The organism is Achromobacter sp. MUI-25009338, assembly GCF_057359325.1.
The window spans coordinates 442,048-1,332,120 of the sequence record NZ_CM170627.1 but is presented as its reverse complement, the minus strand read 5'-3'; the positions used below and the strand labels follow the sequence as shown (position 1 = coordinate 1,332,120).

The following is an 890,073-nucleotide window of genomic DNA, read 5'->3' as shown; positions in this document are numbered from 1 at the left end:
CCCCGACCTCGACAGTGCCACGCAGGGCGAGCTGATCTCTACGTCAGCACGATTGAACAACGCGTTGCGCAGGCTGGGTTCGGGCTGGGCCTTGTTCATCGAAGCCGAGCGCCGGCCCGCCGCCAACTACCCGCACTCGGAGTTTCCCGAGCCGCTGTCGTGGCTGGTAGACGAGGAACGCCGCGCCGCCTTCCAGGACTCGGGCAACCACTTCGAGAGCGGCTACCACCTGACGCTGATGTATCTGCCGCCCGAGGAGGCACGCGCCCGCGCGGCGGGCCTGCTCTACGAGAACCGTCCGACCGAAGGCGTGGACTGGCGCGAGCGCCTGACGGCCTTCGTCGCGGAAACGGATCGCATCTTTGACCTGCTCGATGGCGTGATGCCGGAGATCGCGTGGCTCGATGACAGCCAGACGCTGACCTACCTGCACTCGACCATCTCCACGCGGTGCTATCGCGTCGGTGTGCCGGAAGTGCCATTCCATCTCGATGCGCTGCTGGCCGATTCCGCGCTCATTGGCGGGCTGGCGCCCATGCTGGGCGATCAGCACCTGCGCGTGGCGACGGTGCGCGGCTTCCCGACCTCGACCTGGCCGGGGATTCTGGATGACCTCAACCGCCTCGGCTTTGCGTATCGCTGGTCAACCCGGTTCCTGTGCCTCGACAAAGCCGATGCGGAAAAGGAGCTTTCCCGCCTGCGCCGCCAATGGTTCGCCAAGCGCAAGAACGTCATCGCATTGCTGCGCGAAACCATCTTCCAGCAGGAAACCCCGCTGGTCGATACCGACGCGAGCAAAAAATCGGCGGATGCCGATGCGGCGTTGCAGGAGCTGGGCAGCGACCAAGTGGCCTTCGGCTATGTCACCACCACGGTGACGGTGCTCGATGCCGACCCGGCGAAGGCCGATGAGAAGCTGCGCATGGTGGAACGCGTCATCCAGGGGCGCGGCTTTGTGACGATCCCCGAAACGCTCAATGCCGTGGATGCCTGGCTATCGTCGATTCCGGGGCACGCCTACGCGAACGTGCGCCAGCCCATCATCTCGACGCTGAATCTGGCACATCTGATGCCGGTGTCCGCCGTATGGGCCGGGCCGGAGAAGAACGACCACCTCGACGGCCCGCCGCTGATCGTCACGCGCACCGAGGGGGCAACGCCGTTCCGGCTGGTGACGCACATTGGCGACGTGGGCCATACCTTGGTGGCCGGCCCCACGGGCATGGGCAAGTCGGTCTTGCTCGCCACCTTGGCGATGCAGTTCCGTCGTTATCGCGGCTCGCGCATCTTCGCCTTCGACATGGGGCGCTCGATGCGCGCCACCATCCTGGGCCTGGGCGGCGAGCACTACGACCTGGGCACGGATGGAGAAATTGCCTTCCAGCCGCTCGCCCGCATCGACCGCGAGGGCTATCGCACCTGGGCGGCCGAATGGCTCGAAGGCCGCTTGCGGCATGAGGGTGTCGCGGTCGGCCCCGACGAGAAGGTGGCCATCTGGTCGGCACTCGGCAGTCTCGCCGGTGCTCCGCTGGAGCAGCGCACGATGACCGGGCTTTCCGTCTTGCTGCAATCGAACGCACTGCGGCAAGCGCTGGCGCCCTATGTGCTAGGTGGCGCACACGGCAAGTTGCTGGATGCGGATTCGGATCGCCTGGGCGCTGGTTCCGTGCAGTGCTTCGAGATGGAGGAACTGATGCACAGCAAGGCCGCTGTCATGGCCGTGCTGCATTACCTCTTTGCGCGCTTCGATGAACGCTTTGACGGTGCGCCGACGCTGCTGATCCTCGACGAAGCGTGGCTGTTTCTCGATGACCCGGTGTTTGCGGCGCACATCCGCCAGTGGCTCAAGACGCTCAGGAAGAAGAACGTCAGCGTCATCTTTGCCACGCAGAGCCTGGCGGACATCAAGGATTCGAGCATCGCGCCGGCCATCATCGAGAGCTGCGCGAGCCGCATCTTCCTGCCCAACCCGCAGGCGACCGAGCCGCAGATTCGCACGATCTACGAAGGCTTCGGGCTCAACAGCCGCCAGATCGAGATCGTGGCGACTGCACAGCCCAAGCGGGACTACTACTACCAGTCGCGTCTCGGCAATCGCCTGTTCGACCTCGACCTGGGCGCCGCGACCTTGGCCTTCGCGGGTGCGTCCACGCCGCAAGACCAGCGCGACATCGACGCGGTGCTCGCTGCCGCCACCACCTCCACATCTTCCGCTTCCACCCCGTTCGCGGCCACCTGGCTGCGCCATCGCGGCCTGCATTGGGCCGCCGAACTGCTGTCCTCGTTTCCTTCCCACCCGCAGGAGAACTCACCATGAAAACCCGCATCCTTCCCGCCGCAATCGCCGCCGTCCTGACCGGCTCCCTGATGTTCGCCCAGCCCGCGGCGGCCCTCATCGTGTTCGATCCGTCCAACTTCGTGCAGAACATGCTGACGGCCATCCAGACGCTGCAGCAGCTCTACAACCAGATCAAGCAGTTGCAGAACGAGGCCAAGATGTTGGAGAACCAGGCGCGCAACCTGGCGAGCTTGCCATCCAGCGTGGTCGGTCAGTTGCGCGCCAACCTGGCGTTGACCCAGCGGCTGATCGACCAGGCCAAGGGCCTGGCCTACGACGTGACGAACATGGACAAGGAGTTCAAGCGCCTGTATCCCGAGCAGTACGCTGCCACCGTGAGCGGCGACCAGATGTACCGGGACACGCAGGAACGCTGGAAGAACACGCTCACCAGCCTGCAGACCGCGATGCAGATGCAGGCCCAGGCCTCGCAGAACCTCAAGGATGACGAGGCCGTGCTGGCTGACCTCGTGGGTAAGAGCCAATCGGCCGTGGGCGCGCTGCAAGCGATGCAGGCCATGAACCAGTTGCTGGCCCTGCAGGCCAAGCAGTCGATCCAGACGCAACGCTTGCAGCTCACGCAGGATCGCGCCGTATCGCTGGAGCAGGCGCGGCAGGCCGCGGCCACGGAGCGCGGGCGCGAAATCACGCGGCGCTTTCTGGGCTCTGGAACGCCATACACGCCGCACCCCGTCGATTTCTACAACCGCTGACGGGGCCGGGCCATGAACGACGTATCGGTCATCGACCGCTTTCTCGATGTTTTCTCGCGCTACATCGACTCGGGCTTTGGGCTGCTGCAGGGCGAGGTGGCGTTTCTGACAGCCACGCTGATCGTCATCGACATGACGCTCGCCGGACTGTTCTGGGCGATGGGCCATGCCAGCGGCCAGGGCGAGGACGTGATCGCCAAGCTGATCCGCAAGGTGCTCTATGTGGGCGCCTTCGCCTACATCATCGGCAACTTCAACATGCTCGCGGGCGTGGTGTTTCGCTCTTTCGCGGGGCTGGGCCTGACGGCCAGCGGTTCCAGCGTGAGCATGGGCAACTTCCTGCAGCCGGGGCGGCTGGCCAAGACCGGCATCGACGCGGCGGCCCCCATCCTGGAGCAGATCAAGCAGATGGCGGGCTTCCCGGAGGTGTTCGTCAACATCACCTCCATCGTGGTGCTGTTCCTCGCGTGGGGCATCGTCCTCCTGTGCTTCTTCGTGCTGGCGGTGCAGCTCTTCGTGACGCTGATCGAGTTCAAGCTGACCACGCTCGCGGGCTTCGTGTTGGTGCCGTTCGCCCTCTGGAACAAGACGGCGTTCCTGGCCGAGAAGGTGCTGGGCAATGTGGTGTCTTCGGGCATCAAGGTGCTGGTGCTCGCGGTCATCGTGGGGATCGGCACCGGGCTGTTTGCCGAGTTCAGGATTCCCGCAGGTGCCGAGCCCTCCATCGACCAGGCGCTGGTCATCATGCTGGCTTCGCTGTCCATGCTGGCCCTGGGCATCTTCGGGCCGGGCATTGCCACCGGGCTGGTGTCCGGCGGGCCACAGCTTGGAGCCGGTGCGATGGCCGGAGCAACGCTGGGGGCCGCAGGCGCTGCCATTGGCGTCGGGGCTGCGGCTGCTGGCGTCGGCAGCGCCGTGGCTGCAGGGGCGCGGATGGCACCTGGTGCAGCCCGCCTTGCGGCCGGCGGCGCGCGCGGCGCCAAGGCGGCTTTCGATGCTGGCTCTACGGCCGCAGGCAGTGGCATCCAAGGCGCTGCCGCTGGCGCGGGCAACGTGGCCAAGACCGCCGGGCAAAAGGTAGCCGACGGCGCACGCTCGATGAAGGAGCGCGTGGCAGCGGCCTTCCGGCCGGATGAGGCGCCGGCATCTGGCGCTGATGCCGCAGATGCGCCTCCATCCAACGAACAGCCTGCCTGGGCCAAGCGCCTGCACCGCAGGCAGCAGCTCACCCATGCCGCGACCACGGCCGCCCACACGCTGCGCGGCGGCGACGGCGGCAGCTCCAGCCAGGGGCCAAGCCTTCGTGATTCCGATTCATAAGGAGAACTCCCATGCGATTCAAACGACCGCAGGTGCGCTACGCCGATACGCCGCAGCCTGCCACCCCGTACCAATCCGCCGCCCAGGTCTGGGACGACCGCATCGGCTCGGCCCGCGTGCAGGCGAAGAACTGGCGGCTTATGGCCTTCGGCTGCCTCACGCTGGCGGTGCTGATGGCCGGCGGCCTGGTCTGGCGCTCGGCGCAGTCCATCGTCACGCCCTACGTGATCGAGGTGGACAACGCGGGCCAGGTGCGCGCTGTCGGCGAAGCCGCCACGCCGTACCAGCCCAGCGATGCGCAGATTGCTTACCACCTGGGCCGCTTCATCGGCCTGGTGCGCTCGCTGTCCATCGACCCCATCGTGGTGCGGCAGAACTGGCTCGATGCCTATGACTACACCACGGACAAGGGCGCCGTGGTGCTCAATGAGTACGCGCGGGTGGCTGATCCGTTCTCGCGCATCGGCAAGGAGTCGGTGACGGTGCAGGTGTCCAGCGTGACCCGCGCCAGCGACCAGTCCTTCAACGTGCGCTGGACCGAGACGCGCTTCGTCAACGGCGCGCTGGATCGCACCGAGCGCTGGAACGCGGTGATCTCCACGGTGCTGCAGACCCCGCGCACGGAGCAGCGCGTGCGCAAGAACCCGCTGGGTATCTACGTCAACGGGCTGGCGTGGAGCCGCGAGCTGGAAGGAAACGAAGGAGCAAAACCATGAATGGACATTTCCGTAAACCCGCCTTGCCTGTGATCCTACTGGCATCCACCGTTTTGTTCTCGGGCTGCGCCACGCAGGGGACTCCGCCGCCATCCATCTCGTTGGATGGGCCGGTGCAGGCCCAGCCGCTGCCCGAGGCGCCGAAGCCCGTGGAGGTCGTGACCGTGCCCGAGGTGCTGGCACTGCCTGGACAGATGAAGCCGCTGGCCGGTGATGCCAAGGCCACACTGGAATCGCCCGACGAGAAGGTGCGCGTGACCCGTGCGAACACGGAGGCCCGTGTTGCGCCCACACGCGAGGGCTATGTGAACGCCATCCAGGTCTGGCCGTTCACTGATGGCGCGCTGTACCAGGTCTATGCGGCCGTGGGTCGCGTGACCGTGATCGCGCTCCAGCCGGGCGAGGAACTGGTGACGGTGGCTGCCGGTGACACGGTGCGCTGGATCGTGGGCGACACATCGAGCGGCAGCGGCGATGCGCTGCGCGTCAATGTGATGGTCAAGCCCATCCGCTCGGGCCTCAAGACCAATTTGGTCATCACGACCAGTCGGCGCACCTACCTGCTAGAACTGACTTCGACCGAGAAGACATGGATGGCTTCGGTGTCCTGGGAATACCCCAAGGACAGGATGCTGGCCCTGCAGCGCCAGGCACAAGCGGCCAGCGCCGCCGCGCCGGTCGATGCCGGGCTGTCGCTGGAGAAGATCCGTTTCCGCTACGCGGTCAGCGGCAGCAATCCGCCGTGGAAGCCGTTGCGGGCCTTTGACGATGGCGAGAAGGTCTATATCCAGTTTCCGGCGGGCATCGCTCAAGGCGAGCTACCGCCAATGTTCGTGATCGGCGCGCAAGGCGACGGACAACTGGTGAACTACCGCTTCCGCTCGCCGTACTACATCGTGGATCGGCTGTTTGGTGCGGCCGAGCTGCGCCTGGGTGGCGATAAGGGCGCCGTGGTGCGAATTGAGCGCACCGATGGCGTGGCACGGAGGAATTGAGCATGAGCCAAGACAACACCCCCGACCATGCCACTTCTCAGGGGGGCAAGGCGGCGCCCGAAGCGATGGCGTTGCGCGCCCAGCCGCGCCCGGTCACGCGCCTGAACCGGCGCACGCTGGCCATGCTCACCGGCGGCCTGTCGGTCGCCGTGCTCGGGGCCACGATCTGGGCCCTGCAGCCGCACCGGCGCGGCGCAGGCTGGCAGAACGAGCTGTACAACGTGGATCGGGTCTCAAAGTCCGAAGGGCTGGATGGGTTGCCGTCCGATTACTCGAAACTGCCGAAGGCGCCCGAGCTGGGGCCGCCGCTGCCGGGCGACCTGGGGCCGGCCATCGTGGCGGCGCAGCAGCCCACCTACATGCCGCCGGGACATGATCCCAACGACGCCTTGCGCAAGGAGGCCGAAGCGGCGGCGGCTTCGGCGGTGTTCTTCCGCTCGGGAAAGCCGGGCCAAGCCGCTGGCGCTGTCGCGCAGGCGGCGCCCGGAGCACCCGGCATGGCCAACGCCTTGGCAGGGTTCGATCCGCTGGCGGCCGGTCCGGCCTCGACGGCGGCCCAGCCCAGTGATCCCACCACCGTGCAGAACCGGCAAGACCAGAAAGAGGCGTTCCTGAAAGGCGGCTCCAAGGAGACTCGCAATTCCGGCAATCTCCAAATGCCAGCCTCGCCGTACCAGGTGATGGCCGGGACGGTGATCGCAGCGGCGCTGGTCACAGGCATCAAGTCCGACCTGCCGGGCGATGTGATCGCCACGGTGACGGAGCCGGTCTATGACACGGCTACGGGCAGGTTCCTGCTGATTCCGCAGGGCTCGCGCATTTTGGGCAAATACAACAGCCAGGTGAGCTTCGGGCAGAGCCGGGTGCAGATGGTGTGGAACCGGATCATCTTGCCAGACACATCCTCGCTGACGCTCGACAACCTTGTCGGCACCGATCCTGCGGGCTACGCAGGGTTGGAGGATGAAGTGGATCAGCATTGGGGCCGCATCTTTGCCGGGGCGGCGCTGACCACGCTGCTGGGTATCGGCGCCGAGTTGGCCGCGCCGGAGAATCGGCAGAACGGCAACCGCATCGTCATTGCCGGGCGCGATGGTCTGCAGGACAGTGTGAACCAAGTGGGGCAGGAGATGACCCGGCGCAACATGAACATCCAGCCGACGCTGACAGCGCGGCCGGGGTTGCCGGTGCGGATCATCGTGGCAAGGGATTTACAGGTTCGACCTTACCAGCCGCTCTTTCTTCAGCGTGGAGGTGCCCGATGAACATGGCCAGAAAACTCCGGCTTGGGCCGCTGCCATCGACCAGCAGCACCAAGCTGACATTCGCTTGTCCAGCCAGCCTGAAAATGGATCTAGACCGGTACGCCGCTCTTCATGCGCAGACCTATGGCGAAGCGGTCGATGCGGCCACGCTGATCCCGCACATGCTCGAAGCCTTCATGGCGGGGGATCGGGGATTCAAGCGGGGTGGCAAGGCCAAGGCCGTCGCCACCCCGAAGTCAGGATGACGATGCTCCGACATAGATTTAATGAAGAACGCGCGGCTCCAGGCCGTGCGTTCTTCGTTTGGGAAGCCGGTAATATGGGAGTTCAGGTCGGTTGCCGACGCTGCACTCCGTGTCCGATGTAGCGCGATCCGGCTTTCTCTCCCAACGCTCTCATGTGGCACCTAGCCCACACCGCCGAGGTGCCATCGGGTGGCACGATACAGAGCTAACTTGCTGTCTCGTATAAGGTTTCAGGCCAAATGGGATGCCTTGAAAATACTTGACACCGAACATTTTTTATTGCGCGCCGCGTGACATTTCCGTCCCTGGAAATGAAATCCCCGGCTCAAGGCCGGGGTGAAATCAGGTCTTACATGATGGGTCGTAGGCGCCTTGCGCACCCATTGGAAGCCATCACCAACCTGTACTGGATCGTACGCGCGCCTGTCCGTCCGGGTCAAGCCTGATCCAGGACAGGCCGGAGCACACTGGAGACCGCCCGGCCATGCCTCACACCCTGCAATACCGTCCCGTACTGATCGACGCGCTGATCAGCAATGAACGCATCGCCAGCTACGCCCGCGTCTTCCGGCCTTCCAATGACGTGGAGCTGATCGGCGCCTACCTCTGGAATGTCCATGTATGCAGCGCCTTGTATCCGCTGGTCAGCTCAGTGGAGATCGCCCTGCGTAACGCCATCGACCAGGCACTGGTCGCGGACATGGGCGCCTTCTGGTGGTCGGCCTCGAAGCTGAAATATCGTAGCTACAAGGCGGACGCGCCGCCGCCTCGTGCAGTGCAGGCGGTGCATGAAAATTTTGTCAAAGCCACCCGCAAGACCATCAATGAAATGCGCGGCCGCCATCATGTGCGTGGGCGGATCACTCCCCGCCACGCCGACGTTCTGGCGAAGGCGGAATTCTCGACGTGGGGCTACCTGCTCGATGCGGAATTCATGGGGCGTGGGCTGATCTGGCCCAAGCATTTGTCAGAGGTGTTTCGTGGCCCTTGGCCAGTACGCCGCGCCGGCGCCACGCTGGCCCAGGCTCACGATCTGGTAGCCACGGTCCGCGAGTTCCGCAATCGGCTCTTCCACCACGAACCAGCCTGGAAACGATATGGAGTCCGTACCGAGGCGGACGCGCTTCTGCATCTGCATGAAAAGCTCGATGTGGTCGAAAAGCTGCTGGGCTTGATACACCCGGAGAATCTACGGCTGTTGCAAGTCTACGGACTGCTGCTGGCGGCGCGCCGCAGCTGCACGGTCGAAGAAATTCGACGGTTCCAGCACCTGGCGCAGGTACACCGCGTTGAATCCATGGATGTCCTGGCCGGACTGGTGGCGCGGTGCCATGCGCGAAACGAAACCCTGGCTGCGCGATTGCGCCACAGCCCCTCAGCGCCGTTTCTGATTTCCCTGCCTTGAAAGACCGCTTGCTCAATACATAAGTATCCGCTAATGTATCGACATGATCGAAAACGACATCTTCAAGGCCCTGGCCGATCCGACGCGGCGCGCGATATTCGAGAAGCTGGCCGCGGGCGGCATGAACGCCAGCGCGCTGCGCGCGGGCATGGACATCAGCCAGCCCGCCATGTCGCAGCATCTTGCCGTGCTGCGCAAGGCCCGGTTGGTGCGGGAAAGCCGGCAGGGCCGCTACGTCAACTACCAGGTCGACCCCGACGGCCTGGCGCTCATCGCCGGATGGCTGGCGAAGTACCGCGCCTACTGGCCGGCCCGCGTCGACGCCCTGAAGGCCCTGCTCAAGGACATGGACCAATGAATCCGACCGCTCCCGAAGACCCGTCCCAGGACATCGTGCTCGAGTACGAGCTGGACGCGCCGCCCGAGAAGGTCTGGCGCGCCATCAGCATCCCCGAATTCCGCGAGCAGTGGCTGCCCGGCCAGGCGCTGGCCAGCCCCGAGCCGGTCGATGCGACGCCCGCCGAGGAACTGCGCTTGCGCCTGCGCGAGAACGAGCCGCCCTTTCTCGAAAGCCTGGTGACCTTCCAGCTGCAGCCGACCGGCGACGGACGCACCGTGCTGCGGATCATCCATGCGCTGGAGGACGTCCGCGGACGCATCGCCGCGAACGACGCCGCGCCGTTCATGTGCGCGGCCTGAAAACGAAAACCCACGCAACACAGGAGACAGTCCATGCAGGGCGTCATGCAATACGTGCCGATGGTGGTCGAGCAGTCGGGCCGCGGCGAACGGGCCTTCGACATCTATTCCCGGATGCTGCGCGAGCGCATCATTTTCCTGAACGGCGAGGTCAACGACTCGGTGGCCGCGCTGGTCTGCGCCCAGCTGCTGTTCCTGGAATCCGAGAACCCCACCAAGCCGATCCACCTGTACATCAATTCCCCCGGCGGCGTCATCACCAGCGGCCTGGCCATGTACGACACCATGCAGTACATCACCGCCCCGGTGCATACGCTGTGCATGGGCACCGCCCGTTCCATGGGCTCGTTCCTGCTCATGGCCGGCCAGCCCGGCGAGCGCTGCGCGCTGGCCAATTCCAGCCTGCACGTGCACCAGCCGCTGGGCGGCTTCCAGGGCCAGGCCTCGGACGTGCTGATCCACGCCGAGGAAATGCAGCGCACCAAGGACCGCGTGATCCGCGTCTACGCGCAGCACTGCGGGCGCAGCTACGAAGAGGTCGAGCGCACCCTGGACCGCGACCGCTACATGAGCGCGGAGGAAGCGCTGGAGTGGGGACTGATAGACCGTATCCTGACGCGGCGCGAATTCGGCTGAGGCGCGATGCTGGGCTACCATAGCCCATCATGAAACTCGCCATCGATCACCTCGTCATCGCCGCCGCGGACCTCGACAGCGGCACGCGCTACGTCGCCGAGCGTCTCGGCATCGCGCCGGCCGGCGGCGGCGCCCATCCGCGCATGGGCACCCACAACCGGGTCCTGGGCATGGCCGAGGGCATCTACCTGGAAGTCATCGCCATCGACCCGCGGGCCGAGCCGCCGGCGCGGCCGCGCTGGTTCGGGCTGGACCAGGACGCCGTGCGCGCCCGGCTGGCCCAGGGCCCATACCTGGCCCACTGGGCCGCCCGGGTCGAGGCGCCGCTGGACCTGAGCCGCATGCAGGCCGAGCACCCCGACCGCCTCGCCCCCGCCATCGCCATGACGCGCGGCGCGCTGCGCTGGCGGCTGACGGTGCCGGACGACGGCAGCCTGCCGGCCTGGCGCGAGGCCGGCGTTGCCGCGGGCGACGGCCTGCTGCCCACGCTGATCCAATGGGACGTGCCGGACTACCCCGGCGTGAGCCTGCCGCGCCAGGACCTGGCGCTGCTGCGGCTGAGCGGCAGCCATCCGCAGGCCGGGCTGCTGCGCCAGGGCCTGGCCTGGATGGGCGCGGACCACCTCATCGAACTGGAACAGGCCGACGGCCCGCCCCGCCTCAGCGCGCAGATCGCAACGGCGCAAGGCCTGCGGACCCTGTCCTGAGCGCCTCTTGCGCATCCCTTTGACACCCTATCCGGAGGAGATCCATCCATGCCCGCCCCGCGCAAGCGATTCGACGAAGACCCCTACCTGGACCGGTGCGAGGCCACCGTGGTCGCGGTCGGTCCCGAAGGCATCGAACTCGACGAGACCGTCTGCTATGCGCGCAGCGGCGGACAGGCCGGCGACAGCGGCACGCTGACCCTGGCCGACGGCCGCGTGCTGATGCTAGCCGATACGCTGTACGCGGACGACCGCCAGCGCATCCTGCACGTGCCGCAAGGCGACGCGCTGCCCCAGGTGGGCGAGCGGGTGACGGTGGCCATAGACTGGCCGCGGCGCCACCGGCTCATGCGCCTGCATACCTGTCTGCACTTGCTGGGATCGCTGGTGCCGGCGCCGGTGACCGGCTGCAATATCTCGCCCGATTCGGCGCGCATCGATTTCGACCTGCCCGAGTCCACGCTGGACAAGGCCGACCTGACCGAGCGCCTGAACGCGCTGGTCGGCGCCGCCATCGGCGTCAGCGTCGACACCATCACGCCGGAACAGCTGGCGGCCGAGCCGGACCTGGTGCGCACCGTGGGCGCGGCGCCGCCGGCCGGCACCGCCAGCATCCGCATCGTCGAGATTCCCGGCGTGGACCGCCAGCCCTGCGGCGGCACGCACGTGGCCAATACGGCCGAAATCGGCGCCGTGGCCGTGACCAAGATCGAAAAGAAAAGCCGCAGCAACCGGCGCGTGGTGGTGAACTTCGCCTGAGCCGGGGCGCCCGGGCCTCAGGCTTGCGGGCCGGGGCTCTTGCGCCACCAGCGCCACGGCGCGCGCAGCGGCCATTGGTAGCGTCCGTCCAGCACACGCGGCGCCAGCATGTGGCCCACCAGCACCGCGATGCCGGCGGCGGTCATGACGTCGGACAGATAGTGGTCCAGGTTGACCAGCCGGCTGACGGCCACCAGCGCGGCCAGCAGCAGGAAGACCCAGCGCCAGCGCGGCGCCAGGATGCCCAGCACCACGGCCACGGCGAACGCCGCGTAGGTGTGGCTGGACGGGAAGGAGTTGAACAGCTGCGAGCGCGAGAACGATTCGCCCAGCCCGTAGACGCCTTGCTCGAAATAGAGCTCGGGGCGCGCGCGCGCCACCGAACGCTTGAGCACCAGCACCACCAGCCCGCCCACCGCCATGGTGGAGAGCATCAGCAGGCTGCCGCGGGCCATGCTGGCATAGCTCATGCGCATGGGATTGCGCCAGCCGCGCGCCAGGCCGACCAGGCCGATCACGTAGAACGCCAGCGCCACGCCGATGTAGCGGCCGCTTTCGCCCAGTTCGCCCACCCATTCGAACGATTCGTTCACGTTCTCGGTCACCGACTGCTTGATCCACACGGCCAGGGGCAGGTCTATCCACAGGGCGCTGGCGCCGGCGGCCAGCGCCAGCGCGCAGCCCAGCAGCACCCAGGTCAGCGGCGAAAACGGATTACGCCAGCTGCCTGCCGCGGGCGCGCCGGCGGCGCTTTCGGCCCCGGCGACGGATACCGGAGGAATCGGGGGATTGGGGGTCATCGGCACCGCTATCGGGGGGAATGAGATTGGTTACAACCGCCTGAATGGCGGCGGGCACGCTATCGTAACGGCCCTTGCGCCGCATTCCAAGAAACAAATTTCACGCAAGGGTTAAAATTCCGCGTTTCCCCTCTTTCTGCCCCCGGGATCTACACCCGTCACGGCGACCACCATGCAAGAAATCTCCATCAAGCGCGCGAACGCCGCGCACGACGGCGCGGCCGACGCGCCCATGACCGCAGGCAGCGGCTCCCCCCGCAAGCTGTACATCCGCACTTTCGGGTGCCAGATGAACGAGTACGACTCCGACAAGATGGCCGACGTGCTGCGCGGCGACCAGGGGCTGGAGCTGACCGACGACCCGGAAGAAGCCGACGTCATCCTGTTCAACACCTGTTCGGTGCGCGAAAAGGCGCAGGAGAAAGTGTTCTCCGACCTGGGCCGCGTGCAGCACCTGAAGAAGATCAACCCGGATCTGGTGATCGGCGTGGGCGGCTGCGTGGCCAGCCAGGAAGGCGAGGCCATCGTCAAGCGCGCGCCCTACGTGGATGTGGTGTTCGGTCCGCAGACGCTGCACCGCCTGCCCGAGCTGATCCAGCGCCGCCGCGCCGAGGGCCGCTCGCAGGTGGACATCAGCTTCCCGGAGATCGAGAAGTTCGACAACATGCCGCCGCCGCGCGTCGAGGGCGCCACGGCCTTCGTGTCCATCATGGAAGGCTGCAGCAAGTACTGCAGCTTCTGTGTGGTGCCCTACACCCGCGGCGAGGAAGTCTCGCGTCCCTTCGAGGACGTGCTGGTCGAGGTGGCCGACCTGGCCGACCAGGGCGTCAAGGAAGTGACGCTGCTGGGCCAGAACGTCAACGCCTACCGCGGGCGCATGGCCGACAGCGGCGAAATCGCCGACTTCGCCATGCTGCTGGAATACGTGCACGAGATTCCCGGCATCGAACGAATCCGCTACACCACCTCGCACCCCAAGGAAATGACCCAGCGCATGGTGGACGCCTACGCCCGCCTGCCCAAGCTGGTGTCGTTCCTGCACCTGCCGGTGCAGGCCGGCAGCGACCGCGTGCTGGCCGCGATGAAGCGCGGCTACACCACGCTGGAGTTCAAGTCCGTGGTGCGCCGGCTGCGCGCCGCCCGTCCGAACCTGACGCTGTCCTCGGACTTCATCGTCGGCTTCCCGGGCGAGACCGAGGAAGACTTCGAAAAGACCATGAAGCTGATCGAGGACGTCGGTTTCGACACCTCGTTCTCGTTCGTGTATTCGCGCCGTCCGGGCACGCCCGCGGCCGACCTGCACGACGACACCCCGCAGGACGTCAAGCTGCGCCGCCTGCAGCGCCTGCAGGCGCTGATCAACCAGCAGGCCGCCGAAATCGCCCGCAACATGATCGGCACCCGCCAGCGCCTGCTGGTCGAGGGCCCGTCGCGGCGCGACCCCAACGAACTGATGGGCCGCACCGAGAACAACCGCATCGTCAACTTCGCCGCTCCCGCGCGGCTCATCGGACAAATGGTCGACGTCATCATCACCGAAGCGCACACCAATTCGCTGCGCGCGCGGGTGGCCGACGTGGACCGCGATTCCCCAGAGGCCGAATGACCACACCCCGCTCCCGCGCCCGTCGCAGCATGCCCGCCGTCGTCGTCCTGGACGGCGACAACACCCATCTGGCCAACCTCTGCGGCCCGCTGGACGAAAACCTGCGGCAGCTGGCCGACGGCATGAACGTCAAGCTGTCGCGCCGCGGCAGCCGCGTCACGATAGAGGGCGAACTGGCCGAGCTGGCCGCCCGCGTCCTGCGCCGCTTCCATGAACAGGCCGTGCACCGCGCGCTGTCGGTCGACGACATCCAGCTGGGGCTGGTCGAGATCGGCGTCGGCCGCCAGGAAGCGCAGCTGAAGGAAGAGCAGGCCCAGGCGCTGGACCCGCTGCCGCCGCTGGACGACGAAAGCGACGGCATCGCGCTGCGCACCAAGCGCAGCGACCTGCGTCCGCGCACGCCGCGCCAGCGCGACTACCTCAACAACATCCTCAAGCACGACATCACCTTCGGCGTCGGCCCGGCCGGCACCGGCAAGACCTGGCTGGCGGTGGCCTGCGCCATCGACGCGATGGAGCGCGACACCGTGCAGCGCCTGGTGCTGACGCGCCCGGCGGTCGAGGCCGGCGAGCGCCTGGGCTTTCTGCCCGGCGACCTGGCGCAGAAGGTCGATCCGTACCTGCGGCCGCTGTATGACGCGCTCTACGACCTGATGGGCTTCGAGAAGGTGCAGCGCCTGTTCGAAAAGCAGACCATCGAAATCGCGCCGCTGGCCTATATGCGCGGACGCACGCTGAACCACGCCTTCGTCATCCTGGACGAGGCGCAGAACACCACGCCGGAACAGATGAAGATGTTCCTGACCCGCATCGGTTTCGGCAGCAAGGCCGTCATCACCGGCGATCCGTCCCAGGTGGACCTGCCGCGCGGCCAGGACAGCGGCCTGGCGCACGCGGTCAAGGTGCTGCACGACGTGCAGGGCATCGCCACCACCCGCTTCACCAGCCGGGACGTGGTGCGCCATCCGCTGGTCGCGCGCATCGTCGACGCCTACGACCGCGCCGCGGAAAGCGAGGAGTGACCCGTGCACAGTGATCCCGCGAAGCCCGGACTGTCGCTGTCGGTGCAGTACGGCGTGCAGGAAGACCGGCTGCCGCGCTGGCGCCTGCGCCGCTGGGCCGAACGCGCGCTGGCCGGCGCGGCCGGCGACGGCCTGGTGGAATTCTCGGCCGCCGAGCTCAGCCTGCGCCTGGTCGGCGCGGCCGAGGGCCGGCGCCTGAACCGCGATTTCCGCGGGCGCGACTACGCCACCAACGTGCTCACCTTCGAATACGGCGTGGACCCGCTGGGCGTGGCCCGCGGCGACATCGTCATGTGCGTGCCGGTGCTGGTGCGCGAGGCCCGCGAACAGCGCAAGCAGCTGCTGGACCACGCCGCCCACCTGACCGTCCACGGCGTGCTGCACGCGCTGGGCTACGACCACATCAAGGCCCGCGAGGCCAAGCGCATGGAAGCGCTGGAAACCGCCACGCTGGCCGCCATGGGCATCGCAGACCCCTACCTTGAGTCCTGAAAACGGCCCCTCGGGACAACCCTGAGAAATTGCCGAAAAATGGCGTGCAGCAAGGCGCAGATGGCGGGGGTTCCGCGCATTTCGGACCACCGCGTTACAAATTGGAAGCCAGTTTCGGTTATGCTGGCCGTTCCGCAACCTGTCCTCCCGGACGATGTCTGACCCTTACCCTGCTCCTGAAGCGACGCCTGCTCGCTCTACCAAACCCGCCACCAAATCCCTTCTAGACCGCCTGCTTTCCCTCGTGCGCCGCGAGCCCGAGGACCGCGAAGGCATCAAGGCCGTCCTGGAAGCCGCGCACGAGCGTGAACTGCTCGATGCCGAGTCCTACAAAATGATCAAGGGCGCGCTGGCCGTGTCCGAAGGCACCGTCGGCGACATCATGGTCCCGCGCTCGCGCATGGACCTGCTCGACGTCACCCAGCCCCTCGCCCATCTGGTCGCCTCGGTCATCGAGACCGCGCACTCGCGCTTTCCCGTCTACGAAGGCGACCGCGACAACATCATCGGCATCCTGCTGGCCAAGGACCTGCTGCGCTGCATGCTGGAACCCGGCATCGAAGTGCGCACGCTGGTGCGCCCGGCCGTGTTCATTCCGGAATCCAAGCGCCTGAACGTGCTGCTGCACGAGTTCCGCGCCAGCCGCAACCACCAGGCCATCGTCATCGACGAGCACGGCGGCATCTCCGGCCTGGTCACGATGGAAGACGTGCTGGAACAGATCGTCGGCGACATCGAAGACGAATTCGACGAAACCGAGGAAGACTCCATCTTCCCTGAAGGCGAGAACCAGTGGCGCGTCCTGGCCGCCACCGATATCTCGCATTTCAACGAAGTATTTGGCTGCCAGCTGCCCGACGACGAGTACGACAGCGTCGGCGGCTGGATGGGCGGCCAGCTCGGCCGCATCCCGCGCCGCGGCGACACCGCCGAATTCGACGGCCTGCGCCTCGAAGTGGCGCGCGGCGACGCGCGCCGCGCCATCTGGCTGCGCGTCAAGCGCAACGCTCCCCCCTCAGCCTCCCTGCCCTCTACCGACGCATGACGAGTCCCACGCGCGGCCGCATCCTGCGCGGCGCCGCCGGCCTGCTATTGGCCGGCGCCGTGCACGCCCTGACTTTCTCGCCCGGCCCCCTGCCCGACTGGGCGCTGGCCGGCACCCAGATCCTGATGCTGGCCATCGCCGCGCGCGTGACGCTGTACGCGCCCTCGGCCCGCCAGGCCTGGGGCCGCGGCTGGCTGTTCGGCTTCGGCACTTACGCGCTGGGGCTGTACTGGATCTTCATCAGCCTGCACCGCTACGGCGACCTGTCGGCGCCGCTGTCGGTGGCGGCGGTGCTGGCGCTGTCGGCTTTCCTGGCGCTGTTTCCGGCCACCGCCGGCGCGCTGGCGCGCCGCTACGCGCCGCTGGCGCCGGACGCCGCGCCCGCGCGCATCCTGTCGGCGACCCTGGCCTGGGCCGCGATGTGGGCGGCGTTCGAATGGCTGCGCGCCGTGCTGCTGACGGGCTTTCCGTGGCTGAACATCGGCTACGCCCAGGTCGACGGCCCCATCGCCGGCTGGGCGCCGCTGCTGGGCGTGCACGGCATGGCGTTCATTTCCGCCTTCGCCGCCGCCGCGCTCGCCAGCCTGTGGCAGCCCTCGAAAAAATCGCGGCAGGGCTCGCGCCACGCGCTGGCCGCCGGCATCGCGCTGGCGCTGGCCGCGGCCGGCTGGCCGCTGTCGCGCATCGACTGGTCGGCGCCCGCGGGCGAGCCGCTCAACGTGCGACTGGTCCAGGGCAATATCGAGCAATCGCAGAAATTCGACCCGGCGCTGCTGGAACAAAGCCTGGTGCGCCACCTGGACCTGGCGGCCATGCCGCCGGCGCCCGGCGTGCCCGATCCGCAACTGGTCATCCTGCCGGAGACCGTGCTGCCCGTTTTCCAGGACCAGCTCGATCCGCGCGTCTGGGACGCCTGGCGCGGCGTGGCCGCGCAGCGCAATACCGTCATCGCCATGGGCGTGCCGCTGCACGACCGCGTGGACGGGCGCGACCGCTACACCAACAGCGTCATGGGCTTCGACGGCAATACGCCGGTGGAGCACCTGGTGGCCGGCGCCACCGCGATGCGCTACGACAAGCGCCATCTGGTGCCCTGGGGCGAATACGTGCCGCCGGGCTTTCACTGGTTCGTCGACATGCTGAACATTCCGCTGGGCGACTTCGACCGCGGCGCGCGGCGCCAGGCGCCGTTCGCCGTGGGCGGCCAGCACATCGCGTTCAACATCTGCTACGAAGACCTGTTCGGCCCCGACCTGCTGCCCGCGCTGCAGCCCGGCCCCAACGGCGAACCGGGCGCCACCATCCTGGTGAACGTCAGCAACCTGGGCTGGTTCGGCGACACCTGGGCGCTGCGCCAGCACCTGCAGATCGGCCGCCTGCGCACCATCGAAACGGCGCGGCCCATGCTGACCTCGACCAATACCGGCATCACCGCCGCCATCGACGCCAAGGGCCGCGTGGCGGCGCAGCTTGCGCCGCTGCAGGCCGGCGTGCTGCCGGTGTCCGTGCAGGGCATGACGGGCCTGACGCCCTACGCCCGCTTCGGCGACAAGACCGCGCTGGCCCTGATCGGGCTGGCGCTGATCGCGGCCGTGGGCAGCGGCCGCAAGAGCCGCCGCGCGTAAACGTACGCGCGCTCAGGCGAACAGATAATCCGGCAGCGCGCCGTTCTCTTCGGGCGGGCGCAGCGGGCCGAAGCCCGCGCCGCTGCGCTCGATCGCCTCGGCGATGGCGTCCATGTCCTCGCTGTCCAGTTCCAGCTCCGCGGCGCCCAGCAGCCCGTCCACCTGCGCCGCGCTGCGCGCGCCCACGATGGCCCCGGTCACGCCCGGCCAGGCCAGCGTCCAGCCCGCCGCCACCGCGGCGACGGTCGCGCCGTGGCGCTCGGCGACCGGCTTGAAGGCCTCGGCCAGCGCCAGGTTGCGCTCGATGTTGGGCGTGGCGAATTCCGCGTTGCGCGCGCGCCAGTCGTCGGCCGGCAGCGCGCGGGCGCGCTCCAGGCTGAAGCGCCCGGTCAGCAGGCCGGACTGCATCGGGCTGTAGACGATGACGCCGGTGCCGTTGCGCGCGCACCAGGGAATCAGGTCGCCGCCGGCGCCGCGCTGGATGGCCGAGAACGGCGGCTGCAGCGTGTCCACGTGGCCCAGCGCCTCGGCGTGCTGCAGTTGCGCGAGATTGTGGTTCGACAGTCCCACCGCCCGCACCTTGCCCTCGCGCTTGAGGTCCAGCAGCTCCTGCCAGTACGCCTCCAGCGGCGTGCCGTCGCCCGCCGGCCAGTGCATCTGGTAGAGGTCGATGCGCTCCACCCCCAGGCGGCGCAGCGAGTCCTCCAGTTCGCGCCGGATGCTGGCCGGCGCGCCGGTGCGCCGCGGCATGGCCTGCGGCTGCTCGGCGGACCAGGTCAGGCCGCACTTGGTGAATACGTACGGCCGTTCCGCTGCCGGCATCTGCGCCAGCGCGCGGCGCACGATTTCTTCGGAATGGCCCAGGCCGTACACCGCCGCGGTGTCGATCCAGTTGATGCCGCGCTCCACGGCCCTGCGGATCGCGGCGATGGAATCGGCATCGTCCTGCGGGCCCCAGCCCACCGCCCAGCCGTTGCCGCCGATGGCCCAGGCGCCCAGGCCGATGCGGGTGATCGCCATGCCGGTGCTGCCCAGCGGGCGCGTGGGAAAAGAAGTCCTGCTCATCGCGTTCCGTCCTGATCGATGCCGTCGGCCAAGTGTGGCAAAACGGCAAAATTTTCGCTATTGCGATGATATTCCCGCAAGCCCTTGATTTTCCTGGACTTGGCTTGAAAAAGACTTTCCCGGGCTGCCCAACAAATACGCAACCGTCACTCGACGGTCCGCCGCCGCCCCCACTTTTTCACAACTTTTTTGTTTTTTGCCGCAAACCGACTTGCACGCAAAATTTAGTTCGTGCATAATCTCGTTTCTTCGCCAACGGCACTAAACAAAACCGGTGACGAGCAGAAAAGTGAAGCAAACGCAACACTTGAAAGCCAGTCGGAATTGATTAGAAAACGGGGGTATAGCTCAGCTGGGAGAGCGCTTGCATGGCATGCAAGAGGTCAGCGGTTCGATCCCGCTTACCTCCACCAGTCCAAAGCGAAGAAAGCAGTCCAAGTCCCCTTCGTCTAGAGGCCTAGGACATCACCCTTTCACGGTGAGTACAGGGGTTCGAATCCCCTAGGGGACGCCAGTTCGCTGGTAGTAAATGCAGTACCTAGATGCAGTTGAAGTGATCTAGTTTGAGTAAGCCGCTGCGGAGCGGTAGTTCAGTTGGTTAGAATACCGGCCTGTCACGCCGGGGGTCGCGGGTTCGAGTCCCGTCCGCTCCGCCAAAAGCTCCTTGAACGGGATCTTTCAAAAGCTCCGTATTCGGGGCTTTTTGCTTTTTAGGGTGTAAGGCCTGGTTGCCGGCAGTCTGTGGCAACAAGGTAACCTGGGGGGTATAGCTCAGCTGGGAGAGCGCTTGCATGGCATGCAAGAGGTCAGCGGTTCGATCCCGCTTACCTCCACCAGTAAGTAGTACGGTAGTAATATCGCAGCAGTTCGTGCGATACGCAGTCCAAGTCCCCTTCGTCTAGAGGCCTAGGACATCACCCTTTCACGGTGAGTACAGGGGTTCGAATCCCCTAGGGGACGCCAGTTCGCTGGCCCTATTTTGCAGTACCGCTGCCTTGACACCGCAGCGATGAAAGTCGTCAAGCACACCGCTGCGGAGCGGTAGTTCAGTTGGTTAGAATACCGGCCTGTCACGCCGGGGGTCGCGGGTTCGAGTCCCGTCCGCTCCGCCAAAGAATTCAAGGGCTTACAGCGCTTTCGTTGTAAGCCCTTTTTCGTTTCCCACGTCCGTGTCCTAACCGTGTCCTAAAAATCTTCGGCTCCCGATATGTTGCAAAAACGCCATCCGAGCCGATCTGCACCTCGTGCGCGCAGGCCGAGGCGGATTCGTCGCGCGCAGCCAAGCTCACATCCAGCTCGTCGCTCTGCACCAGTACGGCCGGACCAGCACCCTGCTGGGTTAGCTAACGGGAAACCGCCCTATGCACTTCAACGTATTGTCGAAGCGGCGTAGGACTCTGACATAGGCCATCGAGAGTGTAGGATCGGAGTCGGGATCAGGCCGTGTCGGCACCGGCAACTTGCAGCGCCCTACGCTCGAACCGCTCCACAACAGAATTGGCTGGCTGGTGGAGGCGCTGCAGATGGGTCACGACCTCATAGGGACCATCCGAAAGAAGTCGCATCGCGATTCCCCAACCGTCGGCGCGCTGGATGCGCGACTGAGCGGAAACACCAACACCATGGCCTGCTGCAACCCACAGCGCCAACAACTCGAACGAAGTCACGTACTGGATGTGCTGCTGGTCCTCCGGCACCAAGGAAGATAGCCGCTGATCCAGCAAGGGGCAGATCTCCGCTGGCCAGCGATACACGGGGTAGTCACGCAGTTCGGCGATCGTGAGCTTCGCCTGGCTCGGCAAATGAAACTGCGGTGGCACGGCAATGGCCATGCTCTCGCGCCACAAAGGCTGACTGCTCAGGGAAGGGATGCTCACGTCTTGAAGTGACATCCCCGCGTCATAGCGGCCCTCGCGAAGTCCGGCGACCAGCTCGTCGCTTGTGACCTCAAAAAACCTGATGGCAGTGTCCGGCTCTTCTACGCGCTGCAGGGCAAGAAGCGTTGAGAGGCGGGAGGACGTCACACCAGGCGCTATGGCGAGCTTGAAAGACCTGCTGGTAGCGTTACGCATAAGAGCCCTCACGAAGCTATATGGCTGTCGTTTTCCGCTGAAAGCCGGAATGGCAACGTGCGCAAACCCGCGCCAATCCTGGCTTTCGCTGATCTCCCAATTTCCGTTAAATCCCGGAATGGAGTCGAAATTTCCGTTAAAGCTGAACTGGCGGCGCGGCCAACCGGATGGCATGTCAAGGCGCATGACAGCACCTGCCACACCTCCACCAAGCGCCCAACACCTTCTCCTCAAAGCAAAAAATCTGGCGCAGAGCACTTCTTGCATCACTAGCACCTCGTCCTCCATTCCAGGATTTAACGGACGATTCCGCCTTCAACGAGAAGATTCCGGTCTTTAACGGAAAACAACAATGGCCCAAAAGGAAGCCCAATATGATAGCGCAATGAGTTAAATTTACCGTGGTTAAATTTCCCCGGCTGACCCACGCTTCTGTTAATGCAGAAGCGTACCGCTCAACAAGGCCGACCTCCCGGCACCACCTCACATGAACCCAAAGTTGCCATAGCCTTCGGGAAGTCGGTGCGCGCTGCACGCACGGAGCGAGAAATAGGTCAGGAACAACTTGCCGATCTGGCGGGAATCGACCGTTCACATCTGGGCAAGATTGAACGTGGGGGCCATATGCCCACATTGGCCCTGATACTGCGCATTGCCAGGGCGCTCAAAATGAAGGCTGCTGAACTGATAGCAGCAACGGAGAACAACTTAGACTCCGACGCCGACTCTTGAAATTTCGCCGACTACGGAGGGCTCTGTCAGCCGCTCATTTGATCGCGTAGGCGGTCGACAAATCGCGTCAAAGAAGCTGATCGACTGTCGCTTTCTGGCCACAATAAGTATGTGTTGATCACCGCAGACTCGGCTGCCAAAGGTCGGACAACAACATCCGTTCGTTGAGAGCCGGCCATCCTGTTTGCCGCTGTCAGTCCAATGCCGTAGCCTGCACCGACCAAGGTGAGCATCATTTCCAGCGAAGACACCTGATCAACGACATTAGGCTCGCGCTCTAGTTGGCGCAAGAGGCGAGCAAGCTCAAGACAATATCCCTCGCATACCTGCGGATCGCAAAGTACCAGGGGATGGCTTCCGAGCTCATGGAGGGGAACCTCCTTGTGGACAAGCAGTTGATGGCGGGCAGGAACGACAACGACCAACGGGTCCTGCCAGATTGGCTCTGCGACAATGCCATCACTGACCTCCGCCGTGTGGGCGAAGCCGATCATGAAGTCACCTGATCTCAATCCACGTAGCTGCTCGGCCAGAGGCACCTCGGAAAGCCGGATCTCGACCTCCGGCTCCTCAGCACGGCAACGAGCCAGAAATGCCGATAACCGGGAATCGATCGCACCGTCCGAAATTGCAATTCGCAGTCTCCCACGCATGCCAGCCGCAACAGCCCGGGCGTTTTCACGAGCCTGCTCCAGGATAGTGAACAACTTGCGAATATCCAGCAAATAGGCGGCACCCGCCGGGGTCAGTTCAGTACGTCGACGGTTTCGGTCGAAGAGGATTAGACCTAATTCGTCCTCAAGCTCCTTGATGGTACGAGACAAAGGTGACTGTTCAATGTGCAGGCGTTCGGCTGCTCTTGTGAAATGCAGCTCCTCGGCCAAGACGACAAAGCAGCGTAGGTGACGAAGTTCCATAGCACTTTCCCCAGTCTCGTCCGGGCCAAGGCAGCTGCAATCGCGTCACGGCCTGCGGCTACATCAGGGCTTGTCGTGAGATGACATGGATGCGCCTGGTCCAAGACAACTATATCGTTGGCGCAAGCATTTTCATATCAATGATAATACACATGTTCATATATTTCAATAAAGTAAGGCGTGGCAGGTCTGCGTGTCAGAACGACTTGACCGTACTTTTGACCTCTTTTCATATCCCCCCTGGGGGGATATTATAAGAAGATGGAAAAAACTCAAAAGCATGCAAGCCATCCCGAATTGGTCAAGCGGCTGAAACGCGCTGAAGGCCATCTTCGGCACGTTATCGGCATGATTGAAGATGAAAAGCCATGCCTAGACATCGCCCGCCAGCTTGCTGCGGTGGAAAGCGCGGTAACAGCGGCAAAACGCACGCTGATCCATGATCACATCGATCACTGCCTTGATCATGACGCGAAAGCCGTCTCGGCTGAAATGAAAGCGCTTGCCAAACTCCTCTGAGATCGGCCAATGCTTAACGTCCTGCAGAACCGCACCTATCGCCACCTGTTTGCCGCACAGGTGATCGCGCTTCTCGGCACTGGGTTGATGACTGTGGCGCTTGGCCTCCTTGCCTACGATCTAGCGGAGGCGGATGCGGGAGCCGTTCTAGGCACGGCGTTGGCGATCAAGATGATTGCTTATGTTGGCGTGGCGCCTGTCGCACAAGCATTTGCCGACCGAGTGCCACGTCGTTCGTTGCTGGTGGCGCTGGATCTCGTGCGGGCGGCGGTTGCACTCTGCCTGCCCTTTGTCAGCGAAATATGGCAAATCTATTTGCTGATCTTCGTACTGCAAGCGGCTTCGGCCAGCTTCACGCCAGCCTTTCAAGCGACAATCCCGGACATCCTGCCCGATGAAGAGGACTACACGAAGGCGTTGTCCCTCTCCCGGCTGGCCTATGACCTTGAGAACCTGGTTTCTCCAATGTTGGCGGCACTGCTGTTGGTCGTCATGAGCTTTCATAATCTGTTTGCAGGGACTGTGGTCGGGTTCCTTGTTTCAGCGGCGCTTGTGGTCAGTGTGGTGCTTCCGGCAACTGTTCCCGGCCCGCGCCGAGGCATGTGGGAGCGCACGACACGAGGTCTTCGCATCTACCTTGCCACGCCGCGCTTGCGGGGCCTGCTGGCAATCAGCCTTGCTGTGTCAGCAGCGGGCGCCATGGTCATCGTAAACACCGTCGTCATCGTGAAGGCCGGCTTGGGTTTGGGCGAGGCCGAGGTGGCATGGGCCCTGGCAGCGTTTGGCGGCGGCTCGATGATTGCCGCGTTTACGTTGCCTCGCCTGCTGGAAAAGGTTCCTGATCGGCCTGTCATGATCGCGGGAGCGGCGATTCTGGTCCTTGGCACAGCCATCGGGGCGGTGATTCCGACCTATGCCGTACTGCTACCGCTCTGGCTGGTGGTCGGCTTCGGTTACAGCGCGGCCCAAACACCTTCAGGCCGCCTTCTGCGTCGCTCGGCCCATGCCGAGGATCGGCCCGCGATTTTCGCCGCGCAGTTTGCGCTGTCACACGCATGCTGGCTCATCTGCTACCCGTTGGCAGGCCGATTTGGTGCGGCTTTTGGATTGCAATCAACCTTCATTGTCATGTCGCTGGTCGGTCTCGTTGGTGTGGTGTTGGCGCTACGACTTTGGCCTGCGGGTGATCCCTCCAATGTCACGCATGACCACCCGGACCTTCCTCCAGAACACCCTCATTTACGCGAACATGCAGGCCAAGATAAACATCGCCATCATTTGATCGTCGATGATCTGCACCGGCACTGGCCGCAGGGATAAGGTCGCCATGACATTGACACGATCGCTGGCTTCCCTATAATTTTCATTTCAATAAATCATGAATCATTAAATTAAATGAAAGAGAAACTTGCACTGGCAGGCTTCTCCGCGCTCTCTCATGAGGACCGGCTGCGGATCATTCGCATGCTGGTGGTCGCCGGGGCGGACGGCATGGCTGCCGGAGCCATTGCTGGCGCCCTCGATGATGCACAGCCCTCACGTGTTTCTTTTCACCTCAAGGAGCTGGAACACGCCGGACTCGTGCAGGGGCGGCGGGAGGGCAAGTCGATCATCTATAGCGCCAATTTTCTCACCCTCTCGGATCTCGTCGCGTTCCTGATGCACGACTGCTGCCAGGGGCACTGCGCATACTGCGACAAGGCCATCACCCTGTTTGCGAAATGCACAGGCCGTCCCACTGAGGACCAGGCATGACGCACGTCGTGACGGAGAACTGCATTCGGTGCAAGTACATGGACTGCGTGGAAGTGTGCCCCGTGGACTGCTTCTACGAGGGGGAGAACATGCTTGTCATCCATCCAGACGAGTGCATCGACTGCGCCGTCTGCGTGCCGGAATGCCCCGCCAATGCGATTTTCCCCGATACGGAATCCGGGCTTGAGCCCTGGATGGAATTACGCCGCGTATGTCGTGCAGTGGTCGAACATCACCAGAAAAGGCGCCGTGTCCCCGGATGCAGACGTCTTCAACGGCATGCCGGACAAATACCACCTCTATTTTTCGCCACGGCCAGGCCGGGCGAAGCCATGAATTCCCCTCAAACATCATCAGTCGTCAAGGCCATCACCTATGGAGAACATCAGAGCAGTACTCGAAGCACGCCAGGTCTGGATTTATTTCCTGGCGATTGCGTGCGGCGCCATGCTGGGCCTGGCGGTGCCCGGCATGGGAGCGATGGAAGCGGCGATCAACCCCGCGCTGGCCGTCATGTTGTTTGCGACGTTCCTGCAAGTGCCGCTCGCCGAGATCGGCGCGGCCTTGCGCAATGTGCGTTTCCTGGGCGCGTTGGCGCTGACCAACTTCGTCCTCATTCCCATCCTGGCCGCAGTGCTGGTGCAGTTCCTGCCCGCCGACCCGATGCTGCACCTGGCGGTACTGTTCGTGCTGCTGATGCCCTGCATCGACTACGTCATCACTTTCACCCACCTGGGCGGCGGCAATGCGCGCTTGCTGTTGGCGATGACGCCTGTATTGCTCATCCTCCAGATGCTGCTGCCCATTTATCTGGGTTTGCTATTGGGCAGTGAAGTCTCGAATCTCGTCGAGGCCGGCCCGTTCCTGCATGCCTTTATCTGGCTGATCGCGGTTCCGCTGCTGCTGGCCGCCAGCGTTCAGGCACTGCGCCGCAGGACGGCGGCAGCCGGGCGTCTGGTGGACGGGTTGAATCGCTAGCAGTTCAGCATGCAATTGGGCACTACCCCCTCAGACTACCGACGCAGTTTCTGCAAGAACTTGCTCACAAAGCAAACATACGAGCCTGACGCCACACGCTGATGGCAATTCAAACCCTACGACCCATACACTCCAGGAGGAATATTTTTATGAATTGGGCAACGACGCCAGATGACATTGAGATTTACTACGAGGATACGAAATCCAGTGGACCCGCAATCGTTTTCCAATCAGGGTTCATGGGGATTCATGACATCTGGAAATATCAGGTCGACACGCTCGGGAGTGAATATAGATGCATCACTCACGACAACCGCGGACATGGCTTGTCAGGCAGCCCGCAGGATGTCGACATGTACTCAACGGAAATCAATGCGGAAGACCTCAAGGCTGTCGTTGACGATGCCGGCATCAGCAGCCCGTTTCTGCTTGTAACCCACTCGATGGGCTCAGCCAGCGGCCTGGCGTTCGCCATGAAATATCCGCGCCTCGTGCAAGGCATCCTGATGGCAGGCGGCGCCACTCTGGGCGGCTGGCCGCTCGTCCGCGCAGGCGCCAAAGAGGACATATTCTCCTCGCACCATACCTCGCCCAGCGCAAGCATGAGGTTTTACAGGAATCTCGGCCTTGAAGAAGATATCGCCATCGAGGCCGGGAAATGGCCCCGGCACGTATTTCTGAATCAAACAGTGGCTTTCTTGAGCTTTACGCCCGAGCCTGACAAAGTCGCCCGGCTCTCTACTCCCACTTTAGTGCTCCATGGTGGCGACGATGTGGTAACGCCTCTCAGTCATCCTCAAGAAATTGTTGAAACCCTGCCCAATGCCACTCTGAAAATAGTGGAAGGAGCCAATCACTTTCCTCAAACAGAACAGCCTACTGCGGTGAATGACATCATTGTGGACTTTTATCGCTCGTTGATGGACTGACGCGCTTTGTATCCAGGCAAAACGCTGCAATCGCCGCTGCAACCAAAATGGCTGCCGCACCTACGGCCAATGCGGCGCTATAGCCCTGTACAAGCGCCTCGCTGGCCGACAGCACCAAGCCCTGATCCCCGGCGGCGCGGCCTTGCCGCAGCGCTTCGAGCGCATCGGGCACCTTGCGCTGCGTCAACGACACCGCCACCGTCGAGAGGATGGCCAGTCCCAGGGCCACACCAATTTGCTGCGAAGCGTTGAGCAATGCCGAGGCAATGCCCGAATCCTGTGCCGGCACGTCCCGCACGGCCGTCAGCGTCAGGGCCAGTATTCCCATCACGAAGCCGAAGGCCAGGCCGAACATCGCGGGCATGATGTGCGCGACATAGCTGGTCGTCGTGTCGATCGTGGACAGCCAGAACATGGATGCGCCGCAGATCAGACTGCCCGCCACCGCCAATGCGCGGGGCGAATGCTTCCCGGCCATCTTGGTGGTGAAACCTGCGCCCACGATGATTCCGATACCAAACGGCAGCCAGGACAGGCCGGTTTTCAGGGGGCTGTAGGCCAGAATGTCCTGCATGTACAGCGTCATCAGGTAGAGCGTGCCCATTGGGCCGAACGCCAGCAGCACGGCGGCCGCATAGGAACCGGCACGGCTGCGGTTCCTGAGCAGGCGCAGCGGCAGCAGCGGATCGCGGCCGCGCGATTGGATCAGTAGAAACACAGGCAGCAGTACCGCAGCCGCCGCGAAGGCGCCAAACGTGAGGGGATCCGTCCAGCCGTGCTCGCCGCCGCGGGTGATCGCATACACCAGTGCGCCCATGCCGCCCACGCTGGTCAACGCACCAGCGACGTCAGGCTTGCCGTCATGCAGTTCAGCCTCCACCAGAACGCGCGAGCCAGCCAACACGAACAGACCGATGGGCACGTTGATGAAGAATACCCAGCGCCAGCCAAGCAGATCGGTCAATACACCGCCCACCAGCAGACCGGCGACGATGCCCAAGCCCGACATGGCGCCATAGACTGCCATCGCCTTGTTGCGCGGCGGCCCTTCGGCGAAGGTGGTGGCAATCAGCGCCAGAGCGTTCGGCGCCGTCAGTGCGGCACCAACACCTTGCAGGCCGCGCGAAGCGATCAGCCACTCGCCGCTGCCGGCCAGCCCGGCCAGCAGCGAGGCCGCAGTGAACAGCACCATGCCCCCTTGCAGGGCACTGCGACGCCCCAACAGATCGCCCAGGCGCCCCCCGAACAGCAGCAGCCCACCAAAAGCCAGGATGTAGGCGTTGATGACCCAGGGCAGATTTGCGGCCGAAATGCCCAACTCGTGCTGAATGGTGGGCAACGCGATGTTGGCGATCGAGTCGTCGAGCACCAGCATGAGCTGGGCCGTGGCGATGACGACAAGCGCCAGCCCGGTACTGGCGGAAACAGTGTGGCTTGTGCCTGAATGAGAAAACCGTGGTTCGTACGATGGCATACGACTGCTGACCCTGATATCTGGAAATGCAAGGAGCGTATGGATTACCACGATTGGAAGGTCAAGCCCGATTCCGGGAGCGGCTATTCCGCTTGACCTTCCCACGGTGACAACCCTTAGGCTGCGGGCACGTTTTTCTTCAGGAGGTTCCCATGCAATTCCACATCGACAACATGACCTGCGGGGGCTGCGCCCGCAGTGTGACGAAGGCGATCCAATCGGTTGATATCAATGCCCAAGTGTCCGCTGATCCGCCCAAGCGAGTCATCGATGTCCAAACAACTGCAACGAAGGAGCAGGTCGAAGCCGCTCTGCGAGAGGCAGGCTTCCCACCGCAGACTTTGTGAGCGCTCCGTCGGGCCAACGCCGGTCTCGTCGCTGGCCCGCTCGCTTGAATTCAACTTATCCCCCTTACCGAGAAAGTCATCATGAACAAGCACGCCGTCATCGTCGTTGACCTTCAGAACGAATACCTGCCCACCGGGAAACTCGATCTTGTCGATATCGAACAGGCCGTCGCCAACGCCGCTCGCGTCATCGCCGACGCCCGCGCCAAGGGCGTTCCGGTGATTCATATCCGCCACGAGTTTGCCGATCCAGCGATCCCGTTCTTCCAACCCGGCACGGACGGCGTGGAGATCATTTCCCAGGTGGCACCACAGCCGGGTGAGGCCGTCGTCACCAAGAACTACCCCAACTCCTTCTTGAAAACCGATCTCAGGCAGATCCTGGATCAGCAGGGTATCGAAGAGGTCACCGTCATCGGCGCCATGAGCCACATGTGCATCGACGCCACCACGCGCGCTGCATCGGATTTTGGCTACAAGGCCACTGTCGTCCATGACGCTTGCGCCACGCGCGATCTGGAGTTCCGCGGCCAGGTGGTGCCGGCATCCCAGGTGCATACAGCCCTGATGGCCGCATTGGCCTTCGCCTATGCCACCATCGTCACGACCGACGAATACCTGGCTGGTTGAAGTGGATTGAGAGGAACGATCAGCACTTTCCGTTCCTCTCATCGATCACGGGACACGATTGGCAGCAGCCCCTCAGCGCTGCATCAAGAGACGCCGCGCCCCCGCCTTCTTGTGCGTTGCCGCGGCCATACTCCCGGATTGCTCAAGATCGGCCAAGATGGGACAATCTGGCCGGTCGTTGCCTGCGCAACAGGCCGCAAGCGTCTGCAAGGTATCGGCCATTTGCTTGAGTTCGTCGATGCGTCGCTGTAAATCCGCAATGTGCTGCTGCGCGACGCGCTTGACGTCGGCGCTCTTGCGCGAGCGGTCGCGCCACAGTCCGAGCAGATCCTGGATCTCCGCGACGGCAAACCCCAGGTCGCGGGCGCGCCGGATGAAGCGCAGCATGTGCACGTCCGTCTCGCCGTAGGCGCGATAGCCTGAATCGGTCCGTGTGACCGGCGGGATCAGGCCGACAGACTCGTAGTAGCGGATCATCTTGGCCGAAACCCCCGAGGCTTTGGCTGCTTCACCTATATTCATGGCGTGTCTCCTCTAGCGTTACGATGCCTGCGCTTCCGGCGCCAGCGGTGGACGGAAGCCTCGCAGGCGCAGTGCGTTGCCCAGCACGAACACGCTGGACAGCGCCATGGCACCCGCCGCGAAGATGGGCGAGAGCAGCACGCCATAGGCAGGGTACAGCACGCCCGCCGCCACGGGGATCAGCGCGGTGTTGTAGGCGAAAGCCCAGAACAGGTTCTGCCGGATGTTGCCGATGGTGGCCTTGGACAGCGCGATGGCGTTGGGCACGCCCTGAAGATTGCCGGACATCAGCACCACGTCGGCCGCCTCCATGGCCACGTCGGTGCCGGTGCCGATGGCCAGGCCCACGTCGGCCTCGGCCAGTGCCGGCGCGTCGTTGATGCCGTCGCCGACGAAAGCCAGCCGGCCATGCTCGGCCTTGAGCCGCCGGATGGTTTCCACCTTGCCTTCGGGCAGCACTTCGGCCACCACCTCGTCGATGCCCAGCCGGGCCGCGATGGCACGGGCCGTGCGGGTGTTGTCGCCGGTGATCATGGCGACTTTCAGGCCCAGCGCGTGCAGCGCCTCGATGGCGTCGGGCGTGCTCGGCTTGATCGGGTCGGCCACGGCGACGATGGCGGCCAGCCGCCCGCCAATGGCGGCATACAGCGGCGACTTGCCTTCGCTGCCCAGGCGCTCGGCGCTGGCGGCGAACACCGCCACGTCCAGGCCCAGCGAGCGCATGTAGCGGTCCGCGCCGACTTCCACGCGCTGGCCGTCGGCCACGGCGCGCACGCCCATGCCGGTGACGGATTCGAATGCGCTCAGCGCCGGCAAGGCGATGCCCTCCCGCTCGGCGGCTTCGACGATGGCGCGGGCGATCGGGTGCTCGGAGCGCGACTCCACCGCCGCGACCAGCGCCAGCACCTGGGCGCGCTCGAAGCCCTCGGCCACTTCCAGGTCGGTCAGGGCAGGGCGGCCCTCGGTCAGCGTGCCGGTCTTGTCCACGGCCACCACCTTGGCGTCCTTGAGCAGTTGCAAGGCTTCGCCCTTGCGGAACAGCACGCCCAGCTCGGCGCCGCGCCCGGTCCCCACCATGATGGAGGTGGGCGTGGCCAGCCCCATGGCGCAGGGGCAGGCGATGATCAGCACGGCCACGGCGTTGACCAGCGCGAACGTCAGCGCGGGCGAGGGGCCGAATACCAGCCAGACCAGGAAGGTCAGCAGCGCCGCGCCCATCACGGCCGGCACGAACCACAGCGTCACCTTGTCCACCACGGCCTGGATCGGCAGCTTGGAGCCCTGTGCCTGCTCGACCAGGCGGATGATCTGCGCCAGCACGGTCTGGCCGCCCACCGCCGTGGCGCGCAGGGTCAGGGCGCCCTTCTGGTTGACCGTGCCGCCCACGACCTCGCTGCCCAGGGATTTTTCGACGGGGATCGGCTCGCCGGTGATCATGGATTCATCGACATAGCTCTGGCCTTCGAGGACTTCGCCGTCCACCGGCACGCGCTCGCCGGGACGCACCTCGACGATGTCGCCCGACGCCACTTCGCCGATCGGGATGTCGACGGTACGGCCGTCGCGCACCACGTGCGCCACCTTGGCCTGCAGGCCCACCAGGCGCTGGATGGCCTGCGACGTGCGCCCCTTGGCGCGGGCCTCCAGGAAGCGCCCGAGCAGAATCAGCGCGACGATCACCGCGGCGGCCTCGTAGTAGACATTGACCGTGCCCTCGGGCAGCAGGCCGGGCAGGAAGGTGGCGACCACCGAATACGCATAGGCCGCTGCGGTGCCCACGGCGACCAGCGAGTTCATGTCCGGCGCCAGGCGTGCCAGAGCTGGAAAGCCTTTGATATAGAAACGCCGCCCGGGAATGAGCAGCACCAGGGTGGTCAGCACGAACTGCAGATACCAGCTCGTCTGCATGCCCAGGGTGTCCATCACCCAGTGGTGCATGGCCGGGATCATGTGCGAGCCCATCTCGAGGATGAACACCGGCAGGGCCAGCACGGCGGCGATGGTCAGGTCGCGCCGCAACTCTGCACGCTCGGCATCCTTCTTGGCCAGGGTTTCGTCTTCGCCGGCTTGCGCGGTGGCCTCGATGGCTCGGGCGTCATAGCCGGCCTTTTCGACGGCTGCAATCAGGACGTCTACACCCGCCAAGCCGCGCACGGTGGCGCGCTCGGTCGCCAGGTTCACCGTGGCTTGCGACACGCCGGGCACCGCCTTGAGCGCACGTTCGACCCGCCCGACGCAGGAGGCGCAAGTCATCCCTTCAACCGCCAACTCCACCGTGCTGGCCGGCACGTCATAGCCGACCTTTTCGACAGCCTGGATCAGCGCCATGCGGTCGACAGGGCCGGCAGGACGGATGTCCGCCCGTTCGGTGGCCAGATTGACCGATACGCTGCCCACGCCTTCGACCTTGGTCAGCGCCGCTTCGACCCGGCCGACGCAACTGGCGCAGGTCATGCCCTCGATCGGCAGGCTGATCGTCGCTGTGCCTGGTCGAGCTTGCTCTGTTACAGATGCGCTCATGGTTCGCTCCTTCATTGGCATTGATACTGGATAACCTGTAGACTAGACCTTTCCATCATGGGAAGGTCAACAGGATGCCAGCGATCTTTTTTGCGACGCACCGCGCATCGCTGCCAGCGAGACGGGATATGGTGCAAGCTGGACGGCCTGCCTATTTTTAGTTGTAATAATGTCGCGGGGAGGGATCTGACCTCGCATAGATAGGGAATACGCCCTAATCGCTCGGCATCAGGAATTTATGAATGGCACTACAACAAAAGCGGGGTGATGGGGCAGCACCCCGGAAAACGAAGAAGACGCCCGCCAAGCAGAGCGGCACGCCAACGCCTCGGGAGTCGTTCGAGATATCGGCCCTGTCGCAGAATGACATCACGATTCTGGCGGAGACCTTCCGGCTGCTGGGCGATCCGTCACGGCTCAAGATCCTGTTGCGCTGCCTGGAAGGCTCCTCTTCGGTTGGCGAGATCGTCGAGGCCGTTGACCTGTCGCAGTCCTTGGTCAGCCATCATTTGAGATTGCTGCGCGGCGCACGCCTGGTCAAGGGAGAGCGGCATGCCAAGCATATCTTCTATGAAGTGGCCGATAGCCACGTAAGACAAGTACTGCTGGATATGGCGCACCATATCGCCGAAGAGCACAGCGACGACTGACCTTCCGACGACGTGCCTGCCGCAAGGTGTGCGGAGCACCGAGACGGCAGGCTTGACCGAGTTTGGCAGAGTCTCAAAAGTTCAGCGCGCGCTTATCCACCGCCAATGAGGCCTCCTTCAAGGCTTCAGACAGGGTCGGGTGCGCAAAGCAAATCCGGGCAATGTCCTCGCTGCTCGCCTTGAACTCCATGGCGATAACGGCCTCGGCCACCAGTTCGCTGGCTTGCGGACCGACGATATGCACGCCGAGGATTTCGTCCGTGGTCGCATCGGCAATCACCTTGGCAAGGCCGGCAGTATCGCCCAGCGCCCTGGCGCGGCCATTGGCGAGAAATGGGAAAGTGCCGACCTTGTACTCGATACCGCTTTCCTTGAGTTGCTGCTCGGTACGGCCCACCCAGGCGATTTCGGGGCTGGTGTAGATGACGTTGGGGATCGTGTTGAAGTCGACTCGGCCGTGCTGACCGGCGATACGTTCGACTACCGCGACACCCTCTTCTTCGGCTTTGTGCGCCAACATCGGGCCACGCACGACATCACCGATGGCCCAAATACCGGGCACACTGGTACGACATTGGTCATCGACCAATACGGCACCACGCTCATCGAGCTCCAAACCCACCGCGTCGGGATTCAAGCCCTCGGTGTTAGGCATGCGGCCAATGGCAACGATCACCTTATCGGCCTGGAGCGCTTGCGCCTGGCCCTGTGCGTCGGTGTAGTCGATGGTCACACCGGCCTGGGCCTTCTCGACCTCTCTGACCTTGGCACCCAATTCGATCTTGAGCCCTTGTTTGTCGAAGGCCTTCTTGGCTTCCTTGGCGATGGCAGCGTCGGTCATGGGCAAGAAAGTGGGCAAACCTTCAAGGATGGTCACAGCCGCCCCCAGGCGGCGCCATACAGAACCCAACTCCAGGCCGATCACGCCAGCGCCAATGATCGCCAACGCCTTGGGCACCTCGGCCATATCCAGTGCTCCATCGTTGGAAAGCACGACCTCTTCGTCAAAGGGCAGCCCAGGTAAAGGACGCACGTTGGAGCCGGTGGCAACGATGATCTGCTTGCCAACCAGGATCTCGGGTTGCGCCGTAGCAACGGAGACTTCAAAGCCACCTTCGACCGCCCGGTTGAACGCAGCACGACCGTGGAAGAAGTTGACCTTGTTCTTTCTGAACAGGTACAGAATGCCGTCATTGCTTGCTTTGACAACCTCATTCTTGCGCTCGATCATCTTGGCCACGTCCATGCGCAGTTCGCCAGCGGAAATGCCGTGCTTGCCAAAGTGGAGGTTGACCTGCTCGAAGTTCTCGGACGACTGCAGCAGCGCCTTTGAAGGGATGCAACCGATGTTATTGCAAGTGCCGCCTGGCGCAGGCTTGCCTTCCTTGTTCTTCCACTCGTCGATGCAGGCCACGCTCAAACCCAATTGGGCGGCACGAATCGCTGCGATATAGCCCCCGGGGCCAGCACCGATGATGATGACGTCGAAATTCTTGTCCATGAGTCAATCTCCAAGATTTGTTCAAGCGAAAGGGTCGGACTTCGTGGCCGCCGATTACCCACGAAAGTGAGGCCGCCAGACCGTTGCGCCACCGGCAATCCCATGCGGCAATAGGTAATCAGGGCAGCACGAAGCGCGCGCTCGTCGTCTTGCCCTCACGTTCAACCTGGACGACCGCCTTCGTATCCGTACCCGCCAAAAAACTGTCACTACTTTCCAGACGGCAAACTGGGCTTACCCCATCCCGCCGGACAGGTTGGCGCTGCCATGCGGATTGCCACATCTGCACCAAGAGACTCGGGGCGCCTGATGCCATGCTTGCGTTGCCCTGCACGGGCTGAGCCATGACCAAGGCTGTCCATAGAACGCTCAAGGCGACCATCAACCCCCTATGTTTGAACCTTCGCAGCATCTGATTCTCCGTGCGGTGACGCAAAGCCGCCTGATCCACAACTTGCCGAGGTCAGGGCGCAGACACTTGTCCAGGCCGAGACCTCTTCATTGGTCAAAATCATACCACTACACATGAACATCTGTACATATGAATGATAAAATAGGCGCCATCACCTGATGGAGAACTGGTCAGGGGAGCCACGAAGCGGTAGGTCACCAGATCGATACGCTGTTGCTTGACGGCTACAAAGTGCCTGGCCATGTTGTGAGACAGGCAGCTTCACTTGAAATCACATTCATATGAATATATATTCATGTGAATGCAAGTTTTCCGTACTGTTTTTCTCACCTGAGGATGCCCTATGTCCCATTCCCACCAAGATCACGATCATGACCATGATCATTCACATACCCCCACTGTCACAAGCGCAAACGAGCGCAAAGTGCTGATTTCGTTTGTCTTGATCTTCACCTTCATGGTGGTGGAGGCGGTCGGCGGCATACTGTCGGGTTCGCTCGCGCTGCTTGCCGACGCAGGGCACATGCTGACCGACGCCGTGGCGCTGGCACTTGCCTATGCCGCGTTCCGCTTTGGCCGCCGCGCCGCTGACAGCAAGCGCACGTTCGGCTACCTGCGCTTCGAGGTGATTGCCGGCTTCCTGAACGCCGTGACGTTGTTCGCAATCGTCGGCTGGATCGGCTACGAAGCCTGGGAACGCTTCTTCGATCCTCCCCAAATTCTTGCCGGACCGATGATGGCCGTGGCTGTCGTCGGTTTGCTGGTAAACGTCCTGGTTTTGTGGATCATGACCCGTGGCGATACCGAACACGTCAACGTGAAGGGCGCAGTCCTGCACGTAATGGGCGATCTTCTGGGCTCTGTCGGCGCCATCGTCGCCGCGGTGGTTGTGATGCTCACGGGCTGGACGCCGATCGACCCCATCCTGTCGGTCCTCGTGGCGTTGCTGATTCTGCGTAGCGCCTGGAAGCTGTTGTCCAAGTCGATCCACATCCTGTTGGAAGGTGCGCCGGACAATGCGTCTCCAGAAAAGGTCGTCAGCGGCCTGATGCAAAGCGTGCCGGATCTGGCTGATGTCAGCCACGTCCACGTGTGGCAACTGACTTCCGGTCGCACGATGGCTACGCTGCACGTCCGTGCGAAAAGTGATGAGCAAGCGCGCAGTGTCGTGCGACAGGTCGATCAGGTACTCAAGGAGCAATTCGCCATCGAGCACTCCACGATTGCTATTGACTGGAATAGCGACGATGACCCCCTGGCCTGCAGCCTGCAGCCGCCATCCGAGCGCAGCGCGCAAAGTCATGACCATGACCACAGTCATGACCACGGGCCTTCAAGCAAGGGGCATACCCACTGATTTTCTGGAGGACTTACTGATATGGCATCGCATACCCAACACCAGCACGAAACTGCTCCCGGCAGTGCGGTCGTCCCAATGCCTGGATGCAAGCATGATGCAGCGGATGTGCAAACGCCACTGGAGCTGCCCCACAGCGAAGTAGCGGTTGTGGCCCAGACATTTCACTTGCTGGGCGATCCGTCGCGGTTACGGATCCTTCTGCAGTGCATGCGCGGCGCGACTCCCGTGGGTGACATCGCAGAAAACCTCGACCTCTCCCAGTCGCTGGTCAGCCATCACCTTCGCCTGCTGCGCGGCGCTCGCCTGGTCAGAGGCGAGCGCCGCGTCAAGCAGGTGTTCTACGAGATTGCGGACAATCACGTTGCGCGCGTGCTACGCGATATGGCGGAGCACATTTCGGAAGATCAAGCAGACGATTAGGCGACAGGCCTGATGCTCATGAAGCGGCGCAGCGGGCACTCCCGCTGTACCTGCAGGCCTGTGCTCCCTGGAAAGCCGGGCGACAGCGACACCAAAGTTCCGATGTCGCTGTCGCCCGGCTTTGTCTTCATCCACCTCTCTTGACGAGCTTAACTCCAACGATATGTTGCTTAAAAACAATCCAAGATAAACAAACATATCAATACATGATCATATGTGCTATTATTCGTCCGTGGGTCAGGCCCAAAGCGGCGCAACAAATGTCACGCCACTCGTTTTAACGTCAAGGAGAATGATGATGTCCAAGAAACTTCGTATCGCAGCCCTGCTCGCCGCCGCCCTGTCCGTGGGGGCAGTCAATGCACAGGGCACGCTGTCGCGCTCCGATGTGCAATCGGACCTCACGGCTTGGAAGCTGTCGGGTATGGATAAATTCCACCAAGGTGAGGCCAGCCCCAACACGTTCAGCCCGGAATACCAAGCGGCCTATCAGCGCTACCTGAGGCTGGTCCAAGGCGACCAGTATCAAGCGCCTGCTGCTGGCAAGACGCGAGCTGAAGTGAAGGCCGATCTGGAACTCTGGAAACGCTCGGGGATGGCCAGGTTCTCCGGAATCACCACGGCGGCCTTCACTTCGGCGTATGAGGCGGCTTACCAGAACTACCTGCGCCTGAAGCTCGGCGACGACTACCAAGCTCCGGTCGCGCTGACGCGTGAGGAAGTGCAAGCCGATCTGGCCAAGTGGAAGCAGGCTGGCCTGGACAAGTTCTGGCAGGGGGAACAGACCCCCGACATGAACAGTCCCGCCTATCGATCGGCAATGGAACGCTACCAGCAAATGTGACGGCGCACCTCCGAACTTGGCTGGGCGCCCTCCTCGAACGGCATGCAACACTCATTTTTTTTGACAATAAACAAACAAATGTTCATGTAATCATTTGTTGTTTCATAAGGTATGAATGGGTGGGATATGTACGGCGCTCCTGCCGGTCCGTGAGGGGGCTGCCCAATCACTTCTTTTTGCTGCGGGGGTTGACCCCTCCAAGGTAGGCATTTTTCAGAATCTCCTTCAATGCTGTACGGGTCTTCGGATGAGCCGAAACGGAGACAGGTGGGCAAAGGGTAGAAATCATGCAAAAAAGATTCCAATCATTCTGCTGGCAGCGGCGATCGCCGTCGGCGGGGGCATTGCGATCGCCGCCCGTGACACATCCGCCGATAAGTCGCCAAATACGCCAGCGGCTCCTCCAGTTCCGGTGGCCGAGGTGATTACACGCACGATCGTGCCTATGGCAGAGTTCTCAGGCTATCTGGCTGCGCCAAAGACCGTCGAACTGCGGTCCCGCGTGGGCGGCGCTATCTGTCGCATCCCGGATGATTGTTGAAAACTTCCAAAATCACAATCTTTTCTTCATTCATATGAACATATGTACAATTGTTCTATTGTTCACTTTTGATCAATGCGCCCGCAGAAGCTCGCACCTCAAGAAATTGATAGACCAACCGGCTTTATGCCGTCGGTGGAGATTTAGATGTTCAGTATTCGGAAACGAAGAAGTTTGTTTGTAGGCTTATGCGCGCTGTGGGCGGCGGCTGCGTCCGCTCAGCCCGTGAATGACCGGCCCGTGCAGCCAGCCGTCGAACCCACTTCGATGGTGCAGTTGTGGCGATCAGCGTGGGAACGTCAGCCCGAAGCAACTGCCGAATCTTCTTGGCGGCAGGCAGCACAGGCCCGGCGTGCGACTGCCGACAGCCTAACGTCAGGGCCGATGGCATTGGAACTGTCGAGCAAGACCGACCGATTCACTGACCGCGATGGTGCCCGCGAGTATGAAGTGGGCGTTGCGATTCCGTTGTGGCTTCCGGGAGAGCGATCATCGGCAGCGCGCTGGGCCGATGCCGAGAGCTCAGCGTTGACCGGCCGAATCCAGGCTGCGAAGCTGCGCACCGCAGGCCAGGTGAGGCAGGCGTGGTGGAGCTGGCAGCGTGCGGTCGCCGAACTCACGGCTGCGCGAGACCAACAGGGTAATACGACCAAGCTTGCGGCGGACGTTGCGCGTCGGGTACGCGCCGGCGATCTGGCGCAAGCTGACCGCAACCAGGCGGATGGCGCCGTGGCACTCGCGCGCACCGTACTCGCACAGGCGCAGGCACAGGAAGAGTCCGAGCGGCAAGCGCTGCTGGCAATGATCGGTAGTGATTCGCTCGCCGCTCCACCGGTCCTGGCCGCCGAAGAACTGTCCCTGCTTGGAAATGCGATCGGCGCTTCGTCTGCCGTTCAAACCGTTCCCGAAGAACATCCACTGCTGCAGGAGTTGCGAAGCAAGGCGCAGGCGGCACGCCGACAGGCCGAACGGGTAGCGGTTCAGAAGCGGGACAACCCCGAGTTGACGCTCTCTACCACGCGCGATCGCGGGGCTCGGGGAGAACACTATGGCCAGACCATCACGGTCGGCGTGCGCATTCCCTTCGGTTCGGGCAGCCGACATACCGAACAGTGGGCCAGTGCGAACGCGGTGGCGCTGGAAGCGGACTCCGAACTCGTGGTTCAGAGGTCACGCCTGCTGGCTGACATACGCACCGCTCAGGCCCGTGTTCGTGCGGCCCAAACGCAGTTGGAGGCGGCGGCCGAACGGCAGCGGTTGGCACAGCAGACGCGAAGTTTCTACCAAAAGTCCTTTGCATTGGGCGAAACCGACATGCCTACCCGGCTGCGTATCGAGCAGGAAGCCACGGACGCGGAACGCCAGGCTTTGCTGGCCCAGGTCGAACACGCCTCTGCCGTATCGCTGCTCCTGCAGGCCCAGGGGGTACTGCCCGAACAGGCGCCTGCTCTTCAGCCATTCCCTAACATGCGCTGAAAACGCGCTTCATCTTATGAGCACGGAAACTGCCATGAACATACGAAAAAACTGGCGCACCGCGGCGATCAGCGTCGCGCTGGCCTGCGCCGCCACGGCGTCGTGGGCACACGAAGGACATGACGACGCGCCTGCGGCGCCGGCCGGCGAGGCGCTTCCGCGCTTTGTCGCAGCCTCTGACGATTTTGAGCTGGTCGGCGTCCTGCACGGTCAGCGCCTGGCGCTGTACCTGGATCATGCGCCGGACAACCGTCCGGTTGCCAAGGGAGAGCTGGATCTGGAAATCGACGGCAAGACCGTGAAGGTACAGCCCCACGGCGAAGGTGAATTCGAGGTTGAACTCGCCGAAGCACTGCCTGATGGCGAGACACCGATCATGGCCACGGTCACAGTCGGTGACCAAGTCGACCTGCTGGCGGGAGCGCTGGACATTCACGTCGATGACCATGCCCAAGATGGTGCATCCAGGGTCCTTTCTGCGCCCTATGCGTGGGGCGGTGGCGCCCTTGTCGGGGCAGGGTTGCTCCTGTGGGGGCTGCGCCGCCGCTCCGCTTCCGAACGGAGTGCAGCATGAGAGCGATCAAGCAGTTTGCAGCCCTGAGCCTGGCCGCGGCCTTGTCGCTCAGTCTCGCTGGCAATGTCCAGGCACACGAGGGACATGATCACGGCGATGCCGCTCCGGCCCCTTCGGCCAACGGTCCTCAGCGACAACCCGATGGCAGTGTTTTTCTGCCCAAACCTGCGCAGCGCCAGATCGGCGTGCGCACGCGCCCAGTGCAGCCCGAACCTCTAGCTCGCACGTATGAGTTGGCGGGCAAGGTGGTCATGGACCCCAATGCGGGCGGACGCGTGCAGTCGATGCTGATGGGCCGGCTGGTACCAGGCCCGCAGGGATTGCCCAAGATCGGACAAGCGGTCAAAAGAGGCGACGTGCTCGCTTATGTCGAACCCGCCAACGGCGTTCTCGAACGGTCCGGACAACAGGCCCAGATCGCTGAACTGCAAGCCGCGCTGGTGCTGGCCCGCAAGCGCCTGGCCCGCGTGCAGGAACTGGCGGACACGGTCCCTCGCAAAGAAATCGAGGCTGCGGAAAGCGAAGTCGCCAGTTTGGCGGCACGCGCCCGCGCACTATCTGGTGGTCTGTCGGGGCGCGATGTGCTGAAAGCACCCGTCAGTGGTGTCATTGCCGCCAGCCCGGCCGTAGCTGGTCAGGTGGTAGATGCGCGTGAGCTGGTGTTCGAGGTCGTCGATCCCACCCAGTTGTATGTCGAAGCGTTGGCCTATGACCCCGGTCTGGCACTGAACCTGGCAGGCGCCCACATCGCGGTAAATGGCCGCAACGTCACCCTGGAGGTGGTTGGCGCGGCCAGCAGTCTTCGCGAACAAGCCTTGCCACTGCTCTTCAAGAGCGTGGGAGGCAACCAGTCGCGCCTGGTCGTCGGCCAACCGGTGGCCGTCTATGTCCAGGAGTCTTCCACAGTTCAGGGCTATCGGGTTCCCGTGGCCTCACTCATGAAGAATGCCGCCAATCAGAACATCGTGTGGGTCAAGCATCAGGCGGAACGCTTCGAGCCGCGGGTCGTGATCACGGCCCCGCTCGATGGCGACTCCATTGCGGTGACCTCTGGCATTCAGCCAGGCGACCGCGTGGTGATTGAAGGCGCCGCGCTCATCAATCAGGTTCGATAAGGGGCGCCACTCATGTTCAAGTGGATACTGGAAAACAGCTTGCGCAACCGGCTGCTGGTGATTATCGGCGCGCTGGTGCTGATGGCCTACGGTGCGTTCACGCTGTCACGCACCCCCGTTGACGTCTTTCCTGATCTCAACAAGCCGACCGTCACGCTCATGACGGAGGCCGGAGGCATGGCAGCCCAAGAAGTGGAGCAACTGATCAGCTTCCCGTTGGAAACAGCCATGAACGGCTTGCCCAACGTGGAGAGCGTGCGTTCCGTCTCCAGCGCGGGCCTGTCGTTCATCTACGTCACTTTCGACTGGAGTACCGACATCTTCCGCGCACGCCAGATGGTCTCCGAGCGGCTTTCCTCCCTGGAAGAAGGCCTTGCGCCGGGTGTGACGCCCACCATGGGGCCGATCAGCTCGGTCATGGGCGAGATCATGCAGATCGCGATCCCCATCGGTGCCAAGCCCGGCAAAGACACGTCCGGTAAGCCGCCGCTTTCGGCGATGGACACCCGTGAGTACGCCGACTGGGTATTGCGTCCACGGCTCATGGCCATCCCCGGCGTTGCGCAGGTGATCCCGATCGGCGGCGAGGTCCGGCAATTCCAAGTACAGCCCAGCACCTCTCGCATGGGCGAACTGGGCGTGACGGCCGACAATCTGGATGCTGCCCTGAAGAACTTTTCGGCCAACACGTCCGGCGGCTTTCTGGAACTCAATGGCCGCGAGTACCTGATCCGTCACCTGGGGCGTACATCCCGGCTCGATGATCTGCGCAATCTGCCGCTCACGGTCCGTGGCGGACAGCCGATCTTGCTGCATCAGGTCGCAGACGTGCGCTTCGCTGCCGCAATCAAGCGCGGCGATGCCGGCTTCGAGGGTATGCCGGCCGTCATTTTGGGCGTACAGAAGCAACCGACGGCAGATACGATCGCGCTGACCCAGGCCATCGAATCTGCGCTGGCGGATATGAAAGGGTCGCTGCCTGCAGGCATGTCTGAACCGCAAGTGACGTTCCGACAGGCCAACTTCATCGAAGCGTCCATCCACACCCTGCAAGGCAAGCTCATCGGTGCGGCCGTCTTCGTCGCGGTGATCCTGTTCTTCTTTTTGGGCACACTTCGCCCGCTCGTGATCGCGCTCACTGCTATTCCGGCCTCCATCTTCGTCACCGGACTGGTGTTTCACTACTTCGGCATGTCAATCAACACGATGACGCTTGGCGGTCTGGCAATCGCCATTGGCGGGCTGGTCGATGACGCCGTGGTGGACGTCGAGAACATCATGCGCCGACTCAAGGAGGACCGCGCTCGCGACCCCGGCAAGCACTTGAACCCCCTGCAAATCGTCGCCAAGGCTTCCATGGAGGTTCGGTCGGCCATCCTGTACGCGACGGTCATCATCGTGTTGGTGTTCATGCCGATGTTCGCCTTGCCTGGCATGGAGGGTCGTCTCTTCGTGCCACTGGGTATCGCCTTCATCGTCTCCACACTGGCCTCGTTGCTGGTCTCTGTGACGGTGACGCCAGTGCTGTCCTACTACCTCCTGCCGAAGATGAAGTCGCTCGATCATGGCGACACCCGTGTCCTAGCCTGGATTAAGTCACGCTATCAAGTCGGGCTGTGGCAAGTGCTTCGCCGCCCGCGTGCCGCAATGAGCGTTGCGGGCGTGGCTGTGGTTCTGGCAATCGCAGCAGTGCCGTTCTTCCCGACCACCTTCCTGCCTCCATTCAACGAAGGCACGCTGCTCGTGGGCCTGCGCCTCAACCCCGGCGTAACGCTCGCCGAGTCTTCCACGCTGGCTCGACAGGCAGAACTCGTGGTAGCCCAGGTCCCTGAAGTGCAGCACGTGGGACGTCGAAGCGGGCGTGCCGAACTGGATGAGCATGCCGAAGGTGTCCACGTCAGCGAACTGGATGTGGGGCTGCTGCCAGCCTCGGAACTCACCCGCTCAATGGATGAGATCACGGCCGACATCCGCTCCCGTCTGGCGAACCTGCCCGGATCGGTCGGTATCGGACAGCCGATCTCGCACCGAATTGACCATATGTTGTCGGGTGTTCGATCCCAGATCGCCATCAAGATCTTCGGTGAAGACCTGGACACGCTACGGGGTCAGGCCGAACAGTTACGCACGAAGCTGGCTGGCATTGCGGGCGTGGCCGACCTGGAGGTCGAGAAGCAGGTACTGGCACCGCAAATCAAGGTGCGGGTGGACTACGCCGCCGCTGCCCGGTACGGCATGGCCGCGCCGCAGATCCTGTCCACCCTGCAAGGTCTGGTGGAAGGAGAGAGGGTCACCGAGGTCGTCGAGGGAAACCGCAGGTTTGCGCTGGTGATCCGCTTGCCGGAGAACGCACGCTCGGTTGACGGCTTGCAGCGACTGCTGATTGACACGCCCATGGGCCGCATTCCGCTGTCGCAGGTGGCCGTCATCGAGGAAAGCGACGGCCCCAACCAGGTCAGCCGCGACGATGGACGCCGGCGCATCGTGCTTTCGGCAAACGCCCAAGGCCGGCCGCTCTCCGACGTCGTTGCCGACATTCGCGCCGTGGTGGCGGAAATGCGTCTGCCCGAAGGCTACTTCATCACCATGGGTGGGCAATTCCAGGCCCAGGAAGAAGCCTCGCGTCTGGTCGGCATGCTCTCCATCGTTTCCCTGGTGCTCATGTTTGTCGTGTTGTACACGCGCTATCAGTCGGTGGTGCTCTCTGGGCTGATCATGGTCAACATCCCCCTGGCACTTGTAGGGGCGGTGGTGGGGCTGTGGCTGTCTGGACAACCGCTGTCGATCGCGGCGCTGGTGGGCTTCATCACACTGGCCGGCATCTCGGTACGCAATGGCATCTTGAAGGTCAGCCATTACCTCAACCTCATGCGCCTGGAAGGCGAGTCGTTCGAGCAACGAATGATTGTGCGCGGTTCGCTGGAACGTCTCAGCCCGGTGCTGATGACTGCGCTGGTAACCGCCTTCGCGCTGGCACCGTTGCTGTTCGAGGCCGAGCGCCCTGGGACCGAGATTCTGCACCCAGTCGCCGTAGTGATCTTCTCGGGTCTCGTGAGTTCGACGCTGCTCGATACGTTCCTCACCCCGACGATGTTCTGGCTGTTCGGTCGTAAGCCGGCCGAGCGCTTGGTCGGCGAACGCAGCGAAGAGGCCTTTTGATGCGGCCGCACTCGACCGCCACTCCCTTTCCGATACTTTCCACCACCCCAGAAGGTTTATCCATGCAACTTTTCAAACGCTCAGTGCTGGCTGGCATTGCCCTGACCATGGCGTCTGCGACCGCTTTTGCCGCCGATGACCACGACCATGAACACGATCACACGCCTCGCCACGCCGGCGTGGTCGTCGAAGCCAGCGACATGGACTACGAACTTCTTGTTCAGCCCGCACTCGTCCAACTCTATCTGCGCGACCATGGCAAGGAGGTCAATGTCAGCGATGCCAAGGCCAAGCTCGTGTTGCTCGCAGGCGCGCAGAAACAGGAAGTGCAACTGTCACCTACTGCCGACGGCAGCCGCCTGGAAAGCAGGGGCGCTTTCGCGGCAAAGGGCGCGAAAGCCGTTGTTCAAGTCGAGCGTGGGGATAAAGTCAACAGCGTTCGATTCGTCCTGCCATAAAGGTGCACGGCCATTTTGGGACAAGCGGCCATGTGTCGCCGGCCCGATTCTCCAGCCATGTCAGCGTTGTCAGACTTGGCGTCTGAACCACCTCAGGAGATTGCGCAGGGACAATGACTTCGATGTCATTGTCATCGGTGCGGGCTCCTGCGGCTACTCGTCACTGTGGTCTTCGGCGATGTGGATGGCCAATCACACGATGAGCGCGCAGCAGCGTTCGTATGAATTGACGGAACAACTGGTAGAGGCCGGCAGTGCCACGCAGCTCGATCTGCAGCGGGCGGCCATTTCATTGCGCACCGCCCAGGCCAGCCACACAGCCTATGCCCGCCAGGCTGCCAGGGATCGCAATGCGTTGGTGCTCTTGCTGGGACAGCCGCTTACCGCAGAACTGTCACGCCGATTGGATGAGGCAAGTACCTTGCCCGACGGCATTGTGCCCAAGGACCTGCCCGCCGGCCTGCCCTCCGAACTGCTGGCGCGTCGCCCTGATGTGCGTGCCGCCGAGCATACGCTGCGCGGAACCAATGCGAACATCGGCGCGGCTCGTGCTGCGTTCTTTCCAACCATCCGTTTGACCGGTTCTGTCGGAACGGCGAGCGCCGAACTGGACGGCTTGTTCGAATCCGGGGCCGGAACCTGGAGCTTCATGCCGCAGATCACCTTGCCGATCTTCCAGGGCGGAGCATTGCGGGCCAACCTGGATGTCGCTCAGGTGCAGAAGCGCATCGAGATCGCGAACTACGAGAAGGCCATTCAGACAGCCTTTGCGGAGGTATCGGACGGGTTGGCTGGTAAGCGCACGCTTGACGAGCAAATCGCGTATGAGCAGCAACTGGTCCAGGCCAGCCAGAGGGCCCATGCACTGGCAGAACAGCGATTCCAGGAAGGTATGGATGACAGCCTCGCGGTACTGGATTCGCAGCGCGTGCTCTATGACTCACAACAGGTGCTGGTGCGCACGCGTCTGACCCGGCTCAGCAATCTCATTGGCCTTTACAAGGCACTGGGAGGAGGCTGGAAGGAATATACGGAGCAATCCGGCGCTACAGCGGAATAGCCTTCCCACACATCCGGATAACGCCCGATTCGGAAGGTCCAGAAGATCGAACACGCACCGGCGATAAGGCACGTCATGTGCATGGAGGAAAGCATGAGAATCAGCGAGCTTGCCAAAGTGGCACGCACCACCATCGAGAGCATCCGCTTCTACGAGGCACAGGGGCTGCTTCCACGTCCCGATCGATCCCGCAACAACTACCGGCGATACGGGCAGGAGCACGTCGAACGGCTACACCTGATCCGCAGCTACCGGGCGCTGGATATCAGTCTGGACGAGATTCGCCAGCTCCTGGTCTGGACCGATAGCCAAACCGTCATGCCAGGCCATATGGAACAGGTTCTTCAGGAGCACATTCTGAAGATAGAACAACGCATCGACCAGCTAAGCGGGTTGAAAGCCTATCTGATCGCACAGCGGCGCATACCCCCTGTTGCCACAGCAGCGCTCGACGAAAAGCAGAAGCAGTAACACTGCTGCCCGATGTTGACATGTCGCCACGTCGCGCTGGATGTAGGAGTGTGGACAAAACACATCACCTGTGGATTTCAATCCAAAATTTTTGCCATATACATGAACACATCTTCATGTGTGCTATCATTTATATGTAGCTGTACTAATTGAAGGCCCAAGCCCGCGCACCGGCTACGCGGGGGAGTCAGGAGATCGTTATGTCTTTGAATACAACAGAGCACGGAGTCGCCTCTACCGAGCGCCTGACCTTCCGTGTGGGTGGAATGGACTGCGCGAGCTGCGTAGGCAAGATCGAAACCGCATTGGCACGTCTGGCAGGCCTGTCGGACGTCACCGTCAACTTCACGAGCGAAACGCTTTCGTTGACGCGGGATACCGGGAGCAAGACAACTGCGTCGGCTATTGCGAAAAAGATTCGTGCGCTCGGCTTTGAGGTCGAGGCGCTTCCTGCCGCCGAGGTCCCTGCGGCCCCTCAGGCTGGCGCCAAAGCCGACGATGCGGTGCACGCACATGCGCATGGCTGCTGTTCCGACCATGATGACCATGCACACGGGGCTGCTCATCATCACGATGGCGATCATGCACACGCGCAGGCAACAGACGGTTGTACAGGCCACGGCCACAATCATGGTCATGGCCATGACCATGACTGCAGCGGGCATCACGACAGCCACGGCGGGCATGCTCATGCGCATGACCACCATCACGATCACGGCGCCTGCGACTCGCATCATGCGCATGAAGCATCGGCCACCTCGCGATCGGCTCCGAGCACCCCGCCCAATGTGACCATGCGTGTGGAAGGCATGGACTGTGCAAGCTGCGTTGGAAAGATCGAAACCGCGCTGGCACGCACGCCGGGTGTTTCCAATGTTCATGTCAACTTCACTGCGGAAACCCTGGGCCTGACGCTGGCACCGGGCTCGACCACACAGCCAGCCGACATCGAGAAAATCGTCAAAAGCCTCGGTTTCGGCGTTTCCGGTGTTCAAGCGGCGGATGACGCCTCGGCCATATCGGCACAACATTCCGCAGTGACCGACAGCCCACGCTGGTGGCAGACCAGGAAAGGCAAACACGTCGTTGGCCTGGGCATATTGATGACCGCAGCATACGCTATTGCCTATCTCGTTCCCGGCTATGGAGACTGGGTGTTTGCGGCTGCAGTGATCGCAGGTGTGTTTCCGTTCGCGCGCAAGGCATTTGCACTGGCACAGTCCGGTTCCCCGTTCTCGATCGAGATGCTGATGTCGGTGGCTGCCATCGGCGCACTGTTTATTGGTGAATCAGAGGAAGCAGCCGCCGTCGTCTTCCTGTTCTCCGTCGGTGAACTGCTCGAAAGCGTCGCAGCAGGCCGCGCACGTGCAGGCATCAAGGCGTTGGCTGCGCTGGTGCCGAAGACCGCTGTGCTGCTCGATGCGCAAGGCCGCCAGCGCGAGGTGCCAGCAGCGTCGCTCAGCGTGGATGATCGCGTATTGGTCCGTCCGGGCGACCGGGTACCGGCCGACGGCATCATCCTGGAAGGGATGTCGAGCCTTGATGAGTCTCCCGTCACAGGGGAGTCCGTCCCGAAAGCCAAAGCCGCCGGCGAAAGCGTGTATGCAGGCTCCATCAACGTCGATGGCACCCTCCAGATCCGCGTGGAAAAGGCTGCCGCCGACAACACCATCGCGCGCATTATCCAGTTGGTCGAGCAGGCACAAGCCGCCAAATCGCCCACTGCGCGCTTCATCGAGCAGTTCAGCCGCTACTACACCCCGGCGGTTATGGCCATCGCTGCCTTGATCGTGCTGGTTCCGCCCATGGCCATGGGTGGCGATTGGGCAACCTGGCTGTATCGCGGCTTGGCGCTGCTGCTGATCGCGTGCCCCTGCGCCCTGGTGCTCTCCACGCCTGCGGCTATCGCGTCGGGCCTGGCGGTCGGCACACGGCGCGGGCTGCTGATCAAAGGCGGCAATGCGTTGGAAACCATCGGCCGCGCACGCACCATCGCCTTCGACAAGACTGGCACTTTGACAGAGGGCAAACCTCGCGTCACGGATGTCGTGGCCTTCGCCGAGGGCGGTGAAGACCGGGTTCTGGCGCTTGCAGCCAGCGTCGAGATGGGCTCGAACCATCCTCTGGCCAAGGCCATTGTGTCCCACGCCGAGAATACCGATCTGGTCATTCCGGCCGCTGAAAACGCCTCTGCCACAGCGGGCAAGGCCGTACACGCAACCGTTGGCGATCAGCGTCTGGCAGTCGCATCGCCCTCGCACGCAGCCCAGGCGGCAGCACTGTTGCCAGAGCAGCTCGCCGAGATCGAAGCTCTGCAACAAGGCGGCAAGACGGTGTCGGTTCTGCTCAACGAACAGTCGCGCCAGGTGTTGGGACTGGTCGCGCTGCGTGATGAGCCTAGGCGCGATGCCCGCGAAGGCATCGCACGGCTCAAAGCCATGGGCATCCGATCCGTCATGCTCACGGGTGACAACCGTCGCACAGGGCAGGCGATCGCCGGCGCCCTGGACATGGAATGCGAAGCGGAGCTTCTGCCGCAAGACAAGTTGCGTCTGATCGACGACATGAAGCGCAGCGGCAAGGTTGCCATGGTAGGCGATGGCATCAACGATGCCCCAGCCCTGGCTACGGCTGATGTCGGTATCGCCATGGGCGGCGGCACCGATGTCGCGATCGAAACGGCCGATGCGGCGCTGCTCAAGAGCCGGGTGGTAGACGTGGCCCACCTGGTGGCGCTGTCCCGGGCGACCATGGCCAACATCCATCAGAACGTGGTTTTCGCGCTCGGGCTGAAGGGACTATTCCTGGTCACGACTGTTTTGGGCGTAACCGGTCTGTGGGTTGCCGTGCTGGCCGATACTGGTGCTACAGCACTGGTGACGCTCAATGCACTGCGGTTGCTTCGCTTCAAGGGGGCCGCTGCCCCTGGTAGCGACGGAAGCGATGGAGGTATGACCTCGCCTAGAATGATCCCGGCAACTAGCCGCTAATACTACGGCTTAGAGACTTCGGGAGACCAGGGCCTGTTTGTGCCCTTGGTCTCCTTTCTGTTAGCCGCCTTATTCGCCCGCCATCTTTAAGTAAGGGTTATTAGGTGGAAGGTCGACAAATAAGCGTGAAGGCTCCATCAATAAATAGCCATGCAATCGCCGTGACTTTCGAGGCCCTGTCACTTCGCAGGTCCAGATGTTCAAGCCGTTGGGTTGCTTGCGATGCAGTTGCAGTCGCTCGAAGCGCTTCTGCACCCATTGCCAATCCGGTTGATTGTCCTGCTTGGCCAGCATGCCTACCTGAGGGTGCTCCTGCGCATACCGCTGGAACACGCCGGGGCTGACCAAATAGGCGGTATCGCTCACGGTATGCACCAGCGCCTTTGCGTCGTTGATGATGAGCCGGCGCGAGGCAATGCCCTGTTGCAGCCATGCCATGAAATGCTCGCCGGATGGCTGCGCCGCCGAGGGCGCGAGCTTAGGCGTAGGTGATGAAGGCGGCACTGCGGCCAAGGTTGGTGCCGGCGCTGCAGAGCGCACGGCAGGCTCCTCACCCGAAACGGCATCCGCCCCCTGCGTAGTGACTGGCGAATCGTTCATTCCCACCATCATCAGCATGTCCTCCAGGACATCGGGCGTGGCATGAGGCTTGGGCGAAGGAGCCGAAGCGCTGCTACCAACTTCTTCCCAAGGCGGGGCCTCTTGGCTTGCCGGGGTGGCCTTCGCATCAGCCATGGGAAGGGGGAGCGGCGCTTCGGCCTCCTTGCCCGCGGGGGCCGTGTCGATCGCCACCGTCCCAGCGAACGGCGCTGGCCGCTCGCCAGACTCCCAGATCAGCGCCGGTACTAGCCGCAACAGGGTGAACGCGTGAGACCAGCCAGTGGAACTCGTCACGGTCGCACGCCAGATCGCTTTGCCGTCGGGCGTCGGCTGGAGCATGCCGTGGTCCTGGAGCACGTTGAACACTGCGGTGTTGTTCGCGGGGATGCCATCGACCCCTTGGGACAGTAGGTGCGCGCGCAACTTGTCCGATACCGTCTTACTCACCAGCCACAGCGCATCCTCGGTAAGCCAGCCATCGGAGGCTTCGGGCTGATTCAGTTTCAGTTCTTCCTTGAGCAGGAAGCGCAGCCCGTTGACCAGCTTGCGTTGCAGCGTGTGCTTGGGCGCGCTCATGGCGCGCGCGGGATCGCCGCCCAGCTCCTGGGCCACAGAAGCGCGGTCGGCCTGCACGACCAGCTCGCCCAGCACCCCAGCGTGCTCGTACTGCCCTGCCAGGACGTAAAGCAGCGGCGCCCATAGGGACGGATACCCACTGAGCCAGTCCAAGAGATCGCTGTCGAGCAGTTGCCGGTAGAGCAAGGCTGTTGCGGCACTATGCAGACGGTATTCGCGGTCGGAGTTGTAGCGGAATCGATAGGGCTGGCGCAGGGGGCCGTGCCATGGGTGCCAGGTGCTGCCGTCGGCCAACTCGACGTGGAGATCGACGGCCACCTTGCCGATGTCATGGAGCAGCGCTGCGTAAGCGATGGCGGCGGTCCAGGCTTCGGACTGCGCGGCTTGGTCCTCGGGGGTAGCGCCGATGGGCAGCAGGTGGGACTGCCGCAGCTTCAGGCTATAGGCGACGATTTCTAGGCCGTGGTCGAGCATGCCGCCCGGGTAGGCGTGGTGATGAGCCTCGGAGGCAGGGAAGCCCTGGACCAGCTCGGCATAGCGTTCAAGCGGCGCACGGTACAGGGTGGCGAACTGGCGGCGCGAAAGCGACGTGCGTTGCCATATATGTTCCATCAGCTTCTGCCGGCGTGGAGTCGCCAGCAGTGATGCGGCCGACTCGGGCCGCATCAGCCCTTTCGGAAGTGTGGCCGGTGCCGGTTCTGGCAATGGCGGCCTTTTTCGTTGGAATAGAGAGAGCATCGCCATGACCTGAAATGGGGCGGGGCCGAGCCTTTTCCTTTTTCAGGTAGAGGCTCTCTCTTTCCAGGTAGGGCCTTTCACCCTTCTGCCCGTTCCTTTGCCCCCTTTCGACCCTTTACCCTTGTTCAAAGCCTTTACGTATAGGCGGGAATCGGATGTCAGACGACAAAGAAACGGATGTCGGGGCAGTCCTTTTTGTTGCGATGTTGGGTGACGTGGCTCAGCCGCCGGTGGGTACTGCGGCTAGACCTGCGTCAAGGGAATCGGCCTGCGCGGCGAAGTCTTTGGGGCGGCGTTTCTGGAAGGTGCTCAGGTTGGCGAGCTTCCAGCGCAGCGCCGGCAATTGGTCGGCATGCGGACATTGCAGCAGAGACCAGTCCGGTTGTGCGCGCGTCAGTCCGCTCAGGAACTGCCGGTGGGCTTCACTCAGCCGTCGCGGCAGTTCATGGCGCAACCGGACGCGGGTATCGAGCAAGGTCTCCAGTGGACAATCCACCTCGGTCATGCCGACGAAGGCGCGCTCGTACTCGCCAGCGATGTCCTTGTCGTTGCCGAACAGCACTTCGTGGGTGGGGCGATTGTGTCCCGCCAGATAGACCACGAAGCACTCGACCATCGCATCGGTCAGGCCACCGCTCTCGAACAACTGCCAGACGTCGAACAGATCTCGGGGATGTTGGCGATCCAGGGCGGCAACCAGCTTACTGGCATAGAGCTCGTCCGGGGCCAGGGTCGGCACCTCGAACTCGACGCCGAACAGATCGCTGGTTCGGGCGCTCAGCGGACTGCGTGTGGCGGGTAGCACGGTGCCGCGAAACACCACATTGACCTCGACCTTCACCTGGCTGCTCTCGTTCTCCGCGATCAGCTTGGTGTCTCCGAGATCCTTGCTGCGGATCAGGCGTGTCTGCACGCCGAGAGGTTCGACGCGCTGCGCGATGGCGGCCAGCTCCTGGTTGATGGCCTGCAAGGCCTCGTCTCGCGGCGTCTGCCAAGGCAGGTAGACCACGTCGATGTCCACGGACAGGCGGGGCATGTCCCGCAGGAACAGGTTGATGGCGGTGCCGCCCTTCATGGCGAAGATGTCGTTGTCGAACACGTCGGGAGCGACGTTCAGCAGCAGGCGGACGGTATCGGCGTAGTGTTTATCCATACGGGTTCAGGCTCAGCAAGGTGCCGTCATCGAGACGGCTCATCCAGCGCTTTTTGCTGCCGGTGTGTGCCGGGTACTGCTGCAGCAGGGCATCCACGTCGACGACGTCAGTCTCTCGCGCCCAAGTCAGGAACAGGCGCACGGTCTTGACGCTGGTGCAGCAGGCCAGCAGGCGTCCGAGTACGTCCTTGCGCGGCGGTCGCAGGCCGTCGAACAGGTTGCGGGCCTCTTCGAGGCTTTCCCGGGTGCCGGTCTCGTAGAGCAGTTCCAAAACCGCACGCTCCGGCACCGCCACGCGCAGTCCTGTCGCCTGCCCCGGTGGCGTATGCAGAGTCTTGCCGGCGAGCGTATCGTCAGGCCAGTCGAACAGTCTGGCGTTGACGTACCGCGCCGGGAACCGCTGAGTGAACCAGGCCGGCAGCGCAAAGCGGGCATCGCCCCAAAGCACCATGGCCTCCCGGGAAGCCAGGTTGTGTCGCACCCCCTGCAGCGCCAGGGCGCTCTTGCCCCCCACATGTAGGCCGGCGACCTTCTCCTGCAGGAACCGCAGAGCACCGCTGACGTCGAAGTCATCATTCGGGAAGGCATAGACGCCATGCGCCAGGCGCACCAGCCAGCCGCTCTCCGCGTAGCGGGCTGCCAACTGGGGCGACACGCCGTAGGATTCGAGCATGGCGAGATCGAACGGCGCCCCACGGGGAAGCTCCGTCAGCAGCCGCTTGATTACCTGATGTCGTGTATTTCCACTCATGGTTTAAATATACGACACAATCTAATCTATCGCCATGACCTGCACAGAACAATGCTTGAAAATTAGCCTCATAGTTTAATTTGGTGTATAAATCTAATCAATGACGGCATGAGTTGGTCGAAATCCTGTAGCAGGCATGCCGTATTGCTGGCCGCCCGATGGTGGCCACCGGCGCACACTGGAGCAACCATGTAAGGCAGACAAGCAGGTGACGACCATGAACACAAGACCCCGTAGCAGTACCGCAGAGCGCTTCGGCCACTGGCTCGGTCGTGGCTGGCAGGGCTATGTGCGTCGCGAGCGGCAGGTGGTCGCGTGGCTGGCATCCGCCGGCATGCCGAGCGGTGCGGCGACCGCGCTGGTATGGATCGTCAAGCTTGCTGTGCTGGGAGCACTGCTCTATACGGCCTTCTGGCTGGCGCTGCTGCTGGCGTGCCTGCTGCTCGTGGCGCGTGGCTTCAGCCAAAGCAGCGACGACTTCTCGCAACCGGGCACGGAACTGCGCCACGGCGAGGCGGGTTTCGGTCTGTACTCGTCGGATGGGCACCGCCTCGATCCGCACGATCCCAACAATCCATATGACGGCTAACGACATGGCCGAGCAACTGGCTCAGTTAGGCATGAGAAGAATCGATGGACACTGATCTGCAAGAGATGACCCGGGAACAGCTTGTCGCAGAAGTCATCAAACTGCGGCAAGGCATCCGTGCGCATCGTGACACTACCGGCCATGATCTGTGCTGGCATCACCCGGCGCTTTGGGCGCTCTTGCCAGAGAAAGTCGATCCTCAAATAGCCGTGCCAGAGTGGCCACATTTCATGCGAGGGTGTATCAAGTACCGCGAGTCTCTGGATAAGCAAGCCCCGAAAGCACCTCGTACGAATGAGCCCTTTGAGGGTTAGAAGAGGAGCGTCTATGGACATCAAGTGCATTGCCGGATTTGCTGCCATAACGAAAGTACCATCTGCAAGTTCATCGCTCTATCGCGACGTGCTTGGGCTGCCATTGGAAGCGCAGGAAACCTATCTGTTCATGGACAGGTTTCCCGGGGCTAACCACTTTGGCGTCTGGCCTCTTTCAATGGCAGCTCAGTCTTGTTTTGGCCAGGATGAATGGCCAGAGCACATACCGGAGCCAACTGCGACCATCGAGTTCGAGTTGGCTGATGAAGCTGCGGTCGCTGCGGCGGTTCAGGAACTGGGAGGCAAGGGTCAACAAATGATTCATGACGCCAGGAGCGAACCTTGGGGGCAGACCGTCGCACGATTCATGAGTCCCGAAGGTGTACTGATCGGCCTGAGCTATGCGCCGTGGCTCCATGAGCCTGGAGAGTGATGCAACTCAAGGTCCTGCATCACCGAGTCACCTTGCTGACCCCCGAAGACGTGCTGTCCTTCGCATCCTTGGAGCCCGTCGCCAGATTCTGCGCGACCACGCCTGCCTTCACACCAGCCCACCCCAAGGCAGCGACCCAGAACGTCGGCAGCACCAGGAACATCGCTCCCATCACGAAATTAAGCAGCATGTCCCCAAACGTGTTGTTGAGCCCGACGAGGGGGTCGAAGTTGGTGTGCGGGCGATTCCATCCGAACCCCCAGCCGTAAAGCGCATCAAGGATCGTGCTGTCGATCCAGCGGGCCAACTGCAGCCAAAAATCGGTGAAGAACAGCGCGAACTGAACTGCGCTGATGGTGATAACGGTCTTCAGGTCGTAGGTGCCAATCAGCAATACGATCGGAATGCAGATCACCAACGCCATTTTCAGGAACGACAACACCATGGGCAAGGCTTGGCGCACGACGTCCATCGCGGGGAAGTAGGCAAGCCCGCCGACCGACATCCCGACGTCACTGGCGCCCCGATTGATGACGTTATGGAGCGTTTTGTCGATTTGCCCGCCGTAATCCGTGTAGACACTGCCTCGGTTGAGTTTCTGCTGGCGCGGCGAAGCAATGGCGCGGATCACTGAATCATCCACTTCGGTTCGGCTGAGGAAACCGGCCCAACCGGCCAAGCGGTTGAGCAAGCTGGGCTCGACCTGAGCCAGCAGACGGGCGCGCAGGCCGTTGCCGCTGTCGGTCCACCACTGCCTGCATGTGGGATAGCCGGCACCGCTTGGCACCTGTGCCAGGCCGGCGTCCCGGTTACTGTCGTAGGCCCACCCGTCGCGCGGCGTCGTGGCACGGTAAGTGTCGTAGTAGCCGGTGTTGTCGAGGAAGAAGCGCGAGCCGATCCAGCTGACGTCGTGCATCTGCGCCTCGTCCAGAGCCGGGCGGTTCATGAACAATTTGGCCCGCGCCGGGCCGTAGCAATCGTGGGTGAAATCCGCGACCTCCTGTGCGAGAAGCGGGTCGTCAATGCGCGTGGCATTGATCTCCATGCGGATCTGCCGCAGGTCGGTTCCGCACGGGATGGCGGCGACTGAGGCTCCGGTGATCGCACGGGAAAGTGTGTGCATGAACGCCCACCACACCGGCACGCGCGCGCTCTGATTGTTGAGCGTGCTGAACGACTGCGACCACCCGGTTGCGCTAGGCTCGGGCACGTTCACCTGGCATTGCGCCGAGCGCGCCCGGTCATATTTGATGGTGTTGAGGTCGACGTCGATGAAAGGCGCGCCCGCAAACATCACCACGACGATCGCCACCCAAACACGGTTCTCGATGCGCACCGAAGACAACGCGCCTTTATTGCCCTCATCCGCGCCTTCGGAGCGTGCCCGGAGCCATTCCTGGATGATCATCGCCACGAACGGGATGGCGAACACACCGCTGGAGACGAGCACTGCCCAGATCCCGTTGTGGATGATCCACCCCAACAGGGTGAGGTAATACTCAAGATAGTCTGTCGTGAATAGCGTCATGTGCCGCCCTCCCGCTATGTCGCCTGCATCAGCAGACTCGCTTCAAGCACGGCGATTCCCGCCACACCCGCGACTTCCGCACGCAAGAGTCGACGCCTGCCTTCCCTCCCGGGCTCGCGTGACAGCAAGCGCCTACGCATCCATACCCAGCCATAACCCGTAGCCCCATAAAGGCACAACCTCCACAGCAGGAAGTAGCCGGAGGTCTCGGCAAGCCAGCGCTCCCAGCCGACAACGCTGCCGAGGTAGTGGATGCCCACGATGTTGACAGCCACGGCTGCCATCAGCAGCAGCGCCGTCCATAACACCTTCTTCCCGGCCTTGCGGTTGAACAGCCAGCGCGGCCAGAGCCGGAGCAAGTTCATGGCGTGCTCCCCGGATTGACCCGCTGTAGCTGGTCGAGGCGATCCGGCACGGGGTCACCCTCGTAGATCCCCCTAGAGCCCGCGGCCCTGGTTCCATGGCGCTGGATGATCGCCATGGGCGAGTTGTTGGCGAGCGTGCGGCGCAGTTCAAGCTCCGTCTTGAGGTTGGAGATTTCCCGGTCCAGCGAGTCGCTTTCCTGATCGACGGCGGCGGTCGCCAACTGGTTGGCGGCGACGTTCGGCTCCTTGCGCCCGGTCAGCAAGGTGCGCTGCAGCAGCAGAGCCTTCTCCAACACGGACGCCAAGGCCACTTCCGAAGCCAGACGTTGCGCCAGCACGTGCTGATCCGGCTCATCGCGGAGCGCCTCAATGACGCCGCGGGTGATCGGCAGCGATGCGCTGCCGGCCTCGCGCAGGTTCTCGAACGTGGTGTTACGCGCGCCACTGATCAGCTCCTGCAGCGTCTGCAGTTTGGTGTCGTACTCTTCCTGAATAAGGGGCGTCAGACCCACGCCGGGAACCGTCTCAGTCTTTGAGCACGCATCGCAGGTACGCTGCTCCTGTTCGCCCAGCACCCGGGTGGCCCACTCGACCGCTTCCTGCGGCGAGGCCCAGGTCTGGCAGGCCAGACTGTTGCAGCTCGCCTGATCGATGGCGGACGTATCGGTCGCACTACGCCCGTTCACCAAGTTGTAGCCCGCGCGCGTCACGTCGCCCACTACCTTGATCGACGGCTGGCCGGCGCCGCCAGCGTTGCTGCCACCGACCCACGGCACTCCATCGTTGCCCCGGCGCGTCTCGGCCTGCTCGATCGCCGACACCGCATCCGTGCTCGACACGGCATCGCGCAGCGCCATGCCTTCGGCCATCTGGCTCCAACCGAGCTGGCCGCCCGCCATGTCGGCCATGCGTTCCGCCATCGACCGGCAGGTCAATTTGGAGCGATCGAAATCCAATCTTGCCTGGAGCACGCCATTGGTCAGCAGGTTATAGAGCCCAGGGTCCGCCCTCTGAATAATCAGTGCGGGGAGCGACGCAACGGCGCTGGTCGCGCTCTGAATCACGTTGCTCATGATGCTTTGAAACCCATTCGTCAGCCCGTTGAGCTGGTTCTGGATGGTGGTGCTGATGCTCATGTCGCCGCATACGAGGTTGCTGTTCCACCCGACTCCAACGCCGAGGGAGCGCATGCCGGCTGCGCCGCTCATCGAGACGGCATTGCCACCACCGATCGAATACATGACCTCGTCTCCGATCACGTTGCCGCTGGTCTGGAAACCGCCGCTCTGGGCGAGCGCCAGCCCACTGGCAACGGCAAGGGCGCAGGCCAGCACACCAGGACGCCAGACGTGTGCCAGACGGTTGCGCGGTGTCGTCAGCTTGGGTTGCTTCATGGCGAGATCCTCAGAAATCCACGCTGCCAAGGAACACCTGTCCGCGGCGCTGGCAGCAGCTGTAGGGGCGCCACAGCGCCCAGGCGAAATCACCCTGTTGCGCTTGAGGCAGTTGTCCGGCATGGGGAAACACTGTGCAGGTGTTGGAAAGGCGCGGCGTCAGCCGCTGCCACTTGCCCGTGCTGGCATCGCTTTCGATCAATGGGCCAGCCGGCCAGTAGCCGTCGCGTGCGTTCGCCAACAGTGGCTGGTACACATGCAGCTGGCCACGACGGGTCACGACGTCGCCGGCCCGCTGTGCGACGACTGCGCCGGCTTGGTAGTCGTCGGTCTGGTGTAGGAATCCACCCCTCGGATAGACGTTGCCCCAGAGGTTGAGACCGGACCGAGTGCCGACTTCACGCATGCCGGGAATCAGTGACTCGGGATACACCGCCTCCGGGACGTTGTAGCGCCAGGCCAGTGTGTCCAGAGTGGACAACAAATACGGCATGAACGCGGTACCGGCCCCCTCGCAGGTATAGCCGGACGCCGAGGCAAACTCGCCAAACACCTGGCCGCCCGGATGACCGATGACGTCCGCGTTCTTAAAACGGGCCAGATTGTTCTCATGCGCCTCGTTGGTCGTGCCGTCACCTCCGGCCTGAGCCGAAGGATTAGGCGGACTCATCAGCCGCACTTCGATCCATGGGTTCTGCCCAGTATTCGAGTAGCTCGACACCACGGCGTCAGGTATGTAGTGCTTGACTTTGATGGACGTACGAACCCGGCAACCTCCCAATCCGCAGGAAAGCCAGTAGCAAATACCTACGACGCGGTACTCCAGGCAATCTGGCGACAGGGTCGAGGCGATGATGGTGGCCGTGTTGAGGGCAAAACTCGACGTGGCGCTGCACAGCAACGCGGCGGCGGCACCGAGCCGCAGGCGACGGGAAATCATGGCTGCGCCCCCCGCTGCCGCTCGATGCGGGCCAGCGCCTGGTCAAGGTTGTTTACCCCGTACACGACGTATCGCTGATCGACGATCACCGCCGGAATACTGGTGATTCCCAGGCTCCAGGCATCGGCCACGCCTTGGTAAGCCTCACGGATGCGCTGTTGCAGCCCACGCCCCCCATCGTTCAGGCGTCGCTGAATAAGCGCCGCGGCCTGTTGCGGATCGGTCGGCAATCCGGCTGACAGGTCCGCCTCAATGGTCTGCGCCGCATCGAGCTGGATGACGCGATCCGCCGCCTGGGCACCAGCCACCGGATGGCGGGTGTCCGTCACGATCCAGATTTCTGCTGCGGCGACGTTGCCGGCGAGCAGCAGCGCCGACAGGGCCAACGTCCGGCCAAGGGGGGCAAGAAAGGCATACATGGGCTTCGCGTCTCGGAGTGAACTCACCCCGGTAGTCGAACCCATCGAGAAGATACGCACCACGAACAATGCGCACTGTGGCAATCCCCGTTTTTCGGATGAGGTGAAGCGCTACACCCGTCACCAATTTCCTACGCACGCTCTTTCACCTGAACCAGCAGATAAAGGAGACCACATGGCGTTGCCGAGAAACCAAGGGCAGTTCGCTCTACACTTCGAATTTCTGGCCGTGCGGCGGCGATCCTGAAACCTTGCCTGCGCCTGACCAGCCCAGACAATGACAAGCAAGGAGTACTCCAAGTTGAACCGCACCCAATTCGTTGAAACAATCGCCACCGAACATGGCGTGTCCAAGGCCGAGGCCGGCCGTATTCTGGACACAGTGACCAGCACCATCGTCAATGCCGTGAAGAAAGGCGACAGCGTGACGTTGATCGGTTTTGGCACCTTCAAACAGGTAGGTCGCACTGCGCGCACCGGCATCAACCCGGCGACGGGGGAAAAGATCAAGATCGCTGCGCAGAAGACGCCCAAGTTCGTGCCTGGCTCCGCCTTCAAAGCCGCTGTCGATCCCAAGGCGGCCAAGCGCAAAGCAGAAAAAGCAGCGGCTAAGTCTGCCCCGAAAACCCCGACGAAAAAGAAGTGACAGAGCGGGCAAGGTTGTAATCGCCGCTCGGCTGGCAGTATCAGGATGGCCCCATCAGGGGCCATCCGCATTTTGAAGCACTGCGTCGGACGCCAGCATGTCCATGGCGGATAACAAGGAATCACCCGCAACCGGTCCTTGCAGCACGAAGGCCCGGCCTGTCTGTTGATCGTGCAGCCGAACCGATGGTGTGGCTGTCACGCCGCTACTCATCGCCTCCGCGGCCTGCGCGCGAATTACCGCGTCGGGCTGCTCACTTGCCAGGCACTGCTCGATGTCCGGCGTGAGGCCTGGATAGCGCACGCCATCGGGCAGCCCCTGGCCGCTGCTGCTCGTGTGCTGATACAGCCAGCCAACTGCATCGAAGAACGCCCTGTTCCCACCAATCTCGCCCGCGCACTCGGCGACACGCGCCAGCGCCGACGCGGCTGGCTCGTGCGCCGGCAGCGGTAGGTGCTGCCATTGCAGGCTGACGTCAGCCTGCTGGTCGATCCAGGTCTTCAGGCTCGGGTAGTAGTCCTTGCAGAACGGACACTCCAGGTCTGCGTAGAGGGTCAGCACAAAACGGGCATTGGATTGGCCGTGACGCCACGGCGGGCCGTCCGCGTGGTGCTGGACGACCGGAACTGCCGCGCCGTCGGAGTTCTCGCGCAGCACCACAGCGAGCAGTGCGAACAACAACAGCCCGAGCACGCCACCTGCACACACCAGTAAGCGCAGGCGGCGCCGACGGTGTACGGACGATGGTGGGTTCGTTGAGCGATGGACAGGCATGGCGTGCTCGACTGTCAGGAAAACAGATCGGCGTAGGGCAACGGCTCGATGCCGCGTGCGCGGTCAATGTCCTCGGACACCTTGAGCGCTGCCTCCAGCTCGTTGACGCCGAACTGCTGCATGAGCCGGTATCGCTCGGCTTTTTCCTCAGGCTCGGTTTGGGCCAAGGCCAGGTAGAGACTCGGCGGCACGGCCCTGAACAGCAGTTCCAGGCTTTTGGAAAGAATGACGCCTTCGCTGAACTTACCGGTTTCCTTTCTGGCCGAAAGCATCAGCGCCTTCTGTGCGGGTGACAGCTCGCGGAAACGAGCGATTTTTTCCACCTCGTCCGGGGGCATGGACAAACATAACCAGAATTCAATCATATTGAGCATTGGCTCCGCAGCCTTGGGCAAATCATCGATATTCTGTGTAGCTAGCCAGTACCAGGCCCCAATTTTTCTCCACATTTTTGTAATTTTGACAATGTAGGGAGCAAGCAATGGATTGCGGGTCACGATATGTCCTTCATCTGTCACATTCAGGATCGGTCGACCCAGAAACTGGTCGCGTTCGGCGATGTTGTTGACTGTGTTGATGAGCGAGATGTAGGCGATAGAGAGCTGGGCGTTGTAGCCCTCCCTGGCATATGTGGCGAGATCGACGACCGTGATGTCGACCTCTGGCCAGGGCGTACCCGGGCGGTCGAACATTTCGCCGTCCGAGCCCTGCGTGAAGATGTCCATGGCGTCGGCCATCTCCAGCAGGCGCGTGCGCCGGGTATCTGGCAACGTCGTATCGTGGCCGCGCTCGCGCAACGCATCGCGCACATCGCGCGTGAGCACATCACGATCCGCCACGACGCACTGGCGTGCGGCATCGAGAATGCACTGCCGGATCAAACTGCGGTCGGCGCGGGTCATCCGCGCTTCTTCTTTATCTTCGCCCCCGGTGATCATCAGGCGCGCGGTGATCTCCAGCTCGCCCAGCACGTCGCGCTGTTCGTCTGTATCGGTATCGGCGGGATCGTCGGGCTGTTCGTCGTCCAGCGCATCGGCGTCCAAGGTCTGTACGTCGCTGGGCGTTTCGATCAGCCGGCGGGCATCGGCAAACGGCGCGAGGCTCACTCCCGAGCCGGGTGCGAGCTTGACCCGATTCACCGTCAGGCCCAGCCGCGCGGCGAAATCAGCCAGCAGGCCGAACGAGTTTCCGGCTTCGACGATGAACATCCTCGGGCGATAGATCGCGGCGACCTGGTTGAGGATGTTGTTGAGCGTGGCCGATTTGCCGCTGCCGGTCGGGCCGAACAGGAACAGGTGGGCATTCATCTGCCTGTCCAGCCTGTTGAACGGATCGAACGTGATGACGCCGCCGCCACGGTTGAACAGCGTGATGCCGGGCCGGCCCGTACCCTGGCTGCGCCCCCAGGCCGGTGACAGATTGGCCGCGTGCTGGGCGAACATCAGTTGCGTGTACCACTGCTTGCGGTCGGTGCCGGGGTTGTAGACGCAAGGCAGCCAGCGCAGATAGGTGTTGAGCGGGGCAACTTCGTCCTCTTCGCGAACCGGTTGCAGCCCGGCGTTGAGCATCACATTGGCAAGCTGCAAGCCGCGCCGGTCCAGCTCGTCCTCGTTGTCGCCGGACAAGTAGAACGCGAGCGAGCCGCGATAGAGCTTGTGGGCGCTGCCGATCAGCGAACGTGCTTCCTGCACGTCCCGCAATGCCTGTTCGGACGCCAGCGTCTCGCCCACTGACTTTTTCGCTAGGTGGTTGAGATGTGCCTCCAGCACATCCTGTGGCGTGGCGACCATCGTCAGGCACATCACGGTGCCCTCGGGCAACTGATCGAACAGCGTGTTGATCGCGTCGCCCTTGCGCGTTTCGCCGGTGAGATGGCCCGTGGCCGGCGGCGTGCGCAGGCGGTCAGTGACCATGACCCGGTGTGGCAGACCATCGAAGTACCACAGCCCCGACTCGGCATCCGAGCGTGGCTGGCCGAAGAACAACCGCTGCGAGAAATCCGTGCCGCTGGCCAACTCGATCTCGTCGGGCTCCGACGCCTCCGGATAGGCCGCCAGCCGGTAGAAGCGTTCGCGATCCTGTGCCGTTGGCCCGAGCATGGTAGGCCTGGGGTTGAACCAGCGCAGCAGCCAGTCGTGGATCTGCGGCGCTCCCATCCTGCGCGTCTGAATGCCGGCATTGGCCAGGCCGCCGATCAGGCGGTCGCACACGACGTTCAGCGCCTGCTCGGGCGTCTGCCCGCGACGGCCGGGCTGGCCTGCGGTGCGGCGATAGACCACCATGCGCACACGCCTGCTCTGGCCGCGCCACGGCAGGCGCGTCACCACGCTGTCCTCGAACAATCCGCCTGACTTCGAGACGGCGCGCAGGTGATGGGCGAACGAGGCCAGGTAGAACTCGGTGAAGCGACTACCCTCGGCACGCGGCTGAACGTAGCTGCGCAGTGTGTCCAGATACTGGTCGAAGTTGGGCTCGTCCTGGGCGTAAAGCTGCAATACCCATGGATTCGCATCAAGTTCGTCGAAGCTATCCTGCAGGGCGTTTTCCAACGCGTCGCGCGCTTGTGCCAGCCAGGCGGGCTCACGGCCCTCTGTGCCCAGCGGTGTCAACTCGAAGAAGGCGCCAACCGAGACACCATCGTCAAGCAGCATGCACTGCGAGTCCGGCAGGTACTCGACCCACGGCAGCAGCGCGACGAACGACGGTGCCACGTCGTACAACGCCTGCTCGTCGGCCACCGTGGCTGGACGCTCGTGCGCGACCGCCGCACCGGGCTCGGGAATACCAGCCTCGCGTAGTACGCGCACATGGCGTGCCCAGCCATCCTGCCGGTCTTCGGTCGGCACGGTATCGTCAGGCGTGCGCCGACGCCAGGGCAGTGTCCAGGCCATCAGTACGCCTCCGTGCGTTCGCCGGGCATCGCGTATTGCACCCGCTGGTACAGCGGAAACACCGTGCTGTAACCGGGCACCGGCACGGGGTCTGTGCCGGCAAGATGGGGGAAGACATACATGACCAGATCCGGATTGGGGAGCCGTGGGAACTGGCGGTAGACCTCATTCGCAGCCGTGCGCGTGTAGCGCATCTGCTCGGCGGGCGCGGCCTGCACATCGGCCTGCGTCAATGGCCGGCGCAGACTCTGGCGCGCATCGAGCAGCTGGCGGCGGGCGACCTGGCCGCTGCCGCCATCGCCGGCCTGCTGGTGCCAGATGTCCTGCATGGTGCGGCCACCATGCGGCATCAGTTCCTCCTTGCTGGTAGCGCATCCGGCCAGCGCCGTCGCGACCGCAACCAGCAGCAGCGGCTTAATCCAGATCGAGTGCATGGGCTTCTCCTGCGCGATGGTCGACGCGGCGGCCTTCGGGCTCGTAGTCGATGTGAAGGGGCTTTTCGAGGTGAACGGCCACCTTGGCACCGGGCTGGACATACACCGCCGCGAAGGCCTGCCCGTAGAGGCGGTTCACCCACTGCGACATGTCCTGCACGCCGCCAGCGAGGATGCGTCCGACCGCCTCATTGGTGCTGATGCCGACCGTGCCGATCGAGCCATCGGCACCGACGTAGGACATTTGGCCACTGTCGGAATCGATCAGCGAAGCGACGCCCGCGCCTGCGGCAGTGATCAATGCCTGGGTGCCGAGATACTGCTGCGCATTGCTGCGGCGCTGGCCCGAGACGCAGGGAATGCCGTAAGGGTCACTGATCCATCCCAGGCCGTCCTGCTGGCTGTTCTGCTGGTTGCTGCGCTCGCTGTCCTCGGGAATTGTGCGCACGGTGCCGTCATGAAAGACGAACGTGATCGAGCGAACCTGCCCCCTGACGCACGACAGGGTCCAGTCACCGCTGGCGGTGCCGCTGAACACCGCACCGGCGACATCGGGGATATCAATGCCGTTTGCGGTCAGGTTGTCCTCCCCGACGAGGATTTTGAACGGGAACGGGTCGTTGACGGTGCCATCGACGGGCACGCGGCCAATCAGCGCGGTCATCGCAACCGAGCCCATCAGGGTGGAGTTGGTCGGTACGGTATAGACCGCTTGGGCAGACTTGACGCCCGCAGCCTTGGCACCGGCATTGGCCACGTGTTCGGCAGTGGCCTCCAGCGTCTTCTGCGCTGGCCCGAAACTGGTGGGAAAGCTCAGGCTCGTGCCTGCACGCCCGTCGGTCTGCCTCGCATCGTCCGGCTCCACCCAGCGGATGCCACCTTCGCCCGCGAAGCCATCGCCGTCGCCTTCGCGCAGACCCAGTCCGACCGGCAGGTCGGCATGGCTGCCGCTACCGATGTTCTCCAACCTGCGTTGCAGATCCTGCAACAGACCCTCGGTCTGCCGGCGCTCGCCGGCCAACTGCTCCTGATCACGGCGCAACTGGCTACGTTCGGATTCCAGCGCAGACTGGATACGCTGATCAATGGCGCTTTCGCGCTGACGCAGGCGCTGATTCTCCTCGCGCTGGGTACGATTGTCCGCCGTCGCCGTCTGTAATTCGGTGCGCAACTGCCGCACTTGCGCTACCAAGGTGGCGACCGTATCGCGGGGCGTATCGCCTTCGATGCCGAGCGCCTGCATTTCCTCAGCAGTGAGCTGCGGGTCGGCATCGGTCATGGGGCGGGCCTGGTCGCTGCCGCCAGAGAACAGCCGGATGCCAAAGAACAGCACCAGCACGGCGACTGGCAGCACCAGCCATTTCAGGAGTCCGTTACTGCGCATGGTGGGCCTCCTTGCTGTCCGCGGCTTCGGCTTGCGGCTGCGGCAGATGCGCAGCCGGGTCGAAGCGATGGATCGCCGGCAGCAGCGACTGGGGCAGACCGCGACCGCGCGTGACCAGATAGACCACCGTGGTGTCCTCCGGCGTGCCGCGGGGGCCGAGCGCCGGGTGCTGGAAGGTGGCTGTAAGGAAGTCGCCCTGCAGTGCGCGTGGATCGAGATCGATCCAGCCGTTGCCGGTATGGGTCAGCCGCACGGCGGTGACCCACTGATCCTCCAGCCGCCATGCCGCCAGCGCCACGGCATGCACCGGCAGTGTCGGCAGCAAGGTGTCCAGCGGCAGGTCGCGGCGCAGGTTCACGCGCATGACGCCTGGTACGGGCTCCACTGTACGCAGCGGCGCGTACAGGCTCTGGGCCGCATAGCGCGTCAGCACCACCGCCACCGGGGTTTCGCGCCGAGGCCGACGAACTTGATCCGGTGATGGTGTAGCGGCACCGGGTTCCTGAGCCTGCGTCTGACCGTAGCGCTGCGGTGTGGCGTTGCCTTCGACAATGCGCACCGGCTCCAGCGACCGCTCGCCGTCCTGAACCGGCTCGGCGGCGATGTCCAGCAGGATCAGCGCGCCACTGTCAGCATCCTGTAGTTGCAGCCGCGTGGGTTCGATAGGTTCGTTGGCGCGCAGATAGATCGCACCGCCGGCACTCTGTACCCGCAGCCGGTCACCCACACTCGCCGGCACGCCGACGCGCACGTTGCGGTCCACGAACACGATGCGCTCATGGCCAACCTGCAAGGGCACAGGCAGCGGCAAACGCTCCCAGCGCATGATCTCCACTGCATGGGCCATGGGCACCCAAGCACAGGCCAGCGTGCCCAGCCAGATGAGAAGGCAGGTCTTCATGGGGATTCTCCTTGCTGGCCCAGACCGCCTCGGGCCGGGGCTTCGGGCGTGGGCGCCGCGATGCGCTGGGGCGCACCGTCGTAGCAGTCCAAGGCAAGACCAAAGGGATTGCGCGCCGGATCGACATCCGATCGCACCACCTTGATCGGATAGCGCACCAGTGCGCGCTTGACCTGTTCCGGCCCGTGGTACTCGTCCGCACTGAGATCGAGCGTCACGACCCAGTTACGCTCGGAGACCGTACGCACCCGCGCAGTCGGGTTATCGCCGTAGCCACGCCCGGGGATCTCATATACGCCACGCACCCGCTGACGCAGCTCGCCTGTACTGCGGCGGTAGTCGAAGTCGGCCTGCAGAAAGGCGCGGCAGGCCGGCGTGAAGTACGGCGAGAGCGCATGCAGATTGCGCGCGTAGTCCTCTTCGCCATTGGTGGGCCAGCGGTGCAGTTGCTGCCAGACGTAAAAGGTGAAGGCGTACACGCTTTCTGGCGGCACGTCCCACCAGGGCCGGGTGCTGCCCGAGCGCAGATCGGGGGGCACGTGGATGGTCAGGTCGCGGGGTGCGCTCCACCAGCCGCCACCCATCACCAGCGCGATCAGCAGCAACGCGCCAGCGCCCAGGCGCAAGGTCTTGATGTGCGCCTGCAGGTGAGCGACTTCATTGCGGAAGCGGCTCATCACGCTGCCCTCCGGTTCGACCAGCGACCCGAACGCGTGATCAGCACATGCCCACCGACCCAGCCGGCGAGCGGCGGATAGCGACTCGCGATGCGCCACTGCAATTGACGATACAACCAGGTGTCAGGCTTGCCTCGTTTCTGCCGGCGCAGGATGCCGCCTCCGACGAACACGCCGAAGGCGACACCCAACACGATGAAGGTAGGCACGATCGCGACGGTCGAGAGCAGCCAGGCCAGCGGCGTACCGGCCAGCAATCCGACTGCGCCGGACAGTCCACAGCAGACCCATAGCTCATCCGCCGTCAGGCCGCGCACGACCACTGGGTGCCGATTGAGCCGGTGCGGGAGAAACGCCACCGTGCCGTCCGCCCGGATGTGCTGAAATTCGGACATTGGCACGCCCTCAGAGAATCCCGGTGGCTTCCGTCAGCAGCCAGATGCCGATGACCAACAGCACGGCGCCGATGGCGACGCTTAAGCCAAACTGCCCCCACGTTTTCCTGCCAGTGTGGATCTCCGCGTATGTGCCATACGCGTGGTAACACACACCGATAAACATGCTGGCGACAACCAGCAGCGCCACCAGCAGCACGATGTCATAGCCGTAGTTCCTGATGGTCTCCATAATCCCGCCACCCGTGCCTCGCGACGGGTTCTCCAGTTGCGGCAGGCCCTGCGCGAACGACAGCGCGGGAAGCGTGGCGAGGCTCAGTGCCAGCGCGGCGCGCTGGGCGAGACGGATGCGGGGGAAACGAGCGGTTTTCATGGTCTGACCCTTCTGGTTACGAGAGGAGGAAATACGTCAGCACCAGGTACATCGCGAGAAAACGCACGATGACGCTGACAAACTGACGCTGGTTGAGCTGGTTCTCCGACCAACCGACGTAGGCGGTGCGGATGGCCCAGGCGCCCCACAGCAGCAGCACGGCGAACACGAGGCCGACAATCACCGTCGCCATCGCGCCGGGCGCGATGCTGCTGTTGGCCTGAAAGGCGCTGATCTGCGCGGCGGTCATGGCTGGGCCTCCGGCATCGGTGGAACGTCCGGAGCGGACTCGTTGCGGTAATCGCCGCTCAGTACGGCGGGGTCACGCGGCTGGGCGCGGGATGGCGCGAGATGGAACTGGATGCCAGCGCGTACACGCGCGAGGTCGTCGAGGAGCCTCGGGTAGTCGAAGTGGTAGCGCACGCCGGTCGTGATCGGGGTGTTTTCCGCGCTCTGTGCGACGAAGCGCTCCAGCGCGTCGAGCTGGCGCAGGGCAGCGGCCAGTTCCTGGCGCTGGGCCGGCGTGCCGGCATGGGCAGTCAGTGGCAGGCTCGCTGCCATGGCCGTCATCAGCAGGACGGCTGCACCGCGATGTGCGGAGCAGCGTGGAAACGAAAACACCATCGCGCCATTCCTCGGTTCGATCAGCAATGGCTAGATCGTGGCGAGGCAGGCGCTTCAATACCGCAAACAATGGGTTCTGCGAGACAACCGGATTAACGTGTCGGCAAGGCTGTCGGAGGCAGACAGCGCAAGCTGATCGTGGGGCGAGCGAAGCAGTGAAGACGGTTTGGAAACGGGTAGCTCGACGAATGCAGTTCGGAAAGCTGGACTGGGAGTAGGTGCTCAAGCCTGATCATCTACAGATACTTCTTGAAACTGCTCGCGGTCAGTGACACCGCAAAGCCCAGCAAGGCCGCGCTGGGCAGCAGGATCAACAGCGGATGCACTGAGATCGGCATCGCCAGGTAGATCACCCAGGGCAGCACCCCCAGCGGCAGCAACGAGGCTTTCGCGCGGTGATACAAGAAGCCCGACTCCCTTCCAGCGCCAAACTTTCGCACGTCGCGACGAACCAGACCATCGACCAACCCGACGAATACTGCCGTCAGTACCAGCGGCAGGGTCAATAACAGCACCAACAGGCGCACCAGAAAGGTCAAGGTGGTGAAAGCGGCAGCAATCAGATAGCGCTCGGCCCAGGTGTATGCCTGGCTGACGTAATAGCGGAAATCCCGGGCTTGCCCTTGGACCGGCGCTTGGGCGCGTTCGGCAGTCCCGCGCATTTTGTCGAGCAGTCCGGTCTTGACGAACACCCAGTCGTAGCCAGTCTCCACAAGACGATGGGCGGTATGCCCCGGCTCACGCACCATGAGGCTGCGTGTGAAGTGATTCGACAGATGCCCCAGCTCGTACTGCAGCATTGATTGCGCGTGGCGCCAGCCCTGTTCTTTCCAGAACGCGTGCATACCTACGCACTCGATCAAGATCGACAGCATCAACGAAGCGATCAACACGCCGAACAGCCGCAGCGGCAAGGAGATCGCACTGGCGATCAGGCCTTGCCGACGCTGTTGCTGCCGCTGTGCAGTCGAGGCCGGATCGCTCATGGCGTATCGCCCTGATCAGCGGACTCTGCCACCCCATCGTCCAACAGCTCGTCGGGCAGCGGCCGCTCCTGCAGAGCCGGGGAGCCGAGGTTCTCCCACCAGCGACCGGCCTCTGTATAGCTTTGGCGCATGTACGTCGCCAACTGCCGTAAATCCTCGGGCATGGCCTCGTCCGGGTCGGGGGCCGGAAGCGGCATGCGCACTTTCCACAGATTACCGCCCTGCATCAGCGCGAAACACTGACCTTTCGGCAACTGCACCACATGCGAGGGCTCGATCATCGGTACGCTCTGCATGCTGATACGGTCCTGCGTGTTGCTGGTGAAGTCGGTGGAACCGTGGATATCGGAGCTGTCGGTGGCTCCGCTGACGACCGTCGTCGTATACACCTCCACTTTGGGAAGCTGGCGGGTCAGCAACTCCGCAGTGAGCGTTTCGCGCACTCGCAGCATGAATAAATTATTAAAATTACCCACCACTTGCCCGGCTTTTGCCCGATTGCCTATACGTGCCTCAATGTCGGAGAGCGTCTGGGTATAAGCCGTGATTTGCAGCCCGGCACCACCCCCTTTGTTGATCATGGGAACGAACTCATCCCCCATGAGTTCATTGAATTCGTCTGCATGGACGTTGATCGGCACCTTGACGTTCGGCTGCGCACCAGGAAGACCATCATCGATGCCGAACTTGTAGATGTGGCCGGCGACCGAAACCATGTCGCTGAACATCGAGTTCCCGACAGCGGCGGCTACCTCGGCATCCGACAGCGCGTCCAGTCCGACATAGACCACCGCCCTCTTTCTGACCACTTGCATCCAGTCAAAGATGGGCCTGGGATCTTCCAGGTCGGAGTAGTTCGGCGCGAGCAGTTGGGAGATTTTTCCGCTGGTCAGCTTTTCGAGCAACGGCAATAGCGACGCAACGATCTTATCGAAGTAGGTTTTGTCGTACCTGACGGCGCTACGCAGGCCATCGAGCACCGGATCGTAGCTGCGCGCCTGGCTGAGATACTGTTCGAGCGCCACCACACGTTTTTCCCGCCCGATCATGTTCCTCGGAATGTTCCGCTCGTTGAGCTTGGCCTCTATCTGGACAACGACCTCCCAGGCTTTTGGCTCATGCTTTGAGAAATAGTGTTGTGCATATTCAATGAAGAGGTTGTCTATGTTGATCACGTGCCGCTGGATCAGCAGGTAGTCCGGACGTTGCCCCAGCTCGATCAACGCCCTGGCGACGATATTCACAAACCTCCAGGCAAACTCGCGAAATGCAGCCGAATTGCCCTCGCCGGAAAGCTGTCCGGCAATGCGCGTGGCGACTTCCGAGATACGCCCGAAACGCCCCACGGCGTTATAGCGCGCGCTGATCTCGGGCCAACCGAGGTGAAACACATAGAACTCGTTTTCGCGCCCAGCGCGCCGAGCTTCGACGAACATGCGTTTGAGAAGATCCGCGTCGCCTTTGGGGTCGAACACGATCACGACTTCATGCTCGCCCTGGGCATTCTGGCGGCGAATGTCCTGGGTGATGAACAGCTCGGCGAGCCGCGTCTTGCCTACGCGCGTCGTTCCTAGCACCAGCGAATGGCCGACGCGCTCCTCCAGAGGCAGACCGACGTCGACTTCGTCCGGCTCGATCCCATGCAGGCGCGGCAGGCCGCCGACCGGTGGCAACGGCCTGACCGGATTGAACGGCACATCCCAGCGTGTCAGCCGGGACAGCCGCGACAACGGAAAAGGCGCGAACTCCAGGCGCGCCTCCAGGTGCCGGGCCAACTTGTAGGCGGGAGTCGGTTCGACGTAGCGGCGAAACTCGGGCCGATATGTCTGCGTGAGCCGGTGAGTGTGCCGCTGCTCCCATCGAAACCCTTTGCCAACAAACAGCCTCTGTTGGCTCACCGGCACGTCCCGACTCGTCATGACGTATCGCGGCAGTCTGCGGATGTTGCGCCTGTAGCGCAGAATCACCCACGCGTCATGCCAGCGCAGCGCGCCATAGGCGATGAACGCCAACGCGCTGCCGATGCCCATGGCGGGTGTCAGCGCGAGCGACCACGGGGCCACCATGCACAAAAACGCGGCGCCGGCGCAGACCGCCACGGTGTATAGCTCCACCGCTGGTCGCAACAGAACCTCAACGGGCTGCGTCTGCGCCATGACGTCACTGCTCGATACCGGTCGAGGTGACCAGCACCGGGTAGTGCCGCAGGCCCAGGCGCTCGGCCAGTTCGTCTGCGGACACTGGTGACAGGTTCAGGCCCGGCACGAGCGCACGCAGTTGTGCGAGTGCCTGGGCCGTCTCGACATTGACCACTAGGCCCCAGGCGTTGCGTTCGCGTAGCGCATCGGCGTTCTGCCTTAGCCAGGCCTGGGAAGCCACGTCGTCACCAACCAGGAAGAACGGCTGCAGTCCGGGGGCCTCGATGACGCGGCGGGCAACCGTTCCTGGCGTGAGCCTGGCGCTGCGCACCGGCAGCATGGCCGTCTCATCGACGGCGGCACTCGGCGCTTCAGGAATGACGATGGAAGGAAGCGGCTTGTTCGCGGCACGTGGCTGCAGGTCGAGCGCTTCGTAGTACGGCAACGCGGAAGCACCGCCGCCGTCCTCGACTACGATCAGGGGCGGTGTGGCGCACACCGCACCCATCGGCACGGTGGCGAGCATCACGACAAGGAGGCCGTGGGCGGCCCGGATGGGTGAAGTCATCGGCTGTTCTCCTGGCGGGGCGCATGTGCGGCGGCGTGTTGGGGGCCGAGCACGCGCTGGAGGTGTTGGGAAACGCTGCGCCGGTAGCGCGCCGCGGGTGCGCCGCCGGCCGGTCGGTGATATCGCCCGACGGCCAGCAGCCAGTCCTCTCCGGGGGTGTGCTGCTCTTTGAGGATGTCGGCGGCGATACGCAGGTTGTCGTAGGGGTCGAGCAGGTCGCAGGGCTTGCGGTAGCGGTGCGGGTGATAGCCGAGGTTGATCTGTCCGAGCCCCACGTCGATACGTGTGGGCGGCACTTCGCGCAGGGCCTGGCTCACGCCCGCACATGCCTCGGCCCGCGAGGCGTAGCGCCGCGACTGGCCGGCGACGTTGAGCGACCAGGGCCATGGCACGATGCGGTCGCCCCGGCGCACGCCGCTTTCTTGCAACGCCACTGCGTACAGGACGGCCGAGGGAATGTCTGCGCGCTGGGCCGCCAACTGGTAGGCTGGGGGTGGAATCTCCTGAGCCAGAGCCGGCCCGGTCACCAGCACGACGGCCAGCAGCACGCACCGGGGCCACGACGGCATCAGGGCTGGCGCTGCCATTGGCCGCCCACCTGACGCACCACCGCGGGCAACTCGCCGGACAGACCCAGCGCCAGCCAGCGGCCACCGTCGTGGTTGAGGGTGATCGAACCGCTGCGCACGCGCGCCGGATCGATCTGCGCCTGCCTGGCCCACGCCCGAATACGGGTGTCGTCCTGGCGGCTGCCCACCAGATATAAGTCGAACTCAGCGCCTGCCGTCTGCAGGCGCTGCACGACCTGGGCACACAGAGTGCAACTGTCCCTGACGAACACGGCGGTGCGACCGCTTCCAGTCAACACACCGCCCCCAGGCAGCGCGTCGGGCAGATTCACCCGCTGGGCGCCGGGGTGCAGGCGTTGCCAGGCATCGTCGTAGGCCCGCTGATACGCCAGGAGCTTTTCCACGCGGCGCGCCTCGACCTGCACCTGCAACTCGGCATAGCGGCGGCGTTCCTCGTCGGAGCGCGCTTCAATGCCAAGCGCAGTGAGCGGGTCGAGGTTGGGCGAATGGATACCAAGCGGGCCTTCCATCAGCTCCCGGTAGCGTCCCCATTCGTCGCCACTCAGGCCCCAGTCCTGCGCCAGGCGCTCATCACGTGCCTGGCCGATCTGGCTCTGCGCAACGCGGGAAGGCTGCGCGAGTGAGTTCTGGCTGGCGGGCTGCTGCGCGAAGGCCGGCACGCTCATCGCGGCCAACAGGATCAACATGGACAATGTGCGAGATTGCATGGCGCCACCCGATCAAGGAATCGCCAGCCGGCGTGTCTGCCCGCCAGCCTGGAAGACGGCGGTGTTGCCGTCGATGCTCTGCAACTGCCAACGCCCGGCACGGTCGCCGGGCAGCAGCACCTGGATCTGCCCGGTCGCGAGCGGCTCGGTGGCGGGAGCAATGGAGACGGCGCGCTGGCCGGCTCGCAGTTCCGCACCGATCACGCGAAAGGGGAACGGCTCTGGTGCCGGTTTCGGCGCCGCCGCGGGCTTGGCGGGACGAGGCGCTGCGGGCACGCTCACGGCAGCCTGGCGCTGCGCCTTCAATTGCTCGATGTCGGTCTGCAACGCTTGCAGGTCGGCCTGGGTAGCGAAACCGGTCAGCGACTGTTCGAGTCGGGTAATCTCGGCTTCAAGATGCTGCCGGGTGTCCTGCAGAGCAGCGGCGGTCGCTGCTTCCGGGCGGGCTTGCTGTGCCTGTACGTCGTCGGCAAGCTCGGCAATGCGGCCTTCGAGCACCTGTAGCTGACGCAAGGCCGAGTCAAGTTGGTTCTGGCCCGCCAGATCACCCGTGACACGGAAGTTGACCAGCACCAATGCACTCAAGCCCACCATCCAGGCCCACAACAGCAGATACAACAAGAATGCCGCGCGCGAACGCGGCGTAGAAGCCGCGGCGTTCATGGCTGGCCTCCATCAACGATGGGGAAAATCTGCACCGGCGACGTCCCCGACGTCTCGGTCTCGGGCTCTGTGAAAGGCTTGCCAGCGGGCACGAAGCAGACCTGACGTGCCCGGTCATCGACCTGCAAGTCCCAGGCCGTCCCGGCAAGCGTGAGCAGCGCGTCACGCAGCGTCATCGGCCCCAGATGCAGGTGCGCAGCCGGTAGCGGCAGCGAATACAGCTCGATCAACGCATGGGCGTTGTCGCAAAGCTGGTAGCCGCTGCGCTGGAGCGCGTGGCGCAGGCCATCGCCCACTGTGGCCCGTGCATCCGCTGGGACCGCGACGTCGATCACTTGCACCAGTAGGTCGCGTTGGGCAGCGGTGGGAGCAAGTTCGACCAACGTGTACCGCCCGTAGCGCACGACGGGAATTAAATCCGGTACCTCATATTCGGGCGCGCTCGCCACTTCCTCGATAGGGTCGGGTGTCGGCGGTACCGTCGTTGTCGCACAGCCACTGACTAGGGCTGCGGCCAGCAGGCCAGTACTGACCTGACGCCGGGATACGTGGATTACAGGCATGGCATTGGCTCTTTTGTTGCGATACCAGTACCTTGGCGGCATGCAGTGATGCAGTCAGCCAGGAATGCGAACTGTGAGCCTCCCCGTTTTCTTGGAAGAGGCTGCGCATCCCTTTCGCCCCAAGTCCTACCGAGCGCAGAAGAAAAGGCCGACGCCCAATGGGCGCCGACCTATAGAGGGCTCAAGCAGCGACGAGCTGCCGGGCCAAAGCCACTTCGACGGAATCACCGTCTTGGTTGAGTACGTCTAACCCGGATTCGGGTACGTCGCCCGAGGTGGACTGCGAGACCATGATCTTCTTGGCCATCAGCCCCAGGCAGGTCATCTGCGAGGAAGCGGCATAGCCAAGGTAGATCACGCGCACGGGTTGCTTCTGCCCGATGCGCCACGAGCGCCTTGCCGCCTGCTGCAACGAATACACGTTGTAGCCGCTCTGCATGAAGACGATCGTGGGGAACTCCAGTAAATCCAACCCGGTCTTCACAAGCTCAGGATTTGTAATGAGCACATCGATGCCACGATCCAGCTGCTCGGCAATCCAGTCCTCTCGGCGGCTGGCGTCCACGCTTGCGCGCAAGACCGCCACCTTCAGGCCTTCCTGCTCCAGCAGCATCTTCAAGCGCGACGTGGTGTCGCGCGTGCCGGTATAGACCGTGTAGGCCAGGACCTTGCGGCCCTGCGCCTTCTCTTCCTTGCAGATCTCGATCAGCTCGCGCTCTTTCGGCGTCACCTCGAACTCGTTGAACTGAGCCGGGACGAACGCCAAGGTGTTGCGCGTGCGTGGATGCACCACAGTCTCCGACCGGAAGCAGCAATCCGGCCAGGCCAGTAGCACGTTGAGCACCACACCCAGCAGCGTCGTATCGCGTCGCGCCAGAGCCTGTTTCAGCTCCGCGGTCAGCCGACCCGCCAGGTCGCGGTAGGCCGCGGCTTGCGCCGGGTCCATCTCGACCTCACGGAACTCCTCGTCATACGACGGCAGGACGTTGCCGCCGATGTCTCGCAGTTTCAGGAAGATGGTGAACGGCAGGATGCACCGCAAGACCCCCTTCGGCCCGAATCCTGGTGCTTTGACCGTGCGCACCGATACCTTGGTGCCCTTGGCCGTCTTGTGCGCAGTGCCGGTGCTCTCGGAATAGATATCCTTAAGGACGCCGTGATCGCGCATAAACGCCATCGCCGCCGAGGTCATGCTGCCGCTCGTGGTCGGACGATAACCGTCTTCGATCATCCGCCCAGGCAGGGCTCGGAATAGCAGGTGGAACAGATCATCCCCATAGCCGCCCATCAGCGTGCCTGTCAGCAGCAAGGTCTTGCGAGCCTTCGCCGCCAGTACGCCCATGGCCTGGCCCTGTGCACTGCCGCCGTTCTTGTACTCGTGCGCCTCGTCGGCGATCAGCAAGTCGAACGTCCCTTGCGGCAAGTACCTCTTGACAAACTCGCTGGGCTGATAGCCCCCCTCGCCGAGGCCAAATTCAATGTTGGCCATCGCGCGTTCCATACGTGTAGCCTGACGGTCAGAAAACACCAGCTCGCCGTTGCCATCCATGAGGTTGATGAACTCGTGGATGTTGTCTCCCAGCATCGAGGCCAGGAAGCCATCGCCGAAGCGCTTCATGAGCTTTCGCGCGGTGACTTCCCCGATGGTCGGGATTCGCTTGAGGGCTTTGAGAACTGCCGCGGACTGGTCGTTGCCGGACAGGCTGCGCGGGCGGATCAGCGTCCACAGGGGCGCAGCGCAGTGGCTGCACTTCCTGCGGTACTCCTCGGCTTCCAGCTCAACTGGGTTGACCGGTTCGCCGTCGAGGTTGGTGATGACCGTGCCGCAGTCCGGGCACGCTGCCACATCGCCGTGGCGAGTGCGTCGACGGGTAAAAACAGGCTTCCAGTGGAACCCCATCCTCATCCTGACGCGGCCCAGGATAAAGAACTCCTGGCCAGTAGGCTGCACACCCAATTGCTCGCGCAACCGGAGGAGCTTGACCAGCGTATCTGGGCCATTGAGCACCCACACGCTGGCGCCCGCTACTGTCTCCTGGATCTCGCGCCTCCACTTGTAGACCAGGTGAGGCGGAGAGAGAACCAGGGTGCGACGGTAGCCTTCGGCATTGAGTACAGCAGCCGTGGCGATGCCCACTGTGGTTTTGCCGCAGCCCATTTCGCCATTGACGATCGCAGCGCGTTCGCCACGGTCGATCAGCAATTCGGCGGCAGCATGGACAACTTCGGCCTGGGCCGGGAACAGCTTGCGCTTGAGACTGGCGACGACGATTTGCCGATGCGCCTTCGGCTGGCCGGTATAGACCGGCGGGTTGGCGCTGTTGAGGGCGTCGAGCAGTTCGTCTCCGAACTCACCGACGAAATCCTGAAGGCTCAGGGTCAGAGGGTCGTGTTCCGCTTCGATCAGTTCGCCCTGGACGGGTTCGACGTCGGCGGCAGTGGTTTCGAGATCAAGGGACATGGTGATGCTCCAAAGAAAATGGGGCATGCACCACCCCCATCGGGGCGATAACATGCCCCGTGGTGGGAAGAAGAAGCGGCGCGTGGCCGCAGAATGCGATTACTCGTGAGATGGAAAAAACGTCACGCTATGGCCATCAAGCGAACGTTAGGAAAAAAGCTGATGAAAACGGCTTCGTGTGCCATGGATAGCTCCTTGGAGATGGAGGGGCCACGGCACCCCATCGGGGCGACTGGCCCCCGGTGGGTGGATGAAAATGACGATGCAGCGTCTTCAGAGCATGTCCTGCTCTTCGGAAAGCTGGACGATCATCGAATGGTCAAGACTTCGCCCCGTGTCGGGGAATCGGGCGTCATGTCCCATGCGCGGATGACCGGAACAAATCGGTCGGTGAGGATTCGCGTTTCGGCGACCGATCCATCGTCGCGTTCGGTGAATTCCCGCTTCAGGGTTTTGTCCTTGTGGGTATCACCTTTGACGACGAGCACACGGCCCGTTTTGGAACGAACGACGCCGGAGATCGCGCCAGCAGCCAAGGCCAGGGCGAGATGCCAGTGGGAAAGAGCGCGTGCCGGTGGACGCAACGATTGCTGCGCGGCTCCCAGATGCGTGTCCAGCGACGGCCAGAGGCCCTGAAGCCGGCTCACCTCGTCGGCGAACTGCTCAGGCTCCATCGTCACGCGGAAATACTGCTCTGGCTCCGCCGGGCTGCTGGGAACGGTGTACGGCAGGAATGGCCATTCGCTCGGCAGTTCCTCGGGAACGACCTCACCTTGGCCAACCTGCAGCAGCAGGTTACGCACGGCTTTAACGCCATCCGGCGCGAGCTCGCGCTGGCGCGTCCGACGACCGAAGATCACCACCTGCTGGAACTGCGTTTCCACCGCTCGGTAGATTCGCAGATCAGCGTAGTGGCGTGTCAGCCAGCCGACCAGCTCCGCGTCGAGCACGTAGCCGGGGACGATGAAGACCAGCACACCGCCGTATTGCAGCAACGCCAAGGTGCGCTGATAGAACAGCTTTTCGAGCCGGGCTCGTCCCTGGCCTTGATAACCGATGTTGCCGTTGACGTCCTTGGACAAGTCGCCATACGGCGGATTGAGCCACAGCAGCCCGAAACTCTGGCGGCTGATCATTGTGTCCATCAGGTCCGCGTGCAAGCAGTGATCGACCAGGCCGCGGGCATGGCGTGCCCGCTCTGCGTCGAATTCGACGGCGAACGCCTGGACCTGCTCACGCCCGAGGGCGTGGGCTGCTTCAGCAATCGCCGCGCCTTCGCCAGCGCAGGGATCGAGGATGCACATCTGCCCATCGCTGGGCCTCAGTGCGTTGAGGGCTCTTTCGAGCGTTGGCTCGTCGGTCGGGTAATAACCGTTCTTGGCGAAATTGCGGGCAAGCCGCGGGAACATGAGGGTCATGGAAGTCTCCTGGTGAGGATGAAAGGCAGAAGCACGCCAAAGCGTGCCCCCACGGGTGGATCAAGCAGGTACCGTTTCCGACATCCAAATCTTGGATGGGTAGGGATAGGTGGTGAGCACGTCACTGCGGATCAGGGAACCCAGCTCCAACGTCAGCGTCGGCACGTCGATAGCGAGCCGATGCCCTTCCAATGGCCCGAGGGCGAACGGAAGGCGGCTCAGCATCTCGCGGGCTTGCAGAAGTTCCAGCACGGTCTCGTGCCAGTGGTCGAGAAGTGGCAGCGGGCAGGTTTCCCGCACCAGCGTCCATAGGCGGTCAAGCCGATGGGCGCTGCCTTGTGGCAGCAGTGCGAGCGCGCTGGCGTTGGCCTTGTCGGGCTTGACGCAGCGCTGATCGAACAGCCACACGTTGGATAGAGAACCGAACAGCGTTCGCCGGTAGGCGCGCGTGATACGTTTCTCCAGGCGATCAACGTTGCCGACGATCATCGGGAGGCTCCCGCCCTGGTCGGTGATGACGTGGAACTGATCCAGCCCCTGCTCGTCGCGCCCGAGGGTCAGGCGAGCGAGGAACTGCTGGACGGCGGTGTCCCGTGCCCAGATCGACAGGAAGACAAGGTTGCCTTGGTCATCGCCGACGCAGGCGTCGGCCATCACGTCCGGGCATTCGTCGATTCGATACAACGTGGTGGAAGAAGTGTTTGCGAGCATGGTGATGTCCTCGGATAGCGGGAACAGCACCGCCCGTTGGGGCAAGTACTGCCCCTTGGGGTGGAATAAAAGCGCTCACTCCGGCTCGAATTGCCGGGTGTACGGATTGAAGTGCAGGACCTCGCCTACCGCCGTAATCGGCGTGAAGCCGTCCAGGTAGATGTGGCTGAGGTATCGGTCGCGATAGGTCAGTGCCTGCCGCGCCTGTTCCTCGGTGAGGCCGTTGTCGATGAAGTACTCCTGCATTTCCTCATCGGAGGCAACTTCGTCGTTGGACAAACTCCCTTCAACGAGCTTCAGCAGCGAGGGCGAGAGCACCGCCAGAATCGGGTCCATGTCGGTTGCTCCTGGCTCAGGTCATCAGCGCCGCGGCGGGCGCCGCAGATGCCCTGGGTGTGCGCCGCCGCGCGTGGTAAGCGCGAACGCCTGCACGCCAGTCAGCGGACTGTTCCGGTGCGAGGTCCAGATAAGAGAGTGGGCACGAGTAGTAGTAGGGATGCATGGACTCGTCCAATGGCTTGTAGCCCCACTTGTCGCCGCTGCGTTCGAGCAGATCGCAGCGGATGTAGCGCAGGGACTGGCCCGGCGCCAGATGGCGATGCGCACCTTCAGCCTTGACCGTCACTTCCGCGACGGACCAGAGGACGTTGCCGCGCAGCGCGTGGGCGATGACCTTGACGCTGGCGCGCTCGGTCTCTTGCGATGCGATCAGATCCGCGATCAGTTCAGACCGCGATTGGGGAGAAAAATACCAGCCCATGATGGCCTCCTGGAAAAGTGGAGCCGGAGGCCTCCCGCACGGGGAAAACCCCGGCGGGTGAGTGAATGTCGCGTGTGCGACGATAAAGTCAGGTGCCAGTCGTCAATCGTCCGAATCGCAACCTGCAGGGCAATAGCCCAGTTCGATGCCATGCGAGCAATAGCCATGCTTGGCATTCCAGTCCTGGGTTTCTTCCCGCTCGGCAGGTGTTGCGTACTCCCATTCCTGGGCTGCGATTTGCAGGGCCTGGATGTGCTGACCTTCCGGCAGTCGATCGACTTGAACGTCGATCTCCTTGCTGAAAAGCTCGACATAGAGATCGTGAGACAGACCACACCCACGGTGGGCGTTTTCGGCTGCCGCCTCGCAGATCGCACGCCAGGCTGTTTCGTCCAGCGTGGTGCAAGTGGTGGTTTGCATGATGAAAGCCTCCAAAGAGAACCGAGGCGCCGTTCCCGCCGGGGGAAGGAACCCCGGCGGGTGGATGAACGCCGCAGCTGCGACGGATAGGTCAGGCTTTGGCGAGGTGCCAGTCCTGGGACAGCGGTTCGAAGGCATAGCCCATTGCGCCGAGGCGGTCGCGCTGCTGACGCAGGACGCGGCGATCCACGGTCGCATCGAGTTTGACGACCTCGCCTAGTGGCCAGAGCATCCCGAACAACGCCTCATCGCCTGCATCGGTCGAGGCCTGCGCAGTGACGGGAGCCGAGGGCTCGCTGCCGAACGGCGTGGTGTCGACTAGGGGGTGACGCGGATTGCGGGGCTTGTCCTTGGCGGCTGCCTTGGGCTTGGCCGTCGCGGGAGCCAGCGCCTCCTCGTCAATCGGGTCGACTTCCTGCGGACTCAACTGCTGAGCCTCGTCGCCGCTCAGGGCGTCGATGTTGGATAACGTCATACCGCCTAGCAGTGCGCGGATCTCGATGACCATGCGGCCATTGGCCGTGTAGGTGGAGGGACGGATTTCGGCAATGGCGAAGTCGCCCTCGTACTTGCCCTCCGCATACTGGTCGAGTTCAGCGTTTTTGACGACAAACTCGCCGATCGAGGTTGCCAGGCGCCCGACGTTGAAGTCGCCGTTCCTGCCGTGAATGGTCTTGATGGCCAACTGGCCTGGGATAGTGATCATGAGAAACTCCTTCGGTCGAGAAAAGCAGCAAGGCCCCGGAAAATGGGGCCTTGCGGATCGGGATCAGAACGCCTCTTCGGCTTCCAATGCAGAGGCATCGGCAGCTTCTTGAGCCGTCTCGACCTCCGAGGAGGAGGGCTCCGTAACCGGAGCTTCCTGCTCCACCGACGCTTCGGCTGGTGCCTGGGCATCGGTGTCGCGCTCGTCGGAGCTGGTCGGCTTGGACTCGGCCTTGTAGGCGAGCTTTCCGTCAACCTTGATCCAGTTGATGAACAGCAGGCGTGCCTTCAGGCTCACCCCGGTTTCACCGGCACGCTTGCCCTTGGAATAGGTAAAGGTGTCGGTCCACAGGTCGCCCAGGCGAAAGCCGATCATCACTTTCTTCTCGGCCTCGACAGCCTGGCTGCAACGGCGCACCAGGTGCTGCGCTTCGGAGCCCGATACGCGCGTGTCGAAACGCACATACGAGACGTTATCGCTGGGACCGTTGAGCGCTGCGATGTCGCAGGCCAAGAAAGACTCGCCCTTTTTGGGCTTCACTTCGCGGATGCGATTGAGGTAGCCCAAGCCGGAGATGTGTAGATCGAAAAAGGTCTGGTCGGAATTGGTGGTCATGGTGAATCTCCATAAGACAGAGCGGAGACACACCAACCCCACGCATGCGGGGCAACGGTGCGTAACCCCGCGGATGGGTTGAGAAATAAAGCATCCACCACCAGAGAGACTGGTGACCGCTCGCTGAAGGACGCTGTGCGAGCTGGCTCGATCACGCAGTGGGAACTGCGCCGCAACCTCGAAGACCGATGGTTGCCTAGCATGTCGCTGACAACGTCAGCAGGCATGAGCTCAGCATGGCTGGACCTCGCGCGCGAGGCAGCAATGAATAGGCATTTGGGTGTTCCCTTTTTAGGCACCATCAGGCCTTCCGCTCAGCCACCAACTGGCAGCAGGAAGGCGGGCACCTGCGCAGCGATGGCGACGCTGTGCGGAAAAAAAGGCCTTTCACCCGGATGGGTGAAAGGCCTGTGGCGGCAGGTCGCCGACGGGCTGCGGGCTCAACCGCAGTACCGCAGGGCTTCCTGCCATGGAACGAAGCGTGCATCGCGATCAGGCGAGATAGGAAGCAACAAGCTCCTGGTCTCTTCCGTCGAGAAGCGCGTGGCGCGGTCAAGATCGACCCAGCCAGCATCGTTTGACCAAAAGCCGCAGCGATTTCCGATGGCCGTCACGTTGGGCGAATACACCACCCGGCAGTAGGCAGGGAGAGGCGTCATGCAGCCAACGCTGGGCGTCGCCGAGTACCCTTGGCGTCGATCACGTTTACGCCGATCAGACGCCAGCGCCCGTCGTCGATGAGCCTTTCCAGTACCTCGCCGAGCATGTCGAAATACACCTCGTCATGCCGATCGACCAGTTCGCCGTCGCGGTGCAGCTCCACCACATAGGTGTCACCCGCGCGGTCGTACAGGATCGTCACGCGGCCCCCGAACTTCTCGGTGGAGACCGTGAAACTGATCGCCGGAGGGGTGGCGATGATCATAGACGGCGTAGGGTCGACCCAGGTGAAATCCCGGGCTCCCGCATCGACCAGCATGTGTGTGATCTTCCGATAGCCGTCGGGTGCCAGCATTTCCTCCAGCTGCTGGATGAGTTGGCCCAGTTCCAGGCACTGTGGTTCTGGGATGGGAAACTTGGCCGGCGCGGCACCGAGCATGAACCGCTTGACGGTGTAGGGGACACCGTCAGCGGTCATTTCGGTGACTGTCTCCGGCGTGTCAGCGCGTAGCCCGTCGAAACGGCGGCGAGCATACGGTTCGACGTGCACCTTGGTACCTTTCGTCGGGACGGTGGTTACCAGGTTGGGATCGAGCACGGCGAACTCGGTGGGCTTGACCTTGACGACGATGGCCTCTTCGGTGGCCGCGACCACCTTGCCGTCGAACGGGCTGGGATCGATGGTGAAGCCCATCGTCGAGGACAGTGGCTGGCCATCGAACACCAGGTACTTGAACCCTCTGGCGTTACGGGGCACGTGGCCGGCAACGAGGGAAGGCATCAGAGCTTTTACGAGAGAACGATCCATGGAAATCTCCTTGAGAGAAAAACAAGGGACTTCCCGTCCACAAGGGAGGGGTCCCTTGTGGGTGGCGTAGATGGACGCGGCGCGTCCGGGGAAAGAAACGACCAGCGCGGTTTCCCGCACTTGCAGCCTCGAAGGTCTCGGCAGCCTGGGCATGTGTCGGCAACGCCGACGAACATGGGATTGAGAATGACCCCGGAATAGCCAGCCCGCTTGCGGAAAACAGCACCATGCCGCGTCCGCTTTCTGCGCTATAGGCAAGAAAAAGCCCCTCGAAAGGGGCCGGATGGGTCAGTCGTCGTACACGAAGTAGTGTTCGCGCTGACGCGGAAAGAAGACATGCTTCCAGTTGTCGCCGCTGGTGCTGCCGCCGTCGAAGACGACCATTTCGTACTCGTCGACGTCGATACCCTCCAGGTCGGCGCTGGCAATGGGACGCATGTGCAGTGTGCCGCTCATGCGCTTGAAGAGCAGGATCTGGCCGATGGCGTCGTCCTGGCGCATGGCGCTGACGCAAGCACCGAACTGGTTCTCAAATTCGGCTGTGGGCGATAGAAGATCGGGGAACATGAGTTTGCTCCTATGAAAAGCAGCGCAGCCCGGCCCCCTGGCTGGAGGCGGGCTGGTGTTGAAAGGATGGAGAGAAGGGCTGGTGCGCTGATGCGCCCACTAGAGCTCGTCGGCCAGCGGCAGGCCCAGCAGCACAGGTGCATCCTCATCGAAGACGAGAATGCGGACGTCGGCCTGACCGGCCAATGCAAGGATGTGGACCAGATCGGCGGGCATACCCTTGTTCCGATGCTCCTGCTGAAGCTGCTCGGCACTGATGCCTTCGGCGTACTCCAGATTGCGGTCCGTCCAGGGCGTAGAGATAAGCTTGATGCCTATCGCCTGGCTATAAGGAATCCGGAAGGCAATGCACAGAAGCGCCTCCGGAGTGGCGATATCCGCAAGGGTTTCGAGGTAGTGCCAGGATTCTGCGCTGATGTGCGCGCTGCTGATTTCCCAGGACCGACTGAAATAGCCGCTCTCGAAACTCAACCGCTGCACGATCTCCCGTGCGGCTTCAGCCGAATAGGTATCACCGACGTGAACGGGACGTCCATCGAAGTCATCGCCGTAAATGGCATACACCACCGCATCGACGACACCTTCATCGGCATCCCATTCAGCCATCAGCTCAGTGCAGATGGGCTCAATGCCGGTTTTGATTGCCGCAAAGTCGCTAGTGACGATGCAAGCAGACGAGCGCAACGCATCGTCGGAGAGTTGCTGCTGGCTGACATGGAGCGGGCGCCAGACGCGCGGACTTCCGTCCTCGTAGCTGATCGACAGCGTTCGGACGATTCTCAGATTCCAGTAACCGCGGAGGAAGGGATTGGGGTGCTGGGACATGGATTTCTCCAGATTGAATAATGGAGCCAAATCCCCACCACCGGGAATTGACCCCGGTGGGTTGAAAGTCGAAATGGCGTTTCAGATGTCGCCGATCACTGGCGTTTGGGACAACCGCTCGGCAACTCGTTGAAGCACTGCCATGCGGAATTCCTCGTTGCGGATTCCCGCTAGGAGGTTGGTGGTTTCTTGCGCGATCAAATCGGAAGCCCGTTTGACGTCATAGATCTGGAGCGCGTCGCGCAGTTGGCTGCCAAGTAAGAGCGCCTGCCTGGATAAACCGATAAGACGGACTTCACGGCTCAGGTAATAGCTGGCACCGCCAAACTCCGACAGCAGCGACTCGTCGCAACGCCAAGAACCCTCGAACTTAATCGCGGTCAGACCATGGCCGTCGTCAAAGCAGGTGGCGAGCAGGAACAGGGACCGCAAATCAACGACGTCCTCGAACTCGTGGTGTCTGAGCAGGTTCTCAAACTCCGCTTTCTCGTTGGCGCCGAAATGCGGTGCCAATAGCTCAAGCAGCGCCGTAAGCGACAGCCACTCACGGTCAGGAACGGGAATACCGAGCTGTCTGGCAAGATCTTCCAAACCGAACAGCACACCCGACCATCGTGGCTCATCGGTCTCGGAAATCTGAGCGATAGACGCCATCTCGCGACCCGGGTAGTCCTCGTCCAGCGCGAATACGCCGAACATTGCTTTGATGACGGGGGTCACACGGGTGAGAACGAGAACGCCAATGCCGTCGTAGTAGTTGGTTGCCATCATGGTGGCTCCTTTCAACAAATGAGCGGAGCCAGCCCGTGCGGACGGCGGCATCCGCAAGGGGAAAACAGCGCCGTCAAGCACTGAGCAGGAAAAGGCGAGAGGGACATGGCCTCGTATGGAGGCACATGTCCCTCTTTCTTGGGATGGATGAATGGAGAAGCGTCGGCGCGCCGAGGGTTCACCAGCCGCTGTAGTACAGCACCAAGTCGGCGATCACCTTGCGACGTTGCAGATCAAGGCCGCTGAAGTCAGCAAGCCCGTGAAATCCGCATCGCTTCAGGAGCGCACCGCCCTTGCGTTCGTTGTAGAAACTGACCATGGCGGCGAGAAACATGCGTTCCCCGCTACTCAGGACACCGAGGGATTTTTCGATCCGCTGTACGGCGGGCTTCAAATCCCACTTGTCGCGGGCGCGGCTCAGACATTCCCGAGTGCCGTCCCCGAACCATTCAGGGCCAGCGATCTCGACACCGCGCGTCCAGGCCTCAAAGAAGGCTTGGGGCGCGGCAGCAAAATGCTGCTGCTCCCGGATGATCTGATCGATGGCTTCCTGGGGCAGAAGCTGTTTCATGAGAGATTTCCTCCACGTGGATCAGGGTGCGGCGAGTTGGGTCCAGCCGCCTCTTTCGAGGGCACGTTGCGCCGCAGCGTAGCTGCGGAAATACTCGCGCGACTCCCTCGACACCGGGCCTGCGATATCGCGAGTCCCAATGTAGTGGCCAGCGGCGCTATGCAAGACTTCGAGCGGCAGCAACTTGTCGCAGTAGATCAAGGCCAATTGGCCGACAGAGGCTTTCGTAGACATGGGCGGGCTCCTTTGAAAAAAGCGGGGCCTCGTCCCTGACGGGATGGCAACTCCCGCACGCGGTTAAAGAAATAGCATCAGCGCCATGGGGACGCACGTCCGCGGATTCGATGCGATGCGGACTGGTGGGTAGCGCGGAGAGAACCCCCGCGGCAGCCTCAGACCCTGGGCTGCTGGCATGTGCTGACGAATCAGCGAACATGCACGCAGATTCCGCCAGCGCCGGGCCAGCGTCACGCGGAAATGGGAATCTGAAGTCCCCTGATTGATGGACGAAAAAAAGCCCCGCGCGTGGGGCTGTAGAGGGTCGAGAAACCGGGGTCAGGACGATTCGCCGCCCAGGACGTGCTGCTTCCACAGGGCGAAAGCCTCGTCTGGCGGCAGTTCGGCCAGGATGACGATGGGTGTTTCCTGCCGTGCGCGCAGCGCCGCGAAGTACCCGGCGCGGTCGGCGATGGCCTTGAGCTTGATGCCCTTCAGGAACAATAGCTTCCCGTTCTTGATAAACAGCACCTTGTTGGCGATGTCGCGGGCATAAGCAGTACGCAGCTTGCGCTCGGCATGCTGTGCCTCGGCCAGATGATCGACCAGGTAGTCGAGCGTGATGTCGATGACCAGCGGATCGGCGTCCTCGCCTGAGATGCCGCCCTCCAGCGTGTCGGGGGGCAGACTGCTGGCGAAGGCTTCGGCCTCGGCCAGCCTCGCCGCCTGACCGTCGAGTGCCCTGATGAAAGTGGAACCGCCATGCCCGTCGTTGCGGGCCTCGGCGATGGCGACGCCATCGAACAGCACGGTGGCGTCGAAGCACAATGTCTCCTCGCTGGCGAACTCCGCGACCTTGAGGTGTTTCAGGGTGATGCGGTCTTGGGTGGTGATGGTTTCCATGGACATTCCTTGAGATCAGTCGGGAAACGCCACGCCCCGGCGGGACGAAGCGCTCATCCCGTAGGTTGGAGAAAGAGGCATCGATGCCCGCATGGGCAGCGTTCGCCCGAGCGATGCGACGGCGAACTGGCGGGTGGCATGGAGCAGACTCCACGGCAGCCTGAACACCCTGGCTGCTGGCAATGGCTGAGGAATCAGCGATGCAGGCTCTACGATGCGCGTGCCATTACGGGGCGTCGCGAACCAATACGCAGCCGTGCGCTTCCGCCTTGTCCAGGGCCTGCAACAGACGCTGGCCCAGCCAGGCCATGCACGGCACCGCCATCGAGTTGCCGATGGCCTTGTAGCGCGGTGCGTCGGCAGCGGGCTTGCCACGGTACGGGACCTGCGTCCAGTCGTCGGGCATACCTTGCAGACGTTCGCACTCGACCGGCATGAGCCGACGTACCCGCCAACGTGACCAGCCCCCCGCGTCGGGCTCACTCGGGTCGTAGCGGAAATAGGCTTCGTAGCCGGCTACCAGCACATGCCCTTTGTCGGCGCCGCCGCTGCTGATCCGCAGGGTCGGGGCGATGTCGTCACCCAACTCCGCAGTCAGCCCTCCGTGGCGGCCACGCAGCGCTACGCTCAGCACCACCGGACATCCCTGACCCGGTTTACCGCCTCCCGTAGAGAGCGCACCAGTGACCTGACCATGGCCGGACTCAAAGCGCAGCTCGCCATGCGAGTTCTCCGCGAATGCGGTCGCTGGGACTACCCCGGCGTTGGCGTGGCTCCGGCGATGCCCGCCGGCGCGCAGGGTCGGCGCCCGTTCTTCGGCTGCATCCGCTCCGCACCCCTGGGCGGTGAAAGCGATGATCGGTACGCCCTTGCCGGTGCCATCCTCGCCAGAACCCTTGCCGCCGTTAGCGGTGTCCAACGTATGGCTGATGAAGCCGGCAACCGACTGCACCAGATAACTCTCAGTGCAGATGTCATGCTTGGGGCCACCGGCCATCAGGCTGGCCGCGGTATGGGTTGGACCTTTGCCATTGCCAAAGCCGAACGTCACCGTTACCTTGCCGTAGTCCTGCTTCACTCCCCCATAGCCGCCTGCTGACGCAGGGCCAGACCCAGCAGCGCGGGCAGCTTCTTGCCACGGCGCGTCGCCCTTACCAGAATCCCCGCGCAGGCCTTGGCACTCAAAAAGTACTTCGACGGGATCGAGGTCGTTTCCACAACTTGCCACAAGAAACACGCGACGGCGACGCTGGGCGACGCCGAAATGTTGGGCGTCGAGAACCCGCCACGCAACATGGCGGCGGGGTCCAGACACGTAACCTGCGTACGTCCAGCGCGGCCCTGGCGGTTCGAGCGCGCGGCTTTCTCCGGCCAGTGCGCCCAGCAGGCAGCCAAAGGCGTTGGAGCAGTCGCTGAGGATGCCCGGGACGTTTTCAAAGACAAGCGTGGCCGGCGGGCGGCGGGATTCGAGGCGGGTTTGGTCGATGGCATTGGCAAGCTCCACGTAGCTGAGGGTGAGTGCGCCGCGCGGGTCGGTGAGTCCCTGGCGGTTGCCGGCGATGCTGAACGCCTGGCACGGAGGCCCGCCGACCAGGATATCGGGGGCCTCGACGCGACCGGCGCGGATCTCGCCTGCGATCCGCGTCATGTCGCCCAGGTTCGGCACCGCCGGATAGCGGTGCGCGAGAACGGCGCAGGCAAAGGGGTCGATTTCGGAAAACCACGCGGCTTGCAGGCCGAGCGGTTCCCAGGCGAGGCTCGCGGCCTCAATGCCGCTGCAGACACTGCCAAAGCGCAGTGCGGCAGGTTGTGGTTGAGGGTTCATTCGGGTGTCTCCTGTTCGTGTGACCGAGGCGGAATTGCCGGGTCGTCATGGCGAATGCGCAGGAGAAAAGACGCCGAAGACAATCCGCCTTCGGCTCGGAGGAAGAAACCACCCGTGTACTGATGCATTGCGGTCGTCGGTGGAACCGTTCGCTGTCTCAGCATTCACCCGACTCGTATCGTGGCTGGAGTCGGTATTGTCTGGCGCGCATTCGCGCACAAAAGGAGCCCGTTCTTTTCACCGGTGGGCGCCGGTGTCGAATACCGCCGACCCAGCAGGGTCTCCTGATGCCTCGACTGCCTGGACAGGCAAGACATCAGGAGACCCTGCGCAGCGGGCGGAACTGTGGCTGATGGATGGAATCCGTGCGTGCGTGATTCGAGGAACAAGACCTTCTCGCCCCGTGGGAAGGGGCGCGCACACCGCAAGAGAAGGTATCGCGTGCTGGGGCCTCGCAGGACTGCGAAGCGATGGTCACGTGGCCACGAGTCGGCCAGCGCGACGACGGGTTCGTTGTTTCAGGGAGCTTTGGAGCCGCCGCGGCGCTTGCGCGGCGCGGCACGCTTGCCCGATTCGATGGGCAGCGTTCCCTTGCAGTCGGGATATCGGGCGCAGGACCAGAACGAGCCGTTCTTGCCGCTGCGCTGGCGCGTGGCGCTGCCGCACTGCGGGCATGGCGGCCCCTGGGGAGTCTGGATGGACAGCGACGTGCCACGGTACTGATTGACCAGCTGCGTGATCCAGGACGCCTGCTTGGCGACGAAACCGTCGAGCGAGAGCTGCCCGGTCTCGATCATGTCAAGCGCCTGCTCCCAGATCGCCGTCGTGCCGGGGTCGGCAATCGCGGCAGGCACGGTGTCAACCAGGGTGAAGGCGGCGTCGGACGCGCGAATGGCTCGGCCTTTCTTGAGCAGGTAGCCGCGGCCCAGCAGACCGCTGATGATGTTGGCACGGGTCGCTTCGGTGCCAATGCCTACGGTGTCCTTCAGCTTCTGCTTCAGGCGTGGATCGGACACCAGTCGGGCAACGCCCTTCATGGCTTTCACCAGCTCGCCTTGAGTGAATGGACGCGGCGGCAGGGTCTTGAGCGCCTTGAGCTCGACGCCGGCCACCTGACATGCCGCCCCCTGTTGGAGGGCGGGCAGCACCTGGCTGCGCGGCGCGGCGTCATCGCCGACTTCGTCAGCCTGCGGCTCGGACAGCAGCAGACGCCAGCCCGGCACGGCCACTTGCTTGCCCACGGCCTGCAATGTCTGGTCGCCGCAGGAGATCCTTGCCGTCGTGCGGTCGAACTCGTGCGGCGGGAGAAATTGCGCCAGATAGTGGGCGCGGATCAGGCGATAGACGAGCGATTCTTTCTCGCCCATCGCCGACAGGTTGGCAGGCTCCAACGTGGGAATGATGCCGTGGTGGGCGCTGACCTTCGCATCGTTCCAGGCGCGTGACCGTCGCGTGCGATCGAGCTGGTCGATGATCGGGCGCAGGCTCGGGTCGGTCTTGAGCAGGCTGTCGAGCACCATGGGAGCTTCGGCATGCATGCTTTCGGGAAGATAGCCGGAATCGCTGCGTGGATAGGTGGTCGCCTTGTGCGTTTCGTAGAGGGACTGCGCGATTTCCAGCGTCTCCTGAACATCAAGGCCAAACTGCTTGGAGCACACCTCTTGCAGCGTCCCGAGGTCGAACGGCAGCGGCGCACCCTCGCGCATGCGTTCGGTCTCGACGGAAACCACCTGAGCGACACCAGCAGCGCGGATGCACTGCGCCGCCTGCTGAGCAACCGGCTCCTGCAGGCAACGGCCCGCATCGTCGGTGCAAGCGTCCGGCGGCAGCCACTGCGTGCTGAACGTCTGGCCGCTGGCCGACAGCACCACGTCGACGGACCAGTACGGCATCGAAACGAATGCGGCGATCTCACGGTCGCGATCAGTCACCAACTTGAGCGTGGGGGTCTGCACACGACCGACAGACAGCACGCCGTCATAGCCGGCCTGGCGGCCAAGGAGTGTGAATAGGCGACTGAGGTTCATCCCCACTAGCCAGTCGGCCCTGGAGCGTGCCAGCGCCGAGTGGTACATGGGCAGCGTCTCGCGCGATGGTTTCAACTTGCCGAGTGCGGCGCGGATCGAGGCGTCGTTCAGTGCCGACAGCCACAGCCGTTGAATCGGGCCGCGATAGCCACAGAGCTCAATGATCTCGCGTGCGATCAGTTCGCCTTCGCGATCCGCGTCGGTAGCGATGACCAGTTCGGTCGCCTTGGCCAGTAACGCTTTGACGACTTTGAATTGGGAGGCGGCCTTGGGTTTGACCTCGACCCGCCAGTGCGTGGGGATGATGGGAAGCTGTTCGATCGCCCAGCGTTTGAGCTGTGCGTCATAGGCTTCCGGGGGCGCGGCTTCGACCAGGTGACCAATGCACCATGTCACGATGACGCCAGGGCCGTTGAGGCAGCCGTCACCGCGCTGCTTCGCTCCTAAGATGCGCCCGATGTCCCAACCTTGCGAAGGTTTTTCGCAGAGAAATAGCCGCATACCGCCTGTCCATCCGAGTCACGCTGTTGATGTATCTGGACAGAAGCATGTACGAACTGAATCATGCTGACCGCAAACAAGGTGAATGGGCTGTCACCCGCTTTGATCAGGGTGCCAGGACGCGATCACACTAAGAAACGCGTTTATTCCGGCCATGGTGCGGCGAGGTATACGCCTCCGTTGCTGTGGGCGCCGGACGGATGTAAAATCCGCGTCAGGCGCCCGCCCAAGTTCTGGACAGCTTAAAACAGGCAATCGTAGTACCCGTAGTACCCCTCGCTTTGAATCATCCGGAGTGCCGGCTGTTCGATGGCGACAAAATGTCCAGCGCTCGAACAGTATCGGAGTACTCCAATGAGCAACCATGTACGTACTGCCGCGTATGCGGCATCCCAGGCCCTGTCTGCGAAAGGCCTGGCGATCAAGCGTTCCCACCTTACCGAGATCATTGCTGCGTTGCTGGGCTACCGCACGCATGCTGCACTGTCGGTAGAAGAAGCAGACTCCACGCTTGACTACCATCTCGACGACGCTGAAATCCTCGTGCTTAATCTGCCGATGGGTGAAGCGCGGGCGGAGGAAATCGGACTTTCCGCTTTGGGTGTGTCGACGTCGGTCATCACGACGGCGTGCATTGATGCATTGAGGGCCAATGCTGACTCTAAGAGCGTATATGTCGGTGTGGCTGACTTCTACGACTCGTACGCTAGCCAAGCGCTCGCCGAAGTAATCTACTTTGATGATGACGTGTCCGGCGCGATGTCCGAGAGCAATGCTGTGTTTCCTGACGCGCCCGAGATGGAAAGTGAACACCTTCCGACAGACGATCTCTGGACAACAGTTGGTGAATGGGCAATCGAGGCTACTGGTGTTATGACGGGTGAGTATGACCCGGAAGGTGATCGCATGTTCAATGGCGATACCTTGAGCTGCCAAGGGCGCTTGCTCTACAGCAAGGCGGGCCGAGCTGGGCTTGTATTCGTGGAGGCCAGTGCGATGGCTGGTGCCGACGATAGTTGGCGTGATCTCGATTATGAGGCGGAATTGGCGTTCCAGCAGAGTCAGGAAGGCCGAGAAACTCCTTGATCAAGCGGCACCGACGGTACAACGGTACCGTCGGTGCCTCCAAGCTAACCGTTTGCCTCGCGATCCCCCTATCCTTCTTGGAGACAGGCTAAAGGGCAGCACGACTGGCTCGTTGCGACCTACGCTGGCTCGCTAGCTGCCGGTTTTGGACTTACCTCGATCGTGTCGATACGGTACGGCAGAATGCCAACGCAGCGCGCATTGATGCGATACGTGGTGCGCGGGTTGTTTTCGTCGTCGGTGCGCTCAACGCGCTCCTCGCGCCCGCGCACAATCACCCGCATCCCCTTCTGGAACAAGGTGGCAAAATGCTCCGCATCACGATGCCACCAATCGACCGGACGCCAGAAACCGCCCCGATCCTCGTAGCCGTCATTGCCCGGAATCGGGTTGTCGAAGTACACGTTCAAGCGCAACACGCGCCGCGGCTCTTCGTTGCCGTTCGGGTACTCGTGGAACTCCGGTTCGGAGCCGATGTTGCCTTCGCTGATGACATTGGTGCTCATGGTGGGTTCTCCGTGTGGTTGAAAAAGGCCTTCCCGAGGTTGGTTGGGTCAGCCGTGTCTTGGCGCATCGGTCTTGCCTATGGCCCTCGCTTGGCGCCACGGGCGTGGGCGAGTGATTCCATCCGGCGCAGGTACACGTCTTCGGCCCGGGCCATCTTGCTGGCGCACTCCAGGGCTTGCCGGCCAAGGGTATGCAGCAGGCTGATCTGCATGTTCAACGTGATGCGCTGCTGCTCCATTGCGAGCAGGTCTTCCAGCAGGTTTACCGGCGTAGTCGTGGAAGCCATGGCCTCTTGCCATAGAGCGACTCCCATGATCGAACGGTCGTGTGTGCGCCAGCGCAAAAAGGTCGTGCCTGCGCCAGTACGCTGCTGGGCCAGCTCAACGGACAGCAGGCGGAAGGGGTAGCCTCGCGCCTGCGCCAACACGCGCTGCTGCGCCAGGTTGATCAACTGGTCCCTGAGCGCGTGACATTGGCTGGCCCAGATTTCAAAACTCCCCTTACCTTTAAAAGGTCTTAAAAGGCCTTTTAAATAGGCAGCGTGTTCCAGCAGAATGAAGTCCGTCTGTTCCAGTGGCTGGAAGTACTGGCGCTGATTCGGTTCGCGTGCCGTCATGCCGATTCACCCTCACCGGACGTGGTCGCATCCACCGAATCTGCCGCAGCATCCACCTCGTCAATTGGTTCGGCTGCGGGGCCGTTGCGCTGCTGCAGGCCGCGGCGCGCGATCGGCGGCGCAAAGCGGCTGCGCCGGGTGCCTTCAAGCACATCCAGGGGAAGTTCACCGTATTTCTCCAACGCGGCTCGTGCCGAGGCATTCTTCGCCGCAAAATCATCGCGACTGCAGCCCGAATAGCGGTACTGCTGTGCCAGTGAAAACAGGCTGCGCAATGAGTGCGCGCCATCGTTGAGCCAGCGTTCGAGCGTGGAGCGATCGATCAAGGCCGTGTGGTGGGCGAGGATCAAACGCCGTGCCAGGTCGTCGTAATCAGCCAGCAAGTACACCGCCATAAAGCCCAGCTGCGAAGACACGAACAGCGGAAGTTTGACGGGCTGAACGTTGAGGTTTTCGCCCAAGCTGAGTGTCGTGGGCACGCCAGCAAGTGCCTGGTCAACTTGCTCACGCAAGGTCTGCAATGTGACTTTGGTCTGGTCGAGCTTTTCCTCGATACGCAACATCCACCAATCGCTGTACGGATCGTCTTGCTCCGATCCGCGCTTCATTTTGGCCATCTGGGCGATATAGCCATTGAGCCCGACGATTCCGGGCCGGCCTTCGGCGGGTGCGCGGCCATGCCAGATCCGCGACGCATGATGGGTGTGCAGCGTGAGCGACATTGCGCTGCGTAGCGACCCCAGGTTCAGCTGAGGGGACTCGGTGGGACTGTGCTCTTGGGCCATGATGACGACTCTCTGTGGTGAAACGAGTCGCCAGCATCCGGGCTGGCCGGAAGGCCGTCAGTCATCAAACCGCACCTGCTGCGTGCCGGTTTTCCCCGGTATGGAGCGATCGCACGCGCTGCTGTGCTGCTCCTCGGGAAGGGTGCGTGTTGCGTTATACCCGTGGTATAGGCGGCCTTGGAACTCCATGGACGCTATCGAGGGCGAATGCAGCGCAACCACGGCCACTTATGCAGGAAGGATTCGTGTTGCGCTATACCCGTGGTATAGGCGTCGGTGGAACACCTTGGATTCCAGATGCCGGCCTATGTTGTGCGACGTCGTACCATCTCAAGACGAGCGCAACAGTTCCTGCAGGCGTGCCAGGTGCGCCTTCGCGACCTCCGCATCAGCAGGCGTTGCGGGCCGTGGCCTTGGCTCTGGTGTCTTGCTGGCCTGCGCCGCAGGCGCCTTCTGCCCTGCCCAGATGCGAAATTCTCCGCGCAGAGCCTTCTGGATGATGCCGAACAGGTAGCCGGTGGGATTACGGATTGTCGTGGAACCACAGCGTGCATCCCATTCGTCCAGCAGGGCCTGCCGCAGATCGTGATCCACGGACTGCATCGCGGCCAGGGCGCCGTTCTGCTGCTCCGCTTTAAGGGCCAGGAAGCGCCTGGGCAACAGCAACTGCTGCAATCCTTCTTGCGCGCGCGGTACTGTACGTACTTCTTTAATACTTTCTTTTATACGTACTGTACGGTCTTGGTTCGGATTCCGAAGAGTGCCGTTTTCCGGGCTTTTCCGACCTGCTTCGGAATCCGAAGAGGGGTCTTCCTGATTTCGAAGACTGTCGTCGGCACCGTCTTCGGAATCGCGATCGCCATCGGTCTGTGGATAACTCGTTGTGCCACTCCAGCCCTGCGCCGCCAAGCGTTGCGACAGGATTTCCAGCCGGCTCGGCAGCACCTGGCCGCTGAGCATGGGATCTTGCGTCAGTTCCTGCAGGGTGGCCACACCCACGCGCTGGATGGATTTGCTGGCATGTGTCAGCGCCTGGCTGACCAACTCCAGGTAATCGGCGTCGAGCTGGATTGCTTCATAGGGGCTGAGCGGTTCATCATGCAGTACGTAGAGATTGCCCTGGATGCGCCCGCTCTTTCGATCACGCCGCCGCCGCACGAGACTGATCCAGCGGGTTAGTCGCAGCACAGTCAGCGCACGTGCCACAGTCTCGTGCGAGGCTCGCTCAGCACATGGCATCGAGGCCAGCCAGGGAGCGAGTTGATCGTAGGTTGGCATGGCAGTAATGCCATCGTCCGCGAGCATCATGCGGAACACCTGCCAGCCGTTGCGTTCAAGTGGCGTCAGGCGCCTGTCGAGCAGCAGCGCGCGCGGCACGCTGTCGTGTCGGTTGCCGCTATAGAGGAAACCGTCGGTCGACGGTGACGCGGCGGCAGGGCGGGATGGTGTTTGGTGGGGTTGCAGCTGGCCTAGCGCCTGCCCGAACAGGTCACCCAGCCGGACCGGGCCGCGCGTGCTGTTCTGACCGCCGAGCATCAGGTCAGCCCTTCATCGATCCATCCGCGTATGGCGTTCCAGATCACGGACAGAGGCAGTCCGGTAGCCTCGGCGAGATCCGCGGCAATACCCAGCATGCCCATGTCGTCGCTGTGATCGACCTGCTGCTCCTTGACCGTCGAGGACCAACGTTTCCACAGGTCGGTGTCTTGCTCCTCGGTCAATACCGGGCGCCTCCCCTTGCGTTTCGGCAGGCCGATGACGCTGCGGCGCAAGGCAATCTCCTGGTGAGTCAAACCAAAGAACCTGCTGACCAGTTCCGTGCTGGCACCCAGACGTAGCAGCCGGTCGATCTTCACTACCTCCTCGGTGACGTCCTCGACCTGGTGCAGTAGACGGCGCAGCACGTCGCGGTTGACCACCACCGAGCACCAGGATACGTTCGCGTTGGCCAGCACACTCGCCATCGCAGGATGCTTGAGGGCGTCCAAGTCCTCGTCACCGAATCCCATCGACTTGGCCCGGCGCAGTTGGCCGTTGCGCAAATCGTGAAGAGCCTGAGCGATTACGGCTTGGTTGAGCGGGTGCGGCCCTGTCATGGCGACGTCCCTGACAACCCGGGCGTGGCATGTCCGTCATCGGCAGTGCCGGTCTCGATGTCCCTCAAGCGGCGGGCGAGCCGCAACAGGCGAAACAGCTTGACCAAGGCATTGTCACTGAGGCGGCCTGAAGGCTCGTTCTGCAGTGGACCGGTCGGAGCGCCCTGCAGCAACGCCCCTAGCATCCCTGTGAGCACCGACAGATCGATTCCAGCTGCCGAGCGATCGACTGCCAGATAAGGTGCGCTCAAAGCATGCAGCAATGCCAGCGTCGCTTGGGCATGCTGGGTCAGCTCCGTCCTGGCTTCATTTTCCTGGCAGCGAAAACCGATCCCGTCCTCGCAGGCTTCGATGAGATTTTGCAGACCGGTTTCGTCGGCGATCTCCCGGGCGAATTGCTCGATGTGCGTGCGCAGGCGATCTGGTTCGTCGAGTCCAGCCTCGATGTACCAGACATCGGTGATTGGATAGAGGCTGCCAACCTGGATCGGAATCGACTGCAGGACGTTGCGCTCAAAATCCGGCAGCGTTTCGCCAGTGTGATCCGCGACGAGGCGCTGAATGGACTGCAACCGTTCGGTCGTGCCGGCTGGCGACACGATGTGCTCCTGCAACAGGGCGGCGCGTTGCGCATCGTTGGATTGGGGTTCATTCGTACCCGAGGGGGCTGCTGCGGGAGCATTGACCGGAGCCGGCAAAGTGTCGCTGAGGTGCGACGTAGCTGCCAGTGCCGGTGGCGGCTGGGTGTTCTCCGGTTGCGACGTGGTCGACTCCCGGGCGGTCGCAAATGGCGGCGGCGCTGGAGTCGCCCCGGCTTCTGACGGTTCGCTGCTGAGGATTTCCCAGCGGCGATCAGAATCGGTGATTTCGAAGAGCAGCGTGTCGTAATCCATATTGAGCAGATCGGCCATCTGGCCTACAAGCTCGTCCTGAACCCGCTGTACGCTGAAGCTGCTCCCAGCGCCATCGAACAAAATCAGTACGTCCTGGAACAGCGAAGGGAAATCGAGATGGGATCGGGACTGACGGCTGCGGGCCGACCAGACCCTGTCTGCTGCCCGCCGCAGACCGGTCAACTGCTCGACCTGGCGCCGGCCCAGGCCAGCATAAAGTACCGTCGGAATGGCTGGCAGCAGATAGTGGATGGCTTCCTGCATCCGGCTGATGTGGGGTTGCGGTACTGGATAGCCGTCCGCCTGGAGGCGGCGAGCCAACTCGGACTGCGACAATTCCTTGCCGGTCTCCTGTTCGTACAGCTCTTTGGCTTTCTGCACTCCCAAGGCCCGCTCTATGAACGACAGGCCGCCGTGCAGCTCGTTTTCCGCGAGATGGCCTGTCAGCGCAATGATCTCTCCGCGTTCCGGCCATGGTCGGAACTGGCAAGCGATGCGAAAGAACCGTTCGTCCCGCGTCTCGCTCCACAGCTCGCGCAGGATTGCGAGGCGAGTGTTGCCACCGTTCCGGATGATGTAGTGATCCGCGCCGGGACGCCGGGTAATGGACGGCGGTGCGTCGAGCCCACGCTCCCTGATCGACATTTTGATGTCGTCGTAAAGTGGATTGCGCGTCAGTCGTGGATCAAGCTCATATGGTCGAAGCTCGTCAAGAGTAACGACCATGGGGGTGTCCGCGATCGGATCGCTCACGCTATTCGCGACGGGGCCGTTCCGGGCGAAACCATCGCTCAGGAGCTTGTGCGCGACATCTTGGGGAGAGATGTCAGGCATGACCATCTCCTTCCTGCGCAGGTAACCCAGAGGCATCGCGCTGAGCTCGGCGTAGCATGGCACGGGCGTTGCGTCCCGCGCGGTGGTCGCTGGCGGTCGAACTGGTGAAGATCGGCGGCAATCCTGGCCGAGTGAACCTGAGATGCCCCCCAGCGGTGCGCACAACCTCCCAGCCTTCGGCCAGGGCATATTCGATCAGCGGCAGCAAGCGCTTGTGGCCACGAGCCAGATCACGAGCGTTCGACATCGGTGACCCTCCCGCCGGCCTTGCCGGTGACGGCAGCGAACCGTTCCTGCCACTGGGGGAACAGTTCATTCGCCAGACAGCGCACGATCTCCAGTGCGGCCACGGTCTGGCGCCCGGAAGGCCGTCGGTGCTCGACGCGATGAACTGGCTGGCCTTGAGTGGCCGCGCGCGGAAATGCCTCGATCGCAGGAATTTCGGTATCCAGCACCCGGACGCTGGGCTGCTCATGGAAAATCAGGCGTAGCGTCTGCTGGATCAGGCGCGCATTCGTCGACACGGCCGGAACGCGGTTGATCAACAACTGCAACGCGGGTGGCTCGATCCCCAGTTTTCGGTATGGTGCGATGTCCTCGACAAGCTGCAGCGTCCCACGCCGCAGCTCACGCGCGGCAAGGATTTCCGGTGTGACGGGAGATACCGCTTGATGGGATGCCAGCAGCGCCATTTCCAAGAGCACGCTGCGCGCGCCCTGGGTGTCTATGACCACCAGGTCATAGTGCGGCTGGAAAGTCGGCATCAGGTTGCGCAACCGTAGGCGCCCGTCTGGGGCGTGCAGCAACAAGGTGTTGAGCTGGCGGTGCTGATCGTTGGACAGCACCAGATCCAGATTGCTGATGGCGGTGTGCGATACCAGACGTGCCAGGTCGCGCTCATTGGAGGCCAGCAGTTCGTAGATACCCTCCGGTGCGCGATGCGTCAGCTCGTAATAGGACGACAGGGTCGGCTGCATATCCAAGTCGAGCAGTAGCACACGCAGGCCGGCATCGGCGACGAAGGCACCGAGGTTGGCCGCAACAGTGGTCTTGCCGACGCCGCCTTTGGTCGAAATGATCGATATGACCTTCAAGGGGGCTCTCCTCAGACGTCGCGCTGGAGAGCCGGCTGCTGCGCACGGTTCTTGAGGCGTTCAGTGATCCACAGATCAATCTCGGCAGAATCCCAGCCGACCGCGCGAACGCCGAGGCGCAGTGATTGGGGAAATTCGCCCTTTTTCATCAGCGCATAGATATGCGCGCGTTTGAACCCGGATTTGGCCTCGACTTCATCCAGCCTAAGAATGCGGCGCTCGCCGGGCAGCAGTGCAGTTGGCTGCAGCATGGTGGTCACTCCTTAACGCTCAGTGGCGTTTGTTGGGGTGACCTCTATTCAATAGACATGGCTGGAGAAAGACATTGCAAATGCAGTTTCCGCGACTGCACATGCAAGATGGACAATTTCAAGCAACTGCGCTAGTGCCACTCAGTTTTCGTCGCGCACTGGCGAACTTGCCATTCAACGTACGCTCGGTAATCCCCATGGCACCGCCTCGATGGGCAACCATTGCACTGACGATCGCCTCTTGGGTCTTGAAGCTGGAGTAAGGTGTGCCCGCGGGCGAGTGGCTCAGCATCAGTTCGAGCATGCTGCCGATGATGTGCAGATAGGTAGTTTCTGAACGATCGCTGAGAGAACACTGGCTACAGGTAGGCCCTGCCTCCGATTTCTTGAGCAGTTCTTCGTGGCTTGCCTTGTGAATCGCCCCGGGTTTCCTAGACACCCAGTTGCCTCACAATTGAGGCGATATGGAGGTGTGTATGGAAGGCAAGGCATCGCGGCAGCGATTCTCAGAAGAGTTCAAGGTGCAGGCTGTAAAGCAAGTCACCGAGCGGGGGCACAAGGTCAGCGACGTAGCGACACGATTGGGCGTGAGCACGCACAGCCTGTATGCGTGGCTCAAGCGGTATTCGGGTAGCCCTGAACAGCGTGCACAGCAAGATGGCCAGAGCGCAGAGGTCCGTCGGCTTAAGGCTGAGCTTAAGCGGGTGAGCGAGGAGCGCGACATCCTAAAAAAGGCCGCCGCGTACTTTGCCAAGCAGTCCGGGTGAAGTACGCGTTTATCAAGGCCCATGAAGAGCAACACGCTGTGCGTCGCCTGTGCGCAGTTTTGGGGGTGCATCCCAGCGGCTATTACGCCTGGAAGGTGCAGCCTGTGAGTGCGCGTGGGGTACAGGATAAGCGCGTCAGCGCGCTCATAGAGCAATGCTGGGAAGACAGTGGCCGGATCTACGGCTACCGTAAGATCAGCAGTGACCTGAACGATATGGGAGAGCTGTGTGGCAAGCACCGCGTGGCCCGTTTGATGCGTCAGGCTGGCTTGCGATCGCACACCGGATACGGTCGTCGTCCAGGAGGCCGAGGCACGCGTCCCAGCGTTGTTGCCCCGAATCATCTACAACGCCAATTCCGGGTCGATGCCCCCAACCAGGTCTGGGTGACGGACATCACCTACATCCGAACACACGAAGGCTGGCTCTATCTTGCCGCCGTATTGGATCTGTTCTCGCGGCAGATCGTGGGTTGGTCAATGGGCGACCGGATGACCCGAGAACTCGCCATCAACGCATTGCTGGCTGCGGTCTGGCGTCGCAAACCAGAGGCGGAAGTGCTCGTGCACTCAGATCAAGGAAGCCAGTTCAGTAGTCATGACTGGCAAGACTTCCTGAAGGCCCATCGGTTACGCCCCAGCATGAGCAGGCGAGGAAACTGCCATGACAACGCCGTTGCCGAGAGCTTCTTCCAGTTGCTCAAACGTGAAAGGATCCGGCGCAAGATCTATTCCACCCGCGATCAGGCTCGCGCCGATGTGTTTGACTATATCGAGTTGTTCTATAACCCACGACGGCGCCACAGCTATATCGGTCAGGTTTCTCCGGTAGAGTTCGAACGACGCTACTTTTTGATGAACGGGACTGTCTAAGAAACCCGGGGCGATTCATAGATCAACATAGCAACTCCCGCAGTAAGGTTACCAGGCAGCCTACAATCAGGCTGATACTACCGACCTGCCGACGCGCAGATCGCTATCGCTCGACTCCCCAAGCTCGAACCGTTTGGCGATTCTACGCATCGAAGCCTTTGCCTCGACTGCAGATATAGTCAGCAAGTCGGGCTCATCCGAGCCAAGGATGCGCTCCAACTGTGTTCCCAATGCATTCCACGCCTGTTGCTTCTCTTCCGCATAATCGTGGTGTAGGTAATGGCGACGCACTTTACTTCCAGGCAACACATGATTTTGGCAACGATCAATCACGTCAGGGGCCACGCCAAGAGCCTGCATCATGGTCGCCGCCGTACGCCTTAGATCATGAGGTGTCCACTCGCCATTGGCCCCATCAGCCAGCACCAACGAATCATCATTGCGGCGACCTGCCAGCGCCTTCCGCTTCTTAAAGCGTATCTGCCGATCACCCACTTGCTTGCTCACGGTTTTCAGGCATATGTGTGACTCTCCATCCCGAGATGGGAAGCACCAGTCCGAGTAACTGGTCAACATACGCAGCGCTTTGAACTTTGCCAGTGCAAAGGGTGAAAGAAACACCAACCAATCAACCTTAGTCTTGGTGTTCTCCTTTGGTACGAACCACGTACCTTTCTTCAAATCAACATGATCCCACCGCGCCTTAAGAAGCTCGCCAATACGGCACGCTGTTCCCAGAGAAATCCAAAGTGCAAGCTGGGACTCCTGTCGCAACGGACGCGTCGCAACTCGCTTGTTCGGCGCTGCATCATAGTCTGCTTGCATCTGGCGAAATTTTTCCAGTAACTCATGCAACTCCGTAGGCCGCAGCACCCTTTCACGAATGGTGGCGAGGTAGTCAGGCGACACAACCTGCTTGGTCTCAAGCAAGTCAACTGGATTTCCGGCCTCAAACAATGAGCGCCATGGTTGGCGCTTGATCGCCCAGCGAAACAACTGCCTCAGTTCCGTCAGCATGCGCTCTGCAGTTCGGCCTCGACCTCTTACACGACCAACTTGCCGTAACGCGTCACGGAACTGGCCGTCCGTCAGCATGCGGACCTGCACATCCCCTAATGAAGGCAACAGATCTTTGTTAAACGTGCGCTTTAGCTCCGCGTTGTCATCCTTACGACTCACCCCTTCGCTGATCCACTGCTCGAACATTTGACGAAAGGTAGCCTTGGATGCTTCTTCCTGTGCGGCCTGTTGTTCCCGCAACTGTCGAAGCCTTTCCTGCTCCTCTTGAAAATCTAAGCCATCCCTGGCCATGGCCTGGATGCGGGCGTTCTCGGCCAGTGCCTGTGCCAGACTCATGTAGGCAGGATCATTGTTGCTGGAGTACGTACGTGGCAGGCGCGCTTGTCGCTGCTTGCCATGCACGCTGTACCTTACCAACCACGTTTTGGTCCCATCGGTGGCTACGCGCAGGTATAGGTCTCGATCAACGGTGACCTTGTAGCTTTTCGCTTTCGGCTTCAAAGCATCGAGGCCTCTGACAGTCATTTTGGCCATATCTGTGTCCTAACCGTGTCCTAAAAATCACTGGATTTCGATGTACACCATCAGATCACAAAAGACAAAGATCATCAATAACTATTTGATTAAAAAGAACTATTTCAGTCCACTGACGTCCACTAACATCTGCAAATAACTGTCTGTCACGCCGGGGGTCGCGGGTTCGAGCCCCGTCCGCTCCGCCAAGAATTCAGGAAAGCCCTGTAAGCCCTTGCTTACAGGGCTTTTGTCATTTCGGCGCCAGCCTGATTGCGCCCTTCCCCTCCCCCCTTCCCCTGCCTGCCTGCGACGCCAGCCGCCTAGGACTTACCCTTAAATATGTTGTTGATATATTTAATGGATATTAGACTGTGCCGCAAATCACCGCTCCGATTTCCACATCCACAAGGGGAAACCATGAAAACACTGACCCGCGCCCTGGCCGCCGCCGTCATTTCGGCATGCGCCGCCGGTTCCGCCGCCGCGGCGGACGTCACCTGGCGAGTGCCGACCTCGGTTCCGGAAGGCTCGCCCTTCTACAAGAATTTCCTGGAACGTTTCGCCGCCAACGCCAAGACCCTGACCGGCGGGCGCGTGGAGATCCAGCCCTTCGGCGCGGGCGTGATCGTGCCGGCGCTGAAAGTGTTCGACGCGGTGCAGGACGGCGTGGTCGAGGCCGGCCATTCCACCTCCAGCTACCTGGTCAACCAGAATCCGGAAAACGCCATCTTCTCGGGCTTTCCGGGCGGCATGGGCCCCGACGCCTACAAGGCCTGGCTGTACGAGGGCGGCGGCAAGCAGCGGCTGGAAAAGCTGCGCGCCGGCCAGGGCCTGAAGACCATGATCGTGGGCATCGGCTCCTCCGAGATCATGGCGCACGCCAACAAGCCCATCCGCAACGCCGAGGACCTGAAGAACCTGAAGTACCGCACCTCCGGCCCCTGGGCCGAAGTGATGCGCGACTACTTCGGCGCCGTGCCGACCGTGGTGCCGCCGGGCGAGACCTATACGCTGCTGCAGCGCAAGGGCGTGGACGCTGTGGAGTGGGCGCCGCCGTCGGCCAACATGCCCGAGGGCTTTCACCAGGCCGCCAAGTACATCGTGGTGCCGGGCGTGCACCAGCCCACTTTCATGTGGGAAGTGGTGGTGAAGAAGGAAACCTGGGACAAGGTGCCGGCCGACCTCAAGCCGCTGATCGAGGCGGCCGCCGAACTCACCACGCAGCAGAGCCTGGACTACTTCTACGACGCCGACATGAAGGCCATGGCGAAATACCGCAGCGGCCGCAACGAGATCATCACGCTGGCCCCCGAGTTCGTGAAGCAGCTGTCCGACGCCGGCAACGACTGGATGCGCAAGACGGCCGAGGCCCGCAAGGCCGCCGGCAAGCCTGAGATGGCCGAGGTGCTGGCCGACTACCAGGCCTATCACGAGCGCTGGAAGGCCGAGAGCGGCTATCTGGTCCGCAACTGACGCACGGCGAGGAAGGCGATCATGCTCGATGTCCTGGCCCGGTTCGCCAATGGCGTATCCCGGTTCGCGTCCCTGCTGGCCAGCCTGGCGGCGGCGGTGCTGACCCTGGCGATGGTTTACGAAGTCTTCGCGCGCTACGTGTTCGACGCGCCCACCGCGTGGGCGTTCGACATCGCTTACATGAGCAACGGCGCGGTGTTCCTGCTGGGCATGGCCTATGTGCTGCGCGAAGACGGCCACATCCGCATCGACGTGCTGCGCAACCGCCTGCCTGCGCGCGTCAACGACGCGGTCCAGGGCGTCGCCTACCTGCTGATCCTGGCGCCGTTTTTCGGCGTGCTGTCCTGGATCGCGCTGTCGCACTCCTGGCGCGCCTGGGTGCGCCAGGAGGTCGAGACGGTCAGCCCCTGGGCGCCGTTGATGTGGCCTTTCTATCTGCTGATCGCGATCGGCCTGATCGCGATGACCCTGCAACTCGCGGCCGAAGGCCTGCGCGCCTTCGCGGGCCAGCGCGCATCGGCCACGAAGGAACATTGATGAATCCGACTGTCGCCGCCCTGATGTTCCCCGGGATGTTCCTGCTGATTTTCCTGGGCATCCCGGTTTCCCTCGCGCTGATCATTCCCGCCATCGTCGGCGGCTGGTTCGCCTTTGGCGGAAACGTTTTCAACCAGCTCTACGGCGGGCTGTATTCCGCCGCCACCAACTACGTCCTGTCGGCGATTCCGATGTTCGTGCTGATGGGCGCGATCCTGGAACGCTCGGGGATCGCCGCGCGCCTGTTCCGCACCATGCAGCTGTGGCTGGGACGCCTGCCCGGCGGCCTGGCCGTGGCCACCATCGCCATGGGCGCGACCTTCGCGGCCGCGGCCGGCGTGGTCGGCGCGGTCGAGGTCATGGTGGGCCTGATGGCGATTCCGGCGATGCAGCGCTTTCGCTATGACAACTCGCTGATCGCCGGCACGATCTGCGCCGGCGGCTCGCTAGGCACCATGATTCCGCCCTCGGTGGTGGCCGTGGTGTACGCCTCGCTGGCCCAGATCTCGGTGGGCGAACTGTTCGCGGCCATGCTGTTTCCCGGCCTCATCATGGTGGGCCTGTTCATCCTGTACATCATCGGCGTGTGCGTGCTCAATCCGAAGAAAGGCCCGCCCGCCGACGCCGAGGACATGCGCCTGCCGCTGGCCGACAAGCTGCGCATCACGCTGAGCGGGCTGGTGCCCACGATGCTGCTGATCTTCGCAGTGCTGGGCTCGCTGATGGCCGGCATCGCCTCGCCGACCGAGGCCGCCGCCGTCGGCGCGATCGGCGCCCTGGTCCTGTGCATCTGCTACGGCCAGTTCAGCATTCCGATGCTGCGCGAGTCGCTGGCGATCACGGTGCGGATCTCGGCCATGATCCTGCTGATCGTGGCCGGCGGCATCATGTTCACCGGCATCTTCGCGGCCAACGGCGGCTCGCGCCTGATCCAGGGCCTGACCGCGGACCTAGGCCTGGGCGTGAACGGCACGCTGGTGCTGTTCCTGGTCATCGTGTTCCTGCTGGGCTTCGTGCTGGACTGGACCGCCAACGTGCTGATCTGCGTGCCGCTGTTCCTGCCGGTGCTGACGGCCGCGGGCGTGGACCCGATCTGGTTCGGCACGCTGGTGATCATCGTGATCCAGACCAGCTACCTGACGCCGCCCATGGCCTCGTCGATCTTCTACCTGCTGTCGATCGCCCCGCCCGACATGAAGTACGGCCAGGTATGCCGGGGGGTGATCCCCTTCATCCTGGTGCAGTTCGTGACGCTGGCCCTGGTGGCGCTGTTCCCGGTCCTGGCGACCTGGCTGCCGCAGCGCATCGTGGGGTTCTGAACCATCTGGCTGACGGGCCCGCGCGGCCCGGCTTTCTCCCGCTAATACGGGTCCTTTTTTGCATTAGGAAGAGTTATGAATATCGAAGGAGTCCTGGTACCCATCGTGACGCCGTTCGGCGCGGACGGCGGCGTCAACGCCGACGCCCTGCGGCAGCTGGTGGATCGCTTCGTGGAAGCGGGCGTGGCCGGCATCGTGGCCTGCGGCACGACCGGCGAGTTCTACGCGCTGGAAGACGCCGAGCGCGAGCTGGTGCTGCGCACCGTCGCCGAGGCCGCGCGCGGGCGCATCACCCTCATCGCCGGCATCAACGCGCTGTCCACGCCGCAGGCCATCCGCAACGCCCGGCAGGCGCAGGAACTGGGCTACCAGGGCCTGATGCTGACCGCGCCGCCGTACAGCCTGCCGGAACAGGCCGGCATCCTGGCGCACTTCCGCACGGTGGCCGCCGCCACGCCGCTGCCCATCATCCTGTACGACTTCCCGGCGCGCATCGGCGTGCAGATCGCGGTCGAAACCATCACCGAGCTGGCCCGCATCCCCAACATCGTCGGCATCAAGGAAAGCAGCGGCAACTTCAACCGCGCGCTGGCCCTGATCCAGGCCCGCATCCCGGACTTCCAGATCGTCAGCGGGTCCGACGACATGGCCGCCGACTTCCTGTTCTGGGGCGTGCGCAGCTGGATCAGCGGCGGCGCCAACGTGTTCCCGGCCGAGCAGGCCGCCATGGTCAAGGCCGCCGGCGAACAGCGCTGGGACGAAGTGCGCCGCCTGATGAGCGGCATGTACCCCGTGATCCAGGCCATGGAATCGGGCGACTACAACCAGAAGGCCAAGCTCGGCTGCCGTCGCCACGGCGTGGACGCCGGCACGGTGCGCCTGCCGCTGGCGCCGCTGTCGGCCGAGGACGAGCGCGCGTTCATCGCGATGCTCGACGCCTACCAGGGATAAGGAGCGAGCCATGCCTCAAACCAAAGAGCGGATATTCGAGCAGGCCCGCGCCGGCCAGCTTTGGGCGGGCCACCTGATTCCCGGCCACGCCGCCCCCGGCGCCCGCCTGGAGAACACCACGCCCATCGACAACAGCGTGATCGGCGCGATCGAGGCCGGAACCGCGGCCGACGTGGACCTGGCCGTGCGCGCCGCGCGCGCCAGCTTCAAGTCCGGCGAATGGTCCGGCCTGGCGCCGGCCGAGCGCAAGCGCGTCATGCTGGCCTGGGCCGACCTGCTGACCGAGCACGCCGAAGAGCTGGCGGCGCTGGACTGCATCGACGCCGGCAAGCCCATCACCGAATGCCTGAACACCGACCTGCCGGCCACGCTGGACACGTTCCGCTGGTACGCCGAAGCCGTGGACAAGTGCTACGGCCGCATCTCGCCGACCGGCTCGGAGGCGCTGGGCCTGATTGTGAAAGAACCCATCGGCGTGGTGGGCGCGGTGCTGCCGTGGAACTTCCCGGCGCAGATGTACGCCTGGAAAGTGGCGCCGGCGCTGGCCGCCGGCAACTCGGTGATCGTCAAGCCGGCCGAGCTGACTTCGCTGAGCGCCTACCGCATGACCCAGCTGGCCCACCAGGCCGGCATTCCGGCCGGCGCGCTGATCCTGGTCACCGGCCTGGGCGAAGAGGTGGGCCAGGCGCTCGGCCGCCACATGGACGTGGACGTGGTCTCGTTCACGGGCTCCACGGAGGTGGGGCGCTACTTCCTCAAGTACTCGGCCGAGAGCAACCTGAAGGAAATCGTGCTGGAATGCGGCGGCAAAAGCCCGCAGGTGATTTTCGAGGACGCCGACCTGGACGGCCTGGCCGACCACGTGCTGGCGGCCGCCTTCTGGAACATGGGCGAGAACTGCAGCTGCGGCTCGCGCCTGATCGTCCAGGCCGGCATCAAGGACGCTCTGCTCGAACGGCTGCGCCAGCGCCTGTCGGAATGGAAGGTGGGCCTGCCCACCGATCCCGAGGTCAAGATCGGCCCCATGATCGAGCGCGCGCATTTCGACAAGGTGCGCGGTTTCCTCGAAGGCGCCGCGGCGCAGGGCGCGCGCCTGGCGCACGGCGGGCGCATCCACGCGGAACTGGGCAGCGGCTGGTACATCGAGCCGACGGTGTTCGACGCCGTGGCGGCGGACTCGCGGCTGTTCCAGGAAGAGGTGTTCGGCCCCATCCTGGCCGTCACGACCTTCGAGACCGAGGCCGAGGCCATCGAGCTGGCCAACGACAGCCACTACGGCCTGGCGGCCTCGCTCTACACCCGCGACGTGCGCCGCGCGCAACGCGTGGCGCGGGCCATCCAGGCCGGCACGGTGTCCATCAACGGCTTCTCCGAAGGCGACATCACCACGCCCTTCGGCGGCTACAAGCAGTCCGGCTTCGGCGGCCGCGACAACGGCCTGGAAGCGCTGGACCAGTACCAGCAGGTCAAGACCATCTGGTACGTCAACTGAGCGGCGCCGGGCGGCCCCGATGGCCGCCCGGCTTCCTCACCCTTCGATCACCGTGTGGGTGAATTCCATCAGGTAGCTCATCAGCGCGTCGGCCCCGGCCATGGCGCGCTCGGGGTCGTTGGCGTAGATGCCCTCGGCCTCCATCAGGTGGCATTGGGCGCCGCGCTCCAGGTCGCCTTCGTGCTGGAAGGCGTACCAGAACCGCCGGCACTGGATGATCATGGGAATGATGGCCTGCACCGCGTAGGGGTTGCGGCTGGCTTCGTGATTGACCCGGTCCAGGGCCTGGTCGGCATGCATGTAGCCGGCCAGGTCGCCGCGGCTGGCGGCGTCGACCATGTCATGCGCATGCTGCAGCAGCTTGGCGCGCTGCTCCGGCGTGGCGCGGCGCGCCGAGGACATGGCGATCAGCCGCTCCAGCACGCGGCGCGTTTCGATCAGGATCAGGTGCTCGGCGATGCGGATTTCGCTCACGCGCAGGCCGCGGCGCGGCTGCTGCTCGATCAGGCCGCTGGCCACCAGGCGCATCAGCGCCTCGCGGATGGGCGTGCGGCCCAGGCCGGTCATCTGGATCAGGTCGCTTTCGACGATGGGCTGGTTGGGTTCGAGCTTGAGCGTCGCGATCATCTGTTCGATCGCATCGTAGGCGGCTTCGGTCGCGCGGGTTTTGACGACGGGCGGGGCTTGTTTCATGGCGATGATGACCAGAATCCCTGCAACAGCCGCGGCCGCGCCGCGCCGGCCGGCAAGCTCGCTGCACGGATCGTTAATATTTTTTGAGTATATTAGATTCGGGGCCGCGCCGCACGGGCCTATCCGAAAAGCCTGCCGGGTCTGCGCCCGGTACGCGCAGACTCGTCCGTTTCGCCATCTGGACAGCAGCGGGCCGCGCCGTCATCCTTTACGTTCGTGCCCTGCGAAATGAAGAGGACTACGTGACCGCGAAAGCCGCCGCGCCCCATGCGCACCGACAGCATCTGCAGGACATCATCGCCGGCCTGAACGAAGGCATCATTCTGCTGGAATCCAATGGCGCCATCGCCTGGGCCAATGACAGCGCCCTGGCCCTGCACGGCGCCGGAAAGCTCGAAGAGCTGGGCGAGACGCCCGCCGGCTACCGCAAGCGCTACACCCTCACCTACCGCAACCATCACCGCCTGCCTGCCCGCCAGTATCCGCTGGACCGCCTGGCCGCCGCCGAGCCGTTCGAGGAACTGATGCTGGACCTGCGGCGCAAGGACGACGAGGAATTCCTGCGCAACGTGCGCGCGCGCGGCCTGAACCTGGAAAACGGCGACGGCGCGGGCTTTCGCGTGCTGATCCTGCACGACCAGACCGAACAGATCAACGCCGAGGAGCGCTTCGAGCGCACCTTCAACGCCAATCCCGCTCCCGCCCTGATCTGCCGGCTGGCCGATCTGCGCTACGTGAAGGTCAACCAGGGCTTTCTGGAAATGACCGGCCATACGCGCGATACCGTGCTGGGTAAGTCCACCTATGAGCTCGACGTGCTGGACGGCGGCGAGGACAAGGAAGCCGCGGTCGCCCGGCTCGACGAGGGCCGGACCATCCCCCAGCGCGAAGGCGTGGTCAAACTGGCCGACGGCGGCGAGAAGTTCGTGATCGTGGCCGGCCAGCCCATCGACATGAACGGCGAGCCCTGCATGCTGTTCACCTTCATCGACCTGGAGGCCCGTAAGCGCACCGAACTGGCCCTGCGCGAAAGCGAGGAGCGCTTCTCCAAGGCCTTCCGCCTGGCGCCCGTGCCCATGGCGCTGTGCGAGGCCGACGACCTGAGCGTGCTGGACGTCAACGACGCCTGCGTGGCGGCCACCGGGGTGCCCGCGGAGAAAAGCGTCGGCCAGGCGCTGACCGAGCTGGGCCTGCAGTCCTACGACGGCCTGGCCGCCAGCCTGCGCGGCGGCGAAAGCCTGCGCAACCGCGAGGCCGCGCTGCTCACGCATGACGGCGGGCAGCTGGACTGCCTGGTCTCGGCCGAGCCCGTCATGATCGGCGGCCAGCGGCGCCTGCTGGTGGTGATGCACGACATCACCGAGCGCAAGCGCTCCGAGACCGAACTACTGACCGCCATCGAGGCCGTCATGCAGGACACCTCCTGGTTCAGCCGCGGCATCATCGAGAAACTGGCGCAGCTGCGCCAACCCGCTCCCGCCACGCGCGACGTCGCCGAACTGGCGCAGCTGACCTCGCGCGAGCGCGAGGTGCTGGGGCTGATGTGCCAGGGCCATGACGACGACGGCATCGCCAAGACCCTGAAGCTGTCGCGCAACACGGTGCGCAACCACGTGGCCACCATCTACAGCAAGATCGGCGTGCACCGCCGCAGCGCCGCCATCGTCTGGGCGCGCGACCGCGGCATCACCGGGCATGAATCGGCCCGCAAGGCCGACAGGCGGCGCCCGGAATGAGGTCCGAATTATTTACAATTGGATGCAAAATAATCGGCCCGGGCGCGTCGCCGAAGATGCGGCCGAGTTAGCGGAAGGGGCAAGCCAAAATCCGCTAATTTCCGCCAACAACACATCAATCAGCAGCTAATTTCTTTCATACCAGGCCGATTGCGCAAACCCTGCGCGGCTTCTTACGATCCGCCGGACCTGCCCTTGCCCAGCAAGCGGCTCGATTCCGCCAGACCGACAGGAGCCCGTTCATGCAGACCGCCTACATTCCCGTCCCGACTCCCGCCCGGCCCGCCGCCCCCACCGCCTGGAGCGCCGCCGACATCCTGGCGCTCTACGAGCTGCCATTCATGGACCTGGTGTTCCGCGCCCAGCAGACGCACCGCGCCCATTTCGACCCCAACGTCATCCAGCTCTCCAGCCTGCTGTCGATCAAGACCGGCGGGTGCCCCGAGGATTGCGCCTACTGCCCGCAGTCGGCGCACTACGACACCGGCCTGGACGCCGACAAGCTGATGCCGCTGGCCGACGTGGTGGCCGCTGCGCGCCAGGCCCAGGCCGGCGGCGCGCAGCGCTTCTGCATGGGCGCGGCCTGGCGCAGCCCCAAGCCGCACCACCTGGACGCGGTGGCCGAGATGGTCAGCGCGGTCAAGGCGCTGGGCCTGGAGACCTGTGTCACGCTGGGCATGCTGCGCGAGGGCCAGGCCGAACAGCTCAAAGAGGCCGGCCTGGACTACTACAACCACAACCTGGACACCTCGCCCGAGTTCTACGGCAAGATCATTTCCACCCGCACCTACCAGGACCGCCTGGACACGCTGGAGCGGGTGCGCGAGGCCGGCATCAGCGTGTGCTGCGGCGGTATCGTCGGCCTGGGCGAATCGCGGCGCGAGCGCGCCGGCCTGATCGCCCAGCTGGCCAGCATGGACCCCTACCCCGAATCCGTGCCCATCAACAACCTGGTCCAGGTGGAAGGCACGCCGCTGGCCGGCGTGGACGCGCTGGACCCGTTCGAGTTCGTACGCACCATCGCGGTGGCGCGCATCGCCATGCCGCGCGCCGCGGTGCGCCTGTCGGCCGGGCGCGAGACCATGGACGACGCGCTGCAGGCGCTGTGCTTCATGGCCGGGGCCAATTCCATGTTCTACGGCGACGCGCTGCTGACCACCGCCAACCCGCAGATGGAAGCCGACCAGCGCCTGCTGGCGCGCCTGGGCATGCGCGTGGACGCGGCCGGCCACGGCGGGGAGCCCTCGGCGTGCCGCTGACGCCCGGCCTGCTGTACCTGCTGGCCAGCGTCGCATGCAGCGTGACGGTGGCCGTGCTGCTCAAGCTGGCCCGGCGCTGGCGGATCGACGTGGGCCAGGCCATCGCCATGAATTACCTGGTCGCCGCCCTGCTCTGCTGGGCCGTGCTGCGCCCGGACGCCGCCGGGCTGCTGGCTCCGCGCACGCCGTGGCTGGTGCTGGCCGCGCTGGGCGTGCTCCTGCCCAGCGTGTTCCTGGCCATGGCGCAGGCGGTGCGCCATGCCGGCATCGTGCGCAGCGACGCCGCGCAGCGGCTGTCGCTGTTCATTCCGTTGCTGGCCGCTTTCCTGCTGTTCGGCGAACCGCCCAGCGCCCGCAAGCTGGGCGCGACGTTGCTGGCCGCCGGCGCGCTGTACTGCCTGCTGCGCCGCGCCCCGCCCGCGGCCGAGGACGGCCCCGGCGGCGGCCGCGCGGCCTGGCTGTGGCCGCTGGCGGTATGGCTGGGCTATGGCGTCATCGACATTCTGTTCAAGCAGATGGCGCGCGCCGGCACCGCGTTCGCGGGCGGCCTGCTGCTGGCCTTCGTCATCGCCGGCCTGCTGATGCTGGCCTTCCATCTGCTGCGGCGGGTGCGCTGGGAGGCCCGCCACCTGGCCGCGGGCGTGGCGCTGGGGCTGGCGAACTTCGGCAACATCCTGACCTATATCCGCGCGCACCAGGCGCTGCCCGAGCACCCCGCGCTGGTGTTCGCGTCGATGAACATGGGGGTCGTCACGCTGGGCACGCTGGTCGGCGCGCTGGCGTTTCGCGAGCCGCTGTCGCGCCTGAACCTGCTGGGCATCGCCCTGGCCCTGGCCGCCATCGTGCTGATGGCGCCCTGGTGACCCTGGGCAGGATTCAGGTGCCGGTGCGGATCTCGCGTTCGTCGCCGGGCTCGGCCGTTTCGTCCGGCGCGGCTTCGGCGGCATCCGCCGCAGCCGGTTCCGCGGGCGGAACGGCCGCCGACGGATCGGGCTGCACCATCTCCATGGCGATGTCGTTCTCGGGATCGACGCGCGGGTCCAGCACCGCCGCCGCCGGCGAGCTCTGCAGCGTGTCGGGCATGGGCACGAAGTGCGTGGGCGCCTCTTCCACCTGGTGCGCGCCGGTGACGCGCGTGGGACGCACCTGCCAGACCAGGATCACGGCGCAGGCCGATATGAACACGTAGTACATGCTGGGGCCGGCCATCGACATCATCACGCCGGCGATCATGGGGCCGACACAGGCCCCCACCCCGTAGGTCATGAGCAGCACGGCCGACAGGCTGACCCGGCGTTCGGACTCGACGTGGTCGTTGGCGAAGGCCGCGCCCAGCGGGTACAGCGTGAACTGCAGCACGCCGAAGATGCAGGACATGGCGACCAGCGCCCAGTACGGCAGCGCGATCCAGCCCCACATGACGATGGGCAGCAGCACCAGCAGCAAGGCGTTGAAACGGATCATGCCGGCGCGGTTGATGCGGTCGGACAGCCAGCCCATGGGCCATTGGGACAGCAGGCCGGCGGTCACGGCGGCGGCCACGAAGATGGCCGCCTGCGAGGTGGACAGCCCGTGCTTGGCGGCGTAGACCGCCGCCAGGCCGTAGAAGGCCCCGGACAGGTTGCCCGCCACGAACAGCACCGTCATCGACAGCGGCACGCGCTGCATGAAGAAACGGATGTCCAGCGGCGCGGGCAGCGGCGTGGGCGGGTGGGAGCGGGCCGTGACGGCGATGGGCACCAGGCACAGCACCAGGCACATCGCCACCAGGGTCAGCGGGCGCAGGTCCAGCGTGGCGTAGGCGGTCAGGGCCAGCTGGCCCAGCACCGTGCCCAGGCCGGACACCACCATGTAGACGGAGAACACGCGGCCGCGCTGGTGGTTTTCGGTCTGCTCGTTGAGCCAGCTCTCGATGACCATGAATTCGGTCACCATGACGATGCCCGAGATGACGCGGAACACCAGCCACAGCGGCATGGATTCGACCAGCGTCTGGGCCAGGATCATGCTGGTGGCGATGGCGGCGCAGGCGACGAAGGCCCGGATGTGGCCGACGCGGATGATGAGGCGGTGGCCCAGGCGCGCCCCGCACACCAGGCCCAGGTAGTAGCCGGCGATCAGGGCGCCGATCCATACCTCGCTGACCGATTGCGCGGTCAGCCGAAGGCCCATGTAGGTGTTGAACAGACCTGTGCCGATCAGCATCAGCAAGGTCGCGAAATACAGCGACGAGAATGAGGAAAGGGTGGCGAGCATGGCGTCGGCGACCGCTGCTGTCGGTAGCGCCGCGGGCCGCAAAGGCGGCCCGCGGCGTCGAGCGGTAAAACGGAAACGGCTGGGGGGTCAGACCTGCGACAGCATGGTGGCGGCGTCGCTGACTTCGAACTTGCCGGGCGCCTCGACGTTCAGCTGCTTGACCACGCCGTCGACGATCAGCGCCGAGTAGCGCTGCGAGCGCACGCCCATGCCGCGCTGAACCAGGTCCAGCTCCAGGCCCAGGGCCTGGGTCCACAGCGCCGAGCCGTCGGCCAGCATGCGGACCTTGCCGTCGGTTTTCTGCTCGCGGCCCCAGGCGCCCATGACGAAGGCGTCGTTGACCGCCACGCACCAGATTTCATCGACGCCCTTGGCCTTGAGCGCGTCGGCCTGCTCCACGTAGCCGGGCAGGTGCTTGGCCGAGCAGGTGGGCGTGAACGCGCCCGGCACGGCGAACAGCGCGATGGTCTTGCCGCGGACCAGGTCGGCGACCTGGAACGCGTTGGGGCCCAGCGAGCAGCCGGCGGTTTCGGTCTCGATGAATTCGGTCAGGGTGCCGTCGGGCACGCGGTCGCCGACTTTGATCGTCATGGGGAATCTCCAGGGGTAAAGGGATACGGCTTCGGGGGCGGAATCGCCCCGCAGGCTCCATCATAGTTCTTGCGCGGCCCGGGCGCTGCAAAGCCCGGCCGGGGAAAAGAAGATGCACAGTCTGATACGACTCTATACCGCCCCTACATGGCCTCGAAACGGCTGATTGTCATAATGTGCGGGATATTTTCGTGTGACAGACACCCACGCCCGCGGAGATTCACCGATGCGCAAGATCCTGACCCGCCTGGCCTGGGCGCTGGGCGCAGCCGCTCCCCTATGGACCGCCCCCGCCTGGGCGGCCCCCGACGCCAGCGAACAGATCCAGTACGACTCCTTCGTCATGGCCGCCGGCGCCTCCAACGGCGCGGCCCGCGCCTGCGGCGCCTCCGAGCCCGACCTGGCCCAGCACCAGTCCAACTCCCGCAAGAACCTGCTCCAGTACGCCCAGGAATACGGCTTTTCGGCGGCCGCGTACGACGCCGAATTCCAGAAGGGGCAGGCCCAGGGCAAGACCATGATGGACGACATGAAGCGTTCCGGCGTCGACGGCTGCCGCGGCGTGCTGGGCGGCTTCCAGAACGAACGCGTCATGAGCTATGAGGACATGAAGAACGCCCTGGCCGAGGTCAACGACGGCCTGCCGGGAGAAGACGCCAAGTAGGCGGGCGATATGATGTGCCATCCCCATCGATGGCACCTCCTATGCTCCGCCTGCTCTGCGCCTCGTTCCTGGGCCTTGCCGCCCTCTTCCATTCCGGCGTGCAGGCCGGCGCCGAACTGCTGCACAGCGAACGCTCGCGCTTCGGCGCGGTCCTGGTGTTCGAGGAAAACGGCGAGCGCTGCATGAACTTCAACACCATGGTGGACTTCGGCCGCCAGACCTGCATGGACCTGGCCGACCCCGAAAAGCTGGTGTTCTCCTACACCCGCATGATGATGAGCGCGCTGTACGCCAAGCCGGCGCCGGCCAGCATACTGATCGTCGGCCTGGGCGGCGCATCCTTGCAGAACACCCTGGCCAGGCTGCTGCCCGAGGCGGTCATCGACACCGTGGAAATCGACCCCGCGGTCGGCAAGGTCGCCGCCGCCTACTTCGGCTACCGCGAAGGTCCGCGCCAGCGCCTGCACATCGAGGACGGCCGCGCCTACATCGAACGCGCGCATCGCGAGAACCGGCGGTACGACATGGTGATGCTGGACGCCTTCGACGTCGACTACATCCCCGAACACCTGATGACGGTGGAATTCCTGGAGCACGTCAAGGCGATCCTGACGGACGACGGCGTCGTGGTCGCCAACACCTTCACCAACAGCCGGCTGTACGAACGGGAGTCGGCCACGTACGCGGCCGTGTTCGGGACCTTCTTCAACCTGCGCGAATCGAACCGGGTGATCGTGGCGGCGCGCGGGCCGCTGCCGGGGCGCGATGTCCTGGCCGCGAACGCGGCGCGATGGCGTGGCGCGCTGGGCCGCATCGGGGTCGAGCCGGAGCGGGCGCTGGACCGGTATGGCTCGACCCTGGTGGCGGTGGAAGGGGTGGAGTTGTTGCGGGATTGAGCGGGGCGTGGATGGGTGCAGCGCGAGACGCTCCAGACAAGAACACGGGCGCCAAGCGCGCGTAACCCATCAGGCGGCGCAAGCCGCCGGGTTTCGTCGCATGCTGTTGTTGGCCTCTTGCCAAGAAAACCGGCGGCTTGCGCCGCCTGATGGGTTACGCGCGCTGGATACTTGAGTGCTTGCTTAAGGATTCTCGCGCTGCACCCATCCTACAGCCCCTTCTGCTTGAACCAGTCCAGCATGCGGGTCCAGGCCTGTTCGGCTTCGGCCTTGCGGTAGGACGGGCGGTAATCCGCGTGGAAGGCGTGCGGCGCGTCGGGGTAGACGTCGATGCGCGAGGCCTTGGCCGGCGCGGGGCCTTCGGCCAGGGCGAGCCGCATGCGGTCCACGTCGGTCTGCGGGATGCCGGCGTCCTTGCCGCCGTAGGCGCCCAGCACCGGCGCCTTCAGGTCCTTGACCAGGCTCAGCACCGGGCGGGGCTTGAGCTCGCTGGGTTCGCCGCCAAGCTGGCCGTACCACGCGGCGCCGGCCTTCAGCCTGGGGTTGTGGGCGGCGTAGAGCCAGACCTGGCGTCCGCCCCAGCAGAACCCCAGTATGCCTAGGCGGTCCGGGTCGCCGCCGTTGGCGGCGGCCCAGGCGGCCGCGGCGTCCAGGTCGGCCTGGGCCTGGGCGTCCGGCACCTTGCTGATCACTTCGGCCTGCAGCTTCGGAATGTCGGTGTACTTGGACGGGTCGCCCTGGCGCGCGAACAATTCCGGCGCGACGGCCAGGTAGCCCTGGTGGGCCAGCCGGCGGCAGACGTCCTGTATGTACTCGTGCACGCCGAAAATCTCCGACACCACCAGCAGCGTGGGCAGGTTTTTCTTGCCCTGCGGCGCCGCGCGGTAGGCCGGCATGCGGCCGTCCTTCACCGGGACGTCGATCCTGCCGGCGGTCAGGCCGGAGGCGTCGGTGGAAATCGCGGTCTGGGCCACGGCCTGGCCGGCCGCAAGCGAGAATCCCGCCGCCACCGACGTGGCGATGAATCCCCGCCGGTCCAGCCGCAGGGGCGGAAGCAGGCTGTCGAACTGCGCGTCCTGGTCTTTCATCGAGCATCTCCTGGCAAAGGCCGGCCCGGGGCGCAGGCGCGCCCCTCGCGGCCAGCCGGGTTCACTTCAGAGAGAAGTCCACGCGCGAGGGCAGGCCCTCGTCCTTGATGCCGTCGGCGTCCAGTTGCGGCGCAACGATGAACACCCGATCCGCGAGTCCTTCCTGGGCTTGCAACTTCTCGTAGACTGCCTGCGCGCGCGCGTCGGCCAGCTGGCGCAACTGTTCTTCGCCCACCGGCGCCGCCTTGCGCAGCATTGCTTCCATCTGTTCGGCCGGCACCGACTTGGCGATGCCGATGAAATTACGCGGCTTGTCCTCGATGTCCGTGTCGTCGTAGACCTCTTCCAGGTACTTGGCGCGCTCGGCGGCCGACACCTGCACGCCGGCCGGGTTCGGCTTCTTGCCGCGCGGGGCCGTGTCGGCGGCCTTGGCGGCGCGGATCTGGCCGTCGACCCAGGCCTGGCGCAGGCCTTCCATGTCGGTCTTGGGATCGGCGCGGCCGCTGATGTCCATCTTCAGCGCGGGGCGGTCGGCCAGCGCCTTGGTCAGCGTGTCGATGCGCTGCACGCTGTCCTCGGTCAGCGCCGCGCTGCCGGGCGCGAACTCCACGTAGGACAGCTCCTCGCCGCCGCCGAAGGCCGAGGCCAGCAGACTGAAGGGCGAGGTCACGGCCTTGACCACCAGGTTCATCAGCACGCGCACCACGATGCCGCCCACCGAGAACTGCGGATCGTCCAGCGAGCCGGACACCGGCAGGTTGATGTCGATATTGCCGCGCGCGTCCTTCAGCAGCGCCACCGCCAGCAGCACCGGCAGCTTGGTGGCGTCGGGGCTGTTGGTCTTGTCGCCGAAGGTCAGCTGGTTGAGGATGACGTGGTTGGTGGCCTGCAGCGCGCGGTCCTTGATCTTGTATTCCAGGTCGACCGAGAGCTTGCCGCGCTTGATCGGGTAGCCCACGTACTTGGCCGAATAGGTGTTGAAGCGCGGCAGGTCCACGCCCTTGGCCGTGGCCTTGAGGTCCAGCGTCAGGTACTTGGCGAAGGGCTGCACGATGCCGCTGATCGACAGCGGCGCCGTGGTGTAGACGCGGCCGGTGACCTTGACCTTGGCCGGCTGCGGATTGGTGGAGGACACCGCCGTGATCGAGCCTTCGATGCTGGACAGCTCGGCCACGTAGTTGGGCTTGACGAAGCGGTCGGTGAAGGTCATGCGGCCGCGGTTCAGCGTGACGCTGTTGACCGCGATGTCGGGCATGGCGCTGGCGCCGCCCTTGGCCGGCGCCGCCGCCGGCGGGGCCTTGTTGCGGCCCGGCGTCTGCGTGTCCTGGGTGATCGAACCGCCGGCCTGGCCGGGCGCGGCCACCAGGTCCATGACGTTCAGCCGTCCCTGCGCATTGAGCAGCACCCGGCCGTAGAAATCCTCCAGCGCGATGTCGCCCAGCCTGGCGCCGATCTTGTCGCCCGCCACCGAGATGTCCATGCCCGAGAAACCCAGCCGCTTCCAGTTCAGGAAGTCGTCGTTGTTGACGCGGTCCTGCAGGTCCACGTCGGTGATTTCCACCCCGCCCTTCCAGCCGGCCTTCATGGGCGCGTTGCCGGCCGCGGCGGCGAATTCCGCATTGCCCTTGGCGCCCAGCGTGATGGCGCGCACCGTGGCGTTCAGGCTGGAGGCCGCGTACGGCGCGAAGGTGGCGACGTTCAGGCCCGACAGGTCCACCGCGGTCTTCACCGTCAGCGGCTGCGGCGTGAAGACGCCCTTCAGGTCCAGCTTGCCGTTGCCCTGGACGCCGGCCGCGGCCAGCGTGAAATTGCTCTGGCCCGGTCCCATGGCCAGGCGGTCGGCGGTGACACGCAGGCTCTGCAGCGCCAGGTCCAGCGCCGGCTTGAGCGATTCGTCGCGCGCCTTGAAGCCGGTCAGGTCGGCCTGCACGCCGGTCGCCGACGCATCGACCGCGCCGTTTTGCTCGCGCACGTGCACCTGCGCGGCCGCGGCGAGCCGGCCGTCGAGCAGTGCGATCGGCGCGGCGTTGCGCACGGCCGGCGCCAGCGGCGCCAGCGCGACGTTGCCCAGCCGCACGCCCAGCTCCAGCGACAGCGGCTTGATGACCAGCGGCCCCTTGGCGCGCAGCCAGCCGCCGTCGGTGCTGTTGTCCATGGTCAGCCACAGGTTGATGGGCTCGCCCTCGACCTGCGGCAGCGCCACGCCTTCGACGGTGGCGGCCAGGCCGGTCATGACGTAGTCCAGCTTGCTGACCGCGTCGTTGACGTACAGCTCGCCCTCGTGCAGGTTGAAGGCGTCCAGATTGACTTTCCAGTCCGCGGGTTCGGGCGGCGCGGCGGGGGCGGCGGGCGGCGCCGCCGCGCCGGCATCGGCGGGCGTGGCCGCCGGCGCCGCAACGGCTGCCGCGGCGGGCGCTGCCGGATGCTCGGCCGGCTTCAGGCCGCTGGCCTTGCGCAGCTTGTCGGCCACCGGCGTGGCGGTGGGCTCGACGCCGCCAAGCTGCTTGAGTTTGGCCACCACGTCCAGCCAGTTCAGCTGCGCATTGGCCTGGCGCCGCACGTGGATCTGCGGCGCCCACAGGCCCACCTCGCCTACGTAGACGCGGCGTTCGATGGGCTCGAGTTCGAGGCGGCTGACCGTCAGCGCGCTCCAGGCCGCCAGGCCCTGGCCGGCGGTGTCGCGCAGGTCCAGCCGGCGCAGCCCCAGGTCGCCCATGACGCGGATCTTGGGCGGCGCGTCCTTGGGTTGCTCGAACACGACCTGCAGATTGGAATCGAGCAGCGCGCTTTCCAGCTTGAACGGCAGCGGCATGGGCCAGACGTCGGCCCACTTCTCCAGCTGCAGGCCGTCGAACGCCACGCGCAGCGTGGACGAGGGCACCACGTCGAAGGGCCGCGCCACGCCGGTCAGGTCGAAGGGGCTGCCGTTGATGCGCAGGTGCAGGCGCGGCTGCACGTCGATGTCGGTGGCGTAGCCGAAGGTGGAGATGAAAGGCACGCCCACGCCCAGCTCGTCGACCACCTGCTTGCGGCCGGTGACCTTGTCGTCCAGCGTGATGGAGCCGTTCTCGATGACCATGTTGTTCAGCGAGAAACGGGGCAGCCCGGCGTCGGGCTCGGGCGGCGCTTCGGGCTGGGCGGCCGCCATTTCGGCCACGCGTTGCTGAATGTCAGAGAAATTGAAGCGCGTGACGTCCTCGCGCACGATGGCGATGTTAGGCTCGCGCAGCGTCATGCGGTCGACCACGGGCGCGAACCAGAACAGCGAGGTCCAGGCCGCGCTGGCGTCGAGTTCGGCCAGCGTGAGCAGCGGCGTCTGCGAGCCGGGCTGGGCCACGGCCAGGTCGCGCGCGCGAACGGTCAGCGTGAAGGGATTGAAGCTGATCTTGCCGACGGAGACGTCGCGGCCGATCATCTTGGAGACGTCCTGCGTGAGCACGTCGGCCAGGACCTTGGGAACTTGCCAGGCGGCGACGCCGAAGAGGATGAGTATGAATGCCGCAATGCCTAGAAGAATTTTGCCGACCCGGCCTGACAACCGAAGTTTTGGCATCCGCAAGGGCATTGCGCGTCTCCTGATACGAATTGAAGGCCGTGCGATTCCGTCCTTCTAATGACTACAGGCGCGATTATCGCGCCCCCTTCACCGCTCGTCTATCATAGGCGCAACAGCGGCCTTGTCCGGCCCGCCGGGGCCGCCCTTTTCAATCATTAACAATTCTCGCTTCCGATACCCATGTCCACGTCCACCCCAACCTTGAGCCACCTGGACGAAGCCGGCCAGGTCCGCATGGTCGACGTCATCGCAAAGACGGACACCGAGCGCGTGGCCGTCGCCGCCGCCTCCGTGCGCATGAACGCCGTGGCCTACGGCCTGCTGACCCAGCCGGGCCAGGGCAAAGGCGAGGTGCTCAACACCGCGCGCGTGGCCGCCATCCTGGCCGCCAAGCGCTGCGCCGAGCTGATCCCGCTGTGCCACAGCCTGCCGCTGTCCTTCGTCGGCGTGGAGTTCGCGCTGGACGACTCGGCGCACCGCATCGACATCCTGGCCACCTGCCGCACCAGCTACAAGACCGGCGTCGAAATGGAGGCCATGACGGCCTGCAGCGTGGCCGCGCTGACCATCTACGATATGTGCAAGGCTGCCGACAAGGGCATCGTGATCGAACAAGTTCGCCTCAAGTACAAGGCGGGAGGAAAAAGCGGTGAGTGGCGCAACGATTAATCTTCTGTACTTCGCGCGCGTGGCCGAACTGGTCGGCAAGCGCGCCGAAGCCTGGCCCCTGGAGGGCGAATCCACCGGCGCGCAGCTGCTCGCCGCGCTGGGCGAACGCTATCCCCAGCTGGCGCCGGCCGCGCGCCTGAAGCTGGCCATCAACCAGACCCACTCCAAGCCCACGGCGGTCATACGCGCGGGCGACGAGGTCGCCGTATTCGAACCCGTGACCGGAGGTTGAACGCCATGATCAGCGTCCAGGAAGCCGACTTCGACGGCGCCGCGCTTACGGCCGCCCTGCGCGCAAGCGCCGGGCCGGGCGTGGGCGGCATCGTCACTTTCGTGGGCTACGTGCGCGACTACGCGCCCGACACGCCCACCGACACGCTCTTTCTCGAACACTACCCCGGCATGTGCGAGCGCGAGCTCGAAGAGATCGCCGCCACCGCCCGCGCGCGCTGGAACCTCGCCGGCACGGTGATCGTGCACCGCGTGGGCGCGCTCGCGCGCAACGCGCAGATCGTCTTCGTGGCGGCCGCCAGCGCCCACCGCGGCGACGCCTTCCGGGGCTGCGAATACATCATCGACGCGCTCAAGACCCGCGCGCCTTTCTGGAAGCGCGAGACCCTCGCGGGCGGCGACAGCTTCTGGGTGGAACAACGACAATCCGACCAGGACCGCACGCAGTCCTGGGATGAAGAAAGCCCCGCCACGAAGGAGCATCCATGAACGAAGAACGCCCTGTTTCGCTGGCCTGCGCCGTGCTCACGGTCAGCGACACCCGCAGCGCCGGCGACGACACCTCCGGCAACCTGCTGGCGCAGAGCCTGGCCCGCGAGGGCCATCAATGTGTGCGACGCGACATCGTCAGGCACGACCGCTACCAGATCCGCCGCATCCTGAGCGAATGGATCGCCGATCCGGAAGTGCAGGTCATCATCACCAGCGGCGGCACCGGCTTCGCCCCGCGCGACCAGACCCAGGCGGCGGTGCAGCCGCTGCTAGACCGCGAGGTGCCCGGCTTCGGCGAACTGTTCCGCCAGCTCTCGCACGGCCAGATCGGCAGCTCGGCGGTCCAGTCCGGCGCCTTCGCCGGCCTCGCCAACCAGACCCTGATCTTCTGCCTGCCCGGCTCGAACAACGCCTGCGAAACCGCCTGGGAGCACATCCTGCGCGAGCAGCTCGACAGCCGCCACCGGCCCTGCAATTTCGCCACGCAATTCAAGAAACGCGAAGAAGAAGACTGACCCATGCTCGATTTCGATCAAGCCCAGACCCTGCTGGCCCACGCCGCGCAGCCGCTGCAGCGCAGCAGCGAAGTCGACCTGGCCGAGGCCGCCGGCCGCGTGCTGGCCGTGGCGCTGGACGCCACCGTGGACATTCCGCCGGCCGACAACAGCGCCATGGACGGCTACGCCTTGCGCGAGGCCGACTGGACGCCCGAGGCGCGCCTGCCGGTCCAGCAGCGCTGCTACGCCGGCGACGTGCCCGAACCGCTCAAGCCCGGCCACGCCATCCGCCTGTTCACCGGCAGCCTGATTCCGGTCGGCGCCGACAGCGTGGTCATGCAGGAAGACGCGGCCGAGGCCGACGGCAGCGTGCAGATCTCGCGCCGCCCCACGCCGGGCGAACACATCCGCCGCCGCGGCGAGGACACCCTGGCCGGCGCGCCGCTGCTGCCCGCGGGCACGCTGCTGGAAGCCGCGCACGTGGCGCTGATGGCCTCGCAGGGCCTGGCCCGCGTGCGGGTCTACGACCGCCTGCGCATCGGCATCCTGACCACCGGCGACGAACTCGTCCAGCCCGGCCAGCCGCGCGCCGCGCAGCAGATCTACAACTCCAACGGTCCCATGCTGGCCGCGCTGGCGCGCGGCATGGGCGCCGAGCCGGTGCACGTGCTGCATGCGCGCGACACCGAGGCGGACCTGCTGGCGGCGTTCAAGACCCTGCTGGCCGACTGCGACCTGGTGCTGACGGTGGGCGGCGTGTCGGTGGGCGAGCGCGACCTGGTCAAGCCGGCCCTGGCCACCCTGGGCGGCGAACTGGCGCTGTGGAAAGTGCGCATGAAGCCGGGCAAGCCGGTGGCGCTGGCCACCATAGACGGCAAGCCCGTGGTGAGCCTGCCCGGCAATCCGGTGTCGTCGTATGCGGTGTTCGCCATGCTGGTCTCGCCGCTGGTGCGCCGCATGCAGGGCCGCGAAACCCTGTTCCCGCCGGTCAGCCGGCTGCCGCTGCGCACCGAAGCGCCGCGCCAGGACGCGCGCGAGGAATTCCTGCGGGTGCAGCGCCGCCCGGCCGAGGACGGCGGCGCCGAACTGATCCCGTACCGCCACCAGGGCTCGGGCGTGATCAGCTCCATGCCCTGGTCCACCGGCCTGGCCCGGCTGCCCGCGGACGTGCCGGTCCACGACCGCGACCGGGTGGTCTATTACGACCTGCGCCACTGGCTGGCGTAGCGCGGCGGCGGCGTCAGCCGCCGATATAGCTCATTTCGATCTTGCGCGACGGGTCCGCCATGTTGCGGCCGCGCTGCTCCGAGTAGTTGTCGGCGCGGCCGGCCCAGATGCCGGCCAGGATGCGCGCCAGCTCCTCGTCGCTGGCGCCGTCGCGCAGCGGCGCGCGCAGGTCGTAGCCTTCGTGCGCGAACAGGCACAGGAACAGCTTGCCTTCCGGCGACAGGCGCGCGCGCGTACAGCCGCCGCAGAAGGCGTGCGTGACGCTGGAGATAACCCCGATTTCGCCGCCGCCGTCCAGGTAGCGCCAGCGTTCGGCCACGCGGCCCATCTCGCCGTCGCTGATCGGCTCGATCGCGTGGACCGCGGCGATGCGGTCCAGCACTTCGCGGCTGGGCACCACTTCGGCCAGGTTCCAGCCGTTGGTGTTGCCCACGTCCATGTATTCGATGAAGCGCAGGATGTGGCCGCTGTTGCGAAAGCGCTCGGCCATCGGCAGGATCTGGCCGTCGTTCAGGCCGCGCCGCACCACCATGTTGACCTTGACCGGGGCCAGCCCGGCCGCCGCCGCGGCGTCGATGCCGCGCAGCACGTCGTCCGGCGTGAAGCCGCTGTCGCTCATGTCCTGGAACATGGCCGGGTCCAGCGCGTCCAGGCTGACCGTCACCCGCGTGAGCCCGGCGCGCTTGAGATCGGCGGCCTTGCGCGCCAGCACGCTGCCGTTGGTGGTGAGGGTCAGGTCCAGCGGACGGCCTTGCGGCGTGCGCAGCCCGGCCAGCAGGCCCACCAGGTTTTCCAGGTGCTTGCGCAGCAGCGGCTCGCCGCCGGTCAGGCGGATCTTTTCCACGCCCAGCTGCGTGAAGATGCCGGCCAGCCGCGTGATTTCCTCGAACGACAGCAGCGCCGAATGCGGCATGAAGGTATAGCTGCTGTCGAACACCTCGCGCGGCATGCAGTAGGTGCAGCGGAAATTGCAGCGGTCGGTGACCGAGATCCGCAGGTCGCGCAGCGGCCGCGCGCGCCGGTCGAGCGCGGGCTGGCCGTCGGGCGGCAGTTCTCCGGGGACGAGGCCGGCCGGACGGCCGTTGCGATGATCGGCAAGGAGTATCACTTTGCTCATGGATGCATCATATCCCGGCGCCCGGCCCCGATGGAAAGGCTTCTTGCAGGGTCTGCAGCCGTCCCGTGTCGCGCGCGTCATAACCAGCCAGTTGGCCGACATAGCCGATGTAGTCGGGGCTGCGCATGATGGAAAGCAGGCCTTGCATGGCCGCCGTCTCCAGCGCCGACTTGCGGATGGCGAAGAAATAGCGCTCGCGCACCAGCGGAATGAAGTCCAGGCCGAAGCGGCAGGCCGCGGTCTCCACCCCCATGCCGGTATCGGCCATGCCGCTGGCGATGTGCGCGGCGATGGCCATGTGGGTGAATTCGTTGGTGTCATAGCCCTGCACCTGGCCGGTCGTCACCCCCGCGCGCTGCAGCATCAGCTCCACCAGGTGGCGGGTGCTGGAGCCGATCTGGCGGTTGACGAAACGCACGTCGGGACGCGCCAGGTCGGCCATGCCGCGTATGCCCTTGGGGTTGCCGGCCGTGACGAACAGGCCGGCGTTGCGCACCGCCAGGTGGATCAGCAGGCAGTCGTCCGCGTGCAGCCACTGCGCATAGCGCGCCATGATGGGCGCCTCGAACTCGCCCTGCGGCACCTGGAAACCCGCCAGGTCGCATTCGTGGCGCTCCAGCGAGGCCAGCGCCTCGATCGCCGTGCGGTAGCGCAGCTCCAGGCCGGGCTTGCGCCCGCTCATGTGCTGCATCAGCGACTCGACCGCGAAGCCGTGGCTGGCATGCAGCCGCAGGTGCGGCCCGCTCTCGGGCAGCAGGCGCTCCAGTTCCTCCTGGAGTTCCGAGGCCATGCTTTCCAGCGTGGGCATGAGGCGCGCCTCGATGCGCCGGTTGGCCCACAGCAGGCGCTGCGCGAACGGCGCCAGCTGCGTGCCCTGGCGGCGGGCGGTGATGAGCAGCTGGGTCCCGAATATGTCCTCGAACCGCCGCAGCACGCCCCAGGCATGCCGGTACGACAGCCCGCAGGCGCGGCAGGCGCCGGCGATATTGCCCGTGGCGTCGATGGCCGCCAGCAGCGCCAGCATGTCCTGCAGGGGCACCGCCGCCGATCCGTCCTCGCCGCCCAGCGTCCATTGCGGGCGCAGGCCGATGCGAAACTTATATGTCATTTATTTCTTATTGATGAGCCAGGTTTAGGTAGCTAGAGTACACAAATAACGCGGGCGGCTGGTGTTTTATATGCTTTTAACAACATATAAATCTCAAAAACGGCCCCCCCACACCACAGCAATACAGGAGGAGACCGACGTGCAAGCGCGCGAGGCAACATCCGATCTGGCGTCCAGCGGCGGCGCCCGCGGCGGCCAGATGGCCCTGGACGCGGCCCAGGCGTCCCCCACCCCGGCCATCGCGGCCACCGCCCGCATACTGGCCCGGCTGAAAGACCAGCCCGGCCCGCTGCTGCCCGTGCTGCACGCGGTGCAGCACGAACTGGGCTGTATTCCGGCCGAGGCGGTGCAGACCATCGCCGAGGCCCTGAACCTGTCGCGCGCCGAGGTCCACGGCGTCATCACCTTCTATCCGCATTTCCGCAGCGAACCGCCGGCGCGCCACAGGCTGGAAGTCTGCCGCGCCGAAGCCTGCCAGGCCATGGGCGGCGAACGCCTGGCCGAACACGCGCGCGCCGCGCTGGGCTGCGATTTCCACGCCCGCTCGGCCGACGGCGCCGTGTCGCTGGAGCCGGTGTACTGCCTGGGGCTGTGCGCGCAGTCGCCGGCGGTCATGCTGGACGGCCGGCCCCGGGCCCGCGTCACCCCCGAAAAGCTGGACCGGCTGCTGGCCGGCCTGCGGGAGGCCGACGCATGAACGCCCCCATCGTCATCTATGTGCCGCGCGACGCCGCGGCCCTGGCCCTGGACGCCGACGCCGTGGCCCTGGACATCGAACGCGCCGCGGCGCAACGCGGCCTGGACGTGCGGATCGTGCGCAACGGTTCGCGCGGCATGCTGTGGCTGGAGCCGCTGGTCGAAATCGCCACGCCGCAGGGCCGCATCGCCTACGGCCCGGTGCAGCCCGAGGACGTGGCCGGACTGTTCGACGCCGGCTGGCTGGCCGGCGGCGCGCACGCGCTGCGCCTGGGCCTGACCGAGGAAATTCCCTATCTCAAGCAACAGGAGCGCCTGACCTTCGCCCGCGTCGGCGTGACCGATCCGCTGTCGCTCGAGGACTATGCCGCGCACGACGGCCTGCAGGGCCTGCAGCGCGCGCTGGCCATGGCGCCGGCGCAGATCGTCGAGGAAGTGGCGGAGTCCGGACTGCGCGGGCGCGGCGGCGCGGCGTTCCCGACCGGCATCAAGTGGCGCACCGTGGCCGCGGCCCCGGCCGGCCAGAAATACATCGTCTGCAACGCCGACGAAGGCGATTCGGGCACCTTCGCCGACCGCCTGCTGATGGAAGGCGACCCCTACGTGCTGATCGAGGGCATGACCATCGCCGGCCTGGCGGTGGGCGCCACGCAGGGCTACATCTATGTGCGCTCGGAGTATCCGCAGGCCATCGCCACGCTGCAGGCCGCCATCGAACGCGCCCGCGAAGCCGGCTGGCTGGGCGGGGACGTGCACGGCAGCGGACGCCGCTACGACCTGGAGGTCCGGGTGGGCGCGGGCGCCTATATCTGCGGCGAGGAAACCTCGCTGCTCGAAAGCATCGAAGGCAAGCGCGGCGTGGTGCGCGCCAAGCCGCCGCTGCCCGCCGTCTCCGGCCTGTTCGGCCGGCCCACGGTCATCAACAACGTGATCTCGCTGGCCACCGTGCCCATCATCCTGGCGCGCGGCGCGGCCTACTACCGCGACTACGGCGTGGGCCGCTCGCACGGCACGCTGCCGTTCCAGCTGGCCGGCAATCTCAAGCACGGCGGGCTGGTGGAAAAGGCCTTCGGCCTGACCCTGCGCGACCTGCTGTACGGCTTCGGCGGCGGCAGCGCCTCGGGCCGTCCCCTGCGCGCGGTGCAGGTGGGCGGGCCGCTCGGCGCCTACCTGCCGGAATCGCAATGGGACGTGCCGCTGGACTACGAGGCCTATGCGCAGATCTCGGCCATGATCGGCCACGGCGGCCTGGTGGCCTTCGACGACACTGTCGACATGGCGCGCATGGCGCGCTATGCGATGGCGTTCTGCGCCATCGAATCCTGCGGCAAGTGCACGCCCTGCCGCATCGGTTCGACGCGCGGCGTCGAAACCCTGGACCGGATCGCCGCCGGCGGCCCCGGGCGCGAACAGCAGGTGCACCTGCTGCGCGACCTCTGCGACACGATGCTGGCCGGTTCGCTGTGCGCGCTGGGGGGCATGGCGCCCTACCCCGTGCTGTCCGCGCTGAACCACTTCCCGCAGGACTTCGGCATCGAATCCTCCCAGCCCGCCGCTCACACGGCCTGAACCCGAGACCGCCATGCTAGAAACCGTCATCAAGCGCGATCGCGACCTGGGCACGCCGGCGCGCGAATCCGCCGTCACCGTCACCCTCACCATCGACGGCCAGGCCGTCACCGTGCCCGAGGGCACGTCGCTGATGCGCGCGGCCGCCGAGGCCGGCATCAACATCCCCAAGCTGTGCGCCACCGACAGCCTGGAGCCGTTCGGCTCCTGCCGGCTGTGCCTGGTGCAGATCGAAGGCCGCCGCGGCTATCCCGCGTCCTGCACCACGCCGGCCGAGAACGGCATGGTGGTCCATACCGAAACGCCCAAGCTGCACGACCTGCGCCGCGGCGTGATGGAGCTGTACATCTCCGATCACCCGCTGGATTGCCTGACCTGTCCGGCCAACGGCGACTGCGAACTGCAGGACATGGCCGGCGTGGTGGGCCTGCGCAACGTGCGCTACGGCTACGAGGGCGCCAACCACCTGAAAGACGCCAAGGACGAATCGAACCCGTACTTCACCTACGACCCGTCCAAGTGCATCGTCTGCAACCGCTGCGTGCGCGCCTGCGAGGAAACCCAGGGCACTTACGCGCTGACGATCTCCGGCAAGGGTTTCGAATCGCGCGTGGCGGCCGGCCAGGACCAGCCGTTCCTGGACAGCGAATGCGTGTCCTGCGGCGCCTGCGTGCAGGCCTGCCCGACCTCCACGCTGCAGGAAAAGACCGTCATCATGATGGGCCAGGCCGAGCATTCGGTGGTCACCACCTGCGCCTATTGCGGTGTGGGCTGCGGCTTCAAGGCCGAGATGAAGGGCCAGGAAGTGGTGCGCATGGTGCCCTGGAAGGACGGCCAGGCCAACCGTGGCCATTCCTGCGTGAAGGGCCGCTTCGCCTGGGGCTACGCGACCCACAAGGAGCGCGTGCTCAAGCCCATGATCCGCCAGCGCATCACCGACCCGTGGAAGGAAGTGTCGTGGGAAGAGGCGATCGCCTACGCGGCCTCGGAATTCCGCCGCATCCAGGGCCGCTATGGCCGCGACGCGGTCGGCGGCATCACCTCGTCGCGCTGCACCAACGAAGAAACCTGGCTGGTGCAGAAGCTGGTGCGCGCCGCCTTCGGCACCAATAACGTCGACACCTGCGCGCGCGTCTGCCACTCGCCCACCGGCTACGGCCTGAAGCAGACGCTGGGCGAATCGGCCGGCACCCAGACCTTCGATTCGATCATGCACAGCGACGTGGTGATCGTCATGGGCGCCAACCCCAGCAGCGGCCACCCGGTGTTCGCCTCGCGCCTCAAGCGCCGCCTGCGCCAGGGCGCGCGCCTGATCGTGATCGACCCGCGCCGCATCGAGCTGGTGAGTTCGCCGCACATCAAGGCCGATTTCCATCTGCAGGTGCGCCCGGGCACCAATACCGCGCTGCTGTCGTCCATGGCCCACGTGATCGCCACCGAAGGCCTGATCGACGAAGCCTTCGTGGCCGCGCGCTGCGAGGCCAAGTCCTTCCAGCAGTGGCGCGATTTCGTGTCGCTGCCCGAGAACTCGCCCGAGGCGATGGAGGCCATCACCGGCGTGCCGGCGCAGGCCGTGCGCGGCGCGGCGCGCCTGTACGCCACCGGCGGCAACGGCTCCATCTATTACGGCCTGGGCGTGACCGAACACAGCCAGGGCTCGACCACCGTGATGGCGATCACCAACCTGGCCATGGCCACGGCCAACATCGGCCGCGAAGGCGTGGGCGTCAATCCGCTGCGCGGGCAGAATAACGTGCAGGGCTCGTGCGACATGGGTTCGTTCCCGCACGAACTGCCGGGCTACCGCCATATCTCCGACGACGCGGTGCGCAGCCAGTTCGAACAGGACTGGGGCGTGACCCTGCAGCCCGAGCCCGGGCTGCGCATCCCCAACATGTTCGAGGCGGCGCTGGCCGGCTCGTTCAAGGGCCTGTACTGCCAGGGCGAGGACATCGTGCAGTCCGATCCCAACACCCAGCACGTCGCGGCCTCGCTGGCGGCGATGGAGTGCATCGTGGTGCAGGACCTGTTCCTGAACGAGACCGCCAAGTACGCGCACGTGTTCCTGCCGGGCTCGTCCTTCCTGGAGAAGGACGGCACCTTCACCAACGCCGAGCGCCGCATTTCGCGCGTGCGCAAGGTGATGCAGCCCAGGAACGGCAAGTCCGACTGGGAAGTCACCGTGGCGCTGTCGAACGCGCTGGGCTACCCCATGAACTACAGCCATCCCGGCGAGATCATGGACGAGATCGCGCGGCTGACGCCGACCTTCGCCGGCGTCACCTACGAGAAGCTGGACCGCCTGGGCAGCCTGCAATGGCCGTGCAACGACGAGGCGCCCGACGGCACGCCCACCATGCACGTGGACGAGTTCGTGCGCGGCAAGGGCCGCTTCATGATCACCAAGTACGTGCCCACCGACGAGCGCAGCACGCGCCGCTACCCGCTGCTGCTGACCACCGGCCGCATCCTGTCGCAGTACAACGTGGGCGCCCAGACCCGCCGCACGCCCAACGTGGCCTGGCACAGCGAGGACCTGCTGGAACTGCATCCGCAGGACGCCGAGGACCGCGGCGTGCGCGACGGCGACTGGGTCGGCGTGCAGAGCCGCGCCGGCGAAACCGTGCTGCGCGCCACGATCACCGACCGGGTGCAGCCGGGCGTGGTGTACACCACCTTCCACTTCCCCGAATCGGGCGCCAACGTGGTCACCACCGACAGCTCCGACTGGGCCACCAACTGCCCCGAGTACAAGGTCACCGCCGTGCAGGTCACGCGCGTGTCCCAGCCCTCGGAATGGCAGCGCGAGTGGTCGCGCTTCGCCGACATCCAGCACAAGCTGCTGCGCGAACGCGAACGCGAAGACGCCGCCGCGCTGGCCGGCAAATAAGGCCGCGAACCGCCATGATGTCCCTGCCCTTCCCCGCTCCCGCCGCCCGCGCCGACTGCGCGCGGGTGCCCATCACCCGCCTGCGCGCGGGCGCCTTCGGCGCCGGCGCCGAGGACTACGTGGCCGAGGAAACCCCGGTGGCCCTGGAGTTCAACGGCATCAGCCACGCCACCATGCTGGCGACGCCGGCCGACCTGGAGGACTTCGCGCTGGGCTTCGCGCTGTCCGAAGGCATCGTCGCCGGCGTCCATGACGTGCGCGGCATGGACCTGCTGCCGCGGCCCGACGGCATCGTGGTGCAGGTGGAAATCTCCAGCGCCTGCGAGGCGCGTCTCAAGGCCCGCCGGCGCGCGCTGGCCGGGCGCACCGGCTGCGGGCTGTGCGGCGTGGAAACGCTGCCCGAAGTGCTGCGTCCCGTCGCGCCCCTGACCCGCGCCGCGCCGGTGCGCGTGCAGGCGGTGCTGGCCGCCATGCGCGCCATGCGCGCGCGCCAGGCGCTGCATGAATTGACCGGCGCCACCCACGCCGCGGGCTGGGCCGGCGCCGACGGCGCGCTGGCGCTGGTGCGCGAGGACGTGGGCCGCCACAACGCCCTGGACAAGCTCATCGGCGCCCTGGCGCGCCAGGGCATGCGCGCCGACGCCGGCATCGCCGCGGTGACCAGCCGCGCCAGCTTCGAAATGGTGCAGAAGACAGCGGCGGCCGGCATCGGCGTGCTGGCGGCCGTGTCCGCGCCCACCTCGCTGGCCATCCGCCTGGCGCAGGACGCCAACCTGACCCTGCTGGGATTCCTGCGCGGCGACGACGCCACGCTGTACTCCCATCCCGAGCGCATCGTCACCTGAACCGGACTACACCACGCATGGAAATCGGCAACCTCATCCGCATGGCCAACCGCATCGGCCAGTTCTTCGAAGCCATGCCCGACCGCCACGAGGCGCTCGAGGGCGTGGCCAACCACATCCATAAATTCTGGGAGCCGCGCATGCGCAACGAGCTCCTGGACTTCCTGGCCCGCAGCCCCGACGGCGACGCCGGCGACACCCGCCTGCACGGCCTGGTGCTGGAGGCGGTCACGCAGAACCGCCAGCGCCTGACGCCGGCCGCCCGCGCGCAATAGCCGGCGGCGGGGCGCGAAGCTGCTACATTGGCAGCCCGCGCCCTTTTCTTTTGCATCCGAATGACTGCCCTGTCCCGCGCGCGCCGGCCCGCCGGAGCGACGCCTTGAACCCGCCCGAAATCCACTGGGAAGAAAACCAGCTTGCCCGCGCCGCGCGCTGGCGTTCCGAAAGCGGCGCCGCGCCGCCCCGGCGCGTGGTGCTGGCCGATGACACGCTCGGCGCGGACCAGGCCTACCGCCAGGCCTGCGAGGGCGTCGGCCTGCTGTGGCGCGGCGACTTCCACAACGCGCGCCAGCTGCTGCAGGCCATGGCGCGGCGCGTCGACAAGCGTCCGCGCAAGCCCGCGGCCACGCTGCGCGACGCCTTCAACCAGCACCGCCAGTTCCAGTCGCAGCGCGCCCGCATCCTGGGCATGCTGCTGATCGGCTTCGACGCCGGCCACGGCATCGCCCTGCGCCGCGCGCCCGACGCGCGCCAGGCCTGCGAAGCCGCCTACGGCCCGGCCGACGAGCCCTACGTGGCCTCGCTGCGCGAGCTGCTGGGGCTGATCGGCGCCTACGAATGGCGCAAGAAAGGCGTGGAGATCGCGGCCTTGGGCGCGCGCATCCATCCGCACTACGGCGTGTTCTCGCCGCTGCGCGGCGAATACGTGGACCTGGTGGCGCAGGCGCCGCTGCCGCCCGGCGACGCCGCCTTCGACATCGGCACCGGCAGCGGCGTGCTGGCCGCCGTGCTGGCGCGCCGCGGCTTCAGGCGCGTGGTCGGCACCGACCAGGACCCGCGCGCCCTGGCCTGCGCCCGCGAAAACCTGCAAAGGCTGGGACTGGAAGACCGGGTGGAACTGGCGCAGGCCGACCTCTATCCCGAGGGCCGCGCGGCGCTGGTCGTGTGCAACCCGCCCTGGGTGCCGGCGCGCCCCAGCTCGCCGGTGGAATACGCCGTGTACGACCCCGACAGCCGCATGCTGCGCGGCTTCCTGGACGGCCTGGCCGCGCACCTGGCGCCAGGCGGCGAAGGCTGGCTGATCCTGTCGGACCTGGCCGAGCACCTCGGCCTGCGCAGCCGCGAACAGCTGCTGGAATGGATCGCCCAGGCCGGGCTGCGCGTGGCGGGCCGGCTCGACACCCGGCCCACCCACGGCCGCGCCGCCGACACGGCCGACCCGCTGCATGCGGCGCGCTCGCGCGAGGTGACCTCGCTGTGGCGGCTGGCGGCGGCCTAGGGCCTGTTCACACTAAAAGGAGCCACGCACAGGCCCTAGACGCGCCCGGCCGCCACGTTCACGCTGATGGCGATGATGAACACGTTGAAGAAAAACGCGATGACGCTGTGCGTCAGCGCGGTGCGGCGCAGCCGCCGGTTCACGATCTGCACGTCCGACACCTGGAAGGTCATGCCCAGCACCAGCGCGAAATACGCGAAGTCCCAGTAGTCCGGATCTTCCGTGCCGGGAAAGTCCAGGCCCTTGTGCATGGCGTTGCGGTGGCCGTAATAGCCGTGGGCGTAATGCAGCGCGAAGATCATGTTCATGTAGAGCCACGACAGGATGATGGTCGCGGCGGCGGCCAGCATGGCCAGCACGCTGCTGGCGCCTTCCTCGATGCGCAGCTCCACCCACAGCGCCGTCATCACCATGCAGGACAGCGCCACGCTGCTCCACAGCACGCCCGTGCGGCCCACGTCCTGCTCCTGCGCGTGGCGGCGCATGGCCTGGGCGCTAGTGCGGCCGAACACGCGTGCCGTCAGGATCAGGAAGACCAGCGCCCCCAGGTCGAACCCCAGCAGCAGCGCCAGCACCAGCGGCAGGCCCGCGGCGTACAGCACGCCGGCGCCGGCCAGCAGCAGCGCGGCGCACAGCACCAGGCGCCGGTGCGCATGGAAGAACGGCAGGCTGGCGGCGGCGGTCTCGGGCTCGAAATCCTTGAGCGGGGGCATGGCGGGCTCCTGCGCGTGGCGAGGCAAGCCCCTACCCTAACCGATGCCGAGCAAACCGGCCAGCGCCCCGCCGAACAGCAGCCACAGCGGATGGATGCGGGTCACGCTGCCCAGCAGCGCCACCAGCGCGGCGATCGCGCCCAGCAGCCAGCTGTGCACCGAGGCCTCGGTGATCAGGGCCGCGCTGGCGGCCACCAGGCCCACCGTCATGGGGAAAATGCCGGCCTGGATCACGCCGCGCCACGGGCGGTCCTTGAAGCGTTCCCACAGGCCCAGCGCGATCACGGTGATCACCGAGGATGGGCCGAACTTGGCGATGGTGGTGACCAGCACGCCCAGGCCGCCGGCCACGTGCCAGCCCACCAGCGTGACCACCATCAGGTTGGGACCCGGCGCGGCCTGCCCCAGCGCGAACAGGGCCGAAAAGTCCGCCGCGCTCATCCAGCCATGCACTTGCACGACCTGGCGCTGCATCTCGGGCAGGATGGTGTTGCCGCCGCCGAAGGCCAGCACCGACAGCTCGGCGAAGATCAGGCCCAGCGCGATAAGGGTATGGATCATCGACGCTGCCTCCACACCATCAGGATGCTCAGCGGCGTCAGCACCGCCATGGTCGGCAGCAGCGGAATGCGCAGCACGGCGATGGCGATGAAACACACCGTGGCGACCGCGCCGGCCAGCCAGTCGCGGCGCTTGAAAACCGGGGTGCCGATCTTCACCGCCATCGAGATCAGCAGGCCCGCGGCGGCGGCGGCCAGCCCGGCGAACAGGTGCTGGATGTGCGGATCGTCCTGGAACCGGTCGTACACCATGCCCAGCATGATCACGATGATCGACGGCGCCAGGATCAGGCCCATCAGCGCCGCGAAGGCGCCGCGCGGGCCGCGGAATTTCATGCCCAGCGCGACCGAAAGATTGATGATGTTGCCGCCCGGCAGGAACTGGCACAGGCCCAGCAGATCGGTGAACTCGGGGCCGCTCAGCCAGCGGTGCTTTTCGACCACCATGCGGCGCGCCAGCGGCAGCGCGCCGCCGAAGGCCGTCAGGCCGAGCATCAGGAATCCGTAGAACAGTTGCCCACAGGTGGGCGGGGGCCGCAAGGCGGCCTCGGTGGTGGAGGGTGCTGCTGCGTTCATTTTTATGTGACCAGTAAAGAGTTTGCAGCCTACTCTCCCCACTAGATAATGTCTAATATATGGAAATCTACTGACTCATATCGGGTACATATGGCGTCCATCGACTTGCGGCTGCTGCGCTACTTCGTGGCGGTGGCGGAAGAATCCCACCTGACCAAGGCCGCGGCGCGGCTCGGCATCCGCCAGCCGCCGCTCAGCCAGCAGATCCGCGTGCTGGAAGAGGAGCTGGGCGTCACGCTGTTCCACCGCCTGCCGCGCGGCATGGAACTCACCGAAAGCGGCCGCGCGCTGCTGGAGGACGCGCACAAGATCCTGGCGCTCACCGAGCAGGCGGTCGAAGGCGTGCGCCGCGTGTCGCAGGGCGAGGCCGGCCGCCTGACCGTCGGCTTCACCGGATCGGCCGCCTTCCACCCGTTCGTGCCCTCGGTGATCCGGCGCTTTCGCGAACTGGCGCCGAACGTGCGGCTGGTGCTGGAGGAAAGCAGCACCGGCGAACTGATGGACGACGTGTGCGACGGCCGGGTGGACGTGGCGTTCGTGCGCGGCCCCTATGGCCCGGACCGCGGCGTGGTGGTGGAAAAAGTGCTGGACGAAACCATGCTGGCCGCGTTTCCCGCCGACCATCCGGCGGTGCGGCGGCGCCCGCGCCAGCGCATCGCGCTGTCCGAACTTGCCGACGAATCCCTGATCCTGTACCGCCGCCACAGCGGGCCGGGCCTGTACGACGCCATCCTGGCGGCCTGCGCCGCCGCCGGTTTCAGCCCGCGCATCGCGCAGGAAGCGCCGCGCATGCTGTCCACGCTGAGCCTGGTTGCCGCCGGGCTGGGCGTCTCGCTGGTGCCGGCGTCGCTGCGCCGCGTCAACATCGAGGGTGTGGTCTACGTCAGCGTCAGCCGGCCCGCCTCGCTGCGCGCGCCGCTGAACCTGATCTGGCGCGATGCGCCGCTGTCGGGCGCGGCCCGCAGGCTGATCGAAGAGGTCCGCCGCCACCGCCAGGAATCGCCGTGAGCGCCGCGGCGCTACACTGCCGCACACCCCAATCCGCTTTTCTTTCATGCTTTCCGAATCCCCCATCGGCATCTACGACTCCGGCGTCGGCGGGCTGAGCGTGCTGCGCGCGATCCGCGACGCGCTGCCGCAGGAATCCCTGCTGTACGTGGCCGATTCCGCGCACGTGCCCTATGGCGAAAAAACGCCGCAGTTCGTGGCGCAGCGCGCCGCCACGCTGGCCGATTACTTCGTCTCCTGCGGCGCCAAGGCCATGGTGGTGGCCTGCAACACCGCCACCGCGGCCGCCATCGCGCAGCTGCGCCAGCGCCATCCCGGGCTGGTCATCATCGGCGTGGAGCCGGCGATCAAGCCGGCCGCCCACCTGACCCAGAGCGGCGTGGTCGGCGTGTTCGCCACCACCGGCACGCTGGCCAGCGCCAAGTTCGCCGCCCTGGTGCGGCGCGAGGCGCCCGAGGTGCGCATCCTGCTGCAACCCTGCCCCGAATGGGTGCGGCTGGTGGAGCAAGGCGTGCTGCACGGGCCGCAGGCCGAGGCCGCGGTGCGCGGCCCGGTGGCGCAGCTGCGCGAGGCCGGCGCGGACGTGCTGGTGCTGGGTTGCACCCATTTCCCGTTCCTGCGCGAGGCCATCGAGGCGGCCGCCGGCCCCGGCGTGCCGCTGCTGGAAACCGGCGCCCCGGTGGCGCGCAGGCTGCGCCACCAGTTGCAGGAACGCGGCCTGCTGAGCGCGGGCGGCCCGGGCGCGCTGCGGCTACAGACCAGCGGCGCGGCCGGCGCGCTCGCTGCGCAGGCCAGCCGCCTGCTGGGCCAGGCGCTGGCCGCCGACGCGCTGGCCGAACGCTGGCGCTGAATGCCGGCGGCTTGATCCGGCGCATTCCGCGGCGGCGCGATTCGGCCAATAATGGGCGTACAGCGCACGCCGGCGCTCATCCGGAGACACCCGTGAAACGCATCCTGATCCCCGTGGACGGTTCGCAGCCGTCCCTCCACGCCGTCCAGGCCCTGATCGACGCCCGCCGCTACGCCCCGGTCGAACGGGTCGAACTCCTCAACGTCCAGATTCCGCTGCAGGCCGGCAAGATCGGCCGCGGCCTGTCGCAGGCCGAGATCGACGCCTACCACCAGGAGGAAGGCGAGGCCGCCCTGCAGGCCGCCCGCGCGCTGCTGAGCAAGGCCGGCGTGCCGTTCGAGGAACGCATCGAAATCGGCGCGGCGGCCGACACCATCGTGCGCGTCGCCCAGGAAACCGACGCCGACGAGATCTACATGGGCTCGCGCGGCCTGGGCTCGGTTTCGTCGTGGTTCCTGGGTTCGGTCGCAACCCGCGTCCTGCACCTGGCGGAACTGCCCGTCACGCTGGCCAAGTAAGGCCCGGAGGAACAACCATGCTGAACATCCTGGTCCCCGTCGACGGCTCCGACTACGCCAACCGCGCCGTCCTGTACGCCCGCGAGCTCGCCCAGGGCGCGGGCGCCGCCCACATCCACCTGCTCAATGTCCAGACGCCCGTGCAGGGCCGCGCCGGCCTGTCGCGGCTCATCACCCAGGACATGATCGACGAGTTCTACGCCCGCGAAGGCGAAGAGGCGATGGAAGAGGCGCGCAAGCTGCTCGACGTGACCGGCACCGCCTACACGCGGCACGTCGCCTTCGGCCACGTGGCCAGCGAAATCGCCGGCTACGCGCGCGACCACCGCTGCGAGCGCATCGTCATGGGCACGCGCGGCAACGGCGCGCTGGCCAACATCCTGATCGGCTCGGCCGCCAACCAGGTGCTGCAGCTGGCCGACGCGCCGGTCACCCTGATCAAGTAGCCGCGCCCGCGGTTCAGGCGGCCGGCAGCCGCAGCGACACGCGCAGCCCGCCCAGCGGCGAGCGCGCCGCGCTTACCTCGCCGCCGTAGGTGGCGGCCAGGTCGCGCACGATGTCCAGGCCCAGGCCCGAGCCGGGTCGCTGTTCGTCCATGCGCACGCCGCGCAGGAAGATGCGCTCGCGCTCGTGGTCCTCGATGCCCGGGCCGTCGTCGTCGACGTGGATCGACAGGCGCCCCGGCCCGTCCTCCTGCGCCGTGAGCCGCACCCGGCCGGCCGCCCACTTGCAGGCGTTGTCCAGCAGGTTGCCCAGCATTTCCTGCAAGTCCTGCTGTTCGCCGCGAAACGCCAGGCCGGGCGCGGCCTGGGCGTCCTCGATCTGCAGGCCGCGCTGCGCGTACAGGCGCCGCACCACGCGCAGCAGGCCCTGCGCCGTTTCCGCCAGCGGCGTGCGTCCGTCGGCCGCGCCCGAGGCCGCCGCGGCCCGGGCCCGCGCCAGGTGGTAGTCGATCTGCCGGTTCGCCATGCCGACCTGCTCGCGCACCAGCGCCGCCAGCGGCCCTTGCTCGCGCGCGGCGGCGTTGGCCAGGATGGCCAGCGGCGTCTTGACCGCGTGCGCCAGGTTGCCGGCCTGGGTGCGCGCGCGCTGCACGATCTCGGCGTTCATCGCCAGCACCTGGTTGAAATCGTCGACCAGCGGCTGGATCTCGCTGGGAAAACTTCCCTCGATGCGGCGGCTGTCGCCCGCGTCCTGCGCCGCCAGCTCGCGCCGCAGCCGCGCCAGCGGCCGCAGGCCGACCAGCACCTGCACCACCGCGGCCACGGTCAGCCCGGCGGCCAGCGCGCCCAGCGCGATCGCCAGCATGTGGTTGAAGCGTTCGATGGGTTCGGCCAGCGCGGCGCGGTCCGCCGCCACCAGCAGCCGCAGCGGCGCCGCGCCGTCCTCGGCCGGCGTGACCACGCGCCCCAGCGCGGCCAGTTCGCGCCCGCCGGGGCCGGCCACGTCGTAGGCGCGGTCGCCCTCGCCCGGCGCCTCGGGCGGCGCCTGCAGGGTCTGGTCCCACAACGAACGCGAACGCGCCACGCCGGCGGCGGCCGGCTGCCCGTTCGCGGCCAGCCGGTCGATCTGCCAGTACAGGCCCGACAGCGGCTGCTCCAGGCGCGGATCGCTCAGCGGCGGGGCCACCGCCGGCCGGCCGTCCGCGCCGACGTTGAGGGCGGCCGTCAGCTGGTTCAGGTGCAGCGTCAGTTCGGCCCGCAGTTGCTGGGTGATGTGCTGGCGGAACAGGCTGGCCAGGCCCCAGCCCGCCAGCGCCACCGAGGCCAGTATCCAGGCCAGCGTGCCGGCCAGCAGCCGCAGCCGCAGCGAGCGCGCCGCGGGCCGCGTCATTGCGGGGCCGCCAGGCGGTAGCCCAGCCCGCGCACGGTTTCGATGGTGTCGGGCGGCAGCTTCTTGCGCAGCCGGCCGACGAAGACCTCGATGGTGTTGGAATCGCGGTCGAGGTCCTGCGCGTAGACGTGCTCGGTCAGTTCGCTGCGCGAGACCACTTCGCCGGCGCGCTGCATCAGCACCGACAGCACCTTGAATTCGTGACTGGTCAGCGTCAGCGGACGGCCGTCCACGCTGACCCGCGCCTGGCGCGTGTCCAGCAGCAACGGGCCGCAACGCCATTGCGCGCTGGCGTGCGCGGTGCTGCGGCGCAGCAGCGCGCGCACCCGCGCCAGCAGCTCTTCCATGTGGAACGGCTTGGTCAGGTAATCGTCGGCGCCGGCGTCTATGCCGGCCACTTTTTCATGCCAGTTGTCGCGCGCGGTCAGGATCAGCACCGGCATGTTGCGACCGCCGGCGCGCCAGGCCTTCAGCACGGTCAGGCCGTCCACCACGGGCAGGCCCAGGTCCAGCACCACCGCGTCGAACGCCTCCACGTCGCCCAGGTAGCGCGCCGATTCGCCGTCGGCGGTGGCATCCACGGTATGGCCGGCGGCGCGCAGCGCCTCGGCGAGCTGGCCGGCCAGCGTGGGTTCGTCTTCGACCACCAGTATCCGCATCAGGGTTCGCCTTTGAACTTGATGTCGCGGCCCTTGATCCCCAGCAGCGTGCCGTCGCGCGCGTCGAGCTTCAGTTTGAGGATGCCGCCGCCGCTTTGCAGCACCCGGATCTCGTAGATGAATTCGTCGTCGTCCTCCTCGAACTCGACCTTGACCACCTGCCCCGGGAAATCGCGCTCCACGATGTCCAGCACCGCGCCCAGCGGCAGCACCTTGCCGGCCTGCAGCGCCTGGCGCGCGCGCTCGTGGTCGCTCTCGTCGGCCAGGCCGGCCACCGGCCCCGCGATCAGCGCGAGCGCGAGCGCGCAGGCCGGCAGCATGCCTGCGGGCCTGAATCCGGTTCTAGGGTCGCGCAACGCCGGGCCTCTCTGTGGAAATGGGGGATTCAAAAGGGGATGGATCAGGCGTCTTTTATACCGCGGCGCGGATGAACCGGGCATGAACGGCGTCTTCAGAACCGGTTCATGCGCCAACCCGAATAATGCCGGCAGGCCGTGAGGACGGCCCCATCCATCCAGTCCAAACCTAAGGAGAATTCCATGATGACGCGCATTCAGAAAACCCTGGCAGCCCTGGCGATCGGCGGCTCGGTCCTGGCGGCGGGCGCCGCCGTCCATGCCCAGGCCGCGCCGCAGCAGGCGCCGGCCCCCGCGTCCACCGCGCCCGCGGCCCCGATGCTGACGATCCGCCAGGTCTACGACAAGATGGAGGCGGCCGGCTACCGCAACATCTCCGAGATCGAGCGTTCCCGCAAGCACGGCTACGAGGTCAAGGCCGACGACCCGCAGGGCCAGCGCGTCAAGCTCCACGTCGATCCGCAGACCGGCGCCGTGACCCGCAGCCGCTTCGACGACTGAAGGCCGAAGGGCGCGCCAGCGCCCGAGTATGATGGGACATCGTCCGGGAGTCGCATCATGCAGATCCTACGTACCGCGGCGGCGGCCGGCCTGGCGCTGGCCACGCTCAGCGCCTGCGGCGAAATGGCCACGCTGCCCGTCGAGGCGGGCATGGGGCCGGCGCCGCAGCTGCCCGCCCCCAATCCCACCCTGATCCCCACCGTCAAGACCGCCAAGGCCGTAGGCTGGCCCGCCGGCGCCCATCCGCGGGCCGCGGACGGCCTGGCCGTGACCGGCTTCGCCGCCGGCCTGGACCATCCGCGCTGGCTGTACGTGCTGCCCAACGGCGACGTGCTGGTGGCCGAGACCAACGCACCGCCCAAGCCGGAATCGGCCTCGGGCGGGCTGAAGGGCTGGGTCGCCGGCCTGGTGATGAAGCGGGCCGGGGCCCGCACGCCCAGCGCCAACCGCATCACGCTGCTGCGCGACGCCGACGGCGACGGCGTGGCCGAAACCCGCGGCGTGCTGCTCGCAGGCCTGAACTCGCCGTTCGGCATGGCGCTCATCGGCCGGCACCTGTACGTGGCCAACGCGGACGCGGTGCTGCGCTTTCCGTACGAGTCCGGGCAGACCCGCATCGACGCGCCGGGCGAAAAAGTCACCGACCTGCCCGCCGGCATCAACCACCACTGGACCAAGAACCTGCTGGCCAGCCCCGACGGCGCCCGGCTGTACGTCTCGGTCGGCTCCAACAGCAACGTGGCCGAGAACGGCATGGACGCCGAAACCGGCCGCGCGGCCATCTGGGAGATCGACGTGGCCAGCGGCGCCAAGCGCCTGTACGCCACCGGGCTGCGCAATCCGGTGGGCATGGCCTGGGGGCCCGACGGCAAGACGCTGTGGACCGCGGTCAACGAACGCGACGAACTCGGCAGCGACCTGGTGCCCGACTACATGACCTCGGTGCGCGACGGCGGCTTCTACGGCTGGCCCTACAGCTACTTCGGCCAGCACGTCGACACCCGCGTCGCGCCGCAGCGGCCCGACCTGGTGGCGCGCGCCATCGTGCCCGACTACGCGCTGGGACCGCACACCGCCTCGCTGGGCCTGGCCTGGTCCGGCGGCGCCAGGCTGCCCTACGGCGAGGGCATGTTCGTGGGCCAGCACGGCTCCTGGAACCGCAATCCGCCCAGCGGCTACAAGGTCATCTTCGTGCCGTTCTCCGGCGGCCGGCCCGGCGGGCCGCCGCAAGACGTGCTGACCGGTTTCCTGGACGAAAGCGGCCAGGCGCAGGGCCGGCCGGTCGGCGTGGCCGTCGACCGCCGCGGCGGCCTGCTGGTGGCCGACGACGTCGGCAACGCGGTCTGGCGGGTCGGCGCCGCGCCCTGAGCCGCCCCTACAATGTCCGCTCCGAATATTCGACACAGGAGCGAACATGAGCACGGATAAAGTGGCGATCGTTACCGCCGGCGGCAGCGGCATGGGCGCGGCGGCGGCGCGCAAGCTGGCGGCCGACGGCTTCCGCGTGGCCATACTGTCGTCCTCCGGCAAGGGCGAGGCCCTGGCCCGGGAACTCGGCGGCCTGGGCGTCACGGGTTCGAACCGTTCGCCCGAGGACCTGGCGCGGCTGGTGGACACCGTCGTGCAGAAGTGGGGCCGCGTGGACGCGGTGGTCAACAGCGCCGGCCACGGCCCCAAGGGCCCGCTGCTCGAAATCAGCGATGAGGACTGGCGCCTGGGCATGGAGTTCTACCTGCTGAACGTGGTGCGCATCACGCGCCTGGTCGCGCCCATCATGAAGCAGCAGAAGTCCGGCGCCATCGTCAACATCTCCACCTACGCCACCTTCGAGCCCGAGGCCTTGTTCCCCACCTCCGGCGTGTTCCGCGCCGGGCTGGCCGCCTTCACCAAAGTGTTCGCCGACGAATACGCCGGACACAATGTGCGCATGAACAACGTGCTGCCAGGCTTCATCGACAGCCTGCCGGAAAAGGAAGACCGGCGCGTGCGCATCCCGATGGGCCGCTACGGCACGGCCGAAGAAGTCGCCGACCTGATCGCCTTCCTGGCGTCGGACGCCTCGTCCTACATCACCGGCCAGAACATCCGCATCGACGGCGGCATCACGCGCTCGGTCTGAGCCTCCCCCTTTAGTCGTAGTCCCTCATCCGAATGACGGTATTGAAGCCCGCCCGGGGCTTCAGTACCGTAGGTTTTCGCATTCGACGAGGTGCCTGCGCATGTCCGCTACGCCGTCAGCGGCTGCGCCGCAGTCCGCTGCCCCTACGCTACCCCGCCCCACGCCGGGCCAGGCCTCGCGCTTCCTGGCGCAGGCGACGTTCGGCCCCACGCCGGCCGACATAGAAGCCGTGGTGCGCGACGGCTACGCCGCCTGGCTCGACAGGCAGCTGGCCATGCCGCCGTCGCAGACGCATTTCGACTGGCTGCTGCAACAGGGCAAGAACACCGAGGAATTCAAGGGCAACGGCATCAACGCCCCCCTCGAATCCACGCTCTGGCGCAAGTTCATCAGCGCCCCCGACCAGGTGCGCACGCGGGTGGCGTTTTCGCTGTCCGAGATCTTCGTGGTGGGCGTGTCGTCCATCACCGCGTCCTGGCCCTTGTTCGGCGCGGCCGGCTTCATGGACCTGCTGGCCGAGCACGCGCTGGGCAATTACCGCGACCTGCTGGCCGCGGTCAGCCAGAACCTGTCCATGGGCTGCATGCTGACCTACCGCGGCAACCGCAAGGAAGATCCCAAGACCGGCCGCCATCCCGACGAGAACTACGCCCGCGAAATCATGCAGCTCTTCAGCATCGGCCTGCTGGAGCTGGAGCCGGACGGCTCGCTCAAGATGGTCGACGGCAAGCCGGTGGAAACCTATACCAACGTCGACGTGCAGGGGCTGGCCAAGGTATTCACCGGCTGGGACATCAACGGTCCGGAGACCGACGTGGAATTCCACCGCCGGCCGATGGCGCTGAACAACGCGCTGCACTCGCTGGCCGAAAAACGCTTCCTGGGCGCCGTCATCCCGCCGGGCACCGACGGCCACCTGTCGCTCAAGCGCGCCATCGACGTCATCAGCGCCCATCCCAACGTGGGACCGTTCATCGGCACCCAGCTGATCCAGCGCCTGGTCACCAGCAATCCCAGCCGCGCCTACGTCAGGCGCGTATCCGCCGCCTTCGCCGACGACGGCACGGGCGCGCGCGGCAATCTCAAGGCCGTGGTGCGCGCCATCCTGCTGGACCCGGAGGCGCGCAACCCCGACCTGAACGCGCCCGACTGGGGAAAGGTGCGCGAACCCATCCTGCGCTTTTCCGGCTGGGCGCGGGCCTTCGGCGCGAACTCCACCAACGGCGTATGGGCCATGCCTGACACCACCGACAACACCATACGGCTGGCGCAAAGCCCGATGCGCTCGGCCAGCGTGTTCAACTTCTTCCGCCCGCGCTACGTGCCGCCGGTCACCGAACTGGCGCGCCGCCACCTGGTGGCGCCGGAACTGCAGATCACCGACGAAACCAGCGTCGCCGGCTACCTGAACTTCCTGGCCATCTACGTGGACCGCGGCTGGGAAGACCTGCAGACCTCCTACGCCGCCGAGATCGCGCTGGCGCCCGACTCCGCCGCGCTGGTGGCGCGGGTGGCGCTGCTGCTGGCGGGCGACGCCTTCTCCGACCGGACCGCCGCGGCGATCGCCCAGGCCGTCTCCAGCATCCCGCCCGAGCGCCCGCGCGACCGGGTGCGGGCCGCGATCACGCTGGTGGCGGCCACCCCGGAATACCTGGTACAGAAATGAAAGCCCGCAGATGAAAAACGCCAGCCGCCGTGAATTCCTGCTCCGCGCCTGCGCGCTGGGCGCCTCCCATGCCGCCGCCCCGCTGGCGCTGAATCTGGCGGCGCTGGGCGCGGCGGCCGCGCAGTCCGCCCCCAATGACTACAAGGCGCTGGTCTGCGTCTTCCTGTATGGCGGCAACGACCCGTACAACTCGCTGGTGCCGTTCGACGCGCCCGCATACCGGGCCTACGCCCAGGCGCGCACCGACATCGCGCTGCCGCGAGACGCCTTGCAGGCGACCGCGCTGCGCGGCAGGCAGGCCGCGCCCGGCGGTGCGCAATTCGCGCTGGCGCCGTCGCTGGCGCCGCTCAAGCCGCTGTACGAAAGCGGCGACATGGCCGTGCTGCTGAACATCGGCCCCCTGGTCGTGCCGACCACCAAGGCCGAATACATCGGCGCGCGCGTGCCGCTGCCGCCCAAGCTGTTCTCCCACAACGACCAGCAGTCGTACTGGCAGGCGCTGGCCCCCGAAGGCGCGTCCTCGGGCTGGGCCGGACGGCTCACCGACCTGTTCGCCGACGCCAACGCGCAGCGCACGTTCACCGGCATCACCGCCGGCGGCAGCACCGTGCTGCTGGCCGGCCGCCAGGTCGCGGGATATCGCGTCGGCATTCACGGCTCGACCCCCATCGACCTGCTCGGCCGCGACATGTACGGCTCCAGCGATTGCACCGCGCTGCTGCGCCAGCTCATCACCCAGCCGCGCGAACACCTGATGGAACGCGAACTGTCGCGCATCGCGGCCCAGTCCATCGACGCCGACGCCCGCCTGCGCGCCGCGCTCGCCGGCGTCGCGGTGCCCGGGGAGTTTTCCTCGCCCCTGGCCCAGCAGCTGAAGATCGTCGCCCGCATCATCGGCGCGCGCCAGGCGTTGGGCGCGCGGCGCCAGGTGTTCTTCGTGTCCCAGAACGGCTATGACAACCACGCCGGCCTGAACGACACCCACCCGGCGCTGCTGCGCGAACTGGGCCAGGCCCTGGCCGCGTTCCAGCAGGCGCTGGCGGCCATTGGCGTGGCCGACCGGGTCACCACCTTCACCGCATCCGAATTCGGCCGCACCCTGGGCTCCAATGGCAACGGCTCCGACCACGGCTGGGGCTCGCACCATTTCGTGCTCGGCGGCGCGGTCAAGGGCGGCCGCTACTACGGCCAGCACCCCGAGATCGCGCGCGACGGCCCGGGCTTCGTCGACAACGGCCGGCTGCTGCCTACCCTGGCGGTGGACCAGCTCGGCGCCTCGCTGGGGAAATGGTTCGGGGCCAGCCCGGAGGACTTGAAGCTGGTGTTTCCGAACCTGCGGCATTTCGATGCCGATGCGTTGGGGTTGTTTGAGGGTTCTGGCGGGGTCTGATGGGTGTCGCGCGCTGGGCATTCGTGTTCTTGCCTGGTGAATCTCGCGCTATACCCATCCTACGGGATTGACGGAGGCCGGGAACCGTAGGATGGGTATAGCGCGAGACGACTTCCACAAGAAACCAATCATCGAACGCGCGACACCCATCACGCGCCAACCTCACGGCCACCCGCGATGGACCGATATGACACTCCCGCCCTCCGCCACGGCCGCGCCGGCCTATGCTTGACCGGCTTATCGAGGAGCCGGGATGACCGACTACAGACGCCATTACGTTCCAGGCGGCACCTACTTTTTCACCGTGGCCGCGCGGCGGCGCGGAACCTGGCTGCTGGTGCAGCGCGCCGAACTGCTCAAAGCCTGCATCCGCGCGGAACAGCGGCTGGCGCCATTCGCGATTCTTGCCGCGGTCATCATGCCGGACCATCTGCACATGGTCTGGCGGCTGCCGCAGGGCGACAGCGACTATCCGAACCGTTGGCGCCGGATCAAGACCCGCTTTTCGCGCGCGCTGCCGGGCGCGGCGCGCACTTCCGCATCGGCGCGCGGCGAGCGCGGCATATGGCAGCGGCGCTACTGGGAACACACGGTGCGCGACGAGTCGGATCTGGCCGCCTGCATCGGCTACGTCCATGCCAATCCGGTCAAACACGGCTACGTGGCGCGGCCGGAACTGTGGCCGCATTCCACCCTGCTCGCCTGGCAGGAACGCCGCCGCCTGCGCTTGGCAACACCGCCCCGGCGGTTCTATAAACTGGATCTGCGGGCCGATGGCGCCCGCGCCCCTGCCACCTGCCGCCCGCCCATGACCGCCTCCCCTGCCCTGACGCTGGCGCCCGCCACCGAAGCCGACCTGCCCTTTCTGCTGGCCCTGCGCAAGTCCACCATGACCGAGCACCTGCGGCGCGCCGGCGCGCCCAGCGACGACGCCTACCACCTGGTCCGTATCCGCCACCGCTTCGAGGACGCCCGGATCGTCTGGGCCGACGGCCGCAAGGCGGGGCTGTTCAAGGCTACGCGCGACGGCGCGGCCTGGCGCGTGGTGCAGATCCAGATCGCTCCCGAGTTCCAGGGGCGGGGCCTGGGCCGGCGCCTGCTGGCCGGCCTGCTGCAAGAGGCCGACTCGCGGGCGGCGACGGTCGACCTGGGCGTGCTGCATGGCAATCCCGCCCGGCGTCTCTACGAATCGCTGGGCTTCACCCCCGTCGAGGAGCATCCGCTGGAAACCGAAATGCGCTACTTCCCCCGGAAGGCCGGCTGATATTTTTTCGTGTAGCGGGAATAAGCCGGGGGCCGGCAGCGTCTGTGTCAGGCAGTCCCCACTTTTTCTATCCGCGAGGCACACCATGCGCAAACACTACGTCGCAATCCTGGCCCTGGCTTCCGCCGCCCTGTTCTCGGCCGGCGCCCAGGCCCAGGCCGTCAAGACCCAGAACGGCATGCTGGTCAACAGCGCCGGCATGACGCTTTACACCTTCGACAAGGACTCGGGCGGCAAGAGCGCCTGCAACGACCAGTGCGCCAAGATCTGGCCGCCCGTCATGGCCGCCGCCGACGCCAAGCCCAGCGGCGACCTGACCGTCATCACCCGTGACGACGGCAGCAAGCAATGGGCCAGCAAGGGCAAGCCGCTGTACACCTACGCCAAGGATGCGAAGGCCGGCGACAAGACCGGCGACAACTTCAAGGAAGTCTGGCACGTGGCCAAGCCCTGATCCCGCGCCGCCGCTCCATGCGCCCCGACGACGAAGCCCTGATCCTGGCCTGCATCCCCAGCCTGCGGCGCTACGCCCGCGGGCTGACGGGCGACCCGCAGCGGGCCGACGACCTGGTCCAGGACACGCTCGAGCGCGCATGGAGCCGCTATTCGCGCTGGCAGCGGCGCGGAGAGCTGCGCGCCTGGATGTTCGGCATCATGCACAACCATTTCATCGACGGGGTGCGCGCCAACAGCCGGCGCGTGGACCAGACCGCCGCCGGCGACCTGCCCGACGCGCCGGTGCGCGCCACCCAGACCGACCGCCTGGAAGTCCGCGACCTCGAGCGCTGCCTCCAGGCCCTGCCCGCCGAGCAGCGCGAAGTCCTGCTGCTGGTATGCGTGGAGGATCTTTCCTATCAGGAAACCGCACAGATACTGGATGTGCCCTTGGGCACGGTCATGTCGCGCCTGTCGCGCGCCCGCGAAAAGCTGAGCGCGCTGATGCAAGGCCGCGATACCTCCAACCGGCTCCACCGCGTGAAATAACATGAACGACAAACGCCTGCACCCGGTGCCCGGCCCGGGCGCCCCCATCACCGAGGCCGATCTGCATGCCTATGCCGACGGCCAGCTGCCGCCGGCGCGCCATGCGGAGGTCGAGGCCTTCCTGGGCGCGCATCCGCACGACCAGGCGCGGGTGGACGACTGGAAGGCGCAGCGCCGCGCGCTGCACGCGCTGCTGGACCCGGTGCTCGACGAACCGCTGCCGCTGCGCCTGCCGCTGGCGCCGCCGGCGCGCCACTGGCCCTGGCGCGCGCTGGCCGCCGGCGTGGCGGTGGCCGCGATCAGCGCCAGCGCGGCCTGGATGGCGCGCGGCGCGATGGACGCCCGCCACCTGCAGACGGTGCTGGCCGCCGCCGCGCCCGAACGCGCCGCCGGCGGCTATGCGCAGCGCGCCGCCATCGCCCACGCGGTCTACGCGTCCGACATGGGCCGCCCGGTGGAAGTTGGCGTGGACAACGAAGCGGGCCTGGTCAAGTGGCTGACCAAGCGCATGGGCGCGCCGGTGCGCGCGCCCTCGCTGTCGCAGGCCGGCTACGAGCTGATGGGCGGACGCCTGCTGCCCGGCGGCGCCGGCCCGGTCGCGCTCTTCATGTACGGCGCCCCCGACGGGCAGCGTCTGACGCTGTACGTCACGCGCGAGGCGACCGGAGAAAAAACCGCCTTCCAGTTCACGCAGGAAGGCGCCGTGCGGGTGTTCTACTGGGTCGAGGGCCAGTTCGGCTACGCGCTGTCCGGCGCGGTCAGCCGCGAGGAACTGCAGCGCGTGTCGCAGGAGGTCTACCGCCAGCTGCAGGGCTAGCCCGCTGCGCGGCCGCCGCACGCCTGTTGCAGCATGTGCAGCGTGATCTTGCGTACTTCGGCCTTGCTCGCGCCGATATGCTCGCGCAGCATTTGCGCCGCCTCGTCGGCGCGCCGCGCCAGCACCGCGCGCAGGATGGCCGCATGCTCGTCGTAGGTGGCGTCCACCCGGCGGTCCTGGGTGAAGTCCAGGCGCCGGACGATGCGTATCTTTTCCGTCACTTCGCGGTGGATCTGCGTCATCTCGGGGTTGCCGGCGGCGGCCACCAGCGCGCAATGGAAAGCCTCGTCCAGCTGGGCCACCTGCCGGCCGTCGGCGATGCGCTGGCGCGGCGGCGCCAGCCATACCTCCCGCAGCGCGTCCAGCATGCCGGCCTCGTCCACGCGCTCGCGCGCGCACAGCCGTTGCACCGCCGCCTGCTCCAGCACCACGCGCACGTCGTACAGCGCTTCGAACCGCTCGAAGTCGAAGGGCCGCACCTGCCAGCCGCTGCGCGGACGCGGCAGCACGTAGCCCTCGCGTTCCAGGCGCGCCAGGCTCAGGCGCACCGGCGTGCGGCTCACGCCCAGGCGCGCCGCCAGATCCGCCTCGGTAAAGCGTTCGCCCGGCAGCAGACGGAAGTCGAACAGGTCGGCCTTGAGCCTTTGATAGACCTGCTCGGCCAGCGATCGGGCCAGGGCCGGCGCCTGCCGCAGCGCCGAGCCGGGCGTCATGAGTTCCCCGCGCATGGTCAGTTCACCGGGCAGGAAACGTCTTCGGCCAGGACGATGAGCGGATCGCCGGCATTGACCGGTTTGCCGGGCGCGCAGCGGATGGCGGCGACGGTGCCGGCGGCGGGCGCGACGACGGACAGCTCCATCTTCATGGCCTCGACCACCACCAGCGTGTCGCCGGCCGACACGCTCTGGCCCACCTGAACCGGGATCTTCCAGACGTTGCCGCACATATCGGCGCTGACCAGGCGCTCGCCTTCGGACAGCGCCGCCTGCGGTTCGAGGTCTGGCTCGGTCTCGGCGGCGTGTTGCGCCGCCTCGGCCTCGCCGGCCTTCCACAAGGCCACCTCGGCGTCGAACGCGCGTTTCTGGCGCGCCTGGAACGCGGCGATGCTGTCGGCCTGCTGCGCCAGAAAGCGCTGGTGCGCGGCGAAGTCGAACACTTCCTCTTCGATGCGGACGGCGGCCCGGCCTTCCCGGAAATCGGCGCGCAGCGCGTCCAGTTCGGCCTCGGTCACCGGATAGAAGCGCACCTGATCGAAAAAGCGCAACAGCCACGGCTTGCCGTCCTGGAACACCGGGTTCTTCAGGAACTTGTTCCAGATGGGCAGGGTGCGGCCGACCAGCTGATAGCCGCCGGGCGAATCCATGCCGTAGATGCACATGTACACGCCGCCGATGCCCACGGTGCCTTCGGCGGTAAAGGTGCGGGCGGGGTTGTACTTCGACGTCAGCAGGCGGTGGCGCGGATCGATCGGCACCGCGCAGGGCGCACCCAGGTACACGTCGCCCAGGCCCATGACCAGGTAGCTGGCGCCGAACACGATGTCGCGGACCTGCTCGCGGCTTTCCAGGCCGTTGATGCGCTGGATGAAATCCACGTTGTTGGGCAGCCACGGCGCCTCGGCGCGCACGGTTTCCTGGTAACGCCGCACGGCGCCCAGCGTGGCCGAGTCCTCGAACGCCATCGGCAGATGGACGACGCGGGTGGGCACCTTGAGCGTGGCCACGTCGGCCAGGCCGGCTTCGATCTCCAGCAGGCGCGCGATCAGCGCGTCCTGCGCGATCGTGTGGCTGTCGTAGCGGATCTGCAGCGAGCGCACGCCCGGCGACAGTTCCCGCACGCCGGCGACGGGATCGGCGTCGAGCGCCTGCATCAGCAGGTGCACGCGCATGCGCAGCGCCAGGTCCAGCACGTTGTCGCCGTATTCCAGCAGCAGGTAGCCGTCGCCGGCCTGGCGGTAGGTCACCGATGGACGCGAACCCCGGGCCGGCAGCGCCGCCACGATGGCCTCGGACGCCGCCGCCGGCGCGCGCGCCGCAGCCTCGGGCGCGGCCGCCAGTTCGGCCACGCGCCGGTCCTGCGCCGCCTCCAGCGCCACGGCCCGGGCGTAGTCCATGCGCACGAAGCGGATGCGGTCGCCCGGCTTGACCTGGCCGACCTTCCAGAGTTCGGCGCGGGCGATGGTGGCGGGGCAGACGAAGCCGCCCAGGCTGGGGCCGTCGCGCGTCAGGATGACCGGGCTGTCGCCGGTGAAATTGATACTGCCGATGGCGTATTCGCAATCGTGGATGTTCGACGGATGCAGGCCGGCCTCGCCGCCATTCTCGCGCGCCCAGGCCGGCTTGGGACCGATCAGGCGCACGCCCAGCCGGTTGGAGTTGTAGTGCACCTCCCAATCGGCGGCGAAGAAGGCTTCGATGGCCTCGGGCCGGAAGAAATCGGGCGCGCCGTGGGGACCGTAGAGCACGCCGATTTCCCAGGTGTCGCCATAGGCCGGGATCAGTTCGGCCGGCGCGGCCTGCGGCGCGGACAGGGCCGGCGCGGCGTCCGCCAGTTCCGGGCGCACCAGGGGCAGCACGTCGCCCACGCGCAGCGTGCGCCCGGCGTGGCCGCCGAACTGGCCCAACGCGAACGTCGAACGGCTGCCCAGATAGACCGGCACGTCCAGGCCGTTGCGCACGGCCAGGTAGCCGCGGCAGCCCGACAGCGCCCGGCCGATGGACAGCACCTGGCCGCTGCGCACCGCCACCGGCCGCCACATGGGCAGCGGCTCGCCGTCCAGCGTGGCGGCGCATGCCGCGCCCGTCAGCGCCACGATGGCGTCGCCATGGAATCGCAGGGTCGGACCGACCAGCGTGGTTTCCAGCCCGGCCGCGTCGGGCGCGTTGCCGACGATGCGGTTGGCCATGCGGAACGCATAGTCGTCCATCGGCCCCGACGGCGGCACGCCGATGTTCCAATACCCCTCGCGCCCCGGATAGTCCTGCACGCTGGTGTAGGTGCCCGCCTCCAGCACCTCGATCGCGGCCGGCCGGTAGACGAAGCCGTCCAGAAAGCGCGTGGAAAGCTCGCCGGCGCGAAAGCGCGCGTCGTCCACGATCTGCCGCAGGTAGTCGAGGTTGGTGGCGATGCCATGCAGCCGGGTCCGCGCCAGCGCCTCGGCCAGCCGGTCCAGCGCCTGCTCGCGCGTCGGCGCATGGACGATCAGCTTGGCCAGCATGGGGTCGTAGAACGCCGGCACCTCCGTGCCGGTCGAGACCCAGCCATCGACCCGCACCCCGGGCGGAAACGACACCTCGGTCAACACGCCGGGCGCGGGCTGGAACTGGCGCAGCGGATCCTCGGCGTACAGGCGCACCTCGATCGCCGCGCCGCGGGGCGCGCGCGACATGGCGTCGAAGTCCAGCGCCTCGCCGGCGGCCACGCGCAGCATGCATTCGATCAGATCCAGGCCGGTCACCTCTTCGGTCACGGGATGCTCGACCTGCAGCCGCGTGTTCACCTCCAGGAAATAGAAGCTGTCGCGCGCCGGATCGTAGATGAACTCCACCGTGCCCGCCGAGCGGTAGCAGACCGACTCGCCCAGCCGCAGCGCGGCCGCGTGCAGCGCGGCCCGGGTGGCCTGCGGCAGCCGCGGCGCCGGGGTTTCCTCGATGACCTTCTGGTTGCGGCGCTGCACCGAGCAGTCGCGCTCTCCCAGCGCCAGCACCCGGCCGCTGCCGTCGCCGAAGATCTGCACCTCGATGTGGCGGGCGTTATCGACGTAGCGTTCGATGAACGCGCCGCCATCCTTGAAGAAATGCTCGCCCATCCGCTGCACGCCATCGAAGGCCGCGGTCAGTTCGGCCTCGTTGGCGCAACGCGACAGTCCGATGCCGCCGCCGCCCGCGGTGCTCTTGAGCATGACCGGGTAGCCGATGCGCTCGGCCTGCGACAGCGCTTCGCCCAGGCTGCCCAGCAGGCCCGTGCCCGGCGTCATCGGCACCCCTGCCGCGGCCGCCAGTTCGCGGGCGCGGTGCTTCAGGCCGAACTCGCGGATCTGCGTGGGCGTGGGGCCGACGAACGCGATGCCGGCGTCCTCGCACGCCTGCGCGAACTCGGCGCTCTCGGACAGGAATCCGTAGCCCGGATAAATCGCCTGCGCGCCATGCTCGCGCGCGGCCGCCAGCAGCAGGTCCATGCGCAGGTAGCTGTCGGCGGCCTTCTCGCCGCCCAGCGCCACGGCCACGTCGGCCTCGCGCACGTGCGCGGCGTTGCGGTCCGGATCGGAGTACACGGCCACGCTGCGGATGCCCAGCCGCTTGAGGCTGCGGATGGCGCGGACGGCGATTTCGCCTCGGTTGGCGATCAGAACGGTATCGAACACGTTGCGGCTCCCAGAAGTCTGTCGGGTGTTAGCGAAGCGGGGCGGGGCTGGCGTCGAGGCTGGCCAGGTAGGCGCGCCAGCCGCCGTAAGCGGTGATGTCGCGCGCGCCCTCCAGGCCGCGCGGTTCGCAGATGAATCCCTTGACCTGGCGGCCGTCTTCCAGCTCCAGCGTGCCGATGCCCAGCGGCGCGGGAATCTCCGCCACGAAGGCGCCGAAGGCCGCCAGCGGCACGTCCCAGAGCTCCACCTCGATGGGCGCGCCGCTGTCGCGCTTCACCAGGCCCGGTTTGGGCGGCGACGTGTTGGCCAGCGCGTACAGGCGGTAATCGGCCGCCGTGCGCGTACGTTCGACGAACACGGCCCCGCGCGAGGTCAGCTGATGGTTCAGCGGCATGCCGCTCAGATGCGCGCCCACGACGGACACGCGCACCGCGTCGGCGGCCGGCTCTCGGGCAGGGCCGGGCGCCGGCAGCGGCGCGCCGGTGGCGCCCAGCGGCAGCCCCAGGCGCGCCTGCCACTGGCGGCCGAAGCGCGCCAGCGCGCGGTCATGCCAGGCCGGGGCGATCAGCGTGATGCCGGCGGGCAGGCCATCGGCGCGCATCCCCGCCGGCAATGCCAGCGCCGACAAATCGGCCAGATTGACGAAGTTGGTATAGATGCCGAGGCGCGAATTGAGCGTCACCGGGTCGGCCTCCAGCTCGGCGATGGTGTAGATCGCGGGCGAGGTCGGCACGACCAGCGCGTCGAAGCCCGCCAGCGACCGGTGGATGCGCCGCGCCAGCGCCGCGCGCCGGTACTCCGCCTTGAACGCATCCAGCGCGCTGTAGCCGGCGGCCTGCTCGACGATGCCGCGCACCACCGGATGGATGGCGTCCGGGGTTGCATTCCACAGCGCTTCCACGGCGGCGAAGCGCTCGGCCACCCAAGGCCCTTGATAGAGCAGCGCCGCCAGTTCGCTGCAGGGCGTGAAGTCGATCGCCTCGACCGCCGCCCCGCCGTCCCTCAACCGGCGCACGGCCTCTTCGAAGGCGGCGGCCGCCTGCGCGTCGCCGAAGAATTCCAGCTGCGCGGGAATGGCCAGCCTGGGTCGCTCGGGCCAGACCGGCGCGGCTTGCGTGGGCTGCTCGCGCGAATAGGGATCGCGCTCGTCGAAGCCGGCCGCGATATCGGCCACGAGTTCGGCATCGTCCACCGTCAAGGCGAACACCGACACGCAGTCCAGGGTGCGGCACGCCGGCACCACGCCGGCGGTGCTGAGCCGGCCTTTGGTGGGTTTGAGGCCGACGATGTTGTTAAAGCCCGCCGGCACCCGGCCCGAGCCCGCGGTGTCCGTGCCCAGCGCGAACGCGACCAGGCCGCGCGCCACCACCGAGGCCGAGCCCGAGCTGGAACCGCCGCTCACATAGGCCGGATCGAAGGCGTTGGGTACGGCGCCGTGGGGCGAGCGGGTGCCCACCAGCCCGGTGGCGAACTGGTCCAGGTTGGTCTTGCCCACCAGAATGGCGCCGGCCGCGCGCAGGCGGGCGACCACCCCGGCGTCCTCGTCCGGCACATAGGCGAACTCGGGGCAGGCGGCCGTGGTCGGCCAGCCGGCGGCGTCGATATTGTCCTTGACCGCGAACGGCACGCCATACAGCGGCAGACGCGCGAGGTCGCCGCCGGCAGCTTCCAGCAGGCCGCGCAGCGCGTGGAGCTGGCGGGCCAGCATGGCGCCATCCACGCGCGCGATCCAGGCATTGTCCGCGGGGCCGCCGCAAGTCGCCCACGGCGCCAGCAGCGTCTCGGGCACGGCGCCGCCGTCGCGGTAGGCGGCCTGCCACTGCGCGATCGTCCAGGCGAGCGGCCCGTCATGGACTGCCTGATTGCGGATAGGGCCTTTCTGCGTTGCTGCGGCATTCATGCTGGGATCCTCGTTGGTATTCACGTATGGATTCCCAAGCAATAGGTATGCCATGTCGGCCTGCTCCCCGGCGCCATCCTCGGTTCGGCCCGGAAGCGCCGCGGGCGGCCCGCCGCGCGCGCACCGGAACGGGCCGTTTTCGCACCCTTGTTGTGCGTGCGGCACCACATCGACCCACGCCCACCGCCCTGCCCGCCCGTACGCCTCATGGCGCGCCACGGCCCCTCACCGACCTGGCATGGGCTTTGCTTTGAGGTCATGGCGGGCATGCATATCGAGCAAGCCGCCGTTCCAGCCGGCCAGGCCGGCGCCTTCCCTTTCAGGAGTCACCATGAAACGCAGACTAGCCCTTAAGCAACTGACCGCCGTGAGCCTGTTGGCCCTGTCGGGATGGATGCCGCAGTCGTACGCCGCCGAGGACACCATCAAGGTGGGCATCCTGCATTCGCTCTCGGGCACCATGGCGATCTCGGAAACCTCGCTCAAGGACGTGGCCCTGATGGCCATCGCCGAAATCAACGCCAACGGCGGCGTGCTGGGCAGGAAGCTCGAACCCGTGGTGGTGGACCCCGCGTCGAACTGGCCGCTGTTCGCCGAGAAAGCGCGCCAGCTGCTGTCGCAGGACAAGGTGGCGGCGGTCTTCGGCTGCTGGACGTCGGTGTCGCGCAAGTCCGTGCTGCCGGTGTTCAAGGAACTGAACGGGCTGCTTTTCTATCCCGTGCAGTACGAAGGCGAGGAACTTGAGAAGAACGTGTTCTACACCGGCGCCGCGCCCAACCAGCAGGCCATTCCCGCCGTGGAGTACCTGATGAGCGAAGACGGCGGCGGGGCCAAGCGCTTCGTGTTGCTGGGCACCGACTACGTCTATCCGCGCACCACCAACAAGATCCTGCGCGCCTTCCTGCATTCCAAGGGCGTCAAGGACAGCGACATCGACGAGATCTACACGCCGTTCGGCCACTCGGACTACCAGACCATCGTGGCCAACATCAAGAAGTTCGCCGCCGGCGGCAAGACCGCCGTGATCTCCACCATCAACGGCGATTCCAACGTGCCCTTCTACAAGGAGCTGGGCAACGCGGGCCTGAAGGCCACCGACGTGCCGGTGGTGGCCTTTTCGGTGGGCGAGGAAGAGCTGCGCGGCGTGGACACCAGGCCGCTGGTCGGCCACCTGGCCGCGTGGAACTACTTCCAGTCGATCCGCAACCCGGTCAACGCGGCCTTCATCGAGAAATGGAAGGCCTACGCCAAGGCGAACAAGCTGCCCAACGCCGACACGGTCGTGACCAACGATCCGATGGAGGCCACCTACATCGGCATCCACATGTGGAAGCAGGCGGTCGAGCAGGCCAAGACCACGGACGTGGACAAGGTGATCGCGGCCATGGGCGGCCAGAAGTTCGACGCGCCCGACGGCTACACCATCGAGATGGACAAGACCAACCACCACCTGCACAAGCCGGTCTACATCGGCGAGATCAAGGCGGACGGCCAGTTCAACGTGGTGTGGAAGAGCAAGGGACCGATCCGCGCCCAGCCCTGGAGTCCGTACATCCCGGGCAATGAAGCCAAGCAAGGCCTATGACGCACACCGGAACCGCAGCCATGCGCATCGCTGTCATCGCTCTCTACTTGCGTCGTTTTCTTCTGGCGTGGCTGGCGTCCCTGCCGCTGCAGGCGGCGGCCGGCGTGGACCCGGCCCTGCTCGCGCCGCTGTCCGGCGACGACACGAACGCCAGGCTGCAAGCGATCGCCGCGCTGGGCGAGCTGCCCGACCCCGGCGCGGCGGCCGTACTGGAGGCGCTGGGCGAAGGCCGGCTCTACGCGGGCGGCGACGGCCGCCTGCTGATCGGCGACGGCGGCCCGCGCGCCGCCGACGCCGCGACGGGCGCCGCCGCCGAGCTGCCCGCGGACGCGGAAGCCGTGATGGTCAACAACCGACTGCGCCGCGCCATCGAGGCCGCGCTGGCCGGCGCGCGCCTGTACGCCGACCAGCCCGCCGTGCGCCTGGCGGCGGCCCGCCGGCTTCAGCAGACCGGCGACCCCGCGCGCCTGCCCATGCTTGCGAAGGCGCTGGCCGCCGAGCGGGACCCGGCCGTACGCGATGCGCTGGAGATCGCGCAGGCCAATCTGGAATTGAAAAGCGACGATCCCGCAAAGCGGCGCCATGCGGTGCAGGTGCTGGGCGAAACCGGCAACGCGGTGTTCCGCCCCACCCTGGCCGCCCTGACCCTGGAGCGCGATGGGGCCTATGCGGAACCCGATGCCGGCGTGCGCCAGGCCGCCGCGCGCGCGCTCAAGCAGATCGACCGCCGCCTGGCCACGATCGAATGGGCCGGCAATCTCTACTACGGCGTCAGCCTGGGCAGCGTGCTGCTGCTGGCGGCGCTGGGCCTGGCCATCACCTTCGGCCTGATGGGCGTCATCAATATGGCGCACGGCGAGCTGCTGATGATAGGCGCCTACGTGACCTACGTGGTGCAGACGGCGTTCCGCGCCTGGCTGCCGGGCTGGCTGGACTGGTACGTGCTGGCGGCGCTGCCGCTGGCCTTCGTCGTGACCGCGCTGGTGGGCATGGCGCTGGAACGCACCGTGATCCGCTGGCTTTACGGCCGGCCGCTGGAAACGCTGCTGGCCACCTGGGGCATCAGCCTGATCCTGATGCAGGGCGTGCGCACCCTGTTCGGCGCGCAGAACGTGGAAGTGAGCAATCCCGCCTGGATGTCCGGCGGCCTCACGGTACTGGGCGGGCTGGTGCTGACCTACAACCGGCTGGTCATCATCGGCTTCGCCTTCTTCGTGGTGTTCCTGGTGTGGGCGCTGCTGAACCACACCCGCCTGGGCCTGTTCGTGCGCGCCATCACCCAGAACCGGCGCATGGCCGACTGCGTCGGCGTGCCCACCGGCCGCGTGGACATGCTGGCCTTCGGCCTGGGCTCGGGCATCGCCGGGCTGGCCGGCGTGGCCCTGTCCCAGCTGGGCAACGTCGGACCGGACCTGGGCCGCGGCTACATCGTGGATTCGTTCATGGTGGTGGTGCTGGGCGGCGTGGGCCAGCTGGCCGGCACCGTCGTCGCCGCGCTGGGCCTGGGCGGGGTCAATAAATTCCTGGAACCTTACGCAGGAGCCGTCATGGCCAAGATCATTATCCTGGCGCTCATCGTGCTGTTCGTCCAAAAGCGGCCGCAAGGCCTGTTCGCCCCGCGCGGCCGGAGCGTCGAATGAAATCGAGTTTCCCGATCGATCCGACCCTGCCCGTCCGCGCCCCGCTGTACTCGCGCCGCGCCTGGGCGGCGCTGGCCGCGGCCGCCGCCGCGCTGGCGCTGCTGCCGCTGCTGAACCTGGCGTTCCCGCCCGGCCATCCGCTGCACGTATCGGCCTATGCCGTGGCGCTGCTGGGCAAGTTCATGTGCTACGCCATGGCCGCGCTGGCGCTGGACCTGGTGTGGGGCTACGCCGGCATCCTGTCGCTGGGCCACGGACTGTTCTTCGCGCTGGGCGGCTATGCGCACGGCATGTACCTGATGCGCGCCATCGGCCGCGACGGCGTCTACCAGAGCGACCTGCCCGACTTCATGGTGTTCCTGGACTGGAAGGACTACCCCTGGTACTGGTCCTTCACCGAGCATTTCTGGTACGCCATGCTGCTGGTGGTGCTGGCGCCCGGCGTGCTGGCCTTCGTGTTCGGCTACTTCGCCTTCCGCTCGCGCATCAAGGGCGTGTACTTCTCCATCATCACGCAGGCCCTGACCTTCGCCGCCATGCTGCTGTTCTTTCGCAACGACACGGGGTTCGGCGGCAACAACGGCTTTACCGACTTCAAGCGCATCCTGGGCTTCGACATCACCGCTCCGGGCACCCGCGCCGCGCTGTACTGGATCACGCTGGCGGCGCTGGCCGGCGCGCTGATCGCGGCGCGCCTGGTCACCCGCAGCAAGCTGGGCCGCGTGCTGACGGCGGTGCGCGACGGCGAGAGCCGGCTGCGCTTTCTCGGCTACGACCCGCTGGGCTTCAAGCTGTTCGTCTGGACCCTGTCGGCCGTGCTGTGCGGCATCGCCGGCGCGCTCTACGTGCCGCAGGTCGGCATCATCAATCCCAGCGAAATGTCCACGGAAACTTCCATCGAGATGGTGATCTGGGTCGCCACCGGCGGACGCGGCACGCTGATCGGCCCCATCGTCGGCGCGGGCGCGGTCAACGGCCTGAAGACCTGGTTCACCAGCGTGCTGCCTGAATTCTGGCTGTATGCGCTGGGCCTGATTTTCGTGCTGGTGACGCTGTTCCTGCCCACCGGCCTGGTCGGCCTGGCGCGCCGCGCCGCGCAGCGCATCCAAGGGAGAAAGGCATGAACGCGCCCCGCATCGACTCCGCCGCGCTGGACGGCGGCCCCAGCGGCGAGGCCGGCTACGGCCGGGTCAGCCCCAAGGGCCTGGACACCAGCCACGGCGCCATCCTGTACCTGGAAGGCATCACGGTCAGCTTCGACGGCTTCAAGGCCCTCAACGACCTGACGCTGGACATCGGCGTGGGCGAACTGCGCTGCATCATCGGCCCCAACGGCGCGGGCAAGACCACCATGATGGACGTCATCACCGGTAAGACCCGTCCCACCGCGGGCAGCGCCTACTTCGGCCAGAGCATCGACCTGAGCACGCTGAACGAAGCGCAGATCGCGCACGCGGGCATAGGCCGGAAATTCCAGCGGCCCACCGTGTTCGAACAGCACACGGTCTTCGAAAACCTGGAACTGGCCATGAAGACCGACAAGCGCGTGCGGCCCACGCTGTTCGCCCGCCTCAGCGGCGAGCAGGCCGACAGGATAGGCGAAACGCTGGACCTGATCCGGCTGCGGCCCGAGGCGGCGCGGCCGGCCGGGCTGTTGTCGCATGGCCAGAAGCAATGGCTGGAAATCGGCATGCTGCTGATGCAGGAGCCGAAGCTGCTGCTGCTGGACGAGCCGGTGGCCGGCATGACCGACGCCGAAACCGAGCGCACCGGCGAACTGCTCAACGAACTGCGCGGGCGCCATTCGCTGATGGTGGTCGAGCACGACATGGATTTCGTCAATCAGATCGCGGACGGCGGCAAGGTCACGGTGCTGCACGAGGGCTCGGTGCTGGCCGAAGGGCCGATGAGCAAGGTGCAGGCCGATCCGCGCGTGATCGAAGTTTATCTGGGGCGCTGAAATGCTGGACGTGAACGCGATCGACCAATACTACGGCGGCAGCCACACGCTGCGCGGCGTCTCGCTGTCGCTGCGGCAGGGCGAATGCCTGACGCTGCTGGGGCGCAACGGCGTGGGCAAGACCACGCTGCTCAAATGCGTGATGGGCGTGCTGCCGGTGGCCCGCGGCAGCATCGTGTTCGACGGCGCCGACATCACCCGCCTGGCCCCGCACCAGCGCGCCGCGCGCGGCATCGCCTACGTGCCGCAGGGCCGCGACATCTTCGCCCGCCTGACGGTCGAAGAGAACATCCTGATGGGCATGGCGGCCAAGCCGGCGGCGCGCGCGCGCCGCATCAAGGAAGAGGTGTTCGAACTGTTTCCGGTGCTGGCCACCATGCTGTCGCGCCGCGGCGGCGACCTGTCCGGCGGACAGCAGCAACAGCTGGCGATCGCGCGCGCCCTGGTGGCCGAACCCAGGCTCATCATCCTGGACGAGCCCACCGAGGGCATCCAGCCTTCGATCATCAAGGACATCGCCCGCGTCATCCACATGCTGCGCCGGCGCGGCGACATCGCCATCCTGCTGTGCGAACAGTATTTCGATTTCGCCCGCGAGCTGGCGGACCGGTTCGTCGTGCTGTCGCGCGGCGAAGTGGTGGCCAGCGGCGAGCGCGAGGCGATCGACGGCGACGACGTGCGACGGCATTTGTCCGTATAGAAAGAAACGTGGCGCCCTCCGATATAATTTCGCGCCATGAGCTTCGCATCGTTCCTGACCCGCCCCGCAACATGGATCGCACTCGCCGCGATCCTGTGGGCGTCGTTGGCGCCATCGCTGGCTCATGCGCTGGGCCTGCCCTCGGACGCCCACGGCGCGCATCGCAGCATCAGCGTCGATTACTGCGTCGGCGGCGACCAGGCCCCGGCCTCCCTGACCCTGGACGTGCCGCCGGCCGGCGACGGCACCGCGACCGACACGCACGGCGACAGCCACCACTGCCCGCTCTGCCGCAATCCCCATGCCGACGTGGGCATCCTGCCCGCGCCGGTGCCGGTGGTGCCCGCTCCGGTCGGGCGCGCCGTCACCTACCCGCCGCTGTTCTTCCTGGCGGCGCACCCGCTTCATGCCTGGAGCGCGGCCCAGCCGCGCGCCCCGCCCGCGAACTGAGCCCGCGCCGCCGCGCCGCCTGAAGGCGGACCGCGCGCGCCCGTCCGCTCGTTTCCCCGTCGCCACGTTCCCGCCGCGCGCCCTGCGCCGGCGGCGGCGCGCCGTCATCCCGGCCCTCGCGATCCGACCCGCCCTGCCCGTTTTCGGCAGCGCAGCCGGGCGCGCGGGACGGACCACCGGTTCCAGACATGAAGAAAACCACCCGCTATACCCTGCTGCTCGGCGCGCTCGCCGGCGGCAACGCCTGCGCCCAGGGCGCCGAACCCGCCGTGCAGACGCTGGCCCCGACCACCGTGGTCGGCGCCGCCCACGAGGCGCCCGCGCCCAACGGCCCGATCGACCTGGACGCGCAGGACAGCACCGGCAGCCGCCTGGGCCTGACCCTGCGCGAGACGCCGGCCAGCGTCACCGTGATCACGCGCGACCAGATCGAGGCGCGCGGGTCGCTGAACACCCAGGAAATCGCCCGCGGCATCGCGGGCGTGGACAACGCCTCGCCGCCGGGCAACCCCGGCGCGGTGAGCTACCGCGGCTTCTCCGGCGGCCAGGTCGCGCAGCTGTTCAACGGCATCTCGGTGCAGTACGACGCCGTCGCGGGCCGGCCAGTGGACAGCTGGATCTATGACCGCGTCGAGGCGATCGGCGGGCCGTCCACCTTTCTGTTCGGCGCGGGCGCGGTCGGCGGCGCCATCAACTACGTCACCAAGCTGCCGCAGCGTGATACCTTCTACGAAGGCCAGCTGCGGATCGGTTCGTTCGACAGCCGCCAGGCTTCGGTCGGCCTGAACCAGCAGCTGGCCGGCGAGCCGGGCGGGCGCGGCCATTACCTGCGCCTGGACGCCAACACCGGCTCCAGCCACGGCTGGATCGACGGCAACCACAGCCGCGCCAGCCAGGTGGCGGTGTCGCTGCTGTCGGACCTGGGCGCCGACGTGACCCAGACCTTCGCCTTCGAATACCAGCGCGAGCAGGTGGACCGCCCCTACTGGGGCACGCCGCTCAAGACCGGCCCCGACGGCGTGGTGCGCGGCACCGGCCGCATCCTGGACGGCACCCGGTTCAAGAACTACAACGTCAACGACGGCCTGTACGAGCAGTCCGTGCTGTGGGCGCGCTCGCTGACGGAATGGCGCGCCGGCGCCAACCTGACGCTGAAGAACACGCTGTACTACTACCGCGCCGAACGCGACTACCGCAACCTGGAGAATTACCGCCTCAATGCCGGCAACAGCCTGGTGCTGCGCTCCGGCGCGCTGTTGCAGCGCCACGAGCAAAGCCTGCTGGGCAACCGTGTCGAAGGCCTGTACCGCTCCACGCTGGCCGGCCTGCCCAGCGACTGGTCGTTCGGCGCCGATTTCAGCGAAAACAAGGTCACGCGCTATCCCACCAGCCTGCCCGCGCAGGTGGACGCGGTCGATCCCTACGACTTCGCGGCCGGGGACTTCTACGACATACCCGGCATGACGCGCGGCCACGTCGCCGACCGCGACAACCGCATCCGCACCCTGGCGCTGACGCTGGAAAACCGCACCGAAGTGCTGCCCGGCGTGGCCATCGTGTCGGCGCTGCGCAAGGACTTCATCGACCTGGACCTGACCAACCGCCGCGCCGTCACCGCCGCCTCGCCGGCCAGCGCGCAGCGCAGCTATTCGCCCCTGACCGGCAGGCTGGGCGTGAACTGGGAGCTGAGCCCCGAGGCCTCGCTGTACGCGCAGTACGCCACCGCGGCCGATCCTCCCTCGGGCCTGCTGGCCACGGCCTCGTTCGCCGACGTGCTGAACAACGACAAGCTCACCACCGGCTGGCAGGCCGAGGCCGGCGCCAAGTTCAATTTCTGGGACGGCCGCGGGTCGGCCACCCTGGCCGTGTACGAGATCAGGCGCAAGAACATGGCCACCTCCGACCCGGACAATCCCGGTGTCAGCGTGCCGGTGGGCGCGCAGTCGGCGCGCGGCATCGAGCTGGCCGGCGGCCTGCAGCTGAGCTCCAGCCTGTCCCTGCAGGCCAACGCCGCCTTCGTCGATCCGCAGTACGACGATTTCTCGCAGGCGGTGGGCGGCGTGCCGGTCTCGCGCAACGGCAACGTGCCGGCCAACACGCCGCGGCGCCTGGCCAACGTCTGGCTGGACTACGCCTTCGCGCCCGACTGGAGCGCCAGCCTGGCCGCGCGCTACGTGGGCCGCATGTACGCGGACGCCGCCAACACGGTGCAGACGCCGTCCTACACCGTGTTCGACGCGGCGCTGTCGCACCGCATCAACCGCAGCCTCAGCGTCACGGCGCGCGTGCGCAACCTGACCGACAAGGTCTATGCCGCGTACGCGACCCCGACCATGTACTACCTGGGCGCGCCGCGCTCGGTGGAACTGAGCCTGCAGGCCCGTTTCTGACCAGGCGCGCCCATCATGAAAACCTCCTCTTCCGCGCCGCCCGCCGCCCGCGTCAAGCGCTGGCTCTACCTGACCCACCGCTGGGCCGGCATCGTGCTGTGCCTGTTCTTCGCCATGTGGTTCGTTTCGGGCGTGGTGATGATGTACGTCGGCTATCCCAAGCTGACGCCGCAGGAGCGGCTGGCCCACCTGCCCGCGCTGGACGCCGCCGCCATCGCCGTGACGCCGGCCCAGGCGCTGGCGGCCGCGGGCGCGGCCGATGCGCCCGGACTGACCCTGGCCGCCGCGCGCGGCGGCGCCCCGGTCTATCTGGTGCCCGGCGGCCGGCGCGAAGCGCCCAAGGTGGTGGACGCGGCGACCGGCGCGCTGCTGCCCCGCGCCGACGCCGCGGTCGCGCGGGCCACGGCCGCGGCCTGGTCCGGCGGCCGTTACGCCGCGCGCTACGACGGCCTGGTCGACGAGGACGCCCATACCCATTCCCGCGCGCTCGACCCCGACCGCCCGCTGCACCGGCTGGAGCTGGACGATCCGGCGGGCACGCGCCTGTACGTGTCCTCGGCCACCGGCATGGTGGTGCGCGACGCCACGCGCGCCGAACGCATGTGGAACTACGCGGGCGCCTGGATCCACTGGCTCTATCCGCTGCGCGGCAACGCCCTGGACCCGTGGTGGCACGACGCCGTCGTGTGGCTGTCCGTGGCCGGCGTGCTGCTGGCGCTGACCGGCACCGTGGTGGGCCTGCTGCGCTGGCGCTTCTCGCGGCCATACGCCAGCGGCAGCCGCTCGCCCTACCGCGAGTCCATGATGCGCTGGCACCACCTGAGCGGGCTGCTGTTCGCCGTCATCACCATCACCTGGATCTTCAGCGGACTGATGTCCATGAATCCATGGAAGATCTTCTCGGGCCACCAGGCGCCGCTGGCGACGGCGGCCTACGCCGGCCAGCCCGAGGCCGGGCCGCCGCTGGCCGCGCCGGCGGCGCTGATCGCCGCCCTGCCCGCGCCCCCGCGCGAATTGAGCTGGGCCCGCGCGCAGGGCCGCGACCTGGCACTGGCGCGCAGCGGCCCGGGCGCGCCGCAAGTGCTGTCGGCGCGCGCCGCCGCGCCAATCAGCCTGGACCCGGCGGCGCTGCGCGACGCGGCCGCCCGGCTGCTGCCCGGCGCGCCGCTGCTGCGCATCGAAGAACTGGACGCCTACGACTTCTACTACTACGCGCGCGACGCGCACGCGATGCTGGGTCACGTCGAAAAACCGCTGCCGGCCTGGCGCGCGGTGTTCGGCGACGCGCGCGCGACCTGGGTCTACCTGGACCCGCGCACCGGCCAGATCCTGGCACGCCAGGACAGCGGCGCGCGCGCCAGCCGCTGGCTGTTCGCCTTCCTGCACAGCTGGGACTGGACCGGCCTGCTGGCCCGCCGCCCGCTGTGGGACGCGCTGCTGATCTTCCTGAGCCTGGGCGGCGCGGCGCTGAGCCTGACGGGCGCGGTCATCGGCTGGCGCCGCCTGGGCAGGAAGCTGCGCGCCTGAAGCCCGGGTGCGAATGCACTATGCTCACTGCCTCGCATGACGATTCACCGGAAAGAGGAGCCTGACATGTCCGACGTAACCATCTATCACAACCCCAAGTGCGGCACCTCCCGCAATACCCTGGCCATGATCCGTAACGCCGGCATCGAACCCGAGGTCGTGCTGTACCTGGAAACCCCGCCCTCGCGCGACACCCTGAAGGCCCTGTTCAAACGGGCCGGCATCGGCGTGCGCGACGCCCTGCGGGAAAAAGGCACGCCCTACCACGAACTGGGCCTGGACGACGCTTCCCTCTCTGACGAGGCGCTGCTGGACGCCATCGAGCAGCATCCGATCCTGCTCAACCGCCCCTTCGTCTCCACGCCGCTGGGCGCACGCCTGTGCCGCCCGTCCGAACTGGTGCTGGACATCCTGCCGGCCCCGCAAAAAGGCGCTTTCGCCAAGGAAGACGGCGAGCCGGTGATCGACGCGCAGGGCAATCGCATCCAGAAGTAAAACCACGGGATTCGGCGCATTTTGTAAGCAGACTGACGGGAATCCTCACTACCATCGTGGCTATTCATTTATTACGCTGCGATGACGTGTCATGAATTCCCTGGAAAACCTTAACCAGTCCCTGTTCCTGCTGCTCAACGCCGACCCGGCCACGCCGGCATGGCAGCTGCACGCCGCCATGCTGGTGGCCAACCGCTTGATCCTGCTGGTCCCGGCCGGATTGGCCGCGGCCTGGCTGTGGGGCGGCGCGGCCCAGCGCGACCTGGCGCTCAAGGCCCTGGCCAGCGTGGCCCTGGGGCTGTTCGCCAGCTATCTGTGCGGCGCGCTGTGGCCGCACCCCCGCCCCTTCGTCATCGGGCTGGGCCATGCGTTTTTCTCGCATGCCGCGACTTCGTCGTTTCCCAGCAACCACACCATCATCATCGCCACCCTGGCCTGGGCGCTGATCTTCGACCGGCGCTGGGCGGGCCTGGGCTGGGCCGCGCTGGCGCTGGCCGTGGCGGTCGGCGTCTCGCGGGTGTACCTGGGCGTGCATTTCCCGCTGGACATCGCCGGCGGCCTGGCCCTGGCTCCGCTGGCCGCGGCGGCGGCCGTGCCGCTGTGGAACCGCGCGGGCGCGCCGCTGACCGACTTCGCCCAGGCCGTGTACCGCAAGCTGCTGGCCCTGCCCATCGCGCGCGGCTGGATTCGCGCCTGACGTCAGTTGATCGCGACCTTGGCTTCCTTGACCAGCTTGGCGTAATTCGCGGTGTCGGTCCCGATGCGGGCCTGCATTTCGGCCGGGCTGTCGCCGATGGGCACGGCGCCGATCTCCGCCATGCGGCGCGAGAAATCCGGCGAGCGGATGATCTTCACCATCTCCGCGTTCAGCCGCTGCACCACTTCCTTGGGCACGGCCGCCGGCGCCAGCACGCCGAACCACGTGCCCATGTCGAAGGGCTTGAGGCCGGCCTCCTCCATCGTGGGCACGTCGGGCAGGGCCGCCGAACGCTTGTTCGTGGTCACGGCCAGCGCGCGCAGCTTGCCGCTCTGGATGTGCGCCAGCACCGGCGTGATGGTGTCGAACGACATGTCGATCTGCCCGCCCAGCAGGTCGGTGGTCAGCGGGCCGCTGCCCTTGTAGGGCACGTGCAGCAGCTTCACGTGGCCTTCTTTCTCGAACTGCGCGCCGATCAGGTGCTGGCCGGTGCCCATGCCGTTCGATCCGAAGGTCAGCTTGCCGGGCGCGGCCCGCGCCATCGTCAGCAGGCCCTGGACGTCCCTGGCCTCCAGCCTGGGATTGACCACCAGCACGTTGGGCACCAGGGCCACCGTCGTGACCGGGGCGAAATCCTTCTGGAAGTCGTAATGCAGGCTCTTGTAGACGCTGGTGGCGATGGTGTGGTGCACCGCCCCCATCAGCAGCGTGTAGCCATCGGGCGCGGCCTTGGCCACGTAGTCGGCGCCCAGCGTGGAGCCGGCGCCCGGCTTGTTCTCCACCACCACCGGCTGGCCCAGGCTCTTGCTCAGTTCCTGGCCCAGCGCGCGGGCCAGCACGTCGGTGGTGCCGCCGGCCGGGAACGGCACCACCAGGTTGATCGGCCGCGCCGGATAGGTTTGCGCCGACGCGGCGCCGGCGAAACACAGGCCCAACAGACAGGCGAACGCCAGGGCGCGCGCGCGAACGGCTTTCTTGTGCATGGTTGTCTCCTCGTTATGGGTATGGCCGTGTCGCCGGCGCCTCAGGCCGCGCGGGCCGGCGCCAGCGCGGCCAGCTTGGCGCAGACCGCCGCAGTGACCTGCTCCGTGGTCGCGCTGCCGCCCAGATCGCCGGTGTGCAGCGCCGGATCGGCGGTGACGCTTTCGATGGCCTGCATGAGCCGCGCGGCCGCCTGGGTTTCGCCCAGGTGCTCCAGCAGCATGACCACCGACCAGAACGTGCCCACCGGATTGGCCAGGCCCTTGCCCATGATGTCGAAGGCCGATCCGTGGATGGGCTCGAACATGGACGGATAGCGGCGCTCGGGATCGATGTTGCCGGTGGGCGCGATGCCCAGGCTGCCGGCCAGCGCCGCCGCCAGGTCGCTCAGGATGTCGGCGTGCAGATTGGTGGCGACGATGGTGTCCAGCGACGCCGGGCGGTTGACCATGCGGGCGGTGGCGGCGTCGACCAGTTCCTTGTCCCAGGTCACGTCCGGAAATTCGCGGCTGACCTGCAGCGCGATCTCGTCCCACATCACCATGGCGTGGCGCTGCGCGTTGGATTTGGTGATGACGGTCAGCAGCTTGCGCGGGCGCGACTGCGCCAGCCGGAACGCGAAGCGCAGGATGCGCTCGACGCCGGCGCGGGTCATGATGGACACGTCGGTCGCCGCTTCGATGGGATGGCCCTGGTGCACGCGGCCGCCCACGCCCGAATATTCGCCTTCGGAGTTCTCGCGCACGATCACCCAATCCAGCTGCGCCGGCGCGCAGCGCTTGAGCGGGGCGTCGATGCCGGGCAGGATGCGCGTGGGGCGCACGTTGGCGTACTGGTCGAAGCCCTGGCAGATCTTCAGCCTCAGGCCCCACAGCGTGATGTGGTCGGCGATGTGCGGATCGCCGGCGGAACCGAACAGGATCGCGTCCTTGTCGCGCAGCGCGTCCAGGCCGTCGGCCGGCATCATGACGCCGTGCTTGCGGTAGTAGTCGCCGCCCCAGTCGAAATCCTCGAACTCGAAACGCAGGCCGCCCTGTCCGGCCAGTTCCTGCATGACCCGGCGGCCGGCCGGAATCACTTCCTTGCCGATGCCGTCGCCGGGAATGGTTGCGATGCGGTAAGTCTTCATATGCCGACAGGGCTCCTTGCAGGTGAGGGTCTGTCGGCACTGTACCGAGGCGCTTTGTTCGCGGCCGCCCCGGAATTCAAAACAACTTTAACTTCAGGTTGAAGATCGCGGGCACCAGCGCGCCTCGTGCTCCAGCAGCCAGCGCTTGCGGTGCAGGCCGCCGCCATAGCCGGTCAGCGACGCGTCCGCGCCCACGACGCGATGGCAGGGCACGACGATGCCCACCGGATTGGCGCCGTTGGCCAGCCCCACCGCACGCACGGCCGTGGGCCGCGCGATGCGCTGCGCGAGCGCGCCGTACGTGATCGGCGCGCCGCCGGCGATGCCGCGCAGGGCCTGCCAGACCTGGCGCTGGAAAGCGGTGCCGCCGGTGGCCACGTCCAGCGCGTCGATGGCGCGCACCGCGCCGTCGAAATAAGCCTCCAGCGCGCGGCGCGCGGGCGAGGCCTGTGCGGCGTCGCGCAGCGCGATGGGCTGCCGGCGGTACTGCGTGCGCAGCAGCCTGTGCATACGCGGCTCGTAGTCCTCCCAGTCCACCGCGCGCAGCTGCCCGCGCTCGTCGCCGAGGATCAGCATGCGGCCGATGGGCGTGGGCGCCCGTTCGAGAAAAAAGATCTGCGGCTGCACGGACATGCGGGCTCCGGTTATGCGATGGACATGGGCAGAATATAGAACCGGCCGCGGACCGGCGCTCGCGGTTTTCGGACAGCAATGCCGCGTGCACAACAATGTCCGAAAACCGCTAGATCGGAGCCGCGCGGCGGCGTTAGCATGGCCGCATGGACTTGAACCACGACGCCTGCTACAGCGCCATCCAGGTGCGCGACGCCCGTTACGACGGCCGCTTCTTCACGGCCGTCAAGACCACGGGCATTTATTGCCGCCCGGTCTGCCCGGCGCGCACCCCGCTGTCGAAGAACGTGACGTTCTACGCCACGGCGGCCGCGGCGCAGGAGGCCGGCTACCATCCCTGCCTGCGCTGCCGGCCCGAAACCGCGCCGGAGCTGGGCCCGGGGCACGAACTGCCCGACAGCGTGTCGCGCGCGCTGCAGCTGATCGAACTCGGCGCGCTGGACGAGGACGGCGTGGACGCGCTGGCCCGGCGGCTGGGCGTGGGCGAACGCCAGCTGCGGCGCCAGTTCCGCCAGCACCTGGGCGCTTCGCCGGTGGCCGTCGCCCAGACGCGGCGCGTGCTGCTGGCCAAGCAGCTGATCCACGAAACCCGGCTGCCGATGGCCGAGATCGCCTTCGCCTCGGGCTTCGGCAGCATCCGCCGCTTCAACGAGATATTCCACGACTTGTTCGGCCGCGCGCCGGGCGAGCTGCGGCGCTCCGGCAAACCCGAGGTCTCCGCGCGGCAGGACGGCGAGATCAGGCTGCTGCTGCGCTACCGCCCGCCCTACGACTGGGACGCGATGCTGGACTTCCTGCGGTTGCGCGCCATCCCCGGCGTCGAGCGGGTCGAGGGCGACGCCTACGCGCGCACCATCTGCCTGGACGGCAGCCAGGGCACGGTGAGCGTGCGGCCCGGCGCCGGCAATGCCTTGCAGGCCGTGGTGCGTTTTCCGCGGCTGCAGGCCCTGCCCGCCATCATCGCCCGGCTGCGCCGCGTGTTCGATCTGGCCAGCGACCCGGTGGCCATCGCCGCGCAGTTTGCGCGCGACCCGGTCCTGACCGCGCTGATCCAGGCCAGGCCGGGGCTGCGCGTGCCCGGCGCCTGGGACGGCTTCGAGCTGGCGATGCGCGCCGTGCTGGGGCAGCAGATCACGGTCGCCGCCGCGATCCGGCTGGCCGGCAAGCTGGTGGCCGCGCACGGCGCGCCCATGGCGCAGCCCGACGGCGCGCTCACGCACGTGTTTCCGCTGCCCGAAGCCGTGGCCGGCGCCGAGCTCGCGTCGCTGGGCATGCCGCGCAGCCGCGCCGCCACCCTGTCGGCGGTGGCCGCCGCGGCGGTCGCCGACAGGCATTTGTTCGAAGCCGGCGGCAGCCTGGCCGAGTCCGTGCTGCGGCTGCGCGAGATCCGCGGCATCGGCGAATGGACGGCGCAATACATCGCGCTGCGCCAGCTGCGCGAGCCCGATGCGTTTCCGTCGGCCGACATCGGCCTGATACGCGCGCTGGAACGGCTGGAATCGCGCGCCTACACGCCGGCGCAGCTGCTGGCGCGCGCCGAGGCGTGGCGGCCGTGGCGCGCCTACGCGGCGCAGCACCTGTGGGCGGCCTGAATTACCACTGCCCTTCGGCGCCTTTCTGGAAGTACCCCACCAGGAAGTCCACGAACACCCGCACCTTGGTGGACAGGTGGTGCCTCTCGGGAAACACGGCGTAGATGTCCGCCTGCGGCAAGGCGTAGTCTTTGAGCACCTGCACCAGCCGGCCGCTGCGCAGGTAGCGCGCCAGATCCCATTCGGCGCGCTGCAGAATGCCCAGGCCCGCCAAGCCCCATGTGAGGGTGACTTCGCCGTCGTTGCTGCTGAGGTTGCCGCGCACCTTCACGGTTTCGCTGCGGCGTCCCTTGGTGAAGCGCCACAGGCCGTAGGCCGCTTCGTTCTGGCGCAGCACGATGCACTGGTGCCGCGTCAGGTCATGCGGCGCGGCGGGCACGCCGTGGGCTTTCAGGTAGCCGGGCGATGCGCACACCAGGCGGCGGTTGGGCGCGATCTTGCGGGCGATCAGGCGCGTGTCGGGCAGGTCGCCGAAGCGCACCGCCACGTCGAAGGCGTCCTGCACGAAATCGGCCGGGCTGTCGGTCAGCTGCAGTTGCAGCGACACCTCGGGATATTTCTGCGCGAACTCGGCGATGGCCGGCGCGATATAGCTGCGGCCGAACCCCAGCGGCGCGTTGACCTTGAGCAGGCCGCGCGGACGGTCCTGGCGGCTGGCGATCAGCTGGTCCAGGTCTTCGATCTCGCCCAGGATGCGGCGGGCGTTTTCCAGGTAGAGCTCGCCTTCGGCCGTCAGGCTCAGTCGCCGCGTGCTGCGGTTGACCAGCCGCACGCCCAGGCGCGCCTCGATCTGGGCCAGCCGCTTGCTGACCGCCGCCGGCGTGACGCCCAGCTCGCGCGCCGCGGCCGACATGCCGCCGGCGCGCGCCAGTTCGACGATCAGCAGCAGCTCACTGGAATGTCCCATCGGCCGCGTCCCGGAGCCGGGCTTCAGTCGCGGAAGTTCTCGAACTGCAGCGGCAGGTCGACGTCGGTCTTTTTCAGCAGCGCGATGGCGGTTTGCAGGTCGTCGCGCTTCTTGCCGCTGATGCGCAGCTTGTCGCCGTTGATCTGCGATTCCACCTTGAGCTTGGCGTTCTTGATGGCCGCGATGAGCTTCTTGGCCACCGGCTGTTCGATGCCCTGCTTGATGGTGACCTTCTGGCGCGCGCCGCCCAGGTTCTCCAGCGGATCGGCCACGTCCAGGCAGCGCACGTCGATGCCGCGCGCGGACAGGCGGCCGCGCAGGATGTCGAGCATCTGCTTGAGCTGGAATGCGCTGGAGGCGACCTGCGTCACGACGAAGCCTTCCAGTTCGAACTTGGCGTCCGTGCCCTTGAAATCGAAGCGGGTGGACAGTTCGCGGTTGGCCTGGTCGACGGCGTTGGTGAGTTCGTGTTTGTCGACTTCGGAGACGACGTCAAAAGTAGGCATGACACGGGTCCTGTGCAATGGTGGGTGAAATGGGATTCAGCGCCATTTTACCGGCGCCCGGCCCCGCGTCACGCCGTCACCACCAGCAGGCGCCCGGCCTGCAGCGGATGCGCGATCACCTGCGCGTCGATGCCGTAGGCCAGGCGCAGATTGGCCGGCGTCAGCACCTCGGCCGGCGCGCCGGCGGCGATGGCGCGCCCCGCGCAAAGCAGCAGCAGACGGTCGCACCAGCGCGCGGCCAGGTTCATGTCGTGCAGGATCACCAGTACGCCGGTATGGCCCGCGTGCGCCAGTTCAGCCGCCGCCCGCAGCAGTTCGCCCTGGTGCCTGGGGTCCAGGCTGGCGGTGGGTTCGTCCAGCAGCAGATAGCGCGCCTCGCCGGGCACGCGCGCGGCCTCGCACTGCGCCAGCACGCGGGCGAACTGCACGCGCTGCTGTTCGCCCCCGGACAGTTCGGGATAACGCCGGGCGCGCAGATGGCCGGCGTCGGCCCGCCGGAGCGCCTGCTCCACCAGCGCGTCCACGGCCGCCGGCGGCAGTTCGGGAAACGGGTAGACGCCCATCGCCACCACCTCGCGCACGTCCAGGTCGAAGCTCAGCCCGGGCTTTTGCGGCAGCACGGCGCGCCGGCGGGCCTGCAGCCGCTGCGGCAGCCGCGCCAGGGAAGTCCCGTCCAGCCGCACCCGGCCGCCGTCGGGCGGCAGTTCGCACGACAGCGCGGCCAAGAGCGAGGACTTGCCCGCGCCGTTGGCGCCTAGCAGGCCCACGACCTCGCCGGGCCGCAGCGCCAGCGACACCCGGTCCAGGATGCGGCTGCCGCCGCGCGACAGCGTGAGGTTTTCGGCCGCCAGCATCAGCCCCGCCGCCTGCCGCGCGCCAGCAGCCACAGGAAGAACGGACCGCCCACCAGGCTGGTGACCAGGCCGATCGGCAGCTCGGCGGGCGCCACGGCCACGCGCGACAGCCAGTCGGCCAGCGCCAGCACCAGCGCGCCGCCCAGCACGCAGGCCGGCAGCAGCCAGCGGTGGTTGGCGCCCAGCGTCATGCGCACCAGGTGCGGCACCACCAGGCCGACGAACGCGATGCCGCCCGTGGCCGCCACCAGCGGGCCGACGATCAGCGCGCAGGCCAGCACCAGCCCGGCCCGCACGCGCCTGAGCGCATAGCCCAGGTGCTGGGCCTCGCGCTCGCCCAGCAGCAAGGCGTTCATCACGCGCCATTGGCGCATGAGCCACAGCGACACCAGCAGCACCCACGGCCCCAGGAACGCCAGCAGCGTCCAGTTGGCGCCCGCCAGGCTGCCCATGCTCCAGAACGTCAGGTCGCGCAGCTGGGTATCGTTGGCGACGTAGGTGAACAGGCCGATCGCCGCGCCGGCCACCGCGTTGATCGCGATGCCGGCCAGCAGCAATCCGGCCACGCCCGGCACGCGCCGGCCCAGCGCATAGGCGCAGAACGTCGCCAGCAGGCTGCCGGCGAACGCGGCCAGCGCCAGAATCCAGAAGCCGCCGGAGGTCAGCACGATGGCCCCGACCGCCCCCAGCGCGCCGCCGGCCGACACGCCGATCAGGCCCGGCTCGGCCAGGGGATTGCGGAACAGCGCCTGTATGGCGGCGCCGGACACGGCCAGCGCGGCGCCGGCCACCAGCGCGAACAGCACGCGCGGCAGGCGGATGTCGATCAGCACCTTGCGCCAGAGTTCGCCGCCGGGCGCCGGCGTTCCCCACAGCAGCGCGGGCAGTTCGGTCAACGGAATGCGGACCGCGCCGCTGCTGCTGGCCGCCAGCGCCGCCACGATCACGGCCAGGGCCAGCAGCAGCAGGGCCAGCGGCGGCGTGATCCGGTCGGCGCTAGCGCGCCATCGCACCGGCGACCTCGCGCTTGAGTTCGGTCAGGGCCTGCGGCAGCCGCGGCCCCATGCCGAGCAGCAGCGGATCGTCCATGACGATCAGGCGCTGGCGCGCGGCGGCCGGCGTGGACGCGATGCCGGGCGTGGCCAGCAGCCCGGCCTTGCCGCCGCTGGCCGCCAGCGAGGATTTCGTGACCACGATCACGTCCGGCGCCAGCGCGCTGACCGCCTCGGCGGAGATCGGCTTGTAGCCTTGCTGGTCATGCAGCACGTTGACCAGGCCCGCCATCGTCATGACCTTGTTGGCGGCGGTGCCGTTTCCGGCGCCGCGCAGCACCCCGCCCAGCTTGAACAGCAGGATGGCGCGGGCGCGCGAAGCCGGAACCGCCTCGGCCCGTTCGAGTTCGCGCGCGACGCGCTCGACCATGCGCTCGCCCTGCGGGGCCGCGTCCAGCGCGGCCGCGACGTTGCGGATGCGCGCCTGCAGCGAATCCACCGAGGGCCGGTCGGGCACGGTGACCACGCGCACGCCGACCTCGGCCAGGCGCCGCAGCGCCTCGGGCGGGCCGGCCTGTTCGGACGCCAGCACCAGGTCGGGTTCCAGCGCCAGCACGCCTTCCACCGGCACCGCGCGGTAGTAGCCGACATGCGGCAGCCGCGTGGCCGCCTCGGGGTAAAGGCTGGAGAGGTCGTCGCCCACCAGCCGCCCCTCCTGCCCCAGCCCGTAGACGATTTCGGTCACGCTGCCGCCCAGCGTCACCACCCGCTCGGGCGCCCCCGCATGCGCGGCCACGGCCATCGTCCATCCGGCCGCCAGCGCCAGCCAGGTCTTCATCGCGCGGCTCACGCGGCCAGCGGCACGCTGCACAGGCTTTCCACCAGCGTGCGCCACTGCGTCAGCTGCCGACGGCCGGGCCGGCGTTCGCCGAAGAACTGCGCGATCAGTTCTCCGGAGCCGGAATACAGCTCCAGCGAAGTGATCCAGCCATCGACGGTGGGCCTGTGCACCACCCAGGCCGCCGCGATCGCCTCGGTGTCCACGTGCAGGTTGAAGGTGGCGTCCAGCACGTTGAACCACGCGCCGGTGCGGCGCAGCTGCCGCACCGGGCCGGTATGGATCTGGACCATGCCCCGGTTGCCCACGAAGCACATGATGGACAGCCCCGACTGCGCCGCCGATTCCAGGATGCGCACGACGGATTGCGCGGGCACGGGCTGCGCCAGGTCGGGGCCGGCGGCGGCCAGCCCGGCCAGGCGCGACACCTTGAACTTGCGCAGCAGCGGAAAGAATTCGTGTATGTCCTGCATGGCCAGCCAGTCTGCGCGCCATTGCGCCTCATCCGCCACGCTGTCGGCGTTGGCCGCCGGCGCGTAAGGCTCGGGTTCGGGCCATTGCGGCGCGCCCGCAAAGCGGGCGACCAGCGCGTCATAGGCCGCCGCCGAATCTTCATCGGTGTACACCTTGTGCACGGCCACGCCCTCGCCGTCGAAGAACTGCAGGCTGCGCCTGCCGTCGCGTTCGACCGCCCAGGCCGACTTCCAGCGCCTGAAGAACATGCGCAGGTCGATGTCAGGCCCCAGCACCATCCCCACCATGTTCTCGGCATGGATGTCCTGGTAGACGCCGTGGCGTTCGTGCACGCACCACTCGTTGCGCGTCAGCGCCATGACCCTGCCCAGCGTGCCGAGCTGCCGGAAGATTTCCTGGGGCACGCCCTGCAGGGCCGTGGCCTTCAGGCCGCCGCAGCCGGCGGCCACCCACTCGGCTTCGGAGACGCCCAGCTCCCGGGCCTGGTCGCGGGCGCGCAGGCCCGGCCTTGCGGCGGCCAGCGCCTCGTCGCGCGCTCTGAGCGCCTGCGCGCGGGACGTGAAATCGGTATGGCTCATGGTGGTCCTCCGACCGATGGAACAGGTTGCGCAAGCCGCCGCCGACGGCTCGGGATCAGTACTGGTATATCAGCGAAACACGGGCGCTGCGACCCGATTCGGTCTGCCAATCGATCGGCCGCGACGACATCCAGGGCGCGCCAGGGCTTTGCACGGTAAGGGCGTCCCAGTACTTCTTGTCGAACAGATTGAAGACGCCCGCCCGCAGCAGCAGCCCCTTCACCGCCCCGGGCCGCCAGTACGCCGTCAGGTCGGCCACGCCATAGCCCGGCGCGTAGAAAACCGGCGGCGGGGGCTGCCTGGGCCGGGCCCGGCGGACCGCGGGCTGTTTGGCGCGCAACACCGCGGTCAACAGCGCCTCCAGGCCCCAGGCGTCGCGGCGGTAGCCCACGCCCAGCACCGCCTTCAGCGGCGCCACAGAGGGCAGCAACGTGCCCGTGTCGGTTTCCTTGCCCACGGCCCAGGCCAGCGAGCCCCAGGCGCGCCAGCCCGGCGCGAACTGCCAGTGGGCGCTGGCGTCCGCGCCGTAGATGCGCACCCTGGCCCGGTTCTGGGTCGCGTAGATGCCCCATGGGAACGCGCCCGCCCATTCCGGCTTCCACAACGCCGAACCCGGGGTCACCACCGCGCTGGCGTCGATGAAGTCGCGGTAGCGGTTGTCGAACCACGACAGCGAGGCGCCCAGCGCGTCGGACCCGAGCCTGGCGCCCAGCTCCCAGCCCCTGCTGGTCTCGGGTTTCAGGTAGGGGTTGCTCGCGCGCAGCAACGATTCGGGGCCGCCGTAGTTGATGAAGAGCTGCGTGGCGTCGGGCGCCTTGAAACCGTGCGCGTACTGCGCGTAGAAGCGCAGATGGCGCGCGGCCTTCCAGGTGGCCAGCAGCTTGGGCGAAAGCCGGCCGCCACGGTTGCGCGGCGGCAAGGGGGACGCGACCGGATTGTGCTGGTAGTCGGTAGTGGACAGCGGCCGCTGCTCGTAACCGTCGTAGCGCAGGGCGGCCAGGATCGTGTAGCGGCCGTCGACGAAGCTGAATTCGTCCTGCGCCCACACGGCCCATTGCCTGCCGCGGGAGCGGGGCCGATCGGCCTGGTTGGTATGCAGCAGTTCGCAGGATCGCGGGCCGTACCTCCTCGGCAGGTCCGGAAGCATTGTCGGGCAGTTGTCGTAGCCGCTGGAATTCTGGCTGGACTGGCTGCTGCGCCATTCGGCGCCCAGCGTCCACAACTGCGCCACGGCGTCGTGGGCAATGCGCGCGGTGGCTTCGGCGCTGGCCCCGAATTGCGCCAGCCAGGTGCTATTGCGACGGCCATAAGGGCCGTTGGGGAATCCGTAGCCTATCGGGTCGCCCGGCTTGAGGTAGGCGCGGCGATCGACGCTGCGCAAGCCGTCGGCCGAGTGCACCAGGTGCTGGCGCTGCCAGTAGACGAGGACGCTTGCGGTATCGACCAGGCCGCCGGCCGCCGGCGCCTGATAGGAATAATCGAACGACACGCGCTGGCGTTGCGTCTGCCTGCGGTTGCGTTTTTCGCCGAGTTCGTACTTGGTGCCGGGTCCCTGGTCCGAGCGGCTGTCGATGTCGGTGTTGCGCTTGAAGAATTCGCCCGTCAGGCCGACCTTGTGCCCGCCTTCGAAGCGCTGCTGCAGCTTGAGCAGGAGACTGCGCTGCCGGTGATTCGCGGGGTCGGGTCTGTCGCGATCGGGGCCGTAGCCGCCGACTTCGCCACGGTTATCGCGTTCGTGGCCCTCGCGCTGCCGCGCCAGCACGAGCCACAAGGTGTTGCTGCGGATACGGCCGGCCAGCGCCGCGCTGCCTGTCCAGCCGGTGTCGGCGGAATCGTGGCCGGCCTTGGCCTGCGCGCCGAAGTCCCTGCCGCCGCGCAGCAGGTCGGAGGGATCGAGCGTGTACATATTGACGACGCCGCCAAATGCGCCGGAACCGCCGCCGCTGGCGTCGGCGCCGCGCGCGACGTCCAGCCGCGCAAGGCTGTTGAAATCCACCGCTTCCAGTCCGCCCTTCACTTCGCGCACGCCGTCGTCCAGCCACGGCAGGCGGATGCCGTCCACCCGCGTCAGCACGCGGTGCTGGTCCAGGCCGCGGATATTGATGCTGTGGTTCTGGCGATTGAAGCTCACGCCCGGCTCGGCGCGCCTGCCCAGATCGGTCCAGTCCTGGATTTGCAGATCGTCCAGGCGCTCGCGGCGGCTGCGGGTTTCCCAGGCGGGCGCGGCTTCTACGCCCTCGCCCTCCACGATGACGGGCGCGAACTGCCGCAAGGCGTCCGCGTTCTGGGCCAATGCGCCGGCGCTTGCGGCCGATAGCAGCGCCGTAGCGGCGAGTCGGAAGCCGCTCGCGCGGCCTGCGGAAAAGTAAGCCATGGTCGTCCTCTTGATCCACGAGGCAAAAACATGCCTCTAGAGACCATGACCGTCGGCAGGCCCGAACCGGCCACGGCGGCCCAGCGTCGCCATGCCCACAGCAGGCGGAATCAGTCCGAAACGCGCGTACACGCGCTGCGCGCGCTGCCAGGCATGTTCGTGCTCGGCCCTGCTGGCCCGCCACCGGCAGCAGGCCAGCCAGTCGGCCTGCGTGGCCCGCGGCGAGCTCAGGCGCAGCAGCCAGCGCGCGGCCTGGCGCGCCACGCGGCGCGGCACCACCGGCAGTTCGCCCGCGGTTTCGCGCAGTGCGTTCAGGCCGCCGCCATGATGCATTGTTCGAGCCCCTTGGCCACGTAGCGGCGCACCGAACGCAGGGACACATTGAGCCTGGCCGCGATTTCGTGGTGGCTGCGGCCTTCGAGCTGCGCCATCAGAAAAGCCTGGCGCACCGGCGCGGACAGGCCCGCCAGCATGTCGTCGATGTCCTGCAGCGCCTGCAGCACGATCGCGCGCTGCTCGGCGGACGGAGCCGCCTGATCGGGCAGCAGCGCCAGGGCCTCGAAATAGGCCTGCTCCACCGAGCGGCGCCGGTGATGGTTGATGAGCAGGCGGCCGGCGACCGTGGTCAGGTACGCGCGCGGCTCGCGCAGCGCGCCCACCTCGTGGCGGTGCCGCAGCACGCGCACGAAGGTGTCCTGCGCCAGATCGGCGGCGTCGCAAGCATTGCCCAGCCGGCTCCCCAGCCAGCCGCGCAACCAGCCATGATGCGCGCGATACAGGAGGTGGACGGCGTCGCTCGGGCCGGGTACGGGATTCAGCACGTCAGGCTCCTTGAGGCTTGATTTACGAATAACAATCAATCTCATTCTAGAACCACCAAGCCGAGCCGCGCGCCGCATCGGTCGGAGATATGATGGGGACAGATTTCGCCGTCCCGACGGCCTCATGCAAAGGCGGGTTCCATGCTTTACAGCGCGCTCAAGTTCGTCCATGTCATGGCCGTGATTCTCTGGGTCGGCGGCATGCTGTTCGCCCACTGTTTCCTGCGTCCCGCCGTCGCCCGGCTGGAGCCGCCCGTGCGCCTGCCGCTGATGGCCTCGGTGCTCGGGCCCTTCCTGAACGCCGTGCTGGGGGCCATCGTGCTGATCCTGCTGTCGGGCGTCGCCATGATCGGCCAGGAGGCGTCCCAGGCGGCGCAGACGGGCGGCGCCTTCTTCATGCCGCGCAGCTGGACGGCGATGGCCGCGGGCGGCCTGGTCATGATGGCCATCTATGCCTACATCCGGGCTGCCCTGTACCCGCGGCTGAACGCGGCCGTGGCGCGCTCGGACTGGCCCGCCGCCGGCGCGGCCCTGGGCGGCGTGCGCCGCTGGGTGGGCGTGAACCTGCTGCTGGGCATCGCCATCGTCGCCATCGTCTTTCTGGGCTAGTGCGCTGCCATCGGCCTAGCGGGGGCTGGCATCGGGATTCTTTTGTTTGCTGCAATATGCATTACATCCGCGCGCCGCACACTGCGGATGCCTCTCACGGCCTGCCGCCCAAAGGAATCCCCATGATCAAGCGCGTGTTCTTCAAGCTGGCCGCTTTCGGCCTGTTCGCCTCCACGTCCGCCGCGCACGCCGCGGCGCCCATCGACAACAGCGCGCTGGACCAGCCCGGGTTCCGCGAACACAAGGCCACCTACGGCGTGGTCTACCGCCTGCCCCAGGACGTCAATGCGGTACTGGACGCCAAGATCCGGCCCACGCTCAAGGCCGATCTGCTCAAGCTGGGCCTGAAGACCGAAGCCGACACGCCCAACATGCCGCACGTGACCGTGGTGCACATCCACAGCGCCGATCCGGCCACGCCGGCCCGCATGCTCAAGGCCCTGCCCAAGCCGCCGGCGCCGCTGCAGGTGACGCTGAAGAACTTCTATCCCACCGAAGCCGCCAAGGGCGCCGGCCATCCGTGGTGGCTGGACCTGGGCGTGGTCAAGAGCGGCCAGGGCTTCGAGGACATGATGCGCTACAACACCGTGGCCACCGCCGCGCTGGCGCCGCTGCGCGACGGCCCGCTGCCGCGCGTCACCGGCCCGGTCTACGCCAAGATGGGCGACGCCGGCAAGGAACTGGTCAAGTCCGTGGGCGTGAGCGGCGTGAACGTCATGAAGGACGGCCAGGAGGTGCGCGCGCATAACCCGCACACCACCCTGGTCTACAGCATGGCGCAGTACGACGCCCGGCTGCAGGAGGCCATGGCGCAGGAGGCCGCCAAGTTCAACGCCGTGCTGCCCGACGGCATCCCCGCCACGTTCAAGGACGTGTCCATCGTCGAGATCGGCTTCGCCGGCAACGTGGTGCGCGAGATCTACCGCGTCAGCCTGGAAGACGGCTCGGTGCTGGACGTGGCCAGCGGCAAGCCGGCAAGCCGCTGAAACGCCGGGGCGGCGCGGCCCCGGATGCTGCCATTTCGTGGCAGCATTACGTAATTCCGGCCCGTCCGCCCGCCCCATGTCCCGCACCGCCCGACTCCTCGATCTGCTGCAGACGCTGCGCTGCCATCGCCGCCCCGTCAGCGGGCGCCAGCTGGCCGCCGACCTGGGCGTCAGCATCCGCACCCTGTACCGCGACATCGCCACGCTGCAATCGCAGGGCGCCGAGATCGAGGGCGAGCCGGGCGTGGGCTACGTGCTGCGGCCCGGCTTCATGCTGCCGCCGCTGATGTTCAGCACCGAGGAAATCGAGGCCCTGGTGCTGGGCACCCGCTGGGTCGCGGGCCGCGCCGACCCCCGGCTGGCGCAGGCCGCCAGCAACGCGCTGGCCAAGATCGGCGCGGTGCTGCCGGCGGAACTGCGCGACGGGCTGGACGCCATCCCGCTGCTGGTCGGCCCCAGCATGATGACCGTGGTCGACCGCGTGGACCTGTCGCTGATCCGCCAGGCCATCCGCGACGAACGCAAGATCGATATCAGCTACCGCGACGACAAGGGCGCGGATTCGGCGCGCGTGATCTGGCCGTTCGCGCTGGGCTTTTTCGACAGCGTGCGCATCGTCATGGCCTGGTGCGAGCTGCGCCAGGATTTCCGCCATTTCCGCACCGACCGCATCGCCGCGCTGACGCCCGGCCCGCGCTATCCCAAGCGCCGCCATGCGCTGCTCAAGGAGTGGCGCGCGATCGAGCGCGGCCGCAGCCGGGCGGCTTGAACACTACTGCCAAAAACTGACAGTACCGCTGTCTAAGATGAGCGCGTCACTCACCTGGAGCGCATCATGTCCGACACCAATTTCGTCATCCTCTATGTGGACAAGCCGGCCGCCAGCGCCGCGTTCTACAGCGCGCTGCTGCAGCGCCCGCCGATCGAAAGCTCGCCCACCTTCGCGCTGTTCGCGCTGGATTCCGGCCTGATGCTGGGCCTGTGGTCGCGCCACACCGTGGAGCCCGCCGCCGCCGGGCGCGGCGGCGCCTCGGAACTGGCGTTCACCGTGCCGGACGCCGACACGCTGGACCGCCGCCACCTGGACTGGAGCCTGCGCGGCCTGCCCATCCTGCAGCCGCCCACCGACATGGACTTCGGCCGCACCTTCGTCGCGCTGGACCCCGACGGCCACCGGCTGCGGGTGTTCGCGCCGGCGCCGCAGGAACCGGCCGCCGCCGCGCCGGCGGGCGGCGCAGACCGCCTGGCGCACGCCTGACGCGGCCCGTCCCGTCAGGCGCCCGGCTGGCGCGAGGGCAGCGCCGCCGGCGCGGCGCGCTTGCGCAGCAACAGCCCGTAGGCCCCCGCCAGAATCAGCAGGAACGGCACGCCGAACACCAGCGTCATCTTGAATACGCCGGTGAAGTACGTGGTGCCCAGAATGGCCAGCATGGCGGCCGCGCCCAGCAGCGTCAGCACCGGAAAGCCCGGCATACGGAACGACAGCGGCGCGCCGCCTTCGCGGGCCCAGCGCCGCCGGAAGAAGTAATGCGTCACGAAGATCATCATCCACGTGAACAAGGCGCCGAACATCGAAATCGCCATCATCAGCGTGAACGCGGTTTCGGGATACAGCACGTTCAGCACCGCCGCGATGGCGATGCCGCTGGTCGACACCAGCAGCGCATTGAGCGGCGTGCCGCTGCGCGACAGCCGCCCCAGCGCCGCCGGCGCATGGCCGGCGCGCGACAAACTGAACATCATGCGCGTGGTGATGTAGAGCTGGCTGTTCATGGCCGACAGCGCCGCCACCAGCACGATGAAATTGATGACGTCGGCCGCGCCCGGAATGCCCAGCGACTGCATCACCTTCACGAAGGGGCTGCCGCCCTTGCCGGCCTCGTCCCAGGGCACGATGGCCAGGATCAGCGCCAGCGTCAGCAGGTAGAACACCACCAGGCGCGCGATGGTGGCGCGAAAAGCCTGCTTGACCGCGCGTTCGGGGTCCTCGGCCTCGCCCGCGGCCACCGCGATCATCTCCACGCTCAGGTAGCTGAAGATCGAAATCACCACCGCGATCCACATGCCCCAGACGCCGTTCGGGAAGAAGCCGCCATGCGAGGTGTACAGCGCCGCGCCGTACTGCGGCTCGCCCCAGACCACGTAGGCGCCCAGGATGATGAAGGCCACGATGGCGCTGACCTTGACGGTCGAGAACCAGTACTCCACGGTGCCGAACGCCTTGACGCTCATGGCGTTCACGCAGATCAGCAGCGCCGAGAACAGGCAGACCCACTGCCAGCCGGGCACGCCCGGGAACCAGAGCTTCATGTATTCGGCCACGGCGGTGACCTCGGTGCCCACCGCCAGCACCACGCAGGACCAGTACGCGTAGCGCACCAGGAAGCCGGCCAGCGGGCCGATGTAGTGTTCGGCATAGGCCCCGAAGGAACCCGAGGTGGAATGCGCCACCGTCATTTCCGCCAGGCAGCCCATCAGCAGCAGCGTGATCACCCCGCCGATGGCGTAGCTGAGGATCACGCTGGGACCGGCGAAGCCGATGGCGAACTTGCTGCCCAGAAACAGCCCCGTGCCGATCGCGCCCCCGATGGCGATCATGCTCATCTGCCCCGAGGTCAAGCGCCGCTTGAGCCCCTGTTCGCGTTCGGCGATGCGGCCGAATCCCTGTTGTTGCGGCATAGTCTCCTCCTTGTACTGCGCTCTCTATCTGGATACAGGGCCTTTGCGGCCCGCGCTCGGATCTGTCGCTGCCGTGTCCCGGTTCAGGTCACGGCGGCGCGCAGCTTGAACTCGGGCCGGTCCCAGGCGCGGCTGTCCAGCACGTCCTTCAGGATGTCGACCGCATCCCATACGTCGGCATAGCCGAAGTACAGCGGCGTGAGGCCGAAGCGCAGCACCTCGGGCTCGCGGTAGTCGCCGATGACGCCGCGCGCGATCAGGGCCTGCATCACCTCGAAGCCGTTGGGATGGCGGAAACTGACGTGGCTGCCGCGCTCGGCGTGGCTGCGCGGCGTCACCAGCGTCAGCGGATGATCCGCGCAGCGCGCCTCGACCAGCGCGATGAACAGGTCGCCCAGCGCCAGCGACTTCCTGCGCACCTCGGCCATGTCGGCCGCCAGCGCCACGTCCAGGCCGCACTCCACCAGCGACAGCGAGACGATGGGCTGGGTGCCGCACAGGTAGCGCCGGATGCCGCCGGCCGGCTCGTAGGCCACCGCCATGTCGAAGGGACGCGTATGGCCCCACCAGCCGGACAGCGGCTGCCGGAAGTCCTTGGTGTGGCGCGGCGCCACCCAGATGAAGGCCGGCGATCCGGGGCCGCCGTTCAGGTACTTATAGGTGCAGCCCACGGCGAAGTCGGCGTCGGCGCCGTTCAGATCCACCGGCACCGCGCCCGCGGCGTGCGCCAGGTCCCAGATCGCCAGCGCGCCGCGCTCGTGCGCCAGCGCGGTCACGGCGGCCATGTCGTGCATCTGGCCGCTGCGGTAGTTCACATACGAGAGCAGCATCACCGCCACGGAATCGTCCAGCGCGGCCTCCAGCGGCAGCTGCTCGTCGATCAGGCGCATTTCGTAGCCCTGCTGCAGCAGGTCGATCATGCCCTGGATCATGTACAGATCGGTGGGGAAGTTGTCGCGCTCGGACAGGATCACGCGGCGCGCCGGCTGCTTCTGCTGCTGGATGCGCAGCGCGGCGGCCAGCGCCTTGAAAATGTTCAGCGAGGTCGTGTCGGTGACCACCAGCTCGCCTTCGCGCGCGCCCAGCAGGCCGCCCAGCTTGTCGCCCAGGCGCGCGGGCAGCTCGAACCAGCCGGCGGTGTTCCAGCTGCGGATCAGGCCCGCGCCCCATTCCTGGCCGATCACGGCGGCCGCGCGGCCGGCGGCGGCCTTGGGCAGCACGCCCAGCGAATTGCCGTCCATGTACAGCACGCCCGGCGGCAGGTCGAAACGGTCTTTGAGGGGCGCCAGGGGGTCCTGGCGGTCGGCGTTCACGCAATCTTCGCGGGTATTCATCACGGCTCCATCTCGGGCATATTTCCCGATAAATACTATCAGCGCCGGCAGGCTGATATATTGCAAATCCGGGCGCGGAATACCCTAGGTTTCCGCAGCCAATTGCACGAAACCGCCTTTTTCAGAATTTGATTGCGCCATGCAGATAGACGCCATAGACAAGCGGATTCTTTACCGCCTGCAGGAAGACGCCCACCTCAGCAACCAGGACCTGGCCGAGCAGGTGGCGCTGTCGCCCTCGGCCTGCCTGCGGCGCGTGCGCGCGCTGGAAGAAGCCGGCCTGATACGCGGCTACCGCGCCGTGCTCGACGGCGAAAAACTGGGCTTCGAACTGGAGGCCGTGGTGCACGTGTCGCTGGACCAGTCCCGCCCCGGTTGGCACGAGGAATTCCTGGCCGGCATCGCGCTGCACGACGAAATCACCGAGGCCTCCATCGTGACGGGCGCGTCCAACTACATCCTGACCGTGCGCACCCGCAATCTTGCGGCGTTTTCGCAGTTCGTGGAGGACAAGCTCAGCAAGATCCCGGGCGTACGGGATCTCTGCTCGCATATCGTCATGCGCAAGGTGAAGAGCCGCGGCGGGATGTTGCCGTTGGGAGGGTGGCGGTGAGTTAGGGTGGGTTTGGGGCTGATGGGTTCCGCGCGCTCGAGACTTGGGTTCTTGCGTCGGGGTTCTCGCGCTGCACCCATCCTACGAGTCGTCGAACATTCGCCGTTCGGGGATCGTAGGATGGGTGCAGCGCGAAATTCCTTGCGCAAAAACTCAGATATCGAGCGCGCGCAACCCATCAGGCGGCGAAAGCCGCCCCCGCATGCAGAAACCCGAACACCGTCACGAAATGGCAGGCCGTACCGCCCATGACGCACAGATGCCAGATGCCATGCGCATGGCGCCAGCGCTTGTCGTTGACGTAGAACAGCGTGCCCGCGGTATAGATGGCCGCGCCGGCCAGCAGCCAGGCCAGCCCGGCCGACGATAGCGAACCCGCGATGGGCGCGGCGAACGCCACGCCCAGCCAGCCCATCGTCAGGTAAAGCGGCAGCGCCGGCGGCGCCCCGCGCGCCCACCAGAGTTCACGGCCGATGCCCAGCGCGGCCAGCAGCCAGATGGCCACGCCCATGGCCGCGCCCCAGCCGTGCTCGACCGGGCCGAACGCCAGCGGCGTGTAGGTGCCGGCGATCAGCAGATAGATGGCGCTGTGGTCGGCCTTGGCCCACAGCGCCTTGCGCCGGCCGCGCGACCAGTGGAACAGCACCGACGAGGCGTAGACCGCGATCATGGAGGCGGCGAACACGGCGCAGCCGACGATCTGGCGGGTATTCACGTTGAGTTCGGCGGCGCGCGAAATGAGCGCACCCGACGCGGCCACCGCCAGCGCCAGGCCCGCCAGATGCGTCGCGCCGTTGAGTCGTTCGCCTTGGTACATGCGCCCCTCCACGCCGGCCATGCGCCGGACCTTGCATCATGGGCCGATTCTGTGACAAAGGCGGGTCAGGCGGGCGGACGAACCCGCAATATCAGACGATGAAATCCACCGCGGCCGGATAGCCCTCCAGCGCGCGCGCCGACAGGATGGCGCGCTGCACCGCGATGGCCATGGCCTCGGCCGCCATCACGCCCAGCAGCGTGACGTTGGCGGTCTTGCCGGAAGCCCCCGTGCCCAACGCAAAGATCGTGTCGCCGTCGAGCATGGTGTGGATCGGGTTGATGGTCCGGGCCAGGCCATCGTGCGCCATGGCGGCGATCTTCTGCGCCTGCGCCTTGGTGAGCCTGGCGTCGGTGGCGACCGCGCCGATGGTGGTGGCCGCGCCCGGGCGCATCGACTTGGGCAGGTCGCCGGCCAGGATGGCGGCGCGGGTGTCCAGCAGCATCTTGCCGTCGGCGGTGCGCGCGCCGGCCAGGATGCGTCCGGTCGACGGGTCCAGCACGTCGCCCACCGCGTTGACCGCCACGATGGCGCCCACGGTCACGCCAGCCACGCGCAGCGAGGCGCTGCCCAGCCCGCCCTTCATGGCGCGCCTGGGACCGTACAGCTTGCCCACCGTCGCGCCCGCCCCCGCGCCGACGTTGCCCTCTTCGGAGGCCTGCTCGCTGGCCGTCTTGCAGGCCTGGTAGCCGGCGGCCGCGTCCGGGCGGATCGAGGCGTCGCCCACCCCCAGGTCGAACAGAATGGCCGCCGGCACGATGGGCACGTGCGCCACGCCCACGTCGAAACCGATCTTCTTTTCCTCCAGGTAGCGCATGACGCCGGAGGCCGCGTCCAGGCCGAACGCGCTGCCGCCGGCCAGCAGGACGGCGTGCACCTGCTCCACCATGTTCATCGGATCAAGCAGGTCGGTTTCACGGGTGCCGGGCGCCGCGCCGCGCACGTCGACCCCGCCCGTGGCGCCGGCCTCGGCGATGATGACCGTGCAGCCCGTCGGGCGGCGCGTATCGGTGTAGTGGCCCACGCGCAGGCCGGCCACGTCCGTGATGCTGCCTCCGCCCGGCATGCGCCGCGCGCCGTCGGCGCCCCTGGCCGGCATCGCCCCGGCCGCCGCGGCGCCCGCGGCCGCCATCATGAAAGCCCGCCTGTTCCATCGCTGTTCCACACCGATCTCCATCAAGGTCCCGCATGAAAGAGCCCGGCGGCTGGGCGCCGGGGCTTGGGTAACACCATATGACTTGCCGCTATATTTTTACTATTCCTTATGCTTTGTGGAAAAATAGGCCAGTTGTTAGAGTGCGGCTACGCCGGAGGGCATCGCAGCCCCGCATGCTCTCCACAGTGATACCCACCATCCGTGGAGCACCGCCATGAAACTCTTCCGTACCCTGCTGGCCGCCGGCCTGGTCCAGTTCGCCGCCCTGTCCGCCGCCCATGCCCAGTCCGGCCTGGACCAGATCAAGGCCGCGGGCGTCTTCAAGATCGGCACCGAAGGCACCTACGCTCCCTTCACTTTCCACGACGCATCCGGCGAGCTTACCGGTTTCGACGTGGACATCGGCCGGGCCATCGCCCAGCGCCTGGGCGTGAAGGCCCAGTTCGTCGAAGGCAAGTGGGACGGCCTCATCGCCGGCCTGGACGCCAAGCGCTACGACGCCGTGATCAACCAGGTGGGCATCACCGACGCGCGCCGCGCCAAGTACGACTTTTCCGATCCGTACATCTCCTCGGCCGCCGTGCTGATCGTGCGCGACGACAACACCAGCATCAAGTCCTTCGCCGATCTCAAGGGCAAGAAGTCGGCCAACACGCTGACCAGCAATTTCGGCAAGCTCGCGCAGAGCCACGGCGCGCAGGTCATCGCGGTGCAGGGCTTCAACGAGGCCATCGACCTGCTGACCTCGGGCCGGGTCGAAGCCACGGTCAACGACAACCTGTCGTTCCTGGATTTCAAGAAGCAAAAGCCCAACGCGCGCGTCAAGATCGCCGCCACCGACAAGACCGCCGAATTCAGCAACTCGGGCGTGCTGATCCGCAAGGGCAACCCCGAGCTGCAGGCCGCCATCAACAAGGCGCTGGCCGACATGAAGGCCGACGGCACCTACAAGACCATCTCGGTCAAATACTTCGGCACCGACCTGTCGGCCCAATAAGCCGCTGGAGCCTACATGACGCCACCTGCCTGGCTGCAAGCGGTGATGCCCGACTGGCTGCTGGCCCAGGTCGCGGCGTGGACGATGCCGGCCTGGATCCAGCTCATGGCCGATTCGTTCTGGCCGCTGCTCATGGCCGGGCTGACGTTCACGGTGCCGCTGACGCTGCTGTCTTTCGTGCTGGGCCTGGCGCTGGCCTTCGTGGTCGCGCTGATCCGGCTGTTCGGCCCGGCGCCGCTGGTGGCGGTGGCGCGTTTCTACGTGTGGCTGATCCGCGGCACGCCGCTGCTGGTGCAGCTCTTCGTGATCTTCTACGGGCTGCCCAAGGCGGGCCTGGTGCTGGACCCGCTGCCGGCCGCGCTGATCGGCTTCACGCTCAACGTGGGCGCCTACAACTCGGAAGTCATCCGCGGCGCCATCGAATCCATCGGCAAGGGCCAATGGGAGGCCGCCTATTCGCTGAGCATGACGCGCGCGCAGGCGCTGCGCCGCACCGTGCTGCCGCAGGCGGCCCGCGTGGCCGTGCCGCCGCTGTCGAATTCCTTCATCGCGCTGGTCAAGGACACCTCGCTGGCCGCGGCGATCACCGTGCCCGAGATTTTCCAGGCCGCGCAGCGCATCGCCGCGGTCACCTATGAACCGCTGATCCTCTACACCGAGACCGCGCTGATCTACCTGGCGTTCAGTTCCGTCCTGTCGGCCGCCCAGGTCCGGCTGGAAAGGCGCTTCGGCCAGCACGCGGTGTTTGCGGAGAAGAACCGATGATCCGCCTGGAAAAGATAGAGAAAGCGTTCGGCGGCAACCCGGTGCTCAAGCAGGTCGACGTGAGTATCGCCGAAGGCAGCGTCACCGCCCTGATCGGCCCGTCCGGCAGCGGCAAGAGCACGCTGCTGCGCTGCGTGAACCTGCTCGAAGTGCCCGACCGCGGCCGGCTCGTGATCGGCCCGGAAAGCGTGGAGTTCGAACCCGGCCGCAAGCTGCCGCGCGAGCAGGTGCAGCGCGTGCGCATGCAGACCGGCATGGTGTTCCAGAACTTCCAGCTGTTTCCGCACCAGACCGTGATCGGCAATGTCATGGAAGGCCTGGTGACGGTGCAGAAGTGGCCGGCCGACCGGGCCCGCGCCCGCGCCGAGGAACTGCTGCAAAAGGTCGGCATGCTGCCGAAGGCCGACGCCTGGCCCGCCAACCTGTCGGGCGGACAGCAGCAGCGTGTGGCCATCGCCCGCGCGCTGGCGCCGGCGCCGCGCGTGCTGCTGTGCGACGAGCCGACCTCGGCGCTCGATCCCGGCCTGGCGGCCGAGGTGGTGGACGTGCTGCGCCAGCTGGCGGCCGAGGGCATGACCATGCTGATGGCCACGCACGACCTGCGGCTGGCGGCCAGCGTATCGCGCGAGGTGGTGTTCCTGCTGGACGGCGCCGTGGTCGAATCCGGCGATTCGGGCCAGCTGTTCAGCCGGCCCGCGGACCCGCGCACCGCGGCGTTCATCTCCACCCTGACGCAGGAGGCGGCGCACGCCGCCCCGGGCGTCTGAGGGCGGCGCGGCTTACTTCGGCGGCAGCGAGCCGGCCGGATCGACGGCCTGGCCGTCGTAGCGCAGCTCGAAATACAGGCCCACCTGCTTGCTGTCGCTATTGCCCATTTCCGCGATCTTCTGCCCCTGGCTGACGCGCTGGCCTTCGGTGACCAGCAGCTTGCGGTTATGGGCGTAGATGCTCAGGAAGCTGGCGTTGTGCTTGACGATGACCAGATGGCCGTAGCCGCGCAGCCCGCTGCCCGAATAAGCCACCGTGCCCGGCGCCGCCGCCACCACCGGCGTGCCGGCGGAATTGCTGATGACGATGCCGTTGGACCCCGAGCCGTCGTAGCCGCGCGTGACCTTGCCCTGCGCCGGCCAGATCAGCGAGATCGCGCCCGGCGGCGCCGTGCGCCGCCGCGCCGACGAGGTGGCCGCCGGCTTGCGCGTGGTCTGCGCGCGCGTCTTGGCCTTGGTGGGCGTGGACGTGCGCGCCTGGCCGGCGGGCGGTTCGACGCGCAGCACCTGGCCGACCTCGATGGCGTTGGCGTTGGACAGGCGGTTCCAGCGCACCAGGTCGCTGACGCTGGCGCCCTGCTTGCGCGCGATCTGGTAGAGCGTGTCGCCCGACTGCACGCGGTAATAGCCGGGCTGGACCTTGGTGGAACCGCAGGCCGACAGCAGCACCAGCAGCGCGATGCCGGCCAGCCCCAGCCAGCGGCGCAGGATGGACCGGTGCCGCGACGGCCGGGGCCGGCTGGCGCCGGCATGCGGCGCGCCTATGAGTGGGACAGGGGACGAGGAAAGCGCTGAAACCTGGGGCACTGAAAATCGGTGGTCGGGACGAAGTGCGTTCAAGGGTACCAAGATTTTCGCGCGGCGGCGCGGGTAGAATGGCCGTCATGCCAGCCACGTCCCGCCAGCTCCGTCGCCAGCCCGCCGCACGCGCCGCGCGCGCCACGGCCCTGCTGTGGCTGGCGCTGATGGCGCTGGCGCTGCGCGCGCTGGTGCCGGCCGGCTATATGCCCGACGTGGGCGCGCTGCACGACGGCCGGCTCGAAGTCACCTTCTGCTCGGCCGCCGGCGCCCCGCCGGCGCTGGCCCTGCAGCTGGCCGCCAAGTCCCGGTCGGGCAAGAACGCCGGCCACGATAACGCCGGCTCCGGCGCGCAGTGCCCCTTCGGCCTGCTTGCGCATCTCACGCCCGCGCCAGCCGCCGCGCCCGCCGTCCTCGTTCCCGCCGCCGCGCGGCATGCGCCGCCGCGGCCCGCTGCCCGCGCCCTGCCCACGCAAGGCGCCCAGGGCCCGCCGCTGGGCTCGCGTGCTCCGCCTTTCCTCGCCTGACGCCGCATAACCGCGCGGCCGCGCCGCGCGCCCTGCCCGAACGTCAACCGACGAGGTAAACATGTTTTCCCGCTTTCTGCGCGCCCCCGCCGGCGCGCCCTCGCACGCGCCCGATCCGCGGCGCCGCGTGCTGCTGTCCTCGCTCGCGCTGCTGGCCCTGAGCGGCTGCGGCCCCGATGCCCCGAAACTGCACGGCATGGATCTCTCCGAAATGCCGGCCGGCGATTTCCAGCTGCAGGACACCGACGGCAAGCCCCGCACGCTGGCCGACTACCGCGGCCATCCGGTCATGCTGTTCTTCGGCTTCACCCAATGCCCGGACATCTGCCCCACCGCGCTCACGCGCGCCGTGGAAATCAAGAACTTGCTGGGCGCGGACGCAGAACGGCTGCGCGTGCTCTTCATCAGCGTGGACCCCGAGCGCGACACGCCCGAGATCCTGCGCGCCTATACCCAGGCCTTCGATCCGGGCTTCATCGGCCTGCGCGGCGACGCCGAGCAGACCCGCGCCGCCGCCCAGTCGTTCAAGGTCTATTACCAGAAGGTCGCCACGGGCTCGTCCTACACCATGGACCACACCGCCCTGACCTACGTCATCGACGCCCAGGGCAAGCTGCGCCTGGCCCTGCGCCACCAGCAAAGCGCGCAGGAATGCGTCGAAGACCTGCGCACCGTGCTCTGACCCGCCCGCTACTAATAGAGATAGGAACAAGCCATGCAAGCAACCGCATTCAAATCCCTGGCCGCCGCCTTCGCCCTGTGCGCCCTGGCCGCCGCCCCGACCGCCTTCGCCCAGGACGCCTCGCTCTCGGTGCAGGAACCCTGGGTCCGCGCCAGCGTACCCAACCAGCACGCCACCGGCGCCTTCATGCGCCTGACCTCCACCGCGCCGGCGCGCCTGGTCGCGGTGGAGTCGCCGGCCGCCCGGAACGTGGAGATCCACGAAATGGCGATGCAGGACAACGTCATGAAAATGCGGCAGGTGCCCGGCATCGACCTGCCCGCCGGTCAGGCGGTCGAGCTCAAGCCCGGCGGCTACCACGTCATGCTGATCGACCTGGTCAGCCAGATCAACGCGGGCCAGCACGTGCCGCTGACGCTGGTGATCGAGGACGCCCAGCGCCAGCAGCGCCGCATCACGGTGGACGCCGAGGCGCGGCCGCTGGGCGCGGCGGCCAAGCCCGCGGCCGGCCACGCGCATTGAAGCGGGACGCCGGCGCCCGGATAATTGGGGACACAATCATTCCCCCTGGCGCCGGAGTCCGCCGCCGATTCGCCATACAATGCCTGCACATCCGCGCCGGCGCCCCCGCCGCGCCCCGGATGCCAGCGTCGCGCACAGCCGGACGCTGGCCCCGCCGGCCCGCTGGCCGGCCCTCTGTGTCTGGATATGCCCGGTAGTTCCGCCTTTTCCTTCCTGCGTACCCTCTGCAGTCTGCGCTGGCTCGCCATCGCGGGCCAGGCCGCGACCATCCTGCTGGCCAGCGGCGTGCTGGGCCTGGCCCTGCCGCTGGAGCCGCTATGGCTGGGCGTGGGCGCGCTGATCGGGTTCAACGTCTACGCCAGCCTGCGGCTGCGCCAGCGCCGCGACCTGTCGCACGCGACCGCGTTCGGCCATCTGCTGGTGGACATGGCCGTGCTGGCCTGGATGGTGGGCTGGAGCGGCGGCATCAACAATCCGTTCGGCATGATGTTCCTGATCCTGACCGCGCTGGCGGCCCTGGCGCTGCCGCGCAACTGGGCGCTGGCCGCGGCGGTGGCGGGGATCTCCGGCTACGCGGCGGCCGCCATCTTCGGCCAGCCGCTGCGCGGCGAGGTGGATTCGCACAACCTGCTGCTGTGGGGCATCGGCGCCAACTTCCTGATCTCGGTGGTGGTGGTGCTGGTGTTCTCCACCCGCCTGGCCTCGGACCTGCGCGCCCGCGAGCGCGAACTGGCCCGGCTGCGCGAGCGCTTCACCCGCAACGAGGGCATCGTGGCGCTGGCCACCCACGCCGCGGCCATGGCGCACGAGCTGAACACGCCGCTGGCGACCATGACGCTGCTGGCCGACGAGATCGCCGCCGAGGTCAAGGACGAAGATCTGCGCGCCGACGTGTCCACGCTCAGCCAGCTTCTGGCCCTGTGCCGGGAACGTATCCGCAATCTGGCGGTCCCAACCGCCGTGGACCTGGTGCGCGTGGTGGGACAATGGCGCCTGATCCGGCCGACCATCGATCTGCAGCGTTCGGGCGCCCTGCCCGGCAGCCTGCGGGTCGATCCGGCCATCGCCCATCTGCTGCAGGCGCTCCTGAACAACGCGGCCGACGCCGGCGAAGCCGTCAACGTGCCGCGCGTGGACCTGCATCTGGAGTACGGCTATGGCGCCTTGCGCGGCGAAGTGCGGGACTACGGCCAGGGTTTCGACCCCGACCACACCGTGCTGCCGGCCACCAGCCTGTTCAACAGCGGCAAGCCGGGAGGGTTGGGCGTGGGCCTGGCGCTGTCGCACGCCACGGTCGAGCAGCTCGGAGGAGAAATGACCATGACCGCCGCCGAAGGGGGAGGCACGCGCATCCGCTTTTACCTGCCGCTGGGCCAGACCCAGGGCAGTCCAGGGACTTGAATGTGATGAATCCAACCGATCTTGGCCTGTTGATCGACGACGACGAGCTTTACGTCCGCACGCTGCAGCGCAGCCTGTCGCGGCGCGGCCTGGAAACCCGCACCGCCACCGGCATCGCGGAAGCGCTGCGCGTGGCCGAAGAGATCCGCCCCGCCTTCGCCCTGGTGGACCTGCGCCTGGGCGAGGACTCCGGCCTGACCCTGATCCGCCCGCTGCGCGCGCTGCGCGCGGACATGCGCATCCTGCTGGTCACCGGCTACGCCAGCGTGGCCACCGCCGTGGAGGCCATCAAGCGCGGCGCCGACGATTACCTGCCCAAGCCGGCCACCGCGCCCATGATCCTGCGCACGCTGGGGCTGGTGAAGCCCGAGTCCGTGGCCATCGAAACCACCATGACCCCGCTGCACCGCCTGGAATGGGAACACATCCACCAGGCCCTGCACGAAACCGGCGGCAACGTCTCGGCCGCCGCCCGCCTGCTCGGCATGCACCGCCGCTCCCTGCAGCGCAAGCTGGCGAAAAAACCGGGGCCGGAACGCGAAGTGCTGGTCGACTGATTTGTGCAGGTGCGACATAAAGTCGCACCCCGGCTTTGTGCAGGTGCGACATATCGTCGCACCCCGCCCCCGGCGCTAAACCCTTCTCCCGCCAGGGAAAACCCCTAAGCCCGGACAATGGGGCCGGCGCGGCGCCAGGCAATGCGACCATTCGTCGCAGGCTTGACCCAGATCAAACCGATAGGATGGACGTTGCTGCCTAGCAGCATTCCAGTCTGCTGCTACGCAGCATTTCCCATCATCCATCCAAGGCTGTACGTGAAACACCCCCTCCTTGCGACCCTTACGCGCATTATTGGCGTCGGCGCGGTCATGCTGCTTGGCGGCTGCAACATGGAAATCCTCTCCCCCAAGGGAGACATCGGCATGCAGGAAAGGACGCTGCTGTTCACGACGACCGGGCTCATGCTCATCGTCGTGATTCCGGTCATCGTCATGATCCTGGCATTCGCCTGGAAATACCGCGCATCCAATACCAAAGCCGATTACCAGCCCAAGTGGGCCCACTCCACCGCGATCGAAGTCGTGGTCTGGAGCGTGCCCTGCATCATCGTGGCGATCCTCGCCGTGATCACCTGGCGCTCCACGCATGCGCTGGACCCCTACAAGCCGCTCGTCTCCGAGCACAAGCCGGTGACCATCGAGGTGGTTTCGCTGGATTGGAAGTGGCTGTTCATCTACCCCGAGTACGACATCGCCACGGTCAACGAGATCGCCTTCCCGGTGGACGTTCCGGTCAATTTCCGGATCACCTCGGCCACGGTCATGAACTCGTTCTTCATCCCGCAGCTGGGCAGCCAGATCTACTCGATGGCCGGCATGGAGACCAAGCTGCACCTGAACGCGCGCGAAATCGGCACCTACGCCGGCATTTCGGCCAACTACAGCGGCGGCGGTTTCTCGGGCATGCGCTTCAAGGCGCACGCCATGTCGCAAGAAGGGTTCGACAACTGGATCAAGGAAGCCAAGGCCGCTCCCGGCGCGCTGACCCCCGAGGTCTACGCCGAGCTGACCAAGCGCAGCGAACACAATCCGGTAGTCAAGTATTCGTCGGTGCCGCCCTCCATGTTCGAGTACATCCTGGGCAGCACGATGACCAAGATGGCCGGCGTGGACTCCGCCACGTGCACTCCCACGTCGAATAATCTGATCGCAGGAATCAACTAACAATGCTCGGGAAACTTACCCTCGAGGCCATTCCGTTCCATGAACCCATCGTCATGGTTACGCTGGCCGCCGTGTGCCTGGGAGGCGTAGCGCTCCTGGGCGCCATCACCTACTTCCGCAAGTGGAAGTACCTCTGGACGGAATGGCTGACCTCCGTCGACCACAAGCGCATCGGCGTGATGTACATCATCGTCGCGCTGATCATGCTGCTGCGCGGCTTCGCCGACGCCATCATGATGCGCACCCAGCTGGCGGTCGCCTCCGCCGACTCGGCCGGCTTCCTGCCGCCGCACCACTACGACCAGATCTTCACCGCCCACGGCGTCATCATGATTTTCTTCATGGCGATGCCCTTCATCACCGGGCTGATGAACCTGGTGGTGCCGCTGCAGATCGGCGCCCGCGACGTGGCCTACCCGTTCCTGAACTCGCTGAGCTTCTGGCTGTTCGGCGCCGGCGTCGCGCTCATGATGATCTCGCTGTTCGTCGGTGAATTCGCCGCGACCGGCTGGCTGGCCTATCCGCCGCTCTCGGGGCTCGACTACAGCCCGAGCGTCGGGGTGGACTACTACATCTGGGCGCTGCAGATATCCGGGCTCGGGACCACGCTTTCCGGCATCAACTTCATCGTGACCATCCTGCGCATGCGCGCGCCGGGCATGAGCCTGATGAAGATGCCGATCTTCACGTGGACCTCGCTGGTCACCAACGTCCTGATCGTCGCCGCCTTCCCCGTGCTGGCCGCCACGCTCGCGCTGCTGACCATGGACCGCTACCTGGGCACGCACTTCTTCACGAACGACATGGGCGGCAACGTCATGATGTACGTGAACCTGATCTGGATCTGGGGCCACCCCGAGGTCTACATCCTGGTGCTGCCCGCTTTCGGCGTGTACTCGGAGATCGTCGCCACCTTCGCCCGCAAGACCCTGTTCGGCTACAAGTCCATGGTCTACGCCACGGCCGCCATCGGCGTGCTGTCGTTCCTGGTCTGGCTGCACCACTTCTTCACCATGGGCGCGGGAGCCAACGTCAATGCCTTCTTCGGCATAGCGACAATGATCATCTCGATCCCGACGGGCGCGAAGATCTTCAACTGGCTGTTCACCATCTACCGCGGCCGCCTGCGCATCACCACGCCGGTGCTGTGGACGCTGGGCTTCATGATCGTGTTCGTCATCGGCGGCATGACCGGCGTGATGCTGGCCATCCCGGGCGTGTCGTTCGTGCTGCACAACAGCCTGTTCCTGATCGCGCACTTCCACAACACCATCATCGGCGGCGTGGTCTTCGGCTGCATCGCGGGCATGACCTACTGGTTCCCCAAGGCGTTCGGCTTCAAGCTGAACGAGCGCCTGGGCCGCTATTCGTTCTACTGCTGGTTCGTCGGCTTCTTCCTGGCCTTCATGCCCCTGTACATCCTGGGCTTCAAGGGCATGACGCGCCGCCTGAACCACTACGACAACCCCGAATGGCAACCGTACCTGCTGGTCGCCCTGGTCGGCGCCGCGCTGATCATGCTGGGCATCTGGTTCCTGCTGCAGCAAGTGTTTGTCTCGATCTACCAGCGCAAGCAGAACCAGGACCTCACCGGCGATCCCTGGGATGGCCGCACGCTGGAATGGTCGATCGCCTCGCCGGCTCCTTTCTACAACTTCGCCCACGTTCCTCACGTCGATGAACTGGACCAGTTCTGGGAAGACAAGCAGAACGGCAAGGCGTACAAGCGTCCCGCCAAGTACGAGGACATCCACATGCCGAAGAACACCGCCGCCGGCGTCTTCATCGGCGCGTTCGGCCTGGTCATGTGCTTCGCCCTGATCTGGCACATCTGGTGGCTGTCCATCGTCGGTTTCGTCGGCATGATCGGTTCGTTCATCGTCCGCGCCTATGACCGCGACGTCGACTACTGGGTCCCGGCCAAGGAAGTCGAACGCATCGAAAACGCTCACTTTGACAAAATGCAGAAGGCCGCCTGAGCCATGATTCAAGCCGTAGCCACTCTCCCCCACGCGGGTCACGACGATCACGCGCATCATGACGATGGATCCAAGACCGTATTCGGTTTCTGGGTCTATCTGATGAGCGACCTGCTGATCTTCTCGGTCCTGTTCGCCACGTTCGCGGTGCTGTTCAACGCCACCGCGGGCGGCCCCACGGGCAAGGAACTGTTCGACCTGAAGTTCGTGCTGGTCGAAACGCTGTTGCTGCTGTTCTCCAGCTTCACCTTCGGCATGGCCAACCTGAACGTGCACGCCGGCAACAAGAGCCGAGCCATGGGCTGGCTCATGGTGACGTTCCTGTTCGGCGCGGGCTTCATCGCGATGGAAGTCTATGAATTCCATCACCTGATCTCGATCGGCGCCGGCCCGGGCCGCAGCGCGTACCTGTCGGCGTTCTTCACGCTGATCGGCACGCACGGCCTGCACGTCACGTTCGGCCTGATCTGGATCATCGTCATGCTCGACATGATCCGCCGCCACGGCCTGGACTCGATCAACAAGCGTCGTCTGGCGTGCCTGAGCCTGTTCTGGCACTTCCTGGACATCGTCTGGATCTGCGTCTTCACCTTCGTCTATCTCATGGGAGCCATCTGATGTCGCACTCCGCTGCGGCCGCACACGGCCACGACGATCACGCCGCCGACCACGGCACCGTGAAGTCCTACATCATCGGTTTCGTGCTTTCGCTGCTTCTCACCTTCGGCTCCTTCGGCCTGGTGATGAACGGCGCGCTGTCCCATACCGCCACGATCATCGGCGTGGTGGCGCTGTGCGTGCTCCAGCTGCTGGTGCAGCTGGTGTACTTCCTGCACATGGGCGCATCGAAGTCGGCCCGCGACAACCTGGCCACGTTCGTCTTCACCGTGCTGATCATCGCCATCATCGTCGGCGGTTCGGCATGGGTGCTGTACAACATGAACGTCAACATGGGCCACCCCATGTAATGGCGGCCAGCCGTTGAAGCAGAAAAACAGGCGCTCCGGCGCCTGTTTTTTTTCGCCTGCGCGGTTTCGTTATATATTCAAGTAAATAACGAAACCGCGCATCCGCCATGCAAACTCCCGCACTTGCCGACACCGACCGCGCCGAACGGCTCGCCCAGACGCTGCTGCGCCACGCGCCGCCGTGCCATCCCGACGCCGGCTTCTTCGCGGCGGTGCTGGGCAAGCGCCTGGCGCTTGGCGACCTGGGCGGCTGCGGCCTGACGCCGCAGGAACTGGACGGCCTGCTGGCGCGGCTGTTCCCGGGCGCCGCGCCGGCCGAACTGCGCGCACAGCGCGCCGCCCTCGCCGCGCCGGTCCTGGACGCAGAGCAGGCAGCGTTCAAGCAGATGCTGCGCGGGTTGCTGCAGGCCTGGAGCGTGCCGACGGCCGACATCACGGCCTGGGTCACCGGCGCGCTGGCCCATGCCTGCCTGCGCCCCGACCACCTGTGGCGCGACCTGGGCCTGTCCGGCCGCGAAGACGTGACCGCGCTGCTGGCGCGCCACTATCCCGGCCTGGTGGCGCGCAACGTGGGCAACCTGCGCTGGAAGCAGTTCCTGGCCTATGCGGCCTACGAACGGGCGGGCCTCGCGCCGGCGCAGGCGCCGGGCTGCCCGGCCTGCGAGGACTACGGCGTCTGTTATCCGCAGCCGCTTCAGTAGCGGTAGGTGGCGCCGACGCCGGCGCCCAGGCTGCGGCCCGCGGCCGGTTCGTAATAGCGGCCGTTGACCTCGTTGACGATCACCGAGCCGGCGTAGCGGCGGTCGAACAGATTGTCCACGCGCGCATAGGCGTTCAGCTCCCACGGACCGAGTTTCTTCACGTAGCCCAGGCTCAGCGCCGCCACGAAATAGCCGGGCGCGTCGCCGTCGTTGGCGTCGTCGACGTAGACCTGGCTCAACAGGCGCGCCTCCACCGAGGCCTGCCATCCCTCGGGCGGCGCCCAGGCCAGCGACGCATAGGCCGCCTGGCGCGCGATGCCCGGTATCCGGTTGCCGGCGCGGATCGCGCCGGGCCCGTCGTCGACGTAGCGCGCGTCCAGCCAGGTATAGGCAAACCGGGTGCGGCCGTGGCGCGCGAACTCGCCGGACCAGCCCAGCTCCACGCCGTCGCGCCGCGTGCGCCCGGCGTTCTGGTAACTGGTGCGGCCGCCCGCGCTGCCGGCCGCGACGATCTCGTCGTCGGTGCCGGTATGGAACACCGCCGCGGTCAGCAGGCCGCCGGCGAGCTGCGCCTTCACCCCTGCTTCCAGATTGTCGCTGACGGCCGGCGCCAGCCCGAAATTCAGGCCGGGCGCGCCGCCGGGCCGGTACGAAAGCTCGTTCAGCGTCGGCGTCTCGAAGCCGCGCCCGTACGAGGCGTAGAGGCTGAGCGCCGGATCGGGCGCATAGCGCAGCGCCGCTACCGGCAGCGCCTTGCGGTAGCGCGCCGCGCCGCTGTCGTCGGCGTTGCCGGGCGCGACGTAGCGGTCGTCGGAATCGAACTTGACCGTGCTGTAGCGCAGGCCCGCGTCCAGCGTCCAGCGTTCGGCGAACTGCCAGGACGCCTGCACGTAGGGATCGGCGTTGTAGACGGTATTGGTTTCGTCGCGCCGCAGCGCGCCGCGCACGCCCAGCTGGCGATTCGCCCCGTCGCCGGTGTAGTTCTGGTAACCCTTGCGGTCCTCGCTCAGCGTGTCGTAGGAAAAGCCGCCGATCAGCGTCAGCGGCCGGCCCGCCAGCGAGACATCCGAGGTCCAGCGCAGGTCGGCCCCGCCGTAGCGGCGCTTCAGGTCGATGACGCCGCCGGCCTGCGACGGCGCCATCTGCGCGGCCGGCGGGATGGACTGGTACTGCGTGGTGTCGCGCTGGCCGTAATAGACCATCAGGCGCAGGCTGTTACGCCCGTCGATGGCGCGCTCGTAGACCGCGCCGCCCTGGGTCTGCCTGACGCTTTTGCGCGTGTCGTACAGCTCGGCCAGCGGCGCGGCCCTGGGATCGTCCTGGAACTGGCGATATGTCAGGCCCAATGGGTCCTGCGCCTTCAGGTCCACGCTGTTGGCCACCAGCGTCAGCCGGCTGGCGTCGTCCAGCTGCAGGCCCAGCTTGGCGTTGCCCAGGTTCTTGCGCGCGGCGCTGTGGTCGCGGTAGCCGTCGGTGGTGAACCGGGTCAGGTCCAGCACGTAGTCCAGCCCGCCGGAGGCCCCGTTGGCGCGCAGGCCGTAGCGCCAGGTGGCGTAGCTGCCGCCCCAGCCGCTGGCGGACAGCGAGGGCGGCTCGACCCCGTCTTCGGTGTTCACCAGGATCACGCCGCCGGATGAATTTCCGTACAGCGCGGAGAACGGCCCGCGCAGCACCTCGACCTGGCCGATCGAGCCGATGTCGATGTTCGAGGTCTGGCCCTGCCCGTCCGGCATGGTGGCCGGTATGCCGTCCACGTACAGGCGCACGCCGCGCACGCCGAAGCTGGCGCGCGCGCCGAAGCCGCGGCTGGAAATCTGCAGATCCTGGGCGTAGTTCTGGCGGTTCTGGATCTGCAGCCCGGGCACGCCGGCCAGCCCTTCGGACAGGTTGATCCCGGGCTGGCCGCGGCGCATCTGCGCGCCCTCGACCACGTCCACCGAGGCCGGCGTCTGCATCACCGGACTGCCCAGACGGGTGCCGGTGACCACGACGGCCGGGAGTTCGGCGGAGCCGGGGCCGGGCGCGGCCGGCTGCGCCCAGGCCGCGGCCGCCGGCGCCGAGGCCAGCAATCCCTGCAGCACCCGGCGCCGCGCGCCGCGGTCCAACCATCCTGCCAAATCCGCCTCCTCGATTCCGGGAATCGGTTCTAATGGCGCCCATGGATAACATGCAAGACATCGAACGCCGCCTGCTGGAGCTGGAAGTCAAGGCCAGCTTCGCCGACGACCTGCTGGACCAGCTCAACCAGATCATCGTCCGCCAGCAACAGCAGATAGACCGCCTGATGCGCGAAGTCGCCGAGCTGCGCCAGCAGGCGCCCGAGGGCGCCGCGCCCTTTCGCAGCCTGCGCGACGAGCTGCCGCCGCACTACTGAGACGCCCGTCAATCGATCCCATTAATGGAAACTATAGCCTTAAAATAGGCCGTTCTTTCCATCTATGGAATTATCTTTTACCGATACCAGGGTTTATCCCTACTCCGATTCCGCGCAATATTGAGCCATCGGGAAACAGCAACGAAGCACGACGGATAGGCCGCCGAATTCGCTCCCAAGCTCTTGAAATCGGAGATTTATCATGAAGACCACGAAGACCCTTGCTACCACCCTGGTGATGTCCCTGGCCGCGCTGAGCGCCGGCGCCTATGCCGCCTCGCCCAACATCGAACCCAACAACGTCCCGTTCCAGGGCGTCTACGGCACCCCGTACGAAGGCCCGACCCGCGCCCAGGTGCAAGCCGAACTGGCTGCCGCCAAGGCCGCCGGCCAGGTCAGCGACGTCGAACCCAACGACATGCCCTTCGCCGGCGTCTACGGCGCCCCCCAATCAGGCAAGACCCGCGCCGAAGTGCGCGCCGAACTGGCCGCCGCCAAGGCTGCCGGCCTGGTCAGCGGCGTCGAACCCAACGACATGCCGTTCGCCGGCGTCTACGGCGAATAAAGCCCGCACGAATCCACCCTTCCCCTTGTTGTACCTTGGCCGCCGGCAGTTCGGGCGGCCTTTTTTGTCGCCGGGCCGCCCCAAGACAAAAACGCCCCCTCGGGGCAGCAAGCACGCGTAGCGTGCGCGGCGTGGGGGCCTTTTTTGTCGCCGGGCCGCCCCAAGACAAAAACGCCCCCTCGGGGGGGCAGCAAGCACGCGCAGCGTGCGCGGCGTGGGGGCTTTTTTTTCGTTCATCGAGGCGCGCTGCGGTACTATCGCCCCGAGATCCGGCATCACATAACGACTTTACGAATCAGGGAGCCACATCTTGAAAACCACCCGCGTTCTTGCCTCTTTGCTCGTGGCATGCGGCGTCTCGGCCACGGCGACCGCTGCGCCGCCGGTCATGCTGAACAATGCCATCATCACCCAGATCCCCAAGGCCGACCGCAGCTCGTTCCACGAGGCCGTCGCGCAGGCGCTGAACAATTCGGCCGACGGCCAGCGCACCGAATGGACCAGCACGCACCAGCCCAAGAAAGCCGCGCCGATCACGGTGCAGCTCACGCCCACCCAGACCACGACGGTCAAGAACGACCAGACCTGTCGCTTCCTGGTGGGCGATTTCGCCCGCGCCGCCACCACGGAAAAATGGCAGTTCTGGTTCTGCAAGCAGCCCGACGGCACCTGGAAGGCCAGCAGCCACTAAGCGCGCCGGCTCGCCAGAAAAAAGCGCGCTGCGCCCATCCTGCGATGGGGCAGCGCGCTTTTTTTGCAGGCTACGCGGGCGATCAGGCCTGGGGCTCGATCCGGTTGGCGTCCAGCACCGTCATCGCCGCCATGTTGATGATGCGGCGCACGGTCGAGCTGGAGGTCAGGATGTGCACCGGCGCGTTCGCGCCCAGCAGGAACGGACCCACCGCCACGTTGCTGCCCGCGGTGGTCTTGAGCAGGTTGTAGGCGATGTTGCCGGCGTCCACGTTCGGGCACACCAGCAGGTTGGCCTCGCCCTTGAGCGAGGACGAAGGCAGGATGCGCATGCGCAGCGCCTCGTCCAGCGCGCAGTCGCCGTGCATCTCGCCGTCGATCTCCAGTTCCGGATCGATCTCCCGCACCAGCTCCAGCGCGCGGCGCATCTTCGCGCCCGAGGCCGAGCTGCCGGTGCCGAAGTTCGAGCGCGACAGCAGCGCCACCTTGGGCGCCAGGTTCATGCGCGCCATTTCCTGCGCCGCCATCACCGTGAACTCGGCGATCTGTTCGGCCGTGGGCTCGTCGTTGACGTGGGTGTCGACCAGCACCACCGTGCGCTCGTTGAGCAGCAGGATGTTCATGGCCGCGTACACGTTGTGGCCCGGACGGCGGCCGATCACCTCGTCCACGAAACGCAGGTGGTCGTGGTAGGCGCCGACCGTGCCGCAGACCATGCCGTCGGCGTCGCCCAGGCGCACCATCATCGCGCCGATCAGCGTCAGGCGGCGGCGCATCTCGACCCGCGCCATCTCCTTGGTGATGCCGCGGCGGCACATCAGCTCCCAGTACGTGGTCCAGTACTGATGGAAGCGCTCGTCGTATTCCGGGTTGGTGACTTCCACGTCCTCGCCCAGGCGCAGGCGCAGGCCGAATTTCTCGATGCGGGCCAGCAGCACCGACGGGCGGCCCACCAGGATGGGGCGGGCCAGGCCTTCGTCGACCACCACCTGCACCGCGCGCAGCACGCGCTCGTCCTCGCCTTCGGTGAACACGATGCGAGCCTTGCCGCCCTCGCGCACGATGTTTTTGGCCGCCGCGAACAGCGGCTTCATGAACGCGCCCGAGTGGTACACGAACTGCTGCAGCTGCGCCTCGTAGGCCTCCAGGTCGGCCAGCGGGCGCGTGGCCACGCCGTCTTCCATCGCCGCCTTGGCCACCGCCGGCGCGATGCGCACGATCAGCCGCGGATCGAACGGCTTGGGAATCAGGTAGTCCGGGCCGAACGAAATGTCATAGGTGCCGTAGGCGGCCGCCACCACTTCGTTCTGCTCTTCCTCGGCCAGCTCGGCGATGGCGTACACCGCCGCCTTTTCCATCTCGCGCGTGATGGTCGTGGCGCCCACGTCCAGCGCGCCGCGGAAAATGTACGGAAAGCACAGCACGTTGTTGACCTGGTTCGGGTAGTCCGAACGGCCCGTGGCCATCACCACGTCGTCGCGCACGCCGTGCGCCACTTCCGGCAGGATCTCCGGCGTCGGGTTGGCCAGCGCCAGGATCAGCGGACGCGGACCCATCGCCGCCACCATCTCCGGCTTGAGCACGCCGCCGGCCGACAGGCCCAGGAATACGTCGGCGCCCTGGATCACCTCGGCCAGCTTGCGCGCGTCGGTCTTTTGCGCGAAGCGCGCCTTGTCCGGGTCCATCAGCGCCGTGCGGCCTTCGTAGACCACGCCTTCGATGTCGGTGACCCAGACGTTCTCCAGCGGCAGCCCCAGGTCCACCATCAGGTCCAGGCAGGCCAGCGCGGCCGCGCCGGCGCCCGAGGTCACCACCTTGACCTGCTTGATGTCCTTGCCCACCACCTTCAGGCCGTTGATGAAGGCCGCCGACACGGTAATGGCGGTGCCGTGCTGGTCGTCATGGAAAACCGGGATCTTCATGCGGTCGCGCAGCTTGCGCTCGACGATGAAGCATTCGGGGGCCTTGATGTCTTCGAGGTTGATGCCGCCGAAAGTGGCTTCCAGGCCGGCGATGATCTCGACCAGCTTGTCCGGGTCGGTCTCGTTGATCTCGATGTCGAACACGTCCAGGCCGGCGAACTTCTTGAACAGCACCGCCTTGCCTTCCATCACCGGCTTGGACGCCAGCGCGCCGATATTGCCCAGGCCCAGCACCGCGGTGCCGTTGGTGATCACGCCCACCAGGTTGCCGCGGCCGGTGTAGCGGAACACGTTGGCCGGGTCGGCCACGATTTCCTCGCAGGCCGCCGCCACGCCGGGCGAATAGGCCAGCGCCAGGTCGCGCTGGTTGACCAGCGGCTTGGAAGCCACGACCGAGACTTTCCCCGGGGTGGGATATTCGTGATAGTCCAATGCCGCCTGGCGGTCCGACTGGTCATTCATGGAGCTGTGCCTCCTGGTTGAGATAGAAAAATTCTAGGCTCCAAGACATAAGTAGATCATTCGGATTTAATATCGTCCCATTACGTTTACCTTATGCATTCCCTATGACCGCCTTCGATCCGGACCTGGTGGTCCGGAAACTGACCTCGCGGCTGAAGATGCGCCACCTGATGCTGCTGTTGCAGATCGAGCAGCACGGCTCGCTGACCCGGGTGGCCGAGCACATGGCCACCAGCCAGCCGGCGGTCACCAACGCCCTGGCCGAGCTGGAAAACATGTTCGGCGTGCCGCTGTTCGACCGCTCCGTGCGCGGCATGACGCCCACCGCCCTGGGCGCCGTGGTGCTGGCCCGGGCCCGCGCCCTGGTCCACGACCTGGGCCATCTGGTCCAGGAAATGGAGGCGGTGGCCGCCGGCCACGCGGCCCATCTGCATATCGGCGTCATCCCGTTCGTTTCGGGCCAGATGCTGTCGGCGGCCATCGGCCGCACCCTCCCGCAGGGCCGCCACATCACCGCCACCATCCACGAAGGCCAGGGTCCGGCCCTGCTGCGCCAGCTGCGCGACCACAGCCTGGACCTGGTGGTGGGCTGGGCCACCCCGTCGGTGGACATGACCAACATCGCCTTCGAGGTGCTTTACCGCCAGCAGCCGCGCCTGATCGCCAGCCGCCGGCTGGCCGCGCGGCTCGCCCGGTCGCGGCTGGAATGGAACCGGCTGGCCGACCTGGACTGGATACTCGGCACGCCCGGCAGCCCGATCCGCGAGCAGGTGGCCGACATCTTCCTGCGCGCCGGGCTCGCGCCCCCGCCGCCCTCGGTGCAGAGCGATTCCTCCAAGCTGATCGGGGAAATGGTGGTCGCCAGCGACCGCGCGGTCACCATCCTGCCGGCCGACATCGCCGACGAACTGGTGCGCATCGCCGGCGCGGCCATCGTGCCGTATTCGTTCGACTGGACCCTGCCGCCGATCTCGCTCTTCACGCGCTCCGACGGCCTGCGCCGCAACGTCGACGCGCTGTTCGCCGCCGCGTTGCGCGAGGTCTACACCAAGGGCGCGCGCGTCTAGTGTGCTGTCCCGTAGATACGCGCGCAAAATTGCCAACAAATGCAAATCCGCTACCGGCGCGCAGGCGCGCGCTCCTATACTTGCCGCGCCAGGCATCACGCAGGAGGGCAGGTAGTTTGTCGTACATTTTTTCGCCCGGCGCCGCGGTCCGCGGCGCGCTCGCCCTCGCCGCGCTCATGGCGCTGTCGGGCTGCAGTTCGCTGCTGAGCGAGGGCACCGGCGCGGCCGCCGGCATCGCCGGCACCGCCATCGCCAACAAGGTCACGGACAACCCCACGGTGGCCACCGGCATCGGCCTGGGCGTGCAGGCCGGCGCGCAGGCCGCCCTGGCCTATGCCCAGCGCAAGACCCGCGGCGAGGAGCAGGACGCGATCGCCGCCGCCGCCGGCCCGCTGGCCGTGGGCAAGGTGGCCAGCTGGCAGGTCAGGCACCAGCTTCCCATCGAAAGCGACGCGCAGGGCCAGGTCACCGTCAGCCGGCTGATCGGCGGCGTGGACCTGGAATGCAAGGAAGTGGTGTTCTCCATCGACACCCCGGCCGAACAGCGCGGCGCACCGCCCGCGCGCGAGTTCTACGTCACCACCGTGTGCCGCGACGGCGCGCGCTGGCGCTGGGCCAGCGCCGAGCCGGCCACCGCGCGCTGGGGCTCGCTGCAGTGATGCGCGCCGCAAGCCTGCTGGCGGCCGCCAGCCTGGGACTGGCCGGCTGCCAGAGCTCGTCCATCGGCGGCGCGGCCGGCGCCGTGGTCGGCACGGTCAGCGGCGCGGCCACCGCCAATCCGGTGGCGGGCTACGCCATCGGCGTGACCGTGCAGGCCGCGGTCGACGCCAGCGTGAAATACGTGCTGCGCGAATGGAAGAACGACCAGCAGAACGTCATGGCCAACGCCGCCGGCGAACTCGCCATCGGGCACGTGCGGCAGTGGCAGATCCGCCATGCGCTGCCGGTGGGCAACGAGCGCGGCGCCATCCAGGTGGTGCGCGACATCGACACCCCGCTGACGCGCTGCCGCGAAGTGCTGTTCACGGTCGAGCAGGACCAGGCGCCGGCGCCCGCCTACACCAGCCTGATCTGCCGCCAGCCCGGCGGCCAATGGAAATGGGCCGCGGCCGAACCCGCCGTGGCCCGCTGGAACGGCCTGCAATAGCTTGATCGCGCCGGCCCGGGCGGGCGATACTGCCTGGGGTCCGACTACGGAGGCCGACCGCTCCCATGAACCCAGGCCAGTTCCTCATGCAGCGCAGCGCGCTCGCCGGCGTGCAGGCCGTGGCCGCGCACAGCCGGCACCGGTTCGCGCGTCATACGCACGAGCAGTACGGCATCGGCGTCATGCGCCTGGGCGCCCAGGTTTCCCATAGCGGCCGCGGCCAGGTCGAGGCCGGCCCGGGCCACGTCATCACCGTCAATCCGGGCGAAGTGCACGACGGCGCGCCGCTGGGCGACGGCCTGCGCGCCTGGCAGATGCTGTACCTGGACCCGCAGGTGGTGGCCGAAGCCGCCGCCGGACTGCCCGCCGCCCTGCGCGGCTACGAATTCGAACACCCCGCGCAGGACCGCCCCGAACTGGCCCGCGACGTGCTGGCGCTGTACGCGCAGGCGACGGTCGGCGCCGCGCCGCTGGCTTGCGACGTGCTGCTGCTGCGCATCCTGGCGCGGGCGGGCGCGGCGCCGGCGCGCGGCCGCGACCGGCCGCGCGGCGCGCCCGACGCGATCCGCCACGCGCGCAGCCTGATCGACGACGATCCGGCCGCCGCGCTGTCGCTGGCCGACCTGGCCGCGGCCAGCGGCCTGAGCCGCTATCAGGTGCTGCGGGCCTTCTCCCAGGCCACCGGCCTGACGCCGCATGCCTACCAGATGCAGCGCCGGCTGCTGCTGGCGCGCAGCCTGATCCGCCAGGGCACGGCGCTGGCCGAGGCCGCGGCGGCCGGCGGTTTCGCCGACCAGAGCCACATGACCCGGCTGTTCGTGCGCGCCTACGGCGTCTCGCCGGCGCGCTACGCCCGGGCCGCCGGCTGAGCGCGGGCCGGGCTGCAATTTCGTTCAAGACCTCGCGCGGCCGCCGCGCCTACGCTGCAGTTTTCCTGACTTCACGCGTATCGAGACATGAACAGCCGGATGCAAGGCTATTGCTGCCTGGCGGCCGCCATGGCGCTGGTGGGCAGCACCGTGGTGGCCAGCAAGATCATCGCCACGGGCCTGCCGCCCTTTACCGCCACCGCGCTGCGGTTCGCCCTGGCCCTGCCCTGTTTCGCCCTGCTGATGGCGCTGTCCGGCGCGCGGCTGCCGCGGCTGGACCGCCGCGACTGGCTGCTGCTGGCGGCGCAGGCCATCGCCGGCAGCGTGGGCTACACCGCGCTGCTGATCGCCGGGCTGCAACGGACCTCGGCCGTGGACGGCGGCATCATCCTGGGCACGCTGCCACTGGTGTCGGCCGCCATCGCCGTCGTGCTGCTGGGCGAGCGCCCGGGCAAGGCCACGCTGGCGGCCATCGCCGCCGCCGCTTTCGGCGTGTGGCTGATGACGCGCCACGCCGCCGATGACGGCGGCGGCTCCTCGCTCGCGGGCAACGCGCTGATCCTGGGCGCGGTGCTGTGCGAAGGCCTGTTCATCCTGCTCAACAAGCGGCTGCGCGTGCCGGTGGCGCCATTGGCGCTGTCGACCATCATGGCGGCCTGCGGCCTTGCCTTCTCGGCGCTGGCCAGCCTGGCCGAGGCGCCGTGGACCCTGTCCCTGCCCGGCCCGGCGCTGGCGGCCACGGCCTATTACGCCCTGGTGCCCACCGTGGGCGGCTTTCTGCTCTGGTATGCGGGAGCGGCCCGCGTGAAGGGCGCCGAGGCCGCGCTCTTCACGGCGCTGGCCCCGGTGGCCGCGGTGGCGCTGGCCGCCGGCCTGCTGGGCGAGACGCTGGCCGGGCAGCAACTGGCCGGCATGGCCTGCGTGCTGGGCGCCGTCGCGATGCTGGGCATCGGAGCAAGGCGGACCAGGGCCGGTTCACCCTGACTGGAGCCACGCACAGGCCCTAACCGCGGCTGAAGGCCAGCGCGAACTCCTCGGAGAAGATCTCTGCCAGCGCGCGCCGCAGGGCGGCCGCGCGCTCGGCGCCATAGGCGGCCTCGAAGCGGCGCTGCGCCTCGCGCCACAGGCGCCGGGCCTGCGCCAGCTTGGCGCGCCCGGACTCGGTCAGCGCCACGCGGCGGCTGCGGCCGTCCAGCGGATCGCGCGAGGTCTGCACGTAGCCGTCGCGCTCCAGCGGCTTGAGGTTGTGGGCCAGCGCGGAGCGGTCCAGCACCATGGCCCGCGCCAGATCGGTCAGCGAGGGCGTGCCCGCCCGCGCGATGTGCAGCAGGATCGAATGCTGCGACACCTTCAGCCCGCAGGGCGCCAGCACCGAGTCGTACAGCTGCGATACGCGCCGCGTCGCCTTGCGCAGCGCGGCGCCGTTGCAGAGCTGCGGATCGGGCGCATGGAACGGGACGGCGGCGGGGGACGGATCGTCGGGCATGGCGGGCGCGAAAGAAAACCGGGGAGCGGAAGCCGGCCGCGGCGGCCGGCAAGGCCTTAACGCTAACGCCGGCTGGCGTCCGAGTCCAGCCGGGCGGCATTCAGCCGGCCCGCGCGCCAGGCGCGTCGCGCAGCGCGTATTCCACCAGCTCGGCGGCATAGGCCGGCAGCGCGTCGCGCGTGCACAGCACCAGATCGCGCGCGGCCCAGCCGTCGGCCAGCGCCACGCGCCGCACGCCGGCCGCGCGCCCGTAGCGCGCCGCCGCCACGCGCGGGACGATGCCTATGCCCACGCCCTGCCCCACCATTCGGCACACGGCGTCGAAGCTGCGCAGCCGCACGCGGTAGGACAAGGCCTTGCCGCCGCGCCGCGCGTGATGCGCGATGTGCTCCTGCAGCGCGCTGCCTTCCACCAGGCCCACGAACTCCTGGTCGGCCACCTCCGCCAGCGTGAGCGAGGCGCGCGCGGCCAGCGGATGGCCGGCGGGCACGATGAGCGCCAGCGGATCGCGGCGGAAGGTGACCGTGCGCAGGCCATGCAGGTCGGCCGAGTCCGCCAGGACGCCGATATCGCAGGCGCCGGCGCGCAGCGCGTCGGCGATCTCGTGGCTCAGGCGCTCTTCCAGGTCGACCGACACGCGCGGATGGTCCTTGAGGAAAGCGCCCAGCACCGGCGGTAGGTACTCGCTCATCGCGCTGGTGTTGCACAGCATCCGGACGTGGCCCTTGAGGCCCTGGCCGTAGTGGTCGAGTTCGCCGCGCATGCGGTCCATCTGCGCCAGCACCACCCGCGCATGGTGCGCCAGCGTGCGCCCGGCCGGCGTCGGCTCGACGCCGCGCGGGCCGCGCAGCAGCAGGGGCACGCCCAGCGTGTCCTCCATGCCGCGGATGCGCTCGCTGGCCGAGGCCAGCGTCATGTGCGTGCGCCGCGCGCCGGCCGTGATGGAGCCGGTCTCCTGTACGTTGAGGAAAAGCCGCAGGTCGGTCAGGTCGAATCGCATGCAAAAAGCGTAGCACGCCAGCCTCAGGCCAACCCATAGGCTTGCTACGCGAGATCCCGATTCCGGCCCGGCGATCTCCGGCGGAGAATGAAGTCCCTGCCACTCGAATGGCCCCGCCCGACGCCCATCGCCTCAGGCGCGGGCATAGCCTCATGACGACCTACGATCTGCTGCCCGGCGCCACGCCCGCCCTGTTCGCCGCCACCCTGTCCATCTTCATCCTGGCCGGCGTGGTCAAGGGCGTGGTGGGACTGGGACTGCCCACGATTTCCATGGCGCTGCTGGCGCTGCTGATGGCGCCGGCCCAGGCCGCCGCCCTGCTCATCGTGCCTTCGCTCATCACCAACCTGTGGCAGGCCCGGCCGTGGCCGTCGCTGCCGGCCGTGCTGCGCCGCGTCGCCGGCATGCAGGCGGGCATCTGCGTCGGCACGATAGGCGCGGCGCTTTGGCTGGGCGCGCCTTCCGGCCGCTGGGCCGGCGTCTGCCTGGGGCTGGCGCTGGTGGCCTATGCCGCCTGGGGCCTGTTCGGATCGCCGCCCAGCGTGCCGGCGCGGCGCCAGGGCTGGCTGGGCGCGGCGGTCGGCGCCGTCACCGGCGTGATCACCGCGGCCACCGGCGTGTTCGTGATTCCGGCCGTGCCCTACCTGCAGGCGCTGAACCTGGGCAAGGACGGCCTGATCCAGGCCATGGGGATTTCGTTCACGGTCTCGACCGTGGCGCTGGCCGCGGGGCTGGCGATCAACGGCGGCTACACGCCCGAGGCGGCCGGCGCGTCGGTGCTGATGCTCGCGCCCGCGCTGGCCGGCATGGCGCTGGGCCAGTGGCTGCGCGCCCGGCTCTCGGCGCGCGCCTTCAAGCTGGTCTTCATGATCAGCCTGGCGCTGCTGGGCGCGTACCAGGCCGCGCGCGGGCTGGCGGGCTAGCGTCCCGTCCCATCCCGTTTCAGGCGGCGATCCGCCTTTCGTCGGCCAGGCCGATGGACACCGACATCTCGCGCCAGCGCGCCAGTTCCTGCTGCACCGCGTGGATCTTGGCGCGCGCCTGGTCGAAGGCGTCGCGCCCCAGGAACAGATGCAGCGGCGCGTACTGCGCCTGGGCCGCGTCGATCAGCACCTGCGCCATCTTGGCCGGATCGCTGCCCTGCCCATGGGGCGCATCGGCCGCGCGCATCGCGCCCGGATACACCAGCGTCACGCGCAAGCCGTCAGGCGCGGCCTGCGCCGCCAGCGCCTCGGTCAGGCCGCTGACCGCGAACTTGGCGGCGCTGTAGGCGCCCCAGTCCGGATGGCCGCCGTCGAAGCCCAGGATCGACGAAATATTGAACACATGCCCGCCGCGCTGCGCGCGCAGGCGCGGCAGGGCCGCCCTGAGCACGTTCAGCATGCCGAACACGTTGACGTCGAAACTGCCGCGCAGCTCCCGGTCCGACAGGCCGTCCAGCGCGCCCTGCAGGCCGCAGCCGGCGTTATTGACCACGACGTCCAGGCCGCCGAAGGCGACCGCCGTGGCTTGCACCGCCCGCCGCACGCCGCGCTCGTCTGCCAGGTCCACCGTCAGCGGCAGAAAGCGGCCTTCCAGCTTTGCGCCCACCGCGTCCAGCAACGCGTCGCCGTCGCGCGAGGTCGCCGCCACTTTGTGTCCCTGCTCCAGCAGCAGCCGGACCAGGCTCAGGCCCAGCCCCTTCGACGCGCCCGTCACCAACCAGATTTTCTCGGTATTCATGCAACCCCCTGCGTTTGCGGGCCCCGCCGGCCACATGCCGCGGGGCTGACGGACCGGGAGTCCCGATTCCGTACAGGGATGGTAAGAATCGCGAGCCGGGGCGTACAGGCTCGTTCTTGCTTGAAATCTGCCTATTCCTGCGCCGTTGCGGCGCAGGTTCCATCAGCCCAGCGCGCTGCGGTAATGCTCGCGATCGAAGCTGGGCGCGGTGCCCGGCCCCTGCGCCTCGGGCGCGGCGGCGGGTTCGTCGACGACGGGCGCGGCGACGCCGAAAAGAGTCAGTTCCGCGCTCACCAGCGCCAGGATCAGATTAGACATGACAGCTCCTTGTCCAGGGTTTCGAGGTGTCATGGTGCGCGCCACGGCGCGACGCGTCCATTTGGTTTGTTCAATGGCGGCGATTGGCGCAGGGCAAGCGCGCGGAATGGCGGATAATTCGGACTGAAACCAGATTTTGGAGCAACGCCATGTATCGCGGCATCGAGGCGATCGAACATTTCATGGAATCCATCGGCCTGCAATGGCGTCCGGGCGCGACCGAGCGCGCCGAGCTGAAGGCCAGCTACCGCATCGGCAATACGCGGCCGCTGGGCATAGACCGCACGCTGGTGGAGTTCCACTGCGATCCCAAGCGGCCCAAGGTCTGGGTGCCCGAGTTCTCGCGCACCAGCTTCCACCAATGGTTCGAAGTGCCCTACCAGGAATTCGAATTCACGCCCGGCGGCTCGATGCTGAAGATCAAGGCCGCCGCGCGCGGCAACGCGCCTCCCTACAGCGTGGGCATCAAGCCTCTGGCCTGAGCGTCACAGCTGCTTGTACATGACTGTGGTGGCGTCCAGCCTGGACGGGTCGCGCGGATCGCGGCTGAATCCCGGAATCCTGCCCGCCGTCCGGTAGCCCGCGGAAGCGTACAGCGGCTCCGCCTTGTCGCCGGTGCGCGTATCCAGCGTGATCAGGCTGCGGCCGCGCCGCGCCGCCATGGCCTCGGCCTCGCGCAGCAGCGCGCGCGCCAGGCCGCGGCGGCGGAAATCCGGATGCACCAGCAGCTTGCGCAGTTCGGCGCGGTGGGGCTGGTTGGGCGGCATGTCGCAATCGAGCTGCACCGATCCGGCGACCCGCCCGTCCAGGCGCGCCACCCACAGCGCCAGCGTGCCGGCGGCGACGCCCGGCAGCACCTTGGCGCGCCAATAGGCCTGCGCATCGGCCGGCGCGTAGGGCAGCACGAAGCCGACGCTGGCGCCGTCCTGCACGCAGGCGCGTAGCAGCTCGGCCAGATCGGCCAGCAGGGTCTCGGCGGCGTCGGCCGGCAGCAGCGTCAAGTCATATGTCGATTCGGGCATGGCGGCCTCAGACGATGAAAAGCAGATAGCGGGCGCCGGCGTCCGGCGGGGTGGAGAATTCGCTGGCGCCGAACAGCTGGTAGCGCAGGCAGTCGCCGGGAGCCAGGCGGTAAGCCTGGCCGTCCACGGTGAGGTGCAGCCGGCCCTCCAGCATCAGCAGATGGTGCTCCAGGCCCGGGCGCGGCGAGCGCTCGTAGGCGATGCGCGCGCCGGCCTGCAGCTCGCAGGCCAGCACTTCGCCGGCCAGCTGCTGCGCGGGCGGCGACACCGAGCGCCGGCGAAAACCGGCGCTCTCGTCCGTCCACACGGCCTGCGCCTGCTGCGGCACCAGCGGCGCGAAATCGTCCTCGACCATCAGCATCAGCCGCGACATGGTCAGGCCGTAGGCCGCGCACAGCTTGCCCAGCACGCTGGCGGTGGCGCTGACCTCGGCGTTCTCCAGCCGCGACAGCGTGGCGCGGCTGACGCCGGCGCGGCCGGCGAGTTCGTCCAGCGACCAGCCGCGCTCCTGGCGCAGCGTCTTGAGCCGGGCGGCGATGCGCCGGTCCAGCCCGGCGTCGGCAATCGGTGAATTTTCCATATTCGGGAATTTCTCTCAAATCAGGAATTCCGTCAAGAACCGGAGCGGGCCCGCCGCGCGATTTCGGCACAATACGGGGCATGCACCTGGCCAAACCCCTGATCATGACCGCCCTCTGCCTGAGCTTTCTGAGCGGCTGCGGCCTGCCCTCCCTGGACAAACGCAGCGAATCCCGCGCCCTGACGCCCGAGGCGTCGCAAGACACCGCGCTGGGCCGCGGCATCGCGCCGCTGGCCGCCGCCCATCCCGGCAAGTCCGGCATCCATCCGCTGGCCGACGCGCACGACGCCTTCGCCGCGCGCATGATGCTGGCGCGCGCGGCCCAGCGCAGCCTGGACGTGCAGTACTACATCTGGCACAAGGACATGACGGGCACCATGCTGCTGCAGGCCCTGCACGAGGCCGCCGGCCGCGGCGTGCGGGTGCGGCTGCTGCTCGACGACAACGGCACCTCGGGGCTGGACGAGGAGCTGGCCGCGCTGGACGCCCACCCCAACATCGAGGTGCGGCTGTACAACCCCTTCGTGCTGCGCTGGCCCAAGCCGCTGGGCTACGTGACGGAATTCCGCCGCCTGAACCGCCGCATGCACAACAAGTCCTTCACCGCCGACAACCAGGCCACCATCGTCGGCGGGCGCAACGTCGGCGACGAATACTTCGGCGCGACCAGCGACGTGCTGTTCACCGACCTGGACGTGCTGGCCATCGGCGCGGCGGTCAACGACGTCTCCACGGATTTCGACCGCTACTGGGCCAGCGAATCGGCCTATCCGGTGGACCGCCTGCTCAAGCGGCCGGAGCCCGGCAGGCTGGAGGAACTGGCGCAGGCCGCCGCAAGCGTCGAACGCTCGCCCCAGGCCGCCGCCTACGCCCAGGCCATGCGCGAGCTGCCCTTCATCCAGGATCTGCTGCAAGGCCGGCTGGAACTGGAATGGGCCGACACGCGCATGGTCAGCGACGATCCCCGCAAGACCCTGGGAACCGCGCCGCCCGAAGCCATGCTGCCGCATCAGCTGCACGAGATCCTCGGCGCGCCGGCCACCGACATGGAACTGGTGTCGCCCTATTTCGTGCCCACGGCCAGCGGCACGGAGGCGTTCGCGCAGATGGCGCAGGGCGGCGTCAAGGTCAGGGTGCTGACCAACGCGCTCGAAGCCACCGACGTGGCGGTGGTGCATTCTGGCTACGCCAAGCGCCGCAAGGACCTGCTGGCCAGCGGCGTGGAACTGTTCGAAATGAAGCGCATGGCCGGCGACGTGGAGCGCAGCAAGGGCGTGGGGCCGTTCGGCAGTTCCGGCTCCAGCCTGCACGCCAAGACCTTCGCCGTCGACGGCCGCCGTATCTTCGTGGGCTCGTTCAACTTCGACCCGCGCTCGGCCAGACTGAACACCGAGCTGGGCTTCGTCATCGACAGCCCCACGCTGGCGCGGCGCATCGCCGAATCCTTCGACCGCGACATGGCCAAGGTGGCCTACCGGGTCTGCCTGGACGACCGGGGCGGCCTGTACTGGCTGGAACAGCGCGACGGCCAGACCGTGCGGCACGATACCGAACCGGGCACCACGCTGTGGCAGCGCGTGTCGGTGTGGTTCGTGTCGCTGCTGCCGCTGGAGCCGCTGCTGTAGGCGCGCGCATGGCCCCGAACCTGGACCTCTTCGCCGACGACGCGCCCGCGCAGGGCGGCCGCGTCGTGCTGGGCCCGCAGTCGGTGGTGCTGCGCGGCTATGCGCTGGCGCGGGCCGAGGCCCTGCTCGCCGGCGTCGACGCCGTGACGGCCGAGGCGCCGTTCCGGCAGATGCAGACGCCGGGCGGCTACACCATGTCGGTGGCGCTGACCAACTGCGGCAGCCTGGGCTGGACCAGCGACGCCCACGGCTACCGCTACACCCGCCGCGATCCGCTGTCGGGCCGGCCCTGGCCCGACATGCCCGCGGCCTTCGCCGAACTGGCCCGCGACGCGGCCGCCGAAGCCGGTTTTCCCGGTTTCGCGCCGGACGCCTGCCTGGTGAACCGCTACGAACCCGGCTCGCGCCTGTCGCTGCACCAGGACCGCAACGAGCGCGACTACGGCGCGCCCATCGTGTCGGTATCGCTGGGCATGCCGGCCGTGTTCCTGTTCGGCGGCCTGGCGCGCGGCGACAAAACCTCGCGCACCACGCTGTTCCACGGCGACGTGGTGGTCTGGGGCGGCGTCGACCGGCTGCGCTACCACGGCGTCATGCCCATGCAGGACCTGCCGCACCCGCGGCTGGGCAGCCTCCGCATCAACTTCACCATCCGCAAGGCGGGCTGAGCCCGCCGGCGCGGCATGAGGGTTGTCCGCGGCTGGCCGGCGCGCCGCGGCCGCTCTACCATTGCGCACCTCCCCGCCGAGCCCCACGCCCATGCGATCCCTACTGGCCCTGCTTTGCACCCTGATCCCCGCCTGCGCCTGGGCCGCCGCCCCGCCCGCGGCGCAGGTCGAGAACTCGCTGGGCATGACGTTCGTGCGCATCCCGGCAGGCAGCTTCCAGATGGGCAGCGACGAAACGCCCGAGGCGCTGGCGCGCGCCTATCCGCAGTACCCGCCCGACCGCTACGCCCAGCTGTCCGACGAGGCGCCGGTGCACACCGTGCGCATCACGCGCCCGTTCTACCTGCAGCGCACCGAGGTCACGGTGGGGCAGTTCCGCCGCTTCATCGAGGCCTCGGGCTACGTGGCGGAATCCGAGGCCGACGGCACCGGCGGCTACGGCTACAACCCGCAATACGATCCCGCCCGCTCGGAAAGCGGCGACGCCTTCGAAGGCCGCGACCGCCGCTATTCCTGGCGCAATCCTGGCTTCGCGCAGGACGACGACCATCCGGTCGTGAACATCAGCTGGAACGACGCCGTGGCGCTGGCCCGCTGGCTCACCCAGCAGGAAGGCCGGACCTACCGCCTGCCCACCGAGGCCGAATGGGAATACGCCTGCCGCGCCGGCGCGCGCACGCGCTACCAGAACGGCGACGATCCCGCCGCCATGCCCGAGATCGGCAACGGCTTCGACGCGCAGGCCGCGCCGCGCTGGCCGCAATGGGCCGCGTTCGCCTCGGTCCGCGGCGACGGCCACGCCTTCACCGCGCCGGCAGCCAGCTACGCGCCCAACGCCTTCGGCCTGCACGACATGCACGGCAACGCCTGGGAATGGGTGGCGGACTGGTATGGCGAGGACTACTACGCGCAATCCCCGACGGACGATCCGCAAGGCCCGGCCAGCGGCAACGTGCGCGTGCGGCGCGGCGGCTCGTGGCACACCTGGGCGCTGTACACGCGCGCCTCGTTCCGCAACTGGAATACGCAGCAGACCCGCTACCCGCTGGTCGGCGTGCGGCTGCTGCGCGAGGCCGACTGAACTTGCGGTTAGCATAGCCGCAGCACCGGATTCGACCAGGAGAAAGCCATGTCCAAAGTCATGCTCGTCACCGGCGGCAGCCGCGGTATCGGCGCCGCCATCGCCAGACTGGCCGCGCGCCGCGGCTACGCGGTGGGCGTCAACTACCATGCCCAGGCCGGCGCGGCCCAGGCGGTGGTGGACGCCATCCGCGCCGAGGGCGGACGCGCCGTCGCGCTGCAGGCCGACGTCTCGCAGGAGGCGCAGGTGCTGCGCATGTTCCAGGCGCTGGACGACGAACTCGGCCGCCTCGACGCGCTGGTGAACAACGCCGGCATCCTGGAGCAGCAGATGCGCGTGGAGGCCATGAGCGCCGAGCGCCTGCAGCGCGTGCTGGCCACCAACGTGATCGGCGCCTTCCTGTGCGCGCGCGAGGCCGTGCGCCGCATGTCCACGCGCCACGGCGGCCCGGGCGGCGCCATCGTCAACGTGTCCTCGGCCGCCGCGCGCCTGGGCTCGCCCAACGAATACGTGGACTACGCCGCGTCCAAGGGCGCGCTGGATACCATGACGATAGGCCTGTCCAAGGAAGTCGCGCCCGAGGGCATACGCGTCAACGGCGTGCGCCCCGGCACCATCTACACCGACATGCACGCCAGCGGCGGCGAGCCGGGCCGGGTCGACCGGCTCAAGAGCGTGATCCCACTGCGCCGCGGCGGCACGGTGGAGGAAGTCGCCGGCGCGGTGATGTGGCTGTTCTCCGACGAAGCCGGCTACACCAGCGGCTCGTTCATCGAAGTGTCCGGCGGCAACTGAGGCGCGCCTATTCGGAGCCCGAGGAGATCACGCGCTTCTCGTGCCTGGACGAGATGCGCGCTTCGACCCGGCGCAGCACCGCCAGCACGAACAGGGCCAGCAGCGTGCTGAGCACGGCGGTGGCCTCGCGCCCCATGCCCGCGGCCACGCCGATGGCGGCCGTCATCCAGATGCCGGCCGACGTGGTCAGGCCGTGGATTTCGCGCTCCGAGCCGAGCTTGATGATGGCGCCCGCGCCCAGAAAGCCGATGCCGGCGATCACGCCTTGCAGCACGCGGCTGAGGTCGCCCACCGCCATGCCGCCCTGCAGCGGCACCAGCACGAAAATGGCGGCGCCCAGCGCCACCAGCATGTGGGTGCGCAGGCCCGCCGCCTTGCCGCTGCGCTCGCGCTCGTAGCCCAGCAGGCCGCCCAGCAGCACCGCCATGCCCAGCCGCAGCACGATGCGCGTGGCCTCGGTCACATCCGGGATGTCGGAGAATTCGCTGCGCGCCGCGGACCAGATTTCCAGCCAGACTTCAGACATCGCCGCCTCCTCGTGGGCCTCGATGCAGGCAGCATAGCAGGCGGCGCGCGCGCTGGCATGCCCGGCCCAACTGGTTTACAACCGACAGGTGTCCCGCAATGCCGCGGGCGCGTATCGGCCGGAGGACTACATGGATCTGCAGCTGGGCGGTAAACGCGTGCTCATCACGGGCGCTTCCAAGGGCATCGGGCTGGCCTGCGCCATCGCGTTCGCGCGCGAAGGCGCGCAACCCATACTGGTGGCGCGCGACGACGCCGCGCTGCGCGCCGCCTCCGAGGCCATCGGCGAGCACACCGGCGAGCCGGTGCAGGCGCACACGCTGGACCTGGCGCAGACGGGCGCGGCGCAGCGCCTGGCCGAGATGGCCGGAGACGTCGACATCCTGGTGAACAACGCCGGCGCGGTGCCGGGCGGCGCGCTGGAACAGGTGCAGGACGAGCGCTGGCGCGCCGGCTGGGACCTGAAAGTGCACGGCTACATCGACCTGGCGCGCCACTACTATCCGCGCATGCGCGCGGCCGGCGCAGGCGTCATCGCCAACATCATCGGCATGGCCGGCTCGGCGCCGCGCGCCGACTACATCTGCGGCGCGGCGGCCAATGCCTCGCTGATCGCCTTCACCCGCGCGCTGGGCGGCGAGGCGCCGCGCCACGGCGTGCGGGTCTTCGGCGTGAATCCCTCGCGCACCCGCACCGACCGCGTGCTGACGCTGGCGCAGCAGCGCGCGCAGGCCCGCTGGGGCGATGAAAGCCGCTGGCAGGAAACGCTGACGGACCTGCCCTTCGGCCGTCTGATGGAGCCCGCGGAAGTGGCCGACATGATCGTCTTCGGGGCCTCGCCCCGCGCCGGCTACCTGAGCGGCACGGTGATCGACCTGGACGGCGGCGGGCAGTACGCCAACCAGGCGCGCTGAGCGCTCAGGCCGCGCGCCGGCCCCAGTCGGCCAGCAGCGCCGGCAGCTGCGCCATGTCGGTGAACACCTGCGCCACGCCCACGCCGCGCAGCGCCTCGGCGCCGCTATGGCCGTTGGCGCCCGGGCTGTAGCCGAACACCGTGGCGCCGGCGGCCACCCCGGCGGTCGCGCCGGTCACCGTGTCTTCCACGACCGCGCAGCGCCGCGGGTCCACGCCGAGCGCCTCGGCGGCGGCCAGGTACACGTCCGGATGCGGCTTGCTGCGCGGCATTTCGTGGCCGCTGAACACGCGTCCGTCGAAGCAGTCGGCGATGCCCACCTTGGCCAGCTGCAGCTCCACCTTGCGGCGGTCGGCGCCCGAGGCGACCGCGATGCGTCCGCCCAGCGCCCCGTGCAGGGCGCGCACGGCGTCCGGCGCGCCGGGGATTTCCAGCAATTCCAGGTCCAGCGCGTCGTTGCGCCGCTGGCGGAATTCGGCGAACCATTCCGGGCCGAGCGCGGCGCCGGTGCGCGCCTGGATCAGCGGCAGTTCGTCCTTCACGGCCTTGCCGGTGAAGATGCGCATGGTTTCGTCGTGCGCGATGTCCCAGCCCAGCTCGTTGAGCATCTGGGTCAGCACGCGGCAGGTAATGGGTTCGGAATCGACCAGGACGCCGTCGCAGTCGAACAGCACGGCGTCAAAGGGAAAATCAGTCATCGGGGCCAGCCGGAAATAAGCGGAACAAGCGCGTAAGCATACTTCAGCCGCGGCGCGCGGCCGGCCCTAGTAGTCCATCGGCACGTGGCATTGCGCGGCCCGCAACGCCTCGATGTGCCTTTCGGCCTCCTGACGCTCGGCCTCCGGCGGCAGCGCGCGCCAGCTGATCATGGTGCCGCTGGCCTTGGCCGGCATCCAGCCCAGCACGCTGTACAGCGTGATCGCGGTGTATCCGGTGTCGAACCGCGTTTCGTAATAGCCGTGACGGTCCGGCAGCGTATCGCCGGGCGTCCATTCCATTTGAGACATCCCCGTCTCCTTGTTGCTGAAGCTTATCGACCCCGCGGGATCGTGGCTATCGTATCGCCGCCCACGGCGGCTCGTGACACCACGATGCGCCGGCTTTGCCATTCTTGACAGAGGGATATCCCCTAGCTTGGGGACGGCCGCGGGAGAACCCCGCGGCCGGTGTGGCGAAAATCGGACGGAAACGCCCGACGCCGATGCTTACTTGATGCCGATGAACGGCAGGGCCGCGCCCGGAACCTGCGTGGCCGGCAGCACGCCGTCCCACTTTTCCACGGCGTTCAGGCTCACCAGATTGGTGTTGGCGGCCAGCGCCTCGGCCTTGGCGCGGATCGCGGCGGCCTCGGCCTCGCCGCGCATGCGGATGCCGTCGGCCTCCGCGGTGAACTGCTGGCGGCGCGCGTCGGCCTCGGCCTTGGCCTTGACCACCTGGATCTCGGCGTTGATGGTCGCCGTTTCCTTTTGCTGGCGGGTCGTCTCGATCTGCACCTGGGCCAGCATGCGCTGCTCGATGGAATGTTCATAGGCCTGCGAAAAGCCCACTTCCTCGATCTGCACGCCCACCACCTGCACCGGCGCGCCTTCCATGGTCTTGCGCACGGACTCGTTCACGTCCAGGCCCAGCTTCTGGCGTTCCTGGATGGCGCGCACGGCCGTGTACTGGCCGAACACGTTCTTCACCGAGTCCGGCGTCTTGCGTTCCAGCACCCGCATCTGCAGATTGCTGATGGTGCCGTACTCCGAATACAGCTCGGCCACGTGCTCGGGCGGCACGCGATAGGTCACCGACACCCGCAGCGTCGCCGGCTGCTGGTCATAGCTGTAGGCCTCCAGCTTTTCGAACACGAACGTGTGGTCGCGCACCGACACCATCATCACGTTGTCGATGAACGGCGTCTTGAAATCCAGGCCGGGCTCGGAAACGCGCACCAGCTTGCCGTTGCGCAGCACCACGCCGCGCTCGCCCTGGTCCACCTGGAACCACGAATCGAAGGCCAGGAACAGGATCAGCAGGAACAGCACCGCCGCGATCGCCGCCACCTTGAGGCTGCGCGGCTTGACCGCGCCTATCGATTTGACCACTTGCATGTCTGTCGGCTTCACTTCGAATCCCTTTCTGTTTTTGAACGTTTACGGTCCGAGAGCACGGCGGCTATGCCCCGCGCCAGCAAGTAAGCGACGACAGCCGCTCCCACCAAGATCAGGAAATACCTCATCGAGCGTCCCCCCCGGAAAAGAAGCACCGGATTCTAGCGGAAGTCCGCGCCGCGCCGAATTGTGACGATTGTTGCGCCGCGCCCCTTCTACGCCCGGTAAAGTTCCTAGCATCAGGCCGCAACCTGTTACGTCCCTGCGGCCGGCCCATCTGCTACCGTTGTCTGGCTTAGACCCTGACCTACGCGCCGCGGCCCCGGTCCGGCGCTCAAGACGGAGACCGCGCATGCCACGACCTTCCCAGTCCGCGCCCCTGATCGGTGTGATTCCCCCCTTCATGCTGGACCGCCTGGCGCAGCACGCCGACGCCCGGGTCAGCATGCCCGCCGTGAAGACGCTGATCATCGACCAGCAACAGCGCAGCCTGCGCGAAATGGCGGTGCAGCCGCCCCGCGCCAAGCCGGCGCCGGGCGCGCGCGCGGGCCCCGCCGGCAAGCCGCAGCGGTCCGTGCACGACGCCGGCAACAGCACCACCCTGCCCGGCAAGCTGGTGCGCGCCGAGGGCCGCCCCGCCACCGGCGACGCGGCGGTGGACGAAGCCTACGAGTACCTGGGCGCGACCTACAAATTCTTCTGGGAGGTCTACCAGCGCCATTCCATCGACGGCCAGGGGCTGCCGCTGATCGGCACCGTGCATTACGGCGAAGACTACGACAACGCCTTCTGGAACGGCGCGCAGATGGTGTTCGGCGACGGCGACGGCGAAGTGTTCAACCGCTTCACGCTGGCGCCCGACATCATCGGCCACGAACTCACCCATGGCGTGATCGACGCCGAGGCCGCCCTGCTCTACCAGGGCCAGTCGGGCGCGCTGAACGAATCGCTGTGCGACGTCTTCGGTTCGCTGGTCAAGCAATACGCCCTGGGCCAGGACGCGCGCCAGGCCGACTGGCTGATCGGCGCCGGCCTCTTCACCGACAAGGTGCGCGCAAAAGCGCTGCGCTCCATGGCCGAGCCCGGCAGCGCCTACGACGATCCGGCGCTGGGCAAGGACCCGCAGCCCGCCCACATGGACAACTACGTGGACACGCCCGACGACAACGGCGGCGTGCACATCAATTCCGGCATCCCGAATCGCGCCTTTTACCTCGCCGCCACGGCCCTGGACGGCCCCGCCTGGGCCGGCGCGGGCCGCGTCTGGTACGACGCGCTGCGCGACGAGCGGCTGCGCCACGACGCCGACTTCAAGCAGTTCGCCGCGCTGACGCTGCAGGTCGCGCAGAACCACGACGCCGCGGTGCGCGACGCCGTCGCTCAGGCCTGGCAGGCCGTGGGAGTCCGGACATGATCGAACTGCCGCCGCTGGACCTTGCCCACCTGGTGCGCCTCACGCGCCAGGGCGGCCTGGCATATCTGCCGGGCCTGGCGCGGCCGCGCACCATAGACCTCGCCACCTGCCCGCCCGACGTGCGCCAGGAAGCCTGCGACGCGCTGGAACGCGCGGCGCCCGTGGCCGTCGCGCGCGACGCCGGCGGTGGCGGCGACCAGCGCTATTTCCATGTGGAAGTGCTTTACCGCGGCGCCGAGGTCGCGGACGTCAGCTTCGACGTGCCGGAAAGCGAGGCGCCCGACACGCTGGTGCGGCTGTGGAAGGACAAGGCGCGCCAGGAATGAAGGGCTGGCCCGCGCTCAGCCTTCGCGCGCCGTCGCCACGATGAACAGCCGCGGGAACGGCAGCAGCACCGTGCCATCGGCCAGCGCCGGGTAGGCCTCTTCGATCAGCGATTGATAGCGGGCCAGGAAGCCGGCCTGCCCGGCGTCGTCCAGCCTGTCCAGGTAGGGGCGCAGCGCCGTGCCCTTGAACCACTCCACCACGGCCGCCGCGCCCGCCAGCGGGTGGTGGTAGGTGGTGCGCCACACGTCCAGCCGGCCGCAATGCGGCTTGAGCAGTTCGTAGTACCAGGCCGCGCTATGCCGCGGGGGATGCTTGAAGCCTCCGATGCTGGCCGCCCACGGAGCTTCGCCGGCGACCTGGCGCGCCAGGCGATGGGCAGGCTCTTCCATGTTGTCCGGCGTCTGCACCGCCAGGCTGCCGCCCGGGGCCAGCTTGCCGAGCAGGCGCGGATACAGCGTGGCGTGGTCCGGCACCCACTGCAGCGAAGCGTTGGCCAGGATCACGTCGTAGGCCTGCGGCGGGTCCCAGGTGGCGATATCGGCCAGTTCGAACTGCAGCGCGGGCAGGCGCTTGCGGGCGGCCTGCAGCATGTCCTCGGAATTGTCCATGCCGCTCAGCTCGGCGTCGGGGTAGCGCGCGGCCAGCACCTCGGTGGAGTTGCCCGGGCCGCAGCCCAGGTCCACCGCCCGCTGCGCCTGCAGGTTGGGCAAGGCGGCGACCAGGTCGCGCACCGGACGGGTGCGCTCGTTCTCGAAGGCGGAGTATTGCTTTGCTGACCAGGTGTTCATGGCGGTTCCCGACGGTGGAAAGACTTCTGGCCACTCTACGCCTGCCGCCTGCCGCCGACAAATCCCGGATGGGCGAGGCCGCCATATCCGGCGGATATGGCGGCCTCGCCGCGCCCGGGTTTACTCGGCCGCCAGCTCGGCCTTGCCGCGTTCGCCGCGCGTCTTCCACAGCGAGAACAGCACGCCGCCCGCGATCAGGCCGAAGGTCACCGACAGGGACACCACGGCCGGCACCTTGCCGATGAAGCCGACCAGGAAGATCTTGGTCCCGATGAACACCAGCACCAGGGCCAGCGCGTACTTCAGGTAGTGAAAGCGGTGGATCATCGCCGCCAGCGCGAAGTACAGCGCGCGCAGGCCCAGGATGGCGAAGATGTTGCTGGTGTACACGATGAACGGATCGGTCGTGATCGCGAAGATCGCCGGCACCGAGTCCACCGCGAACAGCAGGTCCACGAACTCGATCAGCACCAGCGCCAGCAGGAGCGGCGTGGCCCAGCGCACCGGCCTGGAAGTCGCCGGGTCCACTTCGCGCACCCAGAACGCGTTGCCGCGCAGGCCGTCGGTCACGCGCATGTGGCGCTTGAGGAACTTGAGGATGGGGTTGGACGCGATGTCCGGCGTCTGGTCGGCGATCATCCACATCTTGATGCCGCTGAACACCAGGAAAGCGCCGAACAGGTACAGCAGCCAGCCGAAGTTGCTGACCAGCGCGGCGCCCAGGCCGATCATAGTGGCGCGCAGCACGATCACGCCCAGGATGCCCCAGAACAGCACGCGATGCTGGTACTGGCGCGGGATCGCGAAGAAGCTGAAGATCAGCGCGATGACGAAGACGTTGTCCATGGACAGCGACTTCTCGATCATGAAGCCGGTGTAGTAGGCCATGCCGCTGGCCGCGCCCATCTGCCACCAGACCCAGGCGCCGAAAAGCAGCGCCGCGCTGATGTAGCCGGCCGACAGCAGCAGGCTCTCGCGCACGCCGATCTCGCGGTCTTCCTTGTGCAGCACGCCGAGGTCGAAGGCCAGGAGCGACACCACGATGCCGATGAAGAGCAGCCAGCTCCAGGTGGGGGTGCCGAGGAAATCGGCGGCCAGAAAGGTCAGTAGGGTTTCCATAATGTCCCGCTCGTGTTCGAAGGCCCTCATGATCCGGATCGCGCGCTTCCGTAAAAATCAGCCTGAAATTGAGTTATGGTTCGAAAAAACCGAAGCGAGCCCGACCCCATGCTGAACTACCGCCACCTTTATTACTTCTGGATGGTCGCCAAGGAAGGCGGCTTTTCGCGCGCCGCCGAAAGGCTGGACATGGCCATACAGACCATCAGCGCGCAGGTCCGGGAACTGGAGAAAAGCCTGGGCCACCAGCTGCTCAAGCCGGCCGGGCGCGGCGTGGCGCTGACCGACGCCGGCCAGGCCGCCTTCGCGCGCGCCGAAGAGATCTTCCAGATCGGCCACGCCCTGCCGCAGGAAGTGCGCGCCGCCGCCACCAAGCCGGTGATGCGGCTGGCGGTCGGCCTGTCGGACGGCATTTCCAAGCTGGCCGCCCATGCGCTGCTGGGACCGGTGCTGCACACGCCGGACCTGCGCCTGACCTGCCACGAGGGCGAGGTCCAGGAATTGCTGGGAGAACTGGCCCAGCACCACCTGGACCTGGTGCTGGCGGGCCAGGGTGCGCCGGCCAACCCCAACCTGCGCCTGACCAGCGACCGGCTGGTGTCCTCGCCGGTGGACTGGTATGGGCCGGCCAAATGGGTGCGCAAGGCCGATGCGCGCGATTTCCCGCGCTGCCTGGAGCGCCTGCCGGTGCTGCTGCCGACCGGGCATTCGGTGCTGCGCCAGACGCTGGACCGCTGGTTCGGCGAACAGGGCGTCCACCCCAACGTGGTCGGGGAGTTCGAGGACAGCGCGCTCATGTCGGTATTCGCCGCCCGCGGCCTGGGGGTGTTTCCGCTCAGCCGGCTGGGCGGCGGCGATATCGGACTGCTGCGCGGCCTGCGGCCGCTGGCCCGCTGCGACGACGTGCACGAGGAAATCCACGCCATCCGCAACCGCCGGGGCCAGCACCATCCGCTGGTGCAGGCCGTGCTGACGCATGCCCGCACTTCGGTTTTTTCTTAACGTTTGTCACATAGGCGCTGGTTTTTTAGAAATAGAATCGGCTTTATCGTGGCTTTCCCTTGAAATATCGGAGTACCACTTCAATGAAAAAAATCATCTGGCTCGCCTTTGCCGTGCTCGCCGCACTCTGGACCGGGCTGGTGGCGCTGACCCTGCAGCTGACCGACTGGGTGCTGGCCTCGGTGGCCTCGGCGCAGGTGCCGGGCGCCGCGCTCGACACCTCGCAATGGGTCGCGCCCGCGTGGGCGGCCGCCTGGGTCGACCCGGCCTGGCTGCAAGGCCTGCAATCCGCGCTGGTCTGGGCCGCGCAGGGCCTGAACCAGGTGCTGCCCATGGCCGGCAGCCTGGGCACGCTGATCTCGGTCCTGGGCTGGATCTTCTGGGGCTTCATCATGGCCGGCCTGCTGGTGGTGGCGCTGATCCTGCATTGGCTGGCGGGCAAGCGCGAACAGGCCGCGCCCGCCGGCCGTCAAGTGGTGTAATAGGGCAGGCAACGCGGCCGCCCCGGCGCGCTGCCCCGCAAAGGAGCCCGCCGTGTTCGCAGTCCGCACCCCCACCCTGTTCCCGTTTCTGGCGGCGCTGTGCGCCGTCGCCGCGGCCGGCGCCGCCCGGGCCGCGCCGGCCTACGGCGTGGCGGTGTGCACGGTGGCCGGCGTCGCCGGGGAATACAGCGTGCGGGTGCGCAACACGGGCAGCGCCGCGCTGCCGCGCGCCGACGTCGCCGGCGTGCGCCTGAACGCCAGCGGACAGGCCGGCGACACCATCGGCGCCACGCTCGATGACATCCCGGCCGGCAAGTACAAGACCGCCGTGCTGGGCCGCCGCGGGGATTCCGTCGCGCTGGCCAGCATCTCGACCTATGTTTCCGAACAGGGCGCCGAAACGCGCCGCGAAACCCTGTACGCGGGCAAGGTGGCGCACGTTTCCCCCGGCTCCGCCCTGCCCTATACGCTGGCGCCGCTGGCCGTGCGCGGCTGGACCGTGGCCTATGGCTCCAAGTCCGGCCCCGCGCTGGAGGCGGGCAGCGCCGTCCTGCTGGTCTATCCCGCGCGGTCGGGCAAGAAGCCCGATCCCTTGCAGCCCGAAGCCGGCCGCGCGCCGGCGGAGGTGGTGCCGCTGGAGGTGTGCCGGTAGCGGGGAAGATGGCGGCCCTGGCCACCTCTCAAGCGCCGTGCAACAGATCGCGCTCGTTCAGCAGCGCATAAACGATTTCAGGACGGGTGTCGAAGCTGCGGCGGATGGCCGCCGGGATGGCGGCGCGCGTCTTGCGGCACAGGCCCGGCTGGTCGTCGAGCTGGATGGCGATGCCGCGCGAGGTGCGCACTTCGTTGTCGCTGGGGATGATCGTGACCACGATGCCCAGCTGCGCCTGCATGCGTCCCTGCATGGCCCGCAGGTCCTCCAGGCTGGCCAGGTTTTCCAGCCGCGCCACCAGGCGCTTTTCCTCTTCCCGGGTCAGGCGCAGCACGCGGATGTCCGCGACCGGATCGGCCAGCAGCCGCTCGCGGTCGCACACACAGGCGCCCGGCGGGCATTCTTGGCGGATGGGAAACGGAAAATTCATGGCGCGGGCGCGCTCCGTGTCTGGCCTTTCCGGAATTCTACCCACGATCGCGCGCGGCTCGTAAACCCGCGGCCGCCTGCGGCATAATGCCCGGCACGCCTGCCGGCGCCGAGGATAGCCACATGAAAACCATATTGCTGGGAGCCGTGCTGGCCACGATCGCCCAGAACGCCTGCGCTCGCGACTACCCGTACGAGATCGCCCCCGGCCTGCCCGCGGTGGTGAGCATCGCCGACCTGCCGCGGCAGCAACTGAGCGTGCGCGCCGGCAAGGGCCCGCGGCAGGCGCTGGCGGACTTCGGCGACGACGAGGAAGTCGACCAGTTCCAGGACGTGGACGTGGACCACGACGGCTACCGCGATTTCGTCGTCGGCCAGAGCGGCGGCAGCGACCAGGTCCACGCCCGCATCTTCCTGTACCGGCCCGGCGAGGGAGGATTCCGCGAGCTGCGGCATCCCGGCAGCGCCGCCAGCCCCTGCCGCGGCTTCGTCAATCCGGTTTTCGACCCGGCCCGCCCCGCCTTCGCCGTGGCCTGCCGCTACGCCGCGGACAATTTCGGTTTCGAGGAATACACGGTGTGCCCCGACGGCACGGCGCGCGCGACCTCGTGGTCGCGGCGCAGCGGCGAGGACGAAACGCCCCTGCCGCTGCCGCCCGGGCCCGGCGCCCGCTATAGTGGCGCATCGCCATCGAACAGGACCGCCTCGCCGTGCTGATTTTCCATAACCCCGTCCACCACAAACATGCCGGCCGGCACGAAATGTTCCGCGGCAGGCTGGTGCCCTGCCATGAAACCCCGGCGCGCCAGGAGTACGTGCTGCAGGCGCTGCGCCAGCGGGGCATCGGCGAGCTGCGCGCGCCGTCGGCGCCGGACATGGACCTGATCGGGCGCGTGCACGCCCCGCGCTACCTGGATTTCCTGGCCGGCGCCTGGCAGGAATGGATTGCGCTGGACCCGGCCAACGCCGAATTCGACGTGTTGCCGTCGATCTGGCCGGTGCGGGGTTTCCGCCACGATGTGTCGCCCACCAACTTCGCGGCCCGGGTCGGCCTGTTTTCGTTCGACAGCGGCTGTCCGCTGACCGCCGGCACCTGGGAGGCCGCGCTGGCCGGCGCCGCCTGCGCCATCGACGCCGCGCGCGCGGTGACGGCCGCCGGCGGGCCGCGCGCGGCCATGGCGCTCACGCGGCCGCCCGGCCACCACGCCGGCCCGGATTTCTTCGGCGGCTACTGCTTCCTGAACAACGCGGCGCTGGCCGCGCAGGCGCTGCGCGAGGCCGGCGCCGCGCGCGTCGCCGTGGTGGACGTGGACTACCACCACGGCAACGGCACCCAGACCATTTTCTACGAACGCGGCGACGTGCTGACCGTGTCGGTGCATGGCGATCCGACCACGGAATATCCGTTCTACCTGGGCTACGCCGACGAGCGCGGCCAGGGCGCGGGCGCGCAATGCAACCTGAACCTGCCGCTGCCCGCCGGCACCGGCTTCGCCGGCTGGACGCAGGCGCTGCAACAGGGCCTGGACGCGGTCCGCGCCTTCGGGGCGGACGCGCTGGTGGTGGCCCTGGGCGTGGACACCTATGAAGGCGACCCGATCTCGCGCTTCAAGCTGCGCAGCGAGGACTACCTGGAAGTCGGCCGCCTGCTGGCCGGACTGGGCCTGCCGGCCGTGTTCACGCTGGAAGGCGGCTACGCCGTGGCCGAAGTGGGCGTGAACGTGGCCAACGTGCTGCAGGGCTACGCCGGCTGAGCCGAGGCCCGCATGCGGTCCCATAGCTGCTGCGCCGCCGCGCGCGTGTCGGCGCGGTCCTTGTAGGCCAGGATGGACACCTCGATGTCCCAGCCGCGGTTGGGCAGGGGCACGAGGTCGGCGCCGGCCAGCCGCTGCAGCGCGCTGTCGGCCAGCCAGGCCACGCCGAGCTCCTGGGCGGCCATGTCGCCCAGCACGTCCGACATCTCGGCCTCGAACACCCGCACGCCGTGCAGCGGCTGCGCGGCCGCCTCGATGGCGGCGTCGATCAGGCGCGCGAAATACACATTGGCCGAATACATCAGCAGCGGCACCGGACTGGCCGCGGCGCCGGGCAAGTCCAGCCCGGTGCGCTCAACCAGCGCGCGGGCGGCGTACGGCCGGATCAGCTCGCGGCCCAGCGTCAGGCAGTCGTAGCGCGCCGGGTCCAGCGGCAGCGGCTGGGCCACCTGGTGAAAGCAGATGAGGAAGTCCGCCGCGCCCGAGGTGAAGGCGGAGACGGTGTCGTGCACGTTGCCGGTCTGCAGGCTGCAGCTGAGCACGCGGCCGTCGCTCCAGGCACGCCACCATTTCGGCAGGTGGGTCGTGGCCAGCGCGTAGGAAGTCGCCAGCCGCAGCTGGTTCTGGGCCGGCACGCCGGCGATGCCGGCGCGGGCCTCGGCCAGCTGGTTGACCAGCTCGACCGCCGCGTCGCGAAAGCGCTCGCCCGCCTCGGTGAGCTGGGTCGGGAAGGCGGAGCGGTCGATCAGGCGCGCGCCCACCCAGTTCTCCAGGCTCTGGATGCGGCGGCTGAACGCGGCCTGCGAAAGATTGCGCGCCTCCGCGGCGCGCGTGAAGTTGCGCACCTCAGAAAGCGTGATGAAGTCCTGCAGCCATCGGGTGTCCATGAGGCTCCTTGCATATCGCACATGGGCCATGCGCGCGACGCATCGCCGCGCATGCTTACTTCGCATTGGACGGTCTGGGCGTCCTGCCGGACACTGCCTCCGTCGGTTCCGCATTGGAGCCCACCCGCCACGGAGTGTAAACATGGATAAAACCCTGCGCGACGCCGCCCGCGAGTACCTGGTCCGGTACGGCGGCGACACCTTCCCCAACCTGTTCACCTCGGCCAAGGGCACGGTGGTGCGCGACGATACCGGGCGCGAGATCCTGGATTTCACATCGGGCCAGATGTGCGCCACCATCGGCCACAACCACCCCGACATCGTCGCCGCCGTGCACCGCGCGGGCGAAACCGCCTTCCATTTCTTCAGCGGCATGATTCCGGAAACCGTGGCCCGGCTGGCCGCCACGGTGGCGCGCGACTGGATGCCCGCCGGGCTGACCAAGTCCATCTTCGTCAACACCGGTTCGGAGAGCAATGAAATCGCCTTGCGCATGGCCAAGATGCACAAGAACGGCTTCGAGATCCTGGCCATCGGCGGGTCGTGGCACGGCGTGACCAGCGGCGCGGGCTCGGTGTCGTACGCCAGCGACCGCAAGGGCTACGGCGTGCCGCCGGCCGGCGTGTTCGTCATGCCCGAGCCCAACGCCTACCGTCCGTACATCGCGGGCCTGGACCCGGAGCAGTCGGCGCTGGCCTGCCTGGAGATCGGCCTGAAAATGTTCGACATGGCTTCGGCCGGCAGGCCCGCGGCCATCATCGTCGAGCCGGTCATCAGCGCCGGCGGCGTGCTGGTTCCGCCCAAGTCCTACATGCAGGCGCTGCGCCAGGCCGCCGACGCGCGCGGCATGCTGCTGATCTTCGACGAGGCGCAGACCGCGTTCGGACGCATCGGCTACCGCAGCGGCGCGGAATACTTCGGCGTCACGCCGGACATCATGAGCGTGTCCAAGACGCTGGGCGGAGGCCTGCCGCTGGCGGCCACCATCACCACGCCCGCCATCGAGCAGGACGTGCACGAAAAAGGTTTCACCTTCTACACCAGCCACGTATCGGACCCGCTGCCGGCCACCGTGGGCCTGGCGGTGCTGGAGGTCATCCAGCGCGAAAACCTGATCGAACGCGCCCGCACGCAGGGCGACTACCTGCGCCGCGGCCTGCTGGAACTGCAGCAGCGCCACGAGGCCATCGGCGACGTGCGCGGCCTGGGCCTGCTGCTGGGCGTGGAGCTGGTGCAGGACCGCGGCACGCGCCAGCCCTTCCACGAACTGGGCGCGCTGACCACCCAGCGCTGTTTCGAGCTGGGCCTGTCCATGAACATCCGGCGCCGCCCCGAACGCGGCTCGGTCTGGCGCATCGCCCCGCCCCTGACGGTGAGCAACGCGGAAATCGACCGCGCCATCGCCATCCTGGACCAGGCGCTGACCGAGAGCCTGAAAAAAGTGTCCCGGCCCGCGGCCCGCGCCGCCTGAGGCGCGCTTTTCCAACCCCCCGGCGCCGGGCCGGTCCCGGCAGGAGAACGACATGTCGCAACGCAAACTCGCCGCCTGCGCCCTGGCGCTGGCCGCCGTGTCCGGCCAGGCCCTCGCCGGCCCCACGCTCGACGCCGTCAAGAAACGGGGATACCTGCAATGCGGGGTATCGACCGGCATCCAGGGCTTTTCCGCCCCGGACAGCAAGGGCGTCTGGCATGGGCTGGACGTGGACATGTGCCGCGCCATCGCGGCCACCGTGTTCAACGATGCGTCCAAGTTCCGCCTGACGCCGCTCACCACTCAGGCCCGCTTCACCGCGCTGCAGTCCGGCGAGGTGGACGTGCTGACCCGCAACGTCACGCCCACCATGGCGCGCGACAACACGCTGGGCCTGTTGAGCGTGGCCGTCAATTTCTACGACAGCCAGGGCGTGATGGTGTCGCGCAAGCTGGGCGTCAAGAAGCTGACGGAACTGGAAGGCGCCACCATCTGCGTGCAGCCGGGCACCGTGACCGAGCTGGACCTGGCCGACTGGTTCCGTTCGCGCTCGCTGAGCTTCAGGCCCGTGGTGATCGAAAAGTACGATGAAATCGTGCGCGCGTTCGCGGCCGGGCGCTGCGACGCCTTCACCTCCGACAAGTCGCAGCTGGCCGCCACCCGCATGACGCTGGAGAACCCCGACGGCTACGAGATCCTGCAGGAGAACATCTCGAAAAGCCCGCTGGGCCCGATGGTGCGCCAGGGCGACGACAACTGGGTCAACGTGGTGCGCTGGTCGTTCTACGCCATGCTGGAAGCCGAGGAGTTCGGCATTTCGTCGGCCAACGTGGAAGCGCAGCTCAAGGCCGTCAACCCCAACGTGCAGCGCATCCTGGGCGTGACGCCCGGCATGGGCCGCAACATGGGCGTGGACGACCGCTGGGCCTACAACATCATCAAGCAGGTGGGCAATTACGGCGAGAGCTACGAGCGCAACCTGGGGATGAGCAGCCCGATGAAACTGCCGCGCGGCCTGAACGCGCAGTGGCGCGACGGCGGGTTGATGTATGGGTGGCCGGTGCGGTGATGGCGCGCGGCCGATGGGTGCAGCGCGAGACATTCGACGCGGACAATCAGCGGTAAAGCGCGCGAAACCCATCGGGCGGCCCCGGCCGCCACATTTCAATCCCGAGTTTCCAGCACCCGGTTGATGCGCAGCGCCAGCAGCGTGCAGGCCGACCCCGACAGCAGATAGATGCTGACCGCCACCAGCCCGAAGCGCGCCGACAGCCCCAGGGCCACCAGCGGCGCGAAGGCCGCGCCGATCAGCCAGGCCATGTCGGAGGTCAGCGCCGCGCCGGTATAGCGGAAGCGCCGCGCGAAGTTGGCCGTGACCGTGCCCGAGGCCTGGCCATACGACAGCCCCAGCAGCGCGAAACCCACCAGGATGAAGGCGTCCTGCGCCTTCGGCCCGCCGCCCAGCAGCCACGGCGTGAACAGCGCGAACACCGCGATCAGCGCGGCCAGCAGGCCCAGCGTGGTGCGCCGGCCGATGCGGTCGGCCAGCCAGCCGGAGGCGATGGTGCCCAGGATCGCGAGCGCCGCGCCGGCGATCTGCACCACCAGCACGTCGGGAATCTGCTGCGTGGCGCTGACCGCGATCCATGACAGCGGAAACACCGTGACCAGGTGGAACAAGGCATAGCTGGCCAGCGCGGCGAACGCGCCGATGAACAGGTTGTAGCCCTGCTCGCGCACCATCTGGGCGGTGCTGATGGGTTCGAGCTCGCCCTCTTCGAGCAGCTGGGTGTATTCCTCGGTGACCACCAGGCGCAGCCGCGCGAACAGCGCCACCACGTTGATGGCGAAGGCCACGAAGAACGGATAGCGCCAGCCCCATTCGAGGAAGTCGGCCTGGGTCAGCGTGACCAGCAGGAACAGGAACAGCGCGCTGGCCACCATGAAGCCGACCGGCGCGCCGAGCTGGCCCAGCATCGAATACCAGCCGCGCCGGTGCGGCGGCGCGTTCAGCGCCAACAGCGACGGCAGCCCGTCCCACGAACCGCCCAGCGCCAGGCCCTGCAGGCATCGGAACACCGCCAGCAGCACGATGGCATGCCCGCCGATGGCGTTATAGCCCGGCAGAAACGCCATGCCCACCGTGGCCGTGCCCAGCAGGAACAGCGCGATGGTCAGTTTCGTTGCGCGGCCCCAACGCCGCTGCGCGGCCATCGACAGCGCGGTGCCGATGGGCCGCATGATGAACGCGAAGGAGAAGATGACGAAGGACCACAGCATGCCTTCGAGCGGCGCTTCGAACGGGAAGAAAACCTGCGGAAACACCAGCACGCAGGCGATGCCGAAGACGAAGAAATCGAAGTACTCGGAGGCGCGTCCCACCACCACGCCCACCGCGATTTCGCCTGGCGCCACCTTGGCGTGGCTGCCTGCGCCGGCGGGCGCGGCCGGCTGCGGAAACGGGGATGCGTGGCCCGGATATTGCGTGGTGCTCGCCATGTGACTGCTCGCTGAAAGGAGGTTTGGAATACGCCTTGTCTACGATCCTGCATCACACCCGGATGCGGCTTGCGCGCCGCGTTCAGCGCTGCTTCCATACCAGAATGCAGCCCTTTCCCGCATGCGCTTTCCGCATACTTTTGTTCTTTTTACCCTAGATTTTTCGCGCCTTCCAGCGTAGTGTTGCGTTTACTTCCCACGGTTACGTTTCGGGGTGTGGTCATGCCGTTCTTCCAAAGGCTGCGCGGATTGATCCTGGTTCCTGCCCTGCTATTGCTCGCCGGATGCAATGCAGTGCTGCTGTCGCCATCGGGCGACGTGGCCTTGCAGCAGCGCAACCTGATCCTGATCTCGACGGGCTTGATGCTGCTCATCATCGTCCCGGTCATCATCCTCACACTGCTGTTCGCGTGGCGCTACCGCGCCAGCAACCAGACCGCCCGCTACGACCCGGAATGGAACCACTCCACGGTGCTGGAGCTTCTGATCTGGGCCGCGCCGCTGCTCATCATCATCGCGCTGGGCGCGCTGACCTGGGTGAGCACGCACCAGCTCGACCCCTACCGTCCGCTGGCGCGCCTGTCCGAAGGCCGCGAAGTGCCGCCTGACACCAAGCCGCTGGTGGTCGAGGTCGTGGCGCTGGACTGGAAATGGCTGTTCGTCTATCCCGAGCAAGGCGTGGCGGCGGTCAACGAAATGGCCGCGCCGGTGGACCGCCCGATCCAGTTCAGGATCACCTCGTCGACGGTGATGAACTCCTTCTTCATCCCGGCGCTGGCCGGGCAGATCTACGCCATGCCGGGCATGCAGACGACGCTGCACGCCGTCATCAACCATCCCGGCGAATACGAAGGCCTGTCGGCCAACTACAGCGGCTCGGGATTCTCCGGCATGCGCTTCAAGTTCCACGGCGTGGACCAGCAGGGCTTCGACAAGTGGATTGCCGAGGCGCGCGCCGCCGGCGCCACGCTGAGCCGCGAGACCTATCTGCAGCTGGAGCAGCCCAGCGAACGCAATCCGGTGCAGCGCTACGCCTCGGTCGCGCCCGGCCTGTTCGAGGCCATCGTCAACCGCTGCGTGGAGCCCAACCGCATGTGCATGCGCGACGCGATGGCCATCGACGCGCAGGGCGGCATGGGCATACCGGGCGCGCTCAACGTCACGACCCTGGACCCGCAGACGCGGGAGCGCCTGGGGCTGACCGGCACGCCGCCGCGCAAGTACGTGGGCGCGATGTGCACGGCCACGCAGGGGCTGGTGCTGTAGCGCCGCGGCGCGGAATTCATGAACTCCGGTCTTTATGGTGGAATCGAGATGCCCGATCAAGCTGAGCTCACCAAACTGATCTTCGGTCGACTGACCTGGGAAGCCATTCCGTACCACGAGCCGATCCTGCTGGCCACCTTCATCGTGGTGGCCATCATCGGCATCGCGCTGCTGGGCGCAATCACGTACTACGGCAAGTGGGGCTATCTGTGGCGCGAGTGGTTCACCAGCATCGACCACAAGAAGATCGGCATCATGTACGTGATCCTGGGCATCGTGATGCTGCTGCGCGGCTTCGCCGACGCCATCATGATGCGCCTGCAGCAGGCGGTGGCCTTCGGCGACTCCGCCGGCTACCTGCCGCCCCACCACTACGACCAGATCTTCACCGCGCACGGCGTGATCATGATCTTCTTCGTGGCCATGCCGCTGGTCACGGGCCTGATGAACTACATCGTGCCGCTGCAGATCGGCGCGCGCGACGTGGCTTTCCCGTTTCTGAACAACTTCAGCTTCTGGATGACCACCGGCGGCGTGATCCTGGTGATGATGTCGCTGTTCGTGGGCGAATTCGCGCGCACCGGCTGGCTGGCCTACCCACCGCTTTCAGGTATCGCGCACAGTCCGGACGTGGGGGTCGACTACTACATATGGGCCTTGCAGATAGCGGGGGTGGGAACGCTGCTTTCAGGCGTCAACCTGCTGGTCACCATCGTCAAGATGCGCGCCCCCGGCATGAGCATGATGCGCATGCCCATCTTCACCTGGACCGCGCTGTGCACCAACGTGCTGATCGTGGCGGCCTTTCCGGTGCTGACCGCGGTGCTGGCCCTGTTGTCGATGGACCGCTACGTGGGCACCAACTTCTTCACCGCGGACTTCGGCGGCAACGCCATGATGTACGTGAACCTGATCTGGATCTGGGGCCACCCCGAGGTCTACATCCTGATCCTGCCGGCCTTCGGCATCTTTTCCGAAGTGGTCGCCACGTTCTGCCGCAAGCGCCTGTTCGGCTACGCCTCGATGGTGTACGCCACCGTCGTGATCACGGTGCTGTCCTACCTGGTGTGGCTGCACCACTTCTTCACCATGGGATCGGGAGCCAGCGTGAACTCGTTCTTCGGGATCACGACCATGATCATCTCGATCCCGACCGGCGCCAAGATCTTCAACTGGCTGTTCACCATGTACCGCGGCCGCATCCGCTTCGAGGTCCCGATGCTGTGGACGGTGGGCTTCATGGTCACCTTCGTGATAGGCGGCATGACCGGCGTGCTGCTGGCCGTGCCGCCGGCCGATTTCGCGCTGCACAACAGCCTGTTCCTGATCGCGCACTTCCACAACGTGATCATCGGCGGCGTGCTGTTCGGCCTGATGGCCGGCATCACCTACTGGTTCCCCAAGGCCTTCGGCTACAAGCTCGATCCGTTCTGGGGCAAGTGCTCGTTCTGGTTCTGGCTGGTGGGCTTTTACGTCGCCTTCATGCCGCTGTATGTGCTGGGCCTGATGGGCGTGACCCGCCGGGTCAACCACTTCGAGGACATGTCGCTGCAGATCTGGTTCCAGGTGGCGGCCTTCGGCGCGCTGCTGATCGCCTGCGGCATCGCCAGCTTCCTGATCCAGCTGGTGGTGAGCTACCGGCGCCGCGAATCGCTGCGCGACGACACCGGCGACCCCTGGGACGGGCGCACGCTGGAATGGTCCACCTCGTCCCCGCCGCCCAACTACAACTTCGCCTTCACCCCGCGCGTGCATGACCAGGACGCGTGGTGGCAGATGAAGCAGCACGGCTACGAGCGGCCGCGCCAGGGCTTCATTCCCATCCACATGCCGAAGAACACCTGGGCCGGCATCGTGCTGGCCGGCATCAGCGTGGTGATGGGCTTTGCGCTGATCTGGCACATGTGGCCGCTGACGGTGCTGTCGTTCGCGGCGCTGATCCTGGTATCCATCGTTCACACCTTCAACTACAAGCGCGACTACTACGTGCCGGCCGACGAGGTCGTGCGCACGGAGGATGCGCGCACGCAATTGCTGGCGAAAAACCATGTCTGATACCGTCGCTACCTCCCTGCCCGGCGGCGCCGCGCCGCCCGCGCAGCCCGTGTTCTACGTTCCGGTCGAACACCATCCCAAGAACGGCACGCTGCTGGGCTTCTGGGTCTACCTGATGAGCGACTGCCTCATCTTCGCCTGCCTGTTCGCCACCTACGGCGTGCTCGGCCGAAGCTATGCGGCGGGCCCCTCGGGCGCGGACCTGTTCGACCTGCCGCTGGTGGCGGTCAACACCTCGCTGCTGCTGCTGTCGTCCATCACCTACGGCTTCGCCATGCTGGAGATGCGGCGCAACCGCATCGGCGGCACGCAGCTGTGGCTGGCCGTCACCGGCATTCTCGGCCTGGGCTTCCTGTCGCTGGAACTCTACGAATTCGCGCACCTGATCCACCAGGGCGCGGGACCGCAGCGCAGCGCCTTCCTGTCGTCCTTCTTCACCCTGGTCGGCACCCACGGCCTGCACGTGACCTTCGGCATCGTGTGGCTGGTGACCATGATGATCCAGGTGCAGATGCACGGCCTGATCCCCGAAAACCGCCGGCGCCTGATGTGCCTGTCCATGTTCTGGCACTTCCTGGACCTGATCTGGGTGGGCGTCTTCACCTTTGTCTATCTCATGGGAGTGCTGCCATGACCGCGCATACGGACCACCTGGCCCATCCGGGCGGCGACCACGGGCACCATGACGACGACGACGGCGCCGCCCACGGCACGCTAAAAAGTTACGCCACCGGCTTCGTGCTGGCCGCCATCCTGACCGCCATTCCGTTCTGGCTGGTCATGGACCGGGTGTTCGAAGATTCGCGCACCACCGCGCTCATCATCCTGGGCTTCGCCGTGGTGCAGATCGTGGTGCACATCGTGTACTTCCTGCACATGGACACCAAGTCCGAAAGCGGCTGGAACATGTTGGCGTTAATATTCACGCTGGTGCTGGTCGTCATCACGCTCAGCGGATCCATCTGGATCATGTATCACCTGAACTCCAATATGATGCCCATGTCGACGCACGACATGCGCAAAATGCCCTGATGCCCGCAGTAACAGACTCTTCTTCCGGCGACACCCCCCGTAATCCGCGCAGCGCAACCACCCTGGTCATCCTGGGGCTGGTTGCCGCCGCCATTTTCGCGGGCCTGTGCGCGCTGGGCACCTGGCAGGTGCACCGCCTGGCCTGGAAACGCGCCCTGATCTCCCAGGTCGAATCGCGCGCCCACGCGCCCGCCGCGCCCGCCCCGGGCCGCGCCGAATGGCCCGCGCTGACTTCCGACAACGCCGAATACCGCCGCGTCTTTGCTTCCGGCACGTTCCAGTACGACCGCCAGACGCTGGTGCAGGCCGCCACCGAGCTGGGCAGCGGCTACTGGGTCATGACGCCGCTGCAGCTGGACGGCGGCGGCACCGTGCTGGTCAACCGCGGCTTCGTGCTGCCCGAATGGCGCAAGGCCCAGGCGGGCGCGGCGCAGCCGCCGGCGCAGGCCAGGGTCAGCGGCTTGCTGCGCATGGGCGAACCGGGCAGCGGCTTTCTGCGCAACAACGATCCCGCGGCCAATCTCTGGTATTCGCGCGACCTGCCCGCCATCACCGCCGCGCGCGGCCTGACCGACGTGGCGCCGTACTTCATCGACGCCGACGCCGCGGGCGGCGCGGCCGATGCCCGCAAGGCGCCGGTGGGCGGCCTGACGGTGCTGTCCTTCCCCAACAACCACCTCATGTACGCCATCACCTGGTACGCGCTGGCGGCCATGGTGCTGGTCGGGGTGTTCATCTTCGTGCGCGAAGAAAAGCGCGCGCGCCGCAAGGGCTGAACCCCGCGCCGCACCGCAATCACCACCGGGAACACCGTCGGGCGCCTGCGCCGCGTGGTGTTCCCTTTGTTTTTTCCAACCCCCAGACAGGAGTCCCCAAGGATGAAAAAGACGCTGCTCGCAGCCGCAATGCTCACTACTTTTGCAGGCCTCGCGCAGGCAGAAACGTCGGTAACTCTCTATGGTGTCATCGACACCGGCATCGGCTACAACAAGATCAAGGGCGATGGATACGACGGCAGCAAGCTCGGCATGATCAACGGCATCCAGGCCGGCTCGCGCTGGGGCCTGCGCGGCTCCGACGACCTGGGCGACGGGCTGCGCGCCGTGTTCACGCTTGAAAGCGGCTTCGATTCCGCCAACGGGCAGCGCGGGCAGTCCGGCCGCCTGTTCGGCCGCCAGGCCACCATCGGGCTGGCCAACGACGCCTGGGGCAAGCTGGAATTCGGCCGCCAAGCCACGGTCGGCTCGAACTACCTCGCCGACATCGACCCCTTCTACACCAGCTACACCCAATCCAACCTGGGCCTGGGCTTCAGCGCCGCCAACACCATGCGCTGGGACAACATGGTCATGTACCGCACGCCCTCGGTGAACGGCTTCGAGCTGGGCGTGGGCTATTCCTTCAACGTCGACGACACCGACGCCGGCCAGAGCGGCTTTCGCACCGCCGACAACGCGCGCGGCATCACCGCCGGCCTGCGCTACGTGCAGGGCCCGCTGAACGTCGCGCTGACCTACGACCAGCTCAACGGCTCGAACCGCGCCGCCATCGACCACGACGCCACCCCGCGCCAGTACGCGCTGGGCGTGTCCTACGACCTGCAGATCGTCAAGCTGGCGGCCGCCTACGGCCGCACCACCGACGGCTGGTTCGTGGGCCAGGACCTGCCCGCGGGCACCCCGTTCAGCGACGAGTTCGGCACCTACCGCTACGTCGACGGCTTCAAGGCCAACGCCTACATGCTGGGCGCCACCGTGCCCGTCGGCGCCACCGGCAGCCTGTTCGCCTCGTGGCAGCACGTCTCGCCCAACAACGACAGCCTGACCGGCGGCGACGCCAACATGAACGTCTGGAGCGTGGGCTACACCTACGACCTGTCCAAGCGCACCAACCTGTACGCCTATGCCTCCTACGGCAAGGACTATGCCTTCATCGACGGCCTGAAGAGCACGGCCGCCGGGGTGGGCGTGCGGCATACGTTCTAAGCGTCTCCGCGTCCCGACCGGTCGCGGCCGGGACGCGGCGCATGGGCGGTGCAATCTGCGCGCAACAAGCGTCGGCCATCATCGGCTACCTTTGAACGCACGGACCCGTAACCGCCACCATGCACTCGACCTTCCCGACTTCGCCGCCCCCCACTCTGCTGCGCCTGCTGGCCGCGGCCCTGCTGCCGCTGGCCCTGGCCGCCTGCAACGGCGGCGACGACGATGATGGCGACGCAGGCGGCGGCGAGCCTCCCGCGGTGATCGCACCGCTTCCCACCGAACCGGAGACGCCCGAACCCGAAACGCCTGCGCGCAACAGCGCCTACCTCGACACCAGGCCCGGCCAGGTGATCCAGGTGCGCATCGAAGAATTGCGCCCGACCCAGGCCGCCGTCGGCTACGACCAGATCTACTACAAGCTGGGCCGCTGGCAGGGCGACTTCGACCGTCCCACCTGGGCGGCCGATCCCACGCGCCAGCTCGACTACCTGAACCGCACCGTCGGCAAGAAGTTCGACGACTACTGCGAGGACATGGGCGGCGCCGAACGCGCCCGGGATTTCCAGAGCATCGCCGAGGCGCGCGCCGCCCGCCTCGACCAGCCCGACACCTACGCCTGCAAGGACGCCCCCGGCACGCATACCGCCAACCTCAAGACCGTGGTGGTGGGCTGGGACGGCAACCTCTACCTGACCGACGGCCACCATACCTTCTCCTCGCTGCGCGAGATCGCCGACGGCGGCCCCAAGCTGCCGGTGTGGGTCAAGGTGGACGCCAACTACAGCGACGTGCCCAACGCCGCGGCCTTCTGGCAGCGCATGATCGACGAGCGGCGCACCTGGCTGCGCGACGGCGCCAACCAGCCCATCACCGTCGACCAGCTGCCCACGCGCCTGGGACTGGCCAGCGCCGACGAAGCCGGCGGCATGCAGGAAGACCGCTACCGCTCGCTGGTGTACTTCACCCGCGACATCGCCTACCAGAACGGCGGCCTGCCTGAATTCGCGGAATTCCTGTGGGGCGACTGGCTGCGCCGCGAGGCCGCCGGCGGCCGTCTTCCGGGCCTGGACGCCTACCGCATGACCCCGCCCGCGGCTACGACGCAGATTCTTGCGCCCAGCACCCTGGGCAAGGACCTGGCGCCGGCCGGCGCCGGCGACAGCTACGCTGCCGCGGTGCGCGACGCCGCGCTGAAGATGAGCGCGCTGGCCGACACCGACATCGTGTACGGCGACCGCGACGCCGCCAGCCTGGGCCGCATCGCTCTGGTGCCCGACGCGGCCGGCGACTCGCCCACCAAGAAGGCGCGCGACACGCTGGAAGAGCTGACGCGCGACGACGTGAAGAAGGACGGCAGCCCACGCGGAGCGGGCAAGCTGTGGTTCGCGGTCAATTACCGCAGTTGCGGCCGGCCGGCGGCGGGAAGCTGCTGGGGGTGGTAGTTGTTGCTTGCTGTCTGATGGGTTGCGCGCGTCGAGCGGTCGATTTCTTTTATCGAGTCTCTCGCGCTGCACCCATTCTACGAGCCGCAACCGCCATCACCCCGGCCGCTTGAACCCGGCCCGGGCGCGCTCGACCTCACCGCGGCACGCGCAGCCGTGCAGATGGTCGTTGACCATGCCCACCGCCTGCATGAAGGCGTACATGGTGGTCGGCCCGACGAAGGTCCAGCCGCGCTGCTTCAGCGCGCGCGACAAGGCCTTGGACGCGGCCGAGCTGGGATTGTTGTTCCAGTAGTCCAGGTCCACCGTGGCCGGGCGCTCGCGCGGCGGCGGTTCGTGGCGCCACAGCCAGCCCGCCAGCGTGCCGGTTTCGTCGGCCAGGTCGCGCGCGCGGCGCGCATTGTTGATGGCCGACACGATCTTGCTACGGTTGCGCACGATGCCCGGATTGCCCATCAGCCGCTCCACGTCGCGTTCGGTATAGCGCGCCACGCGCTCGAAATCGAAGTCGTCGAACGCTTCGCGGAACGCCTCGCGCTTGCGCAGGATGGTGATCCAGGCCATGCCGGCCTGGAAGCCTTCCAGGCAGATTTTCTCGTACAGCCGGCGATCGTCGGCCACCGGGTGGCCCCATTCGCGGTCGTGGTAGTCCGGCATGGACGGCTGCCAGAAGCAGCGCGCCACGCCGGCGGCGTCCGTGATCAGGCCCGATGCCTTGTCGTCCATGCCCTGGCCGCCGTCACGGTCTGCCCGGCACCGGGCAGGTCAGGTCGCCCTCTTCGCATTCGAGGTAGGCGCGCAGTTCCTTGGTGCGGGCCTGGGTCAGCTTGTCCAGGCAGGCGCTCTGCGCCATCGGGTAGGCGCTGCTGCCCGAGGTGCCGCCCGCCGCGAACGCGCATTCGGCGTCGCGGAAAGACAGCCAGGCGCGCTGCGCGGCATGGAACTGGGTGGCGGCGGTCTTGTCGTCCTTCAGGCGCGCGTTGATTTCCTTGTAGGCGGCGTTCAGGTCCGCATCGGACTTGCGGTAGGCCTGGTCGGCGCACATGCTCATGTCGGTTTGCGTGGCCGCCTTGCTGCAGTCGAGCGGGCGCGACTGCGGCTGCGGCTGCGCATGGGCGCCGGCCGCCAGCGCCAGAATGGCCGCCGCCGTGATCGCGATACGCATGGGGTTTCTCCTGTTGGTTCTATGCGGTCGGGGCGCGCGTGCGCGCGTCCCGGCTCATAGGAGAAAGTGTCTCATGGAACGACAGGCCCCGCCGCACTCGCCTAAGATTACGGGTATGAAAATCCAACTGCTGTCCGACCTGCACCTGGAAACCGACCCCGACTTCGTGGAACGGCCCGCGCCCGGCGCCGAACTGCTGGTGCTGGCCGGGGATATCGGCTCGTACCAGCGCGGCTCCCGACTGGAGCGCGACGACTTCGGGCTGGGCAGTTATTCGCCGCGCAACGGCTGGCCCACGCCGGTGGTGTACGTGCCGGGCAACCACGAATACGACAACCTGGATTTCGACGAGACCCACGAACGCCTGCGCGGCCTGTGCCGGGAACTGGACATCCACTGGCTGGAGCGCGAGACGCTGGTGATCGGCGGCATGCGCCTGGTCGGCACCACGCTCTGGAGCGATTTCGACGCGCTGGCCAGCGACGCCGACACCCTGGGCGCGGCGCTGAAAAAGCGCGCCAAGGCATTCCGGGCCGCCGACTTCTACCTGGAAAAAGCGGCCATGCGCCGCCACGGCGAGCCCTTCCTGGCCGAGCAGATGCGCGAGCAGGGGCTGCTCTGCCAGCAGTGGCTGGAAGCCGCGCTGCGCGTACCGTTCGACGGCCCGACGGTGGCCATCACCCATTTCGCGCCCACCCTGGCCAGCGCCGATCCGCGCTACGGCATCACCCCCGGCACCGCGGGGTTCTGCAACGCGCTCGACCGCCTGCTGCCGCTGGCCGACTACTGGCTGCACGGCCACCTGCACTGTCCGCAGGACTACGTCAAGGACGGCTGCCGCGTGATCGCCAACCCGCTGGGCTACGCGCGCAAGGGCGAACAGCAGGGTTTCGAGCCGGCGCGCGTGTGGGACCTGGGCGCGCCCGCCGGCTGACAATCCGCGCCGGCGCCGCGCTCATGCTGCGCCGCATCAGGGCGCGGGCTTGCCCGCCATCTGTTCGCGCAGCCGCTCCTCCTGCTCGCGCAGCTCGGGGGTGAACGCTGCACCGAAATCGTCCGCCTCGAAAATCTGGCGGATTTCTATCTCGGAGTCGCCGGGCATCGGGTTGGGGCAGCGCTTGACCCAGGCGATCGCCTCGTCCAGGGACGCGCACTGCCAGATCCAGAAACCCGCGACCAGCTCCTTGGTCTCGGCGAACGGCCCGTCGATCACGCGCCGGCCGCTGCCCGAAAACGCCACGCGCGCGCCCTTCGAGCTGGGATGCAGGCCTTCGCCGGCCAGCATCACCCCCGCCTTCACCAGTTCCTCGTTGTACCGGCCCATGTCCGCCAGCAGCTGCTCGCCGGGCATGAGCCCCGCCTCGCTGTCGGCCGTCGCCTTCACTAGCACCATGAATCGCATATCCGTCTCCTTGGGTGTTTGTCGGAACATTCTCGCTCCAACAGGACGACGAACGACAGGGCGCCGGATCGACAACGGCCTTCAAACAAAATGTATCGGCGAACGGCGCTCAGGGCGCCGGGTTGGGCTGGCGCGCGTGGATGCGCTCGATCTCCTCCAGCACCTCGGCCGGCAGCGCCACGTCCACGCTGTCGATGTTTTCCTTCAGCTGTTCCAGCGTGGTGGCCCCGATCAGGTTGCTGGTGACGAAGGGACGCTGGTTGACCCAGGCCAGGGCCAGGTGGGTCGGCGGGATGCCGTGCGCGCGCGCCAGCTCCACGTACGCCCGGGTGGCGGCCTCGGCCTGCGGGTTGCTGTAGCGGGTGAAGCGCGTATAGAGCGTCAGGCGGGCGCCGGCCGGGCGCGCGCCGTCCAGATACTTGCCGCACAGCATGCCCATCGCCAGCGGCGAATAGGCCAGCAGCCCCACGTCTTCGCGGTGGGCGAATTCGGACAGCCCGCTCTCGAAGACCCGGTTCAGCAGGCTGTACGGGTTCTGGATGGAGGCGATGCGCGGCAGGTCCCGGTTCTCCGCATGGCGCAGGAACTGCGCCACGCCCCACGGGGTCTCGTTGGAGACGCCGACGTGGCGCACCTTGCCGGCGCGCACGAAGTCCTGCAGCACTTCCAGCGTTTCTTCGATGGGCACGGTGTGCTCGTCCTGCACCCAGGGATAGGCCAGCTTGCCGAAGGTGGCCGTGCTGCGGTCCGGCCAATGCAGCTGGTACAGGTCCAGGTAGTCGGTCTGCAGGCGCTTGAGGCTGGCGTCCAGCGCTTCGGTCAGGTTCTTGCGGTCCAGGAAGGTCTTGCCGTCGCGGATGTGGCCCGGGCGCTTGGCGTCGCGCACGGGGCCGGCCACCTTGCTGGCCAGCACGATCTCGTGGCGGCGCTTGCTGCGCGCCAGCCAGGTGCCGATATAGGTCTCGGTCAGGCCCTGCGTTTCCGGCTTGGGCGGCACCGGGTACATCTCGGCGGTGTCGACCAGATTGACGCCGCGCTCCAGGGCGTAGTCCAGCTGCTCATGGGCCTGGGCTTCGGTGTTCTGCTCGCCCCAGGTCATGGTGCCCAGGCCGATCAGGCTGACGTCCAGGCCGGTGCGGCCGAGTTTGCGGTATTTCAAATTCTGCTCCGTTCGGGGTCGCTTACAGGAAAGACGAACCTTACTCCCGGGCGGCCCGCGGGTAAATCGCTCTTGCCCGCGGCGTCCGAATCGGCATACGCTTGATGCCCCACCGACAGCCAAGAACAACGACGTGCTCCAGCAAATCGATGAGGTCTACATCTTTTTCATTTGCGTGGCCGTCTTCCTGACGGTCATCGAGCTGGGATATCGCCTGGGGCGCAAGCTGCGCCGCGCTTCCGACGAGTCGGCCAAGGCCCATATCGGCGCGCTGCAGACCGCCCTGCTGGGCCTGCTGGCGCTGCTGCTGGGCTTTACCTTCGCAATGTCGGTCACCCGCTTCGAGACGCGCAAGAACCTGGTGCCCGAAGAGGCCAACGCCATCGGCAACGCCTACTGGCGCTCGCAGCTGCTGCCGCCCGCGGCGCGCGAGCCGATCGCGGCGCTGCTGCGGGAATACGCCGACACCGCGCTGGAGTTCCACGACGCCGACAACGACAGCGCACGGCTGGCGCTGGCCGGCGCCGCCTCGCGGCGCATCGAACGCCAGATCCGCTCCACCGCGGCCGGCGTGCTGGAATCGCCGCCGTCCATGGCTTCGGTCCTGTTCATCCAGGCCATCAACGACATGGCGCAGGTCAACGAAAAACGCCGCGTCGCGCTGGAGAACCACGTTCCCGAGCCGGTGTTCTACCTGCTCTTCATCGTGACCACCGGCGCGATGGCGTTCATCGCCTATGGAACCGGCCTGCAGAAACGCAGGCGGCTCATCTCGACCGGCCTGTTCGCCACCTTGATATCGCTGGTCCTGACCTTCATCCTGGACATAGATCAGCCGGCCTCCGGTCTCATTCAGGTCAACCAGGACAGCATGCTGCGGATCAAGGCGACGCTGGAGCAGGAGCGCTAGGAGCGGCGGCCTCGCTCGCGGCCGGGGCGCGCTCGGCCAGCGCTTCCAGCAGGTCGGCCGACGGCACGAAGAACAGCCCGCCCGTGACCGCGTGGCTGAAATCCAGCAGGCGGTCGTAGTTGCCGACGGGCCGTCCGACGAACATGTTCTCAAGCATCTGCTCGATGGGCGCCGGCGAGCGCGCGTAGCCGATGAAGTAGGTGCCGAACTCGCCCGAGCCGGCCCGGCCGAAAGGCATGTTGTCGCGCAGGATCTTCACTTCCTGGCCGTTCTCTTCGAGGGTGGTCAGGGAACTGTGCGACGAAGACGGCTTGATGTCGTCGTCCAGCTCCACGTTGGACAGCTTGTGGCGGCCGATGATGCCTTCCTGGTTTTCCACCGTCAGGGCGTTCCAGCCGTCCATGTCGTGCAGGTATTTCTGCACCAGCACATAGCTGCCGCCGGCGAACTCCGGGTCCTCGTCGCCGATCACCGTGAAGTCCACGGCCTCGCGTCCTTGCGGATTCTCGGTGCCGTCGACGAAGCCGATGATGGCGCGCCGGTCGAAATAGCGGAAACCGTGGACTTCGTCGACGACCGTCACGGCATCGCCCAGGTCGTTGAGCAGCAGGGTCGCGAGCTCGAAGCACAGGTCCATGGAATCGGCGCGGATGTGCAGCAGCAGGTCGCCGGGGGTCGCGACGGCGACGCGTCCGGGCGGCCCGAATTCGCGGAACGGATGCAGGGCCGCCGGGCGCGGCGCGCCGAAGACGCGGTCCCAGACGGCGGAGCCGAACGCACAAACACAGGAGAGGTTTTGTTGCGGCGCGCGGGTCGCCACGGTGCGCACGCGGGCGGCGACGTCTTCGCACCAGCCCCGCAGCGTTTCGGCGGAGCCGGCGCCCTCGTTCAGGGTGGCGACCAGGAAGATCGCGTGGCGGGTGGCCGGGTCGTGGACGGCTTGGGGAAGAGGCGGAATTTCGGGCATGGGATCGGGCACCTGGTAAACGGACATGGCCCGGAAACGCCGGGCCAGTCCGATTCTAAGCACGGATCGCGGCGCTGTGAACCGCGCCGCCGCCCTTTACGAGCCCGGATTGAAGCGGGTGCGGCCGATATCGCTCTTGAGCTTGTCGGTCTGGCCGGCGATGAAGGCGGAGAACTGCGCCAGGGTCTGGGGCGGCGCGACCTCCACGCCCATCTTGCGGTAGCCCTCGATCACTTCCGGCGATTGCAGGATGGCCTGGATCTCCTGGTGCAGGCGCTGGCGCACCGGCTCCGGCGTGCCCTTGGGCGCGAACACGCCGGTCCAGATGTCGTAGTCGATGCCTTCCAGGCCCGCGGTTTCCGAGGCCGACGGAATGTTCTTGTCGCCCACGTCCCGGTTCCTGCTCATCACGGCCAGCGCCTTCATCTTGTGGTTGGCGATGTGGGGCAGCATGGCCGGCAGCCCCAGCAGGGCCAGGTCGATCTGCCCGCCCATGAGGTCGATGCTGGCCTGCCCCGCGCCCTTGTACGGCACGGCCACGATATCGGTTCCCGTGTCGGACTTGAGCGCCTCCATCGCCAGATGATAGAGCGAGCCCGTGCCCGGAATGCCGTAGGACAGGCTGCCGGGCTTCTGCCTGGCCAGCGCCAGCGCGCCCGCCAGGTCCGAGACCGGCAGGTCGGGCCGGGCCACCAGCACCAGGCCGCTGGTGCCGACCATGGAGATCGCGTCGAAATCCGCGGCCTGGTATTGCGCCTGCGGCGTGACCAGCGGCGCCAGCGACACGTTGGAGGTGATGCCGATCAGCAGCGTATAGCCGTCGGGATTGGCCTTGGCCACGCGGTTGGCGCCCAGCATGCCGCTCGCCCCGGCCACGTTCTCCACCACCACCGGCTGCTGCAGGCGGCGCGACAGTTCCTCGCCCAGCACGCGCCCGATCGGATCGAGCGAGCCGCCCGGCGCGTAAGGGATGATCATGCGGATCGGACGGTCGGGATAGGCGGCTTCGGCGTGCGCGGCGGCGGCGCCGGCCAGCAGGGCGGCCGCGGCCATCAGCCTGGCGATTGCGGAAATTTTCATGGTGGGTCTCCTGTTCATATGGAATCGTTGTTGGTGTCCTGGATCCACGCGTCCAGCATGGCGGCGAGTTCGGCGTTGTTGCGGTCCATCATCGGCAGGTGCGAATTGCCGGCGATGCCCAGGGCCGGCAGGTCCATCCGGGTGACGCTGCCGCCGGCCCGCGCCAGGCCGTCGAGCCAGGCGTCGGTCTGCTCGCGGTAGCGCCGCCACAGCGGGCTGCGGTCGAAGTAGTCGCCCCACAGCACGCATACCGGCACCGCCGCCATGCGCGCGAACGCCGCGGCGTCGGCCTGCACGCCGCCGGCCGGCTCCACCAGCACCAGCGCCTTGATGCGGTCCGGCACGGCCTGCAGCACGCTTTGCGCGAGCCGCCCGCCCTCGCTGTGGGCGATCACCACGCCCGGCCCGGCGCGGCCCAGCAGCTCGGCATACGCGGAGATGGCGCGCTCGCGGTTGCTCACCCAGCGGCCGACGAACTGGCGCGCCAGCTGCGGCATGCAATCGGCCGGAAACTGCTGGCCCGGATAGCCCTGCGCCGCGCCGGGTTCGCCGATGCGGAACAGATCCCAGGCCTGCTCGATGCTGCGGTGCTCGGCCTGCCCGCCGGCCACGAGCTCCGGCGCCGGCCAGGAAGCGCGCCCGCGCTCGACCGCGTCGCTGACGTAGGTGTCGTAGCCCGCGCGCATGAAGTAGTCGTGCCAGCCGGGGCGGCCGTCCGGCGTCTGCTCCCAGGTGCAGCCGGTCATGCCGCCGCCGTGCCAGAGGAACACCGGATAGGGATGGGCCGGCCGCGCCAGCGCGAAATGCTGCACGTACAGCTGGCCGACCGCGTGGCGGCCGTTGGGGTCGGAGGCGCGCGCCTCCAGGCCGGGCACGGATTGCAGCGTCCTCGCGGGCGCGTCGCTCAGTTCGACGATCGACCCGCCGACATGGAAGCCGCGTATCGACTTGAGCGGCGGCAGTTCGGCCCCGGACTGCGGGGCCAGGCTTGCTTGGGACATGGGGATTTCTTCCGGGCAACAACGTATCGGACCGCAGTTTGCCGCCGCGTCCCCTATCCGTAAAATATCTTTACCCTATACCGCCATATTTCTGAATTATGGCCTTCCTCCACCCTGCCGCCCCATGCACAACGCCCGCCAGCTCGACATCCCCCGCCTGATCGCCTTTATCGCGGTCTGCGAAGAAGGCAGCATCTCGGCCGCCTCGCGCCGGCTGCACATCGCGCAGCCGGCCCTGACCGTGACCATGGCGAAGCTGGAGGCGGCGCTGGACGCGCAACTGCTGGAACGCGACATACGCGGGGTCGCGCCCACGCCGGCCGGCGTCGAGCTGCTGGCGCGCGCCTACGACATCGTGGGCCGCACGCAGGCCGCGTTCGAGGACATCCGCGGCAGCGCCCAGGAACCGCAGGGCGAAGTCTCCATCGGGCTGCCGGCTTCCGCGGCGGCGGTGCTGGCCCTGCCGCTGATCGCGCGGCTGTCGCAGGACTATCCGCGCATCCGGCTGCGGGTGGTGGACGGGTTCTCGGGCTATCTCTGGAGCTGGCTGCTGGCCGGCGAGCTGGACCTGGCGCTGGTGTTCGACCGGCCTTCCACGTCCGGCGTGCACAGCGAGCCCATCGCGCACGAGGACATGCACCTGGTGGGCGTGCCGCAGCGCCTGAAGGCCGGCAAGACCGTGTCCGTGGCGGCGCTGGCGGACTATCCGCTGGCCATCTCGTCGCGCCGCCACGGCATCCGCGCCGCGCTCGACGACTACGCGCTGCGCCACGGAACCGCGCTCAACGTGGGCATAGAAATCGACGCCGGCGCCTATTTGATCCAGCTGCTCAGGACCGGCGCCTGGTTCAGCCTGCTGGCGCCCTGCGCCGTGGCCCGCGAGGTGCGCGAAGGCGCGCTGGCCACACGCCGGCTGTCGCCCACCTTCACCCGCTCAATCTGCCTGGCGCAGCGCCGCAGCGTGCTGGGCGACGCCGCCGCGCGCAGCGTGGCCGGCACGCTGCGGCAGGTGGTGCGCGGCCTGATCGACGACCGGACCTGGGACGCGCGGCCGGCCTAGGCCTTCAGCCACTGGCCGACCAGGTCCAGCACGATGCGGCTCTGTTCGCGGTGCGGCACGTGGCCGCAGTTCTCCAGCAGCACGCTGCGCCCGCCGGTCAGTTCCGCGATGCGCTCGGGATGCCGGCGCGAGCCGTATTCGTCCAGCTCGCCATGCAGCGCCAGCACCGGGCAGCGAACCTGGCGCAGGCGCGCGTCGAGATTCCAGTCGGCGAACGCCGGCGACAGCCAGGTATCGACCCAGGCGCGCAGCACCCAGGCGGCCTTTTCGCCGTGGTACTTCTTCAGGCGGTCCAGCTGGCCGGGTTCGGCGAAGTTGCGGCTGGCGGCGCTGATGCCGGACAGCGTGAGGTCTTCGGCGAAGGTCTGCGCCGACTCGGTGATCAGGGCCCGGCAATCGGCGGCGTACTCGCCCGCGCTGCAGATCGCCATGCCGCCGCCCACGCTGTGGCCGAAGGCCACGAACGGCCCGATGCCCAGCGCCTCGCGCAGCAGGCGGAAACCGTCGCGCGCCTCGGCCTCGACGAAGCCGGGGTCGAAGACGGCGTCGTTCGGGTCCGAGCGGCCGAAGCCGAGCCGGTCGTAGGCGATGACGCTGCGCCCGGTCTCCTGCGCCAGCTGTTCGGGAAAGTCGCGCCACAGCTCCACGCAGCCCAGCGAGTCGTGCATCAGCACGATGGGCGCGCCGGCGTCCTGCGCGCCGGCCGGGTCCCAGCGCCGCGCAAACAGGCGGCCCTGGCTGGTGGGCACGTAGACATCCTGGGGGGTGATGGAATGCATGTATCCGTCCTGGAAGGAAAAAGGCGCCCGGGGATTATAGGAAAACCGGCCGCGCCGGCCTTCAGCGCAGGCCGAACAGCACGCCGGCCGCGATGATGAGCAGCACCAGCGCGGAGATCGCGCTGTAGGCGTAATCGCGCTCGCGCAGGAAGATCGCCAGCATCAGCGCCACCCGCGCCACCGGCAGCAGGATGAAGAGCGCCACGCCGGCCTGCACCAGCCGGTAGCCGCCGGCCGGCAGCAGCAGGTCCAGCGCCATGCCGATGGCGATGCAGGCCGAGGCCGCCCAGGTGCCGTACCAGAGCAGCGCCGCGATGCGGCGGTCGCGCCGCGCCTGAAGGTCCGTCGCAGCGCTCATGCCGCGCCTCCCGGAAAAGACACGCCCAACGCGCTCAGCAGCATCTGCACCGCCAGCAGCGCCAGCACGATGACGAAGAACAGGCGCAGCTTGTCCGCCGGCAGCCCGAGCAGCACGCGCGCGCCCGCCAGCGCGCCGGCCACCGAGCCCAGCGCCACCGGGCCGGCGATGCCGATGTCGATGTCCCCGCGCACGAAATACGCGCCCGCGCTGGCCGCGGCGGTCACCCCTATCATGAAGTTCGACGTGGCCGAGGACACCTTGATGGGCAGCCGCAGCGCGGCGTCCATCGCCGGAATCTTGAGCACGCCCGAGCCGATGCCCAGCAGCGCCGAGACCAGCCCGGCCGCGTACATCAGCGACAGCCCCAGCGGCACGCGGCCGACCTGGTAATGCACCTCGCGGCCCAGCGCCCTGTCGGGGAAGCTGGAATGCAGGCGCAGCGCGGTGGCCCAGCTCGCGGCCCCGGGCGCGGCGACCGCGGCGACCTCGCGGCGGCGCGCCAGCATCTGCTGCGCCGACAGCGCCAGGATGACGGCGAACAGGCCGTACAGGAACGCCGTGGGCACGATGCCGATCAGGAACACGCCGGTCAGCGCGCCCAGCGTGGTCGCGGTTTCGAGCACGATGGCCAGCCGCACGTTGGTCAGCCTTCCCTTCAGAAACGGCGCGGCGCTGCCGCAGGAACAGGCGATCACCGAGACGATGCTGGCGCCGATGGCCACGTGGATGTCCACGCCGAACAGCAGCGTCAGGATGGGCACGATGAAAATGCCGCTGGCCATGCCCAGCACGCCGCCCAGCGCGCTGGCGCCGAAGGCCGCGGCGAACAGCCAGAGGATCTGCGCGCTGTCCGTCATGGCCGGCGGGGCGCGCGCGCCAGGCGGGTGGAGAACCGGATCAGGTCGCCGCGGTAATAGAGTTTTTCGTAGTCGACGGGCCGCTGGCCCTCGGTGTAGGACGTGCGCTCGATCAGGAAGATCGGGCTGCCGGGCGGCACGCCCAGCGCCTGCGCCACGTGCGCGTCGGCGGTGACAGCTTCGAGCTGGTACTGCGCCTCGATCAGCGGTAGCGCGTAGCGCAGCTCCAGCAGGTCGAAAATCGGCTCGGCTTCCAGGTCGTTGCTGGCCACCTGCTCGCCGATCTCCAGCGGCAGATAGGTTTCGTCGAACGACATGGCCACGCCGTCGGCCAGGCGCACGCGCTCGATGCGGTAGACCTGCGTGCCCTGCGCCACGCCGAGCTGGCGGGCGACGGCCTCGGAGGCCGGCACCGGCCGCTTGTCCAGCAGGCGCGCGGTGGCGTGGCGGCCCAGCGCCGCCATGTCCTCCACGAAGCCGCTCAGCCCCGTCAGCGGCTGGGTCAGCTTGGGTTCGGCCACGAACGTGCCCCTGCCCCGCCGGATCTCGACCAGCCCGCGGGCCACCAGGTGTTCGATCGCCTTGCGCACCGTGGTGCGGCTGACGCCGAAGCGGGCGATCAGGCCGTCTTCGGGTGGAAGCTGGCTGCCGGGCGGCAGGCCGCCGGCCGCGATTTCCGCGGCCAGCGCGTTCTCGACCCGGGCGTAGAGCGGGGCGTAGTCGGTTTCATTGGGCATGCCGGCATCATAACATCAAGACATCATGATGTCGTGATGTCGTAATGACGTCCCGCCGCCCTACTCCGCGTAGCCGGGGTTGCGGCGGTCCAGCCGGCGCAGCAGCCCGGGCCAGGCCAGCGCCGCCTTGTGGGCGCGGTCGGCCGGCGATTCGACCGCGGCGCGCGCCAGCACCTCGGGCGGAATGTGGGTCAGTTCGCCGCCGCCGGCCTGGGCCCGCACCTGGACCATGCAGGCCGCTTCCAGGCGGTGCATGGCCTGAAACGCCTCCGCCATGCTCTGCCCCACGGTCAGCAGGCCGTGGTTGCGCAGGATGAGGTAGTTGTTGCTGCCCAGATCGCGCACCAGGCGCGGCTGCTCGTCCGGGTTGAGCGCCAGGCCCTCGTAATCGTGATAGCTGAGCGAGCGCAGCACGATGAAGGCGAACTGCGACAGCGGCAGCAGCCCTTCTTTCTGCGCCGAGACCGCCACGCCGTTGATCGAGTGCGTGTGCAGCACGCACATCGCGTCCTTGCGGGCCGCGTGGATACAGCTGTGGATGGTGAAGCCGGCGGGATTGATGTCGTACTCCGACTCCATCACCTTGCGGCCGTGCAGGTCGATCTTGACCAGGCTGGACGCCGTGATCTCGTCGAACATCATGCCGTAGGGATTGATGAGAAAGTGCTCGGTGCCGGGCACCTTGGCGGTGATGTGCGTGAAGATCAGGTCGTCCCAGCCGAACAGCGCCACCAGCCGGTACAGCGCCGCCAGATCCTTGCGCACCTGCCATTCCGCCTCGCCGACGCGCTCGCGCACGCTGTTTGTCTTGCCTACCGTATCCATGCCGTCTCCTGATCTGTGCTGTGAAATGCCGCCCGCGGCAACCGCGCCCGGGCCTGCCCAGCACTGTATTCGGTTTGCGCGCAAACGGCGCGTCCGGCGTCCGCCGGCCGGTCATCGCCGCCGCCGCGGCCAGGCAATGCTATGGTTGGCCGCTGCCACCTCCCCATCGCTCCCCATGAACCGCGCCCCCGACTCCCTCGCCGTCCATTACCTGAGCGGCGCAGCCATGCGCAGCCGCGGCGTGGCCGCCGCGGCGCTGACGGCCACGCTGGACGTGCCGCCCGCGCCGGCGCGGGCGGCGGCGGACTGGGAGCGCGAGATCGCGACGCGGCTGTGCCTGGAGCCCGGCGACGTCGAGCAGATGCCGCTGGCCCGCACGCGGGCGCGCTGGCCCGGCTTCGGGCTGTGCCTGGATGCGATGCGCGGCTGGACCGCCGCGCTGGGACTGGCGGCGGCGCTGGACGAGGCCGACATGGCGCTGATGGCGTGCCGCGGCGCGCGCTTTCATCACGACGCCGGGCAGTACGGCGACGCGGTCTTCTGCAATCTGTTCCTGAGCGAGGACAAGGGGCTGGACGTGGTCTTTCCGGGCAGCGGCCAGCGGATCGCGCTGGCGCGCGGCACGGCCATGATTTTCGACACCGCGCAGCCGCACGCCGTGGTGCCGCGCGGCCGCGACCGGTTCCGCGAGTCGGACTTCGCCGGCGGCGCGGACCTGTCGCAGCTGTTCCTGACCTGGGAGCTGCCGGTCGAGGCGCCCGGCGTCGCGCAGGCGCTGGGCATTGTTTTCGACGTCGATGCGCCGCAGGACGAGGAACAGGTGCGCCGGGGCGGCGCGCGCGTGGAAGTCGACCCGGCATCGGGGCGCTGGCGCGCCCCGGCCTGAACGCTTACTGCCTTTCCGTGTTCTGCACGAAGTAGGCCGGCATTTCCGGCCCCCACATGTAGAGCGCGTCTTCCGGCGGGTAGTCGCCCGCGGGCCAGTCGAAACCGGCCGGCACGTAGTCGATGTGGGCCGAGTACTCCCAGAACGAGCCCCAGGGATCGCGCACGTAATAGAAGTAGTTCGAGCCCAGCGTATGGCGGGCCACGCCCCAGCCTTCCTTGTAGCCCGCGTCGCGCATCTGCTCGGCGCCGCAGCCCACGTCCTCCAGGCCGGGCACGTCCCAGGCGCTGTGGTGCCAGCCGCGGGCCGCGTCCTTGACGAAGGCGACCAGGTGATGGTCCGAGCCGTGGCGCGCGTGCATGAAGGCCACGATGTCGCGCGAGCGGTCGGACAGGTACAGCCCCAGCGCGTCGCTGTAGAAGCGCAGCGAGCGCTCCATGTCGGTGGTGAACATCAGCACGTGCGACAGGCGCGCCGGCCGCGCGCGCGACCGCTTGCCGCGCCCGGCCGAGCCGCGCTGGCCCGGCGCCACCTGCACGCTGGCATTGCGGCTCTTGGTGTCCGGGCTGGTCTTGGGGCCGGGCTTGAGCTGCAGCAGGTTGCCGTCCGGGTCCAGGAACCAGAATCCCCCGGACTCGCCATGCGCGCCGGGCGCGGCGGGACGCGCGCCGGCGGCCAGCGCCTGCTCGCGGATGGCGTCGAACTCGTCCTCATAGCAGTTCAGGCTCAGATAGGCCAGCTGCTTGGGGCCGCCGCCGACGATGCGCGACCAGCAATGGTCGTCGCCCGCGCAGCGCAGCTCCAGCGCGCCGCCGGCGTGCGCGACCTCCAGGCCGAAGGCGCGCAGGAAGCGTTCGGCCTGCTCCAGGTCGGGGACCTGGAGCGCGAAATGATCGATCGAGTGCACGCCGTAGCGGGCTGAGTCAGGCTTGTTGAACGACATTCTTGTCTCCTCGGGACCGACTGGTTTCGATTATGCGAGCGCCGGCTGCGGGACGGAAGCCCGGTCCACGACGCGCGCGAACACCTCCAGCAATTGCGCGCGGGCGGCTTCGGCCGTGGGCGCGGAATCGGCGCGCCAGGCGACGTGGCGGTCCGGGCGGACCAGCACGCAACCCGACTCGGAGACTTCGCGCAGGCGCGCCCAGGCGCCGTAGACGTCGGCCACTTCGCAGCCGGCGCCGATGGTGTGGACCGCGAGGTCCAGCCCCAGGGTTTGCCGGACCGCCTCGGCGGCTTCGCGCCACACGGCGTCGGAACGGCCCAGCAGCAGGGTGAAGCGGCCATGGCCGACCAGGTCCAGGGTGGAGACGCGGCGCCGGTCCAGCTCGACCCATGCATGCGGCAACGAGGCGCCGGGGAAGGTGGTGGGCTGGTGGTACAGCTCGGCGTCGCGCTCGAAGGGCTTGCGCTTGCTGCCGTCGGCCACCACCGCGGACGAGGCGTAGACCTGACCCAGTTCGACGCCGTGGCAATTGAACTGGTAGTTCTGCAATTCCACCGCCGCATCCAGCTGGGCGCGGCGTTCGCGCCCGCGCGGCGTGTCGCCGAACAGTTCGTCGATATTGGCCCAGCCCTCTTGCGCGCTCTGGCCGGGAATGAAGCCCAGCGCGTCGGCGATGGCCTTCATGTCCTGCACCGATTTCATGGCGCGGTCGACCACGCCGCGCGCCACCGGCTGGCGTTCCTGGGAATAGGTTTCCAGCAGTTGCGGGCCGGCCTGGCCCTTGAGCACCATCGCCAGTTTCCAGGCCAGGTTGAAGCCGTCCTGGATCGAGGTATTGGTGCCCAGCCCGTTGGCCGGCGGATGGCGATGCGCCGCGTCGCCGGCCAGGAACACCCGGCCCTTGCTCATCTGGCGCGCGGCGATATGGTTGATCTGCCACTTGTTGGCCGACTTGACCCTGACCTGGATGTCGGGCACGCCGATCACGCTGCGGGCATGGGCGATGATGGCCGCTTCGCTCAGGTCCGGCTCGCCCTTTTCCTTGTCGTACATGTAGAGCATGATCCATTCGTTCCACGGCTTGACGCAGACGAAGGTGCCGCTGCCGAACCAGTAGGTGTTGCCGGGTTCGGTCATCCAGTACAGCACGCCGGGGCGGTGCTGCACGTAGGGCGTGAGGTCCACCTCCAGCCAGCAGCTGACCGCCGCGCCCAGGCCCATCTGGCCGTCGAACTCGAAGCCCAGCTGCCGGGCCACGATGCTGTTGCCGCCGTCGGCGCCCACCGCGTATTGCGCGATGACGCGGATTTCCTCGCCGCTGAGCTTGTCGACCAGGTGCGCCACGACTTCGTCGCCCTGCTGCGCGATCGAGGTCAGTTCGGTGTTGAACAGGAAATGCGCGCCATGCTCGCGCGCCGCGCCCAGGATGATGGGCTCCAGGATGTGCTGCGGGATGTTGCACATCTCGCAGGGGCTCGCTTTTTCGTAGTCCGCCTTGCGCTCCCCGCCCGTGCCCCAGGTCTGCAGGCGGGCCAGTTCCTTGCCGGCGAAACTGGTGGCCCAGACGTTGTTCGACATCTGGAAGTTGGGCGTGGCCTGGGCGCGCACGCGGTCCTCGATGCCGAGGTCGCGCATCACTTCGATGGTGCGCTGGTTGGTGATGTGCGCGCGCGGCGAATTGGCGGTGCCGGGATAGCGCGTGACCGTCAGCGTTTCAATGCCGTACTTGGCCAGCAGCGCCGTCACGCTCAGGCCCGCCGGACCTGCGCCCACGACCAGCACGGGGGTTCTGAGTTCTTTCATTGGAATGTCTCCGTCCTTTTTTCGTCGGCCCGGCGCGCCGGGCCCGCGCGCGGCTCAGCGCTCCAGCCGAACCGGATTGGTCAGCGTGCCGATGCCTTCGATGAACACCTCGCACACATCGCCGTCCTGCATCAGCAGGCGCGGTTGGCGCGCCCAGCCCACGCCCGAGGGCGTGCCCGAGACGATCACGTCGCCGGCTTCCAGCGAGAACGATTCGCTCAGGACCGAGATCAGCGTGGCCACGTCGAACACCATGTCGCGGGTGTTGGCCGACTGCACCACCTTGCCGTTGAGGCGGGTCTCCAGCGCCAGGCCGCTGCCGCCGGCGGGCAGTTCGTCGGGCGTGACCAGCACGGGGCCGAAGCCGCCGGTGCCGTCGAAGTTCTTGCCCACGGTCCATTGCGGCGACTTGAACTGGTATTCGCGCACCGAGCCGTCGTTGAAGACCGAGTAGCCGGCCACGTACTTCAGCGCGTCGGCCTTGGAGATGTAGCGGCCGCCGCCGTTCAGCACCACCGCCATCTCGCCTTCGTAGTCCAGCGAGTCCGAGGCCTTGGGCCGGATCATGGGGTCGCCGTGCGCGATCAGGCTGCTGTTGAAGCGGTTGAACACGGTCGGATAGTCGGGCTGCTCGAACTTGCTTTCGGCCGTGTGGTCGCGGTAGTTCAGGCCGATGCAGATGATCTTGCCGGCGTTGTCCAGCGGCGGCAGGTAGCCGATTTCGGCCAGCGGGATCGGACGCCCGCCCGCGGCGCGTTCCTTGGCGAAGGCGGCCAGGTCCACGCCCTGGCGCAGCAGGTCCAGCACCTCGTGCCGGCCCAGGCTGACCACTTCGTCGCCCCGCAGAATGCCGAGGTGACGCTCGTTGTTGTGGGTAAAGCGTATGAGTTTCATGATGTCCTTGATGACCGCAAGAGCGCCGCGCAAAGAGCGCCGCGGCAGGGCGGCGCCGCACGGGATGGGCTACGCAGCGTCGGGCTCCATCCTTGCAGGCCAGTATAGGCAGTTTTATCTACAAAGCAAGAAAAATATATATTTTTTGGTTTGTCTACTTTCATGGCCGAGCGTAGAATCCCCGTAACCCAATCCGGATACCCCCACCAATGAGCCACCCGACAGGCGGCGAGCCCGCCCGTGCCGCAACCCAGCAGCGTACGCAGGCCTCGCTGCTGACCGATACCGTCCTCGACGACATCATCGCCGGGCGCCTGCTGCCCGGCGCCAAGCTCAAGCTCAAAGAGCTCGCCGAACGCTACGACACCGGCGTCAATCCGCTGCGCGAGGCGCTGTCGCGCCTGGCGACCAGCGGCTTCGTCAACGCCGAAGACCAGCGCGGCTTCAGCGTGGCCAAGACCTCGCGCGAGGAACTGCTGGACATCACGCAGACGCGCCAGCGCATCGAATGCGATGCGCTGCGGGCCTCCATCGCGCACGGCGACATCGAATGGGAAGGCCGCGTCATGGCGGCGCTGCACCGCCTCAAGCGCCAGTCCATGATGGCGGCCAGCGGCGTGGGACTGGACCCGCAATGGGAAGCCGAGCACGACGCCTTCCACGAGGCGCTGCTGTCGGCCTGCCCGTCCAAATGGAGCCTGCGGTTCTCGCTCATCCTGCGCGACCAGACCTCGCGCTACCGCAACCTGTCCGTGATGGGACAGAACGAAGCCGGCGCGCGCGACGTGCATGCCGAGCACGAGGCCATCGCCAAGGCGGCGCTGGCCAAGAACGCCGACCTGGCCTGCGCGCTCCTGGCCGAGCACCTGCGCATCACCACCGCGCTGGTGCTGGAACACAGCCGGTTCGGCCGCGGCGCGGCCTGATCCGCGGCCTACCGGCCGCCCCGCCACTGGCCCGCGCTCAGCGCCAGCCGGAAGCCGACGTTGGCGGCGCTGCTGTACGGGTCCTGCCCCTGCCGCGCGCTGACGCGGTAGCCTTCGCAATAGGTTTCGCTGCACAGGAACGATCCCCCACGGATGACGCGCTGCGGCGCGTCCGGCCGGACCAGGGTGGCGTCGAACGAGGCCTGCGGACCGGCAGGGTCGAAAATCGCCCCGCCCTTGGCCGCCTGGCGCGCGAACGCATCGGGGCGGTACCAGTCGGCCACCCACTGCCAGGCGTTGCCGGCCATGTCCTGGATGTTGTAGCCGTTGGGCGGATACGCGCCCACCCGCTCGGTGCCCGGCATGATCTTCGGCGATTGCATTGGGAAAGGCTGGGCCGAATCCCAGGTGCGGGCCATGCTTTTGCCCTCGGGCTGCAGCACCCCGCCCCAGGCGTAGCTGGCCTGATCCAGCCCGCCGCGCGCCGCATATTCCCATTCCGCTTCGGTCGGCAGGCGCTTGCCGGCCCAGGCCGCGTAGGCCTGGGCGTCCTCGTACGAAACCTGCACCACCGGGTGGTCTTCCTTGCCCGTGAGATCGGACGCGGGGCCTTGCGGATGGCGCCAGTTCGCGCCCGGCGCGTAACGCCACCAGCGCGCATATTCGCGCAGGTCCACCGGTTTGTCGGCGCCGACGAACACCAGCGCGCCCGGCACCAGCGCCGAAGCCGGCGGACGCGGCGTGCCGGGCGGCAGCTGGGCGCGTAGCGTCTCCCAGTCGGGCGCCCGCTCCGCGGTGGTGACGTAGCCGGTGGCCGCCACGAAGCGGGCGAAGTCGCGGTTGGTGACGTGGTGGCGGTCGATCCAGTATCCCGGCAGCCGCACCTTGTGGGCCGGCCGCTCGTTGGCCTGCGCGCGGCTGCTGTCCGAACCCATCAGGAATTCGCCCGGCGGCACCCACACCATGTCGGGCGGGGCGTTGCGCCCGTCGCCGGGCTGCCCGGGCTGGGGGCCGGCCGCAATGGCCAGCCAGCCCGCCGCCACCGCCGCCGCGCCGATCGCGCCGGCCGCCGCCAGGCGCATGGACATCTTCATCGCGTGGCTCCGTCTAGCGCTCGGCGGGAATGACGACCTGCCGGGGCATGTTCTTGCGCCAGTCGAAGTAGCCGAACAGCTCCCTGTCCAGGTAATCGGTGTCCCAGCGGATCACCCTGTTGGCCTGGGCCCAGGCCTCGTACTTGGCGGCCATTTCCTTGACGCGCTGCGGCTGCCGCGAGGCAAGGTCCGTGGTTTCGCCGCGATCGGCCTCGGTATCGAAAAGCTGCCACTGGCCGGCGCCGAACGGCTTGGGTATCCAGCTCAGCTTCCACTTGCCCTGGCGGTATTCCTTGTTGCCGAACAGCTCGCCGCCGCGTTCGAAATCCGCAGGCCGGGCCGACGTGGCCGTGCCTTCGAGCACATCCAGGAACGACACCCCCTTGAGCGGCGCCAGCGGCACCCCGTCGCGCTCCTGTCCGCGCGCCGCGCCGGTGATGGCCGTGATGGTGGGGAAGATGTCCTCGACCGCCAGGTAGCCGTCGTTGATCGAACCGCGCTTGGCCACCATCGAGCCCTTCACGATCAGCGGGGAAATCGTCCCGCCTTCGCTCATGAACAGCTTGAACAGCCGGAACGGCGCCGAACTCGCATAGGCCCATCCCGGTCCGAGGCCGGCGAACGAGCCCGGCGCGCCCATGTTGTCGAACGAGGTGTCGAACTCCTTCGCGATCCAGCTGCCGTCCTTGTTGCCCGGATAGAAATCCATGTAGGCGCCGGAAGGCCCGTTGTCGGAGAAGAAGATGATTACGGTGTTGTCGTACTGGCCGCTGCGCTTTAACTGGTCGATCACGCGGCCGATGTTGCTGTCCAGGTTGCTCACCATGCCCGCGTAGATCTCCATCAGGCGCTCCTGGTGCGCCCGCTCCTGCGCCGTCAGCTGGTCCCAGGGCTTGAAGAGCGGCGTGGTCTCGGACATCTTGGTGCCCGCGGGCACCACGCCCGCGCGCAGCATGTTCTTGTACATGGTCTCGCGGTGCTCGTCATAGCCGCGGGCGAACTTGCCGCGGTACTTGGCCACGTCGGCCGCCGGCGCGTGCAGCGGATCGTGCACGGCCTGGAACGCCAGATAGCCGAAGAAAGGCTTGCCCGCATCCTCGGCCGACTTCATGTAGCCCAGGAATTTGTCGGTATAGAGATTGGAGGAAAACTCCCCCGTGTCGCGCGGCACCGTCTTCTCGTTCTCGACGAAGCGCGTGCGCGGCTGGACCGCGAGCAGGCCCTTGTTGTCCCAATGGCTGCCGCCCGGGTTGATCAGCGCGAACGAATTCTCGAAACCGCGCGCCGCCGGCAGTTGTTCGGGCTTGCCGCCCAGATGCCACTTGCCGGCCATGAAGGTCGCATAACCCCGGTCCTTGAGCACTTCGGCGATGGTCTTGACCCGGTCATTGAGGGAACCGATGTAGTTGCCCGGGTACTTGTCCATCTCGGGTGCGTAGTACTCGCCCATCGAGCCCATGCCGGCCAGGTGGTTGTCCACGCCGGTCAGCAGCTGGGCGCGGGTCGGCGAGCAGGTGGGATTGACGTGGTAGTTGGTGAAGCGCATGCCCTCGGCGGCCAGCTGGTTCAGCGCCGGGGTCTGGATGATGTCCTGCCCGAAGGGCTGGATGTCGTTGTAGCCCAGGTCGTCGGCCAGGATGACGAGCACGTTGGGCGGGCGCTGCGGGGCGGCCTGGGCGAACGGCGCGACTGCCAGCGACGCGGCCATGGCCATGATGGAAAGGCATTTCACATTCATCTCCTCGATGTACGGGCGACGGCCGGTCGCCATCAGGGATCGTCTGCGCGATCATTGCAGCGGCAGCATAGCAAATATATATATTTTTAAAAAGAAAATATTTTATTTGCCGATCGGACAGCAGACGGGCGGACGCGCGCCGCCGCGCGCGGGGCTCGGCCCGGGCGCGGCAAGCGAGGAGGACGGGGAGACGAGAAGGAGGATCAGGAGCCCGGCAGCGCCGCGCCCATGGCGGCGAACAGGCCGCCGCAGACCTTGTTGAAGCGCCGGCCGGCGCGTTCCAGCCAGGGGCGCACACGGTGCGCCAGGCGCGCCAGCACGTATTCGACCAGGAACTCCACCAGCGCGAAGGTGGCCGCCATGATGGCGAACTGCGTCAGCAGGCTGCGGGCCGGGTCGATGAACTGCGGCAGGAAGGCGCCGTAGAACAGCAGCGCCTTGGGATTGGAGATGGCCGACAGGAAGCCCTGGCCGAACATGCGCGCGCCGCGGGCCTTCGGCATGTCGGGCGGCGGCTGCAATTGCACGCCGGGCGAGCGCCACAGCTGGATGCCGAGCCAGATCAGGTAGGCCCCGCCGCCCCACTTCAGCACGGTGAGCGCCGGGCCCCAGGCCTTGAGCAAGGCGCTGATGCCCAGCATCGACAGCGCGATCAGCGCCACGAAGCCGACCGCGCCGCCGGCGATGGTGCACAGCGCCTTGCGGTGGCCGTGCAGCGCGCCGTGGGTGAGCGCGAGCAGCGTGTTGGGCCCGGGCGTCACCGACAGGCCGATGACCGCAACCAGATAGATGAGCCAGCTATGCAGGGCCATGGCGTAAGGCAGGAAAGAAATGGGGAAGCAGGCAGTCTAGCGCCCGGCGCGGGCGCGGCGCAAACGGCCGCCCCCGCGCGCAGGAGCGTGTCTCAGCGGCGGAACCCGCCGCGGAATCCGCCGAAGCCGCCGCCCCAGCCGCCGCGTCCGCCCATGCGGTCGCGCCAGCCGCCGCCGCCTTCCATGCCCCGGTCGCGCCAGCCGCCGCCGGAATCGCCGCCGCCCATGCGGTCCTGCCAGCCGCCGCCCTGGAAGTCGCTGCGCTGGCTGGAATAGTCCCGCGCCTGGCGCTGGCCGTTCAGGTAGCTGGAGTCGCCGCCTTGCACCGGCTGCCAGCCCGACGAGGTGTGCTGCTGCCAGCCGTTGTCGTTGTGCTCGTAGACGTTGCCGTTGTGGTCGGCGTAGACGTTGCCATTGTTCCAGGCCATGCCGCTGTTGGTGTTGCGGTCGTAGGTCGCACCGCGCCGGTCCACGTTGTCCACGCCCTGCCCGGCCGTGCCGGAGGCGGTGGCCGAGGACACCGTCGTGCGGCCGGTGCGGGCGTTGGTGCGGGCGTCCTGGCGGCCTGCGGCCCATTGGCCGTCGTCGTTCTCGACCACGCCGGCGCGCCCCGCGCCGGACGCGCCGGTGACCGGATTGGTGTAGGCGCCGCGCCGGCCGGCGGCGGCATTGCCGGTGTATTGGTTATAGGCCGCGCCGCGCGTGCCCTCGAACGCGGCGCCGGTCTGCGGGTTGTAGCCCTCGGCGTGCGCGCCCTGCCATTGCGTGCCGGTCCAGCCGTTCCAGCCGGCCGCGTGCGTGACCACGCCGGACCCGCCCCAGGCGCCATAGACGTCGACCCGGTTGACGTCCACGCCGCGCCAGTACGGCGCGCAGCAATAGGGTCCCCAGTACGGCGCGGCGCCGCCCCAGGCTTCGGCCGCGGCGAATCCGAAGGCGAAGCCGGCCGCGGTGTCGAAGGCCGCGTCGTAGCCGTAGCTGGGCGGATAGCCGACCCAGGTGTCCTGCACGATCACAGGCGGATATGCGTAGCCGGTGCCGTAGACCACCGTGCCGTCGGGCGCGACCACCACGCCCATGTAGCCGGGCGTGTAGCCGAACACCACGTTTTGCGCCGTGGAGCCGTAGACCTGCACGTAGGTCACGTAATGCAGCGGCGAATTGGCGGGAATGGCATAGATGGCCGCCGGCACGCGGTCGGCCACGCGCCACGGGCCGAAGGCCGAGTCGGACACGAACCAGACCGCGTGCGACAGCGCGTAGTAACGCCCTTCGGCCTGGATCACCGGCACCTGCGAATTGGCGGCGTAGTACAGCGCGGTGCCGGCGATGGGGCGCAGGGTCGGCGAGCCGCCGCCGTACTCGACCTTCAGGGTCGCGCCGCGCGATACGGTCGCGGTCTGGGGAATGGTGGAAGCGATGACCGCCTCCTTGGCCTGCGGCGTGCCCGGCACCGAGGCCAGCACGCCGGATTGCGGGTCCCGCGCCGGAATGCGCGCGAAATCGCGCGGCAGGCTCTTGCCCGGCACGTAGGTCCAGGGCCCTTCCAGCCCCGCCCCGCGGAACCAGCGTCCCGACACCAGCAGGTAATAGCGGTTGTCGCCGGGGTTCATGAACAGGGCGTGGTCGGCGTTGGCCACCGACAGCAGCGAGGTGCCCGGCACCGGCCGCAGTTCGGGCTGGCCTACGGTCACCAGCAGCTCCGCCGGGACGGTGGACACCACGACGGCCGGCGCGCGGTACGGCGCCTTGCCGTCATGCGGCAGCAGCGGGTCGGGCGCGGCCTTGCGCCGCGCCGCGTCGGCGGCGGCCTGCAGCGCGGCGGCGGGATGCTCGACCGCGGTCCAGGGGCCGTCGATGCCGCCGGCCTCGTACCAGTGGCCCGCGGCCTGCAGGAAATGGCGGCCGGCGCCGTCGCGCAGGATCAGCGCGCGCGTGTTGACCACGCGGCGCCAGCCCGAGGCTTCAGGCACGTCGGCCCATGCCGGCGCGCCGTCGACCAGCACCAGCACGGTCGGCACGGTGCGGTAGACGATGCGCGGCGGCGCGTTGTCCACGGCCACCGGCCTGGCGGCCGGGTTGTTGCGCGACAGCGTGTAGCTGAGCTGCAGCGCGTCGAGCGGCGTGACCACGCCCTCGGCCGGCAGCCGCGCCTGCAGCGCGGCGCGCAGCCTGTCGGCCTCTTGCGGCGCGGTCGGCACCTGCACTTTTTCGATCCGGATGTCCGACAGATGCACCAGCCCCGCCGGCTTGTTGACCTCGGCGCGCGCCGAGAAATCCACCGTGCCGTAGGTCGGGTTGCCCTTGGCGGGGCCGACCGCCACCGCCATGCGACCGCCCAGGCGGTCCGCCGTCCAGGTGTCGACCTGCGGCTGGTAAAGCTCGATGCGCGAGCCGTCGGGCGCATCGAAACTGCGCGGCCATTGCAGCGCGCGCGCCGCGTCGGCATGCGCCGCCTGCGGCGCCGATGCGCCCGGGTCCTGCGCCTGCGCCGCGCCGGCCAGCGCCAGGCTGGCGCCGATCGCCAGGGCCAACGGCCGGGAACGAAGACGCCACCATCCGAACAAGCCTTCCATCATGTCGAGCTCCTTAAGGGATGCGCCGGCCGGACGGGTGTCGGATGGGCGTCGCTACGCTTTATACGCCAGCTGCCCTGGCGATTCAATCGCGCGTGCGGCCGGGGGGCCGGGCGTGCAGATCGCGGGCCGCGCCGCCGCCGTACGGCGCCAGCGGGCGCGGCGTGGGCGGCGAGGTGGAAATCTGGCGGGCGGTTTCCTGCATCATCGGAATGAAGCGCGACAGCGCGCGCTTGACCGTCCACTTGGCCGCGGACACCGAAAGCTGCAGGCCGGCCACCACGCGCCCGTTCAGGTCGTGGACCGGCACGGCCAGCGCCAGGTCGCCGCGGTAGTACTCCTCCTTGCAATAGGCGTAGCCCTGCTCGCGCGCTTCGCGCACCTGCGCCATCAGCGCATCCACGTCGGTCAGCGTGTTGGCGGTGTACTTCACGCGGTCGCTGGCCGCCAGCGCCTCGTAGGCCTCGTCGTCGCTCAGGCCGGCCAGGTAGACGCGCCCGGTGGACGAGCAGTACATGGGAATGCGCCGGCCCACCGGCATGTGCACCAGCAGCCGCAAGGGGCTGGGAAAACGGCCGATGTAGATCATGTCCTGCCCCGCCGGCTCGGCCAGGTTGACGGTTTCGCCGGCGTTGCGGTTGAGTTCGAGCAGGAAGGGATTGGCGCGGTCCAGCAGCGCGTGCGACTCCAGGTAGCGGCAGCCGCTGTCCAGCGTGCGCGAGGACAGCGAGTAGCGCTTGCTGACCGGGTCCTTGTTGAGCAGGCCCAGCGCCTCCAGCGTGAAGGCGAAACGCTGGGCGGCGCTGCGCGTGATGCCGGCGGCCGCGGCGATCTCCGGCAGGCTCATGGAGGCGCGCTCGGCGGTGAAGGCGTCGAGCACGGCGATGCCGGTCGCAAGCGACTGGACGTACAGGGTGGAGGATTCCGGGTTCATGGTCGGTCGGGCGGGGCTGGCCGCCCCGCATTCTTATTCGATACGCACAGATTGCATTCCAATGGAAATGAATGCAAGAAAAAGCACGTGATTCTTCGGGATATGCCTGCGTAATCGCAAACATGTATTTCGGGAAAACCCCTAATTAAAAAAGCACTTAGGAGACAAACCTGCTTGTTGACAGGTTTTCCTGGGCCAGATTATAAAATCTACCTGCGATATAAGCATATCGCTATTCGATACGATAATGCACGCCAGGGCGGGACGAACTTGCACGTCCGCCAGCCATCCAGGCGCGCGATTCTGGCCTCCCAGGGGATTCCGATGCTGCATAAAACCGTGAAATCGTTGTTGGCTGCGGCGCTGTGCGCCGCCGCGCTGTCGGGCGCGCACGCCCAGACCGTGAAGGTCGGCTCCACGCCGACCGCGGTGCCGTTCAACTTCCTGGACCCGAAGACCAACACCCTGCAGGGAGTGATGATCGACATCGCCAACGCCGTGGGCAAGCAGGCAGGCTTCGCGGTCGAAGTCACGCCGATTCCGTTCGCCTCGCTGGTGCCGGCGCTGCAGACCGGCAAGATCGACATCATCGCCTCGGCCTTCGCCAAGACGCCGCAGCGCGCCGAGGTGGTGGACTTCACCCAGCTGGTGGTGGAGTACGGCGAGGCGCTGATCGTGCCCGCCAAGGACCAGACCGACTACAAGAGCATCGCCGACCTCAAGGGCAAGACCGTCGGGGTCCAGATCGGCACGCTGTACGTGGAGCCGCTGAAGTCCGCGCCCGGCCTGAAGGAAGTGAAGATGTACGAAACCATGTCCGACCTGGTGCGCGACGTGGCGCTGGGACGGCTGGACGCCGCCTTCGGCGACGGCCCGGTGATTTCGTACCAGGTGCGCACCCAGGGCGTGCGCAACGTGCGCTACGTCGAAAGCTACCAGCCGTCCATGCCGACCAACATCGCGCTGGCCGTGCGCAAGGGCGACGCCGAACGCGCCCGCCAGCTCGACGCCGCCATCGACGCGCTGCGCCAGGACGGCACCATCGCCGCCATCATGAAGAAATGGGGCGTTTCGCGCTGAGCGCCATGGATCCGCGCGCCGCGCGCCGGCGCGCCCTAACGGATAAGCAAGATGTTCCAGTCTTTTTTCAGTGACGCCTCGGAGTTCTTCCCTGTGCTGATGCAGGGGGTGCTGACCACCGTCTCCATCACCGCCGCGGCCCTGGTGATCGCCACCGTGCTCGGGCTGTTCTGGGCGCTGCTGCGGGTCAGCGGCATCGCGCCGCTCTCGCACGCCAGCCGCATCCTGACCAACATCATCCGCGGCGTGCCCATCATCGTCGTGCTGTTCTACATGTACTTCGTGCTGCCCGAGATCGGCGTCGGCCTGACGGCCTTCCAGGCCGGCGCGCTGGGACTGGGCGTGGCGTATTCCTCGTATATGTCGGAGGTGTTCCGCTCGGGCATCGACGCGGTCGATCCCGGCCAGTTCGAGGCCGCCCAGTCGCTGGGCATGTCGCGCGCCAAGCTGATGCGCCGCGTGGTGCTGCCGCAGGCCTTCAAGGTGGCCCTGCCGCCCTACGGCAACAACGTGGTCATGATGCTCAAGGACTCGTCGCAGACCGCGGTGATCACCGTGGTCGAACTGTCCATGCAGAGCAAGCTGATCGCCTCGTCCACCTTCAAGAGCGCCACCATCTACACGCTGGTCGCCCTGATGTACCTGGCCATGAGCCTGCCCATGATGTATTGCATCGGCAAACTTGAACGCCGCCTGGGACGCCGCCAATGATCAAGATCGAAAACCTCAGCAAGTCGTTCGGCGCGCACCGCGTGCTCGATGGCATAGACGCCGAAGTGCGGCCGGGCGAAGTGGTCTGCCTGATCGGCCCGTCCGGTTCGGGCAAGTCCACGCTGCTGCGCTGCATCAACGGGCTCGAACGCTACGACGGCGGACGCATCACGGTGGACGGCGTGACCGTGGACGCGAGCAGCAGGGAGATCCAGGCGATCCGCCAGCGCGTGGCCATGGTGTTCCAGCGCTTCAATCTGTTCCCGCACCGCAGCGCGCTGGAAAACGTCATCGAAGGCCCGGTGCACGTCAAGGGCGAAAGCGTGGCGTCGGCCACCGAGCGCGCCCGCGAAATCCTGGCCTCGGTGGGCCTGGCCGAGAAAATGAACCACTATCCGCAGCAGCTTTCCGGCGGGCAGCAGCAGCGCGTGGCCATCGCCCGCGCGCTGGCCATGGAGCCCGAGGCCATCCTGTTCGACGAGCCCACCTCCGCGCTCGATCCCGAATTGGTGGGCGAGGTGCTGTCGGTGATGCGCACGCTGGCCGAGAAAGGCATGACGATGGTGATCGTCACGCACGAAATGGACTTCGCCCGCAACGTGTCCGACCGCGTGCTGTTCCTGGAAGGCGGCCGCATCGCCGAACAGGGGCCGTCGCGCGAAGTGCTTACCTCTCCCCGCAACGAACGCATGCGCGATTTCCTCAAGCGCGTCACGCACGCCCAATAACGCCCCGCCATGAACAACCCTGTGTTTACGCCCGCAGCCACGCTGTGGGCCGCGACCGCGCCTGCGCGCGCGGCCGCGCCGGCGCTTGCCGCGCCGCTGGAGATCGACGCCGCCGTGGTCGGCGGCGGTTTCACCGGCCTGTCGGCCGCGCTGCACCTGGCCGAGGCCGGCCTGCGCGTGGCGCTGTTCGAGACCCATGAAGTCGCGCACCGCGCCTCCGGCCGCAACGGCGGCCAGGTGGTGCCCGGCTTCAAGCCCGGCCCCGCCGCGCTTGCGCGCCGCTTCGGCGCCGAGACGGCCGCGCGCATGACGCGCTTCGCCTACGGCAACGCGGACTACCTGTTCGAGCTGGTGGAACGCCTGCGCATCGATTGCGCCCCCACCCGCAACGGCTGGATACAGGGCGCCTTCTCGGCCGCGTCCGCCGATTATCTGCGACGGCGCGCGCAGGAACTGAACGCGCACGGCGGCGACGTGGAATACCTGGACGCCGAGGCCATGCGGGCCGCCACCGGTTCGTCGTTCTGGCCCGCCGGGCTGCGCGAGAAACGCGCCGGCGCGGTACAGCCGCTGGCCCTGGCGCGCGGCCTGGCGCGCGCGGCCGCGCAGGCCGGCGCCACGCTGTACGAGCGCTCGCCGGTGGCCGCCATCGTCCCGCGCGACGGCGGCGGCGCCACGCTCAGCGTCAACGGCCATGCCGTGCAGGCGCGCCACGTGGTGCTGGCCACCGACGCCTACACCGACCGGCTGTGGCCCGCGGTGGCGCAGTCCTACGTCAACGTGGCCAGCGCCCAGATCGCCACCGAGCCCCTGCCCCCCGCGCTGCAGGCGCGCCTGATGCCGCTGCGCGCCGGCATTTCCGAAACCCGCAAGATCACCTACTACTGCCGCATCGACCCCGAAGGCCGCTTCGTGATCGGCGGGCGCGGACATTCCAGCGAACAGCTCGATCCGTCCACGCGCGAGCAGTTGCGGCGCGCGGCGGTGGCGCGCTTTCCCGAACTGGCCGACGCCGCCTGGCGTTACGGCTGGGCCTGCCGGGTAGGCATGACGCTGGACGACCTGCCGCGCCTGCATCGATTGGCGCCTGGCGTCTGGACCGCCTACGGCTATTGCGGGCGCGGCGTGGCCATGGGCACGGCCCTGGGGCGCGTGCTGCGCGACGCGATCCGCGGCGTGCCGGCGGAAAGGCTCGATTTCCCGGTCACGCCGATTTCCCGCATGCCCGGCTATCCGGCCCGGCAGTTCGGCGCTACGCTGGCCATCAACTGGTACCGCCTGCGCGACGCGCTGGGCTTTCCCGCCTGAACACCGCCGTCCGGCCGACACGCACTTATCGTCATGAACACTCAAACGCAGTTTCCCGCCACCGTGGACGTGGCGATCATCGGCGGCGGCATCATCGGCGCGAGCACGGCGCTCGCGCTGGCGCGCGCCGGCGTGCGCACCGCCCTGTTCGAAAAAGGCACGCTGGGCTGCGAACAGTCCTCGCGCAACTGGGGCTGGGTGCGCACCCTGGGCCGCGACCAGCCCGAAGTGCCGCTGGCGCTGCGCGCCAACCAGCTGTGGAGCGAGATCCAGGCCCAGGTCGACGTCGGCTACCGCCGCAACGGCCTGGTCTACCTGCAGGAAAACGAGGCCGACGCCGCCGGCCACGAGACCTGGCTGCGCGAGGCCCGCGCCCACGGCGTGCGCGCCGAAATGCTGGGACGCGAGGCGGCGCTGCGCCTGCTGCCGCGCACCGAACGCCCCTGGACCGGGGCGCTGTACAGCGCGGCCGACGGCGTGGCCGAACCGCAGCTCGCGACCCTCGGCGTCGCGTCGCTGGCGCGCCAGGCCGGCGCGCAGATCTTCGAACACTGCGCCGTGCGCGGCGTGGAGACCAGCGCCGGCCGCGTCGACACCGTCGTCACCGAGCGCGGCGCGCTGCGCGCGCAGGCCGTGCTGGTGGCCGCCGGCGGCTGGTCGCGGCTGTTCTGCGGCAACCTGGGCGTGGAATTCCCGCAGCTCAAGGTGCGCGGCTCGGTGCTGCGCACCGAGCCCTTCGACGCCGGCATGGCGCTGGCCGTCAACGGCAAGGACTTCACCTGCCGCAAGCGCGCCGACGGCGGCTATACCGTGTCGCAGTTCTCCGCCTCGCTGGCCGAGATCGTGCCCGACAGCTTCCGCCTGATGGGCAAGTTCATGCGCGCCTGGATCGAGAACAACGCGCTGGTGCGCGTGCGCTTCGGCAAACGCTTTTTCGAGGAACTGGCCACGCCGCGCCGCTTCCCGGCCGACCGCCCGACGCCGTACGAACGCTGCCGCGTGCTCGACCCCGCGCCCTACGCGCGCGGCATAGACCAGGCCTGGACGCGCCTGCTGCACGCATTCCCGGCCTTCCGCCAGGCCCGCATCGCGCAATCCTGGGGCGGCTATATCGACGTGACGCCGGACGCGATGCCCGTCATCGCGCCGGTGGCGCAGGCGCCCGGCCTCTACCTGGCCTCGGGATTCTCCGGCCACGGCTTCGGCATTGGCCCGGCCGTGGGCGAAACCGTGGCCGCCCTCATCCGGGGCGCGCCCACGCCGGTGGACATCCGCCCCTTCCGGCTCGAACGCTACGCCTGAGCCGCGGGCCGGCGCAGCGCGGCCGCCAGCCCGCGCACTTCTTCCAGCGCGGCCTTCACGCCGCCTTGCGCCAGCACCTCGGCCAGCCGCGAGCCCACCGCCACCAGGTCCGCGTGGCGGCCGATGCGCCGCGCGTCTTCCGGGGAGCGCACACCGAAGCCGGCGGCCACCGGCAGCCGCGTATGCGCGCGCACCCGCGCCAGGTCCTGCGCGATGCGGCGCTCGTCGGGCAGCGACGCGCCCGTGGTGCCGGCCAGCATGACGTGATACACGAAGCCGCTGGCCTCGCGCAGCGACCGCGCCAGCCGCTCCTCGTCGGTGGTGGGCGCGGACATGCGGATCAGGTCGATGCCGTGCGCGCGCGCGTGCCGCTCCAGCTCGCCGGCGTGTTCCGGCGGCAGGTCGACCACGATCAGCCCGTCCACGCCCGCGGCCGCGGCATCCGCCGCGAAGGCCGCCGCGCCGTAGCGGAGTATGGGATTCAGGTAGCCCATCAGCACCACCGGCGTGGCCTCGTGGCCGGATCGGAATTCCCGCAGCAACGCCAGCGTGCCCGCCAGCGTCTGGCCGGCCGCCAGCGCGCGGCGGTTGGCCTGCTGCAGCACGGGGCCGTCGGCGACCGGGTCGCTGAACGGCATGCCCAGTTCGATCACGTCGGCGCCCGCGGCGGGCAGGCCGCGCAGCAGTTCCAGGCATGCGCCGGGGTCGGGGTCGCCCGCCGCGAAGTAGGTCGCCAGGCCGCAGCGGCCCGACCGGCGCAGCGCCGCGAAAGTGTGTTGCAGCCGTGTCATGTCGTCGCCTCGTCGAATTGCGTCACCGTGTCCATGTCCTTGTCGCCGCGTCCGCTCAGGCACACGACGAGGATCTCGCCGCGCCCCATGCGCGGCGCGAGTTCGCGCGCCCAGGCCAGCGCGTGCGCGCTTTCCAGCGCCGGCAGGATGCCTTCGGCCCGCGTCAACCAATGAAAGGCGGACACCGCCTGCGCGTCCGTCACGGATACGTAGGCCACCCGCCCGCTGTCGTGCAGCAACGCATGCTCCGGTCCCACGCCGGGATAGTCGAGCCCGGCCGAGATGGAGTGCGCATCCAGGATCTGCCCGTCGCCGTCCTGCAGGTAGTAGCTGCGGCAGCCATGCAGCACGCCGGCCCGGCCCGCGCCGAGGCTGGCGGCGTGCGCGCCGCTGGCCAGTCCGCGCCCGCCGGCCTCCACGCCATAGAGGCGAACGCCGGGCTGGTCCAGGAACGGGTGGAAGAACCCCATCGCGTTGGAGCCGCCGCCGACGCAGGCGACCATCGCGTCCGGCATGCGTCCGGCCTTGGCGGCGATCTGCTGGCGCGTCTCCATGCCTATCACCTTCTGGAACTCGCGCACCAGCCAGGGATAGGGATGCGGACCGGCGCAGGTGCCCAGCAGGTAATAGGTGTCGGCCGGATGCGCGATCCAGTCGCGCAAGGCCTGGTTCATCGCGTCCTTCAGCGTGCCGGTTCCGTCCGTCACGGCGCGCACCTCGGCCCCCAGCATGCGCATGCGGCGCACGTTGACCGACTGGCGCGCCATGTCCTGCGCCCCCATGTAGACCACGCAGTCCAGGCCCTGCTGCGCGCAGACCGTGGCGGTGGCCACGCCGTGCTGCCCGGCGCCGGTCTCGGCGATCACGCGGCGCTTGCCCATGCGCCGGGCCAGCAGCGCCTGGCCCAGGCAGTTGTTGATCTTGTGCGCGCCGGTGTGGTTGAGGTCTTCGCGCTTGAGGTAGATCTGCGCGCCGCCCAGTTCCTCGGTGATGCCGCGCGCCAGGAACAGCGGGCTGGGGCGGCCGACGTAGTCGGCCAGCAGGCCGCGGAAGTCCTGCCAGAAGCCCTTATCCGACAGCAGCGCCCTGAAGGCGCGCTCCAGCTCGTCCAGCGCGGGGATGAGCGTTTCGGGCATGTAGCGCCCGCCGTAAGGGCCGAACTGGCCCAGGCTGTCGGGCGTGGCCGGATGGATGGCGGATGGCATGGCTGGCGGTTTCCGTATTGCAGTGTATCGGGATGTTTTGCTTATGCTATCTTCGATAAAAACTTATTTGAATCAATGATTTGTTTAGTACCAATGTAAGTACAACTAACATCCAGCCATGCGACGACTCCCCTCTCTCAATGCGCTGCGCTTTTTCGACAGCGCCGCCCGCCACGCCAGTTTCAGCCTGGCGGCCAGGGAGCTGTGCGTGACGCACAGCGCCGTCAGCCAGCAGGTGCGCCAGCTGGAAGACTGGCTGGGCTGCGCGCTGTTCGAACGCCGCGCCGGCGGCGTGCGCCTGACCGCGGCGGGCCTGGACCTGCAGCGCGCCGCCCAGGAGGCATTCGACACGCTGGAGCGCCGCTGCGACGAATTGCGGCGTAGCACGCAGCCGGCGGAACTGACGCTGGGCGCGCCCGCCAGCTTTCTGTCCAACTGGCTCATCGCGCGGCTCGAACGCTTCGAGGCCCTGCATCCGGATATCCGCATCCGGCTGCAGACGGCCGCCGACGCGTCCCTGCTGGACACGCAGCGCGTGGACGCGCTGATTCTTGCCGGCCGCGACTGGCCGCGGGACTGGGACGTCACCCCGTTGTTCGCCGAAACCATCGGCCCGGTCTGCGCCCCGGCCCATGCCGCGCAGATCCGCGCGCCGGCCGACGTGGCCGGCGCGCCGCTGCTGCACACCAGTTCCAGGCCCGATGCGTGGCGCGACTGGGCGGCGCGCCAGGGCATTGCGCTGGTCCCGCGCCTGCCCGGCCGCGAGTTCGACCACCTGGGCCACATGCTGGAAGCCGCGGCGGCCGGCCTGGGCGTGGCCATCGCGCCCGCGGTGCTGGTCGAAGCCGAACTGCACCGCGCCCGCCTGGCCGCGCCGCTGGGTTTCGTCGCCAGCGGCGCCTCGTTCTGCCTGTGCACGCGCAAGGACGCCAGGCGCGCCGACGAGGCGCTGTCGCATCTGCGCGAGTGGCTGCTGGCGAGCGCGGCCTAATCCGGCCCTATATCTTGCCGACAACGCGCGGCGGCTCGCCGCTATACTTTTCGCACTCTTCAACCCCTGCCGTGCGACGCCTTTTCTGCCGCGCCCCGCTATGTTCGTTCCGACGGCCTTGTTGCGCCCCCTAGGCCAGGCGCTATTGTTCGCGTTCGCCGCGCTCTTCTCCCTCCAGGCCCACGCCGCCCCGCCCACGCTGGCGCAGTGCCACGGCATCAAGGATCTCGCCTTCGTCGCCCACCTGGACGACGACCTGCTGTTCATGAATCCGGACATCGCCTCCAACATCGAGGCCGGCGGCTGCGTGCGCGTGGTCTACCTGACCGCCAGCGACGCCGGCGAAGGCGAAGGCTACATGCTCGGCCGCGAGCGCGGCGTGCGCGCCGCCTACGCCTACATGGCGCACCAGCCCGACGTGTGGAAAGAAGACGCCGGCACCGCCGGCGGCCGCCATTTCGCGCGCTTCACGCTGCAGGGCAACCCGCGCGTGCAGCTCTGGCACATGCGGCTGAAGGACCCGTGGCTGGGCAAGGGCTGGGGCAGCCTGACGCCGCTCAGCCGCACCGAGTCCGAGCCGGGCCAGAGCGTGGACACGCTGGGCCAGTACGCCGAGGTCTACACCCGCGAGCAGCTGATCGACACGCTGGCCGACGTGATCCGCCAGTACGCCCCGACCACCGTGCGCCACCTGGACGACACCATCGCCGTGCCCTACACGCAGCTGTGCTGGCGCTGCGCCGGCCACGGGCACCCGGACCACATCGCCAGCGCGCGGCTGGTGCGCGAGGCCATGGTGCGCGTGCCCGGCAATTACGCCGAAACCGGCTATATCGACTATCCCAGCCAGGAGCGCGCCAGCAACCTGACCGAAGCCGAGATCGCCAGCAAGTCGGTGATCTTCCAGCACTACGCCTGGAACGACTACCACTACTGCGCCGGCCCCACCGGCTGCAAGGAGCCCGCCGGCCCCGCCGCGGCCTGGGTGCAGCGCGCCTATTACGTGTCGCGCCAGGACATGGCGCCGCAGCTGTACCCCGACGGGCGCGGCGGGCTGGTGGTGTTCGCCGCCGGCGAAACCAACGCCGCCGTCAACCGCTGGGACTCCGGTCATCGCAAATGGCAGAGCCTGGGCGGACGCACCAGCGGCCCGCTGGTTTCCTTCACCCATGCGGACGGCACCGCCGGCCTGATGGCGCGCGATCCGCTGGGCGGCGTATGGGCCAACAAGCAGCGCCACGACGGCACCTGGCAGGGCTGGCAGGCGCTGGGCGGCGTGCGCGTGACGCAGATTCCGGCGGTGGCGCCGCGCGGCGAAGCGGCCGCCGTGGCGTTGGGCTACGACGGCCGGCTGCACTGGATCGCGCCGACCGGCATCGACGGCGGCTGGAGCACCTGGCAGGAACTTCCCATGCTGGAAGACGCCACCGGCGCGCCCGCCGCCGCGCGCGGCGCCGACGGGCGCTACGTGGTGTTCGCCCTCACCTCGGCGGGCAAGCTTTTCTATACGCGCCAGCTGCCGGCCGCCCAGGGCCATCGCCCCGAATGGCAGGGCTGGCGCCCGGTGCCGGCGCCCACCGCCGCCGGCGGCCTGGCCGCCATCCGCAACCGCGACAACCGCATCGAACTCTATTTCCGCCAGCGCGGCGACAACCACCTGACCCGCCTGCTGGAAACCGGCGACACCACCGACCTGAACATCGACTGGAGCGCGCCGGACGACCTGGGCGTGCCCTACATCGGGCGTCCGGCGGTCCACGCCGACGCGCAGGGCAAGGTGGTGCTCGCCATCCTGGAACGCGCCGGCGGAAAACTATGGCTGGTCGAAGACGGCAAACCCGCGCGCCTGGACGCCGCGGCGGCCTCGCCGCCGGCCATCAACATCATCGACGGCACGCTGTATGTGGTCGCGCGGGCCGCCGGCGGCCCGCAGCGCTACGAAGTGCTGTCGCGCCGCGACGGCGTGTGGGCCGCCAATCTGACGCTGGACGGCGTGCCGGCCATCGGCGGCAGCGCATTCACGGCGGTGGCTGCGCGTCCGTCGGACCTGCCCAACCTGGGCGCCAACAGCGCCAACACGGCCGCCGTCGTGCGCCCTTCGGCCGAACAGCCGGGCAAGCTGAGCGTGGGCCGCATGCCGGCCCAGGCAACGCAGACGGCCGCGCCGACTGCGTTGCAGTAAGCGGCGCGCGACGGCGGACGGCCTGCCCGGCCGTGGTTTAAGCTCGACGCCATGAAACCGTTTGACCGACTCGTCGCCGAAGCCGAAGCCGCCGACGTCACCGGCTGGGGATTCGACTGGCTGGCCGGACGCGCCACCGAGGAACGCCCGCCCTGGGGCTATGCGCGCCTGCTGGCGCAGCGCCTGGCCCAGGCGCGCTCCGCGCTCGACCTGGACACGGGCGGCGGCGAAGTCCTGGCCGAAGCGCCGCGCTTTCCGCCGCGCATGTGCGCGACCGAAGCCTGGCCTCCCAATGCGCGCCAGGCGCATGCGCGGCTCGCGCCGCGCGGCGTCGACGTCGTGCAGGTGGCCGCGGGCGCGCCGCTGCCGTTTGCCGACGCCTCGTTCGACCTCGTCAGCGCGCGGCACCCGGTAAGTCCCGACTGGCGCGAGATCCATCGCGTGCTGGCGCCGGGCGGCCGCTATTTCGCGCAGCACGTGGGCCCGGCCTCGGCGTTCGAGCTGATCGAATATTTCCTGGGGCCGCTGCCGCGCGAACGCGCGCTGCGCGAGCCCGCGGACGAAGCGGCCGCCGCGCGGGAGGCCGGGCTGTCCATCGTCGAGCTGCGCAGCGCGCGTTGCCGCATGGCGTTCCACGACGTGGGCGCGGTCATCTGGATCCTGCGCAAATGCGTGTGGTGGGTGCCCGATTTTTCGGTGGCCAAATACCTCGACCGGCTGCGCGAAATGGACCGCCGCATGCGCCGGGGCGCGCCTTTCGTCGCCCATTCCACGCGCCATCTGATCGAAGCCGCGCGGGTGCAGGGAAAACCCTAGGGAAGCGTCGCGCCGCAGCGCTTGGACTTGCCTGGCTTGAGCGGCATCATGCAGGGATGCGGCACGTCGCTGCACACTGCGCCCTCTGCTAAGATGGGTCGTCCAGGTCACCCTTTATATATATAGAAGCCCGATGGTTGCCTCAGATATCCTGCTCAATACGCTGCAAGCCTGCCTGGACCCCAATACCCGCAAGGACTTCGGTTCGTCGCGCGCGATCAAGAACCTCGAGATCGGCGCCGACGGCGATGTCTCGTTCGACGTGGAATTGGGCTACCCGGCCAAGAGCCAGATCCCGGCGCTGCGCCGCGAACTGATCGGCGCGGCCAAGTCGGTGCCCGGCGTGCAGAACGTCTCGGTCAACGTTCATAGCGTGATCGAAGCGCACGCGGTGCAGCGCGGCGTCGCGCTGCTGCCCAACGTGAAGAACGTGATCGCCGTGGCCTCCGGCAAGGGCGGCGTGGGCAAGAGCACCACGGCCGTCAACCTGGCGCTGGCGCTGGCCGCCGAGGGCGCGCGGGTCGGCCTGCTGGACGCCGACATCTACGGGCCCAGCCAGTCCCTCATGATGGGCATCGAAGGCCGCCCCCAGAGCGAAGACGGCGACACCATGGAGCCGCTGGAGAACTACGGCGTGCAGGTCATGTCGATCGGCTTTCTGGTCGACCCCGACGAAGCCATGATCTGGCGCGGTCCCATGGCGGTGCAGGCGCTGGAACAGCTGCTGCGCAAGACCAACTGGAAGAACCTCGATTACCTGGTCGTCGACCTGCCGCCCGGCACCGGCGACATCCACCTCACGCTGAGCCAGAAAGTGCCGGTCACCGGCGCGGTGGTGGTCACCACCCCACAGGACATCGCGCTGCTGGACGCGCGCAAGGGCGTGAAGATGTTCGAGAAGGTCGGCGTGCCCATCCTGGGCGTGGTCGAGAACATGGCGGTGCACGTCTGTAGCCAGTGCGGCCACGTCGAGCACGTGTTCGGCTCGGGCGGCGGCCAGAAAATGGCGGCCGACTACGATCTGGCCTACCTGGGCGCGCTGCCACTGGACATCAACATCCGGCTGCAGGCCGACAGCGGGCGGCCCTCGGTGGTGTTCGATCCCGACGGCGAGGTGGCCGGGCTGTACAAATCGCTGGCGCGGCAGGTGGCCGTCGCCGTGGCCGGCATGGACAAGGACTATTCCTCCAGGTTCTCGTCCATCGCCATCAAGCGGGCCTGAGGCGGGGCGCGCCATGGAAACCGACTCCCTGCCCCTGACGCTGGACACCGCCGTGGTGATGCGCAAGGAACGCATCACCGGCGCCATGAGCCGCTGGCAGGATTGGCGCTGGGTGCTCGAAGACGTGGTCGCCAACGAGCCGGGCTTCGGCGCGGCGCCGCGTCTGCTGTACCGCGACGAAACCCAGGAACGCTGGCTGCATCCCGGCTTCACCGTGCGCCTGTTCAAGGACGACGCCGAGGGCTATCTGCTCAACGCGTCGGCGCCCGCGCCGTGCTGGTTCGTGCTGTGGCGCATGGAGGAAAGCCCCAGCGTGGCCGCGGAGCCGCTGGCGCGCCCCGAAATCGTCACCCTGAGCTACCACGACGCCGGGCGCTGGCTGGACGCGCAGGAAACCGTGGAGCAGGTGCCGGCGCCGCCGGCCATCGTGGCCTGGCTGCAGGCCTTCGTGGCCGCCCATTACGTGCCGGAGCCCAAGCGCCGCCGCCGCCCCGTCAGTTTCCAGTCCCTGCAGGACCGCTTCGGCAATCCTGCCTCCGTGAGCACCGTCAAGAAATTCGGCGGCGATCCGTCATGAGCGAAACGCGTCATCAGGGCTTTCTGCAGCGCTGGTCGCGCCGCAAGATCGAGGCTCGCGAAGGCGGCCCCGAGGAACCCGCGCCCGCCGCTGAAGCGCCCGCGCCCGTCCCGGCGCAGGAAGCCGCGACGCCGCCGGCCGGACTTCCCGAGGCCGCGCCGGCCGAGCCGGAACTGCCCACCATGGACGACGTGCTGAAGCTCACCGCCGATTCCGATTTCAGCCGTTTCGTCACGCAGGGCGTGGCGCCCGACGTCAAGAACGCGGCGCTGAAGAAGCTGTTCGCCGATCCGCACTACAACGTGATGGACGGGCTGGACGTGTATATAGACGACTATTCGCAACTGGCGCCGCTGCCGCAATCCGCGCTGCGCAAGATGGCGGTCTCGCGGGTGCTGGGCTTTTTCGAGGAAGAAGCGCGCTGCGCCGCCTCGGCCCTGACCGACGCCGTCACTGAAAACCCCGCGCCCAAAGCCGCGCCCGCGCCCGCCCTGCCCGCCGATTCCGGCGCCGCCGATCCCACCGCCGAAGCGCCGGCCGCCGTGCCGGCGCCGGCCGCAGGAACCAAGCCATGACGACACTCATCTGCGACTGCAACCGCACCATGCCGCTGGCCACCGATGCGCTCGGCCAGGCGCTGGGCGAGAACCTGCACCTGCATTCCACGCTGTGCCGCCGCGAGGCCGGCGCCTTCCAGCAAGCCATCCGCGGCGGCGACGACGTGGTGGTGGCCTGTACCCAGGAACAGCGCCTGTTCGGCGAACTGGGCGCGGCCACCGAAGGCGCCGTCGCGCCAGTGAAGTTCGTCAACATCCGCGAGACCGGCGGCTGGAGCCGCGACGCCGCCCAGGCCATGCCCAAGCTGGCCGCGCTGCTGGCGGCCGCGCACCTGCCCGATCCCGATCCGGTGCCGACCGTCACCTACAAAAGCGCGGGCCGGCTGCTGATCGTCGGGCCGCTGGACCGGGCCGAACAGGCCGGCGCCCTGCTCGACGATGTGCTGAACGTCACCCTCTTCGCCCAGGGTCAAGGCGAACGCGGCGGCGCGCAGGGCCGGCGCTTCCCGGTCCTGTCGGGCCGGCTGGACGCGGTGAACGGCTGGCTGGGCGCGTTCGAAGTGCAATGGACGCAGCACAACCCCATCGACCTGGATCTCTGCACCCGCTGCAACGCCTGCCTGGCCTCCTGTCCGGAAGGCGCGATCGGGCTGGACTACCAGATCGACGCCGGCCTGTGCCGCTCGCACCGCGATTGCGTGGCGGCCTGTACGGTGGCGGGCGCGATCGACTTCGACCGCCCGCCCCAGACCGGCGCCGAGACCTTCGACCTGGTGCTGAACCTGGGCGCGCAGCCCCTGTTCACGCGCCATGCCCCGCCCCAGGGCTATTTCACCTGGGACGGCGTCGACCCCTCGGTGCTGCTGCGGCTGCGCGACATGGTCGGCGAATTCGAAAAGCCCAAGTTCTTCGACTACAAGCAGAAGCTCTGCGCTCACAGCCGCAACGCCACCGTGGGCTGCGACGCCTGCGTGCAGATCTGTTCGGCCGAGGCCATCTCCAGCGACATCCGCAACCAGCAGGTCAAGGTCAATCCCAACCTCTGCGTGGGCTGCGGCGCCTGCACCACCGTCTGTCCCACCGGCGCGATGAGCTACAGCTATCCGCGCATCACCGACCAGGGCGCGCGCCTGCGCACCCTGCTGTCGACCTACGCGCAGGCCGGCGGACGCGACGCCATCGTGCTGCTGCACAGCCAGGACCGCGGCCAGGCCATGATCGAGCGCCTGGGCCGCGCGGCCGGCCTGGGGCTGGCCCACGGCGTGCCGGCCAACGTGATTCCGCTGGCGCTGTGGCACACCGCCAGCCTGGGCCTGGACCTGTGGCTGTCGGCCGTGGCCTATGGCGCCAGCCAGATCGCCGTGATGACCACCGGCGAAGAGGCGCCGCAATACCTGGACGGGCTGGAGGCGCAGATGGAAACGGCCCAGGCCCTGCTCAACGGCCTCGGCTACGAAGGCCGGCACCTGCACCTGCTGCGCGTGTCCGAGGCCGCCGAACCGGCCGACCTGGACCGCAGCCTGCAGGCCCTGGCCGCGGGCAAGCCCGCCGCGCCGGCCGCGCGCGCCCGCCACGCGCTCGCGCCCGAAAAACGCAGCACCCTGGACCTGGCGCTGGACCACCTGATCGCGCACGCCCCCGCGCCGCTGCCGCAGGCCATCGCCCTGCCGGCCGGCGCGCCCGGCGCGGGCGCCCCGCTGGGCGGGCTGGAGGTCGACAGCGCGCGCTGCACGCTGTGCATGAGCTGCGTCAGCGCCTGTCCGTCCAGTGCGCTGATGGACAATCCGCAGGCGCCGCAGCTGCGCTTCCTGGAAAAGAACTGCGTGCAGTGCGGGCTGTGCGTCACCACCTGTCCCGAGCAGGCCATCACGCTGACGCCGCGCCTGCTGCTGACCCCGCAGCGCAAGGAAGCCGTGGTGGTCAACGAGACCCAGCCCTTCCATTGCGTGCGCTGCAACAAGCCCTTCGGCACGCTCAAGGGGGTCGAGACCATGATAGGCAGGCTGGCGGGCCACGCCATGTTCCAGGGCGCGGCGCTGGAACGCCTGAAGATGTGCGGCGACTGCCGCGTCATCGAGCTGTACTCGTCCGAAAACGAAACCAAGATCACCCAACTATGACCGGTCCCGCATCCGCCGCCATCATGCCCCCGTCGGATTTCGACGAGGAAGTCGCCCGCGCCGAACTGTACGGCCTGCTGGCCCAGCTGTTCTACGCGCCCCCGCCGCCCGAACTGCTGCAGGCGCTGCGCCAGGCCGAAACGCACGCGCCGGACGCCGGCGGTTTCCTGGAGGCGCCTTGGCAGGAACTGGTGGCCGAGGCCCGCGCGATGGGCGACGACGCCATCGCGGCCGAGTACGACGCCTTGTTCGGCGGCATGGGTAAACCCGAGGTCTATCTGTTCGGCTCGCATTACCTGACCGGCTTTCTCAACGAAAAGCCGCTGGTCGGCCTGCGCAACGACCTGCAGGCGCTGGGCCTGGCGCGCGGCTCGGCGGTGTCCGAAACCGAGGACCACATCGCCGTGCTGTTCGAGGTCATGCGCTACCTGATCGCCGGCGAGGACGCCGGCGTGTCGAACCTGAGCCGCCAGCGCGAGTTCTTCGCCGCGCACGTGCAGCCCTGGATCGACGATATGTGCGCCGCCATCGCCGCGCATCCGGCGGCGCGCTTCTATGCACGGGCGGCCGCCTTTTGCCAGGCCTACGCCAGCGTCGAGGCCCAGGGTTTCGACATGCTGGGCTAGCCGCGCACGCAACATAGGACGCGCCGATGCTGCGGCGCAATCGGGCCCGGGCCGTACGGCGGTTGTCCTGCCTGGGGTCACGGGGTACATTATGCAAAGAATTTCATACCTAGAAGCCAGGAGACGAGCCATGTCGCAAAGCCCGACCAATCGTTCGCGCCGCAAATTCTTCGCGGGTTCGGCGACGCTAGGCGCCGCCGCAGTCGGCGTCGCCGTTCTCCCCGGCGCACAGGCCAAACCCGCCGCCGCGCAGCCCCAGGCCGCGCCCGAGAAGGGCGGCGGCTACAGGCTGAGCGAACACGTCAAGCGTTACTACAAGACCACCCTCGTTTGATAGGGAGCCCGGCATGTTGCTGACCAAGAAAACCAGCGGAGCCGCCGGCGGCTCCGAGTCCAGATTCGTCCAGAGCCTGCGCCGCGGCATGGCCCAGGCCCTGCCCACCATGGACCGGCGCGCCTTCCTGCGCCGTTCCGGCCTGGGCGTGGGCGCCGGCCTGGCCGCCGGCCAGTTGACGCTGCTCACGCGCGCGCAGGCCGCCGAGGGCAAGAACGGCGTGGCCGTCGGCAACACCAAGATCGAAGTCCGCCGCACCGTCTGTACCCACTGTTCGGTCGGCTGCGCGGTCGACGCCGTGGTCGAGAACGGCGTCTGGGTGCGCCAGGAGCCGGTGTTCGATTCGCCCATCAACCTGGGCGCGCACTGCGCCAAGGGCGCCTCGGTGCGCGAGCACGGGCACGGCGAGCACCGCCTGCGCTATCCCATGAAGCTGGTCAACGGCAAGTACCAGCGCATCAGCTGGGACACCGCCTACCAGGAAATCACCGCCAAGCTGATGCAGCTGCGCAAGGAAAGCGGCCCGGATTCGGTGTACTGGATCGGCTCTTCCAAGCACAACAACGAGCAGTCGTACCTGCTGCGCAAGTTCGTCAGCTTCTGGGGCAGCAACAACTGCGACCACCAGGCGCGCATCTGCCACTCGACCACCGTGGCCGGCGTTGCGAATACATGGGGCTACGGCGCCATGACCAATTCGTACAACGACATGCAGAACGCCAAGGTGGCGCTGTACATCGGCTCGAACGCGGCCGAGGCCCACCCGGTGTCGATGCTGCACATGCTGCACGCCAAGGAAACCGGCTGCAAGATGATCGTGGTCGATCCGCGCTTCACCCGCACCGCGGCCAAGGCCGACCAGTACGTGCGCATCCGCTCGGGCACCGACATCCCCTTCCTGTTCGGCCTGCTGTACCACATCTTCAAGAACGGCTGGGAAGACCAGGCCTACATCGATGCGCGCGTCTACGGCATGGACAAGGTCAAGGCCGAAGTCCTGGCCAAATGGACGCCTGACAAGGTCCAGGACGCCTGCGGCGTGGACGAGGCGACCATGTACCAGGTGGCCAAGACCATGCACGAGAACCGCCCCGGCACGCTGGTGTGGTGCATGGGCCAGACCCAGCACTCGATCGGCAACGCCATGGTGCGCGCCTCCTGTATCGTGCAGCTGGCGCTGGGTAACGTCGGCAAGTCCGGCGGCGGCGCCAACATCTTCCGCGGCCACGACAACGTGCAGGGCGCCACCGACGTGGGCCCCAACCCGGATTCGCTGCCGGGCTACTACGGCCTGGCCGAAGGCTCCTGGAAGCACTTCGCCCATACCTGGGGCGTGGATTACGACTGGATCAAGAGCCGCTACGCCTCGCCGGGCATGATGACCAAGCCCGGCATCACCGTGTCGCGCTGGATCGACGGGGTGCTCGAAAACCCCGACCTGATCGACCAGGAAACCAACCTGCGCGCGGTGTTCTACTGGGGCCACGCGCCCAACTCGCAGACCCGCGGGCTGGAAATGAAGCGCGCCATGGACAAGCTCGACCTGCTGGTGGTGGTCGATCCCTATCCGTCGGCCACCGCCGCCATGGCCGCCATGCCCGGCAAGCCGGAAGACCTCAATCCCAACCGCGCCGTGTACCTGCTGCCGGCGGCGACCCAGTTCGAGACCAACGGCAGCTGCACCGCCTCGAACCGCTCGCTGCAATGGCGCGAGAAAGTCATCGAGCCGCTGTGGGAGAGCCGCACCGACCACATGATCATGTACCAGCTTGCCGAGAAACTCGGGTTCGCCAAGGAACTCTGCAAGAACTACAAGATGCAGAAGGTCAAGGACATGGACGAGCCGGTGGTCGAGGACATCCTGCGCGAGATCAACGCCACCTGCTGGACCATCGGCTACACCGGCCAGAGCCCCGAACGCCTGAAGGCGCACATGCGCAACATGCAGATGTTCGACGTGAAGACGCTGCGCGCCAAGGGCGGCAAGGACGCCGAGACCGGCTACGACCTGACCGGCGATTACTTCGGCCTGCCCTGGCCCTGCTGGGGCAATCCCAGCCTGAAGCATCCGGGCACGGCCAACCTGTACGACACCAGCCTGCACGTCATGAACGGCGGCGGCAACTTCCGCGCCAACTTCGGCGTGGAGCGCGACGGCGTGAACCTGCTGGCCGAGGACGGCTCGCACTCCAAGGGCGCGGAGCTGACCACCGGCTATCCGGAATTCGACCACGTGCTGCTCAAGAAGCTGGGCTGGTGGGACGACCTCACCGCCGAGGAAAAAACCGCGGCCGAAGGCAAGAACTGGAAGACCGACCCGTCCGGCGGCATCATCCGCGTGGTCATGCAGGTGCACGGCTGCTACCCGTTCGGCAACGCCAAGGCGCGCGCCGTGGTCTGGAACTTTCCCGACGCCATCCCGCAGCACCGCGAGCCCATCTACGGCACGCGGCCCGACCTGGTCGAGAAATACCCGGCCCAGGCCGACCTCAAGACCTTCTGGCGCCTGCCCACGCTGTACACCTCGCTGCAGCAGAAGAACGTGGCCGAGAAGCTGTACGAGAAATTCCCGCTCATCCTCACCTCGGGCCGCCTGGTCGAATACGAGGGCGGCGGCGAGGAAACGCGTTCCAACCCGTGGCTGGCCGAGCTGCAGCAGGAAATGTTCGTCGAGCTCAATCCCAAGGCGGCCGCCGACCGCGGCATCCGCAACGGCGACCGCTGCTGGGTCCACACGCCCACCGGCGCGCGCCTGAACGTGCAGGCCCTGGTCACCGAGCGCGTCGGCCCCGACACCGCCTTCATGCCGTTCCACTTCTCGGGCCGCTGGCAGGGCCAGGACATGCTGGCCCACTACCCGGAAGGCGCCGCGCCCATCGTGCGCGGCGAGGCGGTCAATACCGGCACCACCTACGGCTACGACTCCGTGACGATGATGCAGGAAACCAAGACCACCATCTGCAACATAGAAAAGGCTTAAGGAGAGCGCCATGGCCCGTATGAAATTCGTCTGTGATGCGGAACGGTGTATCGAGTGCAACAGCTGCGTCACCGCCTGCAAGAACGAGCATGAAGTGCCCTGGGGGGTCAACCGGCGCCGCGTGGTCACGCTCAACGACGGCGTGCCCGGCGAGAAGTCGATCTCGGTGGCCTGCATGCACTGCAGCGACGCGCCCTGTATGGCGGTGTGCCCGGTGAACTGCTTCTACCGCACCGACGAAGGCGTGGTGCTGCACAACAAGGACACCTGTATCGGCTGCGGCTACTGCTCCTACGCCTGTCCTTTCGGCGCGCCGCAGTTCCCTTCCGAGGGCAATTTCGGCGTGCGCGGCAAGATGGACAAGTGCACCTTCTGCGCCGGCGGCCCGGAAGAACACGGCAGCGCGGCCGAGTTCGAGAAGTACGGGCGCAACCGCCTGGCCGAAGGCAAGCTGCCGGCCTGCGCCGAAATGTGCTCGACCAAGGCGCTGCTGGCCGGCGACGGCGACGTGGTGGCCGACATCTTCCGCAACCGCGTGGTGCAGCGCGGTAAGGGCGCCGAAGTCTGGGGCTGGGGCACCGCCTACGGCTCGCAGCAGGCCGGCCAGCCGTCCCAGCAACAGCAGCAGCAACCTGCAAAGGCCAAGCCATGATGATTGCGCGCATATCCCTGCTGGCCGCCGTCGCGCTGCTCGCGGCCTGCAGCGAACCGTCGCAGGCGCTGATGACCGGCAAGAACAATAATGCCGGCAAGCCCTACTACGACGGCACGGGCAGCAATTTCGTGGCTTCCGGCTGGAAGCCCGGCGACAAGAACAGTTGGCAGCAAGAGCTGAAGACCCGCACGCAGCGTGGCCAGAACGAATACACGCGCGTGCATTGATCGGGAGCTTGCCATGATACGGTCACTACTCGCGGCACTGGTGATAGGCTTGGCGGCGCTGGCGCCGGCGGCCGCCCAGAATGCGGCGCCCGCCGGCGGCGGCCTGGGCAACATCCAGAGCGCCAACATCTTCGAGGTCAAGCCCGACGCCAACGAGTTGCCGGGCTATGCCGAGCAGACCAACGCCGAACGCGCCAAGGTGCAGCCGGGCAACAACGCGCCGATGTGGCGCCAGGTCAATTCCGGCGAACCCGGCTATTCCAGCCTGCCGCGCAGCCAGGCGCCCGAGGCCGGCGTGCTGATCCAGCGCTTCGTGCAGTACCCCGGTTCGGACTACACCACCGCCGGCGAGGCCTGGCGCCAGGTGCGCAACAACTGGATCATTCCGTACGGCGGCGGCCTGCTGCTCATCATGCTGGTCGCCATCGTGCTGTTCTACCTGGCCAAAGGCAGCATCAAGGTGCACGAGGCCCCCACCGGCCGGCGCATCGAACGCTTCACGTATTTCGAGCGCGCCGCGCACTGGGTCAACGCCACCGCCTTCGTGATACTGGCGCTGTCCGGCATCGTGATGGCCTTCGGCAAGTTCTTCCTGCTGCCCATCATGGGCAGCGCGCTGTACGGCTGGATGACCTGGGTGCTGAAGACCGTCCACAACTTCGTCGGGCCGGTGTTCGCGGTGTCGCTGGTGGTGGTGCTGCTGACCTTCATCAAGGACAACATCCCGCGCCGCTACGACCTGATCTGGCTCAAGAAGGGCGGCGGCCTGCTGCGCGCCACGCACGTGCCTTCGCACCGCTTCAACGCCGGCGAGAAGATCATGTTCTGGGGCGGCATGCTGTTCCTGGGTCTGATCGCGGTGGTGTCGGGTCTGTTCCTGGACAAGGTGGTGCCCGACCTGGACTATTCGCGCGGCAACATGCAGATCGCCCACATGGTCCATGCGGTGTCCGTCGTCCTCATGACCTGCATGATCATGGGCCATATCTACCTCGGCACCATAGGCATGCAGGGCGCGTTCAAGGCCATGAAGACCGGCTACGTCGACGAAACCTGGGCGCGCGAGCACCATCAGCTCTGGTACGACGACATCGAGGCCGGCAAGATCCCCGCGCAGCGCACGCCGGACAAAGGCGCTAAGACGCGCCCCACCCGCCCGGCCGGCGTCTGACGGCCCGCCACCAGGAGCCCGCATGAAAAAGCTCGCTGCAATACTGATCGCGCTGGCCGCCGTGCCGGCGGCCTACGCCAAGCTGCCTCCGCCCAGCGCCGAGGCCAAGGCCCGCGCCGACGAGACCGCGGCCAAGGCCGCCTGGTCGGCCAAGATGGACGCCTACCGGCTTTGCCAGGCGCAGGACCGCGTGGCCGCCGCGTATTACGCGCAGGCCAAGGCCGCCGGCAAGACTCCGCGTCCGCCCGTGGCCACCGCCGGCTGCCAGGACCCGGGGCCTTTCGCCTACGTGCGCCCCGAGGAAAAACCGCGCGAGACCTCCGGCGCGCATTCGCCCGCCGGCACGGCCACCCAGCCGCCCAGCACCGCCACGCCCGCCGCCGACAGCAAGCCCAAGCCTTGATTCCGTACCGATGACCGCGTCGTTGCCCCGCATGACCGCCGCCCACGCCCCGCTGACCCGCGAGGTGTGGGCGATAGACGAACACGGCCGGCGCGAGGCGCTGTCGATCCCGGCCGAACGGCCGCTGACGGTCTACGTGGACCGCCGCGAAATCGTCACCCTGATGACGCTGGGCGCCCTGCCCGAGCTGCTGGTGCTGGGCTACCTGCGCAACCAGCGCCTGGTGCGCGGGCTGGACGAAGTCGTCAGCGTGACCGTGGACTGGGAGGTCAACGCGGCCGCCGTCGAAACCCGCAACGGCATCGCCGACATCGAGGCCCGCACCAAGAAGCGCGTGGTCACCACCGGCTGCGGCCAGGGCAGCGTGTTCGGCGACCTGATGGAAGAGATCGACAGCATCCGCCTGGCGCCCGAGGCGCGCCTGGGCCAGGACGAGCTCTACGGCCTGCTCAACGCCATCCGGCTGCAGGAGACCACCTACAAATCGGCCGGCTCGGTGCATGGCTGCGCGCTGTTTCGCGGCGCCGACATGCTGATGTTCGTCGAGGACGTCGGCCGCCACAACGCCATCGACACCATCGCCGGCTGGATGTGGGTGCAGGGCGCGCAGGGCCAGGACGGCGCCGACAAGGTGTTCTACACCACCGGGCGGCTGACGAGCGAAATGGTGATGAAGTCCGCGCAGATGGGCGTGCCCATCGTGGTCTCGCGCAGCGGCATCACCCAGATGGGTTATGAAATCGCCCAGCAGCTGGGGCTGTGCGCGATCGGACGGGCGATCAACAAGCGCTTCATCTGCTATACGGCGCCGGAGCGGCTGCGGTTGCAGCCGGAATTGGCGGGGGAGCGGGTCGGCGTTGTGTGATGGGTTTCGCGCGCTCGAGATTCGGGTTCTTGCACAAGAGATCTCGCGCTGCACCCATCCTACGGCCATCGACTCGTAGGATGGGTGCAGCGCGAGATACTCGACATAGGAAATCAACCGCCGAGCGCGCGAAACCCATCACACCCCCCCACCAAATCACCGCCGCTTCGGCTTCCTCCCGAAATCCCACCAAGGCAGGCTCCGCCGCAGCGACAACACCTGCCCGCTATCCGTAGGCGTATACCCCGGCATTCCCGCCAGCAGCGCCTGCCACTGCGCGCTGCGCAGGATTTCCATCAAGGCCAGCGTGGACGGCTGCTCCAGCGTGGACTTCAGGCACACCAGGAAATAGTTCTCCCGCACCAGCGGCACGAAATCCAGCCGTTCGCGCACGGCGGCCGAGGCGATGCCCAGGCCGGCGTCGGCGCTGCCCGAGGCCACCGCGTGCGCCACCGCCTTGTGCGAAGGCTCGGTGCGCTGGTAGCCGTCGACGGCGCGGGGGGCTATTCCGGCCTCTTCGAGCAGCTCGTCGAACAGCACCCGGGTGCCCGTGCCCAGCGCCCGGTTCACGTAGCGCAGGCCCGGCTGCGCCAGGTCCGCGACGCCGCGCAGCCGGCGCGGATTGCCGCGCGCCACGATCAGGCCCTGGTCGCGCTGGGCGAAACCGATGATCTTGTGCAGCCCCGGCCGCAGCAGCGGCTTGTAGGCCCGCTCGCTGCGCGAGCCGGGCGGCGGCTGCTGGCGGGCATGGAAGCCGGCCATCACGCAGCGCCCCTCGTTGAGCGCGCTGATCGCGTCCAGGCTGCCGGCGTAGCGCACGTCCAGGTGCAGCTTGGCCGAGGCGACCGCGTATTCCTGCAGCGCCGCCAGCGCGTCGTCGTGGCTGGCGTACAGCGGCACCACGTGGGCGGCGTTGTCGAAGGCCACCGCGAAGGTGCGCTCCAGCTCGGCGCGCAGCGCGCTGATCTGCGGCGCCAGCCTGGCCTGCGCCTGGCGCTCGGCCCATAGCAGCTTTTCGCCGAATTCGTTCAGGCGCGCGGGCTGGCCCTTGTCCCAGACGATGAGGGTGCGGCCCAGCGTCTGCTCCCAGCGCTTCAGTTCGCCCCAGACATGACGGTACGACAGACCCAGGGCCTTGGCCGCGGCCGAGATCGACCCGTGCTCGCGCACCGCGAACAACAGGTCCATGAGGGCGTTGCGGATCTGGGCTGGTTGCGCGCCTTGGGCGCCCAGCAGATAGGTGAGTTCTATGCTGTGCACGGCGGCGTAGTATGCCTTAAAACTGCCTCGAAAACCCGGGAACGGGTTGCAGGAAAGCGTAGCGCAAAGCCGCGTGCGGCGCTATGCAATTCCCTTCATATGGCTCGCCGCCAAGGCATGCGATACCCTCGTCCGGGGAGACAGGGACAACACGCATGAATACTCTTACGGAGAGCGTGCAGACTGCGCTGCGGCTCATCGTTTCGCTCGACTCTACGCTGCTGGCCATCGTCGGGCGCTCGCTCGCCGTCAGCGTGACGGCCTGTATCCTGGCCTGTACGCTGGGCATGGCCGCCGGCGCGTGGCTGAGCGTGGTGAACTTCCGCGCCAAGCCGGCCGTGCTGACCCTGCTCAACACCTCGCTGGCCCTGCCCTCGGTGGTGGTCGGCCTGATCGTCTACCTGCTGCTGTCGCACTCCGGCCCGCTGGGTTTCCTGGGCTGGCTGTTTTCCTTCAAGGCCATGGTGCTGGCCCAGACCATACTCGTGCTGCCCTTCGTCACCGCGCTGGTGCGCCAGACCGTGGGCGACGCCGAAGCCGACCACGGCGAACAGCTGCGTTCGCTGGGCGCGCCGCCGCTGCTGCGCGGCCTGCTGCTGCTGTGGGACGAACGCTTCGCCCTGGTCACCATCGTGATCGCGGCCTTCGGGCGCGCGATCTCCGAGGTCGGCGCGGTCATGGTGGTGGGCGGCAATATCGACGGCTATACCCGCGTCATGACCACCGCCATCGCGCTGGAAACCAGCAAGGGCGACCTGCCGATGGCGATGGCGCTGGGCCTGGTGCTGCTGGCCGTGGTGCTCGCGCTCAACGTCCTGGGCGCCATGGCGCGGCGCTGGCACGAGCAGCGCGACGCCGGCGTCGCCGCCGCGCTGGCGCGCGAGGCGCTATGAACGCGCTGTTCGAACTGGACGGCGTGGACCTGCGCTACGGCGCCGTGCAGGCCCTGCGTGGCGTGCGCCTGAGCATCGCCGCCGGCGAACGCGTGGCGCTGGTCGGAGCCAACGGCAGCGGCAAGAGCACGCTGCTGCGCGTGCTGCACGGCCTGGCCCGCCCCAGCGCCGGAAGCGCGCGCTGCCTGCCCACGACGCGCCAGGCCATGCTGTTCCAGCACCCCTACATGCTGCGCGCCTCGGCCCTGAACAACGTCGCGCTCGGGCTGTGGCTGCGCGGCACGCCCTGGGGCCAGGCGCGCGAGCGCGCCGCCCAGGCGCTGCGCCAGGTCGAGATGAGCGAGCTGGCCGAGCGCAACGCGCGCAGCCTGTCCGGCGGGCAGAAACAGCGCCTGGCGCTGGCGCGCGCCTGGGCGCAAGCCCCCGAAGCCCTGCTGCTGGACGAACCCACCGCCAGCCTGGACCCGCACTCCAAGCGCGAGGTCGAGAACCTGATGCAGCGGTTCAGCGCCGGCGAATCGGCTACCGGAAAAGCAGCCACCATGATCTTCGCCAGCCACAACCTGGGCCAGGTGCAGCGCCTGGCCGACCGCGTCATCTACCTGGACCACGGCCGGGTGCTCGTCGATCTGCCCGTGCACGATTTCTTCAACGGCCCCCTGCCCGAAACCGCAAGCCTGTTCCTCAAAGGAGAACGCATTCTATGAATCCGCTCACACCCTTGCGCTGCGGCGTCGCCCTCACCGGCCTGGCGGCCGCGCTCGCCGTGCTTCCCGTGCGGGCCGAGACCATCACCATGGCCTCGACCACCTCGACCGAACAGTCGGGCCTGTTCGGGCAGCTGCTGCCGGCGTTCAAGGCGGCCAGCGGCATCGACGTCAAGGTGGTGGCGCAAGGCACCGGCCAGGCCCTGGACACCGCGCGCCGCGGCGACGCCGACGTGGTGTTCGTGCACGACCAGGCGGCCGAAGAGAAATTCGTGGCCGACGGCTACGCGGCCAAGCGCTATCCGGTGATGTACAACGACTTCGTGCTGATCGGCCCCGCGCCGGACCCGGCGGGCGCCAGGGGCAAGGACATCGTCGCCGCGCTCGGCAAGCTGGCGGCCGCCGACGCGCCCTTTATCTCACGCGGCGACAAGAGCGGCACGCACGCGGCCGAGCTGCGCTACTGGAAACAGGCCGGCCTGGACGACAAGGGCGGCGGCTACAAGGAATGCGGCTGCGGCATGGGCCCGGCCCTGAACATGGCCTCGTCGATGAACGCCTATGTGCTGTCCGACCGCGGCACCTGGCTCAGCTTCAAGAACCCCGGCGACCTCAAGGTGCTGGTCGAGGGCGACAAACGGCTCTTCAACCAGTACGGCGTGATGGTGGTGAACCCGGCCAGACATGCGCACGTGAAGGCGGCGGCAGCCCAGAAGTTCGCCGACTGGGTCACCTCCAAGGCCGGCCAGGACACCATCGCCAGCTACAAGATCAACGGCCAGCAGCTGTTCTTCCCCAACGCAAATCAATAGGCGCCGGCGGTGGCCGCCAGCACCTTTTCCAGGGGCCAGGCATGCGCCTGGACCAGGTCGGCCACGGCTTCGTAGTCGTCCAGGCCGACCCAGGGCAAGCCGGTTTCGGCAGGCGGCGGCGCATCGCTGGCGATGGCGCCGATGCTGGGGTCGTCCGGATACAGCCAGGGCTTGGCGTTGGCGGCCCGGTGCACTTCGATCTTCAGGTGCGGGCTACGCTTGAAGCCCTCGACCAGCACCAGGTCCACCGCGCGCATATGGCCCAGCAGCTCGCCCAGCCCCGGCTCGGGCGCTCCGCGCAATTCGTGCATCAGCGCCCAGCGCGTCGAAGACGCCACCAGCACCTCGCAGGCGCCCGCCTCGCGATGCTGGTAGGAGTCCTTGCCCGGGTGGTCGATATCGAAGGCGTGATGGGCATGCTTGAGCGTGGACACGCTCAGGCCGCGCGCCTTCAGCACGGGAATCAGGCGCGTGAGCAGCTGGGTCTTGCCCGCGCCGCTCCATCCGGCGAAACCTATCACTCGGGTCATGCGGCGCCTCAGATCAAGCCGTCGAAAGGCAGCACGTCCACGTAGGCGCCCGCGGCGATGTCGCCCTGCTCGTGCCCCAGCACCAGCAGGCCGTTGGCCTGGCTCATGCTGCGCAGAATGCCCGAGCCCTGCGAACCGGTGATGTGCGCCTGCCAGCCGCCGTCCTCGGCGCGCGTGACGATGGCGCGCTGGTATTCGGTGCGGCCGGGCTTTTTGCGGATGGCCTTGGGCGTCACGCAGCGCAGCAGCGGCAGGGCCTGCGGCGCGGCCCCGCCCATGGCCAGGATCGCGTCGCGCACCAGCGCGTAGAAAGTGACCATCACGGCCACCGGATTGCCCGGCAGGCCGAACAGGATCGCCTGCCCGATGCGGCCGATGGCCAGCGGCCGCCCCGGTCGCATGGCGATGCGCCAGAACAGCACGTCGCCCAGGCGCGCCATGACTTTCTTGGTGTAGTCGGCCTCGCCCACGCTCACGCCGCCGGACGTGATGACCACGTCCGCGTTGGCGGCCGCGGCGGCGAAGGCGGCTTCGAGCGAGGCCTCGTCGTCGCGCACCACGCCCATGTCCAGCACTTCCACGCCCAGGCGCTGCAGCATGCACCACAGCGTGTAGCGGTTGCTGTCGTAGACGCAGCCTTCGTCCAGCGGCTGGCCGACGGAGCGCAGTTCGCTGCCCGTGGAAAAGAACGCCACGCGCACGCGGCGGCGCACGGCCACCTCGCCGCGGCCCAGCGAGGCCAGCATGCCGATGTCGGCGGGCCGCAATATGCGCCCTGCCGCCAGCGCCGGCTCGCCGCGCGCCAGGTCCTCGCCGGCCAGGCGGCGGTTGTCGCCGGCGCGCAGCATGCCCGCGGGCACGGCGATGGCGCCGTCTTGCACCTGCACGAATTCCTGCGGCACCACGGTGTCCAGCCCGGCGGGCATCACCGCGCCGGTCATGATGCGCACGCATTCGCCCGGCCCGGCCTGGCCCATGAAATTCTCGCCCGCGCGCCCGCTGCCGGCGATGCGCAGCACCGTGTCGCCGTCGGCGCGCAGGTCGGCGCCGCGCAGCGCGTAGCCGTCCATGGCCGAGTTGTCATGCGCCGGCACATCGATGTCGGAGACGATGTCGGCGGCCAGCGTGCGGCCCAGCGCGGCGCGCAGCGGCAGCACCTCGGTGGCGCTCAGGCGCGGCACCAGCCGGTCGATGAATTCGCGCGCCTGCCCGATGGGCAGCGCGTTCGGGTCATAGCCATCGACACAGGAAGCGATGGCCGCGAGGGTCGCGGGACGATCGGTGCTCATGATTGAAGCTGCTGCAGTTCGGTTAGGGTGTTGGCGCCGGCGAACGCGTGCGCGTCCTCGAACAGCACCTCGACACAGACATGGCTGGCGGTCCAGACGTCGATCTTGCGCTGGCCGCTGTCGAGAAACGCCAGCAGGCTGCCCAGCAGCGAGGTCTTGAGCAGGCAGAACACCGGCTGCGCGCGGACCGCCCCGCCCTCGCGCGTGGCCACCATGGCGATGTCGGCCCCGGCGTGCTCGAGCCCGGCCGCCAGCCGCTCCACCATGTCCGGCGGAAACAGCGGCGAATCGCAGGGCACGGTGACCAGGTATTCGGTTTCGCAGCGCTCCAGCCCGGCGGCGAAGCCCGCCAGCGGCCCGGCGAAATCGGCGCTGGCGTCGGGCCATACCGGCGCGCCCAGCGATTCGTAGGCCGCCAGGTTGCGGTTCGCGTTGATCATGATCTCGCCGACCTGCGGCCCCAGGCGCAGCAAGGCGTGCATGGCCAGGGGGATGCCCTGGAAATTCTGCAAGCCCTTGTCCACGCCTCCCATGCGGCTGCCTCGTCCGCCGGCCAGGATCAACCCAGTGATTTGGCTTTTATTTATCATCGTACTCACGAGTTCCGGCCGCTGAGCGAGCGGCCTTGCGGTCATGGCGTCAGTATAGCGGCTGGCGTCCGTCTACAGGCGCAGCCAGCCGCGCCGCACCGCGTAGTGCAGCGCACAGCCCAGCACAAAGCCGGCGGCCACGTTCCAGATGCAGACGGCGGCGCCGGCCAGCACCACGGCGCGTTCCTCGCGCGCCTCGGGCAGCGCGCCGTTGCCCACCGCCAGCTGCAGGCCGGTGATGAACAGCAGCACCCCCAGCACCGCCGGCGGAAACAGCTCGAACAGGGTCGCCACCGCGCCGCTGAAAAACAGCGCCAGCGCCAGCAGCAGCCCGCCCAGTATCACCACCGAGCCGCCGGTGCGCGCGCCGAACGCGACGTGGCCGGCCATGCCGCCGGCGCCGTGGCACATCGGCACGCCGCCGCTCAGGCCGGAAAACAAGTTCATCAGCCCCGTGGAAAAAGCCATCGTGCCCTCGGACACCGGGCGTTCGGGAAAAAGCCGGTTGTTCTCGTGGCTGATGGCCAGGATGGCGTTGCCCAGCGTCAGCGGAATCTGCGGCAGGACCAGCAGCACGATGGCCACGAACACCTGATCCCAGCCCACCTCCGACAGCGTCCATTGCGGCAGGCGCAGGGCCGGCGGCGTCGCCAGCAGGCGGTCCAGCAGTTCGGGCTGGCGCCACAGCCCCAGCGCCGCGCCGAACAGCAGCAGACAGAACATGGCGGGCATGCGCCGGCTGCGCAGCAGCGCCAGCGCCATCGCCCCCGCGACCAGGGCCACCAGCAGGTCGCCGTGCATCATCTTCACGCCCTGCAGCATGAAGCCCACGCCCAGCCCCAGCAGGATCGCGTAGACCACCGTGGCCGGCACCCAGCGCGCCACGTGGCGCATGACGCCGCTGAGCGCCAGCGCCAGCCACACCAGCCCGGTCACCAGCGCGGCCACCTGCACCGCGCCCGGCGTGACCACCGCCGTCTGCACCGCCTGGATCGAGGCCGCGGCGCCGATGGCCTTCATGGGCTGCACCGGAATGGGCGTGCGGTAATACAGGCCGCAAGCCAGCATCGACACCCCGAAGGCGAACAGAACGCCGAACGGGTCCATGCCCAGCACGCCGATATAGGCCGCGATGAACGGAATCAGGGTGCCCAGGTCGCCGAAGGCGCCCGCCCACTCCATCTTGTCGTAGCGATTGGATGGCGAAACCGCCCGGGTAGCATCTGAATCGGTCATGTGAACAGGTTACGGCAGATTTTCCGGCCCGTCTCCGCGTCCGATCTGCGCGTAATGATGCAGCGCGTCGCGGTCCAGGATGGTCAGCCCGCCGTAACGCGTCTGCAGCACGCCGGCGCGCGCCAGGCGCGTCAGGGCGGCGTTGCAGCGCTGGCGCGACACGCCGCACAGGCTGGCGATTTCTTCCTGCGAGATCTTCAGGCGCCCGCCGGTGTCCGAGTGCGATTCCGCCGCGAGCTGCGCCGCCACCGCGCGCGCCACCATCGTGTCCACGTCCAGCAGCACATTGCCGCAATAGCTGGCCATCAGCCAGTCCACGCGCTGCGCCAGATGCAGCATCAGCGCCTGGGTGAACGCGATGTTCTGCTTCCACAGCCGTTCGCACAGGTCGCGCGGCAGCACCACCACGCGGCTCGGCCGCAAGGCCATCACTTCGTACTCGAAGCGCGCGCCGCGGATCATGGTGGCCTCGCCGAACCAGCTTCCGGTGCTGAAGCCAGCCAGCGACAGCGTCTTTCCCTGCGCGCCGCTGGACGACCACTTCACCAGGCCGTCCACCACGCCGTACCAGCCCGGCGAGCGCGAACCCGCGCGAAACAGGTATTCGCCCTTCCTTAGCGACACCACGCGCAGCGCGGCGCGGATCTCCTGGCGCTCGGCCGGCGGCAGGCCGTTATACCAGGGCACCACCTCCAGCATCCTGTCCACCGCCGCCTGCGCCTGACGTGGCCCGGCGCGCAACGGCTGGTCCCTCTTGTCCGCAGACGCCATGCCCATTGTTTCCTCTTCAGGCTGTGGCGCCCGCCCAGGTAAACCCTAGGCTTCTTTGTCACCATGGTGACTGTCCGCGCGGCGGGTCCGACCACAGAATAAGAATGCTCATCGGCCAAAAAACATAAGAGGAGACATGAATGTTGTCAATGTCGCACGCGATGTCCGCCGCAGCCGCCTGCGGCGCCCTCCTGCTGGCCGCGCCCGGCGGCGCGCAGGCGCAGTTCTCGGATGACGTCATCCGCATCGGCTTCATCACCGATCTTTCCGGCGTGTATTCGGGCCCGGACGGCCCCGGCGGCGCCCAGGCCATCAGGATGGCCATAGAGGAAATGGGCGGCGCGATCGACGGCAAAAAAATAGAGCTGCTGGTGGCCGACCACCAGAACAAGCCCGACATCGCCTCGGCCAAGGCGCGCGAATGGTTCGACCAGCGCGGCCTGGACATGCTGATAGGCGGCACGAATTCCAGCACGGCGCTGGCCATGTCCAAGGTCGCCGCCGACAAGAAAAAGCCCATCATCGTGGTGGGAGCGGGCTCGCCTGCGCTGACCAACGAGCAGTGCACGCCCTACACCCTGAACTACGCCTACGACACGGTCGCCCAGGCGCGCGGCACCGGCGGCGCGGTGGTCAAGGCCGGCGGCAAGTCCTGGTACTTCCTGACTGCGGACTACGCCTTCGGCCACGCGCTGCAGGCCGATACCACCACCGTGATCGAGGCCGGCGGCGGCACCGTACTGGGCGCGGTCAAGCATCCGCTGTCGTCGGCCGACTTCTCCTCGTTCCTGCTGCAGGCGCAAAGCAGCAAGGCCGAAATCCTGGCCCTGGCCAACGCCGGCGCCGACACCATCAACGCGATCAAGGCGGCCAACGAATTCGGCGTCACCCAGACGATGAAACTCGCCGGCATGATGATGTTCATCAACGACGTCCACGCCATGGGCCTGCCCACCGCCCAGGGCATGTACCTGACCGACAGCTGGTACTGGAACGCCTCGGACGACGCCCGCGCCTGGGGCCGGGAGTTCTACAAGCGCCAGCAGGCCATGCCCTCCTCGCTGCAGGCGGCCGACTACTCGGCCGCGCTGCAGTACCTGCGCGCGGTCAAGGCCACCGGCACCGACGACGCGGACAAGGTGCTTGCCCACCTGCGCGCGAACAAGCTGAACGACATGTACATCAAAAACGGCGTGGTGCGGCCCGACGGCCGTGTCGTGCACGACATGTATCTGCTGCAGGTCAAGACGCCGGAACAGTCCAAGGAACCCTGGGACTATTTCAAGGTCGTCCGCACCATCGACGGCAACGAAGCCTTCACCAAGCAGTCGGAAAGCCGCTGCGCCCTGTGGAAATAGCGAGCACGCCATGGCAAAACGCAAAGTGATCGTGACCATCGCCCCGACCGGCGGCATGGCGTTCAAGAACCAGAATCCCCATCTTCCCACCCAGCCCCGCGAAATCGCCGAGGACGTCTACCGCTGCTACAACGCCGGCGCCAGCGTGGCGGCCCTGCACGCCCGCCGGCCCGACGACCAGGCCACCTGCGACGCCTCGATCTACCGCGAGATGAACCGGCTCATCCGCGACCGCTGCGATATCGTGCTGAACAACTCCACCGGCGGCGGCGTGCACGGCGACATGGTCAGGGAGACCACGCCCGGCACCTGGGAGATCCTCTGGGAGGAGCGGCTCAAGGGCATGGACGCGGGCGCGGAAATGTGCACGCTGGACGCCACCACGCTGAACCTGGCCTTCGACGGCCGCGAGTACCTGATGAATACGCCGCTGAGCCGTGCGCGCGAACTGGCCGCCGGCATGAAGGCGCGCGGCATCAAGCCGGAATGGGAGGTCTTCAGCCCCACGCACATCATCCAGGACGCCGCCACGCTGATCGGCGAAGGCCTGGACGACGGCCCGCCTTTCATCAACCTGGTCATGAACGTGCACCGCAACTTCCAGAACGCCATGCCGTTCTCGCCGCGCCACCTGCAGATGATGGTGGACCTGCTGCCCAAAAACAGCGTGTTCTGCGTCAGCGGCATCGGCCCCTCGCAGCTGGAGGCCAACATCAGCGCGCTGCTGCTGGGCGGCCATGCGCGGGTCGGGCTGGAAGACAATCTGTACTACCGCCACGGCGAGCTGGCCACCAACGTGCAGCTGACCGAGAGAATCGTGCGCATCATCCGCGAACTCCACATGGAGCCGGCCACGCCCGCCGAAGCGCGGGAGATCATGGGACTGCCGCGCGCCGGCGGCGTGCGGCCCGAGTTCGCGGCATGACGGAGACCCGCAGCATGAATGCATCGCTCAAGGGCAAGCGCGTCCTGGTCACCGCGGGCGCGAACGGCATCGGGCTGGCGATCGCGCGCCGGTTCCTGCAGGCCGGCGCCGAAGTGCACGCCTGCGACGTGGACGAGGCCGCCTGCCGCGCCGCCGCCGACAGCCATTCTGGGCTGGGCATGAGCGTGACGGACGTGTCTTCCGAAGCGCAGGTCCAGGCCCTGTTCGGCGTGCTGAAGGACAAGTGGGACGGGCTCGACGTGCTGGTCAACAACGCCGGCGTCTCCGGCCCCACCAGCCGGCTCGAAGACACCACGCTGGAGGCCTGGCGCAACACGCTCGACGTGAACCTGACCGGCACCTTCCTGTGCGCGCGCAGCGCGGTGCCGATGCTGCGCGCGGCCGGCGGCGGCTCTATCGTCAACATCTCTTCGGTGGCCGGCCGTCTTGGATTTTCGCTGCGCACGCCCTACAGCGCCAGCAAGTTCGGGCTGGCCGGCCTGACCCAGACCTGGGCCATGGAGCTCGGCCCGTCCAACATCCGCGTCAATTCGGTGCTGCCCGGCGTGGTGGCGGGCGAACGGGTCGAACGCATCATCGCCGCGCGCGCCGCCGCCGGCGGCGTCAGCAACGACGAGATGCGCGCGCAGCTGCTGTCCGGCGTATCGCTGCGGCGCATGACCCGTCCCGAGGACATCGCGAACCAGGTGGCCTTTCTGTGCTCGGACGAAGGCGCGATGATCAGCGGCCAGAGCATATCGGTCTGCGGCAACGTCGAGCACCTGGGCTGAAGCCGGAGCCTCATCGTTATCTAGGACAAATCCTGTCATTGGCGCGTCACTCCGCACGAATATAAATGCGGCCTTTCACGTGCACTCAGGATTTGCGATGTCCACCTTCGATGACGAAACCGGCCTGCCGGCGCCCACGCGCCGCAACTTCCTCCGAGGCGGCCTGGCCGCGGCGCTGATCCCCGGCGCGGGACTGCTGACCGCTTGCGGCGGCGACGACGACGATGACGATTCCGCCGCCGGCGGCGGCGAGAGCGGCGGCGAAACGCCGCAGCCCCAGCCCGAACCCGGCCCCGACGCCACCCAGGGTTCGCGCTTCGCGCTGGCGGTGCTGCCCGACACCCAGTTCTACGCCCGCTACGCCACGCTGGCGGAAAGCAGCCAGTACAGCCGCAAGTTCGGCAGCGAACCCTACATGGCGCAGACCTACTGGATCGCCGCCAACGCGGCCGCGCTGAACATTCCCTTCGTGACCCATCTGGGCGACGTGGTGGACCAGGCCGGCAAGCCCGACCAGTGGAAAGTGGCCGACCAGGCCATGCGGGTGCTGGAAACGGCCAAGGTTCCGTACTCGGTGCTGGCCGGCAACCACGACGTGCTCCGTTCGCTGGAATACGTGGACGCCTCCAGCCAGGCCAGCGGCACCGACGCCCAGCGCGTGCTGGCCGACGAGCCCTATCTGCAATGGTTCAACCCCGCCCGCGCCAAGCGCATGAGCACCTTCCGCGGCCGCGACGCCAGCGGCTTCCACGAATACCACGTGTTCGAAGCCGAGGGGCAGCAGTTCATGGTGCTGTCGCTGTCGTGGCGCATCTCGGACGACGGCATCGCGTGGGCGCGCCGCGTCATCCAGGAAAATCCCGGCCTGCCCGTCATCCTGGTCAACCACCAGCTGCTGAACATCGACCGCGACGGCGTCAGCCCGCTGGAGACGGCCTACGGCAACATGCTGTGGGAGCGCCTGATCCGCGACAACGACCAGATCTTCATGACGCTCAACGGCCACCATCACGGCGCGGCGCACCAGACCCGCGTCAACGATTTCGGCAATAAGGTCGAAATCATGGTGGTCGACTACCAGATGGCCTACCAGGGCGGCAACGGCCTGATGCGCCTGTATGAATTCGACCTGACCCACAACCAGATCCACGTGCTGTCGTTCTCGCCGTGGGTGGTGCAGAAGCCGCGCGACACCCTGACGCAGTTCGACCAGGCCGTGCTGAAGACGGCCAACGAGCAGTTCACCATCGAGATGGACTTCGCCGCCCGCTTCTCCGGATTCAACAAGCAGTTCAAGCCCGGCCCGCAGCTGCGCGGCTCGCTGGTGGAGGCCGCCAGCGCGATGATACTGGCCGGCTACACCGAGCCCGAGGTCGAGGTCGCCCGCGCCCCGGCCGATCCCGAGGACTATCCCAAGGTGGCCAGCACCGTGGCGCACTGGCGCTTCACCGGCGGCGCGGCCGGACAGGCCGTGGCGGCCGGCCAGGTCATCGAGGACCGCGCCGGCCAGAACCCGCTGCGGCGCGCGGCCCTGAACGCCGAACCCGGCGTGCGCACGGCGCAGCTCGAAGACGTGCGCTGGAGCGACGACAAGCACTTCCTGTCCGCCGCCCCCGGCTCGGTGCAATTCGCCAACACCGACAAGAACGCCCAGCGCCTGAGCTACTTCCTGACCGACGCCGCCGCGCCGCTCAACGCCATGGACTTCGCCGCCACCGGCTACACGGTCGAAGCGTTCGTGAAGATCGACAAGAACTGGCGTTCCGACCTGCACGCCTGGATGAACATCATGACCCGCGACGGCCGGCGCGACGCGGTGCCGGGCTTCTCCGGCGGCGACGGCGAATCGCCGCCGCTGCTGTTCGCGGTCTCCAGCCTGCGCGAAATCCAGTGGGAAGTGGTCACGCCGCAGGCGGGCGCGCGCGCCCCGCAGGCCAGCTGGTCCGGCGAGATCATGGCCGACAGCTGGGTGCACATCGCCGTGGTGGCCGACCCGGCCGCGAAGGAAAGCATCATGTACATCGAAGGCGCGCCGGCGCTGCGCAACTCCGGCAACGCCACCGGCCTGGCCCCGGTGTCGGCCGCCATGCCGTGGGTGGTGGGCGCCGGCTCCTGGGACGGCGAACGCAGCGACGGCTTTTTCGGCAGCATCGGTGAAATCCGCATCGCCGCCGAGCCGCTGCCCTCGCAGCAGTGGCTGACCGCAAGACGCGGCTAGGCCACGGCGCGATCATCCGCAAGGCCGGCGCCGTGGCGCCGGCCTTGCTGCTTTTAGGGGCCACATCGACCGCAGTAGCATGAAAAACGTCGACAGGAGGCACCATGGAACAAGCAAAGTGGGATTTCCAGATCGAACATCCGGTCAACCAGGACGGCGCCTGGAGCATAGGCTACATGCTGATTCCGCCGCCCGGCGCGGCCGCCGAAGAGCGGATCGCCATCGACGAGCGCTTTCCGTCCGCGCAGATCGCGATCGAAGAGGCGACGCGGCTCGCGCAGATCCACGTCGCCGACCTCAACGGCGATACCGCCACCTTCGAAAAACCGACGGACGACGAGGTCCCGTTCGGCAAGAATCCGCGTTTCTAGCGCGCCCGCGGCCGCCCGCCTAGGCCGGCAACAGCCTGGCTCGCAGCCGCGCCGGCGCGTCCTGCTGGCCGCGGCCGGCGTCGTCCGTCAACCGGAACACGCCCACCGCGCCCACCAGTTCGCGCGCCTGGTCCTGCATCGACCCGGCCGCCGCCGCGGCCTGCTCGACCAGCGCGGCGTTCTGCTGCGTGACTACGTCCATCTGCGCGACGGCGCGGTTCACCTGCTCGATGCCGCTGGCCTGTTCGCGCGAAGCCGCCGCGATCTCTCCCATGATGTCGGTCACGCGCTGCACCGAAGCCACCACTTCCTGCATCGTGGCGCCGGCCTCCTGCGCCTGGCGCGAGCCGTCGGCGACCTTGCCGGCGGAATCCTCGATCAGCGCCTTGACTTCGCGCGCGGCCTGCGCGCTGCGCTGCGCCAGCGAACGCACCTCGCCCGCCACCACCGCGAAGCCCTTACCCTGCTCGCCCGCGCGCGCGGCCTCGACCGCGGCGTTGAGCGCCAGGATGTTGGTCTGGAACGCGATCGCGTCGATCACCGACACGATCTCGGAGATCTTGCGCGAACTGGCGGAAATCTCTTGCATGGTGCCGACCACCGCCGACACGGCGCTGCCGCCGCGCTCGGCGATGGCGCAGGCGCCGGCCGCGAGGCGGTCGGCCTGGCTGGCGTTGTCGGCGTTCTGCTTGACGGTCGAGGCCAGCTCCTCCATCGATGCGGCGGTCTCTTCCAGCGAAGCCGCCTGCTCCTCGGTGCGGCTGGACAGGTCGGCATTGCCCGCCGCGATCTGGCCCGAGGCGCTGGAGATGGTTTCCGCCCCGCCGCGGATGGCGCGCACGGCGCCGGCCAGTCTGTCCTGCATGTCCTGCAGCGCGTGCAGCAGGCGTCCGGTTTCGTCGCCCGCGCCCGCTTCGATGCGCTGGCTCAGGTCGCCGCCCGCCACCGACTCGGCCGCCTTGACGGCGCGCGCCAGCGGCCGCGTGACGGACCGCGCGACCCGCCATGCGAAAAGCGCGCCCAGCGCCAGCGCGATGCCCGCCAGGGCCAGGTTCAGCCGCTCCGCCTGCCGCGTGATCTCCTGGCTGGCCTCGCCGGCCTGCCGCATCTCGGCGGCCTGCAGCCGCGACAGTTCGACGATGTGGTTCTGCAGGCTGTCGAGCAGGGGCAGCGTTTCTTCCAGCAACCGCTGCCGGGCCGCATCGCGCTCGCCATTCTTCAATTGCGCGCCCACCGCCTGGAACGACCGCACGTAGCGCCCTCGCACCTCTTCCAGCGCGCGCAGCCGCGCGCTGTCCTGCGCCGACGCGTACAAGGGCCGCAGCGCGGCGAGCGCCTGGTCTATGGTGCGGCGGTTCTGGTCGATCTGGACAAAGCGCTTTTCAGAAGCGGCCGGATCGGCGTCGACGATCAATTCCAGATTGGCGCGCGCGTTGGCGCGCGTCGTGACGTCGATGACCGATACCGCGCTGGCGCCGGCCCAGGTCTGCTGGATGATCGCCTGATTGATGCGCTCGATCTGCGCGAGCTTGTACTGCGCCGTGCCGGCCAGGGCCAGCAGCAAGGCGAGCACCGCGCCAAAGCCCAGGGCCAGGCGGGCGCCGATGGAGAGATTGCCGAAATTGATGCGAAAAACGGTCATGGGGTTCCAAGGTTGAACCAAGGGAAAACCCCAGTCTAAGTTTTGTGAAATATTTCACAATGTTTTTATCGCGCGGATTTGCGCGTCATCAAGGACGGCCGATACGACTCGGAATGCTTCAATACCGCAACGCCGCGTCGCGCCCGGCGCTGGCGGCCTGCGCCAGCGCGCGCGTGATGATGCTGGTCGACACATTGGCGAAATAGCGCGCGCCGAGCGCCCCGTATTTTTCCTCGTCGGCCGGCGTCAGCGCGATGATGCCGGCGCACTTGCCGGCCGCCGCGATGGCCCGCAGCCCCTGCTCGATGGCGCGCTGCACCGGCTCGGCGTTCCAGTCGCTGCCGTGGCCCATCGCGTGCGCCAGGTCGTTGGGGCCGATGAACACGGCGTCCACGCCGTCGACCGCCGCGATCTCCGCCGCCGCGGCGATCGCCTCGGGGGTTTCGATCATGGCGATGAAGGCTATGCCTTCGTTGCTGCGCTGCGTATGCCCGGCGCCGCCGAACGCGCCGTAGCCGGCCGCGCGCGTGCTGAAGGCGCTGCCGCGCCGGCCCAGCGGCGGATAGTGGATCAGGTCCGCCAGGCGGCGCGCCTGCGCGGCGCTTTCCACCATGGGCACCTGCACGGCGCTGGCGCCCATGTCGAGCACGCGCGGCAGGTCGTGTTCGAAGCAGCGCACCACCGGCACGATGCCGGCGGCCCGCGCCGCGCGCAGCATGTGCTCGGTGGTCCCGAAATCGGCGCTGCCGTGCTCGTTGTCCAGGATGATGAAATCGAATCCCGCATACGCGCACATTTCGACGATGGCCGGGCTGGGCAGGCCGTTGAACAGGCCGCGCAAGGGCTTGCCGCTGCGCAGTATGGCCGGCAGGCGGCCATCCAGAGGGTATCGGGGTTCGTTCATGTCAGTCTCCTGGATGCGGTTGGGGAATCAATCGGCCTGGATGCCGGCGTCCTTGATCACTTTGCCCCATTTTTCGATTTCGCTGCGCTGGAACTGCGCGAACGCGGCCGAGCCGCGGCCGTCCGGCGCCACGCCCAGCATCAGCAGCTTGGCGCGGACCTCCGGCGTTTCGACCACGGCCGCGATCTCGCGCGCCAGCCGGTCCACCACCGGCGCCGGCGTGCCGGCCGGCGCGAAGATGCCCTGCCACGACTGCATCTGGAACCCCGGCAGCCCCAGCTCGGCCAGCGGCCTGGCCTGCGGCAGGTCGGCCAGCGGCGCGGCCGACGTCACGCCCAGCACCTTGACCCGCTTCGAATCGATCATCGGGCGCGCCGCGGCCACGGTTTCGAACACCATGTCGATCTGTCCGCCGATCAGGTCCACCATGGACTGCGAACCGCCCTTGTAGACGATCTGGCGCAGCCGCGTGCCGGAGATCGACTGGAACAGCTGGCCCGACAGATGCTGCGAGGTGCCCGCGCCGGCGGTGCCGTAGGTCAGGCCGTCCGGCTGCGCGCGCGCCGCGTCTATCACCTGCTGCACCGTGTCGAACGGGCTGTCGGCGCGCACCACCAGGGCGTTGCTGACCATGCCCACCAGCGCCACAGGCGTGAAATCCTTGACCGGGTCGTAGCCCAGCGACTTGATGAAGAACGGGTTGACGGCGTGCGTGGTGATGGTGCCGCCGACCACCGTATAGCCGTCCGGCTCGGCGCGCGCCACCTGCTGGGTGCCGATGATGCCGGAGACGCCCGGCTTGTTCTCGACCACGACGGGCTCGCCCAGGCGGGCCGACAACTGCTCGGCCATCAGGCGCGCCACGCCGTCGGACACCCCGCCCGGCGAGAACGGCACGATGTAGCGGATGGTCTTGGCCGGCCAGCCGGGCGCGGCCTGCTGGGCGTGGGCCAGCGTGGCCGTCAAACCGAACGCCGCGGCGGCGGCCAGGGTGCGTATGAAGGTGCTGCGCATTCGAAAGTCTCCTGTCGATGATGTCTGGACGGAATCTGCGTCCGCCTTGCTGAGTTGCCGGTATGAAAGAAATTCAGGGGCCGGCGCGGACGGTGCCGCGCTCGACCAGGGTGCAGGGCACGACGATGTCGCGCGGCCGCAGTTCGGAATGCATCTGTTCGCGCAGCAGGCTCACGGTGGCCTCGACCATGGGTTCGACCTGCTGGCGCACCGTGGTCAGGCGATAGGCGCCCCAGGCGGCCTGCGGCACGTCGTCGAAGCCCACCACGGCCACGTCCTGCGGCACGCGCAGGCCCAGCTCCAGGCGCAGCACGTCCAGCGCCGCGATCGCCATATGGTCGTTGCCGGCGAACAGCGCATCCGGCGCATCGCGCTCGAACATCCGCCGCACCGCCTCCTGGGCCTGGTCGAAGTTGTAATGGCCCACCGCGCGGCTGTGCAGCGCGTGGCCCAGCTCGTCCAGCGCGTCGCGGTAGCCGCGTTCGCGCTCGATGCTGGTGGACGAATCCTCCAGGCCCGCCAGGTAGCCGAAGCGCCGGTAGCCGCGCTGCGCCAGCAACTGCGCCACCAGCCGGCCGCCCTCGTAATTGTCGGAAGTGACCGAGCTGCTGGCATGGCGCGCCAGCCCGCCCAGGATGGACACGCGGTTGAACTGCACCACCGGCACGCCCACTTCGGCGCAGCTGCGCGCCACGTTGGACGACAGCATGGCCGAGGCCATGACGATGCCGTCCACCTGGTATTGCAGGATCTCGGCCAGCACGCCGTCGGCCGCCTCGTCCACCTCGGCGATGAACATCAGCACGTGGTAGCCCTCTTTCTGCAGCTTCTGCGACAGCCGCTCTATCACCAGCGGATAGAACTGGTTTTCCAGATAGCTCATCACCAGCGCCACGATGCGGCTGCGGCGGGTGATCAGGCTGCGGGCCAGCGCGTTGGGCCGATAGCCCAGCTTCTGCGCCGCGGCCAGCACCTTGCGCCGGGTCTGCTCCGACACGCTGGCGCCGGGCGTGAAGGTACGGCTGACGGCGGACTGCGAGACCTCCGCCAGATCCGCCACGTCCTGGGCGCGCGGCGTGGTCCTCATGCGGCGGTCCATCCCGCGTCCAGCATCAGCGCGCTGCCGGTCACCAGGCTCGAGGCGTCGCTGGCCAGGAACACGATGGCGCCCATGATCTCCTCGACCTGCCCGACCCGGCCCAGCGCGTTGCGCGCGCAGACCCAGGCGCGGAATTCCGGGTCGGCCAGCATGCCGGCCGTCATGGGCGTTTCGATGAAGGTGGGGCACACCGTATTGACGCGGATGCCGGCCGCGCCCAGCTCCCAGGCCAGCGCCTTGGTCATGCCTTCGAGCGCATGCTTGCTGGCGCAGTACAGGGTGCGGCGCAGGCCGCCCACGTGGCCCATCTGCGACGACACGTTGATGATGGACCCGCCCTGCCCGGCCTGCAGCAGCCGGCGCGCGACCGCGCGGCAGACGTAGAAGGCCGCCTTCACGTTCAGGTCCATCACCGCGTCGATGTCCTCGTCGGACTGCTCCACCAGCGGCTTGGGGCGGTTCATCCCGGCGTTGTTCACCAGAATGTCGAAGGGCGCGCCTTGCGCCAGCGCGGCGTCGACCGCGGCCGAGTCCGTCACGTCCAGCACCAGCGCCGCGCACTGCACGCCCTCGGCCCGCAAGGCCTCGCAGGCCTGTTCCAGTTCGGGCGCGCGGCGCGCGGCCAGCGTCACGTGCGCGCCGGCGCGGCCCAGCGCCGTCGCCGCCGCCAGCCCGATGCCGCCGGAGCCGCCGGTCACCAACGCGCGGCGCCCGTCCAGCCGAAAATCCGGTCCCTTGGGCAGCGCGATCATGACCGGGCCTCCACCGGCTGGTACCAGGGCAGTTCGGGCCGGCCGCCGTAGCGGCGCACGCGGATATTGGCCTGCTCGCCGTGGCCGGCGAAGTTCTCCATGTGGCACAGGCGCGAGCAATATTCGCCCATGGTCGCGCTGGCGGCGTCGGTCAGCACGCGCTGGTAGGTGCAGGTCTTGAGGAACTTGCCCACCCACAGCCCGCCCGTGTAGCGCGCATTGCGGTTGGTCGGCAGCGTGTGGTTGGTGCCGATCACCTTGTCGCCGAAGCTGACATTGGTGCGCGGCCCCAGGAACAGCGCGCCGTAGTTCGTCATGTTGTTCAGAAAGTAGTCGGGATCGCGGGTCATGACCTGCACGTGCTCGAACGCCAGTTCGTCGGCCACCTGCAGCATTTCCTCCAGGCTGTCGCAGACGATGACCTCGCCGCAATCGGCCCAGGCCTGGGCCGCGATGGCGGCGGTCGGCAGGATGGCGAGCTGGCGCTCGACCTCGGCCAGCGTGTCGCGCGCCAACTGTTCGCTATTGGTCAGCAGCACCGCGGGCGAGGTCGGGCCGTGCTCGGCCTGGCCGAGCAGATCGACGGCGCACAGTTCGCCGTCCACGCTGTCGTCCGCGATCACCAGGGTTTCCGTGGGACCGGCGAACAGGTCGATGCCGACCCGGCCGTACAGCTGCCGCTTGGCTTCGGCCACGTACATATTGCCCGGGCCCACCAGCATGTCCACGGGCGCCACGCTGGGCGTGCCCACGGCCATCGCCACCACCGCCTGCACGCCGCCCAGCACCAGGATCTCGTCGGCGCCGGCCATGTCCATCGCGGTCACGATGGCCGGATGCGGCTTGCCTTGATAAGGCGGCGCCGTCGACACGATGCGCTTGACGCCCGCCACCTTGGCCGTCAGCACGCTCATGTGCGCCGAGGCCAGCAGCGGATACTTGCCGCCCGGGATATAGCAGCCCACCGCGTTCATGGGCACGTGGCGGTGGCCCAGCACCACGCCGGGATAGGTTTCCACCTCGACCTCGCGCATGGAATCGCGCTGGATCTGCGCGAAATTGCGCACCTGGCTCTGCGCGAACGCGATGTCCTCGATCTCGCGCGCCGACAGCTGCTTGCGGGCGGCTTCGATCTCCGCGCGCGACAGCCGGAAGTCCTGCGGGTCCCAGTTGTCGAACTTGCGGCTGTAGTCGCGCACCGCCGCGTCGCCGCGCGTCTCGATGTCGCGGATGATGTCTTCGACGGTGGCGCGCACCTTGGCGTCGTGGTCGGTTTTAACGGCGGCCGTGCGGCCGCGCTTCAGATACCGGATCATGGTTTTTCCTGCCCTGCAAACGTAGGTGAGTCGATGAAGTGCAGCCACTTTCAAGCGCTTGCATACGTATGCAAATCAGGGAAAACCCGTGGAATCCGGACTGGGAGGTGCCGGCCGTCGATCCGGGACCGGCCCTCGCCGCCGCTCACTTCGGCCGCGGCTGCTCGATCCCCCGGTCCAGCCCGGCCATCTCGCCGCGCCGCAGCCGCGGCAGCACATTGAGCACGGCCCGCGCCACGTTGCGCACCTCCTGCTGCACGGCCGTGTCGCGGTCCAGCTCGTCGTGGCTGGTGGCATAGGGGCGGTAATAGCCGATGTAGCGGTCCAGCCGCGAGGCCGCGCCGGCGTCGATCAGGCCCATCCAGTCCAGCCAGTCGCTCAGCGCGCGCCGCTGCGCCTCGATGCCGGCCACGTCGCCATGCACCACCAGCCCATAGGCGCGGCCGGCCAGGTGCTTGGGATACGGCCAGCCGGCAAGCTCAACCTCCTTGGCCTTGAGCGGGTCCTTGCCGCCGGTCAGCGTCGGATCGGGGTTGCCGCCGTCGGCGCACACCAGCCGGTCGATCATCAGCTTCAGCGGGCAAGGCGATTGATACCAGTAGGTGGGCGCCACCAGGATCACGGCGTGGGCCGCGACCCATTGTTCGTAGATGCCGGCCATGGCGTCGTTGACCTGCCCCAGCGCATGGTTCGGATAACAGCTGCAGGGCCAGTGGCACAAGGGCATGGCGGTCGAAACACAGCCCTTGCACGGATGGATCTGGTACTGGTATTCGGAGGCCAGGCGGCTGAGGTCCAGCATGTCGGTCTGCACGCCGCCGGCGCGCAGCTCGTCCAGCACGATGCGCGCCAGCCGCCAGGTCTTGGAGACTTCGCCCGGACAGGTGCCGTCGTTGCGCGACGCGCCGGCGATCACCAGCACGCGCGAGGGCGTGCTCGGATCGCGCTGCACTTTTTCGGCGACGGCCAGCCGGTCGCGCGTCTGCTTCCACTCGGCCGCCAGCTCGTAATCGGGATCGGCGAACTCGGGGCCGGCCTTGACGGTCACGGGCGATTTGCGGCCCGCTTCGTAGGCCTGCCAGGCGATGGTCTCCAGCCGCTCCAGGGCGTCGTTTTCGGCCTGGAAAGCCGGATCGTAGAAGCGCTGCATGAAGCGTTCACGGAACGCCTCGCGCGCCAGCGCGCCGGGATACTGTCCCTTGCGCACGGTGGGTTTGGGATGGTTCATTGCCGCCTCCGGCTGCGTGCGCGCTGGCGGTGTTGCTTCCTGGCGCGCGCCGTGCAGGCCGCCGCCAGCGCCAGCAGCTTGTCCTCGTCCAGGCTCTCGGCGTCGACCAGGCCTTCGTCGGCGCCCTTGAGCGCGATCAGCAGTTCATCGAGCTTCAGGTGCAGCGCCTCGCTGTCCTTGTTCTGGCTTTGCTGGATCAGGAACACCATGAGAAAGGTCACGATGGTGGTGCCGGTATTGATCACCAGTTGCCAGGTTTCGGAGTAACCGAACACCGGGCCGGTCAGCGCCCATGCGAGCACCGCCATCAGCGCCAGGCCGAACGTCACCGGCGTTGCGGTCCATCGCTTCACGCGCGTGGCGAAACGGTCGAAAGCCCTGAACAGCGCGCCGCCGCGCTCGGCCTGTTCCTTGGACGGCGATCGCTTCGGGCGCGGACGCCGCGCCGGTATGCTGGTGCTCGGCATGACTTCTTCCTGTCCTGCGCGCGCGCTCATAACCCTGCCCGCCCGACTCCCATGCGCGCGCCCATGACCATTTCGGTCACCCAGTTCACCAGGATCGAGGTGTAGGCGCGCTGCGCCGGCTTCTCGGTCAGGGCGTGGTCGGCGCCGTCGATAATGCGGTGCGTCAGGGAATGCGAGCGTCGAAACGCCCCCCGGTAGCTCATGATGGTGGAATGCGGGATGTAGATATCGTGCTCGGCCTCCACCAGCAGCACGTCGCCGGCGAAGTCGGTGCACGCCTGCAGCGCGCGGTTCTCCTCGGGCGGCACATAGGCGCTGCGGTAGGCGCGCAGCGTGTCGCGGTTGAGCTGGTTCTTGGGCACCAGCCACTCGTCGTCGCGGTACAGCGCCGGCACGTGCAGCGCCAGCCAGCGCACCGGCCGCAGCGTGCACAGCAAGGCCGCCAGATAACCGCCGTAGCTGCTGCCCACCACCGCGACCGAGCCGGAATCCAGGGAGGGATGGGCGGCCAGCCTGTCATAGGCCGCCACCACGTCGCGCAGATTGTCTTCGCGCGTCACCTCGCGCTGCCGTTGCAGGGTGGCGGCATGGCCGCGCAGGTCGAACGTCAGGCAGACGCAGCCCAGCGCGGCGATGCCCTTGGCGCGCGACAGGTCGAACTCCTGGCTGCCGCCCCAACCGTGGATGAAAAGTACGCCAGGCACTTTGTCCTCCGGGGTAAGAAAGGTCGCGTCCAGCGAGACGTCGTCCACTTCCAGCGCAAACGGTTTGCTATGCGCCGCCATCGTCCGCCTCCACGATTCCTCCCGATTTGCTGATCGGGCCGACCGCCCGGTCGTGCCCGTGGAACACCAGCCGCTGCGCGATCGGCACCGGCTCGTCGGCGCCGTAGCGCTCGCGCGTCTCGGCGCGCACCTCGCACAGCGCGGGCGACAGTGCGAACGCCTGCATGGCCGCAAGCTCGGCGATGCTGGCGCCGCCGGCGCGCCACGACTGTTCCAGCACGCCGGCGCGCGCGCCCCCGTCGGCCCCGCGCCCGAACGCCACGTCGTAATTGCGACGCGAGGCGATCAGGTCCGGATATGCCGTGGAAATCGCCGTGTCGTAATGGCAGGCCATGTCGATGGCATGGCGCTCTTTCGCGCCCAGGCGCAGCGCGCGCAAGGCGTCGAAGCCGCCGCGCACCACGCGCAGCTCGGAGCCGCCGTACACCTGGCTGCCGTCGTTGGACGGGGTCAGCGACTGGGTGCCGACATAGGAGATCTCCAGCTTGCCCACCTTCGACCAGCCCACGCTGTAGGTCTCGACGTCTTCCAGGTCTTCCTCCAGCACCAGGCCCAGGCGCGCCATCGCCGCCGGCGACTGCGCGGCCAGCGCGGCGCGCAGCGCGTCCAGGTCGCGCACCACCTGCTGCCCGCGCCCGCCGGTTCCGTCCGCCGGCTTCAGCCGCAGCGGACCGCGGGCCAGCAGCAGCCGGCCCGCGACCAGCGCGTCTTCGCGGCAGAAAGCCGTATAGCCCGACAGCACCACCGCGCGCAGCGCGGCCGGCAGCGACGCGACCCAGCCCGCCGGCGCGCGGGCCTGCGGCCCGGCGAGCTGGTGGCTGATGGATTTTGTCGCCACGAAGGCATGGGGCACCACGCCGCCGTACAAGTCCGCCGCCCTGCTGATGCCGAGCACGGCGGCGCGCGCCATGCCGGTGATGGTGCGATCCGGCACGTAATACGGCGCGGGGCTGCCGCGATGGCGGCTGGGCCGGTAATCCGGCACATACGTCCGGCCCAGCAGCGCGGCCAGGCGCAGGGCCAGCGCTTCCTGGGAGGCCGCTTCGTGCTCGGACGCCTGCAGGCGCCGCGGATAGGCCGCCACGATGCCGTCAGAGTGATTCGGTGTGGATGTCATAGCCGCCGGAAGCAGCAAGCGGCGTTCCCGGCTCGCGCGCCATGGGGCTTTATCATTCAGGCAGAAGAGGCGAAGCCGCCCGCGCGGCCCGCTTTCCATGTCACGCCTTGCTCGCAGAGGAGATTTACCAGTGGTTCGATCCGCGACGACAGCACCCATCGCCCCCCTGCCCCGCAAACCAGCCGCCCATCCCTGGCGGCGCCTGACGCGCTGGCTGCTGGCGGCGATGTTGTGCTGGCTGTCGCTGGCCTGGCAATCCGCGGCCCAGGCCGCCAGCCCGCTGCTGCCGCAGCAACCGGCCGCCGCCTCCACCGAACTGACCCCGGCCGCCCTGGCCGACCTGCTGGAAAACGCCGAGGCACGCAAAGCCCTGGTGGACCAGTTGCGCGCGCAGGCGTCCGGCGCCAAGCCCGCCGCGCCCGCCGCCGCCGAGGCGCCGGCGGAGCCCGGCCTGCGGGAACGCATGGCCGACGGGGTGCAGCGCTTCCTGACCGGCCTGGCCGCCGATATGGGACAGGGCGTGGACGACATGCGCAGCCTGGCCTCGGGGCGCAGCCTGCGCATGGACGGCGACGCGGCCAGCAGCGCGCTGCTGCCGCTGGCGCTGGCCGCCGCGGCCACGATCATCGCCTTTCTGCTGTTGCGCGCGATCGCCATGCTCGTCTACACGCGCATCGACCGCTGGGTGGCCGAACACGGCTGCGAGGCCGAGGCCTCGCGCAAGCCAGGCGCGCCGCTGACCATGCGCGTGCTGTCGCGGCGCGCCGGCGCCATCGTGGGCGCGGTGGCCATAGACGCGGCGGTGGTGCTGCTGGCGGCGATGGCCGGCGCGGCCGCCGCCCTGTGGAGCACGCCCGGCCGCGGCACGCTGGACCCGCTGGCGACCGTGTTCCTGCAGGCCTTCGTCTACGTGGAGATCGTCAAGGTGCTGGTGCGCACGGTGTTCGCGGTGCGCCATCCGCACCTGCGCCTGCTGCCCATGACCGACGAGCTGGCCCGGTACTGGGCCGCGTGGCTGCAGCGCATCGTCACGGCAGCCGGCTACGGCACGCTGCTGATCGACCCGGTGATGTCGGCCGCGCTGTCGCCCGCGCTGGGCCGGCTGGCCAGCATGGTCATCATGCTGGCCGTGTACGTCTACGCGGTGCGCGTGATCTGGCAGAACCGCCAGCCGGTGCGCGAACGCCTGGAACGCCGCGCCGCCAACGCCGCCACCTTCATGGGCTCGCGCCTGCGCATCCTGGCGCGCGTGTGGCACGTGCTGGGCATCGGCTACTTCACCATCCTGCTGGTGGTCAGCCAGATCGACCCGATCAACGCCCTCCCCTTCATGGCGCACGCCACCGCCCAGACCCTGCTGGTCATCGGCGTGGGCAGCCTGCTGATCCTGCTGCTGAACACCATGCTGGCCAAGCCCATCCGGCTGGCCGACGACCTGCGCCGGCGCCTGCCGCTGCTGGAGGCGCGGGTCAACGCCTACGTGCCGGCGGCCCTGAAACTGCTGGGCTGGATCATCCGCATCGTGATCCTGCTGCTGATCCTGGACGCGTGGCACGCATTCGACCTGTCGCGCTGGCTGGCCTCGGACGCCGGCGCCGCCGCCATCAAGGTGGTGCTCAACATCGTCATCGTGCTGCTGATCGCGGCGCTGGCCTGGACCGTGATCGCCAGCATCATCGAGCACCGTCTCAGCCAGCGCGAGGGGCGCGGCATGCCCAGCGCGCGCGAGCGCACGCTGCTGGCGCTGTTTCGCAACGCCGCGCTGATCGTGATCGTGGCCATGACGCTGATGGTGCTGCTGTCGCAGATCGGCATCGACGTGGGGCCGCTGATCGCCGGCGCCGGCGTGGTGGGCCTGGCCATCGGCTTCGGCGCGCAGAAGCTGGTGCAGGACATCATCACCGGGGTTTTCATCCAGCTTGAAAACGGCATGAACGAGAACGACGTGGTGCAGGTGGCCGGCGTGTTCGGCACGGTCGAGAAAATGACCATACGCTCGGTCGGCATCCGCACGCTGGACGGCGGCTACCACCTGGTGCCGTTCTCCTCGGTGGACGTGGTGGCCAACCACATGCGCGACTTCTCCTACCACCTGGGCGAATACACCATCGCCCACCGCGAAAGCGTGGACGACGCCATCGAGCATCTGCGCGCGGCCTTCGCCGAACTGATGACCGACACCGTGCTGGGGCCGGAAATCCTGGAGGAAATGACCGTGGCCGGCGTCACCGCCGTGAACGAAAAGGGCGTGACCATCCGCATCCTGATCAAGACCACCCCGGGCATGCAATGGGCGGTGCAGCGCGGCTACAACCGGCTGCTGAAAAAGCATTTCGACGCCGCCGGCATCGAGCTGCCCTACCCGCACACCGTGGTGTACTTCGGCCAGGACAAGCGCGGCTACGCGCCCCCGGCCAACGTGTTCATGCAGACCGAACGTCCCGACGAGGGCGACAACGCCCGCGCCGCCGGCCACACGCGCCGCCGCCTGGAACCGGAAACCCCGGGCGGGGACGCGGCCGAGGTGCTGGGCAACGAACTGGAGGCCCGCGCCGAACCCGAGGACGACACGCCGCGCGCCTAGCGGCGGCCGGGCGGGCCCGTCAGCCCGACAGGCCCGAGACCCAGGCCTTGAACACGTTGTCGGCCATGGCCTGGTTGCGCTCGCCCAGGCGATGCGCGCGGGCGCCGGACAGCGCGTCGGCCCGCAGCTCGCTGGGCGAGCAGCCGAAGCGCTGCTTGAACGCGCGGCTGAAATAGGCGTCGCTGGAGAAGCCGCAGCGATGGGCCGTCATGGCGATGGTCGAGGTGTTCGACGGGTTCGACAGCATGGCGAACGCGCGCACCAGCCGCCTTTCCTGCACATATCCGGCCACGCCGCCGTGGTCGGCGAAAAGCCGGTACAGGCTGGAACGCGAGATCGAGCACGCCCCCGCGATCCCTTCGGGATTCAGCGCCGGGTCGGCCAGATGCGCCTCGACATGGCGCCGCGCCCGCATCAAGGCCGTGGCCTTGCCCGCCGCGCGGGCCTTGGCCGGGCCGCCTTGCAGGCCGCCCACGCAGGCCGCGATCAGGCCCTCGGTCGCCGACAGGATGCCGCTCACCTGGCCGGCGTCGATCGAGCCAATGGAAGTAGACAGCGCGCGCAGGTATTCGTACAGCAGCGTGATGCTGCCGCCCTCCACGAACTGGCCATGCAGCCGTTCGGGCTGGCGGACCAGCCCGGCCATCGTGGCGCGCGGCAGGATGACCGATAGATTGCGCGTGGAGATGGGCGCGCGTTCCAGCGGCTGGCCCAGGTCCATGGTCAGCATCCGGGGCTTCTGGCCGGCGTGCGCGGGCGCATCGAACCGCAGCATCACGTGGTCCAGCATGTCGGCCCGGACCTTGCGGGCGGAACGCTCGAACACGAAGGGGTCCACCTCCATGTTGCTGAAGATCATGCCGCCCAGATTGAAGCTGCGGACGTCGACGCGGAGATCCCGCCGGCCGTCGATCGTATCGATGTCGAACATCGCGCCCATGCGATCGCGCCAGATCTCGAACCTGGCCTCTACGGGCAGTGCCGAGGTCTGAAAATGCCGCTGAGGAATGCCCACCACGCTCCTCCGTTTCATTTTGTATCAGACGGAATGTAGCACGCAGGGTTGCGCCCGCATGGCATTTTGGGACGCCGGGACAACAACCCGGCCGTCGATTGGGATGGACGTGCTAACGGCCCGCTTTTCATCCGGCCTAGACTCGTCCCGCCTGCTCGACCTACGCGCCGGCGACGCCCGGCTTTCGCCTTCCTGTCCGATTCCGCTTATGTCCCGCACATCCAGATTCACCCGCCCCCTGCTTGCCGCCTCGATCGCCGCCCTGCCGCTGTCCGGCCACGCGCTCGACATCGTGCCCATCAAGAACAAGAACGGGCAGACCGCCTTCGAAGCCCGCTTCTTCGGGCCGGGCGACGGCCCCTTCGCCGTATTCGACGAAGGCCCGGGCGAATACTCCACCTTCACGCTGTCGCCCGAACAGAAACGCAAGATCGTCTCCGGCCTGGAGTTGTGGGCCGAGATCGTCACGCTGCGGCCCGGCCACCTGCCGCCGGTCCTGCACATCGGCACCTACGACGAAGCCAACGCCGGCGCGATGAGCCCCGACGCGCCGGTCGCCGGCCGCGATACGCTCACGACCAGGCTGCTTGCCGCCATGGCGCGCGACGGCGGCCCCGAACCCAACGGCCATGCCAACATCGCCGTGGGCCGCCTCGACTTCGACGAGCTGGAACACGTGCCTTCGCAGCTGCCGCGCGACCCGTCCCGGCTCGATTTCTCCGGCGTCATGTTCCATGAGCTCGGGCATGCCCTGGGCATCCACAGCGGCGTGCAGGATGACCTCGAAGGCTCGCCCACGCCGCGTTTCGGCGAGCGCCTGAACCAATGGTCCGAGCACCTGCGCGACGACAACGGCAACCCGGCGCGCGCGGGCCAGGCCATCATGTGCAGCCAGTGCGACCACCCCTATAGCGCCGATGCCTTCGACGTGCGCAAGGACCAGGGCTATTTCTCGGGCCGGCACGTCGACGACGTGCTGGCCGGCGCCATGCCGGGCCTGCCGGTGCGCATGCTGTCGGCCGGCGTACTGGACGAGGACTACATGAGCCACATCGAGCTGCGCAACAGCCTGATGAGCCACCAGGACTACCGCAACTACACGAACTTCATGGAGGCCGAACTGGCCGCCATGCAGGACATGGGGCTGCAGCTGGACCGCCGCAACTTCTTCGGGTTCTCGATCTACGGCGACGGCCTGACGCTGGACAACCGCAACCCGTACGCCGCCCGCAACGCGGCCGGCACCGCGTACGTTCCCGGCACGTACAACACCGCCACGCTCGGCCTGGGCCTGCACATCTACGGCGAACGCAACCGCGTGACCCAGTCGGCCGACCTGCTCAGCGCCGGCGACGGCGGCGCCGGCATCCGCGTGGACGGCAGCGCCAACACGCTGGCCATCGCGCCCGGCGTCCGCGTGCACGGCAACGGCTGGAACGGGCGCGGCATCATGTTCAGCTACGGCAGGGACCAGGTGCTGATCCAGCGCGGCGACGTGCAGGCGCTGGGCCGCGACGGCATCGCGCTGGCCTTCGACTTCGGCAACAACAGCATGGGCTCGGCGTCGGAATACCGCGGCTCCTACATCCGCGAAACCGAGGACGGGCCGCTGCCCCTGCTGCCCGAACTGGAAGGCCCGCTGGCCAGGCGGGTCGACATCAGCGGACCGGTCGCCGGCCGCCGCGCCGCCATCTACATGTCCGACAACGCCCTGGTCGGCGAAATCAACGTGCTGCGCGGCGCCTCCATCCAGGGCGACATCGTTTCCCTGTACGGGCGCGTCGACGAACAGGGCCGACAACGCCTGACCTCGCTCAACTTCGGCAGGCAGGCCGATGCGCAGGGCCGCGCGCTGGACGCGCCGGACGCCGGCTTCACGTTCCGCTACGACGGCAATATCCAGGGCATCCGCAACCTGCGCGTCGGGCTCGCGGGCGGCCAGACTTCCCTGAACGGCGAACACCGGCTTTATTCGCTGGACATCGCGCCGGGCGCCACGCTGTCCGGCAACAGCCGCTACACCATGAACGACGCCGGCGCGTTCCGCAACCGCGGCACGCTCAGCCCCGGCAACTCGTTCGGCAGCATCGCCATCGCCGGCAACTACGTGCAGGAATCCACCGGCCGGCTGGTGCTGGAAACCAACGCCAGCGGCGGGCGCGACACGCTTACCGTCAGCGGCCTGGCCTCCGTCGCGGGCGAACTGCACGTGGCCTTGCAGCCCGACTGGTACGCCGACGGCTGGACGGTGCGCTCTGCCGAGCTGTTCCAGCCCGCGCGCCAGGAAGGCGATTTCGACGTGCTGGTCGCCAGCATCGCGTCGCCCACGCTGCTGGTCGACACCCGCGACGACGCCGGCTCGCCGCAAGGCTACGCCTGGTCAGTCATGCGCGGCAGCGACGCCTACTCGCAATTCGCCCGCTCCGGCAACGGCGCGGCGCTGGGCCGGGCCCTGGGCCAGGCCTCCTCCGGACAACAGCTGCCCCTGCGCGACCTGTACCGCTCGCTGGACTTCTCCCGCATGGACGGCGCCGACGTCGCCACCGCGCTGGAACAGCTCGGCCCCGGCGCCTATGGCGCGCTGACGGCCGACGCCATCCAGCGCGACCACCGCGTGGGCGCGCTGCTGGGCACGCGCGGCCTGTTCACCGCCTTGCCGGCCACGCGCCCGTCCGGCTGGCAGGCCTTCGTGCAGCCCTACGGATACCACGCCACGCAGGACCGCCGCGAGGGTCTGGCCAGCCATCGCACCAGCGAAACCGGCGTGCTCGTCGGGCTCGAACGCAACACGCGCCAGGACTGGACCTACGGCCTGAACCTCAGCATCTCCGAACTCGACAGCACCAGCCGCTCGCCCCACAACGGCAAGGGTTCCAGCACGGCCTTCCAGCTGGGCGTGCACACGCGCTACCAGGCCGCGCAAGATCCGCGCCTGCATTTCGCCGCCTACGCCAGGGCGGGCGCCGAACAGGGCAGGATGAAACGCGGCGTCGGCTTCTCCGACTACCAGGCCAGCCACGATAGCGACTGGAACGGCGCCAGCTTCAACGCCGGCCTGGCCACCGCCTACGCCTGGCCGCTGAACCGGGCCGTTTCCGTCGGTCCCGTGCTGGGCCTGGACTACGTGCACGCCTATCGCCCGGGCGTGGACGAATCGGGTCCCGCGGCCAGCAGGCTGAACCTGTCCTCGCTCAAGGCCGACAGCCTGCAAAGCAGCCTGGGCCTCATGGCGCGCAGCGATTGGCAGCTGAAAAACGCCCGGCGCCTGCAAGGCTACATGGCCGTCACCTGGGAGCATGAATGGCTCTCCCGCTACGCCACGCAACAGGCCCGCTTCGCGGCCTCGCCCGGCATCGCCTTCGGGCAGCGGATCGCCGTCGGCGCGCCGGACGCCATGGGCCTGCGCGCCGGCCTGGATTTCGCGCCGCAGCCCAACGTCGCGGTGCGCGCCAGCGTGGCGACCCGGCTGTTCAGCCCGGGCCAGCAGGACGTCGGGGCGGATGTGTCGGTGTCGTGGGCGTTTTGAAGCGGTGCGGCAAAGGCAGGCGCAGCGTCGGGCTACGCCTGCCCTTGCGCTGCCTTTGGGCCGGCCGCTGCTCACTCAATTGGTCAGCAGCCTCACCGTCTGCGGGTTGTAGCCGGCATACGCGCCCCCGCAAGCCGAATACGGCTGCACCGCCGCGGGCATGCCCGTGGCGCGGATCGCCAGGTCTTTGCCGCCGGCGCGGATTTCCTTGTAGCGCTCGGCGGCCACGGCCCCGTCGGGCAGGAAATAAAGAAGCACGCGGGTCAGGCCGCCGTCCGGATCGTTCCTGCCGGCGGCGCCGAAGACCGGCACCGACACCGCCGCCTCGCGCCAGGCCTGCGGCGCTTCCTGGGTCTGCCAGCGCACGCGCAGCGGCTGCTCCAGGTCGAGCAGCACCGGGCTGCCGCCGCGCCCCGGGTCGCATGGCTGCGACAACAGGCTGCCCGCGGCATACGGCCCCATGTCGTAGGCCAGGCCATTGATCTCCACCCGGGCGATGGTCTCGGGCGTGTAGTTCTCCATCCCGACGATCGCCAGGCCCGGAATGCGAGCCGCCGCCATCCGGTCCTCGGTCATGCCCGAAAAGCGCGCCAGGGTCGGCGCCACCTCGACATGGTCGGCATAGTGGTAGTACTGGTACACCAGCAGCCCGGCCTCGCCGTATCCGTACGCGGGCAGCAGCTTGTCCAGTTGCGGATACGGCAGGCGGCGCAGCGGCAGCGAGGCAGCGCGCTTGCCGTCCGCGTCGGCGTATTGGTAGCGCTCGACTGTCTGCTTCAGGCGCGAACCCTCATACGGAAACGCCGCGCCGGAGGACGGCCCCGGATAACGGCGGAAACTGGAAAACGCCCGGTTCCCGGCCGAGGCCGGCTCCAGGTACGGCGACGCGCCCATCGACGTCGAAGCCTGGCGCATATCCAGCCAGATCGTGTCCCCGCTCAGATTCACGTGCGTCTCGGCGATCGCGGGATGCGCCTCGCTGAAGCGGTCGCGCCGGCCCTGCTCGATGGCGTCGCCGACCGGCACGATCAGAAGCGCCAGCAGCGTCGGCAGGAAAAGCAGCGCGTGCACGCGCCCGGGCACATGGCCCCGGCCGCGCACCATGTACACGATCCAGGTCAGCGCCAGCACCAGCGCCAGGGGACCGCCGAACAACACGCCATAGCTGAGCAACGCCGCCATGCCCCAGCCCAGGTTGTCGCTGGACACGGCCACCACGCCCAGGAAGGCCACCAGGCCCGCCAGGAGCAAGGAAACCGCGATGCCAAACCAATAGCCCCGAATGTTCTTCAACTGGACAGTCCTCTTCAATAGGCCCGGCCGCGCGCCATCGCGCCCACCCTTCGTTTCCAGGCTTTGGGGGACAGTTTAAACTCGGGCGGCGGCCGCCGAAGGCATGCACCAGGGTTCGCATCCCCCACGCCGGTAGGCCGGTTTTCATCGCGGCAGGCACTATTCATCCGGTGCATATTGCCGATGCAGAAGTTTCAGTTTTTTCACGTAATGCGCTCGGCTAAATTGGCCACCACGCTATCCCAGAATAGCCAAGGTCAAAACAGCAAGGAGACATACGTGGACAGTTCTATCGGGAACTATGCGGCGCGCGGCGCAGCCGACGTTGCGGCCCAGCGCGTGCAGAACCGGCGCAGCGTCGCCCTGGTCGCCGCGACGTCGCTGGGCCTCGCGGGCGGCTACACCGCCCTGTTCGCCGGCACCACCGGCGTGTTTCTACTGCCTATCGCGCAGTCGCTGGACGTGGGACGCGGCACGGCCGCGAGCTGCATGGCGCTGGCTTCGCTGGGCCTGGCCGCCAGTTCGCCGGTGGCCGGCAGGCTGATGGACCGTTATGGCTATCAGCGCGTCATCGGCGTTTCCATCATTTGTTTCGTGTTGGGCCTGCTGCTGCTGGCCGCCGGCCCGCTGACCACGACGGCGCTGGGCATCAAGACCTTCCTGCTGGGCCTGCTCGGCGTGGCCACGTCGCCGGTCGGCTATCTGCCCATTCTGGCCTACGCCTTCGAACGCCGCGTCGGGCTGGCCTTCGGCATCGCCTCGATCGGCGCCGGAATCGGCGCGGCGCTCGCGCCGCTATTCACAGGCTGGATGATCCGCCATTACGACTGGCAGACGGCATACCTGCTGCTGGCAGCCGTCGCGGCCGTCATCGGCTTCATCGCCCATTCCATGCTGCGGCGCATTCCGGCCCAGGCGCAGACAGCCGGCGCGAAACCGGCAGACGGCCTGACGGGCGACGCGCCCAAGACCGCCTTCACCAACCCGCGCTTCTGGCTGATCGGCCTGTGCGTGGCGCTGATCGCGGCCGTGGGCCTGGGCAGCATCGTGCACGTGCCGGCGCTGCTCTCGGACAACGGCATATCGCCGGAGATGGCGGCGGCCGGGGCTGCGTTCTCCGCGATCGGCCTGACGATGGGGCGCTTCCTGGTCGGCGTGCTGCTGGACCTTATCCAGGCTCGGGTGCTGGCCAGCGCGGTGTTCCTGCTTGGTGGTGTGGGCGTGGCCCTGCTGGGCACCGCCACGCACGACACGCCCTACATGCAGCTTGCGCTGGGCGCGATGCTGACCGGCATGCTCATCGGCGCCGAGGGCGACCTGGTTCCCTTCTTCGTGAAGCGCTACTTCGGACTCAAGAATTTCGGCGCCATCTACGGCGTGCTGATTTCACTGTTCTGCCTGGGAACGATGTTCGGCCCCGCCCTGTACGGCCTGGCCTTCGACCGGTTCAACAGTTACGACATCGTGATGGTGACCGCCGGCATCGTATGCGCCGCCTGCGCGCTCGCCATCCTGACTATCGGCGCCTACCGCTATCCCGATCCGCACCAGGCGGCCCGCGCCTGAGGCGCCATAGCCGAGCCGCCCCGCCGGGGCGGTCTCCGCTTTCCCCGGTCATGCCCATCCGGCGCAGGCTTACGCCCGCGTCCAGGGCGGAGCATTCCCGACAGAACCGTTTTCCGTACAGGAGGCAACAACCATGAAAATCGCAAGGCTGGAACACGATGGCCGCGCCGTCTGGGGCATCGTCGGCGAGCAATCCGTCGAACTCCTGCCCGGCGCCCACGACTACGCCGAGGCGCTGGCCGCCGCGGCGTCCGCCCCCGGACGCACCGCGCTGCCGCACACCGACGTACGCTGGCTGCCTCCCGTGCTGCCCGGCGCCAAGATCATCTGCGCCGGCCTGAACTACGGCAGGCACGCGCAGGAAATGGACCGCGGCCCGGGCTCGTATCCCTCGGTGTTTCCGCGCTACGCGGACTCGTTCGTCGGCCACGGCGACGAAGTCGTGTGCCCGATGAACTCCGAACAACTGGACTACGAGGCCGAGCTGGCGGTGGTGATCGGCAAGACCGCGCGCCACGTCCCCGTGGAGCGCGCCATGGAGTACGTGGGCGGCTACACCTGCATGGCCGAAAACTCCGTGCGCGACTTCCAGATGCACAACCGCCAGGCCGCGCCGGGCAAGAATTTCGAACGCTCCGGCGCACTGGGCCCGTGGATCGTGCCGGCCGATGCGCTGAAAGATCCGCGCGAGGTGCGCGTCATCGGCCGCCTGAACGGCGACGAAGTGCAGAACGGCGGTCTGGACGACCTGATCTTCTCCATTCCGGTGCTGGTCTCCTACCTGAGCGCCTTCACCACGCTGCGCGCGGGCGACATCATCGCCACCGGCACGCCCGAAGGCGTGGGCATGACGCGCACGCCGCCCCGCTACCTGCGTCCCGGCGACCGCTTCGAGGTCGAGGTGACAGGCGTGGGCGTGTTGCGCCACGGCGCGCGCCAGGAGGATCGGGCATGACCGCGGCGCAGCAGCTCGATTGTCTGAAGGTGGTGTACGAGTTCTTCGATGCGCTGGACATGCACGACCACGCCCGCGCGCTGGCCCTGTTCGCCAAGGACGGCGTATGGGAACGGCAAGGCAGCGCCCTCACGGGCCAGGCCACCATCGGCGCGGCGCTGGAACAGCGCTCGCCGCAACGCCGCACCTTCCATGCCGTGTGCAACCCGGTCGTCACGCTGCATGCCGCCGACCAGGCCACCGTGCGGTTCTACCTGATGGCCTGCGAAGCGCGCCTGGACCAGGACGGTGCGCAGCCGTTCGCGCCCGCCGGGGTGCGCCGCTGCGAAGACCGGCTGGTCCACGACGGCCGGGCATGGCGCATCGCGCGCAAATCCAGCCAGCCGCACCTGCCGCCGGCCGCCTCCCATTCCCCTACTTGAGATGACTACGATGAAAAATGCCGCTCTCTGGCTGACCGAAGCCGAAGTCGCCGGGCTCGTGCCCATGGACGACGCCATCGACGCGCTGGAACGCAATCTGATCGAGATCGCAGACGGCGCCGCCTTCAACGTGCCCAAGGCGCTGGGTTCCCTGGGCAACGGCGGCGCAATGCACGCGCTGGCCTCCGCCTCGCCGCGCCTGGGCGTGTGCGGGTTCAAGACCTGGGTGCACACGCCCGATGGCGCCAAGGCCGTGTTCGCGCTGTTCGACAGCAACGACGGCAGCCTGCTGGCCATGATGGAGGCGAACACGCTGGGCCAGATCCGCACCGCGGCCATGACCGCGCTGGGCACCCGCTGGCTGGCCCCGGCCGCGGCCGACGATCTGACCATCGTGGGCGCCGGCAGGCAGGCCATTGCCCAGGTCTGCGCCATCGACGCCGTGCGGCCCTTGCGCCGCGTACGCGTCTGGAGCCGCGACGCCGGGCGCCGCCAGGCCTTCGCCGAGCGCGTGCGCGCCGAACTGCCCCAGGCCGAAGTGACGGCGGCGGACAGCCTGGAAGCGGCCGCCGACGGCGCCTCGCTGGTCACGCTGGTGACCCGCGCCGCCGAGCCTTTTTTCGGGGCGGACCTGCTGGCCCCGCATGCGCACCTGAACGCCGTGGGCGCCATCCTGCCGGCCAATGCCGAATTCTTCCCCGACGTGTTCGACCGCGCCCGTGCCGTGGTGGTGGACGACCTGGACAACGCCCGCCGCGGCTCGCGCGAACTGCGCGAACGCTATGGCGCGCAGGCGGCGCAATGGCCCGAGGTGCAGTTCCTGTCCGACGTCATCAAGCGCGGCGGCCTGCCCCCCGGAGGCGGCGGCGACATCACGCTGTTCAAGGCCATGGGCATGGGGCTGTCCGACCTCGCCATCGCCGCGCTGGCCTATCGGCGCGCCTCGGCCGCCGACGGTGCGCCGCGGACCGTGCCGCTGACCGCGGCCGCGCCGATCCGCTGGTCCAGGAGCGCCGCATGATGCTGACCGACGCCCAGATTGCCGCCCTTGCCGCCGAACTGGACCAGGCCGAACGGACCCGCACGCAGGTGCGCCACTTCTCGCGCCGCTTTCCGGACATGACCGTGGCCGACGGCTATGCGATCGCGCGCGCCTGGTGCGGCCTGAAACGCGCGCGCGGCCAGCAGGTGCGCGGGCACAAGATCGGGCTGACCTCGCGCGCCATGCAGCAGGCCAGCCAGATCGACGAGCCGGACTACGGCACGCTGTTCGATTCGATGTTCTTCGACAGCGGCCGCGACATCGCCTTCGAAACGTTCATCGCGCCGCGCATCGAGGTCGAACTGGCCTTTATTCTCGCCCGCCCGCTGCGGGGGCCCGGCGTGACCCTGTTCGACGTGCTGCGGGCCACCGAGTTCGTCACGCCGGCGGTGGAAATCATCGACGCGCGCATCGAACAGTTCGATCGCGAAACGCGCGCGATCCGCCGCGTCACCGACACCATCTCGGACAACGCCGCCAACGCCGGCGTCGTGCTGGGCGGCAGGCCGGTGCGCGCCGACGCGGTCGACCTGCGCTGGACCGGCGCGCTGCTCTACCGCAACGGCGTCATCGAAGAATCCGGCCTGGCCGCGGCGGTGCTGGACCACCCCGCCCACGGCGTGGCCTGGCTGGCGAACCGCCTGGCCCAATGGGACGAGGGCCTGGAAGCAGGCGAGGTGGTGCTTGCCGGCTCGTTCACGCGCCCGGTGGCGGGCGCGCGCGGCGACGGCTTCCACGTGGACTACGGCCCGCTGGGCGCCATCAGCTTCCGGCTGGCTTGAACCGGCCTATCCAGAAATTCCATCTGTACAGCGGAGAATCGAATGTCCGAGACCAATTATCGTCTGGTGAACGTCAGCGGCGCCGCGCCGGTCCCCATCACCCACTGGGCGCCGGTGCTGGTGCCGCGCGCCGCCATCGAAGCCGAGATCCAGCGCCTGGCCGACGAGCCGGCGCCCCATGACGGACGGCGCGCCGCCGCCATCGTCCACCCCGAATGCGCGGACGGCACCCAGGGCTTCGCGCCGGGCGTGGACGTCACCATCGAAGTGCTCAGGCCCGGCGAGCAGACGCGCCCCATGCTGCGCAACTCCAACCAGATCCACTTCGGCGTCCGGGGGTCGGGCGAGATCCTGGTCGGCAACGAAACCCTGGCCTCGGGCCAGTGGGACGTCGCCTCGATCCCGTCCATGCAGCCCTACAGCTTCAGGAACACGGGCAAGGAGCTGTGGGTGCGCCTGGTCTACTCGAACGCGCCGCTGCTGCGCAAGCTGGGCGTGCACTGGTCGGACTACGCGCAGGCCGGCTGGGACGCCAAGGCCGTCGCCTCGACGGCGGGCGTGAACGTGAACATCAACCGCGCCAATGCGCCCGACATCCAGATCTCGCCCGAAGGCGCGCGCCTGCGCGGCTATGAATTCCTGACCGATATCGAGGTGGTGGAAAACCGTCCGCTGGTCTGGCCCTGGGAAGCGGCCGCGCCGCTGCTCTCGCGCGAGCGCGGCGACGGCCTGCGCAACATCATCCTGCTCTACAACCCGGCCACCGAGCGCCGCAACGGCACCACGCACTCTTTCTTCGCCACCCTGTTCTCGATTCCCGAAGGCGTGCCGCCCCGGCCCGTGACGCGCGGCCACAAGCACAGTTCCGTCGCGATCAACTACCACTTCGCCGGACGGGGCAAGAGCGTGGTCGACGACGAGACCATCCACTGGGAGGCCGGCGACCTGCTGCTGTCCGGCCCTGCATGGTCCGAGCATGCCCATTACTACGACGGCCATGGCGCCCACGTGCTGACGATCCAGGATCATCCCCTGCACATCGGCATGGAGTCGCTGATCTGGCAGGAACGCATGGACGGCCCGATCCTTAACCTGGGCTCGGAGGCCGGCCAGAAAGGCTACGTCGGCCCGCGCCAGGCCGGCTGAAGCCCGGGAGAACCTGGATGCAGATACCGCGCAACACCTTTCGCGACGCATTGCGCGCCGGCGAATCCCGCATCGGCTTGTGGGTCGGCCTGGCCGACGCCAACGCCGCCGAACTGCTGGCCGGCTGCGGCTTCGACTGGCTGCTGCTGGACGCCGAACATGCGCCCAACGACGTACGGACCGTGCTGGACCAGCTGCGCGCCGTCGCGCCGTATCCCGTCCACCCCGTGGTGCGGCCGGTGCGCGGCGACACGGCGCTGGTCAAGCAGTACCTGGACGTCGGCGCGCAGACCCTGCTGGTGCCCATGATAGACACGGCGGAACAGGCCGAATGCATGGTCAGCGCCATGCGCTATCCGCCGGACGGCGTGCGCGGCATGGGCGCCGCGCTGGCGCGCGCTTCGCGCTGGAACCAGGTGCCGGACTATGCGAACCAGGCCGACGCGCAGATGTGCCTGCTGGTGCAGGCCGAGACCACGCAGGCCCTGGAGAACCTGGACCGCATCGCCGACGTGCCGGGCGTGGACGGCGTGTTCTTCGGCCCGGCCGACCTGTCCGCGTCCATGGGCTACCGCGGCCAGGCCGACCACCCGGAGGTGCGCCGGGCGATCCTGGACGGCATCGCGCGTGTACGCGCCGCCGGCCGCGCGGCCGGCGTGCTGATGGCCAACCCCGAGGTGGCGCGCGTCTACCTGGCGGCCGGCGCGCAGTTCGTCGCCGTCGGCGTGGACACCACGCTGCTGGCGCAATCGGGCCGCGAGCTGGCGAGGCGCTTCAAACAGATGCCGGCCGCGGCGCCCGTTAGCGGCCGCGATGCCTATGGCGCGGCTTCATAGCGCGGCGACTGGAACAGGTCCAGGAATATGCCGCGCAGCCAGGTGTGCGCCGGATCGTCGTCATGGCGCATGTGCCAGTACATCTGCACGTCGAACACGGGCGCCGGAAACGGCACCGGGTGGATCTCCAGCGAGGCCCGGCTACCGAGGTGGCGGCCGATGCGCGAGGGCACGGTAGCCAACAGATCGGAGCTGCCGATGACTTCCGGCAAGGCGAAATAGTTGGGGATGCGCAGCATGATCTTGCGCGACACGTTCAGATCGGCCAGGCCATCCTCCACCGGATCGTCCGGCGGCATGATCATCGCATGGTAGCTCTGTTCGAACGCCTCGCGGGTCAGGGCCTTGCGGCGTCCGGGCTGCTTGCGCCGCAGCACCACGCAGCCGTCCTGGAACAGAGACTGCTTGCGCAGCGTCTGCCGCTGCATGTTGAGGTGCCCGACCGCGATGTCCACCTCGCGGTCCCGCAGCATCCGCTCGTACAGCGCGCGCGGCGCCTGGAAGATCGCCAGCTTGACCTGTGGCGCGTCCTCGCGCAGCCGGCTCATCAGCGCCGGCGCAAGCAGCATCTCGCCCACGTCGGAAAGCAGCAGGCGGAATTCCCGGGTGCAGTCCTCGGGCCGGAAATTCGACGAATCGATCAGGGAGTCCTTGATCGTTTCAAGCGCCGCCCGCACCGGCGGGGCCAGCCGCTCGCAGCGCGCGGTCGGCTCAAGCCCGCCTGGCGTACGCACGAACAGCCTGTCGGACAGGGCCTCGCGCAAGCGACCCAGCGCGTGGCTGACCGCCGGCTGGCTGAGGTTGACCTCTTTGGCCACCTCGGTGAGGTTTCTCAGCCGATACACGGAATCGAAAATTTTCAGGAGATTCAGATCCAGCCTGTTGATGTCCATCGGCGTCCCCTCTGTTTTTTCGCTTGCATCGCCGCCTCGCCGGGCGCGGCCGCGCGGCAAGCATAACCCGCGGCGTCCCGCCCGCATATGGAGTCCATCATGGCCGCAGTATCCCCGCAACGGCAAGACCTGTTCGTCATCACCGGCGCCAGCCGCGGCATCGGCGCGCAGATCGCGCGGCAGGCCGCGCTCACGCATTCCGTGGTCATGCTGTACCGGCACGCCGGCGACGCCGCCGAGCGCCTGGTCCGGGAAATCGCGGACGGCGGCGGCCGCGCCTGGGCGCTGCAGGCCGACGTCGGCGACGAGGCCGCGCTGTGCGAGGCATTCCAGCGCATCGATGCGCTGGGCCGCCTGGCGGTGCTGGTCAACAACGCCGGCGTAACCGGCGGCGTCTCGCGCGTGGCCGACCTGCGCGGCGAGACGCTGGCCCAGGTCCTGCAAGTGAACGTATTCGGCGCCTTCGTGGCCGCGCGCGAGGCCGTACGGCGCATGTCCCTGCGCAACGGCGGCGCGGGCGGGGCCATCGTCAACATCTCCTCCGGCGCTTCCGTGCTGGGCGCGCCCGGCGCCTGGGTGCACTACGCCGCCTCCAAGGGCGCCGTGGATACGCTGACCATAGGCCTGGCCAAGGAGGTCGCGGCCGAAGGCATACGCGTGAATGCGGTGCGGCCCGGCGTGATCGACACGGACATACACCGGCAGCGCACACCGCAGGCGCTGGACGCGCTGGTCGGCGCCATTCCCATGGGCAGGATGGGTACGGCGGCCGAGGTGGCCGAGGCCGTGCTATGGCTGGCCTCGCCCGCCGCCGCCTACGTCACGGGCTGCCTGATGGACGTGCGCGGCGGGCTGTGACTCCCGCCGGCGTTCACGCCGCCGCCGATGCCCGGAGACGATGCACGACCTGAGGGTCCTTGCCCTGGTCCAGCGCGTTCAACACGAAGTCGAATGACGATAGCCGCGAGCTGAGGCAGTTTCTGGCGCTGGTGGACGAAGCGCAGGAGGACACAAACGCGTTCCGGGCCCGCTCAGGCGCGACCGGTTTCAAAAGTCCATTGAAGCGGACAGCATGAACGTGCGCGGCGCGCCGAGCGCCAGGCTCGACAGCTGAGGCATCGCCCAATAGGCCTTGTTCGTCAGATTGGTAATGCTGGCTCGCAGCATGACGGGATGGTCGGCCACCCTGGTCGCGTAACGCGCGCCCACGTCGTAGGTCGTGTGCCCGGCGACCGACAGGGAATTGTCGGCGCTGATGTATTGCTTGGACACGGACGTCGCATTGGCCGTCAATGTCAGGCCCTGCACCGCCGGCACGTCCCACTCCACGCCCAGCTTGCCCTGAAGCCTGGGAATGCCTGTGGCCTGCCTGCCTTCGTTGGCGGCAATAGCGGCTTTCGTGACCTTGGCGTCGATGTACGCGACGCCGCCCATGAGGCGCACGCCCGGCATCGGCTCGCCGAAGAAGCCCCATTCCACGCCTTGATTGCGTTGTTTGCCGCCGAACGAAAATACGTTGGTGACGGGATCCACATAGCTGTTCGGCCTGTTTATCTCGAACAGCGCCAGCGTATGGGTGAAGTCGCCCAGGTCGACCTTGAGGCCGACTTCCTTCTGCTTGGTCTTGTACGGCGGAAAGAGCTGCCCCGCATTGGCGGCGGTTATCGGCGCGGTCTGGCCCTTGCTCAGGCCCTCGATATAGTTCGCGTAGAAGGAGACATTGTCCGTCGCCCTGATTAGCAGCGCGGCGGCCGGCGAGTTGGCGCCCGCGTCATAGCGGCCGGTCAACGCCCCGGTCGTCGGATTCAGGGTATCGCTGCGGACTTCCTGCCGACGCACGCCCAGGGTGAGCTGCACGCGGTCTTCGGCGAAGGACAGGGTGTCGGCCAGGCCGTAGCTGACCAGGCGCGTCTTGCTGCGCAATATCGGCGGCCAGAAGCCGGCGGGAGCCGGCCCCCAGTCGGGGTCATAGATGTTGGTGACCCAATCCGCCCCGGGCACCGAGCGGCGGCCATAGTCCCGCTGGTCGTCAGAGTAGTACGTGGCGTTTAGCACCCACTGGTGCCCGATCGCGCCGGTCCGCAGCTTGCCGCGCAACCCGGCTTCGCCCGACGTCTTTTTCAGGTTCATGTTCAACTGGCCCATCGAAGTGCGCAAGTCGCCCGCGTCGTTGAACACCTGCGCCGACATGGCGCCGCTGTAGGTGTACTCCGTTCTGCTGGCGCCGATCGCCGCGTAGGCCATCAGGTTGTCGCCGACGTCGAACTCGCCGCGGATCATGGCCCCCCTGTCCTGGTTCTTCGCGTAACCCCAGTTTGGATTCAGCAGGGTGTCGGCCTTGGGCGGCCTGGGCACGCCGATGCCGGGCGCAAGGTTGATGCCGCGCGTCACGCCGTCTATGCGCTCATCGCTGTCGTACAGGTCGGCGGAAACGCGCACGCGCTCGCCGCGCCAGTCCAGCCCCAGCGCCGCCAACTGCGCGCGTCTCTTTTGATGGTCGATGGGGCCGTCTCCATTCCGGTACACGCCGTTAAAGCGCAGGCCGAACTGCTGGTTCTCGCCGAAGCGCCGGCCCAGGTCCACGTGTCCGCCGAACTGCGCGTCCGACATATAGGTCGCGCTCAGGCGCGTCAGCGGCTCCACGCCGGCGCGCTTGGGCACCAGGTTGACGGTCCCGCCCACCGAGCCCCCGGGAGGCATGCCGTTCAGCAGGGCGGACGGCCCCTTCAGGACCTCGATGCGTTCGAACATGTCGGGCATGGTCCGGTAGTACGGGGCCATGCCGAACAGCCCATTGAACGACGTATCCGTCGTGCTGGTGTTGAAGCCGCGTATCGAGTAGGCCTCGCTCCATGCGCCCGCCACGCCATTGGTGAAAACCGACGGATCGGTCCTGGCGATTACGTCGGTGATGTCCCTGGCCTGCAGGTCCTCGATGTATTTTTCCGTATAGCTGATGACGGAAAACGGCGTCTCCATGAAATCCTTGTCGCCGAGAAAGCCCACGCGGCCGCCATACGTGACCTGTCCGCCCGCGTATGGCGTCGCCGACGCCTCGGCCTGCCCCGAGACCGTCACCGCCGGAAGCGTCTTCACCCCCGTCTCGGCGGCCTCCTGGGCCAGCGTCGCCGGCGCGACGGCGCCCAGCATCAGGCCGGACAGGGCTGCGGTGAGACGGTTGAAGAAAAGTACGGGGTCTGCCCGCCGTGCTTGCGGCGAAGGCAGTGCGACGCGGCCGCTATGGCGACGTTTGCTCATGGAATGCTCCGTTCGGTTGAGCTTGGATCGCCTGGAAACATCAGGCGACTGGGAATCATTTACATCTGGACCGGCAAAGACGCGCGCGGCGTCGAACGAATCAGTTCCGGTAGGCCTGCATCACGTCGTCGATCATGAGTTCGAGCGATTTCACGCTGGCGGCCGTGACGTACCACGCCTGCGCGTCCGCAAAGACCACGCGGCCGTTGCGCCACGCGGCGGTGTGGCGCAGCAGCGGGTTGCCCAGCGTCTCGGCGTCCATGACCGGACGGCGCTCCATCACGGCGCTGCGATCGACCACATAGACGATGCCGGGGTTCGCCTGCTGGATGAATTCGCTGGATATCGGCTGGCCATGCAGGCCGGCCTCGGCCGACGGGCTGGCGGGCTTGACGCCCAGCGCCTTGAAGATGAAGCCATAGCGCGACTGCGTCCCGAACGAACTGAACGCGCCGTTGTTGTGCAGCACGATGAGCGCTGTCTCCGGGCGGCCGCGGATGAGGTTTCTCGCCTGCTCGACCTTGGCGTCGAGTTCGGCGGCCCGCTGGCGCGCGAGGCCTTCCTTCTGGAAGATCCGACCCAGGGTCACAAGGTGATTCTTGACGATCTCGATGTGATCGGCCTGGCTGTCGCGATAATCCACGTCGAAATGGATGGTCGGCGCGATCTTGCTCAGCTCTTTGTAGTGGTTCGCCTGCAATGACGTGATCAGGATCAGGTCCGGCTTGGCCGCATGCACGCGCTCCAGGTTGGGCTGGACGATCGCGCCCATGTCCTGCACCTGCGCATTCTTGTAGCGGGCAAGAAAGTGCGGCACGAAGTCCTTCGGCATGCCGGCGACCGGCACGCCCAGTTCGTCCAGAAAGTCGACCTCGTTCATATCCAGGGCGACCACGCGCTGCGGCAGCTTTTCGATGACGGTCGTGCCCAGCTTGTGCTGGACCGTGATGCTTGCGTAGGCCGGGGACGCCGGCTGGCCGGCGGCGGCCGGCGGCTGCGCCTGGGTCGACCCCGAGGCCTCCTGGCCGCAACCCTGCAGCGCGGTCATCGCGCTCATCGATAGCGCGAGCGATACGGCCAGCGCCCGCGGCCTTTGCGTGAGGATCATGTCAATTCTCCCGGTGGATTGAAGTAGTTGCACAGGCGTCCCCGTTCGCCCTGCGCGATCTCGAAATTCAGTCCATACAGCTCGCGCAGGCGGTCCTCGGTCACCACCTCGGGGACCGGGCCGGCGCAATGCACCGCGCCATGCTTCATCGCCACGATGTGATCGGAGTAGCTGGCCGCGAAATTGATGTCATGCACCACGAGAATCACGGTGCGGCCCTCCTCATCGCACAGCCGGCGCAGCGCTCGCATGATCTGAACGGCGTGCCTGATGTCGAGGTTGTTCAGCGGTTCGTCGAGCAGCAGGCAATCCGTCTGCTGCGCGATGGTCATGGCCAGGAAGGCCATCTGGCGCTGGCCGCCGCTCAGCTCGTCGAGATACGAGCCTCGCAGGCGATCCAGCGAGAGAAACGCGATGGCCTCGTCGATCTCCCGCAGATCGAGTGGCGTCAGTGCGCCGCGGCTGTAGGGAAAGCGGCCGAAGGCGACGAGTTCTTCCACCGTCAGGCGCAGATTGAATTCCGGGGCCTGGCGCAAGGTGGCGACACGCCTGGCGTATTCCGCGTTGCTCATGCCCGCGACGCTGGCGCCATCCAGCAGGATGTCGCCGCCGGTCGGCTCCAGCAACCGGGCGATCATCATCAGCAACGTGGTCTTGCCCGCGCCGTTCGGACCGATAAGCGAAGTCAGCGCGCCCGCGGGAAACTGCAGGCTCACATCGCGCAGAACGGACTTCGCGCCGTAGGTTTTCGAGAGGTGTCGGGTGGTGATCATGCCGTGCCCCGCGTGCGCGCCATCAGCGCGAGAAACCATCCGCCGCATACCAGGTTGACCAGGATGCCGACGGTGGTCTTGTAGTTGAAGAGATGCTCGACCGCGAGCTGGGCCAGGATGAAGATGCCCACGGCGATGGCGCAGCCCGTGGGCAGGGTGATCCGGTGCCTGCGCGTGCGCGCCAGCGCGTAAGCGGTATTGGCGACGAAGATTCCCATGAAGGCGGTGGGCCCGAGCAGGCTGGTCGAGACAGCGACCAGCACGGCGATCAATGCGAGATGCAGGCGGACGCTGCGGTAGTGGTCCACCCCGAGCGAAATTGCCTGGTCGCGCCCCAGCGAAATCACGTCCAGCGTCGGCAGGTGTCTTTGGCCCGCCAGGCACACCGCCGCGACGACGGCGGCGGACACGAGCAGCAGCCCGGGCTCCGCCCGGCCGAACGACGCCTGGGTGAACCCGAGCAGAATCGCGAACTCGCCGGGGCTGGTTTTAAGCTGCACGAACTGCGTGAACGTGCCGATCACCATCGTCAGCACGAGCCCCACCAGCAGCAGGAAGTACACGTTCTGGCCGCCGCGGCGGAACAGCCAGCGATGGAGAGCCCAGGAGTAGCCCAGCATCAGCAGCACGGACAGGAAAAAATTGCCGTTCGCGCCCAGCGCCACCAGGCTCTGCGTTCCCATGGTCAGGACCATCAGGGACTGCAGGAACAGGTAGACCGCCTCATAGCCCATGATGGCCGGCGTGAGGATCCGATTGCCGGTAAGCGTCTGGAACACGATCGACGACCACGCGATGCAGACACCGCCGATGATCATCGCCGCCAGCCGGCCGAGCCGCTTCGGGATGACGTAATCGAAGTCCAGGCCGGAGCGGAAGAACAGAAAAGCCGCCGCCAGCGCGAGGACCGCGGGCCAGATCATTTTCAGGGAAACGGCGCGCATCATCTGCGCTTCCACAGGATGAGCCCGAGAAACAGGGCGCCGCCGATGCCGCCGGCCGTCAGGCCGATGGGCACTTCGAACGGGTGCATCAACACGCGGCCGAGGATGTCGCACAAGAGCAGCAGCGACGCCCCCGCCAGGGCCACGACGGGCAAGGTCCGGCCGAGGTTGTCGCCATAATGGAGCGCGACCAGATTGGGAACGACCAGCCCGACGAACGGAATCGCCCCCACGGTGATGACGGTGACCGACACGGTGACCGCCACCAGCATCAAGCCCAGCGCGACGGTGGCCGCATAGTTCAGCCCCAGGCTGGACGCCATGCCCTCGCCCATGCCCGCCACGGTGAAGCGGTGGGCATACAGATAGGCCAGCGCGACGACCGGCAGAATCAGGTAGATGACTTCGTAGTTGCCCTGCACGATCCTGGAGAAGTCGCCCAGCAGCCAGCCCTGCATGCTCTGCAGGATGTTGTGGCGATAGGCGTGGAATTCCGCCAGCGCGCTCAGCACGCCGCCGTACATCAGGCCGATGACGGGGATGAGAATCGTGTTCTTGAATCTCACGCGGCGCACGATCGCCACGAAGCCCAGGCTGGCCGCGAAGCAGAAGCCCAGGGCGAACAGCATCCGCCCCGGCGTTCCGGTGGACGGCGCCAGCGTCATCGCCGCCAGGATGCCGAGCTTGGCGGCGTCCAGCCCGCCCGACGTGGCCGGTTCGACGAATTTGTTGCGGACGATGTGCTGCAGGATCACGCCGCAGACCGACAGCCCGATGCCGGTGAGCACCAGCGCCGCCAGCCGCGGCAGCCGGCTCGCGGTCAGCGTCAGCCACGCGTCGCCGGACAGCGAGAACAGATGCGACCAGGCCATCTGCCGGGCGCCGACCAGCAGCGATATGCCGCAGAGCGCGACGAACAGCGCCGACAGCCCCGCACGCATCAAACGCGCTCCCCGGCGATGCGCCAGCCCTTGGCGGCCTGACGCTGGCTGAGGAAGCGCGCATACCGTCCCTGGCTCTCGCGCAGCGCCGCGGGCGCGCCCTCTTCCACGATCCGGCCGCGCTCCATCACCGCGATGCGATCGGCCATCGCCACCGTGGAAAGCTGGTGCGCGATCACCACCAGCGTGCGCCTGCCGCGCAGGCGCGCCAACGTATCGGCGATGACGGCCTGGTTCTCCGCGTCCAGGGCCGCGGTGGCCTCGTCCACCAGCAGGATGGGCGCATCGCTGAGCAGCGCCCGCGCGATGGCGACGCGCTGCCGCTCGCCGCCGGACAGGCTTGCGCCGCCCTCGCCCACGGGCGTTTCGAGGCCCTGCGGCAGGCGCGAGGCGATTTCGGCCAGGCCAGCCTGGCGCGCGGCCTGCAGGAGTTCGGCTTCGCTGCAAGCGGGTTTGCCGGCGCGGATGTTGTCGGCGATGGTCCCGGTGAACAGATAGTTGTCCTGGAAAATCTGGCTGATCTGACCGACCAGCCGCGCGCTGGAGATCTGCCGCACGTCCACGCCGCCGACCAGCACGCTGCCTTCGTCCGCATCGAAAAAGCGCGCGATCAGCCGCGCCAGCGTGGTCTTGCCGGAGCCCGATTCGCCGATCAGGGCGATCATGCCGCCCGGTTCGACGCGCAGGTTCACGCCATCCAGCACATAGGGTTCGTCCGGGGCATAGCGGAAACGGACATCGCGCAGTTCGACCGACGCATCGCGGGGCGCCTGCGGCGCATCCGGCTCCGGCAGGGGAGCAACCGCAAGCAATGCCGCTATCGCATCGAGCTGGGCGCGCGCGCCGCGCAGGACCTCGCCATAGCCCGCCACCTCCAGCAGCGCGTCGACGTAACGGCTTGCCAGCAGCATCGCGACGACGGCCGCCACCAGTTCCGCGGTCCTCGCGCCGCCGCCCAGCAACGCGTTGATCCACCAGGCCGCCGCGATCAGCAACGCGGCGAAGGCGGCCTGGACGGCCCAGACGTTCACGACGGCTGCGCCCGCCGACAGCCAGATCAGCCGCGCGCCCGAGCGGCGCTGCCGTTCGACGGCCTGCTCGAAGTGGCACATCGCGCCGCCCTCCGCGCTGAAGGCGCGCAGCACCGATTGCGCCTGGGCGAACTCCACCACCCGCTGGCTGGCGTCGGCAAAGTGTTGGTGAAAGGCGTTGTCGGCGCGCCGCGCCAGCCGCGCCGTAAGCAGCAGGACGCCCGCCAGCAGCGGCAGCGCCGCCAGGGCGATGGCGCCCAGAACCCAATGCTGCGCGAACAAGGCGAACGCCAGCGCCACGGGCGTCGTGACGCCGGCGATGACGGGCGTGAACACGTGCGCGGGAAGCTGGGCCACGGACATCATGCCCTGCGTGACGATATGCCCGAGGCGGGCCGTGTTCTGCGGCGTGAACCAGCCCACGGGCAGGCGCGCCACATGGTCGCCGAGCCGGTGGCGGCCGCCTTGCAGAAGGGCCACGCCCACGCGCACGCCGGCGCGCTCGACGCGGCCTCGCAGCGCCCAGCACAGCCCCGTCCCGGCCAGCAGCGCGGCCAGCCACGGAGCGGCCGCCCCTGCATTTCCCCCCAGCAGGTGGGTGAGCGCCGGCGCGACGCAGGCGATCGTCAGGCCGCACAGCACGCCATAGGCAACGGCCAGCCAGGCGTAGCGGCGCAGGACAGCGGCGTTTCCGCCCAGCAACGATATCAAGGACTTCAGCATGACGGCTCCTTCTGCGCCACGGCGTTTTCATGGCCGCCCAGCTTCCAAAGCCGCGCGTAGCTGCCGCCCTGCGCCAGCAGATGCTCATGCCGGCCTTGCTCGGAGATGACGCCGTCGTCCAGGACGAGGATGCGGTCGGCGTGCATCACCGTGTCCAGCCGGTGCGCGATCACCATCAGCGTGCGTCCCTGGGCGAAGCGCGACAACGCGACCTGGATCGCCGCCTCGTTGCCGGCGTCGGCCGATGCCGTGGCTTCGTCCAGCACCAGCACGGGCGGGTCCAGCAGCACGGCGCGCGCGATGCTCAGGCGCTGCCGCTCGCCGCCGGACAGCTGCGCGTCCTCGCCGATCACCGAGTCATAGCCGCGCGGCAGGGCCAGGATGCGCTCATGGATGTTGGCCGCGCGCGCGGCGGCCTCGATCTCATGCTGGCTTGCGCCGGGCCGGCCCAGCGCGATGTTGTCGCGCACGCTGGCATGGATCAGGCGCACTTCCTGCAGTACGAAGCCCACCCGCCGGTAGAGCTGCGCGCTTTCGATCTGGCGCAAGTCGGCGCCGCCGAGCGTGATGCGGCCCTCGTCCGGATCAAAGAATCTGAGCAGCAGCCGCGCCAGCGTGGATTTTCCTGCGCCGGACGGGCCGACGATGGCGGTAACGGTGCCGGGCTCCAGGGTGAAACTGATATTCGACAGGGCCGCGCGCCCGGCGTCGTAGGAGTAGCTCACGTTCTCGAATCGGACTTCATGCCCCGCGGGCGTCTGCTGGCGTCCAGGCGCCGGCGCTTCCAGCACCGGGGTTTCCAGCAATGCCAGCACGCGCTGCGCGGCTCCCGTGGCGCTGCCCAGGTCGTGCACCAGCGTATGCAGCAGCAGCAGCGGGCCGCAAATGCCCGGGGCCACCAGGGCGAATGCCAGCACGTCCACCGGCGCCATCCATTCCAGGCCCACGAACAGCGCGCCGAACCCCAGCACCACGCCCAGCACGGTGACCGGCGAAATCATTGCGTGGGCATGGGCCATGGCCGCGACCAGCGGACGCGTGAACTCGGCGAAAGCCTCGGCGAATCCGTCGACCGCCTCGCGGTAGCCGCGATGCGCCCGGCCGGGGTCGCCGAACGCCTTGGCCACGGCGATCCCGTTGACGAACTCGACCGTCGCGCCATTGAGGCGCCCAAGCTGGGCGACGAAGGCCTGCATATTCGTTCCGCTGGCCTTCATCGCCCGGCGCAGGAACAGGAAGAAGCCGGAGAACGGCGCCAGCACCACGAGGGCGAGGCGCCAGTCCTGCCAGAACAGGTAGATGGCGGAGACCCCGATGACGCCGGCCGCGCGCGCCACCGCCGTGAAGAAGTGCGCCGTCAGACTGTGCAGGGTTCCCATATCGTCCTGCAGCGCCTGCTTCACCTCGCCGGACGCCTTGCCCGTGAACCATCCCAGCGGCGCCAGCGCCAGCCGCCGCGCGCCGGCCAGCCGCAGGCGATGGGTGATGCGGTTGTCGGCCAGGTGGACCGTCAATTCACCGGCGGAAATCAACAGCATGCCGGCGAACATGGCGGCGACGCCGACGACGAGGGTCCGCCAGATCTCGGGCCAGGCGTCGGCCGCGCTGCCGGCGCTGGCAAGAACGATGCGCGCGATGTGCGCGATGGCCGCCAGTGGCGCCAGCGTAAGCATGGCGCCCGCCGCGGCCAGCATGCACGCGACGATGAGTTGCCCGCGGATGGGGGTCAACACCAGACTGAGCGGGCCGGCATGGCGAGAGGCGGCCGGCGCGGCTCCGGAAGTACTCATGAACGAAATACCAAGACGTTGGTGATAATTATTTGCATTACTATAAACTAAATTCTCGAATTAGTTTCATGACTACAAACTAAATATTCGCTAGGCAGGTTAAAGTGCCGGGTACGCGACATCACGAACCGGGAACAGACATGCAGCAGCCAGCGCGCCGCGCCACGCGGGGACGCCCTCCCACCATCACCCGCGAGCGGATCGCCGATGCCGGCATCGCGCTGGGCCTGCCCAACATCACCTTCGTCGGCCTGGCGGCGGCCATGGGCGTGAGCCACATGGCGCTCTACAAGCACGTGGCCGGTCTCGAGGAGCTCAAGCGCCTGGTGGCCGACGAGATCTTCCGCCGCTGGCAGATCCCGCAAGCCTGTAGCAACGACGTCGGCGAGCTGAAGCAATACCTGACCCTGTTCGCCGCGTCGGTGCGGGAGTTCGTGAAGTCCCACCCGGGCGTGACGCCCTACGTGATCCGCAGATTGGCGGCGACGCCGGCCATGGTCGCGAAAATCGAGGGACACCAGCGCCATATCGCCGGCGCGTACGGAATTTCGATGGAACAGTCCCGGATTCTGCTGGCGACCGTGGCCTTCCACGGCATGGCGGTAGCCGATACCGTATATTCCGTCGCCGGCCGGGAACCTGCCGTGGAGGCCGCGCGCGCGGCTGAAGAATCAGAGATGGAAACGGAACTCGATCAAGGCATGCAGGCCCTGATCATCGGTTTGCTCGATATGCTGGAGAACGACTTGCCACGAAAGGCGGCGGCCCGCCGAAAGACGGAATCGAGCGGGACGGACTCCGACCGCCGTGACGAGGCCGCGCTCGACGGCTAGCCGCCGGACGCCTTGGCGGGACGCGCGGCCCCGCACTGCCAGCAGGTAGAGAACTGCGGCTCCAGCCATTCGCCGCAGGCATCGCAGTACCAGTGCGGCAGGTCGCGCGCCGCGGCGCCGTACCCCTCGATGAGACGCATGGCGGCGGCGCGATCGTCCTCGCTCTCGATCCACAGGTCGGGGCCGCACTGGTCGACCGGGATCTCCCCCGCCGCCCCCTGCAGGTAGCGGCCGCTCACGTGGCAGGCGATGCCCGCCTGCACCAACAGGTTGGCCCAATGCTGGCCGAGGAGCAAATCTGGCGCGCGGATCAATCGGATCATGAGTGCCACCACTGGAAGAAGGACTACTTGCATCATAAAAGCAGATGTAAGCTGGTGTCCCGCGCTGGCGCCGCCGGCCTTCCAACTCTCTTCAGATCGAATCTGCATGTCCGCCGGGAAGAATTTCGCTGGAATCATCGCGTTCATGAAGGTCGCCACCCATGGCGGTTTCAACGCGGCGGCCCGCGAGCTGGGCATTTCGGCGCCGGCGGTCAGCCGCAGCGTGGCCCGGCTCGAATCCCGCCTCAACGTGCGCCTGCTGGATCGCTCCACGCATCACGTTTCACTGACGCCCGAGGGGCTGCAGTTCTTCGAAGAATGCCTGCCCAGCGTCGACCACCTGACGCGCGCGGTGGAAAACATGAAGGACGCCGGCGACGTGCCGGCGGGGCTGCTGCGCGTCAGCGCAACCGTCGGATTCGGACGCAAGTGCGTGGCGCCGCTGTTGCCGGCCTTCTGCCAGCGGTACCCCCGGATCCGCCTCGAATTCGACCTGGACGATCGCCACACGAATTTCGCCGGCGACCAGGTGGACGTGGCCATACGCAACGGGCGCATCCAGGAGGCGGACATCGTCGCGAAGAAAATCGCGCCGATGCGGCTGATCGTATGCGCGGCGCCCGGCTACCTGGAGCAGGCCGGCGCGCCTGCCGCCATCGACGACCTGAAATCGCACCGGATCATCGCCTTCCGGCTGAAGGACTCCGGCAAGCCGCACGAATGGGAGTTCAAGGTCGACGGCAAGCTGGTCAAACTGGCGCTGCCCGGGCACCAGGTCTTCAATGACCCGGAACTGGTGGCGCAAGCGGCGCTGGCAGGCAACGGCCTGGCCCAGCTCGCCAACTACCAGGCCGATCCGCATATTGCCAGCGGACGCTTGATCCCCCTTCTGGCCGACCTCGTGGCCGATGGGCGCGGGCATTACGCGTGCTATCGCAACCGCAGGCAAATGCCGTTGCGGATCAGGCTGTTCATCGATTACCTGCAAACGGCGCTGGGCGGCGCGACGCCGGCGTGATCCGATGGACAGCGCGGTAATAACCCGATGGCAGCTTCCGCCAGGCAGCCCGGTGCGCCAACATGCGGTACCGCATTCCATCGAGGTTCACCATGCAGGAAATCATCACCCCTCCGCTGCCGGCCCGGGCGCCGCTGCCCGCCGGGCGCGCCCAGGCGTCCACGGCCAGGCTTGAATGGCTATGGCTGCTGCCGTTCGCCGCGGCGCTCTATTACCCCTGGGCGCTACGGTGGGCCCATGCGGGATTCCTGGCCCGGGACGCCTCGGGCGTCGCGCCCCTGCTCAGCCTGTCGACCGCCTACCTGGTGCCGCTGGCCGGATTCCTCGCCCTGTACGCCTTGGGACGGCAGGCGGCGCTGACCGATCGCCTGGTGCTGGCAAGACGGTTGGCCCATTTGGCTGTCGCCGCGCCGCCCGCCTATACCTTGCTGGGCGTGCTGCTCTACCTGATGAAAATCGACGGTCACGATATCGCCGTATGGACCGGGCTGTGGATCGCGCTGGCGGCCCTGTCGGCCATGACGATGCGCACCACGTTGCCGCGTCCGGCCGTGCTTGACGACCCCGCTGTCTATTCCAGGCTGAGAGTCGGCCACGGCATCGCATCGCTGGCGCTTCTGCTCGCCTTTCTTGCGCCGCACCTTTTCAACCACATGCTGGGCGTCTTGGGCAACGACGTGCATATGGCGGTCATGGACGTGTTGCGGGCCGTCTACCGCCACGGCGCCGTCGAGCCCGTTCTCATCACGCTGTTCTTCCTGCAGATTCTCAGCGGGCTGGTGCTGCTCAAGCCGAAAACCGCGCGGCGCGCCGACATGCTGGATTCCCTGCAGACCGCCTCCGGCATCTACCTGGCGTTCTTCATTGCTTCGCACATCAACTCGGTATTCGTCCTGGCGCGCTACTTCGGCACCGACACCAACTACGCATGGGCCATCGGCGAGCCCGTCGGGCTGGTCGGAGACGCCTGGAACATCCGGCTGCTGCCGCACTATTCGATCGCAGTCTGGCTGCTCATCGTCCATCTCGCCTGCGGGCTGCGGGTCGTCATGCGCGGCCATGGCGCATCCGAATCACGGTCGGCCGCGGCGGCCTGGGGCGTCATCGGCGTGGGCAGCCTGGTGACCATGGTCATCACGGCCGGCATGACCGGCCTGCGCCTGGCATAGGCCGGCCGCGCGCCGCGTGCTCAGAGCGTCATGGCCGGCTGGTCCTCGATCCGGAAGAACAAGGGCCTCGGCCCCATGATCCCCGCCCGTCCAGATACTCGAAAGACCGCGAAGCCCGCTATCGCGACGGCGCCCAACAGGACCAGCACGCCGCCGCGGCTGCGCCGCAGCAGCAGGATGTCTTCATCGGCCAGGGGTTCTTCCGTGACTTGCAGGGTTGCGCTCATCTTGCGTCGCCGGTTCCAGCGTCATGCGGTGCCGTGATGATGCCGGGCGCGGGAAAACATAGTCCCGCAGCCATTCGCGCAGTATGCAATGCAACCCTGCGGGTGCTTCCAGCGGCACGAAGTGGCCCACGTTCTGCAGGCTGACCCATCGCCCCTGCCGCATCCGGACGCGCATCTCCAACTGGCGGTCCTCCGGATTCAACGCATCCTGCCCGCCGCTTACCACCAGTGCAGGACCACGCCACGCCGACAGGCGCGCCAGCCCATCGGCGCGCGTGGCCGCAATCGCGGCCTGCCGCCGGAATACCTCCGGGCCGAGCCGCTCGGCCATCGCGACGATGGCGTCCTGCAGTGGGCCGTCCGACAGCCTGCCCGGCGCCACGTAGGCCGGCCATAGCTGCTGGCGGATGGCCGCGCCCAGCCCCAGCGTGCCCGCCAGATCCATCATGCGCTGGCGCGCCTGCGCGCCGCCCGGCGCATCTGCGCGGGCGTTGGTTGCCACCAATACCAGCCCGGACAGGCGCTCGGGCGCCAGCGCGGCCATTTCCTGGGCGACGAAGCCGCCCAGGGAAAAGCCTACCGGCACCAGGCGGCCCGGATACCGTTGAAGCAGATCGGCGGCCGCCTCGCGGGCCGATTCGTGGCGGCGGTAATCCGCCACATGTATGCATTCAGCCAATGGCGGCGCCACGTCCAGCAGCGGCGCCCATAGAGCGTCGTCGCACAGCGTTCCGCCGATCAGCAGCAAGGCGGGCGCCATCGTCAGAAGCGCGCTTCGCCGACACCGAGAGCGGTGTCAGGCAGCAGACTGCGGCGCGCCAGATAGCCGTCCGGATCCAAGGCCACGTCACGCGCGGCGGCCTGCGCCAGCGTGTCGGCTGGCCATTCGATGCGCTTGCGCTGGTCGCCCGCGCACACCGAGATCACCGTGGCCGGTTCGCCCCCGGCCTGGCGCAACTCGCGCCAGACTCCGGCCGGCACCGAATAGACGGCTTGTTCGCGCAACCGCAGCACCACTTCCCGGCCCGGGCCGTTGAGCACCAGGTCGGCTTCGCCCTGCATCACGATCAACACCTGCTTTTCCCGCAGTCGCATCCGGCCGGTGGCGCCGCCAGGCGCGAGCCGGAGCCAGTCGACCGAGAAGCCGTGCGGATTGGAGATCGGCGCGGCCTGCGCCCGGTCTTCACTCATGCCATGGCCGATGACCGGGGCCAGTTCGCATGCGCGGGCGCCCAACAGCGCGCCAGCCGACCAGTCGCGCTCCTGCGCTGCGACTACGCGCCGGCGCATCTGCGCCGGCGCGTAGCGCGGCAGCGCGGCCATGTCGGCGGGATTCAAGGGCTCGATGAGTTCGCCCGCGGGCGGCTGGCCCGGCGCGCCGTGCACCAGGGTGTTGTCGCGCCCCAGGAACAGCCCATGCCCGGCCGCCGCGCTCAACACGTCCGGATGCCAGATGATGCCGCCCGTGTCGTCGCCGCCCAGGGCGGTGAAGATCCAGCCGTGCTCATCGCCGACGTTGGAGAAACCGCGGAAGATCCAGGTCGGGATGCTGAGCACGTCGCCTGGCCCGGCTTGCAGTTCGCCGGCAAGCTCGTCCGAGCCCCAGCGGAATTTCCATAGACCCGAGTGAATGAAGAACACTTCGGCGCTGAAGTGCAGGTGCAGGTTGTTGGTAACGCCTCCCGGCATGGCTGCGGCGCCGATATTGAATCCGTGGGGTTCGCGCAGGTTCACCACTTGTTCGTCGGATTGCGTCACGCCCGGACCGATCATAGAGTAGTTCTCCTTCAGGTCGGACCCGGGCAGCTTGCAATCGATGAACGCCAGCCGGCAAGCCACCATGTCCTCACGGGCGATGGCGCGAGCCTGGGCACTGGCGTGATCCAGAACGATTTCATTCATTGCTTGACTCCTGTGGCGGCGCGATGGCGCCGGAAAGGGAAAATGCGAAAAGGCAATCCACGCTTTGAAGCGCAGGCATTCGAATGCATAATCGGTCGAAAAAATCGGTCCCATGCCCATGCCAACGAACTCCCGCCCGCGCACCGCCCGCGCCACCTCGTACGACGTGGCCCAGGCGGCCGGCGTCGCCCAATCGACCGTGTCGCGCTGCTTCCAGCCGGGCAGCCATATTTCGGAGGAAACGCGCGAACACGTACTGGCCGTCGCCGCCCGGCTGGGCTATGCGCCCAACGCCCTGGCGCGCTCGCTGATCACGCGTCGTTCGCATGCGGTCGGCGTGCTGATCACCCGCTATACCCTGCGCAGCGCGCCCGCCCTGCTCTACTCGCTGGGCGATGCCCTGGCGTGCGCCGGCCAGCACATGATCCTGCTGGCGGTCGATGACGACGCCTCCGCCAGGCCGGTGCTGCTGCGCCTGCGGGGTTACCCGCTGGACGGCCTGATCGCCTGCGCCGCGCTGGACCCGACCGATGTGCAGCCGTTCACGGCCCAAGGCGTGCCCGTGCTGTTTTTCAACCGCAGCCCCGGCAAGACCGGCGCGGATGCGGTGTCCACCGATCATGAAGCCGGCGCGCGGGCGCTGGCCGACGGCATGCTGGCCGCGGGCCGTCGACGCTTTCTTTGTCTGGGCGGTCCGGCGGCCGCGCCGGTCGGCCGGCGGCGGATCGACGGCTTCCAGGCCGGCCTGCGCGCCGCCAGCCTGCCGGAGGCCGCGGTGCTCGACGGCGGCTTTTCCTACGATCAGGCGCACGCGGCCTTTCTGGATGCGGTCGCCCAGGGCGCCCGGCCGGACGCGGTGTTCTGCGCCAACGACCAGATGGCCATGGGCGTCATCGATGCGTGCCGCCACGTGCTGGGCTGGCGGATTCCCGACCACGTGATGGTGGCCGGCTTCGACGACGTGCCGGAAGGCGCGCGCGCCCCCTACGGGCTGACCACCGTGCGCCAGCCCATCGACGCCATGGCGCGCCACGCCGTGGAACTGCTGCGCCAGCGCCGCGCGGCGCCCGACCGGCGCGCGCGCCGCGAACGCCTGCCGGGCGAAATCATCATGCGCGGCTCGGCGGTATGGCCGGTTTGAGCGGACGGCCATGATTCAGGCGGACAGCCGCGCCTCGGTGGCGGCGTCGAACAGGTGGCAATGTTCCCGCGGCAGACGCAGCCCGACGCGCTCGCCGATGGCGTAGCGCAGGTGGCGGTCGCCCCGCACGCAAACCCGCGAAGCCCCCACGTCCAGCGTGACGAGCACCGCGTCGCCCGTCAGCTCGAACATGTAGACCACGCCGTCCAGGTCTGCTGCGCCCGCCGCCGTCAGCCCCACGTCTTCGGGCCGCACGCCCAGCACCAGGGCCTTGTCCGGCGGGCCGGCAAAGCCGGCCAGGCGTGCGCCTTCGACCTCCAGGCCGCCCTCCAGCGCCCGCGCCGGCAGCAGGTTCATCGACGGCGATCCCACGAAGCCTGCCACGAACAGATTGGCGGGCCGGTTGTAGACGTCGGCGGGCGTGCCGACCTGCTGGATCAGGCCCCCGCGCATGACCACCACGCGGTCGGCCAGCGTCATGGCCTCGATCTGGTCATGGGTGACGTAGATCGTGGTCACGCCCAGCTCGCATTGCAGACGGCGGATTTCCGCGCGCATGCTGACGCGCAGCTTGGCATCCAGGTTGGACAGCGGCTCGTCCATCAGGAAGACTTGCGGGCGACGCACGATGGCGCGAGCCAGAGCCACGCGCTGGCGCTGCCCGCCGGACAGGTCGCGCGGACGACGGTCCAGCAGGTGGGCCAGCTCCACCTTCTCGGCCACCGCGCGAGCCCGCTCCCGCCGCTCCGACGCCGCCACGCCGCGCACCTTGAGCGGATAAGCGATGTTCTCACCCACCGTCATGTGCGGGTACAGGCCGTAGTTCTGGAACACCATCGCCACGTCGCGGTCCTTGGGCAGCGCGTCGGTAACGTCCTGCCCGCCGATCCAGATCTCGCCGGCGCTTGGCGCCTCCAGTCCCGCCACCATGCGCATGGTGGTGGTCTTGCCGCAGCCCGATGGCCCCAGGAAGACGACGAATTCGCCGTCGGCGATCTCCAGCGACTGGCGGGCCACCCCGACCACGCCGCCCCAGCGTTTCTCGATATCGATCAGTTTTACGGAAGCCATTGTTTTCCTCAGCGAATCGCGCCTGCGACCAGGCCCTTGACGAAATACCGTTGGACGAAGCGCGAAATGAGCAGCATGGGCGCGATGATGAACAGGCCCATGCTGGCCATGATTTCCCAGGCGTCTCCCTGTTCCGTGCGCGCGCTCATCAGCGCCACCGGCAACGTCACCGCCTGCTCGCGCGTGAGCACCAGCGCGTAGAAGAATTCATTCCACGACACCACGAACGAGAAGATGGCCGCGGTGGCGATGCCAGGCAGCGCCACGGGCACCACCACTTCCCACAACGCGCGCAATCGCGAGGCGCCGTCGATCTGGGCGGCCTCTTCCATGTCGGGCGGCAAGGCGTCGAAGAACGCCTTGATCATCCAGGTCGCGTAAGGCACGACGAACGACAGATTGGCCACCATCAGCGCCCATGGCGTGTCCAGCAGATCCAGGTTGCGGAACACCACGAACAGCGGGATCACGATGATGACGGGCGGCAGGAACTGCGTGGCCAGGAGCAGCAGCGGCCCCAACTGTCCGCCCGGGAAGCGAAAGCGCGAAAACGCATAGGCCGCCATCGTGGCCACCGGAATCGCCATCAGCAGAGTGCCCACGGTGACGAACACGCTGTTGAACAGGCGCTGGCCCAGCAGGTAGGGCGAACCGAAGGCCGCGACGATGCTGTCGAGCGTGGGGCGAAACCATAGCGCCAGGCTGTAGACGTCGAGCCTGGGCTTGAAGGCCGTGGCGACGATCCAGACGACGGGCGCGAACCAGGCCAGCGTGACCAGACAGATGGCCACGCGCCGCGCCAGGCCGCGGCGGGCCCGGCGGCGAGTGGCGGTGGCGGGATTGAGAACGGCGGTCTGGGTCATGATGAGCGTCCCATGGCAAAACGGGAATAGACGAGCGCCAGCCCCATCATCACGACAGCCAGCAGCCAGGCCATGGCCGAGGCGTAGCCGATGTCGTAGAAGCGGAAGGCGGTGCTGTAGATTGCGTGCGGCAACGTATCGGTGGCCGCGCCCGGCCCGCCGGCCGTCATCGTCACGACCTGGTCCAGCGCCTTGAGCGAGAAGATGGTCTTGAGCAGGATGGCGATGGTCAGCACCGGCCGCAGCTGCGGCAGCACGATTTCGAAGAAGATGCGGCCGCGCCCGGCCCCGTCGACCTGGGCCGCGTCCAGCGTGTCCTGCGGCAACGCGGCCAGTGCGCCGATGAAGGTCAGCATGAAGTACGGCGCCCAATGCCACACGTCGACCAGGACCAGGGCCGTCATGGCCAGCGCCGGGTCCGCCAGCACGGGCGCGCCGCTCCATCCCGGCAGCAACGCCTTGAGCAGCGCGTCGACCGCGCCGAATTCCGGATTCAGCATGAAGCGCCAGGAAATCCCGATCAGGGCCGGCGACATGGCGAACGGGATCACCAGCAGCGTGCGCGCATTGACCTGCAGCCGGCCGTCGCCCGCCAGCAGCATGGCCAGGCCCAGCGCCACCGCCATCGTCAGCGCCACCGAAGGCACGGTGAACACCAGCGTGACCCAGGCGCTGTCCAGGAAGACAGGATCGTGCCAGAGCAGGTCGGCGTAGTTCAGCCAGCCCACGTAGCCCTCGGGCGAAGGCGAACGCCCCAGGTTCCAGTCGTGCAGCGAATACCACAGCGACTGGCACAGCGGATACAGCAGGGTCGCCGCACAAATGACCAGGGCCGGCGCCAGCAACGCATACTTCAGGGTACGGTCTTTCATGTCCCTACCCTCGCGCGCGGGCGCGGCGATTCATTCGGGCCACCTGCGCGGCCGCGTCGTCCAGCGCCGCCTGTACCGGCTTGCCGCTGGAGACGATCTCGGACACCGCCGATTCCAGCGCGGTGGCGATCTGCGGCCAGTTCACCAGTTGCGGCACGGTGCGGGCGCCTTGCAGGCTCGTCAGCGCGGCGCGATGCAGGCCATGGTTGATCCGGTTGACCTCGTCGTCCAGGTAGGTCGCCGTGTGGGTCGCGACGATATCTGCGCTCTGGGGGTCGCTTTTGTCGCAGACGATGGCCTTCTCCAGCGCCGGGTCGGACACCCACTTCAGGAATTCCCAGGCCGCATCCTTCTGGCGCGACTGCTTGGCGATGCCGAACGGCATGACGATTGCCACGGTCGGCGACTGCGGCGAGCCGACCCGCAGCATGGGAGCGAAACCCACCTGCTCGGGCTTCAGCCGCGAACGCTCCCCGGTCAGCACGGAGTAGGTCCACCACCACACCATCATGGTCGCGCCGTTGCCCTGCGCCATGGCGTTGACCATGTCGTACTCGTTGAACTGGCTGGACCCGGGATTGGCGATGCGGTGCTTGAGCAGCACGTCCACATAGGCCTGCGTGGCCCGCACGCCCGCCGGCAGCTGAAAGGACGGCTTTCCGTCTGCGTCGAGCACGTCGGCGCCGTGGCCCCACAGGCAGTTCAGCCATATCCACAGATTCTGGAACCCGCTGCCCTTGACGTAGTCCATCACCACGCCCGGCACGCCGCTGGCGGCCTGCACGGCCGTCGCCGCGGCCAGCATCTGGTCCCACGTCTGCGGCGGCGCCACGCCGGCCTGTTCGTACAGGTCGCGCCGATAGAACAGCAATTGGGGATGCGCCCGCACAGGCAAGCCATAGGTGGCGCCGCCGTACTGGCAGGCCTTGCGGTAGACCTCGGGATAACGCCCCAGATCCACCGCGCCATCCGCCAGGTGCGCGTCCAGCGGGCTGAGGTAGCCCGACAGCGAAGCCAGCCAGCTGTCCTGGTAGGCCATCAGATCATAGGCATTGCCACCGCCGACCGCTTCGGTGGTCAGCTTTTCCAGCAGCTGGCCGTAAGGCACGTACTGGTAGGCGACCTTGATGCCCGTGGCCGCCTCGAACTCGCCCAGGCGCTTTTCCTGCGCCCGGAACTGCGACGACGGCGGCAACATGATCGCCAGCCGGGTGCCCGCATACGGCTTGCCCGGCTTCAGGCCCGGCGCGCCTTGCGCCCAGGACGGCATGGCGCTCCAGCCGGAGCAGGCGGCCGCAGCCGCCAGGAACTGTCTTCTTCTCATGCTTGTCTCCTCTCGCGGCGTGCCGAATCATGGCCGCCGTCACTGGTGCATTCGAATGCATAAATGGGCGACGATATCCGGGCCTTCCTCGCCAAGGCCCGGTTCAACGAGAGCCGCATGCCATACTGTTCGAGCAATGCATACGTATGCAAATAGGGGTTTTCACTATTTGCGCGTCCGCGGCCTCGAAAAAATCCAGCCCTGGAGCGATTTTTATGGACCGGCGTCGGCCCGCACCACGGTCGCCGCCTCGCGCAGCGCGTTCAGGAACAACGTAGCGGCCGCCGCGGCGCGGGCATCGCGCCGGGTCATGATGCCGACCGGATGCAATCGCGCCTGCAATGCCAGCGGCAGGATCGCCACCTGCCCGTTCTCGGCGAGCGCCCGCGCCACGCGCAACGGGATGGCCGACAGCAGCGAGGTCCGCTGCAGCAGCGAGACGATGGTCAGAATGGCGCTGGATTCGATAGCGACTTGCGGGAAGCCGGCACCGCGCGCCGAAACGGCGGCGGCGACCATGCTGTACAGCGCGGCATTGCGTGACGGCAGCACCCAACGGCAAGCGTCCAGGGCGGCGCCGCTCAGCCGGCTGCGCGAGGCCAGGGGATGCGCCGGTCCGCAGACGACGGCGGTCGCCTCGTCATACAGGATCTCGCACTGCAGGTCCGCGTCCGCGCCCTCCACGCCCAGCCGCCCGACGACGCAATCCAGTTCGCCCGCGCGCAAGGCCGGCAGCAGCTGCTGCTCCAGGCCTTCGAACAATTCGATGCGCAAAGCGGGGTGGGCCGCCTGCAGGCGCTCGACCGCCAAAGGCACCAGCAGATGCGCCACCACCGGGAAAATACCCGCCCGCACCTTGCCCGTCGCGCCGTTGGCCGCGGCGGCGAGCTCGGCATGGGTCGCGTCCAGTTCATTCAGCAGCAGGCGAGCCCGGTCGATCATCAGCAGCCCCAGCGCCGTTGGCGCGACGCCGTGATGCGAACGTTCGAATAGGGCCTGCCCGGCCAGCGCCTCGGCCTCGCCAAGCAGCTTGCTCAGCGCCGGCTGGCTGAGGTGCATCGCTTCGGCCGCGCGGTGCAGATTCCCCACTCGACCCAGTTCATCCAGCAACACCAGGTGGCGAATGCGCAAGCGCGACCGCAATTGCTGCAAAGTGGGAATTTCCGACATGGGCCGCACCCGCAAACTGGTTATCGAACGATAAGGAATCGCAATTATCCAGTTATCGCCGACCCGCCCATACTAGGGTCATCCCGCTAGCCGGGCCATATCCAGAAAAGGGGAATAGCCATGTATCGTCTTCTTGCCGCGCTGGCGCTGGCCTGCGCCCTGGCGCCCAGCGCCGCCCTCGCTGACATCCGCATCGGCGTGATCGCCAGCAGCACCGGGCCCGGCGCTTCCATGGGCTCGCTGTACCGCAGCACCGTGCCGCTCCTGCCCAAGACGCTGGGCGGCAGGGCCGTGGAGTACATCGCCCTGGACGATGCGACCGACCCCTCTTCCGCGGTCAAGACGGCGCGCAAGCTCGTCACCGAGAACAAGGTGGACGCCATCATCGGCCCGAGCAATGTGCCGACCTCGATGGCGGTCACGGAAGTCGCTCGCGAAGCGCGCACCCCGCAGCTGTCGCTGGCGCCCATCGTGGTCAGCCCTGACCGCGCCGAATGGATATTCGTGGTGGCGCACGGCATCGACCTGATGGTGGATTCGCTGACCGCCGACATGGTCAAGCGCGGCGTGAAGACGGTGGCGTACATCGGCTTCTCGGACGCCTGGGGCGACGCCGTGTACCGCGCGTTGCAGGAATCGGCGGCCAAGCGCGGCATCAAGGTGCTCAGCAACGAGCGCTATGCGCGCACCGACAATTCGGTCACCGCCCAGGTGCTGAAGATCGTGTCGCTGGCGCCGGACGCGGTGCTCGTCGGCGGCTCGGGCACGCCAGGCGCCCTGCCCCATCTGTCGCTGCGCGAGCGCGGCTACCGGGGGGTCCAGTACAACACCCATGGCGTCATCAACAAGGACTTCCTGAAGCTCGGCGGCAAGGGCGTGGATGGCGTGATCGTGCCCAGCGGCCCGGTGCAGGTGGTGGAACAACTGCCTGCCGACAGCCCGATCAAACCGGTGGCCAGCCGTTACGCCCAGCAGTACGAATCGACCTACGGCGCCGATTCGCGCAATGCCTTCGCGCCCTATACCTACGACGCCTACCTGCTGCTGGACGCCGCCGTCGCCACGATCCCCGCCGACGCCCCCGCCGGCACGCCGGCCTTCCGCCAGGCTTTGCGCGACGCGCTGGAAAGCCTGCAAGGCACGGTGGGCACTCAGGGCATCTACATGATGTCGCCCACCAACCACAACGGCCTGGACGAGCGCGGCGTCGTGCTGATGCAAGCCCGTTCCGGCGCCTGGCAGTTCCTGCCCTGAACCGCCTCTTTGCATCAGGAGTCCGCATGACCGGCGTACACATTCCCTATGGCGTGTATTGGAGCACCCCGTTTTCGCGTTGGCAGGGCAGCCTGTCACGCCTGCATAGCCTGCGCTTCGCGGCCTGGACCGCGCGCCGCGAACTGGAACGCCGGGGCATCGCGCCCACGGCGCTGCACAGCGCGGTGCTGGGCTGCTCGGTGCCGCAGCAGGGGTCGTTCTACGGCCTGCCCTGGGTGGCCGGCATGCTGGACGCGCCTCAACTGGCGGGGCCGGTGGTGTCGCAGGCCTGCGCCACTTCCGTGCGCGGCCTGGCGACGGCCGCAGCCGAACTCATGCTCGGCCACGCCGAGACCTCCCTGGTACTGATGGCCGACCGCGTTTCCAACGGCCCGCAGCTCTACTATCCCGATCCTGCCGGCCCCGGCGGTTCCGGCTCGCATGAAAACTGGGTGCTGGACAATTTTTCGCACGACCCGTGGAGCGGGCTGTCCATGCTGCAGACCGGCGAGCGCGTGGCCGAACGCCACGGCATCTCCACCGAAGAGCAAAATGCGGTCACGCTGCGCCGCTATGAGCAGTACGCGCAGGCCTGCGCCGATGGACGCCGGTTCCAGCAGCGTTACATGACGCTGCCCTTCGAAGTGCCCGATGCGCGCTACGCCAGGATCGCGTCGGTGATGGAAGGCGACGAAGGCGTCCACGCCACGACGGCGGACGGCCTGGCTCGCCTGGCCCCGGTGCTGCCCGGCGGCACCATCACCTACGGCGGCCAGACGCATCCGGCCGACGGCAACGCCGGCATGATTCTGGCGACCGCCGGGCGGGCCCGCGAGCTGTCTCGCCGTCCCGAGATCGGCATCGAAATCCTGGCCTTCGGCCAGTCGCGTACCGAAAAGGGCTACATGCCGCAGGCGCCCATCGAGGCCGCCAGCCGCGCGCTGGCGCGCGCCGGCCTTGCGGTCGCGGACCTGCATGCCGTGAAGACGCACAATCCCTTCGTGGTCTCGGACATCGCGTTGGCGCGCGCCACGGGCTTCGATGTCATGGCCATGAACAACAACGGCTGCTCGCTGGTGTGGGGCCACCCCCAAAGCCCGACCGGCCTGCGGTCCGTCATTGAACTCATCGAGGAACTGGCCGAGCGCGGCGGCGGTCAGGGCCTGTTTACCGGCTGCGCGGCCGGCGACAGCGCCATGGCGGTGGTGTTGCGGGTGGACGCCGCCGGAGGCGCACGATGAGCAACGCCGCCCTGGAAAACGTGCCGCGCATTCCCGCGCTGCTGGCGCGCGCGGCCCGCGACTATCCCGAGCGCACGGCGCTGGTCTACGGCGCGCTGCGCCTCGACTACCGGCGCTATGCGGCGCGGACCTGGGCAGCGGCCAGCCGCCTGTGCGAGGCCACGCGCCCGGGTGACCGGGTCGCCACCCTGCTGAGCAACTCCGACCTGGCCTGCGTGATGACGCTGGCGCTGCAATGCGCCGGCAACCAGCACGTCCCCCTCAATCCGCTCTATACGGCCCGCGAACTCGAATTCATCCTGCGCGACGCGCAACCCGCGCTGCTCATCGCCGATGGCGCTTGCGCCGCCGTGGCCGCCCCGCTGGCGACGGCGCTAGGCATCCGGCTAGTCATGGAAAACGAGGCCCGCGCCTGGATGGAGCGTGCGCCGGGCATGGCGGACGTGCCCGTGGACGACGCCGACGCCCAGGCGCCCGCCCTGCTGCAGTACACCGGCGGCACGACCGGGCAGCCCAAGGGCGTCATTCTCGGGCGCGACGCCATCGCCACCAATGTGCTGCAGCGGGAACTGGCCCTGCCTACCCGTTACGGCGCCGACAGCGTGCTTTGCGCCATGCCGCTGTTCCATTCCTATGGCATGGCCATGGGCCTGTTCCTGGCCACCAGCGCGGCGGCGACGCTGGTGGTGCTGCCGCGCTACCGGCCCGACGATGTCTGCGACGCCGTCGAACGCGAGCGCATTACCCTGTTTCCCGGCAGCCCCACCATCTATACCGGCCTGCTGGGGCACGCCCGCTTCGCGCTCACCGACTGGTCCAGCGTGCGCGCCTGCTATTCGGGCTCCGCGCCGCTGGCCGAAGAAGTGCACCGGCGCTGGGAGGCCGCGGTGGGCGCGCCCATATACGAAGGCTACGGCCAGACCGAAGCGGGACCGATCCTCACCTACAACGGCCCGGCGGGAACGCGTCACGGATCGGTGGGCACGCCGGTGGCGTGCACCGAGGTGCAAGTGGTCGATCTGGAATCGGGAACGATGGTGCTGCCGCCCGGCCAGCGCGGCGAAATCCGCGCGCGCGGGCCGCAGATCATGCAGGGTTACCTGGCCAGGCCCGACGCCACCGCCGAATCCCTGCGCGACGGCTGGCTGTACACCGGCGACATCGGCGAATTCGCCGAGGACGGCTTTCTGTACATCCGCGACCGCAAGAAGGACCTGGTGATTTCAGGGGGCTACAACATCTACCCGCGCGAAGTCGACGAGGTGCTGTATCTGCACCCGGACGTGGCCGAAGCGGCGGCGGTGGGCTGGCCGGACAGCTATCGCGGCGAAGTCATCCGCGCCTTCGTGGTCCTGCGGCCGGGCGCGGCCATCGACGAGGCCGGCCTGATCGCGCACTGCCAGTCCAATCTGGCGCGCTACAAGGTGCCGGCGGTCATCAGCATTCTCGACGCCCTGCCCTACACCGGCGCCAACAAGGTCGACAAGAAGGCGCTGCGCGCCACGTAGGGTTCTCGTGGCGGGCGCCGAGCCGGCGGCCCAAACCTCGCGCCGCATAACCGACTAAGTCACGGAACTGGCGACACGGGGCTGGGACGGCCGCTGTTTCGGCCCTTGCGCCAGCCGAAGCGCGTTGAGACAGACCGAGGCGCTGCTCAACAGCATCGCGACGGCGGCGGCGAGAGGCGTCGCTCCGCTTGCAAACAGGGCAATTACCACGACCGCGTTGTACGAAATCGAAAACACCAGGTTCTGCTGCATGATTCTGTACGTCCGCCGGGCCCAGGACCTGGCGCTTGCAATCTGTTCCGCGCCGCCCTGAGTGATGACGATGCCGGCCGCGGACGTGGCGACAGCCGCGGCGGACGACACTGCAACCCCGCACTGGGCGCTGGCAAGCGCAAGCACGTCATTGACGCCGTCCCCGACAAAGGTGACGCCGCCTCGCGCCTGACCCAGCGCGTCCGCCTTCTCATCCGGCCCACATCCGCTCAACACCCGCGAGAATGGAACGCGCATGCCAGCTGTCAGCTTTTCAGTCGCGGCGGCGGAATCTCCGGTGAGCAGCCACAGTTCTACGCCCTCGTCCGCCAGGACTTTCAACGCGGATCGGACCCCTGCGCGGAGGGTATCCTGGAAGCGTATGGAACCGATCCACACGCCGTTGCGAGCAATATGGACCACGCCCGGACGATCCTCGCCTGCTGGCAGAAATTGGACTTCAAGCCGTTGCAGCCACGAGCGGGCGCCGACCAGGACTTGCCCCTCGTCCGTCTCGAAGCTCACGCCACGGGGGTGCCTTTGCGCCGCCAATGAAGCACCCGCCGCTTCGGCACGCCAGCCATTGCGATCCGCGTGGCGGCGAAGCGCGTCCGCGATGGGATGGACAATGCCATACTCCGCCTGCCAGGCCAGACGAACCACGCCGGCTGGATGGCCGCCCTGCGCAACCTCGACGCCCGCGATTTCCAGTTGTCCGGTCGTGAGCGTGCCAGTCTTGTCGAACGCAATCGTGCTCGACTTTGCCAGCGCTTCGACGCTGGCCGGATCGCGCCACAGCGTCCCGCTCTGTGCGGCTCGTTTGGCTCCAAGCGCATATGCCAGCGGCATGGACAGCCCGACCGCGCAGGGGCATGCGGCGACGAACAGGCTCAGCGCCGAGATCAATGCATTGCTGATCGGGTGCCCTGTGCTCAGGTAGTAAAGAAAGGAAAACGCGGCGACCAGGCTCACAATCGGGAACAGCCACCGGACGAATCGTTCGGCCGCCATGGAAAGGGACGGCCGGGCGCCGAACAACTCCAGCATGCGCAGGCCGAGCAGGTCAATGCGCCTGGCGCCGTGACTGGCCACCACCTTTACCTGCAAGGGGGAACCGAGATTGACCGTCCCCGCCATCACATTGTCTGCCGGTCCCACTCTGCCGGGCATGGACTCCCCGGTCAGCAGCGACAGGTCCACATCCGAGTGTCCGCTCACGACGACGCCATCGACCGGAACTCTCTCGCCGGCACGCACCAGGACGAGGTCTCCCGCGCCGACCTGCGCAATCGGCCGCGGTTCAGCGGCGCCCCGCTCGTCCACCACGCTCGCAATCTCGGGCGCCAGTCGCGCCAGGGCACGCATCGTGACGCCGCTTTCCTGGCGGGCGTGGATCTCGATCAACCGGCCCGCAAGCAGGAAGGTGATGAGCATGGTGGCCGCGTCCATGTAGATTTCGGTGCTTCCCGCCAAAAGATTCCACACGGAAACGAGTAGCGCGCCCAATGCGCCGATACTGACGAGCGCGTCCATGCCGGCAAAGCCCGCGCGCAGCGTGTTGAACGCAGCACGAAAGAAGTCCTGGCCGGAATAGAGCATGACGGGCAGCCCGGCGGCCACGCTCAGCCATGCGATCCCATTGCCTTCGGCACTGCCGTTGAGCCCGGGATCGAGGTAAAGCACCCAGGCGCCCAACATGCTCCACATGCCGAAGACGACCGCTACGACAAGCTGAAAACGTATGCGCTGCGCCTGCGCGCCGAGCGCCTCGTCGGCGCTCTCATCGTCGCGCATGAACGAAAGCTCGTAGCCCAGCTTATCCGCTCGGCTGGAAATCTCGTCCAGCCTTGCCGATGCGGGGTCCCAGCGTAGAAGGGCAGACCCCGAGATGAAGTTCACGGCGACGTCCCGAACGCCGGGGACCCGCGCAAGCGAGCGCTGCAGCGCCATCGCGCAGCTCGTGCACCACATCCCCCTGACGGCCAGCACCGCCCTGCCGGCCAAGCGTATGGGTTCCAGATCGATAGCAGCCATCGGTCTCGCCCGTTAATCGCGGCTGGCCCCCACGCCCGAGCCCAGCAAATGCCCTTCCAGTGTTTTTCCATAGAAGGACTCGCCGCCGTGAAACGCTTTGGCGGCCTGCGCAACCGTGCCGGTCTGTCGCGGGTCCTTCGGCCTCTCGTGGCTATTGATGAACGCGGCCACGTCCCAGGCCTCCTGATCCGTCAGGGAAAAGGGCTTGCCGTAAGGCATGTTCGCCTTGATGAACCCCGCGGCCGTATTGATCCGGGCCATGCCCGCCCCCCAGTTGTACGAGTCCGGCCCCCACAAGGGCGGAAAACGTACTTTTCCCTCCGGGTCCGTCGTGCCCTGGCCGTCTCCGCCATGGCACAGCGCGCAGTTCTGCTGGTAAACGGCCAGGCCGCGCATCAAGTCGTATCCTTGCTCGGGTTTGGGCACCTTGGGGTACAGCGCGCCCGGCAGCTTTTGACCTGCGGGCGCGCCATCGGACAACCAGGCCATGTAGGTGATGAGATCCCGGTAGACGTCGCTGCCGGCTTCCGGCGGCTTGCCGGATGGGGACCCCTGAGCGTTCATGGAATAGGTGAAGCACCCCATTATTCGATCCTCCAGGGTGCTGATCGATTTCGTCTTGCTTCGATAGGCGGGATAGGCGCCGTACGCCGCCCACATCGGCGCCGCGTTTTCCCGCCGGCCGGCGTCCAGGTGGCAGTTCACGCACGCCATTGCATTTCCGACGTGGTCCTTTACATGCGTCCCGGTCTCCGTAAAGATGGCTCGCCCGCGTCGTACCGCATCGCCATACGGATTGTCCGGAATGGCGCTTTCCGGCGGCGGCGCGTAGTAGCCGTCAGCGTCGACAGGCATCCTGGGCAGTTCCGCAGCCCGGTCTGCTTTATAGGCTTTCCGGTCGGCCTCCATATGCGCCCGCTCGTATGCGGACGAAAGCGCCTTGGTCTCGGGCTTTCCACCGAGCGCCTGATAGACGTGACCGATTCCTCCGCTCTGGTAGACGGCGTACCCGATGCCGAAAAGCACCAACCCGAGCACGCCGGCATAGACGATCCTGCTTCTCGCCGAGTTCTTCGACCGGCTGGAATTTTGCATAGCCATTGCTGTCCGCTTCCTTCTTATTTCGAGTGCGCTGTCCGCAGAGAACCGAAGTACTGCGCTGCGGCCCACATGTCTTCTTCGCTCATGCGGGAGGCGATATCCTCCATCAGCGACTGCGGCGAGTTGTGGCGTCTGCCGCCCTTCCACGCGGTCAGCTGGCTGAACAGATATTCGGGCTGCTGGCCCGCCAGGCGGGGAAATGTGGCGCCCAGGCCCTCTCCGGCCTCGCCGTGGCACGTCGCGCATGCCGGCACATCCCTATTCCAGTCTCCGCGCAGGTTGAGCTCGCGCCCTCGGTTGAAGCGGCCATCTCCCGAGGGCGAAGGCGCGGCGGGTATCGATAGCGCCGAGTAGTACTCGGCGACTTCATTCATCTCGGACGGGCTGAGCTGCGAGGCGACGTATCGCATCGACTCATTGGTGCGAGCGCCCGAGACGAAATCCTGAAGCTGCTTGACGATGTAAGCGCTGTTCAAGCCCGCGAGCCGGGGCGTCTGTCCCGCTCCTTGTCCGGCGGCGCCGTGGCACGACGCACAGCTCCACACCTCGGCCGAGCCGCCATGAATCAAACGGGGAGCATCGTTCGCGGCGCCGGCAGGCTGATTCACCGTGCTCGCCGCAGGCGTGACCGTATCGCCGGCCGCCACGCGTTCCGGCACGAGGTCACCGACATAGCTGAACCCACCCCAGACGGCCAGGGCGATGAAAATCCCTAGAACAAATATGGGGATAGGCCGGGATGGCTCCCATGGATCGAATGCGGGGTCGACGTCCTCAACACGCTCGACAGAGCGCTTTTCACGAGTTGGCATTTGGCTGATCCCCTAGTGCTGTACGCCGCGACCCGACTGAGCGCCGTTCTGTTTATCGACAGTCCGGTCGTATCCCCTGTCTCGCATTGCCGCTTCACGGTCACTGACCGAATAGGAGCGGTTCAAGCTGAGGAGATATGCAACCAGATCCAGTGCCTCCTTGCGCGCAACAACGACTTTTCCGTCAGCTGGCTGATAGTCCTTGGGCAGCTTGACCACGACGTCGCCCGCCTGCGCCTTGTCCTTGGTCTCGAAAAGATACGGGTAGGAAGGCATGATGCTCCAGTCGAATATTGCGCGCGGCTGATAAAGATGGGTCAGATGCCAATCCCTGCTCGGAAGCCTGCCGCCCACGTTCAGCAAGTCCGGACCCGTACGCATGGTGCCCAACAGATGCGGCTCGTCGTATGCGTAGTCGCCCGGCGTCGACGCCCTCCCCCAGCCTCGCGCCAGGTCCGCGAAGGTCTGGCCCGTCGAGCGTGGCTGCTGGCTATGGCAGTACACGCAACCATTGGCGATGTACTGCTGGCGGCCGCTCAGTTGTTCCAGCGTGTATGGGCTCAGCGCTTTCGGCGGCTCGATGGTGCGCACCTGCCAGCCAGGCAGAATCACCAGCATCAGCGTCGCAAACGCGAGGATGCCGGTCGCCACCAGCAGAAGCGGGGTGATTCTATTCATGCTTGCCCCCTACCAAGGGACGTTTGGCGATCAACAGGCCAAAGAAGTGAATGCCGAAAACGATGTGCCCCGATGTCATCAACGCCCCTCCCAGAGACCGCCCCTCCAAGTAGGGAATGATGTGCCGTGTGATATCCGCGAATGCAACGTCGGGGTCGAGTAGCTCGACACCCTGAAAAAAGCCGCCGATGGTCAAGGCCAAGAAATAAATGAGGAAGCCCGCGACGGTCAGCCAGTAGTGCAAGGCGATGAGCCTCGGCCACGGCCATCGCTTTCCGGTCAGATGGGGCATCATGTAATAGAAGGCGCCGAACAGCACGACCGACACGAACGCATAGGCGCCCAGATGCGCGTGGCCCACCGTGTAATGCGTGAAATGGGTGATCGAGTTGACCGCCCGGACCGCCTCCAGCGAGCCCTGAAAGGACGCCGCCGTATACATCAGGGCGCCGGTCCATACGAACCGCAGCGCCATGGACTGCTTGAAAGCCCAGATGTTTTGAGCAACGGTTACGTGCTGGTTTACCGCCACCGCGATGACCGGGATGAACATCATCACGCTGTGAACGATGGACAGCGTCACCACCCACGTGGGGATGGGGCCACCGATCAGGTGGTGAATGCCAACCTGGCTATAGAACAGCGCCAGCCCCCAGAATCCCAGCAGCGAGACGCTATAGGAATAGACCGGCTTGCCGATGATCTTCGGAATCAAGTAGTAGGCGGTTCCGACGCCGAGGGGCGTCAGCCACAACCCAAGCACGTTGTGCGCGAACCACCAGTTCATGGTCGCCTGCTGCACCCCCAGATGAAGGCCCGGTATGTTCGCGATGAAAAACAGTATCGGAAACCAGGCTAGCCCCGCCAGGAAGTACCACCCGGATACGTAGAGATGGTGGACGGTGCGATGCAAGGCCGTATCGATCGCGGACCACGCCATCAGTGCTCCGCCTAGGGCCAGGAGCAGATCGACCTGCCATGGAATTTCAAGCCATTCCAGTCCGTCGGACCACCCGCCGCCAATCGCAATCACACCGCACACAACGCCGATCGACCACAGCACCGCGCCGGCGCGGGCAAATGCCGGACGTCTGAGCGGGGTGTGGAAGATGCGAGGCAGGATCCACAAGGCGACTCCGATGCCGGCAGCCGACAGCCAACCATAGGCCACCATGTTGAGGTGTATCGTTCGCGCCCGCCCAAACGTCGTGAAGGCGACCTCCGCGAGCCAGTCAGGCATGTGCAGCTTGAGGGACGCGACGAGGCCGAATAGGGAGCCGACGATCAGAAACAGGATCGAAACCGTGGAGAGCAGCAGCACCACGCCCGATCCAGGCGCGTCGATTCCGGCGCGTTCGACGTCGAATCGATGCGCGGCCTCGGCAGCTTCGCCGCTGGTGGAAGAGGGGTCGTCAAGAACGCCCGCTTCCCCGCCGAGAAAAATGGAGGACGCTTCCTTTTTCCCCGCGCTGATCTGCTTGTTCGCAATGGCCCAGATGAGCGCGCCCAGCGCGACCAGGGACACGACGAAACTGAGCGCCAGCAAGAACCCGAGTGTTGAGGACATGCTATTTTTTTCCGATAACCCAAGGGGTGCCGGCTTCGACGGCGTTGCGCGCCCGGAAAGGCGCCCCTATGAGTTCGGACGGTGTCACGTGTGTCTGCTTGCGCCTCACGGCTCCCACTCCCTGCAGTTGTTCTTGTAAGAAAAATGGGCGTATGTTTGCCGACGACGATTAAGTGAGAATTAAGAACGCCCCTGCAGGGAGCTTTGCCCGTTGCGCGCGGCAATGGGTCGCGGCAAGCGCGCAAACCGCCGCCACACCGGGCGCGCGGTTCGCACTTTCTGTTGGAATTTCGTGGTCCCGCCCGGCGCGCGCAGAACGCGCGCCCCCCCTACGGTCTTAACGCGGTTTTTCCCGCGAGTCGTCGACGCATAGCGGGACCGAGATTTCGGCGACGAGCCCGCCGCCCGGCCGTGGGCCCAGTTTCAGTCGGGCGCCGAATCGGTCGGAAATCGCGCGCACGATTGAAATGCCGAGTCCCGATCCATCGCCCTGCTTGCGGCCCTGGTCACCGCGCCAGAACCGACGTCCGACCTGGGCGATCTGCTCCTGGCCCAGCCCAGGGCCGCGATCGGCCACGGTAATCCGGCAACGGGCGGCTTCCTGGTCGAATACGACGGCGACATCGACGCGCCGTTCCGGCGGAGAATAAAGAACGGCATTCTCGGCGAGGTTGCGCACGGCCGTTTCCAGCATCGATTTCGGCATCGCCGCCCGCCGGTCGTCGCCCTCTATGGTCAGGTCCACGCGATCGCACGCGCCGTCGCCAAGGCGGCCCAGTGCGGTTTGGACCGCTGATACGATGGAAGTGCAGTTTCCTTCGACTTGGGTGACGTCCGCCTCGGTGCGGGCCAGGATCATCATCTGGTCCAGCGTTCGCCGCAAGCGCCGCACGCCCTCCTCTGCGCTCCGAAGTGAAAACTCCGCGTCTTCGCGGTCGGTGATCCGAATCACCTGCAGGTGCGTGTCGATCACGGTCAGCGGCGTTCGCAGTTCGTGCGCGGCCGCGTCCGTAAATGCCCGCTGACTGGAGAGCGCGGACGCAAGCCGCCCCAGCAGCCCGTTCATGGCGTCGAGCACCGGCCGCAGCTCCGAAGGCGAGCGATGGACCGCAATCGGAGACGTGTCCTCGGTCTGCCTCGCCCTGAGTTGATGCCGCAAGTTCTTTAGCGGAGCGAGCCCCCTGCCGATGCCTATCCATAGCGCGCCGAGCCCGCCAAGCACCGCGATGAGAAACGGGATGCCAGCGGCCCGCAAGAGATCCTCGATCAACAGATTCCGTTGATCGATGCGGTCGGCGGTGGTGATCTGGTAACCGTTAGCGTTCAGCACGTAGACACGCCATTTCTGCCCACGCTCCTCGTGCACGCTGTATCCGGTGGCGACACTGTCTATGCCTGTCGGGCTGTCGTTGGTCCGCGCCAGCACCTCTCCATGCAGCCCTCGGATCAGGCAGCTGATTCCTTCTCCGCCATCTACGCGCACCGCCTCGGTCAGGTCGCCGTCCGGCTTCGCGGGCTCCAGGGCGCCGCGCTCCAGCAGCCCGGCGACCATCCGGGCGGACATCGCGAGGCGGCCATCGAGCGTACGATCGAGATCGGCGCGCACGCCCTGCATCATCCAGGCGGCCGCCGCGGCCCAAAGCACTGCGATGGAAATCCCGGCGATCAGGACCGCGCGAAACCTCAAGCTCATGATTCCGATCTCCAGCCCAACCGATATCCCAGGCCGCGAGCCGTCTCTATCGCGGCCGCTCCCAGCTTGCGCCGTATGTTGTGAATATGCACGTTCAAGGCGTTGCTGTTGATCTCCTCGCACCCTCCGTACAGTCTTTCGTTGAGGACATCCGGCATCACCCATCGGCCGTCTGCAGCCGCCAGGTGCGTCAGCAGATCGACTTCCCGACGCGAAAGCAGAATCGGGGCGCCGTCGAACCACGCAAGCCCGCTATCCGGCTCAAGCCGCAACGGGCCGGCGTTGATGACCTGGGTCGTCCGGCCCTGCGTGCGCCGCACGAGCGCATGCAGGCGGGCGGCCAGCTCACGCAGGTCGAAGGGCTTCGTCATGTAATCGTCCGCCCCGCCATGCAGGCCCGCAAGCCGATGCTCCATGGCGTCTCGCGCCGTCAGAACCAGGACGGGCATGTTTGGATCCACGGCCCTGGCAATAGACAGCAACTCCATGCCGTCGCGATCGGGAAGGCCCAGGTCCAGTATCAGGGCATGGTAGGCGGCCTCGGCCTGCGCGGCCTCCGCTTCGGCGGCCGTGCATACGTGATGCGCGGTAATGCCGTGCGGCCTGAGGCCGGCCACAATTCCTTTACCGATCAGATCATCGTCCTCGACCAAAAGTACCCGCACAGCAGTCTCGATTCCTGTAAACAACAGGGAATATGTTAGGCGAGTTTCCCGACACACATGGCGCATGGCTGCAACCCGCCAGCCGCCTCGCGCGCCCTTTAGTCTCGCTTAATCGGGATGTTGCAACATGGCGGAATAGCGGTTGAAGGAGCGGGATTTGATTCGGTTTGGGCGGCTCATTGCAGTTTTCCTGGTGTGCTGGTTCGCCATCGGTGGCGCACGGGCGGACAGCGGCTGGCTTTCATCGTCGGAAGACGTGGAATTCCTGGAGCCGGACGAGGTCTTCAAGGTCGAGCCGGTTTATCGGGAAGGGGACTTCCTGTCGGTTCAAGGCCACATCGCGAAAGGCTACTACGTCTATCGGCAGTCGCTGAAGATCGTCGGCGGCGATGGCAGCGAAGCCGCCGTCACCCTACCTGAAGGCGTCACCAAGCACGACGAATTTTTCGGCGAAACAGAGGTCTACACCGGAGACGCCCTGCGCCTGCGCTGGCAAGGCGCCGGCGCGCAGGCCACGCTGCACTGGCAAGGTTGTGCCGAGGCGGGCATTTGCTACCCTCCCCAAACGGTGGCGCTGAGCTTGCCGGCCGCCAGCGCCGATGCCACGGAAAAAAGCGGATCGCCGGCAGCGGCAGGCACTTCCGCCGCGCAGGACCAGAGCGCCGCCCAGCGCCTGGCGGACCTCGGACCGATTTGGGGACCCGTGCTGTTTTTTGGATTTGGCCTGCTACTGGCGTTCACGCCCTGCACGCTCCCCATGATCCCGATCGTTTCCTCTATCGTCGTAGGCAGCCAGGCGAAGTCGAGGCGCGCCTTCGCCCTGTCCGTGTCGTATGTCCTGGCGATGGCCGCAACGTACGCCGTCGTCGGCGTGGCGGCCGGGCTCGCCGGCGCCAATGTGCAGGCCACGCTGCAATCCCCCTTGCTGCTTGGGGCATTTGCCGTTCTGTTCCTCGTTCTCGCCAGCTCCTTGTTCGGCATGTTCGAACTGCGCCTGCCTTCAGCGCTGGTCAGCCGCGTCGAGTCCGCAGGCAGAAAAAGCAGCGGCGGCAGCCTGCCCGGGGCCGCAGCCCTGGGATTCCTGTCGGCGCTGCTCGTCGGGCCTTGCATGACGGCGCCATTGGCCGGGGCGCTGCTGTACATCGGACAGACAGGCAGCGCGCTGCAGGGGGGAATCGCCTTGTTTGCCCTGGGAATGGGCATGGGCCTGCCCCTGTTGGCGATCACGGTGTTCGGCGCCCGCGCGCTCCCCAAGCCCGGAGCATGGATGGACCGCGTCAAAGTGGCATTCGGCTATGTCATGCTGGGAATGGCCGCGCTGATGCTGGACCGCTTCGTGCCGGCCACCATCGGTCTCGTGATCTGGGCAATTTGGGGGCTGTCCGTCACCCTCGGTCTATTGGCGTGGGCGAACGCCGTGGCGGCCCGGCACCGCCTGCTGTGGACCCTCCGGACAACGGCGGCGGTATCCGGCCTGTGGTCGATTCTCATGCTGGTCGGCGGCGCGTCCGGCGGAACCTCAACCCTTCAGCCGCTGAATCATTTACGCGGCCTGCCGGAGAATTCCGCCGCCGGAAATTCCAGGCCAGCATACGTTGCCGCCAAGTCGGTCGCCGATGTGGACAGGCTGTTGGCCCAGGCCGGCGAGCAAGGCAAATGGACCCTGATCGACTTCTATGCCGACTGGTGCATCAGTTGCCACGTGATCGAGCGCAACGTCTTCGGCGACCCGACCGTGGCGGCCAGGCTCGGGCGCATGCAGGTCGTACGCCCAGACGTCACGCATAACGACGCAACCGACCAGGCATTGCTCAAGCATTGGAAAGTGCTGGGGCCGCCCACGCTCATTCTCATAGGGCCCGACGGCAACGAGCGTCGGGAACTGCGCATGATCGGCGAGATCGACGCGGATCGGTTCCTGGCCCACTTGGACCGGGCGGGCGCGCCATGATCGGCCTGGGACCGTTTTCGATTCACCTGGTGGCGATCGCCATTGGCGCGATCGTTTCCCTGGGGGTAGCAAGCGCCCTGGCGCGCAGGCTTGCGCAGCGCCCGTCCGGATCGGCAGGCTGGGCGCTGCTGGATGCGTTTTTCTGGGGGCTGCTCGCGGCGCGATTCGGATACATCGTCCGAAACTGGGAGGACTACGCAACGACGCCCAAGGCGGTTCTGGCCATCGGGGACGGCGGATTCACCTGGTGGGTTGGCTTGTTCGCCGCGGCGATTGCCCTGTGGTTGAAAACCCGTTCGGCGCCCGCGCTGCGCAAGCCGGCATTTGGCGGCATGCTGGCCGGGATAGCCATCTGGCTGGCTGCGATGGGCGCGGTGGATTCGATGTATCGCCACGCCCCGCCCCTGCCCGATTCCTCGCTGATGACGATGGCAAACGAACCCATTTCTCTGAAGGCGTATACGGGCCGGCCTGTCGTTCTCAACCTGTGGGCCAGCTGGTGTCCTCCGTGCAGGCGCGAAATGCCCGTTTTCGAGATGGCGCAAAAGACCTACCCCGACATTGCCTTCGTCGCCGTCAACCAGGGCGAGTCCCAGCAACAGGTGAAAGCGTTCATCGAACATAACGGCCTGACGCTGGACCACGTCCTCTTGGACCCGTTCTCGACAATCACGCGAACCATGAGCGCCCGCGGCCTTCCCACCACTTTGTTCTTCGACCCCGAGGGAAGGATGGTGGACTCGCACGTCGGCGAACTGACATCCGCGACGCTCAGAGACAAGCTATCCCGCCATGACTTCATCAACAGAAAGGAGGACTGATATGCGCACCAAGCCTTTGGCGCGTCCGCTCGTCGCCGCGGCCTGTGCCGCACTGCTGGCCGCGCCGGTCCATGCCGGGGAACCGGCCCGGCCGCCCGTGCTCAAGGCCTTGGAAACCCAGGGACTTACCGTTATTCAGGAATTCAACGTGGCGGACGGACTGCGCGGTTTCGCCGGCGCCATCCAGGAACGCCCCGTCGCCATTTATGTCACCCCGGATGGCACGGCGATCGTCGGCACGCGAGTGGACGTGGAGGGCCGCCCCATTGACGCAGCCACGCTCCAAGACCTGGTGGCCAAGCCAATGGGAAAGAAAGTCTGGTCGCAGCTGAGCGAATCCTCCTGGGTGCTGGACGGCCGCTCCGAAGCGCCGCGCATCGTCTACACGTTTTCGGACGCCAACTGCCCCTATTGCCACCAGTTCTGGGAGGCGTCGCGCCCCTGGGTTGAGGCCGGCAAAGTGCAGCTCCGGCACATACTCGTGGGGGTCATCCGCGACGACAGCCCCGCCAAGGCGGCAGCGATACTGCGGGCTCCGGACCCCTCGGCCGCCCTGCAGAAGAATGAGCAGCGCTTCGACCAGGGCGGCATCGAGCCCGCCTCCGAAGTTCCTGATGACGTACTGGAAGTGCTGGCGCGCAACCAGATGCTGATGGTGTCGACGGGCTTCCGGGGAACGCCGGGAATCGTCGTACGCGAGGAAGACGGCACCGTGAAAAAGTTCAGGGGCATGCCCCAGGGCGATCAGTTGAACGAAGTACTGGGGCCTCGTTGACCTGCTGACAACTAGACCAATAGCGAGACCCATATGGAACCGGAACTGAAAGTCATCCTGCACGCCCCCTCGCCGGCTGCCCTTCAACGGGCACGAAACAACGCACTGAACTTGAGAAATGGCATGCCTGCCGCCGAAGTGCGCATCATCGCCAATGCGCAGGCTGTCGAAGCCGCGTTGGACGTGGCGCATGAGCGCCTGGATGCCTCGACGTGGATCTGCCCCGTCAGTCTGGAACGACTGGGCAGGGGCAACAGGGAACCACTGCAAGTCCTGGGTGGCCCGGCTGTTCTTGAGATCGCAAGAATGCAAGCGGCGGGATGGGTGTACATACGCGCTTGAATACGCCTACGGCCCGGAGGAGACATCCGGCCACAGCTTTCGCTTACGCTGCATTTGACCGGCTTGGAACAGTCTCGAATTGAACGGGCTGCGGCGCCCGCCCCCTTCGCCCAAAATGTAACAACCGCCCCCGCCCCCCTTGAAGCCCCGGACATCATCCCTATAATTAGCACTCGACACCGGTGAGTGCTAACAACATTCCCGGGCTCAACTGAACATTCTCTTCTTCTTTTTGTAACAGGAGTTCCACATGGCCTTGCGTCCCCTGGGCGATCGCGTGATCGTCAAACGCCTCGAAAACGAGCGCAAGACTGCCTCGGGCATCGTCATCCCCGACAGCGCCGCCGAAAAGCCTGACCAAGGTGAAGTCGTGGCCGTCGGCCCCGGCAAGAAGACCGAAGACGGCAAGATCCTGCCCGTCGACCTGAAGGCTGGCGACAAGGTTCTGTTCGGCAAGTACGCCGGCCAGTCCGTGAAGGTTGACGGCGAAGAGCTGCTCGTCATCCGCGAGGACGAAATCCTCGCCGTGGTCCAGTAAACCCTGCCTCAAACGAATTTTCGAAGGAAGCTAAGAAATGGCTGCCAAGCAAGTATTGTTCGGTGACGACGCCCGCGTGCGCATCGTCCGCGGCGTGAATGTTCTCGCCAACGCTGTTAAAACCACCCTCGGCCCCAAGGGTCGCAACGTCGTGCTGGAGCGCTCGTTCGGCGCCCCGACGGTGACCAAGGACGGCGTGTCCGTGGCCAAGGAAATCGAACTGAAGGACAAGTTCGAGAACATCGGCGCCCAGCTGGTCAAGGACGTCGCCTCGAAGACCTCCGACAACGCCGGTGACGGCACCACCACCGCCACCGTGCTGGCCCAGGCCATCGTTCAGGAAGGCCTGAAGTACGTTGCCGCCGGTTTCAACCCGATCGACCTGAAGCGCGGCATCGACAAGGCCGTCGCCGCCGCCGTCGCCGAGCTGAAGAAGCAATCCAAGCCGGTCACGACCAGCAAGGAAATCGCCCAGGTCGGCTCGATCTCGGCCAACAGCGACACCTCCATCGGCCAGATCATCGCTGACGCGATGGACAAGGTCGGCAAGGAAGGCGTCATCACCGTCGAAGACGGCAAGTCGCTGGAAAACGAGCTGGACGTCGTCGAAGGCATGCAATTCGACCGCGGCTACCTGTCGCCCTACTTCATCAACAACCCGGACAAGCAAGTCGCCGCTCTGGAAGATCCGTTCGTTCTGATTTTCGACAAGAAGATCAGCAACATCCGTGACCTGCTGCCGGTGCTGGAACAAGTCGCCAAGTCGAGCCGTCCGCTGCTGATCATCGCCGAAGACGTCGAAGGCGAAGCCCTGGCCACCCTGGTCGTGAACAACATCCGTGGCATCCTGAAGACCACCGCCGTCAAGGCGCCGGGCTTCGGCGACCGCCGCAAGGCCATGCTGGAAGACATCGCCATCCTGACGGGCGGCACGGTGATCTCCGAAGAAACCGGCATGTCGCTGGAAAAGGCCACGCTGGCCGAGCTGGGCCAGGCCAAGCGCATCGAAGTGGGCAAGGAAAACACGACCATTATCGACGGCGCTGGCGACAGCAAGTCGATCGAAGCTCGCGTCAAGCAGATCCGCGTCCAGATCGAAGAAGCCACGTCCGACTACGACCGTGAAAAGCTGCAGGAACGCGTGGCCAAGCTGGCCGGCGGCGTTGCCGTGATTCGCGTTGGCGCTGCCACCGAAGTCGAAATGAAGGAAAAGAAGGCCCGCGTCGAAGACGCCCTGCACGCCACCCGCGCTGCAGTGGAAGAAGGCGTGGTGGCTGGCGGCGGCGTTGCGCTGCTGCGCGCCAAGCAGGCCATCGCCGACCTGAAGGGCGACACCGCTGACCAGAACGCCGGCATCAAGCTGATCCTGCGCGCCGTCGAAGAGCCGCTGCGCACGATCGTCACCAACGCCGGCGAAGAAGCCAGCGTGGTGGTCAACACCGTGCTCAACGGCAAGGGCAACTACGGCTACAACGCCGCGACCGGCGAGTACACCGACCTGGTCGAGCAAGGCGTGCTGGATCCCACCAAGGTGACCCGCACCGCCCTGCAGAACGCCGCCTCCGTCGCCAGCCTGCTGCTGACGGCCGAAGCCGCCGTGGTCGAACTGGCCGAAGACAAGCCCGCTGCTCCGGCCATGCCCGGCGGCATGGGCGGCATGGGCGGCATGGACTTCTAAGTCCCGCCATCCGGCCTCCCCGGCTTCGGCCGGGGATTGCAGTACCCCGAAAAACCCCCGGTCCTTCGCCCCGGGGGTTTTTCTTTTTTGCGCGCGCCCCAGGCGCGGACACGTTTGCCAACAGTCTGGCGGTTTGCCCGCCGCGCATGCGTCCCTACAATAAGGGTTCCCCAGAAAGAGCCCTGCCCATGCGTTTCACGAAGACCCTGCTGCGAGCCCTGCGCCCGTCCGAGATCTACGGGCTGCTGGTCGATTCGGCCAAGCAATGGTCCACCCACCGCGCCTCGAGCAAGGGCGCGGCGCTGGCGCTGTACATGGTGTTTTCGCTGGCGCCCATGCTGATCCTGGTGATCGCGGTGGCGGGCGCTTTTTTCGGCGAGGAGGCGGTGCGTTCGGAGCTGTTTTCGCAGCTGACCGACCTGACCGGCGAACGCGGCGCCGAGGTGATACAGACGGTGCTGGCCAGCGCGCACGAGTCCGGCGGCGGCTGGATCGCGGCGCTGATTTCGATATTCGTGCTGATTTTCAGCGCCACCACGGCCTTCGCGGAGCTGAAGGCCAGCCTGGACGATCTGTGGGAAGTGTCGGCCAACAAGGGCGGGCTGCACGGCATGGTGCGCAGCCGCATGCTGTCGTTCGGGCTGGTGCTGGTGCTGGCGCTGTTCCTGCTGATTTCGCTGACGGTGAACGCGGCGCTGGGCGCGGCCCGCGGCTATTACGGCGAACTGTGGACGGCCTCGTCGTTCGCGCTGGTGGCCGAGTGGATTTCCAGCCTGTTTTCGTTTTCGGTGGTGGCGGCGCTGTTCGCGGTGATTTTCAAGCTGCTGCCCAGCGCCAGGATTTCCTGGCCGGACGTGATTCCCGGCGCCATCGTGACGGCGGCGCTGTTCCTGGTGGGCAAGTGGGGCATCGGGCTGTACCTGAGCCGCGGCGCGGCGGTGTCGGCCTATGGCGCCGCGGGCTCGCTGATCGCGCTGCTGCTGTGGATCTACTATTCGGCGCAGATCTTCTTTTTCGGCGCCGTGTTCACGCGCCAGTTCGCCCTGCGCTTCGGACGCGAGCAGGCGGCGGACGCCCCCGCCGAATCCGATACCTGAGCCCGGCGCGGCTCAGGCCGCTTCCTTCTCCAGCCCGGCCATCAGGCGCAGGCATTTCAGGAACACCGGCCGCAGGTCCTCGGGTATCGGGGCCAGCACCTGCGCCTCCACCTCGGCATCGCCGGGCAGGATGCGCGCCAGCACCGCGACGCCCTCTTCCGTGATTTCCAAGGCATAGGCGCGGCCGTCCGCGGCCGAGCGCGTGCGCCGCACGTAGCCCTTGCGGGTCATGCGCGCGATCATTTCGGCGAATGAATTGCGGTCCAGCGCGATCAGCTCGGCGATGCGGTTCTGGGTGGCGCCCGGGTTCTGGTAGACGGTGATCAGCAGGGCCTTCTGGCGCGGCGTCAGGTCCTCGTCGGGAAAGGCCTGGGCGAACAGGGCCTCGGCCCGGAAGTGGGCGCGGCGCAACAGGTGCGAGGCGACCTGGCTCAGGTCGAATTCCTCCAGGGCGCGCAGCTTGGCCTGGCTGGCGCGGGCAGGTCTGGCTTTGGCGGTCATCGGGCTTCCATGAAGTCGGCCTGGCGATTGTAGGCCTGCATTGACTTGGCGCGTGCGGCTGCCTATGATGCGCCAATATAGTACGTATACGTATTTATTTATCGGCGATTATTCATTGGCGACTACCGGAGACAGGGACATGACGATCCGCCAGCTACGCAATTACATCGACGGCCGTTTCGAGGATGGCGCATCGACTTTCGACAAGCACAGCCCGGTGGACGGGCGCCGGGTGGCCCAGGTCCACGAGGCCGGCCGCGATCAGGTCGAGCGCGCCCTGCGGGCGGCGCAGCGGGCGCTGCCGGCCTGGGCCGCGCTGCCGGTGGCCGAGCGCACCGACTACCTGCTGGCGCTGGCCGACGGCATCGAGCGGCGCTTCGACGACTTCCTGCAGGCCGAGATCGGCGACACCGGCAAGCCGGTCGGCTGGGCCGGCAAGATCGACATCCCGCGCGGCGCGGCCAATTTCCGGACCTTCGCCGAACTGGCGCGCACGCTGGACATGGAAAGCTACATGACCGATACGCCGGACGGCGGGCAGGCGCTGAACTACGCCTACCGCAAGCCGCTGGGCGTGGTGGGCGTGATCTCGCCCTGGAACCTGCCGCTGCTGCTGCTGACCTGGAAGGTGGCGCCGGCGCTGGCCTTCGGCAATACCGTCATCATGAAGCCTTCCGAGGTCACCCCCTCGACGGCCACGCTGCTGGCGGAGGTGGCGGGCGAGGCCGGGCTGCCGGCCGGCGTGCTGAACCTGGTCCACGGGTTCGGGCCGGGCTCGGCGGGCGAGTTCATCACCACCCATCCGGACATAGACGGCATCACCTTCACCGGCGAGTCGGCCACGGGCGCGGCCATCATGCGGGCGGTGGCGCCGGGGGTGAAGCCGGTGTCGTTCGAGCTGGGCGGCAAGAACGCGGCGCTGGTGTTCGCGGACGCGGACTTCGAGGCCGCGGTCGACGGCGTGACGCTCTCGGTCTTCGCCAATTGCGGGCAGGTCTGCCTGTGCACCGAGCGCGTGTACGTCGAGCGCCCCATCTATGAACGCTTCGTGCAGGCGCTGGCCGAACGCGCGCGCAGCCTGCGCATCGGCTGGCCGCTGGAGCCGGACACCGAAATGGGGCCGCTGGTGTCGCGCGAACATCGCGAGAAGGTGCTGTCCTATTTCGAGCTGGCGCGCCAGGAAGGCGCGACCGTGGTGGCCGGCGGCGGCGTGCCGGCATTCGGCGACGCGCGCGACCAGGGGGCCTATGTGCAGCCCACCATCTGGACCGGCCTGCCCGAGCACGCGCGCTGCATCAAGGAGGAGGTGTTCGGGCCGGTGTGCCACGTGGCGCCCTTCGACACCGAGGAAGAAGCGATCCGGCTGGCCAACGACACGCGCTACGGCCTGGCGGCGGCCGTGTGGACCCAGAACCTCAGCCGCGGCCACCGGGTGGCGCAGGCCATGAAGGCCGGGCTGGCCTGGGTCAATTGCTGGTTCCTGCGCGACCTGCGCACGCCCTTCGGCGGCAGCGGCCTGTCGGGCATCGGCCGCGAAGGCGGCCGCCATTCGCTGCATTTTTATACCGAACCCACCAATGTTTGCGTCAAACTCTGATTTCCCGCACCAGGAGCCCAAGATGAATCCTACCCAGACAGGCCAGTCCGCAACCACCGGCGCCACCGTGGTGGCCGGCAAGGCCACGCCCCGCGGCAAGTATCCGCACATCAAGCGCGCCGGAGACCTGCTGTTCGTCTCCGGCACCAGCTCGCGCCTGCCCGACAACCGCATCGCGGGCGCCGAGGTCGACGCCATGGGCACCGCGACGCTGGACATCCGGGTGCAGACGCGCGCGGTCATCGAGAACATCCGCGACATCCTGGCCACCGCCGGCGCCACGCTGGCCGACGTGGTCGAGATCAGCACGTTTCTCGTGAACATGAACGATTTCGGCGGCTACAACCAGGTCTACGGCGAATTCTTCGACGCCGACGGCCCGGCCCGCACCACGGTCGCGGTGCACCAGCTGCCGCACCCCCAGCTGCTGATCGAGATCAAGGCCGTCGCCTACAAGCCGCTGGCGCGCTAGGGCATGGCGAACTTCCGCATCACGCCGCACACGCTCAGCCACAAGCTGAAGCTGCACCAACTGCAGATTTTCGAGCGCGTGCTGGCGCGCCGTTCGCTGTCGCGCGCGGCCAGCGAACTGCACCTGACCCAGCCCACCGTCACCCGCGCCATCCACGACCTGGAGGCCTTTTTCGGCGCCACGCTGTTCGACCGCTCCAACCGGGGCGTGGCGCCGACCGAGCTGGCCCTGGTGCTGGGCCGGCGCGTGCACGCCATGATGGCCGAGATCCGCTACATGGCCGACGACATCGACGCGGTGCTGGGCGGCGCGAGCGGCCACGTGGTGGTGGGCACGCTGATCGCCGCCTCGGCCAAGCTGCTGCCCGAGGCCATCGCCCGGCTGATGAGCGAACACCCCGGCATCCAGGTCACGGTGCGCGAGGGCCCCACCGCCCAGCTGCTGCCGGCCCTGGCCACGGGCGACCTGGACATCGTGGTCGGCCGCCTGCCCGGCACCGACATGGCCTCGATTTCCGGGGTGGCGGTGGACCACCACAAGCTGTACCGCGAGGAGCTGTGCCTGGTGGCCCGCGCCGGCCATCCGCTGGCCGGCGAGCGCCAGGTGGCGCTGGCCGACCTGACCGACTGCATCTGGATCATGCCCGCGCCGTCCTCGCCCTTGCGCGCCTCGATCGAGCGCATCTTCTTCGACGCCGGCCTGCGCCTGCCCGTGCGCCACATGGAATCGCTATCGCTGTTGACCAATATCGGCGTGCTCATGCACAGCGAGGCGCTGGCGCTGATGCCCTACGACGCGGCGGCGCAATTCCTGTCCATGGGCCTGCTGGCGCGCCTGCCCACCGACGCCTTCGGCGCGTTCGGCGACGTGGGCTATTCGGTGCGCGCCGACCGGCCGCTGACGCCGGCCTGCCAGCGCCTGGTGGAGTATCTGAAGCGCAGCGCGGCACAGCGCGAAACGGGGCAATAGCGCGCCTAGGGTTATCCCGCGATAGATGAACGGTATGGCCGGCCGCACAATTTCTATTGTGCAGCCCCTGCCCGAGCCGCCTAGACTCCTGGGGAGAGCGCAGTTCCCCCAAATCCTGGAGGTCTCCATGCTGGCCTACGGCCCCCCCTTCAATTTCCAGCGCTGGATCGACGACAACGCCCACCTGCTCAAGCCGCCGGTGGGCAACAAGCAGATCTGGCAGGACGCGGATTTCATCGTCACCGTGGTCGGCGGCCCCAATGTGCGCACCGACTACCACGACGATCCGCTCGAAGAGTTCTTCTACCAGCTGCGCGGCAACGCCTGGCTGTCGCTGTGGATAGACGGCAAGCCCGAGCGCGTCGACCTCAAGGAGGGCGACGTCTTCCTGATGCCGCCGCACGTGCGCCACTCGCCGCAGCGCCCCGAAGCCGGCAGCGTCTGCCTGGTGATCGAACGCCAGCGCCCGGTCGGGCTGCTCGACGGCTTCGAATGGTATTGCCCGCAATGCCATCACCTGGTGCACCGCGCCGAGGTCCAGCTGCAAAGCATCGTCACCGACCTGCCGCCGCTGTTCCAGGCCTTCTATTCCAGCCCGGAAAAGCGCCGCTGTCCGAGCTGCGGCGCGATCCATCCAGGCAAGGACCCCGTGCCCGCGACCGCCCCCGCCTAGCATCCCCGACAAGCTCCCTGAAGATGATCCAGAAAATCGATATGCACGCGCACTTCTTCCCGCCGATCACGCAGGAGGAAGCGGCAGCGCTAGACCCCGTCAACGCGCCCTGGCTGCGGCCCGAAGGCGACGGCTCCACCGGCCAGATCATGGCCGGCGACCGGCCGTTCCGCCCGGTGGACGCCACGCTCTGGGACCCGGCGCTGCGCCTGCGGCAGATGGACCGCCACGGCGTGGACGTGCAGATCCTGTGCGCCACCCCGATCATGTTCGGCTACAGCTATCCGGCGCGCGCCGCGGCCGACTGGGCGGCGCGCATGAACGACCTCGCGCTGGAGCATTGCGCCCATGCGCCGGCGCGCCTGAAGGCGCTGGCGCAGGTGCCGCTGCAGGACCTGGAGCTGGCCTGCCGCGAGGCGTCGCGCGCCCGCGCCGCCGGCCACCTGGGCGTGCAGATCGGCAACCACGTCGGCGAGCGCGACCTGGACGACGAAACGCTGGTGCAGTTCCTGATCCATTGCGCCGGGAACGACATTCCGGTGCTGGTGCATCCGTGGGACATGATGACCGACGGCCGCATGAAGCGCTGGATGCTGCCGTGGCTGGTGTCCATGCCGGCCGAGACCCAGCTCGGCATCCTGTCGCTGATCCTGTCGGGCGCGTTCGAGCGCATTCCGCGCAGCCTGAAGCTGTGCTTCGCGCATGGCGGCGGCAGCTTCGCCTATCTGCTGGGACGGGTGGACAACGCCTGGCGGCACCGCGACATCATCCGCCAGGACTGCCCGCAGCTGCCCTCTTCCTACACCGACCGCTTCTATACCGACAGCGCGGTGTTCGATCCGGCCGCGCTGCGCCTGCTGATCGACGTGATGGGCGAGGACCGCGTGCTGCTGGGCTCGGACTACCCGTACCCGCTGGGCGAGCAGGAAGTGGGCCGGCTGGTGACCCACGCCGGGCTGTCGCCCGAGGTGCAGCGCAAGATCCTGGTGCGCAACACCATGACGTTCTTCGGCCTGGACCGCTGAACGCGGCGGGGCACATCCCGCCTACACCGCTTCCTGGCGCGTCCTGAACGGCGGCAGGAACAGGCCCAGCCTGCCGCTCCATTCGGCCATCTCGGCCTTCAGCGCCGGCGGCACCGGGACGCCGCCGGCCTCGCGTTCGGCCTGGGCGGCCAGTTCCGGATCGCCCGGCGCGCGCGGCGAACCCGGCTGCGCCGCCAGTTCGGCCGCCATGGCCGCGGCCACCGCGGCCAGCGCCGCCCCGCCGGCGAACCGCGCGGGATCGATGACGATGAAGAAGGCGCCCAGCTCGCGCGCGCGGCCCAGTTCCTCGTACATGGGGCCGATGTGCGGGCCGTAGGGATTGCCGTTGAGCGGCCCGCACAGCAGTTCGACCATCATCGCCAGGCCGTAGCCTTTGTGTCCGTATTCGCCGCCCAGCGGGGCCAATGCGCGCACGCGCGCGGCGTCGGTTTCGCCGCGGCCGTCGGCGTCCAGCGCCACGCCCCCGGGCAGCGCCGCGCCGTCGCGCCGCGCGTTCATGACCCGGTTCCACGGGATGGCCGTGGTCGCCATGTCCAGGCATAGCGGCGCCCCGCCCTGCCGCGGAAAGGCGAAGGATAGCGGGTTCGTGCCGAAGAACGGCCGGCGCCCGCCGAAGGGCGCGGCGATCGCGTCGGAATGCGTGAACGCGATGCCGATCAGTCCCGCGTCGGCGGCCGCGCGCGTGTACAGGCCGATCGCGCCGCAGTGCGAGGAATCGCCGACGCCCACGGCGCCCACGCCGGCCTCGCGCGCCAGTTCCATGGCCACCGCGTTGGCGCGATGCGCCACCACGATGCCGTGGCCGCGCCCGCCGTGCACCTGCGCGGTGGCCGGTCCGCTGCGTTCGACGCGGATGTCCGGACGCGCCAGGATGGAGCCGTGGGCCACGCGGTTCAGGTAGTGCGGCAGCCGGGCGATGCCGTGGGAATCGATGCCCCACAGGCTGGTCTGGGCCAGGCTCGCTGCCACGCAGCGGGCGTCGGCCTGGCTGAATTCCAGGGCTTGCAGGCAGGCTTCGCCCCATTGCCGCCACTGCGCCGCGTCCACGGTTTGCCAACTTGCCATGCTGCGCTCCTCATCTGTCGTGGCGGCGCGCCGCCGGGTTCAGTCCGCGGGCGCGGGCTGTTCCGCCGCGTCCCGCTCCAGTGCGGCCAACGTACCCAGCACGCCCAGCGTGCGCAGCCGTTCCAGGTGCTCGGCCAGCGCGTCGACGAAGGCGGGCTGGCCGGCCAGGTTCCCGAACACGGGCTTGAAACCGGCCACCACCAGGGCGCGCCGGTGCGCCGCCCGGCCCGGAGAAGCCGACGCGGCGGCCGCGTCGGCGCGCGCCAGCAGTTCTTCCAGGGCGGCGGCCAGCGGGTCCTGGATGGCGTAGGCCTGGCCTTGCTCGTCGCGGCCGCGCAGGTAATGCAGCCAGGCGGCCACGGCCAGGGCCAGCCGGCTGAAATCCTCGCCGCGCCGCAGCCGGTCGCGTATGACGGCGAGCAGGCGCTGCGGCACCTTCTGCGAGCCGTCCATGGCGATCTGCTGCGTCAGATGCGGCAGCGCCGGATTGGCCACGCGCGCCAGGAAGCGCTGGCGGTACTCGTCCAGCGTCGCTTGCGGCACACCGCGCAGCGTGGGCGCGACTTCCAGCCGCAGCATGTCGTCGACGTAGCCGCGCAGCGCCGGCGTGGCGGCGGCCTCGCTGTTGGTGCGCAGGCCCAGCATCGCGCCCAGGTACGCAAAGGCGGAATGCGGGCCGTTGACCATGCGCAGCTTGAGGCGCTCGTACGGCGCGGCGCGGCGCACGAAGCTGACGCCGGCGGCGGCGTCCCACGCGGGCCGGCCGGACGCGAAGCGGTCCTCGATGACCCAGTTCAGGTAGGGCTCGCCCACCACCGGCCAGGCGTCGTCCACGCCCAGCCGCTCGGACACGCGCGCGCGGTCCTCTTCGCGGGTGCGCGGCACGATGCGGTCCACCATGGAATTCGGGAAGGTGCAGTTGCCGTCTATCCAGGCGGCCAGGCCGGCGTCCTGCAGCAGCGCGTAGGCCAGCACCAGGCGGCGCAGCGTGTCGCCGTTGGCGTGCAGGTTGTCGCAGGACAGCAGCGTGAGCGGCCCCAGGCCGCGCTCGCGCCGCAGGGCCAGCCCGCGCGCCAGCATGCCTATGGCGCTGCGCGGACGCGCCGGATGCGCGAGGTCGTGCCTGATGTCGGGATCGTCCCAGCGCAGCTGGCCGGTGGCCGGTTCCAGGCTGTAGCCTTTTTCGGTGACGGTCAGGCTGACGATGCGGGTCTGCGGATGGGCGATGCGCTCCAGCACCGCGCCCGGGTTTTCCGGGGCCACCAGCACTTCCAGCAGCGAACCTATCACCCGCAGCTGCTCGCGCGGCTGCCCGTCGGCGCCGGCGTCGCGCAGCGCCAGCGTGTACAGGCCGTGCTGCGGCGCCAGCGCGTCGCGCGTGTCGGGGCTGCGCAGCGAGACGCCGACGATGCCCCAGCTCAGGTCCCCGCTTACGGCCATGGCCAGGTCCGTCACCGCCGCCTGGTGGGCGCGGTGGAACGCGCCTATGCCCAGGTGCACGATGCCGGGCGTGACGCGGCCGCGCTCATAGGCGGGCCGCGCCACCGCGTCGGGCAGGCGCGGCAGGGATTGCGGGTTCAGGCGCGCGCGCATGGCTCACCAGTGCCAGAGCGTGCCGTCATGCGCCTGCCGGTTGACCGGCAGGTAGGCGCGCTGGTAGGGATAGCGGGCGGCCAGGTCTTCGTCTATGTCCACGCCGTGGCCCGGCGCGTCGCCGGGATACAGCATGCCCTGGTCGAAGGTGTAGGCGTGGGGGAACACCGCGTCGGTCTCGTCGGTGTGCCGCATGTATTCCTGGATGCCGAAGTTCGGCACCCACAGGTCGAAATGCAGGGCCGCGCCCATGCACACCGGCGACAGGTCGGTGGCGCCGTGGCAGCCGGTGCGCACCTGGTAGAGCGCGGCCAGGTCGGCGATGCGCCGCAGGTGCGTGATGCCGCCGGCATGGACCACGGTGGCGCGGATGTAGTCGATCAGCTGGTGTTCGATCAGGTCCTTGCAATCCCAGATGGTGTTGAAGATCTCGCCCACGGCCAGCGGCGTGACCGTGTGCTGGCGGATCAGGCGGAACGCCTCCTGGTTTTCGGCCGGAGTGGCGTCCTCCATCCAGAACAGCCGGAACGGCTCCAGCGCCTTGCCCAGCCGGCCGGCCTCGATGGGCGTGAGCCGGTGATGCACGTCATGCAGCAGGTGGGTCTCCCAGCCCACGGCGTCGCGCACGCGCTGGAACAGGCGCGGGGCATGGTCCAGGTATTTTTCGGTGGACCAGTCGTGCTCCGATGGCAGCGAAGCGTCGGCCGGTTCGTAGAACATGCGGCCGCGGCCCACGCCGTACACCGCGTTCAGGCCCGGCACCCCGCTTTGCGCGCGGATCGCCCGGTAGCCCATTTCGCGGTAGCGCAGCACCTCGTCCACGGTTTCGTCGATGTCGCGGCCGTTGGCGTGGCCGTAGACCAGGACGCCCGTGCGGCTCTTGCCGCCCAGCAGCTGGTACAGCGGCATGCCGGCGGCCTTGGCCTTGATGTCCCACAGCGCCGTGTCCACGGCGGCGATGGCCGCCATGGTGACCGGCCCGCGGCGCCAGTACGCGCCGCGATACAGGTATTGCCAGATGTCCTCGATCTGATGCGGGTCGCGGCCGATCAGGCAGGGAATGACGTGCTCGGTCAGGTAGGCGGCCACGGCCAGCTCGCGGCCGTTGAGCGTGGCGTCGCCGATGCCGTGCAGGCCCTCGTCGGTTTCGATCTTGAGGGTGACGAAGTTGCGGCCGGGGCTGCAGACGATAACGCGCGCTTGGGTGATCTTCATGGATGGTCCTGTGGAATGCCGGAAAACCCTGGCCGCGGCCGGGCGCCTACATCACCGCGCCCAGCTGCCAGGGAACGAATTCGTTCTGGCCGTAGCCGTGCTCCTCGCTGCGCGTGCGCCGTCCCGACGCCGTCTCCAGCATCAGGGCGAAGATGCGCTCGCCCATCTGGGCCACGCTTTGCGCGCCGTCGACCACTTCGCCGCAATTGATGTCGATGTCGTCGGACTGCCGCTGCCATAGCGCCGTGTTGGTCGACAGCTTCAGCGAGGGCGCGGGCGCACAGCCGTAGGCCGAGCCGCGGCCGGTGGTGAAACAGATGAGGTTAGCGCCGCCCGCGACCTGGCCGGTGGCCGACACCGGGTCGTAGCCCGGCGTGTCCATGAACACCAGCCCGCGCTCGCGCACGGTCTCGGCGTATTCGTATACGTCGGCCAGGCGCGTGGTGCCGCTCTTGGCGATGGCGCCCAGGGACTTCTCCAGGATGGTGGTGAGCCCGCCGGCCTTGTTGCCGGCCGAGGGGTTGTTGTCCATCTCGGCGTCGTTGCGGGCGCAGTAGTCCTCCCACCAGCGCAGCCGCGCCAGCAGCTTGGCCGCGACCTCGGGCGTGGCCGCGCGCCGCGTCAGCAGGTGCTCGCCGCCGTAGATCTCGGGCGTCTCCGACAGAATGGCGGTGCCGCCGTGGCGCACCAGCAGGTCCACGGCCGCGCCCAGCGCGGGATTGGCGCTGATGCCGGAATAGCCGTCGGAGCCGCCGCACTGCAGGCCCACGGTGAGATGGCTGGCCGGCACGGGCTGGCGGCGCACGCGGTCGGCCTGCGCCAGTATGGCGCGCACCAGCTCGATGCCGTGCGCCACCGTCTTGCGCGTGCCGCCGGTTTCCTGGATGTTGAAGGTGTGCAGCAGCCCGCTTTCGCGCAGGCCTTCCTGCTCCATCAGGCCGCCGATCTGGTTGGTCTCGCAGCCCAGCCCCAGCACCAGCAGGCCGGCGAAGTTGGGATGCCTGGCGTAGCCGCCCAGCGTGCGGCGCAGCAGGCGCAGCGGCTCGCCTTCGCTGCCTGTGGCGCAGCCCGCGCCATGCGTCAGCGCCACCACGCCGTCCACGTTGGGATAGGCGGCCAGCGCTTCGGGGTGGATGTCGCGGCGGAAATGGTCGGCGATGGCGCGGGCCGCCGTGGCCGAGCAGTTCACGCTGGTGAGGATGCCGATGTAGTTGCGGGTGGCGACGCGGCCGTCGGCGCGCACGATGCCGTCGAACTGCGCCGGCGCGTCCACGTAGTCGGTGGGCCGCGCGTCGGCGCCCACCGCGTAGTCGCGCTCGAAGTCGGAGAACTCCAGGTTCTGCGTGTGCACGTGCGCGCCGGCGGCGATGTCGCAGCGCGCCACGCCGATGATCTGGTTGTAGCGCCGCACCGGCTCGCCGGCGGCGATGGCCCGCGTGGCGATCTTGTGGCCGGGCGGCACCAGTCCGCGCACGACGATGTTCTCGCCGGCCAACGGCGTGCCGCCGGCCAGCTGGCGGCGGGCGATCACCACGTTGTCGGCCGGGTGGATGCGTATGAACGCGGTATCGGTCTCAGGCATGGATGGCTCCTGGCGGGCGCGACTAGGCCCTAGGCGTCGATCAGCTCGGGGTCCCAGGCATGGACGGACTGTTGCTGCTCGCCCAGGCCGGCGATGCCCAGGCGCATCCGGTCTCCCACCTTCAGGTACACGGGCGCCGGCTTCTGTCCCATGCCCACGCCCGGCGGCGTGCCGGTGCTGATCAGGTCGCCCGGGTACAGGGTCATGAAGCGGCTGACGTAGGACACCAGCTGCGCCACGCCGAACACCATGGTGCGGGTGCTGCCGTTCTGGAAGCGCTTGCCGTTGACTTCCAGCCACATGTCCAGCGCCTGCGGGTCGGCGATTTCGTCGGCCGTCACCAGCCAGGGGCCGACCGGGCCGAAGGTGTCGCAGCCCTTGCCCTTGTCCCAGGTGCCGCCGCGCTCGATCTGGTATTCGCGCTCCGACACGTCGTTGACCACGCAGTAGCCGGCCACGTGCTTCATGGCGTCGGCTTCGCTGACGTAGCGGGCGCGCTCGCCGATCACCACGCCCAGCTCGACTTCCCAGTCGGTCTTGACGGATTCCCGGGGCAGCACCACCGGATCGTTGCAGCCGACCACGGCCGAGGTCGGCTTCATGAAGATCACCGGCTCGGCCGGCACCGGCAGCCCGGACTCGGCCGCGTGGTCGGCGTAGTTCAGGCCGATGCAGATGAATTTGCCCATGCCGCTCCAGGGCGGGGCCATCCGGCCCGGGCGGTCGACCCGCGGCAGGCTGTCGGGGTCCAGCGCGCGCAGTTTCGCCAGGCCGGCCTGCGTGAGCGTGGCGGCGGTGATGTCGGGCAGCGCCGCGGACAGGTCCCGCAGCTGTCCGCGGGCGTCGATCATGCCGGGTTTTTCCGCGCCTTTCGCGCCATAGCGCACCAGTTTCATCTTGGTTTCCTTGGGAGGTGTGTGTAGGTTCAGTTGGACCAGCCGCCGTCGATGACCTGGGCGGTGCCGGTGGTGAAGGCGGATTCGTCGCTGGCCAGGTACAGCGCCAGCGCCGCGATTTCGGCGGTGGTGCCGATGCGGCCCATGGGCTGGCGGGCGACGAAGGCGGCCTCGACGGCGGCCAGCGTCTGGCCGCTCGCGGCGGCCTGGGCCTCGATGCGCTGGCGCAGCGAAGGCGATTCCACCGTGCCCGGGCAGATGGCGTTGCAGCGTATGCCCTGGCCGATGTAGTCGGCGGCCACGGACTTGGTCAGGCCGATCACCGCCGCCTTGGTCGCGCCGTAGACGCAGCGGTTGGGCGCGCCCTTGATGCTGGAGGCCACCGAGGCCATGTTGACGATGGAGCCGCCGCCGCGCGCCAGCATGCCCGGCAGGCAGGCCCGGATCATGCGGTACATGGTTTTCACGTTCAGCTCGAACGAGAAATCCCAGGCCTGTTCGTCGCAGTCCAGGATAGTGCCGGCGTGCACGAAGCCCGCGCCATTGAAGAGCACGTCCACCGGCCCGGCCTCGGCGGCCAGTTCGGCCGCGGCCGAGGCGCCGGTCAGGTCCAGCGTGCGGCGCCGGCACCCGGCCAGCGTTTCCAGCGCCGCGCCGTTGATGTCCACGGCCAGCACGTCGGCGCCTTCGCGCGCATAGGCCTCGGCCACGGCGCGGCCTATGCCCTGCCCGGCGGCGGTGACGATGGCGGTCTTGCCTTGCAGTCTTCCGGTCATTGCGGGGGTCTCCTTATTTGGCCATGCCCAGGAAGGTGGGCAGCCAGAGCGTGATCTGCGGGATGTAGGTGATGGCGATCAGCGCCACGAAGAGCGGGGCCAGCCACGGCAGGATGGCCATCGTGGTGCGTTCGACCGACAGCCTGGACACGCGCGCCAGCACGAACAGCACCATGCCCAGCGGCGGATGCAGCAGGCCTATCATCAGGTTCAGCGTCATGATGAGCCCGAAGTGGATGGGGTCGATGCCGAGCTTGAGCACGATGGGCAGCAGGATGGGCACGAGGATGGTGATGGCGGCGATGGTGTCGATGAAGCAGCCCACGATCAGGATCAGCACGTTGGCCATCAGCAGGAACACCCACTTGTTCTGCGTCACGCTGAGGATGCCGTCGGTCAGCGCCTGCGCGGCCTGCGAGGTGGTCAGCAGCCACGCGAACACCGACGCGGCGGTGACGATGAACAGCACCGAGGCCGTGGTCTCGATGGTGTCGAAAGTGGCCTTGGCCAGCGTGCGCAACGTCATGGAGCGGTAGCGCACCAGCCCCAGGAACAGCGCCCAGATCACGGCGGCCACGGCGGCCTCGGTGGGCGTGAACCACCCCAGGGTCATGCCGCCGATCAGGATGACGGGCGCCATCAGCGCCATCACCGCCGAGAAGTTGTAGCGCCAGTCCAGCAGCAGCAAGGCCGCGAAGGCGATGCCGGTGGCCGTGTTGGACGACAGGCCGGCCTCGGTCATGGCCCAGATCGCCAGCGGAAAGGCCAGCACCACGGCCACTTCCAGCGTGGCGCCGCCCAGCCGCTTCCAGTCGAACGACACGTCGCCGCCCCAGTTGTTGCGCCGCGCGAAATAGGCCACGGTCAGCATCATCAGCACGATCAGCACGGCGCCGGGGACCAGGCCGGCCAGGAACAGCGAGCCGATGGACACGTTGGCCATCATGCCGTAGATGACGAAGGGCAGCGACGGCGGGATGATGGGGCCGAGCGTGGCCGAGGCGGCGGTCACGCCCACCGCGAACTCGGTGCCGTAGCCGTGGTCCTTCATGGCCTTGATCTCGATGGTGCCCAGGCCCGCGGCGTCGGCGATGGCGGTGCCCGACATGCCGGCGAACACCACCGAGCCGATGATGTTCACCTGCCCCAGCCCGCCGCGCATCCAGCCCACCAGCGCCACGGCGAAGTTGTAGATGCGCCCGGTGATGCCGGCGATGTTCATCAGGTTGCCGGCCAGGATGAAGAACGGCACGGCAAGCAGCGGGAAGGATTCCACGCCCGCGATCATGCGCTGCGCCACCACCACGTCGGGCACGCTGCCCGAGATCAGCACGAACAGCAGCGACGCGCCCGCCATGGCCACCGCCACCGGCAGGCCGAAGATCATCAACAGCAGAAAGGTTCCGATCAGTATGCCCATGTCTCGTTTCCGGTTGTGGTTGTCGGATCAGTCCAGCGACGCGTAGGCCTCGGGGTTTTCGAGGATGGAATAGCCCTGGCGCCAGTTGGCGACGGCCACCTGCGCCGAGCGCAGGAACATCAGGGCGAAGCCGGCCAGCGCCACCCAGTAGACATAGGCCTTGTTCCAGAACAGCGTGGTCATGGGCTCGTCGCCCACCAGCGTGATGTAGCGGTAGGTGAGCCATACGGCGTAGCCGAAGAACACGGTGCGCAGCAGGTCGATGACGGTGGCCAGCACGCGGCCCGCGGGGCGCGGCAGGTAGCGGTATAGAAAATCCACCTGGATGTGGCGGCAGGCCCGCACGCACATGGCCGAGCCCAGGAACACCACGCCGATCAGGCAATAGACGGCGAGCTCCTCGGTCCAGGCATAGGAATCGTTGAGCACGTAGCGCGAAAAGAACTGCAGGGAAACCAGCAGCGCCATGATCCAGAATATGGCCAGGCAGATCCAGTCTTCGGGCTGGTAGCCCGCCAGGCTGACTTCATGGTGGTCGGCCTCTTCGAAGCTGTGGACGATTTCTTCAGCGGTGGCCAGCGGCGGCGGCTGCGTGCCGGGCCGGACAGGGTCGTGGCTGGCCGCCGCCATGACGGCGGCCTTGGCATCGGAATGCATGGCGTTCCCCTAGTGCGGAGTCGGGAGGGTCGGGACCGCCGGCGGCGGCCCCGCGGGCGCGTTCACTTCACGGCCTGGATCCGTTCCCAATCCGATTTTTCGTAGCCGTACTGCTTGAACGGCACTTTCTCCAGCACGGTGTCGCGGAAGTCCTGGACGTTGACCTCCGCCACGTTCAGGCCGCGCTTGCGGAACACCTCGACCATTTTCTTTTCGCTCTCGGCGACTTCGCCCGAGGCCTTCTCGGCCGCCTGCTGCGCGACCTCGGTGAAGATCTTCTTGTCCTCGTCGGACAGGCTCTTCCAGAGCTTGCCCGAGATCACCGTGTTCAGGTGGTCGACGATGTGGCCGGTGAGGATGATGTTCTTCTGGACCTCATAGAACTTCTTGGCCTCGATGGTGGTGAGCGGGTTCTCCTGCGCCTCGACGGTGCCGTTCTGCAAGGCCAGGTAGACCTCGGCGAAGGCGATCGGCGCGGTATTGGCGCCGCAGGCGCGCGGCATGGCCAGGTAGGCCGCCACGTCCGGCACGCGGATCTTCAGGCCCTTCATTTCGGCGCACTTGGTGAAGGGGCGGTTGGAGGTGGTCTGGCGCGTGCCGTAGTAAGTGGTGGCGACGATGTGGTTGCCGCTTTTCTCGTCGTAGCCGCGGGTGAGCTCTTTGTAGATGTCGCTCTTGGTGTAGGCGATCAGGTGCTCGGGGTTGCGGAAAATGTAGGGGTAATAGGTGACGCCGATGCGCGGGAAGGTTTTCGCGGCGAAGCTGGAGCCGGAGATGATGATGTCCACCGTGCCCAGGGTCAGGCCCTGGTTTATGTCGTTTTCCTTGCCCAGCTGCGAGGCCGGATACACGTCGATCTGGTAGCGGCCGTTGGTGCGCTTGCCGATTTCCTGCGCCGCCCAGACGGATGCGGTATGGAAGGGTTCGGACGTCTCGTATACGTGGGCCCACTTGAGCTTGGTCTGCGCCAGCGCGCTGCTGCTGGCGGCCAGCGCCAGGGCGGCGATCAGCGCCTTGAGGGCGTTGCCTGGGTTCATGTCGTCTCCTCGTTGTTTTGAATGATCCGCCTGGCGGCCCTGCTGTGCCGCCCGGAGGTCATGCTTCGACTACAAGTTGCACCTTGGTACTGCGACTGCGATCCGCTGCCAGTTCGAAGGCCTCGAATGCGCGCGACAACGGCAGTTGCGCGCTCATCAGGGGCCGCACGTCCACCTTGCGCGTGCGCAGGTAGGAAACGGCCCAATCGAACTCCACGTCCGCGCGGAACGCGCCGACGTAGTCGAGCTCCCGCGCCATGATGTTGTTGGCCGGGAACGCGATGCCTTCGGCCGGCAGCGTTCCCACTTGCACGATGCGCCCGCCGCGGCGCGTGGCCGCCAGGCAGGTGGCCAGCGCGGCCGGACTGCCGGCCGCCTCGATGCTGACGTCGGCGATGTCGGCCAGGTCGGCGGGCGCGGCCCGGTCGCCGCGCACGGTGTCGTCGGCGCCGACGGCCAGCGCCATTTGCAGCGGGCGGTCGGCGACGTCGGCGACGATCACGCGCGCGGCGCCGGCCAGCCTGGCGGCCAGCACCGTCATGCAGCCGATGGTGCCGCCGCCCGTCACGAGCACGGTACGGCCCATCAGGGGGCCGGCGCGGTTCACGCCGTGCAGGCCGATGGACAGCGGCTCGGCGCAGGCGATCTCGCCCAGCGAGACGTCTTCTTCGGGCACCGGCGTGAGCTGGCGCTCGGCCATGACGAAGCGTTCGCGGAACATGCCCTGCACGTGCGGATACACGCTGGCGCTGCCCAGAAAGCGCATGTTGCGGCACAGATTGGCGCGGCCGGCGCGGCAGTAGTCGCACCTGCCGCAGGGATGCGAGGGATTGATGGCGACCTTCATGCCGGGCGCCACCGAGGCCACGGCCGCGCCGGTGCGCAGCACCACGCCGGAGGCCTCGTGGCCGGGTATGAGGGGTTCGCGGATGACGAAGGCGCCGACGCGGCCATGCTGGAAATAATGCAGGTCGGAGCCGCAGATTCCGGCGGCGCCCAGCCTGAGTTCGACTTCGTGCGGCGCCAGCGGCGCGGTTTCGTCGGGTTCGAGGCGCAGGTCGCGCGCGCCGTGGATGCGGCAGGCCAGCGTCATGGTTCGGTCTGCTCCCGGTGGGCGGTCGGCGCGGCCTCGGCATGCTGGCCGGGCGCGTCGGCGCCGGGCCAGCTGGCGGTGAGGCGGTCGTGCGAGCAGGCCAGATGATGGTGCATGGCGGCGCGCGCGCCGCGGTCGTCGCCGGCGCGGATGGCGTCGATCACTTTGCGGTGCTCGGCGATGGCCGAGGCCCAGCTGGCGGGATTCTCGAAGTAGTCGCCCAGCTTCACGGACAAGGGGTTGTGGCGCTCGTCGAAGAGTTCGCTGACCACGCGCACCAGCACCGCGTTGTTCGCCATTTCGGCGATGCGCGTGTGGAACAGGCGGTCGCCGCGGATGGGCACGTGGCCGGCGAGCGCCTCGTCTTCCATGGTTGCCACCGCTTCGACCAGGCCGTCGACCAGCGCGGGCGCGTTGCGCAGCGCGGCCTGCGCGGCCAGTTCGCCTTCGATCACCTGGCGCGCGCGTATGGTTTCCAGCGGGCTTTCCGCCGTGAGGCTGGCGCGCGGCGCGCCGGTCAGGCTTTGCACGTAGACGCCGGAGCCCATGCGGACCTCGACCCAGCCTTCGACCTCCAGCGCGATCAGGGCCTCGCGCACCGAGGGGCGCGACACGCCCAGCTTGAGCGCCAGGTCGCGCTCGGGCGGCAGGCGCGCGCCGACCGGGAACTCGCCCGCCTCGATCAGCAGCCGGAGCTGGTCGGCGATCTGGCGGTACAGGCGGCGGGGTTCGATGGTCTGGATGGGCATGGACTGCGTAGCTGGAGGAAGTGCCGGGGAAATTCGGGCCAGAAGGTAAAGTGGCCTTACCAATTGACCGGAATCTTGCGCCCGCCCCGGATGAGTCACAATTAGGGTTTGCCCGCCGTGGGTAGCCCATATCTGTTAAAAAGCCGCCACCCGGTCCACTATTCACGCCCATGTCCCCGAATCCGCACCACTCGCCCTACAAGAGCACCGGCGGCCTGCGTCGCATCCTGAACGCGCTGCGCTACTCGCTGCAGGGCCTGCAGGCCGCGATCAAGTACGAGGCGGCCTTCCGCCAGGAACTGGCGCTGGCCGTGCTGATGATTCCGGCCGCGTTCTTCCTGGGCCGCACCACGGTGGAGGTGTTCTTCCTGGTGGGCACGGTGATCATGGTGCTGGCCGCGGAGCTGCTGAATTCCGCCATCGAGGCGCTGGCCGACGCGCTGTCGGTCGAATCGCATCCGCTGCTGGGACGGGCCAAGGACCTCGGCAGCGCGGCGGTGATGCTGTTGCTGATCTTCGCCGGCACGGTGTGGGTGGGCGTGGCCATCAGCCGTTTCGTCATGCATTGACACGGCTGGTCATGCCGCCGCCCCGGCGCGGCTATTTATACTGGGAGCCATGATGCCTAGATCGACGTCGGACCCCTCGCAGCGCATCGTCATCGTCGGCGGCGGCGCCGGCGGCCTGGAACTGGCTTCCAAGCTGGGCCGGATCCACGGACGCCAGCACATCACGCTGGTCGACAGCCGCCCTTTCCACATCTGGAAGCCCTCGCTGCACGAGGCCGCGGCCGGCACGCTGGACATCCACCAGGAAGGCCTTTCATACCTGATGCTGGCGCACCTGAACGGGTTTTCGTTCGCGCAGGGCCGCCTCGAACAGGTCGACCGCGAGCACCGCAGCATCACGCTGGACGCGGTCAGCGACGCGCAGGGCATGGAAGTGCTGCCGCGCCGCGAACTGGCCTACGACACGCTGGTGCTGGCCCTGGGCAGCACGTCCAACTTCTTCAACACCCCCGGCGCGGCCGAACACGCCGTCACGCTGGACACCACCGAAAACGCGGAACAGTTCCGCCTGACCATGCTCAAGGCCATGGCGCAGGTGGACCTGGCCAAGGTGCGCAATCCTTCGGCGCGGCTGGATCTGGTGATCGTGGGTGGCGGCGCCACCGGCGTCGAACTGGCGGTGGAGCTGGTCGAGGCCAGCCACGTGGTCAGCGCCTACGGCCTGCCGAACTTCCGCGCCGAACGCGACCTGGCGATCACGCTGGTCGAAGGCGCGCCGCGCATCCTGTCGGCGCTGCCCGAGAAAATTTCTGTGGCGGCCACCCGGCGGCTCACCGAACTGGGCATCCGCGTGGAAACCTCGTGCCGGGTGTCCGAAGTCACCGACAGCACCGTGCGCACCGCGGACGGCCGCGAAATCCCCGCCCAGCTCTGCATGTGGGCCGCCGGCATCCAGGGTCCCGCCCTGCTGGCCGACCTGGGGCTGCCGCTGAACAAGCTGGGGCAACTGGAGGTCAACGACAGGCTGGAAACCCCGGACCCGCACATCCTGGCGCTGGGCGACTGCTGCGCCGCGCCGTGGCGCGAGGGCCGCACCGTGCCCGCCCGCGCCCAGGCCGCCCACCAGCAGGCCGACTACCTGGCCAGGAAGCTCACCGCCCGCCTGCGCCACGCGGCCGAGCCCGCCGAACCCTATGTCTACCAGGACCACGGCTCGCTGGTCTCGCTGGGCCAGGACGCCGGCGTGGGCAGCCTGATGGGCAAGCTGGCCGGACGCGGCCTGTTCGTAAGCGGTACACTGGCGCGCCTGATGTACATGAGCCTGCACCTGATGCACCACAAAGCCGTGCTGGGCATCTCGCGCACCGCCTCCCTGGCCCTCGCCCGCCTGCTCATGCGGCGCACGCGTCCACGGGTCAAACTGCACTGAATCCCATGAACTTCATCCAAAAACTCGAACACGCCTGGACCGCCAGCAACTCGCTCCTGCAAGTCGGGCTGGACCCCGACCCGCAGCGCTTTCCGCGCGAATTGCAGGGCAAGCCGGACGCCATCTTCCAGTTCTGCCGCGACATCGTCGACGCGACCGCGCCGTACGCATGCAGCTTCAAGCCGCAGATCGCCTACTTCGCCGCCCACCGCGCCGAGGACCAGCTCGAAGCGCTGTGCCAGCACATCCGCGACAAGCATCCTGACCTGCCCATCGTGCTGGACGCCAAGCGCGGCGACATCGGCTCGACCGCCGAGAACTACGCGCGCGAAGCCTACGAGCGCTACCAGGCGCATGCGCTGACCGTCAGCCCCTACATGGGCCTGGACTCGGTCGAGCCCTACCTGGCCTGGCGCGACCGCGGCGTGATCGTGCTGTGCCGCACCTCGAACCCGGGCGGTTCGGACCTGCAATTCCTGAAGATGGATAACGGCGAGCCGCTGTACCTGCACGTCGCGGGCCTGGTGGCCGACAAGTGGAACGCCGACGGCCAGTGCGGCCTGGTGGTGGGCGCCACCTTCCCCAACGAGCTGGCCGCCGTGCGCCAGCGCATCGGCGACGCCCTGCCCCTGCTGGTGCCGGGCATCGGCGCCCAGGGCGGCGACATCACCGCCACCGTCAACGCCGGCGCCAACGCGGCGCGCAGCGGCATGATGATCAATTCCTCGCGCGCCATCATCTACGCCAGCGGCGGCGACGACTGGCGCGAGGCCGCCGGCGCCGCGGCCCAGGGCCTGCGCGACGCGATCAACGCGGTGCGCTGAACGCCGCGCCGGGGTTCAGCCCCGGCCGGCGGGCGCGCCCACGAATTCCAGCAATCCCCGCAGCGCGAATTCCACCGCGGCCTGACGCACCTGCGTCCGGTCGCCGGGGAACACGTGCGTCATCGCGCGGCTGGTGATGCCGTCGCCGGTGCGCATGGCGAAACCGAAGCACACCATTCCCACGGGCTTGCCGGGCGTGGCCCCGCCCGGGCCGGCGATGCCGGTGGTGGACGCCGCCACCCGCGCGGCGCCGGAGGCCAGCAGCACGCCGTTGGCCATTTCCAGCGCGACCGGCTCGCTTACCGCGCCGAAGTGGTGCAAGGCGTCGGGCGAGACGTCCAACTCGGCCACCTTGGCGTCGTTGCTGTAGGTGACGAAGCCGCGCTCGAACCACTCGCTGGACCCCGCCACCGCCGTGATCGCACCGGCCAGCAGGCCGCCGGTGCACGATTCGGCCGTGCCCAGCATCCAGCCCTTGCGGCGCAGGGCCTCGCCCAGCGTTGCGGCCAGCGCTTCCGTGCCGGACCCGATATTGCGTTGTGCTTCGCTCATCCCAAGACTCCTGTGCGCACGACCAGCGCCATGACCAGCAAGGCGTATCCGGCCGCCACGATATCGTCCCACATTACGCCGAAACCGCCCTTGATGTGGGCGTCGAAGAACTTGATGGGAGGCGGCTTGACGATGTCGAAGGTGCGAAACAGCACGAACGCCAGCGCCTGCGCCAGCCAGCCCGACGGCGTGAGCCACAGCACCAGCCAGAACGCCACCATCTCGTCCCAGACCATTCCGACATGATCGGGTTGCTGGAGTTCGCGCCCGACGCGATGACAGGCCCAGCAGCCGTACAGGAACGCCAGCGCCAGGAACACGCCGATGGCCAGATCCGTGGCGGCCGGCGCGGCGGCGACCCAGATCGCCCAGGCCAGCAGCGTGCCCCAGGTGCCGGAGGCCGGCCGGATCAGCCCGCTGCCGAATCCGAAGGCGATCAGCCGGCCAGGATCGCGGCACACCCAGGACAGGGCGGGATAGGCAGCCCGGCTGCGGTCGCGCATGGAAGGGGAGCGGGTGTCGGCGGGAGGCATGGCGTCCAGGAGGATGAGGCAAAAACGCGGCGCTCAGGCCGCGGGAAAGTGGTCGAAGCCGGCGGGCAGCGCGTCCAGCGGCCGGCCCTGCGCGTCCAGCACGTCCAGGCCGGCACGCTCGCGGATCCGGCCGATGCGGGTGGCGCGCGCGCCGGCCTCGCCGGCGGCGGCCAGCACGGCTTCGCGGCGGGACGCCGGGGCGGTGAAACACAGCTGGTAGACGTCGCCCCCGCCCAGCACGGCGCGTCGGCGCCGCGCCGGGTCCAGGCCGGCCAGCGCGGCGGCCACCGGCATTTGCGGGTAGTGCAGATCGGCGCCCACGCCGCTGGCGGCCAGGATATGGCCCAAGTCCTGCAACAGGCCGTCGGAGACGTCGATGGCGGCATGGGCCACGCCGCGCAGCGCCAGGCCCAGCGCCACCTGGGGCCGCGGCCATTCCAGGGCCTCGCGGGTCGCGGACAGCAGCGCGGGGTCGGCCGGATACTGGCCGTCGAGCAGCCGGTAGGCCACGTCGGCCGCGCCCAGCTCGCCCGATACCCAGACGTCGTCGCCCGGCCGGGCGCCGTCGCGGCGCAGGGCATGCCCCGGCGCGACCGCGCCGAACACCGTGACGCTGATGGCCAGGTCGTGCGCGCTGCGAGTGGTGTCGCCGCCGATCAACGGGCAGCCGTGGACGGCCGCCAGATCGTGGAAGCCCTCGGCGAAAGCGGCCAGCCACGCCTCGTCCAGCCGCGGCAAGGCCAGGCCCAGCACGCAGCCGATCGGGCGCGCGCCCATCGCGGCCAGGTCCGACAGATTCACCGCCAGGGCCTTGTGCCCCAGCGCCCTGGGGTCCACATCGGGAAAGAAATGGCGCCCTTCCAGCAGCAGATCCGTGCTGGTGGCCACCTGCTCGCCGGGCGGCACCGGAAACAACGCGCAATCGTCGCCCACGCCCAGCAGCCCTGCCGGCGCAGCGCGATTGAAATAGCGCGCGATCAAATCAAATTCGGACGCCAACGCAACTCCGCAATCCGGCAAGAACAAGCGTAAGAAACAGGAAACAGCTGCCCGCACATAACGGGTGCCCCCCAATCCGGGCCGCACGGATCCGGCTCCGCCGGTCCGTAGCGGCGCCCCCCTGGGGGGGAAGCGCCAAAGGCGCTTCGGGGGGGAGCCTACTTCCGCATTTCGTGCGGACGCACGTCCGCGGCCAGCTTGTCGAGCACGCCGTTGACGAACTTGAAGCCGTCCGTGCCGCCAAACGACTTGGCGAGTTCGACGGCCTCGTTGATGGCGACCTTGTACGGCACTTCGACGTGATGGATCAGTTCGAAGCTGCCGATCAGCAGGATGCCATGCTCGACGGGCGACAGCTCGGCCAGCGGGCGGTCGATGTAGGGCGTGAAACGCTCACGCAACGCGGGCGCTTCGCGCAGCACGCCATGCAGCAAGGTCTTGAACCATTGCGCGTCGGCCTCGGAGAAATCCTCGGTGTCGCGCAGATGGGCGTCGATCTCGCCGGCGTCCTGCGTGCCTTCGCCGCCGCGCAGCAGCCACGCGTACACGCCCTGCAACGCGAATTCGCGTGCACGGCGCCGCGCGCTGCGCGCGTTGGCGCGGGCCTGCGCCGCGCTATCAGCGCTGGTCGTCGTCTTCTTCGTCGTCAAAATCTTCGTCCTCGTCGTCTTCGTCGTCTTCCTCGGGTTCCAGCGCCGCCACCAGGTTGGCCATTTCAACGGCCACCTGGGCGCAGTCGCGGCCCTTGCCGGCGGCGCGGGCCTGGGCCTGCTCGTCGGTGTCCACGGTCAGCACGCCGTTGGCGACGGGGATGCCGGTTTCCAGGGAAATACGGGTGATTGCCGTGGCCATTTCATTGCTGACCACTTCAAAGTGATAGGTTTCGCCGCGGATGACGGCGCCCAGCGCGATCAGTGCGTCGAATTCGAACGTTTCGGCCATGTGGGACAGGGCCACGCCCAGTTCCAGGGCGCCGGGCACGGTGGCGACCATCACGTCGCGCTCGTCCACGCCCAGTTCGGCCAGTTCCTTCAGGCACGCTTCGAGCTCGGCCTGGCCGATTTCTTCATTGAAGCGGGCGCGTACGATGCCGATGTGCAGCCCTTCGCCGTTCAGGTCGGGGGTAAGGATATAAGGGTTCATTTGTCGGCCTTCAGTGTGTTGCGGGAGTGTTCGGAGGGTCGCAATCGTAACCCGTAATGGTGAGCGAGAAGCCCGCCATGCTGGGCATCTTGCGCGGACGGGCCAGCAACTTCATCTGGCCCACGTTCAGGTCGCGCAGGATCTGGGCGCCGATCCCGTAGGTACGCAGCCCGAAGCGGTCGGCGTTGGCGGGATTGGCGGGGGTTTTCGGATCGGACCAGGCGGCGATCTGGCCGAACAGATGCTCGGTGGAGGACTGGCAGTTCATCAGCACCAGCACGCCGGCCGGGGCGGCCGCGATCGCCGCGAGCGCCTGCGCCACGCCCCAGCTGTGCGGGCTGGCGCCGGTATCGAGCACGTCCAGCACCGAGGCCGGCTCGTGCACGCGCACCAGCGTTTCGGCGTCGGGCCGCACGTCGCCATGCACCAGCGCCAGGTGGGCCGAGCCGGTGGCGGCGTCTTCGTAGGCCACGGCCTCGAACTCGCCCCAGGCGGTCTGCATGGTGCGCTTGCCGACGCGCTTGACGATGGATTCGTGTTCGCTGCGGTACTGGATGAGGTCGGCGATGGTGCCGATCTTCAGGCCGTGCTGGCGGGCGAATTCCACCAGGTCGGGCAGGCGCGCCATGGTGCCGTCGGGCTTGAGGATCTCGCAGATCACCGCGGCCGGCGTCAGCCCGGCCATGGCGGTCAGGTCGCAGCCGGCCTCGGTGTGGCCGGCGCGCACCAGCACGCCGCCGGGCACCGCGCGCACCGGAAAGATGTGGCCGGGCTGGACCAGGTCGGAGGGCTTGGCGTCGCGCGCCACCGCCACCTGGATGGTGCGGGCGCGGTCGGCGGCCGAGATGCCGGTTTCGACGCCTTCGGCGGCCTCGATGGACTGGGTGAAGTTGGTGCCGTAGCGCGTGCCGTTGCGCGCCGCCATCAGGGGCAGGTCGAGCTGGCGGCAGCGGTCCTCGGTCAGCGTCAGGCACACCAGGCCGCGGCCGTGCGTGACCATGAAGTTGATGGCCTCGGGCGTGACGAATTCGGCCGCCATGACCAGGTCGCCTTCGTTTTCACGGTCTTCTTCGTCGACCAGGATGACGATACGGCCGGCGCGCAGCTCGGCGATGATCTCGGAGACCGAAGCGATACCGAAGGATTCCGGCTCGGAGCCGGGCAGGGAGGACAACTGGACGGACATGGCGGACACGCAAACCAGGCAGGAAAGCCCGGATTTTACCGCCCCTGGCGTCCGAATCCCTATCCGGGCCGCCCGGCCCCGCCAAAAGAAGGCCGTCCGGTTAAACTTCCCGCCAAAAACTCCCCCTGGAAACGAGGAAAAGCCCCCATGCAAGCCCTTGCGGCCATGCCCCCGAGCGTCGCGGCTGCCGTCCGCGTCGTGCTGACCGATATCGACGACACGCTGACCACCGAGGGCCGCCTGCCGGCCGACGCCTACGCGGCGCTGGAACGCCTGGAACAGGCCGGCATCCAGGTGGTGCCCATCACCGGCCGCCCGGCCGGCTGGTGCGACCACATCGCCCGCATGTGGCCGGTGCGCGCCGTGGTCGGCGAGAACGGCGCGTTCTATTACGCCTACGACCGCCAGGCCCGCCGCATGCGGACGCATTACTGGACCGACGCCGCCTCGCGCCAGGCCAGCCGCCGCAAGCTCGACGCGATCCGCGACCGCGTGCTGGCCGAAGTGCCGGGCGCGGCGGTGGCCAGCGACCAGGACTACCGCGTGGCCGACCTGGCCATCGATTTCTGCGAGGACGTGCCCGCCCTGCCCGACTCGGCCGTCAGCCGCATCGTCTCGATCTTCGAAGCGGCCGGCGCCCAGGCCAAGGTCAGCTCCATCCACGTCAACGGCTGGTTCGGCGACTACGACAAGCTCACCATGACCCGCACCATGTTCGAACGCGAGTTCGGCGCGGACGTGGCCGGCGCGCTGGACAGCACGCTGTTCATCGGCGACTCGCCCAACGACGAGCCCATGTTCGCGTACTTCCCGGTCTCGGTCGGCGTGGCCAACATCCAGGCCCAGCTGCACCGCCTGACGCACCGTCCGGCCTATGTGGCCGCCTTCCACGGCGGCGCGGGCTTCGTGGAAATGGCCGAGCGGCTGCTGGCCGCGCGCCAGCCCTGAGGAGCCCCGCCGTGGCCACGTCCAAGACCCCCGCCTCCGCCGCCGCCAACGACGGCCGCCGCAGCATCCAGTCCATCGAAGTGGGCGTGCCGCTCCTGGCCGCCCTGGTCGACGCCGCCAAGCCCCTGACCCTGCGCGACCTGGCCGCCGGCGCCGGCATGACCTCGGCCAAGGCCCACCCCTACCTGGTCAGCTTCATCCGCGTCGGCCTGGTGCAGCAGGACGCCATCACCGGCCAGTACGAACTCGGCCCCTTCGCCCTGCAGATGGGGCTGGTCAGCCTGCAGCGGCTGGACCCGGTGCGCATCGCCATGCCGGAGATCGCCCGGCTGCAGTCGGAAATCGGCCATACCCTGGGCATCGCCGTGCTCGGTTCGCACGGCCCCACCATGATCCACATGACCGAGGCGAGCTACCCGGTGCACGTCAACATGCGCAAGGGCACGGTGATGTCCATGCTGCACACGGCCACCGGCCTGGTGTTCGCCGCCTGGCTGCCGCCCAAGGTCAGCGAGCACTACATCGAGCGCGAAGAAGGCGACACGGCCGTGGTGCCCGGCAAGCCGCCGGCGCGCAAGGCCACGCGCGCGCACATCGAGGCCCAGCTGGCCGACATCCGCGTGCATGGCATGGCGCGGGCGCTGGGCAACCCGCTGCCCGGCGTGGACGCGCTGTCGGTGCCGGTGTTCGACAACACCGGCAATATCGTGCTGGCCCTGACCAGCTTGGGCCCCACGGGCCTGTTCGACGTGTCCTGGGACGGCGCGATCGCGCGTCCGCTGCTGGCATGCGCGCAAGAAATCTCCCGCAAGCTGGGATACCGCGCCTAGGCGATCGCGCAAAAACGAACACAAAGCGAACATTTCGAACAAAAGGCGAAAAAAAAGACAGGGACTTTCCCGAGGTGTGCCTCCCGCGCTTGTATGTTTGAATTCAGTTACTAGTCATATTCAGACCCACAAGAGGAGACATACGATGCGCGCCTTGCGTCTACTGCAAGCGGCCGCCGTTGCCGCATTCGCATTCGGGGGGGCTTCCGCCCAGGCCGCAGACAGCTGTTCGAACCGGGGCGACCTGGACCAGATGTACTGCGACGCCAACAAGGACCTAGTGGCGGACACGCCCGCCGACGCGTCCAAGCTCAAGACCCCGTCCACGCTGGTGTTCACCTATACCCCGGTGGAAGATCCGGCGGTCTACGAAGACATCTTCAAGCCCTTCACCAAGCACCTGTCCGAGTGCACCGGCAAGCGCGTGGTGTTCTACCAGGTGCAGAGCAACGCCGCCGAAATCGAGGCGATGCGCTCGGGCCGCCTGCACGTGGGCGGCTTCTCCACCGGTCCCACCGCCTTCGCGGTGAACATCGCCGGCGCCGTGCCGTTCGCGGTCAAGGGCTATGCCGACGGCTTCCAGGGCTACAACCTGATCGTCATCGTCAAGAAGGACAGCCCCTACCAGAAGCTGACCGACCTGAAGGGCAAGAAGCTGGCGCACACCGCGCCCTCGTCGAACTCCGGCCACATGGCGCCGGTGGCGCTGTTCCCCAAGGAAGGCCTGACGCCGGACAAGGACTACAAGGTCATCTTCTCGGGCAAGCACGACCAGTCCGTGATGGGCGTGAACTCCGGCGACTACGACGCCGCCGCCGTGGCCTCGGACGTCTTCAAGCGCATGGCCGAACGCGGCCAGGTCAAGGAATCCGACTTCCGCGTGATCTACCGCAGCGAGAAGTTCCCGACCTCGTCGTTCGCCTACGCCCACGACCTGGAGCCGAAGTTCCGCGACCAGATGCTGAAGTGCTTCTACGACTACCGCTTCCCGGCGGAAATGTCCAAGGCCTTCGACGGCGCCGACCGCTTCTATCCGGTGACCTACCAGAAGGACTGGGCCATCGTCCGCCAGGTCGCCGAATCCGGCGGCGAAAGCTTCAACCGCGCCGCCTACGACCGCGAAACCGCCAAGAGCAAGAAGTAAGTCCAGTATGACGACGTCGCTACGCATTTCCGGCCTGGTGAAGGAATACCGGGCCGGCCAGCCTGTACTCAATGGCATCGACCTGCAGATCGCGGGACAGGGGCTGACCGCCATCATCGGCCCCTCGGGCACCGGCAAGAGCACGCTGCTGCGCTGCATCAACCGGCTGATAGAACCCACCCGCGGCGAGATCGTGCTGCAGTCGCAAGACGGTTCGGTGGACCTGGCGCGGGTGCGCGGCGCGTCGCTGCGCCGCGCGCGCCGCCGCATTGGCATGGTGTTCCAGGAATACAACCTGGTCGAACGCCTGACCGTGATGGAAAACCTGCTGACCGGGCGGCTGGGCTATACCTCGGCCGTCAAGGCCTGGATGCGGCGCTTCGAGGCCGAGGACATCGAGCATGCCTACAAGCTGCTCGACACCGTCGGCCTGGCGGGATATGCCGACCAGCGCGCCGACGCGCTGTCGGGCGGCCAGCGCCAGCGCGTGGGCATCGCCCGCGCGCTGATGCAGCGCCCGCAGCTGCTGCTGGCCGACGAGCCCACTTCGTCGCTGGACCCCAAGACCTCGGTCGAGATCATGGAACTGCTGTCGGCGCAGGGCAGCGCCACCGGCATACCGGTGATCGTGAACATCCATGACGTGGATCTGGCGCGCCGCTACGCCAGCCGCATCGTCGGCATGTCCGGCGGGCACGTGGTCTACGACGGCGACGGGCAGGGCCTGGACGCCGCCATGCTCAAGACGATTTACGGAGGCGAGTCTTGGCTGGAATGATTCCCCCCGGCGGCCGCACCCGGCCGTTCGCCATGTCCGGGCGCGCCAAGGCCGGCGTGCTGTTGCTGCTGGCCTACACAATCTACGCCGGCGCGCAGCTGGATTTCAGCTGGGCGCGCTTCGAAAGCGGCATGGGACACGCGTCCACTTTTCTTTCGCGCATGTTTCCGCCCAATTTCGAAAAGCCGGACACCTTGTGGAAAGGCATCGCGGAAAGCCTGGAGATCGCGGTGCTGGCCTCCATGCTGGGCGTGCTGATCGCGCTGCCCATCGGCCTGCTGGGCGCGCGCAACATGATGCCGGCCTGGGTCTCGTGGCCGGCGCGCGCCGTCGTGGCGCTGTGCCGCGCCCTGCACCCGGTCATCGTCGCCATTCTGTTCGTCAAGGCGGTGGGCTTCGGCGCGCTGGCCGGCATCCTGGCGCTGACGGTGGCGTCCATCGGCTTCATCGGCAAGCTCTTCACCGAGGCCATCGAGGAGATCTCGCTCAAGCAGGTGGAAGCCGTCAGGGCCTCGGGCGCCTCGTTCGCCAACGTCATCATCTTCGGCGTGCTGCCGCAGGTGTTCGCGCGCTTCATCGGCTTCGCCACCTACCAGTTCGACTCCAACCTGCGCAACTCCACCATGGTGGGGATCGTGGGCGCGGGCGGCGTGGGCGGCACGCTGTTTTCGGCGTTCCAGCGCTTCGACTACGACTTCGTCAGCGCCATCCTGCTGACCCTGATCGCCATCATCATGCTGGGTGAAATCCTGGCCGGCTTCGTGCGCGCCGTGTTCCTGGACAACCTGGGCTTCGAGCGCATCCTGCAGGGCCGCATGGCCGGCGCCCGCGGCGTGGGCTCGACCCGCGCCCCGGTCGCGCGCAAGGCGGAGGTGGAAGAATGAACGCCACCGCTTCCACCCTGAACCCGGCCGGCGCCCCGCGCGTCTGGCAGCGCTACAGCATGGGCCAGCGCCTGCTGCGCTTCGCGCTGTACCTGCTGGTGGTCGCCGCCATCGTGCAGGCCATCCGCGGCGTGGAGATCATTCCGGAGTTCCTGTATGACGCGCCCGAGCAGATGGCCGACCTGTTCCGCCGCATGTGGCCGATCGACTGGGCCTACTACCCGGAAGGCGTGCACGCCGCGCTGATCGAAACCCTGCACATCGCCACTCTCGGCACCATCCTGTCGGTGGTGATGGCGGTGCCGGTGGGCCTGCTGGCGGCCAACAACCTCACGCCCAGCAAGACCGTCAACATGCTGGCCCGGCTGATCCTGGTGTCCAGCCGCTCGGTCAACTCGCTGGTGTGGGCGCTGCTGTTCATCGCCATCTTCGGGCCGGGCGCCCTGGCCGGCACGCTGGCCATCGCGTTCCGCTCCATCGGCTTCGTCGGCAAGCTGGTGGGCGAGGCCATCGAAGAGGCGCAGCGCGGCCCCATCGAAGCCGTCGCCGCCACCGGCGCCAGCAAGGCCTCGGTGATCTGGTACGCCTACTGGCCGCAGATCCGCCCCGCGTTCTGGTCCATCGTGCTGCTGCGCTGGGACATCAACGTGCGCGAATCCGCCGTGCTCGGCCTGGTCGGCGCCGGCGGCATCGGCATGGCCCTGGACACCGCGCTGAACCTCTTCCAGTGGGACCGCGTATCGCTGGTCCTGGCCGCCATCTTCGGCGTCGTGGTGCTGGCCGAGATCATCATCACCCAGGCCCGCAAACGCATACTCTGACCGCGCCTGCGCCGTACCGTGTTCCTTTGCGCCGCCCGGCAACGGGCGGTTTTTTTTGCTTCACGCTAACTCCAGATCGCGCGCCGATGGCGCGGACACTGGCAACTCGGACGTGCCGACCAACGTGGACATGAAGCTCACGGGTCACAAGACGGCGGCGATGTTTATGCACTACGTTCATGTAAAGAGCCGGCGGCAGGCGATCACCGGGGCATCCCGTTCCATGGAGCTAGCAGCATGACAAGGAAGACGCATACAGCGAAAAAACCTGCCGCCTTGCCGGCTGGCTATGCCGGCGTCCACGGCGGTATCGTGGACCTACTGAATGCCGCACGTCAGGCAACGGCGCGCAGTGTCAATGCCTTGATGACGGCCAGCTACTGGGACATTGGCCGCCGGATCGTTGAAGCCGAGCAGAAAGGCAGGCGGCGGGCCGGTTACGGCGAGCAGTTGATGGAGCGCTTGTCCGCCGATCTGACGGCTCGATTCGGACGCGGGTTCGGCGTCAACAACCTGGAGAGCATGCGGCGTTTCTTCCTTGCATACCCCCAGCCCAGGATTTCCCAGACAGTGTCTGGGAAATCGAGTCTGTCCGAACTGGCGCAGGTCTTCACCCTGCCATGGTCGGCCTATGTCCGGCTACTGTCGGTCAACGATGACCATGCCCGCCAGTTCTACGAGGCAGAGGCGCTGCGTGGGGGCTGGAGCGTGCGCCAGCTCGATCGGCAGATCGGAAGCCAGTTCTACGAGCGCACAGCCTTGTCGAAAGACAAGACGGCGATGCTGGTCAAAGGCGGCGTATCCGAGCCTGAGGACGCCGTCATGCCCAATGACGCGATCAAAGACCCGTATGTGCTGGAGTTTCTTGATCTCAAGGACGAATATTCGGAATCCGATTTGGAAGCAGCCTTGATCCAACGCTTGGAAGACTTCCTGCTGGAACTTGGCGAAGGATTCACCTTTGTCGGGCGGCAACGTCGGTTGCGCATCGACCAGACTTGGTATCGCGTGGATCTCCTGTGCTTTCATCGCAAGCTACGCTGCCTGGTCATCGTCGACTTGAAGCTGGGTAGCCTGACCCATGCCGATGTGGGGCAGATGCACATGTATTGCAACTATGCCAAGGAGCATTGGGCCTATGCGGATGAGAATCCGCCGGTGGGCCTGATCCTGTGTGCCGACAAGGGCCACGCGCTGGCGCGGTATGCACTGGACGGCCTGCCGAACAAGGTGATGGCGGCCAACTACCGGACGGTCTTGCCGGACGCCGAGTTGTTGCAAAAAGAGTTGGAAAACGCACGGCGTTTGCTGGAATCCCGCGGCGCGCCATCTCCCCAGGACGACAAGCCATAGCCATGCGCTCCCATCAGAACCGGATATTCAACCCCGCCCTCACCCCGTGGTCCTGCGCCGAACCGGCAAGCTGCCCCTGATATGACAGGCCGAACGACGCCCTGCGGTTGATCCGCACTTCCAGCCCGGCCTCGACCACCGCGCTGTTCTTCGCGATGGGCACGCCCGCCACGGTGAACGACTCGCCGGCCGAGAACGCCTGGACGGCCACCGGCTTCACGTCGCCGAAGGCGTGGCGCCAGCCCAGCGAGCCGCGCGCCGCGGCCTGCGCGCCGCCCAGCTCGAAATCGGTGGAGGCGCGCGCGCCCAGCGTGGTGTAAGTGGTTTCGTTGGTCTGGCTCTTGCCGCGCAGCGCGGCCGCGCCGCCGCTTTCGCGATAGCCGTCCGTCTTGAGGTTGACGTAGGCCGCGTTGGCGAAAGGCTCGATCGCCGCGGCCGGCGTATCGATGCGGTAGCTCAGGTCGGCGTAGACCTGGGCCGTGCGGCCGTCGTAATCGGCCTCGAGGCGCTCGGACATGCCGGACATGGAAACCGATCGACGGGTCGTGATGTCGTGCCAGCTGTAGGCAAGTCCGCCGCGCAGGCCCAGCTTGCCCCACTGTCCGCCGCCATAGGCGCCCAGGTGGTAGTTGTCGCTGTCGCCCGAGGACGAACGCTGCTGCACGTCGAAGTCGGTGCGGCTGTAGCCGGCCATCAGGCCCAGGCGCCAGGCCTCCGACACCGGCGTATCCACGCCCATCACGAAGCCGCCGCTGGAACTCTTGGCGCGGGCCGCGTTGCCGTCGCCGTCGATATGGCTCCACGACCCCGTGGCCTGCAACCAGGTCGCCGGCCCGCGCGCATCGGCCGGCGCCAGGCGCGCGCCGTCTCCGGCCGAGGCCAGCACCGGCGCGGACACGGCGCCCACGCCGCCGGCCGCCGCGCGCAGGCGCTCGGCCACCGCGTCGCGCACGTAGCGGCTGTCCTGCAGCAGCACCGTCCTGGCCGAGGCATGGATCTCGCCGGACAACTGGTCGAAGGCGCCGCGCAGCAGCGGCGCGTCGTCCGGCAACTGGGCCACCGCGTCGTAGACGCGATGGCCGCCGGCCATGCCGATGCTGTCGATGGCGCCGGCGGCGGCGCGCTGGTTGCGCGTGGCCGCGGCCGAGATCATGGGCGTATCGTTGCGCGCCAGTTCCAGCGACACGCGGCGCGCGTCGTAGTCATAGGCCAGACTGGGCGTGAGGAAAGCGAAATCGGAGGTGACCGCGTCGAACTGGCCGGAAAGCGCGCCGTCCGCCGACAGGATGGTATAGCGCGAGCGCAGCCCGTAATTGCCGTTGGCGCCGATATGGGCCACCGATCCGCCGTCCAGCGCGGCGTTGCCGGTGACGTGCACGAGGTCGGCCTCGGGCCCCGCGGGGTTGGTTTCGACGGCGAAGCGCGCGCCGCGCTGCACCGCCAGATCGCCGTCTATGGTCAGGGCGCCGATGGAGTTGCCCGGCGACAGCACGCCGCCGGCGGCCACCGTAATGGTCGACCCCGCGCCGGAACCGACGGTGCCGTTGCCGCCCAGCACCCCGCCCGCGCCGATGCTGATCGAACCGCCCAGCCGGCCGTGCATGGCCAGCCGGCCGCCGTTGACCGTGGTGGTTCCGCGGTAGCCAGAACTGTCGCCGGTCAGGCCCAGCGTGCCCGCGCCGTTCTTGACGAACGAGCCGGTCCCCGACATCGCGCCGCCATAGGACGCGTCGGCCGCCTGCTCGAACACCAGCGTCCCGGCGTTGTCGATGTCGCCGCGGATGGTGGCCGCATTGCCGACCAGCGTGCCCGCCAGGATGCGCGTATTGCGATAGGCGTTGCCGGCGTTGTCCAGCCGCAGGATGCCCGCGCCGGACTTGACCAGATCGCCGGCGCCCGCCACCGCGCCGGTCAGTCCCAGTTCGGTGCCGCCGGCCACCTCGAAGCGGCCGGCCTGGGCCAGCGTGATCGAACGCGCGATGTCGAACGAGCCCATCGTCGCCAGCGTGCCGCCGCTGAATCTCAGCGCGCCGGCCGCCGCGCCCAGATTCGCGTCGCGGTCGATCTGCAGGGCGCCTCCGGCGATATTCGTGCCGCCGGTATAGCGGTTCTCGCCGCTCAGCACCAGCGTGCCCGCGCCGGCCTTGGTCAGCGTCTTGCCGTTCCAGCCGGTGGCGGCGTTGGGTGCCTGGTCGGCCAGCGCGGTCGCGACGACGAAACGGTCGCCGGCGTTGGCCAGCGTGAACGTACCATGCGCCAGATTGTTGCCGGCGCTCCATGCCAGGCTGTGGCTGGCAAGGTATTGCCGGCCATCGGCCGACTTGCGGGTCTTGACGGACAAATAGTCCACCGCGCCGGCGAATCCGCCCACGCTGACCGATGCGAAGTCGCCCCTGATGCCGCCAAGCGTATCGATCAGCACCTGGTCGAGCTGGCTGGCGTCCGAGATGCCGCTCAGGTTGAACGCCACGCCCGCGCCCAGCGTGACACTGCCGGCCGTCAGCGACGGCGCGGCCGCGCCAACCCCGATATCCAGCGCGGTCCCGTCGCCCATGGCGACCTCGCCCGCCACGTCCAGCGTCGCCGGGCCTTGCACCGACAGGCCGCCGCCCGCCACCTTCAGATTGCCGGCCAGGCGGTTGGCCGCGCCCGCCACGCCGTTGCCGTATTGCAGGACGCCGCCAGCCACTTCCGCCAATCCGCCCAGCACGCCCTGCACCACCAGCCGGCCTTCCGAAACCGTGGTGTTGCCCGCGAAGCCGGCATGATTGCCACTCAGATCCAGCGTGCCCGCGCCGCGCTTGAACAGGTCGCCGGTGCCGGCGATGGAGCCGCCGAAGAGGCCGTCGGCCGATTGCTCGAACACGAGCGCGCCGGCATTGTCGACGTTGCCCGAAATCGAATTCGCATCGCCGACCAGCGTGCCCGACTGGATCCAGGTGTTGCCATAGGCGTTGCCGGCGTTGCTCAGGCGCAGCGTGCCCGCGCCCGCCTTGAGCAGATCGCCGCTGCCCGTAATACCGCCGGTCAGGCCCAGGGAAGTGCCAGCCGCCACGTCGAAACGCCCCGCCTGCGCCAGCGTAAACGTGCGCGACGTATCGAAGCTGCCAGCCGTGGCCAGCGTACCGCCGCCGAACGCCACGCCCCCCGCGATATCGCCCAGGTTGGCGTCGCGTTCGATCCTCAGCACGCCGCCGCCGATGCGCGTGCCGCCGCCATACGTGTTGCCGCCGGCAAGCGCCAGCGTGCCGGCCCCGTCCTTGACGAAGGCGCCGGTTCCGGACACCGCGCCGTTCAGGCCCAGCGTGGTGCCGGTCGCCACGTCGAAGCGGCCCGACTGCGCCAGCGCCACCGCGCGCAACGTGGAGAACGTTCCCGTCGTCGCGAGCGTGCCGCCGTTGAAACTCAAGCCGCCCGCCGCATCGCCCAGGTTCGCGTCGCGCGCGACCTGCAAGATGCCGCCTTCGATGCGCGTGCCGCCGCCATACGAGTTGCTGCCGGCAAGCACCAGCGTGCCGGCCCCGTCCTTGACGAAGGCGCCGGTCCCGGACACCGTGCCGTTCAGGCCCAGCGTCGTGGCCGCGGCCACGTCGAAGCGCCCGGCCTGCGCCAGCGTCACGCCGCGTGCGATGTCGAACGTGCCGGTGGTGGCCAGCGTGCCGCCGTTGAAGGTCAGGCCGGCACCGGCCGCGCCCAGGTTCGCGTCGCGGCCGATCTGCAGCGTCCCTTGCTCTATGGCCGTGCCGCCGCCATGGCGGTTGCTGCCGCGCAGGACCAGCGTGCCCGCGCCCTGCTTGACGAGCGCGCCGCTGCCCGCCACCGTGCCGTCCAGGCCCAGCGCAGTGCCGGCTGCGACGTCGAAGCGGCCGGCCTGGACCAGCGTGATGGCGCGCGCCGTGTCGAACGAGGCGGTCGTCGCCAGCGTGCCGCCGCTGAAGCTCAGGCCGCCCGCGGCCGCGCCCAGGTTCGCGTCGCGGTCGATCTGCAGGGTGCCTCCGGCGATATGCGTGCCGCCGGTGTAGCGGTTCTCTCCGCTCAGCACCAGCGTGCCCGCGCCGTGCTTGGTCAGCGTCTTGCCGTCCCAGCCGGTGGCGGCATTCGCGGCCTGGTCGGCCAGCGCCGCCCCTATCGTGAAATGCTCGGCAGCACCGGCCAGCGTAAAGTTGCCGTGCGCCAGGTTGTTGCCGCTCGTCCACGACAGTCCGTAGCTGGCAACGTATTGCAGCCCGCCGGTCGCCTTGCGCGTGTTGACGGACAGGTAATCGACCGCGCCGGCGAACCCGCCCACGCTGACCGACGCGAAGTCGCCGTTGATGCCGCCCAGGGTACCGATCAGCACGCGGTCGAGCTGGCTGGCGTCCGAGATGCCGCTCAGGTTGAACGCCACGCCCGTGCCCAGCGTGACGCTGCCGGCCGTCAGCGACGGCGCGGCCGCGCCAACCCCGATATCCAGCGCGGTCCCGTCGCCCATGGCGACCTCGCCCGCCACGTCCAGCGTCGCCGGGCCTTGCACCGACAGGCCGCCGCCAGCCACCTTCAGATTACCGGCCAGGCGGTTGGCCGCGCCCGCCACGCCGTTGCCGTATTGCAGGACGCCGCCAGCCACTTCCGCCAATCCGCCCAGCACGCCCTGCACCACCAGCCGGCCTTCCGAAACCGTGGCCTTGCCCGCGAAGCCGGCATGATTGCCGCTCAGATCCAGCGTGCCCGCGCCGCGCTTGAACAGGTCGCCGGTCCCCGAGATGGAGCCGTTGAAGACGCCATCGGCCGACTGCTCGAACACGAGCGCGCCGGCATTGTCGACGTTGCCCGAGATCGAATTCGCATCGCCGATCAGCGTGCCCGACTGGATCCAGGTGTTGCCATAGGCGTTGCCGGCATTGCTCAGGCGCAGCGTGCCCGCGCCCGTCTTGACCAGATCGCCGCTGCCCGTAATACCGCCGGTCAGACCCAGGGACGTGCCGGCCGCCACGTCGAAACGTCCCGCCTGCGCCAGCGTAAACGTGCGCGACGTATCGAAGCTGCCGGCCGTGGCCAGCGTACCGCCGCCGAACGCCACGCCCCCCGCGATATCGCCCAGGTTGGCGTCGCGTTCGATCCGCAGGACGCCGCCGTCGATGCGCGTGCCGCCGCCATACGTGTTGCCGCCGGCAAGCGCCAGCGTGCCGGCCCCGTCCTTGACGAAGGCGCCGGTTCCGGACACCGCGCCGTTCAGGCCCAGCGTGGTGCCGGTCGCCACGTCGAAGCGGCCCGACTGCGCCAGCGCCACCGCGCGCGACGTGGAGAACGTTCCCGTCGTCGCGAGCGTACCGTCGTTGAAACTCAAGCCGCCCGCCGCATCGCCCAGGTTGGTGTCGCGCGAGACCTGCAAGACCCCGCCCTCGATGCGCGTGCCGCCGCCATACGTGTTGCTGCCGGCAAGCACCAGCGTGCCGGCCCCGTCCTTGATGAAGGCGCCGCTTCCGGACACCGTGCCGTTCAGGCCCAGCGCCGTGGCCGCGGCCACGTCGAAACGCCCGGCCTGCGCCAGCGTCACGCCGCGTGCGGTGTCGAACGTGCCGGTGGTGGCCAGCGTGCCGCCGTCGAAGCTCAGGCCGCCAATGGCGTCGCCCAGGTTCGCGTCGCGCGCGACCTGCAGCGTGCCGCCGGCCAGCGTCGTGCCGCCCTCGTAACTGTTGCTGCCGGCAAGCACCAGCGTGCCCGCGCCGTTCTTGACCAGCCCGCCCTCGTATGACACTGTGCCATTCAGGCCCAGCGCGGTATCCGCGGCCACGTCGATGCCGGCCGTCTGCATCAGGATGACAGCGCGCGACATATCGAACGTGGCCGTGGTCGCCAGCGCTCCGCCGAAGAACACCAGCTCGCCCGAGCCCAGGTTGGCGTCGCGGCCGATGCGCAGGACGCCGTTGTCGATATAGGTGCCGCCGTAGTCGTTGGCGCCGCTCAAGGCCAGCGTGCCGCCGCCTTGCTTGAGCAGCACGCCGTTGCCCGACACCCTGCCGTTCAGGCCCAGCGTCGTGCCGCCCTGGACGTCGATGATGCCGAATTGCTCCAGCCGGACCGTGCGCGAGGTGTCGAAGGCGCCGGCGGTCGCCAGCGTGCCGCGGTCCAGGGTCAGGCCGCCAGCCGCCGCACCCAGATTGGCGTCGCGCGTGACCCGCAGCGTGCCGTCTGTGACCGTCATGCCGCCGCCGAAGGTATTGGTTCCCGTCAGCTCCAGCGTGCCCCAGCCGCTCTTGACCACCCTGCCGGCGCCGGATATGGCGCCGCCGAAGATGGCGCTCGGACTCTGTTCGAATTCCAGCGTGCCGGCGTTGTCGACATTGCCCGAGATCGAATTCGCATTGCCCGCCAGCGTGCCCGCCAGGATCGAGGTATTGCCGTAGGCGTTGCCGGTATGGCTCAGGCGCAGCGTGCCGGCGCCGGACTTGATCAGATCGCCGCTGCCCGAAACGATGCCGCCCAGCCCCAGCGTGACGCCCGCGGCCACGTCGAAACGCCCTGCCTGGGCCAGCGTGACGGCGCGCGAGGTGTCGAACCTGCCCGTCGCGGCCAGCGCGCCGCCGTCGAGTTTCAGTGCGCCGGACGGATAGCCCAGATTCCGGTCGTGATCGACTTGCAGGACGCCGTCCAGAATCGTCGTGCCGCCGCCATAGTAATTGTCGCCGCGCAGCGCCAGCGTGCCGGCGCCGGCCTTGACCAGCATACCTGCGCCCGAGATCTGGCCGTTCAGGCCCAGCGTCGTACCGCCAGCCACATCGAAGCCCGCCATCGCTGTCGCATCGAGGACGACCCTGCGCGAGATGTCGAAGGTCGACGTGGTCGCCAGCGCGCCGCCGCCGAGCAGCAGGGAGCCGGCTCCCGTGCCGAGGTTGGCGTCCTGATCGATTCGCAGCGTGCCACCGGTAAGCACCAGCAAGCCGGCGTAGCTGTTGACGCCGCGCAGGGCCAGGGTGCCGGCGCCGTTCTTGAAAAACGGGCCGGCGCCCAGCAGCGGACCGTCCAGCCCCAGTGTGGAGCCGGCCGCCACGTCGATGCTGCCGCCAGTATCCATCAGGACGGCGCGCGAGGTGTCGAAGGAACCCGTGGCCGCCAGGGTGCCGCCATTGAATGTCAGCCCGCCCATTGGCGCGCCCAGATTCGCATCGCGGTCCACCTGCACCGTGCCGCCGTCCAGCACCGTGCCGCCGGTGTAGCGGTTGTCGCCGCTCAGCACCAGCGTGCCGGCGCCGCGCTTGGTCAGCGTCCTGCCGTTCCAGCCCAAGGCGGCGTTGGCCGCCTGGTCGGCCAGCGCCGCGTTCACCTCGAACCTGTCGGCCGCGCCGCTCAGCGTGAACGTACCGTGCGCCAGACTATTGTTGGCCATCCATCTCAGGCCGTAAGACGCCAGATAACGCCGGCCGTCCTCGGACTTGCCGGCATTGACGCCCAGATAATCCACGCCGCCGCCGTTGCCGCCCACGCTCACCCGGCCGAAGTCGCCGCTGATGCCCGAGCGGGTTTCGATCAGCACCTGCTCGGCCGGCCCCGCGCCGTCGATGCCGTTGATGGCAAGCGCCACGTCCGCGCCCAGCGTGACGCTGCCGGCCGTGATGGCGGGTCCGCCCGCGCCCGCCCCGATATCCAGGGTAGTGCGATCGGCCATGCCGATGTCGCCTTCCACCGTCAGGGTCGCGGGGCCCTGCACCGACAGCGAGCCGCTGTAGACCGGCAAATTGCCGGTCAGCTTGCTGGCCGCGCCGCTCGCGCCATTGCCGAACTGCAATACGCCGCCGTTGACTACGGCCGAGCCGCCCAGCGCCCCCAGCACCAGCAGCCGGCCCTCCGACGCCACGGTGCTGCCGGCATACGCGGCGTGGTTGCCGGTCAGGCTCAGCGTGCCGGCGCCGGTCTTGACCATTGTTCCGAATCCGGTGATGGAACCGCCGAAAACCCCGTCGGCGACCTGCTCGAACACCAGGATGCCGCCATTGTCGACGTTGCCGCGGATCGAACTCGCGTTGCCGAGCAGCGCGCCCGCCTTGATCCAGGTATTGCCATAGGTGTTGCCGGGATTGCTCAGGCTCAGCATGCCCCGGCCGGTCTTGACGAGGTCGCCGCCGCCCGATATCTCGCCGGTCAGGTCCAGCGTCCGGCTTTGCTCCACGTCGACACTGCCGGTCTGCAGCAGCGTGATGGCGCGCGAACTCGTAAAGGACTCCAGCGCCCGCAGCGCGCCGCCGTCGAACACCACCTTGCCGTTGGCGTCGCCCAGGTTCGCGTCGCGGCTGACCTGCAGCATGCCCCCCGCGAGCACGGTGCCGCCGGTGTAGCTGTTGTTGCCGTCCAGGGTCAGCGTGCCTTCGCCCGCCTTGGTCAGCGTCCTGCCGTTCCAGCCCTTGGCAGGATTGGGCGCCTGGTCGGAAAGCCCCACGCCCTGGGCGAAGAAATCCTGCGCATTCTCCAGCGTGAACGTACCGTGGGCCAGGTTGCTGCCGGCCGTCCAGCTCAGGTCGTAGGTGGCGCGGTATTGCCGATTGTCCGCCGACTTGCCGGTATTGACGGTGAGATAATCCACCGGGCCCGAAAACCCACCTACATTCACCGTGGCGAAATCGCCGCTGATGCCGCTGGCAGTGTCGATCAGCAGCGCATTGAGCTGGCTCTCGTCGGCGATGCCGCTGAGCTTGAATGCCACGCCCTGGCCCAGGGTCACGGAATCGGCCCACAAGACGGGGCCGCCTGCGCCGGCCATCACGTCCAGGACGGCGCCGTCGCCCAGGCCGATGTCGCCGCCCACCGCCAGCGTCGCGGGGCCTTGCACCGACAGCGTGCTGCCGGCCCCCGACACTTTCAGATCGCCGCTGAGGCGGCTTGCCGCGCCGGACACGCCGTCGCCGTACTGCAAAGTCCCGCCGGTCACTTCGGCCGAGCCGCCGAGCGATCCCAGCACCAGCAGCTTGCCGCCCGACACCGTGGTCTTGCCATTGAACCCGCCGTTGGCGCCCGTCAGGACCGTCGTACCCGCGATCTGGTTCAAGCGGTGGACGCCCGAGCCGGTGCTCTTCAGGCCCGCGGAAAACGGGTGGAGCGTCTCGGTGTGATTGAAGTTCAGTGTGGCGTCGCCGCCGCCGAAGCGGATTTCGTTCGCAAGCAGGGCGCCGCCGGTCTCGGCCGCGAAGCCGAGCAGCCCGCCGATATTGATCGTGCCCATCCCGCCCGCGACGGGCGCCAGCATGACGGTTCCCGTACCGCCGCCTACCTCGACATACCCGCCATTGACGAGGCTCAGCGTGCCGGCGCCGCCCGCACCGATGGACAGGCCGCCGTGCAACAGCCAGTTAGAACCCGGGTCCTGAACGGTCACCATGCCGAAGCTGCCGGGTGCGTTGCCGATGACGCCCTGCGCATTCTCCATGCCCGAGCCGTCGGTGATGGACAAGGTGCCGGCGCGGGTATTGCCCACGATCAGAGCGGCGACGGGGTCGTTCCAGGCGAGCGGATCGTTCGGAAAGACATCACCGAAGCGGATCCACGCCGCTCGCGATTCGCCAGCCAGCAAGCCTGCCGCCACGGCAAGCGCGGCAACCAGCAGCAAGGGCCGCGCACCGCCCTTGCCCCGCCCTCGGGCATGTTCGCTCGCCACCTGCCACACGCCTGCACTGCGGTTGAAAACGATACGAAACGTACGGTTCATGGGGCTCTTCTAATTTGTAGCGCGGCCTCCGGGCGCGGAGCCGGAAGACGCGGAGATGATCGGCGCCGCGCGCGGGGTCGTCCGGCCGGCTTATTACAATTAGAAAAGCTATTCGTAACATTGCATATCACTGAAACTGGGTAATTACCGGGTCCGCGTTACGCGGCCGTTTGCCCTCCCGGTTGCGGCTCGCGCCGGTTGTTGATGCGCCGCAAACACGTCTATGCTCCGTGTGAAATAAATATGACCGGTCATCAAATCACCGCTCCCGTTTAATTAAGATCTCGGCTTTTGCCGTTGGACAGCCGCCGCCATGTCGGAACAGGAACTGAAACTGCACGTGCCCGCGGCGTCCCGCCCGGCCGTATTGCGAGAGATCAAGCAACGCGAGGCGACCCGCATCCGCCTGCATGCGATGTATTTCGACACGCCCGAGCGCGAACTCGCGCGGGCCCGCATCGCGATCCGGCTGCGCCAGGAAGGCCGCGACTGGGTCCAGACCCTGAAGATGCCCGGCATCAACGCCATCACCCGGATCGAACTCAACCATCCGCGCCCCGGCCCGGTGCTGGACCTGTCGGTGTACGCGGGCACAGAGGTCGAGGCCGCGCTGGTCGCGGTCAAGGGCGAACTGGGCCTGCGCTACGAAACCGACGTGCAGCGCCTGCTGCGCAAGGTGCGCACGCGCTACGGCACGGTCGAGCTGGCCTACGACACCGGCATCCTGCGCGCCGGCGCGCTGGAACTGCCGATCTCCGAACTGGAATTCGAACTGGTTTCGGGCCGCCCCGCGGCCATCTTCGCGGCCGCGCGCGGCTGGCAGCAGCGCCACGCGCTGGTGCTGGACCCGCGCAGCAAGTCCGAACGCGGCGACGCGCTGGCCCAGCTGGCGCAGCGGCTGGCCGACGCCGACGCCATCCCGGGCGATGACCTGGAGACACGCCGCGCGCAGGCCATCGCCCAGTTCTGGGCGCCGCGCGGCGCGGCCGCGGTCAAGCTGCGCGAGGACATGACGGCCCCGCAGGCCATGGCCCGCATCGCCGCCGAATGCCTGGACCAGATCGCGCGCAACGCCTCGGTCCTGGCCGAGGTGGACACCGAGGACGTCTACCGCGCCGGCAATTCCGAACACGTGCACCAGCTGCGCGTGGGCGTGCGCCGGCTGCGTTCGGCATGGAAACTTTTCGACGGCTGGATCGCGCCGATCCCGGCCTCCCTGCTGGAAGGCGTGCGCACGCATTTCGGCGCCTTCGGCGCCAACCGCGACCAGGACGTGCTGAACGAAACCGTGGCGCCGGCGCTGATGCGCGCGGGCATGCCGGTGATCCCCATGGAAGCCGCGCCGCCCGAGCAGGACGCGCGCAGCATCGCCGGCGGCAAGGCCTTCCAGGGCTGGCTGCTGGATCTGCTGGAATGGAGCCTGGACGTGCCGGCCGCGCCGCCCGCCTCGGACGGGCAGCCCGTCGCCAACGGCACGCCCAGCGACGCCGCGCCCGAACCCGCCATCCGCCTCGAAGGCGGCGTGGCCGGTCCCAGCGTACGCCCCACCATCATCCCCATGCTCGCGCCCGAGCCCGATCCGCAGCGCCTGCGCAAGCAATTGGCGCGGCGCCTGCATCGCTGGCACAGCAAGGTGGCCGACCAGGGCACGCAGTTCGCGGCGCTGGACATTCCCGCCCGCCACGAATTGCGCAAACGCGGCAAGCGCCTGCGCTACAGCCTGGCCTTCGCCGAATCGCTGCTGCCCGCGGCCAGGCTGCGCGGCTATCGCAAGCTGCTGTCGCGGGTCCAGGACATTCTTGGGGAAATCAACGACCTGGCGGTCGCCAAGGACTACTACGAGTCGTGCACCGCCACCCATCCGCAGGCGTGGTTCGCGCTGGGCTGGATCAGCGCCCGGCTGCAGGAGCTGGCCGAGGACGCGCAGCGCGCGTTCGACGACCTGGCCGCCAGCAAGCCGTTCTGGAAGTAGCGGGGCCGCGGGGCCGGAATCACTCCGCCAGCAAGGCGCCGGCGAACTCGTCCGCGACGAAGGGCTGCAGGTCTTCCAGGGCTTCGCCCACGCCGATCCAGTACACCGGAATCGGGCGCACGCCCTGGCTGCCCGCGGCCACCGCCGCCAGCGTGCCGCCCTTGGCGGTGCCGTCCAGCTTGGTCACGACCAGCCCCGTCAGGTTGATGGCCGCGTCGAAGGCGCGGATCTGCGCCAGCGCGTTCTGGCCGGTATTGCCGTCGACCACCAGCAGCACCTCGTGCGGCGCGGCGGCGTCGGCCTTGCCGATCACGCGGCGGATCTTCTTCAGCTCTTCCATCAGGTGCAGCTGCGTCGGCAGGCGGCCGGCGGTATCCACCATCACCACGCCCATGCCGCGCGCGCGGCCCGCGTTGACGGCGTCGAACGCCACCGCCGCCGGATCGCCGCCGTCCTGTGAAATCACCGTGACGTTGTTGCGGCTGCCCCATTCGATCAGCTGTTCGCGGGCGGCGGCGCGGAAGGTGTCGCCCGCCGCCAGCAGCACGCTGGCGCCCTGGCGCTGGAAGGTGTGCGCCAGCTTGCCGATGGAAGTGGTCTTGCCCGCGCCGTTGACGCCGGCGATCATGACGACCAGCGGCTGGGTGCGCTTGAGGTCGAACGCCCGCTCCAGCGGACGCAGGTGGTCGGCCAGCAGCTGGCGCAGGGCCGCCTTGACCTTGGCGGGGTCCTCGATGCGTTCTTTCTTGACGCGCGCGCGCAGCGCGGTCAGCAGCTTCTCGGTGGCCTCCAGGCCCGCATCGGCCATAATGAGCGCCGATTCGAGTTCCTCGAACAGGTTTTCGTCGACCTTGACGCCGACGAAAATGCCGCCAATGCTTTGGCCGGTGCGCGACAGGCCCTGCTTGAGCCGGGCCAGCCAGGACGCCTTCTTGGGCGCTTCGGCGGCCGGCGCGGGCTCGGCCACGGGCTCGGCGACAGGCTCGGGGTCAGGCTGGGGCGCGGGTTCCGGCACGGGCGCCGCGGCGACCGGCTCGACCGGCGCTGCGGGCGGCGCCGGGATCGGCTCGACCTCGGGCGCGGCAGCCGGTTCGACGGCCGGCGCGGGAGCCGGCGGGGCGACCGGCGCGGGCGCGGATTGCGGCGCCGATGGCGCGGGCGCGGCCGGCTCGGCCGGCGCGGGAACGGGATCTGCAACCTCCGGCGGCGGCGCGGGCTGGGCCGGCGCGGCGGGCGGAGGGGATTTTTTCTTGAAGAAGCGGCTGAACATGGGTAACAAGTATATTCGTATCGTAGGGGGCCAATACCGGCGCACCCCCATCGCCGTGCCCGACGTGGAAACCTTGCGTCCCACGCCCGACCGGGTGCGCGAAACGCTGTTCAACTGGCTCAATCACCTGTGGGGCGGCGAATTCGCCGACAAGCAGGTGCTGGACCTGTTCGCCGGCAGCGGCGCGCTGGGCTTCGAGGCGGCCTCGCGCGGCGTGGCGCACGTGCAGATGGTCGAGCGCGATCGGACCGCAGCGGCCGCCCTGCGGACGCTGCGCGATAAACTCAAAGCCGACATGATACGCATCCACGTGGGCGACGCCATGCAGGTCACCGAAAGAATGGATGCGTCGCGGTTCGACCTCATCCTGTTGGATCCGCCTTTCGGCCAGGGCTGGCTGCCGCGCCTGTGGCCGCTGCTGCCGGGCATCCTGACCGAGCGCGGACTGGTCTACGTGGAAGCGGAAAGCCCCATCGAAGCGCCCGAAGGATTCACGATTTTGCGGCAGGACAAAGCCGGCGCCGTCCACTATCACCTGCTGGAATTTGCTGCATTGCGCAAATAGATCAATAATCCGGGATTCGGAGGATGGTGTACACCACTAATAACGGTACGGAGCTCGCATGATCACCGCTGTATATCCCGGCACTTTCGACCCGCTGACCCGAGGCCATGAAGACCTGGTCCGCCGTGCCGCCACGCTTTTCGACAGAGTCGTGGTCGGGATCGCCATTAGCCGCAACAAGAAGCCTTTCTTCAACATCGACGAGCGCGTGGAAATCGCGCGCGAGGTGCTGGGGCACTATCCCAACGTGGAAGTGCAAAGCTTCGGCGGCCTGCTCAAGGACTTCGTGCGCGACCAGGGCGGACGCGTGATCGTGCGCGGCCTGCGCGCGGTGTCCGACTTCGAGTACGAATTCCAGATGGCCGGCATGAACCGCCACCTGCTGCCCGACGTCGAGACCCTGTTCATGACGCCCTCGGACCAGTATCAGTTCATTTCGGGCACCATCGTGCGCGAGATCGCCCAGCTGGGCGGCGACGTGAGCAAGTTCGTGTTCCCGTCGGTCGAGCGCTGGCTGCAGGAAAAGGCCAAGGAACGCCGCGAACAGTCCTGGCCGGGCTGAACCGCCGGTCCGATTTCTTTACCGCAGGGGCGCCCACGGCGCCCCTGCGTCGCGCCGCCCATCCGGGCGGCGGCGGTACAATGACGGTCGCCCCACCGCTCTTACCGTAGCCCGCCATGGCCCTGACCATCACCGAAGAATGCATCAATTGCGACGTTTGCGAGCCCCAGTGCCCGAACGAAGCAATTTCCATGGGCGAAGACTATTACGTGATCGACCCCGACCGCTGCACCGAATGCGTCGGCCATCACGACGAACCCCAATGCAAGGTGGTGTGCCCCGTGGAATGCATCGAACTGCATCCGCAATGGCATGAGGGCCAGGAACAGCTCATGGCCAAGTACCGTCGCCTGACCGGTGCAGCATGAGCAATGCAGCCCAGTCCAGCATAGACCTGCCCCCGCCCCGCCACCGCGCCCGCCGCGACCTTTCCGCCTCCGCCGTCGCGGCAGGCCTGGTCGCCGTGCTGGTCAGCTTCGGCGGCACCGCCGTGCTGATGGTGCAGGCCGGCCACACTGCGGGCCTGGACGCGGCCCGCATCGGTTCCTGGATCGGCTCGCTGAGCCTGGCGTTCGGCCTGGGCGGCGCGCTCTACAGCCTGCGCACCGGCCTGCCCATCGTCATGGCCTGGTCCACGCCCGGGGCCGCCCTGCTGGTGACCGCGCTGGCCGGCGTGCCGTTCGACCAGGCCATCGGGGCCTTCGTGCTGGCGGCGGCGCTGACGCTGGCCTGCGGCCTGTTCGGCTGGATCGATCCCATCCTGCGCCGCATCCCCGGCGAAATCGCCGCGGCCATGCTGGCCGGCGTGCTGCTCAATTTCGGCATGGGCGTCTTCAGCAGCATCAACCAGCAGCCCGCGCTGGTGCTGGCGATGTGCGCCGCCTACCTGGTGTGCCGGCGCCTGGCGCCGCGCTACGCGGTGCTGGTGGTGATGCTGGTGGCCATCGCCATCGCCTACGCGCTGGACCTGATGCAGCTCGATCTGCTGGACTGGCGCCTCACCGAATTCGTCTGGACCACCCCTGCCTTCAGCGCGCAGGCGGCGGTCAGCCTGGGCATTCCGCTGTTCGTGGTGGCCATGGCTTCGCAGAACCTGCCGGGCCTGGCCATTCTGCAGGCCGCCGGCTACCGCCCGCCCGCGTCCCGCCTGGTGGCGGCCACCGGCCTGCTGGGCCTGCTGGCCGCGCCCTTCGGCGCCCACAGCGTCACCATGGGCGCGATCAGCGCGGCCATCTGCACGGGCCCCGAAGCCCATCCTGACGCTGGCAAACGCTATATCGCCGCCGCCACCTACGGCCTGGGCTATGTCGCGCTGAGCGTGGTGGCCGGCGCCGTCGCGGTGTTCTTCCAGGCCCTGCCGCCGGCCCTGCTGGCGGCCCTGGCCGGCCTGGCGCTGCTGGGCACCATCATGGGCGGCATGGCCGCGGCCATGGCCAATCCGCAGCGCCGCGAAGCGGCGCTCATCACGCTGCTGGCCACGGCGTCGGGCTTCAGTTTCTGGGGTATCGGATCGGCCTTCTGGGGCCTGGTGGCCGGCCTCGCGGCGCACGCGGCGTTCGAATACCGCCGCGCCTCCGCGTCGTAGAAAACGCTCAGGCCGGCCAGGCCGCCACCGGCGTGTCGGGGTGCACCTTCATGATGCGGCAGGGCACCTGCACGAAATTCGAGATCCAGGCCGCGGCCAGCTCGCCTTCGTCGACCACGTCCACGACCTGCTCGCCGACCCGCATGCTGTAGCGCACGCTGTCGTCGTCCTCGATCACGTCCAGCGGAATGTCCAAGCGCAGCATGCCGGGCGCCTTCAGCACCAGGTAGCCCATGCGCAGCTCGACGGCGACTTCAGCCAGGCGCGGGCACAGCTCGCGGTTGAGCCACTGCCCGGAATCGTTGGCGACCAGCCATTGGCGATGATAGCCGGCGGCCTCAGGCTGCGCCGTGACGCCGCATTCGGCGATGGGTTGGAATGGTTCCGCGCTCATTTGCCCAGCAGCCCCTTCAGTGCCTTGTCGATGCTTTCGCCGTTCTTGCCCTTGCCGCTGACCGCGTCGCGCAGCTTGTTTTCAAGGCTGCGCTTGAGGATGGCGCCGACGGCGTCCTTCCACAGCAGCGTATAGCTCGGCTTGTCGAACGGCCCCTGGATGCGCACCGGAATGGTCACGTCCTTCAGGTCGATCAGTTCCTTGCCTTCGGGATCGGCGGCCGGATTGACCACGCGCGCGCGCGCCACCAGGTCCAGCTCGCTCTTGACGAAGTCTATAGTGGCCGGCTCGCCCTGCGTCACGCGCAGCAGCGGCGACACGACGTTCAGGCGCTTCACGCTGGCCACGCCCTTGGCGAACGCCAGGTCCGCTTCCATTTCGGAGAATTCGGTCTGCTTGCTGGTGTCGGCCGGCACGGTCTCGTCCTGCGACTCCGGCTTGAAGGCCGCCTTCAGTTCGCGCAGCGTCTGCGTCAGGTTGATGCCCTTGACCGCGCCGTCGCGCAGGCGCAGCTGCATGGTGCCGCCCAGGCCCGCCTTCATGGCGTAGGCGTTGGCGCCGGCCGTCTTCAGGTCCAGCGCCAGGCTGCCCGTGCCGCTGAGCACGTTGCGCTTGGCCAGGTCCATCAGGAAGGGTTCGATCGCGATGCCCGCCAGCGACATCTTGCTGGCCAGCTGGTTGCCCTGCGCGGCGTCGACCGTCACGGCGCCGGCCAGCTTGCCGCCGTACAGGCCGGCCGTCAGGCTGGTGATTTCCAGCTTGCCCTTGTCCAGTTTCACCGTGGCGCCGACTTCGTCGGCCTTCAGGCCGCGCACCACCAGCTTGCCGACCTTCAGCGTGCCGTTGACGCTGGGGCCGACCAGCGCCGACAGGTCGATCGTATCGTCGACGGGCGCAGGCGCCGGCGCGGGCTGCGCCGGCTTGCTTTCGTCCTTCTTGCCTTCGGCCGGCTTGGCCGCCGGCGGCGTCACGGGCGGCACCAGCTTGTCCAGGTCCAGGGTGTCCACCACCAGCGCGAAATTGACGCGCGGCGCGTCGCTCAGGCGGGTGATGTCGGCGCTGAGGTCGAACTTGCCGCCCTCCAGCACCGCGTTGATCTTGCTGGTGGCCTGGTCCTTCAGCAGGTCGGCGGTGACGCTGCCGATCACCGGAATCTGCAGGCTGCCCTTGGGCAGGCCCGGATCGGTGATGTTCACGTCGCCGCGCAGCGCCGACAGCGCGCCGCTGCGCATCAGCAGATTCAGCGACAGCGGCGAGGCGAAGTTCAGCTTGACCACCCGTTCGCCGGTCTTGGACGTGCTGTCCAGCTTGGCTTCCTTGATGTCGAGTTCGCCGGCGTTGCCGCTGATGCCGTTCAGGCCGAAGCTGGCGTCCAGGCCGCTGACCCGCACGCGGCCGGTCAGGGCCTCGCCGGTGGCCGAGGCGGGCGAGATATTGAGCGCAGGCGCGTCCACGGCGAATTCGAACGGGCCGTCGGCCACGCCGCCCTTGGCGCGGATGGCGAGCTTCTCGATCTGCAGCTGGCGCTTGTGCGGATCGATGGACAGCTTGGGCATGGCCACGCTGGCGTCCACGTTGGTCGCGGCCGCGGCCGGATCGGTCACGTCGCCCTGGAACACGACTTCCAGGCCGGCCACGTCCAGCGCCGACTTGCGGCCGTCGAACGCCAGGTTGCCGCGCATGGCCAGGCTCTTGGCTTCCGCGCCCGGCAGCTTGCCGTCCATGCGCAGGTCCAGCTTCTGCGCCGCGTAGCGCTTGGCCGAGGGGTCCAGCGTCAGCAGGGCCTGGCCGGTCAGGTTGGCGTCGACCCGCGGGTTGCCGCCTTCCACCCGCGCGGTCAGGCGCACGTCGAAAGGCTGGTTGAACGTGACGCGGCCGGTGTTGGCGTTGATCTTGGTGACGGCCACGGCCATGCCGCTGATCGCGTCCTGCAGCTGCACGGAGCCGTCCTTAAGGTCCAGGCCCGCGATGTCGATCTGCATATTGCTGCGCCGCGGCGGCAGGCTGCCGTTGGTGATGGCCTGCGCCGCGGTCTCGGCCGCGCCCACCAGCGCCTCGGCCGGGTTGGCCGGCACTTCGGTGACCGGCGCCGTGCCGCCCACCAGATTGCTGAAATTGAATTGGCCGTCCTTGCCCCGGATCACGCGGGCCTTCAGGCCGCTGATGGCCACGTGGTCCACCACGAAGCTGTTCGACAGCAGCGGCCAGACGGCGACCGCCAGCCGCGTGCTGTCGATGGAGGCGAAGATCTCGGAGCTATTGGGCTCGGACAGCGACACGCCCTGCACCGACAGGCCGATGCGGGGAAAGAGCGACAGCTCGATCTCGCCGTCTATCGTCAGCGTGCGCTGGTAGCGTTGCTGGACAAGCTCTTCGAGCTTGTACTTGTACGCGTTGGGGTCGAATGTCAGCAAAAAGATGGCCAGGCCAACGACGGCCACGACAACCAACACAACCAGGCCTATCAAAATGCGCTTGAACCACGTTTTCATTGCTGCCCCGTCGGTACCTCGACTGGAAATCTTCGAATGCCGCCCGCCGCGCCGCAACGCGGGGATGGTGCTTTACCGGTGGAAAAGGCCTGCCGGCAAGTCGCGCCGCAGGCCTGTCGAGAGGTGAAGACGCTGGCCAGGCCAGCGTACAGATATCGCTATCGTAACAAATCGGACCGCCGGCCGCCCAAAGCTGACGGCTTCCTGTCTGGCGGATTGTAGGGCTAGAATGTTTGATATATCAATCATTGATCCATCCAGTAATGCCCGCCCCCGCCTCATCCCCCCCGCATTCGCCCGGCCAGGTACTGCCCTTCCGGCAGACCCTGCTCGCCATGCTCGGCATGTGCTTCGTCATGATGATGGTCGCCATCGACCAGACCGTGGTGGGCACGGCGTTGCCGACCATTGTGGCCGAACTGAAGGGATTCGAACTGTATGCATGGGTAGCGACGTCTTACCTGCTGACCTCGGTCATCACCATTCCCATCTTCGGCCGCCTGGGCGACTACTACGGACGCAAGCCCTTCGTCGTGACCGCGATCGTGCTGTTCACGCTGGCCTCGGCGCTGTGCGGCGCGGCCGACAGCATGTTCGCCCTGGTGCTGGCCCGCGCGCTGCAAGGCATAGGCGGCGGCATGCTGGTGGGCACCGCGTTCGCCTCGATTCCCGACCTGTTCCCCGATCCGCACGTGCGGCTGCGCTGGCAGGTCATGGTCAGCGCGGCCTTCGGCATCGCCAACGCCGTGGGTCCGTCGCTGGGCGGCATGCTGACCGAACACTACGGCTGGCGTTCGGTCTTCTACGTCAACCTGCCCATCGGCGTGCTGGGGCTGTGGTTCGTCGCGCGCTACCTGCCGCGCCTGCGCAGCCACACCGACGGCCCGGTGCGGCTGGACTGGCAGGGCGCGCTGCTCATCGCGCTGGCGCTGGGCTCGCTGCAGCTGCTGGTCGAACTGCTGCCGCAGCAGGGCCTGAGCGCCGGCCTGCTGCTGCTGGGCGCGGTCAGCCTCGCCGCCTTCGCGCTGCTGTACTGGTGGGAAAAGCGCTGCCCGCATCCCCTGCTGCCGCTGGACATGTTCCGCAACCAGGGCCTGGCCATGCTGTTCACGCTGTCCCTGCTGGTAGGCGTGACCATGTATTCGCTGATGTTCTACGCGCCGCTGCTGCTGCAGGGCGGCTTCGGCCTGTCGCCGCAGCTGGCCGGCCTGCTGATCACGCCGATGGTGGTCTTCATCACCGTGGGCAGCATCGTCAACGGCCGCGTCATCGTGCGCATGCGCAATCCCAACTTCATGCTGTATTCGGGTTTCCTGCTGATGGCGCTCTCGTGCCTGGGCATCGTCACCACCCACAACTACACCTCGCACGCGCTCATCGCCGCCTACATGATGCTGGCCGGCGTGGGCATGGGCTTCATCATGCCCAACCTCACCGTCTTCGCGCAGCAGACCGCCGGCCGCAGCCACCTCGGCATCGCCACCGCCCTGCTGCAATCGCTGCGCATGGTGGGCGGCATGCTGGGCACGGCCATCGTCGGCACCATGGTCAGCCACCGCTATTTCAACGGCGTCGAGTCCACGCTGCGCGGATCGTCCGCGCAATGGCTGCCCCAGCTGCGCGATCCCCAGATGCTGGTCAACCCCGAAGCGCAGACGCAGTTCCTGGCACAATTGGCGCACCAGGGGCAGGACGGAACCTCGCTGATCGAGATCGCGCGCGTCGCGCTCGTCGGCGCCATCCATGAAGGGCAGCTCATCGCCCTGGTCGTCGCCGTCTTCGCGCTATGGTGCGTGCGGCGCGTGCCCCCGGTTCAATTGGTCCGCCCCGCCAAGGCGGAACCGGCCAGCGTCGGAGATTAGCTTTTGTCCAAACAGCAACAAGGCCTGCAGGTCATCCAGCACATGGGGCAAACCTACCGCGTCATGCAAAGCGCCTTCAGCGGCCGGGTCGGCCACGCCCTGCCGCGCTGGCGCATCCTCCTGGCCCTGCACGAACGCGGCCCGTGCTCGCAGAAGCACCTGGCCGAACGCTGCCGCCTGGACCCCGCCTCGCTCACGCGCCAGCTGCAGGCCATGCAGAAGCTGGGCTGGATCTCGCGCGCCGTGGACCCGCAGGACAACCGCCTGACCAACGCCAGCCTCACCGCGGCGGGCCAGGCGGTGGTGGACGCCGCCCTGCCCAAGCGCGCGGCCTTCTTCGAAGAATCCCTCAAGGGTCTGTCCACGGCCGACATCGACGCGCTCAACCGCGTCCTGAGCCAGCTGGAACAGAACTTCCTGCGCGCCGCGGCCGACAAGCCCGCGCAGCGCTGAACAGGCATCGCGGCTCAGGCCGGCTGCTGCGCCTCTTCCTCCAGCCAGGCCGCGAACGCCGCCGCTTCCGGACGCCGCGCGACATCCGGCAGCATCACCACGTAATACGCGAAGCGCGCCGGCCACGGCCGATCCAGCGCCAGCGCCAGCCGCCCGGCGGCGATCTCCTCGCGCGCATATGCCTGCGGCACCAGCGCCAGCCCCTGGCCTGCCGCCGCCGCGCGGATCAGCAGATAGTCCTCGCCGAACGCCGTGCCGCGCTCGGCGCGCGGGTCCGCGGCCACGCCGTGCGCGGCCAGCCACAAGCCCCAGTCCGCGCGGCAGCCGTCCTGCAATAGCGGATAGGCCAGGCAGTCGGCCGGCTCGCGTATCGGCGGCCCGTCGGTCAGCAGCGCCGGACTGGCCACCGGCAGCAGCACCGGCGCCATCAGCGGCCGCGACTGCAGGCCGGGATAGCTGCCCAGGCCGTGGCGGATCGCGATGTCGACCCGGTCCCGATGCAGATCGACCAGGTCGGCCACGGCCTCCACGCGGACCTCGATATCCGGATGCCGGCTGGTGAAGCGCCCCAGCCGCGGCACCAGCCACGACGCGGCGAACGAGGCCATGGTGCTGACGGTAAGCGTCTTGCGCGCGCGGGCGGCCTCCAGCGTGCGCAGCGCCGATTCGATCTGGTCGAACGCCGTCAGCAGGCCGGGATGCACGCGCGCCCCGGCCTCGGTCAAGGCCATGCTTTGCCGGCCGCGCGTGAACAGGGGCAACCCGACCCGCTCTTCCAGCAGCCGGACCTGCTGGCTGACGGCGCCCGACGTCACCCCCAGCGCGGCGGCGGCCCGCTTGATGCTGCCGTGGCGGCCGACCTCGGTGAAAGCGCGCAGCGCGAGAAGCGGAAAAACAGGATTCATGATTTAGCCTAGCTAAATACAGCATACAGATCAAATCGTTTTATTTCCCGGCATTCCACGTTCAGAATTTCCTTCAGGAAACGCCTCCGAGTTTAGCCGAGCTTCTTGCGGAAAGAACCCTCGGCCCCTGAACGGACCCGCCATGATCGATCTCTACACCGATAGCTCCCCCAACGGCTTCAAGGCCACGATCGCCCTCGAGGAACTGGCGCTGCCCTACCGCCTGCACCACGTCCGCATCGGGGCCGGCGAACACCGCAGCCCCGAGTTCCTGGCGCTCAACCCGCATGGCCGCATCCCGGTCATCGCCGACGACGAAACCGGCGTCACCCTGTTCGAGTCCGCCGCGATCCTGCTCTACCTGGCCGAAAAGGCCGGCCGCCTGTTGCCCGCGTCCGCCGCCGCGCGCTGGGAAGCCATCAAGTGGCTGCAATTCCATGCGTCCAGCGTCGGCCCCATCATCGGCCAGCGCGTGCATTTCGAGCGCTTCGCCGACGCCCCCATCCCCGCCGCCATCGAACGCTACCGGCGGCTGACGGAAGACGTATTCGGCGTGCTCGACCGCCGGCTGGCCGAGCATCCCTACCTCGCCGGCGACGACTACTCCATCGCCGACATCGCCCACTTCGGCTGGAGCCACATCGCCCGCATCATCGAGTTCGACTTCAGCCGGCACCGCCACCTGAGCGCCTGGCACGAGCGCATCGCGGCCCGCCCCGCCGTGGCCCGCGGCATCACGCTGCCGGCGCCGGCGACCGACGCCTGAAGGAGCGGACGCCACATGGATAATCCGCTATCCGCGGCGGGCGCCTCGCACGCCGCGTTCCAGTCGCATCTCGGCTACCGCCGCATGTTTGCGCCCGAACGGCTCACGCTGGGCGTGTTCCTGCCGCTGCGCTTCTATGCCGGCGACATGCAGGCGCTGGCCGGGCAGGCCGACCTGGTGGCCGAGATCGACCGGCGCGGCTTCGCCGCCGTCTGGGTGCGCGACGTGCCGCTGTTCGACCCCGCCTTCGGCGACGCCGGCCAACTCTTCGATCCCTTCACCTACCTGGGCTTTCTGGCGGCGCGCACCCGCAGCATCGCGCTGGCCACGGGCAGCGCCATCTTCACGCTGCGCCATCCCATCGACCTGGCCAAGGCCGCGGCCTCGCTCGACCGGCTGTCGGGCGGCCGCCTGGTGCTGGGCATCGCTTCGGGCGACCGTCCCATCGAGTTTCCCGCGTATGGGCTGGAACATGGCGAACGCGCCGAGCGCTTCGCGCAGGCGGTGGCCTACTTCCGCCAGCTCATGCGGCCCGGCCTGCTGGCGGTGGATTCGCCGCTGGGCCGGTTCCAGCGCGCCGCGCTGCTGCCGCAGCCCGCCGCCGGCGCGATCCCCCTGATCGTCACCGGCGCCAGCGGCCAATCGCCGGCCTGGATCGCCGAACATGCGGACGGCTGGCTGACCTACCCCGACGCCACCCACACCCCCGAAGGCCCGCTGCGCCTGGCCAACAAGATCCGCGCCTGGCGCCAGCGCATCGCCGACGGCGGCTTCCGGCCGCACATGACCAACGAATGGCTGGACCTGGCCGACGACCCCGACCACCCGCGCACGCCGCTGCAGGGCGGCTACGTGCTGCGCACCGGACGCAAAGGCCTCATCGACCTGCTGCACGCCTGGCAGGCCGCGGGCGTCAACCATGCCGCGCTCGGCATCCAGTTCTCGCAACGGCCCGCGGCCGAAGTCATCCAGGAACTGGCCGAGGACGTGCTGCCGCATTTCCCCTCACACCCCGGACCGGCGCCGCTGCCGGCCGCATGGTGAACACAAGGATATCGACATGAATGCCGACGCAATCACCATCCGGAATCTCGACCCGGGCGACGAGGCCCAATGGGCGGCGCTCTACCGCCGCTACGCCGCGTTCTACGAAGTGGACATCGACGACGCGGCGCTGCGGCGCACCTGGTCATGGCTGATGCGCCCCGAACATCCCGAGGAAGGCGTCGTCGCCGAAACCGCCAGCGGCGAACTGGTGGGGCTTGCGCACTACCGCCCCTTCCCCAAGCCGCTGCTGGGACGCGACGCGGGGTACCTGGACGACTTGTACGTCGCCGACGGGCACCGTGGCCTGGGCATCGGCCGAGGCCTGATCGCCGCGGTGGCGTCCATCGCGCACGCCCGCGGCTGGCCGCTGCTGCGCTGGATCACCGCGCGCGACAACCACGACGCCCGGCGGCTTTACGACGGCGTGGCGCGGGCGACGGATTGGGTCAGTTATGACTTGAAGCCGGGCGGGTATGGGGGGGTGGCCAGGTCGTAGCGCCACGACAGCCAGTCGGGGGCTTGCCAGATATGCGGAAAATCGCCGCTGTTCATGCGGTGATTATGGACAGATTCGCCGCGGCGGCAACGCCTGGCCCGCAATTCAGGCCCTCTCGTACAAGGTCACCACGCAGGCCCCGCCCAGCCCCAGGTTGTGCTGCAGCGCCAGCCGCGCGTCGGGCGCCTGGCGGGCGTCGGCGGTCTGGCGCAGTTGCTGGACCAGCTCGGCGCATTGCGCCAGGCCCGTCGCCCCCAGCGGATGCCCCTTCGACAACAGGCCGCCCGAGGGATTCGTGACGACCCTGCCGCCATAGGTGTTGTCGCCGTCCACGACGAACTTCTCGGCCTCGCCCAGGCCGCACAGGCCCAGCGCCTCGTAGCTCACCAGCTCGTTGTGCGCGAAACAGTCGTGCAGCTCGACCACGTCGATATCCTGCGGGCCGACGCCGGCGGCTTCGTACACGCGGTCCGCCGCCTCTTTCGCCATGCTGAAGCCCACCACCTCGCGCATGTCGCGGGCCTCGAAGGTGACGGCCCGGTCGGTGGTCATGGCCTGCGCCCGGATGCGCACGCTGCGGTCCAGCCCGTGCCGCCGCGCGTATTCCCCGGAGCACACGACGGCGGCGGCCGCGCCGCAGGTCGGCGGGCACGCCATCAGCCTCGTCATCACGCCAGGCCACAAGACAGGCGCTGCCATCACCTCTTCCTCCGTCACGACGGTGCGAAACAAGGCCATCGGATTGTTGGCGGCGTGCCGGCTGGCCTTGGCGCGGATTTTCGCGAAGGTCGACATGCTGGTGCCGTACTGGTCCATGTGCGCCTTGCCCGCGCCGCCGAAGTAACGCAAGGCGAACGGAATCCCGTCCTGGCCGACCAGTTCCTGGGTGGCCGCGTCGAAGCGCTCGAACGGACTCGGCCTGTCCTGGAACACCGTGCCCAGCGCGCCGGGATTCATATGCTCGAAACCCAGGGCCAGCGCGCAGTCCGCCGCGCCGCCGGCCACCGCCTGACGCGCCAGGAACAGCGCCGTGGAGCCGGTGGAGCAGTTGTTGTTCACGTTGAAGACCGGAATGCCGCTCATGCCGACTTCGTACAAGGCCCGCTGCCCCGCCGTGGAATCGCCATAGACGTAGCCCACATAGGCCTGCTGCACCTGCTCATAGGCAAGCCCCGCATCCGTCAGCGCGGCGCGCGCCGCCTGCGCCGCCATCTCGTGGTAAGGCGCGTGCCGGCCGGGCTTGGCGAAGGGGACCATGCCCACGCCAACGACGTATACATGACTCATTGCAGTCTCCTCTTATTCGATTCGCAGGCCGTCCCAGATTACTAGGATTGGGGGTACATTAACGCCCGTTACGAATAATCGAGAATAGAAACATGTTGAAAGCCCGCCGCGGACTGCTGTTGCTCGGAATCGTCGCGTCACTTGCCGGATGCGACAAAGGCGTGGACCTGCGGCTGTCCACGCAGAACGCGCAGGCCTACCGCGCATCGCTGGACAAGGCCTGGCCCGACATGACGGCTGCGCAGCAGGACGCGTACAACTGGGCTGTCGGCAGCTGGGTGGCCAACGGCTTCAGCCTGGAACAGCTCGCCGAAAAATATCCCGGCCTCACGCCGCGTTCCATCATCGTCGGCGAAAGCGAGGAATACATCCGCGGCAAGACCCAGGAGGCGGCCAACGCCCAGGCCGCCATCACGCACAACGCCGACAGGTTCGCCAAGGAAGAAAAACTGGTGCAGCAGGCCGAAGCCGAGCTCGCGAAAGTCACCGCCAAAGCCCTGGACCTGAAAACCGACCGGTCGCTCTTCTCCGAAGTCAACTTCAGCTACGAAGTGGCCAACGCCAGCCGCTACAACATCGCATCGGCCGACTGGGACGCGTGGCTGTTCATCAACGACGAACAGACCTCGGACCGGCATTGCCGCGTCCATGGCTACTACCAATCCAAGGGCGGCGTGCCGGCCGGCTCCACCAGGACCGCGAACTTTTCCGCCGGCTTCATGGATTGCCGCAACTGGGCCACTCTGGAAGTGCAGAACGCCAAGGCCAGGTACGTGCAGATCAAGCTGGTCAACGATTCGGTCAAGAACTTCGACGAACGCAAAGTGCTGCCCGTTTTTTCGCCGACCCGCGCGTACTACGAAAAGGTGGCCGCGGATGCGAACAAGGCGATCAAGATCGCGGCCCGGCACAGAAGCGCCATCGAGTGACGGCCACGCGCCGGGCGGCTGCGCCGATCCCGCTACAGGTCCAGCACCAGGCACGAACTCGTCGCGCGCGAGCAGCAGACGGTGAGGCAGTGGCTTTTTTCCTCGTCGCTCAGGATGTAGTCCCTGTGGTCGACTTCCCCTTCCAGGTACTCGACCTTGCAGGCGCCGCACAAGCCGGACAGGCATGAAGTCGGCACGCGGTGGCCGGCCAGTTCGATGGCGCGCACGATCGTCTGGTCCGGCTCGACCATCACGGAAATGCCGGCCCTGGCCAGCCTGACTTCGAAGCCGCCGCTGGGCGGCGCCTCGGACGCGGGACGCTCGGGCGCCTTGAAGTGTTCGCTATGCACCGTGCCGGGCGGCCAATGCTGCGTCGCGTCGGCGCATGCCTGCATGAAGCCGCCGGGGCCGCAGTAATAGACGTGGTGGCCTGCGCCGGGATGCGCCAGCAGGGCCTTGATGTCCAATCCGCGCGTGAAGTCGCCGCCATCGAAATGCAGATGCAGCGCGCGCTCGGGAACCAGTTGGCGCAGCTCGTCGACGAAGGCCGCGTGCTGCGCGGTGCGCGCACAATAGTGGAACTCGAACGACCGCCCGGCCCGGGCCAGCACGTGCGCCATGGCCTTGAGCGGCGTCACGCCTATCCCGCCGGCCAGCAGGATGGCGTGGCCGGAATCCGGCGCCAGCGCAAACGCATTGCGCGGCATTCCCACGGGCAGCAGGTCCCCGACCCGCAGCGACTCATGCATGGCCCGCGACCCGCCGCGCCCTTTGGGTTCGCGCAGCACGCCCAGAATCCAGCGCGACCTGTCCTGCGGATCGCCAGCCAGGGAATAGGAACGCATCAGTCCCCCGGCCAGGTGCACGTCGACGTGCGCGCCCGCCTCCACCGCCGGCAGCGGCAGGCCTTCGGGGTGGACCAGCTCGAAGGCGTGGATGCCTTCGGCCTGCATCCGTATTCCGCGGACCCGCAATTGCAGCAGCTCCGTCCCGGCGCGGCCGTCCATCACCACGCCTTGCGGCAGCGGCGCGTTCACGCCTGCCTCCGCGCGAGTACGTCCTGCTGCAATGCCTCCATTTTTTCCATGACGAAGCCGGCCCGTTCATCGCCCTTCATGCCGTCGGCTTCGGTCAGGATCTGCACCACCTGGCGGGCCAGATGGCGGCGCAGCGTCACTTCCTCCTGCGTCGTGCGTCCCACGGGCAGGTCGAACACATTGCCCGAGCAATAGCTGTTGGGATGCCCCGCGCACTCGCGCAGCCATTGGGCGAATTGCTCGGGACCGGCATTGGGGTTGGATCCCCGGATCGCATCGCGCAGCAGCTTGCGGAACACATACAGGCCCGCGTCGAATTTCGTGGGGTTCTCCAGCGCGTGGATCGCGATGGGCCGCTGGCTGATGATCGCCTCGTAGTCGCCCGGCGCGTACTGGGCGTCCTTGTAGTTTTCCCGGGCGCGGTGATCCGAGGGAATGGGCGGCATGTCCTCCAGCTTGTATTTGCCGAACCGCTCGGGGCGGCGCATCGCCACCTGCCCTTCCAGAAAATCGATCGTCTCGTAGCCGACCAGGCTCTTGTCGCCGATGCCGCGCGTGTCGATGCCCGGCCCCATCACGCGCCAGCCGATCATCTTGCTGTTGTGGTCGTCGACGGGAACGGTCCAGCGGATCATGTGGAAGCGGCTGAACAGCTTTTTCTTCTTGCCGTCTTCCGAGGTGTAGGCGTGCAGGCTGAAGTTGGGCAGCACCTGGTGCTGCACGCGGATGTGCATATGGCCGTCGTCGGCCCGGCGCGCGCCCGCGCAGGCCAGGCCGCGGCCGCCGTGCACGGGCACGAACTGCATGTCGGGCGGCACTTCCATCGTCGCCGCGCCCACTTCGTCGAACGTGGTGCCCTGATAGTGTTCGCCGGTGACCTGACGTTTCGCGTGCAGCGCCATGGTGTGATAGTTGTCGGCCGCGTTGTCCTGGACCTGCAGCCAGTTGCAGTGCTGGAAATTGCTGTAGGGCACCAGTTCGTCGCCCTCGGCGACGGTGAAGTCGCCTTCCCACTGCGGAAACGGCGGTTCCTGTTCGGGCGGGCCCATGTAGGCGAAGACCAGGCCATTGCGCTCGAAGGCCTTGTAGGCGCCCTGCCTGATCGAGCAGCGATAGCGCTCGCCCTCTTCCTCCTCGCCTTCCGGGAACGGCACGCGCAGACAGGTTCCGTCCACGTCGAAGACCATGCCGTGATAGCAGCAGGAAATGCCGTGCTGTTCGATCTTGCCGTATTCCAGCGAAGCGCCGCGATGCACGCAATGCGCGTGCAGCACCCCGATGCGGCCGCTGCCGTCGCGGAACGCCACCAGTTCCTCGCCCATGATCTTCAGGAAGCGCGGCGTGTCGGTCAGCTCCATCGACATGCAGATCGGATGCCAGAAGCGGCGCAGGTACTCGCCGGCCGGCGTGCCCGGCCCCACTTCGGTCAGCTCCGGATCATGCCCCGGGATCCTGTTGGTGTAGTACCCGCCGAAAGGGACCAGCTTCTTCTCTGTCGTCCCGCCCGCGCTGGTGTGAGGGTCGCGGCCAAACTGTTCCTGGATCTTGGGGCTCATTTGATGTCTCTCTGGAAAAGCGCGGAAATGCGCATTATTTTTGAACTCTGAACTCTGTATTCAGAGTTCGGTATTCGAAGAATATAGTAAATTGCGGTATGGCAGATCCAGGGTTTTCCCTGCGCCGCGGTGTCCGGATGTAAACCGGCGGCCGCGTCCGCGCCCGGCCCACTGCCGTTTCAGCCACCCCTTGCAAGGTAGAATCGCCCCCATGCGCCTGCCCCTCGAGAAAATCCCGTCGCGAACCGATTTCGTCGATACCGTCTACCGTGTGCTGCTCGACGCCATCACGGACGGCTCCATCGGCCCGGGCCAGCGGATCACCCAGGAAGAAATCGCCGACCAGCTCCATGTGTCGCGCTCGCCCGTGCTGCAGGCGCTGCTGCTGCTCAAGAAAGACGGCTTCATCGAAGACGCGCCGGGCCGGGGCGTGCAAGTCGCGCAACTGAAGCCCGAATGGGTCGGCCACCTCTACCAGGTCCGCGGCGCCCTGGACGCCCTGGCGGTCCGGCTGGCCGCCGAGGCCCGCTGTCAACTGGATCCCGAACTGATCGAGGCCGGCCGCCGCGCGGTCCTGAAACAGGACCTGAAAGCCATCATCGACACGGACCTGGCGTTTCACTCCGCCATTTATGCCGCCTCCGGCAACCCGCTGATCGCGCAAAGCGCCGACCACTACTGGGTGCACCTGCGCCGCGTCATGGGCGCCGTGCACCGGGTATCGCCGCACCGCGACACGATCTGGGACGAACATGCCGCGATCGCGCAGGCCATCGGCCAGGGCGACGCGGCGCGCGCAGTCCAGCTCAGCGACCGGCATATCGAACTCGCCCGCTCCAACCTGCTCGCCAAACTGGACGAGCTCTTTGCGCAAAGTCCGGAACCGGAAGCGCGAGCCCGCCCAGGCCTGTCGCCGCTACGCTGAGCGGCGCACGTTCACCAGCTTGGCCGGCACCGCGAACACCAGCAGGCTGCCGAACACCAGGCAAGCCACCAGGGCAAGCACGCCCGCGCCGGTGCTGGCGGTCGCGGTCTGCGCCCAGCCGATCAGGTAAGGGCTGACCACACCCGAGACGCTGCCCACCGAATTGACCAGCGCGATGCCGGCCGCGGCCGCCCCGCCGCTCAGGATGGCCGGCGGCAACACCCAGAACTGCGAAATCGAGGCCATCACGCCGACCGTGCCAATCGTCAGGGCGATCAGCGCGAAGGTCGTGTTATGGGCGTACACCACGCTGCCGTACAGGCCTATCGCGGCAAGCCCGCCCGCCGCAAACAAATGCCAGCGGCGCTCGCCCGTCGCATCGGAACTCCGGCTGAACAGAATCATGCCTATCGTGGCCGCCAGATAAGGCACGGCCGACAGCAGTCCGACGTCGAAGTTGTCCGTCACGCCGCTGGCCTTCACCAGGCTGGGCAGCCAGAAGCTGATGCCGTACAGCCCCATCGTGAAGAAAAAGTAGAGACAGCTCAGCAGCAGCACCTTGGGATTGGTCAGCCCGTCGCGGATCGAATGCAGATGCTGGCCCTGCTGTTCGGCCGCCAGGTCGCGCTGGATGCGCGCCTTCTCGGCCTCGGTGAGCCACTTCGCATCGGCGACCTTGTCGTCCAGATAGAACCACGCCATCGCCCCGACCAGCAGCGTGGGCAATCCTTCCAGCAGGAACAGCCACTGCCAGCCGGCCCAGCCGGCCGCGCCATCGAACCGGTGCATGATCCATCCCGACAACGGCCCGCCGATGACGCCGGACATCGGAATACCGGTAAGGAACAGGGCCGTCACCTTGCTGCGGCGCTTGTTCGGGAACCAGTAGGTCAGGTACAGCAGGATCGCGGGAATGAAGCCCGCCTCCGCCACGCCCAGCAGGAAGCGCAGGATATAAAAGCTGACCGGCCCCGACACGAACATCATCCCGGCGGAAATAATGCCCCACGTGACCATGATGCGCGCGATCCAGCGCCGCGCGCCGACCTTCAACAGGATGATGTTGCTCGGCACCTCGAACAGCAGATAGCCGACGAAAAAAATCCCCGCGCCCAATCCATAGACGGCGTCGCTGAAACCCAGATCGCTCGACATCTGCAGCTTGGCGAAGCTGACGTTGATTCGATCGAGATACGCGCAGACATAGCATAGGAACAGAAACGGAAGCAGCCGCCACGCAACCTTGGAATAGGTCGCGCCTTCGTCATCGGTACGGGCGAGGCTGGGCCCAGCGATATCGCTGTACATAGGTTGTCTCCAAGTATTCTTTTTGAACCGGCGCGAACGAGCGCCGCGCCGGCGTCCGACCGCGGCCTTGCTCAGTCGAACATGTCGGGCTGGGATAGCGCCAGATGGTCGTAAATCGGCTGGAAGTGCAGCCAGCCGATGTATTCGGAGCCCACGTGCTCCCGGCTGTAGCGTGAACGTTCTGCGCTGACCAGCGCCGGCTTGATGCCCGTCGCCTCGACCATCAGCTGCTGGCGGCAGCACCGCTCCAGCGCAATGAACCAGAACGCGGCCGATTCGATGCTGTGCCGGCTGGCCGTCAACAAGCCGTGGTTCTGATGGATGGCCGCTTTCACGCCCTTGAACCAGTCGCAGACCGCCAGTCCGGCGCGCTCTTCCACCGCAACCTGGCCCGCCTCGCTCTTGATGACCACGTGGTCCTCGAAGAACGCCGCGGCATCCTGGGATATGGGTTCCAGCGGCCGCCCCAGCGCCGCGAAGGCGGTTCCATATACGGTATGCGCGTGGCACATCGCCACGATGTCCGGATGCGCCTCGTGCACGGCGGCATGCAGCACGAAGCCGGCCCGGTTGATGGCGTGCCTGCCCTCCACGACCTTGCCCTTGTGGTCGGCCAGGATCAGGTTCGACACCTTCACCTGGCTGAAATGCACGCACATGGGATTGGTCCAGTACAGCTCCGGATGCTCGGGATCGCGCACCGTCAGGTGGCCGGCGAAACCGTAATCGAAGCCCTCCAGCGCGAACGCGCGGCACGCCGCCACCAGCCGCTGCTTGAGATGCAGCCGCTCTTCGGCCGCGCTGGAGAACGCGGGCAGCTCAGGGTAGATCAGCCCCTGCTGCTCGGGCTGGTAAATCGAAACACGGCCATCGGCCAGCAGCGGCTGGCTGGATCGAGGCGGCATGGCGCGGTCTGGTATGGCTGACATGATGAATCCTCTTCTGAAGTAAACCCGATGCGGCGCACAAGATGGGCGCGCCCATCCGTCGCCGGACCTCAGAATGTTCGATCAGCGCTAACATGATGACAACCGATAGATGTTCACGTTTGGATGAATGGCATTCACATGAAAATCCGGCTGCCGGCAAAGGCCCTATGAGAAAAATCCCGAACTTCGTCCTGCTGCGCGCGTTCGAAGCCGCCGCCCGGCTGGAGAGCTTCACCCTCGCGGCGCACGAACTGCATCTGACGCCCTCGGCAATCAGCCACCAGATACGTGAACTGGAAGAAAACTTCGGCACATCCCTGTTCAGGCGCAGCCACCGGCGCGTCGAACCGACGCCCGAAGGGCATCGCCTGCTTCAGAGCCTGACGCGCATCATGGACGCCCTGGAAGCCTGTTGCGCGGAAGTCAGCCTGGCGCCCAGCGGCCAGGTTCTTTCCGTCTATTGCGCCCCCAGCCTCGCGGTGAAATGGCTGGGGCCGCGCCTGCCGGGCTTCATGACCGACAACCCCGACATTACGATCCGCCTGTCCAGCGGCGCCGAACCCATGGACCTGACGCAGGCCCGCGAGCTGGACATCGCAATCTCTTATGGCGTGGCGCTGCAGCGTCCCGGCATCGAAATCACGCCCCTCGGATGCGAGGCCATCGTGCCGATGTGCGCGCCCTCGCTCAAGGGCCGCAGGCGCAACTGGCGGCAGCTCATGACCGAACTGCCGCTCATCGATTCATCCTTGAGCCAGGTCAGCTGGCACGACTGGTTTTCACTGAACGGACTGAACCTGCCGCAGCGCAACCGGCCATCCTTCGACCGCGGCGCATTGTCGGTATCCGCGGCGGTGGACGGCATGGGCGTCATTTTGGAGACGACCCGCTTCGCCGAACGCGAACTGGCCCGCGGCGAACTGGTCGAGGCCGGCCGCAACGAGTTCGAGCGAATTCTGCGTGAAACGCATTTTTTCTCGCAACGGATCAACGAGCGCCGGACGGAGAAGATCGTGCGATTCAAGGATTGGTTGTTTGAAGAGTTGCGGGCTTCGGATGGGGGGTAGGGAAACGGTGGTTTCCGTTGAGGTCCTGGCCCGCAACGTCTGCGTTGGGGATTCGGTCAGACGTTGATCACACGTTTAAACGTTGATCGGTCGGCAAAGGGCCGTGAATGCTAGGTTTCACGGGGAAATCAGGCCACGGCCTTTGCGGGAATCGCTGGAAGTACCCCCAGTTGTACCCCCATAGGGGTATCGGGATGATAGATCAGTCTGGATGCGGGTGCCAGCGCTGCGCCTGCCGGATAAAACGGGTATGGCGCAGACCGCATTGTTGGCTGACGCATGGAGCGGTACGCGATGAGATGCAGGGGAACGGGCCACTGTGGCCCAGACCTTGGAGAACTCCCATGGCAGACCACCTCACCCGCCACAACCCGCTGGGGCAAGACGCCTTCTTCACCACGCCGACCTCGCTCATGCTCGATGCCCGCCTCACGCCATTGGAGCGCAATGGCTGGCAGGTTCTGCGCATGCTGCGCTCTGCTGAGGGCATCAGCCCGCTGGCAAACCTGGGGCAGTTGCGCCGCTATCTCACCTCCACCCCGCTGGGGCAGAGGGCCGGGTACGAGACGGCCCGGCGCGTCCTCGTCGTGCTTCGGCTGACGGGGTGGATCAGCCTGGTGGGCCAGCAACGCGATCCCCTTACCGGCCATGTGCTCAGCGAGCTGTATCAGGTTCACGAAAGCGCCCTGGACTTCCAACAAGCCTGCGCACTCGATGCCAGTCTGTCCGTGCTTCTGCAAGCGTCTATCGGCCACGAAAACAACCAGGTGGATCGGGTGGCTGTCCACATTCAGGCAACGCAGGCACAGGCACCTGAAGCCGCCTCCATTGCGACCCACGATCATCTCGGGGATGACGATGATTTTCCCCCTACGCCGCCGTCGCCGGCGAGCGAGGCAGCCGACCCACTGCCATTGTCTGGCGATTCCGCTGGCAGCACGCTTGTTCCGCAACAGACCGAACACGCCTGCCACATGCCGGCTAAGCAAGGCAATACGTATAAGACGTATATGTATAAAAAAGAACGTACGTACCGCGCGCGCGAAAGCGACGGCGATTCGGCATCGCAGTCGGTGAGCTTGCCGCCTTGCCTGAGCAATGCCCAGGCAGATCAGCAAAGGGACGTGCAGGCCGCCTTGCGGCGGCTGCCGCCGCAGCATCGCCAGGAAGTGCTCGACGAGTTGCAGGCACGCAGCCAGAGCGGCACCGTGCGCAATGTCGTGGCCTACTTCTTCGCCTTGGTGAAGCGCGTATTTGCTGGTGAATTCCGCCTGTGGGCAGGTCGCAAGGAGACGTCTGCCGCGAACCGGCCTACAACTCCACCGCGCACCGAAGCCCGCCCGGAACCCACTGCGCCACCGGCATCGCGTGAAACGGCCTTGGCGCACATCGCCAACATCCGCAAGATGCTAAACGTTCCGACGAACGCTGGGGACAGCACAGCACAGGCAATGCAGGCCAGGGAATGGCAGCCGCATCCTGCGTAGCAAATGCTGCCGCGAAACGGGTCGTCACTGCACACCGCAGTGACGACCCGCGCAACACCGCAAACAATGCGGGCGAAAGCCAGTTCCTATTGCGTGCGGCCTACATGATGATGTCCGCACTACATTGACCGGGCAGTTGCCAAGACCGATGGGCTTCGTACATCGGCCCCCCCAACAGCGCAGGTTCCTGCAAGCGCTGGCCCGACAGGGTGGAGCCACCCCAGGTATGCCCAGGCTCCGATCGCATACCGGCCCTACCCAGGGCGGAGCCTTCTTCGTCTGTTTGATCTCATCTCTACTGCGCCACCTGGCGCACTGTCCTTTGCGGCAATTGCCTGTGCGCGACGCACAGAGCTGCCGCTGCATTTCTCATCCCATCCACTTCATAGGAGGACTCGTCCACGTTCATATCACTTTCGTCTTGTAGTACCTCCGTCCGGGCTTCCAGCAGGGAGCAAGACGGACGCCTCATTCGAGGCTCTGGTGTCTCCTGAACACCATGCCCTTGCCCTCACGGGATCTCGCCTTGGCGAGTTGGCACCAACACTAACCACTGAGTTTCAGGACAACGCGGTACGGCGCTTTGCTTGGAGACCGGAAGATGGACGACTTGACCTACACCCTGCGGCAGCTATGCCAGCGCAACCGAGACGGCAGCTACACCACACAGGCCGACCGGATGCGCTCGCTGTCGCTGGCCGCGCGGCAACTGCGGGAGGCCGGTTTCCGGCAGATGAAAGCCTCGTCGCTCAAGGGCAAGCACGTCCAGACGCTGCTGGATCGCTGGCAGGGAGAAGGCTTGTCGTCCGGCACCATCAAGAATCGGCTCTCTCACCTGCGCTGGTGGGCAGAGAAGATCGGCAAGGCCGGCATCCTGCCGACGGACAACACGCAACTCGGCGTGGCCGAGCGCCACTATGTGACCAACATCAGCAAGGCCCAGGAACTGGGCACACGTCTTGAACAGGTCACCGACGCGCACGTACGCATGAGCCTTCAGCTACAGGCCGCCTTCGGATTGCGTCGGGAGGAAGCGATCAAGTTCCAGCCCAGTTACGCGGATCGGGGGGACAACATCGCCCTCAAGGGATCGTGGACCAAGGGCGGTCGGGAGCGAACTGTGCCCATCACCACGACAGAGCAACGCGACGTGCTCCACGCAGCACACCGCCTGGCGGGCAGAGGATCATTGATCCCGGCAGACAAGACCTTCATCCAGCAGCGGCGCGCCTACGATGGGCAGTGCAAGGCTGCAAGCCTGAGCAATATGCATGGCCTGCGGCATCGGTATGCACAGATGCGATATGAAGCATTGACGGGGTGGAAGTCACCAGCAGCCGGCGGACCTGGCAAGGCTCAACTAGGGCTGTCGCAGCGCTTGGTCGATAGACACACCCGCCAGCAGATCAGCCGTGAGCTCGGACATGAGCGGTTGACGGTGACGTCGATCTATCTGGGAGTTTGAGGTTGGCCAGGCGGGGGCTTAAATAGAATTTCAATGGTAGACTTCAAACGATTTAAGACGACTTTAAAACATAATTCCAGAGCGCCATCGACATGAGCACTGAACCGTGGGTGACTGCTGAACACGTGGCCCAGCATCTGGGTGTCGCCAAAGACACTGTTTATCGCTGGAGAGAGCGCAAGGGCCTACCAGCGCATCGTGTGGGGCGACTGTGGAAGTTTCAGCTGTCCGAAGTGGACGAGTGGGTGCGCGCAGGCGGGGCTGACGAAGATGCCACTGAGTCAGGGGGTCAACACACATGAGCACCACGGCTTTTATCCGCCCATGCAACGGCCATGGCAAACCGTTTGCGTCTTTGAGGAAAGAGTCATGACAACATCAGAACAACAAATCGAACTCGATCTGATCGCCAAGCTTGGTGACCTCAAGTACACCTATCGCCCTGATATCCGAGACCGTACCGCGCTAGAGGCCAACTTCCGCGCCAAGTTTGAGGCACTCAACCGGGTGCGCCTGACCGACAGCGAGTTCCAGCGCCTGCGGGAAAGCATCGTGACAGACGATGTTTACAACGCTGCCCAAACGCTACGCAACATCAACAGCTTCGAACGCGACGATGGCACGCCGCTGAACTACACCTTGGTCAACATCCGGGATTGGTGTAAGAACGACTTCGAGGTCATCAACCAGCTACGCATCAACACCGAAAACAGCCATCACCGCTACGACGTGATGCTGCTCATCAATGGGGTGCCGGTGGTGCAAATTGAGCTAAAGACCCTGGCCGTCAGCCCGCGCCGGGCGATGCAGCAGATCGTTGATTACAAGGCCGTTCCCGGCAACGGTTACGGCAAAACGCTGCTGTGCTTTTTGCAGCTATTCATCGTCAGCAACCGCACCGATACCTGGTACTTCGCCAACAACAACGCGCGCCACTTCAGCTTCAACGCGGATGAGCGTTTTCTGCCGATTTATCAGTTCGCCAGCGAAGACAATAAGAAAGTTACCCTGCTCGATAGCTTTGCCGAGAAGTTTTTGGCCAAGTGCATCCTTGGCCAGATGATCAGCCGCTACATGGTGCTAGTGGCCAGTGAACAAAAGCTGTTGATGATGCGGCCATACCAAATCTATGCCGTCAAAGCTATCGTGGATTGCATCCACCAGAACTGCGGAAACGGCTATATCTGGCATACCACCGGCTCGGGCAAGACTCTCACCTCCTTCAAGGCTTCTACCCTGCTCAAAGACAATCCAGACATCGACAAATGTCTGTTCGTGGTCGACCGCAAAGACTTGGATCGGCAGACTCGCGAGGAATTCAACCGCTTCCAGGAAGGTTGCGTTGAGGAAAACACCAATACCGAAACACTGGTGCGCCGCCTGCTGTCGGATGACTACGCCGACAAGGTGATAGTCACGACCATTCAGAAGCTGGGCCTTGCCCTGGACGGGGCCAACAAGCGCAATTACAAAGAGCGTTTGGAACCGCTACGCAACCAGCGCATGGTGTTCATCTTTGATGAATGCCACCGTTCGCAGTTCGGCGACAACCACAAAGCCATCAAGGAGTTCTTCCCTAACGCCCAGCTCTTTGGCTTTACCGGCACACCCATATTCGAGAAGAACGCCAGCTATCAGCAGATCGAAGGTCAGCAGGCCAGTTATCGCACAACCGACGATCTATTCCAGCGCTGTCTGCACCAATACACCATCACCCACGCCATTGAAGATCGCAATGTCCTGCGCTTCCACGTGGACTACTTCAAGCCTGAAGGCAAGAACCCGCCCAAGCCCGGCGAAGGCGTAGCCAAAGCCAAGGTCATCGAGACTATCCTCGCCAAGCACGACACTGCGACCAATGGTCGTAAGTTCAATGCGGTGCTGGCAACGGCCAGCATCAACGATGCCATTGAATACTTTGAGCTGTTCGCGCGCATTCAGAACCAAAAAACAGAGCAAGACCCCGAATTCCGTCCGTTGAATGTCGCCTGCGTGTTCTCCCCACCAGCTGACGGCAACAAGGACGTGCAGCAGATTCAGGAAGACCTGCCACAAGAACAAGAAGACAACAAGAAAGACCCAGAGGGCAAGAAGGCGGCACTCACTCGCATCGTCGCCGATTACAACGCACGCTTTGGTACCAACCACCGTATCAGTGAGTTCGACCTGTACTACCAGGATGTGCAAAAGCGCATCAAGGATCAGCAGTATCCCAACGCCGACCTGCCCGCCGCGCAGAAAATCGACGTCACCATCGTGGTGGACATGCTACTCACCGGCTTCGACTCCAAGTACCTCAACACCCTGTACGTGGACAAGAACCTCAAGTACCACGGCCTGATCCAGGCGTTTTCGCGCACCAATCGCGTGCTCAACGATAGCAAACCTTACGGCAATATTCTCGACTTCCGCCAGCAACAGAATCCGGTTGAGGAAGCGATTGCGCTCTTTTCCGGAGAAAAGATCGACAACCCTCGCGAAATCTGGCTAGTGGAATCCGCAGCAGAGGTCATCCACAAATACGAAGCCGCCGTGGCAGGCATGTCGCGCTTCATGACGGACAAGAACCTCATTTGCGAACCCGAGGCGGTATACAACCTCAAGGGGGATACCGCCCGCATCGAGTTCGTCAACCGTTTCAAAGAGGTGCAACGGCTCAAAACCCAGCTCGATCAGTACACCGATTTGGCACCAGAGCAGAAAGAGCGCATTGACACCATCCTGTCGCCAGACCAGTTGCAGAGCTTCCGCAGTACCTACCTTGAAACCGCCAAGCATCTGAAAGAAATACAGAGCAAGGAGGGCGATCAGGCTCCACCCGATGTACAGCAGCTTGACTTCGAGTTTGTACTCTTCGCCTCGTCGGTGATCGACTACGACTACATCATGGGCCTGATTGCGAAACTGACCCAGCAGAAGCCCGGCAAGCTCACGATGAATCGGGAGCAGCTCATAGGTCTCATCCAGTCCGATGCCAAGTTTATCGACGAGCGGGAGGTTATTGCCGAGTACATCCGCAGCTTGCCGGTCAATGAAGCCCTGGATGAGCGGCAGATTCGTGCCGGATACGACCACTTCAAGGCAGAAAAGAAGACGCGGGAAATCAACGACATGGCCAGCCGCCACGCGCTCGCGCCTGACGCCCTACAGGAGTTTGTCAATGAAATCCTGCACCGCCGCATCTTCGACGGTGAGCGCCTTTCCGATCTGATGGCCCCGTTGAATCTCAGTTGGAAAGCGCGGACGCAGAAGGAACTGGCGCTGATGGAGGAGCTGACGCCGCTACTACACAAGCTTGCCCAAGGCCAAGACATTGCTGGCCTCGCCGCCTATGAGGAGGGACGATGATGGGAGCCGTTTTTACACAAGGCGCGCATTGGACTCGCGCAGATGTCCATTTGCACACCCACGCAAACCGCGAATTCAAGTTGACGGGCGATGACAACTTCTACAACAGCAACTATGGAAGCACGTTGAAGAAAACGGGCATCAGCCTCGGCCATCCGTCCAATAACCTGACCATCGAAAACATCAAAGCAGTCAACAGCAATATGCGCAACTCGATTCTGGCGTCCTTTGCCGCCAAGCTCCTGCCGCATCGCGGGCTGGGAGGCAGCTTGCTGCGTGATTTACGGGCCTGGCCGCAGATTGATCTGATCGGCGACCGGGCTGGGAACCTCTTCAAGATGATCCTCGCACGGTCGCAGGAGCAAATGGCATGAGTGGAAGTGAAAAACAGCCTTTGGTACCACGGTTGCGGTTTCCGGAGTTTCGAGATGCTGGTGAATGGAAGGCGACAACGCTCGGGGAGTGTTTGGATTACCAGCAGCCAACGGATTATCTGGTTTCTGATACCAGCTACAGCGAAAATTATGACACTCCAGTTTTGACAGCTGGCAAGACATTTGTATTGGGATATACAAATGAAAAGCACGGTATTTTTTCTCAAGGGTTGCCTGTAATAATTTTCGACGATTTCACCACAGCCACGCAATTCGTTGATTTTCCGTTCAAGGCCAAGTCGTCGGCAATGAAAATATTGCAGGCTAAAAATGGAGAAAACATCAAGTTCCTGTATGAACTCCTGCAGAATACTTCATATGAAGTTGGTGCTCATGAGCGGCATTGGATCTCCAAATTCGCACCCATGCCGATCTCGACTCCGTGCCCAGGAGAGCAACAAAAAATTGCCGACTGCCTGTCTTCTCTTGATGAGCTAATTACGACAGAAAATCGGAAGCTAGACACCCTCATAACCCACAAGAAAGGCCTGTTGCAGCAGCTTTTCCCCCGTGACGGCGAAGTCGTGCCACGGCTGAGATTCCCGGAGTTTCGCAGCGCTGGCAGTTGGTCAAAAGTCACCGCTGGAGAACTATTTTTGAACCGGATTGAGCGGGGCAGGCCGGGGTTGCCAATTTACTCGGTAACAATGACAGACGGCTTGGTGCCACGTGCTTCATTAGATCGAAAAATAGATGATATTGCCGAGGCAAGCGCAAACAAGACAGTGCGCACTGGCGATCTTGCTTATAACATGATGCGGATGTGGCAAGGGGCGTTGGGAATCGCACCGGAAGATTGCATGGTTAGCCCTGCTTACATTGTTCTAGAGCCACAGGGCGTGAATTCCCTCTTTTTCTATTACCTATTAAAACGACCACAGTCACTTCAAGTCTTGACTGCGCATTCTAGGGGGTTGACCGAGGACAGATTGCGCCTTTACTACGACGACTTTGCAAAGATTTCCTTGCAATGCCCATCTCCCCCTGAGCAGGATCGAATCGCCGACTGCCTGATATCGATTGACAAACTGATCGCCACTCAAAGCCAAAAGGTCGACGTCCTCAAGGCCTTCAAAAAGGGCTTGATTCGGCAAATGTTTCCGGTGTCGGATGAGGTGCCGGCATGAGACCAGGCCAGCCCTTTGCCGAACTGCCGGAGCTGGCGGCTCATCTGCGCGGCGAGCTGGAAAACAAGAAAACCGTCCTGCTCTATGCGTACAACGGCACTGGCAAGACACGGCTGTCCATGGCTTTCAAGGACATGGGCAAACAGAACGAGACCCGCGATACGCTGTATTTCAACGCCTTCACCGAAGATCTGTTTCACTGGAACAACGATCTGGAAGGCGATGCGGATCGCCGCTTACTGCTCAATAAGGACTCCCGTTTTTTCCAGGGCCTGTTTGAATTGGAGATGGACAACCGCGTCCGCCCGCTGCTGCGGCGTTACGCGGATTTCGATTTCCGCATTGACACTCAGGGAAACGAATGGGCCGTGCGCTTTTCGCGCTTGGTGGACGGACAGAATATCGACAACATCAAGGTGTCGCGCGGCGAGGAGAACATCTTTATCTGGTGTTTCTTCTTGGTGGTGGTCGAACTGGCAATGGACCCCGAGATCGAGGCTTACCAGTGGGTGAAGTACCTCTATATCGACGACCCAATCTCTTCGCTGGATGAGCACAATGCCATTGCCGTTGCCAATCACCTGGCGCAAATGCTCAAAAGGCAGGACAACAAACTCAAAGCGGTGATCTCCACGCACCACACCTTGTTCTTCAATGTGTTATGCAATGAGCTGGGCAAAGCCCGACGGTACGTCGTCAACAAGTACCCGGCCAGCGGCGGCTATCTGCTACGGCCTGAAGAGGGAGACACGCCCTTCTTTCATCATGTTGCCGCCTTAGCCGAGCTGTATCAAGCCGCTCAGGAAGATCGCTTGTTCACCCATCACTTCAACATGCTGCGCACGATCCTGGAGAAAACGGCAAGTTTCCATGGGCACAGGAATTTCTCAGCCTGCATCAAGCATGACGATGACGATCCAGACGGAATTCTGCACGCACGCCTGATTAATATCCTCAGCCACGGCAATTACTCGCTGTATGAGCCGCAGCAGATGCTCGATGAAAACAAGGCCTACTTCAGGAAGATTCTGAATGACTTCCTGAACCGCTACCCCTTCAATCCCGATTTATTCCCTCAGATCGCTGAGGCTGCAACAGCAGGTACACCATGACCGAATTCGAAAAACAAAAACTGGGCAAGACCCTCTGGGTCATCGCCGACCAACTGCGCGGTGCGATGAATGCGGACGATTTCCGCGATTATATGCTGGCCTTTTTGTTCCTGCGCTATCTGTCGGACAACTACGAGGCCGCCGCTCAGAAGGAGCTGGGGTCAGACTATCCAGAACAGATTGATGGCTCAGTCTCTACACCGTTGCAGCTCTGGTACGAATGCAACCTGGACGATGTGCAGGAATTCGAGAAGCAGATGCGCCGCAAGGTGCATTATGTGATCGAACCCCAATACCTGTGGGGCAACATCGCCGAGATGGCGCGCACGCAGGATGACGAGCTGCTGCATACCTTGCAGAAGGGGTTCAAATACATTGAGGAGGAGTCTTTCGCCAGCACCTTCCGAGGGCTATTCTCGGAGATCAACTTGGCCTCCGACAAACTGGGCAAGACCTACGCCGAGCGCAATGCTCGCCTGTGCAAGATCATCGCCGAGATCGCCAAGGGGCTGGGGCAGTTCTCCACCGACAGTGATACCCTGGGTGATGCCTATGAATACCTGATCGCCCAGTTCGCAGCAGGCTCTGGCAAGAAGGCCGGCGAATTCTACACGCCACAACGTATTTCAGACGTCCTGTCGGCCATCGTCACACTGGACAGCCAGGAACCTGCCACAGGCAAGCGCTCGCACCTCGATAGCGTGCTCGACTTTGCCTGTGGCTCAGGTTCCTTGCTGTTGAACGTGCGCCACCGTATGGGGCCGCATGGCATTGGCAAGATTTACGGCCAAGAGAAGAACATCACTACCTACAACCTGGCACGCATGAATATGCTGCTGCACGGGATGAAGGACTCGGAGTTTGACATCTTCCACGGTGACACCCTTCTCAATGAGTGGGACATGCTGCGTGAGACCAACCCAGCCAAGATGCCTAGGTTCGACGCCGTGGTTGCCAACCCGCCGTTCAGCTACCGCTGGGAGCCTAGCGAGGCACTGGGCGAAGACACCCGCTTCAAGAATTATGGGCTGGCACCGAAGTCGGCAGCGGACTTCGCCTTCCTGCTGCACGGCTTCCACTTCCTGAAGCAAGACGGGGTAATGGCCATCATCCTACCCCACGGCGTACTGTTCCGGGGCGGGGCCGAGGCCCGCATCCGCACCAAGTTGCTCAAGGATGGGCATATCGACACGGTGATTGGCCTGCCCGCGAACCTGTTCTTCTCCACCGGCATCCCAGTGTGCCTCCTGGTGCTGAAGAAGTGTAAAAAGCCAGACGACGTGTTGTTCATTAACGCCTCCGAACACTTCGAGAAGGGCAAGCGGCAAAACCGACTACTGAGAACAGACGAAATGCCTGATGGTGAAATCGGGCACATCGAAAAGATCATCGACACTTATCAGTTTCGCAAGGGAGAACCACGCTATTCGCGCCGGGTAAGCATGGAAGAAATCGAAAAGAACGATTTCAACCTCAACATCTCACGCTACGTGAGCACGGCGGAAACCGAGGAAGAGATCGTCCTGGCGACCGTACACGCCGACCTAGTGTCCGCCGAGCAGAAGGTCGCCGAGGCCAAGAAACGTCACAACCAGTATCTGGCTGAACTAGGATTGCCTTTGCTTCCCTGAGCGATTCAATAAATGGGGTGATTCATTAACAATTACCCCATTTATTGCTTGATTACCCTATTTTTAGCGTCCAGCCCTTGAAAAAATGGCAAGGGAACGGCACTCAAGGAACAATGGCCCTACCCGGAAAAGGCCGTACCCGTCCATTCGTTCTGCAACACTCGGCGAAGTTGTCCCTATGCTGTGCCGCTGTCTTCCGCAGCACTCAGATAGTCCGCCCAGTCCTGCAACAGCGTCCTTCTCTGATCCAGCAGCAGCGCCTTGTTGTACGTCGCCCGCACCTTATTGCTTTCCACGGGGGCAAGCTGCCGCTCGATTGCATCAGGCCGGTATCCGTTCTCATTGGCCCAGGTTGAAAAGGTCGTCCGCCAGCAATGCGGCGTCGTACCCCGGCCCAGGTTCATGTCGCGCATGGCGTAGGTCAGCCGGTTGGATGTGGTGAAGCCTTTTCCGCTCCTGTGCGGGAACAGATAGCGTCCGCCACTCGTGATGTGCTGCAAATCTTTCAGCACCGCTATGGCCTGCGAGGATAGCGGGCTGACATGGTCGCGCCGCGCTTTCATCTTCGCCGCAGGCCGACGCCACAGGGCATCCTCAAAGTCGAACTCGGCCCACTCGGCATCCGCCGCTTCCCCTGGACGGCAGGCGGTCAGCGCAATCAGCCGCAGACACAGCGAGGTTTCCGGATAGCCCCGGTAGCCGCGCAACTCCTGATAGAACTTCTGGATTTGCTCTCGCGTCATCGCCGCCTTGCTCTCGCTGAACGGCACGCGCAGCAGCCCGCGCAGGCTGGGGATTGGATTTGCCTCGACCAGCCCACGCACCACCGCGAATTCGAAGATGGCTGAAAGATCGCCTTTGACATGGATGGCCGCCCACGCGCCGTGGGCCTTGCACTCCTCCAGCAATGGACGAATCTGCTTGACGCCAATGTCGCTCATCGGCAACCCATCGAACTTGGGCGACAGGTACTTCCTGATACGGGATTCTTTCGTCCGGTAGGAGCTGAGCGCAAAGACAGGCTTGATCTCGGCCAAGTACGCCTGTGCCACCTTGGCGAACGAGCTTTCCTTTGCGCGCTTGCGTTCCTCCAGCACTTCAAGGTTACGCTGCTTGATCTGTTGCCGCTCATGGGCAGGATGGATGCCTTGCTTGACCAAGGCACGCGCTTTCTCTCGGGCCGCGCGCGCCTCTGCGAGGCTTACTTGAGGAAAACCGCCAATGGCAAAGAGGTTCTCCTTGCCTTGCAGGCGGTACTTCCACCGCCAGAGCTTGCCGCCGGTAGGCTTGACCAGCAGGAACAAGCCCCCGCCGTCTGAAAGTTTCCAGTCTCGATCAGTCGATTTGGCCGACCTGACCTTGAGGTCGGTGAGTAGATTCTCGGGCACCGTTGGACTCCACTGCGGGGAGATGTACCCCCACGGTTGAACATGAGTACCCCCAACGCTACCCCCGAATTTTTCAGACCTCGATGAACAATAGGAACGCTCAGCAGACCGTATTGTTTACGCAACCCATTGATTTCAAACGGGTCAACCAATCCACCAAGCGCTACTGAGCGCCACCGAGATCCAGCCAAAATCGTCAGACGTTAAACAAGAAATTCATCACATCCCCATCCTGGACGATGTATTCCTTGCCTTCCGCGCGCATCTTGCCCGCTTCCTTGGCGCCCTGCTCGCCCTTGTAGGCGATGTAGTCTTCATACGAAATCGTCTGGGCGCGGATGAAGCCGCGTTCGAAGTCCGTGTGGATGACGCCGGCGGCCTGGGGCGCGGTGGCGCCGATCGGCACGGTCCAGGCGCGCACTTCCTTCACGCCGGCGGTGAAGTAGGTTTGCAGGCCCAGCAGCTTGAAGGCGGCGCGGATGAGGCGGTTCAGGCCCGGTTCTTCCATGCCCATGTCGGACAGGAAGGCCTGGCGGTCGGCGTCGTCGAGGTCGACGATTTCGGACTCGATGGCGGCGCAGATGGCGACCACGGGCGCGTTGCGCGCGGCGGCGAATTCGGTCAGGCGGTCGAGCAGCGGGTTGTTCTCGAAGCCGTCGTCGGCGACGTTGCCCACGTACATGGCGCGCTTGGCGGTGATGAAGCAGAGCTGGGCGATGTCGGCCTTTTCTTCGGTGGACAGGTCGAGCGCGCGGATGGGCTTGGCTTCGTTCAGCTGGGCCACGCACTTTTCCAGCACGGCGACGATGCGCTGCGATTCCTTGTCGCCGGAGCGGGCGGTCTTCTGGTGGCGCTGCAGGGCCTTTTCGGCGGTCTGCAGGTCGGCCAGGGCCAGTTCGGTTTCGATGACTTCGATGTCGGCGATGGGGTCGACCTTGCCGGCGACGTGGATCACGTTGGGATCTTCGAAACAGCGCACGACGTTGACGATGGCGTCGGTTTCGCGGATGTGCGAGAGGAACTGGTTGCCCAGGCCTTCACCCTTGCTGGCGCCGGCGACCAGGCCGGCGATGTCGACGAATTCGACGGTGGCCGACAGGATGCGCTCGGGCTTGACGATTTCAGCCAGCTTCTGCAGGCGCGGATCCGGCACTTCCACCACGCCGACGTTGGGCTCGATGGTGCAGAACGGGTAGTTCTCGGCGGCGATGCCGGCGCGGGTCAGAGCGTTGAAGAGTGTCGATTTGCCGACGTTGGGCAGGCCGACGATGCCGCATTGCAGAGCCATGGGAATCCTGTGTGAGTACGGTATTGATCGTTAACGTTCTAGTTTACCCCGTCAGCTTGCCGCCGCCGGGAGCCAGCGCATGATGAGCCAGATCATCAAAATGGGGCCGGCATTGAAGACCGAGTGCAGCAGGATGGCCGCGCCGATGCCGCGGCGCACGCGCATCCAGCCCAGCACCAGGCCGGTCAGCCATTGCGGCAGCACCAGCAGGGGCAGCAGCCAGTACGGCGTCTTGGCGTAGACGAAGTTGGTCAGGTGCACGGCCGCGAAGCTCAGCGCGACCAGATGGAACACCAGGCCGAAGTGCTTCAGGTAGTAGCGCCGCCAGGTGGTGTCCCAGCCCGCGATCAGCCCGGGCCGGCGCCGCAGGCGCCAGGCCGCCAGGATCAGGAAGGCGGCGCACAAGAGGCCGGTCCAGACCTTGGGGCCCCACAGCACGACGGGCAGCATGGCGGGAACCAGCCACAAGGCCTGTTTCGGGCGGCGCAGGCCGTAGCGGAACAGCATTTCCTCGACCAGCGGCGCCCACAGGATGGCGGTGAGCCAGGGGATGTTGGCCGGGTCGAGGCGATGGGTCACGCCGCCCAGGCCGGCCGCGGTGACGGCCAGCGGCCCCAGCGCGAAGAAGTTCACGGCCCACAGCAGCGCGGCCCAGGCCAGCAGCCTGCCGGGCGTGATGCCGGGCAGCCAGTCCGCCGCCAGCCCGCTGGCCGCCGCGCGCCCGGGCAGGCGCGACACCGGCTGCGGATGGCGCAGGAAGCGCCAGAAGTCCGCGACTTCGCTGCGAAAGCGCATGCTTTTTGCGCGCGGCGCGCCAGAGCGGGCCATCAGGCGTCGTTGCCGCTGTGAAGCTGGCGCGTGGCCAGCGGGAAGTCGCCGGCCAGCATGGCCGGCACCACGGCGCGGCAGCGGTCGATGACGGCTTCGATCTGTGTCTGTTCTTCGCGGCGCGGAGGATGCAGGACGAAGTCCGCGACCTGCTGCGCCAGGCCGAGCGTGCGCGGATGGCCGATGCCGATGCGCAGGCGCCAGAAATTGGGGCTGCCCAGCGCGGCCTGGATGTCTTTCAGGCCGTTGTGGCCGGCGTGGCCGCCTCCCTGCTTCAGTTTCACCTGGCCGGGCATGAGGTCGAGTTCGTCGTGCAGCACCAGCACCTGTTCCGGCGTCAGCTTGTAGAAGCGGGCCAGCGCGCCCACGGCCTGGCCGGAGCGGTTCATGTAGGTGTTGGGCTTGAGCAGCAGCACGTTGTCGGCGCCCAGCCTGGCCTTGGCCACCATGCCGAAGAAGGACTTCTCCAGCGCGAAGCTCGCGCGCAGATCGTCCGCCAGATGGTCGGCGAGCCAGAAGCCGGCGTTGTGCCGGGTGGTTTCGTATTCGGGACCGGGATTACCCAATCCCACGATGAGGCGTATGGGAGTAGACATGATGGGGGTGTTTAAACCAAAAAACCCTGCGCATGCAAATGCACACGCAGGGTTTCGCACGCAAACCGGCTGCGGGCCTGTGGGCCCGCGGCGGGCTTAGGCGGCCGGGGCTTCGGCTTCGCCGCCTTCTTCGGCAGCGGCAGCGCCGCCGGCCTTGACCACGGCCGAGGCGATCAGCGGGTTGGCGTCGCCGCCGTGGGCGACGTAGGTCACGCCCTTGGGCAGCTTGATGTCGGCCAGGTGGACCGACGCGCCGGGCAGCAGGTCCTTCAGGTCGACTTCGATGAACTGGGGCAGCGCGGCCGGCAGGCAGGTCACTTCCAGTTCGGTCAGGACGTGGCTGACGATGGCGCCGCCCAGCTTCACGGCCGGCGAGACTTCAGCGTTGATGAAGTGGAACGGGACCTTGGTGTGCAGGGCCTGGTTGGCGTCCACGCGCTGGAAGTCCACGTGCAGGACTTGCGGCTTGTAGGCGTGCCATTGAACCGAACGCAGCAGAACTTGTTCTTCCTTGGCCGCGCCTTCCAGCGCCATTTGCAGGATCGACGCGTGGAATTCTTCCTTGCGCAGGGCGTGGTAGATCTCGTTGTGGTCGAGTTCGATGTTCAGCGGGGCAGCCGTACCGCCATAAACGATGGCGGGAACGCGGCCCGCGCGGCGCAGGCGGCGGCTCGCACTCGAACCCTGGACGCTACGCGCAGTGGCATTGAATTTCATGGAAAACTCCAAAAACAATAAATGGCGAAGAGGCTTCGCCGTTAAATTCACGGCGCGCAAAACGCGCGCCGTGTCGATTGCGTCTTGCCGCGACCAGCAAGGCGCAAAAACGGGGTGCTTAGTCGACGAACAGCGAGCTGACCGATTCCGCGTTGGAAATGCGCAGGATGGTCTCGCCCAGCAGCGCGGCGCACGACAGCTGGCGGATCTTGCCGCTGGCCTGGCCTTGTTCGGACAGCGGGATGGTGTCGGTGACGACCAGTTCGTCCAGTTCCGACGCTTCGATGCGGTCGATGGCGCCGCCCGACAGCACGGGGTGCGTGCAATAGGCGTAGACGGCGCCGGCGCCGCGGTCCTTCAGGGCCTGGGCCGCCTTGCACAGCGTGCCGGCGGTGTCGACCATGTCGTCCATGATGATGCAGGTGCGGCCGTCGACTTCACCGATGATGTTCATCACTTCGGACACATTGGCGCGCGGACGGCGCTTGTCGATGATGGCCAGGTCGGCTTCGAGCTGCTTGGCCAGCGCGCGGGCCCGCACCACGCCGCCGATGTCCGGGGACACGACGACCAGGTTCGAGAAGTTGCGGCGCCAGATGTCGCCCAGCAGGATCGGGCCCGCGTAGATGTTGTCCACGGGGATGTCGAAGAAGCCCTGGATCTGGTCGGCGTGCAGGTCCATGGTCAGCACGCGGTCGACGCCGGCCACTTGCAGCATGTTGGCCACGACCTTGGCCGAGATGGCCACGCGCGCCGAGCGCGGGCGGCGGTCCTGGCGGGCATAGCCGAAATAGGGAATCGCGGCGGTGATGCGGCCGGCGGAAGCGCGGCGCAGCGCATCGACCATCACCATGATTTCCATCAGGTTGTCATTGGTAGGGGCACAGGTGGGCTGCAGGACGAAGACGTCCTTGCCGCGCACGTTCTCGTTGATCTCGACCATCACCTCGCCGTCCGAGAAGCGACCGACGGTCATCTTGCCCAGGGACATATCGAGATGGTTGACTACGTCCACGGCCAGCCGCGTATTGGCGGTGCCCGTGAAAATCATGAAGCTATCGTTTGCCATGATGGATGATGCGATGGTCGTTTAAGACACTGACGAGTGATGCGGGGTGATATGGAACACCAGCCGATCCGGAAAATAAAAAAGCTGCTGAACCAGGGCCAGTGTCTTACGGGCTTGTTCAACAGCTTTGTTATGTATTCGGTTGGCTGGGGAGGAAGGATTCGAACCTTCGCATGCCGGAATCAAAATCCGGTGCCTTAACCAGCTTGGCGACTCCCCAACTATCTTGCAATCCAATTCCGCAACGGATGTTCAGCCAATCCAGTACATGCCTGCACTAACCGAAACCGTGGATGCGTTTGACTGATTTTTTTATCAGCGCCGCGCATTATAGCGGTAATTTCTGTTTTCGCCAAAACGGCCTGCGGTAGTTCGGAAAACTCGGCGTATAAACACGCGCCAGATCCCGACATGCGAACCGTTGAACCCTTCAACTGTTCGCTTAGCCACCGCGATGCCCCAAGCACTTCAGGGTAAAGGCGGAAGACCACCGGCTCCAAGTCGTTTCTGCCAAAAGCCTTGCCGAAGCTGTTGCCAGGGCAGAAAGTTGGCGAAGCAAGAAAGTCCGCTATTGTGATGTAAGAAGAATCTCTTGTCAAATCCGGTGCGGAAAAAATTTCAGCGGTCGGCACGCTGGCGTCCGGCTGCGCCACCAGATAGGCGCGTTCCGGCAGTTCGACGGCGCTGAGTTCGTCGCCCACGCCCTGCGCGAACGCGGACTGGCCGAACACGAAGACCGGCACGTCGGCGCCCAGCGGCAAGGCCAGCTTCATCAATTCCTCGCGCGACAGGCCCGTGTTCCACAGGCGGTTCAGCGCGATCAGCACGCTGGCGGCGTCGCTCGAACCGCCGCCCAGGCCGCCGCCTTGCGGTATGCGCTTCTCCAGCGCGATCTGCGCGCCCATGCGGGTGCCGGTCGCCCGTTGCAGCGCATGCGCGGCGCGCAGGGTCAGGTCCTGTTCCGGCGGCACGCCGGGCAGGTCCGCGGCGCGGCTGATGACGCCGTCTGCGCGCACGTCGAAATGCAGCGTATCGCACAGGTCGATGAAGCGGAAGACGGTCTGCAGCAGGTGATAGCCGTCGGCCCGCCGGCCCACGACATGCAGGAACAGATTGAGCTTGGCGGGTGCGGGTACGTCGTAAAGCGTCACGGCGAAACGGGGCCGTCGGCCCCTACGAGGATTGGTTGACGACCAGCCGCAGCATGATGCGGCGGCCCGGCTCCTGGCGTTCCAGGACCAGCAGTTGCGGGCCGAGCGCGTCGTAGCGCGACAGGCGCGCGCGCCAGCCGCCCTGTTCGAAGGCCACGGGGCGGCCCAGCTCGTCGCGGGTGACGTCGGAGGCCTGCGGTTGCGCGGCCAGCTTGCCGCGCAGCCAGTCGCGCAGGCCCGACACCGGCACGCTGCTGCCCAGGACTTCCGCGGCCAGGCCGTCGGGATTGTCGGCCACGTAGCGCGTGCCGTCGGCCTTGGTGAGTGTGGCCGCGCCGGGGCGGCCTTCGACGCGGGCTTCGGTGGAGCCCAGCGGATTGGTCAGGTCGAGCACGTAGCGGCGGCCGTCGTCGGACCACGAGAAACCGCCCTGCACCGCGTTCTGCTGGCCGCCGGCCTGGTTGACCGTGAGCGCGAAACGGCCGACGCGGGAAAACGCGTCGGCGCCGGCGCCTTCGATGGGCTTGGGCGTGGAGCAGGCGGCAAGCAGGGCCGCCAGCAGCGCCATCAAGGCCCAGCGCAACAGCGCCGCGGCCCGGCGCGCATGCAGGATCGCCGGCGTCACAGTCCGACCCCCAGGCGCTTGATCACGTCCTGGACGGTCTTGTTCTTCGGGTCCTTCTGCTTGGCGGCGCGCAGCAGTTCCACGGCCTGGTCGCGCTTGCCCTGGCTCCAGAGCACTTCGGCCAGGTGGGCCGCGATATCGGCCTCGGGACGCACGCTGTAGGCGCGGCGCAGGTAGTCGGCGGCGGCGGTGGAGTCGCCCATCCGGTACTTGACCCAGCCCATGCTGTCCAGGATGAAGGGATCGTTGGGCGCCAGCTCCAGCGCCTGGGTGATCAGGTCCAGGGCCTCGGACAGGCGCTGGTTGTGGTCGGCCAGCGTGTAGCCCAGCGCGTTGTAGGCGTGCGCGTGGTCGGGGTCCAGCGCGATGACCTGGCGCAGCATGCGCTCCAGGTCGGCGAGGCGGTTCTGGCGCTCGTAGAGCATGGCCAGTTCGTATTTGATCTCGACCGTGTCCGGCATGGCCTGGTCGGCCTCTTCGAGCACCGAGACGGCCTGCGATACGCGATCGGCGTCGCGCAGAATCTGGGCCTTGGTCAGCACGCCCAGCGTGCGTTCCTCGTCGTCCTGGGGGCCGGCGGCGTCGATCATGGAGAGCGCGCCGTCGACGTTGCCGCTCTTGGCGCGCAGCACCGCCTGGCGCATGCGCACGGAATAGCGCAGGGTCGGATCGTCGATGCGGCCGAGTTCGGCGATGGCGTCGTCGTACTGGCCCTGGTCCTCGGCGATGCGGGCCAGCAGCACGTGGGCGTCGGCGGCCGCCGCGCCGGCGTCGGTGGCGCCCGGCACGGTGGCGCGCTGGCGCTGGTTCTGCACGTCCAGGTACTGCTGCAGCAGCGATTTGGCCTGCGGCAGCTGGCCGGCCTTGTAGGCGAGCTGGGCCTGCATGAAGAGCAGGTCGAAATCTTCCGGGGCGCGGCGCGACATGGCCTGCAGTTCGGCCAGCGCGCCGTTGTAGTCGCCGCCGTCGGCCAGTTGGCCGGCCAGCATCAGGCGCACCTTGCGGGCGTTGGGATTGCGGGCGATGTAGGCGCGGGCCTCGGCCTGCGCGCGCTGCGGATCGATCTTGGCGCCGTATTCCAGCACGCGCAGCGCGGCCGCCTCGGAGCGGGGCTCGCCTGCCAGCGCGGCGCGCGCCTCCTGGGCGGCGCGCGGGTAGTCGCCGGCGGCGGAGGCCACGTCGGCCAGCGCCAGGTGCGCGGCGGGCAGCTTGCGCACGCTGTCGCTGAAGGATTCGTCGAGGATGCGCAGGGCCAGGCGGCGGTCGTTGAGGCGGCTGAGCACGGCCAGGGCCTGGCCGATGGCGGCGGTCTTGTCGCGCGAGGCGTCGATGCGGTTGCGCAGCGCCTGCGACAGGCCTTTGGTCTGGCCGTTGGCCGCGGCCAGCGCCAGCTCGGTCGAACTGGCCTCCACGTCGTTGGGCGACAGGCGCGCCCAGACCCGCGCGGCTTCAAGCGCGCCGGGCAGGTTGCCGCCGGCGAGCTGGAACTCCAGGGCGCGGCGCGCCAGGCGCGGATCGCTGGTGTCTCGGGCCAGGGACAGCATGGTGGCGGCCGCCGAACCGTACATGCCGCGCTGCGCGGCGATCTCGGAGGCCAGCACGCGATAAAAGATGTCGGCGGTCAGCGATACATAGGGTAACTGGCCTGGGCGCAGGCGGATCACCTCGGTTTCAGGCTGACGGCTCTGGGGCGCCATGCGGGGGCCGGTCGCATCGCGGGTCCGGCTGTCGGCGGCCTGCGCCGGCGGGGTCAGTATTGCTGCCAGCGCAACGGCCAGCGCGGCAATCCCGAGGTTCATTGGTTTGAAAGACGACTTCACGCGGCCCGTCCGGTTGATGGCACAATCTTCGTACACGCAATTGATGATCTTACACTGGCTCATGCCGGAACTGCCTGAAGTCGAAACCACGCGTCGGGGAATCGACGCCGTCATCACCGGCCGCACCCTGCAGCGGCTGGTCATCCATGAATCCCGCATGCGCTGGCCGATACCGCCCGATTTGCCGGCGCTGGTCGGCGGACGCGCGGTGCTGGAATGCGCGCGCCGCGGCAAGTATCTGCTGCTGCGCTTCGAGCATGGCACCCAGATAGTGCATCTGGGCATGTCGGGGTCGCTGCGCAGCGTGCCCCCGGGGGAATTCCTGCGCAAGCACGACCACGTCGAGTGGGTTTTCGACCAGGCGGTGCTGCGGCTGCACGATCCGCGGCGCTTCGGCGCGGTGCTGTGGCATCCGCAGGCCGACGGCCCCATCGAAGCCCATCCGCTGCTGGCCAAGCTGGGCATCGAACCCTTCGATCCGCGTTTCGACGGCGCCTGGCTGCACCGCCACTTCAAGAACCACGGCGCGGCCGTCAAGCAGGTGCTGCTGGCCGGCATGGCGGTGGTGGGCGTGGGCAATATCTATGCGTCGGAAAGCCTGTTCCGCGCCCGCATCAACCCCAAGACGCCGGCCAACAAGCTGTCGGCGGCCCGCTGCGAGCGGCTGGCCGACATGGTGCGCGCCACCCTGGCCGACGCCCTGACCTCGGGCGGCAGCACGCTGCGCGACTATGTCGGGGCCACCGGCGAGCCGGGCGCCTACTTCCAGATCCACGCCGCGGTCTACGAACGCGAGGGCCAGCCGTGCCGGGTCTGCGCCACGCCGATCCGGCGCTTCGTGCAGGGCCAGCGCGCCACGTACTACTGTCCGAAATGCCAGAGAAACTGAGCCGGCGCCGCCACGCAATCCACGGGAAATCCCTGTAAAAACAGGGGTATTTGTTTATAGCAAACGTATTGCACAAACACTAACGCCGGGCTATATTCCTTCCACACCCCTATTCCTATAAAAGCGGAAGGAGCCTCCATGAGCAAGCAATTCGCCTCGCACGCCGACCTGGCAGACAAGGTCGTCTCGTTCGAAAAACTGTCCGACAACGCCTATGCCTACACCGCCGAAGGCGACCCCAACACGGGCGTGATCATCGGCGACGAGGCCGTCATGGTGGTCGACACCCAGGCCACGCCGGTCATGGCCCAGGACGTAATCCGCCGCATCCGCGAAGTCACCGACAAGCCCATCAAGTACATCCTGCTGTCGCACTACCACGCGGTGCGCGTGTTCGGCGCGTCGGCCTACAACGCCCAGGAAATCCTGGCCAGCCGCGACACCTACGACCTGATCGCCGAGCGCGGCGAGCAGGACAAGGCCAGCGAGATCGGCCGCTTCCCGCGCCTGTTCCGCAACGCCGAATCGATCCCGCCCGGCCTGGTCTGGCCGACCATGACGTTCAAGGGCGAAATGACCGTCAACCTGGGCAATCTGGAAGTCAAGCTGCTGCAGGTGGGCCGCGGCCACACCAAGGGCGACACCATTGCCTGGCTGCCCGAGCAGAAGATCCTGTTCGCCGGCGACCTGGTCGAATACCAGTCCACGCCCTACTGCGGCGACGCCTATTTCCGCGACTGGCCGACCACGCTGGACACGCTGGCCGGCTTCGAGGCCGAAAAGATGGTGCCCGGCCGCGGCCCGGCGCTGAAGAACGCCACCGAGGTCCGCCAGGGCCTGGCCGGCACGCGCGCCTTCCTGACCGACCTGTACGGCGCGGTCAACCGCGGCGTGGCCGAGGGCAAGGACCTGAAGACGATCTACCGCGAGGTCTACGACTTCATGAAGCCGCGCTACAGCGACTGGGTGATCTTCGACCACTGCATGCCGTTCGACGTGTCGCGCGCCTACGACGAGGCCACCGGCTACAACGATCCGCGCATCTGGACCGACAAGCGCGACCTGGAGATGTGGGCGCAGCTGGAGGGCTGAGCCCGCGGGCCGCGAGCCGCGGCCCCGCCATCGCAGGAACCGGTACAGCGCGCCGCGGCGCGGCGCGCCGATGCCGCGCATAAAAGCAAAACGACCCACACAGGAGACAACCGTGGGAGACATCGATTTCCAGGCGATGGAGTTCGCCTATGAGAAGCACGCCGACCAGGAAGCCAGCGAATTGGCGCGGCACCGGGTCGTCATCGTGGGCGCCGGCCCGGTCGGGCTGACCACGGCGCTGGACCTGGCCCGCCAGGGCGTGCGCGTGGTGCTGCTGGACGACGACTACCGCCTGTCCACCGGCTCGCGCGCCATCTGTTTTTCCAAGCGCACGCTGGAGATCTGGGACCGCCTGGGCGTGGGCCAGCGCATGATGGACAAAGGCGTGTCGTGGAACGTGGGCAAGGTCTTCTTCCGCGAGCAGGAAGTCTGGCGCTTCGACCTGCTGCCCGAACCCGGCCACCGCCGCCCGGCCTTCATCAACCTGCAGCAGTATTACGCCGAAGGCTATCTGTACGAGCAGGCGAGCCAGGAACCGAACATCGAGCTGCGCTGGAAAAACAAGGTCGTGGCCGTGGAGCACGGCGAGGACGGCGTGACGCTGAGCGTGGAGACGCCCGACGGCGCCTACCGGCTGCACGCGGACTGGCTGGTGGCCTGCGACGGCGCGCGTTCGCCGGTGCGCAAGCTGATCGGCCAGGAAAGCCACGGCCGCATCTTCCGCGACCGCTTCCTGATCGCCGACGTCAAGATGCAGGCCGACTTCCCGACCGAACGCTGGTTCTGGTTCGACCCGCCCTTCCATCCCAACCAGTCCGTGCTGCTGCACCGCCAGCCCGACAACGTCTGGCGCATCGACTTCCAGCTGGGCTGGAACGCCGACCCGGTCGAGGCCGTCAAGCCGGAGAACGTGCTGCCGCGCATCCGCGCCCTGCTCGGCCCGGACACGGGTTTCGAGCTGGAATGGGTCAGCGTCTACACCTTCGCCTGTGAGCGCATGGACAAGTTCCGCCACGGCCGCATCGTGTTCGCCGGCGACTCGGCGCACCGCGTTTCGCCGTTCGGCGCGCGCGGCGCCAACAGCGGCGTGCAGGACGCGGAAAACCTGGCGTGGAAGCTGAAGCTGGTGCTGGCCGGCCGGGCGCCCGAAACGCTGATCGACAGCTACGCCGTCGAACGCGAATACGCCGCCGACGAGAACATCCTGAACTCCTCGCGCGCCACCGATTTCATCACGCCCAAGAGCGACGTCAGCCGCAGCTTCCGCAACGCGGTGCTGAACCTGGCCAAGACCCATCCCTTCGCGCGCTCGCTGGTCAACAGCGGCCGCCTGTCGCTGCCGGCCACGTACGCCGGCTCGCCGCTGAACACGCCGGACGCCGACGCCTTCTCCGGCCGCATGGTGCCGGGCGCGGTGGCGCTGGACGCGCCGATCGAGTCGCGCGGCGCGCCGGACTGGTGGCTGGGACAACTGGACGGCGAGTTCGTGCTGGCGCTCTTCTGCGGCGACGCCCTGCCCGGCCGCGACACGCTGCAGGCCCTGCAGGCGCTGCGCCTGGCGCCGGTGCCGGTCAAGGCCGTGCTGGTGGCCGGCCCGCAATGCGACCTGTCGGCGCTGCCCGGCGAGCTGCCGGCGGTGATCGACCGCGAGGGTTGCCTGGGCCAGCGCTACGACGCGCAGCCCGGCACCGCCTACCTGATCCGACCCGACCAGCACATCGCGGCGCGCTGGCGCGCCTTCGATGCCGCCGCCGTCGCCGCGGCCGTCAACCGCGCCACCGGCCGCGCCTGAACTCCTGGGGCCACACATCATGCTGATTACCGAAACCAACCTGCCCGCGCCGGACGACTTCTACGAAGCGCTGATCGACACGCACCGCGACCTCAGCAACGAGCAAAGCCAGGAACTGAACGCCGCGCTGATCCTGTTGCTGGCCAACCACCTGGGCGACATGGCCGTGCTGCGCGAAGCGCTACAACACGCCCGCGCATCCGTCGCCCCGTAGGATGGGTGCAGCGCGAGAATCCATAGCCAAGAACCCAATCATCGAACGCGCGAAACCCATCAGGCGGCGCCAGCCGCCGCCTTTCGTGGCAAGAGACACCCCCCTCACCGCCCCACCGCGAACGTATCCACGATCACCCCCCTCAGCCACTGGTTCCCGCTGTCCCGGTCCACCCTGCGCTGCCAGTACATATTGGTCTGCAGCGCGGGCACTTTTATCGGCGGCGTCATGAAGCGCAACCCGAAAGGCGGCGCGGCGCTGGCGGCGAGTTTTTCGGGCACGGTGGCCAGCAGGTCGGTGGCGCTGACGATGTACGGCACCGCGGAAAAGTGCGGGACGCTGAAATGCTCGGCCAGGTCCACGCCCGCGCGCTCCATGGACTGGTTGACCTGCCCATAGGGCGCGGCGCGCGAGACGATCAGGTGGCGCTCGGCGCGGAACGCCTTGATGCCCATGCCGGCGTGCGCGGTCGGGTGCGCCTGGCGGAACAGCGTGGCGTAGCCCTGGCGAAACAGCATGCGCTGCAGCGTGCCGGCGCCCATTTCGTCGAAGGCGCCGATGGCCAGGTCGACGCGGCCGGATTCCATTTCGCGCGGCAGGTCCGGACCCTGCACGCGCACCGAGTCGATGCGCACGTGCGGCGCGACCTGCACGCAGACCTCCATCAGCCTGGGCATGAAATGGATCTCGCCCACGTCCGTCATCGCGACCCGGAAGCGGCGCGTGCTGGTGGCGGCGTCGAACACTTCCTGGTCGCGCAGCGCCTGCGACAGCACGGTCAGCGCCTCGCTGACCGGCCCGGCCAGGCGCTGCGCGCGCGGCGTGGGCAGCATGCCCTGTCCCGTACGCACGAACAGGTCGTCGCCAAAGGCTTCGCGCAGGCGCCGCAGGCCGTTGCTGACCGCCGGCTGCGACAGGTCCATGCGGCGCGCCACGGCCGACAGGTTGCGGTCCTCCAGCAGGTGCTGGAACAGCAGCAGCAGGTTCAGATCGACGTCGCGCAGCTCGGCCATGAGGGTTCCTGTTATTCACAAAATTTATAGTCTCTATTTTTACATTCCCGTAGCCGCAAGAGGGTTTTTTTCCGACAATAAGGTATCGCCCCTCGGCCGCGCCGCGGGGCTTGTCTCTGAAACAGGCCGCGCGGCCATGCACCGCGCCGCCGCCCAGGAGGATTCAATGGAACTGCAATACCAGACCGGCTTCGGCAACGATTGCGCCACCGAGGCCCTGCCCGGCGCGCTGCCGCTGGGCCGCAATTCGCCCCAGCAATGCCCTTACGGCCTGTACGCCGAGCAGCTGTCGGGCACCGCCTTCACCGCGCCGCGCAGCGAGAACCGCCGCTCCTGGCTCTACCGCATCCGTCCTGGCGCGCAGCACAAGCCCTTCGAGCCCTACGCCGGCGCCGCGGGCTGGCTCAGCGCCTTCGGCCACGGTCCGGTGACGCCGAACCAGCTGCGCTGGAGCCCGATGCCCATTCCCGAAGCCCCCACCGACTTCCTGGAAGGCATCAAGACCTGGGGCGGCAACGGCGGCCCCGACGAACAGGGCGGCGTGGGCATTCACCTGTACGCGGCCAACCGCTCTATGCAGGGCCGCTATTTCTACGACGCCGACGGCGAGCTGCTGCTGGTGCCGCAGCAGGGCCGCCTGCGCCTGGCCACGGAACTCGGCCTGATCGACCTGGAGCCGCTGGAAATCGCGGTCATCCCGCGCGGCGTGCGCTTCCGCGTCGAACTGCTGGACGGCTCGGCGCGCGGCTACATGCTGGAGAACTTCGGCGCGGCGCTGCGCCTGCCCGAACTGGGCCCCATCGGTTCGAACTGCCTGGCCAACTCGCGCGACTTCAAGACGCCGGTGGCCTGGTACGAGGACGTGGAAGGCGATTTCGAGCTGATCGCCAAGTTCACCGGCGGCTTCTGGCGCGCCGCCATCGACCATTCGCCCCTGAACGTGGTGGCCTGGCACGGCACGCATGCGCCGTACAAGTACGACCTGCGCAACTTCAACACCATCGGCTCGATCAGCTACGACCATCCGGACCCGTCGATCTTCACGGTGCTGACCGCGCCCTCGGACACCCCGGGCACGGCCAACATGGACTTCGCGATCTTCCCGCCGCGCATCCTGGCCATGGAGAACACCTTCCGGCCGCCCTGGTTCCACCGCAACGTCGCCAGCGAATTCATGGGCCTGATCCAGGGCGTCTACGACGCCAAGGCCGACGGCTTCGCCCCCGGCGGCGCCAGCCTGCACAATTGCATGAGCGGCCACGGGCCGGACGCGGAAACCTTCGAGAAGGCCTCGCACGCCGACACCGGCAAGGCGCACTACATCCGCGACACGATGGCGTTCATGTTCGAGACGCGCCGCGTGATCCGCCCGACGGAACAGGCGCTGGCCTCGGTAGAATTGCAGGGCGACTATTACCGCTGCTGGCAGGGCCTGGCCAAGCACTTCGACCCCAGCAAGGCGTGACGGGAAAGCTCCGGTTTTCCCCGTATGCGGCGATGCGCGCAAGCGCATCGCCGTTTGGCATTTGTCCGGCCACGGCCACCCCATCACTACACAGAGAGACACGCAGCCATGACTACCCCCATCAATGAAACCCACGACCCGTCCTTGAAGAGCTGGGTCGCCAGCGCCAACACGGGCGTCTCGGATTTCCCGGTGCAGAACCTGCCCTACGCGTCGTTCCGCCGCAAGGGCTCGGCCGAGCCGTTCCGCGTGGGCGTCGCCATCGGCGACCAGATCCTGGACCTGTCGGCGCTGGCCGCCAAGCAGCCCTTCGAAGGCCAGGCCGCGCAAGCGCTGGCCGCCTGCGCCTGCGACAGCCTGAACGGGCTGATGGCGCTGGGCCAGGCCCACTGGAGCGCGCTGCGCCTGGCGCTGTCGCGCGCGCTGCGCGAAGGCGCGGCGCTGCGCGCCACCGTCGAGCCGCTGCTGGTGGCCCAGGCCGACGCGGAATACGCCACGCCGGCGCGCATCGGCGACTACACCGACTTCTACATCTCGGTGCACCACGCCACCGCGGTGGGCAAGCAGTTCCGCCCCGACAATCCCCTGCTGCCGAACTACAAGTGGGTGCCCATCGGCTACCACGGCCGCGCCTCCAGCATCGGCGTGGACCAGAAGTTCCCGCGCCCGGTCGGCCAGACCCGCCCGGCCAACGAAGGCGAAACGCCGCAGTTCGGCCCCTGCGCCCGCCTGGACTACGAGCTGGAGCTGGGCATCTTCGTGGGCACCGGCAATCCCCAGGGCGAGCGTATCGGCCTGGCCGACGCCGAATCGCACGTGTTCGGCCTGTGCATCCTGAACGACTGGTCGGCGCGCGACATCCAGGCCTGGGAATACCAGCCGCTGGGGCCCTTCCTGTCCAAGAACTTCGCCTCCACGATTTCGCCCTGGGTCGTCACCATGGAAGCGCTGGAGCCGTTCCGCACCCAATGGGTGCGCGGCCCGTCCGAACCGCAGCCGCTGCCCTACCTGTCGTCCGACGCCAACCGCGCCAAGGGCGCTTTCGACGTGCAGATGCACGTGCTGATGGCCACCGACAAGTCGCGCGCCGAACAACTGCCGCCCGCCGAACTGTCGAGCAGCAACTTCCGCGACGCCTACTGGAACGTGGCGCAGCTGGTCACGCACCACACGGTCAACGGCTGCAACCTGCAGCCGGGCGACCTGCTGGGCACGGGCACCCTGTCGGGTCCACAGCCGTCCGAGGCCGGTTCGCTGCTGGAGCTGAGCAACGGCGGCAAAACGCCGATCGAGCTGCCCTGGGGCGAAAAGCGCACCTTCCTGCAGGACGGCGACCAGATCATCATCCGCGCCGAATGCGTGAAGGCGGGCTATCCGCGCATCGGCTTCGGCGAAAGCTCGGGCACCGTGCTGCCGGCGCGCATGTAATCGAAGGCGGCGGCGCGCGCGCTCAGTCGGGGCGGCGCGCCATCAGCCGCTCGATCTCGTCGTCCTTGGCCTGCCACTGCTCCCCCAGCCAATGGTGGAAGGTGGCGCGAAAGGCCTTGTCGCGGGAATAGTCGGCCTCGCAGAAGGCCGGCGGCACCGGCAGCTGCCTCATGCGCACGGCCACGGGGCCTGCGCGGCCGCAGGCGAAATCCCAGAAGCTGGGTATGCCCTCGGGATAAACGATGGTGGCGTCTATCATCGAGCGGAAACGCGCGCCCATGGCGTTCAGCGCCACCGCCAGCCCGCCCGCCTTGGGCTTGAGCAGATGGCGGTACGGCGAGGACTGCGCGACGCGCTTGACTTCGCTGAAGCGCGTGCCTTCGGCAAACACCATCACGCTGGTCGGCACCAGCGAAAACTTGGCGCAGGCGCGCCTCGCGGCTTCCTGGTCCTCGCGCCCCAGCGCCGGATTGCGGCGCAGCTCGGCCTTGCCGTGGCGCTTCATGAACGGAAAATCCAGCGCCCACCACGCCAGCCCGATCACCGGCACGTAGATCAGCTGCTGCTTGAGAAAGAACTTCAGAAGCGGAATGCGCCGGTTCAGCGTGCGTTGCAGAACGAAGATGTCGACCCAGGACTGGTGGTTGCAATTGACCAGATACCAGTCCGCGTAGCGCAGCCCGGCGTTGCCGCGCACGTCCCAGGGCGCGTGCTGTATCCAGGCCAGCCAGCCCGCGTTGCACGACACCCAGGCGGTGGCGATGGCGTTGAGCACCGGATCGACCAGCCGCCTGACCGCGGCGAAAGGCAGCAGCAGCTTGAGCAGCGCCACCGGAAACAGCAGCAGGCACCAGAACAGCGTGCTGGCGGCCAGCAGCGCCACGCTGACCACGCCGGTCAGCCAGGCCAGCCGGCCGCGCGGCACGGGCAAGGGACGGCGCCGGGACGTGCGCCGCGGCAGCGCGTCGGCGAGATCGGCCGCGCGGGCCGGGTCCGCGGAGCGGTCCGCTGAGGAATGGTCTGGAATATGCATGGACGCCAGTGTGCGGCCGGCGCGCGAAAAACGGCTTGCGCGCGATCAAGCCGGCCGGCATGGGGCAGCGCCCCGTCCCGGCCGACCCGGCCTCAGGGCAGGCGGTATTTCTCTTCGCGATAGGCCCAGCTGGCCCACAGCGCGTGCGCCAGGGCTTCCCGCGTGAGCTGCGGGTCCGCCGGCAGCACCGGCTCGTAGACCTCGTCGCGGCCCACCGGCGCGGCCTCGTAGCGGAATTCCTTGGGCGACTTGGACGGCTCCAGCACCAGCAGCTTGTCGCCCCGGAGGTAACCGAAGTTGTCCGCGTACTGCATGATGGCCCGGTTCGGATCGCGCTGCGTCAGGTCCGCCCCCAGCATCGGGTTGACGTTGTCCAGCCCGATCAGCGAGAGCAGCGTGGGCGCCATGTCGATCTGGCTGACCAGGCGCTGGTCCTGGCGCGGCGCGATGCCCGCTCCCAGGATCAGCGCCGGGATCTGGAAATGCCGCACCGGCACCGGAATCGAGCCGTAGACGCGCGAATCGTGATCGGCGATCACCAGGAACACGGTGTTGTTCCAGTACGGCGCCTGCCTGGCCTTGTCGAAGAACTGCCCCAGCGCCCAGTCCGCGTAGCGCACCGTGTTATCCACCGTGGCGGGATCGCCCACCGGCGTGATGCGCCCGGCGGGGTATTCCCAGGGCGAGTGGTTGGTGACCGAGAACGCCAGCGTGAACACCGGCTTGTCGCCGTCGGCGCGCAGCAGGCGGTCGACCTGGTTGAACATGTCTTCGTCGGACGCGCCCCACGAGCCTTCGAACACCGGGTCCACGAACTTGGAGCGGTCCACAATTTCATCGAAGCCGTTGCCCAGGAAGAAGGCGCGCATGTTGTCGAAGTGCGATTCGCCGCCGTACACGAAGCGCGAACGGTAGCCGTGCTTGCCCAGCAGCTGCGCCAGCGTGAAGAAGCCGGTCTGCGAACGCGGCAGCTTCACCACCGCGTCGGCCACGCTGGGCGGAAAGCCCGTGGTCACCGCCTCGATCCCGCGCACCGAGCGCGTGCCGGTGGCGTAGGCGCGGTGGAACATCCAGCCCTCCTTGCCCAGCCGGTCGAGGTTCGGCGTCAGGTCGCGCCCGCCCAGGCTGCCCACGTACTGCGCGCCCAGGCTTTCCTGCAGGATGATCACTACGTTCAGGGGCTTGTCGCGGCGCACCGTGGCCTTTTGTTCGTGCAGGCTGGGATAGCGCGGGTCCAGCGGCGCGCCGGCCATGCCGGCCTTCTCGCGCACGATGGCGTTCATTTCGTCGACCGGCATGCTGGGATACATGGCGGCCGACGAGCGTTCGTCGCGCATGCGGTAGGCGGCGTCGAACACGCTGTAAAGCGAATTCAGCGCCAGCGCGTTGACCATCGCGTCGGAGCTGAACGCGACCTTGGCGGGGTTGATCGGCCGGTGCTCCAGCGTGCCGCGCGCGCCCAGGAACACCAGCGCCAGGATCGCGAACGAGGCCAGCGGCCGCTTCCACCACGCCATGAAAGGATCGCGGGCGCGGGTCGGGAACAGCCTGACCGCGATCCACGCGGCCAGCACCAGCACCACCAGCGCGGTGAACAGCACGCCCTTGTAGCCCTGCCAAAGCATGGACCCGACTTCCTTCGGGTTGAGCAGGTAGATGAAGTACAGCCGGTTCGGCCGCGTGTCGTATTCGGCGATGAACTGCGGCGTGGAGACTTCCAGCAGCACATACAGCATCCACCAGACGCGGAACCACCAGGCCGTGATGCGCGCGGCCAGCGGCCGGTGCCCGAACCAGGGCGACAGCACCGCGGGCAGCGCGATCACCATGGACATCAGGCACACGTCGATGCGCAGGCCGCCCAGCAGCAGGGGGCCGAGTCCGCCGGCGGCCTGCACCCGGTCCCACATCCAGAAGGCCAGGCCCAGGCGCGACAGCGTCAGCAGCGCCAGGATGGCAATGATGAAACGTAGCGTCAGGCGGCGCATGCAACCGCCTCCCGGCCCTGGAGAGCCTGCCCGATGAAAACGAACTTGATTGATATGCCGAGCAGAACCATGCGGCCTCGTGGTCGAAAAAAGAAGACGGGCAAGATTAACGCGGTTTGGCGCCGCCCTACTGCGCGCGCCGCAGCCGTTCGCGGCTGTTGCTCAGGTGCGTGCGCATGGCCGCGCGCGCGCCTTCGGCGTCCTGGCGCAGGACGGCGTTGTAGATGTCCTCGTGCTCGAGGTTCACCCGCGCCAGGTAGGCGGCCCGGTCCTCGTGCGCGAATTTCGCCGAATTGATGCGGGTGCGCGGGATGATGGCCGCCCCCAGGTGGGACATGAGGTCGGCGAAGTAGCGGTTGTCGGTGGCCTGCGCGATCAGCAGGTGGAACTGGAAATCCGGCGTGACCGTGTCGCCGCCGCCGTCGAGCGCGCCCTTGAACGCATCGAGCGCGCGCCGCATCTCCTGCAGCTGGGCGTCGCTGCGCCGCAGCGCGGCCAGGCTGGCGGCCTCGCTTTCCAGGCAGATGCGCAATTCCAGCAGCACCAGCACGTCGCGCACGGTGGCGATGTCGGCCGGGTCCACCCGGAAATCGCCGCCGCCGCTGGGCTCCAGCGCGTAGGTGCCCACGCCATGATGGGTCTCGACCAGGCCCGAGGCCTGGAGCCGCGACAGGGCTTCGCGCACCACGGTGCGGCTGACGCCGAATTCGCGCATGATTTCGGCTTCGGTCGGCAGCTTGTCGCCCGGCCGGATCTGGCCGCCGCGGATGCGCTGCCCGATGCTTTCGACCAGGCCCTGGGCCAGGTTGCGCGGGCGGCGCCGCGGCAGGACGGGAGGTTCGACGGGAGCGTTCATCAGAGGAATCCGGAAGCGGTTGCACAACGCGAGGCGCTGAAAAAACCGCGCCTGTCGATTATACGGTCGGGGAAATAGTTGTACGACGACCGGGGTCAGGCCTGGCCGCCACCGCGCCGGCCCACGATCAGCGGATAGAAGAACAGCGCCGCCAGCAGCCACAGCAGCGCCGCCGACCAGAGCGTCTGGCTCAGGAAATGGGCGCCCTGCAGGATGCGCACCGCGGAAAACCCCAGCCCGGCGGCGATGCCGACGGCCAGCCCCCACCAGCGCAGGGCCGGCCGCCCCAGCGACCAGCCGGCGAAATACAGCACCAGCATCGAATAGCCCGCGCCCGCATGGCCGCTGGGCAGCGCGCCGCCGGCCTTGGCGCGGGCCCAGGTCCACCAGTGCTGCGGATAGGGGGTGTAGCCGCCCAGCGTGTCCAGGTCGTAGGGACGCGGCAGCGTGGTGTGGTGCTTCAGCGCCTGCACCAACATCTGCCCCGCCAGGCAGGTGGCGGCCACGGCCAGCGCCGGCGCGCGCCAGCGCCGCCATGCCGGGATGCGGTAGCTGGCCGCCGCGACCGCCACCGCGGCCAGCGCCATGCGGTGCCCGATCAGTTCCAGCCAGCGGTTGGCGCGCAGCGGGAAGTCGTCCAGCGCCGGATCGAACAGCGCGGCGGCGATGCGCAGGTCCAGCCCCGAGGCGTTGGCCCACCAGGCCAGGCCGGCCAGCGCCAGCGTCACGGCGATGACGTGGGTAAACAGGTATGAGGCGGCCGTCGGCGCGCGCAGCGCGGGCAACGTCAGGGGCGGCATGGTCGAGGACGGAAGGAGCTTCGGGCAAACGAAAAGCGTAAGCCGCCGAAAGTCGAAATTTCGTCAAATTCGGGGCTGCGCGGCCCCCTGGCCCTCGCCGGTGTCCTCGAAGCGCAACATGAAGCGGGTGCCGCGCGCCTGGCCCTCGCGGGCGGACTCGACGCCGAGCGACCAGCCCTGCATGTCACAGACGCGCTTGGCGATCGCCAGGCCCAGCCCGCGCGCCGTCTCCTCGGCCGCGCCCCCGCCCGCATCCCGCATGCGGCCGCTGTAGTAGCGGCGGAACAGGAACGGCAGGTCGTCGGCGGCGATGCCCTTGCCGTCGTCGGCCAATTCCAGCCCGCCGTCGTCGGCCAGGCGCGCGGTCAGCGTGGCCGGCGCGGCATGCTCCATCGCGTTGCGCACCAGGTTGCGCAGCACCGTCAGCAGCGCGTAGCGGTCCAGCGTGCGGACGTGCCCGGCCGCGATCCGGTTGTCGAACCGCAGCCCGGCCTGCGCCGCCTGGGCCTCGTAGCCGCGCCAGGCGTCCTCCATGCAGGCGGCCAGGTCCACGGGCTCCGGCTCGCGCAGCTGGTCGCGCGCCATCGCGCGGGCGCTTTCCAGGCTGACGATGACGTCGTCCACGTTGTTCACCACGCGCGCCAGGCGCTCGCGCTGGTCCGGGGTCAGCGTCTGGGTCAGCAGCATCAGCTCGCTGTCCGAGCGGATCGCGGCCAGCGGCGTGCGCACTTCGTGGCTCAGGTTGCCGGCGAATTCGCGCTCGCGGGCGATGGAGCGGTCGACCTGGTTCTGCACCCGGTTGAAGGCCTCGATCAGGCGGCCGGCCTCGTCGTCGCGCGTGACGGCCATGTCGGGCGCGCCCGGCGCCCAGGTCGCCAGCCGGTCGGTCAGGTCCAGCAGCGGGCTGACCGCGACCGCGGCCACGCGCCGCGACAGCGCATAGGCGCCCACCACGCAGATGGCGCCCACCCCCAGCACGATCAGGCCGAAGTCGTGGACCCGCTCTTCGTTGTCCGTGGCGTCGTACAGCAGGTAGACCTTGCCGCGGCCGGTGTCGGCCACCATGACGTGCCAGGTGTAGGGGCCGGGCTCGATCAGGTGCAGGCCGCTGTCCAGCGCCAGGATTTCCTCGGGAATGCCTTCGGGGCGGTTGCCGTCCACGCTCATCCAGGCGCGCATGGCGCCGCCCAGCTCGCGCACGCCCGTGCGCGGCAGAAAGCCGTCGCTGACCCGCGCATGCTGGACCAGCCGGTCCATTTCGGTGTTGAGGATGTCGTTGACCAGATCGTCTTCCATCTGGTCGAAGGTCAGGTAGGCCAGCAGCGCCAGCGCGGTCACGAACAGCGCCACCGTGCCGGTCAGCGCCCATACCACCCGCTGGGTCAGGGTGCCGCCGGCGGCCGGCGTCATGGCGCCGCCCCGTTGTCCAGCGACAGGCGCCAGCCGGTGCCGTGTATGGTCTCGATGCCGTCGAAGCCCGCGTCGGCCAGCGCCCGGCGCAGCAGGTGCACCTGGCTGCGCAGCGCGTCGGAGGACGGCGGCTCGTTGCCCCACAGCACCGATTCCAGTTCCTCGCGCGAGACCACCCTGCCCGGATCGCGCAGCAATGCTTCGATGATGAGGCCGGCCTTGCGCGTCAGATGCACCGGCTGGCCATGGACCGACACCTCGCGGCTGCGGGTGTCGTATTGCAGCGGGCCGAAGGTGCGCACCGAATCCACGGTCGAGCCCTGGGCGCGCTGGATCAGCGCAAGCAGGCGCGCCTCGACCTCCAGCAGCGCGAAGGGCTTGGTGAGGTAGTCGTCGGCGCCGTGCGAGAAGCCGGCCAGCTTGTCTTCCAGGCTGTCGCGCGCGGTCAGCATCAGCACCGGCAGGGCCAGGCGCCGCTCGTTGCGCAGCGTGTGCAGCACGGCGTTGCCGTCCATGCCGGGCAGGCCGATGTCCAGGATCAGCGCGTCGAAACGCTGTTCCGCCAGCCGCTGCAGCGCCGCCGGCCCGGAATAGGCCGTGTCCGGCAGAAAGCCTCGGGCTTCCAGGAAGGTGTACAGATTGCCGGCGATGACAGGGTCGTCCTCGACGATCAGGACTCTGCAATTCGCGCCCGCTGCGGGACTGGCTGCCATGGTCGGGGTTCTCTTCTAGGCCTGCAGGACCTTGCCTGGATTCATGAGGCCCTGCGGGTCCAGCGCCTGCTTGATCCTGCGCATCAGGGCCAGCTCCACCGGGCTCTTGTAGCGGGGCAGTTCGTCGCGCTTGAGCTGGCCCACGCCGTGCTCGGCGCTGATCGAACCGTGGTGGGCGTGCACGCTGTCGTGCACCACCTCGTAGATCTCGCCCTGCAGGGCCAGCAGTTCGGCTTCGGTCTGGCCCGGCGCATGGGCCACGTTGTAGTGCAGGTTGCCGTCGCCCAGGTGGCCGAAGACCACGTGGCGCACGCCGGGAAAGCGCGCCTGCAGCAGGCCGTTGGTCTTGTGCACGAAGCCGGCGATGGCGGAGATGGGGATGGACACGTCGTGCTTGACCGACTTGCCCAGTTCGGCCTCGGCCAGCGGAATGCTTTCGCGCAGGTGCCACAGCGCCCTGCTCTGCGCCACGTTGGCGGCGATGGCCGCGTCCTTGACCAGCCCGTCCTCGATGGCCGCGCCCAGCACCGCTTCGAAGCGTTCGCGCGCATGCGCCTCGCTTTCGCTGTCGGACAGTTCGAGCAGGGCGAACCACGGCGAGGCCGCGGAATCGCCCTCGAACGGCAGGCGCTGCTGCGGGAACAGGCGCACCACCGCCTGCAGGCAGGCGCCGCTCATGAGCTCGAAGCCGGTCAGCGCGGCGCCGAAGCCGGCGCGGGCGCGCGACAGCAGCTCCACGGCGCCGTCTAGGGTGTCCAGCGTCAGCAGCGCGGTGCACGAGGCCACCGGCCGGGGATACAGCTTGAGCGTGGCCGCGGTGATGATGCCCAGCGTGCCCTCGCTGCCGATGTACAGGTCGCGCAGGTCGTAGCCGGTGTTGTCCTTGCGCAGGCCGCGCAGGCCGTTCCAGATCTCGCCGTCCGGCGTCACGACTTCCAGGCCCAGCGTGAGCTCGCGCGTGTTGCCGTAGCGCAGCACCTGCGTGCCGCCGGCGTTGGTGGCGAGATTGCCGCCGATGGTGCAGCTGCCTTCGGCGGCCAGGCTCAGCGGAAACAGCCGGTCGGCCGCGGCCGCGGCCTCTTGCACGGCCTGCAGCACGCAGCCGGCCTCCACGGTGATGGTGTCGTTGTCGGTGTCCAGCGCGCGCACGGCGGTCAGGCGGGCGGTGGAAAGGACGATGGCCGTGCCGGAGGCGTCGGGCGTGGCGCCGCCGCACAGCCCGGTATTGCCGCCCTGCGGCACCAGCGGCACGCCATGCCTGGCGCACAGCTTCACCGCCGCCGCCACTTCCCCGGTGGAACCCGGGCGGATCACCGCCAGCGCCGCGCCCTTGTAGCGGCGGCGCCAGTCCAGCACGTAGGAATCGGCGTCGGCGCCGGTCAGGACGTGGGCAGGGCCCAGCAGGGACTGTAGATCGCTCAGCAAAGTCATACGCGCCGCATGAATGGAATGCGCCATGGAATGCGCCGGCACGGTCCGCCGGTCGCGGGATACGGAAATCTGCGGACTATTGTAGGGGCTGACGCGCCGCGCGACCTAGCCTACCGCCTGGTCCAGCCGCGTGCCCGTGAGGCCGGAGCAGAAGGCGCGCGAGGCGATGCGGTTCATCAGAAAGGCGCGGTCCACGCCCGCGGGGCCGGGCATCTCGGACAGGGCGCGGTAGGCGCGGCGCAGGGCCTCGCCGCGGGTCGCCCCGCAGACCAGCAGCCGCGTGCACGGAAGGCGCCGGTCGACGCAGCCGTCGATGCGCACTTCCAGCGCGTGGGCGGCGACCGGCTCGCAGTCCGCGACCGCCGCGCCGGCATGCGCCCGGGCTTCGGCGTCGATCACGCGGAACACGCCGCTGCGGTCGTCCAGCGCGAAAGCCACCGTGCCCATGCCCTGCCAGCCGCGGTCGCGCGCCACGTCGGCGGCGACCGCGCGCAAGGCGTTCTCGACCGATACGGGCAGGTGCGGCGCGGGGCACTCGGCGATCAGGACGCGGGCCTCGCGCCAGACGCAGCGCTCCCAGGCGCGGCCCGTGGCCAGGGCGCCCGAATCGGCGATGTAGACGTGGACGTCGAGGCGGCGCTCGCGGCCGGGGGCCGGCCCGGCCTGATCCGTGGGAGGGCCCCGCCGGCTGCTGGCGCCTCCCGATGACATGACAGTAGAAACTTTGGCAGCCATGGCCCCTCCCGGTCTTTCTGCTTGCATAGCAAGCGTATCACCTTCGGGCGTCCGGCAATTTCCGCCCCGGACGAACCGGGGGCAAACGCCCTACGGCATTCGTCCGATGAAGGCCGACCTCCAATGGGGGATAATTCGCCCTGGCCAGTCGCCAAGCGCATCTTGCTATACGGGTTTACCATTAACCCATTGAGACTTTGCGCTGTAACCCTATGAAAGGAATCGCCGTGGGCAACAACACGCAATTTCCCGCCGCCGTCTTCAAGGCGTATGACATCCGCGGCACCGTGCCGGACCTGATCGACGCCGGCTTCGCCCGCGCGCTGGGCGCGGCGCTGGCCGCGCGCGCCCGCGAGCAAGGCGTGCAGACCCTGGTTGTCGGCCGCGACGGCCGCCTGAGCAGCGAAATGCTGTCGGTGGCGCTGCAGGAAGGCATGCTGGAAGGCGGCGTGGATACGCTGGATATCGGCATGGTGCCCACGCCGCTGGTGTATTTCGCCGCCAACGTCATGCAGACCGGCTCGGGCGTGGCCATCACCGGCAGCCACAATCCGCCCAAGTACAACGGCTTCAAGATGATGATGGGCGGACGCGCCCTGTACGGCGAAGACGTGCAGGCGCTGGCGGCCAGCATGAACGCCGGCGCGGCCGCGCCCGCCGCGCGCCCCGGCACGCGCCGCCAGCTCGACCTGGTGGCCGCCTACGTCGCGCGCGTGGCCTCGGGCGTCAAGCTCGCCCGCCCCATGAAGATCGCCATCGACTGCGGCAACGGCGTGGCCGGCGCGGTCGCGCCGGCGCTGTTCCGCGCGCTGGGCTGCGAGGTCACCGAGCTGTTCTGCGAGGTCGACGGCAACTTCCCCAACCACCACCCCGACCCGGCCGAACCCAAGAACCTGCAGGACCTGATCAAGTGCGTGGCCGAGACCGACTGCGAACTGGGCCTGGCCTTCGACGGCGACGGCGACCGCCTGGGCGTGGTCACCAAGTCCGGCCAGATCGTCTGGCCCGACCGCCAGCTGGTGCTGTTCGCGCGCGACGTGCTGGAACGCAATCCCGGCGCCACCATCATCTACGACGTGAAGTGCAGCCGCCACGTCGGCCTGTCGGTCGAGGCGGCCGGCGGCGTGCCGCTCATGTGGAAGACCGGCCATTCGCTGGTCAAGGCCAAGCTGGCCGAAACCGGCGCGCCGCTGGCCGGCGAAATGAGCGGCCACATCTTCTTCAAGGAACGCTGGTACGGCTTCGACGACGGGCTCTACACCGGCGCGCGCCTGCTGGAGATCGTGTCGCGCGCCGCCGATCCCTGCGCCATGCTGGAAGCCCTGCCCCAGGACGTCTCCACGCCCGAGCTCAAGCTCGAAATGGAAGAAGGACAGCCTTTCGCGCTGGTCCAGGCGCTGCAGGACCAGGGCCAGTTCCCGGGCGCCAAGCGCGTCATCACCATCGACGGCGTGCGCGCCGAGTATCCGGACGGTTTCGGCCTGGCGCGTCCGTCGAACACCACGCCGGTCGTCGTGCTGCGGTTCGAAGCGCAGACGGCCGAGGCGCTGCAACGCATCCAAGCCGACTTCCGCCGCGAATTGAGCAAGCTCGCGCCGCAAGCCCATCTGCCTTTCTAGACTGCTTATGCCGTTATCCCACAGCCCTGCGTGGCAACAGTTCATCGCCGCAACCCGTGCCGCCCCGAAAAGGGGGGAACAGCTGCGGGTGATCAGCGCCCCGGGGCTGCGCCTGGACCTCAGCGCGCAGGCCTATTCGCCGGCGCTGCAGCAGGCCGAGGCCGCGCTGCTGGCGCAGCAGGGCTTCGAGGCCGCGCGCGCGCGCCTGTTCGACGGCGGCAACGCCAACTGGACCGAAGAACGCGCCGCCTGGCATACCGCGCTGCGCGCCGCCGAGCCGCCGGCCATGGTGGCCAAGGCCGTGCTGGCCGAGCGCGAACGCATGCGCGAATTCGTGCGCAAGGCCGACGCCGCCGACCGCTACGGCTGTGTGCTGCACCTGGGCATAGGCGGCAGCGACTGGGGCCCGCGCATGGTGACGCGGGCCTTGCGCCACGGCGGGGTGCGCCGCGAGGTGCGCTTCGCCTCCAACGTGGACTCGCATTCGGTCGCCGAAGCCATGAGCCACCTGGACCCGCATGACACCCTGGTCATCGTCGCGTCCAAGTCGTTCACCACCACCGAACCGCTGGCCAACGCCGAAGTGGCGATGAACTGGCTGCGCGACGCCGGCGTGGCCGATCCCATCCGGCAGGTCGTGGCCATCACGGCCAACGTCGAGGCCGCGCTCAACCTCGGCATCCTGCCCGACCACATCTTCCAGATCTGGGACTGGGTGGGCGGACGCTATTCGCTGTGGTCGGCCATCGGCCTGCCGATAGCGCTGGCGCTGGGCAACGAGGTGTTCGAACAGTTGCTGGCCGGCGCGGCCGCCATGGACGAGCATTTCCGCAATGCGCCCATCGAGGAAAACGCGCCGGTGCAGCTGGCGTTGGCCGGCGTGGTCAATCGCAGCGTGCTGGGCTACGACTCGCTGGTGATCGCGCCGTACGACTCGCGCCTCTACCACCTGGTGCCCTGGGCCCAGCAGCTGGAAATGGAATCGCTGGGCAAGGTCGCCACCGCCGACGGCAGCCCCGCCGGCGTGCCCACCGGCCCGGCCGTGTGGGGCATGCCGGGCACCGACTGCCAGCACACGTTCTTCCAATGGCTGCACCAGGACACCGCCGGCGCGCCGGTCGATTTCATCCTGTGCGAGCAGCCCGCCCACGCCTATGCGCGGCATCACGAACTGCTGATCGCCAACTGCCTGGCGCAGCGCTCGGCGCTGCTGCGCGGCAAGACCTACGAGGAAGCGCTGGCCGAAACCTCGGCGACCGAGCGCGACCCGGCGCGCGCGCGGCGCCTGGCGCGCCATCGCGTGCATCCGGGCGGGCGCCCGTCGTCGCTCATCGTGCTGCCGCGCCTGGAGGCCTACACGCTGGGCGCGCTGCTGGCCCTGTACGAGCACAAGGTGTTCACGCAGGGCGTGATCTGGGGCATCAATCCCTTCGATCAGTGGGGGGTCGAGTTCGGCAAGGTCCTGGCCAAGGGCATCATGCACGAGCTGGACGCGCCGCAGGCGATCGAGCAGGACCCTTCCACGCGCTACTGGATCGACGCCATCGCGCGCCGCCACTGAGGCGGCAAAGGCCTCAGCCGCCCAGCGCGTCGTAGATGCCGACGTGGATGCGGGCGACCCGCTCGATATCGAATTCGCGTTCGGCCAGCGCCCTGCCCGCCGCGCCCATGGACTGGCGCAGCGCCGCGTCGCCGGCCAGGCGGGCGATGGCGTCGGCCAGCCCCCGGGCGTCGCGCACCGGCACCAGCACGCCGGTCTCGCCCGGCTCGATGGCGTCGCGGCAGCCCGGCACGTCGGTGGTCACCACCGCGCGCCCGCAGGCCGCGGCTTCCAGCAGGGACTTGGGCAGCCCCTCGCGGTACGAGGGCAGCACGGCGATGTGCGAGGCCGCGTACAGCCCGGCCACGTCGCTGCGTTCGCCCAGCGCGCGCACGCAGCCTTCGCGCTCCCAGGCCTGCACCTCTTCGGGGGTGGCGGAAGTCGGGTTGCCGGCGTCCACGCCGCCCACCAGCTGCATCGTCACCGGCACGCCGCGCTCGCGCAGCAGCCGCGCCGCCTGCACGAATTCCTGCACGCCCTTGTCGCGTAGCAGGCGCGCCACCATCGTCACGACCACGGGCGGGGCCGGCGGCTCGGGCACGGCGCGGTAGGCCTGCAGGTCCACGCCCGCGCCGCGGATCAGCACCACCTGGCCGTCGCGCACCGCGCCCAGCGACTTGAGCAGGTCGCGGTCGCTGGCGTTCTGGAAGATCACGCGGCTGTTCGGATGGCCCAGCGCCAGCCGGTACAGGCGCGCCACCACGGCGCGCACCAGCCGCATCTTGAGCGAATTGGACAGGAACACGAAGCCCAGCCCCGAGATCGCCGCGACCATGCCCGGCACGCGGGTCAGGCGCGCGGCGATGCCGCCGTAGAGCACCGGCTTGATGGTGACCAGGTGCACGATGTCCGGACGCAGGCGGCGGAACAGGCGCACCAGCGCCAGCAGCGTGCCCAGCTCCTGCAAGGGATGCTTGCCGCTGCGCGTCATGGGAATGGCGTGGTGCGTCATGCCCAGCGCCTCGATCTCGGCCACGGCCGGGCCGTCCATGGTGGCGACGTGGATCTCGTAGCCGGCGCGCTGCGCCGCCAGCGCCACCGGCACGCGATGCGACATGAAGAAGGCCGGATTGTTGACGACGAACAGCAGGCGGCGCGGCGCGCTCATTCTTGCACTCCAGAAATGCGGCGCCATACGGCGATGTAGCTTTGCACCATGCGGGCGAGATCGAACCGTTCCAGCACCCGGGCGCGGGCCGGCTGGCCGGCGCGCTCGCGGCCGCGCGCGGCCACCTCGCGCAGCGCGGTCTCGATGCCGCGCGCCAGCGCCTCGGGCTGCTCGGGCGGCACCACCACGCCGGTGTCGCCGACGATATAGGCCGCGTCGCCGACGTCGGTCACCACGCAATAGACGCCGCAGGCCATGGCCTCGGCGACCACGTTGGGAAATCCTTCGGCGCAGCTCGACAGCACGTGCAGATCCAGACCGTTCATGGCCGCGGGCACGTCGTCGCTGGGGCCGGCCAGCACCAGCCGCTCGCGCAGCCCGAGCCGGTCTATCAAAGCGCCCAGCTCGGGGTTGTCGGCCGCCATGCCACGGCCGATCAGCACGCAGCGCAGGCCGCCGTCGCGGCCGTCGCGCACCAGCGCGGCGATGGCGCGCAGCAGGTTGGCGTGATCCTTGAGCGGGTCCCAGCGCGCCACGCAGCCGATCACCGGCGCGTCGTCGGCCAGCCCCCATTGCGCGCGCACGCGGGCGCGCGCGGCCTCGTCGGGCGTATAACGCGACAGGTCGTAGCCGTTGGAGACGACCACCAGCCGGTCGCGCCGGTAGCCTTTGTCGGCGTGGCGCTCGGCCGCTTTCTGGGCGGCGCACACGATGGCCCGGGGCACCCAGCCCGACAGCAGCGCGCAGGCGCGCAGCACCAGCCGCGCCGAGCGGCTGCTGCGCTCCAGGTGCTCGCCCGAGTTGCGGATGCCCCAGGCGATGGCGCGCACGCCGGCCAGGCGCGCGGCCAGACCGCCGATCAGGTCGGCGTGGTACATCCAGGTCTGCACCGCGTCCGGACGCGTGCGCGCGATCAGCGCGCGCAGGGCGAGAAAACCGCCCAGGCTGACCCGCCCGCGCTTCATGCCCAGCGCATGCACGGCCACGCCGGCGGCGCGCAGGCGCTCGCCGTATATGCCCTCATCGGTGAGCGAGACCACGGTGTGCTCCACCGCCGCCTCCGGATAGGTGGCCAGGCGCAGCAGCACGGACTCCGCGCCGCCCTGCCCCAGGCCGGTGATCACGTGCATGACACGCAGCTTGCGGGCGCTCATCGCCCCTCCCTGACCGCGTCGAACAGCTCGTCCCAATGCGCCAGCACGTTGGCGAGCGCGTAGCGCTGGCGCACCGCGGCCGAGGCGCGCAGGCCCAGCTGCTCGCGCAGCCCGGCATCGCTCATGATCCGGCGCAGCGCTTCACGCAGCGCATCGCGGTCGCCGGCCGGCACCAGCAGCGCGTCCTGGCCGTCGCGCGTCATTTCGCGCGGACCGCTGGGGCAGTCGAACGCCACGCAGGGCAGGCCCAGCGACATGGCTTCCAGCAGCACGTTGGGAAAGCCCTCGACCAGCGAACTCAGCACGAAGGCCTGTCCGCGCGCCAGTTCCTCCCACGGCGCCTCGGTGCGGCCGGGCAGGCTGACGCGCGACTGCAGGCCCAGGCGGGCGACGCGTTCTTCCAAGGCGCCGCGCTCCGGCCCCTCGCCCCAGATGCGCAGGTTCCAGTCCGGGAAATCGGGCGCCAGCTGCGCATAGACGTCGATCAGCAGGTCGAACTGCTTGTCGCTCACCAGCCGTCCCATCGCCAGCAGTTCGCGCGGGCCGGCGTCGCGCTGGCGCACCAGCGGCGCGTCCAGCAGCGGCGCGGGCAAGGGATTGGGAATGACCGCCAGGCGCTTGATGCCGGGCACCTGGCGCGCGAACGGACCCGCGGTGTCTTCGGCCTGCACCGTCACCATGTCGGCGCGCGGATACAGCAGGCGGCGCAGCCTGCGCCACACCTTGCCGGTGGTGGTTTCGGCCACGGGATTGGTGCGCTCGCAGACGATGAGCGGCACGCCCAGGCCGCGCGTGGCCAGGATGGCGGCCACGTTGACGTTGGTCAGGAATGAAACCACGACGTCCGGCCGGGTGTCGCGGATATGCCGGCGCAGCGCCAGCAGGCGCGCGAACGCGGCCTTGGCGCCCCCGGCGCGGGTGCCCGCCAGGTCCGCCAGCCAGGCCAGTTTCACCTTGTCCGACAGCGGATAGAAGCAGCTGCCCTTGGAGGAGAAGGTCGGCGTCAGCGTGACGCTGTCGCCCCGCTCGGCCCAGGCGTTGACCAGCGTCGCGGCGACGCGCTCGGCGCCGCCGGCGTGCATGGAGCTGACCAGCATCAGTATTTTCATGCGTCAAAGACTCCCAACCGATCCTCCCTGGTTCCTGCCGTTGCGATAGCGGTCCAGCCAGGCCTGCATCATCAGCACGCCCCACAGATGGCTGTCCCAGTTGCGATGGCCCGAGGTGTGTTCGCGCCACTTGCGCAGAATGGGCTCGGGCTCGAACCAGCCTTCCTGGCGCAGGCGCGCCGGGTCCAGCAGCGTGTCGGCCCATTCGCGCAAGGGGCCGCGCAGCCACGCGGCCAGCGGTACGGCGAAGCCGCGCTTGGGCCGGTCGACCAGCGCCTGCGGAACGTGGCGGTACAGGACCTGGCGCAGCAGCCATTTGCCGGTGGCGCCGCGCACCTTGTAGTGGTGCGGCAGGCTCCAGGCGAATTCGTAGACGCGATGGTCGATCAGCGGCACGCGCGTCTCCAGGCTGACGGCCATCGCGGCGCGGTCCACCTTGACCAGGATGTCGTCGGGCAGGTAGGTGACCGTGTCCAGCTTCATCATGGATTCGAAGGTCGAGCCCTGCATGGCGCGCGCGAATTCCGACACCGGCTCCACGCCGCCCTTGACCACGCTGGACGGGTCGGCCCAGTACGAAACGAAATGGCGGTAGAACTCGCCGCGCGTGTCGGCGCGCAGCAGTTCGCCCAGCTTGCCGACCTTGCCGCGCCAGGCGCCGCGCCCGGGCAGCAGCGCCGAGGCGCTCAGCAGCGCGCCGGCGGGCTTGCGCAGCACCGCGGGCACGCGCTCGCACTTCTGCCACCAGTTGTTCACGCGGAAATAACGCGAATAGCCGCCGAACAGCTCGTCGCCGCCGTCGCCCGACAGCGCCACGGTGACGTGCTGGCGCGCCATGCGCGTGACCAGCGACGTCGGGATCTGCGAGGAATCCGCGAACGGTTCGTCGTACATGTCGGCCAGCGTGGGCACCACGGCCAGCGCGTCCTCCGCCGTCACGTACAGCTCGGTGTGGTCGGTGCCGAGGTGCGCGGCCACGGCCTTGGCGTGCTGCGCCTCGTCGTAGCCTTTCTCATGAAAGCCGATGGCGAAGGTGCGCACCGGCTGCGAGCTCTGCGCCTGCATCAGCGCGACGATGGTGGACGAATCGATGCCGCCCGACAGGAACGCGCCCAGGCTCACGTCGGCCAGCATCTGGCCGCCCACCGCCTTGGACAGCACGCCTTCGAGCGCCTGCGCGGCCTGCGCGTCGTTGTCGAACGACAGTGGCGACTGCGCGGCGACGTCGGCCGCCTCGCGCGCCGACCAATACACGCGCGGCTGCGGCATGCGGCGGCTGCGGGTGTCGTCGGCGGTGAATTCGACCCAGGTGCCCGGCGGCAGCTTGGCGATGCCCTGGAAGATCGATTGCGGCGCCGGGATGTAGTTGTGGCGCATGAACGAGGCCAGGGCATTGCGGTTCAGTTCGCCGCCGAAGCCGGGGATCGGCATCAGGCCCTTGAGTTCGGAGGCGAACACCAGTTCCGCGCCCGAATAGCCGTAGTACAGGGGCTTTTCGCCCATGCGGTCGCGCGCCAGCACCAGCTTGCGCGAGGCGCGGTCCCACAGCGCGATGGCGAACATGCCCACCGCGGCCTGCAAGGTGGCCTCGATGCCCAGCGCGGTGAAGCCCGCCAGCAGGGTCTCGGTGTCGGAATGGCCGCGCCAGGACGGCGCCAGCGCCGATTGCTCCAGCTGCTTGCGGATGTCCAGGTGGTTGTAGATCTCGCCGTTGAACACCATGACGTAGCGGCCGCAGGCCGAGGTCATGGGCTGGTGGCCCGCTTCGGTCAGGTCCAGGATCGCCAGGCGCACGTGCGCCAGCGCCAGCTCGGCCTCGGGATCTTCCCAGAAGCCATTGCTGTCGGGCCCGCGGTGGCGGATGCGGCGGCAGCTTTCCGCCAGCACTTGCGCCTTGTTCCCGATGGGGCCCCAGATACCGACTATTCCACACATGATGTTGTTCTCGTGGTCACCGTAGCAACGGCATGACGCGCCCGGACCCTAGCGGCCCGGCGCGCGCACGCCGTCAAAAAGTTCTTGCCATTTCTGCAGCACGCGCGCGGCCGAAAACCGCTCGCGCACATCGATCGCCGCCTGCGCCATGCGGGCGCGCCCGGCGTCGTCGCGCATGAGCGCATCCAGCGCCGCCACCAGCGCGGGCACGTCGCCGTTGGGCCGCACCAGCACGCCGTCCACCCCGTCGCGCACGATTTCGCGCGGGCCGGTGTCGCAATCGAAGGCGACGGCGGCCAGGCCGCTGGCCATGGATTCGAGCAGGGTGTTGGACAGGCCCTCGAAGCGCGAGGTCAGCACGTACAGGTCGGCACTTTCGTACCAGTCGCCCACATTGCCCGCGCGTCCCGGCATGAAGACGCGCTCCTGCAATCCGGCTTCGCGCACCTGCGCCTCCAGCGCGCGCCGCTCGTCGCCCTCGCCCAGGATAACCAGATCCCATCCGGGATGCGAGGACGCCAGCCGGGCATAGGCCTGGATCAGCAGGTCGAAACCCTTGTCGGCATGCAGCCGGCCCACGGCCAGCAGGCGCTTGCGGCCCGCGCCGGCAACCGGCGCCAGCACGGGTTCCGCGCGCGGCAGCGGGAAATGCACCGGATTGGGGATGACGGCCAGCCGGCAGCCCGGCACATGCCGGTCCAGCCAGTCCGCGGTGCCGCGGGTCAGCGCCACCACGCGCGCGGCGCGCGGATAGGTCAGGCGCCGCAGGCGCTGCCAGAAGCCCGACAGGGTCTGCGACGGCGGATGCGTGTGCTCGGTCGCGATCACCCGGCACGACAGGCCGGCGCAGGCCAGCACCGACAGCACCGAGGCCGTGGTCATCATGCCCAGCACGATGTCGGGCCGAAACGACCGGACCACGCGGCGCAGCGCGCGCACGCGCTGCACGTTGCTCCAGATCCCACGCAGTCCGCCGCCCTCGCCCGCGGTGTCCAGCACCTCGCGGCGCACCTTGGGATGCAGCGCATAGACGTCGCCCGCGGCGCCGGCCTGGGTCACCACCATGACCTCGCGGCCCATCTCGGCCCAGTGCGCGCTCAGGTCGGCGGCGACCCGCTCGGCCCCGCCGCCGCCCAGCGAATGGATGAACAGCAGGACGCGCAGGGGCCGGCCGGAATCAGTCTCGGACATTCAATCGGCCTCCTTGGTTTCGGCCTTGCGCAGCGCCACCAGCAGGTAGCAGGCGAAGGACAGCAGGTACATGAGGCTGGTGGCCAGCATGATGCCGGCCGCGCCCATGCGGGCCGCCAGCAACGGATTCAGCGCCGCCTTGAGCAGGAAGTTGCCCACGGCGATGGCCGACATGATGCGGTAGCGGTTCTGGCTGGCCAGCAATTGCACCAGGATCAGCACGCCGAAATAGAACGGCAGCTGCAGGAGCCCCCAGCGCAGCACGTGCGCCACGGCCTGGGTGTTCTCGGCCGTGAAGGCGCCGCGCTCGAACAGCACCGACACGCCCCACGGCGCCAGCACCCAGCCCAGCACTACCGCGCCGCCGCCGGCGGCCACCATCAGCACGGACCATTTCAGGGCCATGACGCGCGCGCGGCCGGTATCGCCGCGCGCCTGCACGTCGGCCAGCACGGGCAGCGCCGCGCGTCCCACCGATACCGCGCCTATGCCCAGGAGCAGCGACAGCAGCCGGCTGGCGTAGCCCAGCGTGGCGTTGGCGTTGGCGCCGAGGTTGGCGGCGGCGTACTGGTCCAGCGGGCCGACGAAGCTCATGGCCACCTGGCCGATCAGCATCACGCCGGCCGCGCTCATCAGCTCCGGCCAGTGCGGCGAACGCAGCGACAGGCGCGGCGCGCCCCAGAAACCGCCGTCGGCGCGCGCGGCCAGCCAGGCCAGCCAGACGGTCTGGATGGCGTAGCCCACCAGCGTGCCCCACAGCAGCGGCCCCACGCCGTCGGCGCTGGCCGCCAGCATGACCCAGGCCAGGGTGGCCACGGCAGGCACGCTGTCGAGCAAAGTGTTGACGTGGCGCTCCTGCGCGCGCAGACGGGCGGCGCTGATGCCGGCGACGAGCAGCAGCGCCGCCACCGGGGCGAAGGCCGCCAGCAGCTCGCCGGTCATCTCGCGGACCTGGGCCGACAGGCCCTGGCCCAGCATGCCCAGCACCTGCGGCCAGGCGAACCAGGTCAGCAGCGCCAGCGCCACGCCGGCCGCGGCGACCCAGCCTTGCAGCTCGCCGATGAACAGGCGTCTTTCGGTTTCCTCGGCGCGGCGCAGCCGCACCAGCACCGGGATCAGCACCACCGACAGCACGCCCACGATGGTCACGGGCAGCCAGGTGGCCATCGTCATGGTGAATTGATAGGCGTCCACGGCGTCGCTGACGCCGTAGCGGTACGCCACCGCCATCTCCTTGACGGCGCCGGCGGCCTTGCCCAACAGCAGAAACACCGCCACCCGGAACGCGCCCTTGAATATGCGCAGGTGATCCGGGTGGATGTTGCCGAGTTTTCTGGCTAGTGCTTTCAAATCAACGCAGGAATTGCGTGTACCAGGGCATGGCCACTTCCAGGCCCTGCAGCACCGTGTGGGTGGGCGCGTAGCCCAGCAGGCGGCCGGCCTTGCTGACGTCGGCCTGCGAATGGCGCACGTCGCCGGCGCGGAAATCCGCATACACCGGCTGCTTGGCGTAGTCCACGCCCTGCTTGCCCAGCGCCTGCGCCAGGAAGCCGAATAGCTGGTTCAGGGTGCTGCGGCCGCTGACGGCCACGTTGTAGACCTGGTTGCGGCCTTCGGCCGGCGCCATCGCGGCCAGGATGTTGGCCTGCACCGCGTTGTCCACGAAGCAGAAATCGCGGCTGGTCTCGCCGTCGCCGTTGATGGTGACGTCGTCGCCCTTGATCATGGCGGCGGTCCACTTGGGGATCACCGCGGCGTAGGCGCCGTCCGGGTCCTGGCGCTTGCCGAACACGTTGAAGTAGCGCAGGCCCACGCTCTCGAAGCCGTAGGAGCGGGCGAACACGTCGGCGTACAGCTCGTTGACGTACTTGGTCACGGCGTACGGCGACAGCGGATTGCCGATGTTCTCCTCGACCTTGGGCAGCGCGGGATGGTCGCCGTAGGTGGAGCTGGAGGCCGCGTACACGAAGGACTTGACCTCGGCGTCGCGCGCCGCGACCAGCATGTTCAGGAAGCCGCCGATGTTCACCTCGTTGGTGGTGATCGGGTCCTTCAGCGAGCGCGGCACCGAGCCCAACGCCGCCTGGTGCAGCACGAAGTCCACGCCCTGCGCGGCGCGGCGGCAGGCTTCCAGGTCGCGGATGTCGCCTTCGATGAAGGTGAAGCGCGCCCATTGCTCGGGGCTGACCGAGGCGCGCACCTCGTCCAGGTTGCGCTGGTGGCCGGTGGCGAAGTTGTCCAGGCCGGTCACGGTCTGGTCCAGCTTCAGCAGGGTTTCCAGCAGGTTCGAGCCGATGAAGCCGGCGCAGCCGGTCACCAGCCACTTGCGCGGCGCGGCCGCCAGTTCTTGCTTGATGGTGTCGAAACGGGTGGTCATGGGCAATCCTCAGAGACGCAGGTCGGAGTCGGCGGGCGACAGCACGTACTTCAGGTCGTACAGGATGTGCTGCGGCTTGCCCAGCTTGCGGATGCCCTCGGCGCCCAGCGCCTTGAACTGGTTGTGCGCCACCGCCAGGATCACGGCGTCGTACTTGCCTTGCTCGGGCTGCGCCACCGGCGTCAGGCCATATTCGTGCACCGCCTCTTCGGGGTCGACCCAGGGATCGTAGACGTCCACGTCCACGTTGTAGTCGCCCAGTTCCTTGACGATGTCGACCACGCGGGTGTTGCGCAGGTCGGGGCAGTTTTCCTTGAAGGCCAGGCCCATCACCAGCACGCGCGCGCCCTGCACGTGGATGCGGCGCTTGGTCATGGCCTTGACCAGCTGCGACACCACATAGCTGCCCATCGAGTCGTTCAGGCGGCGGCCCGCCAGGATGATCTCGGGGTGGTAGCCGATGGACTGCGCCTTGTGGGTCAGGTAGTACGGGTCCACGCCGATGCAGTGGCCGCCCACCAGGCCCGGACGGAACGGCAGGAAGTTCCACTTGGTGCCGGCGGCCTGCAGCACGGCTTCGGTGTCGATGCCCATCTTGTTGAAGATCAGGGCCAGCTCGTTGATCAGCGCGATGTTCACGTCGCGCTGCGTGTTCTCGATGACCTTGGCGGCCTCGGCCACGCGGATGCTGGAAGCCTTGTGCGTGCCGGCGGTGATGATCTCGCGGTACAGCTGGTCGACCAGCTCGGCCACTTCGGGCGTGGAGCCGGAGGTGACCTTCTTGATCGTGTTGACGCGGTGTTCCTTGTCGCCCGGGTTGATGCGCTCGGGGCTGTAGCCCGCGTAGAAATCGACGTTGAACTTCAGGCCCGAGACGCGCTCCAGCACCGGCACGCAGTCTTCTTCGGTGGCGCCCGGATAGACGGTGGATTCGTAGATGACGATGTCGCCGCGCTTGAGCACCGCGCCGATGGTCTCGCTGGCCTTGACCAGCGGCGTCAGGTCGGGCTGCTTGTATTCGTCGATGGGAGTCGGCACGGTCACGATGAACACGTTGGCCTTGCCCAGTTCCGCGCGGTCGGCGGTATAGCTCAGCTGGGCCGCTTCGGCCAGTTCGGCGTCGCTGACTTCCAGCGTATGGTCGTGGCCGGCCTTCAGCGCGTCGATGCGGCGCGCGTTGATATCGAAGCCGATGACCGGGCGCTTCTTGCCGAACTCCACCGCCAGCGGCAGGCCCACATAGCCCAGGCCGACGACCGCGAGCTTCACATCCTGGATTTGCAACATAACTCTCCCTTCACCGTAGAACGATTACGGCATCTTAAATATGGTCGGGTGATAGATAAACCTGGCCCGGCGGCGGCCGCCGCCGGGGCGCTCCACGCTAATCGGTGGTCCGCAGGACCGACGGCAGCAGCAGCCAGCCGGGGCGGCGCCAGGACACGAGGCGCGCGTAGAGCCAGATATAGACGCTGGCGAACACCACCAGGCTGGCGCCGAGCGCCCAGGCGTTGTCCCACCAGATGGTGGCCGGCACCAGGCCGATCAGGGCCAGCACCCACATGTAGGGCGACGCCAGCGCGTTGCACAGCGCCGGCACGGCATGGCGGCGGCCGCGGCTGAACGTCACGCGGACCAGGCGGCGGAACACCAGCTGGTGCAGGTGCAGCGCGTCCGGCTGGTCCACCGGCACGCCGCGCTTGAAGCGGCGGCGCCAAATCGAGAAGCCGGTTTCGAATACGGGGTAGAACAGCACGGCCAGGGCGTAGAACGGCGACACCGAGGGGTTGCGCACCACCAGCAGCACGGCCAGCTCGGCCAGCATGAAGCCCAGGAAGTACGCGCCGCCGTCGCCCAGGAACACGCGCCCGAACGGGAAATTCCAGACCAGGAAGCCCAGCGTGGCCGAAGCCAGGGCCGCGGCCACCAGGAAGATGGGCACGTCGCCGACCTGCAGCGCCACCAGGCTGATGGAAACCGCCATCAGCGTGGCGACCATGCCGGCCAGGCCGTTCATGCCGTCGACGATATTCAGCGCATGGGTACAGCCGCCCACCGCGAACATGGTGAACAGCAGCGACACCGGCCAGAACGAGAGCACGTAATCCACCGGGGCCATGCCCACGCGGCTGACGCCGCCCAGCAGCCACCACGCGATCGCGGCCGACAGGAACGCGGCCAGCAGGCGCTTGCTGGCGCCGATGTCCTTGGTGATGTCCTCGAGCAGCCCGGCCACGAACACCGGCAGCGCCGCGACGAACAGCGCGGGCCACAGCCAGGTCAGCGTCATGTTGCTGGGGCCGAGCACCAGCAGTCCGGCCAGCGTGCCGGCCAGCACCGCAAGGCCGCCCACGCGGGGCGTGGCCCGCGAATGGTTGGCCTGAGGCTTGTTGAGGTCGCTGTCGCCAGTAAAAGCGCCATGCCAGCGCTCCGACGCCACGATGAGTCCCCCCACCATGAATGCGACCACGCAAATGTACAGCCAGGTCAAAGCATCACCTTTGGTTGGTCTATCGAGACAGGCCCGCCATTATCGGAGGCAGGTGTAACGCCCATATATGGGAGGAATAAGGAAGTGCAATTCCCCGGCACAGAACGTAACGCCCAGCGCCCGGACGCGCCGAAATACGGATTTCATGCAGATGATTGTAGAACTTTCCGCCCGTGCGCACCCGAAATATCCAAGGGAAAACGCGAAGCCCCGGCGGTTGGGTGAATAAACCGGGGACGGAGCCTGCGCAGGCAAAAAAAAGCCCGAGATCGTGAGATCTCGGGCTAAATCCACCAAAGGAGGAGGGTGGAGGAGACAACCTTGGCATGTTGGGAGCTGGCTTTCCGCTCGCTGCGCTGTCGGGGTTTTGCACCGCGCCGACTGCGTTTCAACATCCGATGTATGAATAGTACCGAAGCTTTTTGTGCGATGCAAGATTTTTTTTGATCTGCCGCCACGAATCTTTTTTTCGTTGCGTTTTTGCCTCATGGCCTCGGCCCTCCCCCTGGAAAGCCGCGCCAGACAATGATCTTACCGGAAAAAGGGTTTTTGCTGAATGGGTAAACCCGTTTCGGATTAACCCTAGATCGCATCGGGTAATCCCGCCCTAGCTTTTGCACCGGAATAGTGCGTCGCGCACTGTTTTATTGCTTTTTTGCGCATCGCAACATTTCGCAGCAGGCGCCGAAGCGCCCTCGCTTCAGATCCAGTAGGCCGTGCTGGTCATCACCTTGGACATGGCTTTCATGGCGGCCCGCGCGGGCAGCGGCAGGGGCACGCCTCCGGCCTGTTCGGCGCTGGCGCGGTGCTGCGCCTCGTCGTCCTTCATCTTCTGGACAATCTGGCGCGAGCGCTCGTCCTGCACCGGCAAGGTGCGCAGATGGCCGTCGAGATGCGCCTCGACCTGTTTCTCGGTCTCGGCCATGAAACCCAGGTTGCGCGGCACGCCGGCATAGCTGGCCAGCACGCCGAGCGCGAACGAGCCGGCGTACCAGAACGGATTGAGCAGGCTGGGACGGCTGCCCAGCTCGGTCAGGCGCTGGTTGCACCAGACCAGGTGGTCCACCTCCTCGGCGGCGGCGTTGAGCAGCAGCTCGCGCGGCGCCGGCTCGCGGCACACCGAGGCCTGGCCGCGGTACAGCGCCTGGGCGCACACCTCGCCCACGTGGTTCACCCGCATCAGCCCGGCCGCATGGCGTTTTTCCTGGGCCGACAGGGCCTGCGGCGCTTCCTCGGCGGTGGCGGGATAGGACCGCCCGGCGGTGGCGCTGCCGCTCAGCACCCGCAGCGCGCGGTCGGCTTCGGCCAGGAAGGCGTCCAGCGGGTTGGTGCGGCGCAGGAAGGCAGGGCCGGTTCTGGACAGGGCGGTGGACATAGGCGACTCCTAGGCAAGGCAGGCGCCCCTGCCCCTGATGCGGGGCGGGGCTCTCATGCCTCAAATTGTACGCAACAGGTATCATCGACCATTGACTGCGCTCAAGCTCAAGGACTCGACAACATGGAATGCACGATCGACTGGGGCGGCCCCAACGGCATGCTCTTTACCGCCAGCACCGGCAGCGGCCACGTGGCCGTGATGGACGGCGCGGTGGACGGCGGCGGCCACAACCTGGCGCCCCGCCCGATGGAAATGCTGCTGGCCGGCACCGGCGGCTGCACCGCCTACGACGTGGTGCTGATCCTCAAGCGCGGCCGCCATGCCGTCACCGGCTGTAGCGTCAAGCTGCAGGCCGAGCGCGCCGACGCCGATCCCAAGGTGTTCACGCGCATCCACTTCGCCTTCACGGTCACCGGCCGCAACCTGCCGCGCGCGGCCGTCGAGCGCGCGGTGCAGCTGTCGCACGAGAAATACTGCTCGGCCTCGGCCATGCTGGAAAAAACGGCCGCCCTGACCTTCTCGGTCGACATCGTCGACACCCACGAAGCCCCCGCCGCCGCCTGAACCACGCCCCCGTGGTGTAATCCCGATATTGCCCATCTTCATCCGCGCCGCCGCGATCCGATCGCGGCGGCCAGTCTGCGTCCCGCCATGAAACAATACCTGGACCTCGTTCAAACCATCCTGGACACCGGCGCGTGGCAGGAAAACCGCACCGGAATCCGCACCCTCAGCATGCCGGGCGCCGCGCTGCGCTTCGACCTGCAGCAGGGCTTTCCGGCGGTCACCACCAAGAAACTGGCGTTCAAGTCCGCCATCGGCGAAATGGTGGGCTTTCTGCGCGCCTCGCGCAGCGCCGCCGAATTCCGCGAGCTGGGCTGCAAGGTCTGGGACCAGAACGCCAACGAAAACAGCCAGTGGCTGGCCAACCCGTACCGCGAAGGCCCCGACGACCTGGGCCCGGTGTACGGCGTGCAATGGCGCCAGTGGCCCGCCTACAAGGTGCTGGACGCAGCCCGGGACAGCCAGATCGCCGACGCGCTGGCGCGCGGCTACGCCAAGGTGGCCGACCTGAACGAGGACGGCCGGCCCAAGGTGCTGCTGTACAAGGCGGTGGACCAGCTGCGGCAATGCCTGGACACCATCCACGAGCGCCCGGGCGACCGCCGCATCCTGTTCCACGGCTGGAACTGGGCGCAGATCGAGGAAATGGCGCTGCCGCCCTGCCACCTGCTCTACCAGTTCCTGCCGAACGCGACCACCCGCGAGATCTCGCTGTGCCTGTACATCCGGTCCAACGACGTCGGCCTGGGCACGCCGTTCAACCTGACCGAAGGCGCGGCCCTGCTGCACCTGGTCGGCCGGCTGACCGGCTACACGCCGCGCTGGTTCTCGTACTTCATCGGCGACGCCCACATCTACGAAAACCACCTGCCCATGCTGCGCGAGCAGCTCACGCGCGAGCCTTACGAAGCGCCGCGGCTGGTGCTGTCGGACCGCATCCCCGACTTCGCGGTCACCGGGCGCTACGAACCCGAATGGCTGGAAAAAGTGGAGCCGGGCGACTTTTCCCTGGCCGGCTACCGCCACCATGCTCCCCTGACCGCGGCCATGGCCGTGTAGCCCGTCGCCGCGCCGGGTGCCGGTGAGGATTGGTGAGCATCTGGCAGCGCGATTTCGGTATAACCCAACCCTTGGCCATGGACGCGCGCCAGCGCCCTTGCGCGTCCAACCCTGACCAGCCCTGACCCGCCGCCCGGCGGCGCCTGCCGCCGGCCTGGCCCGGCCGTCTTCCCTATCCCGACCTGAGAACACGCGCAGCGCCCGAACGGCAGCCAGGGCCAGCCTGCGATCGAATTGCAACCATTGACTACCAATTGATTTGAGTTGAAGCCCGCGCGGCCGCTGTATGCGCTAAGGACAGGACCCACACATGCTCGTTGGAACGTATAACCCTTCGCTCGTCCTCGTATCCCTGGGAGTCGCCATCCTGGCTTCGTATACGGCGTTGGGAATGGCCAACCGGGTGCGGGCCGCCTGCGGCCAGCCGGCGGCCCGCTACTGGCTGGCGGGCGGGGCCTTCGCGATGGGCGTGGGTATCTGGTCCATGCATTTCATCGGCATGCTGGCGTTCAGCCTGCCGATCCCGATGGGCTACGACCTGCCGCTGACGCTGCTGTCGCTGGCCATCGCGATCGGCTGCTCGGCGTTCGCGCTGCGCACCGTGAGCCGCGACGAGCTGCCCGGCCGCCGGCTGGCGGCCGGCGCGCTGCTGATGGGCGTCGGCATCGCGGCGATGCACTATCTCGGCATGGCCGCGATGCGCATGACGCCGGGCATTATCTACGACGCGAAATGGTTCGCGCTGTCCATCCTGATCGCGGTGGGCGCCTCCGGCGCCGCGCTGTGGATCACGTACCGGCTGCGCCACGGCGGGCCGCGGATGCTGTGGTCGCGCCCGCTGGCGGCCGTGGTCATGGGCATCGCCATCGTGGGCATGCACTACACCGGCATGGCCGCCGCCGGTTTTCCCGAAGGCAGCATCTGCATGGCCGCCAACAGCGGCATCTCGGCCGGCTGGCTGGCCATCGCCGTGACCGCGGTGACCCTGAGCGTGCTGGTCATCGCGCTGCTGGTCGCGGTGCTGGACAACCGGATGGAAGAGCGCACCTCGGCGCTGGCCTCGTCGCTGGCCGAGGCCAACGAGGAACTGGTGCAGCTGGCGCTGCACGACACGCTGACCAAGCTGCCCAACCGCATCCTGCTGGAAGACCGGCTGGAGCAGGCCATGGAAAGCGCCAGCCGGCGCAAGGGCTATTTCGCGGTGCTGTTCTTCGACCTGGACGGCTTCAAGGCGGTCAACGACGCCTATGGCCACCACACGGGCGACGCGCTGCTGATCGACCTGGCCCAGCGCATCCGCCAGACGCTGCGCACGCAGGACACCGTGGCGCGGCTGGGCGGCGATGAATTCATCGTGCTCAGCGAAGTGGTCGAACCCACCGACGCCGCCAACGTGGCCGACCGCCTGATCGACGCCATCGCGCGCCCGGTCACGGTCTACGGGCACGAAGTGCTGGTGACCTCCAGCGTCGGCATCGCCATCTATCCGAACGACGGCGAGGACATCCACGCGCTCCTGACCAACGCCGACGCCGCGATGTACCACGCCAAGCGCCTGGGCGGCACCGGCTACAGCTTCTTCGAGCCGTCCATGAACGCCGACGCCCACCAGCAGATCGAACTGCTGCACGACCTGCGCATGGCCCTGGAGCGCAACCAGTTCGTGCTGCACTACCAGCCCAAGTACCAGGCCCCGTCCGGTCCGCTGGTCGGCGCCGAGGCGCTGCTGCGCTGGAACCACCCCACGCGCGGGCTGGTCGGTCCGGACCAGTTCATCCCCATCGCGGAAAAGACCGGCCTGATCCTGCCCATCGGCGAATGGGTCATCGACGAGGCCTGCCGCCAGATGCGCGCCTGGATCGACGCCGGCCAGCGCCACTGGAGCATCGCCGTCAACATCTCGGCCCTGCAGTTCGCCCATGCCGGCCTGGTCGAGACGGTGCGCGCGGCCCTGCAGCGGCACGGCGTGCCGCCGGCCTGCCTGACGCTGGAAGTGACCGAATCCACCGCCATGCGCGACGCCGAGGCCAGCCTGGCCGTGCTCAAACGCCTGTCGGCGCTGGGCGTGGCGATTTCCATCGACGATTTCGGCACGGGCTATTCCAGCCTGCTCTACCTGAAGCGGCTGCCGGCGACCGAACTGAAGATCGACCGCGGCTTCGTCAACCAGCTGGAGAACGACGACGAGGACGCGGCCATCGTGTCGGCCATCGTCGCCCTGGCCCAGCAGCTCAACCTGCGCATCGTGGCCGAGGGCGTGGAAACGGCCGCGCAGCAGAACTTCCTGACCGGGCTGGGCTGCGATTCGCTGCAAGGCTTTCTGCTGGGCAAGCCCATGCCGGCCGAGGATTTCCTGGAGCACGCCGCCGACTAGTGGAATTTGCTACGCTAGGGCATCCATCCGAACCCGTCTTCCCATGTCCGCCAGCCTCACCCTGATCGTCGCCTATTCCACCAATCGCGCCATCGGCCGCGACAACGCCCTGCCCTGGAAACTGCCGGGCGACCTGGCGCACTTCAAGCGCAGCACCCTGGGCCATCCCATCATCATGGGCCGCAAGACCTGGGACTCGCTGGGCCGCCCCCTGCCCGGCCGCAGCAACATCGTGATCAGCCGCAATCCCGACCTGCGCGCCGAGGGCGCCATCGTGGTCGCCACGCTCCAGGCCGCCATCGAAGCCTGCGGCGACGCGGCGCAGGCCTACGTCATCGGCGGCGCCCAGATCTACGCGCAGGCCCTGCCGCTGGCGCAGCGCGTGCTGGCCACCGAAGTCCACGCCCAGGTCGAGGGCGACGCCTTCTTCCCGCTGCTGCCGGCCTTCCAGTGGAAGGAAACCGCGCGCGCCCCGCAGCCGGCCGAAAACGGCTACGAATACGATTTCGTCACCTACGAGCGCGCCGCTTAGGGTCACCCGTCCCACGCCCCCGTATTCCGCATGAACCGCCACAACTCGGGCGCGTCCGAATACGCCACGTTGAACCGTATCCACGGGGTATCGGCCTCGTCCACCTCGAAGTAGGACCCCGGCGCCAGCCAGATGCCGTCCTTGAGCGCCAGTTCGGCCAGGCCGCTGGCGCCGCGTTCGCGCCATTGCCCGCCCGGCCGCGCCCACAGGAACAGGCCGCCCTGCGGCCGTCCGTAGACCTCGAAGCCGTGCTGCGCCATCAGCTGCGCCACGCTTGCGTGGGCCTCGGCCAGGCGTTCGCGGGTGCGGGCGATGTGGGCGCGGTAGCGCCCTTCGCGGATGACCTGGTGCACGATGCGTTCCATGATTTCCGGCGAGGTCAGTCCCACCGCCATCTTGGTGCGCGCGATGTCGCGCGCCAGGTCGCGGTGCGCGACCACGTAGCCCACCCGCACCGACGGGCTGATGACCTTGGAATAGCCGCCCAGGTAGACCACCCGGCGCGCCCCGTCCAGCGCGGCCAGCATGGGCGTCACGCCGGGCGCCAGTTCGCGCGAGATGTCGTCCTCGATCACCCATAGCCCGTGGCGCTCGGCCGCCTGCAGGATGCGGAAGGCGTTGGCCATGCCGATGCTGGCGCCCGACGGATTCTGCAGCACGGTATTGATGAACAGCGCGCGCGGCCGGTGGCGCGCCACGGCGGCGTCCAGCGCCTCGCAGTCCAGGCCGTCCAGCGTGCGCGGCACGGCCACCGCGCGCAGCCCCGCCAGCCGCAGCATCTGCAGCAGGTTGGCGTAGGCCGGCTGCTCCACCAGCACGGTGTCGCCCGGACGCAGCAGCGTGCGTATCACCATGTCCAGCCCGTGGGTCACGCCCTGGGTCAGCACCACCTGCGAGGCCTCGACCTCCATGCCCTGCGCGCCCAGGCTGGCGGCGATGGTGTCGCGCAGCGGCGCGTAGCCGTAGGGGTGGCCGTAGTTCGCGATGCGCATGGCCGGCACCCGGCCCATGTGGCGCAGGGCCAGGTGCAGCCCTTCCTCGTTCAGCCATTCGCCGGGCAGCCAGCCGCAGCCGGATTTGATGGGGATGGAGTGGTCGGCGAAGATGTCCGACAGCAGCCAGGCTGCGTTCAGCCGCGGCGGCTCCCATGCCGGGGCCCGGGCCGGACGGGCCGGCGCGTCGGGCGTGGCGACGCGGTAGCCGGCGCCCGGGCGGGCCGCCAGCCAGCCCTGCGACACCAGCCGGCTGTAGGCGCTGGCCACGGTGAACGTGCTGACGCCGTACTGGCGCGCGCACTCGCGCACCGAAGGCAGCGCCATGCCCGGGCGCAGCGTCTGCGCCTCGATGCCTTGCAGGATGGCGGCCGCCAATTGTTCGACCAGGCTCGGGGCCTGGCCGCGGGCGCGGATGGGCTGGAAATCGATCACGGAGATAACTGTACAGTTGTGCCGTTTATAACTATACAGTTAGCGGCAATTGCGCGGATCGTATATTTGCATTCCCCGGCGTACGCACCAGAATCGTCTGCATGCCGCTGGCTGCGCGATCGCCGCGCCGGCCCGGCGTCCACCTATTTCAGGAGCCGCCATGAACGCCCCCGCCCTGCCCGACCTGTCCCATCTCTGGATGCCCTTCACCGCCAACAAACAGTTCAAGGCGCAGCCGCGCCTGCTGGCCAAGGCCAAGGGCATGTACTACACCTCGGCCGACGGGCGCCAGGTGCTGGACGGCACCGCCGGCCTGTGGTGCGTGAACGCCGGCCACGGCCGCGAGGAAATCGTCGCGGCCATCGCCAGCCAGGCGGCCACGATGGACTACGCGCCGGGCTTCCAGCTCGGCCACCCGCTGGCCTTCGAAGCCGCCACCGCCGTCGCCGGCCTGATGCCCGAGGGCCTGGACCGCGTGTTCTTCACCAACTCGGGCTCGGAATCGGTCGACACCTGCCTGAAGATCGCGCTGGCCTACCACCGCGCCCGCGGCGACGGCCAGCGCACCCGTTTGATCGGCCGCGAGCGCGGCTACCACGGCGTGGGCTTCGGCGGCATCTCGGTCGGCGGCATCTCGGCCAACCGCAAGACCTTCTCCGGCGCGCTGCTGCCGGCCGTGGACCACCTGCCCCACACCCACAACCTGGAGCAGAACGCCTACTCCCAGGGCCAGCCCGCCTGGGGCGCCCACCTGGCCGACGAGCTGGAGCGCATCATCGCGCTGCACGACGCCTCCACCATCGCCGCCGTGATCGTCGAACCCATGGCAGGCTCGACCGGCGTGCTGATCCCGCCCAAGGGCTACCTGGAAAAGCTGCGCGAAATCACCGCCAAGCACGGCATCCTGCTGATTTTCGACGAGGTCATCACCGCCTACGGCCGCCTGGGCGCGGCCACCGCCTCCGAGTACTTCGGCGTGAAACCCGACCTCATCGCCATGGCCAAGGGCGTGAGCAACGCCTCGGTGCCCGCCGGCGCCGTCGCCGTCAAGCGCGAGGTGCATGACGCCATCGTCAACGGCCCGGCCGGCGGCATCGAGTTCTTCCACGGCTATACGTATTCGGCGCACCCGCTGGCCGCCGCCGCCATCCTGGCCACCCTGGACGTGTACCGCCGCGAGGACCTGTTCGCCCGCGCCCGCAAGCTGTCCGGCGCCTTCCAGGAGGCCGCGCATTCGCTCAAGGGCGCGCCCCACGTGATCGACGTGCGCAACCTGGGCCTGGTGGCCGGCGTCGAGCTGGCGCCGCGCGACGGCGCCCCGGGCGCCCGCGCCGCCGAAGTGTTCCAGCGCTGCTTCGACAGCGGCCTGATGGTGCGCTACACCGGCGACATCATCGCCGTCTCGCCCCCGCTGATCATCGACGAGGCCCAGATCGGCCAGATCTTCGAGCAGATCGGCAAGGTCCTGAAGGAAGTGGCCTAAGCCGCGCGGGGCGGACGGCCGCCCCGCTTTTCATCCGTTTCCCGCCTTGAGCTTTGCACCCATGAAGACGATTCCCCATTTCATCAACGGCCAGCGTTACGACGGCAGCAGCAGCCGCTACGCCGACGGCTTCAACCCCGCCACCGGCGAGGTCACTTCTTCCATCCCGCTGGCCTCCAACGAGGACGTGGCGCTGGCCGTGGCCGCCGCCCGCGCGGCCTTCCCGGCCTGGTCCGAAACCCCGGCGCTCAAGCGCGCCCGCATCCTGTTCAATTTCAAGGCGCTGCTCGACCAGCACCAGGACGAACTGGCCGAACTCATCACGCGCGAGCACGGCAAGGTGTTCTCCGACGCCAAGGGCGAAGTCACCCGCGGCATCGAGATCGTGGAGTTCGCCTGCGGCATTCCGCAGCTGCTCAAGGGCCAGTACACCGACCAGATCGGCGGCGGCATCGACAACTGGAGCATGCGCCAGTCGCTCGGCGTGGTGGCCGGCATCACGCCGTTCAACTTTCCCATGATGGTGCCGTGCTGGATGTTCCCGGTGGCCATCGCCTGCGGCAACACCTTCGTGCTCAAGCCTTCCGAACGCGACCCGTCGGCCTCGCTGCGCCTGGCCGAACTGCTGACCGAGGCCGGCCTGCCTCCCGGCGTGTTCAACGTGGTGCAGGGCGACAAGCAGGCGGTGGACGCGCTCATCGCGCACCCCGACGTCGAGGCCCTGTCCTTCGTCGGCTCCACGCCCATCGCCGAATACATCTACGCCGAAGGCACGCGCCGCGGCAAGCGCGTGCAGGCGCTGGGCGGGGCCAAGAACCACCTCGTGGTCATGCCCGACGCCGACCTCGACCAGGTCACCGACGCGCTGATGGGCGCGGCCTACGGCTCGGCCGGCGAACGCTGCATGGCCATCTCGGTGGCGGTGGCCGTGGGCGACGTGGCCGACGAGCTGGTCGAACGCCTGACGCCGCGCGTCAAGGCGCTGGTGGTCAAGGACGGCATGCAGGCCGACGCCGAAATGGGCCCGCTGGTGACGGCGCAGCACCGCGGCAAGGTGCTGGGCTATATCGAGGACGGCATCGCCGCCGGCGCCGACCTGGTGGTCGACGGCCGCGACCTGAAGGTGGCCGGCAACGAGAAGGGCTTTTTCCTGGGCGGCACGCTGTTCGACAACGTCAAGCCCGCCATGAACATCTACCGCGAAGAGATCTTCGGGCCGGTGCTGTGCATCGTGCGCGTGCCGGACTTCGCCACCGCGGTGGACCTGATCAACGCCCACGAGTTCGGCAACGGCGTGGCCTGCTTCACGTCCGACGGCGGCGTGGCGCGCGCCTTCGCCCGCCAGATCAAGGTCGGCATGGTCGGCATCAACGTGCCGATCCCGGTGCCCATGGCCTGGCATTCCTTCGGCGGCTGGAAGCGCTCGCTGTTCGGCGACCACCACGCCTACGGCGAGGAAGGCATCCGCTTCTATACGCGCTACAAGAGCGTGATGCAGCGCTGGCCGGACAGTATTTCCAAGGGCGCTGAATTCACGATGCCTGTAGCCAAGTGATGGTCCCCCCCCGAAGCGCTTACGCGCTTCCCCTCCGGGGGGGCGTCGCTGCGGACCGGCGGAGCCGGATCCGCGCGACCCGGCTTGGGGAGGGCCTGGTGGTTTGCGGCGGGGTGGTTTTTGTGTAGTGCTGAGGTGAGGCGCGGGTGATTCCCGCGCCTTCCTGCGTTTGGAGACTGGGGGATTTTGATGCGTATCGGGATCGGCGGTTTTCAGCATGAGACGAATACGTTCGCGCCTTCGCGCGCGGCGTGGGAGGACTTTGCCGAGAAGGGCGGCGGCTGGCCGAAGCTGGTCAGCGGGGCGGCGATGTTCCAGGCGGTGGCGGGGGCCAACATACCGGTGGCCGGGTTCATCGAGGCGATGGGCGGGCATGTGCTGGTGCCGACGACCTGGGCGGCGGCCAGTCCGTCGGGGCCGGTCACCAAGGATGCGTTCGAGCGCATCAGCGCCATGATCCTGCAGGGGCTGTCGCAGGCGGGGCCGCTGGACGGGGTCTATCTGGACCTGCACGGCGCGATGGTCACCGAGCACCTGGACGACGGCGAAGGCGAGCTGCTCAGGCGCGTGCGCGAGCTGGTGGGACCGGACGTGCCGGTGGTGGCCAGCCTGGACCTGCACGCCAACGTGACGCGCGCCATGGTGCGCCACGCGGACGCGCTGGTGTGCTATCGCACTTATCCCCACGTCGACATGGCCGAGACCGGGCAGCGCGCCGCGCAGTTGCTGGCGCGCCGCCTGGCCGGCGAGCCGCGGCCCTGCGCGGCGCTGCGCTCGCTGCCCTACCTGATTTCGCTGTGCTGGCAATCGACCGACATCGAGCCCTCGCGCAGCCTGTACCAGCTGGTGGGCGAGATCGAGGCGCGCGGCGCGCTCAGCCTTTCGTTCGCCACCGGCTTTCCGGCGGCCGACTTTCCCGAATGCGCGCCCACGGTGTGGGCCTATGGCCAGACCCAAGCCGAGGCCGACGCCGCGGCCGACGAGATGACGCGCGCCGTGCTCAACGCGGAACGCGATTTCGGCGGGCGCCTCTACACGCCGGACGAAGCCGTGCAGGAAGCCATGCGCATCGCGCGCGAGGCCTCCAAACCGGTGGTCATCGCCGACGCGCAGGACAACCCCGGCGCCGGCGGCAGCTCGGACACCACCGGGCTGCTGCGCGCGCTGATCCGGCACGACGCGCGCGACGCCGCCATCGGCCTGATCGTCGATCCGGCCGCCGCGCTGGCCGCGCACCGCGCGGGCGTCGGGAAGAAGATCCGGATTGCATTGGGTGGACACTCGGGAATACCCGAGGACGAACCGCTGGACACCGAATTCATAGTCGAGAAAACTTCGGATGGGCGCTTCGATACGCACGGCGCGTTCTACCGCGGATTCCACATGGACCTGGGCCCCAGCGCCTGTCTGCGCATCGGCGGCGTACGCATCGTCGTCGCCTCCAACAAGGTGCAGATGGCGGACCAGGAAATGTTCCGTTTCGCGGGCGTGGAACCGCGGCGTGCGGCGATCCTGGTGGTCAAGAGCTCCGCGCACTTCCGCGCGGATTTCACTTCCATCGCGCAGACGATACTGGTGTGCGCAGCGCCCGGCTCCATGCTGATGGACGCCGCGAAACAACCGTGGACACGGTTGCGTCCGGGCATCAGAATGGCGCCTTGCGGACCGGTCTTCGCGGGCCGGCCCGCTACCGCCTGAACCTCGCACGCCGCCTCTCGCGGGGCGGATCAACGACGCAGCGGCGCGAGAGCGCCGCTCATTGACGCATCAAGGGGAAGATTCATGCTGAAGTTCGTCCGAGCCGCCGCGCTGGCCGGCGCAACCCTCATGGCGGCTCACGGCGCCTATGCCGAGACCGTGATCAAAACGGTAATGCACTCGCCGCTGCGCCTGACCGATCCGCACGCCACCACCGCGTACATCACGACGTGGCATGGCTACATGATCTACGACACCCTGCTGGCGACCGACGCCGACAACAAGATCCAGCCCCAGATGCTCGAAAAATGGGAGGTCTCGCCCGACGGCAAGACCTACACCATGACGCTGCGCGACGGCCAGAAATGGCATGACGGCAAGCCCGTGACCTCCGAGGACTGCGTGGCCTCGATCAAGCGCTGGGCCGCCGGCGACGGCATGGGCCGCACGCTGATGAAGTTCACCGACAAGATCGAGGTGGTCGACGACAAGACCTTCCGCATCGTCATGAAGGAGCCCACCGACCTGGCGCTGCGCGCCCTGTCCAAGCCCACCGGCACCGCGCCCTTCATGATGCCCAAGCGCATCGCCGACCTGGCCATCGGCCAGCCCATCACCGACATGACCGGCTCGGGTCCGTTCAAGGTCGTCGAGTTCAAGCCGGGCGTGAAGACCGTCTACGCCAAGAACACCGACTACGTGCCGCGCAAGGAACCCGCCAGCGGCCTGGCCGGCGGCAAGGTGGTCAACGTCGACAAGGTCGAATGGGACGTCATGCCCGACGCCCTGACCACCGCCAACGCGCTGCTGGGCGGTGAAATCGATTTCGTCGAGCAGTTCCCCTACGACCTGCTGCCGATGATCGAAGGCAACCCCGACCTGAAGGAAGAATCCCTCAGCCCGGTCGGCTACTTCACGATGTACCGCTTCAACTTCAAGTACCCGCCGTTCAACAACAAGAAGATCCGCCAGGCCGCCATGTACGCCATCGGCCAGGAAGACGTGATGAAGGCGCTGGTGGGCAATCCCAAGTACTGGAAGACCTGCGCTTCGCTGTGGGGCTGCGGCACGCCGCTGGAAAGCGACATCGGCAAGGACATGGTGGTGCCGTCCAACATCGAGAAGGCCAAGGCCCTGCTGAAGGAAGCGGGCTACGACAACACGCCGGTGCTGCTGATGCACGCCACCGACGTGGGCACGCTGTCGGCCCAGCCCGTGGTGATGGCCCAGGCCCTGCGCAAGGCCGGCTTCAACGTCAACCTGGCGGCGATGGACTGGCAGAGCGTGGCCACGCGCCGCGCCTCCAAGGCCGCGCCCGCCGAAGGCGGCTGGAACATCCACAACACCAACTGGTACGCCACCGACGTGATGGACCCGGTGCGCTCGGCCCCGGCCGCCGCCAACGGCGACAACGCCTGGTTCGGCTGGCCCGACTTCCCCAAGATCGAGGAACTGCGCACCAAGATGGCGCTGACCTCCGATCCGGCCGAGCAGAAGAAGATCGCCGACGAAGTGCAGCGCATCGGCATCGACGAGGGCCTGTACGTGCCGCTGGGCCAGATGTCCGTGCCCACGGTGTATTCGGCCAAGCTCTCGGGCCTGGTGCACGCGCCGGTGTTCGCGTTCTGGAACGTCAAGAAAGCCCCTTGACGGGCAGCGTTGTTGAAGGGGTATTACATGCTGGCATTCGTCTCGCGCCGGCTCCTCGCGACCATCCCCGTTCTGGTGATGGTCGCGGTGGTGGTCTTCGCGATATTGCGCTTCAGCCCGGGGGACCCGGCCATCATCATGGCCGGCGACGGCGCCACGCCTGAACGTATCGAGCAGATACGGCAGACGATGGGCCTGGACCAGCCGGTCGCAAAACAGTTCTTTCTCTGGGGCGGCAGGCTGCTGCAGGGCGACCTGGGCACCTCGCTCATGTCCGGCGTGCCGGTCACCAAGCTCATCGGCCAGCGCCTGGAGCCTTCGCTCAGCCTGGCGGTGCTGACCCTGGTCTTCACGCTGATCGTCGCCATTCCGCTGGGCATACTCGCGGCCTGGCGCCAGGGCCGGCTGCTGGACCGCGCGGTGATGGGCTTCTCGGTGCTGGGCTTTTCCGTGCCGGTGTTCGTCACCGGCTACGTGCTGATCTGGCTGTTCGCCATCAAGCTGGGCTGGTTCAACGTGCAGGGCTATACGCCGCTGGCCAAGGGCTTCTGGCCGTACCTGCACCGGCTGATCCTGCCGTCGCTGGCGCTATCCACGGTCTACGTGGCGCTGATCGCGCGCATCACGCGCACCAGCGTGATCGAAGTGATGGGCGAGGACTTCATCCGCACGGCCCGCTCCAAGGGCCTGGGCGAGACCGGCGTGCTGCTGGGACACGCGCTGCGCAACGCGGCCGTGCCCATCGCCACGGTGGTGGGCCTGGGCATCGCGCTGCTGATCAGCGGCGTGGTCGTGACCGAATCGGTGTTCAACATCCCCGGCCTGGGCCGGCTGGTGGTGGAGGCCGTGCTCGCGCGCGACTATCCGGTCATCCAGGGCCTGACGCTGTTCTTCGCGTTCGTCTACGTGTTCATCAATCTGGTTGTCGATTGCGCCTACACGGTGTTCGACCCGCGCATCAGATACTAGGTAGGGGTCCGAACCATGCAAACGCCAACCGACGTCGCCGACCTGCCCGGCGGCGGCAATCCTCAGACCACGGCCTGGCGGCAGATCCGCCAGGGCCTCAGAAGCTGGCCCGTCATGCTGGCGCTGGCGGTGCTGGCCGCCATCGTCGTCATCGCGCTGTTCGCCCCGCTGCTGGGCACGGTCGATCCCACGCTGATCAATCCGGGCGCGCGCCTGAAGCAGCCCTTCACCGACTACCTGTTCGGCACCGACGCCTTCGGCCGCGACGTCTGGTCGCGCGTGGCCTACGGCGCGCGCGTCTCGCTCATCGCGGGCCTGGGCGCGGCGGTGGTCAGCGTCGCGATCGGGCTGGTCATCGGCGTGATCGCCGGCTGGTTCCGCTCGCTCGACGGGATCATCATGCGCACCATGGACGCCATCATGGCCATCCCCGGCATCCTGCTGGCGATCGCCCTGGTGTCGGTCACGGGCGCCAGCCTGGCCACCGTGCTGGTGGCCATCACCATCCCGGAAATCCCGCGCGTGGTGCGGCTGGTGCGCGGCCAGATCCTGACGGTGCGCGGCGAGCCCTACGTCGAGGCCGCGCTGGCCCTGGGCACGCCGCTGCCGCTGCTGCTGTGGCGCCACATGGTGCCCAGCACCATCGCGCCGCTGACCGTGCAGGGCACCTACGTCTTCGCCTCCGCGATGCTGACCGAGGCCATCCTCAGCTTCCTGGGCGCGGGCATCCCGCCGGAGATCGCCTCGTGGGGCAACATCATGTCCGAAGGCCGCATGTATTTCCGCATGCTGCCCGGGCTGATTCTGTTTCCCGGGCTGTTCCTGTCGCTGACCGTGCTCAGCGTGAACATCCTGGGAGACGCCTTGCGCGACGCGCTGGACCCGAAAATGGTGCGCAGGATCTGATGCCGATGACCTATACCCCCACTCCCCCCGCGGGCGACACCTCGTCCGCCGTGCTGGCCATCCGCAACCTGTCGGTGGAAGTCGCCGGCGCCGGCAACCGCGTGGTGCGCAACCTCAGCCTGGACGTGCACGCCGGCGAAACGGTGTGCGTCGTCGGCGAATCCGGCTCCGGCAAATCGGTCACGTCGCTGGCCGTCATGGGCCTGCTGCCGCCGGGCGTGCTGGCCGTCAGCGCCGGCTCGATCCGGGTCGAGGGCGAAGACGTGGTCGGCGCCACCCAGCGCCGCCTGCGCGAAATGCGCGCCACCCGCATGGCCATGGTGTTCCAGGAACCCATGACCGCGCTCAACCCGGTGCACACGGTCGGCAAGCAGGTCGACGAGGTGCTGCGTCTGCACCGCAAGAACATGTCGGCCGCCGAGCGCCGCGCCAAGGTGCTGGAGATGTTCCAGTCGGTGCACCTGCCGGACGTGGAGCGCATCTACGACTCCTATCCGCACCAGCTGTCGGGCGGCCAGCGCCAGCGCATCGTCATCGCCATGGCGCTGATCCTGGAGCCCAAGCTGCTGATCGCCGACGAGCCCACCACCGCGCTGGACGTCACCACCCAGAAGCAGATCCTGGCGCTCATCAAGGAGCTGCAGGTCAAGCACCGCACGGCCGTGCTGTTCATCACCCACGACTTCGGCGTGGTGGCCGAAATCTCCGACCGCATCGTCGTGATGAACCGCGGCGACCTGGTCGAAAGCGGCACGCGCCACGAGATCCTGGCCGAGCCCAAGCAGTCCTACACGCGGCGCCTGGTGTCGTCGGTGCCCAGCCTGGTGCCGGCGCGCCGCGAGGCCCCCTCCGGCATGCCGGTGCTGCACGTCAAGGGCCTGGGCCGCACCTACGGCGGCAAGCGCGCGCTGCTGTCGCGCAAGTCCGCGCGCGACATCGTCGCCGCCGCCGACGTCAACCTGACGCTGCGCAAGGGCGAGATCCTGGGCATCGTGGGCGAATCCGGCTCGGGCAAGTCCACGGTGGCGCGCTGCATCGTGCGCCTGATCGAGCCCAGCGCCGGCCACATGATGATGGGCGGCGAAGACCTCAGCACCCTGTCGGGCGCGGCGCTGCGACCGGTGCGCCGCCGCATCCAGATCGTGTTCCAGGACCCCTACCGTTCGCTCAACCCGCGCCGCACCATCGGCGAGTCCATCATCGAGGGCCTGCTCAATTTCGGCGTGCCGCGCGAACAGGCCCTCAAGCGCGCCGGCGAGACCCTGGCCGTGGTGGGCCTGAGCCCGGACGCGATGCGGCGCTATCCGCACCAGTTCTCGGGCGGGCAGCGCCAGCGCATCTGCATCGCGCGCGCGCTGGTCATGGACCCGGAAATCCTGGTGGCCGACGAGGCCGTGTCGGCGCTGGACGTGTCGGTGCAGGCCCAGGTGCTGGAGCTGCTGGAGCAGGTGCGCCAGCGCACCGGCGTGGGCGTGCTGTTCATCACCCACGACCTGCGCGTGGCCGCGCAGATCTGCGACACCATCATGGTGATGCAGCGCGGCAAGGTGGTGGAGACCGGCACGGCCGAAACCGTGCTGACCGAACCGCGCCACGAATACACCCGCGCCCTGATCGACGCGGCGCCCGGACGAGACTGGGACTTCCGCAATTTCCGGCCGCTGTCGGCCGGCATGGCGCCCGCGCCATGACGCATTGATACGCTACAGGAACCGAAATGCCGCAACCGCATGAACTGTCCGCCGTCGAGCTTATCCAGGCCTATCGCGACAAGACCCTGTCGCCCGTCGAGGCCACGCGCTCCGTGCTCGAGCACATCGGGCGCTGGGAGCCGCGCCTGAAAGCCACCTATGCGCTGGACCCCGACGCCGCGCTGGAGGCGGCGCGCGCGTCCGAAGCCCGCTGGATGAAGGGTCAGCCGCTGTCGGCCGGCGGCTACTCGCTGGACGGCGTGCCGTCCACGATCAAGGAAAACATCGCCACCCGCGGCGTGCCGGTGCCGCTGGGCACGGCGGCCACCGACCTGACGCCGGCGGCCGCCGACGCGCCGCCGGCCGCGCGCATGCGCGAGGCCGGCGCCGTGCTGCTGGGCAAGACCACCATGCCCGACTACGGCATGCTGTCCTCGGGGCTGTCCAGCTTCCACGAACTGACGCGCAACCCCTGGGACCTGTCCAAGAACCCGGGCGGCTCCAGCGCCGGCGCGGGCGCGGCGGCGGCGGCCGGCTACGGCCCGCTGCACGTCGGCACCGACATCGGCGGCTCGGTGCGGCTGCCGGCGGCGTGGTGCGGCGTCGCCACGCTCAAGCCCAGCCTGGGCCGCATTCCCATCGACCCGCCGTTCATGGGCCGCTGCGCCGGCCCCATGACCCGCACGGTCGCCGACGCCGCGCTCATGATGGGCGTGCTGTCGCAGCCCGATGCGCGCGACCACATGAGCCTGCCCTACCAGGCCTTCGACTGGCTCGACCTGGAGCGCGACCTGCGCGGCCTGCGCATCGGCCTGCTGCTGGATGCGGGCTGCGGCCTGCCGGTGGACCCCGAGATCCTCGACGCGGTGCAGGCCGCGGCGCGCGCCTTCGAGGCCGCCGGCGCCATCGTCACGCCCATGCAGCCCTGGATGACCCCCGACATGCTGGACGGCGTGGACCGCTTCTGGCGCACCCGTTCGGCGCTGGACCTGGCGGCGCTGCCCGAGGAACGCCGCGCCCGCATCCTGCCTTTCATCCGCGCCTGGGCCGAAAGCGGCGGCGGCCAGTCCGGCGAAGCCGTGTTCCGCAGCTACTACGAGACCCTCAACGTGCGCGCGCGCACGGTCGCGGCCTGCGCGCCGTACGACTACGTGATCTCGCCCGTGGCGCCGGTGGTGGCCTACAACGCCGAATGGCCCTCGCCCACCAACGAGGTCGCCACCACCATGCACCACATCGGCTTCACCCTGCCCTACAACATGAGCGAACAGCCCGCGGCCTCGGTCAATTGCGGCTACACCCGGGCCGGCCTGCCCATCGGCCTGCAGATCGCCGGCCCGCGCTTCGACGACCTGGGCGTGCTGCGCATGGCGCGCGCCTGGGAACGGATGCGCCCGGCGCAGCACCCCTGGCCGCAGCCGCCCGCGGCCTGATTCTTTCCCCCCAACCCGACAGGAATCCTCATGCGCTGGCTTTTGGCAATGATCAAGCACGAGACGAACACGTTCTCGCCCGTGCCCACCCCGCTTGAACGCTTCTTCCGCGGCAATCCCGAAATCCTGGCCGGCGAGCGCGCCATCAAGGCCTACGAGAACACCGACAGCGGCCTGGGCGGCTATATCGAAGTGGCGCGCCGCGAAGGCGCCGAAATCGTGGTGCCGGTGGCGGCGGAATCCTGGCCCAGCGGCCCGGCCAGCGCGCAGACGCACGAGCAGCTGTGCCGGCTGGTGCTGGACGAAGTGGCGCGCGGCGGTTTCGACGCGATCCTGCTGGACCTGCACGGTGCCATGGTCGCGCAGGGCGTGGAGGACGCCGAGGGCGACCTGCTGCGCCGGCTGCGCGAGATCGATCCGGTCACGCCGGTGGGCGTCACGCTGGACATGCATGCCAACATCTATGACGACATCGTGCGCAACGCCACGGTCGTCAGCGGCTTCCATACCTATCCGCACGTGGACATCCGCGAGGCCGGCGTGCGCGCCGCCGACGTGATCGCGCGCACCCTGAAAGGCGAGATCAAGCCCGTCATGGCCTGGGCCAACAAGCCCATGCTGCCGCACATCATGCGCCAGGGCACCCATGCCGCGCCCAACCAGCCGCTGCAGGCGCGCTGCAAGGAGCTGGAAGCCGCCGGCGTGCTGGCCGCCTCGGTCTTCGTCGGCTTTCCGCACGCCGACATCGCGCAGGCCGGCCTGAGCGCCGTGGTCTGTACCGACGGCAAGCTGGACGAAGCCGAACGCCACCGCGACGAGCTGCTCGAACGCGCCTGGGCCGGGCGCGCCGACTGGGTGTTCCATCCCGAGCCGCTGGCGCCCACCATCGCCCGCGCCAAGGCCATCGAACAAGGCCCGGTGGTGCTGCTGGACCATTACGACAACACCGGCTCGGGCGGCACCATGGACACCACCGCGGTGCTGGCCGAAGTGCTGCGCCAGGAGCTGGACAACGTCGTCTTCTACGCGATCTGCGATCCGCAGGCCGCGCAGCAGGCGGCCGCCGCCGGCGTCGGCAGCAACGTCACGCTGCAACTGGGCGGCAAGATGGCCATGCCCGCCATCAAGCAGCCCAGCGAACCGCTGGCGGTCACCGGCCGGGTCAAGCTGGTGTTCGACGGCGTCTATCTGAACCGCGGCCCCATGTACCGCGGCGTGCGCAACGACACCGGCCTGACCGTGGTGATCGACACCGGCCGCGTCGAGATCGTGGTGGTGTCGCGCCACCAGGAACCCTTCGACGTCAACTGCCTGCTGTCGGCCGGCATCGACCCGCTGCAAAAGCGCTACGTGGTGCTCAAGAGCCGCGTGCACTGGCGCGCGGGCTTCTCCGACATGGCCACGGCCGTCATCGAATGCACCGGCGTGGGCGTCACGACCTCGGATTACGGCGAACTCGAATTCAAGAACGTGCGCCGTCCGATCTATCCGCTGGACCCGCTGTAGCCCCCCAAGCTCGCGCTTGAAAGGCCGGCGCCCAGCGCCGGCTTTCATTTTGAAATCTTCTGTAACTGCACGCGCGCTCGGCCGCCCTGCCGCCTCGGTATACTCGCCGCGGGCCTGACAGGCCGATGAATACAACTAGATAATCAACGATATAAGCAGAACGATGAAAAAGAGCGTAGCGATCACCCTCGGCGTGGTCATAGTGGGAGCGGGAAGCTGGGTAGGCGCCACGTGGTACACCGGCAAGCGCATCGAAGAAAGCTCGCAGCGTCATCTGGCCGAGGCCAATGAAAAGCTGGCCAAGATCACGCCGCTGTTCGGCCTGCGCATCGACCAACTGAAGTACGAGCGCGGCCTGTTCTCGACCCAGGCGCGCTACGGCCTGTCCTTCGTCAAGAGCGACAAGGATTCCGACATGCCCGAAGGCATGGTCGAATTCGACACCGCCATCGAGCACGGCCCCTTCCCCAAGAGCGCCGTGGCGCAGGGCGCGATCGCGCCCAAGCTGGCCTTCGTGCGCACCGAAGTGGCCAAGACGGACAACCTCAAGGAACTGTTCGAGCTGACCAAGAACGTGACGCCGGTGGCCGGCGACGCCATCATCAGCTTCGGCGGCCAGGCTACCTCCAGCGCCCGGATCGCGCCGGTGCAGGTCGAGCACGAAGGCACCAAGGCCGAGTTCAGCGGCATGACCATCAACGGCACCTTCGACCGCAAGCTGCAGGCCGTCACCGCCCATGCGCTGATGGAAAAGCTGTCGGTCGACGGCGAGAAGTCCGACGATCCGACCAAGATGACGGTCGCCGGCCTGACCATGGACATCGACAGCCGCATGGGCAAGTTCGGCCTGTCCATCGGCGACTCCAGCCTCAAGGTCAAGCGCCTCGACATCGCCAGGCCCGACGAAGACGTCAAGGTCTCGCTCGACAACCTGGGCTACGGCGTCAAGCTGGCCGAGGACGACAAGACCCTGAGCGCCGAGGCCACCTACCAGACCGGCGACATCGTGCTCAACGACGTGGCGCTGGGCAATGGCCAGGCCGTCATCCGGCTGGCCAAGCTGGACGGCCCGGCCGTCAAGCAGCTGTCGGACACCTATAACCAGATCCTGCGCCAGGTCATGATGGGCGCCAGCGACGAGGGCCTGCAGGACGAGCAGTTCGACGTGCTGCTGGACAACGCCGGCAAGCTGCTCAGCGGCAACCCCTCCTTCAGCATCGACCCGATCAGCTGGAAGACCGCCAAGGGCGAAAGCAAGCTGACCTTCGCGCTGGACCTGGCCAACCCGAAGGACGTGAAGAACCTGACGCCGCAGGAAATCGCGGTCCAGGCCATCAAGAAGATCGACGCCACGCTGGTCATCTCCAAGCCCATGGTGCGCGACCTGATGGTGCAGTACGCCATCAAGCAGGAGGGGCTGGACGAAGTCGCCGCCGGCGGCCAGGCCGACGAGCAGATGCGCTCGGTGTCCGGCATGGCCGAAATGCTCAACGTCGGCAAGAACGACGGCGACAACATCATCGGCAAGTTCACCTTCGCCGACGGCATGGGCGACCTCAACGGCACCAAGATCCCGGCCGAGGAACTGTTCGCCGGCCTGCTGGGCGCCGCCGGCATGAATGGCATGGACGAGGAAGGCGAGCCGGAAGACCCGACGCTGGGCGGCGAGCTGGAGCCCGCCGCGACGGCCAGCCCGGCCGAGCTGATGCAGGACTTCGACCTCGACACCGTCAACGCCATGCTGACCGACATGGCGTACTCGACCCGCAAGGAAGACGGCGAAGAAGGCCCGGTGCTGATCATCGACCCGGCCCAGACGGGCGCCAGCGACCTGCGCATGCAGCTTCTGTGCAACGACTTCACCGAACAGTGCCAGGACCTGGTCGCCACCGCGACCTTCCGCAGCAAGAAGCCGGTCTCGCTCAAGGCCATCAACGCCTGGAACCAGCAATACCGCTGGACCCGCGCCTACCTGGACGACAAGAACCAGGCCGTGCTGCAGATGGACATGAACGCCGAAGGCGGCATCGGCAAGGAGAACCTGCAGATCATGCTGAACACCTACTTCAGCATCGTGGAGGATTTCTCCGCCACCATCGAGGCGACGCCGGCGCGCTAGCCCGGTGTATCGGAGATGAAAAATCCCCCATCGTTTTGCGATGGGGGATTTTTTTTCGTGACAGATGGGTTGCGCGCGTTGGGGGTTCGGGTTTTTGCCGGGGTCGTGGCGCGCTACACCCATCCTACGCTTGTAGGATGGGTGTAGCGCGCGATGCCTTGAACAAGAATCCGAACATCAAGCGCGCGAAACCCATCAGGCGGCGTAGGCCTCGACCGGCAAGCAGGCGCACACCAGATTACGGTCGCCGTAGGCGTTGTCCACGCGCGCCACCGGCGGCCAGTACTTCGCCTCGCGCAGCGACGCCACCGGATAGGCGGCCTGCTGGCGCGGGTAGTCGTGCAGCCATTCTTCGGCCAGCAGCATCTGCGCGGTGTGCGGCGCGTTCTTCAGGACGTTGTCCTCGCGGTCGCGTTCGCCGCGCTCGATCTGGGCGATTTCCTCGCGGATCGAGATCATGGCGTCGATGAAGCGGTCCAGCTCGGCGCGGCCTTCCGATTCGGTCGGCTCGACCATCAGCGTGCCGGCGACCGGGAAGCTCATGGTCGGCGCATGGAAGCCGTAGTCCATCAGGCGCTTGGCGATGTCCTCGGCGCTGATGCCGCTGGTTTCCTTGAGCGGACGCACGTCCAGGATGCACTCGTGCGCGACGCGGCCGTCGCGGCCCGCGTACAGTACCGGGTAGTGGTCGCGCAGGCGCGTGGCGATGTAGTTGGCGTTCAGGATGGCCACTTCGGTGGCGCGGCGCAGGCCGTCGGCGCCCATCAGCGCGATGTACACGTAGGGGATGGGCAGGATGCCGGCCGAGCCGAAGGGCGCGGCCGAGACCGGGCCGACCTTGGCGTCGCTCGACAGCTTGCCCTGCTCGTTGACCACGCCCGGCAGGTACGGCGCCAGGTGCGCGCGCACCGCCACCGGACCCACGCCCGGGCCGCCGCCGCCGTGCGGGATGCAGAAGGTCTTGTGCAGGTTCAGGTGCGACACGTCGGAACCGAACTTGCCCGGCTTGGCCACGCCGACCATGGCGTTCATGTTGGCGCCGTCCAGGTAGACCTGGCCGCCGGCCTGGTGCACCAGGTCGCAGATTTCGGTGACGGCTTCCTCGAACACGCCGTGGGTCGACGGATAGGTGATCATCAGCGCGGCCAGCTTGTCGCCCACCTGGGCGATCTTGGCGCGCAGGTCGGCCAGGTCCACGTTGCCGTTGGCGTCCGAGGCCACCACCACCACGTCCATGCCGGCCAACTGGGCCGAGGCGGGGTTGGTGCCGTGCGCCGAGGCCGGGATCAGGCAGATGTTGCGCTGGTGCTGGCCGTTGGCCTGGTGGTAGCCGCGGATCGCCAGCAGGCCGGCGTATTCGCCCTGCGCGCCGGAGTTCGGCTGCAGGCTGATGTTGTCGTAGCCGGTGATTTCGCACAGCGCGGCCGACAGGCGGTCGATCAGGTCGACGTAACCCTTGCTCTGCTCGGCGGGCGCGAACGGATGGATCAGCGCGAATTCGGGCCAGGTGATGGGGATCATCTCGGCCGTGGCGTTGAGCTTCATGGTGCACGAACCCAGCGGGATCATGGTGCGGTCCAGGGCCAGGTCCTTGTCGGCCAGCTTGCGCAGATAGCGCAGCATGTCGGTCTCGGACTGCACGCTGGAGAACACCGGATGCGCCAGGATCGCGCTTTCGCGCGCCAGGCCGGCCGGAATGCCGCCGGCGGCGGCCGCGTCCAGCGCGTCGAGGTCGAGTTCGACGTCGTCGCGCTGCAGGCCGGCGGCGAAGACGTTGACCAGCGCCTGCAGGTCGGCGGCGGTCACGGTTTCATCCAGCGACACGGCCAGGCGCGCGCCGTCGACGCGGCGCAGGTTGATGCGGGCGCAGTCGGCCGCCGTCACGATGGCGGGCGTGGCCGCGCCGGTTTCGAGCAGCAGCGTGTCGAAGAAGGTGTCGTTGGCGACCTTCACGCCCAGCTTGACGAGCTCGGCGCGCAGGATGGCGGTGCTGCGCTGCACGCGCTCGGCGATGCGGCGGATGCCGGCCGGGCCGTGCCAGACGGCGTACATGCCGGCCATCACGGCCAGCAGCACCTGCGCGGTGCAGATGTTGGAAGTGGCTTTCTCGCGGCGGATGTGCTGTTCGCGCGTCTGCAGCGCCAGGCGCATCGCCGGGTTGCCCTGCGCGTCCTTGGACACGCCGACCAGGCGGCCGGCCATGTTGCGCTTGAAGGCGTCCTTGCAGGCCATGAAGCCGGCATGCGGGCCGCCGAAACCGAACGGCACGCCGAAGCGCTGGGCCGAACCGATGGCGATGTCCGCGCCCCACTCGCCCGGCGCGGCCAGCAGGGCCAGCGCCAGCAGGTCGGTGGCCACGGCCACGATCGCGCCCTGCGCGTGCGCGGCCTCGGCCAGTTTGCGGTAGTCGGCCACCGAGCCGGTGCTGTGCGGGTACTGCAGCAGCACGCCGAAGCACTCGGGCAGGCCTTCGGCCTCGTCGCCCACGGCCAGTTCGATGTCCAGGCCCTCGGCGCGCGTGCGCACGACTTCGAGGGTCTGGGGGTGCACATGGCGCGAGACGAAGAACACCTGGCTCTTGGACTTGGCGCTGCGGCGCGCCAGGGTCATGGCTTCGGCCGCGGCCGTGCCTTCGTCCAGCAGCGAGGCGTTGGAGATGTCCAGCCCGGTCAGGTCGGCGACCATGGTCTGGTAGTTCAGCAGGGCTTCGAGGCGGCCCTGCGAGATTTCGGGCTGGTACGGCGTGTAGGCCGTGTACCAGGCGGGATTCTCGAGGATGTTGCGCAGCACCACGTTGGGCGTGTGGGTGCCGTAGTACCCCTGGCCGATGTAGCTGCGGTAGACCTGGTTGCGGCCGGCGATCTGCTTGAGCTCGGCCAGCACGTCGGTTTCGCTGCGCGACTGCGGCAGCGCCAGCGGGGCCTGGCTGCGGATCTTGGGCGGCACGACTTCGTCGATCAGGGCGTCCAGGCTGGGGCTGCCGATGACGGCGAGCATGGCGGCCTGGTCGGCGTCGGAAGGGCCGATGTGGCGGGGAATGAAGTCGGTATGGGTGTCTAGGGCGCGCGACATGGGGGGAGATCTCGGGATGGCGGGGACGGACGCGATGGCGGCTTGCGCGGGCGGACGGACCGCCCGCGCAAGAACCGGCTTAGCCGTTGGCGACGGCTTCGTAGCCGGCGGCGTCCAGCAGCTTGTCGGCGTCGGCGGCGTTGACCGGCTTGATCTTGAAGATCCAGGCGGTGAAGGCGGATTCGTTGATCAGGTTGGGGTTGTTTTCGAGTTCTTCGTTGAACGCGACGATTTCGCCGGCCACGGGCGCGTAGATGTCGGAGGCGGCCTTGACCGACTCGACCACGCCGGCGGTCTCGCCGGCCTTCAGCTGGGCGCCGACCTTCACGTCGCCGACGAAAACCAGGTCGCCCAGCTGGTCCTGGGCGGTATCGGTGATGCCGACGACGAACACGTCGCCCTCGGCTTTGACCCATTCATGGGACTCGGTGTACTTGCGATCGGTGGGCAGACTCATGGGAGCTCCTGGGAATACGGGTAGATGAATGGTGTTGCGCGCCTCGCGCGGGCGGCCATGGCGTCCCGCGCGAAGCTTCGAGTTTACGAGTGTTCGACGGCCTTGCCGTTACGCACGAAGGGCAATTTGCAGGCCAGGGCGGGCACCCATTTGCCGCGGATATCGACCTCGACCGTGTCGCCGGGCTTGACGCTCTGCGGCAGGCGGGCGAAACCGATGGACACGCCCAGCGTGGGCGACATGGTGCCGCTGGTCAGCTCGCCCATGCCGTCCTTGGTGCGCACGGCCATGTGCGCGCGCATGACGCCGCGTTCCTGCAGCTTCAGGCCGAGGAAGGCGGCCGGGGTGGCGAACTGTTCCAGCGCCTCGCGGCCGATGAAGCGGCGCTCGGCGTCCTTCAGCGACACCGTCCAGGTCAGGCCGGCCTGGTTCGGCTGGATCAGTTCGTCCATGTCCTGGCCGTAGAGGTTCATGCCGGCTTCCAGGCGCAGCGTATCGCGCGCGCCCAGGCCGCAGGGACGCACGCCCTGGGCGGCCAGGTCGCGCCACAGCTGCACCACTTCGGTGGCGGGCAGCACGATTTCGAAGCCGTCCTCGCCGGTGTAGCCGGTGCGGGCCACCAGCGTGTCGTCGCCGACCACGGCGGCCACGAACGGGGTCAGCGGCTCGGTGGCGGCCTGCCAGGCCGGGCGCGCGGCCCACACCTTGGCGCGGGCGTTGGGGCCCTGCACGGCCACCATGGCGAGGTCGCGGCGGGCCGTGATGGCCACGTCGAAACCGCCGGCCTGCTTGACGCGCTGCATCCAGGCGATGTCCTTGTCGGCGGTGCCGGCGTTGACCACCACACGCCATTCGTCGGCGGCGAAGAAATAGATGATGAGATCGTCGATCACGCCGCCCTGCGGGTTCAGCATGCAGCTGTACAGCGCCTTGCCGGGCACGGTCAGCTTGGCCACGTCGTTGGCGACCAGGCGCTGCAGGAAGGCGAACGCGTCCCGGCCGGCGATGTCCACGTTCAGCATGTGCGAGACGTCGAACATGCCCGCGTCCTGGCGCACGGCGTGGTGCTCTTCCAGTTGCGAGCCGTAGGCCAGCGGCATGTCCCAGCCGCCGAAATCGACCATTCGGGCGCCGGCGGCGACATGTTCTTCGGCTAGCGGGGTGCGTTTGAGGGTTGCGGACATGCGCGGAAACTCCGGGGCGGCTTGGTTGCCAGGGTTACGGAATGCCGGTGGTGCCAGGCGGGCTGCGCCCTGCACTACGGCTGAATCTTCCGCCCCTCTGTCCTTTTGCCTGAGAGTTGCCCCGCTAGGCGGGTTTGCACCTTCGGCGCCTGGGCTGCTCGACATGTCCCTTGTTTCAGGGGCGGCGCCAGGTCTCTCCAGAGTACTGTTTTGCCGTGTCCACGCGGTGATAAACCGGGACGGGGCAAGCATGGGCGGTATGGGTTACCTGAGCGATTCCGGGCGAATTGCGCCTTCGGCGGCGGCCGGATGGACAGGCCGCTCTCTCCCGCAACATGCGTGACAGCGGCGAAAGCATACAACGAAAGCCATCGGCAGGGAATGGGAACCGCGGCCCGTGCTAGCCCAACGCGGTATCCAGCAGCATCATCAGCACGAAGCCCAGCATCAGCCCGCAGGTGGCGTAGACCTCGTGCCCCTTGCGGTGCGACTCGGGGATGATCTCGTGGCTGATGACGAACAGCATGGCGCCGGCGGCGAAGCCCAGGCCCCAGGGCAGCATCGGCGCCGACCAGCCGACCACGGCCGCGCCCAGCACCGCGCCCAGGGGCTCGACCATGCCCGACAGCATGCCCAGCGCCGCCGCGAAGGCCCGCGGATAGCCCGCGGCCAGCAGCGCCACGGCCACCACCAGCCCCTCGGGGATGTCCTGGATCGCGATGCCGGTGGCCAGCGCGGTGCCGCGCAAGGGATCGTTGCCGGCGTAGCCCACGCCGATGGCCAGGCCCTCGGGCAGGTTGTGCAGCGTGATGGCGAACACGAACAGCCAGGTGCGGCGCAACCGGTGCGCCTCGATGCCTTCGCGTCCCTTGATGAAATGCTCGTGCGGCAGCGTGCGGTCCATGAGCAGCAGCACCGCGGCCCCCAGCAGCACGGCGCCCGCCACCGTAAGCCCCGCCCCCCAGGGGCCGTAGCCCAGCCCGCGCGCCGCGGCGATGCCGGGCGCCACCAGCGAGAAGGCGCTGGCCGCCAGCATCACGCCGGCGCCGAAGCCGAACATGCTGTCCTGCAGTTTCTGCGGGATGCTGCGGGCGAACAGGATGGGCACGGTGCCCAGCGCCGTCGCGGCGGCCGCCACCAGCCCGCCCAGCAAGGCGTCGGCCACGTGCGGCGCGCGCACGTCCAGGTACGCCCACAACTGGTGCAGGGCCAGGCAGGAAACCAGCACGGCCAGCGTCCAGACGCTGATGCTGGTGGCGGCGGGCCGCACACGATGGCGGCTGAAGGTATTCATACGGCGCTGCCCTCCTTCAGAGAGTCGCGTTCAGCGCTGCGCCGCGGCGTAGCGGCGCGCCACTTCAGGCCAGTTGACGACATTGTAGAAGGCCGCGATGTATTCCGGCCTGCGGTTCTGGTACTTCAGGTAATAGGCATGCTCCCAGACGTCCAGCCCCAGGATGGGCGTATTGCCGTGCATCAGCGGGCTGTCCTGGTTGGCGCTGCTCTCGACCGTCAGCCGGCCCTCGGGCGTGACCGAGAGCCAGGCCCAGCCGCTGCCGAAACGGGTCAGCGCGGCCTTGGTGAATGCCTCGCGGAACGCGTCCATGCCGCCCAGCTCGGACGCGATGGCGGCGGCCAGCGCGCCGTCGGGCGCGCCGCCGCCGGCCGGCGACATCACGGCCCAGAACAGGCTGTGGTTGGCGTGGCCGCCGCCGTGGTTGCGCACCGCGCCGCGCACGGCCTCGGGCAGCTGCTCCAGGCGCGCCACCAGCGCTTCGACCGGCTCGTCGGCGGCGATGCCCGCCCCTTCCAGCGCGGCGTTCAGGCTGTTGACGTAGGTCTGGTGATGCTTGCTGTAGTGGATCTCCATCGTCATCGCGTCGATGTGCGGCTCCAGCGCGTCGTAGGCGTACGGCAAGGGGGGCAGTGTGTAGGCCATGTGTATCTCCGTGGGTGGCGCGCCCAAAATAGGACGGGCGAACTCAATTCTTGAAATACAAATGATATTTATTTTTATTTAACGTCGCAACGCCGATATTTCCATCCCGGCCATAGCCGCGCGCTATCGGCGCCGCCGCCCTACAGCGCGCGCCCGCAGGCCACGCCCGAGGCCCAGGCCCACTGGAAGTTGTAGCCGCCCAGCCAGCCCGTGACGTCCACGGTTTCGCCGATGAAATAAAGGCCGGGCACGGCCTTGGCCTGCATGGATTTCTGGTCCAGGCCGCGCGTGTCCACGCCGCCGCGCATGACTTCGGCCTTCTTGTAGCCGGCCGTGCCGCTGGGCACCAGCGTCCATTGGTGGATGTCCTGGGCCAGCGCGCGCAGGGTCTTGTCGGGCGCGTCGGCCAGGCGCAGCGCCGCCAGCCCGGGCTTGCCGGCCTGCTCGGCCAGGTGCAGCCAGCGGTCGGCCAGGCGCTTGGGCCACAGCCCGCCCAGCACGGTGTGCAGCTGCTGGCGGTTGCCGGACTTCGAGGCCAGCAGCTCCGCGGCCAGGTCGCGGCCCGGCGCCAGGTCCACCACGATGGGTTCGCCCGGCTTCCAGAAACTGGATATCTGCAGGATGGCCGGCCCCGACAGGCCGCGATGGGTGAACAGCAGGTCTTCCAGGAATTCGCCGCGCGCCTTGCCCTGCCCCGTGTGCAGGCCGACTTCCAGCGCCACGCCGGACAGCTCCGACAGCGGCTGCCATTGCGCGGCATCGAAGGTCAGCGGCACCAGGGCGGGCCGCGGCTCGACCACTTTCAGGCCGAACTGGCGCGCGATCTTCAGGCCGAAGTCGGTGGCGCCCAGCTGCGGGATCGCCATGCCGCCGGTGGCCACCACCAGCTTGGCCGCGCGAATCGTTCCCTGGCCGGTGTGCAGCGTGTAGCCCTGTTCGCCGTGGCCGATCTCGGCCACCGGACAGTTCATGCGCCACTGCACCGAGCCGGCGTCGCATTCGGCGCGCAGCATGTCGATGATGGATTCGCTGGAATCGTCGCAGAACAGCTGGCCGCGGTGCTTCTCGTGCCAGGCGATGCGGTGGCGCTTGAGCAGCGCCAGGAAGTCCTGCGGCGTGTAGCCCGCCAGGGCCGAGCGGCAGAAATGCGGGTTCTCGGACAGGAAGTTGGCCGGCCCGGCGCCGATGTTGGTGAAGTTGCAGCGTCCGCCGCCGGAGATGCGGATTTTTTCGGCCAGGCGCTGCGCGTGGTCGACCAGCACCACGCGCAGGCCGCGCTGGCCGGCCACCGCTGCGCACATCATGCCGGCGGCGCCGGCGCCGATCACGGCTACATCGAACATCGACACGCGCGACCCGTCACTCTTCCTTCAGGCAGTCGACGTAGTAGCGCTTCTCGCCGTCCTCGCCCACTTCGTCGGCCAGGCCGTGGATGTAGGTCTCGAAGCCGGGGAAGCGTTCGTTGAACTCGCGCGCGAACTGCAGGTACTGGACGATGGTGCGGTTGAAGCGCTCGCCCGGGATCAGCAGCGGGATGCCCGGCGGGTACGGCGTCAGCAGCACGCCGGTGACGCGGCCTTCCAGCTTGTCGATCTCGACGCGCTCGACCTCGCGGTGCGCCATGCGGGCGAACGCGTCCGAGGGCTTGAGCGCCGGAACCATGTCGCTCAGGTACATCTCGGTGGTCAGGCGGGCCACGTCGCGCTCGCGGTAGGCCTCGTGGATCTGCTGGCACAGGTCGCGCAGGCCCATGCGCTCGTAGCGGCGATGGTCGCGGCAGAATTCCGGCAGGATGCGCCACAGCGGCTGGTTGCGGTCGTAGTCGTCCTTGAACTGCTGCAGGGCGGTCAGCAGCGTGTTCCAGCGGCCCTTGGTGATGCCGATGGTGAACAGGATGAAGAACGAATACAGGCCGGTCTTCTCGACCACCACGCCGTGCTCGGTCAGGTACTTGGAAACCAGGGCGGCCGGGATGCCGGTTTCGCCGAAGCTGCCGGACATGTCCAGGCCCGGGGTGATGACCGTGGCCTTGATCGGGTCCAGCATGTTGAAGCCTTCGGCCAGGTCGCCGAAGCCGTGCCAGTGGTCGTTGGACTCCAGGATCCATTCGTCGCGGTTGCCGATGCCTTCGGACACCAGGCGGTTCGGGCCCCAGACCTTGAACCACCAGTCGTTCTTGCCGAACTCGGATTCCACCTTGCGCATGGCGCGGCGGAAGTCCATGGCCTCGCGGATGCTTTCCTCGACCAGCGCGGTGCCGCCCGGCGGCTCCATCATGGCCGCGGCCACGTCGCAGGACGCGATGATCGCGTACTGCGGCGAGGTGGACGTGTGCATCAGGTAGGCTTCGTTGAAGACGTTGCGGTCCAGCTTGCGGGTCTCGGATTCCTGCACGATGATCTGAGAGGCCTGCGAGATGCCGGCCAGCAGCTTGTGCGTGGAGTGCGTGGCGAACACCATCGCGTCCTGGCTGCGCGGGCGGTCCTGGCCGATGGCGTGCATGTCCTGGTAGAACTCGTGGAAGGACGCATGCGGCAGCCAGGCCTCGTCGAAGTGCAGCGTGTCGACGTAGCTGCCGAGCTGCTTCTTGATCATTTCGACGTTGTAGATGACGCCGTCGTAGGTGCTCTGCGTCAGCGTCAGGATGCGCGGGTTCTTGTTCACCGCCTCGCGCGCGAAGGGGTTGGCCTCGATCTTCTTGCGGATGTTGTCCGGGTGGAATTCTTCCAGCGGGATCGGGCCGATGATGCCCAGGTGGTTGCGCGTGGGACGCAGGAACACCGGGATCGCGCCCGTCATCGTGATGGCGTGCAGGATGGACTTGTGGCAGTTGCGGTCCACCACCACCACGTCGCCGGCGGCGACGTTGGCGTGCCACACCACCTTGTTGGAGGTGGAGGTGCCGTTGGTCACGAAGAAGCAGTGGTCGGCGTGGAAGATGCGCGCCGCGTTCAGTTCGGATTCGGCCACGGGACCGGTGTGGTCCAGCAGCTGGCCCAGTTCGTCGACCGCGTTGCAGACGTCGGCGCGCAGCATGTTCTCGCCGAAGAACTGGTGGAACATCTGGCCGACCGGGCTTTTCAGGAAGGCCACGCCGCCGGAGTGGCCGGGGCAGTGCCACGAGTACGAGCCGTCCTGCGCGTACTTGACCAGTTCGCGGAAGAACGGCGGCGGCAGGCCGTCGACGTAGCTGCGCGCTTCGCGGATGATGTGGCGCGCCACGAATTCGGGGGTGTCCTCGAACATGTGGATGAAGCCGTGCAGCTCGCGCAGGATGTCGTTCGGAATGTGCTCCGAGGTGCGGGTCTCGCCGTACAGGTAGATGGGGATGTCGGCGTTGCGGAAGCGCAGCTCGCCGATGAAGGCGCGCAGGTTCTTGATCGCGCTGGCCACGTCCTCGGGCGAGTCCTCGTCGAATTCCTCGTCGTCGATCGACAGGATGAAGGCGCTGGCGCGGCTCTGCTGCTGGGCAAAGGAACTCAGATCGCCATAACTGGTCACCCCGATCACCTCGACGCCCTCGGCCTCGATCGCGGCGGAAAGGGCGCGGATGCCCAGGCCGGACGCGTTCTCGGAACGGTAGTCCTCGTCGATGATGAAGATGGGGAAGCGGAATTTCATGCGGGCGCTCCTGGGGGCAAGGCGGAATCGGTCGCGTACGGCGACACGAATGTACAGCTGGTAAAAATCCGCCTGATGACAGACGGCGCGAGCACCCGCCGGGGCGGCGGGAATGGGCGAATTGTAGGGCGGTTTTTCCTGCAGGCCTAAGGGAAATCCCGAAATGGCCCGAACGCCGTTGTGATCACGCTAAAACCCGCCCCGGCCGCGCCGGCCCGAACGCCCCTGCTCAGCCCCGCAGGCGCCGCCGCACGTCGTCGCGCGGCGCGTAGCCGATGGTCGCGCGCCCGTCCTCCACGTCCCAGGCGCTGCCCTGGTTGGCCGACACCCCGTTGACGATGACGCTGCCGTCGGGCCAGCCCGAGGCGTCCGCGGTCAGGGCGGCGACCAGCAGGCGTTCGAAATCGCCGTTGGACAGCCACATGTCGTGGAACCACGCCAGGGCGCGGCGGGCGGGCTCGTCCAGCGCCTGCGGGTCGGGCGCGCGCCGGTGGGCCACGCCGGAATACGTCATGTCGCGCGGATCGTTGTCGCCCGGCAGGATCCAGCCGATGCGCGCGGCCACGGTGGACAGGCGGCCGCCGGTCATGGCCGAGCACGCGCGGCACAGGCGCTCGCCCATCTCCTTCGAGGTGGCGTAGGCCAGCGCATGCACTTCGCGTTCGCCGTCGAACCAGCGCGTGCCCGGCGCCGGTTCGCAGCGCACGGAGAGCCTGCCCGGCCCCATCGAGGCGGCCAGCGGCTCGTCCTTGTAGCCGCCCATGACGTGGTTGGACGAGGAGAAAAACAGCCGCCGCGCGCCGTGCGTGGCGGCGGCCGTCAGCACGTTCAGGGTCATGCCGTAGGACGCCAGCGCCTCTTCCCAGCTGGCGTCGGGCGTGGAGTGGCGGGCCGCCAGGTGCACCACGGCGTCCACGTCGGCGAAATGGCGGGTCCAGGCCGGGTCGGGACGCTCCAGGTCGGCCGCGACCAGCGTCAGGCGCTCGCGCAGCGCCGGATCGAACGCGCCGGCGTCGACCTGCACGTCGATGCCGGTCAGCTGCGCGCACCAGGGCTGGCGCGCCAGGATGGCCAGGGCCTTGCGGCCGAGATGGCCGGCGGCGCCGGTGACGAGGATGCGGGCGGGCGGTGGGGGCATGTCAGTCTCCTGGTGGCGCATCGCGTTCGGGCAGCGATGCAGGCGACCTGGTAGGAGCTGAGGCCAGGCGTGGGCCGATCCGGTGTCTGGAAAACCGGCGGCGCTGTCAATGCGCCGCCCGCCGGCTGCTAACGGATGGTGCGGGCCTCGCCCGCCTGCAGCGCCGCCATGAATTGCTCGAAATAAGGCGGAATCGCTTCGGCGGCGCCGTAGCGGATGCGGCGTTCGACCTTGGCGATCGCGCCGAAGCAGACTTCGGTTCCGGGTTCGCCGCAGACCAGCACCACCGGGTCCTCGTCGTCGCACACTTCGTACAGGCCGCCGTGCGCGCGGCGTCCGACCTCGTAGAGGTAGGCGGCGGCGCCGACGGTCTGCATGGGGGTAAGAGGCAGGTTGCCCAGGTGGGCGGCCTCCAGCGCTTCATCGAGCGCGTGCACGCTGGATGGTGAGTAGTCCAGCACTGCGCCGGTCTGGCCGGCGGCTTGGACAAAGTCCTGCGCGGCATCCGCCACGCGCGCTACGAATTCTTCCTGGACTTCGTTGCGCTTGGCGTCCTGGTTTATCTTGAGGAAACCGAACATCGATGGCTCCTTTGTGAAAACCGCAAGCGGCATTGAACCCATTATAGGCAACCCGACCCTCTATACTGCCCCAAACGCCCTCAAAACGTTACCTATTCCCAACACTCTCTATGTCCCCTCCCCTGGTCCGTCGCCTGGTTCCCGCCGATGCCGCGGCCCTGCGCCAATTGCGCCTGGACGCGCTGGTCGAAACGCCCGAATCGTTCGGATCGAGTTACGAAGAGGAACACACCCTGACACTGGAAGACATACGCGCCTGGATCGCGCCGGCCAACGACGGCGCGATGTTCGGCGCGTTCGACGGACCGGCGCTGGCGGGCATCGTGGGGGTGTCGCGGCAGGGCAAGCTGAAGATGCGCCACAAGGCGCACATCTGGAGCGTCTACGTCGCGCCCGAGCGGCGCGGCCGCGGCCTGGCGCGGCTGCTGATGCAGGCCGCCATCGCGCACGCCGCGACCATGCGCGGCATCCGCCACGTGCAATTGAGCGTGACCTCCAACAACGCCGCCGCGGCCGCGTTGTATCTCGGCCTGGGCTTCGTCGAATACGGGCGCGAGCGCGAGGCCCTGTGCGTGGACGGCCGCTACTACGACGAAACCCTGATGACGCTGGCGCTGCCGGCCCGCTGAGCGCCCCCGACAACCACAGAAGCGACTCCCATGCGTATCCTCGTCAATATCGACGTGCCCGAGCTGGAACCCGCCATCGATTTCTACCGCCGCGCCTTCGGGCTGCGGCTGCAACGCAGGCTGGGCTCCAAGGTGGCCGAAATGCGCGGCGCCGAAGCGCCCATCTACCTGCTCGAAAAAGCCGCCGGCACGCCCGCCGCGGGCGCCACGCGCCAGCCGCGCGACTATGCGCGGCACTGGACGCCGGTGCATCTGGACGTGGTGGTGGACGACGCCGATCTCGCGGTCGAGCGCGCCGTCGCGGCCGGCGCGCGGCTGGAAGACCCCGCGGTGTCGCATGACTGGGGCCGCATCGCGCACCTGAGCGATCCGTACGGGCACGGCATCTGCATCCTGCAGTTCCTGGGACAGGGCTATGACGCGCTGGCGCGGCCGGCGCTGCGCTACGAGCCGGTCGGCGAAGCCGATTTCGAAGCCCTGCTGGCGCTGCGCATCGAGGCCATGCGGCCCAGCCTGGAGCGCCTGGGGCGCTTCGACCCGCAGCGCGCGCGCTCGCGCCTGCGCGCCACGTTCCGGCCGGAACATACCTGGTCCATCGAGCTGGACGGGCAACGGGTGGGGTTTTATGCGCTGCGCCCGGACGGCGACGGCCTGCGCCTGGACCATCTGTACCTGCGGCCCGACGCCTCGGGCCAGGGCCTGGGCGGCCAGGTGCTGCGGCGGATACTGGACGAGGCCGACCGCCTCGGGCTGCCGGTGCGCGTGGGCGCGCTGCGCGGCAGCGACTCGAACCGCTTCTACCGCCGGCATGGATTCGTCCAGACCGGCGAAGGCGAATGGGATATCGATTACCTGCGGCCGGCGCCCGCGCCGGCCGGCTGAGGCCTCAGGTGCGCGGCAGCGTCACGCCGCGCTGGCCCTGGTACTTGCCGCCGCGGTCGCGGTACGAGGTTTCGCAGATCTCGTCGCTTTCCAGGAACAGCATCTGCGCGCAGCCTTCGCCGGCGTAGATCTTGGCCGGCAGCGGCGTGGTGTTGGAGAACTCCAGCGTCACGTGGCCTTCCCATTCGGGTTCCAGCGGCGTGACGTTGACGATGATGCCGCAGCGCGCATAGGTGCTCTTGCCCAGGCAGACCGTCAGGACGCTGCGCGGGATGCGGAAGTACTCGACGGTGCGCGCCAGCGCGAACGAATTGGGCGGGATGATGCAGACATCGCCCTTGAAATCCACGAACGAGCCTTCGTCGAAATTCTTGGGATCGACGATGGTGGAATTGATGTTGGTGAAGATCTTGAACTCGTCGGCGCAACGCACGTCGTAGCCGTAGCTGCTGGTGCCGTAGCTGACGATGCGCCCGCCATTGGCCGTGCGGACCTGCCCCGGCTCGAAGGGTTCGATCATGCCGGCTTCGGCCTGGCGGCGGATCCAGCGGTCGCTTTTGATGCTCATGGTGGCAATGGTGCTAGGGGATGGAATGGCCGTCATTTTATCCCGAGCGGACGGCCCCCGCCCGAGGCGGGGGAACGGCGCCGTCCCCCTCAGTTGCCGAAGAAGGTCCGGTACACCAGTTCGATGCCGTTGACCGAGCCGCCTTTCAGGTCCAGCGACAGGCCGCGCGCCAGGCGGTAGCTGGCCCGCCCGACGGTGTCGCTGCCGGCCAGCGCCTGCTCGACGCTGAGCGTGATGCCGTTGGCGAAGGACTTGCTGGCCACCAGGAATTGCGTGGCCAGCTGGCTGTCGCTGTCGCGGTTGACTTCGCCGGCCACGGTGCGGTCGGGCAGCAGGCTGCCCGAACTGCCGATGTTGCCGGTGCGGATGCTGACGTCGTCCAGCCCGAACTGCTTGTAGAACGGCTGCCCGCCGCCCAGCAGCGCCGTGCCCACCGACATCAGCAGCGCGGCGTCGCCGCCGCTTTCGTCGGGGCCGCGGCCCAGCAGCAGCCAGGACAGCTTCTCGACGTCGCTGACGTCCGGATAGGACACCAGGTCGATGCGCGGGCGCTGGGCGGTGCCCACCACCTTCACGCCGGCCTCGACCTGCTCGCCGGTGCGCAGGGCCTCGATATCCAGCAGCGGATTGTCCAGCCGCCCCTGGAACGTGAGCGTGCCGCGGCTCAGGCGCAGCTTCTGGCCATAGGCCTCGATGCCGCCGCCGCGCGTGCGCAGCTGGCCCCAGCCGGTCAGCCGGCCCTCGTTGAGCCGGATCTGGATGGCGCCCAGCAGGCCGGCGTCCAGCCCCATGCCGGTGATGTAGAAGCGCGGCCCCATGTCGAACTTGAGGTCCATGCTGGTCTGCAGCGGGGTGGACACCGTGTTGGGGTCGTCGCCGGCGCGGCGCACCTTGACGTCATCGTCCAGCGACGGCACGCCCTGCAGGATCTCCAGGCTGAACCAGCCGGCGTCGGCCTTCAGGTCGCCCACGATCTCCAGGCGCGGCATGGCCGCCTTCAGGTCGATGGTGCCCGACACCATGGCGTAGCGGTCCGAGCGCTGCAGCGCCGGGAACCGGTACAGGGTCAGGCGCACGTTGCCGCCGCCGTCGATGAAGTTCCATTGCCCCTTGGCCTCGGCGTAGCCATCCTTGGCGCCGGGGTTGGTGGTGATCCATTCCTTGGTCCGCCATTCCGCCGGCATGACCCGCAGCGAGGCCGGAAAGCGCAGGCTGTCGAGCACCAGCGTGTCGCCGTTCACGCGCGCGGCCAGCGTGCCGTCGATCAGGCGCACGCCGTCGTCGATCCGCACCACCCGCAGCTTGTCGCCGCGGATATTGCCGCTGGCGCTCCATTTGCCGGCCAGCGTGCCCTGCGCCTCCAGGTTGGCCTTGAGCGTGCCGCCGACTTCCATCGTGTCGCCCACGAACAGGCCGAGCCAGCCCAGGTCGGCGATGTCGGCGTCGAGCTTGGCGCGCAGCGGCTGGCGCGCGTCCAGCGCCATGCCGCCCTTGGCGTCGACCAGCAGCACCGCGCTGCCGGTGCCGCTGACTACGCCCATCTTCTCCGTGACCACGTTGAGCTTGGCGTCCAGCCGGCTGGCGTTGGCCGAGATGGGCGTGGCGTTCAGGTCCAGCACCAGCGTGCGCAGGCCCAGCGGCGTGGGCGGATCGCCCGGGATCAGCAGGTCGCCTTCGCGGCGCGACAGCCGCGCGGCGCCGGCCAGCCGGCCGTCGAACTTCAGGTCCCACAACGCGTCCAGCGCGATGCGGCGCTGGCCCTCGGGAATCATGGCGTTCACGCGCCCCGGGCGCTTGCCCAGCCGCGCCGCGGCCTCGGGATCGAGCGCGGCGGCCACCTGGCGCGCCATGGCGGCGGTGATGACCAGATTGTCGGCCTGCCCGGCCGTCTCCCAGCGCTTGCCGCCGCCGCGCGAGCCCTTGTGCGCCAGCGTCAGGCGTTCCTTGCCCGGCAGGGTCAGGCTGAGCGCGGTCTGGCCGACCCGCCATTGCCACTGCGGCGCGACGGCCGCCGGCAGATAGGCGACGGCGACCGGCCGGTCCACCGTCACCGTGAAGCCGGCGGTATCGGCGCTCAGGCGCGAAAACTCGCCGCGCCAGCCGGTCAGGGCGGCGTCGGCCTCGCCCTGGCGCCCCAGCCCCCAGCCGCCCGTGAACGTGACGCTGGCCTGGGCCTTGGACGCGCCCAGCTGCTTGGGGCGCGGCTTGGCGGGCGTGTAGCTGGCGGTGAGATCGCCGCGGTGCGCGGCCGCCGTTCCGCTCAGCTTGCCTTTGAGCTCCGCGCCGCCGGGCACGTCCGGCCAGAAAGCATCGAGCTGCGGCGCCTGGACGTCCAGCGCCAGCGCGCTGTCGGCCGCGCCCAGCTCGCCGCTGGCGCGCACGCGGTTGCGCCCCAGCTTCAGGTCCACGTCCAGGCCGTGGATGCGCAGGCCGGCCAGAGGATCGGCCGCGGCGCCGGAGGCCTCGGCGGGCGCGCCCGAGCCGGTCACGTCCACCTGGGCCTTGAGCGCGCCGGCCAGGGCCTGGCGGTTCCAGCGGCTGCCTTCCTCGAAGCGCAGGTCCACGCCGGCGTGGCGCAGCTGGCTCAGATTTTCGATCTCGGCCTGCACGTCGGCGCGCAGGCTCAGCAGCGCCGGGGGAATGGCCTCGCCCAGCCACGGCGTCAGGTCCAGGCGCTGGGCGCTGAGCGAGCCGGTCAGGCGGTCGCGCCCCTGCCCCGGCTGCAGGTCGAACTGCGCGGCCAGCGCGGACTTGTCCGGCAGCGCCATGTTGGCACGGGCGCTGCGCAGCACCAGGGCCGTGCGCGGCGCCAGGTCGGCGACCACGTCCAGCACCAGGCCGGAGCCCGAACCGTCGAGCTTGGCCTGGATGCCGTCCAGCGAACCGGCGGCATCCGCGCGCAGCAAGACCTGACAGGACGGCGCGCCCTCGCCCAGCGCCGGCGGCGGCGCCCCCGGGGCCTGGGTCGCGGCGCGGATCGCGGCCTGTTCCCGGGCCTGCCTGGCGGACACGGGGGGCTTTTTGGGTTGATACCGGTCGCGCAGCCTTTCCGGCTCGCACAGCGGAGAATCGGGGCCGGCGCCGTGCGCCGTGACGTCCAGCCGCGCGGTGAACGGCCAGGGATCGGCCAGCGCCTGGAGATCGGCCTGCCCGCTCAGGTCGGCCGTGCCAACCTCGTGGCCGACCCGCAGGCTCGCGATGCGCAGCTGCGCGCCGCCGGTGCGCCCAGCGGCGAACGTGGCTTCCAGGCCGCCCAGCGTCACCGGCAGCGGCTCGCCGTCCTGCCGCAGTTCGAACGCGCCCAGCGCCACCCGGTCGACGGCGATGTCCACCGGCAGTTCGGGCAGCGTGAACGGCGCGTCGTCGCCGGCCTCCGCGGGCGTTTCGGGCGTGGAGGTCAGCGCCACCTGCACCGATTCGGCCGCGATCTCGCGCACATGCAGCCGCCGGTCGCCCAGCGCGCGCCAATGCACGTTCAGGCTCAGGCCATCGATGCCGATGTGCGTGCCGTCGAAATCCAGCTCCAGCCGGCCCACCGTCAGGCCCCGCAGCAGCGAACCGTTCACGTCCAGCGCCTGGCCGTTCAATTGCTGCGCGGCCGTGGTCAGCAGCAGCCGCGTGCCGTTCTGCGAGCCGGCCAGCCAGAATACGAAGCCGCCGGCCAGCACGGCCAGCATCGCCAGGCCCGGCAGCCACCACACCAGCACATGCCGCAGAAACTTGCGCAAGCGCTTCAAAACGCAATCCCCAGGGAAAAATGCAGGCGCAGGTCGCGCTCGCGCTGGCCGTAGGCGACGTCCAGGAACAAGGGGCCGGCCGGCGTGCGCACGCGCGCGCCGACCCCGTAGCCCAGCGCCAGCGACATGTCGCCGAAGGATTCGGCGGCGTCGCCCGCGTCCACGAACACGCCCATGCCCCAGCGCTCATTGAAGTAGTGGTCGTACTCGATGCTGCCGACCAGCAGCGTGGGCGCGCCCACGATCGCGTCGTCGCGCTTCACGCCGATGCTCTGGTACTTGTAGCCGCGGATCGAGCGCGCGCCGCCGGTGCGAAAACCGAAGTCGTCGAGCACCTGCACGTCGCTCTTGGCCCACAGGCGGCCGACCTCGCCGCGCACCGTGAGCACGTCGCGCTTGCCTATCGGCCACCACTTCTGCGCCCGCAGCCGCAGGCGGGTGTAGGGCTCGCCGGTGTCGAGCGTGACGCCGACGCCGCCGCCCACCGCGATCAGGTTGCCTTCGCGCGGATCGTATTTGTTGTCCACGTCGCGGCGCAGCCACTCGGCCGTGCCGGTCAGCGTGGGCAGCGTGTATTCGTCGCCGCCGTCGATCTTGACGCGGTCGTGCGCCAGCAGCATGCCCCAGCGGGTTTCGTATTCGACCCGGCTGTCGCCGGCGCCCTTGCGCAGCTGCGTGCGCGTCGCGCCCAGCGCGTAGCGCGTCACGTCCAGGCCCTCGATGTCGGAGTGGTCGGCCAGCAGGCCGATGGAGTCCTTGTAGCCGCGCTCGGTGGGCGGCATGAAGATGTCCAGGTAGGCGCGCTGGCGCAGGCGGTCCACGCCGAAGCCGGTCTCCATGGTGACCGGCTGGCCGAACACCACGTTCTGGCGGTACAGGCTCTCCAGCCTGGCGCCGGCCGTATCGTCCACGCCCACCGAGACCGACAGCCGCTTGGGCGGCGCCTCGACCACGCGCACCTGCACCGGCAGGGTCACGTCGCCGTCGGAATCGTATTTGGCGGGCGGCGGCGGCACGGCGCCGGACACGGTCGGGTCGCCCGCCGGCGCCGAGGTCGCGGCGTCGGCCGCCCCCGGCGCGCGGGCCCGGTCCGAGACGGGATCGGTGGGCTGGGCGCTCTCGTCGCCGGGCTGCTGCAGCGACACGAAGGCGCCGCGAAAAAACGCGGTGGACTGCAGGTCCTGCTGCCATTGGTCGAGCCGGTCCTGGTCGTAGGCCGAGCCTTCCGAGTAACGCACGTAGCGGTCGATCAGTTTTTCCGGCACGCGCTTCAAGCCCAGGACGGTGAGTTCGCCCATGCGCACCTGCGGCCCGCTGTCTATCGTGACCCGCAGCGCCGCCGTGGCCTCGTCGGCCTGGATCTCGGCCTCGGAGGCGGTCATGCGCGCCAGCAGGAAATCGCGCGTGGACACCGAATCCAGCAGCGTGGCCTTGGCCTTGTTCCAGTCGCTGTTGATGAACGGCTGGCCGACCTTCAGCTGCCAGTCGTCGCGCAGCTTGCGCACGCGGTCGGCGTACTCCGGACGCGTGATGCGGCCGGTGAATTTCAGGTCCACCGAACCGACGGTCGTGCGCTTGCCCGAGACGATGCCGATGTCCCAGGTTTCGCCGCCGATGTCGGTGCCCGCTTCCAGCGTCACCGTGGGCGAGAAATAGCCCTGGGTGGCCAGCGCCGCCAGCGTCGCGTCGCGCGCGCGCCGGCGCAGCCGGTTGATTTCACCGCCGTCCTGGTCTTCGGCCAGGCGCGCGATGGCGTCGACCGCCTCGGTGATGGCCTGCAGCGCGGCCGGCGGCACGCCGCCCGGGTCCACGATGATCTCCGGGCGCTTGGCCAGCGCCTCGCCCGCCATCACACAACATCCTGCCAAGAAGGCGCGCGCTGCCCACCGCATGCTTCAGGTCGGTTGCTGCACGACGATGGACGGGAACTTGCCGGCCATATCGCGGGGAAGCGCGGCCACGCCGGCCGCCAGCTTCCTGGCGATGGCGCGGTACAGCCCCGCGGCTTCGCTGCCTGCGTCGGACACCACGGTGGGCGTGCCGGCGTCGGTCTGCTCGCGGATCGCCAGGGTCAGCGGCAGGCTGCCCAGCCACGGCGTCTCGAACTGCTCGGCCATGCGCTGGCCGCCGCCCGCGCCGAAGATGTGCTCGGCGTGCCCGCACTGCGAGCAGATGTGGATGGCCATGTTCTCGACCACGCCCAGGATGGGCACGTCGACCTTCTGGAACATGCGCAGGCCCTTGCGCGCGTCGGCCAGCGCCACGTCCTGCGGCGTGGTGACGATGACGGCGCCCACCACCGGCACCTTCTGCGCCAGCGTCAGGGCCACGTCGCCCGTGCCCGGCGGCATGTCCACGATCAGGTAGTCCAGATCGCGCCAGTTGGTCTGGCGCAACAGTTGTTCGAGCGCCTGCGTCACCATCGGGCCGCGCCAGATGGCGGGCGAATCGGCGTCGATCAGGAAGCCGATGGAGTTGGCCTGCACGCCGTGGCCGACCAGCGGCTCCATGGTCTTGTTGTCGCGGCTCTCGGGGCGTCCCGAGACGCCCAGCATGGTCGGCACGCTGGGGCCGTAGATATCGGCGTCCAGCAGCCCGACCTTGGCGCCTTCGGCGGCCAGGGCCAGCGCCAGGTTCACCGCCGTGGTGCTCTTGCCCACGCCGCCCTTGCCTGAGGCCACCGCAATAATGTTGCGTACGTTGGGCAGGGGCTTGAGCGTCTTCTGCACCGCGTGCGCCGCGACCTTCCAGGTCACCGAGACCTGGGCGTCGGGCGCGCCGGCGCCGGCCAGCGCGGCTTGCGCAATGCCGCGCACCTGTTCGAGGGTGGCGGCGTCGGCGGGATAGCCCAGTTCCAGCGCCACGGCGACCCGCCCGCCGTCCAGTTGAATGTCACGATCTTTTACAGAAACGCCCAGATCCAGACCGGTATTCGGGTCTTGCGCGGCGCGCAGCGCGGCGCGGATGTGTTCTATCGTTATACTCATATCACTGTGGTTCCGTAGACAGCACGGCTTGTGCGGGCCGCCATCCCCTAAAGGATAGCGGATACCCGGGAACCTTTCGCTGCGTTTTCCGTCCGAACTTCATGACCAACACACTTATCCGCTTCTTTCGTGCCGTACTGTTCGCCGCCCTGGCCTTGATCGGCATGGCGATGGCGCTGGTCTTCATGCTTTCCACGGCGATCGCCGTGGCGATCCTGTACGTGGTCGCCAAGGTGCGTGGCAAGCCGTTCGGCGTGCGCGCCTACTGGAGCCAGCGCCAGGGCGCCCGCCCCGGCCCGTTCCAGTCGGCCGCCGCCCCGTTCGCCACGCAGCCGCGCGGCGACGTGATCGACGTCGAAGCCCGCGAGATCCGCTGACGGCGCGGTTCCCGATGCCCGCGGCGCAAACCGCGCGCGGGCATGTTGTGTTTTCGTAACGCTGCGCCCGTAGCGCCGGCCTTACCCCTCCCCCGACACCCGATGTCCGCCCGGACCGCCTTGCGCGGCGGGCGGATCGCGTCATTGGGCCGCCCGTCCGGGGCAAGTCTGCGCCGTTGCCCTAAAATGGCCGGCCAACCCCTTTTCCCCCTCAACCTCTATCGACAACCATGTCTCGCACCCTTTTCGTCACCACTGCGCTGCCCTACGCCAACGGATCTTTCCACATCGGCCACATCATGGAGTACATCCAGGCCGATATCTGGGTTCGTTCGATGCGAATGGCGGGCCACACGGTGCACTTCGTGGGTGCGGATGACGCGCACGGCGCGCCCATCATGCTGAAGGCGGAAAAGGAAGGCATCACGCCGCAGGCGCTGGTGGCCCGCTACGCCGCCGAACGCCCCCAGTACCTGAACGGCTTTCACATCCGTTTCGACCACTGGCATTCCACCGACTCGGCCGAGAACGTCGCGCTCTCGCACGACATCTACCGCGCGCTCAAGGCCCAGGACCTGATCGAGACCCGCTCCATCGAGCAGTTCTACGATCCGGTCAAGGGCATGTTCCTGGCCGACCGCTACATCAAGGGCGAATGCCCCAAGTGCCACGCCAAGGACCAGTACGGCGACTCCTGCGAGGTCTGCGGCGCGGTCTATGCGCCCACCGACCTGATCGCGCCGTACTCGGCGCTGACCGGCGCCACGCCGGTGCTGAAGTCTTCCGACCACTTCTTCTTCAAGCTGTCCGATCCGCGCTGCGTCGAATTCCTGCAGGAATGGACCACCGGCTCGAACGCCGCCGGCGGTAAGCACCTGCAGCCCGAAATGCTGGCCAAGACGCGCGAATGGCTGGGTGCCGACGACGGCGAGGCCAAGCTGGGCGACTGGGACATCTCGCGCGACGCGCCGTACTTCGGCATCGAGATCCCGGACGCGCCGGGCAAGTACTTCTACGTCTGGCTGGACGCGCCGGTGGGCTACCTGGCCTCGCTGAAGTCGTACTGCGCGCTCAAGGGCCTGGACTTCGACGCCCTGCTCGATCCGGCGGGCAACACCGAGCAGGTCCACTTCATCGGCAAGGACATCGTCTACTTCCACGCGCTGTTCTGGCCCGCGATGCTCAAGTTCGCCGGCCGCAAGACGCCGGACGCGGTCAACGTGCACGGCTTCATCACCGTCAGCGGCGAAAAAATGTCCAAGAGCCGCGGCACCGGCATCTCGCCGCTGCGCTACCTCGAACTCGGCATGAACGCCGAGTGGATGCGCTACTACATCGCCGCCAAGCTCAACGCGCGCGTCGAAGACGTGGACTTCAACCCCGACGACTTCATCGCGCGCGTCAACAGCGACCTGGTCGGCAAGTACGTCAACATCGCCAGCCGCGCCGCCAGCTTCGTCACCAAGCACTTCGACGGCGTGCTGGCCTACAGCGGCGACACCGTGGCGCTGGCCGCGGAGTACGCCGAGCAGGCGGAATCCATCCGCGCCGCGTTCGAGGCCCGCGAATACAACCGCGCGATCCGCGAGATCATGGCCTACGCCGACCGCATCAACCAGGCGTTCGACACCGCGCAGCCCTGGGTGCTGGCCAAGGGCATCGCCACCGCCGACGACGAACGCAAGGCCGCGCTGCAGGACATCTGCTCGCGCTCGCTGGCGGGCTTCAAGGCCCTGTCGGTGATGCTGGCGCCGGTGCTGCCGGCCCTGGCCGAGCGCGTGGCGCTGGAGCTGTTCGGCGCGCAGGCCCCGTTCACCTGGGCCGACGCCTCGGTGCTGCCGCAGCGCGTGGCGCCGTTCAAGCACCTGATGCAGCGCGTCGAGCCGCAGATGCTGGAAGACCTGTTCGAGCCGCCCGCCGCCCCCGCCGTGGTGCCTGGCGGCGAGCCCATCGCCGAGACCATCTCCATTGACGATTTCGCCCGCGTCGACCTGCGCATCGCGCAGATCGTCAACTGCGAGCACGTGGAAGGCTCGACCAAGCTGCTGCGCCTGACGCTGGACGTGGGCGAAGGCCGCCACCGCAACGTGTTCTCCGGCATCAAGTCGGCCTACCAGCCCGAGGACCTGATCGGCAAGCTGACCGTCATGGTGGCCAACCTGGCCCCACGCAAGATGAAATTCGGCGTCTCGGAAGGCATGGTGCTGGCCGCCAGCCACGCCGACGAGTCGGTCGACGCCGGCATCTACGTGCTGGAACCGTTCCCCGGCGCCAAGCCGGGCATGCGGGTGCGCTAAGCCGAGGGCGCGAGCGCCGGGTCCAGGGCGATGCGTTCGTCGAAGACGAAGCAATTGCCCTGGTAGCCCGGGCCGCCGGTTTCCTCGAAATACTTCAGAATGCCGCCGTCGAGCTGATAGACGTTCTCGATGCCGGCCTCGGCCATGTAGATGGCCGCTTTTTCGCAGCGGATGCCGCCGGTGCAGAAGCTGACCACGGTCTTGCCTTCGAGCTCGGCGCGATGCGCCTGCACGGCGGCGGGAAACTGCGTGAACCGCTCGATGCGCCAGTCGATGGCGTTTTTGAACGTGCCTTCATCCACCTCGAAGGCATTGCGGGTGTCGAGCATGACCACCGGCCGCCCCGCATCGTCCACCCCCTGCTCCAGCCAGCGCGCCAGCGTATGCGCGTCCACGCCGGGCGCGCGCCCCGCCTCGGGGCGGATGGCCGGATGGTTCATGCGGATGATCTCGCGCTTGATCTTCACCAGCATCTTGCGAAACGGCACCGAGGCGCTGCGGCTGAACTTCACTTCCAGGTCGGCGAAGCTTGCGTCGGCCCGCAAGAGGCGCAGGAATCCGTCGATGCCGTCGGCCGAGCCGGCCAGAAACAGGTTGATGCCCTCTTCGGCCAGCAGGATCGTGCCCTTGAGCTGCGCCTGGACGGCGGCGTCCAGCAGGCGCTGGCGCAGCTCGGGCAGGCGGTCGAGGGTGACGAACTTGTAGGCGGCGATATTGACGACGGAAGTCATGGAAAAGCGGGCAAAGGCGGTCGGCGAAACCCGTAATAGTAATCGCTGGCCGCCGGCCCGCTTCAGCGCGGCACGATCTCCTGCTCGACCACGGCGTCCAGCACCCAGCGCACCGACGACGCATCGGCCGGCGGATTCGGGTCGCGCACCTCGACCACGCGCAGGCGGTAGCGGATGCCCGGCTGGAAGCGAAAGCCGGTGATGTCGCCATACCAGAGTTGCCAGGGCTGCGCGGCGCTGTCGCGCACCTGGTAGCACATGGCGCGGCCCGCGCCGGCGCTGCATGGCACGCGCTGCGAGTTCACGTAGACCAGCTTGGTCGGCCCCTGCTGGCCGCCGGCGATGGGATCGGTGCGGCGGCCGAAGTCCAGCGTGTCGCCCGAGCTCAGCACCCAGGTCATGCGCTGCGGATTGTTGACGTTGTCCAGCGAGCTGGCGGTGATGCGCGTCATGCCCGCCAGGAAATCCTGCTCCAGCTTCATGCTGTCGGGCGCGCAGGCCATCTCGGTGGCCACGGGCCGGTCGCGCACGATCAGCAGGCCGTTGGCGACCGTGTAGGAAGCGCTGTACTGGTTGCAGCCGGCGTAGCCCGCCATGCGCGGCGCGCCGCGCTCATGGAAGAAGCTGACCGTCAGCGGCCGCGAACGCGTGGACGCATGCGGCACCGGGCGCAGCGCGCCGCCCGGACGGGTCCAGCGCGCCAGCTCCCAGCCGGTCTGCGCCAGCATGTCGGAAGCCGCGGCCGGTTGGAAGCGCGGGTCCTGCCCGCCGACGGCGCGCTCGGGCGTCGACGAGCAGGCCGCGAGGCCCGCCAGCAGCAGGCAGGGCGCCAGCCGGCGCAGGGAAACGGAATACGGCATGCGGTTCTCTTACGGCGTGGGCGGGTCCTGGCGCCGCGCGAACTCCAGCACGTCGCCGCCGCGCAGGTTGAAGGTCAGGTGGCGCGGCGCGCCGCCGCTGTCCAGGGTGAAGGTGTCGATGGCGCCCAGGCCGCGCAGGTAATCGGCCTCCAGGCGCGCGCGCTCGGGCGTGAGGCAGGCCATGCGGGTGCTGGCGGGCGCGTCGATGTAGAGCTTGCCGCCCTGCAGCTTGTACGTGCCCATGTAGCGGTTGCAGCCCGAAAAGCCGTTGACGCGGTACTGCTTGCCCTGCGCCAGGAAGGTCAGGCGCACGGGTTCGCCATTGTCGCCGTGCGGGATGTCGCGCAGCGCGCCGCCCCGCTCGGTCCAGCGCACCAGTTCCCAGCTGGTCTGCGCCAGCGAATCGGCGCTGCTGGCGGCGTTGGCCGCGGCCGCGCCCTGCGGCCGCGCGCCGCCGGTGTTGCCGGCGCAGCCCGCCAATGCCGCAACCAGGCCCAGATACAGCAGCCGGCTACGCGTAGACATCAAGATAGACATGAACTGGGCTCCCAGAAATTGACTACCCCTAACTGTAACCGCCCGCCGCCCCATCCGCCCAACAGCCGAAGCCGAATGCACCATCGCCCGTCTTGCGGCCATCGCTCCGATGGCGCGGCCGGATGCATCGTATGCCGCATGGCGGGGCGGGTGGCGCGCGCGCAGAATCCGTAAAGGGTCTCCCTCCGGCGGGGCCTGGCAGCTCCAGGCTGTGCGGAACGGGCCGCAGGGCCAGACAACATTCCAGGGGACACGGCGATGGGCTTCTTGAGAACCTTGTTGGCATTATCCGTGGTGCTGGACCACCTGGGCGGCGGCAAGGCCGACCATCTGGTCGGCGGCCGGCTGGCGGTGCAGCTGTTCTACGTGATCTCGGGCTTTCTGATCTCCTACGTGCTGACGGCCACCGACCACTACCAGGGCGCCGTCGGCAAGTTCTACGCCAATCGCTTCCTGCGGCTGTTTCCGATCTACCTGGGCGTGGCCGCCATGACGCTGGCGGCCCATGCGCTGAGCGGCGGCGAGTTTTTCCAGTTCTATGAAGCCCTGCCTTCGAGCGCGGAACTGTTCCTGGTGCTTTCCAATATTTTCATCCTGGGCCAGGACTGGCTGATGTTCTTCGGCATCAAGGACTCGGCGCTGGCCTTCACCGGCAGCTTCGCCAACAGCGAGGTGCCGCTGTACCAGGGGCTGCTGGTGCCGCAGGCCTGGACCCTGGGCGTGGAAATGAGCTTCTACCTGGTCGCGCCCTTCATACTGGCGTCGCCGCGCCGCCTGCTGACGCTGCTGGCGGCCTCGCTGGCGCTGCGCGGCGTGCTGATCGCCACGGGCATCGGCCTGGGCGACCCCTGGACCTACCGCTTCTTTCCCACCGAACTGGCGCTGTTTCTCATCGGCTCGCTGTCGCACCAGGTGCTGCTGCCGCGCTACAAGGCCTGGACCATGAAGGCCGCGCGCCTGCCCGAGCTGGGCACGGCGGTACTGTTCGCGTACTGTCTGCTGCACTTTTCCATCGGCGTCAATCCGACCGTGCGCGACGGCCTGGCGGTGCTGCTGTTCGCCGCGCTGCTGCCGGCGGCGTTCCTGTTCCAGTCGCGCTACCGGCTGGACCGGGCGATCGGCGAACTGAGCTATCCGGTCTACATCTGCCATGCGCTGGTGATCATGATCCTGGACTGGCTGTTCGACGAGATCGACGTGCACCAGCCCATGCTGTTCGCGATCGTGGTCATCACCAGCTGCATCGCGTTCTCGGCGCTGCTCAACGCGCTGATCGCCGATCCGGTCGAACGCCTGCGCAACCGCCTGCGGACCAATGCCGGCGAGCCCGACGCGCCGGCGCCGGCCGCGGACGCGCGGCGGCGCCCCGCGGCTGCCCGGCCGTTGGGTTCTATTCGCCGCGCGCCTTGATGTAGGCCGCCAGCACCAGCTCGATCTGGCGCTTTTCCTGCGGGCTCAGGCGGTTGTAGGAAGCGTATGACACGGTCTCGAAGGGCCAGGCGGCGGGCGCCGCCTCGCCCGGCTCCGGACTCAGCATCGGCCCCTCTCCGGCGCTCAGCCACATGGGATTGACGCGCAGCGCGCGGGTCAGCTTGATGAGCGCGTCGCTCGACGGCTGCAGGCGATGCCCGCTTTCATAGTTGCCGATGGCGCTTTGCGACAGCTTGCTGGCGGCCGCCAAGTCCTTTTGTGTCCACCCCTGGAGCATTCTCGCGTTGCGCAGACGATGGCTAAACGTGTCCAATCGATCGACCTGGGCCATTATTAATATGAATTTATATTTTCGATTAAAGCACCCGGATACCGGCAGCAAATAACCGGATTGCGCACCAATTCCGGGGCTAATCCGCAAATCGCGGCGGCGCGCCGATGGCCCGCGGCCAGGCTCCGCTCCCGGCGTCGGCGGGCCTCCCCGTCCGGCAAAAAAACCATACCCATCATCGACTTAGTTCGAGACGGACGCGCCGGCGCAGGACCATGCCGGCATGCGTCGGCGCGCCAGTTTAGGCCGGCGATGTATCAAAAATAGAAAATAATGTATCGGCAATACTTAATATGCCGGCGGCCGGATTTTCAAAACAAACAGTATTTCAAGCGTTTCCGGCCAGGCGCGGATCGACGTCAGGTTACTCCCGGAAACCATAGAAACTTATCTTCACAAAAAAACACGCTCGTGTTCAAATGAAACACGGACGTGGCGGAGCCGCGCGCCCCTTCAAACAACAACGCCGGACGGCGGCGTCCTGGAAGCATTGATGAACAACACGCTGGATGTCATTTTTCTCGGCCATAACGACGCCAGACATGCCAGACTCGCCGAGGCCCTGAGCCACCTGGGTTTCAGCGTCTGCCGCTGCCACGACCTGGCAGAGGTCTACAGGCGGTACTTCGACCGCTCCAGCCCCCTCATCGTGCTGGAAGCGCCGCTGCCCGACATCCAGAACGCCGCCGTGCGGCTGCGCGCGGCCGACAGCGGCCTGGGCATCGTCGCCATTTCCGCATTTCCCGATGCCGAAAGCCGCATCCGCACCCTGCTGTGCGGCGCCGACGCCTGCCTGCCGGCCGACGTCAGCGGGCTGGAACTGGCCGCGGCGCTGCAGGCGCTGGTGCGCCGCTACAGCGCCCACGAAAACGCCGGCGCCGCGCCCGCCGCGCAGCCGCCCGAGCCCGGCCAGGAAACCTGGCGCCTGGCCAACAAGGGCTGGACCCTGATCAGCCCGGCCGGGCAGCTGCTGGGCCTGACCACCGGCGAGCGCGACTTTCTCTCGCGGCTGGTGCACGCGCCCGACCGCAAGGTCAGCCGCGACGCCTTCCTGGCCGACGAACCGGACGAGGCCGGCGCCGGCATGGCGCGGCGCCGTTTCGTGGACGTGATGATCAGCCGGCTGCGGCGCAAGGCGGCCGCCCGGCAAATGGTGCTGCCGATTCGCACCGTGCACGGCTGGGGCTATATGTTCGCGGCGAACATCCGGTTCGATTCGGATTCGGGAGACAACGCCGGGGAAGCGGGCCGGCCGGAGACGGCGGCGGGAGACTGGCGCGACGCGACGGAAAACGCCTGCGTATAGGGCCGGGGCGAAAAAAACGCGGCGCGGCCCCGAAGAGCCAAGACGCCGCGCTAAAACAACACGTGAACCTGGAGTCATCAGCCGGCACTGATGTCTACTACCCGGCACACGCGATTCCAACATTCGTGCCTCAAACACACCTCATGCACGGCCTGGGCCGTGGACTCTTGCGGGGTCTCTAGTCCCTGCGCGAGCCGCGTTGCGGCCGCCACGAGATGCAAGCGAGTTTAGGACCTTGCGCCCGTTTCCAGTAATTCTTTGTTGATAGCGTTCAATACTTATTTGATATAGCGCCGGCATGGACGGCCAGACGCCGGCGGCCGCCCTAAAATGCCGACTAAGGATTCCTCCATGCCCATCATGCCCTCCTCTCTCAAGCACCGCGTCCGCAAGGTGCTGGCGCTGTTTCCCCCCAACTGGTGCCTGGCCATCCTGGTGGCGCTGGACGGCTACGCCTTCATGCATCCGGTGCTGCGCGAAGTGCGCGCCCGCGACTACTCGTTCTGGCTGGCCCTGGACAACTGGCAGGACATGATGAAGGTCGTCGGCCTGCTGGAAATCCCGCGCCTGGTGCTGGGGGTGGGGCTGCAGGTCATCGCGCTGGGGCTGATCCTCAAGGCCCGCATCGCCTGGGCGTTTTCGCTGGTGCTGCTGGTCGGCACCGGCACCTTCGCCATACTGGGCGATCACGGCCGCGCCGCGCTGGGCGTCTACACGCTGGTGCTGGTCATCGCGCTGATCGTCTACTGGCGGCGCTTCGACCGCGCCAGCGTCACGGCCGGCTCGCTGTTCGCGGCGGTCAGCATGCTGTCGCTGCTGATCTACGCGGTCTTCGGCGCGCTCTACCTGGGCCAGGAATTCAATCCGCCGATCGAGGACACCGGAACGGCCTTCTATTTCTCCATCGTGTCCATGTCCACGGTGGGCTATGGCGACATCACGCCGCACACCGGCACCGCGCGGCTGTTCACCGCGTCGATTATCATCCTGGGCATCACCATTTTCGCCACCTCCATCAGCGCGATCGCCGGGCCGGTGATCGGCGGCAATCTGAAACGGCTGGTCAAAGGCAGGTTTTCCACCGCCATGCGCAAGAACCACATCATCATCGCGGGCGCGACGCCCCTGGCGCTCAGCGTCTACGACGGCCTGCGCCGCCGCGGCGACGAAGTCACCGTCATCGTGCCCACCGGCGTCGCGCAGGAATACCCGGCCGCCACCGACCTGATCGAAGGCGATCCCTCCAGCGTGGAAGTACTGCGCAGCGCGGGCGTGGCGCGGGCGCGCTACGTGCTGGCGCTGCGCGACGACGACGCGGAGAACGCGTTCATCGTGCTGGCCGCGAAAGAAGCCACCGGCGACTCGGGCGCCAAGACGGTGGCGCTGGTCAACACCAGCAAGCACCTGGAGAAGATCCGCCGCGTGCAGCCCGACCTGGTGTTCTCGGTGCAGCTGCTGGGCGCGGAACTGCTGACGCGCGCCATCAGCGGCGAGCCGCTGGACAGCCAGGCCATCACCGACCTGTTCTTCGCCAAGGCCGCGCCCGGCGCCAAGCCGGCCTGAGGCCCGGCAGGGTCACGCCTGCTGGCCGGCGTACCAGCGCGCGAACTCCGTCGCCGACATGGGACGCGCCAGAAAATACCCCTGCAGGAACGTGACCCCGCGCGCCTTCAGGTAATCGAACTGCAGCTGGGTCTCCACGCCTTCGGCCACGACCGCCAGCCCCAGCCGGTGGGCCAGCGCGATGATCGCGTCCAGGATCGGCGCCTCTTCGCCGGCCGGCCCGATGGCCTGCACGAAGCCCTTGTCGATCTTCAGGTAATCGACCGGAAATCGCTGCAGGTACGAAAACGAACAGTGCCCCGTGCCGAAATCGTCGATGGCGACCAGCACGCCCTCGGCGCGCAAGGCGTCGATGTTGCGCCGCGCCTGGCCGTTGTCGTCCGCGATCAGGCTGCGCTCCGTGATCTCCAGCACGACCTGCGGACGGCCCGCCGCGATGCTGGCGACGAAGGCCCGGATGTCGGACAGCAGCTGGTCGCTGGACACGTGCTCGGCCGCGAGGTTCACGCCGACGTGAAAGCCCGGCGGCATGCTCCAGGCGCCCACGTCGCGCTCGACCAGCGTCAGCAGATGCCGGGTCAGTTCGACGATCATGCCCTCGGCCTCGGCCGCCGCGATGAAAATGTCCGGACGCACCGGTCCGACCCCGGGGCAGTCCCAGCGCATCAACGCCTCCACGCCTTCGCAGCGGCCGCTGGCCTGGCCGTACACCGGCTGGTAGTACACGTGGAACTCGCCGGCCCGCATGGCGCGGCGCAGCTGCTCCCTGAACGAGCGCCGGCTGGCCTGCAGCCGGTAGGCGCCCAGCCCGAGCAGCACGCTGGCCAGCAGCGCCACCGGCAGGTAGGTCAGCATGCATTGCGTCCATGCCCGCGCCAGCGCGTCGGGCGGCACCCTGACGCTGATGCCGATCGACGCGCCGCTGGGCGCGCTGACGGTTTCGCGGTACAGCGGCATGGCCGAACTCGCCACGCGCGCCCAGGAATCGCTGCTTATCGGATCGCCGCTGCCGATGACGAGCTTGAGTTGCAGGTCGTCGGCGCTGGCCACGGCATTGAGCAGGTCCTGCAGATAGCGCCCGTCCACCTCGACGATGCCGCCATAGCCGTCCGGCCGGACCTTGCTGAACAGGACCGCGGAACGCTCGGGCGCCAGCGGCGTGCCGGCGACCGTATGCGGCCTGCCTTCGGACGACTCCAGCACGGGCCATCGGCTGAAATCGTCGACCGAGGCGTCGACCTCGCCCAGCGCCGACGAACAGTAAACCAGGCCGTCGCGCACCAGCGCCAGCGAACGGAAATACGGATTGAGCGTGCCCCAGCGCTGCAGCTCGGCCAGCCGTTCGGGACACGGCCCGGTCGCCAGCTCCGCCACGCGGTCCAGCATCTCGCGCGACTGGGCCAGAATGCGCTCGACCTGCACGCGCACGATGCGCGCCGCGGTCGCCGCGTCCTGGCGTTGCGTGCTGTTCGCGTACAGCCAGGTCCATCCGACGCAGACCAGGAGGGGGACCACCAGGGCCAGCGCCACCGGCAGATAGCGCCAGGACGGTGCGCCGTCAGTCATTCCCGAAGTAGGCATATCGCCCCGCCGCATTAATTGTCACCGGCTGCAACCGGTCCAGTCTGGATAGGACACTATGACGCCCTTGGCGTCAAGAAGCGGGGCCGGATGAACGTGCGAAAAGTGTGCGCCGCCGACGCGCGCAGCAGGCGGCGCAGGCCCGCCTGCTGTGCTGCTTTTTTTGTAACTTGAAAGCGCAGGACATATTTGCATCCAAGCCGGTTTTCCCTATGAAGACTGCGGAAAATCCGCTCATCCCATCAAACTGATACGCTTTTTTTAATAGATATTGAATCTGTACTGATTTTGCTGCGGGATCTACTGTTCTGGCGTAGGAAACACCCGTCAGGAACACCGCCATGGACAGCGACGCGCTATTGCTAGCCCGAATACAGTTCGGCTTCACCATCTCGTTTCACATCATCTTCCCCGCCATCACCATCGGGCTGGCCAGCTACCTCGCGGTGCTGGAAGGGCTGTGGCTGCGCACGCGCAACACGGTCTACCGCGACCTCTACCACTTCTGGACCAAGATCTTCGCCGTCAACTTCGGCATGGGCGTGGTCTCCGGCCTGGTGATGGCCTACCAGTTCGGCACCAACTGGAGCTTTTTCTCCGACTTCGCCGGCAGCGTGACCGGCCCGCTGCTGGCCTACGAGGTGCTGACCGCCTTCTTCCTGGAGGCCGGCTTCCTGGGCGTGATGCTGTTCGGGTGGTCGCGCGTGGGACCGGGGCTGCATTTCTTCTCGACCGTCATGGTGGCGCTGGGCACGCTGGTCTCGGCCACCTGGATTCTGGCCTCCAACAGCTGGATGCAGACGCCCGCCGGCTACGAAATCCTGGATGGGCGCGTGGTGCCCACGGACTGGCTGGCGGTGATTTTCAACCCCTCGTTTCCCTACCGCCTGGCGCACATGGGCATCGCGGCTTTCCTGGCCACCGCGCTCATGGTGGGCGCCTCCGGCGCCTGGCACCTGCTGCGCGGCGACCGCAGCCCGGCCGTGAAGAAGATGTACGCGATGGCGATGGGCATGCTGCTGCTGGTGGCGCCGCTGCAGGCCGTGGTGGGCGACCTGCACGGACTGAACACGCTGGAACACCAGCCGGCCAAGATCGCCGCGATCGAGGGCCATTGGGAGAACGAGCCGGGCGCCGGCGTGCCGCTAACGCTGTTCGGCATTCCCGACATGGCGCGCGAGGAAACCCGCTATGCGCTGAATGTCCCGCGCCTGGGCAGCCTGATCCTCACGCATAGCTGGGACGGCCAGTTCCCCGGCCTGAAGTCGTATCCGCCCGAGGACCGGCCCAACGCCACGGCCGTGTTCTGGTCGTTCCGCGTCATGGCGGGGCTGGGCATGCTGATGATCGCGCTGGCCGGCTGGGCGCTGTGGTCGCGCTGGCGCGGCCGGCTCTACGAATCGCGCGGGCTGCAGCGCTTCGCGCTGTGGATGGGACCGTCCGGGCTGATCGCCATCCTGGCCGGCTGGTACGTGACCGAGATCGGCCGCCAGCCCTGGGTGGTGTACGGCGTGATGCGCACCGCCGACGCGGCCACGCCGCACGGGCTGGGCGAGCTGACGCTGACCCTGGCGCTGTTCGTGGCGGTGTACCTGCTGGTGTTCGGCGCCGGCGTCTCGTACATGCTCCGGCTGATCCGCATGGGCCCCGGCCCCGCCCCCGGCCACGCGCCGCTGTCCGGCGGCCCGGGCGAGCCGCGCCAGCCGTCGCGGCCGCTGTCGGCCGCCTCCACCCTGGCGGGCGTCGAGCCCGCGCAACACTCGCATTCGGGAGTCTGAGACCATGGGCATCGACCTTGCACTGGTATGGGCCGTCATCATCCTGTTCGGCGTGATGATGTACGTGATCATGGATGGCTTCGATCTGGGCATCGGCATCCTGTTTCCGCTGATCTCCGACCGCGACGAACGCGACGTGATGGTCAACACCGTGGCGCCCGTGTGGGACGGCAACGAAACCTGGCTGGTGCTGGGCGGCGCCGGCCTGCTGGCGGCGTTCCCGCTGGCCTACTCCGTGATCCTGCACGCGCTGCACCTGCCGCTGGTGTTCATGCTGCTGGGCCTCATCTTCCGCGGCGTGGCGTTCGAGTTCCGCTTCAAGGCCGACGAACACCACCGCCCGCTGTGGGACCGCGCCTTCGTCGCCGGCTCGGTCTGCGCCACCTTCTTCCAGGGCGTGACGCTGGGCGCCTACATCGAAGGCATCCCGGTGACGGACCGCGTCTACAGCGGCGGCCCCTGGGACTGGATCAGCCCGTTTTCGCTGTTCACCGGCGCCGGGCTGGTGGCGGCCTATGCGCTGCTGGGCTGCACCTGGCTCATCATGAAGACCGAGGGCCGCCTGTACCGCCACATGTGCGCCATCGCCCGGCCGCTGACGCTGGCGCTGCTGGCGGTGATCGCCGCGCTCAGCGCCTGGACGCCGCTGGCGCAGCCGCAGATCGCGCAGCGCTGGTTCAGCCTGCCCGGCATGTTCTGGTTCCTGCCCGTGCCGGTGCTGGTCGCGGCCGCCGGCTTCGAGCTGTTGCGCCGCGTGCGCGGCGCGCCCGGCGCCGGCCCCTTCGTGCTGTCGCTGGCCCTGGTGTTCCTGGGCTACAGCGGCCTGGGCATCAGCATCTGGCCCGCCATCATCCCGCCCGACGTGTCCATCTGGACGGCCTCCGCGCCGCCGCAAAGTCAGGGTTTCGCGCTGGTGGGCGCGCTGGCCATCATTCCCGTGATTCTCATGTACACCGCCTGGTCCTACTATGTGTTCCGCGGCAAGGTGCGCACCGGCGAGGAGTTCCACTGATGAACCGTACCCCCGCCACCCTGCCCTCGTGGCGCTGCCGCCTGCTGTGGCTGGCGATAATCTGGACATGCAGCGTCGCGGCGCTGGGCGCGGCCGCCTTTGCGCTGCGCCTGGTCATGAGATCCATCGGCATGTCGACCTGAACCCACGGACCCGCCATGAAACGCTATGAACGGCTGACAGAAGAAATAACCGCCTCGATCCGCTCGGGACTGCTGCAGGCCGGCGACCGCCTGCCCTCGGTGCGGCAGACCAGCGCCAGCCGCGGCGTGAGCCCCTCGACCGTATTCAAGGCCTATTACCTGCTGGAGGCGCGCGGCCTGATCCGCGCGCGCGACCGCTCCGGCTACTACGTGCTGCGCGCGCCGCACGCCGCGCTGCCCGAGCCCGACGGCCTGTCCAGCGCCAGCGCCGGCCGCCATCCGGTGGACGTCAGCGACAACGTGCTGCAGGTGCTCAACGCCACCCTGCGCCGCGACATGCTGCCCTTCGGCTCGGCCTTTCCCAGCCCGTCGCTGCTGCCCTACGGACGGCTGGCGAAGTTCATGGCGGCCTCGGCGCAGCGCCTGGACCCCTGGAGTTCCATCGACGACCTCAGCCCCGGCGACGCCGCGCTGCGCCGCGCCATCGCGCTGCGCTACCTGGCCGACGGCATGTCGGTGCCGGTCGACGACATCATCATCACCAACGGCGCGCTGGACGCGCTGAACCTGAGCCTGGCCGCGGTGACCGAGCCGGGCGACGCCGTCATCGTCGAATCGCCCACCTTCTATGCGGCGCTCCAATCGCTGGAGCGCAACCATTTGCACGCCATCGAGGTCGCCACCCACCCGCGCGAAGGCATAGACCTGCAGGCGCTGGAAGCGGCCATCGTGCAACACCGTCCGCGCGCCTGCTGGCTCATGACCACCTTCCAGAACCCGCTGGGCAGCCTGATGCCGGACGAAAAAAAGGAAGCGCTGGTCGCCCTGCTGACCCGCCACGGCGTGGCGCTGATCGAAGACGACGTCTACGGCGAGCTGTACTTCGGCGAGCAGCGCCCGCGCCCCGCCAAGGCCTATGACCGCGAAGGCATCGTGATGCACTGCTCGTCGTTCTCCAAGACCCTTGCGCCGGGCTACCGCGTGGGCTGGGTGGCCGCGGGCCGCTACACGCGCCGGATCATGCGCAACAAGCTGACCACCAGCCTGGCGACGGCCGCGCCCACCCAGGCCGCCATCGCCGCCTACCTGGAGAAAGGCGGCTTCGACCGGCACCTGCGCCAGTTCCGCCAGGCGCTGGCCCAGCAGCAGGGCGAACTGCTGCAGGCCATCGCCCGCTACTTCCCCAAAGGCACGCGCGCCACGCGGCCGGCGGGCGGCTACTTCGTGTGGGTGGAGCTGCCGGCGGGCATCGACACGCTCAAGGTCCATCGCGCCGCGCTGGGGCACGGCATCAGCATCGCGCCGGGCCCGCTGTTCTCGGCCTCGGGGGCCTTCGGCAACTTCCTGCGCCTGAACGCCGGCCATCCCTGGAACCCGGAGATGGAGCAAGGCATGGCCACGCTCGGCAAGCTGCTGGCTAGTTCGCCGTCGCGCCCGAATCCTTGACCGCCTTGGCCCAGGCCGCGATCTCGGCCTGGATGAAGGCGCCGAACTCGGCCGTGCTCAGGCCGGAAGCCTGCGCGCCTTCTTCCATCAGACGCTGCTTGACGGCCGGGGAAGCCAGCGCGCCGCCCAGCGCCTGGTTCAGCCTGGCCACGACCGCGTCGGGCGTACCCGCGGGCGCGACGATGCCGTGCCACGAGACCGCCTTGAAGCCCGTCAGACCGGCCTCGGCCATGGTGGGCGTATCCGGCATGGCCGGCGAACGCTGCGGCGAGGTCACCGCCAGCGCGCGCAGCGCGCCCGCCTTGACCTGCGGCAGCACGCCGGGAATGGTGGTGAACATGAAGTCGATCTGGCCGCCGATCAGATCCGTGATGGCGGGGCTGCCGCCCTTGTAAGGCACGTGCGTGAACTGCAGGCCGGCCGCGCTCTTGAACATCTCGCCGGCCAGGTGGCCGGGCGTGCCCGCGCCGGCCGAACCCATGTTGATCCGGTCGCCCTGCGAGCGGATGAAGGCGATCAGCTCCTGCACGTTGGACGCCTGCACCTGCTTGCCGATCACCAGCACGTTGGGCACGGTGGCCAGCAGCGTGACGGGGGTGAAGTCCTTCACCGCGTCGTACGAAATGCGCGAGTACAAGGACGGGTTGATGCCGTGCGTGCTGGCGGTGGCCAGCAGCAGCGTATAGCCGTCCGGCGCGGAAGTGGCCACCTGCTTGGCCGCGATGGTGCCGTTGGCCCCACCCTTGTTCTCGACGACGATGGTCTGCCCCAGGGTCTTGGCGGCCTCGGCCGCCACGGTGCGCGCCAGAATGTCCGAAGTGCCGCCGGCGGAATGCGGCACGACCAGCGTGATCGGCTTTTCGGGAAAGGACTGGGCTTGCGCCGCCGGCAGGGCCGGCAGCAGACAGGCGGCCAGCGCGGCGCGCGCCAGCAAGGAAGTGCGGAACATTGAAGTCTCCTGGTTTCGTTATTGTGGAAAGCGGCGCGGCCGCTCAGTCCGAGCCCAGCTGCAGCTTGTTGGGCTGGCGTTTCTCGATGGCCCACTTCAGCAGCGCGGCCGAACGGTAGATGCCGTGGGCGAACTTGCCGTAGGGCAGCGTCAGGAACAGCGCCATCACCACGCCCAGATGGATCGCCAGCAGCAGCGCCATCGCCCCGCCGTCGCGGCCGGCCAGCAGCGCCAGCCCGGTGGCGCTGGTCAGGAACAGCAGCGCGATGAAGCCGCGGTCCATGGGCTTTTGCGCGGCGTCGCCCTGCTGCGGATGGCGCTTGAGGTTCAGCCACAGCAGGCCGGCCGGCCCGATCAGCAGGCCGATGCCGCCGGCCGTGCCCAGCAGCACCGGCGCGCTCCAGAACGGATACGGCGCCGGCTGCCCCAGCAGGTAGTGGTACAGCGTGGCCACGCTGGTGGCCGCGAAGCACAGCATGAAGCCGTAGAAAGTGCAGTGGTGGAAGCGCCGGCGCCACAGCGTGAAGGCGTCGTCCGCGTTGTTGCAGCCCTTGCCGTGGCCGCCGTCCAGGTAGCGCAGGCGCAGCGCGTCATGCGCGGCCTCGGCCACCGCCGCGCCGGACGCCGCCCCCGGGCTGACGTCGCGCCAGAAGCGCGTCACGCCCACGCCCAGCGCCAGCACGGCCAGGCTGAAGACCACGCCGAACATCAGCGCCAGCGTGTTGTGCGGGAACACGGCGTAGAAATCGCCGGCCAGCGGCTCGTGCAGCAGCCCGCCGCCCATCAGCGCCGCCAGGGCCAGGAACAGCGCCAGGCCGGCGGCCGTGGCCAGCGACAGGGCCAGGCCGTTGCGCTTGTACAGCCGGCCCAGCGCCGGCGGCCAGGCATAGTCGGTATAGGTCTGCACCCGCACGCGCGCCATGGCCTGCGGCACGTTCACCGCGAACTCGTGCGGCGGCGCGTACTGGCACGCGTGCAGACAGGCGCCGCAGTTGTGGCACAGATTGGCCAGGTAATTGATGTCTGCCTTGCCGAACTCCAGGCGGCGCGTCATGGCGGGAAACACCGCGCAAAAGCCTTCGCAATAGCGGCAGGCGTTGCAGATCTGCATGACGCGCGCCACTTCGGTTTCGTCGTCCGTCAGCGCGCCGGCCTGCGGCTTGGCGCCGCCATGCCAGTGTATGGTCTGCTCGGTCATGGCCGGCTTCGATCCCGGGAAAGACTGCGCCTCGCGGGCCAGGGCTTCAAGTTGCTTCATGTCGTGCTTTCCGCGTTGTGCCGGGCGCGCGCCGCTGCGGCGGCGGCCCGGGTGCCGGCGATGCGGCCGAAGGCCGTGCCGATGGACATGCCCACCCCGGCCGTATAGCCCTTGCCCAGCACGTTGCCGGCCATCATTTCGCCCGCGACGAAGAGGTTGTCGCTGGGCACGTCGTTGAAACGGACCGCGGCGGTGTCGTCCACCTTCAGGCCCAGATAGGTAAAAGTGATGCCGGGCCGCAGCGCATAGCCGTAGAACGGCGCCGTATCGATGGGCCGCGCCCAGTGCGTCTTGGCCGGCGTCAGGCCTTCGGTATGGCAGTCGTCCAGCGCCGTGTGGTCGAACTTGCCGACGCGGCAGGCCTCGTTGTATTGGCGGATGGTCTGCTCGAAAGCAACCGGGTCCAGGCCCAGCTTGGCCGCCAGCTCCGGCAGCGTATCGGCCTTCACGCCCGGAAACACCGGCGGCATGAAGCGGCCCACGGCCTTGGCGTCGATGATGGAATACGCGATCTGGCCCGGCTGCATGGCCGTCAGCCGGCCCCAGATGGCGTAGCGCTTGGGCCAGAAATCCTCGCCCTCGTCATAGAAGCGGCGCGCCTCGCGGTTGACCACCACGCCCAGCGACACGCAGTCGATGCGGGTGCAGATGCCGCCGTCATACAGCGGCGCGCGCGCGTCGATGGCCACGCAGTGCGACTGCGACGGATCGCCGATGCCGTCGGCGCCGGCGTCCAGCATGAACTTCAGCAGCACGCCCATGTTGAAGCGCGTGCCGCGGATGAGGAAGTTGTCGGCCGGCCATTCGCCGCGCTCGTTCTGGCCCCAGGCCTCGCGCAGCCATTCGCGGTTCGACTCGAAGCCGCCCGCCGCCAGCACGCAGGCGCGCGCCTCGATACGCTCGGCGCCGATGCGCGCGGCCACGAAACGGCCGCCGTCCAGCTCCAGCGCATCCACGGGCGCCTCGTAGCGGATCCGCACGCCCAGCGCCTCGGCGCTGCGGTAATAGGCGTTGACCAGGGCCTTGCCGCCGCCCATGAAAAACGCGTTGGTGCGCGCCACGTGCAGCGCGCCCGACAGCGGCGGCTGGAAATTCACGCCGTGGCGGCGCATCCAGTCCCTGCAGGTCGAGGACTCGCGGATGACCAGCCGCGCCAGGTGTTCGTTGGTCAGCCCGCCCGTCACCTTGAGCAGGTCCTGCCAGTATTCTTCCTCGGGATAGGCGTCGACCAGCACGTCCTGCGGCGCGTCGTGCATGCAGCGCAGGTTGCGCGTGTGCTGCGAATTGCCGCCGCGCCATTCGCGCGGCGCCGCTTCCAGCAGCAGCACGCTGGCGCCGGCCTCGCGCGCCATCAGGGCCGCGCACAGCGCCGCGTTGCCCCCTCCTATCACCAAGACGTCGACCATGCCGTTGTTCCTCTTTCAAGGAACGCACTGTAGCCAGCGCGGCCGCCGGCCGATATCAGCCAGCCGTCAACGGGTCTTCATGAATCGTGAAGGGTCACCACCGGCCATTTGCCCTCGCGCGCCAACGCGCGCGAGACGTCCGCCAGCACCAGCCGCGCGGCCAGCGCCGCGGGCGACAGCTCGTCCTCGGACAGGCTGGCCAGCAGATTCGGGCGGAACAGGTGGGCATCGTCGATGCGCGCCATGTGCAGCTGGCCCGGCGCGATCCGCGCCATGGCCGAACTGGGCTGGATGGTGGCGACGTGGCCCAGCTGCACCACGTCCATGAGCACCGGCAGGCCATCGACCTCCACCGCCACCAGCGGCGCGTGGCCCGACTGCTGGTAGGCGTGGTTGACCAGCGCCCGCAGCCCGTGGCGCCCGCTGGGCAGCACCAGCGGCAGGTGCGCGATGGCCTCGATGCGCGTGGTTTCGCCCGGCGGCAGCCCCGGCATGCCGGGCCGGGCCAGCAGGAACAGCGGCTCGTCCAGCAGCGGCATCACGCTCCAGCGGCGCGCCGACTCGGCCTGGAACACGATGGCCAGGTCCAGCATGCGGCCGTTGAGCATGTCGCTCAGATGGCCGGACAGCGCCTCCACCAGGTGCAGGCGGATATCCGGATAGCGCTGGTTCATGGCCTGCACGAAGGCCGCGCCCAGGATGGCGGCGGTGGTGGACGGCAGGCCCACGCTGACGTGGCCGGCCAGCCGGGCCTGCTGCGCGGCCTGGACGGCGTCGTCGGCATGGCGCAGCGCCAGCTGCGCCTGCCGGAAAAACGCCAGCCCCGCGTCGGTCGGCTCCACCCCGCTGGCGCTGCGCCGCAGCAGCCGCGTGGCCAGCTCGCCCTCCAGCCGGCTGATCTGCTGGCTGAGCGCCGACGTGACCATGCCGATGGACTGGGCCGCGCGGCCGATGCTGCCGGCCTCCACGACCCGTACGAAATAACGCAGCTGGCGCAGTTCCATGAGCGGCTCAGGCCGGTATCGTCAGGCCCCTGGCCACCGCCCGGCGGGCCACGAAGGCTTCCAGCACCCGGCCGACGTTCTTGTAGCGGGAAAACTCCACCAGCTCGCCCGCGCCGTAAAAGCCCACCAGATTGCGCACCCAGGGCAGGATGGCGATGTCGGCGATGGTGTATTCGTCGCCCATCACCCAGTCGCGCCCTTCCAGCCGCTTGTCCAGCACGCCCAGCAGGCGCTTGGACTCTTCCACGTAGCGGTCGCGCGGACGCTTATCCTCGAAGTCCTTGCCGGCGAACTTGTGGAAAAAGCCCAGCTGGCCGAACATCGGCCCGATGCCGCCCATCTGGAACATGACCCACTGCAGCGTCTCGTAGCGCCCCGCCATATCCGCCGGCAGGAACTTGCCCGTCTTGCCGGCCAGATAGATCAGGATGGCGCCGGACTCGAACAGGCCCAGCGGCTTGCCCTCGGGACCATCGGGATCGAGAATCGCCGGAATCTTGTTGTTCGGGCTGAGCGAAAGGAATTCCGGCGAGAACTGGTCCTTGGTATCGAAACTGACCCGGTGGGCCTCATAGGGCAGCCCGGTTTCCTCCAGCATGATCGACACCTTCACCCCATTGGGCGTGGGCAGCGAATACAGCTGGATGCGGTCGGGATGCCGGGCGGGCCACTTCTTGGTGATGGGAAAGGCGCTGAGGTCGGCCATGCGGGGGGCTCCAGAGAGGACGGCGGGAAATTGCTGCGGCTAATCCTAGCGCAAAACCCCGCCTGCCGGTGGCCGGCCGCCGCCGGCTCCGCTACTTCCAGCGTTGCCGCTGCCGATGCCGTTCGGCCGCGCGCCGGTAGATTGCCCGGTCCCGCGCGAACTCGTACCGCGCGCACGTGGTTTTCATGGCGCCAGTAATGGCCCACGGTAAACGTCTGCATCACCCGATCGTTCCTGAGCACAGGGCAACGCAGATCGGGAAGATTCCCGTTCTGAGCGCCGCGCCCGATGTGAAAGAACACGGAGGCATCGCCCCAGGGAACCGTGACCGCGCCGCCCGGCCCGTCATGCACGAAAAAGCGCACTTGCCGGGTATTGCGGTCGAAGCCGACGCTTCATCCCTAACGCAGGTCCTCGGGATTCATCGACGCGTCCCGCACGTATTTGTCGCCAGGCTCGGGCTGCAGCGTGGTCTCGATCTCGGGGGGAAACGCCGGGATCTTGCTGGTCTGCATCACCATCCAGCGCATGATGGCGTGCAGGTAGTTGAACGGAATCAAGGTCAGGTACATGAAGCCGGGGCCGCGCGCGTCGTTGGCGAACACGCGCTCCTTGGAGAAGGCGAAGCTCTCGCGCTTGCCGTCCACCGGCATGCAGTACAGGACCGCGTCCTGCACCGCCTGCGGGCCTTCCTCCATGTAGCGGCGCAGGAATTCCCAGTGGGCATGGGCGTTCTCGATGCGGCCCGTGGCGATGCTGAAGGCGAAAGTCTCCTCGACCGTGACGCCGTCCCGGGCCAGGATCAGGCCGCGGATATCCCAGTTGAACCAGCCCATCGCGCCCTTTCCCCGGCCCAGGGTGAAATAGATCTTGTCCCAGGGCGCGGTCAGGATACTGCCGTCCAGCCGGAATACGTGCACCAGCCGGCGCTTGCGGTCCAGCGCAATGGGGTACCAGGTCCAGCGGAACATCTCCTTGCACGCGACCCACGCCCCCGCCGCGGCCAGCGCCGCGCACATCGCCATGCTGATGAAGATGCCCTCCCACAGGCCGTTTTCGTTGGGCAGGTCGTGCGCCAGCAGGATCCAGGCCAGCATCAGGATGCCGCCCACGCCGAAGGCCACGCCTATGCCGCCGATCAAGGCGATGAAGCCGCGCCAGCCGTACCAGCGGTCCACCGACAGCAGGGCGTTGGAATTCATCCTGACGACGCAAAGCTCGGCATGCGGCGCCACGTCCAGGCGCTTTTTCTGCGACAGGCGGTGTTCGCGGTCGAATTCCGAAAGCGGACGATTGTCGGGAAACCTGGACATCAGGCCCGTGAAATCCATCACGAGCCTCCAAGCGCCACGCGCAGGCTGTTCATTTCTTGCTGCACCCCGTAGTAATAGTCGGCGCCGGGCTGCCCCTGCAGCTTGCCCCACAGGCAGCGCTTGAGCCACTCGTCGATCTTGTTTCCCTTGAACTTCTCGATCAGCACCGCCACGATGATCAGGAACACCGCCGCGATCAGGCCCACCAGCGTGGCCGACATGGCGAAGGCGCTGATGACGATCAGGCTGAGGATACCCGAGGCGACGTACAGGCCGCCCATCAGGCCGTTCTTCTCGATCACGAACTGGTCGGTGGCCGACTTGAAATCGAACACCGCCATGATGACGCCGGTGACGACCCCGACCCGGCTACCCCAGCGGGCGAGCAATGAGCCGGTGGCGTCCAGAGACACGCCCACGCCCAGGCGCATGCCGCCGGCGGCCCTGGCCTTGAGCGCCGCGCCCAGCACGTCGGCCACCGAGCCGCCGGCCGAAGCGATGCCGACCACGAATTTCCAGCTCGCGTCGCTGCGCTCGTGCGGCATGGCCGATTCCAGGTCGCTCCAGAGCTTGTACACCGCCACCGTCTGGAACACGCAGCCGACCACGCCAAGCCGCACGTCGGTATTGATCGTCGTGCGCCAGCGCGACAACTCCCTGGCCTCGTACTGCTCGATCGTCATGGTCGTCTGCGCCAGCGCCCGGGCCCGGTCGCCGGCCCGCATGTCCGCCGGCACGCTGGCGGCGGCCTGTCTGTCCACGAGCATGAACCAGCGCTTCTTGTCGCTGCCTTCGATCTGTTCGCCGCGCACTTCCAGGCGGCGCAACTCTTCGGCCACCGCGCGCTCCATCTGGCGCAGGTCCACCCTGCCGCCATGCTGGCGCATGATTTCCCGGATCAGCGCGGCGCGGAATGATTTTCGGCCGCCCTCGACCTCGACGATCGCCACGTCCTGGCGCGACAGCAGCCCCATATACATCGCCAGCCTGCGCGCGACGGCGCTATCCACGCCCAGCCTCAGGACGTGCACCAGCGGCCCCATGATCTGTTCGAGCAGGCGTGCGGTCTTGTCCATCTGGCCTTCGCTCAGCACCTTGAGCCCGGTCTTGTAGGCCTCGTGCAGATTGCTCCAGGGAATTCCCTTCCAGTCGACGGCCGCCTCGTGCGCCTCGACGACCTTCTTGACCACGAAGTCCTGGTTGTGGAACATGGCCCGCAGCACGATGTTGCGAGTGTCCTCCGGGTTCCCTTGCAGCCAGTCGGCGTACAACTGGAAGCAGACGCGCTTGTCCTGGGTTCCGTCGATGCACAGGGCGAGAACGGTCTGGTAGACCTCGCCGCTGTCGGCGTTGTTGGCGTCGTAATTGCACTGGAACGACTCCAGCGTGTTTTCGCAGGTCATCCACGCCACGTGCGCCTTGGCCATGGGCACGATGATCCCGGCGTCGAACTTCGCCAGGCGGTCGTCGAAACCGCTTTGCCACGCCCTGCGGGCGTTCTCGTCGTAGTTGTCGAAGTATTTGCTCCAGGCGTCCCAGCGCACCTTGCGCCGCTCTTCCTCGGTCGGATGGCGGTAATTGTCGGCCTCGGCCAGGCGGCCCTCGCGGTTCTCCGGCATCAGCCAGTCCAGCAGCAACTGGCCCACCGCCAGGCCCTCGGCCCCGGCGCCGCCCGGGCCGACCGCCATGTGCGGGGTGCTGGTCCCGTAGACGGAATAGTTGGTCGCATCCTGGCCGCGCCGGCGCAGGAAGTCGCTTTCCGCGGACTGCATGACGATCTCGCTGATCGACTCGATGGACTTCGACACGGTCAGCGGCCGCAGGTCCTCCTTGTTCGAGACGAAATCATCGAAACGCATGCGCATCAGCCGCGCGATGTCCTGCAGGATTCCCGTGCCGTCCGGCAAGGCCAGCATCAGCCCGTTGCCCGGCGAGAACGCCTCGGCCGCGTCCTCGATCGGCTCGCCCATCCAACCCTTGACGTTGTAGTAGCCGACGGTGCTCCAGCCCAGCAGCTGCTGCTTGCCGTAAGGGTCCAGTTCGCGCTTGCGGTGGACCACGTAATCGGCCACCGTGTCCTTCAAGGTCTTGATGCTCTTGGCCTGCGGGTGCTTCTTGCCGCTCAGCCAGGCCTGCACGTCGAACTTGAACATGTGGCGCTGGCGCATCTCGGCGCCCTTTCTGCCCTTGTGGGCCTTGCAGACGTCCTTGGTCCATTGCACATCCGAAAACGCGAGCCAGACGAAGGTCGCGTTCCTGGCGTTGGGAATCGTCAGCAACGACGCCTTGGCCTCATGGTCCTGGGAGGCGCACGTGAACGCCCGGTCGCAATCTTCCACCGGCTTGTCGAGGTCGAAGTTGTACAGGGTGGCGTTCTCGTTGACGTAATAGCCTTTCAGCTCGGAGCGCGCTTCGTCATAGACGTACAGATAGCCGGTGCGCAGCAGACGCACGCCATAGCGCGCGCCCTCGCCCAGCGGCCGTTCGCGCAGCTCGGGCATGTCCAGGTCGCCATCGAGCGCGGGGAAGATCGCGTCGTTCTTCAACACCGCGTAGCGCAGCGGCATGATGGGCAGGCCGATACGGTGAAACGGGCAATCCTCGCCGCAATCCAGCGACGAACGCCTTCTTTCGCAGTTCTTTACTTCATCGGCCATCGGGCTCTCCAGTTCGTTCCATATCCGCGTGCACGGCGGCCCAGTCTTCGTCCGACAGATCCTGGACCGCGGCCAGGTATGGATAATCATCTTCCGGCTGCATGGCCGCCAGGCAGGCGCGCACCCGTTCGTGGCGATGGAAGGCCGGATGCACCTCCAGCCCATGCCGCGCGAACGCCTTGCGCTCCTCGAGCGATTTCAGCCCCAGGTCCCGGGCGGCGCGGAAATGCCCCATCACGGCCTGCCCCAGGGCCACGCGCCCGTCCGGAGCCAGCGTTTCCAGGCCGGCCAGCACTTCGTTCAACGCCTGCATATGAATCAGCGCGAACGACTGTTCCGCGCTCAGGCGCAGGCGCGGCGACGGCGCGGCATCCGGCCGGTCCACCGCCTGCCACGCCCCGTCCAGGCGGAACATGCAGCGCTGCACCGGCCCGCAAAGCCAGGCCAGTTGCGCCGCGTCGAGGATCCACGGCAGTTGCGCCAGCACGCGCGGATCGAAGAAACGGAAGAAGCACGGCCCCTGGCCGTCGATGTCGACGATCATGCGCGAACGGCAATGCGCGGCCACGGCGTCGACTTGCCGGTCCGATTGCAGCAACAGGCCCAGCCAGAATTCCTCGTCATCGACAACCGCCTGGTTCAGGCCCGCCAGGACCTGCGCCTTGTGCACGGCCTGCATGGCGGACAGGTCCACCAGCCTCGGCATCAGGCCGGGCATCTTCCGCAGCGCCGGCGGCACCAGGACCTCCGGCTGAACGAACGCCGGCACGCCGCGCGCGCGCTCGTCCTGGATAAGACCGAAGCCGAAGGCGTCGAACGCCTGGTAATCGAGCATGCCGCCCTCCTCTCGCAACGCCCGTTCAACTCAGCGGCACCACGGCGCCGCCGCGCTGGGCCGCGCCGCGCACGCGCGCCTCGCACAAGGGGCCGGCTTCGCTGAAGGCCAGATTCGGCTGGCTGCTTTCCGGCCCCACCCAGCTGTGCACCCCCGCCTTCAATTCCACCTTGCCCGGCGCATGCAGCTGGATGCCGCCGCCCTCGACGCGCAGATAGGCGCCGCCCGCGGTGGCCAGCAGGCGCTGTTTGGCCTCGACCGTGACGCTGGCCGCGGACGACGAGACGGTCACCGCCTTCTCCGCGGACAGCGCCATCTTCGCGTCCTGGCTGTGCAGCCGCAGCCTGCCGCCGGCGGCGTGCAGGCGCAGGCCCTGGTCCTTGACCGCGCGCGCGCCCGAAGGCGGGTTGCCCAGCGTGAACAGCACCGCGCCGGCGGCCACGCCCAGCGCCACGTTGGCGCTGCTGACCCAGTTCACGTCCGGCGCCACCTGCGCGAAGGTGCCGCCCGCCGCCAGGAAGGCGTCGGCCGGCGTGTACTGGCCGATGCCGCTGGGCGCGCTGACCTGGACATGGGGTTCGCTGTAGGCCGCCACCGGCTCGCCGGACGAATCGCCCGCGCCTTCCTGCGTCGCTTCCACCACCTCCAGCACGTGTTCGAGCGCGTCCTGCGCCGGCACGGTTTCCGGATCGTCTTCCAGCACGGCCTTCTGCCTGGCCGCCATGTCGGCCAGCTCCCTGGCCGATTCCATGGCGCGTTCGATCTGCCTGGCGGCCTCGGCGCTGTCGAGCAGCGCGCCCTCGGCGTTCTCGCGCAGGTCGGCGCTGATCAGCAGGCCGGCGCCAGCGCGCAGCGCCATGGACTCGCGCGTGGACAGCTCGGCGCCGTGGCCCAGGTCTTCCAGCCGCTCGTTGTCGCGCTGCTGCTTGATGTGCCCCAGGTTCAGGCGCGTATCGGCCTGCGTGGTGGAGGCGGTCAGGCGCGCCTGTCCGGGCGTGTCGTCCTGCACCAGCTGGTTGTAGCCGCCGGTGCCCGCACCGCTGGCCGGCAGGGCCTGGGTCTTGAAGCCGGACATCACCGCGTTGTGCGCGTGGCCGTCGCTGCCGCCGGCGAACCAGGCCGGCGCATTGCCGGTGGCGTTGGCCGCGCCCGCCTGCACCTGGTTGTGCGGCGCGTCCTCGGCGCCTTCGCCGTTGTAGAGCGCGCCCACCACCACGGGCCGGTCGATGTCGCCATGCAGGAATTCCACCAGCACTTCCTGGCCCACGCGCGGCACGAAATGGCCGCCCCAGTCGCCGCCGGCCACCGGTTCGGCCACGCGCACCCAGGCGCCCAGCTCGTCCGCGGCCGGCGCGTTGTCGTCGCCGGACGGATGCGCCAGCCGGCTGCTGGCGGCCTTGCCGCGCTGCCAATGGAATTGCACCTTGATGCGATGGTCGCGGTCGGTATGCACCGGCTCTTGCGCGCCCACCACCAGCGCGGTCTGCGCGCCGAAGACGGTGGGGCGCGGATGCAGCCGTTCGCCATGGCCGTCCCGCGTGGCCGGGCGGAACTCCGTCTCCATGCCGATGCAGGTGAACGTGTTGCGGTAGAAGTCCGCCCGATCGTGTGCGTCCGCGCCGCCGCCCTGCGCCCGGCCCAGGTCGGCGTCGAAGTTGTTGCGGGCCTGGTGGTCGATGGCGATCACCACATAGGCCGACGGCCCGCCCTGCTGGTAATGGCCGGTCAGCTCGAAGCGCTGCCCCGGCGCCAGCGTGCGCACGGTGCCCGCGCCCTCGTAGCTCTGCTCGCGCACGCGGATGGCGGCCAGCGCGTTGTGCGCCAGCCGTTCGCCCTGCGCGCCGTCTTCGTACGCGTACTGCCCGGGGTAGTCGTTGCAGGCCAGCTCGATGGCGCCCGCTTGCGCATCGGCATGCGCCTCCATCTGCGCCTGCGCCGCCACCGGCCGCGCCTGGACGCTGCGGTAGTCCCAGCTGGTCAGGCGCACCGCATTGGTCTGCCAGCGCTTGCGCTGGCTCCATTGCTGGATGCTGTCCTGCGTCTCGGTGACATCGGCGCGCGCGAAACGCACGCTGGCCTGCGGCCCGGGCTGGAACGCGCCGTTGTGGTCGGCGATGACCAGGGTGTGGCCGTCGGCCTGGTGCTCGACCCAGTAGAACAGGCCTTCTTCGGCCAGCAGGCGCTCCACGAAGGCGTAATCGGTTTCACGGTACTGGATGGTCAGGCTGCGCCTGGCGTAGGCGGCGCGGTCCTTCACGTCCCAGCGCCATTGCGGCGCCAGCGTGCCCTGCCCGTTGTAGTCGCCGAAAATGCTCTCGACGATGTCGAACACCGTCTTGTCCTGATAGGCGAAGCTGTCGCGGCGGGCGCGCAGAAAGGCCAGCCAGGGCTCCACGGTCAGGCCGTAGCGCGCCAGGCCGCCGTTGGCGCCGCGGAATTGCGCCGCGGTCACGTGGCCGTGCCAGATGCGCGGCTGCGCGCGGTCCAGCGCGGTCTGCAGGCGCAGCGTCACGGGCTGGCCCAGCAGCGCTTTCAGCGGGATATGGGCGTCGTCGGAGAGCGCCGTGAGATCCAGCCGGCAGGCGCCCGCGCCCAATTGCTCGCGCGCCGACAGCGTCTCGGCCACCAGGCGGTTTTCGCCTAGCGGCGTGCTCAGGTTCAGGAGACGGTTGGCCTGCTCGATACCGGCGGTCGACAGGCGGGAAAGTCCGGAGGAATCCTGGGGCATGGCGGCGGCTCCGGGTTCAGGTCAGGCGGTAGCGGAAGTCGCCGTTCTTGCCGGCGGTGACGCGGATGCGCGCGATGGCCTCGCCCTGCGCCATACGGCTCAGCACCTGCTCGGCGATCTGCGGCAGCAGCGTGCCGTTCAGGATGTGGTCGACGTTGCGCGCGCCCGTGTCCACCTCGGTGCAGCGGGCCAGCACGGCCTCGACCAGCGCCTCGTCCCATTCGAACACGGCGCGGTGATTGGCCTGCACGCGCTCGGCGATGCGGCCGAGCTTCAGGCCGATGATGCGGGCCAGCGCGTCGTCGTCCACGGGGTAGTAGGCGATGGTCTTCATGCGGCCCAGGAAGGCGGGCTTGAAGGCCTTGTACAGCTGCGGCGCCAGCAGTTCCTGCAGCGCCTCGGGGCCGGGCCGTTCCTCGGCGCTCTTGTTCAGGCAGGCCTGCATGATGGCCGACGAGCCGACGTTGGAGGTCAGGATGATGAGCGTGTTGCGGAAGTCGATCTCGCGGCCCTCGGCGTCGTCCATCACGCCCTTGTCGAACACCTGGAAGAACAGCTCCAGCACGTCCGGATGGGCTTTCTCGATCTCGTCGAGCAGCACCACGCTGTAGGGCTGGCGGCGCACCGCCTCGGTCAGCACCCCGCCCTCGCCGTAGCCCACGTAGCCCGGCGGCGAACCCTTCAGGCCGGAAACGCTGTGGGCCTCCTGGTACTCGCTCATGTTGATGGTGATGAGCTTGCGCTCGCCGCCGTAGAGTACGTCGGCCACCGCCAATGCGGTCTCGGTCTTGCCCACGCCCGAGGGGCCGACGAACAGGAACACGCCCTTGGGCTTGTTGGGATCTTCCAGGCCGGCGCGCGCCGTGCGCACGCGCTGGGCGATGGCGTGCAGGGCGTGGTCCTGGCCGATGACGCGCTCGGCCAGCAGCGGCTGCAGTTCCAGCACGGTGCGGATCTCGTCGTTGACCATCCGGCCCAGCGGTATGCCGGTCCAGGCCGAGACGATCTCGGCGATGACCTGGGCGTCCACATAGGCCGGCACCAGCGGCGTTTCGCCCTGCAGCGCGCGCAGCTCCTGCTGCAGCGCGGCCAGCTGCGCCTGGGCCGGCGTGGGGTCGGGCGCCTTGGCGGCGCGGCGCTTGGCGGCCGGCTCCGGCGCGGCCTCCTCGCCCGCCGTCTCCAGCTCTACGCGCAGCGCGTGGATCTGGCGCACCAGCTCGCTTTCCTGGGCCAGCCTCGCCTCGGATTCGGCCAGCGTCTTGCGCGTGGCGTCCATTTCCTCGTCCAGCTCGCGCAGGCGCGCGCCCTGGGAGCCGCCGGCGGCGGCCTCCCGGCGCAGCGCGGCGCGCTCGGTTTCCAGGCGCGCCAGGCGGTGGCGCGCCTCGTCGATCAGGGCCGGCGTGGCGCTGCGGCCCAGGGCCACGCGCGCGCAGGCGGTGTCGAGCACGCTGACCGCCTTGTCCGGCAGCTGGCGGCCGCTGATGTAGCGGTGCGACAGGCGCGCCGCCGCCACGATGGCCTCGTCCAGCACCCGCACGCCGAAGTGCGCTTCCATCAGCGGCGCCATGCCGCGCAGCATGCTGGCGGCCAGCGTCTCGCTGGGTTCTTCCACCTTGACCACCTGGAAGCGCCGCGCCAGCGCGGCGTCTTTCTCGAAGTACTTCTTGTATTCGCTCCAGGTGGTGGCGGCGATGGTGCGCAGTTCGCCGCGCGCCAGCGCCGGCTTGAGCAGGTTGGCCGCGTCGTTCTGGCCCGCCTGCCCGCCCGCGCCTATCATGGTGTGGGCCTCGTCGATGAACAGGATGATGGGCGTGGCGCTTTGCTTGACCTCGTCGATGACGTTCTTCAGACGGTTCTCGAATTCGCCCTTGACGCTGGCGCCGGCCTGCAGCAGGCCCATGTCCAGCGTGCGCAGCGCCACGCCGGCCAGCGCCGGCGGCACGTCGCCGGCCACGATGCGCAGCGCCAGGCCTTCGACCACCGCGGTCTTGCCCACGCCGGCCTCGCCGGTCAGGATGGGGTTGTTCTGGCGCCGGCGGGTCAGGATGTCCATCATCTGGCGGATCTCGGCGTCGCGGCCGATGACCGGGTCGATCCTGCCTTCGCGCGCGCGCTCGGTCAGGTTGGCGGTGTACTGGTCCAGCGCCGGCGTCTTGGACAGGCCGGCGGCCGGCGCCGGCTCTTGCTGCGCGCCCTCGCCCAGCGCCACCGACTGCCCGGCCTCTTCCGAGCCGGCCGTCAGCGCGGCGAAATCATGCTTCAGTTCTTCCAGCCGGAACGATTCGAACAGGCGCGAGCCGCGCCGCGCGAGCTGGGCCAGGTCGGGCTCGGTCAGCAGCGCCAGCAGCAGATGGCCGGAGCGGATGCGCGTGGTCTGCGTGTCCAGCGACGCGATCAGCCAGGCATGTTCGAACAAGCGCGGCAGGTGCGGCGAGAACACCGGCGTGCGGGTGTTGCCGTTCTTGAATCCGCGGATTTCCGCGTTCAGGTCGGCCTCCAGCCCCGAGGCGTCGATGCCGCTGCGGCGCGCCACGATGCTGAAGTCGCTGGCGGGCTTTTCCAGCAGCGCCAGAAACAGGTGCTCCAGGTCCACTTCGTAATGACCTTGCGCCATGCACAGGCTGGCGGCGCGCTCGGCGGCCTGGCGGCAGGTCTGGTTCAGTTTCCCGATCAGGGTTTTCAGGGGTGTGGCCATGGTGCTTGTTCTAGTGAATGGTGTGCAGTTCGTAGCTGGCGTCGTCGCGATCCGACGCCGCGGGTTCGGTGCAGAGAAAGGAGTTCCAGCCCAGGCGCGCGCCGGCGCCGCCGAGCATGCTGCCGGCCACGTCCGCCCTGGCCATCACCAGCCGCACCTCGTATTCGAAGCTCATGCCGCCGAACATGGTCAGCAGCTTCTCCAGCGCCTGCGCGCGCGCCCCGCCCGGCAGGAAATCGCCGAACGCGGCCTTGGACAGCGGGCCGATCCACAGCCGGATGCGCATGTCGCGCTGCCAGATGCGATCGCCCGCCATGGCGGACACGCCCAGCACCGCGCCCGGCATGCCCAGGCGCGTGCGATGCTCGGGCGGCACGTGGTACCAGCGGCCGACGAACTGCTCGACCCGGATGTGCACCTGAAAGTAATCGGCCAGCACCCGCTGCAGGTAGGCGGCCGACACCGGGCGCTGGCGCGCCGCGGCGGCGTAATGGGCCAGCGATTCGTCGTACACCTGGCCCTGGCCCGCGTGCAGGCGGTCGCGCAGGGCCGGATGACCGATGCCGCCCAGCGCCAGCAACAGCGGCAGGTAGTGATGGTCCTGCTCGGTCTCGTGGCGCAGCGGCATGCGGTACTTCTTCCAGGCCGCATAGAAAAGCGCCGCGGCGCGGTTCGAGAAGATGTCGAAGAACGCGCGCGCCCCGCGGTCGCGCCGGGCGCTTTCGCGGTGGCTCAGGATCTCGGAATAATGCAGCGGCAAGGCGCCCTGCGCGCCCAGCAGGCCGAAGAAGGCCGGCTCGATCTCCACCCGCCCCAGCTTGCCTTCGGCCAGCGCCGCCAGGCGCGCCTGCGCGTCGTCCAGCGCCTGGCCGTCCTTGTCGTAGGCCGTCAGGCCGGCGATCTCGCTGGCCGGAAAGCCCAGCGAAGACGAATTCAGGAAGCGCAGGTGGGCCGGCACGGCGTTGCGCGCGCGCGTGCCCTCCTGGCGCGCGAACCACAGCTCCAGCACGCGCACGGCCTGGAAGAACTTGAAGCGCTGCGGCTCGGCCAGCAGCGCCTCGATTACGCTAGGATCGCGTCGCCGTTGCATGGGGGACACCGTAGGATTTCTTCCGAGCCGCGGCGCGACAGCACCACCAGCTGCACGAAGCTGTTGGCGTGCACGTACAGGCCGAAAAAGCGGTTCAGCACCGCGACGAAGGCATGCAGGCTGGTGCCGACGAAATTGTCTTCATTGATCGTGAGCCGGATCTCGATGCCGCGCACGAAGGTGGCGAACGGCTCGCCCGGCATCCAGTGCGTGGCGGGCTTGTAGTCCAGCCCCACCAGCCCTTCGATCTGGCGGGCCGCCACCGCGGCGTGCGACAGGTCGTACAGGCGCAGCGTTTCCTTTAGCGCCGGCAGGCCGCTTTGCACCAGCGACAGATGGTTCAGCGCCAGGTGCGAGATCAGACGCCAGTGCGCCGCGCGGCCCTGCTGGAAGCGATGCGTATGGGTGGGACGGCGCAGCATGCGGATTTCGCGCGCGACCGAGCCGCCCTCCAGGAACAGGTCGCCGCCGGGCTGGCCCACCGCCAGGTGCGAGGGCAGGTCCCGGTTGGTGCAGGTCAGCTCCAGGCTCAGGGTTTCGGTCTGCGGCACGGACGGATCGAAATCGATGTCGACGATGGACAGCTCCATCTCGTAGCCCGGGCTGCGCTCGGCCACCATCGCATCGCGCCGCGCGGTCCAGTAGTGGCTGGCGCCGTCGGGCGTCTCGCCGTGGTGCAGCGAATAGAAGGGCCGGAACTCGACGACCGAATCGCCCCTGGCGTTCTGGCGCACCTGGCGCACGCGGTCGATGGAATAGACCTCGTAGCCATAGGCGCGGCGCGCGTCGGCCACCACCGGATAAGAGGCCGCGGCGTGCGTGACGCGGATGGGGTCGGCGCGCTGGGCGAACAGGTTGACCACCGGCGTGCAGCCCAGCCGGAAATTGTCGGCGGACGCCGATTCCAGCAGCCGCGCCGTATTGGAGTCGGCGCGCAGGCCGGCGACCGGCAGATGCAGCGTGAATTCGCGGACCGCGCCCAGGGCGGGCCGCAAGGCCGCCAGGTCGATGTCCACGAAATTGAATTTCTCGGCGAAGACGAAATACTCGGCCAGCAGCCGGTAGGCCGGATGCGAGCTGGCGGGAAAATCGATCAGCGCGTCCTCTTCGGCCAGGCCCACCTGCGCCAGCGGCGCCTGCGCCAGGCGGTTCCAGCGGCCGGGCTGCGTCTCCGTGTAGGCGGCCGCCGTGCGCAGGAACAGGCAGTCGCGCAGCGCCGCGACGAAGGACGGTTCGCCGTGCAGATAGACGCGCAGCCTGTCCACGGCCAGCGTGGAGAAGTTCTGCGTCTCGGCCAGGCAGGCCAGGGTCAGCGACAGCCGGCCCGTCACGCCCGGCGGCAGCGAGGTGGACGACGGCGCGTTGGCGGTGGACGCGAAGCCCGCCTGGCGGATCGCCACCGGCGCCAGCGTCACGTCGTAGGCCGTGCGGAAACGGCAGGCCACGCCGCGCACGGCATGGGACTTCAGCTCGGTGCCGCGCGGCAGGCGCACCGGCGCGGTCAACTGGGCGGCCACGCCGCCCATGTCGAACTGCGCCACCGAGCACGCAGGAAACGGGCGCAGGTAATGCGGGTACATCACCTCGAACAATGCTTCCGTGAACTCCGGATAGTCGTCGTCGAGCTTCTTGTTGATGCGCGCGCCCAGCAGGGCGAACGACTCGATCATCCGCTCCACGTGCGGATCTTCGCAGGTCTCGCCCGACAGCCCCAGCCGCCCGGCGATCTTGGGATAGCGCTGCGCGAAATCGCGCGACGAACTGCGCAGGAAACCCAGTTCGCGTTCGTAATATGGCAGCAGTTCTTCCATCTTTCCCTTCTCCGCCGGCGGCGTGGCGCCGGCGCCCGCGTGTTCTGTTGTTGGTTCAGGCGGCGGCCGCGGCCTTGGCCCAGCCCTTGCTCACCGAATACTGCAAAGTGGACGGCTGCAGCGTCGCATCGAAGGTCACCGGCTCATGCGCCGGGCCCACGTCCAGCATCGCGGTGATCGCGAAATACAGCACCGACGTGGCGCGGCCATCGACCTGCAGCATGACCCGCACATGCGTCAGCCGCGGCTCGTGGCGGGCGATCGCCTGTTCCAGCGAGCGGCAGATGAATTCGCGGTCGTAATGGCTGGCCAGGCTCAGGCCGGAAAAATCGGACAGTCCATAGGTGAGGATGGAGCGCTGGCAGTTCGGATAGCGCTTGAGCGATTCCTCGGTGAAGACCATGCGCGTATTGAGCAGGGCCTCGATGTCGCGCGCGACGGTTTCCTTGATTTCCTCCACCGACAGGCGCCGCAGCGCATGCGGCGCTTGCCCGTCGCCGTCGAACAGCTTGTCGAACAGGCTCGGTTCGAATCCTTTCATGCGGACCTCATTCAGGAAAGGCAGCGGCCCGCGGCGGGCCGCTGCCTTTACCGTCTTACGCGGTCAGGTTCAGACCGAATACGTCTTGTCGTTCTTGGTCAGGCTCCAGGCGCCCTGGGAGTTGCCGCCCTGGTTGCCGCCGACCTTCTGCTGCGTGTACTTCCACTGCACGGCGGCGTACTTCAGCGAGAACGATTCATGCGGCAGGCCTTCGCTGACGACCTCGGGGGCCACGCGCGAGATGATCACGTACTTGAGCTTGATTTCCAGGTACTTGACGCGGTTGCCCTCGCCGTCGGCGCGCAGGAAGTCGATGGTGACTTCGTCGAAGGTGGTGCCGCCCGAGGCGTGCTGATACAGCAGCGGGCTGACCACGTCCAGGTCCTTGGTGAAGACCATCTCGCCATGCTCGGTGCGCTCGGCCGTGTGGCCGCCCGAGGTCGAGGCGGTAGCCGAACGCGGCTGAATGATCTCGTGGCGCCACGATCCGACTTCGATCCAGTCAGGGTGGTCCTTGTCCTGGGATTCGCCCTTGAGCGCAGGATTGCCGAATTTGACGTAGATGTCCTTCATTAATAGCCTCTCCAGTAAAAAATCATCGAATCCAGCCTAGGCGCTTACGACTTCTGGGCCTGGGCCGGCAGCTCCGCGACCAGGCGCAGCGAAATCGAAAGCTCGTCGAGCTGGAAATGAGGCCGCAAAAACGCCACGGCCCTGAACACGCCGGGGCGACCCGGCACTTCGGCGACTTGCACCGATGCCTCCCGCAGGGGGAACTGCGCCTTCTGCTCCTGATTGGCGTTGTCGTCCAGCAGCACGTACTGCGAGACCCAGCGGTTCAGGAAGCTTTCGACCGATTGCGCGGAGGCGAAACTGCCGATCTTGTCGCGCATCATGGCCTTCAGGTAGTGGGCCACTCGCGATACCGAGAATATGTATTGCAGCTGCGCCGACAGCACCGCATTGGCGTTGGCGCTGTCGGTGTTGTATTTCTTGGCCTTCTGCACCGACTGCGCGCCGAAAAAGGCCGCGTAGTCCGAGTTCTTGCAGTGCACCAGCGGGATCAGGCCCAGGTCGCTCAGTTCCTTTTCGCGGCGATCGGTGATGGCGATCTCCGTGGGGCACTTCAGCGCGATCTCGCCGTCGTCGGTCTTGAAGGTATGGGTGGGCAGGTTCTCCACCAGGCCGCCGCCTTCGACGCCGCGGATCGCCGCGCACCAGCCGAAGTCCGCGAACGCCGCCGTCAGGCGCGCGCCGAAGGCCCAGGCGGCGTTGCACCACAGGTACTTGGCGTGATCGGTGCCGTCGACTTCCTCGACGAAGTTGAAGCCCTCGACCGAGGTGCCCTCCTTCGGGTCATAGGGCAGCCGGCCCAGGAAGCGCGGCATGGTCAGGCCCACGTAGCGCGAGTCTTCCGAATCGCGGAAGCTGCGCCACTTGGTGTATTCCACCGTGTCGAACACCTTGGCCAGGTCGCGCGGGCGGCCCAGGTCGGCGAAGCTGTCCAGGCCCAGCAGCTCGGGCGAGGCCGAGGCGATGAACGGGGCGTGCGAGGCCGCGGCCACGTGCGACATCTGCTCGATGAAGTACATGTCCTCGGGCTGGCGCGTGATCTCGAAATTGCCCAGCAGCGCGCCGAAGGGCGAGCCGCCGAAGGTGCCGAACTCTTCTTCGTAGACCTTCTTGAACATCAGGCTCTGGTCGAAGTCGATCGCGGTCTGGAAGTCGCGCACCAGGTCGCGCTTGGTGACGTTGAGCACCTTGATCTTGAGCATGGGGCCGGTGTTGCTCTCCTGGCACAGGTAGTGCAGGCCGCGCCAGGTGCTTTCCAGCTTCTGAAATTCGGCGCCGTGCATCACCTCGCTCAGCTGGGCCGAGATCAGGCGGTCCAGCTCGGCCACCCGGGCGTCCAGCATCGCCGACAGGTTGTCGGAGACGACCACGGTGCCCTTCATGACTTCGCGCGCCAGTTCGCCGATCAGGTCCTTGGCGCGGTCGTGTTCGGCGCTGGACTTGGCGACACGGCTCTGCTCGACGATCTGGTCCAGCAGGCCCGATTCGGCCTCGGCGGCCGGCGCGGACGCGTTCTGCGCGGCGGCGGAATTACTCATTGCTGCCTCCCTTGCCGTCCTTGCCGGCTTCGCTGGTCAGTTGCTGCAGTTTCTCGGTGCTGCTGAGCACTTCGCCCAGCAGGTCTTCCAGTTTGTCGTTGCCCGCCAGCTTGTTGCGCAGGTCGGCCAGCTTGGTGCGGATCTCCAGCAGCTCCTTGAGCGGCTCGATCTGCTGCACCACGGCCTCGGGACGGAAATCCTCGATGGAGCGGAACTTCAGGTCCACGCCGAAGGTGCCGCCCTCGTCGGTCAGGCGGTTCTTCACGCGGTAGGCGGCGCGCGGCTCCAGCCCGCGCATCACGTCGTCGAAGTTGTCCACGTCGATATTGACGAACTTGCGGTCCTTCAGGCGCGGCAGCTCGGCTTCGGACTGCGCGCTGAAATCGCCCACCACGCCCACGACGAAGGGAAGCTCTTTCTGTTCGATCGCGTCGCCCTTTTCCACGTCGTAGGTCAACTGGACGCGCGGCGGACGGACCTTCTGGAGTCGTTTCTGAACGCTTTCTTTCTTAGCCATGGGGGCTCCAAGCGAAGTGCATAGTGACGGGGCCGGATGCCCGATCAGGGTTTGAGGAGATTGCCGAACGGGTCCGGCGCCCGGCCCGCAGGAGCGGGCGCCGGGGCCGGGGCCGGCGTCGGCGCCGGGCTGGCTGCTGTATTGGTAGCGGGGCTGGCCACCGGCTTGGCGGGCACGGCCGCCGACTGCGCGGCCGCGGCCGCGGGCGCGACGGCGGCGGCCGGCGCGGCGCGCTGCGCGTCATTGCGGCGCGATTGGCGGCGCGGCGGCTTGTAGCCTTCGGGGAACAACACGTCCTGGCCCAGGGTTTCGCGCATGGCGGCGGCCAGCGCCACCGCGTCGGTCTTGGCGTTGCCGGCCAGCAGTGCATCGGCGCGCAGGTCGGCCAGCGACTGCATCGCCACCCGCAGCCCGCCCACGGCGCGCACGGTCTTGGCGGTGAAATCCTCGGGTTCCCGGTTCAGCGCCTCGTCGGCCGCGACGATGGCCTCGCCGTAGCGCTGCTCGTCGAAACGAATCTTCGCGATATAGGACCACGGCTCGCCGCGCGACGGATTGCGCAGCGCGATCTCCTGGAATTCGGCGACCGCCTGGTCGTTGCCCTTGTTGGCCAGCGTCTCGGTGGCGTGCGTCATCGACTGTTTGTATTCGGCCTCGGTCGGCGGTTTGGACGAGGTCGCGCAGCCGGTCGCGAAAGCCAACATGGCGCTGATAAGGAGAACCCTGGATATGTGCATTTTTCTGGCTTGTAGGTGGGTGTAACCAAGGCCGCGTATTTCAACAACCTTTTGTTAGCGCCACACTACAGAGGATTACTTCATGTAACTCACAACGAAACGTCGGCTAACGTGCAGCGATCTGTATGTTGTCGCAGGCTTCCGGTATAAAGAGCCATGTCAAAACATCTCTATTTTTCACGGCGCGTGGCGGCGCTGGCCATGATCGTCGCAAGCCCCGTAATCAGCGGCTGTGCAGCGGTTTCAGCGATTGGAGCGGTGGCGGGAATGACCGGCGGCGTAATGGATATGGCGGGCCTGAAAAAAGACCCGAACGCGCCCGTCGAAGTGAAATTGGCGATACACGCCGGAGAAAATTTGAACTCGAGCAGCGGCCAGTCGATGGCCGTGGTTACGAAAATATACTATTTGAAGAACGCAGAGGCATTTCAGCGCGCACCGCTCACGCAATTGGTTGATACTGACGCCGAAAAGTCGGCGCTTGGAGAAAGCGTCATCGCCTCGCGCGAGGTCACTCTGACACCGGGACAGCGTTACGAACACCTCGAAAAGGTGCCGAAAAACGCCACCTATATCGCGGTCGCGGGCCTGTTTTATGCGCCCGCGCCGCAACGCTGGAAATACGTGTTCGAAGTGGAATCCGCCGAGGACACCGGCATCGTCATGGGCGCACATGCCTGCGCGCTGACCGTCGTGACCGGCAAGATGACCCTGCCGCCGGGCGTGCCCGACTTCGACCCGGCGCGGCTGGGCTCGGTGCAATGTCCGGGCTGAGCGCCCCGGTCCGTCCGCCGTCTCCAATAATATGAACAAGAGCCAGAAAACGTGAGCCATTCCGCGAAGATCCTATGGGGTGAGGGGCTGTTCCTGCGGCCCCAGCATTTTCAAAGACAGGACGCCTACCACGAAGCCCGCCTCGCGGAGATGAGCCGCGCGCTGCATCCCTATTCCTGGGGCCTGCGCGCCGCGCGCTTCGACGCCGCGGCGCTGGCCAACGGCATGCTCCGGGCCACCGAGCTCTCGGCCATCTTTCCCGACGGCGAGATCTACAGCGCCCCGCACAACGACGACCTGCCGCCCGCCGTCGCGCTGGACGGCCTGGACGGCGCCAGTTCGGCCGTGTTCTACCTGGCGCTGCATCCGATGAAGGACATCGGCGGCAACTACCGCGATGCGCAGCAGGGCCAGGGCTTCGACGCGCGCTACGCGCACCAGGACAGCCCCGCGCCCGACCTCTACACCAACGCCAGCACCGCCGAGCTGGCGTTCCTGCGCAAGAATGTGCGCCTGCTGTCGGAGCACGAGCCGCGCGACGCGCTGCTGACGATCCCGGTGGCGCGCGTGCGCCGCACCGCCAGCGCCGGCTATGAACTGGACACGGGCTTCATCGCCCCCAGCCTCACGGTCCAGGCCTGCGGCGCGCTCTTCGAGCAGCTGCGCCGCCTGCTGGACGCGCTGCAGGCCAAGGTCAACGCGCTCTACGGCTTTCACCGCGAGCCCAACAAGAACATCATCGAGTTCCGCTCCGGCGACGTGGCCTCTTTCTGGCTGCTGCACACGGCCAACGAAGCCTACGCGGCGCTCTCGCACCTGTTCCACAACCCGCAGCTGCATCCGGAGCGCCTGTTCCAGGAAATGCTGCGCCTGGCCGGCGCGCTGATGACCTTCTCCAAGGTGCACACGCTGGCCGACCTGCCCGCGTACCGCCACGACCAGCCCGGCGCGGCCTTCGCGCGGCTGGACGAAATCCTGCGCGACCTGCTCGACACCGTCATCTCGACCCGCTACTTCTCCATCGTGCTGGAAGAACTGCGCCCGTCGTTCCACGTGGGCCGCCTCGATTCCGACAAGCTCGACGAGACCACCGCGCTCTATCTGTCGGTCTCGGCCGCCACGCCGGCCAGCGAACTGGCCGAAACCGTGCCGCTGCGATTCAAGGTCGGCGCGCCCGACGACGTGGAAAAGCTGGTGCTTTCGGCCATGCCGGGCGTGCAGCTGGTTTACACGCCGCAGGTGCCGCCGGCCGTGCCGGTCAAGCCGGGCGCCTGCTATTTCACCTTGCAGACGCGCGGCTCGCTGTACGACCGCATGCTGCAGGCGCGCAGCATCGCCATCTACGCCCCGTCCGGCATCCCCGACCTGAAGCTGGACCTGATCGCCGTCACCCGCTAACCGACGCCTACCGCAAGAGCCCGCCATGACCGCCGACTCTCCTTCCCTGATGCCCGGAGCATCGCTGCCCGCCCGAGCCGCCGAGTTCTACGGAACCCGCCCGGCCAAGTCGCTGCTGGACCTGCTGTACGACGGCTTCCTGATGCTGTTCCTGCTCAAGAGCGGGCAGGAGCCGGCCAGCGCCGCGTCGTTCTCGGCGCGGGTGCAGCAGTTCCTGGCCGACTTCGAGCGCAGCGCCAAGAAAATGGACATCCCGGCCGAGGACGTCTACGCGACCAAGTACGCCTTCTGCGCCGCGGTCGACGAGACCGTGCTGAACTCGCGCTTCGCGATCCGCGACGCCTGGATGCTGCAGCCGCTGCAGCTGACCCTGTTCGGCGAACAGCTGGCGGGCGAGAACTTCTTCGCGCGCCTGGAAGACCTGCGCGCCCAGGGCGCGCCGCGCCTGCAATCGCTGGAAGTGTTCTACATGTGCCTGCTGCTGGGCTTCCAGGGCAAGTACATGATCGAAGGCCAGGAGAAACTCGGCTACCTGACCGCGCGCCTGGGCGACGAGATCGCGCTGCTGCGCGGCAAGCGCGCCGGCTTCGCGCCGCACTGGCCGCTGCCCGACAAGATCGCCCACACCCTCAAGCGCGACGTGCCGCTGTGGAGCATCGGCGCCCTGTTCGCGCTGCTGGGCCTGCTGGCCTACCTGGGCATGAGCCACTTCCTGAACGCCGACATGCAAACCGCCATGGCGCCGTATCACGACATCGTCAAGCTGGGACCGCGCGCGGCCCACCTGACCATCTCGCTGCCCTGAAGGTCCGCCATGACCGACCGCTCCTCCACGCCGGCGGGTTTCAGCCGCCTGGATGCCGCCTCGCTGTCGCAGAACGCCCGCATGCTGCAGGTGCGCACGCCGCTGGGCGACGCGCTCACCGTCGAACGCATGCAGCTGCGCGAAGGCGTGTCCGAACTGTACGCCCTGACCCTGGACTGCCTGGCGCCTTCGGCCGAGCTGGACATGGAGCCGCTGCTGGGCAAGGAAATCAGCGTCGGCCTGCTGCTGGCCGACGGCTCGCGGCGCCTGTGGCACGCGGTGGTCGAAGGCGTGGATGCGCTGGGCGCCGACGGCGGCCTGGCGCGCTACCGGCTGCACGCCGCGCCCTGGCTGGCCACGCTGCGGCTGCGCCGCGACAGCTTTCTCTACCAGGACAAGACGGCCACCGACATCCTGAGCGAGATCTTCGCCGACTATCCGCTGGCCTCGTTCGCGTTCGAGATCGCCGATCCGCCGCCCGCGCGCCCGGTGCGCACCCAGTACCGCGAAACCGACCTGGACTTCGTGCTGCGCCTGATGGCCGAGACCGGCCTGAGCTTTCGCTTCGATCATCAGCAGGAAGAGAAACAGGACAGCGCCGGCGGCGGCGCGCAGCACCGGCTGGTGGTGTTCGACGCGCGCGCCGCGCATCCGGCCAATCCCGCGCCCACGCTGCGCTTTCACCGCAGCGACGCGACCGAAACCGAAGACAGCGTCACGCGCTTCGGCGCGGCGCGCGCCATCCAGCCCAACGCGGTCACGCGCGTGGCCTGGAACGAGCGCAAGCTGGTCGCGCACGGCGCACACGCCCAGTCCGGCCTGGACGCGGGCGCGCTGCCGCCGCTGGAAGACTACGACTATGACGGCCACGGCCGCTACGCCGACGACGCGGGCGCCGAACAGCAGGCCGCCCTCAGCCTGCAGGCCCACGAGGCGCGCATGGTGCGCTTCGACGGCGCCGGCACCGCGCGCCAGATGGCGCCGGGCCACGACTTCACGCTGACGCAGCACGACCGCTACGCCGAGGGCTCGGGCCAGGCCGTGGACGAGCTGGGCGGCAACCGCTACACGCTGCTGCACGTGCTGCACGAAGCCGCCAACAACCTGGGCAGCCAGGCCGCCCAGGCGCTGGGCGCGGCCGACCTGGAGCGCGGCACGTATCGCAACAGCTTCAGCGCCCAGCCCGCCGCCGCCGCGCTGGCGCCGCCCTGGATCGCCAAGCCCACCGCCCCCGAAGGCGTGACCGCCATTGTCGTGACGGCCCAGGACGAAGCCATTTCGTCCGGCCGCGACCTGCGCATCAAGGTGCAGTTTCCGTGGCAGCGCGGACGGCGTCCGCTGGCCGGCGGCCTGGCCCACCGCAGCCACGGCGACGAAGCAGGCAACGCGCCGGGCGACCACAGCTCCGGCGCCTGGCTGCGCGTGGCCGGCGCGCAGGCCGGCCCCAACTGGGGCGCGCATCACCTGCCGCGCAAGGGCACCGAAGTGGTGGTGGAATTCCTGGACGGCGACATCGACCAGCCCGTGGTCGCGGCGCAGCTCTACAACGATGCCGACCTGCCGCCCTGGTCCGCCGGCGTGGACGCCGAGGCCAACCACCCCGGCACGATCAGCGGCTGGCACAGCCGGGGCCTGGATGGCCAGGGCCACAACCAGTGGCTGTTCGACGACACCGCGGGGCAAGGCCGCACGCGCCTGTCCAGCTCGGCCGCCGCATCGCAGCTGGGCCTGGGCCATCTGGTCGAGCAGGCGCCCGAGGCGTCCAGCCGCGGCGCATGGCGCGGCACCGGCTTCGAACTGCGCTCGGATGCCTGGACCGTGCTGCGCTCCGGCCAGGGCATGCTGCTCTCGGCCACCGCGCGCGAGGACGCCCGCTCCACCCAGGCCGACGCGCGCGAGGCGCTAACCCTGATGCGCGGCGCGCAACATGCCGCGCAACGCATCAACGATGCCGCCACGCGGCGCCAGGCGCGCGCGCTGGCGGCCACCGATCAATACGACGCGCAGATCCAGGCCATCGACCCCAAGGCCGACGGCCGCTATCCGGACAGCGTGGGCGGCCAGCAGGCGATCAAGGCCAGCGGCGGCGAACGGACCGGCGCCGAACCGGTGGAACGCATCGACGGCGCGCGCATGCTGATCGACGCGCCGAACTCGCTCAACCTGTCCACGCCCGCCTCCGCCATCCTGCACGCAAGCGAAAACCTGCACGTCACCACGCAGGCCGACGGCCACGTCGCCGCGCGCCAGACCTTCGCCAGCGCCTCGGGCCGGTCGACCAGCCTGTTCGTGCAGGACGGCGGCATCCGCGCCGTCGCGGCCAACGCGCCCGTATCGCTGCACGCGCACACCGACATGCTGGAAATGCTGGCCGGCCAGGACATCACCGTCACGTCCAGCACCGAAGGCATCGAGATCCTCGCGAACCAGCGCATCACCCTGCAGGCGGCGGGCGCCAGCATCGTCATGGACGGCGGCGACATCGTGTTCAAGGGCCCGGGCATGTTCTCGGTCAAGGGCGCCTCGCACAACCTGATCGGTCCGGCCAGCGACGCGGCCGCGCTGCCGGCGCTGCCCTCGACCCAGGTCGGCGACCCCATGATCGTCAGCGCCGAACTGGTGCACCGGCCCAAGGCCAAGGCGCTGGCGCAGGCGCAGACACCGGCGCAGGCCGGCTCGGCGGCCGCGGATGTCGGCGCGGCGGCCGCCCCCGCCGCGCCGGGCGGCGGCGCGATTCCCGCTTCCGCCGCCGACACCGGGTTGGCGGGCCGGGCGTCCGCGCTTGCCGGGCAGGCCGGCGAACTGGCTTCCGGCGCCACGCAATCGGCCATGGACGCCGCCAACGCCGCGGCTTCGGCGATCGACGGCGCGAAACAGGCCGGCGCAACGGTGATGGCCCGCGCCGCGGAACAGGCCGGCGCGCTGGCGCGTTCGACCGTCGACACCGCCACGCCCTCCTTGATGGCCGGGCCCGGCGCAACGGCTGGCAATAGCGCTTCCGCCGCCGGCGGCGGCATGCTGTCCGGCGCGGCCGGCATGCTGGCGGCCGCCGGCGACGCGGCCGGCCGGATCGGCGATTTCGTCAACCCCGCCATGGCGCAGGCCCTGACCGCCAGCGGCGACCGCAATGCGGCGATAGGCGCCGCGGTCAACGGCCTGCTGGGCTCGACCCGCGCCGGGCAATACGGTCTGCCCGCGGTCGCCGGGGCCATCATGCGCGCGCCCAGTCTGGACACCTCCGCGCTGCCGGCCGTGGCGGCCGCGGTGCTGCAGTCGCCGGCCGTCAGCGGCTCGGGCCTGCCGGCGGTGGCCGCCACCGTGCTGCGCACGCCCGGCTTCTCCCCCGACATGCTGCCCTCGCCCGTGGCCAAAGTGCTGCAGATGGCCGGCGTCCCCAGCGGCGCGCCCGCCCAGGACGCCGGCGGCGAACCGGCCGTCTCCAACGCGCTCACCACCTACCGCGGCCGCACCGGCGCGCACCTGCAGTTCGTCAACTTCGCCGAAGAGGACGAATTCTGGAACGACGGCGCTGTGCTCATCAGCGAGGACCGCCAGACCGCCAGGCCCAGGATACGGGTCAAGTTCAGCAAGGCGGACGTGCACAAGTTCAGCATCAAGGTCATCGCCGGCAAGGACAACATCGCCTACACCCAGGCCGAAAAAGGCCGCCACGCCGCCTACCGCGGCCCCGAGGGCAAGACCTTCCAGTACCAGACGGACCCGGACGGCACCAAGGTCGTGGACGACATCGCGCTGCCGGCCGCCGGCCTCAATACCTACACCTTCGAGGTGCGCGACGCGCGCAACCAGCGCATCGCCACCGAAACCGTGGAAACGGCCCGCCGCCTGTACATCCAGGAGCTGGTCCTGCCGGGTCCGGACCCGATGGCGCGGGCGCAGGACAACAGCGCCGCCGTGGCCGAATACCGCCGCCACGGCATCGACGTGGCCCACCTGCCGCCGCGGCAGGGCCGCGGGCAGGCGAACTACGACGTCGACCAGGCCGACGCCGACGTTCTGAAAGGCCACGCCCGGGCGGTCTACGACCAGTCCGAAGGACCGAACCACGAGCCCTACACCATCGTCGTCTGCCACGTCGAACGCCTGGCCTTCAAGGCCCCGCAGCACACCATCTACCGCGACGCCTACGCCGGCCCCGGCGAACTCAAGGTCTACGTGCCGCTGGTCGGCGGCGACGGCGCCGTGCACTACCTCTGGCACGGCATCGACAACGACCCCTGGTTCCTGGACGCCACCTTCGAATACACCGACGCGTCGGGGCAGCGCCGCCGCATTCCCATCCCGCCGGATCGCGTCTTCCCCGTGCCTGAAAAACAGGGCGTGCCCGAGCAATGCCGCGGCGTGGGCGTGATCGTCGACGGCCTGACGCCGCAACGCACGCTGGGCAAGATCCACCTCAACGTGCAGTTGATGGACTCGGCGGCCACCGGCGTGGCCTTCCCCGGCACCAACCTGCTGTGCGTCGCTGCGCGCACCCCGTGGGACCCCGCCGACCCGGCCGGACGCCAGCAGACGCTGGTGCACGAGATCGGCCACCTGCTCTACATGGTGCCCGGCGGACCCGCCTGGGCGCAGGCCAACGGCTACGGCGACGACGACTCGCAACTCGAGCCCGGTCCCTACTTCTATTCCTCCCACGGCCGCCATTGCCACTACGGCCTGCGCAAGCTGGCCAATGTCGAGGACTACGCGTACGAGTCGGGCTCCTGCGTCATGTTCGGCATCAGCGGCGCCCCGATACGTTTCTGCCCGGCCTGCGCCAAGGCCGTGCGCAAAGTAGACTTCTCAGATGGCTGGTATTCCTTCTAACCGCGCGCCGCGCCGGCGCCCGCTGCTGGCCGCGCTGTGCGCGGCCGCCGCCCTCGCGCTCGCGTACGCGCCTTCCGGCGCCGCCTCGCCGCCCCCGCCCATGACTACCGACTGGATCGATCCCCCCGCCTTCGCGACCGCCCCCGTGGGCACGACCCGAGAACATGCCTGCATGCCCGCCAACCGCGACGACAGCGAGCCTCAGCTGCACCTGGCCGGCCCCAGCCGCGTCAGCCTCCGGGCGGCGGACAAGCTCGTCGTGCCGGTCTGCGCCCGCGGCATCATCCCCGTCTCCACCAACATGCCGCCGCCCGCCGTCGTCGCGACCGACAAGGCCACGGGCAAGATCTATCGCGGCATCGCCTACCAGCGCAAGCGGCCCCAGCCGCGCGGCATGGACGTCGACATCGCGCCGGGCTCGGTCCCGCCGCGCGACACGCCCATCGATGCCGGCGTCAGCGTCGGCACGCAGTTCAGCACCGACGTCGCCGCGGCCGCGGGGCTGCCGCAGCGCGAAGCCGTCTACGAGGTCTACGTGGAAGCCAACGGCCTGCGCTCGAACGCCGTCACGATCGAGATCCAGGCCGCCAGGCAGTAAGCGCCTTCAGCCCTGCCCGGCCTTGCCGGGCAGGACCAGGCGCAGCACGCGGTCGCGGATCGATCGCCCATAGGCCCAGCACGACACCGACAAGGCCAGCATCGCGACCATGAGATAGGCGCGGTACTCCATCGGCACGGGATTGAGCGCCGACAGCGTCAGGAAAGGCTCGAAGCCCATGAAATCGCTGGCGGCCAGCGTGCTGAAGAACAGGGCCAGGACCGGCCCCGTGAAATGCGGGCGTTCGCCGCGCGCGCCCTTGTCCGCCCACGCGAACCAATGGATGAAACGAATAAGCTGGATCGCCACCGCGCATAGCGGCACCACGACGGCGAGCAACAGGACGAGTAAAGCGACGGCGACTTGAGGAGGAAGCATGGGGGGATTTTAGCGGCTGCGGCCCGCAGCAAGCGCAACCTACACGACGCGCCGGACACGAGCACGCAACACCAGCCCGCACACCGCCATTCCTATGGATGCCATGGAACTTCAGCCATTCTTGTCGCCGGGGGCCGTGCCCGTCGCCTTCAGCCTGGCGATCTTCTCTTCGGACATGGAGCCCACCGCCTTGGCGAAATCACCTGGCTTGCGTTCTGGCTTGGCCAACACCGCCGCGATCTCCGGATCGTCGTCGAAATTCGATGCAACCGTGAAATACAGGTACATGTATTGCCGCATGTCCTGCTTGTCCTCGATGCGGTATTTGATCCAGGCCGTCTTGGCTACCTTGGCTACGACACGCCTGACTTCAGAACTGTCCCGATAATTCTGCAGGGCATCACGATGCTGCGAATACAGCCAGCGGGTGGCGTCGACGATGGGAATGCGAACCTGGCCGAGCAGTTTGCGGCTGAGCGCGATTTCCATGTGCTCATCCGGATAGATGTGCAGTTCGAGATAAAGCGGACCGTCTCCGGCCGGGATGGCCGAAGGGGGAAAGTGCACGGGTGTTTCTTTGTTGAACATCACCTCGTCGAACTTGCCATCGTACATGTGCTTTCTGAGTTCCTCCCCGTCACCGCCTGTCCATCGCACCTTGAAATCGGTGCCTTTTAGGCGGTAGCAGCAGGATACCGACCCCTCCCCACCGCCAGCTCCAATGGAACTCGTTGCAGCAAAATTCCCCTCGCGGTCCGTGATCCGGATCCAGTCCAGATCCCAGGGCGTGTAGTTGTAAGTAATGAAGGATAGCCCTCCGTAGCTGGGCTCGCCATTGCACGCAACGAGCAACCCCAGGCATATCAACCCGGCTATCAGGCGTTTGCGCATCGGCATGCTCCCGGTTCATTTCGTCGATTACGGGCGCACCCACTCGCCGCTGTTCCACACGGACTCCGGCACCGCCATGGGCTCGGGCATTTCGGCGGCGGTGGCGAACCGGGCTTGCACCTGGTCCGGCGCCGTGAAACGCAGCAGCAGCACCGCCGCGTCATTCGGGCGCGGCACTTTCAATTTCGCGCTATGCGGAAAGCCATTCCCCTGGCCGTCCGCCGCCCCCCATCGCAACTCGACCGGCTTGCGGCGGCTGTCCGGCCCATAAAGGCAGCCAGGATCGAGCGGGCCCAGCGGCGCCCCGGAAGCCCTTGCGGTCCAGTCGCCCGGAAATGCGCCCGATGCGTCCTCCAGCCGGTAGGCAATGTCGGCATCGGTGTCATTGCGGGCCTCGCACAACAGCAACGGCGGCAACAGCGCTGTGTAGGCCCAGCGGTAGGCCGGCGGACCCAAAAACGCGGCCGCCACGACGGAGATGAGGGCAATCCAGGCCCAGCCACGTTTCAGCGTCATGCAATCCTCAACCGATCGAATAACCAGACCGCGATTCCTGAGGAACCCGTGTCCTGTCCCACAGGCGACTAGGGCCTGTTCACACTAAAAGGAGCCATGCACAGGCCCTAGGGGCGAACCGGGACGGAACCGGCCAGTTTGGCGTTCATTTCGTCGACCCGCGACGCCACCTCCTTCTGCAATTTCAGATCGGCTTCCTCGGCCTTGAAATCGGTCTTGCCGAATATGTCCTTTTCACGCACCCGGAAATACATCGAGGTGCTGGCCAGCAGGTGATCGGGCCAGCTGCTCAGCATGGCGTCATGCACGAGGAAATCGAACAGCGCCATGACCTTGGGAGGCAGAGGATTCTTTCCCTCGCTCGCCTCGCGCCAGACCTCGAGCAGGCGCCGCTGCATGGCGCGCTTGGCCTTCATTTCGGCGAGGAGATCTTTCGGTGTGTCCGCTTCCGTCGGTTCACCGCCGTTTCGCCTTATTATTTCGTTGCGCATGTTCTGCTGGTCCTGCCCCCAGTTCTCCAAGGCGTTTGCCCGGACGGGATCGGCTCGCCAGTATTCCTCCCTGCGCCGAGCCTCATCCCGCACCTCTTTATCGAGTTCACGATATTCGTCTTCCAGGCGCTTCCATAGCGGCTTGAAGCGCTGCGGCGGCCGTTCGCCGCGGCTGGCGACCGCGCGGTTCCAGCGCTCTTCCTTCAGCGCCTTCAGTTCATTCAGGCGAGCCGTGTTCTCCGGCTTTTTTCGCTCCTCCGGAGGCAGATCCATGACGCGCCGGAACTCTTCGTTGTAGGCTGTCTCAGGTGTAAAGAAGTCCCGGTCCTGTATCCATTTTTCGGCCGGATCCGATAATTCCTCCTTGAACACCGGATCCTGGTACCGCACCGCGAGCCAGCGCAGGAATACTTCCATGTGCGGCATGAAGTCGACGCCGGGCTCGTACTTCACGACTCCGCGATAGGCCTCGACCAGATCGGTGACGTAGTAGCTTTGTCCGCCGTCCTTGATCTGGGCGTCTAACGAAAACTTGTCGTAAGTCTGCGGGCGCTTGGCGCGCAGCTGCTCCATGCTGTAGATAGCCACGCCATTCGACAATGCGGCATTCAGCATGTCCCGCAGCGGCACTCGCGACAGTTCTGTGCGCGAGCCCAGCGAGCCCTCGGGGCTGACGCCCATCACATCGCCGCTGGATCCGGGATAGAGGTATTGCTCCCCACGGGTCTTCTCCAGGCTGTCCAGGCGCTGATTCGCACGCAGTTCGTGCGCGGCGGCGAAATGAATGCATTTCCCGACAGCGCCGGGCACGGTCAGCGTACGGTCCTTGTGCGTTTGCTTGAGCAGATCCATAAATGGAACGAACTCGAGGAAGGCGTTCTCTTCCATGATGGACGCTACCGAATCCAGCAGGCCCAGGAAGCGTATCTGAATCTCCGCTGCGCGCGCGCCATTCTGTCCGGGAAAGACCAGATCCCTGTCATGGCGGCGACGGTACTTCTTGACGACGTCGTTGACGAACTGACGGGCGATGACGCCGCCCCGGTCGCCGCCGAACACCGAAATCTCTATCCGCCGCACATTGTTCATATCGGCGCTTACAGCCTCGTGGGCCGCCTTGAGCTGGCGCAGCGCCGCGTCTACCCGTTTGTCCACGCCCGAGCCCAGGTAGTAAGCCACAGTCTCGTTGTCGCGTACGACCGGAACACCTTCCAGCGCGGTGGACTTGACGATTTCCTTGCCCGCCGTCCACGCGACCTTCAGGGGATTCTTCTTGAAGCCGCTCCAGAATCCCCGGACGGTTCCTTTTGCGCGGTCGGCCATGCGTTCCGGGTCCCACGCATTCCAGATCCGGACGACCTTGTCGGGCAGCGTCTTGACGTCTTTCACGACGTCCTTGTAGGCCTTTACCATGGGCTGGAACGAGCCGTCCTTGATCGCTTTTTGCGTGGCGCCTTTCGCCCGCTTCATTACGTCGTGCTCAGGGACCTCGTCGAGCCGCGTAATGTTCATGGCCGCGTTTTTCGCGTTCTTGGCCGCCTCGCTGAGCATCTTCCTGCCGGCTACCGTCGCGCCGTAAATGAAATCGTCGCTCTTCGCGTCCTCGTTCAGGTCCGTTCCCAATCCCGAATAGTAGAAACGGAACCAATATTGATTCACCGGCCGATCTTCTTCGTCGTGCGCATAGTGCGCCTCCCAGAGCCGGCAGATATTCGAGTAGAACGTAGGATGCTCGCTGTCCAAGTCCCGATGGCGGCCAAACCCATCGAAGAAAAAACCGATGCGCAGCACTGCACCACATTCGTTGCAGTCCTGCTTGGGATAAGCCGCCTCGTTCTCCGCCATTTTCTTAAGCACGGAGGCCGGCGTGCGATTCACTTGCGGCAATCCACCGGGCTCCTTGTCAGTCATTCTTGCCTCCTGTGGCAGTACCTGTCGCCTTCAGCCTGGCGATTTTCTCTTCGGACATGGACGCCACCGCCTTAGCGAAATCACCCGGCTTGCGTTCTGGCTTGGCCAACACCGCCGCGATCTCCGGATCGGCGTCGAAATTCGATGCGACTGTGAAGTACAGGTACATGTATTGCCGCATGTCCTGCTTGTCCTCGATGCGGTATTTGATCCAGGCCGTCTTGGCCACTTTGGCCAAAACACGTCTGAATTCCGAACTGTCCCGATAATTCCGCAGAACATCGCGATGCTGTAAATACAGCCAGCGGGTGGTATCGACGATGGGGATGCGAACCTGGCCGAGCAGCTTGCGGCTGAGCGCGATTTCCATATGCTCGTCCGGGTAAATGTGCAGTTCGAGATAAAGCGGACCGTCTCCGGCCGGGATGGCCGAAGGGGGGAAGTGCACCGGCGTTTCCTTGTTGAAAACCACCTCGTCCAACGTGCCATCGTCCAAGTGCTTTATGGCTTCCTCTCCATCCACGCCTCTCCATCGCACCTTGAAATCGGTGCCTTTCAGGCGGTAGCAGCACGTTACGGAACCCTCCCCTCCACCCGCCCCAATCGAACCGGTTACAGCCGAGTTTCCCTCGTTATCCGTGATCTGGATCCTGTCCAAATCCCAAGGCGTGTAGTTGTACGTAATGAAGGACAGCCCTCCATAGCTGGGCTCGCCGTTGCAGCCCACCAGCATTCCCAGCCAAAGCAACAAGACAATCACGCTTTTACGCATCTTTCTCCTCCGCCCGCGGCAGGCTGTCCCACACCGCGTCAGGCACGTCCGCCAATGCTTGCGACAGGCCCGGGCCGCGGCCCTTGAACGCGCGCAACGCCGGCTGAATCGCCTCGTGTTCATCGAAACGCGGGGAAATGGTGATTCCCCACGCCACATAGTCCAGCATGTCGCGCTCGGTTTCCACGCCGTAGGCGCGCGCCCGCGCCATCTGCTCGAGCACGCGCGCATGCAGCTCATCCTGCCGCATATCGCTGCCCAGCACGCCCAGGTAGATTCGTCGGATCTGCTGGGCCAGCTTGTCCGGATAATCGAGATCGAGCAAGGCTTGATGCTGCGCCAGGCTGAAGGCATGCGGACGCGGCAGCCCGGCCGCGCTTGCGCGGACCGCGCCCGGGCCGCTCCATTGCGCGACGGAGCCATCGCGCCGCAAGTAACGCAAGCGACTCAAGGGCGCCAGGAACCGCTCACGTTCTGCGTCGCTCCACACCAGGAACGCCCTGTCCAGAATGCGGCTGTCGTAGAAGTGCAGGTAATACTCGCGGCCGTCCGGCAGGCTGTAGTCGCCGAAATAGGCGCAATGCGCCATCAGTTCGGGCAGGGCCAGGGGCGACAGGATGTACGTCACCGCGAACTGTCCGCCGTCCGTCTCGTGCAGCCTGCGCAGCAGGCGCAGCAGTTCGGAGCCGTGCGTAGCCTCCGTATCGAGCCTCAGCTCGGAACGCGTCAGATCGTCGACTTCGATCAGCAGGGGCTGGATTTCGCCGTAAACGGCCAGTTCGGTGCCCAGCCAGACCGAACCGTAGCTGAGGTCGGCGCTGGCGCGCACGGGTTCGGCCAACTCCGCGCGGCCACGAAAATCGACCAGCAGGTAGGCGTTGACCATCACGCCCGTTTCGGCCGAGAGCGTTTCGGCCTGGCGCAGCATGCCGCCAAGCAGGGCTTTCCAATCCGTCATGCCTCGACCCGCCTCATGCCTTGTCCGTGATGGACTGCACGCCATCCTGCGCATCCAGCACGCATTGCTTGCAGACGGTGAATTGCGGGAAGGCGTAAGGCATGCGGTCCGGGCCGGCGAACTGCTTGTTCCCCGTCTTCACATCGATCTTCCCCGGCGCTGTCACCGTGATGTTGCCGCCTTCGAGCACGATGCTGGCCCCGGCCGCGGTCGCGATGCGGATGCGCTTGGGCGCGGCCCACTCGACGAAGGTCTGGGCGCTGCCTATCCTGATGTCCTGCTGCGCCTTTACGCTGAGCGTGTCGTGCTGGGCCTGCACCTGCACGTCGCCGGTGGCGGAGATCAGGTCCAGTCCGGAGTCGGCCCCGCCCTGCTGCAGCCCGGCGACGATGCCCAGGCCCTGGCCGGTATGCAGGCGCAGCGCGCCCATCACGGCCAGGTTCTGGTCCTTGCCGGAGGACCAGTGCACGGCTTCGCCGGCGGTGTATTGCAGATGCTGGCCGGCGACCTGCGCCAGCCCGGCGCGGGCCGCCATCAGCACCACGGGATCGGTGGGGTGCGGCACTTTGCCGGCCGCGGCTTCGGTGTGCTTGGCCGCGGCGTCGCCGCGCGCGCCGTCCAGACTGTCGCCGGCGACGGTGCCCGACACGCTGCGGTGCATGGCGGCCAGGGGCGCTTTGCCGTCGTCCAGCGTGCTGGATTCCGGGCCCTTGGTGCCGATCGCGGCCGCCAGGCGCAGGCCCTGGTGGGCGCCGAGCACGCTATCCAGCGAGCGCGCCATCTGGTCGGTCTGGCCGGCCAGCGCCTGCAGGCCGGCGGCGTCGCCCACCGGGCCGGCGCCGCCGCCCGAAGCGGCGTAGGTGCTGAGCAGCACGCCGGCGCCGCCGCGCACGGCGCCGTAGGCGTCGCTGCGCAGTTCCGCGCCCAGGCCGCGCAGGCCGCCGCGGTAATTGCCGGCCTGGTGGATCAGGTGGCCCAGGTTGAGTTCGCTGGCCGCCTGGCTGCTCTTGATCTGCATGCGCAGCTGGCCGTCGGTGTCGTCGAAGACGATCTGGTTGTAGCCGGAGCCGCCGAATTCCTTGCTCTTGAAGCCCGAGAGCGCCGCGGCGTTGCGATGGTTTTCATCGCCGGCGCCGGCGCCGTGCCAGGCGGGCGCGTTGCCGCCGGCCAGGTTGGCCTGGGCGCTGGGCATGCCGTCGCGCGCGGCGGCATAGACCTGCATGTCGACCTCGCCGCCCTGGCGTCCGCCGGGCGTGGCCGGCGTGCCGCCTTCGCCGCGGCCGTTGTAGAGCGCGCCCACCACGATGGGCTGGTCCACGTCGTCGTCCAGGAATCGCACCAGCACTTCCTGCCCGATGCGCGGCACGAAGCTGATGCCCATGCCGGCGCCGGACTGGCGCTGCGCCACGCGGACCCAGCGGCTCCGGGCCTCGCCCTCCTTCGCTTCGCCCTGCCAGTGAAAGCGCACGCGCACGTCGCCGCGCTTGTTGCGCAGGATCTCGTCCTGCGCCTTGGGCCGGGCGCCGCCGTCGGCGTCCGTCACCACGGCGGTATGCACGCCATGCACCGAGGGCGCGCCGCTCAGGCGCGCGCCGCGCGCCTGCGGCAGCTCGGGGCGCCACGGACGGTCGCAGCGCACGGCTTCGAAGCGGTTGGCGTAGCCGATCTCGCGCGCCTGGGCCAGGACTTCGGCGCCGGCCGACGACGCGGCGTCCGCCGGCGTCGCGCCGCCCGGCGGCAGCGGCGCGTCTTCGTCCAGCGACAGGTGCGCCTCCAGCCCGCCCAGGCGCTGCGCCAGCGAGGCGCGTGTCTCGGGCGGCAGGTTGTTGATGCCCACGTGTTCGACGCGGTCCAGCGCGAACACCGGCTCGAACCCTTCCTCGTCGGCCGGCCCCAGCGACGACATGGCCTGCAGCGTGAACCGCGTGCCCGAGCGGAAGGTGCGCACGCCGCCGCGGCCGACGAAGGTCTCGGCGCTGGCGCGCACGGCTTCCATGGCCAGGGTGGCCTGGCGCCGGGCCTGGGCCTCGTCGGCGAAGCCGCCGTGGCCCACGGGCTCATACCATTCCAGGCCGGCCGCCTCGTCCGCGCCGCCGGCCGGGTTGACCAGCGCCTCGGCCGCCACGGCGCGCTTGGCGCTGTCGTGCCAGCCCAGGACGGTGATGCGGTCAGGCACGCGGCGGCGCCGGCGCGCCAGCGCCTGCACGGTGTCGCGCGATTCGGTGGCCGCGGCGCGATGGAAGCGCACGCCGCCGCCGGCCGACTCCGCGTCTTCCTGCAGGCCGCGGCTGTCGGCAAATATCAGCAGCGCATGCCTGGCGGGCGCCTCGGCGTCTTCCACCACCGTCCAGCCCAGGCCGGCCTCGGCCAGCAGGCGGCTGAGGAATGCGTAGTCGGTCTCGCGGTATTGCGTCACGTAGGGGCGCGGCGCCAGGTCCGCCAGCGCGGGCGCCACGTCGGGCGCGACGCGGTAGACATAGCCTTCGTATTCCGCCAGCACGTGGCGCACAATGTCCAGCACGGCGGTGGATTCGAAGATGCGGCTGGTGCGCCGCTGCGTGGCCAGCCATAGCCACGGCACCACGGTCAGGCGGTAGCGCGCCAGGCCGGCGTCGCCGGACAGCAGTTCGGCTTCGCGCACCACGCCGCTGCGGCCGGCGCGGCTGCCGTCGGCGCGCGTGGTCCACAACGTGACCGGGCGCGCGATCATGTCCTGCAGGGACAGGCCGGCGTCGTCCGCCAACACCACGATGCGCATCTGCGCCACGCCGGACAGGGCTTCGCGACCGATCCAGCCTTCCACCTGCAGCGACGCGAGCGCGCCCTCGCCTTCCAGGCTGTAGAGGCGGGCGTCGGAACTGAACAGGCCAGCGGTCGCGATCGGATCCATTACGGGTAAAAACCTTTTTCCAGGGGCTCAGGGCTCGATGTTGGCTTGCGGATTGGGGCACTCGGGCGCGGTGCCCCAATGGCCCGCGCAGACCCGCAGCCGGCATTGCTCGCTTTCCAGGAACCCCAGCTTGCGGCATTGCTCCAGGCGCGCCGGCAGCGGCGAACCGGGCAGTTCGCGCACGAAGATGCCGTCGCTCTTGTAGACCTTGGTGCCGGGCGGCGAAGCGGGAGGCAGCCCGTAAGACATCAGCGTGGCCAGCAGCGCCGCGTCGGAATCCTTGCTCTGCGGCTGCTTGGCGCGCGGCGCCGGCTGCGGGCCGGCGGCGTTCGCGGCATGCTGCGCGCGCCGCACCGTGGGCCCGGCATCCTTGGGCGCAGACAGCGCGGCCTGCGGCGGCGGCGGCGCGGCGGTGACCGCCAGCGCCGAAAGCGGGTTTTGCGCAACACGGGCGTCGTCGTCCGGGCGCGTCAACTGCGCCAGGGGATGATCGTCGATGATGGCGGCCGCGGCCGGCGGCGCCTCGGCCTCGGCGGGACTGGCGGCGGGCGCCGCGGGGACATCCGGCGCGACCGGCACGACCCGCGCGCTGGGCGCGTCGGCCAGCGCCACCACGGGCGGCTCGGCCACATCGAACACGGCATACAGGCCTGCGCCCACGGCGCCCGCCACAAGCAGCAACAGCAACAGCAGCGGCGCGCGCGAACGGCGCCTGGGCGCGAGATGCTTGACCTCGGCGTCCGGCACGCGGCCTTCGAGCGCGGCAAGAATGCGCGACGACCCGCCATCATCCGCAGACGATGCGCGCCCTGCAAGCAAACTAGGAACGGAGGTCGGTGATCGCGATCTTTTTTCGTCTTCTGCCATGCGAAGTCCCGTGTTTTCAGGGAAGCCAGCGCCCTCCCGTAACCAAGGCGTTCGAGAATACCCGATGACATGTTTTCGATCATCGATTCTTGTTACGAGTTCTTAGCCACAGACGCGTTTTGCAACGCCCAGGCGCTTGCCTGAATCCCAAATAGAACAAAAGATTACGCCTTCGTAACTGAGGCACCTCTTTGCTGCTCCTACTGCCCCTATATTTCGTGCTGGCCATCGGCGTGTCCGCGCTGCTCGTCTTCCCGCCCCTGCGGGAGGCTGCGACGCGCGGTGCGCGCGCGTTCGCCCAGGGCGTACGCCGCAAAATGGCGCGCGGCGCCGGCCAGGCGGGCGTGGTCGTCGGCGGCTCGGCGCAGGCGGTGCGCGCAGGCTTCGGCAAGGCCGGCGGCGCGTTCTCGGCCTATCGCTGGCATATCGCCATCGGGCTGGCCGTGGCGCTGTTTCCGTCGCTTTTTGCTTTCGTCATGCGACACAATCACACATTTGTTTACGAGGATCGGATGGCCGGCCCGGACCCTCGCATCCAGGCCCTGCTGACCGGCGAAAGACTGGTGCCGCCGCCGCCGCTGCCGCCCGAAGCCTTCACCACGCGCGAAGTGGAACTGGTGCGTCCCAATCTGGGCGGCGCCAGCCGCGACTGGAACCTGCTGGACGCCGACTACCGCCAGCGCCTGCTGGCCGCGTACCGCGTCATGCGCGAGGAGCACGGCTACGAGATGGTGCTGATCGAAGGCTATCGCAGCCCCGAGCGCCAGACGCAGCTGGCCGGCATGGGCGCGCACGTGACCAACGCCGGCGCCTACCAGAGCTATCACCAGTTCGGCCTGGCCGCCGACAGCGCTTTCCTGCGCGACGGCAAGGTGGTGGTGTCGGAGAAAGATCCCTGGGCCATGCGTGGCTATGAATTGTTCGGCGAGACCGCCGAGCGCGTCGGCCTGACCTGGGGCGGACGCTGGAAGATGATGGACTTCGGCCACACCGAGCTGCGCCGCCCCGGCGTCATGCGGCGCGGCAACGGAGCCGCGCAATGATCCGGCCGGTCCGCCACGCCTATCCGATAGAACGCCCATGAGCCGCATCCTCAAAACCGGCCTGCTGGCCGCCCTCGTCTTCGGCCTCGTCTGGCTCGCCGTCATCATCTGGTGGCAGGAGTCGCACACGCTGCCCACGGGCGTGGACATCGGCCTGTACCTGTTCGCGCTGCCGCTGGCGCTGCTCGCCGCCGGCTGGGCCGGCGCCCGCGTGGTCCGCGCGCGCCGCGAGGCCAGGGCCGCGCCCGCCCCCGCCGCGGCCGCCGACGAAACGCAGGCTCCGCCGCCTCCCGCGCTTGTGCGCCTGACCGCGCTGGCCGGCACGGCGCGCGCGGCCCCCGGCGCCGATCCGGCCGCCATCCACGCCGCGCTGTCCAGGCAGCAGCGTCCCGAACTGGACCCCGCGCTGAAGAACGCGAAAGGCTTTCCGGTATTCAGCGGCCGCGCCGCCCATCTCGACATCGATGCGCTGCGCGAAGCCGCGAGCGCCGCGGCCGGCCCCGCGGGCAGGCCGGGCGACGACTGCCTGCGCGCCGCCGAGCTGCTGTGCGAAGTGGTCGAAACGCTGTCGCAGGAAGCCCGCGCCCACGTGCTGGACAACGGCACGCCGCAGCGCGACGAAGACTGGCCGCGGCTGCAGCTGGAGCTGCTCCTGCCCGCCGATTGGCCGCAGGCCGCGCGCGCGCATGCGGCGGACCGCGCCCGCGACGCGGCCGTGTGGCCGGCCGGACGCCTCGAAGCGCGCACGCACGAGGCGCAGGACGCGCTGGCCGGCGACGCGCTGCTGCGCCGGCTCGCGCAGGAATCGCCCGACCCGGCGCACGCCGCGCTGCGCCTGGTGGCCGCGGCGGACTCTTATATAGACGCCGGCGTGGTGCAGGCCTGGGACACCGCGGGCCGGCTGGTCGACACCGCCAATCCGCAAGGCCGCGTGCCGGGCGAAGCGGCCGCCGGCCTGTTGCTGGACCTTGCGCCCGTCGCGCCTGACGCCGCGCCGCCGCGCGAACTGCCGGCCGACGCTTTCACGTTGACGCTGTCGCCGTCGGCGCGCCGCGCCACCGAAGCCGATGCGCGCGGCGCCGCCGCCGAGCCGGCGCTGGCCGAACTGGCCGCCCGCTTCCTGGAACGGCAGGAACAGTCCGCGGACGCGATCGCCGCGCTGGTCAGCGACGCCGACCATCGCGGCAGCCGCCCGCTGGAAACCGCGGGCCTGGCCGGCGCGCTGTTTCCCAGGCTGGACCCGAACCAGGACTGCCTGTCCGTCGGCGCGGCCTGCGGCCATACCGGCGCGGCCGCGCACCTGCTCACGCTGGCGGTGGCCGGCGAAGCCTGCGCGCAGACCGATGCGCCGGTGCTCGCCGTCATGACCCAGGACCCCGCGCTGCGCACGCTGGCGCTGGTGTCCCGCCCCATCCGCCCTTTTGCCTGACCCACAAGAAAACCGTCCAACATCATGCGTAGCCCTTCAGGTTTCTTTTCCAGCATATCCAGCGCCATGAGCGAAGGCCGGCACTGGACGTCGCGCGTGCTGGCCAACCCGCGCACCTTCATGGTGATCGGCCTGATCGCCCTGATGGTGTTCCTGTTCCTGTTCGCCGAAACCGCGGAGATCGGCCTGGCCTGGGCCGGGCTGGCCCTGGGCGCATGCGTGCTGCTGTGGCTGTGCGCCTACCTGTGGCGCCGGCGGCGCACGCGGCGCGCCAACAAGAACCTGGGCGACATGCTGGAGCAGCAGGTGCAGACGGGCGCGGCCGCCAACCGCAACGACGTGGAAGCGCTGCGCTCGCGGCTGACCCAGGCGGTGCGCACCATCAAGACTTCCAAGATCGGGCAGGCCTCGGGCAACGAAGCGCTGTATGAGCTGCCCTGGTACATCGTGATCGGCAACCCGGCGGCGGGCAAGAGCAGCGCGGTCATCAATTCGGGCCTGCAGTTTCCGTTCGCCGACAAGAACGGCGCGGCGGTGCGTGGCGTGGGCGGCACGCGCAACTGCGACTGGTTCTTCACCACCGAAGGCATCCTGCTGGACACCGCGGGCCGTTATTCCGTGCACGAAGAGGACCGCAACGAGTGGATGGGGTTCCTGGACCTGCTCAAGCGCCATCGTCCCAAGGCGCCCATCAACGGCATCATCGTGGCCGCCAGCATCGACGAGCTGACCGGCGCGGGCCCGGAGTTCGCCATCAACCTGGCCAAGAACCTGCGCCAGCGCGTGCAGGAGCTGACCGACCGGCTGGAAGTGTTCGCGCCGGTCTACATCATCTTCACCAAGGCCGACCTGATCTCGGGCTTCAGCGAGTTCTTCTCCGACAGCGACCAGCGCGAACGCGACCGGGTGTGGGGCGCCACCCTGCCCTACGGCGCGGAGGAGAACCGCGACGTGCTGGCGCTGTTCGATGAGCGCTTCGACGAGCTGTACGAAGGCCTGAAGGAAATGGGCACGGCGCAGATCTCGCTACGCGCCAACCGCGAACTGCCGCCCGGCCTTTTGACCTTCCCGCTGGAATTCGCCGGCATCAAGCCGGCCCTGCGCACTTTCCTGTCGACGCTGTTCGAAACCAATCCGTTCCAGTACAAGCCGATGTTCCGCGGCTTCTACTTCACCAGCGCCTTGCAGGAAGGCGTGTCGCAAAGCTCGTCCACCGAGCGCCTGGCCGAGCGTTTCGACCTGCGCCCGGCGCAGCGCGCGCTGTCGCGCAACGTGTCCTCGCACAACGGCTTCTTCCTGCGCGACCTGTTCTCCAGCGTGATCTTCGCCGACAAGAAACTGGTGCGCCAGCACGCCAGCCCGGCCAAGACCCGCATGCGCTACCTGACCTTCTTCGGGCTGGTGCTGGCGCTGGGGCTGGTGCTGGGCGGATGGAGCTGGTCGTACCTGGGCAACCGCCAGCTGGCGCAGAACGTGCAGGCCGACATGGACAAGATCGTGCGCCTGCAAAGCGAGCGCACCGACCTGCAAAGCCGCCTGGAAGCCATGGAGATCCTGCAGGACCGCATCGAGCAGCTGGACCGCTACAGCGCCAGCCGGCCGTGGTCGCTGGGCCTGGGCCTGTACCAGGGCGACGTGCTGAAGGAGCGCCTGCTGGCCGAGTACTACAACGGCGTGCGCCAGTTCATGCTGGCCCCGGTCAAGACCAGCCTGGAAGACTTCCTGGCCAAGGTCGACACGTCGGCGGCCGCCGCCGCCGGCGACGCCGCCCAGCCGGCGCCGCAACAGGTCCGCGCCGCGCACGCCGCCGGCGCCGACACGCTGTTCCAGGACGCCTCGCCCACCAACGCCGACGACGCCTACAACGCGCTCAAGACGTACCTGATGATGGCCAATCACCAGCACGTCGACCCCACGCACCTGTCCGACCAGATCACGCGCTTCTGGCGCGGCTGGCTCGAGACCAACCGCGGCGCCATGCCGCGCGACCAGCTGATCCGCAGCGCCGAGCGCCTGATCTCGTTCTATGTCGGCCGCGCGCAGGACGCCGGCTGGCCGCAGATCGAAACCAACCTGGCGCTGGTGGAGAAGACCCGCGGCAGCCTGCGCGCGGTGATGCAGGGCATGCCCGCGCGCGAACGCGCCTACGCCACGCTCAAGGCGCGCGCCGCCACGCGCTTCCAGGCCATGACGGTGGCGCGCATCGTCGGCGAGAACGACGCCGGCGTGGTGGCGGGCAGCTACGCCATCCCGGGCACCTTCACCCGCGAGGCCTGGGAGCAGTACATCCAGCCGGCCATCAGCGAAGCCGCCAAGCAGGAAGTCCAGACCAGCGACTGGGTGCTGGGCGTGAACGCGCGCGACGACCTGACGCTGGAAGGCAGCCCCGAGCAGATCCAGAAAAGCCTGGCCACCATGTACAAGACCGAGTACGCGGAGGAATGGCAGAAGTTCCTGCGGGGCGTGACCATCAAGCCCTTCACCAGCTTCCAGCAATCGGTCGGCGCGATGAACCGCCTGGGCGATCCGCAGACGTCGCCCATCGCCAAGCTCATCAACACCACCTACGAGCAGACCTCCTGGGACAACCCCTCGCTGATCAACGCCGGGCTGCAGCAGGCGCAAAGCGGCGTGGTCGGCTGGTTCAAGCGCGTGATCCTGCGTCAGACGCCGCCGCCCGCCCCCGGCGCCGCGACCGCCAACGGCGAGGCGATTCCGATGGGTCCGGTGGGACGCGAGTTCTCCGACGTGGCGCGCCTGGTGGTCACGCGCGACAACCAGTCGCTGCTGGGCAACTACATGGGCGCGCTGTCGAAGATCCGCACGCGCTTCAACCTGCTGAACAACCAGGGCGACCCCGGCCCCGGCGCGCTGGTGCTGATGCGCCAGACGCTGGAAGGCAAGGATTCCGAACTGGCCGACGCGCTCAAGCTGGTCGACGAACAGATGCTGGCCGGCATGAGCGCGACCCAGCGCGAAACGCTGCGTCCGCTGCTGGTGCGCCCGCTGATCCAGGCCTACGCCGTCACCATGCAGCCGGCCGAGTCGGAGCTGAACAAGGTCTGGAACGCGCAGGTGTACCAGCCGTTCACGCAGAACCTGGCCGAGAAGTATCCGTTCGCCGGCAGCGCCAGCGTGGAAGCCAGCAGCGCCGAGATCGGCCAGGTCTTCGGCCCGCAGGGCAGCATCGCGCGCTACGTCAACGAAACCCTGGGCCCGCTGACCGTGCGCCGCGGCGACATCCTGACGGCGCGCACCTGGGGCGACATGGGCGTCAGCCTGCAGCCGACCTTCACCGCCAACTTCGCGCAGTGGGTGGCGCCGCTGTCCGGCGGCGCGGCCGGCAGCGGCGCGGCCAGCCAGCCGCAGACGCTGTTCCAGATCCAGCCGCGGCCGGCCGGCGGCGTGACCGAGTACACCATCGAGATCGACGGCCAGCAGCTGCGCTACCGCAACACGCCGCCGCAGTGGGTCAATTTCGTGTGGCCCAACGCGCAGGGCGCGCCGGGCGCGCGCATCACCGCCACCACCTTCGACGGCAGCGTGGTCGAGGTCGTCAACGAGCCGGGCCGCTTCGGCCTGGAGCGCCTGATTTCGACGGCGCAGCGCAGTTCCAACCCCGACGGCAGCTTCAACATGAGCTGGGCCAAGTCCAACGTCACGGTGCCGGTGAAGCTGCGCATCATCAGCAACGCCCAGGCGCCGGGCGCCGGCGGCAGCGAGCCCGGCAGCCAGGGCCTGCGCAACCTGCGCCTGCCCACTTCGGTGGTCGGCGCCTCCCCTGAACCCTCCTCCGCCCAGACGCAACCCGGAGCGCCGCGATGAGCAACGTGCAGTCCCCCTTGTTCCGAACGGCCTACTTCGGCAAGATTCCCACCCGCGGCGACTTCGTCAAGAACACCTCGCATCCGCAGCTGATGGCCACGCTGGACGCGTGGGTCGCCAACACCATGGAGATCCTGGCGCAGGAGCCGCACTGGAAGGCGCTCTACGACGAGGCCGAGCCCATGCCCTTCGCCATCCTGGGTTCGCGCGGCAAGCTCGCCATCGCGGGGCATCTGCAACCCAGCCAGGACCAGTCGGGCCGGCGCTTTCCGTTCCTGTCGGCCACTTCGGTCGAGGTGCAGCGTCCGCTGGAATTCATCGCCCGCAGCCCCATGGCCTTCAGCCGGCTGTGGAACCGCATGGGCGGCGCGGCCGCCATGCTGATGAGCGACAGCGATCCGGCCGCGGCCCTGCAGGCCCTGAACGAGCTGGAAGGCGAAATCCGCACCGCCGCCGACGACGGCTTCGACGCCTTCGTCGACCTGCAGACCGTCGAGCGGCTGGAAGCGATGCTGCGCGGCAACGGCCACCAGGCGCGCGTGCACGACATCATCCTGGCGCTGGGCATCCTGCTGGAGCCGGTGATGTCCAGCGGCTCGTCGCAGCTGGACAAGGGGCTGTCGCTGCCCCTGCCGGACGATCCGCTCTACATCAATCTGGTGGCCGCGTACTGGATGACGCTGATCGCGCCGTTCCTGGCGCGGGCCGACTTCGAGATCACGCTGTTCGTCGGCCGCATCGGCGGCAAGCACCGCCTGGCGGTGGGATTCCGCGGCGCCTCGCCGCAGACCCTGGCCGGCCTGCTGTCCACGCCGCAGACCTACGCCGAGCAGCACATCGTGCTGGAGGACGCGCCCTGGGTGCGCAACCACGTATCGGCCAGCCACGGGCTGGCCAAGCTCTCCAGCTATCTGGACCAACCGCGGCTGTCCCTGCGCATTGCGCTGGACACCTTCCGCGAAGTATTCACCGGAGCCTGACCATGCGCGTCTCTCTCCTGATCCTGGCGGCACTGTATTCCTGCGCCGCGGCGGCGCAGGACGCCGCCACCGTCGTTCCCGCCAACGTCATTCCCCAGCCCGGCCAGGTGGTGGCCAGCGGCGCCGTGCCCGACGAGGCCACCAAGGCCAACGTGCTGGCCAGACTGCAGCAGGTCTACGGCGTGGGCAACGTGATCGACCGCATCGACGTGGGCGGCGTGGTCGCGCCGCCCAACTGGTCGGAACACGTGGGCAAGCTGATCGGCCAGCCCCTCAAGCAGATCAACCGCGGCCAGCTGGAGATCGACGGCACCCAGATCCGCCTGCGCGGCGAGGTGCAGAACGAAGCCTCGCGCCAGCAGATAGCCAGCAACTTCGCGACCTCGCTCAACCCGACCTACAAGATCGTCAACGGGCTGCGGGTGGCGGCCGGCAAGGACGAGCAGGGCCTGCTCGACAACCTGCTGGCCAACCGCGTGGTGGAATTCGAGACCGGCAGCGCCACGCTGACCGCGCGCGGCCGCGAACTGCTGGACCAGGTGGCCGACGTGGTGCCCAAACTGCGCAGCGAAAAAGTGCAGATCATCGGCCACACCGACAGCTCCGGCAGCCGCAGCACCAACCTGGCGCTGAGCCAGGCGCGCGCCGACGCGGTGCGCAACTATCTGGTGGACAAGGGCCTGCCCGCGGCCCGTTTCGAGACGCTGGGCGCCGGGCCGGACCAGCCGCTGGCCACCAACTCCACCGCCGAAGGCCGCGCCAAGAACCGCCGCATCGAGTTCCGCGCCAGCCGCTAGCCGTTGCCGTCGGGCTGCTTGGGCACGCCCAGCAGCTCTTCCAGCCCCGCCAGCGCGTCGTCGTTCTTGAGCACGGTGCGCAGCCACAGGTGCAGCGACATCTCGCCCCAGTTGGCGGCCTTGTCGGCCAGATAGGCCACCGGGCTGTGCGGCTCGGTGCGGCGGAAGAATTCCGCCACCTCGCGCAACTGCGCCAGCGCCTGGTCGCGGGTTTGCAGCGGGCCGCGCGCGGCGGCGGGCGCCGCGGGCTGGGGTTCGGCAGGGCTCAAGGTCGGCTCCAGGCGGGTGGCGGCGGGTTGCGCGGGCGCGGCGGCGGCCGGCGCCGCCGGCGTCTCGGCGCGCGGCAGCAGGCCGGCGTCGCGGGCGAAGCGGTGCGCCAGTTCGGCCACGCTCTTCAAGGCTTCGCGCACCGGCGAGAAAGCCGGGCCTTCGTCGCCCAGGCGCTGCGTCAGCGTCGCCTCGAGCATGTCGAGCGCGGCGAAACAGCTCTGCAGGCTGCCCTCCAGCTCCGAATAAAAGGCCGGCGGCGTATCGCGGCGCGCCGCGTCGAACTGCTCCAGCGTCAGCTTGCCGCGGGTGAGCTCGGCCGCGTTCTGCGGCGCGCGCTTGACCGCGTTGGCCAGCTGCGTGGCGCTTTCCCACAGCGCCGCGCCGTAGCGTCCGCCTTCGGACTGCGTCAGCGGCAGCTCGCGGATCAGCTGCTGCGAGCGCGACAGCAGCCAGGCCAGGTTGCCCACGCGCTGCTGCACGTCGCCCTCGTCGGGCACCGGATGCAGGCCGTCCCAGTAGCCGCGGCACAGGCCGTCGACCAGCAGGAACCCGTCGCGCAGGCCGGCGAAGCCGCGCGTCTTGGCCCAGGCCTCGGCCAGCCAGGCCGCCACGCGCACGTCCTTGCTGCGCTCGCGCAGCACGCCGGTGCAGATGGCGATCACCTGCGGCCAGTCGGCTTCCTTGATGTCGATGATCCAGTCGCCCTGGTCCAGGTGCGGATCGTCGTGGCGGCGGGCTTCGCGGATGGCGTCGAACTCGGCCGAAAACACCATGTCCACGCCGCAGGGCGCCTCGCCCGGGATGGGCTGCAGCAGTGTGTCGATATCGCTCATTTTGATTTTGTGGGAAGACGGGTCGGACGGATCTTCCCATATCTGTAACGGCGGGACGTTTGAAGATGACACGTCCTATTACAAAGCGCATCACGCAGCCTCGCTATCATGCGCATTCCCCCCGACCCGGAGTCGAGATGAACAAGTCATTCCACATGCTGCCCGACGGCCGCTTCATCAACGGCAAGCCGCGCCGCTGCCCCGACGGCACCTATGTCGGCGACGGCGGCCCCATCACGCGCGCCCCGGACGGCACCTACGTGGCCGGCAAGCCCCAGCGCGCGCCCGACGGCAGCTACCTGGGCGGCGGCGGTCCGGTGCGCATGGCGCCCGACGGCAGCTTCGTCGTCGGCACGCCCCGCCTGGCGCCGGACGGCACGTATCTGTAAGCAAACACGACATTTCTGACAACGCAACAGGCAGCCATGGCGCAGCTATCGGTGATACGCAAGGGCGACCGCACCTCGCATGGCGGGGTGGTCGTCACGGGCGACGAAACGGTGATGATCTTCGGCCAGCCCATGGCCCGGCTGGGCGACCGCGTCACCTGCCCCAAATGCAGCGGCACCCACACCATCGTCGAAGGCGCGGCCAGCGTCAGCTCCGACCGGCGCACCGCGCTCGAAGGCATGAAGACCTCCTGCGGCGCCACCCTGATCGCCAGCCAGCAGTTCTACCGCCTGGAACACGGCTAAGCCGCGCGGCGTAGAATGAATCAGGCCCGCGAACATGCGCAGGAGACTTCCATGAAATCCGCTCTGATCCGCCAGCTCTGCCTCGTGGCCGCGGCGCTGCTGCTTGCCGGCTGTGCATCGGGGCCAGGCGGCCCGCCCCACCCCGGCGCCGTCAATCCCTACAGCAGCGGCGGCTTCCATGACGCCGGCCCCAACTATCCCGACACCGGCCCCTGAAGGCCGTGGCGCTCAGGCCTGCCGCAAGGCGCCCGATTGCAGCAGCGGCGCCAGGATGCCGGCGCTGTAGACCCGCGCCAGGTTCACCAGAAAATCGGTGAAATCGCTCTTGGCGGCATGGTCCGCGCGGTCCGAGATCACGCGCAGCAGCGCGAACGGAACGCCGAATTCATAGCAGACCTGCGCCGTGGCGCCGCCTTCCATCTCCAGGCATAACGCCTCGGGCAGCGCCTGGCGCAGCCGCTGCGCGTACTCGTTGTCGTTGACGAACACGTCGCCGGTGGCGATCAGACCGTGGTGCACCTTCGGCGGCCTGCGCGCAGCGCTGTCCTGCAACAGCCTGCCCAGCGCCGGGTCCGCGTCGAAGCGCTCGCGTCCCAGCAAGGGGATCTCGTGGCGCCCGAACAGCGGGCGCGCGTCCATGTCGTACTGCATCACGGCGCTGGCCACGACCACATCGCCCACCTCCACGTCCGCGTGCAGCCCGCCGGCCAGGCCGGTGAAGATCACGCGCGAAGCCTTGAACTCCTGGATCGCGATGCAAGCCGTGGCGGCCGCGGCCACCTTGCCGATGCGGCTCAGCGCGATCACGCAGGGCGTGCCCCACAACGTGCCCACATGAAAATCGCGCATGGCGATGCGGAAGGTGGCGGCGCCCGGGTCCATCGCGGCCAACAGGTCGGCGATTTCCTCGTGCAGGGCGCCCAGAATGGCTAAACGTCCCATGTCTACTCTTACGGTCATGCGCGGCCCCGGCCGCCCAGCCCGCAACATACCCGAAGGGCCGTCCGGCCGCCACGGGATTGAGATAATTCGACTTAATGCGACATAAAAGCAAGCCTGCGGAAATGTTGGCCTAAACCAATGCAGCCGGCGCCGCATTTCAAGTAATCTGCGGCCAGTCATTGTTCCGAGTCCGTGTCTGCCGCATGTTCCGCAATGTCTTTGCCCTTAAATCGCTGGAAAGGTATTTCCTGATACTGGCGGCCGGCGTGGCGTTGCCCGTGTCCATGCTGACCGTGATCGTGGTGCAGCAGAACTGGCGGTCCCTGGCCGCCACCGGCGAAGCCATGAGCGGCTTCGTGGTGGTGCGCAGGACCCTGGAAGCGATGGAAGCGGTATCGGCCGAGCGCGGCCCCATGAACGCGGCGCTGGGCGCCGACCTGCCGGTGCCCGACGAAATGCTCCGCGCCCTGGACGAAGCGCGCCAGCGCACCAACGCCCGCATCGCGGACCTGCTGGCCCTGTACCGCGCCCCGCTCAATCCCGACGGCGCCGCCGAATTCACCAATATCCAGCGCATCCGGCAGGCCCTGCTCGACGCCCGCGCCGGCGCCGACCTCGCGATCGCCGCGCCGCGCGCCACTGTCTCGGGCCTGAACCTGTGGAACGTGGTCGGCGACATGGTCGCGCTGGTGCCGCAGCTGCGCGCGGCGATGTCCGACGGCATCGGCGTCACCTACGCCAGAGGCACGGACGCCGCCGCCCTGGCGCGGCTGTCGCGCCGCGCCGACGAATTGCTATACGAAGCCAAGCTGAACGGCCGCAACCGGGTGGAGCTGGAAAGCGCGGCTTGAGAAAAAAACCCCGGCGGTTTCCCGCCGGGGCCAACGTGCACACAGCACCGATTGCTCAGTTCGAATAAACCTTGATCTGGTCGCTCTTCAGCACGTCCGGCGTCAGGCTTTTCTCGATCCAGCCCATGGACGTATCGGCCACGCCCGGGGTGACCAGTTCGGCCGGCACGATGGTGATGTCGGCCAGCACCTTGAACGGGTACTTGTCGCTCTTTTTGGTCACGCCGAAGAGCTGCGCCTCCAGCCCCTGGCCGTCGGCCCGGTGCAGCTTGACTTCGCGGCCATAGCCCTTGAAGGTCACGTCGTGCATGGCCGCCGCCACTTGCTCCGGAGTGGGCCAGGCGCCGCCGTTGGCCTTGATGGCCTGCTCGTAGCCCGCCTTCAGGCCCTGGATGGCCTGCACCATGTGATAGACGGAATAGATGGGATAGGCGCCGGTCTTTTCATGAAATTTCTTTACGAAGGCCTGGTGCTGCGGATCGTCCTTGGTTTCCGGGTGCAGGAAGTAATGGTCGCCGCGAGCGCCCACGTAAACACCTTCGGGCAGGGCGTTGCCCAGGCGCTCCAGCGAGCTTTCGGCCAGCGACAGCACAAAGGTCGAGTTCTTGAACAGATTGCGCTGCGAGGCCTGGCGCACGAAGTTGTCGAGGTCGCCGCCCCAGGAGGTGGAGACGATGACGTCCGGGCGCAGCGCCTGCAGGCGGCTGATCTCCGTGGAGAAGTCGGCGGCGCCGAACTTGGGGAACATCTCGGCCACGACCTTGACGTCTGGCTTGAACTTCTTCAGCGCAGCCAGAAAGATGTCGCGCGAATCGCGACCCCAGGCGTAGTCCTGGTTGACGATGGCGATCGTCTTGAAATCGGGCTTTACCTTCATCAGGTACAGCACCTGGGCGACCATTTCGGTGGTGGCGTTGGCCTGGGTGCGCACGACGTACTTGTACTTCTTGCCCTCCAGCGCCTTCTCCGTGCCGCAATCCCACAGCACGTTCAACACTTTCAGATCCTCGGCCACGGGCGCGACGATGTTGCAGTGGCCGCTGGAAATGGCCGACAGCATGACCCGCGTTCCGCCTTCGGCCAGGCGGCGATACTCGGACAGCAGCTTCTCGCCCCCGCCGCCCTCGTCAATGTAGCTGGGCACCAGCTTAACGCCGTCGATGCCGCCGTTGGCGTTGATCTCCTGAATCAGAATCTCCGCCGCGTCGCGCGCGGGCACGCCGAACACCGAAGCCGAGCCCGACAGATAGGTAGAAATGCCGATGTTCAGTTCCTTGGGCTTGTCCGCCGCGTTCGCCAGCGCCGCGGCGCCGGCCAGCACGGAGGCGCCCAGCAGCGCCGCCATTCTTGAGAGTTTCATGATGTAGTCTCCAGTGTTGTTATCGGGTCTGCGCCCTTAGAAAACGATGGCGTCGCGCAGGCTGCCGCCGGTGGCGAGGTGATCGAACCCCTCGTTGATCTGGTCCAGCGAAAACGATTTGCCCATCATCCTGTCCACCGGCAGGCGGCCGGCCTTGTACAGATCGATGTAGCGGCCGATGTCGATGGCCGGCACGCCGGAACCCAGATAGCTGCCCCGGATCTCGCGCTCCTCGCCCACCATCTGCGACAGCGACAGCGCGAAGCTGGACTTGGGATTGGGCAGGCCCGAGGTCACCGTCGCGCCGCCGCGGCGCGTCAGCTTGTAGGCGGTTTCAAAGGCCGGCACGGCGCCGGCCATGTCGAAGCCGTAATCCACGCGGCCGCCGGCCAGGTCGATGAGATCGTCGACAGACTTCACTTGTTTCGGGTTGACTACGTGTGTGGCGCCCAGTTCGCGCGCCAGCGCCAGCTTTTCGTCGCTGAGATCGACCGCGACCACACGCCGCGCGCCAGCCCCGACGGCAGCCAGCAGCGCGCTCAGGCCGACGCCGCCCAGCCCCACGATGGCTGCAGTATCCCCCAGCTTGATGCGGGCGCGGTTGATGACCGCGCCTGCGCCGGTGAGCACGGCGCAGCCGAACAGCGCCGCCTCGCGGTGGCTGAGTTCGACGTGGACCTTGACGCAGGAACGGCGCGACACCACGGCATACTCCGCAAAACACGACACGCCGGTGTGGTGGTTGATGTACTCGTCGCCGATGTGCAGGCGGCGTTCGCCGCCCAGCAAGGTGCCCTGGGTATTGGCGGCCGCCCCCGGTTCGCACAGCGCTGGCCGGCCTTCCATGCAGGGGTTGCAGCAGCCGCAGCTGGGCACGAACACCATGGCGACGTGATCGCCCGGCCTGAGGTCGTTGACACCGGGGCCGGTCTGCACCACCTCGCCCGAGGACTCATGGCCCAGGACAATGGGCACGCCGCGCGGCCGGTCGCCATTGATGACCGACAAGTCGGAATGGCATAGCCCCGCCGCCTTGATCCGCACCAGCACCTCGCCGAAGCCCGGCGGGTCCAGCTCCACCTCGGCAATGCTCAATGGCCGGGTCCGCGCATAAGGGCCTTCCACGCCGGTTTGCCGCAACAGCGCCGCTCTGATTTTCATATGCGTGTCATCCGCAGAAAGAGAAGTGGCGGCCGGCGCTAGACCGTCCGGCCGCCGTCGACCGGGAATTCCACGCCGGTGATGAACTCGGCCGCATCGCTGGCCAGGAACAGCGCCGCGGCCGCCACGTCGGACGGCTGGCAGAAACGTCCCAGAGGAATGGTCGACACGAACTTCGCGCGGTTTTCCGGGGTGTCGGGCAGGCCCATGAAGAGCTCGAACATGCCGGTGATGCCCATGACCGGGCAGATGGCGTTGACCCGGATGCCGTCGGCGCCCAGCTCCACCGCCATGGATTTGGACAGCACGTTGACGGCGCCTTTGGACGCGTTGTACCAGCTCAGGCCGGGACGCGGCCGGATACCGGCGGTCGAGCCCACGTTCAGGATCACGCCGCGCTTCTGCTCGCGCATTACCGGCACCACGGCCTGCGCCATGTGGTAGATGGACTTTACGTTGATGTCGAACATGCGGTCGAACATGGCCTCGTCCACGTCCAGCATGGGCTGGTTCTTGTGGGTAATGGCGGCGTTGTTGACCACGATGTCGACCGAGCCGAAGGCCTCGCGGCAGGTGCGCACGACGTTGTCGATGTCGGCGCGGCTGGCGACGTCGGCCTGCACCGCCAGCGCGGCCGGGCCCACTTCGCCGGCCACGCGGTCGGCGGCGGCCTTGTTGATGTCGGCGATGACGACCTTGGCGCCTTCCTTGGCGTAGAGCTTGACAATGCCCTCGCCGAAGCCACTGCCACCACCGGTGACGATGGCGACCTTACCTTGCAACTGACTCATTTCTGTCTCCGTTGGTGTACGCGGCGATCATTCGCCATAGAACTGGATGATGGTTTTGGTCGTGCTCATCTCTTCCAGGGCGATAAAGCCCTTCTCGCGCCCGTGCCCGCTTTTCTTCACGCCGCCGAACGGCAGCTCCACGCCGCCGCCGGCGCCGAAACCGTTGATGTAGACCTGGCCACATTTGATGCCGCGGGCCACGCGTTGCTGGCGCCCGCCGTTCTCGGTCCAGACAGCCCCCAGCAGGCCGTAGTCGGTGGCGTTGGCCAGGCGGATCGCCTCGGCTTCGTCGGCAAAGGGCAGCGCCACCAGCACCGGCCCGAAGATCTCCTGGGTCATCAGGTCGCTGTCGTGGCTGGCGGCGGAGAACAGCGTGGGCTTGACGAAGTAGCCACCGGCGGGCACGCCGTCGGCGATGCCGCCCTGGGCCACAACTTTCAGGCCGTCGGCCCGGCCCTTTTCGATATAGCGGTTGACGCGGTCGAACTGCGCCTTGTTGACCACCGGGCCGCAGGTCAGGTCCATGTCTGGGGTGCCGGCGCGAACCTTGGAGAATTCCTCGGCCAGCGCCTTCATGAAGTCGGCATAGATGCCCTGGTGGACCAGCAGGCGGCTGCCGGCGGTGCAGGTCTGGCCGGCGTTGTGGACGATGCCCTTGACGATGGCCGGAATCGCCAGCCGGTAGTTGGCGTCGTCGAACACAATGTGAGCCGACTTGCCGCCAAGCTCCAGCACGCACTTGACCGCGTTGAGCGCGGCCGCCTGCTGGATCAGCACGCCGACCTCGTTGGAGCCGGTGAAGGTGATGAAGTTGATATCCGGATGGCGCGACAGGCTGGCGCCGGCCTCTTCGCCCAGGCCGGTCACGATGTTCAGCGCGCCGGCGGGAAAGCCGACTTCCAGAGCCAGCTCGGCCACGCGGATGATGGACAGGCAGGCGTCTTCGGCGGGCTTGACCACCGCGGCGTTGCCCATGGCCAGCGCCGGTGCCACGCTGCGGCCGAACATCTGCGCCGGATAGTTCCACGGGATGATATGGGCCGTCACGCCCAGCGGTTCGCGGATCAGCTGTACGGAATAGTCCTGCTGGAACGGGATGGTCTGGCCATGGACCTTGTCGGCGGCCCCGCCATAGAACTCGAAGTAGCGCGCCAGCACCGTGATGTCGGCACGCGCGGTCGACATGGGCTTGCCGGTGTCGCGCGATTCCAGGCGGGCCAGTTCCTCGTGGTGGGCCAGCACGCTCTCTCCCAGGCGCAGCAGCAGCCGGCCGCGCTCGAGCGCGGTCATGCGCCCCCACGCACCATCCAGCGCGCCGCGCGCGGCTTGCACCGCGGCGTCGACGTCGGCCTGCTGGCCGCGCGGGATTGTGGTGAAAACCTGGCCGTCGACCGGCGACACCACTTCCAGACTGCGGCCGTCGGCCGCGTCGACCTGGCGGCCGTTGATGATCATTTGCGTCATGCCACTCTCCGGAGTATCAATTCAGGGAAATCGAGCCGCGCTCGATGGTCCAGATCTGGTCTGGGATGTCTCCCAGCAGTTTCACGTTGGATTCGGTTATCACCACGCACAGCTCGGGCTGCAATTCCTTGAGCCGCGCCAGTGCTTCGGTGTAGTCGCGCGCCAGCTTGGGCGCCAGCCCCTGGAAGGGCTCGTCCAGCATCAGCAGGCGGGTTCCCACCATGACGGCGCGCGCCAGTGCGACCATCTTGCCCTGGCCGCCCGACAGCGCTGAGCCCGACCGCTTGAGCATGGGTTCCAGCTGCGGCACCACCTTGAGCACCGCGGCCACGCGCGTCTGGATCTCGTCGCGCGACAGGCCCTGCACCTCGCAGGGCAGGTGCAGGTTCTCCTCCACGGTCATGGTGGGGAAAATCACCCGATCTTCGGGCGAGTAGCCCACCTTCAACGCCGCGCGCCGGTGGCCCGGCAGCGCGGTCAGGTCGGCGCCGTCAAAGGAGATCGTGCCGGACCGGATCCGGGTCAGGCCCATGATGGTGCGCAGCAGCGTGGTCTTGCCCGCGCCGTTGCGGCCGACGATGCCGATGGTCTTGGCGGATTCGAAAGTGGCGCTGACGTCGCGCAGGATGCGGTTGCCCGCCAGGTCGACGTTGACGACCGATAGGTTCAACATGTTTCAGGCCCCCAGCACTTCGCTTTTGATCTGCGCATTGTTCAGGACCTCCTCGGGCGTGCCATCGGCGGCCACCTTGCCGGCAATCCAGGCGGCAACCCGCGTGGCGTACCGCGATACGATGTCCACGTCGTGCTCGACGAACCAGCTGGTCACGCGGCGTTCGTCCAGCGCGCTCATGACGGTCTCCATCAGGCCGAACTTGTCTTCCGAGGCCACACCGCTGGTGGGCTCATCCATGATGAGCAGCTTGGGCTGCAGCGCCAGCGCCATCGCCACGTCGAGCAATTTGCGCTTGCCTTCGGGCAGGCCGATGCACGGTTCGTCGGCCTCGGGCAACAGGCCCACCAGGTCCAGCGTGGCGTCGACCGATTTGGCGTCTATGGTGCTTTCCAGCGAACGGAACCAGCTCAGATCCTTGTTGCGCCGGGCGGCGGCGATCTGCACGCACTGGCGCACGCTGTGCTCGGTGAACAGCTGCGGCAGCTGGAACGAACGGCCCAGTCCAAGGCGAACGATGCGGCGCGGCGCCATCGCCGTGACATCGCGGCCGTCGAACCAGACCTTGCCCCGGGATGGCGCCAGGTAACCCGTGCAGATATTGATGAACGTGGTCTTGCCGGCGCCGTTCTGCCCAATCACCGCCAGGCGTTCGCCTTCGTGCAGTTCGAAGTTGATGTTGTCGGCGGCCACCACGCCGCCGAAGGCCAGGTACAGGTCGGTGGTCTTAATGAGGGGTTTCATTTTCAGTTCCTCACCGGGATGCGGACGGTGGACTGATCGCGGGCCTGCGCCCTGCTCTGCTCGCGCTTTTGCGCCGCTGCGCGCTTCATGATCTGGCCGACAAAGCCGGTGGGGAAAATAAAGATCACCAGGATCAGCGTCAGGCCCAGCAGGAACTGCCACAGCCCCGGAAAATAGGCCGCCGAGGCCAGCTTGACGGTTTCGAATCCCACCGCGCCCAGGAATGCGCCCGCAGCGTGGCCGGCGCCGCCCAGGATGGTGATGAACACGAACTCGCCCGAGCGCAGCCACGATCCGATCTCCGGCGTGACCAGGCCCTGCATCAGCGCCAGGATTGCGCCGGAAAAGCCCACCACCACGGCCGACAGCAGGTAGCCTTTCCACATGATCAGGTAGGCGGAAAAGCCCAGGTATTCGAGGCGCGTCTCGTTGGTCTTGATGGCCGAAAGGGCCTGGCCGCTGCCGGAACGAAAGTAGCGCTGCACCCACCAGGCCAGCGCCAGCGACAGCACCAGCGTCAGCACCAGCAGCGCGCGTTCGAAATCGTCGCGTTCCATGACCATGCCGGCCAGCGCCGGGCGCACGATGCGCAGCCCATCGGAACCGCCGGTCAGCGTGTAGAGCTTGCCCAACAGCGCGAACAGCACCATGCTCAGCGCCAGGTTGAGCATGCCGAAGAAGATGCCGCGGTAGCGCACCACGAACAGGCCGATCACCACCGCCGCGAGGAAACTGGCCAGCACGCCGGCCAGGATGAGCACCAGCGCGTCGGCGCCCGGCACGGCGCGGGCCAGAAAGGCCACGGTGTAGGCCGAGATGCAGGCGTACATCGCGTGGCCGAAGGAGACCTGCCCGGCGCGGGCCATGACCGACACGCCCAGCGCGGCAATGGCGTAGGTCAGCCCGATGACGATGGGCGTGATGGTCCAGGAATAGGCGTAGCCGAGCAACAGGGTGGCCAGCGCGGCCAGCAGGCTGAGTACGGGCACTTTCATCAGATCGTCCTCGCCTGGGCCACGGTGAACAGGCCGTGCGGACGGATGATCAGCACCAGCACCATGATGATGTAGGGCACCGCCACTTCCAGCTCGGGCGCCGCGTACACGGCGATGGCGCGGATCACGCCGATCAGCAGCGAGGCGATCAGCGCGCCGGTGATCTGGCCCAGCCCCGCGGTGGCCACCACCGCGAACGAAAGCACCGTCATGTCGGTGCCCGCGCCCGGCACCAGCGAGGTCGTGGGCGCAGCCATGGCGCCGCCCAGCGCGCCCAGCATGGTCGCGATGACGAAGGTGACGTAGCCGATCTTCTTGGCGTTGATGCCCAGCGAAGTGGCGACCTCGCGGTTGTGCGTGGTGGCGACCGTCTGCTTGCCCAGTTTGGTGTGGCGCAGGAAGAACTCCAGACACACGTAGGCCAGTAGCGCCGTCACCGGCACCACCACGAGCTGGTAAGTGGTGTAGGTGATCTCGCCGATCTCGATGTTGCCCAGCCGGTTGACGACCTCACTGGCGCTATAAGGCTGCGCACCCCACAGCATGCGCTGGATGTCCTCCAGCATGAGAAAGCCGCCGAAGGTCAGCAGCAGTTTCAGGATGGGATCGTAGTTCTGCGCGCGGCGGATCAGCAGGAATTCCATGACGCTGCCCAGCGCCAGCCCGATCACGACCGCGGCCACGAAGAGCGCGGCAAACAGCAGCACGGGGGAGTCCGTCCTGGGCGCCAGGAACATCACGAAGCTGGCGGCCGCGTAGCCGCCGAAGGCATAGAACGCGCCGTGGGCGACGTTCAGAATGCCCATCACGCCGAACACCAGGGTTAACCCCATTGATACCAGGAACAGCAGACTGGCGTAGGCCACGCCGTCCACCAGGGCCAGAGGCAGTAGATCCAAGGTCAAGCGCGTTCTCCCATTGCGCTGGGCACCCGCAGCGCCCGCGCGCCCATGTCTCGTTATCAACCCCGCCGCGTCCGCCCGCGACATGTTGCGCGAGGGATGGCCGGGCACTTATCCGACGTGCGCCGCCGGCAGTGTGGAGCCGCGCGGAACCGGTCTGTTAATGGGATCGAAGTATAGGTACGCCCTTTTGCGCCGACTATTTATCTTTGTGCAAGCCGGGTTTCGCGCGCGATAGAGATGCAGCGCATCAAGGCGCGACGTCCACCGCCATCGCAGCCAATGGCGCGCGCGTCTGGTAGGCGGGGATGATGCGGATCTGCGATTCGCCGGGTATCTGCACATAACGGCCTAGTCCATCCGGCGCAAGCGCGCCCACGTGCAGTCGGGCCAGCGCGGCGCCGGCCGCGTCGAAAACCTCGATGCGCAGCCGCGGCGGCGCCAGTCCGTAGGGCTGGTCGGACTGCGGCCTAAGCACGCGATCACTGCGCGCCTGCGACAGCAGCGCCACGAACGCGGCGGCGTCGAATCCGCGGCCCGCGTCGGGCGGCTCGGCGCTCCAGCCTTCGGCGCCGCGGCGCAGCCGCAAGCTGGCTTCTGACGTGGCCAGCACCACCTGCGCGGCGCTGGCCGCGTCCCAGGCATAAAGCCGCGCCGGCTTGCCGGAGTCGTCGTGCAGATGGGTATGGCCTGCATGGCGCGCAGTTTCCGTGGACGCTTCGCGCCATTGCCATAGCGACAGGCCGATGCCCGCCGCCAGCAGCAGCGACCAGCCGGCGCGCGCGGCGTTCATCGGCGCCTCCACCACAGCACCAAGCCGACCATGAACGCCATCAGGGGCAAGGCGACCGTACTGGTCCAGAAAACCGTGCGCATCTGGCGATTGGTCAGCTCCACGCGCCGGCTTTCATAATGACGCGGGCGTAGCGTCAGCAGCGCGTCCTCGCCGGCCAGCAGCGAGACGGCATTGGCGAACAGCGCGCCATTTCCCAGCGTGGCGAAGTGCCGGTTGGTGGCGAAGTCGCTGTCGCCGGCCACCAGCAGCGAGGGCCGGGCCACGCCGTCTTCGGCGCCGGTCTGCGCACTGCGCGTGGCCAGCACCATCAGCGCATAGCGCGCAGCGGGCCGTCCGGGCAGCAACGCCTGGGCGCTGGTCTGCGCCAGCGGCGTCACCGCTACGCCGCGCGGCAGGCTGTCTCCCGCCGGCTCCAGGCCGGCGGCGCCGGGGAAGAAACTCAGCGGCAGTCCACGGGTCATCTTGTGGCGGGTGTAGTCGCTGACGGCCGGGCTCCCGGGATCGTTGCGGTAGTGGCTGGCGGGATCGGCCAGCGCGCCGCCCGGGCGCGCGATGCCGAAGTCGCCTAGCAAGGCGTCCAGGCCGTGCGGCGCGTCCGGTTCCAGCAGCAGCAGGGTCTTGCCGCCAGCCAGGGTCCAGTCGCGCAGCGCCCGCGCGTCGTCCGCGCCGAATGGCGCGCGCGGGCCTGCGGCCACCACCACCGAGCAGTGCGGCAGCGCCGCGGTCAGGCCGCCGGCGTTGACCGCGCGGGTGGCGAAGCCCAGGGTCCGCAGCGCGTTGCGGGCCAAGGCCATGCCATGTTGCTCGTGTACCTCGACGCGGGCAACCAGGTTCTCGTCGCCATCGTGCTCTTCCAGGTCGTCCAGCGAGCTCAGGCTGTCCAGCGCGGCTTCGCGATGACCTTGCGTGAAGCAGACGGTCTGGGCGCCCTGCTGGCCGATGCGGATCAGCGCGTTGGTGAAATCGGTCTCGGTGCCACCGTTGATCGTCATGCGCCGCTCGCCCGAGGCCAGCACAGCGCTTCCGGCGAACTGGATGCCCGCCTCGCGCGCCTCGGCCGGGCGCAGCGCGGGGTCCACCCCGCGCACCTGGATCAGCGGATTGGCGCGCTGGTACTGGCGCAGCAGCTCCAGCGCGTCGACCATGCTTTTGTTGCGCAGGTCGTAGAACCAGGTCACCTCGACCGGCTCGTCGATCCGGCGCGCCACCTCCAGGCTCTCCGGCGCCAGGCTATACAGCCGCTGGGCAGTCAGATCGACACGCCCCAGGTGGCGCGCCGCCCACAGATTCAGCGCCAGCAGCAGCGCCGCCACCGCCATGAACGGCAACCATAGCGCCAGCCGCCGGACGGCGCGACGCATCATCGCAGCCTCCAGCGTTTCAGATTGGCGGCCGCAGCCATGAGTGCCAGCAGCGTCAGGCTTGCGAGCATGAGTGTTGCCGGGCCGGGCAGCACGCCGCGGATGAAGTCCACGTGCTGCGCCGACAGCGACAAAGCCTGGAAGAACGGCGACAGCGCCGGAAACGCGTCCAGCGCCGCGGGGTAGTCGATGAACCACAGCAGCACCAGAATGCCCCACGTGGCGCTGGCCGCCACGATCTGATTGGCGCAGGCGCTGGACACGGCGATGCCGATGGCCAGGAACAGCGCGCCATACAGAAACACGCCGATGTAGCCGCCGGCGATGGGGCCATAGTCCGGCTGTCCGTACCAGGCCAGCGGCAGCACCGCCGACGCGGTGCCCGCCAGCATCAGCGCCAGCATGGTCAGCCCGGCCGCGTACTTGGCCGCCACCAGCGTGGCGTCCGACAGCGGCAGGGTCAGCAGCAATTCCAACGTGCCCTGCCGCGCCTCTTCGGCGAAGGTGCGCATGCTGACCAGCGGCATCACCAGGATAAGCAGAATGGTCATATTGTGAAAAGCGGTCACCATCTGCCCGGTGCTGACGAAGAACAGATTGAAGCTGAACAGGTAGCCCGACAGGCCCCAGAACACCGCCACCACGGCCAGCGCCACCGGCGAGCCGAAATCGCCGCGCAGTTCCTTGCGGTACAGGGCGAAGAATCCTCTCATGCGCGCCTGCGCAACGAAGTGTCGTTGGACGCCAACGCCGACAGCAGCCGGGCCTCGACCGCGTCGTGCATGGACAGCACGGCGCGCAGCTCGCCATGCGCCAGCACGATGCGCAGCACCGCGTCGCAGGTCGAACCCGCGCCGGCGTCCCAGCCGATGCGCCACTTGCTGTGCATGTCGTCCACCGGTTCGGCGTCGACGCCGCGCACGCCCGGGCAAGCGCGTAAGGCCGCGTGAAGCGCCGCATGCCGTGCCTGCGGCAGCGCCAGGCTCAGCTGCAGGGCCGCCGGCGCCGCACCCAGCGCGGCGTCTTCCACCAGCCGGCCTTCGCGCAAAATGGCGATGCGCGTGCACAAGGCTTCCACCTCCTGCATGAGATGGCTGCTGAACACCACGGCGCGGCCTTGGGCGCAACGCCGAATCATCGCCCGCGCCTCGACGATCTGCACCGGATCCAGCCCGTTGGTGGCCTCGTCCAGCAACAGCACCGGGGGATTGTTGAGTACGGCCTGCGCCAGACCCACACGCTGGCGTTGCCCCTTCGATAGCCGGCCGACCAGCGTGCGGGCCTGCGCCTGCAGGCCGAAGCCGTCGATGGCCTCTTCGATCGCCCGGCGCCGGGCGGGCGCACCGCCCTCGACCTTCACCGCGGCAATGAATTCCAGGTACTGGGTCACCGTCAGCGCGTCGTACAGCGGCGCGCGCTCGGGCAGGTAGCCGATGTCGGCATTGCCGCGCCCGGCGGCCGGCTGGCGTCCGCAAATGGAGATGCGGCCGCTGTCCGGCGCGTAAAAGCCGGCCATCAAACGCAGGGTAGTGGTCTTGCCGCTGCCGTTCGGTCCCAGCAGGCCCACGATCTCGCCCGGCGCCACCGACAGGCTCAGCGCATGCAGAACCTGGCGCGGGCCGAACGACTTGCTCACCTCGTGCAGGGCGATGACCGGCCGCATGGCGTCCTCAGTCGAAGACCTTGGTTTTGGCGTTTTGCGCGTGCTGCTGCGCGTCGTGGCTGTACCAGAGCTGCCCCTGAGTGGCGTCGCGAATCTGCTTGAGACGATCGATGGCCTGCATGGAGGCGGCCGTGTTCCAGGTGATGCCCGGAATCACGCCCGCCTCGTTCTCGCCCGTGTAGATGGCGTCGGCCGCCAGCAGCACCGTGCCGGTGTTCTTCAGCTTGACCTGCAGCGACTGGTGACCCTGGGTGTGCCCCTTGGTGTCGAGCAGCACAATGCTGCCGTCGCCGAACAGGTCGAAGTCGCCCTCGACCTGGATGAAGTCGTAGTCGCGCGTGGTATCGAAGTCCTTCATGACATAGGCGGCCCGCTGGAATTTCTCCGGCCACCAGGCGGCGCGCAGCTCGGCCTTCTGCACCACGTGGCGCGCCTTGGGGAACATCTTGATGTTGCCCGCGTGATCCAGGTGGAAGTGCGAATAGACCACGTACTTCACGTCGCTGGCGTCGAAGCCGGCCGCCTTCAACTGGCGGTCGATGACCTCGTCGCGCCCCTGGATGGAGTTGAACGCGCCGCACAGGCCCTGTCCCCAATAGTTGGCGCAGTTGCCGTCGGCCGTGGCCTGGTTCATGCCGGTATCGAACAGCACCAGTCCGCGCGGATGCTGGATCACATAGGCCGGCACGGGAATCTTGATCTTGGTGCCCACGTCCACCATAGCGGTCATGAAGCCCTTATCCAGCTCGATCTTGCCGACCGACAGTTGCATCAATTTGATGTCCGGCGGCGCGTCGGCCGCCTGGACCCACCCTCCCGCCGTGATCGCTACCGCGCCCAACAGCGCTTTCCAACGCTTGCTCATGGTTGTCTCCTCGAACCAACATGAAGGCCACAGCCGGACGGCCGCGGCCGGACGGGCGGCGTCCGGTGTCCCCCGGTTCGCCGCCGGCGTGCAATGGGCAGGTTTTCTTCTGTGTGCGGGACTGTCGGCGCCACTCTGACCCAAGCCCCCCGGAATGCCAATTCAGAATTGCTTAAGCTGGGTTTCATTCCACGCAAAGCGCCGGGGAATCCCTAATGCCAGGGTTACGCCCATGGGCGTCCGCCGCCCGCATCAAACCAACCCAGCCCCCTTGCGCCGCGTGAACTGCGCCAGCGACCGCAACGCCAGTTCATGCAGGGCCGCCACCGACGGCAGCAGCGTCTCTTCCTTGCGGGTCAGGACGCCGACGATGCGCTCCACGGTGGGTTCGGCCAGCGGCACGAAGGCCAGGCCGGTGCTGACCGCGGGGCGCGCCAGCACCGGCAGCACGGTCACGCCCAGTCCGCTGACCACGCTGGCCAGCAGCGAGGCGCGGTTGGACACCACCATGAACGGGTCTTCGATGGCGCCGCCCAGTTGCCGGTTGCGCAAGGTGTCGAAGGTGGCGTTGCCGATCAGGCGTTCGCCGGCCAGCGCGGACCAGGGCACCGGGCCGCGCCGGCGCGCCAGCGGGTGGCTCTTGCGGCAGACCAGGCCGAAGGCGTCGCGCGCCACCGGCGCGAAGGCGACTTCGGCGGTGCGCGGCACCTGCCCCGCCACGCCGACCTGCACTTCGCCGTTCAGCACCAGCCGGTGCACGTCCTGCGAGGGCTCGTCGATGGCGCGGATGCGGATCGCGGGGTGGCCGCGCGCATAGCGTTCCAGCAGCCGAGGCAGCCATTCGTCGGCCAGCGAAGGCATGACGGCCAGCGACACCGGCCCCTGGCTGCCCAGACTGAGCTGGCGCGCGGCGTCCAGCACCCGGTCGTGGGTGGACAGCAGTTCGCGAAACAGCGGCGCGACCGCCGCGCCCAGCGGGGTGAGCTGCGCGCGCTTGCCGGGTTCGAAGAGCGGCGCGCCCAGCTGCTGTTCCAGGTCCTGCATGGCCGCCGAGACGGCGGCCTGCGAGCGGAAGGTGCCTTCGGCCGCCAGGCGGAAGCTGCCGTGGTCGGCCGCGAGCAGGAACTGGCGCAGGTGCTGGATCTTGAGGGGCTGCGGCATGAGGCACCATGCAAATTCAGATTTTCCGAAATTAACTTACGTTAATTTGGATTGTCAAAACCGCGTCGGGCGTCCAACAATGGCCCATCATTCATCCAATAGGTCGTGGAGCCGCGGTATGTCCCTGCAAGTGCGCAAAGTAGTCAGTTATGTCGAGAAAACCCTGATCGAAGGAGGCCGCGCGGCCGAGCGTCCGCTGGTGATGATCGTGGCCGCCGCCGTGATCCGCAATCCGTGGGCGGGCCTTCCGTTCCAGGAAGACCTGCGCCCGCAGATCCTGGCGGCCGCGCCGCCGCTGGGCGAGCTGCTGGTCGGGGAAATCCTGCGGCAGGCCGGGTCGGCCGACCAGGTCGAGGCCTACGGCAAGGCCGCCGTGGTGGGCACGGCCGGCGAAATCGAGCACGCGTCGGCGCTGATCCACACGCTGCGCTTCGGCAACGCCTACCGCAACGCGGTGGGCGGCACCAGCTACCTGAGCTTCACCAATATGCGCGGCGGCCCGGGCTGCGTGATTTCCGTGCCCTTGATGCACAAGCAGGACGAGGGCTTGCGCTCGCACTATCTGACGGTGCAGACCACGATCAACGACGCGCCCGCGCCGGACGAGATCGTGGTCGCGCTGGGCGCGGCCACTTCGGGCCGTCCGCACCATCGCATCGGCAACCGTTATTCGGACATGCAGGAACTCGAGCGCGAGGCCCAGGCGAAATGAGCGCGCACTATAGCCGCAGCGGCCGCGGCGAGCCGCTGGTGCTGCTGCATGGCGTTGGCCTGGACCACACGTTGTGGGACGACCTGGCGCCGCTGCTGGAGCCGGATTTCGAGGTGCTGCGCTACGACCTGCTGGGCCATGGCAACGCCCCCGCCGTGGACGAGACCATAACGGTGCAGGACTACATCGCCCAGCTCGACGCCGAGCTGGACCGCGCCGGCTGGCAGAACGCCAACGTGCTGGGCTATTCCATGGGCGGCCTGATCGCGGGGGCTTATGCCGCCGCGCGGCCGCAGCGGGTGCGGCGCCTGACGCTGCTGAGCACGGTGTTCCGGCGCAGCCCCGATGAAGCGCGCGCCGTGCTGGCGCGGCTGGAAGCGGCCGCGACGCAGGACCCCGCGGCGGCGGCCCAGGTATCGCTGGCGCGCTGGTTCACGCCGGACTTCCAGGCGCGGCGGCCGGAACGGGTCGCCAGCATCGGGCAGCGCCTGCTGCGCAACGACCGCGCGAGCTTTCTGGCCGCCTACCGCGTGTTTGCGCTGGGCGATCCGATCCTGGCGCAGGCCGCGCCCGGCATCGCCTGCCCCGCGCTGGCGATGACCGGCGAGGAGGACGTCGGGTCCACGCCGCGCATGACGCGCGAGCTGGCCGCCGCGCTGCCTTGCGGCCAGGCCCGGGTGGTGGCCGGCCAGCGGCATATGCTGCCGGTGGAGGAACCGGCGGTGGTGGCGGCGGCCCTGCAGCGCTTTTTCCTGGCCCAGGGCGAAACCCGGCACTGCGCCTGAACGGCATAAGAACAGAGACATACGCGGAGACATACGACATGAATCGCAGATCCCTCTTGAAGAACCTGGCGGCGCTGGCCCTGGCGCCGGCCGGCGTCATGGCGGGCCGGTCCGCCGGCGCGCGCGCGGCGCCGCTGCGCGTGGTCGTGCCGTTCCCGCCGGGCGGCGGCACGGACGTGCTGGGCCGGGTCGTCGCCGCGGCGATGGAAGGCGCGATGGACCGCCCCGTGGTGGTCGAGAACAAGCCCGGCGCCAGCGGCATGCTGGGCGCCGACTACACCGCCAACGGCGCCAAGGACGGCAGCGTGCTGCTGTTCGCCGGCCTGGTGCCTTCGGTGCGCTACTACGCCCGGCCGCCCGAGGACGTGCTCAAGCAGCTCACGCCGGTCTGCCCGATCGCGCGTTCGCCCTACATGGTGGCGGTCAACGCCGACGTGCCGGCCAAGACGCTGGCCGAACTGGTGGCCCAGGCCAAGCGCGAACCCAAGGGCCTGACGTTCGGCACGCCCGGCAACGCCACGCCCCAGCATCTGGCGACCGAACTGCTGCAGGCGGCCTGCGGCGTCGAGCTGCTGCACGTGCCGTATCGCGGCACCGGACCGATGATGACGGACCTGCTGGGCGGACAGATACAGCTGGTGGTGGCCACGGTGGCGGCGGTCGAGCCGTACCTGCAGGGCGGACGCCTGCGCGTGCTGGCCGTGACCAGCCCGGAACGCCTGCCCAAGTATCCGGACATCCCCACGGTGGCCGAAAGCGGCTACCCCGGCTTCTCCGCGCAGATCCAGTTCGGCACGTATTGCGCCGCGGGCACGCCGGAGGCCGCCGTCGCCGCGCTCAACCAGGGCGTCAACCGCGCGCTGCAGACGGAGACGGTGCGCGCCAAGCTGGCCGAACAGGGCTTCCAGCCCACCGGCGGCACGCCGGCACAGCTGCAGCAGGCGCTGCTGGCGGAAATCCGCGACGTGGCCAGGCTGGTGCAGGCGGGCAAGGTCAAGGTCGACCTGTAGCGCCCGCGCCGCGCCCGATGCTGGATAACCAGCATTTACAGGCGTGTCGTCCTCTGTGCATGCTGTCCGGCTACTCGACGCAGATCGGGCGCTCCATGGAGACGACATGCCTAGTTCCCAGCACTTCGCCCATATCCGCGAGATCGAACAGGTCGGCCTTGGCCGCCCCACGCAGCGCGACGCGCACGTGGTCAGCAGCTGGCTGCGCTGCCTGGACCAGTACCGGCTCGATCCCGCGCACGCCTGCGAGGCCTATATCGTGCCCGATGGGCGGCTGCGCGAGCATCGCCAGCAATCCGAGGCGCTGATCGCCATCGCGCGCTCCGGCCTGGACCACCTGTTCCGCCAGGTCGCCGGACAGAACTATGTGCTGCTGCTGGCCGACCGGCAGGGCGTCACCGTGGAGTTCCTCGGCGACGCCCAGCAGACGGCGCAATTGCGCAAGGCCGGCCTCTATCTGGGGTCGGAGTGGTCGGAGCGGCGCGCCGGCACCTGCGCCGTGGGCGCCTGCCTGGAAAGCGGCGAAGCGCTCACCATCCATCAGACCGACCATTTCGACAACACCCACACGCCGCTGTCCTGCACCGCCGCCCCGATCTACAGCGCCGACGGCGAGCTGGCCGCGGTGCTGGACATCTCGCTGCTCAGTTCCCCCGTGCTGAAGGCCAGCCAGAACCTGGCGCTGCATCTGGTCACCGGCACCGCGCGGCGCATCGAGATGGCCAACCTGATGGCGCGCACCAGCAGCGAGTGGGTGCTGCGCTTCGCGCGGTCGCCCGAGTTCCTGGACGTGGACCCCGAGGCCGCCGTCTCGCTGGACGGGTCCGGCCGCATCCTGGGCATGACGCACACGGGCGCCAAGCTGCTGGCGCGCGCCGCCGGCCTGGACTGGCGCAACCCCGCCGGCCTCATCGGCCAGCCCGTCACCCGCTTCTTCGACGTGCAGCTCGACGACCTGCCCCGCTACACCCGCGCCCACGCCCCGCAGGACCGCCTGATCGTCGCGCGCGACGGCAACGCGCTGTTCGCGCACGCCATCGAGCCCAACCGGCGCGCGCGCGCCGCCGCCGTCGCCGTGCGCGGCGCGCCGGCCGCCCTCGGCGGGCTGGACGGCGGCGACGCCCGGATGGCCGCGATGCTGGCGCGCGCCGCCAAGCTGGCCAGGCAGCGCCTGCCCATTCTGCTGCAGGGCGAGACCGGCGCGGGCAAGGAGTACCTGGCCCGCGCCATTCATGACGGCAGCGGGCGCACGGGCCGCTTCGTCGCCGTCAACTGCGCGGCCATTCCCGAATCCCTGATCGAAAGCGAGCTGTTCGGCTATCTGCCCGGCGCCTACACCGGCGCGGCGGCCAAGGGCCGCAAGGGCCTGATCGAGGAGTCCGACGGCGGCACCCTGTTCCTGGACGAGATCGGCGACATGCCGCTGGCCCTGCAAAGCCGCCTGCTGCGCGTGCTGGCCGAATCCGAGGTCACGCCCATCGGCGCCAATGCGCCGCGCGCCGTGCGCCTGAGCCTGCTGTCGGCCTCGCACCGCGACCTGGCGGCGCTGGTGCGCGAGGGCCGTTTCCGCGAAGACCTGTATTACCGCATCAACGCGGCCACGCTGACCATCCCGCCGCTGCGCGAACGCGAAGACCTGGAGTGGCTGATCGAACGCCTGCTGGCGCGCCACCAGGACGAATCGGGCGCGCCCGTGCTGTCGCCGGCCGCGCTGATGGCGCTGAAGTCGCACGCCTGGCCCGGCAATATCCGCGAACTGGCCAACGCCATCGCGGTGGCCGCCGCGCTGTGCGAGAACGGCGTGATCGAAGCCGGCGACCTGCCCGATGCGCTGGCGCCGGTGGCGGCGGCCGCCAGCCCCGGCGAAGCTGCCCTGCGTTCCATGCTGGCGCGCTGCGCCGGCAACGTCTCCGAGGCCGCCCGCCGCATGGGCGTGGACCGCTCCACGGTCCATCGCCAGATGCGGCGCTACGGCCTGTCCCCACGCCACTAAGGCGCGGCGCCACACCCGCGCGCCACAGCTGTGGCGCGCCGCCACGCCCCTTCCCGCCCGCCTGTCGCGCGCGCCGGGCGCCGCGCGCGGCGCGCCGATATGGCATGGCGATTGCTTGTCTACGGTGGGCGGCCACCGGCCGGCACAGGCCGGAACCGCCCACGGACCGCCCCGGTCCGCCAAGACAACGATCGCCCGCCACGGGCAAGGAGACTAGACATGCAGACCGATCAAGCCGGCGCCGCCCTGGAGGCCCTGCTGGGACGCCTGAACACCGCGCTGGGCAACAAGGACGTCGATGCCGTCGCCGCGCTGTTCCAGGACGAATGCTATTGGCGCGACCTGGTGCTGTTCACCTGGAACCTGCGCACCCTGGAGGGGCGCGACCAGATCCGCGACATGCTGCGGCACCAGCTGGAACAGGTCGAGCCGGTGCGGTTCAACCTGGACCCGAAGGAGGCCGTGTCGGACGACGACGGCCTGCTGCAGGGCTGGATCGAGATCGAGACCAACCGCGCCCGCGGCTATGGCCACATCCGCGTGCGCGACGGCCGCATCTGGACGCTGCTGACCACCATGTCGGAGCTGAAGGGGCATGAAGAGCCCAGCGGCGTGCGCCGGCCCAAGGGCGCCGAACACGGCAGCAGCCGGACCCGCCAGACCTGGCTGGAGAAGCGCGAGCAGGAGGCCGCCGAGCTCGGCTACCGGACCCAGCCCTACGTGCTCATCATCGGCGGCGGACAGGGCGGCATCGCGCTGGGCGCGCGCCTGCGCCAGCTCGACGTGCCCACCCTCATCATCGAGAAGAACGAGCGCGCCGGCGACAGCTGGAGAAAGCGCTACAAGTCGCTGTGCCTGCACGACCCGGTCTGGTACGACCATCTGCCCTACATCCCCTTCCCCGAGAACTGGCCGATCTTCGCGCCCAAGGACAAGATCGGCGACTGGCTGGAGATGTACACCAGGATCATGGAGCTCAACTACTGGACGTCCAGCACCTGCCAGTCGGCGCGCTATGACGAGGACAAACAGGAATGGGAAGTCACCGTGCTGCGCGACGGCGAGCCCGTGGTGCTGCGGCCCAAGCAGCTGGTGCTGGCCACCGGCATGTCCGGCAAGCCCAATATCCCGCGCTTTCCCGGACAGGATGAGTTCCGGGGCGAACAGCACCATTCCTCGCGCCACCCCGGCCCCGACGCCTACCGCGGCAAGAACGTGGTCGTCATCGGCGCCAACAACTCCGCGCACGATATCTGCGCGGCGTTGTGGGAAGCCGGCGCCCATGTGACGATGGTGCAGCGTTCGTCCACGCACATCGTGCGTTCGGACACGCTGATGGACATCGGCCTGGGCGCGCTTTATTCGGAGCAGGCGCTGGCCAATGGCATGACCACGCGCAAGGCCGACCTGACGTTCGCGTCCCTGCCCTACAAGATCATGGCGCAGTTCCAGATCCCGCTGTATGAGCGGATGCGCGAGCGCGACGCCGAGTTCTACAACAAGCTGGAGGCCGCCGGCTTCATGCTGGACTGGGGCGACGACGGCTCGGGCCTGTTCATGAAGTACCTGCGGCGCGGCTCCGGCTACTACATCGACGTGGGCGCCTGCGACCTGATCATCGACGGCAGCATCAAGCTGCAGTCGCGCACCGACGTCAGCCACCTGACGCGCGACGCCGTGGTGCTGAAGAACGGCGTGAGCCTGCCGGCCGACCTGGTGGTCTACGCCACCGGCTACGGCTCGATGAACGGCTGGGCCGCCGACCTGATCAGCCGCGAGGTCGCGGACAAGGTCGGCAAGTGCTGGGGGCTGGGCTCGGACACGACCAAGGACCCTGGCCCCTGGGAAGGCGAGCAGCGCAACATGTGGAAGCCCACCCAGCAGGAGGCGCTGTGGTTCCACGGCGGCAACCTGCACCAGTCGCGCCACTACTCCCAGTACCTGTCCCTGCAGCTGAAGGCGCGCCAGGCGGGCATTCCCGTGCAGGTCTACGGCCTGCAGGAGGTGCACCACAAGCAGTAGGCGGGGCCCCGGCGGCTTGCGCCCTGCCCGACGCCGGGGTAAATTGTTGACAATCCTGCGCCTGACGGCGCGCCAATCCGATTTTTTTTCATTAAATTCGGAAGAATTGTCGACACATGAGCAAAGTGCTGACGCTGCCGGGCGCCGCCCCGGGCGATAGCGAGACCCTGGCGGAACACATCTTCCGCCAGATCCAGTCCGCCATCGTCAAGGGCGAGATCGCCCCCGGCAGCAAGATCTCCGAGCCGGAGCTGGCGCGGATCCACGGCGTCAGCCGCGGGCCGCTGCGCGAGGCGCTGCACCGGCTGGAAGGCCAGCGGCTGCTGGTGCGCGTGCCGCACGCCGGCGCGCGCGTGGTGTCGCTGTCGCAGCAGGAACTCTGCGAACTCTACGAAATCCGCGAATCGCTGGAAGGCACGGCCTGCCGCCTGGCGGCCGAGCGCATGCCGCCGGCCGAGATCGCGGAGCTGCGCGGCGTGCTCGAAGCGCACGAGCGCGACGAGGCCTTCCAGGCCGGCCTCGGCTACTACCAGCAGGAGGGCGACTACGATTTCCACTACCGCATCGTCAAGGGCAGCGGCAACCAGATGCTGTTTCGGATGCTGTGCGACGAGCTCTATCAGCTCGCGCGCATGTACCGCATCCAGTACTCCACCACGCCCAACCGCCCGCGGCAGGCCTATGCCGAACACCACCGCATTCTTGACGCCATCGCCGACCGCGATGGCGAGTTGGCTGAAATCCTGATGCGCCGCCACATCCGCGCATCCCGTCTCAACATCGAACAGCAGATCGCGCAGGGCAACCTGCAGCGCACCGAGGCATGAACCAAAACTACCGCAAGCCCCTGGCCGGCACCCGCCTGGACTACTTCGACACCCGCGCCGCCGTCGAGGCGATTTCCCCCGGGGCCTATGACCGCCTGCCCTACACGTCGCGCGTGCTGGCCGAGAACCTGGTGCGCCGCTGCGACCCGGCGCTCCTGACCGACGCGCTCAAGCAGCTGATCGAACGCCGCCGCGACCTGGACTTCCCGTGGTACCCGGCGCGCGTGGTCTGCCACGACATCCTGGGCCAGACCGCGCTGGTGGACCTGGCCGGCCTGCGCGACGCCATCGCCGAAAAGGGCGGCGACCCCGCCAAGGTCAATCCGGTGGTGCCGGTGCAGCTGATCGTGGACCACTCGCTGGCCGTGGAATACGGCGGCGACGATCCCGACGCCTTCGCCAAGAACCGCGCGGTCGAGGACCGCCGCAACGAAGACCGCTTCCATTTCATCGACTGGACCAAGCAGGCCTTCCGCAACATCGAGGTCGTGCCGCCGGGCAACGGCATCATGCACCAGATCAACCTGGAGCGCATGTCGCCGGTCATCTACACCCAGGACGGCGTGGCCTTCCCCGACACGCTGGTGGGCACCGACAGCCATACCCCGCACGTGGACGCGCTGGGCGTGATCGCCATCGGCGTGGGCGGCCTGGAGGCCGAGAACGTAATGCTGGGCCGCGCCTCCTGGATGCGCCTGCCCGACATCGTCGGCGTGGAACTCACCGGCCGCGCCCAGCCGGGCATCACCGCCACCGACATCGTGCTGACGCTGACCGAATTCCTGCGCAAGGAAAAAGTGGTGGGCGCCTACCTCGAGTTCTACGGCGAAGGCGCCTCCAGCCTGACGCTGGGCGATCGCGCCACCATCTCCAACATGGCGCCCGAATACGGCGCCACGGCGGCGATGTTCTCGATCGACCAGCAGACCATCGACTACCTGCGCCTGACCGGCCGCGAGGACGAGCAGATCGCGCTGGTGGAAACCTACGCCAAGACCGCCGGCCTGTGGTCCGACAGCCTCAAGACCGCCGAATACGAGCGCGTGCTGCGCTTCGACCTGTCCAGCGTGGTGCGCACGCTGGCCGGCCCGTCCAACCCGCATCGCCGCCTGCCGGTGGCCGACCTGGCCGAGCGCGGCATTTCCGGCGTCGTGGAGAACCAGCCCGGCCTGATGCCGGACGGCGCCGTCATCATCGCCGCCATCACCAGCTGCACCAACACCAGCAACCCGCGCAACGTGATCGCCGCCGGCCTGCTGGCGCGCAACGCCAACCGTGCAGGCCTGACCCGCAAGCCCTGGGTGAAAAGCTCGCTGGCGCCCGGCTCCAAGGCGGTTTCGCTGTACCTGGACGAAGCCGGCCTGACCGGCGAACTGGAAAAGCTGGGCTTCGGCGTGGTGGCCTTCGCCTGTACCACGTGCAACGGCATGTCCGGCGCGCTGGACCCCAAGATTCAGCAGGAAATCATCGACCGCGACCTTTATGCCACCGCCGTGCTGTCGGGCAACCGCAACTTCGACGGCCGCATCCACCCCTACGCCAAGCAGGCCTTCCTGGCTTCGCCGCCGCTGGTCGTGGCCTACGCCATCGCCGGCACCATCCGCTTCGACATCGAGCGCGACGTGCTGGGCCAGGACGCCAGCGGCCGCGACATCCGCCTCAAGGACATCTGGCCCAGCGACGAAGAGATCGACGCCGTGGTCAAGTCCGCGGTCAAGCCCGAGCACTTCCGCAAGGTCTACGCGCCCATGTTCGGCATCCAGGACGAGCGCCGCGCCGCCGTCAGCCCGCTGTACGACTGGCGCCCGATGAGCACCTACATCCGCCGCCCGCCGTACTGGGAAGGCGCGCTGGCCGGCGAGCGCACGCTGCGCGGCATGCTGCCGCTGGCCGTGCTGGGCGACAACATCACCACCGACCACCTGTCGCCGTCCAACGCCATCCTGCTCGACAGCGCCGCCGGCGCCTACCTGCACAAGATGGGCCTGCCCGAAGAGGACTTCAACTCCTACGCCACCCACCGCGGCGACCACCTGACGGCGCAGCGCGCCACCTTCGCCAATCCCAAGCTCTTCAACGAAATGGTGAAGAACGAGGACGGCACGGTGAAGCAGGGCTCGCTGGCGCGCGTGGAGCCCGAGGGCAAGGTCATGCGCATGTGGGAAGCGATCGAGACCTACATGGAACGCAAGCAGCCGCTCATCATCGTGGCCGGCGCCGACTACGGCCAGGGTTCGTCGCGCGACTGGGCCGCCAAGGGCGTGCGCCTGGCCGGCGTGGAGGCCATCGTGGCCGAAGGCTTCGAGCGCATCCACCGCACCAATCTGATCGGCATGGGCGTGCTGCCGCTGGAGTTCAAGCCCGGCGTCAACCGCAAGACGCTGAACCTGGACGGCACCGAAAGCTACGACGTCATCGGCGAGCGCAAGCCGCGCGCCGACCTGACGCTGGTGATCCATCGCCGCGACGGCTCCACCGAGCAGGCCACCGTGACCTGCCGCCTGGACACCGCCGAGGAAGTGTCGATCTACGAGGCCGGCGGCGTGCTGCAGCGCTTCGCCCAGGACTTCCTGGAAGCCGAATCCGCCGCCGGCGCCGACAAGAAAGCCGGCTGATCCTCCACCCAGACGGGCGAACGCCGATGGCGTTCGCCCTGCCCCATCCCAGATCTCAGGACTGCCCCATGGCCCATGCTCCCCAGACCAAGATTGCCGCCACCTACATGCGTGGCGGCACCAGCAAAGGCGTGTTCTTCAAACTCGACGACCTGCCCGAATCGGCGCGCGTGGCCGGCCCCGCGCGCGACGCGCTGCTGCTGCGCGTGATCGGCAGCCCCGACCCGTACGGCAAGCAGATCGACGGCATGGGCGCGGCCACGTCCAGCACCAGCAAGACCGTCATCATCGGCAAGAGCAGCCGTCCCGGCCATGACGTGGACTACCTGTTCGGCCAGGTCTCCATCGACCAGCCCTTCGTGGACTGGAGCGGCAATTGCGGCAACCTGTCGGCCGCGGTCGGCCCGTTCGCCATCGCCAACGGCCTGGTCGATCCCGCCCGCATTCCGCAGAACGGCGTGGCCGTGGTACGCATCTGGCAGGCCAACATCGGCAAGACCATCGTCGCCCACGTGCCCATCACCGACGGCGCCGTGCAGGAAACCGGCGACTTCGAACTGGACGGCGTGACCTTCCCGGCCGCCGAACTGCGCCTGGAGTTCATGGACCCGGCCGAGGAAGGCGACGGCGGCTCCATGTTCCCCACCGGGCAACTGGTGGACGACCTGGAAGTGCCGGGCGTCGGCACCTTCAAGGCCACCATGATCAACTCCGGCATTCCCACCATCTTCCTGGACGCCGAGGCGCTGGGCTACAAGGGCACGGAACTGCAGGACGACATCAATGGCGACCCCGCCGCGCTTGCGCGCTTCGAGACCATCCGCGCCCACGGCGCGCTGCGCATGGGCCTGATCGGCAAGCTCGAAGAGGCCGCCGGCCGCCAGCACACGCCCAAGATCGCTTTCGTCGCCCCGCCCCGCGCCTACGTGTCGTCCAGCGGCAAGCAGATCGGCGCCGGCGACGTCGACGTGCTGGTGCGCGCGCTGTCCATGGGCAAGCTGCACCACGCCATGATGGGCACGGCGTCGGTGGCCATCGCCACCGCCGCGGCCGTGCCCGGCACGCTGGTCAACCTGGCCGCCGGCGGCGGCGAGCGCGACAACGTGTGCTTCGGCCATCCGTCGGGCACGCTGCGCGTGGGCGCCGAGGCCAAGCTGGTCGACGGCGAGTGGAAGGTCACCAAGGCCATCATGAGCCGCAGCGCGCGCACCCTGATGGAAGGCCGCGTGCACGTGCCGCGCGAGGGCTTCTGAGGGGCGTCAGCCCCGGGCGCCCGCCGCCTCCAGCATGCGCGCGATCTCGGCCTGGCCGCGCTGGCGCGCATGCGCAAGCGGCGTCACGCCCTTGCCGTCGGCAAGATTGACGTCGGCGCCGGCCTCGATCAGGCGCTTGACGATGGCCTGATGGCGCGGGCCGCCATCGCCCAGGATCACGGCCTCCAGCAGGCCGGTCCATCCCAGGTTGTTCACGTGGTCGGCGTCCACGCCGGCGACCAGCAGCATGTCCACCACTTCGACGTGGCCGCGCTCGCAGGCCGGGATCAGCGCCGTTCCGCCGTAGCGGTTGGTGCTTTTCAGGTCCGCGCCGTGCGCCAGCGTCAGCGCCAGGATCTCGCGGTAGCCGCGCGCCCCGGCCAGCAGGTAGGCGCTGTCGTGGATCGCATTCTTGGAATTGACGTCGGCGCCCGCGTCGATCAGCGCGCGCGCGGCCTCGACGTGGTTGCCCTGGGTGGCGCGCAAGAGCGGCGTATTGCCGGAACCGTCGCGCGCCTCCGGCGCGGCGCCCTGCTGCAGCAGCGCCTTGACGCGGGCCGCGTCGCCGTCGCCCGCGGCGGCCAGCAGCGCCGCGTCCGGCGCGGCCGCCGCGGCCCCGCCGCCCATGCTCAACATAAAAGCCGCCAGCCAGATGCGGCACGCTCCGAAAACACGCATATCCGATACTCCCGGGTTCAAGGTCCAGGACGCTAGTATGGCGTCGCGTCCGGGTATTATGAAATTAATTGACCCAATGGTTTTCAGTGGAAAGCGCAATGCTCGATCCCGTCCTGCTGCGCAGTTTCATCACCGTCGTGGACACAGGCAACTTCACCCGCGCGGCCGAATACCTGCACCTGACCCAGTCCACCGTCAGCCAGCACGTGCTGCGCCTGGAGGACCGGCTCGGCTGCCAGCTGCTGGACCGCAGCCAGCGCCATATCCTGCCCACCGAGGAAGGCGAGCGTCTGCTCGGGTATGCGCGCAGCATCCTGCGCCTGGCCGAGGAAGCCTGCGCCAGCGTAGCCGCCGCGCAGGCCAGCGCGGTGCTGCGCCTGGGCGCTCCCGAAGAATTCATGGGTGCGGCCCTGATGCCCACGCTGGCGGCCGTGCAGGCCGCCCATCCGCTGCTGCGCGTGGAGGTCGAAGGCGGCCTCAGCCACGAGCTGCTGCGGCGCTACCGCGAAGGCGACCTGGACCTGCTGCTGGTCAAGCAATGGGAAGTGGACGCGGACTGCCACGCCCAGTGGGCCGAGCCGCTGTGCTGGATCGCGGCGCGCGACGCCGCGGCGCCCGCCGCCGGCACGGCCGTGCCGCTGGTCGCGTTTCCGGCCGGCGCGCTCTACCGCCAGGAAATGACCGCCATGCTGGAGAACTGCGGCCGGCCCTGGCAGGTGCGCTTTTGCAGCCCCAGCCTGCCCAGCCTGACGGCTGCGGTGGCGGCCGGCCTGGGCGTGAGCCTGCTGCCTGCCGCCTGCGTCGGCCCCGAACACCGCGTGCTGACGGCCGCCGAAGGCTACGCCGCGCCGGCCGGCCTGCGCCTGGCGCTGTATGCACGCGCCCGGCTCAGCGAGGCCGGCCGCGCCCTGCTGCGCGCGCTGACCGGCTATTGCGAGCAGCGCGCCGCCGAGGTCAGCGCGCGGGCCGGCTGAAGGCGGTCGCGGCCTCGCCGACCGGTTCGCCCTTGCGAAACAGCAGGCGCTGCGCCGGCGCCGCGGCCACGGCGGCCGCCGCATTGGGCGCGGGCAGCGCCACGAACGTGGCCTCGTTGCCCGCCAGCAGCCCGTAGCCTTGCAGACCCAGCACGGCCGCGCCCGCGTGCGAGGCCATGTCCAGCGCCGCCAGCAGCTCGGCGTCGCCGTAAAAGCCCGAGCGGTAGCCGATCAGCATCGCGCGCTGCAGCATGTCGCCGTTGCCGTAAGGCCACCAGCTGTCCTGGATGTTGTCGTTGCCGGCGAACACTCGCACGCCGGCGGCGCGCAGCCGCAGCACCGGCGGAAAAGCGCGGTCGCCGGGCGCGTTGGTCATGATGGCCACGCCGGCGTCCGCGAGTTTGCGCGCCGCCTCGTCCTGCGCGCGCGCATCCACGTCGCCCAGCGCGTAGGCGTGGCTGATCGCGACGCGTCCGGCCAGGCCCAGCGCGCGGGTGCGCGCGGCGATGCGGCCGATCTGCTCGACGCCGGCCATGCCGGGCTCGTGCAAATGGATGTCGAGCCTGGCGCCCAGGCGGTCGGCGATGCCGAAGATGCAATCGAGCTGGCCCTCGGCGTCGCCGTCCAGCGTGGACGGATCGATGCCGCCCACCACCTCCGCGCCCTCGCGCACCGCGGCCTCCAGGAGCTGCGCGGTGCCGGGACAGGAAATCACGCCGGCCTGCGGAAACGCCGCCAGCTGGATATCCACGATGCCGCGCCACTTCTCGCGCGCGGCCATCACCGCGTGGAGGTTCTCCAGCCCGGTGCTGGCGTCCACGTCGACGTGGCTGCGCATCGCCACGGTGCCGAACGCGGCCGCCTGCGCGATGAGCGCATCGGCGCGCGCCTCGATGGGCGGCGCGGCCGCCAGTTCGCTTTTCTCGATGGCCAGCCGCTCGCGCAGCGTGGCCGCCGGCCGGTGCGGATGCCAGCGGTCGCCGACGAAACTCTTGTCCAGGTGAATGTGGCCGTCGACGAAACCCGGCAGCACCAGGTGGCCGCGCAGGTCCGTCACCTGCGCCTGCGGCAGTTCGGGCGGCTCGGCGCCGATGGCCAGGATGCGTCCGTCGCGCACGGCCAGCGCCAGGGCGTTGCCGTCGGCATCGACGGCGTTGAGGTATATGCGGTCTGTCATGATTCGCGCCAAAGCCTTTACCTTATCGGAGCGCGGCGGCGCCGGCCAATTAAGTGTTGCGATGCGCTCCAATCGGATTCGCGATGGCGCGCGCGGCGCGCGGGCTGGACTCGAAACGGGTATGGTCCTATACTTGCCGTCTGCTGTAGTTCATCACGTTTGCCCGAAAGCGACGCACGTCGCCCACGGCAACCGACACCAAGGCCGCGCACAGCGGTCCGGCGTGCAGCGTAGAACGCCCGCCGAAACACCTTTACCCAGCCGCCAGGCTGCGGAACAAATCCCTGCCCACCAGGCAGGACCATCGCTTACCGCGTTGGGCAACGTCTAAATCAAACCAGCGTTCGTCCCCACGCGGCAGCAAGACACCTACACGGTGTGCCTTGTCGCTGTCCGGCATGGGCTCGCTCGTCGCGCCCGCCCCGGGCAGGCACGCGATCGCGCCTGCGGCCGATCGCCCGGTGTTTCGGCAACGTCACAGGGGTTTGCCGCCCATCGCATCCCGCGGAAACGGCCTCACGCAGCCATGACTGTCCGTCATGACCGAGCTGCCAAGGAGAAAGGACGAAAACGATGCAAGAGACAGAATTCTTTCAGCTATCGGCGACCACCGCCATCCTGCTGCTCGCGGGCTTTTACGGCGCGACATTCCTGATGTCGCTGTTCATCGGCGAAAAGAACGAAAACGTCGACGGCTACATGGTGTCGAACAACGCGGTGGGCTTCGGCCTTTCCACGGCCAGCATGATCGCCACCTGGATCTGGGCCGCATCGTTCTACGCCAGCGCCACCTCGGGCTACAAGTACGGTCTGTCCGGCCCCCTGCACTACGGTTTCTGGGGCGCGCTGATGATTCTGTTCATCTATCCCTTCGGCAAGCGTTTCCGCCAGCTCGCGCCCAAGGCGCACACGCTGGCGGAAGTCATCCACGCGCGCCACGGCACCTCCAGCCAGATGATCATGGCGGTGTCGAACATCGTGGGCAGCTGTATCAGCCTGATGGTCAACTTCACCGCGGCCGGCGCGCTGGTCTCCATCCTCAGCCCGCTGACCTTCATCCAGGGCGTGCTCATCGCCGGCCTGGGCGTGCTGTCCTATACGCTGTGGTCGGGCTTTCGCACTTCGGTGATGACCGACTTCGCGCAGCTCGCGGCCATGATCGTGGCGGCGGTCATCATCATTCCGCTGATCTTCTTCAACGCCGGCGGCCCCGACGTGCTGCAGGCCAATATGTGGCGCCTGAACGCCGAGCAGGCCGACTTCTATTCGACCAAGGCGATTCTTGAACAGGGCGCGCCCTACTTCGTGGCGGTGCTGGCCTACGCCATCGGCAACCAGACCATCGCGCAACGTCTTTTCGCCGTGCGCGAAGACCTGATCAAGCCCACCTTCCTGACCGCGACGGTCGGCTACGGCGCGGTCGTGATCGGCCTGGGCATGCTGGGCCTGCTGGCGCTGTTCGTGGGCCTGGAGCCCGCCAACGGCGACATGAACAACATCATCCCGCAGATGGCCTCGACCTATCTGCCGCCCTTCGGCATCGCGCTGTTCTTCCTGCTGGTGGTGGGCTCGCTGTCCTCGACCGCCGACTCCGACCTGGCCGCCCTGTCGGCCATCGTCATGACCGACATCTACGGCAAGAACGTCGCGCGCGGCCGTCCGGACCCGCAGCGGATGCTGTGGTGGGGCCGCGCCACCATGATCGTGGCCACCATGATCGGCGTCATCTTCGCCAGCCTGCGCCTGGACATCCTGGTCATGCTGGTCTTCGTCGGCGCGCTGTGGGGCGCCATCGTGTTCCCGGTGATCGCCAGCTTCTACTGGGACCGCGTGGACAACCGCGCCTTCGTCTGGTCGGTGCTCAGCGCCGTGGTGCTGTTCACCATCGTGCGCTTCGAACTGATCCCGATCCAGGGCGCGGTGGCGGTGTTCTTCGAAATCTGCTCGGCCGTCGGCGGCGGCGTGGTGCTGGGGCTGATGACGTTCGGCTTCTTCGGCCGCAAGGCCGCGCTGGCCGTGGGCGCGGCGGGCATCGCCATCATGCTGCCCGTCTTCGTCGGCACGCTGCGCGAATACATCGTGCTGATGGGTTCGCTCACCGCCTATGGCGTCAGCGCGGCGGTCTGCACCGCGCTCAGCCTGCGCAACACGCAGCGCTTCGATTTCGGCCTGCTGGCCGACCGCGTGACCTCGTTCCACCGCGAACAGGAAGCGCTGACCCAGGCGCCGGCGCAGCGCCCCGTCGTCCAGCCCGCCAAGGGCTGAACCCCACAACGAACAAGGAGACCGATATGTGGTTGACGTTGTATTTCCTGGTGTGGCCGGCCATCTCGGCCGCGATCCTGGCCATTCTGTGCGTCACGCTGTGGCGCGACATCCGCGCGGCCCGGCGCAGCGGAAAGTCGATGGTCTGACCCCGTTTTAACCCCGCAGGGAGGAACTTTCGTCCGGAACGCTTGACCTTGACATCATTGGAATCTTTATAGTGGTCGCATCCACAGGAAATTCCTAGTTTTCAAGGAGCGGCAATGAGTTCCATCCCTGCAGACAGCATCGCGGTCAGCCTGCCCATCGAGGGCATGACCTGCGCCTCGTGCGTGGGCCGGGTCGAAAAGGCCCTGAAGGCCGTGCCGGGCGTAAGCAAGGCCAGCGTCAATCTGGCGACCGAACGCGCCGACATCTCCTTCGCGGGCGCGCCGGACGTGGCGGCGGCCGTGCAGGCGGTGCAGAAGGCCGGCTACACGGTGGCCGAAACCACCGTGGAACTGTCTGTGACCGGCATGACCTGCGCCTCCTGCGTGGGCCGGGTCGAGAAGGCCTTGAAGGCGGTGCCCGGCGTCAGCGGCGCCACCGTCAACCTGGCGACCGAGCGCGCCAGCGTCACCGCGGCTGGCGGCGTCGCCGCCAGCGCGCTGATCCAGGCCGTGGCCAAGGCCGGCTACGAAGCCCGGCCCATCGCCGAAGCCGCCAGCGACACCGACGCCGTGGCCGAACGCCAGGCCGCCGAGCGCCAGGCGCTCAAGCGCTCGCTGACCATCGCCGCCATCTTCGCGCTGCCCGTGTTCATCCTGGAGATGGGCGGCCACATGGTGCCGGCGTTCCACCATCTGATCGCCGGCACCCTGGGCACGCAAAACAGCTGGTACCTCCAGTTCGCGCTCGCCAGCATCGTGCTGTTCGGCCCCGGGCTGCGCTTTTTCCAGAAAGGCGTTCCGGCGCTGCTGCGCGGCGCGCCCGACATGAACTCGCTGGTGGCGGTGGGCACCTCGGCCGCCTATGCCTATTCGGTCGTCGCCACCTTCGCGCCCGGCCTGCTGCCCGCCGGCACGGTCAACGTCTATTACGAGGCCGCCGCGGTCATCGTGGCGCTGATCCTGCTGGGCCGCTACCTGGAGGCGCGCGCCAAGGGCAATACCTCCGAAGCCATCAAGCGCCTGCTCGGCCTGCAGGCCAAGACGGCGCGCGTGGTGCGCGACGGCGCGGTCCTGGAACTGGCCATCGAGGAAGTGGTCGCCGGCGACCTGGTCGAAGTCCGCCCGGGCGAACGCGTGCCGGTGGACGGCGAGGTCGTGGAGGGCAACAGCTTCATCGACGAATCCATGATCAGCGGCGAGCCCGTGCCGGTCGAGAAGCAGCCCGGCTCCGAAGTGGTGGGCGGCACGGTCAACCAGAACGGCGCGCTGACGCTGCGCGCCACCAAGGTCGGCAACGACACGGTGCTGGCGCAGATCATCCGCATGGTGGAGCAGGCGCAGGGCTCCAAGCTGCCGATCCAGGCGCTGGTCGACCGCATCACCATGTGGTTCGTGCCCGCGGTCATGGCGGCCGCCGTGCTGACCTTCATCGTCTGGCTCGCGTTCGGTCCAGAACCCGCGCTGACCTTCGCCCTGGTCAACGCCGTGGCGGTGCTGATCATCGCCTGCCCCTGCGCCATGGGCCTGGCCACGCCGACCTCCATCATGGTGGGCACCGGCCGCGCCGCGCAGATGGGCGTGCTGTTCCGCAAGGGCGAAGCGCTGCAATCGCTGAAGGACGCCAAGGTCGTGGCCGTGGACAAGACCGGCACGCTGACCAAGGGCCGCCCCGAACTGACCGACCTGGTCGTGGCGCAGGGCTTCGAGCGCGACGCCGTGCTGGGCAAGGTCGCGGCCGTCGAAGCCAAGTCCGAACACCCCATCGCCCAGGCCATCGTCGATGCGGCCAAGGCGCAGAACATCGCGCTGGGCGCGGTCTCGCAGTTCGAGTCCATCACCGGCTTCGGCGTGAGCGCCCGCGTCGACGGCGATCGGGTCCAGATCGGCGCCGACCGCTACATGCGCGAACTGGGCCTGGGCGTCGAGACCTTCGGCGCGCAAGCCGCGCGGCTGGGCGACGAAGGCAAGACCCCGCTCTACGCCGCCATCAACGGCCGGCTCGCCGCCATGATCGCGGTGGCCGACCCGATCAAGGAAACCACGGCCGCGGCCATCCGCGCGCTGCACGAACTGGGCCTGAAGGTCGCGATGATCACGGGCGACAACCGCCGCACCGGCGAGGCCATCGCCCGCCAGCTCGGCATCGACGAAGTCGTCGCCGAAGTGCTGCCGGACGGCAAGGTCGAGGCGGTGCAGCGCCTGAAGCGCCAGTACGGCCCGATCGCCTACGTGGGCGATGGCATCAACGACGCGCCGGCGCTGGCCGAAGCCGACGTGGGCCTGGCCATCGGCACCGGCACCGACATCGCCATCGAGGCCGCCGACGTGGTGCTGATGTCCGGCGACCTGGGCGGCGTGCCCAACGCCATCGGGCTGTCCCAGGCCACGCTGCGCAACATCAAGCAGAACCTGTTCTGGGCCTTCGCCTACAACGTCGCGCTGATCCCGGTGGCCGCCGGCCTGCTGTATCCGGTCAACGGCAGCCTGCTGTCGCCGGTGTTCGCGGCCGGCGCGATGGCCCTGTCCAGCGTGTTCGTGCTGAGCAACGCGCTGCGGCTGCGCCGCTACGCGCCGCCCTTCGCCCCGGCCTGAATCAGCGGGCCTGCTCCTTCGACGCGCTGGCCACCAGCGCGTCGAAGCGTTTGTCCAGCTCGGCCAGCGCGTCGTCGATATGCGCGCGGCGCGCCTTGATCCAGGCGTCCTGCGACGCGAGCTGATCGCGCGCCTGCCTGAGCATGCGCTCCATCTCGGCCGGTTGCGGCCCGCCCAGCGTGGCGCGGTTCTTCACGATGGCCACCGGGTCCAGCGTGGAACGGAACTCCGCCTCGCTCATCGGCAGCTCCGTGCCGTACTTCGAGTCCTTCATCGCGTCGGCGTAGATGCGGCGCGCCTGCTCGTACGGGAAATCCAGCGGCTTGATGTTGTTGGCCTTGGCGTAGCTCACCACTTCGGAGGCGAAATGGTGGCCGTCGCGAAACGGCAGCTTGTACTTGCGCATCAGCACGTCGGCCAGTTCCTGCGAGGCGGTCCAGTCGCTGTTCAGCTCTTCGAGCGCGCGTTCGGGATTGATCACCATGGCCTTGAGCACCCGGTCCCAGCGCTTGAGCGCCGAGATGCCGGCGTCGACCATCGCGGAATTCTGCTTCACGTCCTTGGGGTCGCTCATGCCGGGGGTAATGTTGTGGGTCTGGATGACCGGCCCCAGGGCCAGCGTCACGGCGGTCGAGGCGTCGCTGCGGGTGTCGTTGAGCAGGCCGGGATTGCGCTTTTGCGGCATGGCGCTGGACACGTAGGTGTTGCCGCCGCCCTCCTGCAGCAGTATCCAGGGGCGCGGCTGGGCGTACTGCGTCATCACGTCTTCGACGAAGTTGCCGGTGCGCAGCGCGATGCTGGCGACGATGGCGCCCACTTCCACCGGCTGGTCCATGGAGGAAATCTGCGAGGCGTCGTAGGCGTTGTCGACCAGGGCCGTGAAGCCCAGATAGCGCGCCATGCGTTCGCGGTCCAACGGCCAGCTGGTGCCGTTGAGCACCGTGGTGCCCATCGGCGAGCGGTCGATGCGCGCGTAGGCTTCGCGGATGCGCTGCGCGTCGCGCGCCAGCCCGGCCGCGTGGCCCAGCAGGTAGTGCCCGTAGCTGTTGGGCTGGGCGGCCACGCCGTTGGTGTAGTTCGGCACCACGGTGCCGGCCTGGCGCGCGGCCAGGTCCACCAGCGAGGAGGCGGTGGCGTTGAGCTGGCCGGCCAGCTCCAGCAGCTTGTCGCGCAGGATCGCGCTGCGGTAGGTGGCGTGCATGTCCTGGCTGGATCGGCCGGCGTGCAGCAGCGTCACGTCCTCGCCGGCGGCCTTGATCAGGAGCGGCTCGAAAGTGATGACGCTGGCCGGGCGCTTGGCCCCGGGCTGGTTGCCATCGCGGATCACCTGGGCCACGCCCGCGGCCAGGCGCGGCGCCATGCTTTTGTCCAGCAGGCCTTCGTCCGTATTGATGACGGCCGTGGCCTTGTTGATCTCGCCCAGCCAGAAGAACGGATCGCGCGGCGGCTGCTGAGCCGGCGCGGCCTGCGCGGCCAGCGACAGCGACAGGGCGGCGCCCAGGGTGGATAGCGGAAGTCTCATGGCGTGCTCGTCGAGGGAAGGGGAAACCCAGTGTATCGGCGCGCCCGGCCACGGCATATCCCGGGTTTCACCGAGCGGCGGGCGATGATGGCGCGCCGGTTTGCCATTAACATACGAGCGAAAATCCCTGCCTGACGCCTATGCCCCGTCCAAACCTGGTCAACGCCGAAACTCTGTGCATGATTGCGAAGCTGGGCAGCTTCCGCGCCGCCGCCGAGCGCCTGTACACCTCGCAGCCCGCCGTATCGGCGCGCATGCGCGAGCTGGAGCAGTCGCTGGGCTTCGCCCTGTTCGAGAAGCGCGGCCGCCGCCTGGAGCTGACGGTGCCGGCGCGCCGCTTCGTCGAACGCGTCGAGCCGCTGCTGCTGGCCGTGGAAGACGCCTTCACCGATGCGGAAGCGGTCACCAACGCCGCCGGCACGGTGCGCATCGGCATGGGCGAGATCTCCATGACCTGGTTTTCGCGCGTGGTGCCCGAGCTGCGCCGCGCGCTGCCGCGCGTCTCGTACGAAATCGAGCTGGACCTGGCGGTCAAGCTGCAGGAACACCTGGCCTCCGGCGCGCTCGACATCGCCATCGTGGCCAACCGGCTGCGCGACGATCAGTTCATCTGCACGCCGCTGGGCACCACGCGCATGTCCTGGATGGTGTCCTCGCGCCTGCTGACCGACGCCCAGGGCCAGCCCCGCTCGATGCAGTCGCTGCTGCGCACGGAACCGCTGTGGTGCGTGTCCCGTCCGTCCGGCTTCTTCGGCCCCGCCCAGGACGAACTGCGCGCCATGGGCGCCAACCTGGACAACGTCTGCAGCTGCAACCGGCTCAACAGCCTGATCGAGGTGGTCGAAGCGGGCGGCGGCATCGCCCAGCTTCCGGAGATGATGGTGACCGAGCAGGTCAAGGCCGGCACGCTGGTGCCGGTGGACCCGGACCTGGAGCCGCTGACGCTGGAGTTCACGCTCGCCACGCACCGCAACCAGGGCCAGGCCGTGGTGCGGCAGGTGGTTCAGGCCCTGGCGCGGCTGGGCAAGGCCGCCACCGGCAGGCCGCGGGCGGCGCGGCGGCCGCTCACGCGCCCGACAGCGCCCGCTTGAGCACCTTGCCGCTCGCGTTGCGCGGCAGTTCGGCCATGAATTCCACGTGCTCGGGCACCTTGAAGTAGGCCAGCCGCTCGGCGCAATGCGCCTTGAGCGCCGCGGCGTCTTCGCCGCGGCCGTCGTGCAGCACGATGAACGCCTTGACGGACTGGTCGCGCACCGGGTCGGGCACGCCGACCACCGCCACGTCGCGCACGTCGGGGTGGCCCATCAAGGCCTCTTCCACCTCGGCCGCCGAGATGTTCTCGCCGGCCCGCTTGATCACTTCCTTCTTCCTGCCGAAGAAATAGAAATTGCCCTTGGCGTCCTGGTAGCCGAGGTCGCCGGTATGCAGCCAGCCGCCGTCGAACGCGGCCTGCGTCGCGGCCGGGTCGCGGTAATAGCCCAGCGTCAGCGTGCGCCCGGGATGGCCGCGCACCACGATCTCGCCGATCTGGCCCGGCGCGACCGGCCGGTTGTCGTCATCGACCAGGAACACTTCGCGGTCCGGCGTCGGACGCCCGATGGACGGGTAGGTGGACGGCGCGGCGTGCGACTGCAAGGTGATGTAGAGCATGGACTCGGACTGCCCGTAGCCGTTGCGCAGCGGAATGCGAAAACGCGCCACGAAGGCCTCGATCTCGGCCTCCGAAATATTGATGGCGTAGCCCGCATAGCGCACCTGGTGCGCGGTATCGAACGGCGAGGGCGCCTGGTTCAGCAAGGTGCGGCACAGCATGCCTGACAGGCTGCATATGGTGATGCGGTGCTCGATCAACTGGCGCAGGTAGCGCGATGCGCTGTAGCGTTCGCCGATCACGGCGGTGGCGCCCGCGGTCAGGCAGGACAGCACCGTTTCCTGGCAATTGGCATGGAACAGCGGCTTGTTGTTGAACACGCGGTCGGCGCGCGACAGCCCGCTGTTGGCCGCGCCCGCCTGGCCGCACCACAGCAGGTTGGCCTGCGTCAGCATCACCCCCTTCGGCCGCGCCGACGTGCCTGAGGTATAGAGGATCTGCGCCAGGTCGTCGCTGCCCTGCGGCGGCGCGCGGAACGACTCCGGCGGCGCGGCCAGCTCGCACGACAGGCCCTCGGGTTTCAGGCTGCCGCGCGGCACGCAGGCGATGGACGGCGCCTGCGCCATCGCCGCGCAGACCTCGCGCACCAGCGCTTCGTGCGCCGGCTCCACCACCGCCAGCGCGGGCTGGCAATGCTCCAGCTGATAGGCCACTTCGGGAGCCGTCAGGTAGATGTTGCCGGCCACGATGACCGCGCCGGCCAGCATCAACCCCATCCACAGCGGCACGTACTCCGCCGTATTGCCCATGAACACGAACACGCGGTCGCCAGGCCTGACGCCGCGTGCCTGCAGCCCCGCCGCGAAACGCATGGCGGCCTCGCGCAATTGGATGTAGCTGAGCTGGCTGACGTCGCCATTCTGGTACTCATGCACGACCGCTATCCGATGCCCGTGGCACTGCGCCTGTTCATCGAGCAAATCCATGATCGTGCGATTTCCTACAGCGTCCATCCAGCCTCCGGCATGTTCTGATTTTCAATGGCGCACCCGCGCCGCGTGGGAAGAAAACCAGTATAGGAACCGGCCCATGCGCGCACCAGCTAAACGTTTTTATGCGTTTCGATCAAGGTTTTTCATGCATTGCTTTGCCGCCGACGCATTGATGCGATTTATGCGTTTCCATCAAAACGTTTGCTTAGTCGCGGCAGGCCGGAAAACCTATACTGCGCATCAAAGGCGCCGCCAATGCGCCGTCCAGGCAGCAACCATGGAAACCGGAGGGGCAGTCGTGACAGCAGCATCGATCAAGGATCAGGTATCGGCCGAGGAATGGGCGGTGCGCGTCGACCTGGCCGCGGCCTACAACCTGGCGGTGGCCATGCGCATGACCGACCACATCTATACCCACATATCGGCACGGGTTCCGGGCGACGAGCCGCATTTCCTGATCAACGCCTACGGCCTGACCTTCGACGAAATCACCGCGTCGAACCTGGTCAAGGTGAACATCGACGGCGAGATCCTGCTGGACCGGACCGGGCTGGGCATCAACCCGGCCGGTTTCGTCATCCACAGCGCCATCCACCGCGCGCGGCACGACGCCGCCTGCGTGATGCACACCCACACGGCCGCCGGCATCGCGGTCTCGGCGCAGCAGACGGGCCTGCTGATGATCTCGCAGCACGCGATGCGCTTTCACAGGCGCCTGGCCTACCACGACTACGAAGGCGTGGCGCTGGACATGGACGAGCAGCAGCGCCTGGTGGCGGACCTGGGGCCGCACAACGCGATGATTCTGCGCAACCACGGCCTGCTGGCCTGCGGCGCCAGCGTGCCCGACGCGTTCGACGCCATGTTCTACCTGGAGCGCGCCTGCCAGGCGCAGGTTGCGGCGCTGGCCGGCGGCCTGCCCCTGGTGGTTCCGCCCGAAGCCGTCGCGGAAAAAGTCGGGCGCCAGTTCGACAAGCTCGACCGCCCTTCGCGCCACAAGCACTGGCCTCCCCTGCTCCGGATGCTGGAAGGCATCCGGCCCGCCTACAAACAGTAGCGGCAACCGCGCCGCCTCCCGGGCGGCCCACTTTCGCAGCGTAGCAATGGAAAATTCTCATCAGTGCCGCATCGCGGTATACGGTGCGGGTGCGATCGGCTGTCTGCTGGCCGCGCGCCTGGCCCAGGCGGGATGCCACGTGTCCGTGGTGGCGCGGGGCGAGACCCTGGACGCCCTGCGCCGGCACGGCGCGGGCCTGGCCGTGGACGGCGCCGTTCACCGCCATCCCGTGCACGCCACGGACGATCCCGCGCAGATACGCGAGGTCGACTATCTGTTCCTGACCGTCAAGCAGCAGGCCCTGCCCGCGATCGCTCCCGGCCTCATGCCCATGCTGGCCGCCGGCGGCGCCATCGTGCCCGCGGTCAACGGCATCCCGTGGTGGTATCTGCCCACGCTGGACTCGCCGCTGGGCGCCGCGCCGCTGGTCTCGGTCGACCCCCAGGGCGTGCTGGCGCGCGCGGTGCCGCTGGAGCGGGTGCTGGGCGCCGTGGTCTATATCGCCGCGCACAGCGCGCAGCCCGGCGTCGCGTCGCAGGACGCGCGCAACAACCTCGCCATCGGCGAGCCGGACGGCGCGCTGTCGCCGCGCGCGCTGCGGCTGGCGCGCCTGCTGACGCAGGCCGGCGTGCAATGCGAGGCCAGCCCGCGCATCCACGAGGCCGTCTGGATCAAGGCGGCAGGCAACGCCACCTTCAACCCGCTGAGCGTGCTGGCCCACGCGCGCATGGACGCGCTGGTGTCGGACCCTTACCTGAGCAGGCTGGCCCGCGCCCTGCTGCATGAGTACCTGTCGCTGGGCAAGGCGCTGGGCCTCGCGCTCGACGTGACCGTGGAGCAGCGCATGCAGGCGGCCGCCGGCTCGGGTGCGGCGCAGACCTCGATGCTGCAGGACGCGCTCAAGGGCAAGCCGCTGGAGACCGACGCGCTTATCGGCGCCATGGTCGAGATCGCCGAAAAACTAGACCTGGACATGCCCTGCGCCAACATGGTGTGGGGCCTGATCCGGCATCGGAACCGCAGCGCCGGTTCGCTCTGATACCCAACCGGGACAACAACAGGAGACAAGACATGAAATGGCTATCGCACTGCCTCGCCGCCGCCCTGCTGTGCGCGAGCGCGGCCGCCCAGGCGCAGGACTATCCGGCCAGGCCGGTCAACATCGTGGTGCCGTTCACGCCCGGCGGCGTGACGGACGTCATGACCCGCCAGATCGCCGCCAAGCTGCAGGACGACCTGGGCCAGCCCGTGGTGGTGGTCAACAAGCCCGGCGCCGGCACCATGATCGCATCGGCCTACGTGGCCAAGGCGCCCGCCGACGGCTACACCCTGCTGATGGCGGCCTCGTCGCTGGGGATCGCGCCCAGCCTGTACAAGAACACCGCGAACTACGACCCGGTCAAAGACTTCCAGCCCGTGTCGCTGATCGCCAGCGTGCCGCACATCCTGGTGACCGGCAAGCAGGTCCAGGCGAGCAGCGTGAAGGACCTCATCGCCACGCTCAAGAAGGACGGCCGCGCCGCGACGTTCGCGTCCTCGGGCAACGGCACATCCAACCATCTGGAGGGCGAGCTCTTCGCTGCGCTCACCGGGTTGAAGATGACGCACATCCCGTACAAGGGCAGCGTGCCCGCGCTGACCTCGGTGGCCGGCGGCGAAGTCGACATGCTGTTCGTGGACATCGCCGCCGCCCAGCCCTTCCTCGACAGCGGCAAGGTGCGCCCGCTGGCCGTCACCACCAAGACCCGCTCCGCCGTGCTGCCCGAACTGCCCACGGTGGAAGAGTCCGGGCTGCCCGGCTACGACGCCATGCCCTGGCTGGGCATCGTGGCGCCCGCCGGCACGCCGCCCGCGGTGGTCGAGCGCCTGCAGGCCTCGCTGCAGAAAATGAAGGCGGCGCCCGACATCCAGCAACAGTTCAGGAAGATGGGGCTGGACGGACAGTTCACTCGGCCCGATGCGTTCGGCGCCTTCATCGTCAGCGACAGCGCCAAATGGGCCGAGCTGATCAGGAAGTCCGGCGCCAGCGCCGAATAGCGCTGCCTCGCGGGCGGACGCGGACAGACCGCGCCGCCCGCTTCCCCCCAACCATGCCGACGATCCGTGGCCCGCAACGATGCGCCGCCGCGCGGCCCCGGCTTTTCCGTCTACTCCGAAGGACCCCTATGCAACGCGATATGCAACGCGACACCCCGGCCTCCGATATTCCGCCCAGCGCAGACGCATGGGAGGCCCGGCTGAAACGCGCGCTGGCCAGCGCCAACATCCCCACCCTGCTGATGGTGCTGGTGCACCTGACCGGCGACACCGGCTGGCTGTCCGAACGCTTCCAGTGTTCGCGCATCAAGGGGCTGGAGGACAACGATCCCGGCGGCCTGCCCGACGCGGTGCAGGACGAGATACGCGCGGCGGCCCATGCGGCCATCGTGCGCGCCCGGCAAGGCCTGGCGCCCGGGCTGCCCGCCCCCACGCACGCGCAGCTGGTGGCCATGCTGCGCACCAGCGTGGGCGAAGAGATCCCCGATTCGTACGGCCCAATGATCGCCGCCTGGCTGGGCCTGGACCCCGACTTCGCGCTCGAACAGCGCGACGCGTTCCCGGTGCCCGAGGGCTATCGGGTGCTGGTCATCGGCGCCGGCGTGGCGGGGCTGTGCGCCGCGATCCGCCTGCAAGGCGCCGGCATTCCCTATGTCGTGATCGAGAAGAACGCCGAGGTCGGCGGCACCTGGTACGAGAACCGCTATCCGGGCGCGGGCGTCGACACGCCCAACCACATCTATTCGTACTCCTTCGCCAAGCACGACTGGTCGCGCTACTTCGCGCTGCAAGGCGAGATCCAGGGCTACTTCGAAGGCGTGGCCGACCAGTACGGCGTGCGCCGGAACATCCGCTTCAACACCAAGGTGGCGTCCGCCCGCTACGACGAGACCGACATGCGCTGGCGCGTGCGCACCGTGGACGGGGACGGCCGCGAGCAGGACTATGTGGCCGACATCCTGATCAGCGCGGTGGGACTGCTGAACGTGCCCAAGCTGCCCGCCATCGCCGGGCTGGACAGCTTCGCCGGCCCTTGCTTTCATACCGCGCACTGGCCGGCGGACATCGATCTGCGCGGCAAGAAGGTGGGCATCATCGGCAATGGCGCAAGTTCGATGCAGGTCGTTCCCGCCATCGCCGACCAGGTCGAATCGCTGACCATTTTCCAACGTTCCAAGCAATGGGCCGCGCCCTTCGAAAAATTCCAGAAACCGGTGCCGCAGGACGTGCGCTTCCTGTTGCGCGAAGTGCCTTACTACCAGGAGTGGTATCGGCAGCGGCTGGCCTGGATCTTCAACGACAGGGTCCACGCCACCTTGCAGATCGATCCGGACTGGCCGCATCCCGAGCGCTCCATCAACAAGATCAACGACCGGCACCGCGAGCATTTCACCGACTACATCAAGGCCGAACTCGGCGCGCGCCAGGACCTGCTGCCCGACGTACTGCCCGACTACCCGCCGTTCGGCAAGCGCATGCTGATGGACAACGGCTGGTTCCGCACCGTGGCGCGCGATCACGTCAGGCTGGTCACGGGCGGCATCGAGCGCATCACGCCCAGGGCGGTGGTCAGCGACGACGGCACGGCCCATGAGCTGGACGTGCTGGTGGTGGCCACGGGCTTCGACGCGATCAACCTGCTGTCCTCGTTCAAGCTGTACGGCCGCGGCGGCCGCTCCATCCGCGAGGCCTGGGACGAAAAAGGCGCGGAGGCCTTCATGGGCGTGGCCGCGCCGGGCTTTCCCAACCTCTTCATCCTGGCCGGGCCGAATACGGCGCTGGGCCACGGCGGTAGCGTGGTCGCGCTGCTGGAAACCCAGGTCCGCTACGTCATGGGCCTGCTGCAGCAAGGCATGGCGCGCGCCGGCGGCCGCTTCGAGCTGGAGGTCCGCAAGGACCGCCACGACGCCTACAACGCGCGCGTGCAGGCCGCCCATGACCGCATGATCTGGACCCACAAGGGCATGAGCAACTGGTACAGGAACGCGCACGGCAAGGTGGTGGCGCCCACGCCGTTTCGCAACGACGACTACTGGCACATGCTGCGCAAGACCGACATGGGCGACTACCACTACCGCAGCGCGTCGGCGCAGCCCCGGCGCGCCCGCGAGGAGGCGGCCTGAATGGCGCGGCCCGCACATGGACGATGCCTGGTCCTGGGCTGCGGCGGCGTGACCGGGCTGGCATGGGAAATCGGCTTGCTGGCGGGGCTGGAGCGCCAGGGCGTGGACCTGGCCGCGGCCGACCTGTTCATCGGCTGCTCCGCGGGCTCCGTCGTCGGCGCCCAGCTGGCGCGCGGCGTGCCGCTGACGCAGTTGCTGGCGGCGCAACTGAACGGCGACGCGGCCGCCGCCGAACGCGCGCGGCCCTATTCGCAGGAAGCGGCCGATGAAAAGAACCGCGCGCTGTACGAGAAAGTCGGCGGCGACCTGCGCCGGGCGCGCCAGCGCATCGGCGCCTACGCGCTGCGCAGCGCCACGCCGGCGCCGGCCGTGCGGCGCGCCATCATCGCCGCGCGCCTGGGCAGCGCCGGCTGGCCCGCCAAGCCCCTGCGCGTGGTGGCCGTCGACGCGCACACCGGCGAGGCGCGCGGCTTCGGCGCCGGCGATGGCGTGGACTTCATCGACGCCGTCGCCGCCAGCTGCGCGGTGCCGGGAGCCTGGCCCGCCGTGGCCATCGGCGAGTCGGCCTACATGGACGGGGGCATCCGTTCCATGACCAACGCCGACATGGCGGCGGGGTTCCGGCAAGTGGCGGGGCTGGCGCCGCTGGGATACCGCGACGGCAATCCGGTCAGCGGCCATCTGCGCCGCGAACTGCGCGAGCTGCAGGCCGGCGGCAGCGCGGCGCTGGCGCTGCTGCCCGACGAGGCGAGCGCGCAGGCCATCGGCGACAACGTGCTCGATCCCGCCCGCATCGTCGACGCCGCCGCGGCCGGCGTGCGCCAGGCCGCGGCCCTGGCCCGCGCCGTGCGGGCCGTCTGGAATCCGCCCTCAGACGGCTGAGCGGCGCAAAAGCGGTCTGCCCATCCCTGCGAATGTGGCATGAACAGACCTGCCACACCGATCCTAGACTTCGGGTTCGCGCCCGGCTGGCCGTCCAGCCGGGTTTCCAGACGAACGCGGAGTGCTACATGAACGCATCGCCGGCGCGCCTTCGAGCCGCCGATCTCTTTTCCCCCACCGTCGCGGCGCTGATCTCGGTGCTGGTCAACTACGGCGGCACTTTCGTGCTGGTGTTCCAGGCCGCCGAACTGGCCCGGCTCACGCCGGCCCAGACCGCGTCCTGGGTGTGGGCCGTGTCGGTCGGCGTGGGCGTCACCGGCGCGCTCCTGAGCTGGCGCTACAAGGCGCCCATCATCACCGCGTGGTCCACGCCCGGCGTGGCGTTCCTGGCCACCGTGATGCCGTTCACGCCCTACGGCGAAGTCATCGGCGCGTATGTGATCTCGGCGCTGGGCTTCATCGCGCTGGGCCTGTCCGGCGCGTTCGACCGGCTGGTCCGCATGATTCCGGGCGGCATCGCCGCCGGGCTGCTGGCCGGCATACTGCTGCAGTTCGGCGTCAACGCCTTCGGCGGCGCCAGCGCCGACCCGCTGCTGGTGATCGTGCTGGTGATTTCCTATGCGCTGCTCAAGCGCTTCACCTCGCGCTTCGCGGTGGTGGGCATACTGCTGATCGGCGTGGGCCTGCTGATCGCCCAGGGCCGCATCGATTTTTCGGCGATCCATCTCAGCCTGGCCGCGCCGGTCTTCGAAATGCCGCGGTTTTCGCTGCAGGCCCTGCTCGGCGTGGCGCTGCCCTTGTTCATCATCACGCTGACCGGGCAATACATGCCGGGGATGCTGGTGCTGCGCCACGACGGCTACCAGACCAGCGCCAATCCCATCGTGACGGTGACCGGCCTGGGCTCGCTGCTGATGGCGCCGTTCGGCGCGCACGCCTTCAACGTGGCGGCCATCACCGCCGCGATCTGCACCGGCCGCGACGCGCATCCCGATCCGGCCAAGCGCTACGTGGCCGGCCTGGCCTGCGGGCTGTTCTACATCCTGGTCGGCACCTTCGGCGTCACCCTGGCCACGCTGTTCATGGTGCTGCCCAAGGCCTTCATCACGACGCTGGCCGGCCTGGCGCTGCTGGGCGCGATCGGCGGCAGCCTGGCCAACGCCATGGCCGACGCCCGCACCCGCGAAACCGCGCTCATCACCTTTCTGGCCACCGCCGCCAACGTCACGCTGCTGGGCGTGGGCGGCGCGTTCTGGGGCCTGGTGGCCGGCCTGACCGCCCACCTGCTGATCCACGGCGGCCAGCCCCGGCTGGCCGGCAGCCCCGCCAAACCCTGAAACCACCGACACGCGAACCGACATGACCGATCTTTCCATTTCCGAAGGGCTGGCGCCGGCCGGCGTCAGCGCCCTGCCCCTGCAACAGGCCGATCCCGAACTGTGGCGCGCCGTCGACGCCGAACGGCTGCGCCAGCGGCGCTCCATCGAGCTGATCGCCTCCGAGAACTTCGTCAGCCGCGCGGTGCTGGAGATCCAGGGCTCGGTGCTGACCAACAAATACGCCGAGGGCTATCCGGGCCGCCGCTACTACGGCGGCTGCGTCAACGTGGACGTGGCCGAACGCCTGGCGATCGAGCGGGCGCAGCGCCTATTCGGCGCCCGCCACGCCAACGTTCAGCCACATTCCGGCAGCCAGGCCAATCAGGCGGTCTATCTGGCGCTGCTCGCGCCCGGCGACAAGATTCTGGGCCTGGACCTCAAGGCCGGTGGACACCTGACGCACGGCGCCCAGGTCAATCTTTCCGGACGCTGGTTCCAGGCCGTGAGCTATGGCGTGGATCCGCACAGCCAGCGGGTGGACATGGACGAGGTCGCGCGCATCGCGCGCCGCGAACGGCCGCGGCTGATCGTCGCCGGCGGGTCGGCCTACGCGCGCACCTATGACTTCGCCCGGTTCCGCGCCATCGCCGACGAAGTGGGCGCGTTCTTCATGGCCGACATGGCGCATTTCGCCGGCCTGGTCGCCGGCGGCGTCTACCCCACGCCCGTGCCCCATGCGCACGTCACCACGACCACCACGCACAAGACGCTGCGCGGCCCGCGCGGCGGCATGATCCTGAGCAACGACGACGAGATCGCCAGAAAGATCGACTCGGCCGTCTTCCCCGGCCTGCAGGGCGGCCCGCTCATGCACGTCGTGGCGGCCAAGGCGGTGGCGTTGGGCGAGGCGCTGCAACCGTCGTTTCGCGCCTACGTGCGCGCCGTGGTCGAGAACGCGCAGGCGCTGTGCGCGCGGCTGTCGCAGGGCGGCCTTTCCATCGTGTCCGGCGGCACCGACTGCCACCTCGGCGTGGTGGACCTGCGTCCGTGGGGGCTGGCGGGCAACGTCGCGGAACAGGCGCTGGAGCGGGTCGGCATCACGCTGAACAAGAACGCCGTGCCGCACGATACGGCGCGGCCGGCCGTGACCTCCGGCATACGCGTGGGCAGCGCGGCCTGCACCTCGCGCGGCATGGGGCCGGACGCGTTCCAGGAGATCGGCGACATGATGCTGGCCCTGTTGGGCGCGCTACGCGCCGGCGCCGTGGACCGCCGCGGCGAAGACGCGATCCGCGAAGGCGTGGCCGCGCTGGTCGAGCGCTATCCGCTGCCCTATTGAGGCCGCGGCTGGCGCGCGCGCCGGGGCCGGCTGCCCAGCGCGTTGGCCAGGCGCAGCATCGCGGCCTCGATCTCGTAGGTGGTCAGCGAGGCGTAGCCCAGCAGCCAGCCCTGCCTGCGTTCGGGTCCGGCGTACAGCCGGCTCAACCCGGGCAGCCGCAGGCCGACGGCGGCGGCCTGGCGGATGGTTTCCGCTTCGGACCAGCCGCGCGCGAGCAGACAGGGCAGCTGCAGCCCGCCCGCCGGACGCGCGGGCGTGGCGATGCCGTCCAGGTGCCGGCCGATGGCGTCGAGCAAGGCCTGGCGGCGTCCGGCATAGAGCTTGCGCATCGCGCGCACGTGCGAGTTGTAGTGCCCGTCTTCCATGAAGCGCGCCAGCGTCAGCTGCAGGATCTGCGGCGTATGGCCGTCCATGATGCTGCGCGCGCGGGTGAAGGCGTCCACCAGTTCCGGCGGCAGCGCCATGTATCCCAGCCTCAGCCCGGGATACAGCGTCTTGGCGAAGGTGCCCAGATAGAGCGTGCGCTGATGACGGTCCAGGCCCTGCACGCAGGCGGTCGGCGGGCCGTCGTAGTGGAATTCGCTGTCGTAGTCGTCCTCGATGATCCACTTGCCGCCGGCCGCCGCCCAGTCGATCAGTTCCAGCCTGCGCGCCAACGACAGCGTGGCTCCCGTGGGGTACTGATGCGACGGGGTCACGTATACGCAGTTCGCGCCGCTGCGGTCGGCGCGCAGGAGGTCCGTGCGGATGCCGTGCGCGTCCACGGCTATGGGCGCGATCCAGGCCTGCGCCGCCTCGAACGCCTTTCTGGCCCCAAAGTAGCCGGGGTTCTCCATCAGGATGGGCTTGCCGGCGTCGGCCAGCAGCTGCGCGCACAGGTACAGGGCCTGCCGCGTGCTGCTGAGCACCAGGATCTGCCCGGCGGAGACCTTGGCCCCGCGCTCCAGGTTCAGGTAGGCGGCGATGGCCTTGCGCAGCGGCTCGGCGCCCTGCGGGTCGCCATGCAGCAGCATGCTGGCGCGGTAATCCCTGGACGCCTGCCGCTGCAGGCGCTCCCAGATTTCGAGCGGGAAATTGCGGGTTTCGGGCAGGCCGGTGGCGAAGGCCTTGATCGATTGCTGGTCGGCCACGCCGCCGCTGTCCAGTATCGCGCGGCCGCGCCGGCTCAAGCCCGCGCCGGGCTCGGCCGCTCGGCCCGCGGCGTCCGGCCTGGCGCGCCGGGGCGCCGCCCCGCGCAGCGGGATCGCCACCGAGTCCGACACATAGCTGCCCGATCCCTCGCGCCGCACGATGTAGCCGTCGCGATGCAATTGCACGTAGGCATTTTCGACGGTGTCGCGGGACACGCTCAGCGACCTGGCCAGCACGCGGGTCGCCGGCAGCTTCACGCCCGGCGCCAGCGCGGTGTCCAGGATCAGCGCGCGCAGCGCGCGCTGGATGCGCTGGTTCAGGTCCAGGCGCAGCAGGTCCGCGTCGTTCAGGCGTATTTTCAGCGTGTCGAGTTCGAACGTTTTGGCCATGCGGTCTGCTCGGGGCTATGGAACCGGGCCGGCCATTCTATCCGTGGCGCCCGCAAGGCGGGCGCTTCAGAATCCGTCCAGCCACAAGCCGAACGCCAGGCCGGCGCAATGCGCCAGCGCCGCGCCGTGCGTGGCGGCGTCGGCCCGGATGGCCGCCGGATCGACGCCGCGCAGGCTCAGTTCGCAGGCATGGCCGATCAGCCATTGCTCGATGCGGCCGGCGTCGGCTTCGAGATGGAATTGCAGGCCGAGTATGTGCGGCCCGAGCGCGAAAGCCTGATTGGGAAACCCCGGCGTCTCGGCGAGCCGGCGGGCGCCGGACGGAATGGCGAACTGGTCGCCGTGCCAGTGCAGCACCGGCACGGACTGGATCTCGCGCAGCGGCGTATCCAGGCCGTCGGCGGTGAGCGTCAGCGGCGCATAGCCGATTTCCGCGCGGCCGGTGGGCGCGACCTCGGCGCCCAGCGCCGCCGCCATGAGCTGCGCGCCCAGGCAGATGCCCAGGGTCGGCCTGTCCTGCCGCAGGCGCTGGCCGATGGCGCACAATTCGTCCTGCAGGAAGGGATAGCGGCCGGTCTCGTAGACGCCGATGGGACCGCCCAGGATCACGGCCAGGTCGGCCGCGGCCAGCGCGTCGGGGTCTATCGCGTCCACGCCCGCCTCCAGGTATTGCACGGCATAGCCGCGGTCTTGCAGGAGCGGGGCGAGGATGCCCAGGTCTTCGAACGGAACGTGGCGGACGACCAGCGCGTTGCGGTTCATGGCGGCTCTCCGAAAAGACGGCGCTCAGGCCGCGGCGTCCGGGCCGGATTCGGCCGGCCAGTAGTAGGAATCGGGCGTGTTGCGGGCGCCGAAGATGGCTTGCCCGACGCGGACCACGGTGGCTCCTTCCTCGATGGCGATTTCGTAGTCGCCCGACATGCCCATGGACAGCTCGTCCAGGCCCACGCCCTGCGGGCATTCCTGGCGCAGCCGGTCGCGCAGCGTGCGCAGCAGCACGAAGCATTGCCGCACCCGCGCCGCCTCGGCCGAGAACAGCGCCAGCGTCATCAGCCCGCGCACGCGCAGCGACGGAAACGACGGCATCTGGCGCAGAAAGGCCGCCGTCTCGTCGGGCTGCAGGCCGTATTTGCTGGCTTCGCCCGAGGTGTTGACCTGGACGAACACGTCCAGCGAGCGGCCTTCGCCCTGCAGCCGACGGTCCAGCGCCTCGGCCACCCTGAGGCTGTCGAGCGCCTGGAATTCCGCGGCGTAGCGCGCCACCAGCTTGGCCTTGTTGGTTTGCAAATGGCCGATGACAGACCATTTCAGGTCGGTCAGATCGGCCATGGCTTCCCACTTGCGCGAGACTTCCTGCAGCTTGTTTTCGCCGAGACATCGACAACCCGCGGCATAGGCCAGCCGGATGCGGGCCTCGTCCACGGTCTTGCTTACGGGCAGCAGGCGCACGCCGGCGGGATCGCGCCCGGCGCGTTCGCATGCGGCGTCGATGCGCGCATGCACCGCCGCCAGGTTGCGGCGGAAATCCTCGACCGTTTCGGCTTGCGGCCAGCGGCCGTGCTGGTCGTGCTGCGTCTGGGTATCGCTGCCCAGATCCTGGGTATCCTGGTTCATGACTGCCTCGTGCAGGGATGTGGCGCGCGGCGCGCGCGGAACTGCGCGCGCCAGGAAATATGTCATAGGTCAAATACTAGCATGGCCTAACTGCTTCGGCGCACGCCCCGCGCAGGGGCCGCCAGCCACTCGCGCGGGGACGCGCCCATGCGCTGCCGGAACGCCTTGGACAGCGACGAGGCGCTGGCGTAGCCCAGCTCGGCCGCGACCTGCTTCACCGGCCTGCCGCCTCGCATCATCGAAGCCGCGAGGCTCAGGCGCCAGTCGGCCAGATAGGCGGCCGGCGTGGCGCCGGTGGCCGCCTTGAAGGCCGCCGCGAAGGCGCTGCGCGACATGCCCGCGATCTCCGCCATCTTCGCCAGCGGCCATTCGTCGCAGGGAGAACGATGCACCGCCACCAGCGCCCGGGCCAGGCGCGGATCGGCCAGGCCCATCATCAGCCCGCTGTTCACGCCGGCCCGGGCCGGATGGTCCAGTATCCACCTGAGCAGCTGGATCAGCACCACCTCGAACAGGCGGTCGGCCAGCAGCCGCGAACCGCAGCGGACGTGGTCGGCTTCGGCGAACAACAGGTCCAGCGCCGGACGCAGGCCCTCGACCTCGTCCAGCGGCACCCGGATCAGCGGCGGCAGCGACTGCACCAGCGGATGGCGTTCGCCGCCGTCGAAATCGAGCGCAGCGCAGGTGAAGTCCGACCCGTCCACCGGCGGGTTCACGAACTCGTGGCGCAGCGCGCGCGGATAGAACAGCAGCGTGGGTTCGTCCAGCCGCAGCCGCGGCGCGAGGCCGCCGCCGGGCCGGTGCCGCAGCTCCATCTCGCCGCGGCGCAGGACGTGCAGGAATCCGCGGCCCGGCACCGCCTCGAACGTCTGGGCGCCGCACAGCGCGCCGGTGTGGAACAGCGTGGCGCGCACGCGGAAACGGTCCAGCAGGGCCGAGAGCCGGTCTACCTGGGAAATGGCGGGATTACGCATAGTTTGGACGTTCGGACATTTTTTATGGACATTACAGCACCATACGTCCAGAAATTCTACGTACGATTTGCCTGTCCGCCCCATCGGGATGGCATTTCTTCCACACCAGGAGTCACATCATGTCCAGAGTTCCCCTGATCGACGCCAACGCTACCACCGCCGACCGCCAGGCGCTGCTGGCCCAGATCCACGGCGCTTTCGGCGCCACGCCCAATATGTTCCGCGCGGTGGCCAATTCGCCGGCGGCGCTGCAAAGCATGTGGGGCGCGTTCGGCGCCCTCGGCGCGGGCGTCATCCCGGCCAGGCTGGGCGAGCAGATCGCCGTGGCCGTGGCCGACCGCAATGCTTGCGAGTATTGCCTTGCGGCCCACACCGCCCTGGGCCGCAAGGCCGGCGCCAGCGCCGAGGAAATGTCCGCCGCCCAGGACGGCCGCTCCGCCGATCCCAAGACCGCGGCGGCGCTGCGCTTTGCGCTGCAGCTGGTGGAGGCGCGCGGCCAGGTGAGCGAGGCCGACGTGCAGGCCGTGCGCGCGGCCGGCTTCAACGACCAGGAGATCGTCGAGATCCTGGCCCACGTGGCGCTGAACCTGTTCACCAACTACGTCAACGTGGCGTTCGCCGTGCCGGTGGATTTCCCGGCGGTGAAGCTGCGTCGGGCCGCGTAGGGCCTAGCCCAGCCCCAGGCTTGCGCGGATATCGCGGGCCAGGTCCCGGCACTGGCCGGATTCGATGCCGCTGAGGGTGACGCGCAGGCCGCTGACCGCTCCCAGGACGCCGAACGCATCGCCATGGCGCACCAGCCAGCCGCGATGCGCCAGGGCCAGGGCGACGGCCTTGTCGTCGACCTCCAGCGGAATCCAGAGGTTGAGGCCGTCGCCCTGCTCCGCACAGGGCACGCCCTCCGCGCGCAGCGCGTCTTCCAGCATGCGCCTGCGCCGGGCGTAGTCCTCGCGGGCCTGCGCCATCTGCGCGGCGACTTCAGGCCGGCCCAGCGTGACTTCGATCATGTCCTGCAGCAAGTGGCTGACCCAGCTGGTGCCGGAGGCCAGCCGCATGCGCAGCCGGCGCGAGGTCGCTGGATCGCTCGCCACCATGGCCACGCGCACGTCCGGGCCCAGCGCCTTGGTCAGCGACCGCACCAGCGCCCAGCGCTGCGCGCCGGCCGGCAGCACCGAGTGGTATTCCTTGTCGGACAGCAGCGCGTAGTGGTCGTCCACGATCACCATGACCTGCGGATATCTCGCCAGCACGCGCGCCAGCGCCCGCGCGCGCCGTTCGCTCAGGCTGCAGCCGGTGGGATTGTGTGCGCGCGGGGTCAGGATCACGGCGCGCGCGCCGCGCTCCAGCGCCGCTTCCAGGGCCTGGACCTGCATGCCTTGCGCATCGACCGGCACGCCGATCGCGCGCAGCCCGGCGATGCGCAGCATGTTGATGCTGCTGAGAAAACAGGGGTGCTCGACCGCGACCTTGTCGCCGGCGACCAGGTGCGAATCCAGCAGCCGTTCGACGGCGTCCACCGCGCCGTGGGCCAGGTCGATCTCGAACGGCGCGGGACAGTCCGGCTCGAACCAGGCCCGCGCATAGGCTTGCAGCCCTGCGTTGACGGTGGGTTCGCCGTAAAGACGGTGCTTGTACGGCCGGATGGCGAGCGCGGCGGTAAGGTCTGGCAGCCAGGCCGGATCGGGATTGCCGCTGGCGAGATCCACCAGCGGCGTGTCGGGCTGGGCGCCTTCCTGTTCGCCCGGGCCGGAAGCATCGCGGATGACGGTGCCCAGGCGGCCCTGCGTGACGGCGATGCCGGCGCCCGCGAGCCGCTTGTAGGCCGCGGCCACGGTATTGCGGTTGATGTCCAGTTCGGCCGCCAGATCGCGCACCGGCGGCAGGGCCTGGCCCGGCCGCAACTGCCCCGACTGAAGCAGGGCCCGCACGCAGTCGAAGATTTCCGCGGCGGTCTTTCCTTGGATTTTCATATTGCCCCAGGACAATGCGGCCCCTGATGGCGACAGCCTTGAGTCCACATCGAGTCAATACGCAAGTTTGACACGATTGCCCTGGCGAAGAAAGCCGGCCCGCGAGGGGCCGGCCGGAGCGTCAGCGGATCTCCGGATAGCCCCGCGCCGCGGCCGCGCGCGCCATGTCGGCCAGCGCCGCATAGCGCCCGGGTTCGGCCCGCACGAAGCGCGCCACGCGCGCGTTGCGCAGCAGGGGCGCGCATGCCGGATCATGGTGCAGGGCCAGCAGCGCGTCCGACAGCCGGCCGGCGATGGCCGCGTCCACGTCGGGGCCGGCCACCAGCAGCGGGTTTGGCGTCCAGGCGGTGAAGGCCAGCGTGCGCAGTCCGGCCAGGGCGCCCGGGTCATGTTCGCGCAGCAGGTCCAGATACCAGCCGTCCACCGCCGTCAGGTCGATTTCGCGCTCCGCCAGCGCGCGCAGCAGGCCGCGCGGATTGCCATAAGGCCCCTTGGACTCGGCGAACAGCGCGCCGCCGGCCGCGGCGGCGAGCTCGGCCAGGGCCGCGCGCGGGGCGTTCCAGCCTGATTGCGAATCGCGCACCATCCAGCCGTAGCGGCTGCCGGCGGCGTCGGCCAGCGACTGCCAGGGGCTGTCCGCCCGCACCAGGAATTCGCTGCGGTAGCGCGGCTGGCCGGCATAGGCGGGCCAGTCCGGCACCACCGAGGCCACCGCCTTGAAGGCGCGCCCCGCCTCCAGCGCCGCCGCATAAGGCCATCCGCACATGAACGCGCCGCACAGGCCGGGACGTTCCCACAGCTCGCCGATCGGATCGGGCCAGGCGTGTTCGATGCAGCGGACGTCCAGGCCGGCGCGCGCGTGCGCGGCCGCCAGCAAGGCGCGCCAGGCCGTTTTCATGGCCGGCGCCACGTCGTACATGCGCGTCGAGGTGATGAGTTCCATGCGGCGCGTCCTAGGCGAACTTCAGCGTCTGGCCCAGGCCCATCCTGCGCGCCTTCTCAAGCATGGCGTGGCCCAGCGCGATATCGGTGGTGGACAGGCCGCGATGCCAGAACAATATGGTTTCGTCGTCGCTTTCGCGGCCGGGCCTGAGCCCCGCCACGATCTGGCCGAGTTCGGCGTGCAGGTTCTCTTCGGTCACGCGGTCGCTGTCCACGTGCGCGCGCAGCGCGCCATAAGGCAGGCCCTTGCGGCACTGGCCCCAGTCGTCGACCACGACTTTGCTCATGATGTCGGTCAGGCTCAGCTCCACCGCGCTCATGGTCCCGTAGGGCATGACCAGGGCGCCCGGCTCGATCCATTCCGTCTTCAGCAGCGGCGTGGGCTGCGGCAGGCGCGAGGCCTCCACCACGATGTCGGCGCCGCGCACGCAGGATTCCCAATTGTCGACCACCCGCACCGGCTTGCCCAGGTCGCGCGACAGGCGCTCGCCGAAGGCCTGCCGGCTCTCGGGACGCCGCGAATGCACGCGGATCTCGTCGAAGTCGTAGAGGCTGTCGAGCAGGCGTACGTTCCAGTAGGACGTGCCGCGCGCGCCGATGTGGCCCAGCACCTTGCTCTGCCTGCGCGCCAGGTGCTTGGCGCCCAGCGCGGTCACGGCGCCGGTCCGCATGTCGGTGATGGCGGTGGCGTCGACCACCGCCAGCGGCTTGCCGTTGACCGGGTCGAACAGGTTCAGCAAGGCCATTTCGGACGGCAGGCCGACCTTGTAGTTGTCGACGAAATCGCTCACCACCTTCACGCCCGCGACGTGCAGCGGCTCGATATAGCCGCGCAGCACGTTGAAATGCCCCTTGTCCGAGGACTCCGGCACCAGATGCACGCGCGGCTCGATGACGGTCTTGCCGCGGCCCTGCGCGTCCAGCGCGCTTTCGACGGCGGCCAGGATCTCGGCGTCGGTGAGCGCCAGCGCGCGCACGTCGGGGCCGTTCAGGTAAGTGATGTCTATGGACTGCATGGTGTCTCCCCGGTCATTGAATCGGTTGGATGCCGGCCCGCTTGACGATGGCCGCCCACTTATCGGTTTCCTGGCGGATCGTGCGCGCGAAGTCGGCGCGGCTGGAGCCGGCCGGCACCACGCCCAGGCCGGCGAATTTCTGCTTCACGCTTTCCTGTTGCAGGACGGCGGCGATGTCGGCCTGCAACTGGTCCAGGATGGCCGCGGGCACCTTGGCCGGAGCCACGATGCCGTACCACGAGGTCACGTCGAAGCCCGGGTAGCCGCTCTCGGCCACCGTGGGCACGTCCTTGAGCTGCGGCAGCCGTTCGGGTCCGGCCACGGCCAGCGCGCGCAGCTTGCCGGCCTGGATCTGCGGCAGCACGGTGGAGATGCCGGCGAACATCATGTCCACGTTGCCCGCCACCACGTCGTTGACCGCCGCGGCCATGGCGTTGTACGGAATGTGCCGCGTGACGATGCCGGCCGACTGGTTGAGCAATTCGCCGGCCAGGTGCGCGCCGCTGCCCGCGCCGGGCGAGGCGTAGTTCAGCTTGTCGGGGTTGCGCCGCGCGTATTCCACCAGATCCTTGAAGGTTCTGGCGGGCACGCGCTCGTTGACCACCAGCACGTTGGGCGAGGTGGCCAGCATCGTCACCGGCGCGAAGTCGCGCGCGGTGTCGAAGGGCAGCCTGGTGTAGAGCAGCGGGTTCACCGTCAGGTTGCCGGTGGGCGCCAGCCCCAGGGTGTAGCCGTCCGGATTGGCGCGCGCGACGTAATCCATGCCGATGTTGCCCGAGGCGCCCACCTTGTTCTCGATGATGACCGGCACGCCCCATTTGGCGTTGAGTTCCTGGCCCACGATGCGCGGCAGCGCATCGGCCACGCCGCCCGCCCCGAAAGGCACGACGATGGTGACCGGCCGGGCGGGATACTTCTCCTGGGCCGCCGCCGGCGCGGCCAGCATGCCGGCCGCGAGCGCGCCGCCCAGGCACATCGCAAGATACGTGTTCACGGGAATTCCCCTGTGCGGATGAAGTCGAATTAGTCCTTGAGCATCGGCAGGTCCAGGCCCACCGAGCGGGCGCATTCGATGGCGGCCTCGTAGCCCGCGTCGGCGTGGCGCATGACGCCGGTGCCCGGATCGTTGCGCAGCACGCGCGCCAGGCGCCGGTCGGCTTCGGCCGTGCCGTCGCACACGATCACCACGCCCGCATGCTGCGAGAACCCCATGCCCACGCCGCCGCCGTGGTGCAGCGACACCCAGGTCGCGCCCCCGGCCGTATTGAGCAGCGCATTGAGCAGCGGCCAGTCGGACACCGCGTCCGAGCCGTCGCGCATCGCCTCGGTCTCGCGGTTGGGACTGGCCACCGAGCCTGAATCCAGGTGGTCGCGGCCGATCACGATGGGCGCGCTCAGCTCGCCCGTGCGCACCATCTCGTTGAAAGCCAGCGCCAGCCGCGCGCGGTCGCGCACGCCCACCCAGCAGATGCGCGCCGGCAGCCCCTGGAACGCGATGCGCTCGCGCGCCATGTCCAGCCAGTTGTGCAGATGCGGGTCGTCGGGGATCAGCGCCTTGACCTTGGCGTCGGTCTTGTAGATGTCTTCCGGATCGCCCGACAGCGCGGCCCAGCGGAACGGCCCGATGCCTTCGCAGAACAGCGGCCGGATGTACGCGGGCACGAAACCGGGGAAGTCGAAGGCGTTCTCCACGCCCTCTTCCAGTGCGACCTGGCGGATGTTGTTGCCGTAGTCCAGCGTGGCCGCGCCGCGCTGCTTCAGCTCCAGCATGGCGCGCACGTGCGCGGCCATGGACTTGCGCGCGGCGGCCACCACCGCCGCCGGATCGTTGGCGCGCCCGTCGCGCCACTGCTGCATGGTCCAGCCCTGCGGCAGATAGCCGTTCAAGGGATCGTGGGCCGAGGTCTGGTCGGTCAGGCAATCGGGCGTGATGCCACGGCGCACCATTTCCTGGACCACGTCGGCCGCGTTGCCCAGCAGACCCACAGATACGGCGCGGCCTTCGGCCCTGGCCTGGCGCAGCAGCTCCAGCGCCTGCTCCAGCGAGGTCGCCTTCACGTCGATATAGCGGGTGCGCAGGCGGAAGTCGATGCGCGATTCGTCGCACTCCACCGCGATCATGCTGAAGCCCGCCATGGTCGCGGCCAGCGGCTGCGCGCCGCCCATGCCGCCCAGCCCCGCCGTCAGTATCCAGCGCCCCTGCGGCCGGCCGTCGAAATGCTGGTTGGCCACCGCGTAGAAGGTCTCGTAGGTGCCCTGCACGATGCCTTGCGAGCCGATGTAGATCCAGCTGCCGGCCGTCATCTGGCCGTACATCATGAGCCCCTTGCGGTCGAGCTCATGGAAGTGGTCCCAGGTGGCCCAGTGCGGCACCAGGTTGGAATTCGCCAGCAGCACCCGCGGCGCGTCGGCATGGGTCTTGAACACGCCCACCGGCTTGCCCGACTGGATCAACAGGGTTTCGTCGGCATCCAGCCGGCGCAAGACCTCCAGGATCTTGTCGAAAGACGCCCAGTCGCGCGCGGCGCGGCCGATGCCGCCGTACACCACCAGGTCCTGCGGATGCTCGGCGACTTCCGCGTCCAGGTTGTTCTGGATCATGCGGTAGGCGGCTTCGATCAGCCAGTTCTTGCAGCTCAGCGTGGCGCCGCGCGGCGCGCGGATCTTGCGCGAGGCGTCGTGGCGGGCGGACGTTTCGGTACTCATGGCGGGCCTCCGTCGTTCGTTCGGGAGCGGCTGACAGCCCGCTCCCGGCAGTCGATTTAACTCGTATATACAAGTATATTCAACTACATTCTGGTCGGAACGATATACCCGGGGAAGACCCTTATGCCAAAAGTTGGGTAAGAAGACCGCGCGGGCGCGCAGCGCGATACGGCCCGCGGAGAATTGCGGAAATGCGGAGTCAGTCCGCCGCCACGGCGGCGCCGCCCAGCAGCCGGTCCACGATCGCCAGGATCTGCTCGGCGGCGTCGCCGATGTGCTGCTCCAGCATGGCCTCGGCCTTGTCGGCCTGGCCGGCGCGGCACAGGGCGATGAGTTCCATGTGTTCGCGATGCGCCTGCTGCCGGATCGGGACGTTCACGACCTGGAAACGGAAATAGCGCTCGGACTTCTCGTGCAGCGCCCGCACCATGCCCAGCGCCGCCGGCCGCTGCGCGGCCCGGTACAGGCTTTCGTGCAGCTCCCAGTTGAGCGCGCCCCAGCGCCCGGGATCGGTCGAATCCATCTCGCGCACCAATTGCTCGGCGCGCTGCAGATCGGCCTCGGAAATGTTCGGGATGGCCTCGCGGATGATCCAGGGCTCCAGGCGCTTGCGTATGTCGAAGAATTCCTGGACTTCCGACTTGGAAAGCATCGACACGAAAGCGCCCTTGTGCGCGATCGTGTCGACCAGGCCTTCGGCGCTCAGCAGGCGCAGCGCCTCGCGCACGGGAATGCGGCTCACGCCCAGCTCTTCGGCCAGCAATTCCTGCCGCAAGGCCGAGCCCGGCGCAAACTCGCCGGACAGGATGCGGCCGCGCATCGCGTCCAGCACCAGTTCGGTGGTGGTCTTCCTGACGATTCGGGTGGGAGGGCTGGGCTGCATAGATGAGAAGGTCCGCGATACGCTAGGGAAACCCCGGGGAGACACGAAGCACCGGCTTCGCGTAACGTGATTATATTGGATCCATGATCCGCTGACCGCGGCGATCGCGCGTCAAGCCAGCATGAAACAAAGGCACGGCTATCCGCGCCATTTTTTTCTCCAGCCAAATTGGATCCAATATAAAGTACTCTTTATCCGAATATTTACCCGCAGGCCCGCCCCTGCCACAAGGAAGATCATGACGATTCAATGGAAAGGCGTTTTCCCCGCCGTCACTACCAAGTTCAAGCCCGACTACACGCTGGACGAAGATGCGCTGCGCGCGGGCCTGGAGCGTCTGATCGCCAATGGCGTCAGCGGCGTGGTGATGATGGGCATGGTCGGCGAGAACGCCCAGCTGTCTCCCGAAGAAAAGCTGACGGTATTGCGCATCGCCAAGGAGACCGTGAACGGACGCGTGCCCATCGTTTCCGGGGTGGCCGAAACGAGTACGCAAAAGGCGGTCGCCTTCGCGCAACAGGCCGAACGGCTGGGCGTGGACGGCCTGATGCTGTTTCCCGGCCTGACCTATAAATCCGACGTCCGCGAAACCATCGAATTCAACAAGGCCGTGGCGCGCGCCTCCAGGCTCGAGATCCTGCTCTACAACAACCCGCGCGGCTACGGCGTGGATCTCACGCCGGACACGGTGGAGCAGCTGCTGGCCGAACCCACCATCGTCGCGATCAAAGAGGAGTCCTACGACACCACCCGCGTCACGGATCTGATCGCGCGCTTCGGCAACCGCCTGAACGTGGTGTGCGGCGTGGACGACCTGATCCTGGAAAGCGCCGCGCTGGGCGTCACCGCCTGGGTGTCCGGCATGGCCAACGCCCTGCCCCGGGAATCGGTCGATCTGCTGGACCTGGCCATCGCGGGCAAGCTGCCGCAGGCCCGCGCCCTGTATCGCGTCCTGACTCCGCTATTCCATCTGGACACGGTGGTGAAGCTCGTGCAGCACATCAAGCTGGCCGAGAACATCATCACGGGCTCGGCCGAAACCGTGAAGCCGCCGCGCCTGGACCTGGTGGGCGAGGAGCGCGAGCGCACCATCGCCATCGTCCGCAAGACCCTGGCCGACCTGGAAACGCTGCGCCGCTAAGCCTGCCGCAATACAACCTGCGGCCCGACGGCGGGCCGCGCTATCGCACTCGGAACGGCACCCCGGTACGGTCGACACTTTTGGTGCCTTGTGCGGATGAACTTTCCACCATGAACTTCTTACCTAGAATCGTATTGGGCGCCCTGGCATGTCTCACCGCAAGCGTGGCCGCCGCCGCTTCCTACCCCAGCAAGCAGATCGAGCTCGTGGTCGCCTACCAGCCAGGCGGAGGCAGCGACAACACCGCCCGCGCCGTGGCCGACGAAGCCCGCAATCATTTCCCGCAGACCGTCTTCGTGATGAACAAGCCGGGCGCCAGCGGGTCCATAGGCTGGTCCTACGTACTGTCGGGCAAGCCGGATGGCTATAAGGTCCTGCTGATGAATCCCGAGATGCTGTTCGTGCCATTGATGGGCATCGGCAAAGCGACCATCGACGACTTCCAGCCCGTGGCCCGCTTCACGGACGATCCCTCCTCCATCACCGTGCGCGCGGACGCGCCATGGAACACGATCGAAGAGTTCATCGCCTATGCCAAGGCGAATCCCGAAGCCGTCACGATCAGCAATGCCGGCAACGGAACGATTCCCCACCTGGCCGCGGCGGCGCTGGCCGACAGCACCGGCGCCACGTTCACCCACGTCCCCTATCAAGGCTCATCGCCGGCCATCATGGGATTGATGGCCGGCGACGTGAAGGCGACGACGGTGGCCTACGCCGAACTCAGGCAGCACGTGGAAACCGGCAAGCTGAAAACGCTTGCCGTCATGTCCGCGCAACGCCTGCCCGCGATCCCGCAGGTTCCGACATTCAAGGAGCGCGGACACGATCTGCAATTCAGCGTCTGGCGCGGCATCGGCCTGCCCAAGGGCGCGCCCGAAGAAGCGCTGGCGGCGTGGCGGGAAGTCGCGCGCAAGGTCTACGAAACGCCGGCATTCCAGAAATCGCTGGTCTCGCAGAACCTGACGCTGGCCTGGGCGGACACGCCCGAGTTCACCGCGGATATCGCCCGGCAGAACGAAGCGTTCAAGACGCTGATGAAAAAGCTCAATCTCAAGCCGTAGGCGGGGTCTTGCGGGCGGACCGGCAACCCAATTTTGCAATGCAAATAAAAACCATTATCATGCGTGGCTTGCTTATTTGCCGCCATGCCACCACGTCCTCCCCGCTCGCAAGGCTTTCTGGCCTATTACGAAGAACTGCTTGCGGTCTGGACCCGGAAGCTGGGTTGCCGTGACGCCGCGCGGGATCTTGCGCACGAAGCGCTGGTGAAATGCCTGGAGACCGACGCCGCGCGCGTGGCCCAGCCTCGCGCCTATCTGCATCAGGCGGCCCGCAATGCGGCCGTCGATCAGTTCCGCAAGACCGACGGGCAGGAGTGGGTGGCGCTTGATACCATAGCCGCCCATCCCAGCTCCCTGGGCGATCCCCTGGCCCAGGTCCGCACCGAGCAGTTGAGCCAGGCGCTGGAAGCCGCGCTGGCCGAACTGCCGCTCAAATGCCGCCAGGTCTTCGTCTGGCAGCGCCTCGAAGGCATGACCCAGGCCGAGATCGCGCAGCGCATGGGGCTGAGCAAGAATATGGTCGAAAAATACATGATCCGCACCGCACTGCATCTGCGGGAACGGCTTGGAGCCTATGCCCCGAACTGACTGTTCGCCTCTTGCGGCCTCCGAGGCCCGCGCCGATCCGGTCCGCGCCCAGGCGGCGCGCTGGTTCGCGCGCGCCCGCTCCGGCACATGGACCGACGCCGCGCAGGCCGAGCTCGACGCCTGGCTCGCGCGGGACCCGCGCCATGCCTCGGAGTACCGGATGCTGGAGGAGATCTGGCTGGCGGCCGGCAGCATTCCCGCGGACCGCCTGCGCGAACTGGCGGAACCGCCACCGCGCCCGGCCAGCCGGATGCGCAGGCAGGCGCTGGGCTTGGGGCTGTGCGCGCTGGCGGCCGGCGTCGCGGTGGCGATCTGGCGCCCCGGAGACGGCATGGCCGAATACCGCACTGCGGCCGGCGAGCGCCGCAGCGTCACGCTGCCCGACGGGTCCATCGTCGAACTCAACAGCCGCAGCCGCCTTCAGGTCGGTTTCGACGACGCCCGCCGCCGCGTCGTGCTGCAAGCGGGCCAGGCCCTGTTCACGGTGCGGGAAGACATGGCCCGCCCTTTCATCGTCGACGCCGGATTCGGCAGCGCCCGGGTGACCGGCACGCGCTTCGACGTGCGCCGCGATACGGACCGGATGCAGGTGGTGGTCGAATCGGGTTCGGTGGAAGTGGCCGGCGCGCAGGACGCTGCCGCCGTGGCGGTCGCGGCCGGAAATTCGGTGCTGGTGGACGCCAGCGGCCACGCCGGCCGCGCGCGGCCCGTCGCCGTGGCGGCCGAGCTGGCCTGGCGCAACGGCCAGATCGTGTTCGCCGATGCCGACCTGCGCAGCGCCGTGCGCGAGGTGTCGCGCTACCGGGAGCAGCCCGTCGTGCTGGCGACCGGGCAGGGCCTGGAAGACCTGCGCCTGACCAGCGTGTTCCAGACCGCCGACACCGACGCCTTCCTGACCGCGCTGCCGCACATCCTGCCGGTCGCGGTGCGGCGCCTGCCTGACGGGCGGGCCGAGATCGTCGCGCGCTGACCCGCCGGCCGGCGCTGTTACAAAAAAAGCGGGCGGAGCATTCAGGTATTTTTTGCGTATTGCGTCTTCTTCCTGATTGGCGGGCGGGCATGGTGCCCGCGGGCATGATTCGGGAGCACAGGAAGTGGATCGCAAGAAATGGGGAAAGCACGCGGGAATGCGCGCGTGCCTGGGCGCGGCGCTGGTCGCCGCGGCATTCGTGGCGGGATCGCCGGGCGCACGGGCGCAATCGGCGCCGGTTGCGATAGACATGCCGGCGCAGCCGCTGGACCAGGCGCTGCGCAACCTGGCCCAGGCCCATGGCCTGCAGATCTTCTACGCCCCGCAAACCGTGGCCGGCATGCAGGCGCCGGCCGTCGCGGGCGCCATGACGCCGCAGCAGGCGCTCCTGGCCTTGCTGGACGGCAAGGCGCTGCAGGTCCGCCAGGAAGGCGCCGTGACCATCATCGAGCCGCAAGGCGCCGGCCAGACCCAGGTCATGGCCCCGATCGAAGTGGCCGGCTCGCGCACCGCCAGCAATCTGGTGAACCCGGTGCAGCAGACCATCGTGCTGGAGCGCGACGCCCTGCAGGAATTGCGCACGGGCTCGGGCACCCTCGCCACGATTCTTTCCAAGACGGTGCCGGGCATGGCCGATTCCAGCCGCACCATCACCGACTACGGCCAGACGCTGCGCGGGCGCGGCGTGCTGGTGCTGGTGGACGGCATTCCGCTCAACACCAACCGCGATTCGTCGCGCAACCTGGCCAACATCGACCCGGCCACCATCGAGCGGGTCGAAGTGCTGCGCGGCAGCAGCTCGATCTACGGCGCAGGCGCCACGGGCGGCATCGTCTCGATCACCACGCGGCCGGCCGGCGGCGAGCCGGTGGCCGAGACCACCATCACCGCCGTCAGTCCGCTGACGCGGCTGCGGGCCGACGGCCTGGGCGGGCAGCTCCAGCAGCATTTCGCGGGCAGCAAGGGCATGGTGGACTATGCGCTGGACCTGGGCGCGCGCCACAACGGCGCGTCCTATGACGCGCATGGCCGGCGCATCGCGCCCGAGCCCAGCCAGGGCGACCTGTTCGACTCCAATATCTACAGCCTGGGCGGCAAGCTGGGCCTGCGCATCGACGACAAGCAGCGCCTGCAGCTCTCTGCCAACTACTACAACGCCGACCAGGACTCCGACTACACCTCCGACCCTTCGGTCGGCCGGCTGCCTGCCGGGTCGGCGCGCGCCCTGCCCATGAGCGGCCTGCAGCTGGCGGACCAGAACCAGATCCGCAACACGCTGGTGAACCTGGAATACCAGCACCTGGACCTGCTGGGCAGCAAGATGACGGCGCAGATGTACTACCGCGACTATTTCACGCGCTTCACGCCCTTCGATGCGCGCGCCGTCGTGACCCGCGGGAACAACATCGACCAGATCACCCAGAACACCAAGGTCTTCGGCAGCCGCCTCACGGTGGACACGCCGCTGGGCGAACAGTCCAGGCTGATGTGGGGCGCGGACTTCAACCACGAACGCAGCGACATGCCGCTCGACATATTCGATCCGGCCGCCTATGACCGCAGCGGCGGGCGCGTGTTCAACAGGATGGGCGGGCTCACCTACATGCCCGAACTCACCACGCGCAGCACCGGCCTCTTCGCCCAGCTCGAACATCGCTTCAATGAGCAGTGGTCCGTGCAGGGCGGCGCGCGCTATGAGTACGCGTCGGCCCGCTTCGGCGACTTCGTGCCCCTGTCCCAGCTGCGTGTGCCCGCCCCCGCCACGGTGCAGGGCGGCACGGTCAACTACGACGCCTTCCTGTTCAATTTCGGCGTGGCCTACGCGCCGGTGCTCGGACAGGAGCTGTACGCGAACTTCAGCCACGGCTTCCAGCTGCCCGACATCGGCGTCCAGATGCGCAACGCGCGCCCGGGCTTCGACATCGGCTCGTCCGACCTGCAGCCGGTCAAGACCAACAACTACGAGCTGGGCTGGCGCGGCGGAGTCGGCAACACCTCGGCCTCGCTGGCGCTGTTCTACACCACGTCCAAACTGGGCGACGTGCAGAGCTTCAACAACGGGCTGATCCTGACGCGCACGGAAGAACGCATCCACGGCATCGAGGGCACGGTCGACTACGCCACCGACGACGAAACATGGGCCACCGGCGGCACCTTCACGTGGATGAAGGGCCGCGAGCGTCCCGCCGGCCGCAGCTGGCAGGACATGACGGGCTACCGGATTCCGCCGCTCAAGCTCACGGCGTATCTGCAGTACCGCCCCAACGAACGCTGGAGCAACCGCATCCAGGCCAATTACTTCGGCGGCAAGGACTACCGCCTGAACGGCGTGGAGAGCTTCGGCCGGCGGGACGTGAGCAGCTATTTCACGGTGGATCTCATGAGCCGGTATCAGCCGAACCAGAACGACACATTCATTCTCGGCATCGAGAACCTGTTCAATCGCGACTACTACCCGCTCTACAGCCAGCTCATGCGCAGCAACACGAACACCAGCCGGCTTCCCGCCGCCGGGACCGTATTGACGCTGACTTACCAGCACAGGTGGTAAGCGCCTGAGCCGCCGCCATTTGCCGCAGATCTGGAAAATAGATAATAATAATCGTTCCCATTCAGTATCTGCCGGCACGGACGGCCACAGGCCTTGGAAACTTCGGATTACGCTTTCCCGCCCAGCGTGGAGACGCTTTACCACGATCACCACCCGTGGCTGCAGTCCTGGCTGCGCCGCCGGCTCGGCAACGCGGCGGATGCCGCCGATCTCGCCCAGGACGCCTTCGTGCGGCTGCTGACCACCCCACGCAAGTTCGGCAGCCTGCCGGAAGCGCGCGTCTATCTGCGCACCATGGCGGGCGGCCTGTGCGTGGACCTGTGGCGCCGGCGGCGCATCGAGCAGGCCTGGCTCGACACCCTGGCCGCCCAGCCCGAGGCCCGGGCGCCGTCCGCGGAACACCAGGCCATCGTGCTCGAAGCCCTGCATGAAATCGACCGGCTGCTGCGCGCCCTGCCCGTCAAGGCCGCCCATGCCTTCGTCATGGCGGCCGGCAGCGGCATGAGCGAAAAAGAAGTCGCCGCCGAGTTGGGCGTGAGCACGCGCATGGTGCGCAAGTACGTGGCCCAGGCGATGCTGCATTGCCTGCAGACGCTTTGAGCGCCGCCCTCAGCCATGGCGTGCTGGAACAGGCCGCCGAATGGTTCGCGCTGCTGCAATCCGGCGAGGCCACGCGGGCCGACCGCCAGGCCTGGCGAGCCTGGCATGACAGCGCCGAAGCGCATCGCGCCGCCTGGGCGCAGGTCGAACGGGTCGGCCGGATTTTCCAGCCGATCCGGCAAGCGCCCGATCCGCGCCTGACGGTCGGCGCCTATCGCACCGCCACCGCCGACGCCGGCCGGCGCCGTCTGGTGCTGGGCCTGGCGGCCCTGGCGGGCGCCGGCCTGCTGGGCGGCGCGGCATGGCGTCCGTCGCTGCTGCCCGGCGCCCTTCTGGCCTGGACGGCCGACCACAGAACCGGCGTCGGCGAAGTGCGCGAGATCGCGCTGCAGGACGGCACGCGCGTCTGGCTGGGCACGGGCAGCGCGTTCGACGAGGATTTCGGCGCGGCGCTGCGCCGCCTCGAACTCGTGGCCGGCGAAATACTAATCAGCACCGCCTCCGATCCCGGCCGCCCCTTCGTGGTCGACACGCCGCGCGGCCGGCTGCGCGCGCTGGGCACCCGGTTCAGCGTGCGGCTGCAGGACGGCGATGCGCGCATCGCGGTCTATGACGGGGCGGTGCGGGCGCAGACTGCCGGCGGCGCGGGCGGCGTCATCCCCAGCGGCATGCAGGCGCGCCTGACGCGGGCAGGGCTGGCGGGCCTGGAACCCGCGGTAGCCTCGGCCGAGGCCTCGACGCGCGGCCTGTACATCGCCCAGGACATACCGCTGGGCGACGTGCTGCGCGAACTCGGCCGGTATCGCGCCGGCTATCTGAGCGTATCGCCGCAGGTGGCGGGGCTGCCGGTTTTCGGCAGCTACCCCATGACCGAGCCGGACCGCGCGCTCGCCATGCTGGAGTCGGTGCTGCCGATCCGCGTCAGCCGTCCGCTGCCCTGGTGGGTGCGCGTCGGGCCGCGGTAGCGCAACTTTTTTTCACCGGGCAGTTCCTGTTTCGGGCGGCTCGTTCGATGAACGGGGTGCAAGGTCATTCGACCATTGAACAACCCGGCTTTCGAGGACTCCATGCCTGTTCACCCGCCCATTCCCGGCCGCATGCCATCGTCTCTGTTTTCCGGCGCCAACCGCAAGGCGCGCGGCGCCTTGCGGTTGGCATGCGCTTGCGGGCTGCTCGCCGCGGCGGCCTGGACGCCCGGCGTCCAGGCGCAGGCCGCGAGCGCCGCCCCGGCCCAGGCCGCCGGCGGCCAGACCCGCCATTACGACATTCCGGCCGGCCCCCTGAACGCGGTGCTGGCCCGCTACGCCGCGGAATCCGGCGTGCTGCTGGCCAGCCCGCCCGGCCTGGTCGACGGCCGCCAGAGCGCCGGCGTGCGCGGCGCGCTGGACCCGCAGGCCGCGCTGGCCGCGGCGCTGGCGGGCACCGGGCTGGAGGCGGTGCAGGACGCGCGCGGGCAATACCGCCTGCGCGCGGCGGCCGGCGGCGGCGTGGCCACGCTGGCGCCGGTCACCGTGCAGGGCCAGGATCTCGCCACCACCGAAGGGACCGGCTCCTATGCCTCCAACGTGGTGACCATCGCCAAAGGCGATCAGTCGCTGCGCGAGATCCCGCAGGCCGTCTCGGTCATCACCCGCCAGCGCATGGACGACCAGAACATCGGCGACATCCGCGACGCATTGAACAATGCGCCCGGCGTGTCCATGGTGGCCAACGATCCGGGCGGGCAGTTCTATTCGCGCGGTTTCTTCATCCAGAGCTACCAGTTCGACGGGGTGCCGCTGGAACGCCAGCTCTACGCGCGCGGCTCGGCCTTCAACTCCGACGCGGCGATCTACGACCGCGTGGAAATCATGCGCGGCCCTCAAGGCCTGTTCGAAGGCGCCGGCGATCCTTCCGGGTCCGTCAACATGGTGCGCAAGCGCGCCACGCAGGAATTCCAGATGACGTTGACCGGCAAGGTGGGGTCGTGGGACCAGTACGGCGCGCTGGTGGACGTGGGCGGGCCGCTGAACGACAAGGGCACGGTGCGCGCGCGCGTGGTGGCCAACTACGAGACCGCCGGCTCGTTTCGCGACTATCTGGATTCCAACGAACGCACCCTCTATGGCGCGCTGGACATCGACCTGGGGCCCGCCACCACCCTGGGCATCGGCTACAGCCGTGAAAAGCCCTACGGCGTCATCGACTGGTCGGGATTGCCCAGCTACGGCGACGGCTCCATGCCCGATTACTCCCGCTCCACCAACCTGAGCGCACCCTGGAACCATGCCTTCAAGACCCAGGACACCTGGTACGCCGACCTGACCCACCGCTTCGCCAACGGCTGGAAGTTCAAGGCCGCCCTGGTGCGCGTGGACGAGGCGAACGACATCAAGTATCTGCTGCGCACCGGCAGGCTGGGGCCGCCCAACACGTTCCGCGGCGACGCCTACGCCTTCGACATGAACTCGCGCAACCTCGGCGGCGACGCCTATCTGACCGGAGGCGCCATGCTGTTCGGCCGCAAGCTCGACCTGACCATGGGCGCCAATTTCTCGCATCAGCGCAGCAACGATATCTGGGGCTGGACCAGGAACGTCCAAAGCCTGAACGCCAGCTACGACCAGCGCTACACCGGCCCCGCCATGAACAGCGATGAAATCATGGCGGCGAACCGCATGGACGACGGCTACCGCTCCGACAAGAAGGGGCTGTACGCCACGGCGCGCTACCAGGTGCTGGACCCGCTTTCCATCGTGCTGGGCGGGCGCTTCTCGTGGTACGAGCAGACCTATGTATCGGACGGCATCTGGGGCTACTCGGAAACCACGGCCAAGGAAGAAGGGGAATTCACGCCGTTCATCGGCACGGTGCTCACGCTCGACGAGCAATGGTCGGCCTACGCGAACTATGCGGACATATTCCGGCCGCAGAGCCAGCGCGACGCCTCCGGCGCCTTCCTCAGCCCGGTCACCGGCAGGAATTATGAACTGGGCCTGAAAGGCGAACTGCTCGACGGCCGCGTAGACGTGGGCTTCGCGCTGTTTCGCACCGAACAGAAGAAGGTCGCCTTCCAGGACGGCAGCGTGCCGCAGGAGGTAGCCAACGCGCGCTGCGGCGGCACCTGCTACCGCCCGACCGCGCAAGTGCGCAGCCAGGGCTTCGAGGCCGAAGTCACCGGCGAAGTGCTGCCCGGCCTGCAGCTGGCCGCCTCCTACACCTATACCCAGACCAAGCACAAAGGCGAGGACGTGCCCGCGGTCGGCTACGACATTTCGTCCAACACCGGCATTCCTCGCCACCTGGCGCGGCTCTGGGCCAACTACCGCCTGCCCGGCCAATGGAGCCGCTACTCCATCGGCGCCGGCCTGACCACGCAAAGCGAGTCCTCCGGCTTCGCCTACTACGGCCGCAAACAGGGCGGCTACATGGTGCTCGATGCGCGCATCGGCTATCGCTTCGACGACCGCTTGTCGGTTGCCCTGAACGTGAGCAACCTCACGGACAAGAAGTACTACTCGTCGATCAGCTACGACCACAACTACTACGGCGCGCCGCGCAACTATCTGCTGACGATGCAATACCGGATGTAGGCGCGCGAGCCGCCCGCCATGGACAGGCCGGGCGCATCCTGGCCACAATAGTGCCATGTCTTCCACGCCCATTCCCCGCCCGGCCATGACGCCAGACCGCGACCCGCCCTCCTGCATCGGCGTGCTGCTGGCCGCCGGCGCGGGCTCGCGCTACCGCCAGGCCGGCGGCGCCGGGAACAAGCTGCACGCCACGCTGGCCGACGGCATGCCGATAGCGGCGCACGCCGCCGCCAGGCTGAGCGCCGCGGTTGCGCGTGTCGTCGCTCTGGTCGCGCGGGACGATGCGTTTCTGGCGCGGCGCCTCGCCGACCTGGGCTGCGTGGTCCTGCCGGCGCCGGCCGCGGACGGCCCGGACGGCGGCATGGGTTCCACGCTGGCCGCGGCCATGCAGTGGCTGCTGGCGCATGGCGATGGCCATACGCATGCATTGGTGGCGCTGGGCGATATGCCGTGGGTGGCGCCCGAGACGCTGCGCGCCGTTGCCGCGCAGCCGTCAGCGCATGCCGTGGCGGCGCCGCTGGTGCAGGGGCGGCGTGGGCACCCGGTGCGGTTTGCGCGCGCGCTGTGGCCCGAGCTGGCCGCGCTGCGCGCCGACGTGGGCGGACGCGAGATACTGCGCCGGCATGGGGTGCATGCGGTGCCGCTCGAAGACCCAGGCGCGCTGCGCGACGTGGACGTGCCGCAGGACCTGAACGCGGCGTGAGCCGCCCTCGCGTTCAGCGCAGCGCCGAGAAGTACTGCGCCGGAGGCTGGCCCAGCGCCTTCTTGAACATCGTGATGAACGCCGTCGCCGAGTCATAGCCCAGGTTGCCGGCCACGCGCTGTACGCTCGCGCCGGCGGCCAGCTGCCGCAGCGCGACGATCAGGTGCAACTGCTGGCGCCAGCGCCCGAAGGTCAGCCCGGTCTCGCGCCGCACCAGACGCGCCAGCGTGCGGTCGCTCATGGCCAGCCGGTCGCCCCATGCGGCCAGCGTGCTGCGGTCCGACGGGTCGGCGGCCAGCGCGTCCGCGATGCGCCGGATCTTCGGATGCGGCGAGATAGGCAGGTGCAGCTGCGCCAGGGGCGCGGCGCACAGTTGTTCGAGCAGCACAGAGACCAGCCGCGCGGTGGACCCGTCCTTGGAATAGCCCGGGCCCTGTTCGGACAGATACTTGATCATCTCCCGGACCAGCGGAGAAATCTCCACGGTGCAGCACTGGTCCGGCATCGGCGCGGCCTGCGGTTCGATGAAGAGGAAATAAATGCGCGCGTTGCCGGTAGCGCGATTGCTGTGCGGCATGCCGCCGGGGATCCACACCGCGTGGTGTGGCGGCACCATCCACAAGGCGCGCGGCACTTCGCAGGTCACCCCGCCGTGCAGCGCCATCACGAGCTGCCCCTTGCGGTGCGTGTGCACGGGCTGCTCGGCATCGCTCTGCTCGACCTCGACGCGCAGCGCGGTGGCCGGCCGGTCGCTGGCGTCCGGGTCGTACTGGAACAACGTCTGGTTCAAGGGCGCGCAGCTTGTCATGATTTAGAGATTCATTGTCATTGCTTCTGTATTACAGCACACGAAGCGCGCGTAGATTAGGGAATCCCCTAGGATTACCGAGAGACCCATGACCACTTTGACGCAACGGCGGGCCGGCACCTGCACCCTGCTGCTCGTCGGCATTCTTCTGATCGCCGCCAATCTCCGCGCGCCCATCACCGGCCTGCCGCCGCTGCTGGGCGCGATCCGCAGCGACCTGGCGCTGGGCACCACGGCCGCCGGCGCGCTCACCACGCTGCCCTTGCTGGCCTTCGCCCTGCTGTCGCCGTTCAGCGCCTGGTTCGCGCGCGCCTGGGGCCTGGAGCGCGCGCTGTTCGGCGCCATGGCGGCAATCGCCGCCGGCATCGCGATCCGTTCCACGGGTTCGTACTGGTGCCTGTATCTGGGCACCTGGATCATCGGCATGGGCATCGCCGTGGGCAATGTGCTGCTGCCCAGCCTGGTGAAACGCGACTTTCCCCACAACGTCACCGCCGTCACCGGCGCGTACGCCCTGGCGATGGGCGTGGCGGCGACGCTGGGCTCGGCCGCCATGGCGCCGCTGGCACAGGCGTGGGGCTGGCATGCCGCCCTGCTGGGCTTTCTGGTGCTGCCAGCAGCCGCACTGGCCGCATGGGCGCCGCAGCTGGGCAGCCAGACGCGGCCGGCGGCCGGCGCCGCGGCAGCCCCCAAGGGCGAGCCGGTCTGGCGCAGCGCGCTCGCCTGGCAGGTCACCGGTTTCCTGGGCCTGAACTCGACCATCTATTACGTGGCGATCGGCTGGCTGCCGACGATGCTTACCGACAGCGGCATGTCCGCGACCCGGGCCGGCTTTCTGCATGGGGTGCTGCAACTGGCGACCGCCGTGCCGGGCCTGCTGCTCGGTCCCATCGTGCGCCGCATGCAGGACCAGCGCGCAGCCGCGGTGACGGTGGCGCTGTGCTCGGCTATCGCCCTGGCCGGGCTGGCGTGGGCGCCGCAGCTGGCGCTGCTGTGGTCGATCCTGTTCGGCGTGGGGACCGGCGCGGGGATGATACTGGGCCTGGCCTTCATCGGCCTGCGCACGGCGAACGCGCATCAGGCCGCCGCGCTGTCCGGCATGGCGCAATGCATCGGCTATCTGCTGGCCGCCGCCGGCCCCATGGCCATGGGCGCGCTGCACGACGCGCTCGGCGGCTGGCGCGTGCCGCTGGCCTTGTGCACGGCGCTTGCGCTGCTGGCCGCGCTGATCGGCGCCCGCGCCGGACGCGCGCGGCGCATCGGCGCGGACGCACAAGAGATCTAGAGCAACTTTCCGGCGTCGCCGCGCCGGGCCGGCGTCACGAAAGCTTGGCTTTCAGCTCGGCATACTTGCGCAGCAGGCGCCGCTTGTTGAGCGTCTTGCTCCACGCATACAGCGGCAGCAGCTGCTTGGGGCCGAATCCGTCGACCAGGTACAGCCCCTCGCGCCCGTTGGCGTTGAACCCCACGACGATATTGCGCGCGCTGACGTCGTTGAAGATCACGTGCGCGTCGATCAGGTCCATGAAGAATGTCCGCAGGCGCGCCTGCAGCTCGGGGCCGAATCCCTGCGCCGCCACCAGCTGCTTGAGCGTGGGCGCGGACTCGCCGCGCGCATCGACGATGCGCTCCACCGCCAGGCCCAGCCCGTGCGACGTCAGCACCAGCCCGGCGATGCGCGCCATCAGCGTATTGCCCTGCCTGAGCCGCTGCTGCACGGTGGTGGCGATGTACTCGACCAGTTCGGTGATGAACACGCGGTGCGCGTCTTCGCGGTGCAGCCGTTTGTGCCAGGGGCGCTTGCGGCCGGGCTCGTTGATGCGCGCGCGGTTGACGATCTTGATAAGCAGCGACTGGTCGCCAGGGTGCAGATAGACGTCGCGCTCGCTGCCCGAGGCCACCAGCGTCACCTGCGTCAGGTCCAGCACCTCGAACGCCGGACAGGACCATGCGGATGCGGGCACGGCCGGCAGCGCGGCCGGCGCCGGCATGAGCGCCGCCTGCAGATCCACGCGCGGCGTGGCCGGGGTTTCAAGCATGGCGGATGGACCAGGTTCCGGCAGCATGGATCACCCCGTGGCCCCGACGCCGACCTGGGCCAGCCAGGTCCGGTACACCTGCTCGGTGCGCTCGGCCAGCCCGGCCAGCGAGAACTTGCCTTCGACCCGCGCCATGCGGGTGCCGGCCGCGCCCATACAGGCGCGCAGATGGCTGTCGTCGATCAGCGTTTCCAGCGCCGCCCGCAATTCAGGGATGTTCCCGGAAGGCACCAGTATGCCGGTCTCGCCGTCGCGCACCATCTCGCTGACGCCGCCCACGTCCACCCCGATGACCGGCAGCCCCGCCGCCGCGGCTTCGACGTACACGGTGCCCGAAGCTTCCTTCTGCGTCGCCAGCGCGAAGATATCGCTGCCGGCCAGGATATTGGGTACGTCGTGGCGGAACCCCAGCATGTGGATGCGGTCCGCCAGCCCGATCTCTGCGATCAGCGCCTGCAGCTGCTCGAACAGCGGCGAGCCGTTGCCCACCAGCACCAGATGCACCTGCGGCCTGTCCTGCATCAAGGGGCGCAGCGCCTCGATCAGCTCGCGATGCCCCTTGGTCGCGCGCAATATCGCCACGCAACAGACCACGATCGCCTCCGGCGGCAGGTTCAGCTCTTCGCGCAGCGTCGAACGGATGCCGGCCGGCGGCAGCGTGATGGGCGAATAAATCGTCTCGACCTTGCCGGCCGGCACGCCGCGCTCGATCAGGTAATCGCGCACGTAATTGCTCACCGCGCTGACGCGGTGCGGCACCCATGTGTACGCCAGCATGGAATTGACCCGGTTGGTCAGGTGGCGGGTGCGCACGATCAGCGGCGTGCCCGCCAGGCGCGCGCCCAGCCCGGCCAGCAGCGTGTCGATGCGGCTATGGGTGTTGAGTATGTCGAAGCGGCCTTCGCGCAGGATGCGGCGCACCTTGGGCGCGCCGCGCACCAGGTTCATGAAGCCGCCCATGGGCAGCTTGTGCACCTTGATGCCCGCTTCGCTCGCCGCGGCGGCCAGCTTCGCTTCCGGCCGGCATATCAGTTCCACCCGGTGGCCCCGCTCGCGCATGGCCCGCATCTCCTTGAGGATGCGGCGCTCCTGGCCGGCAAAGCCGAGGGCCGCCTCGGAATGGATGATGCGTAGGGGACGGTCTGTCGTGGAAGGCATGAAAAATGCGCGACGCCCGTCAAGAATCGACGCAGGCGTCATCGTGGTGACTTGTTCTTGTAATTCAGTCTATGTGCAAGCGCAGGGCGGCGCAAACCGCAAAACCGCGCCGAAATGGATGCCGTTGGCTGGGAAATGGGCGCGAATTCCAGAGGATTCGCGCGGGCGTAAAGCGGCTGCCGTGAGCCGTTTTTCCTCTGAAAAAGCGGTCTGCGGAGGTCGCTGCGGGCGGTCGGTCAGCGGTCGCGCCGGACCGCCTTCGAGCGCGGGATCATTATCAAATTTGGAACTCTGTTTCCCGAATGTTGGGGTATTCAGACTCTAGTTGGTTGCCTCTCAACCACACTACGTAGCTAGAACGTGGGAATCGGCATAGATGAACATTTGCTCACCTTTTCATGCTATCGACCGGGCGCTCATTAAGCGTGCGGCTTGACACTCTGCTGAATTCACACGCCACTGCGTCTGCTGCTGCGAAGAGTCAGCAGCCGGAGTTCTATGCGACTTCCGATCCGTCATGTCCGCCCTCCTCTTCCAATGAAAGCCGAGCATTGTGAAAAAAACGCTCCCACAGGAACTCCCTAAATGTAACCGAACGCCCAACCCTCAATAAAGAGCGCACTCACTGCCATATGGCAAACACGGAGAACCGAGAATTTTTTTCACCCATCAAATTCACAAAAGAAGAAAAGCGCGTGCTAAGATTCACACATGAATCTTCCCCAAACCGACCTTGGCAAACTTCTCCAGCAAAAAGAGCGTGCTCTTGCTGCGATGGAAAGAGATGCAACCGAACTCCGTAAGCAGATTGAAGCTCTGCGACAGACCATCAAGTTGGTTTCGGAGAGTACCGGCTATGAAAAGTATCTAGCCTCCGCGCAGAGCGACCAATCCACCAATATTTCGGTTCGGGAAACTCCTCCCCAGACAACCCGGCCTGAGACCTCCGAAGCCCAGCAATACAAAACAATTACGGATGCCATTATTCGTACGTTGACCCCAGATCAGGGTAGAACCGTCGAAGAGGTTTTCAACGCGATAAAAGAGTCCTCGTCGATAGAAGTCACTAGGGACTCGGTGGCGAAGACCCTAAGCAGGCTGCGGGCAAACGGAAGAGTGAAGAAAACAGGCTTTGCCACATATTGTTTGGCATAGCCAAAAAAGGCGAAAGCCCCGCGGCAACGGGGCTTTCAGGTTCAACCAACGCCCTAACCCAGGGGCACATTTGATAGGGAGGCGGCCACTATGAGTGGTGTAGCGCTCGCCATCGCATGTATTGCGGTGGTTGCAGCGTTGCTGATAATAAAAAAGCAGCGCACTGACCGGTCTGCTATGACCGATTAGCCCGTAAAGGCTACCTTGAGGCTTGGCTGAGGTCAAGCCTCATTCTTTTCCACCCCCAAGTCAGCGGCAGAGATACAGCTTGGACCCAAACTGCGGAGTGGGATAAGTTATCACGCAGAGTGCATGCCCCCATCGATGAAGGTGAACGCTGAGCGCTTTTGGATAAGATGGGAGCCGAATTTCAACGGCTATCGGCCAGAACTCACGGAAAAAATTCCGAAATTCCGTGAATTTATGGAATTATTCAACCAACCGGTTGGCATCGAAAGAAATTGGAGCGGGTGATGGGAATCGAACCCACGCTTGAGGCTTGGGAAGCCGCCGTTCTACCATTGAACTACACCCGCCTTGGGTGTCGTGCCCCGGCGCAACACCTGGGCAGAGGCGCGATTATAGCGCGGGTTGATGCCCTTTCGGCGGGCCGTCTGGCCGGGGCCGGGAATCCCGCTTAAAACATGTCCCTAATTTAGTGCATCCGGACGACGCCGGGGTGGCGGGCCTGCCACTACAATTCGGGCTATGAACATGAACACCCCCGCGAACACCCCCGAAAACCCTCCCGCGCCGCCGGAGGCGTCCTCTTCCATGTCGTCCGAAACACAGGCCGCGCTGGCCAGCGCCGCGCGCGCGCCCAACAGCCCGGGCGCCACCCACATCCGCAGTTTCGTGCATCGCCGCGGCCATATCACGCAGGGCCAGCAGGCGGCGCTGGAGCGCCTGATGGGCCAGTGGTCCATCCCCTATGCGCCGCGCCGGCTGGACCCGGCGGCCGCGTTCGGCCGCGAGGCGCCGACGGTGCTGGAGATCGGCTTCGGGATGGGCGAGACCACCGAGAAGATCGCCCTGGCCCGCCCGGACGACAATTTCCTGGGCGTGGAGGTTTTCAACGCCGGCGTCGGCTCGCTGCTGCGCCGTATCGAAGACTCCAGCATCCAGAACCTGCGCATCATCCAGCACGACGCGGTGGAAGTGGTGCGCGACATGATCGCGCCCGATTCGCTGGCCGGCGTGCACGTGTACTTCCCCGATCCGTGGCCGAAGAAGCGGCACCACAAGCGCCGGCTGCTGCAGCCGCCGTTCGTGTCGCTGCTGGCCAGCCGCATCGCGCCGGGCGGCTACATTCACTGCGCGACGGACTGGGAAGACTACGCGGTGCAGATGCTGGAAGTGCTGAGCAACGAGCCGCTGCTTGCCAATACCGTGGACGGCTACGCGCCGCGCCCCGATTACCGCCCCCTGACCAAATTCGAGACGCGCGGCCTGCGGCTGGGCCATGGCGTCTGGGACCTGATCTTCAAGCGAGTCGCCTGATGCTTTATCCGCCGATCGAACCCTACCGCCAAGGCACGCTGGACACCGGCGACGGCCACCAGATCTATTGGGAGCTTTGCGGCAATCCGCAGGGCAAGCCCGCCGTGTTCCTGCACGGCGGCCCCGGCAGCGGCTGCTCGCCCGTGCACCGCCAGCTGTTCGACCCGCAGCGCTACAACGTGCTGCTGTTCGACCAGCGCGGCTGCGGCCGTTCGCAGCCGCACGCAAGCCTGGAGAACAACACCACCTGGCATCTGGTCTCGGACATCGAGCGCCTGCGCACCGAGGTGATGGGCGCGGACAAGTGGCTGGTGTTCGGCGGGTCCTGGGGTTCGACGCTGGCGCTGGCCTATGCCGAGACGCACGTGCCGCACGTCAGCGAGCTGGTGCTGCGCGGGATCTTCGGGCTGCGCCGCGCCGAGATCCAATGGTTCTACCAGGAAGGCGCGTCGTGGCTGTTTCCCGACCGCTGGGAGGAATACCTGGCGCCGATTCCGGAGAGCGAGCGCGGCGACCTGGTGGCGGCCTATCACAAGCGCCTGACGGGCGACGATCCGGCCGAGCAGCTGCGCGCCGCGAAGGCCTGGAGCAAGTGGGAGGACAGCACCATCACGCTGCTGCCCAGCCCGCGCCACCAGCAAAGCCATGCCGCCGACCGCGCGGCGCTGGCCTTCGCGCGCATCGAGAACCACTATTTCGTGAACGGCGGCTTCATGGAAGAAGGCCAGCTGATCCGCGACGCCCACAAGCTGCGCGGCATCCCCGGCACCATCGTCCAGGGCCGCTACGACGTCTGCACGCCCGCCCGCACCGCCTGGGACCTGCACCGCGCCTGGCCCGAGGCGGAATTCCACCTGGTCCCGGACGCGGGCCACGCCTTCGATGAACCCGGCACGCTGGCGCGCCTGCTCGCCGCCACCGACGCCTACGCGCGATAGCCAACTGAAGGAGACCTGCATGCACATCACCCTGAACGGAGACGCCCGCGAGTTCCCGCTGGACACCACCGTGATCGAATTGCTCGAGACCCTGGGCTACGCCGGCAAGCGCGTGGCGGTCGAGCGCAACGGCGAGATCGTGCCCAAGAGCCAGCACGCGCAGACCGCGCTGTCCGACGGCGACCAGATCGAGATCGTGGTGGCCGTGGGCGGCGGCTGAAGCGCCGCCGTCCCCTCCCGCCTGTGACAAGGCAATGACAAGGGCCGCGCAACTGCGGCCCTTGTCATGTCTACGCCTGCCGCCGGACCCGGTTTAGGTCCGCGCCGACGCATTCCGTGCAAAGTGGCGGGCATTCTTGCGTAGTCTGGCAAGAGGCTAGCAACCTGTTACACGTTAACCCCTCTCCCATCCCGGATCTGCGAGTGATAATCGTCCCTGGCATTTTGTTTTCTCAACGCAACACACATAAAGGAAACACTATGGGTCTGCTCAATTTCATCAAGGACGTCGGGGAAAAGCTTTTCGGCGCCAGCGAGGCCAAGGCCGCAACGGCGGACGAATTGAAGAAAGAGCTCGATAAACACGGGCTGAACGCCGATGGCCTGCAGATCTCGGTCGATGGCGACAAGGTCACCGTGGCGGGCGAGGCCCTGAGCACGGAAGAGGCCGAGAAAATCGCGCTGGCCCTGGGCAACACCGTAGGCGTCGCGCAGGTGGACAACCAGTTGAAGGTGCAGCAGGCCACGCCCGAAGCCAAGATGTACACGGTGCAGAAGGGCGACAACCTGTGGAAGATCGCGGAAGCGCAATACGGCAAGGGCCAGGGCGCCAAGAACACGCTGATCTTCGAGGCCAACAAGCCGATGCTGACCAGCCCCGACAAGATCTATCCGGGCCAGGTGCTGCGCATCCCGCCGCTGGCTTGAGGTAAACGGAAAAGGAACAAGCCGGAAGGCACCCATGCGCTTTCCGGCTTGCATCGCGGCAGCGCCCCCTGCTGGCCGCGATTACTTGGCCAGATGCAATGTCTGGCCATTTTTTTGGTGTTGGACGGCGTGGCGGGGATTACTGGAACAGTCGGGGATCGTAGGATGGGTGCAGCGCGAGAGTTCTTGAGCAAGAACTCAAGTATCCAGCGCGCGTAACCCATCAGGCGGCGCCAGCCGCCGGGTTTCTTGGCAAGAGGCCAACAACAGCATGCGACGAAAAGCGGCGGCTGGCGCCGCCTGATGGGTTACGCGCGTTCGCCAACGTTCTTTTTGCCAAGAATTTCTCGCGCTGCACCCCATCCTACTTCATGCCGAAGCGGCCCAGCCCCTTCATGCCGCCCATGGCGCGCATCATCTTGGCCATGCCGCCCTTCTTCATCTGCTTCATCATGCCCTGCATCTGGTCGAACTGCGCCAGCAGGCGGTTGACTTCCTGCACCGGCACGCCGGAGCCGGCGGCGATGCGGCGCTTGCGCGAGGCCTTGATGAGCTCGGGCTTGGCGCGTTCGGCCGGAGTCATGGCATTGAGGATGCCTTCGGTGCGGCGCAGCTGCTTTTCAGCCTGGCCGCCCTGCAGCTGGCCGGCGGCCTGCTGGAACTGCGCCGGCAGCTTTTCCAGAAGCGAACCCATGTCGCCCAGCTTCTTGACCTGGCCGAGCTGATCGCGGAAGTCGTTCAGGTCGAACTTGTTGCCCGACTTGATCTTGGCGGCCAGCTTCTGCGCTTCGGCGATGTCGATGTTCTTCTGGGCCTGCTCGACCAGCGACACGATGTCGCCCATGCCCAGCACGCGCTGCGCCATGCGCTCGGGGTGGAAGGGCTCCAGGCCGTCCAGCTTTTCCGAGACGCCGACGAACTTCAGCGGCTTGCCCGTGACGTGGCGCACCGACAGGGCGGCGCCGCCGCGGGCGTCGCCGTCGAGCTTGGTCAGCACCACGCCGGTCAGCGGCAGCGCCTCGGCGAAGGCGCGCGCGGTGTTGACCGCGTCCTGGCCCTGCATGGCGTCCACCACGAACAGCGTTTCCACCGGCTTGACCAGGTCATGCAGCGCGCGGATTTCGCGCATCATGGCCTCGTCGATGCCCAGGCGGCCGGCCGTGTCCAGGATCAGCACGTCGTAGTGATGACGGCGCGCGTGGTCGACCGCGTTGCGGGCGATGTCCTCGGGCTTCTGGCTGGGATCGGACGGCAGGAAGTCCACGCCCACCTGCGCCGCCACGCTCTTCAACTGGTCGATAGCCGCCGGACGGTAGACGTCGGCGGACACCACCAGCACTTTCTTCTTGCCGGTCTTGCGGCCATGCTGGGTGTGCTGGCCTTCGGTGAGCCAGCGCGCCAGCTTGCCGGTGGTGGTGGTCTTGCCCGCGCCCTGCAGGCCGGCCATCAGGATGACCGCGGGCGGCTGGACCGCCAGGGACAGCTCGCCGGAGTCCGCGCCCAGGTCGCCGCCCATCAGGGCGGTCAGCTCCTTGTGGACCACGCCCACCAGGGCCTGGCCGGGGCTGAGGCTGCCGGCGACTTCTTCGCCCAGCGCCTTTTCCTTGACCCGCGCGACGAACTCGCGCACGACGGGCAGCGCCACGTCGGCCTCCAGCAGCGCCATGCGCACTTCGCGCAGCATTTCCTGGGTGTTGGCCTCTGTCAGGCGGGCTTCGCCGCGCAGCGTCTTGACGACGCGCGACAGGCGTTGAGTTAGGTTATCGAGCATGAGAGGCGTTTCCGCTTAAACTAGTCGATTGAACGGTGGCTTGCGGGCGCCAATTGCGCGCCTTCGGGCGGCATGCAAGGTAGCATGCTTAGGCTCCCGAATTCCGTAGCCCCATCCAGACAACGGTTTCTATGTCACTAGGCATTGTATTTCACACGGCGGCTGCCCTGGCGTACGCGGTGCTCGGGGTGTCGCTCTGGGCCCGCCTGGCCGGCGCCGGCGGCGTCGAGCAGACGGGCAAGGTCGCCCGTCTGTGCCTGCTGGGAGCCCTGGTCCTCCACGGAATCGGGCTGCAACAATCGATGCTGGGCGCCCAGCACCTGTTCATCGGCTGGGCGCTGGCGCTGTCGGCCGCCATCTGGCTGGGCATGGTGGTGTTCTGGCTGGAAAGCCTGCTGGTGCGCATAGACGGGCTGCAATTGCTGCTGCTGCCGGCCGCGACGCTGGCCAGCGGCCTGGCCGCCGCCTTCCCCCAGGGGCAGTTCGTGCCCCATGCCGACGACGCCTGGCTACGCGTGCATCTGCTGATTGCGCTGGCGGCCTACGGCCTGATCACCATCGCCGCCCTGCACGCCATGATGATGGCGCTGCTGGACCGCCACCTGCACCGTCCGCTGGACGCGCCGGCCGAGCGCAGCATCGTGGGCCGGGTGCTGGACTCCCAGCCGCCGCTGCTGGTGCAGGAGCAGCTTCTTTTCCGCATCATCTGGATCGGTTTCGTGGTGCTGACCCTGGCCGTGGGCACGGGTTCGGTGGCCTCCATGAAGCTGACCGGACAGATCCTGCCGTTCGACCACAAGACCGTCTTCACGCTGCTGTCGTGGGTGACCTTCGGCGTGCTGCTGGCGGGCCGCCACGTCTGGGGCTGGCGCGGCCGCGTCGCGCTGCGCTGGACGCTGACGGGTTTTGGTTTCCTGATTCTGGCCTACACCGGCAGCCGGTTCGTGCTGGAAATGATTTTGCACCGAGGTTGACGTGGGCAAGCTGCTGTTCTGGATTTTTCTGGTCATCGTGGTGCTGTTCGTCGCCCGCATCGCCGGCCGCATGGCGGCGGCCAGGCAGTCAGGCGCGCAGGGCCGCGCGGCCGGCGCAAGGCCGCAACCCAAGTCTGTGGAGTCCATGGTGCGCTGCGCCCATTGCGGCATCCATCTGCCGCGTTCCGAGGCCCTGCTGCAGAACGGGCAGACCTGGTGCAACGCCGAACACGCGAGGCTGGGCGCGCGCCGGCATTGAGGAAGGCATAATGCATGTTGATTCCCTCGACATGCTTTGTTCCCATGGCCTTGCTTCTGGATCGTCATGGCTGGCTGGCGCCGGCCCCCGGTGTTTCGCTTTCGCCCTCGCCCAACCGCGACGCGCGGCCGGCGGGCGCCCAGGTTTCGCTGCTGGTGCTGCACAACATCAGCCTGCCTCCCGGGCGCTTCGGCGGACCTGAAGTCGCGGGGCTGTTCCTGAATACGCTGGACTACGGTTCGCATCCCTGGCTGGAACGCCTGCGCGGGCTGCGCGTGTCGGCGCACTTCTTCATCCGCCGCGACGGCCGCATCGTGCAGTTCGTCTCCACCGACGAACGCGCCTGGCACGCCGGCGTGTCGCGCCACGCCGGACGCGAGCGCTGCAACGATTTTTCCATCGGCATCGAGCTGGAAGGCACCGACACCCTGCCCTATGCCGACGAGCAGTACCTGGCCCTGCGCAAGCTCATGCCCGCGCTGCGCGCGCGCCATCCGCTGGCCGCGGTGCGGGGCCACGAACACATCGCCCCCGGGCGCAAGACGGACCCGGGGCCTGCTTTCAACTGGACGCGCTTCGGGCGCGACAGCGGTTTTGCGCGGCGGCAGTTGCCGCCCGTCTGACACCCAAAGGACTGGTTATGTTGAAGATCTGGGGACGCCTGAGTTCCGTCAACGTTCAGAAAGTCATGCTGGCGGTGCGCGAGCTGGCGCTGCCGCATACGTTCACGCAGGCCGGCGGCAAGTTCGGCGTGGTCGGCACGCCGGAATTCGCCGAGCTCAATCCCAACCGCACCGTGCCGGTGATCGACGACGGCGGCTTCGTGCTGTGGGAGTCCAACGCCATCGTGCGCTATCTGGCTTCCCGCTACGGCGTGGGCTCGCTGTGGCCGGAAGACGCGTGCCTGCGCGCCGACGCCGACCGCTGGATGGACTGGCAGACCACCGAATGGCAGGCCGCGATGGGCCCGGCCTTCCTGGGCCTGATCCGCACGCCCGAGGCGCAGCGCGACCGCGCCGCCATCGACAAATCGATGCAGCGCTCGAACGAGCGCGCGCTGATCCTGGACCGCGCGCTGCGCGGCCGCGAATTCATCGTCGGCCGCCACCTGACGATGGGCGACGTCGCGCTGGTGTGCTCCGCGCACCGCTGGCTGGCGCTGCCGGCCGAGCGCCCGGACACGCCGGCGCTGTCGGCCTGGTACCGCCGCGTCATGATGCGCCCGGCCCCCCAGGGCGTGCTGACGCTGCCGCTGGAATAGGCCGCAACAGGCCAGGCGCCCGTTATTCGACCCAGGGCGTCTGCGCCCAGATCTGCCGCAGGCGCGCGTCGTCGCCCTTGAGCCGCTCCTGCCATTGCGGCCCGTCCAGGTAGTCCATTTCGGTGAACTGCTGCTTCATCTGGGCCTGGAACGCCGGATCGGCGGCGACCTTGCCCAGCGCCTTGCGCAGTTTGTCGGACACCTCTGCCGGCAGCCCCTTGGGCGCGACGATGCCGCGCTCCGAGGCGAACACCAGATCCACGCCCTGCTCCTTGAAGGTGGGCACGTCCGGCCCCAGCGCCGAGCGCTTTTCGCTGGCCTGCGCCAGCACCCGCATGTTCTTGCCGTGGTAGGGCATGACTTCGCCCAGGTTCAGTCCGCCGATGACGGTATGGCCGCCCAGCACGGCGCTGCGCAGCGGTCCGGCGCCGTTGTAGGGCACGTGGTTCAGCCGGGTTCCCGTGGCCGCCTGGAACAGCACCAGGGCCAGATGGTCGTCCGTGCCCACGCCGGTGGAGCCATAGCTGATGGAGCCCGGCTTTTCCCGGGCCGCCGCGATCAGCGCGTCCAGCGTCTGGTACGGGCTGTCGCTGGCCACGCTGAAGGCGCTGGGGTCGCGCACCAGATTGGCCAGATAGGTGAAGTCGTCGCCGCCAAAGCCCGGCTTGCGCTCGATCGGCAGCGACACCAGCCCGGGCATGTTGGTCATGGCCAGCGTGTACCCGTCGGGCTTGGCCCGCGCCACGTAGGCCAGCGCGATGGCGCTGGAGGCGCCCGGCTTGTTCTGCACCACCACGGTGGCGCCCAGCTCCTTTTCGAGGAAGACGGCCAGCGCGCGGGCCGTCAGGTCCGTGCCGCCGCCGGGCGCGAACCCGACGACGAGTTCGATCGGCCGGTCGGGCCAGGCCCAGGCGGGCACGGCGGCGCACAGGCCGGCGATGGAAAGCGCTGCGCGCGCGACGATCTTGCGTGAAAAGAACATGCTGTCTCCTGGTTGTTATCGGTAGTCGGTGGTCAGGGCCGGGCGGCCAGGATCTTTCCCGGGTTCATCACCCCCTGCGGGTCCAGCGCGGACTTGATCCGGCGCATCAGGGCCAGCTCGACCTCGCTCTTGTAGCGTTGCAGGTCGTGCACGCGCAGCTGGCCTATGCCCTGTTCGGCGCTGATGGAGCCGCCCGCCGCATGCACCCGGTCATGCACCAGCGCCTGGATGTCCGCGTGCCGCGCGCCCGCGGGCGGCAGCAGGTTGTAGTGAAGATTGCCGTCGCCCAGATGGCCGAATACGCGCATGGCCACACCGGGAAACGCCCGGGCCAGGGCCCGGTCGGTGGACTGCACGAAGGCCGGAATACGCGAGGCCGGCAGCGAAATATCGTGCTTTACGCAGGCGTCGGCCCGGGCCAGCGCCAGCGTGATGCTTTCGCGCAGATGCCAGAAGGCGGCGCTTTGCGCGCCGGACACCGCGACCGCCGCGTCCACAGCCTCGCCGGCCTCCAGCGCGGCCGACAGCACGGCTTCCAGCCGCGCCTGCGCCTGCGCCGGCTCCAGGTTGTCGGAAAGCTCCAGCAGCGCGCACCAGCGGCCGTCGGCCAGGTCCGCGAACGGCATGCGCTGTTGCGGAAAGGCGCGCGTCACGTCGCGCAGGCAGGCGGCCGACATCACCTCGAAGGCGGTCAGCCCCGCGCCCAGGCTGGTGCGCGCACGCTGCAGCAGCTGCAGCGCCTGGGGCAGGCCGTCCAGCGCGACCAGCGCCGTGCCCTGCGCGCGCGGCAGCGGATAGAGCTTGAGCACCGCGGCGGTGATGACGCCCAACGTGCCTTCGCTGCCGATGTAGAGATCGCGCAGGTCGTAGCCGGTGTTGTCCTTGCGCAGGCCGCGCAGGCCGTCCCAGATCTCGCCTTGCGGCGTCACGACCTCCAGGCCCAGCGCGAGCTCGCGCGCGTTGCCGTAGCGCAGCACCTGCGTGCCGCCGGCGTTGGTGGCGAGGTTGCCGCCGATGGTACAGCTGCCTTGCGCCCCCAGCGACAGCGGAAACAGCCGGCCGGCGCCGCGGGCCGCCTCCTGCACCGCCTGCAGCACGCAGCCCGCTTCGACGGTGATGGTGTCGTTGTCCAGGTCCAGCGCGCGCACGCGGTTCATGCGCAGCAGCGACAGGACCACGGCCGTTCCGCTCGCATCCGGCGTGGCGGCCGCCACCTGCCCGGTGTTGCCGCCTTGCGGCACCAGCGCCACGCCGGCGGCGGCGCACAGGCGCACGCACTGCGCCACTTCATCCCGGCTGGCCGGGCGCAGCACGGCCAGGGCGCGGCCGGTGACGTTCCTGCGCCAGTCGGTCAGATAGGGCCCGGCATCGGCGCCCGTCAGCACGTGGGCCTCGCCCAGGCAGGCGGCCAGCGCCGCCAGCAGCGCGGACGGCGTCATGCCCGCATCTCCGCGGCGGCCACCGGCGTGAGCAGCTTGCCGGTCTCGATAAAGGTCGTGACGTTGTCCAGGACCAGCTGGGCCATGGCGGCGCGGGTCTCGCGCGTCGCGCTGCCGACGTGCGGCATCAGCGCAACCTGGTCCATGCCGGCGAACTCGGCCGCCGGGGTGGGCTCCTGTTCCAGCACGTCCAGGCCGGCCCCGCCCAGTTCGCCCGCGCGCAGCGCGGCCAGCAGCGCGGCCTGATCCACGACGCTGCCGCGCGCGATGTTGACCAGGATGCCCTGCGGCCCCAGCGCGCGGATGACCTTGGCGTCGACAAGGTGCCGCGTGTGCGCGCCGCCCACGCAAGCCACCACCAGGAAATCGGCCCACGCCGCCAGTTCCGCCAGCGACGGCTCATAGCCGTACGGCGCCTGCGGCCGCGGGCTGCGGTTGTGGTAGCGCACCTCCATGTCGAATCCCGCCGCGCGCCGGGCGACGGCCAAGCCGATGCGGCCCAGCCCCAGGATGCCCAGGCGCTTGCCCGAGACCCTGGTGGTTTCCGGAAACCGGCCCAGCGCCCGCCACTGGCCGCTCTTGACGTAGCGATCGCCCGCGGCCGTGCGGCGCGCCGCCGACAGCAGCAGCGCCCACGCCAGGTCCGCCACGCAGTCGTCCAGCACGTCGGGCGTGACGCTCACGCCGATGCCGCGCGCGGCGGCGGCGCGCAGGTCCAGCGTGTCGTGGCCCACGCCCCAGCTGCACACGGCCCGCAGCGCGGGCAAGGCGTCGAACATGGCCTGGGTGAAACCGTGGCGCACCGAGGTCACCGCCACCGGCAGGTCCTGCAGTTCGGCGCCGAACGCGGCCAGGCCCCGCGGCTCGCGCCAGGCCGGCAGGACCCGGTGCCGGGCCGCCAGCCGCCGGTCGAAATCCTCGCCCAGCGAGGCCACCTGCACCACGTCGTAGCGGGCAGTCACGCCGGGCCTCCCGCGCTGGCCGGAATGTAGTTGGCGGCCGCGGCGGCCTGGGCGAACGACAGGCCGTCGCGTATGCCCTGCTCCACGCGCCCGTCGACGGCCAGCGCCTCTTCGGCCGCGGCCAGCACCTCCTGCAGGCGCGCGCGCGGCACCACCACCAGGCCGGTGTCGTCGCCGACCACCAGATCGCCCTCGGCCACGGGCACGCCGCCTATGGTCACCGGCTCGCCCATGGCCTGCAGCTTCAGCCGCGTCTTGCCGGTCAGCGGCGTGACGTGGCGGCTGGCCAGCCACAGGCCGGTGGCGGCGATTTCATCGACATCGCGGCAGGCCCCGTCGATGACGACGGCCGTGGCCGCGCGCCGCGACGCCGCCATCGAGGCGATGCCGCCGAAGGTGGAAATGCAGGTTCCGCCCGCATCCACCATCAATACCCGTCCCGGGCCGGTGGCGGCGACCAGGCGCCCCACCGCGAAGTCGGCGCGGTCGAAATCGCCCAGCCCGCCCCAGACGTGGCGCGCGGTGACGGCAAAGCCGGCCATGCGGCCCTGTCCGCCGCGGCGCGGGATGCCCTGCACCACGCCGGCGATGCCCAGCGTGTCCATGGCGTCGGACCAGGTGCTGGTTGCGATGGCGGCGCAGCGCGCCAGCAATGCTTGCTCTTGATTGCTCATGTCTTGCGTTCTCCGTCGGTGTGGCCGGTCAGTCGATGCGCGCGCCCGAGAGCTTCACGCCTTCGGCCCAGCGCTGCGCCTCGTCGTTGATGAAGGCCTGGAACTGCTGCGGAGAACTGTTGTTGACGTCGCCGCCCATGTCCTGCAGCTTGCGGGTCATTTCGGGCGTGGCCACGATCCTGGAGACGTCCCGGTAGATCTTCTCGCGCAGGTCGGCGGGCATGCTGGACGGCGCGAACAGCCCGAACCACGTCGCAGCCTCGAAGTTCTTCATGCCGGCCTCGGCCATGGTGGGCACCTGTCCGATGGCCTCGACCCGGCGCGGATGGGCCAGCGCGATCGCCTTGAGCTTGCCCGACTGGATGTGCGGCAAGGCGGCCGACAGGGTGACGAACGCCATCTGCACCTGGCCGCCGATCAGGTCGGTCAGCATGGGCGCGTCGCCGCGGTACGGCACGTGGACCAGCTTCAGGCCGGCCTTGGCCTTGAACAGTTCGCCGGTCAGGTGCTGTGGCGTGCCGTTGCCGGTGGAGGCCATGCTCAGGCCCTGCGGCGAGGCCTTGGCGTAGGCGATAAGTTCGGCCAGGCTATTGACGGGCAAGGACGGCGCGGTCACCAGCACCAGCGGTATGGTGGAGGTGAGCGTCAGCGGCGCGAAGTCCTTCAGCGGGTCGTAGTTGAGCTTTTTGTACAGGCTGGCGCTGATGGTGTGCGCGGCCGTGGTCATGTACAGGGTGTAGCCGTCGCCGGGCGAACGCGCCACGGCCTCGGCCGCCACGGTCGTGCCCGCGCCGGGACGGTTGTTGACGATGACCTGCTGGCCCCAGGCGGCAGGCAGTTTTTCCGCGATCAGGCGCGCGATGACGTCGGTCGCGCCTCCCGGCGGATACGGCACGACCAGTGTCACCGGCTTGTCGGGATAGCCGGCCGCCTGTGCCGCGCTCGCGGCCAGGACCATGCCGAGGGCAAGAAATGCCCTGGCGATGCAGTTGCGCTTGCTCATGTCTTGTCTCCTGTGGGTCGGGTCTTACTGCCTGCTCTGCAACCAGCCGCCCCGGCGCTCTGCGGCGCCGTCGGCGGCCTGCTTCAGTCTGTGCTGCGCGCCTGGCCTGCCTCCTGCGCTTCGCGCCAGGCCAGCAGCCGCGCCACGCCTTCGGCCATGCCGACCTCGGGCTGCCAGCCGATGTGCCGGCCCGCGAGATCGTGGGGAATGTGGAACGCGCCGCCCGATGTCAGGCGCACGGTGCCCGGCGGGTCCGGCTTGATTTCGGGCTGCAGGTCGCTCTTGCAGTAGTCGAGCACCAGCCGCACCAGTTCCCCGGTCGTGATGGGCGCGGGGCCGGACACGTTCACCGCCACGTCGGTCGCCTCGCTGCAAAACGCCGCGACGTTGGCGCGCGCCACGTCCGACACGTGCACGAAGTGCTTGGTCTCGGTACCGTCGCCCGGCAGCACCGGGCGCTCGCCCTTGCGCACCCGGTCATAGGTTTCCATGATGTACAGCGAATTGGCCGCGCGGTAGTGCTGGCGCTCGCCGTACACGGTGGAGTAGCGCAGCACCACATAGTCCAGGCCGGACTTCTGGTAGTACTGGCGGCACAGCTGCTCGCCCATGATCTTGGAGGCGCCGTACAGGATCGCCGCCGGCGGCGCGCCCACCGAATGGAACGGCCCGTTCTCCGCCAGCGCGCCGGCGATGCCGCTGCCGTAGCCGTAGACGGCGTTGGACGAGGCGAACACGATCTTCTTCACCTTGTTGACCCGGCAGGCTTCCAGCATGTTCTGCGCGCCGCGCACGTTCACGTCCACCGCCTGCCACGGCGTCTGCGCGAAGCCCAGCGTCATGTAGGCCGCCAGGTGCAGCACGCCGTCCACGCCCTCGGTCGCCGCCAGCAGGTCGGGCAGGCGCATCAGGTCGCCGCGCACCACTTTCACGCGCGGGTCGTCCTGCAGATGGGCGATGGCCTCGGGCGTGCCGAAGGCGAAGTTGTCCAGCAGGATCACTTCGCGCACGCCGGCGGCCAGCAGCGCATCGGCGGTGTGCGAGCCCACCAGGCTGGCGGCGCCGGCGATCAGGATGCGGGAGTCGGCCAGCGACAGCGCCGCGCTTTTCTTTTCAGTCGTCATATTGTTCACAGTCCCAAGGGTTTTTCGTGCATGCCCCAATACAGGCTCTTGACCTGGCTGTAGAGCCGCAGGCCGTGCAGGCCTTTCTCGCGTCCGATGCCGCTGGCCTTGAAGCCGCCGAACGGCGTGGCGATATGCGATTGCTTGTAGGTGTTGATCCAGATGGAGCCGGCCTCGATCTCGCGCGCCACGCGCCATGCGCGGGCGTAGTCGCCGGTCCACATGCCGGCGGCCAGGCCGAAGGCGGTGTCGTTGGCCTGGCGGATCACGTCTTCCTCGTCGTCGAAGGCAAGCGCCACCAGCACCGGGCCGAAGATCTCTTCCTGGCACACGCGGGCCTGGTTGCCCAGGCCGTCGATCACGGTGGGCAGGTAGAACCAGCCCTTGGCCAGCTCGGGCTGCGTGGGCGCGGCGCCGCCGACCAGCACTCGGCCGCCCTCGGCGCGGCCGATGTCCACATACGAGGCGACCTTGTCGCGATGGGCGCGCGACACCAGCGGTCCCATCTGCGTGGCGGGATCGTCAGGCAGGCCCACGCGCACCTGCGCGGCGCGCTCCACCAGCGCGTCCATGAAGCGCTTGTAGATGGACTTCTGCACGAACAGGCGCGAACCCGCCACGCAGCTCTGGCCGGCCGAGCCGAAGATGCCGGAGATCACGCCGGCCACGGCGCGGTCCAGGTCGGCGTCCTCGAACACGATATGCGGGGACTTGCCGCCCAGCTCCAGCCCCACCGGAATCAGGCGCTGCCCGGCGATGCCGCCGATGGCGCGTCCGGTCTCGGTGCCGCCGGTGAAGGACACCATGCGCACGCCCGGGTGCCTGACCAGCGCCGCGCCCACGTCCTCGCCATGGCCGGGCAGCACCGTCAGCAGGCCTTCGGGCAGGCCGGCCTCGCCGCAGATCCGGGCCAGTTCCAGCGCCAGCTGCGGCGTTTCCTCGGAGGGCTTGAGCAAGACGGCGTTGCCGGCGGCCAGCGCCGGCGCGGCTTTCTGGGCCTCGTTCATGATGGGCGAGTTCCACGGCGTGATGGCCGCGATCACGCCGAACGGCTCGGCCAGCGCCATCGAAAAGTATTCGCCGCGCGGCGAGGTCATTTCGTTCTGCCAGGTCTCGCACACCGCCGCGTAATAGCGGAAATGCCCGGCCGCGCTATCGACCATGTTCAGGCATTCCTTCCACGGCTTGCCGCTGTCCTGCATCTGCAGCCGCGCCAGCGGCTCGCGCTCGGCCGCGAGACGGCGTCCGATCTCGTACAGCGTGGCGGCGCGTTGGTCCGGGCGCAGCTTGCGCCACGGCTGGCGGTGAAAGGCCTCCCACGCGATCGCCACGGCGGCGTCCACGTCCTGCGGCAAGGCGCGGGCGACCGTGCCGGCGATGCTGCCGTCGGCCGGGTTGATGGAGGTGATGACGGCGTCGCCGTCTTGGCTGTGGCGCCAGTTGGCGCCCAGCCGGAATGGCTTGTGGCTCGATGCGTCCATAACGTCTCTGGGTCGGGATGACTGCGGTAGACGTCATGATCGGCCGCAAGATTATTAGACACAAATAGATATTTATCTAATATTCTTAGTCCATGGCTATCAATATCAAGTATCGGCCGCTAAAGGCCTTTCTGCTGGCCGTCGACAGCGGTTCGTTCACCCATGCGGCCAACCAGCTGGGCGTCACCCAGCCGTCGTTCACGGCCCTGATCCAGGACCTGGAAGACGTGCTGGGGCTGCGGCTGTTCGAGCGCACCACGCGCGCCATCAGCCTGACCTCGGCCGGGCGGGATTTCCATTCGCGGGTGCAGCGTCCCATCGCCGACCTGGAAGAGGCCTACCGCAGTCTTGCCGACCTGGCCGCGGTGCGCCGCGGCAACGTGGCCCTGGGCGCCCTGCCGTCGGCGGCGCTGAGCCTGCTGCCGGCGGCCGTGGGCGAGCTGCGGCGCGCGCATCCCGCGCTGAAGGTGCGGGTGGTGGAGGCGCACAACGACGAGCTGCTCGCCATGCTGCGCACCAACCAGATCGAATTCGCGGTGGCCGCGCAGACCGAATCGGCGCCGGACCTGGCCTTCACGCCGCTGGGGCAGGATTGCTTCTGCGCGGTCTATCCCGCCGGGCATCCGCTGGGCGCGGACAGGAAAGTGCTGCACTGGCGCGACGTGCTGCGCTATGACCTGATCCTGCTGTCGCAGGGTTCGCATGCGCGCCAGCAGTTCGACCGCGCGGTGCGCGACGAAACCGGCGCGCCCGCCACCGCGCTGCGCTACGACGTCACCCATATGGGCACCGCCGCCGGCATGGTGCGCCAGGGCCTGGGCGTGAGCGTGCTGCCGCGCCTGGCGCTGCCGGAACTGAACCTGGCCGGCCTGGGCTGCACGCCGCTGGGCGACGCGTCGGCGCGGCGCGACATCGGGCTGCTGCACCGGCGCGACCGCACGCTGTCGCCGGCCGCGCAAGCCCTGGCCGCCCAGCTGAAGAAAGCCATGGCCGAGATCCAGCCGCGGCTGCTTTCCGTGCCCGCCGCCTGAAGCCGCCGGGGATCAGGCGCGCTCTACCTTCCACCCCAGTTCGGCGGAAATCTCCGCCGCCGCGCCCTGCACCACGGCGACCATTTCCCGCATGCGCTCCAGCGACATGTACGGCACCGTGCTGGACACGCTGATGGCGGCCACGATGCCGCTGGACGCGTCACGCACCGGCGCGGCCACGCAGCGGATCGACGGCTCGTTGTCCTCGAGGTCGAACGCGTAGCCGTGGGCCGCGTACTCGCGCATGCGGTCGCGGAAAGCCTCCCAGGTCTGGCGCCCGCCGGGCGCGCGCGAGGACACCGGCGCGCCCACCCGGTACAGCGCCTTCCATTGCGGCTCCTCCGCGTCCAGCAGCAGCGCCTTGCCCACGCCGGTGGCCGCCAGCGGCATGCGATGCCCCACGCGCGAACGCATTTCCAGCCCCTTCTTGCCGGGGATCTTCTCCAGGTACAGCACCTCGTCGTTGTCGCGCACGGCCAGGTGGATGGTGTCGCCCGTCAGGGCCGCCAACTCGTCCAGGTAGGGCCGCGCCAGCGTCGCCATCGGAAAGGCCTCGCGCGCCTGGAAGCCCAGCTCGATCAGCTTGGGGCCCAGCACGTAGCCCACGCCGGGCAGGGACCGCAGATAGCGTTCCTGCACCAGGCAGCTGGCCAGCCGGTGCGTGGTGCTGCGCGCCACCCCGATGCGGGCGCAGATGTCTTTCAGATCGCGCGCGCCGGCCGCCACCGCCTGCACCACGGCCAGGCCGCGCATCAGTGTCTGCGTGCCGGCGGGCGCGACGGCGTCGGGGTCCAGGGCGGGAGCGGGGTCGGGCGAGAACGTGGCGGTCATGACAACTCGGAACAGGGCGGCCGGAAAGAGCCGGAAAACACGGTGACAAGCATACCCGGCGCATCCATGCCGGGAAGCGCGGAATAGCCTCAAATTCCCTATATATGGGATTTCATTCTATATTTTGAGATTTTTCAAGCGCTGATCTAGAATTTTTTCCATCGCCCGCGCGCCTGCGGCGGGCCCGCACAACCAGGTCCGCGCACGCCTGCCGCCACGACGGCCAGGGCCGCGGCCAGAGCCGAGACCGATTTCTGATGACTACCGGATTGCCCGCCCGCGCGGCGCTCATCGCGCTGGACTGGGGCACCTCCTCGCTGCGCGCCTACCGGCTGGACGCCGCCGGCCGCACGCTCGATACCCGCCACCTGCCCTGGGGCATCATGCGCCTGCCGCAGCCGCTGCAGGACGGCGCGGCCACCGCCACGCTTTCCGGCTTCGAGCTGGCCTTCGAACAGGCCTGCGGCGACTGGCTGCGGGCCGAGCCCGCGCTGCCGGTGATCGCCTGCGGCATGGTCGGCAGCGCCCAGGGCTGGCGCGAAGCCGCCTACCTGAACGTGCCGCTCGACCTCGCGCGCATCGGCACACAGCTCACCGTGGTCGAACGCGGCGGCGCCACGCCCGTGCACATCGTGCCGGGCCTGATCCAGCGCCAGGGCCTGCCCAACGTGATGCGCGGCGAAGAGACCCAGGTGTTCGGCGTGCTGTTCGACCCGGCGCGCGCCCACGACAACATGCTGATCGGCCTGCCCGGCACCCATTCCAAGTGGGTCGGCGCGCAGCGCGGCCGCGTCACGCACTTCCACACCTTCATGACCGGCGAGATCTACGCCGCGCTGCGCGGCCACACCATCCTGGGCCGCACCATGGCCGACTCCGCCGGCGCCGACATGGCCGCGTTCGAACGCGGCCTGCAGGTCGCCGGCTCGCCCGCCGGCCGCGCCGGCGTGCTGTCCACCGTGTTCAGCACCCGCGCGCTGGGCCTGACCGGCCAGCTGGCGCCGACCTCGCAGGCCGATTACCTCTCGGGCCTGCTCATCGGCCACGAAGTCGCCGCGCTGGCGCAGCTGCTGCGCCAGCAGGGCGAACTGCCCCGCATCGTGCTTTGCGGCGAGCCGGCGCTTTGCGGCCGCTACATACAGGCCCTGCAGCACTACGGCCTGGGCACGCCCGAGGTGGCGCAGGACGCCACCGAACGCGGCCTGTGGCACCTGGCCGTCAGCGCCGGCCTGATCGACTCCTGTGCAACGGCCCATTCCTAGGAAACGAACATGCACCATCCCGGACTGCAAACCGCCATGGCCGAATGCGGCCTGATCGCCATCCTGCGCGGCATCACGCCCGCCGAGGCCGAACCCGTCGGACAGGCGCTCTACGCCGCCGGCTTTCGCCTGATCGAAGTGCCGCTGAACTCCCCCGACCCGCTGGACAGCATCCGCGCCATGCGCGCGGCGCTGCCCACCGACTGCCTGATCGGCGCCGGCACGGTGATCGCTCCCGAGGACTGCGCCCGCGTGCAGCAGGCCGGCGGCGAACTCATCGTCATGCCGCACAGCGACGGCGCCGTGATCCGCGCCGCCAGACAACTGGGCATGGCGGCCTGCCCCGGCGTGGCCACGCCCACCGAGGCCTACGCCGCGCTGGCCGCCGGCGCCGACGTGCTGAAACTGTTCCCCGCCGAACAGCTCGGCCCGGCCGTGCTCAAGGCCTGGCGCGCCGTGCTGCGCCAGCCCCTGGCCCTGGTGCCGGTGGGCGGCATCACGCCGGACAACCTCGACCCCTACGTCCAGGCCGGCGCCAGCGGTTTCGGCCTGGGCTCGGCCCTGTACAAACCCGGCCTGTCGGCCGCCGCAGTCGAACACAACGCGCGCGCTTTCATCGCCGCCTGGCAGCGCGCCCAATCCGCCAAGGAGACTCAAGCATGAAGATCACCAAGCTCACCACCTATATCGTGCCGCCGCGGTGGTGCTTCCTGAAAATCGAAACCGACGCCGGCATCGTCGGCTGGGGCGAACCCGTGGTCGAGGGCCGCGCGCAGTCGGTGGCCGCAGCCGTCGAGGAACTGTCCGACTACCTGATCGGCAAGGACCCCTGCAACATCGAAGACCACTGGACCGTGCTGTACCGCGGCGGCTTCTACCGCGGCGGCGCCATCCACATGAGCGCGCTGGCCGGCATCGACCAGGCGCTGTGGGACATCAAGGGCAAGCATCTGGGCGTGCCGGTGTCGCAGCTGCTGGGCGGCAACGTGCGCGACCGCATCCGCGTGTATTCGTGGATCGGCGGCGACCGCCCGGCCGACACCGCGGCCGCCGCCAAGGGCGCGGTCGAGCGCGGCTTCACCGCCGTCAAGATGAACGGCACCGAAGAACTGCAGTACATCGATTCCTTCGACAAGGTCGAGAAGTGCCTGGAGAACGTGGCCGCCGTGCGCGACGCGGTCGGCCCCAACGTCGGCATCGGCGTGGACTTCCACGGCCGCGTGCACAAGCCCATGGCCAAGGTGCTGATGAAGGAACTCGAACCGTTCAAGCTCATGTTCATCGAAGAGCCGGTGCTGAGCGAACACTACGAAGCGCTCAAGGAACTGGCTCCGCTCAGCTCCACCCCGATCGCGCTGGGCGAGCGGCTGTTCTCGCGCTGGGACTTCAAGCGGATTCTGGCCGAGGGCTACGTGGACATCATCCAGCCCGATCCCTCCCATGCCGGCGGCATCACCGAAACGCGCAAGATCGCCGCCATGGCCGAGGCCTACGACGTGGCGCTGGCGCTGCACTGCCCGCTCGGGCCCATCGCGCTGGCGACCTGCCTGCAGATCGACGCCGGCTGCTACAACGCCTTCATCCAGGAACAAAGCCTGGGCATCCACTACAACGCCGCCAACGACCTGCTGGACTACGTCAGCAACCGCGAAGCGTTCGCCTACCAGGACGGCATGGTCTCGATTCCGCAGGGTCCGGGCCTGGGCATCGAGGTCAACGAGGAATACGTCAAGGAACGCGCCGCCGTCGGCCACCGCTGGCGCAACCCCATCTGGCGCCACGCCGACGGCAGCTTCGCCGAATGGTAAGCCGATAACGAAAACGAGGAGACGCCCTTGTCCGCCGCCGCCATCCAAGCGGGCCTGCGCCCCACGCGCAGCCGCTACCTCATCATGGTGATGCTGTTCATCACCGTCGTCATCAACTACCTGGACCGCAGCAACCTGTCCATCGCCGCGCCCGCCCTCAAGGACGAGTTCGGCCTGGACACCGTGCACGAAGGCCTGATCCTGTCGGCCTTCGGCTGGACCTACGCCGCCATGCAGATCCCCGGCGGCTGGCTGGTCGACCGCGTGTCGCCGCGGGTGCTGTACGCGGCCGCGCTGATCCTGTGGTCGGCCGCCACCTTCTTCATGGGCTTCGCCGGCAGCTTCGTGATCCTGTTCGTGCTGCGCCTGGCCGTGGGCGCGTTGGAAGCGCCCGCCTATCCCATCAACAACCGCGTCGTCACCACCTGGTTTCCGGAAAAGGAACGCGCCACCGCCATCGCCTTCTACACCTCCGGCCAGTTCGTCGGCCTGGCGTTCCTGACGCCGGTGCTGGCCTGGCTGCAGCACCACTTCGGCTGGCACATGGTGTTCGTCAGCACCGGCCTGGTGGGCATCGTCTGGGGCGTGCTGTGGTTCCTGGTCTACCGCGAACCGCGCCAGTTCAAGGGCGCCAACGCGGCCGAGATCGAACTCATCCAGCAAGGCGGCGGCGTGGTCGACCTGGAAAAGCGCGTCACGGAAAAAAAGGCCCCGTTCCGCTGGAACGACCTGGGCCTGGTGATGAGCAAGCGCAAGCTGTGGGGCGTCTACCTGGGCCAGTTCTGCCTGACCTCCACGCTGTGGTTCTTCCTGACCTGGTTCCCCACCTATCTGGTGAAGTACCGCGGCATGGACTTCATCAAGTCGGGCTTTCTGGCCTCGGTGCCGTTTCTGGCGGCCTTCGTCGGCGTCCTGTGTTCGGGCGTGCTGTCCGATTTCCTGGTGCGCCGCGGCGCCAGCGTGGGGCTGGCGCGCACGCTGCCCATCATCCTGGGTCTGCTGATCTCCACCGCCATGATCGGCGCCAACTTCACCGACTCCACGCCCTGGGTGATCTTCTTCCTGGCCGTGGCCTTCTTCGGCAACGGGCTGGCCTCGATCACCTGGTCGCTGGTCTCGACCCTGGCGCCGGTGCGGCTGCTGGGCCTGACCAGCGGCGTGTTCAACTTCGTCGGCAACCTGTCGTCCATCTGCACGCCCATCGTGATCGGCCTGCTGGTGTCCAAGGACAGCTTCGCGCCCGCCATCGTCTACGTGTCGTCGCTGGCGCTGCTGGGCGCGCTGTCCTACATCCTGCTGGTGGGCAAGGTCGAGCGGATCGAGGCCTGAGCCTTCAGCAGCCCTGCATCGCCAGCCTGCGGCGCGCATTGCCGGCGCGCTGCAGCAGCACCAGGGCCAGGCCGGCCGCCGCGATGACGGCGCCGGCCACCGGCACGGCGGCATAGCCCAGGCCGGCCGAAATCACCGCGCCGCCCGCGGCCGCGCCCACCGCGTTGCCCAGGTTGAAAGCCCCCACGTTCACCGACGAGGCCAGCCCCGGCGCTTCGGTGGCGGCGCGCATCACGCCCATCTGCAAAGGCGGCACCACCGCGAACGTCGCCACGCCGAAGATCAGCAGCGATACCGCCGCGCCTACCGGCGTGGACGCGACCCACGGAAAGGCCAGCAGGTCCACGATGACCAGCACCAGGAAAGTGATCAGCGTGCCGTCCAGCGAACGGTCGGCCATGCGCCCGCCCAGGCCGTTGCCCAGCGTGAAGCCCAGGCCCACCAGCACCAGCATGCCGGTGATGAAGGTGGGCGACGCGCCCGTGATCTCGGCCAGGGTCGGCGCGATGTAGGTGTACAGCGTGAACATCGCGCCCGCGCCCAGCACCGTGGTCAGCAGGGCCATCAGCACCACCGGGCGCTTGAGCACCGACAGTTCATGCCGCACGTCGGGGCGGCTGCCGGACGCGCCCGCCGGCAGCGCGCGCCACAGCGCCAGCATGGCGAGCAGGCCCAGCACGGCGGTGGCCGCGAACGACATGCGCCAGCCGATGGCCTGGCCCAGCCAGGTGGCCGCCGGCACCCCGCCCACGTTGGCGATGGTCAGGCCCATGAACATGGTGGCCACGGCGCTGGCCTGCCTGTGGCGCGGCACCACGCTGGCCGCCACCAGCGATCCCAGCCCGAAGAAGGCGCCGTGGTTCAGGCTGGTGACCAGGCGTGCCAGCAGCAGCGTCGTGTAATTGGGCGACAGCGCCGACAACAGATTGCCGATGGTGAAGATCGCCATCAGCAGGATCAGCGCGCGGCGCCGGGACCAGCGCGAAAAAGCCAGGGTCATCAGGGGCGCGCCGACCATCACGCCGATGGCGTAGGCGCTGATCAGCATCCCCGCGCTGGGGATGGATACGTCCACGCCTTCGGCGATGACGGGCAGCAGGCCCATGGGCGAAAACTCGGTCACGCCGATCCCGAAAGCGCCCACGGCAAGCGCGAGCAGCGGCAGGCCGGGCTTGACCGGCCGGGTGTCTGTTGAGTTCATGCGGATTTCCTCGGTTCGATAGCGTCGACCGGGGCTGGGAGCCGCCTGGCGGACAGGCCGGCTGGCGCGTCGCCTGGGCCCGGTCGAAAGACAGGCGCCCAGTATGCCGGCTGCATCCTTGCGGAAACAGTGGGGGACAGGCGAAACACTTTTGACTGGAAGTCACGAATAGCCGAGCAGGCGCTCCGTCTCGCGCGCCAGCGCGACCAGGCGCGGGCCGATGTCGGCCGCGCGTTCGCGGTAAGGACCGTCGCCTGCCGGCACGCCGCAATTGAACACGTACAGCAGCGACTGGTGCGGCCGGCTCAGCGGCGCGGCGAAACCGTAGGCGTCGGGACGCCACTGCAGGTTGTTGCCGCAATAGCCCTTGCGCTCCAGGTCGCGGCGGGCCGCGGCCAGCGTGGGGAAATGCGCCTCGTAGTGCGCCGGGTCGGCCACGCGCAGCTGGTTCAGCACCGCCGCGCGCTCCTCGTCGGACACGCGCGCCAGCCAGGCGCGGCCGGCGGCGCTGGACAGCAGCGGCAGCGATGCGCCGATGTCGGGGCGGGTTTGCAACGCTTCGTTGGAGCGGGCCGTCTCCACATACACCATCTGCAGGCGGTCGCGCACCACCAGCGACACCGCCCCGCGCGCATGGTCGGCGAGCTGCTTCATGAGCGGGCGCGCCAGCTGGCGGATCTGCATGCTGGCCAGCAGCGGATAACTCAGCGCCAGCACCGACGCGCCCAGGCGGTAGCGCGGCGGCTCGCCCTCGCGCTGCAGAAAGCCCAGTTCGACCAGCGTATGCGTCAGGCGCGCGACGGCGCTGCGCGACAGGCCCGTCTGCGCAGCGAAATCCTTGTTGGCCAGCACCGGGCGGTCGGCGCGGAAACACGCCAGGATGTCGATGCCGCGCGCCAGCGTGGTGGTGAATTCGCGGTCCGGCTCATGCGCCATGTTCACGCTCCAGGATTTTCTCCACGCGTTCGGCCAGCGCCAGCAGGCGCGGCGCGATGCGTGCGCGCAGGTCGCCGGGACGCAGCCGCGCCACAGGCACGCCGCAGTTGAACACCAGCGCCTGGCCGTCGACCCGCGTGCGCATCGGCACCGCCACGGCATGCACGTCCGAATGCCAGTCGCCCTGCCCCACGCAGAATCCATGCTCGGCGTAATCGCGCTGCGCCTGCTCCCAGTCCGGCGCGTAGCGGCGCCAGGCCGCCGGGTCCTGGCGCCGCAGCGTCTCCAGCACGGCCTGGGCCTCGCCGCCGGCGCCCTGGGCCAGCCAGGCGCGGCCCATGGCCGACGGCAACAGCGGCAGCAAGGCGCCGATATCGGGCCTGAAAGACACCGCGTCGTGGCCGCGGCAGGTCTCCAGATACACCATGTTCAGGCCGTGGTGCATGCCCAGCGAAGCCGAGCCGCCGGCCGTGTCGGCCAGGCGCTTCATCAGCGGCCGCGCCAGCTGGCGGACCTTGATGCTGGCCAGCAGCGGATAGCTCAGCGACAGCACCGCCGGCCCCAGCCGGTAGCGCCGCAGGCCGCCGTCGTAGCGCAGCAGGCCGCGCTGCATCAGCGTGGTGGTCAGCCGCGAAATAGTGGCCTTGGACAGGCCGGTGCGGTCGGCCAGCTCCCGGTTGCTCAGCGCCGGCTCCCCGTGGCGGAAGGCCTGCAGCACCGACAGCCCGTGCGCCAGCGTGGTGGCGAAGGCTGGATCGGCGTGGCGCTGGCCGGGGTTGCTGGGCATGGTCGGGATTCCTGAAAACGCGGGCGGCAGGCGCGGCCCGTCCTGCCGATGATAGAGCAGGCGGGCCGGCGCCCACGCAAGTTGCGTTCAAGATATCGAAACACTTGTCTCAAATCCGGCGGCCTTTTGCTAGCCTGAATCGAACCACCAGACCAGATGGAGACTCACCATGATCCGGGACCGCGACGGCTTCCCCCAGTTCCTCGAATCGCTGCGCCGCTACGTGCGCGAACGGCTGGCGCCGCGCGAGGCCGAAGTCGCCCGCCTGGATGAAGTCCCGCCCAACCTGGTCGCCGACATGGCCGCCCAGGGCCTGTTCGGCTACTCGATTCCCACGCAGTACGGCGGCGCGGGCATGACCACCGAAGAACTGGTCCTGGCCGCCATGGAACTGTCGCAGTGCTCGGTGGCGTTCCGCGCCCGGGTGGGCACCAATACCGGCATCGGCTCGGAGGCGCTGGTGGCCGACGGCACCGATGAACAGAAGGCCCGCTACCTGCCGCGCCTGGCCTCCGGCGAACTGACCGGCTGCTTTGCGCTGACCGAGCCGCAGGCCGGCTCCGACGCCACCGCGCTGACCACCACCGCCGTGCGCGACGGCGACCACTACGTGCTCAACGGCGAAAAGTGCTTCATCACCAACGCGCCGCTGGCGGGCCTGTTCACCGTCATGGCGCGCACCGACCCCGACGAACCGGGCGCCAGGGGAATCAGCGCCTTCATCGTCGAGCGCGGCGCGCCGGGCCTGTCCACCGGGCAGCCCTACGACAAGATGGGCCAGGCCGGTTCGCCCGTCTCCAGCGTGCACTTCCAGGATTGCCGCGTGCCGGCCGCCAACCTCATCGGCGGCCAGCTCGGCATGGGCTTCAAGACCGCCATGAAGGTGCTGAACAAGCAGCGCATCCACCTGGCCGCGCTGTGCATCGGCCCGGCCATCCGCATGCTGGACGACACGCTGCGCTTCGTGGCCGAGCGCCAGCAGTTCGGCAAGCCGCTGATGGACTTCCAGCTGATCCAGGCCATGATCGCCGACTGCCAGACCGAGATCCAGGCGGCCCGCGCGCTGGTGCTGCAGACCGCGCGCGAACGCGACGAAGGCCGCGACGTCACGCTGAACGCCTCGATCTGCAAATACTTCTCATCGGAAATGTGCGGCCGCGTGGCCGACCGCTGCGTGCAGATGCACGGCGGCTACGGCTATATCGCCGACCACGGCATCGAACGCTTCTACCGCGACGTGCGCCTGTTCCGCCTGTACGAAGGCACCAGCCAGATCCACCAGTTGACCATCGCCCGCCACACCCTGACCCAGGCGGGTTACACGCCGGGCCGCTAACGCAGCCCCCAAGGGACCGCGGCCGCAAGAAGCCGCCGGCCCGCCCCAACCGAAGGAGACTTCCATGCTGCACAAGCACCTGCCCAAGTGGATCGCGGCCGCGGCCGCCACGTTCGCCTGCGCGGCGCTGCCGCCCCAGGCGGCCGCCGCCTATCCCGACAAGCCCGTCAGGCTGATCGTCCCGTTCGCCCCCGGCGGCTCGACCGACATCCTCGGCCGCCTGCTGGCCGAGACGCTGCACCCCATCCTGGGCCAGCCCGTCATCGTCGAGAACAAGCCGGGCGCCGGCGGCAACATCGGCGGCGACTACGTCGCCCGGGCCGCCCCCGACGGCTACACGCTGCTGCTGGCCGCCGCCGGCCCCACCGTCATCAACCCCAGCCTGTACGCCAACATGCCGTTCAACCCGGCCAAGGACCTGGCGCCCATCAGCTGCCTGGAGCGCGAACACAACCTGATGGTGGTGAACAAATCGCTGCCGGCCAAGAACCTGCAGGAGTTCCTGCAGTACGCGCGCAGCAACCCCGGCAAGCTGTCCTTCGGCTCGCCCGGCAACGGCTCGCCGGCGCAGCTTGCCGGCGAACTGCTCAAGCAGCAGGCCGGCCTGCAGGCGGTGCACGTGCCCTACAAGGGCACCGGCCCCGCCATCACCGACCTGGTCGCCGGACACATCGACTTCATGATCGACAACATGCCGGCGCTGCTGCCGCAGGTCAAGGCCGGCAGCCTGCGCGCGCTGGCCGTGCCCAGCGACCAGCGCGCCACCGCCGCGCCCGACATCCCCACCTTCGACGAAGCCGGCCAGAAGGGTTTCGTGGTGATGGCCTGGAAGGGCCTGATGGCGCCGGCCGGCACCGACCCGGCCGTGATCGAACGCCTGCACGCCGCCGTCGTCAAGGCGCTGCAGGACCCCACGCTGCGCGCGCGCTTCCAGGAACTGGGCGCCGAACCGCTGGGCAGCACCCCCGCCGAGTTCGCCAAGCAGATCGCCGATGAAACCGCCTGGTGGGGCAAGCTGGTGCAGTCCACCGGCACCCGCATCCAGTAAGCCGCAAGGAAGACCGCCATGCATGCCCAGCAGGAGAACCATGACGAACAGGCCGTGCAGGACCTCTGCGACCGCATGCGCCGCTTCGTGGACGACATCGCGATACCCGCCGAATCGCCCGCCATCGCGCGCGACGTGACGGAGCTGGACCGCCGCGTCGCCGAGCTGCGCGTGCGCGCCCGCGAGGCCGGCCTCTATGCGCCGCAGCTGCCCGCCGAATGGGGCGGGCTGGGCCTGGGCTGGCGCGCCCTGGCCCGCCTGCTGGAAGAAGCCGGACGCAGCTTCCTGGGACCGGCCGCGCTCAACTGCGCCGCGCCCGACCAGCCCAACATGCTGACGCTGCTGCGCCTGGGCGACCCGACCCAGCAGGAACGCTTTCTGGCGCCGCTGGTGCGCGGCGAACAGCGCGCCTGCTTCGCCATGACCGAGCCCGCGCCCGGCGCCGGCTCCGACCCTTCCATGCTGCAGACGCGCGCCGAGCGGCGCGCCGGCCGCTGGGTACTGAACGGCCACAAGCAATTCATCAGCGGCGGCGTGGGCGCGGACTTCGCGCTGGTGCTGGCGCGCGCCGAAGAAGGCGCGACCCTGTTCCTGGTGCCGGCGGACACGCCGGGCTACCGCGTCGTGCGCGACATCGGCATGGTCACCGGCTACCAGATCGGCGGCCACGCCGAGATCGCGCTGACCGGCTGCGAAGTCGGCGACGACGCGGTGCTGGGCGAGCCCGGCCGCGGCCTGGAATACGCGCAGCTGCGCCTCGAACCCGCCCGGCTGTCGCACTGCATGCGCTACATCGGCCGCGCCCGGCGCGCGCTGGAAACCGCGCAGGCGTACGTGGCGCGGCGCGACTCCTTCGGCTCGCGCCTGGCCGACCTGCAGCAGATCCAGGCCATGGTCGCCGATTCGCACATCGACCTGCACGCTAGCCGCCTCATGACCGGGGATTGCGCCGCCCGCATGGACGCCGGCCTGTCGGTCAAACAGCATAGCGCCATGACCAAGGTCTTCGTATCCGAGGCCGTCAACCGCGTGGCCGACCGCGCCGTGCAGATGATGGGGGCCTCGGGGCTGTCCGAGGACACGCCGGTGGCCATGGTCTGGCAGGAAATGCGCCCTTTCCGCATCTACGACGGCGCCAACGAGCTGCACCGCGCCACCCTGGCGCGCCGGCTGCTGGCGCGCGCCTGAACCCGAACCAAGGAGAGCACGATGGATAACCCGAGTTTCCAGGCCTACCGACTGCATGCCGGCACGGACGGCGCGCCGCCCGAGGGCCGCTTCGAGACGCTGTCGGCGGACGCGCTTTCCGCCGGCGACACGCTCATCAAAGTGGCCTACGCGGGCCTGAACTACAAGGACGCGCTGGCCCAGGCCGGGCGCGGCAACATCATCCGCCAGTATCCGCGCATCGGCGGCATCGACCTCTCGGGCACCGTGGTGCATTCGGCCGACCCGGCGCTGGCGCCCGGCCAGGAAGTCGTGGTGCACGGCTTCGGCATCGGCGTGGACTGCGACGGCGGCTACGCCGAATACGCGCGCGTGCCCCACGAGTGGGTGCTGCCCCTGCCCGCCGGCATCAGCCTGCGCGACGCGGCGGTGCTGGGCGCGGCCGGCTATACCGCCGCGCTCTCGCTGCACTGGATGGAACATTGCGGACTAGCGCCCGACCAGGGCGAAGTGCTGGTGACCGGCGCCACCGGCGGCGTCGCCGGCGTGGCCATCGACATCCTCAGCCAGCGCGGCTACCGCGTGTGCGCCATGTCCGGCAAGCCCGACGCCGCCGCCTACCTGCGCTCGCTCGGCGCGCAGGAAGTGATCGCGCCCCCCGACCCGGCGGCCGCCATCAAGCCCCTGATGAGCGCGCGCTGGGCCGGCGTCGTCGATTCCGTCGGCGGCAGCGTGCTGGCCCACGCGCTGGCCAGCACCCGGCCGGACGGCGTGGCCGCCGCCTTCGGCAACGCAGGCGGCGCGGAGCTGCCGACCTCCGTCATCCCCTTCATCCTGCGCGGCGTCAAGCTGCTGGGCATCAACGCCAACAGCCCCATGCCGCTGCGCAGCCAGGTCTGGAACAAGCTCGCTGCCGAGTACCGCCCGGCGCGCCTGGACCTGATCGCCCGCGTCATCGAACCGCGCGAACTGCCGCAGGCGCTGGCCGCCATGCTCGAACGCGGCAGCATCGGCCGCAGCGTGGCGCGCTTTTCCTGAACCCACTGCCCGCATCATGATCCAGCTTCCCGACCCCACCCTGTCCCGCCTCTTCGACCCGCGCAGCATCGCCATCGTGGGCGCCTCGGCCACGCCGGGCAAGATCGGCGCCATGCCGGTCACGCTGCTGCGCCAGCACGGCTACGAAGGCCGCATCATCCCCGTCAACCCGCGCGTCGACACCATCCAGGGCCTGGCCGCGGCGCCCTCGCTGGACGCGCTGGACCAGGACATCGACCTGGCCATCCTGGCCGTGCCCGCGGCCCACGCGGCGCAGGCGCTGCAAAGCGCCCGCCCCGGCCAGCTCGGCGCCGCCGTGATCTTCACCTCCGGCTACTCCGAAACCGGCGCGGCCGGCGCCGAACAGCAGCAACGCCTTTGCGGCATCGCGCGCGAACGCGGCATCCGGCTGCTGGGCCCCAACTGCCTGGGCTTCATGAACGTGCGGCGCAAGGTCTACGCCACCTTCTCGCCCGCGCCCGCCAACGGTGCGGTGCCGGCCGGCGGCATCGCCATGGTGTCGCAGAGCGGCGCCTTCGGCGCCTATGCCTACAGCATGGCGCGCGAACGCGGCCTGGGCCTGTCGCACTGGATCAGCACCGGCAACGAAGCCGACATCGACGTCGCCGACTGCATCGAATGGCTGGCACACGACGCCGACACCCGCGTCATCATGGCCTACATGGAAGGCTGCCGCGACGGCGCCAAGCTGCGCCGCGCCCTGGCCGCGGCGCGCGCGGCCGGCAAGCCCGTGGTGGTCACCAAGATCGGCCGCACCCAGGCCGGCGCGCAGGCCGCCGCCTCGCACACCGCCGCGCTGGCCGGCGACGACGCCGTCTACGACGCGCTGTTCCGCCAATACGGCGCCCTGCGCGCGCGCACCATCGAAGAATTCTTCAACCTGGGCTACGCCCTCGACACCTGGCCGCGTCCGCCCGCCGGCAGGCGCCTGGGCATCTTCACCATCTCCGGCGGCGTGGGCGCGCTGATGGCCGACGAAGCCCAGGACGCCGGTCTCGCGCTGCCCGAGCCCGCCGCCGCGGCCCAGGCCCGGCTGCTCGCGCAAGTGCCCTTCGCCAGCGCCCGCAACCCCGTCGACGTCACCGGCCAGGCGATCTCCGAACCGGGCCTGCTGCTGGCCACCGCCGACGACATCCTGGCCGACGGCCGCTACGACGCGCTGGCCGTATTCCTGGCCGCCGCCGGCTCCTCCGAAGCCCTCTGGCCCACCTTCGAAAATTTCGCCCGCGAAATGCAGGCCCGCCATCCCGGCGTGCCGCTGGCCATCAGCGCGCTCTTCACGCCCGAGCGCCGCCGCCAGCTCGAACGCCTGGGCTGCCTGGTGTTCCCCGACCCCAGCGCCGCCATCCGCACTCTGGGCACGGTGGCCCAACTGGCCGATCACGCCGACGCGGCCGCCGAGCCCGCCGCATCCTCGGACGACCCGCCCCCGCTGCTCGACGCCTACAACGAAGTCCAGGCCATGGACCTGCTGCGCCGGGCCGGCCTGCCCGCCACGCCCTGCGTGCTGGCCGCCGACGCCGACGCGGCCGTGCGCGCCGCGGCCGAACTGGACGGCCCCGTGGCCCTGAAAATCGTATCGCCCGACATCGTGCACAAAAGCGACGTGGGCGGCGTAAAGCTCAACGTCGCCGGCGAAGACGCCCTGCGCCGCGCCCACGCCGACATCCTGGACGCGGTGCGCCGCCACGCGCCCGAGGCGCGCATCGACGGCGTGCTGGTCGCGCCCATGGCGCCCAAGGGCGTGGAATGCATCGCCGGCGTGCACTGCGATCCGGTGTTCGGCCCGGTGGTCATGTTCGGCCTGGGCGGCGTCTTCGTCGAAGTCCTCAAGGACGTCAGCTTCCGCCTGGCCCCCTTCGGCCGCGACGAAGCCCTGGCCATGATCCGCGAAATCAAGGGCTACGCCCTGCTGCAAGGGGCGCGCGGCACCCCGCCCTGCGACGTCGACGCGCTGGCCGACGCACTGGCGGCCCTGTCGCGCTTCGCCCACGCGCGGCGGGACGACTTCAGTTCGGTGGAGATCAATCCGCTGCTTGCGCTGCCGGCGGGCCAGGGCGCGCTGGCGTTGGATGCGGTGGTGATGCGGGCAGGCGCCTGAGCGCCCTGCGTCACGCCATTGCCTGCCCCCCGTTCACGTCCAGCGATACCCCCGTGATGAACGCCGCATCGTCGGACGCCAGGAACGCGACCACGCCGGCAATGTCGTCGACCGTGGCGTGCCGGCGCAACGGGATCTCGGAGACGATGCGCTCGCGTTCCTCGGCGCTGCGTCGCTCGGCCCATAAACCACTGGTGCGCGGCGTCAGCACGACGCCGGGACAAATGCTGTTCACGGTAATGCCGTCGGGACCATATTCCATCGCCAGCTGGCGCGTGAGCGACGCGATGGCGCCCTTGGCGGCCGCGTAGTTCGGCCCCGCTATCAAACTGCCGTAGCGTCCGGCCTTGGAGCCATAGTTGATGACGCGCCCGCCGCCGCTGCGCTGCATCAACGGCAACGCGGCGCGGCAGGCCCACACCGCCCCCATCAGGTTCAGGTTCACTACCCGGAACCAGTCGTCATCGCTTTGCTGCGCGAACCCATAGGGCGTGTGCAAAGAGCCTCCGGCGTTATTGACCAATACGTCCAGCCGCCCGCTCGCGTCGAATGCGCTTTGAATGGCCTGCGCCATGGCCGCCTCGCTGCAGGAATCGGCCTGCACCGCTTCCACCCGCAGCTGCATATGCTCCGCTTCGCGACACGTCGCGTCCAGGGCGTCCGGATCTCTATCGGATATCCACACTCGCATCCCTTCCTGCGCCAGGCGCAAGGCCGCGGCCTGCCCTATGCCCGCGCCGGCCCCGGTCAGAAATGCCGTTTTTCCCTTCAGGCCTCGCATCATCACTCCACCTTGATGTTCGCAAACCGGATCACCTCGGACCAACGCTGCGTTTCCGTGTTCAGCAGTTCACGGAAGTCCGAGATCGATCCGCCTTTGGGTTGCGCCCCCACGTTCGCCAGGCGCTCCTTGAAACTGTCGGTGGCGAGGATCTTGTTCACCTCGGCGTTGATTTTCTCAAGTATGGCCGGCGGCGTGCCTGCCGGCGCCAACAACGAGAACCACCCTTGCGACTCGAATCCGGGCACCCCGGCCTGTTCCATGGTGGGGAGCTCCGGCGCCGCATCGCTGCGCTGTCTGGTGGTGACGGCCAATGCCTTGACGCGTCCGGACTTGATGTTCGGCAGCGCGGCGGGCAGGTTGTCGAACATCATGTCGATCTGCCCGCCCATCAGGTCGGTCAGGGCGGGAGAACTTCCGCGGTACGGGATATGCGTGATCTGCGTCTTGGTCATCGACTTGAACAGTTCCGACGAAAGATGCGGTGTGCCGCCTATGCTCGATGACCCGTAATTGACCTTGCCGGGACGCGCCTTGGCGTAGGCGATCAGTTTCTGCACCGAGGATACCGGCAGCTTCGGATTGATGATCAGCACATTGGGGACGGTCGCGACGACCACGATGGGGTCGAGTTCCTTCTGCGGATTGAACGGGTTGGATTTGAATAGTTGAGGATTGATCGTCAGGGTCTGCGGGGCGCCCACGACCAGCGTGTATCCGTCAGGCGCCGAACGGGCTACCGCTTCCATGCCGATGTTGCCGCTGGCCCCGCTGCGGTTTTCCACGACGAACGGCTGTCCCATTGCGCGCGCCAGCCTTTCGGAAATCTCCCGTCCCACGATATCGGTAGCCCCGCCCGGCGGAAACGGCACGACCACCTTGACGGGACGATCCGGATAAGAAGCGGCGCCCTGTGCCTGGGACGCGCCCGCCATGGCCAGCAGGCAAAGCGCGAGCGGAATGGATCTAAGGAGTTTCATCGATAAGTCTCCTGGCTCATGCTGATGAACCAGCGCCTCAAACCTGCATGCCCCAGCGCTGGATGGTTCTTCGCTCTATCACACGGAAGATCAGGTTCTCGACCACGAGGCCGATGATGATGATCGTCAACAGCCCCGCGAACACGGCCGCGATATTCAACTGGTTCTTGCTTTCGTAGATGAACCATCCCAGGCCGCCGCTGCTGGCGCTGACGCCAAATACCAGCTCCGCCGCGATGAGCGTGCGCCAGGCAAACGCCCAGCCGATTTTCAGGCCGGACAGAATGCTGGGAAACGCCGCCGGAATCAGGATTTGCGCGATGAAGGCGACATGGGACAGGCCGTAGTTGCGCCCCACCATCTTCAGTGTCGAAGAGACGGCCTGGAATCCGGAGTAGGTATTCAAGGTGACCGCCCACAGCACGGAATGAATCAGCACGAAGACCAGGGTCATCTTGCCCAGGCCGAACCAGATCAACGCCAGCGGCAGCAGGGCAATGGCCGGAAGCGGGTTGAACATGGCCGTCATGACCTCCAGGAAATCGGTGCCCAGCCTGGTCGTGATGGCCAGCAGGGTAAGCAGCGCCGCCAGAGCGATGCCCGCGGCATAGCCGGTCATCAGCACGTCGAGCGAGGTGGCGACGCGCCGCGGCAACTGGCCGGTGGCTACGCCGTCGATCAGGGCACGGCACGTATCGATGAAGGTGGGAAGCAGAAGATCGTTGTCCAGGTATCGCGCATAGGCTTCCCACAGGCATGCCAGGACAACCAGCACCAGCAGCTTGCGCAGCCAGCCCTGGTCCCACAGGCGCGCCATGAATGGCAGGGGATTTTCGACCACGCCCAGGTTTTCCACCGCCGTAGGCGTCTTGTAGATGTTCGCCCGCACGCCGGGGCCCGGCTTGCGCATCGCCTCGTCAAGCATGGCTGTTCTCCTCGATATGCTGCGCAAAGAGAAGATGCTTGATCTCGTCTTCAAGCGCGGACTGCGCGCCGGCCAGCGCCGGGCCGTCATCCAGGCCGCCCAGTTCGGCCCTGACCTGGCCCGGATGCGGCGACAGGAGCAGAATGCGGTTTCCCAATCGGACCGCCTCGGGTATGGAGTGCGTGACGAACAGCACGGTGAAGCGCGTGTCCTCCCAGAGCTGCATCAGCTCCTCCTGCATCTTGCGGCGCGTCAGGTCGTCCAGCGCCGCGAACGGTTCGTCCATGAGGATGATGTCGGGCTCCATGGCCATGCCGCGCGCGATTGCGACGCGCTGCTTCATGCCGCCCGACAGCATGTGCGGATAGCTGTCGACGAACTTCCCGAGATTGACCTTGTGGATATAGTGCAACGCCCGGTCTTCGGCCTCTTTCCCTCGCAGCCGCCCCGATGCCTGCAGCGCGAACATGACGTTCTGCTTGACCGTCTTCCAGGGCAATAGCTGGTCGAATTCCTGGAACACCATCATGCGGTCGGCGCCCGGCCGTAACACGGGTTTCCCTTGAAGCAATATCTCCCCTTCGGTTGGCCGAAGGTAGCCCCCCACGGCCTTCAGGATCGTCGATTTGCCGCAGCCGGACGGCCCCAGCAGTATGTAGCGGTCCCCCTGCCGCACCGTGAAATCCACCCGGTACGTCGCGGTCACCAGATGCTCTCGCGTCTTGTATTGCAGGGTCACTCCCCTGACCTCCAGCAACGGCGTCGTCATAAGGCCTCCCCTCGTCCGGCAGGCGGCGTTCGGTCCAGCCGGAATCTGACGCTTTCAAAGTCCGCCGCATAGCCGTCGCCGCGCGCCTGCACAAAGCAGGCATGCGGCTCGGCGAAATGCGCCGGCAGCAACAGGGCATCCTCGTCTGCGCAAAGGGCCAACAGGCGGCGGCGGGTTTCGATTCCGAGCGCCGGGTCGTCGTCGAAGCCCGTATAGAGCTCCGGGTGATAGATCTGCAAGGGATGGTGGAAGATGTCGCCGCTGCAATAGGCTCGCTCGCCCCGCGACGAAAGACGTATGCGCACGTGGCCCGCGGTATGGCCCGGCGCCGGCTCGACGGTCAGCACGCCGTCCAGTTCGTCCCCGTCGTCCACCAGTATCATCTGCCCTGACGCGACCACGGGCAGGATGCTGTCTTCAAACACGTGGTCGTTGATATGCCGATGCGCATAATCCGGCCGGCGCGCATCCCAGCGCGCAAACTCCTTGCGCGAGAACAGATAGCGGGCATTGGGAAAGGTGGGCACCCATCGGCCGTCGACCAGCCGGGTATTCCAGCCCACGTGATCGCAATGCAGGTGCGTGCACATGACATACCCGATGTCTTCCGGTCGCACCCCCGCCCGCGCCAGACGCGACAGCCACGGGGTTTCGCACATATGGAAGCGCGGCACCTGCGGCCGGTTCTTGTGGTTGCCGACGCAGGTGTCCACCAGCACCCAATGATTCGGCGTACGCACAAGCCAGCTGTGGCTGCTGGTCCGGAAACGGTTCTCCCCGGCGTCATAGAACGTCGGTTCCATCCAGTGCCGCAACGGCGCCAGCATGTGCGCATCGAACGCGGGAAAGAGTTCGCGGGGCTGAAAGCCCAAGCCCAGCCTTTCCTCGATGCGCTCCACCACGATGTCGCCTATCCGTATTTTCATGCTCGGGTCCTAGTTCCCGGGCAGGCCATGAACCTGGTCTACGAACAGCTCCTTCCAGGTTGCCGGCTTGGCCTTGATGGTTCCTATCTGGTGCATGAATTCCGCGAAGGCCATCAACCCTTGCGGCGTAAGGTTGTATTCGACCTTGGGGTCGGACAGCATCTGGACCACATCCGCGACAGGATCGGTGTCCTTGGTGATGGCCAGATAGGTCTGCGCCGCCTTCTGCTTGTTTTCGGTGATGTACTTCTGCGCTTCATCCAGCGCGTTCAGCACCGCCTGCGTCAGCTTCGGATTGGCCTTCTGGAACCGCGTCGTCGTATAGAGAACGTTGGTCGAGCTCGGTCCTCCAACCACCTGATAGGTATCGATGACCGAATGGAACCCCGGCTGCTTCAGTTCCCGATACGAAAACGGAGGCACCGTGAAGTCGGCGGTCACCTGCCCCTTTCCGGACAACATGATCGCCATGCTGTCCGATAAAGGCATGGCGATCGTCAAGCGGTCCAGAACATCGTATTTTTCTTTCCCGAAAGCCTGGGCGGCGGCCATCTGCAAGACGACGGCCTGGGTGGAAACCTTGATTCCGGACACCACGATCCTGTCCTTGTCCGTGAAGTCCTTGACCGACTTCACCGCCGGATTCCGGCTTACCAGGTACATGGGCATCGCGTTGAGGGAAGCCAGCCCCATTACGCTGGCCGGCGTGTTGCGGGTACGCGCCCACATCGTGAGAAAGGGCGGCGGCCCGGCCACCGCGAAATCCAGGGCCCCCGCGATGAGCGCATCGTTCATGACCGATCCGCCGGTGAACTGATTCCAGCTCACCTTGACGTCCGCCAGCCCAAGCTCGCGCGCGTGCTTCTCTATCAGCTTCTGTTCCTGCATCACCATCAGGGGCAGGTAGGCGATGCCGTACTGCCTGGCGAGACGCACTTCCTGGACCTCCGCGCGAGCGGGCGCCGCGCCCAGGCACAGCGCCAGACACGCCAGGCCCAGGATACTTTTGAAGTTTTGAACCTTCATTTTTGTCCCCTTCACGAATTGAGCGCCGCGCCATACGGCTCTTGATGCCCGCTTGCACGCCGCGCGTTCCATACCGCTAATCCATCAACGTTCCCCCGTTGACGTCCAGCACATGACCGGTGATGAAGCCCGCCGCGGGGCTGGCCAGGAAATACACGGCCTCGGCGATCTCGGCGGCCGTGCCAAGCCGGCCCAGCGGAACTTTCGCGGCGATGTCGGGCCAGCGGTCGCGCGGAATCATTTCCCCCTCGATCGGCCCCGGCGCGACGGCGTTGACGCGTACGTCGGGCGCCAGCTCGGTCGCCAGCGACTTCATCAAGGAGATCACCCCCGCCTTCGACGCGCAGTAGTGGGCCTTGGTGCCGCTTTTACCGGCGTTCAGCGCGGCGAACCCCGTTTTCCCAGCGCGGGACGTCAACAGCGTCATGCTTCCCTTGGCGCGCGACAACGGGCCGATGGCGGCCTGGGCCACCACAAAAGTCCCGGTCAGGTTTACGTCCATGAGCCGCCGCCACTCCTCCAGCGGAATGTCGGCGATAGGCCGGGCGGGCGCCGTAATCGCCGCGGAATGCACCAGCGCCTGCAAAGGGCCGCTCTTTTCGGCGCGGACGAACAGCGCGCCTACCTGCTGCGGATCGCACACGTCCGCGCGGATGTAGTCGCAGCCCTCGGGCAACGGCTGCTGCGGCTCGGACAAATCGGCGATCAGGACGCGATAGTCGACTGCCAGGCGCTGCGCAATGGCCCAGCCGATGTTGCGCGCGCCGCCGGTAACAATGGCTACGGGTTTCATGGGCGGCCTCAATAGTCCGATACGTCCACGTGGCTGGATGCCGGATCGACCGCCACGTCTATGACCGTGGGGACATCCGACCCGCGCGCTTGCGCCAGCGCCGCCGCCAGCTGCGCCGGCGTCGTCACGCTCACGCCGCGGCAACCCATGCCGCGCGCGATCTGGGCAAAGTCGGTCGGCGAAAAGTCCACCGCGATGCGGCGGTCTTTCAGGTTGTCGCGCACCATGCCCAGGCCGCTGTTGTTCGCCACCACGACCGTGATCGGCAGCTTCTCCTGCACGCAAGTTGCCATGACGTTCATGGTCATGGCGAATCCGCCGTCGCCCGTCAGGCAGACGACGTTCTTCTCCGGATAAACCAGCTTGACCGCCGCCGCCGCCGGCGCCCCCCACCCCATCCCGCCGATGCCGCCCGGCACCACCAGTTGCCCCGGCGTGCGTATCTTCAGCGTCGTGGTCGCCCAGATTCGATTGGTGCCGGCATCCAGCGTCAACATATCGTCGGGGGTGAGAAAGGCATCCAGCGCCTCGATGACATCCGCGTTATGCAGCATGTTCGGCGCCGCGCGGGCAGGCGTATCGCGCACGGCATGGGCCGCCTGCAACCCCGCGATCCAGTTCAGGCGATCGCCCCTGCGATGCGCACCCAGATCGTGCCCGAGCAAGGCTTCGATTGCATCGCCGCCGTCTGCGCATATGGCGAGGTCTACCGGATAGACCCAACCGGCATTGCGCGGATCGACGTCGATTTGAACGATGCGCTGGACCCCGGGCTTGATGAAGCCAGGGTTGCGGAATTTGATGTAGTCGGCCCCCAGGCTGGCCCCGACGACGATCAGCATGTCGGCGCCCTCCACGGCGGCGTTCGCCGACTTCATGCCCCAGGTGCCGAGCATGCCCACCGAAATCGCGGAGGTTTCGTCCACCAGGCCCTTGGCGTTGTAGCTGGTCGCCACCGCCAGGCCGAACCTGTCCGCCAGATCGGCGACCAACTTCCGGCCCCGGGGATTCTGCATGCCGTTGCCCACGATCAGCACGGGACGCTGGGCGGCGGCCGCCATGTCCGCCGCCGCCTTGATGGCCTGCGGATCGGGCAAGGGCATCGCGACTTCCTGGTAGCCGTGCGACGGATAGAGCTGCACGCGCGACTGCTGCGGCATCTCCCGGCGAATGATGGGCGACTTCAGCACCACGGCGGTCGGCCCCTGGCGAGGCAGGCTTGCCTGCTTGTAGGCTTGCTGGATGGCGTACACCGCCTCGTGCGGCTCGGTGGCGTAGAAGGTGGACTTGGTCATGGTTTTCATGACGGCGCGGACGTCGGCCGCGCCATAGTCGCCCGTCATGGTCTGGTAGACGCCGTACATGCCGAAGCCGTCATAGCAGGAGGTATCGGTCAGCACCAGCATGGGCGAGCCAGCGAAATAGGCCTCCAGTATCCCGAACGCGCCCGTCGTGCTCGCGAATGGTCCCTGGCCCATGTACAGCCCGGGCTTGCCGGTCAACCGCCCCACGACCTGGGCCATGATGGAGGCGACCTGCTCGCCCCTGGTCAGGATCACGCGCAATGCGTCTCTGGCCTGGTGGAACTCGTCCAGCATCCACGTCACCCCCAGGCCCGGCAAAGTGAAGGCGTAGTCCACTTTCAGTTCCACAAGCGTCCTGACGATCGCCTGCTTGGTCGTCACGGGGGCTGCGCTGGCAAGTCCATCCATGTCATTTCCTTGAAAAGGCCTTTTTTTCACAATACAAACGTTTGCATTTTCATGTCAATGGCACTTCACATGGGTGAATTCCCTTAGTGGTGGTATATTTTTGACCAACGTTTGCACGAACAGATTGGAACAGCATGGCAGCCAGCTTGCAGGACGTGGCCCGCATGGTCGGGGTCTCCATCAGCACCGTATCGCGCGCGCTGCACCGCCCGGAAATGGTCGACGCGGAAACCCGGAATCGCATCAACGCCGCGGTGACCGCGCTGGGATATGTGCCGCAGGGAGTGGGCCGCGCACTGGTATCCCGGCGCACGCACAGCATCGGCGCGGTCGTGCCGCGCATCGGCGCATCGGCTTTCGCGCAGACCATAGAGGCGCTGCGGCATGGGCTGGGCAAGCACAACTACACCTTGCTGCTGGCACAACCGCCGGTCGAGGAACAGGCCGACCTGCGCCCCTTGCGCACGCTGATCGAGCGCGGCGTGGACGCCATCGTCCTGCTGGGCAACGACTACCCGCCGCAGTGGCTGGACCTGATTACCAAGAACGGCTTGCCCGTCGCCACGATCTGGGCCGATGCAAGCAACGCCCCGCCCGGCGCCATCGGCTTCGACAACTATGTCGCCGGCCGGCAAGCCGCCGAGCACTTGCTCGGCCTGGGCCACCGCGAGTTCGCGTTCATCAGCGGCCATCTCGCGTCCAATCAGCGGGCCCGGCAGCGCTACCAGGGCGTGCTTGAAACCATTGCGGCGGGAGGCGGCCGCCTGTCGCGCAACTTGATCACCGAAGCCGACTATGAGTTTGCCGACGGTTATCGGGCCGCGCGCCGGCTATTGGACGAAAAACAGCCCTTTTCCGCCCTGATATGCGGCAACGACTACCTGGCCCTCGGCGCCATGGCCGGCTTGCGCGAAGCCGGCCTGCATATTCCGCGCGATGTCTCGGTCATTGGCTTCAACAACAGCGAATTTGCGGCGTTCGTGGATCCCCCGCTCACCACCGTCCATTTCCCGTCGGTAGAGATCGGGGCCACCGCAGCGGAAACGCTGCTGGCCGCGATAGATTCGGACAATGCCATGCCGCCACCGCAAATGCTGCCCACCGCGCTGATAAAACGAAGCTCGACCGGCCCCGCCAAGACACCGTAGCCGGGGCTGGATGCAAAAAAAAGGGCGTCCCAAGGACGCCCTCTTCCATCAAACCCGCCAGCCGCTTACTTCAGCAGCAGCGCGTTCAAACGCTTCACGAAAGCCGCCGGGTCGGCGATCTGCGCGCCTTCGGCCAGCAGGGCCTGGTCCAGCAGCAGCCGGGCCCACTGGTCGAACTCGCCATCGTCGGCCGCGCGGATGCGCGCCAGCAGCGGATGCTCGGGGTTGATCTCCAGCACCGGCTTGACGTTGGGCGCTTCCTGGCCGGCCGCCTTCAGCATGCGCAGCAGGTGCGGGCTCAGTTCGTTCTGGCCCACCACCACGCAAGCCGGCGAATCCACCAGGCGCAGCGTCACGCGCACTTCCTTGACCTGGTCTTCCAGCGTCTTCTGCAGGCGTTCGACCAGCGGCTTGAAGTCCTCGGCCACTTCGGCCTGGTGCTTCTTTTCTTCCTCGTCGGCCAGCTCGGCCAGGTCCAGGCCGCCCTTGGCCACCGACACCAGCGACTTGCCGTCGAACTCGCGCAGGTAGGACAGCATCCACTCGTCCACGCGGTCGGACAGCAGCAGCACCTCGATGCCCTTCTTGCGGAAGATCTCCAGGTGCGGGCTGTTGCTGGCGGCGGCGAACGTATCGGCCGTCACGTAGTAGATCTTGTCCTGGCCTTCCTTCATGCGCGACACGTAGTCGGCGAAGGACACGGTCTGCGCCTGGTCGCCGGTATGCGTGGACGCGAAGCGCATCAGCTTGGCGATGCGCTCCAGGTTGGCGTGGTCCTCGCCCGCGCCTTCCTTCAGCACCTGGCCGAACTCAGACCAGAACGTCGCGTAGTCTTCCTTCTTGTTCTCGGCCATATCCTCCAGCAGAGACAGCACGCGCTTGGCCGAGCCCTCGCGGATCGCGCGCACGTCGCGGCTTTCCTGCAGGATCTCGCGCGACACGTTCAGCGGCAGGTCCGCCGAATCGATCACCCCGCGCACGAAGCGCAGATAGGACGGCAGCAGCTGGTCGGCGTCGTCCATGATGAACACGCGCTTGACGTACAGCTTCACGCCGCGGCGGCCGTCGCGGTCCCACAGGTCCATCGGCGCGTGCTTGGGCACGTACAGCAACTGCGTGTACTCGCTGCGGCCTTCCACGCGGTTGTGCGTCCAGGCCAGCGGATCGTCGTAGTCGTGCGACACCGTCTTGTAGAACTCGCGGTACTGCTCGTCCGTCACCTCGGACTTGCTGCGGGCCCACAGCGCATTGGCCTGGTTCACCGTCTCCAGCGCTTCCGTCTTGACCTGCTCGCCCTTCTCCTGATCCCACTCTTCCTTGGCCATGCGGATGGGCAGCGAGATGTGATCGGAATAGCGGCGCAGGATCTCGCGCAGCTTCCAGCCGTTGAGCAGCTCGTCCTCGTCGGCGCGCAGGTGCAGCGTCACGTCGGTGCCGCGCGTGGCCTTCTCGGCCGCGGCGATCGTGAACTCGCCCTGGCCGTCCGATTCCCACTGGATCGCTTCCGTGCCGCCGGCGCGGCGGCTCAGCACCGTCACCTTGTCGGCCACGATGAACGAAGAATAAAAGCCCACGCCGAACTGGCCGATCAGCTGCGCATCCTTCTGCTTGTCGCCCGTCAGCTGCGAGAAGAACTCGCGCGTGCCAGAGCGCGCGATCGTGCCCAGATTGGCCACCGCCTCTTCACGCGACAGGCCGATGCCGTTGTCCGAAATCGTGATCGTGCGGGCCGCCTTATCGTAGGCCACCGTAATCGCCAGCTCGCCGTCTCCTTCGAGCAGCTCGGGACGGTCGATGGCCTCGAAGCGCAGCTTGTCGCAGGCGTCCGATGCGTTCGACACCAGCTCGCGCAGGAAAATTTCCTTGTTGCTGTACAGCGAATGAATCATCAGGTGCAGCAGCTGCTTCACCTCGGCCTGGAACCCCAGGGTTTCGGACGCGGAAGACGTGGCGGTTTGGCTCATGGTTTTACGTAAAGGTCAAAAATATTAGGGACAAATAATCCCGTCACCGGGGCTCGCGCCCGCGCGGTCGCCGGGAAACCCTGCCTATATGAAGGTCTATGTCGCTTTTTCAAGACCCCGGGCCCCGCCCCAGGGGCGCTGCGGGTCCTTACCCGCTAAAATCCCGCACTTTCTTCCCGCATCCCGCCCCGGCCGGCCCTCCGCCATGCAATCCGCCTCCCTTGCCCAGCCCGCATCCCACGGCGCCTCCGACGCCGACGAACCCAGCCACGACCTGGTCTACGGCCCCGACGACCGCCCCGCGCCGCCCATCGCCTTTCTCGCGGCCCTGCAGCACCTGCTCGCCATCCTGGTCCCCATCGTCACCCCCGGCCTGCTGATCTGCCAGGCCCTGGACGTCCCCAGCCGCGACACCACCCTGATCGTGTCCATGTCGCTGGTGATCTCCGGCATCGCCACCTACGTCCAGTGCCGCCGCTTCGGCCCGCTGGGCGCCGGCCTGCTCATCGTGCAGGGCACCAGCTTCAACTTCGTCGGCCCGCTGATCGCCGGCGGCTCGGTCATGGTCAAGCAAGGCACCCCGGTCGAAGCCGTCATGGCCGCCATCTTCGGCGTCGTCATCGCCGGCTCCTTCGTCGAAATGGGCATCAGCCGCATCCTGCCCTTCGTCAAGCGCCTCATCACCCCGCTGGTCACCGGCATCGTCGTGCTGCTCATCGGCCTGACCCTCATCAAGGTCGGCCTCATCAGCATGGGCGGCGGCTACAGCGCCATGTCCAACGGCACCTTCGCCAGCGCCGAAAACCTCACCCTGTCCGGCCTGGTCCTGGGCACCATCGTCCTGCTCAACCGCGTGCCCGTCGTCTGGGTCCGCAGCACCGCCCTGGTGCTGGCCCTGGCCGTCGGCTACCTCGCCGCCGCCTACATGGGCCGCCTGGACTTCACCGGCGCGCGCGAAGCCGCCCTGTTCCAGATCCCCACCCCGCTGCACTTCGGCCTGGGCTTCTCGTGGCCGCTGTTCGTGCCCATGCTCATCATCTACCTGGTCACCTCGCTGGAAGCCATCGGCGACGTCACCGCCACCAGCAAGGTCTCCAAGCAGCCCGTCGAAGGCCCGCTGTGGATGCAGCGCATCAAGGGCGGCGTGCTGGTCAACGGCGCCAACTCCCTGCTGGCCGGCATATTCAACACCTTCCCCAGCTCCGTCTTCGCGCAGAACAACGGCGTCATCCAGCTCACCGGCATCGCCAGCCGCCACGTCGGCGTCTGGATCGCCGGCATGCTGATCCTGCTGGGCCTCTTCCCCGCCGTCGCCGGCATCCTGCAAGCCGTGCCCGAACCCGTGCTCGGCGGCGCCGCCATGGTCATGTTCGGCGCGGTCGCGGCTTCCGGCATCAACATCCTGGCCGGCATCCAGCTCGACCGCCGCGCCCTGCTCATCATCGCCGTCTCCCTGGCGCTGGGCCTGGGCGTCTCGCAAGTGCCCGAGATCCTCTCGCACCTGCCCCACGCCGTGAAAAACATCCTCGAATCCGGCGTCGCCACCGGCGGCATCTGCGCCCTGGTCATGAACTGGTTCCTGCCCGAAAAGAAGCCGGCGTAAGCGCCCCGCCAGGCAAGGGGCGCGGCCCCTTGCCTGACAATTTCCCCCAGACCGCATATAATCGCCGTCTTCGCATCTCCCGCGACCGTCATCAGTACGCGTGCGCGACCTCCTAGCCCGGGTGGTGAAATTGGTAGACGCAGGGGACTCAAAATCCCCCGCCGCAAGGCGTGCCGGTTCGATTCCGGCCCCGGGCACCATCCCCAAATCTTCTGCTAATTCAAGCCATTAGAAGATTTCGCAGTACAAGCCCCGCACCGGGGGATTTTCCTAAAATTGTGGTCAGGTACAGTTTCGGTACAGTGATGCGGCGCTAGCCCCACACGGAGTACTCATGGCTACGATCGTTAAGACTTCCTCGGGCACTTGGAAAGCCCTCATTCGCAAGACAGGCTGGCCGGCCACGGCCAAGACGTTCCGCACCAAGCGGGACGCCGAAGACTGGGCGCGCCGTACCGAAGACGAAATGGTGCGCGGCGTATACATCCAGCGAGCACCGGCCGAGCGCATGACCGTCGAAGCGGCGCTGACCCGCTACCTCAAGGAAGTCACGCCCACCAAGCGAGCCTCGACCCAAGCCGGCGAACACAAGAAAGCACAGGTCATCATCCGGCATCTTGGCAAGTACTCGCTGGCCGCCCTGAACGCTGAGATCGTGGCGCAGTTCCGTGACATGCGACTGGCCGGCGACCCGGACGAGAAGGGCAAACTACGACCTCGCAGTAACAACACGGTACGCTTGGAACTGGCACTGCTGGGCCACCTGTTCACCGTCGCGATCAAAGAATGGGGCATCGGCCTGCCCTTCAATCCCGTGTCCAACATTCGCCGCCCTGCCCCAGGCTCGGGCCGCAACCGGCGATTGACTCCCGAAGAACAGACCCGCCTGCTACAAGCCGTCGATAAGCACTCGAACCCGATGTTCGGATGGATCGTCCGCATTGCCGTTCAAACCGGCATGCGGCTGTCCGAGATTGCGACGCTGCGTATTCGGCAAGTGGACATCGAGCGGCGCGTCGTGCGGCTGGAGCACACCAAGAACTCTTCTCCCCGCACCGTTCCTCTGACTGCCGAGGCAACGCGCGTGTTCACCGAGGCCCTTGCCAACCCCGTGCGCCCAGCCGAAACCGAACTGGTGTTCTTCGGCGAACCTGGCCGGGATGGCATACGACGCCCCTACCTGTTCGACAAAGCATGGACCGATGCCAAGCGAGCAGCGGGCCTTGAAGACTTCCGCTTTCACGACCTGCGACACGAGGCTGTCAGCCGGTTCGTGGAAGCCGGCTTGAGCGATCAGGAGGTGTCGGCCATCAGCGGCCACAAGTCGATGCAGATGCTCAAGCGCTATACGCACCTGCGGGCCGAAGATCTGGTGCAGAAGCTGGACCGCCTCGCGGGTCGCGCGCCGTCCATTTCTAAACAACGGAGTGAGGCCGACTCCCAAACAGAGAACAACGCATAATCGCTCCATCGCGTTGCCATAATGAATAACCGATCGTCTTAACCTACGGAGGAAGCTAGTTTTGCATACCGCTATCAAGATCGTCGCCATCAGCAGCCTTGCCCTTACCCTTGCCGCGTGCGGCAGCGCCAAGGACGCTAACAAGAGCAACTTCAGCAAGGCCATACAGGCATACCTGGATACTCAGAAGGGCCTGTGCGCTGCGATTCCTGCAAAGGGCTTGCCGTTCACCCTAGCGAATCAAGACATGCTGGGCGGTCAGAGCAAGAAGCGCGCCGACGCGCTGGTCGATGCCGGGCTGCTGACGAAGCGAGACACCGAAGTCAAAGCCATGTTTGGCAACAAGATGGAGCCGGCCACCGAGTACCAAATCACTGACACCGGCAAGAAATTCCTCGTCGCCAATGGTGCCAATACGATGGCTGGACAAGATGCCTTCTGCACCGGCAAGTACACCGTTGTGGAAGTGAGCAACTTCACCGAACCCAGCGACATGATGGGCGTAAAGCTGTCGCAGGTGAACTACCGCTACAAGGTAGAAGGTGCAGATGACTGGGCCAAATCGGAAGGCATGCGTGCCAATTACAAGAACTTTGCGGAACAGACGCAGGGAGATATCCAGGGTAAGGCGGCTGTCATCCTGACCAACGATGGATGGATGCACGAGCGCCTGTTCAAGCGCGGATAAGCCGCCCCTGGCTCAGTTCAAAAACGAAAGGCCTTTCACCTGCGAGTGAAGGGCCTTTTCTTTGGTTCTACGCCGATCTGCGTGGTGGTTGGGGTTGCAGAACGACCCAAAGGTGACTGTTTGAGCGCCTCTTCCCCAGCCGCCCATGCCTCTGCTTCCGACTTTAAATGTGAAAATTAGAAACTCATATTTGCTATAGTTTGTTCACCAGAGGCTGGCGGGGTTTCCCAACGCAGGGGCAATCCACATCCAGGAGAAAGCCGTGACCAGGTATCCCCCGGCCCAGTTTATCGCGCAGGTTTTGATTAATACATTACGTTGCGACCTCTAGGAGACACCATGCCCCTTTGCGGCGTTGAAATCAAAGGCAGCGAAGCGATCTTCGCCGTAGTCGAGGTTGTTGATGGTCATTGGAAGCACATTCCGACGGAAACGAAGCGCATCGCCTTGAACGACGATGACGACGCGAAGAATGTCCGTTCGTTTGCGGACCTCATCGCCGGGTTTCTTCGGGACAACAAGCTGACCGAAGTCGCGCTCAAGAAGCGCGGGAAGAAGGGGGAATTCGCCGGGGGGCCGACAACCTTCAAGATCGAAGGCGTTTTCCAACTCAACCGGGACTGCTCAGTTCAGCTAATCTCAGCCCCAACCATTGCCGCGCAGGACAAAAGGCACAATTTCGTCATCCCTACTACCTTGAACAAGTACCAAGTTGAGGCATTCCGAACCGCTTGCGCCGCGCTTGCTCAGCGCCTTCCAAAAGTATGACCAAGCTGTATATCGAAGGCTCAAGCGCGCCCGTTGAGATCAAGACGTCGCTGATAGAGTTCTCCAAAAGTATCGAGTTTCACCGCGAAGACTCAAAGGCGGAAAACGGCTACGTCTTCTTTGGCACTAACCGCGTAACGGGTACGCTCGTCACTCTCAAGTACTACTACTGGGGTGGCAAAGCAGAGTACCACGCTGAGCCCCGACAACTTGCCCAGATTGACGCACAGAACGTCCTCAAAATTCTGGACGCGGGGCTCATCGATGCAAAGTGGGCGTACTTCATGACCCCCACTTGTACTGGCGGCGATCTAGACCTTGTTCTGGAGTCAAGCCCACTGGGATTGAAGGCGGCGCTTGAGTACACGTATCAAACCCTCTCGGGTTTGAGCCATCTCCATGGGAGTCGTTTCCTCCATCGCGACATTAAGCTCGCAAACTTGTACTTGACTGAAGGTGGTTCCGTTGTCATTGGCGATTTCGGCTCAGTGAAGCGATTGCCCGAGGCAGCCTCAACAATTCCTGCATCAAGCCATTCGCTAGCTTATCGACCGCCGGAAACAGTAATCACTAACTCGTACGGTATTCCCGGAGATATCTATCAATGCGGTTTGGTCCTCTACCAGCTACTCGGTGGAACGCTTTCATACGACGGCCTCGCGTGGCTAAACAGGCGGGAACTCGTTCAGTTAGAGACGCTCGCAACGCCGTCGGATAAGGGAGACTTTATTGACCGCTGTATCAAGGCAAAGATCGCGGCGGGAAAAGCGACAGACCTCACGTCCTTACCACCCTGGGTTCCAAAGTCAATTCGCCGGATCATTAACAAGGCCTGCCACGTTGACGCAGCACAACGCTTTCAGACCGCCTCAGCGTTCATGGCCAAGATCCATGAGGTTCGTCCGTCTGTTCCCGACTGGCGGGTGATCGAAGGCTGTCCAACACTTATTGCCAAGACTAGCTACAGGATCGTCAGTGGTGACGAGGGTTACTCCGTTCAGAAGCGGGCGAGAGCTGACTGGCGTAACGAAAATACTATCGCTGGTTCGACTCTCGAAGAGTTAGTCGAAAGCATCGCACAGAAGGTTTAGGCGCCAGCGCATGCGCTAAGCGTCCGCTTTCATTTTCTCTTACTGGCTGCTTTTGGCCGAATTCGGCCGCATGTCTTCCTGAGCGAATCATCCCCGCCTACACGGCAACCGAGTAGCACGCAAGATCATCAAGTCCTCGCGCTGGCTGCTCCTGCGCAATCCCGAAAACGTCAGGCGAAAAGCCTTCCCCGGAAATCGGTGATGAACCTCTTTTTCCATATCAGTTCACTTCTCTGATCCGCCCGTTTGTCGGGCCTTTTAAGGCTGCGCCATGTATTCCAGAGGTAGCAGAATGGCATTAGCGTGGCCACGACTTAAGCGTATGCAAGTCCAGCAACGTAAACCTCCCCGCATCCTGCCATCCACCTGTGTCGATGTAGTAAACGTTGCCAAGCTGCGCAGGGTTGCGCAGGGTCATATGTCCATGGACCACCGCACGTACATTGCGGACAGGCTGGGAATACTGCATTCGATAGCGGTCGACGGACCATAGACAGGCATCTTCATCCTCCGGGCTAAAAGTAGCGCCATGAATTGCATGCCAATCGTCATAGGGAAAGTCGGCGTGAACCATACCCACTACACCACTCGGCGTTTCCACCTCGATAGCCAGCGGCAAAGCACTCAAGCAGGCCGCAATGCGTTCACGAACATCGCCAACACAGGCATCCAACCATCCGCCGCCGTGGGCACGATGATCAACGTCCGGAATCGGATTGCCCATCACCCGTCGCCACGTCATCAGGTCGTGATTCCCACAGATCGCGTGAAACCACGGGCGCTTCAACCATTTCAGAACATCGGCTGACTCAGGACCTCGGTCCACAAGGTCCCCCACGGAAAACAATCGGTCCTTTTCTGGCGAGAACTTTACGGCAGCCAGCGCGACCTCAAGCCGACCAAAATGACCATGGATGTCACCCACCGCAAAATCACGGCCGTTGGCATTCAATTGAAAGCGCCGGACTCGGACATTACCGGGCGTCATTCCAAGATTCCATATAGTTCCATAACGACTTGTCATGCATGCCCCATGATACTTGGCTCTCCACGGTAACGTGACACGCACTCCGCTGATCCTAGTGTCATCACTTCGAATGCGAGCCAACAGCGTGAGCACGCTCACATCGTTGGTAATTTTCCACAAAATTTTTCCTTGTCCACCGACGTTTCAGACGCCGAAATCAGGGCGCCTCTCTGACCGCGCCTAAGCCCTTGATTTCGAGGTTCATTTTGCTTGATCACTTCATCGCAAGAAAGCCAATGTGCCATATCTTGGCATTTGGCGATCCCTAATCTTGGTTTTTACTGACACCCCATTTTGGTCTTTAAAATCAATGGGTTAAGTTTGACATCCATGCCTTCACGGTAAAGACTGGCATTACCTACGGTGAACTTGTGAGGCATATGAATGACTACTGGAGAATATCTGTTGGGACGGTTTGGACCGTTGATGAGCATCGTTGACGTCGCTACCTTGCTAGGCCGATCTCCCGATGGTGTCCGCGTTGCGCTTTATACCGATACCGATTTTTCGCGCAAGCTGAAACCAGCCATGCTGCGGGTCGGCCGCCGCGTTTATTTTCGGACGTTGCAGGTCACGGAAGCGCTGAGTCTGGAACAGCCGGCAGACGATGAAATCATGCCCGCAGAGGCCGCTACGCGAGGGCCGCGCGCATGAGTCGGCAAAGAACCATCAACGACCAGATATGGCGGTCAAATCGCCTGTCAGGCTGCACGGTCGAAGACCGCTATGCGCTGTTCTACTTCCTGACCTCGCCATTCAGCAATGTCATCGGCGCGTATGAAATCGTCATTCGCGTTGCGGCCTCAGAAATGGGCTGGGACCCCGATTCACAACTGATGCCAGTGATGCGTCGCCTCATCGAGGCTGGCATCTTGGATTTTGACGCGCAGGCGAATTACATCTGGATCAAAGATTGGTGGGACCACAACTCCGCCAAGATGGCAGTGGCAACGACCCTTAGGAAAAAGACACTCGAGCAAATAGCGGCACTGCCCCGAGGCTGGCGTGACGCTTACGTGAATGACTTTATCGATCGACTGCCTACCGAGGATCCGCTGCGCAATACGGTAGCCAAAGCCCTTGGATACGGTCCTTATAGGCTATCGACACCCTATGCGGGACCCGACGACGGCCGGACGTCGATTCCGGCCGAACCAAAAGACATCCATAGAAATCAATCAATTAGCAACGGGCATACCCCAGCGACAGCCTATCTCCAGGGTATGGGCAGGGGGCCGGGTAACACTACTACTAACACTAACCCTATCTATAACCCTACTACTACAACGAGAACCGACGACGGTCTTCAGTACCCTACCGCGCTGGTCCCCGCTGAGAAACTGTCGATCCAAAACTTGCTTACCGACGTCCAATCAGTTGATGCGCAAGCATTGCTTGACGAGCTGGACGGAGCCATCAAGACACCCGGAACCATCAGAAAGACAAAGGTCGCCTATTTCAAAGGAATCCTTGAACGCCACCGCACAGGGGGATTCGTGCCGTCTGCTGGCATCCCGATAGCAACCAGAAGGGAACGCCTGGCAGCGACCCAAGATATGTCGCGTGCTTCGCAATCAGCACCACTCAGCAAAGCTGAATCTCAAGCCCGGCTTCAAGAAATCAAAGCCCAACTGGAGCTGCATACGAGGATGCCGAAATGACGCGCAAGACCACACTCAGCATCCGCCTGGACGGTGATCTGAAGCGGCGCTGGCAGGCACTTTGTCTTCGACAAGGCAGTACGCCCAGCGACGGCCTGCGGCAGATCATTGTCCGCCTTCTCAACGGTTCGGCAACGGACACTTCGCCCACTCCATCAACACATGAGCAGCCCGATACTTCGCGTCGCCGCTTGGAACTCCGCCTGACTGGGACGGAATATGCCCGTATCGAAGCACTGGCCTTGCAGCAGGGCATGTCCGCCAATCGCTGGGTCATCCACCTGATACGGGCCAATCTCAGCGGGGAACCACAGTTCGGCATGACAGAGCTACGGACGCTGGGCGAATCGAATTCACGGCTGCTGGCCATCGGCCGCAACCTGAACCAGATCGCCCGGCATATGAACGCAGGACGCGCGCTGGACACGGTGGTAACCGCTGAGCGTATCGACACACTGACCCGTCATATCAAAACCCACACCGCGCGGGTGGCAGACATCATGCGCGCCAACATTGACCGCTGGAGGCTGGAATGAGTCTGGTCATTGATGGAATTTTGAAGGACTGGGGCGAACGCATCTATACCAAGCCCGTAACCAGCCAAGGCATAAAGCGCACGGTGACGCGATCACGCACTTCGCCGCCCTCTAAGCCCCTGTTGTTGACTGGCAGCGCTCGGGTCCGCGACAAGTTGATGCTGACCACTCGCAAAGCGCCCGAAGTCATAGTGAAGATCTCCGGCGGCGGCAAAGGCATCGCGCAGGTGAAAGCACATCTCGACTACATATCGCGCAACGGCCTGGTAGCGTTGGAGAACGAAGACGGTGAAATCATCCTTGGCCGTGAGGCAGTGCAGGACGTGCGCGACGAATGGAAAAGCGGCCAGTACGGGTTGCCTGATAACGGCTCGCGCCGCGAAACGTTCAATATCGTGCTGTCCATGCCGCCCGGCACCGACCGACGCGCAGTCAATGACGCTATCCGTGCATTCGCGAAAACGGAGTTCGGCGCCAACCACGCGTATGTCTTCGCCATCCATGACGATGAAGCCCATCCCCACGGCCACCTTTGCGTTAGGGCGCTGGGTCTCGACGGCAGCCGGCTCAACCCACGAAAAGCGGACCTGCAACGTTGGCGGGAGCGCTTCGCCGAGGCACTGCGTGAAAAAGGCATCGAGGCCAATGCCACACCGCGTAGGGCACGGTCTAACACGCACACTACGGTCAAGCAGGCGACGCGACATGCCGCCAAGCGGGGCAAGAGCGCCAAAGCGGCCGAGCGGGAACAACACGGGCTTTCCGGCGTTTCACGTGCCATCAGGAATGGCTACGGGCACATTGCGAAAGCCTTGGCTGCTGGGGACATAGAGGACAAATCGCTTGCCCTGGAAATTGTCCGGTTCCTTGATCCCTCGCTGGACAGGGCTCTACAGGTCCCACAGCGTAGCCAGAGCAGCACAGAGGTGGCCAAGGACGCGCAGCAACTGGAGAAGATCAACCACTCAGGCAGAGGCGACCTGAGCCGTTGATCGATTGCGGAAGAAGGACCATAAGATGGCTTTACGCTATGACGCGTTGCAAGACTACTGCGATGATCCAGCGCGCACCGGTGATGTGCAGGTCATTCTGTATGCGCACTACTGGAAGGGCTTTGCCTTGGCCGTGCAGGACGGCACTACAGAGCACCCCGTCATGGACGACAAAGGCCGACCGTACCGGTTCCGAACAGTAGAAATGGCCCTGGCGGAACTGGCGAACATCTCGTACCTGTCGGACCGCATCATCATTGACCGTCGCATGTGGTGGCCGTAATTGGGAAACTACTTTGCATTAACCGTAAGTAAAATCAACTTCGGTTGTACCTTTAACCACAACGAACGTTGCACCGCCCCAAGGACGCCTAGCGTACCGGGTGCCGACCCGAAAAGAAGGGTTCCGACCGCCGAGAGCAGATCGGCCGCTTAGTCGCCCCAAGAACGCTTTGTCGTACTGGGCGCGGTCCCTGAACAGACCGACAGACCGGACAGCACGGTCCTACGTTCGCCCTCAACCTCTCAGGAGTGGCGAACATGAAGAAACTATCAGCCCCTTGCATTCTGGCCGTCGGCATTGCCGCGTCGTCGGCCGCCTTCGCACAAATCCCCGTAACAGATGGCGCTTCCATCGCCAAGAGCGTGGAAAACCAGATCGAAACAATGGCGAAGTGGAAGATGCAGTACGACCAGATGGTCAGCCAGATCGACCAGATGAAGCAGCAATACGCTGCGGTCACTGGCGCGCGCGGCATGGGCGAACTGTTCAACAACCCGCAGCTGCGTGACTACCTGCCCCAAGACTGGCAAGGGGTCTATGACAGCGTGAAATTAGGCGGCTATGCCGGACTGAGCGGGCGCGCTGAATCTATCTACGACAACAACAAGGTGTATGACGCCTGCACCGGCTTTGCCTCGACAGAGCAGCGCACCAACTGCGAAGCGCAAGCCGTCAAAGGCGCGCAAGACAAAGCCTTTGCGCTCGATGCCTACGACGCGGCGAAAAACCGCCTCAGTCAAATCGACCAGCTGATGCAGCAGATCAACCAAACGCAGGACCCGAAAGCCATTGCCGAACTGCAAGGCCGCATCGCGGCCGAGCAGGCCATGATTCAGAACGAGCAGACCAAGCTACAGATGTACCAGATGGTCGCGGCAGCCGAAGACCGATTGCAGGAACAGCGGCAGCGTGAGATCAACGCGAAGGTGCTGGCGAATCGTGAATACACGAAGCACCAGCCTTTCAACCTGTTGGATAAATAAGAGGAGACAAGCCCGTGTTTTCCTACATTCACGTCCCTGTTTTGGCAATTTGCTTTTTCACACTCCTGTTCATGCGGCGGTGGTGGCAATGCATTGACCGCCTTGGGTTCACACGTGAAGTCGGCCGTCGCGCGCCTTCGCTTGTTCAAGGTGACATTCTGGCTGCAACGTTCGCCATCCTCCCCTTCCTGATCGCGGCGGTGGACTGGTCCGGGGTTGTCCTGCCCGGCCAATCAGTGCCGACGTCGTCATGGATGGCCGTCGTGCTCTCACTGTCCTGCCTCGGTGGCTGCGTGTTCGTTCTGCGCGACTCGGACGGGCGATTCGCAGGTAGCTGGGCGGGCACGCGTGAAAGCGCGCTGCGGACAGTTGCGGCGCTACGCATCATTGACGCGGCCGAGCTCGCCCATGCGCTAGGCGTATTGCAACAGCATGAGGGCCGAGACACCGGCGGCCGAACCATCGAAGTCAACGCACAGGAGATGCGGAAATGAAAAGGACCGTTCTCTTTCTATTTGTCGCGACAGCGCTCGCCGGCTGCGATCAGGCCACGACGGTCCAAACCGTGGATTGGTACAAAGCGCACGATGCCGAGCGCACTGCGATGGTTTCCAAGTGCCGGAATAACCCTGGCGAGTCGGACGCATCACCGAACTGCATAAATGCCGTCACCGCCCAGAACCATCTGGCGGTTGAGAAGCGCGGATACACAAAGCATGAGCCAATCAATGTGCTCGAAGGGGGCAAATAGTGGCTATTGAATCTAATATCTTTGAATGGATGGGCGAAAGCATCGACATGACGCTGAACGCGTTTGTTCAGGTGACGTCGGGCAATGTCATTTCCATGTTCACTGACATCTTCGTCTACGGTGGCACGCTCACACTCGTGATGATGGGATTCGCCATCATCTTCGGATATGTCGAAGCCCCTGCCTCAAACTTCATGAAGACTTGCGGGAAGTTCATCGTCATTGGCGGTTTGGCAATGAGCGCCCCTACGTACCTGTCATGGGTTGTCGAGGCATTGCGCGGCCTGGAAACGGGCGTCGCTGACGCCTTCTCGGCATCCGGCAGCAGTACGTCCGCAACATCGGTTTATCAGGTGCTCGATAAGGCGGTGTCCGATGGCTTCCAAATCGGCGGCGATATGCTCGACAAGATGGGAAAACGGCGCTGGTATGAGATTGGCATGGTGTTTTGGGACCTGCTAAACGCCCTAATCATCTACGCCGCCACGCTCATCATTGCCATTCCGGCGGGGGCAATGGTGATCGTTGCCAAAATCATGCTCACCCTCATGCTTGGCATCGGGCCGTTCTTCATCGCCATGCTGATGTTCCCCGTCACCGCGAAATGGTTTGATAGCTGGTTTGGCCAAGTGATGACCTACATCATGCAAATCGCCTTGGTGACAACGGTTCTCGGCATGGGCATGAAGTTTTTCAGTGCGCTTACGGCCAAAGTATTGGCCGTCACCACTGACCATCCTATTGCCACAATGCTTGAAATCCTGATCGTCACGGGCGTCACCCTGTTCTTGCTGCAACGCGCATATGAGGCAGCGTCGCACCTGGCCGGAGGCGTGTCCTCGGCGGGTATCACGCTTAGGCAAGTCAGCCAGGCCGCCGCATCCCCCGTTACTCAAGTTCTCAACCGTCAAACAACTCGCCGCGACATGCAAAGCGGCATGATGGTCACCGGGGGCCGGCTCAATCATCTCGCAGCAGGCAACACAATGTGGAACCCAGCGTACCGGCAACACGTAATGCAGAACATGGGCAAAAACTGGGGGCCGGCTACAGGCGGCTCAGTCAAAGGCGAATAGCCTGCCATCTGCGCCTGCGTTGGCCTCGCTTTCGGCGAGGCCCTTTCATTTCTAGCGGCAAATCTCCGCGCTACGCTTGGGCAACCCCTTCGGTTGCATCCCGCGTCCGTTCTTGCCGGACTGGCCGCGGGGGCAGGCCCAGCGGCTTCGCCTTGTTCCTCCCCCCGGCCGACAGGCTGCATGGCTTCCAGAGACATCAAGGGTGAAGGCTTCGCCCGGGATCCTCACCCGTTCCCTGCGCTGCGCTTCGGGCTGCGGCTTCTGATCCCGCCCTTGACGCCTCTTCCGGCCAAACGGCGTTAGTAGCGGTGCTATCAAGCGGATGACGGGTCAAGGGGTTGGTGCGGCCCGCAGCCCACGGGGCGAGGACACGGCCCCTTGACGCGGCAGGAGCGCCCCACGCTATGCCCGGGGGCAGGAGTTCCGGGCCAAGGGCCCGCAACCCCTGCTCCCGAGGCTCCCGCCGGCGAGGGTGGAGAGTCCAGAGAGGCAAAGCCTCTTTGGAAACTACGACGCAGGCTAGTACGCGGCCAATACAGGCGATCCATAGCAAGTAAAACAAGACAATTTCAGCGCAGCATCCTGGAGGTTGCGTGTACCTAAACCAAAATACTCGTACCTCTTGTAAAATCGAGTTACCTACAGCAAGGGGACACCATGGCTGGCGAAGATAAATGCGGGTTACAGCCCCACAAAACCATATCAGATGCCGAACGCGGTCGACGCCAATCGGCTGTTAACTACGCGCGGGCCTCCGTCAGTCTAGAAGGTTTCTCGCTCAGTGACGCAGATGAGGCCCACGCCCAGCGTTTCATCGATGGTCAGATCAGCCTGCAAGAGTTTGTGCAGCCGCGCGCTGACGCGTTAACGATCCCAAAGTCTTCGTCATGACGAAGAAATTTAGGATTTGGGGACTAGTGCAGGATAGGCTGTCGCCGGTTTTTGCATTACATGTGCGATCCAGTATTTAGACGTCGTTAAATTTTTGGTAGTAGCGCTGATTTAGAACCGGCACCTTACGGCGACCCATAAGGCTGTTGCACGAAGCTGCCATAGAGTTTTTGCATTCGTACGGGGATCAAAATAAAGGCAGCCACACATGGGAAGAGATATAACCCTTTATCCCCAAAGAGCCTCAAGAATCGAACTCAAAGAATACGTTGAGAGCCTCGGGTTCGTGAGGTGTAAGCACCTTTGGGATTGGCCACGAGGTACGCTCAACTATTCTTGGTTCGACGCCAAAGACTTTAGGTCTATTGATGGCGTTTCGGCCGACATTTATCCTGTTTCCGGAGAAGAACGACAAATATCTGGCAACGAGTGGGCCCTGCACGTTCGAAACCTATACAGTGCTAGCTGGCACGATGTGAAGATGTTGAATGAAGTGCTTAGAGGTGCCCGGCAACGCTTCGGAGGGACGATTCGGGGGGATTATGGAACAAATAGGTACGCCCCCCTCTGGGAAGACAAAAGCACTCCAATCAGTCGCGGGGTCTCAGCCATTTATCAAAGGGTCGATCAGGACCTACGGGCAATTAAGTACGCTTTGCCAAATTCCAGCATTTCGACGCCTAAGATTGAAGACGCGGACGCCAAAACGCGTGCATTTATTGATTTTACCCATAGCTTCGACCCATCTCGCGTCATCTACAACGGCCTTGTTCCATTTGCAGTATCAATGTTTGAGTATTTTTTCTCGCGAACCTTCCGAGTACTTATTGCATATGACCCGTACGCACTAGAGAAGCGAACCTCTCATAATGCACGCATCGATTTCTCAACACTTGTTCAGATCAACAATGGTGACATAGCCATTGAAGACATAATCGCTGAGGCATATACCTTTCAAAACCTTCATCAACTAAATAAGGCCTATCGTGATTGGCTGGAAATTGATGTTCGGAAAATTCTTTTCAAGAAAAAAAGAATCGGCAGAAAGGTCTTGTTTTTAGAAAATAGGCTCCATGAGATTATTCAATACCGACATGGCGTTGTTCATCATTTCGAACTAGATCGATCACTGACCAAGGAAAAGTACATAGCAATCCTTGACGCTGTACAAGCGAGCATACTGGAATTCGTGAACGCTCTCGAAATGAAGTACAAAATAGAGATTGAGAAGCTTTGAAAACAGTTTCAATGCGTCTTTTACAACTCGCCAAAAAAATCCTCGACAGGACCATCTGCGAGCTACGCTTTGCAAATTCTCTCCGCAGCTCATTTACAGCATTGTCCGGCAACCATGTATAACTTACGTCCGTTTCTTATTATTCGCTTTTCAAGGATCATCGCTCACCATGCTTGATTTCACAGAGCTTTCAGATGACGGTCAAGATCTTGAGCTATTGGTTCGAGAACTGCTATTTAGCATCGGATACAAAGTCTACTGGAGTGGCCGCGGCCCGGATGGAGGACGGGACCTTGTATGCATCGAGGAAGACCATAGCATTTTTCTAAAAACCTCTAAAAAATGGTTAATTCAATGCAAGCATAAAGCGAAATCAGGAAATAGCGTAGGTGTTAGCGACCTCGATGACATTATTACAAGTTGCGTTCAACACGCGTGTGACGGGTATGTGTTGGTCACATCAACTCACCCATCTTCTTCCGTGGTCGAGCGACTGGAGCACATTACGAATAACGACAGAACACCAATTATCGCCACATATTGGGATTCGGTTGAGTTAGAGCGTCGGTTGAGAACTGCGCAACAGTGGAATATAGCGCAGCGCTTTTTTCCAAATAGCGCTGGTGGTTGGCAAATATTCGCAAGCGAGAGACCCAATCACTGGACAGCGAATTTCAAAGGAAATTATTTCCATATAACAAATAGAATTGGATCATCTTGTCAGTTTTATCTCGATAAGATAGAAACAAAACTAGAACAGCTTATTCAACTTCAGCTTCCTGAAAAGCACTTCTTGAGACTGCGGAGCGTTTATTTTGACGATAAGCATGGCACCTTTGTCTGGTATATAGACTACATGCATCCTAGTACGCAACCGCCCATCTATACTGTCGAGCAACTTGAAGGCGAGCTACCTCAAGACTGGAACGATAATTTTGATATAAAAATGCGGGGCTATTTAGAGCACAGCGACCATTATGACAAAGATCATTACGATTTTTATGATCGTTACATGGGCCAATTCATTCTTGGCATGTATCGTCCACGTGGATCGTGATAATACGTACAACCCGACCTGCCGTCGGCGATCGTTTTTTGGTAATACTCTACTTTGATTCGAGTGCGCTCACCGGCGCGCCGCCCCCTCGTCAACACTGTACCGAAATTTCGGTACATTAGAGGTACAGCGACCAGTTTTGACCAATTCCGACAAAATACGCCAATCTACTGATTTGAAACTGGTTTTACCTATTCCACCCTACGCTAGAATTCGCCCCATTTCCCTGTAGAAACACTGTAAATCGCCGACTCAAAATCCCCCGCCGCAAGACGTGCCGGTCCCATTCCGGCCCCACCACCAAAATACAGTCCAAAGTAGTCCGAGGTAGGCTCCAATCCCCGCAGAAGTCAACGCTCTGCGGTTTTTTTTTTCGTCCCTGGCGCAATGCCAAACGGTGAAAGCCCGGCCGACATGCGTCGCCGATTCATCGACGACCAATGAGAGGCAAAATGCTCACGGCCGTTCCAGAATGCGAGGTCCCGGACCTTCCGCCCCAAGTGCATCCTGAGGATTACGCAAGGGGCATTCTTCCAGCGACAGGCAGCCACAGCCGATACAGCTATCCAGTTCGTCACGAAGCCGCGTCAGCTTCTTGATGCGTTCGTCCAGACTCGCGTGCCAGTGCGAGGACAACTCCCGCCACTGCTCAGCGGTGAGCTTGCTTCCCGCCGGGAAGCGACCAAGGGCCTCCTTGATTTCCTCCAGTGGAATGCCCGTGCGTTGAGCCACCTTGATGACGGCGATATGGCGCAATACGACTGAAGCGAACCGACGCTGGTTGCCGGCATTGCGCGTGCTTGTGATCAGCCCTTTCGTCTCATAGAAATGAATCGTGGAAACCGGCACGCCGGCACGATGGGCCACCTCCCCGACCGTGAGTAAGCGAGAAAAATCGATCGGTTTCTTTACGTTCACGGCTTGACCTCAAGTTTGCTTGAGGTTTTATAGTCCGCGTCGCCCATATTGGCAAGCTCATCCGACTCTTCTGCAGTGAACACGCATGCAACTCTTTATTTTCAGAATCTTGGACAGCCGCTGGCTGTGGATCTTCGCGCGCATTCTGCTGGCGGCAGTATTCATTTCATCCGGGTTAAGCAAGTTGCTTGATTTCCAAGGGGGACAAGCCGAGATGCGCGCGGCCGGGTTGCAGCCGGATTGGCTGTTCAACATAGCGACCATCTCTGTATTGCTGGGCGGCTCGGTACTACTGTTGATCGACCGTGCGCTATGGCTGGGAGCCGGGGCGCTGATAGTGTTTCTCCTGCTCACCATTCTGGTCGTGCATCGCTTTTGGGCCCTCGATGAGCCCGCGGCGACGCAAGCCATGTACTGGGCCTTTGAGCACATATCGCTTGCCGGAGGGTTGCTGGCGGCTGCGATCGCCAGCCGCTCCCGCAGGCGCCTGCATACGGCGCTGGAACTCTATTACGGCGCGACGTCGCGTTGAAGCAGAGGCAGCCAGAAGGCGGGCGATTCTGATTGCACAACTACAGCATTGACCGTCACGGTCGGCTGGGCGCGGGTCATGTCCGACCCCGCCAGGATTGTTGCCATCAAGGCAACACGATGATCCCCCACCCAGGCCTTCTGCCCCCTCCCTCCCCGCCCTACGATGCGTCCGTAGTCAACCAATCGAGGGAATCACCATGAGTCAACGTCTGAATGCCTATGCGCAATCGCCCGAGTTATTCAAGAAGTTCGTCGAGTTCGGCCTGCTCTTGAAATCCGGCGCGATCGAGCAATCGATCCTGTCCCTGGTGGAGATTCGCGCCTCGCAGATCAACGGCTGCGCGTTCTGCCTGGATATGCACGTGAAAGAGGCCAAGATTCGCGGCGAGCGCGAGTTGCGGCTGCACCATGTGGCGATCTGGCGGGAATCCACCGAGTTTTCGCCGCGCGAGCGTGCCTGCCTGGCCTGGACCGAGGCGCTGACGACGCTGGGCGCCCATGGAGTGCCCGACGAGGTTTACGAGCGTGTGCGCACGCAGTTGTCTGAAAAGGAGATCTCCGACCTGAGCTTCGCGGTCATGGCGATCAATGGCTGGAACCGCCTGAATGTGGGTTTCCGGACGGTGCCCGGTTCGGCGGACAAGGCATACGGCCTGGACAAGGCCAGGTTCAACTGAGGAGTCATCATGAAGATCCTGGTTATTGGCGGGACGGGCCTGATCGGTTCCAAGCTCGTGAAACTGCTCGACGAGCGCGGGCACGAGGCGATTGCCGCGTCGCCCGCGACCGGCGTCAACACGGTTACGGGCGAAGGCCTGGACGCGGCGCTGGCGGGCGTGGATACGGTGGTCGACGTTGCGAATTCGCCGTCGTTCGAAGACCGCGCCGTGCTGGAGTTCTTCCAGGCCTCGGGGCGCAACCTGATGGCGGCGGAGGCCCGGGCCGGCGTGCGGCACCACGTCGCGCTGTCGGTGGTGGGCACGCAGCGCCTGGCGGAAAGCGGTTACTTCCGCGGCAAGATCGCGCAGGAAGCACTGATCGCGGCGGCCGGTATTCCCTACACCATCGTGCACAGCACTCAGTTCTTCGAGTTCCTGGGCGGCATTGTGCAGTCGGGCACGGAGGGCTCGACGGTGCGGCTGTCGCCGGCCTTCGTGCAACCCATCGCGTCCGATGACGTGGCGCTGGCCATGGCCGACGCCACGCTGGCGCCGCCGGTGAACGGCATCGTGGAGATCGCCGGACCGGAGCGGGTGCGCCTGGCCGAGCTGGCGCAGCGCTACATGGCCAGAACGGGCGACACGCGCAGCGTGCAGGCGGACGCCGACGCGCGGTATTTTGGCGCGCTGCTGGACGACGACACGCTGGTGCCGGGTCCCGGACCGCGGCTGGGCAGGATCGATTTCGAAACCTGGTTCAGCCGTGCGGGCGCAGGCAGGTAGCGGCGGGCGCAAGGACCCTTATGGGCAAGCTGCGGCCGCCTCCCCCAAGTCTCCTCGTGAAGTACCGGGGCGCGGATTTCCAGCCTCTGTACACGACCAGCGTGACGGTGCGCGGCGGGGAGGCGGCGCATGGCCGAGCCTCCGGCATGGCGATTTCGGACGACGGCGAGCTGATCGTGGAGCTGCGCCTGCCGGTGGAGCTGGGCGGCACGGGCGGGGGCACGAATCCGGAGCAGTTGTTCGCCGCCGGCTATGCCGCGTGCTTCCACGGCGCGCTCAGCATGCTGGCGGAGCGCGCCGGCGTGGCCATCCCGGACGCGTCGGTGACGGCCACGGTCTCGTTCGGCCGCGACCCGGTGGACGGCTTGTTCGCGCTGTCCGCGGATATCAACATCCACCTGCCGGGCGTGCCTACGCCGGAGGCGCAGGAGCTGGTGCGCAATACGGAGCGCCTGTGTCCTTATGCCAAGATGGCGCAGGGCGGAATCGCCAGCGTCGTGGCGCTGAGCCAATAGCGGTCAGGCCTGTTTCAACAGCAGGCTGTCGATGGTTTGCAGGTCGAGCGCGCGTATGCGTTCGGTCATGAAGTCGATGAACACCCGCATGCGCGCCGGCAGATGCTGGCGGCTGAGAAAGCACAGGTAGTGCCCCCGGTCGTCGGGCGCGTATTGCGGCAGGCACTGGACCAGGGTGCCGGCGCGCAGATGTTCGCATACCTGGTAGCCGGCCATCTGGGCCAGGCCGTGGCCGTCGAGCACTGCCTGCAGGACGAGATCGGCATCGTTGAAGGTGAGCATGGCGGGCGGCGCGAACTTGCGCAGCTGGCCGCCGACCTTGAATTCCCATTCGTATACGCGGCCCGACGCCAGCAGGAAATTGACGCAGCCGTGGTCCGGGAGCGCTTCCACGCTGTCCGGCAGCCCGTATCTGGCGGCATAGGCGGGCGAGGCGCACAGCATCATCTGCATCGGAATCATTTTCTTGGCGATCACCTGGCTGTCTTCCATGCGGCCGTTGCGGAACGACACATCGACACGGTCCGTGGTGAAGTCGGTCGGGCCGTCATCCAGCAGCAGCTCCACGGATATGTTGGGGTTGGCCTGGCGGAAGTCTCTCAGCAGCGGGGCGACGACCTTGCGGCCGAAGCCCACGGTGGAGCAGACACGCAACTGGCCGGTGGGCGGGCCTACACGCAGGTCGCGCATGTCGTCCAGGGCCTGGATGATGCGTGCGACGCCAGGATGGCACTGGTCATAGAAGCGCTTGCCTTCCACGGTCAGCGAGGTGCTGCGCGTGGTGCGCACGAAGAGCCGGGTGCCGAGCTGGTCTTCGAGCTTCTGCACGCTGCGGCTGACCGCCGAGCGGCCGATGCCGAGCCTGTCGCCGGCCTTGGCGAAATTGCCTTCGGCGGCGACGGCCATGAAGGCCACGACGCCTGCGTAACTGGTCGCGAAACTATCGGCCAGGGAGTCGGGACCGTTTGCGCGAGGGGAAACCGGGGGAGCGGGAATGGGAGTAGGCATGGTGGCGGCGCCGCGAGTGGGTTGTTCCTAGCTCCTAAGACGTTGGACTCCCGGATTTCGTGACGCGAACCCGAAAAAAAAAACCGGCCAGCCCCGGCACATGGTGCCGGGGCTGGCCGGGATGGGGGTTATCGCCGTCCCTTATTCGATGGGGATCAGGGCGGGCGCGCCCTTGTTCTTGATCAGCACGACCACGAACCTGGCGGGCTCGGTCTGGCTGGCGTTGCGGCCCACGGTGTGGATGTCGTCAGGCCCTTCGTAGAAGGTCTGCCCCGGGGTCAGGGTCACTTCCTTGCCGCCCTTGACCTGCATGACGACGCTGCCTTCGAGCACGTACACGAAGGCCGAGGCGTCGTGGCGATGCAAGGGGTCGGCCGCGCCAGGCGGGTAGTCGACGAGAAGCATCAGGGCATTCTTGCCGGGAATGTCCGGCAGGTCCTTGCTCATCAGTTCGGTGACGACGGGGTCGGCCGGCTTGCCGGCGGGCGTGGCATGGTGCGAAGCCGCATAGGCGGGCCGGCCCAGCAGCGCGCCGGCTGCGATCAAGGGCAAAGCGAGTTTGGTGAGTGTCGACATGGCCTGTCCTGGTCGGAATGGAGACTGGCCCATGTTAGGAGCGGCCGCGGCGGCGCGGTAGGCGCGCGCGAGGGATCACCATGTTGCCTGCCGCGCACCAAAACCGATACGGGGAACGCGTCAGCGCTGCGCCAGGGCCGCCGCGATGCGCGCGAGCTTGTCCGGATTGCGCTGCACCAGTACCCGGGTCAGGCGCCTGCCGTCTGTTTCGTAGGACTGCACGGATTCGAGTTCGCCGTCGATGAAACGCAGCAGCGTCCATTGCCCGTTGACCTGGACCACCTCGGTGCTGAGGGCGTCGCGGTAGCGGCGTTTGCCGGCGTAGAACAGCTGGGCCAGCCGCTTGCCGCCCACCAGGCTGGCGAAACTCGTGGCCTTGCCGCCGCCGTCGCCGATGAGTTCGGCGTCGTCGCTCAATAGCGCGTGCAGGCCGTGGAAATCGCTGCGCTGCATCGCATCGGCGAAGGCCAGCAGCAGCCGTTGCAGCGTGGCGCGCGGCACGGCCTCGCGCGGGGCGCCCTGGCGCAATTGCAGCCTGGCCCGCCTCACCAGCTGGCGGACCGCGGCCTGGGATTTGCCCAGGGTTTCGGCGATGTCCTCGTATTCCGCGTCGAACACCTCGCGCATCAGGAAGGCCGCGCGGGCGTCGGGCGTCAGGCGCTCCAGCATGAACAGAAAGGCCACGGACACGTCGTCGGCAAGTTCGTGGATCTGTTCGGGCGTGGACGGAGCCGCCATCAGCATCGGCTCCGGCAGCCAGACGCCGACGTAGTTCTCGCGCTCGGCCTTGGCGGCGCGCAGGCGGTCGATGGACAAGCGCGTCGTGACGGTGACGAGCCAGGCTTCGGGGTTGTCCAACGCGGCGTGGTCGGCGCCATGCCAGCGCAGCCATGCGTCCTGCACCACGTCTTCGGCTTCGGCCACCGAGCCCAGCATGCGATAGGCGATCGCATACAGGCGCGGACGATGGCGGTCGAACAGGGTCACGGAGCCGGTCATGGAATGGGCCAACGCCAGCAGGCTAGGGAGCGGGAAGCAGGCTATTTTGCCGCAGCGGTCCGGGCGCGACAAGATCATTCCCCAGTTGGCGCTTTGACGCGCATTGGTGCGCGTCGCACAACAGCGTGCTTCCGGCTGCGTGCCTACCGCGCGGGAAACCCCGCACCTACCATGCCCTCACCGCTTCCCCACGCAGCACCTCTTCCTGGAGATATCGCCATGTTCGCCATAGAAAACACCGAATCCATCGACCTGGTTCCTTCGCGCTACGCGCTGCAGATCGGCGACATCGACGCGCTGGTCGTCAGCGACGGCGTGCTGCCGCTGCCGACCGCGACGATGGCCACCAATGCCGCCCCTTCCGACCTGGCGGCCTGGCTGGAGCATATGTTCATGCCTCCGGATGCCTTCGACTGGCCGCTGAACGTGATGGTGGCCCGCAGCGGCGATCAAACCATTCTTATCGATGCGGGGCTGGGCGGACAATTTGCAGGCTTTCCGCGCGCCGGGCAGTTTCCGCAGCGGCTGGAATCCGCCGGCATCGCGCTGGAATCCGTGACCGACGTGATCGTCACGCACATGCATATGGACCACGTGGGCGGACTGCTGGTGCCCGGCGTCAAGGAACGGCTGCGTCCGGACGTGCGCATCCACGTGTCCGCCACCGAGGTGGCATTCTGGACCTCGCCGGACTTCTCGCACACCGTCATGCCCAAGCCAGTGCCCGCGGTGCTCAAGTCCACCGCCACCAGCTTCTACAACGAATACCGCGATCGACTGCGCCTTTTCGAAGACCGGCATGAGGTCGCGCCGGGCGTCATCGTCCGCCTCACCGGCGGACACACGCCGGGGCACAGCGTGGTCGACCTGATCTCCGGCGGCGAACGGCTGACCTTTGCCGGCGACGCCATCTTCCCCGTCGGGTTCGACCATCCCGAATGGCACAACGGCTTCGAACACGACCCCGAGGAATCGGCGCGCGTGCGCATCGGCCTGTTCCAGGAGCTGGCGCAGAACCGCGGGCTGCTGGTCGCCGCGCATCTGCCGTTCCCCTCCGTGGGCCGGGTCGCGGTCGACGGCGATGCGTTTCGCTGGGTGCCGGTCATCTGGGATTTCTGACCGCGTTTATTCAGGCGTGCGCGACGCGGTCGGCATCGTGCTGGCCCGAGGGACCGGGGCTCGCCGCCCATACTCCGCGATGAGGGGATAATACGCACCCCGCCACATTACCGAGGCGGGGCTGCAAACGCTTATTCACTCATTTACGGAGGAACCTCACTTTGCCTAGCGCCATGAAAATCGTTGCCATGAGCGGTCTTGCACTTGCCCTCGCGGCGTGCGGTAGCGCCAAGGACGCCAACAAGAGCAACTTTGGCAAGGCCGTCCAGGCCTATCTGGATACGCAGAAGGGCCTGTGCGCCGCCATCCCCGGCAAGGGCATGCCGTTCACCGTGAGCAAGCAGGAACTGTTCGGCCAGCAGAACCTGGTGCGCGCCGACGCGCTGGTCGATGCCGGGTTGCTGACCAAGCGCGACACCGAGGTCAAGGCGATGTTCGGCAACAAGATGGAGCCGGCCACGGAATATCAGATCACCGACATGGGCAAGAAGTACCTGGTGGCCGAAGGCGCCAACACCATGGGCCGGCACGATGCGTTCTGCACCGGCAAGTACTCGGACGTGGAGATCCAGAACTTCACCGAGCCGAGCGACATGATGGGCATGAAGGTGTCGCGCGTGAATTTCCGCTACAAGGTGAAGGACGCGGCCGACTGGATCAAGACGGAAAGCGTGCGCGCGGCCTACAAGAATATTGCGGATCAAACGCAAGGCGATATCGAGGGCAAGGCCGCTCTCGTCCTGACCAACGACGGTTGGATGCACGAGCGGTTGTTCAAGGGTTGAAGCGTTGAATCGGCGTGCGCCGCATCTCTTTCGATGAGGCCCATCCTTTTGCACGCCGTCTCCGGCCTGGAACCGGTCTGAAAAAAACCGGCCAGGCCCATTGCCCGTTCGCGGGGGACATACATTGGCGCCACGCCCACCTGGCCGGCAACGAACTTTGCAGAGTTGCCGGCCATCAGGTGGCGGTTGACCAATCTAACCCCACGTACCGCGAATGGCAGGCGCGAACACTCATATCGGGTGCGGCCTGAACCGCTATGGCGGTCAGCGACAGGAGCAGTTCAAGTGTCCGATATTCGTTCGCCCGGGCGCCGCCCAGCCTGCGGCGGTTGCCGGTTTGTGTGCAGAAGAAAGCATCGCGAGTATTGCCGGAGAGTCAGACATAAGCGGCTGCGCTTATGTGCGCCGCCGAGGATAGGCGATCGCCATGGATGCCCCGGACGGAGTCGGAGAGGCCTTCGGCATCTAGGCCGGCGCTGCACGCCATCGCACTGACGACGCGCTTGCCCTCGAACAGAGCCACCTCCAGGTGGCTCTGTCGTTTCTGCGCAGAGATTAATTAGCGCTGATATTCGCCGCCTTCACCACCTTGCCCCAGCGGTCCAGTTCTTCCTTGGTGTAGGCGCCCAGTTCCTTCGGGTCCATGTAGCGGGCTTCGGCGCCCTGCTCGGCGGCCTTTTGGCGGAAGGCCTCGGTGGCCATGATTTTCTTGATTTCGCCGGACAGTTTGTCGACGACGGCGGGCGGGGTGCCGGCCGGCGCGTACATGGCGAACCAGGAGGAGACGATGAGGTCGGGGTAGCCGGCTTCGGCGGCGGTGGGCACGTCGGGCAGGCTGGGCAGGCGCTTGTCGCCGGTGACGGCCAGGGCGCGCAGCTTGCCGGCGGCGATGTGGCCCAGCAGCGGCGGCGGCGTGGTGATGGTGAGGTCGACGGCGCCGCCGAGCAGGTCGTTCAGGGCCGGGCCGGTTCCCTTGTAGGGGATGTGGGTGATCTGGATGCCGGCCATCTGGTTGAGCAGTTCGGTCGCGACCTGCTGCAGCGAGCCGTTGCCCGAGGAGGCGTAGTTGAGTTTGCCGGGGTTGGCCTTGGCGTAGTCGACCAGGTCCTTCAGGGTCTTGATGGGCAGGTCGGGGCGCACGACGATGACCTGCGGGGCCGAGAGCACGTTGGCGACGGGCGCGAAGTCCTTGATGGGGTCCCAGCCCACGTTGGGCGAGACGTGCGGGGTGATGGCCTGGAAGCCCGAGTATTGCAGCAGCAGGGTGTAGCCGTCGGGCTGGGCGCGGGCGACCATCTGGCCGGCGATGCCGCCGGAGGCGCCGGGCTTGTTGTCGACGACGACGGTCTGGCCCAGGGCCTGGCCCAGCGGCTGGGCGATGAGGCGGGCGGCGATGTCGGTGGTGCCGCCGGGCGCGGCGGAGACGATGAGCGAGATGGGGCGCTCGGGATAGCCGGCGGCGTGCGCGGCGGTGGCGCCGAGGACGGCGGCGGTGGCTAGCGCTGCGCTTAGCAGACGGTGCTTGGCAAGGTGCATGGTGAGTCTCCTGTTTGTTATGGATGTGTGGATGGCCGCGGGCTCAGGCGGTGGGGAAGCGTTCGGCCAGCCAGGCCGGCGGCTGATGGGTGGCCAGGCGCGGGCCGGCCGTGAGCAAGGGGTTGGTCAGGGCGCGCTGCACCAGGCCGGGCAGGCCGCGCACGATGTCGAGCAGCGGGGCCAGCTCGACGCCGGTGGCCACGCCCATGCAGTCGAACATGTGCACGAGCTCTTCGGTGTTGACGTTGCCGCTGGCGCCGGGCGCGTAGGGACAGCCGCCCAGGCCGCCGGCGGCGGCGTCGTAGCGGGTGACGCCGGTCTGCCAGGCGGCGATGGCGTTGGCCAGGGCCATGCCGCGGGTGTTGTGCAGGTGGACGGTGAGCGCGGTGCGCGGCAGTTCGCGCTGGAAGGTCTCGCACAGCTGCGCGACCTGGGTCGGGTAGGCCATGCCGGTGGTGTCGCACAGGGTGAGGCCCTGGGCGCCGGCGTCGGCCAATTGCCGCGCAAGCCGCATGACGTCGGCGGCGGGCACGTCGCCGTCGAAGGGGCAGCCGAAGGCGGTGGACAGCGATACGTTGCAGGGCACGCCGGCGTCGCCGGCGCGGCGCAGAATGGCGGCCAGTTCGTCGAAGGACTGGGCGCGCGTCATGCGCAGGTTGGCGCGGTTGTGGGTTTCGCTGCAGGACATGACGAGGTTCATTTCGTCGGTGCCGCATTCCAGCGCGCGTTCCAGGCCGCGGATGTTGGGGATGAGCGCGGTGTAGACGACGCCGGGCCGGCGCGCGATGCGGCGCATGACGTCCTGGGCGTCGGCCAGGGCCGGGATGGCCTTGGGCGAGGTGAAGCTGGTGACTTCGATGCGGGCGAAGCCGCAGGCGGACAGGGCGTCGACGAAGGCGACCTTGTCGTCGGTGGCGACCAGGGCGCGTTCGATCTGCAGGCCGTCGCGCGGGCCGACTTCGTTGATTTCGATGCGTTGCGGGCCGTTCATGCGATCACTCCCCGGGCGCGCAGGCCGGCGCGCTGCTGGTCGTCGAGGCCGGCGGCCTGCAGCACGGCGTCGGTGTGTTCGCCCAGTTGCGGGGCGCGTTCGCGGATGGCGCCGGGGTTGTCCGACAGGCACGGGAAGACGGCGGGCATTTCGACGTCGATGCCGCTGGCGGCGCGCAGGCTGGCGATGGCGCCGCGGGCGCGGTAGTGCGGGTCTTGCGCGATGTCGGCGACGCTGTAGATGCGCCCCGCCGGCACGCCGGCCCCGCGCATGGCGTCGAGCACGCCGTCAATGTCGCGCTGGGCGGTCCATGCGCCGATGGCGGCGTCCAGTTCGTGGGCGCGGCGCGCGCGTCCGTCGTTGTGGGCGAGGTCCGGGTCGGCGCCGAGGTCGGCGCGCCCGATGCGCTGCATGAGGCGCTGGAAGATGGCGTCGCCGTTGCCGGCGATGAGCACGTAGCCGTCGCGGCAGGGATAGGCGTTGGACGGCGCGATGCCGGGCAGCGCGGCGCCGGCGGGTTCGCGCACCGCGCCGAAGACGGAGTACTCCGGCAGCAGGCTTTCGCTGAGGTTGAAGATGCTCTCGTAGAGGGCCGCGTCGATGACCTGGCCCTGGCCGCCGCGCGCGTCGCGCTGGTACAGCGCCAGCAGCACGCCCATGGCGCCGTGCAGGCCGGCGATGGTGTCGCCCAACGAGAGGCCGGCGCGCACCGGGGCGCGGCCCGGCTCGCCGTTGAGGTAGCGCAGTCCGGCCATGGCCTCGCCGATGGCGGCGAAGCCCGGCTCCTGGGCCTTGGGGCCGGTCTGGCCGTAGCCGGAGATGCGCAGCATGATGAGGCGCGGATTGAGCGCGTGCAGCGTCTCCCACGACAGGCCCCATTTCTCCATGGTGCCGGGGCGGAAGTTCTCGATCAGCACGTCGGCCTGGGCGGCCAGCTGGCGCACCAGGTCCTGGCCTTCGGGCTGACGCAGGTCGACGCAGACCGATTGCTTGTTGCGCGACTGCGCTTCCCACCAGACCGAGGTGCCCTCATGCAGCAGGCGCCATTTGCGCAGCGGATCGCCCTGCCCCGGCGGCTCGATCTTGATGACCTGCGCGCCGAAGTCGGCCAGGGTCTTGGCGGCGAAAGGCCCCGCGATCAGTTGCCCGAGTTCCAGCACCCGTATGCCGGCCAGTATCTGCCCCGCCATGTCGTCTCCGTGTCTGTGGCTTGATGTGGAGAGGCAGTTTGCGGGCAATCGCCGCCAGGCGGGTATGGGCGAATGGGCAAGGGGGTTTTCGCGGATGGAGAAAGGGCCGCGGCCTCAGCCCGTCTGCCGGGCCAGGCTGGCGACCAGCAGGCGCGCGGCCACGGGCAGGCTGTCCGGGTCGCGCACGCCCAGCAGCAGGCGGCGGCGCGACCATTCGTCGGTCAGCGCGATGAGTTGCAGCTGCATGGAGCGCGCATGCGGTTCGGCGGCAATGCGCGGCAGGATACCGATGCCGCCGGTGGCCGCCACCATGCGACAGATGGCGTCGAAGCTGCGCACCTGGATGCGCAGGCGGATGGTTTTCTCGAGGCGCGCGCTTTCGTCGGCCAGGCGGGTGGCCAGCGAGGTGGCCGGCGGCAGCCCGACGTAGTCGTAGTCCAGGGTGTCGGCGAACGCCACCTGGGCGTGCGCGGCCAGCGGGTGGCGCGGCGGCGTGATGAGGACGAGTTCGTCCAGCCGGTACGGCACGGTGGTCAGGCCGGCGGCGGGCGTGCGGTCGGCGAAGATGCCGACGTCGGCGCGGTTCTCGGCCACGGCGGTGACGATGTCGCTGCTGTTCTGCTCTTCGAGCTGGATGCGCACGGCCGGATGGCGCTGCATGAAGGCGGCCAGGTCTTCGGGCAGGAACTGGGTCAGCGAGGAGGTGTTGGCGGCGATTCGTACCTGGCCGCGCACGCCCTGGGCGAAGTCGGACAGCACGCCGGCCATCTGCTCGACTTCCTGCAGCACGCGCTGCGCGTGCGCCAGGCAGGTCTGGCCGGCGTCGGTCAGTTCGACGCCGGCCGCGGTGCGGTACAGCAGCGGCGTGCCAAGGGCGTTTTCCAGGTCGGAAATGCGCTTGCTGGCCGCGCCCACCGCCAGGTGCGACTGGCGCGCGCCGGCCGAGATGCTGCCCTGGCGCGCCACGGCAACGAACAGGGCCAGCGTGACCAGGTCGAAGCGGGCTGGATTCATGGTGTGGGCCGTTGAGAGTCAGGCGGCCCGATTTTATAGAAAACTAGCCGGCAAAGCCTCCGGCGGCCAGAAAGGCGCGCTCGGGCGCGGTGGTTTCGCGCAGCAGCAGCGGGTTGCGATGGGGAAACTTGCCGAAGCGCCGGATGATCTCGCGGTGTCCTTCCGCATGGGACCGGGCGGCCGCGCCCAGCCGGGCGTTGAGCTCGACCGACAGTTCCTGGTCGGCCAGGTTTTCCGAATGCGCGAACGGCAGGCAGAAGAACAGTTGCAGGGCCGGCTCGGCCTGTTCCATGTGGCCGCGGGCGATGGCCTGGCGCGCGACGCGCAGCGCCAGGCCGTCGGTGGCGTACATGTGGGCGGTGCCGCGAAACGCATTGCGCGGGAACTGGTCCAGCAGGATCAGCAGCGCCAGCGAGCCGTGGGCGTCGCGGCTCCAGTGTTCGCATTGGCCGCGCGCGGCGGCCAGGTGCAGGTCCAGGAAACGCGCGCGGAAGGTCCGGTCGAATTCGGGATTCTTGTCGAACCAGTGGCCCGCGCGCCCTGCTTCGCGCCAGAAATCCACCACCTCGCGGATTCGCCGGCTGTCGGCGTCTTTCATGGTTCAGCCCCGCGACAACTGCCACGCCGCGGCGACGGCCAGCGCGGCGGGCACCGCGAACACGATCAGCAGGATGGGCAGCTCCTGGCGCACGCTATAGCCGGCGTGCGCCACGCCCACCCACATGTTGACCAGCGCCACCGCCAGCCAGGCCGGCACGAAGGCCTTGGCGGCCAGCGCCATCCCGGCGGCGCTGGCGCCCCAGAGCCAGCCGAACAGCACGAAGACGGCAAGCAGCGCTACGCCGCCCAGGATGACCGCTGCCATGTGCATGGACGCTCTCCTTACTTGGTCGTGTAGCCGCCGTTGATCAGGATGGTCTGGCCGGTGATCCACCAGCCGTCGCTGACCAGGTGGCGGATGAAGGGCACCACGTCCTCGATGTCGGTCAGGCCGGTCTTGCTGAAGGGCGACAGCGCCGCGGCCGACTGGTGATAGGCCACCGCGTCGGCGCCTTCCTGGCCGTAGAAGAACGGCGTGTCCATCGGGCCGGGGCCGACCGCGGTGACCGAAATGCCGCGCGCGCCGAATTCCTTGGCCGCCGCGCGCGTGAAGTGCTCGACCGGGGCCTTGGTGCCCGCGTAGGCCGAATAGAACGGCGTGAACGCGCCCAGCAGCGAAGTCACCAGCGTGCAGATCTTGCCGCCGTCGTTGACGTGCTTGCCCGCCTCTTTCAGGAAGAAAAAGGCCGACTTGCCGTTGACCGCCGCCATCTCGTCGTACTCGGCCTCGGAGATCTCCGAGAACGGCTTCTTGAGCACCTTGCCGACCGTGTTGATGGCGATGTCCGGACGGCCCACCGCGGCCACGGCGTCGGCGAACAGCTTTTCCATCGCGCCGGCCGAGGTCAGGTCGCCCTGCAGCGCCACGGCCTTGGCGCCGGCCTGTTCCACCGCCGCCACGGTGGCGTCGGCCTCGGCCTTGCTCGCGGCGCTGTTGTAGTGGATGGCGATGGCCTTGGCGCCCTGCGCGGCCAGGTCGCGGGCGATCAGGCCGCCCAGGTTCTTGGCGCCGCCGGCGATCAGGACCACTTTGCCTTGGATGCTGTGCTTGGACATGGGATTTCCTTGTCGTGGTGAGGGAGTGCAGCCACTTTATTCGCTGGATTTATCCCAATAAATACGGTAGTTATGTCTACACTATCCAGGATTCATTACCAATCACGCCCATGGACCGCATCGACCAGCTCCGCATCTTCATCCGGGTCGCCGACAGCGGCGGGTTCACCCTGGCCGCCGACCAGCTCGGCCTGCCCCGGCCCACGGTATCGCTGGCGATCCAGCAGCTGGAGGCCAGGCTGGGCACGCGGCTGTTCAACCGCACCACGCGCCGAGTCGGCCTGACGCAGGACGGCGAGGCCCTGCTGGAGCGCGCCGTCGCGCTGGTGGCCGACACCGAGGAACTGGAACAGCGCTTCCGGCCGCAGGCCCAGGCCCTGAGCGGCCGCCTGCGGGTGGACCTGCCCAGCCGCATCGCGCGCCGCCAGGTGGCGCCGGCGCTGCCGACGTTTTTCGAGCAGCACCCGGGCATCGAGCTGGACCTGGGCTCCAGCGACCGGGCCATCGATCTGGTGCATGAAGGCATAGACTGCGCGCTGCGCGTGGGCGAGCTGCCCTCCAGCAGCCTGGTGGCGCAGCCGCTGGGCACGTTCCGGCTGATCAATTGCGCCAGCCCCGCCTACCTGGCGCGCCACGGCGTGCCGCGCACCCCCGCCGACCTGCAGCGGCACCTGGCGGTCAATTACGCCACGCCGAACTATGGCCGCGCCGCCGCCTGGGAATGGGAGGAGCATGGCCGGCTGCAGACGCTGACCATGCGCGCCCAGGTCTCGGCCAACAACGCCGAAACCTATATCGCCTGCTGCCTGGCCGGCCTGGGCCTGATCCAGATCCCCGCCTTCGACGTGCGCGAGCATCTCGAAGCCGGCGAGCTGGTGGAAGTCCTGCCCGGCTGGGCCGCGCCCGCCATGCCGGTGCAGATCGTCTACCCGCACCGGCGCCATCTGTCGCGGCGCGTGCGCGCATTCAACGGATGGCTGGCGCAGGTGCTGGCGCCTTGCCTGGCGTAGCGCCGCCGCCCCGCCTCACAAGGCCGCTTCCACCCGCGCGCGCAACACGCGCGCGGCTTCGCCGACCTGCCGGCGGCGCGCGGTCCAGTCCGTTTCCGCGCCATCCAGATAAGCGGCGCGCGCCAGCGCCAGCACCTGCGCGGTTTGCGTCGGCAGGCGGTCGGCGGCCCAGGCGGCGGCCGCGTCCTTGGCGACGATGTCGCCGCTGACCGCCGTTCGCCACATGCGGGCCAGGGTCAGCAGCACGTTGCGCTCATCGCCTTCGAGCCCGGCCATGAGCGCCGGCAGCGCGTCGGCCATGGCGCGCCGCAGGTCGTGTTGCGGCACCTCGGGAAGCAGCTGCCGCGGCGCGGGACCGAAAAGCGGCAGCGCGGTCTGGCGCGCCTGGGCCAGCACGATGGTGAGCTCGGGGTCCGCGAGCGGCAGCGGCACGCCGCCGGCCTCGAACCCGGGCCGCAGCCATTCGCCGTACACGAATTCGCTGCGCGCCGGATACGGCAGCGGGTCGAGATCGTGCCGGTCGAACACCAGGATTTCCAGCGGCCTCATCGATTCGGAGCGCGCCGGATAGGCCGACAGCGCCATCAGGTCGCGCGTGAGCGGGCCGCGCGCGTCGGCGGCCAGCGGCCCGTCGGTCACGGCCAGCAGGTCCACGTCGCTTTGCGGCCGCAGGCCGCCGCCGCGCGCGGAGCCATGCAGGTATACGGCCAGCAGCGCGGGGCCGAGACGGCGTTGCAGGACGGCCAGGGCCTGACCGGCCTGGCGGGGAATGTCGGGAGTCGCGCTCATGGGCCGATGTTAGCGCGGGCGCGCAGGCCGGTTGTGGCTGCGCGCCGCGTTCGTGCGTACACTTGCGGCATGCTACGCATCGACAATCTCAGCAAACGCTACGGCGACTATTCCGTGTTCCGGGGCCTGACTTATACGTTCGGGCCTGGCTGCTACGCGCTGTGCGAAGAAGACAACACCGGCAAGTCCAGCTTGCTGAACATCATCGCCGGCGTCATCGCGCCCGACGGCGGAGAGGTCTGGATCGACGGGCATTCGCTGTCGGGTTCGCCCGAAGCGGCCCGCGCCCGGCTGGCCTTCGCGCCCGACAATTGCCTCGCGTTTCCCGAGATGACCGGGCGCGAGCTGCTCGAACGGGTCGCCGCCGACAAGCGGGTGGCGGTCGATGCCGGGGCGCTGGACCTGGCCTGCCGGCTGGGGCTGGAGCCGCATCTGGACAAGCGTTTCGAGCAGATGTCGACTGGCTCGCGCCGCAAGGTCTACCTGGCCGCGGCCGCGCTGGGCGATCCCGCCGTGGTCGTCGCCGACGGACCCAGCAACGGGCTGGACGCCCAGGCCAGGTCGGCGCTGGCCGAGCAGTTCAGGATCTGGTCGCGCGACCGCGTGGTGCTGTTCGCCAGCCACGATGAGGAACTGGTGCAGGCCTGCGGGGCACGCCCGCTGGAGATCGCGGCGCTGCGCGCGTAGCTCATTGCGCTTCGGCGGCCAGCGCCGCCTGCACCGCGGGCCGCGCCGCGATGCGCGCCTCGTAGGCGCGCAAGCCGGGCCAGCGCTGCAGGTCGAAGGCGAAGAAGCGGCGCCAGCCCAGCACGGTGTACAGATAGGCGTCGGCCACGCAATACGGGTCGCCCATCAGGTGGGCGCGATCCGCGAGGATGCCGTCCAGGTAATCGAAGCGCTTGAAAAGCCGCTCGCGGAAATGCGCCAGGGCGGCGGCGGGCATGCTCGCCTGGAACAGCGGCGCCGAGCCGGCGTGGATTTCGCTGGTCACGAAGTTGAGCCATTCATGCAGGCGCGTGCGCTCGCGCGTGCCGCAAGGCGGGGCGAGCTTGCGGTCCGGGCGCAGATCGGCCAGGTGCTGCAGGATGGCCGGCCCTTCGGTCAGCACGTCGCCGTCGTCCAGTTCCAGCGCCGCCACATAGCCTTTGGGGTTGATGGTCCGGAAGTCGCGTCCGTCCGCAGTCTGCTTGGTCCGGTTGTCCACCCGGACCAGTTCGAACGGCAGCTCCAGTTCGCGCAGCACGATGTGCGGCGCCAGCGAACAGGTATGCGGTGCGTAATAAAGCCTCATGAAGTCTCCGGCAAGGGTTGTGATGGAGAAGCAGTCTGCGGCGGCGCACAGCATATGTAAAATCAATGATCCATTTTTCTATCATTAGCTCAGCTAATTAATCATGTTGAACCTGGGCCACTGGCGTCTGCTGGCCGCCACCGCCGACACCGGCAATATCTCGCGCGCCGCCGAGCGCGTGGGCATGACGCAATCCGGCGCCAGTCAGGCCATCGCGCAACTGGAGGCATCGCTGGGCATCCAGGTCTTCACGCGCTCGCGCAAAGAGGTGAAGGCGACGGCGCTGGGGGCCGAGGTGACCGAGCACGCCCGCGCCATGCTGTCCCACCTGGAGTCGATCCGCGCACTGGCCGACGCCAGCCGCGGCCTGAGCCGGGGCCGTGTGCGCCTGGGCAGTTTTCCGTCGGTAATTTCGACGCTGCTGCCGCCGCTGTTGCGCAGCTTCGGCCAGCGTCATCCCGGCATAGAAGTGGTGGCGCTGGAGGGCACGGACGAAGAGGTCGAGGACTGGCTGGCGCAGGACGCCATCGACCTGGGCGTGACGCTCAATCCGGCGGCTGGCCGGAAAGCGCTGATCCTGGGCCGCGACCGCTGGATGGCGCTGCTGCCCGGCGCGCATGCCCTCGCCCGGCGCTCATCGGCCGCCGGCGTGACGCTGGCCGAGCTGGCCGCGCAGCCGTTCATCCTGGCGACCGGAGGCTGCCGCGTGAACGGCGCCAGCCTGGCGCGCGAAGCCGGCCTGGCGCTGGGCGACGTGCGCGTCACGGTGCGCGACTGGGCCAGCGCCTGCGCGCTGGTGCGCGAAGGCATGGGGGTGGCGGTGGTGCCGGAGTCCACCCTGCCCGCGGACCTGCGGCAACTGCGCGCCCTGCCCCTGACGCCGGCGGCGCGCCGCGAGTTCGGCCTGGTCCGCTCGGCGGCCGGCCGGCAATCCGCGGCGGCCGGCGCGCTGTGGAAGCACATCGCCGGCGGCTGAAGCGTCCGCCCGGCCGCCGCTCAGATCCAGACGTCGTTCGGCGCGGTCCGTTCGCCGCCCTGGTCGCCGGTGTTGGCCACGCCGCGCGGCTCGATCAGCAGCATCCGCACCTCTTCGCGCGCATAGGGTTTGTGTTCCACGCCCCTGGGCACGACGTACATTTCGCCCGGATTGACCAGTACGTGGCCGTCGCGGAAGTCGATGCGCAGCTGGCCGTGCAGCACGATGAAGGTTTCGTCGGTGTCGGGATGCGCGTGCATGATGAATTCGCCTTCGATCCTGACCAGTTTGAACTGGTAGTCGTTCATCTCCGCGACGACGCGTGGCTGCCAGCGGTCGGCGATGAGGGCGAGTTTCTGCTCGAAGTTGATGGATTGCGCGGGACGCTGCGCCTGGGATGCTTGCATGATCGGCTCCTGGTGTTTGCGGGATACGGCAGTGTGCCGGCCGGCGCGGCTGCGGTCTTGTACGATCGTGCAGGCTCAGGCGGGCCGCCGGCCGCGCAGCCAGCGCAACCAGCGGCCCGGCGCCATGCCGTAGGCCTGGCGGAAATGCCGGGTCATGTGGCTCTGGTCGGTGAACCCGGCCCAGACGGCGGCCTGGGCCAGCGGCTGGCCGGCGGCGGCCAGGCGGCGCGCCAGCTCCAGCCGGCGCATCGTCAGGTAGCGGTAGGGGCTGGTGCCGTATAGCGCCCGGAAGTCGCGCGACAGGCTCCAGCGGTCCCGCCCGCTGGCCTGTTCCAGTTCGTCCAGCGTGACGGGATGCGCCAGCCTGTCCAGCAGATAGGCCCGCGCCAATTCGGCGGCGCGATAGTCCACCGCCCGCCGTCCGCGCCGCGCGCCGGCCGCGGCGTCCAGCGCGCTGGCCAGTTCGTAGATCGCGTCGTCCTCTTCCAGCGGGTCGGGGCAGTCCAGCGAGCGCAGCAGCGCGTCGGAAGCCGCGTACAGGCGCGGGTCGGACGACAGGCCGCCGGCGATGAAGGGCAGCGGCCTGCCGCCCAAAACTTCCTGGATCAGCGCCGGCTCGATATAGGCCATGCGGTAGCGAAAGCCCTCTTCGGTGCCGGCCTGCCCGTCGTGCGGCTCGTCGGGGTGCAGGACGATAGTGCCGCCGGGCAGGCTGTGCGCCATGCCGCTGCGGTAGTGAAAGCTCTGCACCCCGGCCAGGGTGCGGCCGATGGCATAGGTGTCATGGCGGTGCATGTCGTAGCCATGCCCGCCGAAATAGGCTTCGATGCGCTCGACCTTGCGCGCGCCCGGGGCGCGCTGCATCCAGTCGCGCCCGGACGCCGCCGGGCCGCCTGCGCGATCCTCTGGCTTTTTCATGTTCGGCGACGGGAAAATTCCGATCTGCGAATTTAACGGGAATTCCCTGATATTCCCACCCCGGGCCGCTGGCTACCATTGCGCGCACGCTAAGCCGCCGCCCGGCGGTATTTCTTTGCGCGGAGACATCATGAAAGCACTGAAACTGATCGCGGCGGGCTCCGCCCTGTTCCTCTCGTCGTGGGCCGCCCATGCCGGCGCGACCTTCGACAGCGTCAAGAGCAAGGGCTTCGTCCAGTGCGGCGTGTCCACCGGCGTGGCGGGCTTTTCGGTGAACGACAGCAAGGGCGGCTGGATCGGCCTGGACGTGGACCTGTGCCGCGCGCTGGCCGTCACCATGTTCGGCGACGCCTCCAAGGCCAAGATCATGGCCGTCAGCGCGCTGCAGCGATTCACCGCGCTGCAGTCGGGCGAAGTCGACGTGCTGCCGCGCAACACCACGCTCTCGCTGACGCGCGACACCACGCTGGGCCTGATCGGCGTGGGCGTGAACTACTACGACAGCCAGGGCATCATGGTGAACAAGTCGCTGAACGTGAAAAGCGCCAAGGAGCTCGACGGCGCCACGGTCTGCGTGCAGCCCGGCACCACCACGGAGCTGAACCTGGCCGACTGGTTCCGCTCCCAGAACATCGTGTTCAAGCCGGTGGTGGTCGAACGCCTGGACGAGATCATCCGCGCCTTCGCAGTGGGCCGCTGCGACGCATTCACCGGCGACAAGTCGCAGCTGGCGGCCGCGCGCAGCAATCTGGAGAACCCGGAAAAGTACGACATCCTGCCGGAGAACTTCTCCAAGGAGCCGCTCGGCCCCATGGTGCGCCAGGGCGACGAGCAGTGGTTCAACGTGGTGCGCTGGACCCTGAACGCCATGCTGGAAGCGGAAGAATACGGCATCACCTCCAAGAACGTGGACGACATGCTCAAGAGCACCAATCCCAACGTGCAGCGCCTGCTGGGCGTGACGCCGGGCATGGGCAAGCACCTGGGCGTGGACGACAAGTGGGCCTACAACGTCATCAAGACCATCGGCAACTATGGCGAGAGCTTCGAGAAGAACCTGGGACCGAGCAGCCCGCTGAAGCTGCCGCGCGGCCTGAACGCCTCGTACCGGGACGGCGGGCTGATGTACGGCTGGCCGGTGCGCTGACGGGGGCTGTATTGAAGGGATACGTATTCGTGGCGGGCGCGCGGGCCCTGGCGAGTTACCCTAGGGTTACAGCGCCCGTCCGCTGAATGCGTTACTCTCCCCCTCCCAAAAAACGAGTCAGCAAGGAGCTCAACATGGCACAAGCCTCCGCCCGTCACATCCTGGTCTCCACCGAGGCCAAGGCCAACGAACTCAAGACCGCCATCGAGAACGGCGCCGACTTCGCCCAGCTGGCCAAGGAAAACTCCAGCTGCCCGTCCAGCCGCGACGGCGGCAACCTGGGCACCTTCGGCCCGGGCCAGATGGTCAAGGAATTCGACACCGTGGTGTTCAGCGCCCCGGTCGGCGTGGTCCAGGGTCCGGTCAAGACCCAGTTCGGCTACCACCTCGTGGAAGTGACCAGCCGCAACGACTGAGCCGCAGCCGGTCCGCAGTAGATACGCAAGCCGCCGCCGGGTTTCCGGCGGCGGTTTTTTTTTTCACGATGACTCCAGTAGCACACAGGTCACAAGACCGTGGCGATGTTTATGCACTATGTTCATACCGAGGACAAGCCGGTGCGGGATGCGGCCGAACTGACGGCGAGTCGGCGGCTGGCGAGTACCGGGGCGTCCCGTTCTATGGAGGCAAGAGCATGACAAGGAAGACGCCTGCGGCAACGCGGAAACCCGCCGCCTTACCGGCTGGCTATGCCGGTATCCAAGGTGGCATCGTGAAGCTGCTGGACGCGGCGCGCCAGGCGGCGGCGCGCAGTGTCAACGCACTGATGACAGCCAGCTATTGGGAGATTGGCCGTCGGATCGTCGAGGCCGAGCAGAAAGGCAGGCGGCGGGCCGGTTACGGCGAGCAGTTGATCGCGCGGTTGTCCGCCGACCTGACGGCCCGATTCGGGCGCGGTTTCAGCCCGGACAACCTGGAGAGCATGCGGCGCTTCTTCTTCGCTTACCCCCTTGAGACAATTTCCGAGACACTGTCTCGGAAATCTGGAGACGGATTGCCCATAGAGAATTCCGAGACAGTGTCTCGGAAATTCGACCTCGCCGAACTGGCCCAGGTCTTCACCCTGCCGTGGTCGGCCTATGTCCGCCTGTTGTCGGTCAAGGATGACCATGCCCGCCAGTTCTACGAGGCAGAGGCACTGCGCGGCGGCTGGAGCGTGCGCCAACTCGACCGGCAGATTGGAAGCCAGTTCTACGAACGGACAGCCTTGTCCAAAGACAAGGCTGGGATGCTGGTCAAGGGGGCAGTGGCCAAGCCCGAGGATGCCATCACGCCCAATGATGCAATCAAAGACCCCTATGTGCTGGAGTTCCTCGACCTCAAGGACGAGTATTCGGAATCTGACCTGGAAGCAGCCTTGATCCAGCGGCTGGAAGACTTTCTGCTGGAACTGGGCGAAGGCTTCACCTTCGTTGGGCGGCAACGCCGACTGCGTATCGACCAGACCTGGTATCGCGTAGATCTGCTGTTCTTCCATCGCAAGCTGCGCTGCCTGATTATCATTGACCTGAAGCTGGGCAGCCTGACCCATGCCGACGTGGGGCAGATGCATATGTACTGCAACTATGCCAAGGAGCATTGGGCCTACCCGGATGAAAATCCGCCGGTGGGCCTGATCCTGTGCGCCGACAAGGGCCATGCCCTGGCGCGATATGCGTTGGATGGCTTGCCGACCAAGGTGATGGCGGCGAACTACCGGACGGTGCTGCCAGATGCTGAATTGCTGCAAAAAGAGCTGGAGAACACGCGGCGTCTGCTCGAATCTCGTGAAACGCTGATCCCCAAAAGACGCACGAAATAACCGGGTGTCACGTCACTTGCGCTGGCGGTACCGACGACTATCGCGCGGCGTGCGCGGCGTGGGGCTTTTTCGTCTGGGGGGATGGCGCGGCGCAGCACCGAAAAACCTATCAAATGATTATTTCTGTTCAGGTGACACGGGCCCGGGCCCGCGACAGAATGGGTCAGCCCGGCAAGGAGACCGCCGGAAAGCCACAACCCCGAACCGCTCCGGACCCATGAAAAAATCCCCGAACAAGGTCATCATCACCTGCGCCATCACCGGCTCGGTCCATACGCCGTCGATGTCGCCGCACCTGCCCGTCACGCCCGACGAGATCGCCCATTCCGCACTGGACGCCGCGGCCGCGGGCGCGGCCATCGTGCACCTGCATGCGCGCCGGCCCGACACCGGGCAGCCCACCCAGGACCCCGCGCTCTACGCCCAGTTCCTGCCGCGGATCAAGCAGGCCTCGGACGTGGTGATCAACATCACCACGGGCGGCTCGCCGGTGCTGCCGCTGGCCGACCGCATGGCGCCGGCGCTGCAGTTCAAGCCCGAGGTCGCGTCGCTGAACATGGGCTCCATGAACTTCGGCATGTACGAGCTGCTGGAGCGGTTCCGCGAATTCAAGCACGCCTGGGAACGCCCCTATCTCGAAGGCAGCAGCGACCTGATCTTCAAGAACACGTTCAAGGACATCGAGCACATCCTGACCTCCTGCGGCGACAACGGCACGCGCTTCGAGATCGAGTGCTACGACATCGGCCATCTGTACACGGCGGCGCATTTCGTGGACCGCAAGCTGCTCAAGCCGCCGTTCCTGATCCAGTCGGTGTTCGGCATACGCGGCGGCATCGGCACGCATCCCGAAGACGTGATGATGATGAAGCGCACCGCCGACCGCCTGTTCGGCGGCGACTACATCTGGTCGGTGCTGGCCGCCGGCCGCAAGCAGACGCCGCTGGCGACCATGGCCGCAACGATGGGCGGCAACGTGCGCGTGGGGCTGGAGGACTCCCTGTGGGACGGCCCGGGCGAGCTGGCGCGTTCGAACGCGGACCAGGTGCGAAGAATCCGTCGGATTCTGGAGGACCTGTCGCTGCAAGTGGCGACGCCCGACGAAGCGCGTGAGACGCTGCAGCTCAAAGGACGCGACAACGTCGCGTTCTGAATAACGACACCCCGAGGAGACAACCATGAAAAAAACCCTGTGCGCGGCCGCCCTGGCGGCGCTGTTTGCGACGGCCGGCGCGGCCCAGGCCGACGACGGCGTGATCCGCATCGGATTCATCACCGACATGTCGGGACTGTCGGCGGACGCCGACGGTCCGGGCGGCGCCGAGGCCATCAAGATGGCGGTGGCCGACATGGGCGGCACGGTGGCCGGCAAGAAGGTGGAAGTGCTGGTGGCCGACCACCAGAACCGCGCCGACATCGCGTCGTCGCGCGCCCGCGAATGGCTGGACCAGAAGGGCGTGAACATGCTGGTCGCCGGCGCCAATTCGGCGGCGGCGCTGGCCATGGCGAAAGTGGCCGAGGAAAAGAAGACGCCGTTCTTCGTGGTGAGCGCGGGCGCCTCGGAGCTGACCAACGCGCAGTGCACGCCCTATACCGTGCACTACGCCTACGACACGGTGTCGCTGGCGCGCGGCACCGCCCGCGCCATGATGAAGGAAGGCAACAAGGACTGGTACTTCCTGACGGTGGACCATGCTTTCGGCCATGCGCTGGAGCGCGACGCCTCGGCGGTGGTGCAGGCCGACGGCGGCTCGGTCAAGGGCCGCGTGCGCCATCCGCTGAACGCGGCCGATTTCTCGTCCTTCATCCTGCAGGCGCAGGCGTCCGGCGCGACGGTGCTGGGGCTGGCGAATTCGGCCAGCGACACCAGCAACGCGGTCAAGGCCGCCGCCGAATTCGGCCTGACGCCGGCGATGAAGCTGGCCGGGCTGCTGGTGCTGATTTCCGACGTCCATGCGCTGGGCCTGCAGGCCGCCCAGGACATGTACCTGACCACCGCCTGGTACTGGGACCAGGACGAACCTTCGCGGCAGTGGGCGGCGCGCTTCGAGGAGCGCATGAAGAAAAAGCCCACGATGCTGCAGGCCGGCGACTATTCCGCGGCCACGACCTACCTGAAGGCGGTCGCGGCCACCAACAGCACCGACGGCGACACCGTCATGAAGTGGCTCAGGGCCAATCCGGTGAACGATTTCTTCGCCAAGGAGGGCAAGATCCGCGCCGACGGGCTGATGGTGCACGACATGTTCCTGATGCAGGTGAAGAAGCCGTCGGAATCCAAGGGGCCGTGGGACTATTACAAGCTGGTGGCGCGCGTGCCGGGCGACCAGGTCTACACGTCGCCGCAGGAATCCACCTGCCGCCTGATGAAACCCTGAACCCGTACGAGGAAAGCGGCATGAGCATGAAGAACTCCGTTCCCGGCGATATTTCCGCGTTGCCGGTCGACCTTTCCGGCCGGCGCGTCATCGTGACCGCGGGCGCCGCGGGCATCGGCGCGGCCATCGCCGCCGCGTTCGCCGAACGCGGCGCCCGCGTGCACGTGTGCGACGTGGACGCGCAGGCGCTGGCCGCCTGCCCTCACCCCAACGCGCGCGCCGACGTCGGCCGGCGCGAGGAAATCGACCGCTACATGCAGGATGCGCTGGCGCAGCTCGGCGGCCTGGACGTGCTGGTCAACAATGCCGGAATCGCCGGCCCCACGGCCGGCATCGCCGACATCGCGCCGCAGGAACTGGACGCGACGCTGGGCATCAACCTGGCCTCGCAGTTCCACACCGTGCGCCATGCGCTGCCGGCGCTGCGTTCGGCCGGCGGCGGCAGCATCATCAACGTCAGCTCGGTGGCCGGCCGCATGGGCGTGCCGATGCGCACGCCCTACGCGGCGACCAAATGGGGCGTGGTGGGGCTGACCCGTTCGCTCGCCATGGAACTGGGCGGCTACGGCATCCGCGTCAATGCGCTGCTGCCGGGCCTGGTGGCCGGCCCGCGCATCGAGCGGGTGATCGAGGCGCGCGCCAGGAACATGGGCCTGACGGTCGAGGAGGAAACCCGGCTCGAACTGGCCGGCGTCAGCCTGGGCCAGTTCGTGCGCGCCGCCGACATCGCCAACATGGCGCTGTTTCTGGCCAGCCCCTATGGCGCGATGATCAGCGGCCAGGCCATCAGCATCGACGGCGACCTGCAGTCGCTGCCGTGGCAGCCGCCGCAATAAGGCCGGCGGCTCAACCCGCCAGTTCGATGGCCTGCGCGTAGACGCCCGTGCGGCGCTCCTGGGCGGCGGCGCGCAGGGCGTCCAGCAGCCGCTCGGCCAGTTCCTGGTTCTGCGCCTCCTTGCGCGTGATGAGCAGGAACTCGAACCACTGCCGCGACGCCAGCGGGCGCACCACCAGGTCGGGATAGGCGGCCGCGATGTCCCAGGCCGACAGCGCGTTCACCAGGCTGATGCCCTTCATGGCCCGCACCGTGCCCGGCAGCAGCGACATGTGCGCGCGCATGCCCGAGCGCAGGATCAGCGAATCCGCGATATCGCCCTGCGCCACCACGTAGTCGGACCACAGCGGCTTGACGTAGGTCTCGGCCGGAATGTCCGCCACCGCGATGGTTTCGCGCTGCGCCAGCGCATGGTCGCGGTGCGCGATGGCGACGACGTCGGCGCGCAGAAACGGCGTGAAGCGCAGCCGCGCGCTGTCGCGGTGGACGGCGCCCAGGCCGAAATCGGCACGCATGGTCTCGACCGCGCTGATCGCCTGCACCGAGGATTCGATGTCGATGGAAAACGGCCGCGTGCCGTTGGCGTCCAGATAGCGCCGCACCGCATCGGGCGCGTAGCCCAATGCCAGCGCCGGCGACGCCGCGATCCGCAGCCCGCGCCCGCCGAACTGCTCGATGCTGTGCAGGGCCTCGTCGATGCGCACCAGCTCGTCCAGCACGAACTTGGCTTCGCTGTACAGGTATTGCCCGGCCTCCGTGGGCCGCAAGGTCTTGTACGAACGGTCGAAGAGCTGCACGCCGGTGGCGCTCTCCAGGCGCGAGATGGCGTGGCTGACGGCCGGCTGCGTCAGGTGCATGATCTGCGCGGCCTGCCGGGTCGAGCCGGCCATGACCACCGTATAGAAGATGCGCAGATCGTGGATGTTGAAGTTGCGCTTCATGCCGCTATCCCGGCGCCCGCTGGATCTCCGGCTGGGTCCACTTGCCGTCCAGCATCGCCGGCCTGGGCCAGTAGTACCGGAAGGCCAGCATGAACGGCCCCTGCGGCGCCGGCAGCCAGTTGGATTCCCGGGACTTGCCCGGCGATTCCGGCTGGATGTAGAGGGTGATGCCGCCGTCGGCGTCGCGCTTGAGTCGGCTCAACATGGACGCGTTGATCTGGTAGCGGCCGATGGGGTTGGCCACCAGCTGCTGGTCGGGCAGCCGGTACAGGGTCATGGACCAGAAGGCGCGCACCGGCGGCAGGCCGCGAGGCGGAAAGCGCAGCGTGTATTTGTTGCGGCCGTCGAGCTGCTGGCCGTAGCTGTCTTTTTCCAGCGCCGGGGACATGGCCTCCTCGCGTCCGCTGCCGCCCAGGCCGACCTGCGCGCCGGTGGCGCGCGCCAGGTAGTCATTGCCCAGCGACTTGCGGTCGCCGTAAAGCCCGTCGGTCCTGCCCTGCAGGGCCTCGCGCTTTTTGTCGATGTCGTTCTGGCCGTCGTGCATGCCTTCCTGCAGGGCGCGGCGCAGCGCCGGGTTGAGCCTGCCGACGTCGAACGGCTCGCCGGCCGCGAGGCCGATGCTGGCGAAACGCGCGCGCAGCGAGCGCTCCGAGGCATGCTCGGGCGCGAACTGCAACAGGAAGGCGAACTGGTTGTAGAACTCCAGCGAGCTGCGCAACTGCGCCGGCGATTCGGCGGCGATCCAGTCCACCGCCGGCGCCGGGGCGGGCGCGCGCTGGCGGCGGTACGCAGACAACGTCTGCACCTTGTAGCGGGACTGGATGCGCTTGACGTTGGGCACGTCGGCGGCGCTGTAGATCCGCGTGCGTCCCACCAGGTTGGCCAGTTCGGTTTCCGACCGGAACACCTTGGTGATGCCGGCCGGCGTCTTGCCGTTCCAGCCGGGACCGGCCACCAGGAAGCGCCCGCCGCCGTTGCCGGTGCTGCGGCTGCCGATATAGCCGAAATTGTGCGTGTACAGGTCCATCAGCTGCAGCGCGTAATAGCGCCCGCCGCCAATCGGCGGCACGGTGACGACCACGGGCTCGGCGCGCAGGTCCAGCGCCGCGTACGAGTAGCCGGTGTCGGAGCTGGGCGCATAGGCCTTGTCCTCGGGCGCATAGACGCGCGCCATGCTGCTGATGGTGTTGAACGGGCCCTTGTACTGCGGGCCGTTCCTGTCGATGCTGAAGGCGTACATGGTCTGGTAGCTGGCGACCATGGGCGTGCCGTACAGATAGGCCTCGCGCGCGATGCTGCGCGCCTGCTGCGCCGTGACGCCGTCTATCCCGACCGAACGCGAACCGCTGGCGGCGTCGGGCGAATGGAAACTGCAGCCGGCCAGCGCGCCCGCCAGGAGAGCCGCGGCCGCCAGGCGCAGGCCGCGGCGGGTTGCCAGGAAAAAGCCGGTGCATATCTGACGGTTGCGCATTCAGTGCTCCAACATTTCGAGGGATGGGCCGGGCCGGCCCGCGTATCGCCGCGGGCGGCTGCTCAGGCCTCCTGGACCTGGCTTTCCAGCCGCAAGACCGGAATGGCCTGGATCGCGCTTTCGCTGGCGCTGGCGTCCGTGGTCAGGTGCTGGATCAGGTCCAGCGTGGTGGAACGGCGGGTCAACATCAGGCAGGTGACTTCGGCCTCGGCCACGCGCGTGGCGTGCCAGCAGCCTGGCCGCATGCACACGCCCTGCCCCTGCGGCACCCGGAAAGCCGCGACCTGGGACAGGTCCGGGCCGCCGTCGGCGGCGCTGGGCGCCACGACCTGGATGATCTCGCCGGTCAGCGGGACGATGGCCTGCTGGGTCAGCAGGTGTTTTTCGAGGCTGTCGATTTCAAGCGAGCGGCTGCGGTAGTTGACCCACAGCAGTTCGGCGTCGCCGCCCGCGCCGGTGTTGAACAGGTGCTCCTGCCAGAAATCGGTGGCCGCGTTGGAGTACAGCGGCACGCCGTTGCCGTCCGGGATGGGCTTGCCCAGCATCCAGCCATAGGGGCGGAAGGCCTCGGGCGTCAGAACATTGATTTCCAGTTGCTCGTTGCTCGTCATGCGGAACCCTGTGTTGGCTTGGCCGCGCGGGCGCGCTTCGGGAATTCGGCATCGTAGTCGAATTCGCCGCGCGCGATGGCCTCGAGTATGGCCGCGCGCCGTTCGGCGGCGCGCTTGAGATTGGCGGCGGTGGGCTTGGCGCGGATGCGCTCGACGCAATGCCGGCCCTCGTGGAAGAAACCGATCTCGATGGAAGACTCCGAGGCGGGCCTGACCCCGTCGAATCCCTGGCGCGCCGCCGTCTCCCGCATCGTCCTCTCCCATTGCCGATGAGCGACATGATATCGCTTTACACTGTTCCGACGCCCCTCTCAGGAAGCGCATTATGACCACGGATCTGTCATCGCACTATGTCCTGCTGGACGCCTCGGGCGCCAGCACCACCGTCGAAGGCGGCGACGCGTTCTGGTCGCAGCCGCCCGAGGAACTCGATCGCTACGGCCGCGGCTGGCTGCTGTCGGAGTTCAGCTTCGCCTCGGACTGGCCGCAATGGGAAATGCACCCGCAGGCCGACGAGGTCGTGCGCCTGCTGTCGGGCGCGGCCGAGCTGCAGCTGGAGTGGCCCACCGGCATCCAGAAAATCCGCATGCAGGCGGGCGACGCCTACGTGATACCCAAGGGCGCGTGGCACACGGTCAAGGTGCTGGAGCCCTGTCGCATGCTGCACGTGACCATGGGCGGGGGCACCCAGCACCGCCCGCTGTAGCGCGCCGGCCGGCGCGCAGACCGGGCGCTTGTTAACGCTTGGTTTTCGATGGTTACATTTCCCGAGTTATTGCCTGCTACGGGTGGTTACAGTGCTGCCTTCCCATCTTCTTGGCAGGCATACGACCATGCGGCATTGCGCCCGGCCCTTACGTTCCGGCGGTTGCGTCCCGCCCCGCCCCGCGGCGAGGGCCTCGTTCGACTTCAAGCCGCTGGCGCTCGCCCTGGCACTGGCCAGCCTGGCCGCGGTGCAGGCGCCGGCCGAGGCGCAATCCAGCTGGATCGCGCGCTGCCTCGGCGACTTCTTCGAACCGGGCGCGCGTCCGGAATGCCACCAGCCCTACAGCGAAGGCCTGGCCGCGGTGCTGACCGGCTCGGCCGGCGACGCCGCGGGCCGCTGGGGCTACCTCGACAAGCAGGGCCGCATGGCCATCGCGCCCGCCTATGACGAGGCCGAGCCGTTCCAGAACGGCCTGGCCGCGGTGAACAAGGACGGGCGCTGGGGGCTATATCGACCGCGGCGGCCGCTGGGCCATCGAACCCCGTTACGCGCGCGCCAGCGGCTTCAACGCCGAAGGCAGCGCGGTGGTGGAAGCGGACGGCCGCGACGTGCTGATCGACCGCCAGGGCAAGACGCTCAAGACCTTTGCGCTGGGCGCGCGCAGCTGGGGTTTCCGGCCGGGCCAGAAGCTGGCGGCGATAGAAATCCCGCAGCCGCCGCGGCTGTTCAACGTCGCGACCGGCAAGGCGGCCACGCTGCCCGAAGGCGTGATGCGGCTGGCGGCGCCGACCGGCGGCTATCTGCCGGCCCAGTTGCGCGACACGCGCTATGGCGGCTGGTGGGGGCTGCTGGACCAGGCGGGCGGCTGGGCCGTGACGCCGCAGGCCCTGCAGTCGCAGGAGCCGCCGTTGCGCGACGGCGCGCTTCTGGCGGTGCGCCGCGACGAGCGCTGGCTGTTCGTGGACGCGGCCGGCCGGGCGCTTTCTTCCGAGCGCTACCGGCAATTGCAGTCTGTGGCGCCCGGCCTGTGGCTGGCCCGTCCCGACGACGGCGGGCCGGCCCAGCTGCTGGACGGCCAGCGCCAGGTGCTGCATCGCTTCAAATCTCCTTACGCCGGCGTGCAGGATCGCGAAGGCTGGCGCTTCATGGTCGACGACGACCTCGTGCTGCTGGTCGACGCCGCCGACAGGCTGATCCGGGTGCCCGTCGGCCAGGGCCGCGTGGACGTGCGCGAGGGCCAGGCCTGGATCTCCGGCGCCCAGCCCGGCAACGCCCCGCAGGCCCAGGCCGCCGAACAGCCGGGCCAGGACGCCGTGGCCCGGGCCGAGGACGCCTCCGCCCCGGTCGAAGCCGAAGCCGCCGAGGACATCGGCGGCGAACCGGCAGCCGACGACGCGGGCGCGATGATCGCAAGCGACGCCGCCATCCCGGCGGCGGCGCCGGCCGACGCGCCGCCGCCGCCGATGATTCCCATGCCGCCGGTCTCGGCGGCGTCCGAGGCGGGTGCGGCCGCCGATGCCGCCGACGCGGCCGATGCGGCGGCGGCAGCCGCCGAAGCCGCGGCCGCCGCCGCGGCCAGCGGCGCGGAAATCAGCCAGGGCGGGCTGGTGCAGATCTACGCCGCCGCCGGCAGGCCGCTGCTGGACGACGCCACCGTCGCGCGGCTGCGGGCCTACGACGTCACCGCCTTCAGCCGCCGCGACGAAAGCAGGCGCGGCGCCGCCGGCACGGCCCCGATGCCGTTGGCGCTGCTGCGTCCGCATGCCTATGGGCAGCCCATCGGCATCCTGACGCCGGCCGGCAAGATCGTGACCAACGCGGACTGGGACGACATCTCGGCCTATGACGTGTCCATGCCCTTGCCGGTGCGCACCCGCGAAGGCAAGGCCGGCGCGATCGACGCGGCGGGCAAGTGGGCGGTCCCGCCGCGCTTCGGCAATCTGCGCCCGTTCCGCGGCGGTTACGCCTGGGCCCGGCCGGCGGGCTCGCAGCGCGGCGAGGAGGTACTGATCGACGCCCAGGGCAAGACCGTGGCCGTGCCCGACGCGGTGCTCGACGGCGCCGAGGGCCTGGACGGCGACATGCTCCGCTACCGCGCGCCGGACGAGAACCGCGAACGCCGCTGGGGCGTCTGGAACCTGCGCGCCGGCGCGCCGGTGCTCAAGCCGGTGTACGACGGCATCGAAGCGTTCCGCGACGGCTGGGCCCTGGTGCAGGAACGGGGCCAGTGGGGCGTGATCGACAGCAAGGGGCGATGGGCGCTGCGCCCCGCCTACCAGAGCGCGTACGAACTGGAATACCTGGGCAATGGCCTCATGCTGGTTCCCGACACCGGCCCGCGCGCTTCCGACTCGTCGCGCGGCTACCGGCTCGTCAACCTGCGCAGCGGCAAGTCCAGCCCGGCGCTGGCCAATAAGCCCACCGCTCTGAAGGACGGACGCTACATCGCCGAGCTGGAGGACGCCGGCCTGATGCTGTTCGACGCGGACGGCGCGGGCCTGCGCCTGGCCGACAGCCGGCAGCGCCGCAACGAGGTGTACGGCGACTGGATCTACATGGAGGGCGACGAGCGCGAAGGCGCCATCGACGCCCGCGGCGAGCTGAAGGTGCCCGCCCTGTATGGCGAATTCAATCCCTTCTTCGTGCAGCCGGAAGGCCTGGCGCGCGCCTACGACGGCGCCGGCTACCGCCTGATCGACCAGAACGGCAAGACGCTGCTGGATGGCCGCGGCGACGGCACGCCGCTGGCCGGCATGCAGCGCATCGTGTACCAGGACGACGGCGGCAGCGTCATGACGGACCTGCGCGGCAACGAGGTCGCGCGCGTGCCCGGCAGCTACAGCGTGCGCTATCGCTTCGCCAGCGAAGGCGTGGTGCCCTACAGCGGCGACGGCGGCAACGACCGCTACGGCTTCGTCGACGCCGCCGGCAAGCGCATCGTGGGGCCGCACTTCGATTGGCTGGGACCGCTCAGGAACGGCCTGGCCGTGGCGCAGCGCAAGCAGCGTACCGGCAAGCAGTTCGGCTACATCGACCTGAGCGGGCGCTATGCGATCCCGCCGCTGTTCTCGTGGGCCGGCGACTTCCATGAGGAACGCGCGCTGGTGCGCCAGGACGGATACACGCAGTTCATCGACACAAAGGGAGAACCGCTGGCGACCTTCGTCATGGTCTGCGACACGCTGACCATCCTGGACCGCCTCGGCCGCATCAGCTGGCCGCAGCAGAAGATGAGCTGCCCCGCGGCCGGGAAGTTCGAGCTCGCCCCCGACAACGCCAAAGCGGAACAACAATGAAGTCACGCGCATTCAGCATCACCCGTCTCGCCTGCGCGCTGGCCGCGCTGGGCGCGTCCCTGTCCGCCCACGCGCAGTACGGAGACGCCGGCTGCCTGGAGAACGCCCCGTACGACAGCTACGCCGAACTGGACACGAGCGCCGGCAGCCCCTACGCCAACGGCTGCATCCGCACGCTGTCGGACAAGCGCGCGGCGGTGCTGCTGCCCAGCGCACTGAAAAGCGCCGGCCCGGCGCCCGGCGACCGGTCGCTGCGCCGCCATGCCTGGGGCTTCCTGGACCAGAACGGCAGGCTGGCGATCGACCCGATATTCGAGGCCGTGGGCGACTTCCGCCACGGCCTGGCCGCCGTCAAGTGGCAGGGCCGCTGGGGTTTCATCGACACGCGCGGCCGCATGGCGGTGCGCCCGCAGTTCGACGCCGTGCAGAACTTCACGCAGGCCGGCCTGGCCGTGGCCACGCTGGACGGCCGCCACCATCTGATCGACCGCAAGGGCAATTACGTGGGCGAGCCGCTGGACGAAAGCGTGGCCTCGCTGCGCCTGCAGGACGGCGTGCCGGCCCTGGCCACGCTGGAATACAAGCTGGAGTACCGCTCCGCCAGCGGCGAGCGCCGCTACGGCGACGCCGGCATCCATCTGATCCGCGCCTATGGCAAGCAGCTGTACGTGGCGCGCAACGACGAGGGCCGCTACGGCCTGGTGGACGGCCAGTGGAACTGGGCGCTGGAGCCGGTCTACGACGACATCCTGGAGCCGTCCGAGGAAGGCGCGCTGGCCCTGGCCTACGGGCCGCGCGGCGCGGAATTGCTGGACCCGCAGGGCCGGTCGGTGCTGGACGAGGGCCAGCGCTACCGCGAACTGAGGCAACTGGGCAATGCATTCTGGAGCGCCGAGCTGGAGCGCGGCAGCTATGCGGTGCTGGACGCCGCAGGCAAGCCCGTGGCCAGGCTCAAGGGCGATCAGGCCTATGGTTCGCAGCGCTTTGGCGACACGCTGCTCTATCCCTCCGGCAACAAGGTGATGGCCTTGATCCCGGGCCGCGGCGAACCGGTGGAGCTGGGCGCGGACCTGGCCGTCGTCGGCGATCTGGACGGCTATGTGCGTTTCACCGACGCGCAAAACACGTCGGCCGGGCTGCTGACGCCATCCGGCGCCTGGCTGTACGGCGACCGCGCGCCGGCCTGGCTGGGCGAGTTCAGCCGCATGGAGGTGCGCCAGGGCAGGCTGTGGCTGTTCCAGGACACCCGCCTGCTCAACGTGATCGACGCCGAAGGCCGCGCGCTGCTCAAGCCCGAGACGGTCGAGGCCGCGCAGCAGATGGCGCTGCGGCCGCTGGCGCTGGACATGCCCGGCGGCCCGCTGGGCCTGCTCAGCCACGGCTACTGCCACTGCAACACCGAGACCGGCGCCGGCCTGGTGCTGGCCGACGGCAGCATCGTGAGCGACGCCGCCTGGACCGAGGTGACCCCGCTGGACGTCGTCGACCGGTACGACGGCGAGCCGCCCGCAGGACTGGAGGCGCGGCACCTGCGCTACGCCGCCCACACGGCCGACGGCATGCGCCTGCTGGACGCGGCCGGCAAGCCCATCGACCTGCCCGCGCAGCAATACATCGGGGAATTCCGCCACGGCTATGCGCTGGCCTACGGCGGCGGCGCAAGCCGCATGATCGACCGCGACGGCAAGGCCTATGCGCTGCCGGCGGGTTACTTCGACACGGAAATCGTCGCGCCCGGCGTGGTGCGTTTCGTGGAGACCGCGGCCGAGGACGCGCCCTGGGGCCTGTACGACTTCGTGGCCGGCAAGGTCATCGCCGAGGCGCGCTATCGCAGCATCGGCGAATTCGAGCACGGCCAGGCCGTGGCCTCGCTGGGGCCGGATCGCAGCGGCGTCATCGACCTGCAGGGCCGCTGGATCGTGCCGGCCAGCCACCATGCCGCCAGGCGCGTCAACGCGCAGCTGTGGCAGGTGCAGCAGGCCGGCCCGCAGCAGGAGGAATACAAACGCCCCTCCGCCCTGTTCAACGCCGAGGGCCGCGCGCTGACCGCCTTCCTGCCCAACCTGCAGGCCCACGCCGATGAGACCGGCGCCATTACCGCCGACGACGGCAAGCGCCGCTGGATCATCTCGCCCGACGGCGCCGACGCGCTGGACATGGAGGATGCGCGCTACACCCGCCTGGGCGACTGGATGGAGATCCGCCGCGCCCCGCGCAGCGGCTATCTGGACGCGCAGGGCCGGTGGCAGATCGCGCCCGCCGCCGTGATCGGCGGCACCTTCCGCGGCGCGCCGGCCCGCGCCCTGGTGAGCGACGACGACGGCGACCGCGTGATCGACGCGCAGGGCAAGACCGTCGCCGCCCTGCCCGATGGCGACTGGAGCTGGCCGGCCGGCTCGCCCACGCTGCTGCGGCGCTACATCGACCAGGGCAGGCAGAAGACCGACTACGTCGGCCTGGACGGCAAGGTCCGCGTGAGCGCCGAGGGCCTTGCGTCGGCCTACTCGGAAGGCTATGCCGTGTCGCAGCTGTCGAGCCGCGCGATGCGCGCGGTCGACGCCCGCGGCGCGCTCACCGGACCCGCGTTCGATGCGCTGGGCCGCCTGAGCGAGGGCCTGGCGCCGGTCTACGCCGACAGCGCCTATGGCTACGTCAACGCCGCCGGCGAGATGGCGCTGCTGCCCGCCTACGAAACCGTCTCGCCGTTCCGGGACGGGCGCGCCGTGGTCTCGACCATGGAATGGTCTTCCATCATCGACCGCACCGGCAGGCCGGTGGCGCGCGTGGCGATGGAATGCGGCGTGCGCACGCTGTACGGCTCGTACGGCCAGCGGCTGTGGCCGCTGACCCTGCCGCGGCGCTGCCCCGGATAGCGCCCCCCGCCGCTATTGCGCGTCCAGCGCCAGGTAGCGGCGGGTCTGCACGATCTCCTCGCGCTCCTTGAAGCTGGTGAGGCGCTCGGCCAGGGCGCTGCTGTCGCCGGTCTGGCGGATGGCCGCCAGCGTGGCCTGCATGGCATGGATGGCGGCGCGCTGCAGGTCCGACGGAATGATGACCAGGCGATAGCCCATCGCCGCCAGTTCGGGCAGCGGCACCAGCGGCGTCTTGCCGCCGTAGAACATGTTGATGAGCTTCAGGCCGGGCAGGCGCTCGGCGATGGCCTGGATCTGCTCCCGCGTCTCGGGCGCTTCCACGAACAGCATGTCGGCGCCCGCTTCCACGTAGCGCTGCGCGCGCGCCAGCGCGGCGTCGAAGCCCTCGACCGCGATGGCGTCGGTGCGCGCGATCACCAGCGCGTCGGGGTCGCTCAGGGTCTGGCGCGCGATGCGCACCTTGCGGCACATTTCCTCCACGTCGACCAGGCTCTTGTCGTCCAGGTGGCCGCAGCGCTTGGGAAACGACTGGTCCTCGATGTGGAAGGCGGCCACGCCGGCGCGCTCCATGATGCGCACGGTGCGCTCGACGTTGGCCGACCCGCCGAAGCCGGTGTCGGCATCGGCCACCACCGGCAGCCCGCTGGCGTCGACGATTTTTTCCACGCGGTCCATCACTTCGGTAAAGCTCAGCAGGCCGATGTCGGGGTAGCCCGCGGCGCGCGCGATGGCGCCGCCGCTGGCGTAGACCGCCGGAAAGCCGGCCGCGGCCACCAGGCGGGCCGACATGCCGTCATAGGCGCCGGGCGCCACGACGACGTCGGCGGCCAGGCGCTGGCGCAACAGGGTGCTGGGTTTGACTGGGGCGTTCATGCGGATTCCTTGAAGGACGTATCGGATGCGTCCATGATCGTTCCGCGACACTAGAATGTCCAATATATGGAAAATTGATAATTAATACTTTCTAAATACCGATATGGAACTGCGCCACCTGCGTTATTTCGTCGCCACCGCCGAGGCCGAACACTTCACCCGCGCCGCCGAACAACTGGGCATGGCGCAGCCGCCGCTGTCGCAGCAGATCCGCCAGCTGGAGCAGGAAGTCGGCACGCCGCTGTTCGACCGCAACGGCCGGGGCGTGGCGCTGAACGACGCGGGCCGCGCCTTCCTGGCCTGCGCGCAGGACATCCTGCAGCGCGCCCAGGCGGCCGTGCTGACCGCGCAGCGGGCGGCGCGCGGCGAGGTCGGCGAGCTGACGTTGGGGTTCACGGAATCGGCTTCGTTCAACGGCGTGGTGACCGGGCTGATCCGGCAATACCGCCAACGCTATCCGGAAGTGGAGATGACGCTGTCGCAAGGCGATAGCGAAACGCTGGTGGCGCAGCTGCGCAGCGGCGCGATAGACGCGGCCTTCGTGCGGCCGCCCTTCGCGCTGGACGGCGGGCTGGCCTTCACGCAGCTGGCGCAGGAGCCGCTGGTGGTGGCGCTGCCGCTGGGCCATCGCCTGGCCGGCGCGGCGCAACTGGCGCCCGCCGACCTGGCGCGCGAGCGCTTCATTCTGTATTCGCGCAAGTCAGGTTACGGGCTGAGCGCGGACATCATGGCCGCTTGCCGGCAGCAGGGGCTCAACCCCAGCATCGGCCAGCGCGCGCCGCAGCTGTCTTCGGCGGTGAACCTGGTGGCGGCGGGCATGGGCGTGGCGATCGTGCCGGATTCGCTGCGCCATCTGCGCCCCGACGGCGTGGTGTACCGTCCGTTCGCGCTGGACTGGCCGCGCGCCGTGCTGGGCCTGGCGGTGCGCCAGCCCGGCGCGGGCGCGCGCGTGCGCAACCTGCTGGCGCTGGCCGCGGCCTGAGGCCGCCGTTCAGTCTTCGTGCGACTCGTGCACGGCGGCCGCGCCGCGCTTCCAGTAGCTGGCGGCGCGGATGCGGCGCTTGTCCACGCCATGGCCCGCCACCATGATTTCGCGCAGCGCCTTGGCCACGGCGGACTCGGCCGCGATCCACACATAGCCTTCGCCCGGCGGCAGGCGCAGTTCGCGCGCCGCGTCCAGCAGCGCGGCGCCGTCGCGGTGCAGCCAGCGGACCGTCGCGCGCCCGGGGCTGGCCAGCGCGATCTCGTTGGCGGCATGCGGCACTTCGATCAGGGCCAGCGCCTGCGCGGTCTCGGGCAGCTCTTCCAGGCGGCGCGCGATGGCGGGCAAGGCGGTTTCGTCGCCGATCAGCAGGTGCCAGTCAAAGCCCGTGGGCACCACGAAGGAACCGCGCGGCCCGGCTATGCCCAGCCGCTGGCCGGGCGCGGCCTGTTCGGCCCAGGTCGAGGCGGGGCCGTCGCCGTGCAGCACGAAGTCGATCACGAGTTCCCTGCGCGCCGCGTCATAACGGCGCGGGGTGTAGTCGCGCGCGGCTGGACGGGGCGCGCCTTCGGGGAACGTGATGCCGTCCGGGCCGAAGCTGGGCAGGACCGGCGGCAGCGAAGGGTCGGGCGAAAAGAAAAGCTTCACGTGGTCGTCGAACGAGGCGGAGACGAAGTCGTGCAGGTCGTCGCCGGTGAAGGTGACGCGGGCCAGCAGGCCGGCGATGCGCTCGACGTGTGCCACGGTCAGCACGCGCGCCTTCAGTTCGTGGCGGACGCGTTCGACATTGAGGTCGGTGCGGGTCATGGATACTCCAGGAAGGTACGGAATCAGGAACAGGAGCCCGTGATTTCCGCCGTGGCGCGCGCCAGGATGGCCGCGATGCGCCGCTGTTCCTTGGGCGCGGCGTCGGTGCGTTCGAGCAGCGCGCGCTTGAGCGCCTGGCGGGCCTCGACGAATTCCGGCAGCCAGCCGGTGGCGGCGTCCTCGCCCTCCGGGCCGGTACTGCGCGGCTGGCCGCTCCAGGCCTGGCGCATCCAGTCCATCTTGCGCGCCACGTGCTTGAACTTGTTGAACATGAGCGACAGGCGCTCGCGGTTGGCGTCCAGGCGCTCGCGCCCCGCCGGCGCCAGGTGGTAGCGCTTCTTGGCGCCGGCCTGCTCGACCGTGGCGTAGCCCAGCTCTTCCAGATAGGTCAACGCCGGATAGACCATGCCGGGGCTGGGCGTGTAGAAGCCGTTGCTGAGCGCGCCCAGCGCCTTGATGAGTTCATAGCCGTGGCTGGGGTTCTGTTCCAGCAGGCCCAGCAGCATCAGCTGCAGGTCGTCGCCCGAGACCTTGCGGCTGCGGTTCCAGCCGCCGCCGTCGCCGCCCAGGCCTTCTGGCTCGCCGCGCCCGCCGGGCGGGCCGGAGAACCAGTCGCTGCCCGCGCCGGCATGGCGCTGGTGATGGGCGTGGCGGCCGTCGTGGTCTTGCGGCCGCACGGCCTCGTGAGCCTTGTTCCGCGCGCGGCGCGGGCCGCGCGGGAACGCGGTCAGGAATTGGGGTTGACGCATGGGACCTCCTCGGAACGTATCGTACGATATATATCGTACGATATAGTTCCGATAGGCCTTCCGTCAAGCCCGGGGCGCGGGCGCCCTATCCCGCGGCCAGTTCCCGCGCGCGTTGCCGGGCGCAATGCACGGCCCGGGCGATCGCCTCGGCCACGCCGGCTTCGCGCATGTGCGACAGGGCCGCGTGGGTGGTGCCGCCCTGGGAGGTGACGCGGTCCTGCAGCTCGGACAAGGCGGTGTCTTCGGCGGCGGCCAGCGCGGCCGCGCCGCGAAACGCCGATACCGCCAGCCGGCGCGCTTCGGCGGGCGCGAAGCCCAGTTCGACCGCGCCCTGCTCCAGCGCGGCCATGAAATGGAAGACGTAGCCCGGCCCGCTGCCGGTCACCGCGGTGACGGCGTCGATCATGGCTTCGCTGGCGGTCCAGATGCGTTCGCCCACCGCCGCGAACAGGGCGTCGGCCAGCGCGCGTTCGCGCGGCCCGCAGGCCGGCGTGGCGTACAGACCCGTCATGCCCAGGCCCACCTTGGCCGGCGTGTTCGGCATGGCGCGCACGATGCGAGCATGGCCGCCCAGCCAGTCCGACAGCGCGGCCAGTTCGACGCCGGCCGCGATGCTGACCACGACGGCCTCGGCCGACAGATGACGCCGGACCTGCGCGCAGGCCTCGCGCAGCACCTGCGGCTTGGTGGCCAGCACGCACAGCGCGGCGTCGCCCAGGCCGGGACCGGGCAGCTCCACGCAGGCCAGGCCGCGCGCGGCCAGGGCCTCGCGCGTGGGCGCGTAGGGCTCCACCACCAGGAAGTCTTCCAACGCCCTGCCCTGGCCGAGCAGGCCGTCGATGATGGCCGAGGCCATGTTGCCGCCGCCGATGAAAACGATTTTTTCGCGCATGGATGTTCCGATGAAGGTTGCAGGCGTGGAGCTCAGCGCCGCCGCACCGCGCCCGCGTTCAGGGCGTCGATGCGGCTGCGGCCCAGCAGCCTGAGGGTGTTTTCGAGTTCGGTGCGCAGAATCGCCAGCACCTCGTGCGCGCCGGCCGGCCCGCGGCCCGCCAGGCCGTACAGCGGCGCGCGGCCCAGCAGCACGGCGCGCGCGCCCAGCGCCACCGCCTTGGCGATATCGCTGCCGCGGCGCACGCCGCCGTCGACCATGATTTCCAGCGAGCGTCCCAGTTCGGCCGCCACCTCCGGCAGGATTTCCAGCGGGCATGGCGCGCTTTCGAGCTGGCGGCCGCCGTGGTTGGACAGGACGATGCCGTCGACGCCGCGCGCCCGGGCGCGGCGCGCGTCGGCCAGCCCCTGGATGCCCTTGATGACGATGCGCCCGCGCCAGACGCGGCGCAGCCAGGCGACGTCGTCCCAGCTCAGCGCCAGGTCCATCTGGCGGCTGAGCGCCGAGGCCTGTTCGGTGATGTTCTCGCGCGCGTTGGAGCTGACGGCCAGGTTCTTCAGCTGCGGGCCGCCGTGGCGCAGCATGCGCCAGCACCAGCCCGGATGCGCGGCCAGGTCCAGCAGCAGGCGCGGCGACGGCCGCAGCGGCAGCTTGAAGCCGTTGCGCTTGTCGTGGTCGCGGTTGCCGTGGACCGGCACGTCCACGGTCAGGAACAGCACGGTATAGCCGTTCTGCCAGGCGCGGTCCATCAGGTGCTCGGCGATGCGGCGGTCGCGCTGCACGTAGAGCTGCAGCCAGAGCTCGCCGGAGGTCGCCGCGCGCACGTCTTCCAGCAGGGAAGTGGACGCGGTCGACAGCACGAAAGGCAGGCCGGCCCGGTGCGCGGCGCGCGCCAGGTGGACGTCGGCGTCGGGCCAGAACAGCCCGTTCAGGCCGGTGGGGCCGACGGCGGCCGGCATGGCGGCGGTGGCGCCCAGCAGCGGCGTTTCCAGCCGGCATTCGGAGACGTCGACCAGCACGTCCGGGCGGAATTCCAGCGCGGCGTAGGCCGATGCGTTGCGCGTCATCGTCAGGCCGTCCTCCGCCCCGCCTTCGAGGTAATCGAACGCCAGCCGGGGCAGGCGTTTTTGCGCGTGGCGCCGGTAGTCCATCACGCACGGCAGCATTGCAGTTCCTTGTTTTCCATGGCCTGGCGGTGTTTAAAATAAATCGAATACAGAATAATATAATTGTATTTCGATCATTTTGAGCGCCGCAATTCGGATCGCCACTAATCCGCGGTTACGCCCGGCGCACGGGCCTGGGCGAGCGACGCGCTAGCCTAGGACATACCCTAAAATCAATTGCAATTCGATTACTTAAATCGAAAAGCAATTTAAGTAATCGTATGCTGTGCCCGAACGCGCTGGGACTCCAGCGCCCATCGGGACCACAGACATGACCAACGGCAACACCCTGCTAGACGCGCTGACCCAGGCCCTGGGCGCGGACGCCATCCTCCACAGCGAAGCCGACATGGCCGGCTACACCGAAGACTGGCGCGGCCGCTACAAGGGCCCGGCGCTGTGCGTGGCGCTGCCCGGCAACACGCAGCAGGTGTCCGAGGTGGTGCGCCTGTGCCACGCGCACGGCGCGCCGGTGCTGCCCCAGGGCGGCAACACCAGCCTGTGCGGCGGCGCCGTGCCCGCCGCCGGAGGCCGCCCGCCCGTGATCGTGAACCTGGCGCGCATGCGCCGCGTGCGCCGCGTGGACGCGGCCAACAATTCCATGGAAGTCGAGGCCGGCTGCGTGCTGGCCGCAGTGCAGGAAGCGGCGGCCGCGCAAGGCCGGCTGTACCCGATCAGCCTGGGCGCGGAAGGCTCGTGCCAGATCGGCGGCACCATCGCCACCAACGCGGGCGGCACCGGCGTGCTGCGCTACGGCAACACGCGCGACAACATCCTGGGGCTGGAAGTGGTGCTGCCCGACGGCTCCATCTGGGACGGCCTGACCGCGCTGCGCAAGAACAACACGGGCTATGACCTCAAGCACCTGTTCATCGGCGCCGAAGGCACGATGGGCATCGTCACCGCCGCCGTGCTGAAGCTGCATCCCCTGCCCAGCGCGCACGCCGTGGCCTGGCTGGCGCCGGACAGCCCGCGGGCCGCGCTGGACATCCTGGGCCTGTTCCAGCGGGCCTGCGGCTCGCGCCTGTCGGCCTTCGAAATGATCGACAGCAACCAGCTGGACGTGGTGATGGCGCACGTGCCGGGCCGCAAGAATCCGCTGCCCGGCGCCCATCCCTGGCACGTGCTGGTGGAACTGTCCGACACCGGCGACGACGCCGGATTGCAGGAACTGCTGCAGCAGATCCTGGAGCAGGCCGCGTCCCAGGGCCTGTTGCACGACGCCGTGCTGGCCGCCAACGGCGCGCAGCGCGCCGCCCTCTGGGAAGTGCGCCACAGCGTGTCGGAAGGCAACAAGAAGGCCGGCGTGGGCCTGACCACCGACACCGCCGTGCCCGTATCCGCCGTGCCGCGCTTCATCGACGAAGCCACCCGGGCCGTGCGCGAACTGGCGCCGGGTCTGCCGGTGCTGATCGTGGCGCACCTGGGCGACGGCAACGTGCACTTCATTCCGTTTTTCACCTTCGATGCCTGGAACGCGCTGCCCGACCGCGACGCGATGGCCGCCGCCATCCGGCGCGCGGTCAACGACGTGGCCGCAGCGCTGGGCGGCACCTTCAGCGCCGAACACGGCGTGGGCCGCAGCTCGCTCGCCGAAATGGCGCACTACAAGTCGCCGGTGGAGCTGGCGATGATGCGCGCGGTGAAACAGGCTTTCGATCCCGCCCAGCTTTTCAACCCCGGCCGCTTGCTGCCTTGAGCCGTTCTCAATCCGTAGGAGCCTTCCATGAAACCGATCTCCCATAACGCCTCGCGCCGCAACGCGCTCAAGACCGTGGCCGCCGGCGCCGCCGCCCTGGCCATGCCCATGATCTGGACGCCGTCGCGCGCGGCCTCCAAGCGCATCGTCGTGCGCGACGACGGCGGCATCTACAGCAAGGCCTACGGCGCCGTGTTCTACCGCCCGTTCACCGAGGCCACCGGCATCCAGGTGGTGGGCGTGCAGGCCAACGCCGAGCCCACCGCCCAGATCCGCAGCATGGTGGAGACCGGCAACTACACCTGGGACATGGCCAAGATCAGCCAGCCCGCCATCCTGATGCTGACCGAAGGCGGCAAGGTCTACCTGGAAAAGCACGGCCTGGAATCCGACCCGGTGGTGGCCAGCATTCCCAAGCAGTACATGTCGCCGTATGGCGTCGGCAACAACGTCTATTCCACCGTGCTGGCCTACCGCAAGGATGCGTTCCAGGGCCGCCGTGCGCCGGCGTCGTGGGCCGACTTCTGGGACGTGAAGAACATCCCGGGCCGCCGCGGCCTGCGCAAGCATCCGTTCGACACCATCGAGGAAGCGCTGATGGCCGACGGCGTGCCGACCGACAAGGTCTACCCCTGCGACATCGACCGCGCCCTGGCCAGCCTGGACAAGATCAAGCCCGCGGTGGAGGTGTGGTGGAACACCGGCGCCCAGGTCGAGCAGATGCTGGGCTCCGGCGAGGTCGACATGATCGCCACCTGGGTGTCGCGCGCGCAATCGGCCATCGCCAACGGCGCGCCGGTGGAGATCGTGTGGGACCAGAACATCTGGGGCTGCGACAACTGGTCGATCCTCAAGGGCACGCCCAACGCCGACGCCTGCCGCGAATTCATCAAGTTCGCCTCGGACCCCAAGCGCCAGGCCGCGCTGGTCGAGTATTTCGCGGCCGGCGTCACGCAGCCCGCCGCCTTCGACCACATCAAGCCCGAGGTGGCGCGCAACTGCCCGACCCACCCCGACAACATCAAGACGGGCCTGCACATCAACGCCGCCTACTGGCTGGAGAAGCAGCGCGACGTCATCGAGCGCTTCAACGGCTGGGTCCTGAAGTAATCCCTACCTCGTCGAACATCATGTCCTCCTCCAATCTGCAAATCTCGGGCCTGGGCAAACGCTATGGCGACTTCGTCGCCCTGGCCCCCACCCACCTGGACGTCGCGCGCGGCGAATTCCTGACGCTGCTGGGGCCGTCCGGCTCCGGCAAGACCACCCTGCTGAGCCTGATCGCGGGCCTGGCCCAGCCCGACGAGGGCCAGGTGCTGATCGACGGCGTCGACGTGACCTACGGCGCGCCGTACGAACGCGACATCGGCATGGTGTTCCAGAACTACGCGCTGTTCCCGCACATGAGCATCGAAGAGAACATCGCGTTCCCGCTGAAGATGCGCAAGGTGCCGGCGGCCGAAGCGCGCCGCCGCGCGATGGAGGCGCTGGAGATGGTGCGCCTGCCGCACGTCGCGGCGCGCCTGCCGCGCGAACTGTCCGGCGGCCAGCAGCAGCGCATCGCGCTGGCGCGCTGCATGGTCTACCGCCCCGCCATCATCCTGATGGACGAACCGCTGGGCGCGCTGGACAAGAAGCTGCGCGACCAGATGCAGCTGGAGATCAAGCGCATCCACCGCGAACTGGGCACGACCATCGTCTACGTGACGCACGACCAGGAAGAGGCGATGACCATGTCCGACCGCATCTGCCTGATGAACGGCGGCGCGATCGAACAGCTGGGCACGCCGGCCGACCTGTACTTCCGCCCGCGCACCCTGTTCGTGGCCGACTTCCTGGGCGAATCCAATCTGCTGCGGGGCGTGGTCGAATCGGCGGATGGCGACACCGTCTCGGTCAGGCTGGAACACCAAGGCGTGACCGGCCCCGCGCTGTCCAATGGCGCGCCGCTGCGCGCCGGCCAGAAGGTCACCGTGATGCTGCGCCCGCAGAACCTGCGCGTGAGCGGGGCCGGCGCCCAGGGCCCGGCCCTGGGCGGCAAGCTGCTGGACGTCATGGTCACCGGCAGCCTGACCAAGCTCTACCTGGACACGGGCGTGGCCGACGCGGCGCCCATCGTCGCCGCCCATCCGACGCAGCGGCAGGCCGAGCAGTACGCCATCGGCCAGCCGTTGTCGGTCAGCTGGCAGGCCGCCGACGCCGTCGCCATCCCGGAGTAAGCCCATGACGACCCTCGCCACTCCCCGCAAGCGCATGGGCCAGGGCCGCCGCCACTTCCTGATGGCGGCGCCGCTGGTCGTGCTGCTGCTGGTGCTGCTCATCTACCCGGTGGGCCAGCTGCTGCTGTTGAGCGTCTACGGCGACCAGGGCTTTTCGCTGACGCAGTACCAGCGGCTCTTCGACTCATCCGTGTACGTGAACGTGCTGCTGATCACGCTGAAGATCTCGCTGTGGACCACGTTCTTCTCGGTGGTCGCGGGCTACCCCGTGGCCTACCTGATCTCCAGCCTGTCGGCGCGGCGCAAGACCTCGCTGCTGTTCTGGGTGCTGCTGTCCTTCTGGACCAGCTTCCTGGTGCGCACCTTCGCCTGGGTGGTGCTGCTGGGACGCAACGGCGTGGTCAACCAGCTGCTGCAGGCGCTGGGCATCCTGGATGCGCCGGCCAACCTGCTCTACAACTTCGGCAGCGTGCTGGTGGGCATGGTGCACGCGCTGATGCCGCTGGCGGTGCTGACGATGCTGTCCGTCATGGAAAACATCGACCGCAACCTGCCGCGCGCCGCTTCCACGCTGGGCGCGCGTCCCGGCACGGCGTTCTGGAAGATCTACTTTCCCTTGTCCATGCCCGGCGTGGCCGCCGCCGCCATCATGGTGTTCGTGACCGCCATCGGCTTCTTCATCACGCCGGCCCTGCTGGGCGGGCGCAAGGAAACGATGATCACCCAGATCATCATCGACCAGGTCCAGCAGACCATGAACTGGGAATTCGCCGGCGCGGTGTCGGTGCTGCTGCTGGTGGTGGTGCTGGTGGTGTTCGCCATCTACGACAAGGTGCTGGGCCTGTCGACCATGACCGGCGCCGCCTCGACCCGCGTGCGCGCCTCGGGCCGGGCGGGCCTGGGCCGGCGCGCCGGCGACGCAGCGCTGACGCTGCTGGCCGACGTCTCGGACCGCCTGTTCGGCCTCCTGCCCGGACGCCTGCGGCGCTCGGTGTCGGGCACCGGCCAGTCGCGCACGCTGTGGTGGGTCGTGCTGCTGGTGCTGGCCTTCCTGTCGGCGCCGGCCTTCCTGATGATCCCGCTGTCGTTCGATGCCGGCTCGGGCCTGACCTGGCCGCCCAAGGGCTTCTCGCTGCAATGGTACGAACAGATGTTCACCTCGCCCGTGTGGATGCAGGCGATCACCCGTTCGCTCATCGTCGGCGTGGGCACCGGCCTGCTGGCCATGCTGATCGGCACCCCGGCCGCGTTCCTGCTGGTGCGCGCCAACATGCGCGGCAAGTCGGCCATGCTGGCCTTCGTGCTGTCGCCCATCGTGGTGCCGCGCATGATCATCGCCGTGGGCATGTTCTATTTCTTCGCCCGCGTCGGCCTGGTGGGGTCGGCCGTCGGCCTGATCCTGGCGCACACCGTCGTCGCCGTGCCCTACGTGGTGATCACCATGATGGCCGTGCTGCGCAACTACGACACGCGGCTGGACCTGGCGGCGCAAAGCCTGGGCGCCAGCCCCTGGGCCACGCTGCGCTTCGTCACCTTCCCGATCCTGGGCGCGGGCCTGATGTCGTCGTTCCTGTTCGCCTTCGCCACCTCGTTCGACGAACTGACCATCGCCCTGTTCGCGTCCGGCGGCCTGAACGCCACGCTGCCCAAACAGTTCTGGGACGAAGTGACCCTGCAGATCTCGCCCGTGATCGCCGCGGTCTCGACCTGCCTTTTCATCTTCATTGCCGTGCTGATCTGGCTGGCCGACCGGCTGCGCCGCCGCAGCCTGGCCAACTGATCCGCGCCCGTTTCACCTAACTGGATAGGTTTCATGCTGAACGCAACCCGACTGCGCGGAGTATTCCCCGCCATCCCCACCCCCGTCAACGCCGACGACACCATCAACGCCGCCGCCGCGCAGGCCCTGATCGCCTACCTGCTCAAGCAGGGCATAGACGGCATCGTGCCGCTGGGCGGCACCGGCGAATACGGCGCGCTGGCCCGCGCCGAACGCATCCGCATGTGCAAGCTGACCGTGGACGCCGTGCAAGGCCGGATTCCGGTGATCCCCGGCGTGCTGGACCCGGGCTTTCACGACGCGCTGCAGGCCGGCCAGGAATTCGCCGACGCCGGCGCCGACGCGCTGATGGTGCTGACTCCCTACTACACCACCCCCACCCAGGCCGGCATCCGCGAGTACTTCCTGCGCTACGCCGACGCCTCGCCGCTGCCGGTGATGATCTACGAGATCCCCTACCGCACCCGCATCGCCATCGCCCCCGAAGTGCTGCACGAACTTTCACGCCACGAGAACATCATCGGCATGAAGGCCTGCAACACCGACATGTACCACTTCCTGCGCACCGTGGCCGGCGTGGACGACTCCTTCGCCGTCTTCAGCGGCGAAGACACCCTGCTCCCCGTCCACCTGGCCGCCGGCGCAAAAGGCGGCATCGTCGTCACCGCCAGCCTGCTGCCCACCGCCTGGCGCAAGGTCTACGAACTCGCCTCCCAGGGCCACACCCGCGAATCGATGGCACTGCACCGCCGCCTGATCCCCCTGATGAACCTGGCCTTCGCCGAAACCAACCCCGGCCCCATGAAGTCGGTCATGGACCTGATCGGCGTAAACGCCCCCGAAGTCCTGGACCCCCTGGTCCCCCCCGCCGACGGCCTGCAGGCCGCGCTGCGCAAGGAACTGATTCCGCTGCTGAAGGAATTCGAGGGCATCAACCCCTAACGCCCATCGTCACCCCCACCCCACCGCGCCGCGACCACCCGCCCAAATCAACCCACCACGGATGCCCATGGCAGCCGCCCGCGCGGCTGCCATGGGCGGCCCTGCAAACTCTTCCTCCGACCACAGGTCCAAACGCCGGACCCAAGACGCCGGCAGCCCGGCGGTGTGGGCGGCGTGGCTGTGAGCAACCTCGATTGCGCCCGAGGGAATCCGTAGGGAGCCGAAGGCGGACGAGGATGACGAAGGGGCAGTCCGGAGCGAACGCTCCGGACCGCAATCGCGGGCGCGAACAGCCACGCCGCCCGCGCCGCCGGGCGACCTACGAAGCCCGACAGCAAGGCCGTACAACAACGACCTACCTCGAATAAGCCGAAAACTTGGACTTGGAAATAGAAGTCGCCGCCACCTGCACATGAGGCGCCAGCTCGGCCTCCACCCGTGCAACCGTCCACCGAGTCGTAGGCACGGCAATATTGATCGCAGCCACCGCCAACCCCCGATGATCGATCACCGGCGCCGCCACCGAAATATCCCCCAGCACCGTCTCGTTCACGATGATCGCGTACCCCTTCTCGGCCACGCGCCGCACCCGCTCCAGCAGCTTCTCCGGGTCCACCTCGGTATAAGGCGTAATCGGCTCCAGCCTGGTCTGCGCCAGGATCTCCCGCCGCTGCTCTTCCGACAGCCGTGACAGGATCGCCGTCCCCGACGCCGTGAAATAGGCCGGCAGCCGGCTCCCCACCGCGATATCCACATTCACCAGGTGGTGCCCCGGAAACCGCGCCACGAACACGATCTCGTGCCCGTCGAGCTCCTGCAGATTGGTGGTCTCGCCCAGCGTGCGGCTGATGTCCAGCAGATACGGCGAGGCCTTGTCGATCAGTTCGTTGGCGCGCACATAGTTGTACGAAAACTGCAGCACCTTCGGCGTCAGCCCGTAATTGCGCGTGTCGGGAATCCGGCGCAGATAGCCCAGCGTCTCCAGCGTATAGACCAGGCGCTGCGTCGCGCTGCGGTCCAGGCCCGACGCGCGGGCGACGTCGGCCAGCGTCATATGGCGCTTCGGACCGTCGAACGCATGCAGGACCTGGAAGGCCTTTTCGGTGGAGCCCACGAAGAGCGACGACCGGGTCTCGGTCGCCGCCCGCGTTTTTTCCGTATCGGCAGGGGGTTGATTGCGCACAGGAAACAGCCTATTCGAGTTCTAGGGATGCGGCGCGAGAAATCACGCACGGCCGATCGGGCCATGCGCAGTGCGCTAATATTAATTGTAATTCAATTATTAATAGCAGATTCCAATCAGTTTCCCTATCCGGCAGGGTCCTCCAAGGGCACGCCCGGCTGCGACGCCGAACGCGTGCCGGCCACCGGATGACAGGACTGCGGATGGTAGGTGTGCACCACCGACAGCTTCACTTGCTGGCTGCGGTTGCCCTGGGCGGCGTGCAGCGTGCGGCAATGGAAGAACACCACGTCGCCGGCCTGCAGCGCCGGACAGACCGCGCGCGCGATCCACCCGGCGTTGCGCGGCTCGTCGTCGCGGAAGAATTTCTGGGCGTCGAACTGCTCCGGCGCATACGAAGCCGCGTGCGATCCGGGAATGAAGGAAAGCCCGCCGTTCTCGCGGGTTTCCGGCCCCAGCGCCAGCCAGCAGGACACCAGGTCGGTGTCCGAGAACGACCAGTAGCGGATGTCCTGGTGCCAGCCCGTCAGGCTGCCATAGGCCGGATGCTTGGTCATCACGCAATTGTGGTGCACGGTGGACAGCACCGGCGTTTCGCCGAAATAGCGCCCCAGCCATCGTCCGATGCGCGGATCGGTGGCCCAGCGCGCGAATAGCGGATCGCGCGCGTAGGCGCCCAGCAGCCGCCTGACGGTCAGCCCGCCCTCGGCGGCGCGCGATTCGGGCGCGCCCGGATAGCGCAGGTCGGCCTCGTATTCGATGGGCGCGACGTGGTCGCGCAAATGGCGTTCGGCCACGGCGCGCAGCGCCGCCACCTGTTCGGGGCTGGCGAACCCGCGCAGCACCACGAAGCCCTGCTCGCGCAGGACGGCGATCTGATCATCAATCAGTAATCCAGACATGTCGATCCTCAACCCGCATCACGAGCCGCAAGGCGTCTGCGTACCGGACAGGCGCCGGCATGCGCGGGGACGGCTAGATTACCAAAACCGCGTCCTAGGCCGCCGGCGGATTCACCCGGGCCGCGTCGCGCTCCTGCACCTCATGGTGCACCCATTCGCGCCATACGGCCACCAGCAGGGCCATCAGCACCGGGCCGACGAACAGGCCGACGATGCCCATGGTCTTCACGCCCCCCACCAGGCCGAAGAAGGTCGGCAGGAACGGCAGCTTGACCGGCCCGCCCACCAGGCGCGGACGCAGGGTCTTGTCGACGATGAAGAGTTCCACGCTGCCCCACACCATCAGCGCGATGCCCGCCACCACGTGGCCCGAGCCGACCAGGTACAGCGACACCAGCGTGAACGACAGCGGCGCGCCGCCCGGAATCAGGGCCATGAACCCGGTGACCACGCCCAGCAGCACCGGCGAGGGCACGCCCGCGATCCAGTAGGCGATGCCCAGCACCACGCCCTCGCCCAGCGCGATCAGGCCCATGCCGGTGACGGTGGAGTTGATGGTGGCCGGCACCACGCGCGAAAAGCGCAGCCAGCGCGCCGGCAGGATGCGCTCGCCCAGCACGTCGAGCTGCGCCACCATGCGGGCGCCGTCCTTGTAGACGAAGAACAGCGTGATCAGCATGAACAGCACGGTCAGCAGCAGCTGGAACACGTTGCCCGTGGCCGCCAGGATCATGCGGTAGATATTGCCCAGGTGCTCGCCGCTGACGGCCTCGACCAGCGCGCCCAGCGCGTGGGGCTCGCCGATATAGGTCGCCCAGTACTGGCCCAGGCGTTCGCCCACCACCGGCATCGAAGTGATCCAGGCGGGCACCGCCACGCCGTGCCGGTTGGCCGCGATGGCCCAGGCGAAGAAGGCGCTGGCTTCCTTGATGGCGTAGGACAGCGCCAGCGACATCGGCACGATCAGCACCACCACCACCATCAGCAGCGCCAGCGAGGCGGCCAGCGTGGTGCGTCCGCCGCAGCGCACCACCAGCCGCTGGTACAGCGGCCAGCTGGCCAGGCCTATGATCAGCGCCGCCAGCGCCGGCACCAGGAAGCCGCTAAGGAAATACACCCCCGCCAACAACACGAGCAGCAAAAGCCAACGGGCGATCAGGTAGGCGGGAAGTACGGGCTGCATGGAGCGGATCGACAGTAAGTTGTAAGGCTCAGACTGTCGGACTATACAGACGTTTCGTGCGATACGAGGGACACAATGCCTGTATTTACTACGGGGTTACCCGTGCATACCGGGGCGGAACCGGCCTGCGGCGCCGCCCCGCGCCCCCGTTTACAGGGCGTATTCCGCCGCTTCCTCGCGCGCGCTGCGGCGGCGCGCCGGCGTGGCCGGCAGGGGCGCGCCCATGGCGGCGATGGCCTGCGAGGCCTGGCCGCGCGCATAGATGCCGCAGTGGGCGGCGGCGGGATCGTTTTCGTCGCGGCCGCTCAGCAGCGGGCAGCCGGCGAACAGTTCCGCCACCCAGTCGGAAAACGCGCGCACCTTGGGCGAGAGCTGCCGGCTTTGCGGATACAGCACCGAAATCGCCGTGGCGCTGGGTTTCCATTGGGGCAGCACCTCGATCAGTTCGCCCGCCTGCAGGTGCGGCAGCGCCATGAAGCGCGGCACCTGGATCAGGCCGAAGCCCTTGAGCCCGCAATCCAGGTAGGCGCCGGATTCGTTCACGGCCACCACGCCCTTCATGTCGACTTCCTGGTGCTTGCCGTCCACGTTGAAGTCCCAGGCGCAGTTGCGTCCAGTGCGGCTGGAGAAGTAGTGCACCGCCTGGTGATCGCGCAGGGCTTCGATGGTCTGCGGCAGGCCGTGGCGCGCCACGTAGGCGGGCGCGGCGCAGGTGACGGTCTGCAGCGAACCGATGCGGCGCGCCACCAGGCTGGAGTCTTCCAGCTCGCCGCCGCGGATCACGCAGTCCACGGCCTCCTGCACCATGTCGACCGGCCGGTCGCTCAGGCCCAGCACCAGCTCCACGTCGGGGTACTTGTCGTGGAAATCGCACAATGCGGGAATCAGGATGAGCCGCCCGATGGCCGTGGGCACGTCGATGCGCAGCCGGCCCTTCAGGCGCAGCGCCGCTTCCTGGAAACAGGCCTCGGTTTCTTCCACGTCGGCCAGGATGCGCACGCAATGCTGGTAATAGCCGGCGCCGTCCGGCGTCAGGCCGATACGGCGCGTGGTGCGGTTGAGCAGGCGCACGCCCAGCAGGCGTTCGAGGTTCTGGATGATGGTGGTGACGGTGGTGCGCGGGAGCGAGAGGCTGTCGGCCGCCCGGGTGAAGCTGTTGGCGTCCACGACGCGCACAAACACCTGCATAGCCTGAAAGCGATCCATGGCGGCGGTGTCCTTGGGATAGACAAAAGGGGGTGCGTGCAGCATAACCCGATTTCGCCGCCGATTAGTCGTTTATGCCGACTAGTGTTGCCGAAACATACGGGTTTATCCGCTGTCGCAAAACACTCAGAATGCAAACCATCTTGAAGTGCCCTTGCCGCCCGGCTCCCCCGCCCGGCACCCCGTAAGGGCATGTCGCTCCTCAGTTTCCGGCCATCGCAATGACCGCCCTTCCCCGGGCGCCACTGCCTGGAAGACGCGACAGCGTCTCATGCTGCACCGCAGCATGGCTACCGGCTCCCGAGGGGCGGCATTGCCCAGGGAACGCCGCAAGCCGCCTCCCGTTCCGCAGGCGCCCGGCAGGCACTCCGCCCCGATACCACTTGAGGAAACACCATGCTTTCGCGTCATCGTATTGCTGTGCTCGCCGTTTTCGCAGCCGTCATCGCGGCCGGCGGCGGTTATGCCCTGTTCCGCGCCCCCGCGGGGGCCAACGCCGCCCAGGCCCAGGCCGCTCCCACGGCCACGCCGGTGGAGGTGGCCGAGGTCGTCAACAAGACCATCGTGGACTGGCAGCGCTATTCCGGCCGGCTCGAAGCCATCGACCGCGTCGACATCCGCCCGCTGGTATCCGGCACGCTGACCGCCGTGCACTTCCAGGACGGCAGCATCGTCAAGAAGGGCGACGTGCTGTTCACGATCGACCCGCGCCCCTACGAGGCCGAAGTCAACCGCGCCGCCGCCGCCCTGACCGCCGCCAAGGCCCGCGTCTCCTACACGGCCAGCGAACTAGCGCGCGGCCAGCGGCTGCTGGCCGACAACGCCATCGCCCGCCGCGACTTCGAGGAAAAGCAGAACGCCGCGCGCGAAGCCGCGGCCAATCTGCAGGGCGCGCAGGCGGCTTTGGACTACGCCAGGCTGAACCTGGGCTACACCCGCATCGAGGCGCCGGTCGACGGGCGCGTGTCGCGCGCCGAAGTCACGGTGGGCAACGTGGTGGCGGCCGGCGCCGCCTCGGTGCCGCTCACCACGCTGGTGTCGGTGTCCAAGATGTACGCCTCCTTCGACGTGGACGAGCAGACCTTCCTGCGCTACGTGAACCCGGTGCGCAACGGCGGCGGCGCCGTGCCCGTGGAGCTGGGCCTGGCCAACGAGGAAGGCTATTCGCGCAGCGGCGTGGTGCATTCGGTGGACAACCGCCTGGACGCCACCTCCGGCACCATCCGCGTGCGCGCCGAGTTCGACAACGCCGACGGCTCGCTGCTGCCGGGGCTGTACGCCCGCGTGCGCCTGGGCGGCAGCGAACCGCGCGAGGCCGTGCTGATCGACGAACGCGCCATCGGCACCGACCAGGACAAGCGCTACGTGCTGGTGCTGGACGACAAGAACCACGCCGTCTACCGCCAGGTCAGGCTGGGCGCCAACCAGGACGGCCTGCGCGTGGTCGATTCCGGCCTGGCCGCCGGCGAGCGCATCGTCGTCAACGGCCTGCAGCGCATCCGCCCGGGCGACGCCGTCACCCCCACCGTCGTCCCCATGAACGTGGCCCAGCGCAAGCCGGTCGCCACCGCCTCGGCCGCCCGCCAGTAAGCGGCCCGAACCATCAGGCGCAACGAGAACGTCCATGAATATCTCGAAATTCTTCATCGACCGGCCGATCTTCGCCGGCGTGCTGTCCGTCCTGGTGCTGCTGGCGGGCCTGCTGGCCATGTTCCAGCTGCCCATCTCCGAGTATCCGGAAGTGGTGCCGCCGTCGGTCGTGGTGCGCGCGCAGTACCCCGGCGCCAACCCCAAGGTCATCGCCGAGACCGTCGCCTCGCCGCTGGAGGAATCCATCAACGGCGTCGAGGACATGCTGTACATGCAGTCGCAGGCCAACAGCGACGGCAACCTGACGCTGACGGTCAACTTCAAGCTGGGCGTCGATCCCGACAAGGCCCAGCAACTGGTGCAGAACCGCGTGTCGCAGGCGCTGCCGCGCCTGCCGCCGGACGTGCAGCGCCTGGGCGTCACCACGGCCAAGAGCTCGCCCACGCTGACGCTGGTGGTGCACCTGATCTCGCCCAACGACCGCTATGACATCACCTATCTGCGCAACTACGCGATCCTGAACGTCAAGGACCGCCTGGCCCGCATCTCGGGCGTGGGCGAAGTGACGGTGTGGGGCTCGGGCAACTACTCCATGCGCGTCTGGCTGGACCCACAGAAAGTGGCCCAGCGCGGCATGACCGCCGGCGAGGTGGTGGCCGCCATCCGCGAACAGAACGTGCAGGTCGCCGCCGGCGTGATCGGCGCCTCGCCCACGCTGGGCGACGTGCCGCTGCAGCTCAACGTCAATGCGCGCGGCCGCCTGCAGACCGAGGACGAATTCCGCGACATCATCCTGAAGACCTCGCCGGACGGCGCCGTGACCTACCTGTCCGACGTCGCCCGCGTGGAGCTGGACGCCCAGGAATACGGCCTGCGCTCGCTGCTGGACAACAAGCAGGCCGTCGGCATGGGCATCATGCAGTCGCCCGGCGCCAACGCGCTGGACGTCTCCACCAAGGTGCGCGCGGCCATGGCCGAGCTGGCCCAGGACTTCCCGCCGGGCGTGGAATACCGCATCGAATACGACCCCACCCAGTTCGTCAGCGCCAGCATCGAGGCGGTGGTGCACACCCTGCTCGAAGCCATCGCGCTGGTGGTGCTGGTGGTGATCCTGTTCCTGCAGACCTGGCGCGCCTCCATCATCCCGCTGCTGGCCGTGCCGGTCTCCATCGTCGGCACCTTCGCGCTGCTGCTGATCTTCGGCTACTCGATCAACGCGCTGTCGCTGTTCGGCATGGTGCTGGCCATCGGCATCGTGGTCGACGACGCCATCGTGGTGGTCGAGAACGTGGAGCGCAACATCGCGGCCGGGCTCACGCCGCGCGAGGCGACCTACCGCGCCATGCGCGAAGTCAGCGGGCCCATCATCGCCATCGCGCTGACGCTGTGCGCGGTGTTCGTGCCGCTGGCCTTCATGACCGGCCTGACCGGGCAGTTCTACAAGCAGTTCGCCATGACCATCGCCATCTCGACGGTGATCTCGGCCTTCAACTCGCTGACGCTGTCGCCGGCGCTGTCGGCCATCCTGCTCAAGGGCCACCACGAGAAGCCCGACTGGCTGACCCGCGGCATGAACCGCGTGTTCGGCCGCTTCTTCGACTGGTTCAACCGCATGTTCGGCCGCGCCTCCGAATCCTACGGCACCGGCGTGGCCGGCGTGATCCGGCGCAAGGCCGGCGCGATGGGCGTGTACGCCGTGCTGGTGGCCGCCACCATCGGCGTCTCGTACCTGGTGCCGGGCGGCTTCGTGCCCGCGCAGGACAAGCAGTACCTGATCGGCTTCACGCAGCTGCCCAACGGCGCCTCGCTGGACCGCACCGACGCGGTGATCCGGCGCATGAGCGACATCGCCCTGAAAGAGCCCGGCGTACAGAGCGCGATCGCCTTTCCCGGCCTGTCGATCAACGGCTTCACCAACAGCTCCAGCGCCGGCATCGTGTTCGTGATGCTCAAGCCCTTCAACGAGCGCAAGAGCGCCGCGCTGTCGGGCGACGCGATCGCGGCCTCGCTGAACCAGAAGTTCGCGGCCATCCAGGATTCCTTCATCGCGGTGTTCCCGCCGCCGCCGGTGATGGGCCTGGGCACGCTGGGCGGCTTCAAGTTCCAGATCGAGGACCGCGGCGCCGCCGGCTACGCCGAATTGGACAAGGCCAAGGCCGCCTTCCTGGCCAAGGCGCGCCAGACGCCCGAGCTCGGCCCGGCCTTCTCCAGCTACGAGATCAACGTGCCGCAGCTCGACGTGGACCTGGACCGCGTCAAGGCCAAGCAGCTGGGCGTGCCCGTGACCGAAGTGTTCGACACCATGCAGATCTACCTGGGCTCGATGTACGTCAACGACTTCAACCGCTTCGGGCGCGTGTTCCAGGTGCGCGCGCAGGCCGACGCGCCGTTCCGCGCGCACGCCGACGACATCCTGCAGCTCAAGACCCGCAACAACGCCGGCGACATGGTGCCGCTCTCGTCGCTGGTCACGGTCAAGCAGACCTTCGGCCCCGAAATGGTGGTGCGCTACAACGGCTACACCGCCGCCGACATCAACGGCGGCCCGGCGCCCGGCTACTCGTCCGACCAGGCGCAGGCCGCGGCCGAGCGCGTGGCCGCCGAGACCCTGCCGCGCGGCATGAAGATGGAATGGACCGACCTGACCTACCAGCAGATCCTGGCGGGCAACGCCGGCCTGTGGGTGTTCCCGATCAGCGTGCTGCTGGTGTTCCTGGTGCTGGCCGCGCTGTACGAAAGCCTGACGCTGCCGCTGGCCGTGATCCTGATCGTGCCCATGAGCATCCTGGCCGCGCTGACCGGCGTCTACCTGACCGGCAACGACAACAACATCTTCACGCAGATCGGCCTGATGGTGCTGGTGGGGCTGTCGGCCAAGAACGCGATCCTGATCGTGGAATTCGCGCGCGAACTGGAGATGAACGGCCGCGGTCCGCTGGAAGCCGCCATCGAGGCCAGCCGGCTGCGCCTGCGCCCCATCCTGATGACCTCCATCGCGTTCATCATGGGCGTGGTGCCGCTGGTGCTGTCCTCCGGCGCCGGCTCGGAAATGCGCCACGCCATGGGCGTCGCGGTGTTCTTCGGCATGCTGGGCGTGACGCTGTTCGGCCTGTTCCTGACGCCGGTGTTCTACGTGCTGCTGCGCACGCTGGGCGGCAAGCCGCTGCACTCGGCCGCGCCGCACGAGGCCCCCGTCTGCGTGCCGCACCTGGACCCGCAAGCGCCGCCCGCTCCGCAGCCCCACGCCTGAGTTCTCAAGAGATTAGCCATCATGATCCAAAGACTGACCCGCGGTTCCGCCCTGCTTGCCCTCCTGCTCGCGCTGGCCGGCTGCGCGGTGGGCCCGACCTACGAGCGGCCCTCGGCCGCCGTGCCCGCGGCCTACAAGGAAGCCGCCCTGCCCGCCTCCGAGGCCGGCACCTGGAAACCCGCCGAGCCCTCGGAAGAGGCGCTGCGCGGCGCCTGGTGGAAGGTATTCAACGACGAAGGCCTGAACCAGCTGGAAGAAGAAGCCCAGCGCGCCAACCAGAACCTGCAGGCCGCCGCCGCGCGCCTGACCCAGGCGCGCGCGCTGCAGCGCGAAGCCCGCTCGGGCTTTTTCCCCACGCTGGACGCCGCCTTCGGCCCCAACCGCCAGCGTCCCTCGGCCGTCTCGCAAGGCCTGCCGGACGGCGCCGACACCAGTCCGGTGACCACCTGGCGCGCCCAGGGCATGGTCTCTTACGAGGCCGACCTGTTCGGCCGCGTGGCCTCGACCTACGACGCCGCCAGCGCTGACGCCCAGCAAAGCGAAGCGCTGTACCGCTCGGTGCTGCTGGCGCTGCAGGCCGACGTCGCCACCACCTACTTCCTGGTGCGCGAACAGGACGCCGAATCGCAGCTCTACCGCCAGACCGTCAAGCTGCGCATGGACACGCTGCAACTGATCCAGCGCCGCTACGACGCCGGCGACATCAGCGAACTGGACCTGGCCCGCGCCAAGACCGAACTGGCCAGCGCGCAATCGGAAGCGCTCGGCATCGAACGCCGCCGCGCCGCGTCCGAGCATGCGCTGGCGGTGCTACTGGGCCGCGCGCCGTCGGAATTCACCATGCCGCCGCAGCCGATCCAGAAAGTGGCGCTGTCCATCCCGGCCGGCCTGCCGTCGGCCCTGCTTGAGCGGCGCCCCGACATCGCCGCCGCCGAACGCGCGATGGCGGCCGCCAACGCCCGCGTCGGCGCGGCCAAGTCGGCGTTCTTCCCGCGCCTGGACATCACCGGCGCCTTCGGCTATGAGTCCTCGGAACTGGGCAACCTCTTCCAGTGGTCCAGCCGCACCTTCCTGCTCGGCCCGCTGGTCGGCGCCGCGCTGTCCATGCCGATCTTCGACGGCGGACGCCGCCAGGCCGGCCTGGACCGCGCCCGCGCCGTCTACGAGGAAGACGTCGCCAGCTATCGCCAGACCGTGCTCAACGCCTTCCGCGAAGTGGAAGACAACCTGGCCAACCTGCGCATCCTGGCCGACCAGACCCGCGCCCAGGACGCCGCCGTCGAATCCGCCGCGCGCGCCGCCCGGCTCTCGCACACCCAGTACCGCGAAGGCTCCATCAGCTACCTCGACGTGATCGAAGCCGACCGCAGCGTGCTGCTGCAACAGCGCGTGGCGGTGCAGCTCAGCGGCGAACAGGCGCGCTCGGCGGTAGGCCTGATCCGCGCCATCGGCGGCGGCTGGGACAACCCCGTGCCGCCGGACCAGGTGGCGGCGAAGTAGGCGCGAGCGGTCGGTCCGGGTCGAAAACCAGCAGTCCCTTTCTGGCAAGACGATCCAGGTCTTTTTTAGCAAGCACCTTTATCCGACCGATTCGTCATCGCCTGGCTGTGACCCGGCTAAATATGACCGCCAAACACTGCCCGGTTGAGGCAACATCGGATTTTGCAGACATGGAGAGCGCAGCATGACTGAAACATTCACTGAATTCGATCCCGCCGACTACCTCGCCAGTCCGGAGGCCATTGTGGAATTCCTAACGGACGCCCTGGAAACAGGCGACGCCGGCTATATCGACAAGGCCATCGGTGTGGTCGCGCGCGCCCAAGGCTTGCCGTCATGAAGGCGCTGGGAATCGACATGGCCGTGCGCCCGCAGGGCATTTGAAACCCAGTCCGGGTCGCGCAAACGGCGCCGGGACGGGTTTCCCACAGGAAGGACTCAAGGTAAAATTCTGCACAGAATTCTGTAAACACTGCTCAAGAGGTGGATCATGGCCTTTTCTGCTCGCGATGTGGTGCCATTCACCCAGGCCCGCGCCAATCTGTCCGAGTTGGCAGAGCAGGCCAAGGCGGGCGCCGAGAAAATCATCACCAAGAACGGCGAAAGCTACGTCGCGCTAATCGACTCCGACCGACTGGACTACTACCACCGGTTGGAGCGCGAGCGTATCCACCTGCTAATGATCGAAGATGCCAAGCGCGGTTTGGCGGATATTGAGGCAGGACGCACGCACGAAGCTGACACCGCCATAGCTCGCCTTCAGCAGCGCCGCGCCGAAACCGGCAAAGCGGCTAAAAAGCGTGGCTGAAAAGGCTTACCGGGTCGAACTGACCACAAGCTTCCTGGAGCGGCTGGAAAGCATAGAAGCATTCCTGGTCGATGCAGATGCCGCATTTGCATTCGATCACTTGCTCAACGAACTTCGCACCACGGTCATCCCAAACCTTGCGCGATTTCCGCGCGTCGGTCGGCGTTATCTGGACAATCCACCTCAGTCCGCCGAAGCGCTGGCTCAACTTGCTGCCTTACCGATGGGCGCCGCAGATGCGCTACGCGAATACCTGCATGGCGACTACCTGCTGCTTTACGCATGCGTCGAGGCCGATGCCACGGCGTACCTGCTGTCCATTCGTCACCATCGCCAGCTTTCCTTCGATTTCGCCCGGCTGTGGCCAAGCTCGACCTGACCGCCCGACACGTTCCCGCACTACCCTTACCGCCGCCGCTCCAGATAACGCCGCGCCATCTGGTACCCGACGAACACATAAAAGCCGTTGCAATTCAGCACCAGCCAGGCGCCCAGTCCGCCCAGCAGCGCCACCACCGGGCCGACCGCGTGCATGTCGCCCTGCATCCAGGCGATCACGCCCAGCAGACCGACGACGATCAGGCCCAGGGCCAGCCGCCTGAGCAGCACCAGGCCGTATGCGTAGCCGCCCATGAACGAGACCACGCCGATCGCCAGGGCCAGCGCCATACCGGCACAGACCAGCACCAGCGCGAAGGCCGCCAGCGCCGATCCTGCGCCATGCAGCAGCAGGTCCAGCAGCCCGATCCCCACGCCCAGCCCGCCGGTCATCACCAGCACCGCCAGCGCCAGCGGCGACCACATGCCCGGCGGCGCGCGGTAGGCGTCCATGGCCTCGACGAAGCGGTGCATCGCGGCCGAGGCGGCCGGGTCTTCGCGTCCGGACAAGGCAGCCTCCAGCCTGCGGCATTGCGCGATCAGCGCGTTCAGGCCCGCGGCCGGGCGGTCCATCACACCCTCGCCGCGCCCGAAGCGTGTTCCGCGACGGTATTGCGCAGCGCGGCCATGGCCTGCTGCACCGCGAGCGGGCGGAACTGGTCCTCGCGCCAGTACATCGCCACCGAGCCGAAGCCGGACAGCCGCACCGGAATGACGCGCATGGCCCGCATCTGCGTGAACCGCAGCGCGGCGCGATGCGAGGCCACGCCTATCATGTCGCTGTTGTTGATGAGGGTGAGGTTGACGGTCACCGAATTGGATTCCACGTGATCGGGCGGCGGCGCCTGCCCCGCCGCCGCCAGCGCCGCGTCCACGGCGTTGCGGATCGGCGTGCCCTTGGGCCAGAGTATCCAGCGATACGAAAGCAGGTCCTGCCAGGACGGCTGCTCGATCGAGAACAGCGGATGGCGCGGCCGCGCCACCAGGTGGATGGGCTCCAGGTACAGGGCCTCGAAGCGGATGGCGGGGTCGTGGTATTCGGGCGCGGAGCGGCCCACCACGATGTCCAGGTCGCCCTGCGCCAGCTGGCCCAGCAGCAGGTCGGTGGTGCCCTCGACCAGTTTGACGCGCGCCTGCGGCATGCGCTCCAGCAGTTTCAGGACCGCCAGCGGCACGGTGTCCGAGGCCGATGCGCCGGACGCGCCGATCACCACCCGGCCGCCGCCGCCTTCGCGCAGCGCAGCCATGTCCGCGCTGGCGCGGTCGAGCTGGGCCTCGACCCGCTGCGCGTGCGCGATCAGCACGTCGCCGTGCGGCGTCGGCCGCAGGCCGCGGGCGTGGCGTTCGAACAGCGGCAGCCCGATGTCGTCTTCCAGATCCTTCAGCCACTTGGACAGGCCCGGCTGCGTGGTGTTGAGCATCGCGGCCGAGTGGCTGATGTTACGGGTCTGGGCCAGGCTGAGCAGCATTTTCAGATTGCGCAGGCGCAATCGATGGGTCCAGTCCATACAGGCCCTCGTTTGTCTCGGTATGTATATTCTTCTTTGTATGGATAATAAGATAAATTCATTTCAAAACACATAGCTGCCTTGCGCATAATCGTTTCCATATAAGGACACAGCCGCCACACGAGCGGCCCGGCGCCAGCCGGATATTCCGGAGACGAGACATGCAAGACGGCCGCCTTCCCGCCGCCGATCGCGCCGCGTATTACGCGCGCATCGCCAAGAAGAACATGGCTCCCCTGTGGGAGTCGCTGCACAACCTGGTGCCGCGCGAACCCGCGCCGCGCTGCGTGCCGGCGATCTGGAAATACGATGAAGTGCGCGACGACGTCATGGCCTCGGGCTCGCTCATCAGCGCCGAGGAAGCGGTGCGGCGCGTGCTGATCCTGGAAAACCCCGGCCTGCCCGGCCAGGCCAGCATCACGCAAAGCCTGTACGCCGGCCTGCAGCTGATCCTGCCCGGCGAAATCGCGCCCAGCCACCGCCACACGCAATCGGCGCTGCGCTTCATCGTCGAAGGCCGCGGGGCCTACACGGCCGTCAATGGCGAACGCACCACCATGCACCCGGGCGACTTCATCATCACGCCCTCCTGGACCTGGCACGACCACGGCAACGCCGAGACCGCCGAGGGCGGCGAGCCGGTGGTGTGGCTGGACGGCCTGGACATCCCGCTGCTGCGCTTCCTGGACGCGGGCTTCGCCGAGAACTACCCCGCCGCCACCCAGCCCGTGACCCGCCCCGAAGGCGACAGCATGGCGCGCTACGGCCACAACATGATGCCGGTGCGCCACCAGGCCGCCGGCGGCACCTCGCCCATCTTCAACTATCCCTACGAGCGCAGCCGCGAGGCGCTGGACCAGCTCTACCGCCACGGCGAGCTCGACCCCTGGGACGGCGTGAAGCTGCGCTACCTGAATCCGGCCACCGGCGGCTATCCGATGCCGACGATGGCGACCTTCATGCAGCTGCTGCCGGCCGGCTTCCAGGGCAAGCCCTACCGCAGCACCGATTCCACCGTCTATAGCGTGGTCGAGGGCCGCGGCACCGCCCGCATCGGCGAGCAGGAGTTCCACTTCGGTCCGCGCGACGTGTTCGTCGCGCCGTCGTGGGCGCCGGTGGAGCTGGCCGCGCTGGAAGACGCCACGCTCTTCAGCTACTCCGACCGTCCGGTGCAGGACGCGCTGGGCGTCTGGCGCGAAGCCCGCAACGGCTGAGATTTTCCTCGCCGCCGCGCCCGGCGCGCCGGCGGCGGCCTTCCCGTATCCGTATCCATTCCTTGGGTGATCCATGTCTTACGTCTTCGATCCCGCCGCTCCCGTCGCCGTGCCCGTGGCCGGCAGCGACCAGCGCTTCCCGGTGCGCCGCGTCTATTGCGTGGGCCGCAACTACGCCGCCCACGCCCGCGAAATGGGCTTCGATCCCGACCGCGAACCGCCGTTCTTCTTCTGCAAGCCGGCCGACGCCGTGGTGCCGGTGGCCGAAGGCAGCACGCTCACGCTGCCCTACCCGCCCGAGACCGCCAACTTCCACTATGAGATCGAACTGGTGGCGGCCATCGGCCGCGGCGGCGCGGACATCCCGGTCGAACAGGCGCTCGAACACGTCTGGGGCTATGCCGTGGGCCTGGACATGACGCGCCGCGACCTGCAGATGAAAATGCGCGAAGCCGGCCGCCCCTGGGAACTGGGCAAGGCCTTCGACCAGAGCGGCCCCATCGGCCCGCTGCACCCCGCCGCCTCGGTGCCCGACATCGGCCGCGCCGCCATCTGGCTGCAGGTCAACGGCGCCGACAAGCAGCGCAGCGACATCGGCAAGCTGATCTGGTCGGTCGCCGAAACGGTCTCCTATCTTTCCCGCTACTTCCGCCTGGAGCCCGGCGACCTGATCTACACGGGCACGCCCGAGGGCGTGGGCCCGGTGGTGCGCGGCGACCGCATGGTCGGCGGCGTCGACGGCTTGGGCACGCTCAGCGTGCAGGTGGCGTAGCCATGAAAACAGATACCGATGTGGTCATCATCGGTGCCGGGGTCGGCGGCCTGGTCCTGGCGCTGAGCCTGCACCAGGCCGGCATCGCCTGCCGCGTCTATGAGGCGGTGCGCGAAATCAGGCCCTTGGGCGTGGGCATCAATCTGCTGCCCCACGCCACGCGCGAGCTGGACGAACTGGGCCTGCTGCCCGTGCTCGACCGCATCGCCGTGCGCACGCGTGAATCGGTGTTCTACACGCGGCATGGGCAATTCATCTACAGCGAGCCCGCCGGCATCGACGCCGGCTATGACTGGCCGCAATATTCCATCCACCGCGGCGATCTGCAAATGGCGCTGCTGGGCGCCGTGCGCGAGCGCCTGGGCCACGACAGCGTGGTCGTCGATGCGCGCTGCACCGGCGTGGAACAGGACGCCGATTCCGTCACGGCGCGCTTCCAGGACAACGACGGCAATGCCCTGCCCCCGGTGCGCGGCCGCATCGCGGTGGGTTGCGACGGCATCCACTCGGCCCTGCGCAAGCAGCTTTATCCGCAGGAAGGCGCCCCGCGCTATTCCGGCGTGAACATGTGGCGCGGCACCACGCGCTGCAAGCCCTTTCTGTCCGGCGCCAGCATGGTGCGCGCCGGCTGGCTGTCCACCGGCAAGATGGTGATCTATCCGATCCGCGACAACATCGACGCGGCGGGCAACCAGCTGGTGAACTGGGTGGCCGAGATCGAGGCTGCCGAACCCGCCGTGCGCGACTGGAACCGCAGCGGCCGGCTGGAAGATTTTTTCCCGGCTTTCGCCGACTGGCATTTCGACTGGCTGGACGTCGCGCGCCTGATCCAGGACGCCGACTCGATCCTGGAATATCCGATGGTGGACCAGGACCCGCTGCCCACCTGGACGCGCGGCCGCATGACCCTGCTCGGCGACGCCGCCCACCCCATGGTGCCGCGCGGCTCCAATGGCGCCGGCCAGGCCGTGGTCGACGCCCGCTACCTGACCGGCCAGCTCAAGCGCGTCGGCCTGGAGCCCGAAGCCTTGCAGCACTACGACCGTGTCCGCGTCGAGGCCACCACCCGGGTCGTGCTGACCAACCGCAGCAACCCGCCCGACGCGATCCTGCGCGAAGTCCACCTGCGTTCGGCGGACCGGCCCTACGCCAGGATCGAAGACGTCATCGGCCACGAAGAACTGGAAGGAATATCGCGCCGCTACAAGGAGGTGGCGGGCTTCGACCCGGCCGCGCTGAAAGCGCGGCCTCCCTACGTGTAGTACGCGCCCCAAGCCGGCGCCCGACCGGCCGAAAGAATGGAGACGAACCATGCGCAAGCTCATACGCATCCTGGCCACGGCGGCATTCGCTTTCGGCTGCGCCGCCGGCCACGCCGCATCCTGGCCTGAGCGCCCGGTCACGCTGATCGTGCCCTTCACGCCGGGCACCGGCATCGACCTGATCGCCCGCCAGCTGGCCGCCAGCCTGCCGCGGACGCTGGGCCAGCCGGTCGTGGTCGAAAACCTGGCGGGCGCCAGCGGCAACATCGGCACCGAAAAAGCGGCGCGCGCCGCCCCCGACGGCTACACCTTCCTGGTGACGGTGAACACGTTTGTCATGAACAGCAGCCTCTACAAGGGCAAGCTGCGGTTCGACCCGCTGAAGGATTTCGCGCCCGTGGGCCTGACATCCTGGGGCTCCCTGCTGCTGGTGACGCATCCTTCCAATCCCGCCAACACGGTTGCCGACGTGGTCCAGGCAGCCAAGGCCGCGCCCGGCAAGCTCAGCTACGGAACGCCGGGCGTGGGCACGCCCCATCACCTGTCGATGGCGCTGTTCCTGGACCGCACCGGCGCCGCCATGCTGCACGTCCCCTACAAGGGCACCTCGGGCGCGGTCACCGACATGCTCGGCGGCCGGCTGGACTATATGTTCCTGCCAGTGCACGTGGCGCTGCCGCAGGTGCAGGCCGGGAAGCTCAAAGTGATCGCCACCGGCAGCCCCAGGCGCCTGCCGCAGCTGCCCGACACGCCCATCCTGACCGAGGCCGGCCTGCAAGGCGCGGACGTGGACATGTGGTACGGCGTGCTGGCGCCCCGGGGCACGCCGGCGGCCATCCTCGACCGCATGAACCGCGAGATCAACGGCATCCTCAAGACACCGGCCACCGCCGCCGCATTCGATGCGCAGGGCATGGTCCCCGCCACCTCGACCCCAGCCGAGTTCGGCGCCCTGATCGCCCGCGACGCCAAACGCTGGGACGACGTCGTCGCCCGAACCGGAATCACCGCGCAATAGCGGCGCGGGCCCCGATCCTTCCACGGACCACCCACTCGACCCTACCCATCCCATGCAACTCCACAGCTTCTTCAACAGCTCCACCTCCTACCGCGTGCGCATCGCGCTGGCGCTCAAGGGGCTGCCCTACGACTACCTGGCCGTGAACCTGCGCAAGCTGGAACAGCGCGGCGCCGACTACGTGGCCCTGAATCCTTCGGCCGGCGTGCCGCTGCTGGTCGACGGCGAGTTCCGGCTGTCGCAGTCGCTGGCCATCATCGACTACCTGGACGCCAAGCATCCCGAGCCGCGCCTGATCCCGGCCGACACCGTGCAGCGCGCGCGCGTGCTGGAGCTGTCCGACGCCATCTCCTGCGACATCCATCCCGTCAACAACATGCGCATCCTGCGCTATCTGAAGGACGTGCTGGGCGCGACCGAGGAGCAGAGGAACGACTGGTACCGGCACTGGATCGCCGAAGGCCTGGGCGCCGTGGAGGCGCTGCTGGCCCGCCACGGCCACGGCGCGTACTGCTTCGGCGATGCGCCGACGCTGGCCGACTGCTGCCTGGTGCCGCAGGTGGCGAACGCCCAGCGCATGGGCTGCGACCTGTCGCCCTACCCGCGCGTGCTGCGCGTCCACGAACACTGCAACGCGCAGCCGGCCTTCCAGCAGGCCGCGCCGGCGCGCCAACCGGACTACATCCAGTGACGAACCGGGAACCCGACGCCCAGGGCGCGCCGCTGCGCGCCTACACCGATCCCGCCTACCGGCCGCTGTGCGCCACGCTGGCCGAGGTGCGCGCCAACATCGACCGGCTGGACGAGGAGATCGTGAAGCTGATCGCCGAACGCGCCATGTACGTCAAGGACGCCGCGCGCTTCAAGCGCGACGCCTTCCAGGTCAGCGCGCCGGCCCGCCAGGCCCAGGTCTACGACAAGGCGCGACGGCTGGCCGTGACGCACAACCGGGGCTTCGCCAATCTGGAACAGGTGGTCGACGCCACCTACCGCGCGATGGTCGCCGCCTTCATCGCCAACGAGCAGACGTACTTCGACACCATGCAAGACCTGGGAGGAGACACCCATGCCTGAGTTCTCGACGCCGGCCGCCCCCGCCCTGCCCGTGCGCCGCATCGCCCGCCGCGCGCTGGCGCTTGCGCTTGCCGCCCTGGGGCCGCTGGCCGCGGCGCATGCGCAAACCTGGCCGGCCCAGCCGCTTAAGGCCATCGTGCCGTTCGGCCCGGGCTCCAGCCCCGACCAGGTGGCCCGCATCGTCGGCGAGAAGGCCGGCGCCATTCTGGGCCAGGCCATCGTCATCGAGAACAAGCCGGGCGCCAGCGGCAACATCGGCACCTACGCCATCGCCAACGCCAAGCCCGACGGCTACACCTTCGGCGTGTCCATCACGGGGCCGCTGGTCAACAACACGCTGCTTTTCGACAAGCTGCCCTACGCGCCGGCCACCGACCTGTCGCCGCTCACGCTGGCGGTGCACCAGCCCAACGTGCTGGTGGTGCCCGCCGCGGCCGGCATCGGCAGCGTGGGCCAGCTGCTGCAGGCGCTCAAGCAGAACCCCGACAAGTACAACTTTCCGTCGCCGGGCGCGGGCACGGTTTCGCACCTGGCCGTGGAACTGATGCTGCAGCAAATCGGCGCGCGCGCCACCCACGTTCCCTATCCGTCCTCGCCGGCCGCGCTCAGTTCGCTGCTGTCGGGCGATACGCAATTCGCCGCGCTGCCGCCCATCGCCGTCATGCCCATGGTGAAGGACGGCCGCCTGAAGGCGCTGGCCGTCACCTCCTCCAAACGCTCGGCCCTGCTGCCCGACATCCCGACGCTGGCCGAGGCCGGCGTGCCGGACATCGAAGGCTCGGCGTGGATCGGTTTCGTGATCTCGTCCAGGACGCCCGCCGACGTGCGCAAGAAGCTGTCCGACGCCCTGATCCAGGCAGTGCGCGACCCTGAAGTCGCCAAGCGGCTGCAGGCCCAGTTCATGGACCCGGTGGGCGACACGCCGGCCGAATTCCGCGCCTATATGGACGATGAGCTCAATCGCTGGGCGCCGCTGATCCGCAAGCTCGGCATCAAGGCGCAGTAAGGCGACGGACGCGCCGCCGGCCCCCGCAAGGAGAACCAGATGGTCATCACCGAACCCGCCCGCCAGACCCCGCTGTACGGCGAATTCGACGTCGTCGTGCTGGGCGGCGGACCGGCCGGCCTGCTGGCCGCCGCCAGCGCGGCGCGCAACGGCGCCCGCGTGCTGCTGGCGGAGCGCTACGGATTTCTCGGCGGCATGGGCACGGCCGCCGGCGTGTCGAATTTCTGCGGGCTGCACGCCAATGTCCGCGGCGACATCCGCCAGGTCGTGCACGGCATGACCGACGAGCTGCTCGACCGCATGCGCGCCATGGACGGCCTGAACGACCCGCATCTCATCCTCGGCAAGATCCACGCCCAGGCCTACGACATCTCGGCCTTCAAATGCGCCGCCGACGACATGGTCCAGGCCAGCGGCGCGCAGGTGCTGTTCCATGCCCTGGCCACGGGGCTGTCGCGCGGCGAGGACGGGCGGGCCGATGCGCTGTTCCTGGAAACCAAGTCGGGGCGCTGCGCGGTGCGGGCCCGCATCTTCATCGATTGCTCCGGCGACGCCGAGATCGCGCGCTGGGCCGGCCTGCCTTTCGAAAAGGGCGATGAGCACGGCCGCATGCTTTATCCCACGCTGATGTTCAAGGTCGGCAACGTGGACGGCGCGCGCGCCCAGGAGGCGTGGAAAACCATTCCGCAGCTGATGGACCAGGCCGCCGCCAGCGGCGAGTTCACGTTTCCGCGCCGCGGCGCCATCGTGCGGCCGCAAAAGCACGACTATGAATGGCGCGTCAACGTCACCCAGCTGGCCAACGCCGACGGCAGCGCGGCCGACGGCACCGACGCCGACTCGCTGTCGGCCGGCGAGCTGGAAGGCCGCCGCCAGATCGTGCAGTACCTCGCGTTCCTGCGCGCCAAAGTGCCCGGCTTCGAGCAGGCCTATGTGCTGGACATCGCGCCCCAGCTCGGCATCCGCGAAACGCGCCGGCTCGTGGGCGCCGCGGTGCTGAGCAAGGACGACGTGCTGGGCTGCGCCGACTTCGAGGACAGCATCGGCGTCAACGGCTGGCCGCTGGAAATGCATACCGCCGGCGACGTGCAGTGGCTGTGGCCGCCCATTCCGCAATCGCGCGGCTACAACCAGCTGCCGTTTCGCATGCTGGTGCCGCGCCCCGGCCCGGACGTGGCGGACAACGTGCTGGTGGCCGGGCGCTGCGCCTCCATGACGCACGAAGGCCAATCCGCCGCGCGCGTGAGCGGCAGCTGTTTCGTGATGGGCGAAGCGGCGGGCACCGCCGCGGCGATGGCGCTGCGCGCCGGCGTCGCGCCGGCCGATATATCCATTTCCGCCCTGCAGGCCCAGCTGCGGCAGCAAGGCGCCTTCCTGGGCGGCCAGGACTGAACGGAGCGCAAGCCGAACATGAACGCAAGCAATAACCCTCAAGCCACCGGACAATCCGTCATCGTCGTCGGCGGCGGCATCGGCGGCCTGGCCGCCGCGCTGGCGCTGACCCGCCAGGGCGTCGCGGTGCAGCTGCTGGAGCAGGCCGCCCATATCGGCGAGATCGGCGCCGGCATCCAGCTCGGCCCCAATGCCTTCGCGGCGCTGGACGCGCTGGGCGTGGGCGCGGCGGCGCGCGGACGCGCCGTGTTCACCGACCACATCATCATGATGGACGCGGTCGATGCCCACGAAGTGGTGCGCATCGACACCGGCGAGGCGTTCCGCGAGCGCTTCGGCGGCCCCTACGCCGTCATCCACCGCGCCGACATCCATCTGTCGATACTGGAGGCGGTGCAGCAGAATCCGCTGATCCGCTTTCGCACCTCCACCCAGATCGCCGCGATGTCGCAGGACGGCAAGGGCGTGGAAGTGACGGACACCGAAGGCAACCGCTACCGCGCCGACGCGCTGGTGGGCGCCGACGGCGTGAAGTCCGTGATCCGCGAACACATGGTGGGCGACCCGGCCCGCGTGACCGGCCACGTCGTCTACCGCGCCGTGGTCGAGCGCGAGAACATGCCCGAAGAGCTGCGCATCAACGCGCCGGTGCTGTGGGCCGGCCCGCACTGCCACCTGGTGCACTACCCCTTGCGCGGCGGGCTGCAATACAACCTGGTGGTCACCTTCCACAGCCGCGAACAGGAGCAATGGGGCGTGCGCGAGGGCAGCAAGGAAGAGGTGCTGTCCTACTTCGAGGGCATCCATCCGCGCCCGCGCCAGATGCTGGACCGCCCCACCTCCTGGAAACGCTGGGCCACCGCCGACCGCGAGCCCGTGGAACGCTGGGGCCAGGGACGCGCCACGCTGCTGGGCGACGCCGCCCACCCCATGACCCAGTACATGGCCCAGGGCGCCTGCATGGCGCTGGAGGACGCGGTGACGCTGGGCGAGGCCGTGCGCCGATGCGGCCACGACCTGCAAGCCGCCTTCCGCCTCTACGAGTCGGTCCGCATCCCGCGCAGCGCGCGCGTGGTGTGGTCCACCCGCGAGATGGGCAGGCTCTATCACGCGCGGGGCGTCGAACGCACCGTGCGCAACATGCTGTGGACCGGCCGCAGCCAGTCCCAGTTCTACGACGCGTTGCAGTGGCTGTACGGATGGAAAGTGGAAAACTGCCTCGCGGGGAATACGGCGCAGTAAACACAAAAACAGACTCAGGAGACAACCATGAAAAAGACCTTAGGCGGCGCAGCCGCCGCCTTCGCGCTGGCGCTGTCCTCGTTCGCCGCCTCCGCGCAGCCCAAGCCGGTGGAGATCGGCTTCATCGGCACGCTGTCCACGCCGGCCGGCTACATCGGCGAGGACGAGCGCGACGCCTTCATGCTGGCCATCAAGGAAGGCGGCGGCAAGCTGGGCGGCGTGCCGGTCGACCTGCGCGTGGAGGACGATGCGCTCAAGCCCGCCAACGCCAAGCAGATCGCCGACAAGATGGTGCAAAGCGGCGTGCGCCTGTTCACCGGCATCAATTTCTCGAACGTGATGGCGGCGGTCGGCCCCACCGTGCTGAACGCCGGCGCCTTCTACGTCAGCCTCAACGCCGGCCCGTCGAACTACGCCGGCAAGGCCTGCAACCCGAACTACTTCTCGGTGGCCTTCCAGAACGACTCCTACGCCGACACCGCGGGCATCGCGGCCAATGAGCTGGGCGCCAAGCGGGTGGTCATCATGGCGCCCAACTACCAGGCCGGACGCGACGCGGTAGCCGGCTTCAAGCGCACCTACAAGGGCGAGATCGCCGACGAGATCTACACCAAGCTGGAACAGGCCGACTTCTCGGTGGAGCTGGCGCGCATCCGCTCGCTCAAGCCCGACGCCATCTTCCAGTTCCATCCGGGCGGCGCGGGCATCAACCTGACCAAGCAGTTCGCCAATTCCGGACTGGCCGGCCAGATCAAGATGATCACGCCGATCTACTCCATGGACGACCGCATGCTGGCCGCCACCGGCAACGCCGGCGCGGGCTTCTACCTCAGCTCGCTGTGGAGCGCCGACCTGGACAATCCGCAGAACAGGCACTTCGTCGAAGCCTTCACCAAGGCCTACAACCGCGCACCCACGGCCTACGCCGCGCAGGCCTACGACACCGCCAACCTGATCGGCTCGGCGCTGAAGGCCGTGGACGGCGACGTCGCCGGCCGCGCCGACGACTTCCGCGCCGCGCTGCGCCGCGCCGACTTCCCCAGCGTGCGCGGCAAGTTCAAGTTCGGGCCCAACCAGCATCCGGTCCAGGACTGGTATCTGCTGCACATCGAAGCCGGGCCGGACGGCAAGCTGACCTACAAGAACCTCAAGGTCATCGCCCGCGACCACACCGACGTGCACGCGGCGCAATGCAAGATGTAGGCCAGGACGGGGGCCGGCAGCGGCCGGCCCCCGCCCCGCTCCACAAGGAGTTTCCATGCTGATGTTCCTGGAGCAGGTCTTGAACGGCCTGCAATACAGCGCCTTGCTGTTCCTGTTGTCGGCGGGCTTGACGCTGGTGTTCGGCATCATGAACGTCATCAACCTCACGCACGGCTCGTTCTACATGGTGGGCGCGTTCTGCGCGGCCAGCGCCGCGGCCGCCACCGGCTCGTTCGCCGCGGCGCTGCTGGCCGCGCTCGCCGGCGCGGCCCTGTACGGCCTGGTGGTCGAGCTGCTGGTGATCCGCCACCTGTACCGCCGCGACCACCTGGACCAGGTGCTGGCCACGCTGGGCCTGACGCTGTTCACCAACGAGCTGGTCACGGTGCTGTTCGGCCGCAGCCCGCCCTTCATGGACATCCCGCCGTTCCTGTCGGGGTCGGTGGCGCTGCTGCCGGGCCTGAACTATCCGGTGATGCGGCTGGCCTTCATCGGCGCCGGCGTGCTGGTGGCGATCGGGCTGTGGCTGCTGATCTCGCGCACCCGCGTCGGCATGCTGGTGCGCGCCGGCGCCGACGACGGCGAGATGGTCGACGCGCTGGGCGTGAACATCCAGCGCCTGTTCACGCTGATCTTCACGCTGGGCGCCCTGCTGTGCGGCTTCGCCGGCGTCATGGCCGCGCCCCTGCTGGCGGTGGAGATCGGCATGGGCGAACGCATCCTGATCACGACCTTCGTGGTCATCGTGGTGGGCGGCGTGGGCTCGGTGCGCGGCGCGCTGGCGGGCTCGCTCATGATCGGCATGACCGACGCGCTGGGACGCGCCTACATCCCGTTCTGGATGTCGCGGCTGCTGCCGCCCGAGCTGTCCGATTCCGCCAGCTCCAGCCTGGTGTCGGCCAGCATCTACATCCTGATGGCCATCGTGCTGCTGTTCAAGCCGCGCGGGCTGGTGCCCGCCCAGCGTTAGGAACGAAACCCATGACTCGAAAAATGATCGTCAACACGATCGGGTTCCTGCTGTTCGCCCTGGTGCCGGCCATCGCGTCGGCCACGGGCGAGACCTTCCTGGTCAACCTGATGACCCGCTTTCTCATCTACGCCATCGCCGCGGTCAGCCTGGACCTGATCCTGGGCTACGGCGCCATGGTCAGCTTCGGCCACGCCGCCTTCTTCGGCCTGGGCGGCTACGTGATCGGCATCGTCGGCTTTCACATGAGCCAGGGCGATACGCTGTTCGGCTGGAGCGGCAGCGAAGCCGCGCTGGTGATGTGGCCGCTGGCCGTCGCGGCCGCGGCGCTGGCCGGGCTGGTGGTGGGATTCCTGTCGCTGCGCACCTCGGGCGTGCAGTTCATCATGATCACGCTGGCGTTCGGGCAGATGCTGTATTTCATCCTCGTGGGCCTGATGGTCTACGGCGGCGACGACGGCCTGTCGATCGACGCGCGCAATACCCTGCCCGGGCTGGACATGAACCATCCCGCCACGTTCTACTACGTCTGCCTGGCGCTCCTGACGGCCTGGGTGCTGGCCTGCCGGCGCATCGTCGATTCGCCTTTCGGCATGGCGCTGCAGAGCATCAGGCAGAACCCGCGGCGCAGCGTCGGCCTGGGCCTGGCGCCGCTGCGCTACCGCCTCACCGCCTTCGTGCTGTCGGCCGCCGGCACCGGCCTGGCCGGCGCGCTGTGGGCCAACTACGCGCTCTTCGTCAGTCCGGACATGGCCGCGTGGCAGAAATCCGGCGAACTGATGGCCATGGTCATCCTGGGCGGCATGGGCTCGATCTTCGGGCCGGTGCTGGGCGTGGCCGTGTACCTGGGGCTGGAGCAGGTCGCCACGGCCTGGACCGAGCACTGGATGCTGATCCTGGGCCCGGTGCTGGTGCTGGTGGTGCTGTTCGGCAAGCGCGGCGTGTACGGCTGGCTGGCGGGAGGCAAGCATCATGGCTGAGCAACCCAAACTCGAGATCCGCGACCTGCAGAAGCGCTTCGGCGCCGTGCACGCCACGCAGGGCGTCAACCTGGCCGTGCGGCCGGGCGAACTGCATGCGCTGATCGGCCCCAACGGCGCGGGCAAGACCACGCTGCTGTCGCAGATCAGCGGCGAGATCCTGCCCGACGCCGGCAGCATCCTGCTCGACGGCCACGACATCACCCGCATGCCGGCGCACAAGCGGCCGGCCGCCGGGCTGGCCCGTTCCTTCCAGATCAGCCAGCTCTATCCCGACTTCAGCGCCGAGGACAACGTCGCCATGGCGGTGCAGGCGCACAGCCCTGGCGGCTTCAATCTTTGGAAGAACGCGCGCCGCCTGCCGCCGCTGCGCGAGCCCGCGCGCCAGGCGCTGGAACGCGTCGGCCTGGGCGGACGCGGCGACGTGCGCGTCTCGGCGCTGGCCCACGGCGAGAAACGCCAGCTGGAGCTGGCGATGGCGCTGTCCCTGAACGCGTCGGTGCTGCTCCTGGACGAGCCCATGGCCGGCATGGGCGCGGAGGAATCGCAGCGCATGACCGCGCTGCTGCGGGAACTCAAGGGCCGCTACGCCATCCTGCTGGTGGAGCACGACATGGACGCGGTCTTCGCGCTGGCCGACCGCATCACCGTGCTGGTCTACGGCAAGACGATCTTCACCGGCACGCCGGACGAGGTGCGCCGCCACCCCGACGTGCGCGCCGCCTATCTGGGCGAGGAGGAATGATGCTGCAAATCCAGGCATTGCAGGCCGGCTACGGCGCAAGCAAAGTGCTGTTCGGCGTGGACCTCGAGATCGCGCCGCGCCAGGTCGTGTCCCTGATCGGCCGCAACGGCATGGGCAAGACCACCACGGTCAAGACCCTCATGGGCATGCTGCCGGCCCAGGACGGCGCCATCCTGCTCGACGGCAAGCCCATCGCCGGCCTGCCCCCGCACCGCATCGCGCAGCTGGGCATCGGCCTGGTTCCCGAAGGCCGCCGCGTTTTCGGTTCGCTGTCGGTGGAGGAAAACCTGGTCGCCACCGCCCGCAATACCCGCGCGGGCTGGCACGTGGAACGCGTATTCGAGCTGTTCCCGCGCCTGAAGGAACGCCGCGCGCAGTCGGCCCGCACCCTGTCCGGCGGCGAACAGCAGATGCTGGCCGTGGGCCGCGCGCTGCTCATCAACCCGCGCCTGCTGGTGCTGGACGAAGCCACCGAGGGGCTGGCGCCGCTGATCCGCCAGGAAATCTGGAACTGCCTGCGCCGCCTGAAAGAGGAAGGCCAGACCATCCTGGTGATCGACAAGAACCTGAAGGAAATGGCCACGCTGGTCGACCGCCACCACGTGCTGGAAAAAGGCCGCGTGGTCTGGCAGGGCAGCCCCGCGGAACTCGCCGCGCAGCCGGAGCTGGCGCAGCGGTATCTGGGGGTGTAGTCGTGGCGGCGTCCGATGGGTTTCGCGCGCGCTGCATTCGGGTTCTTGCCCAAGGGATCTCGCGCTACACCCATCCTACGTCAGGGGGGCCGAAGGCGTAGGATGGGTGTAGCGCGGCAAGCCGCCGGCAAAAACGCCGACGCGAATCGCGCGAAACCCATCAGCTCCCCCCCGCGCTCAGTTCAGGCTGGCGCCCGAGATCTTCACGATCTCCTGGTACTTCGCCTTCTCGCTCTTGACGAAGGCGGCGAACGCCTCGGGCGTCATCGGGCCGGCTTCCGAGCCCATCGTCAGCAGGCGCTGCTTGACGTCGGGCTGCTGCATCGCTTCGGCGTAGGCCTGGTTCAGCTTGGCGACCACCGGGGCGGGCGTGCCGCCCGTGGTGAACACGCCGAACCAGGTGCCCAGGTCGAAGCCCTTGACGCCCGATTCCTCCACCGTCGGCACGTCGGCCAGCAGCGAGGAACGCTGGGCCGTGGTGACGGCCAGCGCCTTGACCTTGCCGTCCTTGATCAGCGGCGCCGAGGCCGCCAGGTTGTCGAACATGAAGTCCGACTGGCCCGACAGCAGCGCCAGCTGGGCCGGGGCCGCGCCCTGGTAGGGAATGTGCTCGACCTTGATGCCGGCGCGCGCCTTCAGCAGCTCGCCCGACAGGTGGCCGGCGCTGCCGTTGCCGCCCGAGCCGTAGTTCAGCTTGCCGGGATTCTGCTTGGCGTAGGCGATCAGGTCGGACAGTTTTTCGATCTTGTTCTTCTGGGCGAACTCCAGGTTCATCACCAGCACGTTGGGCACCGAGGCCACGATGGTGACGGGCGCGAAGTCCTTCACCGGGTCGTACGGCAGGTTGGCGAACAGCCAGGGGTTGATCGCGTGGGTCGCGACCGCGCCCATCACCAGCGTATAGCCGTCGGCCGGCGCCTTGGCCACCAGGTCGGCGCCGATATTGCCGCCCGCGCCCGAGCGATTCTCGACGATGACGGGCTGGCCCAGCGAGCCGCGCACCTTCTCGGCCAGCATGCGGGCCATGGTGTCCAGCGGACCGCCGGGCGGATAGGGCACGACGAAGCGCAGCGGCTTGGTCGGGAAGTCGGCGGCGGCGCCGGCGGGCGCGCAGAAAGGCAGGGTCGCGGCCAGCGCCACGGCGCCTTGCAGCAGGGCGCGGCGCATCGCGCTGCGGGGGGTGGGCTTCATTGATTGTTCTCCTCGCTCTGGAATGATTGCGGTCAGTAGCATACTCCAGGCCGCGGAGATGGTAACAAAGCAATACCGTCGAAAGCGTCAGGAAACCGACGGCGCCGCGTCCCAATCCGGCCGCCGCCTGGCCTTGGCCGCCGCGATTCCCTCGATCGCCTCGCTGCGCAGCTGGCTGGCGAAACACCGCGACGCCGAATCCAGATAGGCGCCCAGTTCTTCCTCGTGCCAGCGCTGCTGGCCAAACAGTCCCCGCAGCATCCGCTTGGTCTGCCCGGCGGCGCGGGGCGCGGCGTCCACGCAGCGCCGCAGCATGCCGGCCACGCCCTCCTCCCAGTCCTGCCCGGCATCGAAAACGTAGTCGAGCAGGCCGATGGCGCGCGCCGCATCGGCGTCGATGCGCTCGCCGGTCAGCATCATCCGGCGGGCCGCCTGCACGCCGATGCGGGCCGCGACGAACGGCAGGATCTGCGCCGGCACCAGGCCGATCGAGACTTCGGGAAAGCCGAAGCGCGCCCCGCGCAAGCCGGCGGCGATATCGGCGGCGCAGACCAGGCCCGCGCCGCCGCCCATGGCCGCCCCCTGCGCCAGCACCACGGTGATCTTGGAGCAGCCGGCGAAGCGTTCCAGGAAGCGTCCATAGCGCCGGTTGCCCAGCGCCACCGGGTCCTGTCCGTCGGCGTCGGGACGCGCGGCGATCCGGTCCGCGACGTTGCCCAGGTTGCCGCCAGCGCTGAACGCCGGCCCCGCCGCGCCGATCGCCACGACCCTCACGGCCGGGTCGGCTTCGGCCTGGCCGAGCGCGTCCTCCAGCCGCTCGACCATTTCGCCGCCCAGCGGATTGCGCGTCTCGGGCCGGTTCAGGGTCAGGTGGAAAACCGCGCCGTCGCGCCGGGTGACCAGCGGCGCGTCGGCCGCCCCGTTAGATTGCGCCAGGTTCATGTGTACGGCTCCTTCAGTGCGCTGCGGCGGCCTGCGCCGCCGGTTGAATAATCCCCTGCTGCGCCAGCGCGCGGATGTCGGCCGGCGAGTAATCCAGTTCCCGCAGCACGGCCTGCGTGTCCTCGCCCACCGCCGGCACCCGCCCGCCGGCCGAACCACTCGCGGGATGCACGCCCGGCAGACCGACGAAGGGCACGTCGCCCAGGCCGGGCTGGCTCAGGGTCTGCACCAGGCCCAGGTGCCGCACCTGCTCGTCCTCCTGGAACTGGTCGTAGTCCTTGACCTCGCCATACAGGATGTCGTTGTCGCGGAAGCACTGGGTCCAGTAGGCGGTGGAACGCGTGCGCAGGATCTGCGCCACCCCCGCGTTGATCTCGTCGCCGACCTGTATGCGGCGCTGCGGCGTGTCCATGCGCGGGTCCGTCAGCCAGTCGTCGCGCCCGATCACCCGGCAGATGGCCGCGAACATGGCGTTGTTCATGGCGAACACCAGCACATAGCCGTCCCGCGTGCTGAAGATCCCCTGGGGATAGGTGACGCTGGTGGCCGGCTCGCCGCGGCGCAATGCGTGGTCGATGAGCGAGCTGTTCTGCAGCGCCGCCATGGTGGCCAGCAGGCTGACGTCGATGTGCCGGCCGGATTGTCCGCGCTCGCGCGCGAACAAGGCGCCCCCGATCGCATTGGCGGTGTAGACGCCGCAGGACAGGTCGCCGATGAACGGCTTGACCCGCTGGGGCAGCCCCGCGCCGTCGCAGTTCGCCGTGGTCAGGCCGGTCAGCGCCTGCACGACGGAATCGGTGCCCGGGCGGTCGGCATACGGTCCCGACAGGCCGAATCCCGAGATCGAGGCATAGACCAGGCGCGGATTGAGGTCGCGCAGCGTCGCATAGCCCAGGCCCAGCCGGTCCGCCACGCCGGGACGGAAGCTCTGCACCACGACGTCGGCGCGCGCCGCCAGCCTGTGCAGCACCTCGCGCCCGGCATCGGTTTGCGCGTCCAGCGCCAGGCTGCGCTTGCCCCGGTTGAAAGCCAGCGCAATGGCGCTGAAGCCGCCGCGCGGCACGCCCATGCTGCGTCCCCAGTCTCCGTGCAAGGGCTCCACTTTCGTCACCTGCGCGCCCATCTGGCCCAGGATCTGCGCGCAATAAGGGCCTGCGATGCCCTGCGACAGGTCGAGCACGTGCAGGCCCTCATAGACCTCGTGCAAAGGATTCGGATCGATGAAGGCATTCACGGCAGTCTCCCTGGATTGGGGGAAAGGCTGGGCTTGTGCCCGACGCCCGGCGCCCCGGATAATCGTCTGCGTACACTGGCACATAAGGAAATCTCATGGCGGTGCGCGATCTGGACATAGGCTTGCTCAGGACCTTCCTGGCGGTGGCCGACCGCGAGAATTTCGCGGGCGCGGCCGACCAGGTATTCCGCACCCAGGCCGCCGTCTCGCAACAGATGCAGCGGCTCGAACGGCTGCTGGACTGCAAGCTGCTGGTGCGCGTGGGACGGCACAAGCGCCTCACCGAACAGGGCGTGCGCCTGCGCGAGTACGCGCGGCGCATGCTGGCGCTGAACGACGAGACCTGCCGCGCGATGAACCAGAGCGTCTTCGCCGCGCCCACGCGCATCGGCGTCTGCGCCGACGCCGTGGACACGATCCTGCCCGACTATCTGGCGCTGTGCGCGCGCACCTACCCCGGCATGCGCATCGAGATTCAGGTCAATCGCAGCCGCTGGCTGGCCTCGGCGCTGCGCCGCGGCGACATCGACCTGCTGCTGGAACTCGAACAGTTCGACGAGTTCCCCCGCATCACGTTTCGGACCTCGCCCGTCGTCTGGATTTCGGGCACGCATTTCCATCATCAACAAAACCTCCCCTTGCCTCTGGTGCTGGTGGACGCGCCCTGCGTCTTCCGTCGCATGGCGCTCGACCGCCTGGAACAGGAGAACCGCCCCTGGCGCAATGCCTTCCAGACGCCCACGCTGGCCGGCGTGCGCGCCGCCTTGCGGGCCGGCCTGGGCATCACGCCGCGCACCATCGAGATGCTCACGCCCGGCCTCAAAGTGGTGGGCGAAGAGCTCGGCCTGCCCACCCTGCCTTCGGCCAGCTACCACCTCTACATGCGCGCGGGGGACACCTCCGACGGCGCCCGCAAGCTCAGCGAACTCTTCGTCCCGTCCTGACCGGTTGCCTAGCGCTGCTGCATGCCGGCGGCCACGATCACCTTGCCCCACTCCACCGTGTCCCGCCGCTGGATCGCGCGCAGATCCTCGGGCGATCCCGGCTGCGGGACCAGCGCGCGGTCGGTCAGGAAGCGGCGGCCTTCCGGGTTGTCGAGCGCGCCGTTGATCCAGGCCGCCAGGCGCTGCGCGACCGCCGGCGGCGTGGAGGCGGCGGCCCAGATCGCGATCCACGACGACACGTCGAAGCCCGGGTAGCCGAGCTCCGCCACGGTCGGCACGTCCGGAAAGGCGGGCACGCGCTCGGCGGTCGACACCGCCAGGGCGCGGATCTTGCCGGCGCGCAACTGCGGGCTGGCGGTCACGGCGTCGCAAAAATAGAAGTCGTACTGGCCGCCCAGCAGGTCGGTCATGGCCTGCGTGCTGGCGCGATACGGAATGTTTACCGCATTGAGGCCGGCCATCGCGCGAAAGCGCTCGCCGGCGATGCGGCCGCCGACGTTGGCGCTGGCGAAGCTCAGGCTGCCCTTGGAAGCCCGCGCGTCCGCGATGAAGGCCTGCAGGGTCTGCGCCTTGACGCGCTGCGGGTTCACCACCAGGAAGTACGGCGTGGTGGCCAGCGTCGTCAGCGGCGTGAAGTCGCGCTCGGGGTCGTAGGCCAGGGACTTGTAGATGCTGGCGTTGGCCGCGTGCGTGGACGGCCCGGACACCAGCAGGTTGTAGCCGTCGCCGCCCTGCCGCAATACATACTCGGCCGCGATATTGCCGTCGGCCCCGGGCCGGTTCTCGATGATGATGGGGCTGCCCACCTGGTCCCGTATCCTGTCCGCGACGTAGCGGATGATGGTGTCGGTGGCGCCGCCCGCACCGTAGGCCACGGTCACGTGAACGGTCCGGTCCAGCGCCTGCGCACGCGCGCCGCCGCAAACCGCCAGCAGCGCGCCGGCTCCGGCCAGTTGGATGAATGCCCTGCGGGTCTGTTCCATTTGTAGTCTCCTCCCACTCTCTGGCTCCCGCTATTGCAGGATTTCGCCGGGACAAGGAATCTCCAGGTCCAGCAGCATCTGGGCGTACGACTTGCCCAAGGGGTCCGAGCGCAGGCTGGACGAACCGCCGCCTCCCAGCGCGCGCCGCAGCACGAAGTTCACCGCCCCCGTTCCCGGAAGCTCGAAGCGCGACACTTCGCCCTGGACCAGATGGCTGAAGTACTCGCGCACCCGTTCGGCGGTCAGCTCGCGCAGCAGCACGGGCCAGTAAGCCTCGCGGCGCGCGATCACGCCGATGTTCGAATCGTCGCCCTTGTCGCCGCTGCGGGCGTAGGCGAGCCGGGCCAGCGGCACCCGCACGCTGTTCGCGCCTGCCGGCGCCAGCGCAGCCGCCGGCTGCGTACCGGACGCGGCGACGGGACGGTCCTCGCCGTTGTCCGGCACGGCGACCTCGGCATGCACGTCGCCGCAGTCCAGCCAGATCGGCACGCACTGCTTGGCGATGTAGAACGATCCCGTCTTGATGATGGCCTGGATATCGGCGCGGCCGCCGAAGTGGCTGCGCGTGCCCGGCCCCATCGAGGTGCCGGCCGACGCGGACTCCTTCTGCAGGAATTCCAGGCCTCTGCGCTCGGCGTGCGACGCGGCGATGCGCAAGATCACCTCGCGGCTGTCGTTCTCGCGCGCATTGCCGCCGTACATGGCTTCCGCCCCCAGCAGCTCCACCACGGTCGAGATGTAGTCGGGCATGCCGTTGGCCGCGAGCAGCCTGCGCGTGCGCCGCAGCAGCTCGTCGGCCGTGCGCAGCGCTTTCGCGCGCGCCCGCTGCCCGCGGATTGCCATCATGATGCCGATCTGGTAGCCGGCGTGGCCCGTCGCGGTGATCTTGTACCGGGTGGACGGCGCCCGCCCGCGCGCGCCCTCGACGCGCACGCGGTCCGGCCCCGTCTCGCGGATGCAAACCTGCCGCAGGTCGCAGATCACGTCGGGCAGCTCGTACGCGGACGGATCGCCGATCTCGTACAGCAGCTGCTCGGCGACCGTGGCCCGGCTCACGAGGCCGCCGGTCGCCGGCGGCTTGGTCAGATCGAACCCGCCGTCCCGGTCCAGCACCACTATCGGATAGCCGATATTGGCCCAGTCCGGCACCGTCTCCCAGTCGGTGAAGAGTCCGCCGGTCGCCTGCGGACCGCATTCGATCAGGTGGCCCGCCAGGCTGGCCTGCGCCAGCTTGTCGTAGTCCGAAGCGGTCCAGTCGAACTCGTGTATCGCCACGGCCAGCGCGCAGGCGCTGTCCACGGCGCGGCCCGTGATCACGATGTCCGCGTCCAGGGCCAGCGCCTGGACGATGGGATAGGCGCCCAGATAGGCGTTGGCCGACAGCAGCGGCCCGAAGCCGTCCAGGTCGGGCAGGTGGCGGCCCTGCGCATCGGTGAATTCGGCCTGCAGCGCGGTCACGTCGTCGCCGGTGACGACGGCGATGCGCGGCGCCAGGCCTTGTTCCCGGGCATAGGCCAGGATGGCGTCGCGGCATGCCTCGGGGTTCAGGCCGCCGGCGTTCGACACCAGCCGCACGCCGCGCTCCAGCAGTGTTTTCAGGTGCGGGCGCAGCACGCTGACGAAGTCGGTCGCATAACCCAGCTCGGGACTGCGCATGCGCGCCCGCTGCAGCAGGGACATGGTCGTTTCCGCCAGATAGTCGAAGACGATGTAGTCCAGCTTTTCAGCGGTGAGCAGTTGCGGAATCGCGATCTGGGAGTCGCCCCAGAATCCCGATGCGCACCCGACGTGCACGGGGCCCTTGGGCCGGCGCTGGCCGGCCGGGTTGTGGTTCGCGCTCATTGCTGCACCTCCATCAATACCTGTCCGGTGCTGACCTGGTCGCCCGCGGCGACGGCCACCCTTGCCACGATGCCCGCCGCCCCCGCGGCGATCGACATTTCCATCTTCATGGACTCCAGCACCAGCACGGTCTGCTGCGCCGTCACGCTGTCGCCGTCGCGGACCTCGACGCCGATCACCCTTCCGCTCATCGGTGCGCGCAGCGTCCGCGCCTGCCCGGCCTGCCCGTCGTCGCGTCCGGCGAAGCGCGTGGCCCGCAGGAAGCGCCAGACGCTTGCGCCGTCCTGCACCCAGGCGGCGTTCGCGCCTTCCATGGCCACGCGCAGGCTGCGTCGCAGACCGCCCACGACCAGGACAAGATCGTCGCCGCGCCGATGCGCGGCCTCGATCCGGACCCGCCTGCATTCGCCTTCGGCGACGTGCCCCTCCCACGCATCCACCGACAGGCCGCCATCGGCCTGTTGCGAAATGCGCAGCAGCCTCGACGCCCCGTCCGAGGCGTCGTCCAGCGCCACCTCGCCCTGCGCCGCAAGACAGGGACGGGCGTGCGCCGCCGGCCATCCGGCCAGCGCCAGCGCCGCGGCGGCCAGCGCATGCTCGGAAGGCTGCGCGCGCCAATGCCCGGACGTCATGTCCTGGCCGGCCAGAAAACCTGTCGTCACGCCGCCGTCGCGGAATTCCGGATGATCGATGGCGCGCGCCAGGAAATGCAGGTTCGACCGGACGCCCAGCAGGCCGCCGGCCTCGCAGGCCCGCATCAGCTTGCGGATGCATTCCTCCCGCGTTTCGCCCCATGCCAGGTACTTGGCCAGCATCGAGTCATAGTGCGGCGTGATCTCCAGCCCGTCCTCCAGCGCGGTATCTACGCGCAGGCCGGGAGGTTCCACCCACCTGAGCACCGTGCCGACCTGCGGCACGAAGCCCGCGCCCGGGTCTTCCGCGCAGACGCGCAGCTCCATCGCGTGGCCGCGGCTGCGCACGTCCTCCTGCCGCAGGCCCAGCGGCTCGCCCTGGGCCACCCTGAGCTGCCATTGCACCAGGTCTATGCCGGTGACCAGTTCGGTCACGCCATGCTCGACCTGCAGCCGGGTGTTCATCTCCATGAAGTAGAAGTCGCCCGCCGCGTCCACCAGGAATTCCAGCGTGCCCGCGCCCACATAGCCGATCGCCTGGCATGCGCGCACCGCCACCGCGCCCATGCGCTCGCGCAGCGCCGGCGACACCGCCGGCGACGGGCTTTCCTCCACCAGCTTCTGGTAGCGCCGCTGCAGCGAGCAATCCCGTTCGCCCAGATGCAGGGCATTGCCGTGTTCGTCGCACAGCACCTGGATCTCGACGTGGCGCGCCCCGAGAATGGCCTTCTCCAGGATCAGCTCGTCCGAGCCGAACGCCCCCAGCGCTTCGGAGCGGGCCAGCGGCAGCGCCTGCGCCAGCTCTGCTTCGTCCCGGGCCAGCCGCATGCCGCGTCCGCCGCCGCCGGCGGCCGCCTTCAGCAGCACCGGATAGCCTATGGCGCGGGCGCGCGCCGCCAGTTCCCTGTCGTCGCTCAGGCCTTGCGCGCCCGGCACGGTCGGCACGTCGGCATGCCTCAGCGCCTCCTTGGCGCGCGCCTTGTTGCCCATCAGGTCGATGACCTCGGCGGACGGCCCCACGAAGGTCAGGCCGGCTTGCGTCACGGCGCGGGCGAACGCCGCGTTCTCGGACAGAAAACCATAGCCGGGATGCACCGCCTGCGCGCCGCTCAGTGCGCAGGCGCGCAGCAGGGCCTCCACGTTGCGATAGCTGGCGTGGGCCGGCGCCGCGCCGATGTGCACCGCCATGTCGGCCTCGCGCACGTGGCGCGATTCCGCGTCCGCGTCCGAGTACACTGCGACCGTGCGCAGGCCCTGGGCGCGCGCCGCCCGGATCACCCGCAGCGCGATTTCGCCCCGGTTGGCGACGAGCAAGGTATCGAATCTCATCTGTCCACCCCTGCGGCCTCAGGCCGCGCGCGCGGGCAGGATGCCCATGTGCTTGCAAATGATGGTGAGCATGATCTCGTCGGCGCCGCCGCCGATGGAGATCAGGCGCAGGTCGCGCCAGGCGCGCGAGACCGCGTTCTCCCAGGTGAAGCCCATGCCGCCCCAGTACTGCAGGCAGGAGTCCGTGACCTCGCGGCACAGGCGGCCCGCCTTGAGCTTGGCCATCGACGCCAGCTCCGTCATGTCGCCGCCTTCCATGTGCACGCGCGCCGCGCGGTAAACCATGGCGCGCAGCATTTCGACCTCGGTCTTCAGCTCCGCCAGCCGGAAATGCACGGCCTGGTTGTCCAGCAGCGGCTTGCCGAAGACCTGGCGCTGGCGCGTGTAGTCGATCGTGTCGTTGATCACGTCGGTCAGGGCGGTCACGCGCCGCGTCGCGCCGCTCAGGCGCTCTTCCTGGAACTGGCGCATCTGGTAGGTGAAGCCCATGCCCTCTTCGCCGATGCGGTAGCGCTGCGGCACGCGCACTTCATCGAAGAACACCTGCGCGGTGTCCGAGGACCACATGCCCACCTTCTTGATCTTGTTCATGGTGACGCCGGGCACGGGCTTGCCGTTGTCCTGCTTGAGCGGCAGACATATCAGCGATTTGTTCCGGTGCGGCTTGTCGTCGCTGGTATTGGCGAGCAGGCACATCCAGTCCGCCTGCGTGGCATTGGTTATCCACATCTTGGAGCCGCTGATGACGTAGTCGTCGCCGTCCTTGCGCGCGGTGGTCTTCAGCGACGCGACGTCCGAGCCCGCCCCGGTTTCGGACACGCCCAGGCAGGCCACGTAATCTCCCGCGATGGACGGCTGCAGGAACTGCTCGCGCACTGCGTCGTTGCCGAAGCGCGCAAGCGCGGGCGTGGCCATGTCGGTCTGCACGGCGATCGCCATGCCGACACCGCCGGCGCGCACCGAGCCTATCGCCTCGCAGAACGCGATCTCATAGGAGTAGTCCAGCCCCATCCCGCCGAATTCGACGGGCTTGTTCACGCCCAGGTATCCCGCCTTGCCCAGCTTCTTGAACACTTCATGGGCAGGAAAAATCTCCGCTTCTTCCCACTGGTCCAGATAGGGATTGATCTCTTTGTCGATCAACTGGCGTACGCCGTCCTGCAACGCGATGTGCTCGTGGGTAAACATGGAATCTCCTCGTTAGAATCTGGCGACGCCGAACTGGATCGGATGAACGTCGCGTTTTGCCGACCGCGTGCATGCGGCCAGCGCCACTCCCAGTACGTCCCGGGTGGCGCGCGGGTCGATCACGCCGTCATCCAGCAGCAGGCTGCTGGTGTGCACGGCGCTGGACTGCAAATCGAAGGTCTGCACGATTTCCCGGCTTTCCGCTTCCAGCGCGGCAAGGTCCGGCTCGGCGCCGGCGCGCCTGGCGCTGTTCTCGGCCACCCGCCGCATGGTCATGGCCGCCTGCTCGCCGCCCATGACGGCGGTGCGCGCGTTCGGCCAGGAAAACAGGAAGTCCGGCTTGAATGCGCGCCCGCACATGCCGTAGTTGCCGGCGCCGAACGAGGCGCCGCAGAGCACGGTCAGACGGGGCACGCCGGCGTTGGACAGCGCCTGGATGAGCTTGGCGCCGTGCTTGATCATGCCCGCCTCTTCGTGCGCGCGCCCCACCACGAACCCCGTGATGTTCTGCAGGAACACGATGGGCCTGCCCAGCTGCGAGCACAGTTGTATGAACTGCGCGGCCTTGGCCGAACCGGCCGTGTCGAGCGGACCGTTGTTGGTCAGCAGCCCGATGGGCGTGCCGTGCAGCACGCCATAGCCGCACACCGTGGCCGGCCCGTAGTCGCGCTTGAACTCGTGGAAGTCCGAGCCGTCTGTCAGGCGCGCGATCACTTCGCGCATCTCCACCGGCACCCGGTAGTCGGCCGGCATGATGCCCAGCAGGTCCTGGACGTCGTGCCGGGGCGGAACCTCGGGGCGGTCCTGCTCCGTTTCCGCCCAACCGAAGGCGCGCACGATGTCCCGCACCTGCAGTATGGCCTCGCGGTCGTTCTCGGCCACATAATCGGCCAGGCCCGACACCGACGCATGCATCGCCGCCCCGCCCAGCTCTTCCTCCGTGGCGACCTCTCCGGTCGCGGCCTGCAGCAAGGCCGGGCCGGCCAGGAAGGCATGGGCCTGGTTGCGCACCATGACGACGTAGTCGGACAGGCCGGGCAGATAGGCGCCGCCCGCGGTCGAAGAACCGTGCACCAGCGAGATCACCGGAATCCCGGCGGCCGACAGCTTCGCCAGGTTGTAGAACATGCCGCCGCCGTGGACGAAGCGCTCGGCCCGGTACTTCTTCAGGTTGCCGCCGGCGCTCTCGACCAGCTGGATGAAGGGCAGCCGGTTGGCCAGCGCGATCTCCTGGCAGCGCATCACCTTCTGGGCCGTCATGGCCTGCATGGCGCCGGCGCTGATGCCGGAGTCGTTGACCACGATCATGCACCGCACGCCGCAGACCTCGCCCACGCCGGCGATGATGGCGGCGCCCGGCACGCTGGTGGCGGGGTCCGGATTCTCGATGCCGCAATAGCCCGCCAGCTTCATCAGTTCCAGGAACGGGCGGCCGGCGTCGAGCAACGCCGCCAGGCGCTCCCGCGGCAGCAGCTTGCCGCGCTTGCGGAACGCCGGCGCGGCCTGCGCCGACCGCTCCACCGCCCGCTGCTCCAGTTGCGCCAGTTCCGACAGCAGCGCCAGCATCTGCTCGCGATTGCGCTGGTAGGCGGGGGACTGCCTGTCGAGTCGGGATTCCAGATCGGCCATGGTTGCAGACACCTTATGTCGAGTTCCGGGAGGCTGCGGGCGGACCGGCAGCGTGAACCTATGATGGGCTACACGCGCGGCGCGCACAATCAAGAACTCGTCCGCCGACACTTAAGAATCGCTTATGTGATCCAGGCCGGGGAATAAGGGTCAGGCAAAGAAAAACCCGCCTGGCGGCGGGTCGGCGGACGTCCGGAAAGACAGTCAGTGCAGAATCTGGCTCAGGAACAGCTTGGTCCGTTCGTTCTGCGGGTTGTCGAAGAACTCGTCGGGGCTGTTCTGCTCGATGATCTCGCCGCGGTCCATGAAGATGACGCGGTTGGCGACCTTGCGCGCGAAGCCCATTTCGTGGGTCACGCAGATCATGGTCATGCCGCTTTCCTGGGCCAGGCTGACCATCACGTCCAGCACTTCCTTGACCATTTCCGGGTCCAGCGCCGAGGTGGGCTCGTCGAACAGCATGATCTTGGGGTTCATGCACAGCGAGCGCGCGATCGCCACGCGCTGCTGCTGGCCGCCCGAGAGCTGGCCGGGGAACTTGGTGGCCTGTTCCGGGATGCGCACGCGCTCCAGGTACTTCATGGCCGTGGCCTCGGCCTCGGCGCGCGGCTTTTTCAGCACCCACATGGGTCCCAGCGTCAGGTTCTCCAGCACCGTCAGGTGCGGGAACAGGTTGAAGTGCTGGAATACCATGCCGACGTCCTTGCGGATGGTCTCGATGTGCTTGAGGTCGTTGGTGAGCTCCGTGCCGTCCACGATGATGTGGCCCTTCTGGTGCTCTTCCAGACGGTTGATGCAGCGGATCATGGTGGACTTGCCCGAGCCGGACGGCCCGCAGACCACGATGCGTTCTCCTGGCGCCACTTCCAGGTTGATGTTGCGCAGCACGTGGAACTGGCCGTACCACTTGTTCACGTCCTGCAGGCTGATGATGGCATTGGACATGCCTGTACTCCCGTAGATATCGCTGGGCGCGCCCGCCTGCGGCGGACGCGCGGCAAGTTGCTAGCGTGCGTGGCCGGTGGCCAGGCGTTTCTCCAGCGCTTGGCTGTATTTGGACATGGAAAAGCAGAATACGAAGTAGATGAGCGAAATGAACAGGTACGCCTCTACCCCGAAACCGCGCCATGCCGCGTCCGACAGGGCCGCCTTGGCCGCCAGCGTCAGGTCGAAGATGCCGATGATCACCACCAGCGACGTATCCTTGAACAGCGCGATGAAGATACTGACCAGCGGGGGGATCACAATCTTCAGCGCCTGCGGCAGGATGATCTTGCGCATCTGCTGCCAGTAGCTCAGGCCCAGCGAGTCGGCGCCTTCGTACTGCCCTTTCGGAATCGCCTGCAGGCCGCCGCGCACGGTCTCCGCGATGTAGGCGGCGGCGAACATGATGATGGCGATCTGGGCGCGCAGCAGCTTGTCGATGGAAAAGCCTTCCGGCAGGAACAGCGGCAGCATCACCGAGGACATGAACAGCAGGCTGATCAGCGGCACGCCGCGGATCAGCTCGATGTACACGACGCACAGCGCCTTGATGGCCGGCATCTTCGAGCGCCGGCCCAGGGCCAGCAGCACGCCGATGGGAAACGCGAAGGCGATGCCGAACGTGGACAGGATCAGCGTGAGCGGCAGGCCGCCCCAGCGCGCGTTCTCCACGTAGGTCAGGCCCAGCACCCCGCCCCACATCAGAATGGCCACGGCCGTCAGGCCCACCACCCAGATGACGGCGAGCGTCCAGTTCCAGAAGCGGCGCATGCCGCTGCAGACGATCACCGCCACCAGGATGATGGTCGCGATCAGCGGACGCCACTGTTCGTCGAACGGATAGGTGCCGAACAGGATCAGCCGGTGCTTCTCGATGATGAAGGCCCAGCATGCGCCGCCCGAGGCGCGGCATTCCTGGGCGGTGGCGGCGTTGAAGTCGGCCTTGATGAAGGCCCACTCGACCAGCGCCGGCACCGCCATCAGCAGGAACCACGCCAGCAGCACCGTGATGAGGATGTTCAGCGGCGACGAGAACAGCCGCGTCTTGAGCCAGGCCCAGGGGCCCACGTGCGAGCTGGGCGGCGGCAGGGCGTCGCTGGGGGTATGCGTAGTGCTGCTCATATCAACGCTCCACCAGCGCGATGCGCTTGTTGTACCAGTTCATGAATATCGAGATCGACAGGCTGACCGTGAGGTACGCGGCCATGATGATCAGGATGCCCTCGATGGCCTGCCCGGTCTGGTTCAGCGTGGTGTTGACCACCGACACGATGTCCGGGTAGCCGATGGCCACCGCCAGCGAGCTGTTCTTGGTCAGGTTCAGGTACTGGCTGGTCATCGGCGGAATGATGACGCGCAGCGCCTGCGGCAGCACCACCAGGCGCAGCACCTGCTTGCGGCGCAGCCCCAGCGAACCCGCGGCTTCCCACTGGCCGTTGCTCACCGCCTGGATGCCGGAGCGCACCACTTCGGCGATGAAGGCCGAGGTATAGATCACCAGGCCGGCCAGCAGCGCAGCGAATTCCGGCGACAGCGTCAGGCCGCCCGAGAAGTTAAAGCCCTTGAGCTCCGGCATGTCCAGCGTCAGCGACGCGCCGCTGACCAGCCAGCCGACGATGGGCAGGCCGATCAGCAGGCCGATGGCGGCGCGGCCCAGCGGAAACACGTGGCCGGTGGCCTCCTGGCGCTTTCTGCCCCAGTGGCCCAGCACGATGATGGCGATGATGGCCAGGCCCAGTCCGCCCAGCATCCAGTCCAGCGAGTTGCCTTCCAGCGCCGGCACTTTCAGGCCGCGGTTGGAGATGAACACGCCCGGCAGCGGGCTGTGCGCCTGGCGCGGACCCGGCATGTTTTCCGTGATGAGCGCGTACCAGAAGAACAGCTGCAGCAGCAGCGGAATGTTGCGCATCACCTCGACGTAGACCGAGGTGACCTTGGAGACCAGCCAGTTCTTGGACAGGCGGCCGATGCCGATCAGGGTGCCGAGTATGGTCGCCAGCACGATGCCGATGACGGCCACGCGCAGCGTGTTGAGCAGGCCGACCAGGATGGCGCGGCCATAGGTGTCGGCGGGGCTGTAGTTGATGGGGGTTTCGCCGATGGCGAAGCCGGCTTCGCGGCCCAGGAAGCCGAAACCCGTGGCGATGTTGCGCACCGACAGGTTGTGAAGCGTGTTTGAAACCAGGAACCACACGGCCCAGGCGACCGCGGCCAGCGCCACCACCTGATAGACCACGGAGCGCACGCCGGGGTCGTTCCAGTTCAGGCGCCGCGGCGGAGCCGCCAGCGAGGCGTTTTTTTCGGGAGTCGTCATATGCATCTACAGAAGTCGAACAACTGGCGGCGGGGCCAGACCCCGCCACCCACTCCTGCCACCCGCCCTAGGCGGGCCAGGGCCCGTGCGACGCTCCATCCGGTGTCAACGGGCCCCAGGCAAAACGGAGCGCCAGGCTCCGTTTTAACAGGCAGCCGCGCGTCAGCGCACCGGCCAGCCGTACATCAGGCCCCCTTGCTTGTAGGAGGCGTTCAGACCGCGGTCCAGCTTCATCGCGCTGCTCTTGCCCAGCGTGCTTTCGAAGCTTTCGCCGTAGTTGCCCACCTGCTTGATGATGTTGTAGGCCCACTTGTCATCAACGCCCAGGTTCTTGCCCATGCCCGGGGTCACGCCCAGGATGCGCTGGATGTTGGGGTTGGTGCTCTTGGTCATTTCATCGACGTTGGCCTTGGTGATGCCGTATTCCTCGGCTTCCAGCATGGCGTTGAGCGACCAGCGCACGATGTTGAACCATTGCTCGTCGCCCTGGCGCACCATGGGGCCCAGCGGCTCCTTGGAGAAGTCTTCCGGCAGGATGATGAAGTTGTCGGGCTTTTCCAGCGTGGTGCGGGTCGAGGCCAGCTGCGACTTGTCAGTGGTGAAGGCGTCGCAGCGGCCGGCCGAGAAGGCGCGGATGATTTCGTCGTACTTGTCGATCACGACCGGCTTGAATTCGATCTTCTGGCCGCGGAACCAGTCGGCCAGGTTCAGTTCGGTGGTGGTGCCGGGCTGCACGCAGATGGTGGCGCCGTTGAGTTCCTTGGCGCTCTTGACGCCCAGCTCCTTGGACACCATGACGCCCTGCGAGTCGTAGTAGTTCACGCCCACGCCGATCAGGCCCAGGGTGGTGTCGCGCGTCAGCGTGACGGTGGTGTTGCGGGTCAGCACGTCGATTTCGCCCGACTGCAGCGCGGTGAAGCGCTGCTGCGTGTTCAGGGGCGTGAACTTGACCTTAGTGGAATCGCCGAACATGGTGGTGGCGATGGCGCGGCACAGGTCGACGTCGATGCCCTTGTATTCGCCCTTGCTGTCGGCGATGGAGAACCCCGGAATGCCGGTCGAAACCCCGCACTGGACAAACCCTTTCTTCTTGACGTTGTCGAAGGTCGCGCCTGCGTTGGCTGCGGCGGAAGCAGCAAACAGGGCGGCGCCGACAGCAGCGAGTTTCAATACTTTCATCGTGTTCTCCGTGTGGGATAAGGCGAATTCGCGCGCAGCCGTTTGGGCCTACGCATGGGGCGGATGGTAGCGTCCGCGCCGCGGGCGGCGCATCCGGGAATTCCCTTGAAATATAGGGACACGGGATGAAATGAAACGCTGTACGGGCCGTAAAAAGGGACGTCTACATAGGGCGGCAGCGGAATTTTTCGCATCCGCTCCCCCGCCTGGCTTAGGCCACCTTACTGTCCCCGAGTTACTATTGCGGCTTCATCTGACAGCCGCCATGATCGAATTCCAGCACGTATTCAAATCATATGGTCGCGGCCGCAATATCCTGGCCGACATCAACTTCCGCGTGGACGCGGGAGAGTTCGTTTTCGTGTCGGGGCCATCGGGCGCCGGCAAGTCCACGCTGCTCAAGCTGATCGGCGGGCTGGAGCCCGCCAGCCGGGGCTCCATCCAGGTCAACGGCCAGCGCCTGGACAAGCTGCCCGCGCGCGCCCGGCCCTACCTGCGGCGCGCGGTGGGCGTCATCCTGCAGGACACGCACCTGCTGTTCGACCGCAGCGCATTCGAAAACGTGATGCTGCCGCTGGCCGTCACCGGCCACGCCTGGAATTCGGCCGCCGCGCGCGCCCGCGCCGCGCTGGACAAGGTGGGCCTGTCGGGCAAGGAAGAGCTCAATCCGATCGAGCTGTCCGGCGGCGAACAGCAGCGCCTGGCGATCGCGCGGGCCATCGTCAACCGGCCGGCCATCCTGATCGCGGACGAGCCCACGGCCAACCTCGACCATGACACCGCGCAACGCATCATGAACGTTTTCCGCGATTTCAACCGGGTCGGCGTCACCACGCTGATCGCCTCGCACGACCAGGAACTCATGGCCCGCTACGCCACCCGCACGCTGCGCATCGAGCCGGGCAAGTTCGCCGACTCCCAGGCCGGCGCCCAACCGGGAGCGACGGCATGAACGCCTGGCTGCGGCAACACCGCTATGCCCTGATGGTGACCCTGCGGCGGCTGGTCAAGCAGCCGTTCTCGTCGCTGGCCAACCTGCTGGTCATGGCGCTGGCCCTGGCCCTGCCGCTGTTGGGCAGCGCCATTTTGGTGTCGGCGCAGCCGGTGGCGCGCCAGATCTCCGTCACCCCCGAGGTCACCGTTTTCATGCGGGTGGACGCGCCGGCCGGCGCGGCCGCCGACGTGGCCAGGCGCATCCAGGGCGAATACGCCCATGAGGTGCGCGCCGTGCGCGTGGTCGGGCGCGAGGACGCCCTGGCCGACCTGCGCGCCAACCCGGCCTGGCAGCAGGCGCTGGCCGTGCTGCCGGGCAACCCGCTGCCCGACGCCGTGGTGGTCACGCTGGCCGACGGCGAGGACCTGGCGGGACGGGCCGACAAGCTGGCGGCGTCCTGGAAGCAATGGAACCACGTCGACCTGGTGCAGCTCGACAGCGCCTGGGTCCAGCGGCTAGAGGCCATCCTGCGCTTCGCCCGCATCGGCCTGGGGTTCCTGGCCGCCTGCGTGGCGGTGGTGGTGCTGGCCACCGTGTTCAACACCGTGCGCATGCAGGCGCTGTCGCAGCGCGAGGAAATCGGCGTGGCGCGGCTGGTCGGCGCCACCGAATCCTTCGTGCGCCGTCCCTTCCTGTACCTGGGCGCGCTGTCGGGCGCGGTGGCGGCGCTGCTGTCCATCGGCGTGGCGGCGGTGGCCCTGGCCCCGCTGAACGACGCCCTGGTCGGGCTGGCCCGCAGCTACGGCGCGGAATTCGCCCTGCATTTGCCCGGCCCCGCGGTGCTGATCGGCGCGGTGGTCGCCGCGGCCGCCCTGGGCGCCCTGTCCGCCCGCTGGTCGGTCACCCGCAGCACCCGCTTCTGACGGCGCCCAAAGGCTCCGACTAGCCCCCCTTCCTCCCCGTGATCCGGGGAACGGCCCGCGCCGGCCTGTGTAGGATGCCAGGCATCCCCCACGGCCGGCGTCCGCGCGCCGCCGTTACATGAGATTTCTCCCATCGCACGCCCGGATGTGCAAGAATAAATCGTCATTTTTTTACATTTTTTGACATAACCGCCGTTTCCCCGCCGAACGTCTTGGTGTCCCTCTCGTTGCCCTTGCTCCCTATCCCCTCCCATGGCCGCCCGTCTTGAAGCCCGTGCGACGCGCCACTATTTCGATAGCGCGTTCCAGTGTCAGGCGGTGAAAGTACTGCCCAACGAGTACTACGTCACCGACGAAGACCTGATGATCTCGACCGTGCTGGGGTCGTGCGTGGCTGCGTGCATCCACGATCCCGTGACCGGCGTGGGCGGCATGAACCACTTCATGTTGCCGGAAGGCGACATGCAGTCGCCCGCCTCGGCCACCATGCGCTACGGCGCCTTCGCGATGGAAGTGCTGATCAACGAACTGCTCAAGGCCGGCGCCGCGCGCGACCGGCTCGAGGCCAAGGTGTTCGGCGGCGGGGCGGTGCTGTCGGCCATGCAGCAGATGAACATCGGCGAGCGCAACGGCCAGTTCGTGCTCTCCTACCTGCAGACCGAAGGCATTCCGGTCAAGGCGCAGGACCTGGGCGACGTGCATGCGCGCCGCATCAATTACTTCCCGCGCGACGGCCGCGTGATGGTGCGCAAGATGGCGCCGCACCACCAGCGCGCCGAGGAAATCATCGCCCGGCGCGAACAGGCCGCCGCCCAGAGCGTGCAGGCCAAGACCGCGAGCCCGCCCCGGGTGGAGCGGTTCACGCGGCCCGGCGTGGAACGCTTCGACCGCCCCGCCCGCCCGGGCGTGGAGCGCTTCGACACCGGCCTGACGCGGCGGCGCGGCAGCGGCACCACGGGCGGTTGAAGCCGGCGGTCGCGCCCCTACAATCACGGCATGTCGACCGTCCGTCTCTTCTACGCGCTATGGCCGTCGCCCGCGCTGGCGGGATCCCTCGCCGCCTGGGCCGAGCATGCCCGGCCGCACTGCGGCGGACGCCTCATGCGCACGGAAACCCTGCACCTGACCCTGGCCTTCCTGGGACCGGTGGACGCCGCGCTGGCCGACGAGCTGATCGCGGCCACGCCCGAACGGCGGCTGGCGCCGGCGGCGATCGAACTCGACCGCTACGGTGTATTCGCCCGCCAGCGCATCCTGTGGGCCGGTCCCGGCGACACGCCGCCCGCGCTGCAGGCCGCGCACGACGGGCTGTGGCAATGGCTGGCCGGCTTCGGCCTGGGCGCGCCGCAGCACCCATTCCGCCCCCACGTCACCCTGCTGCGCAATATCGAGCATCCGCAGCCGCCGGCCGAAGCGCCCGCGCCGCTGCACTGGCGCTATGACCGCATGGTGCTGGTCGCCTCCGAATCGCTGACCGGCGGCAGCCGCTACCGCATCGTGGCGCAATCCCGTCCGCAGGCCGATTGAGGCACAATCGGCACGTTGCAACCACCGCGGATCGCCATGATCATCCTGCTGGACCAAGACGGCGTGCTCGCCGATTTCGAACACGCCTTCATCGACGCCTGGCGCGAACGCCATCCCCAGATTCCGCCGGTGGCGCTCGAGGACCGCAAATCGTTCTACATCCGCCAGGACTACGCGCCCGAGCTGCGCGGCATGGCCGAAGCCATCTACACCGCGCCGGGCTTCATCCGCAACCTGCCGCCGGTGCCCGGCGCGCTGGAGGCGGTCAAGGAACTGCTGGCGCTGGGCATGGACGTGCGCATCTGCACCTCGCCGCTGTCGCAGTTCGAAAACTGCGTGGCGGAAAAGTACCTGTGGGTGGAAAAGCACCTGGGACGCGAGGCCACCAACCGCCTCATCCTGACCAAGGACAAGACGCTGGTGCACGGCAGCCTGCTGATCGACGACAAACCCGCCATCGAGGGCGCGGTCAAGCCGCGCTGGAAGCACATTCTGTTCGACGCGCCCTACAACCGGGAGGTCGCCGACCGGCCCCGGATCACCTGGCGGAACTGGCGCAACGTGCTGGCCGGAGAGCTGTACACGGCAGACGAATGACTCCCGTATCGGCAGGCGCGGTTTAAGGCTATTCTGTGTTGCCGTTTCCGCCTGTTGACATCAATCTGGAGGAGTTCGCGTCATGAATCTGCACCGCCTGCTCAAGCAGCGAGAAGCCGATAACAAGCCTTTGCGTGTCGCATTGATCGGCGCCGGGAAGTTTGGCGCCATGTTCCTCAGCCAGGCCCCGCGCACGCCGGGCATCCGGCTGGTGGCGGTGGCGGACCTGGCGCCCGACCGGGCCCGGGCGGCGCTTACCCGGGTGGGCTGGCCGGCCAGCTCGCTCAATGCCGCCAGCACCGCCGACGCGCTCAAGACCGGCAAGGTCTATTTCAGCGACGACGTCCAGGCCATCATCGCCAGCCCCGACATCGACATCGTGATCGACGCCACCGGGCAGGCGGCCGCGGGCATCAGCCACGTGCTGGCCTGCTGCGAACACGGCAAGCACATCATCATGGTCAACGTCGAGGCCGACGCGCTGGCCGGCCCGCTGCTGGCGCGCCGCGCGCGCGAGGCCGGCATCGTCTATTCGCTGGCCTACGGCGACCAGCCGGCCCTGATCTGCGAGATGGTGGACTGGGCGCGCGCCAGCGGCTTCGAAGTCATGGCCGCGGGCAAGGGCACCAAGTACCTGCCCGAATTCCATACCTCCACCCCCGACACCGTGTGGCCGTACTACGGCTTCACCGCCGAGATGGTCGCCGCCGGCGACTTCAACGCGCAGATGTTCAACAGCTTCCTGGACGGCACCAAGAGCGCCATCGAGATGGCCGCGGTGTCCAACGCCACCGGGCTGCTGCCCTCGCCTTCCGGCCTGCACTTCCCGCCTTGCGGCGTGGACGACCTGGCGCGCGTGCTACGCCCGCGCGAGAACGGCGGCATGCTGCACCACCGCGGCCAGGTGGAAGTGATTTCCTCGCTGGAGCGCGACGGCCGGCCGGTGTTCCGCGACCTGCGCTGGGGCGTCTACGTCACCATCGCGGCCGACAGCGACTACGTGCGCCGCTGCTTCCAGGAATACGGCCTGGTCACCGACCCCAGCGGCAATTTCACGGCCATGTACAAGCCCTATCACCTGATCGGGCTGGAGCTGGGCATCAGCGTGGCCAGCGTGGGCCTGCGGCGCGAGCCCACCGGCGCGCCGGCCGGCTGGCACGGCGACGTCGTGGCCACCGCCAAGCGCGACCTGCCGGCCGGCCAGGTCCTGGACGGCGAAGGCGGCTACACCGTGTACGGCCGGCTGATGCCGGCGCGCGATTCGGTGGCCGACGGCTATCTGCCGCTGGGCCTGGCGCACAAGGTCAGGCTCAAGAACCCCGTGCGCCAGTCGCAGCCGGTGCGCTGGAGCGACGTGGAATACGACGAGCGCTCGCCGGCCGTGCAGTTCCGCCGCGAGATGGAGCAGACCTTCGCCTGAACGCGGCTACACGGGCGCCGGACGTTCGGCCTGGAACAGCCGCAAGCGGTCGGCGGCGTTGCGCAGGTGCTGTTCGGCGGCCCGTCCGGCGGCGTCCGGATCGCCACCGTCGATGGCGGCGAAGATGGCCTGGTGCTCGCTCTGCACCGCGGCCATGCGTTCGGCGTACATGCGCGCCGTGTTGTGGCGCGCGCTGCGGATCACGCGCCGCACGTTGGCTTCCAGGTAGTCGTTCAGCGCCACCAGGTGCGGATTGTGCGTGGCCTGCACGATGGCATGGTGGAACTGGTAGTCCTCTTCGTCGCCCAGCTTGTCGTTGATCAGGGCGTACTCCATGCCCACCAGCGCCTGGCGCATCTTCTTCAGGTCCGCGTCGGTGCGGCGCTGGGCCGCGTAGCGGGCCGCCGTGACCTCGATGGACAGCATCAGCTCCAGGATGTGCTCCAGGTCCTGGTTGTCGCCGGGCGTGGGCGCGGCGATGCGGAACGCGTTCTTCTGGAAATTCGGATCGACGAAGACCCCGCTGCCCTGCTGCGAGGTGATCAGGCCTTCGGACTTCAGGCGCGCCAGCGCCTCGCGCACCACGGCGCGGCTGACCGAATAGGTTTCGGTCAGCTGCTTTTCCGTGGGCAGGCGGTCGCCGGGCGCAAGCACGCCCTGGCGTATCTGTTCGGCCAGCGTGTCGCTCAGCGCCGCGGAAAGCGAACTCTTGGGCGCGGCGCGCGGCGGGTCCTGTTCTTGGGTGGGCTGCATTGGAATGGTGGGTGACTGTCGGGATGCTTCGACTTTACGCGATATGGATGCCGCCGTTGACCTGCATGACCTCGCCGGTGACGAAGCCGGCCAGCGGCGAGCACAGGAACGCGATCGAACCGGCGATCTCCTCGGCCGTGCCGAAACGGCGCAGCGGCGTGCTTTCCAGCAATTGTGCGCCTTTCTGTCCGATCAGATCGTGCGTCATGGAGGTGGCGATGATGCCGGGCGCCACCGCATTGACGCGGATCTGCGGCGCCAGCTCCAGCGCCAGGCTGCGGGTGAAGCTCTGCACCGCGCCCTTGGACGCGGCGTAGGCGGCGTGCGCGTAGCTGCCGCGCTGGGCCGCCAGCGAGGTGAGCAGCACGATGGACCCTTCGTGGCGCAGGTGGCGCTGGGCCGCGCGGCATACGTAGAACGTGCCGTCCAGGTTCACGCGCATCAGGGTGCGCCAGGCTTCGTCGCTGGTGTCCTTGACCAGGCCTTCCGGATAGATGCCGGCGCAATGCACCAGGTGGTCCAGCCCGCCGAAATGCTTGGCTGCGGCCTCGAACGCGCGCTCGCATTCGGCCGCGGCGGACACGTCCAGCGCCCGCGTGTAGACGCGCTGGCCGCTGGGGTCCAGCTCCGCGGCGACTTCCTCCAGCCGCGCGCCGTCGATATCGGTCAGCACCAGCCGCGCGCCGTGCGCGGCCATCAGCCGGGCCGTGGCCAGGCCGATCCCGTTGCCCGCCCCGGTGATGACGGCAACCTTTCCTTCGAACGAAATCATGGTGTCTCCTGAAACGCTTTTCGAGAGGCGAGCAGGCCTGCCGGCGGCGGCCGCCGCTTCGATTTGACTGCCGGCGCGGCCGCTTGACACGGAAAAATTGCTTGCCCTATGATTTATCTGACAACTTATTAAAGTTGACTGACAACTATCGTGAAAGCGTAAATCAAGCGCCGCTTTCAGGCAAGCGCGTCAGCAGAACAGGGCCTCGCCGCCCACGCTCCCATTCCACGGAGGAGACACACATGAAGTTGGTTTTCACTTCCGGCCTGCTTTGCCTGGCCGGCATCGCCGCATCGGCGCAGGCCGCCCCCGTCAAGATCGGCCTGATCGAAACGCTTTCCGGCCCGCAGGCCTCGACCGGCCTGATGTTCCGCGCCGCGGTCAAGTACGAGCTGGACCGCATCAACGCCGCCGGCGGCTGGAACGGCCAGCCGCTGGAACTGGTCGAGTTCGACAACCAGGGCGGCCCGGTGGGCGCCTCCGACCGCTTCCGCGCGGCCGCCGCCGCGGGCGTGCAGATCCTGGTGCAGGGTTCCTCGTCGGCCATCTCCGGCCAGCTGACCGAGGACGTGCGCAAGCACAACCTGCGCAATCCGGGCAAGGAAGTCGTGTTCCTGAACGTGGGCGGCGAAGCCCTGGAACTGACCGGGCAGAAATGCCACTTCTATCACTTCCGCTTCACCACCAACGCCGACCTGCGCGTCAAGGCGCTGACCTCGGTCATGTCGGCCGACGGCACGCTGGGCAAGCGCGTCTACGCCATCAACCAGAACTACTCCTGGGGCCAGGACATGGAAGGCGCCACCGAGCGCTTCGCCAAGCAGTACGGCTATGAGGTGGTGGGCAAGACCCTGCACGAAGTCAACAAGATCCAGGACTTCGCGCCCTACGTGGCGCGCATCCGCTCGGCCGATCCCGACACCGTGATCACCGGCAACTGGTCCAACGACCTGCTGCTGTTGATGAAGGCCACGCAGGCCGCCGGCCTGAAGGTCCGCTTCGCCACCGTGTTCCTGGACCAGGTCGGCAACCTCGCCAACGCCGGCGACGTGGCGCTGGGCCATTACATCGCCCACCCGTACAACATCGAGGCCGCGGGCGAGGAAGGCGCGAAGTTCGCCGAGGACTACAAGGCCAAGACCGGCCATTACCCCAGCTACACCGAGCCGCAGACCGTCATCGGCATCAAGTTCCTGGGCGAAGCGCTCAAGCAGGTCCAGCCGCAGGACGGCAAGCTGTCGGTGCCGGCGCTGGCCAAGGCATTGGAGAAGGTCACCTACACCTCGCCGCTGGGCGCCTACACCATGCGCGCCGAAGACCACCAGGTGCAGCTGCCCATGGTGGTGTCCAAGGTGAGCAAGAACGCCAAGTACAAGGCCGACGGCACCGACATGGGCTTCGAGCCGGTCAAGGTGCTGGCCGCGGCAGACGTGTCCGCGCCGGTGCAGTCCACCTGCAAGATGCAGCGGCCGGACTGAGGCAGGCGTTTACGTAAGACGGACGCGGCGCGCGAGTTCCCGGTCCCAAGCCCGGGCTCCCGGCGCGCGTCCGTCCCGCGCAACTCGACCCGGTTCGAAAACCTGGAGCGGACATGGAATACTTTACCGTCTCGCTGTTGAACGGCGTGATCTACGGCCTGCTGCTGTTCATGGTGTCGGCAGGCCTGACACTGATTTTCGGGATGATGGGCGTGCTGAACTTCGCGCACGCCTCGTTCTACATGATAGGCGCGTACGCCGCCTATACCCTGACGCCGGTCACCGGCTTCTGGGCGGCCCTGGTGCTGGCCACCGTCATCGCCGGCGTGCTGGGCATGGGCGTGGAGCGCTATTTCCTGCGCCGCGTCCACAAGTTCGGCCATGCGCAGGAGCTGCTGGTGACCTTCGGCCTGGCCTTCATCGTGGCCGAGCTCATCAAGCTGTTCTACGGCGATTTTCCCGTCGACTACCGCGTGCCGCAGTTCCTGAACTTCGCCGCGTTCCGCGTGTTCGACGCCGACTATCCGTTCTACCGCCTGCTGATGGGCGGCGTGTCGCTGGCGATGTTCGCCGTCATCTACCTGCTGCTGTCGCGCACCCGCGTGGGCATCGTGGTGCGCTCGGCGATCTACCGTCCGCGCATGGCCGAAGCGCTGGGCCACAACGTGCCGCTGGTGTTCATGAGCGTGTTCGGCGTGGGCGCGGCCATGGCCGGCCTGGCCGGCGCGGTCGCCGGCGCGTTCTACACCACCAACCCGAACATGGCGCTGGAACTCGGCGTGCTGGTGTTCGTGGTGGTCGTGGTGGGCGGGCTGGGCTCGCTCGAAGGCGCGATGATCGCGTCGCTGCTGATCGGCCTGATCAGCTCGTTTTCGGTCGGCGTCGACGCCAGCCTGGCGACCCTGTTCGGCCTGTTCGGCGCCGGCGAATGGGCCGAGCGCGTGGGCGGCCTGATGACCGTGAAGATTTCCAGCCTGGCGGCCACCCTGCCCTTCCTGCTGATGCTGGTGGTGCTGCTGGTCAAGCCCTCGGGCCTCAAGGGAGAACAGCCATGAGCCAAACCCGCCGCGCTTCCGGGCTGCTGCTGTTGATCCTCTGCGTGGCCGCGCTGTGCGCGCTGCCCTGGCTGCTGCCCGCCGGCCAGCTGGTGGCGGCGGTGCAGATGCTGATCGCCGCGCTGTTCGCCTGCGCCTTCAATCTGCTGGCCGGCCAGGGCGGCATGCTGTCCTTCGGCCACGCCGCCTACTTCGGCGTGGGCACCTTCGCCACCATCCATGCCATGAACGCGCTGGGCGGCGCGGGGCTGTTGCCCACGCCCCTGATGCCGCTGGCCGGCGGCGTGGCCGGCCTGCTGTTCGGCCTGGTCGCGGGCTGGTTCGCCACCATGCGGGCCGGCGTGTATTTCTCGATGATCACGCTGGCGCTGGCCGAGCTGCTGCACGCGCTGGCGCCGCACCTGAAAGGCGTGTTCGGCGGCGAGGCGGGCCTGTCCGCCATGCGCATGCCGGCCTGGGGCTTCACCTTCGGCTCGGACGTCGAGGTGTACTTCCTGGTGCTGGCCTGGGTGCTGGCGTCGCTGGCGGCGCTGTACGGCCTGACCCGCACGCCGCTGGGCCGGCTGACGCTGGGCCTGCGCGAAAACGCCCACCGCCTGCGCTACCTGGGCTACCGCCCGCACACGCTCAAGACCCTGGTGTTCGCGCTGTCGGCCATGTTCGCCGGCATCGCCGGCGGCCTGCAGGCCCTGAACATCGAGGCCGGCAACTACGTGCTGTTCGAGGTCAAGCTGTCCACCGACGCGGTGCTGTTCGCCTACATCGGCGGCGTCAACGCCTTCCTGGGCCCGGTGCTGGGCGCCGCCATCCTGACCTTCCTGTCGCAGACGCTGGCCGACATCACGCGTTCCTGGCTGCTGTACCAGGGCATTCTGTTCGTGCTGGTGATGCTGTTCGTGCCCGACGGCCTGGTGGGACTGGTGCAGCGCGCGGCCCGCTCGCTGCGCGAACGCGGCGCGGCCAGCTGGCTGCCGCGGGCCGCGGTGTCGGCCGCCGCCGGCCTGCTGCTGACCGGCGCCACCGTATTCACGGTGGAGCTGCTGCAGCGCATGTTCGCGCGCGACTACCGCGCGCTGCTGGAGATGAACCCCGAGGCCGGCTGGCCGCCCATCGCGCTGTTCGGCCACGAATGGGCGCCGCTGGCGCCGCTCACCTGGCTGATCCCGCTGGCGCTGTTCGCCGCGGGCCTGGCCGCCTGCCGCTGGGCGCTGGCCCTGTGGCGCGACGACGCCGATGCCCCGCCCGTGCTGGAGGCCGCCCAATGAGCCACGACATCCTGACCCTGACCGACGTGCGCAAGTCTTTCGGCGAAGCGCAGATCATCCGCGGCGTGAACCTGAAAGTGCGGACAGGCGAGCGCCATGCCGTCATCGGCCCCAACGGCGCGGGCAAGTCCACGCTGTTTCACCTGATGTCGGGCTCGTTCGCGCCGACCTCGGGCGACATCAGCCTGCGCGCGCGCCCCATCGGCGGCCTGCCTCCCGAGCGCATCAACCACCTGGGGTTGGCGCGGTCGTTCCAGATCACCAACGTGTTCCCGCGCCTGTCGGTGCGCGAAAACCTGCGGCTCGCGGTGCTGCGCATGCACGGCCTGGTCTACAACTTCTGGCGCCCGATCGCGCGCAACCGCAAGGTCAACGAAGACGTGGACCGCCTGCTGGAGAAGGTGCGGCTGGCGGCCAAGCAGGACACCGCCGCCGGCGACCTCAATTATTCGGAGCAGCGCTCGCTGGAGATCGGCATGACGCTGGCCTCGCGTCCCGAGGTCATCCTGCTGGACGAACCGATGGCGGGCATGTCGCAGCATGAAGTCGACTACACGGTCGAGCTGATCAAGGAAGTCACCCGCGACTGCACCCTGCTGATCGTGGAACACGACATGCAGGTGGTGTTCTCGCTGGCCGACCGCATCAGCGTGCTGGTGTACGGCGAGATCCTGGCCACCGGCACCCCGGCCGAGATCCGCGGCGACGCCCGCGTGCGCGAAGCCTATCTCGGAGAGGAGACGGTATGACGACGCAATCCCCCTTGCTGAGCCTGCAGGGCGTGCATGCGCATTACGGCAAGAGCCACATCCTGCACGGCATCGACCTGGGCATCGGCCGCGGCGAAGTGGTGAGTCTGCTGGGCCGCAACGGCGCCGGGCGCTCCACCACCATGAAAAGCATCATGGGGCTGGTGGACGTGACCGGCGGGCGCATCGCCATCGAAGGCCGCGACATCACCAACAAGCGGCCCTTCGAGATCGCCCGCGCCGGCCTGGGCTTCGTGCCGGAAGAACGCGAGGTGTTCGCCAACCTGACGGTGGACGAGAACCTGCGCATGGGCGAACAGCCCAGGCGCGCCGACGCGCCCTTCTGGACGGCGGACCAGATGTTCGATTACTTCCCGCGCCTGAAGGAGCGCCGCGCCACCCGCGCCGGCAACCTGTCGGGCGGCGAGCAGCAGATGCTGACCATGTGCCGCTCGCTGCTGGGCAACCCCAAGGTCATGCTGATCGACGAGCCCACCGAAGGGCTGGCGCCGAAGATCGTGGAGGTGATCGCCGACGTGATCCGCGACATCCACAAGCGCGGCGTGTCCGTGCTGCTGGTGGAGCAGAAGCTGACCATCGCCCTCAAGGTCTCCACCCGCGTCAGCGTGATGGGCCACGGCCGCATCGTTTTCGAAGGACCGCCCGCGCAGCTGCATGAGCGCCAGGACGTGGTCCAGGAATGGCTGGCGGTGTGAGCGCCGGCGCCCCCTCTTTCTATCAGGCATCTATCGTGGACTATCCCAACGACACCCTCCATCCCGAACTGCGCGGCCAGGCCGTGGTGATCACCGGCGGCGCCCGGGGCATCGGCCTGGCCACGGCGCAGGCCTTCGCCCGCCAGGGCGCGCGCCTCGCGCTGCTGGACATGGACGCCGCCGCGCTGGACGAGGCCGTCGCCGGCCTTTCGGCGCAGGGCGCCCAGGCGCTGGCCTGCCAGGCCTCGGTCACCGACGCCGACGCCGTCGAACGCGCTTTCGCGCAGGTCGAAGCGGCCTACGGCCGCATCGACGTGCTGGTCAACAACGCCGGCGTGTCGGCCAACAAGCCCACGCTGGAAGTCAGCGTGGACGAATGGCGCCGCGCCGTGGACATCAACCTGACCGGCGTGTTCCTGTGCGCCCAGGCCGCCGGGCGGCGCATGGTGCCCGCCGGCTCGGGTTCCATCGTCAACCTGGCCTCCATGTACGGCGTGGTGGCCGCGCCCGACCGCGCGGCCTATTGCGCCACCAAGGGCGCGGTGGTGCTGCTGACCGAGACCCTGGCCGTGGAATGGGGACCGTCCGGCGTGCGCGTGAACGCGCTGGCGCCGGGCTACGTGGAAACGGACCTGGTGCGCGACCTGGCCGCGCGCGGCCGCCTGGACCCCGAGCGCCTCAGGCAGCGCACGCCGCTGCGGCGCCTGGCGCAGCCGGCCGAGATGGCCGACCTGGCGGTGTTCCTGGCCTCGCGCCAGGCCGCCTACATCACCGGACACACCCTGGTGGCCGACGGCGGCTGGAGCCGCTACTGCTACCTCTAACCGCAAGACGCCTACCCCTATTCTGGAGATTCATTCATGGCCACCTACCAACCGCTTGCCTCGCAAGCGCCCTGGCGGCAACTGACGGTCGAAGCCAAGGACTGGCAACAGGCGGACCCCGCCCTGCTGGGCACCATGCTGACCCAGCTGCACTGGATCCGCGCCTTCGAAGAGGCCGTGCTGGAACTGGCCGCCGAAGGCCTGGTGCACGGTCCCGCGCACTCGTCCGTGGGCCAGGAAGGCGGCGCGGTCGGTTCGGTGCTGGCGCTGGGCGCCGGCGACCAGATCAACGGCTCGCACCGCGGCCACCACCAGTTCCTGGCCAAGGCGCTGCAGCACGTCGCGCCGCAAGGCCTGGACCCGCGCGATCCGCTCACGCCCGCCATCGACGAAGTGCTGCAGAAGACGCTGGCCGAGATCATGGGCCTGGCCCAGGGCTATTGCCGCGGACGCGGCGGCAGCATGCACCTGCGCTGGCTGGAAGCCGGCGCGCTGGGCACCAACGCCATCGTCGGCGGCGGCGTGCCCCTGGCCGCCGGCGCGGGCTGGGCCCACAAGCACGCGGGCACCGACCGGGTGGCGGTGACGTATTTCGGCGATGGCGCGGTCAACATCGGCTCCGTGCTGGAAACCATGAACCTGACCGCGGCCTGGAAGACGCCGCTGTGCTTCTTCATCGAGAACAACCGCTACGCCGTCTCCACCACGGTGGAGGAATCCACCGCCGAGCCGCGGCTGTCGGCGCGCGGCCAGGCCTTCAATATTCCGTCGTGGCAGGTCGACGGCATGGACCCGCTGGCGGTGTACCTGGCCATGTCCGAAGCCGTGGCGCACATGCGCGCCGGCAACGGCCCCACCATCGTCGAAGTGGACGTGTACCGCTACTTCCACCAGAACGGCCCCTTCCCCGGCAGCGCCTTCGGCTATCGCAGCAAGGACGAGGAAGCGCAATGGCGCGGCCGCGATCCGCTGGACCGCGTCGCCGCCGAGATGATCGGCCGCGGCCTGATTTCGCAGGCCGAGGTCGACGCGCTGCGCCAGCGCTGCAAGGACACCATGAAAGCGGTGGCCGGCCGCCTGACCGAAGCCGCCGAGGGCGGCAAGCGCCGCGTGCGCGCCGACCTCTGGCCCAGCCCGGATTTCCGCGACGTGGGCCTGCGCGGCGATGGCTCCGAGCTGGCCGGCCTGCGCTACCAGGAAGCCGCCGACCACGCCGGCAGGCGCGTCGAGCGCAAATTCGTCGACGCCGTGGCCGACGTGCTGGACCGCCGCATGGAGACCGACGGCGGCGTGGTGGTGCTGGGCGAGGACGTGCACCGCCTGAAGGGCGGCACCAACGGCGCCACGCGCGGCCTGAAGGACAAGTACCCCGACCGCGTGCTGGGCACGCCCATTTCTGAAAACGCCTTCGCCGGCCTGGGCGGCGGCCTGGCCATGGACGGCCGCTACCGGCCCGTCGTGGAATTCATGTACCCGGACTTCATGTGGGTCGCGGCCGACCAGATCTTCAACCAGATCGGCAAGGCCCGCCATATGTTCGGCGGCGACATCGACGTGCCCTTCGTGCTGCGCACCAAGGTCGCGATGGGCACGGGCTACGGCTCGCAGCACTCGATGGACCCGGCCGGCATCTTCGCCACCGCGCCGGGCTGGCGCATCGTCGCGCCGTCCACGCCCTTCGACTACATCGGCCTGATGAACACCGCGCTGGCCTCCAAGGACCCCGTGCTGGTGATCGAGCACGTGGACCTCTACGCCTCGTCGGGCGAAGTGCCGGCCGACGACCTGGACTACGCGATTCCGTTCGGCAAGGCGTGCGTGCGCCGCGCCGGCGGCAAGGTCACCATCCTGAGCTATCTGTCCATGGTCGGCCGCGCGCTCAAGGCCGCCGAAGCCGCCGGCGTGGACGCCGAAGTCATCGACCTGCGCACCCTGGACCGCGCCAGCCTGGACTGGGACACCATCGGCGCCAGCATCCGGAAAACCAACAACGTGCTGATCGTGGAACAGGGCGCCCGCGGCACCTCCTACGGCGCCATGCTGGCCGACGAGATCCAGCGCCGCTACTTCGACTGGCTGGACCAGCCGGTCAAGCGCGTGACCGGCGGCGAGGCCTCGCCCAGCATCTCCAAGGTGCTCGAACGCGCGGCGTTCGCCGACACCGAGGAAGTCGTGGCCGGCCTGCAGGACGTGCTGGCCGACCTGGGAGAAAAAGCATGAGCGCCGCCCTGCGCATGACCGTGCCGATGGAAGTCGGCATCTGCTGCGCCGACCTGGACGCGCTGCAGGCCTTCTACACCGACATCATGGGGCTGACGCTCGTCAACCGCGTGAGCGTGCCGGCCGACAAGGCCCAGGCCACCGGCCTGACGCGGCACGGCTACGAGGTGGCGCGCCTGCAGACTTCCTACGGCGAACGCATCAAGCTGCTGCAGCCGGCCGCCGCGCCGCAAGCCGCCGCGCGCGGCGGCGCCATCCTGGACCGCCAGGGCGCGACCTACCTGACCTTCATCGTGCGCGACCTGCCCGGCGTGGTGCGCGACCTGCAGGCCAGGGGCGTGGCCTTCGACAGCGCGCCGGCGCCGATGGAAGTGCGCCCCGGCACCTGGCTGGCGTTCTTCCGCGATCCCGAAGGCAATGTGCTGGAGCTGGTGGAGTACGACGATCCGGCCGCCTACCGGCCCGATCTGGCCGGCGCCGAACGATAGAACGAACAACGGGACGAACAACGTGGCACACCTCATCAAACTCCCCTCCGTCGCGGCCGACACCTCGGGCGGCACGCTGCACCAGTGGCTCAAGCAGGAAGGCGACACGGTCGCCGTGGGCGATGCGCTGGCGGAAATCGAAACCGAGAAGGCCATCGTCGAGATCAACGCCGAGCACGCCGGCGTGCTCGGCCGCATCGTGGTGCAGGCCGGCGCTGCCTCGGTGCCGGTCAATACCGTGATCGGCGTGCTGCTGGCGCAGGGCGAGGACGCATCGGGCATAGACCGCGTCCTGGCCGAAGCCGGTGCGGCGGCGACCCCCAGCGCCGCGCCCGCCCCCACCGCGGCGCCGGCGCCCGCGCCTGCCGCCGAAACGCCGGCCCCGGCCGCGCGCCTGTTCGCCAGCCCGCTGGCGCGCCGCCTGGCCGCGCAATGGCAGATCGATCTGCAAAGCGTGGCCGGCACCGGCCCGCGCGGGCGCATCGTGCGCCGCGACGTGGAGGCGGCGCGCGAGCGCGCCCCCGCCGCCGCGCCCTCGCCGCTGGCCGCCCGCCCCGCCGCGCGCCGCGTGCCGCACACCGGCATGCGCCGCGCCATCGCCCGCCGCCTGACCGAAAGCAAGCAGAACGTGCCGCACTTCTACCTGACGGTGGATTGCCGCATGGACGCGCTGCTGGCGCTGCGCGCGCAGGCCAACCAGGGCGGCGCGGTGAAGCTGTCGGTCAACGACTTCATCGTGCGCGCCGCCGCGCTGGCCCTGCGCGAAGTGCCCGAGGTCAACGCCAGCTGGCACGAGGATGCCGTCGAATACCACGCCGGCGCCGACATCTCGGTGGCAGTGGCCACCGACGGCGGACTGGTCACGCCCATCGTGCGCGACGCCGACGTGAAGCCGCTGTCGGCCATCGCCGGAGAAATCGTCGAGCTGGCCGCCCGCGCCAAGGTCAACCGCCTGAAGCCCGAGGAATTCACCGGCGGCTCGCTGACGGTGAGCAACCTGGGCATGTACGGCATCGGCCAGTTCGCGGCCATCATCAACCCGCCGCAGGCCGCCATCCTGGCGGTGGGCGCGGCCGAGCGCCGCCCGGTGGTGGACGAGAACGGCGCGTTGGCCGTCGCCTCCGTCATGACCGTGACCCTGTCGGCCGACCACCGGGTGGTGGACGGCGCCGTGGGCGCACGCTGGCTGGCGGCCTTGCGCAAGCTGCTAGAAAACCCCGTGCGCATCCTGCTGTGAGCCCCGCCATGACCAAGACTGCATTCGATCTCATCGTGGTGGGCGGCGGCCCCGGCGGCTACGTCGCCGCCATCCGCGGCGCGCAGCTGGGCATGTCGGTGGCCCTGGTGGAGCGTTCGGAACTGGGCGGCATCTGCCTGAACTGGGGCTGCATCCCCACCAAGGCCCTGCTGCACAGCGCCGCCGTGCTGCGCGCCTGCCGCGAAGCCGCCCGCTACGGCGTGGCGGACGCCGGCCAGGCCCGCCCGGACCTCGCCGCCATGGTGGCGCGCTCGCGCAAGGTGGCGGACCGGCTGGGCCAGGGCGTGGCCCACCTGATGAAGAAAAACGGCGTGACCGTGTTCGCCGCCAGCGCCAGGCTGGCCGGCGCCGGCAGGCTGGCGCTGGACAACGGCGACACGCTGTCGGCCCCGCACATTATCCTGGCCACCGGCGCGCGCGCCCGCGAACTGCCGGCGCTGCCCCTGGGCGAGCGCATCTGGGCCTACCGCCAGGCCCTGACGCCGGCCGAGATTCCGAAATCGCTATTGGTGGTGGGCGCGGGCGCCATCGGCGCGGAATTCGCCAGCTTCTACCGCGCCGTCGGCGCCGAGGTCACGCTGATCGACATGACGGCCGAAATCCTGCCGCAGGAAGACGCCGAAATCTCGCAGCTGGCCCGCAAGGCCTTCGAAAAACAGGGCATCCGCGTGCTGACGCAATGCGCCGTGCAAAGCGCCTCGCCGACGGCCTCTGGCGTGAAGGTGGCGCTGGACCAACAGGGCAGGCAAAGCGAACTGGAGGCCGAGCGCGTCATCGTCGCCGCCGGCATCGTGGGCAACGTGGAAAACCTCGGCCTGGAGCAGACCCGCGTCAAGGTGGAAAAAACCCACATCGTCACCGACGCCCTGTGCCGCACCGACGAGCCGGGCGTCTACGCCATCGGCGACGTGGCCGGCGCGCCGTGGCTGGCCCACAAGGCCAGCCACGAAGCCGTGCTGTGCGTGGACGCCATCGCCGGCAAGCCCGCGCATCCCCTCGATGCGCTGCGCATCCCCGCCTGCACCTATTCCTACCCGCAGGTGGCCAGCGTCGGCATGACCGAAGCGCGCGCCCGCGAACACGCCAGACAGCACGGCGGCGACATCCGCGTCGGCCGATTCAGCTTCGCCGGCAACGGCAAGGCCATCGCCATGGGCGAAGACCAGGGTTTGGTGAAGACCGTGTTCGACGCCGCCACCGGCGAACTGCTGGGCGCGCACATCATCCACCCCGAAGCGTCGGAGCTGATCACCGGCTACGGCGTGGCGTCCGCGCTGGAGGCCACCGAGGAAGACCTGATGCACGCCGTGTTCGCGCACCCGACCCTGTCGGAAACCCTGCACGAATCGGTGCTCGCGGCCTTCGGCCGCGCCCTGCACGCCTGAACGGCCCTGGCGGCGCGCCTCACAGGCGCGCCGCGATGAAATCCAGAAAGCACGCGATGCGCCGCGACAGCTGCGTGTTGCGGTGATACACCGCGTGCATGGGCTGCAGATAGTCGGAGTACTCCGACTCCATCAACCGCAGCAGCCTGCCGGCCTTGATGTCGTCGCGCACGACGAAGTCCGACAGACAGGCGATGCCCACGCCGCGCAACGCCAGCTGCCGCTGCGTCTCGCCGCTGGAAGTCGCCAGCGTGGGCACCGCCAGAAAGCTGTTGCCTCCCGCATGCCGCAAGGGCCACACGTTCAGGCTCTCGGGCTGCGTGAACCCCAGCACCTCATGCCCCGCCAGATCCTCCACCCGCTCCGGCGCGCCGCGCCGCGCCACGTAATCCGGACTGGCCATCACCCAGCGCGGCGACGGCCGCAGCGTGCGCGCATGCAGCGAGGAATCGGTCAACGGCCCCATGCGCAACGCCACATCCGTGCGATGCTCCATCAGGTCCACGATGCGGTCATTGCTGGTCAGCTCCAGCGAAATCCCCGGATATTCCCGCCGGAAATCCCCCACATGCGGCACCACGCAATGCAGCATCACCGGCACCGAAGCATCCACCCGCAAGCGCCCCGCAGGCCGCTGATGCACCTTGCGCATGCATTCCTCGGCCTCCTCCAGCGAAGCCACGATCTGCCGCGCCTTGGGAAGAAAATGCTTGCCCTCCTCGGTCAGATCCATCCGCCGCGTGGTCCGGTTCAGCAGCATGACGCCCAGGTCCTCTTCCAGCCGCGACAACCCGCGGCTGACCCCCGAAGCCGTATGCCCCAGCACCTCCGCGGCCGCGCTCAGCGAACCCGCATCCACCACGCCCAGAAACAACCGCAAAGCATCAGAATTCAGAGACATAGGATGGCTCCTTGGTTTTCGAGAGTGGGCATTGAAGGAGGCTTGTAGTTGAATTCTTACGCGCCCGGCACGGCGGCGGCCTCTTCGGGCATACGCGGTATCTTGCGTCCGGCGATCGCGCTGCGCGCCATCGAACAATCGCCAATTTAACCCCGCCGCCGGATGGATGGCGCGCGCGAGACACCGTCCCCAAGAAAAATACCGCCTGCCGCGCGCCATCCATCACCACCCCACCCAAACCGGTGAGCCTACGCAAGCGCGCCAGCGCACACCGTCACGACGCAGGAAACCCTGTATGCCGAGTTTGGCCGCCCGGGCGGCCAAACTCGGCGGGCATTGCAAGAATCGCCACTGAACCCGGCTCCAACAGCGCGGCAAGCCAAGACGGCGGCAGCCCGGCGGCGTGAGTGGCGTGGCTGCGAGCAACCTCGATGCGCCCGAGGGAATCCGTAGGGAGCCGAAGGCGGACGAGGATGACGAAGGGGCAGTCCGGAGCGAACGCTCCGGACCGCAATCGTGGGCGCGAGCAGCCACGCCACCCACGCCGCCGGGCGACCTACAAACCACGCTCCGCCAAACCAAAAAAACGGCGCCAAAAAATGGCGCCGAGATCAAGAAACCAGAGCAACGATCAGAAGATCACTTTTTCTGCTTCAACTGGGACAGATCACGAACCGCCCCGCGATCCGCCGAAGTCGCCAACGCCGCATAAGCCTGCAAAGCCTGCGAAACCACGCGCTCCCGCCCCACAGGCTCCCACCCGTCGACCCGCGCGTCCATCTCCGCCCGCCGGCGCGCCAGCACTTCATCGGACACCGCCAGATGAATCCGGCGATTCGGAATATCGATCTCGATCACGTCGCCTTCTTCCACCAGCCCGATCGTGCCGCCTTCCGCCGCCTCCGGCGAAGCATGCCCGATCACCAGCCCCGAAGAGCCGCCCGAGAAACGCCCGTCCGTGAACAGCGCGCAACTCTTGCCCAGCCCCTTGGACTTCAGATACGAGGTCGGATACAGCATCTCCTGCATCCCCGGCCCGCCCTTCGGACCTTCGTAGCGGATCACCACCACGTCGCCCGGAACCACCTGGTCGCCCAGGATGCCCTCGACCGCCGCGTCCTGGCTTTCGAACACGCGCGCCCGGCCGGTGAAGACCCATTGCGACTCGTCCACGCCGGCCGTCTTCACGATGCAGCCCTTCTCGGCCAGATTGCCGTACAGCACCGCCAGGCCGCCGTCCTTGGAATACGCGTCTTCCTTGCTGCGGATGCAGCCCGTCTTGCGGTCGAGGTCCAGCGTCAGGAAGGTCGCGTCCTGGCTGAACGCCACCGTGGTCGGGATGCCGCCGGGCGCCGCGCGGTAGAACTTCTGCGCCTCTTCGCCCGCGCCGCCGTTCACGTCCCACTTGGCGATGGCTGCGCCCAGCGTGCCGCTGTGCACGTTGCCGCAGGACAGGTCCAGCAGGTCGGCGCGCGCCAGTTCGCCCAGGATGCCCAGGATGCCGCCGGCGCGGTGCACGTCCTCGATGTGGTACTTGTCGGTCGCGGGCGCGGCCTTGCACAGGCACGGCACCTTGCGCGAAATGCGGTCGATGTCGGCCATGGTGAAGTCCACGCCGGCTTCCTGCGCCGCGGCCAGCAGGTGCAGCACCGTATTGGTGGAGCCGCCCATCGCCACGTCCAGCGCCATCGCGTTCTGGAACGCGCTCTTGGTGGCGATGCTGCGCGGCAGGACCGAGGCGTCCTCTTCCTGGTAATAGCGGCGGCACAGGTCCACGATCAGGCGGCCGGCCTGCTCGAACAGGCCGCGGCGCCAGGCGTGCGTGGCCACGATGGTGCCGTTGCCCGGCAGCGCCAGGCCGATGGCCTCGGTCAGGCAGTTCATGGAGTTGGCCGTGAACATGCCGGAACAGGAGCCGCAGGTCGGGCAGGCGCTGCGTTCCACTTCGGCCACGTCGGCGTCCGACACGTTGGGGTCGGCCGCCTTGATCATGGCGTCGATCAGGTCGATCTTGGCGACGACCTTGCCGTCGGTGGGCGACTTGACCTTGCCCGCTTCCATCGGGCCGCCGGACACGAACACGACCGGGATGTTCAGGCGCATCGCGGCCATCAGCATTCCCGGGGTGATCTTGTCGCAGTTGGAGATGCAGACCATGGCGTCGGCGCAATGCGCGTTGACCATGTATTCGACCGAGTCGGCGATCAGTTCGCGCGAGGGCAGCGAATACAGCATGCCGCCGTGGCCCATGGCGATGCCGTCGTCCACGGCGATGGTGTTGAATTCCTTGGCGACGCCGCCCGCGGCCTCGATTTCCTTGGCGACCAGCGCGCCCAGGTCGCGCAGGTGCACGTGGCCCGGCACGAACTGGGTGAACGAGTTCACCACGGCGATGATGGGCTTGCCGAAGTCGCCGTCCTTCATGCCGGTGGCGCGCCACAGGGCGCGGGCGCCGGCCATGTTGCGGCCGTGGGTCGAGGTGCGGGAACGGTAGTGCGGCATGATTTGTCTCTGGCGGGTTCTGTTAGCGTAGGCGGCAAAACGTTAAATAATACGCTGGTTCCCGGCCCGCCCGCTCGGCCGGGGCCGCCGCGCGGCCCGCGCGGCCGTCAGGCGGACGGCTTTCTGCGCGCCGCGAAAGCGCTGGGCGGCTCGCCCACGGCCTTGCGGAACATGGCCGCGAACGCGCTGGGGCTTTCGTAGCCCAGGTCCAGCGCCACTTCCAGCACGCGCTCGCCGCGGGCCAGCCGCTCCATCGCCGCCAGCAGGCGCGCCTGCTGGCGCCAGCGCCCGAAGGTCATGCCCGTGTGCCGCAGGAACAGGCGGTGCACGGTCTTGGGGTCCACTCCCAGCTCGCGCGCCCAGTCGGCCGCGCCGTCCTGGCGCTCCGGGTGGCGCACGATGGCGCGGCAGATGCGCGCCAGCCGCGGCTCGGACGGCTGCGGCAGGTGCAGGGGCAGCACCGGCTCCTGGCGCAGCTCGTCGAGCAGCAGCATCATCAGGCGGCCGTCGCGCGTGTCCGGCTTCCAGTCCAGCGGCACCTCGGCCGCGGCCGCCATCAGTTCGCGCAGCAGCGGCGAGATCGACAGCACGCAGCACGCCTGCGGCAGGTGCGCGGCCGCGCCCGGCTCGACGAACACGGTGCGCATGCGCGGCTCGCCGCTCATGCGGATGCCGTGCGGCATCCAGGCCGGCACCCACACCCCGCGCGTGGGCGGCACCACCCAGATCCCGGCCGGCGTATCCACCACCATCACGCCCGAAATCGCGTACACCAGCTGCGCGCGGCGGTGGCGGTGGCGGCGGATGCGGTGGCCGTCCTCGTAGTCCACGGCCAGGCCGGCCACGGGGCGGGACGAGGCCTCGTAGGGAAACAGGTCCAGGTCTGCGGGCTTGCGGGCGGTCGGGGGCATGTCCATTTTGCGATGGTTATGGCCAGAGTGGCGTTAGACGGTCTTTCCCAGTGTACCTACCATCCTCGCATCCCTACACGCGACATGCGCCGCGCCCGCGGCCGGAGGATTCCATGCTCGAACAGCCCCAACACAAGTACCGCCCCGTCCAGCCCTTCACCCGCGACTACGCCGAACGCCGCTGGCCGTCGCGCCGCCTGACGGCGCCGCCGGTCTGGATGAGCACCGACATGCGCGACGGCAACCAGGCCCTGATCGAACCGATGGACGCGGCGCGCAAGCTGCGCTGCTTCGAACAGCTGGTGGCCGTGGGCCTGAAGGAAATCGAAGTGGCGTTTCCGTCGGCCTCGGACACCGACTTCAACTTCGTGCGCCAGCTGATCGAGGAACGCCGCATCCCCGACGACGTCACCATCGAGGTGCTGACCCAGTCGCGCCCCGACCTGATCGAGCGCACCTTCGATTCGCTGCGCGGCGTCAGGCGCGCCATCGTGCACCTGTACGCGCCCATCGCGCCGCAATGGCGCCGCATCGTGTTCGGCATGAGCCGCGCCGAGATCAAGGAGATCGCACTGGCCGGCACTCGCCAGATCCGCGCGCTGGCCGACGCCCGGCCCGAAACCCATTGGATCTACGAATACTCGCCCGAGACCTTCAGCCTGGCCGAGCTGGATTTCGCGCTGGAGATCTGCGATGCGGTCAGCGCCGAGTGGGGCCCCACGCCCGAACACAAGATGATCGTCAACCTGCCGTCCACGGTGGAATGCACCACGGCCAACGTCTACGCCGACCAGATCGAATGGATGCACCGCCACCTGGCGCGCCGCGACAGCATCGTGCTCAGCGTGCACCCGCACAACGACCGCGGCACCGCCGTGGCCTCGGCCGAACTGGCGGTGCTGGCCGGGGCGCAACGGGTCGAGGGCTGCCTGTTCGGCAACGGCGAACGCACCGGCAACGTGGATCTGGTGACGCTGGCCATGAACCTGGACCTGCACGGCATCCGCAGCGGGCTGGACTTCTCCGACATGGCCGGGGTGCGCGCCTGCGTCGAGGCCTGCAACCAGCTGCCGGTGGACGTGTTCCACCCCTACGCGTTCACCCACGCAACGCCAGCAGCGACTCCTGCAGATGCCGCAGGCCCCGGCCCAGCGGCTTGTCCCGGCGCAGCACGATAGCCAGGCCGCGCGCCAGGCGCGGCGCCAGCGGCCGGACTTCGAGCGCCGCGCGCCTGCCCGCGCCGGACACCGCCAGCCCGGGCAGGATGGCGCAGCCCAGGCCGGCGCCGACGATCTCCTTCATGGCCTCGGTGCTGCCCAGCTCCATCACGGGCTTGGCGGCCACGCCGGCGGCCTCGAACCAGTCGTCCACCAGCCGCCGGGTGCGCGCGCCCGGCTCGAACAGCACCAGCGGCAGCCGCGCCAGCGCCTGCGGCGTGGCGGCGGCCGGGATCATGGCCGGATCGCCGGCGGGAAAAATCGCCACGAACTCGTCCTCCAGCACCGGCGTCACCTGGAACATGCGCCCCGGCGCCGGCAGCGTCACCAGCCCGATGTCCAGCGTGTTGGTCTCCAGGCCGCGCAGCATGTCGGCCGTGTTGCCGGTGCTGACCACGATGTCCAGCGCCGGAAAGCGCCGCCGCAGATCGGCCAGCAGCGGCGGCAGCAGATAGGTGCAGGCCGTGGCCCCGGTGCCCAGCCGGATGCGGCCGGCGACCTGGGAGGCGTGCGCCGTCATGGCGAGTTCGGCCTGGGCCAGCGCCGCGTCGATGGTGCGCACGTGCGCCAGCAGCTCCATGCCGGCCGCGGTCGGCCCGGCGCGCCGGCCGACGCGCTCGACCAGCTTCAGGCCGAAGCGCCGTTCCAGCTGGCGGATCTGCAGGCTGACGGCGGGCTGGGTCACGCCGCTGCGTTCGGCGGCGGCGGAAAAACTGCCGGTTTCGATCACCAGCGCGAAGGTGCGCAACTGGTCCAGGTTGAGGCCTCGCATACGCCGCCATCCAAAGTTTTACTTATAAAAATCATAATAGACCAAAGCTTTATTAATGCTCAGGCTTGCGCGACACTGGCGGCTCGAACCCCCAGCCTTCCCTCTCCATGCCGCCCACCTCCGCCACCGTCCTCATCCGCGACAGCGCGCCCGCCGACCTGCCGGCCATCAAGGCCATCTACGCCCATCACGTGCAGCACGGCACGGCCTCGTTCGAGCTGGAGCCGCCGTCCATCGAGGAAATGCGCCAGCGCCGCGCCGCGGTGCTGGAACAGGGCATGCCCCACCTGGTGGCCGAGATCGCCGGCGAGATCGTGGGCTATGCCTACGCCACGCCCTACCGCCCGCGCCCGGCCTACCGCCACACGGTGGAGGATTCCGTCTACGTGAAAGCAGGCCGCGCCGGCCTGGGCATCGGCGGCAAGCTGCTGGCCGAACTGATCGCCCGCTGCACCGCCGGCGGCTGGCGCCAGATGCTGGCCGTGGTGGGCGACAGCCGCAACGCCGCCTCGCTCGCGCTGCACGCCAGCCAGGGCTTCCATCCGGTCGGCACGCTGCGCGCCGTGGGCCACAAGCACGGGCAATGGCGCGACACCGTGCTGATGCAGCGCGCGCTGGGCGAGGGCGACGCGACGCCGCCGCAGCGGCCGTGATCGCGCCGCGCGCCATCGTCTGCCTGGGCCTGACGCAACTGGTCGGCTGGGGCGTGACGTATTACCTGATAGGCGCCCTGGGCCCGGCCATGCAGGCCGACCTGGGCTGGAGCGCCGCCGTCGTCTACGGCGGCTTCTCGGCCGCCATCGTGACCATGGCGATGCTGTCGCCGCTGGCCGGCATGGCCGTCGACCGCTGGGGCGGGCACCGCGTCATGCCTGCCGGCGCCGTGATCGCCGCGCTGGGCTGCGCGGCGCTGGCGGCCGCGCACGGCCTGGCGCTGTACTACCTGGCCTGGATCGTGCTGGGCGTCGGCATGCGGCTGTGCCTGTACGACGCGGCGTTCGCGTCGCTGGCGCGGGCGGCCGGCCCCACGGCGCGCCGGCCCATGTCGCAGATCACGCTGTTCGGCGGCCTGGCCTCCACCGTGATGTGGCCGGCGGGCCATGCGCTGTCGGGCTGGCTGGGCTGGCGCGGCGCGGTGCTGGCCTACGGCGCGCTGGCCCTGGCCACGCTGCCGCTGTACCTGGCGCTGCCGCGCACGCGCTATGCCGCGCCCGCGGGCGCCAAAGACCGCGCCGCCGCCGGCCTGACGCGCAGCCCGGCCGAGCGCCGCATGGCGGGCGTGCTGTACGCCACCATCGCCATGCTGACCAACTTCCTGGCGGCCGGCAACGCCGCGCATCTGATCGCGCTGCTGTCCGGCCTGGGCCTGGCCGCGGCCGCGGCCGTCAGCGTGGCCGCCTTGTGGGGCGTGGGCCAGTTCGCCGCGCGCCTGGCCGACGTGGCGCTGGGCTCGCGCCTGCATCCGCTGACCCTGACCCTGGCGGTGGGCGCGATGCTGCCCCTGTGTTTTCTGCTGGCGCTGCTGTCCGGCGGCAATCTCTACGCCAGCGCGGCCTACGCCCTGCTGTATGGCGCCTGCAACGGCCTGATGACCATCACGCGCGGCACGCTGCCGCTGGCGCTGTTCGACTTCCGCAGCTACGGCAGCTTGGTGGGCGCGCTGCTCATTCCCAGCTTCCTGCTGACGGCCACCGCGCCGGTGGCCTACGCCTATCTGATCGCCGGCTACGGCGCGCGCGGCGCGATGGCGATGTCGGTCGGCCTGGCCGCGGCCATCTGCGCGGCCGCGCTGGCCTTGCGCTGCAAGTTCATCGGGCGGGTGCGCGCGGCCGCCGCGTGACCGGGCGCCGCCGGGTTCAGCCTTCGGCGGCGGACGCCACCACCCATTTCTCCCAGCCGATCTTGCGCAGCTTGCAGGCCGGGCAGTCGCCGCAGCCGTAGCCCCAGTCGTGGCGCGCGCCGCGCTCGCCCAGGTAGCAGGTGTGGCTTTGCTCGACGACGATCTCCACCAGCGCGTCGCCGCCCAGCTGGTGCGCCAGCGCCCAGGTCTCGGACTTGTCGATCCACATCAGCGGCGTCTCGATCGTGACCCGCGAACCCAGGCCCAGGCCCAGCGCCACCTGCTGCGCCTTGATGGTGTCGTCGCGGCAATCGGGATAGCCGGAGAAATCCGTTTCGCACATGCCGCCGACCAGCACGTCGAGCTGGCGCCGGTAGCCCAGCGCGGCGGCCAGGGTCAGGAACAGCAGGTTGCGCCCCGGCACGAAGGTGTTGGGCAGGCCGTTGGCCTGCATCTCGATGGCGCGGTCGCTGGTCATGGCCGTGTCGCCCACCTGGCCCAGCACCTTCAGGTCCAGCAGATGGTCCTCGCCCAGCCGCGGCGCCCAGTCGGGAAAGTTCTCGCGGATCTCGCGCAGCACGTTCAGGCGCGCCGACAGCTCGATGTGATGGCGCTGCCCGTAATCGAACGCCACGGTTTCCACATGGGCATAGCGGTCCAGCGCCCAGGCCAGGCAGGTGGTGGAATCCTGGCCGCCCGAAAACAGGACGAGCGCGCGACGTTGGTGGTTTTGCATAAACGAAATGGGGCTTTGGGAATGACTAACGAACCGCAGCGGCTTTTGCCGCAAATCGATTCCGCTTAGCGAACTTTAACGCAGCCGCGGGCGCTTGCCGTAAGCAAAGCCTGCGTAAAATCGATGAGGTTTCATTTTCTGGTTTCACCCGCAACGCCGCTTTCCCCCCCTCCTTTCCCTCCAGCAGCCCGACGGATCCCTACCCGATGAATGCCATCCGCCAGCAGTCCGATTCAGCAGAACCCTTGCGTCACGACATCCGGCTGTTAGGCCGATTACTGGGAGCCGTCATCGAGGAGTGCGAAGGCAAGCGCGTCTTCGACACGATCGAAACCCTGCGCCGCACGGCCGTGAAGTTCCGCCGCGAAGGCAACGACGCCGACGGCAAGCTGCTGGAGCAGCGCGTCAAGCGCCTGCAAGGCAGCGACCCGAACTCGGTCGCGCGCGCCTTCAGTTATTTCCTGCACCTGTACAACATCGCCGAAGACCGCGACCAGAACCGCCGCCAGCGCGCCCGCGCCATCGCCGACGACGCGCCGGCGCGCGGCAGCCTGCGCGAAGCGGTGCAGGTGCTGGCCGGCCAGGGCGTGAGCCCGGCGCGCATCCGCCGCCTGCTGGCCGAAGCCTGCGTGATGCCGGTGCTGACGGCGCACCCCACCGAGGTGCAGCGCAAGAGCACGCTGGACGTGCATCGCGAAATCGCCGCCGCGCTGGCGCAGCGCGACGGCACGCTCACCCCCGAAGAGCGCGCCGACCTGGACGCGGCGCTGCTGGGCCGCGTGGCCACGCTGTGGCAGACCCGCATGCTGCGCTATACGCGGCTGACGGTCGCCGACGAAATCGAGAACGCGCTGTCGTACTACCGCAGCACCTTCCTGCAGGTCATTCCGCGCCTGTACGCGGACCTGTCCAAGCTGCTGAACCGCGAACCGGCCAAGCCCTTCGCCGCCCCGCCCGCGCCGCTGGAGCCGTTCCTGCGCATGGGCAGCTGGATCGGCGGCGACCGCGACGGCAATCCGAACGTGGACGCAGGCACGCTGGAGCGCGCGCTGCTGCGCCAGGCCACCGTGCTGTTCGAGCATTACCTGCAGGAAGTGCACGCGCTGGGCGCGGAACTGTCGGCCACCACGCTGCTGATCGCGGCCGACGCCGAGCTGCTGGCGCTGGCCGAGGCCAGCGGCGACGACTCGCCGCACCGCCGCGACGAACCCTACCGCCGCGCGCTGATCGGCGTGTACGCGCGGCTGGCCGCCACCGCGCAGCGCCTGACGGGCCAGGACCTGGCGCGGCGCAGCACCGTGGCCGCGCCCGCCTATGAAACGCCGCAGGAACTGTCCGCCGACCTCGCCGTGATCGCGGCCTCGCTGGCCGCCCACCACGGCGCGCCCATCGGCAAGCTGCGCCTGGCCGGCCTGCAGCAGGCCGTGGAAGTCTTCGGCTTCCACCTGGCCACGGTGGACCTGCGCCAGAGCTCCGACGTGCACGAACGCGTGCTGGCCGAGCTGTTCGCGCGCGCCGGCACGCAGCGCGACGGCAAGCCGCTGGACTACCTGAAGCTGGACGAGGACGAACGCGTGGCGCTGCTGCGCGCCGAACTGGCGCAGGCGCGCCCGCTGGCCTCGCCCTGGATCGCCTACAGCGAAGACTCCACGCGCGAGCTGGCCGTGCTGCGCGCCGCCGCCGCGGGCCGGGCGCGCTACGGCAAGCAGGCCGTGCGCCAGACCATTGTTTCGCACACCGAAACGCTGAGCGACCTGCTCGAAGTGATGGTGCTGCAGAAGGAAGCCGGCCTGATCGCGCCGGCCGGCCAGGACATCGAACCCGAGGACGGCCTGATGGTGGTGCCGCTCTTCGAGACCATACCCGACCTGCAGCGCGGCGCGGCCATCATGGCGGCCTGGCTCGACCTGCCCGAGATCCGCCAGCGCGTTAAACTGGCGCAGAACGGCGCGCAGGAAGTCATGCTGGGCTACTCGGACAGCAACAAGGACGGCGGCTTCCTGACGTCGAACTGGTCGCTCTACCAGGCCGAGCGCGAGCTGGTCGAGGTGTTCTCGGCGCGCAACGTGCGCCTGCGCCTGTTCCACGGCCGCGGCGGCTCGGTGGGACGCGGCGGCGGCTCCAGCTTCGACGCCATCCTGGCGCAGCCGCCGGGCACCGTCGCCGGCCAGATCCGCCTGACCGAACAGGGCGAGGTCATCCAGAGCAAGTACAAGGACGCCGAGGTCGGCCGCTGGCACCTGGAACTGCTGGTCGCCGCCACGCTGGAATCCAGCCTGGCGCCGCGCGCCGAGGCCACCAGCGCCGAGGACGCGCACATGGCGCACTACGGCCCGGCCATGTCGTTCATGTCGGACACCGCGCAGCGCACCTACCGCGGCCTGGTCTACGAAACGCCGGGTTTCGCCGATTACTTCTTCGCCGCCACGCCGGTCAGCGAGATCGCGGGCCTGAACATCGGCTCGCGCCCGGCCTCGCGCAAGAAGGGCCAGCGCATCGACGACCTGCGCGCCATCCCCTGGGGCTTCTCGTGGGCGCAATGCCGCCTGATGCTCACCGGCTGGTACGGCATGGGCTCGGCCATCGAGGCCTATCTGGAAACCGGCGCCCCCGGCGCGCCGCGCTCGCGCCGCAGCCGCCTGGCGCAACTGCGCGAAATGGCGCAGGACTGGCCGGCGTTTCGCACCATGCTGTCGAACATGGAAATGGTGCTGGCCAAGTCCGACCTGGCGATCGCGGCCCGCTACGCGCAGCTGGTGCCGCAGCGCGGCCGGCGCGAACGCATCTTCGGCGCCATCAGCGCCGAGCATGGCCGCACGCTGGCCATGCTCAAGCTGCTGACCCGGCGCGAGCTGCTGGCCGACAACCCCACGCTGCAGGCTTCGCTGCGCGAGCGCTTCGCCTACATCGACCCGCTGAACTACCTGCAGATCGAGGTGATCCGCCGCCACCGCGCCGCGCAGAAGCACCCGGACGCCGAGGTCGACATCCGGGTGCAGCGCGCCATCCACCTGACCATCAACGGCATCGCCGCCGGGCTGCGCAACTCGGGTTAAGGCGCACGGGCTCAGGCCACCCGCGTGCCGCCGATGGGCACCACGGTGGCGCTGAACTCCTTCAGCAAGGCCTCCCTGCGGGCCGCGGCTTTCTCGGCCGCGGCCTCTTTCACGTGGCCGTAGCCGCGGATCTCCAGCGGCAGGCTGGCCAGCGCCACGGCGCGATCCAGGTTGCCGCGATTGAGCTTGCCCAGGATGGCGGTCAGCGTCTCGCGGTATTCGCGGATCAGCTCGCGTTCGGCGCGGCGCTCGGCGGTGTAGCCGAACGGATCGAACCGGGTCCCGCGCAGCCGGCGCATCGCGGCCAGCAGGCGGAACACCCGCAACATGCCGGGGCCGTAGCTGCGCTTGATCAGATGCCCGGCCGCGTCGCGCCGCGCGAACAGCGGCGGCGCCAGGTGAAAGCGCAGCTTCCAGCCGCCTTCGAACTGCTCGCCCACGCGCTTGAGGAATTCGCCGTCCGTGTACAGCCGCGCCACTTCGTACTCGTCCTTGTAGGCCATGAGCTTGAAATAGCCGCGCGCCACCGCCAGCGCCAGCCGGTTGGTGCCGGTGGCCTCGCGCTCGGCGTGCGCCACCTTGTCCACCAGATCCGTGTACTGCCGGGCGTAGGCCGCGTGCTGGTAGTCGGTCAGGAAGGCCTTGCGCACCGCCACCAGCCGCTCCAGTTCGTCGGCGGGTTTTTTCAGTTCCACCACGGGGCTGGCCTTGCGTGGGCGCTTCAGTTCGATGATGCCTTCGGGCAGCGCCGGGCGCGCGCCGCCTTCGGCCAGCAGGCGGTTCACGCCCGCCGGATCGCGCGCCGCGCGCCGGCCCCAGGCGAAGGCCGCGATATTGTTCGGCACCTGCTGGCCGTTGAGTTCGATGGCCCGCAGCAGCGCTTCCCGCGACAGCGGTATCCAGCCCTTCTGGTAGGCGTAGCCCATCATCAACGGATTGGCGTAGATGGCGTCGCCCAGCAGGCCCACGGCCAGCGCGGCGGCGTCCACGCGGTCGAGGTTGTCCTTGCCGCAGGCGGCCTGCAGGTCGGCGGTGAGGTTGGCGCCCGGCAGCGTCCAGTCGGGATTGGCGACGAAGGCCGCGGTGGGCGCGGTGTCGCCGTTGAGCAGCACCCGCGTGCGCCCCGGCGCCAGCCGCGCCATGGATTCCATGCTGGTGGCCACCACCAGGTCGCCGGCCAGCAGCAGGTCGGCCTCGCCCATCGCGACCCGCGTGTTGAGCAGATCGTCCGGCGTGCGCGCCAGCACCACGTGCGAATACACCGCGCCGCCCTTTTGCGCCAGGCCGGCCATGTCCAGCACCGAACAGCCCTTGCCCTCGATATGGGCCGCCATGCCCAGCAGCTGGCCGATGGTGACCACGCCGGTGCCGCCCACGCCGGCGATGAACACGCCGTATGGCCGATCGAGCGCATGCGCGGCGGGCGGCGCGATGCCGGCGTCGATATCGCCGTCCTGCGCCAGCGCCTGCGGCCGCTTCAGCCGGCCGCCCTCCACCGTCACGAAGCTGGGACAAAAGCCCTTCAGACAGGAAAAATCCTTGTTGCAGCTGGACTGGTTGATCCGGCGCTTGCGGCCGAACTCGGTTTCCAGCGGCTCCACCGACAGGCAGTGCGACTGCTGCGAACAGTCGCCGCAGCCTTCGCACACGCGCTCGTTGATGACGACGCGGCGCGCCGGGTCGGGATAGGCGTTGCGCTTGCGGCGGCGGCGCTTCTCGGTGGCGCAGGTCTGGTCGTAGATCAGCACCGACACGCCGGGATACTCGCGCAGCTCGCGCATCACGGCGTCCAGCTCGTCGCGGTGGCGCACCGGCGCGCCCGGCGCCAGGCCCTGCATGCCGCGATACTTGTCCGTGTCGTCCGTGACGATCACGATTTTCTCGATGCCCTCGGCCGCCACCTGGCGGCTGATCATGGGCACGCTGAGCGGGCCGTCGACAGGCTGCCCGCCGGTCATGGCCACGGCGTCGTTGAACAGGATCTTGTAGGTGATGGGCGCCTTGGCCGCCACCGCCGCGCGTATCGCCAGCAGGCCGGAATGGAAATACGTGCCGTCGCCCAGGTTGGCGAACACGTGCTTTTCTTCGGTGAACGGCGCCTGGCCCACCCAGGGCACGCCCTCGCCGCCCATCTGCGTGAACACATCGGTGCTGCGGCCCATCCATCTGACCATGTAGTGGCAGCCTATGCCCGCCATCCCGCGCGAGCCTTCCGGCAGGCGGGTCGAGGTGTTGTGCGGACAGCCCGAACAGAACCAGGGCTTGCGCTCCTCGACCACGCGCGGGCGCGCCAGCGCCTGCTCGCGCTCGGCGATGAAGGCCAGGCGCGCCTCGATGCCGGCGCGCACGTCCGCCGGCAGGTCGAAGCGCAGCAGGCGCGAGGCGATGGCGCGCGCGACCATGGCGGGCGAGAACTCGTAATGCGCCGGCAGCAGCCAGTTGCCCTGCGGCACCGACCATTCGCCGCCGTCCTTGTCGTCGAACTTGCCCACCACGCGCGGAATCTTCTTGCCGCTGCCGAGCCAGCTGAACAGCTCTTCCTTCAGCTGGTACTCCAGCACCTGGCGCTTTTCCTCGATCACCAGGATCTCGTCCAGGCCTTCGGCGAAACGCTGCGTACCGGTGGATTCCAGCGGCCACACCATGCCCACCTTGAAGAGCCGCAGACCGATACGCCGGCACGCGTCTTCGGTCAGGCCCAGGTCGGACAGCGCCTGGCGCGTGTCCAGGTAGGCCTTGCCCGAGGTCATGATGCCGAAGCGCGCGTCGCGCTGCGGCACCTCCCAGAGTTCGCGGTTCAGGCCGTTGGCGCGCGCATAGGCCAGCGCGGCATAGAGCTTGTAGTCCAGCAGGCGCGCCTCCTGCTGCAGCGGCGTGTCGCCCAGCCGGATGTTCAGGCCGTCGGCCGGCAGCCGGAAATCCTCGGGCAGCCTGATCCGCACGCGCTGCGGATCGACGTCCACCGAGGCCGAGACCTCGACGATGTCGGTGATGCATTTCATGCCCACCCACACGCCAGCGTAGCGGCTCATCGCCCAGCCGTGCAGGCCGTAGTCCAGCACCTCCTGGACGCTGGCCGGAAACAGCACCGGAATCATGCAGGCCTTGAGGATATGGTCGCTCTGGTGCGGCAGCGTCGAGGACTTGGCCGGGTGGTCGTCGCCCGCCACCACCAGCACGCCGCCGTGGCGCGCGGTGCCGGCCGCGTTGGCGTGCTTGAACACGTCGCCGCAGCGATCCACGCCGGGGCCCTTGCCGTACCACATGCCGAAGACGCCGTCGTATTTTGCGCCGGGAAACAGGTTGACCTGCTGCGAGCCCCATACGGCGGTGGCCGCCAGGTCTTCGTTGACGCCGGGCTGGAATTCGATGTGGCGGGCCTTCAGGTGCGCGGCCGCCTTCCACATGTTCTGGTCCACCCCGCCCAGCGGCGAGCCGCGGTAGCCGGACACGAAGCCCGCCGTGTTCAGCCCCGCCTGCTGGTCGCGCATGCGCTGCATCATGGGCAGGCGCACCAGGGCATGGATACCGCTCATCCAGGCACGCCCGGACTCCAGGATGTACTTGTCGTCCAACTGGACCGATTCAAGCGCCGCGCGCAGGTCAGGCGAAACAGGGGCATTCATGTCCACTCCGTGAGCAGTGAAGTCCGGCATTCCCTTCCCGGTTGTAACCGCTCCCCCCACCCCCGGCAATAGGGCGATGCGATAATTGCCGCCATGGACTTCGCCTCACGTATCGTCGCCTGGCAACGCCGGCATGGCCGCCACGATCTGCCCTGGCAGAACACGCGCGACCCTTATCGCATCTGGCTGTCAGAGATCATGCTGCAGCAGACCCAGGTCGCCACCGTGATCCCGTATTACGACCGCTTCCTGCAGCGCTTTCCGGACGTGGCGGCGCTGGCCGGGGCCGCCCAGGAAGACGTGATGCCTTACTGGGCCGGGCTGGGTTATTACGCCCGCGCCCGCAACCTGCATCGCTGCGCGCAGGAAATCGTGCGCGACTGGAACGGCCGCTTTCCGCCCACCGCCGAAGGCATCGCCACGCTGCCGGGCATCGGCCGCTCCACCGCCGCGGCGATCGCGGCGTTCGCCTACGGCGAGCGCTCGCCCATCCTGGACGGCAACGTCAAGCGCGTATTCACCCGCCACTTCGGCATCGCCGGCGATCCGGCGCGGCGCGAAATCGAGCAGCGCCTGTGGGCGCTGGCCGAGGCCCAGGTCGAGGCCGCGCCCGACCTGGACATGGCCGCCTACACGCAAGGACTGATGGACCTGGGCGCCACGCTCTGCACCCGCGGCAAGCCGGCCTGCGACAAGTGTCCGGTGGCCGACAGCTGCGTGGCCCGGCGCGAAGGCCGCCAGGCCGAACTGCCCACGCCCAAGGCGCGCAAGGCCATTCCCGAACGCGAGACCTGTATGCTGGTGCTGCGCCACCAGGGCGCATTCCTGCTGCAGCAGCGGCCCGAGCCGGGCATCTGGGGCGGGCTGTGGAGCCTGCCCGAATTCGACGCCGCGCAAGACCCCGACAGCGCCTCGCGCGCGCTGGGCCTGGAGCCGGAAGAACGCTTCGAGCTGGCGGCGTTCGCCCATACGTTCACGCACTACCGCCTGCATATCAAGCCGTGGCTGGTGCCGGTGCGCGCGGCCGGCATCCGCGAAGACGCCGCCCCGCAACGCTGGGTGCCCGCGGATCAGCTGGCCACGGTGGCCTTGCCGGCGCCGGTGAAGAAGCTGTTGCTGGGGCTGGTGGAGGCGGGGATGCAGGAGGGGTTGTTCAGGGATGGGTAGCGCGGTCCAGATGGGTTACGCGCGCTTGATGTCTGGGTTCTTGTGCAAAAAATCTCGCGCTGCACCCATCCTACGCATGGGGACCCTGGCAAGTAGGATGGGTGCAGCGCGAGACTCCCGAGACAAGAACCCGAATATCAAGCGCGCGAAACCCATCAGGCAATATCAGCCGCCCCTCCCCCCAGCAACATCACCAGCTTCAGGTCCGGGTGCGTGGCCAGGCGGAACGTGATCTGCTGGTAGGCCAGCTTGCCGCGCCGCGGGTGCTGGAATTCGCGCAGCCCCCCTTCGCGCTCGACCACCGCGTGGCGCGTCCACCAGTGCGCGAACACCGGGCTTTGCCGGCCCAGTTCGTCCAGCAGCCCCAGCACCACCGGCTCGTCCAGGTGCGCGCCCGCGTCGGCGCGGAATTCGGCCACCACGCGCCGGGCGCGCTGGTCCCAGTCCACTACCAGTTCGCGCGCGGCCGGGTCCAGGAAGATGTAGCGCAGCAGGTTGGGTTCGGCGTCGCGCCGCGGCCAGTCGTCGAACAGGTCGCGCAGCGGCTCGTTGTAGGCCAGCACGTTCCAGGCGCGGTCCAGCACATAGGCCGGCGCGTTGATGGCGTTGACGCATTCCTGCAAAGGCCCGGGCACGCCGCCGTCGTCGCGCGCGTGCTGGGGGTCGGCGCAGTCGGCCAGGTCGAACAGGTAGGCGCGCTCGGCGCGCGCCAGCTGCAGCACGCCGGCGATGCGCGACCAGACCGAGGGCGATACCGAGACCTCCCGGCCCTGCTCGATCCAGGTGTACCAGGTCACGCTGATGCCGCACAGCTGGGCGACCTCTTCGCGCCGCAGGCCGGGCGTGCGGCGGCGCATGCCTTCGGGCAGGCCGGCCATCTGCGGCGTGATACGCGAGCGGGCGCTGCGCACGAACTCGCCCAGCGCCTGGCGGCGCACGCGGGAACCTTCATGGCCGGCGGTTCCGGCCTGGGGGGAAGTAGTCATACCAGGATCAGCAATGGACTTGTACGTGTATGGGAGCGCGCCTATCTTAGCGCCTGCACCCCGTTTCCCACCAAGGACGCCCATGACCGCCAGCACGCACGACGCCGCCGTCGACCGCCAGTTCAGCCCCCGCGCCGCCGCCTACCTCACCAGCGCCGTTCACGCCCAGGGCGAGGACCTGCTGCAGATGGCCGAGATCGCCGCCCGCCACCCCGGCGCCCGCCTGCTGGACCTGGGCTGCGGCGGCGGCCACGTGAGCTTTCACGTCGCGCCGCGGGTCGCCCACGTCACCGCCTACGACCTGTCGCAGCAGATGCTGGACGTGGTCGCCGGCGAAGCCGCCAAACGCGGGCTGGCCAATCTCGCCACCTGTCAGGGCAAGGCCGAGCATCTGCCCTTCGGCGACGGCGAGTTCGATCTGGTGATGTCGCGCTATTCCACCCACCACTGGCAGGACGCCGGACGCGGCCTGCGCGAGGCGCTGCGCGTGCTCAAGCCCGGCGGCACCGCCGTGTTCGCCGACGTGGTCTCGCCGGGCGAGCCGCTGCTCGACACCTGGCTGCAGACCATCGAGGTGCTGCGCGACACTTCGCACGTGCGCGATTACTCGGTGGCCGAGTGGACCCGCATGCTGACCGAAGCCGGCTTCACGCTGCAGGGCCTGACGCCGCGCCGCCTGCCGCTGGAATTCCAGTCCTGGGTGGCGCGCATGCGCACGCCGGACACGCTGGTGGCGGCGCTGCGCCACATGTTCGGCATCGCGCCGGACGTGGTGCGCACGCACTACGAGGTGCAGGAAGACGGGTCTTTCACCAGCGACACCGCCACCATCGTGGTGAAGAAACCGGGCTGAAGCGGGGCCGGCCGCGCGGCGGACTCGACAGCCGCCGCGCCGACCTTGTATAGATACGGATGACCTTTCAATCCGTGCCGCAAGGAAGCCCCATGACCGACTCCTCCAGACAGCCCTCGCCCGACCTGACCGTTGCGCAGGCCGCGGCGCTGATCCGCCAGGGCGCCCTGACCAGCGTGGCGCTGACCCAGTCCTGCCTGGACCGCACCGCCGCCCGCCAGGACCTGAACGCTTTCATCACCGTGGACCGCGAAGGCGCGCTGGCCCAGGCCGCGGCCCGCGACGCGGCGCGCGCCCGGGCTGGCCGGAGCGCCGGCCCGCTGGACGGGGTGCCCATCGCCATCAAGGACAACATCCACGTCGCCGGCCTGCCCAATACGGCGGGCACGCCCGCGCTCAAGGATTTCCGCCCGGCCGAGGACGCGCCGGTGGTGCGCCGGCTGCGCGAGGCCGGCGCGGTGATCGTCGGCAAGACGCACATGCACGAGCTGGCGTTCGGGGTCTCGGGCTACAACCCCGCGTTTCCCGGCGCGCACGGCGCGGGCACGCGCAACGCCTACGACGCCGGCCGCATCGCCGGCGGTTCGTCCTCGGGCAGCGGCGCGGCGGTCGGCGCGCGCCTGGCGCCGGCGGCCCTGGGCACCGACACCGGGGCCTCGGTGCGGCTGCCGGCCGCGCTCAACGGCGCCGTCGGGTTCCGGCCCACGGTGGGACGCTACGACGGCGCCGGCATCACGCCGATCTCGCACACCCGCGATACGCCGGGGTCTATCGCCAACAGCATGGAAGACGTGGCGCTGCTGGACGCGGTGCTGGCCGGCGACGACCGGCCGCTGGCCGCGCCGCCCGCCGCCGGGCTGCGGCTGGGCCTGTGCGCGTATTTCTGGAAAGACCTGGAGCCGCCGGTGCGGGCGGTCATGGACGCCGCCCTGGCCCGGCTGCGCGCCGCCGGCGCGCAGCTGGTGGAGCTGGACATGCCGGGCCTGCAGGAAAGCAACGCCGCGGTCGGCATGCCGGTGTGCCTGTACGAACAGAAAACGGACCTGGCGGACTACCTGCGGCGCTATGGCACGGGCCTGAGCATGGAGCAGGTGGTGGCGCAGATCGCCAGCCCCGACGTCAAGGCCATCTTCGACGGCCTGGTCATGCCCGGCGTGCTGCCCACGCCCGCCGGCGAGATGCTGCCGCTGCAGCCGCTGTACGAACGCGCCATGGCCGTGCACCGCGGCGAACTCATCGAGGTCTACCGCCGCGCGTTCCAGCAGCACGCGCTGGACGCGCTGCTGTTTCCGACTTCGCCCGTGCTGCCCATGGCCGCCACGCCCGAGGCCAGCAGCCTGGAGAACTTCAGCCGGCTGGCGCGCAACGTGGACCCCGGCAGCAACGCCGGCCTGCCCGGACTGAGCGTGCCGGCGGGCCTGTCGGCGCAGGGCCTGCCGGTGGGGCTGGAGATCGACGGGCTGCCGGGCGAGGATCGCAAGATATTGGCGATCGGGATGACGCTGGAGGCGGTGTTGGGAAGGCTGGCGGGGCCTGCGCGCTGACCGCGCCGCCCCCAAACCCTCACCCCAGGTTCGGCGCCAGCGTCCGTTTCAGGTCTTCGATGCTGCGCCCGCTGCGCGCCGCGTAATCCTGCAACTGGTCCTCGCCGATCACGCCCACGTTGAAGTACTGCGACTGCGGGTGGCTGAAGTAGAAGCCAGACACGCTGGAGGCCGGATACATGGCGTAGCTGTCGGTCAGCGTCATGCCGATGTCGGCGCCGTCGAGCACGCGGAACAGGTCGGTCTTGACCACGTGCTCCGGGCAGGCGGGGTAGCCGGGCGCGGGTCGGATGCCCACGTATTTCTCGGCGATCATGTCCTCGTTGGTCAGGGCCTCGTCGGGCGCGTAGCCCCACAGGTCCTGGCGCACGCGGGCGTGCAGACATTCGGCGAAGGCTTCGGCCAGGCGGTCGGCCAGGGACTTCAGCATGATGCTGGAGTAGTCGTCCAGCGCCTTCTCGAATTCGGCTTCCTTCTTCTCGATGCCCAGGCCGGCGGTCACGGCGAACATGCCGATGTAGTCGAGCTTGCCGCTGGACCTGGGCGCGATGAAGTCCGACAGCGACTTGTTGCTCACGCCCTCGCGCTTGGCGCCCTGCTGGCGCAGGTTGCGGTAGGTGAACAGCACTTCGCTGCGGGTTTCGTCCTTGTAGACCTCGATGTCCTCGTCGTTGACGCTGTTGGCCGGGTAGAAGCCGACCACGCCGTTGGCGGTCAGCCAGCGGCCTTCGACGATGCGCTTCATCATGGCCTGGCCGTCGGCGTAGACCTTGCGCGCCTGCTCGCCCACGACCTTGTCGTCCAGGATCGCCGGGAACGGGCCGAACAGGCTCCAGGTCTGGAAGAACGGGCCCCAGTCCACGTACTTCGCGATCTCGGCCAGGTCGTAGCTCTTGAAGCTGCGCCGGCCGATGAATTTCGGACGCGGCGGCGTGTAGGCGTCCCAGTCGATCTGCGGGCGCGAGGCGCGCGCCTCGGCCAGCGGCAGGATGGGCGTGGCCTTGCGGTTGGCGTGGCGGCGGCGCACGTCTTCGTATTCCTGGGCCAGCTCGGCCAGGTAGGCTTCCGACTGGTCGGACATCAGGCTGGTGGCCACGCCGACCGAGCGGCTGGCGTCCGGCACGTAGATGACCGGGCCTTCGTAGTTGGGCGCGATCTTCACGGCGGTATGCACGCGGCTGGTGGTGGCCCCGCCTATCATCAGCGGGATCTTGCGGCTGCGGAAGTATTCGTCGCGCTGCATTTCCGAGGCGACGTAGGCCATTTCCTCGAGGCTGGGCGTGATCAGGCCGGACAGGCCGACGATGTCGGCGTTTTCTTCCTTGGCCTTCTCCAGGATCTGCGCGCAGGGCACCATCACGCCCATGTTCACGACCTCGAAGTTATTGCATTGCAGGACCACCGACACGATGTTCTTGCCGATGTCGTGCACGTCGCCCTTGACGGTGGCGATGACGATCTTGCCCTTGGCGCGCACGTCGCCGCCGGCCGCCGCGATCTGGCGCTTTTCTTCCTCGATGAAGGGAATCAGGTGCGCCACGGCCTGCTTCATGACGCGGGCCGACTTGACCACCTGCGGCAGGAACATCTTGCCCGCGCCGAACAGGTCGCCCACGACGTTCATGCCGTCCATCAGCGGGCCCTCGATCACTTCGATCGGACGGCCGCCGCGCGCGGCGATCTTCTGGCGCACTTCTTCCGTGTCTTCCACGATGAAGGCCGTGATGCCGTGCACCAGCGCGTGCGACAGGCGCTGCTCGACCTCCGCATTGCGCCAGCTCAGGTCCTCTTCCTTCTTGGCCCCGGCGCCCTTGACGCTATCGGCGAACTGCACCAGGCGCTCGGTGGGCGTGCGCTCGTCGTCGGCCTCGGTCTTGCCCACGGGCTCGGGCCGGTCCAGGATCACGTCCTCGACCAGGTCGCGCAGCTTGGGCTCCAGGTCCGCGTACACGCCGAGCTGGCCGGCGTTGACGATGCCCATGGTCATGCCTTCGCGCACCGCGTAGTACAGGAACACGGTGTGGATGGCCTCGCGCATGGGCTCGTTGCCGCGGAACGAGAAGCTCACGTTGGACACGCCGCCCGAAATGCGGGCGTGCGGCAGGTTCTCGCGGATCCAGCGCGTGCCTTCGATGAAGTCCATCGCGTAATGGTTGTGCTCGTCGATGCCGGTGGCGACGGCGAACACGTTCGGATCGAAAATGATGTCCTCGGGCGGGAAGCCCTCTTCCTCGACCAGGATCTTGTAGGCGCGGCCGCAGATTTCCTTGCGCCGTTCCAGCGTGTCGGCCTGGCCCTGCTCGTCGAAGGCCATCACCACCACCGCGGCGCCGTAGCGCCGGCACAGGCGCGCGTGCTCGCGGAAGCTGTCCAGGCCTTCCTTCATGGATATCGAGTTCACCACCGGCTTGCCCTGCACGCACTTCAGGCCGGCCTCGATGACTTCCCACTTGGAGCTGTCGATCATGATCGGCACGCGCGCGATGTCCGGCTCGGAGGCGATCAGGTTCAGGAAGCGGTGCATGCAGGCCACCGAATCCAGCATGGCCTCGTCCATGTTGATGTCGATGATCTGCGCGCCGTTCTCGACCTGCTGGCGGGCCACCGCCAGCGCCTCGTCGTATTTCTCTTCGCGGATCAGGCGGGCGAACATCTTGCTGCCCGTGACGTTGGTGCGCTCGCCGACGTTGACGAACAGCGTCTCTTCGTCGATGTTCAAGGGTTCCAGGCCCGACAGGCGCGTCTTGACCGGGATGTCGGGCACGGCGCGCGGCGTCAGCGCGGCGACCTTCCCGGCGATGGCGCGGATGTGGTCAGGCGTGGTGCCGCAACAGCCGCCGGACATGTTCACCAGCCCGGCGCGCGCGAACTCCTCCAGCAGCGCCGAGGTGTCGGCCGGGGTTTCGTCGAAGCCGGTCTCGGCCATGGGGTTGGGCAGGCCGGCGTTGGGATAGACGCAGACGTAGGTGTCGCAGATCTTGGACAGCTCGGCCACGTAGGGCCGCATCAGCGCCGCGCCCAGCGCGCAGTTCAGGCCGATGGTGATGGGCCGCGCGTGGCGCACCGAGTTCCAGAAGGCCTCCACGGTCTGGCCCGACAGAATGCGCCCGGAGGCGTCGGTCACCGTGCCGGAGATCATCACGGGCAGGCGGATGCCGCGCTCCTCGAACACCTGCTCGGTGGCGTAGATGGCCGCCTTGGCGTTGAGGGTGTCGAAAATGGTTTCGATCAGGACGATGTCGATGCCGCCGTCGAGCAGCCCGTTGAGCTGTTCGACATAGGCGGTGCGCAGCTCGTCGAAGGTGACGTTGCGCGCGCCCGGATCGTTCACGTCGGGCGAGATCGAGGCGGTCTTGGGCTGCGGACCCAGCGCGCCGGCCACGAAACGCGGCTTGTCCGGCGTGCTGTAGGCGTCACAGGCCGCGCGCGCCAGTTTTGCCGATTCCAGGTTCAGCTCATAGGCCAGGCCCGGCAGGTCGTAGTCGCCCTGGGCGATGGAGGTGGCGCCGAAGGTGTTGGTCTCGATGACGTCGGCCCCGGCCTCCAGGTACTGGCGGTGGATCTCGGCGATCACGTCGGGGCGCACCAGCGACAGCAGTTCGTTGTCGCCCTTGAGGTCCTTGCCGTGGTCCTTGAAGCGCTCGCCGCGGAAATCCGCTTCGCCCAGCTTGTAGCGCTGGATCATGGTGCCCATGGCGCCATCCAGGATCAGGATGCGCTGGCCCAGCAGGCGGGCGAAATCGCCGCCCTGGGTATAGGCTTCGGGCGGGTATGGCAGGCGGGGATACGACACGGGCAGGTCCGGATGGAGTGGGTGGCGACGACGGCGCGGTGTGGCTAAAAAGCGAAAAACGCCGAAAAAACAAGTCTTGATCGTAACAAAATGGGCTGGCCCGCGCCCGCCGGTGATACAGTTTCCGCCCCGAACCGGTGCTTTCGGCGCAATGCGCCTGCAGGAACGCAACACTTGCAGGCCGCGTGCGAAAGGTAAACGGGAAACAGGAAGATGTCCGCAGGACGGCAGGCCCAGGCCCGCCCCCGGCTCCAGCCTGTGCTGCCCCCGCAACGGTCCCCATGCGCGCGCCGCGCCATGGCAGCCCGATACCGGCCTGTTCGCCAGTCAGGACGTTTCCGTCCTCCCATCGTGCATGGCCTGCGGGGTCGCGGGCCGTATCGAGGTTACGTAGATGAAAGCCCGCTCCATCCGGCGTTACGCCGGCGCCCTGCTCTGTTCCGCTCCGGCCATCGCCGCCGCCCAGCAAACCGACGCCTCCGCCCCCGAACTCGACCCGGTCACCGTCACCGCCCAGCGCGTGCCGACCGACGGCCGCACGCTGCCGGTGTCGATCTCGGTCATCAGCGCCCGCGACATCGAGGCCAGCAGCGCCCGCACCATGCAGGACCTGCTGTCGACGCAGGCGGGCATCCATCTGCTCAACACCACGGGATCGAGCGACAACGCGATCGTGGACCTGCGCGGCTTCGGCATCACCGGCGCCAGCAACACCCTGATCCTGATCGACGGGGTCAAGCAGAACACCAACGACCTGTCCGCGCCCAGCCTGGGCGTGGTGCCGCTGGACCAGGTCGAGCGCATCGAGATCGTGCGCGGCAGCGGCTCGGTCCAGTACGGCGGCGGCACCACCGGCGGCGTGATCAACATCATCACCCGCAAGGACTTCGCCGCGGAGCCGGTGACGGCCCGCGCCACCGCCACCCTCGGCAGCTACGGCCTGCGCCAGTACGACGCCGCCGTGGCCCTGAACAACGAGAAGGTCGGCGTCGACGCCTATATGCAGTCGCTGCACACCGACGGCTACCGCGACCATAGCGGCGAGCGCCGCGAAGGCGGCGGCGGCGGCATCACGCTGCGCCACGACGGCGGTTCGCTGCGCCTGTACGGACGCACCACCAGCCAGAAGCTGGAGCTGCCCGGCCCGCGCACCATCAACCCGACCACCGGCGTCAACGAATACCAGGACGACCGCCGCGGCGCCAAGAACGACGTCGACTACGTCGACACCACGACCACCACCTTCGGCCTGCAGGCCGAGCAGCGGATCGGCGCCGGCACGCTGTACGCCGACCTGTCGACCCGCGAAAAGAAGCTCGACGGCCTGACCTACGACGGCTTCGGCGACATCCTGCGCGACCAGAAGCTGGAAGAGAACATCGCCAGCGTGCGCTACCAGCTGCCGATCTCGGGCGGCCACAGCCTGGTCTTCGGCGCCGACGCGCAGGAAGCCAAGACCACGGCCAACCAGAACGCCTACTACGACTTCGAACCGTCGAAGTGGCGATCCCGCCAGCACCAGTACGGCCTGTTCGCCGAAGGCCAGATCCGCGCCACCGACAGCACCTACGTGACCGCCGGCGTGCGCCGCCAGTACGCGTCCGACGACCTGGACGTGATCAGCGGCACCGGCACGGCCTCCGACCGCAGCAACCACCTCACCGCCTGGCAGCTGGGCGTGCGCCAGGACCTGGCCGCCGGCTTCGGCGTCTACGGCAAGATCGGCCGCAGCTTCCGCCTGCCCAACGCCGACGAACTGCTGTCGGTGCAAAGCCCGCTGGCGGCGCAGACCTCGACGGACAAGGAAATCGGCATCACCTGGCAGGACGCCCGCAGCAGCGCCCGCCTGTCGTACTTCCGTTCCGACCTGACCAACGAAATCCAGTACAACCCGCTGGCCGACGGCATCTGGAGCCCCGGCACCGGCGCCAACACCAACCTGGACCCGACCCGGCGCCAGGGCGTCGAACTGGAAGGCCATACCGCGCTGACCAGCAGCCTGGCACTGGACGCCAACGTGACCTGGATGGAAGCGCAATTCCGCTCCGGCACCTACGCCGGCGTGGACCTGTCCGGCAAGACCGTGCCGCTGGCCCCGAAGTGGCTGGCCAACGCCGGCGTCACCTGGCGCCCGACCGACGCCTTCCTGTGGAACGTGACCGCGCAATACGTGGGCAAGTCGCGCATGGACAACGACCAGGCCAACCAGTTCGGCAAGCAGCTCGACGCCTACGTGCTGTTCAATACCAAGCTGGCGTATAAATTCACCCGCAACATCGAAGGCGCCATCGGCGTGAACAACATCTTCGACCGCGAATACGCCACCTACGGCATCCGCGGCGGCAACGCCTCGTTCGAGATGCTGGGCCCGGTCGCCAACTACAGCCTGTACCCCGCCCCGGGCCGCAACTTCTACGCGTCGCTCACGCTGCGCTACTGAGGCCGGCTCCCGGCAACCACCGAGGCCCTGGCATGACAGCAAAGCGCGTCCGCATCGCCGCAGGCCTGGCGCTGATCCTGGCGCTGGGCGCCGCGCCCGTCCTGGCGCGGGGCGGCGCGCCGATCCAGGTCACCGACGACCGCGGCCGCGAAGTGGCGTTGTCCGCGCCGGCGCGGCGCGCCGTCACGCTGGCCCCGCACGCCACCGAGCTGGTCTACGCGGCGGGCGCGGGCGACTACATCGCCGCCACCATCCGCGGCAGCGACTATCCGCCAGCCGCCCGCGCGCTGCCGGTGATCGGCGACGGCACCCAACCCGATCCCGAACGGGTGGCGGCCGCCCGCCCCGACCTGCTGATCGCCTGGCAGACGGCCGCCGCCGAGCCGCTGGCGCGGGTCATGGACAAGCTGGGCGTGCCGGTCTTCTACAGCGATCCGCAGCGCCTGGACGCCATCCCCGGCGCGGTCGAGCGCATGGGCGTGCTGTTCGGCACCGAAGCCCGCGCGCGGCCGGCCGCCGACGCGCTGCGCGCGCGGCTCGACGCCCTGAAGGCGCGCTACGCCGGGCGCCGGCCGGTGCGCGTGTTCGTGCAGGCCGGCCTGGAACCGATCTACACCCTGAACGACGCCAGCATCGTCAGCGACGCGCTGCGCGCCTGCGGCGGCGTCAACGTCTTCGGCCAGGCGCCCGTGGTAGCCCCGCAGGTCACGCTGGAAAGCGTGCTGGCGGCCCGGCCCGAGGCCGTGCTGGCCGGCGTCGCCGGGCCGCAGGACACCGCGCGCAATCTCGCCGCCTGGCAGACGCTGGGCCTGCCCGCCGCCCGCCAGGGCCACGTCTACGGCATCGACGCCGACGCGCTGTACCGCCCCGGCCCGCGCCTGCTGGACGCCGCCGAAACCCTGTGCGCCGACCTGGACCGGCTGCGCCGCTGAGCGGGCCGCGCCGCGATCGCCAAATAGTGGAACGGCGGCGCGCCGCCGGCGGGCGCTTCGTGCTTTATCATTCGGCAACGATATGCCAGTCCCCGCGGGCCCCGCATCGTGCGCGCCCGCTCTTTGAAGCTCCGCCATGACCACTCAAGACACTCTCACCATCGCCGGCCGCGCCTATTCGTCGCGCCTGCTCGTCGGCACCGGCAAATACAAAGACTTCGAACAGACCCGCGCGGCGCTGGACGCCAGCGGCACCGAGATCGTCACGGTCGCGATCCGCCGCACCAACATCGGCCAGAACGCCGGCGAACCGAACCTGCTGGACTACGTCCCGCCCTCGAAATTCACGCTGCTGCCCAACACCGCCGGCTGCTACAGCGCCGACGACGCCGTGCGCACGCTGCGCCTGGCGCGCGAGCTGCTCGACGGCCACGACCTGGTCAAGCTGGAAGTGCTGGGCGACCCGCACACCCTGTTCCCCAACATGCCGGAAACCCTCAAGGCCACCAAGACGCTGGTCGACGAAGGCTTCAAGGTCATGGTGTATTGCACCGACGACCCGATCCAGTGCCGCATGCTGGAAGACCTGGGCGCCGTGGCGGTGATGCCGCTGGCCTCGCTGATCGGCTCGGGCATGGGCATCCTGAACCCCTGGAACCTGCGCCTCATCATCGAACAGGCCCGCGTGCCCATCGTGGTGGACGCCGGCGTGGGCACCGCCTCGGACGCCGCCATCGCCATGGAACTGGGCTGCGACGCCGTGCTCATGAACACCGCCATCGCCGGCGCGCGCGACCCGATCCTGATGGCCAGCGCCATGAAAAAGGGCGTGGAAGCCGGCCGCGAAGCCTTCCTGGCCGGCCGCATGCCCAAGAAGCTGTACAGCGGCGCGCCCAGCTCGCCCACCGAAGGCCTGATCACCGGCGGCGCCAAATGAGCACCCGCCCCATCCCCAACGCGCTGACCATCGCCGGGGTCGATCCCTCCGGCGGCGCCGGCATCCTGGCCGACGTCAAGGCCATGAGCGCGCTGGGCGCCTATGGCTGCTCGGTCATCGCGGCCCTGACCGCCCAGAACACCCGCGGCGTCAGCGGCATTTCGGCGGTGCCGCCGGCCTTCGTGGGCCAGCAGATCGACACGCTGTTCGAGGACGTGCGCATCGACGCGGTCAAGATCGGCATGCTGGGCCAGCAGCCGGTGATCCAGGTCGTGGCCGAGAAGCTCGCCAAATGGACGCCGGCGCACGTGGTGCTGGACCCGGTCATGGTGGCCAAGAGCGGCGACCTGCTGCTCGAACGCGACGCCGTGGGCGCCATGCGCGAGGCGCTGCTGCCGCAGGCCACCCTGCTCACGCCCAACCTGCCCGAGGCCGGCGTGCTGCTCGAAGAGCGCCCGGTCGAGACGGTCAAGGAAATGCGCCGCGTGGCCGAAAGGCTGCGCAACAAGCTGGCGTATGCCGGCGAGCGCTGGGTGCTGGTCAAGGGCGGCCACCTGCCGGGCGACGACACCATCGACCTGCTGCATGACGGCGACCGCATGATCGAGCTGCCCGGCCACCGCATCGCCACGGCCAACACCCACGGCACCGGCTGCACGCTGTCGGCGGCGCTGGCGGCGCTGCTGCCGCAAACCGGGGACGTACCAGAGGCCGCCCGGCGCGCCAAGGCCTACCTGACCGAGGCCATCCGCCACGCGGAGCGCCTGTCGGTGGGTTCCGGCCACGGGCCGGTGCACCACTTCCACGCCTGGTGGTAGGCGCGGGCGCGGGCTGAAACCGTCCCCGGGGGGCCGGGGCGTCACAGTACGCTACGAATCGGTACAATGGTCTGTTGATTCCTCTGTTTTTTCTGACCGTCATGAACGCTTCGACCCTGCCCGACGTAGAACAAGCCCGCTTCAACATGGTGGAACAGCAGATCCGCCCGTGGGACGTTCTGGACGCCAACGTGCTGCAAGCGCTGTTCGACGTGCGCCGCGAACAATTCGTTCCGCCGGCCCTGCGCGCGATGGCGTTTTCCGACCTGGAACTGCCGCTAGAGATCAACGCGGTCAACACGCGCCAGACCATGCTCGCGCCCAAGGTGGAAGCGCGCCTGGCCCAGGAGCTGCAGCTGACCAAGTCCGACTGCGTGCTGGAAATCGGCACCGGCTCCGGCTACCAGGCCGCCCTGCTGGGCTACCTGGCGCAGCAGGTCACCTCGGTCGAGATCGACAGCCGCCTGGTGACCTTCGCGCAGCAGAACCTGCAGATGAACAACGTCACCAACGTCAAGGTCGAAACCGGCGACGCCCGCAACGGCTGGGGCTCCACCGAATACGACGCCATCCTCGTCACCGGCTCCGTGCCGACCGTGCCGGACGCCCTGAAGTACCAGCTGCGCGTCGGCGGCCGCCTGGTCGTCGTGGTGGGCCAGGCGCCCATCATGACCGCCTGTCGCATCACCCGCACCACCGCGGCCAGCTTCGAAACGGTGAACCTGTTCGAAACGGTCATCAAGCCGCTGCGCGGCGTCACGGTCTCCCAGTTCAAGTTCTAAATCCCGACCCCGCCGCCCGGCGCCCCCACGACGGCGGGACGGGCGGCTTTCCGCGCGGCCCTGCTCATCACTGAAAGATCATGCGCGTCCGATTGCTTACGGCTTTACTGGTATTTACCTGCGCCGCAAGCGTCGGCCCTTCGCTGGCGCGCGCCCAGAACCTGATGCAGGTCTGGCAGGCGGCGCTGGGCAATGACCCGATCTACGGCGCGGCGCGCGCCAACTACCGCGCCGGCCTGGAGAAAGAGCCGCAGGCGCGCTCCCTGCTGCTGCCCCTGATTTCCGCCGAGGCCGGCGGCGCCTACCAGGAAACCCGCAGCACCCGCGGCCTGGGCGTGGCCTACAGCGGCGGGCGCGGCGTATGGGACCTGTCCCTGACCCAGCCCCTGTTCGACTGGGGCCGCTGGCAGAACTACGAACAATCCAAGCTCATCGTCGCCGACGTCGAGGTGCAGTTGCAGCAGGCCTACCAGGACCTGCTGCTGCGCGTGGCCGACGCCTACTTCAACGTGCTCTACGCCCAGGACACGCTGACGGCCACCGAGGCCGAAAAAGCCGCCGTCGCCGGGCAGCTGGAATCGGCCAAGCGCAATTTCGAGCTGGGCAACGCCACCATCACCGACACCTACGAGGCCCAGGCCCGCTACGATCTGGTCGTGGCCCAGGAACTGCGCCTGCAGAACGACCTGGAAGTGCGGCGCGAGGAACTGGCCAAGATCATCGGCACCGCCCCGGGCGCGCTGGCCGAACTGCCCTACGGCGTGCAGCTGCCGGCCCCGCAGCCGGCCCGCATGAACGAGTGGAGCAACCAGGCCGAGGCCTCCAGCCTGGAAGTCCTGCGCGCCCAGCTGCTGACCCGCATCGCCGGACGCGAGATCCAGATCGCCAAGAGCGGCCACTATCCCACCCTGAACCTGCGCGCCACCAGCGGCAGCGCCAGCGACGCCGTCATGCGCAACGCCGCGCCCGGCAAGCCCATCGACAACACCGTCGGCGTGGTGCTGTCGATTCCGCTTTACTCGGGCGGCGGGGTTTCCTCGCAGGTGACCGAGAAAGTGCAGCTGGAACAGAAGGCGCGCCACGACTACGAGGCGGCGCGCCGCCAGGCCGTGCAGGCCGCGCGCCAGTACTACACCGGCGTCACCAGCGGCCTGGCGCGCATCGAGGCCCTGGAGGCCGGCGAGAAATCCAGCCGCGCCGCCGTCGAGGCCAACCGCACCGGCTACGAGGTCGGCGTGCGCATCAACCTGGACGTGCTCAACGCCCAGCAGCAGCTCTACGCCACCCAGCGCGACCTGGCGCTGGCCCGCTACAGCACGGTGCTGTCCAGCCTGCGCCTGAAAGCCGTCAGCGGCATCCTGGGCGAGGCCGACCTGGAAGCGATCAACCGGTTGCTGAGGGATGCGCGGTGATGGGTCCGCGGGGCTGTCGATGGTGGTTCGATGGCGGTTCGATGGCGGTTCGTAGGATGGGTGCAGCGCGAGAAGCTTGACGCAAGAACCCAAGCGCGGAGCGCGCGGAACCCATCAGCCGGCGGCAGCCGGCATTTTTTTTGGTGAAAAGAACTGGCCTCTTGCCACGAAAAGCGGCGGCTGGCGCCGCCTGATGGGTTTCGCGCGCTTGATACCTGGGATTTTGCGTCGGGGTTCTCGCGCTGCACCCATCCTACGACTGCGCGACGCTCAATGAAAGGAATGGGGCCGGGACCCGCCGCTTACCGCTGAACCTCGGCCGCGATCTTGCGCACCAGCGCGGTCGTCGAGCGCTCGAATTCGAACGGGATCGCCACGGCGCGGCCGCCCCAGGTCTTGACCAGGGCGGTCTCGGGCAGCGTTTCCATGTCGTAGTCGCCGCCCTTGACGATCAGGTCGGGCTTGAGCTGCGCGATCAGGGCTTCGGGCGTGTCTTCGTGGAAGGAGGTGACCAGCGTCACGCAGCCCAGCGCGGCCAGCAGCGCGGCGCGGTCTTCCATGCGGTTGAGCGGGCGCTCGGCGCCCTTGCCCAGGCGGCGCACCGACTCGTCGGTGTTGACCGCCACCACCAGCGTCGCGCCCAGCTGGGCGGCCTGGTCGAGGTAGGTTGCATGGCCCCGGTGCAGAATGTCGAACACGCCGTTGGTGAACACCAGCGGCCGCGGATAGCGGCCGGCGGCGATGGCGGCGACGCAGGCGTCGCGGGACAGGACCTTGGATTCGAAACGGGCGGCTGGCATGCGGCGATTGTACAGCCGCCCCCCGGCCTCAGACGGGCTGGATGATCTGCTTTTCCTTGGGCACGACCAGGGCCGCCATTTCCTTGCGGTAGCGGTTCAGGTCCTTGACCGTCTCGAAGCTGCGGTCCATCAGCTTGGAGAGGATATGCAGGATGCGGGTGGCGACCTTCTGTTCCCACACGCCGTCGAAGCGGATCTGCGAGTCCAGCCAGTGTTCGAGCCAGCCCGGCTCGGGCAGGCGCGACTGCACCGTGTCGTTGGGGAACAGATCCTTGTTCACGTGCAGGTTGGTCGGGTGCAGCGCCTGCTGCGTGCGGCCGGCCGAGGCCATCAACACGCCGATCTTGGAGAACGCCAGGCGCGCCTGTTCGCTGGTGCTCTGGCCGCGGTCGTGCAGCGCGCGGCGCATGTATTGCAGGTAGGCGCCCGCGTGGCGGGCCTCGTCCTGGGCCACGGTCTTGTAGATGGCCTTGATGACCGGCTCGGTGTGCCATTCGGCGGCGCGGCGATACCAGTGGTTCAGGCGGACCTCGCCGCAGAAATGCAGCATCAGGGTTTCGAGTTCGGGGGCCCGGTCGAATTCGAAGCGCACGTTGTGCAGTTCTTCCTCGGTGGGCACCAGGTCGGGACGGAAGCGGCGCAGGTATTCGATCAGCACCAGGGAGTGCTTCTGCTCTTCGAAGAACCAGACCGACATGAAGGCGCAGAAGTCGCTGTCGCCGCGGTTGTCGCGCAGGAACATCTCGGTGGCCGGCAGCGCGGCCCATTCCGTGATGGCGTTCATCTTGATGGTGTGCGCCTGCTCGTCCGACAGCTTGCTGCGATCGAAGTCGCCCCAGGGGATGTCATGCGCCATGTTCCAGCGCACGGCTTCCATGGTCTTGAAGAGTTCAGGATAAAGCATGTTCTGCCCTTGTATTGATCCCGCTGATGGGGCTATGAAAATTGATGAATGGCACGCACCGCGCGGCACGCACTGCGGTCTTGCGCCGCAGTGCTATTTTTCGCCGTTTCCCGCGAAGCTATGATGACCGCTTCATGAATGAAACATGACAGTAGGCGTCTAAAACATTGCTGCGCCTACCGGGTCAATGCCCATATCGCGACTCCGACTGCCAGTGCGACGACGCCAACCAGCGCTGCAACCAACCGGTTGTTCTGCTCCTGCGCCCGCCGCAACTGAGCCATTTCGGCCAGCAACGCCGGCGAAACATTGGGGCGGCTCAGCTGGTCATGGAGCAGCCTGGGCAAGGCGGGCAGCATTTGCGACCACTGCGCCGCCTCTTTTTCCAGGCTTTGCCTCAAGCCCTTGATCCCGACGCGCTGACGCATCCAGCGTTCGAGGTAGGGTTTGGCGGTTTTCCAGAGATCCAGGTTGGGGTCCAGCTGCCGCCCCAGGCCTTCGACGTTCAGCAGGGTCTTTTGCAACAGGACCAGCTGCGGCTGGATCTCTACGTTAAACCGACGCGAGGTTTGAAAGAGCCTCAACAGCACCTGTCCCAGTGAAATCTCGGACAGAGGACGGTCGAAATACGGCTCGCAAACCGCGCGCACGGCGCCTTCGAGTTCTTCCTCGCGCGTATCGGGCGGCACCCAGCCCGACTCGATGTGCAGCTGCGCCACGCGGCGGTAATCGCGGTGGAAGAAGGCCAGGAAGTTCTGCGCCAGGTAGTTCTTGTCGAACTCCGACAGCGAACCGACGATGCCGAAGTCCAGCGCGATGTAGCTGCCCAGCGTCTCGGGGCGGTCGGACACGTAGATGTTGCCCGGGTGCATGTCGGCGTGGAAGAAGCCGTCGGTGAACACCTGCGTGAAGAAGATCTCGACGCCGGTGCGCGCCAGGGTCGGGATGTCGATGCCGGCCTCGCGCATGCGGTCGACCTGCCCCACCGGCATGCCGTACATGCGCTGCATGGTGAACACCGTGGAGGCGGTGTATTCCCAGATCACCTCGGGCACGATCAGCATGTCGCCGCGCCCGGACTCCGGGCCGAAATTGCGCCGCAGCTGGCTGCAGTTGGACGCCTCGCGCACCAGGTCCAGTTCGTCGTGCAGGTACTTGTCGAATTCGGCCACGACTTCGCGCGGCTTCAGGCGGCGGCCGTCGGCGCCCAGGCGCTCGATGATGCGGGCCACCACCTTCAGCAGCGACAGGTCTTTCTCGATGATGTCCAGCATGCCCGGGCGCAGCACCTTCACGGCGACCTCGCGGCCGTCGTGCAGCACGGCGAAGTGCACCTGGGCGATCGAGGCCGAGGCCACCGGGTCCACGTCGAACTGCGCGAACAGCTTGTCGGGCGGCGCGCCCAGGGCCGCCTCGATGCAGGCGGCCGCCTGCGCCGACGGGAACGGCGGCACGCGGTCCTGCAGCAGGGCCAGTTCGTTGGCGATGTCGGCGGGGATCAGGTCGCGGCGGGTGGACAGCACCTGCCCGAACTTCACGAAAATGGGGCCCAGCGATTCCAGCGCCAGCCGCAGCCGCAGGCCGCGCGGCTTGCGCGGGCGGGTGCCCAGGCGGATGACGCGCAGCAGGCAGGTGGCCAGCGGATGGTTCAGGCTGGACAGGACCAGTTCGTCCAGGCCGTAGCGCAGCGAAACCAGGATGATGCGGATGAGGCGCAGCAGCGGAAACATGGATCAGGCGCCCCGCTTTGCGCCGGCCGCGGCCAGGCGGGTTTGCAGCGCCGCCGCCGAGCGGGCCAGCGACTCGGCGCGGTCGTTGAGTTCGGCCAGGTCCAGGCGCCATTGCTCCAGCGCCGGCCGGCCCGCCAGCACGCCGCTTTCCTCGGACAGGTATTCGGACACGTTGCCGGCCAGGCGCTGGCCGGCCGTGCGCGCGCCCTCGGCCACGGCGCGGGCGCCGCCCACGATGCGCAGAGCGGCGATGTCGCCCACCACCCGGGCCAGCGCGTCCTCGGGGTCCCAGCGCAGCTGCTTGGACAGGTCGGCCACCACCTGGGCCAGGGCGGCGTCGCCCGAGATATGGGTGGCCTCGGCGAAATCCGGCGCGTCGCGCCCGGCGCCCAGGCGCGGCAGCGGCAGTTTCTCGGGCGCCACCGTCAGCGTCACGTCGGGCACCACCGCCGGATCGGCCTGCGCGGCCAGCCCGTCGCTGGCGATCGTCAGGCCCAGGCTGAAGCCGCCCAGCGCGAAGCGCACCGTCTTGCCGGCATGCCGCGCCAGGCGGTCGCGCGCCCAGTCCTCACGCCGCAACAAGGTATTGAGCGCGCTGACGGCCAACCGCGTAGGAGTGGGCAGAAACGAAAAAGGCAGCATGACGGTGTGCAACGGCCCGACGGGCGGGTTGCTGGATTTGATGGGTAAATCGGGAGTGTAACGGGTTAGATGGGAGCGTGTTTTGCGCAGGCACATGGAAAACCGGCCCCTGAAGGGGCCGGTTCAAGCGGATGCCTTGCGGCATCCCCAACGGAGGGCGGGCGCGCCGCCTCAGCTGGCGTAGTCCACCGGGATCTGCTGTATGCCGGCCAGCAGCCAGCCGCCAGTCTGCGGCTTGAAGAGGTTCCAGACTTCCTCGAAGCGGAAGGCCTCGGCGCCCGGGGTCTCGCGCAGCATGCCGGAGAAGCGCACGCTGGCCAGGTGGCCGTCGGACACGGTCTCGATGCCCAGCAGCTCGGCGTTGAGCAGCACGACTTCGGTCTTGTTGGGCGCCGCGCCGCGCTCGGCCAGCTGCGGCTTGAGCTCGGTGATCAGGTCGTCGGTCAGGAACTCGCGCAGGCGGTCGGTGCTGCCGCTGTCCCAGACGGCCTGGATGCGCACGAACTGCTCCTTGGCCTGCTTGAGGAAGTTGGGCGTGTCGAAGTCGCCCGGCACGAACCAGTTGTTGTCGTCGCCCGCCTTGGGCAGGACGGCCGGCGCGGCGGCCGCGGCCGGAGCCGCCGCCGGAGCGGGGGCCGGCTGCAGCGATTCGCGCCACATCGGTTGCTGCTGGCCGTTGGCCGCATTGTTGTTATGGGAGCCGCCGAACGCGCCCTGCGTGGCGGCGCGGGGCGCGGCGCCGCGCAGGCGGCGGACGATGAACATGATGGCGAAGACCACCAGGGCGATCAGCAGCGCCGACGACAGGAACTCGGCGAAGGCGCCGGACAGGCCCATGCTGGAGAGCAGCGCGGCGATGCCCAGGCCGGCGGCGATGCCGGCGATGGGGCCGAGCCAGCGCGACGCGCCGCTCTTGGCGGCCGCGCCCGCGGCGCCGGCCGTGGCCGCGCCGGCGGTGGCCGCGCTGGGCGCGGAGGTGGCGCCGGCCGTGTTGTTGGTGGCCGTCGGCGGCGTGGTGGCCTGGCGCTGCTGGGTCACGTTGGTGGACTGACGGCCGAAGCTCCCGCCGCCGCCGGCACGGCGGGCTTCGGCGTCGAACGACGCCGTCACCAGCGCCGCGCCTGAAACGGCGATGAGCGCCGCCGCGACAAACCGCGAAAGACAGAATTTGGACATGGACATTGCTCCTCGTACTCGCGCCCCCCGCCGCCCCGAGCAGCAGGAATCTCCGCAGGTTGCGGAGCTTGGGTCACGACTTTTCTTACAACAATCTGAATACCGTAAGAATAACGGACAAGACGCCGCCCTACAAGTTCCGCAAACCGGGCGGAAATCGCTGGGCGGCAGGGGGAGATCAGCCCAGCCGCACGCCTTCGTGCAAGGCGGCGATGCCGGCCGTCAGGTTGAAGTACTGCACCCGTTCCAGGCCGGCCGTGCGCAGCATGTCGGCCAGGGTTTCCTGGTCGGGATGCATGCGGATCGATTCGGCCAGGTAGCGGTAGCTGGCCTCGTCCTTGGCGATGGTCTTGCCCAGCCAGGGCAGCACATTGAAGGAATACCAGTCGTAGGCCGGCGCCAGCGGCTTGGCGATGCGGGAGAATTCCAGCACCAGCAGCTTGCCGCCCGGCTTGAGCACCCGGGTCATTTCGGCCAGGGCGCGGTCCTTGTGGGTCATGTTGCGCAGGCCGAAGGCCACGCTGACGCGGTCGAAATAGCCCGAGGGAAACGGCAGGCGCTCGGCGTCGCACACGGCCGCGGGCACCAGCAGGCCGGCGTCGGTCAGGCGGTCGCGGCCCACCCGCAGCATGGAATCGTTGATGTCGGTGAGCCAGACCTCGCCCGTGGGGCCGGCGCGCTTGGCGAAGGCCTTGGCCAGGTCGCCGGTGCCGCCGGCGATGTCCAGCACCTTCATGCCGGGCCGGATGGCGGCGCGGCCGATGGTGAAGGCCTTCCAGACCCGGTGCAGGCCCGCCGACATGAAATCGTTCATGACGTCGTAGCGCTGGGCGACCGAATGGAAGACTTCGGCCACCTTGCGGGCTTTTTCGCTTTCCGGCACCGATTGGAAGCCGAAATGGGTGGAGGGCGAGGCGGAATCCGCGGAATGTTGCGATTCGGAGGGGTTTTGCATGGTGAATTCCCGATATATCGTCCAATGGTAGCCTATTGGCCCCCGATTCCGCCTTCCGGGCCGGCCGGATCGGCAGGCGGAATGGCTTCGGAATGGTCCGACAGCCGGCGCTCGTCACATACCTGAAATATTGCGGCCATACTATCGCAATGTTCGCGCCGCGCCGGCGCTCAGAAGTGTGCCCAATCCGCCATGTCCAGCACTATCCTCGTCGTCGAAGACGAACCCGCCATCCAGGAACTGATCGCCGTCAACCTGTCCTTCGCCGGTCACAAAGTGCTGCGTGCCTTCGACGCCGACCAGGCCCAGACGCTGATCCGCGCCGAACTCCCCGACCTGATCCTGCTCGACTGGATGCTGCCCGGCACCTCGGGCCTGGCCATGGCGCGCAAGCTGCGCAACGACGAGCGCACCCGCGCGGTGCCGGTCATCATGCTGACGGCCAAGGGCTCCGAGCAGGACAAGGTCGACGGCCTGGAAGCCGGCGCCGACGACTACATCACCAAGCCCTTCTCGCCCAAGGAGCTGATGGCCCGCATCAAGGCGGTGCTGCGCCGCCGCGCGCCCCAGCTCACCGACGACGTGATCGACGTGGGCGGCCTCAAGCTCGACCCGGTCACCCACCGCCTCTCGGGCAACAGCCAGTCGCTGCAGATCGGCCCCACCGAATTCCGCCTGCTGCATTTCTTCATGACCCATCCCGAGCGCGTGTTCTCGCGCTCGCAACTGCTGGACCAGGTCTGGGGCGACCACGTGTTCGTGGAAGAACGCACGGTCGACGTGCACATCCGCCGCCTGCGCAAGGCGCTCGAACCCAGCGGGCACGACGCGCACGTGGAAACCGTGCGCGGCAGCGGCTACCGGTTTACTGCCCAGCTTCCGACGCGGTAAAACTCCCGCACGATGATCTGGCTGCGCACCCTTTTCCTGATCGCCCTGTGGGCGATCGCGGCGTTTATCGCCCAATGGCTTATCGGCAACCCGGCGGGCTGGATTCTGTTCAGCGCGGCGCTGTGCGCCATGCTGGTCTGGCGCAGCTGGCGCCTGCACCTGGTTTCGCGCTGGGCCAACAACCCCGACTCCGCCCCGCCCGCCTCGGTCGGCCCGTGGGACGACATCCTCGCGCCGCTGTACCGCTACACCCGGGCCCGCGCCCGCGAGCTGGCCGAAACCCGCAACACCATGCACGGCATGCTGGCCGCGGCCCAGGCGCTGCCCGACGGCGCGGTCACGCTCAATGAAGATTTCCAGATCGACTGGTGCAACCGCATGGCGCGCCAGCACCTGGGCCTGCGCCTGCCGGCCGACCGCGGCCACAATCTGCTGAACCTGCTGCGCGCGCCCGAATTCGTCGAATACGCGCACCGCGCCTCGTGGCCCGATCCCATCCTGGTGCGCCTGGGCCAGAACGGCCAGGAGCGGCTGATGATGATGCAGCTCACGGCCTACGCCAGCAACCAGCGCCTGCTGATCACCCGCGACGTCACCCAGATCGAGCGCCTGGAAACCACGCGCCGCGATTTCGTGGCCAACGTCTCGCACGAACTGCGCACGCCGCTGACGGTGCTGGCGGGCTTTCTGGAAACGCTGCGCGACCTGCCCGCCGAGGCCCTGCCGGCCGAACAGCGCGAGCAGTACGTCGACATGATGCACGAGCAGGCCCAGCGCATGCAGGCCATCGTCGAAGACCTGCTGACCCTGTCCACGCTGGAATCCTCGCCCGGCACCGAGCCGCGCGCGGTCAACATCGGCACCCTGCTGCAGAAGGCGCGCCAGCAGATCGAGGCCCTGTCCGGCGGACGCCACGTGCTGCAATGGCACGTGGACGAAACGCTGGACGTGCTGGGCGCGGAAACCGAGCTGGCCTCGGCCCTGTCCAACCTGCTGACCAACGCCGTGCGCTACACGCCGGACGGCGGCGCCATCACCGTGCGCTGGGAACGCGAAGAAGACGGCGGCGCGCGCTACAGCGTGCAGGACACCGGCATCGGCATTCCGGCGCGCCATCTGCCGCGCCTGACCGAGCGCTTCTACCGCGTGGACCGCGGCCGTTCGCGCGCCGTCGGCGGCACCGGCCTGGGCCTGGCGATCACCAAGCACATCGCCATGCGCCACGACGCCGAACTGCTGATCAGCAGCGAACAGGGCAAGGGCAGCGTGTTCGCGCTGCGCTTCCCGCCGGACCGCGTGGCCGTCGAAGCCTGACCGCTACGCCGACTGCGCCTGGCCGGCCTCGCCGGTGGTACATTTCGGGCCATGCGCATCCTGGTCATCGAAGACGAAACCAAACTGGCCGACTACCTCAAGAAGGGGCTGTCGGAGCAAAGCCACGTCGTGGACCTGGCCCGCGACGGCGTCAACGGCCTGCACCTGGCGCTGGAAGGCGCCTACGACCTGATCGTGCTGGACGTGATGCTGCCCGGCGTGGACGGCTTCGGCATCCTGGCCGCCGTGCGCGCGCAGAAGGACACCCCCATCCTGATGCTGACGGCGCGCGACGCGGTCGAGGACCGGGTCCGCGGCCTCGAAGGCGGCGCCGACGACTACCTGATCAAGCCCTTCGCCTTCTCCGAACTGCTGGCGCGCGTGCAGGCGCTGCTGCGCCGCGGCCGCTCGCAGGAACCCACCGTGCTGCGCCTGGCCGACCTGGAACTGGATCTGGCCCGGCGCCGCGCCCAGCGGGCCGGACGGCGGCTGGACCTGACGGCCAAGGAATTCAGCCTGCTGGCGCTGCTGATGCGCCGCCAGGGCCAGGTGCTGTCGCGCACCACGCTGGCCGAACAGGTCTGGGACATGAACTTCGACAGCGACACCAACGTCATCGACGTGGCGGTGCGGCGGCTGCGCGGCAAACTGGACGATCCCTACGACACCAAACTGCTGCACACGGTGCGCGGCATGGGCTACGTGCTGGAATCGCGCCACGCATGAGGCCGCTGCGCATGCGCTCGATGCAGGCGCGCCTGACGCTGCTGCTGGGCGCCATCGCGCTGCTGGTCTCCAGCCTGGCCGGCGCCACGCTATTCTGGGCGCTCAAGCGCGAAGTCGAACGCCAGGAGATCACCGAAGTCAGCGGCAAGCTGGAGCTGATCAACCATCTGATCGACATGCAGAACAGCGCCAGCGGCCTGTCCGACCTGGCCGCCGCCTTCGACGAAATGCGCGCGGGCCAGGGCCAGCTGGGCATCTGGATCATGGAGGCCGGCGGCAAGGTGGTCTATGGCGGCGCCGCGCCGCAGACGCTGGAGACGCGGCCCGACGGGCAGGTGGTGCTGCAGGCCCCGGATGGTGGACGCATGCGCGGCCTGCGCGTGGACATCAACGACCGTATCCTGCCCGGCGCGCAGCTGACCGTGGCCGTCAGCACGCGCACCAGCGCGCAGTTCCTGTACGCCTACGGCACCGCGCTGGTGCTGATCTGCGCGCTGTGGGTGGGCGCCACCGTGGTGCTGGCGGCCTGGGCCGTGCGCCGCAGCATGGCGCCGGCGCGCCGGCTGTCCGAACAGGCGGCCCGCATCCAGCCCGACAACCTGTCGCGCCGCCTGCCGCTGAAAGACACCGACCGCGAACTGCACGAGCTGGTGCGCTCCTTCAACCGCACCCTGGAACGGCTGCAGGAGGCCTACCAGCAGATGGAAGGTTTCAACGCCGACGTGGCGCACGAGCTGCGCACGCCGCTGGCCACGCTCATCAACGGCACGCAGGTCATGCTGTCCTCGCCGCGCGAGGCGGGCGAGCTGCGCGACGCGCTGGAATCCAACCTGGAAGAACTGGAAGACCTGAAGACCCTGGTCAACGACATGCTGTTCCTGGCGCGCGCCGACCGCGGCGAGCGCGCGGCCGACCTGGCGCCGGTGTCGCTGGCCGCCGAAGCGCGGCGCGTGGCGGAATACTACGAAGCGATGCTGGAAGCGCACGGCGTGCACCTGCGCTGCGCCGGCGACGCCATCGTCGCCGCCAACCCGGGGCTGGTGCGGCGGGCTCTGGCCAATCTGATCTCCAACGCCATCAAGGCCTGCCCGGCCGGCGGCGAAATCGTGCTGGCGTGCTCGGTGTCGGCGGCCGGCGCGCGGGTCGAGGTGCGCAACCCCGGCCCGGCCATCCCCGCCGCCGACCTGCCGCGCATCTTCGACCGCTTCTTCCGCTCCGGGCAGTCGCGCGCGCCGCGCAGCGAAGGCCACGGGCTGGGCCTGGCGATCGTGCGCGCCATCGCCCGCATGCACGGCGGCGAAGTGGACGCCGCCTCGGACGAGCGCGGCACCGTCATCGGCATCACGCTGCGCGGCCCCGTGGGGCATGCCGCGGCCAACATTACAAAAATGTAATCAAGGCGACAGAGTCGGGTCACCGCCGTTTTCCTACAGTGCCATCACCGTCCCCACTACCAAGGATACGCGTGAAAGGCACTCTGCTCCGTACTCACCGGGCCGCCATCCTGGCCCTGACCCTGACCCTCAGCGCGGGCGCCGCATATGCCGCCGGCGGTCACGGCGGCCATGCCATGCCGGCCGCCTCCGCCCCCATCGGCAAGCCGGGCGATCCGGCCAAGGTCACCCGCAGCATCGACGTGGACATGTCCGACGCCATGCGCTTCACGCCGGCCCGCATCGAGGTCAAGGCCGGCGAGACCGTGCGCCTGAACGTGCGCAACTCCGGCCGCATCCGCCACGAGCTGGTGCTGGGCTCCGACGCCGACCTGAAGGCGCACTACGACATGATGATGAAAGACCCCGGCATGCGCCACGAAGAGGCCAACGCCGTGTCGCTGGAAGGCGGCAAGAGCGGCCAGATCGTGTGGCGCTTCGACAAGGCCGGCACGGTGTCTTTCGGCTGCCTGGAGCCCGGCCACTACAGCGCCGGCATGAAGGGCGCGGTGTCGGTGCTGTAGGCCATGACGAATTCACATCCTCTTTCCCGCCGCCGTTTCGTCCAGGGCCTGGCCGGCGGCGGCGCGCTGGCCGCGCTGGGCAACTGGCGCGCGGCGCTGGCCACCCCCGCCCCGGCGGCGGCCGCGGAGCTGCGCGGCACCGAGTTCCACCTGGAGATCGGCGAAACCCCGGTCAACTTCACCGGCGCGGCGCGCGTCGGCACCACCGTCAACGGCCAGGTGCCGGCGCCGCTGCTGCGCTGGCGCGAAGGCGACACGGTGACCCTGCACGTCACCAACCGCCTGCGCGAACAGACCTCGATCCACTGGCACGGCATATTGCTGCCCACCGAAATGGACGGCGTGCCCGGCCTGAGCTTTCCCGGCATCGACCCCGGCCAGACCTTCACCTACCGCTTCCAGGTGCGCCAGAGCGGCACATACTGGTATCACAGCCACTCCGGCTTCCAGGAGCAGACCGGCCTGTACGGCGCCATCGTGATCGATCCGCGCCGGCCCGATCCGATCGCCTCCGACCGCGACTACACGGTGCTGCTGTCGGACTGGACGGATGAAGATCCGATGCGGCTGTTCAACAAGCTGAAGATCATGCCGGACTACTACAACCGCATCCAGCCCAGCGTCGAAAGCCTGCGCGCCGAGGCCCGCGACAAGGGCTGGGGCCCGGCGCTGTCGGAGCGGCTGATGTGGGAGCAGATGCGCATGAATCCGTCGGACCTGGCCGACGTGTCCGGCGCCACCTACACCTTCCTGACCAACGGCGTGACGCCGGCCGGCAACTGGACCGGCCTGTTCAAGCCGGGCGAGCGCATCCGCCTGCGCTTCATCAACGGTTCGGCGATGACGTACTTCGACGTCCGCATCCCGGGGCTGAAGATGACGGTGGTCGCGGCCGACGGCCAGGACGTGCGGCCGGTGGACGTGGACGAGTTCCGCATCGGCGTGGCCGAAACCTACGACGTCATCGTCGAGCCGCGGGACGAACGCGCCTACACCATCTTCTCGCAGGCCATGGACCGTTCGGGCTACGCGCGCGCCACGCTGGCGCCGCGCGCCGGCATGCAGGCCGAGATTCCGGAGCTGGACCGGGTGCAGCTGCTGGGCATGATGGACATGGGCATGGCGCACGACATGGGCGGCGGCGGCCACGACATGGGCGGCGGCAGCGGCGCGGGCGGCCACGGCGCGATGCCGGGCATGGACCACGGCGGCCACGGTTCCGGCGCCGGCCAGGGCGGCATGATCGAGGTCAAGCACCCCTATCCCACCGAGCGCGGCGTGAGCAATTCGATGCTGCCCGACGTGGTCTCGACCCGGCTGGACGATCCCGGCGTGGGCCTGCGCGACAACGGCCGGCGCGTGCTGACCTACGCCGACCTGCGCTCCATGCGCGAGCCGCCGGACAACCGGCCGCCGTCGCGCGAGATCGAGCTGCACCTGACCGGCACCATGGAACGCTACATGTGGTCGTTCAACGGCGTGAAGTACACGGACGCCAAGCCCATCGTGCTGCGCTACGGCGAGCGCGTGCGCTTCGTGCTGGTCAACGACACGATGATGACGCACCCCATCCACCTGCACGGGCTGTGGAGCGACCTGGAATCGCCCGACGGCGCTTTCCAGGTGCGCAAGCACACCATTTCCCTCAACCCGGCGCAGCGGCTGAGCTACCGCGTCAGCGCCGATGCGCGCGGCAACTGGGCCTACCACTGCCACCTGCTGTATCACATGGAGGCCGGCATGTTCAGAGCGGTCGTGGTGGAGTAAACGACGATGAAACCGATGAATCGCCACACCCGCGGCCTGCGCGCCTGCGCGCTGGCCGCAGCGCTTGCCGCCCCCGCGGCATGGGCCCAGCCCGCCGCGATGGATCACGGCTCCATGCCCGGCATGGATCACGGCTCGATGAACCACGGCAGCGCGCCCGCGCCCGCGCCGATGGACCACGGTTCCATGCCCGGCATGGACCACGGTTCGATGAGCGACGCCCCGGCCGCGCCGCCGGTCGGCAGCCTGCCTTCCAGCGACGGCGCCGGCGAGCGCGGCTACGACAGCTACGGCATCCATGCGCACATGATGGACAGCACCGCGACATGGCAGGTCCTGTTCGACAAGTTCGGCGTGTCCCGCAACCGCGACGGCGAGTACGCCCGGGAATGGGACGGACGCTTCTGGTTCGGCTCGGCCACCGACCGCCTGCTCGTCAAGAGCGAGGGCGAGGCCGAGAACGGCGGCGGATCGAGCGGCAAGGTCGAGGCCTTCTGGAGCCATGCCGTCTCGCCCTTCTGGGACCTGCAGCTGGGCGCGCGCCGCGACATCGGCACGGGCCCCAAGCGCAACTGGGCCGCCATCGGCATCGAGGGCCTGCTGCCCTACAACATCGAACTGGACGCCACCGGCTACGTGGGCTCGTCCGGCCGTACCGCTTTGGCGCTCAAGGCCGAATACGACCTGCTGCTGACGCAGCGCCTGATCTTCACGCCGGAGCTGGAAGCCAGCTTCTACGGCAAGGACGACCCGGACCGCGGCATCGGCTCGGGCCTGGCCGAAGGCGCGCTGTCGCTGCGGCTGCGCTACGAAATCACGCGCGAGTTCGCGCCCTATATTGGCGTATCCTTCGAACGTAAGTTCGGCCAGACCGCCAGCTACGCGTCCGAGGCCGGCGCCAGCCGGTCGCAGACCGCCGTCATCGCGGGCGTGCGGTTCTGGTTTTGAGCCCCATGTTCACATTTCCGTACGGAGCATCATGAACGTTTCCCGACTTGCGCGCCGCCTGGCGCTTGCCGCCGTCCTGAGCGTGCCCGCCTACGCCTACGCCGAGGCCCCCACCAAGGTCGAAGTGTGGAAGACCCCCACCTGCGGCTGTTGCGAAGACTGGGTCAAGCACATGCGCGACAACGGCTTCGAGGTGATCGCGCACGACGTGCAGGACACCGGCCCCATCCGCCGCAACGCCGGCATGGCCGACTACGGCTCCTGCCACACGGCCGCCGTGGGCGGCTACGCCATCGAAGGCCACGTGCCCGCCAGCGACGTGCGCCGGCTGCTGCTGGAAAAGCCCGAGGCGGCCGGCCTGGCCGCCCCGGGCATGCCGCTGGGCTCGCCCGGCATGGACGGCCCCGAGTACGGCGGACGCAAGACGCCGCACGACGTGCTGCTGGTCGACAAGCGCGGCGGCGCCCAGGTGTTCCAGGCCTACCGCTAGCGTCCTGGCCGGGGGAACGGGAGCAGCCACAACGTGCCTGTGGCTACTCCTTGCACCGCAGCAAAAATGCGCCACAATAGGTGAAACGCATTCGTTCCACCCCTACCCCCCAGGCAGTCATGGCACAAATCGTCCTGTTCGAGAACATCCATCCCAGCGCCCGCGCCGTCTTCGAGGCCGCCGGCTACACCGACATCGTCACGCATGCCGCGGCACTGCCGCCGGCGCAGCTGCGCGACGCCCTGCGCGGCGCGCAGGTGGCGGGGATCCGTTCTCGCACGCACCTGGACGCCGGCCTGCTGTCCGACAACCCCGACCTGCGCGTCGTGGGCTGCTTCTGCATCGGCACCAACCAGGTCGACCTGGACGCCGCCATGCAGCGCGGCGTGCCGGTGTTCAACGCGCCCTTCTCCAACACCCGCTCGGTCGCCGAGCTGGTGCTGGGCGAAGCCATCCTGCTGCTGCGCCGCATCCCCGAGAAAAACGCGCGCGTGCACCTGGGCCACTGGGACAAGAGCGCCGCCGGCGCCTTCGAGACCCGCGGCAAGACCCTGGGCATCGTGGGCTACGGCAACATCGGCTCGCAGATCAGCACGCTGGCCGAAAGCCTGGGCATGCGCGTCGTCTACCACGACGTCGAGGCCAAGCTGCCGCTGGGCAACGCCCGCCCCGCCGGCTCGCTCGACGAGCTGCTGGAGCAGTCCGACGTCGTCACGCTGCATGTGCCGGGCGGCAAGTCGACCGAAAAAATCATGAACGCGCAGACCATCGCGCGCATGCGGCGCGGCGCAATCCTGATCAACGCCTCGCGCGGCACGGTGGTCGACATCCAGGCCCTGCACGAGGCCCTCAAGTCCGGCCACCTGGCCGGCGCGGCGCTGGACGTGTTCCCCACCGAGCCCAAGGGTCCGGACGAACCGCTGGCCAGCCCGCTGATCGGCATGCCCAACGTCATCCTGACCCCGCACATCGGCGGCAGCACGCAGGAATCCCAGGAAAACATCGGCCGCGAAGTCGCCGAAAAACTGGTGCGCTTCCTGCAGGCGGGCACCACCAAGGGCGCGGTCAACTTCCCCGAACTGCCCTACCTGGAGCCGGCCGGCGGCACGCGCATCCTGCACGTGCACCGCAACGCCCCGGGCGCGCTCGGCACGCTCGACAACCTGATGGCGCAGCACGGCCTGAACATCGTCAGCCAGACCCTGCAGACCAAGGGCCAGATCGGCTACGTCATCACCGACGTCGACGGCCAGGTCGACGACATCGTGATGACGACGCTGCGCGATCATCCCATCACGGTGCGTTGCGACAGGTTGTGAAACGCGCGTAATCCGTCGGCCGGCGGCGCCTCGTTGGCGGCGCTCGCCAGGCACTCCGCCATCTTCTCGCGCACCCCGCCGGCTTCGAACGGCAGGCGGCCGATCAGGCCGATCTCGCGCCATAGCGGCGTCTCGCCCAGCGGCAGCAGCCGCAGGCCGGTCATGTCCAGCCGCCGCAGGCGCGGCAGGAGCGCCACGCCCAGGCCGTGGCGCACCATGTTGGCGATGGCGTCGACTTCGTCCAGCTCCACGGCGTCATGCACCGTGATGCGGTGCTTCTTCAGGAACACGTCCACGGCCCGGCC

General features: G+C 67.7%; 818 protein-coding genes, 9 tRNA genes, 6 pseudogenes and 2 riboswitches (2 of these 835 cut by a window edge). Of the genes and pseudogenes, 442 read left to right on the top strand and 391 right to left on the bottom strand.

Features of this window, described 5'->3' with window-relative positions; genetic code table 11:
* The 13 genes from trbE to AC1IQ6_RS06210 all read left to right on the top strand — a co-directional run.
* Positions 1 to 2,317, top strand: partial view of a conjugal transfer protein TrbE gene (gene trbE, locus AC1IQ6_RS06270; RefSeq protein WP_008642621.1) — the 3' portion only. 131 nt of this gene lie to the left of the window's left edge; only the last 2,317 of its 2,448 coding nucleotides appear in the window; its start codon lies beyond the left edge, outside the window; the stop codon is at positions 2,315 to 2,317.
* Complete coding sequence (trbJ, locus tag AC1IQ6_RS06265; RefSeq protein ID WP_008642622.1) at positions 2,314 to 3,051, top strand: P-type conjugative transfer protein TrbJ; 738 nt, start codon at positions 2,314 to 2,316, stop codon at positions 3,049 to 3,051. Before trbE ends, trbJ begins: the two co-directional genes overlap by 4 nt.
* A gap of 12 nt (positions 3,052 to 3,063) precedes the next feature.
* Positions 3,064 to 4,371 carry a P-type conjugative transfer protein TrbL gene (trbL, locus tag AC1IQ6_RS06260; protein ID WP_034201269.1) on the top strand — a complete coding sequence of 436 codons (1,308 nt, stop codon included), beginning with the start codon at positions 3,064 to 3,066 and terminating at the stop codon, positions 4,369 to 4,371.
* A gap of 11 nt (positions 4,372 to 4,382) precedes the next feature.
* On the top strand, positions 4,383 to 5,087 hold the full coding sequence (gene trbF, locus AC1IQ6_RS06255) for a conjugal transfer protein TrbF (protein WP_008640769.1): 705 nt from the start codon (positions 4,383 to 4,385) through the stop codon (positions 5,085 to 5,087).
* Positions 5,084 to 6,082 (top strand): P-type conjugative transfer protein TrbG, encoded by a 999-nt coding sequence (trbG, locus tag AC1IQ6_RS06250; RefSeq protein ID WP_008640770.1) that lies wholly within the window; start codon positions 5,084 to 5,086, stop codon positions 6,080 to 6,082. Before trbF ends, trbG begins: the two co-directional genes overlap by 4 nt.
* A 2-nt stretch (positions 6,083 to 6,084) precedes the next feature.
* Positions 6,085 to 7,347, top strand: a complete 1,263-nt coding sequence (locus AC1IQ6_RS06245; protein WP_034201268.1) for a TraB/TrbI/VirB10 family type IV secretion system protein — start codon at positions 6,085 to 6,087, stop codon at positions 7,345 to 7,347.
* Positions 7,344 to 7,592 carry a DUF2274 domain-containing protein gene (locus AC1IQ6_RS06240; RefSeq protein ID WP_008642645.1) on the top strand — a complete coding sequence of 83 codons (249 nt, stop codon included), beginning with the start codon at positions 7,344 to 7,346 and terminating at the stop codon, positions 7,590 to 7,592. Before AC1IQ6_RS06245 ends, AC1IQ6_RS06240 begins: the two co-directional genes overlap by 4 nt.
* A gap of 484 nt (positions 7,593 to 8,076) precedes the next feature.
* Complete coding sequence (locus tag AC1IQ6_RS06235) at positions 8,077 to 8,997, top strand: CAAX protease (RefSeq protein WP_485866022.1); 921 nt, start codon at positions 8,077 to 8,079, stop codon at positions 8,995 to 8,997.
* A gap of 43 nt (positions 8,998 to 9,040) precedes the next feature.
* The gene (locus tag AC1IQ6_RS06230; protein WP_102773706.1) at positions 9,041 to 9,355 is read left to right on the top strand and encodes an ArsR/SmtB family transcription factor; all 315 of its coding nucleotides are present in this window, start codon (positions 9,041 to 9,043) and stop codon (positions 9,353 to 9,355) included.
* A complete protein-coding gene (locus AC1IQ6_RS06225; RefSeq protein ID WP_102773707.1) occupies positions 9,352 to 9,696 on the top strand; it encodes an SRPBCC family protein in 345 nt (114 codons plus the stop codon). Before AC1IQ6_RS06230 ends, AC1IQ6_RS06225 begins: the two co-directional genes overlap by 4 nt.
* A gap of 33 nt (positions 9,697 to 9,729) precedes the next feature.
* Positions 9,730 to 10,332, top strand: a complete 603-nt coding sequence (locus tag AC1IQ6_RS06220) for an ATP-dependent Clp protease proteolytic subunit (protein ID WP_485866021.1) — start codon at positions 9,730 to 9,732, stop codon at positions 10,330 to 10,332.
* A gap of 29 nt (positions 10,333 to 10,361) precedes the next feature.
* Complete coding sequence (locus tag AC1IQ6_RS06215) at positions 10,362 to 11,039, top strand: VOC family protein (protein WP_102773709.1); 678 nt, start codon at positions 10,362 to 10,364, stop codon at positions 11,037 to 11,039.
* A 48-nt stretch (positions 11,040 to 11,087) separates the two neighbouring features.
* On the top strand, positions 11,088 to 11,798 hold the full coding sequence (locus tag AC1IQ6_RS06210) for an alanyl-tRNA editing protein (protein ID WP_111825670.1): 711 nt from the start codon (positions 11,088 to 11,090) through the stop codon (positions 11,796 to 11,798).
* Positions 11,799 to 11,815: 17 nt separating this feature from the next.
* Here AC1IQ6_RS06210 and AC1IQ6_RS06205 read toward each other — a convergent pair whose 3' ends face one another.
* Positions 11,816 to 12,598 (bottom strand): phosphatase PAP2 family protein, encoded by a 783-nt coding sequence (locus AC1IQ6_RS06205; protein ID WP_111825671.1) that lies wholly within the window; start codon positions 12,596 to 12,598, stop codon positions 11,816 to 11,818.
* A 172-nt stretch (positions 12,599 to 12,770) separates the two neighbouring features.
* Here AC1IQ6_RS06205 and miaB point away from each other — a divergent pair, with 172 nt between their 5' ends.
* The 5 genes from miaB (at position 12,771) to lnt (ending at position 18,388) form a co-directional block, all read left to right on the top strand.
* Positions 12,771 to 14,204: a tRNA (N6-isopentenyl adenosine(37)-C2)-methylthiotransferase MiaB gene (miaB, locus tag AC1IQ6_RS06200; RefSeq protein WP_102773712.1), complete on the top strand. Its 1,434-nt coding sequence runs from the start codon at positions 12,771 to 12,773 to the stop codon at positions 14,202 to 14,204.
* The gene (locus AC1IQ6_RS06195) at positions 14,201 to 15,226 is read left to right on the top strand and encodes a PhoH family protein (RefSeq protein ID WP_102773713.1); all 1,026 of its coding nucleotides are present in this window, start codon (positions 14,201 to 14,203) and stop codon (positions 15,224 to 15,226) included. The genes miaB and AC1IQ6_RS06195 overlap by 4 nt, the downstream gene beginning before the upstream one ends.
* Before the next feature lie 3 nt (positions 15,227 to 15,229).
* Positions 15,230 to 15,718, top strand: coding sequence for an rRNA maturation RNase YbeY (gene ybeY / locus AC1IQ6_RS06190; RefSeq protein WP_168202167.1), 489 nt, complete (start codon positions 15,230 to 15,232; stop codon positions 15,716 to 15,718).
* A 154-nt stretch (positions 15,719 to 15,872) separates the two neighbouring features.
* Positions 15,873 to 16,763, top strand: a complete 891-nt coding sequence (locus AC1IQ6_RS06185; RefSeq protein WP_102773714.1) for a CorC family transporter — start codon at positions 15,873 to 15,875, stop codon at positions 16,761 to 16,763.
* A complete protein-coding gene (gene lnt, locus AC1IQ6_RS06180; protein WP_209167042.1) occupies positions 16,760 to 18,388 on the top strand; it encodes an apolipoprotein N-acyltransferase in 1,629 nt (542 codons plus the stop codon). Before AC1IQ6_RS06185 ends, lnt begins: the two co-directional genes overlap by 4 nt.
* A gap of 12 nt (positions 18,389 to 18,400) precedes the next feature.
* On the opposite strand, the gene AC1IQ6_RS06175 is transcribed toward lnt, so the two are convergent.
* Positions 18,401 to 19,408: an aldo/keto reductase gene (locus AC1IQ6_RS06175; protein WP_168202206.1), complete on the bottom strand. Its 1,008-nt coding sequence runs from the start codon at positions 19,406 to 19,408 to the stop codon at positions 18,401 to 18,403.
* Between the two features lie 382 nt (positions 19,409 to 19,790).
* Between AC1IQ6_RS06175 and AC1IQ6_RS06170 the strand changes: the two genes are divergently transcribed.
* The 6 genes from AC1IQ6_RS06170 (at position 19,791) to AC1IQ6_RS06145 (ending at position 20,565) form a co-directional block, all read left to right on the top strand.
* Positions 19,791 to 19,866: transfer RNA gene (locus AC1IQ6_RS06170), tRNA-Ala, on the top strand.
* 25 nt (positions 19,867 to 19,891) lie between these two features.
* A tRNA-Glu gene (locus AC1IQ6_RS06165) sits at positions 19,892 to 19,967 on the top strand.
* A 65-nt stretch (positions 19,968 to 20,032) separates the two neighbouring features.
* A tRNA-Asp gene (locus AC1IQ6_RS06160) sits at positions 20,033 to 20,109 on the top strand.
* A gap of 104 nt (positions 20,110 to 20,213) precedes the next feature.
* Positions 20,214 to 20,289: transfer RNA gene (locus AC1IQ6_RS06155), tRNA-Ala, on the top strand.
* Between the two features lie 51 nt (positions 20,290 to 20,340).
* Positions 20,341 to 20,416, top strand: a tRNA-Glu gene (locus tag AC1IQ6_RS06150).
* A 72-nt stretch (positions 20,417 to 20,488) separates the two neighbouring features.
* A tRNA-Asp gene (locus tag AC1IQ6_RS06145) sits at positions 20,489 to 20,565 on the top strand.
* Positions 20,566 to 20,889: 324 nt separating this feature from the next.
* Here the strand turns inward: AC1IQ6_RS06145 and AC1IQ6_RS06140 are convergent.
* Entirely contained in the window at positions 20,890 to 21,792 is a 903-nt protein-coding gene (locus tag AC1IQ6_RS06140) for a LysR family substrate-binding domain-containing protein (RefSeq protein ID WP_429653436.1), read from the bottom strand.
* Between the two features lie 171 nt (positions 21,793 to 21,963).
* On the opposite strand from AC1IQ6_RS06140, the gene AC1IQ6_RS06135 reads away from it, so the two are divergent.
* A complete protein-coding gene (locus AC1IQ6_RS06135; protein ID WP_232885976.1) occupies positions 21,964 to 22,257 on the top strand; it encodes a helix-turn-helix domain-containing protein in 294 nt (97 codons plus the stop codon).
* Positions 22,258 to 22,283: 26 nt separating this feature from the next.
* Here AC1IQ6_RS06135 and AC1IQ6_RS06130 read toward each other — a convergent pair whose 3' ends face one another.
* Positions 22,284 to 23,174: a LysR family transcriptional regulator gene (locus AC1IQ6_RS06130; protein ID WP_232885978.1), complete on the bottom strand. Its 891-nt coding sequence runs from the start codon at positions 23,172 to 23,174 to the stop codon at positions 22,284 to 22,286.
* A 261-nt stretch (positions 23,175 to 23,435) separates the two neighbouring features.
* Here AC1IQ6_RS06130 and AC1IQ6_RS06125 point away from each other — a divergent pair, with 261 nt between their 5' ends.
* From AC1IQ6_RS06125 to AC1IQ6_RS06095, 7 genes and pseudogenes are all read left to right on the top strand, one after another.
* On the top strand, positions 23,436 to 23,693 hold the full coding sequence (locus AC1IQ6_RS06125) for a metal-sensing transcriptional repressor (RefSeq protein ID WP_232885980.1): 258 nt from the start codon (positions 23,436 to 23,438) through the stop codon (positions 23,691 to 23,693).
* 9 nt (positions 23,694 to 23,702) lie between these two features.
* Positions 23,703 to 25,013 carry an MFS transporter gene (locus AC1IQ6_RS06120; RefSeq protein WP_232885982.1) on the top strand — a complete coding sequence of 437 codons (1,311 nt, stop codon included), beginning with the start codon at positions 23,703 to 23,705 and terminating at the stop codon, positions 25,011 to 25,013.
* A gap of 75 nt (positions 25,014 to 25,088) precedes the next feature.
* Positions 25,089 to 25,448, top strand: coding sequence for an ArsR/SmtB family transcription factor (locus tag AC1IQ6_RS06115; protein ID WP_232885983.1), 360 nt, complete (start codon positions 25,089 to 25,091; stop codon positions 25,446 to 25,448).
* Positions 25,445 to 25,616, top strand: a pseudogene (locus AC1IQ6_RS06110) (4Fe-4S dicluster domain-containing protein); the annotation flags it as partial. The gene AC1IQ6_RS06115 and the pseudogene AC1IQ6_RS06110, both read left to right, overlap by 4 nt.
* Positions 25,602 to 25,784: a DUF3470 domain-containing protein gene (locus tag AC1IQ6_RS06105; RefSeq protein WP_429653438.1), complete on the top strand. Its 183-nt coding sequence runs from the start codon at positions 25,602 to 25,604 to the stop codon at positions 25,782 to 25,784. The pseudogene AC1IQ6_RS06110 and the gene AC1IQ6_RS06105, both read left to right, overlap by 15 nt.
* 39 nt (positions 25,785 to 25,823) lie before the next feature.
* The gene (locus AC1IQ6_RS06100) at positions 25,824 to 26,426 is read left to right on the top strand and encodes an arsenic resistance protein (protein WP_232885984.1); all 603 of its coding nucleotides are present in this window, start codon (positions 25,824 to 25,826) and stop codon (positions 26,424 to 26,426) included.
* A 149-nt stretch (positions 26,427 to 26,575) separates the two neighbouring features.
* Positions 26,576 to 27,355, top strand: a complete 780-nt coding sequence (locus AC1IQ6_RS06095) for an alpha/beta fold hydrolase (RefSeq protein ID WP_232885985.1) — start codon at positions 26,576 to 26,578, stop codon at positions 27,353 to 27,355.
* Here the strand turns inward: AC1IQ6_RS06095 and AC1IQ6_RS06090 are convergent.
* Positions 27,321 to 28,730, bottom strand: coding sequence for an MFS transporter (locus AC1IQ6_RS06090; RefSeq protein WP_485866020.1), 1,410 nt, complete (start codon positions 28,728 to 28,730; stop codon positions 27,321 to 27,323). The two genes, AC1IQ6_RS06095 and AC1IQ6_RS06090, sit on opposite strands and share 35 nt — an antisense overlap.
* Before the next feature lie 251 nt (positions 28,731 to 28,981).
* Between AC1IQ6_RS06090 and AC1IQ6_RS06085 the strand changes: the two genes are divergently transcribed.
* Positions 28,982 to 29,176, top strand: coding sequence for a heavy-metal-associated domain-containing protein (locus AC1IQ6_RS06085; protein WP_232885987.1), 195 nt, complete (start codon positions 28,982 to 28,984; stop codon positions 29,174 to 29,176).
* An 81-nt stretch (positions 29,177 to 29,257) separates the two neighbouring features.
* A complete protein-coding gene (locus tag AC1IQ6_RS06080; RefSeq protein ID WP_232885988.1) occupies positions 29,258 to 29,806 on the top strand; it encodes a cysteine hydrolase family protein in 549 nt (182 codons plus the stop codon).
* A 72-nt stretch (positions 29,807 to 29,878) separates the two neighbouring features.
* On the opposite strand, the gene cueR is transcribed toward AC1IQ6_RS06080, so the two are convergent.
* Positions 29,879 to 30,328: a Cu(I)-responsive transcriptional regulator gene (gene cueR, locus AC1IQ6_RS06075; RefSeq protein WP_232885989.1), complete on the bottom strand. Its 450-nt coding sequence runs from the start codon at positions 30,326 to 30,328 to the stop codon at positions 29,879 to 29,881.
* Between the two features lie 18 nt (positions 30,329 to 30,346).
* The gene (locus AC1IQ6_RS06070) at positions 30,347 to 32,848 is read right to left on the bottom strand and encodes a heavy metal translocating P-type ATPase (RefSeq protein WP_232885990.1); all 2,502 of its coding nucleotides are present in this window, start codon (positions 32,846 to 32,848) and stop codon (positions 30,347 to 30,349) included.
* 242 nt (positions 32,849 to 33,090) lie between these two features.
* On the opposite strand from AC1IQ6_RS06070, the gene AC1IQ6_RS06065 reads away from it, so the two are divergent.
* Positions 33,091 to 33,498 (top strand): ArsR/SmtB family transcription factor, encoded by a 408-nt coding sequence (locus AC1IQ6_RS06065; RefSeq protein ID WP_232885992.1) that lies wholly within the window; start codon positions 33,091 to 33,093, stop codon positions 33,496 to 33,498.
* 73 nt (positions 33,499 to 33,571) lie between these two features.
* Here the strand turns inward: AC1IQ6_RS06065 and lpdA (AC1IQ6_RS06060) are convergent, their stop codons facing one another.
* Positions 33,572 to 34,999 (bottom strand): dihydrolipoyl dehydrogenase, encoded by a 1,428-nt coding sequence (gene lpdA, locus AC1IQ6_RS06060; RefSeq protein ID WP_232885994.1) that lies wholly within the window; start codon positions 34,997 to 34,999, stop codon positions 33,572 to 33,574.
* Positions 35,000 to 35,754: 755 nt separating this feature from the next.
* Between lpdA (AC1IQ6_RS06060) and AC1IQ6_RS06055 the strand changes: the two genes are divergently transcribed.
* The 11 genes and pseudogenes from AC1IQ6_RS06055 (at position 35,755) to AC1IQ6_RS06005 (ending at position 49,879) form a co-directional block, all read left to right on the top strand.
* Positions 35,755 to 36,768 carry a cation diffusion facilitator family transporter gene (locus tag AC1IQ6_RS06055; RefSeq protein WP_232885996.1) on the top strand — a complete coding sequence of 338 codons (1,014 nt, stop codon included), beginning with the start codon at positions 35,755 to 35,757 and terminating at the stop codon, positions 36,766 to 36,768.
* A gap of 21 nt (positions 36,769 to 36,789) precedes the next feature.
* Positions 36,790 to 37,191: an ArsR/SmtB family transcription factor gene (locus AC1IQ6_RS06050; RefSeq protein WP_429653439.1), complete on the top strand. Its 402-nt coding sequence runs from the start codon at positions 36,790 to 36,792 to the stop codon at positions 37,189 to 37,191.
* A gap of 298 nt (positions 37,192 to 37,489) precedes the next feature.
* Complete coding sequence (locus AC1IQ6_RS06045) at positions 37,490 to 38,035, top strand: DUF4148 domain-containing protein (RefSeq protein ID WP_232885997.1); 546 nt, start codon at positions 37,490 to 37,492, stop codon at positions 38,033 to 38,035.
* 925 nt (positions 38,036 to 38,960) lie between these two features.
* A complete protein-coding gene (locus tag AC1IQ6_RS06040) occupies positions 38,961 to 40,052 on the top strand; it encodes a TolC family protein (RefSeq protein ID WP_485866019.1) in 1,092 nt (363 codons plus the stop codon).
* 34 nt (positions 40,053 to 40,086) lie between these two features.
* Positions 40,087 to 40,626, top strand: a complete 540-nt coding sequence (locus AC1IQ6_RS06035) for a hypothetical protein (protein ID WP_232886000.1) — start codon at positions 40,087 to 40,089, stop codon at positions 40,624 to 40,626.
* A complete protein-coding gene (locus AC1IQ6_RS06030; RefSeq protein WP_232886002.1) occupies positions 40,623 to 41,741 on the top strand; it encodes an efflux RND transporter periplasmic adaptor subunit in 1,119 nt (372 codons plus the stop codon). Before AC1IQ6_RS06035 ends, AC1IQ6_RS06030 begins: the two co-directional genes overlap by 4 nt.
* A 12-nt stretch (positions 41,742 to 41,753) precedes the next feature.
* Complete coding sequence (locus AC1IQ6_RS06025) at positions 41,754 to 44,900, top strand: efflux RND transporter permease subunit (RefSeq protein ID WP_232886004.1); 3,147 nt, start codon at positions 41,754 to 41,756, stop codon at positions 44,898 to 44,900.
* Between the two features lie 62 nt (positions 44,901 to 44,962).
* Positions 44,963 to 45,358: a hypothetical protein gene (locus tag AC1IQ6_RS06020; protein ID WP_232886006.1), complete on the top strand. Its 396-nt coding sequence runs from the start codon at positions 44,963 to 44,965 to the stop codon at positions 45,356 to 45,358.
* Positions 45,359 to 45,554: 196 nt separating this feature from the next.
* Positions 45,555 to 46,418: pseudogene (locus AC1IQ6_RS06015) on the top strand (efflux transporter outer membrane subunit); the annotation flags it as partial.
* Positions 46,419 to 46,511: 93 nt separating this feature from the next.
* On the top strand, positions 46,512 to 46,889 hold the full coding sequence (locus AC1IQ6_RS06010; RefSeq protein WP_232886008.1) for a MerR family transcriptional regulator: 378 nt from the start codon (positions 46,512 to 46,514) through the stop codon (positions 46,887 to 46,889).
* Positions 46,890 to 47,089: 200 nt separating this feature from the next.
* Positions 47,090 to 49,879: a heavy metal translocating P-type ATPase gene (locus AC1IQ6_RS06005; protein WP_269814609.1), complete on the top strand. Its 2,790-nt coding sequence runs from the start codon at positions 47,090 to 47,092 to the stop codon at positions 49,877 to 49,879.
* Positions 49,880 to 49,948: 69 nt separating this feature from the next.
* Here the strand turns inward: AC1IQ6_RS06005 and mobH are convergent, their stop codons facing one another.
* The 3 genes from mobH to AC1IQ6_RS05990 form a co-directional block, all read right to left on the bottom strand.
* Positions 49,949 to 51,793, bottom strand: a complete 1,845-nt coding sequence (gene mobH / locus AC1IQ6_RS06000) for a MobH family relaxase (protein WP_232886010.1) — start codon at positions 51,791 to 51,793, stop codon at positions 49,949 to 49,951.
* Between the two features lie 220 nt (positions 51,794 to 52,013).
* The gene (locus AC1IQ6_RS05995) at positions 52,014 to 52,946 is read right to left on the bottom strand and encodes a nucleotidyl transferase AbiEii/AbiGii toxin family protein (RefSeq protein ID WP_232886012.1); all 933 of its coding nucleotides are present in this window, start codon (positions 52,944 to 52,946) and stop codon (positions 52,014 to 52,016) included.
* Entirely contained in the window at positions 52,939 to 53,697 is a 759-nt protein-coding gene (locus AC1IQ6_RS05990; protein ID WP_269814610.1) for a type IV toxin-antitoxin system AbiEi family antitoxin domain-containing protein, read from the bottom strand. Before AC1IQ6_RS05990 ends, AC1IQ6_RS05995 begins: the two co-directional genes overlap by 8 nt.
* Before the next feature lie 217 nt (positions 53,698 to 53,914).
* Between AC1IQ6_RS05990 and AC1IQ6_RS05985 the strand changes: the two genes are divergently transcribed.
* Genes AC1IQ6_RS05985 through AC1IQ6_RS05975 form a run of 3 tightly spaced genes read left to right on the top strand, consistent with a single transcriptional unit; the run spans position 53,915 to position 55,033 of the window.
* Positions 53,915 to 54,286, top strand: a complete 372-nt coding sequence (locus tag AC1IQ6_RS05985; RefSeq protein WP_232886016.1) for a DUF3742 family protein — start codon at positions 53,915 to 53,917, stop codon at positions 54,284 to 54,286.
* Between the two features lie 44 nt (positions 54,287 to 54,330).
* Positions 54,331 to 54,600, top strand: a complete 270-nt coding sequence (locus AC1IQ6_RS05980) for a hypothetical protein (RefSeq protein ID WP_485866018.1) — start codon at positions 54,331 to 54,333, stop codon at positions 54,598 to 54,600.
* A gap of 13 nt (positions 54,601 to 54,613) precedes the next feature.
* Entirely contained in the window at positions 54,614 to 55,033 is a 420-nt protein-coding gene (locus AC1IQ6_RS05975; RefSeq protein WP_232886018.1) for a VOC family protein, read from the top strand.
* Positions 55,034 to 55,052: 19 nt separating this feature from the next.
* Here the strand turns inward: AC1IQ6_RS05975 and AC1IQ6_RS05970 are convergent, their stop codons facing one another.
* Genes AC1IQ6_RS05970 through AC1IQ6_RS05950 form a run of 5 tightly spaced genes read right to left on the bottom strand, consistent with a single transcriptional unit; the run spans position 55,053 to position 59,679 of the window.
* Positions 55,053 to 56,561: a conjugal transfer protein TraG N-terminal domain-containing protein gene (locus tag AC1IQ6_RS05970; protein WP_232886020.1), complete on the bottom strand. Its 1,509-nt coding sequence runs from the start codon at positions 56,559 to 56,561 to the stop codon at positions 55,053 to 55,055.
* Positions 56,562 to 56,575: 14 nt separating this feature from the next.
* Complete coding sequence (locus tag AC1IQ6_RS05965; RefSeq protein WP_232886022.1) at positions 56,576 to 56,926, bottom strand: hypothetical protein; 351 nt, start codon at positions 56,924 to 56,926, stop codon at positions 56,576 to 56,578.
* On the bottom strand, positions 56,923 to 58,320 hold the full coding sequence (locus AC1IQ6_RS05960) for an integrating conjugative element protein (protein ID WP_232886024.1): 1,398 nt from the start codon (positions 58,318 to 58,320) through the stop codon (positions 56,923 to 56,925). Before AC1IQ6_RS05960 ends, AC1IQ6_RS05965 begins: the two co-directional genes overlap by 4 nt.
* A 10-nt stretch (positions 58,321 to 58,330) precedes the next feature.
* On the bottom strand, positions 58,331 to 59,260 hold the full coding sequence (locus AC1IQ6_RS05955; protein WP_232886026.1) for a TIGR03756 family integrating conjugative element protein: 930 nt from the start codon (positions 59,258 to 59,260) through the stop codon (positions 58,331 to 58,333).
* Positions 59,257 to 59,679, bottom strand: coding sequence for a TIGR03757 family integrating conjugative element protein (locus tag AC1IQ6_RS05950; RefSeq protein ID WP_232886028.1), 423 nt, complete (start codon positions 59,677 to 59,679; stop codon positions 59,257 to 59,259). The genes AC1IQ6_RS05955 and AC1IQ6_RS05950 overlap by 4 nt, the downstream gene beginning before the upstream one ends.
* Before the next feature lie 301 nt (positions 59,680 to 59,980).
* On the opposite strand from AC1IQ6_RS05950, the gene AC1IQ6_RS05945 reads away from it, so the two are divergent.
* Entirely contained in the window at positions 59,981 to 60,325 is a 345-nt protein-coding gene (locus tag AC1IQ6_RS05945) for an HU family DNA-binding protein (protein WP_416147065.1), read from the top strand.
* Positions 60,326 to 60,379: 54 nt separating this feature from the next.
* On the opposite strand, the gene AC1IQ6_RS05940 is transcribed toward AC1IQ6_RS05945, so the two are convergent.
* The 34 genes from AC1IQ6_RS05940 to AC1IQ6_RS05775 form a co-directional block, all read right to left on the bottom strand.
* A complete protein-coding gene (locus tag AC1IQ6_RS05940; protein WP_232886030.1) occupies positions 60,380 to 61,099 on the bottom strand; it encodes a DsbA family protein in 720 nt (239 codons plus the stop codon).
* Between the two features lie 14 nt (positions 61,100 to 61,113).
* Positions 61,114 to 63,990, bottom strand: coding sequence for a conjugative transfer ATPase (locus AC1IQ6_RS05935; RefSeq protein WP_232886032.1), 2,877 nt, complete (start codon positions 63,988 to 63,990; stop codon positions 61,114 to 61,116).
* Positions 63,990 to 64,424 carry a TIGR03751 family conjugal transfer lipoprotein gene (locus AC1IQ6_RS05930; protein ID WP_232886034.1) on the bottom strand — a complete coding sequence of 145 codons (435 nt, stop codon included), beginning with the start codon at positions 64,422 to 64,424 and terminating at the stop codon, positions 63,990 to 63,992. The genes AC1IQ6_RS05935 and AC1IQ6_RS05930 overlap by 1 nt, the downstream gene beginning before the upstream one ends.
* Entirely contained in the window at positions 64,405 to 65,808 is a 1,404-nt protein-coding gene (locus tag AC1IQ6_RS05925; protein WP_232886036.1) for a TIGR03752 family integrating conjugative element protein, read from the bottom strand. The genes AC1IQ6_RS05930 and AC1IQ6_RS05925 overlap by 20 nt, the downstream gene beginning before the upstream one ends.
* Entirely contained in the window at positions 65,798 to 66,709 is a 912-nt protein-coding gene (locus tag AC1IQ6_RS05920; protein WP_232886038.1) for a TIGR03749 family integrating conjugative element protein, read from the bottom strand. The genes AC1IQ6_RS05925 and AC1IQ6_RS05920 overlap by 11 nt, the downstream gene beginning before the upstream one ends.
* Positions 66,706 to 67,386, bottom strand: coding sequence for a PFL_4703 family integrating conjugative element protein (locus tag AC1IQ6_RS05915; RefSeq protein ID WP_232886040.1), 681 nt, complete (start codon positions 67,384 to 67,386; stop codon positions 66,706 to 66,708). The genes AC1IQ6_RS05920 and AC1IQ6_RS05915 overlap by 4 nt, the downstream gene beginning before the upstream one ends.
* Complete coding sequence (locus AC1IQ6_RS05910) at positions 67,386 to 67,781, bottom strand: TIGR03750 family conjugal transfer protein (protein ID WP_232886042.1); 396 nt, start codon at positions 67,779 to 67,781, stop codon at positions 67,386 to 67,388. The genes AC1IQ6_RS05915 and AC1IQ6_RS05910 overlap by 1 nt, the downstream gene beginning before the upstream one ends.
* A 10-nt stretch (positions 67,782 to 67,791) precedes the next feature.
* Positions 67,792 to 68,154 (bottom strand): TIGR03745 family integrating conjugative element membrane protein, encoded by a 363-nt coding sequence (locus AC1IQ6_RS05905; RefSeq protein ID WP_232886044.1) that lies wholly within the window; start codon positions 68,152 to 68,154, stop codon positions 67,792 to 67,794.
* Positions 68,155 to 68,170: 16 nt separating this feature from the next.
* Positions 68,171 to 68,404: a TIGR03758 family integrating conjugative element protein gene (locus tag AC1IQ6_RS05900; RefSeq protein ID WP_232886046.1), complete on the bottom strand. Its 234-nt coding sequence runs from the start codon at positions 68,402 to 68,404 to the stop codon at positions 68,171 to 68,173.
* Complete coding sequence (locus tag AC1IQ6_RS05895; protein WP_232886135.1) at positions 68,401 to 68,778, bottom strand: integrative conjugative element protein, RAQPRD family; 378 nt, start codon at positions 68,776 to 68,778, stop codon at positions 68,401 to 68,403. Before AC1IQ6_RS05895 ends, AC1IQ6_RS05900 begins: the two co-directional genes overlap by 4 nt.
* Before the next feature lie 236 nt (positions 68,779 to 69,014).
* Positions 69,015 to 69,764 (bottom strand): TIGR03747 family integrating conjugative element membrane protein, encoded by a 750-nt coding sequence (locus tag AC1IQ6_RS05890; protein WP_232886048.1) that lies wholly within the window; start codon positions 69,762 to 69,764, stop codon positions 69,015 to 69,017.
* Positions 69,761 to 71,920 (bottom strand): type IV conjugative transfer system coupling protein TraD, encoded by a 2,160-nt coding sequence (gene traD, locus AC1IQ6_RS05885; RefSeq protein WP_232886050.1) that lies wholly within the window; start codon positions 71,918 to 71,920, stop codon positions 69,761 to 69,763. Before traD ends, AC1IQ6_RS05890 begins: the two co-directional genes overlap by 4 nt.
* 4 nt (positions 71,921 to 71,924) lie before the next feature.
* Positions 71,925 to 72,470, bottom strand: coding sequence for an integrating conjugative element protein (locus AC1IQ6_RS05880; protein ID WP_232886052.1), 546 nt, complete (start codon positions 72,468 to 72,470; stop codon positions 71,925 to 71,927).
* Positions 72,467 to 73,057 carry a lysozyme family protein gene (locus AC1IQ6_RS05875; protein WP_232886054.1) on the bottom strand — a complete coding sequence of 197 codons (591 nt, stop codon included), beginning with the start codon at positions 73,055 to 73,057 and terminating at the stop codon, positions 72,467 to 72,469. The genes AC1IQ6_RS05880 and AC1IQ6_RS05875 overlap by 4 nt, the downstream gene beginning before the upstream one ends.
* On the bottom strand, positions 73,039 to 73,767 hold the full coding sequence (locus AC1IQ6_RS05870) for a TIGR03759 family integrating conjugative element protein (protein ID WP_232886056.1): 729 nt from the start codon (positions 73,765 to 73,767) through the stop codon (positions 73,039 to 73,041). The genes AC1IQ6_RS05875 and AC1IQ6_RS05870 overlap by 19 nt, the downstream gene beginning before the upstream one ends.
* Before the next feature lie 12 nt (positions 73,768 to 73,779).
* Entirely contained in the window at positions 73,780 to 74,430 is a 651-nt protein-coding gene (locus AC1IQ6_RS05865) for a hypothetical protein (RefSeq protein ID WP_232886058.1), read from the bottom strand.
* On the bottom strand, positions 74,427 to 74,993 hold the full coding sequence (pilL2, locus tag AC1IQ6_RS05860; protein WP_232886068.1) for a PFGI-1 class ICE element type IV pilus protein PilL2: 567 nt from the start codon (positions 74,991 to 74,993) through the stop codon (positions 74,427 to 74,429). The genes AC1IQ6_RS05865 and pilL2 overlap by 4 nt, the downstream gene beginning before the upstream one ends.
* A 181-nt stretch (positions 74,994 to 75,174) precedes the next feature.
* On the bottom strand, positions 75,175 to 77,454 hold the full coding sequence (locus AC1IQ6_RS05855) for a helicase-related protein (RefSeq protein WP_232886070.1): 2,280 nt from the start codon (positions 77,452 to 77,454) through the stop codon (positions 75,175 to 75,177).
* Between the two features lie 308 nt (positions 77,455 to 77,762).
* Positions 77,763 to 78,872 (bottom strand): DUF6094 domain-containing protein, encoded by a 1,110-nt coding sequence (locus AC1IQ6_RS05850; RefSeq protein WP_232886072.1) that lies wholly within the window; start codon positions 78,870 to 78,872, stop codon positions 77,763 to 77,765.
* 60 nt (positions 78,873 to 78,932) lie between these two features.
* Positions 78,933 to 79,583 carry a hypothetical protein gene (locus tag AC1IQ6_RS05845; RefSeq protein WP_232886074.1) on the bottom strand — a complete coding sequence of 217 codons (651 nt, stop codon included), beginning with the start codon at positions 79,581 to 79,583 and terminating at the stop codon, positions 78,933 to 78,935.
* A 75-nt stretch (positions 79,584 to 79,658) separates the two neighbouring features.
* Positions 79,659 to 79,919 carry a hypothetical protein gene (locus AC1IQ6_RS05840; RefSeq protein ID WP_232886076.1) on the bottom strand — a complete coding sequence of 87 codons (261 nt, stop codon included), beginning with the start codon at positions 79,917 to 79,919 and terminating at the stop codon, positions 79,659 to 79,661.
* Between the two features lie 16 nt (positions 79,920 to 79,935).
* Positions 79,936 to 80,343, bottom strand: coding sequence for a hypothetical protein (locus AC1IQ6_RS05835; RefSeq protein WP_232886078.1), 408 nt, complete (start codon positions 80,341 to 80,343; stop codon positions 79,936 to 79,938).
* 102 nt (positions 80,344 to 80,445) lie between these two features.
* Entirely contained in the window at positions 80,446 to 80,763 is a 318-nt protein-coding gene (locus AC1IQ6_RS05830) for a hypothetical protein (protein WP_232886080.1), read from the bottom strand.
* A 91-nt stretch (positions 80,764 to 80,854) separates the two neighbouring features.
* Complete coding sequence (locus AC1IQ6_RS05825) at positions 80,855 to 81,469, bottom strand: DUF3275 family protein (protein WP_232886082.1); 615 nt, start codon at positions 81,467 to 81,469, stop codon at positions 80,855 to 80,857.
* A gap of 63 nt (positions 81,470 to 81,532) precedes the next feature.
* Complete coding sequence (locus AC1IQ6_RS05820; RefSeq protein WP_232886084.1) at positions 81,533 to 82,084, bottom strand: STY4534 family ICE replication protein; 552 nt, start codon at positions 82,082 to 82,084, stop codon at positions 81,533 to 81,535.
* A 655-nt stretch (positions 82,085 to 82,739) separates the two neighbouring features.
* Positions 82,740 to 83,552: a GTPase gene (locus tag AC1IQ6_RS05815; RefSeq protein WP_232886087.1), complete on the bottom strand. Its 813-nt coding sequence runs from the start codon at positions 83,550 to 83,552 to the stop codon at positions 82,740 to 82,742.
* 288 nt (positions 83,553 to 83,840) lie between these two features.
* Positions 83,841 to 84,119 carry a uridylate kinase gene (locus AC1IQ6_RS05810; RefSeq protein WP_232886089.1) on the bottom strand — a complete coding sequence of 93 codons (279 nt, stop codon included), beginning with the start codon at positions 84,117 to 84,119 and terminating at the stop codon, positions 83,841 to 83,843.
* 99 nt (positions 84,120 to 84,218) lie between these two features.
* Positions 84,219 to 84,944, bottom strand: coding sequence for a DUF5983 family protein (locus AC1IQ6_RS05805; protein ID WP_232886091.1), 726 nt, complete (start codon positions 84,942 to 84,944; stop codon positions 84,219 to 84,221).
* An 81-nt stretch (positions 84,945 to 85,025) separates the two neighbouring features.
* On the bottom strand, positions 85,026 to 85,715 hold the full coding sequence (locus tag AC1IQ6_RS05800; protein WP_232886093.1) for a hypothetical protein: 690 nt from the start codon (positions 85,713 to 85,715) through the stop codon (positions 85,026 to 85,028).
* 178 nt (positions 85,716 to 85,893) lie between these two features.
* The gene (locus AC1IQ6_RS05795) at positions 85,894 to 86,286 is read right to left on the bottom strand and encodes a hypothetical protein (RefSeq protein WP_232886095.1); all 393 of its coding nucleotides are present in this window, start codon (positions 86,284 to 86,286) and stop codon (positions 85,894 to 85,896) included.
* 21 nt (positions 86,287 to 86,307) lie between these two features.
* Positions 86,308 to 86,520 (bottom strand): hypothetical protein, encoded by a 213-nt coding sequence (locus tag AC1IQ6_RS05790; protein WP_232886096.1) that lies wholly within the window; start codon positions 86,518 to 86,520, stop codon positions 86,308 to 86,310.
* Positions 86,521 to 86,841: 321 nt separating this feature from the next.
* Positions 86,842 to 87,405 carry a hypothetical protein gene (locus AC1IQ6_RS05785; RefSeq protein ID WP_232886098.1) on the bottom strand — a complete coding sequence of 188 codons (564 nt, stop codon included), beginning with the start codon at positions 87,403 to 87,405 and terminating at the stop codon, positions 86,842 to 86,844.
* Positions 87,406 to 87,631: 226 nt separating this feature from the next.
* Complete coding sequence (locus AC1IQ6_RS05780) at positions 87,632 to 89,230, bottom strand: DNA cytosine methyltransferase (RefSeq protein WP_232886100.1); 1,599 nt, start codon at positions 89,228 to 89,230, stop codon at positions 87,632 to 87,634.
* Positions 89,231 to 89,748: 518 nt separating this feature from the next.
* Positions 89,749 to 91,758 carry a DNA topoisomerase III gene (locus tag AC1IQ6_RS05775; RefSeq protein WP_232886102.1) on the bottom strand — a complete coding sequence of 670 codons (2,010 nt, stop codon included), beginning with the start codon at positions 91,756 to 91,758 and terminating at the stop codon, positions 89,749 to 89,751.
* 354 nt (positions 91,759 to 92,112) lie between these two features.
* Between AC1IQ6_RS05775 and AC1IQ6_RS05770 the strand changes: the two genes are divergently transcribed.
* Positions 92,113 to 92,844 carry a hypothetical protein gene (locus tag AC1IQ6_RS05770; RefSeq protein WP_232886104.1) on the top strand — a complete coding sequence of 244 codons (732 nt, stop codon included), beginning with the start codon at positions 92,113 to 92,115 and terminating at the stop codon, positions 92,842 to 92,844.
* 119 nt (positions 92,845 to 92,963) lie between these two features.
* Here AC1IQ6_RS05770 and AC1IQ6_RS05765 read toward each other — a convergent pair whose 3' ends face one another.
* From AC1IQ6_RS05765 to AC1IQ6_RS05725, 9 genes are all read right to left on the bottom strand, one after another.
* A complete protein-coding gene (locus AC1IQ6_RS05765) occupies positions 92,964 to 93,350 on the bottom strand; it encodes a single-stranded DNA-binding protein (RefSeq protein ID WP_232886106.1) in 387 nt (128 codons plus the stop codon).
* Positions 93,351 to 93,427: 77 nt separating this feature from the next.
* On the bottom strand, positions 93,428 to 93,967 hold the full coding sequence (locus tag AC1IQ6_RS05760; protein WP_232886108.1) for a DUF3158 family protein: 540 nt from the start codon (positions 93,965 to 93,967) through the stop codon (positions 93,428 to 93,430).
* Entirely contained in the window at positions 93,964 to 94,752 is a 789-nt protein-coding gene (locus AC1IQ6_RS05755) for a PFL_4669 family integrating conjugative element protein (protein ID WP_232886109.1), read from the bottom strand. Before AC1IQ6_RS05755 ends, AC1IQ6_RS05760 begins: the two co-directional genes overlap by 4 nt.
* Positions 94,753 to 95,082: 330 nt before the next feature.
* Positions 95,083 to 96,288 carry an STY4528 family pathogenicity island replication protein gene (locus AC1IQ6_RS05750; RefSeq protein ID WP_232886111.1) on the bottom strand — a complete coding sequence of 402 codons (1,206 nt, stop codon included), beginning with the start codon at positions 96,286 to 96,288 and terminating at the stop codon, positions 95,083 to 95,085.
* Positions 96,288 to 96,848, bottom strand: coding sequence for a DUF2857 domain-containing protein (locus AC1IQ6_RS05745; RefSeq protein WP_232886113.1), 561 nt, complete (start codon positions 96,846 to 96,848; stop codon positions 96,288 to 96,290). The genes AC1IQ6_RS05750 and AC1IQ6_RS05745 overlap by 1 nt, the downstream gene beginning before the upstream one ends.
* Positions 96,845 to 98,575 (bottom strand): ParB family protein, encoded by a 1,731-nt coding sequence (locus AC1IQ6_RS05740; RefSeq protein WP_232886115.1) that lies wholly within the window; start codon positions 98,573 to 98,575, stop codon positions 96,845 to 96,847. Before AC1IQ6_RS05740 ends, AC1IQ6_RS05745 begins: the two co-directional genes overlap by 4 nt.
* Complete coding sequence (locus AC1IQ6_RS05735) at positions 98,568 to 98,822, bottom strand: type II toxin-antitoxin system HicA family toxin (RefSeq protein WP_232886116.1); 255 nt, start codon at positions 98,820 to 98,822, stop codon at positions 98,568 to 98,570. Before AC1IQ6_RS05735 ends, AC1IQ6_RS05740 begins: the two co-directional genes overlap by 8 nt.
* On the bottom strand, positions 98,806 to 99,669 hold the full coding sequence (locus tag AC1IQ6_RS05730; protein ID WP_232886117.1) for a ParA family protein: 864 nt from the start codon (positions 99,667 to 99,669) through the stop codon (positions 98,806 to 98,808). Before AC1IQ6_RS05730 ends, AC1IQ6_RS05735 begins: the two co-directional genes overlap by 17 nt.
* Before the next feature lie 11 nt (positions 99,670 to 99,680).
* On the bottom strand, positions 99,681 to 99,920 hold the full coding sequence (locus AC1IQ6_RS05725; protein ID WP_232886119.1) for an AlpA family transcriptional regulator: 240 nt from the start codon (positions 99,918 to 99,920) through the stop codon (positions 99,681 to 99,683).
* Between the two features lie 476 nt (positions 99,921 to 100,396).
* On the opposite strand from AC1IQ6_RS05725, the gene AC1IQ6_RS05720 reads away from it, so the two are divergent.
* Positions 100,397 to 101,559, top strand: a protein-coding gene (locus AC1IQ6_RS05720) for an IS3 family transposase (protein WP_485866017.1) whose coding sequence is annotated in 2 segments (ribosomal slippage) — positions 100,397 to 100,652 and positions 100,652 to 101,559 — 1,164 coding nt in all. Because the reading frame shifts where the segments join, the coding sequence is not laid out codon by codon here.
* Between the two features lie 66 nt (positions 101,560 to 101,625).
* Here AC1IQ6_RS05720 and AC1IQ6_RS05715 read toward each other — a convergent pair.
* Positions 101,626 to 103,113, bottom strand: coding sequence for a tyrosine-type recombinase/integrase (locus tag AC1IQ6_RS05715; protein ID WP_232886123.1), 1,488 nt, complete (start codon positions 103,111 to 103,113; stop codon positions 101,626 to 101,628).
* Between the two features lie 399 nt (positions 103,114 to 103,512).
* Here AC1IQ6_RS05715 and dctP point away from each other — a divergent pair, with 399 nt between their 5' ends.
* The 5 genes from dctP (at position 103,513) to AC1IQ6_RS05690 (ending at position 108,867) form a co-directional block, all read left to right on the top strand.
* Positions 103,513 to 104,568, top strand: a complete 1,056-nt coding sequence (gene dctP / locus AC1IQ6_RS05710; protein WP_102773716.1) for a TRAP transporter substrate-binding protein DctP — start codon at positions 103,513 to 103,515, stop codon at positions 104,566 to 104,568.
* A gap of 21 nt (positions 104,569 to 104,589) precedes the next feature.
* On the top strand, positions 104,590 to 105,105 hold the full coding sequence (locus AC1IQ6_RS05705) for a TRAP transporter small permease subunit (RefSeq protein ID WP_102773717.1): 516 nt from the start codon (positions 104,590 to 104,592) through the stop codon (positions 105,103 to 105,105).
* Positions 105,105 to 106,424: a TRAP transporter large permease gene (locus tag AC1IQ6_RS05700; RefSeq protein ID WP_111825675.1), complete on the top strand. Its 1,320-nt coding sequence runs from the start codon at positions 105,105 to 105,107 to the stop codon at positions 106,422 to 106,424. The genes AC1IQ6_RS05705 and AC1IQ6_RS05700 overlap by 1 nt, the downstream gene beginning before the upstream one ends.
* Positions 106,425 to 106,499: 75 nt before the next feature.
* Positions 106,500 to 107,375 carry a 4-hydroxy-tetrahydrodipicolinate synthase gene (dapA, locus tag AC1IQ6_RS05695; protein ID WP_102773719.1) on the top strand — a complete coding sequence of 292 codons (876 nt, stop codon included), beginning with the start codon at positions 106,500 to 106,502 and terminating at the stop codon, positions 107,373 to 107,375.
* 10 nt (positions 107,376 to 107,385) lie between these two features.
* On the top strand, positions 107,386 to 108,867 hold the full coding sequence (locus tag AC1IQ6_RS05690; RefSeq protein ID WP_111825677.1) for an aldehyde dehydrogenase: 1,482 nt from the start codon (positions 107,386 to 107,388) through the stop codon (positions 108,865 to 108,867).
* 36 nt (positions 108,868 to 108,903) lie between these two features.
* On the opposite strand, the gene AC1IQ6_RS05685 is transcribed toward AC1IQ6_RS05690, so the two are convergent.
* Entirely contained in the window at positions 108,904 to 109,560 is a 657-nt protein-coding gene (locus tag AC1IQ6_RS05685; protein WP_102773721.1) for a GntR family transcriptional regulator, read from the bottom strand.
* A 242-nt stretch (positions 109,561 to 109,802) separates the two neighbouring features.
* Here AC1IQ6_RS05685 and AC1IQ6_RS05680 point away from each other — a divergent pair, with 242 nt between their 5' ends.
* The 3 genes from AC1IQ6_RS05680 (at position 109,803) to AC1IQ6_RS05670 (ending at position 113,418) form a co-directional block, all read left to right on the top strand.
* Positions 109,803 to 111,296 carry a helix-turn-helix transcriptional regulator gene (locus tag AC1IQ6_RS05680; RefSeq protein ID WP_102773722.1) on the top strand — a complete coding sequence of 498 codons (1,494 nt, stop codon included), beginning with the start codon at positions 109,803 to 109,805 and terminating at the stop codon, positions 111,294 to 111,296.
* Positions 111,297 to 111,538: 242 nt separating this feature from the next.
* Entirely contained in the window at positions 111,539 to 112,555 is a 1,017-nt protein-coding gene (gene bioB, locus AC1IQ6_RS05675; RefSeq protein ID WP_485866016.1) for a biotin synthase BioB, read from the top strand.
* Entirely contained in the window at positions 112,552 to 113,418 is an 867-nt protein-coding gene (locus tag AC1IQ6_RS05670) for a DMT family transporter (protein WP_209165764.1), read from the top strand. The genes bioB and AC1IQ6_RS05670 overlap by 4 nt, the downstream gene beginning before the upstream one ends.
* Positions 113,419 to 113,431: 13 nt before the next feature.
* Here AC1IQ6_RS05670 and AC1IQ6_RS05665 read toward each other — a convergent pair whose 3' ends face one another.
* Positions 113,432 to 114,811: an MFS transporter gene (locus AC1IQ6_RS05665; RefSeq protein WP_111825679.1), complete on the bottom strand. Its 1,380-nt coding sequence runs from the start codon at positions 114,809 to 114,811 to the stop codon at positions 113,432 to 113,434.
* A gap of 87 nt (positions 114,812 to 114,898) precedes the next feature.
* Complete coding sequence (locus AC1IQ6_RS05660) at positions 114,899 to 115,402, bottom strand: peroxiredoxin (RefSeq protein ID WP_102773725.1); 504 nt, start codon at positions 115,400 to 115,402, stop codon at positions 114,899 to 114,901.
* A gap of 226 nt (positions 115,403 to 115,628) precedes the next feature.
* Between AC1IQ6_RS05660 and AC1IQ6_RS05655 the strand changes: the two genes are divergently transcribed.
* Complete coding sequence (locus AC1IQ6_RS05655; RefSeq protein WP_111825680.1) at positions 115,629 to 116,066, top strand: hypothetical protein; 438 nt, start codon at positions 115,629 to 115,631, stop codon at positions 116,064 to 116,066.
* A 41-nt stretch (positions 116,067 to 116,107) separates the two neighbouring features.
* Complete coding sequence (locus AC1IQ6_RS05650; protein WP_485866015.1) at positions 116,108 to 116,962, top strand: spermidine synthase; 855 nt, start codon at positions 116,108 to 116,110, stop codon at positions 116,960 to 116,962.
* A gap of 209 nt (positions 116,963 to 117,171) precedes the next feature.
* On the opposite strand, the gene AC1IQ6_RS05645 is transcribed toward AC1IQ6_RS05650, so the two are convergent.
* Together AC1IQ6_RS05645 and AC1IQ6_RS05640 are read right to left on the bottom strand one after the other, a co-directional pair.
* Positions 117,172 to 118,050 (bottom strand): dienelactone hydrolase family protein, encoded by an 879-nt coding sequence (locus tag AC1IQ6_RS05645; protein WP_485866014.1) that lies wholly within the window; start codon positions 118,048 to 118,050, stop codon positions 117,172 to 117,174.
* 61 nt (positions 118,051 to 118,111) lie between these two features.
* Positions 118,112 to 121,615, bottom strand: coding sequence for a DUF748 domain-containing protein (locus AC1IQ6_RS05640; protein WP_485866013.1), 3,504 nt, complete (start codon positions 121,613 to 121,615; stop codon positions 118,112 to 118,114).
* A 171-nt stretch (positions 121,616 to 121,786) separates the two neighbouring features.
* Here AC1IQ6_RS05640 and moaC point away from each other — a divergent pair, with 171 nt between their 5' ends.
* From moaC to AC1IQ6_RS05615, 5 genes are read left to right on the top strand one after another with little or no spacing between them, the layout of a single operon-like run.
* Positions 121,787 to 122,275: a cyclic pyranopterin monophosphate synthase MoaC gene (moaC, locus tag AC1IQ6_RS05635; RefSeq protein ID WP_102773730.1), complete on the top strand. Its 489-nt coding sequence runs from the start codon at positions 121,787 to 121,789 to the stop codon at positions 122,273 to 122,275.
* The gene (locus AC1IQ6_RS05630; protein ID WP_102773731.1) at positions 122,256 to 122,507 is read left to right on the top strand and encodes a MoaD/ThiS family protein; all 252 of its coding nucleotides are present in this window, start codon (positions 122,256 to 122,258) and stop codon (positions 122,505 to 122,507) included. The genes moaC and AC1IQ6_RS05630 overlap by 20 nt, the downstream gene beginning before the upstream one ends.
* A 5-nt stretch (positions 122,508 to 122,512) precedes the next feature.
* Entirely contained in the window at positions 122,513 to 122,995 is a 483-nt protein-coding gene (locus AC1IQ6_RS05625) for a molybdenum cofactor biosynthesis protein MoaE (RefSeq protein ID WP_168202168.1), read from the top strand.
* Positions 122,992 to 123,513, top strand: a complete 522-nt coding sequence (gene moaB / locus AC1IQ6_RS05620; protein WP_102773733.1) for a molybdenum cofactor biosynthesis protein B — start codon at positions 122,992 to 122,994, stop codon at positions 123,511 to 123,513. The genes AC1IQ6_RS05625 and moaB overlap by 4 nt, the downstream gene beginning before the upstream one ends.
* Before the next feature lie 3 nt (positions 123,514 to 123,516).
* The gene (locus AC1IQ6_RS05615) at positions 123,517 to 124,722 is read left to right on the top strand and encodes a molybdopterin molybdotransferase MoeA (protein ID WP_485866012.1); all 1,206 of its coding nucleotides are present in this window, start codon (positions 123,517 to 123,519) and stop codon (positions 124,720 to 124,722) included.
* 13 nt (positions 124,723 to 124,735) lie between these two features.
* On the opposite strand, the gene moaA is transcribed toward AC1IQ6_RS05615, so the two are convergent.
* Together moaA and AC1IQ6_RS05605 are read right to left on the bottom strand one after the other, a co-directional pair.
* Positions 124,736 to 125,839, bottom strand: a complete 1,104-nt coding sequence (moaA, locus tag AC1IQ6_RS05610; RefSeq protein WP_485866011.1) for a GTP 3',8-cyclase MoaA — start codon at positions 125,837 to 125,839, stop codon at positions 124,736 to 124,738.
* Between the two features lie 7 nt (positions 125,840 to 125,846).
* A complete protein-coding gene (locus AC1IQ6_RS05605; RefSeq protein ID WP_111825686.1) occupies positions 125,847 to 126,947 on the bottom strand; it encodes a substrate-binding domain-containing protein in 1,101 nt (366 codons plus the stop codon).
* A gap of 139 nt (positions 126,948 to 127,086) precedes the next feature.
* Here AC1IQ6_RS05605 and AC1IQ6_RS05600 point away from each other — a divergent pair, with 139 nt between their 5' ends.
* From AC1IQ6_RS05600 to AC1IQ6_RS05575, 6 genes are all read left to right on the top strand, one after another.
* Positions 127,087 to 127,644, top strand: coding sequence for a formate dehydrogenase subunit gamma (locus AC1IQ6_RS05600; RefSeq protein ID WP_102773737.1), 558 nt, complete (start codon positions 127,087 to 127,089; stop codon positions 127,642 to 127,644).
* A complete protein-coding gene (locus AC1IQ6_RS05595) occupies positions 127,641 to 129,212 on the top strand; it encodes a formate dehydrogenase beta subunit (RefSeq protein WP_485866010.1) in 1,572 nt (523 codons plus the stop codon). Before AC1IQ6_RS05600 ends, AC1IQ6_RS05595 begins: the two co-directional genes overlap by 4 nt.
* Positions 129,213 to 129,225: 13 nt before the next feature.
* A complete protein-coding gene (gene fdhF, locus AC1IQ6_RS05590; RefSeq protein ID WP_485866009.1) occupies positions 129,226 to 132,102 on the top strand; it encodes a formate dehydrogenase subunit alpha in 2,877 nt (958 codons plus the stop codon).
* 14 nt (positions 132,103 to 132,116) lie between these two features.
* Positions 132,117 to 132,947, top strand: a complete 831-nt coding sequence (gene fdhD, locus AC1IQ6_RS05585; protein ID WP_485866008.1) for a formate dehydrogenase accessory sulfurtransferase FdhD — start codon at positions 132,117 to 132,119, stop codon at positions 132,945 to 132,947.
* A gap of 17 nt (positions 132,948 to 132,964) precedes the next feature.
* On the top strand, positions 132,965 to 133,222 hold the full coding sequence (locus AC1IQ6_RS05580) for a formate dehydrogenase subunit delta (protein ID WP_111825689.1): 258 nt from the start codon (positions 132,965 to 132,967) through the stop codon (positions 133,220 to 133,222).
* Positions 133,223 to 133,326: 104 nt separating this feature from the next.
* The gene (locus tag AC1IQ6_RS05575; RefSeq protein ID WP_102773741.1) at positions 133,327 to 134,445 is read left to right on the top strand and encodes a methyltransferase; all 1,119 of its coding nucleotides are present in this window, start codon (positions 133,327 to 133,329) and stop codon (positions 134,443 to 134,445) included.
* 35 nt (positions 134,446 to 134,480) lie between these two features.
* On the opposite strand, the gene AC1IQ6_RS05570 is transcribed toward AC1IQ6_RS05575, so the two are convergent.
* The 3 genes from AC1IQ6_RS05570 to AC1IQ6_RS05560 are packed head-to-tail and all read right to left on the bottom strand — an operon-like array spanning position 134,481 to position 136,294.
* Entirely contained in the window at positions 134,481 to 135,158 is a 678-nt protein-coding gene (locus AC1IQ6_RS05570; protein WP_102773742.1) for a DUF1345 domain-containing protein, read from the bottom strand.
* 36 nt (positions 135,159 to 135,194) lie between these two features.
* Positions 135,195 to 135,719: a chromate transporter gene (locus AC1IQ6_RS05565; RefSeq protein ID WP_102773743.1), complete on the bottom strand. Its 525-nt coding sequence runs from the start codon at positions 135,717 to 135,719 to the stop codon at positions 135,195 to 135,197.
* Positions 135,716 to 136,294, bottom strand: coding sequence for a chromate transporter (locus AC1IQ6_RS05560; RefSeq protein WP_479731176.1), 579 nt, complete (start codon positions 136,292 to 136,294; stop codon positions 135,716 to 135,718). Before AC1IQ6_RS05560 ends, AC1IQ6_RS05565 begins: the two co-directional genes overlap by 4 nt.
* A 90-nt stretch (positions 136,295 to 136,384) precedes the next feature.
* Between AC1IQ6_RS05560 and AC1IQ6_RS05555 the strand changes: the two genes are divergently transcribed.
* The 4 genes from AC1IQ6_RS05555 to AC1IQ6_RS05540 all read left to right on the top strand — a co-directional run bounded on the left by AC1IQ6_RS05555 (position 136,385) and on the right by AC1IQ6_RS05540 (position 139,116).
* A complete protein-coding gene (locus tag AC1IQ6_RS05555) occupies positions 136,385 to 137,302 on the top strand; it encodes a LysR substrate-binding domain-containing protein (protein ID WP_111825692.1) in 918 nt (305 codons plus the stop codon).
* A gap of 46 nt (positions 137,303 to 137,348) precedes the next feature.
* Complete coding sequence (gene murI / locus AC1IQ6_RS05550) at positions 137,349 to 138,152, top strand: glutamate racemase (protein ID WP_102773746.1); 804 nt, start codon at positions 137,349 to 137,351, stop codon at positions 138,150 to 138,152.
* 92 nt (positions 138,153 to 138,244) lie between these two features.
* Positions 138,245 to 138,670 carry a universal stress protein gene (locus AC1IQ6_RS05545; RefSeq protein WP_102773747.1) on the top strand — a complete coding sequence of 142 codons (426 nt, stop codon included), beginning with the start codon at positions 138,245 to 138,247 and terminating at the stop codon, positions 138,668 to 138,670.
* Positions 138,671 to 138,687: 17 nt separating this feature from the next.
* A complete protein-coding gene (locus AC1IQ6_RS05540; RefSeq protein WP_102773748.1) occupies positions 138,688 to 139,116 on the top strand; it encodes a universal stress protein in 429 nt (142 codons plus the stop codon).
* A 13-nt stretch (positions 139,117 to 139,129) separates the two neighbouring features.
* Here AC1IQ6_RS05540 and AC1IQ6_RS05535 read toward each other — a convergent pair whose 3' ends face one another.
* From AC1IQ6_RS05535 to AC1IQ6_RS05525, 3 genes are read right to left on the bottom strand one after another with little or no spacing between them, the layout of a single operon-like run.
* Positions 139,130 to 140,503, bottom strand: coding sequence for a sensor histidine kinase (locus tag AC1IQ6_RS05535; RefSeq protein WP_102773749.1), 1,374 nt, complete (start codon positions 140,501 to 140,503; stop codon positions 139,130 to 139,132).
* Positions 140,500 to 141,162 (bottom strand): response regulator transcription factor, encoded by a 663-nt coding sequence (locus tag AC1IQ6_RS05530; protein WP_485866007.1) that lies wholly within the window; start codon positions 141,160 to 141,162, stop codon positions 140,500 to 140,502. The genes AC1IQ6_RS05535 and AC1IQ6_RS05530 overlap by 4 nt, the downstream gene beginning before the upstream one ends.
* A complete protein-coding gene (locus tag AC1IQ6_RS05525) occupies positions 141,162 to 141,482 on the bottom strand; it encodes a PepSY domain-containing protein (protein ID WP_102773751.1) in 321 nt (106 codons plus the stop codon). The genes AC1IQ6_RS05530 and AC1IQ6_RS05525 overlap by 1 nt, the downstream gene beginning before the upstream one ends.
* Positions 141,483 to 141,704: 222 nt before the next feature.
* On the opposite strand from AC1IQ6_RS05525, the gene AC1IQ6_RS05520 reads away from it, so the two are divergent.
* The 10 genes and pseudogenes from AC1IQ6_RS05520 (at position 141,705) to AC1IQ6_RS05475 (ending at position 150,259) form a co-directional block, all read left to right on the top strand.
* Complete coding sequence (locus AC1IQ6_RS05520; RefSeq protein WP_485866557.1) at positions 141,705 to 142,019, top strand: PepSY domain-containing protein; 315 nt, start codon at positions 141,705 to 141,707, stop codon at positions 142,017 to 142,019.
* Between the two features lie 57 nt (positions 142,020 to 142,076).
* On the top strand, positions 142,077 to 143,387 hold the full coding sequence (locus AC1IQ6_RS05515; RefSeq protein ID WP_111825695.1) for a PQQ-dependent sugar dehydrogenase: 1,311 nt from the start codon (positions 142,077 to 142,079) through the stop codon (positions 143,385 to 143,387).
* A 46-nt stretch (positions 143,388 to 143,433) separates the two neighbouring features.
* Positions 143,434 to 144,138 (top strand): SDR family oxidoreductase, encoded by a 705-nt coding sequence (locus AC1IQ6_RS05510; RefSeq protein ID WP_209165738.1) that lies wholly within the window; start codon positions 143,434 to 143,436, stop codon positions 144,136 to 144,138.
* A gap of 100 nt (positions 144,139 to 144,238) precedes the next feature.
* A complete protein-coding gene (locus AC1IQ6_RS05505; RefSeq protein WP_485866006.1) occupies positions 144,239 to 145,804 on the top strand; it encodes a DUF1800 domain-containing protein in 1,566 nt (521 codons plus the stop codon).
* Between the two features lie 10 nt (positions 145,805 to 145,814).
* The gene (locus tag AC1IQ6_RS05500) at positions 145,815 to 147,194 is read left to right on the top strand and encodes a DUF1501 domain-containing protein (RefSeq protein WP_485866005.1); all 1,380 of its coding nucleotides are present in this window, start codon (positions 145,815 to 145,817) and stop codon (positions 147,192 to 147,194) included.
* Between the two features lie 253 nt (positions 147,195 to 147,447).
* Positions 147,448 to 147,825, top strand: a pseudogene (locus tag AC1IQ6_RS05495) (REP-associated tyrosine transposase); the annotation flags it as partial.
* A 177-nt stretch (positions 147,826 to 148,002) separates the two neighbouring features.
* Positions 148,003 to 148,458: a GNAT family N-acetyltransferase gene (locus tag AC1IQ6_RS05490; protein ID WP_209165761.1), complete on the top strand. Its 456-nt coding sequence runs from the start codon at positions 148,003 to 148,005 to the stop codon at positions 148,456 to 148,458.
* 85 nt (positions 148,459 to 148,543) lie between these two features.
* Positions 148,544 to 148,912, top strand: coding sequence for a COG4315 family predicted lipoprotein (locus AC1IQ6_RS05485; protein WP_111825699.1), 369 nt, complete (start codon positions 148,544 to 148,546; stop codon positions 148,910 to 148,912).
* Positions 148,913 to 148,929: 17 nt separating this feature from the next.
* Positions 148,930 to 149,442, top strand: a complete 513-nt coding sequence (locus AC1IQ6_RS05480) for an RNA polymerase sigma factor (RefSeq protein WP_102773757.1) — start codon at positions 148,930 to 148,932, stop codon at positions 149,440 to 149,442.
* A gap of 1 nt (position 149,443) precedes the next feature.
* Entirely contained in the window at positions 149,444 to 150,259 is an 816-nt protein-coding gene (locus AC1IQ6_RS05475; RefSeq protein ID WP_102773758.1) for an anti-sigma factor family protein, read from the top strand.
* On the opposite strand, the gene AC1IQ6_RS05470 is transcribed toward AC1IQ6_RS05475, so the two are convergent.
* Genes AC1IQ6_RS05470 through atzF form a run of 3 tightly spaced genes read right to left on the bottom strand, consistent with a single transcriptional unit; the run spans position 150,256 to position 156,522 of the window.
* Positions 150,256 to 150,987 (bottom strand): GntR family transcriptional regulator, encoded by a 732-nt coding sequence (locus AC1IQ6_RS05470; protein WP_485866004.1) that lies wholly within the window; start codon positions 150,985 to 150,987, stop codon positions 150,256 to 150,258. The genes AC1IQ6_RS05475 and AC1IQ6_RS05470 overlap by 4 nt on opposite strands.
* Before the next feature lie 2 nt (positions 150,988 to 150,989).
* Complete coding sequence (gene uca, locus AC1IQ6_RS05465) at positions 150,990 to 154,622, bottom strand: urea carboxylase (protein ID WP_485866003.1); 3,633 nt, start codon at positions 154,620 to 154,622, stop codon at positions 150,990 to 150,992.
* Positions 154,623 to 154,650: 28 nt separating this feature from the next.
* Positions 154,651 to 156,522 (bottom strand): allophanate hydrolase, encoded by a 1,872-nt coding sequence (gene atzF / locus AC1IQ6_RS05460; protein WP_485866002.1) that lies wholly within the window; start codon positions 156,520 to 156,522, stop codon positions 154,651 to 154,653.
* Between the two features lie 331 nt (positions 156,523 to 156,853).
* Between atzF and urtA the strand changes: the two genes are divergently transcribed.
* The 10 genes from urtA (at position 156,854) to AC1IQ6_RS05410 (ending at position 167,966) form a co-directional block, all read left to right on the top strand.
* On the top strand, positions 156,854 to 158,107 hold the full coding sequence (gene urtA, locus AC1IQ6_RS05455; RefSeq protein ID WP_111825703.1) for an urea ABC transporter substrate-binding protein: 1,254 nt from the start codon (positions 156,854 to 156,856) through the stop codon (positions 158,105 to 158,107).
* A 20-nt stretch (positions 158,108 to 158,127) separates the two neighbouring features.
* Positions 158,128 to 159,747, top strand: a complete 1,620-nt coding sequence (gene urtB, locus AC1IQ6_RS05450) for an urea ABC transporter permease subunit UrtB (protein WP_485866001.1) — start codon at positions 158,128 to 158,130, stop codon at positions 159,745 to 159,747.
* Positions 159,744 to 160,871, top strand: coding sequence for an urea ABC transporter permease subunit UrtC (gene urtC, locus AC1IQ6_RS05445; protein ID WP_102773765.1), 1,128 nt, complete (start codon positions 159,744 to 159,746; stop codon positions 160,869 to 160,871). The genes urtB and urtC overlap by 4 nt, the downstream gene beginning before the upstream one ends.
* Positions 160,868 to 161,707, top strand: a complete 840-nt coding sequence (urtD, locus tag AC1IQ6_RS05440; protein WP_102773766.1) for an urea ABC transporter ATP-binding protein UrtD — start codon at positions 160,868 to 160,870, stop codon at positions 161,705 to 161,707. Before urtC ends, urtD begins: the two co-directional genes overlap by 4 nt.
* 1 nt (position 161,708) lies before the next feature.
* Positions 161,709 to 162,407: an urea ABC transporter ATP-binding subunit UrtE gene (gene urtE, locus AC1IQ6_RS05435; protein ID WP_102773767.1), complete on the top strand. Its 699-nt coding sequence runs from the start codon at positions 161,709 to 161,711 to the stop codon at positions 162,405 to 162,407.
* Between the two features lie 36 nt (positions 162,408 to 162,443).
* Positions 162,444 to 162,857, top strand: coding sequence for a DUF2946 domain-containing protein (locus tag AC1IQ6_RS05430; protein WP_102773768.1), 414 nt, complete (start codon positions 162,444 to 162,446; stop codon positions 162,855 to 162,857).
* Positions 162,858 to 163,045: 188 nt separating this feature from the next.
* Positions 163,046 to 165,247 carry a TonB-dependent receptor gene (locus AC1IQ6_RS05425; protein WP_485866000.1) on the top strand — a complete coding sequence of 734 codons (2,202 nt, stop codon included), beginning with the start codon at positions 163,046 to 163,048 and terminating at the stop codon, positions 165,245 to 165,247.
* Between the two features lie 15 nt (positions 165,248 to 165,262).
* Entirely contained in the window at positions 165,263 to 166,774 is a 1,512-nt protein-coding gene (locus AC1IQ6_RS05420; protein ID WP_485865999.1) for a PepSY domain-containing protein, read from the top strand.
* 66 nt (positions 166,775 to 166,840) lie between these two features.
* Positions 166,841 to 167,269: an arsenate reductase (glutaredoxin) gene (arsC, locus tag AC1IQ6_RS05415; RefSeq protein ID WP_111825707.1), complete on the top strand. Its 429-nt coding sequence runs from the start codon at positions 166,841 to 166,843 to the stop codon at positions 167,267 to 167,269.
* Positions 167,270 to 167,360: 91 nt separating this feature from the next.
* Positions 167,361 to 167,966 (top strand): phosphatase PAP2 family protein, encoded by a 606-nt coding sequence (locus tag AC1IQ6_RS05410; RefSeq protein WP_102773773.1) that lies wholly within the window; start codon positions 167,361 to 167,363, stop codon positions 167,964 to 167,966.
* Positions 167,967 to 167,968: 2 nt separating this feature from the next.
* Here the strand turns inward: AC1IQ6_RS05410 and AC1IQ6_RS05405 are convergent, their stop codons facing one another.
* From AC1IQ6_RS05405 to AC1IQ6_RS05395, 3 genes are all read right to left on the bottom strand, one after another.
* Entirely contained in the window at positions 167,969 to 168,949 is a 981-nt protein-coding gene (locus AC1IQ6_RS05405; protein ID WP_485865998.1) for a Bug family tripartite tricarboxylate transporter substrate binding protein, read from the bottom strand.
* 41 nt (positions 168,950 to 168,990) lie between these two features.
* Positions 168,991 to 170,076 carry a tartrate dehydrogenase gene (locus AC1IQ6_RS05400; RefSeq protein ID WP_102773774.1) on the bottom strand — a complete coding sequence of 362 codons (1,086 nt, stop codon included), beginning with the start codon at positions 170,074 to 170,076 and terminating at the stop codon, positions 168,991 to 168,993.
* Between the two features lie 93 nt (positions 170,077 to 170,169).
* A complete protein-coding gene (locus AC1IQ6_RS05395; protein WP_485865997.1) occupies positions 170,170 to 170,709 on the bottom strand; it encodes a methylated-DNA--[protein]-cysteine S-methyltransferase in 540 nt (179 codons plus the stop codon).
* A 146-nt stretch (positions 170,710 to 170,855) separates the two neighbouring features.
* Here AC1IQ6_RS05395 and AC1IQ6_RS05390 point away from each other — a divergent pair, with 146 nt between their 5' ends.
* Positions 170,856 to 172,301, top strand: coding sequence for an AlkA N-terminal domain-containing protein (locus tag AC1IQ6_RS05390; RefSeq protein ID WP_485865996.1), 1,446 nt, complete (start codon positions 170,856 to 170,858; stop codon positions 172,299 to 172,301).
* Position 172,302: 1 nt separating this feature from the next.
* Here AC1IQ6_RS05390 and AC1IQ6_RS05385 read toward each other — a convergent pair whose 3' ends face one another.
* The 9 genes from AC1IQ6_RS05385 to AC1IQ6_RS05345 form a co-directional block, all read right to left on the bottom strand.
* Positions 172,303 to 173,208 (bottom strand): LysR family transcriptional regulator, encoded by a 906-nt coding sequence (locus AC1IQ6_RS05385; protein ID WP_102773777.1) that lies wholly within the window; start codon positions 173,206 to 173,208, stop codon positions 172,303 to 172,305.
* A 23-nt stretch (positions 173,209 to 173,231) separates the two neighbouring features.
* On the bottom strand, positions 173,232 to 173,714 hold the full coding sequence (locus tag AC1IQ6_RS05380) for a YajQ family cyclic di-GMP-binding protein (protein ID WP_102773778.1): 483 nt from the start codon (positions 173,712 to 173,714) through the stop codon (positions 173,232 to 173,234).
* A gap of 68 nt (positions 173,715 to 173,782) precedes the next feature.
* The gene (locus AC1IQ6_RS05375) at positions 173,783 to 174,571 is read right to left on the bottom strand and encodes a heme ABC transporter ATP-binding protein (protein WP_485866556.1); all 789 of its coding nucleotides are present in this window, start codon (positions 174,569 to 174,571) and stop codon (positions 173,783 to 173,785) included.
* A complete protein-coding gene (locus AC1IQ6_RS05370; protein WP_485866555.1) occupies positions 174,568 to 175,542 on the bottom strand; it encodes a FecCD family ABC transporter permease in 975 nt (324 codons plus the stop codon). Before AC1IQ6_RS05370 ends, AC1IQ6_RS05375 begins: the two co-directional genes overlap by 4 nt.
* Before the next feature lie 22 nt (positions 175,543 to 175,564).
* Positions 175,565 to 176,398 carry a heme/hemin ABC transporter substrate-binding protein gene (locus AC1IQ6_RS05365; protein WP_485866554.1) on the bottom strand — a complete coding sequence of 278 codons (834 nt, stop codon included), beginning with the start codon at positions 176,396 to 176,398 and terminating at the stop codon, positions 175,565 to 175,567.
* An 8-nt stretch (positions 176,399 to 176,406) separates the two neighbouring features.
* On the bottom strand, positions 176,407 to 177,450 hold the full coding sequence (locus tag AC1IQ6_RS05360; protein WP_485865995.1) for a hemin-degrading factor: 1,044 nt from the start codon (positions 177,448 to 177,450) through the stop codon (positions 176,407 to 176,409).
* A gap of 55 nt (positions 177,451 to 177,505) precedes the next feature.
* Positions 177,506 to 179,824 (bottom strand): TonB-dependent hemoglobin/transferrin/lactoferrin family receptor, encoded by a 2,319-nt coding sequence (locus tag AC1IQ6_RS05355; protein ID WP_485865994.1) that lies wholly within the window; start codon positions 179,822 to 179,824, stop codon positions 177,506 to 177,508.
* Between the two features lie 36 nt (positions 179,825 to 179,860).
* Positions 179,861 to 180,157 carry a FecR/PupR family sigma factor regulator gene (locus tag AC1IQ6_RS05350; protein WP_485865993.1) on the bottom strand — a complete coding sequence of 99 codons (297 nt, stop codon included), beginning with the start codon at positions 180,155 to 180,157 and terminating at the stop codon, positions 179,861 to 179,863.
* Complete coding sequence (locus AC1IQ6_RS05345) at positions 180,136 to 180,645, bottom strand: sigma-70 family RNA polymerase sigma factor (RefSeq protein WP_246842443.1); 510 nt, start codon at positions 180,643 to 180,645, stop codon at positions 180,136 to 180,138. Before AC1IQ6_RS05345 ends, AC1IQ6_RS05350 begins: the two co-directional genes overlap by 22 nt.
* A gap of 141 nt (positions 180,646 to 180,786) precedes the next feature.
* Here AC1IQ6_RS05345 and AC1IQ6_RS05340 point away from each other — a divergent pair, with 141 nt between their 5' ends.
* The 4 genes from AC1IQ6_RS05340 (at position 180,787) to AC1IQ6_RS05325 (ending at position 183,498) form a co-directional block, all read left to right on the top strand.
* A complete protein-coding gene (locus AC1IQ6_RS05340) occupies positions 180,787 to 181,254 on the top strand; it encodes a CopD family protein (protein WP_111825714.1) in 468 nt (155 codons plus the stop codon).
* Between the two features lie 122 nt (positions 181,255 to 181,376).
* On the top strand, positions 181,377 to 182,240 hold the full coding sequence (locus AC1IQ6_RS05335) for a hypothetical protein (protein ID WP_485865992.1): 864 nt from the start codon (positions 181,377 to 181,379) through the stop codon (positions 182,238 to 182,240).
* Between the two features lie 76 nt (positions 182,241 to 182,316).
* Complete coding sequence (locus AC1IQ6_RS05330; RefSeq protein ID WP_102773785.1) at positions 182,317 to 183,009, top strand: helix-turn-helix transcriptional regulator; 693 nt, start codon at positions 182,317 to 182,319, stop codon at positions 183,007 to 183,009.
* Between the two features lie 66 nt (positions 183,010 to 183,075).
* Positions 183,076 to 183,498: a VOC family protein gene (locus tag AC1IQ6_RS05325; protein WP_102773786.1), complete on the top strand. Its 423-nt coding sequence runs from the start codon at positions 183,076 to 183,078 to the stop codon at positions 183,496 to 183,498.
* A gap of 14 nt (positions 183,499 to 183,512) precedes the next feature.
* On the opposite strand, the gene AC1IQ6_RS05320 is transcribed toward AC1IQ6_RS05325, so the two are convergent.
* Together AC1IQ6_RS05320 and kynU are read right to left on the bottom strand one after the other, a co-directional pair.
* Complete coding sequence (locus AC1IQ6_RS05320) at positions 183,513 to 184,919, bottom strand: amino acid permease (RefSeq protein WP_111825717.1); 1,407 nt, start codon at positions 184,917 to 184,919, stop codon at positions 183,513 to 183,515.
* Positions 184,920 to 185,002: 83 nt separating this feature from the next.
* Positions 185,003 to 186,253: a kynureninase gene (gene kynU / locus AC1IQ6_RS05315; RefSeq protein ID WP_485865991.1), complete on the bottom strand. Its 1,251-nt coding sequence runs from the start codon at positions 186,251 to 186,253 to the stop codon at positions 185,003 to 185,005.
* A 139-nt stretch (positions 186,254 to 186,392) separates the two neighbouring features.
* On the opposite strand from kynU, the gene AC1IQ6_RS05310 reads away from it, so the two are divergent.
* On the top strand, positions 186,393 to 186,866 hold the full coding sequence (locus AC1IQ6_RS05310; RefSeq protein WP_102773789.1) for an Lrp/AsnC family transcriptional regulator: 474 nt from the start codon (positions 186,393 to 186,395) through the stop codon (positions 186,864 to 186,866).
* Positions 186,867 to 187,044: 178 nt separating this feature from the next.
* Here the strand turns inward: AC1IQ6_RS05310 and trhA are convergent, their stop codons facing one another.
* Entirely contained in the window at positions 187,045 to 187,683 is a 639-nt protein-coding gene (gene trhA / locus AC1IQ6_RS05305; RefSeq protein WP_111826309.1) for a PAQR family membrane homeostasis protein TrhA, read from the bottom strand.
* 91 nt (positions 187,684 to 187,774) lie between these two features.
* Positions 187,775 to 188,860 (bottom strand): P1 family peptidase, encoded by a 1,086-nt coding sequence (locus tag AC1IQ6_RS05300; protein WP_485865990.1) that lies wholly within the window; start codon positions 188,858 to 188,860, stop codon positions 187,775 to 187,777.
* 193 nt (positions 188,861 to 189,053) lie between these two features.
* Here AC1IQ6_RS05300 and AC1IQ6_RS05295 point away from each other — a divergent pair, with 193 nt between their 5' ends.
* The 3 genes from AC1IQ6_RS05295 to AC1IQ6_RS05285 all read left to right on the top strand — a co-directional run bounded on the left by AC1IQ6_RS05295 (position 189,054) and on the right by AC1IQ6_RS05285 (position 191,368).
* Positions 189,054 to 189,836: an amino acid ABC transporter substrate-binding protein gene (locus AC1IQ6_RS05295; protein WP_102773791.1), complete on the top strand. Its 783-nt coding sequence runs from the start codon at positions 189,054 to 189,056 to the stop codon at positions 189,834 to 189,836.
* A gap of 84 nt (positions 189,837 to 189,920) precedes the next feature.
* A complete protein-coding gene (locus tag AC1IQ6_RS05290; protein WP_102774152.1) occupies positions 189,921 to 190,601 on the top strand; it encodes an amino acid ABC transporter permease in 681 nt (226 codons plus the stop codon).
* The gene (locus AC1IQ6_RS05285) at positions 190,598 to 191,368 is read left to right on the top strand and encodes an amino acid ABC transporter ATP-binding protein (RefSeq protein WP_485865989.1); all 771 of its coding nucleotides are present in this window, start codon (positions 190,598 to 190,600) and stop codon (positions 191,366 to 191,368) included. Before AC1IQ6_RS05290 ends, AC1IQ6_RS05285 begins: the two co-directional genes overlap by 4 nt.
* Before the next feature lie 12 nt (positions 191,369 to 191,380).
* Here the strand turns inward: AC1IQ6_RS05285 and AC1IQ6_RS05280 are convergent, their stop codons facing one another.
* Positions 191,381 to 192,064, bottom strand: coding sequence for a peptidoglycan DD-metalloendopeptidase family protein (locus AC1IQ6_RS05280; protein ID WP_246842483.1), 684 nt, complete (start codon positions 192,062 to 192,064; stop codon positions 191,381 to 191,383).
* Positions 192,065 to 192,252: 188 nt separating this feature from the next.
* Here AC1IQ6_RS05280 and AC1IQ6_RS05275 point away from each other — a divergent pair, with 188 nt between their 5' ends.
* The 10 genes from AC1IQ6_RS05275 (at position 192,253) to AC1IQ6_RS05230 (ending at position 200,670) form a co-directional block, all read left to right on the top strand.
* Complete coding sequence (locus AC1IQ6_RS05275) at positions 192,253 to 192,693, top strand: DUF2946 family protein (protein WP_102774153.1); 441 nt, start codon at positions 192,253 to 192,255, stop codon at positions 192,691 to 192,693.
* 61 nt (positions 192,694 to 192,754) lie between these two features.
* Positions 192,755 to 193,375: an SCO family protein gene (locus tag AC1IQ6_RS05270; RefSeq protein ID WP_479731157.1), complete on the top strand. Its 621-nt coding sequence runs from the start codon at positions 192,755 to 192,757 to the stop codon at positions 193,373 to 193,375.
* A gap of 33 nt (positions 193,376 to 193,408) precedes the next feature.
* Positions 193,409 to 193,897 carry a copper chaperone PCu(A)C gene (locus AC1IQ6_RS05265; RefSeq protein WP_485865988.1) on the top strand — a complete coding sequence of 163 codons (489 nt, stop codon included), beginning with the start codon at positions 193,409 to 193,411 and terminating at the stop codon, positions 193,895 to 193,897.
* 186 nt (positions 193,898 to 194,083) lie between these two features.
* Positions 194,084 to 195,298 (top strand): ATP-binding protein, encoded by a 1,215-nt coding sequence (locus AC1IQ6_RS05260; RefSeq protein WP_479731156.1) that lies wholly within the window; start codon positions 194,084 to 194,086, stop codon positions 195,296 to 195,298.
* 5 nt (positions 195,299 to 195,303) lie between these two features.
* Positions 195,304 to 195,855, top strand: coding sequence for a response regulator transcription factor (locus AC1IQ6_RS05255; protein ID WP_102773797.1), 552 nt, complete (start codon positions 195,304 to 195,306; stop codon positions 195,853 to 195,855).
* Between the two features lie 258 nt (positions 195,856 to 196,113).
* Positions 196,114 to 197,022 (top strand): ubiquinol oxidase subunit II, encoded by a 909-nt coding sequence (cyoA, locus tag AC1IQ6_RS05250; protein WP_102773798.1) that lies wholly within the window; start codon positions 196,114 to 196,116, stop codon positions 197,020 to 197,022.
* Positions 197,023 to 197,024: 2 nt separating this feature from the next.
* Positions 197,025 to 199,001 carry a cytochrome o ubiquinol oxidase subunit I gene (gene cyoB, locus AC1IQ6_RS05245; RefSeq protein WP_102773799.1) on the top strand — a complete coding sequence of 659 codons (1,977 nt, stop codon included), beginning with the start codon at positions 197,025 to 197,027 and terminating at the stop codon, positions 198,999 to 199,001.
* A gap of 3 nt (positions 199,002 to 199,004) precedes the next feature.
* Positions 199,005 to 199,619: a cytochrome o ubiquinol oxidase subunit III gene (gene cyoC, locus AC1IQ6_RS05240; protein ID WP_102773800.1), complete on the top strand. Its 615-nt coding sequence runs from the start codon at positions 199,005 to 199,007 to the stop codon at positions 199,617 to 199,619.
* Positions 199,619 to 199,969, top strand: a complete 351-nt coding sequence (gene cyoD, locus AC1IQ6_RS05235) for a cytochrome o ubiquinol oxidase subunit IV (RefSeq protein WP_102773801.1) — start codon at positions 199,619 to 199,621, stop codon at positions 199,967 to 199,969. Before cyoC (AC1IQ6_RS05240) ends, cyoD (AC1IQ6_RS05235) begins: the two co-directional genes overlap by 1 nt.
* Positions 199,970 to 200,076: 107 nt before the next feature.
* Positions 200,077 to 200,670, top strand: coding sequence for a nitrogen fixation protein NifQ (locus AC1IQ6_RS05230; protein WP_485865987.1), 594 nt, complete (start codon positions 200,077 to 200,079; stop codon positions 200,668 to 200,670).
* Here the strand turns inward: AC1IQ6_RS05230 and AC1IQ6_RS05225 are convergent.
* Positions 200,664 to 202,739 carry a TonB-dependent receptor family protein gene (locus AC1IQ6_RS05225; protein ID WP_485866553.1) on the bottom strand — a complete coding sequence of 692 codons (2,076 nt, stop codon included), beginning with the start codon at positions 202,737 to 202,739 and terminating at the stop codon, positions 200,664 to 200,666. The genes AC1IQ6_RS05230 and AC1IQ6_RS05225 overlap by 7 nt on opposite strands.
* A gap of 89 nt (positions 202,740 to 202,828) precedes the next feature.
* On the opposite strand from AC1IQ6_RS05225, the gene AC1IQ6_RS05220 reads away from it, so the two are divergent.
* The 3 genes from AC1IQ6_RS05220 (at position 202,829) to AC1IQ6_RS05210 (ending at position 204,300) form a co-directional block, all read left to right on the top strand.
* Entirely contained in the window at positions 202,829 to 203,044 is a 216-nt protein-coding gene (locus AC1IQ6_RS05220; RefSeq protein WP_102774154.1) for a SlyX family protein, read from the top strand.
* Positions 203,045 to 203,246: 202 nt separating this feature from the next.
* Positions 203,247 to 203,609 carry a DUF4148 domain-containing protein gene (locus tag AC1IQ6_RS05215; protein WP_485865986.1) on the top strand — a complete coding sequence of 121 codons (363 nt, stop codon included), beginning with the start codon at positions 203,247 to 203,249 and terminating at the stop codon, positions 203,607 to 203,609.
* Positions 203,610 to 203,997: 388 nt separating this feature from the next.
* A complete protein-coding gene (locus AC1IQ6_RS05210) occupies positions 203,998 to 204,300 on the top strand; it encodes a hypothetical protein (RefSeq protein WP_479731155.1) in 303 nt (100 codons plus the stop codon).
* 82 nt (positions 204,301 to 204,382) lie between these two features.
* On the opposite strand, the gene AC1IQ6_RS05205 is transcribed toward AC1IQ6_RS05210, so the two are convergent.
* On the bottom strand, positions 204,383 to 206,683 hold the full coding sequence (locus tag AC1IQ6_RS05205) for an NADP-dependent malic enzyme (protein ID WP_111825725.1): 2,301 nt from the start codon (positions 206,681 to 206,683) through the stop codon (positions 204,383 to 204,385).
* Between the two features lie 104 nt (positions 206,684 to 206,787).
* Between AC1IQ6_RS05205 and AC1IQ6_RS05200 the strand changes: the two genes are divergently transcribed.
* The 5 genes from AC1IQ6_RS05200 (at position 206,788) to AC1IQ6_RS05180 (ending at position 210,750) form a co-directional block, all read left to right on the top strand.
* A complete protein-coding gene (locus AC1IQ6_RS05200; protein WP_102776399.1) occupies positions 206,788 to 207,750 on the top strand; it encodes a LysR substrate-binding domain-containing protein in 963 nt (320 codons plus the stop codon).
* A 176-nt stretch (positions 207,751 to 207,926) separates the two neighbouring features.
* Positions 207,927 to 208,409, top strand: a complete 483-nt coding sequence (locus AC1IQ6_RS05195; RefSeq protein WP_111826312.1) for a hypothetical protein — start codon at positions 207,927 to 207,929, stop codon at positions 208,407 to 208,409.
* On the top strand, positions 208,409 to 208,897 hold the full coding sequence (locus AC1IQ6_RS05190; RefSeq protein ID WP_102776401.1) for a hypothetical protein: 489 nt from the start codon (positions 208,409 to 208,411) through the stop codon (positions 208,895 to 208,897). The genes AC1IQ6_RS05195 and AC1IQ6_RS05190 overlap by 1 nt, the downstream gene beginning before the upstream one ends.
* Positions 208,898 to 208,962: 65 nt before the next feature.
* Positions 208,963 to 209,766, top strand: coding sequence for an AraC family transcriptional regulator (locus AC1IQ6_RS05185; protein ID WP_485865985.1), 804 nt, complete (start codon positions 208,963 to 208,965; stop codon positions 209,764 to 209,766).
* A gap of 87 nt (positions 209,767 to 209,853) precedes the next feature.
* Entirely contained in the window at positions 209,854 to 210,750 is an 897-nt protein-coding gene (locus tag AC1IQ6_RS05180; RefSeq protein ID WP_102773806.1) for a DMT family transporter, read from the top strand.
* Positions 210,751 to 210,769: 19 nt separating this feature from the next.
* On the opposite strand, the gene AC1IQ6_RS05175 is transcribed toward AC1IQ6_RS05180, so the two are convergent.
* Together AC1IQ6_RS05175 and AC1IQ6_RS05170 are read right to left on the bottom strand one after the other, a co-directional pair.
* Complete coding sequence (locus tag AC1IQ6_RS05175; protein ID WP_102773807.1) at positions 210,770 to 211,252, bottom strand: MarR family winged helix-turn-helix transcriptional regulator; 483 nt, start codon at positions 211,250 to 211,252, stop codon at positions 210,770 to 210,772.
* 100 nt (positions 211,253 to 211,352) lie between these two features.
* Positions 211,353 to 212,252, bottom strand: a complete 900-nt coding sequence (locus AC1IQ6_RS05170; RefSeq protein ID WP_485865984.1) for a LysR substrate-binding domain-containing protein — start codon at positions 212,250 to 212,252, stop codon at positions 211,353 to 211,355.
* Positions 212,253 to 212,404: 152 nt separating this feature from the next.
* Between AC1IQ6_RS05170 and AC1IQ6_RS05165 the strand changes: the two genes are divergently transcribed.
* Positions 212,405 to 213,175: a sulfite exporter TauE/SafE family protein gene (locus tag AC1IQ6_RS05165; RefSeq protein ID WP_102773809.1), complete on the top strand. Its 771-nt coding sequence runs from the start codon at positions 212,405 to 212,407 to the stop codon at positions 213,173 to 213,175.
* A gap of 19 nt (positions 213,176 to 213,194) precedes the next feature.
* On the opposite strand, the gene AC1IQ6_RS05160 is transcribed toward AC1IQ6_RS05165, so the two are convergent.
* Both AC1IQ6_RS05160 and AC1IQ6_RS05155 read right to left on the bottom strand, forming a co-directional pair.
* Complete coding sequence (locus tag AC1IQ6_RS05160) at positions 213,195 to 213,974, bottom strand: SDR family NAD(P)-dependent oxidoreductase (protein ID WP_209165707.1); 780 nt, start codon at positions 213,972 to 213,974, stop codon at positions 213,195 to 213,197.
* A gap of 162 nt (positions 213,975 to 214,136) precedes the next feature.
* Entirely contained in the window at positions 214,137 to 214,292 is a 156-nt protein-coding gene (locus tag AC1IQ6_RS05155) for a hypothetical protein (protein WP_168202170.1), read from the bottom strand.
* Positions 214,293 to 214,441: 149 nt separating this feature from the next.
* On the opposite strand from AC1IQ6_RS05155, the gene AC1IQ6_RS05150 reads away from it, so the two are divergent.
* Positions 214,442 to 214,774: a hypothetical protein gene (locus tag AC1IQ6_RS05150; protein WP_102773811.1), complete on the top strand. Its 333-nt coding sequence runs from the start codon at positions 214,442 to 214,444 to the stop codon at positions 214,772 to 214,774.
* Between the two features lie 3 nt (positions 214,775 to 214,777).
* On the opposite strand, the gene AC1IQ6_RS05145 is transcribed toward AC1IQ6_RS05150, so the two are convergent.
* On the bottom strand, positions 214,778 to 215,314 hold the full coding sequence (locus AC1IQ6_RS05145; RefSeq protein WP_102773812.1) for a GNAT family N-acetyltransferase: 537 nt from the start codon (positions 215,312 to 215,314) through the stop codon (positions 214,778 to 214,780).
* Positions 215,315 to 215,321: 7 nt separating this feature from the next.
* Positions 215,322 to 215,894: a helix-turn-helix domain-containing protein gene (locus AC1IQ6_RS05140; RefSeq protein WP_479731152.1), complete on the bottom strand. Its 573-nt coding sequence runs from the start codon at positions 215,892 to 215,894 to the stop codon at positions 215,322 to 215,324.
* Positions 215,895 to 215,974: 80 nt separating this feature from the next.
* Between AC1IQ6_RS05140 and AC1IQ6_RS05135 the strand changes: the two genes are divergently transcribed.
* From AC1IQ6_RS05135 to AC1IQ6_RS05120, 4 genes are all read left to right on the top strand, one after another.
* Entirely contained in the window at positions 215,975 to 217,519 is a 1,545-nt protein-coding gene (locus AC1IQ6_RS05135; protein ID WP_209165705.1) for a phospholipase D family protein, read from the top strand.
* Positions 217,520 to 217,527: 8 nt separating this feature from the next.
* Positions 217,528 to 218,187, top strand: coding sequence for a DNA oxidative demethylase AlkB (gene alkB, locus AC1IQ6_RS05130; RefSeq protein ID WP_479731151.1), 660 nt, complete (start codon positions 217,528 to 217,530; stop codon positions 218,185 to 218,187).
* Positions 218,188 to 218,278: 91 nt separating this feature from the next.
* The gene (locus AC1IQ6_RS05125) at positions 218,279 to 219,268 is read left to right on the top strand and encodes a formylglycine-generating enzyme family protein (protein WP_485865983.1); all 990 of its coding nucleotides are present in this window, start codon (positions 218,279 to 218,281) and stop codon (positions 219,266 to 219,268) included.
* Between the two features lie 48 nt (positions 219,269 to 219,316).
* Positions 219,317 to 220,063, top strand: coding sequence for an SDR family oxidoreductase (locus AC1IQ6_RS05120; RefSeq protein WP_485865982.1), 747 nt, complete (start codon positions 219,317 to 219,319; stop codon positions 220,061 to 220,063).
* A gap of 7 nt (positions 220,064 to 220,070) precedes the next feature.
* On the opposite strand, the gene AC1IQ6_RS05115 is transcribed toward AC1IQ6_RS05120, so the two are convergent.
* Complete coding sequence (locus AC1IQ6_RS05115) at positions 220,071 to 220,589, bottom strand: MgtC/SapB family protein (protein WP_479731149.1); 519 nt, start codon at positions 220,587 to 220,589, stop codon at positions 220,071 to 220,073.
* 130 nt (positions 220,590 to 220,719) lie between these two features.
* On the opposite strand from AC1IQ6_RS05115, the gene AC1IQ6_RS05110 reads away from it, so the two are divergent.
* Positions 220,720 to 221,502, top strand: coding sequence for an SDR family oxidoreductase (locus tag AC1IQ6_RS05110; protein ID WP_102773819.1), 783 nt, complete (start codon positions 220,720 to 220,722; stop codon positions 221,500 to 221,502).
* 4 nt (positions 221,503 to 221,506) lie between these two features.
* On the opposite strand, the gene AC1IQ6_RS05105 is transcribed toward AC1IQ6_RS05110, so the two are convergent.
* The 3 genes from AC1IQ6_RS05105 to AC1IQ6_RS05095 all read right to left on the bottom strand — a co-directional run bounded on the left by AC1IQ6_RS05105 (position 221,507) and on the right by AC1IQ6_RS05095 (position 223,594).
* Positions 221,507 to 222,199: an HAD family hydrolase gene (locus AC1IQ6_RS05105; protein ID WP_485865981.1), complete on the bottom strand. Its 693-nt coding sequence runs from the start codon at positions 222,197 to 222,199 to the stop codon at positions 221,507 to 221,509.
* A gap of 66 nt (positions 222,200 to 222,265) precedes the next feature.
* Complete coding sequence (locus AC1IQ6_RS05100) at positions 222,266 to 222,508, bottom strand: hypothetical protein (protein ID WP_102773821.1); 243 nt, start codon at positions 222,506 to 222,508, stop codon at positions 222,266 to 222,268.
* Positions 222,509 to 222,706: 198 nt separating this feature from the next.
* Positions 222,707 to 223,594 (bottom strand): prohibitin family protein, encoded by an 888-nt coding sequence (locus AC1IQ6_RS05095; protein ID WP_102773822.1) that lies wholly within the window; start codon positions 223,592 to 223,594, stop codon positions 222,707 to 222,709.
* Between the two features lie 352 nt (positions 223,595 to 223,946).
* Between AC1IQ6_RS05095 and AC1IQ6_RS05090 the strand changes: the two genes are divergently transcribed.
* Positions 223,947 to 225,008 carry a M4 family metallopeptidase gene (locus AC1IQ6_RS05090; protein ID WP_485865980.1) on the top strand — a complete coding sequence of 354 codons (1,062 nt, stop codon included), beginning with the start codon at positions 223,947 to 223,949 and terminating at the stop codon, positions 225,006 to 225,008.
* Positions 225,005 to 225,334: a protealysin inhibitor emfourin gene (locus AC1IQ6_RS05085; protein ID WP_111825737.1), complete on the top strand. Its 330-nt coding sequence runs from the start codon at positions 225,005 to 225,007 to the stop codon at positions 225,332 to 225,334. Before AC1IQ6_RS05090 ends, AC1IQ6_RS05085 begins: the two co-directional genes overlap by 4 nt.
* Before the next feature lie 15 nt (positions 225,335 to 225,349).
* Here the strand turns inward: AC1IQ6_RS05085 and tam are convergent, their stop codons facing one another.
* On the bottom strand, positions 225,350 to 226,123 hold the full coding sequence (gene tam, locus AC1IQ6_RS05080; protein ID WP_102773825.1) for a trans-aconitate 2-methyltransferase: 774 nt from the start codon (positions 226,121 to 226,123) through the stop codon (positions 225,350 to 225,352).
* A gap of 120 nt (positions 226,124 to 226,243) precedes the next feature.
* Complete coding sequence (locus tag AC1IQ6_RS05075; RefSeq protein ID WP_485865979.1) at positions 226,244 to 227,242, bottom strand: TerC family protein; 999 nt, start codon at positions 227,240 to 227,242, stop codon at positions 226,244 to 226,246.
* 108 nt (positions 227,243 to 227,350) lie between these two features.
* Here AC1IQ6_RS05075 and AC1IQ6_RS05070 point away from each other — a divergent pair, with 108 nt between their 5' ends.
* The 3 genes from AC1IQ6_RS05070 to AC1IQ6_RS05060 all read left to right on the top strand — a co-directional run bounded on the left by AC1IQ6_RS05070 (position 227,351) and on the right by AC1IQ6_RS05060 (position 229,378).
* The gene (locus AC1IQ6_RS05070; protein WP_102773827.1) at positions 227,351 to 228,244 is read left to right on the top strand and encodes a LysR family transcriptional regulator; all 894 of its coding nucleotides are present in this window, start codon (positions 227,351 to 227,353) and stop codon (positions 228,242 to 228,244) included.
* 83 nt (positions 228,245 to 228,327) lie between these two features.
* Entirely contained in the window at positions 228,328 to 228,726 is a 399-nt protein-coding gene (locus AC1IQ6_RS05065; RefSeq protein WP_209165698.1) for a hypothetical protein, read from the top strand.
* 52 nt (positions 228,727 to 228,778) lie between these two features.
* The gene (locus AC1IQ6_RS05060; RefSeq protein WP_485865978.1) at positions 228,779 to 229,378 is read left to right on the top strand and encodes a hypothetical protein; all 600 of its coding nucleotides are present in this window, start codon (positions 228,779 to 228,781) and stop codon (positions 229,376 to 229,378) included.
* 28 nt (positions 229,379 to 229,406) lie between these two features.
* Here AC1IQ6_RS05060 and AC1IQ6_RS05055 read toward each other — a convergent pair whose 3' ends face one another.
* Entirely contained in the window at positions 229,407 to 229,808 is a 402-nt protein-coding gene (locus tag AC1IQ6_RS05055) for a hypothetical protein (protein ID WP_111825740.1), read from the bottom strand.
* A 122-nt stretch (positions 229,809 to 229,930) separates the two neighbouring features.
* Between AC1IQ6_RS05055 and AC1IQ6_RS05050 the strand changes: the two genes are divergently transcribed.
* Positions 229,931 to 230,524 (top strand): hypothetical protein, encoded by a 594-nt coding sequence (locus AC1IQ6_RS05050; protein WP_485865977.1) that lies wholly within the window; start codon positions 229,931 to 229,933, stop codon positions 230,522 to 230,524.
* A complete protein-coding gene (locus tag AC1IQ6_RS05045; protein WP_102773831.1) occupies positions 230,518 to 231,561 on the top strand; it encodes a histone deacetylase family protein in 1,044 nt (347 codons plus the stop codon). The genes AC1IQ6_RS05050 and AC1IQ6_RS05045 overlap by 7 nt, the downstream gene beginning before the upstream one ends.
* Here the strand turns inward: AC1IQ6_RS05045 and AC1IQ6_RS05040 are convergent.
* Positions 231,549 to 232,448 (bottom strand): LysR family transcriptional regulator, encoded by a 900-nt coding sequence (locus tag AC1IQ6_RS05040; protein WP_485865976.1) that lies wholly within the window; start codon positions 232,446 to 232,448, stop codon positions 231,549 to 231,551. The two genes, AC1IQ6_RS05045 and AC1IQ6_RS05040, sit on opposite strands and share 13 nt — an antisense overlap.
* A gap of 142 nt (positions 232,449 to 232,590) precedes the next feature.
* Between AC1IQ6_RS05040 and AC1IQ6_RS05035 the strand changes: the two genes are divergently transcribed.
* A complete protein-coding gene (locus AC1IQ6_RS05035) occupies positions 232,591 to 233,919 on the top strand; it encodes an aspartate aminotransferase family protein (protein WP_111825743.1) in 1,329 nt (442 codons plus the stop codon).
* A 52-nt stretch (positions 233,920 to 233,971) separates the two neighbouring features.
* Entirely contained in the window at positions 233,972 to 234,988 is a 1,017-nt protein-coding gene (locus AC1IQ6_RS05030; protein ID WP_111825744.1) for an amino acid ABC transporter substrate-binding protein, read from the top strand.
* A gap of 95 nt (positions 234,989 to 235,083) precedes the next feature.
* Here AC1IQ6_RS05030 and AC1IQ6_RS05025 read toward each other — a convergent pair whose 3' ends face one another.
* Positions 235,084 to 236,418, bottom strand: coding sequence for an MFS transporter (locus AC1IQ6_RS05025; protein ID WP_209165694.1), 1,335 nt, complete (start codon positions 236,416 to 236,418; stop codon positions 235,084 to 235,086).
* Positions 236,419 to 236,640: 222 nt separating this feature from the next.
* Here AC1IQ6_RS05025 and cyoA (AC1IQ6_RS05020) point away from each other — a divergent pair, with 222 nt between their 5' ends.
* The 7 genes from cyoA (AC1IQ6_RS05020) to AC1IQ6_RS04990 all read left to right on the top strand — a co-directional run bounded on the left by cyoA (AC1IQ6_RS05020) (position 236,641) and on the right by AC1IQ6_RS04990 (position 244,198).
* Entirely contained in the window at positions 236,641 to 237,684 is a 1,044-nt protein-coding gene (gene cyoA, locus AC1IQ6_RS05020) for a ubiquinol oxidase subunit II (RefSeq protein WP_485865975.1), read from the top strand.
* A gap of 48 nt (positions 237,685 to 237,732) precedes the next feature.
* Positions 237,733 to 239,739, top strand: a complete 2,007-nt coding sequence (cyoB, locus tag AC1IQ6_RS05015) for a cytochrome o ubiquinol oxidase subunit I (protein ID WP_485865974.1) — start codon at positions 237,733 to 237,735, stop codon at positions 239,737 to 239,739.
* Positions 239,732 to 240,373, top strand: a complete 642-nt coding sequence (gene cyoC / locus AC1IQ6_RS05010) for a cytochrome o ubiquinol oxidase subunit III (protein ID WP_102773837.1) — start codon at positions 239,732 to 239,734, stop codon at positions 240,371 to 240,373. The genes cyoB (AC1IQ6_RS05015) and cyoC (AC1IQ6_RS05010) overlap by 8 nt, the downstream gene beginning before the upstream one ends.
* Positions 240,370 to 240,771: a cytochrome o ubiquinol oxidase subunit IV gene (cyoD, locus tag AC1IQ6_RS05005; RefSeq protein ID WP_102773838.1), complete on the top strand. Its 402-nt coding sequence runs from the start codon at positions 240,370 to 240,372 to the stop codon at positions 240,769 to 240,771. The genes cyoC (AC1IQ6_RS05010) and cyoD (AC1IQ6_RS05005) overlap by 4 nt, the downstream gene beginning before the upstream one ends.
* Positions 240,771 to 241,547 (top strand): SURF1 family protein, encoded by a 777-nt coding sequence (locus AC1IQ6_RS05000; RefSeq protein ID WP_485865973.1) that lies wholly within the window; start codon positions 240,771 to 240,773, stop codon positions 241,545 to 241,547. The genes cyoD (AC1IQ6_RS05005) and AC1IQ6_RS05000 overlap by 1 nt, the downstream gene beginning before the upstream one ends.
* A gap of 102 nt (positions 241,548 to 241,649) precedes the next feature.
* Positions 241,650 to 242,756 (top strand): porin, encoded by a 1,107-nt coding sequence (locus tag AC1IQ6_RS04995; protein ID WP_102773840.1) that lies wholly within the window; start codon positions 241,650 to 241,652, stop codon positions 242,754 to 242,756.
* Positions 242,757 to 242,875: 119 nt separating this feature from the next.
* Positions 242,876 to 244,198 carry a ParB/Srx family N-terminal domain-containing protein gene (locus AC1IQ6_RS04990; RefSeq protein WP_485865972.1) on the top strand — a complete coding sequence of 441 codons (1,323 nt, stop codon included), beginning with the start codon at positions 242,876 to 242,878 and terminating at the stop codon, positions 244,196 to 244,198.
* A 96-nt stretch (positions 244,199 to 244,294) separates the two neighbouring features.
* On the opposite strand, the gene AC1IQ6_RS04985 is transcribed toward AC1IQ6_RS04990, so the two are convergent.
* Both AC1IQ6_RS04985 and AC1IQ6_RS04980 read right to left on the bottom strand, forming a co-directional pair.
* A complete protein-coding gene (locus tag AC1IQ6_RS04985) occupies positions 244,295 to 244,924 on the bottom strand; it encodes a DNA-3-methyladenine glycosylase I (RefSeq protein WP_485865971.1) in 630 nt (209 codons plus the stop codon).
* A 13-nt stretch (positions 244,925 to 244,937) separates the two neighbouring features.
* A complete protein-coding gene (locus tag AC1IQ6_RS04980) occupies positions 244,938 to 245,363 on the bottom strand; it encodes a lysozyme inhibitor LprI family protein (RefSeq protein WP_102773843.1) in 426 nt (141 codons plus the stop codon).
* Positions 245,364 to 245,478: 115 nt separating this feature from the next.
* Here AC1IQ6_RS04980 and AC1IQ6_RS04975 point away from each other — a divergent pair, with 115 nt between their 5' ends.
* The gene (locus tag AC1IQ6_RS04975; protein WP_102773844.1) at positions 245,479 to 246,297 is read left to right on the top strand and encodes a metallophosphoesterase; all 819 of its coding nucleotides are present in this window, start codon (positions 245,479 to 245,481) and stop codon (positions 246,295 to 246,297) included.
* A gap of 36 nt (positions 246,298 to 246,333) precedes the next feature.
* Here the strand turns inward: AC1IQ6_RS04975 and AC1IQ6_RS04970 are convergent, their stop codons facing one another.
* Entirely contained in the window at positions 246,334 to 246,765 is a 432-nt protein-coding gene (locus AC1IQ6_RS04970; RefSeq protein WP_485865970.1) for a YciI family protein, read from the bottom strand.
* Between the two features lie 109 nt (positions 246,766 to 246,874).
* A complete protein-coding gene (locus tag AC1IQ6_RS04965) occupies positions 246,875 to 247,924 on the bottom strand; it encodes an NADP(H)-dependent aldo-keto reductase (protein ID WP_485865969.1) in 1,050 nt (349 codons plus the stop codon).
* 133 nt (positions 247,925 to 248,057) lie between these two features.
* Between AC1IQ6_RS04965 and AC1IQ6_RS04960 the strand changes: the two genes are divergently transcribed.
* A complete protein-coding gene (locus tag AC1IQ6_RS04960) occupies positions 248,058 to 248,834 on the top strand; it encodes a bestrophin-like domain (RefSeq protein ID WP_102773847.1) in 777 nt (258 codons plus the stop codon).
* On the opposite strand, the gene AC1IQ6_RS04955 is transcribed toward AC1IQ6_RS04960, so the two are convergent.
* The 3 genes from AC1IQ6_RS04955 to AC1IQ6_RS04945 form a co-directional block, all read right to left on the bottom strand.
* On the bottom strand, positions 248,806 to 249,801 hold the full coding sequence (locus AC1IQ6_RS04955) for a Dyp-type peroxidase (protein WP_102774156.1): 996 nt from the start codon (positions 249,799 to 249,801) through the stop codon (positions 248,806 to 248,808). The genes AC1IQ6_RS04960 and AC1IQ6_RS04955 overlap by 29 nt on opposite strands.
* 96 nt (positions 249,802 to 249,897) lie before the next feature.
* Entirely contained in the window at positions 249,898 to 250,881 is a 984-nt protein-coding gene (locus tag AC1IQ6_RS04950; protein ID WP_168202172.1) for a tripartite tricarboxylate transporter substrate binding protein, read from the bottom strand.
* A gap of 14 nt (positions 250,882 to 250,895) precedes the next feature.
* Positions 250,896 to 251,882, bottom strand: a complete 987-nt coding sequence (locus AC1IQ6_RS04945; RefSeq protein WP_485865968.1) for an alpha/beta hydrolase family protein — start codon at positions 251,880 to 251,882, stop codon at positions 250,896 to 250,898.
* 124 nt (positions 251,883 to 252,006) lie between these two features.
* On the opposite strand from AC1IQ6_RS04945, the gene AC1IQ6_RS04940 reads away from it, so the two are divergent.
* A complete protein-coding gene (locus tag AC1IQ6_RS04940; RefSeq protein WP_168202174.1) occupies positions 252,007 to 252,942 on the top strand; it encodes a LysR family transcriptional regulator in 936 nt (311 codons plus the stop codon).
* On the opposite strand, the gene AC1IQ6_RS04935 is transcribed toward AC1IQ6_RS04940, so the two are convergent.
* The 5 genes from AC1IQ6_RS04935 to AC1IQ6_RS04915 form a co-directional block, all read right to left on the bottom strand.
* Entirely contained in the window at positions 252,939 to 253,721 is a 783-nt protein-coding gene (locus tag AC1IQ6_RS04935; protein ID WP_102773850.1) for an alpha/beta fold hydrolase, read from the bottom strand. The genes AC1IQ6_RS04940 and AC1IQ6_RS04935 overlap by 4 nt on opposite strands.
* A gap of 61 nt (positions 253,722 to 253,782) precedes the next feature.
* Positions 253,783 to 254,079, bottom strand: coding sequence for a DUF1634 domain-containing protein (locus AC1IQ6_RS04930; protein ID WP_102774157.1), 297 nt, complete (start codon positions 254,077 to 254,079; stop codon positions 253,783 to 253,785).
* Positions 254,076 to 254,939, bottom strand: coding sequence for a sulfite exporter TauE/SafE family protein (locus AC1IQ6_RS04925; RefSeq protein ID WP_111825751.1), 864 nt, complete (start codon positions 254,937 to 254,939; stop codon positions 254,076 to 254,078). The genes AC1IQ6_RS04930 and AC1IQ6_RS04925 overlap by 4 nt, the downstream gene beginning before the upstream one ends.
* Positions 254,936 to 255,676 (bottom strand): GntR family transcriptional regulator, encoded by a 741-nt coding sequence (locus AC1IQ6_RS04920; RefSeq protein WP_102773851.1) that lies wholly within the window; start codon positions 255,674 to 255,676, stop codon positions 254,936 to 254,938. The genes AC1IQ6_RS04925 and AC1IQ6_RS04920 overlap by 4 nt, the downstream gene beginning before the upstream one ends.
* Before the next feature lie 60 nt (positions 255,677 to 255,736).
* On the bottom strand, positions 255,737 to 256,501 hold the full coding sequence (locus tag AC1IQ6_RS04915) for a class II aldolase/adducin family protein (RefSeq protein WP_102773852.1): 765 nt from the start codon (positions 256,499 to 256,501) through the stop codon (positions 255,737 to 255,739).
* Between the two features lie 175 nt (positions 256,502 to 256,676).
* Here AC1IQ6_RS04915 and AC1IQ6_RS04910 point away from each other — a divergent pair, with 175 nt between their 5' ends.
* Entirely contained in the window at positions 256,677 to 257,387 is a 711-nt protein-coding gene (locus tag AC1IQ6_RS04910; RefSeq protein WP_111825752.1) for a hypothetical protein, read from the top strand.
* Between the two features lie 4 nt (positions 257,388 to 257,391).
* On the opposite strand, the gene AC1IQ6_RS04905 is transcribed toward AC1IQ6_RS04910, so the two are convergent.
* Genes AC1IQ6_RS04905 through AC1IQ6_RS04895 form a run of 3 tightly spaced genes read right to left on the bottom strand, consistent with a single transcriptional unit; the run spans position 257,392 to position 261,030 of the window.
* Positions 257,392 to 258,330 carry a VOC family protein gene (locus AC1IQ6_RS04905; RefSeq protein WP_485865967.1) on the bottom strand — a complete coding sequence of 313 codons (939 nt, stop codon included), beginning with the start codon at positions 258,328 to 258,330 and terminating at the stop codon, positions 257,392 to 257,394.
* A 30-nt stretch (positions 258,331 to 258,360) separates the two neighbouring features.
* Entirely contained in the window at positions 258,361 to 260,136 is a 1,776-nt protein-coding gene (locus AC1IQ6_RS04900; protein ID WP_102773855.1) for an FAD-dependent monooxygenase, read from the bottom strand.
* A gap of 54 nt (positions 260,137 to 260,190) precedes the next feature.
* Positions 260,191 to 261,030 (bottom strand): fumarylacetoacetate hydrolase family protein, encoded by an 840-nt coding sequence (locus AC1IQ6_RS04895; protein WP_485865966.1) that lies wholly within the window; start codon positions 261,028 to 261,030, stop codon positions 260,191 to 260,193.
* A gap of 209 nt (positions 261,031 to 261,239) precedes the next feature.
* Between AC1IQ6_RS04895 and AC1IQ6_RS04890 the strand changes: the two genes are divergently transcribed.
* On the top strand, positions 261,240 to 261,956 hold the full coding sequence (locus AC1IQ6_RS04890; RefSeq protein WP_102773856.1) for a GntR family transcriptional regulator: 717 nt from the start codon (positions 261,240 to 261,242) through the stop codon (positions 261,954 to 261,956).
* Positions 261,957 to 261,964: 8 nt separating this feature from the next.
* On the opposite strand, the gene AC1IQ6_RS04885 is transcribed toward AC1IQ6_RS04890, so the two are convergent.
* The 5 genes from AC1IQ6_RS04885 to AC1IQ6_RS04865 form a co-directional block, all read right to left on the bottom strand.
* Entirely contained in the window at positions 261,965 to 263,044 is a 1,080-nt protein-coding gene (locus tag AC1IQ6_RS04885; protein ID WP_485866552.1) for a formylglycine-generating enzyme family protein, read from the bottom strand.
* A 19-nt stretch (positions 263,045 to 263,063) separates the two neighbouring features.
* Positions 263,064 to 264,782, bottom strand: a complete 1,719-nt coding sequence (locus tag AC1IQ6_RS04880) for an arylsulfatase (RefSeq protein WP_246842446.1) — start codon at positions 264,780 to 264,782, stop codon at positions 263,064 to 263,066.
* A 209-nt stretch (positions 264,783 to 264,991) separates the two neighbouring features.
* On the bottom strand, positions 264,992 to 265,600 hold the full coding sequence (locus AC1IQ6_RS04875; RefSeq protein WP_102773859.1) for a LysE family translocator: 609 nt from the start codon (positions 265,598 to 265,600) through the stop codon (positions 264,992 to 264,994).
* A 92-nt stretch (positions 265,601 to 265,692) separates the two neighbouring features.
* Complete coding sequence (locus AC1IQ6_RS04870) at positions 265,693 to 268,176, bottom strand: carbohydrate-binding family V/XII (RefSeq protein WP_485866551.1); 2,484 nt, start codon at positions 268,174 to 268,176, stop codon at positions 265,693 to 265,695.
* A gap of 85 nt (positions 268,177 to 268,261) precedes the next feature.
* Complete coding sequence (locus AC1IQ6_RS04865) at positions 268,262 to 269,110, bottom strand: IclR family transcriptional regulator (RefSeq protein ID WP_485865965.1); 849 nt, start codon at positions 269,108 to 269,110, stop codon at positions 268,262 to 268,264.
* Between the two features lie 324 nt (positions 269,111 to 269,434).
* Here AC1IQ6_RS04865 and AC1IQ6_RS04860 point away from each other — a divergent pair, with 324 nt between their 5' ends.
* The 5 genes from AC1IQ6_RS04860 to AC1IQ6_RS04840 are packed head-to-tail and all read left to right on the top strand — an operon-like array spanning position 269,435 to position 274,239.
* Entirely contained in the window at positions 269,435 to 270,190 is a 756-nt protein-coding gene (locus AC1IQ6_RS04860; RefSeq protein WP_102773861.1) for a substrate-binding periplasmic protein, read from the top strand.
* Between the two features lie 51 nt (positions 270,191 to 270,241).
* Positions 270,242 to 270,901 (top strand): amino acid ABC transporter permease, encoded by a 660-nt coding sequence (locus AC1IQ6_RS04855; protein WP_102773862.1) that lies wholly within the window; start codon positions 270,242 to 270,244, stop codon positions 270,899 to 270,901.
* On the top strand, positions 270,898 to 271,629 hold the full coding sequence (locus AC1IQ6_RS04850) for an amino acid ABC transporter ATP-binding protein (protein ID WP_102773863.1): 732 nt from the start codon (positions 270,898 to 270,900) through the stop codon (positions 271,627 to 271,629). The genes AC1IQ6_RS04855 and AC1IQ6_RS04850 overlap by 4 nt, the downstream gene beginning before the upstream one ends.
* 21 nt (positions 271,630 to 271,650) lie before the next feature.
* A complete protein-coding gene (locus tag AC1IQ6_RS04845; RefSeq protein ID WP_485865964.1) occupies positions 271,651 to 272,937 on the top strand; it encodes an NAD(P)/FAD-dependent oxidoreductase in 1,287 nt (428 codons plus the stop codon).
* A gap of 33 nt (positions 272,938 to 272,970) precedes the next feature.
* Entirely contained in the window at positions 272,971 to 274,239 is a 1,269-nt protein-coding gene (locus AC1IQ6_RS04840) for an NAD(P)/FAD-dependent oxidoreductase (RefSeq protein ID WP_485865963.1), read from the top strand.
* Here AC1IQ6_RS04840 and trpA read toward each other — a convergent pair.
* Together trpA and trpB are read right to left on the bottom strand one after the other, a co-directional pair.
* On the bottom strand, positions 274,230 to 275,030 hold the full coding sequence (gene trpA, locus AC1IQ6_RS04835) for a tryptophan synthase subunit alpha (RefSeq protein ID WP_485865962.1): 801 nt from the start codon (positions 275,028 to 275,030) through the stop codon (positions 274,230 to 274,232). The genes AC1IQ6_RS04840 and trpA overlap by 10 nt on opposite strands.
* A complete protein-coding gene (gene trpB, locus AC1IQ6_RS04830) occupies positions 275,027 to 276,235 on the bottom strand; it encodes a tryptophan synthase subunit beta (RefSeq protein ID WP_111825760.1) in 1,209 nt (402 codons plus the stop codon). The genes trpA and trpB overlap by 4 nt, the downstream gene beginning before the upstream one ends.
* A gap of 118 nt (positions 276,236 to 276,353) precedes the next feature.
* On the opposite strand from trpB, the gene AC1IQ6_RS04825 reads away from it, so the two are divergent.
* The 15 genes from AC1IQ6_RS04825 (at position 276,354) to AC1IQ6_RS04755 (ending at position 291,961) form a co-directional block, all read left to right on the top strand.
* Positions 276,354 to 277,226, top strand: a complete 873-nt coding sequence (locus AC1IQ6_RS04825) for a LysR substrate-binding domain-containing protein (protein WP_111825761.1) — start codon at positions 276,354 to 276,356, stop codon at positions 277,224 to 277,226.
* 100 nt (positions 277,227 to 277,326) lie between these two features.
* Positions 277,327 to 279,408, top strand: coding sequence for a DUF8189 domain-containing protein (locus AC1IQ6_RS04820; RefSeq protein WP_485865961.1), 2,082 nt, complete (start codon positions 277,327 to 277,329; stop codon positions 279,406 to 279,408).
* Positions 279,409 to 279,459: 51 nt separating this feature from the next.
* Positions 279,460 to 280,224, top strand: a complete 765-nt coding sequence (locus AC1IQ6_RS04815) for a class I SAM-dependent methyltransferase (protein WP_485865960.1) — start codon at positions 279,460 to 279,462, stop codon at positions 280,222 to 280,224.
* Between the two features lie 133 nt (positions 280,225 to 280,357).
* Positions 280,358 to 281,446, top strand: a complete 1,089-nt coding sequence (gene apbC, locus AC1IQ6_RS04810) for an iron-sulfur cluster carrier protein ApbC (protein WP_102773871.1) — start codon at positions 280,358 to 280,360, stop codon at positions 281,444 to 281,446.
* Between the two features lie 13 nt (positions 281,447 to 281,459).
* Positions 281,460 to 282,023, top strand: coding sequence for a DUF3305 domain-containing protein (locus AC1IQ6_RS04805; RefSeq protein ID WP_485865959.1), 564 nt, complete (start codon positions 281,460 to 281,462; stop codon positions 282,021 to 282,023).
* Entirely contained in the window at positions 282,020 to 282,598 is a 579-nt protein-coding gene (locus tag AC1IQ6_RS04800) for a DUF3306 domain-containing protein (RefSeq protein WP_485865958.1), read from the top strand. Before AC1IQ6_RS04805 ends, AC1IQ6_RS04800 begins: the two co-directional genes overlap by 4 nt.
* A complete protein-coding gene (locus AC1IQ6_RS04795) occupies positions 282,595 to 284,700 on the top strand; it encodes a 4Fe-4S dicluster domain-containing protein (RefSeq protein ID WP_111825766.1) in 2,106 nt (701 codons plus the stop codon). Before AC1IQ6_RS04800 ends, AC1IQ6_RS04795 begins: the two co-directional genes overlap by 4 nt.
* Positions 284,697 to 285,326 carry a TorD/DmsD family molecular chaperone gene (locus tag AC1IQ6_RS04790; RefSeq protein ID WP_102773875.1) on the top strand — a complete coding sequence of 210 codons (630 nt, stop codon included), beginning with the start codon at positions 284,697 to 284,699 and terminating at the stop codon, positions 285,324 to 285,326. Before AC1IQ6_RS04795 ends, AC1IQ6_RS04790 begins: the two co-directional genes overlap by 4 nt.
* Positions 285,327 to 285,456: 130 nt before the next feature.
* Positions 285,457 to 285,660, top strand: coding sequence for a formate dehydrogenase (locus AC1IQ6_RS04785; RefSeq protein ID WP_102773876.1), 204 nt, complete (start codon positions 285,457 to 285,459; stop codon positions 285,658 to 285,660).
* 13 nt (positions 285,661 to 285,673) lie between these two features.
* Complete coding sequence (locus AC1IQ6_RS04780; RefSeq protein WP_485865957.1) at positions 285,674 to 288,640, top strand: formate dehydrogenase subunit alpha; 2,967 nt, start codon at positions 285,674 to 285,676, stop codon at positions 288,638 to 288,640.
* 10 nt (positions 288,641 to 288,650) lie between these two features.
* Positions 288,651 to 289,292, top strand: a complete 642-nt coding sequence (gene fdh3B / locus AC1IQ6_RS04775) for a formate dehydrogenase FDH3 subunit beta (protein ID WP_102773878.1) — start codon at positions 288,651 to 288,653, stop codon at positions 289,290 to 289,292.
* A complete protein-coding gene (locus AC1IQ6_RS04770) occupies positions 289,292 to 289,522 on the top strand; it encodes a hypothetical protein (RefSeq protein ID WP_102774160.1) in 231 nt (76 codons plus the stop codon). Before fdh3B ends, AC1IQ6_RS04770 begins: the two co-directional genes overlap by 1 nt.
* Positions 289,523 to 289,535: 13 nt before the next feature.
* Complete coding sequence (locus AC1IQ6_RS04765) at positions 289,536 to 290,693, top strand: formate dehydrogenase subunit gamma (RefSeq protein WP_102773879.1); 1,158 nt, start codon at positions 289,536 to 289,538, stop codon at positions 290,691 to 290,693.
* Positions 290,694 to 290,715: 22 nt separating this feature from the next.
* Complete coding sequence (locus AC1IQ6_RS04760) at positions 290,716 to 291,096, top strand: hypothetical protein (protein WP_111825768.1); 381 nt, start codon at positions 290,716 to 290,718, stop codon at positions 291,094 to 291,096.
* Between the two features lie 31 nt (positions 291,097 to 291,127).
* Positions 291,128 to 291,961, top strand: a complete 834-nt coding sequence (locus AC1IQ6_RS04755) for a formate dehydrogenase accessory sulfurtransferase FdhD (RefSeq protein WP_485865956.1) — start codon at positions 291,128 to 291,130, stop codon at positions 291,959 to 291,961.
* A gap of 156 nt (positions 291,962 to 292,117) precedes the next feature.
* Here AC1IQ6_RS04755 and AC1IQ6_RS04750 read toward each other — a convergent pair whose 3' ends face one another.
* Complete coding sequence (locus AC1IQ6_RS04750; protein WP_485865955.1) at positions 292,118 to 293,221, bottom strand: substrate-binding domain-containing protein; 1,104 nt, start codon at positions 293,219 to 293,221, stop codon at positions 292,118 to 292,120.
* A 155-nt stretch (positions 293,222 to 293,376) separates the two neighbouring features.
* On the opposite strand from AC1IQ6_RS04750, the gene AC1IQ6_RS04745 reads away from it, so the two are divergent.
* The 3 genes from AC1IQ6_RS04745 to AC1IQ6_RS04735 are packed head-to-tail and all read left to right on the top strand — an operon-like array spanning position 293,377 to position 295,633.
* A complete protein-coding gene (locus tag AC1IQ6_RS04745) occupies positions 293,377 to 294,114 on the top strand; it encodes an ABC transporter permease (RefSeq protein ID WP_209165657.1) in 738 nt (245 codons plus the stop codon).
* Complete coding sequence (locus AC1IQ6_RS04740) at positions 294,111 to 294,821, top strand: ABC transporter ATP-binding protein (protein ID WP_485865954.1); 711 nt, start codon at positions 294,111 to 294,113, stop codon at positions 294,819 to 294,821. The genes AC1IQ6_RS04745 and AC1IQ6_RS04740 overlap by 4 nt, the downstream gene beginning before the upstream one ends.
* Positions 294,818 to 295,633 carry an ABC transporter substrate-binding protein gene (locus tag AC1IQ6_RS04735; protein WP_485865953.1) on the top strand — a complete coding sequence of 272 codons (816 nt, stop codon included), beginning with the start codon at positions 294,818 to 294,820 and terminating at the stop codon, positions 295,631 to 295,633. The genes AC1IQ6_RS04740 and AC1IQ6_RS04735 overlap by 4 nt, the downstream gene beginning before the upstream one ends.
* On the opposite strand, the gene mobB is transcribed toward AC1IQ6_RS04735, so the two are convergent.
* The 5 genes from mobB to AC1IQ6_RS04710 form a co-directional block, all read right to left on the bottom strand.
* On the bottom strand, positions 295,627 to 296,163 hold the full coding sequence (gene mobB, locus AC1IQ6_RS04730) for a molybdopterin-guanine dinucleotide biosynthesis protein B (protein WP_102773886.1): 537 nt from the start codon (positions 296,161 to 296,163) through the stop codon (positions 295,627 to 295,629). The two genes, AC1IQ6_RS04735 and mobB, sit on opposite strands and share 7 nt — an antisense overlap.
* 8 nt (positions 296,164 to 296,171) lie before the next feature.
* Positions 296,172 to 297,452 carry a molybdopterin molybdotransferase MoeA gene (moeA, locus tag AC1IQ6_RS04725; RefSeq protein ID WP_485865952.1) on the bottom strand — a complete coding sequence of 427 codons (1,281 nt, stop codon included), beginning with the start codon at positions 297,450 to 297,452 and terminating at the stop codon, positions 296,172 to 296,174.
* A complete protein-coding gene (gene mobA, locus AC1IQ6_RS04720; protein WP_111825774.1) occupies positions 297,449 to 298,042 on the bottom strand; it encodes a molybdenum cofactor guanylyltransferase MobA in 594 nt (197 codons plus the stop codon). Before mobA ends, moeA begins: the two co-directional genes overlap by 4 nt.
* A 72-nt stretch (positions 298,043 to 298,114) precedes the next feature.
* Entirely contained in the window at positions 298,115 to 299,278 is a 1,164-nt protein-coding gene (locus tag AC1IQ6_RS04715) for a putative sulfate/molybdate transporter (protein WP_485865951.1), read from the bottom strand.
* Between the two features lie 9 nt (positions 299,279 to 299,287).
* On the bottom strand, positions 299,288 to 300,049 hold the full coding sequence (locus AC1IQ6_RS04710) for a Crp/Fnr family transcriptional regulator (protein WP_246842451.1): 762 nt from the start codon (positions 300,047 to 300,049) through the stop codon (positions 299,288 to 299,290).
* Positions 300,050 to 300,189: 140 nt separating this feature from the next.
* Between AC1IQ6_RS04710 and AC1IQ6_RS04705 the strand changes: the two genes are divergently transcribed.
* From AC1IQ6_RS04705 to AC1IQ6_RS04685, 5 genes are all read left to right on the top strand, one after another.
* Positions 300,190 to 301,407: an ABC transporter substrate-binding protein gene (locus AC1IQ6_RS04705; RefSeq protein ID WP_111825776.1), complete on the top strand. Its 1,218-nt coding sequence runs from the start codon at positions 300,190 to 300,192 to the stop codon at positions 301,405 to 301,407.
* Between the two features lie 10 nt (positions 301,408 to 301,417).
* Positions 301,418 to 302,332, top strand: coding sequence for a beta-keto acid cleavage family enzyme (locus AC1IQ6_RS04700; protein ID WP_485865950.1), 915 nt, complete (start codon positions 301,418 to 301,420; stop codon positions 302,330 to 302,332).
* Between the two features lie 14 nt (positions 302,333 to 302,346).
* Positions 302,347 to 303,123 (top strand): SDR family oxidoreductase, encoded by a 777-nt coding sequence (locus AC1IQ6_RS04695; RefSeq protein WP_485865949.1) that lies wholly within the window; start codon positions 302,347 to 302,349, stop codon positions 303,121 to 303,123.
* Between the two features lie 97 nt (positions 303,124 to 303,220).
* A complete protein-coding gene (locus AC1IQ6_RS04690) occupies positions 303,221 to 305,341 on the top strand; it encodes a LamG-like jellyroll fold domain-containing protein (protein ID WP_485865948.1) in 2,121 nt (706 codons plus the stop codon).
* Positions 305,342 to 305,445: 104 nt separating this feature from the next.
* The gene (locus tag AC1IQ6_RS04685) at positions 305,446 to 305,712 is read left to right on the top strand and encodes a hypothetical protein (protein WP_102773892.1); all 267 of its coding nucleotides are present in this window, start codon (positions 305,446 to 305,448) and stop codon (positions 305,710 to 305,712) included.
* A 19-nt stretch (positions 305,713 to 305,731) separates the two neighbouring features.
* Here the strand turns inward: AC1IQ6_RS04685 and AC1IQ6_RS04680 are convergent, their stop codons facing one another.
* From AC1IQ6_RS04680 to AC1IQ6_RS04635, 10 genes are all read right to left on the bottom strand, one after another.
* Positions 305,732 to 307,354, bottom strand: a complete 1,623-nt coding sequence (locus tag AC1IQ6_RS04680; RefSeq protein WP_485865947.1) for a methyl-accepting chemotaxis protein — start codon at positions 307,352 to 307,354, stop codon at positions 305,732 to 305,734.
* A gap of 118 nt (positions 307,355 to 307,472) precedes the next feature.
* Positions 307,473 to 308,258 carry an HpcH/HpaI aldolase family protein gene (locus AC1IQ6_RS04675; RefSeq protein ID WP_485865946.1) on the bottom strand — a complete coding sequence of 262 codons (786 nt, stop codon included), beginning with the start codon at positions 308,256 to 308,258 and terminating at the stop codon, positions 307,473 to 307,475.
* A gap of 27 nt (positions 308,259 to 308,285) precedes the next feature.
* On the bottom strand, positions 308,286 to 309,272 hold the full coding sequence (locus tag AC1IQ6_RS04670) for a Bug family tripartite tricarboxylate transporter substrate binding protein (RefSeq protein WP_485865945.1): 987 nt from the start codon (positions 309,270 to 309,272) through the stop codon (positions 308,286 to 308,288).
* 73 nt (positions 309,273 to 309,345) lie between these two features.
* The gene (locus AC1IQ6_RS04665; RefSeq protein ID WP_479731110.1) at positions 309,346 to 310,359 is read right to left on the bottom strand and encodes a LacI family DNA-binding transcriptional regulator; all 1,014 of its coding nucleotides are present in this window, start codon (positions 310,357 to 310,359) and stop codon (positions 309,346 to 309,348) included.
* Positions 310,356 to 311,123: an SDR family NAD(P)-dependent oxidoreductase gene (locus AC1IQ6_RS04660; protein WP_102773896.1), complete on the bottom strand. Its 768-nt coding sequence runs from the start codon at positions 311,121 to 311,123 to the stop codon at positions 310,356 to 310,358. Before AC1IQ6_RS04660 ends, AC1IQ6_RS04665 begins: the two co-directional genes overlap by 4 nt.
* The gene (gene hisD, locus AC1IQ6_RS04655) at positions 311,120 to 312,439 is read right to left on the bottom strand and encodes a histidinol dehydrogenase (protein WP_111825781.1); all 1,320 of its coding nucleotides are present in this window, start codon (positions 312,437 to 312,439) and stop codon (positions 311,120 to 311,122) included. Before hisD ends, AC1IQ6_RS04660 begins: the two co-directional genes overlap by 4 nt.
* A gap of 145 nt (positions 312,440 to 312,584) precedes the next feature.
* Positions 312,585 to 313,667 (bottom strand): flavodoxin family protein, encoded by a 1,083-nt coding sequence (locus AC1IQ6_RS04650; protein ID WP_485865944.1) that lies wholly within the window; start codon positions 313,665 to 313,667, stop codon positions 312,585 to 312,587.
* Entirely contained in the window at positions 313,664 to 314,134 is a 471-nt protein-coding gene (locus AC1IQ6_RS04645) for a low affinity iron permease family protein (RefSeq protein ID WP_102773899.1), read from the bottom strand. The genes AC1IQ6_RS04650 and AC1IQ6_RS04645 overlap by 4 nt, the downstream gene beginning before the upstream one ends.
* 26 nt (positions 314,135 to 314,160) lie before the next feature.
* The gene (locus tag AC1IQ6_RS04640; RefSeq protein ID WP_102773900.1) at positions 314,161 to 314,919 is read right to left on the bottom strand and encodes an alpha/beta hydrolase family protein; all 759 of its coding nucleotides are present in this window, start codon (positions 314,917 to 314,919) and stop codon (positions 314,161 to 314,163) included.
* Positions 314,906 to 316,036, bottom strand: a complete 1,131-nt coding sequence (locus AC1IQ6_RS04635; protein ID WP_209166933.1) for a DUF3182 family protein — start codon at positions 316,034 to 316,036, stop codon at positions 314,906 to 314,908. The genes AC1IQ6_RS04640 and AC1IQ6_RS04635 overlap by 14 nt, the downstream gene beginning before the upstream one ends.
* Before the next feature lie 226 nt (positions 316,037 to 316,262).
* Here AC1IQ6_RS04635 and AC1IQ6_RS04630 point away from each other — a divergent pair, with 226 nt between their 5' ends.
* On the top strand, positions 316,263 to 318,620 hold the full coding sequence (locus AC1IQ6_RS04630) for a mechanosensitive ion channel domain-containing protein (protein WP_102773901.1): 2,358 nt from the start codon (positions 316,263 to 316,265) through the stop codon (positions 318,618 to 318,620).
* Between the two features lie 19 nt (positions 318,621 to 318,639).
* On the opposite strand, the gene AC1IQ6_RS04625 is transcribed toward AC1IQ6_RS04630, so the two are convergent.
* The gene (locus tag AC1IQ6_RS04625) at positions 318,640 to 319,653 is read right to left on the bottom strand and encodes a helix-turn-helix domain-containing protein (protein WP_102774165.1); all 1,014 of its coding nucleotides are present in this window, start codon (positions 319,651 to 319,653) and stop codon (positions 318,640 to 318,642) included.
* Positions 319,654 to 319,843: 190 nt separating this feature from the next.
* Here AC1IQ6_RS04625 and AC1IQ6_RS04620 point away from each other — a divergent pair, with 190 nt between their 5' ends.
* Complete coding sequence (locus tag AC1IQ6_RS04620; RefSeq protein WP_485865943.1) at positions 319,844 to 323,161, top strand: autotransporter outer membrane beta-barrel domain-containing protein; 3,318 nt, start codon at positions 319,844 to 319,846, stop codon at positions 323,159 to 323,161.
* 75 nt (positions 323,162 to 323,236) lie between these two features.
* Here AC1IQ6_RS04620 and AC1IQ6_RS04615 read toward each other — a convergent pair whose 3' ends face one another.
* The gene (locus tag AC1IQ6_RS04615; RefSeq protein WP_485865942.1) at positions 323,237 to 324,454 is read right to left on the bottom strand and encodes a hypothetical protein; all 1,218 of its coding nucleotides are present in this window, start codon (positions 324,452 to 324,454) and stop codon (positions 323,237 to 323,239) included.
* Between the two features lie 279 nt (positions 324,455 to 324,733).
* Here AC1IQ6_RS04615 and AC1IQ6_RS04610 point away from each other — a divergent pair, with 279 nt between their 5' ends.
* From AC1IQ6_RS04610 to hpaI, 7 genes are all read left to right on the top strand, one after another.
* Positions 324,734 to 326,020: an MFS transporter gene (locus AC1IQ6_RS04610; protein ID WP_485865941.1), complete on the top strand. Its 1,287-nt coding sequence runs from the start codon at positions 324,734 to 324,736 to the stop codon at positions 326,018 to 326,020.
* 133 nt (positions 326,021 to 326,153) lie between these two features.
* Positions 326,154 to 326,975, top strand: coding sequence for a fumarylacetoacetate hydrolase family protein (locus tag AC1IQ6_RS04605; protein WP_485865940.1), 822 nt, complete (start codon positions 326,154 to 326,156; stop codon positions 326,973 to 326,975).
* Complete coding sequence (locus tag AC1IQ6_RS04600) at positions 326,972 to 327,397, top strand: nuclear transport factor 2 family protein (protein WP_485865939.1); 426 nt, start codon at positions 326,972 to 326,974, stop codon at positions 327,395 to 327,397. Before AC1IQ6_RS04605 ends, AC1IQ6_RS04600 begins: the two co-directional genes overlap by 4 nt.
* A 10-nt stretch (positions 327,398 to 327,407) precedes the next feature.
* Positions 327,408 to 328,418 carry an ornithine cyclodeaminase family protein gene (locus tag AC1IQ6_RS04595; protein ID WP_485865938.1) on the top strand — a complete coding sequence of 337 codons (1,011 nt, stop codon included), beginning with the start codon at positions 327,408 to 327,410 and terminating at the stop codon, positions 328,416 to 328,418.
* Positions 328,418 to 329,221, top strand: coding sequence for a 2-oxo-hept-4-ene-1,7-dioate hydratase (hpaH, locus tag AC1IQ6_RS04590; protein ID WP_479731781.1), 804 nt, complete (start codon positions 328,418 to 328,420; stop codon positions 329,219 to 329,221). The genes AC1IQ6_RS04595 and hpaH overlap by 1 nt, the downstream gene beginning before the upstream one ends.
* 42 nt (positions 329,222 to 329,263) lie before the next feature.
* Complete coding sequence (locus tag AC1IQ6_RS04585) at positions 329,264 to 330,367, top strand: cupin domain-containing protein (protein WP_485865937.1); 1,104 nt, start codon at positions 329,264 to 329,266, stop codon at positions 330,365 to 330,367.
* Between the two features lie 17 nt (positions 330,368 to 330,384).
* Positions 330,385 to 331,203, top strand: coding sequence for a 4-hydroxy-2-oxoheptanedioate aldolase (gene hpaI / locus AC1IQ6_RS04580; RefSeq protein ID WP_485865936.1), 819 nt, complete (start codon positions 330,385 to 330,387; stop codon positions 331,201 to 331,203).
* Here the strand turns inward: hpaI and AC1IQ6_RS04575 are convergent.
* Positions 331,185 to 332,096 (bottom strand): LysR family transcriptional regulator, encoded by a 912-nt coding sequence (locus tag AC1IQ6_RS04575; protein ID WP_479731095.1) that lies wholly within the window; start codon positions 332,094 to 332,096, stop codon positions 331,185 to 331,187. The genes hpaI and AC1IQ6_RS04575 overlap by 19 nt on opposite strands.
* A 99-nt stretch (positions 332,097 to 332,195) precedes the next feature.
* Between AC1IQ6_RS04575 and AC1IQ6_RS04570 the strand changes: the two genes are divergently transcribed.
* Positions 332,196 to 332,954: an SDR family oxidoreductase gene (locus AC1IQ6_RS04570; RefSeq protein WP_485865935.1), complete on the top strand. Its 759-nt coding sequence runs from the start codon at positions 332,196 to 332,198 to the stop codon at positions 332,952 to 332,954.
* Between the two features lie 189 nt (positions 332,955 to 333,143).
* On the opposite strand, the gene AC1IQ6_RS04565 is transcribed toward AC1IQ6_RS04570, so the two are convergent.
* From AC1IQ6_RS04565 to AC1IQ6_RS04535, 7 genes are all read right to left on the bottom strand, one after another.
* Positions 333,144 to 335,354 (bottom strand): TonB-dependent receptor, encoded by a 2,211-nt coding sequence (locus tag AC1IQ6_RS04565; protein ID WP_485865934.1) that lies wholly within the window; start codon positions 335,352 to 335,354, stop codon positions 333,144 to 333,146.
* A gap of 100 nt (positions 335,355 to 335,454) precedes the next feature.
* Positions 335,455 to 336,462 (bottom strand): siderophore ABC transporter substrate-binding protein, encoded by a 1,008-nt coding sequence (locus AC1IQ6_RS04560; RefSeq protein ID WP_485865933.1) that lies wholly within the window; start codon positions 336,460 to 336,462, stop codon positions 335,455 to 335,457.
* The gene (locus tag AC1IQ6_RS04555) at positions 336,459 to 337,235 is read right to left on the bottom strand and encodes an iron ABC transporter ATP-binding protein (RefSeq protein ID WP_485865932.1); all 777 of its coding nucleotides are present in this window, start codon (positions 337,233 to 337,235) and stop codon (positions 336,459 to 336,461) included. The genes AC1IQ6_RS04560 and AC1IQ6_RS04555 overlap by 4 nt, the downstream gene beginning before the upstream one ends.
* Complete coding sequence (locus tag AC1IQ6_RS04550; RefSeq protein WP_485866550.1) at positions 337,232 to 338,179, bottom strand: iron chelate uptake ABC transporter family permease subunit; 948 nt, start codon at positions 338,177 to 338,179, stop codon at positions 337,232 to 337,234. The genes AC1IQ6_RS04555 and AC1IQ6_RS04550 overlap by 4 nt, the downstream gene beginning before the upstream one ends.
* On the bottom strand, positions 338,179 to 339,120 hold the full coding sequence (locus AC1IQ6_RS04545) for an ABC transporter permease (RefSeq protein ID WP_111825794.1): 942 nt from the start codon (positions 339,118 to 339,120) through the stop codon (positions 338,179 to 338,181). The genes AC1IQ6_RS04550 and AC1IQ6_RS04545 overlap by 1 nt, the downstream gene beginning before the upstream one ends.
* A complete protein-coding gene (locus AC1IQ6_RS04540; RefSeq protein WP_485865931.1) occupies positions 339,120 to 340,874 on the bottom strand; it encodes an ABC transporter ATP-binding protein in 1,755 nt (584 codons plus the stop codon). Before AC1IQ6_RS04540 ends, AC1IQ6_RS04545 begins: the two co-directional genes overlap by 1 nt.
* Positions 340,868 to 342,664, bottom strand: a complete 1,797-nt coding sequence (locus AC1IQ6_RS04535; RefSeq protein WP_485865930.1) for an ABC transporter ATP-binding protein — start codon at positions 342,662 to 342,664, stop codon at positions 340,868 to 340,870. The genes AC1IQ6_RS04540 and AC1IQ6_RS04535 overlap by 7 nt, the downstream gene beginning before the upstream one ends.
* A gap of 140 nt (positions 342,665 to 342,804) precedes the next feature.
* Here AC1IQ6_RS04535 and AC1IQ6_RS04530 point away from each other — a divergent pair, with 140 nt between their 5' ends.
* Positions 342,805 to 343,497 (top strand): TetR/AcrR family transcriptional regulator, encoded by a 693-nt coding sequence (locus AC1IQ6_RS04530; protein WP_102773910.1) that lies wholly within the window; start codon positions 342,805 to 342,807, stop codon positions 343,495 to 343,497.
* Here the strand turns inward: AC1IQ6_RS04530 and AC1IQ6_RS04525 are convergent.
* The gene (locus AC1IQ6_RS04525; protein ID WP_485866549.1) at positions 343,494 to 343,820 is read right to left on the bottom strand and encodes a putative signal transducing protein; all 327 of its coding nucleotides are present in this window, start codon (positions 343,818 to 343,820) and stop codon (positions 343,494 to 343,496) included. The genes AC1IQ6_RS04530 and AC1IQ6_RS04525 overlap by 4 nt on opposite strands.
* A 145-nt stretch (positions 343,821 to 343,965) precedes the next feature.
* Here AC1IQ6_RS04525 and AC1IQ6_RS04520 point away from each other — a divergent pair, with 145 nt between their 5' ends.
* Both AC1IQ6_RS04520 and AC1IQ6_RS04515 read left to right on the top strand, forming a co-directional pair.
* Positions 343,966 to 344,838, top strand: coding sequence for a LysR family transcriptional regulator (locus AC1IQ6_RS04520; protein WP_219929590.1), 873 nt, complete (start codon positions 343,966 to 343,968; stop codon positions 344,836 to 344,838).
* Positions 344,839 to 344,930: 92 nt separating this feature from the next.
* Positions 344,931 to 346,007, top strand: coding sequence for a hypothetical protein (locus AC1IQ6_RS04515; RefSeq protein WP_485865929.1), 1,077 nt, complete (start codon positions 344,931 to 344,933; stop codon positions 346,005 to 346,007).
* A gap of 20 nt (positions 346,008 to 346,027) precedes the next feature.
* Here the strand turns inward: AC1IQ6_RS04515 and AC1IQ6_RS04510 are convergent, their stop codons facing one another.
* From AC1IQ6_RS04510 to AC1IQ6_RS04500, 3 genes are read right to left on the bottom strand one after another with little or no spacing between them, the layout of a single operon-like run.
* Positions 346,028 to 346,234 carry a hypothetical protein gene (locus AC1IQ6_RS04510; protein WP_485865928.1) on the bottom strand — a complete coding sequence of 69 codons (207 nt, stop codon included), beginning with the start codon at positions 346,232 to 346,234 and terminating at the stop codon, positions 346,028 to 346,030.
* Positions 346,191 to 346,982, bottom strand: coding sequence for an alpha/beta fold hydrolase (locus AC1IQ6_RS04505; protein ID WP_485865927.1), 792 nt, complete (start codon positions 346,980 to 346,982; stop codon positions 346,191 to 346,193). The genes AC1IQ6_RS04510 and AC1IQ6_RS04505 overlap by 44 nt, the downstream gene beginning before the upstream one ends.
* 14 nt (positions 346,983 to 346,996) lie before the next feature.
* A complete protein-coding gene (locus AC1IQ6_RS04500) occupies positions 346,997 to 348,136 on the bottom strand; it encodes a cupin domain-containing protein (RefSeq protein ID WP_111825800.1) in 1,140 nt (379 codons plus the stop codon).
* A 118-nt stretch (positions 348,137 to 348,254) separates the two neighbouring features.
* On the opposite strand from AC1IQ6_RS04500, the gene AC1IQ6_RS04495 reads away from it, so the two are divergent.
* On the top strand, positions 348,255 to 349,277 hold the full coding sequence (locus tag AC1IQ6_RS04495) for a LacI family DNA-binding transcriptional regulator (protein ID WP_485865926.1): 1,023 nt from the start codon (positions 348,255 to 348,257) through the stop codon (positions 349,275 to 349,277).
* A 15-nt stretch (positions 349,278 to 349,292) separates the two neighbouring features.
* Here AC1IQ6_RS04495 and AC1IQ6_RS04490 read toward each other — a convergent pair whose 3' ends face one another.
* The 5 genes from AC1IQ6_RS04490 to AC1IQ6_RS04470 form a co-directional block, all read right to left on the bottom strand.
* On the bottom strand, positions 349,293 to 350,348 hold the full coding sequence (locus AC1IQ6_RS04490) for an ABC transporter ATP-binding protein (RefSeq protein WP_485865925.1): 1,056 nt from the start codon (positions 350,346 to 350,348) through the stop codon (positions 349,293 to 349,295).
* A gap of 8 nt (positions 350,349 to 350,356) precedes the next feature.
* A complete protein-coding gene (locus AC1IQ6_RS04485) occupies positions 350,357 to 351,211 on the bottom strand; it encodes a carbohydrate ABC transporter permease (RefSeq protein WP_485865924.1) in 855 nt (284 codons plus the stop codon).
* Positions 351,208 to 352,083, bottom strand: a complete 876-nt coding sequence (locus AC1IQ6_RS04480) for a carbohydrate ABC transporter permease (RefSeq protein WP_111825803.1) — start codon at positions 352,081 to 352,083, stop codon at positions 351,208 to 351,210. The genes AC1IQ6_RS04485 and AC1IQ6_RS04480 overlap by 4 nt, the downstream gene beginning before the upstream one ends.
* Positions 352,084 to 352,087: 4 nt before the next feature.
* Complete coding sequence (locus AC1IQ6_RS04475) at positions 352,088 to 353,407, bottom strand: ABC transporter substrate-binding protein (RefSeq protein WP_485865923.1); 1,320 nt, start codon at positions 353,405 to 353,407, stop codon at positions 352,088 to 352,090.
* A gap of 213 nt (positions 353,408 to 353,620) precedes the next feature.
* Positions 353,621 to 354,577, bottom strand: a complete 957-nt coding sequence (locus AC1IQ6_RS04470) for a LysR substrate-binding domain-containing protein (RefSeq protein WP_479731086.1) — start codon at positions 354,575 to 354,577, stop codon at positions 353,621 to 353,623.
* Between the two features lie 120 nt (positions 354,578 to 354,697).
* On the opposite strand from AC1IQ6_RS04470, the gene AC1IQ6_RS04465 reads away from it, so the two are divergent.
* Genes AC1IQ6_RS04465 through AC1IQ6_RS04455 form a run of 3 tightly spaced genes read left to right on the top strand, consistent with a single transcriptional unit; the run spans position 354,698 to position 358,580 of the window.
* The gene (locus tag AC1IQ6_RS04465) at positions 354,698 to 355,831 is read left to right on the top strand and encodes an ABC transporter substrate-binding protein (RefSeq protein WP_485865922.1); all 1,134 of its coding nucleotides are present in this window, start codon (positions 354,698 to 354,700) and stop codon (positions 355,829 to 355,831) included.
* 26 nt (positions 355,832 to 355,857) lie between these two features.
* A complete protein-coding gene (locus AC1IQ6_RS04460) occupies positions 355,858 to 357,072 on the top strand; it encodes a thiolase family protein (protein ID WP_485865921.1) in 1,215 nt (404 codons plus the stop codon).
* Positions 357,069 to 358,580 carry an AMP-binding protein gene (locus AC1IQ6_RS04455; protein ID WP_485865920.1) on the top strand — a complete coding sequence of 504 codons (1,512 nt, stop codon included), beginning with the start codon at positions 357,069 to 357,071 and terminating at the stop codon, positions 358,578 to 358,580. Before AC1IQ6_RS04460 ends, AC1IQ6_RS04455 begins: the two co-directional genes overlap by 4 nt.
* Positions 358,581 to 358,634: 54 nt before the next feature.
* Here the strand turns inward: AC1IQ6_RS04455 and AC1IQ6_RS04450 are convergent, their stop codons facing one another.
* The 7 genes from AC1IQ6_RS04450 to AC1IQ6_RS04420 all read right to left on the bottom strand — a co-directional run bounded on the left by AC1IQ6_RS04450 (position 358,635) and on the right by AC1IQ6_RS04420 (position 367,370).
* The gene (locus AC1IQ6_RS04450) at positions 358,635 to 360,866 is read right to left on the bottom strand and encodes a heavy metal translocating P-type ATPase (protein ID WP_485865919.1); all 2,232 of its coding nucleotides are present in this window, start codon (positions 360,864 to 360,866) and stop codon (positions 358,635 to 358,637) included.
* Between the two features lie 12 nt (positions 360,867 to 360,878).
* On the bottom strand, positions 360,879 to 361,961 hold the full coding sequence (locus AC1IQ6_RS04445) for a c-type cytochrome (protein ID WP_485865918.1): 1,083 nt from the start codon (positions 361,959 to 361,961) through the stop codon (positions 360,879 to 360,881).
* A 23-nt stretch (positions 361,962 to 361,984) separates the two neighbouring features.
* Entirely contained in the window at positions 361,985 to 362,779 is a 795-nt protein-coding gene (locus tag AC1IQ6_RS04440; protein ID WP_102773918.1) for a c-type cytochrome, read from the bottom strand.
* A 12-nt stretch (positions 362,780 to 362,791) separates the two neighbouring features.
* Positions 362,792 to 363,457: a cbb3-type cytochrome c oxidase subunit II gene (locus tag AC1IQ6_RS04435; RefSeq protein ID WP_102773919.1), complete on the bottom strand. Its 666-nt coding sequence runs from the start codon at positions 363,455 to 363,457 to the stop codon at positions 362,792 to 362,794.
* The gene (locus AC1IQ6_RS04430; protein WP_485865917.1) at positions 363,450 to 365,024 is read right to left on the bottom strand and encodes a cbb3-type cytochrome c oxidase subunit I; all 1,575 of its coding nucleotides are present in this window, start codon (positions 365,022 to 365,024) and stop codon (positions 363,450 to 363,452) included. Before AC1IQ6_RS04430 ends, AC1IQ6_RS04435 begins: the two co-directional genes overlap by 8 nt.
* Positions 365,025 to 365,361: 337 nt before the next feature.
* Positions 365,362 to 366,717: an ATP-binding protein gene (locus AC1IQ6_RS04425; protein WP_485865916.1), complete on the bottom strand. Its 1,356-nt coding sequence runs from the start codon at positions 366,715 to 366,717 to the stop codon at positions 365,362 to 365,364.
* Positions 366,714 to 367,370, bottom strand: a complete 657-nt coding sequence (locus AC1IQ6_RS04420) for a response regulator (RefSeq protein WP_479731078.1) — start codon at positions 367,368 to 367,370, stop codon at positions 366,714 to 366,716. Before AC1IQ6_RS04420 ends, AC1IQ6_RS04425 begins: the two co-directional genes overlap by 4 nt.
* Before the next feature lie 154 nt (positions 367,371 to 367,524).
* Between AC1IQ6_RS04420 and dsbD the strand changes: the two genes are divergently transcribed.
* From dsbD to AC1IQ6_RS04385, 7 genes are all read left to right on the top strand, one after another.
* A complete protein-coding gene (gene dsbD, locus AC1IQ6_RS04415) occupies positions 367,525 to 369,333 on the top strand; it encodes a protein-disulfide reductase DsbD (protein ID WP_485865915.1) in 1,809 nt (602 codons plus the stop codon).
* Positions 369,330 to 370,154 (top strand): prolipoprotein diacylglyceryl transferase family protein, encoded by an 825-nt coding sequence (locus tag AC1IQ6_RS04410; RefSeq protein ID WP_485865914.1) that lies wholly within the window; start codon positions 369,330 to 369,332, stop codon positions 370,152 to 370,154. Before dsbD ends, AC1IQ6_RS04410 begins: the two co-directional genes overlap by 4 nt.
* 1 nt (position 370,155) lies before the next feature.
* Positions 370,156 to 370,929 carry a thiol:disulfide interchange protein DsbG gene (gene dsbG / locus AC1IQ6_RS04405; RefSeq protein ID WP_485865913.1) on the top strand — a complete coding sequence of 258 codons (774 nt, stop codon included), beginning with the start codon at positions 370,156 to 370,158 and terminating at the stop codon, positions 370,927 to 370,929.
* A gap of 33 nt (positions 370,930 to 370,962) precedes the next feature.
* Positions 370,963 to 371,271 carry a hypothetical protein gene (locus AC1IQ6_RS04400; RefSeq protein WP_485865912.1) on the top strand — a complete coding sequence of 103 codons (309 nt, stop codon included), beginning with the start codon at positions 370,963 to 370,965 and terminating at the stop codon, positions 371,269 to 371,271.
* A gap of 250 nt (positions 371,272 to 371,521) precedes the next feature.
* A complete protein-coding gene (groES, locus tag AC1IQ6_RS04395; RefSeq protein ID WP_006221616.1) occupies positions 371,522 to 371,809 on the top strand; it encodes a co-chaperone GroES in 288 nt (95 codons plus the stop codon).
* 37 nt (positions 371,810 to 371,846) lie between these two features.
* The gene (gene groL / locus AC1IQ6_RS04390) at positions 371,847 to 373,487 is read left to right on the top strand and encodes a chaperonin GroEL (protein WP_102773935.1); all 1,641 of its coding nucleotides are present in this window, start codon (positions 371,847 to 371,849) and stop codon (positions 373,485 to 373,487) included.
* A 188-nt stretch (positions 373,488 to 373,675) separates the two neighbouring features.
* Complete coding sequence (locus AC1IQ6_RS04385) at positions 373,676 to 374,584, top strand: YihY/virulence factor BrkB family protein (RefSeq protein WP_111825812.1); 909 nt, start codon at positions 373,676 to 373,678, stop codon at positions 374,582 to 374,584.
* Between the two features lie 12 nt (positions 374,585 to 374,596).
* Here the strand turns inward: AC1IQ6_RS04385 and AC1IQ6_RS04380 are convergent, their stop codons facing one another.
* Positions 374,597 to 375,085 carry a MarR family winged helix-turn-helix transcriptional regulator gene (locus tag AC1IQ6_RS04380; RefSeq protein WP_111825813.1) on the bottom strand — a complete coding sequence of 163 codons (489 nt, stop codon included), beginning with the start codon at positions 375,083 to 375,085 and terminating at the stop codon, positions 374,597 to 374,599.
* 139 nt (positions 375,086 to 375,224) lie between these two features.
* On the opposite strand from AC1IQ6_RS04380, the gene AC1IQ6_RS04375 reads away from it, so the two are divergent.
* The 5 genes from AC1IQ6_RS04375 (at position 375,225) to AC1IQ6_RS04355 (ending at position 379,821) form a co-directional block, all read left to right on the top strand.
* Entirely contained in the window at positions 375,225 to 376,682 is a 1,458-nt protein-coding gene (locus AC1IQ6_RS04375; protein ID WP_485865911.1) for a 2-hydroxymuconic semialdehyde dehydrogenase, read from the top strand.
* A gap of 22 nt (positions 376,683 to 376,704) precedes the next feature.
* Complete coding sequence (locus tag AC1IQ6_RS04370) at positions 376,705 to 377,154, top strand: RidA family protein (RefSeq protein WP_102773939.1); 450 nt, start codon at positions 376,705 to 376,707, stop codon at positions 377,152 to 377,154.
* Between the two features lie 3 nt (positions 377,155 to 377,157).
* Positions 377,158 to 378,123, top strand: a complete 966-nt coding sequence (locus AC1IQ6_RS04365; RefSeq protein ID WP_485865910.1) for a LysR substrate-binding domain-containing protein — start codon at positions 377,158 to 377,160, stop codon at positions 378,121 to 378,123.
* Positions 378,124 to 378,250: 127 nt separating this feature from the next.
* The gene (locus tag AC1IQ6_RS04360) at positions 378,251 to 378,796 is read left to right on the top strand and encodes a 3-hydroxyanthranilate 3,4-dioxygenase (protein WP_102773941.1); all 546 of its coding nucleotides are present in this window, start codon (positions 378,251 to 378,253) and stop codon (positions 378,794 to 378,796) included.
* A 23-nt stretch (positions 378,797 to 378,819) separates the two neighbouring features.
* The gene (locus AC1IQ6_RS04355; RefSeq protein ID WP_485865909.1) at positions 378,820 to 379,821 is read left to right on the top strand and encodes an amidohydrolase family protein; all 1,002 of its coding nucleotides are present in this window, start codon (positions 378,820 to 378,822) and stop codon (positions 379,819 to 379,821) included.
* Between the two features lie 21 nt (positions 379,822 to 379,842).
* Here AC1IQ6_RS04355 and AC1IQ6_RS04350 read toward each other — a convergent pair whose 3' ends face one another.
* The 11 genes from AC1IQ6_RS04350 to AC1IQ6_RS04300 form a co-directional block, all read right to left on the bottom strand.
* A complete protein-coding gene (locus AC1IQ6_RS04350) occupies positions 379,843 to 380,907 on the bottom strand; it encodes an Ldh family oxidoreductase (RefSeq protein WP_485865908.1) in 1,065 nt (354 codons plus the stop codon).
* A 39-nt stretch (positions 380,908 to 380,946) separates the two neighbouring features.
* Complete coding sequence (locus AC1IQ6_RS04345) at positions 380,947 to 382,500, bottom strand: mannitol dehydrogenase family protein (protein ID WP_485865907.1); 1,554 nt, start codon at positions 382,498 to 382,500, stop codon at positions 380,947 to 380,949.
* Positions 382,501 to 382,503: 3 nt separating this feature from the next.
* Entirely contained in the window at positions 382,504 to 383,715 is a 1,212-nt protein-coding gene (gene manD, locus AC1IQ6_RS04340) for a D-mannonate dehydratase ManD (RefSeq protein WP_102773945.1), read from the bottom strand.
* Between the two features lie 46 nt (positions 383,716 to 383,761).
* Positions 383,762 to 385,297, bottom strand: coding sequence for a UxaA family hydrolase (locus tag AC1IQ6_RS04335; protein WP_485865906.1), 1,536 nt, complete (start codon positions 385,295 to 385,297; stop codon positions 383,762 to 383,764).
* Positions 385,298 to 385,326: 29 nt separating this feature from the next.
* The gene (locus tag AC1IQ6_RS04330) at positions 385,327 to 386,193 is read right to left on the bottom strand and encodes a fumarylacetoacetate hydrolase family protein (RefSeq protein WP_485865905.1); all 867 of its coding nucleotides are present in this window, start codon (positions 386,191 to 386,193) and stop codon (positions 385,327 to 385,329) included.
* Between the two features lie 29 nt (positions 386,194 to 386,222).
* Positions 386,223 to 386,969, bottom strand: coding sequence for an SDR family oxidoreductase (locus AC1IQ6_RS04325; RefSeq protein ID WP_111825821.1), 747 nt, complete (start codon positions 386,967 to 386,969; stop codon positions 386,223 to 386,225).
* Between the two features lie 13 nt (positions 386,970 to 386,982).
* Positions 386,983 to 388,389, bottom strand: a complete 1,407-nt coding sequence (locus tag AC1IQ6_RS04320) for a TRAP transporter large permease (RefSeq protein WP_485865904.1) — start codon at positions 388,387 to 388,389, stop codon at positions 386,983 to 386,985.
* 27 nt (positions 388,390 to 388,416) lie between these two features.
* Positions 388,417 to 389,046, bottom strand: coding sequence for a TRAP transporter small permease (locus tag AC1IQ6_RS04315; RefSeq protein ID WP_485865903.1), 630 nt, complete (start codon positions 389,044 to 389,046; stop codon positions 388,417 to 388,419).
* Between the two features lie 62 nt (positions 389,047 to 389,108).
* Positions 389,109 to 390,083, bottom strand: a complete 975-nt coding sequence (locus tag AC1IQ6_RS04310) for a sialic acid TRAP transporter substrate-binding protein SiaP (protein ID WP_102773951.1) — start codon at positions 390,081 to 390,083, stop codon at positions 389,109 to 389,111.
* A gap of 58 nt (positions 390,084 to 390,141) precedes the next feature.
* Positions 390,142 to 391,176, bottom strand: a complete 1,035-nt coding sequence (locus tag AC1IQ6_RS04305; protein WP_479731066.1) for an L-idonate 5-dehydrogenase — start codon at positions 391,174 to 391,176, stop codon at positions 390,142 to 390,144.
* A complete protein-coding gene (locus AC1IQ6_RS04300) occupies positions 391,173 to 391,925 on the bottom strand; it encodes a FadR/GntR family transcriptional regulator (RefSeq protein ID WP_485865902.1) in 753 nt (250 codons plus the stop codon). The genes AC1IQ6_RS04305 and AC1IQ6_RS04300 overlap by 4 nt, the downstream gene beginning before the upstream one ends.
* 170 nt (positions 391,926 to 392,095) lie before the next feature.
* On the opposite strand from AC1IQ6_RS04300, the gene AC1IQ6_RS04295 reads away from it, so the two are divergent.
* Genes AC1IQ6_RS04295 through pyrF form a run of 3 tightly spaced genes read left to right on the top strand, consistent with a single transcriptional unit; the run spans position 392,096 to position 394,687 of the window.
* Complete coding sequence (locus tag AC1IQ6_RS04295; protein ID WP_063960534.1) at positions 392,096 to 392,494, top strand: diacylglycerol kinase; 399 nt, start codon at positions 392,096 to 392,098, stop codon at positions 392,492 to 392,494.
* 49 nt (positions 392,495 to 392,543) lie between these two features.
* Positions 392,544 to 393,863: an NAD(P)/FAD-dependent oxidoreductase gene (locus tag AC1IQ6_RS04290; protein ID WP_102773954.1), complete on the top strand. Its 1,320-nt coding sequence runs from the start codon at positions 392,544 to 392,546 to the stop codon at positions 393,861 to 393,863.
* Positions 393,864 to 393,868: 5 nt separating this feature from the next.
* Positions 393,869 to 394,687 carry an orotidine-5'-phosphate decarboxylase gene (pyrF, locus tag AC1IQ6_RS04285; RefSeq protein WP_102773955.1) on the top strand — a complete coding sequence of 273 codons (819 nt, stop codon included), beginning with the start codon at positions 393,869 to 393,871 and terminating at the stop codon, positions 394,685 to 394,687.
* 15 nt (positions 394,688 to 394,702) lie between these two features.
* On the opposite strand, the gene AC1IQ6_RS04280 is transcribed toward pyrF, so the two are convergent.
* The 6 genes from AC1IQ6_RS04280 to ribBA form a co-directional block, all read right to left on the bottom strand.
* Positions 394,703 to 395,239, bottom strand: a complete 537-nt coding sequence (locus AC1IQ6_RS04280; protein ID WP_246842456.1) for a CinA family protein — start codon at positions 395,237 to 395,239, stop codon at positions 394,703 to 394,705.
* Positions 395,236 to 395,742: a phosphatidylglycerophosphatase A family protein gene (locus AC1IQ6_RS04275; protein ID WP_102774169.1), complete on the bottom strand. Its 507-nt coding sequence runs from the start codon at positions 395,740 to 395,742 to the stop codon at positions 395,236 to 395,238. The genes AC1IQ6_RS04280 and AC1IQ6_RS04275 overlap by 4 nt, the downstream gene beginning before the upstream one ends.
* Before the next feature lie 63 nt (positions 395,743 to 395,805).
* Positions 395,806 to 396,771, bottom strand: coding sequence for a thiamine-phosphate kinase (thiL, locus tag AC1IQ6_RS04270; RefSeq protein ID WP_485865901.1), 966 nt, complete (start codon positions 396,769 to 396,771; stop codon positions 395,806 to 395,808).
* A gap of 158 nt (positions 396,772 to 396,929) precedes the next feature.
* Positions 396,930 to 397,421 (bottom strand): transcription antitermination factor NusB, encoded by a 492-nt coding sequence (gene nusB, locus AC1IQ6_RS04265; RefSeq protein WP_102773957.1) that lies wholly within the window; start codon positions 397,419 to 397,421, stop codon positions 396,930 to 396,932.
* Complete coding sequence (gene ribH / locus AC1IQ6_RS04260) at positions 397,390 to 397,914, bottom strand: 6,7-dimethyl-8-ribityllumazine synthase (RefSeq protein ID WP_102773958.1); 525 nt, start codon at positions 397,912 to 397,914, stop codon at positions 397,390 to 397,392. The genes nusB and ribH overlap by 32 nt, the downstream gene beginning before the upstream one ends.
* A 10-nt stretch (positions 397,915 to 397,924) precedes the next feature.
* Positions 397,925 to 399,100: a bifunctional 3,4-dihydroxy-2-butanone-4-phosphate synthase/GTP cyclohydrolase II gene (ribBA, locus tag AC1IQ6_RS04255; RefSeq protein WP_102773959.1), complete on the bottom strand. Its 1,176-nt coding sequence runs from the start codon at positions 399,098 to 399,100 to the stop codon at positions 397,925 to 397,927.
* A gap of 147 nt (positions 399,101 to 399,247) precedes the next feature.
* Between ribBA and AC1IQ6_RS04250 the strand changes: the two genes are divergently transcribed.
* The 7 genes from AC1IQ6_RS04250 (at position 399,248) to AC1IQ6_RS04220 (ending at position 405,858) form a co-directional block, all read left to right on the top strand.
* The gene (locus tag AC1IQ6_RS04250; RefSeq protein WP_111825827.1) at positions 399,248 to 400,048 is read left to right on the top strand and encodes an HAD-IIB family hydrolase; all 801 of its coding nucleotides are present in this window, start codon (positions 399,248 to 399,250) and stop codon (positions 400,046 to 400,048) included.
* A gap of 11 nt (positions 400,049 to 400,059) precedes the next feature.
* Complete coding sequence (locus AC1IQ6_RS04245) at positions 400,060 to 400,878, top strand: IclR family transcriptional regulator (protein ID WP_168202179.1); 819 nt, start codon at positions 400,060 to 400,062, stop codon at positions 400,876 to 400,878.
* Positions 400,879 to 401,023: 145 nt separating this feature from the next.
* Positions 401,024 to 402,022, top strand: a complete 999-nt coding sequence (phnD, locus tag AC1IQ6_RS04240) for a phosphate/phosphite/phosphonate ABC transporter substrate-binding protein (RefSeq protein ID WP_209166719.1) — start codon at positions 401,024 to 401,026, stop codon at positions 402,020 to 402,022.
* 7 nt (positions 402,023 to 402,029) lie between these two features.
* Positions 402,030 to 402,800 carry a phosphonate ABC transporter ATP-binding protein gene (phnC, locus tag AC1IQ6_RS04235; protein WP_102773962.1) on the top strand — a complete coding sequence of 257 codons (771 nt, stop codon included), beginning with the start codon at positions 402,030 to 402,032 and terminating at the stop codon, positions 402,798 to 402,800.
* Complete coding sequence (gene phnE, locus AC1IQ6_RS04230) at positions 402,797 to 403,684, top strand: phosphonate ABC transporter, permease protein PhnE (RefSeq protein WP_102773963.1); 888 nt, start codon at positions 402,797 to 402,799, stop codon at positions 403,682 to 403,684. Before phnC ends, phnE (AC1IQ6_RS04230) begins: the two co-directional genes overlap by 4 nt.
* Positions 403,681 to 404,505 (top strand): phosphonate ABC transporter, permease protein PhnE, encoded by an 825-nt coding sequence (phnE, locus tag AC1IQ6_RS04225; RefSeq protein ID WP_111825829.1) that lies wholly within the window; start codon positions 403,681 to 403,683, stop codon positions 404,503 to 404,505. Before phnE (AC1IQ6_RS04230) ends, phnE (AC1IQ6_RS04225) begins: the two co-directional genes overlap by 4 nt.
* A gap of 237 nt (positions 404,506 to 404,742) precedes the next feature.
* Positions 404,743 to 405,858: a PDDEXK nuclease domain-containing protein gene (locus AC1IQ6_RS04220; protein ID WP_485865900.1), complete on the top strand. Its 1,116-nt coding sequence runs from the start codon at positions 404,743 to 404,745 to the stop codon at positions 405,856 to 405,858.
* Between the two features lie 13 nt (positions 405,859 to 405,871).
* Here AC1IQ6_RS04220 and AC1IQ6_RS04215 read toward each other — a convergent pair whose 3' ends face one another.
* Positions 405,872 to 415,534, bottom strand: coding sequence for an autotransporter-associated beta strand repeat-containing protein (locus AC1IQ6_RS04215; RefSeq protein ID WP_485865899.1), 9,663 nt, complete (start codon positions 415,532 to 415,534; stop codon positions 405,872 to 405,874).
* Between the two features lie 313 nt (positions 415,535 to 415,847).
* On the opposite strand from AC1IQ6_RS04215, the gene AC1IQ6_RS04210 reads away from it, so the two are divergent.
* A complete protein-coding gene (locus AC1IQ6_RS04210) occupies positions 415,848 to 417,506 on the top strand; it encodes a CYTH and CHAD domain-containing protein (RefSeq protein WP_102773964.1) in 1,659 nt (552 codons plus the stop codon).
* A 19-nt stretch (positions 417,507 to 417,525) separates the two neighbouring features.
* Here AC1IQ6_RS04210 and ftsY read toward each other — a convergent pair whose 3' ends face one another.
* Positions 417,526 to 418,776 (bottom strand): signal recognition particle-docking protein FtsY, encoded by a 1,251-nt coding sequence (gene ftsY / locus AC1IQ6_RS04205; RefSeq protein WP_485865898.1) that lies wholly within the window; start codon positions 418,774 to 418,776, stop codon positions 417,526 to 417,528.
* Between ftsY and rsmD the strand changes: the two genes are divergently transcribed.
* The 4 genes from rsmD (at position 418,775) to AC1IQ6_RS04185 (ending at position 421,488) form a co-directional block, all read left to right on the top strand.
* Entirely contained in the window at positions 418,775 to 419,341 is a 567-nt protein-coding gene (rsmD, locus tag AC1IQ6_RS04200; protein WP_102774172.1) for a 16S rRNA (guanine(966)-N(2))-methyltransferase RsmD, read from the top strand. The two genes, ftsY and rsmD, sit on opposite strands and share 2 nt — an antisense overlap.
* A gap of 58 nt (positions 419,342 to 419,399) precedes the next feature.
* A complete protein-coding gene (gene coaD / locus AC1IQ6_RS04195) occupies positions 419,400 to 419,903 on the top strand; it encodes a pantetheine-phosphate adenylyltransferase (protein ID WP_102773965.1) in 504 nt (167 codons plus the stop codon).
* A gap of 116 nt (positions 419,904 to 420,019) precedes the next feature.
* Complete coding sequence (locus tag AC1IQ6_RS04190) at positions 420,020 to 420,271, top strand: YfhL family 4Fe-4S dicluster ferredoxin (RefSeq protein ID WP_043547072.1); 252 nt, start codon at positions 420,020 to 420,022, stop codon at positions 420,269 to 420,271.
* Positions 420,268 to 421,488 (top strand): benzoate/H(+) symporter BenE family transporter, encoded by a 1,221-nt coding sequence (locus tag AC1IQ6_RS04185; protein ID WP_168202181.1) that lies wholly within the window; start codon positions 420,268 to 420,270, stop codon positions 421,486 to 421,488. Before AC1IQ6_RS04190 ends, AC1IQ6_RS04185 begins: the two co-directional genes overlap by 4 nt.
* 7 nt (positions 421,489 to 421,495) lie before the next feature.
* Here AC1IQ6_RS04185 and AC1IQ6_RS04180 read toward each other — a convergent pair whose 3' ends face one another.
* Both AC1IQ6_RS04180 and AC1IQ6_RS04175 read right to left on the bottom strand, forming a co-directional pair.
* Complete coding sequence (locus AC1IQ6_RS04180) at positions 421,496 to 421,882, bottom strand: MOSC N-terminal beta barrel domain-containing protein (protein WP_485865897.1); 387 nt, start codon at positions 421,880 to 421,882, stop codon at positions 421,496 to 421,498.
* A complete protein-coding gene (locus tag AC1IQ6_RS04175) occupies positions 421,879 to 424,374 on the bottom strand; it encodes an AsmA family protein (RefSeq protein WP_102773967.1) in 2,496 nt (831 codons plus the stop codon). The genes AC1IQ6_RS04180 and AC1IQ6_RS04175 overlap by 4 nt, the downstream gene beginning before the upstream one ends.
* A 263-nt stretch (positions 424,375 to 424,637) precedes the next feature.
* Between AC1IQ6_RS04175 and AC1IQ6_RS04170 the strand changes: the two genes are divergently transcribed.
* The gene (locus tag AC1IQ6_RS04170) at positions 424,638 to 426,236 is read left to right on the top strand and encodes an MDR family MFS transporter (protein WP_102773968.1); all 1,599 of its coding nucleotides are present in this window, start codon (positions 424,638 to 424,640) and stop codon (positions 426,234 to 426,236) included.
* Between the two features lie 3 nt (positions 426,237 to 426,239).
* On the top strand, positions 426,240 to 426,689 hold the full coding sequence (locus tag AC1IQ6_RS04165) for a MarR family winged helix-turn-helix transcriptional regulator (RefSeq protein WP_102773969.1): 450 nt from the start codon (positions 426,240 to 426,242) through the stop codon (positions 426,687 to 426,689).
* Positions 426,690 to 426,703: 14 nt separating this feature from the next.
* Here AC1IQ6_RS04165 and AC1IQ6_RS04160 read toward each other — a convergent pair whose 3' ends face one another.
* Positions 426,704 to 427,594 carry a LysR substrate-binding domain-containing protein gene (locus AC1IQ6_RS04160; protein WP_485865896.1) on the bottom strand — a complete coding sequence of 297 codons (891 nt, stop codon included), beginning with the start codon at positions 427,592 to 427,594 and terminating at the stop codon, positions 426,704 to 426,706.
* A gap of 142 nt (positions 427,595 to 427,736) precedes the next feature.
* Between AC1IQ6_RS04160 and AC1IQ6_RS04155 the strand changes: the two genes are divergently transcribed.
* From AC1IQ6_RS04155 to AC1IQ6_RS04145, 3 genes are read left to right on the top strand one after another with little or no spacing between them, the layout of a single operon-like run.
* Entirely contained in the window at positions 427,737 to 428,360 is a 624-nt protein-coding gene (locus AC1IQ6_RS04155) for a glutathione S-transferase family protein (protein ID WP_485865895.1), read from the top strand.
* 15 nt (positions 428,361 to 428,375) lie between these two features.
* Positions 428,376 to 429,404 carry an LLM class oxidoreductase gene (locus AC1IQ6_RS04150; protein WP_485865894.1) on the top strand — a complete coding sequence of 343 codons (1,029 nt, stop codon included), beginning with the start codon at positions 428,376 to 428,378 and terminating at the stop codon, positions 429,402 to 429,404.
* A gap of 16 nt (positions 429,405 to 429,420) precedes the next feature.
* Entirely contained in the window at positions 429,421 to 429,903 is a 483-nt protein-coding gene (locus AC1IQ6_RS04145) for a GNAT family N-acetyltransferase (RefSeq protein ID WP_485865893.1), read from the top strand.
* Positions 429,904 to 430,008: 105 nt separating this feature from the next.
* Here the strand turns inward: AC1IQ6_RS04145 and AC1IQ6_RS04140 are convergent, their stop codons facing one another.
* The gene (locus AC1IQ6_RS04140) at positions 430,009 to 431,190 is read right to left on the bottom strand and encodes a lipid-transfer protein (protein ID WP_102773973.1); all 1,182 of its coding nucleotides are present in this window, start codon (positions 431,188 to 431,190) and stop codon (positions 430,009 to 430,011) included.
* Between the two features lie 92 nt (positions 431,191 to 431,282).
* Between AC1IQ6_RS04140 and AC1IQ6_RS04135 the strand changes: the two genes are divergently transcribed.
* Positions 431,283 to 432,119 carry a hypothetical protein gene (locus tag AC1IQ6_RS04135; protein WP_485865892.1) on the top strand — a complete coding sequence of 279 codons (837 nt, stop codon included), beginning with the start codon at positions 431,283 to 431,285 and terminating at the stop codon, positions 432,117 to 432,119.
* A gap of 32 nt (positions 432,120 to 432,151) precedes the next feature.
* Here AC1IQ6_RS04135 and AC1IQ6_RS04130 read toward each other — a convergent pair whose 3' ends face one another.
* Both AC1IQ6_RS04130 and AC1IQ6_RS04125 read right to left on the bottom strand, forming a co-directional pair.
* On the bottom strand, positions 432,152 to 433,126 hold the full coding sequence (locus tag AC1IQ6_RS04130; RefSeq protein WP_485866548.1) for a PDR/VanB family oxidoreductase: 975 nt from the start codon (positions 433,124 to 433,126) through the stop codon (positions 432,152 to 432,154).
* A 26-nt stretch (positions 433,127 to 433,152) separates the two neighbouring features.
* Positions 433,153 to 434,712: a Rieske 2Fe-2S domain-containing protein gene (locus tag AC1IQ6_RS04125; protein WP_485865891.1), complete on the bottom strand. Its 1,560-nt coding sequence runs from the start codon at positions 434,710 to 434,712 to the stop codon at positions 433,153 to 433,155.
* A 211-nt stretch (positions 434,713 to 434,923) separates the two neighbouring features.
* On the opposite strand from AC1IQ6_RS04125, the gene AC1IQ6_RS04120 reads away from it, so the two are divergent.
* Positions 434,924 to 435,637, top strand: a complete 714-nt coding sequence (locus tag AC1IQ6_RS04120) for a GntR family transcriptional regulator (RefSeq protein ID WP_485865890.1) — start codon at positions 434,924 to 434,926, stop codon at positions 435,635 to 435,637.
* Here the strand turns inward: AC1IQ6_RS04120 and AC1IQ6_RS04115 are convergent.
* Together AC1IQ6_RS04115 and AC1IQ6_RS04110 are read right to left on the bottom strand one after the other, a co-directional pair.
* Positions 435,629 to 436,945, bottom strand: coding sequence for an MFS transporter (locus AC1IQ6_RS04115; protein ID WP_102773977.1), 1,317 nt, complete (start codon positions 436,943 to 436,945; stop codon positions 435,629 to 435,631). The two genes, AC1IQ6_RS04120 and AC1IQ6_RS04115, sit on opposite strands and share 9 nt — an antisense overlap.
* A 71-nt stretch (positions 436,946 to 437,016) precedes the next feature.
* Positions 437,017 to 437,874, bottom strand: a complete 858-nt coding sequence (locus AC1IQ6_RS04110) for a class II aldolase/adducin family protein (RefSeq protein ID WP_485865889.1) — start codon at positions 437,872 to 437,874, stop codon at positions 437,017 to 437,019.
* Between the two features lie 167 nt (positions 437,875 to 438,041).
* Here AC1IQ6_RS04110 and AC1IQ6_RS04105 point away from each other — a divergent pair, with 167 nt between their 5' ends.
* The 9 genes from AC1IQ6_RS04105 (at position 438,042) to AC1IQ6_RS04065 (ending at position 449,545) form a co-directional block, all read left to right on the top strand.
* The gene (locus AC1IQ6_RS04105) at positions 438,042 to 438,941 is read left to right on the top strand and encodes a LysR substrate-binding domain-containing protein (RefSeq protein ID WP_485866547.1); all 900 of its coding nucleotides are present in this window, start codon (positions 438,042 to 438,044) and stop codon (positions 438,939 to 438,941) included.
* Between the two features lie 344 nt (positions 438,942 to 439,285).
* Complete coding sequence (locus AC1IQ6_RS04100) at positions 439,286 to 440,428, top strand: STY4528 family pathogenicity island replication protein (protein ID WP_485865888.1); 1,143 nt, start codon at positions 439,286 to 439,288, stop codon at positions 440,426 to 440,428.
* Positions 440,429 to 441,029: 601 nt separating this feature from the next.
* Complete coding sequence (locus tag AC1IQ6_RS04095) at positions 441,030 to 441,893, top strand: phage integrase N-terminal domain-containing protein (RefSeq protein ID WP_485865887.1); 864 nt, start codon at positions 441,030 to 441,032, stop codon at positions 441,891 to 441,893.
* 92 nt (positions 441,894 to 441,985) lie between these two features.
* Positions 441,986 to 442,195 carry a helix-turn-helix domain-containing protein gene (locus AC1IQ6_RS04090; protein WP_196700475.1) on the top strand — a complete coding sequence of 70 codons (210 nt, stop codon included), beginning with the start codon at positions 441,986 to 441,988 and terminating at the stop codon, positions 442,193 to 442,195.
* Between the two features lie 67 nt (positions 442,196 to 442,262).
* Complete coding sequence (locus AC1IQ6_RS04085; RefSeq protein ID WP_485865886.1) at positions 442,263 to 445,241, top strand: type I restriction endonuclease subunit R; 2,979 nt, start codon at positions 442,263 to 442,265, stop codon at positions 445,239 to 445,241.
* Entirely contained in the window at positions 445,238 to 445,615 is a 378-nt protein-coding gene (locus tag AC1IQ6_RS04080) for a hypothetical protein (RefSeq protein WP_485865885.1), read from the top strand. Before AC1IQ6_RS04085 ends, AC1IQ6_RS04080 begins: the two co-directional genes overlap by 4 nt.
* Complete coding sequence (locus AC1IQ6_RS04075) at positions 445,612 to 446,802, top strand: restriction endonuclease subunit S (RefSeq protein WP_485865884.1); 1,191 nt, start codon at positions 445,612 to 445,614, stop codon at positions 446,800 to 446,802. Before AC1IQ6_RS04080 ends, AC1IQ6_RS04075 begins: the two co-directional genes overlap by 4 nt.
* A complete protein-coding gene (locus AC1IQ6_RS04070) occupies positions 446,799 to 447,914 on the top strand; it encodes an AAA family ATPase (RefSeq protein ID WP_485865883.1) in 1,116 nt (371 codons plus the stop codon). Before AC1IQ6_RS04075 ends, AC1IQ6_RS04070 begins: the two co-directional genes overlap by 4 nt.
* On the top strand, positions 447,911 to 449,545 hold the full coding sequence (locus tag AC1IQ6_RS04065) for a type I restriction-modification system subunit M (RefSeq protein WP_485865882.1): 1,635 nt from the start codon (positions 447,911 to 447,913) through the stop codon (positions 449,543 to 449,545). The genes AC1IQ6_RS04070 and AC1IQ6_RS04065 overlap by 4 nt, the downstream gene beginning before the upstream one ends.
* A gap of 176 nt (positions 449,546 to 449,721) precedes the next feature.
* Here the strand turns inward: AC1IQ6_RS04065 and AC1IQ6_RS04060 are convergent, their stop codons facing one another.
* The 10 genes from AC1IQ6_RS04060 to AC1IQ6_RS04015 all read right to left on the bottom strand — a co-directional run bounded on the left by AC1IQ6_RS04060 (position 449,722) and on the right by AC1IQ6_RS04015 (position 459,090).
* Positions 449,722 to 450,933, bottom strand: coding sequence for a tyrosine-type recombinase/integrase (locus AC1IQ6_RS04060; RefSeq protein ID WP_485865881.1), 1,212 nt, complete (start codon positions 450,931 to 450,933; stop codon positions 449,722 to 449,724).
* 196 nt (positions 450,934 to 451,129) lie between these two features.
* Complete coding sequence (gene ychF, locus AC1IQ6_RS04055) at positions 451,130 to 452,221, bottom strand: redox-regulated ATPase YchF (protein WP_102773991.1); 1,092 nt, start codon at positions 452,219 to 452,221, stop codon at positions 451,130 to 451,132.
* 51 nt (positions 452,222 to 452,272) lie between these two features.
* Positions 452,273 to 453,049 (bottom strand): CPBP family glutamic-type intramembrane protease, encoded by a 777-nt coding sequence (locus AC1IQ6_RS04050; protein ID WP_485865880.1) that lies wholly within the window; start codon positions 453,047 to 453,049, stop codon positions 452,273 to 452,275.
* Entirely contained in the window at positions 453,049 to 453,645 is a 597-nt protein-coding gene (gene pth / locus AC1IQ6_RS04045; RefSeq protein WP_102773993.1) for an aminoacyl-tRNA hydrolase, read from the bottom strand. The genes AC1IQ6_RS04050 and pth overlap by 1 nt, the downstream gene beginning before the upstream one ends.
* Positions 453,646 to 453,741: 96 nt before the next feature.
* On the bottom strand, positions 453,742 to 454,362 hold the full coding sequence (locus AC1IQ6_RS04040) for a 50S ribosomal protein L25/general stress protein Ctc (protein WP_102773994.1): 621 nt from the start codon (positions 454,360 to 454,362) through the stop codon (positions 453,742 to 453,744).
* 118 nt (positions 454,363 to 454,480) lie between these two features.
* Positions 454,481 to 455,431 carry a ribose-phosphate pyrophosphokinase gene (locus tag AC1IQ6_RS04035; protein ID WP_006227587.1) on the bottom strand — a complete coding sequence of 317 codons (951 nt, stop codon included), beginning with the start codon at positions 455,429 to 455,431 and terminating at the stop codon, positions 454,481 to 454,483.
* 143 nt (positions 455,432 to 455,574) lie between these two features.
* A tRNA-Gln gene (locus tag AC1IQ6_RS04030) sits at positions 455,575 to 455,651 on the bottom strand.
* 1 nt (position 455,652) lies between these two features.
* Positions 455,653 to 456,582: a 4-(cytidine 5'-diphospho)-2-C-methyl-D-erythritol kinase gene (ispE, locus tag AC1IQ6_RS04025; RefSeq protein ID WP_102773995.1), complete on the bottom strand. Its 930-nt coding sequence runs from the start codon at positions 456,580 to 456,582 to the stop codon at positions 455,653 to 455,655.
* A gap of 22 nt (positions 456,583 to 456,604) precedes the next feature.
* Entirely contained in the window at positions 456,605 to 457,150 is a 546-nt protein-coding gene (lolB, locus tag AC1IQ6_RS04020; RefSeq protein ID WP_485866546.1) for a lipoprotein insertase outer membrane protein LolB, read from the bottom strand.
* Positions 457,151 to 457,203: 53 nt separating this feature from the next.
* Complete coding sequence (locus AC1IQ6_RS04015; RefSeq protein WP_102773996.1) at positions 457,204 to 459,090, bottom strand: tetratricopeptide repeat protein; 1,887 nt, start codon at positions 459,088 to 459,090, stop codon at positions 457,204 to 457,206.
* Between AC1IQ6_RS04015 and mutM the strand changes: the two genes are divergently transcribed.
* The 4 genes from mutM to AC1IQ6_RS03995 all read left to right on the top strand — a co-directional run bounded on the left by mutM (position 459,089) and on the right by AC1IQ6_RS03995 (position 463,014).
* The gene (gene mutM, locus AC1IQ6_RS04010; protein ID WP_102773997.1) at positions 459,089 to 459,916 is read left to right on the top strand and encodes a bifunctional DNA-formamidopyrimidine glycosylase/DNA-(apurinic or apyrimidinic site) lyase; all 828 of its coding nucleotides are present in this window, start codon (positions 459,089 to 459,091) and stop codon (positions 459,914 to 459,916) included. The two genes, AC1IQ6_RS04015 and mutM, sit on opposite strands and share 2 nt — an antisense overlap.
* Positions 459,917 to 460,054: 138 nt before the next feature.
* A complete protein-coding gene (locus AC1IQ6_RS04005) occupies positions 460,055 to 461,008 on the top strand; it encodes an MBL fold metallo-hydrolase (RefSeq protein ID WP_102773998.1) in 954 nt (317 codons plus the stop codon).
* Between the two features lie 112 nt (positions 461,009 to 461,120).
* The gene (locus AC1IQ6_RS04000) at positions 461,121 to 462,800 is read left to right on the top strand and encodes an FAD-dependent oxidoreductase (RefSeq protein WP_485865879.1); all 1,680 of its coding nucleotides are present in this window, start codon (positions 461,121 to 461,123) and stop codon (positions 462,798 to 462,800) included.
* A gap of 19 nt (positions 462,801 to 462,819) precedes the next feature.
* Positions 462,820 to 463,014 carry a DUF2783 domain-containing protein gene (locus AC1IQ6_RS03995; RefSeq protein WP_168202182.1) on the top strand — a complete coding sequence of 65 codons (195 nt, stop codon included), beginning with the start codon at positions 462,820 to 462,822 and terminating at the stop codon, positions 463,012 to 463,014.
* 104 nt (positions 463,015 to 463,118) lie between these two features.
* Here AC1IQ6_RS03995 and AC1IQ6_RS03990 read toward each other — a convergent pair whose 3' ends face one another.
* Positions 463,119 to 464,027 (bottom strand): LysR family transcriptional regulator, encoded by a 909-nt coding sequence (locus tag AC1IQ6_RS03990; RefSeq protein WP_102774000.1) that lies wholly within the window; start codon positions 464,025 to 464,027, stop codon positions 463,119 to 463,121.
* Positions 464,028 to 464,193: 166 nt separating this feature from the next.
* Between AC1IQ6_RS03990 and hmgA the strand changes: the two genes are divergently transcribed.
* Together hmgA and fahA are read left to right on the top strand one after the other, a co-directional pair.
* Entirely contained in the window at positions 464,194 to 465,492 is a 1,299-nt protein-coding gene (gene hmgA / locus AC1IQ6_RS03985; RefSeq protein WP_102774179.1) for a homogentisate 1,2-dioxygenase, read from the top strand.
* Between the two features lie 108 nt (positions 465,493 to 465,600).
* On the top strand, positions 465,601 to 466,920 hold the full coding sequence (gene fahA / locus AC1IQ6_RS03980) for a fumarylacetoacetase (RefSeq protein ID WP_102774001.1): 1,320 nt from the start codon (positions 465,601 to 465,603) through the stop codon (positions 466,918 to 466,920).
* Positions 466,921 to 466,942: 22 nt separating this feature from the next.
* Here fahA and yihG read toward each other — a convergent pair whose 3' ends face one another.
* The 8 genes from yihG to AC1IQ6_RS03940 form a co-directional block, all read right to left on the bottom strand.
* On the bottom strand, positions 466,943 to 467,845 hold the full coding sequence (yihG, locus tag AC1IQ6_RS03975) for a 1-acylglycerol-3-phosphate O-acyltransferase, YihG family (protein ID WP_485866545.1): 903 nt from the start codon (positions 467,843 to 467,845) through the stop codon (positions 466,943 to 466,945).
* 200 nt (positions 467,846 to 468,045) lie between these two features.
* Positions 468,046 to 469,941 (bottom strand): LTA synthase family protein, encoded by a 1,896-nt coding sequence (locus tag AC1IQ6_RS03970; protein WP_485865878.1) that lies wholly within the window; start codon positions 469,939 to 469,941, stop codon positions 468,046 to 468,048.
* Positions 469,942 to 470,068: 127 nt separating this feature from the next.
* On the bottom strand, positions 470,069 to 470,797 hold the full coding sequence (locus AC1IQ6_RS03965) for a FadR/GntR family transcriptional regulator (RefSeq protein ID WP_102774003.1): 729 nt from the start codon (positions 470,795 to 470,797) through the stop codon (positions 470,069 to 470,071).
* A gap of 95 nt (positions 470,798 to 470,892) precedes the next feature.
* Positions 470,893 to 471,597, bottom strand: a complete 705-nt coding sequence (locus tag AC1IQ6_RS03960; RefSeq protein ID WP_485865877.1) for a phosphatase PAP2 family protein — start codon at positions 471,595 to 471,597, stop codon at positions 470,893 to 470,895.
* Between the two features lie 63 nt (positions 471,598 to 471,660).
* A complete protein-coding gene (locus AC1IQ6_RS03955) occupies positions 471,661 to 473,007 on the bottom strand; it encodes a sensor histidine kinase (RefSeq protein WP_102774005.1) in 1,347 nt (448 codons plus the stop codon).
* Positions 473,004 to 473,720: a response regulator transcription factor gene (locus tag AC1IQ6_RS03950; protein WP_102774006.1), complete on the bottom strand. Its 717-nt coding sequence runs from the start codon at positions 473,718 to 473,720 to the stop codon at positions 473,004 to 473,006. Before AC1IQ6_RS03950 ends, AC1IQ6_RS03955 begins: the two co-directional genes overlap by 4 nt.
* A gap of 15 nt (positions 473,721 to 473,735) precedes the next feature.
* Positions 473,736 to 475,151: an FAD-binding oxidoreductase gene (locus tag AC1IQ6_RS03945; RefSeq protein ID WP_102774181.1), complete on the bottom strand. Its 1,416-nt coding sequence runs from the start codon at positions 475,149 to 475,151 to the stop codon at positions 473,736 to 473,738.
* A 105-nt stretch (positions 475,152 to 475,256) separates the two neighbouring features.
* Positions 475,257 to 475,886 carry a BPTD_3102 family carboxylase-like protein gene (locus AC1IQ6_RS03940; RefSeq protein WP_102774007.1) on the bottom strand — a complete coding sequence of 210 codons (630 nt, stop codon included), beginning with the start codon at positions 475,884 to 475,886 and terminating at the stop codon, positions 475,257 to 475,259.
* 212 nt (positions 475,887 to 476,098) lie between these two features.
* Here AC1IQ6_RS03940 and AC1IQ6_RS03935 point away from each other — a divergent pair, with 212 nt between their 5' ends.
* Together AC1IQ6_RS03935 and pgi are read left to right on the top strand one after the other, a co-directional pair.
* Positions 476,099 to 477,505, top strand: a complete 1,407-nt coding sequence (locus tag AC1IQ6_RS03935; RefSeq protein WP_102774008.1) for a phosphomannomutase/phosphoglucomutase — start codon at positions 476,099 to 476,101, stop codon at positions 477,503 to 477,505.
* 7 nt (positions 477,506 to 477,512) lie between these two features.
* Positions 477,513 to 479,066, top strand: a complete 1,554-nt coding sequence (pgi, locus tag AC1IQ6_RS03930; RefSeq protein WP_479731037.1) for a glucose-6-phosphate isomerase — start codon at positions 477,513 to 477,515, stop codon at positions 479,064 to 479,066.
* Positions 479,067 to 479,079: 13 nt separating this feature from the next.
* On the opposite strand, the gene AC1IQ6_RS03925 is transcribed toward pgi, so the two are convergent.
* The 10 genes from AC1IQ6_RS03925 to coq7 form a co-directional block, all read right to left on the bottom strand.
* Positions 479,080 to 480,213: a glycosyltransferase family 4 protein gene (locus tag AC1IQ6_RS03925; RefSeq protein ID WP_111825850.1), complete on the bottom strand. Its 1,134-nt coding sequence runs from the start codon at positions 480,211 to 480,213 to the stop codon at positions 479,080 to 479,082.
* On the bottom strand, positions 480,210 to 481,367 hold the full coding sequence (locus AC1IQ6_RS03920) for a glycosyltransferase family 4 protein (protein ID WP_181390982.1): 1,158 nt from the start codon (positions 481,365 to 481,367) through the stop codon (positions 480,210 to 480,212). The genes AC1IQ6_RS03925 and AC1IQ6_RS03920 overlap by 4 nt, the downstream gene beginning before the upstream one ends.
* Positions 481,364 to 482,476 carry a glycosyltransferase family 4 protein gene (locus AC1IQ6_RS03915; protein ID WP_479731036.1) on the bottom strand — a complete coding sequence of 371 codons (1,113 nt, stop codon included), beginning with the start codon at positions 482,474 to 482,476 and terminating at the stop codon, positions 481,364 to 481,366. Before AC1IQ6_RS03915 ends, AC1IQ6_RS03920 begins: the two co-directional genes overlap by 4 nt.
* 3 nt (positions 482,477 to 482,479) lie before the next feature.
* Entirely contained in the window at positions 482,480 to 484,411 is a 1,932-nt protein-coding gene (gene asnB, locus AC1IQ6_RS03910) for an asparagine synthase (glutamine-hydrolyzing) (protein ID WP_111825852.1), read from the bottom strand.
* Between the two features lie 48 nt (positions 484,412 to 484,459).
* Entirely contained in the window at positions 484,460 to 485,602 is a 1,143-nt protein-coding gene (locus AC1IQ6_RS03905) for a glycosyltransferase family 4 protein (protein WP_111825853.1), read from the bottom strand.
* Entirely contained in the window at positions 485,603 to 486,952 is a 1,350-nt protein-coding gene (murJ, locus tag AC1IQ6_RS03900; RefSeq protein WP_102774013.1) for a murein biosynthesis integral membrane protein MurJ, read from the bottom strand.
* 1 nt (position 486,953) lies between these two features.
* Positions 486,954 to 487,979 carry an SDR family oxidoreductase gene (locus AC1IQ6_RS03895; protein ID WP_102774014.1) on the bottom strand — a complete coding sequence of 342 codons (1,026 nt, stop codon included), beginning with the start codon at positions 487,977 to 487,979 and terminating at the stop codon, positions 486,954 to 486,956.
* Positions 487,980 to 487,988: 9 nt separating this feature from the next.
* Entirely contained in the window at positions 487,989 to 489,266 is a 1,278-nt protein-coding gene (gene tviB / locus AC1IQ6_RS03890) for a Vi polysaccharide biosynthesis UDP-N-acetylglucosamine C-6 dehydrogenase TviB (protein WP_102774015.1), read from the bottom strand.
* A gap of 97 nt (positions 489,267 to 489,363) precedes the next feature.
* Positions 489,364 to 490,470: an MraY family glycosyltransferase gene (locus AC1IQ6_RS03885; RefSeq protein ID WP_043546295.1), complete on the bottom strand. Its 1,107-nt coding sequence runs from the start codon at positions 490,468 to 490,470 to the stop codon at positions 489,364 to 489,366.
* Positions 490,471 to 491,170: 700 nt separating this feature from the next.
* Positions 491,171 to 491,845, bottom strand: coding sequence for a 2-polyprenyl-3-methyl-6-methoxy-1,4-benzoquinone monooxygenase (gene coq7, locus AC1IQ6_RS03880; protein WP_111825854.1), 675 nt, complete (start codon positions 491,843 to 491,845; stop codon positions 491,171 to 491,173).
* A gap of 123 nt (positions 491,846 to 491,968) precedes the next feature.
* Here coq7 and AC1IQ6_RS03875 point away from each other — a divergent pair, with 123 nt between their 5' ends.
* The 4 genes from AC1IQ6_RS03875 to AC1IQ6_RS03860 all read left to right on the top strand — a co-directional run bounded on the left by AC1IQ6_RS03875 (position 491,969) and on the right by AC1IQ6_RS03860 (position 496,377).
* Positions 491,969 to 492,412 carry an OsmC family protein gene (locus AC1IQ6_RS03875; protein WP_102774017.1) on the top strand — a complete coding sequence of 148 codons (444 nt, stop codon included), beginning with the start codon at positions 491,969 to 491,971 and terminating at the stop codon, positions 492,410 to 492,412.
* 87 nt (positions 492,413 to 492,499) lie between these two features.
* On the top strand, positions 492,500 to 493,471 hold the full coding sequence (locus AC1IQ6_RS03870; protein ID WP_102774018.1) for a thymidylate synthase: 972 nt from the start codon (positions 492,500 to 492,502) through the stop codon (positions 493,469 to 493,471).
* Positions 493,472 to 493,781: 310 nt separating this feature from the next.
* Positions 493,782 to 495,845, top strand: a complete 2,064-nt coding sequence (locus tag AC1IQ6_RS03865; protein ID WP_485865876.1) for a putative bifunctional diguanylate cyclase/phosphodiesterase — start codon at positions 493,782 to 493,784, stop codon at positions 495,843 to 495,845.
* A 43-nt stretch (positions 495,846 to 495,888) separates the two neighbouring features.
* Positions 495,889 to 496,377, top strand: a complete 489-nt coding sequence (locus AC1IQ6_RS03860) for a dihydrofolate reductase (RefSeq protein WP_102774020.1) — start codon at positions 495,889 to 495,891, stop codon at positions 496,375 to 496,377.
* A 2-nt stretch (positions 496,378 to 496,379) separates the two neighbouring features.
* On the opposite strand, the gene AC1IQ6_RS03855 is transcribed toward AC1IQ6_RS03860, so the two are convergent.
* Complete coding sequence (locus AC1IQ6_RS03855) at positions 496,380 to 497,804, bottom strand: aminotransferase-like domain-containing protein (RefSeq protein ID WP_102774021.1); 1,425 nt, start codon at positions 497,802 to 497,804, stop codon at positions 496,380 to 496,382.
* A gap of 160 nt (positions 497,805 to 497,964) precedes the next feature.
* Between AC1IQ6_RS03855 and aptA the strand changes: the two genes are divergently transcribed.
* From aptA to AC1IQ6_RS03805, 10 genes are all read left to right on the top strand, one after another.
* Positions 497,965 to 499,287 (top strand): omega-aminotransferase AptA, encoded by a 1,323-nt coding sequence (aptA, locus tag AC1IQ6_RS03850; RefSeq protein WP_168202184.1) that lies wholly within the window; start codon positions 497,965 to 497,967, stop codon positions 499,285 to 499,287.
* Positions 499,288 to 499,348: 61 nt separating this feature from the next.
* The gene (locus AC1IQ6_RS03845) at positions 499,349 to 500,842 is read left to right on the top strand and encodes a CoA-acylating methylmalonate-semialdehyde dehydrogenase (RefSeq protein WP_102774022.1); all 1,494 of its coding nucleotides are present in this window, start codon (positions 499,349 to 499,351) and stop codon (positions 500,840 to 500,842) included.
* A gap of 189 nt (positions 500,843 to 501,031) precedes the next feature.
* Complete coding sequence (locus AC1IQ6_RS03840; protein ID WP_102774023.1) at positions 501,032 to 502,540, top strand: M81 family metallopeptidase; 1,509 nt, start codon at positions 501,032 to 501,034, stop codon at positions 502,538 to 502,540.
* Between the two features lie 84 nt (positions 502,541 to 502,624).
* Entirely contained in the window at positions 502,625 to 504,190 is a 1,566-nt protein-coding gene (locus AC1IQ6_RS03835; RefSeq protein ID WP_102774024.1) for an ABC transporter substrate-binding protein, read from the top strand.
* Between the two features lie 27 nt (positions 504,191 to 504,217).
* Positions 504,218 to 505,159 carry an ABC transporter permease gene (locus tag AC1IQ6_RS03830; protein ID WP_102774025.1) on the top strand — a complete coding sequence of 314 codons (942 nt, stop codon included), beginning with the start codon at positions 504,218 to 504,220 and terminating at the stop codon, positions 505,157 to 505,159.
* A gap of 15 nt (positions 505,160 to 505,174) precedes the next feature.
* The gene (locus AC1IQ6_RS03825) at positions 505,175 to 506,065 is read left to right on the top strand and encodes an ABC transporter permease (RefSeq protein WP_102774026.1); all 891 of its coding nucleotides are present in this window, start codon (positions 505,175 to 505,177) and stop codon (positions 506,063 to 506,065) included.
* A gap of 5 nt (positions 506,066 to 506,070) precedes the next feature.
* Positions 506,071 to 507,756 (top strand): ABC transporter ATP-binding protein, encoded by a 1,686-nt coding sequence (locus AC1IQ6_RS03820; RefSeq protein ID WP_102774027.1) that lies wholly within the window; start codon positions 506,071 to 506,073, stop codon positions 507,754 to 507,756.
* A gap of 26 nt (positions 507,757 to 507,782) precedes the next feature.
* The gene (locus tag AC1IQ6_RS03815; protein WP_485865875.1) at positions 507,783 to 509,189 is read left to right on the top strand and encodes an amidase; all 1,407 of its coding nucleotides are present in this window, start codon (positions 507,783 to 507,785) and stop codon (positions 509,187 to 509,189) included.
* 30 nt (positions 509,190 to 509,219) lie between these two features.
* Complete coding sequence (locus AC1IQ6_RS03810) at positions 509,220 to 510,695, top strand: M81 family metallopeptidase (protein ID WP_102774029.1); 1,476 nt, start codon at positions 509,220 to 509,222, stop codon at positions 510,693 to 510,695.
* 163 nt (positions 510,696 to 510,858) lie between these two features.
* Positions 510,859 to 512,814 carry a DUF945 family protein gene (locus AC1IQ6_RS03805; protein WP_485865874.1) on the top strand — a complete coding sequence of 652 codons (1,956 nt, stop codon included), beginning with the start codon at positions 510,859 to 510,861 and terminating at the stop codon, positions 512,812 to 512,814.
* Positions 512,815 to 513,009: 195 nt separating this feature from the next.
* Here the strand turns inward: AC1IQ6_RS03805 and gcvP are convergent, their stop codons facing one another.
* The 9 genes from gcvP to AC1IQ6_RS03760 all read right to left on the bottom strand — a co-directional run bounded on the left by gcvP (position 513,010) and on the right by AC1IQ6_RS03760 (position 524,806).
* Positions 513,010 to 515,886: an aminomethyl-transferring glycine dehydrogenase gene (gene gcvP / locus AC1IQ6_RS03800; protein WP_485865873.1), complete on the bottom strand. Its 2,877-nt coding sequence runs from the start codon at positions 515,884 to 515,886 to the stop codon at positions 513,010 to 513,012.
* Positions 515,887 to 515,965: 79 nt separating this feature from the next.
* A complete protein-coding gene (gene gcvH / locus AC1IQ6_RS03795; RefSeq protein WP_102774032.1) occupies positions 515,966 to 516,343 on the bottom strand; it encodes a glycine cleavage system protein GcvH in 378 nt (125 codons plus the stop codon).
* 83 nt (positions 516,344 to 516,426) lie between these two features.
* Positions 516,427 to 517,527: a glycine cleavage system aminomethyltransferase GcvT gene (gcvT, locus tag AC1IQ6_RS03790; RefSeq protein ID WP_485865872.1), complete on the bottom strand. Its 1,101-nt coding sequence runs from the start codon at positions 517,525 to 517,527 to the stop codon at positions 516,427 to 516,429.
* Positions 517,528 to 517,614: 87 nt separating this feature from the next.
* Positions 517,615 to 517,738, bottom strand: a riboswitch (glycine riboswitch).
* Positions 517,739 to 517,772: 34 nt separating this feature from the next.
* A riboswitch (glycine riboswitch) is annotated at positions 517,773 to 517,868 on the bottom strand.
* A 59-nt stretch (positions 517,869 to 517,927) separates the two neighbouring features.
* Positions 517,928 to 518,821 carry a ZIP family metal transporter gene (locus tag AC1IQ6_RS03785; protein WP_102774034.1) on the bottom strand — a complete coding sequence of 298 codons (894 nt, stop codon included), beginning with the start codon at positions 518,819 to 518,821 and terminating at the stop codon, positions 517,928 to 517,930.
* A 30-nt stretch (positions 518,822 to 518,851) separates the two neighbouring features.
* On the bottom strand, positions 518,852 to 519,466 hold the full coding sequence (locus AC1IQ6_RS03780; protein ID WP_111825861.1) for a superoxide dismutase: 615 nt from the start codon (positions 519,464 to 519,466) through the stop codon (positions 518,852 to 518,854).
* A gap of 140 nt (positions 519,467 to 519,606) precedes the next feature.
* A complete protein-coding gene (locus AC1IQ6_RS03775) occupies positions 519,607 to 520,809 on the bottom strand; it encodes a BaiN/RdsA family NAD(P)/FAD-dependent oxidoreductase (protein ID WP_111825862.1) in 1,203 nt (400 codons plus the stop codon).
* 16 nt (positions 520,810 to 520,825) lie between these two features.
* Positions 520,826 to 523,087: an arginine/lysine/ornithine decarboxylase gene (locus tag AC1IQ6_RS03770; RefSeq protein WP_102774037.1), complete on the bottom strand. Its 2,262-nt coding sequence runs from the start codon at positions 523,085 to 523,087 to the stop codon at positions 520,826 to 520,828.
* A gap of 229 nt (positions 523,088 to 523,316) precedes the next feature.
* Complete coding sequence (locus AC1IQ6_RS03765) at positions 523,317 to 524,225, bottom strand: NAD-dependent epimerase/dehydratase family protein (RefSeq protein WP_485865871.1); 909 nt, start codon at positions 524,223 to 524,225, stop codon at positions 523,317 to 523,319.
* A gap of 128 nt (positions 524,226 to 524,353) precedes the next feature.
* A complete protein-coding gene (locus AC1IQ6_RS03760) occupies positions 524,354 to 524,806 on the bottom strand; it encodes a hypothetical protein (protein WP_102774039.1) in 453 nt (150 codons plus the stop codon).
* 110 nt (positions 524,807 to 524,916) lie between these two features.
* Here AC1IQ6_RS03760 and AC1IQ6_RS03755 point away from each other — a divergent pair, with 110 nt between their 5' ends.
* Positions 524,917 to 525,435, top strand: coding sequence for a GNAT family N-acetyltransferase (locus tag AC1IQ6_RS03755; protein WP_111825863.1), 519 nt, complete (start codon positions 524,917 to 524,919; stop codon positions 525,433 to 525,435).
* A gap of 30 nt (positions 525,436 to 525,465) precedes the next feature.
* Complete coding sequence (locus AC1IQ6_RS03750) at positions 525,466 to 526,317, top strand: GNAT family N-acetyltransferase (RefSeq protein WP_102774041.1); 852 nt, start codon at positions 525,466 to 525,468, stop codon at positions 526,315 to 526,317.
* Between the two features lie 4 nt (positions 526,318 to 526,321).
* Here AC1IQ6_RS03750 and dcd read toward each other — a convergent pair whose 3' ends face one another.
* The 4 genes from dcd to apbC (AC1IQ6_RS03730) all read right to left on the bottom strand — a co-directional run bounded on the left by dcd (position 526,322) and on the right by apbC (AC1IQ6_RS03730) (position 533,609).
* Positions 526,322 to 526,885 carry a dCTP deaminase gene (dcd, locus tag AC1IQ6_RS03745; RefSeq protein ID WP_043546327.1) on the bottom strand — a complete coding sequence of 188 codons (564 nt, stop codon included), beginning with the start codon at positions 526,883 to 526,885 and terminating at the stop codon, positions 526,322 to 526,324.
* Between the two features lie 89 nt (positions 526,886 to 526,974).
* The gene (locus AC1IQ6_RS03740; RefSeq protein WP_485865870.1) at positions 526,975 to 530,622 is read right to left on the bottom strand and encodes a translocation/assembly module TamB domain-containing protein; all 3,648 of its coding nucleotides are present in this window, start codon (positions 530,620 to 530,622) and stop codon (positions 526,975 to 526,977) included.
* The gene (locus AC1IQ6_RS03735) at positions 530,619 to 532,514 is read right to left on the bottom strand and encodes an autotransporter assembly complex protein TamA (RefSeq protein WP_485865869.1); all 1,896 of its coding nucleotides are present in this window, start codon (positions 532,512 to 532,514) and stop codon (positions 530,619 to 530,621) included. Before AC1IQ6_RS03735 ends, AC1IQ6_RS03740 begins: the two co-directional genes overlap by 4 nt.
* A gap of 3 nt (positions 532,515 to 532,517) precedes the next feature.
* Positions 532,518 to 533,609: an iron-sulfur cluster carrier protein ApbC gene (gene apbC, locus AC1IQ6_RS03730; RefSeq protein ID WP_102774043.1), complete on the bottom strand. Its 1,092-nt coding sequence runs from the start codon at positions 533,607 to 533,609 to the stop codon at positions 532,518 to 532,520.
* 101 nt (positions 533,610 to 533,710) lie between these two features.
* Here apbC (AC1IQ6_RS03730) and AC1IQ6_RS03725 point away from each other — a divergent pair, with 101 nt between their 5' ends.
* Complete coding sequence (locus AC1IQ6_RS03725) at positions 533,711 to 533,986, top strand: hypothetical protein (RefSeq protein WP_102774044.1); 276 nt, start codon at positions 533,711 to 533,713, stop codon at positions 533,984 to 533,986.
* Between the two features lie 230 nt (positions 533,987 to 534,216).
* On the top strand, positions 534,217 to 536,283 hold the full coding sequence (metG, locus tag AC1IQ6_RS03720; RefSeq protein WP_485865868.1) for a methionine--tRNA ligase: 2,067 nt from the start codon (positions 534,217 to 534,219) through the stop codon (positions 536,281 to 536,283).
* Here the strand turns inward: metG and AC1IQ6_RS03715 are convergent.
* The 3 genes from AC1IQ6_RS03715 to AC1IQ6_RS03705 all read right to left on the bottom strand — a co-directional run bounded on the left by AC1IQ6_RS03715 (position 536,280) and on the right by AC1IQ6_RS03705 (position 538,399).
* On the bottom strand, positions 536,280 to 537,014 hold the full coding sequence (locus AC1IQ6_RS03715; protein WP_209164522.1) for a sulfurtransferase: 735 nt from the start codon (positions 537,012 to 537,014) through the stop codon (positions 536,280 to 536,282). The two genes, metG and AC1IQ6_RS03715, sit on opposite strands and share 4 nt — an antisense overlap.
* Before the next feature lie 62 nt (positions 537,015 to 537,076).
* A complete protein-coding gene (locus tag AC1IQ6_RS03710; protein WP_111825866.1) occupies positions 537,077 to 537,874 on the bottom strand; it encodes an META and DUF4377 domain-containing protein in 798 nt (265 codons plus the stop codon).
* A 9-nt stretch (positions 537,875 to 537,883) separates the two neighbouring features.
* The gene (locus AC1IQ6_RS03705; RefSeq protein ID WP_479731026.1) at positions 537,884 to 538,399 is read right to left on the bottom strand and encodes an META domain-containing protein; all 516 of its coding nucleotides are present in this window, start codon (positions 538,397 to 538,399) and stop codon (positions 537,884 to 537,886) included.
* Positions 538,400 to 538,687: 288 nt separating this feature from the next.
* Here AC1IQ6_RS03705 and AC1IQ6_RS03700 point away from each other — a divergent pair, with 288 nt between their 5' ends.
* The gene (locus tag AC1IQ6_RS03700; protein ID WP_485865867.1) at positions 538,688 to 539,821 is read left to right on the top strand and encodes an acyltransferase family protein; all 1,134 of its coding nucleotides are present in this window, start codon (positions 538,688 to 538,690) and stop codon (positions 539,819 to 539,821) included.
* Here AC1IQ6_RS03700 and AC1IQ6_RS03695 read toward each other — a convergent pair.
* On the bottom strand, positions 539,802 to 540,119 hold the full coding sequence (locus AC1IQ6_RS03695) for a helix-turn-helix domain-containing protein (RefSeq protein ID WP_246842457.1): 318 nt from the start codon (positions 540,117 to 540,119) through the stop codon (positions 539,802 to 539,804). The genes AC1IQ6_RS03700 and AC1IQ6_RS03695 overlap by 20 nt on opposite strands.
* Before the next feature lie 547 nt (positions 540,120 to 540,666).
* Here AC1IQ6_RS03695 and AC1IQ6_RS03690 point away from each other — a divergent pair.
* Positions 540,667 to 541,479, top strand: coding sequence for a response regulator transcription factor (locus AC1IQ6_RS03690; RefSeq protein ID WP_485865866.1), 813 nt, complete (start codon positions 540,667 to 540,669; stop codon positions 541,477 to 541,479).
* Between the two features lie 351 nt (positions 541,480 to 541,830).
* Positions 541,831 to 543,042, top strand: a complete 1,212-nt coding sequence (gene kch / locus AC1IQ6_RS03685) for a voltage-gated potassium channel protein (RefSeq protein WP_102774052.1) — start codon at positions 541,831 to 541,833, stop codon at positions 543,040 to 543,042.
* 12 nt (positions 543,043 to 543,054) lie between these two features.
* On the opposite strand, the gene AC1IQ6_RS03680 is transcribed toward kch, so the two are convergent.
* The gene (locus tag AC1IQ6_RS03680; protein ID WP_485865865.1) at positions 543,055 to 544,608 is read right to left on the bottom strand and encodes an EAL domain-containing protein; all 1,554 of its coding nucleotides are present in this window, start codon (positions 544,606 to 544,608) and stop codon (positions 543,055 to 543,057) included.
* An 88-nt stretch (positions 544,609 to 544,696) separates the two neighbouring features.
* Positions 544,697 to 544,966, bottom strand: a complete 270-nt coding sequence (locus AC1IQ6_RS03675) for a hypothetical protein (RefSeq protein ID WP_146196919.1) — start codon at positions 544,964 to 544,966, stop codon at positions 544,697 to 544,699.
* Between AC1IQ6_RS03675 and AC1IQ6_RS03670 the strand changes: the two genes are divergently transcribed.
* The 4 genes from AC1IQ6_RS03670 to AC1IQ6_RS03655 are packed head-to-tail and all read left to right on the top strand — an operon-like array spanning position 544,965 to position 549,002.
* A complete protein-coding gene (locus tag AC1IQ6_RS03670; RefSeq protein ID WP_102774054.1) occupies positions 544,965 to 546,401 on the top strand; it encodes a cytochrome ubiquinol oxidase subunit I in 1,437 nt (478 codons plus the stop codon). The genes AC1IQ6_RS03675 and AC1IQ6_RS03670 overlap by 2 nt on opposite strands.
* Before the next feature lie 4 nt (positions 546,402 to 546,405).
* Positions 546,406 to 547,413 (top strand): cytochrome d ubiquinol oxidase subunit II, encoded by a 1,008-nt coding sequence (gene cydB / locus AC1IQ6_RS03665; protein WP_111825869.1) that lies wholly within the window; start codon positions 546,406 to 546,408, stop codon positions 547,411 to 547,413.
* Positions 547,413 to 547,556 (top strand): DUF2474 family protein, encoded by a 144-nt coding sequence (locus AC1IQ6_RS03660; RefSeq protein WP_485865864.1) that lies wholly within the window; start codon positions 547,413 to 547,415, stop codon positions 547,554 to 547,556. Before cydB ends, AC1IQ6_RS03660 begins: the two co-directional genes overlap by 1 nt.
* Before the next feature lie 15 nt (positions 547,557 to 547,571).
* Positions 547,572 to 549,002 carry an aminotransferase-like domain-containing protein gene (locus tag AC1IQ6_RS03655; RefSeq protein ID WP_479731022.1) on the top strand — a complete coding sequence of 477 codons (1,431 nt, stop codon included), beginning with the start codon at positions 547,572 to 547,574 and terminating at the stop codon, positions 549,000 to 549,002.
* On the opposite strand, the gene AC1IQ6_RS03650 is transcribed toward AC1IQ6_RS03655, so the two are convergent.
* The 17 genes from AC1IQ6_RS03650 to AC1IQ6_RS03570 all read right to left on the bottom strand — a co-directional run bounded on the left by AC1IQ6_RS03650 (position 548,974) and on the right by AC1IQ6_RS03570 (position 571,327).
* Positions 548,974 to 549,951, bottom strand: a complete 978-nt coding sequence (locus AC1IQ6_RS03650; protein WP_479731021.1) for a Bug family tripartite tricarboxylate transporter substrate binding protein — start codon at positions 549,949 to 549,951, stop codon at positions 548,974 to 548,976. The genes AC1IQ6_RS03655 and AC1IQ6_RS03650 overlap by 29 nt on opposite strands.
* 43 nt (positions 549,952 to 549,994) lie before the next feature.
* On the bottom strand, positions 549,995 to 551,209 hold the full coding sequence (gene tcuB, locus AC1IQ6_RS03645) for a tricarballylate utilization 4Fe-4S protein TcuB (RefSeq protein ID WP_111825873.1): 1,215 nt from the start codon (positions 551,207 to 551,209) through the stop codon (positions 549,995 to 549,997).
* A complete protein-coding gene (tcuA, locus tag AC1IQ6_RS03640; RefSeq protein ID WP_479731020.1) occupies positions 551,206 to 552,615 on the bottom strand; it encodes an FAD-dependent tricarballylate dehydrogenase TcuA in 1,410 nt (469 codons plus the stop codon). Before tcuA ends, tcuB begins: the two co-directional genes overlap by 4 nt.
* A 77-nt stretch (positions 552,616 to 552,692) precedes the next feature.
* The gene (locus AC1IQ6_RS03635) at positions 552,693 to 553,619 is read right to left on the bottom strand and encodes a LysR family transcriptional regulator (protein ID WP_102774061.1); all 927 of its coding nucleotides are present in this window, start codon (positions 553,617 to 553,619) and stop codon (positions 552,693 to 552,695) included.
* 7 nt (positions 553,620 to 553,626) lie between these two features.
* Positions 553,627 to 554,325: a glutathione S-transferase N-terminal domain-containing protein gene (locus AC1IQ6_RS03630; RefSeq protein WP_485865863.1), complete on the bottom strand. Its 699-nt coding sequence runs from the start codon at positions 554,323 to 554,325 to the stop codon at positions 553,627 to 553,629.
* Positions 554,326 to 554,726: 401 nt separating this feature from the next.
* Positions 554,727 to 555,656: a DUF6708 domain-containing protein gene (locus AC1IQ6_RS03625; RefSeq protein WP_111825876.1), complete on the bottom strand. Its 930-nt coding sequence runs from the start codon at positions 555,654 to 555,656 to the stop codon at positions 554,727 to 554,729.
* Entirely contained in the window at positions 555,656 to 558,295 is a 2,640-nt protein-coding gene (locus AC1IQ6_RS03620; protein WP_111825877.1) for a T6SS effector BTH_I2691 family protein, read from the bottom strand. The genes AC1IQ6_RS03625 and AC1IQ6_RS03620 overlap by 1 nt, the downstream gene beginning before the upstream one ends.
* Complete coding sequence (locus AC1IQ6_RS03615; RefSeq protein ID WP_485865862.1) at positions 558,285 to 559,130, bottom strand: DUF4123 domain-containing protein; 846 nt, start codon at positions 559,128 to 559,130, stop codon at positions 558,285 to 558,287. Before AC1IQ6_RS03615 ends, AC1IQ6_RS03620 begins: the two co-directional genes overlap by 11 nt.
* Positions 559,131 to 559,155: 25 nt before the next feature.
* Positions 559,156 to 561,858 (bottom strand): type VI secretion system Vgr family protein, encoded by a 2,703-nt coding sequence (locus tag AC1IQ6_RS03610; RefSeq protein WP_485865861.1) that lies wholly within the window; start codon positions 561,856 to 561,858, stop codon positions 559,156 to 559,158.
* 16 nt (positions 561,859 to 561,874) lie between these two features.
* A complete protein-coding gene (tssH, locus tag AC1IQ6_RS03605; protein ID WP_485865860.1) occupies positions 561,875 to 564,553 on the bottom strand; it encodes a type VI secretion system ATPase TssH in 2,679 nt (892 codons plus the stop codon).
* Positions 564,554 to 564,563: 10 nt separating this feature from the next.
* Positions 564,564 to 565,652, bottom strand: a complete 1,089-nt coding sequence (tssG, locus tag AC1IQ6_RS03600) for a type VI secretion system baseplate subunit TssG (protein WP_485865859.1) — start codon at positions 565,650 to 565,652, stop codon at positions 564,564 to 564,566.
* The gene (gene tssF, locus AC1IQ6_RS03595; protein WP_111825881.1) at positions 565,616 to 567,454 is read right to left on the bottom strand and encodes a type VI secretion system baseplate subunit TssF; all 1,839 of its coding nucleotides are present in this window, start codon (positions 567,452 to 567,454) and stop codon (positions 565,616 to 565,618) included. The genes tssG and tssF overlap by 37 nt, the downstream gene beginning before the upstream one ends.
* 55 nt (positions 567,455 to 567,509) lie before the next feature.
* Positions 567,510 to 567,995: a type VI secretion system baseplate subunit TssE gene (gene tssE / locus AC1IQ6_RS03590; protein ID WP_102774070.1), complete on the bottom strand. Its 486-nt coding sequence runs from the start codon at positions 567,993 to 567,995 to the stop codon at positions 567,510 to 567,512.
* A gap of 69 nt (positions 567,996 to 568,064) precedes the next feature.
* Positions 568,065 to 568,568, bottom strand: a complete 504-nt coding sequence (locus AC1IQ6_RS03585; protein WP_006384074.1) for an Hcp family type VI secretion system effector — start codon at positions 568,566 to 568,568, stop codon at positions 568,065 to 568,067.
* Positions 568,569 to 568,612: 44 nt separating this feature from the next.
* The gene (gene tssC / locus AC1IQ6_RS03580; protein WP_102774071.1) at positions 568,613 to 570,106 is read right to left on the bottom strand and encodes a type VI secretion system contractile sheath large subunit; all 1,494 of its coding nucleotides are present in this window, start codon (positions 570,104 to 570,106) and stop codon (positions 568,613 to 568,615) included.
* Positions 570,099 to 570,623 (bottom strand): type VI secretion system contractile sheath small subunit, encoded by a 525-nt coding sequence (gene tssB, locus AC1IQ6_RS03575; RefSeq protein WP_006384072.1) that lies wholly within the window; start codon positions 570,621 to 570,623, stop codon positions 570,099 to 570,101. The genes tssC and tssB overlap by 8 nt, the downstream gene beginning before the upstream one ends.
* Before the next feature lie 44 nt (positions 570,624 to 570,667).
* Entirely contained in the window at positions 570,668 to 571,327 is a 660-nt protein-coding gene (locus AC1IQ6_RS03570; protein WP_485865858.1) for a tetratricopeptide repeat protein, read from the bottom strand.
* Positions 571,328 to 571,516: 189 nt separating this feature from the next.
* On the opposite strand from AC1IQ6_RS03570, the gene tssJ reads away from it, so the two are divergent.
* Genes tssJ through AC1IQ6_RS03545 form a run of 5 tightly spaced genes read left to right on the top strand, consistent with a single transcriptional unit; the run spans position 571,517 to position 579,765 of the window.
* Positions 571,517 to 572,134: a type VI secretion system lipoprotein TssJ gene (tssJ, locus tag AC1IQ6_RS03565; protein ID WP_246842458.1), complete on the top strand. Its 618-nt coding sequence runs from the start codon at positions 571,517 to 571,519 to the stop codon at positions 572,132 to 572,134.
* A gap of 51 nt (positions 572,135 to 572,185) precedes the next feature.
* Positions 572,186 to 573,532 (top strand): type VI secretion system baseplate subunit TssK, encoded by a 1,347-nt coding sequence (gene tssK, locus AC1IQ6_RS03560; protein WP_102774073.1) that lies wholly within the window; start codon positions 572,186 to 572,188, stop codon positions 573,530 to 573,532.
* 49 nt (positions 573,533 to 573,581) lie between these two features.
* Positions 573,582 to 574,337 carry a type IVB secretion system protein IcmH/DotU gene (gene icmH, locus AC1IQ6_RS03555; protein WP_247747573.1) on the top strand — a complete coding sequence of 252 codons (756 nt, stop codon included), beginning with the start codon at positions 573,582 to 573,584 and terminating at the stop codon, positions 574,335 to 574,337.
* 9 nt (positions 574,338 to 574,346) lie between these two features.
* Entirely contained in the window at positions 574,347 to 579,167 is a 4,821-nt protein-coding gene (locus AC1IQ6_RS03550; RefSeq protein ID WP_485865857.1) for a type VI secretion system Vgr family protein, read from the top strand.
* Entirely contained in the window at positions 579,148 to 579,765 is a 618-nt protein-coding gene (locus AC1IQ6_RS03545) for a hypothetical protein (RefSeq protein ID WP_247747550.1), read from the top strand. The genes AC1IQ6_RS03550 and AC1IQ6_RS03545 overlap by 20 nt, the downstream gene beginning before the upstream one ends.
* A 6-nt stretch (positions 579,766 to 579,771) precedes the next feature.
* Here the strand turns inward: AC1IQ6_RS03545 and AC1IQ6_RS03540 are convergent, their stop codons facing one another.
* The 8 genes from AC1IQ6_RS03540 to AC1IQ6_RS03505 form a co-directional block, all read right to left on the bottom strand.
* Entirely contained in the window at positions 579,772 to 580,143 is a 372-nt protein-coding gene (locus AC1IQ6_RS03540) for a hypothetical protein (protein ID WP_102774076.1), read from the bottom strand.
* 111 nt (positions 580,144 to 580,254) lie between these two features.
* Positions 580,255 to 581,034 (bottom strand): DUF3304 domain-containing protein, encoded by a 780-nt coding sequence (locus AC1IQ6_RS03535; RefSeq protein ID WP_485865856.1) that lies wholly within the window; start codon positions 581,032 to 581,034, stop codon positions 580,255 to 580,257.
* 27 nt (positions 581,035 to 581,061) lie between these two features.
* Positions 581,062 to 581,550 carry a hypothetical protein gene (locus tag AC1IQ6_RS03530; RefSeq protein WP_479731007.1) on the bottom strand — a complete coding sequence of 163 codons (489 nt, stop codon included), beginning with the start codon at positions 581,548 to 581,550 and terminating at the stop codon, positions 581,062 to 581,064.
* A gap of 107 nt (positions 581,551 to 581,657) precedes the next feature.
* Positions 581,658 to 583,952 (bottom strand): DUF2235 domain-containing protein, encoded by a 2,295-nt coding sequence (locus AC1IQ6_RS03525; RefSeq protein ID WP_485865855.1) that lies wholly within the window; start codon positions 583,950 to 583,952, stop codon positions 581,658 to 581,660.
* Positions 583,945 to 584,724: a DUF3304 domain-containing protein gene (locus AC1IQ6_RS03520; RefSeq protein ID WP_485865854.1), complete on the bottom strand. Its 780-nt coding sequence runs from the start codon at positions 584,722 to 584,724 to the stop codon at positions 583,945 to 583,947. Before AC1IQ6_RS03520 ends, AC1IQ6_RS03525 begins: the two co-directional genes overlap by 8 nt.
* Complete coding sequence (locus tag AC1IQ6_RS03515) at positions 584,717 to 585,682, bottom strand: DUF4123 domain-containing protein (RefSeq protein ID WP_485865853.1); 966 nt, start codon at positions 585,680 to 585,682, stop codon at positions 584,717 to 584,719. Before AC1IQ6_RS03515 ends, AC1IQ6_RS03520 begins: the two co-directional genes overlap by 8 nt.
* Positions 585,683 to 585,695: 13 nt before the next feature.
* A complete protein-coding gene (locus AC1IQ6_RS03510) occupies positions 585,696 to 588,572 on the bottom strand; it encodes a type VI secretion system Vgr family protein (RefSeq protein WP_479731004.1) in 2,877 nt (958 codons plus the stop codon).
* Between the two features lie 27 nt (positions 588,573 to 588,599).
* Positions 588,600 to 589,319: a hypothetical protein gene (locus tag AC1IQ6_RS03505; RefSeq protein ID WP_485865852.1), complete on the bottom strand. Its 720-nt coding sequence runs from the start codon at positions 589,317 to 589,319 to the stop codon at positions 588,600 to 588,602.
* Positions 589,320 to 589,630: 311 nt separating this feature from the next.
* Between AC1IQ6_RS03505 and AC1IQ6_RS03500 the strand changes: the two genes are divergently transcribed.
* The 5 genes from AC1IQ6_RS03500 to AC1IQ6_RS03480 all read left to right on the top strand — a co-directional run bounded on the left by AC1IQ6_RS03500 (position 589,631) and on the right by AC1IQ6_RS03480 (position 597,513).
* A complete protein-coding gene (locus AC1IQ6_RS03500; protein ID WP_102774082.1) occupies positions 589,631 to 590,482 on the top strand; it encodes a M15 family metallopeptidase in 852 nt (283 codons plus the stop codon).
* 37 nt (positions 590,483 to 590,519) lie between these two features.
* Positions 590,520 to 591,911, top strand: a complete 1,392-nt coding sequence (locus AC1IQ6_RS03495; RefSeq protein ID WP_485865851.1) for a hypothetical protein — start codon at positions 590,520 to 590,522, stop codon at positions 591,909 to 591,911.
* Between the two features lie 66 nt (positions 591,912 to 591,977).
* Complete coding sequence (gene tssM / locus AC1IQ6_RS03490) at positions 591,978 to 595,736, top strand: type VI secretion system membrane subunit TssM (protein ID WP_479731000.1); 3,759 nt, start codon at positions 591,978 to 591,980, stop codon at positions 595,734 to 595,736.
* Complete coding sequence (gene tagF / locus AC1IQ6_RS03485) at positions 595,733 to 596,716, top strand: type VI secretion system-associated protein TagF (protein WP_102774084.1); 984 nt, start codon at positions 595,733 to 595,735, stop codon at positions 596,714 to 596,716. Before tssM ends, tagF begins: the two co-directional genes overlap by 4 nt.
* A 2-nt stretch (positions 596,717 to 596,718) precedes the next feature.
* Entirely contained in the window at positions 596,719 to 597,513 is a 795-nt protein-coding gene (locus AC1IQ6_RS03480) for an OmpA family protein (protein WP_102774085.1), read from the top strand.
* On the opposite strand, the gene tssA is transcribed toward AC1IQ6_RS03480, so the two are convergent.
* Positions 597,510 to 598,616 (bottom strand): type VI secretion system protein TssA, encoded by a 1,107-nt coding sequence (tssA, locus tag AC1IQ6_RS03475; protein WP_102774086.1) that lies wholly within the window; start codon positions 598,614 to 598,616, stop codon positions 597,510 to 597,512. The two genes, AC1IQ6_RS03480 and tssA, sit on opposite strands and share 4 nt — an antisense overlap.
* A gap of 137 nt (positions 598,617 to 598,753) precedes the next feature.
* Between tssA and AC1IQ6_RS03470 the strand changes: the two genes are divergently transcribed.
* Genes AC1IQ6_RS03470 through AC1IQ6_RS03460 form a run of 3 tightly spaced genes read left to right on the top strand, consistent with a single transcriptional unit; the run spans position 598,754 to position 599,527 of the window.
* Positions 598,754 to 599,005 (top strand): hypothetical protein, encoded by a 252-nt coding sequence (locus tag AC1IQ6_RS03470; RefSeq protein WP_102774087.1) that lies wholly within the window; start codon positions 598,754 to 598,756, stop codon positions 599,003 to 599,005.
* Between the two features lie 36 nt (positions 599,006 to 599,041).
* Positions 599,042 to 599,311 carry a PAAR domain-containing protein gene (locus AC1IQ6_RS03465; protein ID WP_102774088.1) on the top strand — a complete coding sequence of 90 codons (270 nt, stop codon included), beginning with the start codon at positions 599,042 to 599,044 and terminating at the stop codon, positions 599,309 to 599,311.
* 51 nt (positions 599,312 to 599,362) lie between these two features.
* The gene (locus AC1IQ6_RS03460) at positions 599,363 to 599,527 is read left to right on the top strand and encodes a hypothetical protein (RefSeq protein WP_168202185.1); all 165 of its coding nucleotides are present in this window, start codon (positions 599,363 to 599,365) and stop codon (positions 599,525 to 599,527) included.
* Between the two features lie 12 nt (positions 599,528 to 599,539).
* Here AC1IQ6_RS03460 and AC1IQ6_RS03455 read toward each other — a convergent pair whose 3' ends face one another.
* Positions 599,540 to 600,253 (bottom strand): 5'-methylthioadenosine/adenosylhomocysteine nucleosidase, encoded by a 714-nt coding sequence (locus tag AC1IQ6_RS03455; protein WP_485865850.1) that lies wholly within the window; start codon positions 600,251 to 600,253, stop codon positions 599,540 to 599,542.
* A 203-nt stretch (positions 600,254 to 600,456) separates the two neighbouring features.
* Here AC1IQ6_RS03455 and AC1IQ6_RS03450 point away from each other — a divergent pair, with 203 nt between their 5' ends.
* On the top strand, positions 600,457 to 601,104 hold the full coding sequence (locus AC1IQ6_RS03450) for a hypothetical protein (protein WP_485865849.1): 648 nt from the start codon (positions 600,457 to 600,459) through the stop codon (positions 601,102 to 601,104).
* 55 nt (positions 601,105 to 601,159) lie between these two features.
* Here AC1IQ6_RS03450 and AC1IQ6_RS03445 read toward each other — a convergent pair whose 3' ends face one another.
* The 14 genes from AC1IQ6_RS03445 to AC1IQ6_RS03380 all read right to left on the bottom strand — a co-directional run bounded on the left by AC1IQ6_RS03445 (position 601,160) and on the right by AC1IQ6_RS03380 (position 615,040).
* Positions 601,160 to 602,464, bottom strand: coding sequence for an ABC transporter substrate-binding protein (locus AC1IQ6_RS03445; RefSeq protein WP_102774091.1), 1,305 nt, complete (start codon positions 602,462 to 602,464; stop codon positions 601,160 to 601,162).
* Between the two features lie 36 nt (positions 602,465 to 602,500).
* Positions 602,501 to 603,625, bottom strand: coding sequence for a zinc-dependent alcohol dehydrogenase family protein (locus AC1IQ6_RS03440; protein ID WP_485865848.1), 1,125 nt, complete (start codon positions 603,623 to 603,625; stop codon positions 602,501 to 602,503).
* Positions 603,626 to 603,663: 38 nt separating this feature from the next.
* On the bottom strand, positions 603,664 to 604,416 hold the full coding sequence (locus AC1IQ6_RS03435; protein WP_102774093.1) for a glucose 1-dehydrogenase: 753 nt from the start codon (positions 604,414 to 604,416) through the stop codon (positions 603,664 to 603,666).
* Positions 604,417 to 604,443: 27 nt separating this feature from the next.
* On the bottom strand, positions 604,444 to 605,880 hold the full coding sequence (locus AC1IQ6_RS03430) for an aldehyde dehydrogenase family protein (RefSeq protein WP_485865847.1): 1,437 nt from the start codon (positions 605,878 to 605,880) through the stop codon (positions 604,444 to 604,446).
* Between the two features lie 16 nt (positions 605,881 to 605,896).
* On the bottom strand, positions 605,897 to 606,553 hold the full coding sequence (locus AC1IQ6_RS03425) for an ABC transporter ATP-binding protein (RefSeq protein ID WP_485865846.1): 657 nt from the start codon (positions 606,551 to 606,553) through the stop codon (positions 605,897 to 605,899).
* A 3-nt stretch (positions 606,554 to 606,556) separates the two neighbouring features.
* Positions 606,557 to 607,297, bottom strand: a complete 741-nt coding sequence (locus AC1IQ6_RS03420) for an ABC transporter ATP-binding protein (protein WP_102774096.1) — start codon at positions 607,295 to 607,297, stop codon at positions 606,557 to 606,559.
* A gap of 2 nt (positions 607,298 to 607,299) precedes the next feature.
* On the bottom strand, positions 607,300 to 608,292 hold the full coding sequence (locus AC1IQ6_RS03415; RefSeq protein WP_102774097.1) for a branched-chain amino acid ABC transporter permease: 993 nt from the start codon (positions 608,290 to 608,292) through the stop codon (positions 607,300 to 607,302).
* Positions 608,292 to 609,197 (bottom strand): branched-chain amino acid ABC transporter permease, encoded by a 906-nt coding sequence (locus tag AC1IQ6_RS03410; protein WP_102774098.1) that lies wholly within the window; start codon positions 609,195 to 609,197, stop codon positions 608,292 to 608,294. The genes AC1IQ6_RS03415 and AC1IQ6_RS03410 overlap by 1 nt, the downstream gene beginning before the upstream one ends.
* A gap of 247 nt (positions 609,198 to 609,444) precedes the next feature.
* Positions 609,445 to 609,987 (bottom strand): electron transporter SenC, encoded by a 543-nt coding sequence (locus AC1IQ6_RS03405; protein WP_485865845.1) that lies wholly within the window; start codon positions 609,985 to 609,987, stop codon positions 609,445 to 609,447.
* Positions 609,984 to 611,354, bottom strand: coding sequence for a GldG family protein (locus AC1IQ6_RS03400; RefSeq protein ID WP_485865844.1), 1,371 nt, complete (start codon positions 611,352 to 611,354; stop codon positions 609,984 to 609,986). Before AC1IQ6_RS03400 ends, AC1IQ6_RS03405 begins: the two co-directional genes overlap by 4 nt.
* Complete coding sequence (locus AC1IQ6_RS03395; protein WP_485865843.1) at positions 611,351 to 612,064, bottom strand: ABC transporter permease; 714 nt, start codon at positions 612,062 to 612,064, stop codon at positions 611,351 to 611,353. The genes AC1IQ6_RS03400 and AC1IQ6_RS03395 overlap by 4 nt, the downstream gene beginning before the upstream one ends.
* Positions 612,061 to 613,014, bottom strand: coding sequence for an ABC transporter ATP-binding protein (locus AC1IQ6_RS03390; protein WP_102774102.1), 954 nt, complete (start codon positions 613,012 to 613,014; stop codon positions 612,061 to 612,063). The genes AC1IQ6_RS03395 and AC1IQ6_RS03390 overlap by 4 nt, the downstream gene beginning before the upstream one ends.
* Before the next feature lie 7 nt (positions 613,015 to 613,021).
* Positions 613,022 to 613,879: an N-acyl homoserine lactonase family protein gene (locus tag AC1IQ6_RS03385; RefSeq protein WP_102774103.1), complete on the bottom strand. Its 858-nt coding sequence runs from the start codon at positions 613,877 to 613,879 to the stop codon at positions 613,022 to 613,024.
* A 252-nt stretch (positions 613,880 to 614,131) separates the two neighbouring features.
* On the bottom strand, positions 614,132 to 615,040 hold the full coding sequence (locus AC1IQ6_RS03380; protein ID WP_485865842.1) for a LysR family transcriptional regulator: 909 nt from the start codon (positions 615,038 to 615,040) through the stop codon (positions 614,132 to 614,134).
* Positions 615,041 to 615,158: 118 nt separating this feature from the next.
* On the opposite strand from AC1IQ6_RS03380, the gene AC1IQ6_RS03375 reads away from it, so the two are divergent.
* The 8 genes from AC1IQ6_RS03375 to prpF all read left to right on the top strand — a co-directional run bounded on the left by AC1IQ6_RS03375 (position 615,159) and on the right by prpF (position 626,257).
* Positions 615,159 to 615,752 (top strand): amino acid synthesis family protein, encoded by a 594-nt coding sequence (locus AC1IQ6_RS03375; protein WP_102774105.1) that lies wholly within the window; start codon positions 615,159 to 615,161, stop codon positions 615,750 to 615,752.
* Positions 615,749 to 616,537, top strand: a complete 789-nt coding sequence (locus AC1IQ6_RS03370) for an alpha/beta fold hydrolase (protein ID WP_111825896.1) — start codon at positions 615,749 to 615,751, stop codon at positions 616,535 to 616,537. Before AC1IQ6_RS03375 ends, AC1IQ6_RS03370 begins: the two co-directional genes overlap by 4 nt.
* Before the next feature lie 38 nt (positions 616,538 to 616,575).
* Positions 616,576 to 617,547: a Bug family tripartite tricarboxylate transporter substrate binding protein gene (locus tag AC1IQ6_RS03365; RefSeq protein WP_111825897.1), complete on the top strand. Its 972-nt coding sequence runs from the start codon at positions 616,576 to 616,578 to the stop codon at positions 617,545 to 617,547.
* Between the two features lie 106 nt (positions 617,548 to 617,653).
* Positions 617,654 to 619,540: a sigma-54-dependent Fis family transcriptional regulator gene (locus AC1IQ6_RS03360; RefSeq protein ID WP_111825898.1), complete on the top strand. Its 1,887-nt coding sequence runs from the start codon at positions 617,654 to 617,656 to the stop codon at positions 619,538 to 619,540.
* A 219-nt stretch (positions 619,541 to 619,759) separates the two neighbouring features.
* Positions 619,760 to 621,562 (top strand): NAD(P)/FAD-dependent oxidoreductase, encoded by a 1,803-nt coding sequence (locus AC1IQ6_RS03355; protein ID WP_485865841.1) that lies wholly within the window; start codon positions 619,760 to 619,762, stop codon positions 621,560 to 621,562.
* Between the two features lie 116 nt (positions 621,563 to 621,678).
* Positions 621,679 to 622,389, top strand: a complete 711-nt coding sequence (locus tag AC1IQ6_RS03350) for a GntR family transcriptional regulator (protein ID WP_102774110.1) — start codon at positions 621,679 to 621,681, stop codon at positions 622,387 to 622,389.
* A complete protein-coding gene (gene acnD / locus AC1IQ6_RS03345; protein ID WP_102774111.1) occupies positions 622,386 to 625,004 on the top strand; it encodes a Fe/S-dependent 2-methylisocitrate dehydratase AcnD in 2,619 nt (872 codons plus the stop codon). The genes AC1IQ6_RS03350 and acnD overlap by 4 nt, the downstream gene beginning before the upstream one ends.
* A gap of 68 nt (positions 625,005 to 625,072) precedes the next feature.
* Positions 625,073 to 626,257 carry a 2-methylaconitate cis-trans isomerase PrpF gene (gene prpF / locus AC1IQ6_RS03340; protein ID WP_485865840.1) on the top strand — a complete coding sequence of 395 codons (1,185 nt, stop codon included), beginning with the start codon at positions 625,073 to 625,075 and terminating at the stop codon, positions 626,255 to 626,257.
* 6 nt (positions 626,258 to 626,263) lie between these two features.
* Here the strand turns inward: prpF and AC1IQ6_RS03335 are convergent, their stop codons facing one another.
* Entirely contained in the window at positions 626,264 to 626,935 is a 672-nt protein-coding gene (locus tag AC1IQ6_RS03335; protein ID WP_485865839.1) for an ankyrin repeat domain-containing protein, read from the bottom strand.
* A 98-nt stretch (positions 626,936 to 627,033) separates the two neighbouring features.
* On the opposite strand from AC1IQ6_RS03335, the gene AC1IQ6_RS03330 reads away from it, so the two are divergent.
* A complete protein-coding gene (locus tag AC1IQ6_RS03330) occupies positions 627,034 to 627,909 on the top strand; it encodes a LysR family transcriptional regulator (protein WP_102774114.1) in 876 nt (291 codons plus the stop codon).
* Here the strand turns inward: AC1IQ6_RS03330 and AC1IQ6_RS03325 are convergent.
* Positions 627,890 to 629,086: an amidohydrolase family protein gene (locus AC1IQ6_RS03325; RefSeq protein WP_485865838.1), complete on the bottom strand. Its 1,197-nt coding sequence runs from the start codon at positions 629,084 to 629,086 to the stop codon at positions 627,890 to 627,892. The genes AC1IQ6_RS03330 and AC1IQ6_RS03325 overlap by 20 nt on opposite strands.
* A gap of 573 nt (positions 629,087 to 629,659) precedes the next feature.
* Between AC1IQ6_RS03325 and AC1IQ6_RS03320 the strand changes: the two genes are divergently transcribed.
* The 3 genes from AC1IQ6_RS03320 to AC1IQ6_RS03310 all read left to right on the top strand — a co-directional run bounded on the left by AC1IQ6_RS03320 (position 629,660) and on the right by AC1IQ6_RS03310 (position 634,092).
* Positions 629,660 to 631,351 (top strand): sodium:solute symporter family protein, encoded by a 1,692-nt coding sequence (locus tag AC1IQ6_RS03320; protein ID WP_102774116.1) that lies wholly within the window; start codon positions 629,660 to 629,662, stop codon positions 631,349 to 631,351.
* A gap of 26 nt (positions 631,352 to 631,377) precedes the next feature.
* Positions 631,378 to 631,500, top strand: a complete 123-nt coding sequence (locus AC1IQ6_RS03315; protein WP_209164568.1) for a putative transporter small subunit — start codon at positions 631,378 to 631,380, stop codon at positions 631,498 to 631,500.
* 114 nt (positions 631,501 to 631,614) lie between these two features.
* Positions 631,615 to 634,092 carry a heavy metal translocating P-type ATPase gene (locus AC1IQ6_RS03310; protein ID WP_485865837.1) on the top strand — a complete coding sequence of 826 codons (2,478 nt, stop codon included), beginning with the start codon at positions 631,615 to 631,617 and terminating at the stop codon, positions 634,090 to 634,092.
* A 1-nt stretch (position 634,093) separates the two neighbouring features.
* On the opposite strand, the gene AC1IQ6_RS03305 is transcribed toward AC1IQ6_RS03310, so the two are convergent.
* Positions 634,094 to 635,614: an argininosuccinate lyase gene (locus AC1IQ6_RS03305; RefSeq protein WP_485865836.1), complete on the bottom strand. Its 1,521-nt coding sequence runs from the start codon at positions 635,612 to 635,614 to the stop codon at positions 634,094 to 634,096.
* Between the two features lie 179 nt (positions 635,615 to 635,793).
* Here AC1IQ6_RS03305 and AC1IQ6_RS03300 point away from each other — a divergent pair, with 179 nt between their 5' ends.
* The gene (locus tag AC1IQ6_RS03300) at positions 635,794 to 636,705 is read left to right on the top strand and encodes a LysR family transcriptional regulator (RefSeq protein ID WP_485865835.1); all 912 of its coding nucleotides are present in this window, start codon (positions 635,794 to 635,796) and stop codon (positions 636,703 to 636,705) included.
* On the opposite strand, the gene AC1IQ6_RS03295 is transcribed toward AC1IQ6_RS03300, so the two are convergent.
* Entirely contained in the window at positions 636,680 to 638,191 is a 1,512-nt protein-coding gene (locus tag AC1IQ6_RS03295) for a class I adenylate-forming enzyme family protein (protein WP_485865834.1), read from the bottom strand. The genes AC1IQ6_RS03300 and AC1IQ6_RS03295 overlap by 26 nt on opposite strands.
* Before the next feature lie 283 nt (positions 638,192 to 638,474).
* Between AC1IQ6_RS03295 and AC1IQ6_RS03290 the strand changes: the two genes are divergently transcribed.
* From AC1IQ6_RS03290 to AC1IQ6_RS03260, 7 genes are all read left to right on the top strand, one after another.
* On the top strand, positions 638,475 to 639,254 hold the full coding sequence (locus AC1IQ6_RS03290; protein ID WP_102774121.1) for a class II aldolase/adducin family protein: 780 nt from the start codon (positions 638,475 to 638,477) through the stop codon (positions 639,252 to 639,254).
* A 46-nt stretch (positions 639,255 to 639,300) separates the two neighbouring features.
* Positions 639,301 to 640,293, top strand: a complete 993-nt coding sequence (locus tag AC1IQ6_RS03285) for a ketopantoate reductase family protein (RefSeq protein WP_102774122.1) — start codon at positions 639,301 to 639,303, stop codon at positions 640,291 to 640,293.
* Positions 640,294 to 640,325: 32 nt separating this feature from the next.
* The gene (locus AC1IQ6_RS03280; protein WP_485865833.1) at positions 640,326 to 641,291 is read left to right on the top strand and encodes a tripartite tricarboxylate transporter substrate binding protein; all 966 of its coding nucleotides are present in this window, start codon (positions 640,326 to 640,328) and stop codon (positions 641,289 to 641,291) included.
* A 140-nt stretch (positions 641,292 to 641,431) separates the two neighbouring features.
* Entirely contained in the window at positions 641,432 to 643,414 is a 1,983-nt protein-coding gene (locus AC1IQ6_RS03275) for a flavin-containing monooxygenase (RefSeq protein WP_111825909.1), read from the top strand.
* A complete protein-coding gene (locus AC1IQ6_RS03270) occupies positions 643,415 to 644,296 on the top strand; it encodes a patatin-like phospholipase family protein (RefSeq protein WP_485865832.1) in 882 nt (293 codons plus the stop codon). It begins immediately after the preceding gene.
* Between the two features lie 128 nt (positions 644,297 to 644,424).
* A complete protein-coding gene (locus tag AC1IQ6_RS03265) occupies positions 644,425 to 645,633 on the top strand; it encodes a benzoate/H(+) symporter BenE family transporter (RefSeq protein ID WP_102774126.1) in 1,209 nt (402 codons plus the stop codon).
* 22 nt (positions 645,634 to 645,655) lie between these two features.
* Entirely contained in the window at positions 645,656 to 646,954 is a 1,299-nt protein-coding gene (locus AC1IQ6_RS03260; RefSeq protein WP_102774127.1) for a serine hydroxymethyltransferase, read from the top strand.
* Here the strand turns inward: AC1IQ6_RS03260 and pdxR are convergent.
* The 4 genes from pdxR to AC1IQ6_RS03240 form a co-directional block, all read right to left on the bottom strand.
* Entirely contained in the window at positions 646,948 to 648,474 is a 1,527-nt protein-coding gene (pdxR, locus tag AC1IQ6_RS03255) for a MocR-like pyridoxine biosynthesis transcription factor PdxR (protein WP_485865831.1), read from the bottom strand. The two genes, AC1IQ6_RS03260 and pdxR, sit on opposite strands and share 7 nt — an antisense overlap.
* A 66-nt stretch (positions 648,475 to 648,540) precedes the next feature.
* Positions 648,541 to 649,236, bottom strand: coding sequence for a glutamine amidotransferase (locus tag AC1IQ6_RS03250; RefSeq protein WP_485865830.1), 696 nt, complete (start codon positions 649,234 to 649,236; stop codon positions 648,541 to 648,543).
* Between the two features lie 24 nt (positions 649,237 to 649,260).
* Entirely contained in the window at positions 649,261 to 650,088 is an 828-nt protein-coding gene (locus AC1IQ6_RS03245; RefSeq protein ID WP_111826334.1) for a YggS family pyridoxal phosphate-dependent enzyme, read from the bottom strand.
* 86 nt (positions 650,089 to 650,174) lie between these two features.
* Positions 650,175 to 651,062, bottom strand: coding sequence for an AraC family transcriptional regulator (locus tag AC1IQ6_RS03240; protein WP_111825913.1), 888 nt, complete (start codon positions 651,060 to 651,062; stop codon positions 650,175 to 650,177).
* A gap of 119 nt (positions 651,063 to 651,181) precedes the next feature.
* Between AC1IQ6_RS03240 and AC1IQ6_RS03235 the strand changes: the two genes are divergently transcribed.
* Positions 651,182 to 651,727: a carboxymuconolactone decarboxylase family protein gene (locus tag AC1IQ6_RS03235; protein WP_209164581.1), complete on the top strand. Its 546-nt coding sequence runs from the start codon at positions 651,182 to 651,184 to the stop codon at positions 651,725 to 651,727.
* A gap of 3 nt (positions 651,728 to 651,730) precedes the next feature.
* Here AC1IQ6_RS03235 and ptsJ read toward each other — a convergent pair whose 3' ends face one another.
* The 6 genes from ptsJ to AC1IQ6_RS03205 all read right to left on the bottom strand — a co-directional run bounded on the left by ptsJ (position 651,731) and on the right by AC1IQ6_RS03205 (position 658,579).
* Complete coding sequence (gene ptsJ, locus AC1IQ6_RS03230) at positions 651,731 to 653,032, bottom strand: MocR-like B6 salvage transcription factor PtsJ (protein ID WP_485865829.1); 1,302 nt, start codon at positions 653,030 to 653,032, stop codon at positions 651,731 to 651,733.
* A gap of 121 nt (positions 653,033 to 653,153) precedes the next feature.
* Complete coding sequence (locus AC1IQ6_RS03225; RefSeq protein WP_485865828.1) at positions 653,154 to 653,975, bottom strand: phosphate/phosphite/phosphonate ABC transporter substrate-binding protein; 822 nt, start codon at positions 653,973 to 653,975, stop codon at positions 653,154 to 653,156.
* A gap of 10 nt (positions 653,976 to 653,985) precedes the next feature.
* Positions 653,986 to 654,990: an ornithine cyclodeaminase family protein gene (locus AC1IQ6_RS03220; protein ID WP_485865827.1), complete on the bottom strand. Its 1,005-nt coding sequence runs from the start codon at positions 654,988 to 654,990 to the stop codon at positions 653,986 to 653,988.
* A gap of 13 nt (positions 654,991 to 655,003) precedes the next feature.
* Positions 655,004 to 655,984, bottom strand: coding sequence for a Bug family tripartite tricarboxylate transporter substrate binding protein (locus tag AC1IQ6_RS03215; protein ID WP_479730976.1), 981 nt, complete (start codon positions 655,982 to 655,984; stop codon positions 655,004 to 655,006).
* Between the two features lie 29 nt (positions 655,985 to 656,013).
* Positions 656,014 to 657,696, bottom strand: coding sequence for a urocanate hydratase (gene hutU / locus AC1IQ6_RS03210; RefSeq protein ID WP_485865826.1), 1,683 nt, complete (start codon positions 657,694 to 657,696; stop codon positions 656,014 to 656,016).
* 199 nt (positions 657,697 to 657,895) lie between these two features.
* Positions 657,896 to 658,579 carry a GntR family transcriptional regulator gene (locus AC1IQ6_RS03205; RefSeq protein WP_485865825.1) on the bottom strand — a complete coding sequence of 228 codons (684 nt, stop codon included), beginning with the start codon at positions 658,577 to 658,579 and terminating at the stop codon, positions 657,896 to 657,898.
* A 238-nt stretch (positions 658,580 to 658,817) separates the two neighbouring features.
* Between AC1IQ6_RS03205 and AC1IQ6_RS03200 the strand changes: the two genes are divergently transcribed.
* The 9 genes from AC1IQ6_RS03200 to AC1IQ6_RS03160 all read left to right on the top strand — a co-directional run bounded on the left by AC1IQ6_RS03200 (position 658,818) and on the right by AC1IQ6_RS03160 (position 669,768).
* Positions 658,818 to 659,720, top strand: a complete 903-nt coding sequence (locus AC1IQ6_RS03200; RefSeq protein WP_485865824.1) for a dihydrodipicolinate synthase family protein — start codon at positions 658,818 to 658,820, stop codon at positions 659,718 to 659,720.
* Positions 659,721 to 659,830: 110 nt separating this feature from the next.
* The gene (locus AC1IQ6_RS03195) at positions 659,831 to 660,784 is read left to right on the top strand and encodes a Bug family tripartite tricarboxylate transporter substrate binding protein (protein ID WP_111825919.1); all 954 of its coding nucleotides are present in this window, start codon (positions 659,831 to 659,833) and stop codon (positions 660,782 to 660,784) included.
* An 84-nt stretch (positions 660,785 to 660,868) separates the two neighbouring features.
* On the top strand, positions 660,869 to 661,372 hold the full coding sequence (locus AC1IQ6_RS03190; protein ID WP_102773485.1) for an RNA polymerase sigma factor: 504 nt from the start codon (positions 660,869 to 660,871) through the stop codon (positions 661,370 to 661,372).
* Positions 661,359 to 662,342, top strand: a complete 984-nt coding sequence (locus tag AC1IQ6_RS03185) for a FecR family protein (RefSeq protein WP_485865823.1) — start codon at positions 661,359 to 661,361, stop codon at positions 662,340 to 662,342. The genes AC1IQ6_RS03190 and AC1IQ6_RS03185 overlap by 14 nt, the downstream gene beginning before the upstream one ends.
* 157 nt (positions 662,343 to 662,499) lie before the next feature.
* Positions 662,500 to 664,893, top strand: a complete 2,394-nt coding sequence (locus AC1IQ6_RS03180) for a TonB-dependent receptor (protein ID WP_485865822.1) — start codon at positions 662,500 to 662,502, stop codon at positions 664,891 to 664,893.
* Positions 664,894 to 664,986: 93 nt separating this feature from the next.
* Positions 664,987 to 665,493: a sigma-70 family RNA polymerase sigma factor gene (locus AC1IQ6_RS03175; protein ID WP_102773482.1), complete on the top strand. Its 507-nt coding sequence runs from the start codon at positions 664,987 to 664,989 to the stop codon at positions 665,491 to 665,493.
* Positions 665,490 to 666,458, top strand: a complete 969-nt coding sequence (locus AC1IQ6_RS03170; RefSeq protein WP_479730972.1) for a FecR domain-containing protein — start codon at positions 665,490 to 665,492, stop codon at positions 666,456 to 666,458. The genes AC1IQ6_RS03175 and AC1IQ6_RS03170 overlap by 4 nt, the downstream gene beginning before the upstream one ends.
* A 102-nt stretch (positions 666,459 to 666,560) precedes the next feature.
* Positions 666,561 to 669,065, top strand: a complete 2,505-nt coding sequence (locus tag AC1IQ6_RS03165; protein ID WP_485865821.1) for a TonB-dependent siderophore receptor — start codon at positions 666,561 to 666,563, stop codon at positions 669,063 to 669,065.
* A 55-nt stretch (positions 669,066 to 669,120) separates the two neighbouring features.
* On the top strand, positions 669,121 to 669,768 hold the full coding sequence (locus AC1IQ6_RS03160) for a nucleotidyltransferase family protein (RefSeq protein WP_485865820.1): 648 nt from the start codon (positions 669,121 to 669,123) through the stop codon (positions 669,766 to 669,768).
* Between the two features lie 13 nt (positions 669,769 to 669,781).
* Here the strand turns inward: AC1IQ6_RS03160 and AC1IQ6_RS03155 are convergent, their stop codons facing one another.
* Positions 669,782 to 670,558, bottom strand: a complete 777-nt coding sequence (locus AC1IQ6_RS03155; protein WP_485865819.1) for an AraC family transcriptional regulator — start codon at positions 670,556 to 670,558, stop codon at positions 669,782 to 669,784.
* Between the two features lie 106 nt (positions 670,559 to 670,664).
* On the opposite strand from AC1IQ6_RS03155, the gene AC1IQ6_RS03150 reads away from it, so the two are divergent.
* The gene (locus AC1IQ6_RS03150) at positions 670,665 to 671,861 is read left to right on the top strand and encodes an MFS transporter (protein WP_485865818.1); all 1,197 of its coding nucleotides are present in this window, start codon (positions 670,665 to 670,667) and stop codon (positions 671,859 to 671,861) included.
* 34 nt (positions 671,862 to 671,895) lie between these two features.
* Here the strand turns inward: AC1IQ6_RS03150 and AC1IQ6_RS03145 are convergent, their stop codons facing one another.
* Both AC1IQ6_RS03145 and AC1IQ6_RS03140 read right to left on the bottom strand, forming a co-directional pair.
* Complete coding sequence (locus AC1IQ6_RS03145) at positions 671,896 to 672,615, bottom strand: YrbL family protein (RefSeq protein WP_485865817.1); 720 nt, start codon at positions 672,613 to 672,615, stop codon at positions 671,896 to 671,898.
* Between the two features lie 30 nt (positions 672,616 to 672,645).
* Entirely contained in the window at positions 672,646 to 673,773 is a 1,128-nt protein-coding gene (locus AC1IQ6_RS03140; RefSeq protein WP_479730956.1) for a glycosyltransferase family 4 protein, read from the bottom strand.
* A 711-nt stretch (positions 673,774 to 674,484) separates the two neighbouring features.
* On the opposite strand from AC1IQ6_RS03140, the gene AC1IQ6_RS03135 reads away from it, so the two are divergent.
* Positions 674,485 to 674,928 (top strand): hypothetical protein, encoded by a 444-nt coding sequence (locus AC1IQ6_RS03135; RefSeq protein ID WP_485865816.1) that lies wholly within the window; start codon positions 674,485 to 674,487, stop codon positions 674,926 to 674,928.
* Positions 674,929 to 675,390: 462 nt separating this feature from the next.
* Here AC1IQ6_RS03135 and AC1IQ6_RS03130 read toward each other — a convergent pair.
* Positions 675,391 to 675,464 (bottom strand) — tRNA-Gly (locus AC1IQ6_RS03130).
* A 172-nt stretch (positions 675,465 to 675,636) separates the two neighbouring features.
* Here AC1IQ6_RS03130 and trmB point away from each other — a divergent pair.
* The 4 genes from trmB to lysM all read left to right on the top strand — a co-directional run bounded on the left by trmB (position 675,637) and on the right by lysM (position 678,293).
* The gene (trmB, locus tag AC1IQ6_RS03125) at positions 675,637 to 676,428 is read left to right on the top strand and encodes a tRNA (guanosine(46)-N7)-methyltransferase TrmB (RefSeq protein WP_485865815.1); all 792 of its coding nucleotides are present in this window, start codon (positions 675,637 to 675,639) and stop codon (positions 676,426 to 676,428) included.
* Positions 676,428 to 677,366, top strand: coding sequence for a prolyl aminopeptidase (pip, locus tag AC1IQ6_RS03120; protein WP_102773449.1), 939 nt, complete (start codon positions 676,428 to 676,430; stop codon positions 677,364 to 677,366). The genes trmB and pip overlap by 1 nt, the downstream gene beginning before the upstream one ends.
* 19 nt (positions 677,367 to 677,385) lie before the next feature.
* Positions 677,386 to 677,586, top strand: coding sequence for a sulfur carrier protein ThiS (gene thiS / locus AC1IQ6_RS03115; protein ID WP_102773448.1), 201 nt, complete (start codon positions 677,386 to 677,388; stop codon positions 677,584 to 677,586).
* Between the two features lie 260 nt (positions 677,587 to 677,846).
* Positions 677,847 to 678,293 (top strand): peptidoglycan-binding protein LysM, encoded by a 447-nt coding sequence (lysM, locus tag AC1IQ6_RS03110; RefSeq protein WP_102773447.1) that lies wholly within the window; start codon positions 677,847 to 677,849, stop codon positions 678,291 to 678,293.
* A 364-nt stretch (positions 678,294 to 678,657) separates the two neighbouring features.
* On the opposite strand, the gene ffh is transcribed toward lysM, so the two are convergent.
* Positions 678,658 to 680,064 carry a signal recognition particle protein gene (gene ffh, locus AC1IQ6_RS03105; protein WP_102773446.1) on the bottom strand — a complete coding sequence of 469 codons (1,407 nt, stop codon included), beginning with the start codon at positions 680,062 to 680,064 and terminating at the stop codon, positions 678,658 to 678,660.
* Positions 680,065 to 680,195: 131 nt separating this feature from the next.
* Between ffh and AC1IQ6_RS03100 the strand changes: the two genes are divergently transcribed.
* The 4 genes from AC1IQ6_RS03100 to AC1IQ6_RS03085 are packed head-to-tail and all read left to right on the top strand — an operon-like array spanning position 680,196 to position 682,558.
* Positions 680,196 to 681,038 (top strand): cytochrome C assembly family protein, encoded by an 843-nt coding sequence (locus tag AC1IQ6_RS03100; protein ID WP_102773445.1) that lies wholly within the window; start codon positions 680,196 to 680,198, stop codon positions 681,036 to 681,038.
* A gap of 1 nt (position 681,039) precedes the next feature.
* Positions 681,040 to 681,297: a PP0621 family protein gene (locus AC1IQ6_RS03095; RefSeq protein WP_111825931.1), complete on the top strand. Its 258-nt coding sequence runs from the start codon at positions 681,040 to 681,042 to the stop codon at positions 681,295 to 681,297.
* Positions 681,298 to 681,341: 44 nt separating this feature from the next.
* Positions 681,342 to 681,920 (top strand): 1,6-anhydro-N-acetylmuramyl-L-alanine amidase AmpD, encoded by a 579-nt coding sequence (gene ampD / locus AC1IQ6_RS03090; RefSeq protein WP_485865814.1) that lies wholly within the window; start codon positions 681,342 to 681,344, stop codon positions 681,918 to 681,920.
* A 17-nt stretch (positions 681,921 to 681,937) separates the two neighbouring features.
* Positions 681,938 to 682,558 (top strand): glutathione S-transferase family protein, encoded by a 621-nt coding sequence (locus tag AC1IQ6_RS03085; protein ID WP_102773443.1) that lies wholly within the window; start codon positions 681,938 to 681,940, stop codon positions 682,556 to 682,558.
* Positions 682,559 to 682,580: 22 nt separating this feature from the next.
* On the opposite strand, the gene AC1IQ6_RS03080 is transcribed toward AC1IQ6_RS03085, so the two are convergent.
* From AC1IQ6_RS03080 to AC1IQ6_RS03050, 7 genes are all read right to left on the bottom strand, one after another.
* Complete coding sequence (locus tag AC1IQ6_RS03080; RefSeq protein WP_479730953.1) at positions 682,581 to 683,540, bottom strand: tripartite tricarboxylate transporter substrate binding protein; 960 nt, start codon at positions 683,538 to 683,540, stop codon at positions 682,581 to 682,583.
* Between the two features lie 32 nt (positions 683,541 to 683,572).
* Positions 683,573 to 684,979, bottom strand: a complete 1,407-nt coding sequence (locus AC1IQ6_RS03075) for an FAD-binding oxidoreductase (RefSeq protein ID WP_485865813.1) — start codon at positions 684,977 to 684,979, stop codon at positions 683,573 to 683,575.
* Complete coding sequence (locus AC1IQ6_RS03070; RefSeq protein WP_485865812.1) at positions 684,976 to 685,941, bottom strand: 2-hydroxyacid dehydrogenase; 966 nt, start codon at positions 685,939 to 685,941, stop codon at positions 684,976 to 684,978. Before AC1IQ6_RS03070 ends, AC1IQ6_RS03075 begins: the two co-directional genes overlap by 4 nt.
* On the bottom strand, positions 685,938 to 686,615 hold the full coding sequence (locus AC1IQ6_RS03065) for an RraA family protein (protein WP_485865811.1): 678 nt from the start codon (positions 686,613 to 686,615) through the stop codon (positions 685,938 to 685,940). The genes AC1IQ6_RS03070 and AC1IQ6_RS03065 overlap by 4 nt, the downstream gene beginning before the upstream one ends.
* Before the next feature lie 28 nt (positions 686,616 to 686,643).
* Positions 686,644 to 687,618, bottom strand: coding sequence for a tripartite tricarboxylate transporter substrate binding protein (locus AC1IQ6_RS03060; RefSeq protein WP_485865810.1), 975 nt, complete (start codon positions 687,616 to 687,618; stop codon positions 686,644 to 686,646).
* 83 nt (positions 687,619 to 687,701) lie between these two features.
* Complete coding sequence (locus tag AC1IQ6_RS03055; RefSeq protein WP_479730950.1) at positions 687,702 to 688,742, bottom strand: NAD-dependent epimerase/dehydratase family protein; 1,041 nt, start codon at positions 688,740 to 688,742, stop codon at positions 687,702 to 687,704.
* A gap of 5 nt (positions 688,743 to 688,747) precedes the next feature.
* The gene (locus tag AC1IQ6_RS03050; RefSeq protein WP_102773437.1) at positions 688,748 to 690,223 is read right to left on the bottom strand and encodes an aldehyde dehydrogenase; all 1,476 of its coding nucleotides are present in this window, start codon (positions 690,221 to 690,223) and stop codon (positions 688,748 to 688,750) included.
* A gap of 92 nt (positions 690,224 to 690,315) precedes the next feature.
* Between AC1IQ6_RS03050 and AC1IQ6_RS03045 the strand changes: the two genes are divergently transcribed.
* Positions 690,316 to 691,254, top strand: coding sequence for a LysR family transcriptional regulator (locus AC1IQ6_RS03045; protein WP_102773436.1), 939 nt, complete (start codon positions 690,316 to 690,318; stop codon positions 691,252 to 691,254).
* Positions 691,255 to 691,266: 12 nt separating this feature from the next.
* Here AC1IQ6_RS03045 and AC1IQ6_RS03040 read toward each other — a convergent pair whose 3' ends face one another.
* Entirely contained in the window at positions 691,267 to 692,085 is an 819-nt protein-coding gene (locus AC1IQ6_RS03040) for an IclR family transcriptional regulator (RefSeq protein WP_102773435.1), read from the bottom strand.
* 257 nt (positions 692,086 to 692,342) lie between these two features.
* Between AC1IQ6_RS03040 and AC1IQ6_RS03035 the strand changes: the two genes are divergently transcribed.
* From AC1IQ6_RS03035 to AC1IQ6_RS03020, 4 genes are read left to right on the top strand one after another with little or no spacing between them, the layout of a single operon-like run.
* Entirely contained in the window at positions 692,343 to 693,347 is a 1,005-nt protein-coding gene (locus tag AC1IQ6_RS03035; RefSeq protein ID WP_485865809.1) for a 2-dehydro-3-deoxygalactonokinase, read from the top strand.
* Positions 693,348 to 693,356: 9 nt separating this feature from the next.
* Positions 693,357 to 694,010: a 2-dehydro-3-deoxy-6-phosphogalactonate aldolase gene (locus tag AC1IQ6_RS03030; RefSeq protein WP_485865808.1), complete on the top strand. Its 654-nt coding sequence runs from the start codon at positions 693,357 to 693,359 to the stop codon at positions 694,008 to 694,010.
* Positions 694,007 to 695,155, top strand: coding sequence for a galactonate dehydratase (gene dgoD, locus AC1IQ6_RS03025; protein WP_102773432.1), 1,149 nt, complete (start codon positions 694,007 to 694,009; stop codon positions 695,153 to 695,155). The genes AC1IQ6_RS03030 and dgoD overlap by 4 nt, the downstream gene beginning before the upstream one ends.
* Before the next feature lie 27 nt (positions 695,156 to 695,182).
* Positions 695,183 to 696,484, top strand: a complete 1,302-nt coding sequence (locus AC1IQ6_RS03020) for an MFS transporter (protein WP_485865807.1) — start codon at positions 695,183 to 695,185, stop codon at positions 696,482 to 696,484.
* Between the two features lie 4 nt (positions 696,485 to 696,488).
* On the opposite strand, the gene AC1IQ6_RS03015 is transcribed toward AC1IQ6_RS03020, so the two are convergent.
* The 3 genes from AC1IQ6_RS03015 to AC1IQ6_RS03005 form a co-directional block, all read right to left on the bottom strand.
* Positions 696,489 to 697,685: an MFS transporter gene (locus AC1IQ6_RS03015; RefSeq protein WP_485865806.1), complete on the bottom strand. Its 1,197-nt coding sequence runs from the start codon at positions 697,683 to 697,685 to the stop codon at positions 696,489 to 696,491.
* A 162-nt stretch (positions 697,686 to 697,847) separates the two neighbouring features.
* Entirely contained in the window at positions 697,848 to 698,621 is a 774-nt protein-coding gene (locus AC1IQ6_RS03010) for an IclR family transcriptional regulator (protein ID WP_102773429.1), read from the bottom strand.
* Positions 698,611 to 699,408, bottom strand: a complete 798-nt coding sequence (locus tag AC1IQ6_RS03005; RefSeq protein ID WP_485865805.1) for an IclR family transcriptional regulator — start codon at positions 699,406 to 699,408, stop codon at positions 698,611 to 698,613. The genes AC1IQ6_RS03010 and AC1IQ6_RS03005 overlap by 11 nt, the downstream gene beginning before the upstream one ends.
* Before the next feature lie 169 nt (positions 699,409 to 699,577).
* Between AC1IQ6_RS03005 and AC1IQ6_RS03000 the strand changes: the two genes are divergently transcribed.
* The 5 genes from AC1IQ6_RS03000 to AC1IQ6_RS02980 all read left to right on the top strand — a co-directional run bounded on the left by AC1IQ6_RS03000 (position 699,578) and on the right by AC1IQ6_RS02980 (position 706,119).
* Complete coding sequence (locus AC1IQ6_RS03000; protein WP_485865804.1) at positions 699,578 to 700,744, top strand: acyl-CoA dehydrogenase family protein; 1,167 nt, start codon at positions 699,578 to 699,580, stop codon at positions 700,742 to 700,744.
* 64 nt (positions 700,745 to 700,808) lie between these two features.
* A complete protein-coding gene (locus tag AC1IQ6_RS02995; protein ID WP_102773426.1) occupies positions 700,809 to 701,792 on the top strand; it encodes a Bug family tripartite tricarboxylate transporter substrate binding protein in 984 nt (327 codons plus the stop codon).
* Between the two features lie 18 nt (positions 701,793 to 701,810).
* Complete coding sequence (locus tag AC1IQ6_RS02990; RefSeq protein ID WP_485865803.1) at positions 701,811 to 702,980, top strand: acyl-CoA dehydrogenase family protein; 1,170 nt, start codon at positions 701,811 to 701,813, stop codon at positions 702,978 to 702,980.
* Between the two features lie 21 nt (positions 702,981 to 703,001).
* Positions 703,002 to 703,997 (top strand): acrylyl-CoA reductase family protein, encoded by a 996-nt coding sequence (locus AC1IQ6_RS02985; protein ID WP_485865802.1) that lies wholly within the window; start codon positions 703,002 to 703,004, stop codon positions 703,995 to 703,997.
* A gap of 16 nt (positions 703,998 to 704,013) precedes the next feature.
* Complete coding sequence (locus AC1IQ6_RS02980; RefSeq protein WP_485865801.1) at positions 704,014 to 706,119, top strand: acetate--CoA ligase family protein; 2,106 nt, start codon at positions 704,014 to 704,016, stop codon at positions 706,117 to 706,119.
* Positions 706,120 to 706,129: 10 nt separating this feature from the next.
* Here AC1IQ6_RS02980 and AC1IQ6_RS02975 read toward each other — a convergent pair whose 3' ends face one another.
* From AC1IQ6_RS02975 to AC1IQ6_RS02940, 8 genes are all read right to left on the bottom strand, one after another.
* Entirely contained in the window at positions 706,130 to 706,903 is a 774-nt protein-coding gene (locus AC1IQ6_RS02975) for an SDR family NAD(P)-dependent oxidoreductase (protein ID WP_246842464.1), read from the bottom strand.
* Positions 706,903 to 707,880, bottom strand: a complete 978-nt coding sequence (locus tag AC1IQ6_RS02970; RefSeq protein ID WP_485865800.1) for a Bug family tripartite tricarboxylate transporter substrate binding protein — start codon at positions 707,878 to 707,880, stop codon at positions 706,903 to 706,905. Before AC1IQ6_RS02970 ends, AC1IQ6_RS02975 begins: the two co-directional genes overlap by 1 nt.
* A gap of 37 nt (positions 707,881 to 707,917) precedes the next feature.
* Entirely contained in the window at positions 707,918 to 708,805 is an 888-nt protein-coding gene (locus tag AC1IQ6_RS02965) for an ABC transporter permease (RefSeq protein WP_209164626.1), read from the bottom strand.
* A complete protein-coding gene (locus AC1IQ6_RS02960; protein ID WP_209164627.1) occupies positions 708,798 to 709,574 on the bottom strand; it encodes an ABC transporter ATP-binding protein in 777 nt (258 codons plus the stop codon). The genes AC1IQ6_RS02965 and AC1IQ6_RS02960 overlap by 8 nt, the downstream gene beginning before the upstream one ends.
* Positions 709,571 to 710,500: an MBL fold metallo-hydrolase gene (locus AC1IQ6_RS02955; RefSeq protein WP_209164628.1), complete on the bottom strand. Its 930-nt coding sequence runs from the start codon at positions 710,498 to 710,500 to the stop codon at positions 709,571 to 709,573. Before AC1IQ6_RS02955 ends, AC1IQ6_RS02960 begins: the two co-directional genes overlap by 4 nt.
* A gap of 9 nt (positions 710,501 to 710,509) precedes the next feature.
* On the bottom strand, positions 710,510 to 711,526 hold the full coding sequence (locus AC1IQ6_RS02950; protein ID WP_111825954.1) for an ABC transporter substrate-binding protein: 1,017 nt from the start codon (positions 711,524 to 711,526) through the stop codon (positions 710,510 to 710,512).
* Positions 711,527 to 711,602: 76 nt separating this feature from the next.
* Complete coding sequence (locus AC1IQ6_RS02945) at positions 711,603 to 712,319, bottom strand: SDR family oxidoreductase (RefSeq protein WP_209164630.1); 717 nt, start codon at positions 712,317 to 712,319, stop codon at positions 711,603 to 711,605.
* A gap of 8 nt (positions 712,320 to 712,327) precedes the next feature.
* Positions 712,328 to 714,031 (bottom strand): thiamine pyrophosphate-binding protein, encoded by a 1,704-nt coding sequence (locus tag AC1IQ6_RS02940; protein WP_485865799.1) that lies wholly within the window; start codon positions 714,029 to 714,031, stop codon positions 712,328 to 712,330.
* A 134-nt stretch (positions 714,032 to 714,165) separates the two neighbouring features.
* Between AC1IQ6_RS02940 and AC1IQ6_RS02935 the strand changes: the two genes are divergently transcribed.
* The gene (locus AC1IQ6_RS02935) at positions 714,166 to 715,179 is read left to right on the top strand and encodes a LacI family DNA-binding transcriptional regulator (protein ID WP_485865798.1); all 1,014 of its coding nucleotides are present in this window, start codon (positions 714,166 to 714,168) and stop codon (positions 715,177 to 715,179) included.
* 65 nt (positions 715,180 to 715,244) lie between these two features.
* Here AC1IQ6_RS02935 and htpG read toward each other — a convergent pair whose 3' ends face one another.
* Positions 715,245 to 717,143 (bottom strand): molecular chaperone HtpG, encoded by a 1,899-nt coding sequence (gene htpG / locus AC1IQ6_RS02930; protein ID WP_485865797.1) that lies wholly within the window; start codon positions 717,141 to 717,143, stop codon positions 715,245 to 715,247.
* Positions 717,144 to 717,348: 205 nt separating this feature from the next.
* Between htpG and AC1IQ6_RS02925 the strand changes: the two genes are divergently transcribed.
* The 6 genes from AC1IQ6_RS02925 to AC1IQ6_RS02900 all read left to right on the top strand — a co-directional run bounded on the left by AC1IQ6_RS02925 (position 717,349) and on the right by AC1IQ6_RS02900 (position 722,755).
* The gene (locus tag AC1IQ6_RS02925) at positions 717,349 to 718,746 is read left to right on the top strand and encodes a uracil-xanthine permease family protein (RefSeq protein WP_111825958.1); all 1,398 of its coding nucleotides are present in this window, start codon (positions 717,349 to 717,351) and stop codon (positions 718,744 to 718,746) included.
* A 115-nt stretch (positions 718,747 to 718,861) separates the two neighbouring features.
* Positions 718,862 to 718,946: transfer RNA gene (locus AC1IQ6_RS02920), tRNA-Leu, on the top strand.
* 134 nt (positions 718,947 to 719,080) lie between these two features.
* On the top strand, positions 719,081 to 720,208 hold the full coding sequence (locus tag AC1IQ6_RS02915) for a site-specific integrase (protein ID WP_070541141.1): 1,128 nt from the start codon (positions 719,081 to 719,083) through the stop codon (positions 720,206 to 720,208).
* A 61-nt stretch (positions 720,209 to 720,269) separates the two neighbouring features.
* Positions 720,270 to 720,896, top strand: coding sequence for a hypothetical protein (locus AC1IQ6_RS02910; RefSeq protein ID WP_070541142.1), 627 nt, complete (start codon positions 720,270 to 720,272; stop codon positions 720,894 to 720,896).
* Between the two features lie 339 nt (positions 720,897 to 721,235).
* On the top strand, positions 721,236 to 721,664 hold the full coding sequence (locus AC1IQ6_RS02905) for a DUF3010 family protein (RefSeq protein WP_070541143.1): 429 nt from the start codon (positions 721,236 to 721,238) through the stop codon (positions 721,662 to 721,664).
* Positions 721,661 to 722,755 carry a serine/threonine protein kinase gene (locus AC1IQ6_RS02900; protein ID WP_155865376.1) on the top strand — a complete coding sequence of 365 codons (1,095 nt, stop codon included), beginning with the start codon at positions 721,661 to 721,663 and terminating at the stop codon, positions 722,753 to 722,755. The genes AC1IQ6_RS02905 and AC1IQ6_RS02900 overlap by 4 nt, the downstream gene beginning before the upstream one ends.
* Positions 722,756 to 723,053: 298 nt before the next feature.
* Here AC1IQ6_RS02900 and AC1IQ6_RS02895 read toward each other — a convergent pair whose 3' ends face one another.
* Positions 723,054 to 723,743, bottom strand: coding sequence for a metallophosphoesterase (locus tag AC1IQ6_RS02895; RefSeq protein WP_485865796.1), 690 nt, complete (start codon positions 723,741 to 723,743; stop codon positions 723,054 to 723,056).
* 465 nt (positions 723,744 to 724,208) lie between these two features.
* Here AC1IQ6_RS02895 and AC1IQ6_RS02890 point away from each other — a divergent pair, with 465 nt between their 5' ends.
* The 12 genes from AC1IQ6_RS02890 (at position 724,209) to AC1IQ6_RS02835 (ending at position 733,249) form a co-directional block, all read left to right on the top strand.
* The gene (locus AC1IQ6_RS02890) at positions 724,209 to 724,436 is read left to right on the top strand and encodes a hypothetical protein (protein ID WP_231755246.1); all 228 of its coding nucleotides are present in this window, start codon (positions 724,209 to 724,211) and stop codon (positions 724,434 to 724,436) included.
* Complete coding sequence (locus tag AC1IQ6_RS02885) at positions 724,433 to 725,443, top strand: hypothetical protein (protein WP_485865795.1); 1,011 nt, start codon at positions 724,433 to 724,435, stop codon at positions 725,441 to 725,443. Before AC1IQ6_RS02890 ends, AC1IQ6_RS02885 begins: the two co-directional genes overlap by 4 nt.
* Positions 725,440 to 725,979, top strand: coding sequence for a hypothetical protein (locus tag AC1IQ6_RS02880; protein ID WP_485865794.1), 540 nt, complete (start codon positions 725,440 to 725,442; stop codon positions 725,977 to 725,979). The genes AC1IQ6_RS02885 and AC1IQ6_RS02880 overlap by 4 nt, the downstream gene beginning before the upstream one ends.
* A complete protein-coding gene (locus AC1IQ6_RS02875) occupies positions 725,976 to 726,971 on the top strand; it encodes a relaxase/mobilization nuclease domain-containing protein (protein ID WP_485865793.1) in 996 nt (331 codons plus the stop codon). The genes AC1IQ6_RS02880 and AC1IQ6_RS02875 overlap by 4 nt, the downstream gene beginning before the upstream one ends.
* 25 nt (positions 726,972 to 726,996) lie before the next feature.
* The gene (locus AC1IQ6_RS02870; RefSeq protein ID WP_223203257.1) at positions 726,997 to 727,254 is read left to right on the top strand and encodes a hypothetical protein; all 258 of its coding nucleotides are present in this window, start codon (positions 726,997 to 726,999) and stop codon (positions 727,252 to 727,254) included.
* Positions 727,255 to 727,511: 257 nt separating this feature from the next.
* Positions 727,512 to 728,237: a P-type DNA transfer protein VirB5 gene (gene virB5, locus AC1IQ6_RS02865; protein WP_485865792.1), complete on the top strand. Its 726-nt coding sequence runs from the start codon at positions 727,512 to 727,514 to the stop codon at positions 728,235 to 728,237.
* Between the two features lie 14 nt (positions 728,238 to 728,251).
* Positions 728,252 to 728,731 carry a hypothetical protein gene (locus AC1IQ6_RS02860; RefSeq protein WP_054439131.1) on the top strand — a complete coding sequence of 160 codons (480 nt, stop codon included), beginning with the start codon at positions 728,252 to 728,254 and terminating at the stop codon, positions 728,729 to 728,731.
* A complete protein-coding gene (locus tag AC1IQ6_RS02855) occupies positions 728,728 to 728,988 on the top strand; it encodes an EexN family lipoprotein (protein ID WP_054439128.1) in 261 nt (86 codons plus the stop codon). The genes AC1IQ6_RS02860 and AC1IQ6_RS02855 overlap by 4 nt, the downstream gene beginning before the upstream one ends.
* On the top strand, positions 728,988 to 730,064 hold the full coding sequence (locus tag AC1IQ6_RS02850; protein ID WP_485865791.1) for a TrbL/VirB6 family protein: 1,077 nt from the start codon (positions 728,988 to 728,990) through the stop codon (positions 730,062 to 730,064). The genes AC1IQ6_RS02855 and AC1IQ6_RS02850 overlap by 1 nt, the downstream gene beginning before the upstream one ends.
* Positions 730,065 to 730,721: 657 nt before the next feature.
* Positions 730,722 to 730,955, top strand: coding sequence for an antitoxin VbhA family protein (locus AC1IQ6_RS02845; protein ID WP_485865790.1), 234 nt, complete (start codon positions 730,722 to 730,724; stop codon positions 730,953 to 730,955).
* Between the two features lie 481 nt (positions 730,956 to 731,436).
* On the top strand, positions 731,437 to 732,192 hold the full coding sequence (locus tag AC1IQ6_RS02840) for a hypothetical protein (protein WP_485865789.1): 756 nt from the start codon (positions 731,437 to 731,439) through the stop codon (positions 732,190 to 732,192).
* A 169-nt stretch (positions 732,193 to 732,361) separates the two neighbouring features.
* The gene (locus AC1IQ6_RS02835; protein WP_485865788.1) at positions 732,362 to 733,249 is read left to right on the top strand and encodes a restriction endonuclease; all 888 of its coding nucleotides are present in this window, start codon (positions 732,362 to 732,364) and stop codon (positions 733,247 to 733,249) included.
* A 456-nt stretch (positions 733,250 to 733,705) separates the two neighbouring features.
* On the opposite strand, the gene soxR is transcribed toward AC1IQ6_RS02835, so the two are convergent.
* The gene (gene soxR, locus AC1IQ6_RS02830; RefSeq protein ID WP_485865787.1) at positions 733,706 to 734,167 is read right to left on the bottom strand and encodes a redox-sensitive transcriptional activator SoxR; all 462 of its coding nucleotides are present in this window, start codon (positions 734,165 to 734,167) and stop codon (positions 733,706 to 733,708) included.
* A gap of 85 nt (positions 734,168 to 734,252) precedes the next feature.
* Here soxR and AC1IQ6_RS02825 point away from each other — a divergent pair, with 85 nt between their 5' ends.
* From AC1IQ6_RS02825 to AC1IQ6_RS02810, 4 genes are all read left to right on the top strand, one after another.
* Entirely contained in the window at positions 734,253 to 734,699 is a 447-nt protein-coding gene (locus AC1IQ6_RS02825; protein ID WP_485865786.1) for a DoxX family protein, read from the top strand.
* A 199-nt stretch (positions 734,700 to 734,898) separates the two neighbouring features.
* A complete protein-coding gene (locus tag AC1IQ6_RS02820) occupies positions 734,899 to 735,378 on the top strand; it encodes a carboxymuconolactone decarboxylase family protein (RefSeq protein ID WP_485865785.1) in 480 nt (159 codons plus the stop codon).
* A 9-nt stretch (positions 735,379 to 735,387) separates the two neighbouring features.
* The gene (locus tag AC1IQ6_RS02815; RefSeq protein WP_485865784.1) at positions 735,388 to 736,143 is read left to right on the top strand and encodes an SDR family oxidoreductase; all 756 of its coding nucleotides are present in this window, start codon (positions 735,388 to 735,390) and stop codon (positions 736,141 to 736,143) included.
* 20 nt (positions 736,144 to 736,163) lie between these two features.
* Positions 736,164 to 736,658, top strand: a complete 495-nt coding sequence (locus tag AC1IQ6_RS02810) for an Ohr family peroxiredoxin (RefSeq protein WP_209164642.1) — start codon at positions 736,164 to 736,166, stop codon at positions 736,656 to 736,658.
* A gap of 3 nt (positions 736,659 to 736,661) precedes the next feature.
* On the opposite strand, the gene AC1IQ6_RS02805 is transcribed toward AC1IQ6_RS02810, so the two are convergent.
* From AC1IQ6_RS02805 to AC1IQ6_RS02795, 3 genes are all read right to left on the bottom strand, one after another.
* Complete coding sequence (locus AC1IQ6_RS02805) at positions 736,662 to 737,666, bottom strand: LysR family transcriptional regulator (protein ID WP_485865783.1); 1,005 nt, start codon at positions 737,664 to 737,666, stop codon at positions 736,662 to 736,664.
* A gap of 141 nt (positions 737,667 to 737,807) precedes the next feature.
* A complete protein-coding gene (locus AC1IQ6_RS02800) occupies positions 737,808 to 738,242 on the bottom strand; it encodes a cupin domain-containing protein (RefSeq protein ID WP_102773410.1) in 435 nt (144 codons plus the stop codon).
* Positions 738,243 to 738,362: 120 nt separating this feature from the next.
* Positions 738,363 to 739,241, bottom strand: a complete 879-nt coding sequence (locus tag AC1IQ6_RS02795) for an RNA polymerase sigma-70 factor (RefSeq protein ID WP_485865782.1) — start codon at positions 739,239 to 739,241, stop codon at positions 738,363 to 738,365.
* Positions 739,242 to 739,460: 219 nt separating this feature from the next.
* Between AC1IQ6_RS02795 and AC1IQ6_RS02790 the strand changes: the two genes are divergently transcribed.
* Both AC1IQ6_RS02790 and AC1IQ6_RS02785 read left to right on the top strand, forming a co-directional pair.
* Complete coding sequence (locus AC1IQ6_RS02790; RefSeq protein WP_111825984.1) at positions 739,461 to 740,360, top strand: MBL fold metallo-hydrolase; 900 nt, start codon at positions 739,461 to 739,463, stop codon at positions 740,358 to 740,360.
* 188 nt (positions 740,361 to 740,548) lie between these two features.
* On the top strand, positions 740,549 to 741,145 hold the full coding sequence (locus tag AC1IQ6_RS02785; protein WP_247747559.1) for a hypothetical protein: 597 nt from the start codon (positions 740,549 to 740,551) through the stop codon (positions 741,143 to 741,145).
* A 555-nt stretch (positions 741,146 to 741,700) separates the two neighbouring features.
* Here AC1IQ6_RS02785 and AC1IQ6_RS02780 read toward each other — a convergent pair.
* The 7 genes from AC1IQ6_RS02780 to AC1IQ6_RS02750 form a co-directional block, all read right to left on the bottom strand.
* Positions 741,701 to 742,681, bottom strand: coding sequence for a Bug family tripartite tricarboxylate transporter substrate binding protein (locus AC1IQ6_RS02780; protein ID WP_485865781.1), 981 nt, complete (start codon positions 742,679 to 742,681; stop codon positions 741,701 to 741,703).
* 43 nt (positions 742,682 to 742,724) lie between these two features.
* Entirely contained in the window at positions 742,725 to 743,672 is a 948-nt protein-coding gene (locus AC1IQ6_RS02775; protein WP_485865780.1) for a hydroxymethylglutaryl-CoA lyase, read from the bottom strand.
* On the bottom strand, positions 743,669 to 744,862 hold the full coding sequence (locus tag AC1IQ6_RS02770; RefSeq protein ID WP_485865779.1) for a CaiB/BaiF CoA transferase family protein: 1,194 nt from the start codon (positions 744,860 to 744,862) through the stop codon (positions 743,669 to 743,671). The genes AC1IQ6_RS02775 and AC1IQ6_RS02770 overlap by 4 nt, the downstream gene beginning before the upstream one ends.
* A gap of 114 nt (positions 744,863 to 744,976) precedes the next feature.
* The gene (locus tag AC1IQ6_RS02765; RefSeq protein ID WP_111825989.1) at positions 744,977 to 745,876 is read right to left on the bottom strand and encodes a LysR substrate-binding domain-containing protein; all 900 of its coding nucleotides are present in this window, start codon (positions 745,874 to 745,876) and stop codon (positions 744,977 to 744,979) included.
* 43 nt (positions 745,877 to 745,919) lie between these two features.
* Positions 745,920 to 746,474, bottom strand: coding sequence for a DUF924 family protein (locus AC1IQ6_RS02760; protein WP_102773404.1), 555 nt, complete (start codon positions 746,472 to 746,474; stop codon positions 745,920 to 745,922).
* 3 nt (positions 746,475 to 746,477) lie between these two features.
* Entirely contained in the window at positions 746,478 to 746,747 is a 270-nt protein-coding gene (locus AC1IQ6_RS02755) for a hypothetical protein (protein WP_102773403.1), read from the bottom strand.
* An 11-nt stretch (positions 746,748 to 746,758) separates the two neighbouring features.
* Positions 746,759 to 747,532, bottom strand: a complete 774-nt coding sequence (locus AC1IQ6_RS02750; RefSeq protein ID WP_102773402.1) for an SDR family oxidoreductase — start codon at positions 747,530 to 747,532, stop codon at positions 746,759 to 746,761.
* Positions 747,533 to 747,642: 110 nt separating this feature from the next.
* Here AC1IQ6_RS02750 and AC1IQ6_RS02745 point away from each other — a divergent pair, with 110 nt between their 5' ends.
* Positions 747,643 to 748,542 carry a LysR family transcriptional regulator gene (locus AC1IQ6_RS02745; RefSeq protein WP_485865778.1) on the top strand — a complete coding sequence of 300 codons (900 nt, stop codon included), beginning with the start codon at positions 747,643 to 747,645 and terminating at the stop codon, positions 748,540 to 748,542.
* A 15-nt stretch (positions 748,543 to 748,557) separates the two neighbouring features.
* Here the strand turns inward: AC1IQ6_RS02745 and AC1IQ6_RS02740 are convergent, their stop codons facing one another.
* Positions 748,558 to 749,331, bottom strand: a complete 774-nt coding sequence (locus tag AC1IQ6_RS02740) for an aminoglycoside adenylyltransferase family protein (RefSeq protein WP_485865777.1) — start codon at positions 749,329 to 749,331, stop codon at positions 748,558 to 748,560.
* A gap of 69 nt (positions 749,332 to 749,400) precedes the next feature.
* Here AC1IQ6_RS02740 and AC1IQ6_RS02735 point away from each other — a divergent pair, with 69 nt between their 5' ends.
* Complete coding sequence (locus tag AC1IQ6_RS02735) at positions 749,401 to 750,018, top strand: ABC transporter ATP-binding protein (protein WP_485865776.1); 618 nt, start codon at positions 749,401 to 749,403, stop codon at positions 750,016 to 750,018.
* Between the two features lies 1 nt (position 750,019).
* On the opposite strand, the gene gstA is transcribed toward AC1IQ6_RS02735, so the two are convergent.
* Positions 750,020 to 750,622, bottom strand: coding sequence for a glutathione transferase GstA (gene gstA / locus AC1IQ6_RS02730; protein WP_485865775.1), 603 nt, complete (start codon positions 750,620 to 750,622; stop codon positions 750,020 to 750,022).
* Between the two features lie 103 nt (positions 750,623 to 750,725).
* Here gstA and AC1IQ6_RS02725 point away from each other — a divergent pair, with 103 nt between their 5' ends.
* Entirely contained in the window at positions 750,726 to 751,598 is an 873-nt protein-coding gene (locus AC1IQ6_RS02725) for a LysR family transcriptional regulator (protein WP_485865774.1), read from the top strand.
* Positions 751,599 to 751,618: 20 nt separating this feature from the next.
* Here the strand turns inward: AC1IQ6_RS02725 and AC1IQ6_RS02720 are convergent, their stop codons facing one another.
* Together AC1IQ6_RS02720 and AC1IQ6_RS02715 are read right to left on the bottom strand one after the other, a co-directional pair.
* Positions 751,619 to 752,005, bottom strand: coding sequence for a cupin domain-containing protein (locus tag AC1IQ6_RS02720; RefSeq protein ID WP_102773388.1), 387 nt, complete (start codon positions 752,003 to 752,005; stop codon positions 751,619 to 751,621).
* A 75-nt stretch (positions 752,006 to 752,080) separates the two neighbouring features.
* Complete coding sequence (locus AC1IQ6_RS02715; protein WP_485865773.1) at positions 752,081 to 752,923, bottom strand: AraC family transcriptional regulator; 843 nt, start codon at positions 752,921 to 752,923, stop codon at positions 752,081 to 752,083.
* A gap of 130 nt (positions 752,924 to 753,053) precedes the next feature.
* On the opposite strand from AC1IQ6_RS02715, the gene AC1IQ6_RS02710 reads away from it, so the two are divergent.
* From AC1IQ6_RS02710 to AC1IQ6_RS02680, 7 genes and pseudogenes are all read left to right on the top strand, one after another.
* Positions 753,054 to 754,070 (top strand): amino acid ABC transporter substrate-binding protein, encoded by a 1,017-nt coding sequence (locus AC1IQ6_RS02710; RefSeq protein WP_102773386.1) that lies wholly within the window; start codon positions 753,054 to 753,056, stop codon positions 754,068 to 754,070.
* 134 nt (positions 754,071 to 754,204) lie between these two features.
* Entirely contained in the window at positions 754,205 to 754,486 is a 282-nt protein-coding gene (locus AC1IQ6_RS02705) for a peptidylprolyl isomerase (protein ID WP_102773385.1), read from the top strand.
* An 84-nt stretch (positions 754,487 to 754,570) separates the two neighbouring features.
* Positions 754,571 to 754,708, top strand: a pseudogene (locus tag AC1IQ6_RS02700) (integrase); the annotation flags it as partial.
* Positions 754,705 to 755,871: a PDDEXK nuclease domain-containing protein gene (locus tag AC1IQ6_RS02695; protein WP_485865772.1), complete on the top strand. Its 1,167-nt coding sequence runs from the start codon at positions 754,705 to 754,707 to the stop codon at positions 755,869 to 755,871. The pseudogene AC1IQ6_RS02700 and the gene AC1IQ6_RS02695, both read left to right, overlap by 4 nt.
* A gap of 217 nt (positions 755,872 to 756,088) precedes the next feature.
* A complete protein-coding gene (kce, locus tag AC1IQ6_RS02690) occupies positions 756,089 to 757,024 on the top strand; it encodes a 3,5-dioxohexanoate:acetyl-CoA acetone transferase (protein ID WP_102773384.1) in 936 nt (311 codons plus the stop codon).
* 25 nt (positions 757,025 to 757,049) lie between these two features.
* Positions 757,050 to 758,249, top strand: coding sequence for an ABC transporter substrate-binding protein (locus AC1IQ6_RS02685; protein WP_102773383.1), 1,200 nt, complete (start codon positions 757,050 to 757,052; stop codon positions 758,247 to 758,249).
* A gap of 20 nt (positions 758,250 to 758,269) precedes the next feature.
* Positions 758,270 to 759,085, top strand: coding sequence for an SDR family oxidoreductase (locus AC1IQ6_RS02680; RefSeq protein WP_102773382.1), 816 nt, complete (start codon positions 758,270 to 758,272; stop codon positions 759,083 to 759,085).
* Positions 759,086 to 759,095: 10 nt separating this feature from the next.
* On the opposite strand, the gene AC1IQ6_RS02675 is transcribed toward AC1IQ6_RS02680, so the two are convergent.
* The 4 genes from AC1IQ6_RS02675 to AC1IQ6_RS02660 form a co-directional block, all read right to left on the bottom strand.
* A complete protein-coding gene (locus AC1IQ6_RS02675) occupies positions 759,096 to 760,025 on the bottom strand; it encodes a LysR family transcriptional regulator (RefSeq protein WP_209164659.1) in 930 nt (309 codons plus the stop codon).
* A gap of 4 nt (positions 760,026 to 760,029) precedes the next feature.
* Positions 760,030 to 761,496 (bottom strand): DUF1254 domain-containing protein, encoded by a 1,467-nt coding sequence (locus AC1IQ6_RS02670; protein ID WP_485865771.1) that lies wholly within the window; start codon positions 761,494 to 761,496, stop codon positions 760,030 to 760,032.
* 62 nt (positions 761,497 to 761,558) lie between these two features.
* On the bottom strand, positions 761,559 to 762,107 hold the full coding sequence (locus AC1IQ6_RS02665; protein WP_111826006.1) for an ureidoglycolate lyase: 549 nt from the start codon (positions 762,105 to 762,107) through the stop codon (positions 761,559 to 761,561).
* Positions 762,104 to 762,358 carry an Arm DNA-binding domain-containing protein gene (locus AC1IQ6_RS02660; protein WP_485865770.1) on the bottom strand — a complete coding sequence of 85 codons (255 nt, stop codon included), beginning with the start codon at positions 762,356 to 762,358 and terminating at the stop codon, positions 762,104 to 762,106. The genes AC1IQ6_RS02665 and AC1IQ6_RS02660 overlap by 4 nt, the downstream gene beginning before the upstream one ends.
* Before the next feature lie 74 nt (positions 762,359 to 762,432).
* On the opposite strand from AC1IQ6_RS02660, the gene AC1IQ6_RS02655 reads away from it, so the two are divergent.
* From AC1IQ6_RS02655 to AC1IQ6_RS02635, 5 genes and pseudogenes are all read left to right on the top strand, one after another.
* Positions 762,433 to 762,813 carry a cupin domain-containing protein gene (locus tag AC1IQ6_RS02655; protein ID WP_102773377.1) on the top strand — a complete coding sequence of 127 codons (381 nt, stop codon included), beginning with the start codon at positions 762,433 to 762,435 and terminating at the stop codon, positions 762,811 to 762,813.
* A 127-nt stretch (positions 762,814 to 762,940) separates the two neighbouring features.
* A pseudogene (locus AC1IQ6_RS02650) lies at positions 762,941 to 763,267 on the top strand (WG repeat-containing protein); the annotation flags it as partial.
* Positions 763,268 to 763,322: 55 nt separating this feature from the next.
* A pseudogene (locus tag AC1IQ6_RS02645) lies at positions 763,323 to 763,370 on the top strand (hypothetical protein); the annotation flags it as partial.
* Positions 763,371 to 763,400: 30 nt separating this feature from the next.
* Entirely contained in the window at positions 763,401 to 766,109 is a 2,709-nt protein-coding gene (locus tag AC1IQ6_RS02640) for a WG repeat-containing protein (protein ID WP_485865769.1), read from the top strand.
* Positions 766,106 to 768,982 (top strand): WG repeat-containing protein, encoded by a 2,877-nt coding sequence (locus AC1IQ6_RS02635; RefSeq protein ID WP_485865768.1) that lies wholly within the window; start codon positions 766,106 to 766,108, stop codon positions 768,980 to 768,982. The genes AC1IQ6_RS02640 and AC1IQ6_RS02635 overlap by 4 nt, the downstream gene beginning before the upstream one ends.
* 12 nt (positions 768,983 to 768,994) lie before the next feature.
* On the opposite strand, the gene AC1IQ6_RS02630 is transcribed toward AC1IQ6_RS02635, so the two are convergent.
* On the bottom strand, positions 768,995 to 769,855 hold the full coding sequence (locus AC1IQ6_RS02630; protein ID WP_485865767.1) for an isocitrate lyase/PEP mutase family protein: 861 nt from the start codon (positions 769,853 to 769,855) through the stop codon (positions 768,995 to 768,997).
* 103 nt (positions 769,856 to 769,958) lie between these two features.
* On the opposite strand from AC1IQ6_RS02630, the gene AC1IQ6_RS02625 reads away from it, so the two are divergent.
* Positions 769,959 to 770,837, top strand: coding sequence for a LysR family transcriptional regulator (locus AC1IQ6_RS02625; protein WP_102773373.1), 879 nt, complete (start codon positions 769,959 to 769,961; stop codon positions 770,835 to 770,837).
* Between the two features lie 9 nt (positions 770,838 to 770,846).
* On the opposite strand, the gene AC1IQ6_RS02620 is transcribed toward AC1IQ6_RS02625, so the two are convergent.
* From AC1IQ6_RS02620 to AC1IQ6_RS02605, 4 genes are all read right to left on the bottom strand, one after another.
* A complete protein-coding gene (locus AC1IQ6_RS02620) occupies positions 770,847 to 771,644 on the bottom strand; it encodes a siderophore-interacting protein (RefSeq protein WP_485865766.1) in 798 nt (265 codons plus the stop codon).
* Positions 771,645 to 771,667: 23 nt separating this feature from the next.
* Complete coding sequence (locus AC1IQ6_RS02615) at positions 771,668 to 772,393, bottom strand: PadR family transcriptional regulator (RefSeq protein ID WP_485865765.1); 726 nt, start codon at positions 772,391 to 772,393, stop codon at positions 771,668 to 771,670.
* Positions 772,394 to 772,478: 85 nt separating this feature from the next.
* On the bottom strand, positions 772,479 to 773,285 hold the full coding sequence (gene proC / locus AC1IQ6_RS02610; RefSeq protein WP_485865764.1) for a pyrroline-5-carboxylate reductase: 807 nt from the start codon (positions 773,283 to 773,285) through the stop codon (positions 772,479 to 772,481).
* Between the two features lie 32 nt (positions 773,286 to 773,317).
* Positions 773,318 to 774,451, bottom strand: a complete 1,134-nt coding sequence (locus tag AC1IQ6_RS02605; RefSeq protein ID WP_209164666.1) for an alpha-hydroxy acid oxidase — start codon at positions 774,449 to 774,451, stop codon at positions 773,318 to 773,320.
* Between the two features lie 271 nt (positions 774,452 to 774,722).
* Here AC1IQ6_RS02605 and AC1IQ6_RS02600 point away from each other — a divergent pair, with 271 nt between their 5' ends.
* Genes AC1IQ6_RS02600 through dapA (AC1IQ6_RS02580) form a run of 5 tightly spaced genes read left to right on the top strand, consistent with a single transcriptional unit; the run spans position 774,723 to position 781,091 of the window.
* Entirely contained in the window at positions 774,723 to 776,150 is a 1,428-nt protein-coding gene (locus tag AC1IQ6_RS02600; RefSeq protein WP_485865763.1) for an FAD-binding oxidoreductase, read from the top strand.
* A gap of 27 nt (positions 776,151 to 776,177) precedes the next feature.
* Positions 776,178 to 777,260, top strand: coding sequence for an ABC transporter substrate-binding protein (locus AC1IQ6_RS02595; protein WP_102773367.1), 1,083 nt, complete (start codon positions 776,178 to 776,180; stop codon positions 777,258 to 777,260).
* 20 nt (positions 777,261 to 777,280) lie between these two features.
* A complete protein-coding gene (locus AC1IQ6_RS02590) occupies positions 777,281 to 778,369 on the top strand; it encodes an ABC transporter ATP-binding protein (RefSeq protein WP_102773366.1) in 1,089 nt (362 codons plus the stop codon).
* Positions 778,370 to 778,373: 4 nt separating this feature from the next.
* Positions 778,374 to 780,149 carry an ABC transporter permease subunit gene (locus AC1IQ6_RS02585; RefSeq protein ID WP_485865762.1) on the top strand — a complete coding sequence of 592 codons (1,776 nt, stop codon included), beginning with the start codon at positions 778,374 to 778,376 and terminating at the stop codon, positions 780,147 to 780,149.
* 33 nt (positions 780,150 to 780,182) lie between these two features.
* Positions 780,183 to 781,091: a 4-hydroxy-tetrahydrodipicolinate synthase gene (gene dapA, locus AC1IQ6_RS02580; protein WP_111826016.1), complete on the top strand. Its 909-nt coding sequence runs from the start codon at positions 780,183 to 780,185 to the stop codon at positions 781,089 to 781,091.
* A 355-nt stretch (positions 781,092 to 781,446) separates the two neighbouring features.
* Here dapA (AC1IQ6_RS02580) and AC1IQ6_RS02575 read toward each other — a convergent pair whose 3' ends face one another.
* The 4 genes from AC1IQ6_RS02575 to AC1IQ6_RS02560 form a co-directional block, all read right to left on the bottom strand.
* Positions 781,447 to 782,274: an IclR family transcriptional regulator gene (locus tag AC1IQ6_RS02575; protein ID WP_485865761.1), complete on the bottom strand. Its 828-nt coding sequence runs from the start codon at positions 782,272 to 782,274 to the stop codon at positions 781,447 to 781,449.
* A 125-nt stretch (positions 782,275 to 782,399) separates the two neighbouring features.
* Entirely contained in the window at positions 782,400 to 783,176 is a 777-nt protein-coding gene (locus tag AC1IQ6_RS02570) for a phytanoyl-CoA dioxygenase family protein (protein WP_485865760.1), read from the bottom strand.
* A 94-nt stretch (positions 783,177 to 783,270) separates the two neighbouring features.
* Positions 783,271 to 784,359, bottom strand: coding sequence for an AI-2E family transporter (locus AC1IQ6_RS02565; protein WP_485865759.1), 1,089 nt, complete (start codon positions 784,357 to 784,359; stop codon positions 783,271 to 783,273).
* Between the two features lie 150 nt (positions 784,360 to 784,509).
* Entirely contained in the window at positions 784,510 to 785,565 is a 1,056-nt protein-coding gene (locus AC1IQ6_RS02560; RefSeq protein WP_102773537.1) for a LysR family transcriptional regulator, read from the bottom strand.
* 396 nt (positions 785,566 to 785,961) lie between these two features.
* Here AC1IQ6_RS02560 and AC1IQ6_RS02555 point away from each other — a divergent pair, with 396 nt between their 5' ends.
* The 6 genes from AC1IQ6_RS02555 (at position 785,962) to AC1IQ6_RS02530 (ending at position 793,092) form a co-directional block, all read left to right on the top strand.
* A complete protein-coding gene (locus AC1IQ6_RS02555) occupies positions 785,962 to 787,155 on the top strand; it encodes an efflux RND transporter periplasmic adaptor subunit (protein WP_485865758.1) in 1,194 nt (397 codons plus the stop codon).
* 34 nt (positions 787,156 to 787,189) lie between these two features.
* A complete protein-coding gene (locus AC1IQ6_RS02550; RefSeq protein WP_209164672.1) occupies positions 787,190 to 790,405 on the top strand; it encodes a multidrug efflux RND transporter permease subunit in 3,216 nt (1,071 codons plus the stop codon).
* Positions 790,406 to 790,426: 21 nt separating this feature from the next.
* Entirely contained in the window at positions 790,427 to 791,905 is a 1,479-nt protein-coding gene (locus tag AC1IQ6_RS02545; protein ID WP_102773358.1) for an efflux transporter outer membrane subunit, read from the top strand.
* Positions 791,906 to 792,089: 184 nt separating this feature from the next.
* Positions 792,090 to 792,245: a helix-turn-helix domain-containing transcriptional regulator gene (locus tag AC1IQ6_RS02540; protein WP_210405797.1), complete on the top strand. Its 156-nt coding sequence runs from the start codon at positions 792,090 to 792,092 to the stop codon at positions 792,243 to 792,245.
* Positions 792,246 to 792,395: 150 nt separating this feature from the next.
* A complete protein-coding gene (locus tag AC1IQ6_RS02535; protein WP_209164675.1) occupies positions 792,396 to 792,713 on the top strand; it encodes a type II toxin-antitoxin system Phd/YefM family antitoxin in 318 nt (105 codons plus the stop codon).
* Positions 792,706 to 793,092 (top strand): type II toxin-antitoxin system RelE/ParE family toxin, encoded by a 387-nt coding sequence (locus tag AC1IQ6_RS02530; RefSeq protein WP_479730898.1) that lies wholly within the window; start codon positions 792,706 to 792,708, stop codon positions 793,090 to 793,092. The genes AC1IQ6_RS02535 and AC1IQ6_RS02530 overlap by 8 nt, the downstream gene beginning before the upstream one ends.
* Before the next feature lie 26 nt (positions 793,093 to 793,118).
* Here the strand turns inward: AC1IQ6_RS02530 and AC1IQ6_RS02525 are convergent, their stop codons facing one another.
* Together AC1IQ6_RS02525 and AC1IQ6_RS02520 are read right to left on the bottom strand one after the other, a co-directional pair.
* Positions 793,119 to 793,664: a hypothetical protein gene (locus AC1IQ6_RS02525; RefSeq protein WP_485865757.1), complete on the bottom strand. Its 546-nt coding sequence runs from the start codon at positions 793,662 to 793,664 to the stop codon at positions 793,119 to 793,121.
* Positions 793,664 to 794,599 carry a LysR substrate-binding domain-containing protein gene (locus AC1IQ6_RS02520; protein ID WP_479730896.1) on the bottom strand — a complete coding sequence of 312 codons (936 nt, stop codon included), beginning with the start codon at positions 794,597 to 794,599 and terminating at the stop codon, positions 793,664 to 793,666. Before AC1IQ6_RS02520 ends, AC1IQ6_RS02525 begins: the two co-directional genes overlap by 1 nt.
* 161 nt (positions 794,600 to 794,760) lie before the next feature.
* Here AC1IQ6_RS02520 and gtdA point away from each other — a divergent pair, with 161 nt between their 5' ends.
* From gtdA to AC1IQ6_RS02450, 14 genes are all read left to right on the top strand, one after another.
* A complete protein-coding gene (gene gtdA, locus AC1IQ6_RS02515) occupies positions 794,761 to 795,813 on the top strand; it encodes a gentisate 1,2-dioxygenase (RefSeq protein ID WP_111826021.1) in 1,053 nt (350 codons plus the stop codon).
* A 73-nt stretch (positions 795,814 to 795,886) separates the two neighbouring features.
* Positions 795,887 to 796,585 (top strand): fumarylacetoacetate hydrolase family protein, encoded by a 699-nt coding sequence (locus AC1IQ6_RS02510; protein WP_102773354.1) that lies wholly within the window; start codon positions 795,887 to 795,889, stop codon positions 796,583 to 796,585.
* Positions 796,586 to 796,587: 2 nt separating this feature from the next.
* Positions 796,588 to 797,847 (top strand): flavin-dependent oxidoreductase, encoded by a 1,260-nt coding sequence (locus AC1IQ6_RS02505; protein ID WP_485865756.1) that lies wholly within the window; start codon positions 796,588 to 796,590, stop codon positions 797,845 to 797,847.
* Between the two features lie 49 nt (positions 797,848 to 797,896).
* A complete protein-coding gene (locus tag AC1IQ6_RS02500) occupies positions 797,897 to 798,865 on the top strand; it encodes a tripartite tricarboxylate transporter substrate binding protein (RefSeq protein ID WP_485865755.1) in 969 nt (322 codons plus the stop codon).
* 52 nt (positions 798,866 to 798,917) lie between these two features.
* Positions 798,918 to 799,556 (top strand): maleylacetoacetate isomerase, encoded by a 639-nt coding sequence (gene maiA / locus AC1IQ6_RS02495; RefSeq protein WP_485865754.1) that lies wholly within the window; start codon positions 798,918 to 798,920, stop codon positions 799,554 to 799,556.
* Complete coding sequence (locus AC1IQ6_RS02490; protein ID WP_111826022.1) at positions 799,553 to 799,939, top strand: chorismate mutase; 387 nt, start codon at positions 799,553 to 799,555, stop codon at positions 799,937 to 799,939. The genes maiA and AC1IQ6_RS02490 overlap by 4 nt, the downstream gene beginning before the upstream one ends.
* Positions 799,932 to 800,945: a Bug family tripartite tricarboxylate transporter substrate binding protein gene (locus tag AC1IQ6_RS02485; RefSeq protein ID WP_485865753.1), complete on the top strand. Its 1,014-nt coding sequence runs from the start codon at positions 799,932 to 799,934 to the stop codon at positions 800,943 to 800,945. The genes AC1IQ6_RS02490 and AC1IQ6_RS02485 overlap by 8 nt, the downstream gene beginning before the upstream one ends.
* A gap of 39 nt (positions 800,946 to 800,984) precedes the next feature.
* Positions 800,985 to 802,337 (top strand): FAD-dependent oxidoreductase, encoded by a 1,353-nt coding sequence (locus AC1IQ6_RS02480; RefSeq protein ID WP_485865752.1) that lies wholly within the window; start codon positions 800,985 to 800,987, stop codon positions 802,335 to 802,337.
* Positions 802,338 to 802,355: 18 nt separating this feature from the next.
* Positions 802,356 to 803,579 carry a 3-hydroxybenzoate 6-monooxygenase gene (locus tag AC1IQ6_RS02475; protein WP_102773347.1) on the top strand — a complete coding sequence of 408 codons (1,224 nt, stop codon included), beginning with the start codon at positions 802,356 to 802,358 and terminating at the stop codon, positions 803,577 to 803,579.
* Positions 803,580 to 803,606: 27 nt separating this feature from the next.
* A complete protein-coding gene (locus AC1IQ6_RS02470) occupies positions 803,607 to 804,782 on the top strand; it encodes an ABC transporter substrate-binding protein (protein WP_485865751.1) in 1,176 nt (391 codons plus the stop codon).
* A gap of 55 nt (positions 804,783 to 804,837) precedes the next feature.
* Positions 804,838 to 805,752: a branched-chain amino acid ABC transporter permease gene (locus AC1IQ6_RS02465; protein WP_102773345.1), complete on the top strand. Its 915-nt coding sequence runs from the start codon at positions 804,838 to 804,840 to the stop codon at positions 805,750 to 805,752.
* 11 nt (positions 805,753 to 805,763) lie between these two features.
* The gene (locus AC1IQ6_RS02460; protein ID WP_102773344.1) at positions 805,764 to 806,732 is read left to right on the top strand and encodes a branched-chain amino acid ABC transporter permease; all 969 of its coding nucleotides are present in this window, start codon (positions 805,764 to 805,766) and stop codon (positions 806,730 to 806,732) included.
* The gene (locus AC1IQ6_RS02455; protein WP_102773343.1) at positions 806,725 to 807,477 is read left to right on the top strand and encodes an ABC transporter ATP-binding protein; all 753 of its coding nucleotides are present in this window, start codon (positions 806,725 to 806,727) and stop codon (positions 807,475 to 807,477) included. Before AC1IQ6_RS02460 ends, AC1IQ6_RS02455 begins: the two co-directional genes overlap by 8 nt.
* Positions 807,477 to 808,169 carry an ABC transporter ATP-binding protein gene (locus tag AC1IQ6_RS02450; protein ID WP_111826028.1) on the top strand — a complete coding sequence of 231 codons (693 nt, stop codon included), beginning with the start codon at positions 807,477 to 807,479 and terminating at the stop codon, positions 808,167 to 808,169. Before AC1IQ6_RS02455 ends, AC1IQ6_RS02450 begins: the two co-directional genes overlap by 1 nt.
* Before the next feature lie 177 nt (positions 808,170 to 808,346).
* Here the strand turns inward: AC1IQ6_RS02450 and AC1IQ6_RS02445 are convergent, their stop codons facing one another.
* The 3 genes from AC1IQ6_RS02445 to AC1IQ6_RS02435 form a co-directional block, all read right to left on the bottom strand.
* A complete protein-coding gene (locus AC1IQ6_RS02445) occupies positions 808,347 to 809,360 on the bottom strand; it encodes a Bug family tripartite tricarboxylate transporter substrate binding protein (RefSeq protein WP_102773341.1) in 1,014 nt (337 codons plus the stop codon).
* 87 nt (positions 809,361 to 809,447) lie between these two features.
* Positions 809,448 to 810,302 carry an enoyl-CoA hydratase/isomerase family protein gene (locus tag AC1IQ6_RS02440; protein ID WP_485865750.1) on the bottom strand — a complete coding sequence of 285 codons (855 nt, stop codon included), beginning with the start codon at positions 810,300 to 810,302 and terminating at the stop codon, positions 809,448 to 809,450.
* A gap of 13 nt (positions 810,303 to 810,315) precedes the next feature.
* A complete protein-coding gene (locus AC1IQ6_RS02435) occupies positions 810,316 to 811,536 on the bottom strand; it encodes a CaiB/BaiF CoA transferase family protein (RefSeq protein WP_485865749.1) in 1,221 nt (406 codons plus the stop codon).
* A 95-nt stretch (positions 811,537 to 811,631) separates the two neighbouring features.
* On the opposite strand from AC1IQ6_RS02435, the gene AC1IQ6_RS02430 reads away from it, so the two are divergent.
* The gene (locus AC1IQ6_RS02430) at positions 811,632 to 812,480 is read left to right on the top strand and encodes a LysR family transcriptional regulator (protein ID WP_485865748.1); all 849 of its coding nucleotides are present in this window, start codon (positions 811,632 to 811,634) and stop codon (positions 812,478 to 812,480) included.
* A gap of 8 nt (positions 812,481 to 812,488) precedes the next feature.
* Here the strand turns inward: AC1IQ6_RS02430 and AC1IQ6_RS02425 are convergent, their stop codons facing one another.
* From AC1IQ6_RS02425 to AC1IQ6_RS02385, 9 genes are all read right to left on the bottom strand, one after another.
* Entirely contained in the window at positions 812,489 to 813,463 is a 975-nt protein-coding gene (locus AC1IQ6_RS02425) for a Bug family tripartite tricarboxylate transporter substrate binding protein (RefSeq protein WP_102773338.1), read from the bottom strand.
* Between the two features lie 30 nt (positions 813,464 to 813,493).
* Positions 813,494 to 815,305 (bottom strand): acyclic terpene utilization AtuA family protein, encoded by a 1,812-nt coding sequence (locus AC1IQ6_RS02420; protein ID WP_485865747.1) that lies wholly within the window; start codon positions 815,303 to 815,305, stop codon positions 813,494 to 813,496.
* The gene (locus AC1IQ6_RS02415; protein WP_485865746.1) at positions 815,302 to 817,266 is read right to left on the bottom strand and encodes an acetyl/propionyl/methylcrotonyl-CoA carboxylase subunit alpha; all 1,965 of its coding nucleotides are present in this window, start codon (positions 817,264 to 817,266) and stop codon (positions 815,302 to 815,304) included. The genes AC1IQ6_RS02420 and AC1IQ6_RS02415 overlap by 4 nt, the downstream gene beginning before the upstream one ends.
* 18 nt (positions 817,267 to 817,284) lie before the next feature.
* A complete protein-coding gene (locus AC1IQ6_RS02410; protein WP_102773335.1) occupies positions 817,285 to 818,454 on the bottom strand; it encodes an acyl-CoA dehydrogenase family protein in 1,170 nt (389 codons plus the stop codon).
* Positions 818,455 to 818,466: 12 nt separating this feature from the next.
* A complete protein-coding gene (locus AC1IQ6_RS02405; protein WP_111826032.1) occupies positions 818,467 to 820,083 on the bottom strand; it encodes an acyl-CoA carboxylase subunit beta in 1,617 nt (538 codons plus the stop codon).
* A 204-nt stretch (positions 820,084 to 820,287) separates the two neighbouring features.
* Complete coding sequence (locus AC1IQ6_RS02400) at positions 820,288 to 821,028, bottom strand: amino acid ABC transporter ATP-binding protein (protein ID WP_102773333.1); 741 nt, start codon at positions 821,026 to 821,028, stop codon at positions 820,288 to 820,290.
* A 60-nt stretch (positions 821,029 to 821,088) separates the two neighbouring features.
* Positions 821,089 to 822,189 (bottom strand): amino acid ABC transporter permease, encoded by a 1,101-nt coding sequence (locus tag AC1IQ6_RS02395; protein WP_111826033.1) that lies wholly within the window; start codon positions 822,187 to 822,189, stop codon positions 821,089 to 821,091.
* 1 nt (position 822,190) lies between these two features.
* Positions 822,191 to 823,381, bottom strand: a complete 1,191-nt coding sequence (locus tag AC1IQ6_RS02390) for an amino acid ABC transporter permease (protein ID WP_102773331.1) — start codon at positions 823,379 to 823,381, stop codon at positions 822,191 to 822,193.
* A 162-nt stretch (positions 823,382 to 823,543) separates the two neighbouring features.
* Complete coding sequence (locus AC1IQ6_RS02385; protein WP_102773330.1) at positions 823,544 to 824,560, bottom strand: amino acid ABC transporter substrate-binding protein; 1,017 nt, start codon at positions 824,558 to 824,560, stop codon at positions 823,544 to 823,546.
* Between the two features lie 265 nt (positions 824,561 to 824,825).
* Here AC1IQ6_RS02385 and AC1IQ6_RS02380 point away from each other — a divergent pair, with 265 nt between their 5' ends.
* The 6 genes from AC1IQ6_RS02380 to AC1IQ6_RS02355 all read left to right on the top strand — a co-directional run bounded on the left by AC1IQ6_RS02380 (position 824,826) and on the right by AC1IQ6_RS02355 (position 829,961).
* Positions 824,826 to 825,512: a cell division ATP-binding protein FtsE gene (locus tag AC1IQ6_RS02380; protein ID WP_485865745.1), complete on the top strand. Its 687-nt coding sequence runs from the start codon at positions 824,826 to 824,828 to the stop codon at positions 825,510 to 825,512.
* On the top strand, positions 825,509 to 826,417 hold the full coding sequence (locus AC1IQ6_RS02375; RefSeq protein ID WP_102773328.1) for a cell division protein FtsX: 909 nt from the start codon (positions 825,509 to 825,511) through the stop codon (positions 826,415 to 826,417). Before AC1IQ6_RS02380 ends, AC1IQ6_RS02375 begins: the two co-directional genes overlap by 4 nt.
* A 252-nt stretch (positions 826,418 to 826,669) precedes the next feature.
* On the top strand, positions 826,670 to 827,383 hold the full coding sequence (gene cheD, locus AC1IQ6_RS02370; protein ID WP_102773327.1) for a chemoreceptor glutamine deamidase CheD: 714 nt from the start codon (positions 826,670 to 826,672) through the stop codon (positions 827,381 to 827,383).
* Positions 827,384 to 827,413: 30 nt separating this feature from the next.
* Positions 827,414 to 827,944, top strand: coding sequence for an RNA 2',3'-cyclic phosphodiesterase (gene thpR / locus AC1IQ6_RS02365; protein ID WP_485865744.1), 531 nt, complete (start codon positions 827,414 to 827,416; stop codon positions 827,942 to 827,944).
* 36 nt (positions 827,945 to 827,980) lie between these two features.
* Positions 827,981 to 828,541: a 5'-3'-deoxyribonucleotidase gene (locus tag AC1IQ6_RS02360; RefSeq protein ID WP_102773325.1), complete on the top strand. Its 561-nt coding sequence runs from the start codon at positions 827,981 to 827,983 to the stop codon at positions 828,539 to 828,541.
* 82 nt (positions 828,542 to 828,623) lie between these two features.
* Positions 828,624 to 829,961 (top strand): NAD(P)H-dependent oxidoreductase, encoded by a 1,338-nt coding sequence (locus tag AC1IQ6_RS02355; RefSeq protein ID WP_102773324.1) that lies wholly within the window; start codon positions 828,624 to 828,626, stop codon positions 829,959 to 829,961.
* A gap of 6 nt (positions 829,962 to 829,967) precedes the next feature.
* Here AC1IQ6_RS02355 and AC1IQ6_RS02350 read toward each other — a convergent pair whose 3' ends face one another.
* Complete coding sequence (locus AC1IQ6_RS02350; protein ID WP_485865743.1) at positions 829,968 to 830,714, bottom strand: FadR/GntR family transcriptional regulator; 747 nt, start codon at positions 830,712 to 830,714, stop codon at positions 829,968 to 829,970.
* A 34-nt stretch (positions 830,715 to 830,748) separates the two neighbouring features.
* On the bottom strand, positions 830,749 to 831,486 hold the full coding sequence (locus AC1IQ6_RS02345; RefSeq protein ID WP_102773322.1) for an SDR family NAD(P)-dependent oxidoreductase: 738 nt from the start codon (positions 831,484 to 831,486) through the stop codon (positions 830,749 to 830,751).
* A gap of 242 nt (positions 831,487 to 831,728) precedes the next feature.
* Here AC1IQ6_RS02345 and AC1IQ6_RS02340 point away from each other — a divergent pair, with 242 nt between their 5' ends.
* From AC1IQ6_RS02340 to lpdA (AC1IQ6_RS02295), 10 genes are all read left to right on the top strand, one after another.
* On the top strand, positions 831,729 to 832,964 hold the full coding sequence (locus AC1IQ6_RS02340) for a branched-chain amino acid ABC transporter substrate-binding protein (protein ID WP_102773321.1): 1,236 nt from the start codon (positions 831,729 to 831,731) through the stop codon (positions 832,962 to 832,964).
* A 113-nt stretch (positions 832,965 to 833,077) separates the two neighbouring features.
* On the top strand, positions 833,078 to 834,019 hold the full coding sequence (locus AC1IQ6_RS02335; RefSeq protein ID WP_111826036.1) for a branched-chain amino acid ABC transporter permease: 942 nt from the start codon (positions 833,078 to 833,080) through the stop codon (positions 834,017 to 834,019).
* Positions 834,016 to 835,284: a branched-chain amino acid ABC transporter permease gene (locus AC1IQ6_RS02330; protein WP_111826037.1), complete on the top strand. Its 1,269-nt coding sequence runs from the start codon at positions 834,016 to 834,018 to the stop codon at positions 835,282 to 835,284. Before AC1IQ6_RS02335 ends, AC1IQ6_RS02330 begins: the two co-directional genes overlap by 4 nt.
* Entirely contained in the window at positions 835,281 to 836,033 is a 753-nt protein-coding gene (locus AC1IQ6_RS02325) for an ABC transporter ATP-binding protein (RefSeq protein WP_111826038.1), read from the top strand. The genes AC1IQ6_RS02330 and AC1IQ6_RS02325 overlap by 4 nt, the downstream gene beginning before the upstream one ends.
* A complete protein-coding gene (locus tag AC1IQ6_RS02320) occupies positions 836,030 to 836,749 on the top strand; it encodes an ABC transporter ATP-binding protein (RefSeq protein WP_102773317.1) in 720 nt (239 codons plus the stop codon). The genes AC1IQ6_RS02325 and AC1IQ6_RS02320 overlap by 4 nt, the downstream gene beginning before the upstream one ends.
* A 35-nt stretch (positions 836,750 to 836,784) precedes the next feature.
* Complete coding sequence (locus AC1IQ6_RS02315) at positions 836,785 to 837,573, top strand: SDR family NAD(P)-dependent oxidoreductase (protein ID WP_111826338.1); 789 nt, start codon at positions 836,785 to 836,787, stop codon at positions 837,571 to 837,573.
* A gap of 36 nt (positions 837,574 to 837,609) precedes the next feature.
* Positions 837,610 to 839,793: an alpha-ketoacid dehydrogenase subunit alpha/beta gene (locus tag AC1IQ6_RS02310; RefSeq protein ID WP_102773316.1), complete on the top strand. Its 2,184-nt coding sequence runs from the start codon at positions 837,610 to 837,612 to the stop codon at positions 839,791 to 839,793.
* Entirely contained in the window at positions 839,790 to 840,281 is a 492-nt protein-coding gene (locus AC1IQ6_RS02305) for a VOC family protein (RefSeq protein ID WP_111826040.1), read from the top strand. Before AC1IQ6_RS02310 ends, AC1IQ6_RS02305 begins: the two co-directional genes overlap by 4 nt.
* Positions 840,282 to 840,303: 22 nt before the next feature.
* Positions 840,304 to 841,518 carry a pyruvate dehydrogenase complex dihydrolipoamide acetyltransferase gene (locus tag AC1IQ6_RS02300; RefSeq protein WP_111826041.1) on the top strand — a complete coding sequence of 405 codons (1,215 nt, stop codon included), beginning with the start codon at positions 840,304 to 840,306 and terminating at the stop codon, positions 841,516 to 841,518.
* 8 nt (positions 841,519 to 841,526) lie between these two features.
* The gene (gene lpdA, locus AC1IQ6_RS02295; protein ID WP_485865742.1) at positions 841,527 to 842,924 is read left to right on the top strand and encodes a dihydrolipoyl dehydrogenase; all 1,398 of its coding nucleotides are present in this window, start codon (positions 841,527 to 841,529) and stop codon (positions 842,922 to 842,924) included.
* Positions 842,925 to 842,943: 19 nt separating this feature from the next.
* Here the strand turns inward: lpdA (AC1IQ6_RS02295) and AC1IQ6_RS02290 are convergent, their stop codons facing one another.
* From AC1IQ6_RS02290 to AC1IQ6_RS02280, 3 genes are all read right to left on the bottom strand, one after another.
* Positions 842,944 to 843,825, bottom strand: coding sequence for a LysR family transcriptional regulator (locus AC1IQ6_RS02290; RefSeq protein ID WP_102773313.1), 882 nt, complete (start codon positions 843,823 to 843,825; stop codon positions 842,944 to 842,946).
* Positions 843,826 to 844,464: 639 nt separating this feature from the next.
* Positions 844,465 to 846,327 (bottom strand): dihydroxy-acid dehydratase, encoded by a 1,863-nt coding sequence (gene ilvD / locus AC1IQ6_RS02285; protein WP_111826043.1) that lies wholly within the window; start codon positions 846,325 to 846,327, stop codon positions 844,465 to 844,467.
* A gap of 107 nt (positions 846,328 to 846,434) precedes the next feature.
* Positions 846,435 to 847,238: an AraC family transcriptional regulator gene (locus AC1IQ6_RS02280; RefSeq protein ID WP_440130635.1), complete on the bottom strand. Its 804-nt coding sequence runs from the start codon at positions 847,236 to 847,238 to the stop codon at positions 846,435 to 846,437.
* 113 nt (positions 847,239 to 847,351) lie between these two features.
* Between AC1IQ6_RS02280 and AC1IQ6_RS02275 the strand changes: the two genes are divergently transcribed.
* The gene (locus AC1IQ6_RS02275) at positions 847,352 to 848,416 is read left to right on the top strand and encodes a 2-isopropylmalate synthase (RefSeq protein ID WP_485865741.1); all 1,065 of its coding nucleotides are present in this window, start codon (positions 847,352 to 847,354) and stop codon (positions 848,414 to 848,416) included.
* Here the strand turns inward: AC1IQ6_RS02275 and AC1IQ6_RS02270 are convergent.
* Positions 848,337 to 849,227, bottom strand: a complete 891-nt coding sequence (locus AC1IQ6_RS02270) for a LysR family transcriptional regulator (protein ID WP_102773309.1) — start codon at positions 849,225 to 849,227, stop codon at positions 848,337 to 848,339. The genes AC1IQ6_RS02275 and AC1IQ6_RS02270 overlap by 80 nt on opposite strands.
* Positions 849,228 to 849,334: 107 nt before the next feature.
* On the opposite strand from AC1IQ6_RS02270, the gene AC1IQ6_RS02265 reads away from it, so the two are divergent.
* Both AC1IQ6_RS02265 and AC1IQ6_RS02260 read left to right on the top strand, forming a co-directional pair.
* Positions 849,335 to 849,880 (top strand): GNAT family N-acetyltransferase, encoded by a 546-nt coding sequence (locus tag AC1IQ6_RS02265; protein WP_111826046.1) that lies wholly within the window; start codon positions 849,335 to 849,337, stop codon positions 849,878 to 849,880.
* Positions 849,877 to 851,067 carry an MFS transporter gene (locus AC1IQ6_RS02260; RefSeq protein WP_485865740.1) on the top strand — a complete coding sequence of 397 codons (1,191 nt, stop codon included), beginning with the start codon at positions 849,877 to 849,879 and terminating at the stop codon, positions 851,065 to 851,067. The genes AC1IQ6_RS02265 and AC1IQ6_RS02260 overlap by 4 nt, the downstream gene beginning before the upstream one ends.
* Positions 851,068 to 851,083: 16 nt before the next feature.
* On the opposite strand, the gene queC is transcribed toward AC1IQ6_RS02260, so the two are convergent.
* Positions 851,084 to 851,803 carry a 7-cyano-7-deazaguanine synthase QueC gene (queC, locus tag AC1IQ6_RS02255; RefSeq protein ID WP_102773306.1) on the bottom strand — a complete coding sequence of 240 codons (720 nt, stop codon included), beginning with the start codon at positions 851,801 to 851,803 and terminating at the stop codon, positions 851,084 to 851,086.
* 206 nt (positions 851,804 to 852,009) lie between these two features.
* Between queC and ppc the strand changes: the two genes are divergently transcribed.
* Complete coding sequence (gene ppc / locus AC1IQ6_RS02250; RefSeq protein ID WP_102773305.1) at positions 852,010 to 854,859, top strand: phosphoenolpyruvate carboxylase; 2,850 nt, start codon at positions 852,010 to 852,012, stop codon at positions 854,857 to 854,859.
* An 11-nt stretch (positions 854,860 to 854,870) separates the two neighbouring features.
* Here ppc and AC1IQ6_RS02245 read toward each other — a convergent pair whose 3' ends face one another.
* Entirely contained in the window at positions 854,871 to 858,485 is a 3,615-nt protein-coding gene (locus AC1IQ6_RS02245) for an indolepyruvate ferredoxin oxidoreductase family protein (protein WP_485865739.1), read from the bottom strand.
* Positions 858,486 to 858,578: 93 nt separating this feature from the next.
* Here AC1IQ6_RS02245 and mutY point away from each other — a divergent pair, with 93 nt between their 5' ends.
* Positions 858,579 to 859,652, top strand: coding sequence for an A/G-specific adenine glycosylase (mutY, locus tag AC1IQ6_RS02240; protein ID WP_485865738.1), 1,074 nt, complete (start codon positions 858,579 to 858,581; stop codon positions 859,650 to 859,652).
* A 155-nt stretch (positions 859,653 to 859,807) separates the two neighbouring features.
* On the opposite strand, the gene AC1IQ6_RS02235 is transcribed toward mutY, so the two are convergent.
* Positions 859,808 to 860,638 (bottom strand): helix-turn-helix transcriptional regulator, encoded by an 831-nt coding sequence (locus AC1IQ6_RS02235; protein WP_485865737.1) that lies wholly within the window; start codon positions 860,636 to 860,638, stop codon positions 859,808 to 859,810.
* A gap of 82 nt (positions 860,639 to 860,720) precedes the next feature.
* Here AC1IQ6_RS02235 and AC1IQ6_RS02230 point away from each other — a divergent pair, with 82 nt between their 5' ends.
* Entirely contained in the window at positions 860,721 to 861,491 is a 771-nt protein-coding gene (locus tag AC1IQ6_RS02230) for a class I SAM-dependent methyltransferase (protein ID WP_111826050.1), read from the top strand.
* Positions 861,492 to 861,583: 92 nt separating this feature from the next.
* On the top strand, positions 861,584 to 863,035 hold the full coding sequence (iaaH, locus tag AC1IQ6_RS02225) for an indoleacetamide hydrolase (RefSeq protein WP_485865736.1): 1,452 nt from the start codon (positions 861,584 to 861,586) through the stop codon (positions 863,033 to 863,035).
* A 19-nt stretch (positions 863,036 to 863,054) separates the two neighbouring features.
* Here iaaH and metH read toward each other — a convergent pair whose 3' ends face one another.
* Positions 863,055 to 866,828, bottom strand: coding sequence for a methionine synthase (metH, locus tag AC1IQ6_RS02220; protein ID WP_102773299.1), 3,774 nt, complete (start codon positions 866,826 to 866,828; stop codon positions 863,055 to 863,057).
* A 394-nt stretch (positions 866,829 to 867,222) separates the two neighbouring features.
* On the opposite strand from metH, the gene AC1IQ6_RS02215 reads away from it, so the two are divergent.
* The 6 genes from AC1IQ6_RS02215 to AC1IQ6_RS02190 all read left to right on the top strand — a co-directional run bounded on the left by AC1IQ6_RS02215 (position 867,223) and on the right by AC1IQ6_RS02190 (position 874,149).
* Positions 867,223 to 869,268, top strand: coding sequence for a TonB-dependent receptor (locus tag AC1IQ6_RS02215; protein WP_485865735.1), 2,046 nt, complete (start codon positions 867,223 to 867,225; stop codon positions 869,266 to 869,268).
* Between the two features lie 32 nt (positions 869,269 to 869,300).
* Positions 869,301 to 870,200, top strand: a complete 900-nt coding sequence (locus tag AC1IQ6_RS02210; protein ID WP_485865734.1) for a cobalamin-binding protein — start codon at positions 869,301 to 869,303, stop codon at positions 870,198 to 870,200.
* Between the two features lie 136 nt (positions 870,201 to 870,336).
* The gene (locus tag AC1IQ6_RS02205; protein WP_102773296.1) at positions 870,337 to 871,137 is read left to right on the top strand and encodes a thiazole synthase; all 801 of its coding nucleotides are present in this window, start codon (positions 870,337 to 870,339) and stop codon (positions 871,135 to 871,137) included.
* Entirely contained in the window at positions 871,134 to 871,955 is an 822-nt protein-coding gene (gene thiD, locus AC1IQ6_RS02200; protein WP_102773295.1) for a bifunctional hydroxymethylpyrimidine kinase/phosphomethylpyrimidine kinase, read from the top strand. The genes AC1IQ6_RS02205 and thiD overlap by 4 nt, the downstream gene beginning before the upstream one ends.
* 101 nt (positions 871,956 to 872,056) lie before the next feature.
* Complete coding sequence (locus AC1IQ6_RS02195) at positions 872,057 to 872,737, top strand: protein-L-isoaspartate O-methyltransferase family protein (RefSeq protein WP_102773534.1); 681 nt, start codon at positions 872,057 to 872,059, stop codon at positions 872,735 to 872,737.
* A gap of 80 nt (positions 872,738 to 872,817) precedes the next feature.
* Positions 872,818 to 874,149 (top strand): TolC family outer membrane protein, encoded by a 1,332-nt coding sequence (locus AC1IQ6_RS02190; RefSeq protein WP_485865733.1) that lies wholly within the window; start codon positions 872,818 to 872,820, stop codon positions 874,147 to 874,149.
* 302 nt (positions 874,150 to 874,451) lie between these two features.
* Here AC1IQ6_RS02190 and rfaE2 read toward each other — a convergent pair whose 3' ends face one another.
* From rfaE2 to ubiE, 6 genes are all read right to left on the bottom strand, one after another.
* On the bottom strand, positions 874,452 to 874,949 hold the full coding sequence (rfaE2, locus tag AC1IQ6_RS02185; protein WP_102773293.1) for a D-glycero-beta-D-manno-heptose 1-phosphate adenylyltransferase: 498 nt from the start codon (positions 874,947 to 874,949) through the stop codon (positions 874,452 to 874,454).
* A 28-nt stretch (positions 874,950 to 874,977) separates the two neighbouring features.
* Positions 874,978 to 875,853, bottom strand: a complete 876-nt coding sequence (locus AC1IQ6_RS02180) for a ferritin family protein (protein ID WP_102773292.1) — start codon at positions 875,851 to 875,853, stop codon at positions 874,978 to 874,980.
* Between the two features lie 176 nt (positions 875,854 to 876,029).
* Positions 876,030 to 877,583, bottom strand: coding sequence for a ubiquinone biosynthesis regulatory protein kinase UbiB (gene ubiB / locus AC1IQ6_RS02175; RefSeq protein WP_111826054.1), 1,554 nt, complete (start codon positions 877,581 to 877,583; stop codon positions 876,030 to 876,032).
* Positions 877,584 to 877,586: 3 nt separating this feature from the next.
* Positions 877,587 to 878,225, bottom strand: coding sequence for a ubiquinone biosynthesis accessory factor UbiJ (locus AC1IQ6_RS02170; protein WP_485865732.1), 639 nt, complete (start codon positions 878,223 to 878,225; stop codon positions 877,587 to 877,589).
* A 171-nt stretch (positions 878,226 to 878,396) separates the two neighbouring features.
* Positions 878,397 to 879,401 (bottom strand): Tim44 domain-containing protein, encoded by a 1,005-nt coding sequence (locus AC1IQ6_RS02165; RefSeq protein ID WP_440130634.1) that lies wholly within the window; start codon positions 879,399 to 879,401, stop codon positions 878,397 to 878,399.
* Positions 879,402 to 879,579: 178 nt separating this feature from the next.
* Positions 879,580 to 880,356, bottom strand: coding sequence for a bifunctional demethylmenaquinone methyltransferase/2-methoxy-6-polyprenyl-1,4-benzoquinol methylase UbiE (gene ubiE / locus AC1IQ6_RS02160; RefSeq protein WP_102773289.1), 777 nt, complete (start codon positions 880,354 to 880,356; stop codon positions 879,580 to 879,582).
* A 192-nt stretch (positions 880,357 to 880,548) separates the two neighbouring features.
* On the opposite strand from ubiE, the gene phoB reads away from it, so the two are divergent.
* From phoB to serA, 9 genes are all read left to right on the top strand, one after another.
* Positions 880,549 to 881,247 (top strand): phosphate regulon transcriptional regulator PhoB, encoded by a 699-nt coding sequence (phoB, locus tag AC1IQ6_RS02155; RefSeq protein WP_006227196.1) that lies wholly within the window; start codon positions 880,549 to 880,551, stop codon positions 881,245 to 881,247.
* Positions 881,248 to 881,259: 12 nt separating this feature from the next.
* The gene (gene phoR / locus AC1IQ6_RS02150) at positions 881,260 to 882,561 is read left to right on the top strand and encodes a phosphate regulon sensor histidine kinase PhoR (protein ID WP_102773288.1); all 1,302 of its coding nucleotides are present in this window, start codon (positions 881,260 to 881,262) and stop codon (positions 882,559 to 882,561) included.
* 51 nt (positions 882,562 to 882,612) lie between these two features.
* A complete protein-coding gene (locus AC1IQ6_RS02145; RefSeq protein WP_102773287.1) occupies positions 882,613 to 883,287 on the top strand; it encodes a heavy metal response regulator transcription factor in 675 nt (224 codons plus the stop codon).
* Positions 883,284 to 884,681 (top strand): heavy metal sensor histidine kinase, encoded by a 1,398-nt coding sequence (locus tag AC1IQ6_RS02140; RefSeq protein WP_102773286.1) that lies wholly within the window; start codon positions 883,284 to 883,286, stop codon positions 884,679 to 884,681. Before AC1IQ6_RS02145 ends, AC1IQ6_RS02140 begins: the two co-directional genes overlap by 4 nt.
* Before the next feature lie 71 nt (positions 884,682 to 884,752).
* Positions 884,753 to 885,244 carry a cupredoxin domain-containing protein gene (locus AC1IQ6_RS02135; protein ID WP_102773285.1) on the top strand — a complete coding sequence of 164 codons (492 nt, stop codon included), beginning with the start codon at positions 884,753 to 884,755 and terminating at the stop codon, positions 885,242 to 885,244.
* A 3-nt stretch (positions 885,245 to 885,247) separates the two neighbouring features.
* Positions 885,248 to 887,011: a copper resistance system multicopper oxidase gene (locus tag AC1IQ6_RS02130; protein WP_485865731.1), complete on the top strand. Its 1,764-nt coding sequence runs from the start codon at positions 885,248 to 885,250 to the stop codon at positions 887,009 to 887,011.
* A 6-nt stretch (positions 887,012 to 887,017) separates the two neighbouring features.
* Positions 887,018 to 887,959, top strand: coding sequence for a copper resistance protein B (locus AC1IQ6_RS02125; RefSeq protein ID WP_485865730.1), 942 nt, complete (start codon positions 887,018 to 887,020; stop codon positions 887,957 to 887,959).
* A gap of 31 nt (positions 887,960 to 887,990) precedes the next feature.
* Positions 887,991 to 888,449 (top strand): DUF411 domain-containing protein, encoded by a 459-nt coding sequence (locus AC1IQ6_RS02120; RefSeq protein ID WP_102773282.1) that lies wholly within the window; start codon positions 887,991 to 887,993, stop codon positions 888,447 to 888,449.
* A 119-nt stretch (positions 888,450 to 888,568) separates the two neighbouring features.
* Positions 888,569 to 889,768 (top strand): phosphoglycerate dehydrogenase, encoded by a 1,200-nt coding sequence (serA, locus tag AC1IQ6_RS02115; protein WP_102773281.1) that lies wholly within the window; start codon positions 888,569 to 888,571, stop codon positions 889,766 to 889,768.
* Here serA and AC1IQ6_RS02110 read toward each other — a convergent pair.
* A protein-coding gene (locus tag AC1IQ6_RS02110) for a LysR family transcriptional regulator (protein WP_111826339.1) crosses the window boundary here: on the bottom strand, positions 889,735 to 890,073 show its 3' portion. Its footprint extends 585 nt past the window's final position; only the last 339 of its 924 coding nucleotides appear in the window; its start codon lies beyond the right edge, outside the window; the stop codon is at positions 889,735 to 889,737. The genes serA and AC1IQ6_RS02110 overlap by 34 nt on opposite strands.

What these genes read in the sequence shown, in the direction of transcription:
- AC1IQ6_RS03550 (WP_485865857.1), top strand. Translation starts at nt 574,347, where the DNA reads ATGACCGACCGCTCCTCCACGCCGGCGGGTTTCAGCCGCCTGGATGCC.
- cyoC (WP_102773800.1), top strand. Translation starts at nt 199,005, where the DNA reads ATGATTCAAGCCGTAGCCACTCTCCCCCACGCGGGTCACGACGATCAC.
- AC1IQ6_RS04710 (WP_246842451.1), bottom strand. Translation starts at nt 300,049, where the DNA reads ATGGCGTCTGCGGACAAGAGGGACCAGCCGTTGCGCGCCGGGCCACGT.
- fdhF (WP_485866009.1), top strand. Translation starts at nt 129,226, where the DNA reads ATGCTAGAAACCGTCATCAAGCGCGATCGCGACCTGGGCACGCCGGCG.
- AC1IQ6_RS05310 (WP_102773789.1), top strand. Translation starts at nt 186,393, where the DNA reads ATGCAGATAGACGCCATAGACAAGCGGATTCTTTACCGCCTGCAGGAA.
- AC1IQ6_RS03760 (WP_102774039.1), bottom strand. Translation starts at nt 524,806, where the DNA reads ATGTTCGGTTTCCTCAAGATAAACCAGGACGCCAAGCGCAACGAAGTC.
- AC1IQ6_RS02235 (WP_485865737.1), bottom strand. Translation starts at nt 860,638, where the DNA reads ATGACTACTTCCCCCCAGGCCGGAACCGCCGGCCATGAAGGTTCCCGC.
- AC1IQ6_RS02855 (WP_054439128.1), top strand. Translation starts at nt 728,728, where the DNA reads ATGAAAAGGACCGTTCTCTTTCTATTTGTCGCGACAGCGCTCGCCGGC.
- AC1IQ6_RS03810 (WP_102774029.1), top strand. Translation starts at nt 509,220, where the DNA reads ATGCGCTGGCTTTTGGCAATGATCAAGCACGAGACGAACACGTTCTCG.
- AC1IQ6_RS03480 (WP_102774085.1), top strand. Translation starts at nt 596,719, where the DNA reads ATGCGCGTCTCTCTCCTGATCCTGGCGGCACTGTATTCCTGCGCCGCG.
- AC1IQ6_RS03620 (WP_111825877.1), bottom strand. Translation starts at nt 558,295, where the DNA reads ATGGCCGATGAAGTAAAGAACTGCGAAAGAAGGCGTTCGTCGCTGGAT.
- AC1IQ6_RS05725 (WP_232886119.1), bottom strand. Translation starts at nt 99,920, where the DNA reads ATGCTGCAGCCAACTGCACTGCTGCCCGGCGAGCGCCGCATTCTTAGG.
- AC1IQ6_RS05520 (WP_485866557.1), top strand. Translation starts at nt 141,705, where the DNA reads ATGACGCGCATTCAGAAAACCCTGGCAGCCCTGGCGATCGGCGGCTCG.
- AC1IQ6_RS03300 (WP_485865835.1), top strand. Translation starts at nt 635,794, where the DNA reads ATGATTGCGAAGCTGGGCAGCTTCCGCGCCGCCGCCGAGCGCCTGTAC.
- AC1IQ6_RS02880 (WP_485865794.1), top strand. Translation starts at nt 725,440, where the DNA reads ATGACGCGCAAGACCACACTCAGCATCCGCCTGGACGGTGATCTGAAG.
- AC1IQ6_RS04180 (WP_485865897.1), bottom strand. Translation starts at nt 421,882, where the DNA reads ATGAGCGCGGAACCATTCCAACCCATCGCCGAATGCGGCGTCACGGCG.
- AC1IQ6_RS05705 (WP_102773717.1), top strand. Translation starts at nt 104,590, where the DNA reads ATGCTCGATGTCCTGGCCCGGTTCGCCAATGGCGTATCCCGGTTCGCG.
- AC1IQ6_RS02430 (WP_485865748.1), top strand. Translation starts at nt 811,632, where the DNA reads ATGGCGGTGCGCGATCTGGACATAGGCTTGCTCAGGACCTTCCTGGCG.
- AC1IQ6_RS04640 (WP_102773900.1), bottom strand. Translation starts at nt 314,919, where the DNA reads ATGGCGGCGCATAGCAAACCGTTTGCGCTGGAAGTGGACGACGTCTCG.
- AC1IQ6_RS03835 (WP_102774024.1), top strand. Translation starts at nt 502,625, where the DNA reads ATGCTGAAGTTCGTCCGAGCCGCCGCGCTGGCCGGCGCAACCCTCATG.
- AC1IQ6_RS03460 (WP_168202185.1), top strand. Translation starts at nt 599,363, where the DNA reads ATGAAATCCGCTCTGATCCGCCAGCTCTGCCTCGTGGCCGCGGCGCTG.
- mutM (WP_102773997.1), top strand. Translation starts at nt 459,089, where the DNA reads ATGCCGGAACTGCCTGAAGTCGAAACCACGCGTCGGGGAATCGACGCC.
- AC1IQ6_RS02715 (WP_485865773.1), bottom strand. Translation starts at nt 752,923, where the DNA reads ATGAAAAAGCCAGAGGATCGCGCAGGCGGCCCGGCGGCGTCCGGGCGC.
- prpF (WP_485865840.1), top strand. Translation starts at nt 625,073, where the DNA reads ATGGCCCATGCTCCCCAGACCAAGATTGCCGCCACCTACATGCGTGGC.
- gcvH (WP_102774032.1), bottom strand. Translation starts at nt 516,343, where the DNA reads ATGAGTCTGCCCACCGATCGCAAGTACACCGAGTCCCATGAATGGGTC.
- AC1IQ6_RS02705 (WP_102773385.1), top strand. Translation starts at nt 754,205, where the DNA reads ATGGCACAAGCCTCCGCCCGTCACATCCTGGTCTCCACCGAGGCCAAG.
- AC1IQ6_RS06220 (WP_485866021.1), top strand. Translation starts at nt 9,730, where the DNA reads ATGCAGGGCGTCATGCAATACGTGCCGATGGTGGTCGAGCAGTCGGGC.
- AC1IQ6_RS05950 (WP_232886028.1), bottom strand. Translation starts at nt 59,679, where the DNA reads ATGTATGCCTTTCTTGCCCCCCTTGGCCGGACGTTGGCCCTGTCGGCG.
- AC1IQ6_RS02740 (WP_485865777.1), bottom strand. Translation starts at nt 749,331, where the DNA reads ATGAGCGCGACTCCCGACATTCCCCGCCAGGCCGGTCAGGCCCTGGCC.
- AC1IQ6_RS05900 (WP_232886046.1), bottom strand. Translation starts at nt 68,404, where the DNA reads ATGACCGCCGCGCAGATCAGCGCCTTTCAGGCCAACAGCAGCATCGCG.
- AC1IQ6_RS06025 (WP_232886004.1), top strand. Translation starts at nt 41,754, where the DNA reads ATGTTCAAGTGGATACTGGAAAACAGCTTGCGCAACCGGCTGCTGGTG.
- atzF (WP_485866002.1), bottom strand. Translation starts at nt 156,522, where the DNA reads ATGAATGCCGCAGCAACGCAGAAAGGCCCTATCCGCAATCAGGCAGTC.
- AC1IQ6_RS04825 (WP_111825761.1), top strand. Translation starts at nt 276,354, where the DNA reads ATGCGACGACTCCCCTCTCTCAATGCGCTGCGCTTTTTCGACAGCGCC.
- AC1IQ6_RS06115 (WP_232885983.1), top strand. Translation starts at nt 25,089, where the DNA reads ATGAAAGAGAAACTTGCACTGGCAGGCTTCTCCGCGCTCTCTCATGAG.
- AC1IQ6_RS05645 (WP_485866014.1), bottom strand. Translation starts at nt 118,050, where the DNA reads ATGAAAGACCAGGACGCGCAGTTCGACAGCCTGCTTCCGCCCCTGCGG.
- AC1IQ6_RS04295 (WP_063960534.1), top strand. Translation starts at nt 392,096, where the DNA reads ATGTCCCCGAATCCGCACCACTCGCCCTACAAGAGCACCGGCGGCCTG.
- miaB (WP_102773712.1), top strand. Translation starts at nt 12,771, where the DNA reads ATGCAAGAAATCTCCATCAAGCGCGCGAACGCCGCGCACGACGGCGCG.
- trbL (WP_034201269.1), top strand. Translation starts at nt 3,064, where the DNA reads ATGAACGACGTATCGGTCATCGACCGCTTTCTCGATGTTTTCTCGCGC.
- tcuA (WP_479731020.1), bottom strand. Translation starts at nt 552,615, where the DNA reads ATGGTCGACGTCTTGGTGATAGGAGGGGGCAACGCGGCGCTGTGCGCG.
- AC1IQ6_RS04850 (WP_102773863.1), top strand. Translation starts at nt 270,898, where the DNA reads ATGATCAAGATCGAAAACCTCAGCAAGTCGTTCGGCGCGCACCGCGTG.
- AC1IQ6_RS06240 (WP_008642645.1), top strand. Translation starts at nt 7,344, where the DNA reads ATGAACATGGCCAGAAAACTCCGGCTTGGGCCGCTGCCATCGACCAGC.
- AC1IQ6_RS02720 (WP_102773388.1), bottom strand. Translation starts at nt 752,005, where the DNA reads ATGCAAGCATCCCAGGCGCAGCGTCCCGCGCAATCCATCAACTTCGAG.
- AC1IQ6_RS04940 (WP_168202174.1), top strand. Translation starts at nt 252,007, where the DNA reads ATGCACAACGCCCGCCAGCTCGACATCCCCCGCCTGATCGCCTTTATC.
- AC1IQ6_RS02460 (WP_102773344.1), top strand. Translation starts at nt 805,764, where the DNA reads ATGACTCGAAAAATGATCGTCAACACGATCGGGTTCCTGCTGTTCGCC.
- alkB (WP_479731151.1), top strand. Translation starts at nt 217,528, where the DNA reads ATGGCCCCGAACCTGGACCTCTTCGCCGACGACGCGCCCGCGCAGGGC.
- htpG (WP_485865797.1), bottom strand. Translation starts at nt 717,143, where the DNA reads ATGAGCCAAACCGCCACGTCTTCCGCGTCCGAAACCCTGGGGTTCCAG.
- AC1IQ6_RS02925 (WP_111825958.1), top strand. Translation starts at nt 717,349, where the DNA reads ATGCAATCCGCCTCCCTTGCCCAGCCCGCATCCCACGGCGCCTCCGAC.
- gstA (WP_485865775.1), bottom strand. Translation starts at nt 750,622, where the DNA reads ATGAGGCTTTATTACGCACCGCATACCTGTTCGCTGGCGCCGCACATC.
- AC1IQ6_RS04485 (WP_485865924.1), bottom strand. Translation starts at nt 351,211, where the DNA reads ATGACCCAGACCGCCGTTCTCAATCCCGCCACCGCCACTCGCCGCCGG.
- cheD (WP_102773327.1), top strand. Translation starts at nt 826,670, where the DNA reads ATGGCCGCCCGTCTTGAAGCCCGTGCGACGCGCCACTATTTCGATAGC.
- AC1IQ6_RS03140 (WP_479730956.1), bottom strand. Translation starts at nt 673,773, where the DNA reads ATGCCTTCCACGACAGACCGTCCCCTACGCATCATCCATTCCGAGGCG.
- AC1IQ6_RS06005 (WP_269814609.1), top strand. Translation starts at nt 47,090, where the DNA reads ATGTCTTTGAATACAACAGAGCACGGAGTCGCCTCTACCGAGCGCCTG.
- AC1IQ6_RS05920 (WP_232886038.1), bottom strand. Translation starts at nt 66,709, where the DNA reads ATGAAGACCTGCCTTCTCATCTGGCTGGGCACGCTGGCCTGTGCTTGG.
- AC1IQ6_RS05055 (WP_111825740.1), bottom strand. Translation starts at nt 229,808, where the DNA reads ATGAATTTTCCGTTTCCCATCCGCCAAGAATGCCCGCCGGGCGCCTGT.
- AC1IQ6_RS02590 (WP_102773366.1), top strand. Translation starts at nt 777,281, where the DNA reads ATGTCCTCCTCCAATCTGCAAATCTCGGGCCTGGGCAAACGCTATGGC.
- AC1IQ6_RS02385 (WP_102773330.1), bottom strand. Translation starts at nt 824,560, where the DNA reads ATGAAAGTATTGAAACTCGCTGCTGTCGGCGCCGCCCTGTTTGCTGCT.
- AC1IQ6_RS03040 (WP_102773435.1), bottom strand. Translation starts at nt 692,085, where the DNA reads ATGACCGCCACGTTCTCGCCCGACCCCGCTCCCGCCCTGGACCCCGAC.
- AC1IQ6_RS05210 (WP_479731155.1), top strand. Translation starts at nt 203,998, where the DNA reads ATGCTGAACAATGCCATCATCACCCAGATCCCCAAGGCCGACCGCAGC.
- AC1IQ6_RS04385 (WP_111825812.1), top strand. Translation starts at nt 373,676, where the DNA reads ATGCGTTTCACGAAGACCCTGCTGCGAGCCCTGCGCCCGTCCGAGATC.
- AC1IQ6_RS04215 (WP_485865899.1), bottom strand. Translation starts at nt 415,534, where the DNA reads ATGAACCGTACGTTTCGTATCGTTTTCAACCGCAGTGCAGGCGTGTGG.
- coaD (WP_102773965.1), top strand. Translation starts at nt 419,400, where the DNA reads ATGATCACCGCTGTATATCCCGGCACTTTCGACCCGCTGACCCGAGGC.
- AC1IQ6_RS05825 (WP_232886082.1), bottom strand. Translation starts at nt 81,469, where the DNA reads ATGATCACTATCCCAGGCCAGTTGGCCATCAAGACCATTCACGGCAGG.
- AC1IQ6_RS05770 (WP_232886104.1), top strand. Translation starts at nt 92,113, where the DNA reads ATGAGCAACCATGTACGTACTGCCGCGTATGCGGCATCCCAGGCCCTG.
- AC1IQ6_RS04945 (WP_485865968.1), bottom strand. Translation starts at nt 251,882, where the DNA reads ATGTCCCAAGCAAGCCTGGCCCCGCAGTCCGGGGCCGAACTGCCGCCG.
- AC1IQ6_RS05745 (WP_232886113.1), bottom strand. Translation starts at nt 96,848, where the DNA reads ATGACAGGGCCGCACCCGCTCAACCAAGCCGTAATCGCTCAGGCTCTT.
- mobH (WP_232886010.1), bottom strand. Translation starts at nt 51,793, where the DNA reads ATGCTCTCTCTATTCCAACGAAAAAGGCCGCCATTGCCAGAACCGGCA.
- dcd (WP_043546327.1), bottom strand. Translation starts at nt 526,885, where the DNA reads ATGAGCATCAAAAGCGACCGCTGGATCCGCCGCCAGGCCGAAGCCGGC.
- AC1IQ6_RS04900 (WP_102773855.1), bottom strand. Translation starts at nt 260,136, where the DNA reads ATGAAAGAACTCAGAACCCCCGTGCTGGTCGTGGGCGCAGGTCCGGCG.
- AC1IQ6_RS03375 (WP_102774105.1), top strand. Translation starts at nt 615,159, where the DNA reads ATGTCCCTGCAAGTGCGCAAAGTAGTCAGTTATGTCGAGAAAACCCTG.
- AC1IQ6_RS02450 (WP_111826028.1), top strand. Translation starts at nt 807,477, where the DNA reads ATGCTGCAAATCCAGGCATTGCAGGCCGGCTACGGCGCAAGCAAAGTG.
- tssE (WP_102774070.1), bottom strand. Translation starts at nt 567,995, where the DNA reads ATGAAAGGATTCGAACCGAGCCTGTTCGACAAGCTGTTCGACGGCGAC.
- AC1IQ6_RS02710 (WP_102773386.1), top strand. Translation starts at nt 753,054, where the DNA reads ATGAAAGCACTGAAACTGATCGCGGCGGGCTCCGCCCTGTTCCTCTCG.
- AC1IQ6_RS03385 (WP_102774103.1), bottom strand. Translation starts at nt 613,879, where the DNA reads ATGAGCAAGCGTTGGAAAGCGCTGTTGGGCGCGGTAGCGATCACGGCG.
- AC1IQ6_RS05595 (WP_485866010.1), top strand. Translation starts at nt 127,641, where the DNA reads ATGAACGCCCCCATCGTCATCTATGTGCCGCGCGACGCCGCGGCCCTG.
- AC1IQ6_RS04410 (WP_485865914.1), top strand. Translation starts at nt 369,330, where the DNA reads ATGATCGGCCTGGGACCGTTTTCGATTCACCTGGTGGCGATCGCCATT.
- AC1IQ6_RS04470 (WP_479731086.1), bottom strand. Translation starts at nt 354,577, where the DNA reads ATGTCGGAAATTCCCACTTTGCAGCAATTGCGGTCGCGCTTGCGCATT.
- AC1IQ6_RS04475 (WP_485865923.1), bottom strand. Translation starts at nt 353,407, where the DNA reads ATGAGAAGAAGACAGTTCCTGGCGGCTGCGGCCGCCTGCTCCGGCTGG.
- AC1IQ6_RS02375 (WP_102773328.1), top strand. Translation starts at nt 825,509, where the DNA reads ATGAACGCCTGGCTGCGGCAACACCGCTATGCCCTGATGGTGACCCTG.
- AC1IQ6_RS03325 (WP_485865838.1), bottom strand. Translation starts at nt 629,086, where the DNA reads ATGACAGACCGCATATACCTCAACGCCGTCGATGCCGACGGCAACGCC.
- AC1IQ6_RS03515 (WP_485865853.1), bottom strand. Translation starts at nt 585,682, where the DNA reads ATGACGGATTGGAAAGCCCTGCTTGGCGGCATGCTGCGCCAGGCCGAA.
- AC1IQ6_RS04605 (WP_485865940.1), top strand. Translation starts at nt 326,154, where the DNA reads ATGAAAATCGCAAGGCTGGAACACGATGGCCGCGCCGTCTGGGGCATC.
- AC1IQ6_RS02280 (WP_440130635.1), bottom strand. Translation starts at nt 847,238, where the DNA reads ATGCCCCCGACCGCCCGCAAGCCCGCAGACCTGGACCTGTTTCCCTAC.
- trhA (WP_111826309.1), bottom strand. Translation starts at nt 187,683, where the DNA reads ATGTACCAAGGCGAACGACTCAACGGCGCGACGCATCTGGCGGGCCTG.
- AC1IQ6_RS06130 (WP_232885978.1), bottom strand. Translation starts at nt 23,174, where the DNA reads ATGGAACTTCGTCACCTACGCTGCTTTGTCGTCTTGGCCGAGGAGCTG.
- AC1IQ6_RS04250 (WP_111825827.1), top strand. Translation starts at nt 399,248, where the DNA reads ATGCAAGCCCTTGCGGCCATGCCCCCGAGCGTCGCGGCTGCCGTCCGC.
- urtE (WP_102773767.1), top strand. Translation starts at nt 161,709, where the DNA reads ATGCTGGACGTGAACGCGATCGACCAATACTACGGCGGCAGCCACACG.
- AC1IQ6_RS03940 (WP_102774007.1), bottom strand. Translation starts at nt 475,886, where the DNA reads ATGGCTGCCAAAGTTTCTACTGTCATGTCATCGGGAGGCGCCAGCAGC.
- AC1IQ6_RS02990 (WP_485865803.1), top strand. Translation starts at nt 701,811, where the DNA reads ATGCATGCCCAGCAGGAGAACCATGACGAACAGGCCGTGCAGGACCTC.
- AC1IQ6_RS05820 (WP_232886084.1), bottom strand. Translation starts at nt 82,084, where the DNA reads ATGACCACCAATTCCGACCAGACCTTTTTCGATCTACACATCTCCGGC.
- AC1IQ6_RS04715 (WP_485865951.1), bottom strand. Translation starts at nt 299,278, where the DNA reads ATGACCGATTCAGATGCTACCCGGGCGGTTTCGCCATCCAATCGCTAC.
- AC1IQ6_RS04400 (WP_485865912.1), top strand. Translation starts at nt 370,963, where the DNA reads ATGGAACCGGAACTGAAAGTCATCCTGCACGCCCCCTCGCCGGCTGCC.
- AC1IQ6_RS03725 (WP_102774044.1), top strand. Translation starts at nt 533,711, where the DNA reads ATGACCAACACACTTATCCGCTTCTTTCGTGCCGTACTGTTCGCCGCC.
- AC1IQ6_RS02625 (WP_102773373.1), top strand. Translation starts at nt 769,959, where the DNA reads ATGGAACTGCGCCACCTGCGTTATTTCGTCGCCACCGCCGAGGCCGAA.
- AC1IQ6_RS04435 (WP_102773919.1), bottom strand. Translation starts at nt 363,457, where the DNA reads ATGAATAGAATCACCCCGCTTCTGCTGGTGGCGACCGGCATCCTCGCG.
- mobB (WP_102773886.1), bottom strand. Translation starts at nt 296,163, where the DNA reads ATGACCCGAGTGATAGGTTTCGCCGGATGGAGCGGCGCGGGCAAGACC.
- cyoD (WP_102773801.1), top strand. Translation starts at nt 199,619, where the DNA reads ATGTCGCACTCCGCTGCGGCCGCACACGGCCACGACGATCACGCCGCC.
- AC1IQ6_RS02765 (WP_111825989.1), bottom strand. Translation starts at nt 745,876, where the DNA reads ATGAATCCAGCCCGCTTCGACCTGGTCACGCTGGCCCTGTTCGTTGCC.
- AC1IQ6_RS04085 (WP_485865886.1), top strand. Translation starts at nt 442,263, where the DNA reads ATGACAACATCAGAACAACAAATCGAACTCGATCTGATCGCCAAGCTT.
- AC1IQ6_RS03965 (WP_102774003.1), bottom strand. Translation starts at nt 470,797, where the DNA reads ATGAACGCTCCCGTCGAACCTCCCGTCCTGCCGCGGCGCCGCCCGCGC.
- AC1IQ6_RS05065 (WP_209165698.1), top strand. Translation starts at nt 228,328, where the DNA reads ATGAAAAAAATCATCTGGCTCGCCTTTGCCGTGCTCGCCGCACTCTGG.
- AC1IQ6_RS05270 (WP_479731157.1), top strand. Translation starts at nt 192,755, where the DNA reads ATGTTTTCCCGCTTTCTGCGCGCCCCCGCCGGCGCGCCCTCGCACGCG.
- AC1IQ6_RS03520 (WP_485865854.1), bottom strand. Translation starts at nt 584,724, where the DNA reads ATGCGTAAAAGCGTGATTGTCTTGTTGCTTTGGCTGGGAATGCTGGTG.
- rsmD (WP_102774172.1), top strand. Translation starts at nt 418,775, where the DNA reads ATGGGTAACAAGTATATTCGTATCGTAGGGGGCCAATACCGGCGCACC.
- AC1IQ6_RS05395 (WP_485865997.1), bottom strand. Translation starts at nt 170,709, where the DNA reads ATGTCCGTGCAGCCGCAGATCTTTTTTCTCGAACGGGCGCCCACGCCC.
- hutU (WP_485865826.1), bottom strand. Translation starts at nt 657,696, where the DNA reads ATGAGTACCGAAACGTCCGCCCGCCACGACGCCTCGCGCAAGATCCGC.
- AC1IQ6_RS06175 (WP_168202206.1), bottom strand. Translation starts at nt 19,408, where the DNA reads ATGGCGATCACCCGCATCGGCCTGGGCGCCTGGGCCATCGGCGGCAAC.
- AC1IQ6_RS06225 (WP_102773707.1), top strand. Translation starts at nt 9,352, where the DNA reads ATGAATCCGACCGCTCCCGAAGACCCGTCCCAGGACATCGTGCTCGAG.
- AC1IQ6_RS05105 (WP_485865981.1), bottom strand. Translation starts at nt 222,199, where the DNA reads ATGACTGATTTTCCCTTTGACGCCGTGCTGTTCGACTGCGACGGCGTC.
- AC1IQ6_RS05145 (WP_102773812.1), bottom strand. Translation starts at nt 215,314, where the DNA reads ATGCCCGAATCGACATATGACTTGACGCTGCTGCCGGCCGACGCCGCC.
- bioB (WP_485866016.1), top strand. Translation starts at nt 111,539, where the DNA reads ATGCAGACCGCCTACATTCCCGTCCCGACTCCCGCCCGGCCCGCCGCC.
- AC1IQ6_RS05700 (WP_111825675.1), top strand. Translation starts at nt 105,105, where the DNA reads ATGAATCCGACTGTCGCCGCCCTGATGTTCCCCGGGATGTTCCTGCTG.
- lpdA (WP_485865742.1), top strand. Translation starts at nt 841,527, where the DNA reads ATGACCAAGACTGCATTCGATCTCATCGTGGTGGGCGGCGGCCCCGGC.
- virB5 (WP_485865792.1), top strand. Translation starts at nt 727,512, where the DNA reads ATGAAGAAACTATCAGCCCCTTGCATTCTGGCCGTCGGCATTGCCGCG.
- AC1IQ6_RS03240 (WP_111825913.1), bottom strand. Translation starts at nt 651,062, where the DNA reads ATGCGTAATCCCGCCATTTCCCAGGTAGACCGGCTCTCGGCCCTGCTG.
- tssJ (WP_246842458.1), top strand. Translation starts at nt 571,517, where the DNA reads ATGTCAAAACATCTCTATTTTTCACGGCGCGTGGCGGCGCTGGCCATG.
- AC1IQ6_RS05785 (WP_232886098.1), bottom strand. Translation starts at nt 87,405, where the DNA reads ATGGAAACCATCACCACCCAAGACCGCATCACCCTGAAACACCTCAAG.
- AC1IQ6_RS03080 (WP_479730953.1), bottom strand. Translation starts at nt 683,540, where the DNA reads ATGTTCTTTTCACGCAAGATCGTCGCGCGCGCAGCGCTTTCCATCGCC.
- tssA (WP_102774086.1), bottom strand. Translation starts at nt 598,616, where the DNA reads ATGAGCGATATCGACACACTGCTGCAGCCCATCCCGGGCGAGGCGCCC.
- AC1IQ6_RS03770 (WP_102774037.1), bottom strand. Translation starts at nt 523,087, where the DNA reads ATGAAATTCCGCTTCCCCATCTTCATCATCGACGAGGACTACCGTTCC.
- tviB (WP_102774015.1), bottom strand. Translation starts at nt 489,266, where the DNA reads ATGTTGCAAATCCAGGATGTGAAGCTCGCGGTCGTCGGCCTGGGCTAT.
- AC1IQ6_RS04565 (WP_485865934.1), bottom strand. Translation starts at nt 335,354, where the DNA reads ATGAGCAAACGTCGCCATAGCGGCCGCGTCGCACTGCCTTCGCCGCAA.
- AC1IQ6_RS03285 (WP_102774122.1), top strand. Translation starts at nt 639,301, where the DNA reads ATGGAAAATTCTCATCAGTGCCGCATCGCGGTATACGGTGCGGGTGCG.
- AC1IQ6_RS04790 (WP_102773875.1), top strand. Translation starts at nt 284,697, where the DNA reads ATGACCGGTCCCGCATCCGCCGCCATCATGCCCCCGTCGGATTTCGAC.
- AC1IQ6_RS06050 (WP_429653439.1), top strand. Translation starts at nt 36,790, where the DNA reads ATGGCATCGCATACCCAACACCAGCACGAAACTGCTCCCGGCAGTGCG.
- AC1IQ6_RS04550 (WP_485866550.1), bottom strand. Translation starts at nt 338,179, where the DNA reads ATGCGCGCCGTTTCCCTGAAAATGATCTGGCCCGCGGTCCTCGCGCTG.
- AC1IQ6_RS03350 (WP_102774110.1), top strand. Translation starts at nt 621,679, where the DNA reads ATGAGCAAAGTGCTGACGCTGCCGGGCGCCGCCCCGGGCGATAGCGAG.
- AC1IQ6_RS05120 (WP_485865982.1), top strand. Translation starts at nt 219,317, where the DNA reads ATGTCCAAAGTCATGCTCGTCACCGGCGGCAGCCGCGGTATCGGCGCC.
- AC1IQ6_RS04315 (WP_485865903.1), bottom strand. Translation starts at nt 389,046, where the DNA reads ATGCATTCCGATGCCAAGGCCGCCGTCATGGCGGCGGCCAGCCACGAC.
- AC1IQ6_RS05285 (WP_485865989.1), top strand. Translation starts at nt 190,598, where the DNA reads ATGATCCGCCTGGAAAAGATAGAGAAAGCGTTCGGCGGCAACCCGGTG.
- AC1IQ6_RS04595 (WP_485865938.1), top strand. Translation starts at nt 327,408, where the DNA reads ATGAAAAATGCCGCTCTCTGGCTGACCGAAGCCGAAGTCGCCGGGCTC.
- ptsJ (WP_485865829.1), bottom strand. Translation starts at nt 653,032, where the DNA reads ATGAAAATCCAAGGAAAGACCGCCGCGGAAATCTTCGACTGCGTGCGG.
- AC1IQ6_RS04015 (WP_102773996.1), bottom strand. Translation starts at nt 459,090, where the DNA reads ATGAGCCAGTGTAAGATCATCAATTGCGTGTACGAAGATTGTGCCATC.
- moeA (WP_485865952.1), bottom strand. Translation starts at nt 297,452, where the DNA reads ATGAGCACCGATCGTCCCGCGACCCTCGCGGCCATCGCTTCCTGTGTC.
- serA (WP_102773281.1), top strand. Translation starts at nt 888,569, where the DNA reads ATGGCACAAATCGTCCTGTTCGAGAACATCCATCCCAGCGCCCGCGCC.
- AC1IQ6_RS02310 (WP_102773316.1), top strand. Translation starts at nt 837,610, where the DNA reads ATGGCCACCTACCAACCGCTTGCCTCGCAAGCGCCCTGGCGGCAACTG.
- AC1IQ6_RS03430 (WP_485865847.1), bottom strand. Translation starts at nt 605,880, where the DNA reads ATGACGCAAATGATCATCAACGGCCGCCAGGTCGACGCGGCCGACGGC.
- lolB (WP_485866546.1), bottom strand. Translation starts at nt 457,150, where the DNA reads ATGGCGCTGCTGGCGGCCCTGCTTGCCGCCTGCTCCACGCCCAAGCCC.
- AC1IQ6_RS05155 (WP_168202170.1), bottom strand. Translation starts at nt 214,292, where the DNA reads ATGTCTAATCTGATCCTGGCGCTGGTGAGCGCGGAACTGACTCTTTTC.
- AC1IQ6_RS04100 (WP_485865888.1), top strand. Translation starts at nt 439,286, where the DNA reads ATGGCAGACCACCTCACCCGCCACAACCCGCTGGGGCAAGACGCCTTC.
- AC1IQ6_RS02420 (WP_485865747.1), bottom strand. Translation starts at nt 815,305, where the DNA reads ATGAGCGCGAACCACAACCCGGCCGGCCAGCGCCGGCCCAAGGGCCCC.
- icmH (WP_247747573.1), top strand. Translation starts at nt 573,582, where the DNA reads ATGCCCGGAGCATCGCTGCCCGCCCGAGCCGCCGAGTTCTACGGAACC.
- AC1IQ6_RS05880 (WP_232886052.1), bottom strand. Translation starts at nt 72,470, where the DNA reads ATGACTTCACCCATCCGGGCCGCCCACGGCCTCCTTGTCGTGATGCTC.
- ftsY (WP_485865898.1), bottom strand. Translation starts at nt 418,776, where the DNA reads ATGTTCAGCCGCTTCTTCAAGAAAAAATCCCCTCCGCCCGCCGCGCCG.
- AC1IQ6_RS04530 (WP_102773910.1), top strand. Translation starts at nt 342,805, where the DNA reads ATGCAGCAGCCAGCGCGCCGCGCCACGCGGGGACGCCCTCCCACCATC.
- gtdA (WP_111826021.1), top strand. Translation starts at nt 794,761, where the DNA reads ATGCAAGACGGCCGCCTTCCCGCCGCCGATCGCGCCGCGTATTACGCG.
- AC1IQ6_RS02895 (WP_485865796.1), bottom strand. Translation starts at nt 723,743, where the DNA reads ATGACGCCCGGTAATGTCCGAGTCCGGCGCTTTCAATTGAATGCCAAC.
- AC1IQ6_RS04090 (WP_196700475.1), top strand. Translation starts at nt 441,986, where the DNA reads ATGAGCACTGAACCGTGGGTGACTGCTGAACACGTGGCCCAGCATCTG.
- tssH (WP_485865860.1), bottom strand. Translation starts at nt 564,553, where the DNA reads ATGGCCACACCCCTGAAAACCCTGATCGGGAAACTGAACCAGACCTGC.
- AC1IQ6_RS02455 (WP_102773343.1), top strand. Translation starts at nt 806,725, where the DNA reads ATGGCTGAGCAACCCAAACTCGAGATCCGCGACCTGCAGAAGCGCTTC.
- AC1IQ6_RS05420 (WP_485865999.1), top strand. Translation starts at nt 165,263, where the DNA reads ATGAAAACCTCCTCTTCCGCGCCGCCCGCCGCCCGCGTCAAGCGCTGG.
- AC1IQ6_RS03750 (WP_102774041.1), top strand. Translation starts at nt 525,466, where the DNA reads ATGCGTATCCTCGTCAATATCGACGTGCCCGAGCTGGAACCCGCCATC.
- AC1IQ6_RS02685 (WP_102773383.1), top strand. Translation starts at nt 757,050, where the DNA reads ATGAAAAAAACCCTGTGCGCGGCCGCCCTGGCGGCGCTGTTTGCGACG.
- AC1IQ6_RS02335 (WP_111826036.1), top strand. Translation starts at nt 833,078, where the DNA reads ATGGAATACTTTACCGTCTCGCTGTTGAACGGCGTGATCTACGGCCTG.
- AC1IQ6_RS04875 (WP_102773859.1), bottom strand. Translation starts at nt 265,600, where the DNA reads ATGGCCCTGCATAGCTGGCTCATCTATCTGGTTGCGGTCATCGGCCTG.
- AC1IQ6_RS02670 (WP_485865771.1), bottom strand. Translation starts at nt 761,496, where the DNA reads ATGCGCAACCGTCAGATATGCACCGGCTTTTTCCTGGCAACCCGCCGC.
- AC1IQ6_RS04310 (WP_102773951.1), bottom strand. Translation starts at nt 390,083, where the DNA reads ATGAACCCAGGCAACGCCCTCAAGGCGCTGATCGCCGCCCTGGCGCTG.
- arsC (WP_111825707.1), top strand. Translation starts at nt 166,841, where the DNA reads ATGTCCGACGTAACCATCTATCACAACCCCAAGTGCGGCACCTCCCGC.
- tssM (WP_479731000.1), top strand. Translation starts at nt 591,978, where the DNA reads ATGAGCGAAGGCCGGCACTGGACGTCGCGCGTGCTGGCCAACCCGCGC.
- AC1IQ6_RS03335 (WP_485865839.1), bottom strand. Translation starts at nt 626,935, where the DNA reads ATGCGTGTTTTCGGAGCGTGCCGCATCTGGCTGGCGGCTTTTATGTTG.
- AC1IQ6_RS05000 (WP_485865973.1), top strand. Translation starts at nt 240,771, where the DNA reads ATGCCCGCAGTAACAGACTCTTCTTCCGGCGACACCCCCCGTAATCCG.
- AC1IQ6_RS04430 (WP_485865917.1), bottom strand. Translation starts at nt 365,024, where the DNA reads ATGTCCTCAACACTCGGGTTCTTGCTGGCGCTCAGTTTCGTCGTGTCC.
- AC1IQ6_RS05915 (WP_232886040.1), bottom strand. Translation starts at nt 67,386, where the DNA reads ATGAGCCGCTTCCGCAATGAAGTCGCTCACCTGCAGGCGCACATCAAG.
- AC1IQ6_RS05070 (WP_102773827.1), top strand. Translation starts at nt 227,351, where the DNA reads ATGCTGAACTACCGCCACCTTTATTACTTCTGGATGGTCGCCAAGGAA.
- AC1IQ6_RS03435 (WP_102774093.1), bottom strand. Translation starts at nt 604,416, where the DNA reads ATGAGTCAGTTGCAAGGTAAGGTCGCCATCGTCACCGGTGGTGGCAGT.
- AC1IQ6_RS04555 (WP_485865932.1), bottom strand. Translation starts at nt 337,235, where the DNA reads ATGATCACCACCCGACACCTCTCGAAAACCTACGGCGCGAAGTCCGTT.
- AC1IQ6_RS03945 (WP_102774181.1), bottom strand. Translation starts at nt 475,151, where the DNA reads ATGACTTTGCTGAGCGATCTACAGTCCCTGCTGGGCCCTGCCCACGTC.
- trpB (WP_111825760.1), bottom strand. Translation starts at nt 276,235, where the DNA reads ATGCCATCCGCCATCCATCCGGCCACGCCCGACAGCCTGGGCCAGTTC.
- AC1IQ6_RS04070 (WP_485865883.1), top strand. Translation starts at nt 446,799, where the DNA reads ATGAGACCAGGCCAGCCCTTTGCCGAACTGCCGGAGCTGGCGGCTCAT.
- AC1IQ6_RS05870 (WP_232886056.1), bottom strand. Translation starts at nt 73,767, where the DNA reads ATGCAATCTCGCACATTGTCCATGTTGATCCTGTTGGCCGCGATGAGC.
- AC1IQ6_RS05975 (WP_232886018.1), top strand. Translation starts at nt 54,614, where the DNA reads ATGGACATCAAGTGCATTGCCGGATTTGCTGCCATAACGAAAGTACCA.
- AC1IQ6_RS05275 (WP_102774153.1), top strand. Translation starts at nt 192,253, where the DNA reads ATGCCAGCCACGTCCCGCCAGCTCCGTCGCCAGCCCGCCGCACGCGCC.
- AC1IQ6_RS02875 (WP_485865793.1), top strand. Translation starts at nt 725,976, where the DNA reads ATGAGTCTGGTCATTGATGGAATTTTGAAGGACTGGGGCGAACGCATC.
- AC1IQ6_RS02840 (WP_485865789.1), top strand. Translation starts at nt 731,437, where the DNA reads ATGTTGAATGAAGTGCTTAGAGGTGCCCGGCAACGCTTCGGAGGGACG.
- AC1IQ6_RS02960 (WP_209164627.1), bottom strand. Translation starts at nt 709,574, where the DNA reads ATGACGACGCCGTTGCTGGAGGTCAGGGGAGTGACCCTGCAATACAAG.
- AC1IQ6_RS05535 (WP_102773749.1), bottom strand. Translation starts at nt 140,503, where the DNA reads ATGACGCGGCCCGCGGCGCGCTCGCTGCGGCTGCGGCTGCTGGCCGGC.
- mutY (WP_485865738.1), top strand. Translation starts at nt 858,579, where the DNA reads ATGGACTTCGCCTCACGTATCGTCGCCTGGCAACGCCGGCATGGCCGC.
- AC1IQ6_RS02695 (WP_485865772.1), top strand. Translation starts at nt 754,705, where the DNA reads ATGACAAGGAAGACGCCTGCGGCAACGCGGAAACCCGCCGCCTTACCG.
- AC1IQ6_RS02325 (WP_111826038.1), top strand. Translation starts at nt 835,281, where the DNA reads ATGAGCCACGACATCCTGACCCTGACCGACGTGCGCAAGTCTTTCGGC.
- ppc (WP_102773305.1), top strand. Translation starts at nt 852,010, where the DNA reads ATGAATGCCATCCGCCAGCAGTCCGATTCAGCAGAACCCTTGCGTCAC.
- AC1IQ6_RS06140 (WP_429653436.1), bottom strand. Translation starts at nt 21,792, where the DNA reads ATGCAAGAAGTGCTCTGCGCCAGATTTTTTGCTTTGAGGAGAAGGTGT.
- kce (WP_102773384.1), top strand. Translation starts at nt 756,089, where the DNA reads ATGAAAAAATCCCCGAACAAGGTCATCATCACCTGCGCCATCACCGGC.
- AC1IQ6_RS05890 (WP_232886048.1), bottom strand. Translation starts at nt 69,764, where the DNA reads ATGAGCGATCCGGCCTCGACTGCACAGCGGCAGCAACAGCGTCGGCAA.
- AC1IQ6_RS03275 (WP_111825909.1), top strand. Translation starts at nt 641,432, where the DNA reads ATGCAACGCGACACCCCGGCCTCCGATATTCCGCCCAGCGCAGACGCA.
- AC1IQ6_RS05290 (WP_102774152.1), top strand. Translation starts at nt 189,921, where the DNA reads ATGCCGGCCTGGATCCAGCTCATGGCCGATTCGTTCTGGCCGCTGCTC.
- AC1IQ6_RS05510 (WP_209165738.1), top strand. Translation starts at nt 143,434, where the DNA reads ATGAGCACGGATAAAGTGGCGATCGTTACCGCCGGCGGCAGCGGCATG.
- trpA (WP_485865962.1), bottom strand. Translation starts at nt 275,030, where the DNA reads ATGACACGGCTGCAACACACTTTCGCGGCGCTGCGCCGGTCGGGCCGC.
- AC1IQ6_RS05970 (WP_232886020.1), bottom strand. Translation starts at nt 56,561, where the DNA reads ATGACGCTATTCACGACAGACTATCTTGAGTATTACCTCACCCTGTTG.
- AC1IQ6_RS05910 (WP_232886042.1), bottom strand. Translation starts at nt 67,781, where the DNA reads ATGTCCGAATTTCAGCACATCCGGGCGGACGGCACGGTGGCGTTTCTC.
- AC1IQ6_RS05335 (WP_485865992.1), top strand. Translation starts at nt 181,377, where the DNA reads ATGATCAAGCGCGTGTTCTTCAAGCTGGCCGCTTTCGGCCTGTTCGCC.
- ribBA (WP_102773959.1), bottom strand. Translation starts at nt 399,100, where the DNA reads ATGTCCGTCCAGTTGTCCTCCCTGCCCGGCTCCGAGCCGGAATCCTTC.
- AC1IQ6_RS02305 (WP_111826040.1), top strand. Translation starts at nt 839,790, where the DNA reads ATGAGCGCCGCCCTGCGCATGACCGTGCCGATGGAAGTCGGCATCTGC.
- AC1IQ6_RS03705 (WP_479731026.1), bottom strand. Translation starts at nt 538,399, where the DNA reads ATGTCTACGCGTAGCCGGCTGCTGTATCTGGGCCTGGTTGCGGCATTG.
- AC1IQ6_RS03355 (WP_485865841.1), top strand. Translation starts at nt 619,760, where the DNA reads ATGCAGACCGATCAAGCCGGCGCCGCCCTGGAGGCCCTGCTGGGACGC.
- AC1IQ6_RS02410 (WP_102773335.1), bottom strand. Translation starts at nt 818,454, where the DNA reads ATGTTTACCCACGAGCACATCGCGTTGCAGGACGGCGTACGCCAGTTG.
- AC1IQ6_RS04585 (WP_485865937.1), top strand. Translation starts at nt 329,264, where the DNA reads ATGTCCGAGACCAATTATCGTCTGGTGAACGTCAGCGGCGCCGCGCCG.
- AC1IQ6_RS04920 (WP_102773851.1), bottom strand. Translation starts at nt 255,676, where the DNA reads ATGCCCAATGAAACCGACTACGCCCCGCTCTACGCCCGGGTCGAGAAC.
- cyoB (WP_485865974.1), top strand. Translation starts at nt 237,733, where the DNA reads ATGCCCGATCAAGCTGAGCTCACCAAACTGATCTTCGGTCGACTGACC.
- AC1IQ6_RS06090 (WP_485866020.1), bottom strand. Translation starts at nt 28,730, where the DNA reads ATGCTGGTGCTCGACGACTCGATCGCCAACATCGCGTTGCCCACCATT.
- AC1IQ6_RS05195 (WP_111826312.1), top strand. Translation starts at nt 207,927, where the DNA reads ATGGCGCTGTCGGGCTGCAGTTCGCTGCTGAGCGAGGGCACCGGCGCG.
- AC1IQ6_RS02975 (WP_246842464.1), bottom strand. Translation starts at nt 706,903, where the DNA reads ATGATGCGAGGCCTGAAGGGAAAAACGGCATTTCTGACCGGGGCCGGC.
- AC1IQ6_RS03195 (WP_111825919.1), top strand. Translation starts at nt 659,831, where the DNA reads ATGAACTTCTTACCTAGAATCGTATTGGGCGCCCTGGCATGTCTCACC.
- AC1IQ6_RS02340 (WP_102773321.1), top strand. Translation starts at nt 831,729, where the DNA reads ATGAAGTTGGTTTTCACTTCCGGCCTGCTTTGCCTGGCCGGCATCGCC.
- AC1IQ6_RS03260 (WP_102774127.1), top strand. Translation starts at nt 645,656, where the DNA reads ATGACCGATCTTTCCATTTCCGAAGGGCTGGCGCCGGCCGGCGTCAGC.
- AC1IQ6_RS04680 (WP_485865947.1), bottom strand. Translation starts at nt 307,354, where the DNA reads ATGACCGTTTTTCGCATCAATTTCGGCAATCTCTCCATCGGCGCCCGC.
- AC1IQ6_RS02120 (WP_102773282.1), top strand. Translation starts at nt 887,991, where the DNA reads ATGAACGTTTCCCGACTTGCGCGCCGCCTGGCGCTTGCCGCCGTCCTG.
- AC1IQ6_RS02380 (WP_485865745.1), top strand. Translation starts at nt 824,826, where the DNA reads ATGATCGAATTCCAGCACGTATTCAAATCATATGGTCGCGGCCGCAAT.
- AC1IQ6_RS03280 (WP_485865833.1), top strand. Translation starts at nt 640,326, where the DNA reads ATGAAATGGCTATCGCACTGCCTCGCCGCCGCCCTGCTGTGCGCGAGC.
- AC1IQ6_RS05965 (WP_232886022.1), bottom strand. Translation starts at nt 56,926, where the DNA reads ATGAACTTGCTCCGGCTCTGGCCGCGCTGGCTGTTCAACCGCAAGGCC.
- AC1IQ6_RS05810 (WP_232886089.1), bottom strand. Translation starts at nt 84,119, where the DNA reads ATGTTCCCCGATCTTCTATCGCCCACAGCCGAATTTGAGAACCAGTTC.
- mobA (WP_111825774.1), bottom strand. Translation starts at nt 298,042, where the DNA reads ATGATAAATAAAAGCCAAATCACTGGGTTGATCCTGGCCGGCGGACGA.
- AC1IQ6_RS05775 (WP_232886102.1), bottom strand. Translation starts at nt 91,758, where the DNA reads ATGCGGCTATTTCTCTGCGAAAAACCTTCGCAAGGTTGGGACATCGGG.
- asnB (WP_111825852.1), bottom strand. Translation starts at nt 484,411, where the DNA reads ATGTGTGGAATAGTCGGTATCTGGGGCCCCATCGGGAACAAGGCGCAA.
- AC1IQ6_RS05325 (WP_102773786.1), top strand. Translation starts at nt 183,076, where the DNA reads ATGTCCGACACCAATTTCGTCATCCTCTATGTGGACAAGCCGGCCGCC.
- AC1IQ6_RS03045 (WP_102773436.1), top strand. Translation starts at nt 690,316, where the DNA reads ATGGCTATCAATATCAAGTATCGGCCGCTAAAGGCCTTTCTGCTGGCC.
- AC1IQ6_RS03365 (WP_111825897.1), top strand. Translation starts at nt 616,576, where the DNA reads ATGAATCGCAGATCCCTCTTGAAGAACCTGGCGGCGCTGGCCCTGGCG.
- AC1IQ6_RS03630 (WP_485865863.1), bottom strand. Translation starts at nt 554,325, where the DNA reads ATGGCCGACCTCAGCGCCTTTCCCATCACCAAGAAGTGGCCCGCCCGG.
- AC1IQ6_RS02735 (WP_485865776.1), top strand. Translation starts at nt 749,401, where the DNA reads ATGCTACGCATCGACAATCTCAGCAAACGCTACGGCGACTATTCCGTG.
- AC1IQ6_RS05560 (WP_479731176.1), bottom strand. Translation starts at nt 136,294, where the DNA reads ATGAACGCAGCAGCACCCTCCACCACCGAGGCCGCCTTGCGGCCCCCG.
- AC1IQ6_RS04885 (WP_485866552.1), bottom strand. Translation starts at nt 263,044, where the DNA reads ATGTCCATGCGCCTGGCGGCGGCCGGCGCGATCGGCGCGGCGGCGGTG.
- AC1IQ6_RS03960 (WP_485865877.1), bottom strand. Translation starts at nt 471,597, where the DNA reads ATGCCGCCCCTGACGTTGCCCGCGCTGCGCGCGCCGACGGCCGCCTCA.
- AC1IQ6_RS06030 (WP_232886002.1), top strand. Translation starts at nt 40,623, where the DNA reads ATGAGAGCGATCAAGCAGTTTGCAGCCCTGAGCCTGGCCGCGGCCTTG.
- AC1IQ6_RS02405 (WP_111826032.1), bottom strand. Translation starts at nt 820,083, where the DNA reads ATGGCCGATCTGGAATCCCGACTCGACAGGCAGTCCCCCGCCTACCAG.
- cydB (WP_111825869.1), top strand. Translation starts at nt 546,406, where the DNA reads ATGGGCATCGACCTTGCACTGGTATGGGCCGTCATCATCCTGTTCGGC.
- AC1IQ6_RS04440 (WP_102773918.1), bottom strand. Translation starts at nt 362,779, where the DNA reads ATGCCAACTCGTGAAAAGCGCTCTGTCGAGCGTGTTGAGGACGTCGAC.
- pgi (WP_479731037.1), top strand. Translation starts at nt 477,513, where the DNA reads ATGCCGTTATCCCACAGCCCTGCGTGGCAACAGTTCATCGCCGCAACC.
- AC1IQ6_RS04170 (WP_102773968.1), top strand. Translation starts at nt 424,638, where the DNA reads ATGCCCGCCCCCGCCTCATCCCCCCCGCATTCGCCCGGCCAGGTACTG.
- AC1IQ6_RS03935 (WP_102774008.1), top strand. Translation starts at nt 476,099, where the DNA reads ATGAAAGGAATCGCCGTGGGCAACAACACGCAATTTCCCGCCGCCGTC.
- AC1IQ6_RS04370 (WP_102773939.1), top strand. Translation starts at nt 376,705, where the DNA reads ATGAATCCTACCCAGACAGGCCAGTCCGCAACCACCGGCGCCACCGTG.
- AC1IQ6_RS03670 (WP_102774054.1), top strand. Translation starts at nt 544,965, where the DNA reads ATGGACAGCGACGCGCTATTGCTAGCCCGAATACAGTTCGGCTTCACC.
- AC1IQ6_RS02945 (WP_209164630.1), bottom strand. Translation starts at nt 712,319, where the DNA reads ATGAAACCCGTAGCCATTGTTACCGGCGGCGCGCGCAACATCGGCTGG.
- AC1IQ6_RS04275 (WP_102774169.1), bottom strand. Translation starts at nt 395,742, where the DNA reads ATGCGCGACCGCAGCCGGGCTGCCTATCCCGCCCTGTCCTGGGTGTGC.
- AC1IQ6_RS04625 (WP_102774165.1), bottom strand. Translation starts at nt 319,653, where the DNA reads ATGAAACGGAGGAGCGTGGTGGGCATTCCTCAGCGGCATTTTCAGACC.
- AC1IQ6_RS02835 (WP_485865788.1), top strand. Translation starts at nt 732,362, where the DNA reads ATGCTTGATTTCACAGAGCTTTCAGATGACGGTCAAGATCTTGAGCTA.
- phnE (WP_102773963.1), top strand. Translation starts at nt 402,797, where the DNA reads ATGATTCCCCCCGGCGGCCGCACCCGGCCGTTCGCCATGTCCGGGCGC.
- cueR (WP_232885989.1), bottom strand. Translation starts at nt 30,328, where the DNA reads ATGAATATAGGTGAAGCAGCCAAAGCCTCGGGGGTTTCGGCCAAGATG.
- AC1IQ6_RS05215 (WP_485865986.1), top strand. Translation starts at nt 203,247, where the DNA reads ATGAAGACCACGAAGACCCTTGCTACCACCCTGGTGATGTCCCTGGCC.
- urtB (WP_485866001.1), top strand. Translation starts at nt 158,128, where the DNA reads ATGCGCATCGCTGTCATCGCTCTCTACTTGCGTCGTTTTCTTCTGGCG.
- AC1IQ6_RS04125 (WP_485865891.1), bottom strand. Translation starts at nt 434,712, where the DNA reads ATGAGCCCCAAGATCCAGGAACAGTTTGGCCGCGACCCTCACACCAGC.
- AC1IQ6_RS04345 (WP_485865907.1), bottom strand. Translation starts at nt 382,500, where the DNA reads ATGCGCGCGCGCCTGAACCCGCAATCCCTGCCGCGCCTGCCCGACGCG.
- AC1IQ6_RS05555 (WP_111825692.1), top strand. Translation starts at nt 136,385, where the DNA reads ATGGCGTCCATCGACTTGCGGCTGCTGCGCTACTTCGTGGCGGTGGCG.
- AC1IQ6_RS02195 (WP_102773534.1), top strand. Translation starts at nt 872,057, where the DNA reads ATGAACGCTTCGACCCTGCCCGACGTAGAACAAGCCCGCTTCAACATG.
- AC1IQ6_RS05350 (WP_485865993.1), bottom strand. Translation starts at nt 180,157, where the DNA reads ATGCATCATGGCGGCGGCCTGAACGCACTGCGCGAAACCGCGGGCGAA.
- AC1IQ6_RS02565 (WP_485865759.1), bottom strand. Translation starts at nt 784,359, where the DNA reads ATGCAGCCCGTACTTCCCGCCTACCTGATCGCCCGTTGGCTTTTGCTG.
- AC1IQ6_RS03815 (WP_485865875.1), top strand. Translation starts at nt 507,783, where the DNA reads ATGCCGCAACCGCATGAACTGTCCGCCGTCGAGCTTATCCAGGCCTAT.
- AC1IQ6_RS04185 (WP_168202181.1), top strand. Translation starts at nt 420,268, where the DNA reads ATGAGCAATGCAGCCCAGTCCAGCATAGACCTGCCCCCGCCCCGCCAC.
- ffh (WP_102773446.1), bottom strand. Translation starts at nt 680,064, where the DNA reads ATGCTCGATAACCTAACTCAACGCCTGTCGCGCGTCGTCAAGACGCTG.
- AC1IQ6_RS05085 (WP_111825737.1), top strand. Translation starts at nt 225,005, where the DNA reads ATGATCGAACTGCCGCCGCTGGACCTTGCCCACCTGGTGCGCCTCACG.
- AC1IQ6_RS05760 (WP_232886108.1), bottom strand. Translation starts at nt 93,967, where the DNA reads ATGACGGCACGCGAACCGAATCAGCGCCAGTACTTCCAGCCACTGGAA.
- AC1IQ6_RS06195 (WP_102773713.1), top strand. Translation starts at nt 14,201, where the DNA reads ATGACCACACCCCGCTCCCGCGCCCGTCGCAGCATGCCCGCCGTCGTC.
- AC1IQ6_RS02780 (WP_485865781.1), bottom strand. Translation starts at nt 742,681, where the DNA reads ATGCACCTTGCCAAGCACCGTCTGCTAAGCGCAGCGCTAGCCACCGCC.
- AC1IQ6_RS02190 (WP_485865733.1), top strand. Translation starts at nt 872,818, where the DNA reads ATGCGCGTCCGATTGCTTACGGCTTTACTGGTATTTACCTGCGCCGCA.
- AC1IQ6_RS05835 (WP_232886078.1), bottom strand. Translation starts at nt 80,343, where the DNA reads ATGGGCTGGTATTTTTCTCCCCAATCGCGGTCTGAACTGATCGCGGAT.
- AC1IQ6_RS05930 (WP_232886034.1), bottom strand. Translation starts at nt 64,424, where the DNA reads ATGCACTCGATCTGGATTAAGCCGCTGCTGCTGGTTGCGGTCGCGACG.
- AC1IQ6_RS05855 (WP_232886070.1), bottom strand. Translation starts at nt 77,454, where the DNA reads ATGTCCCTTGATCTCGAAACCACTGCCGCCGACGTCGAACCCGTCCAG.
- AC1IQ6_RS02800 (WP_102773410.1), bottom strand. Translation starts at nt 738,242, where the DNA reads ATGTCGACACTCACCAAACTCGCTTTGCCCTTGATCGCAGCCGGCGCG.
- AC1IQ6_RS05075 (WP_485865979.1), bottom strand. Translation starts at nt 227,242, where the DNA reads ATGGAAACCCTACTGACCTTTCTGGCCGCCGATTTCCTCGGCACCCCC.
- AC1IQ6_RS02665 (WP_111826006.1), bottom strand. Translation starts at nt 762,107, where the DNA reads ATGACGAGCAACGAGCAACTGGAAATCAATGTTCTGACGCCCGAGGCC.
- AC1IQ6_RS05340 (WP_111825714.1), top strand. Translation starts at nt 180,787, where the DNA reads ATGCTTTACAGCGCGCTCAAGTTCGTCCATGTCATGGCCGTGATTCTC.
- AC1IQ6_RS06010 (WP_232886008.1), top strand. Translation starts at nt 46,512, where the DNA reads ATGAGAATCAGCGAGCTTGCCAAAGTGGCACGCACCACCATCGAGAGC.
- AC1IQ6_RS02140 (WP_102773286.1), top strand. Translation starts at nt 883,284, where the DNA reads ATGAGGCCGCTGCGCATGCGCTCGATGCAGGCGCGCCTGACGCTGCTG.
- AC1IQ6_RS03055 (WP_479730950.1), bottom strand. Translation starts at nt 688,742, where the DNA reads ATGACGACTGAAAAGAAAAGCGCGGCGCTGTCGCTGGCCGACTCCCGC.
- AC1IQ6_RS03270 (WP_485865832.1), top strand. Translation starts at nt 643,415, where the DNA reads ATGGCGCGGCCCGCACATGGACGATGCCTGGTCCTGGGCTGCGGCGGC.
- AC1IQ6_RS06105 (WP_429653438.1), top strand. Translation starts at nt 25,602, where the DNA reads ATGCGATTTTCCCCGATACGGAATCCGGGCTTGAGCCCTGGATGGAAT.
- AC1IQ6_RS02915 (WP_070541141.1), top strand. Translation starts at nt 719,081, where the DNA reads ATGGCTACGATCGTTAAGACTTCCTCGGGCACTTGGAAAGCCCTCATT.
- AC1IQ6_RS02900 (WP_155865376.1), top strand. Translation starts at nt 721,661, where the DNA reads ATGACCAAGCTGTATATCGAAGGCTCAAGCGCGCCCGTTGAGATCAAG.
- pth (WP_102773993.1), bottom strand. Translation starts at nt 453,645, where the DNA reads ATGTCTACTCCCATACGCCTCATCGTGGGATTGGGTAATCCCGGTCCC.
- groL (WP_102773935.1), top strand. Translation starts at nt 371,847, where the DNA reads ATGGCTGCCAAGCAAGTATTGTTCGGTGACGACGCCCGCGTGCGCATC.
- AC1IQ6_RS05115 (WP_479731149.1), bottom strand. Translation starts at nt 220,589, where the DNA reads ATGTCTGAAGTCTGGCTGGAAATCTGGTCCGCGGCGCGCAGCGAATTC.
- AC1IQ6_RS05365 (WP_485866554.1), bottom strand. Translation starts at nt 176,398, where the DNA reads ATGAAGACCTGGCTGGCGCTGGCGGCCGGATGGACGATGGCCGTGGCC.
- AC1IQ6_RS05650 (WP_485866015.1), top strand. Translation starts at nt 116,108, where the DNA reads ATGCTCCGCCTGCTCTGCGCCTCGTTCCTGGGCCTTGCCGCCCTCTTC.
- ilvD (WP_111826043.1), bottom strand. Translation starts at nt 846,327, where the DNA reads ATGCCGCACTACCGTTCCCGCACCTCGACCCACGGCCGCAACATGGCC.
- AC1IQ6_RS02675 (WP_209164659.1), bottom strand. Translation starts at nt 760,025, where the DNA reads ATGAAGCGCAACTTCAACATCCACGATCTGCGCATCTTCTATACGGTG.
- AC1IQ6_RS03145 (WP_485865817.1), bottom strand. Translation starts at nt 672,615, where the DNA reads ATGCTTGAAACCCCGGCCACGCCGCGCGTGGATCTGCAGGCGGCGCTC.
- AC1IQ6_RS02615 (WP_485865765.1), bottom strand. Translation starts at nt 772,393, where the DNA reads ATGCGTCAACCCCAATTCCTGACCGCGTTCCCGCGCGGCCCGCGCCGC.
- ribH (WP_102773958.1), bottom strand. Translation starts at nt 397,914, where the DNA reads ATGAACCCTTATATCCTTACCCCCGACCTGAACGGCGAAGGGCTGCAC.
- AC1IQ6_RS04445 (WP_485865918.1), bottom strand. Translation starts at nt 361,961, where the DNA reads ATGCAAAATTCCAGCCGGTCGAAGAACTCGGCGAGAAGCAGGATCGTC.
- AC1IQ6_RS04545 (WP_111825794.1), bottom strand. Translation starts at nt 339,120, where the DNA reads ATGCGTGCGGGGCTGTCGGCGCTGTTCGTCGCGCTCTGCGGCATATCG.
- AC1IQ6_RS02820 (WP_485865785.1), top strand. Translation starts at nt 734,899, where the DNA reads ATGAGTCAACGTCTGAATGCCTATGCGCAATCGCCCGAGTTATTCAAG.
- AC1IQ6_RS04305 (WP_479731066.1), bottom strand. Translation starts at nt 391,176, where the DNA reads ATGACGCTGGCCTGCCGCATCCACGGCGCGCGCGACCTGCGCCTCGAA.
- urtA (WP_111825703.1), top strand. Translation starts at nt 156,854, where the DNA reads ATGAAACGCAGACTAGCCCTTAAGCAACTGACCGCCGTGAGCCTGTTG.
- AC1IQ6_RS03895 (WP_102774014.1), bottom strand. Translation starts at nt 487,979, where the DNA reads ATGACCACCCGTTTCGACACCATCAAGCAAGAACTGGCGGCCGCGCCG.
- AC1IQ6_RS05200 (WP_102776399.1), top strand. Translation starts at nt 206,788, where the DNA reads ATGACCGCCTTCGATCCGGACCTGGTGGTCCGGAAACTGACCTCGCGG.
- AC1IQ6_RS02905 (WP_070541143.1), top strand. Translation starts at nt 721,236, where the DNA reads ATGCCCCTTTGCGGCGTTGAAATCAAAGGCAGCGAAGCGATCTTCGCC.
- AC1IQ6_RS05405 (WP_485865998.1), bottom strand. Translation starts at nt 168,949, where the DNA reads ATGCACAAGAAAGCCGTTCGCGCGCGCGCCCTGGCGTTCGCCTGTCTG.
- AC1IQ6_RS06185 (WP_102773714.1), top strand. Translation starts at nt 15,873, where the DNA reads ATGTCTGACCCTTACCCTGCTCCTGAAGCGACGCCTGCTCGCTCTACC.
- AC1IQ6_RS05025 (WP_209165694.1), bottom strand. Translation starts at nt 236,418, where the DNA reads ATGGCGAGCACCACGCAATATCCGGGCCACGCATCCCCGTTTCCGCAG.
- AC1IQ6_RS02520 (WP_479730896.1), bottom strand. Translation starts at nt 794,599, where the DNA reads ATGGACTGGACCCATCGATTGCGCCTGCGCAATCTGAAAATGCTGCTC.
- AC1IQ6_RS03200 (WP_485865824.1), top strand. Translation starts at nt 658,818, where the DNA reads ATGACGATTCAATGGAAAGGCGTTTTCCCCGCCGTCACTACCAAGTTC.
- AC1IQ6_RS05140 (WP_479731152.1), bottom strand. Translation starts at nt 215,894, where the DNA reads ATGGAAAATTCACCGATTGCCGACGCCGGGCTGGACCGGCGCATCGCC.
- AC1IQ6_RS03680 (WP_485865865.1), bottom strand. Translation starts at nt 544,608, where the DNA reads ATGACTGACGGCGCACCGTCCTGGCGCTATCTGCCGGTGGCGCTGGCC.
- AC1IQ6_RS02470 (WP_485865751.1), top strand. Translation starts at nt 803,607, where the DNA reads ATGAAAAAGACCTTAGGCGGCGCAGCCGCCGCCTTCGCGCTGGCGCTG.
- AC1IQ6_RS04755 (WP_485865956.1), top strand. Translation starts at nt 291,128, where the DNA reads ATGACCGCCGCCCACGCCCCGCTGACCCGCGAGGTGTGGGCGATAGAC.
- AC1IQ6_RS03570 (WP_485865858.1), bottom strand. Translation starts at nt 571,327, where the DNA reads ATGTTGGCTTTCGCGACCGGCTGCGCGACCTCGTCCAAACCGCCGACC.
- AC1IQ6_RS02355 (WP_102773324.1), top strand. Translation starts at nt 828,624, where the DNA reads ATGAATCTGCACCGCCTGCTCAAGCAGCGAGAAGCCGATAACAAGCCT.
- hpaH (WP_479731781.1), top strand. Translation starts at nt 328,418, where the DNA reads ATGCTGACCGACGCCCAGATTGCCGCCCTTGCCGCCGAACTGGACCAG.
- tam (WP_102773825.1), bottom strand. Translation starts at nt 226,123, where the DNA reads ATGAACACCTGGTCAGCAAAGCAATACTCCGCCTTCGAGAACGAGCGC.
- AC1IQ6_RS03075 (WP_485865813.1), bottom strand. Translation starts at nt 684,979, where the DNA reads ATGACGCCGTCCGCGCTGCTGGCGGCGCTGGCCGCCTGCCTGGGCGAG.
- AC1IQ6_RS04160 (WP_485865896.1), bottom strand. Translation starts at nt 427,594, where the DNA reads ATGAATCCTGTTTTTCCGCTTCTCGCGCTGCGCGCTTTCACCGAGGTC.
- fdh3B (WP_102773878.1), top strand. Translation starts at nt 288,651, where the DNA reads ATGGCCCGTATGAAATTCGTCTGTGATGCGGAACGGTGTATCGAGTGC.
- AC1IQ6_RS05850 (WP_232886072.1), bottom strand. Translation starts at nt 78,872, where the DNA reads ATGACCCTCATGTTCCCGCGGCTTGCCCGCAATTTCGCCAAGAACGGT.
- kynU (WP_485865991.1), bottom strand. Translation starts at nt 186,253, where the DNA reads ATGAATACCCGCGAAGATTGCGTGAACGCCGACCGCCAGGACCCCCTG.
- AC1IQ6_RS05780 (WP_232886100.1), bottom strand. Translation starts at nt 89,230, where the DNA reads ATGAACCCTCAACCACAACCTGCCGCACTGCGCTTTGGCAGTGTCTGC.
- AC1IQ6_RS05840 (WP_232886076.1), bottom strand. Translation starts at nt 79,919, where the DNA reads ATGGACCCGATTCTGGCGGTGCTCTCGCCCTCGCTGCTGAAGCTCGTT.
- AC1IQ6_RS03860 (WP_102774020.1), top strand. Translation starts at nt 495,889, where the DNA reads ATGTCCGCCAGCCTCACCCTGATCGTCGCCTATTCCACCAATCGCGCC.
- AC1IQ6_RS02345 (WP_102773322.1), bottom strand. Translation starts at nt 831,486, where the DNA reads ATGATTTCGTTCGAAGGAAAGGTTGCCGTCATCACCGGGGCGGGCAAC.
- AC1IQ6_RS02525 (WP_485865757.1), bottom strand. Translation starts at nt 793,664, where the DNA reads ATGGACCGCCCGGCCGCGGGCCTGAACGCGCTGATCGCGCAATGCCGC.
- AC1IQ6_RS05800 (WP_232886093.1), bottom strand. Translation starts at nt 85,715, where the DNA reads ATGATGGCAACCAACTACTACGACGGCATTGGCGTTCTCGTTCTCACC.
- AC1IQ6_RS03805 (WP_485865874.1), top strand. Translation starts at nt 510,859, where the DNA reads ATGAAAAAGAGCGTAGCGATCACCCTCGGCGTGGTCATAGTGGGAGCG.
- trmB (WP_485865815.1), top strand. Translation starts at nt 675,637, where the DNA reads ATGAACATGAACACCCCCGCGAACACCCCCGAAAACCCTCCCGCGCCG.
- AC1IQ6_RS03065 (WP_485865811.1), bottom strand. Translation starts at nt 686,615, where the DNA reads ATGAGCAATCAAGAGCAAGCATTGCTGGCGCGCTGCGCCGCCATCGCA.
- AC1IQ6_RS05500 (WP_485866005.1), top strand. Translation starts at nt 145,815, where the DNA reads ATGAAAAACGCCAGCCGCCGTGAATTCCTGCTCCGCGCCTGCGCGCTG.
- AC1IQ6_RS03820 (WP_102774027.1), top strand. Translation starts at nt 506,071, where the DNA reads ATGACCTATACCCCCACTCCCCCCGCGGGCGACACCTCGTCCGCCGTG.
- AC1IQ6_RS03715 (WP_209164522.1), bottom strand. Translation starts at nt 537,014, where the DNA reads ATGACTTCCGTCGTCAATATCGCCGCCTACAAGTTCGTCACCCTCGAC.
- AC1IQ6_RS05475 (WP_102773758.1), top strand. Translation starts at nt 149,444, where the DNA reads ATGAACGACAAACGCCTGCACCCGGTGCCCGGCCCGGGCGCCCCCATC.
- AC1IQ6_RS02560 (WP_102773537.1), bottom strand. Translation starts at nt 785,565, where the DNA reads ATGGATCGCTTTCAGGCTATGCAGGTGTTTGTGCGCGTCGTGGACGCC.
- AC1IQ6_RS02935 (WP_485865798.1), top strand. Translation starts at nt 714,166, where the DNA reads ATGGCAGCCAGCTTGCAGGACGTGGCCCGCATGGTCGGGGTCTCCATC.
- AC1IQ6_RS02215 (WP_485865735.1), top strand. Translation starts at nt 867,223, where the DNA reads ATGAAAGCCCGCTCCATCCGGCGTTACGCCGGCGCCCTGCTCTGTTCC.
- AC1IQ6_RS05095 (WP_102773822.1), bottom strand. Translation starts at nt 223,594, where the DNA reads ATGCAAGTGGTCAAATCGATAGGCGCGGTCAAGCCGCGCAGCCTCAAG.
- AC1IQ6_RS04080 (WP_485865885.1), top strand. Translation starts at nt 445,238, where the DNA reads ATGATGGGAGCCGTTTTTACACAAGGCGCGCATTGGACTCGCGCAGAT.
- AC1IQ6_RS05755 (WP_232886109.1), bottom strand. Translation starts at nt 94,752, where the DNA reads ATGGCCCAAGAGCACAGTCCCACCGAGTCCCCTCAGCTGAACCTGGGG.
- AC1IQ6_RS03015 (WP_485865806.1), bottom strand. Translation starts at nt 697,685, where the DNA reads ATGAACTCAACAGACACCCGGCCGGTCAAGCCCGGCCTGCCGCTGCTC.
- AC1IQ6_RS04050 (WP_485865880.1), bottom strand. Translation starts at nt 453,049, where the DNA reads ATGGCCCGCTCTGGCGCGCCGCGCGCAAAAAGCATGCGCTTTCGCAGC.
- AC1IQ6_RS04735 (WP_485865953.1), top strand. Translation starts at nt 294,818, where the DNA reads ATGAATCCGCTCACACCCTTGCGCTGCGGCGTCGCCCTCACCGGCCTG.
- AC1IQ6_RS02970 (WP_485865800.1), bottom strand. Translation starts at nt 707,880, where the DNA reads ATGAAACTCCTTAGATCCATTCCGCTCGCGCTTTGCCTGCTGGCCATG.
- AC1IQ6_RS03440 (WP_485865848.1), bottom strand. Translation starts at nt 603,625, where the DNA reads ATGAAAATCAGAGCGGCGCTGTTGCGGCAAACCGGCGTGGAAGGCCCT.
- AC1IQ6_RS03675 (WP_146196919.1), bottom strand. Translation starts at nt 544,966, where the DNA reads ATGGCGGTGTTCCTGACGGGTGTTTCCTACGCCAGAACAGTAGATCCC.
- AC1IQ6_RS05845 (WP_232886074.1), bottom strand. Translation starts at nt 79,583, where the DNA reads ATGCTCGCAAACACTTCTTCCACCACGTTGTATCGAATCGACGAATGC.
- AC1IQ6_RS03010 (WP_102773429.1), bottom strand. Translation starts at nt 698,621, where the DNA reads ATGGCGCATGAGCCGGACCGCGAATTCACCACCACGCTGGCGCGCGGC.
- AC1IQ6_RS02680 (WP_102773382.1), top strand. Translation starts at nt 758,270, where the DNA reads ATGAGCATGAAGAACTCCGTTCCCGGCGATATTTCCGCGTTGCCGGTC.
- AC1IQ6_RS06095 (WP_232885985.1), top strand. Translation starts at nt 26,576, where the DNA reads ATGAATTGGGCAACGACGCCAGATGACATTGAGATTTACTACGAGGAT.
- AC1IQ6_RS03530 (WP_479731007.1), bottom strand. Translation starts at nt 581,550, where the DNA reads ATGACGCTGAAACGTGGCTGGGCCTGGATTGCCCTCATCTCCGTCGTG.
- tssF (WP_111825881.1), bottom strand. Translation starts at nt 567,454, where the DNA reads ATGGAAGAACTGCTGCCATATTACGAACGCGAACTGGGTTTCCTGCGC.
- AC1IQ6_RS05425 (WP_485866000.1), top strand. Translation starts at nt 163,046, where the DNA reads ATGAAGAAAACCACCCGCTATACCCTGCTGCTCGGCGCGCTCGCCGGC.
- fdhD (WP_485866008.1), top strand. Translation starts at nt 132,117, where the DNA reads ATGATGTCCCTGCCCTTCCCCGCTCCCGCCGCCCGCGCCGACTGCGCG.
- AC1IQ6_RS05295 (WP_102773791.1), top strand. Translation starts at nt 189,054, where the DNA reads ATGAAACTCTTCCGTACCCTGCTGGCCGCCGGCCTGGTCCAGTTCGCC.
- AC1IQ6_RS05330 (WP_102773785.1), top strand. Translation starts at nt 182,317, where the DNA reads ATGTCCCGCACCGCCCGACTCCTCGATCTGCTGCAGACGCTGCGCTGC.
- AC1IQ6_RS02510 (WP_102773354.1), top strand. Translation starts at nt 795,887, where the DNA reads ATGTCTTACGTCTTCGATCCCGCCGCTCCCGTCGCCGTGCCCGTGGCC.
- AC1IQ6_RS05655 (WP_111825680.1), top strand. Translation starts at nt 115,629, where the DNA reads ATGCGCAAGATCCTGACCCGCCTGGCCTGGGCGCTGGGCGCAGCCGCT.
- AC1IQ6_RS05260 (WP_479731156.1), top strand. Translation starts at nt 194,084, where the DNA reads ATGCCCGGTAGTTCCGCCTTTTCCTTCCTGCGTACCCTCTGCAGTCTG.
- AC1IQ6_RS02290 (WP_102773313.1), bottom strand. Translation starts at nt 843,825, where the DNA reads ATGTCTCTGAATTCTGATGCTTTGCGGTTGTTTCTGGGCGTGGTGGAT.
- dapA (WP_111826016.1), top strand. Translation starts at nt 780,183, where the DNA reads ATGCTGAACGCAACCCGACTGCGCGGAGTATTCCCCGCCATCCCCACC.
- AC1IQ6_RS04770 (WP_102774160.1), top strand. Translation starts at nt 289,292, where the DNA reads ATGATTGCGCGCATATCCCTGCTGGCCGCCGTCGCGCTGCTCGCGGCC.
- acnD (WP_102774111.1), top strand. Translation starts at nt 622,386, where the DNA reads ATGAACCAAAACTACCGCAAGCCCCTGGCCGGCACCCGCCTGGACTAC.
- AC1IQ6_RS02825 (WP_485865786.1), top strand. Translation starts at nt 734,253, where the DNA reads ATGCAACTCTTTATTTTCAGAATCTTGGACAGCCGCTGGCTGTGGATC.
- ubiB (WP_111826054.1), bottom strand. Translation starts at nt 877,583, where the DNA reads ATGTTTCCGCTGCTGCGCCTCATCCGCATCATCCTGGTTTCGCTGCGC.
- AC1IQ6_RS06045 (WP_232885997.1), top strand. Translation starts at nt 37,490, where the DNA reads ATGTCCAAGAAACTTCGTATCGCAGCCCTGCTCGCCGCCGCCCTGTCC.
- AC1IQ6_RS02180 (WP_102773292.1), bottom strand. Translation starts at nt 875,853, where the DNA reads ATGCTTTATCCTGAACTCTTCAAGACCATGGAAGCCGTGCGCTGGAAC.
- AC1IQ6_RS03465 (WP_102774088.1), top strand. Translation starts at nt 599,042, where the DNA reads ATGGCGCAGCTATCGGTGATACGCAAGGGCGACCGCACCTCGCATGGC.
- AC1IQ6_RS05805 (WP_232886091.1), bottom strand. Translation starts at nt 84,944, where the DNA reads ATGTCCCAGCACCCCAATCCCTTCCTCCGCGGTTACTGGAATCTGAGA.
- AC1IQ6_RS06205 (WP_111825671.1), bottom strand. Translation starts at nt 12,598, where the DNA reads ATGACCCCCAATCCCCCGATTCCTCCGGTATCCGTCGCCGGGGCCGAA.
- AC1IQ6_RS04805 (WP_485865959.1), top strand. Translation starts at nt 281,460, where the DNA reads ATGGAAACCGACTCCCTGCCCCTGACGCTGGACACCGCCGTGGTGATG.
- AC1IQ6_RS05815 (WP_232886087.1), bottom strand. Translation starts at nt 83,552, where the DNA reads ATGGATCGTTCTCTCGTAAAAGCTCTGATGCCTTCCCTCGTTGCCGGC.
- AC1IQ6_RS02770 (WP_485865779.1), bottom strand. Translation starts at nt 744,862, where the DNA reads ATGGCGGGGCAGATACTGGCCGGCATACGGGTGCTGGAACTCGGGCAA.
- AC1IQ6_RS02985 (WP_485865802.1), top strand. Translation starts at nt 703,002, where the DNA reads ATGGATAACCCGAGTTTCCAGGCCTACCGACTGCATGCCGGCACGGAC.
- AC1IQ6_RS05540 (WP_102773748.1), top strand. Translation starts at nt 138,688, where the DNA reads ATGCTGAACATCCTGGTCCCCGTCGACGGCTCCGACTACGCCAACCGC.
- AC1IQ6_RS05905 (WP_232886044.1), bottom strand. Translation starts at nt 68,154, where the DNA reads ATGAAAACCGCTCGTTTCCCCCGCATCCGTCTCGCCCAGCGCGCCGCG.
- AC1IQ6_RS05385 (WP_102773777.1), bottom strand. Translation starts at nt 173,208, where the DNA reads ATGGGACATTCCAGTGAGCTGCTGCTGATCGTCGAACTGGCGCGCGCC.
- AC1IQ6_RS04815 (WP_485865960.1), top strand. Translation starts at nt 279,460, where the DNA reads ATGAAACCGTTTGACCGACTCGTCGCCGAAGCCGAAGCCGCCGACGTC.
- AC1IQ6_RS03005 (WP_485865805.1), bottom strand. Translation starts at nt 699,408, where the DNA reads ATGCCCAGCAACCCCGGCCAGCGCCACGCCGATCCAGCCTTCGCCACC.
- murI (WP_102773746.1), top strand. Translation starts at nt 137,349, where the DNA reads ATGCTTTCCGAATCCCCCATCGGCATCTACGACTCCGGCGTCGGCGGG.
- thpR (WP_485865744.1), top strand. Translation starts at nt 827,414, where the DNA reads ATGTCGACCGTCCGTCTCTTCTACGCGCTATGGCCGTCGCCCGCGCTG.
- coq7 (WP_111825854.1), bottom strand. Translation starts at nt 491,845, where the DNA reads ATGTCCACCGCCCTGTCCAGAACCGGCCCTGCCTTCCTGCGCCGCACC.
- AC1IQ6_RS04480 (WP_111825803.1), bottom strand. Translation starts at nt 352,083, where the DNA reads ATGAAAGACCGTACCCTGAAGTATGCGTTGCTGGCGCCGGCCCTGGTC.
- fahA (WP_102774001.1), top strand. Translation starts at nt 465,601, where the DNA reads ATGACTACCCCCATCAATGAAACCCACGACCCGTCCTTGAAGAGCTGG.
- AC1IQ6_RS04145 (WP_485865893.1), top strand. Translation starts at nt 429,421, where the DNA reads ATGAATGCCGACGCAATCACCATCCGGAATCTCGACCCGGGCGACGAG.
- AC1IQ6_RS04290 (WP_102773954.1), top strand. Translation starts at nt 392,544, where the DNA reads ATGATGCCTAGATCGACGTCGGACCCCTCGCAGCGCATCGTCATCGTC.
- AC1IQ6_RS02265 (WP_111826046.1), top strand. Translation starts at nt 849,335, where the DNA reads ATGCCGCCCACCTCCGCCACCGTCCTCATCCGCGACAGCGCGCCCGCC.
- AC1IQ6_RS03220 (WP_485865827.1), bottom strand. Translation starts at nt 654,990, where the DNA reads ATGCAGTCCATAGACATCACTTACCTGAACGGCCCCGACGTGCGCGCG.
- iaaH (WP_485865736.1), top strand. Translation starts at nt 861,584, where the DNA reads ATGACCGACTCCTCCAGACAGCCCTCGCCCGACCTGACCGTTGCGCAG.
- AC1IQ6_RS05175 (WP_102773807.1), bottom strand. Translation starts at nt 211,252, where the DNA reads ATGCCCGACGATCCGTCCCCCGCCGCCGTCCCGTTCCATGCGCCCGAT.
- AC1IQ6_RS03265 (WP_102774126.1), top strand. Translation starts at nt 644,425, where the DNA reads ATGAACGCATCGCCGGCGCGCCTTCGAGCCGCCGATCTCTTTTCCCCC.
- AC1IQ6_RS04375 (WP_485865911.1), top strand. Translation starts at nt 375,225, where the DNA reads ATGACGATCCGCCAGCTACGCAATTACATCGACGGCCGTTTCGAGGAT.
- AC1IQ6_RS04175 (WP_102773967.1), bottom strand. Translation starts at nt 424,374, where the DNA reads ATGAAAACGTGGTTCAAGCGCATTTTGATAGGCCTGGTTGTGTTGGTT.
- AC1IQ6_RS02130 (WP_485865731.1), top strand. Translation starts at nt 885,248, where the DNA reads ATGACGAATTCACATCCTCTTTCCCGCCGCCGTTTCGTCCAGGGCCTG.
- AC1IQ6_RS02165 (WP_440130634.1), bottom strand. Translation starts at nt 879,401, where the DNA reads ATGTCCAAATTCTGTCTTTCGCGGTTTGTCGCGGCGGCGCTCATCGCC.
- AC1IQ6_RS04660 (WP_102773896.1), bottom strand. Translation starts at nt 311,123, where the DNA reads ATGATCGCGCTGCCCAAGGGACCGGATTTTCGGCTGGACGGGCGCCGC.
- AC1IQ6_RS02480 (WP_485865752.1), top strand. Translation starts at nt 800,985, where the DNA reads ATGGTCATCACCGAACCCGCCCGCCAGACCCCGCTGTACGGCGAATTC.
- AC1IQ6_RS03535 (WP_485865856.1), bottom strand. Translation starts at nt 581,034, where the DNA reads ATGCGCAAACGCCTGATAGCCGGGTTGATATGCCTGGGGTTGCTCGTT.
- AC1IQ6_RS03495 (WP_485865851.1), top strand. Translation starts at nt 590,520, where the DNA reads ATGAGCCGCATCCTCAAAACCGGCCTGCTGGCCGCCCTCGTCTTCGGC.
- AC1IQ6_RS04040 (WP_102773994.1), bottom strand. Translation starts at nt 454,362, where the DNA reads ATGAAATTCAATGCCACTGCGCGTAGCGTCCAGGGTTCGAGTGCGAGC.
- AC1IQ6_RS04870 (WP_485866551.1), bottom strand. Translation starts at nt 268,176, where the DNA reads ATGGAAGGCTTGTTCGGATGGTGGCGTCTTCGTTCCCGGCCGTTGGCC.
- ubiE (WP_102773289.1), bottom strand. Translation starts at nt 880,356, where the DNA reads ATGCAAAACCCCTCCGAATCGCAACATTCCGCGGATTCCGCCTCGCCC.
- AC1IQ6_RS05180 (WP_102773806.1), top strand. Translation starts at nt 209,854, where the DNA reads ATGAACAGCCGGATGCAAGGCTATTGCTGCCTGGCGGCCGCCATGGCG.
- AC1IQ6_RS03545 (WP_247747550.1), top strand. Translation starts at nt 579,148, where the DNA reads ATGGCTGGTATTCCTTCTAACCGCGCGCCGCGCCGGCGCCCGCTGCTG.
- AC1IQ6_RS03185 (WP_485865823.1), top strand. Translation starts at nt 661,359, where the DNA reads ATGCCCCGAACTGACTGTTCGCCTCTTGCGGCCTCCGAGGCCCGCGCC.
- AC1IQ6_RS04955 (WP_102774156.1), bottom strand. Translation starts at nt 249,801, where the DNA reads ATGCCCGAAATTCCGCCTCTTCCCCAAGCCGTCCACGACCCGGCCACC.
- AC1IQ6_RS05485 (WP_111825699.1), top strand. Translation starts at nt 148,544, where the DNA reads ATGCGCAAACACTACGTCGCAATCCTGGCCCTGGCTTCCGCCGCCCTG.
- AC1IQ6_RS06100 (WP_232885984.1), top strand. Translation starts at nt 25,824, where the DNA reads ATGGAGAACATCAGAGCAGTACTCGAAGCACGCCAGGTCTGGATTTAT.
- moaA (WP_485866011.1), bottom strand. Translation starts at nt 125,839, where the DNA reads ATGAGCAAAGTGATACTCCTTGCCGATCATCGCAACGGCCGTCCGGCC.
- AC1IQ6_RS03245 (WP_111826334.1), bottom strand. Translation starts at nt 650,088, where the DNA reads ATGAACCAGGATACCCAGGATCTGGGCAGCGATACCCAGACGCAGCAC.
- AC1IQ6_RS05530 (WP_485866007.1), bottom strand. Translation starts at nt 141,162, where the DNA reads ATGCGGATACTGGTGGTCGAAGACGAACCCACGCTGGCCGGCCAGCTC.
- AC1IQ6_RS04990 (WP_485865972.1), top strand. Translation starts at nt 242,876, where the DNA reads ATGCACTCGACCTTCCCGACTTCGCCGCCCCCCACTCTGCTGCGCCTG.
- AC1IQ6_RS05955 (WP_232886026.1), bottom strand. Translation starts at nt 59,260, where the DNA reads ATGATTTCCCGTCGCCTGCGGCTCGGTGCCGCCGCCGCGTTGCTGTGC.
- AC1IQ6_RS04865 (WP_485865965.1), bottom strand. Translation starts at nt 269,110, where the DNA reads ATGAACCCGGAATCCTCCACCCTGTACGTCCAGTCGCTTGCGACCGGC.
- AC1IQ6_RS03765 (WP_485865871.1), bottom strand. Translation starts at nt 524,225, where the DNA reads ATGCCCCCACCGCCCGCCCGCATCCTCGTCACCGGCGCCGCCGGCCAT.
- AC1IQ6_RS05185 (WP_485865985.1), top strand. Translation starts at nt 208,963, where the DNA reads ATGAACCCAGGCCAGTTCCTCATGCAGCGCAGCGCGCTCGCCGGCGTG.
- AC1IQ6_RS02465 (WP_102773345.1), top strand. Translation starts at nt 804,838, where the DNA reads ATGCTGATGTTCCTGGAGCAGGTCTTGAACGGCCTGCAATACAGCGCC.
- AC1IQ6_RS06070 (WP_232885990.1), bottom strand. Translation starts at nt 32,848, where the DNA reads ATGAGCGCATCTGTAACAGAGCAAGCTCGACCAGGCACAGCGACGATC.
- AC1IQ6_RS03840 (WP_102774023.1), top strand. Translation starts at nt 501,032, where the DNA reads ATGCGTATCGGGATCGGCGGTTTTCAGCATGAGACGAATACGTTCGCG.
- AC1IQ6_RS04570 (WP_485865935.1), top strand. Translation starts at nt 332,196, where the DNA reads ATGGCCGCAGTATCCCCGCAACGGCAAGACCTGTTCGTCATCACCGGC.
- AC1IQ6_RS04320 (WP_485865904.1), bottom strand. Translation starts at nt 388,389, where the DNA reads ATGGGCATACTGATCGGAACCTTTCTGCTGTTGATGATCTTCGGCCTG.
- AC1IQ6_RS02655 (WP_102773377.1), top strand. Translation starts at nt 762,433, where the DNA reads ATGACCACGGATCTGTCATCGCACTATGTCCTGCTGGACGCCTCGGGC.
- AC1IQ6_RS04600 (WP_485865939.1), top strand. Translation starts at nt 326,972, where the DNA reads ATGACCGCGGCGCAGCAGCTCGATTGTCTGAAGGTGGTGTACGAGTTC.
- AC1IQ6_RS05170 (WP_485865984.1), bottom strand. Translation starts at nt 212,252, where the DNA reads ATGCGATTCGACCTGACCGACCTGCGGCTTTTCCTCAACGTACAGGAG.
- AC1IQ6_RS03400 (WP_485865844.1), bottom strand. Translation starts at nt 611,354, where the DNA reads ATGATGCGTCGCGCCGTCCGGCGGCTGGCGCTATGGTTGCCGTTCATG.
- tssC (WP_102774071.1), bottom strand. Translation starts at nt 570,106, where the DNA reads ATGAGTAATTCCGCCGCCGCGCAGAACGCGTCCGCGCCGGCCGCCGAG.
- AC1IQ6_RS04350 (WP_485865908.1), bottom strand. Translation starts at nt 380,907, where the DNA reads ATGGCAAGTTGGCAAACCGTGGACGCGGCGCAGTGGCGGCAATGGGGC.
- AC1IQ6_RS02210 (WP_485865734.1), top strand. Translation starts at nt 869,301, where the DNA reads ATGACAGCAAAGCGCGTCCGCATCGCCGCAGGCCTGGCGCTGATCCTG.
- AC1IQ6_RS02270 (WP_102773309.1), bottom strand. Translation starts at nt 849,227, where the DNA reads ATGCGAGGCCTCAACCTGGACCAGTTGCGCACCTTCGCGCTGGTGATC.
- AC1IQ6_RS02725 (WP_485865774.1), top strand. Translation starts at nt 750,726, where the DNA reads ATGTTGAACCTGGGCCACTGGCGTCTGCTGGCCGCCACCGCCGACACC.
- AC1IQ6_RS02600 (WP_485865763.1), top strand. Translation starts at nt 774,723, where the DNA reads ATGACCAACGGCAACACCCTGCTAGACGCGCTGACCCAGGCCCTGGGC.
- AC1IQ6_RS02555 (WP_485865758.1), top strand. Translation starts at nt 785,962, where the DNA reads ATGCTTTCGCGTCATCGTATTGCTGTGCTCGCCGTTTTCGCAGCCGTC.
- AC1IQ6_RS05895 (WP_232886135.1), bottom strand. Translation starts at nt 68,778, where the DNA reads ATGGTGTTTTCGTTTCCACGCTGCTCCGCACATCGCGGTGCAGCCGTC.
- AC1IQ6_RS03030 (WP_485865808.1), top strand. Translation starts at nt 693,357, where the DNA reads ATGCACCATCCCGGACTGCAAACCGCCATGGCCGAATGCGGCCTGATC.
- AC1IQ6_RS05795 (WP_232886095.1), bottom strand. Translation starts at nt 86,286, where the DNA reads ATGAAACAGCTTCTGCCCCAGGAAGCCATCGATCAGATCATCCGGGAG.
- AC1IQ6_RS05205 (WP_111825725.1), bottom strand. Translation starts at nt 206,683, where the DNA reads ATGAATGACCAGTCGGACCGCCAGGCGGCATTGGACTATCACGAATAT.
- AC1IQ6_RS06065 (WP_232885992.1), top strand. Translation starts at nt 33,091, where the DNA reads ATGGCACTACAACAAAAGCGGGGTGATGGGGCAGCACCCCGGAAAACG.
- AC1IQ6_RS03425 (WP_485865846.1), bottom strand. Translation starts at nt 606,553, where the DNA reads ATGTTGAACCTATCGGTCGTCAACGTCGACCTGGCGGGCAACCGCATC.
- AC1IQ6_RS03955 (WP_102774005.1), bottom strand. Translation starts at nt 473,007, where the DNA reads ATGACGCCGGCCGCCGGCGGCACCCTGACCCAGCGGGTGGTATGGGCG.
- AC1IQ6_RS03735 (WP_485865869.1), bottom strand. Translation starts at nt 532,514, where the DNA reads ATGCGGTGGGCAGCGCGCGCCTTCTTGGCAGGATGTTGTGTGATGGCG.
- AC1IQ6_RS04155 (WP_485865895.1), top strand. Translation starts at nt 427,737, where the DNA reads ATGATCGATCTCTACACCGATAGCTCCCCCAACGGCTTCAAGGCCACG.
- AC1IQ6_RS04510 (WP_485865928.1), bottom strand. Translation starts at nt 346,234, where the DNA reads ATGAGCGCAACCCTGCAAGTCACGGAAGAACCCCTGGCCGATGAAGAC.
- AC1IQ6_RS03160 (WP_485865820.1), top strand. Translation starts at nt 669,121, where the DNA reads ATGTCTTCCACGCCCATTCCCCGCCCGGCCATGACGCCAGACCGCGAC.
- AC1IQ6_RS02320 (WP_102773317.1), top strand. Translation starts at nt 836,030, where the DNA reads ATGACGACGCAATCCCCCTTGCTGAGCCTGCAGGGCGTGCATGCGCAT.
- AC1IQ6_RS02360 (WP_102773325.1), top strand. Translation starts at nt 827,981, where the DNA reads ATGATCATCCTGCTGGACCAAGACGGCGTGCTCGCCGATTTCGAACAC.
- AC1IQ6_RS03165 (WP_485865821.1), top strand. Translation starts at nt 666,561, where the DNA reads ATGCCTGTTCACCCGCCCATTCCCGGCCGCATGCCATCGTCTCTGTTT.
- AC1IQ6_RS05490 (WP_209165761.1), top strand. Translation starts at nt 148,003, where the DNA reads ATGACCGCCTCCCCTGCCCTGACGCTGGCGCCCGCCACCGAAGCCGAC.
- AC1IQ6_RS05995 (WP_232886012.1), bottom strand. Translation starts at nt 52,946, where the DNA reads ATGGATAAACACTACGCCGATACCGTCCGCCTGCTGCTGAACGTCGCT.
- AC1IQ6_RS05690 (WP_111825677.1), top strand. Translation starts at nt 107,386, where the DNA reads ATGCCTCAAACCAAAGAGCGGATATTCGAGCAGGCCCGCGCCGGCCAG.
- AC1IQ6_RS02630 (WP_485865767.1), bottom strand. Translation starts at nt 769,855, where the DNA reads ATGAACGCCCCAGTCAAACCCAGCACCCTGTTGCGCCAGCGCCTGGCC.
- phnD (WP_209166719.1), top strand. Translation starts at nt 401,024, where the DNA reads ATGCGCGCCTTGCGTCTACTGCAAGCGGCCGCCGTTGCCGCATTCGCA.
- queC (WP_102773306.1), bottom strand. Translation starts at nt 851,803, where the DNA reads ATGCAAAACCACCAACGTCGCGCGCTCGTCCTGTTTTCGGGCGGCCAG.
- lysM (WP_102773447.1), top strand. Translation starts at nt 677,847, where the DNA reads ATGGGTCTGCTCAATTTCATCAAGGACGTCGGGGAAAAGCTTTTCGGC.
- AC1IQ6_RS04140 (WP_102773973.1), bottom strand. Translation starts at nt 431,190, where the DNA reads ATGAGTCATGTATACGTCGTTGGCGTGGGCATGGTCCCCTTCGCCAAG.
- AC1IQ6_RS05430 (WP_102773768.1), top strand. Translation starts at nt 162,444, where the DNA reads ATGAGCTTCGCATCGTTCCTGACCCGCCCCGCAACATGGATCGCACTC.
- AC1IQ6_RS06020 (WP_232886006.1), top strand. Translation starts at nt 44,963, where the DNA reads ATGCAACTTTTCAAACGCTCAGTGCTGGCTGGCATTGCCCTGACCATG.
- AC1IQ6_RS03330 (WP_102774114.1), top strand. Translation starts at nt 627,034, where the DNA reads ATGCTCGATCCCGTCCTGCTGCGCAGTTTCATCACCGTCGTGGACACA.
- AC1IQ6_RS04765 (WP_102773879.1), top strand. Translation starts at nt 289,536, where the DNA reads ATGATACGGTCACTACTCGCGGCACTGGTGATAGGCTTGGCGGCGCTG.
- AC1IQ6_RS05985 (WP_232886016.1), top strand. Translation starts at nt 53,915, where the DNA reads ATGAACACAAGACCCCGTAGCAGTACCGCAGAGCGCTTCGGCCACTGG.
- AC1IQ6_RS06210 (WP_111825670.1), top strand. Translation starts at nt 11,088, where the DNA reads ATGCCCGCCCCGCGCAAGCGATTCGACGAAGACCCCTACCTGGACCGG.
- AC1IQ6_RS04785 (WP_102773876.1), top strand. Translation starts at nt 285,457, where the DNA reads ATGTCGCAAAGCCCGACCAATCGTTCGCGCCGCAAATTCTTCGCGGGT.
- phoB (WP_006227196.1), top strand. Translation starts at nt 880,549, where the DNA reads ATGTCCAGCACTATCCTCGTCGTCGAAGACGAACCCGCCATCCAGGAA.
- AC1IQ6_RS02170 (WP_485865732.1), bottom strand. Translation starts at nt 878,225, where the DNA reads ATGCTGCCTTTTTCGTTTCTGCCCACTCCTACGCGGTTGGCCGTCAGC.
- AC1IQ6_RS03690 (WP_485865866.1), top strand. Translation starts at nt 540,667, where the DNA reads ATGAACAACACGCTGGATGTCATTTTTCTCGGCCATAACGACGCCAGA.
- AC1IQ6_RS02570 (WP_485865760.1), bottom strand. Translation starts at nt 783,176, where the DNA reads ATGTCTGGATTACTGATTGATGATCAGATCGCCGTCCTGCGCGAGCAG.
- AC1IQ6_RS05150 (WP_102773811.1), top strand. Translation starts at nt 214,442, where the DNA reads ATGTATCGCGGCATCGAGGCGATCGAACATTTCATGGAATCCATCGGC.
- AC1IQ6_RS02475 (WP_102773347.1), top strand. Translation starts at nt 802,356, where the DNA reads ATGAACGCAAGCAATAACCCTCAAGCCACCGGACAATCCGTCATCGTC.
- AC1IQ6_RS05565 (WP_102773743.1), bottom strand. Translation starts at nt 135,719, where the DNA reads ATGATCCATACCCTTATCGCGCTGGGCCTGATCTTCGCCGAGCTGTCG.
- kch (WP_102774052.1), top strand. Translation starts at nt 541,831, where the DNA reads ATGCCCATCATGCCCTCCTCTCTCAAGCACCGCGTCCGCAAGGTGCTG.
- AC1IQ6_RS05035 (WP_111825743.1), top strand. Translation starts at nt 232,591, where the DNA reads ATGGATAAAACCCTGCGCGACGCCGCCCGCGAGTACCTGGTCCGGTAC.
- AC1IQ6_RS02940 (WP_485865799.1), bottom strand. Translation starts at nt 714,031, where the DNA reads ATGGATGGACTTGCCAGCGCAGCCCCCGTGACGACCAAGCAGGCGATC.
- AC1IQ6_RS02540 (WP_210405797.1), top strand. Translation starts at nt 792,090, where the DNA reads ATGACTGAAACATTCACTGAATTCGATCCCGCCGACTACCTCGCCAGT.
- gcvT (WP_485865872.1), bottom strand. Translation starts at nt 517,527, where the DNA reads ATGTCCGCAACCCTCAAACGCACCCCGCTAGCCGAAGAACATGTCGCC.
- AC1IQ6_RS05935 (WP_232886032.1), bottom strand. Translation starts at nt 63,990, where the DNA reads ATGGCCTGGACACTGCCCTGGCGTCGGCGCACGCCTGACGATACCGTG.
- phnC (WP_102773962.1), top strand. Translation starts at nt 402,030, where the DNA reads ATGACGACGTCGCTACGCATTTCCGGCCTGGTGAAGGAATACCGGGCC.
- AC1IQ6_RS02845 (WP_485865790.1), top strand. Translation starts at nt 730,722, where the DNA reads ATGGCTGGCGAAGATAAATGCGGGTTACAGCCCCACAAAACCATATCA.
- AC1IQ6_RS03380 (WP_485865842.1), bottom strand. Translation starts at nt 615,040, where the DNA reads ATGCCGCAGCCCCTCAAGATCCAGCACCTGCGCCAGTTCCTGCTCGCG.
- AC1IQ6_RS02485 (WP_485865753.1), top strand. Translation starts at nt 799,932, where the DNA reads ATGCCTGAGTTCTCGACGCCGGCCGCCCCCGCCCTGCCCGTGCGCCGC.
- trbG (WP_008640770.1), top strand. Translation starts at nt 5,084, where the DNA reads ATGAATGGACATTTCCGTAAACCCGCCTTGCCTGTGATCCTACTGGCA.
- AC1IQ6_RS03320 (WP_102774116.1), top strand. Translation starts at nt 629,660, where the DNA reads ATGCAAGAGACAGAATTCTTTCAGCTATCGGCGACCACCGCCATCCTG.
- AC1IQ6_RS04780 (WP_485865957.1), top strand. Translation starts at nt 285,674, where the DNA reads ATGTTGCTGACCAAGAAAACCAGCGGAGCCGCCGGCGGCTCCGAGTCC.
- AC1IQ6_RS03625 (WP_111825876.1), bottom strand. Translation starts at nt 555,656, where the DNA reads ATGGATTTCACGGGCCTGATGTCCAGGTTTCCCGACAATCGTCCGCTT.
- AC1IQ6_RS04380 (WP_111825813.1), bottom strand. Translation starts at nt 375,085, where the DNA reads ATGACCGCCAAAGCCAGACCTGCCCGCGCCAGCCAGGCCAAGCTGCGC.
- AC1IQ6_RS04210 (WP_102773964.1), top strand. Translation starts at nt 415,848, where the DNA reads ATGTCGGAACAGGAACTGAAACTGCACGTGCCCGCGGCGTCCCGCCCG.
- AC1IQ6_RS02810 (WP_209164642.1), top strand. Translation starts at nt 736,164, where the DNA reads ATGGGCAAGCTGCGGCCGCCTCCCCCAAGTCTCCTCGTGAAGTACCGG.
- AC1IQ6_RS05050 (WP_485865977.1), top strand. Translation starts at nt 229,931, where the DNA reads ATGAAAACCATATTGCTGGGAGCCGTGCTGGCCACGATCGCCCAGAAC.
- AC1IQ6_RS05765 (WP_232886106.1), bottom strand. Translation starts at nt 93,350, where the DNA reads ATGAGCACCAATGTCATCAGCGAAGGCAACATCGGCTCCGAACCGGAG.
- AC1IQ6_RS03315 (WP_209164568.1), top strand. Translation starts at nt 631,378, where the DNA reads ATGTGGTTGACGTTGTATTTCCTGGTGTGGCCGGCCATCTCGGCCGCG.
- AC1IQ6_RS06035 (WP_232886000.1), top strand. Translation starts at nt 40,087, where the DNA reads ATGAACATACGAAAAAACTGGCGCACCGCGGCGATCAGCGTCGCGCTG.
- AC1IQ6_RS04745 (WP_209165657.1), top strand. Translation starts at nt 293,377, where the DNA reads ATGAATACTCTTACGGAGAGCGTGCAGACTGCGCTGCGGCTCATCGTT.
- cyoC (WP_102773837.1), top strand. Translation starts at nt 239,732, where the DNA reads ATGTCTGATACCGTCGCTACCTCCCTGCCCGGCGGCGCCGCGCCGCCC.
- AC1IQ6_RS03785 (WP_102774034.1), bottom strand. Translation starts at nt 518,821, where the DNA reads ATGAATACCTTCAGCCGCCATCGTGTGCGGCCCGCCGCCACCAGCATC.
- AC1IQ6_RS03870 (WP_102774018.1), top strand. Translation starts at nt 492,500, where the DNA reads ATGAAACAATACCTGGACCTCGTTCAAACCATCCTGGACACCGGCGCG.
- AC1IQ6_RS02330 (WP_111826037.1), top strand. Translation starts at nt 834,016, where the DNA reads ATGAGCCAAACCCGCCGCGCTTCCGGGCTGCTGCTGTTGATCCTCTGC.
- AC1IQ6_RS03370 (WP_111825896.1), top strand. Translation starts at nt 615,749, where the DNA reads ATGAGCGCGCACTATAGCCGCAGCGGCCGCGGCGAGCCGCTGGTGCTG.
- pip (WP_102773449.1), top strand. Translation starts at nt 676,428, where the DNA reads ATGCTTTATCCGCCGATCGAACCCTACCGCCAAGGCACGCTGGACACC.
- phoR (WP_102773288.1), top strand. Translation starts at nt 881,260, where the DNA reads ATGATCTGGCTGCGCACCCTTTTCCTGATCGCCCTGTGGGCGATCGCG.
- gcvP (WP_485865873.1), bottom strand. Translation starts at nt 515,886, where the DNA reads ATGTCGCGCGCCCTAGACACCCATACCGACTTCATTCCCCGCCACATC.
- AC1IQ6_RS02760 (WP_102773404.1), bottom strand. Translation starts at nt 746,474, where the DNA reads ATGAAAGACGCCGACAGCCGGCGAATCCGCGAGGTGGTGGATTTCTGG.
- AC1IQ6_RS05580 (WP_111825689.1), top strand. Translation starts at nt 132,965, where the DNA reads ATGGAAATCGGCAACCTCATCCGCATGGCCAACCGCATCGGCCAGTTC.
- AC1IQ6_RS04840 (WP_485865963.1), top strand. Translation starts at nt 272,971, where the DNA reads ATGAACACTCAAACGCAGTTTCCCGCCACCGTGGACGTGGCGATCATC.
- hisD (WP_111825781.1), bottom strand. Translation starts at nt 312,439, where the DNA reads ATGATCCGGTATCTGAAGCGCGGCCGCACGGCCGCCGTTAAAACCGAC.
- AC1IQ6_RS05505 (WP_485866006.1), top strand. Translation starts at nt 144,239, where the DNA reads ATGTCCGCTACGCCGTCAGCGGCTGCGCCGCAGTCCGCTGCCCCTACG.
- AC1IQ6_RS02535 (WP_209164675.1), top strand. Translation starts at nt 792,396, where the DNA reads ATGGCCTTTTCTGCTCGCGATGTGGTGCCATTCACCCAGGCCCGCGCC.
- AC1IQ6_RS05355 (WP_485865994.1), bottom strand. Translation starts at nt 179,824, where the DNA reads ATGGCTTACTTTTCCGCAGGCCGCGCGAGCGGCTTCCGACTCGCCGCT.
- AC1IQ6_RS02585 (WP_485865762.1), top strand. Translation starts at nt 778,374, where the DNA reads ATGACGACCCTCGCCACTCCCCGCAAGCGCATGGGCCAGGGCCGCCGC.
- AC1IQ6_RS02620 (WP_485865766.1), bottom strand. Translation starts at nt 771,644, where the DNA reads ATGACCCGCACCGACCTCAATGTCGAACGCGTCCGCCACGAACTGAAG.
- AC1IQ6_RS04325 (WP_111825821.1), bottom strand. Translation starts at nt 386,969, where the DNA reads ATGACCGGAAGACTGCAAGGCAAGACCGCCATCGTCACCGCCGCCGGG.
- AC1IQ6_RS05715 (WP_232886123.1), bottom strand. Translation starts at nt 103,113, where the DNA reads ATGGCCAAAATGACTGTCAGAGGCCTCGATGCTTTGAAGCCGAAAGCG.
- proC (WP_485865764.1), bottom strand. Translation starts at nt 773,285, where the DNA reads ATGCGCGAAAAAATCGTTTTCATCGGCGGCGGCAACATGGCCTCGGCC.
- phnE (WP_111825829.1), top strand. Translation starts at nt 403,681, where the DNA reads ATGAACGCCACCGCTTCCACCCTGAACCCGGCCGGCGCCCCGCGCGTC.
- AC1IQ6_RS03865 (WP_485865876.1), top strand. Translation starts at nt 493,782, where the DNA reads ATGCTCGTTGGAACGTATAACCCTTCGCTCGTCCTCGTATCCCTGGGA.
- AC1IQ6_RS04670 (WP_485865945.1), bottom strand. Translation starts at nt 309,272, where the DNA reads ATGCGCAGCACCTTCATACGCACCCTGGCCGCCGCCGCGGCGTTCGGT.
- AC1IQ6_RS04365 (WP_485865910.1), top strand. Translation starts at nt 377,158, where the DNA reads ATGGCGAACTTCCGCATCACGCCGCACACGCTCAGCCACAAGCTGAAG.
- AC1IQ6_RS02795 (WP_485865782.1), bottom strand. Translation starts at nt 739,241, where the DNA reads ATGACCGGCTCCGTGACCCTGTTCGACCGCCATCGTCCGCGCCTGTAT.
- AC1IQ6_RS02885 (WP_485865795.1), top strand. Translation starts at nt 724,433, where the DNA reads ATGAGTCGGCAAAGAACCATCAACGACCAGATATGGCGGTCAAATCGC.
- dsbG (WP_485865913.1), top strand. Translation starts at nt 370,156, where the DNA reads ATGCGCACCAAGCCTTTGGCGCGTCCGCTCGTCGCCGCGGCCTGTGCC.
- cyoA (WP_485865975.1), top strand. Translation starts at nt 236,641, where the DNA reads ATGCCGTTCTTCCAAAGGCTGCGCGGATTGATCCTGGTTCCTGCCCTG.
- AC1IQ6_RS04105 (WP_485866547.1), top strand. Translation starts at nt 438,042, where the DNA reads ATGAGAAAAATCCCGAACTTCGTCCTGCTGCGCGCGTTCGAAGCCGCC.
- AC1IQ6_RS05090 (WP_485865980.1), top strand. Translation starts at nt 223,947, where the DNA reads ATGCCACGACCTTCCCAGTCCGCGCCCCTGATCGGTGTGATTCCCCCC.
- AC1IQ6_RS03035 (WP_485865809.1), top strand. Translation starts at nt 692,343, where the DNA reads ATGACTACCGGATTGCCCGCCCGCGCGGCGCTCATCGCGCTGGACTGG.
- AC1IQ6_RS06055 (WP_232885996.1), top strand. Translation starts at nt 35,755, where the DNA reads ATGTCCCATTCCCACCAAGATCACGATCATGACCATGATCATTCACAT.
- AC1IQ6_RS04620 (WP_485865943.1), top strand. Translation starts at nt 319,844, where the DNA reads ATGTCCCGCACATCCAGATTCACCCGCCCCCTGCTTGCCGCCTCGATC.
- AC1IQ6_RS03150 (WP_485865818.1), top strand. Translation starts at nt 670,665, where the DNA reads ATGACCACTTTGACGCAACGGCGGGCCGGCACCTGCACCCTGCTGCTC.
- AC1IQ6_RS02425 (WP_102773338.1), bottom strand. Translation starts at nt 813,463, where the DNA reads ATGGAACAGACCCGCAGGGCATTCATCCAACTGGCCGGAGCCGGCGCG.
- moaC (WP_102773730.1), top strand. Translation starts at nt 121,787, where the DNA reads ATGTCCACGTCCACCCCAACCTTGAGCCACCTGGACGAAGCCGGCCAG.
- lnt (WP_209167042.1), top strand. Translation starts at nt 16,760, where the DNA reads ATGACGAGTCCCACGCGCGGCCGCATCCTGCGCGGCGCCGCCGGCCTG.
- dapA (WP_102773719.1), top strand. Translation starts at nt 106,500, where the DNA reads ATGAATATCGAAGGAGTCCTGGTACCCATCGTGACGCCGTTCGGCGCG.
- AC1IQ6_RS04700 (WP_485865950.1), top strand. Translation starts at nt 301,418, where the DNA reads ATGGCAAAACGCAAAGTGATCGTGACCATCGCCCCGACCGGCGGCATG.
- AC1IQ6_RS04150 (WP_485865894.1), top strand. Translation starts at nt 428,376, where the DNA reads ATGGATAATCCGCTATCCGCGGCGGGCGCCTCGCACGCCGCGTTCCAG.
- AC1IQ6_RS05135 (WP_209165705.1), top strand. Translation starts at nt 215,975, where the DNA reads ATGCACCTGGCCAAACCCCTGATCATGACCGCCCTCTGCCTGAGCTTT.
- AC1IQ6_RS02635 (WP_485865768.1), top strand. Translation starts at nt 766,106, where the DNA reads ATGAAGTCACGCGCATTCAGCATCACCCGTCTCGCCTGCGCGCTGGCC.
- AC1IQ6_RS05980 (WP_485866018.1), top strand. Translation starts at nt 54,331, where the DNA reads ATGGACACTGATCTGCAAGAGATGACCCGGGAACAGCTTGTCGCAGAA.
- AC1IQ6_RS03000 (WP_485865804.1), top strand. Translation starts at nt 699,578, where the DNA reads ATGATCCGGGACCGCGACGGCTTCCCCCAGTTCCTCGAATCGCTGCGC.
- AC1IQ6_RS05665 (WP_111825679.1), bottom strand. Translation starts at nt 114,811, where the DNA reads ATGCTCGCCACCCTTTCCTCATTCTCGTCGCTGTATTTCGCGACCTTG.
- AC1IQ6_RS04860 (WP_102773861.1), top strand. Translation starts at nt 269,435, where the DNA reads ATGCTGCATAAAACCGTGAAATCGTTGTTGGCTGCGGCGCTGTGCGCC.
- AC1IQ6_RS04540 (WP_485865931.1), bottom strand. Translation starts at nt 340,874, where the DNA reads ATGCTGAAGTCCTTGATATCGTTGCTGGGCGGAAACGCCGCTGTCCTG.
- AC1IQ6_RS05750 (WP_232886111.1), bottom strand. Translation starts at nt 96,288, where the DNA reads ATGCTCGGCGGTCAGAACAGCACGCGCGGCCCGGTCCGGCTGGGTGAC.
- AC1IQ6_RS04970 (WP_485865970.1), bottom strand. Translation starts at nt 246,765, where the DNA reads ATGCGATTCATGGTGCTAGTGAAGGCGACGGCCGACAGCGAGGCGGGG.
- AC1IQ6_RS03290 (WP_102774121.1), top strand. Translation starts at nt 638,475, where the DNA reads ATGGAAACCGGAGGGGCAGTCGTGACAGCAGCATCGATCAAGGATCAG.
- AC1IQ6_RS04035 (WP_006227587.1), bottom strand. Translation starts at nt 455,431, where the DNA reads ATGGCAAACGATAGCTTCATGATTTTCACGGGCACCGCCAATACGCGG.
- AC1IQ6_RS04190 (WP_043547072.1), top strand. Translation starts at nt 420,020, where the DNA reads ATGGCCCTGACCATCACCGAAGAATGCATCAATTGCGACGTTTGCGAG.
- AC1IQ6_RS05790 (WP_232886096.1), bottom strand. Translation starts at nt 86,520, where the DNA reads ATGTCTACGAAAGCCTCTGTCGGCCAATTGGCCTTGATCTACTGCGAC.
- AC1IQ6_RS02660 (WP_485865770.1), bottom strand. Translation starts at nt 762,358, where the DNA reads ATGCGGGAGACGGCGGCGCGCCAGGGATTCGACGGGGTCAGGCCCGCC.
- AC1IQ6_RS03525 (WP_485865855.1), bottom strand. Translation starts at nt 583,952, where the DNA reads ATGACTGACAAGGAGCCCGGTGGATTGCCGCAAGTGAATCGCACGCCG.
- ychF (WP_102773991.1), bottom strand. Translation starts at nt 452,221, where the DNA reads ATGGCTCTGCAATGCGGCATCGTCGGCCTGCCCAACGTCGGCAAATCG.
- AC1IQ6_RS03970 (WP_485865878.1), bottom strand. Translation starts at nt 469,941, where the DNA reads ATGCGCCGCCTGACGCTACGTTTCATCATTGCCATCCTGGCGCTGCTG.
- pilL2 (WP_232886068.1), bottom strand. Translation starts at nt 74,993, where the DNA reads ATGCCTGTAATCCACGTATCCCGGCGTCAGGTCAGTACTGGCCTGCTG.
- AC1IQ6_RS04520 (WP_219929590.1), top strand. Translation starts at nt 343,966, where the DNA reads ATGAAGGTCGCCACCCATGGCGGTTTCAACGCGGCGGCCCGCGAGCTG.
- AC1IQ6_RS02400 (WP_102773333.1), bottom strand. Translation starts at nt 821,028, where the DNA reads ATGTCCAATGCCATCATCAGCCTGCAGGACGTGAACAAGTGGTACGGC.
- AC1IQ6_RS02145 (WP_102773287.1), top strand. Translation starts at nt 882,613, where the DNA reads ATGCGCATCCTGGTCATCGAAGACGAAACCAAACTGGCCGACTACCTC.
- cyoD (WP_102773838.1), top strand. Translation starts at nt 240,370, where the DNA reads ATGACCGCGCATACGGACCACCTGGCCCATCCGGGCGGCGACCACGGG.
- AC1IQ6_RS03295 (WP_485865834.1), bottom strand. Translation starts at nt 638,191, where the DNA reads ATGGATTTGCTCGATGAACAGGCGCAGTGCCACGGGCATCGGATAGCG.
- AC1IQ6_RS03660 (WP_485865864.1), top strand. Translation starts at nt 547,413, where the DNA reads ATGAACCGTACCCCCGCCACCCTGCCCTCGTGGCGCTGCCGCCTGCTG.
- AC1IQ6_RS05605 (WP_111825686.1), bottom strand. Translation starts at nt 126,947, where the DNA reads ATGACATATAAGTTTCGCATCGGCCTGCGCCCGCAATGGACGCTGGGC.
- AC1IQ6_RS04330 (WP_485865905.1), bottom strand. Translation starts at nt 386,193, where the DNA reads ATGAAACTGGTGCGCTATGGCGCGAAAGGCGCGGAAAAACCCGGCATG.
- AC1IQ6_RS05410 (WP_102773773.1), top strand. Translation starts at nt 167,361, where the DNA reads ATGAATTCCCTGGAAAACCTTAACCAGTCCCTGTTCCTGCTGCTCAAC.
- AC1IQ6_RS03305 (WP_485865836.1), bottom strand. Translation starts at nt 635,614, where the DNA reads ATGAGACTTCCGCTATCCACCCTGGGCGCCGCCCTGTCGCTGTCGCTG.
- AC1IQ6_RS03610 (WP_485865861.1), bottom strand. Translation starts at nt 561,858, where the DNA reads ATGCCCCAGGATTCCTCCGGACTTTCCCGCCTGTCGACCGCCGGTATC.
- AC1IQ6_RS02445 (WP_102773341.1), bottom strand. Translation starts at nt 809,360, where the DNA reads ATGAAGCCCACCCCCCGCAGCGCGATGCGCCGCGCCCTGCTGCAAGGC.
- AC1IQ6_RS04560 (WP_485865933.1), bottom strand. Translation starts at nt 336,462, where the DNA reads ATGATCCTCACGCAAAGGCCGCGGGCGCTGGCCGTATCGCTCGCGCTA.
- AC1IQ6_RS02505 (WP_485865756.1), top strand. Translation starts at nt 796,588, where the DNA reads ATGAAAACAGATACCGATGTGGTCATCATCGGTGCCGGGGTCGGCGGC.
- AC1IQ6_RS02415 (WP_485865746.1), bottom strand. Translation starts at nt 817,266, where the DNA reads ATGAGATTCGATACCTTGCTCGTCGCCAACCGGGGCGAAATCGCGCTG.
- AC1IQ6_RS05515 (WP_111825695.1), top strand. Translation starts at nt 142,077, where the DNA reads ATGCAGATCCTACGTACCGCGGCGGCGGCCGGCCTGGCGCTGGCCACG.
- AC1IQ6_RS05190 (WP_102776401.1), top strand. Translation starts at nt 208,409, where the DNA reads ATGCGCGCCGCAAGCCTGCTGGCGGCCGCCAGCCTGGGACTGGCCGGC.
- AC1IQ6_RS06120 (WP_232885982.1), top strand. Translation starts at nt 23,703, where the DNA reads ATGCTTAACGTCCTGCAGAACCGCACCTATCGCCACCTGTTTGCCGCA.
- AC1IQ6_RS03920 (WP_181390982.1), bottom strand. Translation starts at nt 481,367, where the DNA reads ATGAGCGCCCGCAAGCTGCGTGTCATGCACGTGATCACCGGCCTGGGG.
- AC1IQ6_RS04905 (WP_485865967.1), bottom strand. Translation starts at nt 258,330, where the DNA reads ATGTCGTTCAACAAGCCTGACTCAGCCCGCTACGGCGTGCACTCGATC.
- pyrF (WP_102773955.1), top strand. Translation starts at nt 393,869, where the DNA reads ATGAACTTCATCCAAAAACTCGAACACGCCTGGACCGCCAGCAACTCG.
- AC1IQ6_RS02785 (WP_247747559.1), top strand. Translation starts at nt 740,549, where the DNA reads ATGAGCGGTCTTGCACTTGCCCTCGCGGCGTGCGGTAGCGCCAAGGAC.
- AC1IQ6_RS06085 (WP_232885987.1), top strand. Translation starts at nt 28,982, where the DNA reads ATGCAATTCCACATCGACAACATGACCTGCGGGGGCTGCGCCCGCAGT.
- pdxR (WP_485865831.1), bottom strand. Translation starts at nt 648,474, where the DNA reads ATGGCCAAAACGTTCGAACTCGACACGCTGAAAATACGCCTGAACGAC.
- AC1IQ6_RS02775 (WP_485865780.1), bottom strand. Translation starts at nt 743,672, where the DNA reads ATGAACGGCCCGCAACGCATCGAAATCAACGAAGTCGGCCCGCGCGAC.
- AC1IQ6_RS05470 (WP_485866004.1), bottom strand. Translation starts at nt 150,987, where the DNA reads ATGCGCGGGGAACTCATGACGCCCGGCTCGGCGCTGCGGCAGGCGCCG.
- AC1IQ6_RS05685 (WP_102773721.1), bottom strand. Translation starts at nt 109,560, where the DNA reads ATGAAACAAGCCCCGCCCGTCGTCAAAACCCGCGCGACCGAAGCCGCC.
- AC1IQ6_RS05255 (WP_102773797.1), top strand. Translation starts at nt 195,304, where the DNA reads ATGAATCCAACCGATCTTGGCCTGTTGATCGACGACGACGAGCTTTAC.
- AC1IQ6_RS03050 (WP_102773437.1), bottom strand. Translation starts at nt 690,223, where the DNA reads ATGGACGCATCGAGCCACAAGCCATTCCGGCTGGGCGCCAACTGGCGC.
- tagF (WP_102774084.1), top strand. Translation starts at nt 595,733, where the DNA reads ATGAGCAACGTGCAGTCCCCCTTGTTCCGAACGGCCTACTTCGGCAAG.
- AC1IQ6_RS04535 (WP_485865930.1), bottom strand. Translation starts at nt 342,664, where the DNA reads ATGAGTACTTCCGGAGCCGCGCCGGCCGCCTCTCGCCATGCCGGCCCG.
- manD (WP_102773945.1), bottom strand. Translation starts at nt 383,715, where the DNA reads ATGAAGATCACCCAAGCGCGCGTTATCGTCTGCAGCCCCGGCCGCAAC.
- groES (WP_006221616.1), top strand. Translation starts at nt 371,522, where the DNA reads ATGGCCTTGCGTCCCCTGGGCGATCGCGTGATCGTCAAACGCCTCGAA.
- AC1IQ6_RS05640 (WP_485866013.1), bottom strand. Translation starts at nt 121,615, where the DNA reads ATGCCCTTGCGGATGCCAAAACTTCGGTTGTCAGGCCGGGTCGGCAAA.
- AC1IQ6_RS02980 (WP_485865801.1), top strand. Translation starts at nt 704,014, where the DNA reads ATGATCCAGCTTCCCGACCCCACCCTGTCCCGCCTCTTCGACCCGCGC.
- AC1IQ6_RS04650 (WP_485865944.1), bottom strand. Translation starts at nt 313,667, where the DNA reads ATGAACCATCCCAAACCCACCGTGCGCAAGGGACAGTATCCCGGCGCG.
- AC1IQ6_RS04855 (WP_102773862.1), top strand. Translation starts at nt 270,242, where the DNA reads ATGTTCCAGTCTTTTTTCAGTGACGCCTCGGAGTTCTTCCCTGTGCTG.
- AC1IQ6_RS02500 (WP_485865755.1), top strand. Translation starts at nt 797,897, where the DNA reads ATGCGCAAGCTCATACGCATCCTGGCCACGGCGGCATTCGCTTTCGGC.
- AC1IQ6_RS03405 (WP_485865845.1), bottom strand. Translation starts at nt 609,987, where the DNA reads ATGAACGCCGCGCGCGCCGGCTGGTCGCTGCTGCTGGCGGCGGGCATC.
- AC1IQ6_RS04690 (WP_485865948.1), top strand. Translation starts at nt 303,221, where the DNA reads ATGTCCACCTTCGATGACGAAACCGGCCTGCCGGCGCCCACGCGCCGC.
- AC1IQ6_RS04980 (WP_102773843.1), bottom strand. Translation starts at nt 245,363, where the DNA reads ATGCGTATCGCGATCACGGCGGCGGCCATTCTGGCGCTGGCGGCCGGC.
- AC1IQ6_RS04705 (WP_111825776.1), top strand. Translation starts at nt 300,190, where the DNA reads ATGTTGTCAATGTCGCACGCGATGTCCGCCGCAGCCGCCTGCGGCGCC.
- AC1IQ6_RS02440 (WP_485865750.1), bottom strand. Translation starts at nt 810,302, where the DNA reads ATGAACCTGGCGCAATCTAACGGGGCGGCCGACGCGCCGCTGGTCACC.
- AC1IQ6_RS04065 (WP_485865882.1), top strand. Translation starts at nt 447,911, where the DNA reads ATGACCGAATTCGAAAAACAAAAACTGGGCAAGACCCTCTGGGTCATC.
- AC1IQ6_RS05360 (WP_485865995.1), bottom strand. Translation starts at nt 177,450, where the DNA reads ATGAGCCATACCGATTTCACGTCCCGCGCGCAGGCGCTCAGAGCGCGC.
- AC1IQ6_RS04665 (WP_479731110.1), bottom strand. Translation starts at nt 310,359, where the DNA reads ATGAGGACCACGCCGCGCGCCCAGGACGTGGCGGATCTGGCGGAGGTC.
- AC1IQ6_RS05160 (WP_209165707.1), bottom strand. Translation starts at nt 213,974, where the DNA reads ATGAATACCGAGAAAATCTGGTTGGTGACGGGCGCGTCGAAGGGGCTG.
- AC1IQ6_RS02125 (WP_485865730.1), top strand. Translation starts at nt 887,018, where the DNA reads ATGAAACCGATGAATCGCCACACCCGCGGCCTGCGCGCCTGCGCGCTG.
- AC1IQ6_RS02890 (WP_231755246.1), top strand. Translation starts at nt 724,209, where the DNA reads ATGAGCATCGTTGACGTCGCTACCTTGCTAGGCCGATCTCCCGATGGT.
- AC1IQ6_RS03510 (WP_479731004.1), bottom strand. Translation starts at nt 588,572, where the DNA reads ATGGATCCGATCGCGACCGCTGGCCTGTTCAGTTCCGACGCCCGCCTC.
- AC1IQ6_RS04490 (WP_485865925.1), bottom strand. Translation starts at nt 350,348, where the DNA reads ATGGCTTCCGTAAAACTGATCGATATCGAGAAACGCTGGGGCGGCGTG.
- dctP (WP_102773716.1), top strand. Translation starts at nt 103,513, where the DNA reads ATGAAAACACTGACCCGCGCCCTGGCCGCCGCCGTCATTTCGGCATGC.
- tssB (WP_006384072.1), bottom strand. Translation starts at nt 570,623, where the DNA reads ATGGCTAAGAAAGAAAGCGTTCAGAAACGACTCCAGAAGGTCCGTCCG.
- AC1IQ6_RS04135 (WP_485865892.1), top strand. Translation starts at nt 431,283, where the DNA reads ATGTTGAAAGCCCGCCGCGGACTGCTGTTGCTCGGAATCGTCGCGTCA.
- AC1IQ6_RS02790 (WP_111825984.1), top strand. Translation starts at nt 739,461, where the DNA reads ATGTTCGCCATAGAAAACACCGAATCCATCGACCTGGTTCCTTCGCGC.
- AC1IQ6_RS03415 (WP_102774097.1), bottom strand. Translation starts at nt 608,292, where the DNA reads ATGAAAGTGCCCGTACTCAGCCTGCTGGCCGCGCTGGCCACCCTGTTG.
- AC1IQ6_RS06040 (WP_485866019.1), top strand. Translation starts at nt 38,961, where the DNA reads ATGGCATTGGAACTGTCGAGCAAGACCGACCGATTCACTGACCGCGAT.
- AC1IQ6_RS04820 (WP_485865961.1), top strand. Translation starts at nt 277,327, where the DNA reads ATGTTCGTTCCGACGGCCTTGTTGCGCCCCCTAGGCCAGGCGCTATTG.
- AC1IQ6_RS05380 (WP_102773778.1), bottom strand. Translation starts at nt 173,714, where the DNA reads ATGCCTACTTTTGACGTCGTCTCCGAAGTCGACAAACACGAACTCACC.
- AC1IQ6_RS04930 (WP_102774157.1), bottom strand. Translation starts at nt 254,079, where the DNA reads ATGAGCGCTGCGACGGACCTTCAGGCGCGGCGCGACCGCCGCATCGCG.
- AC1IQ6_RS05830 (WP_232886080.1), bottom strand. Translation starts at nt 80,763, where the DNA reads ATGCAAACCACCACTTGCACCACGCTGGACGAAACAGCCTGGCGTGCG.
- AC1IQ6_RS02950 (WP_111825954.1), bottom strand. Translation starts at nt 711,526, where the DNA reads ATGAAGGTTCAAAACTTCAAAAGTATCCTGGGCCTGGCGTGTCTGGCG.
- metG (WP_485865868.1), top strand. Translation starts at nt 534,217, where the DNA reads ATGTCTCGCACCCTTTTCGTCACCACTGCGCTGCCCTACGCCAACGGA.
- AC1IQ6_RS03830 (WP_102774025.1), top strand. Translation starts at nt 504,218, where the DNA reads ATGCTGGCATTCGTCTCGCGCCGGCTCCTCGCGACCATCCCCGTTCTG.
- moaB (WP_102773733.1), top strand. Translation starts at nt 122,992, where the DNA reads ATGAACGAAGAACGCCCTGTTTCGCTGGCCTGCGCCGTGCTCACGGTC.
- hmgA (WP_102774179.1), top strand. Translation starts at nt 464,194, where the DNA reads ATGGAACTGCAATACCAGACCGGCTTCGGCAACGATTGCGCCACCGAG.
- AC1IQ6_RS04220 (WP_485865900.1), top strand. Translation starts at nt 404,743, where the DNA reads ATGACAAGGAAGACGCATACAGCGAAAAAACCTGCCGCCTTGCCGGCT.
- AC1IQ6_RS04910 (WP_111825752.1), top strand. Translation starts at nt 256,677, where the DNA reads ATGAACCGCGCCCCCGACTCCCTCGCCGTCCATTACCTGAGCGGCGCA.
- AC1IQ6_RS02805 (WP_485865783.1), bottom strand. Translation starts at nt 737,666, where the DNA reads ATGCCTACTCCCATTCCCGCTCCCCCGGTTTCCCCTCGCGCAAACGGT.
- apbC (WP_102774043.1), bottom strand. Translation starts at nt 533,609, where the DNA reads ATGAGTATAACGATAGAACACATCCGCGCCGCGCTGCGCGCCGCGCAA.
- AC1IQ6_RS05320 (WP_111825717.1), bottom strand. Translation starts at nt 184,919, where the DNA reads ATGCCGCAACAACAGGGATTCGGCCGCATCGCCGAACGCGAACAGGGG.
- AC1IQ6_RS02870 (WP_223203257.1), top strand. Translation starts at nt 726,997, where the DNA reads ATGGCTTTACGCTATGACGCGTTGCAAGACTACTGCGATGATCCAGCG.
- rfaE2 (WP_102773293.1), bottom strand. Translation starts at nt 874,949, where the DNA reads ATGCCAGCCGCCCGTTTCGAATCCAAGGTCCTGTCCCGCGACGCCTGC.
- AC1IQ6_RS02815 (WP_485865784.1), top strand. Translation starts at nt 735,388, where the DNA reads ATGAAGATCCTGGTTATTGGCGGGACGGGCCTGATCGGTTCCAAGCTC.
- AC1IQ6_RS03445 (WP_102774091.1), bottom strand. Translation starts at nt 602,464, where the DNA reads ATGAAACTCTCAAGAATGGCGGCGCTGCTGGGCGCCTCCGTGCTGGCC.
- AC1IQ6_RS02245 (WP_485865739.1), bottom strand. Translation starts at nt 858,485, where the DNA reads ATGAATGCCCCTGTTTCGCCTGACCTGCGCGCGGCGCTTGAATCGGTC.
- AC1IQ6_RS05230 (WP_485865987.1), top strand. Translation starts at nt 200,077, where the DNA reads ATGCAAACTCCCGCACTTGCCGACACCGACCGCGCCGAACGGCTCGCC.
- AC1IQ6_RS03755 (WP_111825863.1), top strand. Translation starts at nt 524,917, where the DNA reads ATGTCCCCTCCCCTGGTCCGTCGCCTGGTTCCCGCCGATGCCGCGGCC.
- AC1IQ6_RS03450 (WP_485865849.1), top strand. Translation starts at nt 600,457, where the DNA reads ATGTTCCGCAATGTCTTTGCCCTTAAATCGCTGGAAAGGTATTTCCTG.
- AC1IQ6_RS05100 (WP_102773821.1), bottom strand. Translation starts at nt 222,508, where the DNA reads ATGTCTCAAATGGAATGGACGCCCGGCGATACGCTGCCGGACCGTCAC.
- AC1IQ6_RS06125 (WP_232885980.1), top strand. Translation starts at nt 23,436, where the DNA reads ATGGAAAAAACTCAAAAGCATGCAAGCCATCCCGAATTGGTCAAGCGG.
- AC1IQ6_RS02395 (WP_111826033.1), bottom strand. Translation starts at nt 822,189, where the DNA reads ATGAGCAGCACTACGCATACCCCCAGCGACGCCCTGCCGCCGCCCAGC.
- AC1IQ6_RS03875 (WP_102774017.1), top strand. Translation starts at nt 491,969, where the DNA reads ATGGAATGCACGATCGACTGGGGCGGCCCCAACGGCATGCTCTTTACC.
- AC1IQ6_RS03395 (WP_485865843.1), bottom strand. Translation starts at nt 612,064, where the DNA reads ATGAGAGGATTCTTCGCCCTGTACCGCAAGGAACTGCGCGGCGATTTC.
- AC1IQ6_RS02755 (WP_102773403.1), bottom strand. Translation starts at nt 746,747, where the DNA reads ATGCACATGGCAGCGGTCATCCTGGGCGGCGTAGCGCTGCTTGCCGTC.
- AC1IQ6_RS03825 (WP_102774026.1), top strand. Translation starts at nt 505,175, where the DNA reads ATGCAAACGCCAACCGACGTCGCCGACCTGCCCGGCGGCGGCAATCCT.
- AC1IQ6_RS05165 (WP_102773809.1), top strand. Translation starts at nt 212,405, where the DNA reads ATGACGACCTACGATCTGCTGCCCGGCGCCACGCCCGCCCTGTTCGCC.
- AC1IQ6_RS04895 (WP_485865966.1), bottom strand. Translation starts at nt 261,030, where the DNA reads ATGAAACTCATACGCTTTACCCACAACAACGAGCGTCACCTCGGCATT.
- AC1IQ6_RS03845 (WP_102774022.1), top strand. Translation starts at nt 499,349, where the DNA reads ATGAAGACGATTCCCCATTTCATCAACGGCCAGCGTTACGACGGCAGC.
- AC1IQ6_RS02390 (WP_102773331.1), bottom strand. Translation starts at nt 823,381, where the DNA reads ATGACGACTCCCGAAAAAAACGCCTCGCTGGCGGCTCCGCCGCGGCGC.
- AC1IQ6_RS05040 (WP_485865976.1), bottom strand. Translation starts at nt 232,448, where the DNA reads ATGGACACCCGATGGCTGCAGGACTTCATCACGCTTTCTGAGGTGCGC.
- AC1IQ6_RS02275 (WP_485865741.1), top strand. Translation starts at nt 847,352, where the DNA reads ATGCTCGAACAGCCCCAACACAAGTACCGCCCCGTCCAGCCCTTCACC.
- AC1IQ6_RS03635 (WP_102774061.1), bottom strand. Translation starts at nt 553,619, where the DNA reads ATGGAACTGCGCCAGCTGCGTTATTTCGTACGGGTCGTGGAGGCCGGC.
- AC1IQ6_RS04495 (WP_485865926.1), top strand. Translation starts at nt 348,255, where the DNA reads ATGCCAACGAACTCCCGCCCGCGCACCGCCCGCGCCACCTCGTACGAC.
- AC1IQ6_RS03455 (WP_485865850.1), bottom strand. Translation starts at nt 600,253, where the DNA reads ATGGGACGTTTAGCCATTCTGGGCGCCCTGCACGAGGAAATCGCCGAC.
- AC1IQ6_RS04740 (WP_485865954.1), top strand. Translation starts at nt 294,111, where the DNA reads ATGAACGCGCTGTTCGAACTGGACGGCGTGGACCTGCGCTACGGCGCC.
- AC1IQ6_RS05940 (WP_232886030.1), bottom strand. Translation starts at nt 61,099, where the DNA reads ATGCCTGTCCATCGCTCAACGAACCCACCATCGTCCGTACACCGTCGG.
- AC1IQ6_RS04695 (WP_485865949.1), top strand. Translation starts at nt 302,347, where the DNA reads ATGAATGCATCGCTCAAGGGCAAGCGCGTCCTGGTCACCGCGGGCGCG.
- AC1IQ6_RS03250 (WP_485865830.1), bottom strand. Translation starts at nt 649,236, where the DNA reads ATGAACCGCAACGCGCTGGTCGTCCGCCACGTTCCGTTCGAAGACCTG.
- hpaI (WP_485865936.1), top strand. Translation starts at nt 330,385, where the DNA reads ATGCAGATACCGCGCAACACCTTTCGCGACGCATTGCGCGCCGGCGAA.
- AC1IQ6_RS03775 (WP_111825862.1), bottom strand. Translation starts at nt 520,809, where the DNA reads ATGTTCGATGTAGCCGTGATCGGCGCCGGCGCCGCCGGCATGATGTGC.
- ampD (WP_485865814.1), top strand. Translation starts at nt 681,342, where the DNA reads ATGGCCTTGCTTCTGGATCGTCATGGCTGGCTGGCGCCGGCCCCCGGT.
- thiD (WP_102773295.1), top strand. Translation starts at nt 871,134, where the DNA reads ATGAGCACCCGCCCCATCCCCAACGCGCTGACCATCGCCGGGGTCGAT.
- AC1IQ6_RS04120 (WP_485865890.1), top strand. Translation starts at nt 434,924, where the DNA reads ATGCGCCTGCCCCTCGAGAAAATCCCGTCGCGAACCGATTTCGTCGAT.
- AC1IQ6_RS03905 (WP_111825853.1), bottom strand. Translation starts at nt 485,602, where the DNA reads ATGTCCGAGACTGATTCCGGCCGGCCCCTGCGCGTCCTGCTGTTCATC.
- AC1IQ6_RS02205 (WP_102773296.1), top strand. Translation starts at nt 870,337, where the DNA reads ATGACCACTCAAGACACTCTCACCATCGCCGGCCGCGCCTATTCGTCG.
- AC1IQ6_RS04915 (WP_102773852.1), bottom strand. Translation starts at nt 256,501, where the DNA reads ATGGATACGGTAGGCAAGACAAACAGCGTGCGCGAGCGCGTCGGCGAG.
- traD (WP_232886050.1), bottom strand. Translation starts at nt 71,920, where the DNA reads ATGGCGCAGACGCAGCCCGTTGAGGTTCTGTTGCGACCAGCGGTGGAG.
- AC1IQ6_RS04110 (WP_485865889.1), bottom strand. Translation starts at nt 437,874, where the DNA reads ATGTCAGCCATACCAGACCGCGCCATGCCGCCTCGATCCAGCCAGCCG.
- AC1IQ6_RS03235 (WP_209164581.1), top strand. Translation starts at nt 651,182, where the DNA reads ATGTCCAGAGTTCCCCTGATCGACGCCAACGCTACCACCGCCGACCGC.
- AC1IQ6_RS05960 (WP_232886024.1), bottom strand. Translation starts at nt 58,320, where the DNA reads ATGAAGCAACCCAAGCTGACGACACCGCGCAACCGTCTGGCACACGTC.
- AC1IQ6_RS02350 (WP_485865743.1), bottom strand. Translation starts at nt 830,714, where the DNA reads ATGCAGCCCACCCAAGAACAGGACCCGCCGCGCGCCGCGCCCAAGAGT.
- AC1IQ6_RS03780 (WP_111825861.1), bottom strand. Translation starts at nt 519,466, where the DNA reads ATGGCCTACACACTGCCCCCCTTGCCGTACGCCTACGACGCGCTGGAG.
- AC1IQ6_RS03710 (WP_111825866.1), bottom strand. Translation starts at nt 537,874, where the DNA reads ATGCCGTATTCCGTTTCCCTGCGCCGGCTGGCGCCCTGCCTGCTGCTG.
- AC1IQ6_RS05740 (WP_232886115.1), bottom strand. Translation starts at nt 98,575, where the DNA reads ATGCCTGACATCTCTCCCCAAGATGTCGCGCACAAGCTCCTGAGCGAT.
- AC1IQ6_RS05480 (WP_102773757.1), top strand. Translation starts at nt 148,930, where the DNA reads ATGCGCCCCGACGACGAAGCCCTGATCCTGGCCTGCATCCCCAGCCTG.
- AC1IQ6_RS05625 (WP_168202168.1), top strand. Translation starts at nt 122,513, where the DNA reads ATGATCAGCGTCCAGGAAGCCGACTTCGACGGCGCCGCGCTTACGGCC.
- AC1IQ6_RS02750 (WP_102773402.1), bottom strand. Translation starts at nt 747,532, where the DNA reads ATGTCCAAGCACAGCATCCAAGGCAAAGTGGTCCTGATCGCCGGCGGC.
- AC1IQ6_RS03990 (WP_102774000.1), bottom strand. Translation starts at nt 464,027, where the DNA reads ATGGCCGAGCTGCGCGACGTCGATCTGAACCTGCTGCTGCTGTTCCAG.
- AC1IQ6_RS03360 (WP_111825898.1), top strand. Translation starts at nt 617,654, where the DNA reads ATGCCTAGTTCCCAGCACTTCGCCCATATCCGCGAGATCGAACAGGTC.
- AC1IQ6_RS04995 (WP_102773840.1), top strand. Translation starts at nt 241,650, where the DNA reads ATGAAAAAGACGCTGCTCGCAGCCGCAATGCTCACTACTTTTGCAGGC.
- AC1IQ6_RS04630 (WP_102773901.1), top strand. Translation starts at nt 316,263, where the DNA reads ATGTTGTGCTGGCTGTCGCTGGCCTGGCAATCCGCGGCCCAGGCCGCC.
- trbJ (WP_008642622.1), top strand. Translation starts at nt 2,314, where the DNA reads ATGAAAACCCGCATCCTTCCCGCCGCAATCGCCGCCGTCCTGACCGGC.
- AC1IQ6_RS05400 (WP_102773774.1), bottom strand. Translation starts at nt 170,076, where the DNA reads ATGAAGACTTACCGCATCGCAACCATTCCCGGCGACGGCATCGGCAAG.
- AC1IQ6_RS04450 (WP_485865919.1), bottom strand. Translation starts at nt 360,866, where the DNA reads ATGGCTGCTATCGATCTGGAACCCATACGCTTGGCCGGCAGGGCGGTG.
- AC1IQ6_RS03180 (WP_485865822.1), top strand. Translation starts at nt 662,500, where the DNA reads ATGCGCGCGTGCCTGGGCGCGGCGCTGGTCGCCGCGGCATTCGTGGCG.
- AC1IQ6_RS03925 (WP_111825850.1), bottom strand. Translation starts at nt 480,213, where the DNA reads ATGAGCGCGCCGCGCCGCCTGCTGTTCGTCGTCAACAATCCGGCCTTC.
- AC1IQ6_RS02965 (WP_209164626.1), bottom strand. Translation starts at nt 708,805, where the DNA reads ATGCTTGACGAGGCGATGCGCAAGCCGGGCCCCGGCGTGCGGGCGAAC.
- AC1IQ6_RS04645 (WP_102773899.1), bottom strand. Translation starts at nt 314,134, where the DNA reads ATGCCGAGCACCAGCATACCGGCGCGGCGTCCGCGCCCGAAGCGATCG.
- AC1IQ6_RS03950 (WP_102774006.1), bottom strand. Translation starts at nt 473,720, where the DNA reads ATGGCAGCCAGTCCCGCAGCGGGCGCGAATTGCAGAGTCCTGATCGTC.
- AC1IQ6_RS06245 (WP_034201268.1), top strand. Translation starts at nt 6,085, where the DNA reads ATGAGCCAAGACAACACCCCCGACCATGCCACTTCTCAGGGGGGCAAG.
- trbF (WP_008640769.1), top strand. Translation starts at nt 4,383, where the DNA reads ATGCGATTCAAACGACCGCAGGTGCGCTACGCCGATACGCCGCAGCCT.
- AC1IQ6_RS06135 (WP_232885976.1), top strand. Translation starts at nt 21,964, where the DNA reads ATGCAGAAGCGTACCGCTCAACAAGGCCGACCTCCCGGCACCACCTCA.
- AC1IQ6_RS05220 (WP_102774154.1), top strand. Translation starts at nt 202,829, where the DNA reads ATGGATAACATGCAAGACATCGAACGCCGCCTGCTGGAGCTGGAAGTC.
- thiS (WP_102773448.1), top strand. Translation starts at nt 677,386, where the DNA reads ATGCACATCACCCTGAACGGAGACGCCCGCGAGTTCCCGCTGGACACC.
- AC1IQ6_RS03655 (WP_479731022.1), top strand. Translation starts at nt 547,572, where the DNA reads ATGAAACGCTATGAACGGCTGACAGAAGAAATAACCGCCTCGATCCGC.
- AC1IQ6_RS04005 (WP_102773998.1), top strand. Translation starts at nt 460,055, where the DNA reads ATGAGCAAGCAATTCGCCTCGCACGCCGACCTGGCAGACAAGGTCGTC.
- AC1IQ6_RS02955 (WP_209164628.1), bottom strand. Translation starts at nt 710,500, where the DNA reads ATGAAAATACGGATAGGCGACATCGTGGTGGAGCGCATCGAGGAAAGG.
- AC1IQ6_RS04095 (WP_485865887.1), top strand. Translation starts at nt 441,030, where the DNA reads ATGGACGACTTGACCTACACCCTGCGGCAGCTATGCCAGCGCAACCGA.
- AC1IQ6_RS05300 (WP_485865990.1), bottom strand. Translation starts at nt 188,860, where the DNA reads ATGGAGATCGGTGTGGAACAGCGATGGAACAGGCGGGCTTTCATGATG.
- AC1IQ6_RS03225 (WP_485865828.1), bottom strand. Translation starts at nt 653,975, where the DNA reads ATGGAACTCATCACCTCGACGCGCATGTACGACGTGGCGCCGGCCATG.
- AC1IQ6_RS04675 (WP_485865946.1), bottom strand. Translation starts at nt 308,258, where the DNA reads ATGAACGAACCCCGATACCCTCTGGATGGCCGCCTGCCGGCCATACTG.
- AC1IQ6_RS04950 (WP_168202172.1), bottom strand. Translation starts at nt 250,881, where the DNA reads ATGAAAATTTCCGCAATCGCCAGGCTGATGGCCGCGGCCGCCCTGCTG.
- AC1IQ6_RS02605 (WP_209164666.1), bottom strand. Translation starts at nt 774,451, where the DNA reads ATGCTGCCGTGCGTGATGGACTACCGGCGCCACGCGCAAAAACGCCTG.
- AC1IQ6_RS04935 (WP_102773850.1), bottom strand. Translation starts at nt 253,721, where the DNA reads ATGCATTCCATCACCCCCCAGGATGTCTACGTGCCCACCAGCCAGGGC.
- AC1IQ6_RS02595 (WP_102773367.1), top strand. Translation starts at nt 776,178, where the DNA reads ATGAAACCGATCTCCCATAACGCCTCGCGCCGCAACGCGCTCAAGACC.
- AC1IQ6_RS05875 (WP_232886054.1), bottom strand. Translation starts at nt 73,057, where the DNA reads ATGGCAGCGCCAGCCCTGATGCCGTCGTGGCCCCGGTGCGTGCTGCTG.
- AC1IQ6_RS04465 (WP_485865922.1), top strand. Translation starts at nt 354,698, where the DNA reads ATGTATCGTCTTCTTGCCGCGCTGGCGCTGGCCTGCGCCCTGGCGCCC.
- AC1IQ6_RS05990 (WP_269814610.1), bottom strand. Translation starts at nt 53,697, where the DNA reads ATGAGTGGAAATACACGACATCAGGTAATCAAGCGGCTGCTGACGGAG.
- AC1IQ6_RS02230 (WP_111826050.1), top strand. Translation starts at nt 860,721, where the DNA reads ATGACCGCCAGCACGCACGACGCCGCCGTCGACCGCCAGTTCAGCCCC.
- AC1IQ6_RS05660 (WP_102773725.1), bottom strand. Translation starts at nt 115,402, where the DNA reads ATGACGATCAAAGTCGGCGACCGCGTGCCCGACGGCACCCTGACCGAA.
- tcuB (WP_111825873.1), bottom strand. Translation starts at nt 551,209, where the DNA reads ATGAAGCAACTTGAAGCCCTGGCCCGCGAGGCGCAGTCTTTCCCGGGA.
- AC1IQ6_RS05030 (WP_111825744.1), top strand. Translation starts at nt 233,972, where the DNA reads ATGTCGCAACGCAAACTCGCCGCCTGCGCCCTGGCGCTGGCCGCCGTG.
- AC1IQ6_RS05125 (WP_485865983.1), top strand. Translation starts at nt 218,279, where the DNA reads ATGCGATCCCTACTGGCCCTGCTTTGCACCCTGATCCCCGCCTGCGCC.
- AC1IQ6_RS04335 (WP_485865906.1), bottom strand. Translation starts at nt 385,297, where the DNA reads ATGCCTGAGACCGATACCGCGTTCATACGCATCCACCCGGCCGACAAC.
- lpdA (WP_232885994.1), bottom strand. Translation starts at nt 34,999, where the DNA reads ATGGACAAGAATTTCGACGTCATCATCATCGGTGCTGGCCCCGGGGGC.
- AC1IQ6_RS04115 (WP_102773977.1), bottom strand. Translation starts at nt 436,945, where the DNA reads ATGTACAGCGATATCGCTGGGCCCAGCCTCGCCCGTACCGATGACGAA.
- AC1IQ6_RS06235 (WP_485866022.1), top strand. Translation starts at nt 8,077, where the DNA reads ATGCCTCACACCCTGCAATACCGTCCCGTACTGATCGACGCGCTGATC.
- AC1IQ6_RS04075 (WP_485865884.1), top strand. Translation starts at nt 445,612, where the DNA reads ATGAGTGGAAGTGAAAAACAGCCTTTGGTACCACGGTTGCGGTTTCCG.
- AC1IQ6_RS03310 (WP_485865837.1), top strand. Translation starts at nt 631,615, where the DNA reads ATGAGTTCCATCCCTGCAGACAGCATCGCGGTCAGCCTGCCCATCGAG.
- AC1IQ6_RS04515 (WP_485865929.1), top strand. Translation starts at nt 344,931, where the DNA reads ATGCAGGAAATCATCACCCCTCCGCTGCCGGCCCGGGCGCCGCTGCCC.
- AC1IQ6_RS03190 (WP_102773485.1), top strand. Translation starts at nt 660,869, where the DNA reads ATGCCACCACGTCCTCCCCGCTCGCAAGGCTTTCTGGCCTATTACGAA.
- AC1IQ6_RS04685 (WP_102773892.1), top strand. Translation starts at nt 305,446, where the DNA reads ATGGAACAAGCAAAGTGGGATTTCCAGATCGAACATCCGGTCAACCAG.
- AC1IQ6_RS05525 (WP_102773751.1), bottom strand. Translation starts at nt 141,482, where the DNA reads ATGCTGCCGGCCTGCGCGCTCGCGCTCGCGCTGATCGCGGGGCCGGTG.
- AC1IQ6_RS03420 (WP_102774096.1), bottom strand. Translation starts at nt 607,297, where the DNA reads ATGAAACCCCTCATTAAGACCACCGACCTGTACCTGGCCTTCGGCGGC.
- AC1IQ6_RS03615 (WP_485865862.1), bottom strand. Translation starts at nt 559,130, where the DNA reads ATGCTCGATTACCAGGCGTTCGACGCCTTCGGCTTCGGTCTTATCCAG.
- AC1IQ6_RS03540 (WP_102774076.1), bottom strand. Translation starts at nt 580,143, where the DNA reads ATGCTTCCTCCTCAAGTCGCCGTCGCTTTACTCGTCCTGTTGCTCGCC.
- AC1IQ6_RS02995 (WP_102773426.1), top strand. Translation starts at nt 700,809, where the DNA reads ATGCTGCACAAGCACCTGCCCAAGTGGATCGCGGCCGCGGCCGCCACG.
- AC1IQ6_RS04800 (WP_485865958.1), top strand. Translation starts at nt 282,020, where the DNA reads ATGAGCGAAACGCGTCATCAGGGCTTTCTGCAGCGCTGGTCGCGCCGC.
- AC1IQ6_RS05110 (WP_102773819.1), top strand. Translation starts at nt 220,720, where the DNA reads ATGGATCTGCAGCTGGGCGGTAAACGCGTGCTCATCACGGGCGCTTCC.
- AC1IQ6_RS06230 (WP_102773706.1), top strand. Translation starts at nt 9,041, where the DNA reads ATGATCGAAAACGACATCTTCAAGGCCCTGGCCGATCCGACGCGGCGC.
- AC1IQ6_RS03915 (WP_479731036.1), bottom strand. Translation starts at nt 482,476, where the DNA reads ATGAAAATACTGATGCTGGTCAGCTCCATGCACGCCGGCGGCGCCGAG.
- AC1IQ6_RS04795 (WP_111825766.1), top strand. Translation starts at nt 282,595, where the DNA reads ATGACGACACTCATCTGCGACTGCAACCGCACCATGCCGCTGGCCACC.
- AC1IQ6_RS02545 (WP_102773358.1), top strand. Translation starts at nt 790,427, where the DNA reads ATGATCCAAAGACTGACCCGCGGTTCCGCCCTGCTTGCCCTCCTGCTC.
- AC1IQ6_RS03695 (WP_246842457.1), bottom strand. Translation starts at nt 540,119, where the DNA reads ATGCTCCAGGGGTGGACACAAAAGGACTTGGCGGCCGCCAGCAAGCTG.
- AC1IQ6_RS04360 (WP_102773941.1), top strand. Translation starts at nt 378,251, where the DNA reads ATGCTGGCCTACGGCCCCCCCTTCAATTTCCAGCGCTGGATCGACGAC.
- AC1IQ6_RS04455 (WP_485865920.1), top strand. Translation starts at nt 357,069, where the DNA reads ATGAGCAACGCCGCCCTGGAAAACGTGCCGCGCATTCCCGCGCTGCTG.
- AC1IQ6_RS03470 (WP_102774087.1), top strand. Translation starts at nt 598,754, where the DNA reads ATGAACAAGTCATTCCACATGCTGCCCGACGGCCGCTTCATCAACGGC.
- urtC (WP_102773765.1), top strand. Translation starts at nt 159,744, where the DNA reads ATGAAATCGAGTTTCCCGATCGATCCGACCCTGCCCGTCCGCGCCCCG.
- AC1IQ6_RS03585 (WP_006384074.1), bottom strand. Translation starts at nt 568,568, where the DNA reads ATGAAGGACATCTACGTCAAATTCGGCAATCCTGCGCTCAAGGGCGAA.
- AC1IQ6_RS04280 (WP_246842456.1), bottom strand. Translation starts at nt 395,239, where the DNA reads ATGAGCGAAGCACAACGCAATATCGGGTCCGGCACGGAAGCGCTGGCC.
- AC1IQ6_RS04525 (WP_485866549.1), bottom strand. Translation starts at nt 343,820, where the DNA reads ATGATCCGATTGATCCGCGCGCCAGATTTGCTCCTCGGCCAGCATTGG.
- AC1IQ6_RS04300 (WP_485865902.1), bottom strand. Translation starts at nt 391,925, where the DNA reads ATGCCCATCCAGACCATCGAACCCCGCCGCCTGTACCGCCAGATCGCC.
- AC1IQ6_RS04985 (WP_485865971.1), bottom strand. Translation starts at nt 244,924, where the DNA reads ATGGACGACAAGGCATCGGGCCTGATCACGGACGCCGCCGGCGTGGCG.
- AC1IQ6_RS04500 (WP_111825800.1), bottom strand. Translation starts at nt 348,136, where the DNA reads ATGAATGAAATCGTTCTGGATCACGCCAGTGCCCAGGCTCGCGCCATC.
- AC1IQ6_RS05865 (WP_232886058.1), bottom strand. Translation starts at nt 74,430, where the DNA reads ATGAACGCCGCGGCTTCTACGCCGCGTTCGCGCGCGGCATTCTTGTTG.
- AC1IQ6_RS03085 (WP_102773443.1), top strand. Translation starts at nt 681,938, where the DNA reads ATGTTGAAGATCTGGGGACGCCTGAGTTCCGTCAACGTTCAGAAAGTC.
- AC1IQ6_RS03650 (WP_479731021.1), bottom strand. Translation starts at nt 549,951, where the DNA reads ATGTTCCGCACTTCCTTGCTGGCGCGCGCCGCGCTGGCCGCCTGTCTG.
- AC1IQ6_RS03995 (WP_168202182.1), top strand. Translation starts at nt 462,820, where the DNA reads ATGCTGATTACCGAAACCAACCTGCCCGCGCCGGACGACTTCTACGAA.
- AC1IQ6_RS05265 (WP_485865988.1), top strand. Translation starts at nt 193,409, where the DNA reads ATGCAAGCAACCGCATTCAAATCCCTGGCCGCCGCCTTCGCCCTGTGC.
- AC1IQ6_RS06080 (WP_232885988.1), top strand. Translation starts at nt 29,258, where the DNA reads ATGAACAAGCACGCCGTCATCGTCGTTGACCTTCAGAACGAATACCTG.
- AC1IQ6_RS02550 (WP_209164672.1), top strand. Translation starts at nt 787,190, where the DNA reads ATGAATATCTCGAAATTCTTCATCGACCGGCCGATCTTCGCCGGCGTG.
- apbC (WP_102773871.1), top strand. Translation starts at nt 280,358, where the DNA reads ATGGTTGCCTCAGATATCCTGCTCAATACGCTGCAAGCCTGCCTGGAC.
- maiA (WP_485865754.1), top strand. Translation starts at nt 798,918, where the DNA reads ATGCAACTCCACAGCTTCTTCAACAGCTCCACCTCCTACCGCGTGCGC.
- AC1IQ6_RS04460 (WP_485865921.1), top strand. Translation starts at nt 355,858, where the DNA reads ATGACCGGCGTACACATTCCCTATGGCGTGTATTGGAGCACCCCGTTT.
- cyoB (WP_102773799.1), top strand. Translation starts at nt 197,025, where the DNA reads ATGCTCGGGAAACTTACCCTCGAGGCCATTCCGTTCCATGAACCCATC.
- aptA (WP_168202184.1), top strand. Translation starts at nt 497,965, where the DNA reads ATGAACGCCCCCGCCCTGCCCGACCTGTCCCATCTCTGGATGCCCTTC.
- AC1IQ6_RS05390 (WP_485865996.1), top strand. Translation starts at nt 170,856, where the DNA reads ATGGACTTGAACCACGACGCCTGCTACAGCGCCATCCAGGTGCGCGAC.
- urtD (WP_102773766.1), top strand. Translation starts at nt 160,868, where the DNA reads ATGAACGCGCCCCGCATCGACTCCGCCGCGCTGGACGGCGGCCCCAGC.
- AC1IQ6_RS05615 (WP_485866012.1), top strand. Translation starts at nt 123,517, where the DNA reads ATGCTCGATTTCGATCAAGCCCAGACCCTGCTGGCCCACGCCGCGCAG.
- AC1IQ6_RS05735 (WP_232886116.1), bottom strand. Translation starts at nt 98,822, where the DNA reads ATGTCGAACGCTCGTGATCTGGCTCGTGGCCACAAGCGCTTGCTGCCG.
- AC1IQ6_RS03205 (WP_485865825.1), bottom strand. Translation starts at nt 658,579, where the DNA reads ATGCAGCCCAGCCCTCCCACCCGAATCGTCAGGAAGACCACCACCGAA.
- AC1IQ6_RS04925 (WP_111825751.1), bottom strand. Translation starts at nt 254,939, where the DNA reads ATGACGGACAGCGCGCAGATCCTCTGGCTGTTCGCCGCGGCCTTCGGC.
- dgoD (WP_102773432.1), top strand. Translation starts at nt 694,007, where the DNA reads ATGAAGATCACCAAGCTCACCACCTATATCGTGCCGCCGCGGTGGTGC.
- AC1IQ6_RS04975 (WP_102773844.1), top strand. Translation starts at nt 245,479, where the DNA reads ATGAAAATCCAACTGCTGTCCGACCTGCACCTGGAAACCGACCCCGAC.
- AC1IQ6_RS04355 (WP_485865909.1), top strand. Translation starts at nt 378,820, where the DNA reads ATGATCCAGAAAATCGATATGCACGCGCACTTCTTCCCGCCGATCACG.
- AC1IQ6_RS03100 (WP_102773445.1), top strand. Translation starts at nt 680,196, where the DNA reads ATGTCACTAGGCATTGTATTTCACACGGCGGCTGCCCTGGCGTACGCG.
- AC1IQ6_RS03060 (WP_485865810.1), bottom strand. Translation starts at nt 687,618, where the DNA reads ATGAGCAAGCGCAACTGCATCGCCAGGGCATTTCTTGCCCTCGGCATG.
- AC1IQ6_RS04890 (WP_102773856.1), top strand. Translation starts at nt 261,240, where the DNA reads ATGAGCCACCCGACAGGCGGCGAGCCCGCCCGTGCCGCAACCCAGCAG.
- AC1IQ6_RS05570 (WP_102773742.1), bottom strand. Translation starts at nt 135,158, where the DNA reads ATGCCCCCGCTCAAGGATTTCGAGCCCGAGACCGCCGCCGCCAGCCTG.
- AC1IQ6_RS04575 (WP_479731095.1), bottom strand. Translation starts at nt 332,096, where the DNA reads ATGGACATCAACAGGCTGGATCTGAATCTCCTGAAAATTTTCGATTCC.
- AC1IQ6_RS03135 (WP_485865816.1), top strand. Translation starts at nt 674,485, where the DNA reads ATGAATCTTCCCCAAACCGACCTTGGCAAACTTCTCCAGCAAAAAGAG.
- AC1IQ6_RS04130 (WP_485866548.1), bottom strand. Translation starts at nt 433,126, where the DNA reads ATGGACGGCCGCGCCGGGACGGAGCTGCTGCAATTGCGGGTCCGCGGA.
- AC1IQ6_RS02745 (WP_485865778.1), top strand. Translation starts at nt 747,643, where the DNA reads ATGGACCGCATCGACCAGCTCCGCATCTTCATCCGGGTCGCCGACAGC.
- AC1IQ6_RS04760 (WP_111825768.1), top strand. Translation starts at nt 290,716, where the DNA reads ATGAAAAAGCTCGCTGCAATACTGATCGCGCTGGCCGCCGTGCCGGCG.
- AC1IQ6_RS03390 (WP_102774102.1), bottom strand. Translation starts at nt 613,014, where the DNA reads ATGCGGCCGGTCATCGCCCTGCACGAGGTGAGCAAGTCGTTCGGCCCG.
- AC1IQ6_RS06215 (WP_102773709.1), top strand. Translation starts at nt 10,362, where the DNA reads ATGAAACTCGCCATCGATCACCTCGTCATCGCCGCCGCGGACCTCGAC.
- AC1IQ6_RS04425 (WP_485865916.1), bottom strand. Translation starts at nt 366,717, where the DNA reads ATGAGCTTGAGGTTTCGCGCGGTCCTGATCGCCGGGATTTCCATCGCA.
- AC1IQ6_RS04635 (WP_209166933.1), bottom strand. Translation starts at nt 316,036, where the DNA reads ATGACATCCACACCGAATCACTCTGACGGCATCGTGGCGGCCTATCCG.
- AC1IQ6_RS05925 (WP_232886036.1), bottom strand. Translation starts at nt 65,808, where the DNA reads ATGCGCAGTAACGGACTCCTGAAATGGCTGGTGCTGCCAGTCGCCGTG.